644 protein-coding genes, 8 tRNA genes and 15 pseudogenes (2 of these 667 running past the window's edge) are annotated in these 646622 nt (G+C 58.6%); 344 read left to right on the top strand and 323 right to left on the bottom strand.

What is annotated here, in order from left to right:
- The 3 genes from AC0V6K_RS09575 to AC0V6K_RS09565 form a co-directional block, all read left to right on the top strand.
- A protein-coding gene (locus tag AC0V6K_RS09575; protein WP_472621660.1) for a lipopolysaccharide biosynthesis protein crosses the window boundary here: on the top strand, nt 1–1104 show its 3' portion. Its footprint begins 390 nt before the window's first position; 1104 of the gene's 1494 nt are visible here — the last part of the coding sequence; the start codon falls outside the window, past its left edge; it ends in the stop codon at nt 1102–1104.
- Nucleotides 1105–1202: 98 nt separating this feature from the next.
- Nucleotides 1203–2183 (top strand): aspartyl protease family protein, encoded by a 981-nt coding sequence (locus AC0V6K_RS09570; RefSeq protein ID WP_472621658.1) that lies wholly within the window; start codon nt 1203–1205, stop codon nt 2181–2183.
- A 56-nt stretch (nt 2184–2239) separates the two neighbouring features.
- Entirely contained in the window at nt 2240–4072 is a 1833-nt protein-coding gene (locus AC0V6K_RS09565) for an ABCB family ABC transporter ATP-binding protein/permease (protein ID WP_472621656.1), read from the top strand.
- Nucleotides 4073–4092: 20 nt separating this feature from the next.
- On the opposite strand, the gene AC0V6K_RS09560 is transcribed toward AC0V6K_RS09565, so the two are convergent.
- From AC0V6K_RS09560 to hslU, 3 genes are all read right to left on the bottom strand, one after another.
- Nucleotides 4093–6969, bottom strand: coding sequence for a M16 family metallopeptidase (locus AC0V6K_RS09560; protein WP_472621654.1), 2877 nt, complete (start codon nt 6967–6969; stop codon nt 4093–4095).
- Between the two features lie 94 nt (nt 6970–7063).
- On the bottom strand, nt 7064–7465 hold the full coding sequence (locus tag AC0V6K_RS09555) for an ACT domain-containing protein (RefSeq protein ID WP_472621652.1): 402 nt from the start codon (nt 7463–7465) through the stop codon (nt 7064–7066).
- Complete coding sequence (gene hslU, locus AC0V6K_RS09550; protein ID WP_472626098.1) at nt 7465–8766, bottom strand: ATP-dependent protease ATPase subunit HslU; 1302 nt, start codon at nt 8764–8766, stop codon at nt 7465–7467. The genes AC0V6K_RS09555 and hslU overlap by 1 nt, the downstream gene beginning before the upstream one ends.
- Nucleotides 8767–8959: 193 nt before the next feature.
- Between hslU and AC0V6K_RS09545 the strand changes: the two genes are divergently transcribed.
- Nucleotides 8960–9421, top strand: coding sequence for a hypothetical protein (locus AC0V6K_RS09545; RefSeq protein ID WP_472621650.1), 462 nt, complete (start codon nt 8960–8962; stop codon nt 9419–9421).
- 6 nt (nt 9422–9427) lie between these two features.
- Here the strand turns inward: AC0V6K_RS09545 and hslV are convergent, their stop codons facing one another.
- Complete coding sequence (hslV, locus tag AC0V6K_RS09540) at nt 9428–9988, bottom strand: ATP-dependent protease subunit HslV (protein ID WP_472621648.1); 561 nt, start codon at nt 9986–9988, stop codon at nt 9428–9430.
- A gap of 43 nt (nt 9989–10031) precedes the next feature.
- Entirely contained in the window at nt 10032–10463 is a 432-nt protein-coding gene (locus tag AC0V6K_RS09535; RefSeq protein ID WP_472621646.1) for an outer membrane protein assembly factor BamE, read from the bottom strand.
- Between the two features lie 317 nt (nt 10464–10780).
- Between AC0V6K_RS09535 and AC0V6K_RS09530 the strand changes: the two genes are divergently transcribed.
- Entirely contained in the window at nt 10781–11308 is a 528-nt protein-coding gene (locus AC0V6K_RS09530; RefSeq protein ID WP_472621644.1) for a ubiquinol-cytochrome C chaperone family protein, read from the top strand.
- The gene (locus AC0V6K_RS09525; RefSeq protein ID WP_472621642.1) at nt 11305–11838 is read left to right on the top strand and encodes a YceD family protein; all 534 of its coding nucleotides are present in this window, start codon (nt 11305–11307) and stop codon (nt 11836–11838) included. Before AC0V6K_RS09530 ends, AC0V6K_RS09525 begins: the two co-directional genes overlap by 4 nt.
- 108 nt (nt 11839–11946) lie before the next feature.
- Here the strand turns inward: AC0V6K_RS09525 and AC0V6K_RS09520 are convergent, their stop codons facing one another.
- From AC0V6K_RS09520 to AC0V6K_RS09505, 4 genes are all read right to left on the bottom strand, one after another.
- Nucleotides 11947–14526, bottom strand: coding sequence for a YadA-like family protein (locus AC0V6K_RS09520; RefSeq protein ID WP_472621640.1), 2580 nt, complete (start codon nt 14524–14526; stop codon nt 11947–11949).
- 199 nt (nt 14527–14725) lie between these two features.
- Nucleotides 14726–15256 carry a single-stranded DNA-binding protein gene (gene ssb / locus AC0V6K_RS09515; protein ID WP_472621638.1) on the bottom strand — a complete coding sequence of 177 codons (531 nt, stop codon included), beginning with the start codon at nt 15254–15256 and terminating at the stop codon, nt 14726–14728.
- A 124-nt stretch (nt 15257–15380) separates the two neighbouring features.
- Complete coding sequence (locus AC0V6K_RS09510; RefSeq protein WP_472621636.1) at nt 15381–16067, bottom strand: COQ9 family protein; 687 nt, start codon at nt 16065–16067, stop codon at nt 15381–15383.
- A gap of 1 nt (nt 16068) precedes the next feature.
- Nucleotides 16069–16713, bottom strand: coding sequence for an ankyrin repeat domain-containing protein (locus AC0V6K_RS09505; RefSeq protein ID WP_486172618.1), 645 nt, complete (start codon nt 16711–16713; stop codon nt 16069–16071).
- Between the two features lie 98 nt (nt 16714–16811).
- Between AC0V6K_RS09505 and AC0V6K_RS09500 the strand changes: the two genes are divergently transcribed.
- From AC0V6K_RS09500 to AC0V6K_RS09475, 6 genes are read left to right on the top strand one after another with little or no spacing between them, the layout of a single operon-like run.
- Nucleotides 16812–17447: an SCO family protein gene (locus AC0V6K_RS09500; RefSeq protein ID WP_472621632.1), complete on the top strand. Its 636-nt coding sequence runs from the start codon at nt 16812–16814 to the stop codon at nt 17445–17447.
- The gene (locus AC0V6K_RS09495; protein ID WP_472621630.1) at nt 17435–17878 is read left to right on the top strand and encodes a YcgN family cysteine cluster protein; all 444 of its coding nucleotides are present in this window, start codon (nt 17435–17437) and stop codon (nt 17876–17878) included. The genes AC0V6K_RS09500 and AC0V6K_RS09495 overlap by 13 nt, the downstream gene beginning before the upstream one ends.
- A complete protein-coding gene (locus AC0V6K_RS09490; RefSeq protein ID WP_472621628.1) occupies nt 17875–18597 on the top strand; it encodes a M48 family metallopeptidase in 723 nt (240 codons plus the stop codon). The genes AC0V6K_RS09495 and AC0V6K_RS09490 overlap by 4 nt, the downstream gene beginning before the upstream one ends.
- Before the next feature lie 57 nt (nt 18598–18654).
- A complete protein-coding gene (locus AC0V6K_RS09485) occupies nt 18655–19128 on the top strand; it encodes a hypothetical protein (RefSeq protein WP_472621626.1) in 474 nt (157 codons plus the stop codon).
- A gap of 4 nt (nt 19129–19132) precedes the next feature.
- Complete coding sequence (gene ribD / locus AC0V6K_RS09480; protein ID WP_472621624.1) at nt 19133–20107, top strand: bifunctional diaminohydroxyphosphoribosylaminopyrimidine deaminase/5-amino-6-(5-phosphoribosylamino)uracil reductase RibD; 975 nt, start codon at nt 19133–19135, stop codon at nt 20105–20107.
- Nucleotides 20108–20131: 24 nt separating this feature from the next.
- Nucleotides 20132–20755, top strand: coding sequence for a riboflavin synthase (locus AC0V6K_RS09475; protein ID WP_472621622.1), 624 nt, complete (start codon nt 20132–20134; stop codon nt 20753–20755).
- A 15-nt stretch (nt 20756–20770) separates the two neighbouring features.
- On the opposite strand, the gene AC0V6K_RS09470 is transcribed toward AC0V6K_RS09475, so the two are convergent.
- Together AC0V6K_RS09470 and AC0V6K_RS09465 are read right to left on the bottom strand one after the other, a co-directional pair.
- A tRNA-Thr gene (locus AC0V6K_RS09470) sits at nt 20771–20846 on the bottom strand.
- A 22-nt stretch (nt 20847–20868) separates the two neighbouring features.
- Nucleotides 20869–20942: transfer RNA gene (locus tag AC0V6K_RS09465), tRNA-Cys, on the bottom strand.
- 174 nt (nt 20943–21116) lie between these two features.
- Here AC0V6K_RS09465 and AC0V6K_RS09460 point away from each other — a divergent pair.
- A complete protein-coding gene (locus AC0V6K_RS09460) occupies nt 21117–21896 on the top strand; it encodes an acyl-CoA thioesterase (protein WP_472621620.1) in 780 nt (259 codons plus the stop codon).
- A gap of 3 nt (nt 21897–21899) precedes the next feature.
- Here AC0V6K_RS09460 and AC0V6K_RS09455 read toward each other — a convergent pair whose 3' ends face one another.
- From AC0V6K_RS09455 to AC0V6K_RS09425, 7 genes and pseudogenes are all read right to left on the bottom strand, one after another.
- Nucleotides 21900–22712 carry a crotonase/enoyl-CoA hydratase family protein gene (locus AC0V6K_RS09455; RefSeq protein ID WP_472621618.1) on the bottom strand — a complete coding sequence of 271 codons (813 nt, stop codon included), beginning with the start codon at nt 22710–22712 and terminating at the stop codon, nt 21900–21902.
- A 91-nt stretch (nt 22713–22803) separates the two neighbouring features.
- Entirely contained in the window at nt 22804–23199 is a 396-nt protein-coding gene (locus AC0V6K_RS09450; protein WP_472621616.1) for a winged helix-turn-helix domain-containing protein, read from the bottom strand.
- Nucleotides 23196–23618, bottom strand: coding sequence for a JAB domain-containing protein (locus AC0V6K_RS09445; protein ID WP_486172617.1), 423 nt, complete (start codon nt 23616–23618; stop codon nt 23196–23198). The genes AC0V6K_RS09450 and AC0V6K_RS09445 overlap by 4 nt, the downstream gene beginning before the upstream one ends.
- Before the next feature lie 43 nt (nt 23619–23661).
- Nucleotides 23662–24189, bottom strand: coding sequence for a hypothetical protein (locus AC0V6K_RS09440; RefSeq protein ID WP_472621612.1), 528 nt, complete (start codon nt 24187–24189; stop codon nt 23662–23664).
- On the bottom strand, nt 24190–24546 hold the full coding sequence (locus AC0V6K_RS09435) for a hypothetical protein (protein ID WP_472621610.1): 357 nt from the start codon (nt 24544–24546) through the stop codon (nt 24190–24192).
- Between the two features lie 30 nt (nt 24547–24576).
- Entirely contained in the window at nt 24577–25155 is a 579-nt protein-coding gene (locus AC0V6K_RS09430) for a helix-turn-helix transcriptional regulator (protein ID WP_472621608.1), read from the bottom strand.
- Between the two features lie 95 nt (nt 25156–25250).
- Nucleotides 25251–26451 (bottom strand): annotated as a pseudogene (locus tag AC0V6K_RS09425) (LL-diaminopimelate aminotransferase).
- A 154-nt stretch (nt 26452–26605) separates the two neighbouring features.
- Here AC0V6K_RS09425 and AC0V6K_RS09420 point away from each other — a divergent pair.
- The 7 genes from AC0V6K_RS09420 to AC0V6K_RS09390 all read left to right on the top strand — a co-directional run bounded on the left by AC0V6K_RS09420 (nt 26606) and on the right by AC0V6K_RS09390 (nt 33616).
- A complete protein-coding gene (locus AC0V6K_RS09420; RefSeq protein WP_472621606.1) occupies nt 26606–28549 on the top strand; it encodes a PHA/PHB synthase family protein in 1944 nt (647 codons plus the stop codon).
- A 150-nt stretch (nt 28550–28699) separates the two neighbouring features.
- On the top strand, nt 28700–29509 hold the full coding sequence (locus AC0V6K_RS09415; RefSeq protein WP_472621604.1) for a phasin family protein: 810 nt from the start codon (nt 28700–28702) through the stop codon (nt 29507–29509).
- 212 nt (nt 29510–29721) lie between these two features.
- Nucleotides 29722–30114, top strand: a complete 393-nt coding sequence (gene clpS / locus AC0V6K_RS09410; RefSeq protein ID WP_472621602.1) for an ATP-dependent Clp protease adapter ClpS — start codon at nt 29722–29724, stop codon at nt 30112–30114.
- 36 nt (nt 30115–30150) lie between these two features.
- Nucleotides 30151–30624 (top strand): DUF427 domain-containing protein, encoded by a 474-nt coding sequence (locus AC0V6K_RS09405; RefSeq protein WP_472626096.1) that lies wholly within the window; start codon nt 30151–30153, stop codon nt 30622–30624.
- A gap of 104 nt (nt 30625–30728) precedes the next feature.
- Nucleotides 30729–31985, top strand: coding sequence for an LptF/LptG family permease (locus tag AC0V6K_RS09400; protein WP_472621600.1), 1257 nt, complete (start codon nt 30729–30731; stop codon nt 31983–31985).
- A gap of 15 nt (nt 31986–32000) precedes the next feature.
- Nucleotides 32001–33098, top strand: a complete 1098-nt coding sequence (lptG, locus tag AC0V6K_RS09395; protein ID WP_472621598.1) for an LPS export ABC transporter permease LptG — start codon at nt 32001–32003, stop codon at nt 33096–33098.
- Complete coding sequence (locus tag AC0V6K_RS09390) at nt 33095–33616, top strand: GNAT family N-acetyltransferase (protein WP_472621596.1); 522 nt, start codon at nt 33095–33097, stop codon at nt 33614–33616. The genes lptG and AC0V6K_RS09390 overlap by 4 nt, the downstream gene beginning before the upstream one ends.
- A gap of 3 nt (nt 33617–33619) precedes the next feature.
- Here the strand turns inward: AC0V6K_RS09390 and AC0V6K_RS09385 are convergent, their stop codons facing one another.
- On the bottom strand, nt 33620–34720 hold the full coding sequence (locus tag AC0V6K_RS09385) for a fatty acid desaturase family protein (RefSeq protein WP_472621594.1): 1101 nt from the start codon (nt 34718–34720) through the stop codon (nt 33620–33622).
- Nucleotides 34721–34868: 148 nt separating this feature from the next.
- Between AC0V6K_RS09385 and AC0V6K_RS09380 the strand changes: the two genes are divergently transcribed.
- Both AC0V6K_RS09380 and AC0V6K_RS09375 read left to right on the top strand, forming a co-directional pair.
- Nucleotides 34869–36029, top strand: coding sequence for an N-acetyltransferase (locus AC0V6K_RS09380; RefSeq protein WP_472621592.1), 1161 nt, complete (start codon nt 34869–34871; stop codon nt 36027–36029).
- A 291-nt stretch (nt 36030–36320) separates the two neighbouring features.
- Nucleotides 36321–37115, top strand: a complete 795-nt coding sequence (locus AC0V6K_RS09375; RefSeq protein ID WP_472621590.1) for a response regulator — start codon at nt 36321–36323, stop codon at nt 37113–37115.
- Here the strand turns inward: AC0V6K_RS09375 and AC0V6K_RS09370 are convergent.
- Nucleotides 37095–38729: a CHASE domain-containing protein gene (locus tag AC0V6K_RS09370; RefSeq protein WP_472621588.1), complete on the bottom strand. Its 1635-nt coding sequence runs from the start codon at nt 38727–38729 to the stop codon at nt 37095–37097. The genes AC0V6K_RS09375 and AC0V6K_RS09370 overlap by 21 nt on opposite strands.
- A gap of 162 nt (nt 38730–38891) precedes the next feature.
- Here AC0V6K_RS09370 and AC0V6K_RS09365 point away from each other — a divergent pair, with 162 nt between their 5' ends.
- Together AC0V6K_RS09365 and AC0V6K_RS09360 are read left to right on the top strand one after the other, a co-directional pair.
- Nucleotides 38892–39125, top strand: coding sequence for a NepR family anti-sigma factor (locus tag AC0V6K_RS09365; RefSeq protein ID WP_472621586.1), 234 nt, complete (start codon nt 38892–38894; stop codon nt 39123–39125).
- Nucleotides 39122–39739 (top strand): sigma-70 family RNA polymerase sigma factor, encoded by a 618-nt coding sequence (locus AC0V6K_RS09360; protein WP_472621584.1) that lies wholly within the window; start codon nt 39122–39124, stop codon nt 39737–39739. Before AC0V6K_RS09365 ends, AC0V6K_RS09360 begins: the two co-directional genes overlap by 4 nt.
- On the opposite strand, the gene AC0V6K_RS09355 is transcribed toward AC0V6K_RS09360, so the two are convergent.
- Nucleotides 39736–41016, bottom strand: a complete 1281-nt coding sequence (locus AC0V6K_RS09355) for a dicarboxylate/amino acid:cation symporter (RefSeq protein ID WP_472621582.1) — start codon at nt 41014–41016, stop codon at nt 39736–39738. The genes AC0V6K_RS09360 and AC0V6K_RS09355 overlap by 4 nt on opposite strands.
- Before the next feature lie 105 nt (nt 41017–41121).
- Here AC0V6K_RS09355 and glmM point away from each other — a divergent pair, with 105 nt between their 5' ends.
- From glmM to thiD, 3 genes are read left to right on the top strand one after another with little or no spacing between them, the layout of a single operon-like run.
- Entirely contained in the window at nt 41122–42459 is a 1338-nt protein-coding gene (glmM, locus tag AC0V6K_RS09350) for a phosphoglucosamine mutase (protein WP_472621580.1), read from the top strand.
- A 12-nt stretch (nt 42460–42471) separates the two neighbouring features.
- The gene (locus AC0V6K_RS09345; protein WP_472621578.1) at nt 42472–42696 is read left to right on the top strand and encodes a DUF1272 domain-containing protein; all 225 of its coding nucleotides are present in this window, start codon (nt 42472–42474) and stop codon (nt 42694–42696) included.
- Nucleotides 42693–43502, top strand: a complete 810-nt coding sequence (thiD, locus tag AC0V6K_RS09340; protein ID WP_472621576.1) for a bifunctional hydroxymethylpyrimidine kinase/phosphomethylpyrimidine kinase — start codon at nt 42693–42695, stop codon at nt 43500–43502. The genes AC0V6K_RS09345 and thiD overlap by 4 nt, the downstream gene beginning before the upstream one ends.
- Nucleotides 43503–43505: 3 nt before the next feature.
- On the opposite strand, the gene AC0V6K_RS09335 is transcribed toward thiD, so the two are convergent.
- Together AC0V6K_RS09335 and AC0V6K_RS09330 are read right to left on the bottom strand one after the other, a co-directional pair.
- Nucleotides 43506–44378 (bottom strand): LOG family protein, encoded by an 873-nt coding sequence (locus tag AC0V6K_RS09335; protein WP_472621574.1) that lies wholly within the window; start codon nt 44376–44378, stop codon nt 43506–43508.
- 60 nt (nt 44379–44438) lie between these two features.
- Nucleotides 44439–44512, bottom strand: a tRNA-Gln gene (locus tag AC0V6K_RS09330).
- 197 nt (nt 44513–44709) lie between these two features.
- On the opposite strand from AC0V6K_RS09330, the gene AC0V6K_RS09325 reads away from it, so the two are divergent.
- Both AC0V6K_RS09325 and AC0V6K_RS09320 read left to right on the top strand, forming a co-directional pair.
- Entirely contained in the window at nt 44710–45930 is a 1221-nt protein-coding gene (locus AC0V6K_RS09325; RefSeq protein ID WP_472621572.1) for a Ppx/GppA phosphatase family protein, read from the top strand.
- Nucleotides 45927–46592: an RlmE family RNA methyltransferase gene (locus AC0V6K_RS09320; protein ID WP_472621570.1), complete on the top strand. Its 666-nt coding sequence runs from the start codon at nt 45927–45929 to the stop codon at nt 46590–46592. The genes AC0V6K_RS09325 and AC0V6K_RS09320 overlap by 4 nt, the downstream gene beginning before the upstream one ends.
- A 21-nt stretch (nt 46593–46613) precedes the next feature.
- Here AC0V6K_RS09320 and AC0V6K_RS09315 read toward each other — a convergent pair whose 3' ends face one another.
- A complete protein-coding gene (locus tag AC0V6K_RS09315) occupies nt 46614–47324 on the bottom strand; it encodes a c-type cytochrome (RefSeq protein WP_472621568.1) in 711 nt (236 codons plus the stop codon).
- Between the two features lie 119 nt (nt 47325–47443).
- Here AC0V6K_RS09315 and AC0V6K_RS09310 point away from each other — a divergent pair, with 119 nt between their 5' ends.
- The 12 genes from AC0V6K_RS09310 (at nt 47444) to AC0V6K_RS09255 (ending at nt 57985) form a co-directional block, all read left to right on the top strand.
- Nucleotides 47444–48337 (top strand): prephenate dehydratase, encoded by an 894-nt coding sequence (locus AC0V6K_RS09310; RefSeq protein WP_472621566.1) that lies wholly within the window; start codon nt 47444–47446, stop codon nt 48335–48337.
- 72 nt (nt 48338–48409) lie between these two features.
- Nucleotides 48410–49096: a hypothetical protein gene (locus tag AC0V6K_RS09305; RefSeq protein WP_472621564.1), complete on the top strand. Its 687-nt coding sequence runs from the start codon at nt 48410–48412 to the stop codon at nt 49094–49096.
- Entirely contained in the window at nt 49093–50349 is a 1257-nt protein-coding gene (locus AC0V6K_RS09300) for a DUF4350 domain-containing protein (protein WP_472621562.1), read from the top strand. Before AC0V6K_RS09305 ends, AC0V6K_RS09300 begins: the two co-directional genes overlap by 4 nt.
- Before the next feature lie 23 nt (nt 50350–50372).
- Nucleotides 50373–51329 carry an AAA family ATPase gene (locus AC0V6K_RS09295; RefSeq protein WP_472626094.1) on the top strand — a complete coding sequence of 319 codons (957 nt, stop codon included), beginning with the start codon at nt 50373–50375 and terminating at the stop codon, nt 51327–51329.
- A 3-nt stretch (nt 51330–51332) separates the two neighbouring features.
- The gene (locus AC0V6K_RS09290) at nt 51333–52676 is read left to right on the top strand and encodes a DUF58 domain-containing protein (RefSeq protein WP_472621560.1); all 1344 of its coding nucleotides are present in this window, start codon (nt 51333–51335) and stop codon (nt 52674–52676) included.
- Complete coding sequence (locus tag AC0V6K_RS09285; protein WP_472621558.1) at nt 52673–53734, top strand: stage II sporulation protein M; 1062 nt, start codon at nt 52673–52675, stop codon at nt 53732–53734. The genes AC0V6K_RS09290 and AC0V6K_RS09285 overlap by 4 nt, the downstream gene beginning before the upstream one ends.
- Nucleotides 53734–54690 carry an RDD family protein gene (locus AC0V6K_RS09280; protein WP_472621556.1) on the top strand — a complete coding sequence of 319 codons (957 nt, stop codon included), beginning with the start codon at nt 53734–53736 and terminating at the stop codon, nt 54688–54690. Before AC0V6K_RS09285 ends, AC0V6K_RS09280 begins: the two co-directional genes overlap by 1 nt.
- Before the next feature lie 10 nt (nt 54691–54700).
- Entirely contained in the window at nt 54701–55165 is a 465-nt protein-coding gene (locus AC0V6K_RS09275) for a GNAT family N-acetyltransferase (protein WP_472621554.1), read from the top strand.
- On the top strand, nt 55162–56145 hold the full coding sequence (gene bla, locus AC0V6K_RS09270; RefSeq protein ID WP_472621552.1) for a class A beta-lactamase: 984 nt from the start codon (nt 55162–55164) through the stop codon (nt 56143–56145). Before AC0V6K_RS09275 ends, bla begins: the two co-directional genes overlap by 4 nt.
- Nucleotides 56146–56221: 76 nt before the next feature.
- Nucleotides 56222–56905: a TetR/AcrR family transcriptional regulator gene (locus tag AC0V6K_RS09265; protein ID WP_472621550.1), complete on the top strand. Its 684-nt coding sequence runs from the start codon at nt 56222–56224 to the stop codon at nt 56903–56905.
- Between the two features lies 1 nt (nt 56906).
- Nucleotides 56907–57101 carry a hypothetical protein gene (locus AC0V6K_RS09260; RefSeq protein WP_472621548.1) on the top strand — a complete coding sequence of 65 codons (195 nt, stop codon included), beginning with the start codon at nt 56907–56909 and terminating at the stop codon, nt 57099–57101.
- The gene (locus tag AC0V6K_RS09255; RefSeq protein WP_472621546.1) at nt 57098–57985 is read left to right on the top strand and encodes a fatty acid desaturase; all 888 of its coding nucleotides are present in this window, start codon (nt 57098–57100) and stop codon (nt 57983–57985) included. Before AC0V6K_RS09260 ends, AC0V6K_RS09255 begins: the two co-directional genes overlap by 4 nt.
- Here AC0V6K_RS09255 and AC0V6K_RS09250 read toward each other — a convergent pair.
- Nucleotides 57982–59115 (bottom strand): isoaspartyl peptidase/L-asparaginase family protein, encoded by a 1134-nt coding sequence (locus AC0V6K_RS09250; RefSeq protein WP_472621544.1) that lies wholly within the window; start codon nt 59113–59115, stop codon nt 57982–57984. The two genes, AC0V6K_RS09255 and AC0V6K_RS09250, sit on opposite strands and share 4 nt — an antisense overlap.
- Nucleotides 59116–59245: 130 nt before the next feature.
- Here AC0V6K_RS09250 and AC0V6K_RS09245 point away from each other — a divergent pair, with 130 nt between their 5' ends.
- Both AC0V6K_RS09245 and AC0V6K_RS09240 read left to right on the top strand, forming a co-directional pair.
- On the top strand, nt 59246–60406 hold the full coding sequence (locus AC0V6K_RS09245) for a mechanosensitive ion channel (protein WP_472621542.1): 1161 nt from the start codon (nt 59246–59248) through the stop codon (nt 60404–60406).
- Nucleotides 60407–60492: 86 nt separating this feature from the next.
- The gene (locus AC0V6K_RS09240) at nt 60493–61440 is read left to right on the top strand and encodes an SDR family NAD(P)-dependent oxidoreductase (protein WP_472621540.1); all 948 of its coding nucleotides are present in this window, start codon (nt 60493–60495) and stop codon (nt 61438–61440) included.
- Here the strand turns inward: AC0V6K_RS09240 and AC0V6K_RS09235 are convergent.
- Genes AC0V6K_RS09235 through bufB form a run of 3 tightly spaced genes read right to left on the bottom strand, consistent with a single transcriptional unit; the run spans nt 61437 to nt 64060 of the window.
- A complete protein-coding gene (locus tag AC0V6K_RS09235; protein WP_472621538.1) occupies nt 61437–62375 on the bottom strand; it encodes an alpha/beta hydrolase fold domain-containing protein in 939 nt (312 codons plus the stop codon). The genes AC0V6K_RS09240 and AC0V6K_RS09235 overlap by 4 nt on opposite strands.
- 45 nt (nt 62376–62420) lie before the next feature.
- A complete protein-coding gene (locus tag AC0V6K_RS09230; protein ID WP_472621536.1) occupies nt 62421–63215 on the bottom strand; it encodes an HvfC/BufC family peptide modification chaperone in 795 nt (264 codons plus the stop codon).
- Complete coding sequence (gene bufB / locus AC0V6K_RS09225) at nt 63212–64060, bottom strand: MNIO family bufferin maturase (RefSeq protein ID WP_472621534.1); 849 nt, start codon at nt 64058–64060, stop codon at nt 63212–63214. The genes AC0V6K_RS09230 and bufB overlap by 4 nt, the downstream gene beginning before the upstream one ends.
- 185 nt (nt 64061–64245) lie before the next feature.
- Between bufB and AC0V6K_RS09220 the strand changes: the two genes are divergently transcribed.
- The 4 genes from AC0V6K_RS09220 to AC0V6K_RS09205 all read left to right on the top strand — a co-directional run bounded on the left by AC0V6K_RS09220 (nt 64246) and on the right by AC0V6K_RS09205 (nt 66288).
- A complete protein-coding gene (locus tag AC0V6K_RS09220; RefSeq protein ID WP_472621532.1) occupies nt 64246–64527 on the top strand; it encodes a BufA1 family periplasmic bufferin-type metallophore in 282 nt (93 codons plus the stop codon).
- Between the two features lie 73 nt (nt 64528–64600).
- Complete coding sequence (locus tag AC0V6K_RS09215; protein WP_472621530.1) at nt 64601–65089, top strand: DoxX family protein; 489 nt, start codon at nt 64601–64603, stop codon at nt 65087–65089.
- A gap of 13 nt (nt 65090–65102) precedes the next feature.
- Entirely contained in the window at nt 65103–65633 is a 531-nt protein-coding gene (locus AC0V6K_RS09210) for a sigma-70 family RNA polymerase sigma factor (protein ID WP_472621528.1), read from the top strand.
- 1 nt (nt 65634) lies between these two features.
- On the top strand, nt 65635–66288 hold the full coding sequence (locus AC0V6K_RS09205; protein WP_472621526.1) for an NrsF family protein: 654 nt from the start codon (nt 65635–65637) through the stop codon (nt 66286–66288).
- A 10-nt stretch (nt 66289–66298) separates the two neighbouring features.
- On the opposite strand, the gene AC0V6K_RS09200 is transcribed toward AC0V6K_RS09205, so the two are convergent.
- Nucleotides 66299–67003 carry a hypothetical protein gene (locus AC0V6K_RS09200; RefSeq protein ID WP_486172616.1) on the bottom strand — a complete coding sequence of 235 codons (705 nt, stop codon included), beginning with the start codon at nt 67001–67003 and terminating at the stop codon, nt 66299–66301.
- A gap of 174 nt (nt 67004–67177) precedes the next feature.
- Between AC0V6K_RS09200 and ispG the strand changes: the two genes are divergently transcribed.
- From ispG to AC0V6K_RS09180, 4 genes are all read left to right on the top strand, one after another.
- Nucleotides 67178–68317, top strand: a complete 1140-nt coding sequence (ispG, locus tag AC0V6K_RS09195; protein ID WP_472626093.1) for a flavodoxin-dependent (E)-4-hydroxy-3-methylbut-2-enyl-diphosphate synthase — start codon at nt 67178–67180, stop codon at nt 68315–68317.
- On the top strand, nt 68314–68826 hold the full coding sequence (locus AC0V6K_RS09190) for a thioredoxin family protein (protein ID WP_472621522.1): 513 nt from the start codon (nt 68314–68316) through the stop codon (nt 68824–68826). The genes ispG and AC0V6K_RS09190 overlap by 4 nt, the downstream gene beginning before the upstream one ends.
- Nucleotides 68827–69094: 268 nt before the next feature.
- Nucleotides 69095–70018, top strand: coding sequence for a histone deacetylase family protein (locus AC0V6K_RS09185; RefSeq protein ID WP_472621520.1), 924 nt, complete (start codon nt 69095–69097; stop codon nt 70016–70018).
- 34 nt (nt 70019–70052) lie between these two features.
- Nucleotides 70053–70571 carry a retropepsin-like aspartic protease family protein gene (locus AC0V6K_RS09180; RefSeq protein WP_472621518.1) on the top strand — a complete coding sequence of 173 codons (519 nt, stop codon included), beginning with the start codon at nt 70053–70055 and terminating at the stop codon, nt 70569–70571.
- 14 nt (nt 70572–70585) lie between these two features.
- Here the strand turns inward: AC0V6K_RS09180 and AC0V6K_RS09175 are convergent, their stop codons facing one another.
- A complete protein-coding gene (locus AC0V6K_RS09175; RefSeq protein ID WP_472621516.1) occupies nt 70586–71098 on the bottom strand; it encodes a hypothetical protein in 513 nt (170 codons plus the stop codon).
- An 89-nt stretch (nt 71099–71187) separates the two neighbouring features.
- Here AC0V6K_RS09175 and AC0V6K_RS09170 point away from each other — a divergent pair, with 89 nt between their 5' ends.
- The 3 genes from AC0V6K_RS09170 to AC0V6K_RS09160 all read left to right on the top strand — a co-directional run bounded on the left by AC0V6K_RS09170 (nt 71188) and on the right by AC0V6K_RS09160 (nt 73955).
- Nucleotides 71188–72648: an NAD(P)-binding protein gene (locus tag AC0V6K_RS09170; RefSeq protein ID WP_472621514.1), complete on the top strand. Its 1461-nt coding sequence runs from the start codon at nt 71188–71190 to the stop codon at nt 72646–72648.
- Between the two features lie 95 nt (nt 72649–72743).
- A complete protein-coding gene (locus AC0V6K_RS09165; RefSeq protein ID WP_472621512.1) occupies nt 72744–73451 on the top strand; it encodes a murein L,D-transpeptidase catalytic domain-containing protein in 708 nt (235 codons plus the stop codon).
- 3 nt (nt 73452–73454) lie between these two features.
- Nucleotides 73455–73955 carry a hypothetical protein gene (locus AC0V6K_RS09160; RefSeq protein ID WP_472621510.1) on the top strand — a complete coding sequence of 167 codons (501 nt, stop codon included), beginning with the start codon at nt 73455–73457 and terminating at the stop codon, nt 73953–73955.
- Here the strand turns inward: AC0V6K_RS09160 and AC0V6K_RS09155 are convergent.
- On the bottom strand, nt 73952–75364 hold the full coding sequence (locus AC0V6K_RS09155) for a L,D-transpeptidase family protein (RefSeq protein ID WP_472621508.1): 1413 nt from the start codon (nt 75362–75364) through the stop codon (nt 73952–73954). The genes AC0V6K_RS09160 and AC0V6K_RS09155 overlap by 4 nt on opposite strands.
- A 188-nt stretch (nt 75365–75552) precedes the next feature.
- Here AC0V6K_RS09155 and AC0V6K_RS09150 point away from each other — a divergent pair, with 188 nt between their 5' ends.
- On the top strand, nt 75553–76443 hold the full coding sequence (locus tag AC0V6K_RS09150) for a DMT family transporter (RefSeq protein ID WP_472621506.1): 891 nt from the start codon (nt 75553–75555) through the stop codon (nt 76441–76443).
- A gap of 112 nt (nt 76444–76555) precedes the next feature.
- On the opposite strand, the gene AC0V6K_RS09145 is transcribed toward AC0V6K_RS09150, so the two are convergent.
- A complete protein-coding gene (locus AC0V6K_RS09145; RefSeq protein ID WP_472621504.1) occupies nt 76556–76714 on the bottom strand; it encodes a hypothetical protein in 159 nt (52 codons plus the stop codon).
- A gap of 212 nt (nt 76715–76926) precedes the next feature.
- Here AC0V6K_RS09145 and acnA point away from each other — a divergent pair, with 212 nt between their 5' ends.
- The 6 genes from acnA to AC0V6K_RS09115 all read left to right on the top strand — a co-directional run bounded on the left by acnA (nt 76927) and on the right by AC0V6K_RS09115 (nt 82110).
- Nucleotides 76927–79599 (top strand): aconitate hydratase AcnA, encoded by a 2673-nt coding sequence (acnA, locus tag AC0V6K_RS09140; protein ID WP_472621502.1) that lies wholly within the window; start codon nt 76927–76929, stop codon nt 79597–79599.
- A gap of 3 nt (nt 79600–79602) precedes the next feature.
- The gene (locus AC0V6K_RS09135; protein ID WP_472621500.1) at nt 79603–80052 is read left to right on the top strand and encodes a rhodanese-like domain-containing protein; all 450 of its coding nucleotides are present in this window, start codon (nt 79603–79605) and stop codon (nt 80050–80052) included.
- 108 nt (nt 80053–80160) lie between these two features.
- Nucleotides 80161–80733 (top strand): rhodanese-like domain-containing protein, encoded by a 573-nt coding sequence (locus AC0V6K_RS09130; RefSeq protein WP_472621498.1) that lies wholly within the window; start codon nt 80161–80163, stop codon nt 80731–80733.
- A 141-nt stretch (nt 80734–80874) separates the two neighbouring features.
- Nucleotides 80875–81441 carry a hypothetical protein gene (locus AC0V6K_RS09125; RefSeq protein ID WP_472621496.1) on the top strand — a complete coding sequence of 189 codons (567 nt, stop codon included), beginning with the start codon at nt 80875–80877 and terminating at the stop codon, nt 81439–81441.
- 12 nt (nt 81442–81453) lie between these two features.
- Nucleotides 81454–81708 carry a hypothetical protein gene (locus AC0V6K_RS09120; protein ID WP_472621494.1) on the top strand — a complete coding sequence of 85 codons (255 nt, stop codon included), beginning with the start codon at nt 81454–81456 and terminating at the stop codon, nt 81706–81708.
- 3 nt (nt 81709–81711) lie between these two features.
- Nucleotides 81712–82110 (top strand): hypothetical protein, encoded by a 399-nt coding sequence (locus AC0V6K_RS09115; protein ID WP_472621492.1) that lies wholly within the window; start codon nt 81712–81714, stop codon nt 82108–82110.
- A 561-nt stretch (nt 82111–82671) separates the two neighbouring features.
- Here the strand turns inward: AC0V6K_RS09115 and ruvB are convergent.
- The 4 genes from ruvB to ruvA all read right to left on the bottom strand — a co-directional run bounded on the left by ruvB (nt 82672) and on the right by ruvA (nt 85727).
- Entirely contained in the window at nt 82672–83715 is a 1044-nt protein-coding gene (ruvB, locus tag AC0V6K_RS09110; RefSeq protein ID WP_472621490.1) for a Holliday junction branch migration DNA helicase RuvB, read from the bottom strand.
- A 211-nt stretch (nt 83716–83926) separates the two neighbouring features.
- Nucleotides 83927–84466, bottom strand: coding sequence for a DsrE family protein (locus AC0V6K_RS09105; protein ID WP_486172615.1), 540 nt, complete (start codon nt 84464–84466; stop codon nt 83927–83929).
- An 18-nt stretch (nt 84467–84484) separates the two neighbouring features.
- On the bottom strand, nt 84485–85105 hold the full coding sequence (locus AC0V6K_RS09100) for a hypothetical protein (protein ID WP_472621486.1): 621 nt from the start codon (nt 85103–85105) through the stop codon (nt 84485–84487).
- 13 nt (nt 85106–85118) lie between these two features.
- Nucleotides 85119–85727 (bottom strand): Holliday junction branch migration protein RuvA, encoded by a 609-nt coding sequence (gene ruvA / locus AC0V6K_RS09095; RefSeq protein ID WP_472621484.1) that lies wholly within the window; start codon nt 85725–85727, stop codon nt 85119–85121.
- Nucleotides 85728–86029: 302 nt separating this feature from the next.
- Here ruvA and aroC point away from each other — a divergent pair, with 302 nt between their 5' ends.
- The 4 genes from aroC to katG all read left to right on the top strand — a co-directional run bounded on the left by aroC (nt 86030) and on the right by katG (nt 91534).
- On the top strand, nt 86030–87115 hold the full coding sequence (aroC, locus tag AC0V6K_RS09090) for a chorismate synthase (protein WP_472621482.1): 1086 nt from the start codon (nt 86030–86032) through the stop codon (nt 87113–87115).
- A gap of 57 nt (nt 87116–87172) precedes the next feature.
- Nucleotides 87173–87604 carry a DUF6678 family protein gene (locus AC0V6K_RS09085; RefSeq protein WP_472621480.1) on the top strand — a complete coding sequence of 144 codons (432 nt, stop codon included), beginning with the start codon at nt 87173–87175 and terminating at the stop codon, nt 87602–87604.
- Nucleotides 87605–87817: 213 nt separating this feature from the next.
- Nucleotides 87818–89185 carry an NAD(P)/FAD-dependent oxidoreductase gene (locus tag AC0V6K_RS09080; protein WP_472626091.1) on the top strand — a complete coding sequence of 456 codons (1368 nt, stop codon included), beginning with the start codon at nt 87818–87820 and terminating at the stop codon, nt 89183–89185.
- A 141-nt stretch (nt 89186–89326) separates the two neighbouring features.
- The gene (gene katG, locus AC0V6K_RS09075) at nt 89327–91534 is read left to right on the top strand and encodes a catalase/peroxidase HPI (protein ID WP_472621478.1); all 2208 of its coding nucleotides are present in this window, start codon (nt 89327–89329) and stop codon (nt 91532–91534) included.
- 96 nt (nt 91535–91630) lie between these two features.
- On the opposite strand, the gene AC0V6K_RS09070 is transcribed toward katG, so the two are convergent.
- Nucleotides 91631–92428 carry a LytTR family DNA-binding domain-containing protein gene (locus tag AC0V6K_RS09070; RefSeq protein ID WP_486172614.1) on the bottom strand — a complete coding sequence of 266 codons (798 nt, stop codon included), beginning with the start codon at nt 92426–92428 and terminating at the stop codon, nt 91631–91633.
- Nucleotides 92429–92585: 157 nt separating this feature from the next.
- Between AC0V6K_RS09070 and AC0V6K_RS09065 the strand changes: the two genes are divergently transcribed.
- On the top strand, nt 92586–93164 hold the full coding sequence (locus tag AC0V6K_RS09065) for a DUF2306 domain-containing protein (protein ID WP_472621474.1): 579 nt from the start codon (nt 92586–92588) through the stop codon (nt 93162–93164).
- Nucleotides 93165–93167: 3 nt separating this feature from the next.
- Here AC0V6K_RS09065 and AC0V6K_RS09060 read toward each other — a convergent pair whose 3' ends face one another.
- From AC0V6K_RS09060 to AC0V6K_RS09050, 3 genes are read right to left on the bottom strand one after another with little or no spacing between them, the layout of a single operon-like run.
- Nucleotides 93168–93746 carry a Smr/MutS family protein gene (locus AC0V6K_RS09060; protein ID WP_472621472.1) on the bottom strand — a complete coding sequence of 193 codons (579 nt, stop codon included), beginning with the start codon at nt 93744–93746 and terminating at the stop codon, nt 93168–93170.
- Nucleotides 93743–95002 (bottom strand): murein transglycosylase A, encoded by a 1260-nt coding sequence (gene mltA / locus AC0V6K_RS09055; RefSeq protein WP_472621470.1) that lies wholly within the window; start codon nt 95000–95002, stop codon nt 93743–93745. The genes AC0V6K_RS09060 and mltA overlap by 4 nt, the downstream gene beginning before the upstream one ends.
- 55 nt (nt 95003–95057) lie before the next feature.
- Nucleotides 95058–95711, bottom strand: a complete 654-nt coding sequence (locus AC0V6K_RS09050) for a Tim44/TimA family putative adaptor protein (RefSeq protein WP_472621468.1) — start codon at nt 95709–95711, stop codon at nt 95058–95060.
- A 245-nt stretch (nt 95712–95956) separates the two neighbouring features.
- Here AC0V6K_RS09050 and secB point away from each other — a divergent pair, with 245 nt between their 5' ends.
- The 7 genes from secB (at nt 95957) to AC0V6K_RS09015 (ending at nt 101824) form a co-directional block, all read left to right on the top strand.
- Nucleotides 95957–96481 carry a protein-export chaperone SecB gene (gene secB, locus AC0V6K_RS09045; protein WP_472621466.1) on the top strand — a complete coding sequence of 175 codons (525 nt, stop codon included), beginning with the start codon at nt 95957–95959 and terminating at the stop codon, nt 96479–96481.
- 26 nt (nt 96482–96507) lie between these two features.
- Entirely contained in the window at nt 96508–98088 is a 1581-nt protein-coding gene (murJ, locus tag AC0V6K_RS09040; RefSeq protein ID WP_472621464.1) for a murein biosynthesis integral membrane protein MurJ, read from the top strand.
- Between the two features lie 3 nt (nt 98089–98091).
- On the top strand, nt 98092–99108 hold the full coding sequence (gene trpS, locus AC0V6K_RS09035) for a tryptophan--tRNA ligase (RefSeq protein ID WP_472621462.1): 1017 nt from the start codon (nt 98092–98094) through the stop codon (nt 99106–99108).
- A 208-nt stretch (nt 99109–99316) separates the two neighbouring features.
- Nucleotides 99317–99988: a DUF4136 domain-containing protein gene (locus AC0V6K_RS09030; protein WP_472621460.1), complete on the top strand. Its 672-nt coding sequence runs from the start codon at nt 99317–99319 to the stop codon at nt 99986–99988.
- Between the two features lie 144 nt (nt 99989–100132).
- Nucleotides 100133–100681, top strand: a complete 549-nt coding sequence (locus AC0V6K_RS09025; RefSeq protein ID WP_472621458.1) for a hypothetical protein — start codon at nt 100133–100135, stop codon at nt 100679–100681.
- A 229-nt stretch (nt 100682–100910) separates the two neighbouring features.
- On the top strand, nt 100911–101627 hold the full coding sequence (locus AC0V6K_RS09020; protein ID WP_472621457.1) for a hypothetical protein: 717 nt from the start codon (nt 100911–100913) through the stop codon (nt 101625–101627).
- The gene (locus AC0V6K_RS09015; RefSeq protein WP_472621456.1) at nt 101570–101824 is read left to right on the top strand and encodes a TonB family protein; all 255 of its coding nucleotides are present in this window, start codon (nt 101570–101572) and stop codon (nt 101822–101824) included. Before AC0V6K_RS09020 ends, AC0V6K_RS09015 begins: the two co-directional genes overlap by 58 nt.
- A 9-nt stretch (nt 101825–101833) precedes the next feature.
- On the opposite strand, the gene dut is transcribed toward AC0V6K_RS09015, so the two are convergent.
- Nucleotides 101834–102328 (bottom strand): dUTP diphosphatase, encoded by a 495-nt coding sequence (dut, locus tag AC0V6K_RS09010; protein WP_472621455.1) that lies wholly within the window; start codon nt 102326–102328, stop codon nt 101834–101836.
- The gene (locus tag AC0V6K_RS09005) at nt 102325–104001 is read right to left on the bottom strand and encodes a bifunctional phosphopantothenoylcysteine decarboxylase/phosphopantothenate synthase (RefSeq protein ID WP_472621453.1); all 1677 of its coding nucleotides are present in this window, start codon (nt 103999–104001) and stop codon (nt 102325–102327) included. Before AC0V6K_RS09005 ends, dut begins: the two co-directional genes overlap by 4 nt.
- 239 nt (nt 104002–104240) lie before the next feature.
- On the opposite strand from AC0V6K_RS09005, the gene AC0V6K_RS09000 reads away from it, so the two are divergent.
- A complete protein-coding gene (locus tag AC0V6K_RS09000; RefSeq protein ID WP_472621451.1) occupies nt 104241–104624 on the top strand; it encodes a DUF4345 family protein in 384 nt (127 codons plus the stop codon).
- On the opposite strand, the gene ubiB is transcribed toward AC0V6K_RS09000, so the two are convergent.
- Both ubiB and AC0V6K_RS08990 read right to left on the bottom strand, forming a co-directional pair.
- Entirely contained in the window at nt 104621–106180 is a 1560-nt protein-coding gene (gene ubiB, locus AC0V6K_RS08995) for a 2-polyprenylphenol 6-hydroxylase (RefSeq protein ID WP_472621449.1), read from the bottom strand. The two genes, AC0V6K_RS09000 and ubiB, sit on opposite strands and share 4 nt — an antisense overlap.
- Before the next feature lie 4 nt (nt 106181–106184).
- A complete protein-coding gene (locus AC0V6K_RS08990) occupies nt 106185–106940 on the bottom strand; it encodes a class I SAM-dependent methyltransferase (RefSeq protein WP_472621447.1) in 756 nt (251 codons plus the stop codon).
- A 55-nt stretch (nt 106941–106995) separates the two neighbouring features.
- Here AC0V6K_RS08990 and mutM point away from each other — a divergent pair, with 55 nt between their 5' ends.
- The 5 genes from mutM (at nt 106996) to yaaA (ending at nt 111955) form a co-directional block, all read left to right on the top strand.
- The gene (gene mutM / locus AC0V6K_RS08985; protein ID WP_472621445.1) at nt 106996–107811 is read left to right on the top strand and encodes a bifunctional DNA-formamidopyrimidine glycosylase/DNA-(apurinic or apyrimidinic site) lyase; all 816 of its coding nucleotides are present in this window, start codon (nt 106996–106998) and stop codon (nt 107809–107811) included.
- A 135-nt stretch (nt 107812–107946) separates the two neighbouring features.
- Entirely contained in the window at nt 107947–108207 is a 261-nt protein-coding gene (gene rpsT / locus AC0V6K_RS08980) for a 30S ribosomal protein S20 (RefSeq protein ID WP_472621443.1), read from the top strand.
- A gap of 458 nt (nt 108208–108665) precedes the next feature.
- Nucleotides 108666–110126 carry a chromosomal replication initiator protein DnaA gene (gene dnaA, locus AC0V6K_RS08975; protein WP_472621441.1) on the top strand — a complete coding sequence of 487 codons (1461 nt, stop codon included), beginning with the start codon at nt 108666–108668 and terminating at the stop codon, nt 110124–110126.
- Nucleotides 110127–110268: 142 nt separating this feature from the next.
- Entirely contained in the window at nt 110269–111042 is a 774-nt protein-coding gene (locus AC0V6K_RS08970) for a HesA/MoeB/ThiF family protein (protein ID WP_472621439.1), read from the top strand.
- Between the two features lie 124 nt (nt 111043–111166).
- Entirely contained in the window at nt 111167–111955 is a 789-nt protein-coding gene (gene yaaA / locus AC0V6K_RS08965; protein ID WP_472621437.1) for a peroxide stress protein YaaA, read from the top strand.
- Here yaaA and AC0V6K_RS08960 read toward each other — a convergent pair.
- On the bottom strand, nt 111921–112646 hold the full coding sequence (locus tag AC0V6K_RS08960) for an NAD-dependent deacylase (protein WP_472621435.1): 726 nt from the start codon (nt 112644–112646) through the stop codon (nt 111921–111923). The genes yaaA and AC0V6K_RS08960 overlap by 35 nt on opposite strands.
- A gap of 35 nt (nt 112647–112681) precedes the next feature.
- Here AC0V6K_RS08960 and dapB point away from each other — a divergent pair, with 35 nt between their 5' ends.
- Genes dapB through AC0V6K_RS08940 form a run of 4 tightly spaced genes read left to right on the top strand, consistent with a single transcriptional unit; the run spans nt 112682 to nt 115808 of the window.
- Nucleotides 112682–113422, top strand: a complete 741-nt coding sequence (gene dapB / locus AC0V6K_RS08955) for a 4-hydroxy-tetrahydrodipicolinate reductase (protein ID WP_472621433.1) — start codon at nt 112682–112684, stop codon at nt 113420–113422.
- A 30-nt stretch (nt 113423–113452) separates the two neighbouring features.
- Nucleotides 113453–114370 (top strand): YwqG family protein, encoded by a 918-nt coding sequence (locus AC0V6K_RS08950; protein WP_486172613.1) that lies wholly within the window; start codon nt 113453–113455, stop codon nt 114368–114370.
- Nucleotides 114371–114380: 10 nt separating this feature from the next.
- On the top strand, nt 114381–115040 hold the full coding sequence (gene nth, locus AC0V6K_RS08945) for an endonuclease III (RefSeq protein ID WP_472621429.1): 660 nt from the start codon (nt 114381–114383) through the stop codon (nt 115038–115040).
- Between the two features lie 3 nt (nt 115041–115043).
- On the top strand, nt 115044–115808 hold the full coding sequence (locus tag AC0V6K_RS08940) for a nuclear transport factor 2 family protein (RefSeq protein ID WP_472621427.1): 765 nt from the start codon (nt 115044–115046) through the stop codon (nt 115806–115808).
- 138 nt (nt 115809–115946) lie between these two features.
- On the opposite strand, the gene AC0V6K_RS08935 is transcribed toward AC0V6K_RS08940, so the two are convergent.
- The 3 genes from AC0V6K_RS08935 to dapE are packed head-to-tail and all read right to left on the bottom strand — an operon-like array spanning nt 115947 to nt 118765.
- The gene (locus AC0V6K_RS08935) at nt 115947–116345 is read right to left on the bottom strand and encodes a hypothetical protein (RefSeq protein ID WP_486172612.1); all 399 of its coding nucleotides are present in this window, start codon (nt 116343–116345) and stop codon (nt 115947–115949) included.
- Nucleotides 116345–117601 (bottom strand): dicarboxylate/amino acid:cation symporter, encoded by a 1257-nt coding sequence (locus tag AC0V6K_RS08930; protein ID WP_472621423.1) that lies wholly within the window; start codon nt 117599–117601, stop codon nt 116345–116347. Before AC0V6K_RS08930 ends, AC0V6K_RS08935 begins: the two co-directional genes overlap by 1 nt.
- 6 nt (nt 117602–117607) lie before the next feature.
- Complete coding sequence (dapE, locus tag AC0V6K_RS08925) at nt 117608–118765, bottom strand: succinyl-diaminopimelate desuccinylase (RefSeq protein WP_472621421.1); 1158 nt, start codon at nt 118763–118765, stop codon at nt 117608–117610.
- Between the two features lie 29 nt (nt 118766–118794).
- On the opposite strand from dapE, the pseudogene AC0V6K_RS08920 reads away from it, so the two are divergent.
- A pseudogene (locus AC0V6K_RS08920) lies at nt 118795–119263 on the top strand (cupin domain-containing protein).
- On the opposite strand, the gene AC0V6K_RS08915 reads toward AC0V6K_RS08920, so the two are convergent.
- The gene (locus AC0V6K_RS08915) at nt 119260–120159 is read right to left on the bottom strand and encodes a S1/P1 nuclease (RefSeq protein ID WP_472621419.1); all 900 of its coding nucleotides are present in this window, start codon (nt 120157–120159) and stop codon (nt 119260–119262) included. The pseudogene AC0V6K_RS08920 and the gene AC0V6K_RS08915 overlap by 4 nt on opposite strands.
- Nucleotides 120126–120788 (bottom strand): glutathione S-transferase family protein, encoded by a 663-nt coding sequence (locus tag AC0V6K_RS08910; protein ID WP_472621417.1) that lies wholly within the window; start codon nt 120786–120788, stop codon nt 120126–120128. Before AC0V6K_RS08910 ends, AC0V6K_RS08915 begins: the two co-directional genes overlap by 34 nt.
- A gap of 272 nt (nt 120789–121060) precedes the next feature.
- On the opposite strand from AC0V6K_RS08910, the gene AC0V6K_RS08905 reads away from it, so the two are divergent.
- Entirely contained in the window at nt 121061–121480 is a 420-nt protein-coding gene (locus tag AC0V6K_RS08905; RefSeq protein ID WP_472621415.1) for a VOC family protein, read from the top strand.
- A 5-nt stretch (nt 121481–121485) separates the two neighbouring features.
- On the opposite strand, the gene AC0V6K_RS08900 is transcribed toward AC0V6K_RS08905, so the two are convergent.
- Nucleotides 121486–122403 carry a LysR family transcriptional regulator gene (locus AC0V6K_RS08900; RefSeq protein WP_472621413.1) on the bottom strand — a complete coding sequence of 306 codons (918 nt, stop codon included), beginning with the start codon at nt 122401–122403 and terminating at the stop codon, nt 121486–121488.
- An 83-nt stretch (nt 122404–122486) separates the two neighbouring features.
- On the opposite strand from AC0V6K_RS08900, the gene AC0V6K_RS08895 reads away from it, so the two are divergent.
- Nucleotides 122487–122909 (top strand): DUF6326 family protein, encoded by a 423-nt coding sequence (locus AC0V6K_RS08895; protein ID WP_472621411.1) that lies wholly within the window; start codon nt 122487–122489, stop codon nt 122907–122909.
- A gap of 129 nt (nt 122910–123038) precedes the next feature.
- Nucleotides 123039–123662, top strand: coding sequence for a hypothetical protein (locus tag AC0V6K_RS08890; RefSeq protein WP_472621409.1), 624 nt, complete (start codon nt 123039–123041; stop codon nt 123660–123662).
- Nucleotides 123663–123730: 68 nt separating this feature from the next.
- Here the strand turns inward: AC0V6K_RS08890 and AC0V6K_RS08885 are convergent, their stop codons facing one another.
- The 7 genes and pseudogenes from AC0V6K_RS08885 to AC0V6K_RS08855 form a co-directional block, all read right to left on the bottom strand.
- A complete protein-coding gene (locus tag AC0V6K_RS08885) occupies nt 123731–125986 on the bottom strand; it encodes a M3 family metallopeptidase (RefSeq protein WP_472621407.1) in 2256 nt (751 codons plus the stop codon).
- 143 nt (nt 125987–126129) lie between these two features.
- Nucleotides 126130–126798: a ribosome biogenesis GTP-binding protein YihA/YsxC gene (gene yihA, locus AC0V6K_RS08880; protein ID WP_472621405.1), complete on the bottom strand. Its 669-nt coding sequence runs from the start codon at nt 126796–126798 to the stop codon at nt 126130–126132.
- A 2-nt stretch (nt 126799–126800) separates the two neighbouring features.
- A pseudogene (gene yidC, locus AC0V6K_RS08875) lies at nt 126801–128596 on the bottom strand (membrane protein insertase YidC).
- A 69-nt stretch (nt 128597–128665) separates the two neighbouring features.
- Nucleotides 128666–128875, bottom strand: a complete 210-nt coding sequence (gene yidD / locus AC0V6K_RS08870) for a membrane protein insertion efficiency factor YidD (RefSeq protein WP_472621403.1) — start codon at nt 128873–128875, stop codon at nt 128666–128668.
- Nucleotides 128872–129261 (bottom strand): annotated as a pseudogene (rnpA, locus tag AC0V6K_RS08865) (ribonuclease P protein component); the annotation flags it as partial. The pseudogene rnpA and the gene yidD, both read right to left, overlap by 4 nt.
- A 139-nt stretch (nt 129262–129400) precedes the next feature.
- Nucleotides 129401–129535, bottom strand: a complete 135-nt coding sequence (gene rpmH / locus AC0V6K_RS08860) for a 50S ribosomal protein L34 (protein ID WP_082701027.1) — start codon at nt 129533–129535, stop codon at nt 129401–129403.
- Nucleotides 129536–129704: 169 nt separating this feature from the next.
- Nucleotides 129705–130730, bottom strand: a complete 1026-nt coding sequence (locus AC0V6K_RS08855; protein ID WP_472621401.1) for a hypothetical protein — start codon at nt 130728–130730, stop codon at nt 129705–129707.
- 149 nt (nt 130731–130879) lie between these two features.
- Between AC0V6K_RS08855 and AC0V6K_RS08850 the strand changes: the two are divergent.
- Nucleotides 130880–132375: pseudogene (locus AC0V6K_RS08850) on the top strand (YifB family Mg chelatase-like AAA ATPase).
- A gap of 4 nt (nt 132376–132379) precedes the next feature.
- Here AC0V6K_RS08850 and recQ read toward each other — a convergent pair.
- Together recQ and AC0V6K_RS08840 are read right to left on the bottom strand one after the other, a co-directional pair.
- A pseudogene (gene recQ, locus AC0V6K_RS08845) lies at nt 132380–134163 on the bottom strand (DNA helicase RecQ).
- Nucleotides 134164–134235: 72 nt separating this feature from the next.
- Complete coding sequence (locus tag AC0V6K_RS08840; RefSeq protein ID WP_472621399.1) at nt 134236–134790, bottom strand: winged helix-turn-helix transcriptional regulator; 555 nt, start codon at nt 134788–134790, stop codon at nt 134236–134238.
- A 181-nt stretch (nt 134791–134971) separates the two neighbouring features.
- Between AC0V6K_RS08840 and AC0V6K_RS08835 the strand changes: the two genes are divergently transcribed.
- Nucleotides 134972–135316: a CC_3452 family protein gene (locus AC0V6K_RS08835; RefSeq protein ID WP_472621397.1), complete on the top strand. Its 345-nt coding sequence runs from the start codon at nt 134972–134974 to the stop codon at nt 135314–135316.
- A gap of 114 nt (nt 135317–135430) precedes the next feature.
- On the opposite strand, the gene AC0V6K_RS08830 is transcribed toward AC0V6K_RS08835, so the two are convergent.
- The 3 genes from AC0V6K_RS08830 to galE form a co-directional block, all read right to left on the bottom strand.
- Complete coding sequence (locus AC0V6K_RS08830) at nt 135431–136036, bottom strand: HAD-IA family hydrolase (RefSeq protein ID WP_472626090.1); 606 nt, start codon at nt 136034–136036, stop codon at nt 135431–135433.
- A gap of 94 nt (nt 136037–136130) precedes the next feature.
- Entirely contained in the window at nt 136131–136256 is a 126-nt protein-coding gene (gene ykgO / locus AC0V6K_RS08825; protein WP_007165381.1) for a type B 50S ribosomal protein L36, read from the bottom strand.
- Nucleotides 136257–136343: 87 nt separating this feature from the next.
- Nucleotides 136344–137357, bottom strand: coding sequence for a UDP-glucose 4-epimerase GalE (gene galE, locus AC0V6K_RS08820; RefSeq protein ID WP_472621395.1), 1014 nt, complete (start codon nt 137355–137357; stop codon nt 136344–136346).
- Nucleotides 137358–137473: 116 nt separating this feature from the next.
- On the opposite strand from galE, the gene AC0V6K_RS08815 reads away from it, so the two are divergent.
- The 4 genes from AC0V6K_RS08815 (at nt 137474) to AC0V6K_RS08800 (ending at nt 141035) form a co-directional block, all read left to right on the top strand.
- Nucleotides 137474–138085, top strand: a complete 612-nt coding sequence (locus tag AC0V6K_RS08815) for a DUF4136 domain-containing protein (protein ID WP_472621393.1) — start codon at nt 137474–137476, stop codon at nt 138083–138085.
- Between the two features lie 26 nt (nt 138086–138111).
- The gene (locus AC0V6K_RS08810) at nt 138112–139251 is read left to right on the top strand and encodes a M14 family metallopeptidase (RefSeq protein ID WP_472621391.1); all 1140 of its coding nucleotides are present in this window, start codon (nt 138112–138114) and stop codon (nt 139249–139251) included.
- A 105-nt stretch (nt 139252–139356) separates the two neighbouring features.
- Complete coding sequence (locus AC0V6K_RS08805; protein WP_472621389.1) at nt 139357–140076, top strand: DUF4197 domain-containing protein; 720 nt, start codon at nt 139357–139359, stop codon at nt 140074–140076.
- A 74-nt stretch (nt 140077–140150) separates the two neighbouring features.
- Nucleotides 140151–141035 (top strand): hypothetical protein, encoded by an 885-nt coding sequence (locus AC0V6K_RS08800; RefSeq protein WP_472621387.1) that lies wholly within the window; start codon nt 140151–140153, stop codon nt 141033–141035.
- Between the two features lie 40 nt (nt 141036–141075).
- On the opposite strand, the gene AC0V6K_RS08795 is transcribed toward AC0V6K_RS08800, so the two are convergent.
- The 3 genes from AC0V6K_RS08795 to AC0V6K_RS08785 are packed head-to-tail and all read right to left on the bottom strand — an operon-like array spanning nt 141076 to nt 142748.
- Nucleotides 141076–141507 (bottom strand): cytidine deaminase, encoded by a 432-nt coding sequence (locus AC0V6K_RS08795; protein ID WP_486172611.1) that lies wholly within the window; start codon nt 141505–141507, stop codon nt 141076–141078.
- The gene (locus AC0V6K_RS08790; protein ID WP_472621383.1) at nt 141504–142187 is read right to left on the bottom strand and encodes a glycoside hydrolase family 25 protein; all 684 of its coding nucleotides are present in this window, start codon (nt 142185–142187) and stop codon (nt 141504–141506) included. Before AC0V6K_RS08790 ends, AC0V6K_RS08795 begins: the two co-directional genes overlap by 4 nt.
- Before the next feature lie 42 nt (nt 142188–142229).
- A complete protein-coding gene (locus AC0V6K_RS08785) occupies nt 142230–142748 on the bottom strand; it encodes a UPF0262 family protein (RefSeq protein WP_472621381.1) in 519 nt (172 codons plus the stop codon).
- Between the two features lie 139 nt (nt 142749–142887).
- On the opposite strand from AC0V6K_RS08785, the gene AC0V6K_RS08780 reads away from it, so the two are divergent.
- Complete coding sequence (locus AC0V6K_RS08780; protein WP_472621379.1) at nt 142888–144411, top strand: replicative DNA helicase; 1524 nt, start codon at nt 142888–142890, stop codon at nt 144409–144411.
- Nucleotides 144412–144414: 3 nt separating this feature from the next.
- On the opposite strand, the gene AC0V6K_RS08775 is transcribed toward AC0V6K_RS08780, so the two are convergent.
- On the bottom strand, nt 144415–145599 hold the full coding sequence (locus AC0V6K_RS08775) for a phospholipase D-like domain-containing protein (RefSeq protein WP_472621377.1): 1185 nt from the start codon (nt 145597–145599) through the stop codon (nt 144415–144417).
- Between the two features lie 108 nt (nt 145600–145707).
- Between AC0V6K_RS08775 and rpoZ the strand changes: the two genes are divergently transcribed.
- From rpoZ to AC0V6K_RS08760, 3 genes are all read left to right on the top strand, one after another.
- Nucleotides 145708–146052, top strand: coding sequence for a DNA-directed RNA polymerase subunit omega (gene rpoZ / locus AC0V6K_RS08770; RefSeq protein ID WP_472621375.1), 345 nt, complete (start codon nt 145708–145710; stop codon nt 146050–146052).
- A gap of 130 nt (nt 146053–146182) precedes the next feature.
- On the top strand, nt 146183–146914 hold the full coding sequence (locus AC0V6K_RS08765) for a ParA family protein (protein WP_472621373.1): 732 nt from the start codon (nt 146183–146185) through the stop codon (nt 146912–146914).
- A 67-nt stretch (nt 146915–146981) separates the two neighbouring features.
- The gene (locus AC0V6K_RS08760; protein WP_472621371.1) at nt 146982–148079 is read left to right on the top strand and encodes a DUF3667 domain-containing protein; all 1098 of its coding nucleotides are present in this window, start codon (nt 146982–146984) and stop codon (nt 148077–148079) included.
- A gap of 6 nt (nt 148080–148085) precedes the next feature.
- On the opposite strand, the gene AC0V6K_RS08755 is transcribed toward AC0V6K_RS08760, so the two are convergent.
- From AC0V6K_RS08755 to AC0V6K_RS08745, 3 genes are all read right to left on the bottom strand, one after another.
- Complete coding sequence (locus AC0V6K_RS08755) at nt 148086–148499, bottom strand: hypothetical protein (protein ID WP_472621369.1); 414 nt, start codon at nt 148497–148499, stop codon at nt 148086–148088.
- Nucleotides 148500–148572: 73 nt separating this feature from the next.
- A complete protein-coding gene (gene ftsH, locus AC0V6K_RS08750) occupies nt 148573–150531 on the bottom strand; it encodes an ATP-dependent zinc metalloprotease FtsH (RefSeq protein WP_472621367.1) in 1959 nt (652 codons plus the stop codon).
- 143 nt (nt 150532–150674) lie between these two features.
- On the bottom strand, nt 150675–151301 hold the full coding sequence (locus AC0V6K_RS08745) for a TetR/AcrR family transcriptional regulator (RefSeq protein WP_472621365.1): 627 nt from the start codon (nt 151299–151301) through the stop codon (nt 150675–150677).
- 149 nt (nt 151302–151450) lie between these two features.
- Here AC0V6K_RS08745 and AC0V6K_RS08740 point away from each other — a divergent pair, with 149 nt between their 5' ends.
- From AC0V6K_RS08740 to AC0V6K_RS08725, 4 genes are read left to right on the top strand one after another with little or no spacing between them, the layout of a single operon-like run.
- Nucleotides 151451–152566: an ABC transporter permease gene (locus AC0V6K_RS08740; protein WP_472621363.1), complete on the top strand. Its 1116-nt coding sequence runs from the start codon at nt 151451–151453 to the stop codon at nt 152564–152566.
- A 17-nt stretch (nt 152567–152583) separates the two neighbouring features.
- Nucleotides 152584–153303: an ABC transporter ATP-binding protein gene (locus tag AC0V6K_RS08735; RefSeq protein ID WP_486172610.1), complete on the top strand. Its 720-nt coding sequence runs from the start codon at nt 152584–152586 to the stop codon at nt 153301–153303.
- A 50-nt stretch (nt 153304–153353) separates the two neighbouring features.
- Nucleotides 153354–154403, top strand: coding sequence for an efflux RND transporter periplasmic adaptor subunit (locus AC0V6K_RS08730; protein WP_472621359.1), 1050 nt, complete (start codon nt 153354–153356; stop codon nt 154401–154403).
- Between the two features lie 5 nt (nt 154404–154408).
- Nucleotides 154409–155830 (top strand): efflux transporter outer membrane subunit, encoded by a 1422-nt coding sequence (locus AC0V6K_RS08725; RefSeq protein WP_472621357.1) that lies wholly within the window; start codon nt 154409–154411, stop codon nt 155828–155830.
- Here the strand turns inward: AC0V6K_RS08725 and AC0V6K_RS08720 are convergent.
- Genes AC0V6K_RS08720 through AC0V6K_RS08700 form a run of 5 tightly spaced genes read right to left on the bottom strand, consistent with a single transcriptional unit; the run spans nt 155827 to nt 161157 of the window.
- Complete coding sequence (locus AC0V6K_RS08720) at nt 155827–156819, bottom strand: HupE/UreJ family protein (RefSeq protein ID WP_472621355.1); 993 nt, start codon at nt 156817–156819, stop codon at nt 155827–155829. The genes AC0V6K_RS08725 and AC0V6K_RS08720 overlap by 4 nt on opposite strands.
- Nucleotides 156816–157616 (bottom strand): peptidylprolyl isomerase, encoded by an 801-nt coding sequence (locus AC0V6K_RS08715; protein WP_472621353.1) that lies wholly within the window; start codon nt 157614–157616, stop codon nt 156816–156818. The genes AC0V6K_RS08720 and AC0V6K_RS08715 overlap by 4 nt, the downstream gene beginning before the upstream one ends.
- Complete coding sequence (locus AC0V6K_RS08710) at nt 157613–159565, bottom strand: DUF3604 domain-containing protein (RefSeq protein WP_472621351.1); 1953 nt, start codon at nt 159563–159565, stop codon at nt 157613–157615. The genes AC0V6K_RS08715 and AC0V6K_RS08710 overlap by 4 nt, the downstream gene beginning before the upstream one ends.
- 59 nt (nt 159566–159624) lie before the next feature.
- The gene (locus tag AC0V6K_RS08705) at nt 159625–160074 is read right to left on the bottom strand and encodes a MaoC family dehydratase (protein ID WP_472621349.1); all 450 of its coding nucleotides are present in this window, start codon (nt 160072–160074) and stop codon (nt 159625–159627) included.
- A 3-nt stretch (nt 160075–160077) separates the two neighbouring features.
- Nucleotides 160078–161157 (bottom strand): CaiB/BaiF CoA transferase family protein, encoded by a 1080-nt coding sequence (locus AC0V6K_RS08700; RefSeq protein ID WP_472621347.1) that lies wholly within the window; start codon nt 161155–161157, stop codon nt 160078–160080.
- A gap of 100 nt (nt 161158–161257) precedes the next feature.
- Between AC0V6K_RS08700 and AC0V6K_RS08695 the strand changes: the two genes are divergently transcribed.
- The 4 genes from AC0V6K_RS08695 to wecB all read left to right on the top strand — a co-directional run bounded on the left by AC0V6K_RS08695 (nt 161258) and on the right by wecB (nt 164734).
- Entirely contained in the window at nt 161258–161716 is a 459-nt protein-coding gene (locus tag AC0V6K_RS08695) for a glucuronosyltransferase (protein WP_486172609.1), read from the top strand.
- On the top strand, nt 161713–162195 hold the full coding sequence (locus AC0V6K_RS08690; RefSeq protein WP_472621343.1) for a glycosyltransferase: 483 nt from the start codon (nt 161713–161715) through the stop codon (nt 162193–162195). The genes AC0V6K_RS08695 and AC0V6K_RS08690 overlap by 4 nt, the downstream gene beginning before the upstream one ends.
- Before the next feature lie 99 nt (nt 162196–162294).
- A complete protein-coding gene (gene wecC, locus AC0V6K_RS08685; protein ID WP_472621341.1) occupies nt 162295–163596 on the top strand; it encodes a UDP-N-acetyl-D-mannosamine dehydrogenase in 1302 nt (433 codons plus the stop codon).
- Between the two features lie 25 nt (nt 163597–163621).
- Nucleotides 163622–164734 carry a non-hydrolyzing UDP-N-acetylglucosamine 2-epimerase gene (wecB, locus tag AC0V6K_RS08680; RefSeq protein WP_472626088.1) on the top strand — a complete coding sequence of 371 codons (1113 nt, stop codon included), beginning with the start codon at nt 163622–163624 and terminating at the stop codon, nt 164732–164734.
- Here wecB and AC0V6K_RS08675 read toward each other — a convergent pair.
- Nucleotides 164709–165275 (bottom strand): hypothetical protein, encoded by a 567-nt coding sequence (locus AC0V6K_RS08675; RefSeq protein WP_472621339.1) that lies wholly within the window; start codon nt 165273–165275, stop codon nt 164709–164711. The two genes, wecB and AC0V6K_RS08675, sit on opposite strands and share 26 nt — an antisense overlap.
- Before the next feature lie 167 nt (nt 165276–165442).
- On the opposite strand from AC0V6K_RS08675, the gene AC0V6K_RS08670 reads away from it, so the two are divergent.
- The 7 genes from AC0V6K_RS08670 (at nt 165443) to AC0V6K_RS08640 (ending at nt 174106) form a co-directional block, all read left to right on the top strand.
- Nucleotides 165443–166162, top strand: coding sequence for a polysaccharide biosynthesis/export family protein (locus tag AC0V6K_RS08670; protein ID WP_472621337.1), 720 nt, complete (start codon nt 165443–165445; stop codon nt 166160–166162).
- Nucleotides 166163–166174: 12 nt separating this feature from the next.
- On the top strand, nt 166175–168379 hold the full coding sequence (locus AC0V6K_RS08665) for a GumC family protein (RefSeq protein WP_472621335.1): 2205 nt from the start codon (nt 166175–166177) through the stop codon (nt 168377–168379).
- Between the two features lie 59 nt (nt 168380–168438).
- Nucleotides 168439–169311, top strand: coding sequence for a glycosyltransferase family 2 protein (locus AC0V6K_RS08660; protein WP_472621333.1), 873 nt, complete (start codon nt 168439–168441; stop codon nt 169309–169311).
- The gene (locus AC0V6K_RS08655; protein WP_472621331.1) at nt 169308–170270 is read left to right on the top strand and encodes a glycosyltransferase family 2 protein; all 963 of its coding nucleotides are present in this window, start codon (nt 169308–169310) and stop codon (nt 170268–170270) included. Before AC0V6K_RS08660 ends, AC0V6K_RS08655 begins: the two co-directional genes overlap by 4 nt.
- On the top strand, nt 170270–171250 hold the full coding sequence (locus tag AC0V6K_RS08650) for a nodulation protein NodZ (protein WP_472621329.1): 981 nt from the start codon (nt 170270–170272) through the stop codon (nt 171248–171250). The genes AC0V6K_RS08655 and AC0V6K_RS08650 overlap by 1 nt, the downstream gene beginning before the upstream one ends.
- A 172-nt stretch (nt 171251–171422) precedes the next feature.
- Nucleotides 171423–171683, top strand: a complete 261-nt coding sequence (locus AC0V6K_RS08645) for a spike base protein, RCAP_Rcc01079 family (protein ID WP_472621327.1) — start codon at nt 171423–171425, stop codon at nt 171681–171683.
- Nucleotides 171683–174106, top strand: coding sequence for a hypothetical protein (locus AC0V6K_RS08640; RefSeq protein WP_472621325.1), 2424 nt, complete (start codon nt 171683–171685; stop codon nt 174104–174106). The genes AC0V6K_RS08645 and AC0V6K_RS08640 overlap by 1 nt, the downstream gene beginning before the upstream one ends.
- Before the next feature lie 3 nt (nt 174107–174109).
- Here the strand turns inward: AC0V6K_RS08640 and AC0V6K_RS08635 are convergent, their stop codons facing one another.
- The 8 genes and pseudogenes from AC0V6K_RS08635 to rfbD form a co-directional block, all read right to left on the bottom strand.
- Nucleotides 174110–174250 (bottom strand): hypothetical protein, encoded by a 141-nt coding sequence (locus AC0V6K_RS08635; protein ID WP_472621323.1) that lies wholly within the window; start codon nt 174248–174250, stop codon nt 174110–174112.
- Nucleotides 174247–175515 (bottom strand): adenine nucleotide alpha hydrolase family protein, encoded by a 1269-nt coding sequence (locus tag AC0V6K_RS08630; protein ID WP_472621321.1) that lies wholly within the window; start codon nt 175513–175515, stop codon nt 174247–174249. Before AC0V6K_RS08630 ends, AC0V6K_RS08635 begins: the two co-directional genes overlap by 4 nt.
- Nucleotides 175508–176842 (bottom strand): O-antigen ligase family protein, encoded by a 1335-nt coding sequence (locus AC0V6K_RS08625; RefSeq protein ID WP_472621319.1) that lies wholly within the window; start codon nt 176840–176842, stop codon nt 175508–175510. The genes AC0V6K_RS08630 and AC0V6K_RS08625 overlap by 8 nt, the downstream gene beginning before the upstream one ends.
- Before the next feature lie 71 nt (nt 176843–176913).
- The gene (locus tag AC0V6K_RS08620; protein WP_472621317.1) at nt 176914–178380 is read right to left on the bottom strand and encodes a flippase; all 1467 of its coding nucleotides are present in this window, start codon (nt 178378–178380) and stop codon (nt 176914–176916) included.
- Nucleotides 178381–178520: 140 nt separating this feature from the next.
- Nucleotides 178521–179168 carry a glycosyltransferase gene (locus AC0V6K_RS08615; protein ID WP_472621315.1) on the bottom strand — a complete coding sequence of 216 codons (648 nt, stop codon included), beginning with the start codon at nt 179166–179168 and terminating at the stop codon, nt 178521–178523.
- A gap of 21 nt (nt 179169–179189) precedes the next feature.
- On the bottom strand, nt 179190–179816 hold the full coding sequence (locus AC0V6K_RS08610; RefSeq protein ID WP_472621313.1) for a class I SAM-dependent methyltransferase: 627 nt from the start codon (nt 179814–179816) through the stop codon (nt 179190–179192).
- Nucleotides 179817–179833: 17 nt separating this feature from the next.
- Nucleotides 179834–180890 (bottom strand): annotated as a pseudogene (gene rfbB / locus AC0V6K_RS08605) (dTDP-glucose 4,6-dehydratase).
- On the bottom strand, nt 180883–181740 hold the full coding sequence (rfbD, locus tag AC0V6K_RS08600) for a dTDP-4-dehydrorhamnose reductase (protein ID WP_472621311.1): 858 nt from the start codon (nt 181738–181740) through the stop codon (nt 180883–180885). Before rfbD ends, rfbB begins: the two are co-directional and overlap by 8 nt.
- 133 nt (nt 181741–181873) lie before the next feature.
- On the opposite strand from rfbD, the gene AC0V6K_RS08595 reads away from it, so the two are divergent.
- The 6 genes from AC0V6K_RS08595 to AC0V6K_RS08570 are packed head-to-tail and all read left to right on the top strand — an operon-like array spanning nt 181874 to nt 189048.
- Nucleotides 181874–183046 (top strand): nucleotidyltransferase family protein, encoded by a 1173-nt coding sequence (locus tag AC0V6K_RS08595; protein ID WP_472626086.1) that lies wholly within the window; start codon nt 181874–181876, stop codon nt 183044–183046.
- A gap of 39 nt (nt 183047–183085) precedes the next feature.
- A complete protein-coding gene (locus AC0V6K_RS08590) occupies nt 183086–184741 on the top strand; it encodes an ABC transporter ATP-binding protein (RefSeq protein WP_472621309.1) in 1656 nt (551 codons plus the stop codon).
- Entirely contained in the window at nt 184738–186609 is a 1872-nt protein-coding gene (locus AC0V6K_RS08585) for an asparagine synthase-related protein (protein WP_472621307.1), read from the top strand. The genes AC0V6K_RS08590 and AC0V6K_RS08585 overlap by 4 nt, the downstream gene beginning before the upstream one ends.
- A 9-nt stretch (nt 186610–186618) precedes the next feature.
- Nucleotides 186619–187560, top strand: a complete 942-nt coding sequence (locus tag AC0V6K_RS08580) for a hypothetical protein (RefSeq protein ID WP_472621305.1) — start codon at nt 186619–186621, stop codon at nt 187558–187560.
- Nucleotides 187560–188729 (top strand): 50S ribosomal protein L11 methyltransferase, encoded by a 1170-nt coding sequence (locus AC0V6K_RS08575; protein WP_472621303.1) that lies wholly within the window; start codon nt 187560–187562, stop codon nt 188727–188729. The genes AC0V6K_RS08580 and AC0V6K_RS08575 overlap by 1 nt, the downstream gene beginning before the upstream one ends.
- A gap of 40 nt (nt 188730–188769) precedes the next feature.
- The gene (locus tag AC0V6K_RS08570; protein WP_472621301.1) at nt 188770–189048 is read left to right on the top strand and encodes a PqqD family protein; all 279 of its coding nucleotides are present in this window, start codon (nt 188770–188772) and stop codon (nt 189046–189048) included.
- A 7-nt stretch (nt 189049–189055) separates the two neighbouring features.
- Here AC0V6K_RS08570 and AC0V6K_RS08565 read toward each other — a convergent pair whose 3' ends face one another.
- Nucleotides 189056–189931 carry a hypothetical protein gene (locus tag AC0V6K_RS08565; RefSeq protein WP_486172608.1) on the bottom strand — a complete coding sequence of 292 codons (876 nt, stop codon included), beginning with the start codon at nt 189929–189931 and terminating at the stop codon, nt 189056–189058.
- 154 nt (nt 189932–190085) lie between these two features.
- Between AC0V6K_RS08565 and AC0V6K_RS08560 the strand changes: the two genes are divergently transcribed.
- The 3 genes from AC0V6K_RS08560 to AC0V6K_RS08550 all read left to right on the top strand — a co-directional run bounded on the left by AC0V6K_RS08560 (nt 190086) and on the right by AC0V6K_RS08550 (nt 192585).
- A complete protein-coding gene (locus AC0V6K_RS08560) occupies nt 190086–190394 on the top strand; it encodes a hypothetical protein (RefSeq protein ID WP_472621297.1) in 309 nt (102 codons plus the stop codon).
- Between the two features lie 71 nt (nt 190395–190465).
- On the top strand, nt 190466–191860 hold the full coding sequence (locus AC0V6K_RS08555; RefSeq protein WP_472621295.1) for an O-antigen ligase family protein: 1395 nt from the start codon (nt 190466–190468) through the stop codon (nt 191858–191860).
- On the top strand, nt 191857–192585 hold the full coding sequence (locus AC0V6K_RS08550) for a tetratricopeptide repeat protein (protein WP_472621293.1): 729 nt from the start codon (nt 191857–191859) through the stop codon (nt 192583–192585). Before AC0V6K_RS08555 ends, AC0V6K_RS08550 begins: the two co-directional genes overlap by 4 nt.
- 1 nt (nt 192586) lies before the next feature.
- Here AC0V6K_RS08550 and putA read toward each other — a convergent pair whose 3' ends face one another.
- Nucleotides 192587–196117: a bifunctional proline dehydrogenase/L-glutamate gamma-semialdehyde dehydrogenase PutA gene (gene putA, locus AC0V6K_RS08545; protein WP_472621291.1), complete on the bottom strand. Its 3531-nt coding sequence runs from the start codon at nt 196115–196117 to the stop codon at nt 192587–192589.
- Between the two features lie 117 nt (nt 196118–196234).
- Here putA and AC0V6K_RS08540 point away from each other — a divergent pair, with 117 nt between their 5' ends.
- The 8 genes from AC0V6K_RS08540 to AC0V6K_RS08505 all read left to right on the top strand — a co-directional run bounded on the left by AC0V6K_RS08540 (nt 196235) and on the right by AC0V6K_RS08505 (nt 205221).
- The gene (locus tag AC0V6K_RS08540) at nt 196235–196714 is read left to right on the top strand and encodes an Lrp/AsnC family transcriptional regulator (protein WP_472621289.1); all 480 of its coding nucleotides are present in this window, start codon (nt 196235–196237) and stop codon (nt 196712–196714) included.
- Nucleotides 196715–196967: 253 nt separating this feature from the next.
- Nucleotides 196968–197417 carry a hypothetical protein gene (locus AC0V6K_RS08535; protein ID WP_472621287.1) on the top strand — a complete coding sequence of 150 codons (450 nt, stop codon included), beginning with the start codon at nt 196968–196970 and terminating at the stop codon, nt 197415–197417.
- A 124-nt stretch (nt 197418–197541) separates the two neighbouring features.
- The gene (locus tag AC0V6K_RS08530) at nt 197542–198777 is read left to right on the top strand and encodes a TolC family protein (protein WP_472621285.1); all 1236 of its coding nucleotides are present in this window, start codon (nt 197542–197544) and stop codon (nt 198775–198777) included.
- Complete coding sequence (locus AC0V6K_RS08525) at nt 198774–200267, top strand: efflux RND transporter periplasmic adaptor subunit (protein ID WP_472621283.1); 1494 nt, start codon at nt 198774–198776, stop codon at nt 200265–200267. Before AC0V6K_RS08530 ends, AC0V6K_RS08525 begins: the two co-directional genes overlap by 4 nt.
- Nucleotides 200264–203428, top strand: coding sequence for an efflux RND transporter permease subunit (locus AC0V6K_RS08520; RefSeq protein WP_472621281.1), 3165 nt, complete (start codon nt 200264–200266; stop codon nt 203426–203428). Before AC0V6K_RS08525 ends, AC0V6K_RS08520 begins: the two co-directional genes overlap by 4 nt.
- The gene (locus AC0V6K_RS08515; RefSeq protein WP_472621279.1) at nt 203410–203787 is read left to right on the top strand and encodes a copper-binding protein; all 378 of its coding nucleotides are present in this window, start codon (nt 203410–203412) and stop codon (nt 203785–203787) included. The genes AC0V6K_RS08520 and AC0V6K_RS08515 overlap by 19 nt, the downstream gene beginning before the upstream one ends.
- A 41-nt stretch (nt 203788–203828) precedes the next feature.
- Nucleotides 203829–204452 carry a DUF2231 domain-containing protein gene (locus AC0V6K_RS08510; RefSeq protein WP_486172607.1) on the top strand — a complete coding sequence of 208 codons (624 nt, stop codon included), beginning with the start codon at nt 203829–203831 and terminating at the stop codon, nt 204450–204452.
- A gap of 22 nt (nt 204453–204474) precedes the next feature.
- Nucleotides 204475–205221, top strand: coding sequence for a MauE/DoxX family redox-associated membrane protein (locus tag AC0V6K_RS08505; protein ID WP_472621275.1), 747 nt, complete (start codon nt 204475–204477; stop codon nt 205219–205221).
- A 50-nt stretch (nt 205222–205271) separates the two neighbouring features.
- Here AC0V6K_RS08505 and AC0V6K_RS08500 read toward each other — a convergent pair whose 3' ends face one another.
- The 7 genes from AC0V6K_RS08500 to AC0V6K_RS08470 all read right to left on the bottom strand — a co-directional run bounded on the left by AC0V6K_RS08500 (nt 205272) and on the right by AC0V6K_RS08470 (nt 213520).
- Nucleotides 205272–205889 carry a cation diffusion facilitator family transporter gene (locus tag AC0V6K_RS08500; RefSeq protein WP_472621273.1) on the bottom strand — a complete coding sequence of 206 codons (618 nt, stop codon included), beginning with the start codon at nt 205887–205889 and terminating at the stop codon, nt 205272–205274.
- Nucleotides 205886–209092, bottom strand: coding sequence for an efflux RND transporter permease subunit (locus AC0V6K_RS08495; RefSeq protein WP_472626084.1), 3207 nt, complete (start codon nt 209090–209092; stop codon nt 205886–205888). The genes AC0V6K_RS08500 and AC0V6K_RS08495 overlap by 4 nt, the downstream gene beginning before the upstream one ends.
- Nucleotides 209093–209138: 46 nt before the next feature.
- Nucleotides 209139–210302 carry an efflux RND transporter periplasmic adaptor subunit gene (locus tag AC0V6K_RS08490; RefSeq protein WP_472621271.1) on the bottom strand — a complete coding sequence of 388 codons (1164 nt, stop codon included), beginning with the start codon at nt 210300–210302 and terminating at the stop codon, nt 209139–209141.
- 11 nt (nt 210303–210313) lie between these two features.
- Complete coding sequence (locus AC0V6K_RS08485) at nt 210314–211552, bottom strand: TolC family protein (RefSeq protein ID WP_472621269.1); 1239 nt, start codon at nt 211550–211552, stop codon at nt 210314–210316.
- A gap of 485 nt (nt 211553–212037) precedes the next feature.
- Nucleotides 212038–212448: a DUF4345 family protein gene (locus AC0V6K_RS08480; protein ID WP_472621267.1), complete on the bottom strand. Its 411-nt coding sequence runs from the start codon at nt 212446–212448 to the stop codon at nt 212038–212040.
- Nucleotides 212445–213017 carry a methyltransferase family protein gene (locus AC0V6K_RS08475; RefSeq protein WP_472621265.1) on the bottom strand — a complete coding sequence of 191 codons (573 nt, stop codon included), beginning with the start codon at nt 213015–213017 and terminating at the stop codon, nt 212445–212447. The genes AC0V6K_RS08480 and AC0V6K_RS08475 overlap by 4 nt, the downstream gene beginning before the upstream one ends.
- 11 nt (nt 213018–213028) lie before the next feature.
- Entirely contained in the window at nt 213029–213520 is a 492-nt protein-coding gene (locus AC0V6K_RS08470) for a methyltransferase family protein (protein WP_472621263.1), read from the bottom strand.
- An 82-nt stretch (nt 213521–213602) separates the two neighbouring features.
- Here AC0V6K_RS08470 and AC0V6K_RS08465 point away from each other — a divergent pair, with 82 nt between their 5' ends.
- Nucleotides 213603–214043, top strand: a complete 441-nt coding sequence (locus AC0V6K_RS08465) for a MerR family transcriptional regulator (protein ID WP_298336093.1) — start codon at nt 213603–213605, stop codon at nt 214041–214043.
- 112 nt (nt 214044–214155) lie between these two features.
- Here the strand turns inward: AC0V6K_RS08465 and AC0V6K_RS08460 are convergent, their stop codons facing one another.
- Nucleotides 214156–214371, bottom strand: coding sequence for a helix-turn-helix transcriptional regulator (locus AC0V6K_RS08460; RefSeq protein WP_298336091.1), 216 nt, complete (start codon nt 214369–214371; stop codon nt 214156–214158).
- Entirely contained in the window at nt 214364–214855 is a 492-nt protein-coding gene (locus AC0V6K_RS08455) for a helix-turn-helix domain-containing protein (RefSeq protein WP_472621260.1), read from the bottom strand. Before AC0V6K_RS08455 ends, AC0V6K_RS08460 begins: the two co-directional genes overlap by 8 nt.
- 361 nt (nt 214856–215216) lie before the next feature.
- On the opposite strand from AC0V6K_RS08455, the gene AC0V6K_RS08450 reads away from it, so the two are divergent.
- The 18 genes and pseudogenes from AC0V6K_RS08450 (at nt 215217) to AC0V6K_RS08365 (ending at nt 232761) form a co-directional block, all read left to right on the top strand.
- The gene (locus AC0V6K_RS08450; protein WP_472621258.1) at nt 215217–215543 is read left to right on the top strand and encodes a hypothetical protein; all 327 of its coding nucleotides are present in this window, start codon (nt 215217–215219) and stop codon (nt 215541–215543) included.
- 24 nt (nt 215544–215567) lie between these two features.
- Nucleotides 215568–215855: a type IV conjugative transfer system protein TraL gene (traL, locus tag AC0V6K_RS08445; protein ID WP_472621256.1), complete on the top strand. Its 288-nt coding sequence runs from the start codon at nt 215568–215570 to the stop codon at nt 215853–215855.
- A 12-nt stretch (nt 215856–215867) separates the two neighbouring features.
- Complete coding sequence (locus AC0V6K_RS08440; RefSeq protein WP_472621254.1) at nt 215868–216434, top strand: type IV conjugative transfer system protein TraE; 567 nt, start codon at nt 215868–215870, stop codon at nt 216432–216434.
- Complete coding sequence (locus AC0V6K_RS08435; RefSeq protein ID WP_472621252.1) at nt 216431–217186, top strand: type-F conjugative transfer system secretin TraK; 756 nt, start codon at nt 216431–216433, stop codon at nt 217184–217186. The genes AC0V6K_RS08440 and AC0V6K_RS08435 overlap by 4 nt, the downstream gene beginning before the upstream one ends.
- Complete coding sequence (locus AC0V6K_RS08430; RefSeq protein WP_472621250.1) at nt 217186–218445, top strand: TraB/VirB10 family protein; 1260 nt, start codon at nt 217186–217188, stop codon at nt 218443–218445. The genes AC0V6K_RS08435 and AC0V6K_RS08430 overlap by 1 nt, the downstream gene beginning before the upstream one ends.
- Nucleotides 218442–219305: a DsbC family protein gene (locus AC0V6K_RS08425; protein ID WP_472621248.1), complete on the top strand. Its 864-nt coding sequence runs from the start codon at nt 218442–218444 to the stop codon at nt 219303–219305. Before AC0V6K_RS08430 ends, AC0V6K_RS08425 begins: the two co-directional genes overlap by 4 nt.
- Complete coding sequence (locus AC0V6K_RS08420; protein WP_472621246.1) at nt 219302–219865, top strand: hypothetical protein; 564 nt, start codon at nt 219302–219304, stop codon at nt 219863–219865. Before AC0V6K_RS08425 ends, AC0V6K_RS08420 begins: the two co-directional genes overlap by 4 nt.
- A complete protein-coding gene (traC, locus tag AC0V6K_RS08415; RefSeq protein WP_472621244.1) occupies nt 219862–222414 on the top strand; it encodes a type IV secretion system protein TraC in 2553 nt (850 codons plus the stop codon). Before AC0V6K_RS08420 ends, traC begins: the two co-directional genes overlap by 4 nt.
- Nucleotides 222411–222815: a hypothetical protein gene (locus AC0V6K_RS08410; RefSeq protein WP_472621242.1), complete on the top strand. Its 405-nt coding sequence runs from the start codon at nt 222411–222413 to the stop codon at nt 222813–222815. Before traC ends, AC0V6K_RS08410 begins: the two co-directional genes overlap by 4 nt.
- On the top strand, nt 222808–223188 hold the full coding sequence (locus AC0V6K_RS08405) for a TrbI F-type domain-containing protein (RefSeq protein WP_472621240.1): 381 nt from the start codon (nt 222808–222810) through the stop codon (nt 223186–223188). Before AC0V6K_RS08410 ends, AC0V6K_RS08405 begins: the two co-directional genes overlap by 8 nt.
- Nucleotides 223185–223691 carry a S26 family signal peptidase gene (locus AC0V6K_RS08400; RefSeq protein WP_472621238.1) on the top strand — a complete coding sequence of 169 codons (507 nt, stop codon included), beginning with the start codon at nt 223185–223187 and terminating at the stop codon, nt 223689–223691. Before AC0V6K_RS08405 ends, AC0V6K_RS08400 begins: the two co-directional genes overlap by 4 nt.
- A complete protein-coding gene (gene traW, locus AC0V6K_RS08395; RefSeq protein ID WP_472621236.1) occupies nt 223691–224323 on the top strand; it encodes a type-F conjugative transfer system protein TraW in 633 nt (210 codons plus the stop codon). Before AC0V6K_RS08400 ends, traW begins: the two co-directional genes overlap by 1 nt.
- On the top strand, nt 224320–225333 hold the full coding sequence (traU, locus tag AC0V6K_RS08390; RefSeq protein ID WP_472621234.1) for a conjugal transfer pilus assembly protein TraU: 1014 nt from the start codon (nt 224320–224322) through the stop codon (nt 225331–225333). The genes traW and traU overlap by 4 nt, the downstream gene beginning before the upstream one ends.
- A pseudogene (locus AC0V6K_RS08385) lies at nt 225330–225887 on the top strand (type-F conjugative transfer system pilin assembly protein TrbC); the annotation flags it as partial. The gene traU and the pseudogene AC0V6K_RS08385, both read left to right, overlap by 4 nt.
- Before the next feature lie 198 nt (nt 225888–226085).
- Nucleotides 226086–227804 (top strand): conjugal transfer protein TraN, encoded by a 1719-nt coding sequence (locus AC0V6K_RS08380; RefSeq protein WP_472626082.1) that lies wholly within the window; start codon nt 226086–226088, stop codon nt 227802–227804.
- Nucleotides 227801–228622, top strand: coding sequence for a conjugal transfer protein TraF (locus AC0V6K_RS08375; protein WP_472621232.1), 822 nt, complete (start codon nt 227801–227803; stop codon nt 228620–228622). The genes AC0V6K_RS08380 and AC0V6K_RS08375 overlap by 4 nt, the downstream gene beginning before the upstream one ends.
- Nucleotides 228612–230048 carry a conjugal transfer protein TraH gene (locus AC0V6K_RS08370; RefSeq protein WP_472621230.1) on the top strand — a complete coding sequence of 479 codons (1437 nt, stop codon included), beginning with the start codon at nt 228612–228614 and terminating at the stop codon, nt 230046–230048. Before AC0V6K_RS08375 ends, AC0V6K_RS08370 begins: the two co-directional genes overlap by 11 nt.
- A gap of 10 nt (nt 230049–230058) precedes the next feature.
- Nucleotides 230059–232761, top strand: a complete 2703-nt coding sequence (locus tag AC0V6K_RS08365; protein WP_472621228.1) for a conjugal transfer protein TraG N-terminal domain-containing protein — start codon at nt 230059–230061, stop codon at nt 232759–232761.
- A gap of 1 nt (nt 232762) precedes the next feature.
- On the opposite strand, the gene AC0V6K_RS08360 is transcribed toward AC0V6K_RS08365, so the two are convergent.
- Nucleotides 232763–232972: a hypothetical protein gene (locus AC0V6K_RS08360; RefSeq protein ID WP_472621226.1), complete on the bottom strand. Its 210-nt coding sequence runs from the start codon at nt 232970–232972 to the stop codon at nt 232763–232765.
- A 455-nt stretch (nt 232973–233427) separates the two neighbouring features.
- Between AC0V6K_RS08360 and AC0V6K_RS08355 the strand changes: the two genes are divergently transcribed.
- The 3 genes from AC0V6K_RS08355 to AC0V6K_RS08345 all read left to right on the top strand — a co-directional run bounded on the left by AC0V6K_RS08355 (nt 233428) and on the right by AC0V6K_RS08345 (nt 236119).
- Nucleotides 233428–234063: a S24 family peptidase gene (locus AC0V6K_RS08355; protein WP_472621224.1), complete on the top strand. Its 636-nt coding sequence runs from the start codon at nt 233428–233430 to the stop codon at nt 234061–234063.
- Between the two features lie 266 nt (nt 234064–234329).
- Entirely contained in the window at nt 234330–234857 is a 528-nt protein-coding gene (locus tag AC0V6K_RS08350) for a hypothetical protein (protein WP_472621222.1), read from the top strand.
- A complete protein-coding gene (locus tag AC0V6K_RS08345) occupies nt 234857–236119 on the top strand; it encodes a DGQHR domain-containing protein (protein WP_472621220.1) in 1263 nt (420 codons plus the stop codon). Before AC0V6K_RS08350 ends, AC0V6K_RS08345 begins: the two co-directional genes overlap by 1 nt.
- A gap of 109 nt (nt 236120–236228) precedes the next feature.
- Here the strand turns inward: AC0V6K_RS08345 and AC0V6K_RS08340 are convergent, their stop codons facing one another.
- From AC0V6K_RS08340 to AC0V6K_RS08315, 6 genes are all read right to left on the bottom strand, one after another.
- Entirely contained in the window at nt 236229–238397 is a 2169-nt protein-coding gene (locus AC0V6K_RS08340) for a DEAD/DEAH box helicase family protein (protein WP_472621218.1), read from the bottom strand.
- The gene (locus tag AC0V6K_RS08335; RefSeq protein ID WP_472621216.1) at nt 238397–238861 is read right to left on the bottom strand and encodes a hypothetical protein; all 465 of its coding nucleotides are present in this window, start codon (nt 238859–238861) and stop codon (nt 238397–238399) included. The genes AC0V6K_RS08340 and AC0V6K_RS08335 overlap by 1 nt, the downstream gene beginning before the upstream one ends.
- Before the next feature lies 1 nt (nt 238862).
- Complete coding sequence (locus AC0V6K_RS08330; RefSeq protein ID WP_472621214.1) at nt 238863–240893, bottom strand: AAA family ATPase; 2031 nt, start codon at nt 240891–240893, stop codon at nt 238863–238865.
- A 353-nt stretch (nt 240894–241246) separates the two neighbouring features.
- Complete coding sequence (locus tag AC0V6K_RS08325; RefSeq protein WP_472621212.1) at nt 241247–242083, bottom strand: phosphoadenosine phosphosulfate reductase domain-containing protein; 837 nt, start codon at nt 242081–242083, stop codon at nt 241247–241249.
- Nucleotides 242080–245469 carry a hypothetical protein gene (locus AC0V6K_RS08320; protein ID WP_472621210.1) on the bottom strand — a complete coding sequence of 1130 codons (3390 nt, stop codon included), beginning with the start codon at nt 245467–245469 and terminating at the stop codon, nt 242080–242082. The genes AC0V6K_RS08325 and AC0V6K_RS08320 overlap by 4 nt, the downstream gene beginning before the upstream one ends.
- Nucleotides 245466–246425 (bottom strand): DUF4007 family protein, encoded by a 960-nt coding sequence (locus tag AC0V6K_RS08315; protein ID WP_472621208.1) that lies wholly within the window; start codon nt 246423–246425, stop codon nt 245466–245468. The genes AC0V6K_RS08320 and AC0V6K_RS08315 overlap by 4 nt, the downstream gene beginning before the upstream one ends.
- A 149-nt stretch (nt 246426–246574) precedes the next feature.
- Here AC0V6K_RS08315 and AC0V6K_RS08310 point away from each other — a divergent pair, with 149 nt between their 5' ends.
- Together AC0V6K_RS08310 and AC0V6K_RS08305 are read left to right on the top strand one after the other, a co-directional pair.
- Complete coding sequence (locus AC0V6K_RS08310) at nt 246575–247729, top strand: cysteine desulfurase family protein (RefSeq protein WP_472621206.1); 1155 nt, start codon at nt 246575–246577, stop codon at nt 247727–247729.
- Between the two features lie 96 nt (nt 247730–247825).
- Nucleotides 247826–249259 carry a DUF2779 domain-containing protein gene (locus AC0V6K_RS08305; RefSeq protein ID WP_486172606.1) on the top strand — a complete coding sequence of 478 codons (1434 nt, stop codon included), beginning with the start codon at nt 247826–247828 and terminating at the stop codon, nt 249257–249259.
- Between the two features lie 73 nt (nt 249260–249332).
- Here AC0V6K_RS08305 and mobF read toward each other — a convergent pair whose 3' ends face one another.
- The 4 genes from mobF to AC0V6K_RS08285 form a co-directional block, all read right to left on the bottom strand.
- Nucleotides 249333–252242: a MobF family relaxase gene (mobF, locus tag AC0V6K_RS08300; protein ID WP_472621202.1), complete on the bottom strand. Its 2910-nt coding sequence runs from the start codon at nt 252240–252242 to the stop codon at nt 249333–249335.
- Nucleotides 252243–252292: 50 nt separating this feature from the next.
- Nucleotides 252293–254620, bottom strand: coding sequence for a type IV secretion system DNA-binding domain-containing protein (locus tag AC0V6K_RS08295; RefSeq protein ID WP_472621200.1), 2328 nt, complete (start codon nt 254618–254620; stop codon nt 252293–252295).
- Complete coding sequence (locus AC0V6K_RS08290; RefSeq protein ID WP_472621198.1) at nt 254610–254939, bottom strand: hypothetical protein; 330 nt, start codon at nt 254937–254939, stop codon at nt 254610–254612. Before AC0V6K_RS08290 ends, AC0V6K_RS08295 begins: the two co-directional genes overlap by 11 nt.
- Nucleotides 254940–255610: 671 nt before the next feature.
- The gene (locus tag AC0V6K_RS08285) at nt 255611–255832 is read right to left on the bottom strand and encodes a hypothetical protein (protein WP_472621196.1); all 222 of its coding nucleotides are present in this window, start codon (nt 255830–255832) and stop codon (nt 255611–255613) included.
- A 344-nt stretch (nt 255833–256176) separates the two neighbouring features.
- On the opposite strand from AC0V6K_RS08285, the gene AC0V6K_RS08280 reads away from it, so the two are divergent.
- A complete protein-coding gene (locus AC0V6K_RS08280; protein ID WP_472621194.1) occupies nt 256177–256437 on the top strand; it encodes a DUF6437 family protein in 261 nt (86 codons plus the stop codon).
- A gap of 69 nt (nt 256438–256506) precedes the next feature.
- Here AC0V6K_RS08280 and AC0V6K_RS08275 read toward each other — a convergent pair whose 3' ends face one another.
- From AC0V6K_RS08275 to AC0V6K_RS08250, 6 genes and pseudogenes are all read right to left on the bottom strand, one after another.
- Nucleotides 256507–256905: a single-stranded DNA-binding protein gene (locus AC0V6K_RS08275; protein ID WP_298336026.1), complete on the bottom strand. Its 399-nt coding sequence runs from the start codon at nt 256903–256905 to the stop codon at nt 256507–256509.
- A gap of 279 nt (nt 256906–257184) precedes the next feature.
- Nucleotides 257185–257454, bottom strand: a complete 270-nt coding sequence (locus AC0V6K_RS08270; protein WP_472621192.1) for a hypothetical protein — start codon at nt 257452–257454, stop codon at nt 257185–257187.
- 332 nt (nt 257455–257786) lie between these two features.
- Nucleotides 257787–258719: a DUF2493 domain-containing protein gene (locus AC0V6K_RS08265; protein WP_472621190.1), complete on the bottom strand. Its 933-nt coding sequence runs from the start codon at nt 258717–258719 to the stop codon at nt 257787–257789.
- Between the two features lie 366 nt (nt 258720–259085).
- Entirely contained in the window at nt 259086–260015 is a 930-nt protein-coding gene (locus tag AC0V6K_RS08260; protein ID WP_472621188.1) for an ArdC family protein, read from the bottom strand.
- A 170-nt stretch (nt 260016–260185) separates the two neighbouring features.
- Nucleotides 260186–262157, bottom strand: a pseudogene (locus tag AC0V6K_RS08255) (ParB/RepB/Spo0J family partition protein).
- Between the two features lie 69 nt (nt 262158–262226).
- The gene (locus AC0V6K_RS08250; RefSeq protein WP_486172605.1) at nt 262227–263141 is read right to left on the bottom strand and encodes a DUF7146 domain-containing protein; all 915 of its coding nucleotides are present in this window, start codon (nt 263139–263141) and stop codon (nt 262227–262229) included.
- A 139-nt stretch (nt 263142–263280) separates the two neighbouring features.
- Between AC0V6K_RS08250 and AC0V6K_RS08245 the strand changes: the two genes are divergently transcribed.
- Entirely contained in the window at nt 263281–263853 is a 573-nt protein-coding gene (locus AC0V6K_RS08245; RefSeq protein ID WP_379553727.1) for a transglycosylase SLT domain-containing protein, read from the top strand.
- Between the two features lie 25 nt (nt 263854–263878).
- Here AC0V6K_RS08245 and AC0V6K_RS08240 read toward each other — a convergent pair whose 3' ends face one another.
- On the bottom strand, nt 263879–265096 hold the full coding sequence (locus AC0V6K_RS08240; protein ID WP_472621184.1) for a tyrosine-type recombinase/integrase: 1218 nt from the start codon (nt 265094–265096) through the stop codon (nt 263879–263881).
- 166 nt (nt 265097–265262) lie between these two features.
- Nucleotides 265263–265349: transfer RNA gene (locus AC0V6K_RS08235), tRNA-Leu, on the bottom strand.
- 208 nt (nt 265350–265557) lie between these two features.
- Here AC0V6K_RS08235 and AC0V6K_RS08230 point away from each other — a divergent pair.
- Complete coding sequence (locus AC0V6K_RS08230; protein ID WP_472621182.1) at nt 265558–266523, top strand: complex I NDUFA9 subunit family protein; 966 nt, start codon at nt 265558–265560, stop codon at nt 266521–266523.
- 12 nt (nt 266524–266535) lie between these two features.
- Here the strand turns inward: AC0V6K_RS08230 and AC0V6K_RS08225 are convergent, their stop codons facing one another.
- Both AC0V6K_RS08225 and AC0V6K_RS08220 read right to left on the bottom strand, forming a co-directional pair.
- Entirely contained in the window at nt 266536–267414 is an 879-nt protein-coding gene (locus AC0V6K_RS08225; RefSeq protein WP_472621180.1) for a dienelactone hydrolase family protein, read from the bottom strand.
- A 100-nt stretch (nt 267415–267514) separates the two neighbouring features.
- Nucleotides 267515–267964 (bottom strand): dienelactone hydrolase family protein, encoded by a 450-nt coding sequence (locus AC0V6K_RS08220; RefSeq protein ID WP_472621178.1) that lies wholly within the window; start codon nt 267962–267964, stop codon nt 267515–267517.
- Between the two features lie 123 nt (nt 267965–268087).
- Here AC0V6K_RS08220 and AC0V6K_RS08215 point away from each other — a divergent pair, with 123 nt between their 5' ends.
- Both AC0V6K_RS08215 and AC0V6K_RS08210 read left to right on the top strand, forming a co-directional pair.
- On the top strand, nt 268088–270253 hold the full coding sequence (locus AC0V6K_RS08215; RefSeq protein ID WP_472621176.1) for a PQQ-dependent dehydrogenase, methanol/ethanol family: 2166 nt from the start codon (nt 268088–268090) through the stop codon (nt 270251–270253).
- A 26-nt stretch (nt 270254–270279) separates the two neighbouring features.
- Nucleotides 270280–271401, top strand: coding sequence for a WD40/YVTN/BNR-like repeat-containing protein (locus AC0V6K_RS08210; RefSeq protein WP_472621174.1), 1122 nt, complete (start codon nt 270280–270282; stop codon nt 271399–271401).
- 9 nt (nt 271402–271410) lie between these two features.
- Here AC0V6K_RS08210 and purU read toward each other — a convergent pair whose 3' ends face one another.
- The 5 genes and pseudogenes from purU to AC0V6K_RS08185 all read right to left on the bottom strand — a co-directional run bounded on the left by purU (nt 271411) and on the right by AC0V6K_RS08185 (nt 276698).
- On the bottom strand, nt 271411–272265 hold the full coding sequence (purU, locus tag AC0V6K_RS08205; protein ID WP_472621172.1) for a formyltetrahydrofolate deformylase: 855 nt from the start codon (nt 272263–272265) through the stop codon (nt 271411–271413).
- Complete coding sequence (purT, locus tag AC0V6K_RS08200) at nt 272262–273452, bottom strand: formate-dependent phosphoribosylglycinamide formyltransferase (protein ID WP_472626080.1); 1191 nt, start codon at nt 273450–273452, stop codon at nt 272262–272264. The genes purU and purT overlap by 4 nt, the downstream gene beginning before the upstream one ends.
- A 141-nt stretch (nt 273453–273593) precedes the next feature.
- Nucleotides 273594–274418 (bottom strand): annotated as a pseudogene (locus AC0V6K_RS08195) (sensor domain-containing diguanylate cyclase); the annotation flags it as partial.
- 255 nt (nt 274419–274673) lie between these two features.
- The gene (locus AC0V6K_RS08190) at nt 274674–275336 is read right to left on the bottom strand and encodes a helix-turn-helix domain-containing protein (RefSeq protein ID WP_472621170.1); all 663 of its coding nucleotides are present in this window, start codon (nt 275334–275336) and stop codon (nt 274674–274676) included.
- Between the two features lie 96 nt (nt 275337–275432).
- Nucleotides 275433–276698, bottom strand: a complete 1266-nt coding sequence (locus AC0V6K_RS08185; protein ID WP_472621168.1) for an aspartate kinase — start codon at nt 276696–276698, stop codon at nt 275433–275435.
- 79 nt (nt 276699–276777) lie between these two features.
- Here AC0V6K_RS08185 and ubiG point away from each other — a divergent pair, with 79 nt between their 5' ends.
- The gene (gene ubiG, locus AC0V6K_RS08180) at nt 276778–277515 is read left to right on the top strand and encodes a bifunctional 2-polyprenyl-6-hydroxyphenol methylase/3-demethylubiquinol 3-O-methyltransferase UbiG (protein ID WP_472621166.1); all 738 of its coding nucleotides are present in this window, start codon (nt 276778–276780) and stop codon (nt 277513–277515) included.
- On the opposite strand, the gene AC0V6K_RS08175 is transcribed toward ubiG, so the two are convergent.
- The 3 genes from AC0V6K_RS08175 to AC0V6K_RS08165 all read right to left on the bottom strand — a co-directional run bounded on the left by AC0V6K_RS08175 (nt 277512) and on the right by AC0V6K_RS08165 (nt 279332).
- Entirely contained in the window at nt 277512–277880 is a 369-nt protein-coding gene (locus tag AC0V6K_RS08175; RefSeq protein ID WP_472621164.1) for a hypothetical protein, read from the bottom strand. The two genes, ubiG and AC0V6K_RS08175, sit on opposite strands and share 4 nt — an antisense overlap.
- A 67-nt stretch (nt 277881–277947) precedes the next feature.
- Entirely contained in the window at nt 277948–279003 is a 1056-nt protein-coding gene (locus AC0V6K_RS08170) for a glycerophosphodiester phosphodiesterase family protein (RefSeq protein ID WP_486172604.1), read from the bottom strand.
- Nucleotides 278982–279332, bottom strand: a complete 351-nt coding sequence (locus AC0V6K_RS08165; protein WP_472621160.1) for an ArsC family reductase — start codon at nt 279330–279332, stop codon at nt 278982–278984. Before AC0V6K_RS08165 ends, AC0V6K_RS08170 begins: the two co-directional genes overlap by 22 nt.
- Nucleotides 279333–279603: 271 nt before the next feature.
- On the opposite strand from AC0V6K_RS08165, the gene AC0V6K_RS08160 reads away from it, so the two are divergent.
- Nucleotides 279604–280029 carry a hypothetical protein gene (locus AC0V6K_RS08160; RefSeq protein ID WP_472621158.1) on the top strand — a complete coding sequence of 142 codons (426 nt, stop codon included), beginning with the start codon at nt 279604–279606 and terminating at the stop codon, nt 280027–280029.
- Nucleotides 280030–280053: 24 nt separating this feature from the next.
- On the opposite strand, the gene ruvC is transcribed toward AC0V6K_RS08160, so the two are convergent.
- From ruvC to AC0V6K_RS08140, 4 genes are all read right to left on the bottom strand, one after another.
- Complete coding sequence (gene ruvC / locus AC0V6K_RS08155) at nt 280054–280521, bottom strand: crossover junction endodeoxyribonuclease RuvC (protein ID WP_472621156.1); 468 nt, start codon at nt 280519–280521, stop codon at nt 280054–280056.
- A 107-nt stretch (nt 280522–280628) separates the two neighbouring features.
- Nucleotides 280629–281372: a YebC/PmpR family DNA-binding transcriptional regulator gene (locus AC0V6K_RS08150; RefSeq protein ID WP_472621154.1), complete on the bottom strand. Its 744-nt coding sequence runs from the start codon at nt 281370–281372 to the stop codon at nt 280629–280631.
- Nucleotides 281373–281455: 83 nt separating this feature from the next.
- Nucleotides 281456–281692, bottom strand: coding sequence for a DUF2312 domain-containing protein (locus tag AC0V6K_RS08145; RefSeq protein WP_152433016.1), 237 nt, complete (start codon nt 281690–281692; stop codon nt 281456–281458).
- A gap of 86 nt (nt 281693–281778) precedes the next feature.
- Nucleotides 281779–282096 (bottom strand): DUF1244 domain-containing protein, encoded by a 318-nt coding sequence (locus AC0V6K_RS08140; protein WP_472621152.1) that lies wholly within the window; start codon nt 282094–282096, stop codon nt 281779–281781.
- A 76-nt stretch (nt 282097–282172) separates the two neighbouring features.
- On the opposite strand from AC0V6K_RS08140, the gene pyk reads away from it, so the two are divergent.
- Together pyk and AC0V6K_RS08130 are read left to right on the top strand one after the other, a co-directional pair.
- On the top strand, nt 282173–283666 hold the full coding sequence (gene pyk, locus AC0V6K_RS08135) for a pyruvate kinase (RefSeq protein WP_472621150.1): 1494 nt from the start codon (nt 282173–282175) through the stop codon (nt 283664–283666).
- Between the two features lie 60 nt (nt 283667–283726).
- Nucleotides 283727–284074: a hypothetical protein gene (locus tag AC0V6K_RS08130; RefSeq protein ID WP_472621148.1), complete on the top strand. Its 348-nt coding sequence runs from the start codon at nt 283727–283729 to the stop codon at nt 284072–284074.
- A 7-nt stretch (nt 284075–284081) separates the two neighbouring features.
- On the opposite strand, the gene gltX is transcribed toward AC0V6K_RS08130, so the two are convergent.
- From gltX to rpoB, 6 genes are all read right to left on the bottom strand, one after another.
- Nucleotides 284082–285407 (bottom strand): glutamate--tRNA ligase, encoded by a 1326-nt coding sequence (gene gltX / locus AC0V6K_RS08125; RefSeq protein ID WP_472621146.1) that lies wholly within the window; start codon nt 285405–285407, stop codon nt 284082–284084.
- 41 nt (nt 285408–285448) lie between these two features.
- Entirely contained in the window at nt 285449–285889 is a 441-nt protein-coding gene (locus AC0V6K_RS08120; RefSeq protein WP_472621144.1) for a DNA-directed RNA polymerase subunit beta', read from the bottom strand.
- Between the two features lie 86 nt (nt 285890–285975).
- Nucleotides 285976–286692 carry a hypothetical protein gene (locus AC0V6K_RS08115; RefSeq protein ID WP_472621142.1) on the bottom strand — a complete coding sequence of 239 codons (717 nt, stop codon included), beginning with the start codon at nt 286690–286692 and terminating at the stop codon, nt 285976–285978.
- A gap of 117 nt (nt 286693–286809) precedes the next feature.
- Nucleotides 286810–291090 (bottom strand): DNA-directed RNA polymerase subunit beta', encoded by a 4281-nt coding sequence (gene rpoC, locus AC0V6K_RS08110; protein WP_472621140.1) that lies wholly within the window; start codon nt 291088–291090, stop codon nt 286810–286812.
- A 16-nt stretch (nt 291091–291106) separates the two neighbouring features.
- On the bottom strand, nt 291107–291517 hold the full coding sequence (locus AC0V6K_RS08105) for a hypothetical protein (protein WP_472621138.1): 411 nt from the start codon (nt 291515–291517) through the stop codon (nt 291107–291109).
- Nucleotides 291514–295701, bottom strand: coding sequence for a DNA-directed RNA polymerase subunit beta (rpoB, locus tag AC0V6K_RS08100; protein WP_472621136.1), 4188 nt, complete (start codon nt 295699–295701; stop codon nt 291514–291516). Before rpoB ends, AC0V6K_RS08105 begins: the two co-directional genes overlap by 4 nt.
- 486 nt (nt 295702–296187) lie before the next feature.
- On the opposite strand from rpoB, the gene AC0V6K_RS08095 reads away from it, so the two are divergent.
- The 6 genes from AC0V6K_RS08095 to rplL all read left to right on the top strand — a co-directional run bounded on the left by AC0V6K_RS08095 (nt 296188) and on the right by rplL (nt 299061).
- Nucleotides 296188–296334, top strand: coding sequence for a hypothetical protein (locus AC0V6K_RS08095; RefSeq protein ID WP_472621134.1), 147 nt, complete (start codon nt 296188–296190; stop codon nt 296332–296334).
- Between the two features lie 23 nt (nt 296335–296357).
- The gene (locus AC0V6K_RS08090; protein WP_472621132.1) at nt 296358–296891 is read left to right on the top strand and encodes a DUF2975 domain-containing protein; all 534 of its coding nucleotides are present in this window, start codon (nt 296358–296360) and stop codon (nt 296889–296891) included.
- A complete protein-coding gene (locus AC0V6K_RS08085; RefSeq protein ID WP_472621130.1) occupies nt 296891–297133 on the top strand; it encodes a helix-turn-helix domain-containing protein in 243 nt (80 codons plus the stop codon). Before AC0V6K_RS08090 ends, AC0V6K_RS08085 begins: the two co-directional genes overlap by 1 nt.
- Nucleotides 297126–297797, top strand: a complete 672-nt coding sequence (locus AC0V6K_RS08080) for a DUF4386 family protein (RefSeq protein WP_472621128.1) — start codon at nt 297126–297128, stop codon at nt 297795–297797. The genes AC0V6K_RS08085 and AC0V6K_RS08080 overlap by 8 nt, the downstream gene beginning before the upstream one ends.
- A gap of 287 nt (nt 297798–298084) precedes the next feature.
- Nucleotides 298085–298600 (top strand): 50S ribosomal protein L10, encoded by a 516-nt coding sequence (gene rplJ / locus AC0V6K_RS08075; protein ID WP_472621126.1) that lies wholly within the window; start codon nt 298085–298087, stop codon nt 298598–298600.
- A gap of 80 nt (nt 298601–298680) precedes the next feature.
- Nucleotides 298681–299061, top strand: coding sequence for a 50S ribosomal protein L7/L12 (rplL, locus tag AC0V6K_RS08070; protein WP_472621124.1), 381 nt, complete (start codon nt 298681–298683; stop codon nt 299059–299061).
- 82 nt (nt 299062–299143) lie between these two features.
- On the opposite strand, the gene AC0V6K_RS08065 is transcribed toward rplL, so the two are convergent.
- Nucleotides 299144–299542, bottom strand: coding sequence for a hypothetical protein (locus AC0V6K_RS08065; protein ID WP_472621122.1), 399 nt, complete (start codon nt 299540–299542; stop codon nt 299144–299146).
- A gap of 147 nt (nt 299543–299689) precedes the next feature.
- Here AC0V6K_RS08065 and AC0V6K_RS08060 point away from each other — a divergent pair, with 147 nt between their 5' ends.
- The 5 genes from AC0V6K_RS08060 to AC0V6K_RS08040 all read left to right on the top strand — a co-directional run bounded on the left by AC0V6K_RS08060 (nt 299690) and on the right by AC0V6K_RS08040 (nt 305232).
- Nucleotides 299690–301105 (top strand): MATE family efflux transporter, encoded by a 1416-nt coding sequence (locus tag AC0V6K_RS08060; RefSeq protein WP_486172603.1) that lies wholly within the window; start codon nt 299690–299692, stop codon nt 301103–301105.
- A gap of 119 nt (nt 301106–301224) precedes the next feature.
- Complete coding sequence (locus tag AC0V6K_RS08055; RefSeq protein ID WP_472621118.1) at nt 301225–301512, top strand: co-chaperone GroES; 288 nt, start codon at nt 301225–301227, stop codon at nt 301510–301512.
- Between the two features lie 54 nt (nt 301513–301566).
- A complete protein-coding gene (gene groL / locus AC0V6K_RS08050; RefSeq protein ID WP_472621116.1) occupies nt 301567–303228 on the top strand; it encodes a chaperonin GroEL in 1662 nt (553 codons plus the stop codon).
- 161 nt (nt 303229–303389) lie between these two features.
- Nucleotides 303390–304262 (top strand): DUF885 family protein, encoded by an 873-nt coding sequence (locus AC0V6K_RS08045; protein ID WP_472621114.1) that lies wholly within the window; start codon nt 303390–303392, stop codon nt 304260–304262.
- Complete coding sequence (locus AC0V6K_RS08040; RefSeq protein WP_472626079.1) at nt 304150–305232, top strand: DUF885 domain-containing protein; 1083 nt, start codon at nt 304150–304152, stop codon at nt 305230–305232. The genes AC0V6K_RS08045 and AC0V6K_RS08040 overlap by 113 nt, the downstream gene beginning before the upstream one ends.
- Before the next feature lie 79 nt (nt 305233–305311).
- Here AC0V6K_RS08040 and AC0V6K_RS08035 read toward each other — a convergent pair whose 3' ends face one another.
- Nucleotides 305312–307621, bottom strand: coding sequence for a DUF305 domain-containing protein (locus AC0V6K_RS08035; protein WP_472621112.1), 2310 nt, complete (start codon nt 307619–307621; stop codon nt 305312–305314).
- Between the two features lie 285 nt (nt 307622–307906).
- Between AC0V6K_RS08035 and AC0V6K_RS08030 the strand changes: the two genes are divergently transcribed.
- Nucleotides 307907–308929: a serine hydrolase gene (locus AC0V6K_RS08030; RefSeq protein WP_472621110.1), complete on the top strand. Its 1023-nt coding sequence runs from the start codon at nt 307907–307909 to the stop codon at nt 308927–308929.
- A 111-nt stretch (nt 308930–309040) separates the two neighbouring features.
- On the opposite strand, the gene AC0V6K_RS08025 is transcribed toward AC0V6K_RS08030, so the two are convergent.
- Nucleotides 309041–309352 (bottom strand): hypothetical protein, encoded by a 312-nt coding sequence (locus tag AC0V6K_RS08025; protein WP_472621108.1) that lies wholly within the window; start codon nt 309350–309352, stop codon nt 309041–309043.
- Nucleotides 309353–309608: 256 nt separating this feature from the next.
- Between AC0V6K_RS08025 and polA the strand changes: the two genes are divergently transcribed.
- The gene (gene polA, locus AC0V6K_RS08020; RefSeq protein ID WP_472621106.1) at nt 309609–312449 is read left to right on the top strand and encodes a DNA polymerase I; all 2841 of its coding nucleotides are present in this window, start codon (nt 309609–309611) and stop codon (nt 312447–312449) included.
- On the opposite strand, the gene AC0V6K_RS08015 is transcribed toward polA, so the two are convergent.
- Nucleotides 312446–314767 (bottom strand): CDC48 family AAA ATPase, encoded by a 2322-nt coding sequence (locus AC0V6K_RS08015; RefSeq protein ID WP_472621104.1) that lies wholly within the window; start codon nt 314765–314767, stop codon nt 312446–312448. The genes polA and AC0V6K_RS08015 overlap by 4 nt on opposite strands.
- A 445-nt stretch (nt 314768–315212) precedes the next feature.
- Here AC0V6K_RS08015 and AC0V6K_RS08010 point away from each other — a divergent pair, with 445 nt between their 5' ends.
- The 7 genes from AC0V6K_RS08010 (at nt 315213) to AC0V6K_RS07980 (ending at nt 320411) form a co-directional block, all read left to right on the top strand.
- A complete protein-coding gene (locus tag AC0V6K_RS08010) occupies nt 315213–315920 on the top strand; it encodes a CoA transferase subunit A (RefSeq protein ID WP_472621102.1) in 708 nt (235 codons plus the stop codon).
- The gene (locus AC0V6K_RS08005; protein WP_472621100.1) at nt 315917–316798 is read left to right on the top strand and encodes an HAD family hydrolase; all 882 of its coding nucleotides are present in this window, start codon (nt 315917–315919) and stop codon (nt 316796–316798) included. The genes AC0V6K_RS08010 and AC0V6K_RS08005 overlap by 4 nt, the downstream gene beginning before the upstream one ends.
- Nucleotides 316798–317436: a hypothetical protein gene (locus tag AC0V6K_RS08000; protein ID WP_472621098.1), complete on the top strand. Its 639-nt coding sequence runs from the start codon at nt 316798–316800 to the stop codon at nt 317434–317436. Before AC0V6K_RS08005 ends, AC0V6K_RS08000 begins: the two co-directional genes overlap by 1 nt.
- Before the next feature lie 28 nt (nt 317437–317464).
- Nucleotides 317465–318142: a CoA transferase subunit B gene (locus tag AC0V6K_RS07995; RefSeq protein ID WP_472621096.1), complete on the top strand. Its 678-nt coding sequence runs from the start codon at nt 317465–317467 to the stop codon at nt 318140–318142.
- Nucleotides 318143–318146: 4 nt separating this feature from the next.
- Nucleotides 318147–319298: a CaiB/BaiF CoA transferase family protein gene (locus AC0V6K_RS07990; RefSeq protein ID WP_472621094.1), complete on the top strand. Its 1152-nt coding sequence runs from the start codon at nt 318147–318149 to the stop codon at nt 319296–319298.
- Between the two features lie 146 nt (nt 319299–319444).
- Nucleotides 319445–319936 (top strand): GbsR/MarR family transcriptional regulator, encoded by a 492-nt coding sequence (locus tag AC0V6K_RS07985; RefSeq protein ID WP_472626077.1) that lies wholly within the window; start codon nt 319445–319447, stop codon nt 319934–319936.
- A gap of 82 nt (nt 319937–320018) precedes the next feature.
- Nucleotides 320019–320411, top strand: a complete 393-nt coding sequence (locus AC0V6K_RS07980) for a hypothetical protein (RefSeq protein ID WP_472621092.1) — start codon at nt 320019–320021, stop codon at nt 320409–320411.
- A gap of 48 nt (nt 320412–320459) precedes the next feature.
- Here AC0V6K_RS07980 and AC0V6K_RS07975 read toward each other — a convergent pair whose 3' ends face one another.
- The 7 genes from AC0V6K_RS07975 to hisS form a co-directional block, all read right to left on the bottom strand.
- A complete protein-coding gene (locus tag AC0V6K_RS07975) occupies nt 320460–321683 on the bottom strand; it encodes a DUF418 domain-containing protein (protein ID WP_472621090.1) in 1224 nt (407 codons plus the stop codon).
- Between the two features lie 18 nt (nt 321684–321701).
- Nucleotides 321702–322931 carry a methionine adenosyltransferase gene (metK, locus tag AC0V6K_RS07970; RefSeq protein ID WP_472621088.1) on the bottom strand — a complete coding sequence of 410 codons (1230 nt, stop codon included), beginning with the start codon at nt 322929–322931 and terminating at the stop codon, nt 321702–321704.
- Nucleotides 322932–323009: 78 nt separating this feature from the next.
- Nucleotides 323010–324638 carry an apolipoprotein N-acyltransferase gene (gene lnt, locus AC0V6K_RS07965; protein WP_472621086.1) on the bottom strand — a complete coding sequence of 543 codons (1629 nt, stop codon included), beginning with the start codon at nt 324636–324638 and terminating at the stop codon, nt 323010–323012.
- A 44-nt stretch (nt 324639–324682) separates the two neighbouring features.
- Nucleotides 324683–325303: a DUF4167 domain-containing protein gene (locus tag AC0V6K_RS07960; RefSeq protein WP_472621084.1), complete on the bottom strand. Its 621-nt coding sequence runs from the start codon at nt 325301–325303 to the stop codon at nt 324683–324685.
- Between the two features lie 246 nt (nt 325304–325549).
- A complete protein-coding gene (gene prmC, locus AC0V6K_RS07955) occupies nt 325550–326371 on the bottom strand; it encodes a peptide chain release factor N(5)-glutamine methyltransferase (RefSeq protein ID WP_472621082.1) in 822 nt (273 codons plus the stop codon).
- Nucleotides 326372–326381: 10 nt separating this feature from the next.
- Nucleotides 326382–327449, bottom strand: a complete 1068-nt coding sequence (gene prfA, locus AC0V6K_RS07950; RefSeq protein WP_472621080.1) for a peptide chain release factor 1 — start codon at nt 327447–327449, stop codon at nt 326382–326384.
- The gene (hisS, locus tag AC0V6K_RS07945; RefSeq protein WP_472621078.1) at nt 327449–328696 is read right to left on the bottom strand and encodes a histidine--tRNA ligase; all 1248 of its coding nucleotides are present in this window, start codon (nt 328694–328696) and stop codon (nt 327449–327451) included. The genes prfA and hisS overlap by 1 nt, the downstream gene beginning before the upstream one ends.
- 141 nt (nt 328697–328837) lie before the next feature.
- Here hisS and ppa point away from each other — a divergent pair, with 141 nt between their 5' ends.
- Nucleotides 328838–329365: an inorganic diphosphatase gene (ppa, locus tag AC0V6K_RS07940; RefSeq protein WP_472621076.1), complete on the top strand. Its 528-nt coding sequence runs from the start codon at nt 328838–328840 to the stop codon at nt 329363–329365.
- Here ppa and AC0V6K_RS07935 read toward each other — a convergent pair.
- On the bottom strand, nt 329362–329733 hold the full coding sequence (locus AC0V6K_RS07935) for a hypothetical protein (RefSeq protein WP_472621074.1): 372 nt from the start codon (nt 329731–329733) through the stop codon (nt 329362–329364). The genes ppa and AC0V6K_RS07935 overlap by 4 nt on opposite strands.
- A gap of 246 nt (nt 329734–329979) precedes the next feature.
- Between AC0V6K_RS07935 and lptB the strand changes: the two genes are divergently transcribed.
- The 3 genes from lptB to ctrA all read left to right on the top strand — a co-directional run bounded on the left by lptB (nt 329980) and on the right by ctrA (nt 333335).
- Nucleotides 329980–330744: an LPS export ABC transporter ATP-binding protein gene (gene lptB, locus AC0V6K_RS07930; RefSeq protein ID WP_472626076.1), complete on the top strand. Its 765-nt coding sequence runs from the start codon at nt 329980–329982 to the stop codon at nt 330742–330744.
- An 11-nt stretch (nt 330745–330755) separates the two neighbouring features.
- The gene (rpoN, locus tag AC0V6K_RS07925) at nt 330756–332246 is read left to right on the top strand and encodes an RNA polymerase factor sigma-54 (RefSeq protein ID WP_472621072.1); all 1491 of its coding nucleotides are present in this window, start codon (nt 330756–330758) and stop codon (nt 332244–332246) included.
- Between the two features lie 393 nt (nt 332247–332639).
- On the top strand, nt 332640–333335 hold the full coding sequence (ctrA, locus tag AC0V6K_RS07920) for a response regulator transcription factor CtrA (RefSeq protein ID WP_472621070.1): 696 nt from the start codon (nt 332640–332642) through the stop codon (nt 333333–333335).
- Between the two features lie 63 nt (nt 333336–333398).
- On the opposite strand, the gene AC0V6K_RS07915 is transcribed toward ctrA, so the two are convergent.
- A complete protein-coding gene (locus AC0V6K_RS07915; RefSeq protein ID WP_486172602.1) occupies nt 333399–334667 on the bottom strand; it encodes a mechanosensitive ion channel family protein in 1269 nt (422 codons plus the stop codon).
- A 42-nt stretch (nt 334668–334709) separates the two neighbouring features.
- On the opposite strand from AC0V6K_RS07915, the gene trmB reads away from it, so the two are divergent.
- Both trmB and AC0V6K_RS07905 read left to right on the top strand, forming a co-directional pair.
- On the top strand, nt 334710–335411 hold the full coding sequence (trmB, locus tag AC0V6K_RS07910) for a tRNA (guanine(46)-N(7))-methyltransferase TrmB (RefSeq protein WP_472621066.1): 702 nt from the start codon (nt 334710–334712) through the stop codon (nt 335409–335411).
- Between the two features lie 24 nt (nt 335412–335435).
- Entirely contained in the window at nt 335436–336659 is a 1224-nt protein-coding gene (locus tag AC0V6K_RS07905) for an S-methyl thiohydantoin desulfurase family protein (RefSeq protein WP_472621064.1), read from the top strand.
- A gap of 6 nt (nt 336660–336665) precedes the next feature.
- On the opposite strand, the gene AC0V6K_RS07900 is transcribed toward AC0V6K_RS07905, so the two are convergent.
- Nucleotides 336666–339506, bottom strand: a complete 2841-nt coding sequence (locus AC0V6K_RS07900) for a M16 family metallopeptidase (protein ID WP_486172601.1) — start codon at nt 339504–339506, stop codon at nt 336666–336668.
- Between the two features lie 154 nt (nt 339507–339660).
- A complete protein-coding gene (locus tag AC0V6K_RS07895) occupies nt 339661–341925 on the bottom strand; it encodes an NADP-dependent malic enzyme (protein WP_472621060.1) in 2265 nt (754 codons plus the stop codon).
- Nucleotides 341926–342060: 135 nt separating this feature from the next.
- On the opposite strand from AC0V6K_RS07895, the gene mutS reads away from it, so the two are divergent.
- Both mutS and AC0V6K_RS07885 read left to right on the top strand, forming a co-directional pair.
- Nucleotides 342061–344691 (top strand): DNA mismatch repair protein MutS, encoded by a 2631-nt coding sequence (gene mutS / locus AC0V6K_RS07890; RefSeq protein WP_472621058.1) that lies wholly within the window; start codon nt 342061–342063, stop codon nt 344689–344691.
- 24 nt (nt 344692–344715) lie between these two features.
- Nucleotides 344716–345183 (top strand): hypothetical protein, encoded by a 468-nt coding sequence (locus AC0V6K_RS07885; protein WP_472621056.1) that lies wholly within the window; start codon nt 344716–344718, stop codon nt 345181–345183.
- 33 nt (nt 345184–345216) lie between these two features.
- Here the strand turns inward: AC0V6K_RS07885 and AC0V6K_RS07880 are convergent, their stop codons facing one another.
- The 4 genes from AC0V6K_RS07880 to gluQRS form a co-directional block, all read right to left on the bottom strand.
- On the bottom strand, nt 345217–346086 hold the full coding sequence (locus AC0V6K_RS07880; RefSeq protein ID WP_472621054.1) for a 3-hydroxyacyl-CoA dehydrogenase NAD-binding domain-containing protein: 870 nt from the start codon (nt 346084–346086) through the stop codon (nt 345217–345219).
- Between the two features lie 64 nt (nt 346087–346150).
- Nucleotides 346151–346726, bottom strand: a complete 576-nt coding sequence (locus tag AC0V6K_RS07875) for a cob(I)yrinic acid a,c-diamide adenosyltransferase (protein ID WP_472621052.1) — start codon at nt 346724–346726, stop codon at nt 346151–346153.
- Between the two features lie 9 nt (nt 346727–346735).
- Complete coding sequence (locus tag AC0V6K_RS07870) at nt 346736–346981, bottom strand: hypothetical protein (protein WP_472621050.1); 246 nt, start codon at nt 346979–346981, stop codon at nt 346736–346738.
- 25 nt (nt 346982–347006) lie between these two features.
- Complete coding sequence (gluQRS, locus tag AC0V6K_RS07865; RefSeq protein ID WP_472626075.1) at nt 347007–347825, bottom strand: tRNA glutamyl-Q(34) synthetase GluQRS; 819 nt, start codon at nt 347823–347825, stop codon at nt 347007–347009.
- Nucleotides 347826–347969: 144 nt separating this feature from the next.
- Between gluQRS and AC0V6K_RS07860 the strand changes: the two genes are divergently transcribed.
- A complete protein-coding gene (locus tag AC0V6K_RS07860; protein WP_472621048.1) occupies nt 347970–348578 on the top strand; it encodes an HNH endonuclease in 609 nt (202 codons plus the stop codon).
- Between the two features lie 18 nt (nt 348579–348596).
- Here AC0V6K_RS07860 and AC0V6K_RS07855 read toward each other — a convergent pair whose 3' ends face one another.
- From AC0V6K_RS07855 to dksA, 8 genes are all read right to left on the bottom strand, one after another.
- Nucleotides 348597–348926, bottom strand: coding sequence for a hypothetical protein (locus AC0V6K_RS07855; protein WP_472621046.1), 330 nt, complete (start codon nt 348924–348926; stop codon nt 348597–348599).
- Between the two features lie 172 nt (nt 348927–349098).
- A complete protein-coding gene (kynU, locus tag AC0V6K_RS07850) occupies nt 349099–350316 on the bottom strand; it encodes a kynureninase (protein ID WP_472621044.1) in 1218 nt (405 codons plus the stop codon).
- Nucleotides 350309–350941 carry an arylformamidase gene (gene kynB / locus AC0V6K_RS07845; RefSeq protein WP_472621042.1) on the bottom strand — a complete coding sequence of 211 codons (633 nt, stop codon included), beginning with the start codon at nt 350939–350941 and terminating at the stop codon, nt 350309–350311. Before kynB ends, kynU begins: the two co-directional genes overlap by 8 nt.
- Nucleotides 350938–351729 carry a tryptophan 2,3-dioxygenase gene (locus tag AC0V6K_RS07840; protein WP_472621040.1) on the bottom strand — a complete coding sequence of 264 codons (792 nt, stop codon included), beginning with the start codon at nt 351727–351729 and terminating at the stop codon, nt 350938–350940. The genes kynB and AC0V6K_RS07840 overlap by 4 nt, the downstream gene beginning before the upstream one ends.
- Nucleotides 351730–351764: 35 nt before the next feature.
- Nucleotides 351765–352181: a DUF4112 domain-containing protein gene (locus AC0V6K_RS07835; RefSeq protein ID WP_486172600.1), complete on the bottom strand. Its 417-nt coding sequence runs from the start codon at nt 352179–352181 to the stop codon at nt 351765–351767.
- A 19-nt stretch (nt 352182–352200) separates the two neighbouring features.
- A complete protein-coding gene (locus AC0V6K_RS07830) occupies nt 352201–353649 on the bottom strand; it encodes an ABC transporter substrate-binding protein (RefSeq protein ID WP_472621038.1) in 1449 nt (482 codons plus the stop codon).
- 89 nt (nt 353650–353738) lie between these two features.
- Nucleotides 353739–354116 carry a PilZ domain-containing protein gene (locus AC0V6K_RS07825; RefSeq protein ID WP_472621036.1) on the bottom strand — a complete coding sequence of 126 codons (378 nt, stop codon included), beginning with the start codon at nt 354114–354116 and terminating at the stop codon, nt 353739–353741.
- A gap of 177 nt (nt 354117–354293) precedes the next feature.
- The gene (gene dksA, locus AC0V6K_RS07820) at nt 354294–354752 is read right to left on the bottom strand and encodes an RNA polymerase-binding protein DksA (RefSeq protein ID WP_472621034.1); all 459 of its coding nucleotides are present in this window, start codon (nt 354750–354752) and stop codon (nt 354294–354296) included.
- A 308-nt stretch (nt 354753–355060) separates the two neighbouring features.
- Here dksA and AC0V6K_RS07815 point away from each other — a divergent pair, with 308 nt between their 5' ends.
- Nucleotides 355061–355390, top strand: a complete 330-nt coding sequence (locus tag AC0V6K_RS07815) for an SEL1-like repeat protein (RefSeq protein WP_472621032.1) — start codon at nt 355061–355063, stop codon at nt 355388–355390.
- 25 nt (nt 355391–355415) lie between these two features.
- On the opposite strand, the gene AC0V6K_RS07810 is transcribed toward AC0V6K_RS07815, so the two are convergent.
- From AC0V6K_RS07810 to AC0V6K_RS07790, 5 genes are read right to left on the bottom strand one after another with little or no spacing between them, the layout of a single operon-like run.
- The gene (locus tag AC0V6K_RS07810) at nt 355416–356555 is read right to left on the bottom strand and encodes a GNAT family N-acetyltransferase (protein WP_472621030.1); all 1140 of its coding nucleotides are present in this window, start codon (nt 356553–356555) and stop codon (nt 355416–355418) included.
- Entirely contained in the window at nt 356552–357280 is a 729-nt protein-coding gene (locus AC0V6K_RS07805; RefSeq protein WP_472621028.1) for a glycerophosphodiester phosphodiesterase family protein, read from the bottom strand. Before AC0V6K_RS07805 ends, AC0V6K_RS07810 begins: the two co-directional genes overlap by 4 nt.
- On the bottom strand, nt 357281–357733 hold the full coding sequence (locus AC0V6K_RS07800; RefSeq protein WP_472621026.1) for a RidA family protein: 453 nt from the start codon (nt 357731–357733) through the stop codon (nt 357281–357283).
- 5 nt (nt 357734–357738) lie between these two features.
- Complete coding sequence (locus AC0V6K_RS07795) at nt 357739–358359, bottom strand: HAD family hydrolase (protein ID WP_472621024.1); 621 nt, start codon at nt 358357–358359, stop codon at nt 357739–357741.
- Nucleotides 358356–358589 (bottom strand): DUF3572 family protein, encoded by a 234-nt coding sequence (locus AC0V6K_RS07790; protein ID WP_486172691.1) that lies wholly within the window; start codon nt 358587–358589, stop codon nt 358356–358358. Before AC0V6K_RS07790 ends, AC0V6K_RS07795 begins: the two co-directional genes overlap by 4 nt.
- Nucleotides 358590–358695: 106 nt before the next feature.
- Between AC0V6K_RS07790 and AC0V6K_RS07785 the strand changes: the two genes are divergently transcribed.
- From AC0V6K_RS07785 to AC0V6K_RS07770, 4 genes are all read left to right on the top strand, one after another.
- Complete coding sequence (locus AC0V6K_RS07785) at nt 358696–359064, top strand: response regulator (protein WP_472621020.1); 369 nt, start codon at nt 358696–358698, stop codon at nt 359062–359064.
- A gap of 92 nt (nt 359065–359156) precedes the next feature.
- Complete coding sequence (locus AC0V6K_RS07780) at nt 359157–359399, top strand: acyl carrier protein (protein ID WP_472621018.1); 243 nt, start codon at nt 359157–359159, stop codon at nt 359397–359399.
- A gap of 13 nt (nt 359400–359412) precedes the next feature.
- Nucleotides 359413–360642 (top strand): serine palmitoyltransferase, encoded by a 1230-nt coding sequence (spt, locus tag AC0V6K_RS07775; RefSeq protein ID WP_472621016.1) that lies wholly within the window; start codon nt 359413–359415, stop codon nt 360640–360642.
- Between the two features lie 76 nt (nt 360643–360718).
- The gene (locus AC0V6K_RS07770) at nt 360719–362179 is read left to right on the top strand and encodes an Ig-like domain-containing protein (protein ID WP_486172599.1); all 1461 of its coding nucleotides are present in this window, start codon (nt 360719–360721) and stop codon (nt 362177–362179) included.
- Between the two features lie 67 nt (nt 362180–362246).
- Here the strand turns inward: AC0V6K_RS07770 and AC0V6K_RS07765 are convergent, their stop codons facing one another.
- Nucleotides 362247–363086: a sterol desaturase family protein gene (locus AC0V6K_RS07765; protein WP_472621012.1), complete on the bottom strand. Its 840-nt coding sequence runs from the start codon at nt 363084–363086 to the stop codon at nt 362247–362249.
- 94 nt (nt 363087–363180) lie between these two features.
- Between AC0V6K_RS07765 and AC0V6K_RS07760 the strand changes: the two genes are divergently transcribed.
- A complete protein-coding gene (locus AC0V6K_RS07760) occupies nt 363181–363816 on the top strand; it encodes a Crp/Fnr family transcriptional regulator (protein WP_472621010.1) in 636 nt (211 codons plus the stop codon).
- On the opposite strand, the gene AC0V6K_RS07755 is transcribed toward AC0V6K_RS07760, so the two are convergent.
- Nucleotides 363813–364463 carry a YqaA family protein gene (locus tag AC0V6K_RS07755; protein ID WP_472621008.1) on the bottom strand — a complete coding sequence of 217 codons (651 nt, stop codon included), beginning with the start codon at nt 364461–364463 and terminating at the stop codon, nt 363813–363815. The two genes, AC0V6K_RS07760 and AC0V6K_RS07755, sit on opposite strands and share 4 nt — an antisense overlap.
- A gap of 222 nt (nt 364464–364685) precedes the next feature.
- Between AC0V6K_RS07755 and AC0V6K_RS07750 the strand changes: the two genes are divergently transcribed.
- The 19 genes from AC0V6K_RS07750 (at nt 364686) to AC0V6K_RS07660 (ending at nt 379907) form a co-directional block, all read left to right on the top strand.
- Complete coding sequence (locus AC0V6K_RS07750; protein ID WP_472621006.1) at nt 364686–365162, top strand: hypothetical protein; 477 nt, start codon at nt 364686–364688, stop codon at nt 365160–365162.
- Nucleotides 365159–366484, top strand: coding sequence for a DNA-packaging protein (locus AC0V6K_RS07745; RefSeq protein WP_472621004.1), 1326 nt, complete (start codon nt 365159–365161; stop codon nt 366482–366484). Before AC0V6K_RS07750 ends, AC0V6K_RS07745 begins: the two co-directional genes overlap by 4 nt.
- A gap of 13 nt (nt 366485–366497) precedes the next feature.
- Nucleotides 366498–367658, top strand: a complete 1161-nt coding sequence (locus AC0V6K_RS07740; RefSeq protein WP_472621002.1) for a phage portal protein — start codon at nt 366498–366500, stop codon at nt 367656–367658.
- Nucleotides 367655–367972 carry a DUF6127 family protein gene (locus AC0V6K_RS07735; RefSeq protein ID WP_472621000.1) on the top strand — a complete coding sequence of 106 codons (318 nt, stop codon included), beginning with the start codon at nt 367655–367657 and terminating at the stop codon, nt 367970–367972. The genes AC0V6K_RS07740 and AC0V6K_RS07735 overlap by 4 nt, the downstream gene beginning before the upstream one ends.
- Nucleotides 367972–368364, top strand: coding sequence for an HK97 family phage prohead protease (locus AC0V6K_RS07730; protein WP_472620998.1), 393 nt, complete (start codon nt 367972–367974; stop codon nt 368362–368364). The genes AC0V6K_RS07735 and AC0V6K_RS07730 overlap by 1 nt, the downstream gene beginning before the upstream one ends.
- Nucleotides 368365–368441: 77 nt before the next feature.
- On the top strand, nt 368442–369596 hold the full coding sequence (locus AC0V6K_RS07725) for a phage major capsid protein (protein ID WP_472620996.1): 1155 nt from the start codon (nt 368442–368444) through the stop codon (nt 369594–369596).
- A 147-nt stretch (nt 369597–369743) separates the two neighbouring features.
- On the top strand, nt 369744–370289 hold the full coding sequence (locus AC0V6K_RS07720; RefSeq protein WP_472620994.1) for a head-tail connector protein: 546 nt from the start codon (nt 369744–369746) through the stop codon (nt 370287–370289).
- Nucleotides 370286–370465, top strand: coding sequence for a hypothetical protein (locus AC0V6K_RS07715; protein ID WP_472620992.1), 180 nt, complete (start codon nt 370286–370288; stop codon nt 370463–370465). The genes AC0V6K_RS07720 and AC0V6K_RS07715 overlap by 4 nt, the downstream gene beginning before the upstream one ends.
- Nucleotides 370465–370854, top strand: a complete 390-nt coding sequence (locus AC0V6K_RS07710) for a DUF3168 domain-containing protein (protein ID WP_472620990.1) — start codon at nt 370465–370467, stop codon at nt 370852–370854. Before AC0V6K_RS07715 ends, AC0V6K_RS07710 begins: the two co-directional genes overlap by 1 nt.
- An 11-nt stretch (nt 370855–370865) precedes the next feature.
- The gene (locus AC0V6K_RS07705) at nt 370866–371273 is read left to right on the top strand and encodes a phage major tail protein, TP901-1 family (RefSeq protein WP_472620988.1); all 408 of its coding nucleotides are present in this window, start codon (nt 370866–370868) and stop codon (nt 371271–371273) included.
- Nucleotides 371270–371584, top strand: a complete 315-nt coding sequence (locus tag AC0V6K_RS07700) for a GTA-gp10 family protein (RefSeq protein ID WP_472620986.1) — start codon at nt 371270–371272, stop codon at nt 371582–371584. Before AC0V6K_RS07705 ends, AC0V6K_RS07700 begins: the two co-directional genes overlap by 4 nt.
- A complete protein-coding gene (locus AC0V6K_RS07695; RefSeq protein ID WP_472620984.1) occupies nt 371581–371781 on the top strand; it encodes a phage tail assembly chaperone in 201 nt (66 codons plus the stop codon). Before AC0V6K_RS07700 ends, AC0V6K_RS07695 begins: the two co-directional genes overlap by 4 nt.
- Nucleotides 371774–372358, top strand: a complete 585-nt coding sequence (locus AC0V6K_RS07690) for a tail tape measure protein (RefSeq protein WP_472620982.1) — start codon at nt 371774–371776, stop codon at nt 372356–372358. Before AC0V6K_RS07695 ends, AC0V6K_RS07690 begins: the two co-directional genes overlap by 8 nt.
- Nucleotides 372359–372367: 9 nt before the next feature.
- Nucleotides 372368–374692: a DUF2460 domain-containing protein gene (locus AC0V6K_RS07685; protein ID WP_472620980.1), complete on the top strand. Its 2325-nt coding sequence runs from the start codon at nt 372368–372370 to the stop codon at nt 374690–374692.
- A complete protein-coding gene (locus AC0V6K_RS07680) occupies nt 374689–375507 on the top strand; it encodes a DUF2163 domain-containing protein (RefSeq protein ID WP_472620978.1) in 819 nt (272 codons plus the stop codon). Before AC0V6K_RS07685 ends, AC0V6K_RS07680 begins: the two co-directional genes overlap by 4 nt.
- Entirely contained in the window at nt 375504–375923 is a 420-nt protein-coding gene (locus tag AC0V6K_RS07675) for an NlpC/P60 family protein (RefSeq protein WP_472620976.1), read from the top strand. The genes AC0V6K_RS07680 and AC0V6K_RS07675 overlap by 4 nt, the downstream gene beginning before the upstream one ends.
- The gene (locus tag AC0V6K_RS07670) at nt 375924–378104 is read left to right on the top strand and encodes a phage tail protein (RefSeq protein WP_472620974.1); all 2181 of its coding nucleotides are present in this window, start codon (nt 375924–375926) and stop codon (nt 378102–378104) included.
- 15 nt (nt 378105–378119) lie between these two features.
- Complete coding sequence (locus tag AC0V6K_RS07665; protein WP_472620972.1) at nt 378120–378572, top strand: DUF2793 domain-containing protein; 453 nt, start codon at nt 378120–378122, stop codon at nt 378570–378572.
- A 201-nt stretch (nt 378573–378773) separates the two neighbouring features.
- Nucleotides 378774–379907, top strand: a complete 1134-nt coding sequence (locus AC0V6K_RS07660) for an OmpA family protein (protein WP_472620970.1) — start codon at nt 378774–378776, stop codon at nt 379905–379907.
- A gap of 358 nt (nt 379908–380265) precedes the next feature.
- On the opposite strand, the gene AC0V6K_RS07655 is transcribed toward AC0V6K_RS07660, so the two are convergent.
- The 7 genes from AC0V6K_RS07655 to AC0V6K_RS07625 form a co-directional block, all read right to left on the bottom strand.
- The gene (locus AC0V6K_RS07655; protein ID WP_472620968.1) at nt 380266–381888 is read right to left on the bottom strand and encodes an MFS transporter; all 1623 of its coding nucleotides are present in this window, start codon (nt 381886–381888) and stop codon (nt 380266–380268) included.
- A 54-nt stretch (nt 381889–381942) separates the two neighbouring features.
- A complete protein-coding gene (gene queC / locus AC0V6K_RS07650; RefSeq protein ID WP_472626071.1) occupies nt 381943–382632 on the bottom strand; it encodes a 7-cyano-7-deazaguanine synthase QueC in 690 nt (229 codons plus the stop codon).
- Nucleotides 382633–382686: 54 nt separating this feature from the next.
- On the bottom strand, nt 382687–383103 hold the full coding sequence (locus tag AC0V6K_RS07645; RefSeq protein WP_472620966.1) for a hypothetical protein: 417 nt from the start codon (nt 383101–383103) through the stop codon (nt 382687–382689).
- 85 nt (nt 383104–383188) lie between these two features.
- Nucleotides 383189–384094, bottom strand: a complete 906-nt coding sequence (hslO, locus tag AC0V6K_RS07640; RefSeq protein WP_472620964.1) for an Hsp33 family molecular chaperone HslO — start codon at nt 384092–384094, stop codon at nt 383189–383191.
- 70 nt (nt 384095–384164) lie between these two features.
- Nucleotides 384165–385094: an ornithine carbamoyltransferase gene (argF, locus tag AC0V6K_RS07635; RefSeq protein WP_472620962.1), complete on the bottom strand. Its 930-nt coding sequence runs from the start codon at nt 385092–385094 to the stop codon at nt 384165–384167.
- Complete coding sequence (locus tag AC0V6K_RS07630; RefSeq protein ID WP_472620960.1) at nt 385094–386293, bottom strand: aspartate aminotransferase family protein; 1200 nt, start codon at nt 386291–386293, stop codon at nt 385094–385096. The genes argF and AC0V6K_RS07630 overlap by 1 nt, the downstream gene beginning before the upstream one ends.
- Nucleotides 386294–386430: 137 nt before the next feature.
- On the bottom strand, nt 386431–387192 hold the full coding sequence (locus AC0V6K_RS07625; RefSeq protein WP_472620958.1) for a cold-shock protein: 762 nt from the start codon (nt 387190–387192) through the stop codon (nt 386431–386433).
- A gap of 267 nt (nt 387193–387459) precedes the next feature.
- Here AC0V6K_RS07625 and AC0V6K_RS07620 point away from each other — a divergent pair, with 267 nt between their 5' ends.
- Both AC0V6K_RS07620 and AC0V6K_RS07615 read left to right on the top strand, forming a co-directional pair.
- Complete coding sequence (locus tag AC0V6K_RS07620; protein WP_472620956.1) at nt 387460–387891, top strand: protein tyrosine phosphatase family protein; 432 nt, start codon at nt 387460–387462, stop codon at nt 387889–387891.
- Between the two features lie 28 nt (nt 387892–387919).
- Entirely contained in the window at nt 387920–388897 is a 978-nt protein-coding gene (locus tag AC0V6K_RS07615) for a hypothetical protein (RefSeq protein ID WP_472620954.1), read from the top strand.
- A gap of 9 nt (nt 388898–388906) precedes the next feature.
- Here the strand turns inward: AC0V6K_RS07615 and AC0V6K_RS07610 are convergent, their stop codons facing one another.
- A complete protein-coding gene (locus AC0V6K_RS07610) occupies nt 388907–390331 on the bottom strand; it encodes an amidohydrolase (RefSeq protein WP_472620952.1) in 1425 nt (474 codons plus the stop codon).
- 67 nt (nt 390332–390398) lie between these two features.
- On the opposite strand from AC0V6K_RS07610, the gene AC0V6K_RS07605 reads away from it, so the two are divergent.
- Genes AC0V6K_RS07605 through AC0V6K_RS07595 form a run of 3 tightly spaced genes read left to right on the top strand, consistent with a single transcriptional unit; the run spans nt 390399 to nt 393382 of the window.
- Nucleotides 390399–390800, top strand: a complete 402-nt coding sequence (locus tag AC0V6K_RS07605) for a hypothetical protein (RefSeq protein ID WP_472620950.1) — start codon at nt 390399–390401, stop codon at nt 390798–390800.
- A gap of 11 nt (nt 390801–390811) precedes the next feature.
- Nucleotides 390812–391762 (top strand): sterol desaturase family protein, encoded by a 951-nt coding sequence (locus AC0V6K_RS07600; RefSeq protein WP_472620948.1) that lies wholly within the window; start codon nt 390812–390814, stop codon nt 391760–391762.
- 24 nt (nt 391763–391786) lie between these two features.
- Nucleotides 391787–393382 carry a GMC family oxidoreductase gene (locus tag AC0V6K_RS07595; RefSeq protein ID WP_472620946.1) on the top strand — a complete coding sequence of 532 codons (1596 nt, stop codon included), beginning with the start codon at nt 391787–391789 and terminating at the stop codon, nt 393380–393382.
- Here the strand turns inward: AC0V6K_RS07595 and AC0V6K_RS07590 are convergent.
- From AC0V6K_RS07590 to AC0V6K_RS07505, 18 genes are all read right to left on the bottom strand, one after another.
- Nucleotides 393379–394200: an alpha/beta hydrolase gene (locus AC0V6K_RS07590; RefSeq protein ID WP_472620944.1), complete on the bottom strand. Its 822-nt coding sequence runs from the start codon at nt 394198–394200 to the stop codon at nt 393379–393381. The two genes, AC0V6K_RS07595 and AC0V6K_RS07590, sit on opposite strands and share 4 nt — an antisense overlap.
- A 124-nt stretch (nt 394201–394324) precedes the next feature.
- Nucleotides 394325–396724 (bottom strand): TonB-dependent receptor, encoded by a 2400-nt coding sequence (locus tag AC0V6K_RS07585; RefSeq protein WP_472620942.1) that lies wholly within the window; start codon nt 396722–396724, stop codon nt 394325–394327.
- 258 nt (nt 396725–396982) lie between these two features.
- Nucleotides 396983–398308: an ammonium transporter gene (locus AC0V6K_RS07580; RefSeq protein ID WP_472620940.1), complete on the bottom strand. Its 1326-nt coding sequence runs from the start codon at nt 398306–398308 to the stop codon at nt 396983–396985.
- 16 nt (nt 398309–398324) lie between these two features.
- Complete coding sequence (locus AC0V6K_RS07575; protein WP_472626070.1) at nt 398325–398663, bottom strand: P-II family nitrogen regulator; 339 nt, start codon at nt 398661–398663, stop codon at nt 398325–398327.
- Between the two features lie 220 nt (nt 398664–398883).
- Entirely contained in the window at nt 398884–399441 is a 558-nt protein-coding gene (locus AC0V6K_RS07570; RefSeq protein WP_472620938.1) for a pyridoxamine 5'-phosphate oxidase family protein, read from the bottom strand.
- 18 nt (nt 399442–399459) lie between these two features.
- The gene (locus tag AC0V6K_RS07565; RefSeq protein WP_472620936.1) at nt 399460–400329 is read right to left on the bottom strand and encodes an alpha/beta fold hydrolase; all 870 of its coding nucleotides are present in this window, start codon (nt 400327–400329) and stop codon (nt 399460–399462) included.
- A 38-nt stretch (nt 400330–400367) separates the two neighbouring features.
- A complete protein-coding gene (locus AC0V6K_RS07560) occupies nt 400368–401900 on the bottom strand; it encodes a peptide chain release factor 3 (protein WP_472620934.1) in 1533 nt (510 codons plus the stop codon).
- Nucleotides 401901–401919: 19 nt separating this feature from the next.
- Nucleotides 401920–404319, bottom strand: a complete 2400-nt coding sequence (pheT, locus tag AC0V6K_RS07555) for a phenylalanine--tRNA ligase subunit beta (protein WP_472620933.1) — start codon at nt 404317–404319, stop codon at nt 401920–401922.
- On the bottom strand, nt 404316–405416 hold the full coding sequence (gene pheS / locus AC0V6K_RS07550; protein WP_472620931.1) for a phenylalanine--tRNA ligase subunit alpha: 1101 nt from the start codon (nt 405414–405416) through the stop codon (nt 404316–404318). The genes pheT and pheS overlap by 4 nt, the downstream gene beginning before the upstream one ends.
- A 98-nt stretch (nt 405417–405514) precedes the next feature.
- Nucleotides 405515–406411, bottom strand: a complete 897-nt coding sequence (locus tag AC0V6K_RS07545) for a helix-turn-helix domain-containing protein (RefSeq protein WP_472620929.1) — start codon at nt 406409–406411, stop codon at nt 405515–405517.
- 10 nt (nt 406412–406421) lie between these two features.
- On the bottom strand, nt 406422–407324 hold the full coding sequence (locus tag AC0V6K_RS07540; RefSeq protein WP_472620927.1) for a helix-turn-helix domain-containing protein: 903 nt from the start codon (nt 407322–407324) through the stop codon (nt 406422–406424).
- A 118-nt stretch (nt 407325–407442) separates the two neighbouring features.
- Nucleotides 407443–407802, bottom strand: a complete 360-nt coding sequence (rplT, locus tag AC0V6K_RS07535; protein WP_472620925.1) for a 50S ribosomal protein L20 — start codon at nt 407800–407802, stop codon at nt 407443–407445.
- Between the two features lie 22 nt (nt 407803–407824).
- Nucleotides 407825–408028, bottom strand: a complete 204-nt coding sequence (gene rpmI / locus AC0V6K_RS07530) for a 50S ribosomal protein L35 (protein WP_472620923.1) — start codon at nt 408026–408028, stop codon at nt 407825–407827.
- A gap of 374 nt (nt 408029–408402) precedes the next feature.
- On the bottom strand, nt 408403–409197 hold the full coding sequence (locus AC0V6K_RS07525) for an inositol monophosphatase family protein (RefSeq protein WP_472620921.1): 795 nt from the start codon (nt 409195–409197) through the stop codon (nt 408403–408405).
- Nucleotides 409194–409553 (bottom strand): ribose-phosphate pyrophosphokinase, encoded by a 360-nt coding sequence (locus AC0V6K_RS07520; protein ID WP_472620919.1) that lies wholly within the window; start codon nt 409551–409553, stop codon nt 409194–409196. The genes AC0V6K_RS07525 and AC0V6K_RS07520 overlap by 4 nt, the downstream gene beginning before the upstream one ends.
- A complete protein-coding gene (locus AC0V6K_RS07515) occupies nt 409553–410488 on the bottom strand; it encodes a ribose-phosphate pyrophosphokinase (RefSeq protein ID WP_472620917.1) in 936 nt (311 codons plus the stop codon). Before AC0V6K_RS07515 ends, AC0V6K_RS07520 begins: the two co-directional genes overlap by 1 nt.
- A 110-nt stretch (nt 410489–410598) precedes the next feature.
- Nucleotides 410599–411072: a hypothetical protein gene (locus AC0V6K_RS07510; protein ID WP_486172598.1), complete on the bottom strand. Its 474-nt coding sequence runs from the start codon at nt 411070–411072 to the stop codon at nt 410599–410601.
- 85 nt (nt 411073–411157) lie between these two features.
- Nucleotides 411158–411802 carry a hypothetical protein gene (locus AC0V6K_RS07505; protein ID WP_472620913.1) on the bottom strand — a complete coding sequence of 215 codons (645 nt, stop codon included), beginning with the start codon at nt 411800–411802 and terminating at the stop codon, nt 411158–411160.
- Nucleotides 411803–411980: 178 nt separating this feature from the next.
- Between AC0V6K_RS07505 and AC0V6K_RS07500 the strand changes: the two genes are divergently transcribed.
- Nucleotides 411981–412160, top strand: a complete 180-nt coding sequence (locus AC0V6K_RS07500; RefSeq protein WP_472620911.1) for a Flp family type IVb pilin — start codon at nt 411981–411983, stop codon at nt 412158–412160.
- Between the two features lie 35 nt (nt 412161–412195).
- On the opposite strand, the gene glpX is transcribed toward AC0V6K_RS07500, so the two are convergent.
- Nucleotides 412196–413236 carry a class II fructose-bisphosphatase gene (gene glpX / locus AC0V6K_RS07495; RefSeq protein ID WP_486172597.1) on the bottom strand — a complete coding sequence of 347 codons (1041 nt, stop codon included), beginning with the start codon at nt 413234–413236 and terminating at the stop codon, nt 412196–412198.
- Between the two features lie 72 nt (nt 413237–413308).
- On the opposite strand from glpX, the gene AC0V6K_RS07490 reads away from it, so the two are divergent.
- Nucleotides 413309–413896 carry a hypothetical protein gene (locus tag AC0V6K_RS07490; RefSeq protein ID WP_486172596.1) on the top strand — a complete coding sequence of 196 codons (588 nt, stop codon included), beginning with the start codon at nt 413309–413311 and terminating at the stop codon, nt 413894–413896.
- A gap of 2 nt (nt 413897–413898) precedes the next feature.
- Here the strand turns inward: AC0V6K_RS07490 and AC0V6K_RS07485 are convergent, their stop codons facing one another.
- Together AC0V6K_RS07485 and AC0V6K_RS07480 are read right to left on the bottom strand one after the other, a co-directional pair.
- The gene (locus tag AC0V6K_RS07485; RefSeq protein ID WP_472620907.1) at nt 413899–415236 is read right to left on the bottom strand and encodes a homoserine dehydrogenase; all 1338 of its coding nucleotides are present in this window, start codon (nt 415234–415236) and stop codon (nt 413899–413901) included.
- 257 nt (nt 415237–415493) lie between these two features.
- On the bottom strand, nt 415494–416123 hold the full coding sequence (locus AC0V6K_RS07480) for a hypothetical protein (protein ID WP_472620903.1): 630 nt from the start codon (nt 416121–416123) through the stop codon (nt 415494–415496).
- 411 nt (nt 416124–416534) lie between these two features.
- Here AC0V6K_RS07480 and AC0V6K_RS07475 point away from each other — a divergent pair, with 411 nt between their 5' ends.
- The 6 genes from AC0V6K_RS07475 (at nt 416535) to AC0V6K_RS07450 (ending at nt 420459) form a co-directional block, all read left to right on the top strand.
- Entirely contained in the window at nt 416535–417227 is a 693-nt protein-coding gene (locus AC0V6K_RS07475; RefSeq protein WP_472620901.1) for an energy transducer TonB, read from the top strand.
- A 71-nt stretch (nt 417228–417298) separates the two neighbouring features.
- Nucleotides 417299–418075 carry a MotA/TolQ/ExbB proton channel family protein gene (locus tag AC0V6K_RS07470; RefSeq protein ID WP_472620899.1) on the top strand — a complete coding sequence of 259 codons (777 nt, stop codon included), beginning with the start codon at nt 417299–417301 and terminating at the stop codon, nt 418073–418075.
- Between the two features lie 157 nt (nt 418076–418232).
- Nucleotides 418233–418766: an ExbD/TolR family protein gene (locus AC0V6K_RS07465; protein ID WP_472620897.1), complete on the top strand. Its 534-nt coding sequence runs from the start codon at nt 418233–418235 to the stop codon at nt 418764–418766.
- A gap of 35 nt (nt 418767–418801) precedes the next feature.
- A complete protein-coding gene (locus tag AC0V6K_RS07460; protein ID WP_472620895.1) occupies nt 418802–419248 on the top strand; it encodes an ExbD/TolR family protein in 447 nt (148 codons plus the stop codon).
- A 201-nt stretch (nt 419249–419449) separates the two neighbouring features.
- A complete protein-coding gene (locus AC0V6K_RS07455; protein ID WP_472620893.1) occupies nt 419450–419887 on the top strand; it encodes an ExbD/TolR family protein in 438 nt (145 codons plus the stop codon).
- A complete protein-coding gene (locus AC0V6K_RS07450) occupies nt 419887–420459 on the top strand; it encodes an ExbD/TolR family protein (RefSeq protein WP_486172595.1) in 573 nt (190 codons plus the stop codon). The genes AC0V6K_RS07455 and AC0V6K_RS07450 overlap by 1 nt, the downstream gene beginning before the upstream one ends.
- Nucleotides 420460–420461: 2 nt before the next feature.
- Here AC0V6K_RS07450 and AC0V6K_RS07445 read toward each other — a convergent pair whose 3' ends face one another.
- The 6 genes from AC0V6K_RS07445 to AC0V6K_RS07420 all read right to left on the bottom strand — a co-directional run bounded on the left by AC0V6K_RS07445 (nt 420462) and on the right by AC0V6K_RS07420 (nt 426591).
- Complete coding sequence (locus AC0V6K_RS07445) at nt 420462–422951, bottom strand: ligase-associated DNA damage response DEXH box helicase (protein WP_472620889.1); 2490 nt, start codon at nt 422949–422951, stop codon at nt 420462–420464.
- A gap of 45 nt (nt 422952–422996) precedes the next feature.
- Nucleotides 422997–423230, bottom strand: a complete 234-nt coding sequence (locus tag AC0V6K_RS07440) for a hypothetical protein (protein ID WP_472620887.1) — start codon at nt 423228–423230, stop codon at nt 422997–422999.
- Between the two features lies 1 nt (nt 423231).
- Complete coding sequence (locus tag AC0V6K_RS07435; RefSeq protein WP_486172594.1) at nt 423232–423876, bottom strand: hypothetical protein; 645 nt, start codon at nt 423874–423876, stop codon at nt 423232–423234.
- A gap of 89 nt (nt 423877–423965) precedes the next feature.
- Complete coding sequence (pgmG, locus tag AC0V6K_RS07430; protein WP_472620883.1) at nt 423966–425390, bottom strand: phosphoglucomutase/phosphomannomutase PgmG; 1425 nt, start codon at nt 425388–425390, stop codon at nt 423966–423968.
- Between the two features lie 70 nt (nt 425391–425460).
- Nucleotides 425461–425778: a J domain-containing protein gene (locus tag AC0V6K_RS07425; protein ID WP_472620881.1), complete on the bottom strand. Its 318-nt coding sequence runs from the start codon at nt 425776–425778 to the stop codon at nt 425461–425463.
- Nucleotides 425779–425781: 3 nt separating this feature from the next.
- On the bottom strand, nt 425782–426591 hold the full coding sequence (locus AC0V6K_RS07420; RefSeq protein ID WP_472626066.1) for a division plane positioning ATPase MipZ: 810 nt from the start codon (nt 426589–426591) through the stop codon (nt 425782–425784).
- Nucleotides 426592–426723: 132 nt separating this feature from the next.
- Between AC0V6K_RS07420 and panC the strand changes: the two genes are divergently transcribed.
- The 6 genes from panC to AC0V6K_RS07390 all read left to right on the top strand — a co-directional run bounded on the left by panC (nt 426724) and on the right by AC0V6K_RS07390 (nt 432464).
- The gene (gene panC / locus AC0V6K_RS07415) at nt 426724–427581 is read left to right on the top strand and encodes a pantoate--beta-alanine ligase (RefSeq protein WP_472620879.1); all 858 of its coding nucleotides are present in this window, start codon (nt 426724–426726) and stop codon (nt 427579–427581) included.
- Between the two features lie 20 nt (nt 427582–427601).
- Nucleotides 427602–428666: a DUF475 domain-containing protein gene (locus tag AC0V6K_RS07410; protein WP_472620877.1), complete on the top strand. Its 1065-nt coding sequence runs from the start codon at nt 427602–427604 to the stop codon at nt 428664–428666.
- A gap of 43 nt (nt 428667–428709) precedes the next feature.
- Nucleotides 428710–428782, top strand: a tRNA-Gly gene (locus AC0V6K_RS07405).
- 100 nt (nt 428783–428882) lie between these two features.
- Nucleotides 428883–429785, top strand: a complete 903-nt coding sequence (gene cysD, locus AC0V6K_RS07400; RefSeq protein WP_472620875.1) for a sulfate adenylyltransferase subunit CysD — start codon at nt 428883–428885, stop codon at nt 429783–429785.
- Nucleotides 429785–431701 (top strand): sulfate adenylyltransferase subunit CysN, encoded by a 1917-nt coding sequence (cysN, locus tag AC0V6K_RS07395; protein ID WP_472620873.1) that lies wholly within the window; start codon nt 429785–429787, stop codon nt 431699–431701. The genes cysD and cysN overlap by 1 nt, the downstream gene beginning before the upstream one ends.
- Nucleotides 431702–431708: 7 nt before the next feature.
- Nucleotides 431709–432464 carry a 3'(2'),5'-bisphosphate nucleotidase CysQ gene (locus tag AC0V6K_RS07390; protein ID WP_472620871.1) on the top strand — a complete coding sequence of 252 codons (756 nt, stop codon included), beginning with the start codon at nt 431709–431711 and terminating at the stop codon, nt 432462–432464.
- A gap of 12 nt (nt 432465–432476) precedes the next feature.
- On the opposite strand, the gene AC0V6K_RS07385 is transcribed toward AC0V6K_RS07390, so the two are convergent.
- The 6 genes from AC0V6K_RS07385 to pepN form a co-directional block, all read right to left on the bottom strand.
- On the bottom strand, nt 432477–434354 hold the full coding sequence (locus tag AC0V6K_RS07385) for a cation:proton antiporter (RefSeq protein ID WP_472620869.1): 1878 nt from the start codon (nt 434352–434354) through the stop codon (nt 432477–432479).
- 154 nt (nt 434355–434508) lie between these two features.
- Nucleotides 434509–435381, bottom strand: a complete 873-nt coding sequence (locus AC0V6K_RS07380; protein ID WP_472620867.1) for a cytochrome c1 — start codon at nt 435379–435381, stop codon at nt 434509–434511.
- A 40-nt stretch (nt 435382–435421) separates the two neighbouring features.
- Nucleotides 435422–436783 carry a cytochrome b gene (locus tag AC0V6K_RS07375; protein WP_472620865.1) on the bottom strand — a complete coding sequence of 454 codons (1362 nt, stop codon included), beginning with the start codon at nt 436781–436783 and terminating at the stop codon, nt 435422–435424.
- Between the two features lie 55 nt (nt 436784–436838).
- The gene (gene petA, locus AC0V6K_RS07370) at nt 436839–437408 is read right to left on the bottom strand and encodes a ubiquinol-cytochrome c reductase iron-sulfur subunit (RefSeq protein WP_472620863.1); all 570 of its coding nucleotides are present in this window, start codon (nt 437406–437408) and stop codon (nt 436839–436841) included.
- A gap of 197 nt (nt 437409–437605) precedes the next feature.
- A complete protein-coding gene (pgeF, locus tag AC0V6K_RS07365) occupies nt 437606–438376 on the bottom strand; it encodes a peptidoglycan editing factor PgeF (RefSeq protein WP_472620861.1) in 771 nt (256 codons plus the stop codon).
- Nucleotides 438369–441005 (bottom strand): aminopeptidase N, encoded by a 2637-nt coding sequence (gene pepN, locus AC0V6K_RS07360; RefSeq protein WP_472620859.1) that lies wholly within the window; start codon nt 441003–441005, stop codon nt 438369–438371. The genes pgeF and pepN overlap by 8 nt, the downstream gene beginning before the upstream one ends.
- Nucleotides 441006–441119: 114 nt before the next feature.
- Here pepN and AC0V6K_RS07355 point away from each other — a divergent pair, with 114 nt between their 5' ends.
- Both AC0V6K_RS07355 and AC0V6K_RS07350 read left to right on the top strand, forming a co-directional pair.
- Nucleotides 441120–442412, top strand: a complete 1293-nt coding sequence (locus AC0V6K_RS07355; protein ID WP_472620857.1) for a M48 family metallopeptidase — start codon at nt 441120–441122, stop codon at nt 442410–442412.
- A complete protein-coding gene (locus AC0V6K_RS07350) occupies nt 442409–443206 on the top strand; it encodes a Rossmann-fold NAD(P)-binding domain-containing protein (RefSeq protein ID WP_472620855.1) in 798 nt (265 codons plus the stop codon). The genes AC0V6K_RS07355 and AC0V6K_RS07350 overlap by 4 nt, the downstream gene beginning before the upstream one ends.
- Here the strand turns inward: AC0V6K_RS07350 and AC0V6K_RS07345 are convergent.
- From AC0V6K_RS07345 to AC0V6K_RS07330, 4 genes and pseudogenes are all read right to left on the bottom strand, one after another.
- Complete coding sequence (locus tag AC0V6K_RS07345; RefSeq protein WP_472620853.1) at nt 443189–444109, bottom strand: DMT family transporter; 921 nt, start codon at nt 444107–444109, stop codon at nt 443189–443191. The genes AC0V6K_RS07350 and AC0V6K_RS07345 overlap by 18 nt on opposite strands.
- Nucleotides 444110–444115: 6 nt before the next feature.
- Nucleotides 444116–445122 (bottom strand): annotated as a pseudogene (locus AC0V6K_RS07340) (threonine aldolase family protein).
- A gap of 52 nt (nt 445123–445174) precedes the next feature.
- Nucleotides 445175–446734 (bottom strand): PH domain-containing protein, encoded by a 1560-nt coding sequence (locus AC0V6K_RS07335; RefSeq protein ID WP_472620851.1) that lies wholly within the window; start codon nt 446732–446734, stop codon nt 445175–445177.
- On the bottom strand, nt 446731–447246 hold the full coding sequence (locus tag AC0V6K_RS07330; RefSeq protein WP_472626064.1) for a PH domain-containing protein: 516 nt from the start codon (nt 447244–447246) through the stop codon (nt 446731–446733). The genes AC0V6K_RS07335 and AC0V6K_RS07330 overlap by 4 nt, the downstream gene beginning before the upstream one ends.
- Nucleotides 447247–447346: 100 nt before the next feature.
- On the opposite strand from AC0V6K_RS07330, the gene AC0V6K_RS07325 reads away from it, so the two are divergent.
- A complete protein-coding gene (locus AC0V6K_RS07325; RefSeq protein ID WP_486172593.1) occupies nt 447347–447931 on the top strand; it encodes a class I SAM-dependent methyltransferase in 585 nt (194 codons plus the stop codon).
- Nucleotides 447932–447940: 9 nt separating this feature from the next.
- On the opposite strand, the gene AC0V6K_RS07320 is transcribed toward AC0V6K_RS07325, so the two are convergent.
- Complete coding sequence (locus AC0V6K_RS07320; RefSeq protein ID WP_472620847.1) at nt 447941–449110, bottom strand: acyl-CoA dehydrogenase family protein; 1170 nt, start codon at nt 449108–449110, stop codon at nt 447941–447943.
- Between the two features lie 251 nt (nt 449111–449361).
- Here AC0V6K_RS07320 and AC0V6K_RS07315 point away from each other — a divergent pair, with 251 nt between their 5' ends.
- Nucleotides 449362–449676, top strand: a complete 315-nt coding sequence (locus tag AC0V6K_RS07315; RefSeq protein ID WP_472620845.1) for a hypothetical protein — start codon at nt 449362–449364, stop codon at nt 449674–449676.
- A gap of 62 nt (nt 449677–449738) precedes the next feature.
- Nucleotides 449739–450503: an SDR family NAD(P)-dependent oxidoreductase gene (locus tag AC0V6K_RS07310; RefSeq protein ID WP_472620843.1), complete on the top strand. Its 765-nt coding sequence runs from the start codon at nt 449739–449741 to the stop codon at nt 450501–450503.
- Nucleotides 450504–450578: 75 nt separating this feature from the next.
- Here AC0V6K_RS07310 and AC0V6K_RS07305 read toward each other — a convergent pair.
- Nucleotides 450579–450665: transfer RNA gene (locus AC0V6K_RS07305), tRNA-Leu, on the bottom strand.
- A 114-nt stretch (nt 450666–450779) separates the two neighbouring features.
- Between AC0V6K_RS07305 and AC0V6K_RS07300 the strand changes: the two genes are divergently transcribed.
- Nucleotides 450780–452444 (top strand): cation:proton antiporter domain-containing protein, encoded by a 1665-nt coding sequence (locus AC0V6K_RS07300; protein WP_472620841.1) that lies wholly within the window; start codon nt 450780–450782, stop codon nt 452442–452444.
- Between the two features lie 11 nt (nt 452445–452455).
- Here AC0V6K_RS07300 and AC0V6K_RS07295 read toward each other — a convergent pair whose 3' ends face one another.
- The gene (locus AC0V6K_RS07295) at nt 452456–452737 is read right to left on the bottom strand and encodes an integration host factor subunit beta (RefSeq protein ID WP_472620839.1); all 282 of its coding nucleotides are present in this window, start codon (nt 452735–452737) and stop codon (nt 452456–452458) included.
- A 216-nt stretch (nt 452738–452953) separates the two neighbouring features.
- Nucleotides 452954–453292, bottom strand: a complete 339-nt coding sequence (locus AC0V6K_RS07290) for a GntR family transcriptional regulator (RefSeq protein WP_472620837.1) — start codon at nt 453290–453292, stop codon at nt 452954–452956.
- A gap of 219 nt (nt 453293–453511) precedes the next feature.
- Between AC0V6K_RS07290 and AC0V6K_RS07285 the strand changes: the two genes are divergently transcribed.
- The 4 genes from AC0V6K_RS07285 to AC0V6K_RS07270 all read left to right on the top strand — a co-directional run bounded on the left by AC0V6K_RS07285 (nt 453512) and on the right by AC0V6K_RS07270 (nt 458751).
- Nucleotides 453512–455116: a peptide MFS transporter gene (locus tag AC0V6K_RS07285; protein ID WP_472620835.1), complete on the top strand. Its 1605-nt coding sequence runs from the start codon at nt 453512–453514 to the stop codon at nt 455114–455116.
- Between the two features lie 193 nt (nt 455117–455309).
- Nucleotides 455310–456707, top strand: a complete 1398-nt coding sequence (locus AC0V6K_RS07280) for an amidohydrolase (protein WP_472620833.1) — start codon at nt 455310–455312, stop codon at nt 456705–456707.
- Complete coding sequence (locus AC0V6K_RS07275) at nt 456704–458029, top strand: amidohydrolase family protein (protein ID WP_472620831.1); 1326 nt, start codon at nt 456704–456706, stop codon at nt 458027–458029. The genes AC0V6K_RS07280 and AC0V6K_RS07275 overlap by 4 nt, the downstream gene beginning before the upstream one ends.
- Nucleotides 458030–458076: 47 nt before the next feature.
- A complete protein-coding gene (locus AC0V6K_RS07270) occupies nt 458077–458751 on the top strand; it encodes an NnrU family protein (RefSeq protein WP_472620829.1) in 675 nt (224 codons plus the stop codon).
- Here AC0V6K_RS07270 and AC0V6K_RS07265 read toward each other — a convergent pair.
- Genes AC0V6K_RS07265 through AC0V6K_RS07255 form a run of 3 tightly spaced genes read right to left on the bottom strand, consistent with a single transcriptional unit; the run spans nt 458748 to nt 460686 of the window.
- Nucleotides 458748–459542, bottom strand: coding sequence for an alpha/beta hydrolase (locus AC0V6K_RS07265; RefSeq protein ID WP_472625988.1), 795 nt, complete (start codon nt 459540–459542; stop codon nt 458748–458750). The genes AC0V6K_RS07270 and AC0V6K_RS07265 overlap by 4 nt on opposite strands.
- A gap of 3 nt (nt 459543–459545) precedes the next feature.
- Nucleotides 459546–460343, bottom strand: a complete 798-nt coding sequence (locus tag AC0V6K_RS07260) for a crotonase/enoyl-CoA hydratase family protein (RefSeq protein WP_472625986.1) — start codon at nt 460341–460343, stop codon at nt 459546–459548.
- Nucleotides 460344–460353: 10 nt separating this feature from the next.
- Nucleotides 460354–460686, bottom strand: a complete 333-nt coding sequence (locus AC0V6K_RS07255; RefSeq protein WP_472625985.1) for a winged helix-turn-helix transcriptional regulator — start codon at nt 460684–460686, stop codon at nt 460354–460356.
- Nucleotides 460687–460765: 79 nt separating this feature from the next.
- On the opposite strand from AC0V6K_RS07255, the gene AC0V6K_RS07250 reads away from it, so the two are divergent.
- Nucleotides 460766–461224, top strand: coding sequence for a PaaI family thioesterase (locus AC0V6K_RS07250; protein WP_472625983.1), 459 nt, complete (start codon nt 460766–460768; stop codon nt 461222–461224).
- A 3-nt stretch (nt 461225–461227) separates the two neighbouring features.
- On the opposite strand, the gene dxs is transcribed toward AC0V6K_RS07250, so the two are convergent.
- The 7 genes from dxs to rpe all read right to left on the bottom strand — a co-directional run bounded on the left by dxs (nt 461228) and on the right by rpe (nt 469169).
- Nucleotides 461228–463150 carry a 1-deoxy-D-xylulose-5-phosphate synthase gene (gene dxs / locus AC0V6K_RS07245; RefSeq protein WP_472625981.1) on the bottom strand — a complete coding sequence of 641 codons (1923 nt, stop codon included), beginning with the start codon at nt 463148–463150 and terminating at the stop codon, nt 461228–461230.
- A gap of 155 nt (nt 463151–463305) precedes the next feature.
- The gene (locus tag AC0V6K_RS07240) at nt 463306–463782 is read right to left on the bottom strand and encodes a Fur family transcriptional regulator (protein ID WP_472625979.1); all 477 of its coding nucleotides are present in this window, start codon (nt 463780–463782) and stop codon (nt 463306–463308) included.
- A 49-nt stretch (nt 463783–463831) separates the two neighbouring features.
- Nucleotides 463832–464512: a peptide-methionine (S)-S-oxide reductase MsrA gene (msrA, locus tag AC0V6K_RS07235; protein ID WP_472625977.1), complete on the bottom strand. Its 681-nt coding sequence runs from the start codon at nt 464510–464512 to the stop codon at nt 463832–463834.
- A complete protein-coding gene (locus AC0V6K_RS07230; protein ID WP_472625975.1) occupies nt 464513–464707 on the bottom strand; it encodes a hypothetical protein in 195 nt (64 codons plus the stop codon).
- 299 nt (nt 464708–465006) lie between these two features.
- Nucleotides 465007–466626, bottom strand: coding sequence for a bifunctional phosphoribosylaminoimidazolecarboxamide formyltransferase/IMP cyclohydrolase (purH, locus tag AC0V6K_RS07225; protein WP_472625973.1), 1620 nt, complete (start codon nt 466624–466626; stop codon nt 465007–465009).
- A 6-nt stretch (nt 466627–466632) separates the two neighbouring features.
- Nucleotides 466633–468507, bottom strand: coding sequence for a heparinase II/III family protein (locus tag AC0V6K_RS07220; RefSeq protein WP_472625971.1), 1875 nt, complete (start codon nt 468505–468507; stop codon nt 466633–466635).
- Nucleotides 468507–469169 (bottom strand): ribulose-phosphate 3-epimerase, encoded by a 663-nt coding sequence (gene rpe / locus AC0V6K_RS07215; protein ID WP_472625969.1) that lies wholly within the window; start codon nt 469167–469169, stop codon nt 468507–468509. Before rpe ends, AC0V6K_RS07220 begins: the two co-directional genes overlap by 1 nt.
- A gap of 252 nt (nt 469170–469421) precedes the next feature.
- Between rpe and AC0V6K_RS07210 the strand changes: the two genes are divergently transcribed.
- From AC0V6K_RS07210 to AC0V6K_RS07200, 3 genes are all read left to right on the top strand, one after another.
- Nucleotides 469422–469934 carry a DUF2141 domain-containing protein gene (locus AC0V6K_RS07210; RefSeq protein ID WP_486172592.1) on the top strand — a complete coding sequence of 171 codons (513 nt, stop codon included), beginning with the start codon at nt 469422–469424 and terminating at the stop codon, nt 469932–469934.
- A 32-nt stretch (nt 469935–469966) separates the two neighbouring features.
- Nucleotides 469967–471175 carry a M20 metallopeptidase family protein gene (locus AC0V6K_RS07205; protein WP_472625965.1) on the top strand — a complete coding sequence of 403 codons (1209 nt, stop codon included), beginning with the start codon at nt 469967–469969 and terminating at the stop codon, nt 471173–471175.
- A gap of 63 nt (nt 471176–471238) precedes the next feature.
- Nucleotides 471239–471814 carry a M23 family metallopeptidase gene (locus AC0V6K_RS07200; protein ID WP_472625963.1) on the top strand — a complete coding sequence of 192 codons (576 nt, stop codon included), beginning with the start codon at nt 471239–471241 and terminating at the stop codon, nt 471812–471814.
- 36 nt (nt 471815–471850) lie between these two features.
- On the opposite strand, the gene AC0V6K_RS07195 is transcribed toward AC0V6K_RS07200, so the two are convergent.
- The 7 genes from AC0V6K_RS07195 to AC0V6K_RS07165 form a co-directional block, all read right to left on the bottom strand.
- Nucleotides 471851–475333, bottom strand: coding sequence for an MSCRAMM family protein (locus AC0V6K_RS07195; RefSeq protein ID WP_472625961.1), 3483 nt, complete (start codon nt 475331–475333; stop codon nt 471851–471853).
- Nucleotides 475330–476310 (bottom strand): fimbrial biogenesis chaperone, encoded by a 981-nt coding sequence (locus AC0V6K_RS07190; protein WP_472625959.1) that lies wholly within the window; start codon nt 476308–476310, stop codon nt 475330–475332. The genes AC0V6K_RS07195 and AC0V6K_RS07190 overlap by 4 nt, the downstream gene beginning before the upstream one ends.
- A gap of 79 nt (nt 476311–476389) precedes the next feature.
- Complete coding sequence (locus AC0V6K_RS07185; RefSeq protein WP_486172690.1) at nt 476390–476962, bottom strand: DUF4402 domain-containing protein; 573 nt, start codon at nt 476960–476962, stop codon at nt 476390–476392.
- A 32-nt stretch (nt 476963–476994) separates the two neighbouring features.
- Nucleotides 476995–477492, bottom strand: a complete 498-nt coding sequence (locus tag AC0V6K_RS07180; protein ID WP_472625957.1) for a DUF4402 domain-containing protein — start codon at nt 477490–477492, stop codon at nt 476995–476997.
- 212 nt (nt 477493–477704) lie between these two features.
- Nucleotides 477705–478250 (bottom strand): DUF4402 domain-containing protein, encoded by a 546-nt coding sequence (locus AC0V6K_RS07175; RefSeq protein WP_486172591.1) that lies wholly within the window; start codon nt 478248–478250, stop codon nt 477705–477707.
- On the bottom strand, nt 478247–478780 hold the full coding sequence (locus tag AC0V6K_RS07170) for a DUF4402 domain-containing protein (RefSeq protein WP_472625955.1): 534 nt from the start codon (nt 478778–478780) through the stop codon (nt 478247–478249). The genes AC0V6K_RS07175 and AC0V6K_RS07170 overlap by 4 nt, the downstream gene beginning before the upstream one ends.
- Before the next feature lie 241 nt (nt 478781–479021).
- Nucleotides 479022–479098: transfer RNA gene (locus AC0V6K_RS07165), tRNA-Arg, on the bottom strand.
- Nucleotides 479099–479237: 139 nt separating this feature from the next.
- Between AC0V6K_RS07165 and AC0V6K_RS07160 the strand changes: the two genes are divergently transcribed.
- From AC0V6K_RS07160 to AC0V6K_RS07090, 15 genes are all read left to right on the top strand, one after another.
- A complete protein-coding gene (locus AC0V6K_RS07160; protein WP_472625953.1) occupies nt 479238–479630 on the top strand; it encodes a hypothetical protein in 393 nt (130 codons plus the stop codon).
- A gap of 58 nt (nt 479631–479688) precedes the next feature.
- Nucleotides 479689–480189, top strand: a complete 501-nt coding sequence (locus AC0V6K_RS07155; RefSeq protein ID WP_472625951.1) for an MmcB family DNA repair protein — start codon at nt 479689–479691, stop codon at nt 480187–480189.
- Between the two features lie 57 nt (nt 480190–480246).
- On the top strand, nt 480247–481014 hold the full coding sequence (locus tag AC0V6K_RS07150) for a sterol desaturase family protein (protein ID WP_472625949.1): 768 nt from the start codon (nt 480247–480249) through the stop codon (nt 481012–481014).
- On the top strand, nt 480909–481421 hold the full coding sequence (locus AC0V6K_RS07145; protein WP_486172590.1) for a DUF2141 domain-containing protein: 513 nt from the start codon (nt 480909–480911) through the stop codon (nt 481419–481421). The genes AC0V6K_RS07150 and AC0V6K_RS07145 overlap by 106 nt, the downstream gene beginning before the upstream one ends.
- Before the next feature lie 214 nt (nt 481422–481635).
- Nucleotides 481636–483351 carry a PAS domain-containing protein gene (locus AC0V6K_RS07140; RefSeq protein WP_472625945.1) on the top strand — a complete coding sequence of 572 codons (1716 nt, stop codon included), beginning with the start codon at nt 481636–481638 and terminating at the stop codon, nt 483349–483351.
- 127 nt (nt 483352–483478) lie between these two features.
- Entirely contained in the window at nt 483479–484405 is a 927-nt protein-coding gene (locus AC0V6K_RS07135) for an alpha/beta hydrolase (protein ID WP_472626058.1), read from the top strand.
- A gap of 9 nt (nt 484406–484414) precedes the next feature.
- Nucleotides 484415–485785, top strand: coding sequence for a M48 family metalloprotease (locus AC0V6K_RS07130; RefSeq protein WP_472625943.1), 1371 nt, complete (start codon nt 484415–484417; stop codon nt 485783–485785).
- 33 nt (nt 485786–485818) lie between these two features.
- Nucleotides 485819–486532: a DsbA family protein gene (locus AC0V6K_RS07125; RefSeq protein WP_472625941.1), complete on the top strand. Its 714-nt coding sequence runs from the start codon at nt 485819–485821 to the stop codon at nt 486530–486532.
- Complete coding sequence (locus AC0V6K_RS07120; protein WP_472625939.1) at nt 486532–487536, top strand: M48 family metalloprotease; 1005 nt, start codon at nt 486532–486534, stop codon at nt 487534–487536. The genes AC0V6K_RS07125 and AC0V6K_RS07120 overlap by 1 nt, the downstream gene beginning before the upstream one ends.
- An 87-nt stretch (nt 487537–487623) precedes the next feature.
- Entirely contained in the window at nt 487624–488886 is a 1263-nt protein-coding gene (locus AC0V6K_RS07115; protein WP_472625937.1) for a sensor histidine kinase, read from the top strand.
- Nucleotides 488883–489677: a LytR/AlgR family response regulator transcription factor gene (locus AC0V6K_RS07110; RefSeq protein ID WP_472625935.1), complete on the top strand. Its 795-nt coding sequence runs from the start codon at nt 488883–488885 to the stop codon at nt 489675–489677. The genes AC0V6K_RS07115 and AC0V6K_RS07110 overlap by 4 nt, the downstream gene beginning before the upstream one ends.
- 45 nt (nt 489678–489722) lie before the next feature.
- On the top strand, nt 489723–490583 hold the full coding sequence (nadC, locus tag AC0V6K_RS07105) for a carboxylating nicotinate-nucleotide diphosphorylase (protein ID WP_472625933.1): 861 nt from the start codon (nt 489723–489725) through the stop codon (nt 490581–490583).
- On the top strand, nt 490580–491011 hold the full coding sequence (locus AC0V6K_RS07100; protein ID WP_472625932.1) for a hypothetical protein: 432 nt from the start codon (nt 490580–490582) through the stop codon (nt 491009–491011). The genes nadC and AC0V6K_RS07100 overlap by 4 nt, the downstream gene beginning before the upstream one ends.
- Nucleotides 491012–491156: 145 nt before the next feature.
- A complete protein-coding gene (locus tag AC0V6K_RS07095; protein WP_472625931.1) occupies nt 491157–491711 on the top strand; it encodes a ribonuclease T2 family protein in 555 nt (184 codons plus the stop codon).
- A gap of 55 nt (nt 491712–491766) precedes the next feature.
- Complete coding sequence (locus AC0V6K_RS07090; protein WP_472625929.1) at nt 491767–492540, top strand: SpoIIAA family protein; 774 nt, start codon at nt 491767–491769, stop codon at nt 492538–492540.
- On the opposite strand, the gene AC0V6K_RS07085 is transcribed toward AC0V6K_RS07090, so the two are convergent.
- The gene (locus AC0V6K_RS07085; RefSeq protein ID WP_472625928.1) at nt 492524–492979 is read right to left on the bottom strand and encodes a nucleoside deaminase; all 456 of its coding nucleotides are present in this window, start codon (nt 492977–492979) and stop codon (nt 492524–492526) included. The two genes, AC0V6K_RS07090 and AC0V6K_RS07085, sit on opposite strands and share 17 nt — an antisense overlap.
- Before the next feature lie 159 nt (nt 492980–493138).
- Here AC0V6K_RS07085 and rpmB point away from each other — a divergent pair, with 159 nt between their 5' ends.
- Nucleotides 493139–493426 carry a 50S ribosomal protein L28 gene (gene rpmB, locus AC0V6K_RS07080; RefSeq protein WP_472625927.1) on the top strand — a complete coding sequence of 96 codons (288 nt, stop codon included), beginning with the start codon at nt 493139–493141 and terminating at the stop codon, nt 493424–493426.
- A 45-nt stretch (nt 493427–493471) separates the two neighbouring features.
- On the opposite strand, the gene AC0V6K_RS07075 is transcribed toward rpmB, so the two are convergent.
- Genes AC0V6K_RS07075 through xseA form a run of 4 tightly spaced genes read right to left on the bottom strand, consistent with a single transcriptional unit; the run spans nt 493472 to nt 497086 of the window.
- On the bottom strand, nt 493472–494470 hold the full coding sequence (locus AC0V6K_RS07075; protein ID WP_472625926.1) for an esterase-like activity of phytase family protein: 999 nt from the start codon (nt 494468–494470) through the stop codon (nt 493472–493474).
- A 1-nt stretch (nt 494471) separates the two neighbouring features.
- Nucleotides 494472–495377: a M23 family metallopeptidase gene (locus tag AC0V6K_RS07070; RefSeq protein WP_472625925.1), complete on the bottom strand. Its 906-nt coding sequence runs from the start codon at nt 495375–495377 to the stop codon at nt 494472–494474.
- Nucleotides 495374–495592, bottom strand: a complete 219-nt coding sequence (locus AC0V6K_RS07065) for a DUF2093 domain-containing protein (RefSeq protein WP_472625924.1) — start codon at nt 495590–495592, stop codon at nt 495374–495376. Before AC0V6K_RS07065 ends, AC0V6K_RS07070 begins: the two co-directional genes overlap by 4 nt.
- A 24-nt stretch (nt 495593–495616) precedes the next feature.
- Nucleotides 495617–497086 (bottom strand): exodeoxyribonuclease VII large subunit, encoded by a 1470-nt coding sequence (gene xseA / locus AC0V6K_RS07060; protein ID WP_472625923.1) that lies wholly within the window; start codon nt 497084–497086, stop codon nt 495617–495619.
- Here xseA and purD point away from each other — a divergent pair.
- A complete protein-coding gene (gene purD / locus AC0V6K_RS07055) occupies nt 497085–498362 on the top strand; it encodes a phosphoribosylamine--glycine ligase (RefSeq protein ID WP_472625922.1) in 1278 nt (425 codons plus the stop codon). The two genes, xseA and purD, sit on opposite strands and share 2 nt — an antisense overlap.
- Nucleotides 498363–498406: 44 nt before the next feature.
- Nucleotides 498407–498766, top strand: a complete 360-nt coding sequence (locus AC0V6K_RS07050; RefSeq protein ID WP_472625921.1) for a c-type cytochrome — start codon at nt 498407–498409, stop codon at nt 498764–498766.
- A gap of 6 nt (nt 498767–498772) precedes the next feature.
- Here the strand turns inward: AC0V6K_RS07050 and AC0V6K_RS07045 are convergent, their stop codons facing one another.
- On the bottom strand, nt 498773–499780 hold the full coding sequence (locus AC0V6K_RS07045) for an adenosine kinase (protein WP_472625919.1): 1008 nt from the start codon (nt 499778–499780) through the stop codon (nt 498773–498775).
- Between the two features lie 100 nt (nt 499781–499880).
- On the opposite strand from AC0V6K_RS07045, the gene AC0V6K_RS07040 reads away from it, so the two are divergent.
- The 3 genes from AC0V6K_RS07040 (at nt 499881) to AC0V6K_RS07030 (ending at nt 502060) form a co-directional block, all read left to right on the top strand.
- Nucleotides 499881–500588, top strand: a complete 708-nt coding sequence (locus AC0V6K_RS07040) for an EI24 domain-containing protein (RefSeq protein WP_472625918.1) — start codon at nt 499881–499883, stop codon at nt 500586–500588.
- A gap of 1 nt (nt 500589) precedes the next feature.
- Nucleotides 500590–501000, top strand: coding sequence for a hypothetical protein (locus AC0V6K_RS07035; RefSeq protein WP_472625917.1), 411 nt, complete (start codon nt 500590–500592; stop codon nt 500998–501000).
- 94 nt (nt 501001–501094) lie between these two features.
- On the top strand, nt 501095–502060 hold the full coding sequence (locus AC0V6K_RS07030) for a hypothetical protein (RefSeq protein WP_472625915.1): 966 nt from the start codon (nt 501095–501097) through the stop codon (nt 502058–502060).
- Between the two features lie 25 nt (nt 502061–502085).
- Here AC0V6K_RS07030 and AC0V6K_RS07025 read toward each other — a convergent pair whose 3' ends face one another.
- From AC0V6K_RS07025 to AC0V6K_RS06960, 14 genes are all read right to left on the bottom strand, one after another.
- Nucleotides 502086–502436: a HesB/IscA family protein gene (locus AC0V6K_RS07025; RefSeq protein ID WP_472625914.1), complete on the bottom strand. Its 351-nt coding sequence runs from the start codon at nt 502434–502436 to the stop codon at nt 502086–502088.
- Nucleotides 502436–502927, bottom strand: a complete 492-nt coding sequence (locus AC0V6K_RS07020; RefSeq protein WP_472625912.1) for an SUF system Fe-S cluster assembly protein — start codon at nt 502925–502927, stop codon at nt 502436–502438. Before AC0V6K_RS07020 ends, AC0V6K_RS07025 begins: the two co-directional genes overlap by 1 nt.
- Nucleotides 502928–502931: 4 nt before the next feature.
- A complete protein-coding gene (locus AC0V6K_RS07015; RefSeq protein WP_472626056.1) occupies nt 502932–504164 on the bottom strand; it encodes an aminotransferase class V-fold PLP-dependent enzyme in 1233 nt (410 codons plus the stop codon).
- Nucleotides 504155–504322, bottom strand: coding sequence for a hypothetical protein (locus tag AC0V6K_RS07010; RefSeq protein ID WP_472625910.1), 168 nt, complete (start codon nt 504320–504322; stop codon nt 504155–504157). The genes AC0V6K_RS07015 and AC0V6K_RS07010 overlap by 10 nt, the downstream gene beginning before the upstream one ends.
- A gap of 245 nt (nt 504323–504567) precedes the next feature.
- Nucleotides 504568–505323: a SufD family Fe-S cluster assembly protein gene (locus AC0V6K_RS07005; protein ID WP_472625908.1), complete on the bottom strand. Its 756-nt coding sequence runs from the start codon at nt 505321–505323 to the stop codon at nt 504568–504570.
- Nucleotides 505316–506065: a Fe-S cluster assembly ATPase SufC gene (gene sufC / locus AC0V6K_RS07000; protein ID WP_472626054.1), complete on the bottom strand. Its 750-nt coding sequence runs from the start codon at nt 506063–506065 to the stop codon at nt 505316–505318. The genes AC0V6K_RS07005 and sufC overlap by 8 nt, the downstream gene beginning before the upstream one ends.
- A gap of 15 nt (nt 506066–506080) precedes the next feature.
- Entirely contained in the window at nt 506081–506578 is a 498-nt protein-coding gene (locus tag AC0V6K_RS06995; protein ID WP_472625906.1) for a hypothetical protein, read from the bottom strand.
- Nucleotides 506575–507084, bottom strand: coding sequence for an endonuclease domain-containing protein (locus tag AC0V6K_RS06990; protein ID WP_472625904.1), 510 nt, complete (start codon nt 507082–507084; stop codon nt 506575–506577). Before AC0V6K_RS06990 ends, AC0V6K_RS06995 begins: the two co-directional genes overlap by 4 nt.
- Nucleotides 507084–508577 (bottom strand): Fe-S cluster assembly protein SufB, encoded by a 1494-nt coding sequence (gene sufB, locus AC0V6K_RS06985; protein WP_472625902.1) that lies wholly within the window; start codon nt 508575–508577, stop codon nt 507084–507086. Before sufB ends, AC0V6K_RS06990 begins: the two co-directional genes overlap by 1 nt.
- Entirely contained in the window at nt 508574–509014 is a 441-nt protein-coding gene (locus AC0V6K_RS06980) for an SUF system Fe-S cluster assembly regulator (protein WP_472625901.1), read from the bottom strand. The genes sufB and AC0V6K_RS06980 overlap by 4 nt, the downstream gene beginning before the upstream one ends.
- A 97-nt stretch (nt 509015–509111) precedes the next feature.
- Nucleotides 509112–509885: a helix-turn-helix domain-containing protein gene (locus AC0V6K_RS06975; RefSeq protein WP_486172589.1), complete on the bottom strand. Its 774-nt coding sequence runs from the start codon at nt 509883–509885 to the stop codon at nt 509112–509114.
- 248 nt (nt 509886–510133) lie between these two features.
- Nucleotides 510134–511933 (bottom strand): DUF885 domain-containing protein, encoded by a 1800-nt coding sequence (locus AC0V6K_RS06970; RefSeq protein ID WP_472625898.1) that lies wholly within the window; start codon nt 511931–511933, stop codon nt 510134–510136.
- A gap of 74 nt (nt 511934–512007) precedes the next feature.
- The gene (locus AC0V6K_RS06965; RefSeq protein WP_472625896.1) at nt 512008–512619 is read right to left on the bottom strand and encodes a hypothetical protein; all 612 of its coding nucleotides are present in this window, start codon (nt 512617–512619) and stop codon (nt 512008–512010) included.
- Complete coding sequence (locus AC0V6K_RS06960) at nt 512616–512930, bottom strand: hypothetical protein (protein ID WP_472625894.1); 315 nt, start codon at nt 512928–512930, stop codon at nt 512616–512618. The genes AC0V6K_RS06965 and AC0V6K_RS06960 overlap by 4 nt, the downstream gene beginning before the upstream one ends.
- Before the next feature lie 258 nt (nt 512931–513188).
- On the opposite strand from AC0V6K_RS06960, the gene AC0V6K_RS06955 reads away from it, so the two are divergent.
- The 4 genes from AC0V6K_RS06955 (at nt 513189) to AC0V6K_RS06940 (ending at nt 518014) form a co-directional block, all read left to right on the top strand.
- Nucleotides 513189–514241 (top strand): quinone-dependent dihydroorotate dehydrogenase, encoded by a 1053-nt coding sequence (locus tag AC0V6K_RS06955; protein ID WP_472625892.1) that lies wholly within the window; start codon nt 513189–513191, stop codon nt 514239–514241.
- Nucleotides 514242–514254: 13 nt separating this feature from the next.
- On the top strand, nt 514255–515481 hold the full coding sequence (locus tag AC0V6K_RS06950) for a gamma-glutamyltransferase family protein (protein ID WP_486172588.1): 1227 nt from the start codon (nt 514255–514257) through the stop codon (nt 515479–515481).
- Nucleotides 515482–515521: 40 nt separating this feature from the next.
- Nucleotides 515522–515980 (top strand): gamma-glutamyltransferase, encoded by a 459-nt coding sequence (locus tag AC0V6K_RS06945; RefSeq protein ID WP_472625890.1) that lies wholly within the window; start codon nt 515522–515524, stop codon nt 515978–515980.
- Nucleotides 515981–516172: 192 nt separating this feature from the next.
- Nucleotides 516173–518014 (top strand): AMP-dependent synthetase/ligase, encoded by a 1842-nt coding sequence (locus AC0V6K_RS06940; protein WP_472626052.1) that lies wholly within the window; start codon nt 516173–516175, stop codon nt 518012–518014.
- 61 nt (nt 518015–518075) lie between these two features.
- Here AC0V6K_RS06940 and AC0V6K_RS06935 read toward each other — a convergent pair whose 3' ends face one another.
- The 3 genes from AC0V6K_RS06935 to AC0V6K_RS06925 form a co-directional block, all read right to left on the bottom strand.
- The gene (locus AC0V6K_RS06935) at nt 518076–518582 is read right to left on the bottom strand and encodes a hypothetical protein (RefSeq protein ID WP_486172689.1); all 507 of its coding nucleotides are present in this window, start codon (nt 518580–518582) and stop codon (nt 518076–518078) included.
- Between the two features lie 106 nt (nt 518583–518688).
- Nucleotides 518689–519666 (bottom strand): sulfur carrier protein ThiS, encoded by a 978-nt coding sequence (gene thiS, locus AC0V6K_RS06930; protein WP_472625889.1) that lies wholly within the window; start codon nt 519664–519666, stop codon nt 518689–518691.
- A gap of 50 nt (nt 519667–519716) precedes the next feature.
- The gene (locus AC0V6K_RS06925) at nt 519717–520109 is read right to left on the bottom strand and encodes a MerC domain-containing protein (protein ID WP_472625887.1); all 393 of its coding nucleotides are present in this window, start codon (nt 520107–520109) and stop codon (nt 519717–519719) included.
- 136 nt (nt 520110–520245) lie between these two features.
- Here AC0V6K_RS06925 and AC0V6K_RS06920 point away from each other — a divergent pair, with 136 nt between their 5' ends.
- The 5 genes from AC0V6K_RS06920 to rpsI all read left to right on the top strand — a co-directional run bounded on the left by AC0V6K_RS06920 (nt 520246) and on the right by rpsI (nt 523594).
- Nucleotides 520246–521325, top strand: a complete 1080-nt coding sequence (locus AC0V6K_RS06920; protein WP_472625885.1) for a COX15/CtaA family protein — start codon at nt 520246–520248, stop codon at nt 521323–521325.
- Between the two features lie 34 nt (nt 521326–521359).
- Complete coding sequence (gene cutA, locus AC0V6K_RS06915) at nt 521360–521692, top strand: divalent-cation tolerance protein CutA (RefSeq protein WP_472625883.1); 333 nt, start codon at nt 521360–521362, stop codon at nt 521690–521692.
- Nucleotides 521689–522402: a hypothetical protein gene (locus AC0V6K_RS06910; protein WP_472625881.1), complete on the top strand. Its 714-nt coding sequence runs from the start codon at nt 521689–521691 to the stop codon at nt 522400–522402. The genes cutA and AC0V6K_RS06910 overlap by 4 nt, the downstream gene beginning before the upstream one ends.
- 194 nt (nt 522403–522596) lie before the next feature.
- Entirely contained in the window at nt 522597–523076 is a 480-nt protein-coding gene (gene rplM / locus AC0V6K_RS06905) for a 50S ribosomal protein L13 (RefSeq protein WP_472625879.1), read from the top strand.
- Nucleotides 523076–523594 (top strand): 30S ribosomal protein S9, encoded by a 519-nt coding sequence (gene rpsI, locus AC0V6K_RS06900; RefSeq protein WP_472625877.1) that lies wholly within the window; start codon nt 523076–523078, stop codon nt 523592–523594. The genes rplM and rpsI overlap by 1 nt, the downstream gene beginning before the upstream one ends.
- 97 nt (nt 523595–523691) lie before the next feature.
- Here rpsI and AC0V6K_RS06895 read toward each other — a convergent pair whose 3' ends face one another.
- Together AC0V6K_RS06895 and AC0V6K_RS06890 are read right to left on the bottom strand one after the other, a co-directional pair.
- Nucleotides 523692–523883 carry a hypothetical protein gene (locus tag AC0V6K_RS06895; protein ID WP_472625875.1) on the bottom strand — a complete coding sequence of 64 codons (192 nt, stop codon included), beginning with the start codon at nt 523881–523883 and terminating at the stop codon, nt 523692–523694.
- Between the two features lie 159 nt (nt 523884–524042).
- On the bottom strand, nt 524043–524786 hold the full coding sequence (locus AC0V6K_RS06890; RefSeq protein ID WP_472625873.1) for a metallophosphoesterase family protein: 744 nt from the start codon (nt 524784–524786) through the stop codon (nt 524043–524045).
- 288 nt (nt 524787–525074) lie between these two features.
- On the opposite strand from AC0V6K_RS06890, the gene AC0V6K_RS06885 reads away from it, so the two are divergent.
- The gene (locus AC0V6K_RS06885) at nt 525075–525386 is read left to right on the top strand and encodes a UrcA family protein (RefSeq protein WP_472625871.1); all 312 of its coding nucleotides are present in this window, start codon (nt 525075–525077) and stop codon (nt 525384–525386) included.
- Between the two features lie 141 nt (nt 525387–525527).
- On the opposite strand, the gene AC0V6K_RS06880 is transcribed toward AC0V6K_RS06885, so the two are convergent.
- From AC0V6K_RS06880 to fumC, 3 genes are all read right to left on the bottom strand, one after another.
- Nucleotides 525528–526283, bottom strand: coding sequence for a LytR/AlgR family response regulator transcription factor (locus AC0V6K_RS06880; protein ID WP_472625869.1), 756 nt, complete (start codon nt 526281–526283; stop codon nt 525528–525530).
- Nucleotides 526276–527511, bottom strand: a complete 1236-nt coding sequence (locus AC0V6K_RS06875) for a sensor histidine kinase (RefSeq protein WP_472625867.1) — start codon at nt 527509–527511, stop codon at nt 526276–526278. Before AC0V6K_RS06875 ends, AC0V6K_RS06880 begins: the two co-directional genes overlap by 8 nt.
- 121 nt (nt 527512–527632) lie before the next feature.
- Nucleotides 527633–529066 carry a class II fumarate hydratase gene (gene fumC / locus AC0V6K_RS06870; protein WP_472625865.1) on the bottom strand — a complete coding sequence of 478 codons (1434 nt, stop codon included), beginning with the start codon at nt 529064–529066 and terminating at the stop codon, nt 527633–527635.
- A gap of 162 nt (nt 529067–529228) precedes the next feature.
- Between fumC and AC0V6K_RS06865 the strand changes: the two genes are divergently transcribed.
- Genes AC0V6K_RS06865 through AC0V6K_RS06850 form a run of 4 tightly spaced genes read left to right on the top strand, consistent with a single transcriptional unit; the run spans nt 529229 to nt 532252 of the window.
- Entirely contained in the window at nt 529229–529828 is a 600-nt protein-coding gene (locus AC0V6K_RS06865; RefSeq protein WP_472625863.1) for a protein-L-isoaspartate O-methyltransferase family protein, read from the top strand.
- Nucleotides 529825–531297, top strand: coding sequence for a TolC family outer membrane protein (locus AC0V6K_RS06860; protein WP_472625861.1), 1473 nt, complete (start codon nt 529825–529827; stop codon nt 531295–531297). Before AC0V6K_RS06865 ends, AC0V6K_RS06860 begins: the two co-directional genes overlap by 4 nt.
- Before the next feature lie 45 nt (nt 531298–531342).
- Nucleotides 531343–531822 (top strand): DUF2497 domain-containing protein, encoded by a 480-nt coding sequence (locus tag AC0V6K_RS06855; RefSeq protein ID WP_472625859.1) that lies wholly within the window; start codon nt 531343–531345, stop codon nt 531820–531822.
- A gap of 10 nt (nt 531823–531832) precedes the next feature.
- Nucleotides 531833–532252: a (2Fe-2S) ferredoxin domain-containing protein gene (locus tag AC0V6K_RS06850; protein WP_472625858.1), complete on the top strand. Its 420-nt coding sequence runs from the start codon at nt 531833–531835 to the stop codon at nt 532250–532252.
- Here AC0V6K_RS06850 and AC0V6K_RS06845 read toward each other — a convergent pair whose 3' ends face one another.
- A complete protein-coding gene (locus AC0V6K_RS06845) occupies nt 532253–532648 on the bottom strand; it encodes a hypothetical protein (RefSeq protein ID WP_472625856.1) in 396 nt (131 codons plus the stop codon). It lies immediately after the preceding gene.
- A gap of 48 nt (nt 532649–532696) precedes the next feature.
- Here AC0V6K_RS06845 and AC0V6K_RS06840 point away from each other — a divergent pair, with 48 nt between their 5' ends.
- The 3 genes and pseudogenes from AC0V6K_RS06840 to xth all read left to right on the top strand — a co-directional run bounded on the left by AC0V6K_RS06840 (nt 532697) and on the right by xth (nt 534341).
- Nucleotides 532697–533128 (top strand): CBS domain-containing protein, encoded by a 432-nt coding sequence (locus AC0V6K_RS06840; protein WP_472625854.1) that lies wholly within the window; start codon nt 532697–532699, stop codon nt 533126–533128.
- 33 nt (nt 533129–533161) lie between these two features.
- Nucleotides 533162–533490 (top strand): annotated as a pseudogene (erpA, locus tag AC0V6K_RS06835) (iron-sulfur cluster insertion protein ErpA).
- 38 nt (nt 533491–533528) lie between these two features.
- Nucleotides 533529–534341 (top strand): exodeoxyribonuclease III, encoded by an 813-nt coding sequence (gene xth, locus AC0V6K_RS06830; protein WP_472625852.1) that lies wholly within the window; start codon nt 533529–533531, stop codon nt 534339–534341.
- Here the strand turns inward: xth and AC0V6K_RS06825 are convergent.
- The 9 genes and pseudogenes from AC0V6K_RS06825 to AC0V6K_RS06785 all read right to left on the bottom strand — a co-directional run bounded on the left by AC0V6K_RS06825 (nt 534338) and on the right by AC0V6K_RS06785 (nt 540049).
- Nucleotides 534338–534673 (bottom strand): DUF1491 family protein, encoded by a 336-nt coding sequence (locus tag AC0V6K_RS06825; RefSeq protein WP_472625850.1) that lies wholly within the window; start codon nt 534671–534673, stop codon nt 534338–534340. The genes xth and AC0V6K_RS06825 overlap by 4 nt on opposite strands.
- Nucleotides 534670–535173, bottom strand: a complete 504-nt coding sequence (locus AC0V6K_RS06820; protein ID WP_472625848.1) for a PaaI family thioesterase — start codon at nt 535171–535173, stop codon at nt 534670–534672. The genes AC0V6K_RS06825 and AC0V6K_RS06820 overlap by 4 nt, the downstream gene beginning before the upstream one ends.
- Complete coding sequence (locus tag AC0V6K_RS06815; protein ID WP_472625846.1) at nt 535163–535624, bottom strand: PTS sugar transporter subunit IIA; 462 nt, start codon at nt 535622–535624, stop codon at nt 535163–535165. Before AC0V6K_RS06815 ends, AC0V6K_RS06820 begins: the two co-directional genes overlap by 11 nt.
- Nucleotides 535625–535772: 148 nt before the next feature.
- Complete coding sequence (gene hpf, locus AC0V6K_RS06810) at nt 535773–536336, bottom strand: ribosome hibernation-promoting factor, HPF/YfiA family (RefSeq protein WP_472625844.1); 564 nt, start codon at nt 536334–536336, stop codon at nt 535773–535775.
- 10 nt (nt 536337–536346) lie between these two features.
- Nucleotides 536347–537054 (bottom strand): DNA polymerase III subunit epsilon, encoded by a 708-nt coding sequence (gene dnaQ / locus AC0V6K_RS06805; protein WP_472625842.1) that lies wholly within the window; start codon nt 537052–537054, stop codon nt 536347–536349.
- A 53-nt stretch (nt 537055–537107) separates the two neighbouring features.
- Nucleotides 537108–537672 (bottom strand): annotated as a pseudogene (gene coaE / locus AC0V6K_RS06800) (dephospho-CoA kinase).
- A 62-nt stretch (nt 537673–537734) separates the two neighbouring features.
- Nucleotides 537735–538601: a shikimate dehydrogenase family protein gene (locus AC0V6K_RS06795; protein WP_472625840.1), complete on the bottom strand. Its 867-nt coding sequence runs from the start codon at nt 538599–538601 to the stop codon at nt 537735–537737.
- Nucleotides 538598–539206 (bottom strand): Maf family protein, encoded by a 609-nt coding sequence (locus AC0V6K_RS06790; protein WP_472625838.1) that lies wholly within the window; start codon nt 539204–539206, stop codon nt 538598–538600. The genes AC0V6K_RS06795 and AC0V6K_RS06790 overlap by 4 nt, the downstream gene beginning before the upstream one ends.
- Nucleotides 539203–540049, bottom strand: a pseudogene (locus AC0V6K_RS06785) (pyruvate, water dikinase regulatory protein). The gene AC0V6K_RS06790 and the pseudogene AC0V6K_RS06785 overlap by 4 nt, the downstream one beginning before the upstream one ends.
- A gap of 327 nt (nt 540050–540376) precedes the next feature.
- On the opposite strand from AC0V6K_RS06785, the gene hemE reads away from it, so the two are divergent.
- From hemE to AC0V6K_RS06735, 10 genes are all read left to right on the top strand, one after another.
- Nucleotides 540377–541393 (top strand): uroporphyrinogen decarboxylase, encoded by a 1017-nt coding sequence (gene hemE, locus AC0V6K_RS06780; RefSeq protein ID WP_472625836.1) that lies wholly within the window; start codon nt 540377–540379, stop codon nt 541391–541393.
- Between the two features lies 1 nt (nt 541394).
- Nucleotides 541395–541838 carry a CopD family protein gene (locus AC0V6K_RS06775; RefSeq protein WP_472625834.1) on the top strand — a complete coding sequence of 148 codons (444 nt, stop codon included), beginning with the start codon at nt 541395–541397 and terminating at the stop codon, nt 541836–541838.
- Nucleotides 541839–542034: 196 nt separating this feature from the next.
- Nucleotides 542035–543300 (top strand): transcription termination factor Rho, encoded by a 1266-nt coding sequence (gene rho, locus AC0V6K_RS06770; protein WP_472625832.1) that lies wholly within the window; start codon nt 542035–542037, stop codon nt 543298–543300.
- A gap of 75 nt (nt 543301–543375) precedes the next feature.
- Nucleotides 543376–543768: a BLUF domain-containing protein gene (locus AC0V6K_RS06765; protein ID WP_472625830.1), complete on the top strand. Its 393-nt coding sequence runs from the start codon at nt 543376–543378 to the stop codon at nt 543766–543768.
- A gap of 57 nt (nt 543769–543825) precedes the next feature.
- Nucleotides 543826–544077: a DUF6489 family protein gene (locus tag AC0V6K_RS06760; protein WP_472625828.1), complete on the top strand. Its 252-nt coding sequence runs from the start codon at nt 543826–543828 to the stop codon at nt 544075–544077.
- A 23-nt stretch (nt 544078–544100) separates the two neighbouring features.
- Nucleotides 544101–545387, top strand: coding sequence for a tRNA uridine-5-carboxymethylaminomethyl(34) synthesis GTPase MnmE (gene mnmE / locus AC0V6K_RS06755; protein ID WP_472625826.1), 1287 nt, complete (start codon nt 544101–544103; stop codon nt 545385–545387).
- Between the two features lie 73 nt (nt 545388–545460).
- Nucleotides 545461–547335 carry a tRNA uridine-5-carboxymethylaminomethyl(34) synthesis enzyme MnmG gene (mnmG, locus tag AC0V6K_RS06750; protein ID WP_472625824.1) on the top strand — a complete coding sequence of 625 codons (1875 nt, stop codon included), beginning with the start codon at nt 545461–545463 and terminating at the stop codon, nt 547333–547335.
- Complete coding sequence (gene rsmG / locus AC0V6K_RS06745; protein ID WP_472625822.1) at nt 547332–547961, top strand: 16S rRNA (guanine(527)-N(7))-methyltransferase RsmG; 630 nt, start codon at nt 547332–547334, stop codon at nt 547959–547961. Before mnmG ends, rsmG begins: the two co-directional genes overlap by 4 nt.
- 44 nt (nt 547962–548005) lie before the next feature.
- Nucleotides 548006–548785, top strand: coding sequence for a ParA family protein (locus AC0V6K_RS06740; RefSeq protein WP_472625820.1), 780 nt, complete (start codon nt 548006–548008; stop codon nt 548783–548785).
- Entirely contained in the window at nt 548782–549789 is a 1008-nt protein-coding gene (locus AC0V6K_RS06735; RefSeq protein WP_472625818.1) for a ParB/RepB/Spo0J family partition protein, read from the top strand. The genes AC0V6K_RS06740 and AC0V6K_RS06735 overlap by 4 nt, the downstream gene beginning before the upstream one ends.
- A 105-nt stretch (nt 549790–549894) precedes the next feature.
- On the opposite strand, the gene AC0V6K_RS06730 is transcribed toward AC0V6K_RS06735, so the two are convergent.
- Nucleotides 549895–550818, bottom strand: a complete 924-nt coding sequence (locus AC0V6K_RS06730) for a glycine zipper 2TM domain-containing protein (RefSeq protein WP_472625816.1) — start codon at nt 550816–550818, stop codon at nt 549895–549897.
- Nucleotides 550819–550980: 162 nt separating this feature from the next.
- A complete protein-coding gene (locus AC0V6K_RS06725) occupies nt 550981–551478 on the bottom strand; it encodes a GAF domain-containing protein (protein WP_472626048.1) in 498 nt (165 codons plus the stop codon).
- Between the two features lie 87 nt (nt 551479–551565).
- Between AC0V6K_RS06725 and AC0V6K_RS06720 the strand changes: the two genes are divergently transcribed.
- Nucleotides 551566–553044, top strand: a complete 1479-nt coding sequence (locus AC0V6K_RS06720; protein ID WP_472625814.1) for a PQQ-dependent sugar dehydrogenase — start codon at nt 551566–551568, stop codon at nt 553042–553044.
- 39 nt (nt 553045–553083) lie between these two features.
- Here the strand turns inward: AC0V6K_RS06720 and AC0V6K_RS06715 are convergent, their stop codons facing one another.
- Together AC0V6K_RS06715 and AC0V6K_RS06710 are read right to left on the bottom strand one after the other, a co-directional pair.
- Entirely contained in the window at nt 553084–553908 is an 825-nt protein-coding gene (locus AC0V6K_RS06715; RefSeq protein ID WP_472625812.1) for a DUF815 domain-containing protein, read from the bottom strand.
- Between the two features lie 7 nt (nt 553909–553915).
- Complete coding sequence (locus AC0V6K_RS06710) at nt 553916–555658, bottom strand: acyl-CoA dehydrogenase family protein (RefSeq protein ID WP_472625810.1); 1743 nt, start codon at nt 555656–555658, stop codon at nt 553916–553918.
- 94 nt (nt 555659–555752) lie between these two features.
- Here AC0V6K_RS06710 and AC0V6K_RS06705 point away from each other — a divergent pair, with 94 nt between their 5' ends.
- Nucleotides 555753–556700: an L-threonylcarbamoyladenylate synthase gene (locus tag AC0V6K_RS06705; protein WP_472625808.1), complete on the top strand. Its 948-nt coding sequence runs from the start codon at nt 555753–555755 to the stop codon at nt 556698–556700.
- Here AC0V6K_RS06705 and AC0V6K_RS06700 read toward each other — a convergent pair.
- The 6 genes from AC0V6K_RS06700 to AC0V6K_RS06675 all read right to left on the bottom strand — a co-directional run bounded on the left by AC0V6K_RS06700 (nt 556697) and on the right by AC0V6K_RS06675 (nt 562136).
- Nucleotides 556697–557023 (bottom strand): hypothetical protein, encoded by a 327-nt coding sequence (locus tag AC0V6K_RS06700; RefSeq protein ID WP_472625806.1) that lies wholly within the window; start codon nt 557021–557023, stop codon nt 556697–556699. The genes AC0V6K_RS06705 and AC0V6K_RS06700 overlap by 4 nt on opposite strands.
- Before the next feature lie 69 nt (nt 557024–557092).
- Nucleotides 557093–557830 (bottom strand): head GIN domain-containing protein, encoded by a 738-nt coding sequence (locus tag AC0V6K_RS06695; RefSeq protein WP_472625805.1) that lies wholly within the window; start codon nt 557828–557830, stop codon nt 557093–557095.
- A 149-nt stretch (nt 557831–557979) separates the two neighbouring features.
- Complete coding sequence (locus AC0V6K_RS06690; protein WP_472625803.1) at nt 557980–558516, bottom strand: CarD family transcriptional regulator; 537 nt, start codon at nt 558514–558516, stop codon at nt 557980–557982.
- 301 nt (nt 558517–558817) lie between these two features.
- Nucleotides 558818–559156, bottom strand: coding sequence for a ferredoxin FdxA (fdxA, locus tag AC0V6K_RS06685; RefSeq protein WP_472625801.1), 339 nt, complete (start codon nt 559154–559156; stop codon nt 558818–558820).
- 68 nt (nt 559157–559224) lie between these two features.
- The gene (locus AC0V6K_RS06680) at nt 559225–559503 is read right to left on the bottom strand and encodes a S4 domain-containing protein (protein WP_472625799.1); all 279 of its coding nucleotides are present in this window, start codon (nt 559501–559503) and stop codon (nt 559225–559227) included.
- Complete coding sequence (locus tag AC0V6K_RS06675) at nt 559500–562136, bottom strand: helicase-related protein (RefSeq protein ID WP_472625797.1); 2637 nt, start codon at nt 562134–562136, stop codon at nt 559500–559502. Before AC0V6K_RS06675 ends, AC0V6K_RS06680 begins: the two co-directional genes overlap by 4 nt.
- Before the next feature lie 239 nt (nt 562137–562375).
- On the opposite strand from AC0V6K_RS06675, the gene AC0V6K_RS06670 reads away from it, so the two are divergent.
- From AC0V6K_RS06670 to AC0V6K_RS06655, 4 genes are read left to right on the top strand one after another with little or no spacing between them, the layout of a single operon-like run.
- Complete coding sequence (locus AC0V6K_RS06670; protein ID WP_472625795.1) at nt 562376–564025, top strand: peptidoglycan DD-metalloendopeptidase family protein; 1650 nt, start codon at nt 562376–562378, stop codon at nt 564023–564025.
- Nucleotides 564026–564085: 60 nt separating this feature from the next.
- Complete coding sequence (gene hemB, locus AC0V6K_RS06665) at nt 564086–565081, top strand: porphobilinogen synthase (RefSeq protein WP_472625793.1); 996 nt, start codon at nt 564086–564088, stop codon at nt 565079–565081.
- Nucleotides 565074–565631, top strand: coding sequence for a GNAT family N-acetyltransferase (locus AC0V6K_RS06660; protein ID WP_472625791.1), 558 nt, complete (start codon nt 565074–565076; stop codon nt 565629–565631). The genes hemB and AC0V6K_RS06660 overlap by 8 nt, the downstream gene beginning before the upstream one ends.
- A complete protein-coding gene (locus AC0V6K_RS06655) occupies nt 565628–566194 on the top strand; it encodes a gamma carbonic anhydrase family protein (RefSeq protein ID WP_472625789.1) in 567 nt (188 codons plus the stop codon). The genes AC0V6K_RS06660 and AC0V6K_RS06655 overlap by 4 nt, the downstream gene beginning before the upstream one ends.
- Nucleotides 566195–566237: 43 nt before the next feature.
- Here the strand turns inward: AC0V6K_RS06655 and AC0V6K_RS06650 are convergent, their stop codons facing one another.
- On the bottom strand, nt 566238–566753 hold the full coding sequence (locus tag AC0V6K_RS06650) for a DUF1993 domain-containing protein (RefSeq protein ID WP_472625787.1): 516 nt from the start codon (nt 566751–566753) through the stop codon (nt 566238–566240).
- A 50-nt stretch (nt 566754–566803) separates the two neighbouring features.
- Nucleotides 566804–568414 carry a cisplatin damage response ATP-dependent DNA ligase gene (locus AC0V6K_RS06645; protein WP_472625785.1) on the bottom strand — a complete coding sequence of 537 codons (1611 nt, stop codon included), beginning with the start codon at nt 568412–568414 and terminating at the stop codon, nt 566804–566806.
- Between the two features lie 95 nt (nt 568415–568509).
- Here AC0V6K_RS06645 and AC0V6K_RS06640 point away from each other — a divergent pair, with 95 nt between their 5' ends.
- Nucleotides 568510–568827, top strand: a complete 318-nt coding sequence (locus tag AC0V6K_RS06640) for a hypothetical protein (RefSeq protein WP_472625784.1) — start codon at nt 568510–568512, stop codon at nt 568825–568827.
- A gap of 25 nt (nt 568828–568852) precedes the next feature.
- Here the strand turns inward: AC0V6K_RS06640 and AC0V6K_RS06635 are convergent, their stop codons facing one another.
- The 4 genes from AC0V6K_RS06635 to AC0V6K_RS06620 all read right to left on the bottom strand — a co-directional run bounded on the left by AC0V6K_RS06635 (nt 568853) and on the right by AC0V6K_RS06620 (nt 573246).
- Nucleotides 568853–569857 carry a ligase-associated DNA damage response exonuclease gene (locus AC0V6K_RS06635; protein ID WP_472625782.1) on the bottom strand — a complete coding sequence of 335 codons (1005 nt, stop codon included), beginning with the start codon at nt 569855–569857 and terminating at the stop codon, nt 568853–568855.
- A 48-nt stretch (nt 569858–569905) separates the two neighbouring features.
- Nucleotides 569906–570460, bottom strand: a complete 555-nt coding sequence (locus AC0V6K_RS06630; RefSeq protein ID WP_486172587.1) for a hypothetical protein — start codon at nt 570458–570460, stop codon at nt 569906–569908.
- A gap of 19 nt (nt 570461–570479) precedes the next feature.
- Nucleotides 570480–572885, bottom strand: a complete 2406-nt coding sequence (gene clpA / locus AC0V6K_RS06625) for an ATP-dependent Clp protease ATP-binding subunit ClpA (protein ID WP_472625778.1) — start codon at nt 572883–572885, stop codon at nt 570480–570482.
- A 160-nt stretch (nt 572886–573045) separates the two neighbouring features.
- Nucleotides 573046–573246 carry a DUF1192 domain-containing protein gene (locus AC0V6K_RS06620; RefSeq protein WP_472625777.1) on the bottom strand — a complete coding sequence of 67 codons (201 nt, stop codon included), beginning with the start codon at nt 573244–573246 and terminating at the stop codon, nt 573046–573048.
- A gap of 110 nt (nt 573247–573356) precedes the next feature.
- On the opposite strand from AC0V6K_RS06620, the gene AC0V6K_RS06615 reads away from it, so the two are divergent.
- From AC0V6K_RS06615 to AC0V6K_RS06600, 4 genes are all read left to right on the top strand, one after another.
- Nucleotides 573357–574370 (top strand): NAD(P)H-quinone oxidoreductase, encoded by a 1014-nt coding sequence (locus AC0V6K_RS06615; protein WP_472625775.1) that lies wholly within the window; start codon nt 573357–573359, stop codon nt 574368–574370.
- Entirely contained in the window at nt 574363–574992 is a 630-nt protein-coding gene (locus AC0V6K_RS06610; RefSeq protein ID WP_472625773.1) for a glutathione S-transferase family protein, read from the top strand. The genes AC0V6K_RS06615 and AC0V6K_RS06610 overlap by 8 nt, the downstream gene beginning before the upstream one ends.
- A gap of 126 nt (nt 574993–575118) precedes the next feature.
- Nucleotides 575119–575913, top strand: a complete 795-nt coding sequence (locus AC0V6K_RS06605) for a cell cycle transcriptional regulator TrcR (RefSeq protein ID WP_472625771.1) — start codon at nt 575119–575121, stop codon at nt 575911–575913.
- Between the two features lie 88 nt (nt 575914–576001).
- Nucleotides 576002–577663 carry a long-chain-fatty-acid--CoA ligase gene (locus tag AC0V6K_RS06600; RefSeq protein WP_472626047.1) on the top strand — a complete coding sequence of 554 codons (1662 nt, stop codon included), beginning with the start codon at nt 576002–576004 and terminating at the stop codon, nt 577661–577663.
- Between the two features lie 6 nt (nt 577664–577669).
- Here the strand turns inward: AC0V6K_RS06600 and AC0V6K_RS06595 are convergent, their stop codons facing one another.
- Both AC0V6K_RS06595 and AC0V6K_RS06590 read right to left on the bottom strand, forming a co-directional pair.
- Nucleotides 577670–578047: a bactofilin family protein gene (locus tag AC0V6K_RS06595; protein WP_472625769.1), complete on the bottom strand. Its 378-nt coding sequence runs from the start codon at nt 578045–578047 to the stop codon at nt 577670–577672.
- 4 nt (nt 578048–578051) lie between these two features.
- Nucleotides 578052–579221 carry a M23 family metallopeptidase gene (locus AC0V6K_RS06590; protein ID WP_472625767.1) on the bottom strand — a complete coding sequence of 390 codons (1170 nt, stop codon included), beginning with the start codon at nt 579219–579221 and terminating at the stop codon, nt 578052–578054.
- 258 nt (nt 579222–579479) lie between these two features.
- Between AC0V6K_RS06590 and AC0V6K_RS06585 the strand changes: the two genes are divergently transcribed.
- From AC0V6K_RS06585 to AC0V6K_RS06550, 8 genes are all read left to right on the top strand, one after another.
- The gene (locus tag AC0V6K_RS06585) at nt 579480–580757 is read left to right on the top strand and encodes a glutamate-5-semialdehyde dehydrogenase (RefSeq protein ID WP_472625765.1); all 1278 of its coding nucleotides are present in this window, start codon (nt 579480–579482) and stop codon (nt 580755–580757) included.
- 3 nt (nt 580758–580760) lie between these two features.
- A complete protein-coding gene (locus AC0V6K_RS06580; RefSeq protein ID WP_472625763.1) occupies nt 580761–581402 on the top strand; it encodes a nicotinate-nucleotide adenylyltransferase in 642 nt (213 codons plus the stop codon).
- Between the two features lie 66 nt (nt 581403–581468).
- Nucleotides 581469–581882 (top strand): ribosome silencing factor, encoded by a 414-nt coding sequence (gene rsfS, locus AC0V6K_RS06575; RefSeq protein WP_472625761.1) that lies wholly within the window; start codon nt 581469–581471, stop codon nt 581880–581882.
- Nucleotides 581883–582011: 129 nt separating this feature from the next.
- Nucleotides 582012–582434: a 23S rRNA (pseudouridine(1915)-N(3))-methyltransferase RlmH gene (locus tag AC0V6K_RS06570; protein WP_472626045.1), complete on the top strand. Its 423-nt coding sequence runs from the start codon at nt 582012–582014 to the stop codon at nt 582432–582434.
- 4 nt (nt 582435–582438) lie between these two features.
- The gene (locus AC0V6K_RS06565; RefSeq protein WP_472625760.1) at nt 582439–583692 is read left to right on the top strand and encodes a murein hydrolase activator EnvC family protein; all 1254 of its coding nucleotides are present in this window, start codon (nt 582439–582441) and stop codon (nt 583690–583692) included.
- A gap of 156 nt (nt 583693–583848) precedes the next feature.
- On the top strand, nt 583849–585186 hold the full coding sequence (locus tag AC0V6K_RS06560; protein ID WP_472625758.1) for a S41 family peptidase: 1338 nt from the start codon (nt 583849–583851) through the stop codon (nt 585184–585186).
- A gap of 19 nt (nt 585187–585205) precedes the next feature.
- Nucleotides 585206–585664 (top strand): disulfide bond formation protein B, encoded by a 459-nt coding sequence (locus AC0V6K_RS06555; RefSeq protein ID WP_472625756.1) that lies wholly within the window; start codon nt 585206–585208, stop codon nt 585662–585664.
- Complete coding sequence (locus AC0V6K_RS06550) at nt 585661–586182, top strand: demethoxyubiquinone hydroxylase family protein (protein ID WP_472625755.1); 522 nt, start codon at nt 585661–585663, stop codon at nt 586180–586182. Before AC0V6K_RS06555 ends, AC0V6K_RS06550 begins: the two co-directional genes overlap by 4 nt.
- Here AC0V6K_RS06550 and AC0V6K_RS06545 read toward each other — a convergent pair.
- Complete coding sequence (locus tag AC0V6K_RS06545) at nt 586179–587534, bottom strand: nucleotide sugar dehydrogenase (protein ID WP_472625753.1); 1356 nt, start codon at nt 587532–587534, stop codon at nt 586179–586181. The two genes, AC0V6K_RS06550 and AC0V6K_RS06545, sit on opposite strands and share 4 nt — an antisense overlap.
- 170 nt (nt 587535–587704) lie before the next feature.
- On the opposite strand from AC0V6K_RS06545, the gene AC0V6K_RS06540 reads away from it, so the two are divergent.
- Nucleotides 587705–588334, top strand: coding sequence for a hypothetical protein (locus AC0V6K_RS06540; protein WP_472625751.1), 630 nt, complete (start codon nt 587705–587707; stop codon nt 588332–588334).
- A gap of 12 nt (nt 588335–588346) precedes the next feature.
- Here the strand turns inward: AC0V6K_RS06540 and AC0V6K_RS06535 are convergent, their stop codons facing one another.
- From AC0V6K_RS06535 to rfbA, 5 genes are all read right to left on the bottom strand, one after another.
- Complete coding sequence (locus AC0V6K_RS06535; RefSeq protein ID WP_472625750.1) at nt 588347–589360, bottom strand: GDP-mannose 4,6-dehydratase; 1014 nt, start codon at nt 589358–589360, stop codon at nt 588347–588349.
- 93 nt (nt 589361–589453) lie between these two features.
- Nucleotides 589454–590659 (bottom strand): sugar transferase, encoded by a 1206-nt coding sequence (locus AC0V6K_RS06530; protein ID WP_472625748.1) that lies wholly within the window; start codon nt 590657–590659, stop codon nt 589454–589456.
- A gap of 144 nt (nt 590660–590803) precedes the next feature.
- Nucleotides 590804–591169, bottom strand: coding sequence for a VanZ family protein (locus tag AC0V6K_RS06525; protein WP_472625747.1), 366 nt, complete (start codon nt 591167–591169; stop codon nt 590804–590806).
- A 28-nt stretch (nt 591170–591197) separates the two neighbouring features.
- Nucleotides 591198–591740: a dTDP-4-dehydrorhamnose 3,5-epimerase gene (rfbC, locus tag AC0V6K_RS06520; protein WP_472625745.1), complete on the bottom strand. Its 543-nt coding sequence runs from the start codon at nt 591738–591740 to the stop codon at nt 591198–591200.
- Entirely contained in the window at nt 591737–592609 is an 873-nt protein-coding gene (gene rfbA, locus AC0V6K_RS06515; RefSeq protein WP_472625743.1) for a glucose-1-phosphate thymidylyltransferase RfbA, read from the bottom strand. Before rfbA ends, rfbC begins: the two co-directional genes overlap by 4 nt.
- Nucleotides 592610–592729: 120 nt before the next feature.
- Between rfbA and AC0V6K_RS06510 the strand changes: the two genes are divergently transcribed.
- Both AC0V6K_RS06510 and AC0V6K_RS06505 read left to right on the top strand, forming a co-directional pair.
- Nucleotides 592730–593359, top strand: coding sequence for a glycosyltransferase (locus AC0V6K_RS06510; protein ID WP_472625742.1), 630 nt, complete (start codon nt 592730–592732; stop codon nt 593357–593359).
- On the top strand, nt 593308–593874 hold the full coding sequence (locus tag AC0V6K_RS06505; RefSeq protein ID WP_472625740.1) for a glycosyltransferase: 567 nt from the start codon (nt 593308–593310) through the stop codon (nt 593872–593874). Before AC0V6K_RS06510 ends, AC0V6K_RS06505 begins: the two co-directional genes overlap by 52 nt.
- On the opposite strand, the gene AC0V6K_RS06500 is transcribed toward AC0V6K_RS06505, so the two are convergent.
- From AC0V6K_RS06500 to AC0V6K_RS06465, 8 genes are all read right to left on the bottom strand, one after another.
- Nucleotides 593871–594569 carry a hypothetical protein gene (locus tag AC0V6K_RS06500; protein WP_472625738.1) on the bottom strand — a complete coding sequence of 233 codons (699 nt, stop codon included), beginning with the start codon at nt 594567–594569 and terminating at the stop codon, nt 593871–593873. The genes AC0V6K_RS06505 and AC0V6K_RS06500 overlap by 4 nt on opposite strands.
- 1 nt (nt 594570) lies before the next feature.
- The gene (locus tag AC0V6K_RS06495; protein ID WP_486172586.1) at nt 594571–595476 is read right to left on the bottom strand and encodes an FkbM family methyltransferase; all 906 of its coding nucleotides are present in this window, start codon (nt 595474–595476) and stop codon (nt 594571–594573) included.
- Nucleotides 595460–596035, bottom strand: coding sequence for an LbetaH domain-containing protein (locus AC0V6K_RS06490; RefSeq protein WP_472625735.1), 576 nt, complete (start codon nt 596033–596035; stop codon nt 595460–595462). Before AC0V6K_RS06490 ends, AC0V6K_RS06495 begins: the two co-directional genes overlap by 17 nt.
- A 95-nt stretch (nt 596036–596130) precedes the next feature.
- Entirely contained in the window at nt 596131–596760 is a 630-nt protein-coding gene (locus tag AC0V6K_RS06485; RefSeq protein WP_472625733.1) for an acyltransferase, read from the bottom strand.
- A complete protein-coding gene (locus tag AC0V6K_RS06480) occupies nt 596757–598166 on the bottom strand; it encodes an O-antigen polymerase (protein WP_472625731.1) in 1410 nt (469 codons plus the stop codon). Before AC0V6K_RS06480 ends, AC0V6K_RS06485 begins: the two co-directional genes overlap by 4 nt.
- A gap of 24 nt (nt 598167–598190) precedes the next feature.
- On the bottom strand, nt 598191–599003 hold the full coding sequence (locus AC0V6K_RS06475) for a sulfotransferase domain-containing protein (RefSeq protein WP_486172585.1): 813 nt from the start codon (nt 599001–599003) through the stop codon (nt 598191–598193).
- On the bottom strand, nt 599000–600295 hold the full coding sequence (locus tag AC0V6K_RS06470) for a lipopolysaccharide biosynthesis protein (RefSeq protein ID WP_472625727.1): 1296 nt from the start codon (nt 600293–600295) through the stop codon (nt 599000–599002). Before AC0V6K_RS06470 ends, AC0V6K_RS06475 begins: the two co-directional genes overlap by 4 nt.
- Nucleotide 600296: 1 nt before the next feature.
- Complete coding sequence (locus AC0V6K_RS06465; RefSeq protein WP_472625725.1) at nt 600297–601133, bottom strand: sulfotransferase domain-containing protein; 837 nt, start codon at nt 601131–601133, stop codon at nt 600297–600299.
- Between the two features lie 273 nt (nt 601134–601406).
- On the opposite strand from AC0V6K_RS06465, the gene AC0V6K_RS06460 reads away from it, so the two are divergent.
- The 10 genes from AC0V6K_RS06460 (at nt 601407) to AC0V6K_RS06415 (ending at nt 613554) form a co-directional block, all read left to right on the top strand.
- On the top strand, nt 601407–602372 hold the full coding sequence (locus tag AC0V6K_RS06460; protein ID WP_472625724.1) for a glycosyltransferase family 2 protein: 966 nt from the start codon (nt 601407–601409) through the stop codon (nt 602370–602372).
- 94 nt (nt 602373–602466) lie between these two features.
- Complete coding sequence (locus tag AC0V6K_RS06455; RefSeq protein ID WP_472625723.1) at nt 602467–603777, top strand: UDP-glucose dehydrogenase family protein; 1311 nt, start codon at nt 602467–602469, stop codon at nt 603775–603777.
- A 30-nt stretch (nt 603778–603807) separates the two neighbouring features.
- The gene (locus AC0V6K_RS06450; RefSeq protein WP_472625721.1) at nt 603808–604563 is read left to right on the top strand and encodes a glycosyltransferase family 2 protein; all 756 of its coding nucleotides are present in this window, start codon (nt 603808–603810) and stop codon (nt 604561–604563) included.
- Nucleotides 604564–604566: 3 nt separating this feature from the next.
- Nucleotides 604567–605688, top strand: a complete 1122-nt coding sequence (gene gmd / locus AC0V6K_RS06445) for a GDP-mannose 4,6-dehydratase (protein ID WP_472625719.1) — start codon at nt 604567–604569, stop codon at nt 605686–605688.
- Nucleotides 605689–605701: 13 nt separating this feature from the next.
- Nucleotides 605702–606664 carry a GDP-L-fucose synthase gene (gene fcl, locus AC0V6K_RS06440; RefSeq protein ID WP_472625717.1) on the top strand — a complete coding sequence of 321 codons (963 nt, stop codon included), beginning with the start codon at nt 605702–605704 and terminating at the stop codon, nt 606662–606664.
- A 182-nt stretch (nt 606665–606846) separates the two neighbouring features.
- The gene (locus AC0V6K_RS06435) at nt 606847–607545 is read left to right on the top strand and encodes a polysaccharide biosynthesis/export family protein (protein ID WP_472625715.1); all 699 of its coding nucleotides are present in this window, start codon (nt 606847–606849) and stop codon (nt 607543–607545) included.
- A 65-nt stretch (nt 607546–607610) separates the two neighbouring features.
- Nucleotides 607611–609755 (top strand): GumC family protein, encoded by a 2145-nt coding sequence (locus tag AC0V6K_RS06430; RefSeq protein WP_472625713.1) that lies wholly within the window; start codon nt 607611–607613, stop codon nt 609753–609755.
- Between the two features lie 27 nt (nt 609756–609782).
- Nucleotides 609783–610949: a hypothetical protein gene (locus AC0V6K_RS06425; protein ID WP_472625711.1), complete on the top strand. Its 1167-nt coding sequence runs from the start codon at nt 609783–609785 to the stop codon at nt 610947–610949.
- A 35-nt stretch (nt 610950–610984) separates the two neighbouring features.
- A complete protein-coding gene (locus AC0V6K_RS06420; protein WP_472625709.1) occupies nt 610985–612385 on the top strand; it encodes an O-antigen ligase family protein in 1401 nt (466 codons plus the stop codon).
- Entirely contained in the window at nt 612355–613554 is a 1200-nt protein-coding gene (locus AC0V6K_RS06415; RefSeq protein WP_472625707.1) for a nucleotidyltransferase domain-containing protein, read from the top strand. The genes AC0V6K_RS06420 and AC0V6K_RS06415 overlap by 31 nt, the downstream gene beginning before the upstream one ends.
- Here AC0V6K_RS06415 and fabI read toward each other — a convergent pair.
- From fabI to AC0V6K_RS06400, 3 genes are all read right to left on the bottom strand, one after another.
- On the bottom strand, nt 613551–614357 hold the full coding sequence (gene fabI, locus AC0V6K_RS06410) for an enoyl-ACP reductase FabI (protein WP_472625705.1): 807 nt from the start codon (nt 614355–614357) through the stop codon (nt 613551–613553). The genes AC0V6K_RS06415 and fabI overlap by 4 nt on opposite strands.
- 64 nt (nt 614358–614421) lie before the next feature.
- Nucleotides 614422–615387, bottom strand: coding sequence for a DnaJ C-terminal domain-containing protein (locus AC0V6K_RS06405; protein WP_472625703.1), 966 nt, complete (start codon nt 615385–615387; stop codon nt 614422–614424).
- A 69-nt stretch (nt 615388–615456) separates the two neighbouring features.
- Nucleotides 615457–615777, bottom strand: coding sequence for a hypothetical protein (locus AC0V6K_RS06400; RefSeq protein ID WP_472625701.1), 321 nt, complete (start codon nt 615775–615777; stop codon nt 615457–615459).
- Between the two features lie 194 nt (nt 615778–615971).
- Between AC0V6K_RS06400 and pdxH the strand changes: the two genes are divergently transcribed.
- Together pdxH and AC0V6K_RS06390 are read left to right on the top strand one after the other, a co-directional pair.
- Nucleotides 615972–616637: a pyridoxamine 5'-phosphate oxidase gene (gene pdxH / locus AC0V6K_RS06395; protein WP_472625699.1), complete on the top strand. Its 666-nt coding sequence runs from the start codon at nt 615972–615974 to the stop codon at nt 616635–616637.
- A gap of 12 nt (nt 616638–616649) precedes the next feature.
- Complete coding sequence (locus AC0V6K_RS06390) at nt 616650–617453, top strand: PhzF family phenazine biosynthesis protein (protein WP_472625697.1); 804 nt, start codon at nt 616650–616652, stop codon at nt 617451–617453.
- Here the strand turns inward: AC0V6K_RS06390 and AC0V6K_RS06385 are convergent.
- On the bottom strand, nt 617438–618580 hold the full coding sequence (locus AC0V6K_RS06385; RefSeq protein WP_472625696.1) for a serine hydrolase domain-containing protein: 1143 nt from the start codon (nt 618578–618580) through the stop codon (nt 617438–617440). The genes AC0V6K_RS06390 and AC0V6K_RS06385 overlap by 16 nt on opposite strands.
- Nucleotides 618581–618616: 36 nt before the next feature.
- On the opposite strand from AC0V6K_RS06385, the gene AC0V6K_RS06380 reads away from it, so the two are divergent.
- Nucleotides 618617–618958 (top strand): hypothetical protein, encoded by a 342-nt coding sequence (locus AC0V6K_RS06380; RefSeq protein ID WP_472625694.1) that lies wholly within the window; start codon nt 618617–618619, stop codon nt 618956–618958.
- A 4-nt stretch (nt 618959–618962) separates the two neighbouring features.
- Here the strand turns inward: AC0V6K_RS06380 and mnmA are convergent, their stop codons facing one another.
- On the bottom strand, nt 618963–620135 hold the full coding sequence (gene mnmA, locus AC0V6K_RS06375) for a tRNA 2-thiouridine(34) synthase MnmA (protein ID WP_472625692.1): 1173 nt from the start codon (nt 620133–620135) through the stop codon (nt 618963–618965).
- A 170-nt stretch (nt 620136–620305) separates the two neighbouring features.
- Between mnmA and AC0V6K_RS06370 the strand changes: the two genes are divergently transcribed.
- The 6 genes from AC0V6K_RS06370 to AC0V6K_RS06345 all read left to right on the top strand — a co-directional run bounded on the left by AC0V6K_RS06370 (nt 620306) and on the right by AC0V6K_RS06345 (nt 627779).
- Nucleotides 620306–620683, top strand: coding sequence for a hypothetical protein (locus AC0V6K_RS06370; RefSeq protein WP_472625690.1), 378 nt, complete (start codon nt 620306–620308; stop codon nt 620681–620683).
- A gap of 3 nt (nt 620684–620686) precedes the next feature.
- Nucleotides 620687–620986 carry a CtrA inhibitor SciP gene (gene sciP, locus AC0V6K_RS06365; RefSeq protein WP_218316081.1) on the top strand — a complete coding sequence of 100 codons (300 nt, stop codon included), beginning with the start codon at nt 620687–620689 and terminating at the stop codon, nt 620984–620986.
- Between the two features lie 121 nt (nt 620987–621107).
- Nucleotides 621108–621374, top strand: coding sequence for a GlsB/YeaQ/YmgE family stress response membrane protein (locus AC0V6K_RS06360; RefSeq protein ID WP_472625688.1), 267 nt, complete (start codon nt 621108–621110; stop codon nt 621372–621374).
- 224 nt (nt 621375–621598) lie between these two features.
- Nucleotides 621599–622801, top strand: coding sequence for an efflux RND transporter periplasmic adaptor subunit (locus AC0V6K_RS06355; RefSeq protein WP_472625686.1), 1203 nt, complete (start codon nt 621599–621601; stop codon nt 622799–622801).
- A 77-nt stretch (nt 622802–622878) separates the two neighbouring features.
- Nucleotides 622879–626415, top strand: a complete 3537-nt coding sequence (locus AC0V6K_RS06350; protein WP_472625684.1) for an efflux RND transporter permease subunit — start codon at nt 622879–622881, stop codon at nt 626413–626415.
- A gap of 140 nt (nt 626416–626555) precedes the next feature.
- Nucleotides 626556–627779, top strand: a complete 1224-nt coding sequence (locus AC0V6K_RS06345) for a DUF445 domain-containing protein (protein ID WP_472626043.1) — start codon at nt 626556–626558, stop codon at nt 627777–627779.
- Nucleotides 627780–627800: 21 nt separating this feature from the next.
- Here the strand turns inward: AC0V6K_RS06345 and AC0V6K_RS06340 are convergent, their stop codons facing one another.
- From AC0V6K_RS06340 to AC0V6K_RS06330, 3 genes and pseudogenes are all read right to left on the bottom strand, one after another.
- Nucleotides 627801–628685, bottom strand: a complete 885-nt coding sequence (locus AC0V6K_RS06340; protein ID WP_472625682.1) for a TonB family protein — start codon at nt 628683–628685, stop codon at nt 627801–627803.
- Nucleotides 628686–628752: 67 nt separating this feature from the next.
- Complete coding sequence (locus AC0V6K_RS06335) at nt 628753–629682, bottom strand: electron transfer flavoprotein subunit alpha/FixB family protein (protein WP_472625680.1); 930 nt, start codon at nt 629680–629682, stop codon at nt 628753–628755.
- A 29-nt stretch (nt 629683–629711) separates the two neighbouring features.
- Nucleotides 629712–630459: pseudogene (locus AC0V6K_RS06330) on the bottom strand (electron transfer flavoprotein subunit beta/FixA family protein).
- Nucleotides 630460–630695: 236 nt separating this feature from the next.
- Between AC0V6K_RS06330 and AC0V6K_RS06325 the strand changes: the two are divergent.
- The gene (locus tag AC0V6K_RS06325) at nt 630696–631613 is read left to right on the top strand and encodes a DUF6265 family protein (protein WP_472625678.1); all 918 of its coding nucleotides are present in this window, start codon (nt 630696–630698) and stop codon (nt 631611–631613) included.
- 60 nt (nt 631614–631673) lie between these two features.
- On the opposite strand, the gene sucC is transcribed toward AC0V6K_RS06325, so the two are convergent.
- A complete protein-coding gene (gene sucC, locus AC0V6K_RS06320; protein WP_472625676.1) occupies nt 631674–632873 on the bottom strand; it encodes an ADP-forming succinate--CoA ligase subunit beta in 1200 nt (399 codons plus the stop codon).
- 114 nt (nt 632874–632987) lie between these two features.
- On the opposite strand from sucC, the gene AC0V6K_RS06315 reads away from it, so the two are divergent.
- Nucleotides 632988–633767: a 3'(2'),5'-bisphosphate nucleotidase CysQ gene (locus AC0V6K_RS06315; protein WP_472625674.1), complete on the top strand. Its 780-nt coding sequence runs from the start codon at nt 632988–632990 to the stop codon at nt 633765–633767.
- A gap of 54 nt (nt 633768–633821) precedes the next feature.
- On the opposite strand, the gene AC0V6K_RS06310 is transcribed toward AC0V6K_RS06315, so the two are convergent.
- Nucleotides 633822–634523, bottom strand: a complete 702-nt coding sequence (locus tag AC0V6K_RS06310; RefSeq protein ID WP_472625672.1) for a YiaD family glycine zipper/OmpA-like lipoprotein — start codon at nt 634521–634523, stop codon at nt 633822–633824.
- 199 nt (nt 634524–634722) lie between these two features.
- Here AC0V6K_RS06310 and AC0V6K_RS06305 point away from each other — a divergent pair, with 199 nt between their 5' ends.
- Nucleotides 634723–636039, top strand: coding sequence for a hemolysin family protein (locus AC0V6K_RS06305; RefSeq protein ID WP_472625670.1), 1317 nt, complete (start codon nt 634723–634725; stop codon nt 636037–636039).
- Nucleotides 636040–636167: 128 nt separating this feature from the next.
- Here the strand turns inward: AC0V6K_RS06305 and AC0V6K_RS06300 are convergent, their stop codons facing one another.
- From AC0V6K_RS06300 to AC0V6K_RS06260, 9 genes are read right to left on the bottom strand one after another with little or no spacing between them, the layout of a single operon-like run.
- Entirely contained in the window at nt 636168–636578 is a 411-nt protein-coding gene (locus AC0V6K_RS06300; protein WP_472625668.1) for a DUF3035 domain-containing protein, read from the bottom strand.
- Between the two features lies 1 nt (nt 636579).
- Nucleotides 636580–637143, bottom strand: a complete 564-nt coding sequence (gene lspA / locus AC0V6K_RS06295) for a signal peptidase II (protein WP_472625666.1) — start codon at nt 637141–637143, stop codon at nt 636580–636582.
- The gene (gene ileS, locus AC0V6K_RS06290; RefSeq protein ID WP_472625664.1) at nt 637136–640075 is read right to left on the bottom strand and encodes an isoleucine--tRNA ligase; all 2940 of its coding nucleotides are present in this window, start codon (nt 640073–640075) and stop codon (nt 637136–637138) included. Before ileS ends, lspA begins: the two co-directional genes overlap by 8 nt.
- The gene (locus AC0V6K_RS06285; protein ID WP_472625662.1) at nt 640075–641010 is read right to left on the bottom strand and encodes a bifunctional riboflavin kinase/FAD synthetase; all 936 of its coding nucleotides are present in this window, start codon (nt 641008–641010) and stop codon (nt 640075–640077) included. The genes ileS and AC0V6K_RS06285 overlap by 1 nt, the downstream gene beginning before the upstream one ends.
- On the bottom strand, nt 641010–641534 hold the full coding sequence (locus AC0V6K_RS06280) for a dihydrofolate reductase (protein WP_472625660.1): 525 nt from the start codon (nt 641532–641534) through the stop codon (nt 641010–641012). The genes AC0V6K_RS06285 and AC0V6K_RS06280 overlap by 1 nt, the downstream gene beginning before the upstream one ends.
- Nucleotides 641534–642598, bottom strand: coding sequence for a 5-(carboxyamino)imidazole ribonucleotide synthase (locus tag AC0V6K_RS06275; protein ID WP_472625658.1), 1065 nt, complete (start codon nt 642596–642598; stop codon nt 641534–641536). The genes AC0V6K_RS06280 and AC0V6K_RS06275 overlap by 1 nt, the downstream gene beginning before the upstream one ends.
- Nucleotides 642598–643080 (bottom strand): 5-(carboxyamino)imidazole ribonucleotide mutase, encoded by a 483-nt coding sequence (gene purE, locus AC0V6K_RS06270; RefSeq protein WP_486172584.1) that lies wholly within the window; start codon nt 643078–643080, stop codon nt 642598–642600. The genes AC0V6K_RS06275 and purE overlap by 1 nt, the downstream gene beginning before the upstream one ends.
- A gap of 12 nt (nt 643081–643092) precedes the next feature.
- Nucleotides 643093–643779: a 2,3-diphosphoglycerate-dependent phosphoglycerate mutase gene (gene gpmA / locus AC0V6K_RS06265; protein ID WP_472625656.1), complete on the bottom strand. Its 687-nt coding sequence runs from the start codon at nt 643777–643779 to the stop codon at nt 643093–643095.
- A 38-nt stretch (nt 643780–643817) separates the two neighbouring features.
- Nucleotides 643818–643967, bottom strand: a complete 150-nt coding sequence (locus AC0V6K_RS06260) for a hypothetical protein (RefSeq protein ID WP_472625654.1) — start codon at nt 643965–643967, stop codon at nt 643818–643820.
- Between the two features lie 101 nt (nt 643968–644068).
- Here AC0V6K_RS06260 and AC0V6K_RS06255 point away from each other — a divergent pair.
- The 3 genes from AC0V6K_RS06255 to AC0V6K_RS06245 all read left to right on the top strand — a co-directional run.
- Nucleotides 644069–644143 (top strand) — tRNA-Thr (locus tag AC0V6K_RS06255).
- A 139-nt stretch (nt 644144–644282) separates the two neighbouring features.
- On the top strand, nt 644283–644945 hold the full coding sequence (locus AC0V6K_RS06250; protein ID WP_472625652.1) for a PilZ domain-containing protein: 663 nt from the start codon (nt 644283–644285) through the stop codon (nt 644943–644945).
- 125 nt (nt 644946–645070) lie between these two features.
- Nucleotides 645071–646622, top strand: the 5' portion of a protein-coding gene (locus AC0V6K_RS06245; RefSeq protein ID WP_472625650.1) for an NAD(P)/FAD-dependent oxidoreductase. 62 nt of this gene lie beyond the right edge of the window; only the first 1552 of its 1614 coding nucleotides appear in the window; its start codon is at nt 645071–645073; the stop codon falls past the right edge of the window.

The following is a 646622-nucleotide window of genomic DNA, read 5'->3' as shown; positions in this document are numbered from 1 at the left end:
CCCTTCATCGCATTCCCTTCAGAATGGCTCGCGAGGAAGATTCAGTTTCGCAAGCAAGGGCAAGCCAACATGGGCAGCGCACTCGTCGGCGCGTTCACCGCTCTTTTTCTGGCATGGCTAGGATGGGGAGTGTGGGCATTGGTCTATGCGGGCCTATCGATCTTTATCTCACGCGCGATCTTCCTGATGATTGCCGCGAAGCTTTGGATAAAGCCTATCTTCAATCCCAGCGGCGCTTGGGATCTCGTCACCTATGGCGGCACGCTTACTCTTTGCCAGCTCTTCTGGATCATTCAGAGCCAGAGCGATGTCGTGATCGCAGGCCGTTTGCTGCCGACTTATGATCTTGGCCTCTACACTCAGGCGCTGTTTCTCACTCTGATAGTAACGGGGCGCTTTATCCCGCCGATCAACGAGGTTGCGCTCGCGGCGTATTCAGAGCTGAACCGAGAGAAGAAGCCGCTTGGACCTTACTTCCTCAAAACCGCGCGGATGGTGATGATGGTCTCCGCACCGATTTATGTCGGCCTCGCTCTGACCAGCGAGCAAGCGATTCTGGTGCTGATGGGAGAGAAGTGGTCGGGCCTTATTCCGATTGTTGCTGGTCTTGCTCTGGTCATGCCAGCGTTTGCGTTGCACCTGATCTGCTCACCGGTGACCAACGCGATGGGTAAGCCCAATATCTATCTAACCACCTCGATTGCAGGCGCCATCATAATGCCCTTGGCATTCCTGTGGGGTGTCCAAGGCGGATTCTTTACCGGTGACTCGGGCGCGATGGGTCTGGTCCATGCCTGGTGGGTGGCCGCTCCAGCGCTGCTGCTCTTCACGCTGACAATGACCTTGCCGCGAATTGCCGTTTCGCCACTGGCGCTCGCGCGCGAGCTGTTGCCCATTGCCATCGCCTGCACTGCCATGGCCGGTGTTGTCTTGGCGGCCCAACACTTCACGCCGGTTAACTCACCTTTCTTCGAGCTGGTTTGGAACGGGATTTTGGGTGCCACTGTTTACGCCGCAACATTCTGGTTCGCATACCGCCCACTCGTTCTGGAAACCTGGGCGATGCTGAGGCAGCAACAGCAACCCGGCGCCGCGCCTGCATAACGCCCTCGCCCAATCCGATTTGGGCAATACCCCGATGTCTGATACTCTCCGAATGTCGGCGACAGCATCAACTGGCCCGGCGAGGAGAGGATCAGATTATGGCATATTCTTGGGCACTCGCGACACTGCCTCTGGCGCTGATGAATTCCAGCGTAGAGCCTCCAGCCGCGCCCAAGGCGCCTACCTCTCTGGATAGCGTTGCGCCCAACCTTGCCAATCCGGCCACTCAGGTGCTTGGTTTGGAAGTCGAGAAGAACAATCGCCTTACGATCCCTGTGATGATTGACGATACAGGCCCGTTTGATTTCATGATCGACACCGGCAGTCAGGCAACCGCCGTAACCCATGAGATTAACTCGAACCTCTCGCTCACGCCGGTTGGCACCGCGACTTTGATCGGCATGGCCAGCCGACGTCCTGTTGATGTGGTTGAACTCGATAAGCTCACCGTCGGGCAACACGAAGTAACAGGACTCGTCTCACCGCTTCTGCATAGGCGCAATGTTGGCGCAGACGGGATCATTGGCCTTGATAGCCTTCAGGACTTCCGCGTCCTGTTCGATTTCCGCAATGATACGATCGCCGTTCAAGACATCAAATCATCGAACAGCAAGCGCGGTTTTGAGATCATCGTGCGGGCCAAGACAAAGCTTGGCCAGTTGCTCATAACCGACGCAATAGTCGAAGGGGTGCGCGCAACTGTTATCATTGACACCGGGGCGCAAGCGAGCCTTGCCAACAACGCATTGCGTGAACGCATCCGCACCAAACGTGCATCCGAAGTGACAACGACCGATGTGAACGGCGTGTCGCTTACCGGCCACCTTTCCTATGTCCGGTCACTCAATATTGGCGGCATGAAGTTGACCAATGTCCCGCTGGCATTCGCCGATGCGCCCGCGTTCGAAGCGCTGGGCCTTAAAGACAAGCCGGTTCTGTCTTTGGGAATGCAGCACCTCAGGCTGTTTGACCGGGTGGCGATCGACTTTGCTCGCAAGCGCATCTTGTTCGATGTGCCGCGCGATGTGGCCAAGGCGATGCGCGAAGCGCGGCGACTGAATCGCTTCGGCATTCAGTAAGCACGACTCCCCAGCGCTTGCGCGATGGACGAAGCGGTCCCACATGACCGCGGGTAATGAGCGCCGATACAAACATCCAGAGCACCGACCAATCTCCTCCCGAAGCGGAAGGGTGGCACACGCTCAAGCGCTTTCTTCCCTACCTATGGCCCAAAGATAACCCCTCGCTGCGCTTTCGAATTGTCGCGGCGATGACGTTTGTATTGTTGGCCAAGGGTGTGATCCTTGCCCTGCCCTTTGCCTATAAGGGTGCGGCCGACGAAATGGCCGGGCCAGTGGGCGATGGCGCGTCAGTCGCTCTGGCTCTCGTGGCCGCGTACGGCCTTGGCCGCTTCACATCGGTGCTGTTCGACAATTTGCGCAACATGGCATTCGAGCGCGTGGGCCAAGTCGCCACGCTCAACCTTGCTCAGGATGTGTTTCACCGCTTGCACCGGCTTAGCTTGCGCTTCCATCTCTCGCGCCGCACCGGCGAAGTCACCAAGATCATCGAGCGCGGAACAAAAAGCATCGACATGATGCTATACTTCCTGCTCTTCAACATCGCCCCGACCGCCATCGAGCTGATCGCGGTGGGCGTTATCTTCTATCTAAATTTCGGGTGGGAATTGGTCGCTGCGACCGCATTCACAGTGGTCGCCTATATCCTCGTCACCCGCTGGATCACCGAATGGCGCACAAAGCTGCGCCGCGAGATGAACGATTTGGATGGCCAGGCGCTGCACCGCGCGGTGGACTCGCTGCTTAACTTCGAAACTGTGAAGTATTTTGGCGCCGAAAGCCGCGAGGAAGAACGCTATGCAGGCGCAGCGCGTGCCTATGCCGAAGCCGCGATTAAGTCAGAAAACTCGCTCGGCCTGCTCAACATCACTCAGGCGCTCATCACCAATGCGCTGATGGCAGGCGCGATGGCCTACACCGTCTGGGGCTGGAGCAAAGGTGAGTTGACCGTCGGCGATCTGGTGTTCGTGAACACCTATCTGTTGCAGCTGTTCCGTCCGCTTGATCTGCTTGGTTGGGTCTATCGCACAATCCGGCAGGGACTGGTTGATATGGGCGAGATGTTCCGGCTGATGGATACAGATGTCGAGGTGCGGGACACACCGGGCGCGCCGGAACTTCGCATCAACCAACCATCAGTACGGTTCGACAATGTCACATTCGGTTATGAAGACGGGCGCACAATCCTCAATGGACTTAGCTTCGATGTGAACGCGGGCGAGACTGTTGCCATTGTCGGCCCCTCGGGCGCAGGTAAGAGCACTATCGGACGACTGCTGTTCCGTTTCTACGATCCACAATCCGGCAGCGTTGCGATTGACGATCAGAACATCGCTGGCATGCAACAAGAAAGCGTGCGTGCAGCCATTGGCATTGTCCCGCAGGACAGCGTCCTGTTCAACGACACGCTGGCATACAACATCGCATACGGAGCGGAAGGCGCGGACGAGGAAACCGTGGGGCAAGCCGCCCGCGACGCCGCGCTGATGCCCTTGATCGAGCGGCTGCCTGACCGGTTCGAGACCATGGTTGGCGAACGCGGACTCAAGTTGTCGGGAGGCGAGAAACAGCGCGTGGCGATTGCCCGAACGCTCGTGAAAGACCCGCCGATTCTCTTGCTGGACGAAGCAACCAGCGCGCTCGACACCCGAACAGAGCAAGAGATCTTGGGCACGCTCAAACGTCTCTCAAGCGGGCGCACCACGATCGCGATTGCTCACAGGCTTTCGACAATCGCCGATGCGGATCGCATACTTGTTCTGGATGGCGGTGAATTGGCCGAGAGCGGCACGCATGCGGAGCTCTTGGCGAAGAACGGCCTTTATGCCGAGATGTGGGCGCAGCAAGCTGCCGAACGCACTGAGGAAGACGGGGAGGCGGCGAGCTAGCGTCCCGCCTCCCGCTTCACCTACTCCGCTTCGCCAGAGCTCGCTTCTGGCACTGGCTTTCGAAGGCTCGCGGTTGAGAGATCGAGTTCGTCAGCGGGGATCACCTCCACCTCGCCGCGCACTTTCTTCAAATCCTCAACAAATTGCTTGGCATCGCCGACGATCACCAATGTCGCCTTGTCGGGATCAACATAAGTTTGCGCTGCTTCGCCCGCCTCAATCGGACCAATCTCGGCCAGCCTCTCGGCGAAACGGGAGGCTTCCTGAGGTGACAGGCCTTGTTGAAGAAGCGACGAAATTGTCGCGTTGTAGCCAGCGCTGGTTTCCAGACGCCTCGCGAGAGACCCCGTCATGTAGAGCCGCCGCCGAGACAGAAGATCTTCACTCAGCTCTTCGCTGCCCAAACGCTCAAACTCGCTGAGGAAGATTCCGGCAACTTCATCGGCCGTTTCATTCTTGGTCTGTGCGCTTGCCTGCAGAATGGACTCGTCCTTTCGGTCGGCGAATCCGGAGTATGCGCCATAACTCAGCGAACGCTTGGTCCGGATCTCTTCGAACAAACGTCCGCTTGATCCGCCGCCCAGCACGCTGTTGGCGAGCTCGAGCGCAAAATAGTCTTCGCCAGTGCGCGATGGAGCGCGGACGGCCGCTATGACAGAAGCCTGCCCCGCATCCGGCATATCCACCACGATGGTTCGCACGGGTTGGGTATCTCCGGCAGCTTCGTCTGGCACAGCTCCGGCAGGGGTGGCAACAGCCCAATCGCCAAACATGCTTTCGGCAACAGTCTGCGCCTGCTGAGACGTAATCCCACCAGTGGCCACAATCTGCATTCGGCTGGGATGCAGATAGGATTGGCGATGCGCGATCAAGTCTTCGCGAGTGATTTGAGCAAGCGTTTCAGATGTACCTCCGGGCTGTGAGCCGTAGGGCGCGTCACCATACATTGCGACACGAGCGACGTATCGCGACAGTCCGCCGGGCTCTTTCATCTGCACACGCAGGCCCGCCACGGCGCGATCACGCTCACGATCAAACTCTTCTTGCGGATAGTTTGCACCACGGATGATCTCTGCAGCGAGCTTACCCGCTTCCTTAAGGTTCGCGACCGGAGCGCTCAGACTGAAGCTTGTCCCGTCATTGCTGGCACCACCGCCAAAAGATGCTCCCAAGCTTTCGAACTTGGCTGCAATCGCGGCGGCGTCCATGCCTTCAATGCCTTTGTCGGCCAGGCCCGCCGCCATTTGGGCGATGCCTGCCTTTGAACGCGGATCAGTCTTGCTGCCGCCAGGGACAAGCATGGAGATGGTTGCGATCGGAACGTCGCCCGTTTGAACCGAGACCAGACGGATACCATTGGAAAGAGTGCTCTCGACCACCTCTGGTGCAGCAACAACGGGCGAAGGTCCCGGCCCTGGCGGCACCATCCGCTCGCCTTCCGGTTTCACCTGACGGATCTTGCCCACTGCGGGCGGGAGAGTGCGAAACTCGGGCATCTGCACGGGGTTGGCGTAGGTCGATGAGTCGTCTTCACCAGCCGTATATGTGATGGTGACACGCTTCTGCGGATCGAGATACTTGGCCGCGACACGCTGAACATCCGCGGCAGTTACCTGGGTGATCTCACCCAGACGTTTGTCGGCAAAATCGGGATCGCCGCTGGAGACCAAAGCCTCACCCAGCTCAAACGCGCGCCCTCGCGATGTTTCGCGGCGGCGCAATGTGCTGGCGACAATTTCGCTTTTCGCTTCCGCCAGTTCCGCGCCGGTCACTGGCTCGGTCCTAATCCGCTCGATTTCCTCATCAAGGGTTTGGGCTGCCGTTTCCATGCCGTCTGGCCCGCTCAAGATCACATAGGCTGCAATCTGACCGGCTTCGCGGAAGGTGGAGACATTGGCAACGGCATCAACCGCCTGACCGGTTCGGACAAATGCCGCATCAAACCGGCTGCTATCCCCGCGAGAGAGGATGGCCTCCAGCACTTCAAGCGCTGCGGCATCGGGATCGGTGATGGTCGGCCCTTTCCAGACACCGCCAATCACGGGAAGCGGCACATTGGGTGCGGTCGCATTCACCGTGCGCGGGCCAGTGCGTTCCGGCTCACGCTCGCTGATCGTCAGGTCAACCGGATTGGCGCGCGACGGGATATCGTCAAAATACTGGCCAACCAGTTCCTTCAATCGCGGCATTTCGAAGTTGCCTGCCACGATCAGCGTTGCGGTATCAGGCCCGTAATAGGCTTCGTAAAACGCGCGCGCATCGTCGAGGGTGGCACTATCTAGGTCCTCGATGCTGCCGATGCCCGGCCGACGATGCGGCATGATATCGTAAGCAGCTTCGGGCAGAACAAATCGCTGCAATCGACCATAGGGAGGGGCAAGAACGCGCTGGCGGAGTTCCTCTTTGACCACGCCTCGTTCGGTTTCGAACACCTCATCATCGACCACCACCTTCGCCATGCGTTCGCGGTGTGTCCAGAGCATCGTTTCGAGATAGGCGGCGGGGACCTGCTCGTAATAATTCGTTCGATCGATCCAATTCGATGCGTTGCGTGTGCCCCCAATGTCGGCGGTTAGGCCGTAGATCATATTGTACGGCATATTCTCAGTTTTGCGGCTTAGAATATGCTCGAACAAGTGAGCGAAACCACTGCGCCCTTCAGGGTCTAGCTTGGAGCCGATATCGTACCACAACGATGTGGTGACGGTGCTCGTTGTGTCGTCAGGGATCGCAATAACTCGAAGACCATTCTCCAGAGTCCACATCGTGTATTCGATCTTGGGCGCCGTAAGTGCTGCGGCCGCAGGTTCGCTGTTCGCATGGTCGTCTGCCAGAGCCGGTCCAGTAAATGCCAAAGCGATTGCAGCCGACCCTGCAAGCATTGTGTTCTTGATCATGGATAGTCCCCGAGTTTGTTCGTGCTTGCCTTAAAGCCTGTGCGCTTCAGGCGCTCAAGGCTCTAAGCGGGCAGGGACTGCGAAATGCCGAGAATTATCGACGCGCGGCTTCGGAGAGCTTGACCAGGATAGCCATGGCCTCATCGCGGCGGTCCCACGGGACGAACAAGTGGTCATGGTGGAAGCCTGCGATCACATTGCAGGCAATGCATTGGTCAGCCAGCGCGGTAGCAACTGCGGCGGTTAGACCAACGCCTTCCAGATCGGAATGCACTTGCAACGTTATGCCCGCGAAATGCGACCCCGGCTGATCCTCCCGAGAGCGGATGACAAGAGTTGCCCCCTCGTCTTCGCGCACAAAGGCAAACATCCGGCCGAGCAAGTCGATAAAATCATCGTCCGGGCCGTGCGCGACAAACCTGTATGGCCGCTCGTGCAGCTGTGGCTGCATCTCCGCCAGCATATCTGAAAGCGCGCTGACGGGACCGCCTGCCATTACAGGATGTACTTCGAAAGATCGGTGTTGCCCGCCAGGTTGGACAAGCGCTCGCTCACATAGCCGGCGTCAATCGTGATCGTCTCGCATTCGTGCTCTTCGGCCTCGAAGCTGATTTCTTCGAGCAGCTTTTCCATGACGGTCTGCAAGCGCCTTGCACCGATGTTTTCGACATTCTCGTTCACCGTCGCCGCGATCTTGGCAACTTCGGCCACGGCATCTTCGGTGATGTCGAGCTCAACCTTTTCGGTCCCGATCAGCGCCTTGTACTGCTCGACAAGGTTCGCGCGCGTTTCCGAGAGGATGCGGATAAAGTCTTGCTCGGTGAGTGCACGCAGCTCGACGCGGATAGGCAAGCGGCCTTGCAATTCGGGTAGCATGTCGGATGGCTTAGCCACATGGAACGCGCCGCTGGCAATGAACAGCACGTGGTCTGTTTTCATCGGTCCATATTTCGTCGCGACGGTTGTACCCTCAATCAAAGGCAATAGGTCGCGCTGCACGCCTTCACGGCTGACCGATCCGCCGCGCACATCAGAGACGGCGATCTTGTCGATCTCGTCCAGAAACACGATGCCGTTGGTTTCCGCATTCTGGAGCGCGACGCGGTTCACATCTTCATCGTCGAGGCGTTTGTCTGCCTCCTCATCGACAAGCTTGTCCCACGCATCTGGCACACGCATCTTGCGGCGCTTGGTCGGCGTTTTGCCGAATGCCTTGCCCATCATGTCGGACAGATCGATCATGCCGACATTGCCGCCCATATTGCCCATATCAAAGGGCATATTGGGCGCTTCGGTGACGTCGATTTCAACCTCGACTTCGTTCATCGCGTTCTGGACAATACGCTGACGAAAGCTTTCGCGGGTGGCTTCGGAGGCGTTGTCGCCGACCAACGCATTGAGCAGGCGCTCCATTGCCGCTTCGCTCGCAGCTTCGCGCACAGACTCGCGGCGGCGCTCTTTCTCCAGCCGGATCGCCTCTTCGACCAGATCACGCGCAATCTGTTCAACATCGCGGCCGACATATCCAACCTCGGTGAACTTCGTCGCCTCAACCTTTACAAAGGGAGCTTCGGCCAACTTGGCAAGGCGACGGCTGATCTCGGTCTTACCGCAGCCCGTCGGACCGATCATTAGAATATTTTTCGGCGTAACCTCGTCGCGCAGTTCCGGACCAAGGCGTTGCCGGCGCCAACGATTGCGCAGCGCTACGGCCACCGCGCGCTTGGCATCTTTCTGCCCGATAATGTGATCATCCAGTGCGGCGACAATCGCCTTCGGAGTGAGGTTGTCCATCAGACCTACTTTTTAGTTTTCTAGTGTTGCGGACCATTTGGCGAGTGCTGGCGATGGTTCAAGCCCTGACTGAACCCAAACGAGTGTTCAGACGACACTCATCTGGCGCGACGCAGACAAGTCGTTGTTCGATAGTGAAAATCACGGTAACTCTGAAATCACAGTGATTCGAGGCGTTTGTGGGGGCAAGCCAGTGATGAGAAAGTTAGTCATCGCCAGTTGTGTGCTGCTTGGCGCCTGCAATCCGTCTTTTGAGGATACGCTGGTCGGCACATGGGAATGCGAGCCAGCGAAGAAAGACGCGGATGGTGCGATGCAGATGACGCACACGCTTACCTATTCCAAAGACGGCAAAATTGAAGGTGCCATCCGTGTTGTCGAAAAGACGGAAGACACCACCGCAGTTCTGCGTGGCAAGGTCGCCGGGTCGTGGAAGTATGACGGCGCAAGTGTGGTACACACCACCGCTGAAGAGTTTCAGGATCTCAAGGTCAATGACAAGCTGGTGCCTGTCGAAGAAGTAAGCCCGATGGTGCTGGCAGGATTTCGTCCTGAGAACACGTACAATGTCACGATTGATATCGTGGGTGATGACCTGACCTGGTTCGAAGATGCCGAACGGAAAGAAGCCGTCGCACAGTGCAAACGGAAAGCCTGACCGCGCTTACACCGTTTCGAGCGTTACATTCCCATTGGTGAAGACGCAGATATCGGCTGCGACTGCCATCGCCTTTCGCGCGATTGCTTCAGCATCTTCTTCATAATCGGCAAGAGCACGAGCAGCGGCGAGCGCATAATTCCCACCCGAACCAATGGCTGCGATGCCGCCTTCAGGTTCAAGCACGTCGCCATTACCTGTCAGAACGAGCAAAGATTCCTCGTCGGCGACAATCATCAAGGCCTCGAGGTTGCGAAGATATTTGTCAGTGCGCCAGTCTTTGGCCAGCTCAACGGCCGCTCGCATGAGCTGACCGGAATATTGCTCCAGCTTCTTTTCAAGCCGTTCGAACAAGGTAAAGGCGTCTGCTGTTGCGCCTGCAAAGCCTGCTACGACTTTGCCGCCCTCGCCAATGCGCCGGACTTTACGCGCGTTCGGTTTCATCACGGTATTGCCCATGGAAACCTGACCATCACCGGCAATCACAGTCCTATCGCCGCGTTTGACGCCAACAATGGTGGTTCCGTGCCACTGAATCAGTCCGTGGCTGTCGTTCTGTTCACTCATATGGGCAATATGGTCTTTGAACCGCGCCGATCAAGCGATTGGCTTACTGACCGCCCGGGCCAGCGCCTGCGCCCGGCGCGCCAACTTGGCCGATATTGCCAAACAGGTCTTCAAGGAAGCCGCGCTCACGGCCCAGCGTCGGCGTCTTGTCGCCATCCGGCTGGAGGTAAACGACCTGGTCAACACCGGTGCGCTCCACCGAAGCGACATTGCCCTGCTCATCAAATTTCACAGCAAGCACGCCGTGATTGCGGATACGCGGACGTACAAACGGACGTCGTCCCGTGATGCTGGAAACGTAATACCAGGTTTGCTCACCATACTGGCTGGTGAAGGTCGGGCGGCCCAAAGTGCCTTCGACCGACCGACGGTTGTCAATGCCGGGCTGGATCGCATCAAGCAGTACTTGATCCGAGATATAGCCGCGCGATTCGCGAATGGACGAGCAACCGGTCAGGCCGATGCCAATCGCCATAGTGAGAGCCAAAGTCGCGGCCTTGCGCTTGCTAAAGCCCGTATTTTGCTTCGATTGAACCAAAGTTCTCAATTCCCGTCTGTTGCGCAGCGCTCGGCGCGCTCTATATCGCGTGGGTGAGGCTTTAGGCCGGTGCGCCCTACCTTGCAACGCCACTTAGATGTGCAGCTGGGGTGAAACGCTTGAATTCGCGATGAACGGCTCCCAACACTGGCGCGAATACGGGCCAAGGCGGCCTGTTGGAACATCGCCGCCAGCCAACAGTTGGCCAGACAAAACGATTATTCGTCCATGATCGAAAGAAAGACCGCAATTTAATGTCATTCCTCTCCCGCCTTCTTGGAACCGCACCCGACCCAAGGGAAGCCATACGACCTCTATGGCACCGTGTGGTTGAGCTGGCGCGCGAACCATCATTTTATGCCGATTGCGGTGTAGCGGATACAGTTGGGGGGCGGTTCGATCTGATCACCGCGATTCTTTGCACGGTGATGGTGCGCGTTGAGGCATCTGATATGCGAGCAGAGAGCGCGCTACTTGCCGAGCTCTTCGTCGAAGACATGGACGGGCAGCTGCGCGAGTTTGGCGTGAATGACGTTGTGGTCGGCAAGCGTATCGGCAAACTTATGAGTGTGCTGGGCGGCAGACTGGGTGCCTATCGCAGCGCGCTGAATGACAAGGACCGGGCAAAGCTTGTCGATGCGGTCGCACGCAATGTGACCTTCTCCGAAAGCGTGGATGAGACCACAGGCGCCGAAGGGGTGGCAGACAAGCTGTTTGCTCTGTCCGAACGCCTAACTGGCTTCAGCGACGAGGAGATTCTGGAAGCGAGCGGCATCTGGTGAGCGGGACCGAGCTTGCGCGGCCGATAAAGGTCCGCCCCCTCCCGGGCGATCCCGTCCTGATCGAAGCGGATGCCCAAGAGCGTGCCGCTTTGGCCGCACGCTTTGTCTTGCCATCAGTGGACGCTTTGTCAGCCACTATCACGCTCGAAGAATCGGATCAGGCCATCATTGCATCCGGTTCTCTGACGGCAGAGATTGTTCAGTCATGCGCGGTTTCGGGCGAAGACTTCCCTGTCAGCATCGAAGAGGACTTCAACCTTCGATTTGTGCGAGAATCGGCCCTGCGGACCAGAGAAACCGAAGATGGCGAAATCGAAGTCGACCTTTCGACCGAGGACGATGACGAGATCGAGTACTCAGGCGATATGTTTGATTTAGGTGAAGCCATCGCGCAGACCCTCGGCCTTGCGATTGATCCCTATGCCGAAGGGCCCAACGCGGAAAATGCTCGCAAGACTGCCGGCATCAGCGGCGATGATACGCCGAGCGGCCCGCTGGCCGAAGCTTTGGCTACGCTGAAGAAGGACTAAATTCAGCCTGAATCTTCGCGCAACGGATTGAAGAACAGGGCCAGATCTACTGCGACGCCAAGAGGTTTCGAGCGCGGGCCAGTGGACTCGCGCTCGAAGCCCCAGTGGTTAGAATTCTCCCGCAATGCCTGCGCGCACCGAGGTTGAATCGCCGCCCGCATAGGTCACGCCTGCAGTGATCGCGACGTCTCCGTCCAAGCGGTGCATCAATCCGAGTGAGACACCAACTTCGCCGCGATATGTGGCCACGTTGCTGGCATAGCTTGTTTTGCCTGCTTCTGACGGGAAATGCGGATTGGCTTGCGCCGCGATCGCGGCGATCCCTTGCTGGGCGTCTTTATCGATTGTGTTGGCCAAATCGAACACGCCTGCCAGTTGTGTTTCGAGCGCCCCAACGCGGCCGGAAAGTGAGTTGAACTGTGCCTCAGACACCTGCGCCAGCGCATTCATCGACACCCGGACATTGGCCACCGAGGCGGCGGTTGCGACCGCGGTCGTGCCGAGCACTCCGTTGCCGTCGACGGTAACCGCTTCGACGGGACCAACTTGCGCCGCAGTCGACGCCGCGACATCGCCAATCCGTACCGAACTGCCTGAACCGCCAATAGTCACCTGATTGGCCGCCGTTGTTGTTGCGCCTGCGCCAATTGCGGTCGATCCCGTCTGCGCTGCGACAGCTTCAAATCCAACTGCTGTCGATTGCGATCCTGTCGCCTGCGCTGCGTTGCCGACAGAGGTCGCGAACGCCCCTGCTTCCGCCTGACTGCCAACTGCGGTGCCGCGGGTGCCATTGGTCAAAGCATTGGCACCAACTGAAGTGCCGGAGTTGGCCAAGACTCGGGCACTCGACCCGAAAGCCGAACCGTTTTGATTGATGACGCGCGCGTTGGTCCCAGCGGCCAAACCGTTGGCTCCTTGAACATTCGAGTTACGTCCAATCGCCATTCCGTTCGCGGCCGTAGCCGAAGAATCGACACCAAATGCTGTCGCATTTTCAAACTCCGCGCTGGAACCATTACCGATTGCGACAGCGCGAAGTCCCGAGGCATTGGTGTCTGCGCCAAGGGCAATGGCGCTTTCGGCGGTGGCCTGCGCGCCGTCGGAGTCGCCATCACCCCCATCACCTCCAATGGCGATCGCACCCGAGCCCGTGGCGTCGCTGCGATTGCCAAAAGAAATCGCATTGCTAGCTGTTGCTGCAGAAAATGCCCCGAAAGCTAACGCATTGCTTTGGCTTGCCGCGCTGGATCGTCCGATCGCAATCGCATCACCAGCGGAGGCGTTCGCTTGGCGACCGAGGGAAACCGCTCCAATTCCAAGAGCCTGCGCATCGGTGCCAACAGCAATCGCAGCTGTGGCGGTTGCGTCGCTGTTTTGACCAATGGCAAGCGCCTCGCTTGAACTTGCAATCGCAAGACGTCCGAATGAAGTTGCAAATGCGGCTGCCTGTGCACCAGCCCCGATAGCGGTCGCATCTTCGCCGCTCGCAAGCGAGTCTGCACCAACGGCAACCGAGTTGTTGCCTGATGCGATTGCCCCGTCACTTCCGCCGTCCCCGCTGTCTCCGCCAATTGCAACGGAGGCGAGACCGGAAGCAGTCACGTCCTGTCCGATACCGATACTGTCTGTGCCAGACGCTTCAGAAAGACCGCCAATAGCGATTGCATCTCCCGCGGAAGCGACCGCGGATACACCCAGCGCGATAGTGCGCGTACTCTGGGCTTGCGCATTCACGCCGAGCGCGACGCCAAAATTGCCGCTCGCATCGGCAGTTTGACCAAGAGCAACCGAGTTAATGCCGGTGGCGCTTGATGCCTGACCAATGGCGGTGTTGCCTGTACTGTTGGCGACCGCGCCATTACCCAGCGCAACCGTACGGGAACCGGACGCGACTGCATCGCTGCCGATTGCGACCGAGTCGTCGCCCGTCGCCTGGGCACCGAGCGCATCACCGTCGTCATTGTCACCCCCGATGGCAACACTTCCAGCCGTGCTGGATGTAGAGGCATTGCCAATAGCAACAGCGTTTGAGGCGCTTGCACTTGCCTCTGACCCTGCCGCGATTGAGCGCTCACCCGTCGATGACGCCCGGGCACCCAATGCTGTAGCGAACAAGGCATTGGCAAAAGTATCTGCGCCCACAGCCGTAGAGTCGTTGAAGACGGCGCGCGCGCCATCGACGCCAGCATCGGTGCCATCCCCACCAATAGCCACCGATCCGATACCTAGCGCGTCTGAGCTTCGACCAACGGCAAGCGAGCCAACCCCGTTTGCCAGTGAATCTTGGCCCAGCGCAGTCGACTGTGCCGCTGTAGCATCTGCGCCTTGGCCAAGCGCTGTTGATTGGAGTCCAGACGCAGTAGCAAAATGCCCTACACCGGTAGAATCATTTCCGCTCGCTTCTGAAATGCGGCCGATTGAAACGGATCGTTCTCCTGAGGCATCGGAAATGCTGCCAAAGGCACTGGCAAATTGACCTGTCGCCTCGGCACCTATGCCACAAGCGGTCGAAGTGTCATCATTGTCTGAATTCGCGCCGCCATCATTGTCAGTCGCGCCAGCATCAACATTGCCGTCATTGTCGCGATCAAGCAGACAATCATCGGCCCGTGCCCCTTCAAGCGGAGCTGCAAATGAACCGACCAAACCGAAAGTAAGCGCGGTCGAGAAAAGAAGTGCATTTTTCATTGGAATTCCCCTCCATTTTGCAACGAGGGGCGGCCAATCCAATTGACCATTTGGAATCTAAGTCTTCCAAACGGACACTCTCTCATCGCCACCCCCAATGCGAGCGATGTTAGTGCTTAGACCCTAGCAGAGGATCCGGCAGTCAAATTGTAGGAATTGGGCTATGTCGCCGTATGAGGCAGTTTGCCTTCCTACGAGCCTAGAACGGGATGTCGTCGTCGAGGTCGTCGTAGCCGCCGCCCTGACCGCCTCCAGCTCCGCCACCGGAGCCGCCTCCGCCTTGGTTCCAGCCACTGCTGGCACCGCCGCCGCCTTGGCCTCCACCGCCGCCATAGCCACCGCCTTGACGGCCACCGCCACCCATGCCGCCGCCTTCGCCGCGGCCATCGAGCATGGTCAGGGTGCCGTTATAACCGCGCAGGACAACTTCAGTGCTGTATCGGTCCTGACCGTTCTGGTCTTGCCATTTGCGCGTTTGCAGCTGGCCTTCGATAAAGACTTTGCTGCCCTTCTTGAGGTAGTTTTCGGCCACGTTGACAAGGCCTTCGGAGAAGATGGCTACTGTGTGCCATTCGGTGCGTTCCTGACGCTCCCCGGTGTTGCGATCTTTCCAGGTTTCACTGGTCGCAATGCGAAGGTTGCAAACTTTGCCTCCGTTTTGGAAGCTGCGCACTTCTGGATCAGCGCCCAGATTGCCGATCAACATGACCTTGTTAAGCGAACCCGCCATCGAAAATTCCTTCCCCTAAGTCTCAAGCGCAACATGGTGATTGCGATTCTTGAAGAGACAATAGGACACCATCGCCACCGACGCGAGACGCACCTTGGCTTATCCACCTCCGATATGGTGGTTTCTACCTAGAGGGGTAACGCAACCGTCCGAGAAATCGCGACAGGCTTGGCATTTCACGGTCGGAATTGACGAACTTGGCTTTGGCCTTTTCGAACTTCATCACACCGTCAATGCGGCGGTCGAGAAACTCGTAAGTCTTGGTTTTGCCTTCGCTGTCGTCATTGACGAACACTGCGAGTGTCGCGCTGTAAATCCCAGCAAGGATCGTACGTTTGGTGTAGTGATTGTAATCCGTCGCCGTATCACCAGCGAGGCGCCACATCAGGTCTGCGGAGCGCCAGCCGATTTGCAGGCTGCGTGGGGCGTTCTGTGGCATCGCCATAATCGCCATCGCGCGGCGCACAGCCTCATCAACATCGGTTACCGCTTCCAATCGGAATGCCACCAATGCACGGATACGCTCGCGGATCTTAAGCTCGGCGAGCTTTTCTTGCGGCCATTCCGCTTCCATCGCCTGATCGACGTGCTCGATCCACGCGTCGATCATATCCATCGCGCGGCCATTCAGCGGCTTGGCCGGAAATGCTAGCTTCGCCACCTCGGGATCAGCCCCAGCCATCTCTGCTGCCGCCACAAGAGCTGTTTCATTCCACCCGTCAAAGATCGCCGAAGCGGCGATATCAGGGGCGAGCGCAATGCGCAGCTCGTCCAGCGTCATGTCAGCGAAGTCGGTGGCAGCATCGGTCATGTTAGAAAGAAGGCCCGTATTGCTTTGGGGTTCCCGCTGATTTGCGATCTTCGTCCGCTTTTTCAAACTCCCGCAGCAATTGCGAGTTGCTCGTCATCAGCGTTACATAGTCGCGCGCGGAACGACCGGAATTGTCATTCTCGTCCGGGTCAGCCCCTTGTGCGAGCAGGCGGCGAATCATCGGAACACTGCGCTGATGGACGGCCGAAATTAGCGGCGTCTCACCAGTTTGATCGCTGACATTGACCTGAGCTCCGCGCTTCAGCAGCTCTTCGACCACATCAACAAGGTTCAATGTTGTCGCCAGCTGAAGCGGGGTTTGCCCCTTGCGGTTGGAAATGTTTGGATCAGCACCGCGCTGCAAAAGAAATTTGGTCCAAGTGAGGTCACGCCGGGCGACAACGATGTGGAGGCCCGTATCACCGGTGGTGATGTCCCGCGTGTTGACGACCTGTGTACCTGGCTCATTGAGCATCTCGGTCACTGCGTCGCCGTCACGATCATCCACCGCTTTCAGAAACTTGTATCCATCAGACTGGAATTGCGCAGCCGCTGGCGACGTTGCAACCACTCCGCCCAGAGTTGCCAAACTCGCACTGGCAAAAACCAGCGAGAGACCTAATTTGCGCAAAACGCCAGCAGTCACGCTATGATCCTTTTTCATTTCCTGTCACAAATCGAGCAGAGGAACTTATCACTCGAACTCGTCGGGGTGTCCGATGCATGTTCGTTAGTTAGCAGACCATGAACCACCCCGCCAAGCCTTCTCGACACTCAAAACTATTTGGCTTTGCCATCGCGCTTTGCGCGACCTCCCTCGCCCTTGCCGGTTGTTCGGAAACAGCACCTCCCGGGCCATCGCCTGACGGTGTTGATCTTCGTGGATCCCCTTATGGCGGCGAATTCACCCTGACCTCGAACAAAGGCCAGCCTGTCAGCTGGTCCGACTTCGATGGCAAGTATCGCATGGTCTATCTCGGCTTTGCCTACTGCCCCGACATCTGTCCGACGGATGTGCAGAGGTTCTCGCAGGGACTTAAAGAGTTTGAAGAAGCCAATCCCGAACATAAGGGCAAGATCCAGCCGATCTTTATCACGGTCGATCCCGAGCGTGACGACGTGGATGTGGTCGATCAGTTTGTGAGCGCGTTTCACCCACGCCTTGTTGGAATGACGGGCGACCCTGAAGAGATCATCGAAGTGCAAAAGCTGTTCGGTTCGGTCGCCACGAAAGGCGAGCCTGACGACAAAGGCAATTACGACATCTCGCACACGAATTTCACATACCTGTTTAGCCCCGAGGGCGACCCTCTGGGCATTATTCCGACTGATAAAGGCGCCGAAGGTGTAACCAGGGAACTGGATCAATGGGTTCGTTGAGAGAACGCTTTTGGGAACTTCCGCTAGGCACGCTTACCCGCGCCGAATGGGAGGCCCTGTGCGATGGATGCGGCCGTTGCTGTACGCATAAGATCGAGGACGCAGATTCTGGCGAAATCGAGAACACCAATGTCGCCTGCAAACTGCTGAATACCGAAACCGCTCAGTGTAGCGATTATCGCAATCGCAAAGCCTACGTCCCGGATTGCTTGCGCTTAACCTTGGCGATCATGGACGACGTGCCCTGGCTGCCTGAGACATGCGCCTATCGCCGCCGAGCACAGAATGAAGCTCTTCCAGACTGGCATTATTTGCTGAGCGGTGATCGTGAAGCCGTGAAACATGCAGGCGTTTCGGTCGCAGGGCGTGTTGTCAGCGAAGCCGATGCCGGTCCGTTGGAGCACCACATTATCGATTGGGACACAGCGTGATCGATTGGCTGAAGCGTGATGCAGTTGATCCGGAGATCGAGCTCAATGGTGAGTGCATTCAGATTGCCTTACGCCGACATCCCACAGCCAAGCGCCTCACCATGCGGTTGGCTCCCGACGGCAACGCAGTGAACATCACGTTGCCCAAATGGGCCAACGCCAACGAGGCCATCGCATTCGCGCATGCTCGCGCTGAATGGTTAAGCGAGCAACATGCCAAGATACCGCAGCAAAAGGCCCCCGAACCAGGAGGACACATCTCATTTCGGGGTGAGAAGCTCACTCTGATTTGGGATGAAACCGCGCGGCGGATGCCGGTTCTGGATGACGGCCAAATGGTGCTCGGTGGCCCAAAGGAAAGCATGGTTGCGCGCATCCAGCGCTGGCTTGAGCGACAGGCGCTGGCACTATTTGAAGCGGACATGCGCGAATATTGCGCCAACGCCAAGTTGGACCAGGTGCCGGTTGGTCTTTCCCGCGCTCAGAAGCGTTGGGGAAGTTGCTCTGACAAATCGCGCATCCGATTGAATTGGCGATTGGTTCAAGCCCCGGATTTCGTCCGCAGATCGGTGGTCGCGCATGAAGTCACCCACCTCGTCCATTTCGATCACAGCCCTGCATTCCACGCTCTGCTGGACGACATTTACGAAGACGATATCAAACGAGCAGACCAGTGGCTCAAACGGCATGGCCGTTCTCTCTACACCAGCTTTGGATAGTCGGGCCGCGCAAGCATAGGCTGGCGCATAGCCACCTGACACACTATATTAGCGTGCATGCTCAATCTTGAGAAATCCCGTTTTAACCCCAAGCCGGGGCTGATGGACTTCTGGACCGAGTTCAAGAAGCCCAACCCCTATCGCTGGCCGATCCTCGCGATCTCTACCATTCCTTTCGCGATTATCTTCTGGTGGCTGTCAGGCGAAACGGCATATGTGACGCCCGAAAAGCCAAGCATCACTTACATCACGACGCTAGACGAAAACCGGAGCGATGAAGAAATCATCGCTTCAAATGAAGCCAATCAGGAACTCAAAGAGCTCCGTGAAGCGGAAGAAGAACGCATGGCTCAGCGCAAGCGCGACATGTACAAAGCGCTGGGCGCCGCCGCAGGGATGGACGTTGACGCTATTGAAGAGCGCGCGGATGCAGAGCGCGCGCGGGCAAAGGCGGAGCGGGAGGAAGAGCTAGACGAGATTTTCGGCGACGAGGACTCCAGCTCTGCTTCCAATGAAGGCGGAACGCCCTAAGCGCATGCACCAGTTGGCAGATCGCGACTGGATGGCAGCGGCTGCGCGCTTGGCTGCGCGGGCACGTCCTATGTCGCGGCCCAATCCGGGTGTCGGCGCGATATTGATCAAAGACGACACTGTCGCTGCGCGCGGTTGGACGCAGCAAGGCGGGCGGCCACACGCGGAAGCGCATGCGCTGGAAGAAATTGAACCCGGCGGCGCAAAAGGCATGTCACTGGTGGTAACGTTGGAGCCGTGCGCGCACACGTCCGAACGCGGTCCTTCTTGCCTTGACCTGATCATCTCCGCGCGGCCTTCACGCGTGGTCATCGGACAGCAAGACCCCGATCCTCGCACTGGGGGCCGGAGCATCGAAAGGCTCGAACGCGAGGGCATCAATGTCAAGGTGCTGGACGATGAAGCGTCTCGGGCCAGCCTGAACGGCTATCTGACCCAAGCCGCGCGTAGCCGACCTTACACCACTTTGAAACTCGCCATGTCATTGGATGGGTGCATCGCTTTGGCGGATGGCTCCAGCCGCTGGATTACTGGCGAAGAGTCGCGCGCTCACGTTCATGCCCAGCGTGCAAAAAACGACGCCATCCTTGTTGGCGGCGGCACTTGGCGGACCGACAAACCGCGGCTTGATGTCCGACTGATCGGGATCGAAGACCGAAGCCCGCAGCGCATCGTGCTAACGCGCGGCGTGCAACCAGACGGTGCCACTGTGATCAACCGACCTGATCAAGTTCGCCAGCTCGATGGCACGCAATACCTTTACGTTGAAGGCGGGGCAGAAACCGCCGCGAGCTTCCTGCGCGAGGATCTGATCGATGAAATCCACCTCTACCGCGCGCCGATTGTGATCGGTGACGGCCTGCGCGGCCTGGGTGCGTTGGGCATCGACAGTCTTGAAGGCGTGCATGGTCGCTGGCGTATGGGCGAAACATGGCGGCTTGGCAGCGACAGTTTCACTGCCTATTTCAGAACACGATAGTCTCCCGAAAACGCAGGATCACGCATGTTCACCGGTATCGTCACCGCCATTGGCACCATCTCAAGCGTCGAACAGCGCGGCGATCTTCGCGCGCGAATAGCTGCGCCATTGGACCCGGAACGCATTGATATCGGCGCTTCAATCGCATGCTCAGGTGTGTGCCTTACGGTGGTTGATCGCGGCGGCACAGCTGGTGATGCATGGTTCGATGTCGATGTCTCCGCTGAGACGGTTTCCCGAACAGTGAAGGATCAATGGACCCAAGGCCGCAAACTGAACATTGAGCCTTCGCTTCGGGTCGGAGACGAGCTGGGCGGCCACATCGTGACCGGACACGTCGATTCCATCGGAGAAGTCGTAGTGTCAAAGCGCGAGGGCGATTCATGGCGCGTGGTCATCCGCGCGCGGGCCGAAATGGCACCTTTCATTGCGGAGAAAGGCTCGATCACGGTCGACGGCGTGTCATTGACTGTGAACGATGTGCGAGATCGCGCCGACGGCACCTGCGACTTTGCGCTCAACATTATCCCCCACACTGGTGAGGTCACAACTCTCGGCTCTTTGGCTGAAGGCGACCAGATCAATCTCGAGATTGACGTACTCGCGCGTTATCTGAAACGCATGCAAGGCCTCACTTCCGCTGCCTAAGTCGGGTGGTGCAGATGGTGCCGCTTACGTGACTCGAACACGTGACCCCATCATTACGAATGATGTGCTCTACCAACTGAGCTAAAGCGGCATTGTCTCACGCGGGTGAGATGTGGAGGCCCGAGCCGGAATCGAACCGGCGTACACGGATTTGCAATCCGCTGCGTCACCACTCCGCCATCGGGCCGAGCCGCCCGATTTCCGAGCGGAGCGCGTGCCACTAGCGATCTCGCGTGGGCAAAGGCAATCGGACATTGACGAATACGGGTCTGCCCAGTGCATTTCCTTGAGCCTATGGAACCAATCGCCTTACGCAACGTCAGTCTGGACCTATTGCGTTCGACGAGGCACGGGAACTCTCATGACCATTGCAAGCTTGCTTGAACCTATCACCGGGAAGCCCGGACCCGCCCGCCTAGATCATGCCGCCGACTGGATGCAGGGACGTACATTATATGGCGGGGCTTCGGCTCTTGTCGCCTACACCATGACGACACGTGCTTTCACCGATCTGCCCCCACTGCGTGCGGCGCAGGTCGGCTTTGTTGCGCCTGTTGGCGAAGAAATTGAACTCTCAGCGGAGATTATTCGCCAGGGGCGCAATGTGACGCAAATTCGCAGCGAAATTCTGTCTGAAGGAAAAGTAGCTTTGACTGCGTTCTGGCTGTTCGGGACGGGGCGCGAAGCCAATGCCTTGCGCGAAGCCGATGCACCTGAGGCATGGCCGGGTGAGCCCGATGAGAACGCCGTTGCCATGAAGGGCGTTGGCCCTTCTTTCATTCAGAACAATTTTGAAGTGCGCTATGGTCAGGACAAGGATGCTGATCGCGGTGCGATTATTCGCCGTTGGGCGCGCTTGACCGAAGACCACGAGTTGGACCCAGTTGGGAAATTGGTGCTGATGGGAGACGTCAATCCGCCCGGCGCAATGCGCATTATGCAGCGCATGGGACCGATCAGCTCGATCAACTGGTCATTCAATGTGCTCGATCCAGAGACCCAGTCAGGCGGTGGCTGGTATCTGGCCGAAAATGCCAGTCAGCACGCCGATGCCGGATACTCTTCTGAACGGCTGCGGATGTGGGACCGCGAAGGCAAACAAGTGATCGACGGGATCCAGAACGTCGCGATCTTCGGTTAAGCCTCAAACATCCTCGAAGTTCGGCGCGCGTTTCTGCATGCCGGCCATCACGGCTTCGACTTGGTTCTTGGTGCGCATGATAGCATGTTGTTCGATGCTTTCCTCAAGAAGGATTGCATCGGTATCGCGTTCGATCATACCCGCCGATAGACGCTTTGCCGCTCGGATCGCGTGCGGGTTGCGATTGGCGATTTCAGTTGCAATCGCCGTGGCACGGGCAAGCGGTTCCTCGTCCAGATATGTTGCAAGGCCCAGCGCCTGCGCCTCCGCACCGCTGAACTCACGGTTCGTGTAAACAAGCTCGCGCAGAATATCGTCGCGCACCAATCCGCGCCAAAGGGCATAGCCGCCCATGTCCGGGACTAGGCCCCACTTCATCTCCATGATCGCCATGCGGGTATCGGGATGTGCAATGCGAATATCCGCTCCGCTTGCAATCTGAAGTCCGCCACCGAAACAAACCCCGTGCAAAGCGGCGATCACAGGAACAGGCAGTTTGCGCCAGGTCATCGCGACCTGCTGAAACTTGTTCGAATTGCCATAAGTCCGTTCGGTCAGTTCTGGCTCATCCGAGCTTGGCGTGCGGGTGAAACTTGCTGTGTCCAGTCCCGCGCAAAACGCGCGCCCCTCACCTGAAAGCACGACTGCGCGAACCCCATCCATCTTATGGAGCGCGCTGCCCGCTTCGATGATGCGTTCAAACATCTCCGGGTCGAGCGCGTTCATCTTGTCGCCACGGGTCAACCGGACCTGTGCGACGCCGTCGTCACCTAGGCTGATGGATACGCGGTCGTTGGCGGTCAGAGTAGCGGACATGTTTCAGGCCTCTTTATTCGAATATCTTGATTGCGATTTGAAACCGGAAACTGGCGAATGGAACAAGCCAAGTCCAGTGCGAAGTGTGCACTCAACCCTCAGTCGGTTCGCTGATTTGAAATGTGGTGGGCCTAGGAGACGTATCGAGGAGGTAGCCCCCATCGGGGTGCGTGACGAGGATACCTGCGAGGCCGAACACAGCCAGTTTGGCCCGCACACGCGCTACATGTACGGCAACACTGTTCGTCTCTGGTTCGAACGTGATTCGCCACACATCGGCCAGCAGTTGCTTCCGCGTCAGCCTTTTCCCAGGCTCCTCCGCAAGGCGCCAAAGCAACTCGAATTCGCGCGGATGCAGCGCCAACCACTTGTCATCAACCCGCCCATCACGGTGAAAGAGATCTAGAGTGATGTCTCCTGCATCCCGAAACCGGGGGATCAGCGTGTCGCTGGAAGGAAAATCATCTTGTGCGGGCGATGAGCTCAAAGATCACCCCCTGCCCGCATCGAATAGAGGCTTTCCTGAGTGAAAATCAGATGATCGATCAGCTCGATGTCCAGCGCCTGGGCTATGGAGGCCAGTCGACGCGTTTCAGAGATATCGATATCGCTGGGCCGGCAAATGCCGGACGGATGATTATGCGCTACTATGATGGCCGATGCATTGATCGCCAAGGCAGACCGGAACAGCTCGCGTATCCTAACAGTAAGTGCGCCGATTGCTCCACGACCCATGGGAGAAGCGCCAATATATCGGCGCTGATCATCCAGAAAGACCACGTGAAACCGTTCCTTGGCAAAAGGTTGTGCGATTACAACTGACCGGAGATAGCCGACCATAGTCGCCAGCTGCGCCTCGCTTGTGTCCGATACAGGCACGGATGAGCGAACAGGAGCCAGTATCATAACTCTAACCGCGAAGCTCGAAGTTCAAAGGCGGTCACCTCGATCAATTGAAATCACTCAACTGCGCTGAGGGCATAACTTTGCCATGGGGGCGAGATATCCGCCATTGACGATAACTCCCGTACTCCTTGGTACGGAGATAATGGCGAGTGAAACCAATGATCATAAAAATCAGCTGCAACCAGCCGGGGGCAACGACAAGGAACACGAACCCGATTGGTGAAATAGAGTCGACCAGGCCACGAGCCACATGAGCACCGATTGCCAACAATTGAACGCCAGCGATCCACAACGTGTAGTTGCGATTCGCATAGAGGGCGAGCAAGATCCAAAGTACGCCAGCTGCCACGTCCTTTGACACCAGGAAGGGGTCTACCCCAGTCACAAGGACTTCGATCCCCAGTAGATCTCGATAAATCAGCCCCGGTATCTCAAAGCATATCCACCAAGTGGCAATTGCTGCACGCTCAGGCCAGGCCCCAAAAAGAAACGCCGCAAGCAGCAAGGATATCACAAGTATATCCTGAACCAGGCTGCGAATTTCCCAGGCGTGCAGCAAATCGGTCATCATTTAGACAGCCGCTTTTGCGCTCTCCGGCGAACCTTCCTTATGGTGCGGGTTGTGCAGAGCTTCAGGAGAGATGCTGGTAGGAATATCTTCATTACCCATCTTCTCGGTAGCAATCTTGCTAAGGTCGTCATGCACACGCAGCAGATTGGTCGACATCGCCATAGCCTGATTTTCCGCTTGGGAAAGGCGCATTAGAGCGCGCTGTCCGGCGGACACTTCAACACTAGGGTTTTGGCGGGCAGCCAACATCGCCTGTTTCAGGCGCGCAAACGCAATCATCGATTCATCTGCGAGCGCTTCGGCTTCGCGGATCAGCTTTTTCAAATTCTGAGCATCGTTCATCATGCGATCGGTCATCGAAGTTTCTCCGTGCCTCTCCGCTGCCCGTCAGGAGTAGCCTTCTTCATCCACGGGGACAGTTGCACGGCCATCCAATGCCTCGCTTATTGTGACTGCGGCCGTAAGCGTCAGAACCAGAGCTCCGAGAAAACCGAATCCGATCCCGACAATCGCAGCCAAGCGAAACAGAATGGCGTGCTCGCCGTCGAGCACCCCGGGGACAACATTCGGCTCGCCAGGATCTCCAGGTTTTAACCAGGGAGCCTGCTGGATCAGAACACCTGCATCGCTCATCACCAGTTCGCCTTCGTCGACCCAAAGACCGTTTTCCATGTCTGAACTGGCGCTTGGAACCTGACTTTTGTTGTATGCAGAATCTCTGAAGCCCTTACCTGAAGGGTCGGAGTTTTCTGCACTCGCTTCCGCTTTGGTCGCCCGATAGAGCTCGACCAACTCGTTCAAACTTGCCGCTTCAAAAATGTCTTTAAGTGCGCGAATATGCTGATTAATTCGCGTTTCAGAGACGCCAAGTTCCTGCGCAATGACTTTGATCGGAACGCGCCGATCTATGCGCTCAATCACAGCGCGCTGACGCTCAGTCAGCTTTCTGGGCGCTGCGGACGGCATGACTTTCTCCTTGCAAAAGGTATCATATAGTTAATTTTTCATCGCCCGTCATTTTCTTTGCCGGATCGTATACCGCATTCAACGAATTGAATTGGTCAGGCAGCGGTGCTGTTGATGCCCAAAGAAGACAGATACTTCTTCACATTTCGGGCCGCCTGACGGAGCCGTTGCTCGTTCTCAACCATAGCAATGCGAACGAACCCCTCGCCTTCCTCGCCATAGCCAACGCCCGGTGCGACGGCGACTTTGGCTTCTGTGAGCAGTTGCTTGGAGAACTCCAGGCTACCCATTTCCTTAAGAGCTGGTGGTAAAGGCGCCCATGCAAACATCGATGCTGCAGGGGGAGGGATATCCCAACCAGCGCGTGCAAAAGAGTCGACCATCACATCGCGGCGTTTGCGGTAAAGCTCACGATTCTGTCTCGACTATGTCCTGAGGCCCATTCAGCGCCGCACATGCGGCAGCCTGGATCGGAGTGAAGGCGCCATAATCGAGGTAAGACTTTACGCGCGTCAAAGCCGCGATCAGTTTTTCATTGCCTACAGCAAAGCCCATGCGCCAACCGGCCATCGAATAAGTCTTGCTCATGCTGGTGAATTCAACCGCGACATCCTTCGCGCCCTTCACCTGCATAATCGAAGGTGTGGGCACGCCGTCAAAATAAAGCTCGGAATAGGCAAGATCGGACAGCAGCCAAACCTTGTTCTCTTTAGCCCAAGCAACCAGCCGTTCGTAAAATGCCAGATCAACCGTCTCGGCAGTCGGGTTAGAGGGGTAACTGACCACCAACACGCTTGGCCGCGGCACGGTGAAGTCCATCGCACTTTCGAGCGACTTCCAATAGCTTTCATCTGGGGTCGTCGGGACCGATCGGATCGTCGCACCGGCGATGATGAAGCCGAACGTGTGGATCGGGTAGGAAGGATTGGGCGCGAGCACGCAATCGCCCGGTGCCGTAATCGCGGTCGCAAGGCTTGCCAGACCTTCCTTTGATCCCATCGTCACAACCACTTCGGTTTCGGGATTCAGCTCAACCCCAAATCGGCGTGCGTAGTAATTGGCCTGTGCCTTGCGCAGACCCGGAATGCCTTTTGATTGGGAGTAGCCATGTGCGTCGGGCTTCATAGCCACTTCACAAAGCTTGTCGATCACATGCTGGGGCGGAGGTTGATCCGGGTTGCCCATGCCTAGGTCGATAATGTCCTCACCCTGCTGGCGCGCAGCGTGACGCATCGCGTTGACCTCCGCAATCACATAGGGCGGCAGCCGCTTCATGCGATAGAATTGGTCATTCATTGCAATTTGTCCCCTGATTGCGCAATCAAGTCATACCTCGACATACGTATGATACTAAGCCTTTATCGGTCGATGTGGGAAGGCGTTTTCGCTAAAGCATACCCAGACTCGCACAACTCATTTGCACCACGCCGAGCAAAAGGACCAATGGGATATGGCCCAGCACGATGATAGCAGTGGGGACAGCAACCCGATGGATGCCTTAGGATCCATGCTCTCGATGCAGGGCAAGGCCTTGCAAGATATGTTTGCCAAGCTGACACAGAATGGCGACGGCGAAGGCGGCGCGCTCGAGCAACTGAAAGCAATACTACCTGATGGGATCGGAGCGGGCGAGCTGGGCGAATGGGCCAAGGCCAGCGCCCAGATGCAGAAGATGTGGCTGGAATTTGTCGCAAATCAAGCATCGCAAACTGCAAAAGGCAGTGTTTCGAGCGGCTCCATGCTCGACCCTGCTCAATGGCTCACCATTTCTCAGGGCATGCTGAAACAGGTGCCAAGCAGCATGGTGGCCACCCCATCGAAGCTAGCGCAAGACACGCTCCAGCTTTGGCAAGGCGTGTTCAATAGTTTTGCCGGACCTTGGGGTGGCCAGTCCGAAGACAAGGAAAGGGCCGATGCCCTTCCGCACAAGGATCGTCGTTTCGCCGATCCGGCGTGGCGGGGACATCCTGCTTTCACGCTTCTGCATCAGACCTATCTGATGCTGACGGAGTATTTTCAGCAATCCGTCAAGAGCATTGACGGGTTGGACAAGGAGAAGCGCAAACAACTTGAGTTCGCAGTCACCGCGCTTTCCGAGGCTTTGAGCCCGGCCAACTTCCTGCTGACAAATCCGGCGGTAATGAAGCGTACGATCGAGACCAAGGGGCAAAATCTAGTCCGCGGGATGGAGCACCTGATTACCGATATGAAGCGCGGTCAGCTAACCCACACCGATCCAGATGCTTTCACTTTAGGCGAGAACCTAGCCGCGTCGCCAGGTAAGGTGGTGCACGAAACGCCGCTATATCAGTTGGTGCAATATTCGCCTTCGACCAAGGACGTATACGAAGTGCCGCTGGTGATCTTCCCGCCGTGGATCAACCGCTTCTACATCCTCGATCTGACGCCGAAGAAGAGCTTCATTAAATGGGCCGTCGATCAGGGCTTGAGCGTGTTCGTGGTCAGTTGGAAGTCCGCCGACGACAGTTTGGGCGAAGTTGTCTGGGACGATTACATTGCGGCACAAATCGACGCGATCGATCAGGTGCGCGAGCGACTGAAAGTGCCCAGCGTTCACACAATCGGATATTGTGTGGCGGGCACAACCCTCGCTGCGACACTGGCCATTCTCGCGCGGCGCGAGGAAGCGGATAAGGTCAAATCAGCCACCTTCTTCACAGCGCAGGTCGACTTTGAGAAGTCAGGTGACCTCAAGCATTTCATTGATGATGGCCAGTTGGAGATGATCGAGAACCTCTCGCCGCAAGGTTATCTCGACGGTCGATACCTCGCCGCTACCTTCAACGCGTTGCGCGGCAAGGACCTGATCTGGAATTATGTCGTCAACAATTACCTGATGGGTGAGGACTATCCTGCGTTCGACCTGCTCCACTGGAACGGCGACGTCACCAACCTGCCGGCCAAGTGGCACAATGACTATCTGCGAGACCTGTATCGCGACAACCGCTTGGTCAAACCTGACTCGCTCTCTGCCAACGGCACGCCGATTGATCTGACCAAGGTCAAAACACCAAGCTTCGTGCAAGCGGGCCGCGAAGATCACATAGCCCCGCCCGAAAGCGTATGGCGCATCACCGAACACTTCAGCGGACCGCTCGAGTTTCTATTGGCTGGCTCGGGCCATATCGCTGGCGTGGTCAATCCGCCGACCGCGAACAAATACCAATACTGGGTTGGCGACAACAAAGCTGCATCTCTCAAAGACTATATCGACAGCGCCGAAGAGCATCCGGGCAGCTGGTGGCCGCATTGGATGGACTGGCTCGAAACGCAGGACGCCGCCAAAGTGCCCGCAACCGGCAAACGCAAGCCGGGCGGTCGCGGGGACAAGGTCATTGAGGACGCTCCTGGCCGTTATGTGAAGACACGATAAAGCGAGATTCCTCTTCACTTATCGGCCTCAAATCCGTGCTTAATCTCAATATTTCAACGCTATAAGCCATTTTTGTGCACTGCACAAAAAACCCTTGACTTCGCAGTTGCAATGTCTATTTTGTGCAGTGCAACATGAAACGAGGTAATCATGGCTGATACGAACTCACAGTCGAAGATCGATGCTGCTGCTGAGAAAGCTTACGAAGAAGCTGCCGCCAAAACGGCTGCTCCGAAAGTTGCTCCGGCAAAGAAAGCCGCTCCGGCTGCCAAGAAGGCTCCAGCGAAAAAGGCACCGGCCAAAAAGCCGGTAGTTGCCAAAACCGCTGCTAAGAAGCCTGCCGCGAAAAAAGCGCCGGCCAAGACCGTCGCCAAAAAAGCTACTGCGAAGAAGGCTCCAGCCAAGAAAGCAGCAGCTCCGAAGAAAGCACCTGCCAAGAAGCCAGTCGCCAAGAAGGCACCGGCCAAGGTGGCAGCAAAGACCGAAACCAACCCAGTTACGAAATTGAAGGACACCATCATGGCTACCGCAGAAAAGACCGATTTCACCGCACAAGCCAAAGAAATGGCCGCTGACGTTCAAGAGCGTGTAAAAACCGCTTACGCCAAGTCGAGCGAGTTCGCTGGCGAGTTTGGCGAGTTCAACAAAGCCAATGTCGATGCAGTCGTCGAAAGCGGCAAGATCTTCTTCACCGGCGCACAAGATCTGGTGAAAGACAATGTTGAGACCGGCAAGACTGTCGTCGAAACCGTCACCGAAGACGCCAAGAAAATGGCTGCTATCAAGTCACCGACCGAGCTGTTCCAGCTCCAGGGTGAACTGGCACGCCGCAACTTCGACGCTGTTGTGGGCTACGGCTCCAAGCGCACCGAAGCATGGGTCAAGCTCTACAACGACGCGTTCGCTCCGATTTCGAACCGCGTGAGCGTTGCTGCCGAGAAGATCTCGAAAGCTGCCTAACTAAGAACTTCCTGGACCGGGCCTCTCCTCTCTCTCCCAATCCCGGTTCAAGAAAGCGCGCTTTCTATAGCGCTGGGCCGGATAGACCGCACATGGTCTATCCGGCCCTTTCTTTTTGTTCCTTGTGAACCGACTGGAAGGGAACCCGTTGTAGATGTGTGGCGACTTTCGCCTCTTGCGGACCGGCAATCGTTTCCCATAATGAAGGGCCAATGGCACATCCCCGCATCAATTCAGCCCAACAGGGTTCAGCGCGACCACTCGCGTCGATTGTGGCCGCGGGTGACAAAGATGCCGATCAGGACACCGATGGCGAAGCAGGCGTCGCGACCAAAACACGCGCCAAGCCCAAGAAGCCGAGCCAGTACAAAGTCCTGATGCTCAATGATGACTACACGCCGATGGAATTCGTCGTGACGGTTTTGAAGCGTTTCTTCGGAATGGATCTGGAGCAGGCAACCCGTGTCATGCTCCATGTCCATCAGCGCGGCGTGGGTGTGTGCGGGATATTCCCTTACGAAGTGGCCGAAACCAAGGTCAATCAAGTGATGGACTTCGCGCGTCAGAACCAGCACCCGCTTCAATGCACGCTTGAAAAAGCGTAAGGCACGGCGGTGCTAGGACACCCCGAACCTGATCCCATCGGCCCCGGTCAAGAAAGCGTCTGGGATTATCCCCGCCCCGCCATTTGCGAACCGACACCTCGGCGCATTCAGGTGATCCATCGTGGAGTAACGCTGGCGGACACCGTGGCTGCCTATCGCACGCTCGAAACCAGCCATCCGCCGACCTACTACATCCCGCCAAAAGATGTCGCTTTCGAGTTTCTCGAGACAAATTCGCACCGATCGCTCTGCGAGTGGAAGGGGCAAGCCGCATACTTCGATGTAAATCTGAAAGGTGAGCGGATCGAGGCCGCAGTTTGGTGCTATCGCAATCCCACTTCGGCTTTTGCTGCAATCAAGGATTACCTCGCCTTTTATCCCGACCCGTTCGATCAGTGCATGGTCGATGGAGAGGTCATCACCCCTCAGCCCGGCGGCTTTTATGGCGGGTGGATCAGCCAATACGAAGCTGGCCCATTTAAGGGCATACCCGGAAGTCGTTTCTGGTGATGCAGCGTCCAATCCCAAGGCCGTTACACATCGCCCCATGACCCGGCCGATTTTTCCCGCTATGGCCGAAGACATAACGCAAACCTGAGTCCAACCGCGCCGACGTGTTCAACTTCATCCCTGCCATTGATCGCTACGTCTTCCGGCTGACGATTGTGCCGATGTTGGGCGTGTTTGCGCTTGCGGCGTCGTTGTTGCTGCTTGACCAGATGCTGCGTCTGTTCGATTTCGTCGCGGTCGAAGGCGGGCCTATTGGTGTGGTATTCAAGATGCTCGCCGCTCTGATGCCGGAATACGCCAGTCTGGCGATCCCGCTCGGTCTTTTGCTCGGTGTCTTGTTCGCATTCCGGAAACTGGCGACCACAAGCGAGCTCGACGTTATGCGAGCGCTAGGCCTGAGCTACGGCCGTTTGCTGCGCGTGCCATATGTTCTCACCGCCATCCTCATGGCAATCAATATCGGCCTCGTCTTTTACGTTCAGCCGGTCAGCCAGTATTATTACAAGCAGATGGAGTACGAGCTGCGCTCGGGCGCGTTGGGTGCCTCGATCAAGGTTGGCGAGTTCACTACGCTTGCAGACCGCATGGCTCTGCGCATCGAAGCCAGCGAAGACGAAGGACGAAAACTGCACGGGATCTTTGCCCGTGTCGCCAATGAGAAAGATCAGGTTCTCTCAATCAGCGCGCGCGAAGGCTCATTCCTGTCCACTAGCGACAACCCGGATACTATCATCCTGAGATTGACCGAAGGGACGATCGTTCAAGACACTGGCTCGGAAGATCCGCGCGTTCTCTCGTTCAGCAAACATGACCTGCCCATCGATCTGCCCGCGATTGAGGAGTTTCGTGATCGCGGCGAAGGTGCACGCGAGTTTATCCTGCCCGAATTGCTCAAGATCGGCTGGTCACCCGACCGCGAAGAGGCCGATTTAAGCGATGCCAGTCAGGCAACCTTCCACTTCCGGCTGGTTGAGTTGGTCATGATGCTGCTTATGCCGCTGCTAGCAGTGGCTTTGGCGATCCCGCCCAAACGGTCAAGCAGCGCCCTAGGCGTGTTCGTCTCGATCGTGATGGTGGTCTCCTATCACAAGGTCAATCAGTACAGCGAAGACCTCGTCTCTCTCGGCCGGTTCGATGCGCTCACAGCCTTCTGGATCCCGTTCTCGCTCTTCGCAGCTTTGATCATCTGGATGTATTATCGGGTTGCTTTTGTGCCTGGCGGTCAAGCGATCGGCGCGCTGGAATCGGTGTTCTCCAAGATGAGCAAGCGGGTGGGCAAACTCTTCGCCCGCAAACGCCCCAAGAACGCCGAAGAAACGCCGCAGGACAGTGCGCGCTCAGGCATGGCTCCGGCAGAATAGGCGTAGGTAGGATCCATGCAGCTTGATTTCTTTCCTTCGCGCACGCTGACGCTTTATCTGGCGAAGCTGTTTATCGTCCGCATCTTTGCCGTGCTGGTGATGCTGGTGCTGGTGTTGATGATGCTCGATCTGCTGTCACGCACCGGCGATATTCTGACACCAGAGGGCAACGGGCAGGCGGAGATATGGAAGTATGTCTCCTTACGTGTGCCTCAGCTGGTCTCGCGTTTCCTGCCTTATTCGGTCTTGTTGGCCACTCTCATTACGCTGGTAACGCTCAACGCCAACAGCGAAGTGGTCGCGATGAAGGCTGCCGGGCTTTCTGCGCATCAGGTGCTTGCGCCCTTGCTGCTGACGGCAGGTGTGATTGCCTTGCTGAGCTTTGCTTTCAACGAGCGTGTCGTGACGCGGGCCAATTCAACGCTCAAAGCGTGGGAGTCGGTCGAATACGGCAAGATACCCGAAGACACAGGCACACGCGCCAATGTCTACCTGACAGACGGGAAGAACATTCTGACCGCGGAAACGCTTTCGGGTAGCGGCGGCGGAATCAGAATGTCCAAGGTGACATGGTACGAACGTTCTCCGAGCGGCCTAATCAGACAACAAATAACAGCGGATTCCGCGACGTTCGCCAATCCCGGCTGGCGGTTGGAAAGCCCGAAGCGGTTTGATGTTGGCAGCGCAGAGGCGCAGGACATCGACGCACTGACCGTGGGCGAAACGCTGACACCTGAACGCATTGACCTGCAATCGGTGGACCCGGACGGGCAGTCCTTCTTTGAGCTGCGCGAGACGATTGACGCTTTCGAAGCGCTCGGTCGGCGGACATCCGAAATGCGCGCCAAATGGTGGCACCGCATTTCGGGACCGCTCTCTGCGTTCCTGATGCCGTTGCTTGGCTCCATTGCCGCCTTTGGCCTTGCGCGGTCAGGACAACTCTTCGTGCGCGCACTGATCGGCATGGCTTTGGGCTTCGCCTATTTCGTAGTCGATAACGCCGCGCTCGCTATGGGCAGTTTCGGCGGCTATCCGCCCTTCCTTGCCGCATGGGCGCCGTTCTTCCTGTTCCTGCTGGTGGGTGAGACTGTCCTTATCAGGACAGAGGAATGAGCGACGACTGGTCGCTGCGGCTCGCGCGCAAAGGCGATGCCGAACATATGCCTGCCATTGAAGCCGCCGCAGGCAAGCTGTTTGCAGGCATAGAAGGATTGGCAGGTATTGCGGGAACGCACACTCTGCCGGTCGACAAGCTCGAGAAGTACATCCGCAAAGGTCATTGCCTTGTCGCGCATGTAGGCGACGCCATGGCGGGCTTCCTCGTCAATGAGCCGTTCTCGCGCGAGTTGCATATCTGGGAAATGGATGTGCACCCTGATTATCAGCAACGCGGCATTGGCGCAGGGCTGTTGCGCGCTTGTCTGATCGACGCGCGCAATTCTGGGTTCAAGGCGGTGACGCTGACCACCTTTGTCGATGTTCCGTGGAATGCCCCCTTCTATGCAAAGCTGGGCTTTGAAGAAGTCACCGCACTAGACGCCCACCCGCGTTTGGCTGGAGAACTGGCGGTCGAGGCCGATCACGGCCTACCAGCCGAGCGCCGTTGTGCGATGATTGCGTTTCTGGACTAAGCCCTATCGCGGGAGCATCGTGCTTTTGGCGATCCGTCCAACAAGGTTCAGCATGCCCGGATGGTTCGCACCTTCATAGGTCGAGCCTTTGCCCAGCTCTCGTGCCAAGCGGCGATGCGCTTCGGGCAGGTCGTGATAAGGCATGGATGGCATCAGGTGATGCAGCGCGTGATAGCGCAGGCCCACGGGCGCCCAAATCTCGGCAGCCAAACCCGGAGGCGGCACGTTCACACTGTCGAGATATTGCGCAGTCACCGTCATCGGCTCTCCTTCGTTCTCCCAAAGGTGGGCAACAAGAGTTCGCAGCTGGTTCAATGTCGCAGTCAGCGAGAGGATCGCAAGCGCAACGAGCAATGGCTTCCAGCCAAGAAATTGCGTGCTTGCCAGAAGGGTCCATGACCACACAAACACACCCAGCTCTTGCCACGCCACGCGCTTCTTGAAGTCACCCGTCGGTGCCTTGCGGCGGAAATCCGGATTGATCGACAGCGATGAAGCACGCTCCCATGTCAGGCGCCGCACAACAGGGATCACCATGCCCAGCGGCACAAGCACCGCGGCGCGGACAATAAGCGCGATCGGGGCAAGGATCGCCACAAGGACGAACAAAGGCAGGCTCCACGGCTTCATCAGCGCCAGCGGAAGGTATTCCGGATCCTCAATCGTACCATATTGTGTGCGCTTGTGATGGATCACATGCACACCTTCATACATGAAACTCGGCGTAAGGAGCGGGATGCCAACCAGCAGGTTCCAACCAGTGCGGAAGCCGGGCAGCGCGTTCTTATGAATATGCGTCAGTTCGTGAATGAACATCAGCGCACGGTACATGGCGAGCGATGCAATCAACCCAGCGAGTACCGCAATTCCAATATTCTCGGTCAAAATGGCAGTCGCAATTCCGGCATAGCCGATGCCGACCGAGAAAAGCATATCGGGCCAATAGACGTTGCCCTTCGCCTCTCCCAAGTCCTTTGTGAGGTCACGTGCGGCACGCAGCATGTCCTTGTCATCCAGAGTCTGGAAATCGGCACGCTTCGCGCGCTGCGAAGCTTTACCAGAGGGCGTCGACTGCGCCGGATCAAGGCTAGGTTGAATGTTCATAGTTTCAAATTCCAGCGCCGCCTTACCGCAATTCGGCCCGCGCTTCCAAACAAGATGTGCCCATAAGAGTGATCGATTGGGTTGCGCCTATCCATTTCGCGCGACACACACGCATTGATCTGACGCAAACAACTACGGGAAACATCGCGTGACGGACGCAGAAATAAGGATCGAGGAGGTCAGCGACAAGCGTGGGCGTGCCCGCTTCGTCGATCTGGGACGGGAATTCGCCGCATCTTTGGAAAATTCGGTCCCGCAATTGCGCGGCGAACAGCTGGAGCTGGTCAATCCAGACAAGAACCCGTTTTTTCTGCACGGCAAGGTCGCCTTCTTCATCGCCACGCGCAGCGGACGCGATGTCGGGCGGATCACCGCGCATCTCGATCATATGGCCATCGCCCAACCGGCCGAGCAAGGGTTTGGCCCCGGTACTGGCCTATTCGGATACTTCGACGCGGAGGATCAGGCGGTAGCCCACGCTCTTCTTTCCCGTGCCGAGGAATGGCTGCGCGGTGAAGGCATGACCCGTGTGCTCGGCCCTATCTCGCTTTCGATTTGGGAAGAACCCGGTCTGCTTGTGAAGGGGCAGGACCACGCGCCCGTCATTATGATGGGCCATCATCCCGCAAGCTATGCCGGATGGATCGAGAGCTACGGCTTCACCCGAGCCAAGACGCTGTTCACCTACGACCTCGATATCAGCAACGAGTTTCCACCGCTGGTTCAGCGCATCGTCAAATCGGGTGCGCGCAACAGCCGCATCAATGTGCGCAAAGTCCGCAAGTCTGATTGGGATGCCGAAGCTGCAACAGTTCTATCGATCCTCAACGACGCGTGGTCAGACAATTGGGGCTTTGTTCCCTTCACACCAGAAGAAGTGGCTTATGCAGGCAAAAAGCTGAAAACGATCATCCATGAAGAACTGAACATGATCGCCGAGGTCGATGGACGACCGGTCGCCTTCATGCTCACCTTCCCCGATATGAATGACGTGCTGGCCAAGACTAACGGCAAGCTGTTCCCGACCGGCTGGTTTCACATCCTTCGCTGGCTGAGGAAACCCAAGGGATCGGACATGCGCGTGCCGTTGATGGGTGTGCTCAAAGAGTTTCAGAACTCGCGCATGGCCAGCCAGTTAGCCTTTATGATGATCGACGCAATCCGCAAGGAAGCCAATGGCACATTCGGTTCCATACGCGGCGAGATCGGCTGGATCCTTGAAGACAATCAAGGGATGGTCGCGATCGCTGATACGATCGAAAGCAAGATCAACCGCGAATACGCGATCTATGAGAAAGGTCTGGCGTAGGGCCAACCAACGAAAAAAGGCCTCCACTCGTATGAGTGGAGGCCTTTCGGGATCGTATCACCAGCCGCTTGGACGGGAGGGGGGTCTCGGCGGTGATACACTGATAATGCTCGCCGCAGAAAGCGGTTCCCGATGTGCGAAATTATTTTCCGTCCGGCGCAAAACTGATCAAGTACATACGGGGCGGGGGCTTTCCGAAACCGGCCATGTTGGAAAGCATCGGCTATTGCCCCGCACCGATAATTTCCTACATCGGCCCACAACCGCAATTGCAGAATCGGAAAAACAACCATGTCTCTTGGCCAAATCGTTGCGACCAACCTGCCGTTTCTGCGCCGCTATGCACGCGCTCTGACAGGATCGCAGTCTGCCGGAGACGCATTTGTGCGGGCCACACTTGAGGCTGCGCTCGCAGATGAAGAGCTTAAGGCGTCGTTTGAAGGCGGGCGTATCCCGCTCTACCGGGCCTTCAACAAGATCTGGTCGAGCGCTTATCTGCAAGTCGAAGACGCCGACAGTGAGACCGGCGAACATGAAGCTGGCGCCCAAGACAAGCTCGGCGCCATCACGCCGCTGAACCGTCAGGCCCTGCTGCTGACGACACTGGAAGACTTCTCACCTGCGCAGGCAGCTGAGATCATGGAACTCGACACCCAAAAGGTCGAAGCGCTCGTAGCCGAAGCGGTTGAAGAGATTGACCGCGAACAGGCGACATCCGTCCTGATTATCGAAGACGAGCCGCTGATCTCCATGCAGCTGGAAGACCTCGTCAAATCGCTCGGCCATGATGTCTATGGCACTGCCGCCACGCGCACACAGGCGCAGGAAATTGTGGCGAACGGCAATCCCGGTCTGGTTCTGGCGGATATCCAACTGGCCGATGGATCATCGGGCTTGGATGCGGTTGACGATATCCTCGCGATTGGCAGCGTGCCGGTGATCTTCATCACCGCCTTCCCCGAACGCTTGTTAACCGGCGACCGGCCAGAGCCGACCTATCTTGTCACCAAGCCATTCGATGAACGCACGGTTCGCGCCGCGATCAGCCAAGCACTGTTTTTCGGCTCAACCCGCCCGATGGACTAAAGGCCCACTCTGCCGGACCTTGAATTCGCCTGCCTCGCGGATCGGGACCCGCACGACGCAATTGACGCCTTGCTTGCGGAAACTCAGCTCCACCGGGTTGCGCAGTTCGTGAGCGACAATCTTCTCAATCAGCTCGATGCCAAATCCGCGCGATCTTTCGTCTGGCACCTCGGGTCCGCCGCTTTCGGTCCAGACAACTTCGGCGAGCCCCTTATCAATCTGGGTCCAGATCACTTTTACCGATCCGCCATTGACGCTTAGCGCTCCGAACTTAGCAGCATTCGTCGCCAGTTCATGCATAGCAAGGCCGAATGACAACGCATCATTGGGAGCCAGCTCAACCTCCGGACCTTCGATAAATACAGGATTGTCCTGTGAGCCCCGGAAATGCTGAAGCTCCGCCTCGATCACCGCGCGCATCGGGATCGTGCCCCAATCGGAATGGGTCAATAGGTCGTGCGTAGCGGACAAAGCGCGGATGCGGCCCTGCAGACTATCTGCGAACTCATCCAGATCATCGGTGCGCCTGCGCGTGAGAGACAGGATGGAAAGCACATTAGCGAGCGTGTTCTTGACGCGGTGGTTCAGCTCCCGCGTTAGCGAATTGCGGATCGAGTTCTGCTCTTGGTAGAACTCAAGCCGCGCCTGATCTTCAAACGCCTGCTGGGTCAGCAGACGCGCGAGCATCAACAGCAAGACCGCCACCGCCAGCCCGAACATCAGGGTCAGCATCGACAAGGGCGCCAATACGCCGCTCTTGGGCCCTTCAACAACCAAGGCCATCTGCCGGTTGCCTATCGTTACGGTCTGCTCGACGCGCTCTTGCATGGCGTCTTCGATATTGCGCTGGGCAAGCAAGTGCCCACTGGTTATCTCACCATCATAGAGCCGCACGCCTATTTCGCTTGGCCCGCCGCGCTCCAACGCCGCGTCGAGAAAGTCAGAGGCATTGAAGGGCGCGTAAATGAACCCGCCTAGCTCACGCTCCTCGCTCTGGGATTTGTAGATCGGCATCACGATGAGGAAACCGGGCGCTTTGCTTTCACCTTCCTGTGCGATCACAATCCGGCCTGAAGCCGTTGGCCTGACAGTGCGGCGCGCTTCGTCGAGCGCAGTTGCACGGATCGGATCGGACATCATATCAAATCCCAATGCCCGGCGGTTCCGCACATTCTCTGGCGCAAACAACGTAACGATGGCTTTGCTTTGGGACAGATCGCCGGTTCGCTGATCTTCGGGACTCTCGATCTTGATCCAACCGAATCCGTCGCCCCCCGTATTCTCCACATCGAGCCGCAATTCAGCGACAAACTGGCCGAACAGGCGCGGGCTCACATCGTCGTATCCCGCGAAGAGCGCGGCGCCGGCGCGAAGGTACGACGAAAAACCGGTTCCGCGCCGTTCAAGCGAGCTGGCAATCGTTTGCGCGTACTCGGTCAGCTGCGCTTTCTCTTTGTTGCGAGCGTTGCTCTCAATCGCAAAGACGCTCAGCGCCGTGCTGGCAATAATGGCAAAAAACAGCGCAAACGGAATGGCGCGTGGATAGGCGGCAAGCCACTGGCGTGCGCCTGACACATTGGGTGCATCATTCTCGAGTTGCGATTCCGCAGCCATCCAAACACCGGTCTCCCATCGATCAAGGAACAATGCATACGCTTGATCGTTCCATTCCGGTGAGGCAAAAGAGCATCGGGCGAAACGGTCAGAACGGCTGTTTGCACGGCTTTTTGCTTGTTTTGCCCATGGGATCGAAAACGAAAGTACGCTGCAAAGCAAATGGCACACGACGACCAGTCAAATGATACGCCGGAAGGCGATGGCGGCCCAGGCGCTGCCAAAAGTGGCCGGTCAAAGCCAGAGTGGGCGGGTGGCCTCAAGCAATTGTACGATTCAGTCGTTGAAGAACCGATCCCGGATTCCTTCATGGACTTGCTCGACAAACTTGATGGTGACGCTATCCCCTCCTCCGGTGACGACGATATGTCCGCCGGGGACGGGGAGGGTCAATGACAGCCAAAGAGACCCCAAAACGTACCGCCGCCGAAAGGGCTGATTTCAAACGTGAATTGACCGAAGTCGTGCCGCACCTTCGCGCCTTTGCGCGCGGGCTTTGCGGGCGTCCGGACATGGCCGATGATCTTGTTCAGGAAGCACTTCTCAAAGCATGGGCCGCGCAAGACCGTTTTGAGCCCGGCACCTCTATGCGCGCCTGGACCTTCGTTATCCTGCGCAACGCCTATCTCACGGACATGCGCCGCAACCGTTTCCGCGGGGAGTATGATGAAGGCGTCGCCGAACGCATTTTGACCGCGCCTGCGGGGCAGGAAGAGCCGATCCACCTGTCCGATATGCACCGGGCCTTGCTAACTCTTCCGCCCGAACGGCGCGAAGCCTTGCTTCTGGTGGGTGCTGGTGGATTTTCTTACGAAGAGGCGGCGCAAATCTGTGGCTGCGCAGTCGGAACAATCAAAAGCCGTGTGGGCCGTGCCCGTGCGACGCTCAATGCCATGTTGGCCGAAGGAAGCATCCCGCAACGCTCGGTCGAAGATGCAACCGCGCACAGAGCCATACTCGAAGAACTCGATATGGTGGCCGCCGGTCAGGGCGAAACCGCCAAACGTTAAGCGCCCTCTGGCTCTTCCGCGCCGCGATCCACCACCGACGTCACCGCCACGTTCATAGTGACATTTGCGAGCGTGCGCATGATGTCGGGCAGCATCTCCACCGCCACCAACAGCGCCAAGGGCTCAATCGGCACGCCCATTGCTAGCGCGATCGGGCCGATGGAAACAATGAAGCTGATCGAGCCGGGAAGGCTGACAGATCCAATGCTGATAATGACCGCGACACCTATTCCGACGATCAGGAGCGGTATTGCGACTTCGACACCCGCCAGCGCGGCGACATAAAGCACCACCGCAAGGTTCATCGCCACACTTGTCGCGCGGAAAATCGCGACGGCCAGGGGGAGCACAAATTCGGCAGTTTCTTGCCTCAACCCAAGCCGCCCTGAACTGTCGAGCATGGCGGGCAGACTGGCGAGCGAACTTTGCGTCGACACCGCAACCGCTTGCGCCGGAATCAGGGCTTTGGTGAAGCGCAGCGGGCTGATCCCGCCCAGTGCCCATGCCAGCACGTATGCCAGCACCAAAATGAACCCGCCCATCGCCGATACGATCAGGATGTAGTGCGCCAGAGCCGCAAACGCCCCGCCTCCACTGCGAAGGCCAACGCCGAACGCCAATGCCATCACGCCGATGGGCGCGAGCCACAGCACCCAGCCAATAATCATCAGCATGGCGTTGGCGAGCGCGTGGAAGAAGCCGAGCAAAGTCGCACCCTGCCCGTTCGGCAGCTTCGAAATCGCCACCGCAAACAGCGCGAAGAAGATCGTTAGTGGCAGCATCGCGGTGGTCGAGGCGGCGGCGATCATGTTGGGCGCGATCAGTGAGGCAAGGAAGTCGAGCACGCCGGGCACTTGTTGTTCGTCATTCGGCACTTCAGCCAGAAATCCGCTCGCTGCCTCCGGAATCGGAACCCAGTCCAGCGCCAGCGGCATGGCAAGCGCGGTAATCAAGCCGCCCGCAATCAAAACGCCAAACACCAGTGCGAGGAACTTCACCGCTGCTTTGCCCGCACGCGCGGCGTCGATCATCTGAGCAATGCCCAGCACCAGCAGGCTCGCCACCAGCGGAATGATCGTCATCTGAAGCGCACGCAGCCACAAAGTGCCGATCAGACCGACCGTATCCTTGATCCAGTCTGGCAAGCCACTGCCCGCAAAAACCATCCCCAGGACCAGCCCCAGGACAAGCGCCGCAAAGGTCGCCACCACGGGCAACCGGATCGCAATCAGTTCAAAACGGCTCTCACCCGCCGCCGGAATTGTATCATTTGGCAACTGAGGCCCCTTCGTGTTGCGCTTCGCCCTTTCTTTTGCGCGATAACCGCGCCAGAAGCGCCTGACAAACCGCTTGAAGCACCAAAACAGGGGGCGAGGCCAAATATGGCGCGCAAATTCTTCGGAACAGACGGAATTAGAGGCCGCACCAATGATGGTGTGATGACCGCCGCGACTGCGATGAAGGTCGGACAGGCCGCCGGTCGGCACTTTGTACGCGGCGGGCACCGTCACCGCGTAGTGATCGGCAAAGACACCCGTCTTTCCGGCTACATGATGGAAAGCGCTTTGGTGGCCGGCTTCACCAGCGTCGGAATTGACGTGATCATGACCGGCCCGCTCCCTACCCCAGCCATCGCCTTGCTCACCCGTGAAATGCGCGCCGATATGGGCGTAATGATTTCCGCCAGTCACAACCTCTACGCCGATAACGGGATCAAGCTGTTCGGCCCGGACGGGTTCAAACTGTCAGATGAAGCCGAGGCGGAGATTGAGCGGCTGCTCGAAACCGACATCCCTCTTGCCCCAGCAGAAAAGATCGGCCGCGCACGCCGTATCGAGGATGCACGCGGGCGCTATATCCACGCGGTCAAGCAATCCGTGGCGAGTGAAGTGCGGTTTGACGGGCTCAAAGTCGTAGTGGATTGCGCCAACGGTGCAGCCTACCAAGTTGCCCCTTCGGCCATCTGGGAACTGGGCGCGGACGTCATTACGCTCGGCGTTTCGCCCAATGGCACCAACATCAACGATGGCGTTGGCTCAACCTCGATCGAAGCGCTTCAGGCCAAAGTCGTCGAGGAAAGCGCAGATATCGGTATCGCGCTGGATGGCGATGCAGACCGACTGATCGTGGTCGATGAGAAAGGCAAAAAGGTCGATGGCGACCAGATCATGGCCCTCATCGCGTCACGCATGCACGAGAAGGGCGCCCTGACCGGTGGAGGCGTTGTCGCAACGGTCATGTCGAACCTTGGCCTCGAGCGTTATCTCGATAGCATCGGCCTGACGCTGGAGCGCACCAAGGTGGGTGACCGTTACGTGCTCGAACGCATGAAGGAAGGCGGGTTTAATGTGGGCGGCGAGCAATCGGGCCACATGATCCTGCTCGACCATGGCACCACCGGAGACGGCACAATCGCTGCGCTTCGTGTACTCAGCAGCCTTGTGCGATCCGACAAGCCCGCAAGCGAGATCATGCACCTGTTCGACCGCGTGCCGCAGCTGCTCAAGAATGTCCGGTATGAAGGCGGCGCACCGCTTGAGGATGAAGGCGTGAAAGCCGTAATTGCCGCGGCCGAAAGCGAGCTTGAAGGCAAAGGCCGTCTCGTCATTCGCCCGTCAGGCACCGAGCCGGTGATCCGCGTCATGGCCGAAGGTGACGACGCGTCCCAGGTGGAGAATGTGGTAGACCGCGTATGCGACGCGGTCCGTTCCGCGCGATAGGAAAGCCAAGCCATGCTGGAAATGCGCCCTGATTGCGAACGTTGCGGCAACGATCTTCCCGCCGAAGCGCCCGGCGCGTTCATCTGCAGCTTTGAATGCACTTTCTGCGCCGAATGCGCCGAAGACCTGGATGACATCTGCCCCAATTGCGGCGGTGAATTGATGGATCGCCCGACCCGTGCGGCGCGGCTCCATGCCAAATACCCACCCAGCACGGAGCGGAAATTCAAGGGATGAGCACGCCTTCAAAGCCGCCGCGTGTTCTTGCGATTGCCGGATCGGATTCCTCTGGTGGCGCGGGTATTCAAGCCGACATCAAGACAATCACGATGCTGAGCGGTTACGCCATGACCGCCCTCACCTCTGTCACCGCCCAAAACAGCGTCGGTGTGCAAGCGATCACGCCCCTGCAACCCCACTTCATCGCCACCCAAATCCAGTCATGCATGGATGATATCGGGGTAGAGGCGATCAAGATTGGCATGGTTCAATATGTGACCATGGTCGATGCAATTGCCGAAGCGCTTACGGGCGTTGATGTACCGATCGTTCTCGATCCGGTTTTCATGTCGACATCCGGCGCGCAGCTTATCGACGAAGAAGCTCTCACAGCTATCCGCGAAAAGCTGTTCCCGTTGGCAACGCTCATCACGCCCAACCTGCCCGAGCTTGAAAAGTTGACCGGAGCAAAGCCCGAGCGCGCGGATGAAATGGGCGATGTCGCCAAAGCCTTCGCCGGCGAAGTGGGCTGTGCCGTGCTGGCCAAAGGGGGCCACGGGGTCGACAAGAAGATCTACGACGTGCTTGCCAAACCCGGCCAAGAGCCGGTGTCTTTCGCGCATGAGCGGATCGATACGCCGCACACCCATGGCACAGGATGCACCCTGTCGTCGGCCATCGCGACATTACTTGCGCATGGCCAACCACTCGAAAACGCGGTTAGAATCGCGCAACGATTTGTGAGGCAGACCATCCTTCACGCACCAGGATATGGCGCAGGCAGCGGCCCGCTGGGGCACCAGGCCGTCCGCAATCTCGGGTAGAAATTACCGCTCCAGCTCGTAGAAATCGGCGATATGCTGCCACGCTTCGTCTGCGGTTTCGCACCACTGGATCAGCTCAAGGTCCTTCTTCGAGATCGTGCCTTCCTCGGCAATTGCCTCGAAATTGACCACGCGATTCCAAAAGTCTTTGCCAAACAGCAAGATCGGAATTGGTTTCATCTTGCCGGTCTGGACCAGCGTCAGCAGCTCGAAAAACTCGTCAAAGGTGCCAAAGCCGCCCGGGAACACCGCCACGGCCCGCGCGCGCAAAAGGAAGTGCATTTTGCGCAGCGCGAAATAGTGGAAGTTGAGCGACAGATAAGGCGTCACATATGAGTTAGGTGCCTGCTCATGCGGAAGGATGATGTTGAGGCCTATGCTCTCTGCCCCCGCATCGCTCGCCCCGCGATTGCCCGCTTCCATGATCGACGGGCCGCCGCCTGTGGTGACGACAAACTGGCGCTTGCCCTCTTCGACAATTGCCTTTTCGGAGACCATGCGAGAGAGCTTGTACGCTTCCTCATAATACTTGGCTTTGTCTGCCAGACGCTGCGCGACCTTCTGTTCGTACTCGTCACCATCCTTGGCCGCATCAATCTTCGCCTGCGCCTGCTCAGGCGAAGGAATACGGGCAGAACCGTACATCACCAAAGTGGAGCCAACCCGCGCTTCATCAAGCAGCATTTCCGGCTTGAGCAGCTCCAGTTGAAAGCGCACCGGGCGCAGCTCATCGCGCAGCAGGAAATCGGTATCTCGGAAAGCGAGACGGTAAGCGGGATGTTCGGTCTGCGGCGTCTTGTCAGGCGATTCCTCAACAAAACGGGTCTCTTGTTCCGCACGGTAAAACTTGCGGTCGGTCAAATCTTTTTCAGTCATATCAATAGCCCTAGTCGCGCCAATTGAGGCGGGCAAGCGGGTTCCTAAATGGAGGATTGTTGGATGCCCCGTGAGGATTCGAACCTCAATTGACGGAGTCAGAGTCCGTAGTCTTACCATTAGACGACGGGGCATTGGCTAAGCTGCGGAATCGGTGTCCGCGCTTCAGCGAGCCGCGCATCTAGGTTTGCGTAGCTGCAACGTCAAGCCTGCTTCGTGTGCCCTGCAATCCGCGCTTTCACCCCATTCGCTTGCCGAAACACCAAGCTTGGGTTACCTTTTGTCCAGGTCCTCGCGCCGTGGGAGCGCGAGAGGAAAGAAAGAATTGAATATGGCGGATGCGCTTCCGCCGGACGAAAACAGGAGTGCGGGCAAAAAAAGGGGCGGCAAGTCCGGCAAAGTAGCCGATTTTCGGTATAAACGCTCCTCCCGGCACGAAAATAGACAACGCCCGCGTAGTGGCGGCGCGAATGGCGCTGCGGCGCGGTCACCAGCCAACAGCAATGCCAAATCCGGCGCGCCCTTCACTGCGCGTCCCGGAGAAGCCTATGCCGCGCTTGATCTGGGGACCAACAATTGCCGCCTGCTGATCGCGCGGCCGTCTGGCAAGGATTTCACCGTGATCGACGCGTTCAGCCGCGTGGTGAAGCTGGGTGAGGATCTGGCCATGACCGGGCGTCTGTCTGACGAAGCGATGGACCGCGCGGTGGGCGCGCTGACGATTTGCGCCGACAAATTACGCCGACGCAAGGTGCGCTTGGCCCGTTCTGTCGCCACCGAAGCCTGTCGCCGCGCGGAAAATGGCGAAGAATTCATCGAACGCGTGAAGCGCGAGACGGGCATCGTGCTCGATATCATCACGGCGGAGGAAGAGGCACGACTGGCAGTGCTGGGTTGCCACATCCTTCTCGAACAGCGTGAAAGTCCAGCTGTGATTTTCGATATCGGTGGCGGATCGACCGAGCTCGTTCTGCTGGAGCCGGGCGGGAAAATCCCGCGCATCATCGATTGGCAGAGCGTCCCATGGGGGGTTGTCTCTCTAACCGATACCGTCGGGCGCGGAGAAAACACCGAAGAGGCGCGCCTGGCCCGCTATGCCGAGATGCGACGGCTGGTGTCTGAGAGCTTTGCGCCCTTTGCCAATCGGATTGCCGATGCGGCGGAGGAGGACGATATCCGCCTGCTGGGTACGAGCGGCACAGTAACCACTCTGGCCAGCCTGCACCTCGAACTTCCGCATTATGATCGTAAGGCGGTCGATGGATTGATCGTTCCCTCGCAGAGTATGCGCGAAATCAGCACGCGGCTTTCGGGCATGTCGGTCGAGGAGCGCAGCGAATTGCCGTGCATCGGGCATGACCGCGCCGATCTGGTGGTCGCAGGGTGTGCGATCCTTGAGAGTATCCTCGATCTCTGGCCCGCTGACAGGTTGGGCGTGGCCGATCGCGGCATTCGCGAAGGGATTTTACGCAGTCTGATGGCCGCCGAGCGTCAAAGCGAGCGCAGCCTGAAAGCACTGCATGAGCTTCGCGCTGGAAAGAATGAACAATGAGCCGGTCAGGACGCAATCCGGATAAGCGGGTCAAAACCGGCAGGGGGCGCACCGCGTCGCAGGTTCGCTGGCTCGAACGCCAGCTCAATGATCCTTACGTGAAGAAGGCCAAGGCAGACGGATATCGCAGCCGCGCCGCCTATAAGCTGATCGAGCTGGATGACCGCTTTGGCCTGATCCGCGGTGCGAAGCGCGTCGTCGATCTGGGCATTGCACCGGGTGGTTGGAGCCAGGTGGTGCGCGCCAAATCGCCTAAAGCCGAAGTGGTCGGGATCGACCTGCTCGAAGTCGAACCGATTGAAGGTGTTACCATCTTCCAAATGGACTTTATAGATGACGCTGCGCCCGCAAAGCTGGAAGATGCGCTCGGCGGGCCGCCCGATCTGGTGCTGTCAGATATGGCCGCGAACACTGTGGGCCATAAACAGACCGATCACTTGCGCACGATGGCACTGGTTGAAGCAGGCGCATGGTTTGCGACGGAAACGCTTGAGGAAGGCGGGGCATTTGTCGCGAAAGTGCTGGCAGGCGGAACCGACGCCGATCTGCTGTCGCTGCTCAAGAGCCATTTCAAGACAGTCAAACACGCCAAACCACCCGCGAGCCGCAAGGGCTCTTCGGAATGGTATGTCGTGGCTCAAGGGTTCAAGGGGCGCGACTGACGCGCCCAGTGAAGTGGAGGCTTACTCAGCCGCTTCAGCGGTCTCAGCCGAAGTCGCTTCCGCAACGTTCTGCTCGGCTTCGGCTTCTGCCGCCTCGTCTGCGACTGCTTCAGCTTCCTCCTCAGCGACGTCTTCGCCTTCAGGTGCAGCTTCTTCAACCGGACGCGCAGGCGCGCCGCCATTGGCTTCGAGATAGGCCATCAGGTTGGCGCGGTCTTCCGCCTTGGAAAGGCCGGCAAAGCTCATTGAGGTACCGTCTGCAAAGGCACGCGGATTGGCGAGCCATGCGTCCATATTTTCCCAGGACCAATCGCCGCCTTTACCCGACAGCGCTCCGGAATAGCCAAAGCCAGCCGCGTTGGCGGCGATGCCTTTGCCCATCACACCATGAAGGTTCGGACCGATACCGTTGGCACCGCCCTGTTCAATCGTGTGGCAAGCCTGACACTTGGCGAAAACCTTCGCACCCGCTTCCGGCGTTGCCGATGCGAGCAGAGTTGCAAGGCTGGGTCCGGCGTCGGCTCCCTCTTCCTCAGCACCCTCGATTACATAACCCATCTTGTCCGGATCAGGCCGTTCCGGGCTGTACCCGTGGAAATACTTGTCGGCCAAAATCGACAGGCCCAGGCCAACGACGCCCGCGAAGAGCACCCAGCCCGCAGCTGTGTTGAAAAGATCGCCCCCACCTGATTCGGTTCCCGGCGTCGAGTTTTGTGAGTTGTCCTGTGTCATCCCGAGGCTCCCTTAGTGCCGCGCTCGCGCCTGCGCAAGACTGATCGCATCATCAATTCGTGCAAGAATTGCAAGCAGACTTGCTGCCACGCTCTCGCCGCTTTAGCAGGCAGTGCCATATGCGAAGTTTTCCGGGTCCAGCACTGAACATCGTTGATGGTTTGCGCGAAGCCGCAGCCACCGACCCTGCACGCGCCATTGCGTTTCAGGGGTCGCCGGGTGCGAACTCTCATCGCGCGGCGACTGAGGCCCGGCCAGACGCCCTCCCTTTGCCTTGTTTCAGCTTCGAAGACGCGCTCGACGCGGTGAAAGACGGACGTGCGGGGCAGGCCATCATTCCGATTGAAAACTCACAGCATGGCCGCGTGGCGGATATCCACTTCCTGCTGCCGGAAAGCGGACTTTCGATTGTCGGCGAGTACTTTATGCCGATCCATCACGCGCTGATGGGCGTTGGCAAAGGACCGTTCGAAGCCGCCTACAGCCACCCGCAAGCGCTCGGCCAATCGCGCTTTTACCTTAGAAAGCGCAACATCGTCCCACTCAGCTATGCCGATACGGCGGGTGCAGCGGCGCATGTTGCAGAGCTGAACGATCCCAAGGTCGCCGCCATAGCCCCTGCGATTTCGGCGGAATTGTACGGCTTGGACATAGTCGACACCCATGTCGAAGACGCCGATGACAACATGACCCGCTTCGTAATTCTGGCGGATAAGCCGACATTCCTGACGCATGATGCGGACAAACCAGCGATGACCACATTCGTCTTCGAGGTGAAGAATATTCCCGCTGCACTTTACAAAGTGCTGGGCTGCTTTGCGACCAACGGCGTCAACATGACAAAGCTGGAGAGCTACCAACAGGGCACCAGCTTCGCCGCAACTCGGTTTTATGCTGACATTATCGGGGCGCCGGGCGATCCGGCTGTGGACCGAGCGCTGGAAGAATGCGCGTTTCATTCCAAGGAATTGCGCGTTCTAGGCACATATGAGCAGGCTCGTAGACGCGGTTAGGCCTTCTCAGTTTGTGCAGCCCATGTTTGAGTTATTGCGCGCCGCGATAGACCGTGCCACCACTCACACTACGTGACGATTCAAGCACAGACTCCTCCGGCTCCTGTTGATGCCTCCCCCGCTCCGCCCGCGCCGCAAGGTTGGCGCGAGCTGCGCCGCGATGAGAACATTCAATTTGAACCCGTCGAGATTCCTGAACCTGAGATACCCGAGCCGGGCTGGCTTGAAGAACTGTTTGAGCTTCTGGGCGAACTGTTCGGGCCGATCGGCAGCTTCATCGGCTCTTCGTGGTTCATTCTTCAATGGGTGTTGATCGTGGCGGTTGCGGCGTTCGCGATTTACACGATCTACCGCTTGATTGGGCCGACTGTCCTTGGCCCCAAAAGCGCACACGATATCGACGCGGAAGAACCGGAATGGGCACCGGACAAAGCCGAGAGCATCGCTTTGCTCGAAGATGCAGACAAGCTCGCCGCACAGGGTAAGTTTGACGAGGCGACACACCTGCTCTTGAAGCGCAGCGTTAGCCAGATTGCCCGTGCGCGGCCCGATTGGGTGGAACCGTCCAGCACAGCGCGCGAATTGGCCGCGCTTCCTGCGCTATCGGCAAAGGCGCGCAGCACTTTTGCCGTGATATCCGAACGCGTCGAACGCAGTCTCTTTGCCCTGCGATCGCTCAACCGTGATGATTGGGAAGCGGCCCGATCGGCCTACGCTGAATTTGCGTTGGCCAAGATTGATACGGGACAGGCATTGTGAGCGCGCGTCAGGCTTCTCCCTTTAGCCGCGGTGCCGTTCTGGGCATCGTCGTTGTCGGCTTCGTGGCCTTTGTCGCCATGCTTTACTTCATCAGTGTGGGCGATACCGGCGGTGATGAAAACAATGGCGGCGCACATGCCGCATCAAACGGGCTCACGGGCTATTCGGCTCTAACCCGGCTGCTTGAAGCCAATGACTATGACGTGGTGCTGTCGCGCGAAGAGAGCAATCTGGAAACTTATGGTCTCTTGGTGCTTACGCCCCCAGCCGGCGCGGATGAGGAAGAGATAAGCACCATCCTGCGCAATCGAGCCTATTCTGGCCCCACCCTTGTGATTGTGCCCAAGTGGTTTGCTAGTCGTTTTCCTCCAAACCTCGATCCTGAGATTGCGGAAGAACTGAAAGACGGCTGGGTTCAGATCAGCGGTTCGCATGTCCCCAATTGGCTAGAAAACCTCGATGAGCCGTTTGCTGTCGAAGCCGAGGTCAATAAAAAGGAAGACGGCAAACGGACTTGGGCAGGGTTTGGGGCCAGAGGCGAATTGCCACGAAGCGAGATCGCGGGCGCGCGCAACGTCACAGACAAACGTTCGCTCATCACCGACTCCTCAGGTCGCGCATTGGCGGTAAGCTTTGAGAATTCGGACGACGAAGGTTTTGACATGGAGACCGAGTTGGTCACGATTCTGATCGAGCCCGATTTCGCGAACAATTACGGCATGAATGACCCTGCGAACGCCGCACTTGCGTTGAGGCTGGTCGAACAGGCAGCTGATGGATCGGACTATCCAATCATCTTCGATCTTACCGCCAACGGACTTGGCTCTTCGGTCAATCTGTTGACGCTGGCGTTTCGTCCGCCATTCCTTGCCGCGACGCTTTGCCTGATCATCGCGATGCTGATCGTCGGATGGCGAGCCTTCAAACGGTTTGGCCCCGCAGTGGCAGAAGCGCCGGTCACAGCGTTCGGCAAATCACGGCTAGTCGCCAATGGTGCAGGCTTGATCGTCCGCGCCGGGCGGCTGCGGCTTCTGGCCGAACCCTACGCCGATCTTTCCGCGCGGCGGATTGCAGGCGCGCTGGGGCTCACAAAGCCCGATCCCGAGACCATCGACGCCGCGGTTCGGCGACGTCTGCCCGACGAAGAACCCTATTCCAACCGCGCCGCCCGTTTGCGCGCGGCGAACACACCAACCGATATCCTGCGCGCCGCACGGGCGCTGAAAGAGCTTGAAGGGAAGCTGAGCAAATGAGCAGTGAAGCGAAAACCGATGCCATGTCGCTAGAGGAATTGCGCGCGCTGGCCGACGCAATCCGCGCCGAAGTGGGCAAGGCCATTGTCGGTCAGGATGAGATGATTGACCAACTTCTGGTCGCGCTGGTCAGTCAGGGACACGTGCTGCTCGAAGGGCCTCCGGGCACCGCCAAGACCTTCCTCGCCAATGCCTTCTCGACCGCACTGGGCCTCGATTTCGGACGCATCCAATTTACGCCCGATCTTTTGCCGGGCGATATTCTCGGCTCCAACCTGTTCAACTTCCAGACGAGCACCTTCACGCTCACACGCGGGCCGATCTTCTGTGAGCTGCTGTTGGCGGACGAAATCAACCGCACCCCGCCCAAGACGCAGGCTGCTCTGCTCGAAGCTATGCAGGAACGCCGCGTGACGCTGGATGGCGAAACACACCAACTTCCCGCGCAGTTCATGGTGGTGGCGACGCAAAACCCGATCGAGAACCAAGGCGTCTATCCGCTTCCCGAAGCGCAGCTCGACCGCTTCCTGTTCAAGCTGCTCGTCCCCTATCCCGACGAGGCGGAGGAGGCCAAAATTGTCGCCAACTATGGCTCGCGCCAGGGGCCGACACGTCCTGCCGACTTGGGCGTCACGGCTGTTGCCGATGCGAGCAAACTGACCGCCGCTACCGCCGCACTCTCGCACGTAACGGTGGCTGAGGAGATCACCCAATATGTCGTGCGGCTGGTGCGCGCGACCCGTGACCATGCCGAGCTTTCGGTGGGCGCAAGCCCGCGCGCCGCAGTGATGCTCGCCAACGCTGCCCGCGCCCGCGCTGCTCTGGCGGGCCGCGACTATGCGATCCCGGACGATGTGAAGGCACTGGCCGTGCCTGTCTTGCGCCACCGCCTCTCGCTCAGCCCCGCTGCCGAGATCGAGGGCCGCGATGTCGAAGCGCTGGTCGCCGAGATGATCGAAAGCACCGAGGCGCCCCGTTAAAGCATGGACCTTACGCGCCTCACCTCCTTCCCCGTCGTACCGACACAGCGGGCGGCCTGGCTAATCGCCGGGTTTGCGCCTGTCGCAGTGTTGATCGCGGCAGTGGTGCCGGGTCTGTGGGTGGCCGCGCCCATTGCAGCCGCCGCTCTGGTCGCGTTGATCTTGCTCGATGCGGTCCTCGCGGGGCCATGCGAGGATTGGCGCGTCTTTGTTCCCGCCGACACCGAAGTGGGGCAAACGACCGAGCTGGAGATACAGGCCACCTTGCGCTCGGGCACGATTTCACGGGCCGAGGGTGCTCTCGAATTCGATCCGCGTTTGGGCGAAGGCGGCGGTGCGCAGTTTGATATCGAGCCGGTGCGCTTTGCCGCTTATCGACGCGGCATGCATCACGCCAAGCCAACGCGACGCGGCACCGCCTCTGTCACCCGTGCGTGGCTGCGCTGGACCGGGCCGATGGGCCTTGGCGCGCGACAGGCTTCGGGTGCTCTCGAAGATGAAGTACGCGTCTGGCCCGATCTCTCACCAGTGCGCAGCAAGGAGTTGCAGACCTTCCTTCGTGACGCGCAAACCGGCCTGATCGCGCGGCGCATTCGCGGCGAAGGGACACAGTTTGAGTCGCTCAGCGAGTATGAAAGCGGAATGGACCGTCGCCGGATCGATTGGAAAGCCAGCGCTCGGCATAACCACCTTTACGCACGCGAAAACGAAAGCGAGCGCAACAACCAGATCGTCTTTGCCTTCGATTGCGGACAGGCGATGTGTGAGCCGGTCGACGGTATGCCGCGTATCGACAGGGCCGTTTCCGCTGCGCTGACGTGTTCTTATGTGGCGCTCAAAGGCGGCGACAAAGTTTCGCTGTTCGGCTTTGCTCAACGACCGCAGGTCATGACGCCATTTGTGGGAGATGCGCGCGCATTTCATCGGTTGCAAAGCGCCGCCGCCGGGCTTGATTACACAGCGACGGAGCCGAACTTCACCCTCGCCCTAGCCACGCTTACCGCGAAACTAAAACGTCGTTCGATGATCGTGCTGTTTTCCGATTTCACCGATCCCACTGCGGCCGAGCTGATGGTCGAAAGCATCGGGCGGCTGGTGCACAAGCACCTCGTTCTGTTCGTCACCATCGCCGATAGCGAGCTGGAAACCTTTGTCAGCGAAGATCCCGGCGATGTTGCCACCCTCGCCCGTTCTGTCACCGCCGATTCCCTCGCGCATCAGCGCCAAATCGTGCTGCAACGGTTGCGCCGTATGGGCGTGGATGTGATTGAGGCGCCTTGGGACAAGATCGGTTATCAGCTGATCGACCGCTACTTCATCATCAAGAATTCGGAGGCCATCGGATGAAGGCGCCGGTTCTCTCCAGTTTCTTCAATCGCGGCGCGATCGAAGCGCCCGCCGATATTGAAAGCGCCGCGCTGCGATCGGACCGCTTCCGGTTGGAGCGTGAAGGCGATTGGCGGCGGCTGGAGGAGATCGTCAAGCGAATGGAGAAAGGCGGCCTGCGCCGGATCAGTGACGAGGATCTGCTCGCCCTGCCCACCCTCTATCGCACCGCTGCATCGAGCCTTTCGGTCGCGCGCGAAACCTCGCTCGACCGCGCAACGCTCAGCTATCTTGAAAGCCTTGTCCAGCGCGCATGGTTTCAGGTCTATGGCCCGCGCAAAGGGCTGTTCGGTTGGCTCAAGGAATTTCTGTTTGGCGGATGGAGTCGCGCCGTGCGCGAAATGTGGCTCGATGTGTGCGTCGCATTCTTCGTTATGGCCTCTGGGGCGATCGTCGGCTGGCTGCTCGTCGCGCAGGACAGCGCGTGGTATTACCGCCTCGTCCCCACCCAATTTAGCGACAGCCGCGTGCCCGGCGCTTCGCGCGAACAATTGCTCGAAACGCTCAAGACTGAGTCAGAATCGGGTGGGTTATCCGTCTTCGCGGCGCAGCTGTTCAGCAACAATGCTGGCGTGGCGATCCTCGCCTTTGCGCTGGGTTTTGCGTTCGGCATCCCTTCGCTGCTGCTGCTCATCTACAATCTCGCCGTACTGGGCGCGATGATGTGGTTGTTTGCTGGCCAAGGCTTGGCGGTGGAATTTGCCGCTTGGCTGAGCGTCCACGGCACGACCGAATTGTTCGCCATCCTTCTCGCAGGCGCGGCGGGCATGCATATTGGGCGATCAATGGCGTTTCCGGGTGACAAGACAGTTCTCGCCGCGGCTGCGACAAGCGGCCAACGGGGTGCGATTGTCATGGTCGGCGTCACGCTGATGATGGTGGTTGCCGCTTTGCTGGAAGCCTTCCCCCGTCAATTGGTCGGCGGTCCGGAGAACCGGTTCATCATCGGTGGCAGCTTCCTCGTCTTCTGGCTTGTCTATTTCTTCCTGTATCGGCCCCAGCAAGCGGGAGACGATTGATGGGTTTACCCGCTGCATCCGTTCCCGCCGATCCCGTTGTCGAAGAAGCGCAAGTCAAAAAACCGCGCACACGCAACCGCACTCTGATCACGCCAGAGGGGATTTCGATCCCTATCACTGTCGCCTCGCGCCTATCGCGGTTCGGGGCTTTGGTACTCGATTTCGTGATCCTCTATCTCGGTCTCACCGTGTTTGTTGCGCTGATGGTGTGGATTGCGGGCGGCCTTTTCGAGCGTTTGGAAGAGGATGCCGAAGCCACCATGTCGGGCGCAGGCGAATTCTTGATCATTGTCTATGTCGTGATCCTGTTCCTCGCCCGATACGGGTATTTCATGGCTTTCGAGCTGGGACCACGCGGCGCGACGTTGGGCAAGCGCGCTGTCGGCATCCGCGTCGCCGCGCGTGATGGCGGACGGCTCACACCCGAGGCGGTGATCGCACGCAACCTCATTCGTGATATCGAACTGTTTATGCCGCTCGTCTTCTTGGTGGTTGCACCGACTGGAGAGACGGGCAGCTTTGGAATTGCCGGCCTGATCTGGTTGCTCGCGATCGCCGCAATTCCCATGCTCAACAAGGATGGTTTGCGCGCTGGCGACATCATCGCGGGAACATGGATGGTGGAGGCGCCGCGCACTAAGCTGGCCGAAGCGCTGTCCACCCAAGGGGCGGCCGCCGCTTCAAGATCGAGCGAGTTGACCGGCACGCGCTACGAATTCGGCGAGGCAGAGCTCTCCATCTATGGAGAGCACGAATTGCAGACGCTTGAACGGGTCCTTCGCGACGGGCAGAGTGAGGCGATTGATGCGGTGCACGACGCCATCTGTCGCAAGATCGGGTGGGACCCGGGCGCAGGGGACGAACGCGCTTTCCTCGAAGCGTTCTACGGCCAGTTGAGGGCCAAGCTGGAAGGCGATATGCGCTTCGGCAAGCGCAAAGCGGACAAGCACTCGTGAGGGGGCACCTATGAGCGCACTGACCATTCGACGAGACGATCTGACCGATCAGCGGGTGCTAGACTTACTCGCCTTGCATTTGAATGAGATGCACCAATGGTCGCCCGCGTGCAAAGTCCACGCATTGCCACCAGAGCGACTGCGCGAACCAGACGTATCGTTCTTCTCCGTTTGGGAGGACGACAAACTGGCAGCCGTCGGCGCGCTCAAGGCCATTGACGACACACATGGCGAGCTCAAAAGCATGCGCGCGGCCCCCGCTTTTCGCGGCAAAGGCGTGGGCGAAGCCTTGCTCGTCCATCTGATCGAAGAGGCGGTCCGGCGTGGCTACACATGGCTGGGCCTTGAAACGGGCGGAACGAAAGAATTTGTACCAGCCGTCCGACTCTACGAGAAACATGGCTTTGCCAAGTGCCCCGCCTTTGGCGACTATATCTCGGACGAGTTTAGCGTGTGTATGGAAAAGCACCTGTGAGCATCGAGCGCCGCGCCTTTTTGACCGGGGCCTTCGCCTTTGGCTTGGGTAGCTGCTCTACGCTAGAACGGAACGTCTTGGAGCCGATCAAGAAGATCAAGATCGACCCCGTTGACCGTAGCCTGCTCGACCGGCCCGAAGCGCGTCTGCGCATGATCGAGGCAGCGGCGGACGGGATGTTGGGCGTCTCACTGTTCGATACCGCCACTGGTCGTACGCTTGATCTGAACGCGGACCGTCGCTTCGGCCATGCTTCCTCCTTCAAGACCACGCTGGCCGCCATGGTGTTGGCACGTGATGCGGCGGGCAGCTTGTTTGCGGACAAGCGCGTGACATGGGGCGAGCGCGATCTGCTCGGCTATGCGCCTTTTGCCAAAGAGCGCCTGAAGGATGGCGCAACGTTGCGCGAACTGGCCCAGCACACCCAGACCTTGTCCGATAACACCGCCGCCAATCTGTTGCTGGCGGAATTGGGCGGGCCGCAGGCTGTGACCGACTTCTGGCGTAGCATGGGAGACGAGACCAGCCGCCTCGATCGCACCGAGCCGACGCTCAACAACGTACCCGTTGCCGAAGTGCGCGATACGACGACACCCGCCGCAATGGCACGGACACTTGGGACGTTGCTCTATGGCGATGCACTGCCCGAAGCCGAGCGCGCAACTTTGCGCCAATGGATGATCGACACCACCACCGGCCTCAAGCGGGTTCGCGCCGGTATTCGCACTGACAAAGGTTGGGTCGTTGGCGACAAGACCGGCACGTCGTTCTGGCCAGGCATGGGCAGCCTCTATGTCGATATCGGGTTCGCGGAACCTCCGCCTGCCAAGGATAGCTCACGCGCACCCATTACCTTCGCCGCCTATTTCCGCGCGATTGCCACGCACACCAATGTCGATCCCAAGATCGAGGCGATGTTCGCCAAGCTGGGCGATGTGATCCGCGACTTTGCTATCGAGGATGACGGTCTTCCATTCTGAAGTTTTATCAGTGTTTAATTTTTATCATTGATTAAAAATCTGCCGCTGCTAGTTTCCGTTTCGATAGGGAGTCGGAATGGTGAACAAACGCGAGCAGGGAGTCGAACAACGCAAGGAACGCATCCTTGGCGCCGCGCGTGAGATAATTGCGCGTGATGGCTACGATGCGCTAACGACGCGTGGGTTGGCGCAGGCTGCCGGTGTCACAGTCCCCACGCTTTACAATCTTGTCGGCGACAAGGGCGCCATCATTGCTTCGATGACCGCTGAGACGATCGAACAATTGTGGGATCGTCTCAACTTTGATCGGCGGGCAACTCCTCTCGAAATGATTGATGCGATCATTGATGAAGCTTACGCCCAGCTTCATGAGAATGAGGCGTTTAGCCGTGCGGCCTTTGTCGGGCTGCAGCGGTTGGGTATCGCATTCTCATATGATCCGGCACGTGACGATGCCGGCGCTCACCATGCACGGCGATCTGTGGAGATGGCTGAGTTTGCTTGCCGCGCTGCCCAACAACAAGGGCTGCTGCGTGGCAATCTTCCCCCGCACGATCTCGCGGTGCAGATGTTCGCTGCCTATCGGGCTCCGCTTGATGATTGGCTACAAGACGCGATTGACGATGATGAGATGCTCCGTCGCCAACGCTGGGGTTTTTACACTCTCCTTGCCGCGGATGCGTCCGACGAATTCCGAGAAATACTAGTCGACCGGATCGGTTCGATTGCACCTGTTCAGCCTCACGAGGAAGCCGCCTGAAATGGAAAGAACACTCAAGTTCATCGCGGGTATTTTGCCGCTGGCCTTCGCCTTCGCCTTTCTGGTGCCAGTGATCGACCAGGGGATGCAGGCACTTGAATTGGCTGCACCCTTTGGCCTTTCGACACTCACCTTTGCGCTGATCGTCGGCGGCGGATGGGGCCTGCTCGCTCAGATCAAAGGGCGCTGGATATGAACACGCATTCCGCGATCCTGCCTGACGACTTGTCGACTCTTTCCGAGGCGGAACTGCGCAAGCTCGAGCTGAAGATCGCGCGCAAGCATTCGGGCATGTTCCCGTGGGAAGCGGTGGTCTGGGCGTTCGGCAATCTCGCCGTCTGGCTCAGCCTTTGGCCGCTGGTGTTCCTCGACATTCTACCGCTTTGGGCCGCGTTCCCGATTGCGACAGTGAACATGGCTTTGGTCTACCTGCCCACGCACGAAGCGCAGCACGATATCATTGCCCGCCCCGGACAGAAGCTACGCTGGCTCAACGAACTTGTCGGCCACGCGACAAGCTGGATGCTGATCTTCCCGTTCGAAGTGCTGCGGATCACCCACCTCGACCACCACCGCCATACCAACGATCCCGAGCTGGATGTTGACATCACCACCAAGGCGCCCGGTCCATGGTCCGCTATCTGGCGCGCTATTCAAGGGCGGCAACCGGGAGCCAAGCGCAACCATGACTACGCCGCCGCTTTGCTACGAGCGAACCGGCCTGGCCTGATTGTTCTGACGCTTGCTTACCGGCTTGGATTTATCGCAATTCTCGGCACTCTGGCTTGGAATGGTTTTGCGATGGAGGCGCTGCTGCTGTGGTGGCTGCCGTTCCAGATCGCGATCACCTATATCGTGTTTTTCCTGTCATGGGCGCCGCACCACCCCAGCAATGAGACGGGGCGGTATCGCAATTCGCGCGCTTGGAAATCGAAAGTCGGCAATTGGGGATCGATGTGGATGCAGTTCCACATCGTGCATCACTTGCATCCCTATATCCCGCTCACCCGAACCCCGGCCGCATTCTGGGAGATGAAACCCATCCTTGAAGCGCGGGGATGCGATATAGGCGAGCTTTAGTGATCCGGCGTGTTGGAAACTTTGTCCTCGCCGCCAAAGATCGCGACCTCGTTTAACCCATCACTGTTCGCGCGGCCGCGATACATGCCGCTGGTGTTGAAGCTGTAGAGCGCGTCACCTCTAGGCGTCACGAGGATGATCCCGCCATCGCCACCGAGTTCTTTGACCTCAGCCATCACTTCATCCGCAATGCTCTGGATCGCCAGTTCACGTGATTTAGGATGGTTGGGTCCAAGCTCTTCCTCGTCTCCCATGACGGCCCTCAACGCATCGTAATGGGGCAGAGACAAACGCAACTGCGTGCAAATCTCTTGCGCCACGCCGACACGGATGAAGTATTCGCCCCAGCCGGTCGCTGACACCGCGCAACTCCGATTGTCCGCATAGGTCCCCGCGCCAATCACGGGAGCGTCACCGATCCGTCCCCAGCGTTTGCCGGTCATTCCACCGGTCGAAGTGCCCGCCGCGAGGTTGCCCTCCTGATCCAGAGCCACCGCGCCGACCGTGCCGAATTTGTAATCGACATCAAGCGAAGACAGCGCATTGGCCTTCATCCGCTCAAGAGACTTCTTGCGCGGTTCGGTCGCGAACCAATCGGGCGGGGCGGTTTCGATGCCTTGGGTGGCGGCAAAGCCCTCCGCACCCTCGCCCATCATAAAGACATGCGGGCTGTCGGTGCGCACCTTGTCGGCGAGCAGGATCGGGTTCTTGATGCTCGTCACCCCCGTCACCGCGCCAGCGCTGCGATCGCGGCCGTCCATGATGGAGGCGTCGAGTTCATTCGTGCCGTCCCACGTGAAGACCGCACCTCGGCCCGCGTTGAACAACGGGTTATCCTCCATCGGCACAATCGCGGCCTGGATCGCATCCATGGCGCTGCCACCTTCGGCAAGGATCTTCGCGCCTGCATCCAAAGCCTCTTGCAAAGCGGCCTCGTATTGCGCGCGCCGTTCCGGCGTCATGGCGTCACGCCGCAGCGTCCCGGCTCCGCCGTGGATCGCGATCGACCATTTGGGCTTCGCCTCAACCGCCTCATCCTCAGCATTCACCGGAGCTGCAAAGGTCAGCCCGATGCACAACCCAAACGCGATGCAAGAACTTGTAACATCCGAGATCATATTGCGTGCCATTGGTGGTCTTCCTGATGAAATTGTGTAAAATACTGAAATATCGAATCTTTTTGTAACTGTGGATGTTACATTTCGCAAAAGTCGAAAATGTAGCATACTTTGTATCGCATCCAATCAAAGGGGGATCATAATGGGACTTCAATTCCGTCAATTCGACGCCCAGCTGGCGTGGCAAATCGGGGAGAAGGTGGTCTTTGCACTCGCCATTCTTGCCGCAACATGGCTTCTCGCAACCGCTGCCAAGTGGGCGTTTGCCAAACTGGTCGACCGCATCGGTTTTCTAAAGCGTGACACTAGCAGCGGCGAAAGCATCGGCATGTCGCTGGGCAAGATCGTCTCACTGCTGATCTGGCTGTTCGGTCTGCTTGGCATTCTGCAAGTGCTCGAACTGGGTGGTGTCGCTGGCCCGATCAACGAGCTGCTCGTCAACATCATGGACTTTGTGCCGAACCTGGTTGGTGCGGGCCTGCTGCTCTTCATCGGCCTGATGATTGCAGGCATCGTGCGCGACATTGCGACCACCGCAATGCAGACGCTCGATCTCGACAAATGGGCGAACAAAGCGGGCGCTGACGAAGTGACCGGCAACAACGCTATCTCCAAAACTTTGGGTACGATCATTTACGCACTGATCGCCATTCCGGTGGCTATCGGCGCGCTGGGCGTGCTCAACATCCAGTCAATCTCCGGTCCGGCAACCGACATGCTGCGCATGATCATGGGCGCGATCCCGAACATCATCGCTGGCGGCATTCTGCTGGGCATCGGTTACCTCATCAGCCGCTTCGTTTACGGCCTGCTGACCGACTTGCTGGCAGGGCTTGGCATTGACGGTCCGATCGCGATGACTGGTCTGCTTCCCAAGGAGACGAAGGCATCGGACGTGCTGGCACGGATTGCGCAGATCGGGATCATCCTGTTCTTCGCCATCGCAGCCACGCGCATGCTTGGGTTCCCTGAGCTCACTGCGATCCTTGACGAAGTGCTGGCTCTGGGCGGCAGCGTCCTGTTCGGCGGCGTTGTAATCGGCGCGGGTGTGATGATCGGCAACCTGCTGGGCAAGCTGCTCGGCGGTGCGGATGGCTCTGCTATGACGGGCAAAGTCGCTCGTTTCGGCACCATGCTGCTGTTCACCTTCATGGGCCTCAAGTTCATGAATGTCGGTGACGAGATCGTGGTTGTCGCATTCAGTGCAATCGTGATCGGCATCGCTCTGGCAGCGGCCATCGCCTTCGGCCTTGGTGGCAAGGACTGGGCGGCCAAGAAGCTGGAGGATATGGATAAAAAGTGATGCGCGACTGACGCAAACTTCATTATCCAGAGTGACGGGGCGCGGTGGCAATGCTACCGCGCCCCTTGTCATTTTGGAGGATATTGATGAGCACTTTTGGCGAACACTCGACTGCGGATGATGTGCTGGCGGGCACGGATCTATCTGGCAAGACGGTGTTTATCACCGGCGGCAATTCGGGTCTCGGGCTCGAAACCGGCCGCGCGATGGCAGCCAAGGGTGCACATGTGGTGCTCGCCGGGCGCGATCAGGCAAAGCTCGACGAAGCGGTAGCGACGATCAAGGGCGATAATCCTGTCGCCAATCTGGAAACCATCGTCTGCGACCTCGGCAATCTCGACAGTGTCCGCGCGTGCGGAGCCGAAGCAGGTGAACGGTTTAAGGCCATCGATCTGCTGATCAACAATGCGGGCGTGATGGCATGCCCGCTCGGGAAAACAGCCGACGGGTTCGAAACTCAATTCGGCACCAACCACCTTGGCCACTTTGCATTGACCAAGCATCTGATGCCTTTGGTCGAAGCAGGGTCGGACAAGCGCATCGTGAACCTCTCGAGCCGCGGCCACCACATTACGCCGGTCAATCTCGACGATCCCCATTTCGAAAACCGCGCCTATGACGAGTGGCTTAGCTACGGCCACTCAAAGACCGCCAACGTGCTCTTCACCGTTGGGCTGGAAGACCGTTTCGCCGACAAGGGCGTCCACGCCTATGCCGTGCATCCGGGTGGCATCCAGACCAATCTGGGCCGTCACATGACACAGGAACAGCAGGATGCTTTGGTTGAGCGTGTGACCACCGCCGATCCTGACTTCGAATGGAAGACCATTCCGCAAGGCGCAGCCACGCAGACCTGGGCGGCCACGGCGGAAGAGCTGGAAGGCAAAGGCGGCGTCTATTGCGAGGATTGCCACGTGGCCGAAGTGGACGACGCAGCAACGACCAGCGGCGTGCGCAGCTATGCCGTCGATAAAAGCAATGCTGACAGATTGTGGGCGATGAGCGAGGAAATGACGGGCGAAACGTTCGCCTAGCTCTCGATAAACTCTCTAAGCAGCCCCAGCGTATCCTTGCTCTCGCGCGTCGGGGTGATCGCCATAAAGACGTGCGGTGCGCCTTCATATTCGTAGAGCTTGGCATCAACGCCTGCCTCGCCAAGCTTACCGGTAAAGGTCCGCGAGTCGATGATGAACAGGTCGTGCCGTCCGGTCCAAATGCGTGTGGTCGGGAGCAACGCTAGATCTTCTTGAGAAGTGTAGAGCGGGCTGCATTCGGGGCTCGCGGGATCGCGGTCGCCAGCAAAGGCTTTCCCGCATCCCCGAAGCGCACCGATCTTGAGCATGAAGTCATGCGGCTCGACTGCGCCCATCGCAGCATCCGCCATCGTCACATCGAGCCAAGGGGCAAACAACGCGAGCTTACCCGGCTGCGCGCCGCCCGCCTTCGCCAGCCGCAGTGCCAGCGAAAGCGCCATATGCCCGCCCGCGCTGTCGCCATTGAGAATGATCTTGGCTGGATCGTGACTTTCCGCGATCTTGGCAAAGGCGGCGTCGGCCACTTCATCCTGCCGCTTGTAAGAGCTTTCGGGCACCACTTCGTAGAGCGGCAGTGTCACGCTCACCCCGCAGGTATCGACCATCGCGGCGGCGAGTGGCCAGTGCTCTTTAAACATCGGCAACACAAAGCCCCCGCCATGGAAGTAGAGCATATGCCATTCCGCCGGGCCTGACTTGGGGTGGATCGTAACGACCTTCTGGCCCGCCGCTTCCCATTCCTCGATCAGGTATTTCGAGCGCATCGCCTCCGGCATCGGCGCATCGATCGGCGGTTTGCGGTTGTGCAGGAAGCCGTGAACATCGCCCGCATCCTTGGGGAAAACCGGCTTACGTTTGCTGATCAGCCACGTGACCGCGCGCAGCAGCATGCTCGGCTTGGTGGTGCGCAATTCAATGGATGTTTGGGTCAGCATGATCTCTCCTCTTGGCTGGAGAGACTGACGCACGCAGGGTTCAAGTCAAGCTTTGACCGAAACAATAATGCCCTCTTGCAACCACCCGCCCAGCATTTCGCCTGCGCGCATTGCCGCAGACTGCAGGGCTTCTTCGTCCGGGTCCTCACCGGCCAGTAACACGATGGTTTCACCGTAAGACGCGCCGCCCTGCATCGCGGCGAAGGCGCTGGCATTGTCCGGTTCGACGTTGACGAAAGTCGGCTGTTCACCCTCTCGCCATACGATACAGCCGGTGTTCCCTTGAGTAACAACCGGGATATCCAATCCGTCCTCTGCGAGGGCATTCCAGACGGCGGCCAGATTGTGATCGAGCACGCGTGCGGCTGCCCTTGGCTGGAACTCAACCGACAGGTTCATCCAACCTGCATCATCGAAACCCGCCGTCGCACTGCCGAATTCTTCCGGGCTCATCGCTGATGCGTCTGGCGACGATGTGCATTGAAGCATCGCCCATTCAATCCACGCAATTTCGGCCACTTCGGGATTCTCGCCAAACAGCTCGGCACACGTCGCATCAAAGCCCTCGCCTGCCTCATCAATCGTCCAACCGGACGGCGGATGGCTCAGCAGATGATGGATCGCGCTGCGTTTGAACGGGCCTTTACCGACATAGCGAGCAGTGCGCTCGTAGGTGGATTCCAGCGCACTCATCAGGCTGCTGCGGTAATTGCCGCGATAGACCTCCATTCCGGTCGCATGGCGCGCGCGCCAACCATCGGGCACGGGCGCGTCTTCATCCAGAACAGCTTGCAGAAACGCAGATTGGCGGGCGGCCAAAGAAATCGAGGGTTCGCTCATGCCGGTTCCATCTCCAGCCCGCGCGCACGGTCCAATTCCGTGAGCAATTCGGGTAGCGGCGGAACGTGCTCGTCGCGTTCGATCATGGTCGCGACCGGCTGCTCGATCATACCGATCGCCTTCTCGTACAGCGCCCATACCCCGTCGCACACTTCTCGGTCATGTGTGTCGATGATGATGTCGCGCTCGGGCGTGGCGGGGTCGTGGCCAGCAAGGTGGATCTGGCGCACGCGGTCGAGAGGCAACCCTGCAAGATAGTCGTCCGCAGAGAAGCCGTGATTGGCGGCACTGACATAAATATTGTTCACATCGAGCAGCAGGTAGCAGCCTGTCCGCCGCGCCATCTCGGTGAGAAACTCCCATTCGCTCATCTCATCCTCGGGGAAGGTGAGATAGCTTGACGGGTTCTCGAACAGCATCGCGCGGCCCAGCACATCCTGCGCCTGATCAATGTTGCGGCACACCGCCTGCAAAGCCTCTTCCGTCAAAGGCAGAGGTAGCAGATCGTGGCTGTTATGCGCGCTCGTCCGCGTCCAACAGAGGTGATCGGACACCCAAAGTGGATCAACGCGCTGTTCGAGTCGCTTCAGTTTCTTCAGGTATTCCGGATCCAATCCGCATGCCGAACCAATCGACATCGAGACGCCGTGAATGATCACCGGATATCGCTCTCGGATGGCATCGAGAATGCGCAGCGCACGCCCGCCATCGACCATATAGTTTTCCGAGATCACCTCGACAAAATCGACCGGAACGTCATTTTCAAGAAAGTCCGCAAAGTGCTCGCGCCTCAGGCCGAGACCAAATCCGCCAAAGGGCTCAATCGGGTTGTTATCGCGTGCCATCAAAGGCTCCTTAACATCGCACGGGTTCTTATGACTATGTTCGCATGCGCAAAGAGGGGCGTTACAAACTGGCGCATGAAAAGATTCTTCAAAAAACTTTGTAACCGTTCCTACCGTCGCGGCGAATTGCTGGTCAGTTCCGACATTTTCGGGGCACCCCTATTTCGAGTTTTTGGAGAGACCCAATGAACACCAAGACTATCGCCAACTTCGCTGGCCTCGCCCTGACCGCTGGCATCGCCGCTGGCCTTGCAGCAACACCGGTTACCGCTCAGAAGGCTAAAGAGCGCTGCTACGGCGTTTCGAAAGCCGGCAAGAATGATTGCGCCGCAGGCCCAGGCACCAGCTGTGCCGGCACCAGCACCCGCGACTATCAGGGCAACGCATGGAAGTATGTCGACAAAGGCAGCTGCGTTAAGATCAAAACGCCGAAGGGCAAAGGCTCACTGAAGCCGATCAAGCGTTAATCAATCGCATTGGTAAGGAGCGGGCCAGGCACAATGCCTGCTCCTTCCAACAGCGTCGCAACAGGAGGACATTATGAACACACTGACATCACTCTATAATCGCATCGTCGGCATGCTTTCCGGTCCACTCGCAGAAGGCATTGCTCTTCTGGTTGTCCGGATCAGTTTGGCCGGTGTCTTCTGGCGGTCTTACACCACGAAGGTGGTCGAGGGCAGCTGGTTCACCATTGATGAGACGCAATATCTAATCTTCGAGAACGAGTTTTCCGGACTGCCTCTGGCATCCAGCATCGCGGTTCCACTGACGACCTATGCGGAATTTCTGTTCCCCATCCTGTTGCTCGTGGGTCTGTTCACTCGCTTCGCGTCCGTCGCGCTGTTTGTAATGGCTCTGGTCATTCAAGTGTTCGTTTTCCCGACAAGCGCGCACTTTTTCGGCTGGGCAATCGGTGTGATGGCCATGGCGCTGATCCTGATCAGCCGTGGCGGCGGAATGTTCTCGCTGGACCGCCTTTCCGGCCCGACGGCCGTAACGGGTGCAAACGAGGCACAAACCGCGTAAGCGGGTTGGCAACATGGTAGCTGACGAACCCACCTTCGCCCGCCTCATGACGGCAGCACAGGACGGCGACAAAGCCGCTGCGAATGTGCTGCTGTCGGAGGTGGGTGTGTGGCTGGAACGGTATTTCCGCCGTCGCCTGCCACCGCACCAGATCGACGATCTGGTTCAAGAAGTGCTGATCGCTTTTTACACCAAACGTGACACGTGGGATCCGGCGCGGCCATTCTTGCCCTGGCTCGCCGCTATCGCCCGGTACCGCTGGGTCGACCATCTTCGCAAAGTGTACAAGCACGATGGCAAAGAGTTGATGGAAGACGACGCCGTTGAAGACAGCGAGGAAGAAGTTGTCATGGCGCGCGTAAGTTTGGATCGCTTGTTCGGCCTGATCCCCGAAAAACAGGCCGAAGTGATCGAAATGGTCAAAATCAGCGGGCTATCTGTCCGCGAGGCGGCCGAAAAGACCGGCCAGAGCGAAAGCCTGGTCAAAGTGAATATCCATCGTGGCCTCAAGAAGCTGGCCACCTTGGTCGAGAAAGCAGACTGAAATGGAAAAGTACCAAAACCGCGAAGATCTGATTGCGGCCCTGACCGAGGATCTAACCCCCGTGAAACGGATCCGCCCGGTCGAAGGGTTGATTATGATCGGCTTCGCCACACTAATTGCGGCGGTCGCATCTATCGCCGTTCACGATTGGTGGGATGGATTGCTGACAGGCGAAGCATCAGGATATTTCCTGATTACGCACGGCCTGCTTCTGGTCCTTGGCATTGCCAGCACCGCAGGTGTCGTCACCAGCGCGATGCCACGCGTCGGCCAGCGGACAAACGGCCCGATCTGGGGCGCGATTATGCTTGGCATCCTACCCTTGGGTGCGGTGATCAGCTTGCTCTCTGGCGAGGGCAATCACCTGAATGAAGGGCTGAATGATCCTGTCGCCTTTATGTGCACCACCTCGGCACTCGCCGCCGGTTCTCTTGTGCTGCTGGCCTCGGCCTTGTGGCTGCGCAAAGGGGCTCCGGTGTCGATCGAGCGGTCCAGCTGGCTGGCTGGCCTCGCTGCCGGATCGCTTGGAACATTGGCCTACGGGATTACCTGCCCGCTCGACACCTTCTCGCATGTCGGCCTTTGGCATGTGACACCGGTCGCAATTGCGGCGGTCGCTGGGCGGCTCATCATTCCGCCGCTGATCCGCTGGTAAGATTGGGCAATCAGGAAACGGAACCGGCGTCCTCGCGGCGCCGGTTTTCGCTGTCGTAGAACCCGACAGTGAGCAAAAAAGCGAGGATGATCATCGCAAACTCGCCTGCGTCTTCGGTGAAGGTCAGCAAGGCGTGAAACGCTTTGCCTTGCTCGCCCCACACCACCAATAGATCGACGACTACACCGAATACTGCCGCTCCGAGCACGCAGGCCGCGAGTGCGAGACTGAACGTCAGTGTCCGCTCCGAGAGATTACGCACGGCCATCGCAAGCGCGATAAGCCAGAACCCGCCGATCAACACCATGATGAATGCCTCTGCCAGATGAGACGGCTCTATGGGAATGAAGTCCAGACCAGCAAAGGCTGGCCCCATCACTTTCCCGAACGTCTCGTGCACTTCAATCCAGTTATCGATGGTCAGCCAAGTGAACAGCAGCGCATTGGCAAGGTAGATCCACTCACCCGATCGCCGCCAAAGCAGGAATGTCATCACCGCGATTGCTGCAGTGAGACTGTATTCCAGAAACTCCCCGAATGACCGGTCCGAGGCGAGATAGAATTGCACGGGTAGCTCGGCCTCGGTGAGAGAACCGTAATGCGCCGCTACATCTAGTCCGATCAGCACGCCCGCATAGGGCAGCAGCACCATCGCTACGCGGACGACGGCATCTGAACGCATGATCGCGATTGTTTCCATTATGGCTTTTCGCATGCCTTCCATCGCACGACCATGGCGCGGGCAAGGCCCTGCGCCGAACCGCAAATCGCCGATGTCTCGCTTTGCGACAGGCACCGCCGCATTTGTTTCGATGCCGGCTATGTCGGCGCTGACTGCAAGATCGTCACTGTCATTGCCCCGTCACCCGCAGCAGACTATATGCGGCGCATGTCTGTAAGACCTTGGCGCGATATCGAGAGACGGCAATGCCGTCAGATTATGGTCGGCGATGTGCCGGTGGGCGGCGATGCGCCGATCACGGTTCAGACCATGACCAACACCCCGACCGAAGATGCTGCTGCAACGATTGACCAAATCCGTCGCTGCGAAGACGTCGGCTGTGACATCATCCGCGTCTCTTGCCCGACGGAAGATGCTACCGCCGCGATGCCGTTGATCACGCGCGCGGCGAACATCCCGATCGTTGCTGACATCCACTTCCATTACAAACGCGCGCTCGAAGCCGCTGACGCAGGCGCGGCGTGTCTGCGCATCAACCCGGGCAATATCGGTTCGTCTGACCGCGTCGCTGAAGTTGTGCGCGCGGCGAAGGCCAATGGCTGCGCAATCCGCATTGGTGTGAACGCCGGTAGCCTCGAGAAAGACCTGCTCGAAAAGTATGGCGAGCCTTGCCCCGAAGCGCTGATCGAAAGCGCGCTTGATCATATCAAATTGCTGCAGGATCACGACTTCCACGAGTTCAAAGTGGCTGTAAAAGCCAGCGACGTGTTCCTTGCGGTTGCCGCCTATCACGGGCTGGCCGAAGCGGTGGACTGCCCTCTGCACCTCGGCATCACCGAGGCCGGTGGTCTGATCGGCGGTACGGTCAAATCCAGCATCGGCATGGGCAGCCTGCTGTGGGCCGGCATTGGCGACACGATCCGCGTCTCGCTCTCCGCAGAGCCGGAGGAAGAGGTCAAAGTCGGCTACGAGATGCTTAAAGCACTGGGTCTGCGCACCCGCGGGGTTCGCGTGGTGTCGTGTCCCAGCTGTTCGCGCCAGGGCTTTGACGTGATCCGTACTGTCGAAACACTCGAGAAGCGGCTGGAGCATATCAAGACGCCGATGAGCCTTTCGGTGCTCGGCTGCGTCGTCAATGGCCCCGGCGAAGCGCGCGAAACCGATATCGGCCTGACCGGAGGCGGCAATGGCAAGCACATGGTCTACCTCTCCGGCCTGAAAGCCCACGCAATCGAGGACGAGGACATGCTCGACCACATCGTTAAACTGGTCGAGGAAAAGGCCGCGAAAATAGAAGCTGGCGAGGAAGTTGCCTTTGATCCACACGCCGCAGAGGCCGCTGAATGATCAAGGGGTTGATTGCCGGATTGCTGTCGGCGCTGCTGCTGGCAGGCTGTGCGACGGTGGCGAAAACAGTCGCTGGCACATCACACGACTATCCCGAAGCGACATCTTACGACGTGTCTGACGATGCGATGGGCGATGTCGATGCGGCTCTGGCCAAAGCTGGCGAGAGCGGAAAGCGCGTGTTGCTGGTGATGGGCGCAAACTGGTGCCACGACAGCCGCGCGTTGGCGGGTTGGTTGGAAAGCGATCGCATCGCGAAGCTGGTCGAAGAGAAGTACGAACTCGTATTCGTCAATATCGGGATGCCGCAACGCGGCGACGGCCATAATCTCGGCATCGCCAAACGTTTCGGCGTCGACGACCTACCTGGCACGCCCAACCTGCTGGTTCTGACCGCCGAGGGCGCGCTAGTGAATGGCGACACGGCAACGACTTGGCGCAACAGTGCCAGCCGTAGCGAAGCCGAGATTTACGATGAATTGGCGATGTTGGCGGAGAAAGCTGCTTGAGCAGACCAACCCGTTACGACGGCATGTCAGCAGACTACTGTGTTGGCTGGGGCTATTGCGGAAGCTCAGTCCATGTTGATGACCTACTCCCGGAATGCGGGGTCATTGATGCGCCGCGGTACGTAGAACTTCTCTTGCAAGCGGAACATGATGGCGAAGCAAGCGACCATTACCGCTACCACGAGCATTTCAAGCCACTTGTATCAATTTTCGAAAAGCACTTTGGCAAAGGAGGAGTTGATGTTTCGCTCCTGAAGTCGGGAAGCTGATGCTCCACGTCGTCCACCACGCTGACTACATGGCCCCGCGCCCCGAGCGGGGCACATTCAAGTTCGACAAATACTACCTCGTCATGGAGGAGCTGCGCGCGTCCGGTGCGGGGATGACGGAACACGCGCCTGACCCGATGCCGCGTGAATGGCTCGAAGCAGTGCATGAGCCTGCATATGTTGATGAGGTGTTCAGCGCGGCTGTCCCGCGCGAGAAGGAGCGCAGAATTGGCTTTCCCGTCACTGAGCGTATCCGGGACCGTGTTCGCCATACCAATGGCGGCACATGGCTCGCGGCGCAGCTGGCGAAGCGCCATGGTTACGCTGCAAACTCCGCCGCGGGCAGCCACCATGCCCTCGCAGACACAGGCGCGGGCTATTGCGTGTTCAACGATCTCGCTGTGGCATCCAATCGCTTGCTTGCCGAAGGTGATGCCAAGCGCATTCTGATCGTCGATCTCGACGTGCATCAGGGAGACGGCACCGCCAGCCTCACCGCTCTGCGCGATGACATCTTCACCCTCTCGCTCCACGCGGAGAAGAACTTCCCGGTGCGCAAGGCACGCTCCAGCCTTGATGTTGGCCTGCCCGATGGGTTGGATGATGACGGCTTTTTGGAAGCGCTCGACCGGCATTTGCCACTGGTGATGTCCGAATTCGCACCCGATTTCGTCTTCTATCAGGCTGGCGTCGATCCGCATGAGAACGACAAGCTGGGGCGGCTTTCTCTAACTGACGCGGGGCTTGAAGCGCGCGACCGCTATGTGATCCGCGCTGCGCGGGAAAAGGGCCTACCCATCGCATCAGCCCTTGGCGGCGGATATGGCGAAGACCAACGCGAAGTCGCCGGGCGGCATGCCCGTTCCATGTTGGCCATGGCCGACGAAAATGCTCTCTTTTCCAAACAGATAACGGCGATTTAGATCGCTTTAAGCTTCCGCGATTATGCTCATTCGCATGATTGGACGCACTCTTGGCTTTGTCGCATGCGTGTTCGCATTCGTTGCGGTGGTAGTGCCGCGCGAAGGCGAACAGCAGTCCACTACGACTGCTGAGCCGAATTCTGCCAAAGAGTCCAAAGGAGCCGCAAGCTCTGACTGGTATGCTGGCGATCACAGCCTCACCCGTCAAAGCAATGGCCATTTCTATGCCTCTGCCACTGTCGACGGTGCGCCGGTTCGCATGATGGTGGACACCGGCGCCAGCGTGATTGCGCTGACAGGATCAGACGCCAGAGCCATTGGCCTGCATTGGGACGACAGCGATGTACGCCCCATCGGGCGAGGAGCCAGCGGCGACGTCTACGGTGTGGCCACGCGCCTGAGTGAAGTTGAGATCGGCGGCATGACACGCAGCAATGTTGACGCCATCATCATTCCGCGTGGCCTCGACGTATCCCTGCTGGGCCAGTCCTATCTTTCACGTATCGGCAGCGTCGAAATCAACGGCGACACGATGGTGATGAGCAGCAACTGATCCTGCGGTACGCGTCACCGCACGCGCGGTGCGAAATAGATATCGATGTAGTCGGTTAGCCGATCGCACCATTCGAATTCACGAAGCCGGTAGTATGTGCGGTTCTGCGTTACTGCGAAGCGCCATGTTTTGGTCGCATCGCATGAACGCGCACGACCGCCCGCTTCGTTCATCTGAATGCGGCCCTTGAGCAGAAAGTAGTCCTCGCCGATTTCGGTGATGGTCCCTTTTACCTCAAGAGAACCACCATATTCGTCCGATTGAGAGCCATGGACCCGCCAAACGCCATCAGCGTTCGATGTGACTTCCACCGGACCGCGCTCTTCCCAGCCTATCCATTGCAGCGTGATGCCCCGGGCTGTTTTCAGCCGCGCGACATCCTTCTTGCTCGTGATGACCGTTGGCTGCGGCAATGGCTGCACGATCCCGCCCTTCTGAAAGACAATCTCCTGCGCCGACGATCCTGTCGCCGCCAAGGCAAATCCCGCGCACACGATGGCACCGATAGTCTTGGCACGATTTTTCATGATTTCCCCCTGTTTGCTTGGCATAGAGTGTCTTCAAGCGCATGACCTGCGCCTGAACCCCCTTTGCAGCAAAAAGGCAGTCCGATCTCATGGCAAACCTCGAAACCGATTATCTGATTGTGGGCGCTGGCGCTGTCGGCCTCGCCTTTGCCGATACGCTGATCGACGAGGATCCCGATTGCCATATCACCATCGTTGATAAGCACGCCAAGCCCGGTGGCCACTGGAACGATGCCTACCCCTTTGTCGCGCTGCACCAGCCAAGCGCCACCTATGGTGTCAATTCGATGGAGATGTGCCCGGACAAGGTCGATACCGAAGGGCACAATGCGGGCATGTATCCGCTCGCCAAACATGCCGAGATTCTCGCCTATTACGGCAAGCTGATGAACGAGCGACTGATCCCCAGCGGGCGAGTCACTTACATGCCGCTGACCGAGTACCTCTCTGGCGGTGAGGGCGCACACGAAGTCCGTGGTGTTCTTTCCGGCGACGAAACGACAGTCTCTGTCCGCCGCAAACTGGTCGATGCGACGTGGTTCCAGACGTCGGTGCCATCAACACACAAGCCCGGCTTTGAAATTGCCGAAGGGACGCGGTTTGCCATCCCCGGCGAGTTGCCTTCGCTTTGGAAAGACATCGGCGACCTACCCGATAACTACATCGTTCTGGGCGGCGGCAAGACCGCGATGGACAGCGTGGTATGGCTTCTTGAAGCTGGTGTGCCCGCCGACAAGATCGGCTGGGTCCGTCCGCGCGATTCATGGATGTTCAACCGCACTTACCTTCAACCCGCCCATGCCCGCATCGAGGGGCTGATGGAGTTCCAGATCGCGCTGTGTGAGACCGCGACCGCTTCGGAAACCGGTGACGAAATGATGGCCAAGCTCGGCGAACGCGGCGTGATGCTGCGGATCGACGAAGACGTGACGCCCAAGATGTTCCACTTCGCGGTGATCTCTCCGGGAGAAATCGACATGATGCGCGAGGTGACACAGGTCTATCGTCAGGGGCGCGTGACCAAGATCGAGCAAGGCAAGATGCACTTCGCCGATGAAGCGGTTGATGTGCCCGAAAACACACTGTTCGTGGATTGCACCGCCACTGCCGTGCCATTCGACGTGCGCGATGATGTGAAACCGTTTTTCAAAGACGATCTCATCACGCTCCAGCTCGCGCAGACACCGTTCGTGCCGTACAGCGCGGCGCTGGCGGCCTTTGTCGAGGCGAATTTCGAGACCGATGCGGAGAAAAACAACCTCCTTCCGCCCGCACCACTTACCGACACGACCGACACCTATCCTTACGCCGTCATGGCCAATTTGATGAGCACGGGTATCCTGTCCAACAACCCAAAAACCAACGAGTTCAATGCGCGCAGTCGCCTGCATCCGACCGGTCCCGCCATCGCCAAAATGATGCGCGAAGGTGATCCGCGATTGGCCGGATTGAGCAAGATTGGCGACGTGGTTCGGGACAATATGCCAGGGGTCATCGCGCTGGGCATGAAAGCCAAGGATATTCACGAAAAAGCGGCACAATCGGGGTAAGAACACGACGAGCCGCCCTGACGCTGCGTCAATATGGGATATCAGCAGGTTTTCGGTTCACCGGAACGATGTAAATAGTATGCCATTATATGACTATGAAACGTCGTGACCTCTTGAAAGGCGGGCTTGCCGCAGGTGCAGCCCTCGCCCTCCCCGCAAAGATTGCTGCGATGCCTGCAAAAGGCTCCGCCCGCGACCGTGCCTTGTTCGCGATTGCTAAGCGCGAATTGGACCGTGCCGGAGACTCAATCTGGCGCCGCGATATGATGGCGATTTCGGATTACGGCCTGCACTCAGCTCTGCCGCGTTTCCATATCCTCAATCTCGGACAGGAAACGGTCGAAAGCTATCATGTGAGCCACGGCGCGGGATCAGACCCTGACCACGATGGGTTCCTCAATCACTACTCCAATGTCGAAGGTTCAAACGCCTCGTCCAAGGGCGCGTATGTGACGTGGGAGTGGTATCAGGGCAAATACGGCACATCGGTGCGCCTTGGCGGGCTTGATCCGACCAACGAAGCAGCGCTGCGCCGCTATATCGTGATGCACCCGGCCGAATATGCCGAGCCCAAGCATATCGCCAGCTGGGGACGCCTTGGCCGCTCCAACGGGTGCTTCGCGCTTGGCAGCGAGCAGTTCAAGACCGCTCTAATGAAGCTTTCCGGCGGTCGCATGATCTATGCCGACAGCCTCGGCCTACAAGAAGATGGCACCATCGCCATCGGCCCGCAGCCCGAAATGGAACTGCTGCGCCCTGATGAGCCGAACACTGCGCAACGCTATATGCCGGGCGCATTTTAACGGGTGGCGTACCGCCCTGGTCACGCAGCAGTTGATCTCAATGCGGGCTCCGCGTTTTCAGCAATAATCCCGTCCGCCGCGCTGGCCGCTGCTATCGGTAGCTTCTTTGCGTGGGCATACATTGCCATGTTCCAGCTTGCGGGCGAGTTTCTCTTCAGCTTTGAAGGGTTGGTTGCCCTGGTGCTCAGCCTGCTGGTCTTCCTGACTATCGGCACCTTGATAGGAACCGCCGTATGCGCGTTCTACATCGGGCTGATCGGAGCGCCGATCGCTATCCTACTCGGCTCGCGTATCGACCGCGCCTATTCCGTAATCGTATCGATTATAGCCGCAATGGTAACCAGTTACTTCGCAGGCACGCTCCTTGCCGGAGACTTCCTTAGCTGGGAAGACACCGGCAAGTGGCAATTCATGGCCTTGTTGCTGGCCTATTCGGTTCCCGCTGGCTTGCTTTACCGCCAGTCTGTCATCGCTGCGCGCAATTTCAGTCGCTGGCCGATTTAGCCTCCGACGCGTGGATCGTCTTCGATCACGATGACTTCATCATCGATCACGTTTGAACGATTGCCTTCGCGTGGCTTGTCGAGGCTCGCGAGCACCGGCGCATCGCGGTTGTAGATGTCTTTGAAGGTCGACATCTTGCCGTTCACGTCGGTCGCCATAGTGAAATAGGTGATGTAGGCAGGCAGCTTCTTGTCCTCGCGCAGCATCACTTTCTTGTATTTGCCCGAAGTCGAGATCGCGACCGCCTCATCTTTGCTCGCGCCTTTGCCAAGGATCGTTACCAGCATGGCGACTTCCAGAGCATTCTCCGTGCGGATGCAGCCATGGCTGAGCGCGCGGTTGGCGTTGTTGAACAGATTGCGCGACGGCGTGTCGTGGAAGAAGATTGCATGCCGGTTCGGCATTTCCAGCTTCATCCGGCCAAGCGAATTGGTCGGTCCGGGCTGTTGCACCACCGAAATCCAGCCATTGGCACCCTTCGTCGCTTTATAGCCTTTGCTGCGCGCCCATGCCGGATTGTTCAGAACACGCTGCCCCAAACCTTCGCCCTTCACGATGGATTGCGGCACCGTCCATGTCGGGTTGAACACCACGCCTGACACCGTCTCCGCCAGCTGTGGCGTAGCGGTGCGGCCCGGTTTGCCGACGATGGTGCGGTAAGATTTGATGATCTCGTCACCCACCGTCAGGCGCAGCTGATACTCGGGCACATTGCTCATCAGATAGATCGTGCCGAGATCACGTTGCAGCCAGCGCCAGCGGTCCATGTTGGCACGGATAAGTTTGCGCGTCTTCGGCGATGTTGCGGGCGTCTTGGCGAGTTCCGCCTTCAGCGCGGCATAGTCCGGATGCTTTGGGTGCAGGCTCGCGAGGGTCCCGGCAATATCGCCGGTCTTCAGCGCTTTGGCGAGCATATCTTCGGTGCGATACTTGTCGCGGTCCGGATCGACCACAAACCACTGCTTGCGCGCCGACATCGGTGTGCGGCCATCGCGGATGTCTTCAACCAGCCAGATGAAGTTCTTGGTCGCAATCTCGTCGAGTTCTTTCGAAGCACCCGAGCGCGAGGAAACTTTGAGCGCCTGCAGATCATAGTCACGCTGATCGAGACCTTCGGCGTCGATCCCTTCGATCACCTCGATCAAGGCTGCCACATGATCGAGCGACCATGTGGCTTTTTCCGGATCGGGTGCCTCGTCACTGCTTTGAACAACGGGTTCAGAAACCATCGTCGGGAAAGCGGAGCTGAATTCTTCGCTGGCTGCTTCCGTCGCTTCTTGAGCCGGAGCTGCCTGCTCGTCTGCCGGCGCAGTTTGAACTGCCGTTTCATCCTGAGCGGCTACGCTTCCGCCTGCTGCCAAAGCGGCAATCGCCGCGCCTCCCGCCCATTTGCTGACCCAATTACGCATGTCGATCCTCTAATACCCCGTAAGCCACCCCCATGGCGACTACCGCGGGGTGCATCACGTTACTGCGTGCATATACCCCGCCTCGCATATTCTTATCAAGCAAGCTGGCTGTCTGTTTGATGAATTATTCAGACCGTCACGCAAACGGTGCGTGACCAATGCAAACTCTCGCGATAGGGCGTTGCGCCATGGATCAGGCGCCCTCCACACACCCGATACTCGGCCACCGCCTGATGCCTTACGCCGCAGCCTTGGCGGGAGTGGGATTTCTCTCGCTGATGGATGCGCTGATGAAGCAAGCAGCGCTGACGACGGGTACCTACACCGCGACCGTGCTTCGGTCCCTGATCGGCGCGGCGATAATCGCTCCATTCTGGCTAGCCCGAAAGCAGAGTTGGCCGACCCGCAATGTGCTGAAACTGCATATCGAGCGCGGGATCATTTCGGCGATGATGGCTTTGAGCTTTTTCTATGCAATCACCAAGCTTCCGTTGGCAGAAGCGATAGCAATCAGCTTCATCGCACCGCTTGTCGCCCTGTATTTCGCACGGGTTCTGCTTGGCGAGGTGATCCAGCCCAAAGCCATCTTTGCTAGTATTCTCGGGTTCGCAGGTACGCTTGTCATTGTCGGCGGCAAGATCGGGCAAGGCGAATTCGACGATGATGTTGCGCTGGGCCTTGGTGCGCTGATCTTTTCGGCGCTGCTTTACGCCTACAATTTCATCGTCATTCGCAAGCAATCGCAGGTGGCAGGGCCCATAGAAATCGCGACTTTCCATTCGGGCGTTGGCGGCATGTTCTTGCTCCTCGCCGCTCCATTCCTTGCAACCCCGATCGAAAGCGAAGCATGGCTGCCATTACTGGCGGCAGGCGTACTGACCATCGCCGGGGCGATGGCCTTTGCCTGGGGCTATGCACGTGCCGAGGCGCAGGCGTTGGTCCCGATGGAATACACCGGGTTTCTCTGGGCCAGCTTGTTCGGTTGGGCTTTCTTCCGCGAAAACGTAACGCTCACAACGCTCGCCGGCACAGCTCTGATCGTGAGCGGATGCTGGATGGCCGCGCGCAAATCCAAATAAAATGGGCCGGAACAGCGGGGCGTTTGCTGTTCCGGCCCAAACTCTTCGGACGGGCTGTCAGAGTCTTCGCCCTGATCCTCCCATGCGACCTGAAGAGCCACCAAGTGTTAGGCTAGCGAGCGGCTATGGCCTGTTCTTCGCCAGCTGCTTCAGCTGTGCTGCCGGAGAAGAAAAGAGCAGCAGCGAAGCAAGCAAATACTGTCAGACTTGAAACCACGACTCCCGCAAACAGGCCGGATAGCCTCCAACCGTATTTCTCGTTGGTATCCATACGAATCTGCGCCCCCGAATTACTTGTCTTCCGTCGGCGAGCCTACTCGCACAAAAGTTGCGCAATCCCGTAGTAAACAATCGTAAAAGCGATCGCGGCGCGATCTAGGCGCTTCGCCCACTTGACCTCGGGCGCGCGAACGCGCAGGTGCCTCGTCAAAGGCGCCCCGGTGGGATCCGGCGCGTGTAATCATGAAAGGATGGGACACCCCGATGACAGCTATCGGCAAGGACACGCTCGCAACCCGCTCGACCCTGAATGTCGGCGGCAAGGAATACGCTTACTATTCGCTCGCCAAAGCGGCGGAGCAACTGGGCGATGTCTCGAAACTCCCCAACTCGATGAAAGTGCTGCTGGAAAACCTACTGCGCTTTGAAGACGAAGGTTTCACCGTAGGCCGCGAGCACATTCAGGCGATTGTCGACTGGCAGAAAAACCCGGTCACGGGCAACGAGATCCAATATCGTCCGGCGCGCGTTCTGCTACAGGATTTCACGGGCGTCCCTTGCGTCGTTGACCTTGCCGCGATGCGCGATGCGATCAGCAAGCTTGGCGGCGACACGCAGAAGATCAACCCGCAGGTTCCCGTCAATCTCGTGATCGACCACTCGGTCATGGTCGACGAATTCGGCCACCCCAAAGCGATGGAAGCCAATATGGCGCTCGAGTATGAGCGCAATGCCGAGCGTTACGACTTCCTCAAATGGGGCTCGAAAAGCTTTGAGAACTTCTCTGCTGTTCCTCCGGGCACCGGCATCTGCCACCAGGTGAACCTTGAGCACATTGCACAGGGCATCTGGTCGAGCCAGGACGAAACCGGCGCAATGGTTGCCTATCCTGATACCTGCGTCGGGACCGACAGCCACACCACCATGATCAACGGTCTGGGCGTGCTGGGCTGGGGCGTTGGCGGGATCGAGGCTGAAGCAGCGATGCTCGGCCAGCCGATCTCGATGCTGATCCCCGAAGTTGTCGGCTTCAAGCTGACCGGCAAGATGGCTGAAGGCGTTACCGCAACCGACCTCGTGCTGACCTGCGTGCAGATGCTGCGCGAAGTCGGCGTGGTGGGTCGTTTCGTTGAATTTTACGGCGAAGGCGTTGCCAACCTCACCCTCGCTGACCGCGCCACCATCGCCAACATGGCCCCAGAATACGGTGCGACCTGTGGCTTCTTCGGCGTGGACGACAAAACGCTAGATTACCTGCGCCTCACCGGCCGCAGCGAAGAAAACATCGCACTGGTCGAAGCTTACGCCAGAGAACAGGGCATGTGGTTCGATCCGGCGCATGAGCCGGTGTTCTCGAACACGCTCGAACTCGACGTCGCATCGGTTGTCCCGAGCCTTGCCGGACCCAAGCGTCCGCAGGACCGCGTGATCCTTCCCGAAGTGGACGAGCTGTTCAACGGCGACCTTGCCAAGATCTACAAGAAGAACGCTCCGGTCCGCACCGCTGTTGAAGGCAAGGACCACGACATTGGCGATGGCGACGTTGTGATCGCGGCCATCACCAGCTGCACCAACACCTCCAACCCCGATGTTCTGATCGCCGCTGGCCTCGTCGCCAAGAAAGCGAACGAGCGCGGTATGCAACCCAAGCCGTGGGTGAAGACCTCGCTCGCGCCGGGATCGCAGGTTGTGACGGACTATCTCGTCAAATCCGGCCTGCAAGACGATCTAGATGCCATCGGCTTCGACCTCGTCGGCTATGGCTGCACCACCTGCATCGGCAACAGCGGCCCGCTCGCTCCGCCCATCAGCAAGGCGATCAACGGCAACGATATCGTCGCTGCGTCGGTCCTGTCGGGCAACCGCAACTTCGAAGGTCGCGTTTCGCAAGACGTGCGCGCCAATTTCCTCGCATCGCCGCCGCTCGTGGTCGCTTACGCGCTCAAAGGCACGGTGACCGAAGACATCACCGAGACCCCGCTGGGTCAAGACCAGGACGGCAACGACGTCATGCTCGCCGATCTGTGGCCGACCAACGCCGAAATCGCCGAGCACCGTGCGGCCAATATCGACCGCTCGATGTTCGAAACACGTTACGCCAACGTCTATGACGGCGACGAGCACTGGCAGGCCATCACAGTCGAGCCGTCGGACACCTATCAGTGGCGCGCCGGTTCAACCTACGTCGCCAACCCGCCTTACTTTGAAGGCATGGAAATGACTCCGGCTCCGGTCACCGACATCGTCGATGCCAAGCCGCTTGCGATCCTCGGCGACTCTGTCACGACCGACCACATTTCGCCCGCTGGCGCGATCAAGGAAGACTCGCCGGCTGGCAGCTACCTCAAGAGCAATCAGGTCGCGAAAAAGGACTTCAACTCCTACGGTTCGCGCCGTGGCAACCATGACGTGATGATGCGCGGCACTTTCGCCAATATCCGCATCAAGAACGAGATGGTTCCGGGCGTGGAAGGCGGAGAAACCACCTATAACGGTGAGCAAATGCCGATCTACGACGCGGCGATGAAGCACAAGGCCGATGGCACCCCGTTGATCGTGGTTGGCGGTAAAGAATACGGCACGGGCTCGTCGCGTGACTGGGCGGCGAAGGGCACCATCCTGCTGGGCGTGCGCGCTGTGATCGTTGAGAGCTTTGAGCGTATTCACCGCTCGAACCTCGTCGGCATGGGTGTCCTCCCACTGCAATTCAAAGGCGGCGACACGCGTGAAACGCTGAACCTGAAGTCTGACGACACCTTCTCGCTGAAGGGTCTTGCCGACCTCACGCCAGGTCAGGACATCGAAGTGGAAGTCACCCGCGCTGACGGCTCGACCTTCACCTTCACCGCTCTGTGCCGCATCGATACCGCGAACGAGATGGAATATTACCGCAATGGCGGGATCCTCCATTACGTTCTGCGTAAGCTGGCGGCGTAACGCATGAGGGGCGCGCTGATACTCTCGTCTCTGGCTCTTGGCCTAACGGCTTGTGCACCAGAGGGTAAGGACAGCGCGCCCAGCCCGCTCCCGGGCTATGAGCTGGCCTCGGCCAAGTCAGCGCAATCAGAGCTGACGATTATTGACCTGACGCCGAAACAGTTGGTCCAAGCGGTCAATGAAGAGAATGTGCGCCTGATCGACGTGCGCCGCGATGATGAAGTGGCGGAAGGCATCATTCCCGGAGCCGAGCACATCGCAATGGACGAGTTTGATCCGGCCACAGTGACCGCCGGAGATGATCGGCCGATCATCCTGTATTGCCGATCCGGTCGCCGTTCGCAGATTGTCGGCGAAAAACTGGCGGCCCACACGGGCGAGCCAACAGTCCATCTCGCAGGGGGCATTATAGCGTACATAGAGGCTGGTTTTCCGGTGGCCAAACCGCGCTGATACCGCCTGACCACCATATCTATGGTGGCATTTTTCCCAGTTCGTTCATAAAGCTGACAGCGCATGAGGCGCATCCTCCCGCACAATTAAGGTGCAAAGGAGGGGACCATGTCCAAACCGTTTCTCATTTCGCTCGCGGCTGCCATCGCAGCGACCGCAACACCACTTGCCGCTGAAGAAGCGCCAGCGACACCGACCACTGAAGCAACCGACATAGACTATGCCGGCTTTGAGACACTGACGACCAAGGTGTCAGGCATCCGCGCGAAACGACTGATCACGCTTGAGACCTTTGACGCGAAGGCGGCCGAGAATGGGACTCTGATCCTAGATACACGTTCGGCGGATGCATTTTCGCGTGGCCATATCGAAGGCGCTGTCAACCTTCCCTTCTCCGACTTCACAGATGCAAAACTAGCCAAAGTGATCGGCGAAAATCCGGACCGTCAGATCCTGATCTATTGCAACAACAATTTCAGCGACAACGTCCCGCCGATCCCGCTGAAGATGGCGCCTCTCGCGCTCAACATCCCGACCTTCATCAATCTGGTCGGTTATGGCTACACCAATGTCTGGGAACTCGGCGACACCGTCTCAATCGCCGATGTCGACTGGGTTGGCACGCAGGCTGAGATGCAGCTTGAGATGCTTGCCAAAAGAAAAGCGGCGCTCCCGAACTAACGAGGCGCCGCCTTCAAATCATAGTTTCTGGTCGAAGGAGCTTAAGCTTCTTCGCCTTCCTTCACGCCGAACTTACGGCGGCCAAGGATCGCTGCTGCGGCAAGACCGAACAGGATCATCATCGGCGGAGCAGGAACTTCGGTGCCACCGCTGCTCGTGGTGGTCGTGCCACCCGAAGACGATGAGCTGGAAGAGCTGCTTGAAGATGAGGAGCTGCTGCTCGAAGACGAGCTGCTGGACGAAGAACTGCTCGAAGAAGAGCTGCTGCCGGTCGAACCGCCAGTGGTTGTCATGCCGCCCGAAGATGAGCCGCTCGAAGAGCTCGACGAAGATGATGAGCTAGAGCTGGAAGACGAGCCGCCGCTAGTGTCACCACCAGTAGTCGAACCGCCTGAAGAGCTGCTCGAAGACGAAGAGCTAGAGCTCGACGAAGATGAGCTGGAACCAGACGAACCACCCGTGGTGCCGCCGCTGGTCGTGCCACCTGAGCTACCGCCCGAGGATGAGCTGCTCGAAGAGCTCGAAGAAGAGGACGACGAGGATGAGCTCGTGCTGCTCGTCATGTCACCCGACGTGCCACCGCTGGTGGTACCGCCGCTCGACGAAGATGACGAAGAACTAGAGCTGCTCGAAGACGAGCTGGATGATGACGAACCACCGCTGCTTCCGCCGGTAGAGGTCATACCGCCCGTGGTTGTGCCGGGATGACCGCTAGACGTCATGCCGCCAGTCGAGGTGTTGCCGCCCGAAGACGAGGAGCTGCTCGAAGAGGACGAGCTTGAGCTCGACGAAGATGACGAACTGCTCGAAGACGAGCTTGAAACGTTGCCCGACGAACTAGAAACATTGCCTGAGCTGCTGGAGACATTGCCCGAGCTGCTCGACACGTTACCCGATGAGCTTGAGACTTGGCCCGTGCTGCTCGAAACCGCGCCGGTCGTGCTGGAGATTGATCCAGTCGTGCTCGAGACTTGACCGGTGCTCGACGACACTTCACCCGTGGAAGACGAGATGCTGCCGGTCGACGAGGTTGATGTCACAGTGCCCGACGAGGTGGTCGAGGTGATCGTGCCCGAAGACGTCGAGTTGTCGATATCGATGTCGATGTTGATGCCGCCGGTCGACGATTCGCCGCCCGAAGTTGAGCTGACGTCACCTGATGAAGAAGAGCTGACATCGCCCGAGCTGCCGCCGCCTGAAGTGGTGGTCGAAACCGAAACATCGCCCGAAGACGAACCGCCGCCTCCGAAGAAGCCGCCGAAGAATCCGCCGCCGAAGCCGCCGCCAAATCCACCGAGGCCGCCGCCGATCACAACCGGAGCGCCACCGCCGCCACCGCGAACGGGCGGGAGCGGGGGCAGAGGAGCCGGAGCATAAGCGATCTGTTCGATCGGCGCGCAACGCTCATCATCAAACACAGCATCGACCACGCCGGCGGGCAGCATGTCCGTTGCAGCAACCGCGCCAGCCGGCATCGGCTGACACTCGATGGTGCGCTCTACAATACGTTGAGGGCGTGGCTGCGGAACCTCGCGATCGCGACCCTTAATGTACTTCACCTGCTGAGGTGCCTGCACCTTGCCCGATTTCACATCCGTTCCGTAAACCGGACTGTCAGTTACCATCGGCTCTGCCACGCGGACTGCGCCGCCCGTCATAAGGGCGACACCAGCGGCGGTGGCGGATAGCTTTGCAGCGGCCAGTTTGAGCGACATAGTTCAAAACCTTGTTGTCTGTGTTGGCTAACTGCGGCCCACCCGCACTTTCACCAACTCCGACATGTGTTTGATGCGCTCTCGCTCTCAACTGCAATGCGGTTAACCATGATTGGAGGCCGCTAAGCGTCAGAAATGGGACAAAATCGCCGTATTTCAGGGGCGCTGTCCCGTTTTGATACCGAAAAGTGAGGTAGCGTTAGTAAATCGGTTAGGCTTTTGCTTAGTCATCCGCTTCGAAAAGGTTCGACTGCCCGCCTTTACGCCGCGTCGGCGGAGCCATTTCCAGATGCTCCCATCCCGCATCATTGAGCACCCGCCCGCGTGCCGTGCGCGCGAGAAGACCCAGTTGAATAAGGTAGGGTTCGACCACTTCCTCAACCGTGTCTCGTGGCTCTGCGAGACCAGCCGCGAGCGTCTCAACGCCCACGGGACCGCCTTTGTAAGTGGTTGCAATCATGGACAGATACTTGCGATCCATATTGTCGAGGCCAAGCCGGTCGATCTCCAAGCGCGTCAACGCATTGTCCGCAATCGCGCGCGTCACGGTGTCCTCGCCTGCGACCTGAGCAAAGTCGCGCACCCGCCGCAGCAGCCTTCCCGCGACTCGCGGAGTTCCACGTGACCGGCGGGCGATCTCACGCGCGCCGTCTGCCTCGATCTGTAGACCCAACAGTCGCGCCCCGCGTGTCACAACAAGGTCCAGCTCGTCATGGCTGTAGAACTGCAAACGCACCGGAATGCCGAACCGGTCGCGCAAGGGCGTGGTAAGCAGCCCCTGACGTGTTGTCGCCCCGATCAGGGTAAACGGCGGCAGGTCAATCCGCACGCTGCGCGCCGAAGGCCCTTCGCCGATGATGATGTCGAGCGCGCGGTCCTCCATCGCAGGGTAGAGAACTTCCTCAACCACCGGATTGAGCCGGTGGATCTCATCAATGAACAGCACGTCATGCGGTTCGAGATTGGTAAGCAGCGCGGCAAGGTCACCCGCCTTGGCGATCACTGGGCCGGATGTGGCGCGAAAGCCTACACCCAGTTCATTGGCGACGATCTGCGCTAGTGTGGTCTTGCCCAGACCCGGAGGCCCGAAGAACAACGTATGGTCCATCGCCTCCCCGCGCGACTTGGCGCTGTCGATGAACACACGTAGATTATCGCGCGCACCCTCTTGCCCGATGAACTCGGCCAACGACTTAGGCCGCAGAGCCGCATCAGGATCGCCGGGCTGCGGCTCGGGCGTGTGGAGGGGGATAGGATCGGTCACCATCGAACCTTAGCATCTTCGCGCTTCATGCAACCAGGGTCTGCCAAAAACGCACCGGGGTGTGAAACGTAGATCTCGTCTCCTTCGCAACCATCTTCGCCCGGTCCGACGAGGAGTGTGCAAGCCCCCACCGCAAGTAAGAGAGCCCCCAACGCCAATGCACACCCTACACCGGAGAATCCAGAATCTTTTCCTCTAGGGTCAACCTCGAATCTCAAAACGGGTTCACCGTGTAGCCTTGCCGTTGCAGTACGGCGTGGGCAGTCATCGCTGACAAAGCCATTTCAACACCGGGTGCGAGGTCATCCATGGTTATGCCGTAAGCCGCCGCGCTCTGGCCGCACAGGATCACGCGCACGCCGTTGTCGAAGAGCGCGGGGAAGGTCTTTGCGGTGGCGTTCTCGCCATCCTTGCCCTTCGCCGCCCACGCCTCTTGGTTAAGCAGGTCAAACGCCGCCTTGCCATGCACCACCACCGCTGCGCGCACGCGGGCTGGCTCGACGCCAGCAGCGTTGTGCATGTTCACAAACCGCGCGGCGCTTTCGATAGTACGGTTGATCTTGCCCTCCGCTGCCGGCTTGGCGACGTCAAACGCAATGAACAGGTCCATGTCCTCGGGGATCGCAAAGTCGCTCTCAACCGACGCATGCGGCCCAAACTCGTCGAACACCGGCCCGGTCTTGAACGCCGAGAGGTCCTGCGCCGGAGCAGGGACTGCCAAAACCAAAGCGGCAAGACTCAACGCGGATTTCATCATACGCTCATCATCCAATCACTCGCACGTAACGTTGCTAATCCCGCCCACCGAACGGAAGCCACCGGCACCCAACACCCATGGCTGCGCGTTGCAGGTGCGGTTTGCTCCAAAGCCGGCTTCCCATTTGGCCCAAACCAGAGCGCTATCCGGTTTATAGTCAAGGCGCAGAGCCATCTGATCCTCACCGCCGAGGGGGAATTCGAGCACCTTGCCGCTCGATTTGTCGATCATGTAGTAGAATACACAGCTGGTCCCGCATCCAATGCCGGTGACATTCAGGCTTCCACCAAAACTGATAGGCGCACCATACGCGCTGCGCAAACGGGTGCGGAAGTTGCCTTGCTGCTCGGTCATCTGAAGCGGTTTCTGCGCACCGGTGTATCGGGTGGCGGGGTATTTGCCCCAACCCGTACCCGGAGTGATCGGCACCTCAGGTGGAGGCGGCGCTGGCTTAGGTTTGGTCTCAACAGATGGCGCAGAGGTTTCCACTTGGTCCAACTGCACCTGCTGCTGTGTAACTGGCTGCACAGTTTCGCTAGCTGCCACTTCTTCGCGCAAACGCATATAGTCACTCAGGAAGAATCCCAGCCCCACCAACGCGATGGCTCCAAAGCCCAACAACACATTCTTGCTCATAGCGTACCCCTTATCACCCTGCCGCCCGTTTCAGCGCCACGCGGATCAGGTCGCCCTCGCCAGCATCCTCGCCCAGTTCGGCCTGCGCACGCGCCACCGCCTGCGCGGCGACGGCTGGCTTGAAGCCGAGATTTTCCAGCGCACTAACCGCGTCAGCGCTGGCGCTTCCGGCGCTCGACACCGCTCCTGCCGGCACGCCGGCCATGCCGCCTCCCGGCAGCGCGCCCGCTTTGTCCTTCAGTTCGTTGACGATCCGGCCCGCGAGTTTGGGGCCCACGCCGTTGGCGCGCGCCACGGTCGCCGCGTCTTGTGCAGCGCAGGCTTCGCGCAGTTCTCCGGTCGAGAGCGCAGAGAGGATCGCAAGGCCGACCTTGCTCCCCACGCCCTGCACCTGCGTCAGCAGCCGGAACCAGTCGCGCTCGGCACTCTCGGCAAAGCCCAAGAGCCGCATGTCGTTCTCGCTCACTTGCAGATCGGTGTGGACGGTGCACGCCTCACCCACTTCGCCCAGCGCCGCGAGCGTCTTGGTCGAGCAGTGGACGAGATAGCCCACCCCCTGCACATCGACGATGGCCCAATCCTCGCCCGTTTCGTCGAGCCTGCCGGATAGCTTTGCAATCATGGGTTATGAGTGCCCCATTGCGGCGCCAAACGCCAGAGCCGCGGGATGCTTATCGCCAATCGAGCAGTGATAACCGTGAGACGGCCACGCGGGTTTTGAGAAGTGTGACCTTCTGCGCAGAGCGCTGTTATCGCGAGAGAAATCACAGAACTCCAAATCCGATATGTGACTTTCCATTCCTCCTCCACTTATGGCGGTTCGATTGGATACATTGGCTTTCGCGCAATAGGCCGCTGTATAGCGGTAGGAAAATCGCGGCGCGCCATCTCGACACGGCGCACCACTTCGCTATGGCTGCGCGCATGAGCTTCAACACTTTCGGCCGCGTATTGCGCTTTACCACCTGGGGCGAGAGCCATGGTCCGGGCCTTGGCGCGGTTGTCGACGGGTGCCCGCCGGGCCTGCCGCTGACCGAGGCCGCGATCCAACCGTTCATGGATGCGCGCAAACCGGGGCAGAGCAAGTTCACGACGCAGCGCAAGGAAGCAGATCTGGTGCGCATCATGTCGGGCGTATTCCAGAACGATGCGGGGGAACAGGTCACCACCGGTACGCCGATCCATCTGATGATCGAGAACACCGATCAGCGCTCCAAAGACTATTCTGAAATCGCCAAGTCCTATCGCCCCGGCCACGCCGATTACACCTATGACGCGAAATACGGCATCCGCGATTATCGCGGCGGTGGGCGCTCGAGCGCACGCGAAACCGCCGCGCGGGTGGCGGCGGGCGCGGTGGCGCGAGCGATCATCCCCGAAGTGACGATCCACGCCTATGTATGCGAGCTGGGCGGCGACGCGATCGACCGCGATCACATCGATTTGGACCAGATCGGCCAGAACCCGTTTTTCTGCCCGGACAGCTGGGCGGCGAAACGCTGGGAGGAAAAGGTCGACGCGGCGCGCAAGGATGGCTCGTCTCTCGGCGCGGTGGTCGAGTGCGTGGCGACCGGCGTCCCTGCCGGATGGGGCGCGCCCGTCTATGCCAAGCTCGACAGCGAGCTCGCCGCCGCGATGATGACAATCAACGCGACCAAGGGCGTGGAAATCGGCGCAGGCTTCGAAGCCGCGCGGCTGACTGGAGAGCAAAACGCCGATGCGATGTCACCGGGCGAAGATGGCAACCCCGTCTATGCCAGCAACCACGCAGGCGGCACCGCAGGCGGCATCTCGACGGGGCAACCGGTGGTGTGCCGCGTGGCGTTTAAGCCAACCTCCTCAATCCTGACGCCGGTGGACTCGATCACCTCCGATGGCGAAGCTACGCAGGTTCGAACCAAGGGGCGCCACGATCCGTGTGTGGGTATTCGCGGGGTGCCGGTGGTGGCGGCGATGATGGCGCTGGTGCTGGCGGATCAAAAGATGCTGCACCGGGCGCAAGTTGGGTAGCGATCAACGCGGTTTGCATAAGTTGCAGATTTCCGATGTCTTTGCGATTAGAGACAAATGGAACCGCAAACGCATGAAGAGCTGTCCAAGCTAAGCAATTATGCGCGTCAGAATTTCTCTCGCGCGTATATGTCGGACACGAAGTGGCGAAAGTTCTTCGCGGTCATTCGTGAAAGCGGTGTCCAACTATCTCGTGCTAGAGCCAAATTCATCGACGTCGACGAGCCGAAGCAAATCCTGTTCAATGACCATTGGCCAGATGTTCGGACAGACGCGTGTCTCGACACTTTCGACTTTGGGGTGATGACCTTCAGAGAAATCGAGTGGCTTGAATTTCCCGAAGTGGCTCTGATCCAGCGCCGAGAATTCGGCTCTCCGGAAAAGGTTCATCAGGATCTAAAACCAATCCAGGACGCTCTGGAGGCGGCAGGCCAGTTTCCCTTAGAGCTAACGGGGGACGCGCTCCGATTAGTGGCCTATCGTCGCTAAGGTGGGTTGTGAGTTTCGTCATCCCAGCGAAAGCTGGGTTGACGCGAGGGGCTGGCGCGCAACATCCATCCCCTCCCACGTACGATCTTGTCTTTTGTGCGGCGCAGCGAAACCAAATCGTGCTCTGATGGTTGATCACACTGGGATCTGATCATTAGCGGGAGCTAAATTTAGTCTATGAAGGTCCATCCACGCCTTGAAGCGTCGGCAGCGATGTATCGCGATCTCAAAAGCGTCGCGAAGGAGCTGCCCAAAAAGCCGCTCGATACCGGCGAGCAAAAGACGCAGATCGTTGTCGTGGGCGGCGGGGCTGGCGGGCTGGAGCTTGTCCGGCGCTTGGGCGCGAAGTTCGGGCGCAAAGATCACGACATCATTCTGGTCGATCAGAACCTCTCCCATATATGGAAGCCGCTGCTGCACGAAGTCGCTGCCGGTTCGCTTGATGCGAACCTCGATGAGGTCGGGTACCGCGCGCATTGTTTCCGCTGGGGCTATCGCTTTTTTCAGGGATCGCTGTCGGACATTGACCGCGAGGCCAAGACAATCACTCTCGCTCCGGTTCAGGACAAGGATGGCAACGAGCTGATCGCTGACCACGTCATCCGATATGACTACCTCGTGCTGGCGGTCGGATCGGTGTCGAACGATTTCGGCGTGCCGGGGGTGAGCGAGCACTGCATCTATCTCGACGCGCGCGATCAGGCTGACCGGTTCCGCACCAAATTGCTCAACCATTGTTTGCGTGTCAGCCGCGCGCAGATGGCAGACCCCAAGGCGGACGAGACTGTGCGCGTCGCCATTGTCGGCGGAGGGGCAACCGGCGTGGAGTTGGCCGCCGAGCTGTACAACGCGGCGGGAGCCCTGCGGCACTATGGCCTTGAGGTGTTTGACGAGAGCCGCCTTGAGGTAACCTTGCTCGAAGCTGGTGAGCGAATTCTTCCCGCCCTGCCCGAGCGCCTGTCCGAATCCGCCACGCACGAACTTCAGACGCTGGGCGTTGAGGTCGATGTTGAGACTCAGGTGATCCGCGCCGAAAAGGGCAAGCTGTTCACGCGGTGCGAGAATGTGATCGAGGCGGACCTGATGGTCTGGGCTGCGGGCGTCAAAGGCGCGGAGTTCCTCGCCGATCTCGGTCTTAAAACCAATCCGCGCAACCAGATCGTTGTGACCGAGACCATGCAGAGCGTCAGCGATCCGCACATCTTCGCACTCGGCGATTGCTGTTCCTATGTGCCCGAGGGTGAGCAAATGCCGATCCCGCCGCGCGCGCAGGCCGCGCACCAGATGGCGGACACGGTCTATGACAATCTGATCCGCATCCAGAAGGGCAAGCCGCTCAAGAGCTTCGTCTATAAAGACAACGGCTCGCTGATCTCACTCAGCCGCTTTTCGACGGTGGGCAGCCTGATGGGCAATCTGGTCGGCGGGGCCATGGCGATTGAGGGGCGCGCGGCGCGCTTTATCTACACCTCGCTTTATCGCATGCACCTAATCGGTATTCACGGCTGGCTGAAAGGTCTGGGCCTGATGGTGATTGGGCGGGTGAACCGGATCGTGCGGCCACGCCTGAAGCTGCATTGATCGGAAAAACCGATCGGAGTGTGATCGGCCCAATCAATCAATCTCCGCGCATTAATCGATTGGACTGATCTCAGCGCTTGCATCATCTTCTCATCCATCAACTCGAATATCTCGAGTCTCATGAGAGAGAGGAGACTTTTAATGGATGCGAAGACCGGTGAAATGAGTGGCGGCTGCCCGTTTAGTGGCGGTGGCGAACTGCGCTCGTTGTTCGGTCGCGAAAACCGCGACTGGTGGCCAGAAGCAATGCAGCTGGACATTCTGACCGAAGGTGGCCGCAGCGCCAATCCGATGGGCGAAGACTTCGACTATGCCGAAGCGTTCAACGCCATCGATTATGACGCGCTGAAGGCTGATCTGACCGCGCTGATGACTGATGATCAGGACTGGTGGCCGGCTGACTATGGTCACTACGGTCCATTCTTCATCCGCATGGCATGGCACGCAGCCGGCACCTATCGCACAGGCGATGGCCGCGGCGGTGCTGGCACCGGTCAGCAACGCTTCGCCCCGCTCAACAGCTGGCCGGACAACGGCAACCTCGACAAGGCACGCCGCCTCCTGTGGCCGATCAAGCAGAAATACGGCAAGCATATCAGCTGGGCCGACCTGTTCATCCTCGCCGGCAACGTCGCCATCGAAAGCATGGGTGGTCCGGTGTTCGGGTTCGGCGGTGGCCGTGCCGATGTGTTCGAGCCTGAGAGCGTTTACTGGGGCACCGAAGACCAGTGGGTGAATGAAGGCGTCGCCACGCGCATCCAGCCCAAAGATGATCGCGCTCTCGAAAACCCGCTCGCCGCGATCCAGATGGGTCTGATCTATGTGAATCCGGAAGGTCCGCAGGGCGACTCGCACGACGCAGAGGGCATGGCCCGTGACATGCGCGAAACCTTCGCTCGCATGGCGATGAATGACGAGGAAACCGTGGCGTTGACCGCTGGCGGCCACGCCTTTGGCAAAGCGCACGGCGCGCAGCCATCCGATACGTTCAGCGGTGCTCCCGAAAGCGAAACTCTCGAACGCGCTGGCTTTGGCTGGCTGACCGACGAAGACGAAATCGCCAAGGGTCACATCACCACCTCAGGCATCGAAGGCGCTTGGACGCCGAACCCGACGCAGTGGGGCAACGACTATTTCCGTCTGCTGTTCAAGTATGACTATGAATTGGTCCAGTCGCCTGCCGGTGCAAACCAGTGGCAGCCGATCAATCAGGAAGAAGCCGACATGGCTCCTGATGCGCGCGATCCCTCGAAGAAGGTTCCGACGATGATGACCACGGCGGACATGGCGCTGAAGCGTGACCCGGAATATCGCAAGATCTCCGAACGCTTCCTCAACGATCAGGCGGCTCTGGATGACGCATTCGCCCGCGCATGGTTCAAACTGTGCCACCGCGATATGGGTCCGAAGGTTCGCTACATGGGCCCTGAAGTCCCTGCGGAAGACCTGATCTGGCAGGATCCGACACCCGCTGGCACGGCGCCTTCGGATGCCGATGTCGCGGCGTTCAAGACCGCGATCGTCGGCAGCGGTCTGAGCGTTTCCGAACTGGTGAAAGCGGCCTGGGCTTCGGCTTCAACCTATCGCAATTCGGACCATCGTGGTGGTGCCAATGGTGCCCGCGTGCGCCTCGCCCCGCAAAACGGCTGGGCAGCGAACGATCCGGACGAGCTGTCAAAGGTTCTCGCCAAGGTCGACGAGCTGCGCGGCAATCTGAGCATGGCAGACGCCATTGTTCTCGCCGGCACGGCAGCTGTCGAGAAAGCGGCGGCTGATGCAGGGCAAGCGGTCGATGTGCCGTTTCTTGGTGGACGCGGCGATGCGGGTGATGAGCATACCGATGCGGACAGCTTTGAACCGCTCGAGCCGTTTGCTGATGGCTTCCGCAACTACCTCAAGACCAAAGCCAATGTCCGCACCGAGGACATGCTGATCGACCGGGCGCACCTGTTGGGCCTCTCGATCTCAGAACTAACGGTGCTGGTTGGCGGAATGCGCGCTTTGGGCGCTGTCAGTGGCAACACCGGTCACGGCGTGCTCACCGATCGTGCGGGTCAGCTGACCACTGACTTCTTCGTCAACGTCCTCGATATGGGCACCAAATGGGCTCCGGTCGATGGCAGCGGAGACGAAGAATATGTCGGCACGGATCGCAAGACCGGTGCGGAGAAATACCGCGCGACCCGGGCCGATCTGGTCTTCGCTTCAAACTCTCAGCTGCGGGCTCAAGCAGAGCACTACGCCGAGAGCGGCAACGAAGCGAAGTTCGTCAGCGATTTTGTCGCCGCATGGACCAAAGTGATGAACGCGGACCGCTTCGATGTAACCCATGCGAAGTATCACGCGTAATACCATGCAACCCCTGATGCCCTGATCACCCCCATTAAAGATCAGGGTCGCAAGAGACCCCTCGCAGCAATGCGGGGGGTCTTTTCGTTGTGAGAACTAAATCCAGCCCGCGTCTTTAAGCTCGCTCACCTGCGCGCGGCTGACAGGGGCCTCGATATCGCGGGCGAGCTTCAGGCGGACATTTCGCCCTTCGCGAAGCACATCCTCAACCGCACCGCGTGCGACCCACCAGCTGCGGTGGACCTGGCGCCCCTCGATACCGTCCAGTTCCGCCATCGCATCGCGCAGGCGCATCAACACCAGCTCACTGCCAAGCGCGGTGTGGACGCGGACATAGTGATCCTCCATCTCCAACGCGATCACGTCACTGCCCAACGAGGCTGGGAGACGCTCGATCAGGCGCGGCTGTGATGGGGCTGAGGACTGCGGAGCGGGCGAAGTGGCTGGCGCCGCAGACTGTGCGACTGCCTGCTTCGGTTGCCCAAAATTGACCAGATTGAACAGCAAGGTGATCGCCCCGCCAATGGCGAGCACATAACCATACTGCGTGAGTGCAATCTCAGGCGATGGCAGAAGATACTCAGGCCTATTCATCTGATTGAGCGACCAGACGACCGCAGTCATTGGCACGGTCGCGATGAGCACAGCGGCTACCCACAAGGCAGGCCGGGGCAGATCATAGGCGTTGTGCAGCTTGTCTACGAACCAACCGGTTGGCGAGTATATGAAGTACCCCGCATAGGCGAGGCCAAGCCAAACCATCAGCCGGAATGCGAACGGGTCATTGATACTGCCCAACGGCCCGATTACCGCCAGAAAAACGCCGATTGCTGTCATCACTGAAAGATCAATGATGAGTTTGCGCGCCAATGGTTGCTTCTCAGGTGCGTCCATTCGCTCGAACCTAACGCCCATTCGCGCTTCGTAAAGTGGCAAACCGGTGGATTTCCGCGCGTTTCACGAAGGCTATGGCCCGTTCCTTCATGCCCGATTGAGCGCGAACGGGCACACGGCATTGTCTGTCTCAACACCCCAATCGAGGAGTATTGAGATGACAACCGCGACCCAGAATTTCGCCCAGAACCTCACAACACCAGCGTGGCTCCCCGCCTTTGCGAACCCCTTTCACAGGCCAGCTGGTCCGATGGATCTTGCACCGATCACTCGCGCTCTCGTGATCGTGTCGGGCACCTTGATGTCAGCACTGTGCGCGATTGCGATTGGCCGCGCGCTGTTCGGCTTTGCGCCGGACTTGCCGCATCTCCAGAATTACGTCGTCGCCTTCCATGTCACGACGGTGGTGCCTTGCGTGCCGCTTGGTCTGTATCTGTTGCTCGCGCCAAAAGGCGGCGTACGGCACAAGCAGCTGGGTAAGCTTTGGGTTGCGCTGATGGTGATCACGGCGCTCAGCACCCTTTTCATTCGCGACGGCATGCAGCTCAGCTGGATCCATATCTTCGTGCCGATCACGCTGCGCGCGTGTTATCTGATCGTTGCCAAAGCTCGTCGCGGCGACATCAAAGGCCACCGCAACGAAATCGTCAGCCTTTATCTCGGCGCGCTAATGATCCCCGCAGTCTGGGCTTTTCTGATCGACAACCGCCTGATGGCGACGATGCTTTACGGCTAAGGCCTAGCGGTTACGTCTCAAAACCAGATAAAGTGCACCCTCGCCCCCATGGCGTCGGTGCGCTTTTCTTACGGCGACCACGGAATCGGCATGATGACTGGCCGCAACCCAATCGAGCAGCTTGGCGCGGATGGCTCCTCGTTTCTGCCCACGATCCGCGGGATCGACCGGGCGTGAGCGACCTGCAATCACCAGCACCACGCGCGCATTCATAGCCCGCGCCTGATCGAGCCCGCCGATAATGCGGGTGTAAGCTCCGTCAAGGTTATGGCCGTGCAGATCGAGCGTGTAATCAGGCACGATCTGCCCCGCCTTGAGCTTACGATCCCAATGTCCGTCGAGCTCGGAGGAAAAGTGCGTGCGCGGCGCAGGCTGCGGCGATGGCGCACGCAGGCTGGCCGGTGGGCGAAGGCCCGGTGCAGGGCGCGGGGCTGGTTTGATCGGATCGGGTTGAACATGGACCGGCGGAGAATTGGCAGCGGGCGCGGGTGGGACCTTGCGCCCTTCCATCGGCGTCACGCTCGCCGCCAGACGCGACCATGCGGCCTGCTCTTCGGCAGAGAGGCCGCGCGGGTAGCTCATTGTCCGTTGGTAAGACGCTCAACCACGCCTTTGGGAAGCAGGATGTAAGAATCGCCGCGCCCTGACATTCCGCCGGCGATCCGCCGTGCGTCGGCACCCGCGCCCCAGAACGTGTCGAACCGGTTGGCACCGCGAATGGCCCCGCCTGTATCCTGTGCAATCCAAAGGCCGTCAGCGACGTTGCGATCAAGATCGAGCCAGACCGGCGCACCATAGGGCACGAAGCGCGGATCAACCGCGACCGAGACCTCTCCGCGAACAGGAATACCGATGGAGCCAAGCGGGCCGTCACCTTCCAGAACGCGGAAGAACACCCAGCTTTTGTTCTCTCGCATCAGCGCTTTGCCATCGACGGGGTTCTCGCGAAGATAGGCCATGATGCCCTGCATTGATCCGGCATATTGCCCCGGACCATCGCCCAGCAGCCCACGCTCGCGCATCAGCCCGCCAATACCGGTGTATCCGCGCCCGTTCTGGTCGGCATAGCCGATGCGGATGATCTCACCTTCGGGCGTGCGAATGCGGCCGGACCCCTGAATTTGCAGGAAGAAGAACTCGACCGGATCGGCAGCCCATGCGAGTACGGGAGCCTTGCCATCAAGGGCACCTTCCTCGATCTCGGCACGCTCGTAATAGGGCACGAAATCGCCGGAGAGGTTGGTCCGGCCACGCTGTTGCCGCCCGGTGCGTTCGGATGGCGCTGTGCCAGTGTACCAGCCGCGTTTGAGGTCGGTCGGAACGCCGTAAACGGGAACATGGCCCGGGCGCTGATAGCGGCTGCCCATGATTTCGGGTTCGAAATATCCGGTGGCGAAGCCCTGACCATTGCCGATACGTGCGGTGTCGAAGAACTGTTCAAAGAACATACCCGCTCGCGCCTGGGGCCAATCTTTCGCCGCTGCGCAGGATGCCGCCCAATCGGAAGTCTGTGTAAGTCCGCTGCGATCGGAACGGCGAAGCAAGACGGGGCAGGATTCGACAAAGCCTGCAAGCGCGGTTGCTGCGTCATTGCCGCCCATACCCAGCGATCGGATGTCAGGGCCGCGCGATACACCCGCTTGCAGCGCGCTGGTCGCCGCGGGATTGGTTGGCAGGGTCACAACTGGCGGTGCGGGAGTAGGCGTCGGGGCCGGTGTTGGCACAGGCGCAGGCATTGGCGCTGGAGTGCTGGTGGTCGGCGGCATGCTGACTTCGGGCACAACACGCCCACAAGCCGCAAGCGCCAAGCCTGCACCCAAAACCAGTGCAAATTTCATCGATGTGCCGAAGGTGCGGGGCGCCTCCGGTCCTTGGTGCCGGAGGTGTGCCAAATTAGCCCTCGTCAGTTTCGTCGAGAACCCAGTTGGGATCGCGCGACGCGGTGTTGCGCATGAATGTCCAGACATCGCGGCTTTCGATCGCATCGTCGAGCGAACCGGCGATGACATTGCCATCCTTGTCGCGCGTGACAGCGGCGATGTCCGCCACAAACAGAACCGCGATGCGGGCCAGCTTGCCATCGAGCGAAGCCGACTGAAGGCGGGTCTCTTCAATGCGGATCAGTTTGTTGTCGAGCGTTTCGCCAGCCTTTTCGCGTGCATCAAGGGCTGATTCAAAACCGGCATAAACATCATCGTCACACAGATCGCGCAGCGTGTCGCGGTCACCTTCCCAGAAGGCTTCAAGAACGACTTCATACGCGCCCTTCGCGCCTTCCATGAAAGCGACGAGGTCAAACTGTTTGTCAGCTGATGCGATGTCACGCACGCCGCGCTCAACCGCTGGCATCAGACCGTCAAACTGCGTCGGGCGCGGCGCCACCGCAGGAACCGCCTGAGCAGATTGGGAATTCTGCGCATTCTTATCCGCCATTTCGGGGCGCTGCGGCACCGATTCTTCCTCATGCTCGGCGCGGCGGCCCAGCACGGAATAGAGGCGCAGCCCCAGAAAAGCTGCGATCATGGCGAGAATAACAATTTCCAACATGGAATTCGTGGTCCGTTTATCAATTATGCCAGCGTACGAGCTCGTAACGGCTGAACGTTAGTCCTTTGCCTTTCATACATAGGCGTTAATTACAATTCAGCAACGAGGATTTCGTTGCCGTTTGTGGCAATTAAAGCATCGTTCGTCTGGTTGCTTGCAAGCGCGGCTCCTGCTAGGCGCGCCGCGCACAGTTTAATGCGCACCAGCGCTGATCCATCATATCACAAAATTGAAAGACGACGAACATGGCCGACGAAGGCGACATCCTCCAAAACCTCGACGCCCAGTCCAACGGCGCGGACACCCAGCCATCCGCCGGTCTGCTGACGCAGTATATCAAGGATTTGTCGGTCGAGAACCCCAACGCTCCGGCTGCGTACCAGTGGGCCGAGCAGCCGCAGGTTGATGTCCAGTTCAACATCGGTGCCGAGCCGGTGAATGAAGAAATCACCGAAGTCACTTTGAAAGTGAACATCAAGGCAACCAGCGAGCAGGGCGCGCTTTACATCGTCGAACTCGATTATTGCGGCCTCGTTGGCATTCGCAACATCCCCGAAGAGCAGGCGCATGCCTTCTTGTTCGCGGAAACGCCGCGCATCCTCTTCCCGTTCGCACGCCGTGTGGTGGCCGATGCGGTTCGTGATGCAGGCTTCCCGCCTCTGATGGTCGATCCTATCGACTTCAACGGGCTTTATGTTCAGCAGCTGCAGGCAAAGCGCGCTCAGGAAGAAGCCGAAGGCGCAGCGCCGCCGGCTGAAGGCAACGCCTGAACTGATGCATATGCGGGCCTGAACCCATGAGCCTGCTCAAGAACGTCGGAACGATCGGCGGGCTGACGATGGTCAGCCGCGTCGCTGGCATGGCGCGCGAGATGATCTTCTCGCGCGTCCTCGGCGCCAATGCGGTTACCGATGCGTGGTTTCAGGCGTTTATCATTCCGAATGTCTTCCGGCGGTTGTTTGCCGAAGGCGCGTTTTCGGCTGCCTTCGTGCCGATGTTTTCCAAACGCCTGCATGGGCGCGACAATCCCGATGACGGGTTTGACGACGCGCGCAGCTTTTCAAACGCTGTCCTGAGCGTCTTCCTCCCCGTTCTGATCGCGCTGGTTGCCTTGTTCGAGATCGCCATGCCCGGCGTGATCTGGCTTTTGTCTAGCAAGCCGGTTGATCCCGAAACCTACCCGCTCGCGGTCGATTTCGCGCGGATCATGTTCCCCTACATCATCCTGATAAGCCTTGTGACCTTGTTCACCGGCATGTTGAACAGCGTCTCGCGCTTTGCACCGGGAGCAAGCTTTCCGGTCATACTCAATCTAGTTTTGATCGTGGCGCTGCTCGCGGGTGAATGGTTCATTGAGACCACCGGCGCCAGCATTCAGCAAGCTGCTTATGGCATCGCTTGGGCAGTAACGGGCGCAGGTGTGATCCAGCTCGCGTGGCTGTATTATTGGACCCGCGTCGAAGGATTCCGACCCAAGGTGATGTGGCCCAAGATCACGCCAGAGGTGAAACGGCTGTGCATCATCGCTCTGCCGGCAGCCATCGGTGGAGGCGCATATCAGATCAACACATTGGTTCAGCTCTACTTCCTCAACCAGCTTGAGGATGGCTCGGTCAGTTACATGAATTACGCTGACCGGCTGAACCAATTGCCGCTGGGCATTATCGGTATTGCGCTAGCAACGGCGATCTTGCCAACTCTAAGCAAGGCCGTGGGCGGCGAAGACAAATCGGGCGCGGACCGTATTCAGTCTGACGCGATTGAGCTCTCCATGCTGCTGACGATCCCGGCGGCGGTTGCGCTGGCGATATGTGCCGAGCCTTTCATCACCATGATCTTCCAAGGTGGCCGGTTCGATCTGGCTGACGCTGCGATTACTGGAGAGGTATTGGCGGCGCTGGTTCTGGGCTTGCCTGCCTATGTGCTGGTCAAAGTGCTCGTGCCCAACTTCTACGCGCGTTCTGACACTAAAACACCTGTGATCGCGGCGTTCATCTCGCTCGCAGTCTTCATCACCGCCAGCATCACTGTTCTCGATACGCTGGGCGTCAAAGGGGTCGCCTATGCCAGTGTCGTGGGCGCGTGGATCAATGTGACCTTCTTGCTCATCGTGCTGGCAAAGCGCGGGCATTACGTCATTCCCGGCGTGCTGCTTTTGCGCATTGCCCGCCAATGCCTAGCCGCAGCTGCGATGGGCGCAGCGCTGTATTACACCAGCCACCTTTTGACCGATTGGTACTCCGCAGGACTTTTCGAGCGGCTCGGAGCGTTGCTGGTTTTGGTCGCCGCAGCCGCCGTGGTCTATTTCGGCCTTGCATTTGCGACCGGCGCGATAGACAGGCAGCGCATCAAAACCCTTACAAAGAAAGCAGCTTAGAACATGCGTGTCGTCTCCGGCATCCAGCCTACGGGCAACCTTCATCTTGGCAATTATCTGGGTGCTATCCGCAACTGGGTGCGCATGCAGGAAGAAATGGAGGATGGCAGCGAATGCCTGTTCTTTCTCGCTGACCTGCACGCCATCAGCCAGCCTCATCTTCCTACCGAGCTTTCTTCAAACTCGCTGGAGATGACCGCGGCGTTGGTGGCTTGCGGCATCGATCCGAACCGCTCGATCCTTTTCAATCAAGCCCAAGTTCCAGCACACGCCGAACTGCAATGGTTGCTTAGCGGAACCGCGCGGATGGGCTGGCTCAACCGCATGACCCAGTGGAAGGACAAGGCGGGCAAGAACCGCGAAGGCCAGTCGATCGCGTTATTCACCTATCCGGTGCTGCAAGCGGCTGACGTGCTTCTGTATCAGGCAACGCATGTGCCGGTGGGCGAGGACCAGAAACAGCATCTCGAGCTCGCCCGCGACATCGCGCAGAAATTTAACAACGACTTTGCGTCCGAAGAAGCGCCGGTCTTTACGCTGCCCGATCCGATCATCCCACCAGAGGCCGCGCGGATCATGTCCCTGCGTGACGGCAAAGCGAAGATGAGCAAGTCCGACCCGTCGGAAATGAGCCGCATCAACCTGACCGACGACGCCGATACGGTGATGAAGAAGGTCAAGAAGGCCAAGACCGACCCCGAACCGCTGCCGAGCGAGGAAGCGGGCCTGGAAGGGCGCGACGAAGCGGTGAACCTTATCGGGATCTATGGCGCGTTGACCGGCAAAACGACCGATCAAGTGCTTTCGGAATTCGGCGGGCAAGGCTTTGGCGTGTTCAAGCCCGCTCTAGGCGAATTGCTGGTTGAAACCCTCGCGCCCATCAGCGCGCGCTTTGTCGAGTTGAAAGATGACCGCGAAGCGCTCGACGCAATTCTGGCACGCGGTGCGGCCAAAGCACGCGAGCGCGCTGGCCCAACGCTCGATGCGGCGTACAAGGCTCTTGGTCTCGTCCGGGGTTAAGAAACGGCGGAATTCTGCCGTTTTTACAATCCGAAAAAGTAGCCGTTCAATCGCCGTTCAGGGAGAATCGGTACGCTTTTGCACCACCAGAACAGGGTGCCATGTGAGGTCAGGGCGCACATAAAGCAGCGCTCCACACAGTTGGACCGCAATGGGGGCATGTGAAGGGTACGCACACTGTTACTGGCGGACTTGAAAAGGGTATGCCATGACACGTTCCATTATGACCTCGAAAACACTTAAGCGCCTTGCGCTGCCACTCGCTCTCGTCGCTGGCCTTGGTGCCTGCGCTCCGGCGGGTTTCAAAGCTGATGTTTCCCGTTTTGAAAGCCAATTGCCTGCACCGTCTGGCCAAAGCTTTGCGGTTGTCGCCGATGATCCTGCACTCGCGGGCGGTCTCGAATTCGCGCTCTACGCCGACATGGTGGGCAAGAAGCTCGCCAATCTGGGCTACGCCGAGGCGGCAAGCCCAGAAGCGGCAACCATGCTCGTTCGCTTTGATTATGACGTCGACAATGGCCGCGAGCGAGTGCGCTCAAGCCTCACAGCGGGCGATCCGTTCTTCGGTCCATGGGGCCGGTTCCGCGGCTACGGTTTCCGTCGCGGTTTTGCTTATGGCTTCCACGATCCCTTCCTCGCTGGCCCGGAAGTGCGCAGCTACACTGTCTTCACCAGCGGGATCGAGATGAAAATCGACTCGGCGGGCTCGGGAGAGCGATTGTTCGAAGGGAAGGCGCAAGCCGTCTCTCGCACCAACCGGTTGCAGACTTTGGTCCCCAACTTGGTTGAGGCCTTGTTCACTGATTTCCCTGGCAATTCCGGCGAAACGCTCCGCATCACCGTGCGTGATGACGGAAATAAGGTGCGAACCCTGCGTTAATCGGGTAAGGACAGCCCATGGCTCGGGGATACAGGGCCAATCAAACACTACCCTTGGATGGGACGGAAGGGCGGCGCAAGGGATCAGCGCCGCCTTTTTGATTCCGGGCTTGATGGCGGGCCTCGAATTCGCGAAATGTTGGCTATGTCTCTGACTACAAAGCTTATCACCTTGCTGGCGACCTCCGCATTGTCTGCCACAGCATCGATTGCCACTGCACAATCGGGAAAAGAAACGCAGCCCTATTACGCGTCCGGCCCGTGGACTGTGAGAGATTACCCTAGGTACTTCTGCACGCTGACACGTGCGGAGGATGACGTCGGCAGTCTGCGCCTTTCCAAATCCAGCACTGAAGCAACCTACTTCACATTCACGCTCAAAAGCCCGAGGCCGTATGGCTCGCAGTTTTTTGGCATCGAGTGGCTGTTCGACAATACAGCCGTCTCAGGTCAACTGTTGTCTGGTCGACATTACCAAGTGCGTGAGACCACCAAGCAGATCGAGGGGATGTTCCGAAAGGCTGAAAGAATCAAAATTCTCCACCAATCAAGAGCGGTCGCCACAATTGACCTGAAAGGTAGCGCCGCCGCGTTCCGGAAGCTGGAGGAATGCGCCAACCAGTATCCGGACGGCACCGTGCCGGTGGTGCCTCCACCTGCACCGCCGCCATCTCCGCGCATAAAAAGCCCGTAGCCCGCTCCGGCAACCGTTCCGCCGTGTAACGACAAGCGTTCGCGCTGAGCACTCTTTGTGCCTGATTTGAGCCACGCGCTGACGCAAAAGGGATTCTCGTTCCGGCAAGATTCAGCCCAGCGGTGCGAACACGACCACCAGAACGGTTGAAAGACAGTTCGACTGACTAAAAATCTGCCGCACGGGACGTTACAAGCTGATTTGCATGAGACTGCTTAGTTCGAAATTCTTGACCACAGCATTGGCCGCGCTGGGCGCTGCGAGCATGTCTGCGCCTGCAGCGGCTCAATCGGGCACGCGTTCAGGCGAGATTGTGTTTGTCGATCTTGGGCGCTGGACCATCTATGAGGCGACCAGTGGGGGCTATTGCGAAATGCGATTGCGCTCAGGTCTTAATGGCAGTCTTTCGCTGCGCAAGCGCGCTGGTGCACCCGGAAACCTGCGCGTGTCGCTCGCCAATGCGAACCGCTTTTTTGGTCCCGAGATTACCTTTGCCTTTGACGACGCTCAGTTTGGCGGCGTGCTGCGCGATGGCCGCGTCTATGCTCCATCCAGCGATAGCAGCGCGATCGAAAGCGAATTTCGCAAGGCCGAAACGCTCAGCATTCTTCAAGGCGGCGCAACTGTCGCCAGCATTTCGCTCAAATCGAGCTCGGCGGGCTTCCGCCTGCTCAACCAGTGCGCGCAGCAATGGCGCACCAGCTTCATCCCGCCGCGCAACACGCGCGTCGCCAGCGCCAATCCGCGCGGGAGCACACAGCTGAACGCTCCGTCACGCCCGCGCACGACTGCGGCGCCTCCGTCACCGCCGGCTGCGCAAGCTCAACCAACAGTCCGACGCGGACCCTTCCCACCCAATCGCAATGTTACCCCGGTCAGCCCGAGCAGTTGGATCAGGGAGAGGACTTCCGCCGTCTGCCTTCGCTGCGCGGAGATGGTAAGCTGACCTATTCTTTGTTGGTCAATGAAGAAGGGCGGGTTGAGGAATGCAGCGTCCTGAAGTCGACAGGATCGCGCCGGCTCGACGGACGCGTATGCCGTTCACTTCAACAGCGCGCGCGATTTGAACCCGCGACTGACAAGAACGGCAATGCGGTTGAATCAACCTTCAGCTCGAGTGTCGAGTTCGCACAGCCCGAATAGGGCCCCGGCCTAAAGCTTCTTGTGTCCGCCGGTTGAGCCGAAGCCGCCTGCGCCGCGCTCGGTCGAGTCCAGCTCATCAACTTCCTGCCAGCTTGCCTGAACCACCGGAGCGAGAACCAGCTGCGCCACGCGGTCTCCGCGCGCGATGGGGAAAGCTTCGGTGCCGTGATTGATCAAAAGGACTTTTAGTTCGCCGCGATAGTCGCTGTCGATCGTGCCCGGCGTGTTGGGCACGGTGATGCCGTGCTTGAAAGCAAGGCCGGAGCGTGGGCGGACCTGAATTTCGTATCCATGCGGGATCGCCATCGAAAGGCCGGTCGCTACCGGATGCCGTGCGCCGGGTTCCAGCGTCACATCCTCGGCTGACACCACATCCATCCCTGCTGCCCCAGCGGTTGCATAGGCGGGCAAAGGCAACCCCTCACCATGCGGCAAGCGTTTCAGCTCGACCGCAACGGAAGCCTGCGTCTGCGCGCCTTCCGACGCGCTCACTCTTTCATTCATTCTGCTGCCTCAGCGCTCAACGTGTTCGCGATACGCTCTGCAAGAGCCATCGCCACGGCAGCTTTTGGCATGTCATCGAGGCTTTCGACACCGTCTGAGGTGACGATATGCACACGGTTGTTGTCCCCGCCCATCACATCACCAGACACATCATTTGCGACGATCCAGTCGGCTGTCTTACGCTTGCGCTTGGCCTTGGCGTTGTCGAGAAGATCATCGGTTTCCGCAGCGAAGCCGATCACCAGTTCAGGCCGGTTCGATCCGGCGGCTACGTTGGTGAGGATGTCGGGGTTTTCGGTCAGCATCAAAGCAGGCGGGGCAGAACCGCGCTTCTTGATCTTCGCGCCTTCATAAGTCTTGGGACGCCAATCGGCGACCGCCGCGACCATCACGGCCACATCCGCGGGAAGAGCGGCTTTCACTGCATCCGACATTTCCTGCGCGCTCTCGACATCGACGCGATCAACGCCCAGCGGTGTCTTCAATGAGACCGGCCCTGCGACGAGCGTCACCTGTCCGCCCAGCGCAGCCGCAGCCGCCGCTATGGCAAAGCCTTGCTTCCCGCTCGAACGGTTGGCGATGTAACGCACCGGATCAATCGCTTCCCATGTCGGGCCAGCTGTGATGAGCACATGCCTGCCTTTGAGCGGTTGGTAATCAGGGGCAACGTCGAAGCCCTCCCCGCTCAGCGCATCTTCCTCGATCTCTTCGATCACGCCGCCTTTGTGGGGCACAGACGCAGCGGTTTCGGGCGCGGACTTGCGGTCATCCACCTCGTGGTTGATCGCTTCAGGGTCCATTGGGGGCGCAGCGCTGGCTTTACCCTTTGTCGCCAAGGGAGAACCAGAGAAGTCAGGATCGAATTCGATCTCTTCCTCTTCTACATCTTCGACCGGCTCGTCGGCATCTGCCTCTTCAGGTTGCTCGACATCACCTTCTTCGAGATACTCCGCTTCGATATCTTCATGGCTGCGCTTGGCTGTGGAGCGCGGGATGATCCGCGACAGCAAGCCGCCCAGACCGCCGCCGCTCTCTTCCTCAACCTCTGGCTCCAACGCCTCGCTGGCAAGATCAGCGGCATCGTTGGCCGCAGGCATCGGTGCGACAGCCGACGCTTCGGGCACTTCAATGCCGAAATGCGCGGCAATGTCACGCCAGATCACTTCCGGTTCGGGCAGACGACCATAACCGAACTCACCGCATGCCATCGGACCTTCATCGGGGTGCAGCACGATCACGCCTGCATCCTTGAGCGTGGCGATATTACGCTGCGTCGCTTCATGCTCCCACATGCGCACATTCATCGCCGGGACGACCATTACGGGCTTGTCGGTGGCGAGCATCAAAGTGGTTGCCAGATCATCGGCAATACCCTGCGCCATCTTGGCCATCAGATCAGCGGTGGCGGGGCATACGACCACAAGGTCAGCCTCACGCGACAACTGAATATGGCCCATTTCGGCTTCGTTCTTGAGGTCGAACAGGCTGGTGTAAACTTGGTTTTCACTGAGTGCGGCAAGTGACATAGGCGTCACGAATTGCTGGCCGCCCTTGGTCACGACACAGGTAACATCGCCGCCGCCTTTGCGGATCAAGCGCACGAGTTCGCACGATTTATACGCCGCAATGCCGCCGCCCACGACAAGCAGGATTTTCGGACCCGATGCGCTCATCGGCCATGCTCCATTGGCGTGCTGTCAGAATGGACAGTCAGGCGGGTCATAACTGGCGTCACTCCTGTGGTATCGTGGTTCGTGGTGGTCGGGTTTAGGCCCATGTTAACCATAATGCCAATCGCTGGGCAGTTTCCCAACAAGCCATGAGGGGGAATGGTTAAATTTTCTTGATTGTCGGTGGAAGAGAGGGGCATAGTTCTAGTCCACAAGAGGGGTCGCTTGGAGGGGGAACAATCATGGCAATGGCACTGCGCGTTGGGCTTATTCTTGGAGGATTGCTCCTCTTGTTTATGGCGTTTGGATTTTTGACCAACCCGGTCTCGTCAGGCGCGGACTTCGGTTTGAATGTCGAAGGCGCCCACGGGCTCACATCGATCCGCGCCGATATGACAGCGTTCTTCGGCGTCGGCGGCGCATGCTTCATCTGGGGCGCGCTGAAGTCCCGGCCCGACCCGCTTTTGATTGGCGCAGCGCTGATGCTGGTCACACTGGTCGCGCGACTAATCTCACTTGCAGAATTTGGCAGCTTTGACGGCTACATTGTTCCGATGGTGGTCGAGCTGGTGCTGGGTGCGCTGGGCATTGTGGGAGCAAAGGTGCTCCCGCCCAAGACGGCCTAGATCAAGCCGAAATAGAACATCGCCCAGGTCAAGCCAGCGCCCGAAAGGCCGGCAGCGAAGTAACCGAGCCAGCCGCCGCTGCCGCCTTCTTTGCGGTCGGTCAGCAGCTTGATCTCTGGCAGAGGCTGATCTTCAGGCGCACCACCTTTGGCGGGGAAACGCTCTTCGACGCGGCGGATTAGGTCGGGAAGACGCATGAATGTCTGCGCGTCTTCCTTGATCCGCTCGGCCACTGCTGCTTCCGGTCCCAATTCATCGCGGATCCAGCTGCGGACGTAAGGCGCGGCGGTGTCCCACATATTGATTTCCGGGTTCAGCTGCGTCGCGATCCCTTCAACCATCACCATGGTCTTTTGCAGCAATAGCAGGTGCGGCTGAGTCTTCATGTCAAAATCGCGGGTGATGGCGAACAGCCCGTCGAGCATTTGGCCAACGCTCAATTCTTTGACCGGCTTGCCGCGCATCGGCTCACCCACAGCGCGCAAGGCCGTGGCGAATTCACCGACCGAGTGATAGCTGGGCACATATTGCGCCTCAAAGTGGATCTCGGCGACGCGCTGATAATTGCCGGTGGTCAAGCCGTAGAGGATCTCAGCGAGCCATTGCCGCGCGCGCCGGTCAATTCGGCCCATGATCCCGAAATCAATCGCAGCGATGGTCCCGTCATCCTCAATGAACAGGTTCCCCTGATGCATATCAGCGTGGAAGAAGCCGCCGCTGATGGCCTGCGTCAGGAAGCTGATGACCAGTCGCTCGGCAATCTCATCGAGGTTGTGTCCCTTGGCGATCAACTCTTCGCGGTTGCTGATCTTGGTGCCGTTGATCCAGTCAATGGTCATCACGCGACCATTGGTGCGATCCCAGTCGATAGCTGGGATGCGATAACCGACCACGCCCGACATTTCCTCGGCCAACTCGGAAGCCGACGCCGCTTCGCGGCGCAGATCGAGTTCGGAATTGGTCCAGCGCTTGAAGTTCGCAATTGTCGCACGCGGGCGCAGACGGGTGGCTTCACCTCCCATTCCCTCGACATGCGCGGCAGCCCACTCATAGGTCTGTATGTCATTCGCGAACTTCTCGCGAATTCCCGGTCGCAGGACCTTGATAGCGACATCGCGGCCATCGGTTGTGACGGCTTTGTGCACCTGCGCGATGGATGCAGCGCCAACGGGCTCAGGATCAATGTAGCTGAACAGCGTATCAAGCGGCTGCGCAAAGCTCGACGCCATCGAAGCTTCGATATCCTTGAACGGCACCGGCGGCAGACTGTCTTGCAGACTTAAGAGGTTATGCGCCGCTTCTTCACCCACAAGATCGGGCCGCGTCGCCAGCGATTGCCCCAGCTTGATCGCTGCGGGTCCGATCGCACGGAAGGCGCCTGCGTAATCGCGCTCGCCCTTCTTTCGCGTGAAAGTGACCCAGCGCGCCAGCTTCACCAGCCTTTTTACCGGTGTAGGCGCATTGGGATCATCTTCGATTCCCACCAGCGCGCGCCGGTTCGCAAGCGTCGTGCCCCACCGGGCGAGGCGTGTAAGGTGAACAATCGGAGAGGTCACTTACTTAAACTTTCCACCCCGAGTGTATGGCAACCGCTCCGCCAAGGATCGATTCGTACTTGGTGTTCACAAAGCCCGCGCCTGCGATCATGCGCTCGAATTCGGGCATGGTCGGGAACTTGCGGATCGATTCGACCAAGTAGCGATACGAATCCGCATCGCCGGCGATCATTTGACCCATACGTGGCAGCAGCTTGTCAGAATAAAGGTCGTACACTTCCTTGAAACCTGACCATTCGGTGGTCGAGAACTCCATGCAATAGAAGCGTCCACCGGGCCGCAGGACGCGGTGCGCCTCGGCCAGGGCTTTCTCTTTGTACGTCACGTTCCGGATGCCGAACACGATCGTGTAGGCGTCAAACGTGTTGCTGGAAAAAGTGACCTTTTCAGCGTTTTGACAAGTGAAGACGAGGCTGCCCGTCTCTTCGCTTTCGTTGCGCTCCATCGCGCGCTCGGCACCGACATCGAGCATGTCCTGATTGATATCGGCCACTGTGATGTCCGCGCCGCGATCGGCCATGCGGAAGGCAATGTCTCCCGTTCCGCCCGCCATGTCGAGGATCGTCTCACCCGACTGCGGCTTCACCCGTTTGACGAAGCGATCTTTCCACCCGCGATGCATGCCCATCGACATCGCATCATTCATGATGTCGTATTTGCGCGCCACACTGGTGAAGACCTCGCCCACGCGGCGGGTCTTTTCCTCTGGGCTGACATTTTCGTAGCCGAAGGAGACGGTATCGTCTGAGGATTGAGTCATGCGCGAGGCCTTAGATGGAATTGCACCGCGCGCCTAGAGTGTTAGAGCGCGGTGAATGCCTGAATTACCAGAAGTCGAAACAACGGTCCGCGGCCTTGCCCGGTTCCTTGATGGTGCGCGGATCACACGTGTCACGCTTAACCGCCCCGATTTGCGCCGCCCCTTCCCGCCCGAACTGGTGCAAGTGATGACGGGTGCGACTGTCACCGGTCTTTCGCGCCGCGCCAAATATGGCCTGATTCATCTGGACCGGGGTTCTTCCATGATCTTCCATCTCGGCATGAGCGGTCGATGGCGGATCGACCCGGAAGAGGCCGACACGCACGACCACCTCATCATGGAAACCGCAGACCACCACTTCGCGCTCTGCGACCCGCGCCGTTTTGGCTCGGTCGATCTGGTCAACACCGATGCTCTGGATCAATGGTCGCAATTCGCCGCGCTTGGGCCAGAGCCTTTGGGTGACGGCCTGTCAGCGGCCCACCTCAAGACTGCTCTGAAAGGCAAATCCCAGAGCATGAAACTTTGCCTGCTCGATCAACGCGTCGTGGCAGGTCTTGGCAATATATATGTGTGCGAGGCTTTGTGGCGGGCCGGCATCCATCCGCGCAAGGCGGGAGGCAAAGTGACAAAGCCTCAACTTGAACGCTTGGTGCCGGAGATCAGAGACGTGCTTGAAACCTCGATCCGAGATGGCGGCTCTACCTTGCGCGACTACGCGGCGCCCGATGGAGAGCTCGGTTATTTCGCGACGCGCTTTAATGTCTATGGCCGCGATGGCGAGCCATGCCACCACGATGATGGAGGCACGATCCGCCGCATCGTTCAAGGCGGGCGCAGCACTTGGTATTGCGCGAAGTGTCAGAAGTGAGGGAATTCTTGACGATTCGGCACCGCCCGACTATGTGGCGCGCTTTCCGGCGGTGAATCGCCGACTTTCGAATACTATCGAGACAGATTTTCGGTCGCTGAAACGGCCCCACAGAAACGCGAGACAGACAAAGATATGGCAAACACGCCGCAAGCCCGTAAGCGCATCCGTCGCAACCAGCGCCGCGAAGACATCAACACCGCACGCGTGAGCCGCATCCGTGGCTTCATCAAAAAGGTCGAAGTGGCTTGTGAAGCCGGCGACAAGGACGCTGCTGCAACCGCACTGAAAGCCGCTCAGCCTGAAATGGCACGCGGTGTCGCTCGCGGTGTGATGCACAAGAACACTGTCGCACGCAAAATGTCGCGTCTCTCAAAGCGAGTCGCCGCTCTTTAAGCGCTCCGATTCGCCAGCCGCGCGATCAAATTTTGCGCGGATTGAGCATGATGCAATGCAGCAAAAGGCCGCGCCAATGGCGCGGCCTTTTCTGTTTGTCATATTCGTGAATTGTAACACGAGACAAAACCCTAGGAATTCCCGCGATCTCGCACCTGTAGCCCGGGCTGAATCGCCAGCTTTCCTTTTGGATTCATGCACTTGAACGCAAGTCTGCGGGTCTCAGGCGAGTCAACAGGAATATTTCACTTTTTTTAAACTAAGTCGCTTGCGCTTCGGCGCGAACAGCTCTTTATTGTGGCCATCCGGAGCGGGACATTCCGGGTTCTTACAGTTTGATAGGCAGGGGGCCCTCCGCGGTAATACCGCTTTCGGAGGAGGGGAAGTTTTGTCCATCGTGGATTGATCAATATGTCTTCGGGATTGGGATCCGGGGATGGGAGAGTATTGGGAAAAGCATGGCGCATAGAATTGATAAGACGCGGTCAACGCGTCGGCAGGCGGACGATGATTTGATGGAAGATGCAGAAGCAGTAAATCTCGCCGCCGATTGGGCTGATATCAGTCAGGGGTTGAGGAAAGATCTGGGCCACCAACTGCACAGTCAGTGGATCAAACCGATCCAGGTGGGCACGGTCAACAAGGAAACGAGCACGCTGGACTTGTTCCTGCCAACCGAGTTCTCGGCCAACTGGGTGAAGGACCGTTTTCACGACCGTCTTCAGCTTGCATGGTCAATCGCGCGCAGTGAAGTGCGCAACATCAACATTCAGGTGCATCCTGGCCGCCGCCAGCTGCCTGATCTGCGCCTCGACGATGGCCGTCGTCCGGCCAATGATGGCGCCAGCGCGATTGCCGTTGCTGCGGGCACGATTGGCGATGCGGGCTTCACCAGCTCGGTCGGCCTCGACCCGTCGCTTACCTTCGCAGCCTTTGTGACAGGCGAGGCAAACATTCTCGCCAAGAACGCCGCAGAGCGCATGGCCGCGACCGAACAGCCGCAATTCTCGCCGCTTTATCTCAAGGCCGCCACCGGTCAGGGCAAGACACACTTGCTGCACGCCATCGGCCACGGCTTCCTGCAAGCCCACCCGCGCGCGCGCATCTTCTATTGCAGCGCCGAGCGCTTCATGGTCGAGTTCGTGCAGGCACTTAAAGGCGACCAGATGATCGAATTCAAAGCGCGCCTGCGCTCGTTCGATCTGTTGTTGGTGGACGACATTCAGTTCATCATCGGCAAGGCCAAAGCTCAGGAAGAGCTGCTTTATACGATCGACGCACTGCTGGCCGAAGGCAAACGCCTTGTCTTCGCTGCTGATCGCGCGCCGCAGGCGCTCGACGGGGTTGAGCCACGCTTGCTCTCGCGCCTTTCAATGGGTCTCGTTGCCGACATTCAGGCGGCCGATATCGAACTGCGCAAGTCGATCCTCGAATCGAAGCTGTCGCGCTTTGCGCCGCTTTCGGTGCCAGAGGATGTGATCGACTTCCTTGCCCGCACTATCACACGCAATGTTCGTGAGTTGGTGGGCGGCCTGAACAAGCTGATCGCTTACGCACAGCTGACCGGTCAGGAAGTGTCGTTGCAGCTGGCTGAAGAGCAGCTAACTGATATCCTTTCGGCCAACCGCCGCCGGATCACGATTGACGAGATTCAGCGCACGGTTTGCCAGTTCTACCGGATCGACCGCAGCGAGATGTCATCCAAGCGCCGTGCACGTGCCGTGGTTCGTCCGCGTCAGGTTGCGATGTACCTGTCGAAAGTACTAACCCCGCGCAGCTATCCCGAAATCGGGCGCAAGTTTGGCGGTCGCGACCACTCGACAGTTATCCACGCAGTGCGGTTGATCGAGGACCTGCGCCAGCGCGATGCCGATATGGACGGCGATGTGCGCAGTTTGCTTCGCCAGCTGGAAAGTTAATTCGCACATAATTTCAACATGATGTGCAGTGGTTGACCCACAGGCTTCATCTACCGCGCTTCCACCGTCAGCCCACAGCCTGTCGACAGGTCTACCCACAGACCTGTCGACAGGCTGTGCACATGGTGCCAACAGGCTTTCCATGGCTTCTTCACAGCTCTCCCCTGCCCGTCTCGACCGGTTCGCACGCCACATTGTACTGCCTGAAATCGGTGGTGCAGGTCAGGTTGCGTTGGCGGGCAAACATATCGCTTTGATCGGCCTTGGCGGGATCGGCTCACCGGCTTTGCAATATCTCGCAGGCGCAGGGATTGGGCGCTTCACTTTGGTCGACGACGATGTGGTTGATGAGAGCAATCTCCAACGCCAGACGATCTTCACCGCCCGCGATGTTGGCCATGGCAAAGCCACCAGCGCGCGCCGCTGGCTCGCCAATTTCGACGATGCGCTGGATGTCACCATCAGCGACGCACGGATCGACACGGGCAATGTCGGCGATTTGATCGCGGGCGTCGATCTGGTGCTCGACGGGACCGACAATTTTGCCACCCGCCTCGCCGTCTCCGATGCCTGCGTGGCCGAGCGCACCCCGCTGCTTTCCGCCGCGGTCGGTCGGTTTCAAGGGCAGGTCGGCGCGTTCGCCGGTCACTTGGCAGGCGAAGCGTGTTATCGCTGCTTTGTCGGCGATGCCTTCGATGCCGAAGATTGCGACACCTGCGCCGAAGACGGGATGTTGGGAGCCATGGCCGGATGGACCGGCAGCTTCGCCGCAATGCAGGCGTGCCGCGTACTGCTCACCGGAGTCAGCGCCTTTGGCCAGCCAATGTATGGCCGCCTACACATCCTTGACGGCATGACGCCGGGCATGCGCACGCTAAAGATCGCCAAGGACCCGCAATGCAAGGGCTGTCGTTGATGAAGCACCGAACGCGCTTGGGAAATTTCGATCACTGTAAGCGTTGCAAAGACATGGCCGTTAGCCGCCAATCCTTTTAGATTATCGGCACAGCACCCTTATCCGGAATTCTCAGGACGCTCCCATGCTCACTCTTCTTTCTCCAGCCAAGAAACTTAACTTCGACGACACTCAGACCCAGCTTGAGGTCACGGCGCCGCGCCTTGCCGACGATACGCGCGAAATCGCGAAGGTGGCCAAGAAGCAATCCGCGAAAGACCTCGCGAAGTTGATGCATATTTCGGACAAGCTGGCCGAACTCAATGAAGAGCGGTTCAAGGCCTTCGATCTGGATGGGCGCAGCAATTCAGCCAAACCGGCCGGTCTGACGTTCGATGGCGATGTCTATTGGGGGCTTGAAGCCAAATCGCTGGGTGATGAGACGCTCGCCTATGCGCAGGACCACTTGCGCATTCTTTCGGGCCTCTATGGCCTGCTGCGTCCGATGGATGCGATCCAGCCCTATCGCCTTGAAATGGGCACCAAGATGTCGAACCCGCGCGGCAAGTCCCTCTATGATTTCTGGGGCAGCCGCATCGGCGAAAAGCTGACCGAAGACTTGAGCGGCCACGGCGATCAGACCATCGTGAACCTTGCGTCCAATGAGTATTTCAAAGCGGTCGACACCAGTGTTCTGCCAGGCAAAGTGATCGAGGCAACCTTCCTCAATGTGAAGGACGGCGAGGCCCGTCGGTTGATGTATCACGTCAAATTTGGTCGCGGCTTGATGGCGCGCTGGATCATGGAAAACCGCATCGAAAAGGCAGACGATCTGCGTGCCTTCAATGCCGAGGGTTACAGCTTCGATGCCAAGGCTTCGAGCGAGACCGAACTGGTCTTCACCCGCCCCCAGCCGCCGCTGAAGAAGAAGTAAGCACCTCCTCCACCCATTGCGGCACCAACGTCCCTGCCGGGCCGTGGCGCGATTCGGTGAAGAAGTGGCTGCCTTCGCTCGGCTCCAGGTTCAGCTCCAGCGTCTGCGCCCCGCCCATGCGAGCCTCCTGCACAAATCCCGCCGCCGGATAGACTGCGCCGCTGGTGCCGATGCTGACGAACAGATCACAACCCGTCAGCGCGGCGTAGATACGCTCCATCTGATACGGCATCTCTCCGAACCACACGACGTCGGGGCGCAATGTGGGCGCAGCGCAGCTTGGGCACGCGGGACGGTTTGACATCGGTGCATCCCAAGGCGCGCGTGTTTCGCAGGAAAGGCATAGAGCGCTCTTCAACTCGCCATGCATATGCAGCACATCGCGCGACCCGCCGCGTTCGTGAAGATCGTCGACATTCTGGGTGACGAGCAGCAGTCGTCCCTCAAACTCGCGTTCCAACCGCGCGAGCGCCTCATGCGCGGGATTGGGTTTGACGCTGGCCAAAGCCTCACGCCGCGCATCGTAAAAGCCCAGCACCAGAGCCGGGTCCTTCGCGAAGCCCTCTGGCGTCGCCACATCCTCGATCCGGTGCTGCTCCCACAGCCCCCCTTCCGCGCGAAACGTATCGATCCCGCTTTCCGCTGAGATTCCTGCGCCTGTAAGGATGACGATGCTTTCAATTCCTGCCATGATAGCCTTTGACCATAGCCATCGGAGGTAAGGCAATGAGCAAGTCGCAAATCCGCTTTGCAATTGTCGGGCACAAGGGCCGGATGGGCCACGCAATTGCGAGCGCGATCGAAGAGGCCGGACACGAATTCTGCGTCGGTGTCGATATCGGCGGCGACCCCAAGCCACTGGTGGGCCAATGCGATGTGGTGGTCGACTTCTCGTCTCCCGATGCGCTGGAGAACAATCTCGCGGCGGCCAAAGCCGCGGGCGTTCCGATCCTGGTCGGGACGACGGGACTGGAGGAGCCGCACTTTGTGGCGCTGGCCGAAGCGGCTGACGAGATACCGGTACTCCAAACCGGCAACACCTCGCTAGGCGTCACACTGATGGCGCATCTGGTGCGCGAAGCGGCGGCGAAGCTCGGGCCGGAATGGGATATCGAAGTGCTGGAGATGCACCACCGGATGAAGGTCGATGCTCCCTCGGGCACCGCCAAGCTGCTGGGTCAGGCTGCGGCGGATGCGCGCGGGGTGAACCTATCCGATGCCATGGACAGCGGTCGCCACGGCCAGACCGGCGCACGCACAGAAGGCGATATCGGCTTCGCAACTTTGCGCGGCGGCACTGTCGCTGGCGAGCACAGCGTCATCTTCGCTGGAAGCGAGGAGCGCCTGACCATCTCCCACTCTGCCGAAAACCGCATGATCTTCGCGCGCGGCGCGGTGCGCGGGGCGGAATGGCTGATCGGCAAAGCGGCAGGGCGGTACCGCATGGAAGACGTGCTGGGGCTGTAAGCGTTGGAGTGGCTTTCCCTAATTGGCCTGGTGGTCATTGTGGTTGTGGTCTGGCTTGCGGGCAACGCAATCGGTAGGGCGATAGGCAAAGGCGCACGCGCCCCAGAAACTCCGCAACCGCCCGTCCCTCAACAACCATTGGACGATGCAGACACGCTTCCGCCGCTGCCAGAGGGGAAGGTGGAGGCTTTCCTCGAGTGGTATCGCGCACAGCGGAAACCTGCGGTCCGCTTTACGCCTGATGCCGATGCACCAATCGAGCCCCTCGGATCGCGACTGTTTGGCCCGGCATTTCTGCTTGAGAACGAAGAATGGCCGCGTGACACAGCTGGCGAACCACTGGTTTTTCTCGCGCAGGTCAACCTCCATGATTGCGCACCGCTTGATGGCTATCCGCGTGAGGGGCTACTTCAATTCTTCATCGGAACGGATGATCTTTACGGCGCAGACTTCGACAATCTGCTCGGCGGAAGTTGGCTGGTGCGGGTGATCGCTACAGACGCAATAGGAGCGCTCAATAATCGCCCCACTTCGCCGAACGATGGAGATTATCTCTTCACACCATGCCAAAGCGAAGCCGTGAGAGAGCGTGGGGTCATGCTGATCGCGGAGCGATTTGAAGATCAAATGGACCTGTCGAACAAAGAGGCCGACGAACGCTTTTTTGCGATGTCGAAGGAGCATGATCTCGACCCGCTCTACGAGCAGGTTGATGCTCATGATCAATCGCGCGCTATGTGCCATCATACCGGCGGTTTTCCCGCATTCACACAGACTGACATCCGTTTCGAGTCACAATATGCTGATTACGATCACGTTCTGCTGCGGCTCACATCGGACGATATCCTGATGTGGGGTGATGCGGGCGAATGCGTGTTTATGATGCGCAGCGCTGATCTTGCACGCGGGGACTTCAGCCAAGTGGCCTATTCGTGGGATTGCGGGTAGTCGGCTTACGATGACCAAAGACCAGATCTTCGAATTCTTCCGCCGTCTGGCCGAGGATAATCCAGAGCCGGAAACCGAGCTGGAATATGGCAACGCCTATCAACTGGTGGTGGCGGTGGCCCTGTCCGCGCAGGCAACCGATGTGGGGGTGAACAAGGCCACCCGCGCGCTGTTCCAGAAGGTGAAAACGCCGCAACAGATGCTCGATCTGGGGCTTGATGGGCTGATCGGGCACATCAAGACCATCGGCCTGTTCAACTCCAAGGCGAAGAACGTGATCGCGCTCTCCCAGCTGCTGATTGACGAATATGGCGGCGAAGTGCCGGACACGCGCGATGATCTGGTGCGGCTGCCCGGTGTGGGTCGCAAGACGGCCAATGTCGTGCTCAATTGCTGGTTTAAGCAGGAGACGTTTGCAGTCGACACGCACATTCTGCGCGTGGGAAACCGGACCGGTTTAGCCAAAGGCAAGACTCCTGAAAGCGTTGAGGCGAAGCTGGAAAAGCGCGTCCCGCAACCCTTCCGCCTACACGCTCACCACTGGCTGATCCTGCACGGCCGTTACACCTGCAAAGCGCGCACGCCGGAATGCTGGCGATGTGAATTGGTGGATTTGTGCAGCTTCAGAAAGAAGGTGCTAGATAACCCTAAAGCAAAGAAGGAGGCCTGATCGATGGGAACGGCGTTGGAGAATGTGCATAGCATCTACCTCGAAGGCATCGCACAAGGGCATGCGCGCGAAGCAGTCACCAAGTATACGGGTCATCGCTACACGCAACATTCGACCGGCGTACCCGATGGCGTCGAGGGTTTTCTCGAGTTCTTCGAACCGTTCCTAGAGCGCAATCCCATCCGCGACATTCGCATCGTACGAAGCTTCCAAGACGGGCCTTGGGTTTGGTGCAGCGCCTATCAATCGCTCAACAATGGTGAAGCCCAATGGGTGACCATGGATATGTTCTTCACCGACGCCGACGGATTGATCCTCGAGCACTGGGACACAATCGCGGCATATGAAACGACTGCATCTGGCGAAGACATGGTCGGAGGCGCGACAAAGATCGATGCTGGTGCCGATACCGAAGCGAACAAAGGTATCGTCCGTGAATTCGTTAAGCAGGTGCTCACGGAACGTAATCTCGACAAGCTTGACGAGTTCGTCGCCGATGACATCACGCAGCATGCTGCGGGCATAGGAGCGGGCCGAAACGGCTTAGCCAACTGGCTCGCGAGCAAGGCAGCGGGGAGCTACGATATGCTGTTCCATCTGATGGGAGCAGGCGACCATGTGGTCACCTATGGGAAACGCCACGCCGGTGGTTCAGATATAGCTGTATTCGATCTCTATCGCCTCGCCGACGGCAAGATCGTGGAACAATGGAGCAACCCGGAGCCGATCGGTCCCCGCGAGACATGGGGCAACTCTGGGAAATTCTGACAGTCGCTCAGGATTGGAATGGGTCCAGTTCATGGGTTCGATTTCACCCCAACAACTATGCACGTAAGCGTGGACTAAGGCTGTGCAAATTTTGATGGTGGGTGCCGAAGAAGCCTGAGGGGGCGCTGACAGCAGCTCTTAGCGCGGCCAATCACTTCTCGGCTTTTGGCTAGCAAGACTAATCGATTTCTTCTCGCCCGGCTGAACCGCAATCACATGTTCCGCAGCAAACGGAACCTCAACGCCGCTCCAAAAGCGGTCGTTTTCTTCGATGCAATAGGGGTCGTTGTCGAGAATGCCGAAGTATCCATTAGCCGTCTGCTCTCTAACCAGCACCCACATGCGCTCCACTTGAAGAGGTCTATCTTGCGATGCGACGCTGATCTCGAAGATCAGCTTGGCGTAGTCACCGACTTTGAGATTCATCCTAGCGTCAAGCGCGGGGATCGGGAATGTCTCAGGAGCGGCTTCGTGACGAGCCTCCCCGCTCAGCAGACGCCAACCATCACGCTCGATGCTTGGCTTCTGCACGGCCACTAAACATCGTCCGCCGAGATCATCTCGGCTCGGTCGATCTCACCCGTCAAGCTAGCCACGGTCGTCGCCACGGCTGCGTCGCCGCTGACATTGGTGGTGGTGCGCATCATGTCCATAATCCGGTCGATGCCGGCCACGAGAGCAATGGTTTCAAGCGGCACGCCGACCGCACCAAACACCAACACCATCATGATCAGACCCGCGCCCGGAATGCCCGCCGCGCCAATCGCACCGAGCGTGCCGAGGATCGAGATCAGAACATAATCGCCCCACGTCAGATCAACGCCGAATGCCTGAGCGCCGAACAGGGTCGCGAGACCGAGATACATCGCGGTGCCGTTCATATTGATCGTCGCGCCAAGGCTGACCACGAAGCTCGCCACCGAGTTCGAAACACCGAGGTTACGGCGGGCACAGCGCAAGGTCACCGGCAGCGTTGCGTTGGAGCTGGCGGTGGAATAACTGACCGCAATCGCGTCCACGATGCCGCGGAAGAAATCGATCACCGGCAGCTTCGCGATGAACTTGATCATCCCGGCATAGATCAACCCAATGATCAGGAAACAACCGAGGTAGTTGAGGAACACCAGGATACCGAGGGCCTGCAACGCCTCAACGCCCAAGGTGCCCGCCACCCACGCCATCAGCGCGAAGACGCCAAACGGGGTAAGCTCCATGACGATCATTGTGACTTTCTGCATCACCACGCTGCCGCTCTCGAAGATCTTGAGCACCGGCTCGCCTTCTTCTTTCGCCATCAGGATGCCGATCCCGATCAGCAGCGAGAAGATGATCAGCGGCAGGACGTTGACATCGGCCATCACCTGCACCGGGCTGGATGGGACCATCTCAAGGATCATTTGCTGGATGGTTACGCCTTGCTCGGAACGCTCCGTCGCACGATCAAGAGCGCCCTGATCGAGCTCCATTGACCGGCCATCGACGCTCGCGCCTGGCTGAGCGAGCGTGCCGATGGCGAGGCCAAGCCACACCGCAATCTGGCCCGTCACCACGAACAACAAAAGCGCGCGCCAACCGACGCTGCCCAGTTTTCGCAAGTCTCCAATGGAGGCAACGCCCGCGACAAGGCTGAAGAATATCAGAGGTACAACCAGCATCTTGATAAAGGCGATGAAGATATCGCCCACAATCTTGATGCTCTCCGCACCCGGGCCCCACAGATAGCCGACAACGATGCCGAGGATCAGTGCGCCGATCACCCGCTGCCACAGCGGAATTGCAAACCAAGCTTTCATGTGCGGCTACGCCCCTTCGTGTTCTGTTTCCAGCGCCAGCGCCCCCAGCGCCGCGCGTGTATAAATCCGTGTGAGCACATCGAGGTCGGGTATCGCAACCGCCTCGTCGCGCTTGTGCATGGTTGCGTTGCACAGTCCGAACTCGATCACAGGGCAAACTGCACGCAGGAACCGCGCATCCGATGTGCCGCCGCTGGTCGATTGCTCGGGCTTCATGCCTGTCTCAGCCTCAATGGCCTGCGCTAACATGTTCGAGAACGCACCCGGTTCGGTGAGGAACGGCTCACCCGAAATGATCGGCAGTGCGCGGCCGCCATGCTTCTCGGCAATCGCGACCACGCGTTCGGACAGGCTGTTGCCGGTGTGCAGATCATTGAAGCGGATCGAGATACGCGCCTTGGCCTGCGCAGGAATGACGTTGTGCGCTTTGTTGCCGACTTCCATCTCGGTGATCTCGAGATTGCTGGGCTGGAACCAGTCCGTGCCGGTGTCGAGAGTGATCGCATCCAGCTCGGCCAACATAGCGACCAGTTTGGGGATCGGGTTATCGGCGAGATGCGGATAGGCGACATGGCCTTGCGTGCCGTCCACGGTCAGCCAGATATTGACCGAACCGCGCCGTCCGATCTTCATCATGTCGCCCAGCTGGTTGACGCTTGTGGGCTCACCCACAAGGCAAAGGTCCGGTTCAACATCTTCGGCGCGCATATAGTCGATCAGAGCGCGCGTGCCGTGCAGCGCAGGGCCTTCTTCATCGCCGGTGATGATAAAGCTGATCGTGCCCGCATCCTGCGGAACTTCGGCGACCGCCGCGACCATACAGGCAATCGCGCTCTTCATATCCACCGCACCGCGACCATAGAGCAGCTCGCCGCGCTCGACCGGCACAAACGGATCGGCCGCCCATCCCTCGCCGGGCGGCACCACGTCCAAATGGCCTGCCAACGACACATGGCGAGTGCCCTTCGGACCACGCCGGATCGCGAACAGGTTCTCAACCGGAGCCTCGTCGCTGCCTTCCTCGCCATCGCCGCGCTGGAAACGGTGAATGTCAAAGCCCAGCGGCTTCAGCATGGCTTCCATTTCATCAAACACCGCGCCGGTGGCAGGCGTTACGCTGGGCGCGGCAATCAGACGCTTGGCTAAATCAAGGGCGACACTCATAGTGACGGACCTAGCAGGAGTTTTCGCCAATGCCCAAGCTTGATCTGGAGCAGAATCGAACAAACCAACGCCACCGGCTATCCCGCGCCATTCGATACCGATGTCGAAGGGCGCTGGTATCGCAGATTGGGCGTGGTGGCGGGCCTTTCGAAAATGGGCGCAAGCCACGTCGTGCTCAAGCCCGGTGCCTATTCCTCGCAGCGGCATTGGCACACGGTGCAGGACGAGCTGGTGGTTATGCTGTCGGGAGAGGCGGTGTTGATCGAGGATGATGGCGAAACTCTGGTGAAGGCTGGCGATGTTCTGGCCTGGGCAGCGGGGGTCGAGAATGGGCATCGGCTGCACAACCGATCTGACGAAGATGTGGTCTTTATCGCCATCAGCGCGGGGCCGCGCGACAAAGATGGCGGCGAGTATCCCGACATCGACATGGTATTCAGACCAGACGGATACTTCCGCAAGGATGGCACCCGTTACGACACCGAACGCCTGCCCTAAAGCCGCTCCGGCTCGGGCAGCGGTCCGGGCGCAAAGGCACTTTCCAGACGTTCGGCAATCCTGAGGCCCGACTGGATCACGCGGCGGCGGGCGATCGGGGTTGCCTTTTCGATATCCTCGCGCGTCACAACAGTCTGATCCGGCAATTCCTGCCCGCACACATCGTCTGTGTCGAAGGCCGTGGGGTAGACGAAGCTGCGCGCAATCTCCCAGCTTTCACGCCCCCAATCGGCCGCACTGCCACCACCCAGCTCCGCGCGTTCGGCGGCACTGTAAACCCGCGCCACCGGATCAGCGGGATCGCTAATCGCCTGCTCCGCAAGTGGACCATCCCAAATCGAGTGCAGATTATAACCCGGCACAATCGAGTAATCTGCCTTGCGGTCGTTCCCGCCACGATCACCTTTATCGCCCGAATGCAGCGGCATATGCACATCGCCTGCGAAGTGGACGAGGAACGCGAGCGCTTCCAAGCGGATGTGATCAGGCAGGCTTTCGTCAGCGAGCAGGCGGTGGCTGCGCTCGACCTGAGCGGTCACACATGATCCGCCCGGGCAATTCCGGCGCGCGTCGTATGCCTCGCAAATCGGCGCGGTGCGATAGTGCCACGATGCCGTGTAGCCCCAGCGCCAGCGGGTACGGCGCACACAATCGGGCCACACGCTCGCATCCTGAATGGTCTCAAGCTTGCATTCCGGCGTGCCCAGCATTTTGGCGCTGAGCAGCAGTCTGCGGATCTTGGCGCGGGTTTCCGGCGAGACATTCGCCTCTGCGATCGAGGCGGTTTGCTGATGCGCGTAAAAGCCCCAGGCCATCGCCTGCTGCGGCATCAGCCAAAGCGCTAGGGCAGCGACAAACGCGCCTATGCGACGGCTTCGAATTGCTCGATCACCCACTCTTCGTTCTCCGCTGCGTTGATCCATTCCTGCGTCCAAGCGTGCTCGGCAATCGCCTGCATATAGGCAACCGCGAAACCGGGCACTCCGATCCCGTATGTCATGAAGCGCGATACCACCGGGGCGAAGAAGATGTCCGCGGCGCCATAGGTGCCGAACAGGAACGGCCCTGCTTTGCCATGCCGCGCGCGCGCCTCTGCCCATAGGCCAAGTATCCGCACAATGTCCTGACGGCATTCATCCGAGACGTTTTCGATCTCCACCCGGCGGCGCACATTCATTGGCAATTCGCGGCGTAGGGCAGCGAAGGAGGAGTGCATTTCGGCGACCATTGCGCGGGCCATTCCGCGCGCAGCCTCATCCTTTGGCCAGAAGCGATCACGACCGACCTTGTCCGCGAGGTACTCAAGGATCGCATGGCTATCCCAGATCACCGCATCGCCATCCCACAGGATCGGCACCTTGCCGTGGCTGGGCTGAACCTCGCCCATTTCCTCTTTCTGCTGCTCCCACTGCTCGCCCATGATCGGCACCATGATCTCTTCAAAGTGCAGGCCGGACTGCTTCGCCGCGAGCCAGCCGCGCATGCTCCAGCTTGAGTAGTTCTTGTTGCCGATGATCAGTTTCATGCCGTTCCCGCTCCACCTTGGGGTCGTTTGATGCGGCTTTAGGCGTTCATCTGTGCGGCGTCCATGCTGAACGTTGGCACAATTGAAACACTGTCCTGAACCAGAATTCCCGGGCGAACGCAGCCGGTCTAGCTCGCGTTGGAATTCCGCGCGGATCATGGGAGTGGATTGGCTAGGCTGGGACTTGCGAGGCATGGAAGTGCAGGCGTTGCACACCGCGAGCGAGTAGGAAAATGTGGCGTTCCCCCGCGCGCTGGGGCATTGATACGCACATGAACATCCCGCCCTTCCACCTCGCCTTCCCCGTCGATGATTTGGCCAAGGCCCGCGTGTTTTACGGCGAGCTACTCGGCTGCCGCGAAGGGCGATCTTCCGACGAATGGATCGACTTCGATTTTCATGGTCACCAGATCGTCGCACACTTGGCTCCCGGAACCGCAGGCGACACGGCAAGCAACCATGTCGACGGCCACGGAGTCCCCGTCCCGCATTTCGGTCTGGTGCTGAGCATGGAGGACTGGGAGGCGCTCGCCGAGAAACTGCGCGCAGCAGGCACCGAGTTCGTAATCGAACCCACCATCCGGTTCCGCGACCGCCCGGGTGAGCAAGCCACCATGTTCCTGCGCGACCCCTCAGGCAACGCGCTGGAGTTCAAGGCGTTTAAGGATGTAGGGCAGTTGTTTGCGGGGTGAGGGCTTCAGACCTCCGCGACCATGCTCGACCAATTCTCTTTCTCGAGCTCCTGAACCAGATGATCAAAGGCCAGACGGATGCGTCTGTTGGTCCGAATTTCACGGTGCGTGACCAGCCATGTCGGCACAGGTAAAACTGGGGCCTCAGGAAGAACACGTCGCAGCCCCAATTGTCCTTCGGCAATCACCGTCGGCAATAGGGCCACCCCTGCTCCTTTGCGCGCCAGCTCGTACATCACGGTGCCGGATGTCGTGGTGATCGCGAAATTGTCTTTGGTGACAGGAATTCCGAGCGCATTGAACTGCGGGATGAGCCGTTCGGGCTGTTCATATCCAATGAAGCGGGCGGCGGACAGATCCTCCATCTTCTTCATCGCAGGCAGGCCCGCAAGATAAGCCTCGGACGCGAACAACGATACGCTGATATCAGGCAGCCGCTTTGCGACCAGATCGGGTTGTTCAGGGCGGGAATGCCTAATCGCGATATCCGCTTCGCGCAAAGTCAGGTTGGTCGCCTCGTTTGATGGGACGATCTCTATACTGACCTTCGGATACAACCTCTGAAACGCGATCGATATTGCCGGCAGGGTGTATGTTGCCATCGCATCGCTCGAACTAATCCGGACGACGCCTTCAATCTGTTGGCTGCTGCCAGTCGATATGCGCGAAATCTGCAATGCGGCTTCAGACATTTCGCGCACTTGGGAAAGCAGCTGAGTGCCCGAGTCAGTGAGCTCCATGATCCGCGTGCCACGCTCAAATAGCGTCACACCAAGAGCTTCTTCCAAGCCTGAAATCTGTCGACTTAGCGTTGGCTGGGTTTGCCCAAGCGCCCTCGCCGCAGCCGAAAACGACCCGGTTTCGACCGTTGCCAGGAATGCCCGGATATGGTTCCAGTCAAACGAGATCGCATCCCAGTTCATCTATTTTCGTATAGTAGAAGAACGAATTTGGTCAATTCCATTCACAAACAGAATAGACGAAATGGCAGCCAAAGGAGGCTGCTATGTTCAAAACATTCGCACATGAGAATTTTGGTTTCGTACTTTCATCGCTTTGGCTGTTTGTGATTTTGAACAGCCTGTTTCGTGACATGCACGAAATGGCAATGGCTAGCACCATCACGGAAATACTTGCGGGCACAATGAATGGCGCTCCCGTCACCGAGGGTGCATTGCTGGCCGGCGCGGTGGTGGTTCAACTGCTGTTGCTCGCCATGCTGTTGTCCAGCTTGCTCAAGCCATCGGCTTCGCGGCGCCTGAACCTCGTCCTGCCGCCATTGATGACGCTGGCCATGTTCTTGGCACCGCCGAATGATCTCGATGACTATTTTTTCTTCGTGGTCATGGGCGGCACTTTGCTGACAATCACATTTCTCGCCTGGAATTGGCGGGTGCCGACAGCCGCAATCGAGCCCCAACGGGCGTGATCGTGTCACCTGTAATCCTGCGATAGCGCGCGAAAGATCGCGCTGTCGCAGCGGGCGCAGCGATCTGCGCCAAACCTTCACACTCTACTCAATCATTTGCGTCGACCCTCGTCGACGAAAGGACTTACTATGCACTTTCCCAAAGCCGAACATCCCATATTCATCGCAATCGACTGGATCGAACAGGCCCTGCAGTCCCTCGAGAGACTGCGAGACAAGATAAGGACGCAGTTTAGGATCAGAAGCAGCCCGACTTTCAGGCTGACAGCCGTCCTGCTGGTGATCTCCATTTCAGTATTTGGAGCGCAAACTGCCTCGGCGCGGCATCTTGACGGGTTCCCCCATGGAGTCGGGTCAGAAACGCGCGCCACGATTGGCATCACTCTCACACTTGGCGGGAACGAGAGAAGGACACAGGCGCCGCCGCGCATTGAGCTCGCCCTTCACTCGCGACAATACGCCGATGACTTGGATGCGCCGTTTCGCAGTAACGCGGACAGCGTTGACCAGCCGTTGGAAGTAACAACCAAATTTGGTCTCACGCTTGGTGACCGCCCGGAGCTTTTGATCAACGATCTAAGCATCGCGACATTCGGCCCTCAGCTACATGCTGATGAACAAAAGGATGATGGCGAAGGCGGGCTGAGCACCGTTGCCGTGGTTGGCATTGGTGTGGCCGTGCTGACGGTTGGCACCGTCTTGGCTGGCCTGGCGACCAAAGACAGCCTGCGCGACACCCTCAATCCGAGGTGAAGCCAATCCAACGTCAAGCGGGGCAATCGGGCTGAAGAGTCCGATTGCCCTCTTGCTTGGAGACCGCTTTACTCGCTGTCCATGATCGGGGGCGCAGACGGTTTTTTGCCTTCCGACCCCCCGGTGAGTCCCAGCGCTTCGAGCATGTACTTCACATCGGGCTCACGGCCCGCAAAGTTCTTGTACATATCGAAATAGTCCATCGTGCCGCCGCGGCTGAGCACGGTTTTGCGATAATGGTCGCCCGCTTTGCGGCTGAGGCCACCGTTCTCGGCGAACCAGTTGCGGCTGTCGTGGTCGAGCATTTGCGTCCAGAGATAGCTGTAATAGCCCGCCGAATAGCCTGCCGGACCGCTGAAGATGTGGTTGAAATAGGTGCTGCGATAGCGCGGCGGGACGAGGTCGATTTCAAGGCCGAGCTCTTGCAGAGACTTGCGCTCGAACGCGTCCACGGCGGCCTTGTCGCCGATCAGCGCCTTGGCTTCAGCGGGTGACAGCGCGCTCCATTTCATATCGAGCAGCGCGGCGGTGACCGTCTCGCCAAAGTCGTATCCCTGGTTGAACTTCGCCGCGGCTTCAATCTTCTCGATCATTTCCTGCGGGATCGTTTCACCGGTCTTGTAGTGCTTGGCGTAGTTCTGGAGCACTTCTGGCCAGACCATCCACATCTCGTGAACCTGGCTGGGATACTCGACAAAGTCGCGCGCGGTGGCGGTGCCGGAGAGGCTTTCATACTTCTGATCGGCGAAGAAGCCGTGCAGCGCGTGGCCGAATTCGTGGAAGGTGGTGTTGACCCAGTCAAAGCTGACCAGTTGCACCTCGCCTTCGGATGCTTTGGGGATGTTGAGCACGTTGTAAATGACCGGCTTGTTGCCCGTCATATAGCTTTGGTCGACAAAGTTGCTCATCCACGCGCCGCCGCCTTTGGAAGGACGCTGGAACGGGTCGAAGTAGAACAGGCCGAGTTCAGAACCGTCGGCTTCGAACACGGTGTAGACCCACACATCGGGGTGGTAGACCGGGATGTCGGTGCGGCGCTTGAAGGTCAGGCCGTAGAGCTTCTCGGCCATGAAGAACACGCCATCTTCGAGCACTTTATCGAGCTGGAAGTATTCGGTGACGGCGTCTTCATCGAGGTCAAATCGCTCGGCCTTCACCTTGTTGGCGTAGCGGTACCAGTCCCATGGCTTCACTTCGAAATCGCCGCCTTCGGCTTTGATCATATCGTTCAGCACACCGGCCTCGCGGCGCTGTGTGGCGGCGAGTGCGGGGACCATCTGGCCCATGAAATCGAGCGCGGTCTTGGGCGTTTTCGCCATGCGGTCATACATGGTGTAGCTCGCCCAATCGGGCTGTCCGAACAGCGAGGCCTTTTCGGCGCGAAGAGCCGCCACTCGGGCGATCGTGACGCGCGTGTCGATGTCGGTCGTCCCGTCGGCGCGGTTGTAGCTGAGCTTGAACAGCTTTTCGCGCGTCGCGCGGTTTTCAAGGCTCGGCAGAAGCGGCTGCTGCGTCGTGTTTTGCAGGGCGATGGCGTATTTGCCCTCCTGCCCCTTCTCCTTGGCAAAATCGGCAGCGGCCTGGATTTGCGCATCGCTCAGGCCAGCAAGCTCTTCCTTGGTGTCAACGATCAGCGGTTGCTCGCTCATCGCGTTGCGCGCGGCGAGCGAGAAGTCGGTCGTGATGGTCGAAAGCTCGGTGTTGATCTCTTTGACACGCTCGCGCTCGGCCTCGGTCAGAAGCGCGCCAGCGTGGACCATGCTTTCATAAGTGTTCTCGAGCAGCTTCGCGTCTTCGCGCGTCATAGTCATCGCCGCGCGCTTGTCATAGACGGCTTTCACCCGAGCAAAGAGCTCCGGATTGAGCGTGATGCTGTCGCCATGCGCGGAAAGCTGAGGGCTGATTTCGGTGTTGATCGCGTCCAGCCGGTCGGTGGTGTTCGATCCGGTCAGCGCGAAGAAAACCCGCGCCACGCGGCCCAGCAATTTGCCCGACTTCTCCAACGCGACGATCGTGTTGTCGAAAGTCGGCGCGGCAGGGTTGTCGATGATGGCCTGCACTTCGGCCTTTTGGATTTCCATGCCCTGTTTGAACGCGGGCATGTAATCGTCTTCGCTGATCTTGGTGAAGTCCGGCGCGTGGAACGGCAGGTCGCTGTCCTTGGCGAAATAGCCGGTGGCTTCGGGAATGGCGGGAGCGCTTGCCTGATCGTTCCCGTCAGAGGCTGCACCCAAATCAGTGCTCTCGCCAGTGGCGGCGCAACCGGCAAGAAGCGCGGCAGCGGATGCGGTGCAAAGGATCTGGGGCAGGATGCGACGGGTCATAGTGTCTCTCTCGGGTGCTGGATTGCAGGCGCAACATAGGTGCTGCGCCTCACATGTTTGTTGCTGAGAGCGTTTGAACAGGGGATGAGCCGGATTGGCAAGTGGATTTCACCTGCTTTCGACGAAGACCCAACGGTAGGGCTTTAGCGCAGCGCCTCTTCACCCAGCGCATCAGCCACGACTGCCGCGCGCAATGCCTCGATACCCATGCCCTTTTCACTGCTGGTGAGGTGCAATTCGGGAAACGCTGCAACGTGTTTGCGCGCTTCATCAGCCACCTGATTGGCCACCCGCTCCAGTGCGCTGGCTTTGATCTTGTCCGTCTTGGTCAGAACGATGCGATAGCCGACAGCGGCTTCGTCGAGCATCGTCATCATCTCTCGGTCGACATCTTTAAGACCATGGCGGCTGTCGACCAGCACGAGATTGCGCGCCAGAACCGCCCGCCCGCGCAGATAGCTTTTGACGAGCTTCTTCCAGCGTTCGACTACGGCCACCGGAGCCTTGGCAAAACCGTATCCCGGCATATCGACCAGCCGGAACAGCGTCGGATCGCCCACTTCAAAAAAGTTCAGCTCCTGCGTGCGGCCCGGCGTCACCGAGGCGCGCGCAATCGCTTTGCGCCCTGTCAGCGCGTTGAGCAGAGAGGACTTGCCGACATTGGATCGCCCGCAAAAGGCGATTTCCGGCACAGTCGGATCGGGCAGAAATTTCAGTTGCGGCGCGGAAAGCAGGAAGTCGACCCGCCCGGAGAAAAGACGCGAGGCGGCGCGTTCACGGCGTTCCTGCTCACGCTCTTCTTCAGGCGTCACGTTCAGTCCTTCGCTTTGGCTTTCTCAGCCTTTTCGCGCGCGACCTTCTGCGCCATTTCGGATTTGTCCTTCTCGGCCTGTGCGCGCAGCTGAGGGTGCTGCGAATACAGATACTTCTGCTGCGCCAGCGTCAGGATGTTTGAAGTCACCCAGTACAGCAGCAGGCCCGACATAAACGGCGCCATCACAAACATCAGCACCCACGGCATGAAGTTGAAAATCTGCTGTTGCACAGGGTCCATCGCGCTCGGGTTGAGCTTGAAGGTCAGCCACATAGTGACACCCAGCAGCACAGCGAGAACGCCAATACCGAAGATCGTGCCGACGACATTGAAATCGAGCAGGCCGAACAGGTTCAGGAAAGTCCACGGATCAGGCGCGGAAAGGTCATTGATCCAGCCCGGAATGAACGGCTCGTGCCGCATTTCGATCGACAGGATCAGAACCTTATACAGCGCGAAGAAGATCGGGATCTGGATCAGCAGCGGAAGACAGCCGGCCAGCGGATTGACCTTCTCTTCCTTGTACAGCTTCATGATCTCTTGCTGCTGCTTCTGTTTGTCGTCTTTGTAGCGCTCCTGGATCGCCTTCATTTTCGGCTGCACGGCCTTCATTGATGCCATGCTGGCGAATTGCTTTTGCGCAATCGGGAACAGCAAGCCGCGAATGACAAATGTCAGCGCGATAATCGCAAGGCCAAAGTTGCCGATCCAGCTGTTGAATGTGCGAAGGAGCCACAAAAGCGGCTTCTCGATGATTTCGAACCAGCCCCATGAAATCGCCTTGCCGAACTGGGCAATGCCATTGTCTTCATAAGTGTCGAGGATCGCGCTTTCTTTGGCGCCTGCAAAAAGACGGGTCGAGCGGGTCAGGCTTTCACCTGCGGGCAGAGTAACTGCCGAATAACGGACGTCAGCGCGGAACAGATCGTTGCCAAGCGCGCGGAAGCTGCCTTCGGCGTTCGCCCCTTCGGCTTGGTTGTCCGGCACCAGCGCGCCGAGCCAGTAATCATCGGTGAAGCCCAGCCAATCAGGCTGACCCCCGGCGACCATTTCTCAAGCTCGGCGAGTTCCTCGTAGGAGTGCGGGTCGTTCAGAACTTCGTCGAACACGCCGAGAGGTCCGGCATGGACGATAAACTGATCAGGCGTCGCGTTGCGGCTGCTGCGGTTGAGGAAGGCGTATGGTTCGACAATAGCCGCGCCCTCGCCGCCGTTCGCAACGGACTGCTCGGCGGTGATCATATACTCGCCATCAACCGAGAGCTTGATCGAATAGGTCACGCCATCTTCGCCCGTGCGGGTGAGAGTGACTGGAGTGTCCTGCGTCAGCTTGTCACCATCGGCGCTCCACGCACCGTCGGGCAGGCGCTTGCCGCCATTAAGGAAGCCAAACTCTGCAAAATACTGGCCAGTGGTGCGTTCCGGCGAAAACAGGCGGATCGGGTCGGAACCCTTGTCGACTTCCTTGCGATACTGTTTGAGCACAATGTCATCGACACGGCCCGTAGCGAGATCGATCGAACCGCCTATGCGCGGCGTATCAATCGCGACTGTCGTGCGGCCTTCAAGCGCATCGTTGAGCTCGACCGGGCCTGCAGGCGGAGCATCAGCAGCGTCAATTTCGCCAGAGGCAGCGGTTGCGGGAGCTGCGTTGGAGCCTTGAGTAGCGGCTGCGGTTTGCGCGGCTTGGGGTGGTTCGTCCGGCTGCGGATAGAACGCCCGCATGGCGAAATCCCAACCGAGAATCAGCAAGCCGGAAAGTGCAACGGCGAGCAACAGATTGCGCGAATTGTCCAAGTCTATAACCCTAAGTGATCTCTAGTGTGCTGTGTTAGATAGGTATAACACCTACGAATCCCAACCCCCTTAGGGAACCGGATCATAGCCATCCCCGCCCCACGGGTGGCAGCGCCCTAGCCGCTTTATCGCCAGCCATCCACCCTTGAGCGCACCATATTTGGTCAGCGCCTGAATCGCGTAGTCGCTGCAAGTGGGGGCATAACGGCATGTGGGGGGCAAAATGCGCGAAGGGCCAAGCTGCCAGCCGCGCGCAATCCAGATAAGGACATGCTTCAAGACCGGCCTCCATTCGCCTGTGTGTGGGCTTTGTTTCCGCGTCGTGGGCGACGGCCGCGTCCGGAATCGCTCTTCCCTTCGCGTGCGCGCTGAAGCGCTTCGGACAGCTCATCGGCAAGGCTCGTGAAATCACGCTCGACCCCACCAGCGCGGCCAATCAGCACGTGATCGTGGTCAGGCAAGCCATGCTCAGGCAATGCAGCGCGCAGCAACTCACGAAAACGCCGCTTCATGCGATTGCGCACCACGGCGTTGCCGATCTTCTTGGTAACCGTGATCCCTACACGCATGCCCTGTCCGTCATTTGGCCGGGTCAGCAGCACAAACCCCCGCTTCGCATTGCGAAGCCCCTTGTTCGCCGCGAGAAAATCGGCGCGTTTGGTGAGGGGGTAGGGTCATTACGAGGCTACTAATGCAAACGGGCCCCCAAAGGGAGCCCGCAAGCGCCAATGCGCATCGCAGCTTGTGCTGCGAAAGCCAAGCAGCGCGGACGCGCTGCGACCGGCGCCCGAGGGCGCCAGAGAATTAGGCAGTGAGCTTCTTACGACCGCGACGACGGCGCGCGCGCAAAAGTTTACGACCACCGACAGTGGCTTTACGTGCAAAGAAACCGTGGCGACGCTTGCGCACGAGATTGCTGGGCTGGAAGGTCCGCTTCATGTGTTCCTCGAATATCTAAATGGCGTTGCGACTGAGCAAAGCTGTTTGCCGTTGCCGCGACCAATCATTGTTGGCCGCTTTAAAAACGCCCGATCAGGCGCGCGCAGTTATGGGAATGCGAACCGTGAGTCAAGCAGAGTCGCACATCGGATTGCCTCACATCGTCCCCTCACATGGCCAAGGCGAGCGTCTGGGTTGTCAGGTCGGCGTAAGCGATGGAAGGGACAGGAGTGGGCTCCGAAGAGACGGTGAGCATCGCCAGCGCATCAAGATCGAGCGTAACCATGGCAAGCGCACCTTCATCCGCCACCGAAACAGGCAGCGGCTCTGACGCCTGAGCCAACATCCGGCGCGCCGGAAGCGGGTCAGCCGCTGTGTTCACCCATTGGCTCATATCTTCGTCAGTCAGCCACAGCGCGCTCGAATGCGGGACCGAATTCGTCATCGCATAGAACTTGCGTGCCTTGGCCTCGTTCATGCCCATCTCGACATAGTAATCGAGATAGAGGCGGTTGGCTTCGTGATCGGCGGGAAAATCCTGCGGCTGACGGCCATAAGCATCAAGCCACGCATGCACCGCAAACTGCGCGCCCGCGTCCATCGTTTGCGTGGCACCGGCCAGAAACAGCTCAACCGCACCCGAACGCACCGAACCGCCCATGGGCACGTGGGTGCGAATGCCGGCGGCGCGAATTTTGCGGCCTACTTTCAAATTGGCGATGTCATGCTTGGTGCCCGGCGCCTCGATCATTTCCAGCACCTCGATCCCGGGGAAGTCGCGCAGCATCGCATCAAAGTAGGTGGGGCTCATCTGGTCGGTTGAACCCACAATCGCCGCGCGTTTGCCATCAAGCACGCGAAACGGGCCATATTGCGCGACGCTCTGGCCAGCCTGTGGTCGCTTGGCGGGCACCACGTAAGCGGCGCTGGTTTGCGAAGGCGAGGTGGTCTGCGTGTGTTCAGTAACGACACCGTTCACGACGGTGGTGCTGGTGACGCTGGTGACTTGGCCGCGAGCGATGGCCTCTGCCGGACTGTCCGATACACGCACCCAGCGTTGAGAGGCCGGATCCCATTCTTCCACCCAGCGCTCGGTCGCGATCGTGCGCGAGCCGGTCTGGGCCTGCGCGGCAGCATTGCCCGGCAGGGCAAGCGCACCAAGCGCGAGAGCAAAAATGGCGATCAGGCGTTCCATGAGCCTTTAAATGGCCCGCAGCCCGCTACCAATTCGCCAACCATTATACTTTCAAAATACTTTCATTTGATTGCCTTGGCGCTCGACAATCGGGTGTTTCTTCTCCACAAATGAACGCCTTAGGGGCTTTCGGGGGCAGAGTTAGCTGTATGGTCGCGCTGGTTAGGACGGTTGCCTATCTCGGTCTCGAAGCGCGTCAGGTCGAAGTTCAGTGCCAAGTTGCCTCGGGCCTTCCCCGTTTCACCGTTGTGGGCCTGCCGGACAAAGCGGTGAGCGAAAGCCGCGAACGGGTGCAGGCTGCTTTATCGGCGATGGGCCTTGCGCTGCCGCCTAAACGGATCACCATCAACCTATCCCCGGCCGACCTTCCCAAAGACGGATCGCATTATGATCTGCCCATCGCGCTGGCCCTGCTCGCGGCGATGGGCGTGACTGATGCCGAGCAACTGACCGATTGGATAGCGGTCGGCGAACTGGCGCTGGATGGGCGCGTGGTCGCCTCACCGGGCGTGTTGATCGCGGCTCTCCATGCAAGCGAAGCGGAGGCAGGGCTGATCTGTCCATACGAACAGGGATCAGAAGCCAAATGGGCCAGCGGCGTTCCAGTCCTTGCACCCAAGGACCTTTCAAGTCTGCTGGGACATCTCAAAGGATCGCAGGTGCTGCCCGATCCGGTGCGGGGCGATGTGGCGGACGCGGCGAGTGTCGCTGATCTAAAACAAGTGAAAGGGCAGGAAACCGCGAAGCGCGCGCTCGAAATTGCGGCGGCGGGTGGACACAACCTGCTGATGGTCGGCCCTCCGGGTTCTGGCAAAAGCCTGCTGGCGAGTTGTCTGCCCTCGATCCTGCCAGAGCTCACGCCGACCGAAGCCCTCGAAGTGTCGATGGTGCAATCGGTCGCAGGGACGTTAGAGTCCGGTCAGATCAGCCGCGCCCGCCCATTCCGCGCGCCGCACCATTCAGCCAGCATGGCGGCGCTGACGGGCGGCGGGTTAAAGGTCCGCCCCGGCGAAGTCAGCCTTGCGCATCTGGGCGTCCTGTTCCTCGATGAATTGCCCGAATTCCAGCGCCCGGTGCTCGACTCGCTGCGCCAACCGCTCGAAACAGGCCAAGTCGATGTCGCGCGCGCCAATGCGCATGTCACCTTCCCTGCGCAGGTCCAATTGGTGGCCGCGATGAATCCGTGTCGCTGCGGTTATGCCGGTGACCCTGACCAAGGCTGCAACCGCTATCCGCGCTGTGTCGGCGAATATCAGGGTAAGCTATCCGGTCCGCTGCTCGACCGAATTGATCTGCATGTCGAAGTCGGCGCGGTAAGCGCAATGGACCTGACCTTGCCGCCACCAACCGAAGGCAGCGAAGAAGTCGCCGCCCGCGTCGCCGCCGCCCGAACGCGCTCGACCAATAGGGGGTGCGCTCCAATGCCGAGCTGGAAGGCGAAACACTCGAAGCCCACGCCACACCCGACGAAGCGGGCAAACAACTGCTGATGCAAGCCGCCGAGAAACTGCGCCTTTCCGCGCGCGGTTACACAAGAATGCTGCGCGTGGCTCGCACCGTGGCCGACCTGACAGGTGCAGAGCAGACCGGCCGCGCGCATGTTGCGGAGGCTCTCAGCTATCGGCAATTTGTTGGTGTGCGCTGAGCGGCTACTGCGCCGCATGCTCGCGCACCACTTCGACGAAAGCCCCGCCCCAGTTATCGAGCTTCTTCGCGCCGACACCTGATATCTGTCCCATCTCGCCCAGTGTCTCGGGCTTCTCGGTCGCCATCGCGCGCAGCACGCTGTCGTGGAAGATGACATAGGCGGGCACGCCGTGCTCCTGTGCGAGTGATTTGCGGCGTTCACGCAGCGCATCGAACAGCGGATCGCCAACCGGATTGGCCTCACTGCCACCGCCTCGATGACGGCGTTGCTTCTTGGGCGGTTCGGCGATGGTGATATCGCGCTCGCCTTTCAGAACGGCGCGCGCTTCGGCACCCAAACGCAGGCCGCCATGCTCGGTGTTTTCGAGCATCTCATAGGCCATCGCCATGCGCATCACCGGGCGCAATAGCGGTGCCTCCTCCTCGCTGAGGATGCCGAACACGGACAGCGCGTGATGCCCACGATCTATTACGCGATCATCGTCGCGGCCCAGCAGAACCTTCTCGACATGGCCGATGCCGTAGCTTTGACCGGTGCGGTACACCGCAGAAAGCAGCTTCTGTGCGACCTGCGTCACGTCGATCACCTGAGGCGGGTTTTCGCAATTGTCGCACGAAGCGCAGCTTTCGGGCGGGCTTTCGCCAAAATGGGATAGCAGGATGCGGCGGCGGCATTTGGGCGTTTCCACCAGAGCGGCAAGCGCATTCAAACGCGCCCGCTCGCTGGCCATGCGATGCTCTTCGATTTCGCCGAGCCATTGGCGGGCTTTGGCAAAATCGCTCGCGCCCCAGAAAAGCCGCGCCTGCGCCGGATCGCCATCGCGGCCCGCTCGGCCCGTTTCTTGATAGTACGCCTCGACCGATTTGGGCAGGCCGGCATGGATCACAAAGCGAACGTCAGGCTTGTCGATGCCCATGCCAAACGCGATGGTGGCGACCATCACCATATCTTCCGAGGCGACAAATTCGGCCTGCACCCTCGCGCGCTCTTCGGGTGGTAGCCCTGCATGATAAGCGCCCACCGGACGTCCAGTGGCTTTCAGCTTTTCGGCCAGCTGCTCGGTGCCCTTGCGGCTTGTCGCATAGACGATCCCTGCCCCCGGTGTGCGGGTGACGAAATCGGCAATCTGTTTGGCGGCGTTGTTGCGTGGGCTGATCGCGTAACGGATGTTCGGACGGTCAAACCCGGCGATAATCATCCCCTCTTCGGGAATGCCGAGTTGCTTCAGGATATCGTGGCGGGTGACTTCGTCCGCCGTCGCCGTCAGCGCCAAGCGCGGGATATGGCCAAAATGATCGAGCAGCGGCCGCAATCCGCGATAGTCCGGGCGGAAATCGTGCCCCCATTCCGAGACGCAATGCGCCTCATCAATTGCGAACAGCGATATGTCGGCTGCCTCAAGCAAAGAACGGAAATGCGGCGAAGTCGCGCGTTCAGGTGCGACATAGAGAAGGTCCAGATCACCATTGCGTAAGCGTTCCACCGTTTCGGCGCGGTCTGCATCAGCGGAGGTCAGGGAAGCCCCCGAATTCCCACGGCGTTGGCAGCACGGATCTGGTCATGCATCAGAGCGATGAGCGGGGAAATGACAATCGCTGTGCCTGCGCGGGCGAGCGCTGGGATCTGGTAACACAACGATTTGCCAGCACCGGTCGGCATCAGCGCGAGCGTGTTCTGCCCGTCCATGACGCGGCCGATCACAGCCTCTTGTTGCCCGCGGAAGGACGGGAAACCGAAGGTCTGCTTCAGAATGTCGTGAATGGAGAGCTCTGCGACGCCTGACATTGAGGCGGCTTAGCCGATCAGACAGGTAGGCGCAGCGGGCGGAGCCGCGCCATCAACACCTTATCGGGCGCTCTATCGAGCGCTAGCCTTCTTTTTGGTCAGGTCGATCACATCGCCTTGTCCCATTGACGTGCCGGACGGCGTGGCGATCGAGCCATCGACGCGCTTGCCGACATCGTCGCGCTTGACCATCCAAAGGTCTTCATGGGTGAGAATACGGCCATCATGGGCTAGGATCGAAACCGGACCTATTGGCAGGCGATCAGCCTGATCCACCAGCACCGGATCTTCGGCAACCAATTCAGCACCGTATTTCTGGCCCCATTGGCGCAGCGCAATCATCGCGGGCAGCAGATCAAACCCCTTTTCGGTCAAACGATACTCGATCTTACGACGATCATCGGCGCAAGGCTCGCGTTTGAGGATGCCGTGTTCGACCAGTTTGGCGAGACGGTTGGAGAGAATATTGCGCGCAATTCCCAGCTCGCTGAGGAATTCCTCGAAGTGCTTGAGCCCGTTAAAGCTCGCGCGCAGGATCATGAAAGACCAGCGTTCGCCCATAACTTCAAGCGCTTGCGGTAGCCCGCATTCGATAAGCTCGCGAAGTGGTTCTCTGATATCGCCCATTTAAGTTCTCCTCCCGCTACCTATCTCTAACGTGTTTTTTCGCGGGCACAAATTAATTTCAGTTTTTAGTTGCAACCTGAAACCTAATCACATAGGTAGTGATTCGCAACTGGTTTTGATTCGAAACTTTGCATTGCACAATTTTGAGTTTTGATTGACCCCCAACTGAAGGAATAATGCGATGACCCTCTCCCTCAACCGCACAAGCCGTTTCTCTGTTTTTGCCGCAGCCGTTCTTTACACCGGCCTCACCTTTGGCGCCGCCACCGCACCGGTCGCCGCCGAAGCCAAGAGCAAAGCGCCTTATTACAGCGTTGAGCTGGCTGCTCCGACCGACGAAAACCGCGCTGTCGCAGGCGGCGTTGCCTGGGCTTGTAAGGATGAAAAGTGCGTCGCCAACAAAGGCACGTCGCGTCCGATGACTGTATGCCGTGGCCTCGCCCGTGAATTCGGTGAGATCAAGAGCTTCACCGCCAAGGGCAAGAAGCTGGAAGCTGCCAAACTGGCGAAGTGCAACGGCAAGTAAGCCTTAGCGCTCACAAATTCCCCGGCCGTCCACAACTCTCCACTTGTACGGCCCCTCAGAACCCCGGCGCAGTGTCCCCCAACCTGCAGCCGGGGTTTTTATTTATGGGATGGCTCAGCCGAGAAAACCGGACGCAACAAGCTGCTCTTTCAGCGACTTTACATCGGTAAAAAGGTGAGCATCCCATCCGCGCGCTTTGGCAGCGTCAATGTTCGCGGGATTGTCATCGGTAAAGAACAGAGACTTGCCGCTGCGCCCGCTGCGTTCCTCGACAATCTGGTAGATGCGCGGTTCGGGCTTCGCGACTTTTTCCGTGCCCGAGACGATGATGTCTTCGAAGAGATCGAAGATCGCATGTTCAGGCCGGAAAATCTCCCAAAACTCGTGTCCGAAATTGGTCAGGCAGAACAGCGGCACGCCACTGGCATATAGGCGGCGGACAATATCATGCGTGCCCTCAACAGGTCCGGGCACCGTCTCGTTAAAACGCGTGGCATAGGCGTGGATGTGCGTTTCATAGTCCGGAAACTGCACAATCCGCTCCGGCACCATATCCGCCAGCGCGCGGCCGCGATCATGTTCGAAGTGCCATTCTTCCGTCACGACGTTGGCAAGGAACCAGTCAAGCTCTTGCGGGTCGTCGATCAGCTTTTCGAAGAGTGCGCGCAGCTGCCATTGATACAGCACCCGACCGACATCGAAGACCACCGCTTTTTCCAAGTCACGCCCTTTCACAAACAACTGCGGCCCGCGCTCCGGTTTGGAGGCGGGCCGCTGTAAGCGCTCGGTCACCCGAGCGCGATCAACACGCTAATTAGCCCTGACGAGCTTTGAAGCGACGGTTGGTCTTGTTGATCACATAGGTGCGACCACGACGGCGGATTACGCGGCAATCGCGGTGGCGGTTTTTCAGCGACTTAAGGCTGTTGCGGATCTTCATCGTCTGTCTCTCGAATATAAAAGCGCGCCGGAATCAGTCCGACGCGCGGAATTTCAGTGGCGCACATATGGGCGCGCCGCAGATTCGTCAACCATTTCCCCGAATGTCTGACAGTTTGCGTTCCCATGCCAGCGCATGCTGGATGATCGCATCCAGATCGGCGTGCTGCGGTTTCCACGGCAAGGTGGCGCGGATGCGCGAAGGATCGGAAATCAGCGACGCGGGATCGCCTGCGCGCCGCCCTTCCATCGTGCGGTTGATCTTCATGTTCGTAACCCGATCAACCGCATCGAGCACTTCGAGCACCGAGAAACCACGGCCATAGCCGCAGTTCATCGTAAGCGAACGTTCGGGCTGCTCCATCAGCGCCTCCAAGGCCAGAACATGCGCCGCCGCAAGATCGCTGACATGGATATAGTCGCGCACACCCGTACCGTCAGGCGTGTCGAAATCACTGCCGAACACAGCCACGCCATCACGTTTGCCCAGCGCGGCCTCAACAGCCACTTTGATCAAATGGGTTGCACCAGCCGTTGACTGGCCGGAACGAGCCTGCGGGTCCGCGCCCGCGACGTTGAAATAACGCAGGGCGCAGAAATTGATCGGGTGCGCCGCCGAAACATCGCCCAGCATCTGCTCGGTCATCAGCTTCGACCAGCCATAGGGGTTGATCGGCTTTTGCGGCGTGGTTTCCGAAACCGGCGAGGTTTCCGGCACACCGTAAGTCGCCGCTGTCGAGCTGAAGATGAAATGCGGCACGCCCGCTTTCACCGCTGCCTCGATCAGCGCACGGCTCTTCACCGTGTTGTTGTGATAATATTTGAGCGGATTCTCGACGCTTTCGGGCACGATGATTGAGCCGGCAAAGTGCATGATCGCCTTCGTGCCTTGCTCGGCGAATATCCGTGCAAGGAGGTCGCCATCCTCAATGTCGCCCTCATAAAAAGGCACGTCTTCAGGCACCGCGAATTTGAAACCGGTTGTCAGGTTATCGATTACCGCAACAGGGTAACCCGCATCGCGCAGAGCCAGAACAGCGTGGCTGCCGATATAACCGGCGCCGCCTGTGACCAGCACCGAAGGTTTTTGCGTATCTGTCATGTCGCAGGCCTACCAAATTCAGGTTTCAAAGAGGTGTATCCTGTTGTTCCATAAATACGGATTGGTTTTGCAGGAAGACAAGGCTGGCCTATAGCTTTGTCAGAAGGGAAGTCACCATGCCTCGTTTGTCGCACTTTATTCTCGCCCCGGTTCTCGCGCTCGGTCTGTCTGCCTGCGTTGGCAGCTACACCGGTCCGGTTGAGGTCACGCGTTTTATCTCGGAGAACCCTGATGGATTGGGGCAAGGCTCCGTAGTGGTCTATTTCCCCGAACAGATAGACAATGAGCAGGTGAAAACTGCCTTCGCGGCCGCAGTCGAGAATGAGCTGCGTGCGCTTGGCTACACCGTGGTGGATCAGGAAGGTGCCGGCATCCAAGTAGCTGCTGTCCGCACCAGTCGCAATCCGATCGAAGGGGCAAGCACACGCGGCCGCAGCCCTGTCAGTGTCGGTGTTGGCGGCGGAACTGGTGGCATCGGCATTGGCGGCGGCATCGGCATCAATCTTGGCGGAGGGCAAAGCGGCCCTGCGGTGATCACCGATCTTTCAGTGCGCCTGACCAATGACAAGACCGAAACCCTGTGGGAAGGCCGCGCGCAAATCCCCACCAGCGTCAATTCGCCCTATTCGGATGTGGATGCTTCGGCGCAGGCTCTCGCTAAGGCCTTGTTTAGGGACTTCCCCGGCGGCAATGGCGAAACTGTCAGTATCGACGTCGACGATCTGTAAAGATTATTGCCGCTAAGGGGCCATCCATGACCAATATCGCCATCGACGCTGCGTTTGACAGCGGCAACATTGAAGTGCTCGCAATCGAGGGAAACAGCGCACGTCTCGCGATCCCCAAAGACCATATGAGCGAGTTCAAGCAGTGGTATCACTTTCGCGTGTGCGGAGCCGCTGGCGAAGAGGTCGAGCTCAAGATTACAGGTCTGAATGACAGCGCCTATCCAGGCGGTTGGCCCGATTATGATTCCTGCGTTTCGGAAGACCGCGAGTATTGGACCCGCGCTGCGTCGAGCTTTGACAAGGATGAAGACGGCGGCACGCTGACGATCCGCTACACGCCCGCCTCGAACATCGCCTACTTCGCCTATTTCGCGCCCTATTCGATGGAGCGGCATCACGATCTCGTATCGGAAGCCGCCGCCAGCGAAGGGGTAGAATTGGTCCGCCTTGGCGAGACTCTGGATGGCCAGCCGCTCGACATGCTGGAGATGGGCGAAGGTGATATTCCGGTGTGGCTCTATGCCCGCCAGCACCCCGGCGAAACACAGGCCGAATGGTGGATGGAAGGTGCGCTGGAATGCCTGACCGATCCCACTGATCCGGTTGCGCGCGCGCTGCGCAAGCATTGTCGCCTTTATGTCGTGCCCAATTGCAATCCCGATGGATCACGCCGCGGGCATCTTCGCACCAACGCGGTGGGCACCAACCTGAACCGCGAATGGAGCGAGCCGAGCGCAGACAAGTCACCCGAAGTGCTCGCTATCCGCAATCGCATGGATGAAACCGGCGTACGCTTCGCCATGGACGTGCACGGGGACGAGGCGATCCCCGCCGTGTTCCTAGCGGGCTTTGAAGGCATCCCGAGCTGGACGGATGAGCTTGGCGATCAATACTATCGCTACCAGCGCATCCTTGATCGCCGCACGCCCGATTTCCAGACCAAGCTCGGTTATCCCGTAACGCCTGCAGGCAAAGCCAATCTCGGCATCAGCACAAATCTCGTCGCCGAACGTTTTGGCGCCTGCGCGATGACGCTGGAGATGCCGTACAAGGACCTCGCCGACTTCCCTGAGCCGGAGCAAGGATGGTCGCCCGAACGCTGCAAATTGCTGGCGCGTGACTGCCTCGCTGCTTTGGTCGAATGGTTTGAAACCGGGGCTGCGTAAGCCCCTCTTACGCTTACAAGAATTTACAAATGCAGGCGTTTGGTTCAGCCTGCGGCGCGGTGATGTGGCCTAGAGGTAGGACCGCATCAAACAGGAGGACGCGCCATGAAACCCGAACCCACATTGCTCCACCGTCGCCATTTGCTCGCCGGCCTTGGCCTTGCGGGCGGCGGTTTGCTTGTGCCCAGCGCGGCTCAGGCGCAGCTGTTTGGTAAACGCAAATCGGGCGGGCTCGGCCTCTCCTCCATCCTTGGTAAGGCGACCGATGGCGCGCTCGATAAGCTCGCCAAGCCGGGTGCCTATTGGAACGATGAGGATATTCGCATCGGCCTGCCAGGCCTAGGCGGTGGCAAGAAGAAGAGCGGCGGCCTGCTGGGTGATGTGCTCGGCGCGGTTGGCAGCGTTGCCGGACTGCCCGGCCTCGATGGCATTCTGCGCGGCATCAACGATGCAGCGGGCGTTGCCGCGGGCGAAGCGAAGCCGATCTTCCGCACCGCAATCGATGATCTGTCCTTCACCGATGCGCCAGGCATCATCAAGCAGGCAGATGGTGGCACGCAATATCTTCGCGAAAGCTCGAATGACGTGTTGCACAGCAAGCTAGAGCCGCTGATCGACAGCGCGCTGGAAGCCGCCGGCATTCACGGTCAGATCGAGAAACTGGCATCAGGCAACAGCATCGTACGCGAGCTTGGCTTCGACCGTGCAGGGATCAACAAAACCGTCACCGATCAGGGCCTCGACGGCATTTTTAAGTATGTCGGCAACGAAGAGCGCGGCTTCCGCAAGAACCCGCTGAGAGGCTTGGGCGGGTTGCTCAAGTAAGCCAGTTGCTAGTTTGGCGATTTCAGTTGATTTAGGGCAACTTAACGGAACCGCAGTATAGGATTTCAAAGTCTATGGAAGCTCAGTCCGGCGCTTTGTTGCGCACCTTGCTCTTGATACCCGCTGCTGTTTTTTTGATGGCGGCGAAAACGTCGGTCACAACGATCCCGCAAATGGTCGCCGCAACGAAGGCAGACATTGCCATGCACAACCCTGTCACCGTGACGGGGGGTGACGTGATTGTTCGTGGTAAGATCTTCGACTCCGAAGTGATGACCTTGCTCGAACCGGTTTCGGTTGAGATTGGAGAGTTCTCCCATAAGATTCCGGCTGGCACCAAACTTGATCCAGTCGTAGCTCCGGCAAAAACACGACGTCTCAGCGGTGCGTCCGGCCGCCTCTATTGCGGAGTGAACCAGCGCAGCCGTTCAGAGTTTGCCGAAGCATTAATCGGCAGCTTTTTGTCAAAATACGAGACGATTGTTCGTTTCTGCTTTGCGGACTCAAATGACGATAAGAAACTTGATCATGTCTTCCTCGCTGGTGCAAAGGACAAAGCTGAGCAGACCGCGCGCCCGATAAGCCCGGCTGCTTTCGAAGCGAAGTTCTTTCAACCCGATGCTCAAAACGCGGTTATGGAACTGAAGGTAAATCGCTTCATGGGGAAGAACCGGGTCGAATTGGTCATGGCCATTCGTGACGATGTCGCTGGCCGAGGATTCAGCTATATTGCGACGATTGAGGGCAATGAGCTCAAAAAGAATCCGCGGGCAATCAAAACCAATCCCCGCAAATCTCCTTATCCAGTAACGCTTGAAAACATTTTGGGCGCGAATATCGAGATCATCTCGGTGGATGCCAAGAAAAAGCAGGCTACGGTCAAGGTCAACAAGAGCTTCAAAACCCAGATGTTCAATCCAGTCTTCATTCAATCGAGGACCATCTACGTTTATATCTGAGAAGGCTTTGGGAGAATCTCAGCCCCAAGCCTACAGGCTATCACGCCAGATGATCCGGTCCGAAGGCGGCGGGGAGCAGTGCTGAAAGCGATACGCCGCGCACCTCTTGGTTTCCGACACATAGGATCAGCGGGTCCGTTCCGCCCAGTGCGGCCATTTCATTGAGCACCTGACGGCAACGGCCACATGGGGTGATCGGCAGGCCATCGCCCTTATCCGTCGGCCCGACCACCGCAACCGCTTGCAAGCCGCCGCGTCGCCCTTCGCCAAAGGCGCGCGCGACTGCGACCGTCTCTGCACACAGCGCCAGGCCATAACTGGCATTCTCGACATTGGTGCCGGTGATGATCGAGCCGTCGTTAAACAATAGAGCCGAGCCGACCTGATAGTCGGAGTAGGGCGCATAGGCCTCTTCGGCCGCAGCCCGCGCGGCGGCGATCAGCTTGGTTTCAGTCGCTTGATCAAGGTTCATCGTTGCACCACCACCCATTCAATCGGTTCCTCGGAAGCCTCGCTTACCAGCTGGCTGTTCGCACTCCATAGCAGCCATGGGCGCGGCGCGTAATCCGGGCGCACGCGGTCGCGGATCAGCCACAAATCGCGCGCGAGGCTTTGCGCCGTGCTGTGCCGCGCTTCGAAATCTGGGCCCAGCTTCAGGATCGCTTGCTTGCCCGCGTGCATCTCGATCTGGTTGACCAGCGTCATCAGCTCGCTTTCGACCGCGGCATCGCTAACAGGTTCCTCGCAGTCCACTGCCGTATGTGTCAGCCCAATGGCGGGAGGCAACAAGTCTCCATCGCGCGGCACCATCAATGAAAAGCGCGAGCTTTGCGGATCGGCCTTGGCGCATGGATCGAAGGGATAGATCACACCAACCTGGACCCCTGCTTTGCGAGCATTGGCGAGCCGCTGCGCGAAGCGGGGATCGGGCTTTGTCGTGTGGCTTCCCAATTGCAAATAGGCGAAGTCGCCGCCCAAGGCCTTGATCGTTTCAAACTTGGTGACCGGCGCACGTGTGGCGATCACGGCGCCTTGTTCGGGATAGTTCTCTTCCGAAGGGCGCCATTCGCGCATGTCCCACCAGAACCACGCGGCAAAGGCGATGGCCAGCAGCACAGCGAATGCGATGATCCGCAGGATCCAGCGGCGCACCGCGCTCCCCCTTTTGCGTCGAGATCGTGCCACGGTTCTGGGTCAGCCCTTGATGTGCAGAACGCAGATGAGGGTGAATAGACGGCGTGCGGTGGCGAAATCGGTTTCGACCTTTCCTTCAAGCCGCTCCATCAGCAATTCGGCCGCTTCGTTATGGATGCCGCGCCGCGCCATATCGATGGTCTCGATTTCGGCAGGCGTCGCCTTGCGGATCGCCTGATAATAGCTGTCACAGATGGCAAAGTATTCGCGGATCGGACGGCGAAACCGCGCGAGACCGATAAGCAGCGTTTCCAGCGGCGTGTCGCCTTGATCAGCAATATCCATCGCCAGCCGCCCATCGCGCACCGCGAGTTGCAGACGGTATGGCCCCTTCGCCCCCCGATCAACGCTCCGCAACGGCTTGAAGGTGTTCTCTTCAATCAGATCATAGATCGCTACGCGCCGCTCCTGCTCGACATCGGCATTGCGCCACAGGATCGTCTCTTCATCCAGAGCGATGTGGGCAATGCGATGGGGCCCTTGATATGGGGCATCGGAATCGGGCGGCAGGTTGGCCATGACGCAGCAGCCTTCGCAGATCGTCCCGCAACAGTTCAAGCACTTCTGAAAACTCTCCACGCAATCCACAGCGCATGCGAAAAATATTCAGCCGGAAAGCGGTTGCCTGAATCAGGTAATCGGGCGCATTGAGGGGCGCATGGGTGAACCGGAAAAACTATCACTCGTCGGCGGCGATTCCTCCAATGACGATGCGGCAACAGCGCGCAAACTCCCCTCAAACCTTGAGGCGGAGGCGGCGTTTCTGGGCGCGGTGCTGATTGATAACCGCGTGATAGAAGAGCTTTCGGTCCCGATCCGGCCTGACCATTTCTTTGAGCCGCTGCATGAGCGGATTTACGAGCGCATCCTCAAAATGATCGAGCGCAATGCCACCGCATCGCCGGTGACTTTGCGTCCGCATTTTGAAGATGACGAAGCTCTCAAAGAACTCGAAGGCCCGAAATATCTCGCCAAGCTTACTGCGAATGGCGCCGGTCTTCTCGCCCCGCGAGAGCTTGCCCAGCAGATTTATGACCTCGCCTTGCTCCGTGAGCTAGTGAGTGTCGGCCGCGGGCTTGTCGAAGGCGCGCTGGACACATCGGAAGAGACCGATCCGATGGACCGGATTTCGCAAGCCGAGGCAGACCTGTTCAAAGTCGCCGAGGGCGCCGCGACGGGCAATGAAGCCTCCAGCTTCCGCGATGCCGCTCTTGAAGCGATCAAGATGGCCGAAGCCGCGATGAACTCAGGCGGCGGCTTGTCCGGCAAAACCTCCGGTCTAGACTCGCTCGACCGGAAGACATCCGGACTGCACAATTCCGACCTCATCATCCTCGCCGGTCGTCCAGGCATGGGCAAAACCTCGCTCGCGACCAACATTGCCTTCAACTGTGCTGAAGCGCATTTGAAATGGCAGAACGATGGCGGCGAGCACAATTACGGGGCGCCTGCCGCTTTCTTCAGCCTGGAAATGAGCGCTGACCAGCTTGCAACGCGTATTCTCGCCGAACAAGCGGAGATCAGTTCGGAAGCCTTGCGCAGCGGTAAGATGAGCCGCGATGACTTTCAGCGACTCAGCTTTGCCAGCCAGAAGCTGGCCGAACTTCCGCTGTTCATCGACGACACACCAGCGCTCACCATTGGCGGATTGCGCACCCGCGCACGGCGACTGAAGCGACGTCACGATATTGGTTTGATCGTGGTCGACTATCTACAGCTGCTGCAGGGCTCCGGCCGCGCAAACGACAACCGCGTCAACGAAATCTCCGAGATCAGCCGTGGTCTGAAGACGCTGGCGAAAGAACTCAGCGTACCCGTGATCGCGCTATCCCAGCTCAGCCGTGCGGTGGAACAACGCGAGGACAAGCGCCCGATGCTGTCCGATCTGCGCGAATCCGGCTCGATCGAGCAGGACGCGGATATGGTCTGGTTCGTTTATCGCGATGACTATTACATGGAAGCCACCCGGCCGGACTTCCCGACTGAAACCAGCCCTCCTGACGCGGTCGAAAAATATCGCGCTTGGGAAGAAGCCTATGAGCAGGTGAAGAACAAGGCATCGGTCAACGTCGCCAAGCAGCGTCACGGCTCAACCGGTCAGGTGCCGCTGCTGTTCCAAAGCGAGTACACCAAATTCACCTCGCCCAATCTCAAGGATTATTCTGATTGGGGCTACGAATAGCGCCTATTGGTTGAGCTTGAGCGCGGTGCGGTAATCGGCGAGCGAGATCCAGTATAGAAGCCGCCAACGTAGGCGATTGAAGAAGGTTGCGCGCTTAGCATACCATTCCTCGTCGACATGCTGGCTTGCCCCTTCCAAGTGGGCAATCATGTCGCGCAGTCGATCGGCCAATGCGGCGTCTTCCACTCGCACCATCAGCTCCACATTGATCCGGACCGAGCGCTTATCGAGATTGGCACTGCCAAAATAGCAAATGTCATCGACGACCAGCAGCTTCATATGCAGTTTGCAGGCTTCAAATTCTTGGATGGTTGCACCGGCACGAAGAAGCCGTTTGTAGTGCAACCGGGCGACATCAATCGTTGCGCCCATGTCCGACTTTCCCGCCGTGATAATCCGCACCGCACCCCTGCGCGCGAGTTGGGCGAACTGCCGTTGGATGCTTCGCGTTGGAGTGAAATAGGCGCTGACAGTGTTCAGCCGCTTTGCACCTGCAAGATCATGCTTGAAACGCCACGCCCAATTGCCGCGCCGGACCAATGGCCCGCCGACCAGCAGTTGCACACCGCCATCGCCCGGGTTCCAGTTCTGGACCATCCTGCGCAACAGTCGAAACTCGGACTCGTTGCCCTCCACCCAAGTTTTGACGAGAACGAACCAGCGCACAAACCGCTTTGCAATGTCGCCCTCGATCAAAACGCCGAGATCGCACCATCCATTCTTGCTGGGCGGATCGAAATAGGTCTGCGAAATGTTAAAGCCGCCGGTCAAAACGCGTTCGCTATCGACGATCAGGAACTTCTGGTGGTTGCGGATGAGGTAGCGCACGCTCCAGCGTGCAGAGAACAGCGCAAAGTGTCCCCCGGCTTCGCGCAGAGGATCAAAGAACGAATCAGGCGCGTCGCTTCCAAAGGCATCGATGATGAGGCGGACATCAACCCCGCGCCGCGCCGCATCAACCAACGCGTCGCGCACCTTGGTGCCCACTTCGTCATCCTGAAACATGTAATAGAATGCATAGATTGAGCATGTCGCGCTTTCGATCTGCTCCAGCACCGCAGCAAGCCGGTCCGCGCCGGAGGGCATGAACCGAAAGCTATGCCCCTGCGCTTCGATCTCAAAGCTTTCAGGATCACGATACTCTTCGTCAGACATATCGTTTGAATTGTCAGGCGGCTGCGTACCCATGGCCTCTCAATGCGCGGCTCCGCCACAGGTTGCAAATTCTTGACTCAATGCGCCCTCGCACCTAGATGCTGCGACATTCCAGACAACCCGTTTTGAAAAGGCCCACAGATGGCACGCGTTACCGTTGAAGATTGCGTCGACAAGGTTCCTAACCGCTTTGATCTCGTTCTGCTCGCTGCACAGCGCGCACGTGAGATTTCGGGCGGCAGCGAGCTGACCCTTGAACGTGACCGCGATAAGAACCCGGTTGTGGCCCTGCGCGAGATCGCTGAACAGACGATCAAGCCGAAAGAGCTGAACGAAGCTCTGGTCACCGGCCTCCAGAAGATTCTTCCGGATGATGAAGACGAAGCAGATGACATCGGTTCGCTGAGCCAGTCGGCAGAAGCGCTGCGCATCACGGCATCGACTCCGACCCGTTCAACATCAATCGGTGCTGATTACGAAGGCTAAGTCCAACGCTTAGAGACTTCGGACAATCTGTCCCGATATGAAAAGGGCCGCCACTTTGGCGGCCTTTTTTGTTGCCGTGGGTGCAAGGGAGGTCGAAAGAGCTTGGCAGGGCTAACCAACGGCTAACAATATGGCATCGATTGCGATCTACAGCGTGAAAGGCGGCGTCGGGAAGACAACCTTCTCGGTCAACCTCGCCTGGTGCGCGGCGCAGATCTCACGGCGCAGGACGCTGCTTTGGGATCTGGATGCGGCCAACGGCTCCGGTTTCTTGCTGGGGGTCGACCCCAAGAAAAAGCGCGCCGCGCAATCGGTGTTTTCCGCTGATCGCAGCCCGAAGAAACTGATCCGGTCGACCGAATACTCAGGTCTCGATCTGCTGCCGGCGGATGAGAGCATTCGCACGCTCGACCGCCAGTTTGCCTCCATCGGGAAGAAGAAACGGCTGGCCAAGCTGACCGACAGCTTGTCCAAGGATTATGAGCGGATAATCTTTGATTGTCCGCCAGTGCTTAACGAAGTCAGCACGCAGGTCATGCGCACAGCAGATCTGATCATTGTGCCCTTGCCACCCTCCCCGCTGTCGGCGCGGGCGCTGGACCTTGTCGTGGCCGAGGTGCGCGGCAGCGGGAAGAAACATCCGCCGATCCTGCCCGTGCTCTCCATGATCGATATGCGCCGCAACCTTCACCGTGAAGCGCGCGAAGCCAAGCCCAAATGGCCGATCATTCCGCAAGCGAGCGCGATTGAACAATGCGCGGTCAAACGCCAACCCGTGGGTGCATTCGCCCCGAACTCACCCGCCGCACGGGGATTTGCCGCGCTTTGGACTTCTATCGAGCGCAAACTGGCCAAACGATAGCATCCGCCTCTGGCATCTGCGGTGCACCTCCGTATACTGCAACGCAACATACCAGGGGATTGGGCCAATGAGCGATGTGGTAGACGGAATTGGCGGCGCAATCGAAGGCGCACTGGCTGGCCGTGCGGTCGAGCCACGCCACGGCGAAACATCGCAGGGCGGTGAGAGCGGCACTTGCTCCAATTGCGGCGCGACTGTCACATCGACCTATTGCCCCGAATGCGGTCAGAAACGCTACGTCCACCGCACCATAACCGCGCTTTTGCACGACCTGATCCACGGTGTTCTGCATCTTGATGGCAAATTCTGGGCCACGCTGCCGCTGCTCACATTCAAACCAGGCAAATTGACCCGCCGATATGTTGAGGGCGAGCGCGCGAAGTTCATCAGCCCGATGGCGATGCTGTTGTTCAGCGTGTTTGCGATGTTCGCTGTGTTTCAGATGGTCGGTATTGGCGTGCCGGGTGACCTGTCATTCGGCGAAGAGGGCAAGGCAACGCTGGAGCAAGCCGAGGAGACCTGGGAATCGGAATTGCAGAAGCGCACCGAAGCCATCCAGCAAATGCCCGAGGGTTCTGCCGAACGCGAAGCCGCTCAAGCCGCATTGGATGAAGCCGAAGGCAACGTCGCTGAACTTCGGGGCTTGAGAGGGCTCCTGGGTGACGGTGAGAGCGAGGAAAGCGTGGGCGGTCTGGAGGTCAACACCAATCCCGGAAGCGAGCTGCGCAACATCCCTTTCATCGCTAAACTCGCTGATAAGTGGACCGAAAACCCTAGCCTGATGCTCTACAAACTTCAGGCCAACGCTTACAAATTCAGCTGGCTGCTGATCCCGCTCTCGATCCCGTTTGTATGGCTGTTGTTCGCGTGGAAGAGGCGCTTCAAGGCCTATGATCACGCCGTGTTCGTGACCTATTCGCTCAGCTTCATGTCGCTGCTGTTTATCGTCGTGTCACTGATTGCAGTGAGTCCGATCGACGGCTTTGGCGGATGGGCATTCACGATCCTTGCGACGGTCGCGCCGCTGCATCTCTACAAGCATTTGAAGCACACATACGAACTCGGGCGCTTCTCCACCTTGTGGCGGCTGTTCGCGCTGCTGATCTTCATCGTGATCGTGATTGTGCTGTTCCTGCAAGCGCTGTTGTTGCTCGGCGCTTTCTGAGCCGGCTTACCCGCAGGGATAGGTCATTTTCATCAGATCGGCGAAGGCCTGCACCATCGTCACCGTGGCTTTGTCGCTATCGGAATAGCTTTGCAGATGCGGGATCAACACATCGGTGTTCACTTCCGCTTCGCCATCCGGAAGGCAACTCTCCGGTGTGCGACCCGCCTTTCGGTCCGCTTCAAACTGCTCACGATAGTCTTTCGCGATGGCGCCCACTTCCTCTGACGCACGCTTGGCGTTGGGATAGTTGTCGATGTTGAGCTCTTTGCCCGCCTCAATTTCTGCGCGGATCGCCACCGCATCGATCTTGGCCCAGATTTCCAGATATTCGCCAACCGTAATCTCCTCGTCGGATGCCTGAGCAGGCGAGAAAGCTACGAGCGATATTGCAGCGGCAAGGAATGCGGAACGCAGCATGAAAAAGGCCTCCTGAATGACGGGCGGACCGTACACTCAGAAGGCCTGAATAGTAAGTGAACTCTTGGAGGCGTCAGGCGCCCTGCGGTGCCTCCCCACCAGAGCCAAAGCGCTTGCCCGCTTTCGGGATCGCCGAGCCTTGAACCGGCTTGGTGATCGTCGGGCCTTTCGGTTCATCAGGACGATCCAGCTTGCCGTCTTCGAGCAGCTGAGTGATTTCTTCACCGGTCAGCGTCTCGTATTCAAGCAGGGCCTGAGCGAGCAGGTGAAGCTTGTCCTCCTGGCTCTTGAGCACGTCTTCCGCGCGCGCCAGTCCGCCTTCAACCAACCGCTTGATTTCGGCGTCGATCAGCTTGTTGGTCTCGGCACCCGCCATGGTGCGGGAGGTTGAGCCCATGCCCAGATAGCCTTCCTGGCTCTGCTCATACATCAGCGGGCCAAGCTTATCACTCATGCCCCATTTGGTGACCATATTGCGCGCCAGATCGGTGGCGTACTGAATGTCACCCGAAGCACCAGACGAAACCTTGTCGTGTCCAAAGATGATATCTTCGGCGACACGGCCGCCCATGGCGACAGCAAGGTTCGCGTGCATTTTGTCGCGGTGATACGAGTAGTTGTCGCGTTCCGGCAGACGCATCACCATACCCAGCGCACGACCGCGCGGGATGATGGTTGCCTTGTGGATCGGGTCCGATGCCGGTTCATTGATGCTCACGAGCGCGTGACCGGCTTCGTGATAGGCGGTCATCTTTTTCTCGTCCTCGGTCATAACCATGGAGCGGCGTTCCGCGCCCATCATGACCTTGTCCTTGGCATCCTCGAATTCCTGCATCGCGACGAGGCGCTTGTTGCGGCGCGCGGCCAACAATGCAGCCTCGTTCACGAGGTTGGCGAGGTCAGCACCCGAGAAACCGGGCGTGCCGCGCGCAATCGTGCGCGGATTCACGTCAGGGGCCAGTGGCACCTTCTTCATGTGAACGCCGAGGATCTTCTCGCGGCCATCGATATCGGGAACCGGCACCACAACCTGACGGTCAAAGCGGCCCGGGCGCAGCAGCGCAGGGTCAAGCACGTCAGGACGGTTGGTCGCCGCGACGATAATGATGCCTTCGTTGGCTTCAAAACCGTCCATTTCGACCAGAAGTTGGTTCAGCGTCTGTTCGCGCTCATCGTTCGAGTTACCAAGGCCATGGCCACGCGAGCGGCCGACAGCGTCGATCTCGTCGATAAAGACGATGCACGGCGCATTCTTCTTGGCCTGCTCAAACATGTCACGCACACGGCTCGCACCAACACCGACGAACATCTCGACGAAATCGGAACCGGAAATGGTGAAGAACGGAACGCCCGCTTCACCCGCGATCGCGCGGGCAAGCAGCGTCTTGCCGGTACCCGGCGATCCGACCAGCAGTGCGCCCTTCGGAATCTGACCACCCAGTTTTGAGAAACGCTGCGGGTCCTTAAGGAATTCGACAACCTCTTCGAGCTCCTCGCGCGCTTCATCAATGCCGGCCACATCTTCAAACGTGACGCGGCCTTGGCGTTCGGTCAGCATCTTGGCTTTGGACTTGCCAAAGCCCATTGCGCCGCCGCCGCCGCCTTTCTGCACCTGACGCAACGCGAAGAACGCGATTCCGAGGATCAGGATAAACGGAAGCGATTGGAGCAGGATGTAGAGGAAGACATTCGGCTGTTCGGGCTGCGTGCCTTCGAACTCAACGTCAGCGGTCTCGAGAAGAACCGTCAGGTCATTGTCATTGGGCACCGGCACAGTCGAGAACGCCGTGTCATTCTTATAAGTGCCTGTGATCAGATCTTCGCCGAGCTTAACCTCTTTGATTTGCCCAGCCTCAACAGCTTCACGGAAATCGGAATATTTGATCGCAGTGCCAGCCGGCTGTCCGGAACCACCGAACATTGAAACGACGAGCAAGAGTGCGAGAAAAATCCCGCCCCAAATCATAAGCTGCTTCACCCAAGGGTTTTGGCCCTCTGGCGGCTGCTGGTCCGGATTGTTGTCGTCGCTCATGCGATTGATTCCTTTCTAGAGCCCTCAATGTAGGGTTGGCCGGGTGAATGGCAAGATAATGCGCGCCCTGCGCGAGGATGCTAATTTTCGAACATTGTGATGCGCGAAATCGATTTAGGCGGATCGACCTGTTTCAAGCCCGTCTATTTTGCCAGATTTGCACCATAGGCTTTGAGGAAAACTTCTACCGCGCCAGCGACGCGGTTTTCGTTTGCCTCTTGGCTGGGCACGGAGCCGAAGCGGCGTTCCAAGTCGCCCATACCTTTGCACATCGACACGAACTGCTCAGCGGCGAGTCGGGGATCATCGATCTCAAGCTCGCCAGTTGAAACGGCATGGGCCAGAAATGCACTGAAGCCTTCTTTCATACGCCACGGCCCGGCCTCTAGAAACGCGAGGCCAATGGTCGGTTCATGCTCGGTTTCGGCGGCGATTCGGCGTTCGAACTGAATCATTTCCGGCCGAGACAGGAAATCGAACATCGCTTTGCCGATGACAGTCATGCGTTCGCGGATGGTGCCAGCTGGCGCATCGTCGAGCGAAAAATAGCCGCGCATTTTTTCACATTCATGCTCGACAGCGGCAGCAAAAAGCGCACGCTTGTCACCGAAGTGATTGTAGATCGTCACCTTGGAAACACCAGCATTTGCAGCGACTTGCTCGATTGACGTCGCCGAAAATCCCACATCGAAAAAGCTATGCGCAGCCGCATCCACAATCGCCTTTCGCTTAGCGATGTCAGACGGGCGTCCGAGCTTTTTCGTAGTCATTGTGGAACTCAATGCAAAAGAGTGCGTTGACAAAATGAACGATAGCGTTCAATTAAACGGTGTCGTTCAATAAATAGTCATCCCTCTCTCCAAAGCAACCCCCTCTCCCCTCAAAGGTTCCCCCCAAAGTGCTCTGGATCGCGATTCGAATGCTCACTGGTGACAAGCAGAAGTTCTACGGGCTTCTGTTTGGCATCGCCTTTTCGACCTTGCTCATCACACAGCAGTTGACGATTTTCATCAACCTGATCGAACGCGGGGCAAGCGGTGTGTACAACGCGCCGGAAGCGGAAGTCTGGGTCATGGACCCAGTCAGCCGCACCACCGACGTCAATTATGCCATGCCCTCCACCGCCCTTGACGAGGTGCGATCTGTGCCCGGTGTCGAATGGGCCGTCCCACATTTGCGCGCCAACGCCAATGTCCGCACCCGCACCGGCGATCTGGAAGGCGTGGCGATCATCGGAGTGGACGATGCGACCCTGATCGGAATGCCCAAAACGCTGATCGAAGGCTCAAAAGAAATCCTCTCTCAGCCGGACACAGTGATCATCGATGACAGCGGCGTGTTCAACCTGTTCGAAGACGGGGAAAGCCCCATCGGTCAACGGCTTGAGCTGAATGATCAGCGCGCGGTTGTGCGCGGAATTGCAGACTCCATTCCAAGCTTCACCAGCCAAGTCGTGCTCTACACCAAGTACAGCCAGGCGCTGAATTACGTGCCCGGAACACGCAACCGGCTGAGCTTTGTGCTGGCAGGGGTCAGCGACGGTGTGACAGCCGAAGAAGCCGCCGCGCGGATCGAAGAGCAAACCGGTCTGAAGGCAGAAACCCGCTCTGAATTTGCGCGCGCTGGCATTGACTTCATCATCGAGAACACGGGCATCCCGCTCAATTTCGGCATCACCGTGGCGTTGGGCTTTATTGTCGGGGTGGCCATTGTCGGCCTGACATTCAGCCTGTTCATCCGAGACAACATCAAACAGTTCGGCGCGCTCAAAGCCATTGGCGTCACGAACCGCAAGATTGCGAATATGGTGATGGTTCAGGCGGGTCTCGTCGGGTCTGTAGGATACGCTCTCGGCGTAATCGGCACTGTCCTGTTCGTCATGGCTTTCTCCGAAAATCCGACCTTCAAAGGCTTCTACATCCCCTGGCAGATCCCGTTCATCAGCCTCGTGGCGGTGATCGTTATCCTCGCTCTCACCGGTTGGATTTCGCTGCGCCGAGTGATGAAAACCGAACCCGCGGCGGTGTTCAGATGAGCGACGGAACCCAAACCATGGACGCCACAACAGACGCAAAGACGGCTATCTCGGCGCGCGGTATCATCCGCGACTTTGAGGCCGGTCAATCCACTATCCGCGTGTTGCACGGCATCGATGCAGACATCCGCTCGGGCGAGCTGACCTATGTCGTCGGCGAAAGCGGCTCGGGGAAAACCACACTGATCTCGATCATGTGCGGCATTCTCTGGCCGACCGAGGGCGAGGTAAAAGTCTTCGGCACCGACATCTATGCCTTGTCGGATGACGAGCTGGTCAACTTCCGCCTCCAGAACATCGGCTTCATCTTCCAGCAGTACAATCTGATCCCCTCGATCGATGCCGCCGCCAATGCCGCTGTCCCGTTGATCGCACAAGGGATGGACGTTGAAGAAGCGCGCGAGAAGGCCAAAGTCATGCTCGAAGCGCTCAATATCGGCGATCAGGCAGAGAAGTTCTCAAACCAGCTTTCCGGCGGTCAGCAGCAACGTGTCGCGATTGCCCGCGCTCTGGTGCACGAACCGCGCCTTGTTGTCTGCGACGAACCCACTGCGGCGCTCGATGCAGGCTCCGGACGGCGGGTGATGGACCTGCTGCGCGAAGTCGCCGTCGCGGAAGATCGCGCCTGCATCATCGTGACTCACGACAACCGAATTTTCGACCTCGCTGACCGTATCCTCGTGCTTGAGGATGGCCGCGTCACCCATGACGGCAAAGAAATGCCCGAGGGTCACTGATGCTAATTCTTCCCGCCACCCTCTCCAACCCCCACCGATAAGAGACCCTTATGGCCCTCCTTCCAAAGAACCTGAGCTTCTCGCGCCAGATCCTGCCGATCATCGCAGTCATCGGGCTGATCCTGGCGGCATTCTACATTTTCGCCATCAGCCCCGATCGCGATCTGGCTGAGCCGGACAAACAGCCGCCCAAAGCAACCGGTGCGCTCGCCAATGCGGACCGTGTCGCGGGCGTTGGTCTGGTGGAACCAGCGAGCGAGATTATCGATATCGGTTCTGCGCTGTCAGGCCTTGTGACTGACCTGCGTGTCCAGCCGGGCGACATGGTTGAGAAGGGTCAAGTTCTTTTCACCGTCGATGCTCGGGCTCTGCGTGCACGCGCGGGTGAAACACGCGCGTCGATCACCGAAGCTCGTGCTGCGATTGCTGAAGCCCGCGCGTCTATTCAAGAGGCTCGTGCAGCCGAAAACGCGGCGTCACGCCAGCTCGCACTTTATCGCGAGATTGCAGACCCAGCTGCAGTGAGCCGCTCGGAAGTCATTAGGGCCGAAGGCGAGGCGTCAACGGCGCGTGAGCGTCGAAAATTGGCGCAAGCGCGCCTGTCGGCCTCCCAAGCAAGATTGAAGGCAGCGCAGGCTCAGGCATCCAGCGCAAGCACCGAGATTTCGCGCGCCGTCGTCCGCGCCCCCATGGCGGGTGAGATCCTTGCCGTGAACATTCGCCCCGGTGAATTTCTCGCGACCCAAGGCGGTGGCGGCGGGTCGCCGTTTATCCAGATGGGCCAAACCGATCCGCTCCATGTGCGGGTCGACATCGACGAAAACGAAGCGTCGCGTGTCAATCTTGGCGCAGATGCGGTTGTCTCTCCGCGCGGCGCGGCGGACATTCAGGTCAAAGCCAATTTTGTACGCGTTGAACCGCAGGTCGTTCCCAAGCGTCAGCTGACCAACGCAGCCTCCGAGCGTGTCGATGTGCGGGTTCTGCAGGTCATCTATCGTCTGCCGAACGATGAGCGTTTCCGCGTAGGCCAACAAATCGATGCCTTCATCCCGGCCCGTGACACCTCGGGCAAAAAACAGACGAAAAAGGCGAAGGAGTAATATCCATGCTCCGTACTCCCCGCACACTCACCGCGATGGCCCTCGCCTTGACGCTTGGCGCCTGCGTTGCTGGCCCGCCGCCCGAGATCGCGACGCCGACGCCTGAGCTGCCGCAGGAGTTCCTGTTCACGCCGGATGGCGAAACCCGCGCCTCGCTTGAATCGCTCATGCCGTATCAGGATCAGGCTTTCGTAACTCTGGCAGAGACGGCGCAGGCCAACGCTCCGAGCCTCGCCGAAGCCGCCGCAAGGATCGAAGCTGCGCGAGCGGGCGCGAAAGGTGCTGGCGCGAACCGCTTACCGAACATCAGCGCGGACGCCAGCGTGACAGAAACGCGCATCAATCCGACCCAGTTCGGGCAGGCTGGCGCAGGCGGGCTCATCCCGCGCAACCAGACATCATATGGCGCCAATCTCGTCGCCAGCTGGGACCCGGATATCTTCGGGCGTCTCAAAGCGCGCGAACGGGCAGCGGCGGCACGCCTTGATACGGCGACTGCTTCAGCAAACGCCGTTCGCATTGCGCTGGCTTCGGAGATCGCCGGTGCGGTGATAGACTGGCGGACCATCAACGCCCGCACCACCGAGTTGGAGAAAGATGTCCTTGCCGCCGGCCAGCTCGCCAGCCTGGCCAAGGTTCGCGAAGATGCAGGGATAGCCCCCGGCTTTGACCGCATTCGCGCCGAAGCCGCGGCCAGCGCCTCACAATCACGCCTCGCCGCGCTGGAAAGCGAGAAAGCGCGTATTATCGGGCGGCTCATCACTTTGACGGGCGCCACCGGGCAGACCGTCAATGAGGCCTTGTCCATCGGTGGTCCGTTCATGCGCCCGCGAGCTGTGCCATCGACGTTGCCGTCGCAGCTCCTCACCAATCGCCCCGATATCATCGCCGCCGCGTCAGAGCTCGCCGCAACTGATGCCGAACTTGCTTCGACTGCGCGCGCCCGCTTCCCTTCGATCAACCTCTCTGGCGTGATCGGTCTCTTGGCTTTCAACCCCGCCAACCTGTTTGACGAGGACTCGCTGGTCGGATCCCTCGCCGCCGGCATTGCTGCGCCTTTGCTCGATTTCGGGCGGATTGAGGCCGAGATTGATGGGGCCGCCGCCAACAAGAAGCTCGCCTTTGCCTCCTATCGAGGAGCTGTGTTTCAGGCACTGGGCGACACTGAAGCCGCATATGGCCTTATAAAGGCCGCCGATGCCGAAGCCGCACTAGCGGAGAAAGAGCGCGACGAGTTGCAGCGGGCCGCCGCGCTTGCCAACACGCGCTACCGAGCGGGACTTGCCGATTTCCTGACGGTGCTCGAAGCACGCCGCGCGGCTGATGCTAGCGGAGATCGTGCAGCTGCTGCTTTGGGCCGCGCCCACCGAGCGCGCATTCTGCTGTGGCAGGCGGTCGGTGGCGATACAGTGGTGAAAGGCAGTTAGAGAATAACCCTCTCAAACAGCCAGTAGCTGCCAATGATACCTATGAAATAGGTGGCCAACCGTATCGCTGGCGCTTCGGCCTTTGGGGTGGCCCGAGCTATCGCTGCGAGGATTGCCAAGATGGCAGCGATCACCAGCAATTGTCCCGCTTCGACACCGACATTGAAGGCTAGCAACGCTGCGGCGACTTCGCCTTGGGGCAGGCCGACATCGGAAAGCGCACCAGCAAATCCGAAGCCATGGAATAGCCCGAAGCCGAACGCGACCAACCATGGGAAGCGCCGCGTCCACGTCTGACGTTCGGGTTCACGCAGCACCAACGCGACTTCAACAGCCAGGAACACGATCGAAAGCGCAATCAACGCTTCTACCGGTTGGCTGGGAAGGCCGGTGTATCCCAACGTCGTTGCGACCAGCGTGATCGAATGCGCCACAGTGAACGCTGTCGCTGCTTTTATCACTGGCCATGGCGCGCGCACCAGAAACACCAGCGCGACCACGAACAGCAAGTGGTCCCACCCGAACAGAATATGCTCAGCGCCGATGATGAAATAGTCCCACGTTACCTGCCAGCGATCCGGCGCCGCGGCGATGACGGCGGTTGGCATGTCGGCCGTCAGACGAAAGGTTTGCGTTCCGCCTTCTAGCGGGATCATGCGGGCAATCGCATCAGCGCTGCCGAGCAATTCGCTCAGGCCAAAACTCTTGCCCGCGAGCGCCCCATCGCACGTCAATCGCGCACTTCCCAGCAAGGCCGTCGGCGCAGCGCGTTGCACCGGATCACCCTGCATGGTGCAGTTCTTGGGAATGACAGGACTGGCCAATCGTGGCGCATCGCCTGCACGGTTGGCGGCAACGGGCAGCTTCCAGTCAAGCACCCATTCGCCGTTATCGCGCTCCGCCAATTCGATCACGGCAGGGCGCAGCTCATCAGCGGCAAGCGGAGCAGCGAGCAGCGCGGCCAGAAAGACCACCAGCCAGCGGATCATTTGGCGATCTCTACCCGATAGGCATCGCGAAGAACCTGAAAGCTGGCTTCCTTACGCTTGGCAATCTCGGCGCTGCGCCAATCGTCGGCGACACGCTCGCGAATGTCCTCCAGCGGCGGCGCATCGCCTGCTCCGCGTGCCCGTAACCGCACCAGATGCCAGCCAAAGCCAGAACGGATCGGCCCTTGCCATGGCTCGCCCACTTTCAACTTGGTCAGAGCGGCGGTGAAGGCTTCGCCCAGCCGCGTTTGTACTTCCTGCGGACTGACATTTTCGAGCGCAGCTGGCAGGCTGATCGCTTCACCCGCACTTTCTGGGTCGGCAACGCGCGTGGCAGCCTGAGCGGCCGCTTCGCTGCCGAAATAGAGCTGATCGAAACTAACCGAGCCAGTGTCAGCGTAGCGATTGCGGTTGGTGTCGTAGAATTCACGCAGTGCCTCATCCGTAGGTTCAGCGGCCTCGGCGGCGGCGCTGGCGGACAGGTCCATTTTGCTCACCAGTCGCCGGCGGACGACGGCATCACCCTGATCCAGCCCGAGCCTGATCGCCTCGCGATACAGCACTTCATCGCGCACATACCGCTCAATCGCGCCATCCAACTCGGCATCGGTTGGCGCGCGGCCCATTGTGCGTTCGAATTGCAGCGACAATTGCGCCTGCGTTTCACGGTCAATGTCAATCACACGGCTCGCAGGATCAACGCTTCCGCTGCTGCTCCACGTCAGCGCGACAAAAAGAACAAATCCGGCGACCAAAAAATGGACCAGCGGCTCGCGGGTCCAGGCAGGAAGCGTCACGAATCCTCCATCACCGCCGGTGCAACAGCCGGCTTGGAAGGCTTCAGCCAAATCGGCGAAGTATAGGCGCGTTCTTGCGCGACAGCGTCTTCCAGCGCCTCTTCACCCAGCTTGAACCCGAAACGCACCGCATCAAACAGCGACCAGCGCGGTGTCGGGATTTCGAGCACGCGGATGTAGTAGAACGCGCTTTGACCCGCCCGATATTCGGGATCGGTCCACACGGCGCGCAGTTCAGCCGTACCAATATCATTGGTGTAAGTCGCGTCCTCTCGGTTTACCGTATCGCCCACCGCCGGAACCTTGCCGCCGGAGCGAGCCCGCGTTTCCATATCGCTCCACACGACATCGAAGACTTTTTCCTGTGTCTCGCCATTGGCGTCGACCCAGCCTTTGACGACCTGAACGCGGTCGAGGTTGGCGCCATCGGGGTCTTTCAACGCACTGATCATAAAGCGTGGTGCGGTGCCGTTATCGGCCAGTTCGCCGCCCATCGGCACGCCGCTGGTATAGCCCTTACGCACCCAGTCATTGTCCCAGTCCGCCTCTTCAAAATCGAAACCGCCGAACACGCGCACGCTCATGCGTGGACCGGTGGTGGCGTAAACTTCGCGACGGGCAAAGGCATCAAATATCTCTGCGCGCGTGTTGCCGCGAGCCCAGGCAGCCGCGTATCCGCCAGCGAGATAATGCCAGCCGAACCGCCCAACCCGCGTGCCGAGATTTTGCGGCGTGGTCGCGCGATCTTTGTATGACGGCTCATTGCCGGTGTGCTTACCGTAAAAGTTGTCTTCGTCACCGGTGGCGAAGGACGTGTGGCTGTCAGTCGAACCGATCATGCCGAAAGCATAGGGGTTCACGCCCAATTGTTGCTCGAGCGATAGACCACGCTTCAACGCCTCGCGCAGGTATGAACCCGCGAGCATGCTGTCTTCGGTCTTGGCGGTGAGTGGCAAATTTCCCAGCTCCCAGCCTTTGACGCCAAAGCCGGCCATCTCGTCATTCGGAGAAAGGAACGGATGCGTCTCGCTGTCGCCCTTGATCTGGGTTGCTTCGACCACCGGCTCGTAGGCCGCACGCTTGGCTGCGTATTCGGCCGTCATTGGCGAGCCATCAGGCATAGTCATTTCGAACATCAGCCCGTTGGAGAGGTTCGAATTGTGCGGGATCGCCAGCGCTTTTCCGCCGGTGTCTTTTTCGTATGCCGCCAAATAATCCCACAGCTGCTCGGCAGTGGTTTGAAGGCCGGGGAACGGAAGAACGGTGCCGGTACGGTCCTTGCCGTCACGGAACATCACAACGCGGTGAAGGTTGTTTCCGTCCGGCATCAAAGTCCATTCGAAGCCTGCTAGGGCAGTGAATTTGCCCGGGATGTTGTACCGGTCGAGCGTTGAGAGATGGGTGTTCCAGAGCTCCTGCGTTGCCTCTTGGCCAGCCTCAGGATCGGCAAAGGCTTCGGGCACCTCGCCGTTGGCCGCGGCGGTGATCAACTCGGCCACAGCGCGCGTCGATTGCTCTGGGCTTTCGTGCATCATGTCGTACCACCGCAGCACGGTTTCGTCGCCGATCACCCAGTTCACATACCAGCGCGGCGCGTCATAAAGACGGCGCGTGGCACCCAGCGCGTCGGAGTGGTCGGAAATGACGAGGAAATCGAGTGGACGGGCAAGCTTTGCCTTGCCGCCGGTCGTCGCCTCAACCTCTTCGCCTGAGGCAAATTGCAGCGCCTCTTCCGGGCCAAGGCGAACGCCGAAGCCAAAGGCATCGACCGAATTGTCCGTGTGAAGGTGGGTGTCGCCCCAATAGGGCCGGTCGGGGAATTCGGCGAGCTCGATTGCGCCTTCGCCGGTGCCTTGCTGCACTTCGGGCGCTTCCGGATCACCTCCGCAAGCGGCCAGTGCCGTAGCCAGAATTCCCGTCAGCGCGAGCCGATTGATGGCGCGTTTCATGCGCTCTCCCCCTCCATTAAGTCTCCCATTGCAACTTGTGCGCCGGAGTATGGAGTTCGTCAAGCGGATCGCTTCAGCAGTGCCGATCTCTCGCAGCGGCAAACCACCTCATCACGCTGATTGAGCAGCTCATGAGTGAAGGTCACGATGCCAGCTTCGGGCCTTGATTTGCTTTCCCGCAGTTCCTTCACCTCGCTCCGCGCGCGCAACGTATCACCAATGAACACCGGCTTGGGCGTCACGACCTTGTCGAACCCAAGATTGGCAACCAGCGTGCCGAGCGTAGTGTCACCGACTGACAGCCCAACCAAGAGCGAAAAGGTGAAGGTCGAATTGACCAGAATCTGGCCAAACCCGCTGGCTTTCGCCGCCTCCACATCTAGGTGTAGCGGCTGCGGATTGTGCGTCATGGTCGAGAACAGCAGGTTGTCAGTCTCCGTCACGGTGCGACGGATATCGTGCTCGATGCTGTCACCGACCTGCCACTCGTCAAAGAACTTGCCTGCCATGGATCAGCCTCCCGTCCAGCTTGCGATCACGTCCGCACCATTGTCGGTGCTCGAGCGCACGGCGCCCGGCGTGCGGCTGAAGCGCGGCGCGGGGGCAGTGTGCCATTCACCGTCATGCTCCACGTAAGCGCCCCGTGCTTTCATATGTGGGTGCTCGCGCGCCTCATCGACATCAAGCACGGGGGCAAAGCATGCGTCAGTGCCTTCGAGCAGCTCGCACCATTCATCGCACGTCTTGGTCTTGAACAGGTCCGCCATCTTTGACGTGTAATCGTCCCAATTGGCGGGATTCATCTGCCCCTCAGCCAACTCCGCAGGGGCACCCGATTTCGCCAGCAATTCGGCGTAGAACTGCGGCTCGATTGCGCCGACCGAAATGTCGCGCCCATCAGAGCAGGTGAAGCAGCGATAAAAGTGCGCCGCGCCGCCCAACATGCCCTTCCCGCGTTCGGTCGTGATGAAGGGACGGTTCCGCACGCCGAAGAAGAAGCTCATCAGGCTGGTAGCGCCATCCACAATCGCGGCATCAACCACCTGCCCTTTGCCTGAACGTTCACGCTCATAAAGCGCGGCAAGGATACCGAACGCGCAATACATTGACCCGCCACCGAAGTCTCCGACTAGGTTTTGCGGGGGAATCGGTGCCTCGCTTGCATTTCCTATGGCAGCCAGCGCGCCGGTGATCGCGATGTAGTTGATGTCGTGCCCGGCAGCCTGGGCAAGAGGCCCTTCCTGACCCCAGCCAGTCATGCGGGCATAAACGAGGCGCGGATTGGCATTCATCAGACTGTCGGGACCAAGCCCCAGACGCTCCATCACACCGGGACGTAAACCTTCGATCAGCACATCTGCCTTTATCGCGGCATCCGCACAGAAACGCACGCCTTCCTCGGTTTTGAGATCAACCGTGACACGGTGCCTTGCGCGTTCGACCACCGGGTTGGACACAGCCGCGCCGGGCCGGTCAATCCGCACCACTTCCGCGCCTAGATCAGCGAGCAGCATCGCAACATGCGGTCCCGGCCCGATGCCGGCAAATTCGATAACCTTGAGGCCAGTGAGCGGCCCGTTTGATGATGACATGAAAAGTCTCTCCTCTTGCGCTTTCTCTGGCGTGTGGTGGGTCTGGAAGCAAGAGTGCAAAGCGTTGCACCGGGCCCGCCGCGCAGCTACTCAGACCGCTGTGAACACACCGTCGCTAAAAGTGCTGGCTGTTGCCTCAGGCGGTGGTCATTGGGAGCAGCTGATGCTGCTGCGCGATGCGCTGGAGGCCAATGATGCGCGCTTCGCCACCACCGATCCTGCGGTTGCCCTCCTCCACGGTGTTGATGACGCCTCGATCTTGCCGGATTGCAACAAAGACCGTCCGTTTCGCACGCTTTGGTGCGCTGTGGTCGCCTTCAGCCTTGTCATACGAACATGGCCGAGTGTCGTCATTTCTACCGGCGCTGCGCCAGGTTTTCTGTGTTTGCTTTTCGCCCGGCTGATCGGAGCCAAAACTCTCTGGATCGACAGCGTCGCCAATGGTGAGCGATTGTCGCTAAGCGGCCGGATGGCAGCCAAGATTGCGCATGAGTGTCTGACCCAATGGGAGCATTTGGCCGATGAGCCAACCGTCAAATATCGCGGAGCGGTGCTGTGATCCTTGTGACAGTTGGCATGCAGTTGGGTTTCGACCGGCTTATCGAAGCAATGGATGCGATAGCCCCGGAGCTTGACCAGACAGTCATCGCGCAAACGGGAAACGGCACATTCGTTTCGCAGAACATTAAGGCGCATAAGCAGATCGCGCCGCAAGAGTTTGAGGCTCTTGTCGCACGTTGCAATCTAATCGTCAGTCATGCGGGTATCGGCACTGTTCTGACCGCTGCACGATATTCCAAACCGGTGGTTCTGATGCCGCGTCGCGCAGAACTGGGCGAGCATCGCAATGACCACCAATTGGCAACTGCCGCACATCTTGGAGAACGGCGCGGAATTCTGGTCGCCGCAACCGAAGATGTACTGCGTCAAAGAGTGTTGGAGGGGCTCGCTCTAGGCCCGGTGTCTCACAGCAAATCCTTGGAGGCGAATGCGCTGAAGAGCGCCGTCACCCAGTTCATCGCGACAGGTACACTTTAGACCCGTTTTGGGTGCGAGCGAAAATTCGCATCATCCCTAACGTGATATTTACCCCTTTGCCCCCATGGTCCGCCGCAATTTCGCGGAGACTTTAACGCAATGAATGCACCTATCGACCCGGCGACCGCATTTGGTCCCGATGCTGAAACCCAGCCGGCGCCCGACCATCAGGTCGCGGTTATCGGTCTTGGCTATATCGGATTGCCCACTGCGGCTGTTCTCGCAAGCTATGGCTGGAACGTTTGCGGCATCGATGTTTCTGAAAAGGTTGTCGAAACTGTCAATGCGGGCGGCGTTCATATCGAAGAACGCGATCTCGACCGTTTGGTCAGCGAAGCGATCGAAACGGGCAAGCTCACCGCTTCGACCGAGGTTCCGACTGCGCATTTCTACATGATTGCAGTCCCCACCCCGCTGACCGACGATAAAACGCCTGACATCAGCTATGTCGAAGCAGCAGCGCGCGCGATTGCTCCAAAAATGCTCCCCGGCTCTTGCGTGATCGTCGAAAGCACTTCGCCTGTCGGTACGACCGAGCGTGTGGCGCACATCATTGCCGAGATGCGCCCTGACCTGAAAATGCCGGTCTTCGGCTCTCAGGAAACGGGCGACATCGCGCTCGCCTATTGCCCGGAGCGCGTCCTCCCAGGCAAAATCGTCCGCGAATTGGTCCAGAATGACCGCGTGATCGGCGGGATCACGCCAAGCTGCGCCGAACGGGCCAAAGCGCTCTATTCAAGTTTCGTCGAAGGCGATTGCTTGGTAACGAACGCCCGCGTTGCCGAAACCGTGAAGCTGACCGAAAACAGCTTCCGCGACGTCAACATCGCCTTCGCCAACGAATTGAGCGTGATTGCCGATGATCTGGGTGTCGATGTGTGGGATGTGATCGCGCTCGCTAACCGCCATCCGCGCGTCAACATCCTGCAGCCCGGCCCCGGTGTCGGAGGACATTGCATCGCGGTCGATCCGTGGTTCCTGGTTTCAAGCGCGCCGAAGGTTGCAAACCTGATCCGCACCGCGCGTGAAGTGAACGACTTCAAAGCGACCTACACCGAGCGCCGTATCCGCGGGCTGGTCGACGCCATGCCCGGCAAAGTCGCCCTGCTCGGCCTCGCCTTCAAACCCGATATCGATGATTTCCGTGAAAGCCCTGCGCTTGAAATCGCCCTTGATCTTGCCAAGACGCGCGGCCAGCGGATCATGGTGGTTGAGCCCTTCGCCGAAGAACTGCCGAACGGATTCGCTGGCACCGGCGCAGAGCTGGTATCTCTTGACCACGCGCTGGCAACCGCCGAAGTTGTGGTTGTGCTGGTCGATCACACTGCCTTCAAACACCTCACGCAAGCCGACTTTGCCGGCAAGCTGGTGTATGACACGCGCGGTATGATCAAACGGTGACGAGCGCGTGAGCCGACCCAAAATCATGGTGACCTTCGGGACGCGTCCCGAGGCAATCAAGATGTTCCCTGTCGTGAATGCGCTGCGCGCGCATGGCGGCTTTGATGTGTGCGTGGCCGTCACGGCGCAGCACCGCGAGATGCTTGATCAGGTCATGCAGATGGCCGGAATTGAACCCGATATAGATCTCGACCTGATGCAGCCGGGGCAAAGCCTTGATGCATTATCAGCCCGCATCATCACCCGATTTGGCGAAGCGCTGGATGCTGAAAGGCCGGACCGCGTACTGGTCCATGGCGATACGTTGACAACGATGATGGCGACGCTCGCATGCTATTTCCGCCGCATTCCTGTTGGCCATGTAGAAGCGGGTTTGCGCTCCGGCGATATCTACTCGCCGTGGCCCGAAGAGGTGAACCGCAAGGTCACCGGCGTGGTTTCGGACTTGCACTTTGCACCCACTGAGCAAGCAGCCAATTCGCTGCGAGCCGAGAACGTTGCCGAGGGCAGCATCCATATCACCGGCAACACCGTGATCGATGCGCTTCTGGCGGCGCGTGCCAAGATCGATGCTGATCCCTCGCTCGCTCCGGACATCGCACCGCTCAAACAGCGCTTTGCCGGCAAGCGGATCATCGCCGTCACCGCGCATCGTCGCGAGAATTTTGGCGAAGGGATGCGGCAGATTGCCTCCGCGCTTAAGCAGCTCGCAGCGCGTGATGATACGGCCCTCATCTACCCGATGCATCCCAACCCCAATGTGGCCGAAGTGATGCGCCCTGCGCTCTCGGACAATGATAGCATCGCGCTGATTGAACCGCTCGATTACCTCAATTTCGTCGCCATGATGGAAGTGTCGGACATCGTTCTGACCGATAGCGGCGGCATCCAGGAAGAGGCACCAAGCCTCGGCAAACCGGTTCTGGTGATGCGAGACACAACTGAACGACCAGAAGGTATTGAAGCGGGCACTGCCTTGCTTGTGGGTGCCGATACCTCAGCGATCACCCGCGAAGTCTCAAGACTGCTGGACAACCCAGCCGACTACGACACCATGTCGAGGGCCCACAATCCCTATGGTGATGGCACTGCCAGCGAGCAGATCGCGCAGATCATCGCGAGTGCCCGCGGCTGCTAAGCGTAGTTTGCACGGAGTAAGCGTAGTAAAGGGCCGCGCCCAGCACGAGCAGAGCCGAGCCGATATCGCCAATCCAGTTCAGCTTCAGCGGGCCGTATAGCAGCTTGTCAAAAGCGCTGAACGAGATGTTGCGCAATGCGATAAGCCCAATCATCGCCATGACTCCAATCACCGCGACGAGCAGCGATTTGGCGCGTCGGCCCGAAGCTCTTCGCCATTGCCGCACTAGCCAAACAAGAAGTCCCGCAGCCCCGATCGCAATGCCAATGGTCAAGGGCATCTGGAACGCAGCCCGGCTCTTGTAACTGTCATTGTCTCGCAGCCAATCGCGCAAAGCATCGCGCATGGTCTCTTCGAAATCGACAGTGCGCGAGATCGCAAGCAGCAAAAAGAAAACGGCAATCGCAGCCCAAGCCCAGATCTGGTGTCTCCTAGTCTCGGAACGGTTAGCCTGCAGCGACGCCGCCAGACAAGCGAAGAACACACCGACATACCCCGCCGCCGCAATCAGGCTCAGTGTGGAGGGGCCAGCGTCGCTCATGCGCCGATCTGTAGCATCTCAAGTCTTATCAGGCTCGACAATTTCGCAATGTCCCCTCCTCACCTTTTCACGCGGGCGTTCTACCCGTAAAATTGTGTTGCCGACCTGTTATGGCAGCAAAATCACCTGTATAAGGGTGTGCCCATACAAAATAAGGGAACAATTTCGTGCGTCGCCAAGCCATCAATCCGTTGATGCTTACAGCTGTTTCGGCAGCTCTCCTTGGTGGTTGCACGTCTTCTCCTGAAACGGTGATTGGTCCGGCAGCAAGTCAGCCGGTCACGTCATTGGGTCAGGCGGATTATACGGACCAACGATCCAAGACTTACCTTCTGCGACCGTCTGATCGCATTTCGGTAAATGTGTTTCGCGAGCCTGATTTCTCCTTGGAAAGCGTACGTATCGGCGTTGAAGGGAATATTTCAATTCCGCTCTTGGGCTCCATCCCGGCGGCTGGAATGACAGCAAAATCGCTCGAGGAAGATCTGACCACTCGATTGGCGAGGGTGGGTCTGAGATCGCCTTCGGTCAGCATTAATATTGCCGAATACGCTTCTCACCTTGTCACGGTTGAAGGCGCCGTCACCAGACCGGGTGTCTACACATTTCAGCCCGGTGCGCGATTATCTTCGGCTGTCGCGCTCGCTGAAGGGCCGCAAAGAACCGCGAAATCATCGCAATTGGCGGTGTTCCGCGAAACGGAAAATGGCATCGCAGTCGCCAAGTTCGATTACGCCATGATCAGCCAAGGCACCATGCTGGACCCGGTCCTTGAGCCAGGTGACAGGGTCGTAATGGGCACAGATGGCTTGTCAGTCTTCTGGCAAGACTTCCTTCGTGCCGTTCCCGCTTTTGGCATCTTCGCTACCGCTGGCAGCCAGTTTTAAGGGGGCAATGGAATGAACGACCGCTCGATCATCCAGCCGCCATCATCGGAGCCAAGTGGTCGGGCGCTTTGGCTCGATAGCTATATGCAAGATGGCTCTCCAATGCAGGCTCCGGCCGGACAAAAGTTGATTGATGTCGCAGCCATCCGCGGCATCTTCTATCGCCAACGTTGGCTGATGGTCCTGGTCGTGCTGGCCGCACTGATCGGCGGCATCGTGTGGACGATGATGGCCACACCGATGTACGAAGCGCAAACCACCGTTCGCGTTGATCCGACCGGTAAAAACGTGGTCGAAGGGCAGGACGTCATTCCCGAGATTTATGGGAATCGCATCAACACCTACATGGCGACCCAGGTCGAGATTATCCAAAGCCGCAATCTGGCTAGCGTAGTCGCTGCCGAACGCAATTTGGGTGATCGTTATGATTTCCTTGGCGCGAACGTCGATGATGGCCGCCCACCCAATCGTTCCGACGAGCAATGGGCTCAGGACAAGCTGCAATTGGCCGCGCAGGCGCTGGCGTCGCAAGTCGAAGCGGAACTGCCGCTTGAAAGCCAGATCATAACGATCAAATTTCGTTCTGAAGATCCCGTACTCGCGGCTGAAATGGCCAATGCCTATGCCGATGCGTTTACGACATCGGATACTCGCAACCGGATAGACAGCAATCAATACGCTCAGGAATATCTGCAAGAGCAGATCGCACTGGTCCGCGAGCGGCTGAGGGCCGCAGAGGGCGCGGCAAACACCTACGCACGAAACAGTAGCATTATCGTGCAGCAACCCGGCGCGACTGAAAATGGCCAAGCAGCGACCACAATCACGAACGCACGGCTGACCAGCATAAATGAACGCGCATCGTCTGCGCGGGCTGACCGGATAGCAGCCGAGCAACGTTGGCGTGCCATTCAAAACCTACCGGCGGCACAATTGCCCGAAGTACAGAACAATATCGTGCTGCAAGGCTTGATCACAGACCGTACAGCGAAAATGGCAGAGCTGAGCCGCCTTCAGCAGCGCTATACTGATGCCTTTCCCAAAGTGGTCGATGTGAAATCTGAGATCGCGATACTGGACAGTCAGATCAACAAAGCAAGCGCCGATATTAAGGCGACCGTGCGCAACGATTATCTTGTCGCCCGCGGCCAAGAACGTGCATTGCAGTCGGAACTGGCCGCCGCCAAATCAGCATCGTTGGTTGAGCAAGACAGCCAGGTGCAGTTTAGCGTGCTGGAGCGCGAAGCCGAGGCCTTGCGTGATCAACTCCGTGCGCTGCTGGATCGCTACAATTCGATCAGCACCGCCGCGAATGTCCAGACGGGCAATGTTACGAAGCTGGATCCGGCATTGGTCCCAGGTGCGCCTTATGAGCCAAACCTGATGCGAAATTTGGCCTTAGCCTTGGCGCTGGGCATTGCATTCGCTGGCGGCTTGGCCTTGCTGCGCGAAACACTCGATGACAAGGTCCGTTCGCTTGACGACGTCGAAGAAAAGATCGGACTCACGCTTCTCGGGCATACGCCTTATGTCGATCCGAAAGACCTTGAGGTTGGTGAAGACCGCTTCGGACAGCTAATGGAATCCTATGCGTCGATCCGCTCGGCGATCGATTTTACATTGCCGCGTGAGCAGAATGTCATCCAGCTTACCAGCAGTCAGGCGTCCGAAGGTAAATCGACCACAGCCGTCATTCTGGCCGAACTCTTCGCCAATCTGGGACGCAAGACAATCCTGATCGATGCTGACTTAAGGCGGCCATCGATTGCGGAGCTGGTCAATATTGAAAAGCCTGAAAAAGGCTTTGTCGAAGTGGTACTGGGCCATTCGGCAATGGAAGATGCCGTCGTCAAAGGGACTCACGAGAACCTCGACATTCTACCCGTTGCATCGGTCAGCCCGAACCCTTCCGAATTATTCGCCTCACCGCAGATGCGTGAGTTCATCGAGAAATGCCGTGCGGAATACTCTCTTGTCATCGTCGACACGTGCCCGGTCTTGGGCATCGCCGATGCGCCTTTGCTTGCCAACATGGTTGATGGGACTGTTTTCGTGCTGGAGGCGAACAAGGTGCCGTTTGGTCAAGCGCGGGCCGCAATCCGCCGGATCCGAATGGGCAATGGCAATGTCATTGGCACCGTCTTGACCAAGTACCGCGCACTGGAAGCGGGTCAGTCTTACGACTACCAATACGGCTATTATCAGTACGGCAAATAGAGCGCGCAGTACTGCCCGTGAGCTCGTTCGAGCTCATGAAAAGAACGAGTATAGACTGGGTGCCAAACCTTCCTTTCACCGTCATCATACCCGCTCACAACGAAGAAGCTGTGATCGCACGATGTCTGGACGCTGTTCGCACTGGCGCACCAGACGGTCGTGCGATGCAAATCATTGTTGCGGCCAATGGGTGCCATGATCGAACGGTAGAAATCGCGCGCGCTACCGCACCGGAAGCCGACATAGTTGAGATCGCCAAGGATTCGAAGACTGCAGCCATCAATGCGGCCAGCGAATTGGCCCAATATGCCCCGCGCCTATACCTAGATGCAGATGTTGAATGCGATTTCGCCACCCTCTCCGCGCTCGCAGAGGCTTTGAGTGAGAGCGAGGCCATGATTGCTGCACCGACCGTACGGTTTGACCTTTCGCGAGCCAGCCCCGGCGTGCGTGCTTACTATCGCGTTTGGCTTCGTCAGCCTTTTGCGAAAGAAGGAAGAGGCGGCGCAGGCTGCTATGGATTGTCGAGCGCCGCGCTTGATTTGATCGGACCGTTTCCAGAGATCATTGCCGACGATACATGGATCCACACCCGATTTTCTGACGATCAACGAAGCGTCTTGCGACAGGGTCCTGACGGTAGTTCCTTTTCAACAAAGGTGCATCCGCCCCGAACCCTCGCAGGACTGGTCAAAGTCGAAGCGCGCAAGCAACTCGGCAATCGCGAGCTGCATAGAGAACACCCACCTCAGTTTCCGATCCACTCCAGTTCCAAAGGCGGGGTGATGGTCGCACTCCGAAGCGGTGCGAATTTGCCCGATCTGGCGGTCTTTGGGGGGGTCAAAATTGCAGCCAAGTTGCTGGCGTATTGGCGAACATTTCGAGGCCAGACCCGCAATTGGGCCCACGATGCGAGCTCGCGCGAGCTATGACAACCGCCGCGCCTCTCGTCAGCATTCTGATCGTCGGTTTCAATTCGGTTGATTTCATTGGCGACTGCTTGCGCTCCATTCCAAAGGCAGTCGAAGACGTCCGATATGAAATCATGCTGATCGACAATGGAGACGGTGCAACAGAAGAGCTTGTCTCCAAGGACTTCCCCGAAGTGCGCATCGTGCCAAGTGAAGGCAATGTCGGGTTTGCCAAAGGAAACAACCTGCTCGCCAAGCACGCAGCAGGGAAAAAGTTGTTGCTGCTCAACCCTGACATGATCTTGTGCCAAGGCGCGATCAGCGCACTCGTCAGCGGCAGCGAGCACCACGGAGATGCTGCCGCATGGGGAGCGGTGACTTTACAGCCGTCCGGCGTCCCAGACTCCGGCAATTCAATTGCAATGCCATCTTTGCTCGAATTTTTGAGCCTGATCTTTGGCCGCTCGATTGAGGGCAATTCAGCAATCAAAGGCATTGAGAAAGACGAGCCCGTCGCCGTGCTTTCGGGAAGCTGCGTCTTGATTGACCGGGAAGCTTGGCTGGCGGCTGCTGGTCTCGACGAAAGTTACTTCCTTTATTGCGAGGAAGTCGATCTGTTCTATCGACTTGGCAAAATGGGGCATTCATTCTGGCGGATATCCAAGGCACGCGGTATGCACCATTCGGGTCACGACCAGTCCGCATCACCCACACGTATGCTCTACAAAGCGGCAGGCACCGTCCAGTTTTTGCGGCTGCACTGGTCCACGCCGGCGCGAATGCTAGGCACTTTTTTGCTCTGGATTGCCGCGATTGAGCGGTGTCTTGCAGGAAAGCTGCTGGGGCGCTGGAAACCGGGCATCCGATGGCTAGGCGAGGCATATAGCCTGATTGCACGGCGCCCCGATCTCTGGATGGGCGGATACCATGAGAAACGCGGGCTTCTGGCACGCTTGGCTAAGATCAAGGATGTCCAATAATGGCGAATGGGGGCGGCCAAGAAAAGGCACTCGTCATCAAGGCCAAGGGCGGGCTGGGCAATCGCATGTTGTCGGGCGTAACCGGACTGGTGCTGGCCCGCCTGCTCGGGCGAACACCCTATATCGACTGGCGCGATGGCATGTATCTCGACAAGGGTGAAAATCTCTATCCGCTGTTGTTCAATGCCAGTTGGATGGGCGACGTCAGTGCCTTTGATGACGCCGATGAAGTCGCGCCTGCGATCTGGTCCGGCCGAATGCGCAAGCACCCGACCGATCTGATCCACTCCGAATTCCCGGATGCGCATCAGGACCCGCTGATCTACCGCAAACTATCGGTCGATCTGGCTGCAAATGATCCGCGCGAGCCGGTGGCAGTTTTCTGGTCTTACATAGCCAAATTGAAGCGCCTGCGCCGGAGGATGGTCGCCTCGGCTGAGTTCGGCGGGGAGTCTGAAGAAGCCGTCACTCGTGCGCTCCTGAGCGAGTACTTCGCGCCAGTGCCCGAGGTTATGCAAACCGTTGATGACGCTTTGCCCGATACCGGTAAGCCAACGATTGGCGTCCATATTCGCTTTACCGATCGCAAGGTCCCGCTGACCAAGATTCTCAAGGGGCTGGAGCGTCTCGATGTTCAAACCCAAGGGGCCAGGATCTTTCTCGCGACCGACAGTGCGGAGGCGCGGCAAGTGGTTCGTTCGCGTTACCCCAATGCCGTCGAGATCGAGAAAACCCTGCCCGATGATGGCGCCGCTTTGCACGTTGCCTCTGGCCAATATTCTGACCCGCTCACCGAAGCGCGCAGCGCATTGGCCGATATGATTGCGCTTTCACGATGCGATTATCTGGTCCATTCCAGCCATTCCACATTCTCGGTCACGGCTGCGCTGATCGGCGATATTGCGCAGCGCAACCAGATCGATGTCGACCGCACCAACCTGAAAATCGTCCTGAAGAAGTTCATTCAGGCGCGCATTTAGGCGGACCGGCACCCGAGGGCACACAAGGCGTTCAAAGCGAGGGTCAAGGCGTACAAACGCCTTCTAAACCGGCCTCAACGCCTCACAATTCCCGCGTCCTTGAATTTCCATTTTCCTACACGAAACCATTTGGTTAGCCCGGCATCGATTCTAACCGAACGAGGATTTCGTAATGGACCCATTTGAAGATTTTGCCGACAGTCTGATCACCCCGGCCAAACACGCTTTTGCTGTAACTCCGGACGACAATTCCGATCTGCCGATGGCGACCAAGGCGCTGTATGTCGGCAATGGCGGCGATGTTGTGTTGCGCCCGATCGATTCCGATCAAGACGTCACGCTAAGCAATGTGCCATCTGGCTTCATCCTGCCGATCCGCGCGCGGGCCGTTCGCGTCAGCAGCACCGCCACCGATATTGTCGGCCTCGCCTGATGCTTCAACTCGGCGTTGCGACGCAGGCCCTTGGGTCACATCCATCCCGGCGCGGACTTCCCAGCCTGGACGGCCTGCATCGCAGCGTCGGCCAATCTCCGATTTATGGCGCGGGCACCGATGGCGACTGGTTCGTGGATGGCGCCAACGGCGATGACGGCAATGCGGGCACCAATCCGGAGAATGCCTTCGCCACGATCGCCGCCGCTCTTACCGCCGCACACGCCGCTGGCGGCTCACGGACCATCCGAATTATGGGGGATCGCGAGGTCTACCGCGAGACAAACACGTTCTCTTGGAGCAACAGCGGACTGACCGGCCTGACTATTGCTGGTTACGGTACAGACAGGCCCGTCATTTCCGGAGCGCGCCGCTTGTCCGGGTTCGAGCCATGCTCTGCGGCCGACGCGGATATTGTCGGCGACAATTTCGCCGCGATCTTCAAACGCACCGTCAGCACCGCCGACTATCCGTTGGCTGAGAACTGGCGCACCATCGTCACGGAAGACGGGCGCGCGCTGAACCTTTGCGGCGTTCGTGAAACAGAACGCGCTGCTCCCGACTTCTTCATCGACAATATTGACCAGCTGTTCGATGCAAATGAACACGCTGACCTCTCAATCACTCTGCGGGGCGGGCAGCACTATGACACTTTGACCCACCCGTCCGCGCTTGGCGGGTTCACCGACAGCCAACTGGAGCAAAGTGTTGCCGCGGTTTGGCGTATCGGAAACGGCACTGACTTTTTAAAGGTCGCATCGGTCTCTGGCGGCACGCTGACCTTTGAGGCGAAGGACGTTACGCCGCAAAGTGGAACAGACGGCGCCTATGCTTTGCTCAATGTCCTGCCCGCGATCGAAACGGGCCAATGGGGCTGGCGCGACCATGGCGACGGAACGATCACCTACTATGTATGGCCACGCCACACTGCCTTCACCGAAGCTGAGATTGCCATCGAGACTCACGGTCTACGGATCACCCGGAATGTCTCCGAGAGTTCTGTCACCATTGAGAACCTGGATTTCGCGATGTTCGCCAACAATGGCACTGGCGGCGTTGCACTCGATCTGACGAATGGCGTCGGTCTTACGAGCTGCCCCGCGACTGTCCGCGAATGCTCGTTCCGATACTGCGCCGGCTTAAGCTGCATGCAGGTCAAGTTCTTCGAACAAAGCGCAACGATTGAGCGCTGTTCATTCCGCGACAGCATCTGCTTCGGCCTGATGACGCTGCCTTCCACGGGCAACCCATCGGTGGGCAACCGCATCAGCAACTGCCTTGCACAAGATCTATCGCAAACGGGATTTCGCATGTTCGGGTGCCACGACATGGTGATGCAAGACATCCAGTCCGTGCGCACAAGCGGGGGCGGGCACGCCAATGCGATCAACTTCTATGGCGATTGCGACCGAGTGGCGGTGATCAACTATCGCGGCGGAATAGGGCTGCAGAACCGCCTGTATGAGGGGTACGCCACCAACCAGACGGCCTCGCGGCTCTACATGCTCCACTGCACCTTCTCCCCTGCCAGTGACGGACGCGGCTATGTTGATCAAACCGCTACCGGAGAGGTTCTTCCCGCTCCTGGCTCCGACAGCCATCTTATCAATTGCTGGGTGCCGCATATGCCGGACCGGATCAGTGCCATGAATGCGGGCGGGATCACAGTTGGCCGCGATGTGCATGACTGGAATGTGATGAACTGTGTCACGCCCGCCATCGTGAACACGGGCGGCGCGCTGACGCGGTCAAACAACCTGCTGACCAATTCGAACACCACCGACGGAACAGCCGAGGCGCTGGCGGGTGAGATCGACGCAGTTTTTGCAGACACAGACAATTTCCGTTTCGAAGCGGTGCCCGGATCGCCGCTCAACACTATGGCGGGAGCGAGCGTGGAGACGACCATTCAGACGCTGGAAGGCTGGTTTCCCGACATAGACTTCCGCCGCGACGCCGCAGGCCGCTCATGGGATCCGGCCAATCCTGGCGTTGGGCCTTACGCCAACGAATGGCCGGTGCGTCCGGCCAAGCCGCCACCCCCAATCGTGCTGAACGAAGAGCTGATCACCAATGGTGGCTTTGAGACCGATCTTGCGGGCTGGTCGATCGGCAACGGGTTCTCAGCAGTTTGGAGCAATGGTGCTGCGGAAATCACGCGGGGCACCGGGCTGATCGCGGAAGGCTTCAAACAGATCGTACCCAACCTGGAAATTGGCGGCTCTTATGAGCTGTCATTCACGATCAGCGGGACAGGGACTGCGATCTATGCGCGTGGGGCGTATGCGTGGGGACCGGCTGGCGTTTCAGGCACACAGACCCGGCAATTCGTTGCAACCGCGCAAGTGCTGACCATGTCGTTCTGGGGGTCAAGCGGCACAGTAGCGATACTCGATAGTGTGTCGCTGAAACGGTTGGCCTAACGCTCAGCTGCGCAGGCGACGCAGTTTGCGAATAAGCGCTTCAGGGTCACGCAGCACGCGGCGCGCTTTGGCCAGCGTATCCTTCGTCTTGCCCAGCGAATTGATCGGGAAGGCGCCCAGTTCGGGCCAACCCTTTTCGATCATCGCTTGGGCAAGTCGTGCCCCTTCTTGTCCGCATCTGACAGGCCCAGCATGGCGCGGATCGTTGGCACGCTGCGCATGGGTTGGTGCCGAATGAGTGTGGGATCACAAGGAAACTGAGCCGAAGCCCAGCACGCCTCGCGCAGTTCCATGTAAGCCATTTCGTACACTTGCTGCGGCGTCTGCGCATCGTTGCCATCAAGCCATGCCTGCATGCGATCTATCACGCGTTGATGCGGCTTAAAGCTGAAACGGCGTAGGAGCGATTCCGCGGTTGGCCAATCATCCCCGTCACGGTCATTCCACATATATCCGCGCGCATGCTCCCCGCCGAGGCCACCGACGAAGACATGGCTCTCTCGCAGAGGTGCCATGCTGATAAACAGGCGCGAGTTGGCTCCCGAAATACAGTGTCCCCCACGCGCAATATAGGCCTCGCGTTCCGCGTCATCCGCATACTGGGCAGGGAGTTCGAGATGCTTGAGAGCAAGCTCTTTGGCGATCCGGCGCGCCATTTGGGTGTCCATGTTGAGCGCACTGGGATCGGAAAGAGTCACAAAGGTCACATCATCGCGAAGATGGGCTGCGGCAGCTGCAATCATCCGGCAGTCGCGGCCCGCGGTTAACGACAGTGCGACCTCCCTATCGCTGTGGTGTAGGGCCTCGATTTGTGCCCCGACCAATCCGCTGACTGTATCGCAAGCATCATCCAAAGTGGTCGGCGAGAAGAGATCAGCGCTGCCGCGAAACCGGACGCTCTCCCAATTATCAAGGTCAAGGTAGTGGTTGGGCAACAACCGGTGTGCGCCATGATGCGCGGTCAGGCCCGCAGGCAACCAGCCTTCGGCATCGACCCGCATATGGTCATACAATTCGCGGTCAAAACGTTGCTGCGTTTGCTCGTGCGACCACATGGCCGGCACACTCAGCGCCGCGCATTTCTGCACCGGATCATAGACGCACGGAACCTGTGCCGTGACATCAGGATAGATACGGCGAGCGGAGCCAAACTCCATGACCCACAAGAACTGGCCAGCGATGCGTTCAAAGATCAGGTGTGCCAGCGTGTCTGGCGTAAGACCTTCCGAAGTCTCAATCTGAATAGGGTTATCAATCACTCGACGCGCTTCCAGATCAATCGGGAAACCGATCAACAAGCCCAGCCGCTCGCCTTGCACAGAGATGACCTCATGGCATCCAATATCAGGACCATGCTCGATCATCAGGCCATCTGGCGATGGCGTGATCCGATACTGCCAATCACTCAACGGAGGCACGGTTGCCCCCTCTTGCATGGCCGGGGAACATCCGGTTCGGCGCGAGCAATGTGGCTTTGGGCGCATAGGCAAGCGACACCGCAATGCCCGCCAGCACAAAGAACCAGACCTGCGCCGCGTGCCAGACCGATACTGAGACCAGCGCTAGCGCGAAAACCGCAAGCGCAATCGCAACACCGCGTTCAAGCCGACTGCTCGGCTTGCGCAATCCACCTGACCGGCGCGACAGCACAAAAACCGTAATGACAGTCATAAGCAGAATCAGAGCCGAGACCGGAATGCCAAAACGAATGGCCACCAAAAGCCAATAATTGTCGATCGAAAAGCCCAACCACAAGGGGCGGTCCCATTCGCGATACCCAATTCCGAACCACGGGCTGTCTGCGACGTTCTCAGACCCGTATCGCCAGATCAGGATCCGAGTATAGCTGCTGATTGCGTTGAGTGATGCAAAGCGGACCAGGAAACTAAATGCGCCGCCATTTGTGCCAAATTCGAGCGCGAACAATCCGAGCCCAGAAAAGACGAAAAACAAACGCCACGTCAGGTTGACGAACCGCTCCGCAAGCCAGTTATAGCCGAGAAGCACTCCCCCGGCCGCCAGACCAAGAAACGCCGCTGAACTGACGGTCGCTATGCTGCATAGAGCGGCGACAGATCCGGCCAAGCGCGCCCACCATTTGAACCCAGCGAGCCAATAAAGCGGGAGGAAGCTCGCGAGGAAGATCCCAGCAAGGATCGGGTGCACAAACGGCCCCTGCGCCCGCATAAGGCCAAATCGCGGGCTGGATCCGTAGTTGATCTCTCCGCCGGTCAAGCGGCTCGCCACACCCTGAATGATGTGCCGTGCGGAAACCGCCTCAACCAGCATGACTACTCCAACAAAAAGCAATCCCGGCAAAAGCAGGATCAAGAGCATCCGCAAGTCCCGCAAATCGCGGATGGCTGCACGGGCGAAGAAGTAGGCGAGCCCTACATCCGCGATATGGGCCACGCTTGCGGTCAGCGCCTCTTCCGGCTCTGACGTGATGGACATTGCGAGACATATCCAGCCAACAGTGGTGAGGAGTATCAAATCAGGCCAAGTGAGTCTGATCCGCCCTCGCAGGGCACTGACAAAAACGAAGACAGACGAGAACAGCAGGAAGAAACGGTAGGGCGGAATGACCGAGCCCGCGATGTGCGCGTCAAATTGTGGCGGGACAAGAAGCAAGTACCCCAACAAGGCAGCGCAATAGACCGCCAAATCACTGCCCGCCCGCTGCACAAATACGCGCAGCGGGGGAATCTCGGACGTCGAAGGCTGGGCGGTTGCCATTGGCGGACGATAACCCATCGCGCCACTTTACGGAAAGTCTGCTCCGTTCTTCTGTCGGCAGATTTTCCGCATCAGCTCCAAATTCGCTTTAGGCCTGTACCGACAAACGGCAGCTGGACGAGCTGCTCCCTGAGCGTCTTGGGAGTTTGGAACGCGATCGCCGCCACCGCACCAACGCCAAGGCCAATCGACAAAGCCAACAATCCGAGCGGTGATTTTATGGTTAGACCAGCCACCATAGCAGCGAGGATAAGCAACGCCGGAACCGCCAATTGCAACCACACGCCTGACTGCGCGACCCCCGCCCTGATCATCAGGACCACACAATCGCCAGCACAGCGTATCGCAAAGGCCGCAGCAAACCCGGCCAAACCGTACTGGCTCCCTAGAAGCCACAGGAGGCCTACAAACACGGGAAGTTCAGCAACATGAAGCAGGGCGGTGAATCGCGGATATCCGCGCGCTTGCAAGTAAGAGAACGGTACCAGCGCAATCGCATTCGTCCAGCACCCCACAAGTACTAGCTGCGCAACCAAGACAGATCGCGGATCAAACGCCGCGCCGAGCCACAATTTCAGCAACGGTTCGGCGAGGCACACCAACCCAATAATGACGGGCGCAAAGATCAGCCCGATCATCACCACAAACTGAGCGCATCTTTCGCGCGCCGCATCTCCCGCTTCGGCAGCGAAGCGAGGGAAAAGCGCCGACGTGACCGAATTGGGCAGCAGCATGGTGCGCACCGCGATCTGGTACGGAATGGCATAGGCAGCCACCGCCACGGCATCGTAAAGCGCACCGATCAAAAACCGGTCTGCAAGCAGCATCAGCGGTCCGACCAGAGCAGAGAGCATCACCCAGACACCGAATTTGGCCAGCTTGTTAAACTCTTCGCGCTGGAAAGTGATCGACTGGCCTCGCAATATGGTTCGCCACACCGATGCGCCGATGATGATTCCACCCAATATCCGCGCAGCCAGCGAGGCGGTAATCAACCAGTAGAGATCGACACTGAAGACATAGGCAACCGCCAGCGGGAATATCAGCATCCCCGAATTTGCAATGGTGTTGCCGACCGCGACCAGCCGGAATTGTTCACGCCCCATCAGCGCGCCTGCCAGCACGCCGTTGATCGCCACCACCGGATTGCACAGCGCCAGCAACCATATCGCAGCGATCATTTCCGCGCGCGGTCCGGCGCCAACCTCAAACACATCGCGGAAATACCATTGGGCAAAGATATAGAGGAGGATGGCCGTGACCAGCGCCAGTCCCGTAATACTCAAGAGGGCAGACCACACCGCGCCCGCGCGGCTGTCAGCGCCTTCGTCCTGCATCGCCGCGATACGCTGTGTGATCGCGCGCCCGATCCCGAAATCCGCAGCACCGAAGTACCCAAGGAACAACCACGCAATGGCTAGTGCACCATAGCGCTCCGCCCCGATCTGCGTGACGAAGAAGGGGACCGTGATGATCGAAATTACCAGCGGAATGACCGAAGCGGTCAGCGTGTAAAAGCTGTTGCGCGCCAGTCTCATTTGGCCAACCTCAAGACGCGCCCCTCATTCGTAGCCGGCCTGTTTGGCCACTTCGACCGCATCGGCCAATAAGGTGCCATCCCGCTTAGGAGCGCCGCGCATCGACCAGCGCGCCTTTAGAATGCGGAATGGATTGCGGGTCAGCGGCGTGACCGTCGTGGGGATCGGCAGTCGGCGGCGCCATTTGCGCCGCATGTAATGATGCGCCCGCGTGTACCCCCCGCCAGCGAGGCAACGATCTGGCTGTTATGAACAACGGGCATGTCGAGCGCCCATGCGCTGTGCCCTTCGCTTAGCGCTGTCTGCACAGTGTCGGTGCCGTAAAGGTGGAAATGCGGCAGGCCGAGATCGAACCTGTACCCAGTATCGCGGCGCACGATCAGCAATAGCTCGTCGAGTGAAACGACCGGCGTCGGAGCAAACCCGCACTCGCCCAATTCGGTGTCCATGCCGACATCCCACACGCATCCGACATGCGTACCGTCCTCGCGCACGCCATACGGCCCAGCAACCATCCAATCGGGCTGATCTGCGTCAAGGCTGGCGAGCGCTGCGATGGCTTTGTCCAGCCAACCGGCTGGCAAATACACATCCTGATGCGCGAAAATCGCGTAACGCCCGGACGACTGATCAAGTCCCTGATTATACGCCTGCGCCATGGAGCTGGCGTTGCGGATTGTGGTGAGGTGCAAGCGGCCTTCAGCGATATCGGGTGATCGGGCAAGGCAGGCCTGCAAGATCGCATCATCGTTGACGGCGGCAATTAGGGAGAAGTCTTCGGGTTTCATGTTGGCATGATCCCCAGCGCCTCACCCGGCTTTTCGTGCAACGATGAAGTATTGCAGTGCGAACAGCGAACGCATGGTGCCAAAGGTCAAAGCGTTAGCGAGCTTGTGTTTGCGCGATCCGAGTGGTGAAGGCTGGACCGACTCGATCGTCAGGCCATCTCGATCCATCAACTCAATTGCAGTTTTGCGCACGAAGAACCGCAAATGCGTCCGGTCAAGCAGACCTGCATCAGCATAGTCCCAGCTGTTGCCGAACAGCAGTTTCGCCGAAACCGAAATGTGACGGATGTTGGGTATGCTGGCGATCATTATCCCGCCTGGCTTCACAGCTTTCGCAAGCGTATCGACTGCTGTCCAAGGTTCCACCAGATGCTCCAGTACATCGAGCGCGAGGATGACATCAAACGGGCCAGCCTTATCGAGAAACGCGCTCATCTCCGCCGGATCATCAAGATTGGCTTCCGACCAATGCGCTAATCCATCGGCATGATCGCCCACGACGGCGTCCATCACACTGACATTGGCAGCGCGTCCGATCTGCTTGAGATGTTTGGCTGTTGCACCCGTCCCGCCGCCGACATCCAGCAAGCTTTCGCATTGCGGCACCAGTGGGACGATATCGTGGCGGATGGATGAGTGGTAATCCATGCGCGTCTTTTGCGGAATCAGCCGCCGGAAAGCAAAGGTCGCCACCAATCTTCGTGGGACAAATACCAGCGCAGGGTTTGGCGCAGTCCTTCTTCGAACCCGCGCTGAGGTGTGTAGTCCAGCTCGGCGCGCGCTTTAGTCTCGTCGATCGCATAGCGGCGATCATGGCCCGCGCGGTCGGTGACGAAGGTCTTGAGTGTGTCCGACTTCTCGCCCTTGGCAGCGGGCGCGTCAGGGTAGCGGTCCGCCAGCCCCTCGACCTCTTCAAATGCGCGGTCCACCTCGGCACAGATCGTATCGATCACGGTCATATTGGGCAGCTCGGCCCCGCCGCCAATGTTGTATGTCTCGCCCGGGTCACCGCGCTCCAGACAGGCCTCAATCCCGCGACAATGGTCTTCCACATGCAGCCAGTCACGCACATTCATGCCGTCGCCGTAAATCGGCAGCGGTTTGGCCGAGAGCGCGTTCAGCAGGAACAACGGGATCAGCTTTTCAGGGTACTGATACGGTCCATAATTGTTCGAGCAATTGCTGGTCGTCACTTCGAGCCCGTACGTGTGGTCATAGGCGCGCACCAAATGGTCCGAAGCCGCCTTGGACGCCGAATAGGGCGAATTGGGCGCATAGGCCGTGGTCTCACTGAACGCGGGATCTTCCGGACCGAGTGAACCGAACACTTCATCGGTCGAGATATGATGGAACCGGTGCGGCACACCGTCGCCGTCGAGCCACACCGATCGCGCGGCTTTCAGCAGCGAATTGGTGCCGAGGATATTCGTGTCGATAAAGGCGTCAGGACCAGTGATCGAACGGTCCACATGGCTTTCCGCTGCGAAGTGGACAATCGTAGCAATATGCCGCTCGCGCAGGAGCTTTTCGACCAGTTCCTGATCGCGGATATCGCCTTCGATCAGTTCGGCGCGTGGCGCTCCCACAATAGTCGAGCGGTTGCCCGCATAGGTGAGCGAGATCCAGCACCACCACATCATCATCGGGGTGTTTCTCGTTCCAGTAGTGGACGAAATTGCCTCCAATAAAGCCGGCGCCGCCGGTCACAAGGATGCTAGCCAAGAGCTTTCTCCATTTTCAGCATTGCGCGCAGATTTTCCCGCCAAGGCACAGTCCCGTCGCCCAGCAAGGCTCGGGTCGCGCTGCAATCCAGCACAGAATAAGCCGGGCGGCTGGCGGGGGTGGGATAGTCTGCGGTGGTGATGGGATTGATTGTGGGAATTGCGCCGATCAAGCCCAGATCATGCGCCTCTTCGGCAATCGCAACGGCAAAGTCATACCAGCTGATCTCGCCATTGTCGCTGTGATGAAATGTACCCGACGCATCCTTTTCAATGAGGGCCCAGATGGTCTGTGCAAGACCGGTCGCCCAAGTTGGCGACCCCTTCTGGTCGGCCACCACGCCAAGTTCGTCGCGCTCATTCATAAGCCGGATCATCGTGCGCACGAAATTCGCGCCGCCTGCCTCGTAAACCCATGCCGTGCGCACCAGCAGATCAGCATCGCGCAGGTGATCCTCACCCGCCGCTTTGGTCCGGCCATAGGCGCTGATCGGATTGCGCGGGTCGTTCGGGGCGTATGGACGCTCTGATGTCCCGTCGAACACGAAATCGGTCGAGATATGGACCAGCTTGCCACCTTGCGATTGCACTTGCTCGACCATAACCGCCACCGCGTCGGCATTGATCTCACGCGCAGTCTCTTCGTCAGCTTCCGCTTTGTCGACCGCCGTGTAAGCCGCAGCGTTGATTAGCACATCGGGCGCCTCAACGACCAACCGCGCGCGGAGCATCGCATCATCAGAGAAATCAACGTCGTCGACATCAATCGCGTTCAGATCAGCATGCGCGGGCGCTGTGCGCTGCAAAGCACCGCCGAGCTGTCCGTTCGCTCCGGTAATCAGGACTTTCATGCGTCTCTCTGTTGGCAAAAAATTGCAGTGAGGCCGCCGCATTGCAGCATCACCTTGGCCGGTCAATGCCAATGTGGAGCCCCACCTGCCTCGCACTGGCCAATTCGCCACGAATGCCGCATCATGTTGCGTGATGAAAGACGGCGCCGCCTCGGAAAAGACAGCTCACGCCTCGCTTGATGAGTACCTCGGCCGGTGTATGAAGGCATGTCTCGACGCGGCCCCATGCCCGCAATGGCCGCACGATCTCGAGTTGTCCGGCGCGCAGACAGATGATCGCATCGGGTTCCATGGGATGGCCTTGGCACTTTCGAACCATCTTGGGGCAATGGACACATGGCCGGAAGCCGCCGTCGAGGAGGTACGCGACGAAGCGAGACGGCAGAGCTTCTGGGAAACCAGTCATAGGTCTCACATCGCCGCTCTTCTTGAGGCTTTTCACGCTGCCGGCATCAAGGCGGTTGTCACAAAAGGAACTGCGCTGGCCTACTCGGTGTATGATCTACCAGCCGAAAGAAGGCGCGGTGACACTGATATCGTGATCCTAAGCGGCACACGGCGTGCTGCTCGCAGCGTCCTTGAGACCTGCGACTATTACCCGTGCAATGATGCACGCGCTCTGCAAGAGACATGGCAAGCAGATGCGCCGCCCAACTTCACCCACCAGATCGATCTGCATTGGCGTATCAACGCCAGCGCAGCGATTGCAGAGCGGCTGGAGCGAATAGACCCGTTTCACCGCATTGTGCGATTGCCCGACTTATCACCGAATGCGACCGGGTTGGCACCTGCAGACAATCTCTTTCTGATCTGCATCAACCGCGCTTCGCACAGCCTGCTTGGCTACGGCTACGGAGCAGAGCGGAAGTTTGATGGCGACCGCTTGATCTGGGCGATGGACCTGCACTTGATCACGCAATCGCTCTCTCCGGAAAACTGGAACGAAATCGTGGATCGCGCCGAAGTCTCCGGCCTGTCAATCATCCTATTGTCAGGTTTGGATTTCGCCCGCGCCACTTGTGGCACACCGGTTCCGGAAGCCGTGCTGGAACAGCTGATAAGCAATGCGGATTTTGATGAGGTCTCGGCGATCTTGAACCCATCAGCATCGGGGCAAAGGCTCAAGTTGGATTTGGCTGCCAGTTCTAGCTTTGCCGACAAAGCGCGGGTGCTGGGTTATGCAATGTTCCCGTCGCGCCAGTTTCTTCGGTCACGATATCCGGATGCCAAGGAATGGCCCACCGCCGCTCTTGCCGTGCGCCGCATGGCCTCAGGTGTTGGAAAGTGGCTGCGTTGGAAGGTGTAAGATGGACAAGCGCGCCATAGTGGGCAAGGTCGTGCACCCATGAACTTCGACTTCCTCTGGCAGCGCGCAAAGCCGTTTGTGCCCGAACTGATCGTGATCAGCGTGGTGACGTTGTTCAGCTCGGCTGCCTTGCTCGCAGTGCCGTGGCTTGCCGGAAAACTGCTTGGTGGTCTCGCCGGAGACACGAGCGTCAACCTTACGCAAACGCTGATGCTGCTTGTGGTCGCTTTGGTTACGATGACGGCGCTTAACATCGCGGTTTCGATCCTGTCAGAGATCGCTTCAGGCCGAATTCTCGCTGGCCTTCGCCGCGAGGCCTATGCGCATATGCAAGCGCTGCCGGTGTCGTTCCATGATCAGAACAATGAGGGCGACTCTCTGGCGCTGATGACTTTTGAGGTCGACCGGCTAACCAGCTTCCTAACCAGCTCAATCGCGATGCTGCCTTCGATGCTGATCACCGCTGCTGGCGCGGTGGTGCTGCTGTTTATCCTTGACCCCACAATGGCACTTGTCGTCCCGATCCTCGTGCCAGTGTTCTTCATCATGATGAAGCTTCTGACGCGCCGGCTGCGCGGATTGGCGACACGGGTGCGGAAGGCCGATGTGAAGCTGATTTCGATGGGCAGCAGCGATCTCTACATGCTGCCCGCAATCAAGGCATTTGCCGTCGAAGATCACCACCGCGCGGAGTATGGCGAGGCGATCGAGAACGCGCGGATACTGCATCTGGCCCAAACGCGGATCACGGCTTTTATCGGTCCCACTATCGCTCTCATTGCCGCGCTCGCCGCGATTGCCATTCTGGTGATCGGCGGCACGCAGATCGAAAACGGAGACCGCAGTCCGGGCGAGTTGTTTGCCTTCTTGCTCTATGCCGCCCTTCTCACCCGCCCTGTCGGGTCGCTCGCCAATATGTACGGCGCGTTTCAGGTCGCACGCGGTGCACTGACGCGGCTGGTGGACGTTTTCTCTCAACCCGTTGAAGCCGGATACAGCGCGACGGGCACAATTGAACGGGCCAAGGGCGCAATACGGTTCGACAAGGTCAGCTTCGCCTATCCGGGGCGCGACATCGTCTTGGACGGGCTCAACCTCGAAATTGCCAAGGGTGAGATCGTCGCGCTCACCGGCGAGAACGGGATTGGCAAGTCCACGATCATCCGCCTTTTGCTTCGCTACTACGAGCCCGATGCAGGGCGCATTGCGCTCGACGGCCAGGACATCGGCGGGCTACAAATCCAGCAGCTGCGCAGCCAGTTCGGCTATGTTCCGCAGCGGCCCTTGTTGTTCAACGGGACCGTCCGCGAGAATATCTGTTTCGGGAATCCGGATGCAGACCCGGAGAAGATCGAGCGCGCCGCGCGGATGAGTGAGGCATGGGAATTCGTCTCTGCATTGCCACAAGGGCTGGACACCGAGATCGGTGAAGACGGCATCCGCCTGTCGGGTGGGCAACAGCAGCGCATCGCTCTAGCCCGCGCGCTTTATCACGATCCGCCAATCTTCATTTTCGATGAGGCCACCAGCATGTACGACCTCGAGAGCGAGGCTGCATTTGTCGAAACCTGCATCGACTCGCTCAAGGGTCGCACGGTGATCATCATAACCCACCGCCCGGCGAGCCTTGCTCTGGCAGATCGTGTGTTGGAAATGGGGCCTGACGGATATCGCGAGGCCAACGCTGCGCCATGAGCGGCATTTGCGGCGTGCTTGCCCTTGATGGAAGGGCAGTTGAAACCCGCGAAATCGCTGCGCTTGTCAAACCCTTGCAGCAGCGCGGCCCCAATGGATCCGCTGTCGAGGTGGATGGCAGCGTAGGCCTCGGTCACACCGCATTGGTCACAACACCAGAGGCTGCCGCCGAGACGCTCCCGCTGCGCCACTCAGAAACGGGCTGCATCATCACCGCCGATGCCCGGCTCGATTATCGTGACGAGTTGATTGAGCGGCTGGGTATTGATCAGCGGGCAATCGGCGATGGCGAATTGATCCTGCGCTCATATTTGCAATGGGGGCGGATCTGTCTTGATCACATCCAAGGCGACTTTGCCTTCGCGATCTGGGACCCTCGGGAGAAGACGGTGCTCTGTGCCCGTGATCGCGTCGGGATGCGGTCCCTAGTTTGGCACCATAAGCCAGGCAGGCTTTTCGCCTTTGCGACCGAGGCGCAAGCTTTGACCCGGCATCCCCATGTGTCTGTCAAAATAGACGAAGGCCGGGTTGGCGATTTTTTTGAAGATCTGGAGGCGCGCGACCTCACATCTACTTTCATTGCCGACGTTCAGAAGCTTCCGCCCGCTTATGCGATGATGGTGAGCGCGAACGGCATAGCGCAATGGCAGTATTGGCAGGCCGAGCCGCAAGAACCGCTGCGGCTGGCCAATGACAGCGAATATGCCTGGGCATTTCTCGAAGTGTTTTCGGGAGCGGTCGCCGAACGGCTGCGATCCGCCGGGCCCGTTGGATCTATGTTGTCGGGCGGGATGGATTCTGGCTCGGTCACCGCAGTTGCTGCGACGCTGCTATCCAAAGCGGGCGAGCCGCCGCTGAAGACCTTCTCGGCAATCAGCAATGACCCGGACTGCGCGGAGTCCAATGCAATCCGGGCAGCGCTACAGATCACTCACATTGATCCCAACTTCGCCAAGCTAGAAGACATGGATGAATTCCGGGCCGATATCGACAGGCTCACCCGCCATGCCGGTGAACCCTTTGACATCCATATGACTTTGCCGCGTTCGGTGTATTTCGCGGGACGCCGGGCCGGGGTTAAGGTCATGCTGGATGGTGTGGGCGGCGACACGACGCTCGGCTCCGAACCGATGGTCGCATGGTATCTCAGGAAGGGCCAGCTCTTGTCCGCTTGGAGAGAAGCAAAGGGAGAGAAGCGCTTCTGGGGAGATGATTCCGACCCTTGGTCAGAGCAGGCGCGCGAAGTAGCGCGTGCCATCGTTCCCAAGCCATGGCTCGCGAGAAGACAAGCACGGTATGCCAAGCAAAAAATGGAACAAGCCGAGAAGGACTCGCCGCTCAATGCCGCATTTGCTGCGCGCATCGACATGGCACAGAGGCGGCGCGACAACGCATCGCATCTCGCAATTCCCAAGGACTACCAATTGAGGCGGCTACAACGGGTGTTCCATCCATATGTCACCGTCGCCCGAGAACGCTATGACCGGACCGCGGCCGCTCTTGCGATCGAGCCACGCGATCCGTTTCTGGATCAGAGGGTGATCAAGTTCTGCCTATCGCTTCCGGAAGAGCAATTGCAGAAAAACGGCTGGCCCAAAGTTATACTTAGACGAGCAACGCACAGTGTCTTGCCAGCAGAGGTCCGATGGCGGGCTGGCAAGCCACACCTCGGTTCCCGGTTCACCAAAGCGGCACTCGGACAAGCTACAACGGGATTCGAGATTAAAGGGGATGATCATCTTGCCCGAGTGCTAAATGAAAAGCGGCTCCTCGAGCTCGATGCGAAACGCCTGTCGGGTGAAGATTGGGAACAACGCGTCGAGGCGGCGTATTTTTCGCACTGGCTCTCACAAGCGTCCGAGGGTTAAGAGCAACGAATGTCGAAAGACTTTCCTTCCAACGCCTTTCGGGACGGTGTGATTGGTTCCCACCCTTTCGCGCCAGACAGCCTCAAGACTTGGCGCCTGTCGCGCCGTCGTAGCGATCCGTCAGAGCTGGCATTCTTACCTGATGGTGAGGCCGACAAGGATACTCCGACGGCAGCCGTCTTGCACCATGGCAAATACTATGTGTCGTTTGAGCAGCAGGCTCAGTTTGAGATATGCTTTGAGACTGAAAGCATCGCTGCTCTGAATGTCGCACCCGACACAGATCAAGCGACGCTAACGCACTTTCTGTTCGACCACATTGCCCCGCGAATTCTGGCTCATCAGGGGAACCTTGTCCTCCATGGCAGCGCGGTTGCGATGGACGGTCGCGTGGCCATTTTCTTGGGTGACACAGGCGCGGGCAAGTCAACTCTGGCCGCAAGTCTGCACGCAGCCGGGCATCAACTGCTGGGCGATGATGCCGTGGTTGTTTCAAGCGGTGAGCAGGGCTTTTTCGCGCAGGCTGTTTATCCAAGCCTGCGGCTGTTCCCCGACACGGTTCACGCGCTTTTTGGGGAAAGCGCTGATGTCCACCCAATGGCGGGCTATTCGAACAAGCAGCGAGTGACCTTGCAGGCTCCTGATCACACCAATCCTCCGCCAGTGGGCGGAGTATTCATACTGTCCGATGAGACGGATGTGACCATTCCTCAACTCCATCGCCCCGGTCCGGCTCAGGCCTGTATTTGGGCGCTTGAACAGAGTTTTTCACTCGATCCAAATGACGCGGCCCGCGCTGCGCGCCGCATGTCACAAGTATCGGCATTGATTGAGGGGGTGGACACATTCCTTCTCGACTACCCCCATGAATATGATCGTCTAGCTGACGTGCATAGGTTGATTGCCCGATGCATGGCAGGCGCCCCTGAAAACGAAGAGGCAGCGGGCTGATGGCCAGAATCTCCGGATATGACATTGCCAGCTATGGCGACATGATCGAGTGCGAGCCGCGCATGTCAGTCTATGCCGAGGCGCTGCGCCGCGCGGTCACGCCCGGTTGCACCGTTTTTGACATTGGCGCCGGGTTCGGGGTGTTCGCGTTTCTAGCCTGCAAATACGGTGCAGGCCGGGTGGTAGCGATTGAACCCGATCCCAGTGTTGAGCTGATTATGCCGATCGCGCAGGCCAATGGCTTCAGCGACAAGATCACTGTGATCCGCGACCTATCGACCGTTTTCACGCCCGACACCAAAGCAGATGTGATCATTTCGGACATTCGCGGCACCATGCCGCTGTTCGAAAACCATATCGAGACGATTGTCGATGCTCGAACACGCCTGCTTAAACCGAACGGCGCGCAACTGCCGCTGCGCGATACGATCCGGCTGACACTGGTGCGCTCGCCCAAAGACTACCGCCTTTGCATGCGTCCATGGGGAAAGAACAACTATGGTCTCGACCTGTCCATGGGGCGCGAATACGCGGTCAATTCACTAAAGCGCACCCATTTGACCGAGCGTGCAATGATGTCCGAAGCGACGGATTTGGCGGTGCTTGACTATCGCACCATCACCAGCCCGCACCTCGACAGCAAAGTCGAATTGATCGCAACCAGAACAGGCATCGCGCATGGAATGCTGAAATGGTTCGATGCTGAGATTGCAGACGGGCTGGGGTATTCGAACGGTCCGGGCAATCACGAGCTGGTCTATGGCCAGAATTTCCTGCCATTTCCCATTCCGGTGCGCGTAAAGGAGGGCGATGTTATCCGCGCTCGGATCAGAGGCCTTCACAAGGACGGCGACTACATCTGGTCATGGAAAACTGAAGTGATCGATGGCGCCAGTGGCGAAACGCGTCACTCCTTCAGCCAGTCGACATTCAAAGGCCATGTCTACGCTTCAAAGGACTTGGAGCCATTCTCGCGAGATCATGTGCCTTTCGCCGACCCGATGATTGCGGTCGATCGCGATTGTCTGAATCTTGCCGGTGAAGGGCAAAGCGTGGCCCAGATTGTTGATGCTCTTATGAACGCTCACTCGGCTCAGTTCACCAATGAACGCGAAGCGCTCGACCGCGTAACACGATTGCTGCGGCGCTATAGGAATGAGAGCGGGTAGCCGACTTGCAATTCGCGCCCGGCTCCAACACACTTAGTCCATGACCGATACGCTCTCTTCTTCCTGGCGCATTTCAGAGGATGCGGTCGCCAATGCCGTTGGCGGCGAAACCGTTATCCTTCACCTCGGCAATGGAGACTATTTCGGTCTCGACACGATCGGCACGCTGCTTTGGGAAGGGTTGAAGGCCGGGAAACTGCCTGCGCAAGTTTGCGATCAAATCGTCGAGGAATATGACGTTGAGCGTGAGGTGGTGGAGCGTGATATTGCGTCGTTCTTGAAAGACTTGGAAGCGAACGATCTCGTTGAAGCTGCGTAGAACGGTTCTAACCCACTCCAAGCGTGTCTTCGTCACCAAACAGATCGCATAGTGGCGCCAACTCGGGCCAGGCGAAATGATCTGCCCATTTGTGCGGACTCACCAGCCCCTCACACCCGGCTGGATAGTAGTGAAAGAACAACAGACTGCTGAACCCGCCCGGCGTGATCGGATCGCGGTAATGCCACTGTGAGCTCCCGCTAAAGAATACGGCTTGATTGGGCTTTAGAATCTTGGGTTCGAAAGCCATGGCGCTGTCAGCCTTCAGCGCCTCTGCATCCCATCCTCTTGCATCCTCAATTCCCGGCCAATCAACCGGCTTGCTGAAATGGATTGGCCAGTCGTCACTCTGTTCGATGCAATAATCGAGCGTATACATCGAATATGGCTCATCCATATGCGGCTCACATCGACCAGATCCGCCATAAAGGCTCAGGAAGTTGTATCCTGTAGTCAGTGTGCGACCAGCGATTTGCGACATGCGATCAAGCAAATCGGCCTGAAGCTCGAGCAGATAGGATTCGTCCCAGATAACCACCCTCCCGAAAGACTTCGCTTCAAACTTGTCTTCTGCGGATTCTCCGGGCTTGGCTGCACGGGCAATCGCAAGGATGCGCTCTCTTGTCTCTACATCGAAGAGATTCGCCACCTCTTGCACTTGAAAATCTAATGGCGGGCGGACGGGTTCGAACCCCTCAACAAAGCTCTGCAATGCATGCGGTCGGACTTCAGCGAGATAAAGCTTGGCGGCCTCAAAGCGGCGCAGGAAATTGGAATCATACCACTTGAATTGGCCAGCTTTGCGGATTGCAATGACGGCCTGCGTGTGCAGCGCGAAATAGGCCGGATCGCGCATCTTGGTCTTTGTCGCCTCATCCAGCATGCTCGTCACTCTGCCACAGCACGTCACCTTGCTCCACCTCACAGTTCACGGCGCATGAAGGTTTCGTTATGCAAACTCGGATATGCCCCAGATTGTAGATTTGGCCACGATCGGTTATGTTGCGCACTCAAACGTTCGCTTGAGGACTGTAAAGATGAGAAAAACCATATCGCATCTTGCCATTATGGCTGGCGCAATGGGTCTGGCGATCAGCCCAATTGCCGCTCAGGCGAACACTCGCGCAGGCGACAGCCCGGTGATCTACACCGCGCCGACCAGCAACACCTCCGATCCGTGGATCATCCTTGACGATGAGCCTGGCGGCGCGTGGCTGGATGGCCGCATTTTCGGCATTGTGTTGGGTGTGCTTGCGCTGGGGGGCCTTGTTGCCGTCACCGGCGACAATGATGACCAAGGGCCTGGCGGTCGACCACCAGGCAATCAGTCGCCTGGCGCCAACTAGACCATCATTACTCAGCTCAAAACAAGAGCGCGCGGTTGACAAGGCCGTGCGCTTTTTCGTTTGGGTAGGTCATGAAGCCTCAGGCACATTCTGCTGATTACACTGCGAAACCGCAGGACCGGACTGGGCTGCGACTGGTCGGATTGCTTGCGCTCTTGATCGTTGTCGCATTCGTAATGGGCGGCGGCGGCGTTCGATACGGACTCTCAAACCTTGCGGTGCAACTCGTCGCGCTTGCGATCCTCGGGTTCCATCGAAGTGCATTTCTGGAGTATTGGCGGTCTGCCCCGTTCGCGCTTAAGTTCTTGGTGGGAGCGTCCATTCTTCTCCCGATCCTTCAACTCATACCCACCCCCTCATCGATCTGGTCCGCCTTGCCGGGCCGCGAGATGGTCTCACAGTCGCGCGAATTGATTGGTGCGACGGGCTGGGCACCGCTCAGCGTCGATCCTGCTCGCACATTGGTGGCCCTCGGCGGATTGATCGTGCCTCTGACCATCATCTCGCTTGGCTGGTCCGCGCCAAAGCGGCACCTGCTCAGCATCGGATGGTTGCTGGTGCTGCTGGGGCTGGTCACATTTGTAATCGGCATTCCCCAAGTCCTGAGCGGCGGAGAGGCGCTGCGTTTCTACGAAGAACGATCGCCTGCGTCGCTGCTGACCGGCCTATTTGCCAACCGCAACTCGACCGGGCTGTTCCTCGTCAGCGCACTGGCGATGGCAGCACTGTTGCCCCTGCCCTTGGCTCGCCCCCATCCTGCTGCTCTGCCGGTAAGGCTGGGCATATGCGTTCTGCTGGTGATTGGGGTTGTGCTAACACAGTCGCGCACCGCGCTAGTCCTTTGCGCAATCCCTGTTTCGCTAGGCGTATTGCGAGCGCTCAGCTTCTGGCGCCACACAAGCGCGAGGAATTCTCACACCAAACCCGATAGGTTCGCGCTGACTGTCATCGGCATTCTGGCGCTTGGTGTGATTGGCTTGGGCGGGTTCCTGAGCGCTTCTCCCGGCAGGCTGGGCGATACGCTGGAACGCTTCGATAGTATCGGAGAGGCCCGCAGCTACATCTGGGATGATGCAACCTATTCGGCCGAGCGTTACTGGCCAGTCGGCTCCGGCATGGGCACGTTTGACGAGGTGTTCCAAGCCGATGAGTCGCTCGAGAACCTGACCGAGCGGCGCGCGGGCCGTGCGCATAATGACTATATAGAGCTGGCCATAGAGTCCGGTTTTACAGGTCTTGGCTTGGCCGCGATGTGGCTCATTCTGATGGGTTGGCTCAGCTGGAGAGCGCGCGCATCACAGTTCCGCTGGGCAGCTTGGGCATCGAGCGCGATCCTCATCGCCATCGCGCTGCAATCCGTCACGGACTATCCGTTGCGGAATCAGACGATGCTCGCTGTCGGCGCCTTTGCTGTCCTGTTGCTGACCAAGATCGCACATTCGGATCAAGCGGAGCGCAAAGCATGATCGGCCGGGTTATCTGGATCGCCCTCATTCTGGGCGCGGCGGCGGTGACCAGCTACGCGCAGCTGGACCGGCAGGCGCGCTATTCGCCCGCACTTGCTGCGAATGTGCCCGATGCGTTTCGCGCTTTTGCGCAAACCCATATGACCGTGTCTGCTCTGAAAGGCGAAAGTCACAAATCTGCGCTGATCGAAGCCAAGCGGCTGGTGGAGCGAAGGCCCGTGCCGGCCGAGCATTTGCGACTCTTGGCCTTGGCTCACTACGAAGCGGGCACGCCCAATCAGGCCGCGGTCGCGATCCAGCTTGCAGCAAAACGCGGATGGCGTGACTTGCACGCGCAGGAAGCGATGCTGCGGCTCGCATTGGAGGCCGGCGATGGTGCCGAGGCGGCAAGGCGCTACGCTGCGATTCTCCAGAACGCAGCTAGCTCGAACGAAGGTCTTATCGATCTGGGTACGCAGATCTTTTCGGGTGAGGAAGAGAGCGCAGAGGCGGCGCGCCTCACTATGGCAACGCTCGTTGCCAGCGGCGCGCGCTGGCAAAGCCGCTTTATTGATCGCGGAGCCCAAACCATTCCAAGCGATGCCTTTGTCGAGATCGTCGGCGAGGCGACGAAGCGGGGCGCGTCGATGGACTGTGCCCGCATTGGCATCGCTGCCGATGCCATAGAGAAACGCGACGATGAAGCTTCCGCAGCACTGCGCAAGCTTGCAACCGAAAGCTGCTAGCTCACGCGACCGCCATTAGGCTCGCATTGCCGCCCGCCGCCGTCGTGTCGATAGAAACCGACACTTCTTCGAGCATCCAGTCTGTCCGGTAGGGCTCTTCAGAGCTCCCCAACTGCACGATCGGAATCGGTCCATCCACTGCAGCGATGGTTTGCAGAATCGATGTCACCGAATGGCCACCACGCTCGGTCAGAACATGCGCGAAATCTGGTTGTGCCTTCCAATCGGCGACCCACTCGACTGGTGGCATCGGGTCACAGACCACGCCTTCCATTAGACCACGCGCATCTTCGGGGATCACCGCCTGATTGCCCGTCGCCGCCACCGCCTCAAGCTGCGCATGCAAACCTTCGGACGTACTCGCCAGCAAGAGGATACGCCCGCGTGGCTCTACGCTGTAGAGATTGCGCTCTCCCACCGGGCCGGGCAGCGGTGCAGTGTCGTCAATGCCAACAGATGTGTTCGCATGATACTGCTTCACCAGCCGTCCAAGATAGCGTGGACCGCCCGCCTTTGGCCCAGTGCCTGACAGTCCACGCCCGCCGAACGGCTGCACACCGACAATCGCGCCGATAACATTGCGGTTCACGTAAACATTGCCGACCTTCGCGGCCTCGGTGACCTCGGCAATTGTCTCGTCGATCCGGCTGTGCACCCCGAAGGTCAGCCCGTATCCGGTGGCGTTAATCTGCTCGATCACCCTGAATAGATCGCGCCTCTTGTAACGCAGCACATGCAGCACCGGCCCGAACACTTCACGGCCCAGATCACCGATGTCCGAGATCTCGATCATGGTTGGCGCTACGAAGGTGCCATGCTCCACTTCATCACCAAGCGCGAGCTGCTCGATGCGATGGCCTGCCTCACGCATCGTCTCGATATGCGCATCGATGGTCGATTGCGCCGCGGCCGAGATCACGGGACCGACGTCAACGCGAAGCTGATCGGTCGAACCCACGCGCAATTCCGCCAAGGCCCCGCGCAGCATTCCAAGCAAGTCGTCGGCGATATCCTCTTGCACACATAGGATGCGCAACGCCGAACAACGCTGACCTGCGCTGTCGAATGCGCTGGCAATCACATCACGCACCACCTGTTCAGGTAGCGCAGAAGAATCGACGATCATCGCGTTCTGACCACCTGTCTCTGCGATCAACGGGATGGGAGAACCATCGGGCAATGTCCGCTTGGCCAATTGCAGCTGGATCAGTTTCGCAACCTCGGTCGATCCGGTGAACAAGACCCCGCAGGTCTCGGGCGCCGCGACCAGCGCAGCCCCGATAACGCCAGCGCCTGGCACCAATTGCAGAACCTCTTTCGGAACGCCCGCCTCGTGCAAAATCGCAACCGCTTGCGCGGCGATAAGCGGGGTTTCTTCGGCGGGCTTGGCCAAAACGGTGTTGCCCGCGACCAACGCCGCCGCGACCTGTCCAGTGAAAATTGCCAGCGGGAAATTCCAAGGGCTGATGCAGATCATCGGCCCGATTGGTTTTGTTTCCTGCAGGCCATCGCGCGCCTGCTGCGCATAGTACCGCAAGAAATCGACCGCCTCTCGCACTTCAGCGATAGCATTGGCCCCCGATTTGCCAGCCTCGCGCATAATCAGGCCGAGCAGTTCCTCGGTCCGAGCTTCAAGAGCGTCAGCCGCGCGATCCAGACACTCGGCGCGCCGCTCGACCGAGGTCGCGGCCCAACCCACATAGGCAACAGCCGCACGCGCGGCGGCTTTCTTAGCTCCATCCGTCGATGCCCAAGTGGCAGCCCCGACTGCGTCCCGATGCTCAGCCGGATTCAGAATTAGCTGGCCGTCACCGTCTCCTTCGTCGGGGAATGTCGGCCCCGAGCGCCAATCAACTTGCGTGCTTGCCTCCAACTTCATCGAAAGGGTGGCCAGTGCCGTTTCGTCGCTCAGGTCAACACCACGCGAATTGACCCGGTCAGGATACAAGTTGCGCGGGAGATGGATCAACTCATGTGTAGACCCCGTAAGCTCGATCTGCCGCGCATCTTCAACGGGATCACGCGCAAGATCAGTAATCGAGACATTCTCGTCCCAGATCTGGTTCACGAATGAAGAGTTCGCGCCATTCTCCAGCAGGCGTCGCACCAGATAGGCTAGCAAGGTCTCATGCGTGCCCACGGGCGCATAGATCCGGCAGGGACGGTCAAGCTTTTCCGCGCCAACAACCTGCTCGTATAGCGCCTCTCCCATACCATGCAGACACTGGAACTCGTAATCACCAACTTCGAATTCGGGACCTGCGCAGTGATAAATTGTCGCCAGCGTTTGCGCATTGTGCGTGGCGAATTGCGGGAAGACATTCTCCCGTGCTGCAAGCAACTTCCGGGCGCATGCGATGTAGCTCACGTCCGTGTGGACCTTGCGCGTGAAGACCGGAAAATCGGCAAGTCCATCAACCTGTGCGCGCTTGATCTCGCTGTCCCAATACGCACCCTTGACCAGCCGCACCATGATCCGGTGTCCGGACCGCTTGGCCAGATCAATGATCCAATCGATCACCATCGGGCAACGTTTGCCGTATGCCTGCACAACGAACCCAAGCCCGTCCCAACCTGAAAGCTTCGGGTCGAGGGCCAGCGCTTCGAGAATATCGAGCGACAGCTCCAACCGGTCGGCTTCTTCGGCGTCGATGTTGAAGCCAATATCATAGCCTTTTGCCATCAGCGCCAGTTCGCGAACGCGGGGGAGCAGCTCACCCATAATCCGCTCGACCTGCGCACGTTCATAGCGCGGGTGCAGCGCCGAGAGTTTTATGGAGATACCTGGCCCGGCATAGACACCGCGGCCCGAAGCCGCCTTGCCAATTGCGTGAATGGCCCGCTCGTAGTCATCGTAATACCGGTCCGCATCACGCATCGTCATCGCGGCTTCACCCAGCATGTCATAGCTGTAAGTGAAGCCCTTCTCCTCGCGCTTGTGCGCGCGCGTCAGAGCCTCTTTGATGGTTTCGCCAGTGACGAATTGCTCACCCATCATCTCCATCGCCATGTTCACGCCGCTGCGGATGACCGGCTCGCCAGCACGTTTGATCAGGCCGGTGAGCGAGGAGGCAAGGCCATCCTCCTGAACCGGTGAAACAAGCTTACCGGAGACCACCAGTCCCCACGTTGCCGCGTTGACGAAGATCGAGCGGCCATCACCCAGATGCGAACGCCAGTCTCCGCTTCCGATCTTGTCTCGGATCAAAGCATCGCGCGTGGCATTGTCAGGCACTCTCAACAACGCCTCGGCCAAGCACATAAGCGCGACGCCTTCTTGTGTAGAGAGGGAATACTCTTTGACCAGCCCTTCGACACCGCCGCTCTGCCCCGCGTCACGCACGCATTTGACCAGCATCCGCGCAATCTGAGCAATCTGAGCACGGTCAGCATCAGGCAAGGTCGCCGCGTCGAGCAGCGGCTTCACAGCATCGGGTTCTGGCAGGCGATAAGCGGCCGTAATTTTGCGCCTTAGAGCCGTCGGCGCGCGCACCGGCGGGGCAAATTTAGCAAAGGCGTTACGATCGGTCATAAGCGTGCCTCCCCAAGGACAACAATCGCTCATTACCTTCGATTTTGAAGACAATCCGACCAAGTTCGCTGACCAATTGTAGCTTTTCGGCTATTCTTGATCTATATTCCTCAAACTATGACCTTCAGAGACGAGCAAATCAGGGAATTCGACCGCTTCGACCGGCGAGTTATCGAAGAACTTCGTGTCGATGGCCGCATGACCATCACAGAGCTGGCCAGTCGCGTCGGACTTTCCAAGACGCCGTGTCAGCTGCGTCTCAAGAAGCTGATTGATAAGGGAGTCATCAGAGGCTTTCGCGCCGTGGTAGACGACAAACTGCTGGGGGAAGGTCACGTTGCATTCGCCGAGGTTAAACTGAGCGACACACGCGAAGCCGCTCTCGACCAATTTCGCAAAGGCGTGAGCCGTATCCGCGAAGTCGAAGAGTGCCACATGATAGCCGGGCAATTCGACTACCTACTCAAAGTCAGAACATCAGACATCGTCGCCTACCGCGAAGTTCTAGGCGAGAAGATCTCCAGCCTCCCGCATGTGGCCAGCACCTCAACCTATGTGGCCATGGAAACAATCGTAGACAGCGCAGCATCGTACTAGCCGCTCAACGCAGTTGCGATTTGTATGTGAGCTGTCTGAGAATGGTGCCAGAAGAGGACTCGAATTAAAAATCTAATCTTCTGAAAAATATGTGTTTTCCTATGCGTAGATATCAAAAGGACCACAAAACGGCCCGCTCACTTGCTAACTGGTACCTCTGCATTTTTGATTTTGGTGGACGGAACGTATTGATATCGCGGGTTGGTGACTACAGTGTCGGGTCGAGTTCGAGAATGCCGCAACCGACATAAACATGAGATCCAATACCCAGAACAACTTGCCTATTCAGACTTTGCGCCTTGTCGGGAAAGCGCTTGTCACCTATGCCTCGGCGATGCGTGTTTTCGGGAACATCATTGCAGTTCTAATGTGCCTTGGCCTGATTTTTCAGGTTTCGGCTGAGGCTGCATCGCTGCCCCAAGCTGAGACTATGACCTTGGCGGACTGCGCCAAGATGAAGCATCACGCTTCACACGCATCGGATCATTCCGGCCGCGCAGGTCACGATCAAGATGACCCTTGTGATGACATGTCGTTGAAGTGCATGCTTTCCATGAACGCCGTTGCTCCGGTTCTGATGGGGAACACCCTTCCCAACCTTTCCAACAACTTTCCTTCTAGTTCCATACAGTTTTTTGCGGCGGTGACTGATCAATTGGCTGGTCGCGCGCTTCCGCCTGACTACCCGCCTCCGCGCTTCTAACTCCAATGTAACAGCGGGGCTGTCAGCCCCTTGTTGAGATGCTGTCTGTGCGCGTCACTGCTCATCAACGAGCAGTGATGGACTGCCGGGCGTGCGCATCGCTTACATCGAGTGAGATTTTTCCATGAAACGGTCCATAGGCGGTATCCTTGCCGCCGCCCTAATGCCGGCGCAGGTCGTGCTCGCGCAGCCGGTTGGCTATGAAGAAGCTTTGCGGGCAGCTCGCGAAGATCAGCCGCTGCTCCAGGCCGCGCAATTGCGTATCGACGGCACACGAGATGCCTCGGATGCCGCAGATGAGTTGCCCGATCCTGTTTTGCGTGGCGGGATTGCAAACCTGCCAATCACCGGGCCTGTGGCGTTCGAGTTTGATCGCCAGCTTCCAACGCAGATAGCTATTGGTGTTGAGCAACCAATCCCAAACCTTGCACGGCGAAGAGCCCGTCGAGGCGTCGCGGACTCAGACGTCGCGGTCGCAGAAATGCGGCTTGGAGTTGCGCAGCAGCGGATCGACATCGCCACATCAACCGCCTGGATCGACTTGTACTATGCCGAGGAGAAGCTCGCCTTCGCCCATACGGCGCTGAGCGATCTGCGCAGGCTTCAGCCAGTGGCAAACAGCGCTGTCGCGTCGGGGTCAGCGCGTCCAGCTGAAAGCCTTGCCATTCGCCGCGAGCTCCTTGTGATTGAAGATGCAATCACAAGAATTGAAGCCGAAAGAGATGCCGCGCGCGCCATGCTCTCGAGCTACATTCAGACAGACGACCCTACTGTCGCGGGTGATGCGCCAGCGGCCGATGTCGACAGCGGCAGCCTCGAACAAGCTTTGGACCTTAACCCCGTCATCCGTCTTGCCGATGCTGCCACCGGACGCGCAGAAGCGAACGCCGACCTCGCGCGCGCCGACTTGCGCCCCGACTTCGGCGTGAGCGTGAACTATGGCCGACGCGACCCTGCCTTCGGAGACGCATTCTCTGTCATGGGATCGGTTACCCTGCCCATTTTCACCGATCGACGTCAAAAGCCGCGCATTCGTGCCGCCGAGGCAGAAGCCGCCGCTACGCAGGCAGAGCGCGACGATCGTTTGCGGGCATTGCGTGTGCAATTCGAATCTGATCTCGCCTCATGGCGCAGCGCGAAGCGTCAATGGGAACGCGCGCGCGATGAATTACTGCCGCTGGCCCGGCAACGGGTTGAACTGGAGACGGCGAGCTTTGCTGCCGGAAACGCAGACCTGATCGATGTGATTGCAGCAAAGGCAGATTTGGCCTTGCTCGATCTTGAAATCTTTGAACGCGAAGCTGCGACCGTGGAATGGGCCGAGATGCTTCGCTTGACCTACGGGGAGCAGCAGCCATGAGCAATACAGTCGACAGCTCCGGCCCTTCAAAGCGAACCTATGCATTCATGGCAGCCGTCGCGCTTGTCAGCCTCGGCGCGGGATATGCGCTCTCGCTTATAGGCGATGAGAGCGAGGGTGGGATGTCGGGCTCCGCTGAGGCGGAGTGCGAAGAGGTCCTTTACTGGTACGATCCGATGGTTCCCGGACAGCGCTTTGACGAGCCTGGCAAGTCGCCCTTCATGGACATGATGCTGGTTCCCAAGTGCGCGGGAGAAGCTGCGAAAGCGGGCGTCCGGATTGATCCAGGCCTGGTCCAGAATTTCGGCATTCGCACGGCAGCGGCGGAGTTCGGAGTTCTCGAGCCGGAAATCACCGTGACGGGCATCCTAGCCTACAATAGCCGAGATGTTGCTATCGTCCAGCCAAGAGCGGGCGGATATGTCCAACGCACCTATGGCCTTGCGCAGGACGATGTCGTGGGTCGCAGCACTCCGATAGTCGATATTCTCGTTCCTGACTGGGGCGGTGCGCAGCGTGAGTACATTGCCGTGCTCGATACCGGCGATCAGGCACTTGCAGACGCGATGCGGCAGCGCATGCGCTTGCTCGGCATGACCGACGCAATGATCGCGTCGGTTGAACGCACACGCAGAGCGCAAAACACGATCACTGTCACTGCTCCGGTAGGCGGCGCTGTCACCATGCTCGGTGTGCGGCCAGGCATGACGGTGATGGAAGGTCAGACACTGGCCGAGATTACAGGCTTCTCGCCGATATGGCTGGAAGCCTCAGTTCCCGAGGCACAGGCCGCAAACGTACGGCAGGGTCAGACTGTCAGCGCCGCTCTGGCAGCGTTTCCCGATGAACGATTTGTAGGACGTATCACGGCCATTTTGCCCAACGCCGATACAGCAAGCCGGACGATCACCGTCCGGGCTGAGCTGCCGAACCCACGCGGCAGGTTGAAGCCAGGGATGTTCGCGCAGGTGTCACTCTCACCCGACACACGGCGAGCCTTGCTGGTACCGTCGGAGGCGGTCATTCGAACCGGCCGCCGCAATCTTGTGATGCTCAAGCAGGATGAAGGCGCCTTTCTTCCAGCCGAGGTCGAAATCGGACGCGAGGCGAATGGCAGGACCGAGATCCTGGCAGGCCTTGCCGAAGGCGAAGAGGTCGTCACTTCCGGGCAGTTCCTGATCGACTCCGAAGCGAGTTTGGCCGGGATCGATGTCAGGTCGATCGACGGAAGCATGAATATGGCATCCGACGGCCCCGCAAAGATGAAAACCTACACTGCCACGGGAAGAGTGACGAAAATCGCCGGTGCTTCGATCACTCTCAATCACGCGCCGGTTGCCGCTCTCGAATGGCCAAGCATGGTCATGCCCTTCGCTCTCGCCAACGCCGCCCTAGTTGAGGGTCTGGAACCGGGCGATACTGTCGAGTTTACCTTCTCGCAGCAAGACACCGGTCCGCGCATCGAGTCTATCAGGAAGACCGAGCGATGATCGCGCGCATAATCGATGCCTCGATCGCCAATCGGTTTTTCATCGTTCTGGCGGCCATCGCGGTCACCCTCGCCGGCTTCTGGGCGGTACGCGCAACGCCGGTCGATGCGATCCCCGATCTGTCTGATGTACAAGTTGTGGTTCGCTCGAATTATCCTGGGCAAGCTCCACGCATCGTCGAAGATCAGGTCACCTATCCGCTTGCGACGACGATGCTCTCGGTGCCGGGAGCGGAAACTGTGCGCGGCTATTCGATGTTCGGCGACAGCTTCGTTTATGTGATCTTCGAGGACGGGACCGACCTCTATTGGGCGCGCTCGCGCGTGCTGGAATATCTCAACCAAGTGCAAAACGAATTGCCCGAAGGAGTGACCAGTTCGCTCGGGCCGGACGCGACGGGGGTGGGCTGGATTTACGAATATGCGCTGATTGACCGAACGGGGAACAGCGATCTTGCTGGCCTCAGAAGTCTTCAGGACTGGTTCCTGCGTTATGAGCTCCAGACTATTCCGGGCATTGCAGAGGTCGCCAGCGTCGGCGGCATGGTCAAGCAGTACCAGATCGTGCTGGAACCCTACCGGATGGCTTCGCTTGGCGTCACTTACAGCGATGTCGTGCGCGCTATACAAGCTTCCAATCAGGAGGCCGGCGGATCGGTGGTCGAAATGGGCGAGGCGGAGTTTATGGTCCGCGCATCAGGCTATCTCACGTCTCTCGAAGACTTCAGAGAGATTCCGCTGAAATCGGTCGGTAACGGCATCCCCGTCACCTTGTCCGATGTCGCCACGATTCAGCTTGGCCCCGAAATGCGGCGAGGGATCGCCGAACTCAATGGCGAAGGCGAGGTCGCAGGCGGTATTGTTGTGCTCAGACAGGGTGAGGATGCGCGGGCGACCATCGCGGCTGTCGAAGAGAAGCTCGAAATACTCCAAGCCAGTCTTCCCGAAGGGGTCGAGATTGTCACGACCTATGATCGCTCGAAGCTGATCGATGCCTCGATCGAAAACCTGACCGGAAAACTCATCGCCGAGTTTATCATTGTCGCGATCGTTTGCGCGCTATTCTTATGGCATGTGCGATCAGCATTGGTGGCGATCGTCACGCTGCCATTGGGGGTGCTGGCGGCCTTTATCGTGATGCGGTTCCAGGGGGTCGAGGCGAACATCATGTCCTTGGGCGGCATCGCCATCGCAATCGGCGCGATGGTCGACGCTGCCATCGTCATGATCGAGAACGCGCACAAGCATATCGAGCATTGGGAGGAGGACCATCCGGGCAAGCAGATGTCCAACGATGAGCGTTGGAAGCTGGTTGCGGAAGCCTCGAAAGAGGTGGGGCCAGCGCTGTTTTTCAGCCTCCTGATCATAACCCTATCGTTCCTGCCGGTGTTTACTTTGCAGGCGCAGGAAGGCCGCCTGTTTTCGCCGCTGGCCTTCACAAAGACCTATGCCATGGCGGCGGCCGCCATTCTGTCGGTGACGCTGGTTCCCGTTCTGATGGGGTGGCTGATCCGCGGGAAGATACCCAAGGAGGACACCAACGTCCTCAATCGGTTGCTGACCAACGCCTACCGGCCGGGCCTTGATTGGGTAATGCGCCGACCGAAAACCACTTTGGTTGTGGCCGGACTGGTATTCCTTACAGCGCTGGTCCCATTCACCCGCCTTGGAGGAGAATTTCTTCCCCCGCTCGACGAAGGCGATCTCCTCTACATGCCGAGCGCTCTGCCTGGCCTGTCTCCTGGTGAAGCATCCGCATTGCTTCAGCGGACGGACCGACTGATCAAATCTGTCCCCGAAGTCGATACCGTGTTCGGGAAAGCGGGGCGGGCCGATACAGCGACCGACCCTGCGCCGCTCACGATGTTTGAGACAACGATCCGCTTCAAACCGCGCGAAGAGTGGCGGCCGGGAATGACCCCAGAGAAGCTAGTCGAGGAGCTTGATCGTGCTGTGCAGGTGCCGGGACTCGCCAATGTCTGGGTGCCACCGATCCGCAACCGCATCGACATGCTCGCGACCGGTATCAAGAGCCCAATCGGTGTGAAAGTGTCCGGCGAAGACCTTGCCGAGATAGAGCGCGTAGCTTTGCAGGTCGAGAACGTTGCCAAGCAGGTTCCCGGAGTAAGTTCCGCCTTGGCAGAGCGTCTTTCGGGAGGCCGCTATGTCGACGTGGACATCGACCGGGTCGCTGCGGCGCGTTTCGGGCTGAACATCGCGGATGTTCAGCAGATCGTGTCCGGCGCGATCGGCGGCGCGAATATCGGCAGAACGGTCGAAGGGTTGGCGCGATATCCTATCAACGTCCGCTATCCGCGCGAGATCCGCGACAGTCTCGGAGAACTGCGCGCCCTGCCTTTGCTAACTCCCTCTGGCCAGCAAATTACGCTCGGCACCGTAGCGCAGGTGAGCGTCAGCGATGGCCCCCCGATGCTCAAGAATGAACAAGGCCGTCTCATCAGCGTGGTCTATGTCGACACGCGTGGACGCGATTTGACTTCGGTCGTAAGCGATCTTCAGGCGGCAGTTTCAGAGGGCATCGATCTGCCTGCCGGTGTAAGCATTTCCTACGCGGGCCAATTTGAATATCTTACCCGCGCCAACGAGCGGTTGCGGGTCGTCATTCCCGCAACGCTCGGCATCATCTTCATCCTGCTCTATCTGATCTTCCGCCGGTTCGACGAAGCGCTTCTGGTTATGGGCACGCTGCCCTTTGCCCTGACCGGCGGCTTCTGGCTGCTCTATCTGATGGGCTACAACCAGTCTGTTGCGACATCGGTGGGTTTCATTGCCCTTGCCGGGGTATCGGCGGAGTTCGGCGTCATCATGCTGATCTATCTCAAGTCTGCACTAGCCCGGCGCAGCGGTGCCCTCGATGCGGACGGCGTGGGCGAAGCCATCAGGGAGGGCGCTCTTTTGCGCGTGCGTCCCAAGGCAATGACCGTGGCCGTCATTCTTGCCGGTCTCTTCCCGATCCTCATTGGAACCGGCGCAGGATCAGAGGTCATGAGCCGCATCGCCGCACCGATGGTGGGCGGCATGATCACCGCGCCGCTGCTTTCCATGTTCGTTATCCCCGCCGCATATCTCTTGATGCGGCGCCCCAGGCCCGAGCGGCCAACACAATCCGAAGGAGAAGAAGAATGCGTACCTCAAACCTAGTTATGTTGCTGGCCGCGCCCTTGGCCCTCGCTGCTTGCGACAGCGGGCAGGAGATGGAGACCATGGACGAAATGGGCGGGAACGAGATGTCGATGGAAGGACACGACATGTCAGCGATGGATGAGAGCGAGGGAACAAAAACCGCCAGTGCCATCGGTACCGTAACCGCCATTGATGCCGAGGCAGGCACTCTCACTGTCGATCACGAACCCGTTGCAGAGCTTGGCAGGCCTCAGATGGTGATGGCTTTCGATGCCAGCGAAGACGTGCGCGGCGATGTGGCTGTGGGTGATGCAATCGAGTTTACAGTCGAGGCAACCGAAGACGGCAACACGATTACCGCGCTGACCAAGCAGTAGGTCGTATTCCAAGGCGGAAAACAGACGAGGTGAAGGCACTTATGACAATTATCGCCAGAATGATGATTTTGTGCATTGCGATGTTTTCGGCTTTCACAAGTGTGCCTGTTTGGGCGCATGGCGATGAGCAACATGGCACCGCTGCGGCGGCGCAAAAGCCTGTTGCGCAAGCGGTAGGAGATGAGCCAGCTGCCAAGAAAGCGGACGCAGCAGGGGGCGAGATCGAACTTGCTGATGAGGTCGGTTCGTCTCTCGAAACGCTGCGTATGCTGCACCCGGCCACAGTTCACTTCCCGATTGCGCTGCTTTTGTTGGCTGCTGCGGTTGAGGCCTTGCTGATCCTTCGCCCCAACTCCGGTTTGGAACAGACCGTCCGCATCATCCTCTATTTCGCTGCCGCTGGAACAGTCACTGCAGCTCTCTTTGGCTGGATACACACTGGCATGTGGATGGGAGGAGAAGCCCTGATGCAACAGCACAGGTGGGTCGGAACGGGACTGGCCGTATTGTCTATTGGTCTTGCGCTACTCGCAGCGAGACCGCCTGACCATGCGCGAAGAACCCTACGTACAGGTCTGTCAATCGCTGCCATCGCCGTGGTCCTGCAAGGGTATTGGGGAGCGGAACTGTCCCACGGGCCAGGGCATCTATCCCAGCAACACTAATACTTTGTCGAGGCAATCAGAGATGACTCAAATGAAAACAGCAAAACTCTATCGCATGGTGATGCCCGATCATCTTTGTCCGTCAGGACTGAAGGCCAAGTGGTTGCTTGAGCGCAAAGGCTACAGGGTCGAAGATCATCATCTTACGACGCGTGAAGAAACCGATGCTTTCAAGGACGAGCACAGTGTCAAAACTACACCGCAAGCCTGGATCGGCGACAAGCGCATAGGCGGATACACTGATCTCGCGGCCCATTTCGGGAATGCGGTCGAGAAGGACGGGGTTACCTATCGACCTGTCGTTGTGCTGTTTGGTATGATGGCTCTTATGGCCTTTGCAGCGGCCTGGGTTGCCAATGGGCAGCCTATCTCAATCCTTTCTGCCGAGTGGTTCGTAAGCTTCTCGATGTGCGGCCTCGCTTATCTCAAACTGCGCGACGTAGAGAGCTTCTCGACCATGTTCCTGAATTATGACCTGCTCGCAAGACGGTGGGTGCCCTACGGGTACATCTACCCCTTCGCCGAGGGGCTTGCCGGGGTGCTGATGACTGCGCACGTGCTAAACATCATTTCGATTCCGGTAGCGCTTTTCATCGGCACAATCGGAGCGGCGAGCGTGTTCAAGGCGGTCTACATCGACAAGCGTGAACTTAAATGCGCGTGCGTCGGTGGGGACAGCAACGTGCCGCTAGGCTTTGTTTCGCTGACCGAAAACCTGTTCATGATCGGTATGGCGATTTGGATGCTGGCAAAGCTGCAGTTTGCATAAGAGTTTGAGGTGAGAGCCAGCATAAAGCCCACGGGTAATTAGCTCTAGTTCTAACTGTGGGTCGTGCCTTCTTCATCGTGCTGGTCCTTGTGCGCATCGCGCAGGATATCGATCCCGCCATAGATCGCGATCCCGGCAACAGCGACGCCGACCAGTAGATCTGGCCAATTCGCACCAGTAAGCATGACGACCAGTCCTGCGACAATAATCCCGCCATTAGCGACAAAATCGTTGAAGCTAAAAGTCGTTGCGGCTCGCAGATTGACGTCCTTCTGCTGGAGGTTTTGCAGCAGGCGAAGGCAAATGAGGTTCACTACGGCTGCGATCGCAGCCATGGCCATCATTTCGATGCCGCCAGGGTCGGAGCCTTCCAGAAAACGACGTATTGCATCGGCAATAACGCCAGCGGCAAACAACAGGAGCAAGCCACCTGAAAGGCGAGCCGCGTTGCGCTTCCACACTCGAGAACGGCTAAGTGCGAAAAGGCTCAGGATATAGACAAGAGCATCAGATGCATTGTCGAGACCATTGGCGAGAAGCGCGTTAGAATCGGCAAAATATCCGACGAACAAGAAACCGACAGCCAACGCGACGTTGAGCCACAGGACAATCCACAGAGTTCGCCGCTTTTCAGCACTATCAAGCTCGAATTTATGATCGCCGCTCATGGCATTTCTCCGTGACCCTTGGCCTGCCCGGATTTCTCCGCGAAAATCAGGCTCACAATGGCAGGCAGCACGAACAGTGTGAGCGCTGTTGCCGTTATCAGTCCGCCGATCACAACCGTGGCGAGCGGGCGCTGCACCTCGGCCCCGGTTCCTGTCGCCAGCGCCATCGGAACGAAGCCGAGCGAGGCGACGAGCGCCGTCATCAGAACCGGGCGGAGGCGGGCAATGGCGCCTTCGACTATCGCTTCACCGAGCTCCAAACCTTTTTCGAGCCGCTGCTTGATCGCGGTTATCATGACGAGACCATTCAATGTGGCCACGCCAGATAGAGCAATGAAGCCCACGGCTGCCGAGATCGAGAATGGCATGCCTCTGAGGGCCAGAAAGAAGACTCCGCCAGCCAGTGCCATCGGAATCGCGCTGAACACCGCTAGCGCCGAGACCCATCCGCCGACTGCCATGTAGAGCAGTAGCAGGATGACCGCAAAGGCGAGCGGAACCACGATCAGTAGACGTTGCTGCGCTTGCTGCAGGTTCTGATACTGCCCGCCCCATTCGATAAACGACGCGGATGGCAGTTCGACGTTTGTGGCCACTTCGGACTGGGCCTGCTCGACAAATGAGCCAAGATCACGCTCCCGCACATTGGCGGATACGATGACCAGTCTTCGTCCCTGTTCGCGGCGGACCTCGGCCAGCCCATCGATGACCTGAAACTCGGCCACCGCGCGCAGCGGAATACTCCCGCCATTCGGGAGGACAATCGGCAAAGTGCCGAGCTGGTCGAAATCATTGCGATTGGCATCTGACAATCTGACGACGACATCGAACCGGCGGTCGCCTTCGAACACCAGGCCGGCGTTGCGACCGCCAAGCGCGATGGCAACGGACTGGGTCACGTCCTCGACGCTTAGCCCGTAGCGCGCGATCGTTGGCCGATCGAAGGCGATATCGAGTGTTGGGAAACCAGAGACCTGCTGAACCTTCACGTCGGCTGCCCCTTCGACGCCGCGCAGCACGGCGGCGACTTCGTTCGCAGCGGAAGTCATGGCGGTCAGATCATCTCCGTACAGCTTGACCGCCACATCGCCGCGAACGCCTGCAATGAGCTCGTTGAAGCGCAATTCGATGGGCTGGCTGAACTCATAGAGATTGCCGACGAGGCCGCCGAGCGCTTCTTCCATCTCGCTTACCAGCTCTTCCTTGGACAGCGAGGGATCGGGCCATTCCTCGCGTGGCTTGAGGATCACATAGGCATCCGAGATGTTCGGCGGCATGGGATCGGTTGCGACCTCGGCCGTGCCGGTGCGAGAAAACACCAGCTCTACCTGTGGGAATTGTGTGAGGCGCGCCTCGACCTGGCGCTGCATAGCGAGCGACTGCTCCAATGGGGTGGATGGGATGCGCAGCGACTGCACCGCCAGATCTCGCTCGTCGAGTTGCGGCGTGAATTCGCTGCCGATGAAACTGAACACCAGCGCTGCAAGTGCAAATACGCCGACACCGGTGCCGATGACCGGCCATGGACGGGCGAGGGCCCTGCGCAGCAGTGGATCATAGCGATCTTTTGCCACGCGAATTGGCTTCACTTCTTTCTCGTTGATTTTCTTGTTCAGCAAGAGAGCGATCATCGCCGGGACAAATGTCAGTGACAGGATGAAAGCCGAAGCCAGGGCAAGCATGACGGTGATGGCCATGGGCGTGAAGGTTTTGCCTTCCACACCGGTGAAGGTGAGAAGAGGCGCAAAGACCAGAAAGATGATCGCCTGACCGTAAACGGTCGGCTTGATCATCTCATGCGCTGCTGCGCGGGTCTCCGCGAGGCGTTCACGCAGCGTCAGCAAGCGTCCTTCAAGCTCCTGCCTATGGGCGAGGCGGGCGATACTGTTCTCGACAATGATGACGGCGCCATCGACGATCAGGCCGAAATCGAGCGCGCCAAGGCTCATCAGGTTGCCCGATACGCCAAGCCGGTTCATCCCGATGGCTGCCATCAGCATCGAAAGAGGAATGACCAGTGCGGCAATGATGGCAGCGCGGATGTTTCCGAGCAGCAGGAACAGGACGACGATGACAAGCAAGGCGCCCTCGACCAGATTGTTGCGAACCGTAGCGATGGTCGCATCGACCAAAGTGGACCGATTGTAGACAATCTCAGCCACCACTCCGGCAGGCAGCGATGCACGAACTTCCTCAAGCCTGTCAGCTGCGCCAGCGGCAACGGTTCGGCTGTTCTCGCCCGCTCGCATCAGGACAGTTCCGACGACCGCTTCATCGCCGTTGAGCGAGGCGGCCCCTGTGCGAAGGTCACCGCCAACCTCGACTGTGGCAACATCGCCTACGCGGATCGGCACGCCTTCGCGGGTCGTCACCACCGCCTGCTCGATGTCTTCTACCGAATTCAGCCGGGAATCGACACGGGCCAGGAGCGCTTCGCCGGCACGTTCGACGAAGTTCGCGCCTTCCGCCTGGTTCGCCGCTTCGAGCGCTGTAATCAACTGGTCGAGTGAAACACCGTAGCCGCCCAGGCGATCCGGGTCGGGCTGCACCAGATATTGCTTTTCAAAGCCGCCGATCGAATCCACGCCCGCGACGCCGTCGGCCGAGCGCATCAGCGGCGCGACCACCCAGTCCTGCACCGTGCGCAGGTAGGCGGCTCTCGCCACCTCCGTGTCCAATCGCTCGCCCCGGTCGGTGACAAAGCTGCCGTCATTCTGCCAGCCAATGGCGCCGCCGTTCGGAGCATCCGTTCCACCCGGATGCTCGAATTCGATGGTATACATCAACACCTCGCCGAGACCGGTCGCAATCGGACCCATCGACGGCTCCGCGCCTGCAGGAAGCGAAGAGGCGAGCGTGGCAAGCCGTTCCTCCACCTGCGAGCGCGCAAAATAGATATCCGTGCCTTCCTCGAAGATCGCGGTGACCTGGCTAAAGCCATTGCGCGAGATCGAGCGGGTCATTTCCAGTCCCTCGATCCCGGCGAGGCCCGTCTCGACAGGGAAGGTTACCTGCGTTTCGATCTGTGAGGGCGAGAGCGCCGGTGCTTCGGTGTTGATCTGTACTTGAACATTGGTGATATCCGGCACCGCATCAATCGGCAGTTTCGCAAGATTGAACGCACCCCAGATCGCCACGCCGAGTGCCAGAAGCACGACCGCCCAGCGGTTGCGCACCGACCAATCAAGGACGCCGCCAATCAGGCCGCCATTGCTGCCGGCCTCTTTTTCGAAGCCGCTCTCAGAACGATCAATGTCCATGTTCGGCTTCCTCTTTTCCGAGTTCGGCTTTGAGCAGGAAGGCGTTTTCGGTCGCGATCCGCTGGCCATTCTGCAATCCGGACTCGATCACGATGCGCCCTCCAGAACGCGATCCCGTCACGACAGGCGTTGCTTGAAAGCCGGTACGCGTGCGAACGAACACGACTTCACGGCCTTCGACCATCTGAACTGCGGGTTCAGGCACCGAGATCGAGGTCGCATCGGTTTCACCTGAGGGCCGGATGCGCGCCTGCAAGAAGGCACCTGGCTGCAATCCGGGAACCGCTCCAGCGAGCGAGATAACTGCGGTAGCGCTGCGGCTTTCCGGGTCGAGTGCCGGAGTTATCGAGCGCACACGTCCGCCGATCTCTCGCTCCTCTCCGAATTCCAGCGTTGCCTCGTCGCCGGGCCTAATTCTCGCGGCATCGCTGGCTGGCAGAGCAACCTGCACTTGCAAACCGCTCGCGTTCACGATCTGGAACATCTCTTCACCGGCTGAGACGTAGGAACCGAGCACGATCGGCGCGCTGGTGATCTGCCCTGAAATCGGGCTCGTCACAGCAAGCGACCGTCCATCCCCGCTGACACCGGCAGCTGCGGATGCGGCTTGCGCACGGGAAAGTTCGGACCTTGCCACCTGCAGATTGGCCTGCGCAGCTTCGAGATCCTGCCGAGCCGTCACATTGGCCTCGAACAGCCGCCTTTCCCGGTCATAGAGTGCAGAAAGTTCGTTGACGCGGGCACGCGCCGCAGCGACCTGCGCAGCCAGTCCGGCAGCTTCACCGCTTTCGATCCGGGCAATCGGCTCACCTCGCCTGACATAGTCGCCAAGCGTCTTGTTCACGCTTCTAACGACTCCGGAAGCGCGTGCATCGATCCGCGCACTGGCACTCGGCGCCGCGGCGACCGTTGCGGGGAATACGATCTCTGTAACAGCACCAAACTGAACAGCTTCGATTTCGATGGAGGAAGCCGCGATTTGCTCTTCGCTAATTTGCAAAGCGCCTTCGGAACCTTCGGTTTCTGCTCCGCCTTCCTCTTCGCTCTGTCCTTCTTCGGAGTGGTCGGCAGACCCTGACGGCCAGAAGGCCCAAGCAGATACGGCCGCCAGAACAAGGATGCCGACTATTGCGATAAGATAGTTACGTTTCATGGGAAGGGATCTCACTGTGCGGTGAGCCAGATGAGCCGCGCCGCGAGCAGGCCGCGGGACTCTTCTGCCTGGATCAGATTTTCACGAATGGCGTCGCGCGCTTCGGCAGCTGCCAGGACTTCGATCAGCGGAAACCGGCCATTGCGGTATCCTATCTCGACAAGTCGGAGTGCTTCCTCGGCCTGCGGCAGAGATGCGCTGGAAAGGGTTTCCACCCGCGTTTCGGCGGCCAGATACAGCGTTCGCGTCCGCTCGAACTCCACGCGGTAGTCCGCCTCGGCTATCGCTTCGCTCGCGCTTGCCGCGCGATATTGCGCTTCAGCGGCTGCGATGTTGCCCTGGTTACGGTTGCGGAAGGGCAGAGGAATGGAAATCCCGACAATGAAGGCTTGATCGTTGCTTTCTTGAAATCGGCGCACGCCTGCCGACAGCGTGGGGTCGGGAACGCCGAGCGAGCGTTCACGCGCAATTTCGGCCTCAGCAAAGGTGGTTCGCGCATCCGCAATGCGCAGCTGCAAGGGATCTTCGGAACCCAGCGGAGCGAGCGGCGGCGCTAAATCAGGAAAGACGTTCGATACCACCGGGTTGGGCCGGCCGGACACCCAAAGAGCCGCGAGCGCCTGACGTGCCGCTAGATCGGCAGCTTGTGCAGCCTGCAGCTCAGCTTCCGCTTCTGCAAGCGCTGCACGGGCGCGCATGGCACGCAGCGGTGGCTCCCGCCCGACCTCGACAAGCACATTGGCGATCCGGGCCAGCTCACGGTTCCGCTCGACGATTTCGAGCGCCAGGACGAGGCGCTGGCCTGCGGCGACAGCTTCGACATATCGCTCACGAACGCCTAGCGCGAGTAGCGACAACGCCAAATCGCTCTGCAAGCCGGTGAAGTCGGCTGATGCCTGTGCGCTCGCGATGCGCGCCCTTCGTTTGCCGCCGAGTTCAAGCTGCTGGCCGATCGCCAGAGTATATTCGGAGGAGCGCAGGCCGGAAAATGCACCGGAACCTGCAATGTCTTCCACCTCGAACGACAACGAAGGGTTAGGCCGAAGCCGCGCCTGGTCGATAGCCGCACGCGCGGCTTCTGCTTCCGCTTGCGGGCCGTAGACGCGCGGATTGCTGTTCGAACTTGTACCCTCTTGACCGTCAACGCCCGCTCTGGCGAGCGCTTCTTCGAGGGTAATTGTCTCCTGTGCCGATATCGGCAAACCCGTACACACGGCAAACAAGGCCGCGGCCAGTGCAATGCACCGCATTTCTTATCTCCTGACTGAAACCAATCGAGCGCGCTCGAAAGCGAGCTCGCAAATGATTGTCGGTCAGGCTTTGGGAGGCTGTATCAGGACTGGGGGAGCACGGGAGGCGAGCGATGACGTGGCAAGCGGGCCCCTCAGGTTATCCGAACTCCAGAAAGGTGATCGCAGGAGCATGCTGGTGTCAGCGAGACTAAAACTGCAATTGTGGTGGTGCGTTGCCGAATGGTCCTGGCCATCATGGTCTGGCGTTGCATCGTTCGTATCAAAATGGTCCGCGCCATGCGCGTAGATATGATCGGCTGCATGAGCGAAGCTTTCGCCTTCCCCGGCATGCACGTCCGGGAGAGACAGTACGCTGCTGAATAGGATCGCCAATACCGCGAGAAAAGGCAAAATCTTGCGTGTCACTTCAGCGAACATCTTAGAAACACGTGAAGATTTATACAAGTTTATATCAATCATGGAACTTGGATGGCTGAAAATGCTCATAGTTGATCGTTCTCCAATCCACGCGCAGCCCATAGCCCCATGCCGCCAAGCAATATCTCGATGAGAGCTTCACGCAGCGGTTGGACGGCAAGCACCTCGGCGCCCTCCATGAAAACAGCCGCAACTCTGCTTAATCCCACGCAGATAAAAACTGCGGCAGCAATCAGACTAAGCTGACGCGAAGAGAGGTTGATGCGCCCCCCAAGGATCAGCACAACGCCGATACCTATCTCGCCGCCTCCGATCATGGCGCGCATAGCCACCCGGGCAGATGGGTGGTCGAGCCCAATCGCATAGTAGCTCATGATTTCCGGCTGAATGAGAGTTGCTATTCCGAGCGCGAGAAAAATGCATCCTGCAAAAGAAGGGTAAACGCTGCCCAAGATCCGACGAAGATTGCTGATCACAGGAACCGCCTTGTCTGGCGTTTATAGTCCAAATAGTCCTGACCGTATTGCTGCTCCAGCCATGGCTCTTCGAAGTTAGGAGCGAGCAAATACATGGCCGCCCAGAGCGTCAATAATATCCAGACAAGCAAGGTGTTGGCGAGCAGGCCCCAACCAATCATGCCGACCCATGTCGCAACGTAGACAGGGTTCCTGCTTATGCTGAACCAACCAGTGGTTTTCAGACCGTGCTTTTCGCCAAATGCATTGCGCCAGCCCATCTGGAACGTAATCCAGAATGCCAGAGCAAAGCCTACAACCAACAGTGCGAGGCCCACAGTATATTGGAGCAAGGCATCAGCGGGAGCCACAGACTCAAAGTCGAGAAGGGAAAGGGCCAGCAATGGGTAAAGGAACAGGCGAAACAGCGCCATGAAGGTGCGGTGCTGCCAACTGTCCCCTGAAGGGGGAGGGAAGAACTGAAACTTTCCGCTCAAGACCGCAAAAATGGAGAGCCCGATTATCGCGCAAATCGAGCTGGCCGCTAATCCGAACAAACCCCAAGCGACCCATGAAGGCAGGTCAATCATGTGCAGCACTCCTACAACCAGCGCCGCGTCTGGTTGCGGTAGGCTGTAAATGCGCTTCCGAAATTCTGCTCCAGAACTCGCTCTTCAGGGATTATCTGGATGAGCGTGATAGAGAGGGCGTAGAGAATTGGCCCGCTGAATGCTGCGAGGTTTTGGAGGGCCAAGGCTCCACCCACAAGCACGAGCAGCATACCCAGATACATCGGGTTTCGGGTAAAGCGATAGAGGCCTGTTGTAACGAGTTGCTCGGCTTGCTCAGGCGTAATCGGATTTACCGTTGTGTTCGCCCTCCCAAACGATCGAACCGCAAAGAAAAGCACCAGCGCTCCAGCCGCAATGACGGGAACCGATAGCCAAAAAAGAGGCACTGATCCGTAAGCAAGCGCGGGCAGGTTTGTCGTCAGAATATAGCCAGCAAGGCCATAGAACGCGAACTGCATCAGGGGCGGGAAATACAGCTTTTTCTGTTTCTTGGATCGCTCTGAAATCTGGGTTTGAGGCATTTTCCGACTCGCTTGATTATGATTCGAGTCAAGTGATACAGTCTACAGCGACTGTAGAGGCAAGCGTGAAAAGCACATTCCTATGAAACCAATGACAATTGGCCGTCTTTCAAGTGCGGCAAAGGTCAAAGTGACCACCATTCGATATTACGAAAGTATCGGCTTGATGGGCACGCCAGACCGTAGCGCAAGTGGGCAAAGGCTCTATGGCGGCGTCGATGTGGAACGCCTCTCATTTGTGAGGCATGCCCGCGAACTCGGCTTTTCGATGGACGCAATCAAAGACTTGATTGGATTGCAGACTGAACCAGACCAAGACTGCTCGGCAGTTGACACAATCGCTCAGAAGCAACTTGCCGAAGTTCAAAAGCGGCTGGCACAGCTAGAGGCTCTGGAACGCGAGCTGAAACGCATGATCGAAAATTGCAGGGGCGGTAAAGTCGGCGGATGCCAGGTCATGGCGGCGATCAATGACCACTCTGAATGCGAGACTGACAAGCACGAGCGCTTGAAGCCGCTTTGAAGTAAAGCCGTTCTCACATTTGTTAAAAGGCATTCCCAGCGGTGACCTTGGGCTCTAAGCTAACGTCCGCAATTGGGTCAGGACTGGAATGATCGCGAGCTCGAGGCAAAGGCTAGTTGAGCTTACCTGCGATCCACTTGTCGAGGTCGTCCTCAGACCAAGCCACTGCATGCCCACCCAGTTGCACAGGCTTGGGGAACCTACCCTCACTCATCCAGCGATAGATCGTTGAACGGCCAAGCCCGACCCGGCTCATCACTTCTGGAAGACGAATGAGGCGTGTCACGCGGCGCGGCTCGGCCAGTCTTTTTCCTAAATGCTCACCCATGATGACTTCCTTCGGCCACTGAAAAGACATCTCCGAGCAACACATCCTTTCGCTCAAGCTCATCAATATGATCAGACAGCATCCGCGCAACACGGTGCGCAGTGCCTCTGGCCCAGCGGGGCCTTACATCTTGTAGCCGGCCCCCAAGCTCGCAGGCCAAGGCTATCGGCAGAGCGGTCAGGAAGTCTTCCAGAAACCGACCAATCTCGGTTCCCTGCCATTCTGCCGACTGATCGGCATCGGTGAGCAAGAACATCGACAGAGCTTGCTGCGGGCTAACGCCGCTGGCCTGGAGGATTCGCGATGTTTCTCCCAAACTCGCCGAACGTTTGCCGGTCAAAACCCTTCGCAAGGCGTCCTTATGGATCTGCGCATCACGCGCAATGTCGCGACGCGTGCGGCCGCTACTTTCGACCGCGCTTGTCAGTAGCCGTGCCAGATCAGCGCGGGTCTGTTCTTCGGAGAATTGCACCATGTCGGTCATTGCCGATTCCTTCCTTGAGCTGTGGCTTCAGGATCGAGCTATCGCCGTAGGAAGGGTGTAGGAAATATCAAAGAACATAAATAGAACATCAAGGAACCACCGAATCAGTCGAATCTCGTGATTCGCTCTAATTTCGGCAGGTTACGCGCACAATGCGGCACTCCGAGCGCACCAGATGGCACAGATTGCTCTGTCGGACGCTAGGTCGACGCAAATTCCAGCTTCGCGGCCTTTGAATGTCGTTTTTTGCTTGGTGCGGACCACAAATTCTCAGCTTCACTTTTCCTACACCCCGCCATTCAATCGAGGAAGAACATACAGCGAACGCATCGCTGCTTCTTGTTCCCAATGGAGTTCCTCGATGACCAAGACCCTCACTCTTCCCGCAAAGACCAAAAGCGGCATTCGGGCGCGCGATTATATCGTGCCAGCAACCGTTGCCCTGGCGTGCGCCGGCGCAGCCTATGCCGGCGCTGATACGACCTTCGATCCGGCGCTGCAGAAGTTCACCGACTTCCTTGAAGGCTCAGGCGGCAAGATCATCACTGTCCTCAGCCTTGCCGGGGGACTGATCGCGCTGGCCTCAGGCCGCTTCGCGCTTGGCCAAGTGGCCGTGCCGGTTGGCGTTGGCATCGGTGTTGGCACCGGCGTGCCGATCGTCACCTCTGTCGTCACCGCGACGATCTGATCGCATAGACGACAGGAGGGCGGCATGGCCGACACATACCTAGTGCCTCAGCGGCTCGATGATCCGGAGCTGATTGGTTTTTGGACAATCGATGAGTTTGCGGGACTGCTGATCCCGTTCGCTTGGGGCATTCTTGCGCAGCACATCATCATTGGGACTGGCCTCGCGGCCATGACCTGGTTCGCTCTTCGGAAAGCGAAAAGATCTGGTGCAAGCTCAAAATTGGTGCACGCTGCCTATTGGTATTTGCCGGGGAGTTTCCTCGGATTGAAAGCCACGCCGCCCTCCCATTGCCGCCTGCTTGCCGGCTGAGGGAGGAAACACATGAAATCCGAATTCGCTTATGAAGAAGCACAGCGCCATTTGAAGCAGCGCAACCGCTTTGCGGCGCTGGCAGGCGTGCTGGGCCTTTCCACGGTTCTCGCTGTCGGTGCCGCAGCAACTCGCGATGAAGCGCTCATCCTGATGCCGATCACCTCGGAACGGGTCGAACTCTCGAGTAGCGGGATCGACGCGACATATCTCGAGCTTGTTACCCGTGACACCGCTCTGATGTTGCTCAATCGCGCGCCCGAAAGCCTCGATTATTGGATGGAGAGCATCCTCAAGCTTGCTGATCCAGCAGCGCGCGGAAGTCTCAAGGCTGAACTGATCAAGATCGTTGATGAGCAGCGCGGCTCGGACATCAGCCAAGCCTTCGTGATTGCGCAAATCCATGTCGATCCGGACGCACTCACTTCAACTGTAAGCGGAACACTCAAGACCTTTGTCGGCGCGCAAGTGATCGCCAGCCAGAGCCGCAGCTTTGAGTTCATCTGGCAGCGCCGCGGGCTCAGCCTTGGCCTGACCGGTTTCCGCCAACTTCCTGCCCAAAAGGAGGAAAGCCAATGAGCTTCTCCACCCGATCCCTGCCGACAGCCCTTACAAGTGTGCTGCTCGCTTCAGCCTCGCTCATCCAGGCTTCGCCTGCGCATGCCGATCAGTTTGTCGAAGCCGCTGATGGGGCAACGATTGATTGCGTCCTCGCGCGCGGTGCGCTCACCCGGATTGCGCTGATCAAAGACGGCTTTGCCAATGTCTCAAAGATGGCAAGCGGTTATCCCTATAATGATTTTGAAGTGACGCATGAGCCAGTGCGCGGCGACATCTATGTCTCCGTCCCGCAGCAATATGCGAGCGCACGGGTCAGCTTCTTTGCCACCAGCAGTAAGGGCCATGTCTACAAATTCGCCTGCAAGGTCGAAGGCGACGAAGCGAGCCAGCTCTTCGTCACCAATCCAGCGCTAGCCAAACCTGATGATGGCGACGGCTTGAACTCCGCACCATCCGAAGACGAAGCCGCGATCCATCTGATCGAAGCGATGGCGAGCGATGCCGTCTTGCCAGGTTTCCGAGCGCGGGCTGCGCTGTCACGCCCGCGCCGCACTGGCAGCCTCGAAGTCCAACAGGTCGCAGAATACGAGGGCGGGGAACTCACCGGCCAAGCCTTCACCCTGCGCAATCTCGGATCTGAGACAATCGATCTTGCAAATGAGCGCGATGGGCCCGCAGGCGCGCTGGCCTTTGCCTATGCCAGCGAAACGCTCGCACCCGGCGAGACGACGCGGGCCTTCCTTGTCTTTGCCAAGGGAGGGCTGAAGTGATGGCCGAGAGCAATGCCAAAGCGCCCGAGAGCAAAAGGGCGGGTCTCAACAGCGCAATCGCCAAACGGCAAAAGCTGCTCCTCGCCGGGATTGGCGCGGTAGCCCTCATCGGCGGATCGATGTTCATTTTCAGCGGCGATGAAGCGGAAAATGGCGCGGATGGCGGTGCGACCACGATCGATACGGGTGGCCTGGTTAATCGCAATCTCTCGCAACGCGAGTTTGTGGCGACCTATGGCAATCGGCTCGATGCGCAGGGCCGCGCGATCAAGGACCTGCAAGAAAGCCAGCTTCCCAAAAGCTCGATCGAACAGGAACTCGATACACTGCGCAGCGAAAACGCTCGCATGCTGAGCGATGGCCAGGCCGCAATCGATGCGATCTCAGCTGAAAATGCGGCCCTTCGTTCGGAGCTCGAAAGTGCAAGAGCCAATCCTCCTGTGGCGCCTGTCGCGCCGATTGCTCCGCCTCAGCCTGGCTCCAAGCCAACTGCATTGGAGCCAGCGCCGCTCCCCGAACCAAAAGCAAGCCTGCTTAGTTTTGAAAACGCGAATTCCAAGGCTGCGCCCACCGGTGTAAACGATGGATCACCACCGCTGCTTTTGGAAGCGAGCAGAGACTACCTTCCGCCCAACAGCTATGCGCCTGCGACGGTCATCGTCGGGGTTGACGCGTCTACGGGCGTGACTAGTCAAAGCGATCCGCTCCCTGTGGTACTGCGCATCACTGGCCCGGCGCGCTCTGTCCTCAAAGGTAAACGCCTCCTCACCACGGATTTGACCGGCTGCCTCGTCAATGGCGCGGCGCGCGGCGATCTCTCGGCTGAGAAAGTCTACGTCAAATTGGTGCGTATGACCTGCGCGCAGCCAGGCGGTCGTTATGCGGTCAGCGAGGTCAAGGGTTTCATCGCCTTTGCTGGCAAGTCTGGCGTTCGCGGCCGCGTCGTAAGCCGCGAAGGCAGTCTTGTAAGCCAAGCGCTGCTCGCTGGGATTGTCGGCGGATTTGGCCGGGGCTTTTCTGCCACCGCCAATGGCATTTTTGCCGGCCGTGTCGGCGAAGATGGCGAGCGCGCCTCGCTTTCACCCACCGACATTCTTGCAGGCGGTTTTGGCCAAGGCGCTGGCGAAGCCGCCGACACCGTCAGCCAATACCTCATCGAACGCGCCGAACAATACCAACCCGTCGTCGAGATGCCGACCGGCATCGAAGTCGAGATCGTCTTTCTCGACGGCGTCCATGTCAGGAGCCCCTCTCAATGAACTTTCACGATTTTCGTCCCGGTCTGATGACACGGGCTATTCATTTCTCGATTGCAGCGGCGAGCGCCGCTGCCGTGCTCACCAGCGGTGTCGCCATGGTGACTGCGATCCCGGCTCACGCCGCGATTGCGCGCGATGTCAGCCAGGCGCTCAAGCTCCGGCTGCCAAAAACGCCGATTGATGCGCTAGATTGCAAGAGCTTTGCGCCCTGGTGCGAAGTGGTCTCAGGCGACACGCTTTTCTATATCGACCAGGCGGCGCGCTATCTCTTCGTCGGACGGCTCTATGATCTTGAAAAACGCCGTGATGTGACAGCCACTCGGCTGATCGAGCTCAACCCCGATCTTCTGGCCGCAGGAGCCGCGCGCGCCGGTGGAGGCGCTGATAGAGCGGATCAAAACCACTCAGCGAAAGCCGCCAAGTCCAAAGTCGATACAGCTGGCCTTCCGAAAGACGGCGCAGTGCATTGGGGCAATCCCAGGGGTGAGAAGCTGATCGTCTTTTCAGACTTTCAATGCGGCTATTGCCGCCAGCTCACCGGCGCCCTCAAAGACACAGGCCTTTTCATCGAAGAACGCCCGATCTCGATCTTTGGCGCATCAAGCCGCCGGATGGCTGAAGGCGTGCTCTGCGCGCGTGATCCCGCCAAAGCGATGCATCAGGCTTATGCCGGGCAGACACACCCCATACCCTCGAACTGCAATGTCAGCGCAGCGCTCGATGCCAATGAGGCCTTTGCCAAAACCAATGGCTTTTCTGGGACGCCGGTGATCGTGCGCGCGAATGATGGCGCGGTACTCCACGGCTACCGCGATGCGGAGACGCTAATCCGGTTTGCCAAAGGCGGAGCAGACCAATGAACCCGCGCACCTACAAGCTTGCGATCCTTGCTGGGCTCGCTGTCACAATCAGTGGCTGCGCAACTTTGGGCAGCAATGTGAGCGGTGATTTCGCTTGCCGCGCGCCGGGTGGCAGCTGCGCGCCCACATCGGCGATTGATGATGCCGCGACCAAGGCGAGCCTGCCTCAAGAACCTGTCACTCAGGTGGCACCGCCAAGCAGTGACCGCAGGCTGCGTATTGTGGTCGCTGCGCGGCGCGATGCCAGCGGACGCGAGCACGAAGCGCGCATTGTCCATGTGCCTTTGCCTCAGCAGCCGCATTCGGAGTGGCGAGCACCTCTTTCAACGGGCCAGGTTCTTCGCGCGCTCGGCCGTGCCAGCCAAGGCACACAGCAAAAGCAACCCATTGCTCCACCTTCCAGCTTTACCCCGCAGCAGCTCCCGGACGTTCTGGTTATCCCCTCCCAGACTTCTCCGGAGCTGCCCGGCGCGATAGCGCCGGCCGCAGGGGCACCCGGCCTTTCCCCCTCCCCGGGCCGGGTGCCCCAATCGGCAACCAATGATGGAGAGACGCTATGACCCTCTCACTAAGCTCTGCGCGCGATGCGCTTCTTTCAGGCCTGTTCGGCGATGCCAAAAAGGCCGACCAAACGGCGGCGCATTTTTCGCTTGAGATGCTATCGGACTGGCTACCCTACCGCGTCTTCGATCAAGGCGCCGGGCTTTATCGCAACGCCCATTCGAAAGGCTTTGCGCTTGAAGTAACCCCGCTCATCGGTGCCGACGAACGCACGGGCGAAATCCTGGGCCAGTTCTTTTCTGAAAGTCTGCCGCGGGGCGCATGCCTGCAAGTGCTCAATTTCGCGAGCCCGCGCATCGGCTCGATTGTCGCGCCCTGGTTTGCTCCGCGTTACGAGCAAGGCGGCATCTATGAAGCGATAGCCAAAGCGCGCACCGACCGGCTTTACGATCTTGTCTGGCAATCTGGCTCCGAGCACGCGCCTTTCCATGCCCGCCATACACGATTGATCATTTCGCTTGGCGTGCCAGTTCCAAGCAATGTGAGCGACGCAGAGCTTAGCGAATGCCGCAAGGGCCTGATGGGCATGCTCAATTCGCTGGGCCTTTCGTCAACCCCGCTTGAGCCCGCTGGGCTCTTGGCGCTGATCGATGAACTCACATCGCCCACCACGGCGCGCGAGCCTGAGACTACACATTGGAACCGAGAAGACACGCTCGATGCCCAAGCGATCCGACGCGATATCGAACTGGAAGTCGAAGATGATCGGTTGATCCTTCGCACCGAGCGCTTTCGCGAAACCGGGCGAAGCCGCGATGGCGTGCCGCAAATGGGCGAATGCTATCCCGACCGCTTTGACGTTCGCCATTATGGCGTGCGTTCGACACCTGAACGCTGGGCGCCGTGGGAGTGTGCGCGCCTCATCGGTGATATGTTCACCGACAAACTGCGCTTCCCTTGCCCTGCAGCCACCATGCTGTGCCTGCACTATCCCGATCAGGAAGCAGCTAGCGCTCGCGCAGGCTATAAATTCATGCGTACGACCAGCCTTTCTGAAACGAAAAGCGCGCGCTTTCTCCCCAATCTCTCGCAGCAATCGGCCGAATGGAAACACGTTCAGGCCGAGCTTCAAGCGGGCAAGAAACTGGTCAAACTCTTCTACGGTGTCACCACCATCTCCCCGCTTGGCGAAGGCGATGCGCATGAGCGCACAATCAAGGCAATCTACAAAGCGGCCGGATGGGATTTGGCCGACGAACGCTTCCTGCAATTGCAAGGTCTGGTCGCTGCGTTCCCGCTGAGCCTTGCAGACGGCCTTGTTCAAGACATGGCGCGTCTCAAGCGCTTTCGGACGATGCTCTCAACGACTGCCGCGAACATCGCGCCGATGCAAGGCGAGTATCTTGGCGGAGAAATCCCGCATCTCTTGCTGCTTGGAAGGCGCGGCCAACCCTTTTTCTGGTCGCCCTTCGAGAACAACGCGGGCAATCACAATATCGCGATCTGCGGTAAATCCGGTTCGGGCAAGTCGGTGCTGCTGCAAGAACTTTGCACCGCTTTGCGCGGTGCCGGCGCGAAGGTTGTGGTGATTGATGACGGTCGCAGCTTTGAGCATTCAGTAAAGCTGCAAGGCGGTCGCTTTGTCGAGTTTACGCTCGCCTCTGGATTTTCGCTCAACCCCTTCTCGATGGTCGATGATGCGCGCGCCGAGGTCGACGAAGATTACCGGCTCGATTGCTTTGCCATGATCAAAGCGATCATCGGCCAGATGGCGCGGCCAAGCACGGCGCCATCGGACACCGAGCGTGGGCTGATTGATCAGGCTGTGACCCATGTATGGGATGCACTTGGGAGCGGCGGGGCCGTGGATGATGTCGCCCACGCGCTTCATTCAAGCGAGAACCAAGCGGGCAAAGAGCTTGCGACAGCGATTGCGCCCTTTTGCCAAGGTGGGAGCTATGCCGGGTTTTTCTCAGGCAAAGCCAGCTTTGCGCTCGAAGATGATTTCACCGTCTTTGAAATGAGCGATCTGGCGAGCCGCGAGGAACTGAGGAGCGTCGTTCTCTCCGCCATCATGTTCATGACCGGTCAGGCGATGACACGCAGCTCTAGGGCAACCAAGAAGCTGCTCCTTATCGACGAGGCCTGGGCCATGCTCAAAGGCGGGTCGATGGGCGAGTTTGTCGAGACTTACGCTCGAACAGCGCGCAAATATGGCGGCGCTCTCGCGACCGCCACCCAATCTCTCAATGACTATTACAAATCGGATGGCGCGCGCGCCGCGCTTGAAAACAGCGACTGGATGCTGGTGCTCCAGCAAAAGCCCGAGACCATCGCCGATTTCCGCAAGGAAGCGCGGCTCGATATGGACGACCGGACCGAGACGCTGATCCGCAGCCTCAAGCGCTCGGGCACCGAATATAGCGAGATCTATGTGAAGGGCCCAGAGACAGAAGCGGTCGGAAGGTTAGTCCTCGACCCACTGTCCGCAACGATCTTCTCCTCTGATCCCGACACCTATGCTGCCATCCAGAGCCATGTCGAAAGCGGCATGCCACTGGAACGCGCAGTTGCGCTGGTCGCAGGCTTGGGAGGAGACAGCCAATGACGCTCGAGACCAGCACGCTTGTCGATCGCACACCGTCGCCTCTGACGAAATGGGCACAGCGTACGCGGCGTTCCTTCAATTGGCTCGCGCTCTTCCAAGGCAGCTGCTTTGTGCTGATCGAATGCGTCATCTTCGCAGCCAGCACTCTGTTACTGGTGCTTGGCCTGCCGCTGTTCGTTTTTCTGCTGCTCGCAGGCTGGGATCTCGCCACGCTGTTCGCGCAGCTTGGCAATCTTGCTGACCATTACCGAACCGCTGAACCCATAGCGCAGCGGCTCTTTGCATCGGATTTGCAGATCGCCTTCCTTCTAATCGCGGGGACGCTTGCCCTCTTTAGAATGCCAGGTTTTCTGCGTCGGCTTGAGCGCCGCCTCCATGAAGACGAGGTGTCCCATGCCTGATGCAAACCTAACCCGCGCGCTCCTTCTCAAAGCGCTTGTCATGTCAGCCTGCATCGCCGCTTTTCTTTGGGGCGCATGGATCACGCGAGAGATCACAAACGAACCACCCATCCAACGCATCGTCACAGTCCGGCTTGCCGAGACGATCGGGACATTTGTCGAAGAAGCCGCGCGCGCTGATGCGGATCCTGCAGCGGTCCAGGCGGCAAGCCTTGCCTACCTTAAAGCAGCGGAAAGCGCGGTTGACGATATGGGACGCGACGGGCGCGTCATTCTGGTTGCCGAAGCTGTGCTCGCAGGCGCGGCCGAGGACGCAACACCCGAGCTCGAAGCGCGCATCGCTGAAAAGCTCAAAGCGGGAGAACGGCCATGAATCTGCCTCTTCGCTTCAAGCGCCCGCTGCTCCTCCTAGGGGTCGTCCTCTTGCCGCTTGCCTGGGCACCACTCGATGCCTTTAGCAAAAATCACGCCTTCCTCATCAATGCGAGCCCAAGCCTACCCAATTGGGCGTTCTGGCTCGATAAAGACGCGCAGATAACGCGTGACAGCCTGATATTCTTTGAGCCTCCCAAGAGCCGCCTCGTTACAAGTCATTTTGGCAAAGAGCCACAAATGTTCGGCAAGCGCGTGCTGGGCATGCCCGGCGATATGGTCAGCCATGAAGGCGACCAAGTCTTCGTCAATGACAAACCCATTGCTACGCGTCTCGACAGAACCAGCCTCGGCATAGCGCTCACGCAAGGGCCACAAGGTGAGATCCCGGAAGGGTGTTTCTACGCCGGAACCAATCATCCGCGCGGGCTTGATAGCCGCTATGCGGAAATAGGTTTTGTCTGTGCCAGGCAGATCATGGGCAGCGGGAGGGCCATCCTGTGATGCGCGGCACTCTGTCTTTCATCGCGCTTTCCCTCGCAATCCTGCCGATACAGGTGCAAGCGCGCGACTACGGTCAGCGCGGCGCGCTCTTTCCGATTGTCGAGCGCGACCTGCTCGAACAGATCCACTCGCGGCTCCTCCAGATGGAGAAGTCAGGCGAGACCGCGCGGCTTAATCAGGAATTGAAGCGGCGAACGATTGCGTGGGTCAATCGGCCCAATCCTGTTCCCGGCCTCACCAACGCGCAGGAAAGCCGCAATTGGATCTTCGATCCGACCATCACGCTCGCTAGTGATATTCGCGGAGCCCAGGGCGAGCTGATCCATGCCGCCGGTACGCGGGTCAATCCGCTTGATAGTGTGAAGCTGCGCGCTGACCTTCTGTTCCTCGATGGCGATGATCCAGCGCAGATCCGATGGGCGCTTGAGCAAGACTCAAAGGCCAAGCTGATCTTGGTCAAAGGCGCGCCTCTCGAACTCATGAAAACTCGTCAACGCCGCTTCTATTTCGATCAAGCCGGCAAACTCACGGCCAAGTTCAAGATCAAAGCTGTGCCAGCACGAGTGCGTCAGCAAGGACGCATACTTGAGGTAAGCGAGATCGCTTTGCCAGTGCGGAAGGTGCGGCCATGAGCACTATCCGCGCTGTCCTGGTTCTCGTGCTCGCCTCGTTGTCACTGGCCTTCGCTTCGCCTGCTTCCGCTGATGCCGGGCCTGGCAAATGCACCGGGCAGTTCGTCAATCCAATAACAGATATCTGCTGGTCATGCCTCTTCCCGATCTCGGTCGGCGGGCTTGAAATCTGGCCTTCAAGCCGCCCCGATCCTGATAACCCTGATTTTCCGCTTTGCCTGTGCGGTATCAGGCCCGGCATTGCGATGGGGTTCTGGGAGCCGGTGCGGCTTGCCGATGTCAGCATGAAGCCATGGTGCTTCGTTAATCTGGGCGGGATGAAGCTCGATCCCGGCTTCGATATCGGCTTTCGCTCGATTTCAGGGCCGTCTGCAATCGGCGGGGCAAGCCAATACTATTCAAGCTGGCACGTCCACTGGTACGCCTATCCTCTTATCTATTGGATGGAGATCGTTGCTGATTTCCTGTGCCTCGAACCCGGCTCAATCGACATTCTCTACATCTCCGAGATTGATCCGCTGTGGCAGGACAGCGAGCTTACCGCGATCATCAACCCTGAAGCGGTGCTCTTCGCCAATCCGCTCGCACTATCCGCGTGCGCTGCCGACTGCGCGGCTTCGACCGCCAATCTTCCGCTTGATGAAATGTTCTGGTGCGCGGGCTGCCAGGGCTCAATGTATCCGATGAATGGCAATGTCTCTGCCTCGATCGGCCATGTGCAAGCCTCGCGGCTCGTGCTCTCACGCTTTGCTTACAAGCTGCACCGCCAGCTCGTTTCATGGGGCACGATGGGCTCGAAAGGACTGTGCGGTAAATACCTCATGCCGGTGATGAGAAAACAGCAATATCGCTTTCAAGCCACCAACCCTAATCCGGCGACCAAAGGCCGCTACGCCTGCCCGCCCATCGGGGCATCGACCACCTTTCAATCCCCCGGACAGATGATCCCCGCCATTGGCGAAGACATGGGATATCTCGTCTGGCGCAAAAGGAATTGCTGCGCGCTATGAGACACGCCTTTTCGCTCTTCGCCATCACCAGCATTGCGATCGCTGCAACTGTGGCTGTGGCTTCGGCACAGGATGCTTCACCGGAGCTCGATCTTGCCGAAATCCGGGCTCGTGCGAGCGAACACACGAAAGACGCCGAAGCGCTCGCCGACGCAGTGCGCACCAAAGCCGATGCTTTGGCGCAAGAAGCCAAACAAACCCAGCAAGAGGCAAATGACAATCGCGCTGGCTACGCCGCGACAGCCCAGACGACAGTGGATCAAGGCCCGCTTGATCTGGATGGCATGATCCGCGCGCAAGCCGATGCAGAAGCGGCGAGCCTCACTGAGACACCCAAATTCATCGCCTTTGCTTCGCTCGGCATGCCTGAAGCTTCGCTGAAAGCGCTGGTGCGTGACGTGACCCAAGCGGGCGGTATCACTGTCCTTCGAGGTTTCCCTCAAGGCGACAGCAAAGCCTTTAAGCAGCGTCTCGCAGCAATCTGGAGTGATGGTGATGAAGCCGGCGCGCTCGGCATTGATCCGCGTCTCTTTCGCGCTTTCCGGATCGAAGCGGCACCGAGCTTCGTCATGATCGCCAGCGATTTTTCTCCATGCGATGGATCTCGACTGCACCGATGCCGTGCCACCCCACGACCGCATGGCTGGCAATATCAGCGTGGAAGAAGTGCTCGAGACTTTTGCGGGCGGCGGTGGCCCCGGTGCTCGCCTTGCCCGCCTTCATCTTCGCCGCATGCAAGGAGAGCACATGTGATCCGCCAATCATCCATCAAAACTCTACTTTTCGCTCTGTCTTTGCTCGCCGCGCCTGCCTCGGCTCAGCAGCAGGAAGCCAGAAGCGATGGCAAAGCCTTCGGCGAGAGCCTGCGCAGTGAAGCGCAAGCGGCAAGCAAAGCGCAGCCCAGCGCGTCCGAACTCCCCAACTATGACCGCGAGGCCGTACAAAATCTCGAGCGGCTCGCCGATAATCCCGACCAGATCAAGGGAGCGGCCACAGCTACGTCGCGCAATCATCAAGGCCATCGCTTGGTGCGCGACAGCATGGCCAATCGCGCGCGCTTCGAAAGCGATGATATTGAAGCGGTGATCGCCCGCAGTCTGGCAATCAATAAGGCACCGCTTGATTACACCAGCGGTATGTCGATCTCAGGCAGTCAAGGCGAATGCGTACCCTTGCCGCCCGGTGCTGGGTCCGCTGGCACTTACACAGCCACATGCAACACAGGCACACGGGTCGAGCAAGCCCAGGGGCAATGCTCTGTCCCGCTAGTCGCCAGCGTGACCCAGCGCCAGCAATGGCACTATCTCTGCAACGATACTGGCATCCAACAAGGTCTCCCATGGTGCTCTACATTTAACAGCGGCTTGTGCCGCATCACCGGATATCGGCCCGGCCCATGTCTGCAGTGGTGGGATAACGGCTTTAACCGTTACTGCTCTGAACCGGGCGATCCTATCGCTGAGATTTCCTGCGACGCGCCTGACTCGCGCTACACGCCCTATGCGATCACCACGCAAAGCACGGTCGACGCCGCTCCAGATGAAACCCAGTGCCAGCCTTTTGCGGAGGATGGAGATTGCACACTCGATGCGGAAATCTGCACCGATGAGAGCCCGCGAACCCGAATTGTTGATGGAGTGGCTGTCACCCAGAGCTGCTGGGAATGGGAGCGAAGCTACACTTGCACATCACGCGAAGCGGCAAGCGATTGCTCGGATATCGAAGCGCTCGGCACCTGCCGCTTTGTGCGCGAAGAATGCATCACAGAGGAGCTTCCCTGTGAGACCTGGGAGCGCATCTACGAATGCCCGATTCCAGAAACCGAGAACTCACCCCAGTTCGTCTGCGATGGCGATGTCTATTGCATCGATGGAAGCTGCGAGACCATTGAGCGCACGCCCAATGATGAGTTCAAAGATGCGGTCACCGCGCTCAATGCAATGGATGAGGCGCGTGGGCAGTTCGATCCCAATACGCTGACGCTATTCCGTGGGACCCGAAACACCTGCTCTTCCAAAGTCTTTGGCGTGCTCAATTGCTGCAAGGGCAAAGGCTTTCCGCTGATCCCCGGCATCAGCTTGCTGGTCGCGCTTGGCTGCGACCGCGAGGAAGTGCTGCTCCATGAACGCGATGCGCAGGGGCTTTGTGCCTATGTCGGGACCTATTGTTCGAAGAAATTCCTCGGTGTCTGCCTGACCAAGAAGAAAGCCTATTGCTGCTTTGAAAGTAAGCTCTCGCGCATCTTGCAGGAACAGGGTCGCAAACAGCTCCCCAAACCATGGGACAAGCCCAAGCACGAGCAGTGCGAAGGATTTACCCTCGACGAGTTTGCGCAGCTTGATTTGAGCCTCATGGATTTCAGCGAAGTCTATGCCGAATTCACCGAAGCGGCGCGCCTCCCCGATGAGCTCGAAACGAGCATCCTCATCCAGCAAAAGATCGACGACTATTACGCAAGGGGCGGTCAATGATGAGCATAGCATCACGGCTTGCGCTAATCCTCATCTCGGCAGTCGTGAGCGCAGCGCCAGCAAGCGCACAGCGAGTTGAGAGCACCGAGAGAAGCACTGCAGCAGACACGCTCTACTGCCAGGAGCGCAAGCTCGGCTATTGGTTCTATTGCGCCAAGCCGATCCCCAAAAACGAGCCACAGCAAGAGGTAGAACCGGAGCAGGAGGCGATACCAGCCACCCAAGAATTGGAAGCAATCACCAGCGAGCTGCGCGAATTGAAAGCGCGCGCAATTCTCTATCCCACCAGAGACAATGTTGCGTCGTACATCCGCTTCCAGCGCGCGCAGCTCGATCGCGCTTCGCTCTTCTCCGACGTGTGGCAGCGGGCCATCTGGCAGGATCCCGAACTCGATTACACGCTGCAGCGTCCGGTTGGTGCGGTCGCCAAGCAACAGTGGCAGGATGTGCGGGCAGCAGAACGCGACACCGTGATGGGCAGGCTCTCGGAGCGTTATGGCCTATTCTATTTCTTCAGCGCCACTTGTGGCCCCTGCGAAGTGATGAGCCCGATCGTTAAAGGCTTCGCCAGCCGCTGGGGGATCACCGTACGCGCGATCTCAACCGATGGCGGACCGTCAAGGCATTTCCCCGACTACAGGGTCGAGACCAATCAAAGAGAGCGGATGGGCCTTGAGACCAAAGCAACGCCCGCTTTGGTCCTTTGGGACAGCGAGGCCAAACGGCCGATCCCGATCGGATACGGTGTGCTGTCCGCTGATGAGCTGCAAGACCGCATCTATCTCCTCACTTCAAAGGAAGCCGGACATGATTACTAGCATCCGCAATGCAGCGCTCACCATTGCCGCGGCCAGCATGGTCGCAGCGCCTGTTGCCGCAAATGTCGGCGACAGCATGGACCGTTTCATGGATGATATGGGCGCGGCGGCGAACGTCACTGGTCCGACCGCCTTCGAAGGCCAGTCCGCAGGCTACTATAGTCTGGGCAATGTTTGGACGCGATTTCCGCAAAAGACGACCAGTATCGCCAATCTGCAATTGCCAAGAGCGCGTGCGGGGTGCGGCGGGATCGATATCTTTGCGGGCTCCTTTTCCTTTATCAATGCAAGCGAGATGGTCGCGCTGATGAAGGCAGTGGCCAACAATGCAGTCGGCTTCGCCTTCAGCTTGGCGATCGATACCGTCTGCCCTGAATGTAATAAGATCATGCAGGAGTTTAGCCAAAAGGCTCAGCTCATGAACAATCTCTCGATCAACTCCTGTGAGATGGCGCAGGGGCTGGTGGGAGGGCTCTGGCCCAAAGGCGATTTGGCCGACAAAGCGATCTGCGAAGCGATCGGGAATTCTGAAGGCATCTTCACCGACTATGCCGCTGCCAAGCATGGCTGCGGCACGCGAGGCCAGCGCGCTTCAACCAATGAAAGCGCCGGTAGTGACTATGCAGACGTCAATCCCGGCGTAGCGCGCAACTACACTTGGCACGTCCTTAAAGAGAGCGCCTTCTTCAACCCCAGCGGCACTTTCGACCGCGAACTCGCCGAATACGCCATGACGCTGATCGGCACGGTGATCTACGTCCCGCCCAAGGATGACGAGCCGGGCAAGTTTGTGCCCTTCGCTGGCGATGCGTCTTCGACGCTGGTGAGCGCGCTGCTTGATGGAACCCAAGGCCAAAGCGTGCGCGTGTTCCGCTGCGATGAAACCGATCTCTGCCTCAATCCCACCTTCCAGCAGATGAGCCTGTCAAACGCCAAGGCGATCCGACCACGCGTGGCGCAGCTCATCGGCAATATGGTCGATGCGATCCGGACGGACACGGCCATCGGGAATGCCGAGAAGGAGCTGCTTCAGGTCGCTTCGATCCCGCTCTACAAGATACTAACTGTCCAAGCCGCCTATGGGCGCGGCATGCCGACCGACGACCGTGACACGCTGGCTGAAATTGCAAGCGTCGATCTACTCTACGCAATCCTTGACCGCATCGTGTCGGAAGCTGGCCGTTCGATGGCGAGCTTTATTGCCGCTGACGAAGCCAAGTTGGCGATATGGCGCGGACAAGTGACCGAAGTGCGTAGCAGTCTCATCCAGCGGCAAGCGACAGGCCAAGCCAAAGTCTCTGCAATCATGCAGATCATCGAGAAGACAGCGATGATCGAAAACGCGCTCGCCGCGTCGATGTCACCGTCCATGTCGGCTGCGCTCGACTGGTCGCGCGGCCTGCAATCGCGCTCGATCGTGCCCTGAGGCAAAGATAATGGTCGAGATCTTCACCACGGGCGGCGGCGAATACATCGTCAATGTCCTGAACGCCGTAGCCGCTTGGACGGGTGCCGGAGGCTATAAGAGCCTGATTCAGGTGGCGCTCGTTATGGCTATGACGCTGGCGGTTATAGTCGTTGCATTCAATCAGAACTGGCGCGCTTGGCTCAACTGGTTCTTGGGAGCGACACTCATCTATATGTGCCTGATGGTGCCGCGGATGGATGTGCAAGTGACAGACCGCGTCAATCCCAGCCTGGCTCCTGCAACGGTCGCTAATGTTCCGCTTGGCCTTGCATTTATGGCGAGCTTCACCAGCCAGATTGGTGATTACCTGACACAGTCGGCTGAGACGGTGTTCGGGTTGCCCGATGATCTCAATTATTCGAAGAACGGTATGATTTACGGCGCGCGCCTCCTCGAAGCCACGCGGAGCCTGCGCATCGCTGATCCTGAATTTGCCGCGAACTTCGATGAGCATGTGCGCCAGTGCGTGTTCTATGATCTGCTGCTTGGCCGCTATTCGATGAAAGAGCTCTCAGAAAGCGATGACATCTGGGCCACGATAGCGCCGGGAAGCCCGGCGCGTGCGCAGAAGTTCCTGACCCGCCAAGGTGATGACAGCGTGACAGCGAATATCGTCACCTGCCGTGAGGCCTACACAAGCCTCTCTGGTCAATGGGCGAGCATGATCGATGAGATGACGCTTGTTGCCGGCCGCCAGCTCTATCCGAGGCAAACCGAAGCGCTCGCTAAAGCCAAGCTCATCGCGGACTTGCCCGTCGCTTACCAATATCTGACAGGCATTTCGAAGGATGCGAGCAGCATCTTTCGCCAAGTGCTGACGATCAACGCGATGAATCAGGCCATGCATGGCTTTGCCGGATCAAGCGGCGCTTCAAGTGTTGATGTGTTTGCCCAGACCCGAGCCGATATCCAGACCGAACGAACCTATTCCTCAATCGCCCATAATGCGATGAAATGGGTGCCGATCCTCAACGTTGTGCTGACGGTGGTCTTCTACGCGCTGTTTCCAGTTCTCTTCCCGCTTTTCCTAATGCCAAGGACCGGGCCGATCGCTCTGAGAGGCTATGTCACCGGCTTTTTCTACCTTGCTGCCTGGGGACCGCTCTTCGTCATCCTCCACATGATCTTGATGCTGAAAGGCGCAGGCGATGTTGCGGCAGCAAGCGGCTCTAGCGGCCTTAGCCTTGCAACCTTTTCCGGCATGACCGACGTCAACAACGATATTGGTATTCTCGCTGGATATCTTGTCGCCTCGATTCCCTTCCTCGCAGGCGGGGTTGCGCGCGGCGCGATGGCCATTTCGGGCCAAGCCACAAGCTATCTCAATCCCAGCCAGAACGCGGCCGAAGAGGCAGCGCGCGAAGCGAGCACGGGCAACGTCTCACTTGGTAACACCAATCTCGACAATTCGAGCGTCTTCTCCCGCCAATTTGCGCAAGGCAGCCTCGCGCCAAACATCGCTTATGGCGCCGCCCAAACGCGGGGCATCGGCGAGAACGGCACCCAGACAACCAGCTTCCCGCAAGCGGAGTTCGCCAACGTGCCCACTTCGAGCTATCCCTATACCCCGACACTTGGACAGGATTTTTCCAGCCGACTTTCGACCATGGCGAGCGAGAGCCGTAGCCAGAGCGAGACCTTCTCCAATCTCGCTCAGCAATCGACGAGCTCGGCGGTTACGCGATTCAGCGAGCTGCGCGATGCGTACACCCGGTCGCGCTCGAATGAGACGGTCAGCGGAACATCAACCAATGACAGCATTGGCAAAACCTTCAGTGAACTCGATAATGCATCGAACACACTCCAGCAGCAATTTGGTCTATCACGCCGGGCATCGGACGACATAACGGTCTCATGGTTCCTGAATGGCGATGGCGGTTTAGGCGTCAAAGGCGAGCGCGGTTCGGTCGCAGGTAGCTTGGGCCTCAAAGGCGGACGTAATCAAACTTGGGCTGACAGCGATATCGGCATCGCCTCTGAAGATCGTTCGCGCATCGAAAGCGCACTGAGCCAAATTTCAGAAAGCCAGAATTGGTCAAGCTCAAGAGAAGGCTTCTTGCGCGAGACGAGCTCAAGCTCAGAAGCGCTTGTCTCGAGCAGTGCAGCGGGCGTTTCAACTTCGCTGACAGAGGCGCAAAGCTATACGGTCGAAGCGCGGCGCGCTGAGGAGATAGCCAATCGGCTTGAGAACCAGGCGAGCTGGTACGAAAGCGCCAATGCAGCCGGGACCTTGAATCTAAGCCAGGCCTACCGCGAATGGGGCATGGCTGAGATCGATGCCAATCGGGATTATTACGGCCAAGCGCGCTTTGATGACATCGATTTCCAGATGAGCGCGCAGGGGCAACAACTGCAATCCCGCTTTGTGGAAAGCTACGCTGACGGTCTCAATGATGAGATCACGGGCGAACTTGTTCTACCTGATGGAGCGCCGGTGACTCGGCCCAATGTCGGAAGCGCAAGCGGGGTGCGCGGCTCGGTTCGGCTTGGCGGCGTGCCAAGCTCGTTGAAAGAACCTTCAAATGCCAGAGATGAGATCGCAGGGGACGTTAGTCAGAGGCAAAGCGAAGGCTCTCGAAGCATCGAACAAAGAAGAGGGAAGCTTGATCGAACCACACGAGACGCACGTGGTGCGTCTGCCGAAGCGGCCGACGATGTGAAGGAATGGTAGGTCAGATCAAACCATCGTAGATGATGACAAAAATGACGAAGGCAGCGAACAAGAGGCCGAAAAGGACCAATCCTGCCTTTCCCCATGGATCAGCCCAAGTCTTCTTCCATGTGTAGGATGTCAGGCGATCCTCAGCGATAGCGCGGTCGATTTCGCAAAAGCCCTCCCAATCGCCTTTACTTTCCGGCGGAGTTTTGTCGGAATTGCTCATCAGTCAGTGTCCTTTCGCCAGAAACCAAAGCCCCCTCTGCTTTCGAGACGAGAGTGTAAGCCAAGTTGTGCGAAGCTCAAAATCTGGTCGATAATCAACTGGACTTAGGGTCTGTTGGTCAAACCATTCCGGCCTTTGGCGCAATGTTGCGGAGAGATCGAAGGACGCCTGCTCTCAGGCGTATTCAGATAGGCATTGAGTCGCTCAATGGTTCTTCGGCGTGGTCTGCGCCCCATCCTCAAATCGAGTACAAATCGGGGATCGCCCACGGCGCGCCTTCCAAAACGCGTCGCAGAAATGTGGTTTTCTTTCAGATGCCTTTCGATCCGTTCCAGCAGCGTCATACCTTTCTCACTCCGACTCGCAAATCCCTTGTGTTCTTGTTATGTTCTTACTAGGATGATTTCCGCGAGTCTAGGAAGAAATCCTACGATCAATCCTGAAGGACCACACAAATGGAACATGTTAGAGAGGAACTTGAGCGGCTGATCACCCAAGGCGGATACGGCTACGCGTCGGTTTCAAGGCTGCTTGGACGCAATCCAAGCTATATTCAGCAATTCATCAAACGCGGGTCTCCCCGGATGCTCGATCCCCAGGATCGCAAGACGCTTGCCAGCTTCTTTGGAGTCGATGAAGAAAGACTCGGCGGCCCCGCCCAAACACCGATGGACGGAATGATCGAAGTTCCTGTTCTCGACGTAGATGCCTCGGCGGGTTTTGGCGCTGTCGCGTCCAATGAGACCAGCTACACGCGCTTTGGATTTGACGAAAAATGGCTCCGCCGATTGACTGGGGCCAAGAGCGCAAGCCTCTCAATCGTGAGTGTATTGGGAGACTCCATGGAGCCGACCCTGAGCGATGGCGACGAAGTTCTCGTTGATGCGTCCGACCATGGATCAAGGCTGCGCGATGGAATTTACGTGCTGCGCTCGGACGATGCGCTCGTTGTGAAGCGGATCGCGCTCAAGCCCGGCGCCAAGCAGATCACGATTTCCAGTGACAACCCTGCTTACCCAACGTGGAATGATGTGGACCGCGAAGGCGTTGAGGTGATCGGACGAGTTATCTGGTTTGGGCGGGCTCTATAATCTTGCTCGGCGTCAATACGACGGGCCCAATCGACCCTCGTGGCGCATTAGCAAAGTTATGAACTTTGGCAGAACTTCCGCCAATGCAACGTCAAATCCAAGCGAACATATGGTTCGATCGTTTGTGCGGACACTCAGGAAAGCAGGTATGGGAGGGCTGCACCGCAGGCCTGACGAGCCGAAGGGTAACCTGTTCATGACGGTTGGCAGATAGGGCAAAGTGTTGCAGGAGTATGTAATCACGGTGGCGCTTAATAGAGAACGATGTGGCTGTAGACCTGACTGAGCTCAACGACATTGTCGAAACGGGGATCAAGGATATTTCGAAGTATAGATTCGAATGTATTTTGAATGCCGAGAGTCTTTTAGCGGAAGAGTATGACTTGGAAGGTCTAGAGTGGGAGAGCATACCTTACGGAGAGGACCAGATCGATCTGGTGCCGGACGACCGCCGTGGTATTTATGCTTTCACTCTCAGGGCGCCGCATCCCGTTTTGCCACCGCACGGATACGTTATGTATATCGGCATCGCTGGACGACGCTCGGCTCGCAGTCTGCGGAGCCGGTACCGAGACTATCTCAATACACGCAAGGTAGCTAAGCGCCTTACGATCGCCCGCCTAATCGGCACTTGGCATGAAATGCTTCAGTTCCAATTTGCAGCGGTCGACGAGGATATGTCTTCGGAAGAACTTGAGCGCCTCGAAGAACAGCTAAATTCCTGCATGATGCCCTCCTTTTCAGATGGAGATCTTGAAGCGGAGACAAAGGCAAAGCGAAAGGCATTCGGGTGATGAGCAAAACCAATGTGGAGGGATTCGTCCTACCTGCACTGCGCGGGATCATGGGCAAATGGGTCTACTATTCCTGCCTTATGCCGCTCGACGAAATAGCAGCTCGTGTTCGATATGCTGATGAGATACACGAGCACAAAGCTCTTTCAGATATGATCCAGAGAAAGCTCAAGGCGGGAAGGAGCAAGGAGATAGCTGCGTACCTGGAAAATCAGCCGGAGCGCTTCTTCAACTCACTCGTTGTTGCGACCTACAAAGGTGAACCTAATTGGATTGGCCTTTCTGACTTAAGAGCCAAAAAGAGCCAAGTTGCTCTCGCTGACCTCGCTGAGGAGACCGTTGCCTCTGTTGGATTTCTGACACTCCGAGGAGATGAGGAACTCTTTGCCCTCGACGGCCAGCATCGTTTGGCAGGTATCAAGCGTGCATTCGATGAAGGGGTCCAAGAAGAGAGCGGTTATGACGAAATTTCGGTCATCTTTGTCTCTCATAAAGACACAAAAGTTGGTCTAGAGCGCACTCGCCGCCTGTTCACCACGCTAAACAAGACCGCGCGGCCAGTCAGCAAGGGAGACATTATTGCCTTAGACGAAGACGACGTAATGGCACTTTCCGTGCGGTGGCTCATTGAGCACACCAGACTATTTTCTGGAAATCGGATTGCCTTCGTTGCGACCAATAATCTGCCCACAACGAACAAGTCGAGCCTCACGACAATCGGCAACCTTTACGACCTTTTGCTGCACCTCTTTACTAAAGCGGACACAGAGTTGCAGGACACTCGCGTGAACCTGACGCGAGTGCGACCAGTCGACGATGAACTGAAAGCTTACTTTGATCTCTCAAAGAACTATTTCACTCTTATGAAGAAGCATTTTCCGGAGCTGAAATCCTTCTTCGAAGCGAGGGACCCCACGGTGCCGGTGAGTAAGTTTCGCGGCAATCATGGCGGCAGTGCTTTGTATCGACCAATTGGGCTAGATATCTTTACCCAAGTGATCGCCCGCCTCACCAAGGAAATGCCACTTAGCAAAGCAGTAAGGCTCGCTTCAAAGCTACCGACCGATCTCAGCAAAGCTCCATACAAAGGGCTGCTTTGGGACACAGACACCCAACGTATCGTTGGAGGAAACCGAGTAACACTTCGGGAAACACTCCTTCACATGCTTGGGAAGTCTAAGTTCAGCGAAGAGAAGTTGCTGGCGCGCTATCGTAGTGAAACTGGCGACGATCAGGCCAAACTTCCAAGACCTGTCGGCTAGGACAAACTAAGATCCCTCAAACAAAGATGTCGCGATTGCGCGTGGCGCCCCTGGACCACCTGTCGCTAATAGCGAACGGTGGCAAGTAGGTGTTATCAAACGCAGCAGTCTACAACGCTACGTGTTCAAGCTTATATCGGCGTAGCCAGGGCATTAGCGGTTCGATTGAGCTTGAGGGATAAAGTGAGTTTCTGGCAAAATCCGCCACCCTTCCAAGCTCATTCCGAAGGAAGTCTCCAGCATCCTCGCTCGATGAAATCGAACTCTCCGGAAGAACAACGACGAAGTCGTATATCTTCGCAAATTCCTTTCCCTCTGCACGACGGAGAATACGACCGCGCCGCTGCACAAACTGCCTTGGATTTCTAGAGCTCGCAATCAGATATGCCGTGCGGCAAGCTGGCACGTCGATGCCCTCGTCAAGGCAACGAATAGCGACCAATGCTTCGGTTTCACCTTCTTTGAAGCGTTTTAGGATTTCCCGCCGCTGCCACCGGTTTTCATCTGAGGTAAAAGGAGACACCTTCACTCGCCTTCGGGCGAGTAACTGTGAGACCGCGTGCCGCTGTTTGATGGACAGGTCGTCGTTGACATCAGTGCGATCATCCAAGTCGTCGAGTTCGATCTGTGTACGCCCATCGCCACAATAAAATAACGAGTAAGGTTCGATATCCCCATTCGCGTCGATCAAGCTTTCCAAGGCAGGCAATTTGTTTGCCGCTGCACCAACTAGCCGCGACCTTCGCATCAAAAGAGCTTTGAGCCGTTCAGATGAGGCGCCCGCGCTTTTTTCGCTCTGAGAGGCCATAAAGGTCCGCGCAATCTGATCGCTGAGATCGACATATTCTAAGGCTTCATTCGACGTCAGCTCCACTGGAATAGGGTGGTATTCGTAGGGCGTTAGAACCTTGTCGTTAACCGCATCTGCCAGCGAATATTCGTAGACTGAGCGGTCGTACACCGACTTCAGGCGATCATTGCGGTCTTCATCTAGGTAGTGAAAGGGGGTTGCTGAAAGACCGATCCGAAACCTGGCTTCTGGGAACAACTTACCGACATATCCCTCTGAGCTATGATGATGGCATTCATCACCGATGAACATCAAACGGTCTTGTTCGAGCTGGCTTGCCAAGTCTTGGAAATGCTCAGTCTTGAGCGTTTTGTTGACCACTACAATAGCGATGAACTCTTTCTGTCGGTTGCGATTTCTGGAAAGATACGATTTGAGCGCTGGCTCCCACTCAGCTCGTGCACCATAGCACCTGAGCGGCTTGATGTTGAACAATCCGAGCTCGTTGCACCACTGGTCTGCGAGATCCTGATAAGGGACGGCCACAATAAGGGCCATTCCTTCGTTCATCTCCAAAAGGCGGGTAGCAGCAAAAAGTGCTGTGATAGTTTTCCCTGCACCGGTTGCCAGCTCTAGTATGCCATTATGGTGATTATCAGCCCACTTACGCAGCGCCGTCAGCTGATGATTTCGCATCTCAAATGGATGGCCATTCAATTCCGAAGGTATTTTGGGCCGAGAATTGTTCTCGCCTGATCGCTGCAAAATCAACTCTCGGACCCGCGCCGTTTCCTCATCGGTATCTGGAGGGTCAGGGAAAGCAGCAGAGATGAAGTTCAAGCCAGCTTCGATAGCCTCTGGAATCGGCGTGATGACAGTTGAGCTTCCCGTTTCGCCAGACCAAAGCTTGGCAAAGCTCTCTTCATGATTGCGCACATATTCCAGTTGACCCTCGTTCCATGAGCGAAAAACCGTGATCTCTTCGGAATTGAATCTCGGATCAAGCGCACTTGTAGTCTCATTCATCGAACCACTAAAAGATAATGTGTCGCCAATTTTATCACGCATTATGCCGATTTTCTGATGGAACATACCCTTCGGCCTGATTGCGACTTTTATCTCAAGTTGCTTGGCCTGAAAGAGCCAAGCCAACAGGCGAACTCTATACTGTAGAAGATCGCTCGAATCCTCCCCGAGAAGGTCATCGAACGACGGAAACTTCTCTTCGTCCCACGGGTTCAAAGTTCCTTCCTTGATCGCGTCGAAGTCATGAGGCGACACAAGCTTGCCGAATATCAACTCAATTTTGCCGCCGCTCTTTACGAGCTGCGACATAGCAGCTGGAGTATTCAACAGGACAGCGAACGAGAAAAAACCAACGGCGCGTTGGTATCGCACTGTTTCTGTCATCGCCGGTAGAAAGAAATCCGAGTAGAGATCGTCCTGCTCGGAAGTGTAATTCGTTTGGAACGGAATCTTGCGGAACATTAGAATTCGGGGACCACAACTCCCGTTGCTTCCCCTTCCGCTTCTGGTGGCTTGACCCCGATGGAAGCCAGGCCTTTCCATACCGCATCCTCGACGTCGATGTTGGCGTAGCGATCGATCCAGCTTTGGATCAATTCCAGGCCACCATTGGCGTATTCCTCATAGATTCTCACGCAGTCACCTTCGCGATCGGGTCGCAAAATGTCGGAGTCTTTGGCGTCGGCTAACGCGAGTGCAAACATGGCATCAACAGCATCGTTTGTTTGATACTGAGCGCCAGCGATGTCCTCTGAACCCAAGCTTGTGCTTAGTGGCTTTTTACGCCGCTCCTTATAGCCGAGCATCGCGCAAAACGTGAGCGCTTCACGCAGCGTCGGAAACATCGTCGCCTCCTTGCCACCCAATTTCTGAAGGGTGTCTTCAAATTCGTGACTGCGCTTGACGGGTGTTTGGATGAGACGCACGTTACATCACCTCCGTTATCTTAGAACCATCGATATCGCTATTGTAGCGTGTCAGGTCATATCGTTTGCCCTTGATATCGATGTACTCTTCTTCCTTGCCTTCTCCGTCGCTTTGATTGTGCCGCGTGAGAACGTATTCGTGCTCTATGCGGGGCCCAAGCATTTCCATGACTTCAGCTGAAGCCTGGGATGTTGAGACGAACAGGATGACTTGAGATGCGAGCTTGGGCAAAAACTCAGCAACCCCTCGGCGATAAACAGTATCAAGGTGGCCGAACGGGGAGTCCACAACAAGGGGTGCGACCGTACCAGGAAGCAAGATATCGTCCACTAGGCTCGCGCGTTCTTTAGCGTACTTCGCGATAGCTCCAGTAAACGCGAGGCCGAGCAGCTGATTCTCACCTGTACTCTTAGCCGCTTCTAGGCCTCGTTCGTCAGTGAGGCGCAACTGGTAGTTCTTATCCAATTTGACGGTAACGGATTTGCGCATCACGCTTTGTACAATGGTATCGATCTCTTGTTCGATGCTGGAGCGAGCCGCCTCTTCCTCTTCTTTGAGACGGGTTTCTAGCCGGTCGGTGAGGGCAGAGGCTAGCTTGGCTCGCTTCACAAACCGTTTCGCCGCTTCCGATTTTTGAACGAGCTGATCTCTTTCCGCTTCGGCTTCACTCTTCTGTCTTTGGAAAGCGATTATCGAGCCGGCGCAATCGTTTCGCTGGCTTTCAGCATGACGCTTTTGCCCCTTGGCACGCTCTCTCGCAGCTTCTTTCTCCGCGATATCTTCGATTGGATTGTTGGCAAGTTGCTTGGAAATTTCTTGGAGATCAGCATCAAGCTTTTGGATCTCTCCCTCAAGCCGCCGAAGATCCTCTTGGTTTCGTTCGTACTCGCCCCAAGCGTTCTTCGCTTTCTGAGTCAGAGCACCTAGCGCTTCACTTGTAGACATGACACGTGACATCACGACCTGATCACCTGCAGTCTCTAGCAACGACTTGATCTTCTCATATTCGTCGCTGCCAGATTTGATAGGACGTCCGCAGACACAGACCTCGTCTTCGAGCAATTCGTCTACGAATTTTTGATCGTAAGGAGCTGGGAGACGCCCACGCGTATCTTCATTGCGGATGACATTTCCCGCCTCAGAGACAAGTTCCTCGGCAAGTACCGATGTCGCGTAAGCTCTCATCCAGTTCTGTGATCGCTGAATTGCACGCGCTTTTTCTGCCTCCTTCTTTTCCAAATCGGTTTCGATGCCAGCACGCTTCGCTTGGGCTTGTTTCGCTGGCTTAGCTCCAGCAAGCTCCTGATTGAGCCGATCAATCCGGTCGTCTGCCAATTCAATTTCTTGTTCAAATTTCCGGATCTGTTCCTGATAGCCCGCTATTCGTTCATCGGCCTTTTCAATGACCGCTTCCGCTTTTCGAGCATCTTCACTTGTGTTGTCCGACGCCTGTTTCTTGTAGTCGGCCGTTGCTTTAGAAAGATCTGACAGAGCCATTCGAGCCACGGTGGAACCCAGAATACCCTTAACTGCTTCCCCGAATTTTCTTGCGCCCGATGCGCCGGTGTACCGACTTGTCGCCTCCCCGTAGAAGAAGAAGTGTGGAGCCATCTCTTGTGGGATTACCGAGTTGATGAATCTGTCCGGGCGTTCTTTTGAACTCGGGACGTCGGCCCCATTGTCGATCTCGCTTAGTCTCAGCGGCTGGGTTTCTCGCCTCGCTTGATCGTATGTGCGTGAAGCTCTGTAGGTTTGTCCGTCGTGAAGAAAGTCGATTTCAACCGTAGTTGTGGTTGCGCCATCCTTCTGAAAGGCAAACTTGTTGACTAGCCTTTCCGGATCTTCGAATTCGCTGACGTTCGGGAGGATATCAAAGAAGCACCAATTGATCGCCGCTAGAAGGCTCGTTTTCCCAACACCATTTTCGGCGCGGATAAGGGTGACATTGCGATCGGGATCGGTCGACACGAAAAAATCGTTGTCACCGTAAAAGCTACGCCAGTTCTCGATCCGGATATATTGAATGTGCATCGTTACATCCGATCTATGTTGTGGTCGATTATCTTCTTAACTTCCCCAGGTATACCCCTAGCAGTCTCTCCATTCAGAAAGTATTGACCCCGGACCTTATCAACGATTTGTCGAATTATTTTGTCCATTTCTTTAGGATCAAACCCGGTAGTTTCTTCGAAATCTGTGCTAGATATCTCGTCACTCACTTCACCCTCCAATGAAGATTGCCTTCAATGACGGCATTTGGCCTGAGATAAGGAGAGGAATCAAGAATTTTCAAATAGGTGACCCAATACGGTTGAGACACAATTTGAAAATACAATTGAGATGATTAACGACAGGGCGGGAGCCACGCCTGCACCCGAATGCGATCATTTATGGCAGGCGACACACACCTTTGCCTGGCCATAGAGGTCGTCAACATCCAAGGGTTCGTCATCCGGTCGCAACGGATTGGCCACAAATTTTGCCCGTTGACGCTCAATCCGCTTTTGGTGATCGGCTTTAATCTGAGCAATTCGCTCCGGTCTCTCAAGTTGCTCTAATGACTCGCCATGGCTCCATGTAAAAGGCGAGCCGTGTTCGACGGCGTTCTTCTCATAGCGTTTGGCTTCTTCAAATGACTCAGGGTGTCTTTCTCGCAAGCGAACCCACTCGATCTTTTGTTGGAAGAAGCAGAATGTGCAGCCGCTTCGCGTCCGCCATTCATAGTAGCGTGGCAGACCTAGCCCTGATGAGTCGAGGATCTCCATCACCCCAGCTTTGTCAATGCCAGCCTCTTTTAGAGGAAGCCTAACCACAAGGTTTTCATGCTTAGACGTATAGCCTTCGCGATACTCTTCATCTGCACGAATAGCGACGTAGGACGTGACGTGCTGCCCTTCGTCGAGCATGGGCTTAACCCATTGCTCGAACGGACGCAGCTTCAGTTGGCGAGTGCACCAGCGGGTCTGCGCAGAGGGCAGAAAAGTGTTGTATTGCTTTAGCCAGAAATCGAAATCGCGGTCTGGGTTGAGACGTAAGACAGGCTTACCCAGGACGCCTTCCAAGCGACCGAGAAATTCATAGACTTCAGGGAGCTCTTTGCCTGTGTCGGTGAAAAAATACTCGACATCAATCTCAGGATGATGATGTCTCATATAGACCGCTAGTGCGGCGCTATCGCGCCCACCCGACAGTCCTAGAACGTGTCTCTGCTTATCGCTCAAAGCGCCGCCTCCTTGCTGGAAGTTGCCTTTCGCTTCTTAGTTTCAGGAGCGCTCATATACTGGAAGGAAAGCTCCGCTAGGGCGGCGAGCTTAATTTTGTCTTCAAGCGCGCCTTCTTCGTTCAATCGCTCTTCAAGCGCCTTCGCGATTTCGCGCGCTTTCGCTCGGTCCGCGTCGCTGATGTCAAATTCGCTCATGTGGGGCGCTGGCCTTCCGTCCATCCCAAGCACAACTGCCATCGCGTGGCGCTTGTCTGGGCGTCCTTTCACCCGCGCAATCGTCTCACTCTTGTTGAATTGCTGTGCAAGTTCAGTCAGCGCGATAGCCGCATTATCGAGGTCGGCATCGATCCAATCACGAGACGGCTTTCCAGTCGCAAGGCTGGCGAGGCCTTCGATATCTTCGCCAGAACCACTGTAGCGCGACAATCTGCCGACAAAGGCATTCAGCCTAAAATCTCCTCCGAGATCTTGGATGTTCTCGGCGCGCGCCCGCAATTCGCAGAGTGCTTGGGCAGAAGAGTTGGGCACCTGCAATTCGGCCAGCATATTGTCAGCAAGTCGAGTGAGCATTTGTGGATAGGCATTCGCCAGCTCGCTCAGAGCATTGCGCACACTCTTAATGACAGATTCAAACTCGCCCGCGCTTCTAAGGTCGTTCCCACCACCCGCAAGCTGGGGAAGGTCATTGAAGATAAGCTGATTGGGGTCATTCGCTTTCTTCAAAAGTCCGCGAATGTGAATTGTGCCTTCGGACAAACGCATCGTGCGCTTCGTCCATTGAGGCAGTGAAACGTAGATGGAAATCAGGCCTCGTCCGACATCGATTGGCTCAAGATTGCTCAGCTCGTTCGCACTATCAATGTCGCGGACAACTTCGGCGAGGCCTGAGAGCAAGCGACGGCCGATATCGCTGAGGTTCATCCAGCGAAGCTGAATGTCAGTCGGGTCTTTTGCGAGATAGTCGATGTCGAGGTCAGTGAAGCGCGCTTGGAAGATTCGCTGCCGATAGAAGGCAACCTCGGTGCGCTTGGACTGAATGTAGGCAACTGCAAGAATCGGACGAAGACCAGGCTTCAATCCGAAAGGCTCGGCGTTCCAAAGGTCGTAAATCTCGGAGAGTAGGACAGAACGGTCACTGTGCTTGGACAGATATTCGTCTGCTGCCTTCCAAAGCGGCGCGAGCCTCGCTGGGTCGGAATTGGTAGGAGGGCGGAAGCGAAGCTCTTTCTTGTATTTTCGATATAGACCTGTTGCTTCGAGAATTGACGCGAGCAAGCCGCCCTCTGCTGGAAATCCTTCGATACCCAAACGCTCCGCACCTTCTTCAACGACCATCCGCCTAAGAAGTGAGTTCTGAGCTGCAACGGCATTTGCCGAAGGCTTTTCTCGATTGAGCAATTCGTTCTTGATGATGGGTGACTGTTCGAAACGCTTGTCGGCCAAGTCGGAGGCTAGACCGCTAAGCTCGCTCTGGGCAAACGATTGAGGTTTCTCATCGCGCAAATGCCAGATGGCGGAGTTAAATGTCCTTTGGATCTCACCCTCTAGGCGGGTTTGTAAATCAGCAAGCCTAGCTGCGACCTCTCGCCGTGCGACAGGGTCGCCTTGGAGTTCCGTTCGGTCTAGGCTTACCGATTCAACGGCTAGTAGTTCTCTTGCGAGCGATGCGATTGACCAAGAGCGCGGTGAAATGCCGACTACCGCATCAAATCCGTCGGCCACACTAACCGCTGAGCGCGCTGTCTTGTCTGCTTCGTCCTCTGCTTCCTGTTCAGTGGGAACGCAAAGCAGAAACAGGCCAATGGAGTCCGCGCGAGGCTCGAAAGTCTCAACTCTCTCCTTCGCACCATTCAGAGGCCCGATCTCAATATCGAACCAGCGCAATGCGCCTGTTTCATGGTAATGCCGCTTGGCGAGAATGGGCTGCAACCCTGCAAGCTCATTCAGCCGTTTGAAGTCCACATCGCCAAGTTCAGACAAGGCTTCGTCAACCGCCCCCTCGATGTCGAAGTCACTTCCAGCAAATACCGCGTAAGCACCAATATGACGACGGAAGACCGCAAGCGACCATTGCGAGAGCTGATCCAATGCGCCCTCAAGGTTCTTTGTGGTCAATTTCCCAGGGAGTGCATGTTGTAGCAGAGCAGGAGAGGCGAGCACATTAGAGCGGTCTTTGAAGAGATCGATAACCGCAATGGTCTTTAGTAGCTGAAGGTGCTCTTCATCGCCTCCAAGCGAGTCACAACGTGCAATCGCTTCTGCGGCCACCGCCCAACGATGTCCGTCTGGGGAAGCCATGATTGATGGCTCCAAATTCACTTGGAGATAGTCCCATAGCTGGCAGGGGAAATAGAGGTCGTCGCTTGAAGCTCTTTGGAGAAAATCCTGGAAGCCGCTCGGCTCAACTGAGTTTAGAAATCCAAAGAGGCTTCGCTGATTCTGACCAAATCGGCGTCGCGAAATCGGCCCAAGAAGCATCGCCACTACGGGGTGCAAAGGCCAGCATTCGCTCAGCAATGAGTTGAGCGAGTTGCGTGTCGAGGCGGAAGGGAGTGCCAACTCCTTGGTGACAGCCTCAACCTTAGAATCAAACTCTTCGGGAATCTTCTTGGATTCAATTGCTCTCGAAAGAAGGTCAATTTGCTCTTCGCCTGCCGTGTTCACAATCAAGTCAACAAAGCGACCCTGAATCTTCGACCATTCATCGCGAGTCTCTCGCGCCATGCGGTTCGCATACTCGTCAAAGGCCTGGTGCAAGACTCCAACAAAAACCAATCGCCCTTCACTTCGGGATGCCAGCTCGGCGATCTGCTGCAACAGGTGAAGGTCGCCACCCTCTTGCGCTGCCGACTCCAAGACTTTTCCAAGCTCGTCTACAAACAGGATAATTCTGTGCTGTTTGGGACTCTCAAGAAGCTTCTGAAGAGCCTTGAGAAACAATTCATCCGTCCAACGAGAAGGCTTGCGGACATTGAGCTTTGCCTCAAGGATTGCATCGCCCAAAATCGTGGGAAGCGCCGACCTCCGACCAACCGCAGCAACAGTTACCCAACCGCCATCATCGATGGGAAATCCTCGCTGAAACGCCTTGGCGGTCTGCTTGCCCACCAGACCCTCCGCCTTCGAGCGAAGCTTCTTGTCGTTACTCAGCAATGCGCTGAGAATAAGAATTAGGCTCGACTTTCCGCTTCCATAAGGCCCCGTCCAGGTGAAAGCCCCATGCCTGTTCTCGGCGACATGTGACGCCATTGAAGTGAGAACGTCGGCTGAAGATTGCGGGCAAATGTAGCCTTTAAGCGCCTCCGCCTTATCCAAGTCGGAATCGATGCGGATGGCTTTTTGGAAACGGCGACCGATAGTGACCTGCTCGGCGAAGTTCGTCATGCCGCCCTCCGCAGATTATCACGTTTGAAGTCATTGGCAATGAATGAGCGAGCCTCGCCGTCGTCAAGTTCACGTCTGCGGCTTAGCTGCTTCAAGCCAGCCGTCTCCGACCACATAATCGCGCCGTTCGTGTAATCCTCGATATCAGCCACGCGCCGCGCCAATTCCTGCTCGTCCAAGCAAAAGACCCGACCGGGCGAGCCAGGTTCATGCGCCATCGCCTCGAATGAGAGGGATTTTGAAGAGGGAGAGAAATCCTCCCAGAACTTTGCCGTCGCGTAGGCAAAAACTCCGTCACCGAGCGTCGACTGCTCTCCTCTGACAAAGCGGAAGCCGTCTTTCTTAGCGGTAGCCTTCAAAAGACCAAGCTCTGCTAACGGAGATTCAAGGGCTTCCTCGTGCAGTCTACGGTCAGACGGCATTCGCGCGGCGTAGGTGCGCACAAAGCATTCAACGTCTCGCTTAACCGTGGTGGCCGAAACACGAGGCCATTCCCGACTTCCCGCCAAACGCATCAAGTCTTTGACGAGCAGCTCGCGCTCGAAGGACTGAGCCAGAAAATGGTTGAAAGCCCAGTACCATGTCGTTCGCTCGGGGGTGCCGCACAGATGCCAATGAATTAGCCAAAGGGTCGCGGCATTCTCCATGAACGGGTCGAACCCATCAGCACCAAGAATCTCGTCGCCGAGTTGAGTAGGAACGAGGCCATTAGGGCCATTCTCTTCAATAATATTGCAGGCTTGCGCCCAAAACCTAATTGAAGAGACCATATTCTTACCAACACCAAGCGTGGCTATCGCGCCCTCGTCAGTAAAAATCGATTTGTTCTTTGGGTCATCTCTAGTTTCAGAGACAAGGTCATAGGCCTTTTTCAGCCAACCGTAGCGGAGCGGGAACGTCTCGTGACCCGAGAATTGTGGACGATATTCAATTGTGTATAGGTGGCCGCGTGACATTCTTTTACCCTGGACGTTGTCTCCAGCTCGACAGTAGCAGTCCGAAAATGTTAGGGTCAAATGAAAACTGGAGCGAAGCCCCAGATTCTATTTGAGCTGTGAGAATTGTAGCCTAGGGCGGCTCAAATAGATTTAAAGAACTGATTTAAATGAACAAATCACGCAGAATCTTCCTTGACCATCAGGCCACATGCCCAGTTGATGAGCGCGTATTCAAGGTCATGTCAGAGTGTTTGCGTGGTGAGGCAGCGAACCCGCATTCTTCTGAGCATAGTTTCGGATGGGAAGCGTCCAGGCTCGTTTTAGAGGCTCAAGAGCGAGTCGCGGCACTCATTGGAGCGGATGCAGACGAGATCATTTTTACTTCGGGAGCAACTGAGGCCAACAACCTAGCGCTATTTGGACGGCGATACAAAAATCAGCGAAGGGTTATTGTTAGCGAAATCGAACACAAATGCGTATTGGAAGCAGCAAAGCGCCTGCAAGCCGAAAGGGGCGTGGAGTTGTTGACAGTGAAAGTCGATGACAAAGGCTTGGTTTGTCTGAATCACCTTGAAGAACTCCTAAATGGTGGAGCCTCTGTAGTTTCGATAATTGGTGTCCACAATGAGATTGGGACAATCCAGTCTCTCACGGACATATCTGAACTCGTAAGGTCAAAAGACAGTAGCCTACATTTAGACCTGGCTCAGGGCCCCAACGCTATCGACTTAGCGGGCCTTTCTGAACTCGCTGAAACCATAAGCCTTTCCGCCCATAAGATGTACGGCCCAGTCGGAATTGGATGCCTTTTTGTCTCAAGAGAAATCCAATCGAAAATGCGACCACAAATTGTCGGCGGCGGACAACAAAACGGACTTCGATCTGGAACTGTTCCGCTAGCTCTCGCGTGCGGTATGGCAGAGGCTTCAACGATTGTCAGGCGCTCACCTCATGAACGGCAACATTTGCGCACTCTGATCAAGCAACTCTGGACCGGCCTTAATGATCTGCCAACGACTGTCGAGTTGAATGGCCCTGAGATAGCGGACCGACATCCGGGAAATCTTAATGTAAGTTTTGTTGGATTTGACGGAAGAGACCTGATCGCAGCGTTGCAACCCCATATTGCCATTTCCTCCGGCTCTGCGTGCACGTCTGGTGTTGAGGAGCCATCATACACCATCCGGGCAATTGGCCACTCACACGAAAGAGCAAGCTCTGCTTTGCGTTTCGGTGTCGGGCGTGGAACGACTGAGGCTGAGATTTCTGTAACGCTAGACTCGATGGCGAAGGCAATCGAGAGGTTACGGATTGCCGCTTGATCTGCGGGCGGAGGACTAGCGCTAGATATGACCAGCAGATACGGCCTCTCCAAATCCAAGATCAGCGCATTCGAGCAATGCCCTAAGCGCCTTTGGTTGCAGACCTATAAGGCGGAAGTGGCCACGGTGGATGAGAGCGCCAATGCTCGGTTTACAACAGGCAATGCGGTGGGCGATCTTGCCTGTAAGCTGTGTCCCAAGGGCTTCATGATCGAAGCAGAACCTAACCTCGGGGCTGCCTTGGAACGGACACAGGAACTTCTCGCATCCGGCCAGCACGATGCGATTTTCGAGGCGACCTTTCAGCATGACGGCGTTTTGATCCGGGCAGACATCATGGAGCATGATGGAACTGATGGTTGGCACGTCGTAGAAGTCAAAAGCAGCACTGGGGTCAAGGACTACCACTTGGGCGATATGGCAACCCAGCTCTGGGTGATGCGCAGCGCAGGGGTGAACGTCTCTTCAGCGGCAATTAGACATATCGACCGAAGTTTCGTCCTCGAAGAGTTTGGGAATTATCAAGGCCTCCTTTCAGACTCGCTCATCGAAGCAGATGTGAGCGAACTTGAAACCAATCGGGAAGCAATTGTTATAAAAGCCAGAGAGACTCTGAACGGCTCTGAGCCCGAGATAGAAATGGGTGCTCAATGCACTCAGCCGTTCGACTGCGAGTACCAGAGCTACTGCCGTGCCCAAAGCGGCGCAGAATACCTCGAATGGCCGATCTCGCTATTGCCAAGAACCGGGAAACGGATCGCGGAGGCCTACGCTGCTGAAGGCATCTTCGAATTGACCGAGGTTCCGGAGGGACAACTCACACATAAGAACCATGAGAAGATCCGGCACGCAACGGTTTCCAATGAGCCGTTCCATGATGTGGAGAGCATCGTTGCAGAGACTGATGGGTGGCAGCTCCCACTGATCCACCTAGACTTTGAAACATGCAACATGGCCATACCGCGCTGGGTCGGGACGAGACCATATCAGCAAGTACCATTTCAGTTCTCCGCGCATATTCAATCTGAAGATGGGCAGGTCACCCACCACGAATTTCTAGACCTAAGCGGGAACGATCCTCGGCGAGCTTGTGCGACCGCTCTGGCGAAACTGCCAGCGCATGGCGCGGTGGTCGCATGGAATGCGTCATTCGAACGACGATGTCTGAAGGAACTGGCAGAAGCCGTTCCTGAACATGCAGAACGCTTGTCCAGTTTGGCTGATCGCCTAGTTGACCTGAAGGTCGTAGCGGAGAAGCACTATTATCATCGCGATCAACGGGGCAGTTGGTCGATCAAGAACGTATTGCCCACCTTGGCAAACGAACTCGACTATGGCGCTCTCGAGGTAAAGAGCGGGGGAGAAGCGGTCTCGGCATACGATGAGGCCATTTCGAGCGAGACTTCCGACGGAAGACGTGAAGCGATAGCTGACGCCCTCAAGTCCTACTGCGCGCGAGACACTTGGGCCATGGTGGTTCTGCTGAGAAAACTAAGAGGTTCTTCAATCGTCGCTATACCGCCCGTTTAACTTGGAATTCGGAACCTCTCATCTGTACCGAAACCAAGCAGGGTTTGTTAGAATTGCAGCCAATTGGGCATCATCAAATCCCCCGATCAAGCGACTTACTCTTAATCCGCTCCAATTCCTGACCCGCGTTTTTCTCGCTTGTTTCACTCCGTTCTATCTCGCCACCTTTCGCTGCAGCAGCTTGCAAGCGGGATGTGACCTCAAGGGCAGAAGCCTTCTCTCCCTTGTTTTGAGCAACAGCGGCAGTCAGCTTTTGAGTGTTGTCCAAGACCAAAGTCAGATGATCGCGCAGCCGGGTCACCGTGACCAAAAACGTCTTCTGGTTCGAGAGATTGCGCTCTCTACTGTCCATAACAGCAATCCCGCGATCCGAGGTGAGGCCCTGCGCCATGTGAGCGTTTAGCGCGTAGGCGAGATCGATGCGTTTCAGCATAGGATCGTCTTTATCAAGCGTTACTTGCTCACCCTTGGAGGTCTCGACTGTGACCTCACGCTTATCGATGGCAATGACCTTTGCCTGGTCAGCGTTGAACAGCCCACGCTTGTGATCGTTTCGCGTCCAGCGAATTTTGTCGCCGCTATGGATTTCGAGCCGTCGGTCGTTGAATAGAGCCAGAGTGTCATTGGCCTTGTCTGCCCTTATCCGCGAAGGATCGAAGCTGAACTTTTTTCCGCGGGAATTCTCCAAAGCGACCCTTTTGCGTTTCGGGTCGCTGCCTACGATGCGGTATTGTTCAGGCATCAGGCCAAGCGCCTTTTGTCTCTTCGAAACCTCAAGAATGCGGTCGGTCTGATAGGCTGCAACATGGCGCAGCTCTTCATAAGTGGTGTTCACGGGCTCAAGCACATCCAACTGAGCTTTCTCCGGCCCAATCTGCCCGCTTGCAAGAAGACCTGTTTGCACCGCCTCATTGACAGCTGAGCGGATCCTGCGCCCCGAGGCATAGATTGATGTGCGCTCTCGGTCCTCTGGCTTCAGCGAAAGCCACTGCTCGGCAGCAACAATCGCGCCATCGCCTTTGGCTTCGATCGTATGGGGCTCAAGTTTGGCAAGCGCAGTTCGAACATCACCTTTCTGCACAGCGGCTTGGGCTTCGCGAACAACAGGATTACGCGCGCGCAGGTTGGTGTTCATGTGGGCCTGCGCAATCCCGGCCTTTTGCAGAAGCGCAAAGGGCTTGCCGGCATCGACAGCGCCGAGCTGCTTGCGGTCGCCCATAAGCACCAAGCGATGGACGCCGGCTAGATTTGCTAGCGCAACGAGCTTTTCCTTGTCGCTGTTGGCGACCATCGAAGCCTCGTCCAAAATGAGAACGCTGCCACCGAGCGCCTGCTTTGCTTCGGTTTTGAGTGTGCGATTGGATGGATCATCAAGCAGCGACTTCCATCCCCCCAGAAAGCGGGCGAGTGTCTGTGATTTAATCCCCGTATCGCGCTCCAGCATTTGGACGAGCGTATTCTGGATTGCGAGGCCGATGACAGGCCGTCCCTCTTCGCCCAGCACTTTGGCGACCGGTCCAAGCACGCTGCTTTTGCCAGCACCTGCTACGCCCTGCACCGCAACGGTTCGATCCGATGAAGTCAAGATAAGGCGCGCAGCCGAGAGTTGTCCGTCATTCAGTCTAAAGCCGTGCCCGATCTCGGCTGAGGCCTGAACACGAGTCTCAGTCTCTCGAGCGTCGAGATCGGACGGGGCTTGCCCTTTCCCCGCATCAACTTCGGCGATGATGCGCTGCTCGGTTTCAATCGCTTCGCGCGACCCGAGCCAGCCCTTATGCTCGCCGCGTCCCGCTACAAGATAACCAGAATTGACCAAGGCGCGGGTTCTCGTTTCGATCTCACCGATGGTCGTGGGTAACCCAAAATCCAAAGCCGCCTTGTAGAGCGCTTCGCGTTCAAAAGCGGCCTCGCGCTGCGACAAATGCCGCACGGCCGAGGCAACCGCCTGCGCGGCCGCGATCGTTTGCTTGTCCTGTTTAAGCACCGAGGCCGGCACCAACGGATCTTCTGATGCCCCTCGAACATGGCTCGCAAACTTGGCAAGCAGAGCTCGGCCCCGTTCCACCAGTGTCGCGAAACCCGAATGAGGCTTTTCAGGCATGGCTGAGCGCACACGCGCACGCTCGACCATGGGATTTAGATCGAGACCAATGGACTGCGCGGTTTCCTGCCACATGCCTCCAAGCGTGTCGCGATCCTCGATCGGCGCTTTGGCAGAGCGGGTATCAAGTGCAGCGATCCGCCCAGCTTCAAGGCCTGGACCTTGCCTCGCTGCAAGCACTTCTTGGCGCCGCGAGGAGAAGGCCATGACATCCTCGCGCGAAATCCCGCGCGCCTCGAAATTGCCATGCTTGAGAGTTGGTCCGGTTTCATAGCCAAGTTTCTCGACTTCTACTCGGAAGCGCGCCATCGCGATGGAGTTGAGCGTGGTGTTGAGCTGCCACAGACGATCATTCTTGAGCGTCCGCCACTTACCATCCTTGCCTTGTGTGACATTGGCGATCACGGCGTGGAAATGGAGATTGGGTTCCTGATTGCGATTGGTGTCGTGCTTGAAAAGCCCAATCGCCAGATTGCCTGTCTTTTGGGTCTGAACCTTGCCCTGCGCCATGATGCGGGTTTCGGAAGCGTTCTTTTCCGCCCATTGAAGCGCTTCGACAACCGCCTCACGATAAGCGCTGATGATACGCTCATCTTTGCCCACAAGGGCAAGAAGCGACCAGCTCTTGGGAACAGAGAATGTAAGGTCGGTGCCCGGCCTATGGGCCTGCCCAAGGTTGCCAACTTGCGTTCCATCGGGGAGCTCACCGCGCAACAAAGCGTCGAAGGCTTTGGCGTCTACCTTCCCCTCTAGACCAAGCCGCTTTGCGCCTTCACCGAGCCATTCGCCTGAGCGATCAGCATCAGCTTTAGCGTAATAATTGTCGGATGCGAAGTAGTTGGCCGCTGCGGAGGACGAGCGGACATTGGCAACGGAGAGCATGGGCAGGCCTCACACAACTCAAGCCCCTCAGTCCTCCCCGATGATGGTAATCACATCTCAGCGTCGAAGTCGCCGAGATCGTGGTCATAGTCTTCGCGTGCCGCGCCGCCCAGGAGCGAGCGCTGCTGCTCTTCTTGAAGCGTCTTATCCGTCTTGGCGCGTTGCTCACCTTCACGCTGCGCGGCGTCAGGATCGGGCCGATCAGTGCGAGGCGAAGCCTTCTTCAGAGCGTCTGATACACGCTCATCGACTTGGTGCTCCCTAAGCGGGAGCTCGCCTTGTACTTTGCCCAAAGAGGCCGCTCTTTCGCTTTTGAACGGGGCTTCAACAGCTTGTTTGAGGGTTGTCTTAGAGCGAGAATTCGAACGTTCTTGCTTGTCAGTCTTTACCTTCTTGTCACGCGCGCGAGACTGCGCTTTGGGACGCTTCGCTGGCTCACGCTTGCGATCCGTGGCTTCCTTCATCTTGCGCGGATCGCCGCCGTCTTCTCCTTCCTCTCCGCTCTTATTCGCCGTAGCCTCGGAAGTCTCCTCGCCTTCCTTGAGAGTTTCAGCCTTTGCCTTTGACGTCGGTCCTTTGGCATCCTCGTGTGGGATAAAGCCTTCGACCCGGCGCGGCCAATCTCGGGGTTGCAAAGAGACAGGCGCCGCCGGAAATCCATCAGGGAATTTGATGAAGCCCTCAAGGCTCGGAAGGCCCATAAACTCATCCGGCAAAAGCAGCGGAACCACCTGCCGACGCGGCGTCAGACTAACCGCATCGCGCGCATTGTTGTAGCCATAGCTGTACCCTTCTTCCATCTCGCGAACCTCGCGGTGGCCGATAATGTCGGAGCACCATGTGGCGGTCTCACGATCGGCAGTGGCGAGGATGAGTTTGGTCCTGGCAAGTGAGGACAAGGTCATTGCCATGTTCTCGCCGTAGACCTCCTTGAGCTTGGCGAAGGTATGGACGCCTGTGACGATAGCACCGCCAAAGTTGCGCGCAGTCTGCAGACCTTTTTCGAGCGACGGCAGGCGGTGAAGCGCGCCGAGCTCATCAATCAGAAACCACAGTTGCAGGTCACGCGTCCGGCGACCCGTCATCAACGTGTTGATCGCTGTATCAAGCCACAGCGTCAGCAATTGTGAGAGCACGCTCATGTCTACATAGCGCGCGGATAGGAACAGAAAGGAGCCCGGTTTTCCTTCGCCAGTCACCCACTGCCGCACCGAAAAAGCGTCCCCTGATTGAGGCAGCATTTGCATCGCTTTTGCGTTCACATTGAAGACGGCGCGGACCGATTCCGCCATGCGAGCAGCGGCCGGCGTGCTGATCGGTCCAGCCATTGTGTCCTCTACCAGGCGGTGCAGATCCGAGAGATCTGCATTCATCAATTCATCGGCAAGCGCGGCATTGGTTCCGCGCCCTGCTTCTTTCAGCTTGATACATGTTTCAACAAATAGGGTTCGCGCAGCGAGCACCCAAAACTGTTCCGAGCCGCCTCCATCATGGGGCACAAGCGACTCCGCTGCTGCATGAAACTCCGCGCGCGATGTGCAATCATCGAAGACGCTCCAGCTTGGGCAGCGTGTATCCAATGGGTTCAAAATGATATCGCGTTCGGGATCGAAGAAGGTTTCGATAAAGGCGCCGGTCAGGTCGAAAATGACCGCACGTTCGCCTCTTTGTCTGATTTCGGAAAGGAGCTCGAAAAGGGCGACCGTTTTGCCCGTGCCTGTCGTGCCGACCAGCATGGTGTGGCTTTGCTCTTTACGCCAAGGCCAGCTCACGCCTGCAAGGTGCGCGGGACTATAGAGACCGGCTGAAGCGAGCGCGCTGCTGCCTGCAAGCCGCCACCTCCATCCCAAATTGCTGCCATATTCGCGGGCGCGCTCATGGCGATTGTGATCGTCGATTTCGCCTTCCAGTTCAGCAAGGCTTGCGAGCGATGCGCCGCGCACATGCTTCCTTTGCTTGGAGCGCCAACCGAAGTGTTCAGCAACCCACCAAAAGGCAATGAAGGCAGGAACAAGACCCCACGCCGAGGTGACAAGCGCAGCCTCAACCGCCCCCTCAAATGCGGTCATTGCCTCTTTCATGGGCGGGTATTCTGTGACTACACTGATCGGGAACGCGACGATGCTTCCATCAGCCAAGGTGAGGTTCACAAGCTTGTCAGGATCGAACTCCATAAACGCATAAAAGGATGAGTAGATGTGCATCCAGACGAGGTAGGTTTGGTGGTCATTGAGGCTGCTTGTTACCTCCCAATAGATCAGTCCTAGAATCACCAGCAGTGTGATGATGAGCGGACCCTTGAGCCCGGCTGCAAACATGAAACCAAAGTGCCCAAGGAGCTGGCTTCCGCGAGTGAAGTTGACGAGTTTATGCTTCATCGTGGCCCCCTTGCGGGCGCGGCGCAACGAGCCCCAAACGCTCTAGCCGGCGCTGATAGGCCGCCACCGTCTGCTCGCGCAGATTGGGCACAGAATGGTGCGTGAGCAGCGCATCCAAAGCTACGGTGATGAAGATGTTCTGGCGAACCGGATCGGTCCCTGGCGTCCTCAAATCGGCTTGGGTGTCACGCTGCCAGGCATCAAAAATGCAATCGCCAATCACGATGCTTGAACTTACCCGCCGCTCATCGGCCTGAGCTTTAATCCACTCGGCAATGAGAGGCGTGACATAGGTCACAAAACGATGATGTCTTTGCATGAATCCAAGTTCCTTTTGCTAAAAAGAACCTGGTTCACTCTTCGGAAAAGCGAGTGCCACTCTGGCACGAGCAATAGGGTGTAGGAAACCGAAAAATTAGGAAAGAAATTCAATGTGCTAAGTGAATTCAGCACACTCTGGCACAGTCGATAAAGCCATTGGCACACGACTGGCACAGAAGTGGACAAGACCAAATTCATGATAAACTTCATGATCTTACTTGCCAGCCCCGCTGCGTACGGTGTGCTACCGTTTTCCCACTGTGAGGTCTAAGTCCAGAAACGACAGGGAATGGGTTTTGAACGGGCATTGGCGTCCGTGCCAATCGAGCGAAAGCAACAGCCCGGAACGCTGAAGCGAACCGCAAGCGCCAGTTCGGAAGCAAGCATCCCAACCAAGACGCACCCCTGATAAGCTGACGGCAAAAGAAGCGCGTGCGAGATAAGGGAGCGGGGTTTGTCGCTCCCGTCAGCCTCGCGCCGCTTCCACCCGTTGGCGCTCAGGAGTGCTTGCGGGGCCCGGACCAAATACGCTGCGCCCGCAGGAGCGCCGCCGCAGGTGGTGCGGGACCGAGCGCGTCACCAGCCCCGCTCCTCATCACTCTCTCTTCTTCCAGCAGCGAACACAAAAAAGGGGCAGGAACCGTCACCGGCTCCCGCCCCATCGGTCGTTCAGAACTCGTCGAGCATTGCGCCGTGCACCGTGTGCACAACCCGGCTGGCCAGATGCGCCGGCAAGGCGTTGTAGTCACCCTCGTCCAGGGCGAAGTATCCTAGGTCATTATCTTCCACGACGTGCTGGTCGAAGAAGCTGTGCAAGGCTCGCCGTTCGGCAGTGGCCAGTGCTTCGAAGTAGCTGTTCGAGTTTGATTGAAACGATGCAAGTGCAGTCATAAAAGCCTCCTGATATCTGTCGGTAAGACGACAGCAGGCAGGCGGATGGGTGTTCGGTCGGCGGGTCAGGGATCGCCCGTCCGGGCGACCGCCAAGCGGCGGTGGGGGCAACGATTTTGTCGGACTGCAGCGAAGCGAAGGGACGGCAAAATGGTGGGGCCCCGCCGTCCTTGACGCGCCAGCTGCACGCCCATCATCCTTGAAAGTCCGTGAGCCAGACTCCCCTCCCGTTCGATCTCAGGTGTTCGCGAAGACCAAGGGGGAAATCGCTTTCCTACAGGACGGGTGATAGTCCACGTCAGCCGAGGAGAGGGTCATCGGAGGGGAAGAAAGAAGTATCCTCAATGCCATCGAAACGAAGCGCTGTAGCCGCACTCCAGAAACTGGAGGCCGACAGGCTGGCACTCGACCAACGTCAGAAAGAACTCGAGAAACAGGCTGCCATTGAACTGGGCCAGGTTATTCTTGGAACGGGGTTAGAAACCTTCTCAAAGAGGGGCCTATCCGAAGTTGCAAATGAGCTCGGAAAACTCGGCGAAGAGGAAGCCATAAAGCGGCTTGTTCAAAAGCAATCCTCCGCATCACGCACAGCTCAAAGCCACTGATAGTGAATACGAGAAAGGGCCCTATCCGGTTTGGACAGAGCCCTTTCTTGGGAGGCTGGATGGCTGAGATCAGTCGATTTCGGGAGCATCCTTGTTCTCGTCGTTCTCGCCGGAGCCATTGCCCCTTGAGAGGAAGTCGACCTTGTCTGCGAGGATCTCTGTGCCGTAGCGTGTAACCCCGTCCTTGTCTTCCCATTGGGTGTAGTGGATGCGGCCTTGGACGGAAACCAGCTGGCCCTTGGAGCAGAACTGTCCGACTGTCTTGGCGAGGCCATTGAAGCAGGTCACACGGTGGAACTCGCTTTCCTTGGCGGTGTAGCCGTTTTCGTCCTTGTAGGTCTTGCCGTCCTTGTCGCGTGCGGGGCGATCGGTCACGACGGTGATCCCGGTAACGTTGGTGCCGCCCTTGGTTTCGCGGGTGTCCGGATCGCGTGCGATGCGGCCAGTGAGGATTGCAATATTGGTCATGATGTAAGTTCCTTCAGTTCCTCAAACCGGAGACCATCTCCGGCTTGCGAACATCTGAAAGAAGCAGGGCATGGGAGGACTGCACCACAGGCCAACAGACATCGTCTGGGGGTCAAGGGAAACCTGTTCATGACGGGTGGTGCGGGCAGGCAGCGCAGCTGCCAACACGGCCGGAAAGGAACGGGTTGTCGTCCTCGGCTGACCTGGTTCAGGACTGTTCGCGAAGAAAGCCGGATGGGTATCGGGTGCGGGTCTGAAGGTGCCAAGACCCTGCTGCAATCAGCCTGCTCCATCGCCCTCCGATGCCGCCAGGAGATCCATGAAGTTGCGAGCTGCTTCCCGGTCTTCCTCGCTCTCAAACGCCACGTCGAGGTCGGGGGCGGAGCCGCACATGTGCAGGAACGACCACAGTGCAAAGCGCTTGCCCCTGTCTTGCTCGAGACCGAGGTCGACCCGGCAATGCTCGATCCCGGCCGCCAAAGTGTCGGGTGCTATCTCAGCCAGATTTGTCGAGGCAAAGTAGCGAAGGAGGAGATCATCGAGTTGCATGATCGCTCTTGTACAATGGAAAACCTGATGCGGGAACGATAAGTGCCGCACCCCAGAAACCAGCAAAAGTGTCCCTCCCCAACGACAAGGTTGCACAGGCGCTCAGGTCACTTGGGATGAGCAATAGCCTTGTTCCAAAGCGTATCTATTCGGGCCTGTCGTAACCCTACAATCGACTTGGTTGCGTTCGGTGCTATTTAGCCATTGCGACCCAAAGGGCTTGGAGCAGTAATGCAATGAGTTCTCTCCTTATGGGCGGCTCCAAATGGGGCCGCCCTTTTGTCTGGGGACCGGGAGCGCAATCGCGAAAACGCCCAGCGAACGTTGCGCGTTCACCCGGGACAGCAGCCCAGTGGCCCGCGACGATCAACAACCGTGATGCGCTGCTTCTTGGCCTCGATCACCAGGCGCTCTGTCACGCCATTGCCTAGAAATGCCACCACGTAGCGAGGGTTAAGACCGAGCATTTGCTCGTTGCGCTTGAACCCTGCTCGAGCCCCGAGGCGGCGCTCAAGGCCGAACGTCAGTTGCTGGACTTCGTGACGCTCAGCCCAGGATGCAGCCAGTCTATCGGCTCCTTTGCCGTCGCCGCCGTGTACGAGAAACATGTCAGGAACGACCTCGCGCACCCTGTCGAGTGTAGCCCAGATGTTCGCCGCGTAAGTCTTGGCGTCGGCCTCGCATTCGAAACGGTTGCGACCACCGGCAAAGACCACCGGAGTACCCTCGGGAGAATGTGCAGCCTGACGACGCTCCTTGCGTACGCGCAAAAAGTCGCGGGCATCAATCACGGCCGATGTCATGTTCTTCGAGTGGCGCGCACGCGATCCCGATACGGGCTTCCACGAGGAACCGGTTTCGTCGCGATAGAGACCTGCTGCAACCTCACGCAACTGCTCGAACACCTGCATGCTGGCTTCAGCAGACTGGGCACGCAGGGTCTGTTCCTCGAGGTTCGATGAATGCACTTCGGACCCGTCGGCGGATGCCAATAGGGCGCGGATTTCATCCGAAGCCCGATCCACCTGGGTCGATTTGCGGCTAGCTGCACGGTGAAAGAGATTGACGAAGCCCCAGGCGAGATCCTCGGCATCGGCCTCGAGCGCGGTGTCGGCAAACAGCGCGAAGAGATCCGACCAAACTGCTCCGAGCGTGTGAGACATGGCATCCTCGCAAGGGAAGTCGCATTCGTTGAAAGGGGCAGGCGTGATCGAGAAGCCGGATAGATCGAGGCCGGCAAGCTGGGTGGCGAAACTGTCATACATATCTGTAGTCCTCCTGAGACCGGCGAATGCCGGCAGAGGGATTTCCGCTCGGGCCTGTTCGCCGTGCCCGAGAAGGACCGGGATAAGAGACCACCGCACCGCGTCAGCGGGAAACCCCGCAAGGCAAGGCTGGCGCGGGCCACTCGGGCCGCAGCCTTGCGCGGGTTGCTGTGGGACCTGACCGGTCCAGGGCACGAGGACCAGCGAACAGGCTGTGCGGGATCGTGTCAGATTGGCGCAGGAGTTGTCTGGGAGTGATCCAGGATCGGTTCGGGAGCGCTCCGCCAGACCGAACTGACTCGGTGTGAAGGCAAGTGCCAGTACGTGCGGGCTGGCTGACAGAGTTGCTCAAGTTAAGTCTCTTATTCAGGCCGCGTCAGAAAGTTCGACATCACCCTCAGTGGCACTCGATTGGTGACCGCCCATTTCGAGCAGCAAGGTGGCTGCCTCCTCGGCCTTTGCGGCCGCGGTCAGGATCGCGCGATCGTCCTGTTTAAGGATCTTGAGCCAGGACGCGATGTAGCTAGCATGATGATCGAGATGCGAGACGGGCAATCCCAACTCGGCACCAAGAATGGCGGAGGACAGCTCGGCGATAAGTTCTTCGACGGCATAGGCATCACTGCCGAAGCGGTTCTTGAGGCCTCGATCGAGTCGCGAAGAATGTCCAGTCCAGTGCGACAGCTCATGCGCAAGTGTTGCATAGTAATGGTCATAGGCTTCGAAGAGTTCGGCTGGCGGCATGGTGACGCGATCACGCAGTGGCTCGTAGTAGGCTTGCGCGCCGTGATGGCGTAGCTCTGCGTCGATCTCAGCGAAGAATGCATCTAGCCGCTCCTCGCGGCCTTCGGGCTCAAGCGCGGCAACCAGTGGCTTGGGATGGTAGAATTCGGGGAGGCCATCGCACTGGTCGGCATTGAAGACTGAATAGGCCTTCAGCACGCGCCGGCTCTCCGTATCCTGCCTACCTTCAGCGTTTTCGACTTCATTGGTGTAGCTTTTGTAGAAAATCGCGATGGTCGATTTTTCGCCTTTGCGGACTTGGCCGCCGAGTTTCTGGCACTGGCGATATGTCATCCAGTATGGTGAGGCGTAGCCGCAGGCATCAGCAACCATCCAGAGCCAGAAGGTATTCATGCCGCGATACGGCGTCCCGCATGATCGCAGCGGGCGAGAAAGCGGCAAGCCACGCCACGGCTTGACCCAAGGCTTGGTGCCTTGCTCTAGCTTTTCGATAATGGCGGCGGTGATACGCGCAGCTGGAGAAACTGAAGCAGTGCGGCGGGACTTTGTCATCGATGGTCTCCTGATCGCCGGAACGGACGTGTCCGGGTTCAGGATGAACAAAGCGTCCTCCCCTCTAAGACTCACCATCGTAGGCGACCTTCGGACGGAAACGCGAATAAGGCGGCCCATCCCGAGAGGGACGGACCGCCCGCCGAGTCACCTGGACCTGTCAGGAGGGGTCAGGCAGCCTGCTCGGCAATTTCGTTCGCGGTCTCGTCCTCAACCGGGGCCGCAGTTTCATCCTCGACCGGTTCCTCAGGAGAACCGAAGCACATGATCTCGGGCACCCACGCTCCCGCGCGCGCCTTCACATCCGCTTCGCCAATGAAATTGCCGGAGATGATACGCCTCGGCTGCGCTCGCTAGTTCTGCCTTCTTCGAACCTGCATAGCGGCTGACGAGTTCGGGACCGCCTGCAGCGTCGAGCGCTTCAAGCGTGCGCGCCTTGGCCACACGATCGAAGAAGTTCGCCGCCGTCGGCCGCCACCAATGCGCGGTTTCGATCTCGAGCAGCGACCCGAGTATCTCGTGCAGCGGCGCCGAGCGATCGCCTTCGCAGGCAAGGCTCGCGACCAGTGTGCGGGATACGACATGGCCGAGCCAGGCCGAACGTGCTTCATCGCTCAATGCGCGGAAGCGTTCGAACCGTTCGACGTCAGTCTCGCCGGCGCGCCAGCTCTCGTCGAGCGAAGCGGCGAACTCGGCGAGCGCAGCACTTGCGGGGGCATCCTTCGCCTCGAATCCGGCCACCGGCCCCGATGCGACCGAGCCGACGAGCGTCGACGCCTTTTTCGCGCGCCAGTCATGCCCATCAGCATCTGCGAGCGTGAAGACCATGAAATCAAGCGCGAGCGCAGGATCGTTGGCCAGGTGGATCGCCAGGATATCGCGACGCTGCATCGCGAGCTCGTCGAGCAGACGCTGCGAAAGCGCCCCGCTCTTGCGCTTGGTATCAGCACCTGCATCCACCGGTTCGACAGCTCCGTCATCAGTGTCGATGACTTCAGCATCAGTGTAAAACTGCGGCACCATTGCAGGTTCGCCATTCCGTGAGAGCACAAGGAACGCTCCAGCCTCTGACTTTAGCTCGTCGGCAAGCACTGGCGGACGATCGTGCAGATCGCGCATCGCGCGGTCGATCGAGACCAGCTCTTCTTCCGCCTTGGCGATCTCGCTTTCGTCGCTGTCCTCATCCTCGAGGATGGCCGCTGTCCGGTCGTAGTCGGCTTCAAGGTCGCTGAGCTCGCGGGCTTCCTGCTCACTGAGCGGAGCCGGTTCGCATGGAAGCCGATTGAGGCCCTCGACGAGATCGTGGCTTACATAGTTGCCAAGCGTGGGTCGCACCCAGGCAAGTCCGTGTTCTTCAGCGACCCTCTTCGCAGCGTCATCCATCGCTTTCTGGGCAAGGTCTTCGAGCAGCGCGACATCGATCCAGCTTTCGCTGGCTTCGTCGTCGAAGAGTTCGCGTTCGATCCGACCACCTGCTGCGAGGTAGGCCTCGCGCCCGACCAGAACCGCGCGCGGATCGGAGCCACGAACAGTGGCATCGAGCACCATGCGACGGATCGTGTCAGGCGTGACCTGGTACCAGGCGTCCTGCAGTTCGGCATAGACGTGTGCTTGGCGGTCAATGTCTGAGATCGCTCCATAGGCCTTGGCCATATCGAGCGTGATCGCGCCTTCGGCGAGCGCTTCGAAGACACAAGGTGCGAGGCCCGCCAAGCGCAGACGGCCCTCGACAAAGCGGACTGTGAGACCGAACCGGCGAGCCACGTCTTGGGTGCTAGCTCCCGCCTCGACAATCGCAGCGAAAGCCTGCGCCTCGTCGGCCGGGTTCATTGCGAGGCGCTGGAAGTTCTCGGCAAGGCTCGCTTCGCGCACTTCGCTTTCCTCACCTTCGATGACAAGGCAAGTGACTTCATGGTTCTTGGGAAGCGTGCCTTCCTCGACCAACGCTTGCAATGCAGCGAGGCGGCGCCCGCCAGCTTCGACTTCAAATTTCCCTCGGGTGGCTTTGCGAACTACCAGATTTTGGAGAAGCCCGCGTGCCGCGATATCAGCCCGCAATTGCAAATCGGCAAGAACGTCGGTTGTTTTGCGTACGTTGCGAGGGCTTGAGATTAGTTTCTTGAGAGGAATGGATTGGATCATGAGTAGTCTCCTGTCTTTGTTGCGCCTCACGACAACCGTGCGGCCAAAGACCCAGGAGCTCTCTCTCCTCTAAGTTTTGCTCTTTCGGAGCAGCCACGTCTGCAGTTCATCGTTCCAGTCTTCGCCTCGCGATCTGACCTTGCGGATCAGGATTTTGCGATTGGGTGAAACGTAGGCTTCCAGTCCGCGAGTTGCCGCGAGTTCTCCACCTGCGTCGTGATCGACGAAGAGATGTAGCTCGCTCACGCTCTCGGGGATGGCAACCAGGCCGAAGCGTTCATTGCCAAGCGTTGCCCATGTTGGGATCCCGGTAAGCGCATAGGCCGACATCGCGCTTTCAATGCCTTCGGCGAGACCAAGCCTTCCCTCGGCGGGTGCGAACAGACGGACTGCCGCCTTGCCGAGAGACCCCAGAGCACGTTTCGGCTTGGCAAACGATGCCTGCGTATTGCCGGAATGCGACAGGAAAGTCCGGTGAACGGCAATCGGCCCCTCGTCGAGGCTGACCGAAGCGATCATCGCCGGCAAAAAGCGCGCGCGACCTTTCGGTCCAAGCGGTGTGCGCGGATGAAACCTCAGCGCATGGGAGGTTGCGAGGATGCCGCGCTCGTCGAGATATGCCTTGGCAGGACTTCGCTGCAGCGGTCGGGCATCGCGCCAGATGCGGAGTGCTGCAGCTGATGGCTTGCTGGAATAGCTCGGCTGGAACGGAAATTCGTCAGAAGAACCTGAGAATAGAGCTGAGGTCTCGATCCCTTCACGGGCGAGGGCAGCGAGCACGCTCGCCTGATCACACCCTGCGAAACAATGTAGGAGGATCGCCTTTCGGCCAAGCGTGACACCGAGCGAAGGCGTGCGGTCATCGTGCGCTGGACAACGGGCCATGCCCTTGGTGCCAGACCACTTCCCGCCGCGGCTCTCGCAGAGCTTGCGAGCGGTTTCCTCAAACGACGCGCGAGACTGATGGGAATTCGAAAAGGACATGCGAGCTCCTTAGTTGCTCAATTGCCCCTTCTGTCGCTTCCCTCTCCTCTTGTTGGTGCAACCAATCATATGGTTTCCTACACCCATACGTTCATAATATGTTCTCACGCCAGAATTATCAAGATTGAGAGATTGCGCAGTGAAAAGCTCGAAAATAGCGATCGGGATAGGTACGCTAGGACTGGCAGTCCCAAGCTGCGCCATCGCGCAAGAATTCCAGATTTTCGATCACGTTATGGGGTCGGTTGAAAGCGCGTCAGACCGACGAGCGGACGTTCAATACGATCCTAGAAGTCAGAAATCGCAGATTGAACGAAGCTTCAAAGAGGCGCTCTACGAGCCTCTGATCCGTCAAGCAGAAGCTCGTCACCGCTTGCCGCCAAGGCTCCTCCAAGCGTTAGTCTGGCAAGAATCACGGTTCAATCCGATGGCAATCAGCCCAGCAGGGGCGGCTGGATTAGCCCAGCTCATGCCAGCAACAGCACGGGAGCTCGGGGTTACCAATCGGCATGACCCCGCTCAAAACATCGATGGCGGCGCAAGATATTTGCGGCAGATGCTCGATCAGTTCGGTGCGATCCATCTCGCATTGGCAGCCTACAATGCTGGCCCAGGTGCCGTATCGCGAGCAGGAGGCATTCCGAAAAATCGAGAAACCCCAGGATATGTGAGAAACGTTATCCGGCGATGGATGGCATACGCCAAACAATGAGCGCGATCTTGAAGAAGCTCAAGAGTTAGCTCGCTTTCAGAAATACCAAGTCACCGCCCAACTTGAGGCTATCAAGATAGTCACTCCACCACTGCGACATCTTTACGCGCTCAGACCAGTGCTTACCTCGATGATAAACACCGCGGATCGCATTACTGTCTCCGTGCGCAAGCGCGCGCTCAATCGCGTCTGAGCTCCATTTTCCGCTTTCATTGAGCAGGGTGGATGCGGTCGCCCTCAACCCATGCGCGGTGACCTCCTCCTTGCTAAACCCCATCCTTCTAAAGGCTGCGTTCAAAGCGTTTTCACTCATGGGACGTAGACCGGACCGGGCTGATGGAAACACATAACCTGATTTACCCATCATGGTGCCGAGCTCTTCGAAAAGGCTGATGACCTGCTTTGAGAGCGGAACCGCGTGCGCGCGCCGCGCTTTCATCTTGCCTGCTGGGATCCGCCAGACGCCTTCATCAAGGTCAAACTCCGCCCAATCAGCATGCCTCAGTTCACCAGGACGCACAAAAACATGCGGGGCAATCTTCAACGCAAACTTTGTGAGAGCGTAACCTTCAAAGTCGTCGATAGCTCTCAACAGCCCGCCTAGCTTCTCTGGATCAAGAATGGCGGCGTAGTGCGTCGGCTTTGGCGTGATGAGCGCTCCCTTCAACAGCGAAGTTGGATCAGATTTGCACCGAGTTGTCGCCACCCCATACCGAAATACCCGTCCTGCAAATGATCGACATTTTTTTGCCGTCTCGTGCTTCCCAGTAGCTTCAAGACGCTTCAAAGGCGCGAGCACTTCGAAAGGTTCGATCTCGTGGATCGGCCGATTTCCGATCGCTGGTGTCAGCTTATCAAGAAAGTAGTTCGCCTTGACGATAGTCGCTTCAGCGCGGCCATTCTGAACCATGATCTGCTCTATGTACTCGCGGGCGACCGCCTCGAAAGTACTCGCCGAAAGAAACTCATCCCTAATCTTCTGTTTGCGCTTCTCCACCGCTGGGTCGCCGCCAGAAGCTATGGTCTGCCTCGCTTCCATTGCTGCTTCTCGCGCATCCTTGAGGCTAACCACAGGGTAGCCGCCGAGCGACACCTTCTTTTGCGCTTTTCCAATTCGATATCGAAACCGCCAATGTTTGCCACCAGCGGGTGTGACCTCGATATATAGGCCACGCTCGTCAGCGACCTTGTAAGGCTTTGCCTTCGGTTTGAGGGCTCGGAGTCTGGTATCCGTCAGAGGCATGTGTGGGCCTTTTCATTTGGGCCTTTTGCAAAAGGCCCACAAAAGGCCCGCAAAAATGTCTGGATCGGCCGAGAACAGGTGGGACGATCCGGAACGATCCAAGGGCCAAACCCCTTGGATTTCTGCGGTTTTTATAGATTATCTGAGAGAACAAGGGAAGAACAAATGGTGCCCAGAAGAGGACTCGAACCTCCACGGGGTTGCCCCCACCGCCACCTGAAGACGGCGCGTCTACCAATTCCGCCATCTGGGCACATCGTTCGCGGCTGACTTACTGTGGTCACCGCTGGGTAGGCGCGGGCAGATAGCGAGCGTGGGGGGCTGCGTCAACGATTCGAGTGCACGTCTTGCAAACTTCCTTGCCACATTTGATCGGAACGCTTGCTCAATGGCGCGCATTCTTTCATTGCGCACCCAAACCAATGCTTGCCAACCATGCTTCCCAAGGGATCAATCGGAACATGACCAAGACCTCTCCGCTCGCTGACAAGCTCGTCACTGTCTTTGGTGGCGGCGGCTATATTGGCAATTATGTCGCGCAAGATCTGCTCAAGCGGGGCGCGCGCTTGCGCATCGCGAGCCGCAATCCAGAGAAGGGCCATGTGCTCAAGCCGCTCGCCAATCTGGGGCAGCTGCAGTTTGCCCGCTGTGACATCACCAGGGAAGAGAGCCTGCGCGCGGCGATGCACGGCGCCGATTATGTGGTGAACCTGGTCGGGGCCTTCTCGGGCGACCTTGAGGAACTGATGGGTGAAGCGCCCGGCCACATGGCTGCGATTGCGCGCAACAATGGTGTGAAAGCGTTTGTGCATGTCAGCGCAATTGGTGCCGATGCAGAATCCAGCACGGGTTATGCGAAAGGCAAAGCGTTGGGTGAGCAGCGGGTCATGGAAGCGTTTTCAAGCGCAACGATACTGCGCCCTTCGATCGTTTTCGGGAAGGACGACAACTTCCTCAACATGTTCGGCCAAATGATCGAGATGTTGCCGGTACTCCCGGTGTTCGGTCCTGAGGCCAAGCTGCAGCTCGTCTATGTCGATGATGTGGCCGAGGCGATTGCAGTCGCGCTTGAAAACCCAGTCGAGCATGGCGGGTACATCTACGAACTCGGTGGCCCTGAGCAGCTGAGCATGATGGACATCAACCAACGGATTGCCAAGGCGCAGGGCCGCAAGCGGCGCTTCCTCGCGATGCCGGATGGCGTGTCGGCCACCTTTGCTGCCATGCCGCTGACCCCGATGAGCCGCGATCAGTGGAAGCTCTTAAAGCCCGGAAGCCTTGTCTCAGGCGAGCACCGCACCTTTGCGGACTTGGGCATTGATCCCAAACCGCTCGGCCTGTTCCTCGACAAATGGATGGAGCGTTTCCGCAAGTTTGGACGCTTTGGCGCGAGCAATGAGCGCGCCAAGGATCATGGCCTCGGCTGAGCCAGCCTTAACTCAAAGCGCGTTTTTGTAGAGGCTGAGCAGGTCTGCGAAAGCGAGATCGCCTGCCTCTTTGTCGAAAGCAGGGCTGTCGGGAACGGTCCAGCCGTGATTGCCTTCATAAACCTTGATCATCGCATCGCGACCGGCGGCTTCCGCTGCCTCGCCGAACTTGACCTTCACCTCCGGCGCACGCTCGTCATCGTTCTTGGCAACGGCGATAAGGAAGGTGCCTGAAGCATTCACCAGTAGATTGTGGGGGCTTTTCGGATTGTCCTGCACCAGCCGTCCGCCATGGAAGCTCGCCGCCCCTTTGATCCGGCCCGGCACGGCGGTGGCGGCCCAGACGGCGAAGGATCCGGTCATGCAGTATCCTTGCGCGCCGATGCCTTTGGACGTGTCTACAGCGTCCTGCTGATCAAGCCATGCGACTGCCGTCTTCGCATCGATCGCCACGCTATCTGCATCGAATTTGCTACGCCATGGGCGTACTTTCTGAAAACCATCGGCATCGATGAATGCCTTGAAGTCAGCAAACTGCTCGCCCGCGACATCGCGGTAGTAGGGGTTGAGGACCAAGACCGCGTAGCCCTCTCCTGCAAGCCGCCGAGCCATAGCGCGTTTGCTTTCGCGGATGCCCGCAATGTCGGGCCAGAAGATAACCGCCGGATGCTTGCCGTTCGCGGGATGGATGAAAAGGCCATCCATGGTCCCGTCGGCAGAATCGAACGTGACTTTTGTCTCCATCAATCCGGATGTCGAATCTGCCCCATCATCGGCAAGGGTGCCGGAAGGCGCGCAGGCTGCAATCGCGCCCGCTCCAGCAACAACGCCGAATTGGCGACGGTTTAACGCATCGCGTGCCCAGGATTTGAGCTGCTTTTCGTCACACATGGCGGTTCACTCCCTTAGGCATGCGTCATCGCACGGATAATTATGAAACCCGAGCCTTCGGATGACGTTCCCAGAGATGTTGCGCCGTTAAAGGCAGCAATCAAGCGCGCGCAGTTTCCAGACGCATTTGCGCCCATTCGGGGGTGCCGACGCGCTTTTCATCAACGCTAGTCTGCGCTTCCATCCACGCAACTGCACCAACTGCATCGCTTTCAATGGGGGCGGGATCAGCGCTGTCGCGATCCAGTACCAGAACCGAATAGCCTTGCTTTGCGAGGCGGCGCGCCTCATTGCGGCTTGTCATATTCAAACCGCTCTCTCCGCGCCATGCGACGACGCCCGGATGCGTGCCTTTCGCCGGGTGAACAAAGAAACCACCCACAGAGCCCTTCGGCGTTGCGAGCGATATCGCGCGTTCCGTCACCTCAGCGCTGGATTTACCAGCGGCCATCGCCACGCCGGGTGTTCCAGCAGCAACGGCAGCAACACCTGCAACGGTGCCGAACTGACGCCGTGACAGTGACTTTTCCGTCTTCGATTCTTCGCGCATTCGATGTCCCCTAGTATCTGCCTGCGAAAGGCAACTTTGCTCCTGCTGCACAATAGGCACACTTTTAGGGATTGGACAAGCGCGCATCACAACGGCAAGAATGCCGCCAAGGGAGAGACATTGATGAGAAAGTTGCGTTGGGCCCTGCCCGCATACGCCTTTGTTGTGCTTGGTTTGACATCGTGCAGCGACATGCTTGGATCAGACAGCGGCGATGGAATTGATGGTGCTGCTTTGGTCGCCGCTGGCGAGGATGACGCGAACTGGATCACCCACGGCCGCACCTATTCCGAGCAACGTTACTCACCGCTGGCGAAGATCAATGCCGAGAATGTCGGCGATATGGGGCTGGCGTGGTTTGCCGATATGGACACCGCGCGCGGGCAAGAAGCGACCCCGCTGGTGATGGACGGGAAGATGTACCTCACCACCGCGTGGAGCAAGGTCTACGCCTTTGATGCCGCGACAGGTGAGCCGCTGTGGGAATACGATCCTGAAGTTCCTGGAGAGACCGGCGTCAAAGCCTGCTGTGACGTGGTCAATCGCGGGCTGGCCGCGTGGGGAAGCTCGCTGTTCCTCGGCACACTCGACGGGCGGCTTGTTTCGCTTGATCGCGAAAGCGGTGAGGTGAATTGGGAAAAGGTCACTGTCGACCAAGAGCAAAGCTACACCGTCACCGGCGCACCGCGCGTCATCGACGGCAAGGTCATCATCGGCAATGGCGGCGCGGAGTTTGGCGTACGGGGCTACGTTGCGGCCTACGATGCCGATAACGGTGAAGAGGTATGGAAGTTCTACACCGTGCCCGACGGCAAGGAAGGCGACGATGCGCCTGGCCACCTCAAGAAAGCCGCCGAGACCTGGAACACAGAGGTGCTTGCCTCCTCTGACGCCATTGGTGGCGGCGGGACCGTGTGGGACTCGATGGCCTACGATCCCGATCTCAACCTGCTTTACTTCGGTGTCGGCAACGGTTCGCCATGGAACCGTGCTTACCGCTCTCCGGGAGAAGACGGCAAAGGGGAAGGTGACAACCTCTACCTATCCAGCATCGTCGCGATCCGCCCTGATACCGGCGAGTACGTTTGGCACTATCAAACAACGCCGGGCGAGACATGGGATTACACGGCCACCCAGCACATCATCCTCGCCGATATGGAGATCGACGGGAAGGACCGTCAGGTGCTGATGCAGGCACCCAAGAATGGTTTCTTCTATGTGCTAGACCGTGAGACCGGCGAGTTCATCAGCGCCAAAGAATACATCCCGCAGAATTGGGCCTCCGGGTTCGAGGAAGATGGACGTCCGATCTTTAACCCGGAAACGCGGATCGATGAGACAGGGCAACCAGCACTGGTGATGCCGGGACCTTTGGGCGGGCATAACTGGCACCCGATGGCGTTCCATCCAGGCGAAGGGCTGGTCTACATTCCCGCCTTCGAAGCGGCGACCGTTTACACACCTGAGGCTGATTGGAAGCCCGATCCCAAGCGGGGGTTCAATGTAGGATTCGATCTTGGTGCAGGCGATTTGCCGCCCGATCTCGGCTTCCGCAAACAGGTCTATGGCACCGTCAAAGGTAAGCTGATGGCGTGGGATCCGGTGAAGCAGGAAGCGCGCTGGACCGTCGAATTCCCGGGACCGTGGAATGGCGGATTGCTCGCGACCGGAGGCAATCTGGTATTTCAGGGCAATTCGGGAAGCGAGTTTGCCGCTTACAACGCGGCGAATGGAGAGAAGCTCTGGAGCTTTGGCGCACAGACCGGAATTGTCGCACCGCCGATCACTTATACGGTCGATGGTGAGCAATATGTCGCGGTTCTGGCCGGATGGGGCGGCGCCTATGCGTTGACTGCAGACGGGCACCTCGTGAATTCGCAGGGGCCGGTGCGCAATGTCTCGCGTCTGCTGGTGTTCAAGCTCGGCGCCGATGGCCAATTGCCTGCAGAGAAAGTGCTTGCCAGCCTTCCGCTCGATCCACCGCCAAGCCGCGCTTCGACAGAAACCATTGCGCTGGGTAAGGGCAAGTATGCGCGCTACTGCGCCGTCTGCCACGCGCCAGGGGCAGTGGGATCAACCGTCCTGCCTGACTTGCGTCGCTCTGGAACGCTAAGCAATGCGGCAAGCTGGATGGCGGTCGTCCATGATGGCATCCTCAAAGACAACGGCATGGTCGGCTTCGAAGGCTCTCTGAGCAAAGACGAGATCGAGGCGATCCGTGCTTATGTCATCCAGCGGGCAAACGAGGATAAAGTGCTTGAAAATGGTGGCAAAGTCGCGCGAAGGTAATTTCCTAGAAAAAGGAAATCGGATCCATGAGATCGCTGACATTTGCCGCCGCGGCATTGACCGGTGCTGCGTTGAGTGCCTGTGCTCCGGTGGCGGACACCACATCCACCGCGGCCACGACGGTGCCACAGTCTCCGCCAACGCTGGGTGAGTGGCAGACATTCGAGACTGCGGCCTATCGCGGCAAACGCGATTCAGTCAGCTTCGTTGACGAGACCCATGGCTGGTACGGCACCGGAGCTGGCGATCTGTTCCGCACATCCGACGCAGGCGTAACTTGGGAAAAGGTTGCCAGCCGCCCGGGTACATTTGTGCGCGCCGTCGCATTTCTGGACCGGAAGAATGGCTTCATCGGAAATGTCGGTACTGATTATTACCCCGGTGTGACTGACGAAACGCCGCTCTACCGGACCAGCGATGGAGGCGTTTCGTGGGAGGCGATCGATACCGGAGACGCGACAATCAAAGGTGTTTGCGCAATCGATGTGCTCGAGACACAGCGCATCTATCAAGGAGAGCTTGTTCCGCGCACCGTAATCCATGCTGCGGGACGCGTGGGCGGGCCAACCGGTATCCTTCGTTCTGTGGATGGCGGAGAAAACTGGTCCATGATCGACATGGCCCCGAACGCCGCGATGATCCTCGACATCAAGTTCTTTGACGAGAATGTTGGTTTGGTCTTTGCTTCGACCGACCGCAATTCTGCCAAAGCCGAAGGACTGGTGTTGCGCACTGAAGACGGTGGTGAGACTTGGACAGAGGTTTACCGCTCGGGCCGCAAGTTCGAGCTGATCTGGAAAGCAAGCTTTCCCGAAGGCAGCGACACCGGCTACGCAACGGTCCAATCCTATGATCCCGAACGCGCGACGCAGCTGGTGATACGCAGCGACGATCGTGGCAAGACATGGCGAGAGATCGAAATCGCGCAAAACGCCGGAGCACGGCAATTCGGGGTTGGTTTCATCACCCCGGAGATCGGCTTTGTCGGCACCATGGCAGGCGGCTACGCGACATTGGATGGAGGCAAGACCTGGACCCGCGCACCTATTGCGCGCGCGGCGAACAAGTTTGACGTCGTCCGCAGCGACAATGGCGGCAAGATCTTCGCAATCGGCACACAGGTGCAGGCACTTTCCTTCTCGCAGTGACGCGTGAAATCAGCCCCGGAAAACCACCGTCCGGCTGCCGTTCATGAATACCCGCTCGTCCGCAAACATCCGCACGGCCTCGGCCAGAACTCGGCGTTCGATATCGCGTCCTTTGCGGACCAGATCGCTCGGGCTGTCCGCGTGGGTTATGCGCTCCACATCCTGAAAGATGATCGGCCCTTCATCCAGGTCGGCGGTCACGAAATGGGCCGTCGCGCCGATGATCTTCACGCCGCGCGCATGCGCTTGGTGATAGGGTTTGGCACCCTTAAAGCCGGGCAGGAATGAGTGGTGGATGTTGATGCAACGCCCCGCGAAATGGGCGCTCTGGTCGTCAGAGAAAATCTGCATGTAGCGCGCCAAGACCACCAGTTCGGCCTCGGTCGCTTCCGCAATCTCTCGCACGCGTGCCTCGGCCTCGGGCTTGGTCTCCGGCGTAACCGGCACATGGTGGAACGGGATGTCTCCAATATCGGTCCGGATCGCCACATCGCGTGGATGGTTTGAAACAATCGCGACCGGATCAATGTTGAGCTCGCCCGTGCGCCAGCGATAGAGCAGATCGACGAGACAATGGTCGGTCTTCGACACCATGATGATCACGCGGCGCGGGCGATCTTGTGAGACGATCTTCCAATCCATCGCATATTCGCCCGCAAGCTTCGCGAAGCTGGCCCGCAATTCGTCCGCCTGTGTGCCCAGTGGATCAAAGGAGATGCGCATAAAGAAGCGGTCCGATGTTGGATCGCGGAATTGCTGCGCATCGAGAATGTTGCACCCACGCTCGAACAGAAAGCCGGTTGCGCGCGCGGTGATGCCGGGTCGGTCAGGGCAATCAAGCACCAGAACAAAGGGGTTGCTCATCGCTCCTTAGCGTCCTTGTATTGGATCGTGACGTGGTCAGCCGCCTGCTTGGCGAGGGCTCGCGCTTCATCGGTGTTGGCGGCTGTTGCCAAGGCCACACCCATCCGGCGATAGGGCCGCGTCGTTGGCTTGCCAAAGACCCGAACATCAACCGCTTCGCTGACGGTGAGAGCATCGCCCAGCCCTGCAAACACGAAGTCCTCGCTGTCGCGGTCTGCAAGGACCACGGCAGAGGCAGAGGGTGTTGCTTCTATGGTGTCAGGAACGGCAAGGCCCATAATCGCTCGGGCATGCAGATCGAATTCGTTGAGCTGTTGTCCCGCCAGCGTCACCATACCGGTGTCATGTGGCCTCGGGCTTAGTTCTGAAAAGATCACCTCATCGCCGCGCACGAAGAACTCGACGCCGAAGAGGCCCCAGCCTTTCCCGTCGCCTTTCAAGGCATCAACGACTTTCGCCGCCATATCTTTGGCCGCTTGCAGTGCGCTGCCGCTCATGGCCGCGGGTTGCCAGCTTTCCTGATAATCGCCGCGCTCCTGACGGTGCCCGATGGGCGGGCAGAAGGTAATCCCGCCCGCGTGGCGCACAGTCAGCAGCGTGATCTCGTAGTCGAAGTCGATGAACTGCTCGACAATTACTCGCGCCCGGTCGCCGCGCATATTGGCGACAGCATAGTCCCATGCCTCTTGCAGTCCCTCTGCATTGTCGACTTTGCTTTGGCCCTTGCCCGATGAGGACATGACCGGCTTGATCACGCAAGGGAAACCGGAATGCTGCGCGGCAGCCTGCACCTGCTCGAAATTCTCGGCATAGCGGTAGCGCGAAGTAACCAGTCCCAATTCACCCGCCGCCAGATCGCGGATGGCATCGCGGTTCATGGTCAGCTGTGTCGCGCGGGCCGATGGCACCACATTGAACCCGTCCGATTCCAGTTCCGCGAGAACTTCGGTCCGGATCGCTTCGATTTCGGGCACGATGTAGTCGGGCTTGTGCGTTTCAACGACGCGCTGCAGCGCCTCGCCATCCAGCATCGAGAACACCTCAAACCCATCGGCCAATTGCATCGCGGGCGCGTTTGGATAGGCGTCGCAAGCGATCACGCGCGCGCCAAGCCGCTTTGCCGAGATAACGAATTCGCGTCCCAACTCACCCGAGCCGAGCAGCAGAATAGTTGCAATATGAGCCATACGCAGCGCTCTAGCGCCGCAGTGGTTGAACTCCAAGCCACTCGTTAGTGAGCACGTCTTGCCCGGCAAACGGAGGCGGGCTTGAAGTGAGCGGCCCCTCGCCCAACTTCGCCCGATTCCCTCCCCAGCGCGCGCCATGATCAGTGCCAGCTCAGCTTGCTTCATGGTCCACTCCACTGACGAGGCAATCTCGGCAAGACCGGCGCTCGCCGACAGCACGGGGGCTTTGCCTGGCGATGAAAGCGATAGAGACGCGAAAGTGCTGACAAGGTCGTTGGCCCATGCGGTGGCAGCCTTTGCCTTGATGCCGGGCAAGATGACGGCAAATCGCTCGAAATCCATCTGAGACACCTCGGTGCCTGGCAGCGCCATAGATTGCAGGTACTTCGCAAAGCCCCAATTGATCTCATCGGCCGAATGCTGCCCGTATTGCATAAACAGCGCACGCATACGGTCGATCGCAAATACGGCCAGGTGCCCGCCTTCTCCATCGGCCAGCACTTCCCCGACCTGGCGCAGGAAGACCTTGCGTTTAACGAGACCGGTCATCGGGTCTGTCAGGGCGTTCGCAAACAGCTGGTCTTCCAGCTTTCTGACCCGATCCACCGATCGCAACAGTCCTATCCATCCATCTGGCTCACCATCCGCGTCGTGCTGCCTGCGAATGCTGAGAGCAAACCACTGGCGGTTCGGCATTTGGTCTTGCTCTGCGTCCTGCTCAATAGAGCTGGCGGGAAATTCCACCCAGCTCTGTGGTTCATCTGTTCTCAGCGCGGCATCAAGATATCGTTTGAGCTGTCCCGCAAAATCGCTTGCCGCCAGATCCGCAACGTGGGGTTCAAAAAGTGATTGGGTGAGATTGAATCCAAGGCTTGAAAGGTCCTCGGATGCATGGACAATAAACCCCTGAGGGTTGAGCCGAACGATGATATCGCCTGTCACGTGCTCCAAGAGATCGTGCAGCATCGCACGATTCATATCATTAAAACCTACTGTCATGCCGATTGGCCCCCGGCTTAATTGCTCCCCTTGTGACCGATCAGATCGATATATTAGTTTCAGACTAACAATATCTGCCAAATTACAAATGATACTGTAATTCTTTTAGCTCAGACTAATTGTTTTAGTTAAAGCGCCTAATTTTCGAATCGCTCACATTTTTATTTACCATAATCGGCGATTTTTTATAGTTATTGTCACGCAATATTTTCGCTTTCGCGATCAAAGCTCCACCATAATGCGTATGCTGGACGGGCTTGTTCCGTATACCGATGCAATACGGAGGCGGCATTCCTCCGTAACTGCGGTCACTTCATTGGCAGGCGCCGCCTCGCCGAGCTCCTGAACAGAAACGCCGAGAGCTTCCGCGATCTCGGGTATTCTACTTGGCACCGGACGGGCCTTGCCCTTCTCCCACGCCCAAACGGTCGGCTTGCTGACACTCAGAGCGCCGGCAATGTCCGCGAGCGTCATGCTGCGTTCCCGGCGCAGGCGGTTCAACCTTGCCCCGAATGGTTCACCGCTGCTCGGGGGCGCGCGGAGCGGCGCGGCAGGCGCTACTGGTGCGATGAGTTGCGTGGCGGCAAACGATCCCTTGCCCAGCGCTTCTTCAAATGCGCATCCATAAAGCTGGCCGCTCACCCACACGACCACGGCGTTAACCGGGCCATCAGGCGGCAAGTCAATCGCCAAGCCATCCCCTTCGCCAAGTGGCAGCTCCGTCTCGATCAGCAGTCCTGCGACCGAGATATTGTGAATGGTGACATTCGCTTCCAGCCCACCGGGCAGCGCACCGCTCGTTTCCAGTCTGAGTGCGCGGCGAGACGTGCGGCGCTGTCCCTCGTCAACCGAGCTCTGGGGTTCAAGGTGCGCTTTAAAGGCCATGGTGTGTCTCCTGATTGGAGCACCACACCTTTCCGTTTAGGTTTAAGGCCGGGTTTTAGGACATGACTAACGGCGGTGAACCACCACGTTTCCGCGTCAAACCGGTTCGTCCACCGCGTCCAGACCATAGGCGGTGTGCAAAACGCGCACGGCAAGCTCGGTTTCGTCTTCGTCGATCATCACGCTGACCTTGATCTCGGATGTCGAGATCGCCTGAATGTTGATCCCGCGATCGGACAGCGCGCGGAACATCGTGCTGGCGACACCCGCATGGCTCTTCATACCGACGCCGACGACACTGATCTTCGCAATCTTGCTGTCGGTGATGATGCGGTTGAACCCGATATCGCCGCGCTTGTCTTCCAGCAGCGCCTGCGCCCGCGCGAGGTCTGACTGAGGCACGGTGAAAGTCACGTCGGTCTCACCTTTGTCGCGGCCGACGTTCTGGATGATCATGTCGACATTGATGCTGGCATCCGCGAGCGGTTCAAAGATGTGCGCCACCGCGCCCGGCTCATCGGGCACGCGGGTCAGGATGATCTTCGCTTCGTTCTTGTCGTGTGCGATACCGGTTACAAGCTGGCGTTCCATCTCGCCCTTCTCCACCAATTCGTTCATTTCTTCTTCGGAGACGATCAGCGTCCCCGGTAGGTCATCTGCAGGCGGCGCATCTTCTCCTATGAAGCTGGAGAGCACCTGAAGGCGCACACCCGCTTTCATCGCGAGGCCAACCGAACGGGTCTGCAAAACTTTTGCACCAACCGACGCAAGTTCGAGCATTTCCTCGTAAGTCACCGCTTTAAGCTTGCGCGCTTTGGCAACGATGCGCGGGTCCGTGGTGTAAACCCCATCGACGTCCGTGTAGATGTCGCAGCGATCCGCACCCAGCGCCGCTGCAACCGCGACAGCCGAGGTATCCGACCCGCCGCGCCCCATCGTAGTAATGCGGCCTTCTTCGCTGACGCCTTGGAAGCCAGGAACAACCGCGATTTCGCCTTCACTCATGCGGCTCAACACAGAGTCGGACTCAATTGTCTCGACCCGAGCTTTCGAGTGCGCTTCGATCGTCTTGACCGGCAATTGCCAACCCAGCCAGCTGCGCGCCTTGCAGCCGAGCGATTGGAGCGTCAGCGCCAGCAACCCGCTGGTCACCTGCTCGCCGCTCGAAACAACCACGTCATATTCGGCCGGATCGTAAAGCGCGTTCGCTTCGCGGCAGAAGTTGACCAACCGGTCCGTCTCGCCCGCCATCGCACTGACGACGACCGCAACTTGGTCTCCGCCTGCAGCTTGTTTGCGCACGATATTGGCGACGCGGCGAATGCGCTCGGTCCCCGCCATCGAGGTTCCGCCAAATTTCATCACTACTCTTTGGTTTGGCCGCGCCAAGGCTCGGTAACTCCCGCTGGTGAGTATTCGTTCGCGCTGCTAACGATGCCGCATGGGAAACGCAAACGTATCAAATGTAACCATCCGTCCCGAAGAGGCTGAGCACTTCGCCTCGCTGGCGCGCGACTGGTGGAACCCGAAGGGCAAGATGGCTTCGCTGCACCAGGTCAATCCGGTGCGGCTGGAGTTTATTCGTTCGGCGATTGATGCGCATTTTGGCGGTGACTGGCAAAGCGTGAAGCCGCTCGTTGGTAAGAGCGTGCTCGACGTTGGCTGCGGCGCAGGGCTGCTGTGCGAACCGCTCTCCCGCCTTGGCGGCGAGGTCACCGGCGTTGATGCAGCCGCCGAAAACGTCTCTGTCGCCAGCACTCATGCCGAAGCCAGCGGTCTCGATATCCGGTACATGGCGGGCGAAGTCGGCTCGCTCGACATTGGCACGTTCGATCTCGTGACAAGCGTTGAGGTCATTGAACATGTCGCTGACAAACGCGCTTTCCTTGCCGATGTGGTCGCCAAGCTTGCGCCGGACGGCCTACTTATCCTCTCCACCCCCAATCGCACCGCCGCATCGAGGCTGCTGTTGGTCGGGGCTGCCGAAGCGATTGGCTATGTGCCCAAGGGCACGCACCACTGGAACGATTTTATCACGCCCGAAGAACTGGAAGAGCTCCTCTCAGAGTTCGGACTGACTGTCACCGAACGGCGCGGAATCGCCTATCGTCCGGGCAAAGGACTTCACCTGTCCGACGACGAATCGCTCAACTACATCCTCAGCGCCAAACGTGCCTAACAGCGGGCAACCTGTACCGGCGGCAGTTCCTTGCCGTAGTTGGACCGCAGCTCGATGCGGACTTTGCCGCCCATATCGAAGATGGCCCGAGCGGAGCCGGTTTCGCACAGTCTTTCTCGAAGCAGTTTTCGAAGCGCATTGGGATCATAGGTGCGCGTGCCGCTCGGGAAGTTGGTCAGCCTGATTGTCAAAAGATCGCCTGATACGTCCGCTTTGATCTTGGTGTTCTTAAGCTGCGACGTTTGCAGGTTGTTGGAGCTTGAATTGTAGAATTCGGCGGCATTGCCCAGAGCTTCTTCAAGCGTCTCAGGGCCTCCACAACCCGCCAAAGCAAGGCTGCAAACAGCGATGGTCAGTGTTCTCACGAGTGCGCTCCCTATCGATCAGGCAACGCTTATCACTGAAATCCCTTAAGATTTCGCTGAGCGCGCCTCAACGATCGGAGACCTGAAGCAGTTCGACCAGCTCCTTCACATTGTCGGTAAAGAACCCGTCCGCACCGCTATCAATCGCTGCTTGCCACAGCTTGCGATACTGACCGTCAGCCGAAGGGCCGCCCGCGCTCTGATATGAGGAAGGCAGAAAGCCGTTCTCCTTACGCAGGGTCCACGGATGCACTTTCAAACCGACAGCTTTGGCATCCTTGATCAGTGACGTTGCCGATCCATCGGGGTTCACGACATGCCCCAGCCACGGACCGAGACCATCAGCGTAGGCTGCAATCTCCGCCAGACCGGTTGGTGAGATCATCTCGACATAGCGCATGCTCGGCTCGTCTGCGGGACTGCCCACGTCCTTGATCAACTGCACCAGTTTGTAATCGCTGCGCTGGTTCAAGCGCTGCAGCACGCCAACCTCAAAGCTCTGGATATAGAGCGGGTCATCCGCGCCAATGCCCAGTTCGCGCAGCTCTTTCAAGACCAGATCGACCATGTCGATGCCGGAGTCTTCGAGCAGGAATGTCGGATGCTTGAGTTCGGGATAAAGGCCGATGCGCTTGCCCGTCTCGGCTTCTTTCGCGCGCACCAATTGTACGATCTCTTTCAGCGTCGGCACCTGATAAAGGCCGTTATATCGCGTGTTCGCTGGCCGCGCGCTCGGCACGCGCTCTTTGGCACGCAGAGTACGCAGCTCCGCCAAGGTAAAGTCTTCGGCGAACCAACCCGCCACGCGCTGACCATCGATGGTCTTTTCGCGCCGCAGATGCTCGAACTCTTCGCGGTTCGCGACATCGGTTGTTCCGGAAAGCTCGTTCTCGTGACGCGAGACCAGCACGAGGTCCTTCGTCGCCACCAGATCAGGTTCGATGTAGTTCGCGCCTTGCTCAATCGCGAGCTCATAGGCAACCAGCGTGTGCTCGGGCCGTTCGCCGCTCGATCCGCGATGCGCGATCACGAGGGGGCTATCGGCAGCTTGCGCTTGCGCGGCGATGGGCGTTGCCATGGCGATCGCTCCCAGAACCAATTTCAGAGCAGTGTTGCGGACCATTCGTCTTCCTTGAAACCAACCAGCGTTCCCGCTGCATGCGCGGCCACTGGACGTTTGATCATTGAAGGGTGCTGAACGAGAAGGGCTACAGCTTCATTACTGTTTGCAGCGACTTCCTTTTCGGCATCGGTGAGCTTGCGGAACGTCGTCCCGCGCTTGTTGAGCACCACATCGACGCCATGTGCGGCAATCCACTCTTCCAGCTTCGCCGGATCAGCGCCTTCCTTCTTGTAGTCATGGAAGGTGTACTCAATGCCGTTCGCATCAAGCCATTTGCGCGCCTTCTTCACCGTGTCGCAATTAGGAATGCCATAGAGTTCGATCGTCACATCAATAGTCCTGATTTTGCCTCAGCTCGCCGCCCGTAAAGCACGCCTGAAACAGCTGAGACAGTGTTCAAAGGGAAAAAGTCGTGTGGTGCATTTAGCTCTGGGTCCATAGGCGAACACGATTGACAGCAGCAAGGATCATGCTCGGGATCTACCATCCTCTAGCAGTATAGGACAGGCTGCCCGCCAGCGTTGCGTGACCTTGATCACAACTGTTGCAGCGCTATTGCTGAAGACCCAATAGCAACCCTCAAAAGGGGATAGACTTCAGATGGTCCAACTCACCCCCGAATACGCCATTGCAGTGGCCGAGCAGCTTTCATTTGTCAGCGCATTTCTGGGCGGCGTTTCGGCGACGATCCTTGTGACCATCGTGGTGTTTGCGAACCCCAAGAAGTCGGTCAGCTGGATTGTCGGCACATCGGCCCTCGCGGCTTGCAGCTTGCTGATTGCGGTGGTGGCCTCTTGGCGCATTATCATCCTTTTCAGCCCGGAAACGCCGGTCACAGCGCCGGACTCGCTGATTGCCATACTTTGGGGCGCGATGCTGCTGGGCTACAGCGTAGGGTTTCTCAGCCTGATCGCCTGCATTGGTCTGGCCGGATGGATCCGCTCAAAGAAGACGGGACTGATCACCACCGCAATGGCCGTTGTGGCGGCGCTGTTCTTTATGCTGGCGACGCCGTTTGGGGTTTAGATCAAGCGGACGTTTCAAGAGCCATCACCGAGCCAGATGCGCATCGGCAATCGCCACCGCCAGCGCGTCGGCAGCGTCTGCGCCCTCGATTGCCGCGCCGGGCAGCAGCACTTTGAGCATGGCCTGCACCTGAGCCTTGTCTGCGCCGCCGGTGCCGACCACCGATTTCTTGACCAGCCGCGCGGCGTGTTCGCGCACTTGCAATCCGCTCGCCCCGCACGCGGCAAGAACACAGCCGCGCGCTTGCGCCAGTTTCAGCGTTGATTGCGGGTTCTTGTTGACGAAGACTTCCTCACAAGCCGCGCGGTCGGGCGCATATGCGCCAATCACCGCTGCGATGCCATCGTGGAGGTTGTGAAGACGCTCGGCCATGGGCGCCTTGGCCTGGGTTTTGATCTGACCGTTGGCGATATGGCTGATGCGCGAGCCTTCCACGCGCACCACGCCCCAGCCGGTGCAGGAGAGTGAGGGGTCAAGGCCGAGGATAATCATGGCAATATGATCACTTCAGCCTAGCCCGATCCGCCAGCCCAATCGCCACGCTGCGGCAATCAGGAAGGCTGCGCCGAGGATCGAGGCGAAGAGCCATTCGCGCCAACTCAGTCGAGCTTCTCCATGATCTCATCGGAGATCTCGTAATTGCCCCAGACGGTCTGGACGTCGTCATCATCTTCCAGAGCATCGATCAGCTTGATCAGCGTGCCCGCACCTTTTTCGTCCATTTCGACGGTAAGGTTGGGCTTCCACGCCAGTTTGACTTCCTTGGCTTCGCCGAGCGCCTTTTCAAGCTCGGAAGAAACGCCATGAAGGTCTTCAGCAGCGGTCCAGATCGTGTGACCGTCATCGCCGCTCTCAATGTCCTCGGCACCCGCTTCCATGGCGGCTTCGAACACCGCGTCTTCATCACCGGCATCTGCGCCGTACTCGATGAAGCCAACGCGTTCGAAGCCATGCGCAACCGAGCCTTCGGTGCCGAGATTGCCGCCGTTCTTGCTGAACGCGGTGCGCACGGCTGTGGCGGTGCGGTTGCGATTGTCGGTCAACGCTTCGACGATGATCGCGCTACCACCCGGGCCATAACCTTCGTAGCGGACCTCTTCGTAGTTCTCGCCATCCGCTGCGCTCGCCTTATCGATCGCGCGCTGGATGTTGTCCTTTGGCATGGACTGCCCTTTGGCGGTGTTGACCGCCAGCCGCAGACGCGGGTTCATATCCGGATCAGGCGCGCCCATCTTCGCCGCCACGGTGATTTCGCGGCTCAGCTTCGAAAACAGGTTCGAGCGCTTTTTATCCTGCGCACCCTTGCGGTGCATGATGTTTTTGAATTTGGAATGGCCTGCCATGGGTACTCTTCTACGTAAGGCTTTAGATGGCGCAGCCTTAGGTCAGCCGCGCTCTCTTCTCAAGGTCGCGAAACGGCCGGGCATTAGCCCATGCCGAGCGCGGCTTTGTACGTCTCGAGGATCGTTTCCTGTTCGCTGCGGTCATCCGGCTTCATTTTGCGCAGGCGGACGATCTGGCGCATGATCTTGGTATCATAACCGACTGCTTTGGCCTCGGCATAAACATCGCGGATATCGTCAGCGATGCCCTTCTTTTCTTCTTCGAGGCGTTCGATGCGCTCGATCAGCAGGCGCAGGCGGTCGTCGGTGGCTTCAGCCATCTCTTAAATCTCCGATTGGGTGAGAATCACGTTGCGCCTGCGATACGCGGCAGGCGCCCCGTGCGAAAGACCGAAATCCACAAAGACTAGCGCAAATCGGCCTTGTTCTTGGTCAGGCTCTTTTGCATTGCGGCGATCTGTTCTTCGGTCGCGGGGGTTTGCTTGGTCGCCTTCCACTCTTCTTGCGGCATGCCGTGGATCAGCTCGCGCGCGGCGGCCTTGTCACCTTCATATCCGGCGTCACGGATCCAGTCGGCAAGGCAATTGCGGCAAAAGCCCGCAAGGCCCATCAGTTCGATGTTCTGCGCGTCGTGGCGGTGGCGCAAATGGCGCACCAGCCGGCGGAATGCCGCCGCGGCTTGCTCATCAGAAAGCGCATCGAGTGCATCTGTTTTCGTATTCATCGATAGAAGTCCTTGAGTTGACTCATTCGCCTGTCATAGCAGCATTCAGGACAAGTAGAGGGGTCCCTATCCGGCTATGACCAACCGTGATTTCACCAAGATCGACCCGCGCGGTCGCAAGGTCAAGATTCTGGCGACGATTGGCCCGGCGAGCCGTTCGCCCGAAATGCTGCGCAAGCTGTTCAAGGCGGGCGCTGACGCCTTCCGCGTCAATATGAGCCACGGCAGTCACGAAGATCACGAGAAAGCAATCACCGCGATCCGCGCGCTGGAGAAAGAAGTCTTCCGCCCGATCGCAATCCTTGCCGACCTCCAAGGGCCCAAGCTGCGCGTCGGCACATTCAAGGATGGCAAGGCGGTGATCCGTCATGGCAGCCACTTCACGCTCGACCGCGATGAAACGCCGGGCGATGAAAACCGCGTGTGCCTGCCTCACCCCGAATTGTTCGGTATCATGGAGCGCGGGCAACGCCTGCTGATCAATGACGGCAAGATCCGGCTGGTCGTGAAAGAGGCGGACGAAAACCACATCCGCTGTTCAGCCGAAGTCGGCGGCGTAATTTCGGACCGTAAGGGTGTGAACGTGCCCGATGCCGAAGTGCCAATCCCTGCCTTGACTGAAAAGGACCGCAAGGACCTTGCCTTTGCTGTGCAGCATGGCGCGGACTGGATCGCGCTGAGCTTTGTGCAGCGCGGCGACGATATGGCCGAAGCGCGCAAACTGGTGAACAGCCACGCATCGCCGGGCGGACAGATGCCTGCTCTATGCGCCAAGATCGAAAAACCGATGGCGGTTAAACGCCTGCCCGAGATTATCGAGATGTCCGACGGCATTATGGTTGCGCGCGGGGATCTGGGCGTCGAACTTGACCCCCACGAGGTCCCGCCATTGCAAAAGCGTATTGTCAACGCTGCTCGAACTGCGGGCAAACCCGTTATCGTGGCGACACAAATGCTGGAAAGCATGATCGAAAGCCCCACACCAACCCGCGCCGAAGTCTCCGACGTCGCCAACGCAGTCTATGACGGCGCCGATGCCGTGATGCTGAGCGCGGAAAGCGCCGCAGGAGACTGGCCCGAAGAATCGGTCGCGATGATGAATTCCATTGCCGCGCATGTCGAAAAGGACGAGAGCTATCTTGAGCGAGTCCGCTTCCTAGATACGCCGCCCGATGCCACCACTTCCGATGCGTTGGCCCATGCCTGCATGACCATTGGTGACACGATCCCGATCAGCGCGATCACTGTCTTCACTTCATCGGGTTCAACCGCGCGCCGTGTTGCGCGCGAACGGCCTGCCATTCCGATGCTGGTCCTTACCCCATCCATGAAAACCGCACGGCGCGTGGCTCTCCTGTGGGGTGCGCACGCAGTGGCGACCAAGGATATCGGCAGCTTCGAAGAGATGATCGCCAAGGGTAAGCGCATGGCCCTGCGCCACGGGTTTGGCACAGCGGGTTCCAAGCAGGTTGTGCTCGCGGGCGTGCCGTTTGGAACTCCGGGCAGCACCAACCTGCTGCATATGGTCACGCTGACGGGCAACGAGCTCAACAATCACGACGACAAATAGCCTTTCGCAGGGTTCTAGCCTACGCTCTGACCGGGAATTTGGGTCCGGGGGAGTGGATCAATGACTTATGTGAAATGGGGCCTTCGCATTGCGCTTGTGCTTCTAAGCCTAGCGGCGGGGGTCGCCAAGCTGATGCAGACACCGGCGGAAACGGAGTTCTTCGCATCAGCGGGGCTCAGCTCAGTCTGGCTTTACCCGCTCGGTGCGATGCAAGTGATAGGCGCTGTGCTCGCAGTATTACGCGGGCCGGGTCAGGCCGGATTGGCTTTGATCGGCGCGGGCTTTGCGATTTCCAGCGCAGTGATTTTTATGACAGGCAACACGACGTTCGGACTGATCTCGCTTATTCCCGTAGCGCTGACGATCCTTGCGATGCGACTCGGCTACCCGGGGCCAATTCGCGCCTAGGTAAAAGTTAGCCCGCCGCGCGTTCCAGCCTTCCGCGCGCTTTTTCTTCTCCGATGAGCGGGAGAAGCTCGCCCATGTCGGGGCCGTGATTCATGCCGGTGAGTGCCTGACGCAAAGGCAGGAACAGCTGTTTGCCTTTGCGACCGGTGCTGTCCTTCAACGCTGAGGTCAGCGCACCCCACGGATCATTACCCCAGCTGAGCGTCTGCGCGGCTTCAACCAGATAGGCCTTGTCCTCGTCAGAGAACTCAACCTGCTCGATCGGGCCGGTGACCAGCCGCCACCATTCCTGTACCTCGCCCACGGTTGCGACGTTGGGCTGCACGGCGTGCCAACCGGCTTCGTCCATGCCTTCAGGCAGGCGTGCCTGCACAGCATCGAACGGCATGGCGTGGACGATGGCGGTGTTGACCCGTTCCAGCTCAGCATCGTCAAACTTCGCAGGCGCGCGGCCAAAGGTGGATAGGTCGAACGTATCGAGCAGCTTCTGACGGTCGGCAACCGGCTCGACAGGTTGCGACGTGCCAAGGCGCGACAGCAGCGCAATGATCGCTTCGGGTTCGATCCCGCGCTCGCGGAACGCATCGCAGCCGAGCGAGCCAAGGCGTTTGGAGAGCTTGCCTTCTTTGCCCACCAGCAAGGCTTCGTGGGCAAAGGCAGGGGGTGTTGCATCCATCGCAGTGAACATCTGAATCTGCACCGCCGTGTTTGAGACGTGATCCTCACCACGCAGCACTTGTGTGACGCCCATATCGACATCATCGACTGTGCTCGGCAGCATATAGAGCCACGATCCATCGGCGCGGCGGATGACGGGATCGGATAGCTGCGCTGCGTCGAATTTCACCGAGCCGCGCACGCCGTCTTCCCACTGGATCGCTTCATCATGGTCGAGCTTGAAGCGCCAGTGCGGCTGGATGCCCTCGGCTTCTTTCGCCGCGCGCTCTTCATCGGTGAGCTGTAGCGCGCCGCGATCATAAATCGGCGGCAGCCCGCGCCCGAGGAGAACCTTGCGCTTAAGCTCAAGCTCCTGCTGCGTTTCATAAGCCGGGTAGATACGGCCAGCGTCGCGCAGTTTCTCAAACGCCGCCTCATAACGATCGAGCCGCTGCGATTGGCGCTCTTCGCGGTCCGCTTCAATGCCAAGCCACGCAAGGTCCGTACGGATCGCCTCGACATATTCTTCCTTCGAACGCGCCGCGTCGGTGTCGTCGATGCGCAGGATAAATTTTCCGCCAGCCTTTTGGGCGAGCATCCAGTTGTGGAGCGCGGTGCGGATGTTGCCGACGTGAAGGCGGCCCGTGGGGGACGGAGCGAAACGGGTTGTTGTCATGCCGAGCGCGGTAGCCAGCCAGCGTCCCCTCGGCAAGATGATTAGGCCGCTTGCATCTCTGCAATCACGAGATCGGTGGCGGCGTTCCAGAGCGTCTCAATACGGGTTGGCCGGATGAGACCGTCGACCACGTCATTGAACGCATCGCGGTCGCGCTGCGTTGCGGCATTGATCATCGCCGCGATTGTTGCTTCGTCATGGGTCATCGCCTGGCAACAAAAGCGCGAGACATGAATGTTCTCCGGCCAGACTTGCGTGATCGCGAGGCTGAGCGCGAGGGCCTTTGCCGCAACTTCGACGCTGCACAAGCGGGTGGCGAGTTCAGGCACGGGGTCCCGCCTTGCGCGCTGATGCAGAGCAATAAGGCGCAATGAGTAAGCGAAGCGCGCCGCGATTGGCCCGACCGACTCGATCCGCGTCGGAGCGGCCAGTTCCGCCAGTAATTGACGTGATCGATCAGCGGAAATGCGACGGTGAGGCATGATTCTCCCTTGGGCCAAGGTGGTGAACTCATACCCTTCTATCTTTAATGCAAATGCGTCGCAATAACTATAATTGACTTTTCATCCTATTTCGGCCTGATCACGAAACTGTGCTCGATATAGAGAAACACCTCGGTCTGGCTCGCCTGCTTGAAGTACAGCTCTGAATCGAGACCGCGGATCTCGATGCCGTAGTCGCTGCCAAACATCGACGCATAGCTGCGAGATTCGGTCGCGATCGCCCGAACCACTGCGCCGCGATATTGGTCCGGATTGTCGATGGCGAGCTCGGTGTCACCCGTCGTGACGTAGCCGCGCCCTGTGACCGGCACCGCTTTGGTGAAGGCATCAACCCGCTTGTCGACTTCATCACTGCCTTTGAAGTTTCCGCCAACTGGCAAGCGCGCATAAAGCTGCACCCGCGTCGTATCCGGGCGGCCGCCCCTCTTATAACTCAGCAGGTCTTCCATATTCGCCAATGTAAGCGGCGAGAGTGTGTACTCACCTGCCACAAGTGCAATGCCTTGAGAGCTTGCGCGCTCAATCATCGCCTTAAGCACCGCATCGACTTCTTGCCGACGCAATTCGGCTTCGCGCGAGTCCGAATTCACATAGATCGGCTTCACAAAGTAATCGGCAGTGCGCGTCAATCCGATGGCCGACTGCTCATCATCATAGAATTGATCGTAGTCGGACCGTTCAATGCGTGACCCGGTGACAACGACCAGATTTTCGTCCTGCGCCGCAGCAGCGAACGGAACCAGCAGGCTGGCAGTGGCAAGACCTATGGCAAACTTCTTCATTATGCGTCCCTCCCTTTTTCAGGGGACAGGCTAACGCACGAAAGCGGAAAAGAAAAACCCCGCCGAAGCCAATGCTCCAGCGGGGTACTTTCTCAGCCTTGAAGGCTTGGGGTTGGGTTACTCCGCAGCGGGAGCATCGCCTCCGCCCATGGCAGCTTTCATCGCTTCTTCGCTCGAAACCGGATCAGCATCCGGCTCCGGCTCTGATGCGTTTTCGGCGGCCAGCTTTTCCTGCTGCTTCTTCCATGCGGCTTTCAGCGCTGCGTCGCGGCTCGATGCCGTCACACGCATGCGGTTCATGCCAGCGCCCGTACCAGCCGGGATCAGACGACCCACGATCACGTTCTCCTTGAGACCGATCAGCGTGTCCTTCTTACCCTCAACCGAAGCCTGCGTCAGAACGCGGGTGGTTTCCTGGAACGAAGCGGCGGAGATGAAGCTGCGGGTCTGCAGCGACGCCTTAGTGATCCCGAGAAGGATCGGCGTGCCTTCGGCTGGCTGCTTGTTCTTGCCAAGCTTGCCGTTGACTTCGAGCATCTCAGCCAGATCAACCTGCTCACCCGGAAGCAACGTGGTGTCGCCGCCATTGGTGATTTCGACCTTCTGCAGCATCTGGCGAACGATCACCTCGATGTGCTTGTCGTTGATCTTAACGCCCTGCAGTCGATACACTTCCTGGATCTCGTTGACGAGATACTCAGCCAGTGCCTCGACACCCAGAACCTCGAGGATGTCGTGCGGGTTTGGCGAGCCGGAAATCAGGGTGTCCCCCTTCTTCACGAAGTCGCCTTCCTGCACGTCGATCACCTTGGTTTTCGGGATCAGGTATTCGACTGCATCACCCTCTTCCGGAACGATTGCGATCTTCCGCTTCGCTTTGTATTCGCGAACGAATTCGATCTTGCCCGAAATTTTGGCAATAACCGACATGTCCTTGGGCAGACGCGCCTCGAACAATTCGGCCACACGTGGCAGACCACCGGTGATGTCGCGGGTCTTGGCGGCTTCGCGCGAAGCACGTGCAAGGATGTCACCCGCATCAACCGTTTGACCGTCTTCAACCGAAAGCGTGGTTCCCGGTGCCAGCATGTAACGCTGTGCATCGGTTTCGTCTTCGATGGTCTGGCCTTCACCTTGAAGAATCATGCGCGGACGCAGCTCTTCTTTCTTCTTGCGGCCCGTTGCGCGGTTCTCGGTCACGATGCGCTGGGCGATACCCGTTGCATCATCGGTCTGCTCTTCCAGTGTGGTGCCTTCAACAAGGTCCTGGAAACGCACAACACCCGATTGCTCGGTGATGATCGGCAGTGTGAACGGATCCCATTCAGCCAGACGATCGCCTTCTTTCACCTTAGCGCCGTCCTTGAACATGAGCACGGTACCGTAAGGCACTTTGTGCATCTCACGCTCACGACCTTCAGCGTCGATCACAGCGAGTTCACCGTTACGCGCCATCGAAAGGATACGGCCCTTCTTGTCGGTGATGGTCGGCATGTCACGATACTCGATCTTACCATCCGAGATGGACTCAAGATGCGAGGTTTCGTTGAGCTGCGCCGCACCACCGATGTGGAAGGTACGCATCGTCAGCTGGGTGCCCGGCTCACCGATTGACTGCGCAGCGATAACGCCGACAGCTTCACCGATGTTCACTGGAGTACCGCGAGCAAGGTCACGACCGTAACACTTGCCGCACACGCCCTGCTCGGCTTCACAAACCAGCGGCGAACGGATCTTGGCGGACTGAACTTCAGCCGCTTCGATTTCCTTCACCATCGGCTCGTCAACCAGAGTGCCCGCTTTCACGATCACCTCATCGGTCGCCGCGTTCATGATGTCCTCGGCCACGGTGCGGCCCAGAATACGTTCACCCAGCGATGCGATGACCGAACCACCCTGAACGATAGCGCGCATTTCCAGCGCGTTTTCGGTCTTGCAGTCCTCTTCAACGATCACGCAGTCCTGCGACACGTCAACCAGACGGCGGGTCAGGTAACCCGAGTTTGCCGTCTTCAGAGCGGTGTCAGCCAGACCCTTACGCGCGCCGTGGGTCGAGTTGAAGTATTCGAGAACCGATAGACCTTCTTTGAAGTTCGAGATGATCGGTGTCTCGATGATTTCACCCGAAGGCTTGGCCATCAGGCCACGCATACCGGCAAGCTGCTTCATCTGCGCTGGCGAACCACGCGCACCCGAGTGGCTCATCATGTAGATCGAGTTGATCTCTGCTTCGCGGCCTTCCTTGTCGATGGGCTGAGACTTAATCTCTTCCATCATCGCGTCGGCCACCTGGTCACCACAACGGCTCCAGGCATCGATCACCTTGTTGTACTTCTCTTGCTGGGTGATGAGACCGTCCTGATACTGCTGTTCATAGTCAGCAACCAGCTTCTTGGTCTCTTCAACCATGCCTTCTTTCGCGTCAGGAATGATCATGTCATCCTTACCGAAGGAGATGCCCGCCTTAAATGCGTGGCGGAAGCCCAGTACCATGATGGCGTCAGCAAACAGCACCGTGTCTTTCTGACCGGTGTGACGGTACACTTCGTCGATCACGTCACCGATGTCCTTCTTCGTCAGAAGGCGGTTGATGATGTCGTAGGGCACCTTGTGGTTCTTCGGCAGACACTCACCGATGAGCATGCGGCCCGGCGTGGTTTCGAAACGCTTGTGTACGATGTTGCCATCCTCATCGGCCTGCGGAACGCGGGCGATGATTTTGGTGTGCAGCGTAACAGCCTTGGTTTCGAGCGCCTGATGCACTTCGGCCATATCGGCAAAGCGCGGCAGCTTCTCGGTCTTGGAGCCATCTTCGTTTTCGAGGAATTCAGGCGCCTTCTCCTGCCGTTCCATGGAGAGGTAGTAGAGACCCAGAACCATATCCTGCGAAGGCACAATGATCGGCTTACCATTTGCGGGCGAGAGGATGTTGTTGGTCGACATCATCAGCACGCGCGCTTCCAACTGCGCTTCGAGCGACAGCGGAACGTGGACAGCCATTTGGTCACCGTCAAAGTCGGCGTTGAAGGCCGAGCAGACCAGCGGGTGAAGCTGGATCGCCTTACCTTCGATCAGAACCGGCTCGAACGCCTGGATGCCAAGACGGTGAAGCGTCGGAGCGCGGTTCAGCAGAACCGGGTGCTCGCGGATCACTTCGTCTAGGATGTCCCAGACTTCCTTGCGCTCTTTCTCGACCCATTTCTTCGCCTGCTTCAGGGTCATCGAAAGACCCTTTGCATCGAGGCGGGCGTAGATGAACGGCTTGAACAGCTCGAGTGCCATCTTCTTCGGAAGACCGCACTGGTGCAGTTTCAATTCAGGGCCGGTCACGATGACCGAACGGCCCGAATAGTCGACGCGCTTACCCAGAAGGTTCTGGCGGAAGCGGCCCTGCTTACCCTTGAGCATGTCGGACAGCGACTTGAGCGGACGCTTGTTCGCACCGGTGATGACACGGCCACGGCGACCATTGTCGAACAGCGCGTCAACGGCTTCCTGAAGCATACGCTTTTCGTTGCGGACGATGATGTCCGGCGCGCGCAGCTCAATCAGACGCTTGAGGCGGTTGTTACGGTTGATCACACGGCGATAGAGATCGTTGAGATCCGACGTCGCGAAACGGCCACCGTCCAGCGGGACGAGCGGGCGCAGCTCAGGTGGGATCACAGGGATCACTTCGAGGATCATCCACTCGGGGCGGTTGCCCGATTCAATGAAGCTCTCGACAACTTTGAGGCGCTTGATGATCTTCTTCGGCTTCAGCGTCGACTTGGTCGTCGCCAGTTCTTCCAGAAGGTCTTCACGCTCTTGCTCGAGATCGAGGTCCATCAGCATGACCTTGACCGCTTCGGCACCGATATCGGCGCTGAATGCGTCTTCGCCATATTCGTCCTGCGCTTCGAGCAGCTCGTCTTCGGTCAGCAGCTGGAACTTCTCAAGCGGGGTCAGGCCCGGCTCGATCACCACATAGCTTTCGAAGTAGAGGATGCGCTCAAGCTGCTTCAATTGGATGTCGAGCAGCAGGCCGATGCGCGAAGGCAGCGACTTAAGGTACCAGATATGCGCAACCGGCGCGGCCAATTCGATGTGGCCCATACGCTCGCGGCGCACTTTGGTGACGGTGACTTCAACGCCGCACTTCTCGCAGACGACGCCTTTGTACTTCATGCGCTTGTACTTGCCGCACAGGCATTCGTAGTCCTTCACCGGACCGAAGATGCGGGCACAGAACAGGCCGTCACGCTCTGGCTTGAACGTACGATAGTTGATCGTTTCCGGCTTCTTGATCTCACCGAAAGACCAAGAACGGATGCGCTCTGGCGAGGCGATGCCGATCTGGATCTGGTCAAAGGTTTCCGGCTTGGCCAGCTGATTGGTGAATTTGGTCAGTTCATTCATGATTGAGTGATCCTTCTCAGTTGCCCGAACGCTGGCACGTATCGGCCTTGAGGGTGGTATCTTTGACGTGAGCCAGGACGAAAGCGGGGTCCGTCTCGGCTGTTACCTTGCTGGTGATGCGGGTTTCGAGCAGACCAAACAAATCGGTCTTTACCTCGGCGCGGTCCTTGCCCAGCGCCTCGGCGTGAACCAGAGCTTCCGACAGCTTCGCTGTGCCCGAAGCGCGGTATTGCGCTTCCAGCTGCGTGCTGCGCGGTTGGGTCTGGCCTCGCTCGGACTTGTAAAAGCCCGCAATTTCCAGGTGGTATGCGGCGCAGGACAGATCGCGATTATACGCGGTCTTACTGTCTTGCGCGGCATACGCAGTGGTTGAGGTGGCAGCCACCGCGGCCAAGGCCGCAGCTGCTTTTAGCGAAGCGAGCCTCATTCGGCCGCCTCCGCAAAACCGTCACCATCCTCGTCTTCGTCACCGATCGAGGTCAGTTCGACATTCATGCCGAGGCTGCGCATTTCCTTGACGAGAACGTTGAAGCTCTCCGGAATGCCGGCTTCGAATGTGTCGTCGCCCTTGACGATGGCTTCGTAGACCTTGGTACGGCCAACCACGTCATCCGATTTGACGGTGAGCATTTCCTGCAAGGTGTAGGCGGCACCGTACGCCTGCAGAGCCCAGACTTCCATCTCACCGAAGCGCTGACCACCGAACTGCGCCTTACCACCCAGCGGCTGCTGCGTGACGAGCGAGTACGGACCGATCGAGCGGGCGTGGATCTTGTCATCGACAAGGTGGTGTAGCTTGAGCATGTAGATGATGCCCACGGTGACCTTACGGTCAAACGCTTCACCGGTGCGGCCATCGAACAGGGTCGATTGACCCGACGAATGGACGCCAGCCTTGACGAGATAGTCGGTCACATCGCCTTCGCGCGCACCATCAAACACCGGCGTACCCATCGGGACACCTGCGCTGAGGTTGGTTGCGAGTTCAACAATCTGGTCGGTTGAACGGCTGTTCAGATCATCGTGATACTGATCGCCGTAAACGTCCTTAAGACGTTCAACCACTGCTTCGGGCGGCTTGGCGTTCTTGTAATCTTCGGCAGCATTCGGGTTCGCTGCTTTCCACTCTTCGAGCTTATCAGCGATATCCATGCCGAGGCCGCGGGCTGCGAAGCCAAGGTGCGTTTCGAAGATCTGACCCACGTTCATACGCGAAGGCACACCCAGCGGGTTCAGCACCAGATCAACCGGCGTACCGTCTTCGAGGAACGGCATGTCCTCAACCGGAAGGATGCGCGAAATCACACCCTTGTTGCCGTGACGGCCAGCCATCTTGTCGCCCGGCTGAAGCTTACGCTTCACGGCAACAAAGACTTTGACCATTTTCAGAACGCCCGGTGCCAGCTCGTCACCACGCTCGAGCTTTTCCTTACGGTCTTCAAACTTGGCGTCGATGCCGGCAACGGCTTCGTCATACTGCGACTTGATCGCCTCAAGCTGCGCCTGACGTTTGTCGTCAGCAACTGCGAACTTGAACCATTCGTGACGCTCGACATCAGCCAGCACCTGCTCGCCGATTTCGATGCCCTTCTTCACGCCTTTCGGAGCAGCCGAAGCCGTCTGGCCCATCAGCATGTCTTTCAGACGGTTGTAAGTCGCACGGTTGAGGATGTTGCGCTCGTCCGCAGCGTCTTTGCGCAGACGTTCGATTTCCTCGTTCTGGATCGCACGCGTACGGTCATCGATCTCAATGCCGTGGCGGTTGAACACGCGAACTTCAACGATGGTACCGGCAACGCCCGGCGGCAGACGCAGCGAGGTGTCGCGAACGTCAGAAGCCTTCTCACCGAAGATGGCGCGAAGCAGCTTCTCTTCCGGCGTCATCGGGCTTTCGCCCTTAGGTGTGATCTTGCCGACCAGGATGTCGCCCGGATGCACTTCTGCTCCGATATAGACGATGCCCGCTTCGTCGAGGTTGCGCAGAGCTTCCTCGCCGACATTCGGAATGTCGCGGGTGATGTCTTCCGGCCCAAGCTTGGTGTCACGCGCCATGACTTCGAATTCCTCGATGTGGATCGAGGTGAAGACGTCGTCTTTCACGATACGCTCGGAAATGAGGATCGAATCCTCATAGTTGTAGCCATTCCACGGCATGAACGCGACGAGGCTGTTCTTACCCAGAGCCAACTCGCCCAGATCGGTCGAAGGACCGTCTGCGATGATGTCACCGGCTTCGATCGTCTCACCGACTTTCACCAGCGGACGCTGGTTGATGCAGGTGTTCTGGTTCGAGCGCTGGAATTTCTGCAGCGTGTAGATGTCGACGCCCGATTGGCCGGGTTCAACATCGCCAACTGCGCGGATCACGATGCGGGTCGCGTCAACCTGGTCGACGATACCGCCGCGCTTGGCCGCGATCGCAGCGCCGGAATCGCGCGCAACGGTTTCTTCCATGCCGGTTCCGACCCACGGAGCCTCGGCTTTCACCAGCGGCACCGCCTGACGTTGCATGTTCGAGCCCATCAGAGCGCGGTTGGCGTCATCGTTTTCAAGGAACGGGATCAGAGATGCTGCAACCGAAACGAGCTGTTTCGGCGACACGTCCATCAGCGTGATCTGATCATTCGGAGCCATCAGGTTGTCGCCAGCCTGACGTGCCGAAATGAGGTCTTCGACGAACGAACCATCATCGTTGAGCTCGGCCGAGGCCTGCGCAACGGTGTGCTTCTGCTCTTCCATGGCGGAGAGGTACTGAACCTCGCCCGTCACTTTGTTGTCGACCACCTGACGATACGGCGTTTCGATAAAGCCGTACTTGTTCACACGGCTGAACGAAGCCAGCGAGTTGATCAGACCGATGTTCGGGCCTTCCGGCGTTTCAATCGGGCAGATGCGGCCATAATGCGTCGGGTGAACGTCGCGGACTTCAAAGCCTGCGCGTTCACGCGTCAGACCACCCGGGCCAAGCGCCGAAACGCGGCGTTTGTGGGTGACTTCCGACAGCGGGTTGGTTTGGTCCATGAACTGCGACAGCTGCGAAGAGCCGAAGAATTCACGGACAGCGGCCACAGCCGGCTTCGCGTTGATGAGGTCGTTCGGCATGACAGTCGAAACGTCGACCGACGACATACGCTCTTTAACCGCACGCTCCATGCGCAGTAGGCCAACGCGGTACTGGTTTTCCAGCAGCTCACCAACCGAACGGACGCGGCGGTTGCCGAGGTTGTCGATGTCGTCAACTTCGCCCTTGCCGTCTTTCAGATCGACGAGTTCCTTGACCACGGCAAGGATGTCTTCCTTGCGCAGAGTGGTCACGGTGTCTTCGGCGTCGAGCTCGAGACGCATGTTGAGCTTCACGCGGCCAACGGCAGACAGGTCATAACGCTCACCGTCGAAGAACAGGCCTTCGAACAGCGCGTCTGCGGTTTCCTTGGTGGGCGGTTCACCCGGACGCATCACTTTATAGATGGCTTCCAGACCCTCATCACGGTTCTCGGCCTTGTCGACCTTCAGCGTGTTGCGGATCCACGGACCGGTGTTGACCTCATCAATGTCGAGCAGTTCGAGCTTATCGATGCCTGCGGCGTCGAGTTTCTCGAGGTTTTCGGCGTCAACTTCGTCACCGGCTTCGATGTAGATGCGGCCAGTGCTTTCATCGATCATGTCGACGGCGGCGTAGCGGCCGAAGATTTCCTCGGTCGGCAGCAGAAGATCTTTAAGGCCATCCTTGGCTGCTTTGTTGGCAGCGCGCGGGCTGATCTTCTGACCCGACGGGAACACTTCTTCGCCAGTCTTGGCATCAACCAGTGCGAAGGTCGGCTTCTGGCCACGCCAGTTCTCGGCCACAAACGGGATTTTCCAACCATCCTTGGCGCGGTCCCAAGTAACGGCGTTGTAGAAGTGATCGAGAATGCCTTCGCTATCCAGACCCAGCGCATAAAGCAGCGCGGTCACCGGCAGCTTACGCTTGCGGTCGATACGGACATTGACGATGTCTTTGGCGTCGAATTCGAAATCGAGCCACGAGCCACGGTAAGGGATCACGCGGGCAGCGAACAGCAGCTTGCCCGAAGAGTGAGTCTTGCCACGGTCATGGTCGAACAGGACGCCCGGCGAACGGTGCATCTGCGATACGATCACGCGCTCGGTGCCGTTGATGATGAAAGTGCCGTTCTCAGTCATGAGCGGCATGTCGCCCATGTAAACGTCCTGTTCTTTGATATCGAGGACGGAACGGGTTTCGGTTTCCTGATCGACTTCAAATACGATCAGGCGAAGCGTCACCTTCATCGGAGCGGCATAGGTGATGCCACGCTGACGGCACTCGGTGGTGTCGTATTTGGGCGGCTCAAGTTCGTAGTGAACGAAGTCAAGCTCTGCCGTGCCGGCAAAATCGCGGATCGGGAAGACGCTGCGCAGCGTCTTTTCCAGGCCGGAGACGTAATCGATTTCCTTGTTCGAACGCAGGAACTGTTCGTAGCTCTCGCGCTGAACCTCGATCAGGTTCGGCATGTCGACGACTTCGTGAATGTCGCCGAAAATCTTACGGATGCGTCGTTTCGCTGTGCCCTTAGCCGTGCGGCTGCGGGTCGCTTTCGCCTTGGTTGCCATGGAGGGTATGTGCCTCTTTTGCTGTTCGCTACGGAGGAGATACCCCCGCGCTTTGTTGGTTACCGTTCATCACGCGAGAGAACGGCCACATCGGACGCAAAAGAGCCGCATACCAAGCGCAAACCCTCTCAGGCCGCATGGAATGCAGCTTCAACTTAACGTCGCGAATATGGCGAGCGCCGCTTCCATTCTTGGCCCGATCCCCGCGCATGAATCGGTCCGGCTCGAAGCTGGCGTGTGAGGGCCATGTAGGAACACGCGCGCCCGAGGTCAACTGCCATGCATGCGATTCGAATCACGGCGGAAAATGCCACCTGAGAAAGCGCAAACTGCACCGGCCGGACCATATTGAAAAACGATATGCTTTAAAATATCGCTTTTCAATCAGCATATTATTGTTTTTCGATATTTATTGATTGACGATAAACCCCTCCGCTCCTAGATAGAGATTATTGAAAAACAATAAGTCACATCAAGGAGAACGATATGTCTCGTACCTTCACCAACTCCCTTGCCGCCTTCGCAGCGGTCATTCTCGCCTTCACGTCGATTGGCACCATCGTTGCCACCCCGTCTGCGCAGGCTCAGGCACAGTCCCCTTATGGAGTGACGCAGCCGTTCGAGCTCGCTTGAGCGAAAGACCAAGGAGTATCCCCATGTCACCCAAGCCAAATGATCCGCTGCTCGCAGCCGGAAAAATCCTCACCGTCATGCTTATGATCGTCATTGGACTGGTCACGGTGTTTTTGCTCGTACTGGTTCCGGTTGTCCTGTTCAGCAACGCTGAGTTTGCTGTTGAGCTGACCGAAGCCGCCGGAGCCGACGCCACGAAGGTAAAGTTTGCGGCCGCAATAATGCTCGCGCTCGCAGCCACGGTGGCGGCGTTCTCGTTCCACTTCTTCCAGCTGCTCGGACGCATCATCAAATCCGTCGCGAATAGTGATCCATTCACCTTCGAAAATTCGAAGCGCATGACGCGCATGGGCTGGATCGCACTCGGCTTTCAGATCGCCTCATTCCCTATCGGCGCGCTGGCCGCGTATCTGAGCCAATACGTGCCTCAAGATAACTTGACCGTCGATTTCGAGTTCACGCTCACCGGAGTGCTGCTTGCCGTCGTGCTCTTTATCCTCGCCCGTGTGTTCAACCATGGCGCAGAAATGCGCGAAGACCTCGAAGGGACCGTGTGATGCCTGCTGATGATGAAGGAGCAACGATCATGGTCAAACTCGATGACTTGCTACACGAACGCCGCATGACGCTGACCGAGCTGGCCGAGCGGGTTGGCCTGACCCTCGCCAACCTCTCGATCCTCAAAACCGGCAAAGCCAAGGCAATCCGCTTCAGCACTCTCGCAGCGATCTGCCGCGAACTGGACTGCCAGCCGGGCGATCTGCTGAGTTACGCCAACGAAGACGGCAGCAATGCCTGATATCGCCCAAGCAACACCGCGTTCGCTTGATCGAGCCGGAGGGATGGCCGCCATTTTCATGGCGGCCTCCTACATCTTCGGCTTTGCTCTGTTCATAGGCGTCATCGATCGAACGGGTTACGAAGGGCCCGCCGGGAATGTCGCTTTCGTGTCAGACAATCTACCGATCCTGACGCTGGCGATGATCGTGCTCTATCCGCTGGCGGCTTGCGCCCTGACCGTTTTGGTCGTCGCAGTGCACCGCAAAGCCAGCGAAGCCATTCAAGGCGCAATGCTGATAACAACAGCCTTTGGGCTGATCTGGGCCGGTCTGGTTTTCGCAAGCGGCATGATCAGCGTAGTCGGAATGAACGTGATTGCCGATACCGCAGTCAATTACCCGAACTACGCAGCCAGCGCATGGATCGCTGTTGGCGTCGTTCAAGATGCAATCGGCGGCGGGAACGAATTTCTTGGCGGCGTGTGGATGGGCATGACAAGTTGGCTCTTCCTGAGCCACGGATTGATGCCGAAGGCGCTGGCCTGGATCGGCGTCGTCCTTGGCCTTGTGGGTGTAGCAAGCCTTGTGCCCGCCCTGGGTGAACTGGTGGATCTGTTCGGTTTGGGTCAAATTGTATGGTTCGGTTGGCTGGGGTTACATCTGCTTCGCGCTCACCGCCCATAGACACAGAATCGCTTGACTTTCGGGGCGTGCAAAGTAATTGCGCGCTCCGATTGCTTTTGCAGTCATCCGTCCGAGACAGTTGCTGAGCGGAATTTGCCGTTCTTAATTTGCAGCCTAGGCGGGGAAACGAGTTTTCAGCGGACACTCCGTGCGAGTGCCGCAGCCGAGCCGTGATGGCTCACCCTCCTTCCCCATCGTTGGACTTTGTTTTGTCGGTTAGCGGCAGAGCAAAATGTGAGCCGGTCGTTCGGGCGTTTGTCCGTGCGGCCATAGTGAAGGAGTAAGGCATGGATCGTTCGCAAAAGACCGAAGCGGTTGCCCAGCTCAACGCTGCGTTTAACGAAGTTGGTGTGGTCGTTGTGACCCGCAACCTCGGCATGACGGTGGAGCAGTCCACCGAACTGCGCAACAAAATGCGTGAAGCCGGTGCATCCTATAAGGTTGCGAAGAACCGTCTCGCCAAGCTCGCCCTGAAAGACACCGATTACACGGGCCTTGAGGAATTCCTCTCCGGTCCGACCGCACTGGCCTGGTCAGAAGACCCGGTCGCAGCCGCTAAGGCTGCTGTCGATTTCGCAAAGTCGAACGACAAGCTGGAAATCGTTGGTGGCTCGATGGGCACGCAGGTGCTCGATGAAGCTGGTGTGAAGGCTCTTGCCTCCATGCCGAGCCTCGACGAGCTGCGCGGCAAGATTGTTGGCCTCGTCAACGCCCCAGCAACCAAGGTTGCTCAGGTCGTCAACGCACCCGCCAACAAGCTCGCTCGCGTATTTGGTGCCTTTGGCGCCAGCGAAGCTGCTTAAGAGACGCGTACTCGCAAGAGACGAAACATATCTGGGGTGTGACCTTGTGAGGCCGCCCCGTACAATTGGAGTGATACATCATGGCTGATATTGCCAAGCTTGTTGAAGAACTTTCGAAGCTGACCGTCCTTGAGGCAGCTGAACTTGCAACCGCACTTGAAGAAGCATGGGGCGTGAGCGCCGCTGCTGCTGTTGCTGTTGCTGCACCGGGTGCTGGTGGCGGCGACGCTGGCGGCGCTGCTGAAGAGAAAGACGAATTCGACGTCATCCTCACCGGCGACGGCGGCAAGAAGATCCAGGTCATCAAAGAAGTCCGTGCCATCACCGGCCTGGGCCTCACCGAAGCCAAGGGTCTCGTCGAAGGCGCACCGAAGCCGCTCAAAGAAGGCGTTGCCAAGGCAGAAGCCGAAGAGATCAAAGGCAAGATCGAAGCAGCAGGCGGTACCGTCGAGCTCAAGTAAGCTTCTTTCGAGCTTTGCTCAAAAGACAAGGGCGGTGCCAGCGATGGCACCGCCCTTTTTCTTTGTCTTGTTCAGAGGAAGGCTATTCGAGCTCGATCCCGTCAATCTCATCAGCGATCTGCGCGTGCTTGCCTTCGCAAAATTCGATGCCTTTGGTCAGGAATTCTTCACCTGCGGATTCTTCTTGATCGCTAAATTCCTCGAGCGCCTCGATCAATTTGTCGAGCATCGGCTCAAGCTCTGCTTCGGCCTTGCTGCCATCTTCGGTTCCGTCACGGTCCATCGCGACGACGAGCCAACGCGTTGCCATATCTTCAAATTCAGCCACTTCGCTGCCTTCAGATGCTCCGGAAAGCAGCGAGAAAAGCGCACTGCACTTCATGGCGTCATCATAGCTGACGGGGCTTTCTTCGTCGCTGGCTGCCAAAGGGGAAACGCTCAGCCCCAATGAAGCGGCCACCAAAAGTGCGATCTTCTTCATTCGAATTCTCCTCATTTGACCGCCGATTGTCACACAGGCAGCGTGAAGGCAAGTTGTGGTGCGGGGGCCTCAACTAAGCAGAATCCATGGCCGAGAAACAAACGGCACTAGGTCAATTCGCCGCATGAATGTATTCGGGCCGGCTTTATGCGTGATGACGCCGCCTCAAATGCGCCCGTTGTGGGGACACTCACATGGAGCGAAGAAACCCGGGCAACCCTGTTGCTCGCCGGGCCGTTGGCGGGTGCCAATCTTCTGCAGATGCTCACCTACGCAATCGACGTGATCTTTATCGCGCGATTGGGCGACGAGCCGTTGGCGGCATCGGCCTTGGCCGTCGCATTGTTTGGCTTGGTGCTTTGGGCCATGACGTCTCTGGTCGGCGCGGTCGCGCCGCTGATCGCAGAGGCCATAGGTTCGCGCTCACCATCCTTCCGGCCTGTTCGCCGTTCCACGCGCATGGCGCTTTGGCTGGCCGTGATTTCAGGCGTCATCGGCATGGGGCTTTGCCTTTTGCTCGGGCCGATCATGGTCGCGACAGGACAGCAACCGCGGATCATCGCTCTCGCGAATGAGTACAACGTAGTGATCATCTGGTCGCTGATCCCGATGCTCCTCGCGGCGGTGCTGCGCTATTATGTTTCGGCATTGGGCCGTCCGATATTTGCCACCGCAATCACCGCGCTTGGCGTCGTCGTCAACGCAGCGGCCAACTACGCCTTCATCTTCGGCAATTTCGGGGCGCCCGCCTTGGGCCTGACCGGCGCGGCGGTGGCAACGATCATCACCTCGCTATTTGTGCTGAGCATCTATGTCACCGCGATCTTGCTCGACAAACCTCTGGCGCGATACCGCATCTTCTACCGCTTCTGGCGCCCTGATTGGCCGCGCTTTTGGCAGATCATCCGCATCGGCACGCCCATCGCTCTTACAGTCACGGCAGAGGCGGGCATCTTCGGCGCTGCGGCATTCCTCATGGGCAATATTGGCGCGGCGCAACTCGCCGGACACACCGTCGCCCTGCAACTCGCCGCTTTGGCATTTCAGGTGCCTTTCGGTGTCAGTCAGGCCGCGACCATCCGCGTGGGATACTTCTATGGCGCGGGCGATCCTGTCGGGATCAAGCGCGCGGGCTGGGTCGGCATTGCGATTGCGGTGATCTTCATGACCTTCACCGCCAGCGCGATGGTGCTGGCGCCTTACACGCTTCTGTCGATCTATGTGGATCCATACGCCGCTCGTAACGCCGCGCTTGTGGGCTTCGCGTTGCAGTATCTCGCGCTAGCGGCGGCGTTCCAGTTGGTTGACGGCGTTCAAGCTGTCGCAGCTGGGGCCTTGCGCGGATTGCAGGACACACGCATGCCAATGTGGATCGCGATTTTCAGCTATTGGGTCCCGGGGATTGGCCTCTCAATCGGGCTTGGTTTCTACACTTCGCTCGCAGGAGTTGGAGTCTGGATCGGCCTAGCCACCGGGCTTACCTTTGCCGCGTTGCTGCTAACGTGGCGCTGGATGCTACGCGAGCGGCTGGGCCTCACGCAGCGCATATCCAAAACCCCCTGAAATTTTTCGGCGCTGGGCGCTTGACTCTGCTGCGACACGCAACCACATGCGCCCCGCTGGCACTCTCGGGAGGAGAGTGCCAAGAGACACATCAACCCTATTAGAAAGGTCATACCAAAATGGCATTTCGTCCTCTGCACGACCGCGTTCTGGTCCGTCGCATCGAAGCCGACACGAAAACCGCTGGCGGCATCATCATCCCCGATTCCGCACAGGAAAAGCCGAGCGAAGGCGAAGTCGTCTCCGTCGGCGAAGGCACTCGTGACGACGCAGGCAACCGCGTTGCTCTCGACGTCAAAGCAGGCGACCGCGTCCTGTTTGGAAAATGGGGCGGCACCGAAGTCAAGATCGAAGGTGAAGACCTGCTGATCATGAAGGAAAGCGACATCATGGGCGTTATCGGCTGAGCCGACTGACCCACACGCTTTTTTCAAAACACCCAATTTTCAGGAGAAACTCCAATGGCTGCTAAGGACGTACAGTTCGGCCGTGATGCCCGCGAAGGCATCCTCAAGGGCGTCGATACGCTCGCAAACGCTGTTAAAGTGACGCTCGGCCCGAAAGGCCGCAACGTCGTGATCGACAAAGCTTTTGGCGCACCACGCATCACCAAGGACGGCGTAACCGTCGCCAAGGAAATCGAACTCACTGACAAGTTCGAAAACATGGGCGCGCAGATGCTCAAAGAAGTTGCGTCGAAGACGAACGACCTCGCTGGTGACGGCACCACCACCGCAACCGTGCTCGGCCAAGCGATCATCCGCGAAGGCATGACCGCCGTCGCCGCTGGCATGAACCCGATGGATCTGAAACGCGGCATCGACGCAGCGACTGCCAAGGTTGTCGACAGCCTTGCCAGCCGTTCAAAAGAAGTCGCTGGTTCGGCCGAAGTCGCGCAGGTCGGTGTTATCTCCGCCAATGGCGACCGCGAAGTTGGCGAAAAGATCGCCGAAGCGATGGACAAGGTCGGCAAAGAAGGCGTCATCACCGTCGAGGAAGCCAAGGGCCTCGAATTTGAACTCGACGTTGTCGAAGGCATGCAATTCGACCGTGGTTACCTGTCGCCTTACTTCATCACCAACCCGGACAAGATGACGGTTGAACTCGAAAACCCGTACATCCTGATCCACGAAGCCAAGCTTTCTAACCTGCAATCGCTTTTGCCGGTTCTTGAAGCGGCTGTTCAGAGCGGTCGTCCGCTGCTGATCATCGCAGAAGACATCGAGGGCGAAGCGCTCGCGACGCTCGTGGTCAACAAGCTGCGCGGTGGCCTGAAAGTGGCTGCGGTCAAGGCACCAGGCTTTGGCGATCGTCGCAAGGCGATGCTTCAGGACATCTCGATCCTTACCAAGGGCGAAATGGTCAGTGAAGATCTCGGCATCAAGCTCGAGAACGTCACGCTAGGCATGCTCGGCGAAGCCAAGCGCGTCACCATCGACAAAGACAACACCACCATCGTTGATGGCGCCGGTGCCGAAGACGACATCAAAGCCCGCGTCGGTGAGATCAAGGCTCAGATGGAAGCCACCACCAGCGATTACGACCGTGAAAAGCTGCAAGAACGTCTGGCGAAACTCGCCGGCGGTGTTGCCGTGATCAAGGTTGGCGGCGCTTCGGAAGTCGAAGTGAAGGAACGCAAGGATCGCGTTGATGACGCACTCCACGCAACCCGCGCTGCTGTTGAAGAAGGCATCGTCCCTGGCGGCGGCACAGCTCTGCTGTACGCAACCAAGGTGCTCGAAGGCTTCAAAGGCGAAAACGACGACCAAACCCGCGGCATCGACATCGTTCGTCGCGCGATCATGGCGCCGGTTCGCCAGATTGCATCGAACGCTGGCCATGATGGCGCAGTGGTTTCGGGCAATCTGCTTCGTGAAGATGACGAAACGCAGGGCTTCAACGCTTCGACAGACACTTATGAGAATCTCGTTGAAGCTGGCGTGATTGACCCGACCAAGGTTGTTCGCACCGCTCTCCAGGATGCGGCATCGGTTGCCGGCCTGCTTATCACCACCGAAGCGGCGATCACCGACGCTCCGGAAGACAAAGCCGCTGGCGGCGCCCCGGGTGGCATGCCCGATATGGGCGGCATGGGCGGCATGGGCGGCATGGGCGGCTTCTAAGCCACTCAAGCGCTACAACGCACACAAAAGGCCCCGCCGGAGCGATCCGGTGGGGCTTTTTCTTTGTCGGCAGCACATACGCATTCATCGATTCAATGCTTCCAAACCCTCACGCGAGCGCGCATGGGAAAACCAGAACGAAATTACGGGGAATTTCTAACATGAAAACCAAACTTGCCGCCGCACTGCTCGCGTCTGTCGCGCTTGCCGGATGCGATGCACTGACCGCACCAACCGCCGCGACAATCGAATGCGCCGGTGATCAAACAGAATGTCTCAACACTTGGTTTGAGGAAAAGTTCGAAGAAGAGCTGGCCTTCAGCCCGATCCGCCAAACCGCGTTGGGTCGCAAGACCGATTACGACAAGATTGATGAGCTCAGCATGGAAGCGGTCGAAAAGCAGATCGCATGGTGGGAGCAAGCGCTCGTCGATATGGAAGCGAACTTCGATTACGATGCGCTCTCTGACGATGCGAAGCTGTCTTTCGACATGTTCAAATGGCGCGCCGAGCAGGCGACTGCATCGCGCGAATTTATGGAACAGCAGTACATCCTGACGCAGATGAACGGCTTCCATACCTTCCTGCCAAGCTTCCTGCTGGGTCAGCATGCAGTGGAAAGCGAAAGCGATATGGAAGCTTTCATCGCCCGGATCAGCGGCATCGGGACCGCTATGGATCAGGCGCTCACACTGGCGCAGAACAACGCCGAGGCAGGCACACGTCCGCCCCGCTTCGCCTATGATGCGGTGATCGATGAATCCAAGAAGATCATCAGCGGCGCTCCGTTTGAAGAAGGCGAACCGTCCGCACTTTGGGCCGGTGTCGAAGGACATCTCACAAAGCTGGTTTCCGACGGCACAATCACTCAGGAACGTGCCGACGAGCTCAAGGCCGAGGCCGAAACCGCTCTGACCGACAATATGGCTCCGGCCTACCAGCGAGATCGTCGACTGGTTCACCGAAGACCGCCCCAACACCAGCGAGAAGGCGCTTGGCGTCACGACGCTACCCAATGGCGAGGCGTTTTATGAATACAGCCTTGGCCAGATGACCACGACGGACATGACCGCCGATGAGATCCACGAGCTGGGCCTTGCCGATGTCGCGCGTATTCGCGACGAGATGAAGGCGATCATGGAGAAGGTCGGTTTCGAAGGCACACTGGAGGATTTCTTCGTCTTCACCCGCGAGGACCCGCAGTTCTTCTTCTCGAATGATGAGAAAGGCGCGCAGGATTATATCGACCGTGCGAAGGGCCATATCGACACGCTGACCGAGCGGCTTCCTGAGTATTTCGGTCGCCTGCCCAAGGCGCCGCTCGAAGTGCGCCGGGTGGAGCCGTTCCGCGAACAGGATGGCGCCGCACAGCATTACCGCCCCGGCACGCCCGACGGCTCACGTCCGGGCATCTATTATGCCCACCTGTCTGACATGACCGCGATGCCGATTCCGCCGCTGGAAGCCATCGCTTATCACGAGGGCAATCCGGGCCACCACATGCAGCTTTCCATCGCGCAAGAGGCGGAAGGCGTTCCCAAATTCCGTTCTCAGGGTAACTTCATCTCCGCTTATGGTGAAGGCTGGGCGCTCTATTCGGAAGACCTAGCAAAAGAGATGGGGGGTTATCAGGACCCTTATTCCGACTTCGGCCGTCTGATGAGCGAGATGTGGCGCGCGATCCGTCTGGTGGTCGATACCGGCATCCACGCCAAGGGCTGGAGCGAAGATGAGGCGGTAGCCTATTGCCTCGAAAACTCACCCAATCCCGAGACCGTCGCCCGCAGCGAGGTGCAGCGTTACTTCGTGCTGCCGGGTCAGGCGACCAGCTACAAGATCGGGATGATCAAGATTCAGGAACTGCGGGACAAAGCGAAGGAAGAGCTTGGCGACAAGTTCGACATTCGCGGCTTCCACGATACGGTTTTGGGCGGTGGATCTGTCCCGCTCAGCCTGCTTGAGAAGCAGGTCGATAACTGGGTGGCGAAGGTCAAAGAGAGCTGATCTCGCACCCTTGAATAGCAAAAGGGCGGGCCAGCATCACGCTGACCCGCCCTTTTTTGTTGTCTGTTGAAGGCTTAGCTTAGCCGCCCTTGCGGCTGGCCTCTGCCTCTTCAATCACGCTTTCATCCCATGTGACTTGCGTCTGGGTTTGCGGGTTGAAGCGGGTGTTGGCGTAGCTTGCCGCCTCTGCCGCCGCGATCTCTTCTTTGGTCAGATGCTCGCTTGGCTCGAGAGCAAACACATCGATGCCGCGTGTGATTTCGGTGCCGTAGATGCGACCATTGTACCAGTAAGACGACCAGTATCCGCCAACCACAAGTTGCTCATCATTGATCGCGCCGCGGTCAAAGTAAGCGATCTCTTTCGGGTCGGCGCTGTCGGTGAAGTCCATCAGGCTGATGCCACCCTGATACCAAGACTGCACGAACAGGTCGCGGCCCGGCACCGGAATGATCGAACCGTTATGCGCGACGCAGTTTTCCTTGTCGCCTTGCGGTCCGGGCATCTTGTAGTGGCTGCGGAATTCCAGCTTACCATCGACGATGTCGTAAATCGCGTTCGCGCCCCATGTCATCGGGTCCGACGCACGGCAACGCGGGCGACCACCGCCACCCCATTCATCGGTGAAGATGACTTTGGTGCCGTCATTATTGAACGTTGCCGAGTGCCAATATGCGAAGCCCTTATCGAACACCGCATCGGTGCGCTTGGGGTTCATCGGGTCGGAGATGTCCATCAGGATACCGTTGCCCGAACATGCGCCTGCTGCGATCTTGAGCGACGGGAAGACAGTGATGTCGTGACACTGGTTGGTCTGACGTGTGTCTTGTGCACCTTCTTCGCTCTCGCCGCCTTTCCAAAGGCCCGCGATTTCGCCTGTGGCGTCGTCCGCGAACACGCGCGGGCTGCTGACGATGCGCGACTTGGAAGGATCGGCAAGCGGAATCTCGATCACGTCGATGCTGAACAAAGCAGTCCGCGAGTCCGACGGGTTGTCGATGCAGCGGTTCAGCTCTTCCTGTTTGCGCACACGCGATGTGCCGGAGTTGTAGACGATCAGCTTTTCATCATCGGCGCTCACGATTGAGTGCGTGTGGCTGCCACGACAAGTTTGCACCTGACCGACCTGACGCACAGCGGTGAGATCTGAAATGTCAAAGATGCGGAGACCGCGGAAGCGTTCATCACTGACGTCGCCTTCAACACCCTGCAGACCGCAATCGACACGGCCACGGGTCTGCTCGACGCTCATGATCAGAATGTCGCCAGCGACCGAAACGTCGCCCTGACCACCCGGACATACAACCGAGCTCATGAGCGCGGGCGCACCATCGTCACCCAGCTTGTAGATGTTGAAGCCGTGATAATTGCCCGCGACCATGATGTCGTCGAAGAACGCCATATCGGTGTTGGCAAAATCGAGCAGAGGCGAACGCTCGGCAAACTGGGTAAGCGATTCTTCGTCACCACGTGGTCGCGCATCGTCACCGGCCTGAGGCTCCGGCTTTTCTTCGGTGGTTGCTTCCCCTTCGGCTGCTTCACCGTCCTCATCCTCGCGCGGCGGGATCGCGGGGCGCAGATCAGACGGGTTTTCCGGATCAAAGAAGCCAGCTGGCTTGGTCAGGCTGACGACTTTTCTCAGGTTCATGATCGCTTCGCCTGCATCGGCAAAACCTGATTTGAGACCTGCGCGCGGATCAGATGAGAGGCCAGCGAGTAGCAGGTCCATCTTATCGATCTCTGCCTCCTGATCGTTCTCGACATCACCAACGAAGCGGAAAAGGATCGGATCGGCGGCGCTGCCGGGTTGGCCCAGCAGTTTGTCGACCATGTCAATCGCGCCTTCGTGGTGCGCGATCATCAGAGTCAGGAACTGGCGGTCGAACTCGGTGCCCTGTGCAGCGGCAAGTGCGTCCATCTGCGCTTGAGTTGCCATGCCAGCCATAGTCGAGTGATCGACCATCGCGTGCTTCGAATGGTCCATTTTTGAATGGTCCATGGCGCTGTGGTCCATGCCGACCATCACGGTTTTTTCACCGCGGGCGGACAGCCACTCATTCATGAACTTGATCTCGTCATCCTGCGCGGCCTGAATCCGACCCGCGATGGCAAGCACTTCTTCGTTGTTCGTGCGATCTGTCGCCAGTTTCGCCATGTCGACGGCTTGTTGGTGGTGCACGATCATGCCCTGCATGAACACAACATCAGCATCGGTGTACTTCGCTTTGGCAAGCTGGGTTGCTTCCTCAGCTGTCAGTGTCTTCGTCGCTTGCCCTGGTGCGCCTGGCTGCACAATCTGTTGTGCAAAGGCCATCGAGGACGTGCCAAGCAGCATGGCAGTGAGGATCGCGCGCGAACTACTGGCGGCAGAGATTCTTGAGGTTTTCATGAGAGTCCTGTGTTGCATTGCTTGCCATCAAATCAGCGCCCCCGATCATGACAGTCAAGAGCGTTTCTGCATGACCAACGCAATGATGTGACGTTGTATCCAGATTGTTTCGATGGAACGCATTTTGTTTTCGATGATTGCGCTTGAGTGAGCAGAAAATGCGCGGCCCTGCCATCCCGACCGTGAGCCACGCACATTTCACCGCACGAGATGGCCCGTGCGCTTGCCGCGACGAATCGCGCAGCGTTAAGTCAGGGGTAACCACCACAGGAGCACTATCGCCTGATGTTCTTCAAACGCACTTCGACCATTCTGGCCGCAACAGCCGCTCTTGCGCTAACGACCTCCCCCGCCTCGGCACAGTCCGAAGACTTGAAGGCAGACTTTGATAGTCTTCTGGGTACCGAAGTCCGGTCACCCCAAACGCAAGAAGCGGTTTACGCCAGTGGCTTTCAGCAGCGCATCTCCCTCTTGGCTGATGACAGCCGTGGACGGATCGGTGTCGCGGCAGTTGATCTGAATTCAGGCGAGCAGATCATGGTGCTTGGGGACCAATTGTTCCCGATGGCATCGACCAGCAAGGTTGCGGTTGCGGGCACATTTTTGGAGATGGTCGAGCAAGGCCGTTATTCGCTGACCAGTGAGTTTCCGCTGCTTTTGCCAGTGCGTTCGCGTAAATTTTCCTCCGTTGCTGCCCCCAAACGTCGCGGTAAGAACATGGCTGCAATCGATCTGATTGAGATCATGATCACGCGGTCGAGCAACCCTGCGACGGATACGTTGCTTAATGCGGTGGGCGGTCCAAGTGCCGTGACTGCGTGGATGAAGCGTCAGGGCATCAGTGACTTTTCAATCGACCGGGACATCGCAACACTTGTTCGCGATGATGGCGAATATGATCCGGCGACTTGGATTGATCCACGCGATTCCGCCAGTCCGCGCGCGATGGTGCGATTGCTTCAGGGTCTTTATCGCGGCGACTTCCTATCCGATCAAAGCCGGCGTGTGTTGCTCGGCGCGATGAGCCGGACGGTGACGGGAAGCCGAAGGATCAAGGGAAAGATGCCTGCAAGCGCCCGTGTCAGCAACAAGACGGGATCGCTCAACAACACATCCAGCGACATTGCCATCGTCGAATATCCTGATGGCCGCGCGATTGCTGTGGCGATTTATGTCACGGGACAAGGGGCAAAGCTGGCGCGTGAACGCAAGATCGCGGCGATCGCCCGCGAATTGTATGATGGTTTCGGCACCACAGCCCAGCCGCGTCAAAACTGGACCAACGCGCCATATAATGGTGGGCAGTAACGGTCTTTCGATCACCTAGCGGATCACGGACAAAGAAAAAGGCGGCACCAAACGGTACCGCCCCTTCCTGAATGCTAAACACTCCCCAAAACGGGAAGTGGCTGCAGCGAATTACTCGCCAGTGACAGCTTCTTTAGCGTCGGCAGCAGCGCCTTCGACAGCTTCTTTGGCATCGCCAGCAGCTTCGGTAGCAGCGTCAGCAGCGCCTTCAGCAGCTTCGGTCACGCCTTCAGCGGCACCTTCAGCAGCTTCGGTTGCGCCTTCTACGGCACCTTCAGCGGCTTCTGCGGTCGAGTTTGCAGCTTCATCAGCCATTTCGCCAGCAGCTTCAGCAGCGTTGCCAGCTTCTTCAGCAGCCTGCTCACAAGCAGCGAGGCCCAGAGCCGAAGTAGCGATTGCGGCAGCAAGAACGATCTTACGCATAATATTAATTCCTTAATCAGCGAGTGGAACGCGCGACCCTTAAGTGAAATCACGCCAAGCCGAGTTGTTTGACCCCCGACTCTGCGTTTCCAAATAAGGGCTAAAATGAGGCAATGCAAGCCAATTATGGCCATTTTGCCCTATTTGTGCCTTTTTTTCGCCATATTTCGGGAGGCCATTCGAGTTGTCCACGCCGTCAAAGACTGGTGGCCAATCGGCTCTTACGCGGCCGCAGTGCCGGTGCTAGCACACCTTCATGTCTGACCAGCAACAGCACCTCTATCTCGTAGACGGCTCATCTTACATTTTTAGGGCATATCACCGCCTGCCACCTCTCACTAACCCGGAAGGGACGCCGGTCGGCGCGGTTTATGGCTATACCACCATGCTTTGGAAGCTGGCTGACGATCTGGACGGGGCCGACGGTCCAACCCACCTTGCCGTGATACTCGACAAGGATTCGAAGAGTTTCCGGAATGATATCTATCCGGAATACAAAGCCAATCGGCCGCCACCGCCTGAGGATCTACGGCCGCAATTTCCGCTAATCCGTGATGCGACGCGCGCGTTCAGCCTTCCATGTATCGAGGAGCAAGGTCTGGAGGCGGATGATCTGATCGCGTCCTACGCCCGCGAAGCGCAGCGACAGGGCTGGAACGTCACGATTGTCTCATCCGACAAAGACTTGATGCAGCTCGTTGGCGAAGAGAACGGCGCGCGGATCGACATGCTCGACACGATGAAGAGTGCTCGCATTTACATCCCCGAAGTCGAAGAGAAGTTCGGCGTCACCCCCGATCTGGTCGGTGATGTTCTCGCTCTTATGGGAGACAGCGTAGACAACATCCCCGGCATCTATGGCGTCGGCCCGAAGACCGCCAGCAAGCTGATTGCCGAGCATGGTTCGCTCACTGCCGCGCTCGACTTTGCGCCGGAAATGAAGAAATCGAAGCTGAAAGAGCGCTTGCTCGAAGGCCGCGAAGATGCGGAGATGAGCCGCGTTCTTGTGACGCTTAAAGAAGATTGTGACCTTCCCGAGCCGCTGGACGATTTCAAGTTGGACGGCATCCCACCCGAACCTCTCTCTGATTTCCTCCAGACCCACGGCTTCACTTCGCTGCTCAAGCGGCTGGGCGCTGGCACAGGCAGCCCGGAGCGCGCGAACAATCTCCATCCGGCGACAGCCGACAAAGCGGGCGATGCCGGAACAGCAGAAGGCAACCGCCAACCTCCGCCCGAACTGCCCAAACTGGATCGCACCGCCTATGAAACGGTGCAGACAATGGAGCGCCTGCAAGCATGGGTCGACCGCGCCAAGGCGGCTCGCGAAGTAGCAGTGGACACCGAGACCTCATCGCTCGATGCGATGCAAGCCGATCTGGTCGGTGTGAGCCTGGCACTCGGCCCGAATGATGCGTGCTACATCCCGCTGGCGCATGGCGGGACGGACATGTTTGACGAGAAGCCCGAACAGGTCCCGCTCGGCGATGCGCTCGCCGCGCTCAAACCGATGCTGGAAGACGACAGCGTCACCAAGATTTTCCAGAACGGCAAATACGATCTGAACGTGCTGGCGCGTTACGATGTGCACGTTTCGCCGATCGAAGACACAATGGTCATCAGCTTCGATCTGGACGCAGGGCGCGGTGAAGGTATGGGCGGCGGTCATGGCATGGACGAACTGTCCGAGCGCCACCTGGGTCACACGCCGTTGGCGTTCAAGGATGTGTGCGGCACAGGCAAAAAGGCGATCCCCTTCGGCGAAGTCCCGCTGGACCGCGCGACCGAATATGCCGCCGAAGACGCCGATGTGACATGGCGGCTCTATCAGCTTCTGAAACCGCGCTTGTCCGAAGAAGGTGGCACAAAGGTCTACGAACGCGTTGACCGTCCGCTGATCCCGGTAGTCGCGGGCATGGAGCGCGAGGGCATTAAGGTTGACCGAGCGCGGCTTTCCAAATTGTCCGAAGAGTTCGCCACCAAAACCGGCGAGCTTGAGAAAGAAATCCACGAGATTGCCGGGCAGGAATTCGCAGTCGGCTCGCCCAAGCAGCTGGGTGAGATACTGTTCGACAAGATGGGCTTCAAAGGAGGCCGAAAGGGCAAGAGCGGGGCGTATTCGACCGATCAGTCAACCTTGGAGAACCTCTCCAAGGACGAAGCGGCCAAGCCGATTGCAGACAAGGTGCTCGAATGGCGCCATCTGTCAAAGCTCAAATCAACCTACACCGATGCACTCCAGGCCCAGATCAACCCGAACACGGGGCGCGTGCACACGAGCTATTCGCTGGTTGGCGCACAGACCGGACGGCTTTCATCCACCGATCCCAACCTGCAAAACATCCCGATCCGTACCGAAATCGGCCGCACCATTCGCGAAGCGTTTGTGCCGGAATCCGGCAATGTTCTGCTCGCCGCCGACTATTCGCAGATCGAGCTGCGGCTGGCTGCGCATATGGCCGATGTCGACACGCTGAAAGACGCTTTTGCCAAAGGTGAGGATATCCACGCGCGCACCGCGACCGAGATGTTTGGCGAGGTCACCCGAGACACGCGCGCGCAGGCCAAGACGATCAACTTCGCGATCCTTTATGGCATTTCACGCTGGGGCCTCGCAGGTCGGCTCGAAGTCGAGCCGGACGAAGCGCAGGATATGATCGACACCTATTTCAAGCGCTTCCCCGGTATCCAGCGCTACATCCACGAGACGCTCGATACTGTGCGAGAGCGCGGATATTCGGAGACCTTGTTCGGTCGCAAAACGTGGTTCCCGCGCATTGCATCAAAGAACCAGGCGGAGCGGCAAGGGTCTGAGCGCGCGGCGATCAACGCGCCGATCCAGGGGACCAGCGCCGACATCATCAAGCGCGCGATGGCCAGAATGCTTCCCGCTCTTCGCGATGCGGGCCTGCCCGATGTACGCATGCTGCTTCAGGTCCACGACGAACTGGTGTTCGAATTGCCCGAAGGCGACGTTTCCGCCGCTTCACAAGTGATCGAGCGTGTCATGTCAGAAGCCGCGTTGCCGGCTGTGACCATTGATGTGCCATTGGCGGTCGATATTGGAACCGGCGCCAGCTGGGACGCAGCGCATTAATCCGTTTCGGGATCGCCGTGCTTATTGGCGCGGGTTGGCTCAAGCGTGTCAGGCTGGAAGAAGCCAATCGGATTGACCTCCGCCGCGCGCTTTTTCAGCTCACCGCGCATCTTGCGATATTCGGCTTCCATCTTGGCAGTCACGGTTGCGCGACTGTCCTCGAGTGCATCCTCGAAGTCTTGCATCTCGACTGCAGAGACATCGCCGCCCATCCGACGCAGCGCGCCTAGCCCTGCGCGGCGAACCACATCCTCAAGATCAGCGCCTGTAAACCGGTCAGTCTTCGCGGCGATTTCGGCCAGATCGACATTGGTTGAAAGCGGCATTTCTTTGGTGTGGATGCCAAGGATGTGTTCGCGGCCTTCCTTGTCAGGCGTGCCGACATAGACCAGCTCGTCAAACCGGCCCGGGCGCAGCAGCGCGGGGTCAACCAAAGTCGGACGGTTGGTCGCCCCGATCACGATCACCGATTGCAGCTCTTCAAGTCCATCCATTTCGGCAAGGATAGTATTGACGACGCGGCCCGTGACCTGCGGCTCGCCCTGCCCTGATCCGCGCGCGGGCACGAGGCTGTCGATCTCATCAATGAAGACCACGCACGGCGCAACCGCGCGGGCGCGCTGGAACATGCGCGCAATCTGTTGCTCGCTTTCGCCATACCATTTGGACAGCAGATCGCTGCTTTTCATGGAGATGAAATTCGCCTCAGCTTCTTTGGCGACAGCTTTGGCGAGCAAGGTTTTGCCCGTACCGGGAGGGCCATAGAGCAGGAAGCCTTTGGCCGGACGAATGCCAAGGCGCCGAAATGCGTCGGCATTCTTGAGCGGCAGCTCGATGCCTTCTTTCAGCTTGTCGATTGCATCGCCCACACCGCCAATATCGTCCCAGCCGACATTGGGCATCTGCACCATAACTTCGCGCATGGCGGAAGGCTGGATACGTTTGAGAGCCGACAGGAAGTCGTCGCGCGTGACGCACAGATCTTCAAGAACGTCTGGCGGGATTTCGCCTGCATCCAGATCGAGCCGCGGCATAATCCGGCGCACGGCATCGATGGCGGCTTCGCGTGCCAGCGCAGCGATATCTGCTCCGACAAAGCCGTGCGTGACGCGCGCCAACTCTTCCAGGTTGACCTCTTCTTCCAGTGGCATGCCTCGTGTGTGGATCGCCAGAATTTCACGGCGACCCGATTGGTCGGGCACCCCGATCACAATCTCCCGGTCGAAGCGGCCCGGTCGGCGCAAGGCTTCATCAATTGCGTCGGGGCGGTTGGTGGCGGCGATCACAACAAGGTTCGCGCGCGCTTCCAACCCGTCCATCAGTGTTAGGAGCTGGGCGACCAAGCGCTTCTCTGCCTCGCCCGGCACCTGAGTGCGTTTGGGCGCGATGGAGTCGATCTCGTCGATGAACACGATGGCGGGCGCGGATCGGGTCGCCTCTTCGAACACCTCGCGCAGACGCTTTTCACTCTCGCCATAACCGGAGCCCATGATTTCGGGTCCGTTGATGGTGAAGAATTCGGCATCGCTTTCATTCGCGACAGCTTGGGCAAGGCGCGTTTTTCCGGTCCCTGGCGGGCCATGCAGCAGCACGCCTTTGGGCGGATCCACACCAAGGCGGGTGAACAGCTCTGGATAACGCAGCGGCAGTTCGACCATCTCGCGCAGCGCCTGAATGGTTTCTTCCATACCGCCGACATCATCGTAGTTCACGGTGCCCCGCGCATCGCGCGGTTCCTCGAACTCGGCGAGCAATTCGACTTCGGTGTTCTCGTCGATATGGACGATGCCCTTAGGGCTGGTCGAGTGAACCGAGAGGCGGATTTGTGTGAGCGCATAGGCCGGTGCGCGCAGCAACTGGCGCACATCGTTCGGCATGTTCTGGACCGGCTGCTGGCCAGTGGTGGCGACCAGATCGCCCGCGACCAAGGGCTTGCGGAAAAAGTTGCGCTTCAACGCCTGCGTTGGACCTTGCAAGCGCATCTCGCGCTGGGCGGGCGCGAACACCACCCGCTTGGCTGGGCGCGATTCAGCGACGGAGACTTCGACATGTTCACCCGAACCTGCCTCAGCATTGCCACGCTGAAGGCCATCGAGCCGCACAACCTCAAGCGTCTCGTCTTCGGGAAAGGCCGCAGTGGCAATCGCAGCGGTTTCTCGTTTGCCTTTGATGGCGACGACATCACCTTCCGTGATGCCCAATGTCTGAAATGCGCTGCGCGGCATGCGCGCGATACCTTGGCCCGACTCTTCCTGCCGCGCGGGCGCCACCTGAAGCCTCGCAGTGCGTTCGGCAGTTTTGGTGTCGGCATCAGCCATGAAATTTCCTCTCAGCGTCCAAGACCCCAGAATCGCGGCGATTATGGAGCGCAAAGTTAGCTAGGCAGACCAAGTGCGGATTGCAAACGGGCAGAAAAAAGCCCGGCACTAAGGCCGGGCCAAAAAGTTTGGGAGAGGATGCCTGAAAGGCGTCACAACATATGCGCGACCCAATTTCATTGTGCAAGTGCGAAAAAGCCCTTTTTGATGCAAAGATTGCAACATTATGGTCAGATAGATGCTTAAGGTGCAGTTTATCGCATATTACTGCCTCATATTTAGGCAAGCTGTATCATGATGATTAAAAATAGGGCGGATTTCGACTCGCCTCCGCATCCGCCACCTTCAATCCGCAGCCTCCCCAAGCGCGGTGGTGACAGGGACTGGCCGAGCCACTAATCAGGCCGCATCGGCAATATCAAACTTCCACTGACAGGATTCCGCCATGAAAAAGCTCTTTCCATCAGCTGCCGCAGCGCTCGACGGGTTGCTTGAAGATGACCTTCTTATTGCAGCAGGCGGATTTGGTCTGTGCGGCATCCCTGAACGGTTGCTTGATGCAATCCGCGATAGCGGCGTGACCGGCCTGACTTTTGCCAGCAACAATGCCGGGATCGACAATGAAGGTATCGGCAAACTGCTGCGCACCAAGCAGGTGAAAAAGATGATCAGCTCCTATGTCGGCGAGAACAAGGAGTTTGAGCGGCAGTTTCTTTCAGGAGAGCTGGAGGTGGAGTTCTGCCCTCAAGGCACCTTGGCTGAACGGATGCGCGCAGGCGGCGCGGGCATCCCGGGCTTCTACACCAAGACCGGCGTGGGAACGCAGGTTGCGGAAGGGAAAGAGCACAAGGAATTCAATGGCGAGACCTATATTCTGGAGCACGGCATCTTTGCCGACCTGTCGATCGTCAAAGCTTGGAAGGCTGATGAAACCGGCAACCTCATGTTCCGCAAGACCGCGCGCAACTTCAACCAGCCGGCCGCAACATGCGGCAAGGTTTGCATCGCCGAGGTCGAGGAAATTGTGCCCGCCGGTGCGCTTGATCCCGACGCGATCCATCTGCCCGGCGTATTTGTGAACCGCATGGTTTTGGGCGCACCTTACGACAAGAAGATCGAATTCCGCACCACGCGGGAGCGCGAAGACGCGTGATCGCGCGCCGCGCCTCCAGCGCAGCGACAATTCTGGCCATGGCTGTATGCCTGAATGGCTGTGTCGCGGCGGCAATCCCGGTCATTGCCGGGGCAGGAATGGTGCGCGCGGGAACCGATGGCGAAGGCCCCTTGGTGGAGGCTCCCAAAACCGCGGAAGCCAGCCCGGTACCAGTCCAATCCAACCCCGCGCCGCAAGAACCTGCCCCTGCTCAATCGGGAACACGTGATGCACAGACGTCAGCAGAGCATGCGTTTGAACTGGCGCTCAATCCGGATGCAACCCAGCCCACACCAGTGGCTATGCCACTGCCAGCCACCACCCCGTATGATGGTCTTTTCGACTACGTAACGAAAGTCGCGATCGGTGGGGCGTCGGACAAACCCGTTCCCTCGGCAATGCTCATCAATCCCGCGTCGCTGGACGCAAAACGGAAGCTATGCGCCGCCAAGGAACCGTTGGTGCTGATCGACCTTGACCCGCACGGCGGCTCCCTTGCGGCGGAGGATGCAGTCAAAGTCGCCCCGTCTGTGACGGCAGGCCTCCAGAAGATCCGCGAGGCAGGGGTCACCATCGCTTGGGTTTCTCAAGGCACAGCCGGTGACGCAGGCGCGATCCGCGTGGGCCTGACGCAAACCGGTCTGGACCCGCAAGGCGAGGACCGGCTGGTGCTGATGCGCTATCCCGGTGATCGCAAGCAAACCCGCCGCGTCGAAATCGCGAACGAGAATTGCATCCTCGCCATCGCCGGGGATCATCGCGAGGATTTTGACGAGCTATACGAACACCTCCTCAAACCCGAAGCCGCCCAGCCGCTCGAGGCACTTATTGGCGAAGGCTGGTTTCTAGTGCCGCCTCCACTTGGAAAGGCCGACTGATGAAGCACGCGATCAAATCAATTCTGACCATGCTTGCTCTTGGATCAGCCACCGTGTCGCCCGCTGACATCAGCCCCGCTGCTGCAGACGATCAAATTGGCGAGGTGCGCCATTCAGCGTGGCTCGCCTTGCGCATTGAGCAAGATGGGAAGTTTGCCCCCCTTCGCTACACTGGCGATAAGCGCACCGGGGCGACGCTGAAGAAGCGGTCGTTCACGATCGTTTTTCCGGCGCGCAGCGATGAAGATACCTATCATCTCACCGCTTGGGATGACGCTTCGATCTTTGGAAAGGCCGATGAAGCGAAGCGCAAGAATTGGGCCGACCGCTCCTCTCAGGTCTTGCCGGCCTACTTTGGGCCAGCAACCGGCATGGCCGACACCGCCGCAAGTCAGGGTGACCTGTTTCTGAACGACGAAGCCCACCATCATTTGACAGGTCTGAGGTTAGGCCCTGACAAAAGCCGCCCTATTTTCCACGTCTCTTCTGTCAGCAAGTGGACTGAGGATCGCACTCGCATCCAGACTGCCATCAAAGACATCAAGCACCCGCTCTATCTCGTCGCCTGGTATGACGAGAATGGCGACGACAAGATGGGCCACGGCGAATATGAATTTCTGGTGCTTCGCTTTAAGTAACGCCAGCACGATAACGAGGAACGAAACGATGACCGACGCACCCGCCGAAAAACCAGCCGGTTGGACCCGCGACCAGATGGCGGCTCGCGCTGCGCAGGAGCTGGAAGATGGCTATTACGTCAATCTTGGCATCGGGATCCCGACGCTGGTCGCGAACCACATTCCGGAAGGCATGCAGGTGACGCTGCAGAGCGAGAACGGAATGCTTGGTATTGGTCCGTTCCCTTACGACGAAGAGGTTGATCCTGATCTCATCAATGCGGGTAAGCAGACTATCAGCGAGCTGCCACACAGTGCCTATTTCGACAGCGCCACCAGCTTCTCGATGATCCGCGGTGGCCATATCGACCTGACCGTGCTGGGCGCGATGGAAGTGGCCGAGAACGGTGACATCGCCAACTGGATGATCCCGGGCAAAATGATCAAGGGCATGGGCGGCGCGATGGACCTGGTCGCGGGCGTCAAGAAGATCATTGTTGTGATGGACCACAACAGCAAGGCTGGCGATCCCAAGTTCATTCCGGCATGCACCCTTCCGCTTACCGGCACCAATGTCGTCGACATGATCATCACCAATCTCGGCGTGTTCCATCGCGCCGACAAAAACAGCGCGTTCCGCCTGATCGAACTGGCTCCCGGCGTGACCGAGGAAGAGGTCGCCGCGAAGACCAGCGCACAATACGAAGTGGCGTTGGAAACGGTCTGACATCATGTGGCTTGAACGGCCCCGAAACCCGAATGCTCCACTGGCGGGGCTGAAAGTCGTCGAGCTTGCGCGCGTTCTCGCCGGGCCTTTCGCGGGTCAGATTCTCGCCGATCTTGGTGCAGATGTAATCAAGGTCGAAAGCCCCGAGGGAGACGGCACGCGATTGTGGGGGCCGCCATGGGTCGAACGCAAAGCGGCTGACGGATCCGTCCACCGGGAAGCGGCCTATTACCATGCCTGCAATCGCGGGAAGCGGTCAATCATTGCCGATTATTCTGACGCCGATAACTTGGCGCGGGTCAAAACTCTCTGCCTCGAAGCCGATGTCGTGATCGAGAATTTCAAGACCGGCGGTTTGGCGAAGTATGGCCTTGATTACGCCTCGCTCGCGCCAGACGCACCTCGCCTTGTCTATTGCTCGATCACAGGATTCGGGCAGACTGGCCCGCGCGCAAAAGAAGCCGGATACGACTTTGTCATTCAGGGCATGAGCGGGTTCATGTCGCTCACCGGCGAACCGGATGGCGCGCCGATGAAGATGGGTATTTCGATCAGCGATCTCTCAACCGGCGTTTGGGCCGCCAACGGCATTCAGGCTGCGCTGCTCCAGCGTGAGCGAACGGGCAAAGGTCAACAAGTCGATATGGCATTGCTCGATTGTTCGGTCGCGCTGCTCGCCAATCAGGCATCGTATCATTTCACAACTGGCGACAATCCACCACGCATGGGGAACGCGCATGCGCAGGTTGCGCCCTATGGCGTGTTTCCCACCAGCGACGGTCACGTGATCCTGGCACCGGCCAATGATGGCTTGTTCCAGAAACTGGTGGCGATGCTTGATCGCGCTGACCTTGCGTCAGACCCACGCTTTGCCACCAATGGTGGCCGTGTTGAGCATGCCAGTGCACTGGACGCGGAGATTGCCGCTACCACCGTGAAATGGACCAAAGCAGACCTGCTCGCGGCGTGTCAGCAGCATGGCGTGCCCGTCGGCCCGATCAACAATCTCGACGAGGTTTTCGCCGACCCCCAAGTGCTCGCAAGAGGGATGCGGGTCGAACTGGGCGGAATGCCGGGCGTGCGCAGCCCGTTCCTGTTTTCAGAGGCAGAACTGGCGCTGGATAATCCTTCGCCGATGCTCGGCGAGCACGGCTGATTCCCCCAGATCGGCGACGGTCCGACAATAGGCCCTTGCACTAATCCGTTATTTCTGTAAAAACAGAAATTAAAGAAACGGAGTGAGTCGTGAGCAAACTGCTTGGAATTCCAGAGGCGCGGTCCTTCATCCTTCATTGGGGTGAAATGGGCACCGAATGGGGTGTCAATCGCTCCGTCGCGCAAGTCCACGCACTACTGTACCTCAGCGACCGCCCACTTCATGCCGAGGAAATCTGTGAAACACTCGGGCTTGCCCGGTCGAACGTCTCCAATGGCCTTAAAGAACTTCAATCCTACACGATCGTACGTCGTGTCCACGTTGAAGGTGATCGCCGTGATCATTTCGTCGCAGAGACCGACCTGTGGGACATGCTGATGAAGATCGCAGCCGAGCGAAAACGGCGAGAGATGGATCCGACAATTGAGTTGCTTGCTCAGCTATCGGTCAGCCTTAACGAGCGAGACGATGTTCCAGAGCATGTCCGCCACCGAATTGGCCGTATGCACGAATTCATCGATACACTCACGGGATGGTACGCCGATGTGCGCCACCTGCCCAAGCCCACATTGGTCCGCCTGATGAAGCTAGGCCGCGGCGTCGCGCGCTTCCTGCCCGGCGGGTCCTCCAAGGCTTAATCTGAAACTTCGACAGGAGCATTCCATGCATCAAACCCACAACTAGTTATTTCACTAATTACAGAAATTACAGGAGGAATTGATGTTCGAACTTATTGCGTACCTCGTTTATCTCACAGTCAGCATTGGTCTCACCGTCTGGGTTGCCCATACGCTTTCGAAAAATGGCCTCGTGTTCCTGACCGAGTGCTTTGGCCATGATGAGACACTGGCGAAATCGACCAACCACTTGCTGGTCGTCGGCTTCTATCTCGTGAACCTCGGCTGGATTCTGTTGACCCTGCGTTTTGGCACGCCGCCGGAGACTGCGGTGGAGACCGTCCGGTTCCTCGCAACCAAAGTGGGCATCGTCGTCGTTGCGTTGGGGTTGATGCACTTCTTCAACATGAATGCGATTGCCAAGTTCGGCCGGAAAGTGGGCGGCTGGTTCCGTGAGGAGCAATGGGTGGCGCAGGCCGCAACTGATCACAGTTAAGGCAATAGTCGGGTCGGGAGTCCCATGTGGGGCTCCCGCTCGAACACGTTAGGACAAATGTTTGGGCAGGCTGCGCCATATCCGCTCGAATGGTCCCTTGCCGAAACGTGCAGTCCAGACGGGGGACCAGATCAGCATCGCGATGATCGGCACAAAGCTGAGCGCGAGCGCCTCTGCCCGATTCACCGTACCGAACAGGCCGAAGCCCCAGCTTGCAAACATTGCGGCCAAGATCACACTCGTCAGCAGGTAATTGGTCAGCGATAATCGGCCCACGCTTGCGAGCAGGCGGGAAGCCCTTCCACCGGCAGTAAAGAATGCCATCGCAATAGCTGCATAGGCGACACCAAGCGCGGTATCGAACGGCGCCGAAAGGACCAGCGAGGCCGGGCCGACATAGACGCCCGGAAAGCCCTGCTCCGAAACCCAGCCCGCCATCAGGAAAAGCGGCGGTATCGAAAACAGCGTACAAACAGCCGCGAGGCGTTGCAGCCGGAAGGTGCGCCATTCAGCGGCAAACATGCGGCTTTTCCAAAGCGCCATACCCAGTGCCATCGCTGCGAGGTTGATCGGCACCGAACCAAGGATTGTGGTCAGCTGCGTGCTGAACCCCGCGAGCCGCCGCTCAATTCGTTCGCCAAAACTCTCGCGCCCCTGCTCTAGCGAGAACTCGATCGCCCAGGCTTCAGCCCCGAAATTGCGCTGGGCGAACATGACAACATCGCTGCCCTGATAGCCCCGCCCCCAATCAAGCATAGCCTTACCGAACGTGATGATCCCCCCGCCGATATGCAGGACTATCAAGCCAACCGCGATGGCGACTAGCGCGCGCACCGACAGCCTGGCGAGCAACGGAATAGCGCATCCCGCCAAAGCGTAGGCGCGTAGAATGTCATTGTTGGCGAGCAGGATGGCGTGCGCAAAGCCGATGGCAAACAACACTGCCATACGCGCAAAATGCGCCCGCCACACGCGCTCGGCGCCCTTGGCCTCGGCCTTCTCGATCAGGATAAGGCAGCCCGCACCGAACAGCATCGCGAACAGCGTGCGAAACTTGTCTTCGATGAAGACGAAACTTGCGGTCCAAACCAGACGGTCAAACGGACCGGCCTCTCCGACTGCGCTGCCTGACCATGCGGTGGGGTTGTAGTATCCTTGCGAAGGTAGCGCGAAAACGTAGACGTTCATCCAGACAATGCCGATCACCGCCAGCCCGCGCAGCGCGTCGAGCTGGGTGATCCGGCTGTGGCTGGATGATGCGGGCGCTACCATGCGCAGCGCCCTACCAAATTACGCGAGCGCTGCCTTCAGGCTATCGACCAAATCCGTCTTTTCCCAGGGGAACAGGTCGCCTTCTGCGGTGCGGCCAAAGTGGCCATAGGCAGCGCTGGTGCGATAAATCGGCTTGTTCAGACCCAGATGCGTGCGGATTCCGCGCGGTGTCAGACGCACGAGCTCGGGCAGAACCTTTTCGAGCTGGTCTTCGGTTGCGCCGCTGCCGGTGCCGTGCAGATCGACATAGAGTGACAACGGTTCAGAGACGCCGATGGCGTAGGCAATCTGGATCGTGCAGCGACGCGCAAGGCCAGCGGCGACGACGTTCTTCGCGAGATAACGCGTGATATAGGCCGCGCTGCGATCAACCTTGGTCGGGTCCTTACCGCTGAACGCGCCGCCGCCATGCGGTGATGCACCGCCATAGGTGTCGACAATGATCTTGCGACCGGTCAGGCCTGCGTCACCATCCGGCCCGCCGATCTCGAAGCAGCCCGTTGGGTTGATGTGATAGACGGTGTTTTCGGTGAGCAATTCTGCCGGAAGCACATCGGCAATCACGCCCTTCACGTAAGACTCAAGCTCGGCATACTTCGCCGCATCGCCTTCACCATTGTGGAAGTAGTAATCCGGTGCGTGCTGGGTCGAAACGACGATAGCGGTCGCTTCAACCGGCTTTTCGTTCTGGTAGCGCAAAGTGACCTGGCTCTTGGCGTCCGGCTCAAGATAGGGGGCCGTCCCATTCTTGCGATCCACGGCCATGCGCTGCAGAATTTTGTGGCTGTAATCGAGCGTCGCCGGCATCAGGTCGGGCGTTTCATCGCTGGCATAGCCAAACATAATGCCCTGGTCGCCGGCGCCCTCGTCCTTGTTCGAGCCTTCTTCGCCCGCGTCCACACCCTGCGCGATGTGCGCGCTCTGGCCATGGAGGTGGTTTTCAAAGGTTAGCGTTTCCCAGTGGAAGCCGTCTTGCTCGTATCCGATTTCCCGAACCGTGTTGCGAACGGTTGCCTCGATTTCGTCGAGCGCACCATCAACCCACTCGCCGTTTTCGTACACGCCTTTGCAGCGAATTTCGCCCGCAAGAACCACGCGCTGCGTGGTCGTCAAGGTTTCGCAAGCGACACGCGCTTCAGGGTCTTTGGACAAAAAGAGGTCGACAATCGCATCGGAGACCTGATCAGAAACTTTGTCCGGATGGCCTTCAGAGACGCTTTCGGACGTGAACAGAAATTCGCTGCGCATGGGGACCTCTTGGGATGCCTGTGAAGTGGGTCGCTTTCCGCACATATAAGGAAAGCTTTATGTCTTTATAACTCGGCCCTAGCCCCGCATTTGCCGTAGCGCAAGCAATCTCGGCAGGCCCAAAGTGATAAGGACCAAAAGCAGCGCCAAAGTGAGTGGGATCGCATTACCGTATTGCGCGAAGAACGTTGGTGGCTTGGCCTTGGGGATGAACCCGTCGATGCGCCCCGCCTCGCCCGATGGGACGAATTCTCGAACGATACCATCGGCATCAATCACGGCGCTGATCCCGGTCGTTGTGGCACGCAATACTGGTAAGCCCTCCTCCAGCGCACGCATTCGCGCCTGCGCCAAATGCTGCGGCGGGCCCCATGCGCCAAACCAACCATCGTTGGATGGGTTGAAGATGTAATCGGGGCGGTTGGTACGATCGACGGTCTGACCGGAGAAGACGATCTCATAGCAAATCTGGATACCCGCGCGGCCATGCTCGCCCAAGTCCAGTGTGCGCGGGCCAGGGCCGGGCACATAGTCGATATCACCCGCAACCAGACGCTGCAGACCCAGCGGCGTCAGCAAGTCGCGCATCGGCAGATACTCGCCAAACGGCACCAGATGCGCCTTGGCATAATGCGCGGTGATCGAACCCTGACCGTTCAGCCCAAGCACCGAGTTACGCGCCGTAACCGCACCGATGCTGCCATCCTCCCGCTCGCCGATATCAAGGTTAGTGACACCGGTAAGCAGGGTTGATTGCTCGCCAATAACACTGCCAATCCGCGCCCGGGCGAGCAGCGGATCATTGCCGCCAGTCACGCCGTAATATCGCTGAGGATAACCATCTTCCAGATAATCAGGGATCGCGCTTTCAGGCCACAGGACCAGGCGCCTCTCGTCCCGCCCCGGCATGGTCTGCTCTGCAATCCGGAAGAATTGTTCGTCGAACTTGGACGGATCGTTGATCTCGTCTTGGGTGAGAAGAGGTTGGATTAAGGCGTAGCGAGTTTCGGTTTCGACAGGCTCGCCTAGCCGAGGCAGAATCATAACAATCGCAAGGGGAAGAAGGCCAAAGAGCGGCGTCCAGGCATCTCGCCTTAGGACCGAAAGTGCACAGCCGGTTGCCAAAACCAAGGTGAAACCAGACAAGGCATAGGTGCCGATTGAAGGTAGCAACCGGCCCAATCCTTGCGCATCCCAGCCGCCCAGGAGCATCAATCCAAGCGGCGGCCAAGGATAGCCGGTAAACACCCAAGCGCGCAGCCATTCAGCCACAATCCAAGTCGCTGCGAGCAACAAACCGGATGTCAGCAACCCGCTGTCGGGCTTCGCCAACTTGTCATTGATCACCCGCGCCGTAAGCACCGCCAGCGCCGGATAGATCGCAAGGTAGATGCACAGCAGCGGCACCGCGATCCAGCCGAGAAACTCGGGCATTTTCGCCTGATGGGTGAAAGCGGTTGCGATCCAATTGTTTGCCAGCGTCAAATGCGCCCAGCCAAACAACCAGCCCTGCCACGCCGCAGCCTTCCAGCTGTTCGCTCGGTGCACCAGCGCGATAAACGCCGCGAGTGCGGGAAGTGCAATCCACCAAGCATGAAGCGGTGGATAGCCACAGGCGGCAACCAACCCGAGCACGATCGAAGAAAGCGCCGGACGCGCGCTTACCTTCGCCCAGCCCGCTTCCAATTTTTCCTGAATGCCGCTCATGGTCGGATCACCTGATCAACTTCAAGCGGAGCCGGGCGTACGCGTTAGCCTACAGCCTCACGCGTGTCGTCTCCGCCCGAGCTATCATCACCCCCGATCGCTGGGGGCAAGATCGAAGAGTCGATCCCCTCGCCAGCATCGTCAGACTTCGGCTTGCGCGGTTTGCGAGCGCGTGGTTTGCGCTCTTCACCGTCATCGCTTTTGTCGGCGCGTGGTTTACGAGCGCGGCGCTTGGGCTGATCATCATCTTCCTGATCGCCGGCTTCGCCTTCACTGCCCATATCGCCTTCTGCAGCAGGTGCATCGCTATCATCACGGCGACCGCGCGAGCGGCGGTTGTTCCGGCGGCGGTTATCGCCATCCTCGGAATCATCATCGTCGTCACCCGATTGGCCTCGCTCTTCGGCGCGCTTGGCGCGTGCCTCTTCCTGACGCGCTTTGTTGTCAGCGATGACGCGGAAATAGTGGTCGGCGAACTGCAGATAATATTCCATCTGCACACGGTCACCATTGTGTTGCGCGTCTTGCGCAAGCTTCTTGTATTTATCCAGAAGCTGCGGCGCATTGCCGCGTGCCCGGCTGTCAATCCGGTTCTGGCTGTTTGCGCCGCCCTGATTGCCCCGATTACCGCGACCGCGGCGACGATTGTTACGATTGTTATTCAAGGAAATTCTTCCCTTAAGCGACCTTGCGCATTCTCACACGAAAGCGCCATCGGCCAACACGATGCATGCCTTTGCGCCGCATGCTAAGCGCGCGCTCCGCACTGCCTGGCCGGGGGCGTGCCCTTACGGCCGTCTGACATCGAATGTGGAGCTTGGCCTAATGATTTGCGCCCCTTGCGCGGATCAATGGCCTGATTCGGAGGTAGCGAGCGTCAGTCGCTTTGCCAAGCCCCGTATGCGAATTGTTCAACGAAGAACCACACAGCGTGGCCGATTTGCAAGATCATTGCGGATTTCGACCGCAAATCCGGCCTTTTCTGCCAGCTGGGTGACGGCTTCGGCCTGCGTGTGCCCTATTTCGAGGATGGCGATGCCACCTTCACTTAACAGCTTGCCAAGCTGCGGGATGATAACGCGATAGTCGTCAAGGCCGTCTTTGCCTGCGAATAGCGCCTCGGCAGGCTCGTATTCGCGCACATCGGGATCAAGCTCGGCATCATCTTCGACATAGGGCGGGTTGCACAGGACGAGGTCGAAATTGCGGAGACCGTCGATCCAGCCAGGGGTGCGCCAATCGCGCCGGTTGAATTCCCAATCCCCCGCAACGTCGATAGCCATCGCATTATCGCCTGCGACCTCGACTGCCTTGCCCGAGGCATCGATCCCCACTCCATATGTCTGTGGCTTTTCAGCAAGTAGCGTCACCAGCAAAGCCCCGGATCCTGTTCCCATATCGAGCACCCGTCGCGGTTTAGGACAAAGTTCCAGCGCAGTATCGATCAGGATCTCGCTATCGGGCCGCGGGATAAGAACGCCGGGCTCGACATCGAACCGGCGACCGTAGAACTCGGTCCAGCCGGTGATGTAAGCGACCGGTTCATTGTTGTGGCGACGCTGCACCGACGCGTCGAATCCAGCCGGAACCTCGTCACCCATATGCCGCACCAGCATATCTGAACGACTGACATCGAGCGCGTGCGCCATCAGCAATTCGGCATCGAGCCGTGCTGTGTCGCTTGTCTCGCTCAGGCGATTTGCAGCCGCACGAATTGCGTCCGCGACCGTCACTCCGCTCCCATTACTCACTCAGAGCCGCCAGCCGCTTGCCTTCATCTTCAGCGATCAGCGCGTCGACCAATTCACCCAGCCCCGGCCCAGCGATTATCTGCGGCAGCTTTTGCAGCGTCAGCCCGATGCGATGATCGGTCACGCGGCCTTGCGGGTAATTATACGTGCGGATGCGTTCGGAGCGGTCGCCGCTGCCGACCATAGCTTTGCGCGCCTCGGCCTCGGCGCCCTGTGATGCCTCGCGCTGCGCTTCGTAGAGGCGTGCGCGCAGGACCTGCATCGCCTTTTCCTTGTTCTTGTGCTGGCTGCGCCCGTCCTGACAGGTGACGACTGTGTCGGTTGGCAAGTGTGTGATGCGGATTGCGCTATCAGTCGTGTTGACGTGCTGACCACCCGCGCCGCTCGCGCGGTAGGTGTCAATCTTGAGGTCGCCCGGATCGATCTGCACATCGACCTCGTCCGGCTCGGGCAGCACAGCCACGGTCGCCGCAGAAGTGTGGATGCGCCCGCCGCTTTCGGTTTCCGGCACGCGCTGAACGCGGTGGACCCCGCTTTCGAACTTCAGCTTGGCGAACACGCCTTGGCCGGTAACGTTGGCGACGATTTCCTTGAACCCGCCCACTTCGGACGCACTCATGTTGACCGGCTCGACTTTCCAGCCCTGTTCGGCGGCGAAGCGTTCGTACATGCGATAGAGGTCACCCGCGAACAAAGCCGCTTCATCGCCGCCCGTGCCCGCTCGGATTTCCAGCATGGCAGGTTTGCTGTCAGCCCGGTCACGGGGAAGGAGCGTCACCGCCAACGCGCGCTCCTTTTCGGGAAGCGCCTCGCGGATCGCGGCCAGCTCTTCCTCAGCCATCGCCTTCATTTCAGGATCAGCGAGCATCTCTTCGAGCCCGCCGATTTCCTCGCGCATCGCGGTAACCTCAGCGGCGACCTTCGCCACCGGCTCCAGCTCCGCATAGTCGCGGCTCGCCTGCACGAATTCATCACCCTCAAGCGTGCCCGACGCCATGCGAGCCTCAAGCTCGGCAAAGCGATTGGCGATCTGGTCAAGGCGTTCAGCGGGGATATGCATCAGTCTAGATCAAGCTCACGCATAATGGCGGCAAGCTCATCCCGGCTTTCAGCGTTCTCATCGTAGCGCAGGCGACGTTCGCCGTCGCTCATTGCAAGGATCACGCGACTGCCAACTTTTACCGCTTTGTCGAAGCGCTTCTTCTTGCCTCCGCTGGCGATGAATTCAGCAGAAAGACCGGCGTTGCGTATTGCGGTCACAGCCGTCTGGCCTGCGGCAATCATCGCATCATCTTCGACGACCACGACGACATCGGCGCGATCAGCATTCCTGTCTCCCACCAACATGGCCAAGCGCTCAATGCCAGCAGCCCAGCCGACCGCAGGCGTTGCGGGACCGCCCAGCGATTCCATCAGGCCGTCATAGCGCCCGCCGCCCAGAACGGTGCTCTGCGAACCCAGCGCATCAGCCGCCGCCGAGCCTTCATCAGGAATGAACTCAAACGCGGTGTGCCGGTAGTAGTCGAGCCCGCGCACGAGGCTTTCGGCACGTTTCCATTTCACGCCTGCCGCATCCAGCCCGCTCGTCACCGCCTCGAAAAACGCGGTTGCTTCGTCGGTCAGAAAATCGTCAATCTTGGGCGCATCAGCTACAAAGGCTCGATCGCGGCGATCCTTAGAGTCCAGAATCCGCAGCGGGTTTTTCTCAAGCCGTTCCTGTGAATCCTCGGACAATTCGCCGCGCACTTTGTCGAAATACTCGATCAGCGCCGCGCGCCATTGCTCGCGGCTGTCGGCATCGCCCAGCGTGTTGAGGTGCAGTGTCACTCCCTCAATGCCCAGCTCCTTCAGCAGCTGATCGGCCATCGCCAGCAGCTCGACGTCCGCTTGCGGTTCAGCCGCGCCGATAATCTCCGCGTCGATCTGGTGGAATTGGCGATAGCGGCCCTTTTGTGGGCGCTCATACCGGAACAGCGGCCCGTGGGTCGCAAGCTTCAATGGCGCGTGCTGTTGCCAGCCATTGGTGAGGTAGGCGCGCGCGATCCCTGCCGTGAATTCCGGGCGCAGCGTCAGCGAATCGCCGCCGCGATCCTCGAACGAGTACATTTCTTTCGAGACCACATCGGTCGTCTCACCAATCGCGCGGCTGAACACTTCGGTCTTTTCAAACACCGGCATCTCGGCGCGCCGAAAGCGGTAGAGCTTGCGCACACGCTCGAAGGTTTCGACCACAAAGGCGAAAGCCTCGGCATCAGGGCCGAAGATGTCTTGCGTGCCGCGAATGGCTTTTGGTGTGTTCTTTGACATATTGTTGGTGCGATTAGGCGAAGGTCGAACTTGCCGCAATATGGATAGGAGGCTATCGGCGCGCCAAGCCTTTGGGAGAGGGGCGGAACCAAAATTCCAGCCTGCGGGTTACGCAGACCATATTACAAGACAGGAATCCCAATGCGCATCGACAAGATCCCCACCGGCTCAAATCCTCCCGAAGACCTGAACGTCATCATTGAAGTGCCCACTGGCGGCGAACCGGTGAAGTACGAATTCGACAAGGAATCAGGTGCGCTGTTCGTGGACCGCATCCTGCACACGCCGATGCGCTATCCGGCCAATTACGGCTTTGTCCCGCACACGCTTTCCCCGGATGGCGACCCACTGGACGCGCTGGTGATCGCGCGTTCGCCCTTCATCGCGGGCTGTGTTGTGCGCTCTCGTCCAATCGGTGTTTTGAACCTCGAAGACGAACATGGCGGCGATGAAAAGCTGATCTGCGTGCCGGTCGACACGACCTTCCCATATTATTCGGATGTGGCCGAGCGGCAGGATCTGCCGTCAATCGTGCTGCAACAGATCGAGCACTTCTTCACCCACTACAAAGACCTTGAAGCGGAAAAGTGGGTGCGTGTCGGCAAATGGGGTGACGCCGCCGAAGCGCGTCAGGTTGTGATCGAAGCAATCGACAGAGCGAAAGCTTAACCGAGGGCTGCGAACGCTGCTTTGAAAATGCCTGTCAGAACAATTGGCAGGCCGATCGCGAGCATCCAGAGAAAAATAGTGTCACGGCGGAAGCCTTCTGGTGCGGTGTCTTGCGATGCCGCATCATCATCTAGCGTGGCCCAGCTCTTCTCGAACTTGCGGCATGCCGGGATGATTCCGGCGACAAGAACCACGAGTCCGACATAGGGAAGCAGCGTCGAAGAACCGCCCTCAAGCGCTTTGATCGTCACAAAAATAGTGAGGCCAGTGTAGGCCAGAAGCGCGTAGGCGACATGGTCGCTCATCGACTTGCGCCAGTCACGCGTCGTCTCGGCCGCAGCCGCATGCTGTTTAGACAGATCAACCATAGCACCGCTCCCCAACGGATTTCTCTCTGACCAGACTATCTCAGAGAGTCGCAAGGGGCGCAAGCGCGGTAACCAAAATGCAAGAATCTTACGCGGAAGGGGTTCGATGTTCCATTCGCTGCGAACCGCGCCTGTCGCACAGCAAAAATCCTGCCAAAACGCGATTTCACCGGTCAAACAGCCTTTTCTGTTAAGGATAGAGTGCCTAAAGCAGGGAAGATGAGTGACACCGATACTCTTGATACCATGCGCGCCGATCCGAACGCTGCGGTGACGAAACTTGGCCCCGAAGGCGGGCTGGAAGTCGTCTCGATTGCCAAAAGCTATGACAAGCGCGCCGTTCTTACTGACATTTCACTGACGGTCGCCAAAGGCGAAGTGCTTGGCCTGCTTGGCCCGAACGGGGCCGGTAAAACGACCTGCTTCTATTCGATCATGGGGCTGGTGAAGCCGGATTCAGGTCGAATTCTGATGGATGGCGAGGATGTGACCAAGCTGCCTATGTATCGCCGCGCGATTCTGGGCCTAGGCTATCTGCCGCAAGAGACCAGCATCTTTCGCGGGATGACGGTCGAGCAGAATATCAACTGCGTGCTCGAATTGGTCGAGCCTGATAGCACGACACGTACCGCCGAATTGGAGCGGCTGCTGAGCGAATTTGGCCTGACGCGATTGCGCGATGCACCAGCTATGGCGCTATCAGGTGGTGAACGTCGCCGCTGCGAAATCGCGCGCGCGCTTGCGGCCAAGCCTTCGATCATGCTGCTGGACGAACCGTTCGCCGGGATCGACCCGCTCTCGATCAGCGATATCCGTGATCTGGTCAAAGACCTCAAAGAACGCGGGATCGGGGTGCTGATCACCGACCATAACGTGCGCGAGACGCTCGATATCGTCGACCGCGCCTGCATTATCTATGGCGGACAGGTTCTGTTCGCGGGGACCCCGCAAGACCTCGTCGCAGATGAAAACGTCAAGCGTCTGTATCTGGGAGAGAGCTTCACGCTCTAGGATAGCTCGCTATGGCGCTCGGACCCAGACTGGACCTTCGCCAATCGCAAAGCTTGGTGATGACGCCGCAGCTTCAGCAGGCGATCAAGCTGCTGGCGGCGTCAAATCTGGAAATCGAGACATTCATCGGCGAAGCGCTCGAGGCCAATCCGCTGCTTGAGGCGGGAGCGGTGTCGAGCGAGGATACAGGCGCGCCAAGCGAGCCGGACGATATTCCGCGCGAGGAGTTCACTTCTGACCAGTTGATGGCGCAAGGGGCTGGTGAGGCCGAAGCGCCAATCGATCTCGACACGTCCGCACTCGATCGCGACCGCGATACGGGAGACGGGGCGCCGGGTGGTAGCGACTGGGGTGCAGCTGGCGGGACGGCTCTGGGCGGCGATGAGCTCCCCGATATCGAAGCCACACGCGCGGTTGAGCTGACACTGTTCGAGCATCTGGAAGGTCAGATCGGGGCAGTGGCCACCAATGAGAAAGAAGCCTTCGTCGCCCGGCATATCGTCGGGCTGCTCGATGATGCCGGTTATCTGCCCTTCGGATTGCGCGACATCGCGAATGATCTCGGCATTAATATGGAGCTGGCAGAAGACGCGCTGACTGTCGTGCACATGCTTGAGCCGGTTGGCGTGGGCGCGCGCGATCTTGCCGAATGCCTCGCGCTGCAAGCCAAAGAAGCGGACCGATATGATCCGTGCATGGCGAAGCTGATCGACAATCTGGAGCTGATCGCCAAGGGTGACATTGCGCGGCTCAAACGCCTGTGCTCGGTAGACGATGATGATTTCGCCGACATGCTGCGCGAACTGCGCGAGCTTGATCCCAAACCTGGCCTAGCTTTCGCGCCCAGCAGTGACAGTGCGGTCATCCCCGATGTCTTGTTGGCGGACAATGGCGAAGGCGGTTGGGACATCACGCTTAACGAAGACACCCTGCCCCGCCTGATCGTGAACCGCGGTTACTATGTCGAACTGTCCGATGGTACTCCCGACAAGGAGACGCAGGGTTGGCTGAAAGAGAAGCTGGCTGACGCGCATTGGCTGATCCGCGCTCTGGACCAGCGGCAGAAGACAATCCTCAAGACCGCTGCCGAGATCGTTAAGAAGCAGGATGGTTTCTTCCGCAAAGGCGTGTCTGAACTACGGCCGCTGACTTTGCGCGAAGTCGCCGAAGAGATCGAAATGCATGAAAGCACAGTCAGCCGCGTGACCAGCAACAAGTATCTGAATTGCGATCGCGGCACGTTTGAGCTGAAGTACTTCTTCTCCAGCGGTGTCGCGAGTGCGGACGGCGAAGGCGCCAGCGCCGAGGCGATCAAAGCACGGATTAAAGCGCTAACCGATGCTGAAGATCCCAAGAAGGTTCTGAGCGATCAAAAGCTCGCCGATATGCTCAACGAAGAAGGTTTCGAGCTGGCAAGACGCACCGTCGCCAAATATCGCGAGGCGGTGGGGATCGGCTCAAGCGCGCAACGACGCCGCGCCAAAAAGCTTGACGCTCTTTGATTTGCGCAGCGCATCCGCGCTGCGACATCCTCGCTCATGCGACCTAGAGGTCGCGTCGCTGCGGGCGCGCGGTCGCGCTTGCGGTTGCCGCGCAACCGTGTTCCTCGATACATAAATGAGGTCGCGCCGGTTCGACGCTAAAAGCGTCGCAAGGGCGACTGCCCGTCGCCGCATATGCGGCGAAGCCAAGCGAGCCGGATGGCTCGCGCCCGGCGTCTGAGGGCTCCAGAAAAGCGGTGTGACTCAAAAGACTCACAAAAAATTAAGGGACCCCTTTACCGCGCGTTAACCTTTTCCGTTCAGAAGTTGCGTGGTTAATACATGACAACACCTCTTACCGAGGCGTTACCATGCACACCATGTCCGCCAACAGGGGCAACAAGGGGACCGACGATGCGAGTGCTTTTGATTGAGGATGAGCCGACAACGGCAAAAGCCATCGAGCTGATGCTCACCACCGAAGGCTTTAACGTCTATTCTACTGATCTGGGCGAAGAAGGCCTCGATCTGGGTAAGCTGTATGATTACGATATCATCCTGCTCGACCTGAACTTGCCGGATATGCACGGCTATGATGTGCTTAAGAAGCTGCGCGTCGCCAAAGTGCAGACGCCGGTTCTGATCCTTTCGGGTATTGCCGAAATGGACAGCAAGATCCGCTCGTTCGGCTTTGGTGCCGACGATTACGTGACCAAGCCATTCCACCGCGAAGAGCTGGTCGCACGCATTCACGCTGTTGTGCGTCGTTCGAAGGGCCACAGCCAATCGATCATCCGCACCGGCAAACTGGTTGTGAACCTTGATGCCAAGACTGTTGAAGTCGACGGCGCCCGCGTTCACCTCACCGGTAAAGAATATGCCATGCTCGAGCTTCTCTCGCTCCGCAAAGGCACCACGCTCACCAAGGAAATGTTCCTTAACCATCTGTATGGCGGGATGGATGAGCCGGAACTCAAGATCATCGACGTTTTCATCTGCAAGCTGCGCAAAAAGCTCAGCCACGCATGCAGCGGCGAAAACTACATCGAAACCGTCTGGGGCCGTGGTTACGTGCTGCGCGACCCGCATGAAGAGGTCGAGGCCGCTTAATTCAGTTGGTCCACGGACAATAAGACGCCCGGAGCTCCAAGCGAGCGCCGGGCGTTTTGCTTTCTAGCTGTCTTGTGGGGTGCCCAAAGCTGCACCAAGATCGATGCCGCTTGGCTCCTGAAACAGCTTCAGATCAAATTCGGGTAGGATCGCAATCAGGTGATCGAAAAGGTCTGCCTGGATCCCCTCATATTCGGCCCAAGCTGTTGTGTCTGTGAAGCAATAGACTTCCAGCGGCAGCCCCTGCGGCCCCGAAGGCAACTGACGCACCAGCAGGGTAAAATTGTCAGTGCTCAGACGCGGATGCCACTTAAGATAAGCGATCACATAGGCTCGCAACACGCCGATATTGGTCAGGCGCCGCGCATTAACGGGCGAGTCCTCACCCGACAGCTCTTTCTCGTTCCACTCGGCAATCTCGTCTCGCTTCGCCGTGAGATAGTCTTTGAGCATCTTGAACTTCTTTAGCTCAACGACTTCGTCATCAGTCAGAAAGCGGATGGAATTCTGATCAATGGAAAGCGAACGCTTGACCCTACGCCCGCCTGCTTCGGCCATCCCTCGCCAATTGCGGTAGGAATCCGACACCAGCCGGTGGGTCGGGACATAGGCAATCGTCTTGTCAAAGTTCTGCACTTTGACGGTATGCAAAGAGATATCGATCACATCCCCATCAGCATTCATGCTGGGCATTTCGATCCAGTCCCCCACGCGCAGCATGTCTCCCGTCGAAAGCTGCACACTGGCGACGAGCGAAAGGATCGTGTCCTTGAACACCAGCAAGAGCACGGCGGTGATCGCGCCCAAACCCGAAAGCAAAAGCAGCGGTGATTGCTGAATCAATACCGAGATGATGATGATCGCCGCGCCGCACAAAACGAGGATTTTGACGACCTGAACGAAGCCTTTGATCGGCCGGTTCTTGGACCTTGGAAGCCGCTCATAGACTTCGTTGGCGTAGGTCAGCCCTTTAACGATCGCCATCGCGACGGTGAAAACGATCGCCGCCTGCGCAAAGTGAGCGACAACGTTATGAACATCGTCATTCAGGTGAGGGATCAGCTCGACCCCGCGCGAAATGATCAGCAGCGGGACAACCGTAGCCAACCAAGCCGCTGCTTTGTCGGTCGTTTTGGTCTTTGCATCCAAATAGGGAGCAGCAGCGCGCAAGATGATGCGTTTGAGCACATAGTTCACGATCAGCGCCGCCACAGCCAGCGACGCAATACCTATGGCCGATTGCAGCCAATCGGGCTGCTGATCGAAAAACATCTGCAATTGTTCCATCGCCGCATCGCCTAGCCGCAAAGCAGAGCGGACCTCAAGGCACATCCTGCTGGACAAACGCCCCGCCCTGCCCTTAGCGCGCACAATATGAGCGCATTCAAGGAAGGTGATCCGACAACTCTCAGCCGGCTGTATGGCCGCAGCGTGGGTAAGCCCCTGCGTGCGCGCCAGCAATCGTTGGTCGATAACCTGCTGCCACAAATCGCGGTGCCCGAGGAGGGGCCGGTGACGGCAGAGCGGCTGTTCGGCGAAGATTGCCCACTTCATTTCGAAATCGGGTTCGGCAGCGGCGAACATCTTGCCTATCGCGCTGACTTATTGCCCAATCACGGCTTGATCGGGGCCGAACCGTTTCTAAACGGCGTTGCCGCTGCACTCGCGCATGTCGACGAGCAGAGGCTCTCCAACATTCGGCTCCACCACGGCGACGCGATCGAAGTGCTCCAGCGTATCCCCGATGGCGCCTTGACCATGTGCTATCTCTTGCACCCAGACCCATGGCCCAAGAACAAGCACGCCAAACGTCGCATGATGAATGATGGACCCGTGTCGCTGATCGCGCAGAAAATGAAGCCCGGCGGTGAATTCCGCTTTGGCACCGATCACGACATTTATCTGCGCCACGCCTTGATGGTGATGCAGCGGCACACCGATAAATTTGAGTGGGTCGTCGAAGGACCCGCCAATTGGCAGAACCGCCCAAGCGGCTGGTGTGAGACGCGCTATGAAACCAAAGCCCGCGAAGTGTTTGGGCACGAAGTGTGGTACTTCCGCTTCCGGCGGCTTTGACACTGGACACTTTGAGGGGATGACATGACATCACGGCGGCAATTTCTGGGCGGTCTCGTAGTCGCGACCGGCGCTCTGGCAGCTTGCAAGGATATGAGTGCGAACGACGGTAGTGATAGGACAATCAGCGCCGATGCCGAGACGCTCGATGCAAACGCGCTTGAAGATGCTCTTGTGGGCTCTTCCTATCTCGGCACGGGTGGCGGCGGCAGTCTCGAAGAAGCGCGCAAGCTGATCCAGAAGGATCTGGCGGCGGGCCTTACCTTTGCCGCATTGCCTGTATCAGCATTGGCGGACTCCGACCGGGTTGCCTGCCCCTATGGCCTCGCCAGCCTTGCCGACACGAGCGAGGAAATGCAGGAGCGGCTCGACGCCATCGAGAATAGGGTGGAAGTCCCCGTGCAGGCCGCGTTCGAAGCGCTGGAGAAGCACCTCGATCAGAAATTCTCCGGTGTAATCTTGGGCGAGATCGGCCCTCTCAGCCTCGCTGAAGGATTATCAACGGCCGCGCGTCTTGGCGTGCCATCTCTTGACGCGGACACTGTGGGCCGCGCGGTGCCCGAAATCAATCAGCACTCGGTCAAAGTCGCCGGCGTGCCACTGACCCCCATTGGCGCGGCCACTCCGTTCGGGGACGAGATGATCGTCGGCACTTTGGGCGATCCGACACGCGCCGAGGACATTTTGCGCAGTGTCGCCGTCGTCAGCCGCGAATGCGGAGTGGCCGACAGCCCGATCACGGGTGCACAGGCCAAGAAAGAGGGCACGCTGGTGACCGGCAGCCTCACCCTTGCGCGCGACATCGGCAAAGCTGTTCGCGATGCGAAGGCAGCGGGTGAAGACCCCATCGAAGCGGCGCGCAAAGCGGGTGATGGCTACATGCTCTTCACCGGAACTGTTGCTGGCACCGAATGGCGGGACGCGGACGGATTTCTGCAAGGGAAGGTGACGATCACAGGCGCCGGCGATTACGCTGGCCAGACCTTCGAAACCGATGTGAAGAACGAGCATCTGGTCGCCCGCCGTGATGGCAAGGTCGTCGCCACATGCCCCGATCTCATCAGCGTGATCGACATCGAAAGCGCCGACGGGATCGTCAATCCGGGTTACGAAAACGGACAAGCCGTCGCCGTGCTCGGTTTCAAATGCGATCCTCTATGGCGCACCGAAGCGGGGCTGAAAGTCTTCAGCCCACGCTATTTCGGATACGATCTCGATTACATGCCGATCGAAGAACTGATCGCCTAAGCCGACCTATTCCGCTGCGCTAGTTTGCGGCTCAGGCAAAATCCGCAGCTCGATCGGCTCTGCTGTCAGATACTTCGTCGCTGCTGCCAAGACTTCTTCTGGCGTGATTGAGGCGAGCACTTCGGCGCGCACGCGCCGGTGCTCAACACGTTCGGGGTCGCTTTGCGCATCGGTTACGACACCGACCCAGCCATCATTGAGGGCATCGTCACGCTCATAACCTTCGAGAATGGGCTGACGCGCACGCTGCATCACGTCCTCGGTCGGCGCATTGGCCGCAAAACTGGCAATAAGGTCGCGCACGGATTTGGAAGTCGTATCCATGCTGTCCGGTGTGGCGGGCAAGAACAGGGTTATATGGCCGAAGTCTTCGTAGACCTGTGACGCATATGAGAAGCTGCCTGGCGTGTATGTAGCGCCCAGCTCCTCTCTCAGTACCCGCAAGGATTCAAGATTCAGCGCTTCGGACAGCATCCGCAGTGTCAAAGCGGTTCGCTGATCAAAACCATCATCAGTGGGCCATGTATAGGAGAGGAATCCTTGATCCGCCTCACCTTTGTGAAAGAGCGTCTGGACCTCACGATCCTTACGGAAGGTCGCGGGCTGGATTTCGGGCGCCGGCACGGCAGGCCGTTCAAGCGCGCCGAGCGTCCGTGCCACTGCGGCCACGGCTTCCTCTTCTTCGATATAGCCAACCACTCCGATTTTGATCTCTCCAGTGGCCAGCTGGCTGCCAACCAATGCCTTCAGATTATCGATGGAAAGTTCAGCCAGAGCGGAGACATCGGCGAACCCGAAACGTTCATCGCCATCGGTGATCGCCCCCCAAAGGCCAGGCCCGAACACCGCTTGAGGCGATGAAGACAGGTTGGTTTGCAGGATTGGGACAACACCCGCCCATTGCCGCTGAACCTGCGCGCTAAATGCTGTGTCGGTTACTTGTCCTGTGATCAGCTGCATCTGAAAGAGAAAGTCTGTCGGCGATGTCCTGCGTTCCATAATGACCGCATCGTTGTTGAGCGTATAGCCATAGCCGATCTGTTTGCCCGCAGTAATGCGCGCGATTTCAACCGCGCTGTGCTCGCCCAGATCGTCCGCTTGAGAAATGACTTCCGCCATCAGGTTGATGCCGCCCTGATCTGTGACAGCTGAGATGCCATCGCCAATCTCAACCTTGATCGATACTGCATCCTCTTCAAATTCAGTTTGCATGACATTGAGCTGCACGCCGTTTTCGAACGTAATGGTGCGAATGCCAAGATCTTCGATGCGAGAGTCCGTCGCGATTTTCCCCGGCGCGCCGAAATCTGTGTAGGCGAACGCTTTCTCGGCCACGTTTTCAGGCGCTGTTACTGCGACTTTCGCGCTTGTTTCCATGACAGAGGCAATTGCCTCCTTGCCGCCCTCAACATCTGACTTTGCAGTCAAGAAAACGTGCGTTGGTTCTTTGCCCCATTTCTGCAGGAAGTGTGTCTGAACTGCTTCGGGGGTGATCGTGTCTGCAATTTCGTCGAACAGCTCCAATCGTTGGTCAGCCGATTGTCTGATTGATCCAGTAAGTGCGCTCAGCGCAAGCTCGACTGCCATCGCGGCGCTTGTGAAATCAGCGCCGTCATAAATGATCGTCCGAAGGTTGGCTTTGCTCTGTTTCACCTCAGAATCGGTAACGCCAAACTGCGCCATCCGGCGCCACTCTTGCTCTGCTACAGCTAAAGATGCGGCCCAGTCGTCGTCTTTCACAACCATTGAGATACTGGTGAACTGAAGAGAGCGAAAAATCGGTTGAGTGCCAGCAAAACCGCCAAGCGAAATGGGCTGTTCTGCCCGCGCATACTCGCCAAGTCGATTGGTAATGGCCGCAGAAATTATCTGGTCCATCGCCCAATTGCGGTACTCATCCACGCTGTTGTTTGGCGACTCAAACGCTGAGATGTTCTGCAGCTCAACAATGTTGGTCGTACCCGGATCAATGAACGTAATGATCTTTTGACCGTCCGCTTCCACAAGCTCCGGTTTGAAGAATTCGCGCGCTTCGCCTTTTGGCTGCCAGTCTGCGAACTGCTTGGCGAAACGCAGTTCCATTTCTTCGGGATCGAAATCCCCAACCATCACAAAAACAGCGTTCTCTGGGCGGTAATATCCTTCGTAAAACCCGCGCAGAACATCTGCTGTCAGCGCCTTTGTGGCGTCGGGTTCCGCCACCAGCCGGTCTGGCAGACGCTCACCGTCAACAACCTCGCGTATGACTTCGACGAGCAAGCGCTGCTGAACCGAATTGCGCACCTGATGTTCGGAAACGATGATTCCCTTTTCGCGCTCAACAGCATCGGGTGCGATGGTCAGTTCACTGGCAATCTCGCGCAGCATGTCGAATGAGCTATCAACCGTCTCATCATCCAAATTGGGCAAATCGAGTTTGTAGACTGTGTAATCGGGCCAAGTTTCCGCGTTGGTATCCGCACCGAACGCAAGGCCCAACCGCTCCAGCCGCGGCAGTAGCTCTCCTTCGGGAATATTTGTCGATCCGTTGAACGCCATATGCTCAATGAAGTGGGCAGCACCTTCCTCGCCATCTTCTTCGTCACGGCTTCCAACATTGAACAACATCCGGATTGAAGCTTCACCGCCCGGCTGATTGTTGGAGCGGAAGGCATAACGAAGACCGTTGGGAAGCGTCCCGTAGAGCACATAGGGATCGTCCTTGATTTCCGCGCCGGTGATCCCCCATGACACTGAGCTAATGTCGTCCTGAAGCTCAAATCCGAGGTCCTCTTCGGCGGCGGCTTCGCTTCGTGTTTCAGCAGGTTTCGAAGCGTCCACATCTTGTGCGAATACGGGCGCACTCAATCCAGCTGATGCGAGCAGAATTGTGAGCGCAAGGAGTGATGACCCGCCTGAGCGGGCAAAGAAATTCGTTTTCAACGGCTGCAACCCCAGTGTTTTCAAAAGCAAATACAACGCTAACGAAGCGCTGGGAGTGCGGCAAGTGACTCCGGAGGACTTACCCAACCACCCCTGCACTCGCCAGCACCGCCAGCGTCAATACATCCGGCGCAATCGCTGTCATCGGCACAATCTGCACCGGCTTCTCCATCCCGATCAGCATCGGACCGATCGTGGCGTTGTCACCCAGCTCGCGCAGGATCTTGGCCGAAAGGTTGGCCGACTGAAGGCCCGGCATGATGAGGACATTGGCGGGCGCTGACAGACGGCAAAATGGGTACAGCTCCATCACCTTTGGGTTCAGCGCTGCATCAGGCGCCATCTCGCCTTCATACTCGAAGTTCACGCTGTCATCGGCATCGAGCAGCGCCACCGCATCGCGGATATTGGCGAGCCATTGGCCCGACGGATTGCCGAATGTGGAATAGGACAGGAATGCGACGCGCGGTTCGTGCCCCATGCGCCGCGCAACCGCCGCGGTTTCCTTGGCGATGTGGGCGAGTTCTTCCGCGCTTGGACGCTCGTTGATCGTGGTGTCGGCAAGGAAAGTGGTGTGGTTCTTGCCAATCATCGCGTGGATGCCGAAGGGCAGCGCGCCCGGCTTGGGATCGAGGACGCGGTTAATCTCTTTTGCCGTCTGCGCGAAAGTCCGTGTCAGGCCGGAGATTACGCCATCACCATGGCCCAGCGCAACTAGCAGCGCGGCGAAGACATTACGCTCCTGATTGACCATGCGGCGCACGTCACGCTCGGTGTAACCACGGCGCTGCAGGCGCTTGTAAAGGTAGTCGACCATGGCGGGCACATGCTCGCTATCCGCCGAGTTCTGGATTTCGAAACTGCCCGGATCGCTGACCGAAAGCTGATGCAGTTTGTCGAGCACGGCCTTGGTGCGGCCAACGAGGATCGGGGTGCCATAGCCAAAATCGCGGAACTGGATTGCGGCGCGAAGCACCACTTCTTCCTCGGCTTCCGCAAACACCATCCGTTTGGGGTTAGCCCTTGCGTCCTCGTACACACCGGTCAGCACCGAAGTTGTCGGGTTGAGGCGCGATTTCAGCTCGTGGGCATATTGTTCGAAATCATCAATCTTGGACTGGGCGACGCCAGAATCCATAGCGGCTTTAGCAACAGCAGAAGATACAACTTCGATCAGGCGAGGATCGAATGGGGCAGGAATGATATAGTCCGTACCGAACTTCTGGTTCTTGCCGTAAGCGCTCGCCACCTCTTCTGGCACGCTTTTGCGCGCGAGCTCCGCGATCGCTTGCGCAGCGGCGATTTTCATCTCTTCGTTGATAGTAGTCGCCTGGACATCCAGCGCGCCGCGGAAAATGAAGGGGAAGCCCAACACATTGTTCACCTGGTTCGGGAAGTCGCTGCGGCCGGTGGCGATGATCGCGTCCGGGCGGACAGCTTTGGCTTCGTCGGGCATGATTTCCGGTACGGGGTTGGCCATGGCGAAGATAATCGGCTTGTCCGCCATCTTCTTTACCCATTCGGGCTTCAGAGCCCCGGCAGCCGAAAGGCCAAGGAAGATGTCAGCGCCCGCCAGCGCCTCTTCCAGATCCTTCGCATCGGTCGCCACGGCATGCGCGCTTTTCCACTGATCGACATTGTCGCGGCCTGGTGTGATCGGGCCGGAGCGGTCGCAGACGATCACATTCTCATGCGGAATGCCCATCGCTTTGATGAGGGCAGTACAGGCCAGCGCCGATGCGCCCGCGCCGTTCACGACCATCTTGCAGTCTTTGAGCTCGCGCCCCGTCAGGTGGCAGGCGTTGATTAGGCCAGCGGCAGCAATGATCGCAGTGCCGTGCTGGTCATCGTGCATCACCGGAATGTTCATCCGCTCACGCAGGGCCTGCTCGATGATGAAGCACTCGGGGGCCTTGATGTCCTCAAGGTTGATACCGCCGAAGCTCGGCTCCATGAGAGCCACAGCTTCGATAAAGGCATCGGGGTCCTCGGTCGCCAGTTCAAGGTCGATCGAGTCCACGTCAGCAAAGCGTTTGAACAGAACCGCCTTACCTTCCATCACCGGCTTCGAGGCCAACGCGCCGAGATTGCCGAGGCCAAGGATCGCGGTGCCGTTTGAAATCACCGCCACCATGTTTGAGCGCGCAGTGTAACGGGCAGCCAGCGCAGCATCGGCGGCAATCGCTTCGACCGGAGCGGCAACACCGGGCGAATAGGCAAGGCTGAGATCGCGCTGCGACGTCATCGGCTTGGTCGCGACCACCTCCAGCTTACCGGGCCGGATCGTCTCGTGATAAAACAGTGCTTCGCGGGTGGTGAAAGACGGGGTCTTGTCGTCAGCCATCGGATGGCGCCTCTTCAGAAAATCGGTGTTGCTGCGCCGCTTAGCTTGTGCGGCGCGCCAGCGATAGAGTCAAAACGGGTGGAAACCGTAAGGTCGCCCGTTCCGAATCACTGGAACGCTGGGTAGGCCGGTCGAATGGGCGAAAAAGTCACCCCAATGATGGCGCAATATCTGGCGCTCAAGCAGGAAGCGCCCGACTCGCTGCTGTTTTATCGCATGGGTGATTTCTTCGAGCTTTTTTTCGACGATGCTCGCCGTGCGGCGGCGATCCTCGACATAGCTTTGACCGCGCGTGGGGAGCATGGCGGCGAGCCAGTTCCCATGTGCGGCGTGCCAGTGCATTCGGCGGAAGGGTATCTCGCGCGGCTGATCAAATCGGGCGAGCGTGTGGCGATTGCCGAACAGGTCGAAACGCCGGATGAGGCCAAGGCCCGCGCGAAAGCGGAAGGCAAGCCCTCGTCCAAGGCACTTGTGAAGCGCGATATCGTCCGCTTCGTCACCGCAGGCACGCTGACCGAAGAAGCGCTGCTTGAGCCAAAACGCGCCAATCTGCTCGCTGCCTTGGCGGAAGTGCGCGGAACCATCGGGATTGCTGCCTGCGACATCTCGACTGGCGCGATGGTTCTGGAGGAATGCGCGCCCAACATGCTGGGCGCAGCTTTGGCTCGGCTCAATGCGACCGAGGTCGTGGTGCCAGAAGGTTGGGCGCACGGACCAGAGGATGCCACCTTCCACGCGGCGAGCGTCTTTGGCAGCGATGAGGGCGAGGCGAGGCTGAAGAAGCTGCACGAGGTCGCCACCCTCAACGGTTTCGGCGCATTCTCTCGTGCCATGCTTTCCGCAGCGGGCGGATTGATCGCCTATCTCGACCATGTCGGACGCGGCCAGTTGCCGTTCCTGCTCCCACCCGTGGCGCGCGCAAGCGCATCCGGCATGGAGATGGATGAGGCGACGCGCGGCAGCCTTGAAATTCTCGAAAGCTCGCAAGGCGGTCGCTCCGGCAGCTTGATCGCGACGCTGGATCGTTGCTCGACGGGGGCAGGTTCACGGCTGTTGGCCGAGGACCTTTCCGCGCCGCTTCTCGATCAAAAGACAATCGAAGACCGGCTTGCCACGGTGCAATTCTGGCATGACCGCCCGGTTGAACGCGCTGACCTGCGCGAAGTACTTCGCACGCTGCCTGACATCGGCCGTGCATTAGGACGCATTGTGGCGGGGCGCGGTTCTCCGCGCGATCTGGGGCAGGTGCGCGACGGATTGGGCGAGGCTCAGCGTCTGCATGACTGGCTGGCCACTGTGAGTGATCGGCCAGCATTGCTCGATAGGCTGCAACCGCAATTCACCGGCCATGGCGCGCTGACCGATCTGCTGGCGCGTGCTCTCGTCGCCTCACCGCCGACCGAGCGCGGCAATGGCGGGTTTATAGCCGACGGATACGACGCAAGCCTTGATGAGCTGCGCGAGGTCTCGGGCAACGCACGCAGAGCCATCGCGGCAATGGAAGCACGCTACCGAGAAGAAACCGGCGTCTCCTCGCTGAAGATCAAGCATAACGGTGTGCTCGGATATTTCATCGAAGTGCCCAGCCGCCATGCAGACCCGTTCATGGACGCAGACAGCGGCTTTACCCATCGCCAAACCATGAAGGGCGCGGTGCGGTTCAATTCGCTGAGCCTCCACGAAGAAGCCAGCCGGATTTCCGAAGCTGGCGGGCGGGCATTGGCCGCCGAGGAATCGCATTTTGAAGAGCTGGTTGGCGAGGTCATCGCCGCACGCGAAGCCATCGCCGCCACCGCTTCCGCATTGGCAAGATTGGATGTGGCAGCGGGCAACGCCGAACGCGCAAGCGAAGGCGAATGGTGCAGACCGGATGTGACCAAAGCGGGCCATATCGCGATCGTCGGTGGCCGTCATCCGGTCGTCGAGGCTGCATTGGCCAAGACCGGTGACCGCTTTGTTGCCAATGATTGCAGCCTCGCGCAGGACAACCGCCTTTGGCTGATCGGCGGCCCGAATATGGGCGGTAAGTCGACCTTCCTTCGCCAAAATGCGCTGATTGTCTTGATGGCGCAGGCCGGATGCTTCGTACCGGCGCAATCGGCGCAGATCGGATTGGTCGATCGCTTGTTCAGCCGCGTTGGTGCTTCGGACAATCTCGCGCGCGGACGCTCAACCTTCATGGTCGAAATGGTCGAAACCGCGGCTATCCTTAGCCAAGCGACCGAACGCAGTTTCGTTATCCTCGATGAAGTCGGTCGGGGCACGTCCACCTATGACGGGCTGGCGCTTGCATGGGCTATTGTCGAGGCTGTCCATTCGCATATCACCTGCCGGTGCTTGTTTGCGACCCATTACCATGAGCTGGCGCGGCTCGCGGAGACCTGCGAAGCGCTCTCGCTGCACCATGTCCGTGCGCGCGAATGGAAAGGCGATCTGGTGTTGCTGCATGAGCTCGCCGAAGGGTCTGCGGACCAAAGCTACGGCCTTGCTGTCGCAAAGCTGGCGGGTGTGCCACCTGACGTGGTCAAGCGCGCCAAACAGGTGTTGACCAAGCTGGAGGCTGCGCGCGCAGAGACCGGTGGCATCGCAGCGGGACTTGGTGAATTGCCGCTATTTGCTGCCGCCGCTCAAGAGGAGCCAGAAGAAACCGCAGAAGACCTCCTCGCTGCGCGCCTGCGCGATGCCGATCTCGACGCCCTGTCTCCGCGTGAGGCGCTCGACCTGCTGTATGAGCTTAAGCGCGACCTCACTTCCACCAATAATTAACCGCATCGCGCTAAAGAAGCGCGCATGACTAAGATCCTGTTCGAAAACAAAAAGGTCGCGCTCGGCTTTGCGGGCGCGGTTGTTGTTGGAACCGCTGGCTTTGCGGCGGTGTCCGGTATGTCCGGTCCTGCGCCTCAGTCCGACAATCCTCCATTCCAGGAGATTGTCGAAGAAGGGCCAGAGAACAAGGAAGGTCCAGACGAAAAAGAAGTCGTCGAGGAGCAGATCGAGTTTGCTGCTGACGAAGCATTGATCGACGACACTGGCGGCTTTGACCCCTCGCCTTCAATCGGCGAAAAGACCGAGAAAAAGGAAGTCAGCGAAGAGAAAGCCAGAGAGCGGGATCGCAATCAAAGGCATACTGGCGCGAAGGACGATGAGGGCCCAGGCTATGAACGAGAAGGCCGCGGAAACGACAGCCGCGGCTTCGACGACGATTACGCTGAAGACGATTTCGACTACGACTATGACGATGAAGACTACGACTACTAGAACGATACGAACAGCCTAACGCGAGGCGCTCTTCTATCTGGTCGGAACCGGAGCTTCTCCGGAGTAGTCGTAAAACCCGCGCCCCGTTTTGCGCCCAAGCCAACCCGCTTCGACATACTTCACCAGCAGCGGCGCGGGGCGATACTTGGTGTCTTTGGTCGTCTGATAGAGGACATTGATGATGTCGAGGCAGGTATCCAGCCCCACGAAGTCGGCCAGTTGAAGCGGGCCCATTGGGTGATTGAGACCGAGACGACACCCTTTGTCGATATCCTCGATGCCTGCCGTTGACTGGCCCAGCACAAACACCGCCTCGTTGATCATCGGCAGCAGGATACGGTTGACGACAAAACCCGGTTCGTCCTGAGACAGAACGACTTCCTTGCCCAACCCCTTGGCAAATTCGGTGACGGCTTGCGTCGTGCTCTCACCCGTAGCGAGGCCGGGGATCACTTCAATGAGACCCATCACAGGAACCGGATTGAAGAAGTGCAGTCCGATAAAGCGCGCGGGATCGGGCGAGTGGTTCGCCATGCGGGTGATCGGGATCGAGCTAGTGTTTGACGCCATGACAGCATCGTCGCGCAACACTTTGCCTGCGGCTTCGAAAATCGCGTTCTTGATCTCTTCGCGCTCGGTCGCGGCTTCGATGATCAGGTCAGCCTCTGCCATCGGCGCGTAGTCGGCAACTGGCGTGATGCGGGCGAGCAGCTTTTCGGCATCGTCTGCTTCGATCTTGCCGCGGCCCATCAGTTTGACGAGCGCCTTTTCAACCGCCGCCTTGCCGGCTTCGGCACGGGCAAGGTCCACATCGGACAGCATGACATTCATGCCGTGCTGCGCCACCGTTTGGGCAATGCCGGTACCCATCTGACCGGCTCCGATGACAGCAATGTTCCGCATAGTGGCGATTCCCTTCGCAAGTGCAGCAATTTTGCGCTGCCCTAGCGGGGAAGTTCGGGTCTGACTAGCGATTAGCGCCCGGAACCCACTTTACGTCCGCCGCGCCATCATCGTTAAGCACGCGGCACAAGACGAACAGCAGATCCGACAGGCGATTGATATAGGCGAGCGCCGCCGGATTGATCGAAGTTTCATCCGCCAGCGTTGTCATTGCCCGCTCGGCCGCACGAGTGGTCGCACGGGCCACGTGAGCGCGCGCCGCCGCCTCGCTGCCACCCGGAAGGACGAAACTGGTCAGAGGCTCCAGCCTCTCGCTAAGTGCGTCGATCTGACCTTCGATCCACGCGGCCTGCGCTGGCACAATCCGCAGTACCATTTCCGATGGCTCGAAATCGCCATCCTCGGATGGCGTGGCAAGGTCTGCGCCCAGGTCAAACATATCGTTCTGCACACGGGTCAGCAGCGCCCGAGCACCAGCATCTTCGATCGCGCAGATGGCGAGGCCGATGGCGCTGTTTGCCTCATCCACCGCGCCGATCGCGGCGATGCGCGCCGAATGCTTGGGGCAGCGCGAGCCGTCGACCAGACCCGTCGTGCCATCATCACCCGTGCGGGTATAAATCTTGTTCAGTTTGACCATGAATGTGCGTTAGTTCGAGCCGCTGCCGCCAGCAAGCACAGCGATGATCGCAACCACTGCAATCGCCGCGGCCTGATACTTGATACGCGCGAACATCGCCTTGTTCTGCATGTTCTGCATCTCGGTGACGGTTTCGCCCTCACCGGTTTCCAAGTCGATCTTGGTCGTTTTCAGAAACGCGACGACGCCGCGCACCAGCGAGACGACGACAAGGATGCACAGCACCACGAGCACAGGGATGAGAATGTAGTTCATACTGGTCCAAATGGATGGTCTCGGCTCAAGTTCCAAGCGAGAATTTTCGCAACCGCAGTTGCTCGGCAAGCATCAGACCGTCCTCGCCCGCCGCGCGCCGATCCGCCAAGGCCGCAGAACCACGCCGTTTCGCCAGCTTTTCACCGTTATCATCCAGAACCAGCTCGTGATGATGATAGTTTGGCAGGGGCAAGTCGAAAAGCGCCTGTAGCAGGCGATGGATATGTGTTGCCGCGAATAGATCGCGCCCTCTCGTCACCAAAGTCACACCATCAGCCGCGTCATCAAGAGTGGCTGCCAAGTGATAACTTGCCGGTTCATCACGCCGCCACAGCACGACATCGCCAAGCTGATAGGGATCGCAAAACTCAACACCATCAAACGTGTCATGCCATTTGAGCTGACCAACCGACTTGTCGGCACTGGTTACATCCAGACGCCATTGGACCGGGGCGTCATCAGGCAAATCGCGCCCTTTGCACGTTCCCGGATAGATCACACCCATCGGTCCCTGCTCAGCCCCAGCCGCTTCGATGTCCTTGCGGGTGCAGCAGCACGGGTAAACCAATCCAGCCTCTCGCAATGTCGCGAAGGCCGTTTCATAGGATGCGATGCGTGTGGATTGAGGCGCCACCTCTTCCCACTCCAGCCCAAGCCATTCGAGATCGCGCCGGAATTCATCGGCCAGTTCGGGCCGTGATCTGGCACCGTCAATATCCTCGATCCGGAAAAGAAAACGACCTCCTGCCTCACGTGCCAGATCATGCGCCACGATGGCCGAATAGGCATGACCCAGATGCAGCGAACCATTGGGGCTGGGGGCAAAGCGGGTGACCGTTTCCATCGCATAAACCTTTGCCACAGCCGCGCAGGCCGCACCATCCACGTTGAACCCACAGACTTATCCCTGTGGATATGCACAGTGTCACGGGTTTGACTCAAGAACCTGTCACGTCATGTTCCAAGTCAATCAGGAGGGCCGCAAAGCGTGTTCAAGACTGAGTTGATAGAAACGGCGGCCAAGTTCCGCTCTGTCGAAGAAGACCCGACGCGCAATCTTTCGGGCTGCCCAGCCCTTGTGCTGAATGCGGATTATACGCCGCTTTCCTATTACCCGCTTTCGCTTTGGCCGTGGCAAACCGCAATCAAGGCGGTGTTCCTTGACCGCGTCGATATCGTCGCGAGCTATGACCGGCACGTTCACTCGCCCAGCCTCGACATGAAAATCCCAAGCGTCATCGCGCTGCGGCAATATGTGAAGCAAAGCGAGTTCCCGGCCTTCACCCGCTTCAACGTGTTCCTGCGTGACAAGTTCGAATGCCAGTATTGCGGTAATCGCGAAAACCTGACTTTCGACCACGTTATTCCGCGCCGGCTTGGCGGGAAGACGACGTGGGAGAACATCATCACCGCCTGCGCGCCTTGCAATATGAAAAAAGGCGGCCGCACGCCCAAGCAAGCCGCGATGCCGGTGCAGATGAAACCGATCCGCCCGACCAGCTGGCAATTGCAACAGTTCGGAAAGCAATTCCCGCCGAATTACCTGCACGAAACTTGGCGCGATTGGCTTTACTGGGACATCGAGCTGGAAGCTTGATCGGTCAGCTTTTCTCAGTCAACCAGGCAACAATATCAAATCAGCTAGGCTCACCGCTCCATAAACTCCCACTGCAACAGCCAGCAGAATAATCGCAGTTTCGAAGCGCGATCTCTTCCCTTTGGCCTTCACGCCAGGGACCAGACCTCCATCGTTTTTCGCCAGCACTTTCTGGCGATGCATCTCGGCAAGCGCGATCCCGGGATCGGGGCCATAATGTCCCTGTGATCCCCAGAGTTGAGGAACGTCATAGAGCAAGTCTTGCTCCAGTCCGCTGGCGGATTTGCCCCGCGCCTTGATCGACGCCTGAAATTCGTAAGTTCCGCGCTGGCGATCGTATTGGATCATGCTCGGCCCTTGCCTGATCGCGGGATCAGTAGGTCGCGTCCCGCATTCTGGGCACGGTTCGAACACGTCGAGGACCGTCGAGTGACAGTTTAGACAGGTGCGATGCATCGATTGCTCCACGTTCGCCAAAGGCGATAGCGCAATCCGGTTAAGACTCTGTAGCGAAACGCCTTTAGGTCACCGCCGCCCGCTGGCTGAATTCTGCCCGCTGCCATTCGCCGCTTTGCATGACTTCAGCCAGATGCCGCGCGGCTTCGGTCATGTCCTCGAACCGCAGATAGGCAGGGGCAAAGCCCAGCCGCAAAACATCGGGATCGCGGAAGTCACCGATGACGCCGCGCGCGATCAGGGCTTGCGAGATTTCATAGGCGTTTGCGTGGCGGAAGGAGAGCTGGCTGCCGCGTTTGTCGCTGTTACGCGGGCTGACGAGGTCTAGTTCGAGACCTTGTTCTTCGACGCATTCGAGGAAGAACTCGGACAATCCCTTGGACTTCTCCCAGAGCCGGTCGACGCCGATTTCGGCGATTAAATCCACGCCCACTTCCAGCGCGGCGAGGCCCAGGATCGGCGAGGTGCCGCACTGCAATTGCTCGATGCCGGGAGCAGCCTCGTAATCGTCCGAGAAGGCAAACGGGCGCGCATGGCCGAACCAGCCGGTGAGCGGTTGTTTTAGGTCCGCGTGATGTCGCTCGGCGACAAAGGCGAAGGCTGGCGCGCCGGGGCCGCCGTTCAGGTATTTATACCCACAACCGGTGGCGAAATCGGCGTTCACACCGTTGAGGTCGACCGGCAACGCACCGGTGCTGTGCGAAAGGTCCCAGAGGACTAGCGCGCCCGCATCATGCGCCGCTTTGGTTAGCGCGGCCATGTCGAACACTTCGCCGGTTTTGTAATGCGCATGGGTAAGCATCAGCAGCGCGACATCTTCGTCCAGCGCGTCGACCATTGTCTCGCGCGGGGCGAGGCGGCGCTTGGCGAGGCCCTGTCGGTCGAGCCCCTCGATCATGTAGATATCGGTCGGGAAGTTGCCGGGTTCGGAAAGAACAACCTTGCGTCCCGGACGCATCGCGAGGGCTGCAGAAATCAGTTTGAACAGATTGGTGCTGACCGTGTCGGTCGCGATCACCTCATGCGGCTGAGCACCCACCAGCGGCGCGATCTTCCCGCCAACGCGCGCGCCCATTTCGAACCAGTCTGCGTCATTCCAAGAGCGGATCAGCCCTTCGCCCCATTCCTGTTCGACCACCCGAGCCATCGCAGCAGGCGTCGCCTTCGGCAGGCATCCTAGCGAGTTGCCATCGAGGTAAATCACACCCTCGGGCACGTGGAACCGATCGCGATAGATGCCCAGTGGATCGGCGGCGTCGAGTTCTTTCGCACGATCAAGCATTGGCCAACTCCCGCAAAATGGCTCGCACAGGTGAGGCATCCCCGCCCTCAATCGGCAGCGGCAAGGCGATCAATTCATATCGCCCCGCTGGTACATCATCGAGCACCAGCCCTTCCAACACGCGCATATCATAGCGCAAAACTGCTTTGTGCGCGTCCATGGTCTTGGAGCTTTGCGGATCAATCGACGGGCCATCCAGCCCGACCAATTTGACCCCTCGTTCTGCCAGCCAGTCTATGGTCGCCGGAGCAATGGCCTTGGTATTCTCGACCCACGCATCGTGCGGGAAGGCATCGAAGGTCCGGAACAACACGCGCTCGGCGAGGGCGATTTCGGCTAAATCATCCACTTCGATCAGAGCCCCGCTTTGCCGCGCATCCACCACCACGCACTCGCCTAGATATGGGTCCAGCCCGACGCCAGCGATATCGGGCGCGGTCTCGCTGTAATGCAGCGGCGCATCGGCATGCGCGCCGGTATGCGTGGAGAGGGTTAGCGCGGAGACATTGACCGGCGAACCTTCGTCCATCTGCCACGTCCGCGCGTGCTGGAACGCCGTATCACCCGGCCACACAGGCAGGCCCGAACGCAACTTTTGCGAGATATCCCAGATGCGCCGTTTCATATCGCGGTCCGCACGCTGAGCAGCTCGGGAAAGAACGCCTGCTTCAAAACACCGGCCAGATACGGCACGCCCGGGGTCCCGCCTGTCCCGCGTTTGAAGCCAATAATCCGCTCCACGGTCTTGAGGTGTCCGAAACGCCAGCGCTGGAAGTGGTATTCGAGGTCAACGAGCTTTTCGGCGAGCTCATACAAGTCCCAATGGGTGTGCGGATCCTGATAAATCTCGGCCCATGCTGCCTCGACGCTGGGATTGTGTTCGTAAGACGCCTTGGGGTCGCGATCGGACGCCTTGTCATCGATCTTCAACCCCCTGCGCGCCAGTAGAGAAATCGCCGCATCATAAAGGCTCGCTCGCTGCGTTTCCGCTTCCAACCGCTGCGACCAATCCGCGTTCTCGGCGTGCAGGCGAATGTGCTTGGCGTCGCGGCCGCCCAGCATGAATTCCATCATACGATATTGCGCCGACTGAAACCCACTCGACGCACCCAGAAACGGGCGGATTTTGGAATAGTCATGCGGGGTCATAGTGCTGAGCACATCCCAGCTCTGGATCAGCTGCTGCTGCGCCCGCGCGACCCGTGCCAACATCTTGAATGCAGGGCGCAAATCATCACGCTCGATACATTCGCGCGCAGCGGTCAATTCGTGCAAACACAATTTGAGCCACAGCTCACTGGCTTGATGCACAACGATAAACAGCATCTCGTCATGCGCGTCCGAAGACGGGTGCTGCGCTTCGAGAATGCGGCTCAAATCGAGATAGCTGGAATACGTAACGTCTTGTGCCATGCGGAGCCTCTAGCGCGCATGAGACGTAAGGGAAACTACCCCTCGATTACACGCGTCTCGGGATGATGTTTGTCGAGATGCTTTTTGATGATCTTGAGGTTGCGCGTGTTGGAGCGGAACACAAAGTCAGCCGCATCGCCTACGATTGGAACCAGGCCCAGAACGGTATCGAATGCGACATTGCCGCCCATGCGCCACAGCTTCCATTTGGGCATGTTCAGATTACGCGCTTCCCATACCATGTAAGCACCAAGGGCCGTTGTAACGAGATCGCCTATGATCGGGACAAGGCCGATGATCGCGTCGAGACCCACCGGAACATTCACGCCCGGAATACGGAAACTCCGCTCAAGAAGCATTTCCAATGTCTCGACCCGCGCGCGGATGCTGGCCGGATCGGTGCCGGTCGAAAGCGTAATCTGAGGCAATTCCGCCGGTTTGCGGCTATCCACGTTCGTCTCCTTACCGTTCCTATGTGGGGGGCTGAGACATTGGGAACAAGGGGTGAAGGCCCCACGGGTTAGGCGCATAGCCCGACACGGCACCACGCACGAGCGACCACCGAATAGGCGCGCCAAGAGGGATAAATACCTCTTCTTCCGTCATCGCAGCCTGTGCATCAGCCAGCAATTGCTCCTTCTCGGCGAGGTCCAAAACGCCGAGAGATTCTTCAATAATCTCATCAGCTTCTCTTGAGCAGAGACCCCGTCGAAGCGAGCAATGGAACTGGTTCAAAAACCAGCGTGGAGAGGAATATCGGGCAAGGCGGTCTACCAATTCCAGATCGGCGGCCTCGCCTGGCTCGGCGCGATAGGCGCTTACGCCAATGGCACGCCAATCGCTTTGCAATTGCTCGAAGAGAATATCGCTTCCAGGCCCGGACGGCATCGAAACACTGATCCGCGCAGGCCCCTCGATCGTTGCATCCAGACCCGGATCGGAGCGCCATTGCGCAATCCGTCGGCGTGCAATGCCGACCCGCTCATCAAAGCTCAGCCCGCTCCATCGATCTTGCTCAATCTCAATCTGGACAAAAAACTGTGAGGGGGCGATCCAGGTGTTGGGTTGCCACCCGTCCAGCGCAAAACGCTGCAACAATTCGCCGCGATTGATTGCCATAGAAAGTGCTTCACGGCGCGATGATTCAGCCAGCAATCCTTTGGAATTCTTGAATGCTAAGCCGAACAAGCCCTGCGCTGGATCAAGCTGAATTGTGCCTCGCGATAGCGGGCCGAGCTCAACCTGCGGGAAGCTGGCCAGCCGGCCATTCAACACAAGATCGACGCCACCACTTGTAAAGGCATCGATGGCTCGCCCTGCTGGCATGGCTTCGATCGATATTCGCTCTGCCGCCTCGTCTTCCTCTCTCAGCGGCGGCAGGCCGCGCGCCTCAGGCGGTAATGCAGTCAAGAGCGCTGTCGTTGAGGTATCTTCCCGAGACAGGACCATCGGACCTGCTGCCTCGTCTTCCTTAGAAAGTCCTAGCTCTGGCTGGGCGAGAAGCTGTAAAAACTGCGGCATTGGACTGGTCAACCGGATTTCGACCACACGACCTGTCATCGCACGGACTTCGGACACTTTGCCCAAATCAAGACCAAGAGATGTTCCCGAAGTGGCCGCAATCGCATCGCGCAGCAGCGTGCGCACCTGTTCCGCTGTTATCTCTTCGCCATCCGGCCAATCCGACATTCGCAGCCGGAAAATGTAGCTCAATCCGTCATCGGTAACGATCCACCGCTCGGCAAGAGCCGGGATAACCTGACCGGACGGGTCAAGCGCGACCAGCCCCTCGGTCGTTGCCGCGCGCAAATGCTGCGCAGCTGGCGATAAACGGATACCCTCATCAAACAGCGAAGCGGGAGTGCCGATGACTGCGACAGCTACGGGGCCATCGTCGCCCGCGGAACCGCAAGCGGCCAACGCGCAACATAGAAAAGGCAGGAAAAATCGCTTCACGCCAGCTTGTCTAGCAGCTTGGCGCGCAATGGTAAGCGGGCAACCGCTCTCTTTTATACTTTGCGAAGGTTCTTTGGAGCTGACTGGGTCGGAGCGCGATGCGCATAGGAAAGCCGAGCGCTGTCAGCGCTGTCACCGTCTTCCTGTTGCGAAGGGCGACGCGCCACCTGAGAATCGATCTCTTCATCAAAGGCGATACCAAATCGGTCGTCTTGAACCCACGCCACACTCCCGGCCACCGGTGCAATATTGCGAAGCTCTATATGAAAACGATTGCCACGCTGCACGCGCAGGGTGCCTTCGGCCATCATACCACCGTCAGACAGATTGCGTACGCGAACCCGATGCGTCTCTTCGCCCTGCTCTACGCGAATGTTCGCAAGCAGAAACAAGCTATCGCGAGATACGCTCCGTGTCTCAACACCCGACATTTTGGCACTTACTCCTTTGTAATACCGCTGAATTCAGCAGCGGTGAACCCACCTTTGGCGCCCGTGGATTCAGGAGCTACGAAAACTCGGCTAACGAGCCGTTAATAAAGTGGCCGGTCGGCCGCCTTCGCAGACATGCGTCCCATAGTGGAACAAAATGTAAAATGGACTGAAAGGTCAGTCGTCGCGCGAGATTTTTTCCCGGCGTTCATGCGCCTCTTGCGCTTCAACGGTCATGGTTGCCACGGGACGTGCGATCAATCGACGCAGGCCAATCGGGTCACCTGTGACCTCGCAATAGCCATATTCACCCTGATCGATACGACGCAGCGCCGAATCAATTTTGGAGATGAGTTTGCGCTGACGATCACGGGTGCGCAGTTCGATACCCCAGTCGGTTTCGCTCGAAGCGCGGTCGTTAAGGTCGGCCTCGCGAATAGGACCGTCTTGAAGTGACTGCAGAGTTTGGTCCGCAGCCGTATGAATCGAACGCTTCCATTCGATCAGCAGGACACGAAAGTACTGCTGATGACGCTCATTCATATACTCTTCGTCATCGCTCGGCACATAATCCGGCGGCAATATGCTCTTGGCTTTTGCGAGAATGTCAGTTTCGTCAGACGCAGCTGTCGCCATGTGGTCCTCATAATCCCATACACCTCGCGCGGGACCGTCCATTCCAGCGTGCGGTGGCTTTCAAAAGCCTACTTGCCCCTCGCAAGTCGAAGTGATGCGCGGCCTATAGGCGCGCGATTTCTTAGGCACAAGTCGCTTTGCACAGGATGAACAAACCCGCCTTAAAATGACGCATATTCCTCAATCGGATCGGCAAACCCTTAAGAAAATCGTGTCGGCGTTAACCTTTTATTGACCACGATTGTTGAGGTGTGTCGGTGCGCGGTCGCCAAGGGGGGCAGACAACGCACCGAAAGGGGAATTGAGAAATGGAACTCAAAGCGATTGACGGCACTGCCAATGAGATTGTGGATCCGGCTGAATACGATCTGGTCGTGGCAAAATGGCTGGCTGCCGCTGCACAAGGCGATGTTGCGGCCACTTTTGATCTTGGCGTGACGTTTTCGACCGGTAGCAATGGCGCACCGTGCGATCTGATCGAAGCGCACAAATGGTTCAACATCGCTGCATCGCGCGGCCATGAAGAAGCCGGCTTTTGCCGCGCTGATATCTCTGACGAGATGACTGCCCGTGAAATCGCCGAAGCCCAGCGCCGTGCGCGCCAGTGGCTGGCCGAGGAACGCCGCAATGCAGCCTGACCGGGTATCGAACTTCTGGTCGGGGCTATCCGCCCTTCTTGAACGGAGTCTTTTCGTCGAGATAGAGCTGATCGGTGGCGACGCCTTCGCGTTCCCGCTCAAGGAAGTCCGCGACAGCGGCGCGGAAACCGGGATCAGCGATCCAGTGTGCTGAGACGGTTTCGACCGGCTCATATCCCCGCGCCAGTTTGTGCCCGCCCTGCGCACCAGCTTCGACCCGCGACAAGCCTAGCTCAATCGCAATGTCGATTGCTTGGTAATAACACAGTTCGAAATGCAGGAATTTCACCTCCTGCGTGCATCCCCAATACCGGCCATAGAGCGCCTCTTCGCCGATGAAATTGAGCGCACCGGCGATGGGAGTGTCATCAGCGAAGGCAAGGATCAGCACCATGCTATCCGCCATCCGCTCCCCCAAAAGAGTAAATGCTTCGCGGGTCAGGTAAGGCGTCCCCCACTTTCGCGCGCCGGTGTCCTGATAGAAGATCCAGAACGCATCCCAATGCTCTGGTTTGATATCATCCCCAGAAAGGCGCACGATCCGCACCGAGGCTTGCGCCGCCTCGCGCTCTTTCCGCAAATTCTTGCGTTTGCGCGAGGCAAGGTCATCGAGGAAATCATCAAAAGTGCTATAGCTGCGATTGCGCCAGTGGAACTGGATATCACTGCGAAGGAGCCAACCGTTCTCCTCAAACAGAGGGCGCTGTTGCGGCTCGATAAAGGTGGCATGTGCGCTTGATAGGCCGTTCTGCTCGCAGACGACTTCGGCGCCCTTTAGCAGCGATGGAGCAAGCGCCTCATCTGAAAGAAGCAGGCGCGGACCATTGGCGGGCGTGAAGGGCGCTGCGATCTGGAGCTTGGGAAAATAACTGCGACCCGCGCGATGCAGCGCATCGGCCCAGCTGTGATCGAACACATATTCGCCTTGGCTGTGACCCTTGGCGTAACTCGGCATCGCGGCGAGCAGACGATCTTGGGCGTCTGTAACGACGATAGGCGCTGGCTCCCAGCCGGTCCCTTCACCGACACTGCCGGAATCCTCGAGTGCGGTTAGGAATTCATGGGAGACGAACGGGTTTCGATTGCCACCCAGCGCATTCCATTGGTCGGCATCAAACTCGCCGACGCCGGGCGCAAGCCGAACGGTGAGCTCGCTTTCGCTCACGCCAGCCCCTCGCCTTCGCTGATCAAGGCATCGGTGCATTCCAGAGCGCGCCGCCGAGTTTCAGGAGAATTCACCGTCCATGTCAGAATTGGCATGCCCTTGGCGCGCAATTTGGCCACCCATGAGCTCGGCAATGCGGCGATGTGGTAGGCAAGAAAGTCAGGCTTTGCGATCCAGAACGCGAGCCGCCGCTGCCATGCCTTTTGCGTGAAACCGTGATCATCCTCACGCATCACAAGCCCCGCGCATATATGCGGTTGATTGCGCCGGAACCAGCGGGCGACACGCGGATCAAAGCTCATCACCGCATAGTCGCCCGAATACTCAGCGACTTCGGCAGCGACCGCTTGGCAGGTCAGCTCGACATCGTATCCGGGCTTGGACTTGATCTCGACCAGCAGAGGCACGCGCTTGTCGATCAGGTCGAGCAGCTGCTTCAGCGTTGCGGGTCTCTGATCGCTATCCACATATCGCAACTTCTCAAGGTCGGCAGCATCGCGGTCGGAGGTCACGCCTTGCTCTCCGGTCAGGCGCGCGAGGTCCCAGTCGTGGAAGATCATCGGCGCGCCATCGCGGCTGCGCTGGATATCGCATTCAATACCCAGGCCCGCCGCAATCGCACCCTCAGCCCCGGCGAGCGAATTTTCTGGAACGCCATCCCTATGCAGGCCGCGATGGGCATATTCCCAGCGCGTCAGCCAGTCAGGGACGATGCGTCTGCCCATCTACGACAGCGCGATGATCGCGTCGACTTCAACCGCAGCGCCCAGTGGAAGCACCGGCACACCGACAGCTGCACGCGAATGACGGCCTTTCTCGCCGAACACTTCGAACATCAGGTCTGACGCTCCATTGGCAACCTTGGGCTGATCGGTGAAATCGGTGGTCGAGCTGACAAATGCGCCCAGCTTCACAACCCGCTCGACCCGCTCGAGCAGGCCCGCAGCTTTCAGCTGTGCGAGAATCATCATGCCGCAAGCGCGCGCGGCGGCCATGCCGTCATCCAGCGACACATCCTCGCCCAGCCGTCCGGTGATGACCGCGCCGTCTTTGAACGGCAGTTGGCCAGAAACAAACGCCATGCCCCCCTGTTCGACAAGCGGGACATAGCTCGCAACCGGTGCAGCGGCTTCGGGCAGTGTGATGCCCAATTCTTCAAGACGTGTTTCGATACTCATCAGAATTACCCCTCCAAACGATCCAACAACCACGGCAGCGCATCAGACCAAAGGTCGATCCGGGCATCGGCATGACCAGCCTTGTGTGCGCAATCAATATCGCCCGCGATCATCGGCTCTCCGCACATATGCAATCGCACAACGTCGGGCGTGGTTTCAAAAACAGACATGTGGTGCTGTGCCAGATCGTCGATAAACAGCGCGCGGCTGGGCGCGTGCTCCTCGATAATGCGCTGCAGCGCGGGGCCTTTGGGGCCCTGATTGGTGTAGACCTCGGCATGGATTCCATGCGCTGCGAGTTGCTCAGCGCGGTGGTCGCGGCGTTTGTCGACTAGGTTGGTGAGGATCACGACATCGGCTTGTTCAGCGAGCGTGTTAATCGACTCCACCGCGTTTGCGATCGGATTTTGCCGCTCCATCTCGGTATCGAAGAACCGGCCAAGCATTTTCCAGACCTCCATCGGCTCAAGGAAATCGCCGCTTTCCTGCCAGCTCAGGGCCTGCGCGAAATTACCGCCTTCCATGCGGAAATTGACGCCCTGACTTTCCTCCAGCCACTCCTTGAACGGAACGACCATGTGCAGGATCACCTCGTCGCAATCGCTGATAACAAGTGGGCGGCTCATGCGGATAACTCCTGCCTTGCGGCGATCAATTCTTCAGGGGTGACAGCCATCGCTTCGGCTGCACGGATCAGATCGGGTTCATGATTGGCCAGAAAATCCAGCGCCGAACACAGCACGGCGGGATTATCGAGCCCTTGCCTCAATGAATCGGGATCAAGGCCCGTCAATTCAAGGTATCGCTCCGCCCTTTCGCCATCCTCCAGCACCCAGCCGAGCGCGGCAAGCGCCAGTGTCGAGGCACCATCACCGGTGCCTTCATCATCATGGTTGTGCGAATGCGGGATTGTGAGAGCTTTCTTACAGGGTTAGTCAGGGCTAAATGTTTAGGGGCGCGATGTGACAAAACGGATCATGGTTGTCGAGGATAACGACCTCAACCGGAAATTGTTCTGCGATGTTTTAAAAGCCAACGGGTTTGATGTTGAGCCGGTCGCCGATGGCGAGACGGTGCTTGAGACAGCGCGCAACAAACTGCCCGATCTCATTATTATGGACATCCAGCTGCCCGGCGTATCGGGCGTTGACCTGATCCAGGCAGCGAAGAAGGACGTGTTCCTTCGCAGCATTCCTGTGCTCGCCGTGACAGCTTTTGCAGCAAAAGGTGACGAAGAACGCATCCGCGCGGCGGGTGCTTCCGGATATCTAGCAAAGCCGGTTTCAATCAGCCCTTTCATGAGCGCGGTAAAAGAGCTTGTGGAAGCCTGAGACGAAGCTTTGCTTGCAGAACCGAGCGCAGAGGGCCATTTAGGCGGCTAATTCGCAGCTCGCACAGACATGAGAAAGAGAGCGCAAAACCTATGGACAGCGCAGAAGTCGACAAACGTATTCGCGACCTCATCGAACCCTTCAACAAGAAGGGCGTGACGATTGAGGACGGCACCACGTTTGCCAACGATCTTGAATTCGACAGCCTCACCGTGATGGATTTCGTCGCGGAGATCGAAGACGAATTCGATGTCATCATCAGCATGAACCAGCAGGCCGAAATCGAAAATTATGGCCAGCTGGTCGCTGCGGTGCATAAGCTTCAGGATAGCTGATAAAGGCCTTTTCATGACCGATACCGCTACCGCGCCCGCCAAGGGCGATCTCTTTTCCAAATTCGATCCGATCATCGAAACCCGCGAGACATTGCTCGCGAGCGGAGTCGAAGATCCGTACAACCTCGTGATGGAAAAGGTGCTCTCGCCTACCCGCGCGATTTGCAACGGGCGCGACACGATCCTGCTCGGCACATACAATTATATGGGCATGACGTTCGATCCGGACGTGCTCGAAGCAGGTAAAGATGCGCTGGAGAATTACGGCTCCGGCACCACTGGCAGCCGCGTTCTCAATGGCACGTATCAGGGCCACAAAGAGTGCGAGGACGCTCTGAAGGAATTTTATGGAATGGACCACGCAATGGTCTTTTCCACCGGCTATCAGGCGAACCTCGGCATCATCTCGACCATCGCAGGTAAGGGCGATTACGTCGTGTTGGACATCGATAGCCATGCCTCGATTTACGATGGCTGCGCGATGGGCAATGCCGAGATCGTGCCGTTCCGCCACAACGATATCGAAGCCATGGAAAAGCGCCTGCGGCGTATTCCGGAAGATGCGGGCAAGCTTGTTGTGCTTGAAGGCGTCTATTCGATGATGGGCGATGTCGCGCCGCTCAAGGAAATGGTCGCTATCGCCAAGAAATACGGCGCGATGGTGCTGGTCGATGAAGCACACTCGATGGGCTTTATCGGAGAGAACGGACGCGGTGTTTGCGAAGAGCAGGGCATCATTGATGACTGCGACTTCATCATCGGAACCTTCTCTAAAAGCGTCGGCACCGTCGGCGGCTTCTGCGTTTCCAACCATCCCAAGTTTGACATCATGCGGCTTGTCTGTCGCCCCTATGTCTTCACCGCATCGCTGCCGCCCAGCGTGGTGGCGACCGCAGCGACCTCGATCCGCAAGCTGATGCACGGCGCGAACAAGCGCGCGCATCTCTGGGAAAACTCGAAGATACTGCACAAAGGCTTACGCGATCTCGGCTTTGAGATCGGCACACCTGAGGCACAGAGCGCCATCGTCGCGGTGATCATGCCCGATCTGCAACGCGGGGCGATGATGTGGGAAGCGCTCCTTAAGGAAGGCCTCTACGTCAACCTCGCGCGACCTCCCGCAACACCAGCTGGCATGACGCTGCTGCGCTGCTCGCTGTGCGCCGAGCATTCGGCCGAGGAAGTGCAGACCATCCTCAAGATGTTCGAGAACGCTGGCAAGGCTGTGGGAATTATTTCCTAAAGCGCTATTTTTGCTGGAACTTTCCAGTTTTCTCCGGATAGTCCTCTCAACGTCTAAGTTGAGAGGTCTATCCCCTATGCCGATAAAGCTTGCTCCCTCGCGCCTCGCCATGAGCGCGGTCCTTTCCGCCACTTTGTTGATTGTGTCTGGCTGCGGGGGCGGCGACGGGAGCCCCACGCCGTCACCTACACCCGCTCCCCCTGCCAACAACGCGCCGCAGATTACATCGACGGCAAGTGCTTCGGTGGCCGAGAACTCCTCTGGTAGCGTGCTCACCATCACCGCGAGCGATGCGGACGGTGATGCGGTGACTTTCACTATTTCCGGCGGGGCGGATTCGGCGTTGTTCGCGCTCTCGGGTGGCACTCTGTCTTTTGTTGAAAGCCCAAACTTCGACGCTTTCGCCGACGCCAATCGCGACAACGCTTACGAGCTTACGGTGCAGGCTGATGACGGACGCGGTGGAAGAGTATCGCAGGATGTCACGATCACAGTCACAAACGAGCGTGAGGGTATAGCGGTAACGCGCATCCTCACGGGCCTAAGCGACCCAGTCGGTATGGCTGCGACTGGTCAGACTGCCCAAGAGATCATTGTTGGCATGCGCAATGGGACTTTCGTCCAGTTCGAGGGCACCCGTTCTGCGACCGATACTCCGCCCAACGCGGCAGATTTCTTTCCTTTCGGTCCGCTCGATCCCTCGGTTCGAATGCTTGACATCTCTTGGGGCCCCAGAAGCTCTGGCTACCCTGGATTGATCGGTATGTTCGCCAATGGCGTAAGCGTAGGATTGTCGAGGCCCGTCACAAATGGGGTCAACGAAAACGCAAACCTTGCCGTTGGCGATGGTCGAGATGTCAGTGGACAGATATTCTTTGACGGCAATCGTGAAGGCTACGCCGCGCTGGGCGATCCGGGGGGAACTGTCGCGCAACTTAGCGTTCCCCCTGCGGAGAACGGATTTGGCAAGCTGTTTAGGATGATCCCCGGCAGTGGCGCATCGACCCGCAATTTCGATGGCGAGGAGATTGGAAAAGGCATTCAATCGCCGGGCGGAATGGCGTTGATTGATGGCAATTTTGCACTTGCCGACCGAGGTTCAAGCGTCGCGCACGAACTAAACCTTTTCCCGATTAATGCCCGTCCTCTCAATTTCGGGTGGCCTTTTCTTGAAGGTGACCAAACACTCCAATCCGGTGCGCCCACCCCTCTTATCGGACCGTCGCTCGTTTATCCGGTTGGGACGGGTCAGTTCGAAGGGGCAGGCATTGTCATGGGCGCGACGTATTCCGGGGCAATCGCCGGGATTGATGGGCAGCTCGTCTTTGGTGACACCGATGGATCAATTTGGTCCATTCCCATCAGTGTCCTGACCGACGGGTTCTTACACTTTGCGGCTGATATCGAGCTTCGCACCGAGGACTTTCTTCCCGATGAAGGCTCCTTGGACGGCATCGTAGAGATCGTCGCCGACAGCAACGGCACGATATACATTCTCGATTCAGACGGCGAGGTCTTCCGGGTCGATCAGGCTTGATCGGACGCGAGGTCGGGATCGCGAGAGTTGGCGGCCGGGGCCTCTCCTTACCCCGACCGCCTATCGATCAGGCAGCGTCAATTGCGGCCTGATCGGTATCCTTGTCAGCCTTGTTTTCAGGAAAGACCGGCCACATCAATTGCTGGCCAAGTGTAGCGGGCGCGAGGTTCTCGACGCCGTAGCTTTCGGGATAGGCCCGGGTGATCTTCGCCGTGCCGAAAAGCACGTCCCAAAAGAACAGCAGGTTTCCGTAATTGCCCTTGTAGTTGGTCGCCGGATCATCCGCGTGGCGGCCATGATGCGCGTGGTGCGTGGAAGGCGTCGAGATAGTGCGTTCCACCACCCACATGATTGGTGAGAGCCACTTGATCTGATAAAGCGGCTTGTCCCACGCAACGTCGCTATGCGCGCCGATAATTACCGTCATCTTGACCACGATATATCCCGCATAGACCCACCCAAGGCCAAGATAGATCAGCGCGCCCGAGAACCACAGGCCCGGCATCATCGCATAATAAAACAGGTTGTTCCGGTAGACGAGCCGCATCGACATATAGCGGGCATTGTGGTGCGCGCGGTGCAGATTATAAAGCCAGGCAAAGCTGTGGCTCGCACGGTGCCACCAATATTGCGTCATGTCGTCAAGAACGAGGAACAACGCAATCGCGGCAAGGACATGGATTTCAGAAAGGGCTTCCGACCATTGCGGCGCGACTGCGCTCATGACTGAGAACGAGAGAAACAGGATCATCGGCTGCGTCACGACCAGAAGCGTGGCCATGCTGACCGCCTCGACGATACCGTCATCGCGGGTCTGCTCACCCTTTGAAAACAGATTGGACCGCCACAGCTCAAGCAGCCCGAAGCCGAGATATATGGCAAGGATCACGATCGAGTAGGTGGGCATAGTCGTCTCCTTTGACGTGCGATGGCCTACCCAGTATTCCCTCCATAGAATGCCAAATATCTTACATTCTTCCGCTCGATCCCTTTCGGCGCCGATGATGTTTGCGACCCTGCCCGAGACTTTGCAGGAGCAGCTTAGCGCATCTGCCCCGGAGCGCAGCTTTGACGCAGGCCAGATCATTCAGCAGCGCGGTGAGAAGGCGACGGGCTTCTGGTTGATTGCGGCGGGTTCAGTGGCTGTCGGCCAATATCTGCGTGATGGCGAATTTCGCGCTGTGGCTGTGCTCGGGCCGGGCGATTCCTGGGGTGAGCTGGCGATGTTTGCTGACCGTCCTCGAGTGGTCGACGCAGTCGCGCGCAGTGCGTGTCGTCTACGCTTTGTTCGCGATGCGGCGTTCGAAGCCGCGCTTGAAGAGAACCCAAAGGCCATGCGTTCGCTCCTTGGCGCATTGTCGGTGCAACTTCAGGAAGTGCTCGACATCACCACAGGCATCCGTAGCGGATCGGCGGCACCGCGTGTGGCTGGTCTGCTTGTCTCGCTCGCAAGAAGCAACGAAGAGTCAGCCACGATCCGCGTATCACAAAGCGAACTTGCCGAACTGCTCGGCCTGAGCCGAATGACCGTAAACTCGGCGCTTCGTGAGTATGAAGCGCAGGAGTTTATCCGCCGAAGATATGGCGGGATCGACGTGCTTGATCTGAAAGGCCTTGAGCTTGCTGCCAGCGCCTAGGCGCCGCGCACCTCGGTCGCTGAATCGCAGGCGTTGGATTCTCCTGCTTCGCCATCACCGCCTGCGAGCTGCGTAAACGCGATGAATCCGCCAACGACCAGAACCACGAACGCCGTAGTGACCCAGCCGAGATACTTGTCGATAATCGCTTTGATCGGCGCGCCAAAGACCTGGAACAGTACGCCGACAACCATGAATATCAACGCCCGGCCAGCGAGCGCAGCGAGCGTGAAGGTCAGTAGGTTCATCTCGATAAACCCGGCGGTGATCGTCATCAGCTTGAAAGGCACTGGTGTGCCCGCCGCAAAAAACACCGCCATCGCGCCCTGTTCGCGGATGTAGCATGCAGCGACCGGGAAGCTCTCGGTCAGGCCGAGGATGCCAATCACCCACGCACCGATTGCTTCGTATAGGAAGAAGCCGATTGCATAACCGAACAGACCACCCGCGACTGAAAAGAGTGTCGCAACGGTAGCAAAGCGCAGCGCTTTCTTCGGCTCAGCCAGACACATCAGGCCCAACAGAGGGTGCGGCGGGATGGGGAAGAAGCTTGATTCGATGAAGCAGAAGAACGCGAGCCACCACACCGCATGCGGGTGTGCAGCCTTGTCCATCGTCCAGTTGTACAGAGCTCTAAGCCACTTCATGGAATGCGTTTCTCCGAGAATTGATCGAAGCGCGCCTAAGCCACCCCCTGCCGAGGTGCAAGCATGATTATCTAACCCATATGGTACTTTTCTGTTGACATTGTCACGCTAAATGGTACTACTTGGGCATCGTCGCAAAATAGCGATTCGCCCAAACGACCATTGGCAGGCAGCCTCCACCACGGAGCGCTGCCTTTTTTCTTGCCGTTTCAGGAGATGCGCATGGCCAAAGCCGGCAAGAAGCAGATCAAGGTACCGCAGCATATGCGAGCTGATCTGCCAGGGCCGCTGCGCCCGCATTGGCAGAAGACCTTTCTGGATCATTTGGCCGAGAATTCAAACGTCAAAGAATCCGCAAACGTCGCTGAAGTCACATCCAGTGTCGCCTATCTTCATCGCAGGCAGGACCCCGAGTTTGCGCGGGCTTGGATGTTTGCGCTGTACGAAGGATACCTTCACCTTGAGATGGAGGTGCTGCGTCGCCTGCGCGAAGGGGACCTGCAAACCGAAGGCAAGGAAAAATACGACTTCGCCAATGCCATCCGCCTGCTAAACGCGCACCGCGACAACGCAGCTCGCGCGCAGGCAGAACAACGCAATGTCAGCGCGGCAGAGGTGCGCGCCTCGATCGACCAAAAAGTCGAAGCGATCCGGCAACAGATTCAGCGCGAGAAGCAACGTCGGGCGAAGAGTGAATGACGCAGCCACTCGAATGGCTCGCAAAGGAACCTCCTCAAACCCGGGACATCTTGTCGGATGCATTCGACAAAGCTGAGCGCGCTGAGTTCGCCTATCACTGGCACATGTTCGCGCGAGACGAGCAATTGCCTCCGCCGGGCGATTGGCGGATCTGGTTGATCCTTGCCGGTCGCGGCTTTGGAAAGACGCGCGCCGGGGCAGAGTGGGTGCGCAGCATTGCCGAGGCTGACGGCGAGGCACGTATTGCTTTGGTCTCGTCCTCGCTAACCGAAGCGCGCGCCGTGATGGTGGAGGGCGAAAGCGGTATCATCGCGTGTTGCCCGCCGGAGCGCAGGCCAGTTTTTGAGGCCTCTTTGAAACGTGTACGCTGGTCCAACGGGGCGCAGGCACAGCTTTACTCGGCGGCTGAGCCCGAGAGCCTACGTGGCCCGCAGCACAGCCATGCGTGGTGCGACGAAGTCGGCAAATGGCCGCTCTCGAATGAGAGGGCGACGCGGGCGTGGGATAACTTGCAGCTTGGCCTAAGACTGGGCGCAGACCCGCGCATCGCGGTAACAACAACGCCGCGCGCCGTGCCCCTAGTGCAGCGAATGGTGGGCCAGGAGAATAGCGATGGCATCGCGATCACACGCGGCTCGACCTATGACAATGCCGGCAATCTGCCGGTCCGTTTTCTCGAAGCGGTGGAACAGGAATTCGCAGGAAGCCAGCTCGCAAGGCAGGAGATTGGCGGAGAGTTGCTCGCTGATATCGAGGGAGCCCTTTGGTCGCGAACACTGCTGGAAAACGCCCGGGAGGCTGGCTCTGCATGCGAACATCGCAGGGTCGTGGTGGCCGTCGATCCTCCAGCTTCAGCGAGCGGTGACGAATGCGGTATCGTGGTCTCGGCGCTGGGCGAGGACGGCATAGCCCGCGTGCTGGCCGATTGTTCGATCGGCAACGCCAAGCCAGACGCATGGGCCAGCGCGACGGCTAATGCTGCGCACGAATGGAATGCCGACCGCGTCATCGCCGAGGCCAACCAAGGCGGTGCCATGGTCGAGAGCGTTCTGCGCGCGGCGGAGAGCAATCTGCCGGTAAAACTGGTCCATGCCAGCCGCGGCAAAGTCGCCCGCGCAGAACCGGTTGCCGCGCTCTATGCCGCTGGCCGCGTTAGACATTGCGGGACCTTCCCGCAGCTAGAAGACCAGATGTGCGGGTTGTTGACCGGCGGCAATTACGCCGGTGCCGGCCGCAGCCCTGACCGCGCCGATGCGCTGGTTTGGGCGCTAACGGAATTGATGCTGGGCCGCTCCGCCCGTCCGCGAGTGCTCGCGGTCTAACCAAGGAACTTTCATGGCATTTCTTGAAAACCTGTTCTCCGCCTTCAAGGGCGGGACGCCTTCGCGCGTCCCTATGGCGCCCGGCTTTTTGCAAGGGTGGTCGCCTGCATTCGATGCAGGGATCCCGGCCCGCCACTTCGACTACACATCGGCTGTACGCGACGGGTTTCTCACCAACCCCATTGCTCAACGCGCGGTTCGGATCGTCGCCGAAGGTGTGGGCCAAGCCCCCCTCACCAGCAATGATGATCAGATCGCCAAACTGGTCGCCGCGACAAGTGCGGGGCAATCGCTGATCGAGACACTCGCCGCGCATCTGCTGCTGCATGGCAATGGCTATGTGCAGATTATGAAGGATGCGAGCGGGAAGCCGGTGGAACTCTTCGCGCTTCGCCCAGACCGCGTCACCGTGAAGTCCGGTGCGGACGGCTGGCCCTGCGCGTTCCAGTATGATGTCGCCGGACACACCATCACGAAACCGCTTGAGGACGAGGATGGCTGGCCCAACATCATCCATATCAAGGCGATGCACCCGTTGGAGGACCACTACGGCGCCGGCGCTTTGGCGGCGGCGGCGCAGGCGGTGGCAATCCACAATGCGGCTGCCGAATGGAACCGTGCGCTGCTGGAGAATGCCGCGCGGCCATCGGGAGCTCTAGTCTACGAAACCGGTGACGGGGCAGGGCTGACGACCGATCAGTTCGAGCGGCTGAAATCGGAATTGTCCGAAGCGTTCTCCGGCTCGGGCAATGCCGGTCGTCCGATGCTGCTCGATGGCGGTTTGAAGTGGCAAAGCATGGCACTGTCGCCGGCAGACATGGACTTCGCCACTCTCAAGAGCGCCGCAGCACGGGAGATCGCGCTAGCCTTCGGGGTGCCGCCGATGCTGCTCGGCCTTCCGGGTGACAACACCTATTCCAATTACCGCGAGGCCAACCGCGCGCTTTGGCGGCTGACGTTGATGCCGCTGGCGGACAAGCTCCTCTCTGCGCTGCGTGAAGGCCTCCAGCCTTGGTTTCCGGACGCGCGGCTTGCGGTCGATCTCGATCAGGTCACCGCGCTTTCGGAAGACCGCGAACGCCTCTGGAAACAGGTCTCTGACGCCGACTTTATGACCCGCGCCGAGAAGCGACGAATGCTTGGTCTGCCCGATGAAGAAGAGTCCCAACCATGACCCGTCGTTCGATTCAGGAAGATATGCTCGCAGGCCTGATGGCGCAGGCGATCAAGGATGGCGCGGATCTCACGACTTTGCGCGCCATCGTCGAGGAAACCAGCGAGATTGCCGCTGCGCGCGTGCTCGAACGGCTGGGCCTCGCCGATAAAGACGCCGAAGACGACCTGGGTGAGCTACGCGAGCTGCTGCAGGCCTGGCGCGATGCCAAAACCAGCGCCTGGAGAGCGGTAATCGACTGGGCCGTGCGCGCCGCGCTCGCGCTGCTGCTGATCGGCATCGCTTTCCGGCTCGGCGTGCAGGAGCTGCTGTGATGGTGCGTTTCGCTGGCTACGCCGCTTTGTTCGACATCCCAGACGCTGACCGTGACGTGATCCGCAAGGGCGCGTTCGCCGATACGCTTGCAAACCGCTCCGACGCGCTCCCGCTCCTGTGGCAGCACCGTCCCGATCAACGCATCGGCAGTGTTGAGCTGGTCGAGGAAGATGGACGCGGCCTGCGTGTCATCGCCCGCATCGAAAAGCCCGAAAGTCGTGGGGCAAGGCTGCTTGAATGCGGAGAAGTCAGCGGCCTTAGCTTTGGCTACCGCGCCCGCACGGCACGCGACAGTGACAATGGCCGCGAATTGCTCGCCATTGACCTGTTTGAAGTCAGCCTTGTCACCCACCCGCTTCAGCACGGAGCCAGAATTCACATCGTCGCCTAGCCCGACCCAATGCTCGATTCCCACCGGCCGCCATCGGGGCGGCCTTTTTCATGCCCGAAAGAAAGGCCCAACGCCCTATGGATATTACTGTAACTTCGACCACAACCGCACCTGCCGAGGCGCTCGAAGAAAGCTTCGACATCGTCGCGCGTCAGGACCAGACCGAGGCCGATGTCAAAGCACTGCGCACAGATGTCGACGAGGTCAAAGCCCGCCTCGAAAAGGTTTCGCGCGCCGCATCGCGCCCGGCCATCGGCGGCACCGTACCGGCGAGCGCCGAAGTTAAAGGATTCATCGATGGCTATCTGCGCCGTGGCCGCGAAACAGAAATCAAGTCGATCAACGCGGTCAGCCCGAGCGATGGCGGTTATGCCGTTCCGCAGCAGATTGACGCGATCATCGCGCGCGAACTGAAAGAGATCAGCCCGCTCCGTTCACTTGCCCAAGTCGTGCAAACCGGCAGCTCTGGCTACCGCAAACTCGTTTCAACCGGCGGCACGGCATCGGGCTGGGCAAGCGAGGTAGCAGGACGGCCGGAAACCGACGCGCCCAACTTTGCCGAAATCGCGCCGCCCACCGGTGACCTCTACGCCAACCCGGCGGCCAGTCAGGCGATGCTGGACGATGCCGGCTTCGATCTGGAAAGCTGGCTCGCGAATGAAATCGCAGTGGAATTCGCCCGTGCCGAAGGCTCTGCTTTCGTCAGCGGATCGGGCAGCGACCAGCCCGAAGGTTTTCTCACCGCCCCGAACAGCACCGCAGAAGACGGCGTGCGCTCGTTCGGCACGGTGCAATACATCGGCTCAGGCGATGCCAGCGGCTTTGACGCTGCGCCGGATGCCAAGCTGATCGACCTCATCCACTCGATGAAGGCCGGCCACCGTCAAGGCGCGAGCTTTGTGATGAATTCCTCGACGCTGGCCACCGTGCGCAAGCTCAAGACCGCTGACGGCGCATTTCTGTGGCAGCCGGGTCTGGTCGAAGGTCAGCCTGATCGTCTGCTCGGCTATCCGGTGGTTGAAGCCGAGGACATGCCTGACGTGGCAGGCGGAGCCTTTCCAATTGCGTTCGGCAACTTCCGCCACGGCTATCTGATCGCGGAACACAGCGCGACCCGCGTGCTGCGCGATCCGTTCTCGAACAAGCCCTTCGTTCACTTCTACGCGACCAAGCGCGTGGGCGGCCAAGTGCTGGATAGCAACGCGATCAAACTGCTCAAGATCGAGGCATAGACGCCTCTTTTCCCTCCCCGGCCTGGTCGAGTGTCCCCCTTCTCCTCCCTTGCCGGGATCCTGCACCCGCGCCGCACGCGATAAGCGTTCTGTGCTCCAGCATGGCGGCGCGGGTGCACCCTTTCGACTTCAATCTGGGAGACCGCGATGCTGCGGACAATTGTGCAGCCAGCCGACCTGAGCGGCGACGCTCTGGCTGAGTTCAAGGAGTGGCTCGGCATCAGCCGACCGGGCGAAGACGCGATGTTGGTTGATCTGCTGGCTGCAAGCCTTGCCATGTGTGAGGCGTTTACGGGCCAGGCACCGATCGAGCAGCGCGTTGAAGAGCGCTTTCCGGCTAAACACGGGCGGTATTTTCTCGCATCGCGTCCAGTCCGTTCTTTGTTGTCGGTCGAAACGGTGAGTGAGGATGGATCGGGGAGCTCGATTGCTGGCGAAGAATTCCAGTTTGGCACCGAAGCGTCAGGTGTCGGAACGGTCGAACTCCAGATCACCGCTGACGCAGAATTCGTCGCGGTACATATCTTGGCTGGCATTGCACCGTCGTGGTCAGAGATGCCCAAACCCCTGCGCCAAGGGATCATCCGACTTGCTGCGCATTACTACCGCGATAGGGACAATGACAGCGCCGCCCAGCCTCCGGCCAGCGTGACCGCCATGTGGCGGCCGTGGCGGGTGATGAGGCTGACATGATCCAGGCCGAAGTCTCCTCCTCCGCGATGCGCGAACTGGCTCAAAGGCTTGAACTGCGCGCGGCGCAGGCAGGGGAGGCACACGCCATCCAGATCGAGAAAACCGCTCGACAAACAGGGCATCGCTGGCGCTCAGCACGGGCGCTTTGGCCCGACCTTTCCAGGGAGAAAAGGTGATGGAAAACCACTTGCGCGCAGCGCTGATCAGCTGGCTACGAGATGATCCTGCGCTCGCCGCAATCAACGCAATCGAAGAAGAAAGCCCGCTCAACGCGAGCGCACCATGGCTCGGCGTTGCTGCCAGCGCTTCCACCGATTGGGGAACGAAGGACCGCAAGGGCCGTGAGGTGCGCATCGCGCTAGAGCTCGAAAGCCGCGCCGATTCCGCCGATTCAGACGCCGCTATGATCCGCGCGATCGAGACACGAGTTCTCGACCTCCCCCCGTTTCACCCGGGGTTCGAGCTCGCTTCGATCCGCTTTCTGCGCGCCCGCAGCGAACGCCGACAGCACAATTTGCGCGGCGCGCTGCTCGAATTTCGCTTCCGAATTTTTGAACCCCAATAGGAGACCCTGCCATGCCCGCCCAAAACGGCTCCGCCTTCCTGCTCAAGATCGGCGACGGCGCTTCGCCGCCCGCTTATGAAACCGTCGCCGGACTTCGCACGACGCAGCTTTCCATCAATGGCGACACTGTGGTGGTGACGCACAAGGAATCCGGGGGCTGGAGAGACCTTCTTTCCGGCGCCGGCACCCGCTCGGTCTCAGTCAGCGCAGCCGGAATCTTTCTCGGCGGCGGTGCCGAGAGCGCGGTGCGCGCTCATGCGCTCGCAGGCACCATCGACGATTACGAGCTGTCGTTCGAAGACGGCGAGAAACTTCGGGGGCGCTTTCTCGTCCAGCGGCTTGATTACTCCGGCGACTTCAACGGTGAGCGCAACTACACACTTCAGCTGGAAAGCTCCGGTCCGGTTCTCCCCGTATGACGGCCTCTGCAAATCCCGTGCGCGGTGAAACCGAGTTTGCCGTTGGCGAAACGGTCTTTGTGCTGCGCCCGAGCTTTCAGGCTCTTGTCGCTGCCGAGCAGGATATCGGTTCGCTGTTTGCTCTGGTCGAACGCGCATCAGAGGGCGTTCTGACAGTTGCCGAAATTAGCGCATTGATCTGGCACTGCATGCCCAAACTCGACCGGCCTTCGCGTGAGGCGGTTGGTGAAACTGTCGTCGCAATTGGAGTTGTCGCAGCGACCAAACCGGTGCGCGCAATCCTGGGTGAGGTCTTGCAAGGCCGCGCGTGACCGAGACCTTCGCCGATGCCGGATCGCAATGGGCCAGCGTGTCAGCTCAGCTTCTCGGATGGCGGCCATCCGAGTTCTGGCAATCAACCCCCGTCGAGCTGTCAACAGCTTTGCGCGACCCAGCTGATCTCGCGGCGGCCAACGGCCCCAGCCGCGAACACATCGCCCAAATGATGGAGCGCGATAATCATGGATGACAATTTTGAAGAGCTCGTGATCGACGTGCGCGCCACAACCGATGGCTTTGCCGCTGATTTGGATAGCATGAAAAACTCGCTCGACACGTCGCTGGTCGATGGTTTCACGAGAGCGGGCAACATTCTGGAGCGCGGACTGATCTCTGCTCTTCGCAAGGGAAATCTTGGCTTCGATGACCTCAGGAAAACCGCTCTAAGCGCCCTGGATTCTATCGCAGCGCACGCCCTGAAATCTGGCCTGAACTCGTTGTTCGGAGGCGGTGACAGCGGCGATGGAGGCGGCTTTGGCGGATTGCTCGGTCAGGCATTTGGCGCCCTGTTCGGACTGCCAGGCCGCGCAACCGGTGGGCCCGTATCGCCCGGGCGTGGCTATCTTGTCGGCGAGCGAGGGCCCGAGCTCTTCGTGCCGACTTCAGCCGGACGCGTGGAACAGCACGGAGCAGTAGTTGGCGGCGGGCGCGACGTCCGTGTCGCCATCCAGCTCTCTACTCCGCGCGGCACTTCTGCGCCGACCGCCATGCAACGCTCATCCCGCCAGGTCGCCAGCGCAGTGCGCCGCGCAATCGCAAACTCGTAAGGACCCATCATGGCATTCTGGCTTGCACAGCGCCGCCACGCCCAAGAATCGAGCTATATCCAGCGGTTCGACCCACGCTTTTGGACTGTGAATTTTCCACGTCCAGCGATGGCCTCTGTGACCACTACAGGGCCAGACTCACTGCGAGTTGACGTGGAGCTCCATAACGAGGGCGAGCTTGTTGGCCTCATCTGGGATAGCGTCGATACACTCGACCACCCGCTTCTCGCCTACGAAACCAACCGTGATTATTCGCATACCAGCCTCAGTTTCCGCTGGAAATCTCAAGGCATCATCCCGCTGGATCAGCCCAATGGGCCAACGCTCACGATCGAGGGATATGACGAAGCCGACAATCCCAAGACCTGGTATGTTCGGCTGTGGAATTATGCTGATGGCACGCCGGAAAACGCTGTCATCACACTGCCATTTTCGAACCTCGAAAGCGGTTACGGGTTGCCAGGCGAACCCGTCGATCCATCACGGATCGACCGCATGTTCATCTCGCTGGTTTCGCCCGATTATGTGGCCAACAGCACGGTGCCTTTGGCAAGCCGCTTCAATGGCAGCGTGAAGGTAACCGACATCAAGGCCGACGGCGCCAATGCCATGCTTGAAATTGGCGACGTGATTGTTCCGCCGCATGGCGAACGCATGGCGACTGCCTATGATGATGCGTTCAATCAGACCCCTGCTCGGTTGATCCGAAGCATCATCGGCCTCGGATACCGCGATGATATCGTGCACTATGTCGGGATGAGCCACTTTATGCGGCTCGAACGGCAAGGTGATGGAGCGCTCTTGGCGACGACCACCGGAGAATTGCGGTTGCCAGCCAGCCGTTGGCATCTGAGTCTGTTTGATCAGGCGAAACAGAACGAACTCGAGGTCATCGCTTCGATCTCTTACGAGCTCTTTGACGCCTATTGCCCAGAGGGCTGGAAGCAAAGAACCGCTTCTGGCGACCCGGCTCAAACAGGTTGGACGCCGCCATCAACATTACTCTCGCCGGCGAATGCGGACGCCATGACGTGGCTGAAAGAGAGCACCCGCAACTTCATTGCGTTGCAAGAAGCAGTGGGCCTTCCGGTCCGTGTGCAAATAGGGGAGCCTTGGTGGTGGGTCACGCCAAGCAATGAGATATGCCTTTACGATACAGCAGCACAGCAGGTTTGGGGTGGTTCACCTCCGGTCATTAACGATGTGTCCGCGACGCTCGATGCAAATCAGACCGCCCTTCTTGACGCGGCGGGACAACTTCTGGCCCAGTCAACATCGGAGTTGACGACCGCCATTCGCACGCATGCATCAAGCTCGACGGAAGTCCTCCTGCTCGCTTTCACTCCAACTATCCTAAATCCTGAAACACCTGAGCTTTTTAGGGCCAATTTGCCGGTAGGCTGGGCTTATCCCGCGTTCGACCGGCTCCAGCTTGAAGATTATGACTGGTTGACCGAAGGGGCTGATGCTTTGCGACGCAGCGCCTATGCTTTCGTTGACGCGCGTCTGAACTATCCGATTGCAAATCAGGACTATCTGTCAGGTTTCGTCCTCAGTCCCGAGGATGCCGAGCAGTTCTGGCAGCGAATCGATAACGGGCTCGATGAAGCCACTGATCGCGATGTGACGCGCCGATACGTTTGGGCACTGCCTCAGGTTTCTCGCGATGGATACACCCGCTTACCCCCTGCTCTGGAGGACCAGATGGAACCGTTTGATGATGTGCTTTACCCTTTTGCATTGGGTCGAAACACCGCCGTTTCACCCGAGTTCTCAACCTCAGTCACTGTAACGGCCTCAGGCCATGAACGGCGCAATTCGCTTTGGACCGATGCCCGAATTCACTTTGATGTGGGCCCCGGGATCCGCTCTGAGACAGAACTGGCAGAGCTGATCGCGTTCTTTCGTGCTCGGAGAGGAGCAGCGCGCGGCTTCCGGATCAGCGACCCATTCGACCACAGTTCGAACGAGATGATCGGCGCCCCAAGGAGTACTGACCAGCTGATAGGAGTCGGCGATGGTCTGACAGCTGACTTCAAGCTCTCGAAGCAATACGGGCCGAGCAGCGAACCGCAGACCCGCAGAATTACCCGCCCCCGCGCTGAGACTTTGGTGATTTCTGTCGATGATCAGGAGACAACTGCCTGGACATTAATAGATTACGGAGTCGTCCGGTTTGAAACCGCCCCAGCGCCCGGAGCGGAGATTAGAGCCGGATTCCTATTCGACGTGCCAGTGCGCTTTGCCGAAGACCGCATCGATGTGTCCGGCGTGAACTTTGCCGCTGGAGAAGCTCCAAGTATCCCTCTCATCGAATTGCGGGAAGCGACATGAGGCAAGTCTTTTTCGACAGGCCATTGGATACGGTGGCAACCTTCTGGCGGGTCTACCGGCGCGATGGAATTATGCTTGGCTTTACCAGCCACAACCGCGACCTCGCGTTTGGTGGAATCGTTCATCGCGCCGCGCCCGGCATGGTGCCTAGCTCGATCAGGCTAACGGCTGACCTGACACCCGACAGCGCCGAAGTTGAGGGGGCGCTGAGCCATTCAACGATAACGGAGCGAGACCTCGCCGCTGGACTGTTCGACAACGCGGCCATAGAGATTGGCGCAGTCGACTGGTTCACGCGCGAGTATCAGGTGCTCTATTCGGGCCAGTTGGGTGCGATCGAAAATGATCAACGAAGCTTCAGCGCCGAACTACGCTCCGCCAAACGAATTCTTGAAAAGGACTTGGTGCCGCGGACCAGCCCGACATGCCGCGCATCATTTTGTGGCCCTGGCTGCAACCTCTCGCCATTGCCGTATCAAGCTATGCAAACAGTCACTGCAATCGATCTTGATGCCAATCGGGTGACGTTCGACATGATCAGCACCGATAACTTCCTCGATGGCCAAGTCAGGTTCTTGGGCGGGCCACAAGCCGGAGTGACCTTTGGAATCGTAGGGACAAATTCACAGTGGATGACTTTGGACCGCCAATTGTCCGAAAGCTTGACCCCGGGGACCACCGCCCAGCTTCGCGAAGGCTGCGATCACACTCTCAGCACATGTGCAACACGCTTCGGCAACGCGCTGAATTTCCGTGGCGAGCCTTTTCTGCCGGGCAATGATCTGCTGACTCGGTACGGCCAATCCACGGGATGACAGAAGGTGAGCGGCTGGCCATGGCCGCTGCGCAGCATGTTGGCGTTCCATTCAAACTTCACGGCCGAGACCCCTCTCTTGGTCTCGACTGCGTTGGCCTTGTGGCTGCCAGCCTTGAAGCAATCGGTCGCAAGCCAGCTGTTCCGCAAAGCTATCGGCTTCGTAATACGTCGATCAATCAATGGTTTCTTGATGCCGAGAATTCGGGTTTCTTCGAGACGTCTGGCACGATCCGCGCAGGCGACGTTCTTTTGGTCCGGCCCGGACCAGCACAGCACCACTTGATCATCGCCGCATCAGGGACCGAGGCGATTCACGCCCACGCAGGCTTGCGACGGGTCGTAAGCGAACCTTTGGCCAACGAGCTGCTGATCGCAAAACATTGGCGACTTATCGTCCCGGACAAGGAAACATAGATGGCAACCCTCGTACTTTCCGGACTGGGAGCCGCGTTTGGCGGACCACTTGGCCAAGCGTTTGGCGCCATTGTCGGCAACCAGATCGATCACGCAGTATTTGGCGGCGGAGAGAACCGCGAAGGGCCGCGATTGAAGGAGCTTGCGCTCACGACATCAAGTTACGGGCAACCATTGCCACGCCAATTCGGCCAGATGCGCGTTGGTGGCAGTGTGATCTGGGCAACCGATATCCAAGAGGCTTCGTCCAGCGAAGGAGGCGGCAAAGGTCAGCCCTCCACAACGACCTACAGTTACTCGGCCAGCTTTGCGGTCGCTCTCTCAAGTACGCCGATCACCGAAGTTGGCCGGATTTGGGCGGATGGTAACCTTCTGCGCGGTGCAGACGGCGACCTCAAGGCGGAAGGGGTCATGCGCATCCATCTTGGAGATGGCGATGGAGCGGCCGATCCCATAATCGCCGCCGATCGAGGGATGCAAGCACCAGCCTTTCGCGATTGCGCTTACGTCGTGTTCGAAAACCTAGCCCTAGCTGACTTTGGCAATCGCATCCCGTCCCTGACATTCGAAATTATTGGCGGTGAGAACGAGGTCTCGTTGTCACAAATCGTACCGGAGGCGGTTACGACAGTGACCGAGAACGCCCTACCTTACACGCTCGGTTACGCGGACGAAGGTGGCGACACCTCTCGTGCGCTAGCTGCAATCAATCGCGTACTGCCTCTGGCCTGCGTCACTGGAGCAGAAGGAATGACTATTGCCCCGATTGCTTCCGGGGCGGTGGCCGACTTCACGTTGTCCGAAGAATTGATCGGAGACGATAATCCCGACGGCCCAGAGCGCGGCAACCGGCGCGCCGAGGGACAAAGCGCCGCGCCCCTTGCTATTCGATACTACGATCAGGATCGCGACTATCAGCCGGGTGTTCAACGAGCCGTTGGCATGCGGCCCAATGGCATCGAAAGCATGGTTGACTTGCCCGCAACGATGACATCGGCAGGGGCCAGAAGGCTCATCAGCGAACATGCACAACGCAGCAGGTGGCGCAGGGAAAGAGTCACTCGGCGAGTAGGGTCTCTCGACACTCGCATAGTACCGGGAACCCTGACCCGGATCTCAGATTCGCCTGGAGTATGGCGCGTCCTCAGCTGGGAATGGTATGACCGAGGCGTTGAGCTTGAACTCGAGCGCGTGCCGCCGGTCAATCAAACTCAGTTTAGCTCTGATCCGGGCGATTACCCTCAACCAGTTGATGTGCTCGATCCGGAGACAATTCTCGACTTTTTCGAGGCCCCAAGCGACGGGTCAACCGAGCTCAACAGGCCAATTGTGCTTGCTGCAGCAACGTCACAAACCGCCGCATGGCGCGGGGCTCAGCTCTATGCCGAGCAAGGCACTTCTCTCACCTCAATAGCTCGAGCTGCGCCGAGGCGTGCGGTGGTCGGACAGCTAGCTGCTCCATTGGGAGGATCAGATTCGTTATTGCTTGAACCCAATGCAAAATTTTCCGTCGAACTGGCAGGCGAGGGGTTGAGCTTCGAGCCGACCGATATTGCTGGTCTAGCGAACGGGCTGAACCGATTGATGATAGCTGATGAGGTATTGCAGTTCCTCGATGCGCAACAAGTGGGCGAACGGACATGGGAACTTTCCGGGCTCTTGAGAGGAAGGGGTGGGACAGAAGACGCGGCGCTCCTTGGCCACCCCAATAACGCGGAAGTCGTGCTGCTCGACAATAGTCTCACATCACTAAGTGCTTCGGATCAGCAGGCCATTTCCGACAGTCGTATTGCCGCGATTGGCAGAGGCGACTCCGAAGCCGTGTTTGCCAATTTGCGAAATGCGGGTCTGTCACAGAGACCTCTTTCTCCAGTCCACCCTCGAAAGGTTGAGCTTGCAAATGGTGATCGGGAATTCTGCTGGACTCGTCGCGCACGGGGAGCCTGGTTGTGGCTGGACCAAGTGGAAACTCCGCTCAACGAAGAGAACGAACAATATCTCGTTGGGCTGGGAGATACACTTGATCCGTTCGAGACATGGACTGTTTCAGAACCTGAGATTGTGTTTGCCCAAGCCGAGCGAGCGGCGCTTCAGAGCGACTACGGCGCTGCTCCACTTTGGGTGCGGCAAATCGGCACCTTCTCTGCTTCGCCCGCTCTCTTTCTCGCTGATCTCGGCTAACTCAGAGGACTCAAGATGCCTGCTCCAAACGCCTTCAATCACACAACACAGCACCAGAATTTGCCCTTGCTGTTCTCAGGGCAGTCTCAAAAGGAATTTTTTGTTAATCAGGCGCTTACTATTGTCGACGCACTCCTACCAAAAAATGTTGTGTCGTCTGTCAGCGCTCCTCCACCCAACCCTGCAGAAGGCAGTGTCTTTCGGGTCACGGCCTCAGCCAGCGATGCTTGGTCCGGCGAAGAAGATTCGCTGGCGGTTCGCGTCGGCGGTGCTTGGCACTTTGTCAGACCACAAGCTGGTATGCAGGTATTTGACCAATCAGCACAGCAAGCACTCGTTTTCGTGGCACAGTGGGAGAGCGCCAATACTGTAGCGGAACCAAGCGGCGGCACTGTTGAGGACCTGGAAGCAAGAGCCGCGATAAGCGAGCTAATTCAGCAATTAGAGCGGATCGGTCTGCTCACGTGAACATGCTTTGCGATATGATTCTCTTGTGGGATCCACTCCCCGAAGTATCTCGCGAGTGCGCTGAAGTGACAATTTCTGAACAAAATCGGGTGAATCGCGGCATTCTTGCAACAGTGATCGCCTATTGATTGCTTGCCTCGTAAGGGGTGAGAAGTTAGAGACTATCCAGAGCCTCACTTCGCTAAAAAGGGGAAAATAAGAATGCGCAAGTTCGTCATTGGAATGGCGATGGCTTCGACAGCACTCACTGTGCCAGCAACTGCCCGTGAAGGTCAGTGGTACATTGAGGGTAGTGGCGGTGCCATGATCGTCGAAGACGTTGAATTGGACGTGGATGGTAACCTGAACGACGCCGAGCTCGGCTTCGAGCGTGGTTACGATTTTGGTGCAGCTGTTGGCCACGACTTCGGAGCTTTCCGCCTCGAAGCTGAAGCCAGCTACCGCGCCGCGGACCTCGACACAGCACAAGCCGGCGCTGCTGGGCTTGTCGCCACCAACATTCGCACTCAGACACAGTCGACTTGGGCGGCTGCTGGTGAGATCAACACGCTGAGCTTCATGCTCAACGGTCTTTTTGACTTCGGTCCAGACGATGGCCTCCAGGGCTTCTTCGGCGGTGGTATCGGTGTTGCTCGCGTTGACGTGGACGGCACCATCAACACCACTGGTCCGGGCTTCGTTGATGACAGCGACACTGGCCTCGCATGGCAACTGCTCGCAGGCGTTCGCGCCCCGATCAGCGACAGCTGGGATGTCGGCCTTCGTTATCGCTATTTCAAAGCTGAAAACGTAAGCCTCGTCGACACCCGCGGTCTTGGCCTTGAAGGTGACGTTGCATCGCACTCGCTGCTCGGCACGATCACTTACAACTTCGGTGGTGAGCCGGAAGCTCCGCCTCCGCCGCCGCCGCCACCGCCACCACCACCTCCTCCGCCACCACCTCCACCGCCACCGCCACCGCCGCCACCGCCGCCACCGCCGCCGTGCAACACTGGCCCGTACATCGTATTCTTCGACTTTGATGAGTCGGCGATTACTGATGAAGCGGCTCAGACGTTGAACCAGGCTGTTACGGCATACGCCAACTGCGGTACTGCGAGCGTGATGCTGGCAGGCCACACTGACCGTGCAGGTAGCGTGAGCTACAACATCGGCCTGGCTGAGCGTCGCAACGAAGCTGTTGCTGGCTATCTGGCTGGTAAGGGCGTCCCGGGTTCGCGCATTTCGAGCGCTGCTCTGGGTGAATCGCAGCCACGTGTTGCAACGCCAGACGGTGTCCGCGAGCAGGAAAACCGTCGCGTCGAAGTCAACTACGGACCTGGCTCGGGCATGTAAGCCTAGCCTACCGTAGGATAAGATTAGGGGCCGGAGTGATCCGGCCCCTTTTCTTTTGCCTGCTTTCAAAGCTGCAGTTGGCACCCGGACTGATCTGAAATCAGAGTGTCGGTAAGGCCTGACTGCGACTGAAGGCCCGACCTTCTTTGATTGCCCCAACAAACGATCGCCTCGCCTTCGTTGGTGTTGAAACGAATGAAAACTGCCGACCTATCCAAAGGGCGACTGATTGCAGTAAAGTGCGCGAGTGAACCCACAAACGCCATCTAGCCAATGCCCACGGCTCTTTTGTTCTGACCACCGGTGTCAGCCACTAGTTGAGGAAAGCACACCGATGTAACGGTCGGCGTGCGACCGATCAGCTTCGCGCTTCGCTGAACCCTGCTTCACCAGCCGCGTTCGCCCGCTCGATCATCGTTGCTGCCGCTTTTGGCACCAGACGGATTGCTGCGATCAGCAAGGCAAGACCAATCGGGGCGATCCAAAGCGTGGCCAGAACTCCCTTAGACAAATCACCATCATTGGTCGCTGAAACGTATCCAGCGAGATATGGGCCGAGCGCCAAGCCCACCAAAGTCGTTGCCAAGAAGAATGTTGCCGTCGCAGTGCCCCGCATTCTCGGCAACACCAGTGACTGGCTCGTCGCGGCCGCCGCGCCCAATGCCGACGCAGCAAGAGCGCCCACGATGATATTCAGCAGGATAAACAGTGTCCAACTTTCGGTTGTGTATTGCACATAGGCGAACGGAAGTGGACTAAGCAGACCGAAGAGGATGACCCAAACACGTCCTGACGGTGTTCTTGTCAGCAAGAAGTCGGCCATGCGGCCGCCCAGGATGACGCCCAAAAATCCGCCCGCTGCTCCGCCACCGCCCAGCAGGAACCCGAGTTCTGATTTGCTAACGCCCGGGAATACTCGCTCCGCGTAAGGTGCGCCCCAGTACGACGCCGAATACGCCATAAATGCTACAGTCCCGTATCCAAGGATCGTACATAGGAAAGCAGGGGAGCCCCAGGTCAGTGCAAATGTTGGATAATCGCGCTGACGAAGTGCACAGGCCCACGAAAAGACCGAGTAATATCCAATGGCAAGCAGAAACCATTGATCCGTGATCTGAGGCAAAATCAGCCCAGGGCCAGAACCAAGCACGATCGTGAGGCCGTAGCCTGCGGCCAACAATGCTATTAGTGCGGTCACATTGATAGCGAGTGCGCTCGCTCCACGCGACGCCGCACCCAAAAATGTAAAGGGCGGGATGATGGTATAAAGCTCGCCCATAAACCCGCGAAACGGAGCAGGGTCTTCAGGGGTGGTAATGCCATCAATAGCCCCGCGAACGGGTTCTTTCAGGGTCGCAACCCATATCGCAAGCAACAGGCCCGGAAGACCGACGGCAATAAAGGCTGCTTGCCACCCTTTCAGACCCAGCATCGGGTCACCGGCCGGGAATGCATCGTTCCATCCGTCGACAATAATCCCGCCGATTGCCAGCGAGACACCGCCGCCAATGTAAAGGCCAGAGCTGTAAATCGCGAGCGCCGTCGCACGGATGCGTGCAGGGAACCAATCGGAAATAAGCGAATAGGCAGAGGGGCTTGCGGTTGCCTCGCCGACCCCCACACCGATCCGAGCGACCGTCAGTGTCGCCGCATCACGCGCAAAACCAGAGAAGGCGGTCATGGCCGACCAAAGGGTAAGGCCCAGCGTCATTAGCCTCACGCGTTTCCAACTGTCCGCCAGCCTTCCTAGTGGAATGCCAAACAGCGCATAAAAGATCGCAAATGCCGTGCCATATAAGAAGCCGAGATAAGCGTCGTCGACACCCAGATCGGCTTTGATGTCATTGGCCAAGATCGACAGGATCTGCCGATCCACAAAATTCAGCACATAGACGAGCACCAAAACGCTAAGCGCGTACCAGCTATAGGCCGGGACCTTTTGATCATCTTGGTCCGGCTGCTCCGCAATTTGGTCACTCAACGAAAGGTCTCCCAACTTTCTTTATGCAGTGGTGGCAGATCAAACGTCTTCCAATCACGCTGCATAAAGTGTGCTATCGGTTAATCCCGCTTCCGCAAAACCCTTTTTGCGAAGACGGCATGAATCGCACAGGCCACAGGCTATCCCGTCGTCCGTTGGATCGTAGCAAGACCAACTCCAAGACGGGTCGAGACCAAGCCGAATACACTCCTTCGCAATGTCCGCCTTGGTCATATCTTGGAGGGGAGTGTGAATTGTGAACGGTGCACCCTCAACGCCGGCCTTGGTGCCCAACCGTGCAGTTTCGGTAAAGCTCGCAATAAATTCAGGCCGACAATCCGGGTAACCCGAGTAATCTAACGCATTCACCCCAATGAACACGTCCCTCGATCCGGCCGACTCAGCACAAGCAGTCGTTAGTGCGAGGAACACCAAGTTGCGCGCAGGCACATAAGTGACAGGGATGTCATCCCCTACGCCGGTCTTCGGCACATCGATTTGATCAGTGAGCGCTGAGCCACCGAATGCTGTGAGATCAAGCGCAATCTTGATCTGGGAGACCAGACCGAGTTCTTCCGCGATCCGTTTTGCTGATTGCAATTCCAGCCGATGCCGCTGCCCATAATCTACTGTCAAAGCGCGGACAGCAAAGCCCTGCTCTTTCGCAAGCGCCGCAGTGACCATCGAGTCCAGTCCCCCGGACAACAATACGACCGCGGTCTGCTGGGATTCTTCCTGTGTCATGGGAGCTTGATTAACGTCGCTCACGCCTGACGCAATGCAAACGACAGATAATCGCTATCGGCAAACACCCGTCCGGCGGGCTTCGGCATTGAGAAAGAAGTCTCTGCCATCTTTGCTGCCCTGACTGGTGATCTGGATTAGCGTGCTGGTTTCGCGGCGGAGATCGGTCCGCGCATAATCATTGCCACGGCATTTGTATTGCACAGCCGACTTGGTCGCCTCGTTCTGAACGACGATCTGGTTGCACGTAATCCCCTCGTGACGGATCTGGATCAGCTCACGGCCACTTCGCACACAGACTTTTTTCGACGGAGAGCCATCGCGGAACGTGATGGTCCATTCGCCCTTTGCCAGCGTATCCAGCATGGCAAGCGAACCAGTCTGTGCGAGAGCCGGAATGGCAAATACAGCAAGTACGGCGCCTGCAAGGGCGACCCATCTCTTTCGTAATTGCTTCAATCGGTTAAACATCTCTGATCCTTGGCAGTTTGCCACTTTAATCTAACATTGCTTATGCCAGCAGGGCGATGAAGTGTTGCTGAACAGCGACGAAGCGTTAGATCTCGAGCACAAATTCTTTCGAGCAAAACGCGCAGTCGACCACGATGTTTCCTGCATCGTCGCGCATAGCGTCCTGTTCGCCCTTCGGAAACCGAGCGAGCACCTTGTGATAATGCTCGGCGCTGCACCGGCATCCGCGCTTCAATGAAGCCCCAGGCTGCACCCGCACTTCGCCTTCTTCGTGGAACAGTCGCCACACCAGCGCCTCCATCGAAAGTGCTGGGTCAAGCAGTTCTTCGTGACTCATCGTGCTCGCCAACGCCAAGACATGCTCCCAATCGGGATGATCGTCGCGCACGTGCAGTCGCTCGCGCCCCTCCTCACCATCGGCCAGGTGCTGAACCAGCATGCCTGCTGCGACCCCGCCCGCTGGTGTTGACCGGCTGGCGAACTGGATGAGCGTAGGCACCTGTTCGGATTGGACGAAGTAGCTCTCACAAGCTTGCGCCAGAGTGTCTCCTTCAAGCGGGACAATACCCTGATAACGTTTGCCAGCGCCGGTTTCGAACGTGATGGCCAGATACCCTTCACCGAACAGCGCGCTGAGCACGGGGTTGGCGCCGAGGGCTTCAATCTGATCCGCGTCGAATTCTGCATAACCACGCATTTCGCCGCCGCGATAATCGCACACGAGCAGTTGCACGGGGCCTTGCTTGGTCTGGGCCTGCATGGTCAGTTGGCCGCTCTCGCCCTTTAGCAATCCACCCATGAGTGCACCAAGCACCAGCGCTTCGCCGACCAGATGCTTGATCGGCGCTGGGTAATCGTGGGCTGAAAGGACTGCGTCCATAACCGCATCAAGCCGCACGACTCGGCCGCGAACGTTTCGCGCTGGCAGTGTGAATCCCAAGAGCTGATCGGCGAAGGTTTCCGCTACATTTGATGGCATTTGCTTTTCCATGTGGCGCTATATGGTGCGCTCACCGGCGATCTTTAAGGCCTTGTGCGCCAGGAGCTTTCGCCCAAGAAGCTCAAAGCTGGCCAAAGCTCCACAAGAGCACCGACTTCTGAGCGTGAATGCGGTTTTCTGCCTCATCGAAGACCACTGACTGTGGGCTCTCGAACACGTCCTCGCTCACTTCTTCGCCGACATGCGCGGGAAGGCAATGCAGGAACAATGCATCCGGCTTTGCCTGCTTCATTAGGGCGCGGTTGACCTGAAAAGGTTCCATTGCAGCGCGCTTCTCATCGGCGTCCGCCTGACCCATCGAAATCCAAGTGTCGGTGACCAACACGTCGGCCCCGGTGGCAGCTACTTCGGCATCGCTTGTCAAGGTGACTTGCGCCCCCGCTGCCCGTGCCCGCTCTACTACGCATGCGTGTGGCTCAAAGCCCTTTGGGGTCGCAACGCGCACATTGAATTTCATCAGTCCTGCAGCGTCGAGAATGGACGTCAGCACATTGTTGCCGTCCCCAAACCACGCGAGTTCGAGACCCGGCAGGCTTTTTCCATGCTCGATTACCGTCAAAAGGTCGGCAACGATCTGGCACGGGTGAGATTGGTCTGTGAGACCATTGATCACCGGCACCGTCGCATGCCGGGCCATTTCTTCGATCTTGGCGTGATCATCTGTCCTCAGCATGATCGCATCGACCATTCGGCTAAGCACACGTGCCGTATCGACGATGCTTTCCCCGCGACCCAGCTGGCTTGAGCCCGTTTCAAGGGTGAGGACACTGCCCCCCAACTGCCGCATGGCGATATCAAAGCTCACCCGCGTGCGGGTCGAATTTTTCTCGAACACCAGCGCTAAAACACGGTCTTTCAACGGGGCATCGGCATCGGGTTTTCCCTTGGCCCAATCTCCTCGCGCGCCTTTCCGATCAATGGCGTCATTGATCATCGCCGCAATGCCATCGCCTCCCGCATCTGCGAGATCAAGGAAGTGACGTTGCGCCATTACGCTGGTTCTGGCACCTTGAAACTGGCTGCACCTGCCGAGAGCTTTTCGAAGAATTCGTCGATTTCTTCATCATCGATAACCAGCGGCGGCAACAGACGCAGAGTCTGATCGCCAGCAGCCACAGTAAGCAGCTGATGATTGTCGCGAAGGTGGACGAAGAAAGGCCGGCTTTCGACTTTCATCCGGATACCAAGCATCAAGCCCTTGCCGCGAACGAATTCGAACAAGTCGGGATAGTTGCCGATAAACTGTTCAAGCCGTGCGCGGACGCGCTCGCCTTTTTCGGTCACGCCGGCGAGAAACTCTTCGTTAGCCACCGCGTCCATAACCGCGCTGCCAGCTGCCATCGCAAGCGGATTGCCACCGTAGGTGGAACCGTGCGTGCCGAAGGTCATACCGCGCGCTGCTTTCTCGGTTGCCAGCAGAGCACCCAGCGGGAAACCACCACCAATGCCTTTTGCAGAAGCAAGGATGTCCGGCTCAATCCCGTAATGCTCGTAAGCATACATTGCGCCTGTGCGCGCGACGCCGCATTGCACTTCATCAAGAACCAGCATCAAATCATGCTCGTCCGCGAGCTTGCGCAACCCCTGCATAAACTCAACCGACGCCGGGCGAATACCGCCCTCTCCCTGAATGGGCTCGACCAGGAAGCCTGCGGTGTTCGGGCCGATAAGTGCCTTCGCAGCCTCGAGATCATCAAATTCACAATACTTGAAACCATCAAGCAGCGGCGAAAAGCCGTGGTGCATCTTGGTCTGGTTTGACGCGCTGATCGTCGCCATTGTGCGACCGTGAAAGGCATTGGTGAAGGTGATCAGCTCATAACGGTTGGCATCGCCCTCATCGCCAGCATTCTGGTGATAGGCGCGCGCGCATTTGATTGCCGCTTCTACTGCCTCAGCTCCCGAATTGGTGAAGAACACCGAATCAGCGAAGGTGTTGTCGACCAGTTGCTTCGCCAACTTCTCGCCTTGCGGGCTGCCGTACAGGTTCGACACGTGCATCAGCGTTTCCGCTTGGTTCTGGATCGCCTCGATCAGACCTTTGTGTGAATGGCCAAGAAGGTTGACAGCAATCCCGCTGGCGAAATCGAGATAACGCGTACCGTCCTCATCAATCAGGTGGCAATGCTCGCCGCGGACGGGCCGCACACCGCAACGCGGGTAAACCGGCATGAGCGCAGATGTCGACATAGATGATCCCTGCAAGTTTAGGGGCTGTTGCCCTCTATCTGAAAAACAAATGGCGGCCCGATCAAGAGCCGCCACTGCTATTTTGATAAGGCCGCTCGATCATAAGGTCAAACGGCCGAAATGGTGTTGAACAAAGCTTAGCCCTGCACCGGCACCAGATTGACCGCCGAGTGTTTGCCGCGTCGGTTAACTTCGAGATCAAACTCGAAACGCTCACCTTCGTTAAGCTCGGAAAGTCCAGAGCGCTCGACCGCGCTAATATGCACGAACGCGTCCGGCTGACCATCGTCACGAACGAGGAAGCCAAAGCCCTTCATCGAGTTGAAGAACTTCACCGTTCCGGTTGCCTTCTCGCCAGTCAGTTCGCGTTTCGGCGGGCCTTCTGCCGCAGGAGCCGCGATCACATCGCCGACAATCTGGAGGTCCTGCGCCGAAACTTTCCCGCCGCGATCGACGAGATTGAACTCGAGCTCTTGGCCCTCTGCGAGACCTTCAAGGCCAGCGCGTTCAACCGCACTAATATGAACAAAAACATCTTCGCCTCCGCCTTCTTGCGCGATGAAGCCGAAGCCTTTTTGACCATTGAAGAACTTTACGGTGCCTTTACCGGTGCCAACAACCTGAGCGGGCATGCGGTTGAAACCGCCGCCACCGCCACCGCCGCCGCGACCACCGCCGCCGCCGCGTGGTCCACCGCCGCCGAAGCCGCCGCGATCACCACCACGATCTCCGCCGCCGAAACGGTCTCCACCGCCTCCGCCGCCAAAGCCACCGCGATTGTTTCCATAATCAGAAGGGGGCGAGAAATTGTCACCGCCACCACCAAACGGATCAAAACCGTCTTCACCGAATCCGTCGCGCTTGTCCCGTCCGCGTCGACGACCTCTATCGTAACCCATAACTTCGTACGTACCTTGTCACACTGCCCACCCTCCTAAAAAACGTCGGCGCCTGGGACAGCAAGCGACACCGATCGTGTGTGAGAAAACGATTCCTTTGTCTCACAGTTGTTTGCAGCATAACCCACAAAGCCTCCTTATGCGAATGTTTTAAGAGGCAGGCCTGTATTCGCAGAGATATGTGACATTTTCGATTTTTCAGAGCGTTGCACGCGCCCGGACGATTGGGCATGGAAAGAACTGGACTGATCCAGCAAGAGGTGTCGCATGACTGATTTCCGTGAACTCTCCGAAACCGTTCTCGCTAGCCCACAAATTGAACTGGAGGACATAGCGGCTGCGAAAGAGGCCGGAGTCACTTTGATCGTAAACAATCGCCCCGATGGCGAAGAGCTATCCGCACCTCAAAGCGATGAAATTCAGGCGGAAGCTGCCGCGCAGGGACTAAACTATGTCTCGATCCCGATTGGCCATTCGGGCTTCAGCGAGGTCCAGATCGACGAAATGATCGCCGCTATGGACCAGGCTGAAGGCAAAGTGCTGGGCTATTGCCGCTCGGGCACTCGCTCAACATTCCTATGGTCGCTCGCGCAGGCGAAGTTGGGTATGATCCCGGATGAGATCGCCACAGCCGCTATGGCAGTGGGGTATGATGTCAGCCCAATACGCCCGATGATCGATATGCTGGCTGCGCGCTAAACCCACAGAGCATGCGAATGGGGAACATATGAAAGCCGTAACTCTTGCCCTTCTGGTATCCGCACTTGCCACCGGCACCGCCGCTTTTTCGAAGGAGCCGATGCCGCCATACAAATATGCGCTCACCCAAGAATCCGCTCACGCATGCGGCACCATCCAGCTGATTCTTTCTGATGCGAAAGAGGAGTCCGATCCACTTTGGTCGAGGCAGCACAGAGCAATGTCCTTGACCTGGTTCACCGTAACCGGGCTTCTGGGTGACGAGCTAGCGGAAGCGGAACAGACCCGCCTGACCGAAATGGTTATGGCGAAGTTTCCCGAGGGAAACTTCTCATTGGAGACCGCCGCTGAGCTGGCCAAGCCATGCGAGGTCATGGCCTCTCTGCACCGCGAGACCTACAATATGGCCGCCGATCTTGCGAAAGGCGAAGAGCCTGAGCTTTACGCGGATGGCGCAGCGTTCAAACGTCAGACCGGAGGCGAATATCCCGATGCACCGACGAAGGAACTGGTCTTTGACGATTGGTTCTTCTTCGCCAGAGGCAATCTATGTTTCGCCGCCTCGACTAAGACCGAAAAGGGCCAGTTGACTCTCGGCTTCATCAACTTCTTCGATGGATCCTTGCGGCTGGAAGGCGACAATCTGCCCGAGCTTACCGAAGACAATTACGAGACTGAAATGCCTAAGCATCAAGCAGGCATCGGCTGGAGCAAAGAGGAAGATGTGCCCCTTCCAGCCTTAGATGAAGGCGTGACTTACGAGACGTTCAAGGGCTCAGCAATCTTCGTCGACAAACAACCAATTGCGATGCTGAACGGCGATTATCTAAGTATGGGCAAGAAATACATTTTCGGCGCCCATATCCAGCGGCCTTACTTCAATCTCATGCCAGTGGGTCAGGAAATGACCGTGAAGATCCTTGGTGAGGAAACGCATCGCTTCCCTACCAACACAGCGCTCTGGAACGAGATTGGCGAATGCATGGCGCAGTACCCGTTCGGATAATCAACCACACTACTTGCGATAATCAAGCGGCGGATCGCGATCGCCGAGAAGCGATTTGTACTGGTAATCCGGCCCGCGCGCCTTATCGAATTCGGCGCGCGCGGCGGCACGCAATTCCGGGTTTTCGTATAGCTCAACCGCCATCAGCGCCATCGCCTTTGCAGCGACCTGTGTGCCCTTGGTGCCAATCGAATGACCGCTTGCCGCAACCGCCTGCCAGCTATGCGCGCTAGTCCCGGGCACCCATGTTGCGGTGCGCACACCAACTGTCGGTGTCGCCCAGGAGACGTCCCCTACGTCTGTTGAACCATAGCCGAGGCTTTTGGAATACTCACCGATCTCCTCAGCGCTTTCGAGCGGTTTGGCTGCATCACCCAGCGATTTCTGAATCTCAACCGCCCATGCCCGCTCTTCTTCGGTGTATTCCACACCGCCGATCAACCGCAGTTTTGCGTCCATAACTCTGGCGAGCGTTTCATTGACCAGCAGCGGGTTGTTGCCGTGGATCACTTCCCACTCAACCTTGGTTCCGGTGCCCAATGCCGCGCCACGCGCCGCATCTTCCAGCCGTTTCCAAATCTCTTCGACGCCGGCGGGGTCGGGGTGGCGCACGTAATAGAAGTTTTCGGCGAAATCGGGGACCACATTCGGCGCATTGCCGCCACTGGTTATGACATAATGCATGCGCGCATCCTGCGGCATGTGTTCGTGAATCATGTTTGCCATCATGTTCATGGCTTCCACCCCGTCTAGCGCCGAGCGCCCTCGCTCGGGTGCACCAGCCGCGTGAGCCGAAACGCCGGTGAATCGAAACTTCGCAGAGCGGTTTGCCAAGCTCGTTTGCGCGGCCGCACTGTTCTCGTCATCGGCGTGCCAGTGGATCGCGATGTCGACATCATCAAAGAGACCCGCGCGCGTCATGTAGACCTTGCCCGACCCGCCCTCTTCGGCTGGCGTGCCATAGAACCGAATACGACCCGGCGTTCCCGTCGCCTCAAGCCAGCGTTTGACGGCGATCGCCGCTGTCATGGAGCCTGCGCCAAACAGGTTGTGACCGCAGGCATGCCCCGCATGTTTTCCTTCGACCGGATCGCGCGTCGCCGAAGCGGACTGGTTGATGCCCGGAAGCGCGTCCATCTCGGCAAGGATTGCGATCACCGGACCGCCTTCGCCCCACTCGGCAGTGAAGGCCGTAGGAATGTCGGCAACCGAATTGGCAATCTTAAAGCCTTCCCCCGCCAACTCGCGCTGAAGCAGGCCGGAGGATTGCGTTTCGAGATAACCAAGCTCGGCAAGGTCCCAGAGCTGTTTCGCCACCCGTGCCGTGCGATCTTCTTGCGCATCAACAATTGCAACCGGATCATGATTGTCAGCAGCGAGCGGTGCCGCTCCTAACATCAGAGCAAGAGCAGTGGCGCGGGTGAACAGCTTCATGGCAATCTCCTTCACATCACTGCTTGCCGCAATTGAGCGTACATGCCAATCCGCTGCGCGGTGAAAAATGACAGAGATTGATCCTCAAATCCTCATCTTTGGCGGCTCGCTGATCGCGATTGTCGCTTTGGCAGGGCTTGCCCGATGGATGGGATTGGGCGGCAACCCCGTATTGCGCGATGAGGACGCCGTCAGACTCGCTGCGGGCGAAGTCGAAGATGGCTTTGTGGCTGAACGTATCTCGATTTCCCGCGACAAGAAGGCCGCGTTGGCGTCGGACGCGGACGGTCGCATCATTGTGATCAAACGCCATGGCAACCAGTTCGCCGGACGCATCCTCAGCAACCATTCCAGCGCGCGGGAGGTGGTCGACGCATTGATCGTAGACTGCGGCGAGGCACGCTTCGGTCCCGTTAGGCTGACCCTCGTCGATTCTTCGACTTGGGCCGACCGCATCAATCGCTTATAGTCCGACCTGCAATGCCTGACTTTTCACCCACCGAAATTGCCGTCCCCTTCTTCGTGCTGGCAGTCCTGATCGAAATGGTCTGGTCGCGGTTCAAGCGCCGTGAAGCCTATGAGCCGATGGACACTTTGGTGAGCCTTGCATTCGGCCTAGGTTCGACGGTCGCGGGCGCATTGTTTGGCGGCTTTGCAGCCTATGTCTTTATCTCAGCCTATGAATATCGGTTGTTCGACTTCGGTGCCGAATGGTGGGCAGTGTGGTGGGCGTGGCCGCTCGCTTTCGTGCTCGATGATCTAAAGTATTACTGGGTCCACCGCGCCGGACATCGCGTCCGTTGGATGTGGGCCGCGCATGTGAACCACCATTCCAGCCAGCATTACAACCTCTCAACCGCGCTCCGACAGACATGGACCGGCAGCTTCACATTTGGGTTGCTGTTCGCCATTCCGCTGGTGCTGCTAGGCTTCCACCCGGCGATGATCGGCATCGTTGGCGGAATCAATCTGGTCTATCAGTTCTGGATCCACACCGAAGCCATCAATAAAATGCCCCGCTGGTTCGAGGCAGTGATGAACACGCCCAGCCACCACCGCGTCCACCATGCGACCAACCCGCGCTATCTCGACCGGAATTATGCGGGGGTCTTCATCATCTGGGACAAGGTGTTCGGCACATTCGAGCCGGAAACCGATGAAGAAGAAATCCGTTACGGCATCATCAAGCAACTGGGCAGCTTCAATCTGCTTTGGTCCGTCTTCCACGAATGGATCGGCATGATCACCGACATCTGGCGCGCGCCATGGCAGCACAAATTGTCCTATCTGCTGCGCGAGCCCGGCTGGACCCATGATGGCAGCCGCGACACTTCCGACACCATCCGTGAACGCTGGCGCGCGCGTCAGACAAATGGCGCGGAATCAGTAGCAAGTCGAAACGCGATTGAATCCGCTTCCGAAGCTGCTTAAGCCTACCCTCTAAGAGGAGAGAGTATGGAAAGCTTTGACTACATCGTGGTTGGCGGTGGCAGCGGCGGCAGCGCGGTCGCTGGCCGGCTGGCAGTGGATGGCACAAGGCGCGTTTGCCTTGTCGAAGCGGGCGGCCGCAACGACAATATCATTATCAAGACGCCTGGCTTCATGCCCTTCATCCGTAACTCTTCTAACTACAAGTTCGATACCGTTCCGCAAAAGGGCCTGAATGGTCGCATTGGATATCAACCGCGTGGCAAAGGGCTGGGTGGATCGTCCGCAATTAACGCAATGGTCTACATCCGCGGCAATAAGTGGGATTACGACAATTGGGCCGCGATGGGCTGCGAGGGTTGGGCCTATGACGATGTGCTGCCCTATTTCCGCAAGTCCGAATCAAACGAACGCGGCGCGGACGATTTTCACGGAGAAGGCGGGCCGCTGTTCGTCTCGAATCAGCGCTCTCCCAATCCGGTCAGCGAAGCCTTTGTCGAGGCTGCGGCCGAATTGCAGCTTCGCCGCAATGAAGATTTCAATGGCGCGGATCAGGAGGGCTTTGGCCTCTACCAGACGACGCAGCGCAATGGTGAGCGCTGGTCCGCCGCACGTGCTTTCGTCGAGCCCATACGCGAGCAGGGCAATTTCGCTGTCCGCACCAAGACGCTGGTTGAGAAGCTAGTGGTCGAGCAGGGCCGAGCGACCGGCATCAAAGTGCGGCGGGGTAAGCGCACCGAAATGCTCTACGCAAAACGCGGCGTTATCCTGTGTGCAGGCGCATTCAATTCACCGCAAATGCTCATGCTCTCAGGTATTGGTCCCGCCGAGCATCTCAAAGCGCACGGTATTGATGTGGTTCTGGATAAGCCCGCTGTGGGCTCGAACCTTCAGGACCATATCGATTACGTATCCGGCTGGCAGACCGAATCCGATGTGCCGATTGGCGGGACGCTGAAAGGCACGTTGAAGATGGCCGCCGCCATCGTCGAGCACCGCCGCAAACGCACAGGCGCGATGACCACCTGCTACGCGGAAGCTGGCGGATTCTGGACCGTGATGCCCGATGCACCGGCGCCCGATGTGCAATGGCACTTTGTCCCCGCCGTCCTCGAAGATCACGGCCGCGAGAATGTGAAAGGCTATGGCTTTTCGCTGCACGCCTGTGTCCTGCGGCCGGAAAGCACAGGCACTGTGCGGTTGGGATCGCGCGATGCGGCCGCCGCTCCTGTGATTGACCCGAACTTCCTCGATGATGATCGCGATATTGCCGTGCTTCGTGAAGGCGTACGCCTGTCACACCGCATTGCCGATGCGCCGGCCTTGCAAGCCTTTGGCCCGACTGACCGCCATCCGGTTGATCTGAGTGATGATGCGGCGCTCGACCAAATGATCCGCGATCGCGCAGACACGGTCTATCACCCCGTCGGCACATGCCGCATGGGCGCGGATGAGGACAGTGTGGTCGATCCGCAGCTGAAAGTTCGCGGTGTCGATGGTCTGTGGATCGCAGATGCGAGCATCATGCCCAAGCTGGTCAGCGGCAACACCAACGCACCCAGCATTATGATCGGCGAACGTTGCGCGGACTTCGTTAAAGCGGAAGAAAAGGCCTTCGCCTAATCGCCCGCGGGCGGAGGCAGCAGCTTAAGCATCGCACGCCGGTAAACTTCCGGCAGGCTGGCGGCGTGGGTGCCCCCTTTGATGTCGAGAAATTCGGCTCTCCAAGGCAAGTCGTCGCGGCGCGCAAAGTTGCGTGACCAATCGAGCGCAGCCGCACGAAGAAGCTCTCGATCGCGTGAGCCTGAGGCCAGGATCAATGTGCTACGGGTCTGAACCGGTTCCATATCGCGCCCCACACCGAAGAGCTTGAGATCAGGGTAGTCGGGCGACGGGTTGCTAGCGATCAGCCCATGAAAGAGGTCTGGGCGTCTCACTGCCGCGTAAAGGACGAATGAACCGCCACGACTTTGACCGACAAGCAAACGTCGGCCTTCATCTGTTCGATAGTGGCTTGCGATATGAGGAATGAGCTCATGCTCAAGCATGGCCAAGAAGCGAGACGCGCCACCTTCCTCGCCGTTCTCCAAGAAGGGACGAAAGTCAAAACCTCGCCGGTTCACTTCGCCAAAGCCGCCATAGGCAATGCCGACGATGATCGCTTCAGGCAATTTCTCGTCATAGTGCAGAAACAAGTGCTGCGGCGCGAGCATCGGGTAGGTTGAATCACCATCAAGGAGATAGACCACCGGGAACGTTGCGTTAGACTGCGCGGCGTAACCCTCCGGCAAGCGGACAAAGATGTGATAGCGGCTCCGCGTATTCTCTGAATCGAGCGCGAAATAATCGCCTGCAATCGCCGGTAGATAGGCAAGCGGCCCCAGCTCCTGATATGGCTCCTCAGCCGATAGCGGTGCAGCGCTGGATGCTGCCCAAATCATCAGTAAAGCCAAGAGCCTACACATTCTTCCCTCCCTCAATGCTGCCAAGCTACCCCAAACCGCGAACAATAAAAGGGCCGGAGCGGTCAAACCGCCCCGGCCCTTTCTGTCATGCTGCTCTAAATCAGAACGTCTTGCGTGCGGTGACACCGATCGTGCGCGGTTGCCCAACGCGGAAGCCGAGACGTGCACGCCCGCCGCGTTCGCGGTCGAACGACAGCAGCGCATTCTCATCGAGAACGTTGTTGGCATAAATCACCAAGCTCAGACCGCTGTCGAAATCGACACCAGCGCTCAGATTGACGAGCTGATAGTCGTCCAGCAGCAAATCTACCGTGGTCGAAGCCGTCGCAGGAGCACCGCCAAATGGCAGGCCATGTACGAAGGTGCGTGGGTTGTTTTCCTGGTCAGCCGGCTGCGTGAAGCGCGAGCCGACATGCTGAACCGACGCCGCGATATAGGCGTCGGCGTTGCCCGAGACCGGGAATTCATAGCTGCCGCTTGCGGTGAACTGAAACTCCGGAACCGATGGAAGGCGGTTGCCCTCACGGATACCCGTTGCCCCGGCCAATGCGCCCGGCAGAGTTGTGTCGAACTCAGCCTCGATCCAGCTGCCTGACAGGTTGAAGTTCAGGCCCTGCGTGGGGCTGAAACCAACCTCTGCTTCTACACCGGTTGAGTGCGCATCGGGGACGTTAAACACGATACGCGAAGAGCAGCTACCGGCATCGAGCGTCACCTGCAGGTTGCTGATGTCGTTGTAGAAGCCTGCCGCGTTGAACGTGAAGCCATTGCCTTGCGCTTTCACGCCCAGCTCATAGTTCCACAGCGTTTCGTCCTCATAGTCTTGGAAGCCGCCAAACAGCGCCAGATCCTGCGCGTTACACAGCGGCACATTGAGCGGGTCGTTGACCCCGCCAAGGCGGAAGCCCTGCGAAGCCTGCGCATTGATCGTAACATCGGGTGTGACGTCATAGCTGAGCAGGAAGCGCGGCGTGAAACCGTCAGATGAAGTCTGATCGACAACGCCGCTATCACCATTCGCGAACAGGCCGCCTGTGGTGATCGTACGGGTCTCCTCAAAGTCATAATAACGGCCGCCCGCAGTCAATGTGAGCTTATCAGTGACATCGAAAGTCGCCTCGCCAAAAATCGCGAACTGCTCGATGTTGTAAGGCAGGTCGGAGTTGAACGGCGAATCCAGATTGGTGAAGCCGTTGGCAACCGCAGCCGAAGTGCCCGCGCCCAAGGTCGCATCCGTCGCGGCTGCATAGCCAGGTGTCGGAAGGCGTTGGCGATAGAAGCGGTCGGTGTTCGAGTAGAAACCACCGAGCACCCATTGCAGTGGCCCGTCATAGTTAGACGAGAAGCGCACTTCTTGCGTCAGGGTCTCAAGATCCGTCGTGTCCCGCAGGTTCGATGGCAGAAGCACTGCCGCATCCGGATAGCCAAGATCGACTGACACCGATCCCGTAAGCGCACTGGCATCGCGGCTGACAAGGATCTCACGATCTGTGTACGAGCTGACCGATGTCAAAGTCACCGGACCAAGATCGGCTTCCACCACCAGGTCGGCGATGAAGGTGTCGTCTACAAACTCTTCCTGAAGCTGCAGGAATTGCTCGCGCTCACCCAGCTGCACCGCCGGACGGGTGGTGGTGAACGGGTTGGCAAAGAGGTTGAAGAGCTCCTGTCGGTTGAAGCCGTCGGCTGACACGCGCTGATAGATAACGCGCGGCGTGATGCTGAAGCCTTCGCCCGTATCGACGGTCATGGCGAGGCGACCACCATAACGCTCGCCGCTGTTGATGTTGTCGCCCCCGCCGGGGCCCTGTGCGTCAATGAAGCCGCCATACTGGGTGTAGTAACCCACCGCGCGCAGAGCAGCGTTGTCACCCATGGCAACGTTGATCGCACCCTTCAGGTGCCAACCAAGGTCATCTCCGTCGACAAGGTTCAAATTGCCTTCAACGGTGCCTTCGGTCACGCCAATTTCCGGCTGGTTCGTGATGTAGCGGATGGTGCCGCCGACCGAACCCGAACCAAACAGTGTCCCTTGCGGGCCACGCAGTGTCTCAACGCGGTTGAGATCAAACAGGTCAAGGTCGGGAGTGAACAGCGAAAGTGAGATTACTGATTCATCAAGATAGACGCCGACCTGTTCTTTCACGCCCGGCTGGTCACGAACGACCTGACCGGCCGATACACCGCGAACCGAAACCTGGCTTTGACCCGGGCCGAGGTTCTGAACCGTCAGGCCGGCAACATTACGCGAAAGGTCCTCAAGCGTGACAGCGCCTGAACGCTGAATGTCTTCAGACGTCTGGGCATTGATAGAGAATGGCACGTCTTGGATCGTGGAATCCCGCTTCGTCGCGGTCACAACGATCACATTGCCAGAAACGGCTTCTTCTTCAGCCTCGGCGTCTTGCGCAATGGCCGGAGTAGAAGCCAACGAGAATGCGCAGCCGCAAAGCAATGCGGCCCGCAATGGTGAACTCAATCGATCCTTCAGATGCTGCATAGTCTCTCTCTCCAATAGACGTTGCCGATCCCTAAGCAGGACAAAGACTCCTCACAGGTTACATTTGCAATCCTATCACCAGCGGTTGTGACACTTTTCTTTCAACTGTATCGCGCCAGCCACACAGAAAATTACGCAAAAAAGGGGCCGGAGCACATGGCTCCGACCCATCGTAAGTCTGTTGTTCGCAGGAGGAACAAGTTGAGGCAGGGGAAGTAAGGGAGAGGTTGAAAAAACTTCCCCCGCCGATCTGGTTGATTAGTTGTAGGCGCGTTCCCCGTGTTCGGAGATGTCGAGCCCTTCGACTTCGGTCTCTTCGTCGACACGCAGACCAACGATGGATTTGACAACGAAGCCAGCGATCAACGTGCCGAGGCCAGCCCAGCCGATGGTGATGAGAACACCCTTGATCTGGATCCAGAGCTGCGCACCAAGGGCAACGGAACCGTCACCAGGGCCGCCAATGAAGGGCTGATAGACGACCGCCGTGCCAACCGCGCCAACGATACCGCCAACGCCGTGGATGCCGAATGCGTCAAGCGAGTCGTCGTAGCCAAACTTCATTTTCACCTTGGCAACGAAGTAGTAGCAGACAGCAGAGGACACGATGCCCAGAAGGATTGCGCCGAACGGTCCGCTGTTACCAGCCGCTGGCGTAACCGCGACCAAACCAGCAATTACACCCGAGCAGAAGCCGAGAGCTGAGCCCTTGTGACCGGCAAGGCGTTCAATAACCATCCAGGTCAGCGCACCTGCCGCTGTTGCGACAAATGTGTTGATCATCGCGAGACCTGCCGAGCCGTCGGCTTCGAGTGCCGAACCGGCGTTGAAGCCAAACCAACCACACCACAGCAACCCGGTGCCGACCATGGTAAGCGTCAGACTGTGTGGCATCATCGGTTCTTGCGGCCACCCTCGGCGCTTACCGAGGAGATAGGCGAGCACGAGACCAGAGATACCAGCGTTGATGTGAACCACGGTACCACCGGCAAAGTCGAGAGCGCCGTCCTTGAACAGCAACCCGTCGGCGGCCCAGACCATGTGGGCAATCGGGAAGTAAACGATCGTCAGCCAGATCGGCACGAACAGCATTACAGCGCCGAACTTCATGCGCTCAGCAGTGGCACCAAGGATAAGTGCCGCTGTGATCGCAGCAAAGGTCATCTGGAAGCTGATGAAGACATATTTGCTGATCACTTCATCGGTAAATGTCGCCGCCGTGCTGCTCGCATCGGTGCCAGCAAGGAAGTAGCTTCCACCGCTGATGAAAAGGCCCAGCGTTCCTTCATAAGAAGTATCGCCGAATGCGAGGCTGTACCCCCACATCACCCAAATGAGCATCGCGAGACAGGCTGTCGCGCCAATCTGGGTCATGGTCGAGAGCATGTTCTTTGAACGAGTTAGACCGCCATAGAACAAGGCGAGTCCGGGTAGGATCATCAACATGACCAAAACGGTTGCTGTCATCATCCACGCGTTGTTGCCAGGATTTGGGACCGGAGCTGATGCAGCCGCCATGGCTGGCTGCGCTGCGAGCGTGATGCCTGCAATCAGGGCAGCGCTCTTGAGGAGAGGATTTTTCACTGTTTAATACCCCTGATTAAAGTGCGGTTTCGCCCGCTTCGCCGGTGCGAATGCGGGTTGCAGATGCGAGGTCGAGGACGAAAATCTTTCCGTCGCCAATCGCGTCGGTGCTGGCGGTCTGCTGAATGGTCTCGACGACTTGCGCAGCGATCTCCTCGCTTGCAGCAATCTCGAGCTTCACTTTCGGCAGCATATTGGTGGAGTATTCTGCACCGCGATAGATTTCGGTCTGGCCTTTTTGGCGTCCGAAACCTTTGACTTCAGAAACAGTCATCCCGGCGACCCCGATTGAGCCCAGCGCTTCGCGGACCTCATCGAGTTTAAATGGTTTTATGATGGCGATGATGAACTTCATCTGTGCCCCCTTTGGCTCACCGGGCACATCCCGGCGGTCCACAGTCAGCAAGAGGCGTGCCATTTTCCGAGTATGGGGGTGACGCGGCGGAATCCGAGAGATTCTTCGCATGTGCACAAAAATGAGTGCCTAAATGTTAATCACCTGTTTAGATTTTGGGCAGCGGTGTGTCATTAGATGCGTCAATAATGCCTGTCACGACATGATATATGCGCCTGAGTCATTCGCCCGCAATAAACCTGTCGGTTGGCCGGGTCGGCAGGCCATCAATGCTTGAAGTGCGCCCGGCCATCTTTGCCTCCCATTCGGCAGGATCAGATTGTCGGTGCGCCTTTTTGAGCGTGTCGCGCTCACCCTCAAGGCTCATAAACGGAACACCCCATCCGCAGCTTGTCTGCACACTTTCGACGGCGATATCGAATATCTGCCGCGTGCCAGGCATCATTGTGAAATGGTCAGCGAGTTCGCTCCAACCATCATCTTGAGGCAAGACAGGCTTGGCGCGGCCATAGATACGCAGGATTAGCGCGGGGCGGTCAAAATTGCAGAACATCACCGTGATCCGACCATCAGCAGCTAGATGTGCGTGGGTCTCATTGCCCGATCCACCAAGGTCGAGATATGCAACCCGCGTTGGAGAGAGCACGCGGAAAGCGTCATAGCCTTTGGGGCTGAGGTTGATGCGCCCTTCACTCGTAGCAGTGGCGACAAAGAACACCGGCTGTTTCTCGATCATCGCAACATGCTTGGGTTCAAGCGCATCGAAGAAATCAGCCATGTCGTGTGTCCTTTATTGTCAGAGGAAGTCCTGGAGCACTTTGATAAAGCGGTCGAACTGGTCGTGATGCAGCCAGTGGCCTGCGTTCTCGAATTCGATCACCTCCGCAGTGCCGAAATGCTCGAGGCGCCCGTCACGCTCTGGATTGGATGCCCAGCTATCTGCGCCATAGAGCAGCAGCGTGGGGCACGAAATTGCTGCCCAAGTGGCTTCGATAAACTCGTCGGCGACATCCTCGACACCCCACACATTCAGGTGCGGGTCGAACTTCCAGCTGTATGAGCCGTCCTCATTGCGATTGACCCCGTGGATGGTCAGATGGCGCGCCTGCTCTTCGGTCAGATAACTGTTCTCTTCGATCATACGAGCGAACGCTGCCTCGATCGTCTCGTATTTGCGAGGTGTGCGTCCGGCGGCTTTGCGCTTTTTCTCGATCCATTCGCGCATCCGCTCAGGATAGGGAGTGGCACGCTGCTTCTCTTTCCACTCGGGCGAAGGGCCGAGGCCCTCAATTGCCACCAGCTTCGTCACCATATCGGGGAACATCCCCGCGTAACGCAGCGCGACATTGCCGCCCATCGAATGTGAAACGATCGTCACCGGGCCGCGCCCAAGCTGATGCACCAACTGCGCGAGATCATAGACCATGTCGTTCGAGTTATAGTTGCCGTCCGACACCCAATCGCTGTCGCCATGGCCCCGGTGATCCATCGCCACCACGTGCCAATCCTGCGCGAGCTTCTCGGCCGTCCAGTCCCAACTACGCGCATGATCGCGCCCGCCGTGGACAAGCACCAGTGGCGGTTTCTCGTGATTGCCCCAATCGAAGTAGTTGAGGCGCAGGCGTTGCGAAATGAAGGTTTGCGAGTTTGGGCCAGGGAAGTTCATGCGCGCAGCCATGCCGCGAACCGCGCGCGCTCGCAAGCCTACCGTTCTTTGGTGGCCGAGAATGTGAGGTCGGGGTTCTTCTCGACCTGATAGTTCACGTCCCATGGGCTCTTGGCCATGAAAACAAGGTCTCCGTCGCGATCCTTGGCCAGATTGGCGCGGTTGAAGCTTTCGAATTCGGCCATCGCCTTGGCATCACCCTTGATCCAACGCGCAGTGGCAAAGGGGGCCGCCTCCAGTGCGGTCTCAACCTTGTATTCCGCCGACAGCCGCGACACGAGCACGTCAAGCTGAAGCTGACCGACCACGCCGACAATGTGCTGTGCGCCAAGCTCGGGGTAAAACACCTGGATGACCCCTTCTTCGGACAGGTCATCGAGCGCTTTGCGAAGCTGCTTGGTCTTGGTCGGATCTTTCAGCTGCACACGGCGCAGGATTTCAGGCGCAAAGTTCGGAAGCCCGGTGAAGCGCACCTGATCTTTCTCGGACAATGTATCGCCTACGCGCAACGTGCCGTGGTTTGGGATGCCAATGATATCGCCCGCCTCGGCAGTATCGGCAATCTCGCGGTCCTGCGCGAAAAACAGGATCGGCGAGTGGATCGCGATCGGCTTGCCAAGGCCCGAAGGAGTCAGCTTCATCCCGCGTTTGAAGGTGCCCGACACCTGCCGCATGAAGGCAATGCGGTCGCGGTGGTTGGGGTCCATGTTCGCCTGAACCTTGAAGATAAAGCCGGTGACCTCGCTGTGGTCTGGCGCAATTTGGTCCTCGCCAGCGGGCTGAGGACGCGGTGGCGGCGCATACTTGGCGATTGCGTCGATCAGCTCGGTCACGCCGAAGTTCTTCAGCGCCGACCCAAAATAGACAGGGGTAAGGTCGCCGTTGCGATAGGCTTCGAGGTCGAATTCGGGATAGCCAACTTTGGCCAGCTCGACTTCCTCGGCCCAATCCTCCGGGATCTCGGCATCCTTGTCGCGCTTTCCCAGAAACTCTTTGGAAGGGCCTTCGGGGCGGCTGGTTTCATTGGTCTCAAAGTCGAGAATGCCAGTGAATTGTCCGCCCATGCCGATGGGCCAGCTTTGCGGGCTGACATCGAGTGCGAGCATATCGGCAACTTCGTCGAGCGTTTCAAACGGATCGCGGCCCTCGCGGTCGACCTTGTTCACGAAGGTGATGATCGGCACGCTGCGCAGGCGGCATACCTCGAACAGTTTGCGCGTCTGCGGCTCGATACCCTTGGCCGCGTCGATCACCATAACGGCGGAGTCCACCGCGGTTAGTGTGCGATATGTGTCCTCCGAGAAATCCTCGTGCCCCGGCGTGTCGAGCAGGTTGAAGGTGATGGTTTCGCCATCATACTCTTTCTCGAAGGTCATCACCGACGAGGTGACCGAGATCCCGCGCTGCTGCTCGATCTTCATCCAGTCCGAGCGCGCACGCCGCTGTTGCCCACGTGCTTTGACCTCACCCGCCAAGTGAATAGCGCCGCCTTGCAGCAGCAACTTTTCGGTCAGCGTGGTCTTACCCGCGTCAGGGTGCGAAATGATCGCGAAGGTACGGCGATTGGACATCGGTGTTCGGCACGCGGAATTAGCCGCGCAGCTCCGCTCCCTGCTTGGTCGCGGCAGCCACGACGCTGTCCGAAATCGCTTTCAGATCAGCGTCTTTGTAGCTCTTGTCCTGCGGTTGCAGTGTGACTTCGACCGCCACCGATTTCTTGCCCTCGGGCAAGCTTCCGCCGGTGAAGACGTCGAACACGCGCGCTGCGACAATGTTGACCTTATCACTTCCGCGCACCGCTTTGAGTAGGTCTTCCGCAGCCAACTCGGCAGGCAACACGAATGCGAAGTCGCGTGTCACCGATTGCAGCGCAGGCGGCGTGAAGCTGGGCCGCGCGAAGCTGACTGGACCTTTGCCAGCCTTCTTCGCAGGGATCTCATCGAGAAACAGCTCGACCGAAGCAACCGGACCGTCAAGATCAAACACTTTGAGGGTGGTCGGGTGGATCAAGCCGAAGCGCGCTAACACCTTTTTGGGACCGAGCCGCAGAGTGCCTGATTGGCCCGGGTGGAACTGCTCGCCAGCCTCGCCCATCACCATCAGCTTCTCTGCCGGAGCACCCGCTGCTGCGAGAAGGTTCATCGCATAAGCTTTGGCATCATAGGCGTCGAACATTGCCGCCTTGACGGTCGCCCAGCCACGCGCGACCTTCTCGCCAGTAAGCACTACGCCGAGCGTTGGACGCTCGTCGCTCATACCGTCTTTCCCGCGGAAATAGCGGCGACCCAATTCGAACAGACGTGTCGAAGCCGCGCCGCGATCGGCATTGCGTTTGGCAGCAATCAACAAACCCGGAATGAGCGACGGCCGCATGACCTTCATGTCCTCGCTAATCGGGTTGGCCAGCTTCCAAAGATCGTCAGTCGCTGTGAAGTGCTCAGCGGCGTCTTCGGGCAGGAATGACCACGTCACCGCCTCGTGCAAACCACTGCCAGCCGCCGCGCGGCGCACTCTGCGCTCGACAATCTGCTGCGGCGTGGCGGTCGGACGGGCGACGCCGTCCAAACGCGGCAATGCGACGCTTTCAACCTTATCGAGGCCGTGGATACGCACGACTTCTTCGACCAGATCGGCGGTGCCTTCGATATCGTGACGGCGGAGCGGACACGTCACCTGCCAATCATCGGTCACATCAAAATCGAGGCTTTCCAGAATACGCCGCTGCTCGTCTTCTGGCACTTCCACCCCACCCAGACGCCTGGTCTGACCGGTGTCGAAGCTCAGCTCCTTGGGCTCGCTCGGCGGCGAACCTGCCTGCACGGCCTCGCTTGGCGTTCCGCCAGCGAGTTCGACGATCAACCCGGTCAGCAGGTCCAAGCCATCCTGCAGGAAGGCTGGATCAACGCCGCGCTCAAACCGCGTACGCGCATCCGAAGCGAGGCCAAGTTTGCGCCCTGTCACACCGATACGCGGCGGATCGAAATAGGCGATCTCGAGCAGCAAGTCGGTGGTGTCATCCGACACGCCCGAATTCTCGCCACCCATGATTCCGGCGACGTCGTGGACTTCCTCGTCGTCCGCGATCACCACCATGCTCTCATCAAGCGTGTACGTTTTCTCGTTGAGCGCCAACACTTGCTCGCCATTTTTGGCGCGCCGCGCAACAACCGCGCCCGAGAGCTTCGCCAGATCATAGGCGTGCGCCGGACGGCCATAGGCCAGCATCAGATAGTTGGTGAGATCAACCAGCAGCGAAATCGGTCGCTGTCCCGCCGACGTCAAACGCTGTTGCAGCCAGTCGGGCGAAGGGCCATTTTTGACGCCCTTGATGATGCGGCCATAGAATGCCGGACAGCCCTCTGGATCGTCGGTACGGATCTCGGTCGTGCATGCGCCGCTGGCCTCAAACGAGGGGATTGCAATCGGCTTGAGCGTGCCCAGGCCGGCTGCTGCGAGATCGCGCGCAATGCCGTAAACGCCCATGCAATCGGGCCGGTTGGGCGTGATCGCAACATCGATGACCGGTGAGGAGCCGTGATAATCAGCAAAGCTGTGCCCCACAGGCGCGTCGTCGGGCAGTTCGATGATGCCATCGTGCTCGTCGCCGAGCTCAAGCTCGCGCACCGAGCACATCATACCGTTGCTCTCGACCCCGCGGATCGCGCTCTTGCGCAGCTCCATACCGTTGGACGGGACCACCGCACCGGGTTGCCCGAGAACGCCTTTCATCCCAGCGCGAGCGTTGGGAGCTCCGCACACAACCTGCAACGGATCGCCTTCACCGGTGTCGACAGTGAGCACTTGCAGCTTATCAGCATCGGGATGCTTTTTAGCAGTTAGAACATGCGCGACGGTGAAGCCCGCCAGCGATTCTGCCGGATCCTCGACACCCTCAACCTCAAGCCCGATGGCATTGAGCGTATCGGTGATCTCTTGCAGCGACGCCTCGGTTTCGAGGTGGTCCTTCAACCATGTGACGGAGAACTTCATGAGCGCGCTCCCACACCTGCGGAAAGCGTCGGCTGATCGAACGGTGAGAAGCCATAGTGTGAGAGCCAGCGCGGATCGCCGTCAAAGAAGGCGCGCAGATCGTTCATGCCATATTTGAGCATAGCGAAACGGTCGATGCCGAGGCCAAAGGCGAAGCCTTGATATTCGGTCGGGTCGATCCCTGCCATTTCCAGCACGCGCGGATTGACCATCCCGCTGCCGCCCAGCTCCATCCAATCATGCCCGTCATCATCGCCGTGGCCACCAACGACGCGGCGATCACCCTCGTTCGAATAGCCGACATCGACTTCGACCGAAGGCTCGGTGAAGGGGAAGTAGGACGGACGCAGGCGCAGAACGATGTCGTCACGCTCGAAATATGCTTTGAAGAATGTCTCCAGCGTCCATTTTAGGTGACCGAGATGGATGCCCTTATCGACCACCAGACCTTCAACCTGATGGAACATCGGCGTGTGCGTCGCGTCACTGTCCGAACGATAAACGCGGCCCGGCGCGATGATGCGGATTGGCGCACCTTGCTCTTTCAGACTGCGGATCTGCACCGGCGAGGTGTGTGTGCGCAGCAGCATCTGGCCACCATCGGGCGCCGCATCAGGGAAGTAAAACGTATCGTGCATCGCGCGTGCCGGATGCGACTCATCCATGTTCAGCGCGGTGAAGTTGTGCCAGTCGTCCTCGATCTCGGGACCGGTGGCGACGGCAAAGCCGAGGTCGGCGAAAATCTCGGCAAGCTCGTCCATCACCTGACTGACGGGGTGGACCGAGCCTTGCGGCATGTCGGGCGCAGGCAGGGTGAGATCGATCGTCTCGCTGGCCAATTGCGCTTCAAGCTCTGCGGCTTCGAGTTCTGCTTTCTTGGCCTCGATCGCGTCGGCGATTTCAGCGCGCACCTGTTGGATGGCAGGCGCGGCTTCTTGGCGCTCTTCAGGCGACATCTGGCCCAGCGTTTTCAGGACGAGGCTCACCCAGCCCTTTTTGCCCAAAGCGGCGACGCGCTCTGCCTCAAGCGCTTCGAGCGTTTCGGCGGCATCAATCGCGGCAAGGCCAGCGTCTTTTTGCGTTGTCAGTTCAGTCATATCCGGCTCGTTGGATTAAGCGGGTCCGCTAGCGTCAAATGGCGGGTAAGGCAAAGCAGCATTTCGGCCTCGCGCCATTTTGCGGGCCATCGTTGCCTTCAGGCGGGCGTGTCGGGGGCGTGCAACCCCTGGACCGCTTGGCCCGCAATCGCCATCCGCGCCTGCGCCGCCGCGATCAGCATCGGCTTGTCCAGCTTGGCATAAGTACGAGGGCTCATGCCCATGAAGCGCTTGAAATCCCGAACAAAGTGGGCCTGATCGTGGTATTGCCCATCAAGCGTATTCAGCCACTTCATTGAAGGATCGAGCATGAATTGGGCAAGGCTGCGCAAAAACCGCTGACGTCGCAACAAGAGCTTTGGCGTGAAACCGAAAGCACGGCGAGTAAGGCGCTCGAGTGAACGGACGGTCATGCCAACCCGCTCGGCAAGATCTGCAACTGTGGCGATCTCTGGGTCTACCAGCGCGCCATTGACCGCGATGATGGCTTCGGAATGGCGCGACGTTGTGAACTCAAGTTGAGAGATATGGTCTTCGATTATGGCCAGTTCTTCCTCGAAGTCTCGCGTCTTCTGGCCCAAAGCATTTGCAAGCGGGCGTAGCACTTTGAAAGCAATGTCGATAAGCCCGTCTGCGAACCGGTCTGCATAATCTCCGGCCTCTGCCTCGAACAGCGATGCCCAACCCAGCGGCATCAGTCCAATCCCCCAAGCGCGACCGGTGCGCATGGTGAACTGCGTGGCGCGGCTAGTGGGGCCGTTGACGGTGAAGGTCGGGCAGGTTTCCAGCGGCGCCATTCCGATTCCAGCTTGCGCCAATCCTTCAGGAGCAAAACGCAGGTTGGGCCATTCGGGGTGTAGCCAATCTTGCGCTTTCGCGGTTGGTCCGGCGGTCACTACATCGGTGCGATAATACGTCGTGATGAACGGCCGCAGTTCTTCTGCAGGCAAGGCAAAGCGAATCTGGATCGCAGGATGCGAGGCTTCGGGCTTCATGATGACCAGACTAGCTTGAAGGTTTGTCGAGCGTCTGTGCCGCGCTGCCCCACACTCGGGCGCGTGCTTCCATGAAGGAAGAGAGGATTGGATGCTCGATCGCGGCGTATTCGCTGGGATTCATGGTCATGAATTCATGGAACTCGCGGGTGAATTGCGCCTGATCGTGATAATGCCCATCCATCGCCTCGGTCCACCGCGCATCCCTGTGGAGCATCCAACTTGTAAGGCTGCGCATGAACCGCTGGCGACGCATCAGTAACTTGGGGGTGAAGCCGAAATAGCGCCCACAAATCCGCTCAAGTGTTCGAATGCTTATAGCGCAGGCATCTGCCAGATCACCAACGGCGGTAAAATTGCCATCGACCAACGCTTGATGCACTTTCACGATCTTTGGTTCGTCCCGATTGGGCCTCATCAACCGGCCGAGCGCTTCGAATATCGCATTGTATTGCTGGTCTTTCGTTATGCCGGGTTCGCACAGGGTGTCCGAAAGCACGTCAAACTTCGCGAAGGCCGGGTGCTGCGATCCGTCGCACACAATGTTTGCCACTTCGCGCGCGTCGATATCCATAAACCGCGCCCAGCCCATCGGCAGGAAGCCGATGCCCCACATCGTAGAGGTGCCCACTTCAAACTCGCAAGGGAGCGAGCTGGGACCAGTCGCGCTGAAACGGGGGCCGCTGATCTGAGAACTGCCGATTTTTGCGTTGGGTCTTGCTCCGGCGAAGAACCGGATGTTGCCCCATTCAGGCTGCAAGTAATCGTGGATCACCCCACCATCAGCCACCTCGAGCGACAGGTGGTAGAACGTCGTGAAACAGCCTTCAAACTCGCTTGGCGGCGAGTGGAATTCGCTAAGGACCAGATTTTCAGCACGCTCTTGCGGCGCACCGTTTGATGCAACCCCCATACGCGCAGCTTGGGCGAGTTGGCGCGTGTTTACAAGTCAAATGGCGCAAACCTACAAGCAAGGGGCGCCGCGCTTATCGCCCGACGCCCCTCAGAATTTCTACGAATTTCTCGCCAAATCAGGCGGGAAGCGCGTCTTTCGCCTGCGTGATGATCGCTTTGAACGCTGCTTCTTCGTTCATCGCCAGATCGGCCATAACCTTGCGGTCAAGCTCGATACCAGCCAGCTTCACCCCGTGCATGAACTGCGAATAGGTCAGACCTTCAGCGCGGACAGCCGCGTTGATGCGCTGGATCCACAGAGCACGGAAGCTGCGCTTCTTGGCTTTGCGATCGCGATAGGCGTACTGGCCGGCCTTCTCGACCGCCTGACGCGCAATGCGAATGGTGTTCTTGCGACGACCGCGATAGCCCTTGGCTTGATCGAGGATCCGCTTGTGCTTGGCGCGGGTGGTAACACCGCGTTTGATGCGTGGCATATCTCTTACTCCTGACTAGCGATCAATCGAGCCCGTATGGGGCCCATTTCTTGACCGTCTTGGCATCGGCATCAGAGATGACCGAGGTGCCGCGGTTCTGGCGGATATACTTTGCATTGTGGCTCATCAGACGGTGGCGCTTACCAGCCACACCGTGCTTGACCTTGCCGGTTGCGGTGATCTTGAAGCGTTTCTTCACACCGCTTTTGGTCTTCAGTTTGGGCATTTTCATCTCCTTAGTCAGAGACACGTTTAGCCAGCCCTGGCAGCCCTTTCAGCCAGGCGGACCCTTTGATTCGTGTCGTTGAAGACGCGCCACATAAGGGTGAGCGGCGGTAGAAGCAAGCATTTTGGGCGCTTCGAGAGCGTGCAATTTGCATCAACTCATCGCTGGCCGAGAACGCTTGAAACAACTGATACAGTGTCCGGGGCCAAAAAAGCTCCCGCGCGCACAGAGCAATGCGGTCAAGTCGAATAGCCAGGCAAAAGACAAAGATCGGTGATGCATGCCCGCACTTGTGCAGGTATCAAGGCGGGTAGGAAAACCGAAAGAACCACAGCAAGAAACAAAAACGGCAGGCGAGCATCATCGCAGTGAGGTTACGTCATCGCCTCAAGCACATCGTCCAGCCGCGCCGGATCGCCCAGTGCCAGCACGTCCGCGCCGCCTTTTGACGCGCTTTCTGCGTCGAGCGGGTTGCCCATCCAATCGCTCATTGTGCCACCAGCGCCTTCGACAACGGGAACCAGCGCAGCGTAATCGTACACCGCCAACCCAGCCTCGCAGATAATGTCGAGATGACCCGATGCGAGCAGGCCGTAATTGTAGCAATCGCCGCCATAGACGATGGTACCCTGCCGCTCGTTCTTCCCGACCGCTTCGGCGAGTTGCATGTAAGGCACGGCCTGATCGGCGGTGAAGTAATGCGGGCTACTGGTGGCGAGGACCGCGCCTTCTAACGAGGGGCAGGTGCGCACGTTGACCGGCTTGCCATTGAAGGTGGTGCCTTCTCCGATACGCCCGACCCAGCGTTCACCCGCAATCGGCTGATCAATTACACCCAACACCGGCCAGCCATCCTGCATCAACGCGATGAGCGTTCCGAAGATCGGACGACCTGCCATAAAGCTGATTGTTCCGTCGATGGGATCGAGAACCCATTGTCGGCCTGAGCCTTCATTTCGGGTGCCGTATTCTTCGCCGATAATGCCGTCATCGGGGCAGACCTCTTCGATAATCGCCCGCATTGCTGCTTCTGCGGCACGGTCCGCCTCGGTTACGGGCGAGGCATCGCCTTTGCGCTCCTGAGCCCATTCCCCGCGAAACATGGGGCGGATGGCAGCGCCCGCCGCATCGGCGAGACGGTTGGCGAGCTTGAGGTCGTCTTGTGTCATCGATCCTTCCAATAGCGGAACGCATCGTCCTGCCTAGCCTTCACATAGGCTTTGGCCTCTGTACCCTCCCACTCAAGCGGGAAGGGTTGTGGCATTTGGTCTGTCAGATGAGCGCGAGAGACGAACCAGCCCTGACCCGGCAGTCCGTCCGATTGCCTCACGACCAGCACAGCAAGATCGGGCTCGCGTGCGACCCGCCCGTCCTGATCAATACTGTCCAGCACCTTGCATAGCTGCCGCATCTTGGGCCGCGTGAAGCGATAGCCCAATATGGCAAGCATCTGGGAATAGGTCAGCGCATTGCCCGCGCGGGCTGCCCCGATTAGGATTTCCCGGACTTCACCCGGGTCAAACATCAATCAAACAGCGAACTAACGCTGCTCTCGTCAGCGATCCGGCGGATTGCCTCACCCACCAGCGGGGCGATGGTGAGGATCCGGATACGCTCTGAGGCTTCGGCGGATTCGGTCGGGCGGATCGAGTCCGAGATCACCAGCTCTTTGAGCTTCGACCCGTCAATCCGCGCCACGGCACCGCCTGACAGCACGCCATGGGTGATGTAAGCCGCTACCGATTTCGCGCCGTTCTCGAGCAATGCCTCGGCAGCGTTGCAAAGCGTTCCGCCTGAATCGACGATATCGTCAATAAGGATGCAATGGCGACCCGAGACGTCGCCAATAATGTTCATGACTTCGCTCTCACCCGGACGGTCACGTCGCTTGTCGACGATGGCCAGCGGAGCGTTGTCAAGACGCTTGGCAAGCGCGCGGGCGCGAACCACACCGCCCACATCAGGGGAAACGACCATCAGGTCCTGATCGCCGTAACGCGCCTGAATATCGGCGGCCATGACAGGCGCCGCATACAGGTTGTCGGTCGGGATATCGAAGAAGCCCTGAATCTGGCCTGCGTGAAGATCAACCGCCAGAACACGGTCTGCCCCGGCTTCGGTGATGAGGTTCGCCACCAGCTTGGCCGAAATCGGTGTGCGCGGGCCAGGCTTCCGATCCTGTCGCGCATAGCCATAATAGGGCACCACCGCTGTGATCCGCTTGGCCGATGCACGCTTAAGTGCGTCGATGCAGATCAGCAGTTCCATCAGATTGTCGTTGGCGGGATATCCGGTCGGCTGGACCAGAAACACGTCTTCGCCGCGCACATTCTCGTGAATCTCGCAGAAGATTTCCTCATCCGCGAAACGGCGAACGCTCGCATCGGTCAGAGGGATTTCGAGATAGGCTGCGATAGCCCGGGCGAGCGGCAGGTTTGAGTTGCCGGACATGATTTTCATGGTGCGCGAATCCCCGATACGACAGACACCACTCGCCTAGCCCAGCGCCATCGAATTGCAACAGAGCGCCACAGGGTTGTCGACGATTTGAAGAGCGAGGGTGGGCGCCGCTAAAGTTCTTTGCCCATTGAAAGGGTTGCCACGTCCCATTCAAACACGCGGCCCGAATTTGCCTCCACGGCGTACCAGCCGAGCAAGATGCTACCGCAGACCTCTTGCTGGCAAACACCGTTCAGGCGCGTGATGTAAAAGCCGGGATTGTCCGTATCCTCACCTTCGACGGGAAAACAGTCGTCGATTTGCGCAGTGGAATAATCGCCCGAGGCCACCACTGCAGATTTGATCTTGTCGCAAACGCCAGCCGGGGTAACGGAGAGGGCCACGGCAACTGGTTCTTTGACTGTAGGCGCTGGTGCATCGGGCGCGGTGGACACCGCAGGCGCTGGCGCTTGATCGGGCTGAGACGCGGGCTGGCTCGCCTGTTCGAGGGGCTCAGGTGCGGCTGACTCTGCTTCGGATGCCTCGTTGCACCCGCCAACGGCAATGGCCAAGACCAAAGAGGCCGAAGCCGCGCGCAACCTCATGTGATGTGATCGGAAAACCATCGAATACTCCCCTTTCGATCAATAACAGGGCTAAACCGTTTCCCGTTCATTACAATGGGGCGGTCTAGCCTTCGAACACAATGGTGACCTGATCGGCATCTTCAACGCGCACCCACACTTGATAATAACCGGGTTCTCCGCCTTCATATCGGGGCGTGCCCAGGGCTGAATCGATCCATTGCAACCGCACTTCGCCGTCGACCACCAGCCGCTTTGCATTGAGCCGCTGCATCATTGTGAACATATTGAGATCGAACTGTATGTCCTTGCGACATCCCTCAACCTTGATCTGGCCGTCGATCAATCCGCCGCCGCATGCGTCGGGGCGCCGAAGCAGATCGAGCAGTGCCGGAGTCTCAAACGCGATGGTAAGCGTTCCAAAGCGGGCATAGCCTTGCCGAGAGTTGACGAAGAAAAGCTCCTCCAGCTCGCCATCCATGCTCTGCCCGCCGCCGCGCACATCCAGCAGGAATCGTCCCGGTGTGCTTTCACCCTCTCCCGCAGCAAAGGCCATGGCCACGGCCTCACCCGGCGTAATGCAGCCTTCCTCGCAATCCGCCAGATCTTCGCGCACAGCGATCAGCGGCGCGTCCTTACGGGCAAGCTCCTTTTGAAGATCCGCATTGATCGCCAGTGGAGCAGCCTCTGCCTGCGCAGCAAGCGTGCCGATCGGAGCAAGTAGAGATAGGGCAAAACCGGCGATCAGCATTCAGTCCGATGAACACTTCCGCCCTGAACAGATGATGACCGAAGCCCGTGCCCCAAAGGGTAGTGCAAAGACCGAGAATTCACGTCACCGCAAACCTGCTTTCTCGGCGAAGTAACGGAAAACTAACCATCTTCCGCTAGGGCGTCCGAGACTTTGGGAAACGTAGGTTGATTTTGACATGCTGAAACTTCTGAAGAAGCTGCGCGACGAAACGATCGGCGCAACCGCCGTGGAATACGGCCTCATCCTTGCGATGATCTTCCTCGCGATGATTGCCGCGTTGCAGGGCGTAGGCAACTCCAGCACTGAAGTCTGGAGTGACGTGCAAACAGCATCATCAGAAGCCATCGGCGACTGATCCAATAGCCAGCCTCTCCGCGATGCGAGAACGGCTCAGCTCTTATGCGGCTCGATCCGGTGTTCGCCTCTGATCCAGCGGACCGTGCCGGATGACGCGCGCATCACCACACTTTCCGTGGTCATGATCGTCGCGCCGGTCGATTTGCGGCGTTTCTTCACGCCTTCAAGCAAAGAGCCAGATGTTACGCCGGTGGCGGCGAAGATGCAGTCGCCTTTGGCCAGGTCATCGAGCGTGTAAATCTTGTTTAGATCGGTGATGCCCCATTTCTTGGCTCGCGCTTTTTCATCGTCATTGCGGAAGACAAGTCGTCCGTTGAACTGCCCGCCAACACAGCGCAAGGCAGCTGCAGCGAGAACACCTTCGGGCGCACCGCCTTGGCCCATGTACATGTCGATCGTTGTGTCCTGATCGGTTACCGCGATCACGCCCGCCACATCGCCATCACCGATAAGATGCACACCGCAGCCAATCGCGCGCAATTCTGCAATCAGATCGGCATGGCGTGGGCGATCAAGCACGCAGACATTGATGTCTGAGGGCTCGCGACCCTTTGCCGCTGCTACTGCCTCGACATTTTCGGTGGGCGATTTGGCCAAATCGATGATGCCTTCCGGAAGGCCGGGGCCGACCGCCAGCTTGTCCATATATACGTCAGGCGCATTGAGTAGATCACCCTCTTCCGCGGCGGCGAGCACCGCCAGCGCATTTGGACCCGCTTTGGCAGTGATGGTTGTGCCCTCAAGCGGATCGAGCGCGATGTCGATCTTCGGCCCCTTACCCATGCCGACCTTCTCACCAATATAGAGCATCGGCGCTTCGTCACGCTCACCTTCGCCAATGACGACGGTGCCATCCATGTAGAGATCGTCAAATGCGCGGCGCATCGCGGCGACAGCAGCGGCGTCCGCCGCTTTCTCATCGCCGCGACCGATCATCTGCGCTGCGGCAACGGCAGCGGCTTCGGTGACGCGGACCATCTCCAGAACCAAGACGCGCTGGATCGCATTTTCGCTATTGGGTTCCTTTGCGGCGAGAACGTCGGTATCGGTGACTTCGTGAGCGGGGGTATTCATGGGGAATTCAGCCTCCAAAAGCTTTGCAGTCTATGCAATAACGCTGACGCGCTTAAGCCGAAGGAGTAAGGCTTGTCGAGCAATGCCGTACCTTCCTTGTGCAAGAGCGCGCTTGCGCTTTTGATATTCAATGCCGCGCCATTGGCGGCTCAGGATGACGCTGGCGTGACGAGTGAACCGGTAGCAGAAGAGGCTGCGCCCGAAGAACCAGAACGCACCATTCTGGACCTAACGGTCACCGTTCCCAAGGATGAACCCGATATCGTTGCGCAGCAGGTCTGCGATGAACGTAACGAAGCGGGCCGGATTACCAACGAAATCCTGGTCTGCCGCGATCTGGGCGAAGCGAGCGACGGCGTCTTCAACAAGGAAGAATGGGAAAAGCGCTACGCCGAAAAGACCAAAGGCAGGGGCACTCCCAACACATTTGGTATTCCCAATCACGGCAATCCAATCGGCTTCGGCAGCGTTCCGCCGCCCGCTTACATCGTAAATTTCGAAGAACTGCCCGATGCACCGCCGGGGTCCGATGCAGACCGCATTGCGCGCGGGCTTCCACCGCTGGGCAAGGACGAAAATCTTACCGAAGAGCAGGAAAAAGCGCGCCGCGAGGCGCTGGGCTTAAAGCCACCGCCAGACCCACTGACCGCCCCGGAATAAAATCAGTTTGCGAGGATCGGCAGCACCAATGGTGCCGCAGTCAGGCTGTCCGAGCCTTCAAGCAGTTCGAGCGCCTTGCTGATGTTCGCTTCTGGCCCTTCATGCGTAACCATCGCCACCAGCACTTCGCCGCCTTCATTCGCGCGGCCTTGCTGGATCAAGCTTTCAATCGACACATCGGCATCGCGCATCGCGGCGGTGATCTCTGCCAGAACGCCGGGACGATCATTCACCGTGAAGCGCAGATAGGTGCGTTCGGTGCGGTGGCCCGGTTCGGCAGGGTCCATCGCCGCCAGCTGTGCGACTGGCATTGAGAATGGCGCACCAACTTCGCCGCGCGCAATGTCAATAAGGTCGGCGACCACGGCGCTGGCTGTTGGGCCGTCGCCAGCACCAGCGCCCTGAAACAGCAGGCGACCGGAGAAATTGCCTTCAGCGACAACAGCATTGGTCGGGCCATCTACCGGCGCGAGCGGGTGGTCTTTTGCGACAAGGCATGGGCGGACGCGCTGGAGTAGATGATCTTTGCCGTTGCCGCCCTTCTCCACATCAACCTGTGCGATCAGGCGGATTACGAAGCCCAGCGCATCGGCCTGAGCAATGTCGGCAGCACGCACTTGCACGATGCCAGTGGTGTGCACCGCTTCAAAATCGACGCGTGCGCCAAAACCGATGGCGGCAAGGATCGCGAGCTTGTGCGCGGCATCAATGCCTTCGATATCGAAAGTGGGATCAGCCTCGGCGTATCCCAGCCGCTGCGCTTCCGCGAGCGTCTCGGCAAAGTCCGCACCGGTCGCTTCCATTTCCGAAAGGATGTAATTGCAGGTGCCGTTGAGGATGCCATAAATCCGGGCGAGCGCATTGGCACTGGTTCCTTCGCGCAGACCCTTCACAACCGGAATACCACCAGCGACGGCGGCCTCGAATTTGAGCGGCGCTTTGCCCGCTTCAGCTTGCTCTGCCAGCTCCAGACCATGATGCGCGATCATCGCCTTGTTCGCGGTCACCAACCCTTTGCCCGCTGACAATGCGGCGCGCGAGCAAGCCAGCGCAGGGCCGTCAGAACCGCCAACCAGCTCGACAACCACGTCAACGTCATCGCGCGCCGAGAGCGCTGTCATGTCGTCTTCCCACGCATAACCGGCAAGATCGATGCCCCGGTCCTTTGTCCGGTCGCGCGCGCTCACGACCACGACTTCGATTGGCCGCCCAGCTCGCGCTGCGATCAAGTCGTGGTTGGTGGCGAGCAGGCGAATGACGCCCGCGCCCACGGTGCCAAGGCCCGCAATGGCAATACGCAGGGGAGCGTTGGACGGCGCAGTTTTGGCAGATTCGGTCACGCAAGTACTCCCGGGCGATGCAATTCAGTCGCGCCGCTTACAAGCGTGGGATGACGGGTCAAGCTTTCCCGGTGATCTTGCGGTCGCACGGGCCCAGCGAATCGATCACCAGACGATAATCCTGCGCCGCCAAACGCCGTGCATCGGGATCGCGCGCAAGGTTCGCGCTGCTCGGCAAATCACGCGGCAACGCGCAGGCCAACCTATACCAGCGTAGGCTAGCCCGCTGGGGCGCGGTGGCCGAAGCGTCGATGATCTCACCCCAAGAAACGCCCCATCGTGCTGGCTGGTTCGGACGGCGAACGATGGTGAATGAGACCGGCGAGCCGGTTTCGGTCGACAAGAAGACTTGCGTCTCCGATCTCGCCGACCAGGTTGCCTCTTACTGCCAGAGCGTCGTTGATCCCTGTGACCACCGGCGGTGCATCATTTGCGACCAAACTGGTCAGGATCGGGCGCAGCCGTTCCTGCAAGGTGGGCGAATACGCGAAATGCGCGGCATCTCCGGCAAGCTGGATCATATCCGACCTGCCCCGCACGCGGTTGCCGAAGATCAGCACTTCGGTTTTCTTGAGTTTGGGGACTTTGCCTTTTTCGTTGAGCGGAACGTCCACCACATAAGCAAGCGATTCGCCAATGGCCCGGGAGCCCGCGATAAGAGCAATCGTGCGCGCCTCTATATAAAGGCGAACGAATCCCGGCTTCACCCCTTGGGCACGCTCTGGCTCCACCTTGATCTGGCGGCGAATCTCTGCCCGCACAACCATCTCGCTGTTGTCCGCAAGGGTCACCAAATCGGCATAAGAAGCCATTTCATGGGGGATCGCCGCAGGAAGGGTTGGCGATCCGGCAACCGGCTGGGCCGATGCCCCGGTCGACCCCGTCATTACCGCCGCAGCGCATGCCATTGAGGTCGCTATCAACCTGATTTCAAATCCTAATTTTGTCTTAACGTGCGCCATAATGCCCATCATGCAAGTCCAAGTGTGCGCGAGTATATCGCAGCTTTTCCAGAAGTTTGCACCACAGCTTGTACCCTGTGAATTGCCGCTGAACCGATAAAGCGTTTGATTGCCCAAAGCATGATCGCTAAAGCCCGAGATCTGCTGTGTGCGTTTTGGAAACAGAGCAAGCATGGGATGAGGGGCCGCGCCGAACGCGAGCTGGAAAACCTGGCAAGGGGATCCGCGCGGCTTGGGAGGACCTATCATTGGGGATTCGTGAAACGGTCAGTTTCGACCGCTAACGATATTTGTGCCGGGTCGCTCCGGCTGAAGTAACGGAGAGATATTCACTGGATGTCGTACGCTGAGCAACAAGGGAAGCTGACAACCGGTAAACTCATCGGACTGATCGGGTCGTTGTTGGTAGTTGGGGGATTGGGGATCGCAATGGTCCTGGGTCTGACTATCAACGCGATTAAAGAACAGATCGATCGGGTTACCACGGTTGACATCGAAGAACCGGAAGAACCGGAAGAAGAGCCCGAGGAGCCACCTCCCGAGCAAGAAACCGTTCCTCCTCCACCCGTGGCCCCGCCGCCACCGGTGAGCCTGAACAACACGCCGGATAGCTTCGAGACGGACGATACTCCGCCTCCGCCAACTCCGCCCGCGCCGACGGCTGCGCCTCCGGGACCACCTCCGGGCCCGCCGTCACCACCGCCACCGCCTCCACCGCCGCCGCCACCTGACCTTTCTCAGGGCGCGACGCCGCTGAACCAGGGCCGTTGGGCAAGCCAGATCTCCAACAACTATCCTTCTGCTGCGCTCCGCCGTGAAGAAGAGGGCACTGTTGGTGTGGCTGTTACGATCGGTGCCAACGGACGCGTGGCAGCATGTTCAGTCACACGTTCGAGTGGATCGAGCCGTCTGGACCGTGCCGCGTGTCAGGGCATGCGTCGTTACGCACGTTTCAACGCGGCAAAAGACCGCAACGGAGCGCCGACAACCGGTCAATATTCGACCAGCATCACTTATCGTTTGAATTAATCGAGATCATACGGCGCACCATCCCGAGAATGGCGCGCCGTGGGGACAATTTTTAAAGAGGACTATTCGCAATGAACCTTCTGTATATCGCAGCTGCCGAAGCCGCAGACGCAGCACCAGAGAACAAGTTCGGCTTTTACGAAGCCATGAAAGAGGGTGGCCCGGTTGCCTGGTCGATCCTCGCCGTCATGGTCATCATGAGCATCGGCTCGTTCTACATCCTGTTCACCAAGCTCATCGAGCAGAACAAGATCATGAAGCAGTACAACGCTGTGAAGACTTCGTTCTGGCGTGCGCCGACCCTTAAAGAAGGTGCGGCCAAGCTCGAGAAAAACAGCGCGTGGAAGCAGATCGCTGACGACGCTGTGAAAGCTCAGGAAGAGCACGGCAAGATGACCGACAGCCTCGAAGCGCACGACTACATGCACGGTTCGCTTCAGCGTTCGGAAGACTCGATCAACTATGCGCTGTCGGGCGGCCTGCCGTTCCTCGCATCGGTTGGTGCAACCGCACCGTTCATCGGCCTTCTCGGTACGGTTATCGGTATCTACCGCGCACTGATCAACATCGGTATCGAAGGTTCGGCTTCGATCGATAAGGTTGCTGGTCCGGTTGGTGAGGCCCTGATCATGACCGCTATCGGTCTGCTCGTGGCTGTGCCTGCTGTGCTTGCGTTTAACTGGCTGCAGTCGCGCAACCGTCGCATCGGTGAACTGATGCACAGCTTCTCGACCGACATTCTTGCTTACATCAGCTCGGAAGGCGCAGTGAAGCCAGCCGTGACCGCTGCTCCGGCTGCCAAGGCCAAGCCGGCCGCTGCTAAGCCTGCAACTCCTGCGAAGAAGTAAGAACCGTTTGAATGCGGGGGTGCGCCAGTCGCATCCCCCGCATCCAACCCGGTCTGGAGAGGACCGGATTTACGGTTCACACAGCGCCAGCGAGATGATCGCAACCACGCTGTGAGGATGACGAAACGCTCTTTGTCGAGCAGATAGGGAATTTGTAATGGCGATTTCGACGGGCGGGGGCGAAACCCCAATGTCCGACATCAACACCACCCCGCTGGTGGATGTGATGCTCGTGCTCCTGATCATCTTCTTGATCGCGGTTCCGGTTGCGATCCAGACGATCGAGAAGCTCAACATCCCGGTGTTTGAATCGATTGAATCGGACAACAAGGTTGAAAACCTGCAATTGACCGTCAGCACCACTGACGCAAGCGGTCGCAGCGCGGGTGAGCCTGGCTTTGAAGGTGCGGCGCGTTCAGGCGAATGCCGTGTCTACTTCAACAACATTGCGCCGGTGACGTCGCAAGAACTGTATGACCAAGCCTTTGGCCGTCTCGAAGCGATTATCGAGCGTGCTGGTGGTGTGGAAGTGCTGCTGGCACCAGGCAATGAAGATCTGATCCCGCAGGTTCACATCCGTGCAGACACCAACGCCCCGTGGCGCTGTGTCGCTGGTACGATCTACAATGTGCAGGCTGCCGGTTATCCGACAGTTGGCTTCATCTCGAACCCGGTCGAACCCGGTATCTAATCCGGTCGGAACCGAGAAAGTAAGGAGACTTATCCATGGGTATGTCAGGAGGCCAACTAGACGGCGAACCGATGCTCGACATGAATATGACGCCGCTGATCGACGTTCTGCTCGTTCTGCTCATCATGTTCATTATCACGATCCCCGTCGCGACCCACTCGGTCGATATTGATCTTCCGTCAGGCGAATCGCCGGACAATCCACCAGACATTGATCCGGTGAAGAACAAGATCATCATCACCGAGACCGACGTCGTTCAGTGGAATGGTGAACCGATCAGCTCCGGTGAACTGGTCACCACGCTGGAGCGTACGAAGAACATGAGCCCCGAGCCAGAGCTTCAGTACGAACCGTTCTCGCAGGCAAGCTATGACACTTCGGCAAAAGTGCTGCAGATCATTAAGGCATCGGGCGTGACCAAGTTTGGCTTCGTCGGCAACGACAAGTACCGGACCTTCGGCAAGGCTGAAGGCGCGAACTAAGCGACCGTTACAACCAAACAATCAAAAGGGCGGGCTTCGGTCCGCCCTTTTTTGTGCTTGCTTCGAACCTGCGACGAAGCGCCTCACGATCAGTGGCAATCGGCACACGGGTACGCGTTAGGCAACTTATTGCTTTTCATATATAATCCACCAAGCGACGGGGGAGACCCCTGCTCCTCCGCGCAAAGCTGGGAGAGAGCTATGCCTCACAAAGTTCAACGCAAGAACCACTACACCCCGCGCGCGAACGCAGCGAAGCGCGACATGAATATGACGCCGTTCATCGATGTTCTGTTGGTGCTGCTCATCATGCTGATCCTCGCAATGCCGGTGAAGATCAATGTGACCGAGGTCGACCTCCCCAACGGCCCGCCGCCGCTTGAAGTTAAAGACACCAATGTTGTCAGCATCGACGCCGCTGATCAGCTGTTCTGGAACGGAAACGCCGTCTCACCGTCTGAATTGCGCACCCAGGTTGCCGCTGCCAATGCTCGCGCCGACAAACCAACGCTGCGCTTCGCCCCGGACGCGCAGGCGAGCTATGACAGCTCGGCCAAAACCATCGCGCTGATGAAGATGGAAGGGACAACCAGCTTGGCCTTCGTCGGGAACGAGCAATATCGCGAATTTGGCTCTTGATGCAGCGGAAGGGCTCAAAGAAGTGGGGGCGGCGCGATGTCCGCCCTCATTTCGACCACGGTGAGCCAATCGCCAAAATCGACACGCGGCCGATGGTGTTCGTGATTTTCTTTATCACGATCTTGGCCTTGCTGGGCGCGAGCCAGACCCGCACCCATGCGGTGGTGATCGATCTACCATCCGGAGAAGATTTCCCCTTTGAAGAGGCGCCGCCCTACATAACGATTAGCGTAACTGAGGGCGGTGGCATCTTTTTTGAGAACGAACGGCTCGAACTCCAAACAGTGGGCGATCGGCTGCGAGCGACCGAACTTGATACTGTACTGCTTAAAGCTGAACCCAACGCGCAGTACGATCTTATCGCAAAACTCCTCGCAGTCATCTCAGGCGCTGGTATTGCCAGCAGCAATATCTGCTTTGACCCAAGCGAACTTTCTGGCCACCGCCAGATCGAAAAAGCGCGCTTTCACAAAGCTCACACCATCATCATAGAACCATCCGAGAGATCAGTGATCATTCCAAAGATGTCTGGCTGTGATCAGTTTGGCTTCGAGTGGGAGCCTCCTGTTTAAGATCATCGATCCTGAACAGGAAGATCCACCCGCATCGCCTCGCTGACAAGCGTTTCCGCCTCGATCAACAGCTCGTCATCCACCGCGCCCTGCGGCACGGACTCGCGCCCGATCATTGTCATCACCGGCACCGCAAGCGGAGATACTCTGTCCAATTCAACATGCACCAACTCGCGCTGTGATCGTTCGAGCAGGTCCGCGAGCCGGCCGACATCGGTCATCCGCGCGCAGGCATCAGCCCATGCGGCTTCGAGCAGAACGTGGTCAGGCTCATACTTCTTCAGCACATCGTAGATCAGGTCGGTCGAGAAGGTGACCTGCTTACCCGTTTTCCGCTTGCCGGGGTGCTGCCGCTCAACCAATCCACTGATAACCGCAACCTCGCGGAATGCGCGGCGCAGCAAGTGACTCTCGGTCACCCATTCTACGAACTCACCGGTCAGAATGTCAGGCGAAAGCAGTGGCTTGGGATCGCTCACCGGCTTCAGGCCCCACACCGCCAGCGTGTAATCATTCGCGACAAAGCCGCCCGGCATCAGCCCGCGATCCTCCATCCGGCGCGTGATCAGCATGCCGAGCGACTGGTTCGCGTTCCACCCTTCGAACGTGTAATAGGCGGTGTAGTGCTTGCCCGCGCGCGGGAAGCTCTCGACCAGCAATTCGCCCGGCTTCGGCAGTCGGCTGCGGTAATCCTGCATCTCCAGCCATTCGCGCACATCATCGGGAAAGCGCCCCCAACCTGCGCGATCATCGAGCATTTCCTGCACGCGCGAGGACAGATGCGTGGTGAGCGGCAGGCGGAGGCCGCCATAGGACGGGATTGTCGCGGATTTCTTCGCCGCGCGCACGATCACATCCATGTCCTTGAGGCTCTCCACCTCAAGGCTCATACCGGCAAAGAAGAACGTATCGCCCGGTGAAAGCTGCGCGGCGAAACGTTCCTCAACCTTCCCAAGTTGTCGGCCATTCTTAAACCGCACGGTCAGCATCTCACTGTCGACGATGATGCCCGCATTCATCCGGTGGCGCTGCGCCTGATTGGGATGAGCGAGCCGCCAGACACCCGTCTTGTCGCGGACGATCCGCTTGAATTTGTCGTAAGCGCGCAAGGCGTATCCGCCGTTCTCGACAAAGCCGAGCACGCGCTGGAATTGCTCTTTGTCGAGCCATGCATAGGCCACGCTCGCACGGATCTCGTCGAGCAATTCGTCCTCTTGAAACGGCCCCGCACAAGCACACGCCATCACATGCTGGGCGAGCACATCGAGGCCCCCGGCGCGGAAGTCCTCGCCATCGCGCTGACCCTCATCCACGGCATCTTTCGCCGCCATGGCTTCAAGAAATTCAAAGCGATTGCCCGGCACCAACACTGCCCGACTTGCCGTATCCAGCCGGTGCCCTGCACGCCCGATGCGCTGCAGCAAACGCGAGGAACCCTTGGGCGCGCCCATCTGCACGACCAGATCGATATCGCCCCAATCAACACCCAGATCGAGGCTCGCGGTGCACACCAGCGCACGCAGCTCTCCCGCCGCCATCGCATCTTCGACCTTGCGCCGCGCCTCTTTCGAAAGGCTCCCGTGGTGGACGCCGATGGGCAGATTGTCCTCATTCACATCCCACAGGCACAGGAAAATAAACTCGGCGAGGAAACGCGTGTTGGTGAAGACGAGCGTGGTGCGATTGTCCTTGATCGCCTCGTAAAGCTGATCGACCGCCCAGCGACCGGCGTGCCCGCCCCACGGCACGCGCTCTTCGACGGGAAGCAGGATGTCGACTTCCGGCTCAGCCCCTTTTTCGCCGAGCACCAAATCGGCGGCGCGGATTTCGCCGATGTCGTCGACGGGTTGGGAGGAGAGCCATTCCTGAAAGCTGAGCGGATTGGCCAGCGTCGCCGACAGAGCCACACGCTGCATATCGGGCGCGAGCGTTTGGAGGCGTGAGAGCGCGAGCGCCAGCAGATCGCCGCGCTTACCAGTTGCGAAGGCATGGACTTCGTCGATCACCACCCGCTTGAGCGTGCGGAACAGGTCGAGGCTTTCGGGATAGGACAGCAGCAGCGAGAGGCTTTCCGGCGTAGTCAGCATCACATGTGGCGGCTTGGTCCGTTGGCGCTTTTTGCGGTCCGAAGAGGTATCGCCGCTGCGCGTCTCAACCTCGATCGGCAGGCCGATTTCTTCGATCGGCGTCAGCAGGTTTCGCTTCACATCATGCGCGAGCGCCTTCAATGGCGAGACGTAGAGAGTGTGCAGTCCCTCAGGCGGCGGCGCATCGCCCAACACCGAGGGCGAAAAATCGCACAGGGTCGGCAGGAAGCCCGCCAGCGTCTTACCCGCGCCTGTATCCGCGACCAGCAGCGCATCGCGCCCTGCGCGCGCCATTGCCAGCATATCGCTTTGATGCCGCCGCACACGCCATCCGCGCCCGTCAAACCAACCCGCGATCTCCGGCGGGATGTGTTTGGGATCTTCGGTTGTGGGTGAAGCTGGCATTGCACGAACTCCAATGGAGCCCATCCACGCCAGCTTCAAGCCGGATTACTCAGCGGCTTCTTCCGCGCCCCAGACGTCACCGTTCTCCAGTTCTTCGATGGTGCGCCCGCTAAGTTCAGACACGCGCGCCTTTTGTGCGTCTGTCAAATCGGCAAATGTGCGAACTGCGGGAAGGTCAGCCGTGGCATCTTCCATCACCTTTTGCATGTCACCAACTTTGCCCATGATCTGGGGGGCCGCCTCAAAAGCCGCGGAAAGAATGCGTGGATCTGCCGCCATCTTATAGGATCTCGCGAGCAAACTTGCTGCCAACGGCCGTGGTGAAGAAGGCGTCAAGCTCGCCCAGTTCATTAGCCTCAAAATTGATTGCAAAAAGCTCTGCCATGGCCTTGCGCATCGTTGGCTCCATAATGGTCGCCACTTCTGCCATCACTTCCGGAAGCGCATTCATTTGACGCTCACTGCGCTCTTTGAAAACCGGGTCCATGATTGCGGCCAATTCGGCAACCTGCTCTTCACTTAGGTCAATCAGATCAAACTGACTAACGCCCAAGGTCTTGGTCAAAGTGGAGTTCGCTGGCGATGGCGCCATCTCCATGATTGGGTTCATAAAACCGCCCATCATGTCCTTCATAATGTCTGCCATCGCGCCATCGGGCAGGATTTTGAGAGCAACGCTTTCAGCGGCTGGAAGGCGTGCCGTCTCCGCTTCGGTCAGCGGCTCCACCTTGAAAAGCTCCCCGAAAAGCGCGCCCATGCCCGCCATCATGCCCGCACCACCCGGGTCGCCGAACACATCAGTCGCTCCGGCGTCATCTTCGCCCTCTTCGATCATGATAGCTTCGTCAGCGGCATCGTCTTGTGCCGCCAGCGGGGCAGCGATCACGGCCAGCGACATCGGCGCGGCAAGCAAGAAGCGTTTCATCATAGTCTTTCTCCGCGAGGCAAAGCGCCTCTCAATCTAGTTTCGGCTCTATCGTATCAGACGGCTTGCTCCGTCATGAATCGGCAGAGTTAATGTGCCACACTTTCACCACGTTCTAGTCCTGACAGGGCCAGCTGCTCGTCAATCGAAGCGAGCAGACGTTCCAAGCCTTCCTCGGTCTCGCTTTCGGCACGGGCGACAAGGACGTCTTGCGTATTCGATGCGCGCAGCAGCCACCAGCCGTCTTTGGTATTTACCCGCACGCCATCAGTGTCGTTGACCTGCTCAACGTCAGGGCCGGGGTTGGTGGTGAGGCGCTCGGTAACTTCATCGATCGCGGCAAACTTACGGCTTTCGTCCACCTGGAAACGCATTTCCGGCGTGTTGAGCATATCAGGCATCGCGCTGCGCAATTCGGTGACCGATTTGCCTAGACGCGCGGAGGCCGCGAGCAGGCGAATGCCAGCGTAAAGCGCATCGTCAAAGCCGTAATAGGTGTCTGCAAAAAACACGTGACCGCTCATCTCACCTGCGAGCGGCGAACCCGTTTCCTTCATTTTGGACTTAATGAGCGAGTGACCCGTCTTCCACATCAGCGGCGCGCCGCCATGCTCGGTTACGTGATCAAACAGAGCGCGGCTCGCCTTCACATCGGCGATAACCGTCGCGCCTTGATGTGTTTTCAGGACATCCTCGGCATAGATCATCAAAAGCTGATCGCCCCAGATCACCCGGCCTTCGCCATCAATCGCGCCGATCCGGTCGCCATCGCCATCAAAAGCCACTCCAAAATCGAGCGACTTCTCGGCGACGAGTTTTCTCAGATCAGTCAGGTTGGCTTCGACTGTTGGATCAGGATGGTGGTTTGGGAAATGCCCGTCGACTTCAGTGAAAAGCAGGTGATGTTCGCCCGGCAGCTTCGCGGCGAGCGCTTCGAGAGCGGGGCCGGCGGCACCATTGCCAGCATCCCAGCCGACCTTGAGACCGGCGAGGGCTCCTGCGTCGATCCCGGCCAGACCTTCGAGCATGCGCTCGACATACTCGCCCATGATGTCATACTCGGAGACGTCTCCGGTCCCGTCGAGCCAGTCCCCGGCGGCGCCGATTTCCCCGAGCTTCTGGATGTCGGCGCCGAAGAACGGACGCCCCTGAAATACCATTTTGAAGCCGTTGTAATTGGGGGGATTGTGGCTGCCAGTTATCTGAATGCCGCCATCCACCTCTTCGTTTGAGGCTTCGGCGTAATACAGCATCGGGGTCGCGCCGAGGCCAATGCGCACCACATCACACCCGCTTGAGGTAAGCCCTTCGACAAGCGCATGCTCCAGCATCGGCGAACTGACGCGGCCGTCATAACCAACCGCTACGGTTGCGCCTTCGCCATCCTTGGCGCGGCGCAGCAGCGTCCCGAACCCGCGGCCGATCGCACGCGCGTCATCCGGCCCCAAAGTCTCGCCGATGATCCCGCGAATATCGTACTCGCGCAAAACGGTCGGGTGGAATTGATGCGTCATCACTGTGTCCTGTTATCGATTTTCTTATGCAGCTTTGCCTGTCTAAAGCCGCACATGACCTAAGATTGTGTCAATCCTGCGATCCGTCATCACCATCACCATTCGGTTCGGGTAGCTCGGCGAGCAGCAGGTCTCGTGCGGCGTTGGCGTCATGCACCTTGGCGCTGCTGCCGCCGCGATCGGGGTGAACTTTCGCCATAAGCTTTTTATGCGCCGCTTTAATTTGCTCGGCAGTCGCGCGCTCATCAACGCCCAACAATTTGCGCGCATTATATAGCCCCTGTTGGCGGGTCGAGCGCGTGCTGAGCGCCTCCCACGGCCACTGGCCAAAGGCCCAGCGCCACAGCGCACACACAGAAATCAGGACCAGTAGAAGTTTGATCGCCATGGGTTAGGCCGCCTCTGAGTTGGGGGAGCGCTTTGAGAACCCTGGCAGATTCAGCGCCTGTAGCAAGGAACGCAATTCCTGCCTCGCAATGAGGTGGCTGGTGCCGAGCTCACCGAGATGCCCCTTATCCAGAAGCGTAAGGCCAGAAGGAAACAGCTCGCGATAGATCACACGTTCGGAAAGGCCGTGAGTGACACGAAAGCCGACGCGCTTGGCCATTTCCTTAAGCGCCTTCTCAATACGCGCCTGGTTGCGGGCTTCGACATGTCCCGTACGGTTGCGCACCACGATCCAGTCCATTTCAGGACGCTTGTTTTCAACGGTCGCACGGCTGCGCTTCATCCGCGCTTCCCAGATCAGCTCTGCAAAGAAGGACAGCTTCTTCACTTTGAACGTCTCGCCATCAACCTGGCCGATCAGATCGAAATCGACGAAACTGTCGTTCAGCGGTGTGACGAGTGTGTCGGCATTTTCAACCGCAGCACGAGCGAACGGATCATCGCGCCCCGGATTGTCGATGATGACAAAGTCGGCATCTTTCTCGAGCCGTTCGAGCGCGAGAAGGAAGGCGTGATCGCTGCGCCCTTTGAACACCTCACAAGCTGGCGTTGGCAGGCTCAATCCGCGTTTCTCCATCGTCGTCACGCGGTTCTCGATATAACGGAAACTGGTGCGTTGGCGCGGGTCGAGATCAAGCATCGTCACCCGCGCGCCAAGATAGGACAGCGCCACCGCAATATGCACCGCCGTGGTCGATTTGCCGGTGCCGCCCTTCTCGTTCGCAAGCACAATCCGGTGCGCCCCATGAGGCATGGCGGTTTGTGCATGATCGGAAGTGGTATCGGTCACAAAACAACCTTTTTGGCAGGATGAAAGCATGGCTTGGCCGCGCTGCATCGGCACGGTAAGCGAACTGGGCACTCAGATAAATAGGGGAACAGCCGCGTGCAAACGGCAAACACGCTCGAAATGTTGAGAAATGCGGTCGCTGCGCTGCGGGAGGACGGTGCCACTGTCGGATTGGTGCCAACCATGGGTGCCTTGCACGAGGGGCACCTGACTCTGGTGCGCCGTGCGAAAGAGCATTGCGATCACGTTGTCGCATCAATCTTCGTCAATCCGACCCAGTTCGGTCCCAACGAGGACCTCAATGCCTACCCTCGCCAACTGGCCGAGGATTCTGCGATGCTGGAAGCCGAAGGATGTGCGTTGCTTTGGGCGCCGACGGTCGATGCGATGTACCCGCAAGGCTTCGTCAGCAACATCTCCGTCAGCAAAGTGAGCGAGGGGTTTTGCGGCGCGGATCGGCCCGGCCATTTTGATGGTGTGGCGACGGTCGTGTGCAAGCTTTTCAATCAGGTGATGCCGGACAAAGCGTTCTTTGGCGAAAAGGACTTCCAACAGCTCGCCGTCATCCGCGCCATGGCCTGCGATCTGGACCTTACCCGACCTTATGTGGGCAATATCATCGGTGTGCCCACCGTGCGCGAAGCAGATGGTTTGGCGATGTCGAGCCGTAACCGTTACTTAAGCGATGAAGAACGCGCAGCCGCCGTCACTCTGCCCAATTCGCTAAAGACTGCAATCGAGGCGGTCGAAGGCGGTCAACCGATTGCGGAGGCACTCGAATCTGCAAGAGCGTCGCTTACTGCAGCAGGCTTCATTGTCGACTACGTAGACATCGTCGACGCCGCCTCGCTTGAGCCTATCAGTGCCCTGAACAACCACCCTGCCCGCATTCTGGCCGCGGCAAAGCTTGGCAAAACGCGCCTAATCGACAACATGGGCCTTTCGGCGCGATAGGCGCATAGGGATTTCTGACGATGTTGAAGCACTTTTGGGGCTCGCTCCTGTTTACGGCCGTCTGCCTTGCATTGGGCGGATGGTATGGCTGGGAGCTGCACGGCACGATTGACGGGATGCTCGGCATTCTGTGGATTTGCGTTGTGCTGGCGATCCTCGAAGTTTCACTTTCGTTCGACAATGCCGCGGTCAACGCCTCGATCCTCAAAGACATGACCCCAGAATGGCAACAACGCTTCCTGACTTGGGGCATCGCCATTGCCGTATTCGGGATGCGGATCGTCTTCCCGATTGTTATCGTCATGGTTGCCGCCTCGCTCGGACCGATTGATGCGGTTAGTCTCGCTCTGAGCGACCCCGCAGAATACCAACGCATTGTAAGCGACGCGCATATCGGCCTGATGGGTTTTGGCGGCGCGTTTCTCGGCATGGTCGGCCTCAAGTTCTTCTTCGATTCCGACAAGGACTTGAACTGGATCGACGCCATCGAGCGCCCGCTGGCGAAGGTTGCCAATATTGAAGCGATCTCCATCGGGCTGGTTCTGATCGCGACTTGGGCCACCTCAAGCATGCTCGCGGCGGATGATGCGCTTACCTTCATCACCGCGGCCATCGGCGGTGTGCTGACCTATCTCGCAGTCGAGATTGTCAATCACGTGCTTGAACCGCCCACGCCATCCAGCGGCGATGTCGCGAAGGCGGGATTTGGCGCGTTCCTCTATCTCGAAGTGCTCGATGCAAGCTTCTCTTTCGACGGAGTGATCGGTGCCTTCGCTCTCACCAACAACCTGATCATCATCGCCATCGGGCTCGGCATCGGCGCGATGTTTGTGCGCTCGATGACGATCTTCCTCGTGCGCAAGGGCACCATGTCCGAGTATCGCTATCTCGAGCACGGCGCATTCTACGCCATTCTGGCTCTGTCTGTGATCATGTACATCAACACCTTCGCTCACATTCCGGAGGTAATCACCGGACTGATCGGAGCGGTTTTGATCGGGCTTGCCTTCTGGGCCTCGGTCCGCGCGAACCGGCGTGAAAATGGTGAGACGGCGAGCGGCGTAGGTGACGAAACCATCGCTTGACGAATTGGCGGCATTGGTGGCAATGGCGCTGCTTCCAGAGCGGGCGGGTATAGCATAGTGGTAATGCTCCAGCCTTCCAAGCTGGCTAGGGGGTTCGATTCCCCCTACCCGCTCCAAGCACTTCCTCTCTTTGAATAGCTATGCTGCCAAATCACTTGGCCCCGCCCAAGGAAATCTAGGGTTGTTTTGTGCGGTGCAGCGTTTAGCAGCTTGCCCATGCGCACATTGACTCATCTCGAGCGGCTTGAGGCCGAGAGTATTCACATTTTCCGCGAGGTTGTGGCCGAGGCTGAGAACCCGGTCATGCTCTATTCCGTGGGCAAGGACAGCTCGGTCATGCTGCACCTTGCGCGCAAGGCATTTTACCCCGCGCCGCCGCCCTTTCCGATGCTGCACGTCGCGTCCGGCTGGGATTTTCAAGCGCTGCTCGATCACCGCGACAAGACGGTGAAGGAATACGGGTTGGAGCTGATCGTCGCGCAGAACCAAGATGCCGAGGAACAGGGTATTAATCCGTTCGACACCGGCAGCGCGCTTTACTCGCAGGCTCAGCTGACCGATCCCCTCAAGAAGGCGCTATCTGCACATGGTTTTGACGCCGCTTTTGGTGGCGGCCGACGTGACGAAGAAAAGGCCCGCGCAAAAGAGCGTGTGTTCAGCTTCCGCACCGCCTCGCATCGCTGGGACCCGAAGAACCAACGCCCGGAGCTTTGGAACCTCTACAACGCCAAGAAGAACAAGGATGAAAGCATCCGCGTCTTCCCGATCTCGAACTGGACCGAGCTCGACATCTGGCAGTACATCGCGCTCGAAAAGATCGACATCGTGCCGCTCTACATGTCGCAAAAGCGCCCGACGGTTGAGCGCGACGGGCTGATCCTCGTCGTCGATGATGATCGCTTCCGCTTCGAAGACGGCGAAGAAGTGGTCGAGCGTTCAGTGCGCTTCCGCACGCTAGGTTGTTACCCGCTCACCGGCGCGACCGAGAGCGATGCAACCGATATGAACAAGATCATTCAAGAGATGTTGCTCGCCACCGGCTCCGAACGGCAGGGCCGCGCGATTGATAAGGGGCAGTCCGCTTCGATGGAAGACAAGAAGCAGGAGGGGTATTTCTGATGACCACTCAAGACTCCAGCTTCCAGACCGATGCCCTCATCGCCGAGGATATCGACGCCTATCTCGATCAGCATCAGAACAAGCAGCTGCTGCGCTTCATCACATGCGGCAGCGTTGATGATGGCAAGTCAACCTTGATCGGGCGGCTGCTGTACGATTCCAAGATGATCTTTGAGGATCAGCTGTCCGCGCTTGAGAGCGACAGCAAGAAAGTCGGCACGCAGGGCGACGAAATTGACTTTGCGTTGCTCGTCGATGGCCTCGCCGCCGAGCGTGAGCAAGGAATAACCATCGACGTTGCCTATCGCTTTTTCACGACCGAGAAACGCAAGTTCATCGTCGCCGATACGCCGGGCCACGTGCAGTATACGCGCAACATGGTCACCGGCGCTTCGACCGCCGATTGTGCCGTGATCCTCGTCGATGCGCGCAAGGGCATTCTTGAGCAAACACAGCGCCACAGCTTCATCACCCATATGCTCGGCATCCGCCATCTGGTTCTGGCGGTGAACAAGATGGATCTGGTCGATTACGATCAGGCCACCTTTGACGACATCGTCAGCAATTACCGCGATTTCGCCGAGACGATTGGCATCGAACACTTCACCGCCATCCCAATTTCGGGATTCAAAGGCGACAACATCGTTCAGGCGCCATCGGCCAATACGCCGTGGTATGATGGACCGAGTCTGATCCATCACCTCGAAACGGTTGAACTGGCCGAAACCGCCGCGCAGGAACGCGAATTCCGCATGCCGGTGCAGTGGGTAAACCGTCCGAACCTCGATTTCCGTGGTTTCGCAGGGCAAATCAGCCAAGGCACGGTCAAACCAGGCGACAAGATCCGCGTGGTTCCGGCAGGCAAGAATTCTACCGTCAAGAGCATCGAGACCTTTGACGGCCCGCTCGACGAGGCTGTTGCTGGAGAGTCGGTTACCATCACGCTGACCGACGAGATCGATTGCAGCCGCGGCGATGTCATCGCGACTGCCGATGCTCCGCCCGAAGCGTCCGACCAGTTCGAGGTGAGCCTCGTTTGGATGGACGAGACCGCTCTCAAACCAGGACGCGGATATTGGCTCAAACTGGGCTCTCAAATGGTCACCGCGACGGTGGCCGAGCCCAAATATGAGATCGACATGGGCAGCTTCGAGCATCTTGCTGCGAAGACGCTGGAACTGAACGGAATTGGCGTAGCCGAGCTCCGCACCGATCGTCCGATTACATTCGAACCTTATTCGACGAGTCGCCAGCTCGGCGGCTTCATCCTGATCGACAAGTTCACCAACGCAACCGTTGGCGCTGGGATGATCCATTTCAGCCTGCGTCGCGCGCAGAACGTGCATTGGCAGCAGACGACGATCGGGCGTGACGCGCACGCGGACCTGAAAAACCAGACTCCACGCGTGCTGTGGTTCACCGGACTATCCGGCTCGGGCAAATCGACCATCGCCAATGAAGTCGAGCAGAAGCTGGCGCTGATGAACCGCCACACATTCCTGCTCGATGGCGACAATGTGCGTCATGGGCTCAACAAAGATCTAGGCTTTACCGAGGCGGACCGGATCGAGAATATCCGCCGTATCGGTGAGGTCGCCAAACTGATGACCGATGCGGGCCTGATCGTGCTCACCGCGTTCATCAGCCCGTTCCGCGCTGAGCGGCGGATGGTGCGCGATATGCTGCCCGAGGGCGAGTTCATCGAGATCTTCGTCGACACGCCTTTGGATGTGGCCGAGCAGCGCGATGTGAAGGGCCTCTACAAGAAGGCGCGCGCGGGCGAGATCAAGAACTTCACCGGTATCGACAGCCCCTATGAGCCGCCTGAGAATGCGGAAATTCGGGTCAACACCGTCGATATGACACCGAGCGAAGCGGCTGATTACATCATCCAGCAAATCCTTCCGCTGCGTTGAGGGCTCAATGACCATTCCCGCTGATATGACCGACGCTCAGCTTGCCGCGCATCTCGCCGAAGTGGCCGGACGCATCCTGATCGAAGTGCGCGAAAGCGGCATATTCGAGGGCAAGGCGCTGGGTAAGGCTGGCGATGCCACAGCCAACGAATTTCTGTGCCATGCAATCCGCGCGGCACGGCCCGAGGACGGCCTTCTGTCCGAAGAAGAGAAGGACGACACCGCACGCTGCAATATCGAGCGTGTGTGGATCGTCGATCCGGTCGATGGCACGCGCGAATATGGCGAGGCTCGCAGCGATTGGGCGGTGCATGTCGGTCTGGCGATCAATGGTGTTGCTACTGTCGGCGCGGTGGCTCTGCCCGGTCTCGATGGCGGCGTTGTTTTACGCACCGATGATCCTTCACCATTGCCCGAAGCTGCCAAAGCGCCTCGCTTTGTCGTCAGCCGCACTCGCCCTGCAAAAGAGGCTCAAGCCGTTTGCGAAGCCATGAGCGGCGAGCTGGTCGGCATGGGCAGCGCGGGCGCAAAGGCCATGGCGGTCGTGCGCGGCGAAGCCGAGATTTACCTGCATTCCGGCGGCCAATATGAGTGGGACAGCTGCGCGCCTGTCGCGGTCGCCAAGGCTCATGGTCTGCACTGCTCACGGATCGACGGAAGCCCCATGGTCTACAACCAGGTCGACACCTATTTGCCCGACCTGCTGATCTGCCGGCCCGAATATGCCGAGCGTGCTCTTGCGCTGGTTGCCGAACTCGACTGAGCCGTTTGCCGCTTAGGCAGATTGCGGTTTCGCAGCGCTTTCCGCCGATTTTTCCTCGGACGAACGCAATTGCGGCGGTGTGAAGGACAAGATCACATCACCCGCGCGCGGTTCAGGCCTTGCGGCGTGCGTGAAGAAGCGAAGCGTTCCATCCTGACGCACCAGCATGAGCATATTGGCGCTGTCAGGAAGCTTCTCCTGCGCGTCTTCGAACTTGAACGCATCGGATAGCTTGGTCTTGCGGAAAATCCAGCCTGCTCGCTGGCGATCGCTCACATCGGTTACGCCGAAGCCACTTTCAAACAGCGCCCGCCCGCGGATCGTATGAGGCAGAGCGTGCTTGTCATCCTCATCCACGTCTTCGCCCAATTGGTAGACATTGTCGCGCCCCATTTCGTGCGCAAATTCGTTGCAGACGAGTGCATTGTAAGCCTCGTTGTCAGTCGCCGCGACAAGCACTTGGTAGGGCGCAAGGTCGAGATTGTGCTCGGTCGCTTCGTTGAGGATTTCTCCGTGATAGAACGGCAGCCCTTCGCGCCGCGCCGCAGCCAGCCTTTGCCAGCTTGGATCAACAATCATCACGGGTGCGTTCAACGCCTTGAGCTCATTGGCAAGCGCAATCGTCCATTGCGTCGCCCCGACGATCAACACGCCAGGCCGCGTATCGACTTTTACCTTAAGCCACTGCGCGGCCCTATTGACGGTGAAGCCATGCGCTACGACCGTTACAACCACGACCGCGAAGCTAAGCGCGGTCAGCGCTGCCCCGTCGCTTTCCCCGATGTCCTGAAGCCTTAAGGCAAACAGGCCAGAAATGGCGACCAGCACAATACCGCGCGGGGCAATCCATGCGATAAAGACCCGCTCGTTCCACGGAACATCGCTTCCCAGCAGGCTGATGAGCACGGTCAGAGGACGCACCAGGAAGAGCAGCGCGACGAGGAAGAGCATAAAGCGAATGCCCTTCTCCTCGCGCGGATCGAGATAGGCGAGATCGTCAAACTGCAGGCTGGCTGACAACAGGATAAATATACCGGAGACCAGCAGAACCGCGATGTTCTCTTTGAACGGGTGTACCGACCGCAGCGAGTTGAAGCCGGTGTTGGCAAGCGTCACACCCATAACCGTTACCGCAACAAGACCAGCCTCGTGTTCAATCTTGTTGGTGAGCACAAAAACCCCGATCACTGCCGTGAACAAGACCGGCACTTTGAGATATTCCGGGATGGCTCCACGCGGGAAGAGGTAGGCGATCAACCGTGCAGCGGCGTAACCGATGAAGCCTGCCAGTATGGCTGCGATAATCAGCGGCGGCACCACCTGCATGATCGTGGCGTCAGGTGTCTCATTGAGGCGGCGGAAATACTCATAGGCAATCACGGCACACAAGGCGCCCGTGGGATCGTTGACGATGCCTTCCCATTTCAGGATCGAATTTGGCCGCGTCTGGACGTTGGCCTGCCGCAGGAGCGGGATGACCACGGTCGGCCCCGTCACAATCAAGATACCGCCGAAGAGGATTGCCACCGGCCATGAGAGGCCCGCAATCTGGCTAGCTGCGAGAGCGCCCAAAGCCCAACCGATTAAGACGCCGACTGTCGCCAAACGCCATACAGCCTTACCCGAATGGCGCAGCTCTCTAAGATCAAGGCTTAAACCGCCTTCAAACAGGATCAGCGCAACGCCAATCGCGATGGCAGGATCGAGGAGGTCACCAAAGGCCGCTTCAGGATCGAGCAGACGAAAGCCCAGCTCACCTGCAACCGGTCCGGCGAGGAACCCGGCCGCCAGCATCAGCACGATGGCTGGCAGGCCAGTGCGCCATGCGAGCCACTGCGCGCCGATTCCCAGCACACCGATCATTGCGATGACTAAAGCTTCTGATTCCATACGGAGAAATTGCCCTCACACGGTCAATGGCCAAGCCCCGCCAGTTGTTCCGAATAGCCCGTGTGACCCCCAATTGCGCAATGGCCAACAAAAAAACGCCCCGCCATCCCATAACGGATAGCGGGGCGCTCCTGAAATCGTTGGAAGGTTCGGCTTAGGCCTTTTTCTTCTTTGGCTTCTTGCCTGCCCAGATCTGCTTATAAGACAGGAAGGCCAGTGACGTTGCGAACAGCAGGAAGCCAATCACAAACCAGCCGGTCTGCTTGCGCTGGATCATCTTCGGCTCTGCAGTCCAGGTCAGGAAAGCAGCGATATCAGCGGCCATCTGTTCCTTGGTCGCAGGCGTTCCGTCAGCATAGGTGACAAGGTCATCATAAAGCTGCGGAGGCATCGCGATATTGGCGTTGTAGAAGTGCTCGTTGAAGTAGAGGCCCGACGGGGTCTCCCAGTCTTCACCACCGGCCAGATCTTTGGCCTTCTGCAGATCTTCAGGATCTGGCTCAACATAGCCGAGCATCAACGAGTAAAGGTACTTCGTGCCGTCTGGGCGCGCTTTGGTGATCAGCGAGAGATCAGGCGGATAGGCGTTATTGTTGGCTGTGCGTGCAGCGATTTCGTTCGGATACGGGCTCGGGAAAGAGTCCGTTGGAAGACCCGGCCGCGTCGTCGTTTCACCAGTTACCGGATCGAGGCCCGGAACCTGCTTCGAAGCTGCTTCTGCGCGGATCTCTGCATCGGTATAGCCGAGGTCCGCGAGGTTGCGGAAATCGACGTACTTCATGCTGTGGCAGGCAGAACAGACCTGGCTGTACACCTGATAGCCACGCTGAAGCTGCGCAGTGTCCCACTTGCCAAGCGGTCCATCGAACGACCAGCCACCGGCGGGCTCGATCTTCTCTTCGTGGAACGCGTAGTAGGGTGACTTCTGCGGCATCGCGAAGTTGACGGCACCGGGAAGCAGCGACCAAAGGACGAGAACGCCCGTGATCGCCAAACCGATGATGATGCCTCCAAGACGAATAGTCATGACCGAGTCTTTCTTTTTATCGGATCAGTGAAGCGCTGGCTTACTCAGCCGGTTGCAGCGAACCGTCAGGCAGTTCGCCATCGGGAGTGTCGGTGGATGCCTTGCCCGGCATTGAGCCAGTGTCATCGTCCTTGCCGAGCACCGCTTCGGTGATCGAGAACGGCAGCGGCTTGGGCACTTCAATCTGGCTCACGATCGGCAGGATCACGAGGAAGTGAAGGAAGTAGTAGGCCGTTGCGACTTGGCTCAGGACAACCCACGGCTCTTCAGCCGGAGCACCGCCACAGATGGTCAGGATGATCATGGTCGGGATCAGACCGAACCAGAAGAACTTCTTGAACATCGGACGATAGCTGCCCGAGCGTACCGGTGACTTGTCGAGCCATGGAAGGAAGAACCACACCAGGATCGAACCGAACATCGCGATCACACCCAGCAGCTTGGCTTCAAGAAGCACGATGCCGGTGAACGGAATGGTCAGGTCACCAGTGAAAGCGCGCAGGATCGCGTAGAACGGCAGGAAGTACCATTCGGGAACGATGTGAGCCGGCGTCGAGAGCGGTTGTGCTTCGATGTAGTTATCTGGGTGACCCAGCGCGTTTGGCAGGAAGAAGACGAACAGCGAGAAGATGATCAGCACGAGGCCAAGGAACCAGCCGTCCTTCGCCGTATAATACGGGTGGAACGGAACAGTGTCGCTTTCCTTCTTCACTTCCACGCCGGTCGGGTTCGAAGAACCCGGAATGTGCAGCGACCAGATGTGGAGGATAACCACACCGGCGATCACGAACGGCAGAAGGAAGTGGAGCGAGAAGAAGCGGCTGAGCGTTGCGTTGTTCGGCGCATAACCGCCGACCAGCCACACTTGCAACGTCTCACCAATGCCCGGGATCGCGCCAAACAGGCCAGTGATAACCTTGGCACCCCAGAAGCTCATCTGACCCCAAGGCAGAACGTAGCCCATGAATGCGGTTGCCATCATGAGCAGGAAGATGACCACACCAAGCAGCCAGATCATCTCGCGCGGAGCCTTATACGACGAGTAATAGAGCCCGCGGAAAATGTGCAGATAGATGACAATGAAGAAGAAGCTTGCGCCGTTCGCGTGCGCGTAACGCAGCAACCAACCGTAATTCACATTGCGCATGATGTGTTCGGTTGAGGCAAAAGCCACCGAGGTGTCGGCCGCGTAGTGCATAGCCAGAACAACACCGGTGATGATCTGAACAACCAGGAAGAAACCGGCGAGCACGCCGAAGTTCCACATATAGTTCAGGTTGCGCGGAACCGGATAGCCAGCGCCGATGGCGTTGTAGACCATCCGCGGAAACGGCAGACGGTCATCCAGCCACTTGGTAAAGCCGTTGCTTGGCTCATACTGTTTTGCCCAGGCGAAACTCATAGCGTTCTCTCAGGTTTCAGTGTCGAAACAAAGGGTTCAGATCAGATACGCGGACTTAGCCGACGCGGATGACTGACTCGGAAGCGAATTCAAATTCAGGTACGGTGAGGTTGGTCGGTGCCGGACCTTTGCGGATACGGCCAGCCACATCGTAGTGCGAACCGTGGCACGGGCAGAAATAACCGCCATACTCGCCTTTGTTCTCACCTTCAGCTGCACCCAGAGGCACACAACCGAGGTGGGTGCAAACACCGAGCGTGACCAGCACGTCTTCATTGCCTTCGGAGGTGCGCTCAGCCAGCGTTTGCGGATCGCGCATATCAGCGGCGTCATCTGCTTTGGCTTCTGCGATTTCTTCGGCCGTCAGGCGCTTCACAAACAGTGGCTGACCGCGGAAGGTCGCCTTGACTGTTTGACCTGCGGCGATGCCTGAAACGTCAACGTCGGTGGTGCTTGCTGCCAGAACGTCTGCCGATGGAGCCATCTGGCTAACCAGCGGGAAAACGACGCCGACAGCGCCGACACCGGCGGTGCTTACAGCAGCAATGTTGATCCAGTCGCGGCGGCGTACGCCTTCACCCTCGACTTCGTTGGTGGTCGTTGCATCAGCTCCAGTGGAAGCCATGGTACTTTACCCTGCTCGTATAGCCGCGCCGGTTACGCACCGCAGCGGCATTGTGTTGATTTCATCCCTTACTGACTGACAGGCTGACAAACCCTAATGTCGAGACAGCTTGCGGGCGCCCTTAGCTTTAATAAATCTCGAATCCAACCGTGTTTTGCTCATTGACCGTTCGCTTTGGTGCAAATCCCGTCGGACGATCAGGGTTTGGCAATCAAACTGATCAGCCGACCGTAGTTGGGTTCACCCCGTTGCGAGGCCATTCTGTAGGAGTAGTAACGCTCCGGGTGTGAGAAAGTATCCCGACCAAGCGATTCCGTTCGCGCAAGCCCGCAAAAATTCAACTTTTCAGAAATGTAGCCGGGCAGGTCAAACAGCCAACGCGCCGCTCCATCACGTTCGGGAGCGACGGCAAAGTGCTTCTCATCTGCTGCAGTGAAGTTGGCGCGGAATGGTTCGTCGACCTCATAACTGGCCTGCGCAATGGCGGGGCCGATGGCCGCACAGATTTTTTCACGCGATGCACCCAGCTCTTCCATCGCGGCCAGAGTGTTTTCAAGAACGCCGCCATACGCACCGCGCCACCCAGCATGCGCCGCGCCGATCACTCCCGCATCGCGGTCGGCGAACAACACCGGCGCGCAATCGGCGGTGACTATGCCAATGGCGATACCGGAAAGATTGGTCACCAAGGCATCGCAGGGCGGACGGCCCGTCGGTTCATCAGGCCATGGCCCGGTCACTTTAATCACGTCGCTCGAATGGGTTTGATGCGGCATGACGATGGCCGCGCCCTTGACAAGAGCGCCGGCAGCCGCTGCACGCACATCCCGAACCGCCGCCTCATCCCCCGGTCCGCCGTAGCCAAACTGATGCGTGCGGGGATGCTCTGGCCCTCCATGGCCGAAAAAACCGTGTGGCACGTCGAGAACGCTTGATCGCTCGATAGCAAAGGGCGCGATATCAGCCATCCAGACTGCGCGTCACCTGCTCGAAAGTATCGCGCGACAGGTTGCCAGCGGCTTTGATCCGCTCAAGCTCGCCTTTCATCAACCCGGCGCGAACGGGCTCAATCCGACGCCAGCGGCCTAGTGCCGGCACAAACCGCGCGGCAGTCTGCGGATTGATCGGATCAAGCGCGAGGATCACATCTGCAATCATCTTGTAGCCCGTACCGTCCGCTGCGTGGAACCCTTGCGGATTGCCCGCAAACGCCATGTAGAGAGACCGCACGCGGTTGGGGTTCTTCATGGTGAAATCGGAGTGCTCCGCCAGCACCTCGACCTGTGCAATGACATCGGGGTGGAGCGAGAGCGCTTGCAGCGTGAACCACTTGTCGATCACCAGATCGTTGCCTTGATACCGGTCATAGAACGCCTTGAGCCGCTCTTCGCGCTCCGGCGCTTCTAGGCTGCACAGCACCATCAACGCACCTTGGCGGTCTGTCATATTGCCGGCGGCGTCAAACTGCTCAGCGGCGAGTCTTGCTGCTTTCTCAGGATTTGCGGCGGCGGTGTAGACCAGCGCCTGCGTCTTGACCTTACGCGCACCGACCCCTGCCGGATCGTTAAGCGCGACCTGAGCGGCGCGCGCATGCAGTGCATCGAATTCGCTGGCGAGTGCGTTGCCGATGGCGGACTTCAGTCCTTCACGCGCTGCGTGGATCGCGCCAGGATCGGCTTTGCTGTCACCCGATGCCATCACCTCGAACAGGTAACCCTCGCTCGGCAGCATCAACAGCTCACCGCGCATAGAATCTTCAAGCGCTTCATCGGTCAGGATCGCGCGGAAGGCCTCGACAATCGCCGCCTCATCCTCAGCGCTCGCTTGCCCGCGCGCTGCCGCGACGAGATGGCCAACCGCCAATTCCTGCATCGCCTCATACCGCGCAAATGGATCATCATCGCGCGCAGCGAGGAAGACCAATTCCGCCGCATCCATTTCGCGCTCGATAGTCACCGGCGCGGTGTAGCCGCGGTTGATAGAGACCACCGGATCAGCGCCTGCGAGAGGCAGGTCGATTGTCTGCTCTGCTTCGTTCAATACGATAAGTTGCTCAGCGCCCAGCGCATCATCCGCCATCGAATGCACCGCAACGCGAAGCGGTATGGGCATCGGCTGCTTTTCTGGCTGGCCCGGCGTTACCGGCACGCTTTGGGTTACGTGCAGTTTGAGCACGTCACCCGCCACTTCGTGCTTTGCAGTAATGGTTGGCGTGCCCGCCTGACGATACCAAAGACGGAACTGTTCTAGGTCCAGCCCCGCGCCATCTTCAATCGCTGTGATGAAGTCCTCGCAGGTCGCTGCTTCGCCATCGTGGCGGTCGAAATAGAGGTCGGTGCCTTTGCGGAAGGCTTCGACGCCCGCCATCGAGCGCATCATTCGGATGACTTCGGCGCCCTTGTTGTAGACGGTCGCGGTGTAGAAGTTGCTGATCTCGCGGAAGCTGTCCGGCCGGATCGGGTGGGCAAGCGGTCCAGCATCTTCCGGGAACTGTGCGGCACGAAGGATACGCACATCTTCGATCCGCTTGACCGCTTCGCCGCGCATATCCTGACTAAACATCTGGTCGCGCAGAACGGTGAAGCCTTCTTTCAGGCTCAACTGGAACCAGTCGCGGCAGGTGACGCGGTTGCCAGACCAATTGTGGAAGTATTCGTGCGCAATCACACCCTCGACCGCATCGAAATCGGCATCGGTCGCGGTGTCGGGATCGGCCAGAACGTATTTCGTGTTGAAGACGTTGAGACCCTTGTTCTCCATCGCGCCCATATTGAAATCGCTGACAGCAACGATGTTGTAGAGGTCGAGATCGTACTCGCGCCCGAACACATCTTCATCCCATTTCATGGAACGATGGAGCGATTCCACGGCGTGGTCGGTGCGTTCTAGGTCTTCTGCGCGGACCCACACATTGCACTCAACCTCTCGGCCTGAGCGTGTGGTGAAGGGTTTCGAGTTGGCGACCAAGTCACCGGCGACCAGTGCAAACAGATAGGATGGCTTGGGCCATGGATCATGCCACTCGGCATAGTGTGCTCCATTGCTGCGTTCGCCTTCGTCGACCTTGTTCCCGTTGCACAGCAGGATCGGAAAGAGCGCTTTGTCGCCTTCTATCAGGACCCGATAGGTCGAAAGAACGTCCGGACGATCCGGGAAGAATGTGATGCGGCGAAACCCTTCCGCCTCGCACTGCGTGCACAACATGCCGTTTGACGCGTAAAGGCCCATCAGCTGGGTGTTGGCACTTGGATCGATCTCCGTAACGATCTCGACCTTATGCTTATCGCCTGGCAACGGCAGAACCATGTCGGGCCCATCCATCGTCCAGTTGTCGACTGGCTCTCCGTCGACCTTTACGCTTTCGGCAGAGATCCCATCGCCGTTCAGACGAATGGTAGAGTCTGGCTCGGCAGCGGCATTTCTCTCGACAGACAAGACTGCTGTGATGCGCGTCTTATCCAGACCCAAGGCAAAATCGAGCTGCGTCGTCGGCACGAGCCAAGGAAAGGGCTTATAATCCTCGCGCCGGATAACCGGCGGTTCGGCCGGTGTTGCGGGAGCGTCTTCTGGTGCGATGGGGTTGTGTGCGATATCCATGGGCCACCGATTTAGATGGATTCGCCTCCGCGTCCAGAGAATTGCCGCTCCCAATCACTGATCGGCGCAGATCGTGCTTTCAAAGATCGGCAGGTTCAGCGCGATTGACTTCGCGTGCTCGCAATTCCACCAACAGTCGCTCCATGGGAGGGCAACGGGATTATGGTGTTTGAACTTCTAGCCAGCGCGGCATCCGGCTTTGAGGTCGAAGCTGCGACAAGAGCGTATCTTGATACGCTGCAAGGGCCTGCGCGCGAGAAATCGGACGCTTATTTTGAGGGCGGCTATTGGCTAATCCTGACCGGGACGATTGTCGCGGTGCTGGTCGATTGGCTGTTTCTGCGCTTCCGCATGTCTGCCGCGTTTCGCGATTTGGCAGAGCGCTGGTTCAAGCGCCCTTTCGCCATCGTTTGGTTGACCGCCTTGCTTTATTCGGTCGTCGGCTGGGTCATTTCGCTGCCGTGGTCGGTCTACACCGGTTTCTTCCGCGAAAAGCAGTATGACTTGCTCGATTCCAGTTTTGGCGCCTGGTTCAGCGAAAGTCTCATCGGTCTTGCAATCAGTCTAGTCGTCGCGCCGCCCCTCATTGCCCTCATCTATCTGGTCATCCGTAAGTCGCCCAAAGGCTGGTGGCTGTGGGGAACAGGAGTCGTCGGTATCTTCCTCTTCATCGGGCTTTTGATTGCTCCTGTCTTCATCACGCCGCTTTTCAACACATACACCGAAATGGAAGACGGCCCCTTGCGCGACCGGATCGTCGCCATGGCGCAGGCAAACGACGTCCCGGCAGAGAACATCTACGTCTTCGACCAATCGAAACAGCACAAGCGCGTTTCGGCAAATGTTTCGGGTATTGGCCCGACGATCCGCATATCGCTCAATGACAACCTGCTTGAGCGTACAAGCGAGGAAGAGATCGTCGCTGTGATGGGGCATGAGCTGGGCCATTATGTCCTCGGCCATGGATACAAGCGTGCCTTGATGATGCTGGCTATCATCGGTCTTGGGCTGTTTGTTGCGAGCCGCGTGGCCCCTTGGCTGATCGCGAAATATGGAGAGCGCTGGGGCGTGCGCGATCTTGCCGACCCGGCGTCGCTGCCTGTGCTCGGCATCGTGCTATCCGTGTTCTTCATGCTGGCCACACCTGCCTTCAACAACATCACTCGACTTCAAGAGAACGAAGCCGACGCGTTCGGACTGGATGTGGCGCAGGAGCCGGACGGTTTTGCCCGCGCTGCGATGCGCCTATCCGAATATCGCAAGCTCGAAGCGGGCTGGCTCGAAGAGTTCATCTTCTACACCCATCCATCAGGCGAGAACCGGGTCCGACGCTCGATGCAATGGAAGGCCGACAATGTCGAAAATCCGAAGATTGAAACGCCACCCGAAGGCTATCTCGACAAATGAGCGGCCATCTCCTGATCTTCGGCCTCGGCTACACCGCCAAACGCATCGCTGAGGCGATGGAAGAGCGCGGGTGGTCGGTTGAGGCAACCGGAAGCGCAGGGAATGTCGATTTCAACGACCGTGAGGCTGTTCTGGCGGCGCTGAAGCGGGCCAGCCACGTGCTGTCCTCGGTCCCGCCCGATCGCAAGGCTGAGCTTGATCCGGTGCTCGACACCTATGGGCGCGATTTCAGTCCGGCATGGTACGGGTACCTCTCATCAACCGGCGTATATGGCGACCAGCAAGGCGCCTGGGTGGATGAGAGCACGCCTACCATCGCCGAGACCGGAGCAGGCCGCCGCAATGCGCGGGCCGAGGCCGATGCGCTTTGGGTCAAGCTGGGCGCTCGGGTGTTTCGATTGCCCGGAATATACGGGCCAGGTCGCAGCGCATTGGACCGCGTGCGCGAAGGCAAAGCCCGTCGGATTGATCTGCCAAGGCAAGTCTTCAGTCGCGTCCATGTTGATGATATTGCCAGCGGCGTGGTCGCCGCGCTGACTAGCGATGCGCCTGAAGGGGCATACAATCTCGGCGACGACCTACCTGCGAGCGGCAATGCCGTGACCGAACACGCCTCACAGCTGCTCGGAATGGAATCTCCGCCGATGGAAACGCTCGAAGAAGCCAACCTCTCGGACATGGCGCGCGGGTTTTACATGGAGAACCGCCGCGTCGCGAACGGCAAGGCAAAGAGGGTGCTGGGCTGGGAGCCGCAATACCCGACCTATGTAGAGGGCCTAGCGGCGCTGCTTTGATCGCAGCGCTAGCACCATCCCAATCACCGCCAGCACCATCCCGCTCGCGGTGAGGGTGGTCCAACGATAATCCTCGAACAGGGTAGAGACCAGCATCGCCACGCTGATCGTCAGGATAGAATTGTACGCCGTGCGGCCAGCGCCGATCTCGCGCACCAGATTGTAATGCAAAGGGAAGGTGATGACCGATCCGATCAGCGCGAGGTAGACGATCCCGCCCCAGTAATTCGCGCTGGTTGGTAGCGGCGGGGGACCTGCGGTGAAAAAGGCAAAGCCAAGGTCAAATATGGTGCCATACAGCATCGCCCACGCCAGCAGGCTCACCATCGGCACACCGCGCCCGGTCGGGTTTGCCTGAATGACATTCGCAACCGATGCGGCGAGAATGCCGAACATCGCGAGGATGATCCCCAGCCCGACATTGCCACCGACCACCCCTGCATTGGGGTTTGCACGCCATTCGTGCAGCAGCAGCAGCGACACGCCGACAATGGCAACGGCGCTGCCAATCCAGAACCCGCCCTGCGTCTTCTCGCCGATAAAGAACCGCGCAAGTAGGGCATTGGGCACCATCAGCAATCCGAACATCATCGCGACGATACCGGACGTGACGTAGAGCTCGGCGTGATAGACGAATAGGAAATTGCCGCTGAACTGGAACAGGCCGACAAGTATCGCCAGCCGGTGTTCTGGCGCGGTGAGCTTCAGCCGCCGCTTCATCAGAAACGCCACCAAGAACAGCGCAGGTGTTGCCAAGGCGAAGCGGTAAAACACTGACCACGCCGCCGGTACACCGTCGATCTGTCCGGTGATGACAAACCACGTCGAGCCCCAGATCGTGCCGGTCAGCACAAAGGGGAGGATCACTCGCCAATGGAGCATCGAGGGAGCTTCGCTGGTCATCGCAGCCTAAAGCGCGGCAATCGCCTTGCCGAGCGCGGTGGCATCCTCGGCACGCGTATCCCACGCTGTGACGAAGCGCGCTGCATCTTCGCCCCAGTCATAGAATGCGAAGTCTTGCGCACGCAGAGCCTCGCGTTCGCCTTCGGTCAGGCGGACAAACAGCTCGTTCGCCTCAACCGGATGCATCAGCCGATCACCACAACCCGCCGCAATCTCCTGCGCTGCAGCGTTGGCGTGGCGGGCGTTCGATAGCCACACATCGCCATCAAGCATCGCGAGAATCTGCGCCGCAAGATAACGACCCTTGCATTGCAAGTGCCCCGCACGCTTACGGCGATACTTGACCATATCGGCCTGCGCGGGATCGAAAAGCACCACGGCCTCTGCACTCATCCCGCCATTCTTGATAAATCCGAACGCAAGGCTGTCGACGCCGCCTGAGGCGGCCGCTGCATCACCGCCCAGAAACGCGGCCGCATTGGCAAACCGCGCGCCGTCCATGTGCAGCCCCAATCCGCGTCCATTCGCAAAGGCGCTTAGCGCCGACAATTCATGGGGTGTGTAGGTCCGGCCATATTCGCTCGCCTGCGTGATCGCGATGGCGTGCGGCTGAACCTGATGCACATCATCGCGGATCGGATCGATCAACGCGGCGATGCCCTGAGGCGTGAGTTTGGCCCCCTCACCCTGACACAGCATGAGCTTGGCTCCATGCAGATAAAAGCCTGGCGCTCCCCCTCGTCCACCTCGATATGCGCTTCCTCGTGGCACACCACGCCGCCATGCGGCTGGCACATCGTGGCGAGCGCGAGGCAGTTTGCCGATGTTCCGGTCGCCACCCACATCGCCGCACAATCGCGCCCAAACAGGTCAGAGAAGCGTTCGTCCAACTCCGCCGACAACGCATCACCATCATACGGATTGTCGGCGCTATCAGCCTTGCGCATCGCGTCCCAAACGGCGGGATGCACCGGCGCGGCGTTATCGGAAAGAAACGGTTTCGGCATAGTCATCACCCAACGCCTCTAACCGCATCGCGTTTCATGGCAAGCGCGCCGAACGCGCTCACGCCTTTTCAAGCTGCGAGAAATCGGTCGCGGCGATGGTCTTCATCACCTCCTGTCGCACCGCTCTGGCACGGTCGACGGGCACGCCCGGAATGGAAAAGACACCCCCTGCCAGCCCGAGGTGGAGAGTGGCATACCCGCGAAACCGCGCAATTGGTCCGCGTGCGATTTCTATGGAGTGCAGCTTCAAACGAGTGGCAATCTGCGTTTGCGGCGTGAGAAGACCAGCGCGCGACATGACCTGTTTCGGATCAATCGCATGTTGCTTGAATTCCCAGGAGTACAAGGCAATTCCGGCAGAAACGACCGCTAGGCCAAGCAAGATAAGCACAACCGGCAGTGCCCAATCGGGCGCATTGTAAGCGACAATCGGTCCAGCGATCATAGCGGGCACCAGAAACACCAGCGCGTCAATGATCATACTGTCAGTTCGATAATTCGTGCTCGCCCGGTGCCAATCGGCGCCCTCGGCCGGCAAAGAGAATCCTGCTTCATCCACGATAGGCGCAATCTCGTCCATTTTGGCGAACGGCGCGACGTCATGATTGGTCGATCCCGCATCCTGCGCAAGGCTGACAAAGCGCAGTCCGTGCCAGCCAAAGCGATACCGCAATAGCCCAGTGCGCAGCTTGATGCCCTGAACGCGGTGGATCGGCATCACCACGTCAGTCTTGGTGAGCAATCCGCGACGACGGCGGAAACCCCGCGCTGTCCTTTCAAGCTTAAAGCCCCATTCTCTCAGGAACGTGCGCACCAATCCGGTCGCGGACCCGACAATGAAAACCGCGATCAATCCGGCGATAACGCCAAGAGCCTGTGCGATCACACCCATTGCGGCAATGGTTGCGCCGCTGCCGCCCAGCCAACCTTCCCATAGATCCGGATCCCAGATTTCTATGCCAGAGAACGTGTCGACATACTGGAACAAACCGGCGAGCACGGCGAAGACCGCAAGCGAGAATTCAAACGTGCCGAAGATGAACAATCGGCGCGGGTCCATCGCGAACAAGACGTACCCGTCCTGCTCGGTATCAGCGGATTGCGCCGCGCTTTCGTCAGTGCTGGCAACCGCCTCTCCCTCGCGCCGCTCGCGCACAACCTGACGCAGCCGCTCGCCTTCTTGCTCAGAGAGATAGGTGAGGCTCAGATCCTCTGCGCCGCCTGCCCCGGTCTCGAACTTCACGGCGACGAGCCCGAACAGGCGCGGGATCAGCTTTTGCTCGAGGCTGACGTCTTGGATCCGCTCGAAGGGCACAGAGCGCGCAGCACGGCTAATCACGCCGCTGTCTACGCGAATATCCTGCTGGCCCACGGTGTAGGTCAGGCGGGCCCACTGCAGATAGGTGATGCCGAAATTGATCGAGAGCAGGACAAGAATGGCTGGCGCGATAAACAGCGCGGCACTGCCAAACTCTCCTTCGCGGAGGATCGAAAAGCCGGCGATCGCGATGGGGATCGCCAGTTGGCCGAGCATAGCGATACCGCGGACCAGAAAGCTCTTCGGGTCGGTACGCAGCCCTTCGACGGTGCCCTCCGCCGTTTCAGTGACCTGGTTCACAGGCTTTCCCGCTTGATATGCGCGCGGATTTCTTCGCGCAGCTCTTTGGCCAGCTCCTGTTCAAGGCCGGGCAGATTCACCGAGGCATTGTGATTGCCTGCTGTGTGCAATGTCAGAGTGGAAATGCCAAAGGCGCGCTCGACAGGTCCTTGATCCACATCGATATGCTGGACCCGGCCAAACGGAACCACCGTGTCCGAATGCCACCAAATGCCGCGTACCACGCGCAGTCGATCAGCGCTCATATCATAACCCCGCGCGCCATAGCGCCGGCTGGGGAAGCGGATGATCATGGCCAAGGCAAAAGTTAGCGCGACCGCCGCGACAATACCGCTCGGCATGGCTTCATTCTCGGCGATGACGAATTCGGCAATTATTGCGCCGATAAGAACAGGCACCATGGCGAGAACCATGCCCAGCCGCAGTACCGTCTTGTAATTGGGATGAACGCGGGTCAGTTCGCCATCTTCGTCGGCGAACGTTTCGAGCGAATTCTGATTAGTTGCTTCCATCACCTACAGATGCGGGCAAACCGGCGCAGTTTCCAGCCCTAAGTGTTGCGCATGTCAGATAGGCATCGCTTGACAGCGCTGCCCCGTTTCACCGATGGGCATGGCAACTATGGGGACCGAGAAACCAGCCGAGTTCTACGATCGCAAGGTCATCACTGTTGCTCATCGCGGCGTGCATTACTGCGAGTCCCCTTATTTCCCGCTGTGGCTTCTTGTTGCAGACCGGCTGCGACAACTCGCACCTCGCCGGATTATCGATCTAGGATGCGGATCGGGGCAGTTCCCAAAACTCCTCAGCGATCAGGGAATATCATCCTATCTCGGCCTCGATTTCAGCCGCAATTGCGTCGCTATGGCGCGCAAGGCCGCGCCCGATCTCCAGTTCGCGCAGGTCGATCTCAACAAAGACACGACTCTGCAAGACGAAGACTATGATTGCGTCGTCGCTCTCGAATTTCTCGAGCATGTAGATGGTGATCTGGCCATTCTCGAGCAGGTGCGCAGCGGCACAACAATAATCGCAAGCGTGCCGAACTACCTGACACCTGCGCATGTCCGGCACTTCGAAACCGCAGACGAAGTGCGGGAACGGTATGCATCTTTGATTGACGATCTCGATGTGATCGGATTTCAGACATCGGCCAAAGGCAACGCGCTGTTCGTGATGCAGGGCGTGCGTCGATAGGCCGGTTGCTCAGCCGCGCTGGTTGAACCGTCTCCCCACCATCGCCGCGGCAATATTGGTCTTCTGAACATCAATCGCGCCGCCGGCGATGCCCCATGCATAGGCATCGCGCAGGCGCTGCTCCATGCCGTATTCCTTGTGATAGCCGTATCCGCCCATCACTTGCATGCCGAGCGCGGTGACTTCACGTACGATCTCGTTGGCGTAGCATTTGGCGAGACTGCTCTCGTACACAGTCGGCAATCCCCCGGGTTGTGTAGCAGCATTCGCGGCAGCACGGTGGATCAACAGGCGCGCCGCATCCACTTTCATCGCCATTTCAGCCAGCTTCATCTGGACGGCTTGAAAATCAACGATCGGTTTGCCGAACGCCTCGCGCTCCTGCGTGTACGCTAGCGCCTGTTCGAGCGCCGCTGCCGCAACCCCTAATCCTTGCGTCGCATTGCCGCACCGTTCGAGGCCGAAAGCGCTCATCAGTTTTCCGAACCCGCCCGCGCCGATGATGACGTTTTCACCCGGCACCTGCACGTCTTCGATAGAGATGTCGGCCGTCGGGATTCCGCGAAAGCCCATCAGCTCCTCGCGCTTGCCGAAACTCAAGCCTTCCATGTCTTTCTCAAGCAGGATTGCGCCGATGCCTTTGGCGCCAGGATCGTCCGAGAAGCGGCAATAGGTGACGTAGTAATCCGAATGCCCGCCGCCGCTGGTCCAGCGTTTGTATCCGTTGACGGTGTAGCCATTGCCGCTTTGGACAGCCTTAGTCGTGAGATCGGTCAGTGCGGTCCCGGCGTCCGGCTCTGACATCGACACGGCAACAATCTTCTCGCCCTTGATAACTTCGGGGAGCACTTTCGCCTTCATTTCGTCCGAGCCAAATCGGTCGATCGTCCGCACCGGACCGGTCAAAGCTTCGAACACTGGAAAGGCGACCGCGTTCGATACCTGCGCAAACTCTTCGAGGACGATCAGCGCCTCGACATGGCCCAGCCCCAATCCGCCATATTCTTCCGGCAGGTTGATCCCCAGAAAGCCCATCTCGCCATAGGTGCGCAGCATATCTGACGGCACCGGGTAGTCCTTCTCCTCCATATCCCGCGCCAGATCGGGCAGCTCCGCGCGGGCGAATTTGCGCGCGGTTTCTTGCAGCTCGCGCTGCTCCTCAGTGAGGGTGAAGTCCATTCGGGAAACTCTCTTATCGTAATTCTCGGCGGCTTCATGGCCTTGTTTGGCTGAGGTTGGCAAGCGCCACCGCGATCCGGTCAGCAAATAGGGATTATCTCTGATCTCAGTTCATAGATTGGGAAGGAACTCGAACTAAAGCCGCAAGAGAGATCGGCACAAGCAGACGGCAAAGCGGGGTCGCACACGCAATGTATTCGCTTACGAAACTACCAAAGCAAAACCGGTTAGAGCTAAGCTTTAGCGGACATATGGAGCAAGAGCCGGCGGCCTTCTTTGCCGAACTGACTAACGCAGCAAAAGCGGTTCGGACTAACGATGGGACGTGGTCATTGCTGGTCGACTTCTCCGACACACCTGTCATGCCGCAAGATCGGGCGCAAAACACTGCCAAAATCTATGACTGGTGTATCGCAAATGGGGTCAAGCGCATTGCTTTCGTGATGCAGTCGGTCACGCAAAAGATGCAGATCAAACGGGTGTCAGGTCGCTCCGAGATTGTCCAAACGTTCGATACCAAGGTCCAAGCCGAGGCTTGGCTGAGAATGGGAGCGGTGGCCAGCTGAGTTCGAACAACCCGATATTCGGGCTATCGATTACGCGAGAATCGCGGCTATGACTTCGCCGCATGACTATATCTTCAGACTTTCAAGTTGATCTAAGCGGGCGGACTGCACTCATCACCGGTGCATCTTCGGGATTTGGCGCGCGGTTTGGCCAATTGCTCGCGGCGCAGGGCGCACATGTGGCTTTGGGTGCTCGCCGCATAGATCGTCTCCAGGTTCTCGCCAGTGATATCGGTTCACACGCAGTGGCTGTTCCGATGGATGTGGGCCGCGAAACCGACATCATCGCCGGATTTGACGCTGCCGAGAAGGCGTTCGGCACCGTCGACACGGTGATCGCCAATGCGGGCATCGACGGTGCAGGCATGCTCGCGGACATGGCCGAGGAAGAGATCGAGCGCACGCTGATGATCAATCTGAAAGGTGCAATTCTGACAGTCCGTGAAGGCGCAAAACGGATGATGGCGGCAGGTGCCACCAATGGCCGCATTGTTATGATCGCATCCATCACGGCGTTCGAGCCGTCACCGGGGCTGGTCGCCTACTCCGCGAGCAAGGCCGGCGTTGTGCAAGCCGCGCGCAGCATGGCCCGCGAATGGGCGCGGGCGGGAATTTGTGTGAACACGATCTCGCCCGGCTACATCCGCACCGAAATCAACGATGCGTGGTTCGCCACCGCAGCGGGCCAAAAGCAGGTCCAGCGTTTCCCGCGCAAAAGGCTGATGGAGCAGAAGGGGCTGGATGGTCCGCTGCTGTTCCTGTGCTCGGATGCAGCAGAGTTCGTGACGGGTGCGGATTTTGTGCTCGACGATGGCCAAACGTTGTAGCGGAACCAACCCTTCGCTCACGCTCGGGAGTGTTGGCCCAAATTCATCCCCCGGATGAATTTGGGTAGCCAATACTGGTGCGGGTGGTGGGACTCGAACCCACACGATCTATAGGATCAGGGGATTTTAAGTCCCCGGCGTCTACCATTCCGCCACACCCGCCCATGCAAAGGCAGCGGGTGCGATAGCCAGCACTCTGTCACCAAGCAAGCACCACTCTTGCACTCGTGGCCATGGCCCTCCATTTCTGGGCTCTCAGCATCGCAGGGGCACGACATGGCAAACGAAGTGGTGGAAACGATTCAGCCAGCGGTGACGCTGCTTGGTCTGGGCATCGGCGCTGCCATTGTCAGCCGTGCAGTGAAGCTCAATCCGATTGTCGGTTATCTTGGTTTGGGCCTGGGCCTCGCATCGCTCGGCTATGCCGACAATTTCAGTGGGCCTGTGGTTGCCACGCTTGCGGAAGCGGGCGTGATGTTTCTTCTGTTCAACCTCGGCCTGCACTTCTCGCTGGGGCGGATACGCGACGAAGCCGCGAACATCTTCGGCTTTGGCAGCCTTCAGATGCTGATCGCGGGCGGCGGCTTTTCGGCGTTGTTCTTCCTGATCGGGTTGCCGACCGAGTTTGCGATTATTGGCGGCTTCGCGATGGGCCTTTCCTCAACTGCGGTGGTTATCGGACTGGTTCGAGAGCGTGATCAGGAAGACTGTCCTGTGGGACGCGCAGCGCAATCGATCCTGATCTTCCAGGATATTGCCGCGATCCTCTTGCTGGTCGCCGCAGGGGCGCTTGGCAGCGGTGGAGCTATCGCGCCCGCGCTGGGCCTCGCTGGGCTCAAGGCCTTGGCCGCCTTCGCAATCGCCGTCCTGTTCGCGCGTTATCTGACTGAGCCGCTGTTCCGCCTCATTGCGCGGGTGGGTTCGAGCGAGGTATACACGGCCACCGCGCTGTTTATCGCACTGGCCGCTGGCTGGGCGACTGGTGTTGCCGGGCTATCGCTGACCCTTGGCGCTTTCCTTGGCGGTATGGCGGTGGCGGATTCGCGCTATCGCATCATGGTCCAGACAGAGATTGATGCGTTTCGCGGGCTGTTCCTGAGCTTCTTCTTCATCTCGGTCGGCCTGTCGATCAACCCGCAATTGCTGGTCGAAAACTGGTATCTCGTTATCGCGGCAGCGGTGGGGCTAATAGTCATCAAATGCGGCCTGAACGTTATAGCCGGGCTAGCGAACCGATGGTCGGTCCCCGGATCTATCCAGCTCGGTTTTCTGCTCGGCCAAGGCAGCGAATTTGCGCTGGTGCTCTTCGCCATACCTGCGGTGGCCGGACTGGTGGAGCCACGCCTGCTCTCCATCATCGTGACCGCTATCGCGATTAGCCTTGCGGTCACACCGCTGGTCTCAAACATCGGACGCAAGCTGGCCGGCAAGCTGCGGCGCGGTCCTGCCGATCAGAAGCTGGACGGTGACGATGGTCCGGTGGTCATCATCGGCCTTGGCCCGGTTGGCCGTGCTGTGGCCGATGCCTTGTCCTACAACGAGATCGGATTTCTGGCCGTTGAGCCTCGTGCCGAGCACTTCGAGAGGGCAGTCGCCGATGGCTACTCCGTGCACAAAGCCGATCCCTCCGACCCGCGTAGTTGGGGCGCGATGGGGATGGGCAAGCGCGAGGTTATTGTTGTGGCCACCGGAAACACCGAGATTTCACGAAATCTGACGCCGCTGATCGGGGAACTGATGCCAAGCATGAATCGCATCATCGCATTGCCGAGCCCCGACGCGCTCGATGAGTTCATCGAGCTAGGCATGATCCCCGTCGATATCTCCGCGCCGCGTGGCAGTGAGCAGGTGGTTGATATGGTGTTCACCGCGCTGGAGCACGAACGCAAACTCCCCGTCGAAAAACGTTCCGACGAGGAGCAAGCTCTGGAATTCGCGTGATGTAAAGGGGCTTAGCCTTCGTTCAATCGCTGACGAATCTCTTTACCCGCTTTGAAATAGGGTACGCGCTTCGCGGGAACCGAAACCGCTTCGCCGGTTCGCGGGTTGCGACCAGTCCGTGCTTCGCGCTCGCGGGTAGAGAAAGCGCCAAAACCGCGCAGTTCGACGCGTCCGCCTTCGGCCAGACGCTCCGCGATTTCGTCAAAAAAGATGTCAACGACCTGCTCCACCTCTTCGGCGCGCAGCTCCGGATTATCCTTGTGCAATTCCTGCAGCAACTCGGATCTGATCATTTTTGTTTCCCTCCGGATCATTCGGCGCGTGCAACGCCGGATGATTGTGTTCGCGGGGATTGCCCGCTGTTGTCTTGAACCGCTCCGACCCGGAGAGCAGTGCTACGCGGTCCTAGTGCCAGAGAGATGCATTTCTCGCAAGAGACGCTGGTCGATTCTGCAAGGCGATTTGTTCAGTTTTCGGGGGAATTTGGCGCAAACGGGCGCCTGTGATGGTCAATTCCGCTCTAACAGGCGGGCAACATCAAGACCGAGACGCTCCATGCGGGCGCGGATTTCGGGCCATTCGGTCTTCAAAAAGTCGCTGCGCTCGCGCTCGCGGAGCTTCTCCGCGGCACCAGACACGACATACATGCCCACACCGCGCTGCACTTCGACCAGGCCATCATTCTGGAATTGCTGGTAAGCCTTTGCCACCGTTAGCGGATTGGCACCTTGCTCTGCCGCAAGCGCTCGCACCGATGGCAGCATTTTGCCTTCGGGATAGACGCCTTCAATGATGGCTGCGGCGATCTGGTCGCGCAGTTTCAGATAAACAGGCCGATTTTGACTCATAGCATCCTCACTAAGTGCACTACTGACATAATACAGCGAAGCGCGTCAAGTTCCCGACCGTGAGCGAGGCGACCGCAACAAATGCTTCACAGACGGTAAACATTCGCTAGGGTGCGCGGATTGAGCGCGGCCAAAGTCGCGAGGGGATAATTATAAGAAATCGAAGGGGGTCGCGAGGCCGTGCACGAGTTCATTTTTACTTTTGATTCCGCATTCGAAATGTGGACTTTCTGGATCGCAACAGTGGCGCTCGCCGCATTCCTGCTTGGCGGCCTCTTTCTGATCACCCGCCCACAAGAGGAAGTGATTGGACATCCCAAGGGACTTTTCCTGCTGTTTATGGCGGAAATGTGGGAACGCTTCTCCTATTACGGGATGCGCGCGCTGCTGATCTTCTATCTGATTCAGCATTGGGCATTTGCCGAAGAAAAGGCCTATGTCATCTACGGTGCCTACACGGCGCTCGTATATATTGCGCCTGTCGTGGGCGGCTATCTGGCTGACCAATTTATCGGTCAACGCAAGGCCGTTCTCTTCGGGGCTATCCTCCTGACCTTCGGGCACTTCTTCATGGCCTTCGAAGGCGGCGGCGGTCAGGCCGATCCGATGATCAACGTGTTCTGGCTCGCCTTGGCACTTATCATCGTGGGCTCCGGCTTCCTAAAAGCCAACATCTCGGTGATTGTCGGCCAGCTCTATGATCGGACCGATATCCGCCGCGACCCCGCCTACACGATCTTCTACATGGGGATTAACGTAGGTGCTGCGACAGCTTCGATCATCTGTGGCTTCCTTGGCCAGACCTATGGTTGGGAGTATGGCTTCGGACTTGCAGGCGTCGGCATGCTCATCGGGCTCATCTTCTTTGTTGTCGGCAAGCCCCTTCTCAAGGGTAAAGGCGAGCCGAAGGACCCGTCGAAGATCGCTGGCGGCAAAGAATGGCTCATCTACGGCGCTGGTATGGCCATGGTTCTTCTTTGCTGGGCCGCAATCCAATATCAGGATCTAGTGGGTTATGTGCTGGGCACATTTGGTGGCGGCCTAGTGCTTTTCGTTCTCTACACGGCAGTGGCGAAACTGCCTGCGGAAGAGCGCGATCGCATTTTTGCCGCGATGTTCCTGATACTCGTCTCGATCGTCTTCTGGGCGCTCTTTGAACAGGCTGGTTCGTCGCTGAACGTCTTCACCGAACGCCATGTTGACACGCAGGGCGTGAATGCTTCGATGTTCCAATCGATCAACGCGATTTACATCGTTTTGCTCGCTCCCATCTTCGCCATGGTCTGGCAAGGATTGGCCAGCAAGGGAATGGAACCGTCTACGCCAATGAAGTTTGGCCTGGCGGTAATCCAAGTCGGACTTGGATTCCTCGTTCTTGTCTGGGGCGCCGAATCTGTCGGTGTGAAAGTTGCAACACCGGTGGCGTTCATCTTCCTGATCTACCTGTTGCACACGACCGGTGAGCTTTGCCTCAGCCCAGTGGGATTGAGCGCAATGAACCGCCTCAGCCCGGCGCACATGGCTTCGTTGATTATGGGAACTTGGTTCTTTGCCTCGGCAACCGGCAACTTTGCAGCTGGCCTGATTGCATCGGCGACCGGTGGCGAAAATGTGGGTGAAGAAGCAGGAAAGCAGCTTGTTCTTGATGTCTACGAGACAGTCGGACTTTATGCTGTCGGCATTGGCATCGCAGTTATGGTGATTAGCCCTCTCATCAAGAAGCTTATGCACCTCGATACGCTGACTGACGACGATGGCCTCGCCGGAGCAGCAGAAGCTGGTCTTGAAGCGCAGGAAGGTGGCGTGCACCCGGCTTCGCGCTGACCTAACCATCGCAAAACAATCAGAAGCCCCGCCATCCAAGCCGGATGGTGGGGCTTCTTTGTCACGGCATTGTGTGATTGACATCGCCCGTGTCCCGTCTGCTGGACAAGGTGGTCTGATCGGTCCACAAACTCGCCCGACTCTTTGAAAACGGGGGCGATTGATGATTGAGTTTCGATCGACGCGCGGACGCATGACTGCGCTTTCTACTTTGGCAGGTGCGATGTTGCTGGGCGCCTGTACCACAACCGGATCGGCGGTTGCTCAGGACAACAGCGCGGACGTTGATGACGGTCCGCGCTTCGCCGCCAAGACCGAAAGTGAAGGCCCCTACCCTTCAACATACAAAGCCTATCCCGGCACGCCCACCGCGCTGGTCGGCGCGACTGTGTTCGACGGCAAGGGTGGCAAGATCGAAAACGGCACGGTGCTGTTCCGCAATGGCAAGGTAGTCGCCGCGGGTGGCAGCGATCTTTCAACCGACGGCTACACTGTGATCGACGGCACAGGAAAGTTCGTCACGCCCGGCATTATCGATATTCACTCGCACCTTGGCGATTATCCTTCACCCGGGGTGCAAGCGCATAATGATGGCAACGAGGCCACCTCACCGACTACGCCCGATGTCTGGGCTGAGCATTCGGTTTGGCCGCAAGACCCCGGCTTCAGCCGCGCAATGGCCAATGGCGGCATCACAGCGCTGCAAATCCTGCCCGGCTCGGCCAACCTGATGGGCGGGCGCTCGGTAACCCTCAAGAACGTGCCAGCCCGCACTGTGCAGGGCATGAAGTTCCCCGGTGCGCCCTATGGCTTCAAGATGGCATGCGGCGAAAATCCCAAGCGGGTTTACGGCAATCGCGGACGTAAACCTTCGACCCGCATGGGCAACTTCGCGGTCAACCGCCAGACTTGGTATGACGCGATCGACTACGCCAACAAGAGCGAAGGCAGCCGCCGCCGTGATCTCGGCAAAGAAACGCTCGCCGGCGTTCTGGCGGGCGACATCCTCGTCCACAATCACTGCTACCGCGCCGACGAGATGGCCTTCGTCATGGATATGGCAAAAGAGGTCGGGTACAAAGTGACCGCGTTCCACCACGCGGTGGAAGCTTACAAGATCGGCGATCTGCTGCGCGAAAACGGCGTGTGCAGCGCGATCTGGGCCGACTGGTATGGCTTCAAGATGGAAGCCTATGACGGCATTCAGGAGAACGCTGCCTTCTTGCAACGCGAAGGGGCCTGCGTCGTCATCCACTCTGATGACGCGAACGACATCCAGCGCCTGAATCAAGAGGCGTCCAAAGCGCGCAAGGCCGGCCTGCGTGCCGGTATCGACATCTCTGAGGGCACTGCCATCCAGTGGATCACCCTCAACGCGGCCAAGGCAATGGGCATCGACGACATGACCGGCAGCTTGGAAGCCGGAAAGATGGCCGATGTGGTGCTATGGAATGGCGACCCACTGAGCATCTATTCGCGGCCCGAGAAGGTCTGGATCGATGGCGCATTGATGTTTGATGCGATGGATCGCAAGCGCCGCCCGGTGAGCGATTTCGAGCTCGGCCAACCCGGTGAAGGAGACGTGAAATGAAAAATCTCGTCAAATACACCCTGACCGGTGCCGCATCCGCTCTCGCCATCGTCGCCAGCCCTCTCGCAGCGCAGGACATGGTGATCGTCAATGCCAAAGTCGTCAAAGGCGATGGCAGTGAACCGATCGATAACGGTGTCGTGATTGTCGAAGATGGCAAAGTCGTCTCCGCCGGGGCATCGCCGGGCGGCTCTTTCGCCACCGATACGGTGATCGATGCCAATGGCGCCTATGTCACACCCGGCCTGTTTGCTGCTGTGACCACTGTCGGCATTTGGGACGTTGCGGCTGTCAGCGAATCCAATGATAGCCGCGCTGGTGGTTCGCCGTTCAGCGCGTCTCTGGATACGGCACCGGCAGTTAACCCGAGCAATCAGCACATCAAAATCAACCGCGCTGCCGGGATCACCCGCGCCGCCACAACCACCGTGCCATCGGGCTCGATCTTTGGCGGGCAGGGCGCGATTATCGATCTAGGCGCAGATGGTGATCCGATCACCAAAGCGCGCGCTTTCCAGACGGTTGTGCTGGGCGAGTTTGGCGCCAACCGCGCTGGTGGCAGCCGCGCCTCGACCTACACGTTATTCCGCGCATCCTTGCGAGAAGCGCAGGCGCTCGCAGGGTCGCGCGGCACGCCGCAGACCACCGAAATCACCAAAGATGGCGATGTAATGCTGGGGCGCTTCGATGCCGAAGCGCTCATCCCTGTGGTGCGCGGTCAACAAAAGCTGTTTGTCGGGGTCGAGCGTGCGTCCGACATCCGCAACGCACTTGGACTAAAGCGCGAGTTTTCACGGCTCGATATGGTCCTTGTCGGCGCAAGCGAAGGCTGGATGGTGGCCAGTGAAATCGCAGCAGCTGGGGTTCCCGTCCTCGCCGATGGTCTGGATGATCTGCCCGACGCTTTCGAAGAGCTTGCGGCAACGCAGAGCAATGTTGGGCGGATGAAGAAGGCTGGCGTCACTGTAGCACTCAACGCAGCTTCGATGGAGAACACCCGTCGTCTTTCGCAATACGCAGGCAATCTTGTGGCACTCAGCAACGTGCCGGGTGCTGATGGCCTGTCATGGGGGCAGGCCTTCGCGACCATCAGTTCCGTCCCTGCCCGCATCACTGGCATGGGTGGCAAAGCCGGCGTGTTGGCACCGGGCGCCAATGCAGATGTGGTGATCTGGGACGGTGACCCGCTCGAAGTGGGCACGGTGCCAACAAAGGTCTTCATCGATGGCGTCGAGCAACCGCTGGACAATCATCAGAGCCGCCTGAAGGATCGCTACAAGGACTTGGATGAAAGCGACTTGCCGAAAGCCTACGATTGGTAAGTGATCTGCATATCATGTAGTCTTCAATGGAGCTGGGGGAGGGTGCCATGGGTGACGGTTTGATTGAGTTGATTGCGGCAAACGCTGCCTTTGTCGGCACGCATTTCATCATGTCGCATCCGTTGCGCGCGCCTTTGGTCAACGCCCTGAAGCCAGTCGGCTTTCAGATTGCCTACTCGCTTGTCAGTTTCGTCACATTGGCTTGGGTCTACTTAGCGTTCAAAGCAGCGCCGCCTGCCGATCTGCCGGGCAGCGGCGATATTGGCTGGATCGTCGCCACCGTGCTGACCCTTCCCGCCATGGTCCTGTTTGTTGGTTCGATGGGGGGCAATCCAGCGATACCCGCACCGCAAGCCGATGAGTGGGCGCGGGCCGAACCCAAAGGCGTATTCCGGGTAACTCGCCACCCGATGATGTGGGGCTTCGCGCTTTGGGCGCTGTCCCACATGGTGCTGTTCTGGAGCATGCGGACCATGATCACCGCCTTTGCTATGGGTTTGCTGGCGCTGGTCGGAGCGCACCTTCAGGACCGCAAGAAAGAAGTGCTGATGGGCGACGCGTGGGAGACCTGGGAGAGCAACACCAGTTTCTGGCCGCGCTGGGGCGCGCTCTTTTCGGCGGGTGCATTTCCTTGGGCCGTTGGATTGATCTTGTTCGTGTTTCTTTCGTGGTTGCACCTGCCTTTGGGCGACATTGCCGCAGGCATCTGGCGCTGGTTCTAAAGGCCCTGCTTGGCGAGCCATTCCGACTGGGCGATCTGCGCCTCGGTTCCGTAGGCCAGTTGGTGGCCTGATCCCTCGAACGACTGGAAGGTCGAAGTCTTCGCCGCCCGAGACAGGCGCTTTCCTTGTGAGTACGGAACTACATTGTCCGTCGTGTCATGCTGGATCAGCACCGGCATTTTCAGGTCAGGCGCCTTCGCAATATTCTCGTAGCGATCGGTGAGAAGCAGCCCCACCGGTGCAATCGGCATCGCCTCACTTGCGACCTCAACCACGGAGGCAAAGGGCGAAACGAGGATCAAAGCGCCCGCGTCAAACTCCGTCGCCATCTGGGTTGCCGCGCCGCTGCCGATCGAATTGCCAATGATGACCGAGCGCGCGGGTGTCACCCCTTTTGCGGCCAAGAACGCCATCGCTGCACGGCCATCCTTGTAAAAGCCTTGTTCCGAAGGCTCACCCGGATTGCCGCCATATCCGCGATAATTGACCAACAGCACGCCATATCCTTGTGTGGCGAGCAGCCGCGTTGCCTCGGTCGCACCGGCCAGCGAGCTTGCATTGCCGTGAAAGAACACGACCGAGGGCTGGTTCGCTTCGGGCGGCTGCCAGTGAGCGTTGAGCGTCAGGCCGTCGGTGGTGCTGAGCTGGGCCGCCTCAAATCCGGGGGCGGGCGGATGCACGTCTTGCGGCGCGGGATACAGAAACTGGTTCTGGAACAGGTACAGCAGCACCAGCAGCGCGAGATAGGCGACGACCAAGCCAATGATGACGCGAAGTACGACCGCGAGCATGCGTTATTCGCCTTTAAAATCGGGCGTGCGCTTCCCGATCAGCGCGGCGACACCTTCAGCATGGTCCTGCGTTGTGTGCATCATGGCCTGCGTGTTCGCCGCCATTTCCAGCGCGCTGTCATAGCTAATCTGCTGCCCCTGCCGCAGCAGGTTCTTCGCATGGCGTAGTGCGTGGGGCGGCTGCGCGGATATGCGCTCCGCCAGTGCCTTGGCTTCGGCAAGCAGATCGTCATGCGGGACCACCCGGCTGACCATGCCCCATTCGAGTGCCGTCGCTGCGTCGATCACATCGCCGGTGTAGAACAGCTCCGCCGCGCGAGCCTGTCCGAGTACGCGCGGCAGGATCCATGTGCCGCCATCACCTGGAATGATGCCGAGCTTGAGGAAGGTGACGCCAAACTTCGCCTTCTCGCTGGCGATGCGGATATCGCCCAGGCACGCCACATCGCATCCCAACCCGATCGCTGGACCATTGACCGCCGCGATCATCGGCACGCGCAGGCCATAAAGCGCGCGCAGCATCTGGTGGATGTTGTCACGATACCCGTCCGAAATGGCTGGCGTCGAGCCGCCGAACGTGCCGGTCTTGGCGCGCATCGCCTTGATATCGCCGCCAGCCGAGAACGCCCGCCCTGCGCCGGTCAGGATCACGCAGCGCACCGCCAGATCGCGGTTGATCGCATCGCACGCCGCGCGGAACTCGTCCCCGTCCCCGGGCGCGCCAAGCGGATTCATCGTCTCGGGGCGGTCGATGGTCAGTATGGTGACAGGACCGTCGCGGGTGATTTTTAGAAGAGCCATGCTACTTAGGCTAGCCGTAGGTGGGCGAGACGTCGAGAAGCCACTTTTCCCCCCATTCACGGATGGCCTGCACAAATGGAGCAAGGTCTCGGCCAGCCTCGGTCAAGCGATACTCGGCGCGCTTAGCGTTTGCGGGAACGCGTTCGAGAACACCGTGCGCAACTAGCGCATTCAGGCGTGAAGTTAACGCGGCGCGATTGATGCCTGTGTTTGGCACAAATTCTTCAAAGCGGGTCACCCCCAAGAAAGCTTCGCGTAGAATCAGGATAACCCAGCGATCGCCAAGAAGGCGAGACGCTCGTCCCACCGGACATGGCGAGCGCGACTTCTGAAATTTGCTCATGAGTCTGGTTTTTAGACTTGACTGCGCGACACGCAAGCCCGATCAATTAAGTCTTATTTCCAGACTTAGAAGGTATGTTATGGCACGCCCCGGCTTCGACAATGAACAGCAAGTGCTCGACTACATGAGACGCATCGCCGTCGGACACTCGGGTTTCAGCAGCTTCTTGCAATTGGAACCAGTTCGATGCTGGGAAGGATTGGCGGAGATTGAGATGGAAGTGCGGCCCGAAATGACGCAGCATCATGGGTTCGCGCATGGTGCCATCGTCGGTTTGATGGCTGACAACGCTTGCGCTTGGGCTGCGAGTTCGGCCGTCGGAGACGTCGTTACCGGAAGCTACACGATCAACTTTCTTGCTCCTGCTAAAGGCAATCGCCTCCGGTCAAAAGGCGAAGTCGTGAAGGCGGGCAAAAGGCAGGTTATCGTTCGCGCCGAAGTCTGGTCCCAATCCGAAGATGAAGAAGACATGCTCGTCGCGGTGGCTCAAGCGACGATTGTGCCAACTGGCATCGTCACCTCGAAAAACACGCAATAGGCCTTAGGCCCGCGCTTCCTCCGCATTTGCGCTGTTGTGCTTAAGCGCTTTCAGCACCGTCTCGACAATATGCGGGGCCGTAAGTCCGGCTTCGTCATATTGCTTGTCGGGCGAGTCCTGATCCTGGAACGTATCGGGCAAACGGAGCGTGCGCACCTTCAGACCTTCATCGGTCAGGCCTTCATCCGAAGCGAAAGTCAGAACATGCGCGCCGAGGCCGCCGATTGCGCCTTCTTCGATGGTGAGCACGACTTCGTGGCTCTTCATCAGGCGGGCGATCAGGTCTTCGTCGAGCGGCTTGGCGAAGCGCATATCGGCAACCGTAGTGGACAGCCCCTTGGCCTCCAGCTGGTCGGCCGCTTTCTTGGCCTCTTCCAGACGCGCACCGAGTGAGAGGATCGCGACCTTGGTGCCTTCGCGCACCACGCGGCCTTTGCCGATCTCAAGCTTCTCGGGAGTTTCGGGCAGCGGAACACCGACACCAGAGCCACGCGGATAACGGAAGGCAATCGGGCCGTCGTCATACTCAGCCGCGGTGTAGGTCATGTGGACCAGATCGGCCTCATCAGCCGCCGCCATCACAACCATATTGGGCAGAGTCGCGAGATAGGTGATGTCGAACGCGCCTGCGTGGGTGCAGCCGTCCGCGCCGACCAGACCAGCGCGGTCAATCGCGAAGCGCACCGGCAGATTTTGGATCGCGACGTCATGGACCACTTGGTCATAAGCGCGCTGAAGGAAGGTCGAATAGATCGCGGCGAAGGGGCGCATGCCCTGTGCGGCGAGGCCCGCTGCGAAAGTAACGCCGTGTTGTTCGGCGATTCCGACGTCAAAACTGCGATCAGGATGCGCTTTGGCAAAGCGGTCCACTCCGGTGCCCGATGGCATGGCGGCGGTGATGGCGCAGATGCGGCTGTCTGTCTCGGCAAGCTTGGCAAGCGTGTCGCCAAACACGTTCTGATACGCGGGCGGGCCAGCCGAGCCTTTCTGCTTCTCGCCAGTGACGACGTTGAATTTCGGCACGCCGTGATACTTGTCGGCGCTTTCCTCGGCAGGTGCATAGCCCTTACCCTTGGTGGTCACGACATGGATCAGCACGGGGCCTTCTGATGTGTCACGGACATTCTCTAGCACCGGGATCAGGTGGTCGAGATTGTGGCCGTCAATCGGGCCAACGTAATAGAAGCCCAGCTCTTCAAACAGCGTCCCGCCGGTGACCATTCCGCGCGAATACTCTTCCGCCTTGCCGAGCGCGCTGTGCATGCGGCGGCTCATCTTCTTGACCGCGCGGCTCGCGAGGCTCCGCAGGCCGAGATACTCGCTCGAGGAAACCATGCGCGCAAGATAGGCGGACAAGCCACCCACCGGCGGGGCGATGGACATATCGTTATCGTTGAGGATTACGACCAGCCGGTTGCCTGCCTGCGCCGCGTTGTTCATCGCCTCATAGGCCATGCCAGCGCTCATTGCGCCGTCACCGATCACAGCAATACCGCGACCCGGCTTGTCACTCAGCTTGTTCGCCATCGCAAAGCCGAGCGCGGCGGAAATCGAGGTCGACGAGTGCGCCGCGCCGAACGGATCGTATTCGCTTTCGGCGCGCTTGGTGAAACCGGAAAGCCCGCCGCCCTGACGCAGGGTGCGGATACGGTCGCGGCGGCCGGTGATGATCTTGTGCGGGTAACACTGGTGGCCCACGTCCCACACCAGCTTATCGTCCGGCGTGTTGAAGACATAATGGATGGCGACTGTCAGCTCGACCACGCCAAGACCCGAACCCAGATGCCCGCCAGAGACACTGACCGCGTCAATCATCTCGGCGCGCAACTCGTCGGAAAGTTGCCGGAGTTGTTCCGGCTTCAGCTGGCGGAGTTCATCAGGTGTCGGTACCTGATCGAGAAGCGGTGTTTCGAGCGAACGAGTCATGGTCAAATCCCTTACACGCCTATTTTCCACGTGTCGATAAACGGTTTATCGCTGCTGCCGCACAGCTCATCGGCATTGTGTGAGTCCAAACGAACACGTGAGTCGTCAGGCTAGCATGACATGGCGCGAACGCAATGTTGCCAGCGGGGCGTGCGTCAGGCGCACTGGCGGCACAGGCCGCGAATTTCGAGAACGGGACGCTCCGGCTTGAAGCCGCGTGCGCTGGCCAGACCGCGCACAGTGCGGCTGGTCTCTTCGTCATCAATATGCGTTGCATCGCCGCATTCGTCGCATACCAGAAAGATGCAATCATGCTGGCAGCCAGGGTGGCTGTTGGCGAGATAAGCGTTTGAGCTTTCGACCCGCATGGCAAGATTGTTAGCCACAAACAGGTCAAGAATCCGATAGATGCTGTTGGGCGCAACGCGTTTGCCGCGCGCGGCGGAGAGATTGTCAGCAATGTCATAAGCAGACACGGGCCGCTCATGCCCGGCGAGTTCGGTGAACACTGCTTCGCGCATCGCGGTCCATTGCTCGCCCGAGCCCATCAGGGATTTGCGCGCTGCTTCAATCAGGCCTTCGCCTGTGTGCTCTTCATGCGCGTGGTGGTTGTGTGCTGTGCTGGTAGCCATCGCGCCAATATAGGCGTTTCATCGGGCCAGCGCCAGCCGCGAACAAACCCTATCCGTCGCGCAGGAAGCGCGGACGGTAATCGGACGGAAACATCCGCCGCAGCGCTGAAACCTTCGGCTTGTCATGCGCGATGATGTACCGGCTGTTCGGGTTCTTCACCATGTAATCCTGATGATAGCCTTCGGCGCGGTAGAATTTCCGGTAGCCTTCGATCCGCGTTACGATCGGCCGACGCCACACGCCCGAGCTGCGCATCTGGCTGAGATAGGCCTTTGCTACCTGACGCTGTTCGTTGTTGAGCGGAACCAGTGCCGACCGGTAATGCGCACCGACATCGGGGCCTTGACGGTTTTTCTGAGTCGGATCGGTCACGACTGAGAAGAAGATGCGCAGTAACTCATCATAGCGGATAACGTACGGGTCGTAAGTGATCCGGACCGCCTCAGCATGGCTGGTACCGCCAGCGGTGATGCGCGTGTATTTTGCGGTCGCAGCCGTGCCGCCGTGATAGCCGACAACGGCTGACTTCACGCCTTTGACGTGGCTGAACACACCTTCGACACCCCAGAAACAGCCACCGGCAAAGATCGCGGTTTTGAGGCCGGCGCCTTCTTTGGCGATACGCTTGGGGGTGGGGGCGTTTACGGGTTTGGCGGCGATGGCGGGCGGTGTAATGCCAACTACGGCCATGGTCGAAGCGGCAAGAGCAATAGCGAAGCGCTTGATCATTCAGTCCTCGGCGATCGGGGTGATGATGAACTCATCCGAAAGCGCAATTTCATCGGCGACACTCTGTTCCACTTCAGACGCCTGTGCTTCCGAAGACAGGGCCGGGCCGTCAAAGCTGGTCGCTGCAATCACCAGACCCGCGCCAAGGAAACCTATGGCAAAGCTGCGATAGAGATCAGGAGCAAAAAGGGTCATGGTCGGGCTCGCTTTCTAAGATGAGCGGTTTGCTTGTGCTGCCTCATTTATGGAGCGATGACTTTCGCCCAAATGAATGAAGCAGCTGTGCGACAATTCGTTACGAACTGCGTTTCAGTTACGCGTTAACCATAAAAAAGATGTGAAGATCGGGAGGAATGAAAGAGATCTCTCCGCATTATTCCCACATGCCACCAAGTCTCGGCAGTCAGAGCGCGACCGCGCGGCCCGCAGGGGCACCGTAGCGGGGCGGAGGAGCTGTCCCGAGTACGAATGCGCGCATGCGCCTTCGCAACAACCTAATGCCTGAAATGCCGCATCCCGGTGAAGACCATGGCGAGGCCCGCCTCGTCCGCCGCTGCAATGACTTCCTCGTCACGGATCGAACCACCCGGCTGGATCACAGCCGTCGCGCCCGCTTCAGCGGCGGCAATCAAACCGTCGGCGAAGGGGAAGAAAGCGTCCGATGCCACCGCGCTGCCGACCGTTTTGGGGTCGGCCCACTCGTATGTCTCCGCTGCTTCTTTGGCCTTGATTGCGGCAATGCGCGCCGAATCGCGGCGGTTCATCTGGCCTGCGCCGATGCCTGCCGTCGCACCATCCTTGGCATAGACGATGGCGTTGGACTTCACATGCCGCGCGACCGTCCAAGCAAAGAAGCAATCCTTCAGCTCCTGCGGGGTAGGTTCGCGCTTGGTCACGACCTTCAAATCCGCCTCGGCCACCGCGCCATTGTCGCGGCCCTGGATCAGCATGCCGCCCGCAATCGACTTCATAAAGAAGCCACCACGGCGTGGATCGGGTAGCTGGCCGCATTCGAGAACGCGCAGGTTCTTCTTCTTGGCAAACACCTCGCGCGCTGCGTCGCTAACCTTGGGCGCGATGATGACTTCGGTGAAGATCGAAGAAATCGCTTCAGCGGTCGCGCCATCCAGCTCGGTGTTGACCGCAACGATCCCGCCAAATGCCGAAACGCTGTCGCATTGCAGCGCGTCATTCCACGCATCGAGTAGAGTCGCGCCCTGCGCCACGCCGCATGGGTTGGCGTGCTTGACGATCACCACTGCCGGATCGCCACCTGCAAATTCCGCTGCAAGTTCGAGCGCGGCGTCAGCGTCATTGAGGTTGTTGTAGCTCAGCGCCTTGCCCTGAAGCTGCTCGGCTTGAGGGACACCGCCAGCGGTCGCTTGCGGCACATAGATTGCCGCCGCCTGATGCGGATTCTCACCATAACGCAGCACGTCCGACCGCTTGAACGCCATAGGCATGGTTTCGACAAACGGTGTCGCCTTGAGTGCTTCTTGCCCAAGCGGGTGGGTGAAGGCATCGCCAAACGCAAACCAGCTCGCAATCGCGGCGTCATAGGCGGCGGTGCGCGCATAGGCTTTGCCCGCCATGCGGATGCGGAAGGCCTGCGACGTCGCGCCGTCATTGGCGTCGAGCTCTTCCAGCAATTCGGCGTAATCGGCGGCATCGGTCATGATCGTGACGAAGCCATGGTTCTTGGCAGCAGAGCGCACCATGCTCGGCCCACCGATATCGATATTCTCGATGATCTCCTGCCGCTCGGCGCCTTTCGCGACGGTCGCTTCAAACGGGTAGAGGTTGACCACGACCAGATCGATCGCGCCGATATCGTGCTCGGACATAGACGCGACGTGATCATCATTGTCGCGCAGCGCCAGAAGGCCGCCATGCACTTTGGGATGTAGCGTTTTGACGCGGCCATCCATCATCTCTGGAAAGCCAGTGAGGTCAGATACGTCGCGCACCTCAAGCCCCGCATCGCGCAGCGCCTTTGCCGTGCCGCCGGTGCTGACCAGCTCAACCCCGCGCGCGGCCAGCGCCTTACCCAGCTCTGCCAAACCGCTTTTGTCGGACACAGAAAGCAGCGCCCGCTTGATCGCCAAATCACTCACTTGAGATCATCCCATTTTCTTGAGCAGCCAGGAGAATTGCCCCCCGCCGCGTGATGTCATTCCTTCGATCACCAATTGCTCTGTCGGGTGCGGACGGCCATCGCCGTCGACCCACAGGCTGTCCTCGCTGGTCAGCGCGACGTCGGTCGCGCCCGCAGCATCGCCGCGCAGGCGGAACTGCCACAGCTTGCCATCTGGCATCAGCAGACTGGCCCCGCGCTTGTCTTCGGACATATGCACCTCGACCCCGCGCCCGAGATGGAAGCGGATCGCAAAGCCGATTTTGCCGCGTTTGCCCTTACGCGAGGACGGAACAAGGATGTCTTCGCCTGCCAGCTCTGCGCCGTCATCAGAAAGGCTCAGCACCCGCTTGTGCGTCAGGCCAAAGCGCGCAACGTAGCCGTCATGCGTCGCTTCGATCCGGGTCGCCGCGCGTCCCCGCTTCACCAATGTGCGCGTTTCTGTCTCAACAAATTCGGCGCCCTTGCCGAGCTTTCCGTGCAGCAGCACAGCGGTTGAGTTGGCGTTATCGAGAACCAGCGTCGAATGCGCCGCCGTGGCACGCAAACCCTGCCCGATGCGCGAGGGAACCTGCCCGCCAGCTGACGCCGCTCCGCCGCAATTGACGATCAGGCGTGACGGACCGTCAGAAAGCTCAAAGGCTAGCGTCGAGGCACAACCGCATCGTGCATGGCGTGCGCGGGGTGGCGGGGCCGTGTCGAATTGCAGGATAGTGGTGCCATTCTTGACCCGTTGAAAACCCCAGTGGCCGACGTCCTTAAGTGGGCGAGTGCGCACGCCGGTCGCTTCGATCAAAGCGGCCACTGCGTCGCCATTGATCGCGCCGCTGCCTTGCCAGTTGCCCAGCGCACCATCGCCGTGGCGCAGCGTCAGAAGCGGCGGAACCAGCAATTCGCGCATCACGATCAGCGCTTGTGGCACCTCGACTTCTGCGGCCTCGTAACAGGCAAGCAGATTGGTTAGCAGCGCAATCGCGTCCATCTGCGTCGCCGGACAGCGTGAAAGCACGCCGCCATCCTCGGCCACCAGATCGCCGAGTGCGCGGATCAAAGCAGCCTCTCCGAACAGACGGCGCGGACGGCCTTCGGGCAGTAAGAGACCCGCCGCCGTAACGGCTGCCAAACCGGCCACCTGACCAAATCCGGCGCCCGAACGCGAGGCTTTGCGGTCAAGCCACTCCGCCGTTTCCTCGATTGCCTTGAGCAAGCGCGGGCGCAGCTTGCCCTTCGGATCGGACAGAAGCATCGGTGCATGAACGAGCCATGCCAGAAGGCGCAGGCCCGAATGCTCAACGCTCCATGCAGCGCCTTTTGCGGGCTTGGGATGCGCATCGAGCCAAGCGAGGGTGACCCGCTCTGCCACAGACGTGCAATCGGCTCGCGGCGCGCTGGCCGACAGATCATAAAGCCACGCGAAGCTGTTGATGACCCGGTCAAGCCCCAGGCTCTGGCGGGTCAGGCCTTCAAAATCGGCCTGGCCAATAGGGGTTTTCACACCGTGAACTAGGAAATGGCCCGCACGTAGAGCCGTGCCGGATGCGCGGTCGCCGCGAACGGGCGTTTCAACGGTGGCAGTGATGCGCGTCGCCGGTTTCTTGCGGAAAGGCGCGGCAAGCGCGTGCCCGGGCACGCCCATGCGATAAGCCATCCGGATCAAAGCCTCGCCCGCGCTCGAACGCGGAGCAATGACGTCAGTTAGCGCCAGCGCGCGGTCTGTCTCCGGTGCCGATGTGGAATGCTCATCTTGTTCAACACGCGTCGGTTCGTTGCCATCGCCAAGCGGCAAGGCGCGGGCATCGTCCGTATCCTCCAACACTTCATCAAGCGTTGGCGCATCCTTGTTGTCAAACAAGGTCTCCATCACGCCAGACCTTTAAGCGCCGTGATATTGGCTGCGTATTGCGAAGGCCCGCCCTTGAATGTCGCGGAGCCCGCAACCAGCACGTCGGCACCCGCCGCAACACACTGCTTTGCTGTCTCGGGGTTCACGCCGCCATCCACTTCGAGGTGAATGTCGCGTCCGGTGGCGTCAATCATACTGCGGATGCGCGCGACCTTGTCGAGCTGCGAAGCGATAAAGCTTTGCCCGCCAAAACCGGGGTTCACACTCATCACAAGGATGAGGTCCGCCAGATCCATCAGATTGTCGAGCACCTCAACCGGCGTGCCGGGATTGAGCACCACACCCGCCTTCTTGCCCAGCGCATGAATCGCCTGAAGCGTGCGATGGACGTGCGGGCCAGCCTCCGGATGAACGGTAATGATGTCCGCGCCCGCTTCGGCAAAATCTTCAAGATACTGATCGACCGGAGAGATCATAAGGTGGACGTCAAACGTTTTGGCGGTGTGCGGGCGCAGTGCCTTCACTACCGACGGGCCGATGGTTATGTTGGGCACGAAATGGCCATCCATGACGTCAATATGGATCCAGTCGGCCCCCGCCGCGTCAATCGCGCGGACCTCTTCACCAAGCGCGGCAAAGTCCGCAGACAGGATGGAGGGAGAGATCAGAGGTGTTGGCATAAACCAATTTGCGCCTTCTTCGCGTTTCGGAAGCACTACGCCTCCCGCGAATCGCCGAACAGGGCGCGCGCCTCCCTTTTCCACGGCGGTAAACCGCCCGAAACAAGCCTGAACGCGGCTCGCGCGGCAAATTCAGGTGCAATTCAGCGCGCAAACACCATATTCTCACTCAAATTCGGGGGCATAGCTGCGCGAACCAGCGCATTAACCGCGATGCTCCACTTTGTTTGTCTAACCGGAGGCATGAAAATCATGAAAGCCATCGCTACAGGACTGGGCGCTTTTGCGCTGGCCGCTGGTGCGAGTGTGGCATTCGCACCGTCCATCGCCGCGCAAAGCGGTTATGCCAATGTAATTTCGAATAATTTGAGCAAATGCTCGGCGGGCAAAGGCCCTGCTGTGCGCATCCGCATTTCGGGCCTGAAAAGCTCGAGCGGAAATCTGTTTGTGCGCACGTACAAAGCGTCCAGCCGCGACTGGCTGAAGAGCAAACGCTATCTCACCCGTCTCGATGCGCGTCCGCGCGCAGGATCTATGACGGTTTGCGTGCCGGTGCCCGCCGCAGGACGCTATGCCATCGCGATCCAGCATGACGCCAATGGCAATCGCAAGATGGACGTCTCTAAAGACGGCGCAGGCATGTCGAACAATCCGAAAATCGGCTCGTTCCTTGGCATTCCGCGTCCGCCTTCCGTCGGCAAAGCAACCTTTGCGGCAGGCAAAGGCGTGACCAATCTTTCGATCCGGATGCGTTATCGCGACTAGTCGTGATTGAGCGAGGTCGTTAGTCTGCCGCTATGCTGACCGATGACCTGCTCGCCACGGCGACCTCACTCGCTCCCCAAATCACCGCGCTTCGCCGCGCCATTCACGCTGAGCCCGAGCTTGGCCTGCACACCCCGTTGACGATGGCGAAGGTGCGCGAGGCATTGGCCGACCTTCCGCTTGAATGGCGCGAGGGAACCTCGACTACGGGCCAAGTAGCAACCTTGCGCGGCGGCGCTGCGCCTGAGGGCGGCGGGCCGCGAGTGCTGCTGCGCGGCGACATGGACGCGCTGCCCATGGACGAAAAGACTGACCTGGAGTTCGCCTCCAAGATCCCCGGCCGTATGCACGCCTGCGGACACGACACGCACACCGCGATGCTCACCGGCGCGGCCAAGTTGCTGTGCGATCAAGCCGACACGCTCGGCGGAACGGTCGATTTCATGTTCCAGCCGGGCGAAGAGGGATATCACGGCGCGCGCTACATGCTCGATGACGGGCTGATCGAACCGCTCCCCGATGCGGCTTTCGCGCTGCACATCATGCCCAACGCCGCTTACGGCGTGCTGGCTGGAAAACCCGGGCCACTGCTCGCCGCCGCCGACCAGTTCACCATCACCGTCAAAGGCAGAGGTGGTCATGCCTCCATGCCGCACGATTGCGTTGATCCTGTGCCCGCAGCCGCCGCGATCGTCACCGGGTTGCAGGCCATGGTCACTCGTCGCTTCAACGCGGCGAGCGCGGTGGTGGTCACCGTCACGCAGATCCACACCGGCACAGCGCACAACGTCATTCCTGATGACGCCATGGTGGCCGGCACGATCCGCACGCTCTCACCAGAACACCGGGAGAAAGCCCATCGGCTGATCGCGCAATGCTGCGCCGACATAGCAAAGGGATACGGCGTCGAGGCAAGTTGCGAGATCGAACACGGTTTCCCGGTCACTCTATGCGATCCCCGCGCGGTCAAATTGGGAGCGAAAGTCTCCCGTTCGTTGCAGGGGGCAGAAGGGTGGAAAGACCTTTCTGATCCGATCATGGGCGCTGAAGACTTCTCTTACATTCTCGAAAAAATACCCGGCGCTATGTTCTTCTTGGGCGTCGCTCCGGACGGAGAAGATTGGTCGCAATGCTGCGCCATTCACTCTCCGCGAATGCACGTCGACGAGACGGCTCTGCCAATTGGCACCGCCATGCTCGCCGGGTGCGCATTGGAGTTTATCGCCAACGGATTTGATTGAGTTTTCCTACACATAGGCTGATGTGCAACTGGACCGCTTCCTTTCATTTCAGGGAGCGACCCCATGCAGGATTTCACTCCGTTCTACGCCGGAACCCCGGTGGAGACGACCAGATTGCCTGAAGGCATCACCTTTCCGGTGAGGTACGCCGTGATCCGGCGCAAAATCATGAACAACACTTTCGGTATGGTGCGCCGCAATCGCGATGGCAGCCGCCGTCCGCATCAAGGCTGGGACTTTTACGCGCCGCCCGGATATCGCTGCTACGCCATAGCTGATGGAGAAATCGCGGCAGTCCGCAATCGCGGCGCTTATGGGAAGCACGTCATCCTCAAGTTCGCGCATGACGCCGATGAAAACGGTCGGGCTGACACACTCTACGCCGCTTATTGCCACTTGAAAGAAACGCGAGTGATCTTGGGCGATACGGTGAAGTGCGGTGATGTAATTGGCCTTTGCGGAGACAGCGGCAACGCTCGCGGGATGACGGGCACCGATGCGCATCTCCACTTTGAAGTCCGCACGCATATGAATGTCGGGCGCGGCCTATCCAGGCGCATGTCTCCGTTGAGCGTGTTCGGACAGCTACCCCTCGATCACGTTATGGTGAGCCAAGGGGATGCGCTAATCACGGGCTAAAGCCGGGCCGGACCCCTTCCAAAATTTTGCCGACACTTAATGCAGGGTCGCTATTTGGCTGCACTCTTTGATGTTCGCATTGACGGTGTAGATATCGCCGGTCGGAGCGATGGAAACGGTAAGCTCTCTGTTCATGCAGATGCCCAAATTGGCTGCCTGTTCCGGCTCGATCCGGAGCTTGAACTTGCCCGGCATGATTTGCTCGAAGAAATAGTATCCGCCACGCTCGGTCCGCGTTGCTGCAGCGACTTCTCCATCTGAATCAACGAGCTGCAGGCGCAATCCGGACACACCGCGGCCACCCTTTTTGCCTTGGAACGTGACGGTCCCTTCAACTTCACTCAGCGCCACAATCGGGAAATCCATGACATGGGTGCGGCCAGGACGTGGCACGACTTCGACACCCCGCGACACAGGTGCCATCAAAATGTCAGGCAATGACGAGGGATCGACTTGAACCGCAATCGGGTTGCCGTTGCCGAGACGCGTCAGACGCGCGATCCCGTCGCTATCGGTCTTCGCCGTGCTGTTGAACACGGAAAAGTCGACGTCTTCCAGAGGCGTATCGCCGGTTGAGAAGCGACCATCGCCGTCCATATCCTGAAATGCGCGAAGGCTAACCGCTCCCGACGCAGCTTGTCCTGGTGGCCCAACGAATAGATTGCGCCGGAGCGGGTCGCGACCAAAACTGAACCCCAAACGCAAAGCAACTGAGAAGCTCTTCTGCTGAAACGCGTAATTCCCATCAAGCGCGAGTGTGAAACGATCAAATTCTCGGCTGGCCGATCCGCCGATGCCAAACTCGTTCGATTTTAGCGAGTAGAACGCTTGTCCGCTCACAACTGTGCGGTCATCAACCTGATAATCGACTTCCGCAGACACGTTGGTCAGTTCGGGGCCTTGGAGCAAGCTGTATCCAATCGAAGCCCTGGCCTGCATTCGCGAGCGGCGGAACGTGGCCAAATCAAAGTTGCCGATCAGCTGAGAAAAAGTTGGCCCGTTCGCGCTCGAGCTGCGCGAGTATTCGAGCGTGTTGGACAGCGCAAATCCCCCAAAACGCGCGGAATTCCGAAGAACCGCGTCCGTTGTCGTCCGGCCGTCCTGAAATTCGGTGTGGCGAACACGCGCTGCAATTGGGATGGCCTGACCAGACAACTTAAAGCTTCCATTGAAGTCGAATTCGGTCGCCCGAACCAATGGCTCGCGCACGTTGCTGCGCAGTTCGTCCTTGAATCCACCTTGATACTCAAAGTGCGACAATGAAAAGGCGCCGCCAAGCGCTCTTCCGCCGATGCCGATGCCGAGAGCGGTGCTGCCATCGCTGGCAATTGCGCCGTCTGCCCGGAAGGCGAGGCCTCCAATTCCCGTGCGCGCGCCAAGACTGGCGACCGAGGTACTTCCGTTATCTTCCTGAAAATATGAAAGACTTCCGACAGCGGTCACTTTGGTGCTGAGGCCGTACGCAAACTGCGCCCCTGCTTGCCAGTTGCCGAAGCCTTCGATCGGATTGAAGTCTGGTCCTCGCACGCCCAACAGGTTTTCACCGCGCTGTACCACGCCAAAGTCATACTCGAATTGGCCTTTTGCGAGCCGGCCGTCGCCAACGCTTATCCGCCGCACTTCCTCGCGGCGTTGTCCTTGCGGTCCATAAAAGACCAATCGGAAGACATTGAGGCCATAGTCGACCGGAACCTCAAGGAATTCGTACTGGTCATTGGTAGCGTTCGCGACCGAACCGACCAGAATATCGTTGCGATACAGTTCGACCTCGTATCCATCCGGCAAGATTCCACGCAGATCGATCTGTTCGAACACTGAAGCGTTTTGGAAAGCGCGGTTTGTGATGAAACCGCCGCGTCCCGCGCGACCACGCAGACCGATGGGCATCGATGAGGTGGCAACATCGCCAAACTGAAAATCGGTCGCGCCCAGAGGGCCTAGCAGATCACCGTCACCGTCGCGGCGTCCAAACTGGATCAGCGATGCAACAAGGCCATCAGTGGTGTCAGCGGAGAAGTACCCTTGTGCCGTCACATAGGCCAGATCGCCTCCGATCCGTAAATCACCTTCCAAACGCTCACCGCGCGCTGAGTCAGACACAGCGCGCAGTTCAACATCAGCAACAGGAACAGAGGCAGCAAGCCAAGGCGTTTCCTGCCTTGGCCATTCGGGCTTCTCGATAGTCGAGCCCCTATTGCCAAGCTTCGCCCGTTCGGCATCGCGCTTCATTCGTTCTTCGAAAGGAAACGGTTCAAGTGTGGTCAAAACCACTGCCTGGGCTCTGAGATTAGGTTTTAACTCAAGCGGAAAGAGCTCTTCGAAGAGTTCTGTCCGCAAATACAGCTCGCCTTCAAAGGCTTGTGCATCTTCGCGGCGCAGGGGGCGTTTGGCAGTGTTTGTTGTCAGCAATCCCTGCCGAAGATCGACGGTAACGGTCCGGTTTTCATCGAGGAACCAGCCACTGGCGTACTGACCTTCATCGCTAACTTTGATGGCAAGATCGAGGATGCGTGAAAGCTCGCCCACGGGGAGATAAAGATCGCTTCGGTTGCCATATGCGATGATCGTGTCAGTGGCGCTTACCCCTTTTACCTTTAGCTGAAGGATAAGTTCGTCGTCATACGTAAAGAGAGGATCACCCTCATTGAGAGGAAAGGTTTGCGTACCTGGCGGCAGATCCAGCGATCGTGACTGTTGTCCCCCGAACGCCACCTCTTTCTTTACCGGTGTTTCCGACGGTGTCTCAATGGCTTGGATGGGCTTGGCCGGTTGAGGCTTGGCGATGTTTGGTCGTGCGGGAATTGCCGCCTTTGCAATCTGGGGCGCTGCGAACGGCGTGTCCTGAGTTTTAGCGTCATTGGTCGCGATAGTCGGCGATGCGGCTGGAATAGTTGCGGGTGACACCGGTTCTGCCGCAGCCTCGGGCAATGCTGGCGCGTGAGTATTCTCCGCCATCTCCAATTTTGGTGCTGTTTCGGACAGAGATGGCGTTAGCTTCACCGTACTCGTGATCGGCATCGTGATGGCCCGCGGATTGTACGGGGCTGGATCAAACAGCTTTGCCTTCTTGCTGACCGGTTCTTGCGTCGTAGGCAGGACAAAGTCTGACCGGGTCACCCCGGACGGCATACCTAGCGGTTTCGGCGGTGTTGCCGGCAGAACGAAGCCCTGTACTTCGGAGTCGTGCTTGAGCACTGCCGGACCAGCAGCCTTTGCCTCCAATGCGAAACCTTCGGCCCAACCAACTTTTACCGCGACCGTCGGCGCATCTGGGACGTAAGTTACAGACGCAGCAACCTTTTGTGGTTGGGTTGCAACCACAGGTGTGCTCGCGGTGTAGGCTCCCCTTTGTGGGGATACTACAGCGTTATCGGCAAGAGCAGGTGTCGATCGGACGAGAATGATCCCACCTCCCGCTTCATCGCCCCAAGAGGGACCATGAAGGGGGATTGGGCCGCTTGCGAGCGCGGGCAATGCCGCGATCGAAGCGAGAAATCCGATCGTGCGAAACGGTTTCACGGGATGACAAAGTCTTGCCTGGCCAGCGTGTTGCCCGGATTGACGTCATCATCGGTGTAAGTCGCCGTCAGGGTCATGCCTGAACGCAACTTCGTGAGGTCAAATTCTGGGTTGAGCGCCAAGATCACCGTGCGATGATCAATCTCAGGATAGACCCCGATCCCGCGTGCAACGAGCACTGGAGTGCTTTCACCGGGTGCTCTTACCTCGATATCGCCGTAGGATGATCGCGTCCCGCTGCGGGTGATCGTCATCCTGAGCAGTGGTCCGGACTCTCCGCGGACAAAACCAATGTCCTTCAGGCCAACATCAAGTGTCGTATTACCAATACGGACGATCACCGGAATAGAAATTCCGAAGCGAGGTCTGATGGTTACGCCGACATTGTTCGACGCTTCGGCGCCATCGTTAACGGCATCGTCGATCGAAAAGCCTTCATCAACGTCGTTCGGCACCGATATGACTGAAAAGTGTGCACGATATTCGCCATCTGGCAAATCGGCAGGCGGGCGCGCCATAATGCGCACTGTCTGCGCTTCACTGCCGAGCAAAAGCACACGGCGCGGCGACCAACGCAGCATCTCGCTGGCAGTCTTCACACTGCTCGTATCCGCGCCTTCTGGCAGGTTGTTGAACGGGATGATCTGACCGTCGCTGGTCATAAGCATATTCGTGGCGGAAATCTCGTATTCACCTTCGAATGTGGTCTTGTTGTAGAGACCGATCGAAGCAACGCGCCGACGTGGATCAAGTATGACCCGGCGTGGGTAGAGATTGATGTCACCCATCCCTGAAACGGCGCCTTCAGGCGCTTCGCCCGCTTCAACCTGGGGAAAGGGAGGGGCTTCTGCCTCTGGGATGTCTTCTTCTGGCTGTGCCGTTTCGAGCGCAAGCTCCTGAGCGGCTGCTGTGCTGCTCGCTCCCATCACTAATGCGCCGAACAGCCCAACCTTGAACACCGAACTTATGCTTATCATAGGGTTACCGCCTAGAGTTTTTAAACCTAGGGGTCTTTTCGGAGATCATGGTTAATTTTTGGTAAGCGCTTCAGCGCGATCAGTTGTAAATGACCGTGACGTCGAAATCGCCGCTATACTGACCGGGTTGTTGGTTGGCGTTGACCCTCAAGGTGCCGCCCAGATCCAAACGATACACCCGAAAACGTCCAACTCCGGACAGGACAACAAGTCGACCCGTAATTGAATCAACCGTCATGTCAGCACTGCCGTTGGTGATCGTAATTGATCGCGGAATGAAGACTGTGCCTCCGCGATTACCTGCCTGCTCGACTACAAACTGTGCAGGTCCGCGCCCATCAGCGGGCTGAGCCATGCCGGTCGAAGACGCGACATCGCCAAATGCGTTAATTGATCCGTCCAAATTAACCCGAATGGTACTTGCATTCCCTGGGGAGGCAAATCGGCCAAATCGCATATCGGCGATGCGCCGAATTGTTGCAGGATCGGCCACTGTCGCAGACGCGGTGCCCGACTCTTCTGTCGTGCTGCCCGGATCGGCAAAAGCGGGGGTCGCAAGACAAGCAGCCGCAAGGGCTGCCGCACCCAGATATGATGTTGGACGGCGCAAAGGACAAATCCTGAACGAACAAGCGGGCACGCACTCGCGCATCAAAGCGCGAGGCACGCGCCCGCTTTATCGCATCAGTTGTACGATACGGTTACGCTGTAGCTACCGGTGTAGTTACCAGCCGACTCGCCGCCAGCAACCGTCAGAGTGCCGCTGACTACGAAAGAGGCTGCGCCGCTTGCGTCAAGCGTGCCGGTGCCCGGTGCGCTGGTTGTGAAGGCCATCGTGTCGGTGCCGTTAGAAACGTTGCCACCGGTGCTCGAGATCGTGAAGCTACGGCTTGCGTCGCCTGCAACGGTGAAAGCGTCTGCAGATTCGGTCGAATCGCTAAGCAAAGTTACGTCGCCCGACTCGGTACCAGCGCCAGTGTTGTCGACAACGACAGTACCGCCATTGTCACCAGTGGTGAATGTACCGAAGCTAAGAGCGGCACCCGTTACGTGAGTCAGTTCGATCGGAGCGACGACTTCAGCGGTCGCTGCGCCCGAAGCGGTCGAGGTGTCACCCGGTGCAGCTGCGGCCGGAGTTGCGATAACTGCCGCAGATGCAGCAAGAACAAAAAATTTCTTCAAGGTTGGTCCCCTTAGAACGTTGTGGTCTCAACCCGCAGTCAAATTAGCGGGTGAACAGGAAAAAATGGCGAATCAACCGTTCCCGTCCCGCTAGGCAATATCCCTAGGCCCTTTAAAAACTTACTTACGCGCCGTTGAGCCGAAATTAACCATAACTGACCCCAGCACGCATGCGGCGGCCGCGCTCATGACGAGCTTAGTCTTGGGCGGCGTTAGTTATAGGCGACAAGGATAGGCAGGTTCGTTCGGAAGTAATCTGGACGCGTGCTGACGGGTACTCGAAGCGTACCGCCAACGTAAAACTGATCTCTTCCTTGCTCGTTAAGAAGCCCGCCACTGCTCATACTTGGGCTGTTCCTGCTTTGCATGACAAGCTCATCCACTGTCAGCCGAGCGTCAGTTTGTTCACCGCGCACAGTCACACTGGCCGGCATGATGACGCGGTACATTCTGCCCGCCTCGCCGCGCACAGCGAACCTTGCGCGATGCGGCGTGCAAGATGCACTTCCATCGCAAGTCGATCTCACAGCGCTCGAATATTGCGCCTGCGATCCGTCAGGCGCTACGCGCACTGTCCCATCGCGAGCACCACCGACAGCTACCGATCCAAACGATAATTCGGCCATGGGAATGGCTTGGATTGGTTCGACAATTTCCGCCTGCGCATGCCCTGTACCTGCGGCCGATGCAGAGGGCATCTGCGCAGCCGCCAACACAGCCGCCAGACCCGCAAAACGCGTGCTCCAAACCACAATCATTGTCGATCTACCGAGACCACGCGCGCATCAATGGCCAGAGGAATATCAACCTTGGCCCCTCCATACAGGCGGTTGACGCGCAAACGTCCGCCAACATTGAAGCTGCGTGTACATACCCGCGCGCGGCAATTCCTCAACCGAACCTGCATCGTTTCGCCCGACGAAACCCGGCGATGGCCCGGTAAGTCGGTGAACAGACGCGCAATCCCCGCTTCAATTCCGCCAAACCGCTGCCGCCCTGGCGTCGTGATGACAACCTCAATCAAGATATCCAGCGGATTTCGAGAATTGTCGCCGCGATCATATTCAACGCTGAAGCGAGCAGGTTGCGGGGTAATTCCCTCGAGCGAAACAACCGAGTTGTCCGACACAATGCCCGATGATGAGACCCTGCGACTTCCGCTCCCGAAGACCATGAATGTCCCGAATGAAAGTTCGCCTTGCGTGCGGATGCGGACGTCGGAGTCCTGAGCAGACGCCGGAGAATGGAGTGTCAGGCTCGCAGCAACCAAAGCGCTAAGCAACGCCAAGCTCCGAAAAAACCCCGGAATCAGGCTTGCTCCAAAGAGACTACGCATCGTTACGGTAAAGGCAGATCGAACGCTTAGCATTTTCTTGTGCGAAGAGATACGTCACGAGCCTAGCGGCTGACAAGGTGCGCTGAAGATGTGTGCCAGCCTCACACGATGTGCATGACCCAAGTTATGCAAGTTGCGGTGACGCGATTCCGCAGGATGGTGCGCAAAGCAGAGTCTAACTAGAGCTAAGCAATGGCGCACCCGACAGGATTCGAACCTGTGACCTCTGCCTTCGGAGGGCAGCGCTCTATCCAGCTGAGCTACGGGTGCAGATCGCCTGCGCGAGCGCGGCGTTTAGCAAGGGGTTTGAGGCTTCGCCAGAAGTTTATCTGCGCATCAAGGGCAGGCGCATCAATATGACGAGAGGCGACTTAACCAATCTGCAAGGCCAGCGGCTTAATGACACCGTATGTCTGTCGTCCCACCCTATGAAAACAGCCCGATGCGGGCAGAGGATCAGCCCTCTGTCATCGCGCGCAAATGGGCTTCACTTCATGCTGATGCGGCGCAGTTGGCTCGGCTGGCCGATCTCGCTCCAGAGACGGAAAAGACCGAGGTCAGCACTTTTTCGATGCAGTTGGAAGACGCGCAGCCGTGGCAACGACGCCTGGCCATGGAAGCGATCAACGATATTGATGCGATGATGCAGCCAGGACTTTCGGCGTTGCGCACGATTTCCGCGCGCGGGCAGGATGCCACCGCACCGGCTTTGGCTCTGTGGCGTGAGTTTTATGTTGCGCGCCGAGCCGTCATCGAAATGGTTGCACAATCTCCGGTAACCGAAGCTGAGGACGCAGCCTGAGCCGACCGGTCAAATCGTTTCGATTGACTGTGTTCACATTATGTTCCAGCATGCTCGCATGACGGAAGCTGGAATCACTTTACACAATTCGGAAGAAACAGCTTGCGCGGCGGGTGACGTCGCGCGCGGGATCATGCGGCTGTTTGCCCGCAATGACATCTGGTGCCTGCCCGAAGTGCCGCTCAAGAATGGACGTCGCGCTGACTTGATGGGGGTCGATGCCAAAGGGCTGATCGTGATTGTCGAGATCAAGGTCGCGCGTGGTGATCTGCTGAGCGACACGAAATGGCCTGACTATCTCGATTATTGCGACCGGTTTTATTGGGGCGTTCCGCCAGCATTGGACAGGTCACCGCTCGAAACGGACGCCTATGCCCCCGATCAGTGCGGAGTGATTGTCGCCGATGGCTATGACGCGGAAATCCTGCGCCAGGCACCGCTTGCTTCGTTGGCAGCAGCACGGCGCAAGACCCAGATGCAGCGCCTTGCTCGCATGGCAATGCGGCGGCACACCGTGGCACTGGACCCTGATTGCGCGCATATCGGCGCGGCCGAGTAGACGCCAGCCGCGTTCTACCCTGTTCCTGCTGGACTTTTCCCGCCATAAGGCGTGGCAATGTTCAGCCCTGACCTGCCGCTTTGGCTCGCATTTCTGGTGACCGGTGCCGCGATGACCGTGATGGTGGCTGCGCGCTATCTCCTTTCAAGCGGGCTTTTCGCTTGGGCTACGCAGCGAATACGGCCGGGCCTTTATGACGGACAAGGCCAACAGATCCGGAAAGAAATCGGCTGGTCGCTTGTGTCCGCAGGGATTTACGGCGCGCCAGCGGGCCTGATATTTTGGGGGTGGCGTCACCACGATTGGACTCTGCTCTACAGCGACATTGGCGATTATCCGCTTTGGTATGTGCCGATCTCACTCTTCATCTATCTGTTTTTGCACGACACTTGGTTTTATTGGACGCACCGCGCGATGCACGAACCACGCCTGTTCCGCATCGCCCACGCGGTGCATCACAAAAGCAAGCCGCCGACTGCGTGGACAGCCATGAGCTTCCACCCGTTGGAAGCGGTTCTGGGCGCAATGTTTCTGCCGGTGATGGTGTTTGTCGTGCCCATCCATCTTGGCGCAGCAGGCGCGTTTCTCGCCATCGCCACGCTGATGGGCGTCACCAATCACATGGGCTGGGAAATATTCCCAAGGCGCTTTGTTCATTCCCCATTGGGTTTCTGGCTGATAACCGCCAGCCATCACGAACGGCATCACGAGGAGTATCGATGCAATTTCGGTCTGTATTTTCGCTTTTGGGATCACCTTTGCGGGACCGATCGTGGCTTCTCGCCCCGGCTCGCGCCAAGCGCAGCGCCATCACAGCAGCCGTAGTTGGTGTGGCGGCGGGCGCGGCAGCGCCTGCAGCAGCAAATGAGGTTTCGATTACCGTTACCGAGGTCCGCTCAAGCAAGGGCGTGGTCCGCGCCTGCCTTACGGCCGATGCGAAAACATTTCCCAAGTGCAACAAGGATCCGAACGCCAAACGGGTTGTTGTCCCCGCAGGCAAGAGCGTGACCATCCGTTTCAATGGCGTGAAGCCAGGGAAGTATGCGGTCGCCTTGCTCCATGACGAGAACAATAACGGTAAAGCCGACCGCACTTTGGGTATGATCCCCAAAGAGGGATATGGCTTTTCCCGTGACGCCAAGGTGCGCATGGGGCCGCCGAAATACAAAGATGCGGTGTTCACTCATGGCACCACCGCGCAGCGCCTAAGCATCCGGATGCGGTACTGGTAAGGCAGGGCAAAACCGCCCGCCACCCTCCGAAAAGCTGACGTCAATCCTGCGCCATGGCCCGGGACTGCTGGCCGGCTGGCATTGCCGCCCCGCAGCGCGGTGCCATCACGCCTGCTTTGAGGCAGCGCAAGTTTCTGACCAAGCTTAAAGATATGTTTACCACGCAGCGGCAAAACCCGTGGCAAGATTGGTCAAAAAAGGGGCTTAACCGGCCATGGACACGTTGCGGGGTAATTTCGGTTCCAGCGATCCTGTTGATGACAGCGACGACTGGAGCGCCCACGAAGAAGAGGTATCGCGCGATTTGCCGCCCGAGGCCATTGGCCAGGATGAGCGGCGCATGCAGGTGCGCGCCTATAACCATTGGGCCGGCCTGTTGGGTGAACGCACCTTTCCTTCGATTGAGGACCTCGAACCTGCCAACCTGCCCGATTTTGGCCCTAACAGCGTTCTGCTCGACTTCTCGGCAGGAATTGACGATCCAATAGTCGTCTATCTCGGCCAGTTGCTGGGAGAAGAGTGCGGCGCCGAAGGCCAGATCTCGCGCCTTTCAGACGTGCCGCCGCGCTCTCTTCTGAGCCGCATTACGGACCACTACCTGCAAATCCTCGCCAATCAGGCACCAATCGGCTTTGAAGCCGAGTTTGTGAACCAGCGCAGCGCAACGATTGCCTATCGCGGCATTCTGCTGCCCTATTCAAGCGACGATGAAACCATCGATTTCATCTTTGGCGTGATCAATTGGAAAGAAATGGCGGATCAGGCCACAGCTGATGAGCTGCTGCTCGAGATCGATCAGGCGCTCGAAGATCAAGATGATGATGAAGACATCGTTGAAGAAGCCGAAGCCCATAAGCACTCGATTGACCCGGTGACGGACTGGGCAGACTCACCGGTCGCCGATTTGGCCGGAGAGCAAGGCGAAGCCGAGGACAACGTTGAATCGCTCGATGCGTCTCTTGGTCTCGAACCGATGGACGATGGCATGCCGACGCCCGATTTTGGGCAATATGCGCTCGATGATCCTGACGAAGAGGAAGAGGAAGAGGAAGAGGAAGAGGAAGGCGACGATGCGAACTACAGCTTCGCTTCGCTGACTGATTACATCGAAGCGCCTACGAAAAAGGCCATTGACCTTGAAAACGGCGATTTCGACGCTGCGAGTTACGAGGTTGATTACCAAGACGAACCGGTTTCCGAACCGGCTATCCCGACCGAATATGCGGCAATAGAAGAGCCGGAAGTCGAATTCGAAGATGAGCCCGTCGAAGTCGCGGAAGAAGACGATGACGTGGATCTCGACGCCTTGGCTGAAATGCCAGACGATGCAGGCCTCTACGATTTCCTCGCTTCCGCGCGCGAGCTGGCAGAAAGCGCCCGCTCATCGGAAGACCGCAGCCGCCGCGCGCTTTATGCAGCCGTAGGCCGTGCCTACGATTTCTCGCTCGCAGCGCAGGATAATCTGGAAGAATACAACGCGTTGATCGAAGACAACGGCCTCTCGGTGCAGGAACGTGCGCCGATGACGCCGGTCGTGAAGCTCGTGTTTGGCGTCGACTATGACAAGACGCGCCTGACCGAATACGCCGCTGTGCTTTCGCACGCACACCGTGTCGGCATTGAACGCGGAGGCCTGACTGATTTCCTCAATGAGGCTGAAGGCGGTCTCAAAGGTGTGGTCACTGCCGAACGACGACTGCGGAAAGAAGAAAGCGGCAAGGCAGTCGAGCCTGAACAAGCTGTGCGCCGTGCTCTGGCCAATAAGCTGCGCGCACTCGAGGCGCTCACACTCGATGCACTGGAGCAAGACGGACCGGAATTTGCCCTTGTCATGATCCGCCGCAACGAGGATGGCGTGGTCGAGCTGATCGGTGAAATCGACGAAGAGGTGTCGATGATCGAACGCGCCGCGCGCAAGTTGGTCGGCTGATCCACACTATACGGCTGGCGGCTGTGCCGCTAACCCATATGAATTCCTGAAGGGCGCACCGGACCGGGGCGCCCTTCATTTTTGGCTTTGCTTTGGTCGCGATGAAAGGCGAAACGGGTTGCGAAAGATGCTTTGGGCGCTGGGCGGATTGGTTGTTGTTTTGGGCGTGGCCGGCCTCGCGCTGCAATTCGCCATTTCACGCAATGGGCCCGCAGTCCTGAGTGCGGTGGATCGCATCACTGGCGGATCGGGCGATGCGCAGGTGCTGGCGAACATCTCGACAGGTGAAGACTCCGCGCAGAAACTAATCGTGTGGGGCCCCGAAGGCGACAAAGCCACCAATGCGCCGTTGCTTGTTTTCGTCCATGGCGGCAGCTGGCGCAGCGGCGATCCAGACGATTATGGTTTTTTGGCGCGCGCATTTGTACCAAAAGGGTTTATCGTCGTCCTCGCGGGCTATCGGCTTGTGCCCGGCGGTGAGTATCCTGCCATGCTTGAGGACACAGCCCGCGCTATCGGCTGGGCGCGCAATGAGATCGGCCAGTATGGCGGGGATCCCGATCGCATCACCATAGCCGGTCATTCAGCAGGGGCATACAATGTCGTGATGGCCGCTCTGGAACCTCGTTGGCTGGAGGCAGAAGGTGTCTCGCCCGACGAAATTGCGGGCGTTATCGGGATATCCGGACCATACGACTTTCACCCCTTTACCAGCGATTCGACAAAGGCGGCGTTTGGGCAAGCGGCGGAACCTGAATCGACACAGCCCATTATCCATGTTCGCAAGGGCGCGCCGCCCATGTTGCTGATCCATGGTGAGAAAGATGATCTGGTCAAACCGCGCAACACGCGCGAATTGGCCAAGCGATCGAAACAGGCAAACGGGCGCGTCACCACGCAATTCTACCCTGAAATGACCCACAATGACCCGCTGATCTCGCTCGCCGCCCCGTGGCGCAACAGCCGCGATGTTGATGATCAAATTGCGACTTTCGCGCTCTCACAGAAAGCTAGTGCTGAGCCTTCAGTTCCGGTTCAGGGCGAAACGCGCTAAGCATCTGCCATGATGACCCCCCTGCATCGCCTTTCGGCCTACTTCGTCGCGCTGTGCGCCACCTTCGCCATCACGATGCAGCCGGTGCTGGCGCAAAGCATCCTGCGCGATGCCGAGACCGAGCAATTGTTGCTCGACATGACAGCGCCGCTGGTGGAAGCCTCGGAGCTTGAATCCGAAAATGTCGAGCTGGTCCTGATCAACGACGGCTCGATCAACGCATTCGTCGCGGGCGGACAGGTTGTTTATGTCCACGCCGGGCTGATCAACGCGGCTGAAACCGCAAACGAAGTTCAAGGCGTCATCGCGCACGAGCTGGGTCACATCACCGCCGGCCACGTGGTTCGATTCAACGAACGCACCCGCAGCGCGCAGGGCATTTCTATCCTATCGCTGCTGATCGGCATCGGTGCGGCGCTTGCTGGCGCTGGCGAAGCAGGCATGGGGGCAATTATGGCAGGCCAACAGGCCGCCGTGGGCAGTTTCCTCGCTTTCAACCGCAATCAGGAAGCCGCCACCGACCTCGCCGGCGCACGCTATCTTTCCGGCGCAGGCATTTCGGGCCGAGGCATGATCAAATTCTTCGAGCGCCTGCGCAATCTGGAAATCCGCCGCGGGTTTAGCCAGTCTGACGAGGCCGCTTACACACGCACCCACCCGCTTTCAGGCGACCGTATCCAGACTTTGCGCGGACTACTTCAAGAAGATCCGGCCTGGGCCAAGCCCGATGATCCAGAGCTGCAAGAGCGCTTCCTGCGCGTGCGGGCCAAGCTGTTCGGCTATCTCGCCGAACCGCAGCGCACGATGAACATGTATCCGGAAAGCGATCAGAGCGCTCCGGCTCGCTATGCCCGCGCGTGGGCGTATCACAAACAGGCAAAGGTCGACCAAGCGCTTGGCGAAGTGAATTCGCTTCTCGCCGAAGAGCCTAACAATCCTTACTTCCTCGAGGTGAAAGGGCAGGTCTTGCTTGAATCCGGACGCCCTGAGGAAGCAGCCATTCCGCTGCGGCGCGCGACCGAATTGACTCTGAACCAGCCGCTGATCGCCTCAATGTTTGGCCACGCGCTGATTGCGACCGAGGATAAGGCAAACCATGCAGAGGCTGAGCGGGTGCTGCGTGCCGCTGTGGCACGTGACCGGTACAACCACTTCGCATGGTACCAGCTGGGTGTGATTTATGCCGAGCGCGGCGATATTCCCCGCGCCCGCCTTGCCAGCGCCGAACAGCAGGTGATGGCGCGCCAGTATCCGCAGGCGCTGCAAAGCGCCATGGCAGCGGAGGCAGGCCTGCCCCGCGGCACACCCGACTGGATCCGCGCACAGGATATTGCCCTGCAGGCGCGCGCCGAACTGGAAGCTTTGCGCGACCGTCGCTAGAACCGCCACCACGCAACCGGATAATCTGACGAAATGGCTTCAACCCTTCGCAATACGCTCGCCACCGCCCTTACCGCTGTGGTGTTTGGCTTTCTCGGCGCAGCGATCTGGTCCTACAGCGGCCTCGGCAATGATCGGACACGCGAGTATCTGATCAGCAATCCTGACATATTGCCCGAAATGGCCGATGCCTATCAGGCACAGGAAGCGAGCAAGCGTCTCGCCGATATGGGCGACGCGCTCTACACGCCGTTTGAGGGTGCCGTGCTTGGCAATCCCGAAGGAAGCAAGGTTCTGGTCGAGTTCACCGACTACAACTGCCCCTATTGCAAGTCGAGCCTCGCGGATGTGATGCGCCTGGTTGACGAGGATCCTGAGGTGAAAGTCATCGTGCGCGAATGGCCGATCTTCGAAGGGAGCGAGGAACCCGCCCGCATGGCTTTGGCGGCCGCAAGGCAGGGAAAATACCGCGAATTCCATTACGCGCTGTTTGAAGTGGGTGCGCGCGATAGCGCAAGCGTGGAGGCCGCCGCGAAAGAAGCGGGCCTTGATCTCGAGAAAGCACGTGCAGATGCCGCGTCTCAGGAAGTCACCGTCGAAATCGCTCGCAACCAGTCCTTTGCCCAAGGCCTCGGCTTCGATGGTACCCCCGCCTGGGTGACCAAAGACGCTGCAATCAGCGGCGCTGTCGGGTATGAAGCGCTCAAAGAGGCCCTCGATCAAGCGGGCGCAAGCGAAGACAGCTGATGCGCCTGCGCGCTCTCTCAGTTGTGTGCGCAAGCTGGGTTTTCGCTACCACTGCGCAGGCCACACCTGATGAGCGGGAGGTCGATCTCGCGTCCGAACGCGCAGCGATTGAGCAGTATCAGGCGACCGATCAAAGACTCCAGAACACTGGCTGGAAGCTGGTCACAGGCAACGCACCCTTCTGCGCGCGGACTGTGCCATCCATCGGCCTGCAATTGCACGATGCGGCCAGTTATGGCTCCCCTGAAATCATGCGCGCCGCTCTCGGCCTGAAATCAAGTTTTGCCGTGCAAACCGTGGCCGAGGGCTCTCCAGCGGACGAAGCGAAAGCGTTCACACGCAATCGCGAGGTTATACAACTCAACACACTCGATCCGAACCGTTGGCCGACGGTGCCAAGGTTCGATTGGAAGCGCTTGATGCGCACTCATGACTGGATCGATGAGACCCTGAGCGCCAAAGGCGCGATAGCTTTCACTTTTGCCGACGGGACGACCAGCAGCCCGCAGCCGGTGAATGTCTGTCCGACCCGCTTCGAAATCGCGACCGGAGGCAAAATGGCTGTTGCGGATGGCCAAAGGGTGGTGTTCAGCACTGAATTTCCCGGCTTCGCCTATCACGAGCCTCTCTTTGCCGCCGCTGTGGCGCACGAGCTTGCTCACAATCTTCTCGGTCATCGCGCATGGCTGAAAGCAGCCAACCCCAAGTCCCGAAATATACGCGATGTACGGAGGGCAGAGCGGGAAGCTGATCGCTTGATGCCGTGGCTCCTTGCTAACTCCGGATATGACCCGGAAGCGGCGGTGGCGTTTATGGAAACATGGGGACCCAAACATGATGGCGGCCTGTTCCGCAGCCGCACGCATGATGGTTGGGATGAGAGGGTCGAGCATATCACCGCTGAACTGCCACGCATCCGGGCGCTCATGGCCTCGGAGGGCAAGGCCGACTGGGCCACCCATTTCGTGCGCGATGCAAAGCTGAGCGCAGCGCCCAAAGACTGATCGCTTGCGCCCAGCCGTGGCCCGTGCGCGCTGCGATTGCGCAAATTCCTCTGCCTCCGGCGTAAAATTGCGCTAAAGAGAGCGAATATGTCGATGCTCCCGATCCAGCCTGCGCCGTTCTTTGCGAGCAAGAACAGGGCGTTCTGGGTGCTCCAGCTGGGCGGCTGGGGCGGAACATTCCTGCTGCGCGCGGTTGTGGCGGTGGCCAATGGACGGCCCATCGACCTGTTGGCGGTAATTCTCGTCACTACGATCACGGGCTTTTCCATCAGCCTCATCCTCTCGGTGATTTATCGCAAGCTGATCAACCGTCAGGCAATTGTGACATGGGGCTCCACGGCACTGGTGCTTTTCTCTGCCGTTACCATCCAGTCTTCCATCGATGCGTGGATGCAGGGCATTTATCTGGGCCCGAGCCTCGATACGAGCTTCACCCAGCGATTTATCGGCCTGTCGTTTATTCCGATGACATTGCTCGGCGGATGGAGCGCTCTGTATTTTGCCATCAACTACTTCCTCACTGTCGAAGAGCAGGCTGACCGGCTTGAACGGCTGGAGACGCAGGCAACGGCGGCCCAGCTCGCGATGTTGCGTTACCAGCTGAACCCGCACTTCCTGTTCAACACGCTCAACTCAATTAGCACACTGGTGCTGCTCAAAGAGACCGAGCCCGCCAACGCGATGCTGACGCGGCTTTCCCACTTCCTGCGGCACACTCTGGTGCTCAAACCAGGCAGTCAGGTGACGCTGGAACAGGAGGTCGAGACGCTGCAACTCTATCTCGATATCGAACGCATGCGGTTTGAAGAGCGCCTGCGCACCCGTTTCGAGATCGAAGATCGCGCCATGAAGGCCAGCCTTCCATCGATGTTGCTGCAACCGCTGATCGAAAACTCGATCAAATACGGTGTCAGTAAGCAGGAGGAGGGCGCAGAGATTTCGCTCAAGGCCGAGGTGGTCGGCTCCCGCCTGCGCCTCAGAATCGAGGACACTGGTCCGGGACAACAAGCCGTTCAGCAAGTCGATCTGATCGATAGTGCATCCGAAGTGGGTGGCAGCCAAGTCTCTACCGGGGTCGGGCTGGCCAACATTCAGGAGCGTCTGATGCAGGCATATGGCGAAGACCACACATTCTCCACCAAGTCACCGCCAGGCGGCGGCTTTCAGGTGTTCATCGAAATCCCATTTCAACGGGTTCAGGAAGGCGCGACTGAATCCGATACGGCAACCGAGACGTCGGCTTCCCCCAGCCAACCCGTCTCGGACAACGCCGCTTCGCCCGCATATAGCGGCGAGACAGCGCCCCAATTGCCGCTCAACCCCGCGCAAACACTTGGAACTTCATCATGACTATTCGAACCATCATCGTTGATGACGAAAAGCTCGCGATCAAAGGGCTGCAATTGCGGCTTCAACCCTTCGAAGACATCGAAGTGATCGACACCTGCATGAACGGGCGCGAAGCGATCCGTAAGATCAAGACCGAGAAGCCCGACCTCGTCTTTCTCGACATCCAGATGCCCGGGTTTGACGGGTTTTCTGTGGTGAAAGGCGTGATGGAGATCGATCCGCCGCTGTTCGTGTTTGTCACTGCCTATGAGGAGCATGCCATCCGCGCGTTTGAAGCGGACGCGGTTAACTACCTGATGAAGCCGGTGGACGAAGACAAGCTGGCTGACACGATCGAGCGTGTGCGCCAGCGTATGGCCGAAAAGAAATCTGCCGACGATGCCGAGCAATTGCTCGATGTGCTGGCCGAAGTCGCACCGGACCGTGCTGCCGATTTCGGTGGCGAAGGTGGTGAAAGCGCCGACCGCTATGAAAAGCTGATCAATGTGAAAGACCGCGGCCAGATCTTCCGCGTAGAAGTCGATTCCATTGAGCATATCGAGGCGGCAGGCGACTACATGATCATCTCCACCGGCGACAATTCGTTGGTCCTTCGCGAGACAATGAAGGACCTCGAACGCCGGCTGGACCCGAAGAACTTTCAGCGCGTCCACCGCTCGACCATCGTCAACCTCGATCAGGTGCGTCAGGTCAAACCGCACACGAATGGCGAATGCTTCCTCGTGCTGGACAGCGGCGCGGAAGTGAAAGTCTCCCGTTCCTATCGAGACGTCGTCGCTCGGTTTATCTAACGCTCGCTCTCTTGCGATGAAGCCGTGAGAGGGTATTGAGAAACCATGACCTTTTCGCTCTCCGGCTTCGATCTCGATAAGTTTGTTCAGGAAACGCTGGACGAAGACCTTGGCGTTGGCCTTGATGGTGGCGGGCATGACGTCACCTCCGAGAGCGTAATCCCGGCCGATGCGCGCTTTTCAGGCGTGATGGACAGCCGCGATCCGATTGTAGTTGCCGGGCTTCCGCTGGCCGAGGCATTCTTCCGCCATCTCGATCCGCATTGCACGATCCGCACGCTCAAGCATGATGGCGACGCAGTCGATCCGGGCGCAGACCTCATGCACATCGAGGGCAATGCCCGCGCACTTCTCACCGCAGAGCGCAGCGCCTTGAATATCGTTCAGCACCTGTCCGGCATCGCCACGATGGTGCGCGAATATGTGACCGCAATGGACAACCCTGACTGCACCTTGCTCGACACCCGCAAGACCATTCCCGGCCTGCGCATGCTTGAGAAATACGCGGTGCGCATGGGCGGCGGGAACAACCACCGCATGGGCCTGTGGGATGCGGCAATGATCAAGGATAACCACGTCGCTGTCGCCGGAAGCGTGGGCGAAGCAGTGCGCCGCGCGCGCGATGCGGGGGTTTCCAACATTATTTGCGAAGTAGACCGGCTCGACCAGATTGAACCCGCCATTAAAGCGGGCGCGCATCACCTACTGCTCGACAACATGTCGCCCGAAGTGCTGAAAGAGGCCGTCGCATTGGTCGCAGGTCGGACCAAGACCGAGGCATCGGGCGGGATCAACCTCGACACGATCAAGGCCAAGGCTGCGAGCGGGGTCGACTATTGCTCGGTCGGTCGCCTGACACAGAGCGCGCCTGCGGCTGACGTGGGCCTCGACTTCACGCCGCTATGACATTGGCCAACGGGCCGCGCCCCCTCGCGATTCACGCCTTCGCCGGAATCCTGCTCGGGCTTGCCTTGATCAATCTGATCGTCGCGCTGTTCGATCTGCCCGCGCAGGAGGAATTTCTCGCCTCGCTCGGCCTTGGCTTCGAATGGAACCGCGACTGGACCATTGTCGCCAGCTCCGCCTGGTTCACCATCGAATTGATCCCTATCGCACTGGTCTGGATAGCCGGGAGCCGTTTTGCGCGCTGGTTTGTAACTATTATGGCGGTGGCCAAAGTTGTGCTTATTCTGACCAATCTGCCGATGCTCTACGCTGTGCCGGGCATCTTGATCGGTCAGGCGATATCATTGGGGGCTGTCGCGCTGTTATTCACTCGCGATGCCAATGACTGGTTCACCCACAAGGAGCCCGATCCTGCGACTTTTGACTAATCTTGCCGTTTTGCTCGCTCTGGCAACGCCCGCGATCGCATCTGCCCAAGCATATCAGTGCCGTGCACCGAATGTTTCCGCAGTTCCACGCGTTTCGCCTGACAGCCGCCCGCGGCAGCTACCGGTCACGGGCTACACCCTAGCATTGAGCTGGTCGCCCGCCTTTTGCCGCACGCGGCAGGACAGCCGCGCGCACCGGATGCAGTGCTCCGGCGATAACGGGCGCTTTGGCCTGATCGTCCACGGGCTCTGGCCCGAAAGCGCCACCCGCTCCCGCCGCACATGGCCACAGTGGTGCCCGACGCGCAATCGCCTCACCCCCGCCGAATTGCGCCGCAATCTGTGCATGATGCCCTCCGCTCGCCTCGCCGCGCGGCAATGGGCCAAGCACGGCAGCTGCATGGTCAAAAAGCCGGAGACCTACTTCACAGTTACGCGTATCCTGTGGAACTCGCTGCGCATCCCAGACTACACCCGCATCAGCCGCGAAGATGACCTCACCGCAGGCCGTATCCGCGAAGCTTTCGCCACCGCCAATGGCGGAGTCGAACCGGAGCATATCGGGGTAAAGCTCAACCGCAGCGGTTGGCTGCAAGAAATTCGCCTGTGCTACGGCAAGGACTTCATGCCCACCCGCTGCGACAAGAACCGATACGGCGCAGCCAACGCGGCGCGAGCGAAAATCTGGCGAGGACTATGAGCCAGATTTGATCTCGGTCAATGACTCCCGCGGCTCGCAGGCCTAGCCTTGGCGCATGATCAACATTGAACGCATTTCGCCCACGGCACACCGCATCACCTTCATCGAGCAATTCCGGCAGGAAGACGCGCAGGCCATTGTCGACTTCGCCAAAGAGCAAAACGAAGCTGGAGGCGGCGGAAACGTCTTGATTGATGCGACCGCGGTGCAGGGTTTCACCTTTGGTGCGGTGACAATAGAGCTTTCGCATATCCCGTCGCTCACCAAATGGATTTACGGCGCGAACCGCATCGCCATCGTTTCGGACGAGGCATGGATCCGCACCGGCTCGCGACTCGAAAGCGCACTGCTGCCCGGCCTTACCTACCAAGTCTATGACGAAGACGAGGCCGACACGGCGCTCGCCTGGATCATGGAAGAGAGTGATGGCCCGCACAAAGGCGCATTCCATGAGATTGATATTGGTCACCCCAACATTGCAGCCTTCGAACTCTCCGGCAGGCTCGACCGAGCCGAAAGCGAACGCGGCGTGGCAATGGTACGCGCGCGGCTCGAAGACCCCGACTGCGCGCGACTGATGATCGTCATCAAGCATTGGCACGGCTTTGACTTCGACACGGTGTTCTCCAGCGAAGTGCTGCGGGGCAAGCTCGACCTGATCGGCAAGCTAGACCGCTACGCCATTGTCGGCGGCCCTGGCTGGATCGGGGCGATGGCAGGCATCATGGGGTCGCTTATCAACCCCGACATCCGCTCGTTCGATCTGGACGATAAGGGAGACGCAGTCGAGTGGCTCGCAAAGCAGGGCGAGACTATCGCCGCTCCCTGAAGAACCCGCGCAGCAACTCTGCAGCCTCTTCCTCACCCATGCCCGAATACACTTCCGGCGCATGCAGGCATTGCTCTTGCTCGAACACCCTTGCGCCGTGTTCGACCGCGCCGCCTTTGGGGTCGCTGGCTCCGTAGTAGAGGCGTGCGATCCTTGCGTGGCTGATGGCGCCGGCGCACATCGCGCAGGGCTCCAGCGTCACGTAGAGGTCGCAATCGATCAGGCGGTCCTGCCGCAGAGCCTGGGCCGCCATACGCAGCGCACGTACCTCGGCATGGCCAGTCGGATCAGGCGGTGAGCGGGTGGCATTGGCGGCCACGGCCACCACTTCTCCGTCCTTGACCACCACCGCGCCAACAGGCACTTCGCCCGCCTCGGCAGCGGCGTGCGCGGCATTCAACGCAGTGCGCATGGGTTCAGGGATCGGCCATTGGGTCATCGCAGCCCCGCGCTAACCCCAATCAGGCACACGAATCAATTGACGATTCGCAAGGGGGCCGCTATGCGGCGCGCTTTCCGGGACGTCCGATCGCTTTTGCGAGTATTCGGCCCGCGGCAAACGCGGCGCTCCCACCACTGTAGATTGAAGAGATTTATCATGTCGCGCATTTGCGAACTGACCGGCAAGGGCCGTCTGGTAGGCAACAATGTCAGCCACGCCAACAACAAGACCAAGCGCGTCTTCCTGCCGAACCTGCAGAACGTCACGCTGATGAGCGAAAAGCTCGATCGCAGCTTCAAGTTCCGCGTTTCGACTCACGGTCTGCGTTCGGTCGAGCACAATGGCGGTCTGGATAACTGGCTGCTGAAGACCAGCGACGAGAAGCTTTCGACCCGCGCGCAGAAAGTGAAGCGCGAGTTGGTTAAGGCGAACAAAGCCGCTTAATTTCGATCGGGCCTTCAGGCTCGGATCTCAAGCAAGGGCGTGCGGTTACTTCCGCGCGCCTTTTGCTTTGTCTGGAGCAGGAGCGGGATCGAAGATCAGCTTCACCACGAGAGTGCGCTGCATAACCGATTTGTTGTCGTCAGATATGAGCCACACGGCAATGCGGCCATCCTTCGTGGGACGAACCGCGATCCCCTCGTAATTCTCGCGCGGGACAACGCCAGCGAGGTCTAGCGTAACCTTGGGCTTCCACACTTCGCTCGGGCCAACCGTGGGAGCAGGTCCAATGGCGATCTTGCTCTCGAACGGCGGAATGCCGCCCAGCGGATCGAGATTGCGCAGTAGCAAGAGCACGCGGCCATCGGGCAATTGCACCATATCGGTCGCACCGTGGCCGGGCACGGGCGGGAGATAGGCGAAGACGTCAAAGTCAGCGTCCCCGGTCGGATCCTCGGGAAAGATCAGTCCGGTGCGCTTGCCCTCTGGCAGCAGGGCAAAGCGCCCGTCGGAAAGCCGCGTAAACGCCTCTGCACCGCTGTTGTTTGACCAGCGAAGCGTGCGCGCAGCGGAATTCATGTCCCGTGCGCCCAAAGGCGTGTGATCGCGCGCAAACCGGTCAATCGAATGGTTGTTCTCGAAGCCGATCCAGTATTCGCCAGTCTTCGGGTCATGGGTTGCTGCCTCGATGTCGGGCATGGCTGGCGTGCGATCCTCCGCGAGGGTTTGGCGAGCGACCACGCGTTGCGCGCCTTCACCATCCGGCTCGTCAAACACAAACCGCGCGCCACGATCGGAAAACGCCATCAGGCGGTTGTCTGGCAAAGCCACAAGGGCGGAAAAACCACCGAACAGGAGCCCCTCGCCCTCAAGTGCCCAAATGCCCGCGACTTCCCAGCCATCCGCAATGGTATCGCTTTGGCCAGCGATCTGCTCGATAGCGACAGCCTTGGGTGGGTCCCAACTGACGTGTTCGTGGACGATATTGCCCGGCGCGCAGGCGAGCAAAAGGGCGGTCGCCGCAACTACACGGCGTTTGCTTCTCATCTTACCGCATCGGTCCGGTCATCAGCAGCGGATCAATACGGGAGTCGCCCCATTTGAGGCTCCAGTGCATGTGCGGGCCGGTCGAACGGCCTGTGGAACCGATATAGCCGATATGCTGACCCTGTTTCACCGCTTGCCCTTCTTTCACCACCAGTTTGGATAAGTGAATGAAGGCGCTGTTCAGGCCCGCTCCGTGGTCGACAATGATGATACCGCCCTCAAGGCTAAACCCTGTGCGCGCCAGAACGATCACACCGTCGGCAGGCGCAACCAGAGGCGTGCCGGTGCTCGCTGCCACGTCGATGCCGGTGTGATATGGCCCCGGCTCACCTGCGTAGATGCGTTGGCGTCCGAAAAAGCCTGAAATGCGGCCCTTTACCGGCCAGATGAAGTCTTGTTTCCAGCCCGTCGCGCCGGTTTCTTTCGCGCGCGCATCTTTGATCGCGTTGTACTCCGGCTCGCGCTTCTTCCACCACGCATCAAGGTTCTTGCCGCGACCGCGCGAGACGTTGACGCGCGAGATTTTCCATTGGCGCTTGGAAATGGCGAGGGACTTCTCGACAGTGCCGCCGTTCTCAAGCTGCGCGGTGAGCGTGGCAAGATCACCCGCGTCGCGATCAAACGCCGCGAAGAAGGTGCCATCGGCTGCCACAGGCGTTTCGACATCGCCCAAAGAGACCGATTTCGCTCCGCTCGGCGCTTTGCCGCGCACCCATCCGCCTTGAGTGAACTCGCCTTCGACGCCCTCGAAGTTCGTCCGCGTTGCGGCCACTGCCAGCCTAACAGGAGCAGCATCATCTGCGGCAGTATCAGACGCCGCATCTTTGCCAATCGCCTCGCTGCCCGAACAGCTCGCAAGCGTCAGCAACCCACCAAGGGTCAGGGTGAGCCAAGGATGATTGATCATTGCGAAGCCAGCCCTTGCGCTTCCAGCAGTCGCCGTGTCGCGATTTCGCAGGTTGCGTAGGCTTCCTGATGCTCTGCGCTCCAGTAACGCAGTTCTTCCAGCGGAATGACCTCTCCGCTCACCGCGCAATAGACATGCTGGCCTGCGCGCAGCACGCGGAAATTGGAGGGGCCGTAATGGAGTTTGGCGGCTTTATCGCCGGAAGACATCAACATGGGGGTTCCATTATCATTTTGCGCTTACCTGAACAAATCGTCCTGCTCGGGCGAAGTTCCTTTGGGCTTGGAGCGCTTGGGTTTGGCGGGGCGTGATGCGGGGGGTGCATCGGTTGTGTTCACATCAAGCACACCGTCCTTGAATTCAAGCTTAAGCGCCGCCTCTTTCTCCGCTTGCGCCTTGGCGGTCAGCGCGCGGCCATCAGCAGCGGTGACGATAGCATAGCCGCGCTCGAGCGGTTTGCGAGGGTGCAATTGTTCGGCAAGACGGGCAAGTGAGGCCAGTTGATCACGCTTGGTTGCGATCGGACGAGTCACCAGTGCGGGAGTCAGCCGCAAGCGCTCCAAGCGGTCTTTGCGCTGATCCGCAGCCTGGTGCAGCAAGCGTGGCTGTAGTCGCGCGGCCCATCCAGCAAGCATTTCGCGCCCTTGTCCGGCCCGATCACGCAATCCGCGTCGCAGCCGCTCGGACAGCTCATCGAGCCGCTGCGCTTGCGGCTGCAATAGCGTTTCGGGTGTCGGCATGCGTTGGACACGCGCTTCGAGCCGTTCGCGGCCCAGCTCCACAGGGCGATGCACCGCACGGCGTTGGCGGCTGGCGAAGTCGGCGAGGGTCGCATCAAGGTCCACCTTGACCGGAACCGCCATTTCGGCCGCCGCCGTGGGCGTGGGCGCGCGCCGGTCCGCGGCGTAATCGGCCAAAGTCGTATCGGTTTCATGCCCTACCGCCGAAATAACCGGAATGGTACATTCAGCTATGGCGCGAACCACGACTTCCTCGTTGAAGCTCCACAAATCCTCGATCGAACCACCACCCCGTGCGACGATCACCACATCTGGCCGCGCGACTGGTCCATCGGCCGGCATGGCTGAAAAGCCTCTAATCGCGGCAGAAACCTGCTCGGCAGCGCCCTGACCCTGAACCAGAACCGGCCAGACCAGCACATGGCTGGGAAAGCGGTCCCCCAAGCGGTGCAGAATATCGCGAATAACCGATCCGGTTGGTGAGGTAACCACGCCAATCGTGCGCGGGAGATAGGGAAGCGAACGTTTACGTTCCCTTGCGAACAGCCCTTCGGCCTCAAGCCGCGCGCGAGTCTTCTCCAGTAGCGCCAGCAGCGCTCCCTCGCCGGCAATCTCCAGAGAATCGATCACGATCTGGTATTTCGAGCGGCCCGGATAGGTCGTCAGCTTACCGCTCGCGATCACCTCCAGCCCGTCCTCGGGTACAAAAGCCAAACGCTGCGCATTGCCGCGCCACATCACACCGTCCAGCACCGATTTTTCGTCTTTGAGCGCGCAATACATGTGGCCCGATGCGGCGCGTTTCACACCGGATAGTTCGCCGCGCAGCCGCACATAGCCAAAGCGGTCTTCCACCGTGCGTTTGAGCGCATTCGAAATCTCGGTGATCGATAGCGGCTCGGCGTTGTCGCCCTGTCGTTCGCGCGCTACCAGCCCGTCAGAACCTTGTGATGATGGAGCGCGCGCCATGAATGTCCTTTTGCTCGGGTCGGGAGGCCGTGAACATGCGTTAGCGTGGAAGCTGGCGCAATCCCCGTCGCTCACCAAGCTGTTCGCAGCCCCCGGAAATCCCGGCATTGCCGAGGAGGCAGAGCTGGTGACGCTCGACGCGGGCGATCACGGCGCGGTCGTGCACTTTTGCGCCACCAACGATGTCGATCTTGTGATCATCGGTCCGGAAGCGCCACTGGTCGATGGTCTGGCCGACAGCCTACGCGCCAAGGGTTTTGCAGTGTTCGGGCCATCGCAAGTGGCGGCGCAGCTGGAAGGTTCGAAGGGCTTTACCAAGGATTTGTGCGAACGTGCCGGCATTCCTACAGGCGGCTACATCCGCACCAAATCGTTGGAGCAGGCAAAGGCTGCGCTCGCGGACTTCACCGCGCCTTATGTGCTCAAGGCCGACGGTCTGGCGGCAGGCAAAGGTGTGGTTATCGCCGAAACTCTGGAAGACGCCGAGGCCGCGCTGACCGACATGTTCGGCGGACAGTTTGGCGAAGCGGGCGCAGAGGTCGTGATCGAGGAGTTCCTCGAGGGCGAAGAGGCAAGCTTCTTCGCGATCACCGATGGCACTGCGATTGTCCCGTTTGGCACCGCGCAGGATCACAAGCGCGTCGGCGAAGGCGATACAGGCCTCAACACTGGCGGTATGGGCGCGTACTCCCCAGCCCCCGTTCTGACGCCAGAGCTTCAACGCCGCGCTATGAATGAGATCATCCGGCCGACCGTCGAAGCGATGCGCGAAGAAGGCATGCCCTATTCCGGCGTTCTCTATCTGGGTCTGATGCTGACCGAGGATGGGCCCAAGCTGATCGAATACAATTGCCGCTTTGGCGATCCCGAATGCCAGGTGCTGATGACCCGCTTTGAAGGTGATCTGGTCAAACTGATGCTCGCCTGTGCGAAGGGCGAGCTGATGGGCGTGGAAGCGGACTTCTCCGACGAAAGTGCGATGACGGTGGTGATGGCCGCCAATGGCTATCCCGGTAGCGCAGATAAGGGTGGCGCGATTGATTTGGGCAAGGCTGAAGCGGACGGCGCAAAGGTATTTCACGCAGGCACAGCCAAGAAGGACGGACAACTGGTCGCCAATGGCGGCCGCGTCCTTAACGTAACCGCCACTGGCGCCAACGTAACAGAGGCGCAGAGGGCGGCCTACAAGGCAGTGGATGCGATCAGTTTCGAAAGCGGCTTTTGCCGGAGAGACATCGGCTGGCGCGAGGTTGAGCGGGAATCCTCGCAAATTTGATTCAGATCAATGTTGTCTAGCTGTTTCAGGTGCAGTGAGGCATTATGAAACAGCACCTCACCACCCTCACCCTCGCCGGTTCAGCCGCGCTGCTTGTCGCCTGCCAGACCACCGGACCTGCACCACTGCCTATCAGCGACGCGCCTGCGCCCGCTTTTGTCGAGGCGGCGTGTGGGGGGTGTCATGCGGTTGAGCCGCCCTTCGTCTCGCCCAACCCCGCTGTGCCCAGCTTCGAAGCCATCGCCAATCGCGAAGGGCTGACCGAAGAGACGCTGGGCGACTGGCTCGCCAATGCGCACAATTACCCAGAAGACATGGAGTTCGAGCTCACCGAAGAGCAGGTCGACCATATCGCAGCCTATATGGTGACGCTGCGGCGGGATGATTACGAACCAGCAGAGTAAGAAAGTCTAGAGCTTCTCCGCCATCAGCTTCTGCATATCGGTCTCCGGACGCGGGCCGTAATGCGAGATCACTTCAGCCGCTGCAATCGCACCGCGTTTGAGGCAGGTCTCCAGCGGTGCACCACGTGCAAAACCGGAAAGGAAGCCCGCCGCAAATTGGTCACCCGCACCGGTCGTGTCGACCACCTTGGCAACCGGCGATGCTGCGACAATCGCGCGCTCGCCATAGGCTTGCGCCACGGCGCCCTTCTCGCTGCGCGTGGCGACCAGCACCGGCACCTTCGGCGCGATCTGCGCAAAGCCAGTGTCGAAGTCGTCTTCGCCGGTCAGCGTCGCCAGTTCGCTCTCATTAACGAACAGGATATCGATCAAGCCGTTGTCGATCATGTCGCGGAAATCATCGCCATGGCGGTCAATGACGAAGCTTTCTGACGCCGTGAAAGCGATCTTGCGACCGGCATTACGCGCCACCTCGATGGCACGGCGCATCGCCGCACGCGGCTCTTCGGGGTCCCAGAGATATCCTTCGAGATAGAGGATCGCGCCGCTCTTGATCAGTTCATCGTCCAGCGCCGATGCGGGCAGATATTGGCCCGCACCAAGGAATGTGTTCATCGTTCGCTCGCCATCAGGCGTCACGAAGATGAGGCAGCGGCCCGTAGGCGGTTCGTCATCAGTACCGTCAGTCGGGCGCATGGGAGTGTCAAAATCGATGCCCGTGGCGCGGATATCATGCGCAAAAACTTTGCCGAACTGGTCATCCGCGACCTGACCGATGAAGGCACACTGGATGCCCAGCTGCGAAAGGCCTGCCAACGTGTTCGCCGCTGAACCACCTGAGGTCTCTGTCGCCGGCCCCATCGCGTCGTAAAGCTTGTCGGCACCCTCGGCATCGACAAGCGTCATCCCGCCCTTGTTAAGCTGCAGCTCGTCGATCGTCTCCTCGTCACACGATGCGATGATGTCGACGATCGCGTTACCGATGGCGATCACGTCATAGCGGGGGGCTGTCACTTTGGATTGTCCTACTCTTGGGTTTGTGTGTTAGCGAGCCGCCTAGACGCCTCTTCGCCCAAGGCCAAGGGGTTAGCCGGACAGTTATGAGGTTTAGCCGATGGGCGCAGTGATCGGATCAGTCCTGAAAGCGGCGCAACAGCTGTTTGATCCGGCGATTGTGCGCGTGCTGGTGAAGAGCCTTGCAATCACAGTGGCGATCTTTGCGATCCTCGGCGTGATCCTGTTTGTGGCGCTTTCTGCGGCGTTGTCCACTTTCGGATGGGAGGAGGGCGGTGTCGCCAGCGCCGCCTTCGCCCTGGTTCTCGCGGCGATAGGGTTCTGGTTTCTGTTCCGTGTCGTGGCGCTGGCAGTCATCCAGTTTTTTGCGGACGAGATCATCACGGCGGTCGAGGCGCGTCACTACCCTCAAGCTGCACACCTGACTCGCAATCTTGCGATGCAAGAAGAAGTCACCATTGCCATCCGTGCCACACTTAGGGCCGTGGGCTACAACCTTGTAGCCCTCCCCATTGCGGTTGTGCTGATCTTCACAGCCATCGGGCCTGCTGTGGTGTTCGTTCTGGTCAACGCCGTGCTGCTGGGGCGCGAGCTTACCGACATGACATGGGTCCGGTTCGGGCGGGATGGCAATGCAAAAACGCCGGTTAGCGGCACGGACCGGTTTATGCTTGGCGGGATCGTGGCTGGCATGATGCTCGTTCCGGGGCTAGGGCTGCTTGCGCCGGTGATCGGCACGGCGGCGGGGACGCATGTGACGCACCGCGCAATGGCTGCGAGCGAGCATGAAACAGGGGCAGGTGAGTAAGGTGGAAAAACGGAGTGCCATGATTGCGCTGGCCGCGCTTGCTGCTTCCGCTTGTACGACTACTCCAACGGTCTCGACAGCACCACGCCCCTCCATCGCCACCGTCCCAACACTCGAAGCCGAAAACCCGGCAGAGGTGACGGTAAACGCACCGCCAAGTTCCGACGTGGCCAGCGTGATTGGCAAAAAGGTTGGCGACCTTACCCAGCGGTTTGGCGATGCGCGGATCGACCTGACCGAAGGGCCAGCGCGCAAGCTGCAGTTCGCGGGCGATCAATGCGTACTCGACGTCTATCTCTACCCCGTTGCCTCAGGAACCGAGCCGGTAGCCACTCACGTTGAAGCGCGTCGCAAGACCGATGGCAACGATGTTCAGAAATCGTCGTGTATTGAAGAGGTTGCGCGCAACTAACCCGGCTGATGCCTGTATGGTAACCCGAATTTAAGCACGCTCTGGCATAGCCGAACCTGACTAAAAACGATTTGGCTTAAGGTTGGGCCTGCACATGACGACGCACTTTATCGAATTCGCCAAGCGCGCTGCTGCGGACGGAGAAATCTCGCCGCAAGAACTGCTGACGCTTCGTCAAGAGGGCTGGGGCGATGGCATCATCACCCGCGAAGAGGCCGAGGCGATCTTTGCGATCAACAATGTGCTGACCGAACGCGATGAATCTTGGTGCGACTTCTTTGTCGAAGCCGTCGGCGAATTCGTTCTCAACGGCACCAAACCACGCCTGCAATGCAGCCATGAAGAGGCGCGCTGGCTGATTGACCAGGTCGACCATGATGGCGTGATCGAGAGCTTTGCCGAGCTTGAGGCTCTGGTGCGCATCGTGGAGCGCGCTGAGAATGTGCCTGAGCTGCTCAAGAACTACCTGCTTGAGAATATCGAGCGTGAAGTCCTAACCGGCGTGGGTCCGACGCGCTGCGGCGGTGAGCTGAGCGACACGCACATCAGCGAAGCGGAAGTAAGAATGCTGCGCCGTGTGATCTTCTCGAGCGGTGGTTATGGCCCGGCTGCCGTAAGCCGTTTTGACGCCGAGCTCCTGTTCCGACTGAAAGACGCGACATTAGCCGATGCCAATGCGCCGGAATGGGGCGATCTGTTCGTTGACGGGATCTGCAACTACCTGCGCGGCTTTGCGCTCGACAACGCGCAGCTGAGCCATGAACGCAAGCTGGAGCTGGTGAATTTCATTGAGGCCGAAAGCAAAGGGCATGCCGCCTTCGTTCGCGAATTCATCAATGAGATAGTCCGTCCCAAAACCGGCCTTGGGCAGCGGATCGGTTGGGCAGTTGAGCATCTGCGCGGGACCGATGGTCCGCAAAACGACTATTTCCGCGATGCTGAAGCCGGGGATGCTGTCACCGACAGCGAACAAGACTGGCTGACTGCAAGTATGGAACAGGATGGTCAGCTCGACGATCTGGAGCGCCGTCTGTTCAAACGCCTCGCCGAAGAAGACTAAGGTAAGGCCTCAAAGGCCTGTGAAATCAAACCATAAAGCTTTCACCGCACCCACAGGCGCCTTTGGCGTTCGGATTCTCGAATACGAAGCCAGCAGTGAAGTCATCTTCCTGCCAGTCCATGGTCGAGCCGACGAGGTAGAGTACGCTCGCGCCATCGATGTAGAAGGTGCCGCCGGGCGTTTCGATTTTCTCGTCGAACTTCGCCTCTTCGGTGACGTAATCGACTGAATAGGCAAGGCCTGAACAGCCTCGGCGCGGGGTCGAGAGTTTGACGCCGATTGCGTCCTCGGGGGCCTGGCTCATCAGATGCGCGATACGATCCTCTGCGCCTTTGGTGAGGATCACGGCGGCCGGGCGTTCCTTGAGTGCGCTCATCACAGCATCCCCAGTTCAAGCCGGGCTTCGTCGCTCATTTTGGCGGGCGACCACGGCGGGTCCCATACCAGATTGACTTCGGCATCGCGAATGCCCGGCACGGATGATGCGCGCAGCTCCACCTCGCCCGGCATAGTTTCGGCGACCGGACAATGAGGTGTGGTCAAGGTCATGGTGATCGTTGCATCGGCTTCGTCATCCACCTCAACGCCGTAGATCAGGCCGAGATCGTAGATGTTTACCGGAATTTCTGGATCGTAAATTTCCTTGAGCGCATCGACGACAGCGGTTTGGAGATCACTGCCCGCCCCACCCACGCCATCCTCGACGGGTTTGGCCGCAAGGAAGCCTTCGAGATAGTCGCGCTTGCGCTCTTCTGCTGGCTCATCCTCGTCAATCACATCGGACACGCGCGCACGGGGTGGCTTCACCACCTCGTCATTCGGCGCAGGGGCCGCGACAAATTCTTTCTCGTCCTGAGGCTTGTTCATATGCCTAGTCTTTCCCAAAAACTCGGCGCGTGCGGGCGATCCCTTCCAGCAGCGCGTCGACATCATCATGTGTTGAATAAAGCCCGAAGCTCGCGCGCGCAGTTGCCGGAACTTCGAGATAGTCCATCAGTGGTTGCGCACAATGGTGGCCCGCGCGAATCGCGACATTCGCCTCGTCGAGGATAGTGCCGAGATCATGCGGGTGAATGTCGTCAATCGCGAAGCTGACAATGCCAGCACTGTCGGCGGGGCCGAACACGGTCACATCGTTCATCGCGGTCAGTTCGCGGCGCAAGCGCTCGACCAACTCGGTTTCCGTGGCGTGGATGCGGTCCAGCCCAACTTCGTCGACGTAATCCGCCGCCGCCGCGAAGGCGATGGCTTCGGTAATGGCGGGTGTGCCCGCTTCGAAGCGCTGCGGCGCGGGCGCGTAGGTGGTCTTGTCAAAGGTCACACGGTCAATCATCGCGCCGCCGCCTTCCCAAGGGGCCATCGCATTGAGGATGTCGGACTTCGCCCACAGTGCGCCAATGCCGGTGGGGCCATAGAGCTTATGCGCGCTGAAAACGTAGAAATCGCAGCCGAGCGCGTTCACGTCGAACGCAATGCGCGGCGCGGCCTGACAGCCGTCGAGCAATAATTTCGCGCCGACTTTATGCGCCATTGCAGCGGCACGCGGTGCGTCGAGCACACTGCCAAGCACGTTGGAGACATGGCCGAAGGCAACGAGTTTGTGCCGTTCAGTCAGCATGGCTTCGGCAGCATCAAGGTCGATCTGATGATCGTCGGTCAGCGGACACACATCGATATGCGCGCCAACCGCTTCGGCCAGCATTTGCCACGGAACAATGTTCGAGTGGTGCTCAAGTTGAGAAAGCAGAATGCGGTCGCCCGCTTTGAGGTTCGCCCTGCCCCAGCTGTTGGCGACCAGATTGATCGCCTCGGTCGCGCCGCGCGTGAAAACCAGCTCTTCCTCAGCGCCGCCAATGAAGCCCGCGACTGTGCGCCGCGCTGCCTCGAACGCGCGCGTCATTTCTGCGGATCGCGCGTAGACGCCGCGATGAACAGTCGCGTAATCCTCACCCATCGCGCGCGCCATCGCATCGATCACCTGACGCGGCTTCTGCGCTGTCGCACCGGTGTCGAGATAATGCCAAGACGCACCATCCGGCGTCACCAGACCCGGAAAATCAGCGCGCAAATCGCGGGAAAGGGTCGTTGGCGCGTTCACGGACACAGACCCCGCTGCCAATTCCCAGCGTTCTCACCGCGATAGCATTTCACACGCATTCCAGCATCGGTGACGCGCCAACCACCTCCAACTCGTTCGAGCTGAATGCGCCATTCCTGAGCCTGAACCGAGTCATCGGCATAGCCATCGGCAGAAAAATACATAACCAACCAGCGGGGCCCGCCGCTCAGTTGTGACACGAGCCTAAAAGTGGCCGCACCTTCCCCTCCCGGATCCCACCGACTGAAGTGCTGAGCCACTGCGAGAGGACTCTCAAAAACCTCGTCTGGAACCTCAATGACCTCATACAGACTCGCGGCCGGAGCCAAGAGCATGGGCTCCGATGGCTCAGAAGAGCTCGCGCTTCCACTGAAGGCGAAAACCAAAGAGGCGAGGATGGTGAGACGTTTCACGCCCGCGCCTCCAATTGCTCCAAAGCTGCACTCAGCAGTTTTTCGCGCGTCGCTTCGTCTTTCAGCTCTACCAAGGCATCGCCGATAAAGGCCTGCACCAAGAGACGCTGGGCAGCCTCAGGCGAGATACCCCGCGCTTGCATGTAGTAACGCGCCGCTTCGTCCAGCTCGCCTACAGTTGCGCCGTGTGCGCATTTCACATCGTCAGCGAAGATCTCGAGCTGCGGCACAGCGTTGGCGCTAGCACCTGCCTCTAGCAGCAGGCCTTTGAAATCCTGTGCCGCGTCAGTCTTTTGCGCGTCGCGGACAACCTTGATCTCGCCAAGGAAGTTACCTGTACCCTGCCCCCAGTGAACGCTGCGGACGGTCTGGTTGCTGGTCGCCTCCGGCTCGGCATGGATCGTTGTGGTGACAAACTCTCGCACGGCCTCACCGCCGCCAATGGTGACGCCGCCAAACTCGAAATGTGCGCCTTTGCCGAGGGTTACTTCCACTTCGACACGGGTATAGTCATCACCAAGATTGGTAACGAACAGCTCCGCACGCGCTCCTGCGCCCAGTGTCAGGCGGACACGGTGCAATTCCGGATCAGCACTTCCAACCACGATGGCTTCCTGCCACGTCTCACCAGCAGCAACCGTCACCTCACGCCAGGCGTCAAGCGCAACCACGCCCAGCCGCTTAACAGCCGGAATATCGGCATAGCGCCACGCCTCATCGCGCCGGGTGGGAAGAGCTGCCGTCTCAAGCATCAGCCATCACCGCGTCATAGCCTTGGTCTTCCAGACGAAGGGCCAGCTCGGGCCCACCAGTCTGGACGATACGACCATCGGCGAGCACGCTGACCTTGTCGGGCTTCACCACGTCGAGCAGGCGCTGATAGTGGGTGATCAACAGCACGCCCTTGTCAGGCGCGCGCATGATCGCGTTGATGCCCTCGCCCACGATCCTCAGCGCGTCAATATCGAGGCCGGAATCCGTCTCGTCGAGTACGGCAAACGCAGGATCAAGAATGCCCATCTGCACCATCTCGGCGCGCTTCTTTTCGCCGCCGGAGAAGCCGACATTCACCTGCCGCTTGAGCATTTCCATGTCCATTTTCAGCAGACCTGCCTTTTCCTTGGCGAGCTTCAGAAACTCACCGCCAGACAGCGGCTCTTCTCCTCGATATTTCCGCTGCGCGTTCAACGCTTCGCGCAGAAACTGGACATTGGAGACGCCGGGAATTTCGACCGGATACTGGAAGCCGAGAAACAGGCCCACGCTGGCCCGCTCGTGCGGCTCAAGGTCAAACAAATCCTGCCCGCGGAACTCGACCGAGCCAGCAGTCACTTCGTAGCCAGGCTTTCCGCCCAGCACATTCGCTAGCGTCGATTTACCCGCGCCGTTGGGACCCATGATCGCATGCACTTCGCCCGCTGGCACCTCGAGGGACAGGCCCTTGAGGATTTCGTTTCCGCCAACTTCGGCGCGAAGGTTCTCAATTTTCAGCATCATTATCTCAAGTTCTTATGGCTTGTTTGTTTCGGTCTCTGCGCGAGATTTGACGACAGTCGGGTCAGGCAGGCTGATCACCAGCGGAGCCGGGCGCGGAGGTGGCCCTTCGGCTTCCGCACGCTCAGCCGCCTGCATTTTCATGAGGAACTGGTCATCGAGATCGCGGCCACGCTGGATATGAATGTAGCCAATTGAAGTGAACAGTTGCTCGATATCGGCATTTGAGAACTCGGTTTTCGAGTTCCCCATCGCGGCCTCGGCCTCGCTTGCTGCCTTTTCGCGAACTTCGGCGCATCGCGGAAGATCCTGCCGATGCTGAGCTTCAAAATCAGGCATTCCTGATACGTACCGGATCGTAAAGCTGAGGCACCCACGGTAATCGGCCACGAATGGCTGGATTATGCGCGGGTACTCAACCGTCCAGGTTTCAGGATCTTCATTAATGACCGCAACGGCGACTTCGCCGCTGGACTGAAGGCCCAAGAGTAAAGCTAGCACTGGTGAGATCATGAACGGTCCCCTGTTGATGATCGGTTGGGAGTTGAGTTGCGATAGTGTTCGGCGCGGGCCTGACGTTTGTCATCGATGCGGATGCGCATGCCGGCGGTGATCCGTTGCAGCACGGCGTCCATGTTTTCGAGGATGTCGGTGGCCTTGATCCGCATCACGCGGATGCCGACGCTTTCGAGGCTCTTGTCGCGGCGTTTGGCCAACGCTTCGTCCTGATCTTCCTCGTCGATCATGATCGCCATGCCGAGATTGTGGCAATTGAAGTCGACAATCGCGCTGCCGACCACGGCGAAGCGTTTGAAGGTGTAACGGCCAAGGTCCGCATCAGCGAAACGTTTGGCGAGGGCCTTGTTGGCAGGCGAAGCAAACCGCTTCATCTCGCGCGCGCGATCATGCAAAGCGTCGAGCCGCTTATCGGAGATCTTCCAGCCGCGACCTTTCTTGTCGAGAGCGGGAGCTTCTGCGCCGGTGGTGTCTTTAAGACCGAGGGTTTTGCGTTCAGTCATCAGCCCACACTCCCCTCAAGCGAAATAGCCAGCAGTTTCTGCGCTTCAACCGCAAACTCCATCGGAAGCTCCTTGAGAACATCCTTTGCAAAGCCATTGACGATGAGCGCGACTGCCTCTTCTTCGTCCAGCCCACGTTGCTGGGCGTAGAACATTTGCTCATCGCTGATTTTGCTGGTTGTCGCCTCGTGCTCGATCTGCGCGCCGGGATTTTTCACCTCGATATAGGGCACGGTGTGCGCGCCGCATTCGTCGCCAAGCAGCAGGCTATCGCACTGGGTGAAGTTGCGCACGCCATCAGCTTTCGGGCCCACACGAACGAGGCCGCGATAGGTGTTGTTCGATTTGCCCGCCGAAATGCCCTTGGAGATGATCGTTGAACGGCTGCCTTTGCCGTTGTGGATCATTTTTGTGCCGGTGTCAGCTTGCTGAAAATTGTTCGTCACCGCAACCGAGTAGAACTCGCCAACACTGTCTTCCCCGTTAAGCACGCAGCTGGGATATTTCCATGTGACGGCTGAGCCCGTTTCGACCTGCGTCCAGCTGATTTTCGAGCGGTCGCCCTGACACAATCCGCGCTTGGTCACGAAGTTGTAGATCCCGCCCACGCCTTCGCTGTTACCCGGATACCAGTTCTGGACAGTTGAATATTTGATCTCGGCATCTTCGAGCGCGACCAGCTCAACCACGGCGGCGTGGAGCTGGTTTTCATCGCGCATCGGCGCGGTGCAACCTTCGAGATAGGAGACATACGCCCCCTTCTCCGCCACGATAAGGGTGCGTTCGAATTGGCCGGTGTTTTCTGCGTTGATGCGGAAGTAGGTCGAAAGCTCCATCGGGCAGCGTACGCCCTCGGGCACGTAGACAAACGTGCCGTCGGAGAAGACCGCGCTGTTGAGGCAGGCGAAGTAGTTGTCGCGCGTGGGCACAACCTTGCCGAGCCACTTTTTGACCAGCTCGGGATATTCCTTGATCGCCTCGCTGATCGACAGGAAGATCACGCCCGCTTTCTTCAATTCCTCGCGGAATGTGGTCGCGACGCTGACGCTGTCGAATACGGCGTCCACTGCAACCTTGCGCGCGCCTTCCACCCCGGCGAGCACTTCCTGCTCTGCCACGGGGATGCCGAGCTTGTCGTAAACTGCCTTGATCTCCGGATCGAGCTCATCGAGCGATTTGAGCGTCGGCTTCTTCTTGGGCGCGGCGTAGTAATAGGCGTCCTGATAGTCGATCTTGGGATAGCCTACCTTGGCCCAATCAGGCTCTTCTAGTTCTTGCCAGATGCGAAAAGCTTTAAGACGCCAATCGAGCATCCATTCCGGCTCACCCTTCTTGCCCGAGATAAAGCGAACGGTGTCTTCGTTCAGACCCTTTTCGGCGAACTCAGTCTCGATCTCGGCGGACCAGCCATGCTCGTATTCCGCCGCTTTTGCCGCCGCGTCCTTCGCGTCCTGGTCCATTTCAGGAGTATCGAGGTCGATGTTCTCGCTCATGCCACTTCTTTTTCGATTGAGGGTATGGGGCCGGTGCCTGACGGCGCGCGCAGCTGGTCCAGCGTGATTGCAGCCAGTGCGCTGCGCATGGCGTTGTTAATGACGGGCCAGTGCGGCTTCATCGTGCATCCAGCCTCATAGTCGCATTCGCCATGATCAACACAGGCGGTCAGCGCGATGGGGCCTTCGACCGCCTCGACGATATCTGCAACCGTGATTGCCGCCGCCGGTCTACCTAACTGAAGTCCGCCGCCAGCCCCACGGACTGAGCGCAAGAGACTGGCAGCAGTCAGTTTTGATACAAGCCGCTGCACAGTGGGAACTGGCAGGCCTGTTTCGCTGGCCAATTCTGCCGCACTCACGCGCCCGTCACCGCAATGGCGGGAGGCTTGGACCATCGTAATGACGGCATAATCAGCAAGGTTGGACAGGCGCATGATTGGGCTTTGTAATCTGCTTATTGCGAGTGGTTCTTAAATCCGACTGAATCGGTCGGATTTCAAATACGCGCCAATTGGTCCGATTACAAGGCGGCTATTCAATCACTCTGAACTGTTGGAGCCGGTCCAAGTTCTTGAGCCGGATCATGACATGAAAGATTGGATCACCTGGCCCACCCAAGCGCGACGGCGTGTATCCGCAGAACCGGCGTATTTCACGGATCATGTGCGGCTGATCAACGAAAGCAGATGCAATCTCCGCTTCGGCCACATCGCTCAAATCCTCACTGGCCAACAGAGCCGACGCGCGCAGCGCCCTAAACTTACGCGCCAATGCTGCCGGCGGAAGACCGAAATAGCGTTCAACCAACCGTTCAGCCTGTCTGCGCGAGTAGGATAACTGCTCGAAAAGCGCCTCAAGATCTGGATTAAGCGACGATCCGAGCCAACCGATCGTCGATTGGATAAGTCTCTCGTGCGATGCGGTGACCGGTTTCAGCCTTTCTCCAATCCAATGGGATAGCTTCGCGCAGGCGTCCTCACTGGTCACTCCACCCGCCAGATAGCGCGCGCATAAGTCGGCGCAGAAGGCATCAACTTCCTCACCCAAGAATTCGGACGCTGGCGGAAAACGGTCAAAACACTCCTTGGCCGATTGCCCCGTCAACGCGGCCCAGCCTAGCGGCGACAAAGACGCACCAATCGTGATCCAAGGGCCTCGCATTCGGATCGGGACCGCCTTGCTGAAGCCACAAAAAAGATAAGGCCCGGGAGAAACGCGGTCGATCCGATCACCGAATTGTGCCTCGCCTTCGCCGCTAGCGAACAACGCCAGCTGACCCAATCCTCCGGGATGACGGTCTTCCATCGCCTCCTTTTCACTCGTGAAGCAAAAGGTGGTCAGAATAAACCGCGAAAGAGCGGGGGGTGGATCGAAATAGGAGAGCGAGAATGGGGACGACATAACAGCTATTTGCGACCCGCCGTTACATCGTCCCGAACCCAGCTGATCTGATCTCGCGAAAGCGAGTGAGATCGCGCTGTGTGTGGTCCGAGTCTATAACGAGGCAACCGGTTCGCATTGTATTCCAGCGACATTGTTGAACGCCAGCTTGATCAGCCCCCTTTCTCAGCCTGAATCCAAGTGTCGATATTCTCTTCCAAAATCGAAAGCGGAACAGGGCCGCTGGTCAATACGGTGTCGTGAAACCCGCGATAGTCAAACTTCTCTCCCAGCTCCGTCTGCGCTTTTGAACGCAATTCCATGATCTTTAGCTTTCCGATCATGTAGGCCGTCGCCTGACCGGGAGTGGTGATGTAGCGCTCGATCGCTTTGACGATGTCGCCTTCGGGATTGGGCGTGTTGTCTTTGAGGTACTGGATCGCCTTCTCGCGGCTCCACTGCATTTCGTGGATGCCGGTGTCGACTACGAGCCGACACGCGCGCCACAACTCCATGCCAAGGCGGCCGAAATCGGAATAAGGGTCTTCATAGAAGCCCATGTCCTTGCCCAGTTCCTCGGTGTAGAGGCCCCACCCCTCGGTGTAGGCGGTGAAGCCGCCAAAACGGCGGAAGGGAGGCAGATCACCCAGTTCAGTCTGAAGTGCGCGCTGCAAGTGGTGGCCCGGGAAGCCCTCGTGATAAGCCAGCGCCTCCAGCTCGTTCTTGGACATATCGCGCAGGTTGTAGAGGTTCACATAATAGGTGCCCGGGCGTGAACCATCGACCGATGGGCTTTGATAGAAGGCCTTGCCCGCACTCTTTTCACGGAACGCCTCGACAGGCTTGATGATCATCTTCGCCTTCGGCAGCCGGCCGAAATACTCGGGCAGCTTCACTTCCATCGCATCAAGCTTCGCCTGCGCATCGCGCAGATAATCCTCTCGCCTGGTGTAGAAGAATTGATCTCCGGTGCGGGTGAATTCGAAGAACTCATTGAGCGTGCCCTCGAACCCGACCTTTTTCATGATCGCGCGCATCTCTCCGTGGATGCGCTCAACCTCACGCAGACCGATATTGTGGATCTCATCCGCAGTCAGATCGGTGGTGGTGTAGCTCTTGAGGCGCGCGGCGTAGTATTTGTCGCCATCGGGCAGCCGCCAAACGCCATCTTTGTCGGGAGCGAACTCTTGCTGGCGTTTCATCTCCGCTAACAACTTTTCATAGGCGGGCTTGGCGTTGGAGTTCCAAGCCATCAGCGCCGCAGCGTTCAACCCGTTGGCGTCCAACGGATCGATATCAAGCCTACTGATCTTCGTGTTAAAGTCATCGAGAACGGCGTTGCTCTCGCCTGCCGCCAGCAATGCTTCGATATCGTTGATGATGTAGGGGTAGACCCAATCTGGCGGCATGATACCGCGCTCAGCACGGTCGGCGGACTGCGCGATCAACTGGTCCATTAAAGGGCCAAACCCGGCGATCCGCGCGATATAGGCCTCTGCATCCGATACATCGCTGATACGGTGGATGTTGATCAGAAATGCAGGCAGGCTGGTGTGCGGACCGCGGCGCTGGTCGAAGATGTAGCCGTAATCGCGGAACGGCCAGTTGATTTGCGAGCGCTCTGCTACAGCGTTGAACAGACGGTACGAAAGTGCATCCTCGCCCGACAGTTTGGAAAGATCGAACTCCTCCCGCATGCGGGCAGCCGTACCCTGCAATATCATGTAGTCCGCCAGTTCTGCGCCCGGAGACGGATCTCCCCAACGCGCATAATCTGCATCCTTTATCCCGCGATAGGCCTTGCCCAGCGGCGACATGGAAAGTTGCGCGGCATCATATTCGTCAAACAGGGTGTTGATGTCATCGGCGTCGGCTTGCTCTACTGGCTCGATTGGCGTTTCAGCCCACGCCATCGGAGCGGAGGCGAGCGGAAGAGTCAGCGCGGAAGCGGTCAGGAAAGCTCGACGAAGCATAGTGATCCTTTTGAAAATCGGTTATTGTCAAATCAACGAGGCGCGCAGCATTTGGTGCCGAATGAACGCCAATTTCAACCCAGTTCGCGGAAGTTCCTGGGGTCAATCATCTCGCTCAGAAATGGCGTTTCGTCATCGCTGAGACGCGCAGGAGTGCGTCCAGCGAAAAGATTGATTTCGCGGATCATGTGCGATTGATCGGTGAAGGCATCGCCCACCTCTGCCTCGTATTCGGGCGTCAAATGCGGAAACGACAACAGAGCCGCCGTACGCAAAGCACGATACTTTCGCGCTAGTGCTTGAGGAGGCAGGCCAAAATAGCGTTCAACCAGCCGCTGCACCTGTCGCTTTGAGTAAGCCGCAGATTGCATCAAATATTCCAGCTGCGGATTAAGCGATGATCCAAGCCATTGGTTCACCACGCGGATAAGCTCTTTGTGGCGCGCATTAACCGGCCTGGCGGCTTCTCCAATGAAGTCGGCCAATGCTAAGGCGCAATCATGGCCGGACATGGTCCCGGCCCGATACTCTCCGATCAAGCGTCGGCCGATTGGATCGACAGCTTCGCCAAGCACGGCATTGGCCGCTCGCATTCTATCCCGATGCTCACCCGCGTGGAGGCCGGTCAACGCCGCCCAGCCCAATGGCGTTAGCGCCGCCCCGATCACGTGGAACGGTCCGCTCACAACGATCGGGGTGGCCGTCGAAAGGGGGTCATCACCGCGACTTCAGGATTGGGGTCGCGATGCCCTTCGCGAAAGTGCATCTCCCCTTTGCCGTAGGGAAACAGCGCCAAATGACCGACCGATGCCGGTTGAATGTCGCGGATTACGGTCTCATCGCAACGGAAGTGATAGAGCGTCGTAACGTAGTCGCTGATTGCTGCGGGTGGCGCAATGTAATCGACGTGAATCAAGGATGAGGCCGTGAGCCTCGTATTCTCTGCACCGACATCCAGCGCGGGATCTTGCTCAATGCTGTTGGTGATTTGATCCATGTCGTGCGCCCGAATTGCAGACATATTGGCTTAAGATGCAACGCGACACAAAAAAAGGGCGGCCTGAAAAACAGGCCGCCCATATGAGTTGAGGAACTCTTCGCATAATTGCTCCGAGCCCTTCGGGTCGCACGGTTTGGTTAGCAAGCGAGATCACGTTATTAATTGTATGCAAACGACAAGTTGCATTTCTGGCCGCAGAATCGTCGCGCAAGACCCCCTCGACACAGCAAATCATTATGCCCTAGGCGCCTCGTCATGCTGTTTCGCTTGCTTAGGCCCGCAATTTTCGCGCTCGATTCGGAAAAAGCCCATCGTCTCGCCATCTCGGGCCTTAAGGCCATGCCGTCGCGCGGCGGACAATCCTCACTGGCGCAGCCTGGCTCTGCTGCGATCGAGATCGCCGGGCTGTCATTTCCGAATCCGGTTGGGGTCGCCGCTGGGTTTGACAAGGATGCCGAAGTCCCTGACGCGCTGCTCGGTCTTGGCTTTGGCTTCACCGAAGTTGGTTCGATTACGCCACGCCCCCAAGCGGGCAATCCCAAACCGCGCTTGTTCCGTCTTGTGGAAGACAAGGCAGTGATCAACCGGATGGGCTTCAACAACGGAGGTGTCGAGGCGGCATTGGAGCGATTGAAGGCCCGCATGGAAAAGCCCGGAATCGTGGGAATCAATATCGGTGCGAACAAAGACTCCGAAGACCGCATTGCCGACTATGCTACGATGGCACGATTGATGACGCCGTTTGCTAGCTATCTTGCCGTGAATGTCTCCAGCCCCAACACCCCGGGACTGCGCGCGCTTCAGGATGAAAGCGCACTGACCGCCTTGATTGACGCCGTGATTGAGGCGCGAGCCGAAGCTGCAACGGGCGCGCTGCCGCCGATCTTCCTCAAGGTGGCGCCTGACCTTGAATCCGCCGATATTGACGCCATCGCGCGCATTGCATTGGACAAGAAGCTCGGTGCGTTGATCGTATCAAACACAACCATTTCACGGCCCGATCTCAAATCGCACCATGCTGGAGAGGCTGGTGGCCTGTCAGGCGCACCATTGCGTGCCCTGGCACTGCAACGCATCCGCGATTTCCGAAGGGCAACCGGCGGCGAGATTCCTCTGATTGGTGTGGGCGGCATTGCCTCAGCCGAGCACGCGTGGGAACGCATCCGCGCGGGCGCATCTCTGGTTCAGCTTTATTCCGCGATGGTGTTCGAGGGACCGGGTCTCGGCGCGCGCATTGCTAGTGGGATTGAGCACCTGATGAAGCGCGATGGGTTTGAACAGCTTGCCGATGCCGTGGGAAGCGAATAGCGCGAGAGACAAGATGATGAAGAAGCCCACCCTTATCAGTGCCGCACTTGGCCTTACCCTTTCTGCTTGCGCGCCCACTGCTCCAGCCAACACGGTCACCAATAGTGTATCACCGGCAATGGGCGCAGTTAGCGCTGCGGATCCGCGTGCCGCGGCGGCGGGCGAAGCGATCCTCAAAAAAGGCGGATCAGCAACCGATGCCGCCATCGCAGTCATGCTCGCGCTGACCGTGGTTGAGCCGCAGAGCTCGGGCATCGGAGGCGGCGGCTTTGTGGTCCGTTCCGACGGGGCAAGTATCACCACCTTTGACGGGCGTGAAACCGCTCCAGCAACGGCGACCGGCAACCGGTTTCTCGATGCAGAGGGCAATCGGCTGCCTCGAGATCAGCGTGTTCTTTCCGGCCTGAGCGTTGGCGTACCCGGCAACATCGCGCTCGCCGCCGAGGCACACGCCAAGCACGGAAAGCTACCTTGGGCCGATTTGTTCGAGCCAGCAATTAAGCTGGCGCGCGACGGATTCACCATGAACATCCGCCTGAACGAGTCGCTTTCGACCCGCAAAGAGCGCGCCGGCAAGACTGCTGATGCACGCGCGGTGTTCTTTGGGACGGATGGCGAAGCGAAGCCTGTTGGATCTTTGATCACCGTCCCGGCTTTGGCTGACACGCTTGACCGGATCGCGGCCAATGGCGCTTCGGCGATGTATCAAGACAGCGCCGCCGCCCTCGCAACTTACGTCGCGGGAGAAACCCCGCAAGACGGGCGGATGACCGTCAAAGACGTCACCTCTTATCAAGCCAAAGAGCGTGATGCCGTCTGTGCCACTTATCGCGAGTATAAGGTTTGCGGGATGGGTCCGCCAACATCGGGCGGCGTCGCGGTTTTGCAGATGCTTGGGCAGCTTGAGCGATTTGACCTTGCTAGACTGGGCAAGAACAATCCGGAATTCTGGCACTTATTCCTTGAATCTCAGCGCGTCGCCTACGCAGATCGCGGGCTTTACCTAGGCGATAGCGACTTTGTCAGCGTGCCTGTTTCTGGCCTGATTGATCGCGATTACCTCTCCAGCCGCTCCGCGCTAATCGATCCTAAGAAAGCCCTGGCCGAAGTGAAACCAGGCAAACCCAAAGGCGCGCCATTGGCGATGGGCAAAGGGCAGGAGCCGGAAGAAAACGGGACAACGCACTTCTCGGTCGTCGATCTCGCAGGGCAATGCAATCAGCTACACCTCTACCATTGAGGGCGCATTTGGGTCTGGTTTGTTCTTCAACGGCTTCTACTTGAACAACGAACTGACCGACTTCAGCGCCACGCCAACCGATGACGGAAAGCCCGTGGCGAACCGCGTAGAAGGGGGCAAGCGTCCGCGATCTTCGATGGCGCCGACTATCGTCTTCAATAAAGACGGAGACATCGTGCTGGTGATCGGCGCAGCGGGTGGACCGACCATTCCTGTGCAAGTTGCCCGCTCGATCATAGGCGTGATCGACTTCGGCATGAGCGCCAATGAAGCGCTGGGCATGCCGTTCATAATGGCATTCGGCTCGACCGTGGTGTTTGAAGAAGGGTCAACCATTGCGCAGATGCAAGACGATTTCAAAGCGCTAGGCCACGCGAATATGCGCAGCTTCTCACCTTCGCTCAAAGCAAATGCGCTTCTACGCAAGGCAAACGGAAAGTGGGAATCCGCCCGTGATCCGCGCATTGAACCAAAGCTCGCTTACGAGCCAACCCCCTGAAATCATAAACTTGCGGCATCTCAACACACGGATCCATCGTCAGCAACGCTTGTCGCGGCGGATTTCAGGGCCTAATTTGATCGCTTAACGCTAGGGAACTGCGCCCAAGCTCGCCCGTATCGGGAAGAAAGCTTGGGGAAAGAGGAGCTATTGTCAGTGCATTCACCCGCTGTGCCGCAAACCGCTGCGCCAATCGCCAATCCATCCGATCCACAGGCTCTACAAGATATCGATTCTGCGCAGAACCTGATCGAACTGTTCCTCAAACGCGCAGATGAAAAGGGCGATACGCCTTTCCTCGGCAGCAGACAGGATGGCGAGTGGGGCACCCAAAGCTGGCGCGAAACGGCTGATCAGGTTTGCCTGTTGGCCGAAAGCCTTCGCCGCATTGGTTTGAATGAGGGCGACCGTGTTGCGCTTGTCTCAGAAAACCGTCCGGAATGGTGCGTCGCTGACCTCGCGATTATGGCTGCTGGCTGTGTATCCGTGCCCACCTACATCACCAACACCGAGCGGGACCATGCGCACATTCTCGACAATTCCGGCGCGCGTGCTGTCATTGTCTCCAACGAGAAACTGCTCGCTCCAGTAGTTGGCGCCATTGGCCGCACCGGGATCGCCGACCATGTCATCGGGATCGAGGACCTGCACCGCCAGCAATCGGGCAGCTTTGACTATCATTCGTGGGATGCGATGACATCCGGCGATGCAGCTGCAGCACGCAAGGCGGTTGAAGCGCGCAGCGCCAAGATCGCGCGCGATGATACGGCCTGTCTGATCTACACCAGCGGCACTGGCGGCGCGCCGCGCGGTGTGAAACAGCACCACGGCGCTATCCTGTGCAACATCGCGGGCGCTGCCGAGATTCTGATCAACGATTTTGGAATCGAGGACGAACGCTTCCTTTCTTTCCTTCCTGCAAGCCACGCCTACGAACACACCGCCGGGCAATATTTGCCCATCGGGGTCGGGGCTGAAATCTACTATTCGGAGGGGCTGGAGAAGCTTGCCTCGAATATCGAGGAAACCCAGCCAACGATCATGGTCGTTGTGCCGCGCCTTTTTGAAGTGCTCCGCACCCGGATTATCAAACAGATCGAGAAGCAGGGCACCGTTGCCAATTTCATGCTCGAAAAGGCGATCAAGATTACCGAGAAATCGCGTGAGGGCACGCCGCGCAAACGCGACAGACCGCTTGATTTCCTTGTCGAGAAGACGCTCCGCCCAAAGATTCGCCAGAAATTCGGTGGCCGGATCAAGGCGATGGTTTCCGGTGGCGCTCCACTGAACCCCGAAGTCGGCAATTTCTTCGAAGCGATGGGCCTGACCATGCTGCAAGGATATGGCCAGACCGAAGCCGGCCCGATTATGAGCTGCAACCGCCCGAGCGTGGGCCTTAAAATGGACACGGTTGGCCCGGCCATGCGCGGCGTAGAAATCAAGATTGCCGAGGATGGCGAGATCCTGTGCCGAGGTGAGCTTGTGATGCACGGATATTGGCGCAACGATGCCGAAACCGCGCGCACGCTTCAAGCGGATCCCAATGACCCCGATGGCGCGCCATGGTTGCACACTGGCGATATCGGGCACCTTGATCACAAGGGCCGTATCGTCATCACCGACCGCAAGAAGGACATGATCGTCAACGACAAGGGCGACAATGTTGCCCCGCAGAAGGTCGAGGGCATGCTCACGCTACAACCGGAAATCGCACAAGCGATGGTGAGCGGCGACAAGCGGCCTTATGTGGTCGGACTGGTTGTGCCAGATGCGGAATGGGCGCTCGAATGGGCGCGCGCCAATGGCGAAAAGTTTGACCTGAAATCGTTGATGGCTTTGCCTGCATTCAAGAAGGCAGTCCGTGCTGCGGTCGATCGCACCAACAAAGAACTGTCGGTGATCGAGAAGGTCCGTAAATTCGACTTCGCCGACGAAGCTTTTACCATCGAGAATGAGGAAATGACGCCGAGCATGAAGATCCGGCGGCACAAGATTCGCGACCGGTACAAAGAGCGGATCGACGCGCTGTATTGAGTGAGCCAAGGCGCACTGTGCTCAGAATATCTCTTTTGCTGAGCGCTAGAGCCCCGGTAACTCAGGCCGCTTCGGCTTCTTCGATGTATTCGGGATAGAAGTTCGGGCTACGGTCGGACCAGCCCGGTGCAGTCGCGGCGGCTTCGCTCAACGATTGAAGCAAAGTCTTGCGCTTTTGCGGACGAATAGCGGGCAACGCAGCTGCTGCGCAGAAGGCTGCCGGCAGATAGGGCCGCGCTTCAGGTCCAAGCAGGCGTTCGTAAAGAAAGCGGAAGGCAGAGAAGCTGGTGAGGCGCTCTTGCTGAAGGTCAAATGTGACCATGCGGACGAGCTTTGCGAGGAAACGCTCAACTTCGCCCATCGCGCCTTCTTGCGGTACCAGCGAGCGAAGCGTCTTCAGGTCCTGATAGGCGACATATTGCTGACGGATTGCGGCGTTCTCTTCCTCGGTCCGCCCCCAGAGCCGAAACGCATCGCAGCGAGCCATTCCGATATCGAGGCTGCGCTTGATGTAACGCTGCTCGCATGGCGCGAAGCCCGCAAACTCACGCATCTCCGCAATCGTCATCATTGGGCTTTCAACCGTTGCCATCATGGCCTCCTCAAATACGAGGACGGTTGTCTGCTAACTTGGTTAATAGACGGTAACCAAGACGAGAATTTTCGATTTCCGCTCAGATCAATCCCGCCAGAGGTGAGCTTGGATCTGCATATTTCCGGCGACCCATACGACCTGCCAGATACGCTTCCCGCCCCGCTTCAACCGAAAGCTTCATCGCGCGGGCCATGCCGATTGGATCTTTTGCCTCGGCGATGGCTGTGTTCATCAAGATCCCGTCGCAGCCAAGCTCCATCCCGACCGCAGCATCTGACGCTGTGCCCACACCGGCATCAACCAGCACAGGCACTTTGGCGCCTTCGACGATCAAGCGAATTGTGACCTGATTCTGGATGCCCAACCCAGATCCAATGGGCGCACCCAACGGCATTACGGCGACCGCGCCCGCATCCTCCAGCTGTTTCGCTGCGATGGGATCATCCACGCAATACACCATCGGCTTAAAGCCTTCTTTGGCCAAAACTTCGCAGGCGCGGATCGTCTCAACCATATTGGGATAGAGTGTCCGCGCTTCGCCCAGCACTTCCAGCTTCACGAGTTCCCATCCACCCGCTTCGCGCGCCAATCGCAGAGTGCGGATGGCGTCTTCAGCGGTGAAGCACCCAGCCGTGTTAGGCAGATAGGTGGTCCTTTTTGGGTCGATAAAGTCTGTGAGCATCGGCGCTTTCGGGTCGGTCACGTTCACCCGGCGTACCGCGACCGTTACGATCTCTGCTCCGCTCGCCTCGACAGCGGCGGCGTTTTCTTCGAAGTCTTTGTACTTGCCAGTCCCCACAATCAGGCGCGACTTGAATGTGTGGCCTGCAACGCTCCAGGTGTCAGACGCATCGTGATCACCTCCGCCAACGAAGTGGACGATTTCCAGCGTATCTCCGTCACCCAAGGCAACTGTTTCAAGGGTGGAGCGGGGTGCGATCTCTCCGTTGTGCTCTACAGCCACCTTCTCAGGCGCCAGCTCCAACTCGCGAACCAGATCAGCGATGGTGGAAGCGTCAGTTCGGCGCGCTTCACCGTTTAAAGTGATGGTCTTCATGGGAATGCAAATAGGGGTCTGGCGCGCCCGCGCAACCGCCAGGTTGCCGCTTAGCGGTTGTTAGCGCGAATATTGAGCAGGTGACCAGTCGCTACCAGCGCCACTCCTACGAGAGTGAAGGTGAATTCCTGAGAGCCATGAGGGACAACAAGCGCGGCCGACATAAAGGTGAGGCCTACGAATGCCGTAACAAATGGCGCGGCGCGGCGATGACGGATCGCGCCCCAGCCAATGCCAATCGCCGCCACGATAAGCGCCAGCAAAAGACCGATGCGATGGATTGCAGGATCTGCGAGGAAATGACTTCCCATCCCAAGTGTCGACACCAGAGCGATCGCCAGCAAACAATGCAAGGCGCACAGACCCGCAAGGCCGATACCAAGCTGGTCGAACCGCCGCCGCATGTTCGGACGAATCAAAGATGATGGATCATGCTCGCTCATAGGGTGGGCCGTATCTATGTAACATTATCACATTCCGCAAGGGGGTGTATCCCCGTTGCGATTGCGTCGAACGCATCGGCATTTGCTGCAAATGGGCTTGCAACTGAAGCGGCGGGATCACAATGACACACGCATTATGGCAACCTCCGCTCAGACGCCCCGCAGCACGGGGACATCAGCCGTTACACTGGCTAGGCCTTTGGCGCTCGCGCGTTGGCTTGAGTGTGTTGCACTGCTTGTTGTTGTGATTGTGGTGGTTGGCGGGATCACTCGGCTGACCGAAAGCGGGCTCTCCATCACCGAATGGAATGTCGTCAGCGGAATTCTTCCTCCTCTGACCGAAGCGGCGTGGCAGGCTGAATTCGCCAAATATCGGACCACGAGCGAGTTTATCAATGAAAGCGGCCCGGCGGGTATGGACCTTGCCGCGTTCAAGTTCATTTTCTTTTGGGAATGGTTCCATCGGATATTGGGCCGCGTGATTGGCCTCGCCTTCCTGATACCCTTCGTATTCTTTGCGCTCCGGCGTGCGATCCCGAGCGGATACACTTGGCGGCTGGGCGCCATGTTCGCGTTGATCCTTGGTCAGGGCGCGCTCGGTTGGTTTATGGTGTCATCCGGTGTTGGCGAGACGAGCCTCACGGATGTGAGCCATTTCCGGCTTTCGGCGCATTTGCTTACGGCGCTATTTCTTCTCGGGGGGCTGGTGTGGACTGCGCGCGACCTGCGCAGGCTTGCCAGCGACCCCCAGTCGCGGCCCGCGCCGCTTACGCTCTTTTCCGCGAGTGTCGCACTCATTCTCTTTTTGCAGCTATTGTTGGGTGCTTGGGTTGCCGGCCTGAACGCCGGGCATATGGCGTATGACTGGCCTTTGATGAACGGACAGCTGATACCCTCCATCGACTGGTCGAGCGGTTTCTTCTGGACACTCACACACGACCCGATCCTTCTGCACTTCCTGCATCGCTGGTGGGCCTGGGTCGCTGTCGCGGCGCTCATTTGGTTGGCACGACGTGTGCGTATTGCAGATCGCCTTGCATCGATCGCGGTTCACAGCGCCTTTGGCTTTATGGTTCTGCTGGGCATCACCACCGTTTTGACGGAGGTGTCACTTTGGATCGCGGTGGCGCATCAATTCACGGGCGCCCTTCTCGTCATCAGTGTTGCTTGGGCAATGCATGTGCAAGGTGTTGGAGCGCGCGCCACTAACGCTTGACGCGGCCCTCTGTTGACCGTTCTATAGTGCGGAAATGACATCAAAAGCTGCCTTAGTCTGGTGCCCGTTTCCCGATAAGGACACCGCGAAGCAAGTTGCTGCGCAGCTTCTTGAAATGAAGCTTATCGCGTGTGCAAATATTCTGGGACCAGCAGACGCGGTTTTCGAGTGGGGTGGTAAAGTGAACACGGCGACGGAATTTCCTGTGGTATTTAAGACTACCGCGTCTGTGCTTGATGCCTTGATCGAGCAATTGGGTAAGATCCACCCTTATGATGTGCCAGCGATTTTGGGATGGCACTGTGATGCTGGCCATCCTGCGACCTTGAATTGGCTGGAAGACTTAAAACTCGGAGCGGCAGGATGAGCGACTTTTCAAGACGCGCTCTGCTCGCTGGAGTTGCTGCGATCACCTGCATTCCAACCGTTTCTGCTGCAGCATCCCGCCGGCTTAGCATTCCGTCCGGACAAATGAACTTGCAACGGACAATCACGCGTGGCCTCGGCCACAACGCATACATCGCCGTTACCCGTAGCTGGGCGATACGTTTCGCCATGCAAGGAAGCGGAGTGGTTGTGTCGGGCAAGCAAGTAGATGTTGAGGTTGATGCACCTTCATCATTGGAGGCATTTGCCCGGATCGAAAAGTTGCGATCCACCAATGCGATGTTTCCAATGATGCTCTCTGACCTTGGCCTGTTGATGTCAGCCGAGCGCCACTCAGCTTCCGATGATGTCCAAAGAGCCCTCGAAGAAGCACGGCAAGTGATTGAGGCGCGCGATCTGTCCGGAGACGACAAAGCTGCGCAGATCGCAGGACTTGCTGAGCTTCAGCGCAATGCCGGTTCTATGCTCGAAGGGATCCCACCTGACCTTTTCTTTCCGATGAAGGCGTCATCGCAAACGGTTGAGTCTGTTCAATTGCCAGGTGGAATGACTGGAGAGTTTGAGCTGCATTACACTGCCGAATGCGCCTCAGACGCACCGTGGCTTAAGAGGTCGGAAAGACGGGTTATTACGCGGATTGGTGATAGCGAGCGCCGGTCCAGCGACATCTGGACTATGACCCAGCCCTAAGCCGTCAACGCAACCTCGAATGGCGAAGGTATTATTTTACCTCTCTTGAAAGGCGCGGATTTGCTTGACTTAAGGGCGGTGAATGGACAAATGCGCCGCACTTAGGTGATCGGGCTGACCGCCGGATCATGATTCGTCGTCAGGCGAATTTTCAAATCCTTTGAGACCCATCAATTTTCGTTAGGGAAACAGCCATGAAGGCGCTCAGCAAACAGACCCGGTCTATCAAACCGGCCGAGGTCGAAAAGAAATGGCATATTATCGATGCCGAAGGTCTGGTCGTAGGCCGCCTCGCCACGATTATCGCCAACCACCTGCGCGGCAAGCACAAGCCGAGCTACACTCCGCATGTTGATTGCGGCGACCACGTGATCGTCATCAACGCCGACAAGGTGAAGTTCACCGGCAACAAGGCCGACAAGAAGATTTATTACAAGCACACCGGTCACCCCGGCGGCATCAAGGAAACCACTCCTACGAAAGTTCTCGAAGGTCGTTTCCCAGAGCGCGTGCTTGAGAAGGCCGTCTTCCGCATGATCCCGCGTGGTCCGCTGGGTCGTGACCAAATGCGGGCCCTGCACCTCTACAATGGCACCGAGCATCCACATGACGGGCAAAACCCGCAGGTACTCGACGTTGCTTCCATGAACCGCAAAAACAAGGTCTCCGCATAATGGCTGACGAAAACAACACCGTCTCCGATCTGTCGGAACTCAAGGACATCGCTGGCGACGCACCTGCTGCGGACGCCGCCGAGATCGCTCAGAACCCAGCTGCTCCACTCCGAGAGCAGGAACTGGACGCACAGGGCCGCGCCTACGCCACTGGTCGTCGTAAAGACGCCACTGCGCGCGTTTGGCTGAAGCCCGGCACCGGCAAGGTCACCGTGAATGGCAAAGAACAGGAAGTGTATTTCGCACGTCCGACCCTGCGTTTGATCATCAACCAGCCGTTCGCCATCACCGAGCGTGAAGGCCAGTATGACGTTGTCGCCACGGTTCGTGGTGGCGGCCTTTCTGGTCAGGCCGGTGCGGTCAAGCACGGCATCAGCCAGGCACTGACCAAGTACGAGCCTGCGCTGCGCTCGACGGTCAAAGCCGCTGGCTTCCTCACCCGAGACAGCCGCGTTGTCGAGCGTAAGAAATATGGCCGCGCGAAAGCACGTCGTAGCTTCCAGTTCAGCAAGCGCTGATCTCGAATTTGATGGACTTCAGAGTCCGCGAAAAGAGAAGGGCGGCCCCCAGACGGGGCCGCCCTTTTGCTTTGGTCGGCGCATTCTTCTCAAACGCCTAGCGCTGAAGCAGGATAAGGCCCCAGGACAGCCCACTTCCCGCAAAGAACAGCGGCCAAGACCAATACATCTTGTAATCTGCAATAATCAGCGAATGCACGTTAAGCGCTCCTCCGGTGGAGCCTTGTGAGCCGAGCACGACTGCGATTGAGCCAGTGACGATGGCTGCCAAGACAAGCGCTTTGAACATTCTCGACCATTCCTCCCCCGCCGGCTTTCGCCCGGCGCAAAGAACCATCACGCATGAAACACCGGCGCGTTTCACGCCTTCGACGGAAGTATGGCCAAAAAAGTCTTAATCAGGTTCCGCTAAAAAGGGTTAAGGCACGTTCGGGTCTTTTTGGCTGCCTCAAAGACCATGGCGGCGAAGATCGACTTCAATCTGTCCCTTCGGCCCGCATGTCAGCACTTGATAGGACGCAGGCGCGCCATGGCGCAGACGGGTCGAAAGAGTGCCCGCACCCAACATCCGCAGGTTATGACCTCCACGTTCGCGAACTGCATCGATAGGTTGATGGATGTGTCCTGAGAGCACAGCATCCGCACCGGCGGCCGCTATGGCGGCGAATGCTCGATCGCCCCCTCGCGTCGGGTTGGCGCGGCGGGCTTCTGGTCCAAGCAATGGGTGGTGTGCGGTGACGATGATCGTGCGCGGATCGTCGCGCAACTCACCGAGTCGCGTCAGAGTCCTTGCCAATGCGCCGCGGGTCACCACGCCATCCGACCAAGGAAAGCGCCCTTGCGCCCGCACCGTTGTCTTTAGCGGGACCAACACGACATTTTCGGACTCGAAAGCAACGCCAACGGAGCTTTCGAGGTTGCGATAACGGCGATAAGGATCGGTGAACCGCTCGATCAGGTTATAATATGGCATGTCGTGATTGCCGGGATTGAGCGCCACGGGCACACCAAGTCCTGCAAACCACTCAGCTGCCGCCGCATATTCGCTGCGCTTCGCGCGCTGGGTCACATCGCCTGTACAAATCAGCGCATCCGGCTTCTCATGCGCAATCGCCGCTTCAACCTCGGCAAGAGCCAAGCGGTTCTCCACGCCGAAGTGAACGTCGCTAATGTGGAACAGTTTGGTGGTCATACCACTGAACTAAGCGCATTTGGTCGCGGGTCAATTGCACTTCGGCCATACGAAAAGCTGTGCGTGACAATATTGCGTAAACGCTCGTCGGCGCGAAACATCCATTTGTCGGCACGAATAATGCGCCGGTCATTGTGCCGTGAATTCGGTCGAGCAGAATGGGCGCAAGGTCGAGGTTGGGATGATCCGAGATGCCGCTGGGAGTATTCCTTCTCTCAACAGGCCGCTTCTCACCCCCCGGTTCGATACCCCCATCGAACAGAAGTGCCCTGTTGGAGGAGAATTGAAATGAAGATGTTTACCCTAGCCGCCGCAACAATCGGTCTTGCCGTCACTGCCACCCCTGCACTGGCCGGCGAACGCCTTGTCAACACGACGACCGTGACCACTGCTGGCCTCGACCTTTCAACCATCGAAGGTCAGGAAATGCTTGATCGGCGTGTGAAAGCAGCAGCCCGGAAAGTCTGCGGCGTCGAGAACATTTCGACCGCTGGTTCACGCATTAAATCGCTCTCGGCGCGCTCATGCTACCGCAAGGCGCTCGCTAGTGCGAAGCAACAGGTCGCCAGCGCGGTGGCAGAACAACAGCGCGGCGGCTGATCCGACCAGCCAAAGCGCTACCGCACCCCCTACCGACCCGAAACGGTGGTGCATTTCAGACGGCCCAAACCCTCCTAGTCCCGGGGTTTGGGCCGTTTACTTTTTCAATTGTGAGAGGGTGCTTTGCAAATGGTCGGACGATTAGCGCCCCGCCATTGCTTTCACTTTGCTCAGGTAGGTCCGGCCAATACGAAGCGCATCACCATTCTGAAGCTCGGCAGACCAAACGCCCAGACCATCATGCCGCAATCCGCGAATGTTGTCCTTGCGCAGGATCGTGGAACGGTGGATGCGGATGAACTCGTCAGGATCCAACCGTTGTTCCAGACCTGCGATTGTCTGCAGCAAAAGATATGAACGTCCTTGTTCGGCATCACCGACATGCAGACGCACATAATCGCGTTCTGCATCGATGCGATGCACCTCTTTTACAGCGATACGCAGCAGTTCTGAGCGATGCGGGACCCACAATTCGTCCAGCCATTCGCTGGCCGCTTCCTTGCTTTCACCGCTACGCGCAATGGCGCGTTCGATCGCACGTTCAAGCCTGTCTGCGGCGACGGGCTTCAAGACATAATCAATTGCTTCAAGGTCGAACGCTTCGACCGCGAAATGCTCATGTGCAGTGACAAAAATGACAGCTGGTGGTTTGTCTTGCTCTGCAAATTTGCGGGCAACGCCCAATCCGTCCAGCTCGGGCATTGTCATGTCAAGGAGAACGAGATCAGGGGTCAGCTTTTCGGCGAGCCTCAATGCGGCGGCGCCATCGCTGGCTGTCCCCACCACGTTGATGGCAGGCAGTTCCGCGCAAATCACTTGGATGCGCTCTACCGCGAGCGGCTCATCATCGACGATAAGCGTGCGGAGCTTTGTCTGTGTGGTTTCGGTGTCAGCCATGGCGGGTCAATGGAATACGCATTTCGGTGACGTATCCTCCGTGTACGGGATCTGATGCAAAGCCAATATCATGTCCAAAGCGGGCCTCGAGGCGGTCTTTTACATTAGCCAACCCTATGCCGAAGCCATGCGATGTACCTGGGGGAACACCAGGGCCATCATCGGAAACTGTGATGACCAATCGATCAAATTCCTCGCGCGCGGCTAGCTTGATGGTCACTTTGCGGTTCACCGCCGACACTGCATATTTCACCGAATTCTCAACCAGCGGCTGCAAGATCATTCCCGGCACGCGGGCGTCGGTCAAATCATCAGGGAGATCGAACACACAATTGAGGCGCTCGGGAAAACGCACCGCTTCAATATCGAGGTACTGGCGCTGCAAATCGAACTCATCGACCAGAGCCACATCACTTGTCGGCTCATCGGCAAGGCTGTGGCGATAGAAACGGCTGATCGATTGAATCATCTGCTCAGCGCGCTCCTTCTTCCCTGTCATCACCAGCGCAGAAAGCGAATTAAGTGTGTTGAACAGGAAATGCGGGTTCACCTGATAGCGCAGCGAACGGAGCTCGGCCGCTTTGGCAGCCGAACGGAACTCCTGCTCTCGCCGTTCAGCCGCCCGTGTCTGTGCAATGGCGAGCATCGCGATGTACAGCGCTGCCCAAGTTAAAAGGATATAATATCGGCTAAGGCCCGCATCGATAAGCGGCGCCCACTTGCCCGCCTTATCTTTGGCATCCTGCAGCGTGAAGGTGATCACAGGTGGATTGGCAGGATCCCATTTTTGGCTCTTATCTGGAACCCAACCGCGCGGTTGCTCAATCTCTGCAAGCAGATTGCCCGATTCATCGCGGCGAATCGTAAAGCCACGCTGCTCGGCAAACTCTTGCTCCATCTTCTGCACAATTGGCATGAAGAGCGTCTGATTGACCTGCGCAATCAACACTGCGCCTGGCAAGGCAGCCACTAAAGCCACGAGCATCATAATTAGGCGTTTTCGGCCTTCGAACAGCCGCATGATGAGCCACAGGACCAATGTGACCATCACACCAACCAAGCATACCACACTCCGGCGCCAGACAACTTCGAAGTCGAAGTCCATTCCCACGATCAGTCCGCGCGCTGTGATGAGCGCGAAATAGACCGCCCACAACGCAACCGCCGAAATCAGGACGACGCGAAACGGCACTGTGGGCCTTTGATCGGTGGGTTGTGCTTTATCCATGGACGAGCCGAGCCATAGACCCGCCAAGCCCGCTCCGCCAAGATAGTGCAGGGCGCATCATCGGGCAGAGTCAGGCGTTGGTCGAAAGTTACGAACTAAAGCAGCAATCAGTCGCAGCTCATTAGTCGCGTGGCTTGATCATCTCGCGCGGCTTAATCCATTCGGAAAACTGCTCTTCTGTCAGCAGGCCCAGCTCCAGCCCCGCTTCTTTCAAAGTCGTGCCATCAGCATGGGCCTTTTTCGCGATCTTAGCCGCATTATCATATCCGATATGCGGGTTGAGCGCGGTAACAAGCATCAGGCTTTCGTTCATCAGCTTGTCGATCCGTGCAGTATTGGCCTCAATACCCTCGACGCAATTAGTCGTGAAGCTGCGGGCGGAATCGGCCAGCAGGCGGATTGATTGCAACGTGGCGTTGATCATCACGGGCTTGAACACGTTGAGTTCAAGGTGTCCGTGCGATCCGGCGACGCTCACGGTCGTGTAATTGCCCATCACTTGCGCACAAACCATAGTCAGCGCTTCGCACTGGGTCGGGTTGACCTTGCCCGGCATGATTGAGGAACCCGGCTCATTGGCGGGAAGTGCAATCTCACCAAGACCTGACCGCGGGCCGGAGCCCAGGAGGCGGATGTCGTTGGCTACCTTCATTAAGCTGACGGCGGTAGAATTGAGCGCGCCTGAGAGTTCGACCAGCGCGTCATGCGCTGCCAGCGCCTCAAACTTGTTTGGCGCAGTAACAAAGTCATGGCCGGTGGCCGCAGCGACGTGCGCGGCAAACTTTTCAGCAAATCCCGCTTTCGAGTTGATGCCGGTGCCTACCGCCGTGCCGCCTTGCGCCAGTTCAAGCACGCGGGGAAGGGCATTCTCCAGTCGGACAATCGAATATTCCACCTGCTTGGCGTAACCCGAAAATTCCTGACCCAGAGTCAGCGGGGTGGCATCCTGCAAGTGAGTGCGGCCGATCTTGACGATGTCGGCAAACGCTGTGGCTTTGGCGTCCAGCGCCCCGTGCAACGTACCGAGCGCAGGGATCAGCTGCTCGATTGTCTCACACGCCGCAGCGATATGCATTGCCGTCGGGAACGTGTCATTCGAGCTCTGCCCCATATTGCAGTGATCGTTGGGGTGGACCGGTTCCTTGCCGCCATGCGTCCCGGTGAGGATTTGGTTCGCGCGACTGGCGATGACTTCGTTGGCGTTCATATTCGACTGGGTGCCAGAGCCGGTCTGCCATACGGCGAGCGGGAATTGATCAGCGAGAGTCGAGTCAATCACTTCCGCGGCCGCAGCGACAATAGCATCACCCAGCTTCGTATCGAGAACGCCCAGATCCATATTAGCCTTGGCCGCCGACTGCTTCTGGATTCCCAGCGCTTTCACCAGCGGCGCAGGCATCTTCTCAGTGCCGATATCAAAATTGGCTAGACTGCGCTGGGTCTGTGCCCCCCAATGCGCATCAACGGGCACAGCGACGTCGCCCAGCGAATCGCTTTCGATGCGAACCTTGCCTGTCGCACCGAAAATTTGCCCGTCATTGGTAATGTCACTCATCGAAGCGTTCCTTATCCCGGTCGAATGTGCGGCCCCATTTGCACCGCTTGGCCTAGAGGTCAAAGGACAACAGCACCAAATGGCTTGGAACTGCACACACGGATAGCTAGAGAAGGGTTGACGCACTGTATTGCGTGAGTAATACAGCTTCACGGAGATAGTATGACTACGACTGCAACCACTCTGGATACAGGCACGGCGCGCAAGGCCATGATCGACAGCCAATTGCGCACCAGCGGCGTGAACGAGGAATATGTCCTTGCCCGTATGATGGCGGTGCCACGCGAGGACTTCGTGCCTGAAGATAAAGCGGCACTGGCGTATATTGACCGCTCGGTTGCGGTTGATGGCGGTGCGCTCGCCTCACCCCTGTTCTACGGCAAACTACTGCTCGAAGCGGCGCCGAAGACTGATGACACAGTTTTGGTTGTTGATGGCGGAACCGGATATCTGACGGCGCTTATTGGGCCGTTGGTGACCAAAGTGGACACCATCTCTGCCGATGAAGCGGCGTCCAAACCCAAAGTGAAGGGCGAGTTCAGCCTGATCGTCGTCGACGGAGCGATCGAACAGCTCCCTGATGGCCTTGCCAAGAAGCTTGCTGAGGGAGGCCGAATTGTATCAGGCCAACTTCTGCGACAGGTCACTCGGCTTTCTTCCGGCCGCAAGGTTGCCGGACATGTTTCGCTTCAGCCAGTCGAGGATCTCGGCATCCCCGTTCTTAGCCAATTTGCCAAGGCAAAGGGCTGGTCCTTTTCGTGAGCGGAGCGGGTCGCCTTCGTATAGCTCTGATCGGGAGTAGTCTGACGGCTCTGGCGGCGGCATCGCCGGCGCATGCTGATACGCTGCGCGAAGCATTGGTTTCAGCCTACAAAACGAACCCGACTATCGAACAGGCGCGCGCGGATCAGAAGGCGACCGATGAAGGCGTGCCTATCGCTAGAGCGCAAGCGCTTCCCAGCGCGACCGTGACGGCAACACACATCGAGTTTGTCCGTCGATCAGCGAACTCATTCACCGCTCCGGCACGAAACCTTGGCGTGAATGCGCAGGTTCTGATGCCCATTTATTCGGGCGGTGCGGTGAAGAACAACATTCAGGCTGCAGAGCAACGCGTGCTGGCTGGACGCGCGCAATTGCGCAATGCCGAGAGTCTCCTCTTCACGAATGTCGTCGTTGCCTACATGGACGTGCTCCGCACCGAAGCCTTGGTCGCATTGGCCGCGAACCAAGTTGATGTTCTGGGTGTCAATGTCGAGGCGACCAGCGACCGATTTGAGATCGGTGATTTGACGCGCACCGATGTCGCGCAGTCTCAATCACGTTTCGCACAGGCAGAGGGTGATCTTCGCACTGCAGAAGCAAACCTGATCGGCGCGCGCGAGACGTACATCCAATTGGTTGGAAGGCCCGCCGGAGAGCTGCAAGCACCGCCACCACTTCAGGGCATGCCTAAATCAGCCAGTGAAGCGGTTACCGTAGCGCTTGATAACAACCCCGCTCTGATCGCGACCAAGGACGCAGCAAGAGCTGCCGGTTACGACACCAAAGCAGCGGGCGCCGGCCGGAAGCCAACCGTCAGCCTCTTCGCCAATGGCGATTACAGCGATTTCTATGGGACGCTGGGCGGCCCGACGTCTGCGAACTTCGCACAGAGCGAAACAACCGCCAATGTTGGCGTGCGCGTTACCTTCCCGCTGTTTCAAGGTGGACTGCCGGCAGCGCGCGAGCGACAGGCCAGCGCACGAGAAACCTCTGCGCTTGAACAGATCATCGAGACTGAACGCGAAACCATTCGCGCAACCCGCGCGACCTACGCCAATTGGCGTGGTGCAAATGCCGCGATTGTTAGTGCCGAGAAGGCGGTGGAAGCCGCAGAAGTCAGTCTTGAAGGGGTGCGCGCTGAGAACTCGATCGGCAACCGGACCGTGCTTGATGTCCTAAACGCGGAACAGGAATTGCTTGTCGCGCGGGCGCAATTGGTCACCGCGCGGCGCAATGCCTATGTCGCCGGGTTCAATCTTCTGGCGTTGATGGGCCGTGCGGAGGCACGCGATCTCAACCTCGATATCGGCGGCCCACTTTACGACCCCGTCGTCAATTATGATTCGGTGCGCAACAACATCTGGGACTGGGATCGGCCTGAGAAAGCCGAACCCAAATCAACGAGAACCGTTGACATTCCACCCGCAGACGCATCATTTGGCCCAACATTGGAGCCAGGCGATTAACCATCGTGTGGCGCTGATTCGGGGAAACAGGGCTGGATACGACGCATGGCGCAGCACAACGAAGCTTCGGTTGAGGAAATTCTTGAGTCGATCAAGAAGGTGATCGCGCGCGACAACCGTGACACGGCCGTTGATGTTCGTCGTCAACGTCAGGCGGATGCCGACGAAGCCGCTGATCGCGCCAAGGCGGCGCAGGAACCCGAAGAAGAGGCCGTGGTCGAAGAGATCCTTGATCTGGCCGACATGGAGCTGGCTGCGGACGACGAGGCTGTTGAAGACGGCTACGATTCGCTGATCCGCGAAGAAGCGCGCAGCGCAATGAAAGAAAACCTCTCTGCGCTCGCAACTCTGGCGGCGCCCGGGGCCAAGCCACAGATTGTGCGTTCTGGCGAGACCTCGCTCGAAGGGCTGACTCGCGAGCTACTGCGCCCGATGCTGGCTGAATGGCTCGATAAGAACATGCCCGGCATGGTCGAAGAGATGGTTCAGGCGGAAATCGCTCGCATCGTCGGCAAGCGCCCCTAACTTACACACCATGAATGATCAGAACCTGCTCGCCGCGCAAACCGCGCTGGCGAAAAAGTATGGCGGTGCCAAGCCCGGCGACGGGATCGAACGCCATATCTTCCTGTGCGCGCTTTCGGAAAAACAGAAATGCTGCGCTCGAGAAGACGGCGCAGCCGCGTGGCAATATCTCAAAGACCGGCTCAAAGAGCTAGGTTTGGGCGGACCCAAACGCACTTCCGATCACCCGCGAGGCCTCGGAGGTGGAATACAGCGAACCAAAGCCGATTGCTTGCAAATTTGCGGCGCTGGGCCGGTTGCAGTCGTGTGGCCCGAAGGGGTTTGGTACCACTCCTGCTCTCCACAAGTGCTGGAGCGGATTATCCAAGAGCATTTGATCGGCGGCGTGCCGGTGGAAGATTATCGACTCACACCGCCCGGCGCAGTCTGATCAGTCCTCGTCCTCACCCTTGGACCACAGCTCGTCGCGGCTTGGCAGACGATTGTCGACCGAATCATCATGACCGGTCCCGTTGGACAGGAAAACAAGCCCCATCAGCCCGCCACCCAATAGCATCGTGAAGCTGATCCCAAGCGCCACCGCGATATAGAAGTGGACCGAAATCATGCCATTATAGGCGTAGAGTAGACCAATCGCGATCAGCACGGTCACCATCGTGACGGCCATCAGCATTTTCATGATCTGGCGATAACGCGCCCACGCATAAGCCGCGTTTTCAGGATCATCGAGGGGGACTTCTGAACCATTGGCCCCACATGCGGTGCGATAGCCCGCATTGCAATGGTTTAGAGCCAGCCGCGCCCCTGAAGACGGCCAGACTCGCATTTTGCCGATAAAAATGGCACCTTCCTGATTCAAGAAAGGAGACGGCCCATGACTATAGCCCGCATTATCGAGGGGCGTTCGCCCGCCGACATTATCTCCTGCGATGTATCGACCCCAGTTTCCGAAGCGATCCAGATGCTCGCTGGTCAGCGGATCGGTGCACTTCCCGTCCTGCGCGCCGGGACGATCGCCGGAATCATTTCCGAGCGTGATGTGATCTATCAGCTTGCAAAGTCCGGAGAGCATTGCCTGCACCTGAAGGTGGAGGATATTATGACCTCGCCCCCGGTTACGGTGGAACCATCGACGACCATCGACGATGCGCTCGCACTGATGACTCGCCGGCGTTTCCGCCACTTCCCTGTGGTGGAGAATGGAGCACTTCTGGCGTTCATTTCAATTGGCGATCTAGTGAAGAACAAAATTGACGAGGTCGAGCATGAAGCCGAGGCTTTGCGCAGCTATATCCAGACCGCTTGAGGAACTGCACCACGCACCCTAAATGGTCTCGTGATGGCTGAAACACTGACCCTTACCGAGGCGGCTGCCAAACGCGTCGCGTTTATCGCTGAAAAGCAGACCAAGCCTGCAATTTTACGGCTCTCGGTCGAGGGGGCGGCTGTTCTGGTTTCCAATACAAGTTTGACCTCGCCGAAGCGGCCGAAGGCGATGACATGGTCAGCGAAACGAGCGGCGTGAAGCTCGTCGTTGATCCGGTCAGTCTCGATCTGGTTGGTGGTAGTGTCGTCGACTTCGTAGAATCACTGGGCGGCGCGGCGTTCCGCGTCGAAAACCCCAACGCCGCAGCCGGTTGTGGATGCGGCTCAAGTTTCGGGATTTAAGTTAGACCCGGCGGGCGAGTTCGGGCAGTAAGATTGCCATGAAAATCGCCACATTCAACATCAACGGTGTGAAAGCGCGCCTGCCGCGTCTCAAAGAATGGCTCTCGGAAACCAGGCCTTCGGTCGCCTGCCTGCAAGAAATCAAAAGTCAGGATGAAGGCTTCCCGCGCGAAGAGCTTGAGGGGCTCGGCTATCACGTGCTTACCCACGGCCAAAAATCCTTTAACGGCGTGGCTATCCTTACCGACAAAGAGGCAGGCTATGACGCGCCAGCAGAGGTGCAGCGCGGCTTAGGCATAAACGGTCCGAAAGAGGGTGAGGGCGAACAAGCGCGTTACCTTGAAGTTGATGTGAGCAAGGACGGTGGGCCAGCCACCCGCATCGTTTGCATCTACCTTCCGAACGGAAACCCGCATCCCGGACCCAAGTTCGACTACAAACTCGCCTGGATGGAAAAGTTGCGAGCGCGAATGGCTGCTATTTGGGCAGAAGAAGTGCCCGCCGCGGTCCTCGGCGATTACAATGTCATTCCTGAAGATGATGACACTTTTTCAGTCAAAGCCATGGCCAGCGACGCACTCATGCAGCCCGAAAGCCGCGCCGCCTATGCCCGGCTGCTTGCGGATGGGTGGACCGATACCATGCGCACACTCAATCCGCGCGGCGGGGTCTGGACCTATTGGGACTATCAAGCAGGCGCATGGCAACGCGATCACGGTTTCCGGATTGACCACATCCTGCTGACGCCAGAGTTGGCGGACCGACTGGCATCTGTCGGGGTCGATCGCGACCATCGCGGGCGCGAAAAAGCCAGCGACCATGCGCCGGTATGGGCAGTATTGCGGGACTAAGCTGGCAGTTCGGCGCGAAACGCGTCGGGATCATCCACGTCGATTTCAACGATCCAGATATCGGGATCCTGATTGCGGCGTCGCTCCAGATATTCGGAAAACTCGAAAGGCTTGTCTGCTTCCTGCGCTTTGGTGCGGGAGAAACTGCGGGTGCCATCAAGCTGGGGCATCCGTTCGAACAGTTCCGCGTCCTGCCCGCGCCGCATGGTGACCAACAGGATCGTACCCGCATCACGCTCGCCTTTGGACAGAACCATCCCCGAACCGCCCCGCGTTTCCGCGAGCCGGATCATCGCGCTTACTTCGAGGTGGGCTGGGAGCCGTGCAGTCATTCGGGGCCGGATGCACCCGGCGAATAGCCCGGTAAACTGGAAAGCGCGATGCGGGAACGCATGAAGGTGCCAGTTCCGCGCCCGATCTCATCGCCCTCTGCATCAACCAAACGTGACTCCGCGACAAACACGCGTCGCTTGCCGCTAACCCATTTGCCTTCAGCGGTCACAGGACCTTCGCGCACAGGCTTCGTGAAATGAAGGTTGAAGCTCGTGGTGAGCAGAAAGCGATCCGTCGCCAGCGTATTCGCCGCATAAAACGCCGCATCATCGAGCATCTTGAAATAGACCGTGCCATGCGCAGCACCGGCGGCGTGATAGTCGGTCTCGCTTACATTGAAGTGCAAGCGGGATAGCCCCTGAGCAACAATCTCGAGGCGAGAATCGAACTTTTGGTTGATCGGGGCCGAAGCATAGAGTCGTTCAAGGGCGCGGAAATGTTGGTCCGCCGCGCTTGCATCCGAAGCGCTTCCCGTCTCGCGAATGCTATCAGGCGGCATCACGCAAAAACTGGTTGGTCAGCACCGAAAAGAGCGCGTCGCTATCCGGCGCATCCAGCAGCGTTTGAAGCATAGCCTCATCGCGCGTCGGGCGGGAAATAGCTGCCAAAGCATGGAGATGTGTGGCACCTGCATTCTCCGGGGACACAAGTCCGAAGACCAGCGATACCGGCATGGCATCAGCAGCGGCAAAATCGACCGGATGCTCCAATTTCAGCAAAGCAACCGTTGGGCGTTTAACATCGGCGCTACGACAGTGTGGAATTGCGACCCCACGGCCAAAACCAGTGCTTCCAAGCGCTTCTCGCTGCTCGAGACCATCGCATACAGCGACCGAATCCAAGCCGTAGACGTCAGCAAAAAGCTGCGAGAGTTCGTTGAGAACGTCCCGTTTTGTCTCAAGATTTCGAAGGGCCACTGCGTCGGGGTGCAGCACAAAGTCAATTTGCATTGGTACTCTAATGATCCCGTATTTCTATCATATTTACCAGACACTTAGAAAAGCCACCGGCGGGGGTGTAGTGACGATCCCGGATTGTCTGGCAGGACTCCCATTCGCTCGCTGGTCTCGTTCGTTCGGACCCGGGTCGAAAGCATCCTTAGCAAGGCTCAACCCATCCGATCGAGCCGTCAGCGCGGCGATAAACCATATTATGCCTGTCAGTGCCAGCATTTTTGAAGAAAAGCGCTGGCGTGTCGCGCAGATCCAAAGTCATCACCGCGTCCGCAACACTGCAAGTCGGGATATCGGTGCTGGTTTCGGCGATGATCGGCGGTGAATCGGCAGTGATTTCCTCTTCACTCTCTTCTGAGGCGAAGATGGTGTAGGCCGCTTCTTCGGCCGCACGCGCGTGATCGGCCTGTTCGTGCCGATCTTTCAGGCGCCTCTTGTAGCGCCGCAGCTGTTTCTCGATCTTCGCCGCAGCATCATCGAAAGATACATGCGCGTCGTGCGCATTACCCTGCGCCTTTAAGATCAGACCCTGCATCACATGGGTCACGATATCACAGCGAAACGCGCCGGCGTCGCCTTTACCAAAAGTGACGTGAGAGGAAATCGCGCGGTCAAAATACTTGTCGACTATGTCTTCCAGACGGTCGCTGGCATGTTCTTGCAGCGCGGCACCGGTTTGAACCTGGTGACCTGAAATCCGGATTTCCATAATCGCTCTCCTATTGTGCCCAGATCGCCCCTTCGATCTTGGACATAAACTCTTTGTGGCGCTCCAGCTCGTCAGGCGAAGCGGCATGTGGGCGCGGCTTGCGGAACGGGCGTTTGGCCGACACTGTGCTCGGATAAGCTATCCGTTCGGCTGTGCTTCCCGTGGTGTCCTGCGCAGGCTCACCTGCAGCCAGTTCAAGGCCAATCTGTCGCCCGCCGGTCAGTTCGACATAAACCTGAGATAGCAGCTCCGCATCAAGCAGCGCGCCGTGCTTCACGCGGTGGCTGCGATCAATGCCATAGCGGGTGCAAAGCGCATCAAGCGAGAGCTTTGCGCCGGGGTGCTTTTTTCGAGCGATGGCAACGGTATCAACCATACGATCCATTGAAATCGGCTCACGACCGATCCGCTCTAACTCCGCATTCAAAAATCCGAAATCGAAGCCTGCGTTGTGCGCCACCAAAGGTGCGTTGCCGAGAAATTCGAGCAATTCATCAACTGTCTCGCTGAAAAGCGGTTTGCCTTCGAGAAAGCTGATGGAAAGGCCGTGAACCGCTTCGGCAGCGGCGGGCATATCGCGTTCCGGATTGTAGTAGGCGTGGTATGTTTTTCCGGTTGCCACCCGGCCAACCATCTCAACACATCCCATTTCGACCATCCGGTCCCCCGTTTTGGGGTCTAGGCCGGTGGTTTCGGTGTCGAAAACAATCTCACGCATTAGTCGGACTATCTGCCCATTTGGGGGTTTGTGCAAGAGGTGGAATTGATTGTCTATCCTGGTGTGACATTAGATAAAAGTCTGTAAATCAGTGCCTTAACTTGATTCTCGGTCTCCTCGAGGGATGTACCTGTATCGATTATATGGTCCGCCAATTCTCGTTTGCGCGAGATCCGGCACTTGCAGACCAAGAATGTGCTCGAACTTTTCCGGTGTCATGCCCGGACGCGCCAAAACCCGTTCTCGTTGAACATCCGCGGGAGCAGACACCACCACAACCGCATCCAACATCGCCGCACTGTTGCCCTCATAAAGTAGGGGTATATCAAACAGGACCATTGGTTGATCGGCGTTCTCCTCGAGAAACGCCGCTCGCTTTGCACCAACAGCCGGATGCACGATAGCTTCCAACCGCCCGAGTGCTTCCTTGTCTGCAAAAACGAGCTCGCCCAGCTTTTCGCGGTCTACACCGTTTGGACTCGTTGACCCCGGAAATGCCTCCTCAATGGCAGGCAATAATTCGCCATCAGGACCCTGCATTTGGCGTACACTTGCATCGGCATCGAAAACAGGGACGCCAGCACGCTCGAACATGGCGGCAACCGTCGATTTGCCCATACCAATTGAGCCTGTGAGGCCGATCAGTTTAGGCCGCTTCTCAGCAATCTCTGGGTTACCATTCATGCGGTCAGCCTATCGATCAATTCGTGATCCAGATCGCGCGGAGGTTCCTGACCGAAGAACTTCTCAAAAGCGGCAGCTGCCTGGCCCACCAGCATGGTGAGCCCACCAATAGTGGTGAACCCCGCTTCTTTTGCCGCTCGCAGCAGGTCAGTCTCCACAGGATCTGTCACTATGTCATAGACAATGCTCCCCGGCGGGGCGTGACTCATATCGAATTGCAGGTTTGGCTGACCTCGCATCCCAAGGGGAGAAGCATTCACGATCAAATCAAGGCACCCTTCGCGATCATCAAAGGCAAAGTCGGTGGGCTTCGCAAACATGGCCAAAGGCGCGGTGAAATTGTCTTCGGGCGTAGTTAGCTCGGCAAGAAGCTTGCGCGCCTTACCAACATTGCGGCCAGCAAGCACAAGAACGAAGCCCTCATTCTTCAACGCCGAGATAATAGCTCGTGCAGCGCCACCTGTGCCGAGAACTCGAGCCATTCTAAAGAGGTGCTGCCGCGCCAGATAGGGGCGGATTGGCTCAAGGAAGCCTTCAACATCAGTGTTTGCGCCCACTAACTGATCACCGTCGCGATAGATGGTGTTCACTGCGCCGATCTCCATTGCTTGTGGCTCGACGCGATCGAGGAACGGGATGATCGCCTGTTTGAGTGGCATCGTTACATTGCAACCACGCCAATTCTGATCGGCACGCCTTTGCGCTAAATACTCCGCGATCGTGTCTCGCGTCACGGCGCGCGCGCCATATTGCCCCTCAATTTCAAGCTTCTTGAGCCAGAAACCATGGATCAGAGGAGACTTGGACTGGCTGATCGGGTCACCGATCACCTCTGCGTAAGGCAGGTCTGTGTCTTCGCTCATGCGCGCAACGCACCCAAATCACGCAATGCTCCCAGCAAGGGAAGCAGTGGCATACCCAAAATGCTGAACTGATCGCCTTCAATGGTATCGAAAAGTTGTACGCCCATCGCCTCAATCCGGAAAACGCCGACTGTAAAACCGACCTCTGGCCATTCGATGCTCAGATAATGCTCGATGAATTCGTCGCTCAAATCACGAACTTGCAGATATGCGACATCGGCATGGCTCCATTCGCAGGTATCGCCGCGCACCAAGGCGGCCGCGCTGTGGAGTTCGAGTGTTCTGTTCGAGAAGAAACGCAAATGCTCTGCGGCATTCTCACGCGACGTGGGTTTATCAAACCTCTGACCCTCGACAACCACAAGAGAGTCGCTGCCTAAAACCAGTGTTTCGGGAAACTCATTGGTCAATGCCGCCGCTTTGGCGACACTTAGTGCTTCGGCGATTTCCGGCGCCGCTACATCATTCAAACTCGCTTCGACCGCACGTTCATCGATTTCGGCAGGAATTGCGTCATAGGTAACACCAGCCGCATCCAGCATCGCTTTGCGTGACGCAGACTTTGAGGCGAGAATTAGCGCGCAGCGCATGTCCGTATCGGTCATATCGGTTTGGACACTCCGTCCACCGGCTTCTCTCGACGCTCACGTTCTTGCGCAAGCCGAATAATGGCCGCAGCGCTTTCCTCGATTGAGCGCCGTGTGACGTCAATTACCGGCCAGCCATTGTCAGCAAACATCCGGCGCGCGAACTGAAGTTCGCTCTTTACCTTATCGTTATCGACATATGAGGTTTCCGTGCCCTCATTGAGCGAAAGAAGCCGGTTGCGGCGAATTTGTACCAATCGCTCGGGTGCCGTGGTCAAACCCACGACCAAAGGATTGCGCAAGCCGAACAGGGCGGGGGGCGGCGGACTTTCTACGACCAGAGGGATATTGGCGGTTTTGTACCCGCGATTGGCGAGATAAATGCTCGTCGGCGTCTTTGAACTGCGAGACACACCGGCAAGAACGATATCGGCCTGCTCCCAATCTTCATGCCCGACGCCATCATCATGAGCGATCGTGTACTGAATCGCCTCGACCCGCTTGAAATAGGCATCATCCATCGAGTGCTGACGGCCGGGGCGACCGTGCGCCTCTTGTCCCAATTGTGCTTCTAGGGATGCCGTCACCTGATCCAGCACAGGCACAGCAGGCAGACCAAGATGGCGACAGTGCTCTTCCAACCGCGCGCGGGTTTCAGGATTCACCAAAGTGAACAGAACCAACCCCGGATTATCCGCCAGATCGGGCACAATCCGGTCAAGATGCTGTTTGGAACGCACCATCGGCCAAAAGTGGCGCGCCACATCAGGATCGTCGAACTGCGCCAGCGCCGCTTTCGCAATCATCTCCAGCGTTTCCCCGGTCGAGATCCGAGACAAGATGCAGGTTAAGGCGATTCATGAGTCGGGCGATGCGTCCGGCGGCTTGTGGATAGACCATGGCATAAACCACGGGAGAGAATTGCGGACAAGCCGGGCACGAAAAAACACCCCCGATCCGGCAAAAATTCTCGGGGCACTTGCCGACATGGGGCAACGGTTTTGGACAGGCTTGGGATAGCGTGGATAGAATCCGTTTGACTCAAGGATCCTGCAGAGTCGCAATATGGCTAACGGGGTGTTCAGCACGGGAGAAATCAGGCAGGGATCGTTTGTACCCAGTTTCCACAGGGCCAACACACTCCATCAATCCTTTTAAAAATATATAATTTTAGATTAGAGGAACTCCATGCCTGGTCCGCTTCTCGATACCCTTAAGGGTGCCAAACCTGATGTCGCTCCTGTCTGGCTCATGCGTCAAGCTGGTCGCTATCTCCCTGAATACAGGGAACTTCGTGCAGAGAAGGGCGGCTTCCTTGAGCTAGTTTATGATAGCGAAGCCGCGGCAGAGATCACCGTGCAGCCGATCCGACGGTTTGGGTTTGATGGAGCGATCCTTTTCTCTGACATTCTGATTGTTCCGCACGCAATGGGACAGGGACTCGCATTTCTCGCGGGCGAGGGACCGCATCTCAGTCCGACGCTTCTTGAATCCGAGTTGAGTGATTTCACCGAGACTAAAGAGCGCTTCGATCCGATTTATGAGACAGTGCGGCTGACGCGCTCGATGATTTCCGACCAAGTGACGATGCTTGGCTTTGCAGGGTCTCCGTGGACCGTCGCTACCTATATGATCGCCGGGCAGGGTTCAAAGGATCAGGGTCCGGCGCGTTTGCTCGCCTATCAGGATCCGGCGCGGATGCAGGCGATCGTCGACGCGATCATCCAAGTCTCGGTCGAGTATTTGCGTGGGCAAATTGATGCGGGCGCTGAAGCGGTGCAGCTGTTTGACAGTTGGGCCGGAAGCTTGGCGCCAGACGAATTTGAGCGGTGGGTTGTTGCGCCAAATGCCGAGATAACTGCTCAGATCAAGCAATCGCATCCAGACACACCTGTAATTGGCTTTCCGAAAGGCGCTGGTTCAAAACTAGCGGCCTATGCACGAGAAACGGGTGTTGATGCGATAGGAATGGATGAAACGCTCGATCCCACTTGGGTTCACGCGGAATTGCCTGATGGCATGCCGGTGCAGGGCAATCTAGATCCGCTGCTGGTCGAAGCTGGTGGCCCGATGCTGCCTGAGAGGGTTCGCGCGATCCTTAATGCATTTGAAGACCGTCCGCAGGTGTTCAATTTGGGTCACGGCATCGGCCAGTTTACGCCAATTGAGCATGTGCACGAGCTGCTGAAGGCGGTCAGAGGGTAAGATGCAGGAGTTCGTTCTCTCGATCTATCCATGGGTCAAGATCGGCCATGTCATCTTTATGGTGTTCTGGCTTGCTGGATTGTTCATGCTGCCGCGCCAATGCATCTACATGCTCGATCACGCCTCGGGCAGCGAAGGCGAGGCGAAATGGGCCGAGCGGATGGGCAAGCTCCGCAAGATTATTCTGACGCCGAGCCTGATTATCGTCTGGTTGCTTGGGCTCTTGCTCGCATATGCCTTGGGCGCGTTCACTCAAGGTTGGTTCCACGCCAAGGTGACATTGGTCCTTGTGCTTACGGGCTATCACGGTTGGCTGGTTGCGCAGACCAAGAAGATGGCACGGGGTGAGCGGCCGTTGACAGAGAAGCAGTGCCGTATGTTTGGCGAGGTGCCAGGTTTGCTTCTTATACTGATCGTGGCCCTGGTTTATCTGAAACCCTTCTGATTCGCGATTGACCAACGCGGCTGCGGGTCATATTTTGCAGTTCTCAATTCCGGCTTCCGCATCGTCGCGACGACGTTGCCTGTCTGCTTTCTCCAAGCCCAGCTCCTATTGATCCCAAGATCACATTTTCAAGGAGCGCCTCGTCCAAAGAGGTATTGACTGGCCGGCCACTTCCACCAATTGGATTGATTTCACAATGCATCTCAAAGACTTGAAACTCAAAACTCCGGCCGAGCTTGTCGCTATGGCAGAAGAGCTGGGCGTTGAAAGCGCATCGACCATGCGCCGTCAGGACCTGCTCTTCAGCATCCTGCGCGAACTCGCGGAGGATGAAGAGTACGAAGAAAAGATCATGGGTATCGGCACGATCGAAGTGCTGCAGGACGGCTTTGGTTTCCTGCGTTCGCCCGAAGCAAACTATCTCGCAGGACCGGACGATATCTATGTATCTCCCAACCAGATCCGCAAATGGGGCCTGCGCACCGGTGATACGGTCGAAGGCGAAATTCGAGCGCCAAAAGAAGGCGAACGCTACTTCGCGCTGACCGGCCTCGCGACGGTAAACTACGAAGATCCGCAGCAAGTTCGCATGCGGACCAACTTTGACAACCTTACGCCGCTGTATCCGGAGCAGAAGCTCAATCTCGATACGCTCGACCCCACGGTGAAGGATAAGTCCGCGCGGGTGATCGATATTGTGTCGCCGCAGGGTAAGGGTCAGCGCGCACTGATTGTCGCGCCGCCGCGTACCGGTAAAACGGTTCTGCTGCAGAACATTGCCAAAGCGATCACCGACAATCATCCTGAGGTGTTCCTTCTGGTTCTGCTGGTCGATGAGCGTCCCGAGGAAGTCACCGACATGCAGCGCAGTGTGAACGGCGAAGTTATCTCTTCCACCTTCGATGAACCTGCCAATCGCCACGTTCAAGTAGCTGAAATGGTTATTGAAAAGGCAAAACGCTTGGTTGAGCATAAGAAGGATGTGGTTATCCTGCTCGATTCAATCACCCGCCTTGGCCGCGCGTACAACACTGTTGTTCCAAGCTCAGGCAAGGTTCTTACGGGTGGTGTTGATGCCAACGCGCTTCAGCGTCCGAAACGTTTCTTTGGTGCTGCGCGAAACATTGAAGAGGGTGGTTCGCTTTCGATCATTGCCACCGCGCTGATCGATACGGGCAGCCGCATGGACGAGGTGATCTTTGAAGAATTCAAGGGCACGGGTAACTCCGAAATCGTCCTTGATCGCAAGGTCTCTGATAAGCGCATCTTCCCGGCTCTGGATGTAGGCAAGTCCGGCACTCGGAAGGAAGAGCTGCTGGTCGAGAAAGACAAGCTGTCGAAAATGTGGGTCCTGCGCCGTATTCTCATGCAGATGGGCACGATCGATGCGATGGAATTCCTCCTCGACAAGATGAAGGACTCCAAGACCAACGAAGACTTCTTCGACACGATGAATCAGTAGGGGTTATCTCCGGGGTTGCGCACGCCAGAAAGCAATGTTGGCAAAGCGCGACCTCGGCCTTATGGCAATCAGCACATGCTTAGTCAGTATCTCTATATCAGCACTGCGCCGGATATGACTCGCGAGCAGGTTGACGAAATCCTTGCGAGCAGCACGCGCAACAACCCTGCTCGGGGTATCACTGGATTATTGCTCTACAACGGGCGTAACTTCCTGCAATTGCTGGAAGGTGACGAGTCTCAATTGGTCGCTCTGATGACGCGCATTGCCTACGATCCTCGCCATAGCGGTGTATCAATGTTGAGCCGGAAAGAGGTGGAAGATCGCGCCTGTCCTGATTGGGCGATGCGCCGGATCACGATTGCAGATTCCGTCGAAAAGCGGCGTAGCAACCTTGATGCGGACTTGCCGGAGGCACTCGATCCGGAAACTCGCCGTTTGATTATGAACTTTGCGGTGCTGAACTGACTTTTGATGGCTCGGCGCTTCTCGGTCTAAAAGCAAAAGAACCGCCAGGAGAGAACCATGAAAGTGAATATCGAGATTGATTGCACGCCCGAGGAAGCGCGCGCGTTTATGGGTCTTCCCGATGTGACTGAGGCTAACAACGCTTATGTCGAGAACATCACCAAGGCGATGCAGGGTGTGAGCAGCCCCGACCAACTTCAGCAATACGCACAAGCCTTGGCACCAATGGGGCAGATGGGACTGAAAATGTTCCAGAACTTCATGGAAAGCGGGATGCGCCCTGGCGGCGGCTCAAAAGGCAAAGATTAGAGCCTTCGCAGGCCGCAGCAGCCATGTCCGATACCATCTTTGCAGTCTCCAGTGGGTCTCCTCCCGCTGCCATAGGGGTGATCCGCGTGAGTGGTCCGATGGCGGGCGAGGCGCTGCATCGGATGACTGGGCGGACCATCGAAGAGCGCAGAGCGTCATTGGCGCGGCTGCGGGACAATGGTGGCCGTGTTCTCGATGAAGCGCTCGTTCTTTGGTTTCCCGGACCAAACACGGCGACAGGCGAGGACTTGGCAGAGCTGCATTGTCATGGGGGTAGGGCGGTTCTTGCAGCAGTTGAGGGTGCTCTGAGTGCTATGGATGGTCTTCGGGCAGCTGAGCCCGGAGAATTCACTCGCCGCGCCTTTGCCAATGGCCGGATTGATCTGGCTGAGGCCGAGGGGCTTGCGGACCTCCTTTCGGCGGAGACGGAGCTTCAGCGCGCCGCTGCTATGGCAAGCGCGACCGGCGTGGTGTCAGGTCAGGTTGAAGACTGGCGTAGTCGAGTCCTTCAGTTGTCAGCCCAAGTTGAAGCCGCATTAGATTTCTCCGACGAAGACGACGTGGATGAGCTTCCTCAGAGCTTCACGTCGAACATCGATGCCTTGCTTGAGGAAATGGGGAGTTGGCTCGCGCGCCCGCGCAGTGAGGCGTTGAGGAATGGCTACCGAGTGGTTTTGGCCGGACCACCGAATGCCGGGAAGTCGACGCTCTTCAACGCGCTGGTCGAAAGCGAGGCAGCAATTACATCTCCTATCGCCGGCACGACGCGCGACGTTATCGAGCGAAACGTAGCGATTGGTGGTGTTCCTTTCAGCTTTATCGACACGGCAGGTGTTCGGGATGATATCGCAACCGCCACTGATGCCATTGAAGCCGAGGGCATCGAGCGAGCGCGGCGCGCCTTTACAGGTGCCGATCTTGTTTTGTGGCTTGGTGATGAGGATGAGGGACCTGAAGCTGCTTGGGAAATTGCCGCACGCAAGGATGCCGATGATTTCGTGCCGAAGCTCTCGGCTGATTACACGGTCTCTGCTTTGTCTGGAGAGGGTGTTGCTGCTCTGAAGGAGGCGCTGGTGCACAAAGCACGTTCAGCCATGCCAAAGGCTGGAGAGGCCGCCTTGAGCGCACGACAACATACATTGATCGATAACGCGGCGGGGGCTTTGAGGTCTGGCCGAAGCTTGAAAGATCCCCTCCTGGTGGGCGAAGAGCTACGCCGTGCTCGCCTCGCCTTTGATGGTCTTATTGGACGCGCGGCGACCGAGGATATGCTCGACGCATTGTTTGGGCGGTTCTGCATCGGCAAATAGGCCAAGCTGCACGGCAATGTTTCACGTGAAACACCTTTGACGAGCGGGCGTCGAAACCCTATTTGCGCTGCTCATGCAAAACTTTGACGTTCTGGTTATCGGTGGTGGTCACGCCGGGGTCGAAGCCGCCTGTGCGGCGGCGCGCATGGGTGCGCGCACGGCGCTCGTCAGCTTTGATCTCGATGCTGTCGGCGCGATGAGCTGCAACCCTGCCATAGGTGGCTTGGGCAAGGGGCATCTGGTCCGTGAAGTTGATGCGTTGGACGGCGTGCTCGGTCGTGCGGCCGATGCGGGCGCGATCCATTACCGGATGCTTAACCGTTCAAAGGGCAGCGCGGTCTGGGGTCCTAGGGTTCAGGCCGACCGGGCTTTGTTTAAAGCGGCGGTCCAGAAGACTGTGAAGGCGCAAGCCAACCTTACCCTGATCGAAGGCGAGGCCGCTGCTCTAATTCTGAAAAGCGGTGCGGTTGCCGGACTAGAACTCGCTGATAGCACAGAGCTTCATGCGTCACGCGTGGTCCTTTGCACCGGCACTTTCCTAGGTGGCATACTGTTCCGCGGTGAAGAGCGATTTGAAGGCGGCCGTATCGGCGAAAACGCGGCTACCCGCTTGGCCAAGCAGCTACGTGGTGCCGATCTTCCTATGGCGCGCCTCAAGACGGGTACTCCACCACGTCTGGATGGACGCACGATCAATTGGGCTGTCCTTCAGGAGCAGCCTTCTGACGGGGAGGGGTGGACGATGTCCGCGCTGACCGAGCGGCGGACCAATCCCGAGGTCTTCTGCGCCATCACGCGGACCACACAGGCATCGCACGATGTCATCCGTGCTAATCTTGATCGTTCACCCTTGTTTTCGGGCGCCATTGATGCAGCTGGTCCGCGCTATTGCCCGTCTATCGAGGACAAGATTCATCGCTTTGGCGACCGCGATGGGCATCAGGTGTTCCTCGAGCCCGAGGGTCTCGACACACATCTGGTCTATCCCAACGGGATCAGCACATCCCTCCCGGTTAATGTGCAGGATGCGATGCTGCGCAGCATGCCAGGTCTTGAGCAGGTTGAGATGGTCGTACCAGGCTATGCTGTGGAGTATGACCACATCGATCCTCGCGCCCTAACGCCTGATCTCCAGTTGCGCGCCATACCAGGCCTTTACTGCGCGGGGCAGATCAATGGCACGACCGGATATGAGGAAGCCGCTGCTCAAGGGGTGATTGCTGGTTTTGAGGCAGCAGCTGCAATATTGGGCAAAGACGCGCCGAAGCTCGATCGCGCCAACTCCTATATGGCGGTGATGATTGATGACCTCACCCTGCAAGGGGTGAGTGAGCCGTACCGCATGCTGACCGCGCGTGCGGAATACCGTCTGCGTCTGCGCGCCAACAACGCATCCACCCGTCTAACACCCTTGGGAATTGCGAGTGGCTGTATCGGCGAAGAACGCCGCGATTGGTTTGAGCAGCGTGAAGCTGCCAGAGCTAAGATCGACGAGGTGTTCGAGACAGGACTCCACGCCCGCGATTTGGCCGATAGGGGCCTGCCAGTACGCCGTGACAGCGGTGAAAAGGCTATCCGTGATTGGCTGCGCTATGAAACCATCACGCTCGATGACTTGAGTGAGTGGGTTGGTCCGGTTGTTGGCCTGGACCCTGTCCTGTCCGAGGAAATGGCTGAGGATGCAGCCTATGAGCCCTATCTGGCGCGTCAGGATGCAGAATTACGTGATCTGAGGGCAAGTGAGGAACTCTCACTAGCTGCTGATTTTCCTTATGACGCAGTCCCCGGCCTTTCGAATGAGATGGTTGAGCGACTTGCCAGCGCCAAACCCACAACTCTGGCCGCAGCGGGCAGGGTACCTGGGATCACGCCAGCAGCGTTGTCTGCGCTCTTGGTCCATGCGCGCCGCCGCAATGCCGAGATCGCTGCTGAGCAACGCGTTGCATGATAATTTCTGACGAGAAGCAGGCGCGCGACTACACGGCGCGTTGGACCGATAAGGTTGGTATGGAGCGCATGGAGTGTTTCGTTACCTTGCTTCTGGCGGAAAACCAGAAGCAAAACCTGATCAGCAAACCTTCTGAATCTCAGGTTTGGCAACGCCACATCGCGGATAGCGCGCAATTGCTCGAGCATGTTTCACGTGAAACACTGACCTCTGAGGGCGTGGACCCGTGGCTGGACCTCGGCACAGGCGCTGGCTTCCCGGGAATTGTGATTGCTGCACTCCTGCCAGAAATCCCCGTTGTATTGGTCGAATCCCGCATCAGACGGGTCGAATTTCTTGAGAACAGCGCTAGGGAGCTGGGTCTAACGCGTTGCAAGGTGATTGGTGAGCGATTGGAGCGAGTTGACCCATTCCCAACTAGTGTCATTTCGGCACGCGCCTTTGCGCCTTTGCCCAAGCTTCTCCGCTTATCCTCACCCTTCTCCACAAAGGCGACGCGCTACATCTTGCCCAAGGGGCGCAAGGCGGCGCACGAATTGGAAGAGCTAAAACCGTCGATTCGGTCGATGTTTCACGTGAAACAATCCCTGACCGACAGCGAATCTGGCATAATCGTTAGTGCTTGAGGCTGAATTCTGCGGTACCAAAGGGGCAGAAGGGAAGAACCAGTATGCTGACCATCGCGATCGCGAACCAGAAGGGTGGGGTGGGCAAGACCACCAGCGCCATCAACATCGCCACTGCGATGGCGGCGACCGGATGGAAGACCATGCTGATCGATCTTGATCCGCAGGGCAACGCGTCAACTGGGTTGGGCGTTGCGGCGGGTGAGCGTGAACTTTCCAGTTATGATGTGCTCGTTAATGAGGTTTCGCTTACGGATGCGAGTGTTCCATCGACCATTCCAGGCCTCGACATTGTCCCTGCGACCGTCGATCTGAGCGGCGCTGAAGTTGAGCTTGTTTCGGTCGATGATCGCACGTCGCGGCTGCGCAATGCGCTTGCCAATCATCAGGGCCATGAAATCTGCTTTATCGATTGCCCACCTTCACTCGGCCTGCTGACGCTCAATGCTCTTTGTGCGGCCGACACATTGATGGTGCCGCTACAGTGCGAGTTCTTTGCCTTGGAGGGCCTTAGCCAGCTTTTGCAGACTGTTGAGCAGGTGCAGCAGCGCTTTAACCCCTCATTGTCGATAATTGGTGTGGTGCTGACCATGTTTGATCGCCGCAACCGTCTCACCGACCAAGTGTCTGAAGATGTTAGAGATTGTCTCGGAAACTTGGTCTTCGACACCGTAATCCCGCGTAATGTGCGTTTGTCCGAGGCACCAAGCCATGGATTGCCTGCTCTGGTCTACGATCACTCCTGTGTTGGTAGTCGGGCATACATCGCGCTCGCCCGCGAGCTAATTTCGCGCCTTCCTCCTGCTGAGAGGGCTGCGGCATGAGCAAGAGGAACGAGAGCACCGTGAAAACAACCGCACCTCAGCGCAACGTACCTGACCGTAAGAAGAAGCTCGGTAAGGGGTTGGGGGCACTCCTAGGAGAGACCAAGCGCGAAGAGCCGCTTGTACAGAGTGCGGGCGCGGCAGCGTCTTCTTCGCCTGCCGCAATTGGTGCGCCGATTGCGGCAAGCGCTGACTCACCCCTTAAGAGCCTGTCCGTTGCGGCAATCGATCCACTGCCAGGCAATCCGCGCAAGCATTTTGACGACGGCGCACTCGATGAGCTCGCCGCTTCGATCGAGGCCCGTGGGGTGATTCAGCCCATTATCGTTCGCCCACGAGCGAAGGGCCGTTTTGAGCTGGTCGCCGGTGAAAGACGCTGGCGGGCCGCGCAAAAAGCGCGCTTGCACGAAATTCCTGCGCTGGTTCGCGATCTGAGTGATCGTGAGGTGATGGCGCTCGCACTGATCGAGAACCTCCAGCGTGAGGACCTTAACCCGGTTGAAGAAGCGCGCGCTTATCAGAGGCTTAGCGATGATGAGGGTATGACGCAGGCGGAAATCGCCCGGATGGTCGAAAAGTCGCGAAGCCACGTCGCAAACATCCAGCGATTGCTTAACCTACCCGACAAAGTTCTTGATCTTGTTGAGGCGGGCGAGCTCTCCATGGGCCACGCTCGCGCCTTGATCGGACAAGATGACGCGGCTTCGCTCGCCCAGCGGGCCGTGAATGACAATTTGTCGGTGCGCGAAATCGAAAAGCTGGTCAAACAGCTCGCCGCCCAGATCAATGGTGGTCCGACAGACGGCAAATCGGGGGTAGCGCCGTCGGCAACGCCAGAAAATGCAGATATTGCCGCCGTAGAGCGGCATCTCGAGGATTTCCTCGGCCTGACCGTGCGGATTAAGGCGGATGCGGACCCGCGTTCCGGTAACATCTCCATCCGGTACAAGACCCTCGATCAATTGGATCTCATCTGCCAGCGCTTGACTGGCGGGGATATCTAGGCCGCACTTAGCCTACGAGAAAAAGAAACCCCGCGACCTCTGATGAGAGCGCGGGGTTTCTTTTTGAACGCCAAAAGTCGCGCAGTGCGACTTTAAGCGCCTTGTTTAACGCTTGATCATCTTTGGCGAGACCTTTTGAAGCTTTGTCGGCTTGTGGGGTTTCGGCGGGTGAATCTCACGCTCTCCCGGAACATAGATAATCTTGGTCGTTTCACGCGTGATCAAACGCTGGCGAACTGTCGTGCGGATCGGAACCATAACGACCTGCGGAGCCTGACAGCCGCAGCTGCCGTAATATCCGTAGTGACCCGTCGCCATGTAGCCATAACCTGCAGGCGGGTAAGGATAGGTGACAGAATGGCGGGCGCCCGGCTGACCATATTGTGAAATATAGCCATCAAGCGCAGCCTCACAGTCGTATTTGCCGCCCTTTTTCCCGCCGCCGATGATGCTGCCCAAAAGCAGGCCGGCAAGACCGCCCGTTCCAGCGCCAATCAGTGTCCCAGCAAGGCGCTCACCCGCGCCTGCAATCAGATTGCCGGCAACGCCACCGGCCGCTGCTCCCAGAAGGCTGCCGATAATGCCACCTTTTTGACGTTCACTGCGGCCACTGGTGCGACGTTCACATTCAGCGAGCCACTGATCGCGTTCAAAGATCACTGGCGCGTGCATCATCGGTTGGACCGGATAACCGGTGTGCGGACGAACTGGTGCGATGGGAGTGTGACCGCCGGTCCGGATGTAGCGAGTGCGAACAATCGTCTCGACACCATCGTCCCCTGTGAACCGATCTTCTGTGAATGAGGAATCGGCGGGAATCGTTGTGGTAGTGGTTGTCGTAGTCGTCGCTCCGATCGCGCCACCAAGCAAATTCGGTGTTACAGCCGGCGGGATCGAAGAGGCCTGCGATGCACCAACCTGTGCCGGACTGTTGAACTCATCAGCGAGTGCAGGTGAAGCCGCTGCCAGTGCGGGCAGGGCCAACGTAAGAGCCAAAGCAGTGCTGGTGGATTTGCGCGTGATCGACATGCTTGTTCCCCGATCTTCAGAATATCGAAGCCCGAAAACGCGAATCGCCCCCGTTACCCCGACCATATAGTTACCATCGGGTTACCACCGCTGCTCGGCCCGAACCAAGTCAGGAGGGAAGGGTGTCTCGTTTCGGGGCGCAAATCGCCGAAAATTCAGAGATTAGACGCGTTCAACCAGCAGTGCGGCGAGCGCTTCGACCCCCTCGGCATCATCGGTTGTGAAGCGCTCGGGATCCGGGCTGTCGAGATCGATTACAGCGATGACCTTTCCGTCGCGCTTTATCGGCACAACAACTTCCGAACGGCTCAATGCGTCGCAAGCGATGTGACCTGGGAATGCGTGGACGTCCGCGACCAGTTGCGTCTCGCCGGATTCTGCTGCCGCGCCACAAACCCCTTTGCCCATGGGAATACGGATACAGGCTGGTCTGCCGAAGAACGGGCCAAGGACCAGCTCATCTTCCCCGGACTTGGATGGCCCAACCCGGTAGAAGCCAGCCCAGTTCAGATCCGGGATAAACTCCCACATCAATGCGGCGACATTGGCCATATTGGCAACGCCGTCCGGTTCGTCTGCCGTCAAGGCGTCAGCCGCCTTCACCAACTGCCGATAGCGTTCGGCAGTGCTCGTTCCGGGTGTGGGCTTAAAGTCGAAGATAGTCTTGTCTCTCAAAATGATCGCAAGGCGCGTGTTCTTGAGTAAGCATGCTTGCCGATGCCTTCGCACGCGCCTATTTCCCGCCATATGGCTATTCTTCGCAAGCTCGCAATCACCCTACTTGTCATTGTCCTCATTGCAGGTGTCGGAATCTACTTCCTAACCCGCGGAAACACGGCTGAATTGTCCGTTGATGACGTTACTGGCGTGGAACCGACTTTGGCGGAACCCAACTCTGAAACGGTACCCACGGTCAACATAGCCACGCCTGTCGGCTGGGATGAAGGTGAGCTTCCGGAAGCCGCCGAGGGTTTGACTGTCAATCGCTTCGCCGAAGGGCTGGAGCACCCGCGCGTTCTTTACGGACTGCCCAATGGCGATGTTCTGGTCACCTTAACCCGCGCACCGGCGAAAGATGACAGTGACGGCGGCTTCTTTGATGCCATTTACAATTGGATCGCCGACTACCTTCAGTCTGAAGCAGGAGCGACCGGAGAATCCCCCAACCAGATTGTGCTTTTGCGTGATGCGGACGAGGATGGCGTAGCGGAGGTCAAGAAAGTGATCCTGACTGAGGGGCTCGACTCTCCATCGGGTATGAGCTGGCGCGATGGCACGCTTTATGTAGCCAATCACAATGCGGTTTTGGCTTATGATTATGAGCTAGGTTCGGACGAGGTCTTGGGAAAACCAACCAAGTTGATGGACCTGCCCCCGGGCGGCGGCCACTGGATGCGCAATATCGAGCTGCACCCGGAGAATGAGGAGCTCTTTATTGCAGTCGGATCAGTCAGCAATATCGGTGAACAGGGCATGGCCGTGGAGGAAGGCCGCGCGATGATCTGGAAGTATGATCTGGAGAAAAAGCGTCAGAGCCAATTCGCCGCAGGGATGCGCAACCCAAATGGGCTCGATTTCAGCCCGTGGAGCGGTGAGCTTTGGACCACAGTGAACGAACGCGACATGCTGGGGTCCGATCTCGTACCCGACTATCTGACCAATGTGCCGGTTGGGGCGCATTACGGCTGGCCGTGGATCTATTTCAAAGAGAACTTCGATCGCCGCGTAGACTCACGCATGCCACGATTCTTGGATAGTTATGTGCGTAATCCCGAATTCGCCCTTGGGCCGCACGTTGCCGGACTGGGCCTAGTGTTTAACGCCGAGGGCCATCGGATGGGCAATAGTTTTGCAAGCGGCGCCTTTATCGCGCGCCACGGCTCGTGGAACCGTAAGCCGCCATCAGGTTATGACGTCGTCTATGTGGCGTTTGATGAACGCGGCAATCCTACTGGTAAGCCAGTGCCTGTTCTGACCGGCTTTCTAAACGAAGATGGTACGACCAAGGGGCGCCCAACATGGGTTGAGTGGGCTGGCGATGGCTCGCTTTTGGTGTCGGATGATACGGCAGGGATTATCTGGCGCGCGGTTGCGCCAAAGGCTGATCCCGCGCCGGCGATCGCGCGTTTGAAGGGTAAGCCACTCCCGCCTCGCAAGAACTTGATCGATCCGCGTGCCGCATTTGAGGAAGACTATCTGCGCAAGCAGGCTGCAGAGGCGGAGTAAGCCCCGCCAACTCTTCCAAAGCCGCATTGGAAAGTTGCGCTAGACGACTTTCCCAGCGCGGCCCGCGAGTTCGACCGCGAATTGATAGGCTGTGCGTCCAGATCGGTTGCCCCGACCAATGGACCAAGCGAGCGCCTCTTCTTCATCCACCTCAAGATCTAAGGGATCGGTGTAGCTCCGCACTATCTCGAGGTAAGTGGCGCGGTCACAAGGGTGAAAACCAAGAGTAAGCCCGAACCGGTCAGCAAGTGCTAGGGCGCTGTCGCGCTCATCGCGCTCATGGAGGATATCTTCTCCTGCGCCTTCCTGTCCGATAATCGCGCGTCGATTGGCCGTCACCGCTAGACGAACGTTTGCCGGCCGAGGGGCCGCACCACCATCGAGCACACTGCGCAAAGCGAGGTTTCCGGCCACGTCCTCTGAGACAAAGCCAAGATCATCGACAAACAGCAGGAAGGCGCGGTCGATCCCCGCCAGCATCTCAAGCAATGCCGGAATGCCGGAGAGCGAACCGATACTGACCTGCACCAATGCAAGTGAGTCTGGCTGACGTGTTTGGATATCGGCTACGGCGGCCCGCACCAGTGCGGATTTTCCTGCACCGCGCGCCCCCCACAGCAGCATGTCATGCGCCGCCGCACCCCGAGCAAGCCGACCCATGTTTTCGCGAACAGCCTGTTTTTGATCCTCAATTCCGCGCAACTGTTCAAGCGGGAGCGCGTCCAACTCAGCGATTGGAAGTGCAGATCCCTTGTCCCAGACAAAGGCTGGTGCGGATAACCAGTCCACGGGGCCCGGAGGCTGCGGAGCCAAGCGCTCGAGCGCTGAAGCGATCCGTTCTAACAGCTCGCGTTCGGAACCCATGCGCTATCTATCCTGCCAGCTTCTCGGCTGGGAGGGTGTAAAGCAAGTCAGCGCCTGCAATCGCACCGGCCTTCATTCCCTGCGCTTCGGGTACGATCCGATCGAGGAAGAAGCGCACTGTTATCGGCTTCGTCTCTGCGAGCGACGGCGCGGCGCCATTGGCCACAGCCTGCGCTTGTTTCATCAGCTGCCAACCCGCAACTGCGACCGAAGCCATAGTACAAAACGGCACGCTGCCGGCAAGGCGGTCATCAAGGCTCGCTTCGTCGCGCATCCAGCGAGCAATATGAGCGCAATCCGTGGCGAGAGCGGCCAATGCTGGCTCGTCGGCGGCTTCGCGCGCAATCTCGTCAAACAAGGCGATCATGGCCTCGCCGCCATCAAGACCGAGCTTGCGCGTGACAAGGTCAGCGGCCTGAATGCCGTTTGTGCCCTCGTAAATCGGAGCAATCCGGCTGTCGCGCCAGTGCTGCGCCGCACCGGTTTCCTCGACAAAGCCCATTCCGCCATGGACCTGAATACCGATTCCGGAGACTTCGACGCCCGCATCGGTGCCCCAGGCTTTGACCAGCGGAACCAGGATGTCGGCGCGATGCTTCGCAGCTTCATCGCCGATGGACGCGCGGTCGACTTGCCCGGCACAGTAATACAGCAGGGCGCGGATACCCTCAGTCAACGCTTTCATACGCAAGATCATGCGGCGCACATCAGGGTGTTCGATAATCGCCACAGGGTTCTTGTCCGGAGCGCCTGCGCGCGCCGATTGCACTCGGTCCATCGCATAGGCAATCGCCTGCTGCGTAGCGCGTTCGGCGATTTGTGCACCTTGGTTTCCGACATTGATGCGCGCGTTGTTCATCATTGTGAACATCGCCATCAACCCGCGATTGGGTTCACCCACCAGCTCGCCCACACATTCGCCATTGTCACCATACGACATAACGCAAGTCGGTGACGCATTGATGCCGAGCTTATGCTCAAGGCTGATGCAGCGTAGATCATTGCGGTTGCCGAGCGATCCGTCCTCATTGACGTGATATTTCGGCACAAGGAACAGCGAGATACCACGCGAACCCTCGGGCGCACCAGGCAGGCGGGCGAGAACAAGATGGATGATGTTCTCGGCCAGCTCGTGCTCACCCCAGGTGATGTAGATCTTCTGACCCTGGATCAGATATTTGCCCGAATGTTCGCCTTCCTCAATCGGAGTAGCGGTGGAGCGCAGCGCGCCAACGTCGCTGCCCGCGGCTGGCTCGGTCAGGTTCATCGTGCCCGACCATTTGCCGCTGACAAGGTCCGGGAGGTACTTCGATTGCTGGTCCTTGCTCCCATGACTTTCCAGCGCTTCGATTGCACCGACCGAAAGCATTGGTAGCAGATTGAACGCCATGTTCGCCGCGCCAAGGTTTTCGAGCACGTTGCAGGCGAGGGTGAAGGGGAGGCCTTGGCCACCGAACTCCTCGGGTGATGCAATCGCGTTCCAACCCTGCTCGACATAACCGTCATATGCACCCTTGAAGCCATCGGGCAGGCGGACAACGCCGTTTTCAAGTTTGGCACCTTCAAGATCGCCTACGCGGTTGAGCGGAGCAAACTCGCCAGCGGCAAACTGGCCAACACCCTCGACAATCGCTTCGACAAGATCAGGCTCGGCATGGCCGAACTTTTCCGACTGGGCGATCTCTTCAATCCCTGCATTCACGCGAATGGCGAGCAGTTGATCCTGAGTGGGAGGCGTAAAGGGTGTCACGGGCGGTTGTTGTCCTAAATTTGGTTTCTTGGCTTGCGCGGAAAATGTGGTGTGCCTCTTGGCACTTTGTAAGCGGGAATATACCGCAGCGCGCATGAGCGGCAAGAACGTTACGGAAGTGGTGCTGGCAGATGCCGAGGGTATCGCCAAAGCGGCGCGAATCCTTGAGGGTGGCGGCCTTGTCGCCGTGCCGACCGAGACGGTCTATGGTTTAGCCGCGCGCGCCGACAGTGCGGAAGCGGTTGCCAAGATTTACGCCGCCAAAGGCCGCCCTGATTTCAACCCGCTGATCGTGCATGTGCGCGATCTTGAGCAAGCAGAGAGCATAGCGGTGTTCGATGACCGGGCACGGGACTTGGCCGAAAGGTTCTGGCCTGGTCCGCTCACGCTTGTTTTGCCGCTGCGCGATGGGGCTCCGGTGGCTGGTGCCGTGACGGCGGGTTTGCCAACGATTGCCATTCGCCAGCCCGCACATCGCGCGATACTGGCCGTGTTGGAGGCAACCGATTTTCCGCTCGCGGCGCCATCCGCCAATCGCAGCGAAGAGATCAGCCCCACACGGCCCGAGCATGTGGTCGCTTCTCTTGGTGATGAGAATCCGGTGGTCCTTGATGGCGGCGCGAGTCAGGAAGGCGTTGAATCTACCATTGTCGCTTTGCGCGAGGACACAGGGTGGTCGCTGCTTCGTCCGGGTCCTGTGAGCAAAGAAACGCTCGATCGAATTCTCGGTGCGGATAATGCTGTTGGCGAGGCGGGCATTGAAGCACCCGGGCAAATGGCACGGCACTATTCGCCCGGAAAGCCTTTGCGATTAAGCGCGAGTGCGCCAGAAGCAGACGAGTTCTTTATTGGCTTCGGTGGTTTGGCCGGGAATTGCACATTGTCCGAAGATGCCGATCTGAACGAGGCGGCTGCGCGGCTCTATGATTGTCTGCATCGGGCAGCGGCCTCGAACAAGCCGCGCATTGCCGTTGCGCCCATCCCTTATGGTGAGGTTGGGCGTGCGATTAATGATCGGCTGCGTCGGGCTGCGTCGGACTAATCGTCTTCTGGTTCAGCCGGAATTGTCGGGATAATAGCCTGCATCTCGTTATAGGCCTCAATTGCCTTGCTGCATGCCTTGCGGTTGCCATCGCGGCATTTTTCGGTTTGTTTCTTGTACTCACGCTCCAGCTCGCCGAGCCGTTCTTCGCGCTTGCGGATTTCGCGACCGCGCTTTTCGTCGGCTTCGGATTGGCTGGTTGTGGCGAGATCTACCGCCTTGCTGCCCACCTTTATCGGCGCCGTCACGACGTCGGCAATTGCTCCGGCAACACAACCGGAAAGCAACAAAGATGCGGTGAGCGCGAAAAGGGGGTGTTTCATGCGCATGGCCCTTTGTCGCGCGTGCGGGCCGTTAAAGCAAGGATCTCGACCTAGGGGTTGATGCGCAACTTAGTCTGCCGGCCCGCAATCAAGCGACGATGCCCCAGACGTGTCACCCGAGCACTTGGCCGAACCGATTACGGTTACCTTACTGGCACCTGAAAGGTCGGCCTTGACGATGCCGTTTGAGGAAAGAGTGACGCTTGATGCACCCGACAAGTCCGCTTTCACGTCATCAGCCAGCAATTCGCGCAAGCTTGCGGAGGTCGAGCCCGAGAGATCGATGATGAGGCGCTCGACAGAACCGGCGACGGTCACTTCGCTTGCTCCGGACATATCGAGATCGAGATTGTCAGATTCCAGCTTGGCCACCGTCACTGAGCTGGTGCCCGACGTGTCGATTTCCGCATCGCTCGCCATAACCTCGCTTTGGATGCTGCTTGTGCCCGATGTGCTCAAGGCCGAGGGCGGGGGCATGGTGATCCGAACGATAGCCTTGCCATTGCCGTTATAAACTCCCGATTCGCGTCCGATGCTCAGCTCGTCGCCAGAGCGATCGAAGCGCAACGCCTCTTGCGCATCCTCATCACCCTCGAGTGTCATGCTGAAGTTCTCACCATCGGTGATAATGACTTCGTCCACGCCGGACATGGAGATCGCATCGGGTGCATCGCCGCTTTGGTCGAATTCACTGAAGGCAACACCGTCAACATCGTTCCAGTTGACCGAGACGTTGCAGCCGGAGAGACCTACGCCCAGTGCCAGTGCGGCAAGGGGTGCGATACGTTTTGTGAAATGTGTGATCATGAGAGCTTCTCCACCGGGGAATGTGTGTTGCCATTGTAATACACCACCGGCGTGCGTCAAGTGTCTGGGCTCAAGCGTGCTGCCGTCCAGGCCAACGAAAAAGGGCCACCCATTCGGGCGGCCCTTAATGCGTTCAGACGCTGATCGACTTACTTGTCGTCTTCGTCGTTATCGTAATATTGCGGAGCGTGCTCGCGCAGGACCTCGAGGATCTTCTCCAGCGCAGTCGCCTCGTCGGTCTCCTCCATCGCAGCAAGTTCGCGTGCGAGGCGGCTCGATGCCGCTTCAAAGATCTGACGCTCGGAATAGCTCTGCTCGGGCTGATCATCCGGGCGGAACAGATCGCGGGTCACTTCGGCGATCAGAACGATCTCGCCTGAGTTGATCTTCGCTTCGTATTCCTGAGCGCGGCGCGACCACATGGTGCGCTTCACCTTGGGCTTGCCCTTGAGCGTTTCCATCGCCTCTTTCAGCGTTTTGTCGCTGGAGAGCTTGCGCATGCCGATCGACTCAACTTTGTTGATCGGAACGCGCAGCGTCATGCGCTCTTTCTCGAAACGCAGCACATACAGCTCAAGCTGCATGCCAGCGATCTCTTCGTTCTGGATTTCAGTAACACGACCCACGCCGTGTTTCGGGTAAACGACGTAATCGCCGACGGTAAAGGCGGGCGCATTGCTTGCCATGCGGGTTCCTTTCAAACGAGCTCAACGGGCCATAGGCAACAGACGTCTTTTCCTGCGGCCCTGCGTCACCACCATGCGAGCAAGAGCCGTGTCGTAACCGTCCAAATCGTTGCTGCTGGGTGTGAGCCTTTCTAGTCTTTCTTATCGCCAGCATCGGGGCTGACCGACGCGGTGCACGTATTATATAGCACACTCGCAACAAAATTGCGAGTCATGCGTGAAAGTGTGCGGGCGAGCGTTCGGTTGATGTGCCGAACGCGGAAAAAAGCTAATCGTTTTCGATTGAAACCGAAGGGGAGGATCAGTCGCCTTCGCCAGGCTCTGCGCTGAAATACTTCTCGAACTTGCCTTCTTCACCTTTGTGCTCATCGGCATCGGCGGGCGGTTCTTTCTGGCTGGTGATGTTGGGCCACTCGGCTGAAAACTTGGTGTTCAGCTCAAGCCATTTCTCAAGACCATCTTCGGTATCGGGCAGAATCGCTTCGGCAGGGCACTCTGGCTCGCACACGCCGCAATCGATGCACTCGCTGGGATTGATCACCAGCATGTTTTCGCCTTCGTAGAAACAGTCGACCGGGCACACCTCGACACAATCGGTGTATTTGCATTTGATGCAGTCATCGGTGACGACGTAGGTCATTGCGGATCTTTCATTCCAGTAAGGTCAATTTGCGGGCGTGCTATGGCGATTTCATCCGGTGGGTCAAGCTATTGGCGGTCCAACTCGCGATAATGATCCTTCGCCCTTGCAGGAGAGGCACGCCTTTCGGGCAAAGCCAGCACCTCGACAATGCGAATCTCATTGCCAACCGGCATGGTGAGGACATCGCCGATAAAGACGTTCTCACTGACGCGCATCACACGTTTTCTATTGCAGCGTAAAGCATGGCCCTCGATCATCGCCTTTGCAGCGGAGCGGGTGCGCGCAAAGCGTAGGTAAACGAGCAGGCGGTCAACTCTGATTGAAGGGACCGCTTCGTCGCTCATTTGCGCAGGAGATCCGCCAGGCCGTCAAATGCACCGCTTGCCTTAGCGGGCCCGGTATCTGGTTTAGGGCGGTTGTCATGCCTAGGGCCTTTACGTGGACCTTTGCGGTCTTGTGGCTTGCCCTTGCGTGGTTGACCCTTGTGATTGCCAGCCTGCTTCCGCCTTGCGGCATTGCCACCCCCTCGCTTGGGCATCCAGGTCCATGAATCGGGCGCGGCTGGTCCAAACGCGCCTACCGCCAGTTCGCGCGGCCGCTGCAATCGGAATCCAGCGCTGCCCAAAAGGCGCCGCGCGTTCTCCTCTTCCAAACCGATTGAAACGGGTAATGCCAGATCGAGGTGGAAACGCGGATTGCGCTCTTTGCCCGCTGCTTCGCTGGCCTTTGCCCGCGCTTCAAATGCGGCGCGTAGGACCTTCTCTGCCAGATCGACGCGGATGACCTGACTTCCTGCGAGCCTGTATCCGGCAGGAATTGTCTTTGTGTCAGCAAGGAACGGTAACATTGCCGGCTCCAGCGGGCGGCTATCCAGACTAAGCGCGTGGAGCAGCTGACGCGGCGCGGGTTTGAGCAAATCGCGCGCGAAGATGTCGAGGGTGCCGAATGTGATACCGAGCTTGCGCAGGAACGGACGCATTTCCTTGGGAAGGTGTTGAAGCCCTGCATTTTCACGCGACACAACACCGCGCGCGTCGATTAACGTGATCAGCAGCGCGCGTGCTTCGGAGCCGGCCTCCGGATCGCGTGCGGCTTCGGCCAATTTGCGCAGCGGATCAAGTGGTGCGAGCTTGGTCTGCAGCCATTCACCCAAGCCCCGTTCCAGATCGGCGCGCGGACTGTCGGCGAGCATCGAAATCTCGCGGGCAAGCTGCAAACGTGGCGCAGCGAAATCGCCCGGAAATTCGATCTCCGCCAGCGGGCGGCCTTGCCAAGTGATCTTGCCTTTCTCGATGGCCAGTTCTTCGATGCCATCGCCTAGAAGCCATTTGGCACGCTGCTCCAGAATGCCGGGCAGGGCCCTTTCGCCTGCGGCCAACAGCATCTTTCGGTCGGCCAGCGTTGCATTCGGATCGACGGCGAAGCGGAAGCCATCCAGACGACCGATCACTTCGTCTTCCACGGTGATACGGCCATCGTCTTCAAGCTTTACGGGCAATGCGCTGGCATCCTGTCCAAGCGATTTCATAAGTATCGTCGTCCTTCGATTCACAAACCGTTCGGTCAAGCGCGCGTGTAGAGCATCGGACAGCTTCGCCTCAACCGCTCTTGCGCGCGCTGCCATCTCATCGCGCGCCAAGACCCAGTCGGGCCGCTGGCAAATATAGGCCCATGACCGGATGGCCGCGATCCGCCCCTGCAGCGTGTCGATATCGCCCTGCATCCGGTCAAGCTCTGCAATGCGCGCGGCAACAAAGTCTGCGCCCAGATAGCCATCCTGCAAGTCCTGCCATAGCCGCGCGACAAAGCGCGAATGCGGATCCACGCCGATTTGGCGGAAATCGGGCAGTGAGCACGCCTCCCAGAATCTTCGCACAGAGCCCGCGCCTTTCACGGTTGCCCCGATTGGTTCGGAGGCGAGGCGTTTTAGGACGGCTAGGTCGATCGCTTCTGGTGCAGGACGGAGCACTTCGCTGTGCGGCTTTCTTTCCAGATCGCCGATCAGGACATTGAGTGTATCAAAGCGGGGTTCGGCCTCGCGCCAATAAAGCTTGGTCAGCGGCGCGAACTGATGCTCCTCAATCGCGTAAACTTCTTCATCGGTGAATTCGAGCGGCGCTCCGCTGCGATCTCCACCACCAGTCAGAGTGCCAAATGTGCCATCGCGTTGGTGCCGCCCCGCGCGCCCGGCGATCTGCGCCATTTCGGCGGGCATGAGCCGTCGTTTGCGTCTTCCGTCAAATTTGGACAGTGCCGCGAAGGCGACGTGGTCTAGGTCAAGATTGAGCCCCATACCGATCGCGTCGGTGGCTACGATATAATCGACCTCACCATTTTGGAACAACTCGACTTGCTTGTTACGCGTTTCCGGTGAAAGCGCCCCCATGACCACCGCCGCACCGCCGCGGAAGCGCCTGAGAGCCTCGGCCATGGCGTAAACCTGCTCCACCGAGAATGCGACCACGGCGCTGCGCGGCGGCAGGCGCGATAGCTTGCACGTGCCCGCATGGCTAAGCGTCGAGAAACGTGGCCGCTCGATCAATTCAGCGCCAGGGATCAGCTTCTTGACGATAGGCTCCAATGTGGCCGAGCCGAGGATCATCGTTTCTTCTCGCCCCCGTGCATTCAACAGCCGGTCTGTGAAGATATGCCCACGCTCCGGATCCGCGCCGATCTGCGCTTCGTCCAGCGCTACGAAAGCATGGCGGCCATTCGCTCCGGCACCCAGTCGATCCATCGCCTCGGCCGTGCAGCAGAAATAGCGTGCATTGGGTGGTTCGATGCGCTGCTCGCCGGTGATCAGCGCAACCGCATCATCGCCTTTTATCGCGCGTACCCGATCATAGACCTCGCGCGCGAGCAAGCGCAGAGGAAAGCCCATCATGCCGCTCGAATGTGCGCACATACGCTCGATGGCGAGGTGGGTCTTGCCGGTGTTGGTGGGGCCGAGCACCGCGCGCACTCGGGAGTCTGTCATTCGCTCGGTCACGACCATCCTTGTGTCAGCCCCGAAACGGGGGCGCAATGCCCCTCAAGAAACACTCCCAAGGGCCTTTCCGCAGCCTGTCCAATGCAGGGACAACCACTTATCGCATGCAAGAGACCTCTGGCCGAAGGTTAAGCGCACATTTACCTTGTTCGGGCATGACGGCTGCTAAGTAATGGTCCAAGGGTCTTCGCGCACCGCGCTGGGATCATAATTGCGGAATACGAGCGTTGAACGAACCGAAGCACATCAGCGAAGAAGAGTGCGCAGCGAGCGAGGAAATCGCCGCGAGAACCATTGCGCCTGTCTTGGCCAATGCGGCTCGCCGCGAACAGCTGACAAAGCATGAGGTTCGCAAGAAGCGCGCTATCGCCCGCGTCAATGGCATCGGTGCGCGTTATGACGAATGGAAGCTGAAAGTCAGCGGCTGGTTCGATCGTAATGACCTGACCCCCGACTTAGCCGAGAATATCGGCAGCGGACGTTGGTTCCGCGGCGTCGGGACAATGGTTGCTCTGGGTGCTGTTGCACTTGCTTTTTGGCCGGACATGACCCCGCTCGAAGCGCGCCCCTCCATGCCGACAGGCGAGGATATTCAGGATGAGTTCCGCAGTCAGATGATCACGCCGCTGGCCTTGGGCGCAGACAGTGGTCGCCGGATGGGGCCGACCGAGTTTGTCACGCCGCTGGAAAGCGCACCCGAACGTCCGCAGATCGAATTGGTCGCCACCCTGGCCAATGGTGACAGCTTCACCTCCATGCTCCGCCGCGCTGGCGTTTCGGGTACAGACATTGCGACTGTGACCAATCTGGTAGGTGGCACGATGTCGCTGAGCGAGATCGAGCCGGGCACCAAGATGGATATTGTGCTGGGCCGCCGTGCCGAACCAGGCGCGCCGCGTCCGTTGGATTCACTCTCCTTCCGCGCCCGGTTTGATCTGGCCTTGGACCTGGTTCGTGGCGGCGAAGACAATAGCGGTCCGTTGCGCCTGCAGAAAAAACCAATCCGCGTGGACACCACACCTTTGCGCGTTCGCGGCAAGGTCGGCAGCAGCCTTTACCGCTCGATGCGCGGTGCCGGTGTTCCGGCTTCCGCCGTGCAGGCCTATCTTCGCAAGCTCGACGAGCACATCGATATGGACCGCGAAGTTCGTTCTACCGATGAGTTCGACGTGATTATCGAGTATCAGCGTGCTGCCACTGGCGAGCGCAAGCCTGGCCGGCTTTTGTATGCTGGCGTTGACCGCGACGGTAAGGCCAAAACCCAGCTGATGAGCTGGGGCAGCGAAGGCCGCTTCTATGAAGCTTCGGGTGTGGGTGAGCGTCGCAGCGGACTGCTGGCACCGGTTCGTGGTCGACAGACTTCGCCATATGGCATGCGTAGGCACCCGATCCTCGGCTATCGCCGAATGCATAGCGGGATCGATTACGGTGCGCCGACAGGTACGCCGATCTATGCTGTGACTGACGGCACCGTCATTTCTGCTGGCCGCGCTGGCGGTTGCGGCATAACCGTCAAACTGGACCACGGCAGCATGCAAACCCGTTATTGCCACATGAGCCGAATGGCGGTGAGCCGCGGGCAGAGCGTCCGTCGCGGTCAAGTCATCGGCTATGTCGGTTCCACGGGTCGTTCCACGGGCCCGCACCTGCACTACGAAATCTACCGCAACGGCCGAACGGTGAATCCGGCGACGGTTTCGCATATCAGCCGTTCGGAGCTGTCGGGTAGCGAACTCGTCGATTTCCGCCTGCGACTGAACCGTCTGCGCCAGATCGAAGTCGGCGCTGCGCTGGCCGATCTGGTTCCGACCAAGACGGAGCTCGACGAGCCCAAGCGCGAGATCGAAAAAGTAGATAACGCGCAAACCGTGCGCTGATCTGCGCGCCGCCAATCACTGCCAATTGCGCTAAGTGTCAATTTGCGGCAACACCGCCGCATGACAGGCAGCTATCCCAACACCCGCCTCCGCCGCACTCGTGCGACCGGCTGGAGCCGTGCACTTCACCGCGAAACGCTGATCACACCGGCGGACCTGATCTGGCCGCTTTTTGTTACAGACGGGGAAGGCGTGGAAGAGCCCATTGGCACTTTGCCTGGTGTTTCGCGCTGGTCAGTCGACGGGATTGTGGAACGCGCCAAGGATGCGGTCGATCTGGGTATTCCGGTCATCGCCCTGTTCCCGAACACGCAGCCTGAGCGTCGCAGTGAGAACGGTGAGGAAGCGCACAACCCCGATAACCTGATGTGCCGCGCGATTCGTGCGATCAAGGATGCTTGCGGTGACGATATTGGCGTGCTGACCGATGTCGCGCTGGACCCCTACACCAGCCACGGTCAGGATGGTCTGATCGATGATGCCGGCTATGTGATCAACGATGAAACGGTCGCCATGCTGGTCGATCAAGCGCTCAATCAGGCCGAGGCTGGTGCGGACATCATCGCCCCGTCTGATATGATGGACGGCCGCATCCACGCGATCCGCATGGCTCTGGAAATGAGCGGGCATCGAAATGTCCAGATCATGAGCTACGCCGCCAAGTATGCCAGCGCCTTTTATGGTCCGTTCCGCGATGCAGTGGGTTCGGGCGGGCTGCTGAAGGGCGACAAGAAAACCTATCAGATGGACCCGGCCAATACGGACGAGGCGATCCGCGAGGTCGAGCTCGATCTGAAGGAGGGTGCCGACAGCGTCATGGTCAAGCCGGGCCTTGCCTATCTCGACATTGCTCGCCGGGTAAAAGACGCATTTGGGGTGCCGGTCTTCGCCTATCAGGTAAGTGGCGAATACGCGATGATCGAAGCGGCCGTGGCAGCAGGTGCAGGAGACCGGGACGCGCTGGTCCTGGAAACCCTGCTGGCGTTCAAGCGCGCCGGTTGCAGCGGAGTGCTGACGTATCACGCGGCACATGCAGCGCGCCTTTTGAATGGCTGACTTCAGGCTTGAAACCGAACGTCTGATTCTGCGCGATTGGCGTGAAGAAGACTGGGCACCTTTCTGGGAAGGGACGAATACACCCCCCGTTATGAAGTTTCTGGGCGGTGTCGCAGACGCAGAAACAAAAGCCGACGCGCAGGCTCGGCTTGAGCGCTACAACCGTGATTTCGGCCACACATTCTGGGTTGTCGAGCGTAAATCAGATCGCGCAATCCTCGGCTTTTGCGGCCTGAAATGCTGCACCGACGAAAATGGCCCGTTTGGCGAAGTCGAAGCCGGTTGGCGACTGCGCGAGGATGCATGGGGTCAGGGCTATGCCACCGAAGCGGCGCGCGCGAGCATCGACATTGGCTTCACCCGTTTCGGCGCACAACAGATCATCGCCCTGACCGTCCAAGGCAATGAGCCGAGCTGGCGATTGATGCTCAAGCTGGGCATGGAGCGCAAACAGGACATGGATTTCGAGGATACGATGTGGTCGCTCGGGCTGGGCCCCGTTATCGTCCACGCCATCACCCGCGAACAATGGGAACAGCAACGAACATGACCCTTCACCCCGGCGCCAACATCATTCCGATCCACGGCAAGACGCCCAAGATCCACGAGACCGCCTTTATTGCGCCCGGCGCTACAATTATTGGCGATGTCGAGATCGGGGCGGGTTCTTCAATCTGGTATAATTGCGTGGTGCGTGCTGACGTCTTCACGATCCGGATTGGAGAACGCACCAACGTGCAGGATGGCAGCGTGCTCCACTGCGACCCGCCACGTCCAGGCGATGACGAAGGCTGTCCACTGGTTATTGGGGATGATGTGCTGATCGGTCACATGGCGATGGTTCACGGTTGCACGATCCATGATCGCGGCTTTGTGGGGCTTGGTGCGATCGTGATGAACAAGGCGGTGATCGGTTCAGATGCGATGCTCGCAGCAGGCGCGATGCTGACGGAGCGCAAGGTCATGGGCGAGCGCGAGCTATGGGCAGGCCGTCCGGCGAAAATGCTCAAACAGCTAAACGATGCGGCGATCATGGGCATGAAAGTCGGCACCGCGCATTATGCCGAGAATGCCAAACACCATAAGGATGCGGTCGACAAAGCAATGGGCTGAGCCGCGCCTACACCGGCGGTTAATTTCCGAGTAGGAAAGCGCCCTAGCCCGGCCCCTTCGTCAGATACGGCATCATGTGCGGGATGAAGTCCGCCTTGCCGATTTTCACTCCGTTCATCCGCAGGATCGCATAGGCCGTGGTGAGGTGGAAATAGAAGTTGGGCAGCGAGAACTCGCGCACATATTGCTCCGCCGTCATAGCGAAGGAATAGGCGCCGTCACCGATCGAGAACTCCACCGGGCTGTCGGGGGTGGGCAGGTCCTCGGGTGCGATTGAGTCGAGTAGCTTGTGCGTCTGCGCGATCAGCGCGTCCGCCTCTGCGAAAGACGTGGGCTCGTCCATAGTCCAAGCGACATCCGCCACGCCGAGTCGCTTGGCCGTATCGCCCGGAATATTGGTCACAAACCGGATCTGCAGTGCCAGCGAATACATATCATCGGCCAGCTTCATACCCAGTAAGGCCTCACCCTTCTCGTGCGCTTCGGCTTTGGCCAAGAGGCCACTTAAAGTCTTCAGGCGCGAGCGATAGGTGGCGATGGAATCATCGTAGAGGGACATGGGCAAACTCCTTTGCCGTTTCATCTAACGGCTCGGTGCAGCGCGGCAACCTAATCCCGTACCAATGCCCGCAGGTTCTCGATCCGATCCGCCTCGTGCACCGGCTTGTCCCATCGGATGCGGTGGATGCGGGGGAAGCGCATGGCGAGACCGGATTTGTGGCGCTTGGAAGAATGCACGCTGTCGAACGCGACTTCAAACACCAGCGTCCGTTCCACTTCGCGTACTGGGCCGAAGCGGTTTAGCGTTGTCTGGCGAACAAGCTGGTCGAGTTTCTTCAATTCCGCATCGGTGAAGCCCGAGTAGGCTTTGCCAACAGGCAGCAGGTCCGCGCCATTGTCGGGGTCGCCGTCCCAGCACCCGAATGTATAGTCGGAATAGAAGCTCGAGCGTTTGCCGCTGCCACGCTGCGCGTACATCAGCACGCAATCCACCAGCAGCGGATCGCGTTTCCATTTGTACCAGTATCCGACCTTGCGTCCGGCGATGTAGGGGCTGTCCTTGCGTTTGAGCATCAGCCCTTCGATCGCATCATCGCGCGCGCCTTCGCGGATTTCGGCGAGGTGTTCAAAGTCGCGCGCCTCAACGATGGCGGAGATGTCGAAATGGCTCTCTGGCAATCGCGGCATAAGCGTTTCGAGCGCGTCGCGGCGGTTGGTCCAGCTCTGTTCGCGTAGGTCTGCGCCTTCAATCAGCAGTGCATCGTAGAGCCGCACAAAGGCAGGGGCTTCGGCGAGCATTTTCTTGGAAACAGTCTTGCGGCCAAGCCTTTGCTGGAGCGCGTTGAAACTCGCAGCGCCACCTTCTTCGCCACCCTGAGAAGTGCCGCGCACCAGCAACTCACCATCCAGCACGGCGTCCATCGGCAGCACGTCGAGCAGCTCGGGAAAGGTGGCAGAGATATCGTCGCCCGAACGGGAGTAGAGCCTCGTCTCGGCGGTCCTATCTTCATTGGTCACCCGGCACAGCTGTACACGGATGCCATCCCACTTCCATTCGGCGGCATAGTCGGCAAGGTCGACCTCGGCCCCCTCCAGCGGATGCGCGAGCATGAAGGGGCGGAAGCGTGGCCGGTTGGAAACGTCCGGCGGGTCGCCGCCCTCGGCCGCCCATGCGAACAGCTCGGGATAGGGCGCGTCCAGCGCATGCCAGTACTCCTCGACCTCCTCGACCGACACGTCAAAAGCTTGGGCGAACGCCGTCTTGGCCAACCGCGCTGAGACGCCAATCCTCATCCCGCCTGTCGCCAGCTTGATCAGAGCAAAGCGGCCGTTCGCATCCAGCCTGTTGAGCAGCTTGGGTAACTCGGTCTGCGCGGTGTTGCGGTTGAGTGCGCCGAGCATCCCCACCACCTGCGCTACTGATGGCGGATCGACATCAATCGCATCGCTCTTGGGCCACAATAGGCTCGCTGTTTCCGCCGTATCGCCCACGAAATCGCGGCTTAGCGTCCAAAGCACCGGATCAACCCGGTCTTTCATCAAATTGCGGATGGTCGAGCTTTTGACTGCGGGGAAATCGAGCTCCCCCGTCAGCGCCGCCATAGCCCATCCACGATCGGGATCCGGCGTTGCGCGCAGGTATTCGGCGAGCAGCGAAAGCTTGCGGTTGCGGCTGGTTGTGTAGACCAAAGCATCAAGCAGGGCGGCAAAGCACTTCATAGAATGCCCCTTGCGCCCGCTTCATTGTGCAGACATGTACGCGGCTTATGGGCTTCCGGCAGTTCGAAGCCATCCAAACCGAAGGAATTCCTGATATGAAAATCGCCTCCCTCGCCGCCGCCATCGCTCTCGGTTCGCTTGCCGTTCCGGCTATGGCTGACGATCATGCCGAAGCGAAAGCCGAAGCCAAGGCCCCCAAGTTCACCACCGCTACGCCGATTGAAAAGCTTGTGGCCGATGAGAAAGCCAAAGCGGTTTTGGTGAAGCACATGGGTGGGCAGGATGTGTCCGCGCATCCGATGTATCCGCAGTTTAAGGCCATGAGCTTGAAAGCGGTTGCGCCATTTTCGCAGGGCATGATCACCGACGAGATGCTGAAGAAGATCGACGCAGACCTCGCTGAGATTAAGTGACCTTATGGCCTGGGGAGAGGGTGCTTCAGTCATCCTCTTCCTCACGGCCGATTAGTGCCAGCGCCCTTGCGCGGCGCTGACCCAATTCGCACCATCGCAGCAGAGCTTCCTCGCGCCCGTGCGTGATCCACGTCTCTGACGGATTCACATCCTCGATGGTTTGGGTGAGTTCATTCCAGTCTGCGTGGTCCGAAATCACCAAAGGCAATTCTACGCCACGTTGACGCGCACGCCCCCGCACACGCATCCATCCGCTCGCCATTGCTGTGATCGGATTGGGCAAGCGGCGTGACCAACGATCATTGAGCGCGCTGGGCGGGGCGATGATGATGCTTCCGCGCATATCCTCTTTCGAGTGATCGGCGACGAGCCGCAATTCTCCCAGATTAACGCCGTGCTCTTCATACAGGCGGCACATCTTCTCCATCGCTCCGTGGAGATAGATTGGCGCGGTGTGGCCCGCAGCCCGCAACTCGGCAATCACCCGCTGCGCCTTGCCCAAAGCATAGGCGCCCACCAGCACGCATTGCTCCGGATGCTCGGTGAGCGCCTTCAGCAATTTCGCCATTTCATCTTCAATCGGCGGGTGGGTGAAGACGGGCAGCCCGAAAGTCGCCTCAGTGATGAAGATGTCACAAGGTGTCACGTCAAACGGCGCGCAAGTCGGATCAGGGCGGCGCTTGTAGTCTCCGGTGATCACGACGCGCTCGCCGGCATGTTCGAGCAGAATTTGGGCCGAACCAAGCACGTGTCCGGCGGGAATGTAGGTTGCCTCGACCCCGCCCGGCAGCTTGATGCTCTCACCATAATCCACGGGCACCGCGCCTTCGCGGGTGTTGTAGCGCAGCTCCATGATCGCCAGCGTTTCGGGCGTGGCCATCGTCTGCCCGTGGCCGCCGCGGGCATGGTCGGCGTGGCCGTGGGTGACGAGTGCGCGGTCGACCGCACGGCTGGGATCGATCCAGACATCGGCAGGCACAACATGCACGCCCCACGGTTCAGGACGGATCCAAGAAAAGGGGGTGGTCATGATACCAAAACGATCAGGTCATGCCCGGTGTTCCCGCCCACTAACCCGCTATTTTGCAATCGGTTTCAGCTGGCCCCAGCAATTGTCCTGCATCGTGATGGGATTGCCATTGTCGTCGACATGCAGATCACCGTTTTTCATCCGAATGAGCTTAGGTGCGCTGCATACGAGCGCGCCGCCTTTGCCCTGGAAAAACAGCAGTTCAAGGCCCGGGCCTGTATCCGAGGGGTATCGGGAAACATCAACGGGCTTGCCCATGCAATCGGGCCCTTCGGTCGAGCGGAGCATCTTCATTTTGAGCAGATTGCCCAGCGGCTCTGAATAGCCATAACTCCAGGACAAATCGACCTTTTGCTTGCCGCTGACCAGATGGCCGGATCCATCGGCGTTAAAGGTCCATGTTTCCCGGCAAACGCTCTGACCATCAGAGCCCTTTTCATCGGCCGAAAACTGCCATGCAGGCACGCTGGTCAGTTCTTCGACAACTTCTGCGATGTAAGCGTCATTGGCCTCGGGGTTGGGGGGCTGCGTCTGAGCCGCTACCGGGGTGCAAAGAACCATAGTTGCTGCGATTGCGGCAGTGTTGAACGCGACCCGCTTCATATCTTCCCGTTCCTATGGCTTAGCTTTCTTTGTCGCTGCCTGACGCTTCCGGCTTCGCATTGCCACCATCTTTCTTGGCGGGCGGAGCCTTCTTTGCGGCAGGTTTCTTGCGGACCGGAGGTTTGCGCTTGGGCTTCGCCTTTGGCGGGGCCGGGGTGAGTTCGAACACCGGCTTGCCATCCTTGATGCTGACATGCACTTCGCCGCCATCGGCGAGTTTGCCGAACAGCAGCTCTTCAGCGAGCGGCTGTTTGATCTTATCCTGAATAAGCCGGCCCATCGGACGCGCGCCGTAGAGTTTGTCGTAACCCTTGTCGGCGAGCCAGCCGCGAGCATCGCTGTCGAACTGGATGTGAACGTTCTGTTCGGCGAGCTGAAGTTCGAGCTCGAGGATGAACTTGTCGACCACGCGGGCAACGGTGCTCTTCCCGAGATAAGCAAACGGCACAATCGCATCGAGACGGTTGCGGAATTCCGGCGTGAACATCTTCTTCACTGCTTCGGAGCCTGCATCTTCTTTTGATACGTCGCCAAAGCCGATGCCCTGACGCGCCATGTCGGATGCACCGGCATTGGTGGTCATAATCAAAACAACGTTGCGGAAATCGACGGTCTTACCGTGGTGATCGGTCAGGCGACCATTATCCATCACCTGCAGCAGGATGTTGAACAGGTCTGGGTGTGCCTTTTCGATCTCGTCGAGCAGCAACACGCAATGCGGGTTCTGGTCGATCGCATCGGTAAGCAGACCGCCCTGATCGTAGCCGACATAGCCCGGAGGCGCGCCGATCAAACGCGAAACGCTGTGGCGTTCCATGTATTCGGACATGTCAAAGCGCTTGAGTTCGATACCCATGATCGAAGCGAGCTGGCGTGCGACTTCGGTCTTGCCGACACCGGTAGGTCCGCTGAACAGGAACGAACCGATGGGCTTGTCCGGATCGCGCAGACCCGCGCGGCTCAGCTTCATGGCGGTGGCAAGGCGGGTGATTGCCTCGTCCTGACCAAAGACAACGTGTTTGAGATCGCGGTCGAGGTTTTCGAGCGCTTTCTTGTCGTCCTTGCTGACCGATTTCGGCGGGATGCGTGCCATAGTCGCGATAACAGCTTCGATCTCGCGCGCCGTGATCTTTTTCTTGCGGCGGCTGGGCGGGACCAGCATCTGCATTGCGCCCACTTCGTCGATCACGTCGATGGCTTTGTCGGGCAGCTTGCGATCATTGATGTAGCGTGCCGACAGCTCGACTGCGGTCTTGAGCGCGTCGGGTGTGTACTTCACACCATGATGTTCTTCAAACGCTGTGCGCAGACCTTTGAGGATCTTGATCGTGTCCTCGATGGTCGGCTCGTTCACATCGATCTTCTGGAACCGGCGCAACAGCGCGCGATCTTTCTCGAAGTGATTGCGGAATTCCTTGTACGTCGTCGAACCCACGCAGCGGATTGCGCCGCTCGAAAGCGCGGGCTTGAGCAGGTTCGAGGCGTCCATCGCCCCGCCGCTCGTCGCGCCAGCGCCGATGACCGTGTGAATCTCGTCAATAAACAGGATGGCGTGCGGCATGCCTTCCAGTTCGGAGACAACTTGCTTCAAGCGCTCCTCGAAATCGCCGCGATAACGGGTGCCCGCCAGCAATGCGCCCATATCGAGCGAGTAGATGACGGCTTCTTCGAGAACTTCAGGCACGTCACCTTCCACGATCTTGCGCGCCAAGCCTTCGGCAATCGCCGTTTTACCCACGCCCGGGTCGCCGACATAAAGCGGATTGTTCTTCGAACGGCGGCACAGGATCTGGATCGTGCGATCCACTTCCGGACCGCGACCGATCAACGGGTCAATCCGGCCATCTTCAGCCTTCTTGTTGAGGTTGACGGTAAACTGGTCGAGCGCGGTTTCTTTCTTCGCTCCGCCCTCTTTGCCGGCTTCGGCTTCGGGCGGGGTGTTCTCGCCTTCTGCGCCCTGCGGCCCGTTTGATTCGAGCTGGCGGCCACCTTTGCCGATGCCGTGGCTGATATAACTCACCGCATCCAGGCGGCTCATATCCTGCTGCTGCAGGAAATAGACCGCATAGGAATCGCGCTCAGAGAACAGCGCCACTAGAACATTCGCGCCCGTCACCGTGTCCTTGCCCGAGGACTGTACGTGCAGGATCGCGCGCTGGATCACCCGCTGGAAACCGGCGGTCGGCTGCGGATCGGCGTCTTCCTCCGTCTTGAGACTCTGATATTCCTGATCGAGATATTGCTTCACCACCTCGCCCAGTTCGGCAAGGTCCACACCGCAGGCCGCCATCACTTGCGCAGCATCTTCGTCATCAATCAACGCGAGCAAAAGGTGCTCGAGTGTCGCATATTCATGACGGCGCTCGGACGCGTTGGTCAGCGCGTTGTGGAGGGTCTTTTCGAGGTTTTGGGCAAAACTGGGCATGTGTTTCTCTGGTTTTGGCTTCGGTCAAAGCCGGGCGGTAAGACGCTGGGGGTGAAGAGGTTGCAGACCGGCAAAACCCGGCCTGATTGCGTCTCGAATGAGTTATATGGGGCCGGGCCGCGCAATTGCGACTCTGAAATGCAAGGTGCGCCTGCTGCCATCAACCCGGCTTACCAAACAGCGCATCGGCTGCGTCGCGGTGAGAGGCGGCTTTAGCGTAATGCGCTTTCACTCGGCCAATCTCTGCTTCAAGCAGGGCCACGCGTTCATCGAGCTCGTCCTGCGAATATGGGGCCAGATCCTCGGCGGCGAGGCGGCTCGCGGCATCTCCCTTGATGCGGGGCAGATCGTCGTCTTCCATCAAGGTGTAACATCGCAAGCGAACCCGCTTGCTGTCAATGCGCGAAACCGTTATTCGCACCTGCAACAAACGGGGCGCAAACAACCGTTTCATTTCAGACTGGTGGTGGCATGCCTGACTTCGCCTTGCCCGAAACAATGAACGCAATCGGCTTTGATGCGCCGGGTGGTCCGGATGTGTTGGTGCCCCAGCAGGTTGCTGTGCCCGTTCCTGGCCCCGAAGATGTGCTCATCCGCGTGGCCTATGCGGGCGTGAATCGCCCCGATTGTATCCAGCGCGCGGGCCATTATCCGGCACCTCCAGGCGCATCGTCGATCCTTGGCCTTGAAGTCGCTGGCGAAGTCGTCGCCGTGGGCGCCAACGTCCCTTCTGAACTTCTCGGCAGCCGCGTTGCGGGGCTGACGCCTGGCGGGGGTTATGCCGAATACTGTGTAGCTCCCTGGCGGCATTGCCTGCCTTTGCCCGACGGCATGGATATCAAACACGCCGCCGCTTTGCCCGAGACGCTTTTCACTGTGTGGCATAATGTGTTCGAGCGCGGCATGATCCGCGATGGCGAGCGATTGCTCGTCCATGGCGGCACCAGCGGGATCGGGACGATGGCGATCATGCTGGCCAAGGCCTTCGACGTCGAAGTTATCGTGACCTGCGGTGATGAAGCCAAGTGTGAGGCGGCGCGCAAAGTCGGCGCGGACCTTGCAATCAATTACCGAGAGCAGGATTTTGTCGAAGCCGTAAAGGCGCACACCAATGGCGAGGGCGTCAATGTGGTGCTCGATATGGTGTCGGGCGACTATGTCCCGCGCAATCTGCAATGCCTCGCTGAAGATGGCCGCCATGTAACCATCGCGGTTCTGGGCGGGGCCAAGGCCGCGCTGTTCATCCCAATGGTCATGATGCGGCGGCTGACCCTGACCGGATCAACCCTGCGCCCGCGTTCCGATGCGTTCAAGGCAGCGTTGGCGGATGAGATTGCAGCTAATGCTTGGCCGTTGTTCACGACAGGCGAGCTCTCGCCGGTGATGGATCAGACCTTTCCGCTTGCCGATGCGGCTGCGGCGCATGCGAAGATGGAAGCGGGTGAGCATATCGGGAAGATTATGCTTGAGGTTGCGGGTGGCTGAAACGCTCACGCTTCACGAGGATCCGCGCAGCGGCAATTGCTATAAGATTAAGCTGACCGCCGCATTGCTCGGCTTGCCGCTCGTCACAAAGCAATATGACATCATGCAGGGCGAAACCCGCACGCCCGAATTCCTCGCCCAAGTGAATGCCAACGGACGCATTCCCGTGCTGCAGATCGGCGAGGGTGACACAGCGCGCTTTCTTCCAGAGAGCAATGCCGCGTGCTGGTACCTCGCCAGCGGGTCGCACCTCATCCCTGAGGATCGCTTTGCTCAAGCCGATATGCTGCGCTGGATGTTCTTTGAGCAGTACAACCATGAACCCAATGTCGCGACGATGCGCTTCTGGATGCTGTTCGTGGGTGAAGCGAATTTAAGCGCTGAACAAAAGTCGCAGGTCGAGGGAAAGCTTGCAGCAGGCAAGGCGGCCTTGGCCTTGATGGACGAGCACTTGGCAGATCGCCCGTTTCTCGGCGGAAAGGCCTTGTCGCTCGCCGATATTGCCTTGTTCCCTTACACCCATAAGGCAGGCGATGGCGGCTTCCCGATTGGCGACTATGCGAACATCACAGACTGGATTGCCCGCATTCAATCGCGAGACGGCTATATTCCCATGGACTGACGGGCGCTTGCTCCTAACGCTTTTCCTTGCCGAACGAGCCAGCTTCGCCTATCTCACCTCCGCAATGGCCGCTCCGAAAGGGGCGGCCCTTCTATTTTCTACGCTACTTTTTCTGGAGTTTTTCCCATGGCGACTAAGGACCAGCCCAAGCCGCTGATGCCGCATGCGACCGCCACCTGGCTGGTCGATCACACCGGCCTGTCGTTCGAACAGATTGCCGAGTTTTGCGGTCTTCACATCCTTGAAGTGCAGGCGATGGCCGATGATCTGGCGGGCAGCAAATACACTGGCCGCGATCCTGTTCATGCGGGCGAGCTGACGCTGGAAGAGATCAAGACCGGCGAAGAAGACGCCGAGTATTCACTCAAGATGCACAAGGCTCCGGTCGAGGTCACTCGCACCAAGGGTCCGCGCTACACGCCTGTGTCAAAGCGTCAGGACAAGCCCGATGGCATCGCGTGGATTCTGCGCAGCCACCCCGAGGTTTCCGATGCGCAGATTTCCAAGCTGATCGGCACCACGCGCAACACGATCAACGCGATCCGCGATCGTTCGCACTGGAACATCCAGAACATCCAGCCAAAGGACCCCGTGACCCTTGGCCTGTGTTCGCAGCGTGAGCTGGACGCGGCTGTTGCCAAAGCGGCGAAGCGTGCCGGCATCACCGAAGAGGCGACGGCTGAAGACGGTGACAAGCGCAGCGACAAAGACAAGCTGATCGAAGAGCTGCGCGCCGAGCGTGAGGCCAATGCAAAGGCAGCGGCTGAAGCAGCGCAAGAGGCCGAAGCCGAGGCATGGCTCGCTGCCAAGCGCGAAGCCGAGGAGAACGGCACTGCCGTGCCGGAGCCGACACCAGGCTTCGCCGAGCCTCCCGCAGCGGAGCCGGAAGCTGAAGAAACACCGGAAACTCCCGGCGAGTAGTCAGCGCACATAAAATGATGTTTCGAGCGGGGCCATTTGGCCCCGCTTTTGCTTGTGCTTTGCACAGCTTTGCGCCATGGCTACTGACATGAATGTCAGTAAGGTCAACTATCATCACCCGACCCCGTGGGACGCGACTTTCGAGCCGATGACCCTGCCTGATATGCTGGCGCGGACAGTGCGCCGCAATCCGGGCGCACCGTTCCTGCACTTTCTGGGCCGGACATATTCCTACCGTGACACTTACACAGAGGCGCGCCGCTTTGCCGCCGGGCTGATCGAAATGGGTATCAAGCCGGGCGACCGTGTTGGCCTGTTCCTGCCAAACGTGCCGATTTACGCATCTGCTTACTACGGCGCGATGATGGCTGGCGCGGTGGTGGTGAACTTTTCGCCGCTTTACTCGGTTGAAGAGCTCAGCTGGCAGGTTGGCGACAGCGGAACGCGGGTACTGGTCACTCTGGATGTGCCCGAACTCTACTCAACCGCCTCCAAAGTGGTCAAAGGCTCCGAGCTCGAAACGCTGGTGGTGGGATCGCTGTCCGAAATGTTGCCATGGGTGAAGGGCACCGCGCTCAAACTGTTCAAGCGCAGCCAGATTGCGGATGTCGACTATGATTCGACGGTGCGCAAATGGTCGAGTGTGTTGGGGGAAGCGTCGACTGACCTTCCCTCGATCACCTCCGATGATTTGGCGCTGCTCCAATACACCGGTGGCACCACGGGCCGCCCCAAGGGCGCGATGCTGGGTCATGACCAGCTGACTATGAACGCACAGCAGGTCGCAGCGATTAACCCGTTTGAGGACCCAAGTGCAGAAGTGTTCATGGGCGCGCTGCCATTCTTTCATGTCTTCGCCAACACCGCGCTACTCAACCATGCGGTTGCCTGCGGCGCCTCGATTGCAATGGTCCCGCGCTTTGAAGCGAAGCAGGTGTTGCAAACTATCGCAAAGTACAAAGCCACCGGCTTCCCCGGCGTCCCGACTATGTTTCAGGCGCTGCTCGAACATCCTGATCTGACCAAGACCGATCTGTCTTCGCTCAAGGTCTGCATTTCTGGCGGCGCACCGATGCCCGCGCCAGTCCATGTGAAGTTTGAAGAAGTCACCGGCGTGCGGCTGGTCGAAGGGTATGGCCTAACCGAGAGCGCTGGCGTGGTATCAGTCAACCCATATGAAGGCACGCGCAAACGCGGCACGATCGGACAACCCGTCGCTGGCACCGAGGTGATCTTTCTCGACAAAGAAGACCCCACCAAAGTGGCCCCAGAAGGTGAGCCCGGTGAACTCGCTATTCACGGTCCGCAATGTATGCGCGGGTATTGGAACAAGCCCGAAGCCGCTGCCGATGCCTTCGCCGAGCGTGACGGCAAACGATATCTGCGCACCGGCGATGTCGCGATTTTGGACAAGGACGGGTTTCTCTCCATCGTCGATCGGATCAAAGACATGATCGCGGTTGGCGGATTCAAGGTGTTCCCCAGCGTTGTCGAGGATGTAATTCTCGAACACAAAGCGGTTAAAGAGGCGCTCGTGATTGGCGTGCCGGACGACTACAAGGGCGAGGTCCCGCGCGCTTATGTCACCTTGAACGAGGGGTCAGACACAGATGGTTCGGCTTTGCGTGATTGGCTCAATGCCAAGATCGGAAAACATGAACGTGTCGATGAAGTTGTGATCCGCGATGAGTTGCCGAAGACGATCATCGGCAAGCTGGACCGCAAAGCACTTCGCGCAGAAGTGCTCTAACGGGCGTTAGCCTTCGATCAGCTGCGGCTCGCTGCTCGCAACCGCTTTGGGCGCTGTCTGACGCGAATTGGGTGCAAAGCGGCCATCAACCTGCGCACCCTGCTCGATCGTCAGGGCATCATAGTGCACGTCGCCTTCGATTTGAGCGGATTTCAGGATCACAAGCTCTTTGGCCGTGATTGATCCGGTCACCCGGCCAGCCAGCCGGGCTGTCTCGGCCACAATCGCGCCCGAAACTGCGCTGCCTTCACCCTGGACCAGTGACGCACATTTGATGTCGCCCTCGATCGTGCCGTCGACATGCAGATCAGCAGAAGCGCTGATGTCGCCTTTGATCACGACATCGGAACCGATCACGGAGAAAGTCGAGTTGTTCGCGCCCATGATCTTACTTTGCGACCTTGGCTTTGGAGGTGCGGATCGCGCTGGCGCCGCGGACTTCTTTGAGAACATCGGGAGCGGTCTCCAGGAACTTGCGGGGGTTTACGGCCTTGCCGCCAATGCGGACTTCAAAGTGAAGGTGTGGGCCAGTGGAGCGGCCGGTGCTGCCAATGCCGCCGATCTCTTCGCCCGCTTCGACGGTTTGGCCCAATTCAACGTCAAAGCGTGACATGTGGGCATAGCGGGTGATCATGCCATTGCCGTGCTCGATCTCGACCGTTTTGCCGTAACCGCCCTTCCAACCGACATGGACAACTTTGCCCGAGCCAGCTGCGAGGATCGGTGAGCCGACGGCGCCCTTGAAATCGATGCCATTGTGCATTGCGCCGCCGCCATTGAATGGATCGCGGCGATAACCGAACGTCGAAGATACTTCAGACGCAGCGGGCACAACCTGCGGAATGCCATCCAGTGCGCGCTCGAGAGCGGCCATGCGGGCGAGACTGAGGCCCATACGCTCAAAGCGCGGGTCGAGATCGCCATTGGTCGAAGTGGCGAGCACTTCCAGTGGGCCACCAACCGCATCTTCGGCGCCTTTGGTCATGGCGCGCGGATCGAGGTCCAACTTGCGGAGCGCTTCTTCGGCCTTCTTGGCGCGGAAATCGGCGTAACGCGTGATGCGCTCCACAAAAGCCAATTGGCGTGCTTCAATCTCGGCAAGGCCGCGAGCTTGCGGGATGAGCGCGCTCACCTTCTCGACTGTTTCGGCGGCTTCGTCAGTGGAGTCGGTGATATTCTCACCCGCTCCGCGAATTTCGTCGGGCAGGGAGGGAACCATCGCATCAAGGAAATCCTGACGCTTCTTCAGGTCGTCAGCCACCGCATCAAGGTCGTCACCATAGGCATCGAGACGCTCCTGAGTCGTGGCAACTCTGGCGCGTTCTTGCTCAAATGAAGCCAGTTCGGATTCTGCCTGATACTGGCTCCACGCCATCACTGCCATCGAGATGGCCCAGCCCAACAGCAACGCGAGTACCGTGCCAGCGGCGATCATCTGGACGCGCGACGAAACTTTGATGAACTTAACTTCACCACCAGAGCGCATGAAAAACTCGCGCTCCGGAAACCATGCGCGCACACGCTCGGTCCACGGCTTAGTGGTAGATGTATTGGTCAAGGCGGCCCCGTAAGCTCTAAATTTGTTTTGCGGCGGGCTAACAGTGGAATCGCAGGGGGTCGAATCGACTCCTCTCCTATACCGTCGAGATCGAAGGGGAATCGCGATGAACCGTTCATCTATCAGCAAGAGTCGCAAAGAATCGCTCGGAATCATGTGAACGCTCCCATTGAGTGTGTGGGGAGATTCGCGCCGATTCTCTCCAAAATTATCGAAAGAACTGACAGCGTCTGGCGGCGCTGCTAATGCCGCCAAACTATGGCGAGCGAAGCACAAACAGAGGCGGCAGATCCCACGCTTTTGGTGGCGGAAATTGCGCGCGCTGGACGCGCGGCGCAACGGGTTCTGGCGTCCATGTCGTCCGATGATCGTGCGCAAGCTCTGCGGCTCGCTGCGGGACAAATTCGTGCCCGGGCTGAGGTTATCCTAGCCGCCAATGCCAAGGATGTAGCGGCCGGCGAAGCGCGGAGCCTTTCCGCCGCAATGCTCGACCGCCTTAAGCTCGATGAAACGCGGCTGGAGGCGGTCGCCGCAGGTGTGGAAGCGGTTGCTGATTTGCCCGATCCTGTGGGCCAGATTATCGATGAAACACAGCCTCCCAATGGTCTGAAATTGCAGCGCATTCGTGTGCCGATCGGGCTAATTGGGATCATCTATGAAAGCCGCCCCAATGTGACGGCGGACACCGCCGCTTTATGCGTGCGAAGCGGCAACTCTGTCCTACTGCGCGGGGGCAGTGAAGCGGTGCATTCAAACCGCGCAATTCACGCTGCGATTGTCGCCGGATTGGTCGAGGGTGGTGTGCCAGCAGATGCGGTTCAACTGATGCCCACACAGGACCGCGCGGCTGTGGGCGCGATGCTCAAGGCCCATGGCCTGATCGACATGATTATCCCGCGCGGCGGGCGCAGTCTGGTGGAGCGTGTGCAGAACGATGCGCGCGTCCCTGTTCTCGCGCATCTCGACGGCATTTGTCACACCTATGTCCACGCCGCTGCCGATCCTGACATGGCCAGCGCCATCGTGGTCAACGCCAAGATGCGTCGCACTGGTATCTGCGGCGCACTCGAAACACTACTGATCGATGCGGCGTTCCAGAAAGCAGACGCGCTGGTCACCGCCCTGATCGAGAGCGGCTGCGAAGTGCGCGGAGATGCGCGCATCCAATCGCTCGACACCCGCGTCAAACCCGCCAGCGCAAATGACTGGGACACCGAATTTCTCGATGCTGTCGCCTCGGTCGCCATGGTTGATGATCTGGATGCGGCGCTCGCCCACATCGCCCGCCATTCCTCGGCACATACCGATGCGATTATCACGAGTGATAACAGCGCGGCGGAAGCCTTCTTTGCGGGCGTCGACAGCGCCATCGTGATGCACAACGCCTCTACCCAATTTGCCGATGGCGGCGAGTTTGGTCTGGGCGCGGAGATCGGCATCGCAACTGGCCGCCTTCATGCCCGTGGGCCCGTCGCACTCGAGGGACTCACAACATACAAGTGGCTGGTGCGCGGCAGCGGTCAGGCGCGTCCTTGAAGTATGCGAACCGGGCTTCTTGGCGGCAGTTTCAACCCTGCGCATGGCGGGCACCGACGCATCACGCGCTTCGCCATGGAGGCGCTGGGGTTGGACGAGACTTGGTGGCTTGTATCACCGGGCAACCCGTTGAAATCAAAGAAGGGCATGGCCCCGCTGACTGCGCGGATCAAGTCCGCCGAATTGCAGACCAGACGCGCGCCGATTGTCCCCACAACGATCGAACAACGCCTTGGCACACGGTACACAGTCGACACCTTACGCGCGCTCAAGCGCCGGTACCCTAAGCGCCAATTCGTGTGGTTGATGGGGTCTGACAATCTGGCGCAATTCCACCGTTGGAAGGACTGGCGGACCATTGCGCGTACCTTGCCGATTGCAGTCATCGCGCGGCCTGGCTATAACAGTGACGCTATGACGAGCCCCGCCATGGCCTGGCTCAGGCGCTATTCGGTGTCTGCCGCCAGTTTTCGGAAACGGGGGCAATGGAGCGCACCGGCCCTGATATTTATGGCGTTTGACCCGGATACGCGATCGGCCACGGCAATTCGCCGCGCTGATGCAGACTGGGCTTTGCAATATCATGATGTGCCTGTGCGTGACCGGCTGACATTCAGCCGCATCCAACAACGGGAAGACGCATGAGGCATTGCATCCGCAACGTCGCCATTCTTTCTGCCTGCCCCGCAATCTGGAGAACCGCACTTGCCTATGACACAGGCACACACCGCGTCGGCGAAAGCTGGCGCAACCAACCCCGCTGCGATGGGAGCTGCTGACATGGCCAAAGACGAGCTGCATCAGTTGATCCTTCAACAGCTGGACGATGATCAGGCGCAGGAAATTGTCTCGATCTCGCTCGAAGGGAAAAGCTCGATTGCCGATCACATGGTGATCGCGAGCGGCCGTTCGACGCGTCAAGTCGCTTCGATGGCGCAGAAGCTTGCCGAGAAGGTCAAGCAGGCCGGCTTTGGACCCGCAAAGGTCGAAGGTCTGGCTCAAGCTGACTGGGTGCTGATCGATGCGGGCGACGTTGTCGTCCATTTGTTCCGCCCCGAAGTGCGCAGCTTTTACAACCTTGAGCGCATGTGGAGCTTTGAGGGAACAGAGGCAGCTGCTTCTTAGGAGTCGCAGGCGCATCCGCGCCCGCGATGTCCTCGCTCACGCGGCCTGAAGGCCGCATCGCTGCGGGCGGCCAATCGGCCTTGCGGCTCGCAGGCAGACCGTTTGGTACTAGGCCGAGAGTATCTTCCCATCCTTCTCCACGTCATCGCCCGCGGAAAAATTGCTCGTTCGCCCGAAGGTGAGCTGGTGGATCGCTATGAAAAGCGCCTGACTTGGCCGGTCAAACTGACGGAATTGCCCGAGACGGGCGGCAAAATCCCGGAACCACAGACACCATACAAAACCGTGCTGCTCGACGAGCGGGGCAAGGCGATGGCGTCCGAAGATCTCGCCGCCTTGCTCGAACGCTGGCGCGACGACGGAATGCGCGAGACGCGATTTGTGCTCGGCGCGGCTGATGGACATTCCAAGCAGGAACGCGCCGATGCCGACTTGCTGCTGGCCTTTGGCCCGGCGACCTGGCCCCATTTGCTCGCCCGCGCGATGTTGATGGAACAGCTCTACCGCGCGACGAGCATTCTTGCAGGCCACCCCTATCATCGGGCAGGGTAGGTTTATGAGCCGCATCGCCTTTCTGCTTGCTGGAGCCGCCGCTGCCGGAGCGCTTGCGCTGGCCGTGCCGGACAGCGTGGCGCAGCGCGATGTAGCAACGATGGACCCGCGTGAAGCGCAGGCTGAATTGAAGCGCGCTCTGGAAGAAAGCAAACGCGCCGAAGCGCGTGCGGGGCGCTTTGTCAAAGACGCGGAGGACGCCACCGAAGCGGCAGAAAAAGCGGCCCGCGAAGCCGCTGCATTGGCGGCCGAAATCCAGCAATCCGAAGCGAACATCACCGCAGCCCGCGCCCGCTATTCGCTGGCACAGTCGGCCCGCGCCGCCATTTCAGCGCGTCTGGCCGAGCGGCAGCAGCCGCTGGTGCGCCTGACCAGCGCTTTGCAAACCACTGCCCGCCGCCCGCTGGCTCTCGCAGCGCTTCAGCCCGGCTCGCTGAAAGACGTGGTCTATGTCCGCGCCGTTCTAGACAGCGCAGTGCCCGAGATTCGCAAACGCACGGCAGGGTTGCGCAGTCAGTTAGAAGAGAAACGCAAGTTTGAAAGCCGCGCCCAGACCGCGATCACCGATTTGCGGCAAAGCGAAGAAAATCTGCAGGCGCGCCGTGATCAGCTTGCCAAACTGGAAACGCAGCAGCGGCTGGCTTCCCGTGATGCGCGCAGCAATGCGGTGCGCGAGAATGAGCGCGCTCTGGCGCTGGCTGAGGATGCGCGCGATCTCGATGGGTTGATCGACCAGATAGACGAAGTTGCTGGATTGCGCCGCGAACTGGCGGCTCTGCCGGGCCCGGTATTGCGCCCGCGCGGTCTGCCCAAGCCGAGCATCAGCGCCCGCGACACCGCCGGCGCCGCGATCACTGAGCCCAACGCTACCCCCAGCGCTGCGAGCGCTCGCCCACCGGTTGATTTCCAGCTTCCTGTTCAAGGGCGCACGGTCGCTGGTTTTGGCAGCGAACGCTCCAGCGGATTGCGCAGTAATGGATTGTCAGTTGCTCCTACTCCGGGCGCGCAGGTTGTGGCACCGGCGAGCGGGCGTGTCGCTTTCGCAGGCCCCTATCGTGGATATGGCCAGATCGTGATTATCGAGCATGAAGGCGGCTGGACCAGCCTTGTCACCGGCCTTGAACGCCCCGACGTTGATGTCGGAGACACGGTTATCGGCGGCAGTCCGCTGGGCCGTGCGGCGAAGGAGGAGCCCGTCGTAACGCTCGAAATCCGGCGCGGTGGCACGCCGGTTAATCCGCTGCAATTCATCGGATAAGCCCGGTCGTTTGACGGAAGCCGCGCGCTTGCTGCGTTAACCTATGCCATGCATCCTTGCCCCCTTGCGGGACGTAGGTTGAAGTAGGTGACCAATAGTCTGGCGTTCAGATGGCGAAACCTATACGTATTGAATCGAAAGGAGCACCTTTTCCCTATGAAAGTTGCCGGATTGCTGCGTAGCGCAGCGCTTGTCACCGCAGTTGCACTCATCCCCACCACCACCACGCTTATGGCGCAGGTTGATGCGCGTGCGGGGCCAGAGTTCTCGAAACTGTTCGCGATCTATCAGCGCGTGCAGGCCAACTATGTTGAGCCAGTGGATGACGAAAAGCTGATCCGCGGCGCGATTGACGGGATGCTCTCTTCGCTTGATCCGCATTCGGCCTATCTGGATGCGAGCGATTTCCAGCGTCTGGAAACGATGATTGACGGCAATTACTCGGGTCTTGGCCTTTCGGTTGTCGAAGAAGAGGGCGCGGTTAAGGTCATCTCCCCGTTCAAGGGAAGTCCGGCGGCTGAAGCTGGCATCAAGGCCGGTGACTTCATCACGCACCTTGATGGCGATCTGATTTACGGCGGCACGCTAGATGAAGCGGTTTCGCGGATGCGCGGCAAAGCCGGAACCTCTATCGCTCTGACGATTTTCCGCCCGGGTCGTGATGAGCCGCTTGAAGTGTCTGTCACGCGTGGTGTGATCGAGCTTGAGCCGGTTACCTATGAGCTTCAGGCTGGCAATATCGGTCTGATTTCGGTCAATGAATTCTCCGCCGATGTGGGCGCCGATGTGCTGGACGCCTGGCGCAATCTTCAGCGTGAGGCGACGGGCCGGATGAGCGGTCTGGTGCTTGATCTGCGCTCGAATCCGGGCGGCTCACTCGATGAAGCGGTCGCACTATCTGACCTGTTCCTCGATAAGGGCCGCATCGTGTCGCAGCGGGGCCGCGCACGCGGTGAAACGCTGCTTTATGATGCGGAAACCGTATTCCGCGGCGACATGGCAGACGGCGTGCCGATCATCGTTCTGATCGACGCGGGCTCGGCCTCGGCATCGGAAATTGTGGCCGGTGCACTACAAGACCACCGCCGTGCACTTATCATGGGCGACCGCAGCTTTGGTAAGGGCTCGGTCCAGTCGCTCCTGCCGCTCGGCCCCGATTCCGCACTGAAACTGACCACCGCGCGTTACTTCACACCGAAGGGCAAATCGGTGCAGGAAGGTGGAATCAAGCCGGATATCATGGTTCCACAGCTTTCCGATCCAGACTTCGCTCTGCGTCAGAAATATGTAACCCGTGAGAGTGATTTGCGCGGCCACCTGATCAACGAGCTTGGTATTAAGGACGAGGAGCTGGAAGGCGACAAGCTCGACGATCCGCGTTTCCAGAAGACCTCTGAAGAGCTCAAGGAAGAAGGTATTGAGGATTTCCAGCTGCACTATGCGCTCGAAACGCTTCGCCGGACGACCAAAGCATCGGTGGCGCTGAACAAGTAAGCGCTTTAGAGAGCAGGCCATGATTGGACTGACACAAGCCAAAGCGCTGGCGATTGCGCTGCCCGCAGCCTTGCTGGGCGGTGCCTATTTCTCCGAATATGTCGGGGGGCTTTATCCGTGCGAAATGTGCTGGTGGCAACGCTACCCGCATTTCGCGGCGCTTGGCATTGGAGTGCTGGCCCTATTCTTGAAACCGCAACAGGTGTGGGTGGCGCTCGCTGGCCTTGCGATCCTGACTTCTGGTGCGATTGGCGGGTATCACGCAGGTGTTGAGTACGATTGGTGGCCCGGGCTCACCGGCTGTTCGGCACCGATTGGCAGCGTAGACGTTATGAACCCGAACGCGGCATCCGCCGTCCCCTGTGGCGAAGCGGCCTGGACGCTGTTCGGGATCTCGCTTGCAGGCTATAACTTTCTCATCTCTACGCTCGGTGGCCTCGTAGTTATCTTCGGAGCCATGAAAGGGACAAAGTCATGAAGCGCGATGAACTTCACCGTATGATCCGGGTCGACCAAGCTGGCGAATTCGGCGCGACGCGCATTTATGAAGGACAGCTGGCGGTGATGGGCGATCGTGGCCCGCATTCGGCAGAGATCCGCCACATGGCAGAGCAGGAGGAGGGCCACCGTGCCCGCTTCGATGAAATGCTCGCCAAACGCGGTGTTCGACCCACAGCCCTACACCCTTTCTGGTCGGCCGCTGGCTATGCATTGGGTGCTGGCACAGCCCTGCTTGGGCCCGAGGCTGCGATGGCTTGCACTGCCGCGGTCGAAACCGAGATCGACAAGCACTATTCCGATCAACTCGACCGGCTCGAAGAGACAGGCGCAGACCCAGAGCTCGCCGCGATGATTGAAGAGTTCCGCGAAGACGAACGCGAACACCGCGATGCAGCGCTCGCCAATGGCGCGGAAAAAGCACCTGCCTACCCACTACTCTCAGGTGCCATCCGGCTTGGTTGCCGCATGGCGATCAAAATCTCTGAGAGGGTCTAAAGACTCCAGTAGGCGAGATGATCCGGCACGTCGGCCGGGTCGAGCGATGACTTCACGTCGATCACGACGCCACCTCGCTTAACACGGGCCAGCAAATCGCGGCCTTCACCCAGATATTCCTTGTGGTTCACCGCAAGGATCAGCGCATCGAGATCGCGCAGATTGTCCGACTCGGTCAATTCTACGCCATACTCGTGCTGCGCCTCATCCGCGTTGGCCAGCGGATCGCCGATCAGCGGCTCAATCCCGTAATCTTGCAGCTCGGCGATAATGTCAGGCACTTTGGAATTGCGGATATCGGGCACGTCCTCCTTGAAGGTCAGGCCCAGCACACCGACTTTCGCTTCACATAGTGAAATTTTGCGCGATGTCAGAAGCTTCACTGTCTTCTGCGCAATCGCTTCACCCATCGAGTCGTTGATCCGGCGTCCGGCGAGGATCACCTCAGGGCGATAACTCAAGCGCTCAGCCGCAGCGGTGAGGTAGTATGGGTCAACGCCGATGCAGTGCCCGCCGACAAGGCCTGGCGTGAAGGGCAGGAAGTTCCACTTCGTGCCAGCGGCTGCCAGCACATCCTTTGTGCGGATTCCCATCTTGTCGAAGATGAGTGCGATTTCATTCATCAGCGCGATGTTTAGGTCCCGCTGCGTGTTCTCGATCACCTTGGCCGCCTCGGCGACCTTGATGCTGGGCGCTTCGTGCAGGCCAACATCGATAATCGCGCCATAGATTGCGCGCATTCTGGCGAGCGCCGTGTCATTCTCTGCAGCCACGATCTTGGTGATGGTCTCTAGCCGGTGAACCGTATCACCCGGATTGATGCGTTCAGGGCTGTAGCCAAGCGCGAAGTCTTCGCTTTGTTTCAGGCCCGAGTGCTTCTCGAGCAGCGGCCCGCAGAAATCCTCGGTTGCTCCCGGGAATACGGTTGATTCGAACACCACCAGCGCGCCTTTCTCCAGGAACGGGCCAATGGTTTCGCACGCCGATTGCAGCGGAGAGAGGTCCGGGCGGCGCTCTTCGGTAATGGGTGTCGGCACCGTTACGATAAAGGTGCTGGCGCCCTGCAGAGCTGCGGGATCATCCGTGACAATGAGGCCCGAAGCCGCGAGGCGAGCGTCGTCGATCTCGCAGGTAAAATCAGATCCCGCCTGAAGCGTCGAAATGCGGCGTCTTGAAATGTCGAAACCGATCGCGCTGCCACCCAGCGGAGTAAGCCGCTCGGCCAAGGCAACGGCGACGGGCAGACCGACATAGCCGAGGCCAATGATGGCCACGCGTTCGGGGGTTAGATCTTGATCGATCGGGCCGTGCGTAATCGCTTCGGCAGAATCTGCTTTGAATGGTGCGTTCATGCGCGCGTGTATGCGAGCACAGGGGTCAAGATTTTCCTAACCTTGACGCGATTTAACCATGTTACGATGGCTTTCCACGCTTCACGCCCGGTTCACGCATCTGGGCCTAAGCGATGCGATATGTTAGCGCGGAGTTTTGGACACCCGCGATCACAAGAGGATCTTTAGCGATGAGAAACCTGACCCGGCTTGCTGTTCTAGCCCCGGTTTTTGCCCTTGGCTTCGGCGCGCCCGTCGCGGCGCAGGATAAGGCGGGTGACAAGGTCAACATGGTCATCGCTTACGACGAAAGCGAATGCCCCGAGGCGCAGGAAGGCGTGATCACGGTGTGCGAAATCGTGGTTGAGGCGGAGCGTTATCGTATCCCGTCGAACCTGCGCACGAGTTCTTCGCCCCAGAACAAATCCTGGAACGAGCGTGTCGAAAGCATCCGCTACATTGGCGAATTCGGGACTCTGTCGTGTGATCCGGCAGGCGCAGGCGGGGTCACCGGCTGCAACAAGAAACTGCTCGATCAGGCTTATGGCGAAAAGAGCGAAAGCGAGAACATCCGCTTTGCGCAGCTGATCGAGCAAGCGCGTCAGGAACGTCTGTCGACGATTGATGAAGATGCCGCAGACGAACAGAAACGTGTTGAACAGATTGAACGCGAATATCTTGAGCGGCTGGAGCGCGAGCGTTCGGCTCCGCTGCCGGGAGAAGAAGTGACGGTCGATGGTGAAGAGCGTCTCGGTCCGCCGAAATTCGATGACGAGGAATCGCAAGGTCCCGTGGATGAGCCACAGGGTCCGGAGCTTTAAGAGGCCGGGCGCTTACACCTCGTAGTAAGCGCGGTACCACTCGACAAATTGGCGAATTCCCTCGCGGACATCGGTCTGCGGGGCATATCCGGTCAGCTCTTTCAACAGCGTCGCATCGGCCCAAGTCGCGGGCACATCGCCCATCTGCATCGGCATAAAGTTCTTGATCGCTTCGCGCCCGCATTCTTCTTCGATCGCCTCGACGAAGTCCATCAGGCGCACTTTGTCCGAATTGCCAATATTGACCACGCGCCATGGGGCGACGGGGGAAAGGCTGTCGTAATCGGCGATGTCGTCCTTGCTTTCGGGACGTTCTGGCGCAGCATCAATGAGCAGCCGAATCCCGCGCACCAGATCGGTCACGTATGTGAAGTCGCGGAACATCTCGCCATTGTTGTAAATGTCGATGGGTTCGCCATTCAAAATGCCACGCGTGAACTTGAACAGCGCCATATCCGGACGACCCCACGGGCCATAGACCGTGAAGAAGCGGAACATGGTCGTCGGCAGATCCCACAGGTGAGCGTAGGAATGTGACATCGCTTCGTTTGCCTTCTTGGTGGCGGCGTAGAAAGTCAGCGGGGTGTCGCATTTCTCGCGCTCGTCAAACGGCATTTCCTCGTTCGAGCCATAGACCGAGCTGGTTGAGGCCATCAGCAGGTGATCGACGCCCAGTTCGCGCGCGATTTCCATGATGTTGAACGTGCCGGTGACATTGGCGTCGAGATAGGCGCGGGGGTTCTCAAGGCTGTATCGCACGCCCGCCTGCGCGGCGAGGTGGACGATCACATCCGGCTTTGTTTTCATCGCCAGCTCGTGCAGCCGGTCAAAATCTTCCAGCTGGCCGATATGGGCGGAGAAATGTTCATTCTGCAGCAGCATCTGATGCCGCCGCTCTTTGATCCGCACGTCGTAATAATCGGTCATCGCGTCAAAGCCGACGACGCGGAAACCTTCCGACAGCAGCAGCTGCGAAAGGTGAAAGCCGATAAATCCGGCTGATCCGGTGACAAGAACGGTGCGCATATGGCGAAGCCCAGCCTTTACTCAATTGGCACGAAAGCGGTGGCTATCTTGCGCCGAATCCTCCGGCAACAACGCGGAGCGTTTTCAGCGCAATCAGCAGATCGAGCCAGAGTGATAGGTTCTTAACGTAAAAAAGTCGTAGCGAAGCTTCGACTGGATCGCATCAAGGTCGGTCACGTGTCCTTGATTGACCTGTGCCCAGCCCGTGATGCCGGGGCGCACGATGTGACGATAGCTGTAGAAGGGGATTTCGCTTTCGTACCAATCGGCCAGTTCGCGCGCTTCAGGCCGCGGGCCGATCCAACTCATTTCACCCATTAGGATGTTCCACGCTTGCGGCAGCTCGTCGAGCCGCGTCTTGCGCAGGAAGCGACCTGGACGGGTGATGCGATCGTCATCGTCCTTCGTCATCGCATCGTCGCGCTTTGCTTCGCTCGTTTCGTCAACAACACGCTCACGCATCGTGCGGAATTTGACCATCTTGAAGGTGTCACCATGATAGCCGAGCCGTTCCTGAAAGAAGAGCACCGGCCCTTTGGAATCGAGCCGGATGATCAGGGCCACGAGAGCCATTACGGGCAACAGGACCGGACTGAGAACGATAACGCCCGCCATATCGATCAGGCGCTTTGCACCGCGATAGGGCAGGTTCGGAATCAGCGAACCAAGATCGTTCTCGCGCAGGTGCGTGATTCGCACTTCACCGGTCAACGCCTCTTCGATCAGCCGGTAGTGATAGACCGGAATGCCGCGCAGGGCGGCTTTGGCCAAAAGGCGTTCCCAATTGGCGGGCTGATCATGGTGAAGGTCGGCGACAATGGAGCCGCTAATTCCATCGCTTTCAATGAGCTGGGCGAGTTGTTCCGCCGAATCGAGCTCAACAAAGCCGCGACTTCCCAGGATGGTGCCGACATTCCCGCCTGGAATGATGAAGTGACGCAGATTGGGGTTGGAGTGGCGGATGCGGGTCGTCACAGCATAGGCGACCAGCAACGTGGTAAGCGCGATGGCCAAATAGAGCGTGAAGGACATATCAAGCCGCAGGATGCCGTTGAGCGTAAAGATCCCGCCAAAAGCAACGACCCAAACGGGCAAGACATAGGATAGCAGCCTTGCGCGAGCATAGGTTCGAAGGCGGTTCAGCGCATACCAGCAAGCAAATGTTCCGAAACCGGCTTGTAGCGTGACGTTGAGGCTTGGCCCGTGATAAAATGGCACATCCCTGACCAACGTCCAGATGGCAGCCGGAAAGAACACACCGCCGATCAGGAACATAGCGATCTGTTGAGGCACGCTCATTCGAGGCGCGCGCTTCCTTGTCGCAAGCGAGACGGGCGGGCGGTTCATTGAATTCCAAGCACGACAATATTTCCCCTGAGCATCGCGGTGCTTAGGAGGAGTTCTTTCTGTCGGCAAGGCTGCGCTGGCAGGACATAGCTCTGTTTATTGTCGCAAAAACCGCCAGAACAGGCGCAGCGCGGCAATGACCGCTAAAACCCAGCCTGCCGCGATGACATCTGCGATCCAATCGGCAAGGCTGGCCTGCCTGCCATGACCCATGAAGAGCTGTGTCCACTCGATCATCGCCCCGAACGAAGCCAGCCCGGCAAACAGCAACAGATAAGGCGTGCGCGGATAGGCTTGTGCAACAAGCGCCGCGAGCACAGCAAAAGCGAGCATATGCAAAGATTTGTCGTTAAATTCGCCCACGCCAGGTGGTTGCGGCAAATTCGCCATAACAAGCGCGAAGATCAAAGCTGACCAAAAGGCGAGCTGAAACAGGCGTTCTATCGCGAGTTTGCTGATCATGGTTCAGACCAACCCCCGATCAGCGCCTTCACAATGCGGCAATGTCGCCAAGGCTCTGACCCGTCTGATCCTTCGCTGACAGCACTGGTTCGATGCCGTCCAGCGGCCATTCGATGCCGACATCGGGATCGTCCCATGCCAGCGAGTGTTCGCTATCCGGACGATAAGGCGCATCGCATTTGTAGAGGAAATCGGTGTCGTCTTCGAGCGTCAGGAAGCCGTGCGCAAACCCTTGTGGCACCCAAAACATCCGCTTGTTCGCCTCGCTCAACTCAACGCCGACCCATTGTCCGAATGTCGCACTGGAACGGCGCAGGTCCACCGCAACATCATACACCGCGCCGGATACCACGCGCACCAACTTCCCCTGCGGCCCCGGGTTCTGGAAGTGCATGCCGCGCAGCACACCTTTCTGGCTGCGCGAATGGTTGTCCTGCAGGAAGCCAATATCGAGCCCTGCCTCGGCAAACTTGGCCGCGTTCCAGCTTTCCATAAAGAACCCGCGCTCATCGCCGAACACTTGCGGTTCGATGATTTTCAGGCCTTCGATCTTGGTGTCGATGATGTTCACTTGAGCAGTGCCGCCAGATAATCACCATAGCCCGATTTGCGCAGCGGTTCGGCAATGCGTTCAAGCTGCTCATCACTGATGAAGCCCTTACGCCACGCAATCTCTTCGGGGCAGCAGATTTTCAGACCCTGCCGTTCTTCGGTGATGCGCACATAGGTGCCCGCATCAAGCAGTGAGCCGTGCGTTCCGGTGTCGAGCCATGCATAACCGCGCCCCATGATCTCTACCGCCAGAGCGTTGTCATCGAGGTACAGCCGGTTGAGATCGGTGATCTCCAGTTCGCCTCGCGCCGAGGGTTTCAGGTCGCGTGCGCGATCGACCACGGTGCCGTCGTAGAAATACAGGCCCGTCACCGCGAAGTTCGATTTGGGCTGTTTGGGCTTCTCTTCCAGAGAAACGACGTTCCCCGCGTCGTCAAACTCGGCCACGCCATAGGCTTCAGGGTTGGCCACATAATATCCGAAAACGCTGGCCCCGCTCTCACGCTCATCGGCGCTGGTAAGAAGCTCGGGCAGACCGTGGCCGTAAAAGATGTTGTCGCCCAGGACGAGCGCGCTCGGATCGCTGCCGACAAAGTCCGCGCCGATGTGAAATGCCTGAGCGAGGCCATCGGGGCTTGGCTGCACTGCATACTCCAATCGGAGACCCCACTCCGATCCATCACCCAGAAGGCTCTGGAATGCCGCTTGATCCTGCGGTGTGGTGATGATCATAATCTCGCGAATGCCCGCCAGCATCAGTGTGCTCAGCGGGTAATAGATCATCGGTTTATCATAGACGGGCATCAGCTGTTTCGAGACGCCGCGTGTCAGCGGCCAGAGCCGGGTCCCGCTGCCGCCTGCCAGAATTATTCCTTTTCGCTGCGTCATGTGCTTGTTCTAACCGCCCTTTCGATATTGGCGCCCGTCTAGTCGCTTCGCACCTAACGGGGCAAGCGCGTTGTGCGGCGCGCTTGCAAGCTCAATGCAAAGCTGACAATTGCGCGGCTTATGCAGCCTTGGCCCGTCCATCATGTCGTGCCCTCCATAGCGGAGGAAGCCTCCGGCCCGTCCTATTCGGTGCCCGCGCTCGCTATGGCGACGGCGGAGCTGGATCGCGATGTGACGATCCACACCTCGCGCACCCGCTCGCTGCCCAATCCGGACGTTCGAGTGGAGATTTTCCCGCACTGGATGGTAGGTAAGCCGCTGCTGCAATCGGTCCATTACGCACCGGGCCTGCGCCGCAAAATGCGTGGCTTGCCAGAGGGCACGATCGTGCATGGTCATGGCTTGTGGCTGATCCCTAATGTCGTCAGCGCCGGTGCCGGCGCGCGTGAGGGGATCAAAGTCGTTCATGCGCCAAGAGGGATGCTGGGTTCGGGCGCGTTGTCGTTCTCTTCTGCACGCAAGAAGCTGTTCTGGCATGTCCTGCAAAAGCGCGCTGTTGCCCATGTCGATTGCTGGCACGCGACGTCTGAGAAAGAGATCGCCGATATTCGCGATTTCGGGCTTGCCCAGCCGATTGCCCTGGTGCCCAACGGCATCGACATCCCACCCCTCCCTCCTCCCACCCGCGCAAGAAGAAAGTGCTGTTTCTCGGACGCATCCATCCCAAGAAGGGGATCGATACGCTGCTGAAAGTCTGGGCGCAGATCGAGAATAGCTTTCCGGATTGGCAGCTCGATATTGCTGGCCCTGCCGACAATGAATTTGGCGCCGAGTATCGCAGTTTTATTGCCGAAAACGGCATTAAGCGCGCGCGGCTGACCGGCCCGCTTTATGGTGATGAGAAGGGTGAGGCCTACGCTGCCGCATCTTTGTTCGTGCTGCCCACGCTGGACGAGAATTTCGGGCTGACTGTGGCGGAAGCGCTGGTGCAGGAAACGCCCGCCATTGTTTCCCACGGAGCCCCTTGGGAAGGCTTGGCGAACGAGGATTGCGGCTGGTGGCATCCGATTGGTGAAGAGCCGCTGCGCGCTGCGCTGTCAGAGGCGATGGCGTCTTCACCCGAGCGTCTGAGCGCAATGGGTCATAAAGGCCGTGAATGGGTGTCGCGCGATTTTGGTTGGCCTTCGCTCGCGCAGCGCATGGAACGGGTTTATGATTGGCTGTCCGATCGCGGGGACAAGCCTGACTTTGTCGTGACCGACTAAAGTCCGAAGCGGTACAGGGCCGTCTTCATCTTCGACCGAGCTTTGCCCAGCAACGACCCGTATTGCCGCCCGTGCCCAGATGTTCCGCCCATCACCGGAAAGAACGAACCCCGTGACACCGCGAGCGCGCTATCGGCTGGATCGCGCAGAATAACAGAAAGCAATGCTTGCTCGATCCGTCCGCCCTTGCCTTCGATCAAGGCGAGGGCATCGGTGAGCAAGCGCCGCAAGGTCCCCGCACGCGCCACAAACACGCGCGTTTCGACATAGGGCAGCTCGTCGTAACCCGAGTCGCCTTTGCCCCAGACGTTGGGACTTACGAGGAAGAACTCGGTGTTTTCGGCCTGAAACGCTTTGAACGCGGCGATGTTTTCAAGCGTGCAGCGCGCGTGCATTTTGAAGATGAGCGTGTCGTCCGGCAGCGACTTAAGGCCAGCAAGCAGGTTGCGGCACTCGCCGGTTGAGGGATCGGCCGACTTTAGACTCGCATCATGAACCAGCTCGACGCCGTCAGACACTTTGGGTGGACGCACGCCATTGTCGCACACGATGATCCGGCACCCGTGTAGGTGCTCGCGAATATAGCTCAGATTGTGCAGCAGGTCGGCCTGCCGTTCGGGCGCTGCGTCTTCGGATGGGAAGGTGCACGCCGGCAACAGCACCACCGGTGCGTCGGAGGCGGCTCCGGTTGCCATGTTACTGCGCTGTTTCGAAAGAGCTGCGCGGCACGATGATTAGCGCAGGGCCAGTTGTTGTGATCCGGCCATCGCGGTAGTTCTTGTGCGCGAGCACGCCGGCGAGCGAGCCGTAATCATTGCTCATGCCGTCATGGCCTTCGATGAAGACGATAGGTGCATGACTCAGCCAATCGGCGGGTTCTTCGCCCTCGCCAAAAACAACCGACTCCGCTCCTTCGATGTCCATTTTGAGGATGAAGAGATCTTCCTCGCGGCCATCGAGAAGCGTTTTCATGGTGATCGCTTCGATGCCCTCACCCGCGGACGTATTTTCACCCACGCGCCGCGCCGAAGCATCGACGGAATCCTCGAGGAACACGGTGGTGTCTTCCTTCCAGACCGCTGCCTTGCGGAAAGTGACACCTGAAAGGCCTTTGGTGTTGTTCTTGGCGATGGCGAGGCTGTCATCGGCGGGTTCGATCGCGATAACATCGGCTTCGGGGAAGAAGTGTTTAAACTGACGCGTGGCAAGGCCGACATTCGCGCCCGCATCCACGATCAGAGGGGTGCGGCCTGCTGCGCGAATTGCGTCATATTTGGCCTGCGCCAATTCGCGGATGCCATGCGCGTCCAGATCGTAATCCTGATTGACGAAAATCTCGCGGAACGTGGCGAGGTCAGAGGTCCGGGGGCGCAGGTTGATTTCGCCATAGCCGGGAACGCTGGTTGTCTTTGCTTCGCCGGACATCATGCGAAACTTAACCTGATGCTCAACCGCCATCAGCAAGCCACGCGCGCCAAAGCGCTGCAGATATTCGCCAGCGCGGATCAAATTGGTTGCCAGAGCTTTCATCATACTCCCCGTTGGGATGTCATTGGTGTTCAGGTGATCGCCAAACGGCGCGAGATCATTCGGCGGGGTCAAACCCCATTTTGATGGCCGACGGGTCCCGTTCTTTAACCGGCTTGGCCGGATTGCCAACGTAAACCTTCCAGCCTTCCGTGTTCTTTGATGCCACTGCGCGTGCGCCAAGAACAGTGCCATCGGCCAGAGTCACGCCAGGACATACGAATGCGTGCGCCGCGACCCAGCAATATTCGCCGATGGTGATCGGCGCCTGCGTCAACGGGAAGCCCTTGACCGAGACATCGTGGCTCGCCGCGCACAGCTCCGCGTCTTGAGAGACAATGGTCCATGATCCCAGCGAAATCGGCGCGACATTATAGACGTTGACGCGGTCCGCGATCATCGAGTGATCGGCCAGAGTGAGATTGGGCGGATACCAGACTTTCGACGTTCCACGCACATCGCATGGACTGCCGACCTTGGCGCCGAACAGTCGCAGGACCGCGCTGCGATACCGCCACATGAAGGGTGGACTCCACCGGCACAGCACGAACCAGCTGATATTCCAGAACAGCCGGAACAGGCGGTGCCCCAGCGAAAATGTCGCGGCGCCTTCAAGGGGAGTGCGGGTTGCCATCAGCGTTGTGCGCTCCTCTCGTTGCGTGTCTTGAGTGAAATTGTGCGAGTGCGAACTGGCGGCGACTTAACCGCCTATGCGCCGCGTTACAACAGTCACGTAGCGGCGTGTTCGGCCTGTTTCGCAGCGGGAGACGGACTGTCAGTCTTGTCGCCAAACCCTTCACGATAACCGACAATCTTGCCGGGTGACCCGACCACAATCGCGCCATCGGGCACATCACGTGAAACTACCGCGCCCGCGCCGATCACGGCCCAATCGCCGATCCGCTTGCATTTGGGCAGAATAACCGCGCGCATCCCGACCCAGGCGTTGGCCCCGATCTCTTTGCCATAAACCTTTGGCTTCGATTTCGGATCGAGGCCGTGATCGTGCGTGTAGATGACCGATTCCTCTGAAATCAGAGTGTTCTCGCCAATGGTCAGCGGGCCAGTTACATCCAGCGCGACATTCACATTGATTTGCGCCTTGTCCTTGACCGTCAACACCGCGCAATCATCGTCTGCGGTAGTTCCGACCCCGCTCCAGATCAGGCAGTTCGCCCCGATATGAACCTGCTTGGGCTCCATAAACCGCACCGAATGCATCACTTTGGTGCCCGGACCCATGCTGCCCACGGTCAACCGGTGCGTCTGCGTCGCCAGCGTGTTGCGGATCCTGCGCCAGACAGCAGCCGCAATTCTCGGACCCATCAGCAACGGCCCGCCAAGTCGTCTGGTGTTCATGATTGCACCTTGTTCAAAACGGGTTGGTAGCGTTGCGTCGTTGTTCGCGCTCGCCGTTTCTTGCGCCCGCGCAGGAACGGCCTTCCGAGCAATTTGATGATAGCCATGATGATAATTGCCTTCACAATGGCTGTGACGAACGATCCTGAGAACGACGATTGCAGTGTGGCGATAATAAACGGCACTACAACGATCGGATACATCCATAGTCCGGCCCGTTTGCGTACGCCTTTGGCGGAGAGTGTGAGGATTTCCAGCCCGCGATACAAAGACCCGAGCAGGAATCCGACAATCAATCCCCACCAGCCAAAATTGATGAACGCTTCACCGGGCCCCGTGGGGTTAACTCCGCCGATAGATCCTTCGATGCCGAGGATCTCACGCTTCATGTAGGGCCCCATGCTCACCGCTGGCTTATCAGGCCAGAACGCGCGCGGGATCCATGCGTAAGTCCAGTAGGTGTAGCTTGCTCCCCAGAACCGATCCCGCTCGTCAGCAAGCGCGATGATCAGGATCGGAGAGTTCACATCGAGAAAATATGTCGAGCCAACGATTTGCTCGATGGCAGGCATCACTTCAAAGCGCGCTTCTTCGGTTGATCCGCGGCTCATCCGGAAGGTTGTCATGGCTACGAAAAGAGCAAGCGCAACCACGCTGGCAATTGCTGCGAGCCCCAGTTGGCGCGGAGTGAAACGACGACCGAGAAGTACGGTGGCCATCATGATAGTCATCAGCGTTGTAACGAGGGCAAAACGCTTACCCTGTGTCAGGATCAGATAGAATTCGAGGCCCAGCAGCGCAAAGAGGACGAGGCTCGTCTTGCGCGTCACTTGCTGCCGCACGAGAAACACGACCATCGCCAAAGTTGGGACAACCAGCAGGCTCTTGATCGCAGCGTCCGACGCTCCGAACTCGCTTTGCCCCTCAATGCGGGCGATCTTGTTTGAATTTAGACTGTCGAGCGTTTCCACGTTCAGAGCTGAGCCTAATCCACCAAGCCCGCGTGCAGCCAGAAGATAGGCGAGGACAAGGCCGGCCATGCCGAATGCTGCGATCGCCAATAGCCGCACATTGCGCAGCTGCAAAACGGCATCGCGGCGCTCGTCGATTGTCGAGAATTTGAACTTTCGCGGGCTGGCCACAGCGTATCCCACGCACAGCAGCACCACGAAGCCGAGCATGAAGAGGTAGCCGAGATAGACCTGGCGGTCATCGTTGAGGAAGTGCTCGTAAAACAGCACGCCGCCGAATGAGTAGAACCAGATCGTCTTCAGGAACACGCCGAAGAAGACGAGATAGGCGGTGATATGCAGCGGCGAGAAATAGCGGATCGCGCCAAGACGGTTTGCCGTCAGCAGCGGAATCAGGAATGCGAAGAACGCGATAAGGATCAGTGGAAAGCTCATGCCGCCCTGCTTTTTCGCCCTTCCTTACTCATATCCAGCCAAATCCATCTCTCGTTGCATATCAGTGGCCATGGCTTTGGCAACCGCAGGGTCCAACTCGTCGCGCCACGAACCAATGATGCCGCGCCGCTTTGTCGAAGTGTTGTTGGCGTCTCCGCTGCTCCTGCCGGTTTGCGAGGCGAAGGAGTTTCGCTCGATTGCGAACTCGATGACGCTGTCAGGTACAGTCTCCTCGCTCAATCGCGGCAATGCCTTGGCGAGCGTCTCTGCGGGGATGGTGTGCATGTCTTCATAACGGATCACCGTCACATGCGATGACGTGCTTTCCAGAAACGGGCGCACATGATCCTGCCAGCCGACCCGTGCTCCGACAGAACGCGTCTTCCACTCGTTGTAGAATGCAAGCCCGCGTTCGGAGAGTGCACTGGTCGTGTCGGTGATCCCTTCGAGCGAAGGGTGACGCGAAATGGTCTTGCGCTTCAAGCTCGGCGCACCGTCGGTCACGATCCGTGCAGTTTGGTGGAAGTGTGAGACGAAGATATCGCGTGGATCGCGCACGACATAAACGGTCGGGTGATCGGTCAGCCGGTGATCATGGTTATGGATGATCGATTTGAACGTCACCGGCAGGCGCGCAAAGCGCGGTGCGGGAAGCTGCAGTGCATCGGCAAGGATATCGCGAATCCAGTTGCCACCCGACCGGGGAAACTCTGTCAGGATCAGGAATTTCGGCTGGCCCGGCCGCAGGCGAGCCCATTCATAGTTGAGCCGCGCCGACGCGGTCACCATGAAACGTCCCATTCGGGTTGTGGGCCGCGGATTGGGAATTCCGATCACCTGTTTCTCCTTGTCGCCATGGATGTGACGGCGGCGATTACCGTGGTGTTGATCTGTAGCTCTTTCCAAATGCGCCAAGCAGTCACCGCATTGGTGACCAGTGCGGCCGACAGAACGGCAATGGCCAGACCGATCTGGCCGAGAGACGTCGCAAACACGAAAACGAGCGTGATTCCAAGTCCCAATCCCATCGAGCGCGCCATGAAGGCGACCTTCTCGCGGTTGGTTTGCGCGGCGAGGGCGAGGTTCAAGCCGAAGGCCAGATTGACCAGATTGCTGCCCGCCAGCAGCGCGAACACGAACCATGCTGTTTGCCGATCAGCCACCTCATAGAAATCGAACATGAACGGCATAGCGATCACCAGAGCCGCCAGCAGCCCAAGCCCTGGCAGGACGCCCCAGATAACGCCGGTGGTGCAGTCTTTGCGGATCTCGTCGATCTGGCCTTGCGCGTAATGCTTACCCAGCCGTACGATATAGGCCCAGTTGACGATGATCTGCGGCATACCGACGAGGTTCGCGAGCCGTTTCACGATTTGGTAGGTACCGAGGTCTTCTTCCTGCAGGAAGAAGCCACCGATAAAAAGGTCAAACTGTGCGGTGCCCATGCCGACAATGGCGCTGCCCCAGAACCCGCTTTGGCCTCTCAAGCGCTCTCCATCGCCTTCGCGCCACAGCTCTGCATTGCGGCGAACCGCCACGGCAATAGCGGTCAATGCGACGAGCAAGCCGACAATGGCAAAGACCAGCAGAACACCGGCTGGCGTTAGGCGGTCGAATATGAAGAAGTCTGCGGCGACCACCATCAGAATAATCGCTTGAGGCCCGGCATCGCGTATGATCATGGACGCGGTTTGCCAGTCATTGAGGCGCAGCGGTGTGGCGCTGTGCGACAACGCGATGAGTGCGCCTGCAGCTGCACAAACACACAGCATTTCGGTTACGCCGATATTGGCGAAGACTGCGGTGCCCGCAAAGCCGAAGGCAGCAAGGGCCAAAACCCCGGCGCAGGCCATCAGCATCAGCGACGGATAGCCAAAGGCAATGCGCACAGCCTCCGAGCGCGTGACGCCGCGCGCCGGATCGCCTTGCCGCGCAGATCCTTCGCGCATTAGATAATTGACGCTCCCGAGGCCCGCGAAAGCAGAGAGCAATTGCGCCGAAGCCCACAGGAAGACGAAGGAGCCAAACTCGGCTGGTTCCATCAATGCTGCGACGATCAGAAGCGACGCGAAGTTCAGCCCGACAATCCCGCCCCGGGTAACAAACAGACTGACCAGACGGGCGCGCATGTTATTGCGGCCAGTGATCGACGTTGACGCCCAGCGCGTTCAGATCGCTTGCGACGTGGCTGAGGCGACTGCGCAGTTCGGCTCTGGTGCCTTCGGAAAGGTTCACCTTCGGATTGTTGGCCGGTTTCGTCAGCGTCTTGCGCAGCGCCGATCGCACAAATTCGGGCACCAGCCCGCGGATCTTCTGGCGATAAACCGTCTTGGAAAGAGTGTCGCCGATCCAGCCCGCCCGCATGGTGCGCAGGTTTTCACGGGAATTGGAGACCTCGTCGCGCTCAGGCAGGCGGTTAGCGTCCAGACCGATAAACTCCGCGATTGCGCTCACCGTTTCGCGCCGCTTTCCAACGAAATCGTCAAAGCGCACAATCATCACCCGTTCGCGGCCAAAAGCTTCGATCCATGGTGCGATCTGGCGTCCATAATCGCTCCAGCTGACAAAGCGGCTTTCCGAAAGCGCGGCGCTTTCCGCTGTTTCTGGAGTGATCCGCCGCGCCGCGATGTCATGCGCCAGATGGCTTTCAATCCGAGCGATCGGCTCGCGCACGAGATAAATGATCCGGCCTTTCGCGCCCAAAGCGTCGCGCGCCAGATCGGCGACGGGATCAAACTCGGGGACCATTGTGTAAAACGTTGATGCTTCGCCGCGGATCTTCGCTGGATCATCACTGCCAAAATGGCCGCGCCACATGGATAGCGCTTCCTCGCTGTCGGCGCAGCGATGCAGAATGTCCGGCTCCTTGTCGCTCGGCATCACGACATCGGGGTGCACGGCCAGGTCGTCATAAAGGGTGGTTGTCCCCGCCTTCATCGCACCGATTATCAGGAAGTTTGGTCGCATCAGCCCAAAATCATTCTAATCCGGCCAGTTGCCGGACTTTCCCGAGCCGGGTGTCAGCACGCCGCTCTCGACCGCATTCTCTTAATAAGGCGATTGTCGCAAGTCTATTCTGGGAGTTGGCGCTGAGGGTCTTCTCATACGTATTAAGAGGCCTGCATTGGAGTGCTGGGGGTGGGCAAGTGCGCGCTGTGCCTCTAAGGGAGCGATCGAAATGATGCAGCGCAGCAAAATAGTGCCAAATGCCGTTGTCACTTCTGGGGCAAGCCAGCGGTCATGAGCGTCACCTTCGTCATCCTGACATACAATGAAGAGCTGCACATCGCGCGTGCGATTGCCTCTGCGCAGCCGGTGGCGGACAAAATTGTCGTCGTTGATAGCGGCTCAACCGACGCGACGGTGGAGATTGCGCAGTCGCTGGGCGCATCGGTGCTCTCGAACCCATTTGAATCCCAGGCACAGCAATTCAATTGGGCCCTTGGTCAACTGTCAGCCGATACGCAGTGGGTGTTCCGCCTTGACGCGGATGAGGTCCTCAGCACTGAGCTCGCTAACGAAATTCGTGAGAAGCTGCCGCATGTTGAAGAGGGCGTTGCGGGCATATGCCTATCTCGCCGGATGAAATTCATGGGCGGCGATATTCGATGGGGCGGGTTGTTCCCGATCCGGCTGGTCCGGCTGTTTCGCCATGGCCGTGGGGTCAGCGAAGACCGTTGGATGGACGAGCATATTGTGGTCGATGGCCCTATTGCCGATTTCAGTGGCGAGATCGTCGATGACAATCTCAACTCGCTGACGTGGTGGGTCGCGAAGCACAACGCCTATGCCTCGCGCGAGGCGATCGAGATGCTCAACCTCGAATTTGGCTTTATGGAGAACCGCGCCACTGCAGGCTTGCAGGCTTCGAAACAGGCGCAGGGGAAACGGTGGATCAAGGAGAAGGTCTACGCTCGCTTGCCCTCTGGGATCAGAGCCACCACATATTTCCTGTACCGCTATGTCTTGCGATTGGGCTTTCTTGATGGTCGCAAGGGCTCAGCGTTCCATATTCTTCAAGGCTTCTGGTACCGTTATCTGGTTGACCAGAAGCTCCTTGAAGCAAAGGATTACATGAAGAAGAACGGAGTGGACGCGTCTATCGCTGCCGCTCAAATTTTGGGATTTGATGTCACGAAAGTCCCGCCGCCAAAATCGCCTCGCAATAAGGAACAAAGTCTGGATACCACGACATCTGGAGACTAAGGCCACCTGCGAAGCGGCAAAACACCCGTTTGCAGAGTGCGAATATGCTGCGGGAACTGAATTGCGTGATGATACAAGACCGAGGAATAACTAGATGAAAATTGCAATGGTTGGCTCGGGCTATGTTGGCCTTGTGTCTGGAGCATGTTTTGCGGACTTTGGTCACGATGTTGTCTGCATCGACAAAGACCAGTCGAAGATTGACCGCCTGCACGAAAACATCATGCCCATATACGAGCCGGGCCTCGATGCTCTGGTCGAAAGCAATGTGAAAGCAGGGCGTCTGTCATTCACCACCGATCTGGCTGAGGGGATTAAGGGCGCAGACGCGATCTTTATCGCTGTCGGCACGCCTAGCCGCCGCGGCGATGGCCATGCGGATCTGTCTTTCGTTTATGCCGTCGCCAAAGAAGTGGGCGAAACGCTTTCCGGAGACGCGGTTGTCGTCACCAAATCCACCGTCCCAGTGGGCACAGGCGACGAAGTGGAACGGATTATCGCCGCCACAGGCACGCCGCATAATGTCTCGGTTGTTTCCAATCCCGAGTTCCTGCGCGAAGGCGCGGCCATTGGTGATTTCAAGCGCCCTGACCGCATTGTCATCGGTGCCGAGGATGAGTTTGGCGAGAAGGTGATGCGCGAGGTTTATCGCCCGCTCTATCTGAACGAGTCTCCGATCCTCTTCACCTCGCGCCGCACCAGCGAGCTGATCAAATATGCCGCCAACGCCTTCCTTGCGACCAAGATCACTTTCATCAATGAAATGGCTGATCTGTGCGAGAAAGTCGGCGCGAATGTTCAGGATGTCTCTCGCGGCATCGGCATGGACAACCGCATCGGCGCCAAGTTCCTGAATGCAGGTCCGGGTTATGGCGGATCGTGCTTCCCCAAAGACACGCTGGCGCTGCTCAAGACGTCAGAGGACTATGACAGTCCAACCCGCATTGTTGAGGCAGTGGTGAAGACGAATGACACGCGAAAGCGCGCGATGGGCCGCAAGGTCGTGGATGCGCTGGGTGGGCCGGATGCGGCCCGCGGAAAGAAAGCGGCTTTGCTGGGCCTGACATTCAAGCCCAACACCGATGATATGCGCGATTCCTCTGCGATTGCGATTGCCCAGACGTTGACAGACGCGGGTGTTGAGGTTGCAGCTTACGACCCAGAGGGCATGGAAATCGCCGCGCCGCTGATGCCAGAAGTGAAGATGTGCAACGATCCCTATGAGGCGATCGAAGGCGCCGACGCTACCGTGATTGTGACCGAATGGGATGCGTTCCGCGCGCTTGATCTGGACAAGGTCAAGGCGACCGCCAGCGCTCCAGTGCTGATCGATTTGCGCAACATCTACAATCCCGAAGATGTTCGCCGCCAAGGCTTCGAATATTCCAGCATTGGCCGGGTCTGACCCAGCCATCAGGAATCTGATCAAGCGGCCATGAAAATCTCCGTTGTCACCGCAGTCTTCAACCGTGCGGATACCGTCCGCGCGGCGATCGACAGCGTTCAGGCGCAGACATATTCCAATGTCGAACACGTAATTCAGGATGGTGGTTCGAATGATGGAACGCTCGACGTGGTTCGTGCGGCGGCAAATGACACGACCAAGCTGATCACCGAGCGCGATCACGGCATCTATGATGCGATCAATCGGGGCATAGGAAATGCCAGCGGCGATGTTATCGGCCTGATGCATTCGGACGATATGTTTGCCTCATCAGACGTGCTCGATCGGGTCGCGCAGGCCTTCGCAGACCCAGAGGTGCATGGCGTTTATGGCGATCTTCAATATGTCGCCGCCGACAATCCGGATCGTGTGATCCGCCATTGGGACTCGGGCGAATACAAGCGCGAGAAATTGAAGCGCGGATGGATGCCGCCGCACCCGACCCTTTATCTGCGCCGCGAGGTGTTCGATGCGCACGGGCTTTACGATACGTCGCTTCAGATCGCTGCCGATTATGATGCGATGCTGCGTTATCTGGTGCGGGGCAATATTACGCTCGCATACATTCCTCAGGTGCTGGTCAAGATGCGCGTAGGTGGCGAAAGCAACCGCTCGCTTGAACGCATCATGCAGAAAAGCCGCGAGGATTTAACCGCTATCCGCCGCAATAATGTTGGCGGGATGGGCGTTCTGATTTCGAAAAACCTGCGTAAAGTGGGACAATTCTTTGTGAAGGACCAAGGCTGAACCATGGGCAAGACCGCACTGATCACAGGCGTTACGGGGCAGGACGGCTCCTATCTCGCGGAGTTCCTGCTCGAGAAAGGGTATGAGGTCCATGGGATCAAACGCCGCGCGTCGAGCTTCAACACGCAGCGGATCGATCACATTTATCAGGATCCGCATACGCCCGACCCCAAGCTGAAGCTGCACTATGGCGATCTGACCGATACATCGAACCTGACGCGCATCATCAATGATGTGCAGCCGGATGAGGTGTATAATCTCGCGGCGCAAAGCCACGTTGCGGTGAGCTTTGAATCGCCTGAATACACCGCCGATGTCGACGCGCTTGGCACGCTGCGCCTACTGGAATCGATCCGCTTCTTGGGCCTCGAGAAGAAAACCCGCTTCTATCAGGCATCTACCTCCGAGCTATATGGTTTGGTGCAAGAGACTCCGCAGAAGGAGACCACGCCGTTCTATCCGCGCTCGCCCTATGCAGTGGCGAAGCTCTATTCATACTGGATCACGGTGAACTATCGCGAGGCGTACGGCATGTATGCCTGCAATGGCATCCTGTTTAATCACGAGAGCCCGCGGCGTGGTGAAACCTTTGTGACGCGCAAGATCACGCGCGGCCTCGCCAATATCGCACAGGGTCTCGAGAGCTGCCTTTACATGGGCAATATCGATGCGCTGCGCGATTGGGGCCATGCGCACGACTATGTCCGAATGCAGTGGATGATGCTGCAACAGGATGCGCCGGATGATTTCGTGATCGCCACCGGCGTCCAGTATTCGGTGCGCGAGTTTATCACCTGGTCGGCCAAGGAGCTGGGCATCACGCTCAAATTCAGCGGCGAGGGCATTGATGAAATCGGCACGATCGCTGCTATCGAGGGCGACAAAGCGCCCGCGCTGAAGGTTGGCGATGTGATCGTGCGCATCGATCCACGCTATTTCCGCCCCGCAGAGGTCGAAACGCTGCTAGGCGATCCCGCCAAGGCCAAGGAAAAGCTTGGTTGGGTTCCGGAAATCACCACCCAGGAAATGTGCGCGGAGATGGTCGCTGCCGACCTCAAGGAAGCGCAGCGCCATGCTTTGATGAAAGAGCACGGCTTCGAACTGCCGGTCAGCATCGAAAACTAAAGGACGCAGCGCGATGAGAATTTACGTCGCAGGGCATCGCGGCATGGTTGGCGGCGCGATTGTGCGCCAGCTGGAGCAGTCGGGTGAAGCCACTGAAATCGTTACCCGCACCCACGCCGAACTCGACCTGACAGATCAGGCCGCGGTGCGCGAATTCTTTGAGGCTGAAAAGCTCGATGCGGTGGTTCTGGCCGCTGCCAAGGTCGGCGGTATCCATGCCAACAACACCTATCCGGCGGACTTTATCTACGAGAACCTGATGATCCAGGCGAATGTGATCCATCAGGCTTTCGCCGTCGGAATTACCAAGCTGCTGTTCCTTGGATCCTCGTGCATTTACCCGAAGGCTGCACCGCAGCCGATGGCCGAAGACGCATTACTAACCGGCGTGCTGGAATCGACCAACGAACCTTATGCCATCGCGAAGATCGCCGGGATCAAGCTGTGCGAGAGCTACAACCGCCAGCACGGCACCGATTATCGCTCGGTCATGCCAACGAACCTTTATGGCCCTGGCGACAATTTCCACCCGGAAAACAGCCATGTTCTGCCGGCATTGATCCGGCGTTTCCATGAGGCCAAGGAAGACGGGCTCGATAGCGTGACCATTTGGGGCAGCGGCAATCCGCGCCGTGAATTTCTGCATGTCGACGACATGGCAGCTGCGTCCCTGTTTGTACTGAACATGTCGCACGACAATTACGATGCGAACACACAGGAGATGTTGAGCCATATCAATGTCGGCTGCGGCAGCGATGTGTCGATCCTTGAGCTTGCGCAAATGGTCGCGGCAGTCGCGGGCTTTGAGGGCGAAATCAAGACCGATCCGACCAAGCCGGATGGCACGATGCGCAAGCTGATGGATGTCTCGCGCCTCGCCAATATGGGGTGGACGGCGCAGATCGAGCTGCGTCGCGGGATCGAGGAAACCTATCAATGGTTTCTCGCCAACCACGCCGATATCCGGAGCAAGTAGAGGGCGCCGCGCATATGGCTAGTGGCCAGAGGGTTACACCTCGATACGCTGGCGCTCCGCATCGCGGCTTGATTGGCGGGGCATGCCTTGGCAAGAAGTGGGTAAGGGTCCGGTCACCGCATTCGGGCTTGGCTTACAAGTATGGTCTGCTAGGGCGCCTTGTTACGAGGACCTGATTTTTTATGAAAAAGCTTCTTCTCACAATGATGGTGCCGCTCGCGCTGGCAGGCTGCGCCACTGACATGAGCTTTGGTACAGCGCCCTCGGTTCAGGTTACCGACCTTGCCGCCCTGCCTGCGCCTATTGGCGAGCTTGCCTATGCAATCGGCCCGCAGGAAAAGCTCGACATCACGGTTTCCGGTGCAGAGGATCTCAGCGGTGACTTCTTCACCGATCAGAATGGCAACCTCGTATTCCCGTATCTCGGGAAAGTCGAAACTGGTGGCAAATCACCGCAAGCAGCCGCTGAGCTGATCAGCGACGGATTGCGCGGCAGCATTGTTTTGGACCCTCAGGTCCGCATCATTCCGGACAAGTTCGCTGAGCCATCAATCTCTGTTGGCGGTGAAGTGGAACGGCCGGGCTCCTATTCGGCGCTTGGCAAGCCGACTTTGCTCAAGATTATCAACTCAGCCTCCGGATTAACCGATACCGCCGCCAAAGACGATGTTCTGGTGATGCGCACGGTTGACGGTCAGCAGTATATTGCCGCTTACAACATCGGTTCGATTGCGCGCGGAAACTATGCCGACCCGCAGCTTTACCCCAACGATGTTGTGATGGTCGGAGATTCGGCAGCACGGCGCCGTCTCGACACAATCCTTGGCTTTGCGCCTCTGATTACGCCCATCGTCCTCCTCCTAGACAGGGTTTCCCGGTGAACACTCCTCAAGAGCCGGCAATGGGCCAGGTTACGACAATGCAGAACAGCCAAGATCTAAGGGGCATGACAGTTCCAATTCAGGACGAGTCCGAAGACACGCCGCTGTTCGATCTCGAGCGTTATTGGCTGGAAGCACGAGTTCTTAAGTTCTGGATCGGTGGGATCATCGCCGCCGCGCTGCTGCTCGCATTGATCGTCACGCTTTTGACGCAGCCTTTGTATGAGGCCCAGTCACGCCTTGAGGTCGGCCAGATCGGTACGGACCTGACGGATCTGAACCAGTCCAATCGTGCCAACGCCGCTTCGCAGCAGCAATATCTGAACACCCAGTCTGAATTGCTTCAGTCGCGGTTTATCGCTTCGCGCGTGGTTGATGCCGGTGATCTGACACGCGATGAAGCGTTTCTGGAAGCCTTCGAGCTAGGCCAGGAAGAAGGCGACACCGTTCAGGCGCGCACGATTGAGCGTATTCTTCTGAGCCGGATCGAGATCCTCGGCATCACGAATTCCAGCCTTATCGATATCAAATTCACCAGCCCATCGCGCGTCGTATCCGCATCGGTGGCCAATCTCTGGGCCGAAGAATTTATTGCCGCGAACTATGACAAGCGTTTTGGCGACAACATTGAAGCGCGTGAATTCCTGCAATCACAACTCGAAGAGCTTCGCGAAGAGCTGGCGCAATCGGAACAGGAACTGGTCGATTACGCCAACGAAAACGGCATCCTTATCCTCGAAGCCGATGACGGATCGGGAGCAGAGCGTACGGCTTCGCAAACGCTCGCTGCGACTGACCTGTCTGCGTTGAACACTGCGCTTGCACAGGCTGTGACGGACCGCATCACCGCAGAAGCTGCGCTGAAGACCGGCGACTTGCGCGGCAACCGCACCAACCCGCAATTGCGCGCTTCGCTCGCTCGGGCAGAGGCCCAATTGGCGACCTTGCGCGAAACGTTCGGCCCTGAATATGCGCCGGTCAAAGAGAAAGAGGCTGAGATCGCGGCGCTCAATTCCGCGATTGACGAGGAGCAGGGCGGTCTGACCGGTGAGGCACGCACCGCTTACAATTCCGCTTTAACGCGGGAACGTCAGCTTCGGTCACAGCTGAACCAAGCGAAATCGAACTTTCTTGGCCAGCAGGATCAGAGCATTCGTTACAGCATTCTCAAGCGGGGAGTGGAAACCAACCGCACGCTTTATGATGCGTTGCTGCAGCGCTTTAAGGAGCTCGAAGCTTCGGGTGCCGGGCAGAACAACATCAAGCTGATTGATGAGGCGCAGGCACCAGGCGGCCCATCGTCGCCCAACCTTGTGGCCAACCTGTTGCTGGGCCTGTGTTCGGGCCTGTTGCTTGCTGCTGCACTGGTCTATTTCCGCGTCCTGCTGAGCCAGAGTGTTCGCAGCCCGAGCGATGTTGCCAACAACTTCGATTTCCCGGTGCTGGGTGCGATCCCGTCGGTCGGCAATGCCGATATTATCGACGAGCTCAGCCAGCAATCGTCGGAAATCAGCGAGGCCTATCGCTCCTTCCGTTCAAACCTCGCGTTCCTCACGCCGGCTGGCGCACCGCAGGTTGTCATGCTCACCTCCACCATGCCAGCTGAGGGTAAGAGCATGAGCTCGTTGGCGCTCGCTTCCAGCTTCGCAACCTTGGGTAAGCGCACGCTTCTGATCGATGCTGACCTGCGCAATTCGCGCCTGCATGTCGAACTTGAGCTTGGAGACGTAAAGTCGATCGGGCTCAGCGGCCTGCTGACCAACCCGGAATCCTCGCTTCGCAATGAAGTGATCGCGATTGACGAATTCGGCTTCGATTACATCCCAGTCGGCAAGCGCCCGCCCAACCCGGTTGACCTGCTTGCATCTGGCCGTTTGGGGCAGATCGTGGCCGAGGCACGGGGCCAATACGACCAGATCATCATCGACAGCGCGCCGATGCTTTCGCTCGCTGATGCGGTTGAGACCGCACGGGCAGCTGACGGCATCGTTTACGTCATCGAATATGACCGTGCGAAGGTGAAAGCGATCCGCTCCGCGGTCGAGCGCCTGGGCGAATCCGGCGTGAAAGTCTTCGGCGCTGCGCTGACCAAGCTGGATGTGCGCGCCGCAGAGTATGGCTACGGCTATGGCTATGGTTACGGCTACGGATATGGCTACGGCACCGGCGACGGGGGCGAAGATGACGCGCCCGCTCTGCGCGGTGCGTAGGTCTGTTGCAGCTGAGCTGTCGTTCCGATGAAAACAGGCATCGCGCGTTTGGGAATGGCCATTGGCATCGGTTTGGTCGCGGCTGCTCTTCTGGCGTTGCAGGCCGCTTCGAGTGTTGCGGAACGCCGCTCACCCGCTCAGGCGGTGGCACTCAATCCTCTGAACGGAATGGCCGCAGAGCAAGCCGCTTTTGCGCGCTTTCAGGATGCAGCCGAAGACCCTGATCAGATATCCGAGGCCGCAGCCAATACCCGTGAATTGGCTCTTGCGGCATTCGGTGCGGAACCGCTGACCCCGAAATCACTAATGGTTTTGGCCAAGGCCGAAGCCGATGATGCCACACGCGGCAAGATCCTTGAGCTGGCGGCACGGCTCAACCGCCGCGACCTTGCTCTGCAAGGAGCAGTGCTGGAGCACAAAGTCGGACAGGCAGATGCGGTGGGCTCGATTGCCACGCTGGATCAATTGCTGCGTGTGCATCCGGAGTTGACCGCGCAGTTCTTCCCGCCGTTGCAAGATGCTTTGCTCAAGCCCGAGACCGAGCGGACATTTGCCGCTTTGCTTGACGGTTCTTCGCCTTGGCATGACCAGTTTGCGATGTTTGCGGTGCGTGACCCTGGCGCGCGCATTCGACTGGCGAATATCCGGTCAGAAATCACCGTGGATAATGAGAAGTTCGATCGTGATCTGATTGCCGGGCTGGCAACGCAAGGCGAGCTTGAACAAGCCCGCACACTCTATGCGCGCGCCGTCCAGACGAGTGGTAACACGCAAGAAAAGGACTCCGAACTTTCGTGGCGCGGTGATTACCCGCCGTTTGACTGGGCTTTCATGGATCGGCGCAACATCCGCGCAAAGCCAAGTGCGGATGGTCGCGATTTGGAGGTCTACATCCGCCCCGGAGAAGGTGGAGTTATCGCCCGTAGGCTGATCGCTCCCGAGGCGACAAAAGGTGGGCTAACGATCAAAATCAACACCACTCGTACGATAAGAGAGGGCCGCATGCGTGTTGCATTCTATTGCGACGCCGCTCGCGAACCCGCGCTTCAGGTAAACCTTCGCGGCGGTGAAAATTCGGTCGAGCTCGAAGGTATTGAAGAGGGCTGTCAGGCTCTTAGGCTTGAGCTGTATGCGCGCGCTTATCGCGGGGAGCCGGTGTTCCGGGCCCGCATAGACAAGATCACGTTGGGATAGAGTCGATGCTGCCGATGATGTCTCAACCGATCAGAATGCCTGGCAAGACGGCTGGTCTGCTGGTGCTCGCCGGATTTGCGCTCATAGTCGCGCTGCTGGGCGGAAGTTCGAACCCGCGCGTGCCGCAGTTGATTGGCCTGCGTCCGCTCGCCGCGTTGTTTCTCATTCCGGTGATCTACTATTGGCAGTCGGCCAAGACCGGTCAGGAGCGCACGCTCTTGCTGCTGCTCGGCGGTTTGGCGGTTTGGATGCTGGTGCAGCTGATACCGATGCCGCAGGGCCTGTGGAGCCTGTTGCCGGATCGCGAGATTGTTGCCGAGCTTGATGGTGCAGTCGGTCTTGGTTCGCAGTGGAGGCCCATATCCTGGGTTCCCTCGCGCGGGCTCAATGCGCTGGCGAGCCTGATCGTGCCCGCTGCGGCGTTGGTTTTGGCGGTTGCGCTTCGGGCCCGCAACGAAGTGCTCCTGCAAATCATGCTGGGTGTCATTCTGCTGAATGCGCTTTTTTCGATTGTGCAGGTTGTTTCGGGCAACCCGGAGAGCCTGTATTTGTACGATCCGTCGTCCAAGGGTTCCGATGGCCTGTTCGGTAACGAAAACCACTCCGGCGTGCTCTCTGCTATCGGTCTGCTGATTGCTGCGCGGCTTGCTGCGCAAAATGATACGCGGCGCCAGATGGGTCACCAAATCGCTTATGGGGCGATCGCGCTGACCATCTTCCTCGCCATCCTAATCGGTGGTTCGCGCGCTGGACTTGCGGCGGGTGTTGGCGCGAGTGCAGGCGCGATGTTGATGATGTTCCTATCCAGCCGCCGTGGACGAGCCGGTCGGACAGGCGCTTTGTCATCGCGTGCTTTTCTCTTGCTATCGACAGTGTTTCTTGCCGCAACCGCTGCGCTGTTCTTCTGGCTGGATCGCAGCGAGAGCTTTGATGGCATCCTGACACAATCCGCGCTCGAAGGTCTGCGTTGGGAACTGAACCCGATCATCTGGGACATGGCGGCCAAGAACTGGATGACCGGTATCGGTTTTGGCGCGTTTGAGGAATACTACCATATCTACGAACCCGACAGCTTGCTGCTGCCGAAGTTCATCAATTTGGCGCACAATGACTGGGCGCAGCTCATCCTCGAAGGCGGCGTTGTTGCAGTGGCGCTGCTGGCCATCTTGCTGATCTGGGCCGCGCGTCAGCTCAAGCATGTGCTGGCCCAAGGCAGCGAAGCGTTCTTCGCGATTGTCTTCTGGGCAGCGCTTTTCGCTGTGGTGGCCGCTGCTTCGCTGGTCGACTATCCGCTGCGCACCCCGATCTTCCAATTTGTGGCGGTGTGGCTGCTGGTTTGTCTCGCCCGCGATGGGACCGGCGTTGAACTTCCTAGGCGTCAGGATTCCGAGCGGGGCCGTGATCGTTGGCGCAATTCCCCGCGCTCCAGACGATAAGCGAGCCTTTGATGGGCGGCGATCTGACATCGCAAATGCGTTTGTTGGCCTTGCTGCTTGAGCCGCCAGCGCATCCTTCCGATCCCGCATCCATCCGCGATGCCGCGGCAGACATTGATGGCGATTGGGCTGCTTTCGAACGCCTCGCCCATCGCCATCGCGTCGCCCGCCGGGTTGCACAGGCTTTGGCGGCGGCCGGAATCGAGGTGTCCGAGAATCTCGCTAGTCATGCAAGAGCGGGCGCATTGGCGGCCATGGAGCAAATTGCCGAGGCGCACCGGATCCAAAGCGCGCTGGAATCGAGCGGCATTCGCTGTCTGATACTGAAGGGCGCTGTGCTCAGTCAGACACTTTACGGTGATCCGGCATTGCGCGAGAGCAAGGATGTCGACCTGCTGGTAAGCCGCGATGGCTTCGGCCCGGCGATCCATGCGCTTACCGATGAGCTGGATTATGCGTGCAACGCCACGCCGCCGGTAGATAGCAGCCGATATCAGGTGTGGTTGGACGGGAACAAAGACGTGGCCCTGTCAGCACCCAGCGGCGTGCGGATCGAGCTGCATCATCGCCTGACCGCCGCGACGCAATTGCTGCCGAACATCGGGTTGGAGCAGGCGACCAAGACAGTGCGCGTTGGTTCCAAGAGCTTTGCGCAATTCGATACTGCCAGCCTGTTCGTTTACCTCTCAGTCCACGGCGCATCGAGCCGATGGCACCGTCTGACATGGCTCGCCGATATCCGCGCCATCCTCGTCAGAGCTTCTGAAGAAGAGATGCTGGCGTGGCACGCCCATGCGGTGGAGCACGGAGTCGAGCGCTGCACCTTGTCAGCCATGATGCTGTGCCAGCGCATCTGGGGCCAAGCCTTGCCGCCCTCCATCACACAGGTTGCCGATGCTGATCCCAGTGTTACGGCGATCGTCGTCAACAGCATGGTGACGCTGACCGATGAGGTTTACTTGCCCGCAACTATTCGCGGCCGCGGCTATATCCGCAACGCGATGCTGCTGCGCGATGGCTGGGCCTATCGCTCTTCCGTGATGAAAGAAATCGCACTTGATCCCGATCTCGTCGGGACGGTGCCGATTACCTATCGCTTGCGCTATCTCTATGTGCCGCTGCGCTTTGTCCAATGGGTGAAGCGCAAGATCGGCAAACTGCTGGGTTAGACCAGTCCGATATCGGGCGCGTCGACCTGCTTCATGCCGACGAGGTGATAGCCCGCATCCACATGGTGCACTTCGCCGGTTACGCCCGCCGAAAGGTCCGAGAGGAAGTACAGGCCCGAGCCGCCCACATCATCAATCGTGATGTTGCGGCGCAGGGGTGAGTTCAGCTCGTTCCATTTGAGGATGTAGCGGAAATCGCCAATTCCGCTGGCGGCCAGTGTCTTCACCGGACCCGCGCTGATCGCGTTCACGCGGATGTTCTTGGGCCCCAGATCGTTGGCAAGATAGCGCACACTGGTTTCCAGAGCCGCCTTCGCCACGCCCATTACGTTATAGTGCGGCATGACCTTCTCAGCGCCGTAATAGGTCAGCGTCAGGATGCTGCCGCCGCCTTCGGGCATCATCGCCGAAGCGCGCTGAGCCACAGCCACCAGCGAGTAGGTGGAGATGTTCATCGTCATCAGGAAGTTATCAAGCGAAGTGTCGACATACTTCCCGCGCAATTCGTTCTTGTCGGAAAAGCCGATGGCATGAACCACGAAATCGAGCGTGTCCCAGCGTTCCTTGAGCGTATCGAAGGCGGCGTCGAGTGAATCCATGCTGGAAACATCGCACTCAAAGGTGAAATCGCTGCCGAGCTGCTCGGCCAGCGGCTTCACGCGCTTCGCCAAAGCATCACCCTGGTAGGAAAAGGCCAATTCTGCGCCTTGTTCGGCAAGCTGTTTTGCAATCCCCCATGCGAGCGATTTGTCATTCGCCAGACCCATGATGAGGCCGCGTTTGCCTTCCATCATTCCGCCCATTGCTTGCACCTTTCCAATTGTTGTTCAGCGAGCTTTGGCTCGCATTGCCTTGCGGGAACCTGACTTACAAGCCGAACTTTTCGCGCGGGGTTGCCGGGTCTTCCCAATCGCCCAACTGATCTTTCAGAGCCTTGAGATCTTCTGGCAGCTGGATTTCCAGCGTCACCAACTGATCCCCGCGCCCGGTTTTCCCTGCGCGCGTCCAGCCCTTTCCGCCCAGCCGCATCACCGTACCGCCATTGGTCCCCGGCTTGATCGTCAGCATCACTGGGCCGTCAACCGTGGGGCATTTCACCTTCGCGCCGTTGATCGCTTCGTTCAGCGTAATCGGCAGGTCCATGCGGATATTGTCGCCATCGCGGTGGAAGAAAGGGTGGCCACTTACTTCGATCAGGACGAGCCCGTCACCATGGCCGCCGGGGCCGCTATGCCCTTTGCCGCGAAGACGCATTTGCGTCCCGTCGGTCACACCGGCTGGCAGTTTCAGTTCAATCGTCTTGCCGTCGGACAAGGTGATGCGTTGATCATTGCCGGCCGCCGCGTCCACGAACGAAACCTGAAGCCGGTATTGGATGTCGGCGCCCTTTTTGGGCGGAGGAGGGGGCGGCGTGGGCCGTCCACCAAATCCGCCGCGTCGAGAACTGCCGCGCGAGCGGGTGTTGCCGCCACCAAACAGCCCTTCAAACAGGTCACCCAGATCCATATCGCCCGTGTCAAACCCGCCGAAATCCTGCGGACGGGCGCCGCCTGCTCCTCCACGCGCACCGCCGCCAAATCCGCCACCCATTCCGGCGAACGGATTGAGCGGATTGCCTTCTGCATCAATTTCTCCGCGATCGAATTGGGCGCGCTTGGCGCTATCTGACAGCAGATCATAGGCCTTGGTCGCGTCGGAGAACTTCTCCGCCGCCTTCGGATTGTCCTTGTTCCGATCCGGATGCAGCTCCTTGGCGAGCTTGCGATAGGCACTTTTGATCTCCTTTTCGGAGGCCGTGCGCGCCACGCCAAGAGTGCGATAAGGGTCTATCATAGTGTGTTAGCTAGGTGAGACGGTAGAGCTGCGCAAGATATGATGCATCGCCGCCAACCGCCCAGACGATCAATCCATTCCAATGATGCCATTGTCGCGCTGACCGCGCCCACGGAAAACGCCGATGGCATAGGGCACCAATTGCAGGCCGATCACGATCAAGAAACGCGCGGATACCACGCGGGGATTGTCGCTGAGATACTCGAAGCCGTGGCGGCTTACGTCCACTGCCAAAGACGCGCAGGTCACAAGCACGGAGAAGACCAGAATGCTGGGCAGTTTCTCACCGAACCAATGCGCCTCGCGCCCCTGCGTGTAGCAAACCCGCGCCAGCAGCAGGTAGGACACGAAAAGGAATGCGAGAAAGAGGTAGATCAACCAGTCAGCCATGGCGGAGACGCTAAGGCCTTGTCTGTATCGAGGCAAGGATGCTTTCCTACCCGAGGTGCGGGATCTAAATGGCTGGCATGATCGTAGCTAACTCTCCATATGCGGCGCTGGATTTCGGTACGCGCTGTGCCCGATGACTTTTTAACGTTTGGACACTGTGTCAGTTGTTTCAAGCGTGCTTCAAGTGAGACGAAATGAGCCAGAACGAAGCCCCCGCCAGCCTTGATGAAAGCCAGTTGGCAGACAGCCAGATTCCGACCGGTGCCGACCCGTTTTCGCTTTTCGATGATTGGTTCGCTGCTGCGCAGGAAAGCGAGCCGAACGATCCCAATGGCATGGCTCTGGCCACGGCAACGCCGGATGGCGCGCCATCGGTCCGTATGGTCCTGCTCAAAGGGCATGGCGTGGATGAGCTGCCGGGCGGCGGATTCACCTTCTTCACCAACGCGGGCAGCCGAAAGGGCGGAGAAATCCGTGCCAATATGCAGGCGGCGTTGCTGTTCCACTGGAAGAGCCAGCGCAAACAGATTCGCATCACTGGCCCGCTGATCGAGGTGACGCCAGAGCGCGCTGATCAGTACTTCCATTCTCGCCCATACAAATCGCAGGTGGGTTCAGCGGCGAGCGACCAGTCGAACCCGCTCGAATACCGGCAAATCTATATCGACCGGGTCAAGGCGCTTTGGGCGGAGCACAGCGAGGCTGGCGAAGTGCCTAGGCCTGCGCATTGGACCGGCTTCACAATGTCGCCGCGCGAAATCGAGTTCTGGTCGGACCGTGACAACCGCCTGCACGATCGCCGCTTGTTCACGCGTGAGACCGCGGACGGCCCGTGGTCAGATTCACTGCTCTATCCGTAAGGACGCAAACCTATGACGCAAACGATACCCTATTGGCATGTCGATGCCTTCGCTTCTTCGCCGTTCGGCGGCAATCAGGCGGCTGTCATGGTGCTCGACGAATGGCTCGATGACGCCACGCTTCAGCAGATCGGTGAAGAGAACAACTTCGCCGAAACCGCTTTCGTCGTGCGCGATTCAACCGGCGAGGCGGATTGGGAACTGCGCTGGTTTACGCCGACAGACGAAGTTGCGCTGTGCGGCCACGCGACGCTGGCCAGCGGGCATGTGCTGCTGCAGCGCGATGGCGGAGAGCGCGTGACGTTCCGCACCCGCAAGGCCGGTGTGCTCGAAGTGGTGCGCAAGGGCGATGCTTACGAGTTGGCGCTGCCGGTGACCTTGGTTGAACCCAAGTCGATGCCCGAATTGCTCGCCGCCATCGGCTTTCGCGGCGAGTGCTTCCTGTCGTATCAAGGCGCAGAGCATACCGCGATTATCCTGATGGAAAACGAAGCGGAGATCCGTGCGCTCCAACCGGACATGGAGACCCTGCGCGGCATTGATCTGATGGCGATCTGCACCGCGCCGGGCGAGAACCATGACGTGGTCAGTCGTGTCTTTGTGCCTGCCTGGGGCGTGGACGAGGATAGTGTTACCGGATCGGCCCATGCCGCCCTCGCGCCGTTCTGGGCCAAGCGGCTCGGTCGCGATACGATGACCGCGCATCAGGCAAGCACACGCGGCGGCGATCTGGAGCTAAGGCTTGAGGGAGACCGTGCATGGCTTGGTGGGCCGTGCGTTACCGTGGTGGAGGGTTCGTTCTATCTCTTTGGATAAAGCGCGATTACGTCAGCGGCTTCCTGCAACATTGGTGGGCGCTCCTCCGAGGTTGAATGGCCCAGCCGCACCAACGTTACGCGCTGTTCGGGCGAAACAAGCACGTACTGTCCCATATGCCCGATCAGCGAGAACAGGCTGGCCGGGGCGCGGTCGGGAAAGAGCGGATGGCCGAACTCATTGCCCTTCTGGCCCAGCGGCTGGTTGAGCCACGTTTGATAGCCATATTGCGATGCCGTTTCGCTCGGCTCCCGCATCGCCTCGATCCAGCCGCTTGGCACCAATTGCTCGCCTTCGGGAGAGCGGCCCTTGCGGCGCATGAACTCGCCGAACTTGGCCCAGTCGCGCGCGGTGGCGTGCATCAGGCTGCCGCCGATCAGAGTGCCCGAAGCATCATACTCGGCGACCATCGAGTACATGCCCAGTGGATCGAACAGCCGCTCTTTGAGGTACTCGTCCACTGCCTTGCGCCGCGTATTGGGGTTGGCGCTGTCGGTCAAAGCGCTTGCGGCTATGTCGGCGAGGATCACGGTGGTGTTCGAGGAGTATTCGAACTTATCGCCCGGTTCAGCCTCCAGCGGCTGTTCCTTCGCCCACTTCGCCATATCGTCACGCCCGTCGAGGAACAGCATGCGCACCTCGGCTGACTCATACGGCACTGGCCCCGCTTCGGTATGGCGAAGGCCGCTGTTCATTTGCAGGAGCTGCTTCAGAGTGATGTCTGCCCGCGGATCGCCCGGGCGCTGCCATAGGGGCACCGGGGCGGGCGCGTTGACGCTCAGCTTGCCATCCGCAACCAGCATCCCGATCAGCACAGCGGTGACCGTCTTCGCCATCGACCAGCTGATATGACGTGTCTCAGCATCATAACCTTCGCCGTAGCGCTCCGCCGCAACCTCCCCATCTGCCATCAGCACGACCGCGCGAGTCTCGCCCAGACCATCCTTGGCGAACAGATCGTCAATTTCGCGGGCAAGCTGGTCCTTGGCAGCGCCAGCATTCTTGGTGACGGCTGCCATCGCCGTGTCGCTCAAAGGCGGCGGCGCGGTTTCGGTTTCACCTCCGCACGCAGCAAGGCTTGGCAGAAGGGCAATCGCGGCGATAAAGGAAGTTGTGCGGTACATCATCGCGTGTCTCAATTCCCCAAGCACTCTGGATTGGCAATGGCAAAAACACGTCGCTTCCCTCTCTCCCGCATTGCGCTTTGGCTGTTCGTGCTGATTGTCGCGGCGGTTGCTGTCGGGCTTTATGTCTATCGGGAGCCGATCAAGGGCTATGCCGAAGTCGGCACTTCCTATGCTGCGCGCGTTGCGTGTTCGTGCCGCTTTGTCGCCGGGCGCAGCCTTGAGGATTGCGAGAAGGACAAGCTGGGTGGCATGGAGCTGGTGACACTGTCGGATGATCTGGACGCCAAAAGCGTCACCGCGCGCTTCCCGCTCGTCACGTCAAACACGGCGAGCTTCAAAAAGGGATATGGCTGCGTGCTTGAGGAGTGGGAGGACTAGGGCCTCAGCTGGCGACAGAGGTGGTCGAATCAATCCACCCGCCGCCAATCACGCGTTCACCGGCATAGATCACCGCCGCCTGACCCGGTGCCACGCCGAATTCGGGATCAGCGAAGCGGATCGTTGTGGTGGCGTTGTCGCCCAGCGGCCCTTCCAGTGTAACCGGCACAGGCTTCGCCAGACTGCGCACTTTCGCGGTCAGCGGTTCATCGGTAATATCGCCGATGCAGTTGGTTTCGATCACCACCGCGCTTTCAACCGCCAGCATCCGCTTGGGTCCGACTCGAACCTCGCCAGCTTCTGCATCAAGCTTGATCACATAAAGCGGTTCGGGCTGTCCGCCGATATCCAGCCCTTTGCGCTGGCCTACGGTGTAATGGATGATACCCTTGTGCTCACCGAGCTTCTCGCCGGTCGCGGCGTGAACGATAACGCCCGGTGTACCGCCTTCAGGGCGCAGCTTCGTGACGATCTTGGCGTAATTGCCATCGGGCACAAAGCAGATGTCCTGACTGTCCGGCTTGGCCGCGTTGCGAAGGCCAGCGGCTTCGGCGAGCTCGCGCACCTTAGCCTTGGGCAGGCCGCCAAGTGGAAAGCGGATATAGTCCAGCTGTTCGCGCGTGGTCGCATACAGGAAGTATGACTGGTCACGCGCAGGATCGACCGCGCGATAAAGATGCGGGCCGTTCTCTTCCACTTCAACACGGCGGACATAGTGTCCCGTCGCGAGGCAATCCGCGCCCAGCTCGCGCGCCATGCGGAACAGATCGGTAAACTTGGGCCCCATATTGCAGCGGATGCACGGCACTGGCGTGCGCCCGGCGAGATATTCGTCGGCAAACTGCTCAACCACATCTTCGCGAAACGCGCTTTCATGGTCGAAGACATAGTGCGCGATGCCGAGTCGGTCGCACACAGCGCGCGCGTCTTGAATGTCATCGCCCGCACAGCATGCGCCTTTGCGGCCAGTCGCCGCGCCATAGTCATACAGCTGGAGCGTGATGCCGATCACCTCCGCACCGCTCTCGGCTGCGAGAGCCGCGACCACCGACGAATCGACCCCGCCGCTCATCGCAACGACGATTCGGCACTCGCTTGCCGGACGCGGCAGATCGAACAGGGCGGCAGCATCAAGCCCGAAGGTCGGGCTGGCTGTGGAGGCGGTTTGGGTGGCCATGGAGGCAGCGCATATAAGTGCTTGTCGCCGAGGGCGCCACCCCTTGTGAGAGGGGCTTGAGGGGCATTCAGAACGGGGCATTGAATTGCTTAACAACCGCCAACCATTCCTAACCCGGAGTAAACTCGGGTTTTACCTCATCTTGAGAACCGGGCCCTATACAATGACACATGTTCGAAAAGGCTCTGCCGATTCCAAGGCCGCTTCAAAGCGATGCCACGCTCCATGACATGTCGCCAGACATGCTCGTGGGCAGCCGTGATCCCAAATCGGGTCGCGGTGGCAATGCCTTGCGCGCGATCCAATGGGGAGAGCTGACTGCGCGTCTCAACGCTGCGCGTGATTTGCGCCGTGTTCTACGCCGCGATGCAGTCGGTTCTATCCAGAGCGGAGCGTGCAGTTTTGGCGATGCAGCAGCGACGTATTTCGGTGCCAGCAAGAATGACGAACATGATGTTAACCCTGTTGCTTTAGAGCCCCCTAAAGCATCGCAGTCCATTGTCCGTTCATCACAAGGTGACGTGGCAACAGGCGATGCGAGAGAATGAGTAATGATTGAAAACCAAGACATCCGTCCTGCACAGGTAATCGGCCCGCTCGGCGAGCCATTGACGATTGATGACCTGCCTTCGCCCAAGACGAAGCGCTGGGTTGTGCGTCGCAAGGCCGAAGTTGTGGCTGCGGTCAACGGTGGTCTTTTGACCATTGACGAAGTGCTTGAGCGCTACGGCCTCACGCTTGAAGAGTTCGCCTCTTGGCAGCGCGCAGTTGATCGTTCGGGTATGCAAGGTCTGCGAGTCACGCGTATCCAGCACTATCGTGACCTTTACGAGCGTCAGCTGAAGTACTGATTTTCGGCGGTTTTGCGCCGCCAAGGATCCAACGATCCCCAAGAGCACCGTTTCCGGCTTTATCGGAACGGTGCTTTTCTTTATTCTTCTTCCCACCTGAGAAAACATAAGGGAGAGGAAAATGGGTTGGATCATTGCACTTATCGTAGGCGGCGTTGCCGGCTGGCTGGCGAGCCTTGTGATGAATCGTGATGCCTCGATGGGCATATTCTGGAACATCGTTGTTGGCTGTGTCGGCTCGGTCGTCGGCAACGCGATTGCCGGGCCGCTGCTGGGCCTGCGTGGAAGTGTGCAGGAATTTTCAATCCAGGGCCTGGTCGTCGCTGTGATTGGCGCCGTCGTGCTGCTTGGGGTTGTCAATCTTATACAGCGCGGACGCGTGCGCTAACGCAGAACACACTGGAATCGATCACTTAAGGGCGGCGCGGCATCGGTTCGCGCCGCCCTTTTGTTTTGCTTCTCGGCGCTCGGTCGGAACCTAGCCTAAAGCGGTTCGTCTAGGCTCCAAGTCATCAGTCGATGCGCGGATTGCGGGGCAAGCGGCATAATTCTAAGACACTTGCGCTTGGTGACTTATGTCGATAATACACCTGCCGTGTTAGAGGTACCTGCATGAACTATCAAACCACCATCACGTCTGAAGCAGCGGATAACGTCGTCGCTGACGCTGATGGTCGCGTCACCGATCCGAACGAAAAGCGCAGCGGCGTTTCGCGCAAACTGCTGTTTGGCGGTCTGGGCCTGCTTGGGCTGCTGCTCGCGATTGGCACCTATTTCGCGCTGACTGCCGGAGGGCCTGAAGCTGCGGGAGACGACGACTCGCAGGCGCCGGTTGTGACGGTCATCTCTCCGGGCAAAACCACGGTCGAAGGCACGATTGAAGCGCCCGGAACGCTGGCTGCACGCCGCGAAATGCCTGTTGGTGTCGCCGGTGAGGGCGGACAGGTTACCCGCGTGCTTGTGGATGCAGGCGCTTGGGTGAACGCTGGTCAAGTGCTCGCAGTGGTCGATCGTTCGGTGCAAGTGCAGCAAACCGGCGCGCTCGCGGCGCAAATCGAAGTCCGCAAATCGGACCTCAAGCTGGCGCAGGCCAATCTCGATCGCGCACTGCAATTGGTTGAGCGAGGATTCATCTCGAAAGCCGATGTCGACCGCCTCACTGCGACGCGTGATCAAGCTGCGGCGCAGGTCCGTGTTGCTGAGGCGCAGCTGAACGAACGCCGCGCTCGCAACCGCCAGATGAACGTGGTCGCTCCGGCCTCCGGATACGTACTCGAGCGCAATGTAGAGCCCGGGCAAACAATCAACGCAGGCTCGCCTGCGCTGTTTCGCATAGCGCGCGGGGGCGAAATGGAGATGCTCGCCGCCGTCAGCGAAGCACAGCTGGCCGGTCTGGGCCAGGGCGTAACCGCAACAGTTGTTCCGACGGGCTCCGAAAAGCAATTCACTGGTCAGGTTTGGCAGGTTTCGCCCGTCATCGATCCACAATCACGTCAAGGCACGGCCCGTATCGCATTGTCCTATGCGCGCGAATTGCGCCCGGGCGGTTTTGCGACCGCACGCATCAGCAGTGGTACGGTCACCGCGACTGTGCTCCCTGAAAGCGCAGTGCTTTCCGATGATGATGGCGCCTTTGTTTACATCGTAGGCGAAGACAACAAAGCGACACGCCAGTCGGTCAAAACCGGCATGGTCACGCCTGACGGGATCACAATCATGGAAGGGCTGAGCGGCAACGAGCAAGTCGTCTTGCGCGCTGGTGGCTTCCTCAACCCGGGCGAGACGATCAAGCCGCAGAAGCAGAAAAAGGACTAGCCTCAATCTTTGAGGGGGCGCGGTCCGTATTTTGAAGGACGCACAAAGCAGCGACGCGAGAAACAGGCAAAAACGTTATGAACTTTCGAAACATATCCGCCTGGTCGATCCGCAACCCGGTCATTCCGCTGGTGTTCTTCACCGCAATCCTGCTTGCCGGCATTCTCAGCTTTGCGCGCATGGACGTGGTCAACAATCCGGATATCGAGTTTCCGGGCGTCAACGTCACCATCTCACAGCCAGGCGCTGCGCCGACAGAAATCGAAAACCAGATCACGCAGCAGGTCGAATCTTCGATCCGCTCGCTGAATGGTGTGCGCAATATCTCCTCCTCTGCGCGCGAAGGCAGTTCGAACACTTTCGTTGAATTCGAGCTTGGCATTGATCCAAACGTAGCCGTTGCCGAGGTCAAAAACGCGGTCGACCGGACTCGTGGCAATTTGCCTGACGGCATTTTGGAGCCACAGGTCAACAAGGTGGAAGTGGCAGGCGGCTTCCTTGGTATTTATGCGGTTGAAGCGACCGATATGACCATCGAACAGCTCAGCTGGTTTATCGATGACACGGTGGCGAAACGCTTGCTTGCGATTGAAGGGATGGCAGAGGCCGGTCGTTGGGGCGGTGTGAACCGCGAGATTGAAGTTATTCTCGACCTACCACGGATGCAAAGCCTCGGAGTCACTGCGAGCCAGATCAACCAAGTTCTGCGCAGCGACAACGTTGATGCTGCGGGCGGTCAGGCTGAGGTTGGCGGAACACGTCAATCGGTTCGCGTCCTTGGCAACACCCAAAGCGCCTATGAGCTTTCGCAGCGCCAGATTCGCTTGAACAACGGCACCTCAATCAAGCTGAGCGACGTTGCCCGTGTGCGCGACGGCTTTTCCGAGCGCAACTCGATCAGCAAAGTGCGCGATAAGGAAGTCGTCAACTTCTACATGTCTCGTGCCAAAGGTGCGTCTGACCTTGCCGTCTATGAAGAGGCATTGAAGGTGATTGACGGCATCGGCGAAGAGAACGCGCAGGTCAAATTCATCCCACTGTTTAACACGGTCAAATACACAGAGGACCAGTATACCAGCTCGATCTCGGCCATGGTCGAAGGCGCTGTTTTGGCCGTCGTAGTGGTGTTCTTCTTCCTGCGCGATTGGCGTGCAACGGTCATTTCCGCTATTGCCATCCCGCTTTCAGCGATCCCGACCTTCTGGATCATGGATTTGCTGGGTTTCAATCTCAACCAGATGTCATTGCTCGCGCTCGGGCTTGTCGCGGGTGTGCTTGTCGATGACGCGATCGTCGAGATTGAGAACATAGTCAGGCATATGAGGATGGGCAAAACCGCTTATCAGGCCAGTATCGACGCCGCTGACGAGATTGGCCTACCCGTGGTTGCCACATCGTTCTGTATTGTCGCGGTGTTCTTTCCGGTTGCTTTGATGCCCGGCATAACAGGGCAGTTCTTTATAAACTTCGGCCTGACGGTTGTGATCGCGGTCCTGATGTCGCTCGCCGTCGCGCGTATGATCACGCCGATGCTTGCCGCGTATTTCTTGCGGGCTCACGGTCACGCCGAGCACGGCGAAGGCAAATGGATGGACCGCTACATGCGTGTTCTTCATTGGTCGCTTGATCGCAGCAAAATGCTGGCGATGCGGGCGGGTTTGCCCGACCTTAAACGGCGCTGGATCTACGTGATCTGCCTGCTTCTTGTGAGCCTCCTTTTGATGGGCGTCACGATTGCTGGAATGTTTGGTTCGTTCTGGTTGTTCGAACAGGCGGCACTGCCTCAACAACTGGCTGGACTTGTCAGCTCAGAGGAAGGCTCGTTGACCTGGTCACTTGTGGCAAGACCACTTCAAGTGCTGCAGATTGTAGCGGTATGTGCTGTTGGCCTCTTGGTTGTTATGCTTACTCTGCTTTCGCTGCGGGTTACCTTCCGAATGTTGGGCACTAAACTGTCCGGCTCTTGGCAGTATCTTGAGGCGCGTTTCCACGATCATCGAGTGTGGATGCTGGGCGTCGGCTTCATTGCATTCATGCTGACAATCCAGTTGGGTATGCAGACCCCGTTTCAGGTGTTCCCCGATGTTGATCAAGACAACGCGCGGGTCGAAATCGAGATGGTGCCGGGCACTACACTTGAAACAACCGAGCGGGTGACAAAGCAGGTCGCTGACATTTTGTACGAACAGCCAGATGTCGCGCTTGCTCTGGAACAGGTGCGCGAAGGCTCTGCCAGCATCTACATCACTCTGACCGAGGATCGCGAGCGTCCTTCCTTTGATTTCGTGCGCGACTTGACCCCGGTCCTATCGCGTATCCCCGATGCTCGGGTGCGGTTTCAGAATGACAATGGGCCAGGTGGCGGTGGTAGTGGCCGCGACTTCACTATTATGTTGGCAGGCTCAAATCCCGACCTACTAAAAAGCACCGCCAATCAGGTTGTCGAGGAGATGAAAGGGCTCAAGTCTCTCGTTGCGCCCCGGATCAACGCCGATGTCCCGCGTCCAGAAATCATTATCCGCCCCCGCACAGAGCTTTTGGCTGATCTGGGCGTTTCGACCATCGCTTTGAGCCAGACGATCCGCATCGCTACACTGGGCGAGATTGAACAGAATTCAGCAAAGTTCTCGCTTGCCGATAGGCAGGTGCCCATCCGGGTGCGACTCCCCGCTTCGGCTCGTGAAGATCTGTCTACGATCGAAAATTTGCCGGTCCCAACCCAAAGTGGAGGTTCCGTCCCGCTCGGTTCGATTGCGGACATCTCTTTCGGATCGGGTCCGACGACGATCCAGCGCTACAATCAGAACCGGCGTGTGTTTATCGGCGCTGACTTAGCCAAGGGCGTTTTGCGCGGTGATGCGACGGCTCAAATTGAACAACTCCCAATTCTGAGCAACTTGCCCTCCGGCGTTAGCCGCGATGCGGTAGGGCAGGCCGAATTTGAAGCCGAACTGGCGAGCAGTTTCACGACCGCAATCTTTGCTGGCATTATGCTTGTCTTTGCCGTGCTGGTCCTGCTGTACAAACGTTTGATGAGCCCGCTGGTCAATATGACCTCTCTGGCGCTCGCGCCACTCGGCGGCATCTTTCTCATATGGATGTTCGGACAACCGCTCTCGCTTCCGGTTCTAATTGGAACGCTGTTGCTCCTTGGCATTGTCTCGAAGAACTCGATCCTGCTTATCGACTTTGCGATCGAGGCAATGGATGCCGGAGTCGAAAAGTTCGAAGCGATTATGGATGCGGGACACAAGCGTGCCCAACCGATTGTGATGACCACTGTTGCGATGACGGCGGGCATGGTTCCAACAGCCCTCTCAATTTCGGGCGATGGCGCATGGCGAGCACCGATGGGCATTGTCGTGATCGGCGGTCTGATCATGTCGACACTGCTAACGCTGGTCATTGTCCCTGCGGGCTTCAGCCTTGCCGACGGGTTTGAGCGCCGCGCCGGCCCATGGCTGCGGGAGCGGATGCTGACCTACAAGCCGGGTGACGACAAGAAGCCGTATGGCCCAGCGACCGATGGAGCAGAGGACAATATCCCGCTGCCTGGCATGGACGATGGTGAGCCAGGTCCGGAGATTCCGCCAGGGGCACAGCCTGCCGAATGAGGCATGGGCCAGTGAACTTGTGCCCGTGACGCGGCCTAGGAAACTGGTTTAAGAGCGCGGCCATGGCGACCACTGTCCCTTCTGCACCCCCTCCGCTGAAATTCGGCGGCGAACCGCTCTCGGTGGACCGGGCAAAGCGGATGCGGTGGACGGCGACCGGGCTGCTTGCGGCCATGGCGGTGACGTTCTTTTCCACCCATGCTCTGGCTGAGACCGGTCACCCCGCGTGGGGGTACGTCAACGCCTTTGCCGAAGCGGCGATGGTTGGCGGACTGGCCGACTGGTTCGCAGTGACCGCTCTGTTCCGTCACCCGTTAAGCCTGCCGATCCCGCACACCGCGATCATTCCGGAAAACAAGGACCGCATCGCTGACACGATGGCGCAGTTCCTGCGCGATAACTTTTTGACGCCGGCCGTCGTGGCGCGGCGCATGTCAGGAATGAATGTCGCCAAAGGGGTGGGCGATTTCCTCGCTTCCGCTAACGATCCCAAGGAAAGCGAATCTCGCACCCGCATAACGGGCGGCGCGGCGGAATTGCTCGCCGAGGTGCTCGAGTCGCTCGATCCGGACCGGCTCGGCAATCAGGTGCGCTCTGGTCTTGCGACGACCTTGTCCAAGATCGACTTCTCGCCACTCGCGGGCCGTATGCTCGAAAGCGCGATGAAAGATCGCAAGCATCTGCCGCTGATCAACGGCTTCATCCGTTGGGCGGGCCTGACGCTGGAAGACAATGAAGAGACCGTTCGCGAGGTCATCCACACGCGCGTTTCGGGCGTCCTACGCTATGTTGGCATTGATAAGACCATCTCATCGAACGTGCTCGATGGCCTATACAAGCTGCTTGCCGAAGTGCTGGTCGACCCAGACCATCCGATTCGTGAAAAGGTCGAGGAAGGACTGCAAAAGCTGGCGCAGGACCTGCAGCACGATCCGGAGACCCGCGAACGTGTGGAATCGATGAAGCGCGACCTGCTCGAAAATCCGGCGGTGGCTGAGTGGTGGCTAGGCGTGTGGGAGCGCATTCGTCAGTCGCTCATCCGCCGCGCGCGCGATCCTGAAAGTGATCTGGGCGGCGAGATGCGCAAAGGCCTCGCCGATCTCGGCTCCGCCTTGCAGATTGATCACCGGCTTCAGGTGCAGATCAACCGCTTCGCCCGCCGCACCGCTGTCGGCATCGCAACCCGTTATGGCTCAGAAATTGTCACGCTTGTGTCCGACACCGTAAAACGCTGGGATGCAACCACAATCACCGGCCGGATCGAGAATGCCGTGGGCCGAGACCTGCAGTTCATCCGCATTAACGGCACACTCGTTGGCGGCCTGGTGGGCATGACGCTGCACTTTATTGTCGGGTTTTTGTAAGCTCTTGCCCGGGCGGTCGGGTCAACGGCCTATCCGATAGATAATCGAAGTTGCGTAAAAGCTCTCAAATGCTTTGCCGTTAGCATCGATTGCAGGACTAAATTCGGCCTTCGACATTTCGCGGCAAGCAGGCGATTCCAGCCTGTCTGCTGTCGTTGCCTCATTGATCACGCATTCGGTGACCTTCCCGGACTTGTCGACATTTACCCGCATCCGCATAATGCCTTGCTCCCCCCGTGAAAGCGCGGCGCCTGGGTATTTGCTCGCAATCCTTCTGGCGACCGAATCCTTGTTTTTCCAATGTGGTAACTTGATCGCAGTCAGGTGTTTGGCTGGGTCGAGGCCCCAGTCCTCAACCAGGCTTTGTGTGCACTGATTGAGCACTGCAAACGCCTCGTTCAACGGACCTGTTTGCAAACGGACGGACTCGCCACCCTGCTTAAGTGCAATGCGGCTGGCTTTTGCAGCAAATGCAGTGTCCAGCTGGGGAAACGCATTGCCTTCTTCGTCGCCGCCTTCTGTGCCGTGTTCGAGGTTGATCAACGAATAGATCACGGCAGAGCCGTACCCCTCAACATCCCCGACGAACGGTTCAGTTCGCATGGGTTCTTGTCCGTCAAAGAATGACAGCTTCGTGCGCTTAAGGCTACGGAACCGTGCGACCGCAGGTCCCGCAATGGTCATACCCGCACGTTCGTCCGGGGCATATTGCTCAAAGAACAACAGATGGCGGTTTTTGCCTTCGCCAAATGCGCGTGAAAGCCGACACTTGTTGGGTGCAAAATCGACATTCCAATTGCTGCTCGGTGTGAGAACCTTGCTGCCATCTTTAGCTGCGGCAGGCCAACCGACAGTCGCGCCGACGAGAGCTGTCGCTGCCAAGAGTGAAAGTTGTATGCGTCCCATGAAAAACCTCCGCCGCGCAGATTAGCGCAGCGGAGGTCTTTGACAACTTTATGTTTTCTGAAGAGGCTTACAGCGCTCCGGTCAATTCCGGCACAGCGTTGTAGAGGTCCGCGACGAGGCCGATATCGGCGACCTGGAAGATCGGGGCGTCTTCGTCTTTGTTGATCGCGATGATGACCTTGGAGTCCTTCATGCCAGCAAGGTGCTGGATCGCGCCGGAGATGCCGATGGCGATGTAGACTTCCGGAGCCACGATCTTACCGGTCTGGCCGACCTGATAGTCGTTAGGCACGTAGCCTGCGTCCACCGCGGCGCGCGATGCGCCGATGGCTGCGCCGAGCTTGTCGGCCAGCGGGGTGATGACGCTTTCGAAGGTCTCGCTGTCTTTCAGAGCGCGGCCACCTGATACGATGACTTTCGCACTGGTCAGCTCGGGGCGCTCGCTCTTGGCGATTTCCGCACCGACGAAGCTGGAGAGACCTGCGTCGCCCGGACCGGCTGCGTCTTCGACCGAAGCCGAACCGCCTTCGGTGGCGGCCTTTTCAAATGCGGTGCCGCGAACGGTGATGACGAGCTTTGGATCGCTCGATTCAACTGTTGCGATGGCGTTGCCGGCATAAATCGGACGGGTGAAGGTCTTGGGACCTTCGACCGAGAGAATGTCCGAAATCTGCATCACGTCGAGATGAGCAGCAACGCGCGGAGCGATGTTCTTGCCCGAAGTGGTCGCCGGCGCGAGGAATGCGTCATAGCCTTCCATCAAACCAGCGATCAGCGGTGCGACATTCTCAGCCAGCGCGTTGGCGTAAGCCGCGTCGTCGGCTTTCAGCACCTTGGAGACGCCAGCGATCTTGGCGGCAGCGTCAGCCACCGCGCCGCAATCATGGCCAGCGACCAGAGCGGTCACATCGCCGAGTTTGCCCGCAGCGGTGACCACAGCCAGCGTTGCATCGTTAAGGGTTGCGTTGTCGTGTTCGACCAGAACCAGAGTGTTCATTGTGTCTGTCCTTTCCTTAGCCGGGCCGCTTACGCGATCCCCAGCTCCTTGATCTTGGCGACGAGCGCGGCGACGTCTTCGACCTTTTCACCGGCCTGACGCACCGGCGGTTCGGCAACGTTGGTGGTGGTGAGGCGCGGTGCGATATCGACACCGAAATCGGCCGGAGCCTTGGTGTCGAGCGGCTTCTTCTTCGCTTTCATGATGTTCGGCAGCGAAGCGTAGCGCGGCTCGTTCAAGCGAAGATCGGTGGTGACGATGGCAGGCATGGTCAGTTTGACGGTCTCAAGACCGCCATCGACTTCGCGCTTCACGGTGACGCTGTCGCCGTCGACTTCAACGGTGTTGGCGAAGGTGCCTTGCGGGCGACCCATCAGAGCAGCGAGCATCTGACCGGTCTGGTTCGAGATCGTCGCTGATCGACTGTTTGCCGAGCATGATAAGGCCGGGGCCTTCCTCTTCAGCAATGGCCTTGAGGATCTTAGCAACCGCAAGCGGCTCTACGTCTTCGTCGGTCTCCACCAGGATCGCGCGATCTGCACCCATGGCAAGAGCGGTGCGGAGCGTTTCCTGTGCTTTGGCAGGGCCAACCGAAACAGCGATGATCTCTTCAGCTTTGCCCGCTTCTTTGATGCGGATCGCCTCTTCAACGGCGATCTCGTCAAACGGGTTCATGCTCATTTTGACGTTGGCGAGGTCAACGCCCGTGCCGTCAGCTTTGACGCGCGGTTTGACGTTGTAATCGATCACCCGTTTGACGGGGACGAGGATTTTCATGGCTGTTCCTTTCCCTATGGCGTGACCTTGCGTCGGCGCAAGGCACGGCGAAACTCTCTGACGCTCGCCTAGCTTGCGTTTACGTAAACGTCAAGCAAACGAGGCGCCGAAAATTTTTCTTCGTTCATCTGTCGAATGGGGGTCTCGCGCTACGTCTAGGCTGCGTCAACCTCCTAAATGAGGCATCTTGCATTCGAGTTGCATGCGGGGGAGGGTAAGCGAAGGGAGAGGGTGCAATGTTTGCAATAACACGCCGGATTGGAGCCGTTTTGGCAGGATGGGCGCTGGCTGGAACAGTCATGGCTCAGGATAGCAAGCCGGAAACGCGCTTGGGTGAAGAAGGATTCGAATCACCTCCGGCGACGCTGGCGCAGATGGATTGGCTGGTCGGCCAATGGGTGGGTGAGGGCATTCAGGGCGCTCCCGCCATGGAAAGCTGGCTGCCGCCGGTGGGTGGAACCATGGTGGGCACATTTGTGCAAGAGACGCCGGACGGCGCCATCATGTTCACCGAGCATCTGTATCTGATGCAGGAGAACGGATCGCTCGCGCTCAAGCTGAAGCATTTCAACGACGATCTCACCGGATGGGAGGCGAAGGATGAGATGCTCACATTCCGCCTTGTCGCGATGGAGCCATGCGCAGCCTATTTCAACGCGCTCACCTTGCGCTGCGCCGATCCGGAAAAGCCGGGCGAGGGTCTAATCGCGGCAGTGCGGATGAAGAGTGACAAGCCGGAACCCGAGGAGCTGCTGTTCACATTCAAACCGGCAGCGCGCCCCGTTGCGGGCTCCTATGACTGCGACGGAACAACTTACGCGATCAACCAGTGCCTCGCGGGTGTGCGAGACAGAGCAAAAGCGCGTGAAAAACAGTATTTTGAAGCCGCGTTGAGCGGAAGGCCCGCTGCGGTCAGACCCACAAATCCGCAGCAGGACTTTATGCGCTCAGCGCAATCCGCCGCCGAAGAAATGCGGTCAAAGGAGTGCGGTGCAGTCTATGAGCAATGGCGCGACGGATCGATCCGCAACGCCATGGCGCTACGCTGCGAAATTCGCCTGATCGATCAGCGCACCCACGACATTTGGCGCAACTGGCTGACATATCAGGACAGCAGTGATCCGGCATTGCCCGAGCCAGTGCCAAGCCAATAAGCAAAAGGCCATGCCAACACGAAGCCGGCACGGCCTTTGAATTCGCGGTCTGTCCGAGGCTTACGCCGCTTGCTTAACCTCGGCGACGATCTTCTTCGCCGCATCACCAAGATCATCGGCAGGAACGATCGGCAGGCCTGAATTGGCGAGGATTTCCTTACCCTTGGCGACGTTGGTGCCTTCGAGGCGAACGACCAACGGTACGCTCAGATCGACTTCTTTGGCCGCGATCACGATGCCTTCTGCAATCGTGTCACAGCGCATGATGCCGCCGAAGATGTTGACGAGGATGCCCTCGACCGCCGGATCCTTGAGAATGATCTTGAACGCTGCGGTCACTTTCTCGGTCGTTGCACCGCCGCCAACGTCGAGGAAGTTCGCGGGAAACGCGCCATTCAGCTTGATGATGTCCATCGTCGCCATGGCGAGGCCCGCGCCGTTGACCATGCAGCCGATGTTACCGTCGAGCTTGATGTAAGCGAGGTCATATTCGCTCGCTTCGACTTCAGCGGGATCTTCTTCGGTGACGTCGCGCAGCGCCTCGATCGCCGGATGACGGAACAGCGCGTTGCCGTCGAAGCTCATTTTGGCATCAAGCACCAGCAGCTTGTCATCCTCGGTCTGAACCAGCGGGTTGATCTCAAGCATCTCGGAATCGGTCGCCATGAAAGCTTCGTAGAGCTGCTTGGCGAGTTTCTGCGCCTGCTTGTTGAGGTCACCGGTCAGCTTCAGGCCAAACGCCACTGCGCGGCCATGATGCGGCATAAAGCCCTGTGCCGGATCGATGGTGATGGTAGTGATCAGCTCGGGCGTGTCATGCGCGACCGCCTCGATGTCCATGCCGCCTTCGGTTGAGACCACCATAGCAACGCGGCCGGTTGCACGGTCCACCAGCAGCGAGAAATAGTATTCCTTGGCGATATCGACGCCATCGGTGACGTAAAGGCGGTTGACCTGTTTGCCCTCGGCGCCAGTCTGGATCGTCACCAGCGTGTTGCCGAGCATTTCCTTGGCATTGGCTTCGACTTCCTCGATGCTTTTCGCCAGACGAACGCCGCCTTTGGCATCCTCGGGCAATTCCTTGAACTTGCCCTTGCCGCGTCCACCGGCGTGGATTTGTGCCTTAACGACATAGAGAGGCCCAGGCAGCTTCTTGGCCGCTTCCACCGCTTCTTCAACGCTCAGAGCAGCATGCCCATCCGGCACGGCAATCCCGTGTTCCTTGAGCAGTTCCTTGGCCTGATATTCGTGAACGTTCATGGTGGTGTGATCCCTTTTGCGATGCAATCTGCAGTGCGTTTGTGTTTATGGCGCATAAGCATGCTTCGCCGCGCTTGAAAAGTGCCGTTCTCAAGGCCACGACTAAAGACTGATATGATTGATCGGGATCGACTGCTGGATATCACCCGCGAGGCGGGGCGGATTGCGCATTCGCGCTGGCCGGGTGCGGGGCATGAAGTCTCGAGCTGGGAGAAAACGCCTGGCGACCCGGTAAGCGAGGCTGACCTTGAGGTTGACGCTTTCTTGAAGCGCGAATTGGGTGCGTTGCTCCCCTCCGCAGGCTGGCTCTCCGAGGAAACGGCCGATGATCCCAAGCGTTTGAAGAGCGACCTGCTTTGGTTGGTCGACCCCATCGACGGCACACGTGATTTTGTGCGTGGTCGCGATGGTTGGGCAGTGTCTGTCGCTCTTATAAGCAGGAAACGCCCCCTGATAGGTGTGCTCTATGCCCCTGCTCGGGAAGAAGAGTGGTGCGCGGTCGCCGGCCAAGGCGCTACATTGAATGACGGGGCCATCACCGCGAGTGCCCGTCCTGACATGAGCGGAGCGCGGATTCCGCTCGACCAATTGCCTCACGCCGATTCGGACTTGGTTCTTGTCGAAAAGCCCAATTCCATTGCCCTGCGCATCGCGATGGTGGCCGCTGATCAGGCGGATCTGGTCGCCACCCTGCGATGGGGATTCGAGTGGGATGTTGCCGCCGCAACTCTTATTGCCCGCGAGGCTGGAGCGCGGGTCAGTGATGCATTCGGACAAGCGCTCGGCTTCAACAAGCGTGATCCGCGTGACTTCGGTGTTTTGGTGAGCTCGCCTGCGATGCACGATGAAGCGGTCGGGCGGCTGGCTGACCGGGCTGCGGCGCTTAGCCAATAGAAACGGGCCACCCCAATGGGATGGCCCGCATCATTCTCACAGGATTAGATGTGCTTACTGCCCTTGTTGCTGGGCGGCCTGCACTTCGTCCTGACTGATTGGAACAATTTTGATCTCGACGCGGCGGTTTTGCGGTTCATTCACATTGTCGCCGGTTTTGATGCGCAGATATTCATACTGCTCGCCATAACCTTGCGTGGCGAGCCGACTGCGCGCGACACCGCGAGCGGCCAGGTAATCAGCCACCACACGAGCGCGGCGTTCTGACAGACCTTGGTTGTAGCTCGCCGAGCCGGTTGTGTCGGTGAAGCCATACACATCGACTAGACTATCAGGGTATTTGATAAGGCTCTCGGCAACCGCGTTCAGCGTGTCGAGGAAGCCCGGATTGATGTCTGCCGAGTTGGTCGCAAAGGTCACGCCATCGGGAAGACGGACGAGGATCGCATCCTGATCGCCCACTTCTTCCACATCGACGCCTGTGCCTTCAACCGCTTCATCCAGTTCCTTGATCTGGTCATCGAACTTTTTGCCGAACACCGCGCCGGCAGAACCGCCAATGCCAGCGCCGATGATGCGTCCGGTGTTCCCGCCGATCACACCGCCGAGCAGATAACCCAATGTGCCGCCTGCGCCAGCGCCCAAGACGGTGCGCGAGATTTTCTTCTCTCCGGTGTTCGGGTCGGTCACACAGGCACTGGTGCCAAGCAGCGCAATGGCTGCGGTACCCGAAAGCAGAATGCGAGATGTCTTCATTGTAGTCCTCCTCGAAAATCCAGCGATGCCAACGGAGTATCCCGATCTGGACGTCGGCAGCCAGAGACTTGCGATTGAACCTGCCTGAATTGCGGCAGGCTTAACAGCAACTCTCAATTTGTATCACAACCCAAGTTCACCCGAAAATCGAACGCAATGCTGGCTGGCAAGCGCGCGCAAATATGCTAGCAATACTGCCGTGTTACCGTTTCCTTGGGATGACCTCCTCATCATTTTTGGGCTGATCGTGCTCAATGGCGTCTTCGCCATGTCCGAGCTCGCGATCGTTTCTGCCAAAACCGCAAAATTGCAGGCGAAAGCCGAAGAAGGCTCCGCCAGCGCCAAAGTTGCGCTTGGGCTGGCTGCCGAGCCGGGCAAGTTCCTCTCGACCGTACAAATCGGGATTACGTTGATTGCAATCATCACCGGCGCGTTCTCGGGTGCGAGCCTTGAAGGGCCGGTGGGTGAGCGGCTGGCGTTGCTCGGTGTCCCTGAAGACATGTCGGGCGATGTTGCTTTTATCACTGTTATTGCGCTGACGACCTATCTCAGTGTGGTCGTAGGCGAGCTGGTGCCAAAGCAAGTCGCGCTGCGCAAAGCCATTCCCATTTCGCTGCTGATGGCCCGGCCCATGGCGTTCTTGGCCACAATCGCCGCGCCGCTTGTGTGGCTGCTTGATCGCTCATCGGCGGGTATCGTGGCGCTGTTCGGCATTCGCTCTAAGGGTCAAAGCTCTGTTACAGCCGAAGAGCTGCAGATGATCTTCGCCGATGCGACTCGCTCTGGCGTGATTGAGGAAGAGCAGCATCAAATTCTGACCGGCGTGGTGCGGCTGGCCGAACGGCCTGTGCGCGAGATGATGACCCCGCGCACGGAGCTCGATTGGATTGATGTCGACGCCGATGAAGCCGCGATCAAGGAAGCGATCGAGGCGAGTCCGCACTCCATGTTGCCCGTTGCGGAGGGCTCTCCGGATACGATCCTTGGCGTCGTGAAGGTGCGCGAAGTGCTTGGCGCGCTCGTCGCGGGTAAGAAGCCAGCGCTCAAGAAAATGATGCGCAAAGCCGAGGTTGTTCCTGACCAGCTCGACGCGATGGACGCGCTGCGGGTTCTGCAATCCGCCGATATCGCCATGGTGCTGGTGCACGATGAATACGGCCACTTTGAAGGCATCGTGACGCCGGTTGATCTGCTCACCGCGATGGCAGGCAACTTTGTCAGCGATCAGGATGAGGGCGACACGCCGCAAGTGATCGAGTGCAGCGATGGCTCACTGTTGATCGCCGGTGGGCTTTCTGCCGATGCGCTCGCTGATCGCTTGGGCTTAGACTACGACGACTCGCGCGAATTCGGCACGGCGGCTGGCTACGTTCTCTCGGTGCTGAAAAAGCTGCCAGTCGAAGGGGACCACTTCACCGATCAGGGATGGTGGTTTGAAGTGGTCGATATGGATCGTCGCCGGATCGACAAAATCCTAGTTCGGAAAGTCGAGAGCGAAGCGACCTCAGAAGGCTAGAGCCAAACGGTTGCGCAGCGACCGCAAGCCCGACCGGGCGCCCGCAGCGAGCGCAGCTATACTGCGCGCCGAGCGAGGATGAAGGCGCGGATGCGCCTTCTCAAAACAAAAGAAAGCGTTTCCGGGCTTCAGCCCGGAATAAGCGTCTGCGCGCTCTGACCATCGCCCTCAGGTGCGGCGATGATGTCGCGCGTTACGCTGCCTTTGGCGACCGTATTCGTCTCCGGATCACCAATGGTTGAGCGAATGCTGGGCGCAGCGCTGCCTGCGCGGTCCAGCGTGCTGGTTTCGATCTGGCTGCGCGGCGCAGGGCCACCAAACAGAGCTTCAAGCGCTTGTTCAGACGCCGTGCCTTCAGCCGGACGCGGAGCGCCAGGGGCCGGAGGAGTGAGGCTGAAATCAGGCGGAACCACCAGCGGGGCCTGACGCTGCACGGCCATTTCATCCGGGCGATCACGGTTGAAGACGCCGCTGCCGCCGCACGCAGCCAGCATCGCGCTTGCCGAAGTCAGCAGGATAGCAGTTTTGATCGCACGCATATTAATTCTCCGATGGCACGTTGCCTGATGCTGGGCCCGATCCAGTGGCCGCATCCGTTTCGTCCTTATCGTCGGCCTTGTCGCTCAAGAACAGGCTGCGGGCAAGGATAATGACCACGCCGATGGTGATAGCCGCATCGGCGATGTTGAAAACGAGGAAGGGACGGAAATCCCCGATGTGAAAGTCAGCAAAGTCGAGCACATATCCGATCGTCGCCCGATCATAGATGTTGCCGATGGCGCCGCCGAGGATGAGAGCGAGGCCGAGGATGTCTCCCATCAGCTTTTCACGCATCATCCATACCAGAACGACCAGCGCGATCCCCGCTGTCATCGCGACCAGCAGCCAACGCATCTCCATATTGGTTGCCTGAAGCATACCAAGCGAGATGCCGTAATTGTGCACCCGGGTAAGGTCGAAAAACGGCAACAGGTCCATTTTGTCGTATTGATTGGCAAGGCCAAGCGGCCCGGCGACAAGCCATTTGGTGAACTGATCCGCCGCTGCGATGAACAGCGCGAAGACCAGTCCGATCACACGATTGCGGGTGAAAAGGTTACTCACCAACGACCTCCGCACAACGCCCGCAAAGCGCGCCGTCCTCGGGGACGTCGGGCAGCAAGCGCCAGCAGCGCCCGCATTTGGCGTCGGATGATTTGGTGACTGTCACCTCATCGCCTTTAGAGCGCGTGACTGTCCCCGTGATGAACAATTCGGCGAGTTGTGCGTCGGTAACGCCTTCGGGCACCGCATCTTCTGGTACCGTGACGACCGCTTCGTTGCTCGAACGGATGGTCTTTTCGCGGCGAAGCGGCTCAATGGCTTCGGTGACACGTTCACGCAGCGCGCGCAGCTTGGCCCACTTGTCGGCATCAGCTGGCACTTGAGGCACGCTCGGCCATTCGAGCAAGTGGACACTTCCGCCTTGCTCGTCATCTTCGGGATAGCGCGACTTCCACACTTCCTCTGCTGTGAACACCAGCACCGGCGCGGCGTAACGCACCAGCGCGTGGAACAGCAGATCGAGCACGGTGCGGTATGCGTTGCGAGTCGTGCTGTCCGGCCCGTCGCAATAGAGCACATCCTTGCGGATATCGAAGAAGAACGCGCTGAGGTCCTCGTTGCAGAAATCGACCAGCAGGCGGGTGTAGGTGTTGAAGTCGTACTCGGTCGCGGCTTTCTTCAGCTTTCCGTCCAGTTCGCTCAGCAGCGAAAGGACATAAAGCTCCAGCTCCGGAATTTCACCCAGATCGCCCATATCGCCGACAAAACCGTCGAGCGCGCCGAGCAAATAGCGAAAGGTGTTGCGCAGACGGCGATATTGATCGCCCACGCCCTTGATGATCTCATCGCCGATGCGGTGGTCTTCGGTGAAGTCGACCGAGAGCGCCCACAGGCGGATGATGTCCGCGCCGGTCTGCTCCATCATCTTCACCGGATCGGTGGTGTTGCCGAGTGACTTCGACTGCTTGAACCCCTTGGCATCCATCGTGAAGCCGTGGGTTAGGATTTGATCGTAAGGCGCGCGGCCACGCGTCGCGCAGCTTTGCAACAGCGAGGACTGGAACCAGCCCCGGTGTTGGTCTGAGCCTTCGAGATAGAGGTTGGCGGGCCATTGCAGGTCCGGCCAGCGCCCGCTTTCCAGCACAAAAGCATGCGTGCAGCCCGAATCGAACCACACGTCGAGAATGTCGGTGACCATCTCGTAGTCGCCGGGGTTGTGATCGGGGCCGAGGAACTCGGCTTTGCGCGCCTCATCCCACGCATCGACACCGTTGACCTCGACCGCTTTGACCACGCGCGCATTGACGGCAGGATCTTGCAGGTATGTACCATCGGGGCGGACGAACAGCGTGATCGGCACGCCCCATGCGCGCTGGCGCGAAAGCACCCAGTCGGGGCGGCCTTCAACCATTGAACCGATGCGGTTCTGGCCCTTGGGCGGGAAGAATTCGACGCGCTCGATCTCGGACATGGCGCGGGTGCGCAGCGTGTCCGTGCCATCCTTGGGCAGGGTGCTGTCGACATTAGCCTCGATATCCTCAAGGCTCATGTCGTGCAGCGATGATGGCTTGGACGCACCTGCCAGCTCCTTGTCCATCGGCACGAACCATTGCGGCGTGCAGCGATAAATCACCTTGGCTTTGGAGCGCCATGAGTGCGGGTAAGAATGCTCGTAATCCGCACTCGCGCTGAGCAGCGCGCCTGCTTCGCGCAAGTCTGAACAGATCGGGCCTTCGGGCGAATTGAATGGCTTGTTGATGACGGAGCGGCGGCGCGGTTTGGCCTCGGCGTCTACATCATCTGCGCCCAGCCACAGCCAATCATCGCGATAACGCCCGTCATTCATCACCGCGAAGACCGGCTCGATCCCGTGCGCTTTGCACAGCGCAAAGTCATCCTCGCCATGATCGGGTGACATATGGACAAGGCCGGTGCCGCTGTCGGTGGTGACAAAGTCGCCTTCGAGCATTGGACGCGGCGTAGCGTAAAACCCGCCGAGATGATGCATCGGGTGGCGGGCTTTGGTGCCGGCGAGCTCGGAGCCTTTGAGAATTCTCTTCTCAACCAACGTTAGACCGGTCCGACCTCGAAAGTCTTCCAACAAAGCCTTTGCCACAATGTAGTAAGTCAGATTCGATACAGTTGGAATTTCGGAGGCTGAAGAGTCGACCCACTGTGCCTTGACTTCGGTCCCTCCCACCAAAACATACTCAACATCTGGCCCATAGGCTAAAGCCTGGTTCACCGGGATCGTCCACGGGGTCGTCGTCCAGATCACCGCATGCGCGCCGACCAGTTCTGCGATCGGGCTCTCAATGATCTCGAACGCCACGTCGATCTGCGGGCTGTCGGTCAGGTCTTCATATTCGACCTCAGCCTCGGCCAAGGCAGTTTCTTCGACCGGCGACCACATCACCGGCTTTGACCCACGATAGAGGTTGCCTGCTTCGGCAAACTTGCACAGCTCGGCGACAATCGTCGCTTCCGCCTGAAAGTCCATGGTGAGGTACGGATTGTCCCAATCGCCCATGATGCCAAGGCGCTTGAGCTGCTCGCGCTGGGTATCGACCCAGTGCTGCGCATAAGCGCGGCATTCGGCGCGGAATTCCTTCGGATCAACCGCGTTCTTGTCGAGCTTCTTTTTGCGGTACTTTTCCTCGACCTTCCATTCGATCGGCAGGCCATGGCAATCCCAGCCCGGCACGTAGGGCGCGTCTTTGCCCATCAGGTTCTGCGTGCGGCAGACCATGTCTTTAAGGATGTGGTTCAACGCGTGGCCGATATGCATATCGCCATTGGCGTAAGGCGGACCATCGTGGAGTATGAACTTCTCACGACCGGTGCGGGCTTCGCGCAGTTTCTCGTACAGACCAATCTCGCGCCAGCGCGCCTCAATGCCCGGTTCCTTCTGTGGAAGGCCGGCTTTCATCGGGAAGGCCGTTTTCGGCAGGAAAACGGTGTCCTTGTAGTCGCGTTTCGTCGAGTCAGTCATCAGGGAAGCGCGCTTAGAAGCCTTCGCGCTTCGTCGCAATCCTTCTCCATCTGCGCCATCAAATCATCAAGGCTGTCAAACTTCGCCTCACCGCGCAGGAAATGGTGAAACGACACCTCGATCTCCTGCCCATACAGGTCACCGGAGAAGTCGAAGAAATATGGCTCGAGCAGCTCTTTGGGCGGCTCGAATTGCGGGCGGATGCCGAGATTGGCGGCGCCTTTCAGTTCCTCACCGGTGGCCAGCACTTTGCCGGTAACGGCGTAGACGCCGTATTTCGGGCGAAGGTAGTTTTCGACATTGAGATTGGCAGTGGGGTAGCCGAGCTGACGTCCATTCTTGTCACCGTGCTCGACAATCCCACGGATCGCGAAGGGGCGGGTGAGCAGCTCGGCGGCCAATTGCGGATCACCTTCGCGCAAAGCCTCGCGGATGCGGCTGGAGGAGACGACATCACCGTGTCCCTCAACGGCTTCGACTACGCGCGATTGCAGGCCAAGCTCGCCGCCCAATGTGCGCAGCAGATCGACATTGCCCTTCGCGCCTTGTCCGAAGGTGAAATCTCCGCCCGTCACCACGCCATGCGCGCCGAACCGATTGATGAGGATTTCACGGATGAAGTCCTCCGCACTGGTGCTGGCAAGCTCCTTATCAAAGTGGAACACCAGCATCGCGGTAGCGCCAGCGGCGAGGTACAATTCCTGTCGCTGTTCTAATGTGGTTAGGCGGAACGGCGGAACGTCAGGGCGGAAAAAGCGCACGGGATGCGGATCGAAGGTGGCGATAATCGAAGGGCGGCCTTCCTCATGCGCCCATTTGATCGCCTCACCCGCAACCGCTTGGTGCCCGCGATGGAACCCGTCGAAATTGCCCAATGCAATCACGGCCCCGCGCAGCGCCTGCGTGATGTCCTCGCGATGATCGAGCCAGCGCATTATTCCGCGTCCTCTTCACTTTCGTCAGCCGCGAGGTGATAGGTGACGAAGGAATAGGATGGGTAGTCACCCTCCGCCTCAAAGTGTTCGCGCGCCGTCACTTCCCATTCGCGAGTCAGCGGCTTCATAAAGGTGTCGCCTTCATATTCGGCGTGAATCTCGGTCACTTCGATGCGGTCGGCGAGCGGACGGAACACATCGTAGATCGCCGCGCCGCCGACCACGGCGATTTCGCCGGTTTCGTTGTCCTGTTTGGCAAGTGCTAGCGCTTCGTCCACCGAGCGGGCCACTTCCGCACCTGTCGAATCCCAAGTCTCGCGGCGGGTGAGGACGATATGGCGGCGACCGGGCAGGAGGCCTGGCAGGCTCTCGAACGTCTTGCGCCCCATGATCATCGGCTTGTTCATGGTCAGCGCCTTGAACCGCTTGAGATCGGCGGGCAGCCGCCATGGCAGCGCCCCTTCATGGCCAATCGCGCCGTTCGATGCGCGCGCATAGATTAGGAAAATCTCGAACTCGGCCATCAGACTGAATGACTGACTCGCGTCACGTGGCCCATCTTGCGTCCGTCATGCGCCTCTTTCTTGCCGTAGAGGTGCAGATGCGGCTCGCCTTCTTCGGAAAGCAGGGCGTGCGCGCTCAGGGCGTCCTTGCCCACGATGTTGCGCATCTCGATCGAAGCAAAGCGTGTGTCGGCTGCGCCCAAGGGCAGTCTGGCAACGGCGCGAATGTGGTTTTCGAACTGACTGGTCGCCGCGCCTTCGATTGTCCAGTGGCCGGAATTGTGCACGCGCGGAGCCATTTCGTTGAACACGGGGCCTTTGGCGGTGGCGAAAAACTCGAGCGTCAGCACGCCGACATATTGCAGCGCGTTGGCCACCTTGGTCGCGATGTCGCGAGCCTCGTCCATATGCCGCTCGACGGCCGGTCCGGCCGGATAGACAGAGCGCGCCAGCATCCCGTCCTCATGCTCATTTTCAGTCGAGTCCCAGATGCGGATGTCGCCCTGCGTATTGCGCGCGAGGATCACGGAGAACTCGGCATCGAATTCAACCATTCCCTCGTAAACGCAGGTGCGACCGGGGAAGCGAATGCCAGCGGCTTCGCGGCGGCTGGCGATGCGCCATTGGCCCTTGCCGTCATAGCCATCGCGCGCAGTCTTGAGGATGCCCGGCGTGCCGATCCGGTCAATCGCGCGCATCAGGTCTTCATCGCTGTCAACGCGCACATAGGGTGCGCAGCTCGCACCAAACTGTTCGACAAAGGACTTCTCGTTCAGCCGATCCTGCGCCACTTCGAGCGCTTTCTTTGCCGGAGCAAGGCGGTCAACCGGCATCGCCTCGACGACGCTGAGCGGGACGTTCTCGAACTCCCATGTGATTACATCGCAGCGGGCGGCAAAGGCGGCGAGGGCGTCTTTTTCGCCCCAGCCATTTTCGAAGAAATCAACGCAGACATCAGCGGCGACGTTGTCACCCGGCGGCGCGTAGCCAATGCAGCGATAGCCCAACTGCACGGCCGCCACGGCCATCATCCGGCCCAGCTGTCCGCCGCCGAGGATCCCGATGGTTGAGCCCGGTTTCAGCATCAGTCGACCGGCACCTCACCCACATCGGACGTCCGCGCAGCGCGCCAGTCTTGCAAACGCTCTGACAGGTCTTCGTCCTGCAATGCAAGGATCGCTGCCGCCATCAATGCAGCGTTCTTCGCGCCCGCCTCTCCAATGGCAAGCGTGCCTACCGGAATGCCCGCAGGCATCTGGACGATCGAAAGCAGGCTGTCCCAGCCGCTCAGAGCCTTTGACTGCACTGGCACACCCAGAACCGGCAGATGCGTCATCGCCGCGATCATTCCGGGCAGATGCGCTGCGCCACCTGCGCCAGCAATGATGACATCGAAGCCTTCGCCCTCTGCGCCTTTGGCAAAGGCGCTCATCCGGTCGGGCGTGCGGTGTGCCGAGACGATCCGCGCCTCATGGTCGACTTCCAGCTCGCCGAGAACATCTGCGGCGCATTTCATGGTTGGCCAGTCGGACTGGCTGCCCATCACAATGGCGACTTTTCCGCTCAAATCCCCGGCCCCTCAGCTGTCTTTCAGATAGTACCGTTCCCCCGGCACCATGTTGTCATCAAAGTCATAGATGATCGGCTGCCCGGTGGGAATCTCCAGCCCGGTGATGTCCTCATCCGAGATTTGCGAGAGATGCTTTACCAGTGCGCGCAAGCTGTTGCCATGCGCAGAGATAATCACCGTTTCGCCGCTTGCGAGCACGGGCAGAATATCGCTTTCCCAATAGGGCAATACGCGCTCGATGGTGAGTTTCAGGCTCTCGGTGTTAGGCACGTCGATACCCTCATAGCGTGGATCGGCGCCCGGATCGTATTCGCTGCCCGGCTCCATCGGCGGAGGAGGGGTGTCGAAACTGCGGCGCCAAATATGCACCTGCTCATCACCGTGTTTCTCGCGGGTTTCCTGCTTGTTGAGCCCGGTGAGGCCGCCATAATGCCGCTCGTTCAGCCGCCAGTCTTTGGTTACCGGAAGCCACAGGCGCCCAGCCTCTTCGAGTGCAAGGTTGAGTGTCTTGATCGCGCGGGTCTGGAAAGAAGTGAAGCAGGCGGTTGGCAGAACGCCCTTTTCCTTCATTAGGGCGCCAGCGGCTTTCGCTTCGGCAACGCCCTTTTCGGTGAGATCGACATCCCACCATCCGGTAAAGCGGTTTTCGAGGTTCCACTGGCTCTGGCCGTGGCGAACAAGGATCAGTTTAGGCACGGGAGAGAATGCTCCTGCTTGTTTGGGAGCACCACGCGTTAGCTTTCGCGCCCCTGATTGGGAAGCTCTTTATCGCCTGATTCGGTCTTCATTTCCCGTGTCTGGGCTTTCCGGCGGCGCAGATTTTCGCGCAGCTTGGCGGCCAAGCGCTCTTCGCGCGACATTTTCTTGCCCGTGTCTTCACTCATATGAAATCCAATGGCGATATTGCGGCCCTCGTTCAAGATCGCGTTCAGCGTGTCTTGACAACAGCGCGCTTCGCATAGATAGGCGCGCGTCTTGAACAGGCGCCGCGGTAGCTCAGTGGTAGAGCGCACCCTTGGTAAGGGTGAGGCCGAGAGTTCAATTCTCTCTCGTGGCACCATTTCCCCTCATAATTGAACGGATGCGCCCATTAGGGACGCCTTAACCCGTGCGCAGTAGTTCGGTGACCTAGGGTTCAGGGACTATGGAGCATGCCGCGCTTCCGAGCCAGGTTTGGAAATGCGGTCAACACGGCGACTATGGAAAACGTTGCAGCAACATCGCGGACCAAAGGCGATGACAGCAATTCGATAATGGACATGCCCGCTGGCAGTGTCGAAGCGCGCGCTGCGCCGCGTATCACGTTGTTGATCCGTGCGGCGAAGCTCGTCGCTGCGCAAGGCGAGTTTGTATGCGTCATCCGCGATGTTTCCGAGACGGGAATCAGCGTACGGTTGTTCCATGATCTGCCGGCTGACGAGGTCTTCGACCTCCAAATGCCCACCAGCGAAACCTATTCCGTTCGCCGGGTATGGGTCCGCGGAAATGAGGCCGGATTTGAATTCGTTAAACCAATTGATGTCGCGGCGCTGATTAGCGAGGCAGGCCAGTATCCGAAGCGTGGATTAAGGCTGGGATTGTTCTTCCCCGTCCAGATCAGCTCGCTGAACAAGAACTGCACCGGCATTGTCGAGAATTTCTCCCAGCAAGGCGCGCGCATCCAGTGCGATGAGCTTTTTGCGATCGACCAGACGCTGCGAATCTCAGGCGGTGACGGTGCTGAAGAGATCGAAGAATTGCGGGCCAAAGTTCGCTGGCGGCGTGACCGATATTATGGCGTTGTGTTCGACGACACTCTTACGCTGGGCGAATTTGCCCGGTTCGCGGCAAAGCTGCAGACACCCGTTCTGCTGGGGCAATAAGCCAATAAAGGCGGGCACACCGCGCAAATTCTCTCGGGAAAGCCCCCGTCTCTTTACCTCTCGCTAACCATTTTCCTTCACTCCCGGTTGTGAGCCGAGAAACGGCGCACCACACGGGGGCTTACATGACACGGTCTGGTACAAACCAACCAGGAATCAAAGACGTCGACGTAGCGATTATTGGCGCGGGACCTGCGGGCCTCACCGCCGGCTACTTGCTGACCAAGCAGGGCAAGACTGTCGCGATCATCGAGAAAGACGAAACTTATGTGGGCGGCATCAGTCGCACCGTTGAGCATGAAGGATATCGCTTCGATATCGGCGGACACCGGTTCTTTTCGAAATCGCAGCAGGTCGTGGACCTGTGGAACGAGATTCTGCCAGACGATTTCATCCAGCGCCCGCGCATGAGCCGCATTTATTACGAAGGTAAGTTCTACTCGTATCCGCTGCGCGCGTTCGAGGCGCTGCGCAATCTGGGTCTGTGGCGCTCAACCGTGTGCATGGCGAGTTACCTTCAATACAAGCTGTTCCCGATTAACGACGTGAAGAGCTTTGAAGACTGGACCACCAACCAGTTCGGCAAGAAACTCTATTCGATCTTCTTCAAGACCTACACCGAGAAGGTGTGGGGCATGCCGTGCGATGAAATGAGCGCGGACTGGGCAGCGCAGCGGATCAAGGGGCTTTCGCTCTGGGGCGCGGTTACCGACGGTCTGAAACGTTCGCTTGGCCTCAACAAGAAACCCAATGACGGGCAGGCGGTCAAAACGCTGCTGGAAACCTTCCGCTATCCGCGGCTTGGCCCGGGCATGATGTGGGACGCTGCGCGCGATCATATCCTTGCGACCGGCAATGGTGAGGTGTTGATGGGCCATGCTTTGGAGCGTGTGTCTGATGACGGCGATGGCTGGACGATGACTGCCAAGTCTACCAAAGGAACCGCGACGATCCGCGCCAAGCATGTGATCAGCTCGGCACCGATGCGCGAGCTTTCCAAGCGCATTCACCCGCTGCCGCAAAGCTCGATCGATGCGAGCAAGCTGCGTTACCGCGACTTCCTCACGGTGGCTCTGATGGTGAAATCCGACGACCTGTTCCCCGACAACTGGATCTACATCCACGATGAGCGGGTGCAGGTGGGCCGTGTGCAAAATTTCCGCAGTTGGTCGCCCGAGATGGTCCCCGATGACGACATGGCGTGTGTCGGCCTCGAATATTTCTGTTTCGAGGGCGACGGGCTTTGGTCATCCTCTGATGAAGATCTTGTCGAGCAAGCCAAGCGCGAGATGGAAATCTTGGGGCTCTGCGATCCGAAAATGGTCGTAAGCGGCGCAGTGGTGCGTCAGGAAAAGGCCTATCCGGTTTATGACGATGATTACGAAGCGAACGTGCAGGCCATGCGCGTGGAGCTGGAAGATAAGCACCCGACGCTGCACCTTGTGGGGCGAAACGGGATGCACCGCTACAACAACCAAGATCACGCCATGATGACCGCGATGCTGACGGTTGAAAACATCATCGCCGGTGAGCGCGTCTACGACACTTGGTGCGTCAATGAGGACGCCGAGTATCACGAGGCGGGCGACGAGGGTGAAGAGACCAAGATCGCCACGCGTGAAGTTGAGACCAAACCTCTCAATGAAGATCAGGTCGCGGCACTCACGAGCCTGCGCG

Source organism: Erythrobacter sp. S43 (genome assembly GCF_057364955.1).
Note: the sequence above shows the minus strand (reverse complement) of the source record. Positions and strands in the feature narration are given on the sequence as shown.

Coding starts and splice junctions, on each gene's coding strand:
- AC0V6K_RS09570 (WP_472621658.1), top strand. CDS start 1,203: ATGGCATATTCTTGGGCACTCGCGACACTGCCTCTGGCGCTGATGAAT.
- AC0V6K_RS09565 (WP_472621656.1), top strand. CDS start 2,240: ATGAGCGCCGATACAAACATCCAGAGCACCGACCAATCTCCTCCCGAA.
- AC0V6K_RS09560 (WP_472621654.1), bottom strand. CDS start 6,969: ATGATCAAGAACACAATGCTTGCAGGGTCGGCTGCAATCGCTTTGGCA.
- AC0V6K_RS09555 (WP_472621652.1), bottom strand. CDS start 7,465: ATGGCAGGCGGTCCCGTCAGCGCGCTTTCAGATATGCTGGCGGAGATG.
- AC0V6K_RS09545 (WP_472621650.1), top strand. CDS start 8,960: ATGAGAAAGTTAGTCATCGCCAGTTGTGTGCTGCTTGGCGCCTGCAAT.
- hslV (WP_472621648.1), bottom strand. CDS start 9,988: ATGAGTGAACAGAACGACAGCCACGGACTGATTCAGTGGCACGGAACC.
- AC0V6K_RS09535 (WP_472621646.1), bottom strand. CDS start 10,463: ATGGCGATTGGCATCGGCCTGACCGGTTGCTCGTCCATTCGCGAATCG.
- AC0V6K_RS09530 (WP_472621644.1), top strand. CDS start 10,781: ATGTCATTCCTCTCCCGCCTTCTTGGAACCGCACCCGACCCAAGGGAA.
- AC0V6K_RS09520 (WP_472621640.1), bottom strand. CDS start 14,526: ATGAAAAATGCACTTCTTTTCTCGACCGCGCTTACTTTCGGTTTGGTC.
- ssb (WP_472621638.1), bottom strand. CDS start 15,256: ATGGCGGGTTCGCTTAACAAGGTCATGTTGATCGGCAATCTGGGCGCT.
- AC0V6K_RS09510 (WP_472621636.1), bottom strand. CDS start 16,067: ATGACCGATGCTGCCACCGACTTCGCTGACATGACGCTGGACGAGCTG.
- AC0V6K_RS09500 (WP_472621632.1), top strand. CDS start 16,812: ATGAACCACCCCGCCAAGCCTTCTCGACACTCAAAACTATTTGGCTTT.
- AC0V6K_RS09495 (WP_472621630.1), top strand. CDS start 17,435: ATGGGTTCGTTGAGAGAACGCTTTTGGGAACTTCCGCTAGGCACGCTT.
- AC0V6K_RS09485 (WP_472621626.1), top strand. CDS start 18,655: ATGCTCAATCTTGAGAAATCCCGTTTTAACCCCAAGCCGGGGCTGATG.
- ribD (WP_472621624.1), top strand. CDS start 19,133: ATGCACCAGTTGGCAGATCGCGACTGGATGGCAGCGGCTGCGCGCTTG.
- AC0V6K_RS09475 (WP_472621622.1), top strand. CDS start 20,132: ATGTTCACCGGTATCGTCACCGCCATTGGCACCATCTCAAGCGTCGAA.
- AC0V6K_RS09460 (WP_472621620.1), top strand. CDS start 21,117: ATGACCATTGCAAGCTTGCTTGAACCTATCACCGGGAAGCCCGGACCC.
- AC0V6K_RS09455 (WP_472621618.1), bottom strand. CDS start 22,712: ATGTCCGCTACTCTGACCGCCAACGACCGCGTATCCATCAGCCTAGGT.
- AC0V6K_RS09445 (WP_486172617.1), bottom strand. CDS start 23,618: ATGATACTGGCTCCTGTTCGCTCATCCGTGCCTGTATCGGACACAAGC.
- AC0V6K_RS09440 (WP_472621612.1), bottom strand. CDS start 24,189: ATGATGACCGATTTGCTGCACGCCTGGGAAATTCGCAGCCTGGTTCAG.
- AC0V6K_RS09435 (WP_472621610.1), bottom strand. CDS start 24,546: ATGACCGATCGCATGATGAACGATGCTCAGAATTTGAAAAAGCTGATC.
- AC0V6K_RS09430 (WP_472621608.1), bottom strand. CDS start 25,155: ATGCCGTCCGCAGCGCCCAGAAAGCTGACTGAGCGTCAGCGCGCTGTG.
- AC0V6K_RS09420 (WP_472621606.1), top strand. CDS start 26,606: ATGGCCCAGCACGATGATAGCAGTGGGGACAGCAACCCGATGGATGCC.
- AC0V6K_RS09415 (WP_472621604.1), top strand. CDS start 28,700: ATGGCTGATACGAACTCACAGTCGAAGATCGATGCTGCTGCTGAGAAA.
- clpS (WP_472621602.1), top strand. CDS start 29,722: ATGGCACATCCCCGCATCAATTCAGCCCAACAGGGTTCAGCGCGACCA.
- lptG (WP_472621598.1), top strand. CDS start 32,001: ATGCAGCTTGATTTCTTTCCTTCGCGCACGCTGACGCTTTATCTGGCG.
- AC0V6K_RS09390 (WP_472621596.1), top strand. CDS start 33,095: ATGAGCGACGACTGGTCGCTGCGGCTCGCGCGCAAAGGCGATGCCGAA.
- AC0V6K_RS09385 (WP_472621594.1), bottom strand. CDS start 34,720: ATGAACATTCAACCTAGCCTTGATCCGGCGCAGTCGACGCCCTCTGGT.
- AC0V6K_RS09375 (WP_472621590.1), top strand. CDS start 36,321: ATGTCTCTTGGCCAAATCGTTGCGACCAACCTGCCGTTTCTGCGCCGC.
- AC0V6K_RS09370 (WP_472621588.1), bottom strand. CDS start 38,729: ATGGCTGCGGAATCGCAACTCGAGAATGATGCACCCAATGTGTCAGGC.
- AC0V6K_RS09365 (WP_472621586.1), top strand. CDS start 38,892: ATGGCACACGACGACCAGTCAAATGATACGCCGGAAGGCGATGGCGGC.
- AC0V6K_RS09360 (WP_472621584.1), top strand. CDS start 39,122: ATGACAGCCAAAGAGACCCCAAAACGTACCGCCGCCGAAAGGGCTGAT.
- glmM (WP_472621580.1), top strand. CDS start 41,122: ATGGCGCGCAAATTCTTCGGAACAGACGGAATTAGAGGCCGCACCAAT.
- AC0V6K_RS09345 (WP_472621578.1), top strand. CDS start 42,472: ATGCTGGAAATGCGCCCTGATTGCGAACGTTGCGGCAACGATCTTCCC.
- thiD (WP_472621576.1), top strand. CDS start 42,693: ATGAGCACGCCTTCAAAGCCGCCGCGTGTTCTTGCGATTGCCGGATCG.
- AC0V6K_RS09335 (WP_472621574.1), bottom strand. CDS start 44,378: ATGACTGAAAAAGATTTGACCGACCGCAAGTTTTACCGTGCGGAACAA.
- AC0V6K_RS09325 (WP_472621572.1), top strand. CDS start 44,710: ATGGCGGATGCGCTTCCGCCGGACGAAAACAGGAGTGCGGGCAAAAAA.
- AC0V6K_RS09320 (WP_472621570.1), top strand. CDS start 45,927: ATGAGCCGGTCAGGACGCAATCCGGATAAGCGGGTCAAAACCGGCAGG.
- AC0V6K_RS09315 (WP_472621568.1), bottom strand. CDS start 47,324: ATGACACAGGACAACTCACAAAACTCGACGCCGGGAACCGAATCAGGT.
- AC0V6K_RS09310 (WP_472621566.1), top strand. CDS start 47,444: ATGCGAAGTTTTCCGGGTCCAGCACTGAACATCGTTGATGGTTTGCGC.
- AC0V6K_RS09295 (WP_472626094.1), top strand. CDS start 50,373: ATGTCGCTAGAGGAATTGCGCGCGCTGGCCGACGCAATCCGCGCCGAA.
- AC0V6K_RS09290 (WP_472621560.1), top strand. CDS start 51,333: ATGGACCTTACGCGCCTCACCTCCTTCCCCGTCGTACCGACACAGCGG.
- AC0V6K_RS09285 (WP_472621558.1), top strand. CDS start 52,673: ATGAAGGCGCCGGTTCTCTCCAGTTTCTTCAATCGCGGCGCGATCGAA.
- AC0V6K_RS09280 (WP_472621556.1), top strand. CDS start 53,734: ATGGGTTTACCCGCTGCATCCGTTCCCGCCGATCCCGTTGTCGAAGAA.
- AC0V6K_RS09275 (WP_472621554.1), top strand. CDS start 54,701: ATGAGCGCACTGACCATTCGACGAGACGATCTGACCGATCAGCGGGTG.
- AC0V6K_RS09265 (WP_472621550.1), top strand. CDS start 56,222: ATGGTGAACAAACGCGAGCAGGGAGTCGAACAACGCAAGGAACGCATC.
- AC0V6K_RS09260 (WP_472621548.1), top strand. CDS start 56,907: ATGGAAAGAACACTCAAGTTCATCGCGGGTATTTTGCCGCTGGCCTTC.
- AC0V6K_RS09255 (WP_472621546.1), top strand. CDS start 57,098: ATGAACACGCATTCCGCGATCCTGCCTGACGACTTGTCGACTCTTTCC.
- AC0V6K_RS09250 (WP_472621544.1), bottom strand. CDS start 59,115: ATGGCACGCAATATGATCTCGGATGTTACAAGTTCTTGCATCGCGTTT.
- AC0V6K_RS09245 (WP_472621542.1), top strand. CDS start 59,246: ATGGGACTTCAATTCCGTCAATTCGACGCCCAGCTGGCGTGGCAAATC.
- AC0V6K_RS09240 (WP_472621540.1), top strand. CDS start 60,493: ATGAGCACTTTTGGCGAACACTCGACTGCGGATGATGTGCTGGCGGGC.
- AC0V6K_RS09235 (WP_472621538.1), bottom strand. CDS start 62,375: ATGCTGACCCAAACATCCATTGAATTGCGCACCACCAAGCCGAGCATG.
- AC0V6K_RS09230 (WP_472621536.1), bottom strand. CDS start 63,215: ATGAGCGAACCCTCGATTTCTTTGGCCGCCCGCCAATCTGCGTTTCTG.
- bufB (WP_472621534.1), bottom strand. CDS start 64,060: ATGGCACGCGATAACAACCCGATTGAGCCCTTTGGCGGATTTGGTCTC.
- AC0V6K_RS09220 (WP_472621532.1), top strand. CDS start 64,246: ATGAACACCAAGACTATCGCCAACTTCGCTGGCCTCGCCCTGACCGCT.
- AC0V6K_RS09215 (WP_472621530.1), top strand. CDS start 64,601: ATGAACACACTGACATCACTCTATAATCGCATCGTCGGCATGCTTTCC.
- AC0V6K_RS09210 (WP_472621528.1), top strand. CDS start 65,103: ATGGTAGCTGACGAACCCACCTTCGCCCGCCTCATGACGGCAGCACAG.
- AC0V6K_RS09205 (WP_472621526.1), top strand. CDS start 65,635: ATGGAAAAGTACCAAAACCGCGAAGATCTGATTGCGGCCCTGACCGAG.
- AC0V6K_RS09200 (WP_486172616.1), bottom strand. CDS start 67,003: ATGCGAAAAGCCATAATGGAAACAATCGCGATCATGCGTTCAGATGCC.
- ispG (WP_472626093.1), top strand. CDS start 67,178: ATGTCTGTAAGACCTTGGCGCGATATCGAGAGACGGCAATGCCGTCAG.
- AC0V6K_RS09190 (WP_472621522.1), top strand. CDS start 68,314: ATGATCAAGGGGTTGATTGCCGGATTGCTGTCGGCGCTGCTGCTGGCA.
- AC0V6K_RS09185 (WP_472621520.1), top strand. CDS start 69,095: ATGCTCCACGTCGTCCACCACGCTGACTACATGGCCCCGCGCCCCGAG.
- AC0V6K_RS09180 (WP_472621518.1), top strand. CDS start 70,053: ATGATTGGACGCACTCTTGGCTTTGTCGCATGCGTGTTCGCATTCGTT.
- AC0V6K_RS09175 (WP_472621516.1), bottom strand. CDS start 71,098: ATGAAAAATCGTGCCAAGACTATCGGTGCCATCGTGTGCGCGGGATTT.
- AC0V6K_RS09170 (WP_472621514.1), top strand. CDS start 71,188: ATGGCAAACCTCGAAACCGATTATCTGATTGTGGGCGCTGGCGCTGTC.
- AC0V6K_RS09165 (WP_472621512.1), top strand. CDS start 72,744: ATGAAACGTCGTGACCTCTTGAAAGGCGGGCTTGCCGCAGGTGCAGCC.
- AC0V6K_RS09155 (WP_472621508.1), bottom strand. CDS start 75,364: ATGCGTAATTGGGTCAGCAAATGGGCGGGAGGCGCGGCGATTGCCGCT.
- AC0V6K_RS09150 (WP_472621506.1), top strand. CDS start 75,553: ATGGATCAGGCGCCCTCCACACACCCGATACTCGGCCACCGCCTGATG.
- AC0V6K_RS09145 (WP_472621504.1), bottom strand. CDS start 76,714: ATGGATACCAACGAGAAATACGGTTGGAGGCTATCCGGCCTGTTTGCG.
- acnA (WP_472621502.1), top strand. CDS start 76,927: ATGACAGCTATCGGCAAGGACACGCTCGCAACCCGCTCGACCCTGAAT.
- AC0V6K_RS09135 (WP_472621500.1), top strand. CDS start 79,603: ATGAGGGGCGCGCTGATACTCTCGTCTCTGGCTCTTGGCCTAACGGCT.
- AC0V6K_RS09130 (WP_472621498.1), top strand. CDS start 80,161: ATGTCCAAACCGTTTCTCATTTCGCTCGCGGCTGCCATCGCAGCGACC.
- AC0V6K_RS09120 (WP_472621494.1), top strand. CDS start 81,454: ATGCCGCCAGTCGAGGTGTTGCCGCCCGAAGACGAGGAGCTGCTCGAA.
- ruvB (WP_472621490.1), bottom strand. CDS start 83,715: ATGGTGACCGATCCTATCCCCCTCCACACGCCCGAGCCGCAGCCCGGC.
- AC0V6K_RS09105 (WP_486172615.1), bottom strand. CDS start 84,466: ATGAAATCCGCGTTGAGTCTTGCCGCTTTGGTTTTGGCAGTCCCTGCT.
- AC0V6K_RS09100 (WP_472621486.1), bottom strand. CDS start 85,105: ATGAGCAAGAATGTGTTGTTGGGCTTTGGAGCCATCGCGTTGGTGGGG.
- ruvA (WP_472621484.1), bottom strand. CDS start 85,727: ATGATTGCAAAGCTATCCGGCAGGCTCGACGAAACGGGCGAGGATTGG.
- aroC (WP_472621482.1), top strand. CDS start 86,030: ATGAGCTTCAACACTTTCGGCCGCGTATTGCGCTTTACCACCTGGGGC.
- AC0V6K_RS09085 (WP_472621480.1), top strand. CDS start 87,173: ATGGAACCGCAAACGCATGAAGAGCTGTCCAAGCTAAGCAATTATGCG.
- AC0V6K_RS09080 (WP_472626091.1), top strand. CDS start 87,818: ATGTATCGCGATCTCAAAAGCGTCGCGAAGGAGCTGCCCAAAAAGCCG.
- katG (WP_472621478.1), top strand. CDS start 89,327: ATGGATGCGAAGACCGGTGAAATGAGTGGCGGCTGCCCGTTTAGTGGC.
- AC0V6K_RS09070 (WP_486172614.1), bottom strand. CDS start 92,428: ATGGACGCACCTGAGAAGCAACCATTGGCGCGCAAACTCATCATTGAT.
- AC0V6K_RS09065 (WP_472621474.1), top strand. CDS start 92,586: ATGACAACCGCGACCCAGAATTTCGCCCAGAACCTCACAACACCAGCG.
- AC0V6K_RS09060 (WP_472621472.1), bottom strand. CDS start 93,746: ATGAGCTACCCGCGCGGCCTCTCTGCCGAAGAGCAGGCCGCATGGTCG.
- mltA (WP_472621470.1), bottom strand. CDS start 95,002: ATGAAATTTGCACTGGTTTTGGGTGCAGGCTTGGCGCTTGCGGCTTGT.
- AC0V6K_RS09050 (WP_472621468.1), bottom strand. CDS start 95,711: ATGTTGGAAATTGTTATTCTCGCCATGATCGCAGCTTTTCTGGGGCTG.
- secB (WP_472621466.1), top strand. CDS start 95,957: ATGGCCGACGAAGGCGACATCCTCCAAAACCTCGACGCCCAGTCCAAC.
- murJ (WP_472621464.1), top strand. CDS start 96,508: ATGAGCCTGCTCAAGAACGTCGGAACGATCGGCGGGCTGACGATGGTC.
- trpS (WP_472621462.1), top strand. CDS start 98,092: ATGCGTGTCGTCTCCGGCATCCAGCCTACGGGCAACCTTCATCTTGGC.
- AC0V6K_RS09030 (WP_472621460.1), top strand. CDS start 99,317: ATGACACGTTCCATTATGACCTCGAAAACACTTAAGCGCCTTGCGCTG.
- AC0V6K_RS09025 (WP_472621458.1), top strand. CDS start 100,133: ATGTCTCTGACTACAAAGCTTATCACCTTGCTGGCGACCTCCGCATTG.
- dut (WP_472621455.1), bottom strand. CDS start 102,328: ATGAATGAAAGAGTGAGCGCGTCGGAAGGCGCGCAGACGCAGGCTTCC.
- AC0V6K_RS09005 (WP_472621453.1), bottom strand. CDS start 104,001: ATGAGCGCATCGGGTCCGAAAATCCTGCTTGTCGTGGGCGGCGGCATT.
- AC0V6K_RS09000 (WP_472621451.1), top strand. CDS start 104,241: ATGGCAATGGCACTGCGCGTTGGGCTTATTCTTGGAGGATTGCTCCTC.
- AC0V6K_RS08990 (WP_472621447.1), bottom strand. CDS start 106,940: ATGACTCAATCCTCAGACGATACCGTCTCCTTCGGCTACGAAAATGTC.
- mutM (WP_472621445.1), top strand. CDS start 106,996: ATGCCTGAATTACCAGAAGTCGAAACAACGGTCCGCGGCCTTGCCCGG.
- rpsT (WP_472621443.1), top strand. CDS start 107,947: ATGGCAAACACGCCGCAAGCCCGTAAGCGCATCCGTCGCAACCAGCGC.
- dnaA (WP_472621441.1), top strand. CDS start 108,666: ATGGCGCATAGAATTGATAAGACGCGGTCAACGCGTCGGCAGGCGGAC.
- AC0V6K_RS08970 (WP_472621439.1), top strand. CDS start 110,269: ATGGCTTCTTCACAGCTCTCCCCTGCCCGTCTCGACCGGTTCGCACGC.
- yaaA (WP_472621437.1), top strand. CDS start 111,167: ATGCTCACTCTTCTTTCTCCAGCCAAGAAACTTAACTTCGACGACACT.
- AC0V6K_RS08960 (WP_472621435.1), bottom strand. CDS start 112,646: ATGGCAGGAATTGAAAGCATCGTCATCCTTACAGGCGCAGGAATCTCA.
- dapB (WP_472621433.1), top strand. CDS start 112,682: ATGAGCAAGTCGCAAATCCGCTTTGCAATTGTCGGGCACAAGGGCCGG.
- nth (WP_472621429.1), top strand. CDS start 114,381: ATGACCAAAGACCAGATCTTCGAATTCTTCCGCCGTCTGGCCGAGGAT.
- AC0V6K_RS08940 (WP_472621427.1), top strand. CDS start 115,044: ATGGGAACGGCGTTGGAGAATGTGCATAGCATCTACCTCGAAGGCATC.
- AC0V6K_RS08930 (WP_472621423.1), bottom strand. CDS start 117,601: ATGAAAGCTTGGTTTGCAATTCCGCTGTGGCAGCGGGTGATCGGCGCA.
- dapE (WP_472621421.1), bottom strand. CDS start 118,765: ATGAGTGTCGCCCTTGATTTAGCCAAGCGTCTGATTGCCGCGCCCAGC.
- AC0V6K_RS08910 (WP_472621417.1), bottom strand. CDS start 120,788: ATGAAACTGATCATCGGCAACAAGAACTACTCAAGCTGGAGCATGCGC.
- AC0V6K_RS08905 (WP_472621415.1), top strand. CDS start 121,061: ATGAACATCCCGCCCTTCCACCTCGCCTTCCCCGTCGATGATTTGGCC.
- AC0V6K_RS08900 (WP_472621413.1), bottom strand. CDS start 122,403: ATGAACTGGGATGCGATCTCGTTTGACTGGAACCATATCCGGGCATTC.
- AC0V6K_RS08895 (WP_472621411.1), top strand. CDS start 122,487: ATGTTCAAAACATTCGCACATGAGAATTTTGGTTTCGTACTTTCATCG.
- AC0V6K_RS08890 (WP_472621409.1), top strand. CDS start 123,039: ATGCACTTTCCCAAAGCCGAACATCCCATATTCATCGCAATCGACTGG.
- AC0V6K_RS08885 (WP_472621407.1), bottom strand. CDS start 125,986: ATGACCCGTCGCATCCTGCCCCAGATCCTTTGCACCGCATCCGCTGCC.
- rpmH (WP_082701027.1), bottom strand. CDS start 129,535: ATGAAGCGGACCTTCCAGCCCAGCAATCTCGTGCGCAAGCGTCGCCAC.
- AC0V6K_RS08855 (WP_472621401.1), bottom strand. CDS start 130,730: ATGGAACGCCTGATCGCCATTTTTGCTCTCGCGCTTGGTGCGCTTGCC.
- AC0V6K_RS08840 (WP_472621399.1), bottom strand. CDS start 134,790: ATGGGCGATATCAGAGAACCACTTCGCGAGCTTATCGAATGCGGGCTA.
- AC0V6K_RS08835 (WP_472621397.1), top strand. CDS start 134,972: ATGACCCTCTCCCTCAACCGCACAAGCCGTTTCTCTGTTTTTGCCGCA.
- ykgO (WP_007165381.1), bottom strand. CDS start 136,256: ATGAAGATCCGCAACAGCCTTAAGTCGCTGAAAAACCGCCACCGCGAT.
- galE (WP_472621395.1), bottom strand. CDS start 137,357: ATGACAGATACGCAAAAACCTTCGGTGCTGGTCACAGGCGGCGCCGGT.
- AC0V6K_RS08815 (WP_472621393.1), top strand. CDS start 137,474: ATGCCTCGTTTGTCGCACTTTATTCTCGCCCCGGTTCTCGCGCTCGGT.
- AC0V6K_RS08810 (WP_472621391.1), top strand. CDS start 138,112: ATGACCAATATCGCCATCGACGCTGCGTTTGACAGCGGCAACATTGAA.
- AC0V6K_RS08805 (WP_472621389.1), top strand. CDS start 139,357: ATGAAACCCGAACCCACATTGCTCCACCGTCGCCATTTGCTCGCCGGC.
- AC0V6K_RS08800 (WP_472621387.1), top strand. CDS start 140,151: ATGGAAGCTCAGTCCGGCGCTTTGTTGCGCACCTTGCTCTTGATACCC.
- AC0V6K_RS08795 (WP_486172611.1), bottom strand. CDS start 141,507: ATGAACCTTGATCAAGCGACTGAAACCAAGCTGATCGCCGCCGCGCGG.
- AC0V6K_RS08785 (WP_472621381.1), bottom strand. CDS start 142,748: ATGGCCAACCTGCCGCCCGATTCCGATGCCCCATATCAAGGGCCCCAT.
- AC0V6K_RS08780 (WP_472621379.1), top strand. CDS start 142,888: ATGGGTGAACCGGAAAAACTATCACTCGTCGGCGGCGATTCCTCCAAT.
- AC0V6K_RS08775 (WP_472621377.1), bottom strand. CDS start 145,599: ATGGGTACGCAGCCGCCTGACAATTCAAACGATATGTCTGACGAAGAG.
- rpoZ (WP_472621375.1), top strand. CDS start 145,708: ATGGCACGCGTTACCGTTGAAGATTGCGTCGACAAGGTTCCTAACCGC.
- AC0V6K_RS08765 (WP_472621373.1), top strand. CDS start 146,183: ATGGCATCGATTGCGATCTACAGCGTGAAAGGCGGCGTCGGGAAGACA.
- AC0V6K_RS08760 (WP_472621371.1), top strand. CDS start 146,982: ATGAGCGATGTGGTAGACGGAATTGGCGGCGCAATCGAAGGCGCACTG.
- AC0V6K_RS08755 (WP_472621369.1), bottom strand. CDS start 148,499: ATGCTGCGTTCCGCATTCCTTGCCGCTGCAATATCGCTCGTAGCTTTC.
- ftsH (WP_472621367.1), bottom strand. CDS start 150,531: ATGAGCGACGACAACAATCCGGACCAGCAGCCGCCAGAGGGCCAAAAC.
- AC0V6K_RS08745 (WP_472621365.1), bottom strand. CDS start 151,301: ATGACTACGAAAAAGCTCGGACGCCCGTCTGACATCGCTAAGCGAAAG.
- AC0V6K_RS08740 (WP_472621363.1), top strand. CDS start 151,451: ATGCTCACTGGTGACAAGCAGAAGTTCTACGGGCTTCTGTTTGGCATC.
- AC0V6K_RS08735 (WP_486172610.1), top strand. CDS start 152,584: ATGGACGCCACAACAGACGCAAAGACGGCTATCTCGGCGCGCGGTATC.
- AC0V6K_RS08730 (WP_472621359.1), top strand. CDS start 153,354: ATGGCCCTCCTTCCAAAGAACCTGAGCTTCTCGCGCCAGATCCTGCCG.
- AC0V6K_RS08725 (WP_472621357.1), top strand. CDS start 154,409: ATGCTCCGTACTCCCCGCACACTCACCGCGATGGCCCTCGCCTTGACG.
- AC0V6K_RS08720 (WP_472621355.1), bottom strand. CDS start 156,819: ATGATCCGCTGGCTGGTGGTCTTTCTGGCCGCGCTGCTCGCTGCTCCG.
- AC0V6K_RS08710 (WP_472621351.1), bottom strand. CDS start 159,565: ATGAAACGCGCCATCAATCGGCTCGCGCTGACGGGAATTCTGGCTACG.
- AC0V6K_RS08705 (WP_472621349.1), bottom strand. CDS start 160,074: ATGGCAGGCAAGTTCTTTGACGAGTGGCAGGTCGGTGACAGCATCGAG.
- AC0V6K_RS08700 (WP_472621347.1), bottom strand. CDS start 161,157: ATGTCATCATCAAACGGGCCGCTCACTGGCCTCAAGGTTATCGAATTT.
- wecC (WP_472621341.1), top strand. CDS start 162,295: ATGAATGCACCTATCGACCCGGCGACCGCATTTGGTCCCGATGCTGAA.
- wecB (WP_472626088.1), top strand. CDS start 163,622: ATGGTGACCTTCGGGACGCGTCCCGAGGCAATCAAGATGTTCCCTGTC.
- AC0V6K_RS08675 (WP_472621339.1), bottom strand. CDS start 165,275: ATGAGCGACGCTGGCCCCTCCACACTGAGCCTGATTGCGGCGGCGGGG.
- AC0V6K_RS08665 (WP_472621335.1), top strand. CDS start 166,175: ATGAACGACCGCTCGATCATCCAGCCGCCATCATCGGAGCCAAGTGGT.
- AC0V6K_RS08655 (WP_472621331.1), top strand. CDS start 169,308: ATGACAACCGCCGCGCCTCTCGTCAGCATTCTGATCGTCGGTTTCAAT.
- AC0V6K_RS08650 (WP_472621329.1), top strand. CDS start 170,270: ATGGCGAATGGGGGCGGCCAAGAAAAGGCACTCGTCATCAAGGCCAAG.
- AC0V6K_RS08645 (WP_472621327.1), top strand. CDS start 171,423: ATGGACCCATTTGAAGATTTTGCCGACAGTCTGATCACCCCGGCCAAA.
- AC0V6K_RS08640 (WP_472621325.1), top strand. CDS start 171,683: ATGCTTCAACTCGGCGTTGCGACGCAGGCCCTTGGGTCACATCCATCC.
- AC0V6K_RS08635 (WP_472621323.1), bottom strand. CDS start 174,250: ATGATCGAAAAGGGTTGGCCCGAACTGGGCGCCTTCCCGATCAATTCG.
- AC0V6K_RS08625 (WP_472621319.1), bottom strand. CDS start 176,842: ATGGCAACCGCCCAGCCTTCGACGTCCGAGATTCCCCCGCTGCGCGTA.
- AC0V6K_RS08620 (WP_472621317.1), bottom strand. CDS start 178,380: ATGAGACTGGCGCGCAACAGCTTTTACACGCTGACCGCTTCGGTCATT.
- AC0V6K_RS08615 (WP_472621315.1), bottom strand. CDS start 179,168: ATGAAACCCGAAGACTTCTCCCTAATTGCCGCCGTCAACGATGATGCG.
- AC0V6K_RS08610 (WP_472621313.1), bottom strand. CDS start 179,816: ATGGATTACCACTCATCCATCCGCCACGATATCGTCCCACTGGTGCCG.
- rfbD (WP_472621311.1), bottom strand. CDS start 181,740: ATGAAAGTCCTGATTACCGGAGCGAACGGACAGCTCGGCGGTGCTTTG.
- AC0V6K_RS08595 (WP_472626086.1), top strand. CDS start 181,874: ATGAAAGACGGCGCCGCCTCGGAAAAGACAGCTCACGCCTCGCTTGAT.
- AC0V6K_RS08590 (WP_472621309.1), top strand. CDS start 183,086: ATGAACTTCGACTTCCTCTGGCAGCGCGCAAAGCCGTTTGTGCCCGAA.
- AC0V6K_RS08585 (WP_472621307.1), top strand. CDS start 184,738: ATGAGCGGCATTTGCGGCGTGCTTGCCCTTGATGGAAGGGCAGTTGAA.
- AC0V6K_RS08580 (WP_472621305.1), top strand. CDS start 186,619: ATGTCGAAAGACTTTCCTTCCAACGCCTTTCGGGACGGTGTGATTGGT.
- AC0V6K_RS08575 (WP_472621303.1), top strand. CDS start 187,560: ATGGCCAGAATCTCCGGATATGACATTGCCAGCTATGGCGACATGATC.
- AC0V6K_RS08570 (WP_472621301.1), top strand. CDS start 188,770: ATGACCGATACGCTCTCTTCTTCCTGGCGCATTTCAGAGGATGCGGTC.
- AC0V6K_RS08565 (WP_486172608.1), bottom strand. CDS start 189,931: ATGCTGGATGAGGCGACAAAGACCAAGATGCGCGATCCGGCCTATTTC.
- AC0V6K_RS08560 (WP_472621297.1), top strand. CDS start 190,086: ATGAGAAAAACCATATCGCATCTTGCCATTATGGCTGGCGCAATGGGT.
- AC0V6K_RS08555 (WP_472621295.1), top strand. CDS start 190,466: ATGAAGCCTCAGGCACATTCTGCTGATTACACTGCGAAACCGCAGGAC.
- AC0V6K_RS08550 (WP_472621293.1), top strand. CDS start 191,857: ATGATCGGCCGGGTTATCTGGATCGCCCTCATTCTGGGCGCGGCGGCG.
- putA (WP_472621291.1), bottom strand. CDS start 196,117: ATGACCGATCGTAACGCCTTTGCTAAATTTGCCCCGCCGGTGCGCGCG.
- AC0V6K_RS08540 (WP_472621289.1), top strand. CDS start 196,235: ATGACCTTCAGAGACGAGCAAATCAGGGAATTCGACCGCTTCGACCGG.
- AC0V6K_RS08535 (WP_472621287.1), top strand. CDS start 196,968: ATGAGATCCAATACCCAGAACAACTTGCCTATTCAGACTTTGCGCCTT.
- AC0V6K_RS08530 (WP_472621285.1), top strand. CDS start 197,542: ATGAAACGGTCCATAGGCGGTATCCTTGCCGCCGCCCTAATGCCGGCG.
- AC0V6K_RS08525 (WP_472621283.1), top strand. CDS start 198,774: ATGAGCAATACAGTCGACAGCTCCGGCCCTTCAAAGCGAACCTATGCA.
- AC0V6K_RS08520 (WP_472621281.1), top strand. CDS start 200,264: ATGATCGCGCGCATAATCGATGCCTCGATCGCCAATCGGTTTTTCATC.
- AC0V6K_RS08515 (WP_472621279.1), top strand. CDS start 203,410: ATGCGTACCTCAAACCTAGTTATGTTGCTGGCCGCGCCCTTGGCCCTC.
- AC0V6K_RS08510 (WP_486172607.1), top strand. CDS start 203,829: ATGACAATTATCGCCAGAATGATGATTTTGTGCATTGCGATGTTTTCG.
- AC0V6K_RS08505 (WP_472621275.1), top strand. CDS start 204,475: ATGACTCAAATGAAAACAGCAAAACTCTATCGCATGGTGATGCCCGAT.
- AC0V6K_RS08500 (WP_472621273.1), bottom strand. CDS start 205,889: ATGAGCGGCGATCATAAATTCGAGCTTGATAGTGCTGAAAAGCGGCGA.
- AC0V6K_RS08490 (WP_472621271.1), bottom strand. CDS start 210,302: ATGAAACGTAACTATCTTATCGCAATAGTCGGCATCCTTGTTCTGGCG.
- AC0V6K_RS08485 (WP_472621269.1), bottom strand. CDS start 211,552: ATGCGGTGCATTGCACTGGCCGCGGCCTTGTTTGCCGTGTGTACGGGT.
- AC0V6K_RS08475 (WP_472621265.1), bottom strand. CDS start 213,017: ATGATTGACCTGCCTTCATGGGTCGCTTGGGGTTTGTTCGGATTAGCG.
- AC0V6K_RS08470 (WP_472621263.1), bottom strand. CDS start 213,520: ATGCCTCAAACCCAGATTTCAGAGCGATCCAAGAAACAGAAAAAGCTG.
- AC0V6K_RS08465 (WP_298336093.1), top strand. CDS start 213,603: ATGAAACCAATGACAATTGGCCGTCTTTCAAGTGCGGCAAAGGTCAAA.
- AC0V6K_RS08460 (WP_298336091.1), bottom strand. CDS start 214,371: ATGGGTGAGCATTTAGGAAAAAGACTGGCCGAGCCGCGCCGCGTGACA.
- AC0V6K_RS08455 (WP_472621260.1), bottom strand. CDS start 214,855: ATGACCGACATGGTGCAATTCTCCGAAGAACAGACCCGCGCTGATCTG.
- AC0V6K_RS08450 (WP_472621258.1), top strand. CDS start 215,217: ATGACCAAGACCCTCACTCTTCCCGCAAAGACCAAAAGCGGCATTCGG.
- traL (WP_472621256.1), top strand. CDS start 215,568: ATGGCCGACACATACCTAGTGCCTCAGCGGCTCGATGATCCGGAGCTG.
- AC0V6K_RS08440 (WP_472621254.1), top strand. CDS start 215,868: ATGAAATCCGAATTCGCTTATGAAGAAGCACAGCGCCATTTGAAGCAG.
- AC0V6K_RS08435 (WP_472621252.1), top strand. CDS start 216,431: ATGAGCTTCTCCACCCGATCCCTGCCGACAGCCCTTACAAGTGTGCTG.
- AC0V6K_RS08430 (WP_472621250.1), top strand. CDS start 217,186: ATGGCCGAGAGCAATGCCAAAGCGCCCGAGAGCAAAAGGGCGGGTCTC.
- AC0V6K_RS08425 (WP_472621248.1), top strand. CDS start 218,442: ATGAACTTTCACGATTTTCGTCCCGGTCTGATGACACGGGCTATTCAT.
- AC0V6K_RS08420 (WP_472621246.1), top strand. CDS start 219,302: ATGAACCCGCGCACCTACAAGCTTGCGATCCTTGCTGGGCTCGCTGTC.
- traC (WP_472621244.1), top strand. CDS start 219,862: ATGACCCTCTCACTAAGCTCTGCGCGCGATGCGCTTCTTTCAGGCCTG.
- AC0V6K_RS08410 (WP_472621242.1), top strand. CDS start 222,411: ATGACGCTCGAGACCAGCACGCTTGTCGATCGCACACCGTCGCCTCTG.
- AC0V6K_RS08405 (WP_472621240.1), top strand. CDS start 222,808: ATGCCTGATGCAAACCTAACCCGCGCGCTCCTTCTCAAAGCGCTTGTC.
- AC0V6K_RS08400 (WP_472621238.1), top strand. CDS start 223,185: ATGAATCTGCCTCTTCGCTTCAAGCGCCCGCTGCTCCTCCTAGGGGTC.
- traW (WP_472621236.1), top strand. CDS start 223,691: ATGCGCGGCACTCTGTCTTTCATCGCGCTTTCCCTCGCAATCCTGCCG.
- traU (WP_472621234.1), top strand. CDS start 224,320: ATGAGCACTATCCGCGCTGTCCTGGTTCTCGTGCTCGCCTCGTTGTCA.
- AC0V6K_RS08375 (WP_472621232.1), top strand. CDS start 227,801: ATGATGAGCATAGCATCACGGCTTGCGCTAATCCTCATCTCGGCAGTC.
- AC0V6K_RS08370 (WP_472621230.1), top strand. CDS start 228,612: ATGATTACTAGCATCCGCAATGCAGCGCTCACCATTGCCGCGGCCAGC.
- AC0V6K_RS08365 (WP_472621228.1), top strand. CDS start 230,059: ATGGTCGAGATCTTCACCACGGGCGGCGGCGAATACATCGTCAATGTC.
- AC0V6K_RS08360 (WP_472621226.1), bottom strand. CDS start 232,972: ATGAGCAATTCCGACAAAACTCCGCCGGAAAGTAAAGGCGATTGGGAG.
- AC0V6K_RS08355 (WP_472621224.1), top strand. CDS start 233,428: ATGGAACATGTTAGAGAGGAACTTGAGCGGCTGATCACCCAAGGCGGA.
- AC0V6K_RS08345 (WP_472621220.1), top strand. CDS start 234,857: ATGAGCAAAACCAATGTGGAGGGATTCGTCCTACCTGCACTGCGCGGG.
- AC0V6K_RS08340 (WP_472621218.1), bottom strand. CDS start 238,397: ATGTTCCGCAAGATTCCGTTCCAAACGAATTACACTTCCGAGCAGGAC.
- AC0V6K_RS08330 (WP_472621214.1), bottom strand. CDS start 240,893: ATGCACATTCAATATATCCGGATCGAGAACTGGCGTAGCTTTTACGGT.
- AC0V6K_RS08320 (WP_472621210.1), bottom strand. CDS start 245,469: ATGACGAACTTCGCCGAGCAGGTCACTATCGGTCGCCGTTTCCAAAAA.
- AC0V6K_RS08315 (WP_472621208.1), bottom strand. CDS start 246,425: ATGTCACGCGGCCACCTATACACAATTGAATATCGTCCACAATTCTCG.
- AC0V6K_RS08310 (WP_472621206.1), top strand. CDS start 246,575: ATGAACAAATCACGCAGAATCTTCCTTGACCATCAGGCCACATGCCCA.
- mobF (WP_472621202.1), bottom strand. CDS start 252,242: ATGCTCTCCGTTGCCAATGTCCGCTCGTCCTCCGCAGCGGCCAACTAC.
- AC0V6K_RS08295 (WP_472621200.1), bottom strand. CDS start 254,620: ATGAAGCATAAACTCGTCAACTTCACTCGCGGAAGCCAGCTCCTTGGG.
- AC0V6K_RS08290 (WP_472621198.1), bottom strand. CDS start 254,939: ATGCAAAGACATCATCGTTTTGTGACCTATGTCACGCCTCTCATTGCC.
- AC0V6K_RS08285 (WP_472621196.1), bottom strand. CDS start 255,832: ATGACTGCACTTGCATCGTTTCAATCAAACTCGAACAGCTACTTCGAA.
- AC0V6K_RS08280 (WP_472621194.1), top strand. CDS start 256,177: ATGCCATCGAAACGAAGCGCTGTAGCCGCACTCCAGAAACTGGAGGCC.
- AC0V6K_RS08275 (WP_298336026.1), bottom strand. CDS start 256,905: ATGACCAATATTGCAATCCTCACTGGCCGCATCGCACGCGATCCGGAC.
- AC0V6K_RS08270 (WP_472621192.1), bottom strand. CDS start 257,454: ATGCAACTCGATGATCTCCTCCTTCGCTACTTTGCCTCGACAAATCTG.
- AC0V6K_RS08265 (WP_472621190.1), bottom strand. CDS start 258,719: ATGTATGACAGTTTCGCCACCCAGCTTGCCGGCCTCGATCTATCCGGC.
- AC0V6K_RS08260 (WP_472621188.1), bottom strand. CDS start 260,015: ATGACAAAGTCCCGCCGCACTGCTTCAGTTTCTCCAGCTGCGCGTATC.
- AC0V6K_RS08250 (WP_486172605.1), bottom strand. CDS start 263,141: ATGTCCTTTTCGAATTCCCATCAGTCTCGCGCGTCGTTTGAGGAAACC.
- AC0V6K_RS08240 (WP_472621184.1), bottom strand. CDS start 265,096: ATGCCTCTGACGGATACCAGACTCCGAGCCCTCAAACCGAAGGCAAAG.
- AC0V6K_RS08230 (WP_472621182.1), top strand. CDS start 265,558: ATGACCAAGACCTCTCCGCTCGCTGACAAGCTCGTCACTGTCTTTGGT.
- AC0V6K_RS08225 (WP_472621180.1), bottom strand. CDS start 267,414: ATGTGTGACGAAAAGCAGCTCAAATCCTGGGCACGCGATGCGTTAAAC.
- AC0V6K_RS08220 (WP_472621178.1), bottom strand. CDS start 267,964: ATGCGCGAAGAATCGAAGACGGAAAAGTCACTGTCACGGCGTCAGTTC.
- AC0V6K_RS08215 (WP_472621176.1), top strand. CDS start 268,088: ATGAGAAAGTTGCGTTGGGCCCTGCCCGCATACGCCTTTGTTGTGCTT.
- AC0V6K_RS08210 (WP_472621174.1), top strand. CDS start 270,280: ATGAGATCGCTGACATTTGCCGCCGCGGCATTGACCGGTGCTGCGTTG.
- purU (WP_472621172.1), bottom strand. CDS start 272,265: ATGAGCAACCCCTTTGTTCTGGTGCTTGATTGCCCTGACCGACCCGGC.
- purT (WP_472626080.1), bottom strand. CDS start 273,452: ATGGCTCATATTGCAACTATTCTGCTGCTCGGCTCGGGTGAGTTGGGA.
- AC0V6K_RS08190 (WP_472621170.1), bottom strand. CDS start 275,336: ATGGCCTTTAAAGCGCACCTTGAACCCCAGAGCTCGGTTGACGAGGGA.
- AC0V6K_RS08185 (WP_472621168.1), bottom strand. CDS start 276,698: ATGAAATTTGGCGGAACCTCGATGGCGGGGACCGAGCGCATTCGCCGC.
- ubiG (WP_472621166.1), top strand. CDS start 276,778: ATGGGAAACGCAAACGTATCAAATGTAACCATCCGTCCCGAAGAGGCT.
- AC0V6K_RS08170 (WP_486172604.1), bottom strand. CDS start 279,003: ATGGTCCGCAACACTGCTCTGAAATTGGTTCTGGGAGCGATCGCCATG.
- AC0V6K_RS08160 (WP_472621158.1), top strand. CDS start 279,604: ATGGTCCAACTCACCCCCGAATACGCCATTGCAGTGGCCGAGCAGCTT.
- ruvC (WP_472621156.1), bottom strand. CDS start 280,521: ATGATTATCCTCGGCCTTGACCCCTCACTCTCCTGCACCGGCTGGGGC.
- AC0V6K_RS08150 (WP_472621154.1), bottom strand. CDS start 281,372: ATGGCAGGCCATTCCAAATTCAAAAACATCATGCACCGCAAGGGTGCG.
- AC0V6K_RS08145 (WP_152433016.1), bottom strand. CDS start 281,692: ATGGCTGAAGCCACCGACGACCGCCTGCGCCTGCTGATCGAGCGCATC.
- AC0V6K_RS08140 (WP_472621152.1), bottom strand. CDS start 282,096: ATGAATACGAAAACAGATGCACTCGATGCGCTTTCTGATGAGCAAGCC.
- pyk (WP_472621150.1), top strand. CDS start 282,173: ATGACCAACCGTGATTTCACCAAGATCGACCCGCGCGGTCGCAAGGTC.
- AC0V6K_RS08130 (WP_472621148.1), top strand. CDS start 283,727: ATGACTTATGTGAAATGGGGCCTTCGCATTGCGCTTGTGCTTCTAAGC.
- gltX (WP_472621146.1), bottom strand. CDS start 285,407: ATGACAACAACCCGTTTCGCTCCGTCCCCCACGGGCCGCCTTCACGTC.
- AC0V6K_RS08120 (WP_472621144.1), bottom strand. CDS start 285,889: ATGCCTCACCGTCGCATTTCCGCTGATCGATCACGTCAATTACTGGCG.
- AC0V6K_RS08115 (WP_472621142.1), bottom strand. CDS start 286,692: ATGAAGAAGTTTGCCATAGGTCTTGCCACTGCCAGCCTGCTGGTTCCG.
- rpoC (WP_472621140.1), bottom strand. CDS start 291,090: ATGAATGAACTGACCAAATTCACCAATCAGCTGGCCAAGCCGGAAACC.
- AC0V6K_RS08105 (WP_472621138.1), bottom strand. CDS start 291,517: ATGAGGCTCGCTTCGCTAAAAGCAGCTGCGGCCTTGGCCGCGGTGGCT.
- rpoB (WP_472621136.1), bottom strand. CDS start 295,701: ATGGCAACCAAGGCGAAAGCGACCCGCAGCCGCACGGCTAAGGGCACA.
- AC0V6K_RS08095 (WP_472621134.1), top strand. CDS start 296,188: ATGTCTCGTACCTTCACCAACTCCCTTGCCGCCTTCGCAGCGGTCATT.
- AC0V6K_RS08090 (WP_472621132.1), top strand. CDS start 296,358: ATGTCACCCAAGCCAAATGATCCGCTGCTCGCAGCCGGAAAAATCCTC.
- AC0V6K_RS08085 (WP_472621130.1), top strand. CDS start 296,891: ATGCCTGCTGATGATGAAGGAGCAACGATCATGGTCAAACTCGATGAC.
- AC0V6K_RS08080 (WP_472621128.1), top strand. CDS start 297,126: ATGCCTGATATCGCCCAAGCAACACCGCGTTCGCTTGATCGAGCCGGA.
- rplJ (WP_472621126.1), top strand. CDS start 298,085: ATGGATCGTTCGCAAAAGACCGAAGCGGTTGCCCAGCTCAACGCTGCG.
- rplL (WP_472621124.1), top strand. CDS start 298,681: ATGGCTGATATTGCCAAGCTTGTTGAAGAACTTTCGAAGCTGACCGTC.
- AC0V6K_RS08065 (WP_472621122.1), bottom strand. CDS start 299,542: ATGAAGAAGATCGCACTTTTGGTGGCCGCTTCATTGGGGCTGAGCGTT.
- AC0V6K_RS08060 (WP_486172603.1), top strand. CDS start 299,690: ATGCGTGATGACGCCGCCTCAAATGCGCCCGTTGTGGGGACACTCACA.
- AC0V6K_RS08055 (WP_472621118.1), top strand. CDS start 301,225: ATGGCATTTCGTCCTCTGCACGACCGCGTTCTGGTCCGTCGCATCGAA.
- groL (WP_472621116.1), top strand. CDS start 301,567: ATGGCTGCTAAGGACGTACAGTTCGGCCGTGATGCCCGCGAAGGCATC.
- AC0V6K_RS08045 (WP_472621114.1), top strand. CDS start 303,390: ATGAAAACCAAACTTGCCGCCGCACTGCTCGCGTCTGTCGCGCTTGCC.
- AC0V6K_RS08035 (WP_472621112.1), bottom strand. CDS start 307,621: ATGAAAACCTCAAGAATCTCTGCCGCCAGTAGTTCGCGCGCGATCCTC.
- AC0V6K_RS08030 (WP_472621110.1), top strand. CDS start 307,907: ATGTTCTTCAAACGCACTTCGACCATTCTGGCCGCAACAGCCGCTCTT.
- AC0V6K_RS08025 (WP_472621108.1), bottom strand. CDS start 309,352: ATGCGTAAGATCGTTCTTGCTGCCGCAATCGCTACTTCGGCTCTGGGC.
- polA (WP_472621106.1), top strand. CDS start 309,609: ATGTCTGACCAGCAACAGCACCTCTATCTCGTAGACGGCTCATCTTAC.
- AC0V6K_RS08015 (WP_472621104.1), bottom strand. CDS start 314,767: ATGGCTGATGCCGACACCAAAACTGCCGAACGCACTGCGAGGCTTCAG.
- AC0V6K_RS08010 (WP_472621102.1), top strand. CDS start 315,213: ATGAAAAAGCTCTTTCCATCAGCTGCCGCAGCGCTCGACGGGTTGCTT.
- AC0V6K_RS08000 (WP_472621098.1), top strand. CDS start 316,798: ATGAAGCACGCGATCAAATCAATTCTGACCATGCTTGCTCTTGGATCA.
- AC0V6K_RS07995 (WP_472621096.1), top strand. CDS start 317,465: ATGACCGACGCACCCGCCGAAAAACCAGCCGGTTGGACCCGCGACCAG.
- AC0V6K_RS07990 (WP_472621094.1), top strand. CDS start 318,147: ATGTGGCTTGAACGGCCCCGAAACCCGAATGCTCCACTGGCGGGGCTG.
- AC0V6K_RS07985 (WP_472626077.1), top strand. CDS start 319,445: ATGGGCACCGAATGGGGTGTCAATCGCTCCGTCGCGCAAGTCCACGCA.
- AC0V6K_RS07980 (WP_472621092.1), top strand. CDS start 320,019: ATGTTCGAACTTATTGCGTACCTCGTTTATCTCACAGTCAGCATTGGT.
- AC0V6K_RS07975 (WP_472621090.1), bottom strand. CDS start 321,683: ATGGTAGCGCCCGCATCATCCAGCCACAGCCGGATCACCCAGCTCGAC.
- metK (WP_472621088.1), bottom strand. CDS start 322,931: ATGCGCAGCGAATTTCTGTTCACGTCCGAAAGCGTCTCTGAAGGCCAT.
- lnt (WP_472621086.1), bottom strand. CDS start 324,638: ATGAGCGGCATTCAGGAAAAATTGGAAGCGGGCTGGGCGAAGGTAAGC.
- prfA (WP_472621080.1), bottom strand. CDS start 327,449: ATGCATATCCCCGCTGAACGCCTTGACCAGATCGCCAATCGCTTTGCC.
- hisS (WP_472621078.1), bottom strand. CDS start 328,696: ATGTCAAAGAACACACCAAAAGCCATTCGCGGCACGCAAGACATCTTC.
- ppa (WP_472621076.1), top strand. CDS start 328,838: ATGCGCATCGACAAGATCCCCACCGGCTCAAATCCTCCCGAAGACCTG.
- AC0V6K_RS07935 (WP_472621074.1), bottom strand. CDS start 329,733: ATGGTTGATCTGTCTAAACAGCATGCGGCTGCGGCCGAGACGACGCGT.
- lptB (WP_472626076.1), top strand. CDS start 329,980: ATGCGCGCCGATCCGAACGCTGCGGTGACGAAACTTGGCCCCGAAGGC.
- rpoN (WP_472621072.1), top strand. CDS start 330,756: ATGGCGCTCGGACCCAGACTGGACCTTCGCCAATCGCAAAGCTTGGTG.
- ctrA (WP_472621070.1), top strand. CDS start 332,640: ATGCGAGTGCTTTTGATTGAGGATGAGCCGACAACGGCAAAAGCCATC.
- AC0V6K_RS07915 (WP_486172602.1), bottom strand. CDS start 334,667: ATGTGCCTTGAGGTCCGCTCTGCTTTGCGGCTAGGCGATGCGGCGATG.
- trmB (WP_472621066.1), top strand. CDS start 334,710: ATGAGCGCATTCAAGGAAGGTGATCCGACAACTCTCAGCCGGCTGTAT.
- AC0V6K_RS07905 (WP_472621064.1), top strand. CDS start 335,436: ATGACATCACGGCGGCAATTTCTGGGCGGTCTCGTAGTCGCGACCGGC.
- AC0V6K_RS07895 (WP_472621060.1), bottom strand. CDS start 341,925: ATGGCTGACGACAAGACCCCGTCTTTCACCACCCGCGAAGCACTGTTT.
- mutS (WP_472621058.1), top strand. CDS start 342,061: ATGGGCGAAAAAGTCACCCCAATGATGGCGCAATATCTGGCGCTCAAG.
- AC0V6K_RS07885 (WP_472621056.1), top strand. CDS start 344,716: ATGACTAAGATCCTGTTCGAAAACAAAAAGGTCGCGCTCGGCTTTGCG.
- AC0V6K_RS07880 (WP_472621054.1), bottom strand. CDS start 346,086: ATGCGGAACATTGCTGTCATCGGAGCCGGTCAGATGGGTACCGGCATT.
- AC0V6K_RS07875 (WP_472621052.1), bottom strand. CDS start 346,726: ATGGTCAAACTGAACAAGATTTATACCCGCACGGGTGATGATGGCACG.
- AC0V6K_RS07870 (WP_472621050.1), bottom strand. CDS start 346,981: ATGAACTACATTCTCATCCCTGTGCTCGTGGTGCTGTGCATCCTTGTC.
- gluQRS (WP_472626075.1), bottom strand. CDS start 347,825: ATGGAAACGGTCACCCGCTTTGCCCCCAGCCCCAATGGTTCGCTGCAT.
- AC0V6K_RS07855 (WP_472621046.1), bottom strand. CDS start 348,926: ATGATCCAATACGATCGCCAGCGCGGAACTTACGAATTTCAGGCGTCG.
- kynU (WP_472621044.1), bottom strand. CDS start 350,316: ATGCTTGATCGTGCGAAAGAACTCGACGCCGCCGATCCACTGGGCATC.
- kynB (WP_472621042.1), bottom strand. CDS start 350,941: ATGAAACGGCGCATCTGGGATATCTCGCAAAAGTTGCGTTCGGGCCTG.
- AC0V6K_RS07840 (WP_472621040.1), bottom strand. CDS start 351,729: ATGGCACAAGACGTTACGTATTCCAGCTATCTCGATTTGAGCCGCATT.
- AC0V6K_RS07825 (WP_472621036.1), bottom strand. CDS start 354,116: ATGTCGGGTGTTGAGACACGGAGCGTATCTCGCGATAGCTTGTTTCTG.
- dksA (WP_472621034.1), bottom strand. CDS start 354,752: ATGGCGACAGCTGCGTCTGACGAAACTGACATTCTCGCAAAAGCCAAG.
- AC0V6K_RS07815 (WP_472621032.1), top strand. CDS start 355,061: ATGGAACTCAAAGCGATTGACGGCACTGCCAATGAGATTGTGGATCCG.
- AC0V6K_RS07805 (WP_472621028.1), bottom strand. CDS start 357,280: ATGGGCAGACGCATCGTCCCTGACTGGCTGACGCGCTGGGAATATGCC.
- AC0V6K_RS07800 (WP_472621026.1), bottom strand. CDS start 357,733: ATGAGTATCGAAACACGTCTTGAAGAATTGGGCATCACACTGCCCGAA.
- AC0V6K_RS07795 (WP_472621024.1), bottom strand. CDS start 358,359: ATGAGCCGCCCACTTGTTATCAGCGATTGCGACGAGGTGATCCTGCAC.
- AC0V6K_RS07780 (WP_472621018.1), top strand. CDS start 359,157: ATGGACAGCGCAGAAGTCGACAAACGTATTCGCGACCTCATCGAACCC.
- spt (WP_472621016.1), top strand. CDS start 359,413: ATGACCGATACCGCTACCGCGCCCGCCAAGGGCGATCTCTTTTCCAAA.
- AC0V6K_RS07770 (WP_486172599.1), top strand. CDS start 360,719: ATGCCGATAAAGCTTGCTCCCTCGCGCCTCGCCATGAGCGCGGTCCTT.
- AC0V6K_RS07765 (WP_472621012.1), bottom strand. CDS start 363,086: ATGCCCACCTACTCGATCGTGATCCTTGCCATATATCTCGGCTTCGGG.
- AC0V6K_RS07760 (WP_472621010.1), top strand. CDS start 363,181: ATGATGTTTGCGACCCTGCCCGAGACTTTGCAGGAGCAGCTTAGCGCA.
- AC0V6K_RS07755 (WP_472621008.1), bottom strand. CDS start 364,463: ATGAAGTGGCTTAGAGCTCTGTACAACTGGACGATGGACAAGGCTGCA.
- AC0V6K_RS07750 (WP_472621006.1), top strand. CDS start 364,686: ATGGCCAAAGCCGGCAAGAAGCAGATCAAGGTACCGCAGCATATGCGA.
- AC0V6K_RS07745 (WP_472621004.1), top strand. CDS start 365,159: ATGACGCAGCCACTCGAATGGCTCGCAAAGGAACCTCCTCAAACCCGG.
- AC0V6K_RS07740 (WP_472621002.1), top strand. CDS start 366,498: ATGGCATTTCTTGAAAACCTGTTCTCCGCCTTCAAGGGCGGGACGCCT.
- AC0V6K_RS07735 (WP_472621000.1), top strand. CDS start 367,655: ATGACCCGTCGTTCGATTCAGGAAGATATGCTCGCAGGCCTGATGGCG.
- AC0V6K_RS07730 (WP_472620998.1), top strand. CDS start 367,972: ATGGTGCGTTTCGCTGGCTACGCCGCTTTGTTCGACATCCCAGACGCT.
- AC0V6K_RS07725 (WP_472620996.1), top strand. CDS start 368,442: ATGGATATTACTGTAACTTCGACCACAACCGCACCTGCCGAGGCGCTC.
- AC0V6K_RS07720 (WP_472620994.1), top strand. CDS start 369,744: ATGCTGCGGACAATTGTGCAGCCAGCCGACCTGAGCGGCGACGCTCTG.
- AC0V6K_RS07715 (WP_472620992.1), top strand. CDS start 370,286: ATGATCCAGGCCGAAGTCTCCTCCTCCGCGATGCGCGAACTGGCTCAA.
- AC0V6K_RS07710 (WP_472620990.1), top strand. CDS start 370,465: ATGGAAAACCACTTGCGCGCAGCGCTGATCAGCTGGCTACGAGATGAT.
- AC0V6K_RS07705 (WP_472620988.1), top strand. CDS start 370,866: ATGCCCGCCCAAAACGGCTCCGCCTTCCTGCTCAAGATCGGCGACGGC.
- AC0V6K_RS07700 (WP_472620986.1), top strand. CDS start 371,270: ATGACGGCCTCTGCAAATCCCGTGCGCGGTGAAACCGAGTTTGCCGTT.
- AC0V6K_RS07690 (WP_472620982.1), top strand. CDS start 371,774: ATGGATGACAATTTTGAAGAGCTCGTGATCGACGTGCGCGCCACAACC.
- AC0V6K_RS07685 (WP_472620980.1), top strand. CDS start 372,368: ATGGCATTCTGGCTTGCACAGCGCCGCCACGCCCAAGAATCGAGCTAT.
- AC0V6K_RS07680 (WP_472620978.1), top strand. CDS start 374,689: ATGAGGCAAGTCTTTTTCGACAGGCCATTGGATACGGTGGCAACCTTC.
- AC0V6K_RS07675 (WP_472620976.1), top strand. CDS start 375,504: ATGACAGAAGGTGAGCGGCTGGCCATGGCCGCTGCGCAGCATGTTGGC.
- AC0V6K_RS07670 (WP_472620974.1), top strand. CDS start 375,924: ATGGCAACCCTCGTACTTTCCGGACTGGGAGCCGCGTTTGGCGGACCA.
- AC0V6K_RS07665 (WP_472620972.1), top strand. CDS start 378,120: ATGCCTGCTCCAAACGCCTTCAATCACACAACACAGCACCAGAATTTG.
- AC0V6K_RS07660 (WP_472620970.1), top strand. CDS start 378,774: ATGCGCAAGTTCGTCATTGGAATGGCGATGGCTTCGACAGCACTCACT.
- queC (WP_472626071.1), bottom strand. CDS start 382,632: ATGACACAGGAAGAATCCCAGCAGACCGCGGTCGTATTGTTGTCCGGG.
- AC0V6K_RS07645 (WP_472620966.1), bottom strand. CDS start 383,103: ATGTTTAACCGATTGAAGCAATTACGAAAGAGATGGGTCGCCCTTGCA.
- hslO (WP_472620964.1), bottom strand. CDS start 384,094: ATGGAAAAGCAAATGCCATCAAATGTAGCGGAAACCTTCGCCGATCAG.
- argF (WP_472620962.1), bottom strand. CDS start 385,094: ATGGCGCAACGTCACTTCCTTGATCTCGCAGATGCGGGAGGCGATGGC.
- AC0V6K_RS07630 (WP_472620960.1), bottom strand. CDS start 386,293: ATGTCGACATCTGCGCTCATGCCGGTTTACCCGCGTTGCGGTGTGCGG.
- AC0V6K_RS07625 (WP_472620958.1), bottom strand. CDS start 387,192: ATGGGTTACGATAGAGGTCGTCGACGCGGACGGGACAAGCGCGACGGA.
- AC0V6K_RS07620 (WP_472620956.1), top strand. CDS start 387,460: ATGACTGATTTCCGTGAACTCTCCGAAACCGTTCTCGCTAGCCCACAA.
- AC0V6K_RS07615 (WP_472620954.1), top strand. CDS start 387,920: ATGAAAGCCGTAACTCTTGCCCTTCTGGTATCCGCACTTGCCACCGGC.
- AC0V6K_RS07610 (WP_472620952.1), bottom strand. CDS start 390,331: ATGAAGCTGTTCACCCGCGCCACTGCTCTTGCTCTGATGTTAGGAGCG.
- AC0V6K_RS07605 (WP_472620950.1), top strand. CDS start 390,399: ATGACAGAGATTGATCCTCAAATCCTCATCTTTGGCGGCTCGCTGATC.
- AC0V6K_RS07600 (WP_472620948.1), top strand. CDS start 390,812: ATGCCTGACTTTTCACCCACCGAAATTGCCGTCCCCTTCTTCGTGCTG.
- AC0V6K_RS07595 (WP_472620946.1), top strand. CDS start 391,787: ATGGAAAGCTTTGACTACATCGTGGTTGGCGGTGGCAGCGGCGGCAGC.
- AC0V6K_RS07590 (WP_472620944.1), bottom strand. CDS start 394,200: ATGATTTGGGCAGCATCCAGCGCTGCACCGCTATCGGCTGAGGAGCCA.
- AC0V6K_RS07585 (WP_472620942.1), bottom strand. CDS start 396,724: ATGCAGCATCTGAAGGATCGATTGAGTTCACCATTGCGGGCCGCATTG.
- AC0V6K_RS07575 (WP_472626070.1), bottom strand. CDS start 398,663: ATGAAGTTCATCATCGCCATCATAAAACCATTTAAACTCGATGAGGTC.
- AC0V6K_RS07570 (WP_472620938.1), bottom strand. CDS start 399,441: ATGGCTGATTTCTTCGATGCGCTTGAACCCAAGCATGTTGCGATGATC.
- AC0V6K_RS07565 (WP_472620936.1), bottom strand. CDS start 400,329: ATGAACTTCCCTGGCCCAAACTCGCAAACCTTCATTTCGCAACGCCTG.
- AC0V6K_RS07560 (WP_472620934.1), bottom strand. CDS start 401,900: ATGTCCAATCGCCGTACCTTCGCGATCATTTCGCACCCTGACGCGGGT.
- pheT (WP_472620933.1), bottom strand. CDS start 404,319: ATGAAGTTCTCCGTCACATGGTTGAAGGACCACCTCGAAACCGAGGCG.
- pheS (WP_472620931.1), bottom strand. CDS start 405,416: ATGACTGAACTGACAACGCAAAAAGACGCTGGCCTTGCCGCGATTGAT.
- AC0V6K_RS07545 (WP_472620929.1), bottom strand. CDS start 406,411: ATGAAGCCCGAAGCCTCGCATCCTGCGATCCAGATTCGCTTTGCCTTG.
- AC0V6K_RS07540 (WP_472620927.1), bottom strand. CDS start 407,324: ATGGGGGTTGCATCAAACGGTGCGCCGCAAGAGCGTGCTGAAAATCTG.
- rplT (WP_472620925.1), bottom strand. CDS start 407,802: ATGCCACGCATCAAACGCGGTGTTACCACCCGCGCCAAGCACAAGCGG.
- rpmI (WP_472620923.1), bottom strand. CDS start 408,028: ATGCCCAAACTGAAGACCAAAAGCGGTGTGAAGAAACGCTTCAAGATC.
- AC0V6K_RS07525 (WP_472620921.1), bottom strand. CDS start 409,197: ATGACACAAGACGACCTCAAGCTCGCCAACCGTCTCGCCGATGCGGCG.
- AC0V6K_RS07520 (WP_472620919.1), bottom strand. CDS start 409,553: ATGTTTGACCCGGGTGAAGTCCGGGAAATCCTAATCGGGGCAGCCCGC.
- AC0V6K_RS07515 (WP_472620917.1), bottom strand. CDS start 410,488: ATGAAAATCATGTCCGGCAACTCAAACCTGCCGCTCGCCCGGGCTATC.
- AC0V6K_RS07510 (WP_486172598.1), bottom strand. CDS start 411,072: ATGAGGTTGCGCGCGGCTTCGGCCTCTTTGGTCTTGGCCATTGCCGTT.
- AC0V6K_RS07505 (WP_472620913.1), bottom strand. CDS start 411,802: ATGCTGATCGCCGGTTTTGCCCTATCTCTACTTGCTCCGATCGGCACG.
- AC0V6K_RS07500 (WP_472620911.1), top strand. CDS start 411,981: ATGCTGAAACTTCTGAAGAAGCTGCGCGACGAAACGATCGGCGCAACC.
- glpX (WP_486172597.1), bottom strand. CDS start 413,236: ATGAATACCCCCGCTCACGAAGTCACCGATACCGACGTTCTCGCCGCA.
- AC0V6K_RS07480 (WP_472620903.1), bottom strand. CDS start 416,123: ATGACGGGGTCGACCGGGGCATCGGCCCAGCCGGTTGCCGGATCGCCA.
- AC0V6K_RS07475 (WP_472620901.1), top strand. CDS start 416,535: ATGTCGTACGCTGAGCAACAAGGGAAGCTGACAACCGGTAAACTCATC.
- AC0V6K_RS07470 (WP_472620899.1), top strand. CDS start 417,299: ATGAACCTTCTGTATATCGCAGCTGCCGAAGCCGCAGACGCAGCACCA.
- AC0V6K_RS07465 (WP_472620897.1), top strand. CDS start 418,233: ATGGCGATTTCGACGGGCGGGGGCGAAACCCCAATGTCCGACATCAAC.
- AC0V6K_RS07460 (WP_472620895.1), top strand. CDS start 418,802: ATGGGTATGTCAGGAGGCCAACTAGACGGCGAACCGATGCTCGACATG.
- AC0V6K_RS07455 (WP_472620893.1), top strand. CDS start 419,450: ATGCCTCACAAAGTTCAACGCAAGAACCACTACACCCCGCGCGCGAAC.
- AC0V6K_RS07450 (WP_486172595.1), top strand. CDS start 419,887: ATGCAGCGGAAGGGCTCAAAGAAGTGGGGGCGGCGCGATGTCCGCCCT.
- AC0V6K_RS07445 (WP_472620889.1), bottom strand. CDS start 422,951: ATGCCAGCTTCACCCACAACCGAAGATCCCAAACACATCCCGCCGGAG.
- AC0V6K_RS07440 (WP_472620887.1), bottom strand. CDS start 423,230: ATGGCGGCAGATCCACGCATTCTTTCCGCGGCTTTTGAGGCGGCCCCC.
- AC0V6K_RS07435 (WP_486172594.1), bottom strand. CDS start 423,876: ATGAAACGCTTCTTGCTTGCCGCGCCGATGTCGCTGGCCGTGATCGCT.
- pgmG (WP_472620883.1), bottom strand. CDS start 425,390: ATGACGCATCAATTCCACCCGACCGTTTTGCGCGAGTACGATATTCGC.
- AC0V6K_RS07425 (WP_472620881.1), bottom strand. CDS start 425,778: ATGGCGATCAAACTTCTACTGGTCCTGATTTCTGTGTGTGCGCTGTGG.
- AC0V6K_RS07420 (WP_472626066.1), bottom strand. CDS start 426,591: ATGCCTCATGGGGCGCACCGGATTGTGCTTGCGAACGAGAAGGGCGGC.
- AC0V6K_RS07410 (WP_472620877.1), top strand. CDS start 427,602: ATGTTGAAGCACTTTTGGGGCTCGCTCCTGTTTACGGCCGTCTGCCTT.
- cysD (WP_472620875.1), top strand. CDS start 428,883: ATGCGCACATTGACTCATCTCGAGCGGCTTGAGGCCGAGAGTATTCAC.
- cysN (WP_472620873.1), top strand. CDS start 429,785: ATGACCACTCAAGACTCCAGCTTCCAGACCGATGCCCTCATCGCCGAG.
- AC0V6K_RS07390 (WP_472620871.1), top strand. CDS start 431,709: ATGACCATTCCCGCTGATATGACCGACGCTCAGCTTGCCGCGCATCTC.
- AC0V6K_RS07385 (WP_472620869.1), bottom strand. CDS start 434,354: ATGGAATCAGAAGCTTTAGTCATCGCAATGATCGGTGTGCTGGGAATC.
- AC0V6K_RS07380 (WP_472620867.1), bottom strand. CDS start 435,381: ATGACTATTCGTCTTGGAGGCATCATCATCGGTTTGGCGATCACGGGC.
- AC0V6K_RS07375 (WP_472620865.1), bottom strand. CDS start 436,783: ATGAGTTTCGCCTGGGCAAAACAGTATGAGCCAAGCAACGGCTTTACC.
- petA (WP_472620863.1), bottom strand. CDS start 437,408: ATGGCTTCCACTGGAGCTGATGCAACGACCACCAACGAAGTCGAGGGT.
- pgeF (WP_472620861.1), bottom strand. CDS start 438,376: ATGGCTGATATCGCGCCCTTTGCTATCGAGCGATCAAGCGTTCTCGAC.
- pepN (WP_472620859.1), bottom strand. CDS start 441,005: ATGGATATCGCACACAACCCCATCGCACCAGAAGACGCTCCCGCAACA.
- AC0V6K_RS07350 (WP_472620855.1), top strand. CDS start 442,409: ATGAGCGGCCATCTCCTGATCTTCGGCCTCGGCTACACCGCCAAACGC.
- AC0V6K_RS07345 (WP_472620853.1), bottom strand. CDS start 444,109: ATGACCAGCGAAGCTCCCTCGATGCTCCATTGGCGAGTGATCCTCCCC.
- AC0V6K_RS07330 (WP_472626064.1), bottom strand. CDS start 447,246: ATGGAAGCAACTAATCAGAATTCGCTCGAAACGTTCGCCGACGAAGAT.
- AC0V6K_RS07325 (WP_486172593.1), top strand. CDS start 447,347: ATGGCAACTATGGGGACCGAGAAACCAGCCGAGTTCTACGATCGCAAG.
- AC0V6K_RS07320 (WP_472620847.1), bottom strand. CDS start 449,110: ATGGACTTCACCCTCACTGAGGAGCAGCGCGAGCTGCAAGAAACCGCG.
- AC0V6K_RS07315 (WP_472620845.1), top strand. CDS start 449,362: ATGGAGCAAGAGCCGGCGGCCTTCTTTGCCGAACTGACTAACGCAGCA.
- AC0V6K_RS07310 (WP_472620843.1), top strand. CDS start 449,739: ATGACTATATCTTCAGACTTTCAAGTTGATCTAAGCGGGCGGACTGCA.
- AC0V6K_RS07300 (WP_472620841.1), top strand. CDS start 450,780: ATGGCAAACGAAGTGGTGGAAACGATTCAGCCAGCGGTGACGCTGCTT.
- AC0V6K_RS07295 (WP_472620839.1), bottom strand. CDS start 452,737: ATGATCAGATCCGAGTTGCTGCAGGAATTGCACAAGGATAATCCGGAG.
- AC0V6K_RS07290 (WP_472620837.1), bottom strand. CDS start 453,292: ATGAGTCAAAATCGGCCTGTTTATCTGAAACTGCGCGACCAGATCGCC.
- AC0V6K_RS07285 (WP_472620835.1), top strand. CDS start 453,512: ATGTGGACTTTCTGGATCGCAACAGTGGCGCTCGCCGCATTCCTGCTT.
- AC0V6K_RS07280 (WP_472620833.1), top strand. CDS start 455,310: ATGACTGCGCTTTCTACTTTGGCAGGTGCGATGTTGCTGGGCGCCTGT.
- AC0V6K_RS07275 (WP_472620831.1), top strand. CDS start 456,704: ATGAAAAATCTCGTCAAATACACCCTGACCGGTGCCGCATCCGCTCTC.
- AC0V6K_RS07270 (WP_472620829.1), top strand. CDS start 458,077: ATGGGTGACGGTTTGATTGAGTTGATTGCGGCAAACGCTGCCTTTGTC.
- AC0V6K_RS07265 (WP_472625988.1), bottom strand. CDS start 459,542: ATGCTCGCGGTCGTACTTCGCGTCATCATTGGCTTGGTCGTCGCCTAT.
- AC0V6K_RS07260 (WP_472625986.1), bottom strand. CDS start 460,343: ATGGCTCTTCTAAAAATCACCCGCGACGGTCCTGTCACCATACTGACC.
- AC0V6K_RS07255 (WP_472625985.1), bottom strand. CDS start 460,686: ATGAGCAAATTTCAGAAGTCGCGCTCGCCATGTCCGGTGGGACGAGCG.
- AC0V6K_RS07250 (WP_472625983.1), top strand. CDS start 460,766: ATGGCACGCCCCGGCTTCGACAATGAACAGCAAGTGCTCGACTACATG.
- dxs (WP_472625981.1), bottom strand. CDS start 463,150: ATGACTCGTTCGCTCGAAACACCGCTTCTCGATCAGGTACCGACACCT.
- AC0V6K_RS07240 (WP_472625979.1), bottom strand. CDS start 463,782: ATGGCTACCAGCACAGCACACAACCACCACGCGCATGAAGAGCACACA.
- msrA (WP_472625977.1), bottom strand. CDS start 464,512: ATGATCAAGCGCTTCGCTATTGCTCTTGCCGCTTCGACCATGGCCGTA.
- AC0V6K_RS07230 (WP_472625975.1), bottom strand. CDS start 464,707: ATGACCCTTTTTGCTCCTGATCTCTATCGCAGCTTTGCCATAGGTTTC.
- AC0V6K_RS07220 (WP_472625971.1), bottom strand. CDS start 468,507: ATGGAGACCTTGTTTGACAACAAGGATGCGCCAACGCTTGATGAAGTG.
- rpe (WP_472625969.1), bottom strand. CDS start 469,169: ATGCCAACACCTCTGATCTCTCCCTCCATCCTGTCTGCGGACTTTGCC.
- AC0V6K_RS07210 (WP_486172592.1), top strand. CDS start 469,422: ATGAAAGCCATCGCTACAGGACTGGGCGCTTTTGCGCTGGCCGCTGGT.
- AC0V6K_RS07205 (WP_472625965.1), top strand. CDS start 469,967: ATGCTGACCGATGACCTGCTCGCCACGGCGACCTCACTCGCTCCCCAA.
- AC0V6K_RS07200 (WP_472625963.1), top strand. CDS start 471,239: ATGCAGGATTTCACTCCGTTCTACGCCGGAACCCCGGTGGAGACGACC.
- AC0V6K_RS07190 (WP_472625959.1), bottom strand. CDS start 476,310: ATGATAAGCATAAGTTCGGTGTTCAAGGTTGGGCTGTTCGGCGCATTA.
- AC0V6K_RS07185 (WP_486172690.1), bottom strand. CDS start 476,962: ATGCGCGAGTGCGTGCCCGCTTGTTCGTTCAGGATTTGTCCTTTGCGC.
- AC0V6K_RS07175 (WP_486172591.1), bottom strand. CDS start 478,250: ATGATTGTGGTTTGGAGCACGCGTTTTGCGGGTCTGGCGGCTGTGTTG.
- AC0V6K_RS07160 (WP_472625953.1), top strand. CDS start 479,238: ATGTCTGTCGTCCCACCCTATGAAAACAGCCCGATGCGGGCAGAGGAT.
- AC0V6K_RS07155 (WP_472625951.1), top strand. CDS start 479,689: ATGACGGAAGCTGGAATCACTTTACACAATTCGGAAGAAACAGCTTGC.
- AC0V6K_RS07150 (WP_472625949.1), top strand. CDS start 480,247: ATGTTCAGCCCTGACCTGCCGCTTTGGCTCGCATTTCTGGTGACCGGT.
- AC0V6K_RS07145 (WP_486172590.1), top strand. CDS start 480,909: ATGCAATTTCGGTCTGTATTTTCGCTTTTGGGATCACCTTTGCGGGAC.
- AC0V6K_RS07140 (WP_472625945.1), top strand. CDS start 481,636: ATGGACACGTTGCGGGGTAATTTCGGTTCCAGCGATCCTGTTGATGAC.
- AC0V6K_RS07135 (WP_472626058.1), top strand. CDS start 483,479: ATGCTTTGGGCGCTGGGCGGATTGGTTGTTGTTTTGGGCGTGGCCGGC.
- AC0V6K_RS07130 (WP_472625943.1), top strand. CDS start 484,415: ATGATGACCCCCCTGCATCGCCTTTCGGCCTACTTCGTCGCGCTGTGC.
- AC0V6K_RS07125 (WP_472625941.1), top strand. CDS start 485,819: ATGGCTTCAACCCTTCGCAATACGCTCGCCACCGCCCTTACCGCTGTG.
- AC0V6K_RS07120 (WP_472625939.1), top strand. CDS start 486,532: ATGCGCCTGCGCGCTCTCTCAGTTGTGTGCGCAAGCTGGGTTTTCGCT.
- AC0V6K_RS07115 (WP_472625937.1), top strand. CDS start 487,624: ATGTCGATGCTCCCGATCCAGCCTGCGCCGTTCTTTGCGAGCAAGAAC.
- AC0V6K_RS07110 (WP_472625935.1), top strand. CDS start 488,883: ATGACTATTCGAACCATCATCGTTGATGACGAAAAGCTCGCGATCAAA.
- nadC (WP_472625933.1), top strand. CDS start 489,723: ATGACCTTTTCGCTCTCCGGCTTCGATCTCGATAAGTTTGTTCAGGAA.
- AC0V6K_RS07100 (WP_472625932.1), top strand. CDS start 490,580: ATGACATTGGCCAACGGGCCGCGCCCCCTCGCGATTCACGCCTTCGCC.
- AC0V6K_RS07090 (WP_472625929.1), top strand. CDS start 491,767: ATGATCAACATTGAACGCATTTCGCCCACGGCACACCGCATCACCTTC.
- AC0V6K_RS07085 (WP_472625928.1), bottom strand. CDS start 492,979: ATGACCCAATGGCCGATCCCTGAACCCATGCGCACTGCGTTGAATGCC.
- rpmB (WP_472625927.1), top strand. CDS start 493,139: ATGTCGCGCATTTGCGAACTGACCGGCAAGGGCCGTCTGGTAGGCAAC.
- AC0V6K_RS07075 (WP_472625926.1), bottom strand. CDS start 494,470: ATGAGAAGCAAACGCCGTGTAGTTGCGGCGACCGCCCTTTTGCTCGCC.
- AC0V6K_RS07070 (WP_472625925.1), bottom strand. CDS start 495,377: ATGATCAATCATCCTTGGCTCACCCTGACCCTTGGTGGGTTGCTGACG.
- AC0V6K_RS07065 (WP_472625924.1), bottom strand. CDS start 495,592: ATGTTGATGTCTTCCGGCGATAAAGCCGCCAAACTCCATTACGGCCCC.
- purD (WP_472625922.1), top strand. CDS start 497,085: ATGAATGTCCTTTTGCTCGGGTCGGGAGGCCGTGAACATGCGTTAGCG.
- xseA (WP_472625923.1), bottom strand. CDS start 497,086: ATGGCGCGCGCTCCATCATCACAAGGTTCTGACGGGCTGGTAGCGCGC.
- AC0V6K_RS07050 (WP_472625921.1), top strand. CDS start 498,407: ATGAAACAGCACCTCACCACCCTCACCCTCGCCGGTTCAGCCGCGCTG.
- AC0V6K_RS07040 (WP_472625918.1), top strand. CDS start 499,881: ATGGGCGCAGTGATCGGATCAGTCCTGAAAGCGGCGCAACAGCTGTTT.
- AC0V6K_RS07030 (WP_472625915.1), top strand. CDS start 501,095: ATGACGACGCACTTTATCGAATTCGCCAAGCGCGCTGCTGCGGACGGA.
- AC0V6K_RS07025 (WP_472625914.1), bottom strand. CDS start 502,436: ATGAGCGCACTCAAGGAACGCCCGGCCGCCGTGATCCTCACCAAAGGC.
- AC0V6K_RS07020 (WP_472625912.1), bottom strand. CDS start 502,927: ATGAACAAGCCTCAGGACGAGAAAGAATTTGTCGCGGCCCCTGCGCCG.
- AC0V6K_RS07010 (WP_472625910.1), bottom strand. CDS start 504,322: ATGTATTTTTCTGCCGATGGCTATGCCGATGACTCGGTTCAGGCTCAG.
- AC0V6K_RS07005 (WP_472625908.1), bottom strand. CDS start 505,323: ATGCTTGAGACGGCAGCTCTTCCCACCCGGCGCGATGAGGCGTGGCGC.
- sufC (WP_472626054.1), bottom strand. CDS start 506,065: ATGCTGAAAATTGAGAACCTTCGCGCCGAAGTTGGCGGAAACGAAATC.
- AC0V6K_RS06995 (WP_472625906.1), bottom strand. CDS start 506,578: ATGATCTCACCAGTGCTAGCTTTACTCTTGGGCCTTCAGTCCAGCGGC.
- AC0V6K_RS06990 (WP_472625904.1), bottom strand. CDS start 507,084: ATGACTGAACGCAAAACCCTCGGTCTTAAAGACACCACCGGCGCAGAA.
- sufB (WP_472625902.1), bottom strand. CDS start 508,577: ATGAGCGAGAACATCGACCTCGATACTCCTGAAATGGACCAGGACGCG.
- AC0V6K_RS06980 (WP_472625901.1), bottom strand. CDS start 509,014: ATGCGCCTGTCCAACCTTGCTGATTATGCCGTCATTACGATGGTCCAA.
- AC0V6K_RS06975 (WP_486172589.1), bottom strand. CDS start 509,885: ATGGAAGACCGTCATCCCGGAGGATTGGGTCAGCTGGCGTTGTTCGCT.
- AC0V6K_RS06970 (WP_472625898.1), bottom strand. CDS start 511,933: ATGCTTCGTCGAGCTTTCCTGACCGCTTCCGCGCTGACTCTTCCGCTC.
- AC0V6K_RS06960 (WP_472625894.1), bottom strand. CDS start 512,930: ATGGATCAAATCACCAACAGCATTGAGCAAGATCCCGCGCTGGATGTC.
- AC0V6K_RS06955 (WP_472625892.1), top strand. CDS start 513,189: ATGCTGTTTCGCTTGCTTAGGCCCGCAATTTTCGCGCTCGATTCGGAA.
- AC0V6K_RS06950 (WP_486172588.1), top strand. CDS start 514,255: ATGATGAAGAAGCCCACCCTTATCAGTGCCGCACTTGGCCTTACCCTT.
- AC0V6K_RS06935 (WP_486172689.1), bottom strand. CDS start 518,582: ATGACGATTGCGGAGATGCGTGAGTTTGCGGGCTTCGCGCCATGCGAG.
- thiS (WP_472625889.1), bottom strand. CDS start 519,666: ATGAAGACCATCACTTTAAACGGTGAAGCGCGCCGAACTGACGCTTCC.
- AC0V6K_RS06925 (WP_472625887.1), bottom strand. CDS start 520,109: ATGAGCGAGCATGATCCATCATCTTTGATTCGTCCGAACATGCGGCGG.
- AC0V6K_RS06920 (WP_472625885.1), top strand. CDS start 520,246: ATGGCAACCTCCGCTCAGACGCCCCGCAGCACGGGGACATCAGCCGTT.
- cutA (WP_472625883.1), top strand. CDS start 521,360: ATGACATCAAAAGCTGCCTTAGTCTGGTGCCCGTTTCCCGATAAGGAC.
- AC0V6K_RS06910 (WP_472625881.1), top strand. CDS start 521,689: ATGAGCGACTTTTCAAGACGCGCTCTGCTCGCTGGAGTTGCTGCGATC.
- rplM (WP_472625879.1), top strand. CDS start 522,597: ATGAAGGCGCTCAGCAAACAGACCCGGTCTATCAAACCGGCCGAGGTC.
- rpsI (WP_472625877.1), top strand. CDS start 523,076: ATGGCTGACGAAAACAACACCGTCTCCGATCTGTCGGAACTCAAGGAC.
- AC0V6K_RS06895 (WP_472625875.1), bottom strand. CDS start 523,883: ATGTTCAAAGCGCTTGTCTTGGCAGCCATCGTCACTGGCTCAATCGCA.
- AC0V6K_RS06890 (WP_472625873.1), bottom strand. CDS start 524,786: ATGACCACCAAACTGTTCCACATTAGCGACGTTCACTTCGGCGTGGAG.
- AC0V6K_RS06885 (WP_472625871.1), top strand. CDS start 525,075: ATGAAGATGTTTACCCTAGCCGCCGCAACAATCGGTCTTGCCGTCACT.
- AC0V6K_RS06880 (WP_472625869.1), bottom strand. CDS start 526,283: ATGGCTGACACCGAAACCACACAGACAAAGCTCCGCACGCTTATCGTC.
- AC0V6K_RS06875 (WP_472625867.1), bottom strand. CDS start 527,511: ATGGATAAAGCACAACCCACCGATCAAAGGCCCACAGTGCCGTTTCGC.
- fumC (WP_472625865.1), bottom strand. CDS start 529,066: ATGAGTGACATTACCAATGACGGGCAAATTTTCGGTGCGACAGGCAAG.
- AC0V6K_RS06865 (WP_472625863.1), top strand. CDS start 529,229: ATGACTACGACTGCAACCACTCTGGATACAGGCACGGCGCGCAAGGCC.
- AC0V6K_RS06855 (WP_472625859.1), top strand. CDS start 531,343: ATGGCGCAGCACAACGAAGCTTCGGTTGAGGAAATTCTTGAGTCGATC.
- AC0V6K_RS06850 (WP_472625858.1), top strand. CDS start 531,833: ATGAATGATCAGAACCTGCTCGCCGCGCAAACCGCGCTGGCGAAAAAG.
- AC0V6K_RS06845 (WP_472625856.1), bottom strand. CDS start 532,648: ATGCGAGTCTGGCCGTCTTCAGGGGCGCGGCTGGCTCTAAACCATTGC.
- AC0V6K_RS06840 (WP_472625854.1), top strand. CDS start 532,697: ATGACTATAGCCCGCATTATCGAGGGGCGTTCGCCCGCCGACATTATC.
- xth (WP_472625852.1), top strand. CDS start 533,529: ATGAAAATCGCCACATTCAACATCAACGGTGTGAAAGCGCGCCTGCCG.
- AC0V6K_RS06825 (WP_472625850.1), bottom strand. CDS start 534,673: ATGACTGCACGGCTCCCAGCCCACCTCGAAGTAAGCGCGATGATCCGG.
- AC0V6K_RS06820 (WP_472625848.1), bottom strand. CDS start 535,173: ATGCCGCCTGATAGCATTCGCGAGACGGGAAGCGCTTCGGATGCAAGC.
- AC0V6K_RS06815 (WP_472625846.1), bottom strand. CDS start 535,624: ATGCAAATTGACTTTGTGCTGCACCCCGACGCAGTGGCCCTTCGAAAT.
- hpf (WP_472625844.1), bottom strand. CDS start 536,336: ATGGAAATCCGGATTTCAGGTCACCAGGTTCAAACCGGTGCCGCGCTG.
- dnaQ (WP_472625842.1), bottom strand. CDS start 537,054: ATGCGTGAGATTGTTTTCGACACCGAAACCACCGGCCTAGACCCCAAA.
- AC0V6K_RS06795 (WP_472625840.1), bottom strand. CDS start 538,601: ATGAGCGAAGACACAGACCTGCCTTACGCAGAGGTGATCGGTGACCCG.
- AC0V6K_RS06790 (WP_472625838.1), bottom strand. CDS start 539,206: ATGACCGATACGGACATGCGCTGCGCGCTAATTCTCGCCTCAAAGTCT.
- hemE (WP_472625836.1), top strand. CDS start 540,377: ATGCCTGGTCCGCTTCTCGATACCCTTAAGGGTGCCAAACCTGATGTC.
- AC0V6K_RS06775 (WP_472625834.1), top strand. CDS start 541,395: ATGCAGGAGTTCGTTCTCTCGATCTATCCATGGGTCAAGATCGGCCAT.
- rho (WP_472625832.1), top strand. CDS start 542,035: ATGCATCTCAAAGACTTGAAACTCAAAACTCCGGCCGAGCTTGTCGCT.
- AC0V6K_RS06765 (WP_472625830.1), top strand. CDS start 543,376: ATGCTTAGTCAGTATCTCTATATCAGCACTGCGCCGGATATGACTCGC.
- AC0V6K_RS06760 (WP_472625828.1), top strand. CDS start 543,826: ATGAAAGTGAATATCGAGATTGATTGCACGCCCGAGGAAGCGCGCGCG.
- mnmE (WP_472625826.1), top strand. CDS start 544,101: ATGTCCGATACCATCTTTGCAGTCTCCAGTGGGTCTCCTCCCGCTGCC.
- mnmG (WP_472625824.1), top strand. CDS start 545,461: ATGCAAAACTTTGACGTTCTGGTTATCGGTGGTGGTCACGCCGGGGTC.
- rsmG (WP_472625822.1), top strand. CDS start 547,332: ATGATAATTTCTGACGAGAAGCAGGCGCGCGACTACACGGCGCGTTGG.
- AC0V6K_RS06740 (WP_472625820.1), top strand. CDS start 548,006: ATGCTGACCATCGCGATCGCGAACCAGAAGGGTGGGGTGGGCAAGACC.
- AC0V6K_RS06735 (WP_472625818.1), top strand. CDS start 548,782: ATGAGCAAGAGGAACGAGAGCACCGTGAAAACAACCGCACCTCAGCGC.
- AC0V6K_RS06730 (WP_472625816.1), bottom strand. CDS start 550,818: ATGTCGATCACGCGCAAATCCACCAGCACTGCTTTGGCTCTTACGTTG.
- AC0V6K_RS06720 (WP_472625814.1), top strand. CDS start 551,566: ATGGCTATTCTTCGCAAGCTCGCAATCACCCTACTTGTCATTGTCCTC.
- AC0V6K_RS06715 (WP_472625812.1), bottom strand. CDS start 553,908: ATGGGTTCCGAACGCGAGCTGTTAGAACGGATCGCTTCAGCGCTCGAG.
- AC0V6K_RS06705 (WP_472625808.1), top strand. CDS start 555,753: ATGAGCGGCAAGAACGTTACGGAAGTGGTGCTGGCAGATGCCGAGGGT.
- AC0V6K_RS06700 (WP_472625806.1), bottom strand. CDS start 557,023: ATGAAACACCCCCTTTTCGCGCTCACCGCATCTTTGTTGCTTTCCGGT.
- AC0V6K_RS06695 (WP_472625805.1), bottom strand. CDS start 557,830: ATGATCACACATTTCACAAAACGTATCGCACCCCTTGCCGCACTGGCA.
- AC0V6K_RS06690 (WP_472625803.1), bottom strand. CDS start 558,516: ATGGCAAGCAATGCGCCCGCCTTTACCGTCGGCGATTACGTCGTTTAC.
- fdxA (WP_472625801.1), bottom strand. CDS start 559,156: ATGACCTACGTCGTCACCGATGACTGCATCAAATGCAAATACACCGAT.
- AC0V6K_RS06680 (WP_472625799.1), bottom strand. CDS start 559,503: ATGAGCGACGAAGCGGTCCCTTCAATCAGAGTTGACCGCCTGCTCGTT.
- AC0V6K_RS06675 (WP_472625797.1), bottom strand. CDS start 562,136: ATGACAGACTCCCGAGTGCGCGCGGTGCTCGGCCCCACCAACACCGGC.
- hemB (WP_472625793.1), top strand. CDS start 564,086: ATGACAGGCAGCTATCCCAACACCCGCCTCCGCCGCACTCGTGCGACC.
- AC0V6K_RS06660 (WP_472625791.1), top strand. CDS start 565,074: ATGGCTGACTTCAGGCTTGAAACCGAACGTCTGATTCTGCGCGATTGG.
- AC0V6K_RS06655 (WP_472625789.1), top strand. CDS start 565,628: ATGACCCTTCACCCCGGCGCCAACATCATTCCGATCCACGGCAAGACG.
- AC0V6K_RS06650 (WP_472625787.1), bottom strand. CDS start 566,753: ATGTCCCTCTACGATGATTCCATCGCCACCTATCGCTCGCGCCTGAAG.
- AC0V6K_RS06645 (WP_472625785.1), bottom strand. CDS start 568,414: ATGAAGTGCTTTGCCGCCCTGCTTGATGCTTTGGTCTACACAACCAGC.
- AC0V6K_RS06640 (WP_472625784.1), top strand. CDS start 568,510: ATGAAAATCGCCTCCCTCGCCGCCGCCATCGCTCTCGGTTCGCTTGCC.
- AC0V6K_RS06635 (WP_472625782.1), bottom strand. CDS start 569,857: ATGACCACCCCCTTTTCTTGGATCCGTCCTGAACCGTGGGGCGTGCAT.
- AC0V6K_RS06630 (WP_486172587.1), bottom strand. CDS start 570,460: ATGAAGCGGGTCGCGTTCAACACTGCCGCAATCGCAGCAACTATGGTT.
- clpA (WP_472625778.1), bottom strand. CDS start 572,885: ATGCCCAGTTTTGCCCAAAACCTCGAAAAGACCCTCCACAACGCGCTG.
- AC0V6K_RS06620 (WP_472625777.1), bottom strand. CDS start 573,246: ATGGAAGACGACGATCTGCCCCGCATCAAGGGAGATGCCGCGAGCCGC.
- AC0V6K_RS06615 (WP_472625775.1), top strand. CDS start 573,357: ATGCCTGACTTCGCCTTGCCCGAAACAATGAACGCAATCGGCTTTGAT.
- AC0V6K_RS06605 (WP_472625771.1), top strand. CDS start 575,119: ATGGCGACTAAGGACCAGCCCAAGCCGCTGATGCCGCATGCGACCGCC.
- AC0V6K_RS06600 (WP_472626047.1), top strand. CDS start 576,002: ATGAATGTCAGTAAGGTCAACTATCATCACCCGACCCCGTGGGACGCG.
- AC0V6K_RS06595 (WP_472625769.1), bottom strand. CDS start 578,047: ATGGGCGCGAACAACTCGACTTTCTCCGTGATCGGTTCCGATGTCGTG.
- AC0V6K_RS06585 (WP_472625765.1), top strand. CDS start 579,480: ATGGCGAGCGAAGCACAAACAGAGGCGGCAGATCCCACGCTTTTGGTG.
- AC0V6K_RS06580 (WP_472625763.1), top strand. CDS start 580,761: ATGCGAACCGGGCTTCTTGGCGGCAGTTTCAACCCTGCGCATGGCGGG.
- rsfS (WP_472625761.1), top strand. CDS start 581,469: ATGACACAGGCACACACCGCGTCGGCGAAAGCTGGCGCAACCAACCCC.
- AC0V6K_RS06565 (WP_472625760.1), top strand. CDS start 582,439: ATGAGCCGCATCGCCTTTCTGCTTGCTGGAGCCGCCGCTGCCGGAGCG.
- AC0V6K_RS06560 (WP_472625758.1), top strand. CDS start 583,849: ATGAAAGTTGCCGGATTGCTGCGTAGCGCAGCGCTTGTCACCGCAGTT.
- AC0V6K_RS06555 (WP_472625756.1), top strand. CDS start 585,206: ATGATTGGACTGACACAAGCCAAAGCGCTGGCGATTGCGCTGCCCGCA.
- AC0V6K_RS06550 (WP_472625755.1), top strand. CDS start 585,661: ATGAAGCGCGATGAACTTCACCGTATGATCCGGGTCGACCAAGCTGGC.
- AC0V6K_RS06545 (WP_472625753.1), bottom strand. CDS start 587,534: ATGAACGCACCATTCAAAGCAGATTCTGCCGAAGCGATTACGCACGGC.
- AC0V6K_RS06540 (WP_472625751.1), top strand. CDS start 587,705: ATGAGAAACCTGACCCGGCTTGCTGTTCTAGCCCCGGTTTTTGCCCTT.
- AC0V6K_RS06535 (WP_472625750.1), bottom strand. CDS start 589,360: ATGCGCACCGTTCTTGTCACCGGATCAGCCGGATTTATCGGCTTTCAC.
- AC0V6K_RS06530 (WP_472625748.1), bottom strand. CDS start 590,659: ATGAGCGTGCCTCAACAGATCGCTATGTTCCTGATCGGCGGTGTGTTC.
- AC0V6K_RS06525 (WP_472625747.1), bottom strand. CDS start 591,169: ATGATCAGCAAACTCGCGATAGAACGCCTGTTTCAGCTCGCCTTTTGG.
- rfbA (WP_472625743.1), bottom strand. CDS start 592,609: ATGACGCAGCGAAAAGGAATAATTCTGGCAGGCGGCAGCGGGACCCGG.
- AC0V6K_RS06510 (WP_472625742.1), top strand. CDS start 592,730: ATGCAGCCTTGGCCCGTCCATCATGTCGTGCCCTCCATAGCGGAGGAA.
- AC0V6K_RS06500 (WP_472625738.1), bottom strand. CDS start 594,569: ATGGCAACCGGAGCCGCCTCCGACGCACCGGTGGTGCTGTTGCCGGCG.
- AC0V6K_RS06490 (WP_472625735.1), bottom strand. CDS start 596,035: ATGGCAACCCGCACTCCCCTTGAAGGCGCCGCGACATTTTCGCTGGGG.
- AC0V6K_RS06485 (WP_472625733.1), bottom strand. CDS start 596,760: ATGAACACCAGACGACTTGGCGGGCCGTTGCTGATGGGTCCGAGAATT.
- AC0V6K_RS06480 (WP_472625731.1), bottom strand. CDS start 598,166: ATGAGCTTTCCACTGATCCTTATCGCGTTCTTCGCATTCCTGATTCCG.
- AC0V6K_RS06470 (WP_472625727.1), bottom strand. CDS start 600,295: ATGCGCGCCCGTCTGGTCAGTCTGTTTGTTACCCGGGGCGGGATTGTC.
- AC0V6K_RS06465 (WP_472625725.1), bottom strand. CDS start 601,133: ATGCGACCAAACTTCCTGATAATCGGTGCGATGAAGGCGGGGACAACC.
- AC0V6K_RS06460 (WP_472625724.1), top strand. CDS start 601,407: ATGAGCGTCACCTTCGTCATCCTGACATACAATGAAGAGCTGCACATC.
- AC0V6K_RS06455 (WP_472625723.1), top strand. CDS start 602,467: ATGAAAATTGCAATGGTTGGCTCGGGCTATGTTGGCCTTGTGTCTGGA.
- AC0V6K_RS06450 (WP_472625721.1), top strand. CDS start 603,808: ATGAAAATCTCCGTTGTCACCGCAGTCTTCAACCGTGCGGATACCGTC.
- gmd (WP_472625719.1), top strand. CDS start 604,567: ATGGGCAAGACCGCACTGATCACAGGCGTTACGGGGCAGGACGGCTCC.
- fcl (WP_472625717.1), top strand. CDS start 605,702: ATGAGAATTTACGTCGCAGGGCATCGCGGCATGGTTGGCGGCGCGATT.
- AC0V6K_RS06435 (WP_472625715.1), top strand. CDS start 606,847: ATGAAAAAGCTTCTTCTCACAATGATGGTGCCGCTCGCGCTGGCAGGC.
- AC0V6K_RS06430 (WP_472625713.1), top strand. CDS start 607,611: ATGACAGTTCCAATTCAGGACGAGTCCGAAGACACGCCGCTGTTCGAT.
- AC0V6K_RS06425 (WP_472625711.1), top strand. CDS start 609,783: ATGAAAACAGGCATCGCGCGTTTGGGAATGGCCATTGGCATCGGTTTG.
- AC0V6K_RS06420 (WP_472625709.1), top strand. CDS start 610,985: ATGCCTGGCAAGACGGCTGGTCTGCTGGTGCTCGCCGGATTTGCGCTC.
- fabI (WP_472625705.1), bottom strand. CDS start 614,357: ATGGGCGGAATGATGGAAGGCAAACGCGGCCTCATCATGGGTCTGGCG.
- AC0V6K_RS06405 (WP_472625703.1), bottom strand. CDS start 615,387: ATGATAGACCCTTATCGCACTCTTGGCGTGGCGCGCACGGCCTCCGAA.
- AC0V6K_RS06400 (WP_472625701.1), bottom strand. CDS start 615,777: ATGGCTGACTGGTTGATCTACCTCTTTCTCGCATTCCTTTTCGTGTCC.
- pdxH (WP_472625699.1), top strand. CDS start 615,972: ATGAGCCAGAACGAAGCCCCCGCCAGCCTTGATGAAAGCCAGTTGGCA.
- AC0V6K_RS06390 (WP_472625697.1), top strand. CDS start 616,650: ATGACGCAAACGATACCCTATTGGCATGTCGATGCCTTCGCTTCTTCG.
- AC0V6K_RS06385 (WP_472625696.1), bottom strand. CDS start 618,580: ATGATGTACCGCACAACTTCCTTTATCGCCGCGATTGCCCTTCTGCCA.
- AC0V6K_RS06380 (WP_472625694.1), top strand. CDS start 618,617: ATGGCAAAAACACGTCGCTTCCCTCTCTCCCGCATTGCGCTTTGGCTG.
- mnmA (WP_472625692.1), bottom strand. CDS start 620,135: ATGGCCACCCAAACCGCCTCCACAGCCAGCCCGACCTTCGGGCTTGAT.
- AC0V6K_RS06370 (WP_472625690.1), top strand. CDS start 620,306: ATGTTCGAAAAGGCTCTGCCGATTCCAAGGCCGCTTCAAAGCGATGCC.
- sciP (WP_218316081.1), top strand. CDS start 620,687: ATGATTGAAAACCAAGACATCCGTCCTGCACAGGTAATCGGCCCGCTC.
- AC0V6K_RS06360 (WP_472625688.1), top strand. CDS start 621,108: ATGGGTTGGATCATTGCACTTATCGTAGGCGGCGTTGCCGGCTGGCTG.
- AC0V6K_RS06355 (WP_472625686.1), top strand. CDS start 621,599: ATGAACTATCAAACCACCATCACGTCTGAAGCAGCGGATAACGTCGTC.
- AC0V6K_RS06350 (WP_472625684.1), top strand. CDS start 622,879: ATGAACTTTCGAAACATATCCGCCTGGTCGATCCGCAACCCGGTCATT.
- AC0V6K_RS06345 (WP_472626043.1), top strand. CDS start 626,556: ATGCGGTGGACGGCGACCGGGCTGCTTGCGGCCATGGCGGTGACGTTC.
- AC0V6K_RS06340 (WP_472625682.1), bottom strand. CDS start 628,685: ATGGGACGCATACAACTTTCACTCTTGGCAGCGACAGCTCTCGTCGGC.
- AC0V6K_RS06335 (WP_472625680.1), bottom strand. CDS start 629,682: ATGAACACTCTGGTTCTGGTCGAACACGACAACGCAACCCTTAACGAT.
- AC0V6K_RS06325 (WP_472625678.1), top strand. CDS start 630,696: ATGTTTGCAATAACACGCCGGATTGGAGCCGTTTTGGCAGGATGGGCG.
- sucC (WP_472625676.1), bottom strand. CDS start 632,873: ATGAACGTTCACGAATATCAGGCCAAGGAACTGCTCAAGGAACACGGG.
- AC0V6K_RS06315 (WP_472625674.1), top strand. CDS start 632,988: ATGATTGATCGGGATCGACTGCTGGATATCACCCGCGAGGCGGGGCGG.
- AC0V6K_RS06310 (WP_472625672.1), bottom strand. CDS start 634,523: ATGAAGACATCTCGCATTCTGCTTTCGGGTACCGCAGCCATTGCGCTG.
- AC0V6K_RS06300 (WP_472625668.1), bottom strand. CDS start 636,578: ATGCGTGCGATCAAAACTGCTATCCTGCTGACTTCGGCAAGCGCGATG.
- ileS (WP_472625664.1), bottom strand. CDS start 640,075: ATGACTGACTCGACGAAACGCGACTACAAGGACACCGTTTTCCTGCCG.
- AC0V6K_RS06285 (WP_472625662.1), bottom strand. CDS start 641,010: ATGCGCTGGCTCGATCATCGCGAGGACATCACGCAGGCGCTGCGCGGG.
- AC0V6K_RS06280 (WP_472625660.1), bottom strand. CDS start 641,534: ATGGCCGAGTTCGAGATTTTCCTAATCTATGCGCGCGCATCGAACGGC.
- AC0V6K_RS06275 (WP_472625658.1), bottom strand. CDS start 642,598: ATGCTGAAACCGGGCTCAACCATCGGGATCCTCGGCGGCGGACAGCTG.
- AC0V6K_RS06260 (WP_472625654.1), bottom strand. CDS start 643,967: ATGAGTGAAGACACGGGCAAGAAAATGTCGCGCGAAGAGCGCTTGGCC.
- AC0V6K_RS06250 (WP_472625652.1), top strand. CDS start 644,283: ATGGAAAACGTTGCAGCAACATCGCGGACCAAAGGCGATGACAGCAAT.